The 856,812-nt window shown below is 40.7% G+C and carries 773 protein-coding genes, 15 tRNA genes, 9 pseudogenes, 8 riboswitches and 2 other annotated features (1 of these 807 running past the window's edge); of the genes and pseudogenes, 618 read left to right on the top strand and 179 right to left on the bottom strand.

The window, feature by feature from the left end; translation table 11 throughout:
* Positions 1–530 precede the first annotated feature (530 nt).
* The 25 genes from rpmH to metG all read left to right on the top strand — a co-directional run bounded on the left by rpmH (position 531) and on the right by metG (position 22,591).
* Positions 531–665: a 50S ribosomal protein L34 gene (gene rpmH / locus Q5O24_15605; GenBank protein WKY47751.1), complete on the top strand. Its 135-nt coding sequence runs from the start codon at positions 531–533 to the stop codon at positions 663–665.
* 60 nt (positions 666–725) lie between these two features.
* Positions 726–1,073 carry a ribonuclease P protein component gene (gene rnpA, locus Q5O24_15600; GenBank protein WKY47750.1) on the top strand — a complete coding sequence of 116 codons (348 nt, stop codon included), beginning with the start codon at positions 726–728 and terminating at the stop codon, positions 1,071–1,073.
* A complete protein-coding gene (yidD, locus tag Q5O24_15595) occupies positions 1,066–1,278 on the top strand; it encodes a membrane protein insertion efficiency factor YidD (GenBank protein ID WKY47749.1) in 213 nt (70 codons plus the stop codon). Before rnpA ends, yidD begins: the two co-directional genes overlap by 8 nt.
* Positions 1,279–1,301: 23 nt before the next feature.
* Positions 1,302–2,198, top strand: a complete 897-nt coding sequence (locus Q5O24_15590) for a YidC/Oxa1 family membrane protein insertase (protein WKY47748.1) — start codon at positions 1,302–1,304, stop codon at positions 2,196–2,198.
* A gap of 35 nt (positions 2,199–2,233) precedes the next feature.
* Complete coding sequence (gene jag / locus Q5O24_15585; protein WKY47747.1) at positions 2,234–2,863, top strand: RNA-binding cell elongation regulator Jag/EloR; 630 nt, start codon at positions 2,234–2,236, stop codon at positions 2,861–2,863.
* 201 nt (positions 2,864–3,064) lie between these two features.
* Positions 3,065–4,438 (top strand): tRNA uridine-5-carboxymethylaminomethyl(34) synthesis GTPase MnmE, encoded by a 1,374-nt coding sequence (mnmE, locus tag Q5O24_15580; GenBank protein WKY47746.1) that lies wholly within the window; start codon positions 3,065–3,067, stop codon positions 4,436–4,438.
* Positions 4,439–4,446: 8 nt separating this feature from the next.
* Positions 4,447–6,339 (top strand): tRNA uridine-5-carboxymethylaminomethyl(34) synthesis enzyme MnmG, encoded by a 1,893-nt coding sequence (gene mnmG / locus Q5O24_15575; GenBank protein WKY47745.1) that lies wholly within the window; start codon positions 4,447–4,449, stop codon positions 6,337–6,339.
* Complete coding sequence (gene rsmG / locus Q5O24_15570) at positions 6,326–7,042, top strand: 16S rRNA (guanine(527)-N(7))-methyltransferase RsmG (GenBank protein WKY47744.1); 717 nt, start codon at positions 6,326–6,328, stop codon at positions 7,040–7,042. The genes mnmG and rsmG overlap by 14 nt, the downstream gene beginning before the upstream one ends.
* Positions 7,043–7,182: 140 nt before the next feature.
* On the top strand, positions 7,183–7,947 hold the full coding sequence (locus Q5O24_15565) for an AAA family ATPase (protein ID WKY47743.1): 765 nt from the start codon (positions 7,183–7,185) through the stop codon (positions 7,945–7,947).
* A gap of 6 nt (positions 7,948–7,953) precedes the next feature.
* Positions 7,954–8,829, top strand: coding sequence for a ParB/RepB/Spo0J family partition protein (locus tag Q5O24_15560; protein ID WKY47742.1), 876 nt, complete (start codon positions 7,954–7,956; stop codon positions 8,827–8,829).
* 19 nt (positions 8,830–8,848) lie between these two features.
* Positions 8,849–9,850 carry a hypothetical protein gene (locus Q5O24_15555; GenBank protein ID WKY47741.1) on the top strand — a complete coding sequence of 334 codons (1,002 nt, stop codon included), beginning with the start codon at positions 8,849–8,851 and terminating at the stop codon, positions 9,848–9,850.
* Positions 9,847–10,461 (top strand): CvpA family protein, encoded by a 615-nt coding sequence (locus Q5O24_15550; protein WKY47740.1) that lies wholly within the window; start codon positions 9,847–9,849, stop codon positions 10,459–10,461. The genes Q5O24_15555 and Q5O24_15550 overlap by 4 nt, the downstream gene beginning before the upstream one ends.
* Before the next feature lie 97 nt (positions 10,462–10,558).
* Entirely contained in the window at positions 10,559–11,434 is an 876-nt protein-coding gene (locus Q5O24_15545; protein WKY47739.1) for a mechanosensitive ion channel family protein, read from the top strand.
* A gap of 3 nt (positions 11,435–11,437) precedes the next feature.
* Positions 11,438–11,638: a DUF951 domain-containing protein gene (locus Q5O24_15540; GenBank protein WKY47738.1), complete on the top strand. Its 201-nt coding sequence runs from the start codon at positions 11,438–11,440 to the stop codon at positions 11,636–11,638.
* Positions 11,639–12,265, top strand: a complete 627-nt coding sequence (locus Q5O24_15535; protein WKY47737.1) for a stage II sporulation protein M — start codon at positions 11,639–11,641, stop codon at positions 12,263–12,265.
* Between the two features lie 178 nt (positions 12,266–12,443).
* Positions 12,444–12,731, top strand: coding sequence for a 30S ribosomal protein S6 (rpsF, locus tag Q5O24_15530; GenBank protein ID WKY49274.1), 288 nt, complete (start codon positions 12,444–12,446; stop codon positions 12,729–12,731).
* An 11-nt stretch (positions 12,732–12,742) separates the two neighbouring features.
* Positions 12,743–13,180 carry a single-stranded DNA-binding protein gene (locus tag Q5O24_15525; GenBank protein WKY47736.1) on the top strand — a complete coding sequence of 146 codons (438 nt, stop codon included), beginning with the start codon at positions 12,743–12,745 and terminating at the stop codon, positions 13,178–13,180.
* Positions 13,181–13,197: 17 nt separating this feature from the next.
* Positions 13,198–13,425, top strand: a complete 228-nt coding sequence (gene rpsR / locus Q5O24_15520; protein WKY47735.1) for a 30S ribosomal protein S18 — start codon at positions 13,198–13,200, stop codon at positions 13,423–13,425.
* Between the two features lie 200 nt (positions 13,426–13,625).
* A complete protein-coding gene (locus Q5O24_15515) occupies positions 13,626–14,579 on the top strand; it encodes a DUF2232 domain-containing protein (GenBank protein WKY47734.1) in 954 nt (317 codons plus the stop codon).
* The gene (locus Q5O24_15510) at positions 14,576–16,552 is read left to right on the top strand and encodes a DHH family phosphoesterase (protein WKY47733.1); all 1,977 of its coding nucleotides are present in this window, start codon (positions 14,576–14,578) and stop codon (positions 16,550–16,552) included. Before Q5O24_15515 ends, Q5O24_15510 begins: the two co-directional genes overlap by 4 nt.
* Positions 16,549–16,998 carry a 50S ribosomal protein L9 gene (gene rplI, locus Q5O24_15505; GenBank protein WKY47732.1) on the top strand — a complete coding sequence of 150 codons (450 nt, stop codon included), beginning with the start codon at positions 16,549–16,551 and terminating at the stop codon, positions 16,996–16,998. The genes Q5O24_15510 and rplI overlap by 4 nt, the downstream gene beginning before the upstream one ends.
* A 9-nt stretch (positions 16,999–17,007) precedes the next feature.
* Positions 17,008–18,357: a replicative DNA helicase gene (gene dnaB, locus Q5O24_15500; protein WKY49273.1), complete on the top strand. Its 1,350-nt coding sequence runs from the start codon at positions 17,008–17,010 to the stop codon at positions 18,355–18,357.
* A 25-nt stretch (positions 18,358–18,382) separates the two neighbouring features.
* Positions 18,383–19,777 carry an NAD(P)/FAD-dependent oxidoreductase gene (locus Q5O24_15495; protein WKY47731.1) on the top strand — a complete coding sequence of 465 codons (1,395 nt, stop codon included), beginning with the start codon at positions 18,383–18,385 and terminating at the stop codon, positions 19,775–19,777.
* On the top strand, positions 19,774–20,616 hold the full coding sequence (gene rsmI, locus Q5O24_15490; protein ID WKY47730.1) for a 16S rRNA (cytidine(1402)-2'-O)-methyltransferase: 843 nt from the start codon (positions 19,774–19,776) through the stop codon (positions 20,614–20,616). Before Q5O24_15495 ends, rsmI begins: the two co-directional genes overlap by 4 nt.
* A 40-nt stretch (positions 20,617–20,656) precedes the next feature.
* Positions 20,657–22,591: a methionine--tRNA ligase gene (gene metG / locus Q5O24_15485; GenBank protein ID WKY47729.1), complete on the top strand. Its 1,935-nt coding sequence runs from the start codon at positions 20,657–20,659 to the stop codon at positions 22,589–22,591.
* A gap of 42 nt (positions 22,592–22,633) precedes the next feature.
* Here metG and trxA (Q5O24_15480) read toward each other — a convergent pair whose 3' ends face one another.
* A complete protein-coding gene (trxA, locus tag Q5O24_15480) occupies positions 22,634–22,960 on the bottom strand; it encodes a thioredoxin (protein WKY47728.1) in 327 nt (108 codons plus the stop codon).
* A 142-nt stretch (positions 22,961–23,102) separates the two neighbouring features.
* Between trxA (Q5O24_15480) and Q5O24_15475 the strand changes: the two genes are divergently transcribed.
* From Q5O24_15475 to rlmD, 11 genes are all read left to right on the top strand, one after another.
* Positions 23,103–24,473 carry an aminotransferase class I/II-fold pyridoxal phosphate-dependent enzyme gene (locus tag Q5O24_15475; protein ID WKY47727.1) on the top strand — a complete coding sequence of 457 codons (1,371 nt, stop codon included), beginning with the start codon at positions 23,103–23,105 and terminating at the stop codon, positions 24,471–24,473.
* Positions 24,470–25,159 (top strand): thymidylate kinase, encoded by a 690-nt coding sequence (locus Q5O24_15470; protein ID WKY47726.1) that lies wholly within the window; start codon positions 24,470–24,472, stop codon positions 25,157–25,159. Before Q5O24_15475 ends, Q5O24_15470 begins: the two co-directional genes overlap by 4 nt.
* A 4-nt stretch (positions 25,160–25,163) precedes the next feature.
* On the top strand, positions 25,164–25,454 hold the full coding sequence (locus tag Q5O24_15465; GenBank protein WKY47725.1) for a hypothetical protein: 291 nt from the start codon (positions 25,164–25,166) through the stop codon (positions 25,452–25,454).
* Entirely contained in the window at positions 25,454–26,440 is a 987-nt protein-coding gene (gene holB, locus Q5O24_15460; GenBank protein WKY47724.1) for a DNA polymerase III subunit delta', read from the top strand. Before Q5O24_15465 ends, holB begins: the two co-directional genes overlap by 1 nt.
* Positions 26,441–26,444: 4 nt before the next feature.
* Positions 26,445–27,296 carry a stage 0 sporulation family protein gene (locus Q5O24_15455; protein WKY47723.1) on the top strand — a complete coding sequence of 284 codons (852 nt, stop codon included), beginning with the start codon at positions 26,445–26,447 and terminating at the stop codon, positions 27,294–27,296.
* 69 nt (positions 27,297–27,365) lie between these two features.
* Positions 27,366–27,533 carry a 4Fe-4S binding protein gene (locus tag Q5O24_15450; GenBank protein WKY47722.1) on the top strand — a complete coding sequence of 56 codons (168 nt, stop codon included), beginning with the start codon at positions 27,366–27,368 and terminating at the stop codon, positions 27,531–27,533.
* Between the two features lie 169 nt (positions 27,534–27,702).
* Positions 27,703–27,864, top strand: coding sequence for a rubredoxin (locus Q5O24_15445; protein WKY47721.1), 162 nt, complete (start codon positions 27,703–27,705; stop codon positions 27,862–27,864).
* Between the two features lie 74 nt (positions 27,865–27,938).
* Positions 27,939–28,430: a hypothetical protein gene (locus tag Q5O24_15440; protein ID WKY47720.1), complete on the top strand. Its 492-nt coding sequence runs from the start codon at positions 27,939–27,941 to the stop codon at positions 28,428–28,430.
* 554 nt (positions 28,431–28,984) lie between these two features.
* Complete coding sequence (locus tag Q5O24_15435) at positions 28,985–29,554, top strand: flavodoxin family protein (protein WKY47719.1); 570 nt, start codon at positions 28,985–28,987, stop codon at positions 29,552–29,554.
* 18 nt (positions 29,555–29,572) lie between these two features.
* Entirely contained in the window at positions 29,573–29,893 is a 321-nt protein-coding gene (trxA, locus tag Q5O24_15430) for a thioredoxin (protein ID WKY47718.1), read from the top strand.
* A gap of 156 nt (positions 29,894–30,049) precedes the next feature.
* Positions 30,050–31,408 (top strand): 23S rRNA (uracil(1939)-C(5))-methyltransferase RlmD, encoded by a 1,359-nt coding sequence (gene rlmD / locus Q5O24_15425; GenBank protein ID WKY47717.1) that lies wholly within the window; start codon positions 30,050–30,052, stop codon positions 31,406–31,408.
* A 992-nt stretch (positions 31,409–32,400) separates the two neighbouring features.
* On the opposite strand, the gene Q5O24_15420 is transcribed toward rlmD, so the two are convergent.
* Positions 32,401–33,612, bottom strand: coding sequence for an IS256 family transposase (locus Q5O24_15420; protein ID WKY47716.1), 1,212 nt, complete (start codon positions 33,610–33,612; stop codon positions 32,401–32,403).
* A gap of 347 nt (positions 33,613–33,959) precedes the next feature.
* Between Q5O24_15420 and Q5O24_15415 the strand changes: the two genes are divergently transcribed.
* From Q5O24_15415 to tnpA, 10 genes and pseudogenes are all read left to right on the top strand, one after another.
* Positions 33,960–34,649 carry an SAVED domain-containing protein gene (locus Q5O24_15415; GenBank protein WKY47715.1) on the top strand — a complete coding sequence of 230 codons (690 nt, stop codon included), beginning with the start codon at positions 33,960–33,962 and terminating at the stop codon, positions 34,647–34,649.
* Positions 34,633–36,699: a DEAD/DEAH box helicase gene (locus Q5O24_15410; GenBank protein WKY47714.1), complete on the top strand. Its 2,067-nt coding sequence runs from the start codon at positions 34,633–34,635 to the stop codon at positions 36,697–36,699. The genes Q5O24_15415 and Q5O24_15410 overlap by 17 nt, the downstream gene beginning before the upstream one ends.
* A 421-nt stretch (positions 36,700–37,120) precedes the next feature.
* A complete protein-coding gene (locus Q5O24_15405; protein ID WKY47713.1) occupies positions 37,121–37,243 on the top strand; it encodes a hypothetical protein in 123 nt (40 codons plus the stop codon).
* 134 nt (positions 37,244–37,377) lie between these two features.
* Positions 37,378–37,953 carry a hypothetical protein gene (locus tag Q5O24_15400; protein ID WKY47712.1) on the top strand — a complete coding sequence of 192 codons (576 nt, stop codon included), beginning with the start codon at positions 37,378–37,380 and terminating at the stop codon, positions 37,951–37,953.
* Positions 37,954–38,135: 182 nt separating this feature from the next.
* On the top strand, positions 38,136–38,420 hold the full coding sequence (locus Q5O24_15395) for a transposase (protein ID WKY47711.1): 285 nt from the start codon (positions 38,136–38,138) through the stop codon (positions 38,418–38,420).
* Positions 38,417–39,349, top strand: coding sequence for an IS3 family transposase (locus Q5O24_15390; GenBank protein ID WKY49272.1), 933 nt, complete (start codon positions 38,417–38,419; stop codon positions 39,347–39,349). Before Q5O24_15395 ends, Q5O24_15390 begins: the two co-directional genes overlap by 4 nt.
* A gap of 21 nt (positions 39,350–39,370) precedes the next feature.
* Positions 39,371–40,143, top strand: a pseudogene (locus tag Q5O24_15385) (IS5 family transposase).
* A gap of 292 nt (positions 40,144–40,435) precedes the next feature.
* Entirely contained in the window at positions 40,436–40,900 is a 465-nt protein-coding gene (locus tag Q5O24_15380) for a glyoxalase (GenBank protein ID WKY47710.1), read from the top strand.
* Between the two features lie 198 nt (positions 40,901–41,098).
* Complete coding sequence (locus Q5O24_15375; GenBank protein ID WKY47709.1) at positions 41,099–42,148, top strand: virulence RhuM family protein; 1,050 nt, start codon at positions 41,099–41,101, stop codon at positions 42,146–42,148.
* 325 nt (positions 42,149–42,473) lie between these two features.
* Positions 42,474–42,818, top strand: a complete 345-nt coding sequence (gene tnpA / locus Q5O24_15370) for an IS200/IS605 family transposase (GenBank protein WKY49271.1) — start codon at positions 42,474–42,476, stop codon at positions 42,816–42,818.
* 105 nt (positions 42,819–42,923) lie between these two features.
* Here the strand turns inward: tnpA and Q5O24_15365 are convergent, their stop codons facing one another.
* Together Q5O24_15365 and istA (Q5O24_15360) are read right to left on the bottom strand one after the other, a co-directional pair.
* Positions 42,924–43,670 (bottom strand): ATP-binding protein, encoded by a 747-nt coding sequence (locus tag Q5O24_15365; protein WKY47708.1) that lies wholly within the window; start codon positions 43,668–43,670, stop codon positions 42,924–42,926.
* The gene (istA, locus tag Q5O24_15360) at positions 43,660–45,222 is read right to left on the bottom strand and encodes an IS21 family transposase (protein ID WKY47707.1); all 1,563 of its coding nucleotides are present in this window, start codon (positions 45,220–45,222) and stop codon (positions 43,660–43,662) included. The genes Q5O24_15365 and istA (Q5O24_15360) overlap by 11 nt, the downstream gene beginning before the upstream one ends.
* Before the next feature lie 305 nt (positions 45,223–45,527).
* Between istA (Q5O24_15360) and Q5O24_15355 the strand changes: the two genes are divergently transcribed.
* Positions 45,528–46,970 (top strand): CAP domain-containing protein, encoded by a 1,443-nt coding sequence (locus Q5O24_15355; protein WKY47706.1) that lies wholly within the window; start codon positions 45,528–45,530, stop codon positions 46,968–46,970.
* Between the two features lie 238 nt (positions 46,971–47,208).
* Here the strand turns inward: Q5O24_15355 and istB (Q5O24_15350) are convergent, their stop codons facing one another.
* From istB (Q5O24_15350) to Q5O24_15330, 5 genes are all read right to left on the bottom strand, one after another.
* On the bottom strand, positions 47,209–47,970 hold the full coding sequence (gene istB / locus Q5O24_15350; GenBank protein WKY47705.1) for an IS21-like element helper ATPase IstB: 762 nt from the start codon (positions 47,968–47,970) through the stop codon (positions 47,209–47,211).
* Positions 47,963–49,486, bottom strand: a complete 1,524-nt coding sequence (gene istA / locus Q5O24_15345) for an IS21 family transposase (GenBank protein ID WKY47704.1) — start codon at positions 49,484–49,486, stop codon at positions 47,963–47,965. The genes istB (Q5O24_15350) and istA (Q5O24_15345) overlap by 8 nt, the downstream gene beginning before the upstream one ends.
* A gap of 340 nt (positions 49,487–49,826) precedes the next feature.
* Positions 49,827–50,627: an AAA family ATPase gene (locus Q5O24_15340; GenBank protein WKY47703.1), complete on the bottom strand. Its 801-nt coding sequence runs from the start codon at positions 50,625–50,627 to the stop codon at positions 49,827–49,829.
* On the bottom strand, positions 50,620–51,879 hold the full coding sequence (locus Q5O24_15335) for a DDE-type integrase/transposase/recombinase (protein WKY47702.1): 1,260 nt from the start codon (positions 51,877–51,879) through the stop codon (positions 50,620–50,622). The genes Q5O24_15340 and Q5O24_15335 overlap by 8 nt, the downstream gene beginning before the upstream one ends.
* 148 nt (positions 51,880–52,027) lie before the next feature.
* Positions 52,028–52,564: a transposase gene (locus Q5O24_15330; GenBank protein ID WKY47701.1), complete on the bottom strand. Its 537-nt coding sequence runs from the start codon at positions 52,562–52,564 to the stop codon at positions 52,028–52,030.
* A gap of 292 nt (positions 52,565–52,856) precedes the next feature.
* Here Q5O24_15330 and Q5O24_15325 point away from each other — a divergent pair, with 292 nt between their 5' ends.
* The 6 genes from Q5O24_15325 to Q5O24_15300 all read left to right on the top strand — a co-directional run bounded on the left by Q5O24_15325 (position 52,857) and on the right by Q5O24_15300 (position 58,152).
* Entirely contained in the window at positions 52,857–52,994 is a 138-nt protein-coding gene (locus Q5O24_15325; protein WKY47700.1) for a hypothetical protein, read from the top strand.
* 18 nt (positions 52,995–53,012) lie between these two features.
* Positions 53,013–54,590, top strand: a complete 1,578-nt coding sequence (locus Q5O24_15320) for a DNA topoisomerase (GenBank protein WKY47699.1) — start codon at positions 53,013–53,015, stop codon at positions 54,588–54,590.
* A 157-nt stretch (positions 54,591–54,747) separates the two neighbouring features.
* The gene (locus Q5O24_15315) at positions 54,748–55,242 is read left to right on the top strand and encodes a TrkA C-terminal domain-containing protein (GenBank protein WKY47698.1); all 495 of its coding nucleotides are present in this window, start codon (positions 54,748–54,750) and stop codon (positions 55,240–55,242) included.
* Between the two features lie 24 nt (positions 55,243–55,266).
* On the top strand, positions 55,267–56,427 hold the full coding sequence (locus tag Q5O24_15310) for a cation:proton antiporter (protein ID WKY47697.1): 1,161 nt from the start codon (positions 55,267–55,269) through the stop codon (positions 56,425–56,427).
* An 84-nt stretch (positions 56,428–56,511) separates the two neighbouring features.
* Positions 56,512–57,576: a serine hydrolase domain-containing protein gene (locus tag Q5O24_15305; GenBank protein WKY47696.1), complete on the top strand. Its 1,065-nt coding sequence runs from the start codon at positions 56,512–56,514 to the stop codon at positions 57,574–57,576.
* Between the two features lie 69 nt (positions 57,577–57,645).
* Positions 57,646–58,152: a hypothetical protein gene (locus tag Q5O24_15300; GenBank protein ID WKY47695.1), complete on the top strand. Its 507-nt coding sequence runs from the start codon at positions 57,646–57,648 to the stop codon at positions 58,150–58,152.
* A 522-nt stretch (positions 58,153–58,674) separates the two neighbouring features.
* Here Q5O24_15300 and Q5O24_15295 read toward each other — a convergent pair.
* Together Q5O24_15295 and Q5O24_15290 are read right to left on the bottom strand one after the other, a co-directional pair.
* Entirely contained in the window at positions 58,675–59,538 is an 864-nt protein-coding gene (locus tag Q5O24_15295) for an alpha/beta hydrolase (protein WKY47694.1), read from the bottom strand.
* A complete protein-coding gene (locus Q5O24_15290; GenBank protein WKY47693.1) occupies positions 59,535–60,461 on the bottom strand; it encodes a DUF4180 domain-containing protein in 927 nt (308 codons plus the stop codon). Before Q5O24_15290 ends, Q5O24_15295 begins: the two co-directional genes overlap by 4 nt.
* 373 nt (positions 60,462–60,834) lie before the next feature.
* Between Q5O24_15290 and Q5O24_15285 the strand changes: the two genes are divergently transcribed.
* Positions 60,835–61,911, top strand: a complete 1,077-nt coding sequence (locus tag Q5O24_15285; GenBank protein ID WKY47692.1) for a diguanylate cyclase — start codon at positions 60,835–60,837, stop codon at positions 61,909–61,911.
* A 346-nt stretch (positions 61,912–62,257) separates the two neighbouring features.
* On the opposite strand, the gene Q5O24_15280 is transcribed toward Q5O24_15285, so the two are convergent.
* The 3 genes from Q5O24_15280 to Q5O24_15270 all read right to left on the bottom strand — a co-directional run bounded on the left by Q5O24_15280 (position 62,258) and on the right by Q5O24_15270 (position 64,732).
* On the bottom strand, positions 62,258–63,913 hold the full coding sequence (locus tag Q5O24_15280; protein WKY47691.1) for an IS66 family transposase: 1,656 nt from the start codon (positions 63,911–63,913) through the stop codon (positions 62,258–62,260).
* 99 nt (positions 63,914–64,012) lie between these two features.
* Positions 64,013–64,369 carry an IS66 family insertion sequence element accessory protein TnpB gene (gene tnpB / locus Q5O24_15275; protein WKY47690.1) on the bottom strand — a complete coding sequence of 119 codons (357 nt, stop codon included), beginning with the start codon at positions 64,367–64,369 and terminating at the stop codon, positions 64,013–64,015.
* A 3-nt stretch (positions 64,370–64,372) separates the two neighbouring features.
* Positions 64,373–64,732 (bottom strand): hypothetical protein, encoded by a 360-nt coding sequence (locus Q5O24_15270; protein WKY47689.1) that lies wholly within the window; start codon positions 64,730–64,732, stop codon positions 64,373–64,375.
* Between the two features lie 103 nt (positions 64,733–64,835).
* Between Q5O24_15270 and Q5O24_15265 the strand changes: the two genes are divergently transcribed.
* The 8 genes from Q5O24_15265 (at position 64,836) to Q5O24_15230 (ending at position 74,795) form a co-directional block, all read left to right on the top strand.
* Complete coding sequence (locus Q5O24_15265) at positions 64,836–66,266, top strand: diguanylate cyclase (protein WKY47688.1); 1,431 nt, start codon at positions 64,836–64,838, stop codon at positions 66,264–66,266.
* 278 nt (positions 66,267–66,544) lie between these two features.
* Positions 66,545–68,344 carry an ATP-binding protein gene (locus tag Q5O24_15260; protein WKY47687.1) on the top strand — a complete coding sequence of 600 codons (1,800 nt, stop codon included), beginning with the start codon at positions 66,545–66,547 and terminating at the stop codon, positions 68,342–68,344.
* Positions 68,345–68,785, top strand: coding sequence for a response regulator (locus Q5O24_15255; protein WKY47686.1), 441 nt, complete (start codon positions 68,345–68,347; stop codon positions 68,783–68,785).
* Between the two features lie 21 nt (positions 68,786–68,806).
* Complete coding sequence (locus Q5O24_15250; GenBank protein WKY47685.1) at positions 68,807–70,543, top strand: GGDEF domain-containing response regulator; 1,737 nt, start codon at positions 68,807–68,809, stop codon at positions 70,541–70,543.
* Positions 70,544–70,769: 226 nt separating this feature from the next.
* Positions 70,770–71,921: a GGDEF domain-containing protein gene (locus Q5O24_15245; GenBank protein WKY47684.1), complete on the top strand. Its 1,152-nt coding sequence runs from the start codon at positions 70,770–70,772 to the stop codon at positions 71,919–71,921.
* 345 nt (positions 71,922–72,266) lie between these two features.
* Positions 72,267–73,418: a GGDEF domain-containing protein gene (locus tag Q5O24_15240; GenBank protein WKY47683.1), complete on the top strand. Its 1,152-nt coding sequence runs from the start codon at positions 72,267–72,269 to the stop codon at positions 73,416–73,418.
* Positions 73,419–73,507: 89 nt separating this feature from the next.
* Positions 73,508–74,236 carry a sulfite exporter TauE/SafE family protein gene (locus tag Q5O24_15235; protein WKY47682.1) on the top strand — a complete coding sequence of 243 codons (729 nt, stop codon included), beginning with the start codon at positions 73,508–73,510 and terminating at the stop codon, positions 74,234–74,236.
* A 97-nt stretch (positions 74,237–74,333) separates the two neighbouring features.
* Entirely contained in the window at positions 74,334–74,795 is a 462-nt protein-coding gene (locus tag Q5O24_15230; protein WKY47681.1) for a glyoxalase/bleomycin resistance/dioxygenase family protein, read from the top strand.
* A 165-nt stretch (positions 74,796–74,960) separates the two neighbouring features.
* Here Q5O24_15230 and Q5O24_15225 read toward each other — a convergent pair whose 3' ends face one another.
* Entirely contained in the window at positions 74,961–75,338 is a 378-nt protein-coding gene (locus tag Q5O24_15225) for an arsenic metallochaperone ArsD family protein (GenBank protein ID WKY47680.1), read from the bottom strand.
* A 396-nt stretch (positions 75,339–75,734) separates the two neighbouring features.
* Between Q5O24_15225 and Q5O24_15220 the strand changes: the two genes are divergently transcribed.
* The 11 genes from Q5O24_15220 to Q5O24_15170 all read left to right on the top strand — a co-directional run bounded on the left by Q5O24_15220 (position 75,735) and on the right by Q5O24_15170 (position 85,402).
* Positions 75,735–76,163 (top strand): alpha/beta hydrolase, encoded by a 429-nt coding sequence (locus Q5O24_15220; GenBank protein WKY47679.1) that lies wholly within the window; start codon positions 75,735–75,737, stop codon positions 76,161–76,163.
* Positions 76,164–76,310: 147 nt separating this feature from the next.
* Positions 76,311–76,844, top strand: a complete 534-nt coding sequence (locus tag Q5O24_15215) for a dihydrofolate reductase family protein (GenBank protein WKY47678.1) — start codon at positions 76,311–76,313, stop codon at positions 76,842–76,844.
* A 51-nt stretch (positions 76,845–76,895) separates the two neighbouring features.
* Positions 76,896–78,014 carry a radical SAM protein gene (locus Q5O24_15210; protein WKY47677.1) on the top strand — a complete coding sequence of 373 codons (1,119 nt, stop codon included), beginning with the start codon at positions 76,896–76,898 and terminating at the stop codon, positions 78,012–78,014.
* 114 nt (positions 78,015–78,128) lie between these two features.
* On the top strand, positions 78,129–78,560 hold the full coding sequence (locus Q5O24_15205; protein ID WKY47676.1) for a MarR family winged helix-turn-helix transcriptional regulator: 432 nt from the start codon (positions 78,129–78,131) through the stop codon (positions 78,558–78,560).
* A gap of 65 nt (positions 78,561–78,625) precedes the next feature.
* Entirely contained in the window at positions 78,626–80,368 is a 1,743-nt protein-coding gene (locus Q5O24_15200) for an ABC transporter ATP-binding protein (protein ID WKY47675.1), read from the top strand.
* Positions 80,352–82,238 carry an ABC transporter ATP-binding protein gene (locus tag Q5O24_15195; protein WKY47674.1) on the top strand — a complete coding sequence of 629 codons (1,887 nt, stop codon included), beginning with the start codon at positions 80,352–80,354 and terminating at the stop codon, positions 82,236–82,238. The genes Q5O24_15200 and Q5O24_15195 overlap by 17 nt, the downstream gene beginning before the upstream one ends.
* Positions 82,239–82,255: 17 nt before the next feature.
* Complete coding sequence (locus Q5O24_15190; protein WKY47673.1) at positions 82,256–82,813, top strand: DNA-3-methyladenine glycosylase I; 558 nt, start codon at positions 82,256–82,258, stop codon at positions 82,811–82,813.
* 112 nt (positions 82,814–82,925) lie between these two features.
* Positions 82,926–83,147: a sulfurtransferase TusA family protein gene (locus Q5O24_15185; GenBank protein WKY47672.1), complete on the top strand. Its 222-nt coding sequence runs from the start codon at positions 82,926–82,928 to the stop codon at positions 83,145–83,147.
* An 11-nt stretch (positions 83,148–83,158) separates the two neighbouring features.
* On the top strand, positions 83,159–83,578 hold the full coding sequence (locus Q5O24_15180) for a DsrE/DsrF/DrsH-like family protein (protein WKY47671.1): 420 nt from the start codon (positions 83,159–83,161) through the stop codon (positions 83,576–83,578).
* 13 nt (positions 83,579–83,591) lie between these two features.
* Complete coding sequence (locus tag Q5O24_15175; protein WKY47670.1) at positions 83,592–84,764, top strand: cysteine desulfurase family protein; 1,173 nt, start codon at positions 83,592–83,594, stop codon at positions 84,762–84,764.
* 2 nt (positions 84,765–84,766) lie between these two features.
* Positions 84,767–85,402 carry an iron-sulfur cluster assembly scaffold protein gene (locus Q5O24_15170; GenBank protein ID WKY47669.1) on the top strand — a complete coding sequence of 212 codons (636 nt, stop codon included), beginning with the start codon at positions 84,767–84,769 and terminating at the stop codon, positions 85,400–85,402.
* A gap of 185 nt (positions 85,403–85,587) precedes the next feature.
* On the opposite strand, the gene Q5O24_15165 is transcribed toward Q5O24_15170, so the two are convergent.
* Positions 85,588–86,100, bottom strand: a complete 513-nt coding sequence (locus Q5O24_15165; GenBank protein WKY47668.1) for a LuxR C-terminal-related transcriptional regulator — start codon at positions 86,098–86,100, stop codon at positions 85,588–85,590.
* A 71-nt stretch (positions 86,101–86,171) separates the two neighbouring features.
* On the opposite strand from Q5O24_15165, the pseudogene Q5O24_15160 reads away from it, so the two are divergent.
* The 3 genes and pseudogenes from Q5O24_15160 to Q5O24_15150 all read left to right on the top strand — a co-directional run bounded on the left by Q5O24_15160 (position 86,172) and on the right by Q5O24_15150 (position 88,700).
* Positions 86,172–86,900, top strand: a pseudogene (locus Q5O24_15160) (aminotransferase class III-fold pyridoxal phosphate-dependent enzyme).
* A 178-nt stretch (positions 86,901–87,078) separates the two neighbouring features.
* A complete protein-coding gene (ygiD, locus tag Q5O24_15155) occupies positions 87,079–87,849 on the top strand; it encodes a 4,5-DOPA dioxygenase extradiol (protein ID WKY47667.1) in 771 nt (256 codons plus the stop codon).
* 11 nt (positions 87,850–87,860) lie between these two features.
* Entirely contained in the window at positions 87,861–88,700 is an 840-nt protein-coding gene (locus tag Q5O24_15150) for a pirin family protein (protein ID WKY47666.1), read from the top strand.
* Positions 88,701–88,740: 40 nt separating this feature from the next.
* Here the strand turns inward: Q5O24_15150 and Q5O24_15145 are convergent, their stop codons facing one another.
* The gene (locus Q5O24_15145; protein WKY47665.1) at positions 88,741–89,064 is read right to left on the bottom strand and encodes a hypothetical protein; all 324 of its coding nucleotides are present in this window, start codon (positions 89,062–89,064) and stop codon (positions 88,741–88,743) included.
* A 300-nt stretch (positions 89,065–89,364) separates the two neighbouring features.
* Here Q5O24_15145 and Q5O24_15140 point away from each other — a divergent pair, with 300 nt between their 5' ends.
* Entirely contained in the window at positions 89,365–90,138 is a 774-nt protein-coding gene (locus Q5O24_15140; protein ID WKY47664.1) for a TraX family protein, read from the top strand.
* Between the two features lie 101 nt (positions 90,139–90,239).
* On the opposite strand, the gene Q5O24_15135 is transcribed toward Q5O24_15140, so the two are convergent.
* Positions 90,240–93,215, bottom strand: coding sequence for a methyl-accepting chemotaxis protein (locus Q5O24_15135; GenBank protein WKY47663.1), 2,976 nt, complete (start codon positions 93,213–93,215; stop codon positions 90,240–90,242).
* A 422-nt stretch (positions 93,216–93,637) separates the two neighbouring features.
* Here Q5O24_15135 and Q5O24_15130 point away from each other — a divergent pair, with 422 nt between their 5' ends.
* Positions 93,638–96,403 carry a methyl-accepting chemotaxis protein gene (locus Q5O24_15130; protein ID WKY47662.1) on the top strand — a complete coding sequence of 922 codons (2,766 nt, stop codon included), beginning with the start codon at positions 93,638–93,640 and terminating at the stop codon, positions 96,401–96,403.
* A 136-nt stretch (positions 96,404–96,539) separates the two neighbouring features.
* Here Q5O24_15130 and Q5O24_15125 read toward each other — a convergent pair whose 3' ends face one another.
* Both Q5O24_15125 and Q5O24_15120 read right to left on the bottom strand, forming a co-directional pair.
* Positions 96,540–99,701, bottom strand: a complete 3,162-nt coding sequence (locus Q5O24_15125; GenBank protein ID WKY47661.1) for a methyl-accepting chemotaxis protein — start codon at positions 99,699–99,701, stop codon at positions 96,540–96,542.
* A 230-nt stretch (positions 99,702–99,931) separates the two neighbouring features.
* Entirely contained in the window at positions 99,932–101,143 is a 1,212-nt protein-coding gene (locus tag Q5O24_15120; GenBank protein ID WKY47660.1) for an IS256 family transposase, read from the bottom strand.
* Between the two features lie 353 nt (positions 101,144–101,496).
* Here Q5O24_15120 and Q5O24_15115 point away from each other — a divergent pair.
* Positions 101,497–102,269: pseudogene (locus tag Q5O24_15115) on the top strand (IS5 family transposase).
* Between the two features lie 227 nt (positions 102,270–102,496).
* Here the strand turns inward: Q5O24_15115 and Q5O24_15110 are convergent.
* The 3 genes from Q5O24_15110 to Q5O24_15100 form a co-directional block, all read right to left on the bottom strand.
* On the bottom strand, positions 102,497–103,165 hold the full coding sequence (locus tag Q5O24_15110; protein WKY47659.1) for an L-fuculose-phosphate aldolase: 669 nt from the start codon (positions 103,163–103,165) through the stop codon (positions 102,497–102,499).
* A gap of 162 nt (positions 103,166–103,327) precedes the next feature.
* Positions 103,328–104,341, bottom strand: coding sequence for an ABC transporter permease (locus Q5O24_15105; protein ID WKY47658.1), 1,014 nt, complete (start codon positions 104,339–104,341; stop codon positions 103,328–103,330).
* Entirely contained in the window at positions 104,338–105,063 is a 726-nt protein-coding gene (locus Q5O24_15100) for an ABC transporter ATP-binding protein (GenBank protein ID WKY47657.1), read from the bottom strand. The genes Q5O24_15105 and Q5O24_15100 overlap by 4 nt, the downstream gene beginning before the upstream one ends.
* Before the next feature lie 152 nt (positions 105,064–105,215).
* Here Q5O24_15100 and Q5O24_15095 point away from each other — a divergent pair, with 152 nt between their 5' ends.
* The gene (locus tag Q5O24_15095; GenBank protein WKY47656.1) at positions 105,216–105,806 is read left to right on the top strand and encodes a TetR/AcrR family transcriptional regulator; all 591 of its coding nucleotides are present in this window, start codon (positions 105,216–105,218) and stop codon (positions 105,804–105,806) included.
* 193 nt (positions 105,807–105,999) lie between these two features.
* Here the strand turns inward: Q5O24_15095 and Q5O24_15090 are convergent, their stop codons facing one another.
* Positions 106,000–106,314: a hypothetical protein gene (locus Q5O24_15090; protein WKY47655.1), complete on the bottom strand. Its 315-nt coding sequence runs from the start codon at positions 106,312–106,314 to the stop codon at positions 106,000–106,002.
* A gap of 192 nt (positions 106,315–106,506) precedes the next feature.
* On the opposite strand from Q5O24_15090, the gene Q5O24_15085 reads away from it, so the two are divergent.
* From Q5O24_15085 to Q5O24_15070, 4 genes are all read left to right on the top strand, one after another.
* On the top strand, positions 106,507–107,151 hold the full coding sequence (locus Q5O24_15085; protein WKY47654.1) for a TetR/AcrR family transcriptional regulator: 645 nt from the start codon (positions 106,507–106,509) through the stop codon (positions 107,149–107,151).
* A 247-nt stretch (positions 107,152–107,398) separates the two neighbouring features.
* Positions 107,399–107,824: a 4Fe-4S binding protein gene (locus Q5O24_15080; protein WKY47653.1), complete on the top strand. Its 426-nt coding sequence runs from the start codon at positions 107,399–107,401 to the stop codon at positions 107,822–107,824.
* Positions 107,821–109,704: an aldehyde ferredoxin oxidoreductase family protein gene (locus tag Q5O24_15075; protein WKY47652.1), complete on the top strand. Its 1,884-nt coding sequence runs from the start codon at positions 107,821–107,823 to the stop codon at positions 109,702–109,704. Before Q5O24_15080 ends, Q5O24_15075 begins: the two co-directional genes overlap by 4 nt.
* A 1-nt stretch (position 109,705) precedes the next feature.
* Complete coding sequence (locus tag Q5O24_15070; protein ID WKY47651.1) at positions 109,706–109,954, top strand: MoaD/ThiS family protein; 249 nt, start codon at positions 109,706–109,708, stop codon at positions 109,952–109,954.
* A 94-nt stretch (positions 109,955–110,048) separates the two neighbouring features.
* Here Q5O24_15070 and Q5O24_15065 read toward each other — a convergent pair whose 3' ends face one another.
* Entirely contained in the window at positions 110,049–112,583 is a 2,535-nt protein-coding gene (locus Q5O24_15065) for a diguanylate cyclase (GenBank protein WKY47650.1), read from the bottom strand.
* Between the two features lie 931 nt (positions 112,584–113,514).
* Between Q5O24_15065 and Q5O24_15060 the strand changes: the two genes are divergently transcribed.
* Both Q5O24_15060 and Q5O24_15055 read left to right on the top strand, forming a co-directional pair.
* Positions 113,515–114,480: a glycyl-radical enzyme activating protein gene (locus tag Q5O24_15060; protein ID WKY47649.1), complete on the top strand. Its 966-nt coding sequence runs from the start codon at positions 113,515–113,517 to the stop codon at positions 114,478–114,480.
* A gap of 100 nt (positions 114,481–114,580) precedes the next feature.
* Positions 114,581–117,109 (top strand): pyruvate formate lyase family protein, encoded by a 2,529-nt coding sequence (locus tag Q5O24_15055; GenBank protein WKY47648.1) that lies wholly within the window; start codon positions 114,581–114,583, stop codon positions 117,107–117,109.
* 92 nt (positions 117,110–117,201) lie between these two features.
* Here Q5O24_15055 and Q5O24_15050 read toward each other — a convergent pair whose 3' ends face one another.
* The gene (locus Q5O24_15050) at positions 117,202–118,191 is read right to left on the bottom strand and encodes a uroporphyrinogen decarboxylase family protein (protein WKY47647.1); all 990 of its coding nucleotides are present in this window, start codon (positions 118,189–118,191) and stop codon (positions 117,202–117,204) included.
* A 709-nt stretch (positions 118,192–118,900) separates the two neighbouring features.
* Between Q5O24_15050 and Q5O24_15045 the strand changes: the two genes are divergently transcribed.
* A complete protein-coding gene (locus Q5O24_15045; protein ID WKY47646.1) occupies positions 118,901–120,529 on the top strand; it encodes a DUF2974 domain-containing protein in 1,629 nt (542 codons plus the stop codon).
* A 151-nt stretch (positions 120,530–120,680) separates the two neighbouring features.
* The gene (locus tag Q5O24_15040; GenBank protein WKY47645.1) at positions 120,681–122,273 is read left to right on the top strand and encodes a diguanylate cyclase; all 1,593 of its coding nucleotides are present in this window, start codon (positions 120,681–120,683) and stop codon (positions 122,271–122,273) included.
* A gap of 133 nt (positions 122,274–122,406) precedes the next feature.
* On the opposite strand, the gene Q5O24_15035 is transcribed toward Q5O24_15040, so the two are convergent.
* The 6 genes from Q5O24_15035 to Q5O24_15010 all read right to left on the bottom strand — a co-directional run bounded on the left by Q5O24_15035 (position 122,407) and on the right by Q5O24_15010 (position 127,975).
* Positions 122,407–123,696, bottom strand: coding sequence for a hypothetical protein (locus tag Q5O24_15035; GenBank protein WKY47644.1), 1,290 nt, complete (start codon positions 123,694–123,696; stop codon positions 122,407–122,409).
* A 29-nt stretch (positions 123,697–123,725) separates the two neighbouring features.
* Entirely contained in the window at positions 123,726–124,523 is a 798-nt protein-coding gene (locus Q5O24_15030; protein WKY47643.1) for an SDR family oxidoreductase, read from the bottom strand.
* A 120-nt stretch (positions 124,524–124,643) separates the two neighbouring features.
* Complete coding sequence (locus Q5O24_15025) at positions 124,644–125,156, bottom strand: hypothetical protein (GenBank protein ID WKY47642.1); 513 nt, start codon at positions 125,154–125,156, stop codon at positions 124,644–124,646.
* A 190-nt stretch (positions 125,157–125,346) separates the two neighbouring features.
* Complete coding sequence (locus tag Q5O24_15020; GenBank protein ID WKY47641.1) at positions 125,347–126,417, bottom strand: HAMP domain-containing sensor histidine kinase; 1,071 nt, start codon at positions 126,415–126,417, stop codon at positions 125,347–125,349.
* A complete protein-coding gene (locus tag Q5O24_15015; protein ID WKY47640.1) occupies positions 126,407–127,087 on the bottom strand; it encodes a response regulator transcription factor in 681 nt (226 codons plus the stop codon). Before Q5O24_15015 ends, Q5O24_15020 begins: the two co-directional genes overlap by 11 nt.
* A 129-nt stretch (positions 127,088–127,216) precedes the next feature.
* On the bottom strand, positions 127,217–127,975 hold the full coding sequence (locus Q5O24_15010) for a helix-turn-helix transcriptional regulator (GenBank protein ID WKY47639.1): 759 nt from the start codon (positions 127,973–127,975) through the stop codon (positions 127,217–127,219).
* Between the two features lie 354 nt (positions 127,976–128,329).
* Here Q5O24_15010 and Q5O24_15005 point away from each other — a divergent pair, with 354 nt between their 5' ends.
* Together Q5O24_15005 and Q5O24_15000 are read left to right on the top strand one after the other, a co-directional pair.
* Positions 128,330–129,238 carry a 3-methyl-2-oxobutanoate hydroxymethyltransferase gene (locus Q5O24_15005; protein WKY47638.1) on the top strand — a complete coding sequence of 303 codons (909 nt, stop codon included), beginning with the start codon at positions 128,330–128,332 and terminating at the stop codon, positions 129,236–129,238.
* Positions 129,239–129,311: 73 nt separating this feature from the next.
* Entirely contained in the window at positions 129,312–130,103 is a 792-nt protein-coding gene (locus Q5O24_15000; protein ID WKY47637.1) for an SDR family oxidoreductase, read from the top strand.
* 171 nt (positions 130,104–130,274) lie between these two features.
* Here the strand turns inward: Q5O24_15000 and Q5O24_14995 are convergent, their stop codons facing one another.
* Complete coding sequence (locus Q5O24_14995) at positions 130,275–130,832, bottom strand: TetR/AcrR family transcriptional regulator (GenBank protein ID WKY47636.1); 558 nt, start codon at positions 130,830–130,832, stop codon at positions 130,275–130,277.
* 258 nt (positions 130,833–131,090) lie between these two features.
* On the opposite strand from Q5O24_14995, the gene Q5O24_14990 reads away from it, so the two are divergent.
* From Q5O24_14990 to Q5O24_14960, 7 genes are all read left to right on the top strand, one after another.
* The gene (locus Q5O24_14990) at positions 131,091–132,272 is read left to right on the top strand and encodes an aldo/keto reductase (protein WKY47635.1); all 1,182 of its coding nucleotides are present in this window, start codon (positions 131,091–131,093) and stop codon (positions 132,270–132,272) included.
* A 147-nt stretch (positions 132,273–132,419) separates the two neighbouring features.
* Positions 132,420–133,112 carry a TetR/AcrR family transcriptional regulator gene (locus Q5O24_14985; GenBank protein ID WKY47634.1) on the top strand — a complete coding sequence of 231 codons (693 nt, stop codon included), beginning with the start codon at positions 132,420–132,422 and terminating at the stop codon, positions 133,110–133,112.
* 186 nt (positions 133,113–133,298) lie between these two features.
* Complete coding sequence (locus Q5O24_14980; GenBank protein WKY47633.1) at positions 133,299–133,931, top strand: corrinoid protein; 633 nt, start codon at positions 133,299–133,301, stop codon at positions 133,929–133,931.
* 64 nt (positions 133,932–133,995) lie between these two features.
* Entirely contained in the window at positions 133,996–134,979 is a 984-nt protein-coding gene (locus Q5O24_14975; GenBank protein WKY47632.1) for a uroporphyrinogen decarboxylase family protein, read from the top strand.
* A gap of 303 nt (positions 134,980–135,282) precedes the next feature.
* A complete protein-coding gene (locus tag Q5O24_14970) occupies positions 135,283–135,642 on the top strand; it encodes an HsmA family protein (protein WKY47631.1) in 360 nt (119 codons plus the stop codon).
* A 175-nt stretch (positions 135,643–135,817) separates the two neighbouring features.
* Complete coding sequence (locus Q5O24_14965; protein WKY47630.1) at positions 135,818–136,177, top strand: VOC family protein; 360 nt, start codon at positions 135,818–135,820, stop codon at positions 136,175–136,177.
* 34 nt (positions 136,178–136,211) lie between these two features.
* Positions 136,212–136,715, top strand: a complete 504-nt coding sequence (locus Q5O24_14960; GenBank protein WKY47629.1) for a GNAT family N-acetyltransferase — start codon at positions 136,212–136,214, stop codon at positions 136,713–136,715.
* 58 nt (positions 136,716–136,773) lie between these two features.
* On the opposite strand, the gene Q5O24_14955 is transcribed toward Q5O24_14960, so the two are convergent.
* Together Q5O24_14955 and Q5O24_14950 are read right to left on the bottom strand one after the other, a co-directional pair.
* A complete protein-coding gene (locus tag Q5O24_14955) occupies positions 136,774–138,222 on the bottom strand; it encodes an MFS transporter (protein WKY47628.1) in 1,449 nt (482 codons plus the stop codon).
* The gene (locus tag Q5O24_14950) at positions 138,219–138,671 is read right to left on the bottom strand and encodes a MarR family transcriptional regulator (GenBank protein WKY47627.1); all 453 of its coding nucleotides are present in this window, start codon (positions 138,669–138,671) and stop codon (positions 138,219–138,221) included. The genes Q5O24_14955 and Q5O24_14950 overlap by 4 nt, the downstream gene beginning before the upstream one ends.
* Before the next feature lie 723 nt (positions 138,672–139,394).
* Here Q5O24_14950 and Q5O24_14945 point away from each other — a divergent pair.
* Positions 139,395–140,219, top strand: a complete 825-nt coding sequence (locus tag Q5O24_14945) for a nitroreductase family protein (protein ID WKY47626.1) — start codon at positions 139,395–139,397, stop codon at positions 140,217–140,219.
* 43 nt (positions 140,220–140,262) lie between these two features.
* Here the strand turns inward: Q5O24_14945 and Q5O24_14940 are convergent, their stop codons facing one another.
* Entirely contained in the window at positions 140,263–140,787 is a 525-nt protein-coding gene (locus tag Q5O24_14940) for a DUF2284 domain-containing protein (GenBank protein ID WKY47625.1), read from the bottom strand.
* A gap of 354 nt (positions 140,788–141,141) precedes the next feature.
* Here Q5O24_14940 and Q5O24_14935 point away from each other — a divergent pair, with 354 nt between their 5' ends.
* From Q5O24_14935 to Q5O24_14925, 3 genes are all read left to right on the top strand, one after another.
* On the top strand, positions 141,142–142,986 hold the full coding sequence (locus tag Q5O24_14935; GenBank protein WKY47624.1) for a diguanylate cyclase: 1,845 nt from the start codon (positions 141,142–141,144) through the stop codon (positions 142,984–142,986).
* A gap of 236 nt (positions 142,987–143,222) precedes the next feature.
* Positions 143,223–144,746: a diguanylate cyclase gene (locus tag Q5O24_14930; GenBank protein WKY47623.1), complete on the top strand. Its 1,524-nt coding sequence runs from the start codon at positions 143,223–143,225 to the stop codon at positions 144,744–144,746.
* A gap of 265 nt (positions 144,747–145,011) precedes the next feature.
* Positions 145,012–145,674 carry a ferritin family protein gene (locus Q5O24_14925; protein WKY47622.1) on the top strand — a complete coding sequence of 221 codons (663 nt, stop codon included), beginning with the start codon at positions 145,012–145,014 and terminating at the stop codon, positions 145,672–145,674.
* 56 nt (positions 145,675–145,730) lie between these two features.
* Here the strand turns inward: Q5O24_14925 and amt are convergent, their stop codons facing one another.
* A complete protein-coding gene (gene amt, locus Q5O24_14920; GenBank protein WKY47621.1) occupies positions 145,731–147,605 on the bottom strand; it encodes an ammonium transporter in 1,875 nt (624 codons plus the stop codon).
* 641 nt (positions 147,606–148,246) lie between these two features.
* Between amt and Q5O24_14915 the strand changes: the two genes are divergently transcribed.
* From Q5O24_14915 to Q5O24_14905, 3 genes are all read left to right on the top strand, one after another.
* The gene (locus tag Q5O24_14915) at positions 148,247–148,771 is read left to right on the top strand and encodes an FmdE family protein (GenBank protein ID WKY47620.1); all 525 of its coding nucleotides are present in this window, start codon (positions 148,247–148,249) and stop codon (positions 148,769–148,771) included.
* Positions 148,772–148,808: 37 nt separating this feature from the next.
* Positions 148,809–149,348 carry a histidine phosphatase family protein gene (locus Q5O24_14910; protein ID WKY47619.1) on the top strand — a complete coding sequence of 180 codons (540 nt, stop codon included), beginning with the start codon at positions 148,809–148,811 and terminating at the stop codon, positions 149,346–149,348.
* A 131-nt stretch (positions 149,349–149,479) separates the two neighbouring features.
* On the top strand, positions 149,480–149,890 hold the full coding sequence (locus tag Q5O24_14905; protein ID WKY47618.1) for a molybdenum cofactor biosynthesis protein MoaE: 411 nt from the start codon (positions 149,480–149,482) through the stop codon (positions 149,888–149,890).
* A gap of 37 nt (positions 149,891–149,927) precedes the next feature.
* Here Q5O24_14905 and Q5O24_14900 read toward each other — a convergent pair whose 3' ends face one another.
* Positions 149,928–150,422 carry a QueT transporter family protein gene (locus tag Q5O24_14900; protein WKY47617.1) on the bottom strand — a complete coding sequence of 165 codons (495 nt, stop codon included), beginning with the start codon at positions 150,420–150,422 and terminating at the stop codon, positions 149,928–149,930.
* 322 nt (positions 150,423–150,744) lie between these two features.
* Here Q5O24_14900 and Q5O24_14895 point away from each other — a divergent pair, with 322 nt between their 5' ends.
* From Q5O24_14895 to Q5O24_14745, 31 genes are all read left to right on the top strand, one after another.
* A complete protein-coding gene (locus Q5O24_14895; GenBank protein WKY47616.1) occupies positions 150,745–152,175 on the top strand; it encodes an extracellular solute-binding protein in 1,431 nt (476 codons plus the stop codon).
* A 48-nt stretch (positions 152,176–152,223) separates the two neighbouring features.
* Positions 152,224–155,175, top strand: coding sequence for a bifunctional diguanylate cyclase/phosphodiesterase (locus tag Q5O24_14890; GenBank protein ID WKY47615.1), 2,952 nt, complete (start codon positions 152,224–152,226; stop codon positions 155,173–155,175).
* Positions 155,176–155,417: 242 nt separating this feature from the next.
* Positions 155,418–158,342, top strand: a complete 2,925-nt coding sequence (locus Q5O24_14885) for a methyl-accepting chemotaxis protein (GenBank protein WKY47614.1) — start codon at positions 155,418–155,420, stop codon at positions 158,340–158,342.
* Between the two features lie 151 nt (positions 158,343–158,493).
* Positions 158,494–158,976, top strand: a complete 483-nt coding sequence (locus Q5O24_14880; protein WKY47613.1) for a hypothetical protein — start codon at positions 158,494–158,496, stop codon at positions 158,974–158,976.
* Between the two features lie 68 nt (positions 158,977–159,044).
* Positions 159,045–161,654: an ATP-binding protein gene (locus tag Q5O24_14875; GenBank protein WKY47612.1), complete on the top strand. Its 2,610-nt coding sequence runs from the start codon at positions 159,045–159,047 to the stop codon at positions 161,652–161,654.
* A gap of 15 nt (positions 161,655–161,669) precedes the next feature.
* Complete coding sequence (locus Q5O24_14870; GenBank protein WKY47611.1) at positions 161,670–162,755, top strand: two-component system response regulator; 1,086 nt, start codon at positions 161,670–161,672, stop codon at positions 162,753–162,755.
* 313 nt (positions 162,756–163,068) lie between these two features.
* A complete protein-coding gene (locus Q5O24_14865) occupies positions 163,069–164,769 on the top strand; it encodes a DUF975 family protein (GenBank protein WKY47610.1) in 1,701 nt (566 codons plus the stop codon).
* Between the two features lie 139 nt (positions 164,770–164,908).
* Complete coding sequence (locus Q5O24_14860; protein WKY47609.1) at positions 164,909–166,636, top strand: MATE family efflux transporter; 1,728 nt, start codon at positions 164,909–164,911, stop codon at positions 166,634–166,636.
* Between the two features lie 10 nt (positions 166,637–166,646).
* Positions 166,647–168,269 (top strand): SpoIIE family protein phosphatase, encoded by a 1,623-nt coding sequence (locus Q5O24_14855; protein ID WKY47608.1) that lies wholly within the window; start codon positions 166,647–166,649, stop codon positions 168,267–168,269.
* 2 nt (positions 168,270–168,271) lie between these two features.
* Positions 168,272–168,829: a GNAT family N-acetyltransferase gene (locus Q5O24_14850; GenBank protein ID WKY47607.1), complete on the top strand. Its 558-nt coding sequence runs from the start codon at positions 168,272–168,274 to the stop codon at positions 168,827–168,829.
* The gene (locus Q5O24_14845) at positions 168,826–169,416 is read left to right on the top strand and encodes a hypothetical protein (GenBank protein WKY47606.1); all 591 of its coding nucleotides are present in this window, start codon (positions 168,826–168,828) and stop codon (positions 169,414–169,416) included. Before Q5O24_14850 ends, Q5O24_14845 begins: the two co-directional genes overlap by 4 nt.
* A 1-nt stretch (position 169,417) precedes the next feature.
* Positions 169,418–169,825, top strand: coding sequence for an ATP-binding protein (locus Q5O24_14840; protein WKY47605.1), 408 nt, complete (start codon positions 169,418–169,420; stop codon positions 169,823–169,825).
* A gap of 177 nt (positions 169,826–170,002) precedes the next feature.
* Positions 170,003–170,707 carry a class I SAM-dependent methyltransferase gene (locus Q5O24_14835; GenBank protein WKY47604.1) on the top strand — a complete coding sequence of 235 codons (705 nt, stop codon included), beginning with the start codon at positions 170,003–170,005 and terminating at the stop codon, positions 170,705–170,707.
* Positions 170,708–170,806: 99 nt separating this feature from the next.
* Positions 170,807–174,388 (top strand): radical SAM protein, encoded by a 3,582-nt coding sequence (locus Q5O24_14830; protein ID WKY47603.1) that lies wholly within the window; start codon positions 170,807–170,809, stop codon positions 174,386–174,388.
* A 9-nt stretch (positions 174,389–174,397) separates the two neighbouring features.
* The gene (locus Q5O24_14825) at positions 174,398–176,113 is read left to right on the top strand and encodes a radical SAM protein (protein ID WKY47602.1); all 1,716 of its coding nucleotides are present in this window, start codon (positions 174,398–174,400) and stop codon (positions 176,111–176,113) included.
* A gap of 24 nt (positions 176,114–176,137) precedes the next feature.
* Entirely contained in the window at positions 176,138–176,380 is a 243-nt protein-coding gene (locus tag Q5O24_14820) for a Nif11-like leader peptide family RiPP precursor (GenBank protein ID WKY47601.1), read from the top strand.
* A gap of 271 nt (positions 176,381–176,651) precedes the next feature.
* On the top strand, positions 176,652–176,924 hold the full coding sequence (locus tag Q5O24_14815; protein WKY47600.1) for a Nif11-like leader peptide family natural product precursor: 273 nt from the start codon (positions 176,652–176,654) through the stop codon (positions 176,922–176,924).
* A gap of 71 nt (positions 176,925–176,995) precedes the next feature.
* Positions 176,996–178,732, top strand: a complete 1,737-nt coding sequence (locus Q5O24_14810; GenBank protein WKY47599.1) for a radical SAM protein — start codon at positions 176,996–176,998, stop codon at positions 178,730–178,732.
* On the top strand, positions 178,708–180,405 hold the full coding sequence (locus Q5O24_14805) for a radical SAM protein (GenBank protein WKY47598.1): 1,698 nt from the start codon (positions 178,708–178,710) through the stop codon (positions 180,403–180,405). The genes Q5O24_14810 and Q5O24_14805 overlap by 25 nt, the downstream gene beginning before the upstream one ends.
* 9 nt (positions 180,406–180,414) lie before the next feature.
* Complete coding sequence (locus tag Q5O24_14800) at positions 180,415–181,524, top strand: ABC transporter substrate-binding protein (protein ID WKY47597.1); 1,110 nt, start codon at positions 180,415–180,417, stop codon at positions 181,522–181,524.
* An 85-nt stretch (positions 181,525–181,609) separates the two neighbouring features.
* On the top strand, positions 181,610–182,410 hold the full coding sequence (locus Q5O24_14795; GenBank protein ID WKY47596.1) for an HlyD family efflux transporter periplasmic adaptor subunit: 801 nt from the start codon (positions 181,610–181,612) through the stop codon (positions 182,408–182,410).
* Between the two features lie 12 nt (positions 182,411–182,422).
* Complete coding sequence (locus Q5O24_14790; GenBank protein ID WKY47595.1) at positions 182,423–184,597, top strand: NHLP family bacteriocin export ABC transporter peptidase/permease/ATPase subunit; 2,175 nt, start codon at positions 182,423–182,425, stop codon at positions 184,595–184,597.
* Positions 184,597–186,744, top strand: coding sequence for an NHLP bacteriocin export ABC transporter permease/ATPase subunit (locus Q5O24_14785; GenBank protein WKY47594.1), 2,148 nt, complete (start codon positions 184,597–184,599; stop codon positions 186,742–186,744). The genes Q5O24_14790 and Q5O24_14785 overlap by 1 nt, the downstream gene beginning before the upstream one ends.
* A 97-nt stretch (positions 186,745–186,841) precedes the next feature.
* Positions 186,842–187,306 (top strand): MarR family transcriptional regulator, encoded by a 465-nt coding sequence (locus Q5O24_14780; GenBank protein ID WKY47593.1) that lies wholly within the window; start codon positions 186,842–186,844, stop codon positions 187,304–187,306.
* 87 nt (positions 187,307–187,393) lie between these two features.
* Positions 187,394–188,491 carry a butyrate kinase gene (gene buk, locus Q5O24_14775; protein WKY47592.1) on the top strand — a complete coding sequence of 366 codons (1,098 nt, stop codon included), beginning with the start codon at positions 187,394–187,396 and terminating at the stop codon, positions 188,489–188,491.
* A 409-nt stretch (positions 188,492–188,900) separates the two neighbouring features.
* Positions 188,901–190,076, top strand: coding sequence for a cation diffusion facilitator family transporter (locus tag Q5O24_14770; GenBank protein WKY47591.1), 1,176 nt, complete (start codon positions 188,901–188,903; stop codon positions 190,074–190,076).
* 76 nt (positions 190,077–190,152) lie between these two features.
* Positions 190,153–191,439: an MFS transporter gene (locus Q5O24_14765; GenBank protein WKY47590.1), complete on the top strand. Its 1,287-nt coding sequence runs from the start codon at positions 190,153–190,155 to the stop codon at positions 191,437–191,439.
* A gap of 77 nt (positions 191,440–191,516) precedes the next feature.
* On the top strand, positions 191,517–192,380 hold the full coding sequence (locus Q5O24_14760; protein ID WKY47589.1) for a zinc ABC transporter substrate-binding protein: 864 nt from the start codon (positions 191,517–191,519) through the stop codon (positions 192,378–192,380).
* Positions 192,377–193,150: an ABC transporter ATP-binding protein gene (locus Q5O24_14755; protein WKY47588.1), complete on the top strand. Its 774-nt coding sequence runs from the start codon at positions 192,377–192,379 to the stop codon at positions 193,148–193,150. Before Q5O24_14760 ends, Q5O24_14755 begins: the two co-directional genes overlap by 4 nt.
* Positions 193,147–193,992, top strand: coding sequence for a metal ABC transporter permease (locus Q5O24_14750; protein ID WKY47587.1), 846 nt, complete (start codon positions 193,147–193,149; stop codon positions 193,990–193,992). Before Q5O24_14755 ends, Q5O24_14750 begins: the two co-directional genes overlap by 4 nt.
* A complete protein-coding gene (locus tag Q5O24_14745) occupies positions 193,976–194,407 on the top strand; it encodes a transcriptional repressor (protein WKY47586.1) in 432 nt (143 codons plus the stop codon). The genes Q5O24_14750 and Q5O24_14745 overlap by 17 nt, the downstream gene beginning before the upstream one ends.
* Before the next feature lie 100 nt (positions 194,408–194,507).
* Here the strand turns inward: Q5O24_14745 and Q5O24_14740 are convergent, their stop codons facing one another.
* Positions 194,508–195,167 (bottom strand): GTP pyrophosphokinase family protein, encoded by a 660-nt coding sequence (locus tag Q5O24_14740; protein WKY47585.1) that lies wholly within the window; start codon positions 195,165–195,167, stop codon positions 194,508–194,510.
* Between the two features lie 205 nt (positions 195,168–195,372).
* On the opposite strand from Q5O24_14740, the gene Q5O24_14735 reads away from it, so the two are divergent.
* The 3 genes from Q5O24_14735 to Q5O24_14725 all read left to right on the top strand — a co-directional run bounded on the left by Q5O24_14735 (position 195,373) and on the right by Q5O24_14725 (position 200,230).
* A complete protein-coding gene (locus Q5O24_14735) occupies positions 195,373–197,406 on the top strand; it encodes a sensor domain-containing diguanylate cyclase (protein ID WKY47584.1) in 2,034 nt (677 codons plus the stop codon).
* 104 nt (positions 197,407–197,510) lie between these two features.
* Positions 197,511–199,433, top strand: a complete 1,923-nt coding sequence (locus Q5O24_14730) for an aconitate hydratase (GenBank protein ID WKY47583.1) — start codon at positions 197,511–197,513, stop codon at positions 199,431–199,433.
* Between the two features lie 116 nt (positions 199,434–199,549).
* A complete protein-coding gene (locus tag Q5O24_14725; protein WKY47582.1) occupies positions 199,550–200,230 on the top strand; it encodes a TIGR00266 family protein in 681 nt (226 codons plus the stop codon).
* 37 nt (positions 200,231–200,267) lie between these two features.
* Here the strand turns inward: Q5O24_14725 and Q5O24_14720 are convergent, their stop codons facing one another.
* Positions 200,268–201,158 (bottom strand): DegV family protein, encoded by an 891-nt coding sequence (locus Q5O24_14720; protein WKY47581.1) that lies wholly within the window; start codon positions 201,156–201,158, stop codon positions 200,268–200,270.
* A gap of 154 nt (positions 201,159–201,312) precedes the next feature.
* Here Q5O24_14720 and Q5O24_14715 point away from each other — a divergent pair, with 154 nt between their 5' ends.
* The 13 genes from Q5O24_14715 to trxA (Q5O24_14655) all read left to right on the top strand — a co-directional run bounded on the left by Q5O24_14715 (position 201,313) and on the right by trxA (Q5O24_14655) (position 213,717).
* Positions 201,313–203,445, top strand: a complete 2,133-nt coding sequence (locus tag Q5O24_14715; protein ID WKY49270.1) for a Tex family protein — start codon at positions 201,313–201,315, stop codon at positions 203,443–203,445.
* Between the two features lie 99 nt (positions 203,446–203,544).
* Positions 203,545–204,036, top strand: coding sequence for a CarD family transcriptional regulator (locus Q5O24_14710; GenBank protein WKY47580.1), 492 nt, complete (start codon positions 203,545–203,547; stop codon positions 204,034–204,036).
* A gap of 183 nt (positions 204,037–204,219) precedes the next feature.
* The gene (locus Q5O24_14705) at positions 204,220–205,326 is read left to right on the top strand and encodes a PIN/TRAM domain-containing protein (protein ID WKY47579.1); all 1,107 of its coding nucleotides are present in this window, start codon (positions 204,220–204,222) and stop codon (positions 205,324–205,326) included.
* A 173-nt stretch (positions 205,327–205,499) separates the two neighbouring features.
* The gene (locus Q5O24_14700; protein WKY47578.1) at positions 205,500–206,900 is read left to right on the top strand and encodes an RsmF rRNA methyltransferase first C-terminal domain-containing protein; all 1,401 of its coding nucleotides are present in this window, start codon (positions 205,500–205,502) and stop codon (positions 206,898–206,900) included.
* Positions 206,901–206,928: 28 nt separating this feature from the next.
* The gene (locus Q5O24_14695) at positions 206,929–207,312 is read left to right on the top strand and encodes a hypothetical protein (protein ID WKY47577.1); all 384 of its coding nucleotides are present in this window, start codon (positions 206,929–206,931) and stop codon (positions 207,310–207,312) included.
* A gap of 13 nt (positions 207,313–207,325) precedes the next feature.
* Entirely contained in the window at positions 207,326–207,817 is a 492-nt protein-coding gene (locus Q5O24_14690; GenBank protein ID WKY47576.1) for a DUF523 domain-containing protein, read from the top strand.
* A gap of 17 nt (positions 207,818–207,834) precedes the next feature.
* Positions 207,835–208,890, top strand: coding sequence for a D-alanine--D-alanine ligase family protein (locus Q5O24_14685; protein WKY47575.1), 1,056 nt, complete (start codon positions 207,835–207,837; stop codon positions 208,888–208,890).
* Positions 208,891–208,997: 107 nt separating this feature from the next.
* Positions 208,998–209,432, top strand: coding sequence for a DUF1934 domain-containing protein (locus Q5O24_14680; protein WKY47574.1), 435 nt, complete (start codon positions 208,998–209,000; stop codon positions 209,430–209,432).
* Between the two features lie 70 nt (positions 209,433–209,502).
* Complete coding sequence (gene argS / locus Q5O24_14675) at positions 209,503–211,179, top strand: arginine--tRNA ligase (protein ID WKY47573.1); 1,677 nt, start codon at positions 209,503–209,505, stop codon at positions 211,177–211,179.
* Positions 211,179–211,874, top strand: coding sequence for a tRNA threonylcarbamoyladenosine dehydratase (locus tag Q5O24_14670; protein ID WKY47572.1), 696 nt, complete (start codon positions 211,179–211,181; stop codon positions 211,872–211,874). The genes argS and Q5O24_14670 overlap by 1 nt, the downstream gene beginning before the upstream one ends.
* A 146-nt stretch (positions 211,875–212,020) precedes the next feature.
* Positions 212,021–212,674 carry a TetR/AcrR family transcriptional regulator gene (locus Q5O24_14665; protein WKY47571.1) on the top strand — a complete coding sequence of 218 codons (654 nt, stop codon included), beginning with the start codon at positions 212,021–212,023 and terminating at the stop codon, positions 212,672–212,674.
* 1 nt (position 212,675) lies between these two features.
* Entirely contained in the window at positions 212,676–213,281 is a 606-nt protein-coding gene (locus Q5O24_14660) for a TetR/AcrR family transcriptional regulator (protein WKY47570.1), read from the top strand.
* 91 nt (positions 213,282–213,372) lie between these two features.
* Positions 213,373–213,717 (top strand): thioredoxin, encoded by a 345-nt coding sequence (trxA, locus tag Q5O24_14655; protein WKY49269.1) that lies wholly within the window; start codon positions 213,373–213,375, stop codon positions 213,715–213,717.
* Positions 213,718–213,880: 163 nt separating this feature from the next.
* Here the strand turns inward: trxA (Q5O24_14655) and Q5O24_14650 are convergent, their stop codons facing one another.
* Positions 213,881–214,555 carry a Crp/Fnr family transcriptional regulator gene (locus tag Q5O24_14650; GenBank protein WKY47569.1) on the bottom strand — a complete coding sequence of 225 codons (675 nt, stop codon included), beginning with the start codon at positions 214,553–214,555 and terminating at the stop codon, positions 213,881–213,883.
* A gap of 60 nt (positions 214,556–214,615) precedes the next feature.
* Here Q5O24_14650 and Q5O24_14645 point away from each other — a divergent pair, with 60 nt between their 5' ends.
* Positions 214,616–215,476 carry a VIT1/CCC1 transporter family protein gene (locus Q5O24_14645; protein ID WKY47568.1) on the top strand — a complete coding sequence of 287 codons (861 nt, stop codon included), beginning with the start codon at positions 214,616–214,618 and terminating at the stop codon, positions 215,474–215,476.
* An 11-nt stretch (positions 215,477–215,487) separates the two neighbouring features.
* On the opposite strand, the gene Q5O24_14640 is transcribed toward Q5O24_14645, so the two are convergent.
* Genes Q5O24_14640 through Q5O24_14630 form a run of 3 tightly spaced genes read right to left on the bottom strand, consistent with a single transcriptional unit; the run spans position 215,488 to position 217,352 of the window.
* On the bottom strand, positions 215,488–216,078 hold the full coding sequence (locus Q5O24_14640; GenBank protein ID WKY47567.1) for a hypothetical protein: 591 nt from the start codon (positions 216,076–216,078) through the stop codon (positions 215,488–215,490).
* Positions 216,079–216,110: 32 nt separating this feature from the next.
* A complete protein-coding gene (locus Q5O24_14635; protein ID WKY47566.1) occupies positions 216,111–216,671 on the bottom strand; it encodes a TlpA disulfide reductase family protein in 561 nt (186 codons plus the stop codon).
* 9 nt (positions 216,672–216,680) lie between these two features.
* Positions 216,681–217,352 carry a cytochrome c biogenesis protein CcdA gene (locus Q5O24_14630; protein ID WKY47565.1) on the bottom strand — a complete coding sequence of 224 codons (672 nt, stop codon included), beginning with the start codon at positions 217,350–217,352 and terminating at the stop codon, positions 216,681–216,683.
* A gap of 169 nt (positions 217,353–217,521) precedes the next feature.
* On the opposite strand from Q5O24_14630, the gene Q5O24_14625 reads away from it, so the two are divergent.
* From Q5O24_14625 to Q5O24_14575, 11 genes are all read left to right on the top strand, one after another.
* Positions 217,522–218,562 carry a DMT family transporter gene (locus tag Q5O24_14625; protein WKY47564.1) on the top strand — a complete coding sequence of 347 codons (1,041 nt, stop codon included), beginning with the start codon at positions 217,522–217,524 and terminating at the stop codon, positions 218,560–218,562.
* Positions 218,563–218,751: 189 nt separating this feature from the next.
* Positions 218,752–219,312, top strand: a complete 561-nt coding sequence (locus Q5O24_14620) for a hypothetical protein (GenBank protein ID WKY47563.1) — start codon at positions 218,752–218,754, stop codon at positions 219,310–219,312.
* Positions 219,313–219,329: 17 nt separating this feature from the next.
* A complete protein-coding gene (locus Q5O24_14615) occupies positions 219,330–219,800 on the top strand; it encodes a hypothetical protein (protein WKY47562.1) in 471 nt (156 codons plus the stop codon).
* A 14-nt stretch (positions 219,801–219,814) separates the two neighbouring features.
* Positions 219,815–225,442, top strand: a complete 5,628-nt coding sequence (locus Q5O24_14610; protein ID WKY47561.1) for a hypothetical protein — start codon at positions 219,815–219,817, stop codon at positions 225,440–225,442.
* A 30-nt stretch (positions 225,443–225,472) separates the two neighbouring features.
* Positions 225,473–226,570: a zinc ribbon domain-containing protein gene (locus Q5O24_14605; GenBank protein ID WKY47560.1), complete on the top strand. Its 1,098-nt coding sequence runs from the start codon at positions 225,473–225,475 to the stop codon at positions 226,568–226,570.
* A gap of 479 nt (positions 226,571–227,049) precedes the next feature.
* Positions 227,050–227,841 (top strand): adenosylmethionine decarboxylase, encoded by a 792-nt coding sequence (gene speD, locus Q5O24_14600; GenBank protein WKY47559.1) that lies wholly within the window; start codon positions 227,050–227,052, stop codon positions 227,839–227,841.
* A gap of 311 nt (positions 227,842–228,152) precedes the next feature.
* Entirely contained in the window at positions 228,153–229,583 is a 1,431-nt protein-coding gene (locus Q5O24_14595; GenBank protein ID WKY49268.1) for an aminotransferase class I/II-fold pyridoxal phosphate-dependent enzyme, read from the top strand.
* A complete protein-coding gene (gene speE / locus Q5O24_14590; GenBank protein ID WKY47558.1) occupies positions 229,584–230,438 on the top strand; it encodes a polyamine aminopropyltransferase in 855 nt (284 codons plus the stop codon).
* Between the two features lie 24 nt (positions 230,439–230,462).
* A complete protein-coding gene (locus Q5O24_14585; protein ID WKY47557.1) occupies positions 230,463–231,662 on the top strand; it encodes a saccharopine dehydrogenase family protein in 1,200 nt (399 codons plus the stop codon).
* Positions 231,662–232,795 (top strand): carboxynorspermidine decarboxylase, encoded by a 1,134-nt coding sequence (nspC, locus tag Q5O24_14580; protein ID WKY47556.1) that lies wholly within the window; start codon positions 231,662–231,664, stop codon positions 232,793–232,795. The genes Q5O24_14585 and nspC overlap by 1 nt, the downstream gene beginning before the upstream one ends.
* Positions 232,796–232,872: 77 nt before the next feature.
* The gene (locus Q5O24_14575; protein WKY47555.1) at positions 232,873–233,271 is read left to right on the top strand and encodes a PaaI family thioesterase; all 399 of its coding nucleotides are present in this window, start codon (positions 232,873–232,875) and stop codon (positions 233,269–233,271) included.
* On the opposite strand, the gene Q5O24_14570 is transcribed toward Q5O24_14575, so the two are convergent.
* Both Q5O24_14570 and Q5O24_14565 read right to left on the bottom strand, forming a co-directional pair.
* Entirely contained in the window at positions 233,265–234,659 is a 1,395-nt protein-coding gene (locus tag Q5O24_14570; protein ID WKY47554.1) for a DUF6179 domain-containing protein, read from the bottom strand. The genes Q5O24_14575 and Q5O24_14570 overlap by 7 nt on opposite strands.
* The gene (locus Q5O24_14565) at positions 234,649–235,110 is read right to left on the bottom strand and encodes a DUF6323 family protein (GenBank protein WKY47553.1); all 462 of its coding nucleotides are present in this window, start codon (positions 235,108–235,110) and stop codon (positions 234,649–234,651) included. Before Q5O24_14565 ends, Q5O24_14570 begins: the two co-directional genes overlap by 11 nt.
* A gap of 455 nt (positions 235,111–235,565) precedes the next feature.
* Here Q5O24_14565 and Q5O24_14560 point away from each other — a divergent pair, with 455 nt between their 5' ends.
* Complete coding sequence (locus tag Q5O24_14560; protein WKY47552.1) at positions 235,566–237,425, top strand: diguanylate cyclase; 1,860 nt, start codon at positions 235,566–235,568, stop codon at positions 237,423–237,425.
* 24 nt (positions 237,426–237,449) lie between these two features.
* Here the strand turns inward: Q5O24_14560 and Q5O24_14555 are convergent, their stop codons facing one another.
* On the bottom strand, positions 237,450–238,934 hold the full coding sequence (locus Q5O24_14555) for a diguanylate cyclase (protein ID WKY47551.1): 1,485 nt from the start codon (positions 238,932–238,934) through the stop codon (positions 237,450–237,452).
* Positions 238,918–240,096 (bottom strand): iron-containing alcohol dehydrogenase, encoded by a 1,179-nt coding sequence (locus tag Q5O24_14550; protein WKY47550.1) that lies wholly within the window; start codon positions 240,094–240,096, stop codon positions 238,918–238,920. The genes Q5O24_14555 and Q5O24_14550 overlap by 17 nt, the downstream gene beginning before the upstream one ends.
* A gap of 207 nt (positions 240,097–240,303) precedes the next feature.
* Here Q5O24_14550 and Q5O24_14545 point away from each other — a divergent pair, with 207 nt between their 5' ends.
* The 22 genes from Q5O24_14545 to bzdQ all read left to right on the top strand — a co-directional run bounded on the left by Q5O24_14545 (position 240,304) and on the right by bzdQ (position 264,200).
* Positions 240,304–242,133 carry a GGDEF domain-containing protein gene (locus tag Q5O24_14545; protein WKY49267.1) on the top strand — a complete coding sequence of 610 codons (1,830 nt, stop codon included), beginning with the start codon at positions 240,304–240,306 and terminating at the stop codon, positions 242,131–242,133.
* Complete coding sequence (locus Q5O24_14540; protein ID WKY47549.1) at positions 242,130–242,459, top strand: cupin domain-containing protein; 330 nt, start codon at positions 242,130–242,132, stop codon at positions 242,457–242,459. Before Q5O24_14545 ends, Q5O24_14540 begins: the two co-directional genes overlap by 4 nt.
* 244 nt (positions 242,460–242,703) lie before the next feature.
* Positions 242,704–243,045, top strand: coding sequence for a ferritin-like domain-containing protein (locus Q5O24_14535; protein ID WKY47548.1), 342 nt, complete (start codon positions 242,704–242,706; stop codon positions 243,043–243,045).
* Positions 243,046–243,069: 24 nt separating this feature from the next.
* Complete coding sequence (locus tag Q5O24_14530) at positions 243,070–243,858, top strand: family 1 encapsulin nanocompartment shell protein (GenBank protein WKY47547.1); 789 nt, start codon at positions 243,070–243,072, stop codon at positions 243,856–243,858.
* A 203-nt stretch (positions 243,859–244,061) separates the two neighbouring features.
* Positions 244,062–244,757, top strand: coding sequence for a CDGSH iron-sulfur domain-containing protein (locus Q5O24_14525; protein ID WKY47546.1), 696 nt, complete (start codon positions 244,062–244,064; stop codon positions 244,755–244,757).
* A gap of 60 nt (positions 244,758–244,817) precedes the next feature.
* The gene (locus Q5O24_14520; protein ID WKY47545.1) at positions 244,818–245,177 is read left to right on the top strand and encodes a DUF134 domain-containing protein; all 360 of its coding nucleotides are present in this window, start codon (positions 244,818–244,820) and stop codon (positions 245,175–245,177) included.
* A 10-nt stretch (positions 245,178–245,187) separates the two neighbouring features.
* Positions 245,188–245,556: a NifB/NifX family molybdenum-iron cluster-binding protein gene (locus Q5O24_14515; protein WKY47544.1), complete on the top strand. Its 369-nt coding sequence runs from the start codon at positions 245,188–245,190 to the stop codon at positions 245,554–245,556.
* Between the two features lie 2 nt (positions 245,557–245,558).
* The gene (locus Q5O24_14510) at positions 245,559–245,858 is read left to right on the top strand and encodes a BMC domain protein (protein WKY47543.1); all 300 of its coding nucleotides are present in this window, start codon (positions 245,559–245,561) and stop codon (positions 245,856–245,858) included.
* Positions 245,855–246,712 carry an ATP-binding protein gene (locus Q5O24_14505; GenBank protein WKY47542.1) on the top strand — a complete coding sequence of 286 codons (858 nt, stop codon included), beginning with the start codon at positions 245,855–245,857 and terminating at the stop codon, positions 246,710–246,712. Before Q5O24_14510 ends, Q5O24_14505 begins: the two co-directional genes overlap by 4 nt.
* Entirely contained in the window at positions 246,690–247,559 is an 870-nt protein-coding gene (locus Q5O24_14500) for an ATP-binding protein (protein WKY47541.1), read from the top strand. The genes Q5O24_14505 and Q5O24_14500 overlap by 23 nt, the downstream gene beginning before the upstream one ends.
* Before the next feature lie 175 nt (positions 247,560–247,734).
* Entirely contained in the window at positions 247,735–248,952 is a 1,218-nt protein-coding gene (locus Q5O24_14495; GenBank protein WKY47540.1) for an iron-sulfur cluster carrier protein MrpORP, read from the top strand.
* Positions 248,953–249,113: 161 nt separating this feature from the next.
* Entirely contained in the window at positions 249,114–250,565 is a 1,452-nt protein-coding gene (locus tag Q5O24_14490; GenBank protein WKY47539.1) for a diguanylate cyclase, read from the top strand.
* 265 nt (positions 250,566–250,830) lie between these two features.
* Positions 250,831–251,811: a diguanylate cyclase gene (locus Q5O24_14485; protein ID WKY47538.1), complete on the top strand. Its 981-nt coding sequence runs from the start codon at positions 250,831–250,833 to the stop codon at positions 251,809–251,811.
* 188 nt (positions 251,812–251,999) lie between these two features.
* A complete protein-coding gene (locus Q5O24_14480) occupies positions 252,000–252,569 on the top strand; it encodes a hypothetical protein (GenBank protein WKY47537.1) in 570 nt (189 codons plus the stop codon).
* 4 nt (positions 252,570–252,573) lie between these two features.
* Positions 252,574–254,136: a hypothetical protein gene (locus Q5O24_14475; protein ID WKY47536.1), complete on the top strand. Its 1,563-nt coding sequence runs from the start codon at positions 252,574–252,576 to the stop codon at positions 254,134–254,136.
* Between the two features lie 96 nt (positions 254,137–254,232).
* The gene (locus Q5O24_14470; GenBank protein ID WKY47535.1) at positions 254,233–256,167 is read left to right on the top strand and encodes a sigma 54-interacting transcriptional regulator; all 1,935 of its coding nucleotides are present in this window, start codon (positions 254,233–254,235) and stop codon (positions 256,165–256,167) included.
* A gap of 357 nt (positions 256,168–256,524) precedes the next feature.
* Positions 256,525–257,310 (top strand): enoyl-CoA hydratase-related protein, encoded by a 786-nt coding sequence (locus Q5O24_14465; protein WKY47534.1) that lies wholly within the window; start codon positions 256,525–256,527, stop codon positions 257,308–257,310.
* A gap of 16 nt (positions 257,311–257,326) precedes the next feature.
* Positions 257,327–259,663, top strand: a complete 2,337-nt coding sequence (locus tag Q5O24_14460) for a 3-hydroxyacyl-CoA dehydrogenase/enoyl-CoA hydratase family protein (protein WKY47533.1) — start codon at positions 257,327–257,329, stop codon at positions 259,661–259,663.
* Positions 259,664–259,675: 12 nt separating this feature from the next.
* Positions 259,676–260,854 carry a thiolase family protein gene (locus Q5O24_14455; GenBank protein ID WKY47532.1) on the top strand — a complete coding sequence of 393 codons (1,179 nt, stop codon included), beginning with the start codon at positions 259,676–259,678 and terminating at the stop codon, positions 260,852–260,854.
* Positions 260,855–260,899: 45 nt separating this feature from the next.
* Complete coding sequence (locus tag Q5O24_14450) at positions 260,900–262,474, top strand: class I adenylate-forming enzyme family protein (protein WKY47531.1); 1,575 nt, start codon at positions 260,900–260,902, stop codon at positions 262,472–262,474.
* Positions 262,475–262,510: 36 nt separating this feature from the next.
* Positions 262,511–263,275: an acyl-CoA dehydratase activase gene (locus Q5O24_14445; protein ID WKY47530.1), complete on the top strand. Its 765-nt coding sequence runs from the start codon at positions 262,511–262,513 to the stop codon at positions 263,273–263,275.
* Positions 263,276–263,294: 19 nt separating this feature from the next.
* Positions 263,295–264,200: a benzoyl-CoA reductase, bzd-type, subunit Q gene (gene bzdQ, locus Q5O24_14440; protein WKY47529.1), complete on the top strand. Its 906-nt coding sequence runs from the start codon at positions 263,295–263,297 to the stop codon at positions 264,198–264,200.
* Between the two features lie 176 nt (positions 264,201–264,376).
* On the opposite strand, the pseudogene Q5O24_14435 reads toward bzdQ, so the two are convergent.
* Positions 264,377–265,683 (bottom strand): annotated as a pseudogene (locus tag Q5O24_14435) (IS1380 family transposase).
* 236 nt (positions 265,684–265,919) lie between these two features.
* Here Q5O24_14435 and Q5O24_14430 point away from each other — a divergent pair.
* From Q5O24_14430 to Q5O24_14395, 8 genes are all read left to right on the top strand, one after another.
* Positions 265,920–267,047, top strand: coding sequence for a 2-hydroxyacyl-CoA dehydratase family protein (locus tag Q5O24_14430; GenBank protein ID WKY47528.1), 1,128 nt, complete (start codon positions 265,920–265,922; stop codon positions 267,045–267,047).
* 4 nt (positions 267,048–267,051) lie between these two features.
* Positions 267,052–268,353, top strand: a complete 1,302-nt coding sequence (locus Q5O24_14425; protein ID WKY47527.1) for a 2-hydroxyacyl-CoA dehydratase family protein — start codon at positions 267,052–267,054, stop codon at positions 268,351–268,353.
* Positions 268,354–268,404: 51 nt separating this feature from the next.
* Complete coding sequence (locus Q5O24_14420) at positions 268,405–269,184, top strand: AAA family ATPase (GenBank protein ID WKY47526.1); 780 nt, start codon at positions 268,405–268,407, stop codon at positions 269,182–269,184.
* A 103-nt stretch (positions 269,185–269,287) separates the two neighbouring features.
* Positions 269,288–270,616 carry an acetyl-CoA hydrolase/transferase C-terminal domain-containing protein gene (locus Q5O24_14415; GenBank protein ID WKY47525.1) on the top strand — a complete coding sequence of 443 codons (1,329 nt, stop codon included), beginning with the start codon at positions 269,288–269,290 and terminating at the stop codon, positions 270,614–270,616.
* A 298-nt stretch (positions 270,617–270,914) separates the two neighbouring features.
* Complete coding sequence (locus Q5O24_14410) at positions 270,915–271,685, top strand: transporter substrate-binding domain-containing protein (protein WKY47524.1); 771 nt, start codon at positions 270,915–270,917, stop codon at positions 271,683–271,685.
* A gap of 135 nt (positions 271,686–271,820) precedes the next feature.
* Entirely contained in the window at positions 271,821–272,486 is a 666-nt protein-coding gene (locus Q5O24_14405; protein ID WKY47523.1) for an amino acid ABC transporter permease, read from the top strand.
* Complete coding sequence (locus Q5O24_14400; GenBank protein WKY47522.1) at positions 272,467–273,195, top strand: amino acid ABC transporter ATP-binding protein; 729 nt, start codon at positions 272,467–272,469, stop codon at positions 273,193–273,195. Before Q5O24_14405 ends, Q5O24_14400 begins: the two co-directional genes overlap by 20 nt.
* Positions 273,196–273,345: 150 nt before the next feature.
* A complete protein-coding gene (locus tag Q5O24_14395) occupies positions 273,346–274,416 on the top strand; it encodes a hypothetical protein (protein ID WKY47521.1) in 1,071 nt (356 codons plus the stop codon).
* Between the two features lie 285 nt (positions 274,417–274,701).
* Here the strand turns inward: Q5O24_14395 and Q5O24_14390 are convergent, their stop codons facing one another.
* The 6 genes from Q5O24_14390 to abc-f form a co-directional block, all read right to left on the bottom strand.
* On the bottom strand, positions 274,702–275,940 hold the full coding sequence (locus Q5O24_14390) for a glycosyltransferase family 2 protein (protein WKY47520.1): 1,239 nt from the start codon (positions 275,938–275,940) through the stop codon (positions 274,702–274,704).
* Between the two features lie 679 nt (positions 275,941–276,619).
* Positions 276,620–278,440, bottom strand: coding sequence for an ABC transporter ATP-binding protein (locus Q5O24_14385; GenBank protein WKY49266.1), 1,821 nt, complete (start codon positions 278,438–278,440; stop codon positions 276,620–276,622).
* An 89-nt stretch (positions 278,441–278,529) separates the two neighbouring features.
* Positions 278,530–280,764 carry an ABC transporter ATP-binding protein gene (locus Q5O24_14380; GenBank protein WKY47519.1) on the bottom strand — a complete coding sequence of 745 codons (2,235 nt, stop codon included), beginning with the start codon at positions 280,762–280,764 and terminating at the stop codon, positions 278,530–278,532.
* Positions 280,761–281,237, bottom strand: a complete 477-nt coding sequence (locus Q5O24_14375) for a MarR family winged helix-turn-helix transcriptional regulator (protein ID WKY47518.1) — start codon at positions 281,235–281,237, stop codon at positions 280,761–280,763. Before Q5O24_14375 ends, Q5O24_14380 begins: the two co-directional genes overlap by 4 nt.
* 323 nt (positions 281,238–281,560) lie before the next feature.
* A complete protein-coding gene (trmB, locus tag Q5O24_14370; GenBank protein ID WKY47517.1) occupies positions 281,561–282,220 on the bottom strand; it encodes a tRNA (guanosine(46)-N7)-methyltransferase TrmB in 660 nt (219 codons plus the stop codon).
* 11 nt (positions 282,221–282,231) lie between these two features.
* Positions 282,232–283,710 (bottom strand): ABC-F type ribosomal protection protein, encoded by a 1,479-nt coding sequence (abc-f, locus tag Q5O24_14365; GenBank protein ID WKY47516.1) that lies wholly within the window; start codon positions 283,708–283,710, stop codon positions 282,232–282,234.
* Between the two features lie 404 nt (positions 283,711–284,114).
* Here abc-f and Q5O24_14360 point away from each other — a divergent pair, with 404 nt between their 5' ends.
* From Q5O24_14360 to Q5O24_14350, 3 genes are all read left to right on the top strand, one after another.
* Positions 284,115–285,278, top strand: coding sequence for a transglutaminase domain-containing protein (locus Q5O24_14360; protein ID WKY47515.1), 1,164 nt, complete (start codon positions 284,115–284,117; stop codon positions 285,276–285,278).
* A 70-nt stretch (positions 285,279–285,348) separates the two neighbouring features.
* On the top strand, positions 285,349–285,951 hold the full coding sequence (locus tag Q5O24_14355; protein ID WKY47514.1) for a helix-turn-helix domain-containing protein: 603 nt from the start codon (positions 285,349–285,351) through the stop codon (positions 285,949–285,951).
* A gap of 28 nt (positions 285,952–285,979) precedes the next feature.
* Positions 285,980–286,300: a GIY-YIG nuclease family protein gene (locus Q5O24_14350; GenBank protein WKY47513.1), complete on the top strand. Its 321-nt coding sequence runs from the start codon at positions 285,980–285,982 to the stop codon at positions 286,298–286,300.
* Between the two features lie 18 nt (positions 286,301–286,318).
* On the opposite strand, the gene Q5O24_14345 is transcribed toward Q5O24_14350, so the two are convergent.
* From Q5O24_14345 to thrC, 3 genes are read right to left on the bottom strand one after another with little or no spacing between them, the layout of a single operon-like run.
* Complete coding sequence (locus Q5O24_14345; GenBank protein ID WKY47512.1) at positions 286,319–286,759, bottom strand: ACT domain-containing protein; 441 nt, start codon at positions 286,757–286,759, stop codon at positions 286,319–286,321.
* On the bottom strand, positions 286,746–287,645 hold the full coding sequence (gene thrB / locus Q5O24_14340) for a homoserine kinase (GenBank protein WKY47511.1): 900 nt from the start codon (positions 287,643–287,645) through the stop codon (positions 286,746–286,748). The genes Q5O24_14345 and thrB overlap by 14 nt, the downstream gene beginning before the upstream one ends.
* Positions 287,646–289,142: a threonine synthase gene (gene thrC / locus Q5O24_14335; GenBank protein WKY47510.1), complete on the bottom strand. Its 1,497-nt coding sequence runs from the start codon at positions 289,140–289,142 to the stop codon at positions 287,646–287,648.
* Between the two features lie 132 nt (positions 289,143–289,274).
* Between thrC and Q5O24_14330 the strand changes: the two genes are divergently transcribed.
* From Q5O24_14330 to Q5O24_14310, 5 genes are all read left to right on the top strand, one after another.
* Complete coding sequence (locus tag Q5O24_14330) at positions 289,275–290,525, top strand: homoserine dehydrogenase (GenBank protein ID WKY47509.1); 1,251 nt, start codon at positions 289,275–289,277, stop codon at positions 290,523–290,525.
* Between the two features lie 15 nt (positions 290,526–290,540).
* Positions 290,541–291,749 (top strand): aspartate kinase, encoded by a 1,209-nt coding sequence (locus Q5O24_14325; GenBank protein WKY47508.1) that lies wholly within the window; start codon positions 290,541–290,543, stop codon positions 291,747–291,749.
* Positions 291,750–291,893: 144 nt separating this feature from the next.
* Entirely contained in the window at positions 291,894–293,066 is a 1,173-nt protein-coding gene (locus Q5O24_14320; protein WKY47507.1) for an acyltransferase, read from the top strand.
* A 68-nt stretch (positions 293,067–293,134) separates the two neighbouring features.
* Entirely contained in the window at positions 293,135–294,751 is a 1,617-nt protein-coding gene (locus Q5O24_14315) for a GspE/PulE family protein (GenBank protein WKY47506.1), read from the top strand.
* Positions 294,748–295,977: a type II secretion system F family protein gene (locus Q5O24_14310; GenBank protein WKY47505.1), complete on the top strand. Its 1,230-nt coding sequence runs from the start codon at positions 294,748–294,750 to the stop codon at positions 295,975–295,977. Before Q5O24_14315 ends, Q5O24_14310 begins: the two co-directional genes overlap by 4 nt.
* Before the next feature lie 32 nt (positions 295,978–296,009).
* Here Q5O24_14310 and Q5O24_14305 read toward each other — a convergent pair whose 3' ends face one another.
* Entirely contained in the window at positions 296,010–296,291 is a 282-nt protein-coding gene (locus Q5O24_14305) for a hypothetical protein (GenBank protein ID WKY47504.1), read from the bottom strand.
* Positions 296,292–296,630: 339 nt separating this feature from the next.
* Between Q5O24_14305 and Q5O24_14300 the strand changes: the two genes are divergently transcribed.
* The 25 genes from Q5O24_14300 to Q5O24_14180 all read left to right on the top strand — a co-directional run bounded on the left by Q5O24_14300 (position 296,631) and on the right by Q5O24_14180 (position 318,834).
* Positions 296,631–297,818, top strand: a complete 1,188-nt coding sequence (locus Q5O24_14300) for an FprA family A-type flavoprotein (GenBank protein ID WKY47503.1) — start codon at positions 296,631–296,633, stop codon at positions 297,816–297,818.
* Between the two features lie 29 nt (positions 297,819–297,847).
* Complete coding sequence (gene mnmA / locus Q5O24_14295; protein ID WKY47502.1) at positions 297,848–298,924, top strand: tRNA 2-thiouridine(34) synthase MnmA; 1,077 nt, start codon at positions 297,848–297,850, stop codon at positions 298,922–298,924.
* 306 nt (positions 298,925–299,230) lie between these two features.
* Entirely contained in the window at positions 299,231–301,285 is a 2,055-nt protein-coding gene (locus Q5O24_14290; GenBank protein WKY47501.1) for a hypothetical protein, read from the top strand.
* A gap of 19 nt (positions 301,286–301,304) precedes the next feature.
* Positions 301,305–302,003, top strand: a complete 699-nt coding sequence (locus Q5O24_14285) for a response regulator transcription factor (GenBank protein ID WKY47500.1) — start codon at positions 301,305–301,307, stop codon at positions 302,001–302,003.
* Positions 301,975–303,285, top strand: coding sequence for an ATP-binding protein (locus Q5O24_14280; protein ID WKY47499.1), 1,311 nt, complete (start codon positions 301,975–301,977; stop codon positions 303,283–303,285). Before Q5O24_14285 ends, Q5O24_14280 begins: the two co-directional genes overlap by 29 nt.
* On the top strand, positions 303,282–304,415 hold the full coding sequence (locus tag Q5O24_14275; GenBank protein ID WKY47498.1) for an iron-containing alcohol dehydrogenase: 1,134 nt from the start codon (positions 303,282–303,284) through the stop codon (positions 304,413–304,415). Before Q5O24_14280 ends, Q5O24_14275 begins: the two co-directional genes overlap by 4 nt.
* A gap of 19 nt (positions 304,416–304,434) precedes the next feature.
* Positions 304,435–306,636, top strand: coding sequence for a 3'-5' exonuclease (locus tag Q5O24_14270; GenBank protein WKY47497.1), 2,202 nt, complete (start codon positions 304,435–304,437; stop codon positions 306,634–306,636).
* A gap of 3 nt (positions 306,637–306,639) precedes the next feature.
* On the top strand, positions 306,640–308,619 hold the full coding sequence (gene ligA / locus Q5O24_14265) for an NAD-dependent DNA ligase LigA (GenBank protein ID WKY47496.1): 1,980 nt from the start codon (positions 306,640–306,642) through the stop codon (positions 308,617–308,619).
* 184 nt (positions 308,620–308,803) lie between these two features.
* The gene (gatC, locus tag Q5O24_14260; protein ID WKY47495.1) at positions 308,804–309,091 is read left to right on the top strand and encodes an Asp-tRNA(Asn)/Glu-tRNA(Gln) amidotransferase subunit GatC; all 288 of its coding nucleotides are present in this window, start codon (positions 308,804–308,806) and stop codon (positions 309,089–309,091) included.
* A 9-nt stretch (positions 309,092–309,100) separates the two neighbouring features.
* Positions 309,101–310,573, top strand: coding sequence for an Asp-tRNA(Asn)/Glu-tRNA(Gln) amidotransferase subunit GatA (gene gatA / locus Q5O24_14255; protein ID WKY47494.1), 1,473 nt, complete (start codon positions 309,101–309,103; stop codon positions 310,571–310,573).
* Positions 310,574–310,575: 2 nt separating this feature from the next.
* Positions 310,576–312,009, top strand: a complete 1,434-nt coding sequence (gene gatB, locus Q5O24_14250) for an Asp-tRNA(Asn)/Glu-tRNA(Gln) amidotransferase subunit GatB (protein ID WKY47493.1) — start codon at positions 310,576–310,578, stop codon at positions 312,007–312,009.
* Between the two features lie 73 nt (positions 312,010–312,082).
* Positions 312,083–312,802 carry a ribonuclease PH gene (gene rph, locus Q5O24_14245; protein ID WKY47492.1) on the top strand — a complete coding sequence of 240 codons (720 nt, stop codon included), beginning with the start codon at positions 312,083–312,085 and terminating at the stop codon, positions 312,800–312,802.
* Positions 312,803–312,825: 23 nt separating this feature from the next.
* A complete protein-coding gene (gene rdgB / locus Q5O24_14240; protein ID WKY47491.1) occupies positions 312,826–313,425 on the top strand; it encodes an RdgB/HAM1 family non-canonical purine NTP pyrophosphatase in 600 nt (199 codons plus the stop codon).
* Positions 313,426–313,436: 11 nt separating this feature from the next.
* Positions 313,437–313,919 carry a metallophosphoesterase gene (locus Q5O24_14235; GenBank protein WKY47490.1) on the top strand — a complete coding sequence of 161 codons (483 nt, stop codon included), beginning with the start codon at positions 313,437–313,439 and terminating at the stop codon, positions 313,917–313,919.
* Positions 313,920–313,979: 60 nt separating this feature from the next.
* A tRNA-Gly gene (locus tag Q5O24_14230) sits at positions 313,980–314,053 on the top strand.
* Positions 314,054–314,072: 19 nt separating this feature from the next.
* Positions 314,073–314,149: transfer RNA gene (locus tag Q5O24_14225), tRNA-Arg, on the top strand.
* 24 nt (positions 314,150–314,173) lie between these two features.
* Positions 314,174–314,248, top strand: a tRNA-His gene (locus Q5O24_14220).
* Positions 314,249–314,256: 8 nt separating this feature from the next.
* A tRNA-Gln gene (locus Q5O24_14215) sits at positions 314,257–314,333 on the top strand.
* A 52-nt stretch (positions 314,334–314,385) separates the two neighbouring features.
* Positions 314,386–314,461: transfer RNA gene (locus Q5O24_14210), tRNA-Lys, on the top strand.
* Between the two features lie 657 nt (positions 314,462–315,118).
* Positions 315,119–315,844 (top strand): alpha/beta hydrolase, encoded by a 726-nt coding sequence (locus Q5O24_14205; protein ID WKY47489.1) that lies wholly within the window; start codon positions 315,119–315,121, stop codon positions 315,842–315,844.
* Positions 315,844–316,368 carry a peptide-methionine (S)-S-oxide reductase MsrA gene (msrA, locus tag Q5O24_14200; GenBank protein WKY47488.1) on the top strand — a complete coding sequence of 175 codons (525 nt, stop codon included), beginning with the start codon at positions 315,844–315,846 and terminating at the stop codon, positions 316,366–316,368. The genes Q5O24_14205 and msrA overlap by 1 nt, the downstream gene beginning before the upstream one ends.
* Positions 316,365–316,736 (top strand): YccF domain-containing protein, encoded by a 372-nt coding sequence (locus Q5O24_14195; GenBank protein WKY47487.1) that lies wholly within the window; start codon positions 316,365–316,367, stop codon positions 316,734–316,736. The genes msrA and Q5O24_14195 overlap by 4 nt, the downstream gene beginning before the upstream one ends.
* A gap of 206 nt (positions 316,737–316,942) precedes the next feature.
* Complete coding sequence (locus tag Q5O24_14190; GenBank protein WKY47486.1) at positions 316,943–317,914, top strand: ATP-binding cassette domain-containing protein; 972 nt, start codon at positions 316,943–316,945, stop codon at positions 317,912–317,914.
* Complete coding sequence (locus tag Q5O24_14185) at positions 317,915–318,574, top strand: methionine ABC transporter permease (GenBank protein WKY47485.1); 660 nt, start codon at positions 317,915–317,917, stop codon at positions 318,572–318,574.
* 11 nt (positions 318,575–318,585) lie between these two features.
* Positions 318,586–318,834, top strand: coding sequence for a GlsB/YeaQ/YmgE family stress response membrane protein (locus tag Q5O24_14180; GenBank protein ID WKY47484.1), 249 nt, complete (start codon positions 318,586–318,588; stop codon positions 318,832–318,834).
* A gap of 78 nt (positions 318,835–318,912) precedes the next feature.
* Here the strand turns inward: Q5O24_14180 and Q5O24_14175 are convergent, their stop codons facing one another.
* A complete protein-coding gene (locus Q5O24_14175) occupies positions 318,913–320,217 on the bottom strand; it encodes a cytidylate kinase family protein (protein ID WKY47483.1) in 1,305 nt (434 codons plus the stop codon).
* Complete coding sequence (locus tag Q5O24_14170) at positions 320,218–320,643, bottom strand: MarR family transcriptional regulator (protein WKY47482.1); 426 nt, start codon at positions 320,641–320,643, stop codon at positions 320,218–320,220.
* Positions 320,644–320,869: 226 nt separating this feature from the next.
* On the opposite strand from Q5O24_14170, the gene Q5O24_14165 reads away from it, so the two are divergent.
* From Q5O24_14165 to Q5O24_14150, 4 genes are all read left to right on the top strand, one after another.
* Complete coding sequence (locus Q5O24_14165) at positions 320,870–321,814, top strand: GGDEF domain-containing protein (protein ID WKY47481.1); 945 nt, start codon at positions 320,870–320,872, stop codon at positions 321,812–321,814.
* 155 nt (positions 321,815–321,969) lie between these two features.
* Positions 321,970–322,659, top strand: coding sequence for a DUF2786 domain-containing protein (locus Q5O24_14160; protein ID WKY47480.1), 690 nt, complete (start codon positions 321,970–321,972; stop codon positions 322,657–322,659).
* A 43-nt stretch (positions 322,660–322,702) separates the two neighbouring features.
* The gene (locus tag Q5O24_14155) at positions 322,703–323,686 is read left to right on the top strand and encodes an NAD(P)-dependent oxidoreductase (GenBank protein WKY47479.1); all 984 of its coding nucleotides are present in this window, start codon (positions 322,703–322,705) and stop codon (positions 323,684–323,686) included.
* Between the two features lie 27 nt (positions 323,687–323,713).
* A complete protein-coding gene (locus tag Q5O24_14150) occupies positions 323,714–324,133 on the top strand; it encodes a hypothetical protein (protein WKY47478.1) in 420 nt (139 codons plus the stop codon).
* Positions 324,134–324,166: 33 nt separating this feature from the next.
* Here the strand turns inward: Q5O24_14150 and Q5O24_14145 are convergent, their stop codons facing one another.
* Complete coding sequence (locus Q5O24_14145) at positions 324,167–325,210, bottom strand: GGDEF domain-containing protein (GenBank protein ID WKY47477.1); 1,044 nt, start codon at positions 325,208–325,210, stop codon at positions 324,167–324,169.
* 244 nt (positions 325,211–325,454) lie between these two features.
* Between Q5O24_14145 and Q5O24_14140 the strand changes: the two genes are divergently transcribed.
* Entirely contained in the window at positions 325,455–327,011 is a 1,557-nt protein-coding gene (locus Q5O24_14140; protein WKY47476.1) for an ABC-F family ATP-binding cassette domain-containing protein, read from the top strand.
* 33 nt (positions 327,012–327,044) lie between these two features.
* Here the strand turns inward: Q5O24_14140 and Q5O24_14135 are convergent, their stop codons facing one another.
* From Q5O24_14135 to Q5O24_14125, 3 genes and pseudogenes are all read right to left on the bottom strand, one after another.
* Positions 327,045–327,803, bottom strand: a complete 759-nt coding sequence (locus tag Q5O24_14135) for a MerR family transcriptional regulator (GenBank protein ID WKY47475.1) — start codon at positions 327,801–327,803, stop codon at positions 327,045–327,047.
* A 64-nt stretch (positions 327,804–327,867) separates the two neighbouring features.
* Complete coding sequence (locus tag Q5O24_14130) at positions 327,868–329,421, bottom strand: UDP-N-acetylmuramoyl-L-alanyl-D-glutamate--2,6-diaminopimelate ligase (GenBank protein ID WKY47474.1); 1,554 nt, start codon at positions 329,419–329,421, stop codon at positions 327,868–327,870.
* Positions 329,422–329,829: 408 nt separating this feature from the next.
* Positions 329,830–331,136 (bottom strand): annotated as a pseudogene (locus Q5O24_14125) (IS1380 family transposase).
* 309 nt (positions 331,137–331,445) lie between these two features.
* Here Q5O24_14125 and Q5O24_14120 point away from each other — a divergent pair.
* Positions 331,446–333,482 carry a D-alanyl-D-alanine carboxypeptidase family protein gene (locus Q5O24_14120; protein ID WKY47473.1) on the top strand — a complete coding sequence of 679 codons (2,037 nt, stop codon included), beginning with the start codon at positions 331,446–331,448 and terminating at the stop codon, positions 333,480–333,482.
* Between the two features lie 258 nt (positions 333,483–333,740).
* Entirely contained in the window at positions 333,741–334,538 is a 798-nt protein-coding gene (locus Q5O24_14115; GenBank protein ID WKY47472.1) for a chemotaxis protein CheW, read from the top strand.
* Between the two features lie 82 nt (positions 334,539–334,620).
* On the opposite strand, the gene Q5O24_14110 is transcribed toward Q5O24_14115, so the two are convergent.
* Positions 334,621–335,988 carry a PhoH family protein gene (locus Q5O24_14110; GenBank protein ID WKY47471.1) on the bottom strand — a complete coding sequence of 456 codons (1,368 nt, stop codon included), beginning with the start codon at positions 335,986–335,988 and terminating at the stop codon, positions 334,621–334,623.
* A 238-nt stretch (positions 335,989–336,226) separates the two neighbouring features.
* On the opposite strand from Q5O24_14110, the gene Q5O24_14105 reads away from it, so the two are divergent.
* The 9 genes from Q5O24_14105 (at position 336,227) to Q5O24_14065 (ending at position 345,321) form a co-directional block, all read left to right on the top strand.
* The gene (locus tag Q5O24_14105) at positions 336,227–337,357 is read left to right on the top strand and encodes a hypothetical protein (GenBank protein WKY47470.1); all 1,131 of its coding nucleotides are present in this window, start codon (positions 336,227–336,229) and stop codon (positions 337,355–337,357) included.
* Between the two features lie 324 nt (positions 337,358–337,681).
* The gene (locus Q5O24_14100) at positions 337,682–337,996 is read left to right on the top strand and encodes a bh protein (GenBank protein ID WKY47469.1); all 315 of its coding nucleotides are present in this window, start codon (positions 337,682–337,684) and stop codon (positions 337,994–337,996) included.
* A 109-nt stretch (positions 337,997–338,105) separates the two neighbouring features.
* Positions 338,106–338,588, top strand: coding sequence for a 2-C-methyl-D-erythritol 2,4-cyclodiphosphate synthase (gene ispF / locus Q5O24_14095; GenBank protein WKY49265.1), 483 nt, complete (start codon positions 338,106–338,108; stop codon positions 338,586–338,588).
* Complete coding sequence (locus Q5O24_14090) at positions 338,585–339,292, top strand: 5'-methylthioadenosine/adenosylhomocysteine nucleosidase (protein WKY47468.1); 708 nt, start codon at positions 338,585–338,587, stop codon at positions 339,290–339,292. Before ispF ends, Q5O24_14090 begins: the two co-directional genes overlap by 4 nt.
* Before the next feature lie 9 nt (positions 339,293–339,301).
* Entirely contained in the window at positions 339,302–340,465 is a 1,164-nt protein-coding gene (gene alr / locus Q5O24_14085) for an alanine racemase (GenBank protein WKY47467.1), read from the top strand.
* Positions 340,466–340,483: 18 nt separating this feature from the next.
* Positions 340,484–341,293, top strand: a complete 810-nt coding sequence (locus Q5O24_14080) for a transketolase (GenBank protein WKY47466.1) — start codon at positions 340,484–340,486, stop codon at positions 341,291–341,293.
* A 2-nt stretch (positions 341,294–341,295) separates the two neighbouring features.
* Entirely contained in the window at positions 341,296–342,234 is a 939-nt protein-coding gene (locus tag Q5O24_14075) for a transketolase family protein (GenBank protein ID WKY47465.1), read from the top strand.
* Positions 342,235–342,541: 307 nt separating this feature from the next.
* A complete protein-coding gene (locus Q5O24_14070) occupies positions 342,542–343,468 on the top strand; it encodes a MoxR family ATPase (protein ID WKY47464.1) in 927 nt (308 codons plus the stop codon).
* An 89-nt stretch (positions 343,469–343,557) separates the two neighbouring features.
* The gene (locus Q5O24_14065; protein ID WKY47463.1) at positions 343,558–345,321 is read left to right on the top strand and encodes a nitric oxide reductase activation-like protein; all 1,764 of its coding nucleotides are present in this window, start codon (positions 343,558–343,560) and stop codon (positions 345,319–345,321) included.
* A 131-nt stretch (positions 345,322–345,452) separates the two neighbouring features.
* Here the strand turns inward: Q5O24_14065 and Q5O24_14060 are convergent, their stop codons facing one another.
* Positions 345,453–345,722: a hypothetical protein gene (locus Q5O24_14060; GenBank protein WKY47462.1), complete on the bottom strand. Its 270-nt coding sequence runs from the start codon at positions 345,720–345,722 to the stop codon at positions 345,453–345,455.
* Positions 345,723–346,038: 316 nt separating this feature from the next.
* Here Q5O24_14060 and Q5O24_14055 point away from each other — a divergent pair, with 316 nt between their 5' ends.
* The 3 genes from Q5O24_14055 to Q5O24_14045 all read left to right on the top strand — a co-directional run bounded on the left by Q5O24_14055 (position 346,039) and on the right by Q5O24_14045 (position 347,904).
* Positions 346,039–346,911 carry a tetratricopeptide repeat protein gene (locus Q5O24_14055; protein ID WKY47461.1) on the top strand — a complete coding sequence of 291 codons (873 nt, stop codon included), beginning with the start codon at positions 346,039–346,041 and terminating at the stop codon, positions 346,909–346,911.
* A complete protein-coding gene (locus tag Q5O24_14050) occupies positions 346,908–347,513 on the top strand; it encodes a DUF4125 family protein (protein WKY47460.1) in 606 nt (201 codons plus the stop codon). Before Q5O24_14055 ends, Q5O24_14050 begins: the two co-directional genes overlap by 4 nt.
* 175 nt (positions 347,514–347,688) lie before the next feature.
* Positions 347,689–347,904, top strand: coding sequence for a hypothetical protein (locus Q5O24_14045; protein WKY47459.1), 216 nt, complete (start codon positions 347,689–347,691; stop codon positions 347,902–347,904).
* Between the two features lie 366 nt (positions 347,905–348,270).
* Here Q5O24_14045 and Q5O24_14040 read toward each other — a convergent pair whose 3' ends face one another.
* Positions 348,271–349,269, bottom strand: a complete 999-nt coding sequence (locus Q5O24_14040) for a GGGtGRT protein (protein ID WKY47458.1) — start codon at positions 349,267–349,269, stop codon at positions 348,271–348,273.
* A gap of 9 nt (positions 349,270–349,278) precedes the next feature.
* Complete coding sequence (locus tag Q5O24_14035) at positions 349,279–349,971, bottom strand: iron-sulfur cluster assembly scaffold protein (protein WKY47457.1); 693 nt, start codon at positions 349,969–349,971, stop codon at positions 349,279–349,281.
* Positions 349,972–350,200: 229 nt separating this feature from the next.
* Between Q5O24_14035 and Q5O24_14030 the strand changes: the two genes are divergently transcribed.
* The 33 genes from Q5O24_14030 (at position 350,201) to Q5O24_13870 (ending at position 384,633) form a co-directional block, all read left to right on the top strand.
* Complete coding sequence (locus tag Q5O24_14030) at positions 350,201–351,733, top strand: DUF2284 domain-containing protein (GenBank protein ID WKY47456.1); 1,533 nt, start codon at positions 350,201–350,203, stop codon at positions 351,731–351,733.
* 23 nt (positions 351,734–351,756) lie between these two features.
* Positions 351,757–352,512, top strand: a complete 756-nt coding sequence (locus tag Q5O24_14025) for an MTAP family purine nucleoside phosphorylase (GenBank protein ID WKY47455.1) — start codon at positions 351,757–351,759, stop codon at positions 352,510–352,512.
* Between the two features lies 1 nt (position 352,513).
* Complete coding sequence (mtnA, locus tag Q5O24_14020; GenBank protein WKY47454.1) at positions 352,514–353,542, top strand: S-methyl-5-thioribose-1-phosphate isomerase; 1,029 nt, start codon at positions 352,514–352,516, stop codon at positions 353,540–353,542.
* Between the two features lie 124 nt (positions 353,543–353,666).
* On the top strand, positions 353,667–354,452 hold the full coding sequence (locus Q5O24_14015; GenBank protein WKY47453.1) for a sugar phosphate isomerase/epimerase: 786 nt from the start codon (positions 353,667–353,669) through the stop codon (positions 354,450–354,452).
* Between the two features lie 16 nt (positions 354,453–354,468).
* Positions 354,469–354,645, top strand: a riboswitch (cobalamin riboswitch).
* 96 nt (positions 354,646–354,741) lie between these two features.
* Positions 354,742–356,106, top strand: coding sequence for a cobyrinate a,c-diamide synthase (locus tag Q5O24_14010; GenBank protein ID WKY47452.1), 1,365 nt, complete (start codon positions 354,742–354,744; stop codon positions 356,104–356,106).
* Complete coding sequence (locus Q5O24_14005) at positions 356,103–357,017, top strand: GHMP kinase (GenBank protein ID WKY47451.1); 915 nt, start codon at positions 356,103–356,105, stop codon at positions 357,015–357,017. Before Q5O24_14010 ends, Q5O24_14005 begins: the two co-directional genes overlap by 4 nt.
* Before the next feature lie 17 nt (positions 357,018–357,034).
* Positions 357,035–357,664, top strand: a complete 630-nt coding sequence (locus tag Q5O24_14000) for a precorrin-8X methylmutase (protein WKY47450.1) — start codon at positions 357,035–357,037, stop codon at positions 357,662–357,664.
* A 4-nt stretch (positions 357,665–357,668) separates the two neighbouring features.
* A complete protein-coding gene (gene cobI, locus Q5O24_13995) occupies positions 357,669–358,394 on the top strand; it encodes a precorrin-2 C(20)-methyltransferase (GenBank protein ID WKY47449.1) in 726 nt (241 codons plus the stop codon).
* Between the two features lie 4 nt (positions 358,395–358,398).
* Positions 358,399–359,532 (top strand): cobalt-precorrin-5B (C(1))-methyltransferase CbiD, encoded by a 1,134-nt coding sequence (cbiD, locus tag Q5O24_13990; protein WKY47448.1) that lies wholly within the window; start codon positions 358,399–358,401, stop codon positions 359,530–359,532.
* Entirely contained in the window at positions 359,520–360,146 is a 627-nt protein-coding gene (gene cbiE / locus Q5O24_13985) for a precorrin-6y C5,15-methyltransferase (decarboxylating) subunit CbiE (protein WKY47447.1), read from the top strand. The genes cbiD and cbiE overlap by 13 nt, the downstream gene beginning before the upstream one ends.
* Positions 360,139–360,714, top strand: a complete 576-nt coding sequence (gene cbiT, locus Q5O24_13980) for a precorrin-6Y C5,15-methyltransferase (decarboxylating) subunit CbiT (GenBank protein WKY47446.1) — start codon at positions 360,139–360,141, stop codon at positions 360,712–360,714. Before cbiE ends, cbiT begins: the two co-directional genes overlap by 8 nt.
* A 48-nt stretch (positions 360,715–360,762) precedes the next feature.
* A riboswitch (cobalamin riboswitch) is annotated at positions 360,763–360,947 on the top strand.
* Between the two features lie 337 nt (positions 360,948–361,284).
* Complete coding sequence (locus Q5O24_13975) at positions 361,285–361,974, top strand: type 1 glutamine amidotransferase (GenBank protein ID WKY47445.1); 690 nt, start codon at positions 361,285–361,287, stop codon at positions 361,972–361,974.
* A gap of 203 nt (positions 361,975–362,177) precedes the next feature.
* A complete protein-coding gene (locus Q5O24_13970; GenBank protein ID WKY47444.1) occupies positions 362,178–362,558 on the top strand; it encodes a metal-dependent transcriptional regulator in 381 nt (126 codons plus the stop codon).
* A 336-nt stretch (positions 362,559–362,894) separates the two neighbouring features.
* Positions 362,895–363,072, top strand: a riboswitch (cobalamin riboswitch).
* Positions 363,073–363,274: 202 nt separating this feature from the next.
* Complete coding sequence (locus Q5O24_13965; GenBank protein WKY47443.1) at positions 363,275–364,030, top strand: energy-coupling factor ABC transporter permease; 756 nt, start codon at positions 363,275–363,277, stop codon at positions 364,028–364,030.
* On the top strand, positions 364,027–364,374 hold the full coding sequence (locus tag Q5O24_13960) for a cobalt transport protein CbiN (GenBank protein WKY47442.1): 348 nt from the start codon (positions 364,027–364,029) through the stop codon (positions 364,372–364,374). Before Q5O24_13965 ends, Q5O24_13960 begins: the two co-directional genes overlap by 4 nt.
* A 104-nt stretch (positions 364,375–364,478) precedes the next feature.
* Positions 364,479–365,339: an energy-coupling factor ABC transporter ATP-binding protein gene (locus Q5O24_13955; GenBank protein WKY47441.1), complete on the top strand. Its 861-nt coding sequence runs from the start codon at positions 364,479–364,481 to the stop codon at positions 365,337–365,339.
* Between the two features lie 15 nt (positions 365,340–365,354).
* The gene (cbiQ, locus tag Q5O24_13950) at positions 365,355–366,248 is read left to right on the top strand and encodes a cobalt ECF transporter T component CbiQ (GenBank protein WKY47440.1); all 894 of its coding nucleotides are present in this window, start codon (positions 365,355–365,357) and stop codon (positions 366,246–366,248) included.
* Positions 366,249–366,377: 129 nt separating this feature from the next.
* Entirely contained in the window at positions 366,378–367,649 is a 1,272-nt protein-coding gene (hemA, locus tag Q5O24_13945; protein WKY47439.1) for a glutamyl-tRNA reductase, read from the top strand.
* Positions 367,630–368,226, top strand: coding sequence for a bifunctional precorrin-2 dehydrogenase/sirohydrochlorin ferrochelatase (locus Q5O24_13940; GenBank protein WKY47438.1), 597 nt, complete (start codon positions 367,630–367,632; stop codon positions 368,224–368,226). The genes hemA and Q5O24_13940 overlap by 20 nt, the downstream gene beginning before the upstream one ends.
* 9 nt (positions 368,227–368,235) lie before the next feature.
* A complete protein-coding gene (hemC, locus tag Q5O24_13935; protein ID WKY47437.1) occupies positions 368,236–370,650 on the top strand; it encodes a hydroxymethylbilane synthase in 2,415 nt (804 codons plus the stop codon).
* A gap of 12 nt (positions 370,651–370,662) precedes the next feature.
* Positions 370,663–371,631, top strand: a complete 969-nt coding sequence (hemB, locus tag Q5O24_13930; protein WKY47436.1) for a porphobilinogen synthase — start codon at positions 370,663–370,665, stop codon at positions 371,629–371,631.
* Between the two features lie 9 nt (positions 371,632–371,640).
* Positions 371,641–372,930 (top strand): glutamate-1-semialdehyde 2,1-aminomutase, encoded by a 1,290-nt coding sequence (hemL, locus tag Q5O24_13925; protein WKY47435.1) that lies wholly within the window; start codon positions 371,641–371,643, stop codon positions 372,928–372,930.
* Between the two features lie 14 nt (positions 372,931–372,944).
* Positions 372,945–373,736, top strand: a complete 792-nt coding sequence (locus Q5O24_13920; GenBank protein WKY47434.1) for a sirohydrochlorin cobaltochelatase — start codon at positions 372,945–372,947, stop codon at positions 373,734–373,736.
* A gap of 20 nt (positions 373,737–373,756) precedes the next feature.
* Positions 373,757–374,515, top strand: coding sequence for a precorrin-4 C(11)-methyltransferase (gene cobM, locus Q5O24_13915; protein WKY47433.1), 759 nt, complete (start codon positions 373,757–373,759; stop codon positions 374,513–374,515).
* Between the two features lie 2 nt (positions 374,516–374,517).
* On the top strand, positions 374,518–375,570 hold the full coding sequence (locus Q5O24_13910) for a cobalt-precorrin 5A hydrolase (protein ID WKY47432.1): 1,053 nt from the start codon (positions 374,518–374,520) through the stop codon (positions 375,568–375,570).
* A gap of 15 nt (positions 375,571–375,585) precedes the next feature.
* Positions 375,586–376,323, top strand: a complete 738-nt coding sequence (cobJ, locus tag Q5O24_13905) for a precorrin-3B C(17)-methyltransferase (GenBank protein WKY47431.1) — start codon at positions 375,586–375,588, stop codon at positions 376,321–376,323.
* Positions 376,320–377,075 (top strand): precorrin-6A reductase, encoded by a 756-nt coding sequence (gene cobK, locus Q5O24_13900; protein ID WKY47430.1) that lies wholly within the window; start codon positions 376,320–376,322, stop codon positions 377,073–377,075. The genes cobJ and cobK overlap by 4 nt, the downstream gene beginning before the upstream one ends.
* 23 nt (positions 377,076–377,098) lie before the next feature.
* Positions 377,099–378,601: a cobyric acid synthase gene (locus Q5O24_13895; protein WKY47429.1), complete on the top strand. Its 1,503-nt coding sequence runs from the start codon at positions 377,099–377,101 to the stop codon at positions 378,599–378,601.
* The gene (cbiB, locus tag Q5O24_13890) at positions 378,598–379,620 is read left to right on the top strand and encodes an adenosylcobinamide-phosphate synthase CbiB (GenBank protein WKY47428.1); all 1,023 of its coding nucleotides are present in this window, start codon (positions 378,598–378,600) and stop codon (positions 379,618–379,620) included. The genes Q5O24_13895 and cbiB overlap by 4 nt, the downstream gene beginning before the upstream one ends.
* Positions 379,621–379,628: 8 nt before the next feature.
* Positions 379,629–380,672 (top strand): aminotransferase class I/II-fold pyridoxal phosphate-dependent enzyme, encoded by a 1,044-nt coding sequence (locus Q5O24_13885; protein WKY47427.1) that lies wholly within the window; start codon positions 379,629–379,631, stop codon positions 380,670–380,672.
* Position 380,673: 1 nt separating this feature from the next.
* Positions 380,674–381,228 (top strand): bifunctional adenosylcobinamide kinase/adenosylcobinamide-phosphate guanylyltransferase, encoded by a 555-nt coding sequence (gene cobU / locus Q5O24_13880; protein WKY47426.1) that lies wholly within the window; start codon positions 380,674–380,676, stop codon positions 381,226–381,228.
* A 355-nt stretch (positions 381,229–381,583) separates the two neighbouring features.
* Entirely contained in the window at positions 381,584–383,356 is a 1,773-nt protein-coding gene (locus Q5O24_13875) for an MATE family efflux transporter (GenBank protein WKY47425.1), read from the top strand.
* 68 nt (positions 383,357–383,424) lie between these two features.
* Positions 383,425–384,633, top strand: a complete 1,209-nt coding sequence (locus Q5O24_13870) for a phosphotransferase (protein ID WKY47424.1) — start codon at positions 383,425–383,427, stop codon at positions 384,631–384,633.
* Between the two features lie 61 nt (positions 384,634–384,694).
* On the opposite strand, the gene Q5O24_13865 is transcribed toward Q5O24_13870, so the two are convergent.
* Entirely contained in the window at positions 384,695–385,681 is a 987-nt protein-coding gene (locus tag Q5O24_13865; protein WKY47423.1) for an NAD(P)-dependent oxidoreductase, read from the bottom strand.
* Between the two features lie 113 nt (positions 385,682–385,794).
* Positions 385,795–386,442: a GntR family transcriptional regulator gene (locus Q5O24_13860; GenBank protein ID WKY47422.1), complete on the bottom strand. Its 648-nt coding sequence runs from the start codon at positions 386,440–386,442 to the stop codon at positions 385,795–385,797.
* Positions 386,443–386,526: 84 nt separating this feature from the next.
* On the opposite strand from Q5O24_13860, the gene Q5O24_13855 reads away from it, so the two are divergent.
* From Q5O24_13855 to Q5O24_13805, 11 genes are all read left to right on the top strand, one after another.
* Positions 386,527–388,149 carry a 5-guanidino-2-oxopentanoate decarboxylase gene (locus Q5O24_13855; protein ID WKY47421.1) on the top strand — a complete coding sequence of 541 codons (1,623 nt, stop codon included), beginning with the start codon at positions 386,527–386,529 and terminating at the stop codon, positions 388,147–388,149.
* A gap of 138 nt (positions 388,150–388,287) precedes the next feature.
* On the top strand, positions 388,288–389,757 hold the full coding sequence (locus Q5O24_13850) for an aldehyde dehydrogenase family protein (protein ID WKY47420.1): 1,470 nt from the start codon (positions 388,288–388,290) through the stop codon (positions 389,755–389,757).
* Positions 389,758–389,842: 85 nt separating this feature from the next.
* Positions 389,843–390,811 (top strand): glycine betaine ABC transporter substrate-binding protein, encoded by a 969-nt coding sequence (locus Q5O24_13845; protein ID WKY47419.1) that lies wholly within the window; start codon positions 389,843–389,845, stop codon positions 390,809–390,811.
* A 300-nt stretch (positions 390,812–391,111) separates the two neighbouring features.
* Positions 391,112–391,963 (top strand): ABC transporter permease subunit, encoded by an 852-nt coding sequence (locus tag Q5O24_13840; GenBank protein WKY47418.1) that lies wholly within the window; start codon positions 391,112–391,114, stop codon positions 391,961–391,963.
* A 1-nt stretch (position 391,964) separates the two neighbouring features.
* The gene (locus Q5O24_13835) at positions 391,965–393,140 is read left to right on the top strand and encodes a betaine/proline/choline family ABC transporter ATP-binding protein (protein WKY47417.1); all 1,176 of its coding nucleotides are present in this window, start codon (positions 391,965–391,967) and stop codon (positions 393,138–393,140) included.
* Between the two features lie 47 nt (positions 393,141–393,187).
* On the top strand, positions 393,188–393,820 hold the full coding sequence (locus Q5O24_13830) for a GntR family transcriptional regulator (protein WKY47416.1): 633 nt from the start codon (positions 393,188–393,190) through the stop codon (positions 393,818–393,820).
* Positions 393,821–393,915: 95 nt separating this feature from the next.
* Positions 393,916–394,479 carry an rRNA adenine N-6-methyltransferase family protein gene (locus Q5O24_13825; protein ID WKY47415.1) on the top strand — a complete coding sequence of 188 codons (564 nt, stop codon included), beginning with the start codon at positions 393,916–393,918 and terminating at the stop codon, positions 394,477–394,479.
* Positions 394,480–395,487: 1,008 nt separating this feature from the next.
* Positions 395,488–397,617 (top strand): amino acid permease, encoded by a 2,130-nt coding sequence (locus Q5O24_13820; protein ID WKY47414.1) that lies wholly within the window; start codon positions 395,488–395,490, stop codon positions 397,615–397,617.
* Between the two features lie 64 nt (positions 397,618–397,681).
* A complete protein-coding gene (locus tag Q5O24_13815) occupies positions 397,682–398,527 on the top strand; it encodes a transporter substrate-binding domain-containing protein (GenBank protein WKY47413.1) in 846 nt (281 codons plus the stop codon).
* A gap of 10 nt (positions 398,528–398,537) precedes the next feature.
* A complete protein-coding gene (locus Q5O24_13810; protein WKY47412.1) occupies positions 398,538–400,919 on the top strand; it encodes an EAL domain-containing protein in 2,382 nt (793 codons plus the stop codon).
* 222 nt (positions 400,920–401,141) lie between these two features.
* Entirely contained in the window at positions 401,142–402,725 is a 1,584-nt protein-coding gene (locus tag Q5O24_13805; GenBank protein ID WKY47411.1) for a 4Fe-4S binding protein, read from the top strand.
* 979 nt (positions 402,726–403,704) lie between these two features.
* Here the strand turns inward: Q5O24_13805 and Q5O24_13800 are convergent.
* The 8 genes and pseudogenes from Q5O24_13800 to Q5O24_13765 form a co-directional block, all read right to left on the bottom strand.
* Positions 403,705–404,424, bottom strand: coding sequence for an amino acid ABC transporter ATP-binding protein (locus tag Q5O24_13800; GenBank protein WKY47410.1), 720 nt, complete (start codon positions 404,422–404,424; stop codon positions 403,705–403,707).
* Positions 404,425–404,428: 4 nt separating this feature from the next.
* Positions 404,429–405,118, bottom strand: coding sequence for an amino acid ABC transporter permease (locus Q5O24_13795; protein ID WKY47409.1), 690 nt, complete (start codon positions 405,116–405,118; stop codon positions 404,429–404,431).
* Between the two features lie 144 nt (positions 405,119–405,262).
* Entirely contained in the window at positions 405,263–406,054 is a 792-nt protein-coding gene (locus tag Q5O24_13790) for an ABC transporter substrate-binding protein (protein WKY47408.1), read from the bottom strand.
* Between the two features lie 45 nt (positions 406,055–406,099).
* Entirely contained in the window at positions 406,100–406,930 is an 831-nt protein-coding gene (gene ablB, locus Q5O24_13785) for a putative beta-lysine N-acetyltransferase (protein ID WKY47407.1), read from the bottom strand.
* Position 406,931: 1 nt separating this feature from the next.
* Positions 406,932–408,251, bottom strand: coding sequence for a lysine 2,3-aminomutase (ablA, locus tag Q5O24_13780; GenBank protein WKY47406.1), 1,320 nt, complete (start codon positions 408,249–408,251; stop codon positions 406,932–406,934).
* A 524-nt stretch (positions 408,252–408,775) separates the two neighbouring features.
* Positions 408,776–409,399 carry a hypothetical protein gene (locus Q5O24_13775; protein ID WKY47405.1) on the bottom strand — a complete coding sequence of 208 codons (624 nt, stop codon included), beginning with the start codon at positions 409,397–409,399 and terminating at the stop codon, positions 408,776–408,778.
* 102 nt (positions 409,400–409,501) lie between these two features.
* Complete coding sequence (locus tag Q5O24_13770; GenBank protein ID WKY47404.1) at positions 409,502–412,558, bottom strand: methyl-accepting chemotaxis protein; 3,057 nt, start codon at positions 412,556–412,558, stop codon at positions 409,502–409,504.
* A gap of 178 nt (positions 412,559–412,736) precedes the next feature.
* A pseudogene (locus tag Q5O24_13765) lies at positions 412,737–413,509 on the bottom strand (IS5 family transposase).
* 330 nt (positions 413,510–413,839) lie between these two features.
* On the opposite strand from Q5O24_13765, the gene Q5O24_13760 reads away from it, so the two are divergent.
* From Q5O24_13760 to Q5O24_13745, 4 genes are all read left to right on the top strand, one after another.
* Entirely contained in the window at positions 413,840–415,972 is a 2,133-nt protein-coding gene (locus tag Q5O24_13760; GenBank protein ID WKY47403.1) for an EAL domain-containing protein, read from the top strand.
* A 57-nt stretch (positions 415,973–416,029) separates the two neighbouring features.
* Positions 416,030–416,998, top strand: coding sequence for an aromatic ring-hydroxylating dioxygenase subunit alpha (locus tag Q5O24_13755; protein WKY47402.1), 969 nt, complete (start codon positions 416,030–416,032; stop codon positions 416,996–416,998).
* 719 nt (positions 416,999–417,717) lie between these two features.
* On the top strand, positions 417,718–422,625 hold the full coding sequence (locus tag Q5O24_13750; GenBank protein WKY47401.1) for a GLUG motif-containing protein: 4,908 nt from the start codon (positions 417,718–417,720) through the stop codon (positions 422,623–422,625).
* A gap of 233 nt (positions 422,626–422,858) precedes the next feature.
* Complete coding sequence (locus Q5O24_13745; protein WKY47400.1) at positions 422,859–423,101, top strand: hypothetical protein; 243 nt, start codon at positions 422,859–422,861, stop codon at positions 423,099–423,101.
* 136 nt (positions 423,102–423,237) lie between these two features.
* On the opposite strand, the gene glpK is transcribed toward Q5O24_13745, so the two are convergent.
* The 5 genes from glpK to Q5O24_13720 all read right to left on the bottom strand — a co-directional run bounded on the left by glpK (position 423,238) and on the right by Q5O24_13720 (position 431,290).
* Positions 423,238–424,725 carry a glycerol kinase GlpK gene (gene glpK / locus Q5O24_13740; GenBank protein WKY47399.1) on the bottom strand — a complete coding sequence of 496 codons (1,488 nt, stop codon included), beginning with the start codon at positions 424,723–424,725 and terminating at the stop codon, positions 423,238–423,240.
* Between the two features lie 4 nt (positions 424,726–424,729).
* On the bottom strand, positions 424,730–426,274 hold the full coding sequence (locus Q5O24_13735) for an amidohydrolase (GenBank protein WKY47398.1): 1,545 nt from the start codon (positions 426,272–426,274) through the stop codon (positions 424,730–424,732).
* A gap of 11 nt (positions 426,275–426,285) precedes the next feature.
* Entirely contained in the window at positions 426,286–426,930 is a 645-nt protein-coding gene (locus tag Q5O24_13730; protein ID WKY47397.1) for an SGNH/GDSL hydrolase family protein, read from the bottom strand.
* Positions 426,931–426,969: 39 nt separating this feature from the next.
* Positions 426,970–427,554: a glycerol-3-phosphate responsive antiterminator gene (locus tag Q5O24_13725; GenBank protein WKY47396.1), complete on the bottom strand. Its 585-nt coding sequence runs from the start codon at positions 427,552–427,554 to the stop codon at positions 426,970–426,972.
* A 427-nt stretch (positions 427,555–427,981) separates the two neighbouring features.
* The gene (locus Q5O24_13720; protein ID WKY47395.1) at positions 427,982–431,290 is read right to left on the bottom strand and encodes a lectin like domain-containing protein; all 3,309 of its coding nucleotides are present in this window, start codon (positions 431,288–431,290) and stop codon (positions 427,982–427,984) included.
* 565 nt (positions 431,291–431,855) lie between these two features.
* Between Q5O24_13720 and Q5O24_13715 the strand changes: the two genes are divergently transcribed.
* The gene (locus Q5O24_13715; GenBank protein ID WKY47394.1) at positions 431,856–432,518 is read left to right on the top strand and encodes a hypothetical protein; all 663 of its coding nucleotides are present in this window, start codon (positions 431,856–431,858) and stop codon (positions 432,516–432,518) included.
* A gap of 133 nt (positions 432,519–432,651) precedes the next feature.
* On the opposite strand, the gene Q5O24_13710 is transcribed toward Q5O24_13715, so the two are convergent.
* Entirely contained in the window at positions 432,652–433,980 is a 1,329-nt protein-coding gene (locus Q5O24_13710) for a cation:proton antiporter (GenBank protein WKY47393.1), read from the bottom strand.
* Positions 433,981–434,411: 431 nt separating this feature from the next.
* Here Q5O24_13710 and Q5O24_13705 point away from each other — a divergent pair, with 431 nt between their 5' ends.
* Together Q5O24_13705 and Q5O24_13700 are read left to right on the top strand one after the other, a co-directional pair.
* Positions 434,412–435,026: a hypothetical protein gene (locus Q5O24_13705; protein WKY47392.1), complete on the top strand. Its 615-nt coding sequence runs from the start codon at positions 434,412–434,414 to the stop codon at positions 435,024–435,026.
* A 158-nt stretch (positions 435,027–435,184) separates the two neighbouring features.
* Positions 435,185–435,427, top strand: coding sequence for a hypothetical protein (locus tag Q5O24_13700; protein ID WKY47391.1), 243 nt, complete (start codon positions 435,185–435,187; stop codon positions 435,425–435,427).
* 97 nt (positions 435,428–435,524) lie between these two features.
* On the opposite strand, the gene Q5O24_13695 is transcribed toward Q5O24_13700, so the two are convergent.
* Positions 435,525–436,202 (bottom strand): TetR/AcrR family transcriptional regulator, encoded by a 678-nt coding sequence (locus Q5O24_13695; protein WKY47390.1) that lies wholly within the window; start codon positions 436,200–436,202, stop codon positions 435,525–435,527.
* 199 nt (positions 436,203–436,401) lie between these two features.
* On the opposite strand from Q5O24_13695, the gene Q5O24_13690 reads away from it, so the two are divergent.
* Both Q5O24_13690 and Q5O24_13685 read left to right on the top strand, forming a co-directional pair.
* The gene (locus tag Q5O24_13690; GenBank protein ID WKY47389.1) at positions 436,402–437,610 is read left to right on the top strand and encodes an MFS transporter; all 1,209 of its coding nucleotides are present in this window, start codon (positions 436,402–436,404) and stop codon (positions 437,608–437,610) included.
* The gene (locus tag Q5O24_13685; GenBank protein WKY47388.1) at positions 437,600–438,580 is read left to right on the top strand and encodes a uroporphyrinogen decarboxylase family protein; all 981 of its coding nucleotides are present in this window, start codon (positions 437,600–437,602) and stop codon (positions 438,578–438,580) included. Before Q5O24_13690 ends, Q5O24_13685 begins: the two co-directional genes overlap by 11 nt.
* Before the next feature lie 202 nt (positions 438,581–438,782).
* Here Q5O24_13685 and Q5O24_13680 read toward each other — a convergent pair whose 3' ends face one another.
* Together Q5O24_13680 and Q5O24_13675 are read right to left on the bottom strand one after the other, a co-directional pair.
* Entirely contained in the window at positions 438,783–439,304 is a 522-nt protein-coding gene (locus Q5O24_13680) for a hypothetical protein (GenBank protein WKY47387.1), read from the bottom strand.
* A gap of 255 nt (positions 439,305–439,559) precedes the next feature.
* A complete protein-coding gene (locus tag Q5O24_13675; GenBank protein ID WKY47386.1) occupies positions 439,560–439,967 on the bottom strand; it encodes a hypothetical protein in 408 nt (135 codons plus the stop codon).
* Positions 439,968–440,225: 258 nt separating this feature from the next.
* On the opposite strand from Q5O24_13675, the gene Q5O24_13670 reads away from it, so the two are divergent.
* From Q5O24_13670 to Q5O24_13650, 5 genes and pseudogenes are all read left to right on the top strand, one after another.
* Complete coding sequence (locus tag Q5O24_13670; GenBank protein WKY47385.1) at positions 440,226–441,401, top strand: IS110 family transposase; 1,176 nt, start codon at positions 440,226–440,228, stop codon at positions 441,399–441,401.
* Between the two features lie 600 nt (positions 441,402–442,001).
* A complete protein-coding gene (locus Q5O24_13665) occupies positions 442,002–443,039 on the top strand; it encodes a uroporphyrinogen decarboxylase family protein (protein WKY47384.1) in 1,038 nt (345 codons plus the stop codon).
* 293 nt (positions 443,040–443,332) lie between these two features.
* Complete coding sequence (locus Q5O24_13660) at positions 443,333–443,821, top strand: helix-turn-helix domain-containing protein (GenBank protein ID WKY47383.1); 489 nt, start codon at positions 443,333–443,335, stop codon at positions 443,819–443,821.
* Positions 443,822–443,866: 45 nt separating this feature from the next.
* Positions 443,867–444,058, top strand: a pseudogene (locus Q5O24_13655) (methyltetrahydrofolate cobalamin methyltransferase).
* Positions 444,059–444,295: 237 nt separating this feature from the next.
* Positions 444,296–445,045 (top strand): arylamine N-acetyltransferase, encoded by a 750-nt coding sequence (locus Q5O24_13650; GenBank protein ID WKY47382.1) that lies wholly within the window; start codon positions 444,296–444,298, stop codon positions 445,043–445,045.
* A 129-nt stretch (positions 445,046–445,174) separates the two neighbouring features.
* Here the strand turns inward: Q5O24_13650 and Q5O24_13645 are convergent, their stop codons facing one another.
* A complete protein-coding gene (locus tag Q5O24_13645) occupies positions 445,175–446,431 on the bottom strand; it encodes a diguanylate cyclase (GenBank protein ID WKY47381.1) in 1,257 nt (418 codons plus the stop codon).
* 286 nt (positions 446,432–446,717) lie between these two features.
* Between Q5O24_13645 and Q5O24_13640 the strand changes: the two genes are divergently transcribed.
* Both Q5O24_13640 and Q5O24_13635 read left to right on the top strand, forming a co-directional pair.
* On the top strand, positions 446,718–447,830 hold the full coding sequence (locus Q5O24_13640) for a diguanylate cyclase (protein ID WKY47380.1): 1,113 nt from the start codon (positions 446,718–446,720) through the stop codon (positions 447,828–447,830).
* Between the two features lie 111 nt (positions 447,831–447,941).
* On the top strand, positions 447,942–448,163 hold the full coding sequence (locus tag Q5O24_13635; GenBank protein ID WKY47379.1) for a hypothetical protein: 222 nt from the start codon (positions 447,942–447,944) through the stop codon (positions 448,161–448,163).
* Here the strand turns inward: Q5O24_13635 and Q5O24_13630 are convergent, their stop codons facing one another.
* Positions 448,164–448,328: a hypothetical protein gene (locus Q5O24_13630; protein ID WKY47378.1), complete on the bottom strand. Its 165-nt coding sequence runs from the start codon at positions 448,326–448,328 to the stop codon at positions 448,164–448,166. It lies immediately after the preceding gene.
* 574 nt (positions 448,329–448,902) lie between these two features.
* On the opposite strand from Q5O24_13630, the gene Q5O24_13625 reads away from it, so the two are divergent.
* The 6 genes from Q5O24_13625 (at position 448,903) to Q5O24_13600 (ending at position 455,122) form a co-directional block, all read left to right on the top strand.
* Positions 448,903–449,292, top strand: a complete 390-nt coding sequence (locus Q5O24_13625) for a hypothetical protein (protein WKY47377.1) — start codon at positions 448,903–448,905, stop codon at positions 449,290–449,292.
* Positions 449,293–449,301: 9 nt separating this feature from the next.
* Complete coding sequence (locus tag Q5O24_13620) at positions 449,302–449,898, top strand: class I SAM-dependent methyltransferase (protein ID WKY47376.1); 597 nt, start codon at positions 449,302–449,304, stop codon at positions 449,896–449,898.
* Positions 449,899–450,029: 131 nt separating this feature from the next.
* Positions 450,030–451,169, top strand: coding sequence for a Fic family protein (locus Q5O24_13615; protein WKY47375.1), 1,140 nt, complete (start codon positions 450,030–450,032; stop codon positions 451,167–451,169).
* Positions 451,170–451,386: 217 nt separating this feature from the next.
* A complete protein-coding gene (locus Q5O24_13610) occupies positions 451,387–451,785 on the top strand; it encodes a (deoxy)nucleoside triphosphate pyrophosphohydrolase (protein ID WKY47374.1) in 399 nt (132 codons plus the stop codon).
* 11 nt (positions 451,786–451,796) lie between these two features.
* Complete coding sequence (locus tag Q5O24_13605) at positions 451,797–454,766, top strand: DEAD/DEAH box helicase (protein ID WKY47373.1); 2,970 nt, start codon at positions 451,797–451,799, stop codon at positions 454,764–454,766.
* A gap of 14 nt (positions 454,767–454,780) precedes the next feature.
* Complete coding sequence (locus Q5O24_13600) at positions 454,781–455,122, top strand: hypothetical protein (GenBank protein WKY47372.1); 342 nt, start codon at positions 454,781–454,783, stop codon at positions 455,120–455,122.
* Positions 455,123–455,157: 35 nt separating this feature from the next.
* On the opposite strand, the gene Q5O24_13595 is transcribed toward Q5O24_13600, so the two are convergent.
* On the bottom strand, positions 455,158–456,510 hold the full coding sequence (locus Q5O24_13595; GenBank protein WKY47371.1) for an MATE family efflux transporter: 1,353 nt from the start codon (positions 456,508–456,510) through the stop codon (positions 455,158–455,160).
* Between the two features lie 234 nt (positions 456,511–456,744).
* Here Q5O24_13595 and Q5O24_13590 point away from each other — a divergent pair, with 234 nt between their 5' ends.
* Positions 456,745–456,954, top strand: a complete 210-nt coding sequence (locus Q5O24_13590; GenBank protein ID WKY47370.1) for a hypothetical protein — start codon at positions 456,745–456,747, stop codon at positions 456,952–456,954.
* A 22-nt stretch (positions 456,955–456,976) separates the two neighbouring features.
* Positions 456,977–457,189, top strand: coding sequence for a hypothetical protein (locus Q5O24_13585; protein WKY49275.1), 213 nt, complete (start codon positions 456,977–456,979; stop codon positions 457,187–457,189).
* Here the strand turns inward: Q5O24_13585 and Q5O24_13580 are convergent.
* Positions 457,156–457,928, bottom strand: a pseudogene (locus tag Q5O24_13580) (IS5 family transposase). The gene Q5O24_13585 and the pseudogene Q5O24_13580 sit on opposite strands and share 34 nt — an antisense overlap.
* A 269-nt stretch (positions 457,929–458,197) precedes the next feature.
* Here Q5O24_13580 and Q5O24_13575 point away from each other — a divergent pair.
* From Q5O24_13575 to Q5O24_13560, 4 genes are all read left to right on the top strand, one after another.
* The gene (locus tag Q5O24_13575) at positions 458,198–458,569 is read left to right on the top strand and encodes an ABC transporter ATPase (GenBank protein ID WKY47369.1); all 372 of its coding nucleotides are present in this window, start codon (positions 458,198–458,200) and stop codon (positions 458,567–458,569) included.
* A 264-nt stretch (positions 458,570–458,833) separates the two neighbouring features.
* Positions 458,834–461,119, top strand: a complete 2,286-nt coding sequence (locus tag Q5O24_13570) for an EAL domain-containing protein (GenBank protein WKY47368.1) — start codon at positions 458,834–458,836, stop codon at positions 461,117–461,119.
* Between the two features lie 88 nt (positions 461,120–461,207).
* Positions 461,208–462,203 carry a diguanylate cyclase gene (locus tag Q5O24_13565; GenBank protein WKY47367.1) on the top strand — a complete coding sequence of 332 codons (996 nt, stop codon included), beginning with the start codon at positions 461,208–461,210 and terminating at the stop codon, positions 462,201–462,203.
* A gap of 143 nt (positions 462,204–462,346) precedes the next feature.
* A riboswitch (NiCo riboswitch) is annotated at positions 462,347–462,430 on the top strand.
* Positions 462,431–462,561: 131 nt separating this feature from the next.
* On the top strand, positions 462,562–463,470 hold the full coding sequence (locus tag Q5O24_13560; protein ID WKY47366.1) for a cation diffusion facilitator family transporter: 909 nt from the start codon (positions 462,562–462,564) through the stop codon (positions 463,468–463,470).
* A 126-nt stretch (positions 463,471–463,596) separates the two neighbouring features.
* Here the strand turns inward: Q5O24_13560 and Q5O24_13555 are convergent, their stop codons facing one another.
* Positions 463,597–465,744 carry a carbohydrate-binding domain-containing protein gene (locus Q5O24_13555; GenBank protein WKY47365.1) on the bottom strand — a complete coding sequence of 716 codons (2,148 nt, stop codon included), beginning with the start codon at positions 465,742–465,744 and terminating at the stop codon, positions 463,597–463,599.
* 364 nt (positions 465,745–466,108) lie between these two features.
* On the opposite strand from Q5O24_13555, the gene Q5O24_13550 reads away from it, so the two are divergent.
* From Q5O24_13550 to Q5O24_13520, 7 genes are all read left to right on the top strand, one after another.
* Positions 466,109–469,276, top strand: coding sequence for a methyl-accepting chemotaxis protein (locus Q5O24_13550; protein ID WKY47364.1), 3,168 nt, complete (start codon positions 466,109–466,111; stop codon positions 469,274–469,276).
* A 276-nt stretch (positions 469,277–469,552) separates the two neighbouring features.
* Entirely contained in the window at positions 469,553–472,642 is a 3,090-nt protein-coding gene (locus tag Q5O24_13545; GenBank protein WKY47363.1) for a methyl-accepting chemotaxis protein, read from the top strand.
* A gap of 446 nt (positions 472,643–473,088) precedes the next feature.
* Positions 473,089–475,065, top strand: coding sequence for an NAD(P)/FAD-dependent oxidoreductase (locus Q5O24_13540; GenBank protein ID WKY47362.1), 1,977 nt, complete (start codon positions 473,089–473,091; stop codon positions 475,063–475,065).
* A 217-nt stretch (positions 475,066–475,282) separates the two neighbouring features.
* A complete protein-coding gene (locus tag Q5O24_13535; protein ID WKY47361.1) occupies positions 475,283–476,812 on the top strand; it encodes a sensor domain-containing diguanylate cyclase in 1,530 nt (509 codons plus the stop codon).
* Positions 476,813–476,911: 99 nt separating this feature from the next.
* Positions 476,912–479,992: an EAL domain-containing protein gene (locus Q5O24_13530; protein ID WKY47360.1), complete on the top strand. Its 3,081-nt coding sequence runs from the start codon at positions 476,912–476,914 to the stop codon at positions 479,990–479,992.
* A 264-nt stretch (positions 479,993–480,256) separates the two neighbouring features.
* Positions 480,257–482,887: a methyl-accepting chemotaxis protein gene (locus tag Q5O24_13525; GenBank protein WKY47359.1), complete on the top strand. Its 2,631-nt coding sequence runs from the start codon at positions 480,257–480,259 to the stop codon at positions 482,885–482,887.
* A gap of 122 nt (positions 482,888–483,009) precedes the next feature.
* A complete protein-coding gene (locus tag Q5O24_13520; protein ID WKY47358.1) occupies positions 483,010–486,033 on the top strand; it encodes an EAL domain-containing protein in 3,024 nt (1,007 codons plus the stop codon).
* 99 nt (positions 486,034–486,132) lie between these two features.
* On the opposite strand, the gene Q5O24_13515 is transcribed toward Q5O24_13520, so the two are convergent.
* Positions 486,133–487,155, bottom strand: coding sequence for a HAMP domain-containing protein (locus tag Q5O24_13515; GenBank protein WKY47357.1), 1,023 nt, complete (start codon positions 487,153–487,155; stop codon positions 486,133–486,135).
* 194 nt (positions 487,156–487,349) lie between these two features.
* Entirely contained in the window at positions 487,350–487,742 is a 393-nt protein-coding gene (locus Q5O24_13510) for a bacteriohemerythrin (GenBank protein WKY47356.1), read from the bottom strand.
* Between the two features lie 269 nt (positions 487,743–488,011).
* Between Q5O24_13510 and Q5O24_13505 the strand changes: the two genes are divergently transcribed.
* Positions 488,012–488,512: an SEC-C metal-binding domain-containing protein gene (locus Q5O24_13505; protein WKY47355.1), complete on the top strand. Its 501-nt coding sequence runs from the start codon at positions 488,012–488,014 to the stop codon at positions 488,510–488,512.
* A gap of 46 nt (positions 488,513–488,558) precedes the next feature.
* On the opposite strand, the gene Q5O24_13500 is transcribed toward Q5O24_13505, so the two are convergent.
* The 4 genes from Q5O24_13500 to murC form a co-directional block, all read right to left on the bottom strand.
* Positions 488,559–489,887, bottom strand: a complete 1,329-nt coding sequence (locus tag Q5O24_13500) for a patatin-like phospholipase family protein (GenBank protein WKY47354.1) — start codon at positions 489,885–489,887, stop codon at positions 488,559–488,561.
* A gap of 13 nt (positions 489,888–489,900) precedes the next feature.
* The gene (locus Q5O24_13495; protein WKY47353.1) at positions 489,901–490,794 is read right to left on the bottom strand and encodes a DUF4190 domain-containing protein; all 894 of its coding nucleotides are present in this window, start codon (positions 490,792–490,794) and stop codon (positions 489,901–489,903) included.
* Positions 490,795–490,840: 46 nt separating this feature from the next.
* Positions 490,841–491,611 carry a prolipoprotein diacylglyceryl transferase gene (locus tag Q5O24_13490; GenBank protein WKY47352.1) on the bottom strand — a complete coding sequence of 257 codons (771 nt, stop codon included), beginning with the start codon at positions 491,609–491,611 and terminating at the stop codon, positions 490,841–490,843.
* A gap of 312 nt (positions 491,612–491,923) precedes the next feature.
* On the bottom strand, positions 491,924–493,342 hold the full coding sequence (gene murC / locus Q5O24_13485; protein ID WKY47351.1) for a UDP-N-acetylmuramate--L-alanine ligase: 1,419 nt from the start codon (positions 493,340–493,342) through the stop codon (positions 491,924–491,926).
* A gap of 290 nt (positions 493,343–493,632) precedes the next feature.
* On the opposite strand from murC, the gene purR reads away from it, so the two are divergent.
* The 26 genes from purR (at position 493,633) to Q5O24_13355 (ending at position 517,127) form a co-directional block, all read left to right on the top strand.
* Positions 493,633–494,445, top strand: coding sequence for a pur operon repressor (gene purR, locus Q5O24_13480; GenBank protein ID WKY47350.1), 813 nt, complete (start codon positions 493,633–493,635; stop codon positions 494,443–494,445).
* Between the two features lie 145 nt (positions 494,446–494,590).
* Positions 494,591–494,917 (top strand): septation regulator SpoVG, encoded by a 327-nt coding sequence (spoVG, locus tag Q5O24_13475; GenBank protein WKY47349.1) that lies wholly within the window; start codon positions 494,591–494,593, stop codon positions 494,915–494,917.
* Between the two features lie 80 nt (positions 494,918–494,997).
* Positions 494,998–496,362 carry a bifunctional UDP-N-acetylglucosamine diphosphorylase/glucosamine-1-phosphate N-acetyltransferase GlmU gene (gene glmU, locus Q5O24_13470; protein ID WKY47348.1) on the top strand — a complete coding sequence of 455 codons (1,365 nt, stop codon included), beginning with the start codon at positions 494,998–495,000 and terminating at the stop codon, positions 496,360–496,362.
* A 76-nt stretch (positions 496,363–496,438) separates the two neighbouring features.
* On the top strand, positions 496,439–497,398 hold the full coding sequence (locus tag Q5O24_13465; protein ID WKY47347.1) for a ribose-phosphate pyrophosphokinase: 960 nt from the start codon (positions 496,439–496,441) through the stop codon (positions 497,396–497,398).
* Between the two features lies 1 nt (position 497,399).
* Positions 497,400–497,969: an aminoacyl-tRNA hydrolase gene (gene pth, locus Q5O24_13460; protein WKY47346.1), complete on the top strand. Its 570-nt coding sequence runs from the start codon at positions 497,400–497,402 to the stop codon at positions 497,967–497,969.
* A 49-nt stretch (positions 497,970–498,018) separates the two neighbouring features.
* Positions 498,019–501,438: a transcription-repair coupling factor gene (mfd, locus tag Q5O24_13455; GenBank protein ID WKY47345.1), complete on the top strand. Its 3,420-nt coding sequence runs from the start codon at positions 498,019–498,021 to the stop codon at positions 501,436–501,438.
* 83 nt (positions 501,439–501,521) lie between these two features.
* Positions 501,522–503,012 (top strand): SurA N-terminal domain-containing protein, encoded by a 1,491-nt coding sequence (locus tag Q5O24_13450; protein ID WKY47344.1) that lies wholly within the window; start codon positions 501,522–501,524, stop codon positions 503,010–503,012.
* Between the two features lie 92 nt (positions 503,013–503,104).
* Positions 503,105–504,724, top strand: coding sequence for a polysaccharide biosynthesis protein (locus Q5O24_13445; GenBank protein ID WKY47343.1), 1,620 nt, complete (start codon positions 503,105–503,107; stop codon positions 504,722–504,724).
* Complete coding sequence (mazG, locus tag Q5O24_13440; protein ID WKY47342.1) at positions 504,724–506,187, top strand: nucleoside triphosphate pyrophosphohydrolase; 1,464 nt, start codon at positions 504,724–504,726, stop codon at positions 506,185–506,187. Before Q5O24_13445 ends, mazG begins: the two co-directional genes overlap by 1 nt.
* Before the next feature lie 94 nt (positions 506,188–506,281).
* Positions 506,282–506,557 (top strand): HU family DNA-binding protein, encoded by a 276-nt coding sequence (locus Q5O24_13435; GenBank protein ID WKY47341.1) that lies wholly within the window; start codon positions 506,282–506,284, stop codon positions 506,555–506,557.
* 97 nt (positions 506,558–506,654) lie between these two features.
* Positions 506,655–506,894, top strand: coding sequence for an RNA-binding S4 domain-containing protein (locus Q5O24_13430; protein ID WKY47340.1), 240 nt, complete (start codon positions 506,655–506,657; stop codon positions 506,892–506,894).
* A gap of 37 nt (positions 506,895–506,931) precedes the next feature.
* Entirely contained in the window at positions 506,932–507,261 is a 330-nt protein-coding gene (locus tag Q5O24_13425) for a septum formation initiator family protein (protein WKY47339.1), read from the top strand.
* Positions 507,239–508,195 (top strand): Ppx/GppA phosphatase family protein, encoded by a 957-nt coding sequence (locus Q5O24_13420; protein WKY47338.1) that lies wholly within the window; start codon positions 507,239–507,241, stop codon positions 508,193–508,195. Before Q5O24_13425 ends, Q5O24_13420 begins: the two co-directional genes overlap by 23 nt.
* Positions 508,196–508,288: 93 nt before the next feature.
* Positions 508,289–508,377: transfer RNA gene (locus tag Q5O24_13415), tRNA-Leu, on the top strand.
* 16 nt (positions 508,378–508,393) lie between these two features.
* Positions 508,394–508,470: transfer RNA gene (locus tag Q5O24_13410), tRNA-Met, on the top strand.
* Positions 508,471–508,486: 16 nt separating this feature from the next.
* Positions 508,487–508,563: transfer RNA gene (locus Q5O24_13405), tRNA-Met, on the top strand.
* A gap of 26 nt (positions 508,564–508,589) precedes the next feature.
* Positions 508,590–508,664: transfer RNA gene (locus Q5O24_13400), tRNA-Glu, on the top strand.
* A 20-nt stretch (positions 508,665–508,684) separates the two neighbouring features.
* A tRNA-Val gene (locus Q5O24_13395) sits at positions 508,685–508,760 on the top strand.
* A 34-nt stretch (positions 508,761–508,794) separates the two neighbouring features.
* Positions 508,795–510,198, top strand: a complete 1,404-nt coding sequence (tilS, locus tag Q5O24_13390) for a tRNA lysidine(34) synthetase TilS (GenBank protein ID WKY47337.1) — start codon at positions 508,795–508,797, stop codon at positions 510,196–510,198.
* A 9-nt stretch (positions 510,199–510,207) separates the two neighbouring features.
* Positions 510,208–510,744, top strand: coding sequence for a hypoxanthine phosphoribosyltransferase (gene hpt / locus Q5O24_13385; protein WKY47336.1), 537 nt, complete (start codon positions 510,208–510,210; stop codon positions 510,742–510,744).
* Between the two features lie 40 nt (positions 510,745–510,784).
* A complete protein-coding gene (gene ftsH, locus Q5O24_13380) occupies positions 510,785–512,620 on the top strand; it encodes an ATP-dependent zinc metalloprotease FtsH (GenBank protein ID WKY49264.1) in 1,836 nt (611 codons plus the stop codon).
* A gap of 56 nt (positions 512,621–512,676) precedes the next feature.
* Positions 512,677–513,054 (top strand): thioesterase family protein, encoded by a 378-nt coding sequence (locus tag Q5O24_13375; protein WKY47335.1) that lies wholly within the window; start codon positions 512,677–512,679, stop codon positions 513,052–513,054.
* Positions 513,055–513,064: 10 nt separating this feature from the next.
* The gene (locus Q5O24_13370) at positions 513,065–513,838 is read left to right on the top strand and encodes a type III pantothenate kinase (protein ID WKY47334.1); all 774 of its coding nucleotides are present in this window, start codon (positions 513,065–513,067) and stop codon (positions 513,836–513,838) included.
* A complete protein-coding gene (gene dusB / locus Q5O24_13365; GenBank protein WKY47333.1) occupies positions 513,816–514,817 on the top strand; it encodes a tRNA dihydrouridine synthase DusB in 1,002 nt (333 codons plus the stop codon). The genes Q5O24_13370 and dusB overlap by 23 nt, the downstream gene beginning before the upstream one ends.
* Before the next feature lie 287 nt (positions 514,818–515,104).
* On the top strand, positions 515,105–516,091 hold the full coding sequence (locus tag Q5O24_13360) for a uroporphyrinogen decarboxylase family protein (GenBank protein ID WKY47332.1): 987 nt from the start codon (positions 515,105–515,107) through the stop codon (positions 516,089–516,091).
* A 67-nt stretch (positions 516,092–516,158) separates the two neighbouring features.
* A complete protein-coding gene (locus Q5O24_13355) occupies positions 516,159–517,127 on the top strand; it encodes a uroporphyrinogen decarboxylase family protein (protein ID WKY47331.1) in 969 nt (322 codons plus the stop codon).
* Here Q5O24_13355 and Q5O24_13350 read toward each other — a convergent pair.
* The 3 genes from Q5O24_13350 to Q5O24_13340 form a co-directional block, all read right to left on the bottom strand.
* Positions 517,118–517,912 carry an MBL fold metallo-hydrolase gene (locus Q5O24_13350; GenBank protein ID WKY47330.1) on the bottom strand — a complete coding sequence of 265 codons (795 nt, stop codon included), beginning with the start codon at positions 517,910–517,912 and terminating at the stop codon, positions 517,118–517,120. The two genes, Q5O24_13355 and Q5O24_13350, sit on opposite strands and share 10 nt — an antisense overlap.
* 93 nt (positions 517,913–518,005) lie before the next feature.
* Complete coding sequence (locus Q5O24_13345) at positions 518,006–519,313, bottom strand: folylpolyglutamate synthase/dihydrofolate synthase family protein (GenBank protein WKY47329.1); 1,308 nt, start codon at positions 519,311–519,313, stop codon at positions 518,006–518,008.
* Positions 519,314–519,892, bottom strand: a complete 579-nt coding sequence (locus Q5O24_13340) for a 5-formyltetrahydrofolate cyclo-ligase (GenBank protein ID WKY47328.1) — start codon at positions 519,890–519,892, stop codon at positions 519,314–519,316.
* Positions 519,893–520,123: 231 nt separating this feature from the next.
* Here Q5O24_13340 and Q5O24_13335 point away from each other — a divergent pair, with 231 nt between their 5' ends.
* The 4 genes from Q5O24_13335 to Q5O24_13320 all read left to right on the top strand — a co-directional run bounded on the left by Q5O24_13335 (position 520,124) and on the right by Q5O24_13320 (position 525,805).
* The gene (locus Q5O24_13335; protein WKY47327.1) at positions 520,124–520,780 is read left to right on the top strand and encodes a DUF1638 domain-containing protein; all 657 of its coding nucleotides are present in this window, start codon (positions 520,124–520,126) and stop codon (positions 520,778–520,780) included.
* A gap of 131 nt (positions 520,781–520,911) precedes the next feature.
* Positions 520,912–521,559 carry a hemolysin III family protein gene (locus Q5O24_13330; protein ID WKY47326.1) on the top strand — a complete coding sequence of 216 codons (648 nt, stop codon included), beginning with the start codon at positions 520,912–520,914 and terminating at the stop codon, positions 521,557–521,559.
* 347 nt (positions 521,560–521,906) lie between these two features.
* Positions 521,907–523,508, top strand: coding sequence for a CTP synthase (locus tag Q5O24_13325; GenBank protein ID WKY47325.1), 1,602 nt, complete (start codon positions 521,907–521,909; stop codon positions 523,506–523,508).
* A gap of 344 nt (positions 523,509–523,852) precedes the next feature.
* The gene (locus Q5O24_13320; GenBank protein ID WKY47324.1) at positions 523,853–525,805 is read left to right on the top strand and encodes an NAD(+) synthase; all 1,953 of its coding nucleotides are present in this window, start codon (positions 523,853–523,855) and stop codon (positions 525,803–525,805) included.
* Between the two features lie 121 nt (positions 525,806–525,926).
* On the opposite strand, the gene Q5O24_13315 is transcribed toward Q5O24_13320, so the two are convergent.
* The gene (locus tag Q5O24_13315) at positions 525,927–526,331 is read right to left on the bottom strand and encodes a helix-turn-helix transcriptional regulator (GenBank protein WKY47323.1); all 405 of its coding nucleotides are present in this window, start codon (positions 526,329–526,331) and stop codon (positions 525,927–525,929) included.
* Positions 526,332–526,650: 319 nt separating this feature from the next.
* Here Q5O24_13315 and Q5O24_13310 point away from each other — a divergent pair, with 319 nt between their 5' ends.
* Both Q5O24_13310 and Q5O24_13305 read left to right on the top strand, forming a co-directional pair.
* On the top strand, positions 526,651–528,318 hold the full coding sequence (locus tag Q5O24_13310) for a DEAD/DEAH box helicase (protein WKY47322.1): 1,668 nt from the start codon (positions 526,651–526,653) through the stop codon (positions 528,316–528,318).
* A gap of 23 nt (positions 528,319–528,341) precedes the next feature.
* Positions 528,342–529,712: an MATE family efflux transporter gene (locus Q5O24_13305; GenBank protein WKY47321.1), complete on the top strand. Its 1,371-nt coding sequence runs from the start codon at positions 528,342–528,344 to the stop codon at positions 529,710–529,712.
* Positions 529,713–529,823: 111 nt separating this feature from the next.
* Here Q5O24_13305 and Q5O24_13300 read toward each other — a convergent pair whose 3' ends face one another.
* Positions 529,824–530,258 (bottom strand): ribonuclease III domain-containing protein, encoded by a 435-nt coding sequence (locus Q5O24_13300; GenBank protein WKY47320.1) that lies wholly within the window; start codon positions 530,256–530,258, stop codon positions 529,824–529,826.
* A complete protein-coding gene (cysS, locus tag Q5O24_13295) occupies positions 530,243–531,640 on the bottom strand; it encodes a cysteine--tRNA ligase (protein ID WKY47319.1) in 1,398 nt (465 codons plus the stop codon). The genes Q5O24_13300 and cysS overlap by 16 nt, the downstream gene beginning before the upstream one ends.
* Positions 531,641–531,770: 130 nt before the next feature.
* Here cysS and Q5O24_13290 point away from each other — a divergent pair, with 130 nt between their 5' ends.
* The 16 genes from Q5O24_13290 (at position 531,771) to Q5O24_13215 (ending at position 548,362) form a co-directional block, all read left to right on the top strand.
* Complete coding sequence (locus Q5O24_13290) at positions 531,771–532,049, top strand: YerC/YecD family TrpR-related protein (GenBank protein WKY47318.1); 279 nt, start codon at positions 531,771–531,773, stop codon at positions 532,047–532,049.
* Between the two features lie 120 nt (positions 532,050–532,169).
* On the top strand, positions 532,170–533,390 hold the full coding sequence (locus Q5O24_13285; protein ID WKY47317.1) for a pyridoxal phosphate-dependent aminotransferase: 1,221 nt from the start codon (positions 532,170–532,172) through the stop codon (positions 533,388–533,390).
* A 5-nt stretch (positions 533,391–533,395) separates the two neighbouring features.
* Positions 533,396–533,674, top strand: a complete 279-nt coding sequence (locus tag Q5O24_13280) for a PspC domain-containing protein (protein WKY47316.1) — start codon at positions 533,396–533,398, stop codon at positions 533,672–533,674.
* 26 nt (positions 533,675–533,700) lie between these two features.
* Positions 533,701–534,159 carry a tRNA (adenosine(37)-N6)-threonylcarbamoyltransferase complex ATPase subunit type 1 TsaE gene (gene tsaE / locus Q5O24_13275; protein ID WKY47315.1) on the top strand — a complete coding sequence of 153 codons (459 nt, stop codon included), beginning with the start codon at positions 533,701–533,703 and terminating at the stop codon, positions 534,157–534,159.
* A 4-nt stretch (positions 534,160–534,163) separates the two neighbouring features.
* Positions 534,164–534,880, top strand: coding sequence for a 2-C-methyl-D-erythritol 4-phosphate cytidylyltransferase (ispD, locus tag Q5O24_13270; GenBank protein ID WKY47314.1), 717 nt, complete (start codon positions 534,164–534,166; stop codon positions 534,878–534,880).
* A gap of 173 nt (positions 534,881–535,053) precedes the next feature.
* The gene (locus Q5O24_13265) at positions 535,054–536,013 is read left to right on the top strand and encodes a thiamine pyrophosphate-dependent dehydrogenase E1 component subunit alpha (protein ID WKY49263.1); all 960 of its coding nucleotides are present in this window, start codon (positions 535,054–535,056) and stop codon (positions 536,011–536,013) included.
* A gap of 12 nt (positions 536,014–536,025) precedes the next feature.
* Positions 536,026–537,024, top strand: a complete 999-nt coding sequence (locus Q5O24_13260) for an alpha-ketoacid dehydrogenase subunit beta (GenBank protein ID WKY47313.1) — start codon at positions 536,026–536,028, stop codon at positions 537,022–537,024.
* A 12-nt stretch (positions 537,025–537,036) separates the two neighbouring features.
* The gene (locus Q5O24_13255) at positions 537,037–539,634 is read left to right on the top strand and encodes a 2-oxo acid dehydrogenase subunit E2 (protein ID WKY47312.1); all 2,598 of its coding nucleotides are present in this window, start codon (positions 537,037–537,039) and stop codon (positions 539,632–539,634) included.
* Between the two features lie 371 nt (positions 539,635–540,005).
* Positions 540,006–541,463: an IMP dehydrogenase gene (gene guaB, locus Q5O24_13250; GenBank protein ID WKY47311.1), complete on the top strand. Its 1,458-nt coding sequence runs from the start codon at positions 540,006–540,008 to the stop codon at positions 541,461–541,463.
* A 9-nt stretch (positions 541,464–541,472) separates the two neighbouring features.
* Positions 541,473–543,020 (top strand): glutamine-hydrolyzing GMP synthase, encoded by a 1,548-nt coding sequence (gene guaA / locus Q5O24_13245; protein ID WKY47310.1) that lies wholly within the window; start codon positions 541,473–541,475, stop codon positions 543,018–543,020.
* A 267-nt stretch (positions 543,021–543,287) separates the two neighbouring features.
* Positions 543,288–543,527, top strand: a complete 240-nt coding sequence (locus Q5O24_13240; protein WKY47309.1) for a hypothetical protein — start codon at positions 543,288–543,290, stop codon at positions 543,525–543,527.
* Positions 543,528–543,575: 48 nt separating this feature from the next.
* The gene (locus tag Q5O24_13235; GenBank protein WKY47308.1) at positions 543,576–544,505 is read left to right on the top strand and encodes a BRO family protein; all 930 of its coding nucleotides are present in this window, start codon (positions 543,576–543,578) and stop codon (positions 544,503–544,505) included.
* A 35-nt stretch (positions 544,506–544,540) separates the two neighbouring features.
* Entirely contained in the window at positions 544,541–544,795 is a 255-nt protein-coding gene (locus Q5O24_13230) for a hypothetical protein (GenBank protein ID WKY47307.1), read from the top strand.
* Between the two features lie 14 nt (positions 544,796–544,809).
* Positions 544,810–545,781: a tyrosine-type recombinase/integrase gene (locus Q5O24_13225; GenBank protein WKY47306.1), complete on the top strand. Its 972-nt coding sequence runs from the start codon at positions 544,810–544,812 to the stop codon at positions 545,779–545,781.
* Between the two features lie 639 nt (positions 545,782–546,420).
* Complete coding sequence (locus tag Q5O24_13220) at positions 546,421–547,017, top strand: recombinase family protein (protein ID WKY47305.1); 597 nt, start codon at positions 546,421–546,423, stop codon at positions 547,015–547,017.
* Positions 547,004–548,362 carry an AAA family ATPase gene (locus tag Q5O24_13215; protein ID WKY47304.1) on the top strand — a complete coding sequence of 453 codons (1,359 nt, stop codon included), beginning with the start codon at positions 547,004–547,006 and terminating at the stop codon, positions 548,360–548,362. The genes Q5O24_13220 and Q5O24_13215 overlap by 14 nt, the downstream gene beginning before the upstream one ends.
* 3 nt (positions 548,363–548,365) lie before the next feature.
* Here the strand turns inward: Q5O24_13215 and Q5O24_13210 are convergent, their stop codons facing one another.
* Together Q5O24_13210 and Q5O24_13205 are read right to left on the bottom strand one after the other, a co-directional pair.
* Complete coding sequence (locus Q5O24_13210; protein WKY49262.1) at positions 548,366–549,259, bottom strand: IS3 family transposase; 894 nt, start codon at positions 549,257–549,259, stop codon at positions 548,366–548,368.
* Positions 549,256–549,543, bottom strand: coding sequence for a transposase (locus Q5O24_13205; GenBank protein ID WKY47303.1), 288 nt, complete (start codon positions 549,541–549,543; stop codon positions 549,256–549,258). The genes Q5O24_13210 and Q5O24_13205 overlap by 4 nt, the downstream gene beginning before the upstream one ends.
* Before the next feature lie 256 nt (positions 549,544–549,799).
* Here Q5O24_13205 and Q5O24_13200 point away from each other — a divergent pair, with 256 nt between their 5' ends.
* The 4 genes and pseudogenes from Q5O24_13200 (at position 549,800) to Q5O24_13185 (ending at position 553,711) form a co-directional block, all read left to right on the top strand.
* Entirely contained in the window at positions 549,800–550,186 is a 387-nt protein-coding gene (locus tag Q5O24_13200; GenBank protein WKY47302.1) for a hypothetical protein, read from the top strand.
* Between the two features lie 644 nt (positions 550,187–550,830).
* Positions 550,831–551,934 (top strand): hypothetical protein, encoded by a 1,104-nt coding sequence (locus tag Q5O24_13195; GenBank protein ID WKY47301.1) that lies wholly within the window; start codon positions 550,831–550,833, stop codon positions 551,932–551,934.
* A gap of 18 nt (positions 551,935–551,952) precedes the next feature.
* The gene (locus Q5O24_13190; protein WKY47300.1) at positions 551,953–553,377 is read left to right on the top strand and encodes a hypothetical protein; all 1,425 of its coding nucleotides are present in this window, start codon (positions 551,953–551,955) and stop codon (positions 553,375–553,377) included.
* A gap of 205 nt (positions 553,378–553,582) precedes the next feature.
* A pseudogene (locus Q5O24_13185) lies at positions 553,583–553,711 on the top strand (hypothetical protein).
* A gap of 88 nt (positions 553,712–553,799) precedes the next feature.
* Here Q5O24_13185 and Q5O24_13180 read toward each other — a convergent pair.
* The gene (locus Q5O24_13180) at positions 553,800–553,979 is read right to left on the bottom strand and encodes a hypothetical protein (protein ID WKY47299.1); all 180 of its coding nucleotides are present in this window, start codon (positions 553,977–553,979) and stop codon (positions 553,800–553,802) included.
* A gap of 87 nt (positions 553,980–554,066) precedes the next feature.
* Positions 554,067–554,939 carry an IS3 family transposase gene (locus tag Q5O24_13175; protein WKY49261.1) on the bottom strand — a complete coding sequence of 291 codons (873 nt, stop codon included), beginning with the start codon at positions 554,937–554,939 and terminating at the stop codon, positions 554,067–554,069.
* Here Q5O24_13175 and Q5O24_13170 point away from each other — a divergent pair.
* Complete coding sequence (locus Q5O24_13170; protein ID WKY47298.1) at positions 554,931–555,086, top strand: hypothetical protein; 156 nt, start codon at positions 554,931–554,933, stop codon at positions 555,084–555,086. The two genes, Q5O24_13175 and Q5O24_13170, sit on opposite strands and share 9 nt — an antisense overlap.
* A 50-nt stretch (positions 555,087–555,136) precedes the next feature.
* Here the strand turns inward: Q5O24_13170 and Q5O24_13165 are convergent, their stop codons facing one another.
* Positions 555,137–555,262 (bottom strand): helix-turn-helix domain-containing protein, encoded by a 126-nt coding sequence (locus Q5O24_13165; GenBank protein ID WKY47297.1) that lies wholly within the window; start codon positions 555,260–555,262, stop codon positions 555,137–555,139.
* 112 nt (positions 555,263–555,374) lie between these two features.
* Here Q5O24_13165 and mobC point away from each other — a divergent pair, with 112 nt between their 5' ends.
* The 4 genes from mobC to Q5O24_13145 all read left to right on the top strand — a co-directional run bounded on the left by mobC (position 555,375) and on the right by Q5O24_13145 (position 558,472).
* The gene (gene mobC / locus Q5O24_13160; GenBank protein ID WKY47296.1) at positions 555,375–555,590 is read left to right on the top strand and encodes a plasmid mobilization relaxosome protein MobC; all 216 of its coding nucleotides are present in this window, start codon (positions 555,375–555,377) and stop codon (positions 555,588–555,590) included.
* A 121-nt stretch (positions 555,591–555,711) separates the two neighbouring features.
* A complete protein-coding gene (locus Q5O24_13155; GenBank protein ID WKY47295.1) occupies positions 555,712–556,548 on the top strand; it encodes a DNA adenine methylase in 837 nt (278 codons plus the stop codon).
* Complete coding sequence (locus Q5O24_13150; protein WKY47294.1) at positions 556,541–557,839, top strand: transcriptional regulator; 1,299 nt, start codon at positions 556,541–556,543, stop codon at positions 557,837–557,839. Before Q5O24_13155 ends, Q5O24_13150 begins: the two co-directional genes overlap by 8 nt.
* 108 nt (positions 557,840–557,947) lie before the next feature.
* A complete protein-coding gene (locus Q5O24_13145; GenBank protein ID WKY47293.1) occupies positions 557,948–558,472 on the top strand; it encodes a TIR domain-containing protein in 525 nt (174 codons plus the stop codon).
* 106 nt (positions 558,473–558,578) lie between these two features.
* Here the strand turns inward: Q5O24_13145 and Q5O24_13140 are convergent, their stop codons facing one another.
* Positions 558,579–558,800: a hypothetical protein gene (locus Q5O24_13140; protein WKY47292.1), complete on the bottom strand. Its 222-nt coding sequence runs from the start codon at positions 558,798–558,800 to the stop codon at positions 558,579–558,581.
* Positions 558,801–559,200: 400 nt separating this feature from the next.
* Between Q5O24_13140 and Q5O24_13135 the strand changes: the two genes are divergently transcribed.
* From Q5O24_13135 to Q5O24_13110, 6 genes are all read left to right on the top strand, one after another.
* On the top strand, positions 559,201–560,121 hold the full coding sequence (locus Q5O24_13135; protein ID WKY47291.1) for a ribokinase: 921 nt from the start codon (positions 559,201–559,203) through the stop codon (positions 560,119–560,121).
* Between the two features lie 334 nt (positions 560,122–560,455).
* The gene (istA, locus tag Q5O24_13130; protein ID WKY47290.1) at positions 560,456–561,979 is read left to right on the top strand and encodes an IS21 family transposase; all 1,524 of its coding nucleotides are present in this window, start codon (positions 560,456–560,458) and stop codon (positions 561,977–561,979) included.
* Positions 561,972–562,733, top strand: coding sequence for an IS21-like element helper ATPase IstB (istB, locus tag Q5O24_13125; protein WKY47289.1), 762 nt, complete (start codon positions 561,972–561,974; stop codon positions 562,731–562,733). Before istA (Q5O24_13130) ends, istB (Q5O24_13125) begins: the two co-directional genes overlap by 8 nt.
* A gap of 413 nt (positions 562,734–563,146) precedes the next feature.
* Entirely contained in the window at positions 563,147–564,472 is a 1,326-nt protein-coding gene (locus tag Q5O24_13120) for a GGDEF domain-containing protein (GenBank protein WKY47288.1), read from the top strand.
* Positions 564,473–564,628: 156 nt separating this feature from the next.
* The gene (locus Q5O24_13115; protein ID WKY47287.1) at positions 564,629–565,543 is read left to right on the top strand and encodes an AraC family transcriptional regulator; all 915 of its coding nucleotides are present in this window, start codon (positions 564,629–564,631) and stop codon (positions 565,541–565,543) included.
* An 86-nt stretch (positions 565,544–565,629) separates the two neighbouring features.
* Entirely contained in the window at positions 565,630–566,439 is an 810-nt protein-coding gene (locus Q5O24_13110) for an alpha/beta hydrolase (protein WKY47286.1), read from the top strand.
* A 206-nt stretch (positions 566,440–566,645) separates the two neighbouring features.
* On the opposite strand, the gene Q5O24_13105 is transcribed toward Q5O24_13110, so the two are convergent.
* Both Q5O24_13105 and Q5O24_13100 read right to left on the bottom strand, forming a co-directional pair.
* A complete protein-coding gene (locus Q5O24_13105; protein WKY47285.1) occupies positions 566,646–567,521 on the bottom strand; it encodes a CPBP family intramembrane metalloprotease in 876 nt (291 codons plus the stop codon).
* Positions 567,518–568,636, bottom strand: a complete 1,119-nt coding sequence (locus Q5O24_13100; GenBank protein WKY47284.1) for a helix-turn-helix transcriptional regulator — start codon at positions 568,634–568,636, stop codon at positions 567,518–567,520. The genes Q5O24_13105 and Q5O24_13100 overlap by 4 nt, the downstream gene beginning before the upstream one ends.
* A gap of 360 nt (positions 568,637–568,996) precedes the next feature.
* On the opposite strand from Q5O24_13100, the gene Q5O24_13095 reads away from it, so the two are divergent.
* The 5 genes from Q5O24_13095 (at position 568,997) to Q5O24_13075 (ending at position 574,293) form a co-directional block, all read left to right on the top strand.
* Positions 568,997–571,501, top strand: a complete 2,505-nt coding sequence (locus tag Q5O24_13095) for an EAL domain-containing protein (protein ID WKY47283.1) — start codon at positions 568,997–568,999, stop codon at positions 571,499–571,501.
* Positions 571,502–571,534: 33 nt separating this feature from the next.
* Positions 571,535–572,305 (top strand): hypothetical protein, encoded by a 771-nt coding sequence (locus tag Q5O24_13090; protein WKY47282.1) that lies wholly within the window; start codon positions 571,535–571,537, stop codon positions 572,303–572,305.
* A gap of 72 nt (positions 572,306–572,377) precedes the next feature.
* Entirely contained in the window at positions 572,378–572,797 is a 420-nt protein-coding gene (locus tag Q5O24_13085) for a zinc-ribbon domain-containing protein (GenBank protein ID WKY47281.1), read from the top strand.
* Positions 572,791–573,309, top strand: a complete 519-nt coding sequence (locus Q5O24_13080) for an FN3 associated domain-containing protein (GenBank protein ID WKY47280.1) — start codon at positions 572,791–572,793, stop codon at positions 573,307–573,309. Before Q5O24_13085 ends, Q5O24_13080 begins: the two co-directional genes overlap by 7 nt.
* Before the next feature lie 267 nt (positions 573,310–573,576).
* A complete protein-coding gene (locus Q5O24_13075) occupies positions 573,577–574,293 on the top strand; it encodes an NAD-dependent protein deacylase (protein WKY47279.1) in 717 nt (238 codons plus the stop codon).
* Between the two features lie 107 nt (positions 574,294–574,400).
* Here Q5O24_13075 and Q5O24_13070 read toward each other — a convergent pair whose 3' ends face one another.
* The 5 genes from Q5O24_13070 to Q5O24_13050 all read right to left on the bottom strand — a co-directional run bounded on the left by Q5O24_13070 (position 574,401) and on the right by Q5O24_13050 (position 578,912).
* A complete protein-coding gene (locus Q5O24_13070; protein ID WKY47278.1) occupies positions 574,401–575,195 on the bottom strand; it encodes an ABC transporter ATP-binding protein in 795 nt (264 codons plus the stop codon).
* Positions 575,195–576,091, bottom strand: a complete 897-nt coding sequence (locus Q5O24_13065) for an ABC transporter permease (GenBank protein WKY47277.1) — start codon at positions 576,089–576,091, stop codon at positions 575,195–575,197. Before Q5O24_13065 ends, Q5O24_13070 begins: the two co-directional genes overlap by 1 nt.
* A 22-nt stretch (positions 576,092–576,113) precedes the next feature.
* Entirely contained in the window at positions 576,114–577,118 is a 1,005-nt protein-coding gene (locus tag Q5O24_13060; GenBank protein WKY47276.1) for an ABC transporter substrate-binding protein, read from the bottom strand.
* A 156-nt stretch (positions 577,119–577,274) separates the two neighbouring features.
* Positions 577,275–578,633, bottom strand: a complete 1,359-nt coding sequence (locus Q5O24_13055; GenBank protein WKY47275.1) for a PFL family protein — start codon at positions 578,631–578,633, stop codon at positions 577,275–577,277.
* Positions 578,634–578,642: 9 nt separating this feature from the next.
* Positions 578,643–578,912 (bottom strand): ACT domain-containing protein, encoded by a 270-nt coding sequence (locus Q5O24_13050; protein WKY47274.1) that lies wholly within the window; start codon positions 578,910–578,912, stop codon positions 578,643–578,645.
* A 323-nt stretch (positions 578,913–579,235) separates the two neighbouring features.
* On the opposite strand from Q5O24_13050, the gene mraZ reads away from it, so the two are divergent.
* From mraZ to msrB, 49 genes are all read left to right on the top strand, one after another.
* Positions 579,236–579,667 carry a division/cell wall cluster transcriptional repressor MraZ gene (gene mraZ / locus Q5O24_13045; protein WKY47273.1) on the top strand — a complete coding sequence of 144 codons (432 nt, stop codon included), beginning with the start codon at positions 579,236–579,238 and terminating at the stop codon, positions 579,665–579,667.
* Between the two features lie 2 nt (positions 579,668–579,669).
* Positions 579,670–580,617: a 16S rRNA (cytosine(1402)-N(4))-methyltransferase RsmH gene (gene rsmH, locus Q5O24_13040; protein WKY47272.1), complete on the top strand. Its 948-nt coding sequence runs from the start codon at positions 579,670–579,672 to the stop codon at positions 580,615–580,617.
* A gap of 13 nt (positions 580,618–580,630) precedes the next feature.
* Positions 580,631–581,008, top strand: a complete 378-nt coding sequence (locus Q5O24_13035) for a hypothetical protein (protein WKY47271.1) — start codon at positions 580,631–580,633, stop codon at positions 581,006–581,008.
* Between the two features lie 51 nt (positions 581,009–581,059).
* Positions 581,060–583,468 carry a penicillin-binding transpeptidase domain-containing protein gene (locus Q5O24_13030; GenBank protein WKY47270.1) on the top strand — a complete coding sequence of 803 codons (2,409 nt, stop codon included), beginning with the start codon at positions 581,060–581,062 and terminating at the stop codon, positions 583,466–583,468.
* 151 nt (positions 583,469–583,619) lie between these two features.
* Positions 583,620–584,990 carry a UDP-N-acetylmuramoyl-tripeptide--D-alanyl-D-alanine ligase gene (murF, locus tag Q5O24_13025; GenBank protein WKY47269.1) on the top strand — a complete coding sequence of 457 codons (1,371 nt, stop codon included), beginning with the start codon at positions 583,620–583,622 and terminating at the stop codon, positions 584,988–584,990.
* 1 nt (position 584,991) lies between these two features.
* Positions 584,992–585,963 (top strand): phospho-N-acetylmuramoyl-pentapeptide-transferase, encoded by a 972-nt coding sequence (gene mraY, locus Q5O24_13020; GenBank protein WKY47268.1) that lies wholly within the window; start codon positions 584,992–584,994, stop codon positions 585,961–585,963.
* A 17-nt stretch (positions 585,964–585,980) separates the two neighbouring features.
* Positions 585,981–587,345, top strand: coding sequence for a UDP-N-acetylmuramoyl-L-alanine--D-glutamate ligase (murD, locus tag Q5O24_13015; protein WKY47267.1), 1,365 nt, complete (start codon positions 585,981–585,983; stop codon positions 587,343–587,345).
* A gap of 8 nt (positions 587,346–587,353) precedes the next feature.
* Positions 587,354–588,448: a putative lipid II flippase FtsW gene (gene ftsW, locus Q5O24_13010; GenBank protein ID WKY47266.1), complete on the top strand. Its 1,095-nt coding sequence runs from the start codon at positions 587,354–587,356 to the stop codon at positions 588,446–588,448.
* Positions 588,449–588,457: 9 nt separating this feature from the next.
* Positions 588,458–589,564 carry an undecaprenyldiphospho-muramoylpentapeptide beta-N-acetylglucosaminyltransferase gene (gene murG / locus Q5O24_13005; protein WKY47265.1) on the top strand — a complete coding sequence of 369 codons (1,107 nt, stop codon included), beginning with the start codon at positions 588,458–588,460 and terminating at the stop codon, positions 589,562–589,564.
* A complete protein-coding gene (locus tag Q5O24_13000; protein WKY47264.1) occupies positions 589,561–590,490 on the top strand; it encodes an FtsQ-type POTRA domain-containing protein in 930 nt (309 codons plus the stop codon). Before murG ends, Q5O24_13000 begins: the two co-directional genes overlap by 4 nt.
* Positions 590,491–590,760: 270 nt before the next feature.
* Positions 590,761–591,822 carry a cell division protein FtsZ gene (ftsZ, locus tag Q5O24_12995; GenBank protein WKY47263.1) on the top strand — a complete coding sequence of 354 codons (1,062 nt, stop codon included), beginning with the start codon at positions 590,761–590,763 and terminating at the stop codon, positions 591,820–591,822.
* 5 nt (positions 591,823–591,827) lie between these two features.
* The gene (gene nrdR, locus Q5O24_12990) at positions 591,828–592,301 is read left to right on the top strand and encodes a transcriptional regulator NrdR (GenBank protein ID WKY47262.1); all 474 of its coding nucleotides are present in this window, start codon (positions 591,828–591,830) and stop codon (positions 592,299–592,301) included.
* Complete coding sequence (locus tag Q5O24_12985; protein ID WKY47261.1) at positions 592,298–592,843, top strand: NUDIX hydrolase; 546 nt, start codon at positions 592,298–592,300, stop codon at positions 592,841–592,843. The genes nrdR and Q5O24_12985 overlap by 4 nt, the downstream gene beginning before the upstream one ends.
* A gap of 195 nt (positions 592,844–593,038) precedes the next feature.
* Entirely contained in the window at positions 593,039–593,680 is a 642-nt protein-coding gene (locus Q5O24_12980; protein WKY47260.1) for a site-2 protease family protein, read from the top strand.
* Position 593,681: 1 nt separating this feature from the next.
* Positions 593,682–594,404, top strand: a complete 723-nt coding sequence (locus Q5O24_12975) for a segregation/condensation protein A (protein ID WKY47259.1) — start codon at positions 593,682–593,684, stop codon at positions 594,402–594,404.
* On the top strand, positions 594,404–595,009 hold the full coding sequence (gene scpB, locus Q5O24_12970; GenBank protein WKY47258.1) for an SMC-Scp complex subunit ScpB: 606 nt from the start codon (positions 594,404–594,406) through the stop codon (positions 595,007–595,009). Before Q5O24_12975 ends, scpB begins: the two co-directional genes overlap by 1 nt.
* On the top strand, positions 595,006–595,716 hold the full coding sequence (locus Q5O24_12965; protein ID WKY47257.1) for a pseudouridine synthase: 711 nt from the start codon (positions 595,006–595,008) through the stop codon (positions 595,714–595,716). Before scpB ends, Q5O24_12965 begins: the two co-directional genes overlap by 4 nt.
* Positions 595,710–596,108: a hypothetical protein gene (locus Q5O24_12960; protein WKY47256.1), complete on the top strand. Its 399-nt coding sequence runs from the start codon at positions 595,710–595,712 to the stop codon at positions 596,106–596,108. Before Q5O24_12965 ends, Q5O24_12960 begins: the two co-directional genes overlap by 7 nt.
* Complete coding sequence (locus Q5O24_12955) at positions 596,098–596,679, top strand: class I SAM-dependent methyltransferase (protein WKY47255.1); 582 nt, start codon at positions 596,098–596,100, stop codon at positions 596,677–596,679. The genes Q5O24_12960 and Q5O24_12955 overlap by 11 nt, the downstream gene beginning before the upstream one ends.
* Positions 596,676–597,596: a MurR/RpiR family transcriptional regulator gene (locus Q5O24_12950; GenBank protein ID WKY47254.1), complete on the top strand. Its 921-nt coding sequence runs from the start codon at positions 596,676–596,678 to the stop codon at positions 597,594–597,596. Before Q5O24_12955 ends, Q5O24_12950 begins: the two co-directional genes overlap by 4 nt.
* The gene (locus tag Q5O24_12945) at positions 597,589–598,809 is read left to right on the top strand and encodes an NAD(P)/FAD-dependent oxidoreductase (GenBank protein ID WKY47253.1); all 1,221 of its coding nucleotides are present in this window, start codon (positions 597,589–597,591) and stop codon (positions 598,807–598,809) included. The genes Q5O24_12950 and Q5O24_12945 overlap by 8 nt, the downstream gene beginning before the upstream one ends.
* 12 nt (positions 598,810–598,821) lie before the next feature.
* A complete protein-coding gene (cmk, locus tag Q5O24_12940; protein WKY47252.1) occupies positions 598,822–599,475 on the top strand; it encodes a (d)CMP kinase in 654 nt (217 codons plus the stop codon).
* Positions 599,472–600,047, top strand: coding sequence for a lysophospholipid acyltransferase family protein (locus Q5O24_12935; protein ID WKY47251.1), 576 nt, complete (start codon positions 599,472–599,474; stop codon positions 600,045–600,047). The genes cmk and Q5O24_12935 overlap by 4 nt, the downstream gene beginning before the upstream one ends.
* Before the next feature lie 8 nt (positions 600,048–600,055).
* A complete protein-coding gene (locus tag Q5O24_12930) occupies positions 600,056–602,269 on the top strand; it encodes a bifunctional 4-hydroxy-3-methylbut-2-enyl diphosphate reductase/30S ribosomal protein S1 (GenBank protein WKY47250.1) in 2,214 nt (737 codons plus the stop codon).
* Between the two features lie 217 nt (positions 602,270–602,486).
* A complete protein-coding gene (locus tag Q5O24_12925) occupies positions 602,487–602,894 on the top strand; it encodes an Rrf2 family transcriptional regulator (protein WKY47249.1) in 408 nt (135 codons plus the stop codon).
* A 1-nt stretch (position 602,895) separates the two neighbouring features.
* Entirely contained in the window at positions 602,896–604,101 is a 1,206-nt protein-coding gene (gene nifS, locus Q5O24_12920) for a cysteine desulfurase NifS (protein ID WKY47248.1), read from the top strand.
* A gap of 20 nt (positions 604,102–604,121) precedes the next feature.
* The gene (locus tag Q5O24_12915) at positions 604,122–604,499 is read left to right on the top strand and encodes an iron-sulfur cluster assembly scaffold protein (GenBank protein ID WKY47247.1); all 378 of its coding nucleotides are present in this window, start codon (positions 604,122–604,124) and stop codon (positions 604,497–604,499) included.
* Positions 604,500–604,597: 98 nt separating this feature from the next.
* Entirely contained in the window at positions 604,598–605,242 is a 645-nt protein-coding gene (locus tag Q5O24_12910) for an acetolactate decarboxylase (protein WKY47246.1), read from the top strand.
* 52 nt (positions 605,243–605,294) lie between these two features.
* Positions 605,295–605,503, top strand: a binding site (T-box leader).
* Positions 605,504–605,574: 71 nt separating this feature from the next.
* A complete protein-coding gene (gene alaS / locus Q5O24_12905) occupies positions 605,575–608,214 on the top strand; it encodes an alanine--tRNA ligase (GenBank protein ID WKY47245.1) in 2,640 nt (879 codons plus the stop codon).
* A 96-nt stretch (positions 608,215–608,310) separates the two neighbouring features.
* Positions 608,311–608,580 (top strand): IreB family regulatory phosphoprotein, encoded by a 270-nt coding sequence (locus Q5O24_12900; GenBank protein ID WKY47244.1) that lies wholly within the window; start codon positions 608,311–608,313, stop codon positions 608,578–608,580.
* A gap of 117 nt (positions 608,581–608,697) precedes the next feature.
* Complete coding sequence (locus tag Q5O24_12895; GenBank protein WKY47243.1) at positions 608,698–609,642, top strand: aldo/keto reductase; 945 nt, start codon at positions 608,698–608,700, stop codon at positions 609,640–609,642.
* 9 nt (positions 609,643–609,651) lie between these two features.
* Positions 609,652–610,068 carry a Holliday junction resolvase RuvX gene (ruvX, locus tag Q5O24_12890; protein ID WKY47242.1) on the top strand — a complete coding sequence of 139 codons (417 nt, stop codon included), beginning with the start codon at positions 609,652–609,654 and terminating at the stop codon, positions 610,066–610,068.
* 108 nt (positions 610,069–610,176) lie between these two features.
* Positions 610,177–610,428 (top strand): DUF1292 domain-containing protein, encoded by a 252-nt coding sequence (locus Q5O24_12885; protein ID WKY47241.1) that lies wholly within the window; start codon positions 610,177–610,179, stop codon positions 610,426–610,428.
* Positions 610,415–611,095: a DNA/RNA nuclease SfsA gene (gene sfsA, locus Q5O24_12880; protein ID WKY47240.1), complete on the top strand. Its 681-nt coding sequence runs from the start codon at positions 610,415–610,417 to the stop codon at positions 611,093–611,095. Before Q5O24_12885 ends, sfsA begins: the two co-directional genes overlap by 14 nt.
* Before the next feature lie 18 nt (positions 611,096–611,113).
* A complete protein-coding gene (locus Q5O24_12875; GenBank protein WKY47239.1) occupies positions 611,114–611,569 on the top strand; it encodes a Fur family transcriptional regulator in 456 nt (151 codons plus the stop codon).
* A 34-nt stretch (positions 611,570–611,603) separates the two neighbouring features.
* On the top strand, positions 611,604–613,298 hold the full coding sequence (locus Q5O24_12870) for a ribonuclease J (GenBank protein ID WKY49260.1): 1,695 nt from the start codon (positions 611,604–611,606) through the stop codon (positions 613,296–613,298).
* A gap of 23 nt (positions 613,299–613,321) precedes the next feature.
* Entirely contained in the window at positions 613,322–613,657 is a 336-nt protein-coding gene (locus tag Q5O24_12865) for a YlbF family regulator (protein WKY47238.1), read from the top strand.
* A gap of 166 nt (positions 613,658–613,823) precedes the next feature.
* Positions 613,824–614,933: an endolytic transglycosylase MltG gene (gene mltG / locus Q5O24_12860; protein ID WKY47237.1), complete on the top strand. Its 1,110-nt coding sequence runs from the start codon at positions 613,824–613,826 to the stop codon at positions 614,931–614,933.
* An 18-nt stretch (positions 614,934–614,951) separates the two neighbouring features.
* Positions 614,952–615,596 (top strand): O-methyltransferase, encoded by a 645-nt coding sequence (locus Q5O24_12855; protein ID WKY47236.1) that lies wholly within the window; start codon positions 614,952–614,954, stop codon positions 615,594–615,596.
* Positions 615,597–615,698: 102 nt separating this feature from the next.
* Positions 615,699–616,922: a U32 family peptidase gene (locus Q5O24_12850; GenBank protein ID WKY49259.1), complete on the top strand. Its 1,224-nt coding sequence runs from the start codon at positions 615,699–615,701 to the stop codon at positions 616,920–616,922.
* A 22-nt stretch (positions 616,923–616,944) separates the two neighbouring features.
* Positions 616,945–617,367, top strand: coding sequence for a hypothetical protein (locus tag Q5O24_12845; protein ID WKY47235.1), 423 nt, complete (start codon positions 616,945–616,947; stop codon positions 617,365–617,367).
* Entirely contained in the window at positions 617,364–618,038 is a 675-nt protein-coding gene (locus Q5O24_12840; GenBank protein WKY47234.1) for a SprT family zinc-dependent metalloprotease, read from the top strand. Before Q5O24_12845 ends, Q5O24_12840 begins: the two co-directional genes overlap by 4 nt.
* Positions 618,039–618,197: 159 nt before the next feature.
* Positions 618,198–618,572, top strand: coding sequence for a GntR family transcriptional regulator (locus Q5O24_12835; GenBank protein WKY49258.1), 375 nt, complete (start codon positions 618,198–618,200; stop codon positions 618,570–618,572).
* Between the two features lies 1 nt (position 618,573).
* On the top strand, positions 618,574–619,434 hold the full coding sequence (locus Q5O24_12830; protein WKY47233.1) for an ABC transporter ATP-binding protein: 861 nt from the start codon (positions 618,574–618,576) through the stop codon (positions 619,432–619,434).
* Positions 619,431–620,066: an ABC-2 transporter permease gene (locus Q5O24_12825; protein WKY47232.1), complete on the top strand. Its 636-nt coding sequence runs from the start codon at positions 619,431–619,433 to the stop codon at positions 620,064–620,066. Before Q5O24_12830 ends, Q5O24_12825 begins: the two co-directional genes overlap by 4 nt.
* Positions 620,067–620,181: 115 nt before the next feature.
* Positions 620,182–620,907 carry an ABC transporter ATP-binding protein gene (locus Q5O24_12820; protein WKY47231.1) on the top strand — a complete coding sequence of 242 codons (726 nt, stop codon included), beginning with the start codon at positions 620,182–620,184 and terminating at the stop codon, positions 620,905–620,907.
* Positions 620,904–622,589 carry a hypothetical protein gene (locus Q5O24_12815; protein ID WKY47230.1) on the top strand — a complete coding sequence of 562 codons (1,686 nt, stop codon included), beginning with the start codon at positions 620,904–620,906 and terminating at the stop codon, positions 622,587–622,589. The genes Q5O24_12820 and Q5O24_12815 overlap by 4 nt, the downstream gene beginning before the upstream one ends.
* Before the next feature lie 9 nt (positions 622,590–622,598).
* Positions 622,599–624,662, top strand: coding sequence for a thioredoxin domain-containing protein (locus Q5O24_12810; GenBank protein WKY47229.1), 2,064 nt, complete (start codon positions 622,599–622,601; stop codon positions 624,660–624,662).
* A 189-nt stretch (positions 624,663–624,851) separates the two neighbouring features.
* Entirely contained in the window at positions 624,852–625,292 is a 441-nt protein-coding gene (gene msrB / locus Q5O24_12805) for a peptide-methionine (R)-S-oxide reductase MsrB (protein ID WKY47228.1), read from the top strand.
* A gap of 50 nt (positions 625,293–625,342) precedes the next feature.
* Here msrB and Q5O24_12800 read toward each other — a convergent pair whose 3' ends face one another.
* Positions 625,343–625,999 carry a Crp/Fnr family transcriptional regulator gene (locus Q5O24_12800; protein ID WKY47227.1) on the bottom strand — a complete coding sequence of 219 codons (657 nt, stop codon included), beginning with the start codon at positions 625,997–625,999 and terminating at the stop codon, positions 625,343–625,345.
* Between the two features lie 87 nt (positions 626,000–626,086).
* Between Q5O24_12800 and Q5O24_12795 the strand changes: the two genes are divergently transcribed.
* The 34 genes from Q5O24_12795 to Q5O24_12630 all read left to right on the top strand — a co-directional run bounded on the left by Q5O24_12795 (position 626,087) and on the right by Q5O24_12630 (position 657,207).
* The gene (locus Q5O24_12795) at positions 626,087–626,842 is read left to right on the top strand and encodes a 4Fe-4S binding protein (GenBank protein WKY47226.1); all 756 of its coding nucleotides are present in this window, start codon (positions 626,087–626,089) and stop codon (positions 626,840–626,842) included.
* Positions 626,843–626,941: 99 nt separating this feature from the next.
* Positions 626,942–628,492: a hydroxylamine reductase gene (hcp, locus tag Q5O24_12790; GenBank protein ID WKY49257.1), complete on the top strand. Its 1,551-nt coding sequence runs from the start codon at positions 626,942–626,944 to the stop codon at positions 628,490–628,492.
* A gap of 456 nt (positions 628,493–628,948) precedes the next feature.
* A complete protein-coding gene (locus Q5O24_12785) occupies positions 628,949–629,728 on the top strand; it encodes an AAA family ATPase (GenBank protein WKY47225.1) in 780 nt (259 codons plus the stop codon).
* A 69-nt stretch (positions 629,729–629,797) separates the two neighbouring features.
* On the top strand, positions 629,798–631,723 hold the full coding sequence (acsV, locus tag Q5O24_12780; protein ID WKY47224.1) for a corrinoid activation/regeneration protein AcsV: 1,926 nt from the start codon (positions 629,798–629,800) through the stop codon (positions 631,721–631,723).
* Positions 631,724–631,733: 10 nt separating this feature from the next.
* Positions 631,734–632,378, top strand: a complete 645-nt coding sequence (locus tag Q5O24_12775; GenBank protein ID WKY47223.1) for a DUF3786 domain-containing protein — start codon at positions 631,734–631,736, stop codon at positions 632,376–632,378.
* Positions 632,379–632,380: 2 nt separating this feature from the next.
* A complete protein-coding gene (locus Q5O24_12770) occupies positions 632,381–633,013 on the top strand; it encodes a DUF3786 domain-containing protein (protein WKY47222.1) in 633 nt (210 codons plus the stop codon).
* A gap of 199 nt (positions 633,014–633,212) precedes the next feature.
* On the top strand, positions 633,213–634,148 hold the full coding sequence (acsD, locus tag Q5O24_12765; protein ID WKY47221.1) for an acetyl-CoA decarbonylase/synthase complex subunit delta: 936 nt from the start codon (positions 633,213–633,215) through the stop codon (positions 634,146–634,148).
* A gap of 19 nt (positions 634,149–634,167) precedes the next feature.
* Entirely contained in the window at positions 634,168–635,505 is a 1,338-nt protein-coding gene (gene acsC / locus Q5O24_12760) for an acetyl-CoA decarbonylase/synthase complex subunit gamma (GenBank protein ID WKY47220.1), read from the top strand.
* A gap of 86 nt (positions 635,506–635,591) precedes the next feature.
* Positions 635,592–636,377, top strand: coding sequence for a carbon monoxide dehydrogenase/acetyl-CoA synthase methytransferase subunit (acsE, locus tag Q5O24_12755; protein WKY47219.1), 786 nt, complete (start codon positions 635,592–635,594; stop codon positions 636,375–636,377).
* Positions 636,378–636,627: 250 nt separating this feature from the next.
* Complete coding sequence (gene cooS, locus Q5O24_12750) at positions 636,628–638,535, top strand: anaerobic carbon-monoxide dehydrogenase catalytic subunit (protein WKY47218.1); 1,908 nt, start codon at positions 636,628–636,630, stop codon at positions 638,533–638,535.
* Between the two features lie 30 nt (positions 638,536–638,565).
* Positions 638,566–639,354, top strand: a complete 789-nt coding sequence (locus tag Q5O24_12745; GenBank protein WKY47217.1) for a carbon monoxide dehydrogenase accessory protein CooC — start codon at positions 638,566–638,568, stop codon at positions 639,352–639,354.
* A gap of 52 nt (positions 639,355–639,406) precedes the next feature.
* Complete coding sequence (acsB, locus tag Q5O24_12740) at positions 639,407–641,587, top strand: acetyl-CoA decarbonylase/synthase complex subunit alpha/beta (protein WKY49256.1); 2,181 nt, start codon at positions 639,407–639,409, stop codon at positions 641,585–641,587.
* A gap of 319 nt (positions 641,588–641,906) precedes the next feature.
* Positions 641,907–642,266, top strand: coding sequence for a hypothetical protein (locus Q5O24_12735; protein ID WKY47216.1), 360 nt, complete (start codon positions 641,907–641,909; stop codon positions 642,264–642,266).
* Between the two features lie 3 nt (positions 642,267–642,269).
* Complete coding sequence (tnpB, locus tag Q5O24_12730; GenBank protein WKY47215.1) at positions 642,270–642,626, top strand: IS66 family insertion sequence element accessory protein TnpB; 357 nt, start codon at positions 642,270–642,272, stop codon at positions 642,624–642,626.
* A gap of 99 nt (positions 642,627–642,725) precedes the next feature.
* A complete protein-coding gene (locus Q5O24_12725; GenBank protein ID WKY47214.1) occupies positions 642,726–644,381 on the top strand; it encodes an IS66 family transposase in 1,656 nt (551 codons plus the stop codon).
* Between the two features lie 360 nt (positions 644,382–644,741).
* Positions 644,742–645,278, top strand: a complete 537-nt coding sequence (locus Q5O24_12720) for a zinc transporter (GenBank protein WKY47213.1) — start codon at positions 644,742–644,744, stop codon at positions 645,276–645,278.
* 154 nt (positions 645,279–645,432) lie between these two features.
* Positions 645,433–647,568, top strand: a complete 2,136-nt coding sequence (gene acsB, locus Q5O24_12715) for an acetyl-CoA decarbonylase/synthase complex subunit alpha/beta (GenBank protein ID WKY47212.1) — start codon at positions 645,433–645,435, stop codon at positions 647,566–647,568.
* A gap of 274 nt (positions 647,569–647,842) precedes the next feature.
* Positions 647,843–648,040, top strand: coding sequence for a CooT family nickel-binding protein (locus Q5O24_12710; protein WKY47211.1), 198 nt, complete (start codon positions 647,843–647,845; stop codon positions 648,038–648,040).
* A 2-nt stretch (positions 648,041–648,042) separates the two neighbouring features.
* Positions 648,043–648,465, top strand: a complete 423-nt coding sequence (locus Q5O24_12705; GenBank protein WKY47210.1) for a DUF3842 family protein — start codon at positions 648,043–648,045, stop codon at positions 648,463–648,465.
* On the top strand, positions 648,465–648,686 hold the full coding sequence (locus Q5O24_12700) for a hypothetical protein (protein WKY47209.1): 222 nt from the start codon (positions 648,465–648,467) through the stop codon (positions 648,684–648,686). Before Q5O24_12705 ends, Q5O24_12700 begins: the two co-directional genes overlap by 1 nt.
* Before the next feature lie 98 nt (positions 648,687–648,784).
* Positions 648,785–649,642 carry a M15 family metallopeptidase gene (locus Q5O24_12695; protein WKY47208.1) on the top strand — a complete coding sequence of 286 codons (858 nt, stop codon included), beginning with the start codon at positions 648,785–648,787 and terminating at the stop codon, positions 649,640–649,642.
* A gap of 131 nt (positions 649,643–649,773) precedes the next feature.
* Positions 649,774–649,850: transfer RNA gene (locus tag Q5O24_12690), tRNA-Arg, on the top strand.
* 182 nt (positions 649,851–650,032) lie between these two features.
* Positions 650,033–650,476, top strand: coding sequence for an Hsp20/alpha crystallin family protein (locus Q5O24_12685; GenBank protein ID WKY47207.1), 444 nt, complete (start codon positions 650,033–650,035; stop codon positions 650,474–650,476).
* A gap of 222 nt (positions 650,477–650,698) precedes the next feature.
* Positions 650,699–650,884 carry a hypothetical protein gene (locus Q5O24_12680; GenBank protein ID WKY47206.1) on the top strand — a complete coding sequence of 62 codons (186 nt, stop codon included), beginning with the start codon at positions 650,699–650,701 and terminating at the stop codon, positions 650,882–650,884.
* Positions 650,885–650,916: 32 nt separating this feature from the next.
* Positions 650,917–651,408 carry an N-acetyltransferase family protein gene (locus tag Q5O24_12675; GenBank protein ID WKY47205.1) on the top strand — a complete coding sequence of 164 codons (492 nt, stop codon included), beginning with the start codon at positions 650,917–650,919 and terminating at the stop codon, positions 651,406–651,408.
* Between the two features lie 221 nt (positions 651,409–651,629).
* Positions 651,630–651,779 (top strand): 50S ribosomal protein L33, encoded by a 150-nt coding sequence (gene rpmG, locus Q5O24_12670; protein ID WKY47204.1) that lies wholly within the window; start codon positions 651,630–651,632, stop codon positions 651,777–651,779.
* An 18-nt stretch (positions 651,780–651,797) separates the two neighbouring features.
* Positions 651,798–652,166, top strand: coding sequence for a preprotein translocase subunit SecE (gene secE / locus Q5O24_12665; GenBank protein ID WKY47203.1), 369 nt, complete (start codon positions 651,798–651,800; stop codon positions 652,164–652,166).
* A gap of 13 nt (positions 652,167–652,179) precedes the next feature.
* The gene (gene nusG / locus Q5O24_12660) at positions 652,180–652,716 is read left to right on the top strand and encodes a transcription termination/antitermination protein NusG (GenBank protein WKY47202.1); all 537 of its coding nucleotides are present in this window, start codon (positions 652,180–652,182) and stop codon (positions 652,714–652,716) included.
* A 68-nt stretch (positions 652,717–652,784) separates the two neighbouring features.
* Positions 652,785–653,210 (top strand): 50S ribosomal protein L11, encoded by a 426-nt coding sequence (gene rplK / locus Q5O24_12655; protein ID WKY47201.1) that lies wholly within the window; start codon positions 652,785–652,787, stop codon positions 653,208–653,210.
* A gap of 54 nt (positions 653,211–653,264) precedes the next feature.
* Positions 653,265–653,954, top strand: coding sequence for a 50S ribosomal protein L1 (gene rplA / locus Q5O24_12650; protein WKY47200.1), 690 nt, complete (start codon positions 653,265–653,267; stop codon positions 653,952–653,954).
* A gap of 47 nt (positions 653,955–654,001) precedes the next feature.
* Positions 654,002–654,116 (top strand) — a sequence feature (ribosomal protein L10 leader region).
* Between the two features lie 22 nt (positions 654,117–654,138).
* Complete coding sequence (gene rplJ / locus Q5O24_12645; GenBank protein ID WKY47199.1) at positions 654,139–654,660, top strand: 50S ribosomal protein L10; 522 nt, start codon at positions 654,139–654,141, stop codon at positions 654,658–654,660.
* A 27-nt stretch (positions 654,661–654,687) separates the two neighbouring features.
* Positions 654,688–655,071, top strand: a complete 384-nt coding sequence (gene rplL / locus Q5O24_12640) for a 50S ribosomal protein L7/L12 (GenBank protein ID WKY47198.1) — start codon at positions 654,688–654,690, stop codon at positions 655,069–655,071.
* A 92-nt stretch (positions 655,072–655,163) separates the two neighbouring features.
* Positions 655,164–656,615: a proline--tRNA ligase gene (proS, locus tag Q5O24_12635; protein WKY47197.1), complete on the top strand. Its 1,452-nt coding sequence runs from the start codon at positions 655,164–655,166 to the stop codon at positions 656,613–656,615.
* 13 nt (positions 656,616–656,628) lie between these two features.
* Positions 656,629–657,207, top strand: coding sequence for a hypothetical protein (locus tag Q5O24_12630; GenBank protein ID WKY47196.1), 579 nt, complete (start codon positions 656,629–656,631; stop codon positions 657,205–657,207).
* A gap of 32 nt (positions 657,208–657,239) precedes the next feature.
* Here the strand turns inward: Q5O24_12630 and folK are convergent, their stop codons facing one another.
* The 4 genes from folK to folE form a co-directional block, all read right to left on the bottom strand.
* Positions 657,240–658,058 (bottom strand): 2-amino-4-hydroxy-6-hydroxymethyldihydropteridine diphosphokinase, encoded by an 819-nt coding sequence (gene folK, locus Q5O24_12625; GenBank protein ID WKY47195.1) that lies wholly within the window; start codon positions 658,056–658,058, stop codon positions 657,240–657,242.
* Between the two features lies 1 nt (position 658,059).
* A complete protein-coding gene (gene folP, locus Q5O24_12620) occupies positions 658,060–658,866 on the bottom strand; it encodes a dihydropteroate synthase (protein ID WKY47194.1) in 807 nt (268 codons plus the stop codon).
* Between the two features lie 107 nt (positions 658,867–658,973).
* Positions 658,974–659,456, bottom strand: coding sequence for an HD domain-containing protein (locus tag Q5O24_12615; GenBank protein WKY47193.1), 483 nt, complete (start codon positions 659,454–659,456; stop codon positions 658,974–658,976).
* Position 659,457: 1 nt separating this feature from the next.
* Positions 659,458–660,015 (bottom strand): GTP cyclohydrolase I FolE, encoded by a 558-nt coding sequence (gene folE, locus Q5O24_12610; GenBank protein ID WKY49255.1) that lies wholly within the window; start codon positions 660,013–660,015, stop codon positions 659,458–659,460.
* A gap of 131 nt (positions 660,016–660,146) precedes the next feature.
* A riboswitch (THF riboswitch) is annotated at positions 660,147–660,239 on the bottom strand.
* A 246-nt stretch (positions 660,240–660,485) separates the two neighbouring features.
* Between folE and Q5O24_12605 the strand changes: the two genes are divergently transcribed.
* From Q5O24_12605 to Q5O24_12575, 7 genes are all read left to right on the top strand, one after another.
* Positions 660,486–660,743, top strand: a complete 258-nt coding sequence (locus Q5O24_12605; protein WKY47192.1) for a hypothetical protein — start codon at positions 660,486–660,488, stop codon at positions 660,741–660,743.
* A complete protein-coding gene (locus Q5O24_12600; protein ID WKY47191.1) occupies positions 660,740–662,041 on the top strand; it encodes a hypothetical protein in 1,302 nt (433 codons plus the stop codon). The genes Q5O24_12605 and Q5O24_12600 overlap by 4 nt, the downstream gene beginning before the upstream one ends.
* Before the next feature lie 4 nt (positions 662,042–662,045).
* Positions 662,046–662,762, top strand: coding sequence for a hypothetical protein (locus Q5O24_12595; protein WKY47190.1), 717 nt, complete (start codon positions 662,046–662,048; stop codon positions 662,760–662,762).
* Positions 662,755–663,249, top strand: coding sequence for a methylated-DNA--[protein]-cysteine S-methyltransferase (locus Q5O24_12590; GenBank protein ID WKY47189.1), 495 nt, complete (start codon positions 662,755–662,757; stop codon positions 663,247–663,249). Before Q5O24_12595 ends, Q5O24_12590 begins: the two co-directional genes overlap by 8 nt.
* A gap of 487 nt (positions 663,250–663,736) precedes the next feature.
* On the top strand, positions 663,737–664,447 hold the full coding sequence (locus Q5O24_12585; protein ID WKY47188.1) for a 3-oxoacid CoA-transferase subunit A: 711 nt from the start codon (positions 663,737–663,739) through the stop codon (positions 664,445–664,447).
* 9 nt (positions 664,448–664,456) lie between these two features.
* Complete coding sequence (locus Q5O24_12580; GenBank protein WKY47187.1) at positions 664,457–665,104, top strand: 3-oxoacid CoA-transferase subunit B; 648 nt, start codon at positions 664,457–664,459, stop codon at positions 665,102–665,104.
* A 9-nt stretch (positions 665,105–665,113) separates the two neighbouring features.
* Positions 665,114–666,316, top strand: a complete 1,203-nt coding sequence (locus Q5O24_12575) for an OFA family MFS transporter (GenBank protein WKY47186.1) — start codon at positions 665,114–665,116, stop codon at positions 666,314–666,316.
* Positions 666,317–666,350: 34 nt separating this feature from the next.
* Here Q5O24_12575 and Q5O24_12570 read toward each other — a convergent pair whose 3' ends face one another.
* On the bottom strand, positions 666,351–666,884 hold the full coding sequence (locus Q5O24_12570) for a DUF45 domain-containing protein (GenBank protein ID WKY47185.1): 534 nt from the start codon (positions 666,882–666,884) through the stop codon (positions 666,351–666,353).
* A 240-nt stretch (positions 666,885–667,124) separates the two neighbouring features.
* On the opposite strand from Q5O24_12570, the gene thyX reads away from it, so the two are divergent.
* Both thyX and Q5O24_12560 read left to right on the top strand, forming a co-directional pair.
* Positions 667,125–667,895 carry an FAD-dependent thymidylate synthase gene (thyX, locus tag Q5O24_12565; protein ID WKY47184.1) on the top strand — a complete coding sequence of 257 codons (771 nt, stop codon included), beginning with the start codon at positions 667,125–667,127 and terminating at the stop codon, positions 667,893–667,895.
* 9 nt (positions 667,896–667,904) lie between these two features.
* Positions 667,905–668,717: a hypothetical protein gene (locus Q5O24_12560; GenBank protein WKY47183.1), complete on the top strand. Its 813-nt coding sequence runs from the start codon at positions 667,905–667,907 to the stop codon at positions 668,715–668,717.
* Positions 668,718–668,787: 70 nt separating this feature from the next.
* Here the strand turns inward: Q5O24_12560 and Q5O24_12555 are convergent, their stop codons facing one another.
* The 5 genes from Q5O24_12555 to Q5O24_12535 all read right to left on the bottom strand — a co-directional run bounded on the left by Q5O24_12555 (position 668,788) and on the right by Q5O24_12535 (position 674,857).
* The gene (locus tag Q5O24_12555) at positions 668,788–669,267 is read right to left on the bottom strand and encodes an S-ribosylhomocysteine lyase (protein ID WKY47182.1); all 480 of its coding nucleotides are present in this window, start codon (positions 669,265–669,267) and stop codon (positions 668,788–668,790) included.
* A gap of 3 nt (positions 669,268–669,270) precedes the next feature.
* The gene (locus tag Q5O24_12550; protein WKY47181.1) at positions 669,271–669,804 is read right to left on the bottom strand and encodes a Holliday junction resolvase RecU; all 534 of its coding nucleotides are present in this window, start codon (positions 669,802–669,804) and stop codon (positions 669,271–669,273) included.
* Positions 669,788–670,786 (bottom strand): RluA family pseudouridine synthase, encoded by a 999-nt coding sequence (locus Q5O24_12545; protein ID WKY47180.1) that lies wholly within the window; start codon positions 670,784–670,786, stop codon positions 669,788–669,790. Before Q5O24_12545 ends, Q5O24_12550 begins: the two co-directional genes overlap by 17 nt.
* Positions 670,787–670,883: 97 nt before the next feature.
* Positions 670,884–671,813, bottom strand: a complete 930-nt coding sequence (gene fba / locus Q5O24_12540; protein WKY47179.1) for a class II fructose-1,6-bisphosphate aldolase — start codon at positions 671,811–671,813, stop codon at positions 670,884–670,886.
* Between the two features lie 116 nt (positions 671,814–671,929).
* Positions 671,930–674,857 (bottom strand): methyl-accepting chemotaxis protein, encoded by a 2,928-nt coding sequence (locus tag Q5O24_12535; protein ID WKY47178.1) that lies wholly within the window; start codon positions 674,855–674,857, stop codon positions 671,930–671,932.
* A 218-nt stretch (positions 674,858–675,075) separates the two neighbouring features.
* Here Q5O24_12535 and Q5O24_12530 point away from each other — a divergent pair, with 218 nt between their 5' ends.
* Positions 675,076–677,472 (top strand): diguanylate cyclase, encoded by a 2,397-nt coding sequence (locus Q5O24_12530; protein ID WKY47177.1) that lies wholly within the window; start codon positions 675,076–675,078, stop codon positions 677,470–677,472.
* Between the two features lie 85 nt (positions 677,473–677,557).
* Here the strand turns inward: Q5O24_12530 and Q5O24_12525 are convergent, their stop codons facing one another.
* The 5 genes from Q5O24_12525 to Q5O24_12505 all read right to left on the bottom strand — a co-directional run bounded on the left by Q5O24_12525 (position 677,558) and on the right by Q5O24_12505 (position 683,686).
* Positions 677,558–679,714: an AAA family ATPase gene (locus Q5O24_12525; protein ID WKY47176.1), complete on the bottom strand. Its 2,157-nt coding sequence runs from the start codon at positions 679,712–679,714 to the stop codon at positions 677,558–677,560.
* Positions 679,715–680,035: 321 nt separating this feature from the next.
* On the bottom strand, positions 680,036–681,019 hold the full coding sequence (locus tag Q5O24_12520; GenBank protein ID WKY47175.1) for a uroporphyrinogen decarboxylase family protein: 984 nt from the start codon (positions 681,017–681,019) through the stop codon (positions 680,036–680,038).
* 93 nt (positions 681,020–681,112) lie between these two features.
* The gene (locus Q5O24_12515; GenBank protein WKY47174.1) at positions 681,113–681,742 is read right to left on the bottom strand and encodes a corrinoid protein; all 630 of its coding nucleotides are present in this window, start codon (positions 681,740–681,742) and stop codon (positions 681,113–681,115) included.
* Positions 681,743–681,947: 205 nt separating this feature from the next.
* Positions 681,948–682,745 (bottom strand): methyltetrahydrofolate cobalamin methyltransferase, encoded by a 798-nt coding sequence (locus tag Q5O24_12510; GenBank protein ID WKY47173.1) that lies wholly within the window; start codon positions 682,743–682,745, stop codon positions 681,948–681,950.
* 506 nt (positions 682,746–683,251) lie between these two features.
* Positions 683,252–683,686: an OsmC family protein gene (locus Q5O24_12505; GenBank protein WKY47172.1), complete on the bottom strand. Its 435-nt coding sequence runs from the start codon at positions 683,684–683,686 to the stop codon at positions 683,252–683,254.
* 158 nt (positions 683,687–683,844) lie between these two features.
* Here Q5O24_12505 and Q5O24_12500 point away from each other — a divergent pair, with 158 nt between their 5' ends.
* Both Q5O24_12500 and Q5O24_12495 read left to right on the top strand, forming a co-directional pair.
* On the top strand, positions 683,845–684,267 hold the full coding sequence (locus tag Q5O24_12500; protein WKY47171.1) for a MarR family transcriptional regulator: 423 nt from the start codon (positions 683,845–683,847) through the stop codon (positions 684,265–684,267).
* A gap of 142 nt (positions 684,268–684,409) precedes the next feature.
* Positions 684,410–685,156 carry a hypothetical protein gene (locus tag Q5O24_12495; protein WKY47170.1) on the top strand — a complete coding sequence of 249 codons (747 nt, stop codon included), beginning with the start codon at positions 684,410–684,412 and terminating at the stop codon, positions 685,154–685,156.
* 167 nt (positions 685,157–685,323) lie between these two features.
* On the opposite strand, the gene Q5O24_12490 is transcribed toward Q5O24_12495, so the two are convergent.
* A complete protein-coding gene (locus tag Q5O24_12490) occupies positions 685,324–686,331 on the bottom strand; it encodes a chitobiase/beta-hexosaminidase C-terminal domain-containing protein (GenBank protein ID WKY47169.1) in 1,008 nt (335 codons plus the stop codon).
* Positions 686,332–686,606: 275 nt separating this feature from the next.
* Here Q5O24_12490 and Q5O24_12485 point away from each other — a divergent pair, with 275 nt between their 5' ends.
* On the top strand, positions 686,607–687,818 hold the full coding sequence (locus tag Q5O24_12485; protein ID WKY47168.1) for an IS256 family transposase: 1,212 nt from the start codon (positions 686,607–686,609) through the stop codon (positions 687,816–687,818).
* 1,039 nt (positions 687,819–688,857) lie between these two features.
* Here Q5O24_12485 and Q5O24_12480 read toward each other — a convergent pair.
* The 4 genes from Q5O24_12480 to Q5O24_12465 are packed head-to-tail and all read right to left on the bottom strand — an operon-like array spanning position 688,858 to position 690,053.
* Positions 688,858–689,121 (bottom strand): hypothetical protein, encoded by a 264-nt coding sequence (locus Q5O24_12480; protein ID WKY47167.1) that lies wholly within the window; start codon positions 689,119–689,121, stop codon positions 688,858–688,860.
* A complete protein-coding gene (locus Q5O24_12475) occupies positions 689,118–689,390 on the bottom strand; it encodes a hypothetical protein (protein WKY47166.1) in 273 nt (90 codons plus the stop codon). The genes Q5O24_12480 and Q5O24_12475 overlap by 4 nt, the downstream gene beginning before the upstream one ends.
* A gap of 23 nt (positions 689,391–689,413) precedes the next feature.
* The gene (locus Q5O24_12470; GenBank protein WKY47165.1) at positions 689,414–689,596 is read right to left on the bottom strand and encodes a hypothetical protein; all 183 of its coding nucleotides are present in this window, start codon (positions 689,594–689,596) and stop codon (positions 689,414–689,416) included.
* Between the two features lie 43 nt (positions 689,597–689,639).
* Positions 689,640–690,053, bottom strand: a complete 414-nt coding sequence (locus Q5O24_12465) for a hypothetical protein (GenBank protein ID WKY47164.1) — start codon at positions 690,051–690,053, stop codon at positions 689,640–689,642.
* 166 nt (positions 690,054–690,219) lie between these two features.
* Here Q5O24_12465 and Q5O24_12460 point away from each other — a divergent pair, with 166 nt between their 5' ends.
* The 4 genes from Q5O24_12460 to Q5O24_12445 all read left to right on the top strand — a co-directional run bounded on the left by Q5O24_12460 (position 690,220) and on the right by Q5O24_12445 (position 692,061).
* On the top strand, positions 690,220–690,426 hold the full coding sequence (locus tag Q5O24_12460; protein WKY49254.1) for a helix-turn-helix transcriptional regulator: 207 nt from the start codon (positions 690,220–690,222) through the stop codon (positions 690,424–690,426).
* 374 nt (positions 690,427–690,800) lie between these two features.
* Entirely contained in the window at positions 690,801–691,055 is a 255-nt protein-coding gene (locus tag Q5O24_12455) for a hypothetical protein (GenBank protein ID WKY47163.1), read from the top strand.
* Positions 691,056–691,346: 291 nt separating this feature from the next.
* Positions 691,347–691,709, top strand: a complete 363-nt coding sequence (locus Q5O24_12450; protein ID WKY47162.1) for a type II toxin-antitoxin system RelE/ParE family toxin — start codon at positions 691,347–691,349, stop codon at positions 691,707–691,709.
* Positions 691,702–692,061, top strand: a complete 360-nt coding sequence (locus Q5O24_12445; protein WKY47161.1) for a helix-turn-helix transcriptional regulator — start codon at positions 691,702–691,704, stop codon at positions 692,059–692,061. Before Q5O24_12450 ends, Q5O24_12445 begins: the two co-directional genes overlap by 8 nt.
* A 453-nt stretch (positions 692,062–692,514) precedes the next feature.
* Here Q5O24_12445 and Q5O24_12440 read toward each other — a convergent pair whose 3' ends face one another.
* The 8 genes from Q5O24_12440 to Q5O24_12405 form a co-directional block, all read right to left on the bottom strand.
* On the bottom strand, positions 692,515–693,303 hold the full coding sequence (locus Q5O24_12440; protein ID WKY47160.1) for a sigma-70 family RNA polymerase sigma factor: 789 nt from the start codon (positions 693,301–693,303) through the stop codon (positions 692,515–692,517).
* A 473-nt stretch (positions 693,304–693,776) separates the two neighbouring features.
* Positions 693,777–694,187 (bottom strand): hypothetical protein, encoded by a 411-nt coding sequence (locus Q5O24_12435; protein ID WKY47159.1) that lies wholly within the window; start codon positions 694,185–694,187, stop codon positions 693,777–693,779.
* A 29-nt stretch (positions 694,188–694,216) separates the two neighbouring features.
* Positions 694,217–694,852, bottom strand: coding sequence for a hypothetical protein (locus Q5O24_12430; GenBank protein ID WKY47158.1), 636 nt, complete (start codon positions 694,850–694,852; stop codon positions 694,217–694,219).
* Positions 694,849–695,085 (bottom strand): hypothetical protein, encoded by a 237-nt coding sequence (locus tag Q5O24_12425; protein ID WKY47157.1) that lies wholly within the window; start codon positions 695,083–695,085, stop codon positions 694,849–694,851. The genes Q5O24_12430 and Q5O24_12425 overlap by 4 nt, the downstream gene beginning before the upstream one ends.
* Before the next feature lie 19 nt (positions 695,086–695,104).
* Positions 695,105–695,275: a hypothetical protein gene (locus Q5O24_12420; protein ID WKY47156.1), complete on the bottom strand. Its 171-nt coding sequence runs from the start codon at positions 695,273–695,275 to the stop codon at positions 695,105–695,107.
* A 228-nt stretch (positions 695,276–695,503) separates the two neighbouring features.
* Positions 695,504–697,954, bottom strand: a complete 2,451-nt coding sequence (locus tag Q5O24_12415; protein ID WKY47155.1) for a phage/plasmid primase, P4 family — start codon at positions 697,952–697,954, stop codon at positions 695,504–695,506.
* Positions 697,955–697,995: 41 nt separating this feature from the next.
* Complete coding sequence (locus Q5O24_12410; GenBank protein ID WKY47154.1) at positions 697,996–698,283, bottom strand: helix-turn-helix domain-containing protein; 288 nt, start codon at positions 698,281–698,283, stop codon at positions 697,996–697,998.
* A gap of 1 nt (position 698,284) precedes the next feature.
* Entirely contained in the window at positions 698,285–698,464 is a 180-nt protein-coding gene (locus Q5O24_12405; protein WKY47153.1) for a hypothetical protein, read from the bottom strand.
* Between the two features lie 148 nt (positions 698,465–698,612).
* On the opposite strand from Q5O24_12405, the gene Q5O24_12400 reads away from it, so the two are divergent.
* Together Q5O24_12400 and Q5O24_12395 are read left to right on the top strand one after the other, a co-directional pair.
* The gene (locus Q5O24_12400) at positions 698,613–699,386 is read left to right on the top strand and encodes a helix-turn-helix transcriptional regulator (GenBank protein WKY47152.1); all 774 of its coding nucleotides are present in this window, start codon (positions 698,613–698,615) and stop codon (positions 699,384–699,386) included.
* Between the two features lie 12 nt (positions 699,387–699,398).
* A complete protein-coding gene (locus tag Q5O24_12395; GenBank protein ID WKY47151.1) occupies positions 699,399–700,784 on the top strand; it encodes a tyrosine-type recombinase/integrase in 1,386 nt (461 codons plus the stop codon).
* Positions 700,785–700,914: 130 nt separating this feature from the next.
* Here Q5O24_12395 and Q5O24_12390 read toward each other — a convergent pair.
* Positions 700,915–700,990: transfer RNA gene (locus Q5O24_12390), tRNA-Thr, on the bottom strand.
* Positions 700,991–701,044: 54 nt separating this feature from the next.
* On the bottom strand, positions 701,045–701,380 hold the full coding sequence (locus tag Q5O24_12385; GenBank protein ID WKY47150.1) for a rubredoxin: 336 nt from the start codon (positions 701,378–701,380) through the stop codon (positions 701,045–701,047).
* A 155-nt stretch (positions 701,381–701,535) separates the two neighbouring features.
* Positions 701,536–701,628: riboswitch (THF riboswitch) on the top strand.
* A 46-nt stretch (positions 701,629–701,674) separates the two neighbouring features.
* Here Q5O24_12385 and Q5O24_12380 point away from each other — a divergent pair.
* The 10 genes from Q5O24_12380 to Q5O24_12335 all read left to right on the top strand — a co-directional run bounded on the left by Q5O24_12380 (position 701,675) and on the right by Q5O24_12335 (position 712,763).
* A complete protein-coding gene (locus tag Q5O24_12380) occupies positions 701,675–702,427 on the top strand; it encodes a folate family ECF transporter S component (protein WKY47149.1) in 753 nt (250 codons plus the stop codon).
* A 407-nt stretch (positions 702,428–702,834) separates the two neighbouring features.
* Positions 702,835–703,875, top strand: a complete 1,041-nt coding sequence (locus Q5O24_12375) for a molybdopterin-binding protein (protein WKY47148.1) — start codon at positions 702,835–702,837, stop codon at positions 703,873–703,875.
* 14 nt (positions 703,876–703,889) lie between these two features.
* Positions 703,890–706,241, top strand: a complete 2,352-nt coding sequence (locus Q5O24_12370) for an FAD-dependent oxidoreductase (protein WKY47147.1) — start codon at positions 703,890–703,892, stop codon at positions 706,239–706,241.
* A complete protein-coding gene (locus Q5O24_12365) occupies positions 706,242–706,448 on the top strand; it encodes a DNA-binding protein (protein WKY47146.1) in 207 nt (68 codons plus the stop codon).
* Positions 706,449–706,451: 3 nt separating this feature from the next.
* Positions 706,452–707,159: a class I SAM-dependent methyltransferase gene (locus tag Q5O24_12360; protein ID WKY47145.1), complete on the top strand. Its 708-nt coding sequence runs from the start codon at positions 706,452–706,454 to the stop codon at positions 707,157–707,159.
* A gap of 19 nt (positions 707,160–707,178) precedes the next feature.
* Positions 707,179–707,625 carry a C-GCAxxG-C-C family protein gene (locus Q5O24_12355; protein ID WKY47144.1) on the top strand — a complete coding sequence of 149 codons (447 nt, stop codon included), beginning with the start codon at positions 707,179–707,181 and terminating at the stop codon, positions 707,623–707,625.
* Positions 707,626–707,627: 2 nt separating this feature from the next.
* Positions 707,628–708,935 (top strand): AMP-binding protein, encoded by a 1,308-nt coding sequence (locus Q5O24_12350; protein WKY47143.1) that lies wholly within the window; start codon positions 707,628–707,630, stop codon positions 708,933–708,935.
* The gene (locus Q5O24_12345; protein ID WKY47142.1) at positions 708,928–710,226 is read left to right on the top strand and encodes a radical SAM protein; all 1,299 of its coding nucleotides are present in this window, start codon (positions 708,928–708,930) and stop codon (positions 710,224–710,226) included. The genes Q5O24_12350 and Q5O24_12345 overlap by 8 nt, the downstream gene beginning before the upstream one ends.
* Positions 710,210–711,028: an XdhC/CoxI family protein gene (locus Q5O24_12340; GenBank protein ID WKY47141.1), complete on the top strand. Its 819-nt coding sequence runs from the start codon at positions 710,210–710,212 to the stop codon at positions 711,026–711,028. Before Q5O24_12345 ends, Q5O24_12340 begins: the two co-directional genes overlap by 17 nt.
* Positions 711,018–712,763, top strand: coding sequence for a histidine phosphatase family protein (locus Q5O24_12335; GenBank protein WKY47140.1), 1,746 nt, complete (start codon positions 711,018–711,020; stop codon positions 712,761–712,763). Before Q5O24_12340 ends, Q5O24_12335 begins: the two co-directional genes overlap by 11 nt.
* Here the strand turns inward: Q5O24_12335 and Q5O24_12330 are convergent, their stop codons facing one another.
* On the bottom strand, positions 712,764–713,720 hold the full coding sequence (locus Q5O24_12330; protein ID WKY47139.1) for a helix-turn-helix transcriptional regulator: 957 nt from the start codon (positions 713,718–713,720) through the stop codon (positions 712,764–712,766). It abuts the gene before it with no gap.
* A 174-nt stretch (positions 713,721–713,894) separates the two neighbouring features.
* On the opposite strand from Q5O24_12330, the gene modA reads away from it, so the two are divergent.
* The 9 genes from modA (at position 713,895) to amrS (ending at position 722,231) form a co-directional block, all read left to right on the top strand.
* Positions 713,895–714,689, top strand: coding sequence for a molybdate ABC transporter substrate-binding protein (modA, locus tag Q5O24_12325; protein WKY47138.1), 795 nt, complete (start codon positions 713,895–713,897; stop codon positions 714,687–714,689).
* 83 nt (positions 714,690–714,772) lie between these two features.
* Entirely contained in the window at positions 714,773–715,456 is a 684-nt protein-coding gene (gene modB, locus Q5O24_12320; GenBank protein ID WKY47137.1) for a molybdate ABC transporter permease subunit, read from the top strand.
* Entirely contained in the window at positions 715,456–716,517 is a 1,062-nt protein-coding gene (locus Q5O24_12315; GenBank protein ID WKY47136.1) for an ATP-binding cassette domain-containing protein, read from the top strand. Before modB ends, Q5O24_12315 begins: the two co-directional genes overlap by 1 nt.
* A 197-nt stretch (positions 716,518–716,714) precedes the next feature.
* Positions 716,715–717,563 carry a CHAD domain-containing protein gene (locus Q5O24_12310; protein ID WKY47135.1) on the top strand — a complete coding sequence of 283 codons (849 nt, stop codon included), beginning with the start codon at positions 716,715–716,717 and terminating at the stop codon, positions 717,561–717,563.
* Positions 717,564–717,694: 131 nt separating this feature from the next.
* A complete protein-coding gene (nadA, locus tag Q5O24_12305; GenBank protein WKY47134.1) occupies positions 717,695–718,603 on the top strand; it encodes a quinolinate synthase NadA in 909 nt (302 codons plus the stop codon).
* Positions 718,604–718,616: 13 nt separating this feature from the next.
* Positions 718,617–719,912 (top strand): L-aspartate oxidase, encoded by a 1,296-nt coding sequence (locus tag Q5O24_12300; GenBank protein WKY49253.1) that lies wholly within the window; start codon positions 718,617–718,619, stop codon positions 719,910–719,912.
* Entirely contained in the window at positions 719,887–720,738 is an 852-nt protein-coding gene (gene nadC / locus Q5O24_12295; protein WKY47133.1) for a carboxylating nicotinate-nucleotide diphosphorylase, read from the top strand. The genes Q5O24_12300 and nadC overlap by 26 nt, the downstream gene beginning before the upstream one ends.
* A gap of 16 nt (positions 720,739–720,754) precedes the next feature.
* A complete protein-coding gene (locus Q5O24_12290; GenBank protein ID WKY47132.1) occupies positions 720,755–721,261 on the top strand; it encodes a transcription repressor NadR in 507 nt (168 codons plus the stop codon).
* A gap of 139 nt (positions 721,262–721,400) precedes the next feature.
* Positions 721,401–722,231, top strand: coding sequence for an AmmeMemoRadiSam system radical SAM enzyme (gene amrS, locus Q5O24_12285; protein WKY47131.1), 831 nt, complete (start codon positions 721,401–721,403; stop codon positions 722,229–722,231).
* An 83-nt stretch (positions 722,232–722,314) separates the two neighbouring features.
* On the opposite strand, the gene Q5O24_12280 is transcribed toward amrS, so the two are convergent.
* Both Q5O24_12280 and Q5O24_12275 read right to left on the bottom strand, forming a co-directional pair.
* Positions 722,315–725,398: a methyl-accepting chemotaxis protein gene (locus Q5O24_12280; protein WKY47130.1), complete on the bottom strand. Its 3,084-nt coding sequence runs from the start codon at positions 725,396–725,398 to the stop codon at positions 722,315–722,317.
* Between the two features lie 570 nt (positions 725,399–725,968).
* The gene (locus Q5O24_12275) at positions 725,969–726,115 is read right to left on the bottom strand and encodes a hypothetical protein (GenBank protein WKY47129.1); all 147 of its coding nucleotides are present in this window, start codon (positions 726,113–726,115) and stop codon (positions 725,969–725,971) included.
* A 495-nt stretch (positions 726,116–726,610) separates the two neighbouring features.
* Between Q5O24_12275 and Q5O24_12270 the strand changes: the two genes are divergently transcribed.
* Entirely contained in the window at positions 726,611–726,949 is a 339-nt protein-coding gene (locus tag Q5O24_12270) for a hypothetical protein (GenBank protein ID WKY47128.1), read from the top strand.
* Between the two features lie 73 nt (positions 726,950–727,022).
* Here the strand turns inward: Q5O24_12270 and Q5O24_12265 are convergent.
* A tRNA-Lys gene (locus Q5O24_12265) sits at positions 727,023–727,099 on the bottom strand.
* Positions 727,100–727,107: 8 nt separating this feature from the next.
* Positions 727,108–727,194 (bottom strand) — tRNA-Leu (locus tag Q5O24_12260).
* A gap of 189 nt (positions 727,195–727,383) precedes the next feature.
* Here Q5O24_12260 and Q5O24_12255 point away from each other — a divergent pair.
* Positions 727,384–727,632, top strand: a complete 249-nt coding sequence (locus tag Q5O24_12255) for a hypothetical protein (GenBank protein ID WKY47127.1) — start codon at positions 727,384–727,386, stop codon at positions 727,630–727,632.
* A 156-nt stretch (positions 727,633–727,788) separates the two neighbouring features.
* On the opposite strand, the gene Q5O24_12250 is transcribed toward Q5O24_12255, so the two are convergent.
* Both Q5O24_12250 and aroE read right to left on the bottom strand, forming a co-directional pair.
* On the bottom strand, positions 727,789–728,307 hold the full coding sequence (locus Q5O24_12250) for a shikimate kinase (protein WKY47126.1): 519 nt from the start codon (positions 728,305–728,307) through the stop codon (positions 727,789–727,791).
* Positions 728,304–729,170, bottom strand: a complete 867-nt coding sequence (gene aroE, locus Q5O24_12245) for a shikimate dehydrogenase (GenBank protein ID WKY47125.1) — start codon at positions 729,168–729,170, stop codon at positions 728,304–728,306. Before aroE ends, Q5O24_12250 begins: the two co-directional genes overlap by 4 nt.
* Before the next feature lie 155 nt (positions 729,171–729,325).
* Between aroE and uraA the strand changes: the two genes are divergently transcribed.
* The 15 genes from uraA to Q5O24_12170 all read left to right on the top strand — a co-directional run bounded on the left by uraA (position 729,326) and on the right by Q5O24_12170 (position 743,473).
* Complete coding sequence (gene uraA / locus Q5O24_12240; GenBank protein WKY47124.1) at positions 729,326–730,663, top strand: uracil permease; 1,338 nt, start codon at positions 729,326–729,328, stop codon at positions 730,661–730,663.
* A 107-nt stretch (positions 730,664–730,770) separates the two neighbouring features.
* On the top strand, positions 730,771–731,823 hold the full coding sequence (locus Q5O24_12235; protein ID WKY47123.1) for a nucleoid-associated protein: 1,053 nt from the start codon (positions 730,771–730,773) through the stop codon (positions 731,821–731,823).
* Positions 731,824–732,207: 384 nt separating this feature from the next.
* The gene (locus Q5O24_12230) at positions 732,208–734,931 is read left to right on the top strand and encodes a molybdopterin-dependent oxidoreductase (GenBank protein ID WKY47122.1); all 2,724 of its coding nucleotides are present in this window, start codon (positions 732,208–732,210) and stop codon (positions 734,929–734,931) included.
* A gap of 127 nt (positions 734,932–735,058) precedes the next feature.
* Positions 735,059–736,126, top strand: a complete 1,068-nt coding sequence (locus Q5O24_12225; GenBank protein WKY47121.1) for an XdhC family protein — start codon at positions 735,059–735,061, stop codon at positions 736,124–736,126.
* Entirely contained in the window at positions 736,123–738,048 is a 1,926-nt protein-coding gene (locus Q5O24_12220; GenBank protein ID WKY47120.1) for a sigma 54-interacting transcriptional regulator, read from the top strand. The genes Q5O24_12225 and Q5O24_12220 overlap by 4 nt, the downstream gene beginning before the upstream one ends.
* Before the next feature lie 37 nt (positions 738,049–738,085).
* The gene (locus tag Q5O24_12215) at positions 738,086–738,520 is read left to right on the top strand and encodes a C-GCAxxG-C-C family (seleno)protein (GenBank protein ID WKY47119.1); all 435 of its coding nucleotides are present in this window, start codon (positions 738,086–738,088) and stop codon (positions 738,518–738,520) included.
* Complete coding sequence (locus Q5O24_12210) at positions 738,517–739,131, top strand: DUF308 domain-containing protein (GenBank protein WKY47118.1); 615 nt, start codon at positions 738,517–738,519, stop codon at positions 739,129–739,131. The genes Q5O24_12215 and Q5O24_12210 overlap by 4 nt, the downstream gene beginning before the upstream one ends.
* A 151-nt stretch (positions 739,132–739,282) precedes the next feature.
* The gene (locus Q5O24_12205) at positions 739,283–739,645 is read left to right on the top strand and encodes a prepilin-type N-terminal cleavage/methylation domain-containing protein (protein ID WKY47117.1); all 363 of its coding nucleotides are present in this window, start codon (positions 739,283–739,285) and stop codon (positions 739,643–739,645) included.
* Positions 739,646–739,664: 19 nt separating this feature from the next.
* Positions 739,665–740,126 carry a hypothetical protein gene (locus Q5O24_12200; GenBank protein ID WKY47116.1) on the top strand — a complete coding sequence of 154 codons (462 nt, stop codon included), beginning with the start codon at positions 739,665–739,667 and terminating at the stop codon, positions 740,124–740,126.
* Positions 740,119–740,490, top strand: a complete 372-nt coding sequence (locus Q5O24_12195; GenBank protein ID WKY47115.1) for a prepilin-type N-terminal cleavage/methylation domain-containing protein — start codon at positions 740,119–740,121, stop codon at positions 740,488–740,490. Before Q5O24_12200 ends, Q5O24_12195 begins: the two co-directional genes overlap by 8 nt.
* A complete protein-coding gene (locus Q5O24_12190) occupies positions 740,480–740,992 on the top strand; it encodes a prepilin-type N-terminal cleavage/methylation domain-containing protein (protein WKY47114.1) in 513 nt (170 codons plus the stop codon). The genes Q5O24_12195 and Q5O24_12190 overlap by 11 nt, the downstream gene beginning before the upstream one ends.
* The gene (locus Q5O24_12185) at positions 740,964–741,383 is read left to right on the top strand and encodes a hypothetical protein (GenBank protein WKY47113.1); all 420 of its coding nucleotides are present in this window, start codon (positions 740,964–740,966) and stop codon (positions 741,381–741,383) included. The genes Q5O24_12190 and Q5O24_12185 overlap by 29 nt, the downstream gene beginning before the upstream one ends.
* Position 741,384: 1 nt before the next feature.
* Entirely contained in the window at positions 741,385–742,308 is a 924-nt protein-coding gene (locus tag Q5O24_12180; protein ID WKY47112.1) for a hypothetical protein, read from the top strand.
* A gap of 39 nt (positions 742,309–742,347) precedes the next feature.
* Entirely contained in the window at positions 742,348–742,872 is a 525-nt protein-coding gene (locus tag Q5O24_12175) for a hypothetical protein (protein ID WKY47111.1), read from the top strand.
* Between the two features lie 22 nt (positions 742,873–742,894).
* A complete protein-coding gene (locus tag Q5O24_12170; GenBank protein WKY47110.1) occupies positions 742,895–743,473 on the top strand; it encodes a hypothetical protein in 579 nt (192 codons plus the stop codon).
* Between the two features lie 171 nt (positions 743,474–743,644).
* Here Q5O24_12170 and Q5O24_12165 read toward each other — a convergent pair whose 3' ends face one another.
* Positions 743,645–744,292 carry a MarR family transcriptional regulator gene (locus tag Q5O24_12165; GenBank protein ID WKY47109.1) on the bottom strand — a complete coding sequence of 216 codons (648 nt, stop codon included), beginning with the start codon at positions 744,290–744,292 and terminating at the stop codon, positions 743,645–743,647.
* A gap of 274 nt (positions 744,293–744,566) precedes the next feature.
* Between Q5O24_12165 and Q5O24_12160 the strand changes: the two genes are divergently transcribed.
* The 21 genes from Q5O24_12160 (at position 744,567) to Q5O24_12060 (ending at position 766,203) form a co-directional block, all read left to right on the top strand.
* Positions 744,567–745,664 (top strand): BMP family ABC transporter substrate-binding protein, encoded by a 1,098-nt coding sequence (locus tag Q5O24_12160; GenBank protein WKY47108.1) that lies wholly within the window; start codon positions 744,567–744,569, stop codon positions 745,662–745,664.
* Positions 745,665–745,727: 63 nt separating this feature from the next.
* Positions 745,728–747,251 carry an ABC transporter ATP-binding protein gene (locus tag Q5O24_12155; GenBank protein WKY47107.1) on the top strand — a complete coding sequence of 508 codons (1,524 nt, stop codon included), beginning with the start codon at positions 745,728–745,730 and terminating at the stop codon, positions 747,249–747,251.
* Positions 747,251–748,315, top strand: coding sequence for an ABC transporter permease (locus Q5O24_12150; GenBank protein WKY47106.1), 1,065 nt, complete (start codon positions 747,251–747,253; stop codon positions 748,313–748,315). Before Q5O24_12155 ends, Q5O24_12150 begins: the two co-directional genes overlap by 1 nt.
* Complete coding sequence (locus tag Q5O24_12145; GenBank protein WKY47105.1) at positions 748,315–749,244, top strand: ABC transporter permease; 930 nt, start codon at positions 748,315–748,317, stop codon at positions 749,242–749,244. Before Q5O24_12150 ends, Q5O24_12145 begins: the two co-directional genes overlap by 1 nt.
* Before the next feature lie 137 nt (positions 749,245–749,381).
* A complete protein-coding gene (gene aroB, locus Q5O24_12140) occupies positions 749,382–750,449 on the top strand; it encodes a 3-dehydroquinate synthase (GenBank protein ID WKY47104.1) in 1,068 nt (355 codons plus the stop codon).
* A gap of 15 nt (positions 750,450–750,464) precedes the next feature.
* Complete coding sequence (aroA, locus tag Q5O24_12135) at positions 750,465–751,766, top strand: 3-phosphoshikimate 1-carboxyvinyltransferase (GenBank protein ID WKY47103.1); 1,302 nt, start codon at positions 750,465–750,467, stop codon at positions 751,764–751,766.
* A complete protein-coding gene (aroC, locus tag Q5O24_12130; GenBank protein WKY47102.1) occupies positions 751,744–752,823 on the top strand; it encodes a chorismate synthase in 1,080 nt (359 codons plus the stop codon). The genes aroA and aroC overlap by 23 nt, the downstream gene beginning before the upstream one ends.
* An 8-nt stretch (positions 752,824–752,831) precedes the next feature.
* On the top strand, positions 752,832–753,116 hold the full coding sequence (locus Q5O24_12125) for a chorismate mutase (protein WKY47101.1): 285 nt from the start codon (positions 752,832–752,834) through the stop codon (positions 753,114–753,116).
* Between the two features lie 13 nt (positions 753,117–753,129).
* Positions 753,130–753,303, top strand: coding sequence for a hypothetical protein (locus Q5O24_12120; protein WKY47100.1), 174 nt, complete (start codon positions 753,130–753,132; stop codon positions 753,301–753,303).
* A gap of 187 nt (positions 753,304–753,490) precedes the next feature.
* Positions 753,491–756,919: a pyruvate carboxylase gene (locus tag Q5O24_12115; protein ID WKY47099.1), complete on the top strand. Its 3,429-nt coding sequence runs from the start codon at positions 753,491–753,493 to the stop codon at positions 756,917–756,919.
* 184 nt (positions 756,920–757,103) lie between these two features.
* Positions 757,104–757,220: riboswitch (molybdenum cofactor riboswitch) on the top strand.
* A 103-nt stretch (positions 757,221–757,323) separates the two neighbouring features.
* On the top strand, positions 757,324–757,866 hold the full coding sequence (locus tag Q5O24_12110; protein WKY47098.1) for a hypothetical protein: 543 nt from the start codon (positions 757,324–757,326) through the stop codon (positions 757,864–757,866).
* A 193-nt stretch (positions 757,867–758,059) separates the two neighbouring features.
* The gene (locus Q5O24_12105) at positions 758,060–758,611 is read left to right on the top strand and encodes a hypothetical protein (GenBank protein WKY47097.1); all 552 of its coding nucleotides are present in this window, start codon (positions 758,060–758,062) and stop codon (positions 758,609–758,611) included.
* A gap of 24 nt (positions 758,612–758,635) precedes the next feature.
* A complete protein-coding gene (locus Q5O24_12100; GenBank protein WKY47096.1) occupies positions 758,636–759,397 on the top strand; it encodes a molybdopterin-guanine dinucleotide biosynthesis protein MobB in 762 nt (253 codons plus the stop codon).
* Positions 759,387–760,088, top strand: a complete 702-nt coding sequence (locus Q5O24_12095; protein WKY47095.1) for a hypothetical protein — start codon at positions 759,387–759,389, stop codon at positions 760,086–760,088. Before Q5O24_12100 ends, Q5O24_12095 begins: the two co-directional genes overlap by 11 nt.
* Positions 760,072–760,695: an ECF transporter S component gene (locus tag Q5O24_12090; GenBank protein ID WKY47094.1), complete on the top strand. Its 624-nt coding sequence runs from the start codon at positions 760,072–760,074 to the stop codon at positions 760,693–760,695. The genes Q5O24_12095 and Q5O24_12090 overlap by 17 nt, the downstream gene beginning before the upstream one ends.
* Before the next feature lie 94 nt (positions 760,696–760,789).
* Positions 760,790–761,416: an ABC transporter ATP-binding protein gene (locus Q5O24_12085; GenBank protein ID WKY49252.1), complete on the top strand. Its 627-nt coding sequence runs from the start codon at positions 760,790–760,792 to the stop codon at positions 761,414–761,416.
* A 32-nt stretch (positions 761,417–761,448) separates the two neighbouring features.
* A complete protein-coding gene (locus Q5O24_12080) occupies positions 761,449–762,114 on the top strand; it encodes an ABC transporter ATP-binding protein (protein WKY47093.1) in 666 nt (221 codons plus the stop codon).
* Positions 762,104–762,832, top strand: a complete 729-nt coding sequence (locus tag Q5O24_12075; GenBank protein ID WKY47092.1) for an energy-coupling factor transporter transmembrane component T — start codon at positions 762,104–762,106, stop codon at positions 762,830–762,832. The genes Q5O24_12080 and Q5O24_12075 overlap by 11 nt, the downstream gene beginning before the upstream one ends.
* Positions 762,833–762,875: 43 nt before the next feature.
* Positions 762,876–763,382, top strand: a complete 507-nt coding sequence (locus tag Q5O24_12070) for a hypothetical protein (GenBank protein ID WKY47091.1) — start codon at positions 762,876–762,878, stop codon at positions 763,380–763,382.
* A 24-nt stretch (positions 763,383–763,406) separates the two neighbouring features.
* Complete coding sequence (locus Q5O24_12065; protein ID WKY47090.1) at positions 763,407–764,759, top strand: FMN-binding protein; 1,353 nt, start codon at positions 763,407–763,409, stop codon at positions 764,757–764,759.
* 1 nt (position 764,760) lies between these two features.
* On the top strand, positions 764,761–766,203 hold the full coding sequence (locus Q5O24_12060; GenBank protein WKY47089.1) for an alkaline phosphatase family protein: 1,443 nt from the start codon (positions 764,761–764,763) through the stop codon (positions 766,201–766,203).
* Positions 766,204–766,275: 72 nt separating this feature from the next.
* Here the strand turns inward: Q5O24_12060 and Q5O24_12055 are convergent, their stop codons facing one another.
* Positions 766,276–768,582 carry an Ig-like domain-containing protein gene (locus Q5O24_12055; protein WKY47088.1) on the bottom strand — a complete coding sequence of 769 codons (2,307 nt, stop codon included), beginning with the start codon at positions 768,580–768,582 and terminating at the stop codon, positions 766,276–766,278.
* A gap of 464 nt (positions 768,583–769,046) precedes the next feature.
* Here Q5O24_12055 and Q5O24_12050 point away from each other — a divergent pair, with 464 nt between their 5' ends.
* The 7 genes from Q5O24_12050 to Q5O24_12020 all read left to right on the top strand — a co-directional run bounded on the left by Q5O24_12050 (position 769,047) and on the right by Q5O24_12020 (position 779,334).
* Complete coding sequence (locus Q5O24_12050) at positions 769,047–770,708, top strand: GH3 auxin-responsive promoter family protein (protein ID WKY47087.1); 1,662 nt, start codon at positions 769,047–769,049, stop codon at positions 770,706–770,708.
* 12 nt (positions 770,709–770,720) lie between these two features.
* Positions 770,721–772,406 (top strand): GH3 auxin-responsive promoter family protein, encoded by a 1,686-nt coding sequence (locus Q5O24_12045; protein ID WKY47086.1) that lies wholly within the window; start codon positions 770,721–770,723, stop codon positions 772,404–772,406.
* Positions 772,406–774,142 (top strand): ABC transporter ATP-binding protein, encoded by a 1,737-nt coding sequence (locus tag Q5O24_12040; GenBank protein WKY47085.1) that lies wholly within the window; start codon positions 772,406–772,408, stop codon positions 774,140–774,142. The genes Q5O24_12045 and Q5O24_12040 overlap by 1 nt, the downstream gene beginning before the upstream one ends.
* Positions 774,142–775,911, top strand: coding sequence for an ABC transporter ATP-binding protein (locus tag Q5O24_12035; protein WKY47084.1), 1,770 nt, complete (start codon positions 774,142–774,144; stop codon positions 775,909–775,911). The genes Q5O24_12040 and Q5O24_12035 overlap by 1 nt, the downstream gene beginning before the upstream one ends.
* Before the next feature lie 142 nt (positions 775,912–776,053).
* On the top strand, positions 776,054–776,956 hold the full coding sequence (locus Q5O24_12030) for an ATP-grasp domain-containing protein (GenBank protein ID WKY47083.1): 903 nt from the start codon (positions 776,054–776,056) through the stop codon (positions 776,954–776,956).
* Positions 776,938–777,876, top strand: coding sequence for an ATP-grasp domain-containing protein (locus Q5O24_12025; GenBank protein ID WKY47082.1), 939 nt, complete (start codon positions 776,938–776,940; stop codon positions 777,874–777,876). Before Q5O24_12030 ends, Q5O24_12025 begins: the two co-directional genes overlap by 19 nt.
* A gap of 285 nt (positions 777,877–778,161) precedes the next feature.
* The gene (locus Q5O24_12020) at positions 778,162–779,334 is read left to right on the top strand and encodes a PocR ligand-binding domain-containing protein (protein ID WKY47081.1); all 1,173 of its coding nucleotides are present in this window, start codon (positions 778,162–778,164) and stop codon (positions 779,332–779,334) included.
* Positions 779,335–779,405: 71 nt separating this feature from the next.
* A riboswitch (molybdenum cofactor riboswitch) is annotated at positions 779,406–779,526 on the top strand.
* 279 nt (positions 779,527–779,805) lie between these two features.
* On the opposite strand, the gene Q5O24_12015 is transcribed toward Q5O24_12020, so the two are convergent.
* The 5 genes from Q5O24_12015 to Q5O24_11995 all read right to left on the bottom strand — a co-directional run bounded on the left by Q5O24_12015 (position 779,806) and on the right by Q5O24_11995 (position 785,572).
* Positions 779,806–780,297 carry a hypothetical protein gene (locus tag Q5O24_12015; GenBank protein ID WKY47080.1) on the bottom strand — a complete coding sequence of 164 codons (492 nt, stop codon included), beginning with the start codon at positions 780,295–780,297 and terminating at the stop codon, positions 779,806–779,808.
* Positions 780,298–780,306: 9 nt separating this feature from the next.
* Entirely contained in the window at positions 780,307–781,437 is a 1,131-nt protein-coding gene (locus Q5O24_12010) for a glycosyltransferase family 2 protein (protein WKY47079.1), read from the bottom strand.
* Positions 781,397–782,974, bottom strand: coding sequence for an FAD-dependent oxidoreductase (locus tag Q5O24_12005; protein ID WKY47078.1), 1,578 nt, complete (start codon positions 782,972–782,974; stop codon positions 781,397–781,399). Before Q5O24_12005 ends, Q5O24_12010 begins: the two co-directional genes overlap by 41 nt.
* A gap of 118 nt (positions 782,975–783,092) precedes the next feature.
* Complete coding sequence (locus tag Q5O24_12000) at positions 783,093–784,346, bottom strand: DUF1722 domain-containing protein (GenBank protein ID WKY47077.1); 1,254 nt, start codon at positions 784,344–784,346, stop codon at positions 783,093–783,095.
* Positions 784,347–784,594: 248 nt separating this feature from the next.
* Positions 784,595–785,572 carry an NAD(P)-dependent alcohol dehydrogenase gene (locus Q5O24_11995; protein ID WKY47076.1) on the bottom strand — a complete coding sequence of 326 codons (978 nt, stop codon included), beginning with the start codon at positions 785,570–785,572 and terminating at the stop codon, positions 784,595–784,597.
* Between the two features lie 258 nt (positions 785,573–785,830).
* Here Q5O24_11995 and Q5O24_11990 point away from each other — a divergent pair, with 258 nt between their 5' ends.
* Both Q5O24_11990 and Q5O24_11985 read left to right on the top strand, forming a co-directional pair.
* A complete protein-coding gene (locus tag Q5O24_11990; GenBank protein WKY47075.1) occupies positions 785,831–786,121 on the top strand; it encodes a PqqD family protein in 291 nt (96 codons plus the stop codon).
* A 531-nt stretch (positions 786,122–786,652) separates the two neighbouring features.
* Positions 786,653–787,426 carry a sigma-70 family RNA polymerase sigma factor gene (locus Q5O24_11985; protein ID WKY47074.1) on the top strand — a complete coding sequence of 258 codons (774 nt, stop codon included), beginning with the start codon at positions 786,653–786,655 and terminating at the stop codon, positions 787,424–787,426.
* Between the two features lie 56 nt (positions 787,427–787,482).
* Here the strand turns inward: Q5O24_11985 and Q5O24_11980 are convergent, their stop codons facing one another.
* The 8 genes from Q5O24_11980 to Q5O24_11945 form a co-directional block, all read right to left on the bottom strand.
* Positions 787,483–787,767 (bottom strand): hypothetical protein, encoded by a 285-nt coding sequence (locus Q5O24_11980; protein WKY47073.1) that lies wholly within the window; start codon positions 787,765–787,767, stop codon positions 787,483–787,485.
* Between the two features lie 79 nt (positions 787,768–787,846).
* On the bottom strand, positions 787,847–788,185 hold the full coding sequence (locus Q5O24_11975; GenBank protein ID WKY47072.1) for a hypothetical protein: 339 nt from the start codon (positions 788,183–788,185) through the stop codon (positions 787,847–787,849).
* A 2-nt stretch (positions 788,186–788,187) separates the two neighbouring features.
* The gene (locus Q5O24_11970) at positions 788,188–788,421 is read right to left on the bottom strand and encodes a hypothetical protein (protein ID WKY47071.1); all 234 of its coding nucleotides are present in this window, start codon (positions 788,419–788,421) and stop codon (positions 788,188–788,190) included.
* Positions 788,418–788,585 carry a hypothetical protein gene (locus tag Q5O24_11965; GenBank protein WKY47070.1) on the bottom strand — a complete coding sequence of 56 codons (168 nt, stop codon included), beginning with the start codon at positions 788,583–788,585 and terminating at the stop codon, positions 788,418–788,420. The genes Q5O24_11970 and Q5O24_11965 overlap by 4 nt, the downstream gene beginning before the upstream one ends.
* 179 nt (positions 788,586–788,764) lie before the next feature.
* Positions 788,765–788,923 carry a hypothetical protein gene (locus tag Q5O24_11960; GenBank protein ID WKY47069.1) on the bottom strand — a complete coding sequence of 53 codons (159 nt, stop codon included), beginning with the start codon at positions 788,921–788,923 and terminating at the stop codon, positions 788,765–788,767.
* Positions 788,924–788,938: 15 nt separating this feature from the next.
* A complete protein-coding gene (locus Q5O24_11955) occupies positions 788,939–789,151 on the bottom strand; it encodes a hypothetical protein (protein WKY47068.1) in 213 nt (70 codons plus the stop codon).
* Positions 789,152–789,154: 3 nt separating this feature from the next.
* Positions 789,155–789,427: a hypothetical protein gene (locus Q5O24_11950; GenBank protein ID WKY47067.1), complete on the bottom strand. Its 273-nt coding sequence runs from the start codon at positions 789,425–789,427 to the stop codon at positions 789,155–789,157.
* A 34-nt stretch (positions 789,428–789,461) separates the two neighbouring features.
* Positions 789,462–789,878: a hypothetical protein gene (locus Q5O24_11945; GenBank protein WKY47066.1), complete on the bottom strand. Its 417-nt coding sequence runs from the start codon at positions 789,876–789,878 to the stop codon at positions 789,462–789,464.
* Between the two features lie 164 nt (positions 789,879–790,042).
* Here Q5O24_11945 and Q5O24_11940 point away from each other — a divergent pair, with 164 nt between their 5' ends.
* From Q5O24_11940 to Q5O24_11920, 5 genes are all read left to right on the top strand, one after another.
* Entirely contained in the window at positions 790,043–790,285 is a 243-nt protein-coding gene (locus tag Q5O24_11940) for a helix-turn-helix domain-containing protein (GenBank protein WKY47065.1), read from the top strand.
* 582 nt (positions 790,286–790,867) lie between these two features.
* A complete protein-coding gene (locus Q5O24_11935) occupies positions 790,868–791,056 on the top strand; it encodes a type II toxin-antitoxin system HicA family toxin (protein ID WKY47064.1) in 189 nt (62 codons plus the stop codon).
* Positions 791,057–791,086: 30 nt separating this feature from the next.
* Positions 791,087–791,485 carry a type II toxin-antitoxin system HicB family antitoxin gene (locus Q5O24_11930; GenBank protein ID WKY47063.1) on the top strand — a complete coding sequence of 133 codons (399 nt, stop codon included), beginning with the start codon at positions 791,087–791,089 and terminating at the stop codon, positions 791,483–791,485.
* 78 nt (positions 791,486–791,563) lie between these two features.
* Entirely contained in the window at positions 791,564–791,848 is a 285-nt protein-coding gene (locus tag Q5O24_11925; GenBank protein WKY47062.1) for a DUF4160 domain-containing protein, read from the top strand.
* An 8-nt stretch (positions 791,849–791,856) separates the two neighbouring features.
* Positions 791,857–792,165, top strand: a complete 309-nt coding sequence (locus Q5O24_11920) for a DUF2442 domain-containing protein (protein ID WKY47061.1) — start codon at positions 791,857–791,859, stop codon at positions 792,163–792,165.
* A 754-nt stretch (positions 792,166–792,919) separates the two neighbouring features.
* Here the strand turns inward: Q5O24_11920 and Q5O24_11915 are convergent.
* The 6 genes from Q5O24_11915 to Q5O24_11890 all read right to left on the bottom strand — a co-directional run bounded on the left by Q5O24_11915 (position 792,920) and on the right by Q5O24_11890 (position 796,812).
* Positions 792,920–793,654: a phage antirepressor KilAC domain-containing protein gene (locus Q5O24_11915; protein ID WKY49251.1), complete on the bottom strand. Its 735-nt coding sequence runs from the start codon at positions 793,652–793,654 to the stop codon at positions 792,920–792,922.
* Positions 793,642–794,853 (bottom strand): IS256 family transposase, encoded by a 1,212-nt coding sequence (locus tag Q5O24_11910; GenBank protein WKY47060.1) that lies wholly within the window; start codon positions 794,851–794,853, stop codon positions 793,642–793,644. The genes Q5O24_11915 and Q5O24_11910 overlap by 13 nt, the downstream gene beginning before the upstream one ends.
* A gap of 76 nt (positions 794,854–794,929) precedes the next feature.
* Complete coding sequence (locus Q5O24_11905) at positions 794,930–795,061, bottom strand: hypothetical protein (protein ID WKY47059.1); 132 nt, start codon at positions 795,059–795,061, stop codon at positions 794,930–794,932.
* Positions 795,049–795,825, bottom strand: coding sequence for a hypothetical protein (locus Q5O24_11900; protein WKY47058.1), 777 nt, complete (start codon positions 795,823–795,825; stop codon positions 795,049–795,051). The genes Q5O24_11905 and Q5O24_11900 overlap by 13 nt, the downstream gene beginning before the upstream one ends.
* Positions 795,826–796,341: 516 nt before the next feature.
* On the bottom strand, positions 796,342–796,626 hold the full coding sequence (locus tag Q5O24_11895; GenBank protein ID WKY47057.1) for a hypothetical protein: 285 nt from the start codon (positions 796,624–796,626) through the stop codon (positions 796,342–796,344).
* Positions 796,627–796,812, bottom strand: a complete 186-nt coding sequence (locus tag Q5O24_11890; GenBank protein WKY47056.1) for a hypothetical protein — start codon at positions 796,810–796,812, stop codon at positions 796,627–796,629.
* A 164-nt stretch (positions 796,813–796,976) separates the two neighbouring features.
* On the opposite strand from Q5O24_11890, the gene Q5O24_11885 reads away from it, so the two are divergent.
* Positions 796,977–797,927 (top strand): helix-turn-helix transcriptional regulator, encoded by a 951-nt coding sequence (locus Q5O24_11885; protein ID WKY47055.1) that lies wholly within the window; start codon positions 796,977–796,979, stop codon positions 797,925–797,927.
* A 16-nt stretch (positions 797,928–797,943) separates the two neighbouring features.
* Positions 797,944–799,329, top strand: coding sequence for a tyrosine-type recombinase/integrase (locus Q5O24_11880; protein ID WKY47054.1), 1,386 nt, complete (start codon positions 797,944–797,946; stop codon positions 799,327–799,329).
* Positions 799,330–799,463: 134 nt separating this feature from the next.
* Here the strand turns inward: Q5O24_11880 and Q5O24_11875 are convergent.
* A tRNA-Ala gene (locus Q5O24_11875) sits at positions 799,464–799,539 on the bottom strand.
* Between the two features lie 318 nt (positions 799,540–799,857).
* On the opposite strand from Q5O24_11875, the gene Q5O24_11870 reads away from it, so the two are divergent.
* From Q5O24_11870 to Q5O24_11640, 47 genes are all read left to right on the top strand, one after another.
* The gene (locus Q5O24_11870) at positions 799,858–801,111 is read left to right on the top strand and encodes a PocR ligand-binding domain-containing protein (protein ID WKY47053.1); all 1,254 of its coding nucleotides are present in this window, start codon (positions 799,858–799,860) and stop codon (positions 801,109–801,111) included.
* Positions 801,112–802,206 (top strand): response regulator, encoded by a 1,095-nt coding sequence (locus tag Q5O24_11865; GenBank protein ID WKY47052.1) that lies wholly within the window; start codon positions 801,112–801,114, stop codon positions 802,204–802,206.
* A 375-nt stretch (positions 802,207–802,581) separates the two neighbouring features.
* Complete coding sequence (pduA, locus tag Q5O24_11860; GenBank protein WKY47051.1) at positions 802,582–802,857, top strand: propanediol utilization microcompartment protein PduA; 276 nt, start codon at positions 802,582–802,584, stop codon at positions 802,855–802,857.
* Positions 802,858–802,883: 26 nt separating this feature from the next.
* A complete protein-coding gene (pduB, locus tag Q5O24_11855; protein WKY47050.1) occupies positions 802,884–803,669 on the top strand; it encodes a propanediol utilization microcompartment protein PduB in 786 nt (261 codons plus the stop codon).
* 46 nt (positions 803,670–803,715) lie between these two features.
* On the top strand, positions 803,716–805,377 hold the full coding sequence (locus Q5O24_11850) for a propanediol/glycerol family dehydratase large subunit (protein ID WKY47049.1): 1,662 nt from the start codon (positions 803,716–803,718) through the stop codon (positions 805,375–805,377).
* An 18-nt stretch (positions 805,378–805,395) separates the two neighbouring features.
* Positions 805,396–806,043: a propanediol/glycerol family dehydratase medium subunit gene (locus Q5O24_11845; GenBank protein ID WKY47048.1), complete on the top strand. Its 648-nt coding sequence runs from the start codon at positions 805,396–805,398 to the stop codon at positions 806,041–806,043.
* A gap of 15 nt (positions 806,044–806,058) precedes the next feature.
* Complete coding sequence (locus tag Q5O24_11840; protein WKY47047.1) at positions 806,059–806,559, top strand: diol dehydratase small subunit; 501 nt, start codon at positions 806,059–806,061, stop codon at positions 806,557–806,559.
* Positions 806,560–806,613: 54 nt separating this feature from the next.
* Positions 806,614–808,428 carry a diol dehydratase reactivase subunit alpha gene (locus tag Q5O24_11835; GenBank protein ID WKY47046.1) on the top strand — a complete coding sequence of 605 codons (1,815 nt, stop codon included), beginning with the start codon at positions 806,614–806,616 and terminating at the stop codon, positions 808,426–808,428.
* 1 nt (position 808,429) lies between these two features.
* A complete protein-coding gene (locus tag Q5O24_11830) occupies positions 808,430–808,804 on the top strand; it encodes a glycerol dehydratase reactivase beta/small subunit family protein (GenBank protein WKY47045.1) in 375 nt (124 codons plus the stop codon).
* Positions 808,805–808,816: 12 nt separating this feature from the next.
* The gene (locus Q5O24_11825) at positions 808,817–809,179 is read left to right on the top strand and encodes a BMC domain-containing protein (protein WKY47044.1); all 363 of its coding nucleotides are present in this window, start codon (positions 808,817–808,819) and stop codon (positions 809,177–809,179) included.
* Between the two features lie 30 nt (positions 809,180–809,209).
* A complete protein-coding gene (locus tag Q5O24_11820; protein WKY47043.1) occupies positions 809,210–809,863 on the top strand; it encodes a phosphate propanoyltransferase in 654 nt (217 codons plus the stop codon).
* A 4-nt stretch (positions 809,864–809,867) separates the two neighbouring features.
* Positions 809,868–810,692 (top strand): ethanolamine utilization protein EutJ, encoded by an 825-nt coding sequence (eutJ, locus tag Q5O24_11815; protein ID WKY47042.1) that lies wholly within the window; start codon positions 809,868–809,870, stop codon positions 810,690–810,692.
* 18 nt (positions 810,693–810,710) lie between these two features.
* The gene (locus Q5O24_11810) at positions 810,711–811,553 is read left to right on the top strand and encodes a flavoprotein (GenBank protein WKY47041.1); all 843 of its coding nucleotides are present in this window, start codon (positions 810,711–810,713) and stop codon (positions 811,551–811,553) included.
* Between the two features lie 13 nt (positions 811,554–811,566).
* On the top strand, positions 811,567–811,845 hold the full coding sequence (locus tag Q5O24_11805; GenBank protein WKY47040.1) for a EutN/CcmL family microcompartment protein: 279 nt from the start codon (positions 811,567–811,569) through the stop codon (positions 811,843–811,845).
* An 11-nt stretch (positions 811,846–811,856) separates the two neighbouring features.
* Entirely contained in the window at positions 811,857–812,858 is a 1,002-nt protein-coding gene (locus tag Q5O24_11800) for a cob(I)yrinic acid a,c-diamide adenosyltransferase (GenBank protein ID WKY47039.1), read from the top strand.
* A 46-nt stretch (positions 812,859–812,904) separates the two neighbouring features.
* Positions 812,905–814,314, top strand: coding sequence for an aldehyde dehydrogenase EutE (locus Q5O24_11795; GenBank protein ID WKY47038.1), 1,410 nt, complete (start codon positions 812,905–812,907; stop codon positions 814,312–814,314).
* Between the two features lie 14 nt (positions 814,315–814,328).
* Positions 814,329–815,654 (top strand): SLBB domain-containing protein, encoded by a 1,326-nt coding sequence (locus Q5O24_11790; protein WKY47037.1) that lies wholly within the window; start codon positions 814,329–814,331, stop codon positions 815,652–815,654.
* 23 nt (positions 815,655–815,677) lie between these two features.
* On the top strand, positions 815,678–816,628 hold the full coding sequence (locus Q5O24_11785; GenBank protein ID WKY47036.1) for a hypothetical protein: 951 nt from the start codon (positions 815,678–815,680) through the stop codon (positions 816,626–816,628).
* Between the two features lie 66 nt (positions 816,629–816,694).
* A complete protein-coding gene (locus Q5O24_11780; GenBank protein ID WKY47035.1) occupies positions 816,695–817,243 on the top strand; it encodes a BMC domain-containing protein in 549 nt (182 codons plus the stop codon).
* A 129-nt stretch (positions 817,244–817,372) separates the two neighbouring features.
* The gene (locus tag Q5O24_11775; GenBank protein WKY47034.1) at positions 817,373–818,707 is read left to right on the top strand and encodes a hypothetical protein; all 1,335 of its coding nucleotides are present in this window, start codon (positions 817,373–817,375) and stop codon (positions 818,705–818,707) included.
* A gap of 111 nt (positions 818,708–818,818) precedes the next feature.
* A complete protein-coding gene (dnaX, locus tag Q5O24_11770) occupies positions 818,819–820,471 on the top strand; it encodes a DNA polymerase III subunit gamma/tau (GenBank protein WKY47033.1) in 1,653 nt (550 codons plus the stop codon).
* Between the two features lie 84 nt (positions 820,472–820,555).
* On the top strand, positions 820,556–820,900 hold the full coding sequence (locus tag Q5O24_11765) for a YbaB/EbfC family nucleoid-associated protein (protein WKY47032.1): 345 nt from the start codon (positions 820,556–820,558) through the stop codon (positions 820,898–820,900).
* Positions 820,901–821,500: a recombination mediator RecR gene (gene recR, locus Q5O24_11760; GenBank protein ID WKY47031.1), complete on the top strand. Its 600-nt coding sequence runs from the start codon at positions 820,901–820,903 to the stop codon at positions 821,498–821,500.
* 42 nt (positions 821,501–821,542) lie between these two features.
* Positions 821,543–823,276, top strand: a complete 1,734-nt coding sequence (ptsP, locus tag Q5O24_11755) for a phosphoenolpyruvate--protein phosphotransferase (protein WKY47030.1) — start codon at positions 821,543–821,545, stop codon at positions 823,274–823,276.
* An 18-nt stretch (positions 823,277–823,294) separates the two neighbouring features.
* On the top strand, positions 823,295–823,558 hold the full coding sequence (locus Q5O24_11750; GenBank protein WKY47029.1) for an HPr family phosphocarrier protein: 264 nt from the start codon (positions 823,295–823,297) through the stop codon (positions 823,556–823,558).
* Positions 823,559–823,633: 75 nt separating this feature from the next.
* Complete coding sequence (locus Q5O24_11745; GenBank protein ID WKY47028.1) at positions 823,634–824,035, top strand: YtxH domain-containing protein; 402 nt, start codon at positions 823,634–823,636, stop codon at positions 824,033–824,035.
* 6 nt (positions 824,036–824,041) lie between these two features.
* Entirely contained in the window at positions 824,042–824,404 is a 363-nt protein-coding gene (locus tag Q5O24_11740) for a DUF948 domain-containing protein (protein ID WKY47027.1), read from the top strand.
* Between the two features lie 74 nt (positions 824,405–824,478).
* A complete protein-coding gene (locus Q5O24_11735) occupies positions 824,479–824,787 on the top strand; it encodes an STAS domain-containing protein (protein ID WKY47026.1) in 309 nt (102 codons plus the stop codon).
* Positions 824,788–824,802: 15 nt separating this feature from the next.
* The gene (locus tag Q5O24_11730) at positions 824,803–825,216 is read left to right on the top strand and encodes an ATP-binding protein (protein ID WKY47025.1); all 414 of its coding nucleotides are present in this window, start codon (positions 824,803–824,805) and stop codon (positions 825,214–825,216) included.
* Complete coding sequence (locus tag Q5O24_11725; GenBank protein WKY47024.1) at positions 825,206–825,958, top strand: SigB/SigF/SigG family RNA polymerase sigma factor; 753 nt, start codon at positions 825,206–825,208, stop codon at positions 825,956–825,958. Before Q5O24_11730 ends, Q5O24_11725 begins: the two co-directional genes overlap by 11 nt.
* A gap of 172 nt (positions 825,959–826,130) precedes the next feature.
* Positions 826,131–828,203: an elongation factor G gene (fusA, locus tag Q5O24_11720; GenBank protein ID WKY47023.1), complete on the top strand. Its 2,073-nt coding sequence runs from the start codon at positions 826,131–826,133 to the stop codon at positions 828,201–828,203.
* 102 nt (positions 828,204–828,305) lie between these two features.
* A complete protein-coding gene (locus Q5O24_11715) occupies positions 828,306–828,905 on the top strand; it encodes a xanthine phosphoribosyltransferase (GenBank protein WKY47022.1) in 600 nt (199 codons plus the stop codon).
* Positions 828,898–829,713 carry a glutamate racemase gene (gene murI, locus Q5O24_11710; GenBank protein ID WKY47021.1) on the top strand — a complete coding sequence of 272 codons (816 nt, stop codon included), beginning with the start codon at positions 828,898–828,900 and terminating at the stop codon, positions 829,711–829,713. Before Q5O24_11715 ends, murI begins: the two co-directional genes overlap by 8 nt.
* Before the next feature lie 34 nt (positions 829,714–829,747).
* Positions 829,748–830,746: a tryptophan--tRNA ligase gene (gene trpS / locus Q5O24_11705; GenBank protein ID WKY47020.1), complete on the top strand. Its 999-nt coding sequence runs from the start codon at positions 829,748–829,750 to the stop codon at positions 830,744–830,746.
* 85 nt (positions 830,747–830,831) lie between these two features.
* Positions 830,832–834,173, top strand: a complete 3,342-nt coding sequence (locus tag Q5O24_11700) for a PD-(D/E)XK nuclease family protein (protein ID WKY47019.1) — start codon at positions 830,832–830,834, stop codon at positions 834,171–834,173.
* Entirely contained in the window at positions 834,151–837,720 is a 3,570-nt protein-coding gene (gene addA / locus Q5O24_11695; GenBank protein ID WKY47018.1) for a helicase-exonuclease AddAB subunit AddA, read from the top strand. The genes Q5O24_11700 and addA overlap by 23 nt, the downstream gene beginning before the upstream one ends.
* 54 nt (positions 837,721–837,774) lie before the next feature.
* Positions 837,775–841,233, top strand: a complete 3,459-nt coding sequence (locus Q5O24_11690; GenBank protein WKY47017.1) for an FtsX-like permease family protein — start codon at positions 837,775–837,777, stop codon at positions 841,231–841,233.
* Between the two features lie 565 nt (positions 841,234–841,798).
* Entirely contained in the window at positions 841,799–842,779 is a 981-nt protein-coding gene (locus tag Q5O24_11685; GenBank protein ID WKY47016.1) for an ABC transporter substrate-binding protein, read from the top strand.
* Complete coding sequence (locus Q5O24_11680) at positions 842,751–843,515, top strand: ABC transporter permease subunit (protein WKY47015.1); 765 nt, start codon at positions 842,751–842,753, stop codon at positions 843,513–843,515. Before Q5O24_11685 ends, Q5O24_11680 begins: the two co-directional genes overlap by 29 nt.
* Complete coding sequence (locus Q5O24_11675) at positions 843,512–844,156, top strand: ABC transporter ATP-binding protein (protein WKY47014.1); 645 nt, start codon at positions 843,512–843,514, stop codon at positions 844,154–844,156. Before Q5O24_11680 ends, Q5O24_11675 begins: the two co-directional genes overlap by 4 nt.
* Positions 844,157–844,250: 94 nt before the next feature.
* Positions 844,251–845,084 carry a Cof-type HAD-IIB family hydrolase gene (locus Q5O24_11670; protein WKY47013.1) on the top strand — a complete coding sequence of 278 codons (834 nt, stop codon included), beginning with the start codon at positions 844,251–844,253 and terminating at the stop codon, positions 845,082–845,084.
* 153 nt (positions 845,085–845,237) lie between these two features.
* A complete protein-coding gene (locus Q5O24_11665; protein WKY47012.1) occupies positions 845,238–845,891 on the top strand; it encodes a PAS domain-containing protein in 654 nt (217 codons plus the stop codon).
* 166 nt (positions 845,892–846,057) lie between these two features.
* Positions 846,058–846,759 carry an isoprenyl transferase gene (locus tag Q5O24_11660; GenBank protein WKY47011.1) on the top strand — a complete coding sequence of 234 codons (702 nt, stop codon included), beginning with the start codon at positions 846,058–846,060 and terminating at the stop codon, positions 846,757–846,759.
* The gene (locus tag Q5O24_11655; protein WKY47010.1) at positions 846,746–847,582 is read left to right on the top strand and encodes a phosphatidate cytidylyltransferase; all 837 of its coding nucleotides are present in this window, start codon (positions 846,746–846,748) and stop codon (positions 847,580–847,582) included. Before Q5O24_11660 ends, Q5O24_11655 begins: the two co-directional genes overlap by 14 nt.
* Positions 847,583–847,589: 7 nt before the next feature.
* Complete coding sequence (locus Q5O24_11650; protein ID WKY47009.1) at positions 847,590–848,384, top strand: site-2 protease family protein; 795 nt, start codon at positions 847,590–847,592, stop codon at positions 848,382–848,384.
* An 8-nt stretch (positions 848,385–848,392) separates the two neighbouring features.
* Positions 848,393–849,451, top strand: a complete 1,059-nt coding sequence (gene ispG, locus Q5O24_11645; GenBank protein WKY47008.1) for a flavodoxin-dependent (E)-4-hydroxy-3-methylbut-2-enyl-diphosphate synthase — start codon at positions 848,393–848,395, stop codon at positions 849,449–849,451.
* An 8-nt stretch (positions 849,452–849,459) separates the two neighbouring features.
* A complete protein-coding gene (locus tag Q5O24_11640) occupies positions 849,460–853,734 on the top strand; it encodes a PolC-type DNA polymerase III (GenBank protein WKY47007.1) in 4,275 nt (1,424 codons plus the stop codon).
* Positions 853,735–853,773: 39 nt separating this feature from the next.
* Here the strand turns inward: Q5O24_11640 and Q5O24_11635 are convergent, their stop codons facing one another.
* A complete protein-coding gene (locus tag Q5O24_11635; GenBank protein WKY47006.1) occupies positions 853,774–854,916 on the bottom strand; it encodes a 1-deoxy-D-xylulose-5-phosphate reductoisomerase in 1,143 nt (380 codons plus the stop codon).
* A 273-nt stretch (positions 854,917–855,189) separates the two neighbouring features.
* Between Q5O24_11635 and Q5O24_11630 the strand changes: the two genes are divergently transcribed.
* Together Q5O24_11630 and Q5O24_11625 are read left to right on the top strand one after the other, a co-directional pair.
* Positions 855,190–856,338: an iron-containing alcohol dehydrogenase gene (locus Q5O24_11630; GenBank protein ID WKY47005.1), complete on the top strand. Its 1,149-nt coding sequence runs from the start codon at positions 855,190–855,192 to the stop codon at positions 856,336–856,338.
* Between the two features lie 198 nt (positions 856,339–856,536).
* Positions 856,537–856,812, top strand: the 5' portion of a protein-coding gene (locus Q5O24_11625; protein WKY47004.1) for a DNA repair exonuclease. The gene runs 843 nt beyond the window's last position; the window shows 276 of its 1,119 coding nt (coding positions 1–276); its start codon is at positions 856,537–856,539; the stop codon falls past the right edge of the window.

The raw sequence follows: 856,812 nt of genomic DNA, 5'->3' as shown, positions 1-856,812 counted from the left end.
AATGAGGAACCTCTGCTTTCAAAGTTTTTTTCTGTGGATAAAAGAATGTTTTATACACAGGACCTCTATTTTACTGTGAATTTAAAAATAAATCAAGCAAAATAATTATAATAATGTGGATAACCTAATCAGATCGCTAACAATAAAAATGAGATTAAACCGCATATTCTATCTTTAATCGACAAGTTATCCCCAACTAATCCACAGATTATTGCAAAATGTGGATTAGTTGAAAATAAAAAGATACTTATCCACAGAAAATCAAGATTTAGTACCTCTAGTATATCAAAATGTGGATAACGATTCAATTAATAAGCGAATTTTGATTGATTACATTTATATTTTCAGGTTACAATAGAGAATATAAAAAAAACGCTTACTTAATTAAAGAAAGTTATTTTTCATTAAACCCTGTGGATAAAAAATAAGATTTACTTGACATCAAAAGGCTAAGATTATATAATTCTAGGGTAAAAGTTTTGTTCGCTTATAAACAAATGAGATAAATTAACAAGTCAGGGGGTGTCGAGATGAAAAGAACTTATCAGCCGAAGGTTAGACAGAGAAAAAAAGAGCATGGTTTCAGAAAGAGAATGTCAACCAGAAACGGTCGACTTATTCTTAAAAAGAGAAGACAAAAAGGAAGAGAAAAATTATCTGCATAAGCTGTGATAGACCGTTTTTAAAAAGCGGTCTTTTATTTAATAAAAAGGAGTATTTCTTCTATGAAGCTGACATCCCTTAAAAAACAGAATGATTTTAAAAATGTTTTTAATAAGGGCAGTGTTTTTGGAAATAAGGCTTTTGCTTTTTATTTTCTAAAAAATGGATTGGAAGAAAATAGAATTGGTATTATTGTCAGTAAAAAGATCTCAAAGAAGGCGGTTGTTAGAAATCGGTTAAGGCGTCAGATCAGGGAAGCCTACCGTTTGAATCAGGAACTTTTTTTTAATGGTTACGATATCATTATAATTGGTAAACAAGCGCTTTTAAATACCGAATACACAGAGATTGAAAAATCGCTGAAACATTTGTTTTATAAGAAGAATCTGATGAGGAAAAAAAATGGTTAAGAAACTGATTATTATACCTGTAAGAATCTATCAGCGGTTTATTTCGCCATTGCTGGGAAATAACTGCCGGTTTCGACCAACCTGTTCAGAATACTTTATTGGCGCCGTTGAAAAATATGGCGTTTTCAAAGGGGTTTATCTGGGTGTGAGACGGATTCTCCGTTGTCATCCCTTTAATCCTGGAGGATATGATCCACTTCCCTGATGTCAAAATGAAGGAGTTGTTAAATGGATTTTTTATACCAGATTTTTGGCTTTTTGCTTTTGCAGCTTTATAATCTGATTGGTAATTATGGTGTCTCAATCATTGTCTTTACGATTATCGTAAAACTTTTGCTGTTGCCACTTAACATCAAGCAGACCAAATCCATGAAGGATATGCAAAGGCTTCAGCCTGAGTTACAGAAATTAAATAAGAAATACAAGAATAATAAAGAAAAACTAAATGAAGAAACGCTAAAGCTTTATAAGGTTTATAAAGTTAATCCGGCTGCGGGTTGTCTGCCTTTATTACTTCAGTTTCCTATTTTAATTGGTCTTTATGGAACTTTGAGAGCGCCTGAAACCTGGGTATTTTCAAATGGAATGATCGATTCAGTCAATATGTCATTTTTATGGATTGATAATTTAAACAGTCCGGATCCTATTTATGTTTTACCGATTCTGGCTGCTTTATTTACATTTATTTCGCAGAAATTTACAATGGCTAACAGTTCGATGAATCCGGATGATCCTAATGCTAAAACTCAAAAGGTTATGCTTTATATGATGCCGATTATGATTGGTTACATTTCTATCAGATTACCCGCCGGAGTTGCCCTTTACTGGGTAGTTCAGAATATCTTTACTTTTGTCCAGCAGTTTGTTATGATGCGGATTCCTGAACCGGAAATTTCCCCGGAAGAAGCTGAGCGTCGGGTACAGGAAGCGGAAAAGGAAAGAAAAGCGGATCTGGCTGCCAAACGTTCTGGTATGAGTCAGCAGGATAATCAAAACGACAAACCGGAGCGGAAAGAACCATTGACTAAGCCGGCAACAAAAAAGAAAATCAAGTCTAATAATCGGAATGAAAGCAGAAAAAAACCGGTTTCCGAGATTCCTGAAAGGGATGATGATAAAGCATAAGGTGACCGGCTAAAAATAAACTAAGGAGAGGGATCATGAACGAGATTGTAACAGGTACCGGAAAAACAGTTGAAGAAGCGATAAACAATGGATTACAGGAACTTGGTGTGACAAAAGAGCAAGTCGATGTAAATATACTGCAGGTGCCGGATAGCGGTTTTATGAAGCTTTTTGGTAAAAAAGAAGCTATTGTTGAGCTTACCCTTAAAAACGATCCTCAGGAGAAGGCGCGTACTTTTCTGACTGATGTTTTTAATGCTATGGAAATTCCCTGTAAAATCACGACTAACCTTGATGATAAAGTTTTGTTCATTAACCTTGAAGGCAATAATATGGGCGTTCTGATTGGCCGACGTGGTCAAACTCTGGATTCTATCCAGTACCTTGTCAGTCTGGTGATTAATCGTGATATTGATGAATATGTTCGGGTTGTACTGGATACAGAAAATTACCGAGCCAAGCGGGAAAAAACCCTTGAAGCATTAGGTGAAAAAATGGCTGGAAAAGCCGTATATTATCGTAAGAAGATGGTCCTGGAGCCTATGAATGCGTCTGAACGCCGGGTTATTCATGCTAAACTTCAAAATCATCCTAACGTTTTTACTTACAGCGAAGGGGATGAACCTTATCGTCACGTGGTCATTCAGATGAAAGATCGGAATTAACAGTTATTGTTAAAATAAAGCTTCGGATATGAATTCAAGTTACCTTGATCTCATATCCGAAGCTTTTTCTTTAGCAAAAAATTTATCGTAATCTGTATTGCAGAATAAATTAATTTATAAGTCATTAACAAATGGTTTATTCTTGTTTTATAAAGGTCTTTATTATATTATAAAGTGTTAGAAAATGTTTCAGGAGAAAAAATGAAAGAACAATTATTAAACGAAGATACTATTGCTGCTGTGGCCACAGGACTTGGTGGTGCCGGGATTGGCATCATTCGTGTCAGTGGTGACGAGGCGGTATTAAAAGTGGAGCCGCTCTTTAAAAATCCTAAAGGAAAAACTTTGTCAGACGCATCATCCCATCAGCTTTTATATGGACAGATGTTTGACCCGAAAATCGGTTTGGATATCGATGAGGTTCTGGTTTCGAAAATGGTTAAACCTCATTCCTATACGGCCGAAGATGTGGTGGAAATCAATTGTCATGGTGGGATTGTACCGATGAGAAAGATATTAAACCTCCTTCTCGAATCGGGAATCAGAATGGCTGAACCAGGGGAGTTTACCAAGAGAGCATTTTTAAATGGTCGACTTGATCTGACACAGGCAGAAGCTGTCATGGATATTATAAATGCTAAAACAGAAGAAGGTTTAAAATATTCTGTTTCGCAACTGGAAGGTAAGCTTTCTATTCATTTAGAAGAGATTGACCAGGAAATGCTTGCTATTCTTTCTCATATGGAAGCGACGATCGATTATCCGGAGTTTGATATTGAGGAAGTCACTTCAGCACAGATTAAGGAATCTGTTGCTAAAGCAATCAAAAAAATTGATCAGGTTCTGGAAGGATCAGAAGCCGGAAAAATATATCGGGAAGGGATCACGACTGCAATTCTCGGTGAGCCCAATGTTGGTAAATCATCTCTACTCAATACCCTGCTGATGGAAAATAAGGCTATTGTCACCGATATTCCCGGAACGACCCGTGATATTATTGAAGAATACATCAATATAAGGGGTATTCCTTTTAAAATTATTGATACTGCTGGAATTAGAGAAACTGAAAATGAAGTTGAACGCATCGGGGTGGAGAAATCCAAGGCATTGCTTAAAGATGCTAATCTGGTCATTTTCATGCGGGATATATCAAAATCTTTATCGGAACGTGAAAAGGAACTGATGGAACTCTTAAAAAATAAAAATACCATTTATATTGCCAATAAAACAGACTTAAAACAGGATGAGCTTATGACTGATCCCTGGATTCCGATGTCTTTAATTTCAGAAGAAGGGATTCATCTTTTGCAGGAAAAAATGGTTGAAATGATCTATTCAGGATCAGTTAACCAGGATGCTGATTACCTGGTGACCAACAGCCGTCATATCAGACAGTTGAATCTAACCAAAGAAAATCTTTTAAACGCATTAGAGACAATGGAAAGTGGGATGCCGGTGGAGTTGATTTCAATTGATGTGATGAATGCTTTAGAGAGTTTAAGAGAGATTACTGGAAAAGCAGTGGGAATGGATATTATCAATCAGATTTTTAAAAATTTCTGTATTGGAAAGTAGAGGAAAAAATGACATATCAAGGCGGAAACTACGATATTGTAGTGGTCGGAGCCGGCCATGCCGGTTGTGAGGCGGCACTGGCAACAGCAAGAATGGGGTATAGCACCCTTTTATTAACGATAAATCTGGATTCAGTAGCGATGATGCCATGTAACCCCTCTATTGGCGGTACTGGAAAGGGTCATTTAGTCAGGGAAATTGATGCCCTGGGTGGCGAAATGGGAAAAAATATCGATGCAACCATGATCCAGGCTAAAATGCTCAATACAGCCAAGGGGCCGGCAGTTCATTCCTTAAGAGCCCAGGCCGATAAGAAAAATTACCAGTTTCGAATGAAAGAGGTTATTGAAAACCAGGCTAATTTACTATTAAAACAACAGGAAGCCACAGAACTAATGATTGAAGACGGTAAAATTACTGGTGTTAAAGTATTGACTGGTGCTGTTTATTCCTGTCGGGCAGCAATTATTTGCAGCGGAACTTATTTAAAAGGTCGTATTATTATCGGCGATGTCGCCTATGATGGCGGTCCAAATGGATTATTTCCAGCGATGTTTTTATCAGAAAGCCTTGAAAATAACGGAATAGAACTTCAACGTTTTAAAACCGGAACACCAGCGCGAGTGGATGCCAAAACCTTGGACTTTGAAAAAATGGTTATCCAAAATGGTGATGATACCATTATTCCTTTTTCGTTTGAAACAGATTCCATTAATATTGAACAGGTCCCCTGTTATCTGACTTATACCAATGAAAAAACACATGAAATTATTAATAGTAATATTGACCGATCTCCCCTCTATAATGGTGAAGTGACTGGAATTGGTCCGCGCTATTGTCCATCAATCGAAACCAAGGTCATGCGCTTTCATGATAAGGACAGACATCAGATTTTTATCGAACCTGAAGGCCTTAATACCAATGAAATTTATGTTCAGGGAATGTCTTCTTCGCTTCCGGAGGATATTCAGATTGCCCTTTATCGAACGGTTCCTGGGATGGAAAAGGTAGAATTCATGCGTTCGGCCTATGCCATTGAATATGATTGTATCCATCCTACTCGTCTTAAAGCCAGTCTGGAATTAAAGGATATTAATGGCTTATTTTTTGCCGGCCAGATTAATGGGACTTCTGGTTATGAAGAAGCTGGGGCACAAGGCTTAATAGCCGGCATCAATGCCGTTAAACTGCTTAAAAATGAAGAACCACTGATCCTTGATCGGTCCCAGGCTTATATCGGGGTACTGATTGATGATATTATTACTAAAGGGATCGATGAACCCTATCGGATGATGACTTCTCGCTGTGAATACAGGCTCTTATTACGTCAGGATAATGCAGATCTTCGGCTGACACCTCTTGGATATGAGGCCGGATTGATTAATGAGGAGCGCTATAGCAGATTTAATAAGAAAAAAGAAACGGTGGAAAATGAAATTAACCGTCTTTCGCAGATTGTTATTAAACCGACCGCGGAAAACAATCAAAAAATGACGAATCTTGGCAGTACACCAATAAAGAAAAGCCTGTCACTTTTTGAAATTTTAAAGCGTCCGGAAATGACTTATGATTTACTGAATGACTTCGATGATGACAGACCAGTCCTTAACTGGAGCGAAAAAGAGCAGGTTGAGGTTCAGATAAAATATGAAGGCTATATAAAAAAACAGCTGGCACAGGTGGAACAGTACAAAAAACTGGAACACCGGGAAATTCCTGCTGACATTTTATATTCTGATATCAGTGGGTTAAGAATTGAAGCAGCTGAAAAACTAGAAGCGATTAAGCCGGTTTCGATTGGTCAGGCTTCAAGAATTTCTGGGGTATCGCCTGCAGATATGTCTGTTTTAATGATTTATCTCGAGCAGAGAAAAAGGAGGAATCAGAGTGGAGAGAATTAAAAAACTGATCAGTCTTGCTAGTCAGGCATCCCTGGAAATCAGTGATGCCGAGTCGCAGAAAATGATTGCTTATATGGATGCCCTGCTCGTAAAAAATGAATTTATTAATTTGACTCGAATTACGGATGAGGAAGAATTTATGTTATTACATCTTCTGGATTCGCTGACGCTGCTACCATTTATTCAAAAAACCGCTAAGAAAATCTTAGATCTTGGAACTGGCGGTGGATTTCCAGGAATACCTCTGGCAATTATGATGCCGGAAAGCCAATTTACCCTTCTTGACTCAACAAAAAAGAAGTTAAATGTGATTGATGAAATCGCGCAGTCTTTGAATATTAACAATATCACAGTAGTTCATGGACGGGCTGAAGAACTCGGCCATGACCCAATATTTAGGCAACAGTACGATTTGGTTGTTTCCAGAGCAGTCGCAAACTTGAACGCTTTATCTGAATATGCGCTGCCTTTTGTAAAAAAAGGCGGAAAATTTCTTTCAATGAAGGGAAAAGAGTTCAACAGTGAACTGGAGTCAGGGAAAAAGGCAATTTTCAAGCTTGGTGGCGAAATTAAATTAATTGAGAAGGGTTTTTTACCCAAAAGCGGCTATGACCATGTTATAATAGTGATAGAAAAAACGAAAAATACGCCTGAAAAACTACCGAGAATTTCTGGTAAAATAAAAAAAGAACCATTAGAATAAAAGAAGAAGTAAAGGGTTGGGTGTTAGAATCATTCAGGCTGATCATAAACGCTTTAACTGGCAGGACGGATGTTTCACGTGAAACATCATCAGAAAAAATTTATAAATGTTTCACGTGAAACATTTAGCAGGGGAGAGTTATGGCAAAAGCGATTGCGGTATTTAATCAAAAAGGCGGAGTAGGAAAAACAACGACTAATATTAATCTGGCTGCCGCCCTCAGCAAAACGGGACATCGAGTGCTGATTATTGACATTGATCCTCAGGGTAATGCGACAAGTGGAATGGGTCTCGATAAAAACAGCCTCAAAAAAAGTATTTATGATTGCCTGATAGCAGATGCAGATATTAATCAAGTGATTAGGGAAACAGGTTTCGAAAATGTCTGGATTTTGCCAGCTAATGCTGACCTGGCTGGGGCAGAAATTGAACTGACAAATCATATAGGACGTGAATATCGACTCAAAGAAGCTATTGAACGATTAAAAACCGAATATGATTTTATATTGATCGATTGCCCTCCTTCACTGGGTTTATTAACTATCAATGCCTTGACTATTGCTGAAACAGTATTAATCCCAATACAATGTGAATATTACGCGCTGGAGGGAGTTAGTCAGCTGATTAATACCATTGGATTGGTCAAACGCAGTCTAAACAAAAACCTTGAAATTGAAGGTGTGGTGCTGACAATGTTTGATCAACGTAACAATCTAAGTACTCAGGTAGTTGATGAAGTAGTTGGTTATTTCAAAGAGAAAGTCTATGAAACGACTATTCCCCGAAATGTACGGCTGGCTGAGGCACCGAGTTATGGACAGTCTATCTTTGACTATGCTGAAAGTTCAAAAGGGGCCAAGGCATATTTAGCATTGGCAGAGGAATTTTTAAACAGACAGGAGTAAGAAGGAATGGCAAAAAAAACAGGTTTAGGTCGGGGAATCATGGCTTTAATTCCTGAAGATGGTATTCAGAATGAAGTTAGTGCAGAAAATGGTGAATCAGAGAATCTGGTTTTCCATGTTAAGACCAGTCGATTGAGACCTAATCCCGATCAGCCGCGAAAAGTATTTGATCAGGAAAAACTTGAAGAATTGGGCAGCTCAATTAAAGAACACGGCATCATTCAACCACTGGTTGTTAAACCGGAAAATCGGGGTTATACAATTATTGCCGGTGAACGCCGCTGGCGGGCTGCTGGCCTGGCGGGTTTGAAAGAGGTGCCGGTTATTGTTAAAGATCTTCCCCCTGATGAGGTGCTGGAGATTGCAATTATTGAAAATGTTCAGCGTGAAAATTTAAACTGTATGGAAGAAGCTAAGGCTTATGAAGGTCTGATGGAGACTTTTAATATGACTCAGGGAGAGATAGGAATTCGAATTGGAAAAAGCAGAACAGCCATTACTAATGCTTTGCGACTTTTAAAACTTCCGGGAGTTGTACAGGAAGCCCTTTCTAATAATCAGCTGACAGCCGGCCATGCCCGAGCAATCCTTGGGCTAGAGGATGAAACTGAACGTATTGAGTTTTCCCAGGAAATAATCGATGAACGACTTAGTGTCCGGGAAGCTGAACGACGACTAAAGGTCAGACAAAAAAAGACAGCAGATAAGCCTGAAAAAAATGCTGATCCCCATTCAAGAGAAGTTCAGGAAAAGCTTGAACAAATTTTTAATACTAGGGTAAAATTAAAACACAGTGGAAAATCCGGTAAGATAGAAATAGCTTATACATCAATTGATGAACTGGATCGAATTTTATCGAAGCTGGGTTATAGCGCTGAGTAGTAAAGAAACGGAGATTTAAATGAATCAGATTAAAAGGAAAAGACGTTTATCCCCGTTGGAAACATCTGTATTTGGTAATGTCATTTATATATTAATTGTCTTACTGTTTAAAAATGTATTTGATGTTTTTCACGGAGATGAATTTAATTATTTTTTAAGCGGCCTTGAACTGGTGATAGTCGCGCTTTTTTGGATTGGTCTTTTTGCAGTCAGTTTTAAAAACATCTATGCTGGAGAAAAGAAACGGTATGTTGCATATGTATTTTACGCCCTGTTACCGATCCTCTTATTAACGGCAGCTGTGACGGTGGTAACGATTTTTATTCCAGGACAGGATACGTCAAGTATTTGGAATCAGTTTACATTCCTGGCGGCGCCAACAATTTTCTGGTACTTGCCTTTTGGCCTAATTTATCAGGTTCTTAACGGGAGTATCACTATTTTTACACACTTTGCAATCTCCTTGTTGCTGACACTACTTTTTCAGGTAATTGGTATTCTTGTTGGCAGATTGCTTGGTCGGAAATATTGGCTCGAAAGTAGTGCGGAAATGGATACGATGCAGGAACCGCAGTCGACGCCACGAAGCGGCAGACGTAAAAAAAGCAAGGTTAAGAGTCGGGAAGTTATTGGAATGGAAGGGATTTCAGATGAAATTATGAATGAAAATTTTGTTCCAGAGAAACCGGAAATTATGACCGAAGTTATTATTGAAGATCAGGATCGGGCTAAAGCACCAAGAAAAACTAGAAGAACAGAAGCATCAAGCAGAAGAGAAGTTCCAATTCAGGAAAAAGTGATGGATGATACAGCAGTTATTTTTGAACACCAGGAAATGCCGGAACCGGCGAAAATTCCGATTCTGGAGGATGCTGATCAAGTCGCTGGTGATGCTCGAATAAGTGATGAAATAATATCAAAAAATCAGGAAGATGATGATAAATCATTTTTAATGGAAACCAGCCAGATTCGTGTTATCAGTGATGAAGATATAGAAGAATATTATAGGACTAAAAAATGAGTTTATTGACAGCAATGGATTGGCTCAGTCTGATTATTTGTGTGAGTTTTGGATTAGCAGGTTATAATCGTGGTGCAATAAATTCCCTGATTCGCTTTGGGGGATTTATTGCTTCTTTTATAATGGGGATAATTTTTTCACCGATTCTGGCAGACTATCTGATTGATTCTGGTATGATGGCGGGAATCTCTAAAAATTTGGATTTGGAATCATTAACTCAAATTCTTTTGCAGCTGCCAGAACAGGGACAGGAAGTTACAGAGTTTTTAAGTAACAGCGGATTGATTAGCACTACTCAGGAAGCACTCAATACAGCAGTCATTTATGGGTTGGCCCACTTTATCAGTTTTGGATTGATCATGGTTGTCTGTTCAATTGCGGTTATCGCCTTGCAGTTTTTCTTTAAAGGTGTCACCAGCCTGCCGCTTATTGGTGGGATAGACAGGATTCTTGGACTAATAATCGGGCTTTGTTCGGGACTGGTGATTCTATTTCTTATGATTTGGATCTTTTCGATGATCGACTTGTATGGCTCAGAAAGTATCAATCTCTTGAATTATCAAAGCAGCTTTTTTTATCAAAAGATTGTTACGGCATTTTTAACATTATAATTTGAATTTAGTAGAAATTGGAAGAATAATTTAAATTTCGAGACTTCAAAAAATGACACATATCAAACAATGTGGATGATTAATGAAAGGAGAAATAATGGAAGACGTTAATACCATTGATGAAGCAGCCCAGGAGACTTTTAATTTTATCAATCAGATTGAATGGGCTCAACTTCTTCAGGAATGGATTTTTACCCTGATTTTGATTGTTGCCCTGATAATAACACGGGGAGTGCTTTTCAGAATCATTGATCGGGTCTTTGATGAAACCAGAAAAGATCTTGATAAAAGAGAAGAACGCCGGATTATCACCCTTAATAATGTTTTGAAAATTGCCGTTAACGGTGGTGCCTGGACTATCATTGTGATGGTGATCCTGGAACACTTTATTAATATCGGATCGATTTTGGCTGTTGCCGGGGTTGGGACCCTGGCGATTGCTTTTGGTGCTCAGGGCCTGGTGGAAGATATCATGAGCGGTTTTGTAATTGTTCTTGAAAATCATTTTAGTGTCGGCGATTATGTAATTGTTGACGAAACCCATCATGGAATAGTAGAGGAAATCAGTATGCGAACGACTAGTATCAGGGAATTTGATGGCGGATTATATATTATTCATAACGGGAAAATTGACCGCTTAAAGAATTTTTCCAAGGGTAATATGAAAGCCATTGTAGAAGTCGGAGTAGCCTATGAAGAAGACATTGCTCACGTTATTCAAGTGCTAAATGAGCTTTGTCAACAGCTCTACGATGAACATGAAGATATGTATCGGTCTGTACCCGTTGTAATGGGGGTAGTTGGACTTGACGATTCGGCCGTGACGATACGAATAACTTGTGATGAAGATGCAGCTTCGCGGTTTGTCGCGGAAAATCTTTTAAGACAGCGAATCAAAGAAGTATTTGATGAAAAGGGTATCGAAATCCCCTATAATAAAACTGTGATTTATAATGGAAATAAAGAGGTATGAAATTTGGACGAGAAAAAATATGAGCTTGGTGATATTGTTGAATTAAAAAAGAAGCATCCTTGTGGAAGTTATAAATGGCAGGTGGTCAGAACCGGGGCGGATATAAAAATTCGCTGTCTTGGCTGTGATCATCTGGTGATGATTCCCAGGATTAAATTTAATAAACAGATAAAAAAAGTGATTCGTGAGGAGAAGGAAGCTTAGATGAGACAATACATAAGCAGACAGTGGGATCAGGCGCATCGCTATTTTAGCAGCGACTTAAAAATTCTATATTATGGTTTGCTGATTTTATTTATGGTTTTTTCAGCAGTAGGAACAGTATACTTTAGAAATAACCCGGATATGACGATGACCCTCTACTCAGATCTGCTTGCTATGTTTGAAAGCCAAATTTCGCTTGATTCCCAGGGGATGAGTCTATTTTCAGGGATCTTTCTTAATAATATTCAGGCAGGTGCAGTCTCAATTTTATTCGGTTTTGTTCCTTTTTTGTTTATTCCAATCTGGTCACTGACGTCAAATGCCCTGGTGATTGGGATTGTTGGCGGGGTCTATAGTTTAAGTGGGTATGGAATAATAAGTTTCCTAGTCGGAATTCTCCCCCACGGAATCCTTGAGATACCGGCTTTTCTACTGGGGATTGCTCTGGGGCTGGATATCTGCTATAAGTTAGTCCGTCTGATTCTGCGACAGATTAGTAAGAAAGATCTGAAGCTAACCGTCAGCAATGCAGTCAGAATCTATTTTTTGTGGATGGTGCCGCTTTTTTTCCTGGCGGCTATTATTGAGACTTATATGACGCCGATTTTATTTAATGCCTTTTCATAACAGCTGGAAAAATATTGAATAAGAAGCCACCGCTGCAAAAGACACTTAACTTGACAGTAGGAGTTATAGTGAGTGATTATAAAAAGCTTGCATTATATGAGTAATGTGATATAATTAAAAACTGGTATCCTTGCTCGTCAGGAAGACGAGCCATAGTCCATAAGGAGGTGAAATGGAAATGAAAGCGTACGAAACTCTATTTGTTTTAAAGCCTGAACTTGAGAAGGAAGCGATTGATGAATTAATCGGTAAAGTGAAAGCAACAATTGAAACAGCAGGTACTGTTGAAAATGTTGATGAGTGGGGAAAACGAAAGTTAGCCTACGAAATCGACAAGAAGTATCAAGAAGGTTACTATGTACTGGTAGATTTTAAAGCTGATAACTCAGTTTTAGATGCTCTTGATCACTTATACAAGATCACTGAACCGTTTATTCGAAGTATTGTTATTAAAAAAGAAAAATAGGGGGTGTTTCTGTGAATAAAGTAATTTTAGTAGGAAGACTGACACGAGATCCAGAGGTTAAGAATACGTCAACAGGACGAGCAGTAGCGACATTTACGCTGGCAGTGGATCGACGATTTAAAAGCAAAGACGGCCAGAAGGAAGCAGATTTTATACCAATTGTCTTCTGGGGAAAACAGGCAGAACTGGCAGGCCAGTATTTGTCAAAAGGCAGTCAGATCGGTGTGGCAGGAAGACTACAGGTAAGAAGTTACGATGCACAGGATGGGCAAAAGCGTTATGTGACCGAAGTCATTGGAGATGAATTGACATTCCTTTCATCTGGACGACGAGATAATGGTTACTCGCAGCCAGCACCACAACAACAATCTAATAACAACAATATGTCGGTCATGGGCCTGGATGAAGATTTTCATCTGATGGCTGATGATGACGAAGTACCTTTTTAAGATAGGAGGAAAAATAAATGCCAAAACCATTCAAGAAAAGAAGAAAAGTATGCGAATTTTGCGAACGAAATGCAGAAGAAGTCGATTATAAAGATGTAGCAACTTTAAAGAAATTCATTTCTGAAAAAGGTAAAATTTTACCGCGACGTGCAACCGGTACATGTGCAAAACATCAGAGAAAAGTAACTGAAGCAATCAAAAGAGCGCGTAATGTTGCCTTATTGCCATATACAACAAACAACTAAATGGCTATAATTTCTTTAAAAGAGATTAAAAACATAAATACCGCAGCGAATTTAATTTCGTTGTGGTATTTTTATATTATTTTAAATTATGCAAAGATGAAAATTTTGTGGATGAACTGAAAAAGTAATGTGAAATTCAAATGGTTATGATATAATTTTAAGTTGAAATGACGATCGTAATTTTGAGAAATGGAGGAAAAATGAAGACAAGAGGAATTACCGAAGGGGCTATTTTTTGTGCAATCGCAGTGATTTTATCACTTCTAGGTTTTTATGTGCCATTCTTTGTGATCCTGACCTTCTTTATTCCCGTTCCAATGATTGTTCTGGGAAAACGACAAGGTCTGAAAGTCAGTATTCTTTCAAGTGTGGCCTCCACTATTCTCATCGGTCTGCTGTTAGGGCCGGGGACTGCTTTTCAGCTTGGAATGCTGATGCTTCTGGTTGGTTGCGGTCTGGGATGGTCATATGAAAAAAATCTTTCTTCCTTTAAGAAAACAATGATAGGAACAGTTGGATTTGCTTTATTTATCGTTGCTGTGATTCTGTTCTATCAGCTCCTGACGGGAGTAAATTTTATAAACTCAACAATAGAAATGTTTGAAACTGCATCTCGAGAGGCCCTTTCGATTTATCAATCGATGGGAATTCTGGATGGAAGTCAGTTACAGACGATGGAATCGGTCATTGAAGAAAACCTTCGAATGATACTGATGACCATACCATCGGCCTTCCTACTCATGCCGGTTATTTTTTCAATGGCTAATGTAGTTTGTTCAGATCTGATTTTAAAACGGCTGGGCTATTCTGTTAAAGGCTATAAAAAACTCAGTAGTCTGATTTTGCCAAATCATCTAAAAGTGTTCCTGATGTTTTCATTAGTGGGTGTTTTTGTAGCTAATTTAATTCTGCCTGATTTAATCCCCGAGATTTACATTGTCACGGTCAGAAATTTGGTTAACACGGTCTTTTTTGTAATGGGTCTGGCCTGTGTATTTAATTATATTAACTTTAAGGGAGTTAGCAATAAAGCTATTAAAGTGCTTGTAGGTCTCTTATGCTTTATTTTCCAACCATTGATTACATTTCTGGGAATTGCGGATACTTACCTGGATATTCGCCGAATCTTTCGAAGGGAGACCCAGATAAAATGAAAGACCGAATTAATGCGCTGATGATTTTTTCTTTGCTGTCCGTACTGGTTTTATCCCTGGGGATTATGGTATGCAATCACTTTTTGGGGATCCTTGGCGGACTGGTTTTTATTATTCTGCTTTTTTATTATAAGAAGAATATATCGATGGATGAAATCCGCTTTAATCAGGTGATTGAAGATATCTATTCAGATTTGGATAAAATTAACCAGGAGCGGATGTATGAGATGCCGATTGCGATGGCAATTGTTGACACAAAAGGGGTTATTTACTGGTATAATCAGGCTTTTGGCATTGTATTTAAAAATGAAAAGCGGGCTTTGTTTAATAAGAATATCAAGGATGAACTGGATTTTGATTTAGAAGCGGCCGTTTTGGCAGAAGAATATACTTTTAACTATGAAGATCGGGAATATGGGGTAGTCACTAATTCTTTTTCCGATAAGGTTCATGAGTTTGAACTGGTACATTTTTTTGATGTGACTGAACAGACTCGGCAGAGGCAGCAATACCGGAAGAAATCTCCTATTTTTTGTTATGTGGTCATTGATAATTATGATGAGATCAACGAAAAACTGCCCAGTCACGAACGTTCTTCGATTTTAAGTCAGGTGGATATTAAGATCAACCGCTGGGCTAAAGCTATTGACAGCGTGATCATCGAATATGAGAATGACCGTTATCTGATGATTTTTGAACGCAGTAGAATTTGTTCCATCCAGGATGAACGCTTCAGAATTCTTGATGATGTTCGGGAAATCGAAAATGATGAAAAAACACCGGTTACCCTAAGCATCGGGATCGGTATTTCTGAAAAAATTCTGGGAATCAAGGAATCACAGGAAATTTCTCATGCAGCCCTGGAAATAGCCCTGGCTCGCGGTGGTGATCAGGCAGTGGTACGCCACGATGATCGGATGCTTTTCTATGGAGGAAAAACCGAGGCAACTGAAAAAAGAACAAAGGTTAAGGCGCGGGTTAAAGCCCATGGCCTGGCTGAGCTGATTAAGGAATCAGACAATGTCCTTTTAATGGGCCATCAGAATCCGGATATGGATTGTCTGGGATCAAATATTGGTTTGCTTGGGGTTTGTCGGGCCCTTTCTAAAGATGCCAAAATTATTATTAGGGAAATCAACGAATCAATTAAATCGATGTTTGAATATCTGATGGATAAGGGCGAATACGAGGATGATTTTATTACGCCCAAGGAAGTGGAAGAATTCAGAAAGGAAAAGACTCTGGTTATCATTGTAGATACCCAAAATGGCCATTTTCTGGAAGTTCCGGAACTACCTGACCTGGTCTCCAAGGTAGTTGTGATCGACCATCACCGTTTGTCGGGAAAACCGATTCCCAATGCAATTATGACCTACACAGAAAGCTACGCTTCATCAACCTGTGAACTGGTGACGGAGCTGATTCAGTATATTGATGAAAAGGAAAAAACGGTGGATCCCGTTGAGGCTAACGCTTTGCTTGCCGGAATCTGCATGGATACAAAAATGTTCACTTTAAAGACGGGGGTCAGAACTTTTGAAGCGGCTTCATATCTTAAACGAAAAGGTGCGGATACGATTATCGCGAAAACCCTTTTACAGGATGATTTAAGTACCTATGCTCAAAAATCAGAAGCGGTTAAAAATGCGAAAATTTATTTTGACAATATTGCAGTTTCAATTTTTGAAAATAATTCCGATTCGGGGAGATTGATTGCTGCTCAGGCGGCGGATGAACTTTTAAATATCAAGGGAATTATTGCCTCGTTTATTATCCTGAAAAATGAAGATGGTCTGAACATTAGCGGCCGTTCCATGGGGGATATCAATGTCCAGGTCATTCTGGAAAAATTGGGTGGTGGCGGTCATCTGGCGATGGCAGGTGCCCAATTACCGAATGTAACAGATCCCGAGATTGGTAGAGAACTGCTGATTGAAGCAATTAAAAATTATCAGAAGGAGAATGAGAGATGAAAGTAGTATTACTTGAAAATGTTAAAAATGTTGGAAATAAGGGTGATATCGTCGAAGTTAAAGACGGCTATGGCCGCAATTTTCTGATTAAAAATAAAAAAGCAGTAATGGGCAGTGATGAAAACATTAAAGCTGCCAACCAGGCTAAGGCTGATGAAGCTCAAAAAATGGAAGAAGAACGGCAGGAAGCGCAAAAGTTGGCCGATACACTGGGAAAAACTGAAATTACAATTACTGAGCGGGCTGGTGAAGATGGGAAACTGTTCGGCTCGGTAACCAATAAGGATATTGCCGAAAAACTGGAAAAAGAGACTGGAATCAAGATTGATAAACGAAAAGTCGAATTGGATTCACCGATTAGAAATGTCGGTCGGATTGAAGTTAAGGTAAAAACCTATCAGGGAATTACTGGTAATCTGACTGTATTAGTCAAAGGGGAGGCATAAAAAAACGTGATGAAGGTCCCTCCCCATAATCTTGAGGCGGAACAATCGGTATTGGGTGCCATTTTAATGGAAGAATCAAATATTGCCAAAGCCGAGGAAATTCTTTCGCCCAATGATTTTTATCGCAGTGCCCATCGTGAAATTTATGAAGCCATGCTTGCACTCAGTAATGAGCGCAAGCCTATTGATACGGTCACCTTACTGAACGCCTTAAGAAATAAAGGCGTTCTGGAGGAAATTGGCGGCCCGGCTTACTTGAGTGAACTGGTTGATATGGTCCCAATTCATACAAATTATCTTGAATATTGTGAGATTGTCCATGAAAAAGCCGTAGTGAGAAGGCTTATTTTTACGGCTTCAAACATTCTTGAAGAGAGCTATGGTCAGTATGGGAATATTGGTGACCTGATTGATCGGGCCGAACAGGAGATTTTTAGAGTGTCCCAGGGGCGACGAACAGGAGATTTTCAGAGCATTCAGGAAACCCTGGGCGTGACCCTTTCGCAAATTGAAGCCATTGAAAAAAATAAGGGAAAATTGACTGGAGTAGATACTGGTTTTACCGAACTGAATCTGATGACAGCAGGTCTTCAGCCTTCGGATCTAATCATTGTAGCAGCCCGGCCATCCATGGGTAAAACAGCCTTTGCTTTAAATATTGCTCAAAATGCGGCCGTTAAAGATAAAAAGTCGGTGGCAATTTTCAGTCTGGAAATGTCAAAAGAACAGCTGGTCCAACGAATGCTTTGTGCAGCGTCGCTGGTAGACAGCAATAATGTTCGAACGGGGAACCTTTCGAAAGAGGACTGGGAACGGATGGCTGTCGGCTATAATACCCTTTTTGGTGCCAGTGTTTTTATTGATGATACACCGGGAATTACGATTTCTGATCTCAGATCCAAATGTCGGCGTTTAAAAACAGAAAAGGCCCTGGATCTTATCATGATCGATTACCTGCAGCTGATGAGTGGAGGCGGAAAATCGGAGAATCGTCAGAATGAAATTTCTGAAATGTCCAGAGGTTTAAAGGCTTTAGCCAGAGAGATGGAGGCACCGGTCATTGCCCTATCGCAGTTGAGTCGTGCACCAGATGCCAGAACCGACCATCATCCGGTGATGTCGGACCTAAGAGAATCGGGATCTATCGAGCAGGATGCAGATGTGATAATGCTTTTATATCGAGAATCCTACTACGATGATAACCCCGAGCTTAAAAATATCGCTGAGGTGAATATTGCCAAGCAGAGAAACGGCCCGACTGGTGCCATCAAATTGGCATGGATACCAGAATATACTAAGTTTAACGATCTAGCTGTAGGTTTCGAAGAAGAAGACTATGGCGGAGAATTGTTTTTATAAGTAAAAAGTAAGGAAGAAAGAATAGATGAAGAATTATGATGTGATTATTATTGGGGCAGGACCCGGCGGGATTTTTGCTGCCATGGAATTAAAAAAAAATAATCAGGATTTAAAAGTCCTGATGCTGGAAAAGGGAAATCCGATTGAGAAAAGGATTTGTCCTAAACGAAAGACCAATGTTTGTGTGGGCTGTAAACCCTGCAATATTACCACCGGATTTGCTGGGGCAGGAGCTTTTTCAGACGGTAAATTGTCGCTTTCACCTGATGTTGGTGGCGAGCTGCCGGAATATATCGGTTATCAGAAAACAGTAGACCTGATCAACTATGTTGATGAAATTTATCTGAAATTTGGAGCTGATCAGCATGTGCATGGTATTGATCAGCCCGAAAAAATTCGCGATATCAGAACCAAAGCCATTCAGAGCAACTTAAAATTGGTGGAGTGTCCCGTTCGTCATATGGGAACCGAAGTTGGCTATACGATTTATCAGCGTATACAGCATTATCTGACCGATGACCTGGGGGTAGAAATTAATTTTCGTAGACCTGTGGAAGGTATGATTATCGAAGAAAATGAAGTCAAAGGCGTTGTTGCAGGCGGTGAAACCTATTTAGCTGATAAAATTGTAGTTGCCGTTGGTCGTGAAGGATCGGAATGGTTTAAAAAAGTTTGTGATGAACACCGGGTCGAAACCAAAGTCGGAAAAATTGATTTGGGTGTTCGAGTTGAGACACGTAATGAAGTCATGCAGGAAATCAATGAAGCGATGTACGAAGGCAAACTGATTTATTATACTCCGACCTTTGATGACAGTGTCAGGACCTTCTGTTCTAATCCAGGGGGAGTGGTCTCAACAGAATATTATGATAATCAGCTGGCGGTAGTTAACGGCCACAGTTATAAATCTGACAGCTTAAAAACCAATAACACTAATTTTGCCCTCCTGGTCTCCAAGAACTTTACCCAGCCTTTTAAAGAGCCCATTGCATATGGTAAGCATATTGCGGGACTGGCCAATATGCTGACGGGTAATAAGATTATGGTTCAGCGTTATGGTGATTTTTTAAGAGGTCGTCGTACCACTGAAGAACGACTCCATCGAAATAATATTCGTCCGACCCTTGTTGATGCAGTGCCGGGAGACTTGTGTCTGGTACTTCCTTATCGGATCATGAAGGATATTGATGAAATGATTCAGGCCTTGAACGTGGTATCACCGGGACTGGCCAGTGATGAAACCCTGCTGTACGGCGTGGAAGTCAAGTTTTATTCCAATAAAGTTACGGTTGATGAGGATTTTCAATCAAGCATTAAAAATCTCTATGTACTGGGTGATGGCGCTGGGATTACCCGTGGCTTGATGCAGGCCTCCGTCAATGGCGTATTTGTGGCCCAGAATCTTTATCAAAAATCATGAGTGGAAAACTGTCCATTGTTGGAACTCCAATTGGTAATTTAGGAGATATGAGTATCAGGGCCATCGAAGCCTTAAAAAATGCAGATCTGATTGCAGCCGAAGATACCAGACATTCAATCAAACTTTTAAATCATTTTGAGATATCAAAAAAAATGATTGCCTATCATCAGCATAACGAATACGAATCAGCTGAGAAATTGATTGCAATACTTACTGAGGGGCAGAATATTGCCCTGATTTCCGATGCCGGGATGCCACTGATTTCAGATCCCGGTTCAATTCTAGTAAAGACTTGTGTTGTAGAGGGGATTGAGATTGAGGTGGTACCGGGGCCTAACGCCGGGCTGTGCGCCCTGGTTTTATCAGGACTTGATACCCGCAGGTTCTTGTTTCTGGGATTTCTGGATAAAGAAAATAAGGCATACCGTGAAGGCATTGAACGGATTAAAAAATCCCCAGATACCGTGATTCTCTATGAGTCCCCCCATCGGCTGACAAAAACCCTGGAAGCGCTTGTAAAAGAAGGGCTTGCTCATCGGATGATGAGTATCTCCCGTGAAATTACCAAACGCTATGAAGAAACCAGATATGCAAGTATCGAAAAACAGGCCCTTTATTTCAGGGAAAATAGTCCCCGCGGCGAGTTTGTTCTTTGTATTGAAGGAAAAACCTCTGATGAAGCAGAAGATGTGCTGGAAGAAAATTGGATGGAATTATCGTTAGAAGAGCATATGAATCATTACTTAAAGCAGGGCGTGACCGAGAAAGAAGCAATGAAACAGGTGGCTAAAGATCGGGGAATTTCCAGAAGAGATGTCTATCAGAAAATAAAGGTCTGAAATTTTAAAAACTATTAGTAATTCAGTAAAAGGAGTAACTATGTCAGAAAAAACGTTTTATATTACAACACCTATTTATTACCCCAGTGGGAATTTACATATCGGACACACCTATACAACGGTGGCAGCTGATACCATTACCCGTTTTAAAAAACAGTTGGGTTATCAAACTTATTTTTTAACCGGAACTGATGAACATGGTCAAAAAATTCAGAAAGTCGCAGAGGAAGCAGGTGTTACCCCTAAGGCTTATGTTGATAATATTGTGGATGGCATCAAGAGTCTGTGGAAAACTATGGATATCGATTATGACCAGTTTATCCGCACAACTGACCCGGAACATGAAAAGACAATCCAGAAAATATTCAAAAAACTCTACGAAAAGGGTGATATTTACAAGTCCAGCTATGAGGGCCTTTATTGTACACCATGTGAATCCTTCTGGACTGACAGCCAGTTAGTGGATGGAAAATGCCCGGATTGTGGACGACCTGTGGATAAAGCATCGGAAGAAGCTTACTTTTTTAAAATGTCAAAATATGCGGATCGCCTTCTAGCCTATATTGAAGAGAATCCAGATTTCATTCAACCTGAATCGCGAAAGAATGAGATGATCAATAACTTCATCAAGCCCGGTCTGCAGGATCTTTGTGTATCCAGAACTTCCTTTTCCTGGGGTGTACCGGTAGACTTTGATCCGGGCCATGTGGTTTATGTCTGGATTGACGCTCTGCCAAATTATATTTCAGCCTTGGGCTATCTAAATGATAAACCGGATCTGATGGATAAATTCTGGCCGGCAGATGTTCACCTGGTTGGTAAAGATATTATCCGTTTCCATACTATTTACTGGCCAATCATTTTAATGGCGCTGGAACTGCCTTTACCTAAAAAAGTCTACGGTCACGGCTGGATTCTTTTAAAAGGTGGGAAAATGTCCAAATCAGTGGGAAATGTGGTTGATCCTGTGGTGCTGGTTGAGAAATACGGCGTTGATGCTTTGCGTTACCATGTCCTGCGTGAAATGAGCTATGGAGCTGATGGTATTTATAACGAGGATTTACTGGTTAGCCATATTAACTCTGACCTTGCCAACGATTTGGGCAACCTCTTAAGCCGAACCCTGGCAATGACAGAAAAGTATTTTAACGGTGTAATTCCATCTCAAAAGGAAGCAGGAGAATTTGATCAGGAACTGATTGAACTGGCAGTCAATACCCCTAAAAATGTGGAAGATTATATGAATAAGCTGGATTTCAGCCGGGCCCTTGAAGAAATCTGGAAACTGGTTTCTCGAAGTAATAAATATATTGATGAAACCCAGCCCTGGATTCTTGGAAAAGATCCTGAAAAACAGGCTCGACTGGCAATGGTAATGTATAACCTGACCGAATGTTTACGAATTGTTACTGTTCTTATTGCGTCATCTATGCCGGCAACAGCGAAAAAAATGGGTCAGCAGTTAAACTGTCCAGAGGATTTATTAACCTGGGAAAGTATTCAAAAATTTGGAGCTTATCCGGAAGGTATTTCGGTTAGCCGATGCGAACCCTTATTTCCGAGAATTGAAATCAAAAAGGAAGAAAAACCACAAAACGACAAAAAGTCCCAAGATAAAAAACAGGATCAGAAAGAAAAACAGGAGCTTCCAGAAGGCCTGATTACAATCGATGATTTTGCAAAAGTTCAGCTGCGGGTAGCCGAAGTGGTAGCCTGTGAGCCCCATCCGGACGCTGACCGCTTGCTGGTTTTAAAACTTAAAGTTGGACAGGAAGAACGCCAGGTGGTTTCGGGAATTGCCAAATACTACAAACCCGAAGAACTGGTGGGAAAAATTGTCATTCTGGTGGCTAATTTAAAACCGGTAGAACTTAGAGGAGTGACCTCCAACGGGATGATTCTGGCTGCGACCAAAGGCAAAAAACTGTCACTGGTAACTGTCGATGGTATCCCTTCCGGCGGAAAAGTTTCATAAAAAAAGACCGGGCTTATGGCCCGGCCTTTTTTAATAGGAAGTCTATAGTGACTGCATCATTTCAATATAATCCTGTTTATCGCGAACGCCAACGAAGCGATTGACCACTTCACCATCTTTAAAAAAGATTACTGTGGGAATACTCATTACCCGGAATTGCTGGGCCAGTGCCTGGTTTTCATCCACATTGGTTTTGCAGACTTTCATATTTGAAGGAAGTTCGTCTGCAATCTCATCGAGTACCGGCGATAAGCCTTTGCATGGTCCGCACCATTCTGCCCAGAAATCAAGCATTACTGGACCCTTATGAGACAGTACTTCACTTTCAAAATTCTCCATTACAATTGGTGTTATTTTTTTTGCGGTCATTGTTTTCTCCTTGCTTAAGATTTGCCAAATTATTATATAATAAAGCTCAGGAAGTTTAAAGGGAAATTAAAAATAAACTTGGGTTTTAACCGGTTTATGTTAGAATAGAAACATGAAAAAAAGTATCTTAAGAGAGCAATTAATGAAGGTTAAACTGGAACCTTCCGGGCGTTTTCATATGCCTGGTCATAAAGGCAGAAAAGCATATTCTGATTTGTATGATCTGGATATTACCGAAATTCCCGGAGCCGATAACCTCCATGATGCGAAAGGAATTATTAAAGAACTTGAAAGAAAACTGGCTTCAATTTACAAAAGTCAGGTAACTGCAGTTCTTGTTAATGGCAGTACGGCAGGACTTCAGTGCGCTATGCTGGCGACCTGTCAGCCGGGCGAAGAGCTTCTGGTCAGTCTTAACTGCCACCGCTCAGTTTTTGGTGCTTTGGCATTGGGGCGGATAAAGCCCCGTTTTATCACACCGATTCTTGATGATGAACTTGGTTTTGCCAGGGAGATCAGTCCAGAAGCGGTCGCTGCCGGGCTTAAAGCTTATCCATCAGTAAAAGGGTTGGTGGTTGTCAGTCCCACTTACTACGGAACGGTTTGTGAGCTTAATAAGATTGCTGAAATTTTACATCAGCAGGGTAAAATCCTGATCGTTGATGAAGCCCATGGTGCGCAATTTACTTTTGCCAAGGGCTATCCCCAAACTGCATTGGAAGCAGGTGCCGATCTGGTAATTCAGTCTACCCATAAGGTGTTAGGGTCACTTACACAGTCAGCACTGATTCATGGACAGGGAAAGCTAATGAATTGGGACCGGGTACAGATGTTTTTATCAGTCCTGCAGAGTTCATCTCCCAGTTATCCGCTAATGATTTCTGTAGAGGAAGCGACTGATTCAGCCCACGCAAAGGGGGCCGCTGTTTTTGAAATGATCCGAAAGAAGCATCGGGAACTCATTAAAAATCAGCCAGATGATGCTATGATCAGGCTTTATGATAGTGGTGATGCACTTTATGATTACAGTAAGTGGCTGTTTTCGACTGGAAAGGCCAATGGCTGTGAGCTGGAAAAAATTCTCAGAGATGAATTTGCTATCCAGTGTGAAATGACTGATGAGCAATCAATACTTTTGATGACTGGTCTTGAAACCACCAGCAGTGATATTGATAAGATGACAGCTGCGATTGCAAGTTTGAACCGAGTTTTGGGGAAATCCGATGGACCAAAGTCCTATCAGGTGATGAAGATAAATGAACCCATTTTAGAAAAGCCCTTATGGGAAGCTTTATGGACAGATAAAAAGGAAAAAACCGTTTTCAAAAAGTCGGTTGGCCAGATAGCCGCTGATTTCATTATTCCATATCCTCCGGGAATTCCAATATTGATTCCGGGATGTCGAATAACCGAGGCAATTATTGAAGAGATCCAAAGGCTATTGGACGCTGGAGTGGGAGTAGTTGGAATAGATTCAGAAGAAAAGTTTCTGGTCATTAAGGAAGAGCTATGAAAGAAAATAAAATGGGCCGTCTGATCGTTATTGAAGGGGTAGACGGAAGTGGCAAACAGACCCACACGGAATTACTGTACCAGCATCTGAAAGATAAAGGTGAGAAGGTTTTAAAAATTTCTTATCCCAGATATGAAAAAGAATCTTCAGCTATGGTAAAATTATACTTGAGCGGGGCATTTGGAGATGATCCAGAGAGTATCAGCCCTTATGTGGCTTCCACTTTTTATACAGCGGACCGCTATGCTTCATATAAGACCGATTACGAGGAGTTTTTAAATGATGGGGGAATTGTGCTGGCAGACCGCTACACGACCTCTAATATGGTTCATCAGGCAGGAAAAATAAAAGATCAGGCGGAAAAGAAGAAGTTTCTCGACTGGCTTTGGGATTATGAATTTAATCTCTTCTCTCTGCCAGTGCCAGACCAGGTATTTTTTCTAAATATTCCTCCGGAAATCAATCAGCAGTTAATGAAAAACCGGAAAAACAAAATTACCGGGACCATGACTAAAGATATTCATGAGAAAAGCAGTCAGCATCTTGTTGATGCCTATACCAGTGCGCTTGAGCTGATTGATCAGTATCACTGGATTGAGATAAAATGTGTTGAAAATGAGACCTTAAGAAGCATTGATGATATTCAGGCAGAAATCAGACAGGCAGTTTTTGAAAAGAGGACATGACAAGATGACAAATGATCAGTTTACTTATTTAAAAATGGCAGATGATGAGCAGGAGTTTCAGGAAATTAGAGAGTTTCTGAAGGCCCATGGGATTGAGGCAATCGCGGCCGAAAAAGGCTTTGGCAGCGGTCCGATTCGGGAAATCTTTATGGGTGATATCAGGGAAGAACATATTGAAATTCTGGTCAAGGAGAGTCAGTATTTAAAATCGATGAAATTACTCGATTTTCAGAAATTCAATGAAGAACTGGATGAAGATCTCAGCCTGGCCTTTGAGGACGAGATTTATAACTGATGAGTGAAATAATGGATAGAGTGATTGGACATAATCAGATTCTCGAAGCCCTTAAAAAGCAGATTCAGGAAGACAGTGTCTCCCATGCATATCTTTTTACCGGAATATCGGGTATCGGCAAAAGAAAAACAGCCAAGATGTTTGCGGCAATGATGTTATGTCAGGGTGAGGAAAAGCCCTGTTATACATGTCCTTCCTGCAAACAGTTAGCTAATGGGAATTATCCCGACTTAATGGAAATCAGTGCAGAAGGTGCTACCATTAAAATAGCTCAGGTGAGAGCGATGATTAATGAGCTTTCAGTTAAACCCTACTCCGGGGATAAGCGGATTATCATTATTGATGATGCCGCTAGAATGACTGTCGAGGCACAGAATAGTTTATTAAAATCGTTGGAAGAACCGTTGTACTATAATCTGTTTATTCTGCTTACTGAGACACCAAAACAGCTTTTGTCAACGATTCGTTCCCGCTGTCAGGTCTATCATTTTAAGCCCCTGGCTCCGACAGAAATCAAAAGGATTTTATTAAGCGAGGGCAGCTTTTCGGAAAGTGAAATTGAATCGGTTTTGGGTCCCGCTGCAGGTTCAATAGAAAAAGCCCTTTATTTTTTGAATAACCCTGGTATTTTGGAAGAACGGGTTTCGATTCTTAGGGAACTATATTCTTTATTAAGAGGGGATCTTTTAAAAATCTTCACACTTTCAGAGCGAATGGGCAGTGACAAAAATAAATGCATAGAAATGCTTGATTTCCTGATCCGCTGGTTCTATGAGCTTTCGTTATATAAAAAAGGAAGCCCGCTTCCAGAAGGGAACGAACCGGGGAAGGTACATCAGGCCTTTGAAAAAATTCTAAGAGAAGAAAAAATTGATGAAATCATCCAAACATTGTTTGAAATGATGGATCGGATGCAATATAATGTAAATCTGAGTCTGCAATGGGAGAAGACCCTGATTCAGATGATTAAAATCCAGAAAGGATAAATAAATGGGAAAGTCAGTCGTCGGTGTACGATTTAAAAAGGTGGGGAAGATTTATTATTTTGATCCCCTTGATATAGTTTTTGATCAGTTTGATCCGGTCATTGTGGAAACGGTCAGAGGGATTGAATACGGTGAAATTGCCTTAACGGCAAGAGAGATAGATGAAGAAGAGATGGTGGCTCCGGTGAAACCAGTCATCAGAAGAGCCACAGAAGAGGATACAATCGAGTTCAACAAACTTAAGGAAAAAGAAGAAGCGGCAAAAGAAATATTTGTCGCAAAATCTCAAAAACACAACCTTGATATGAAACTGATCGATGTGGAATATACCTTTGACCAAAAGAAAGCGATTTTTTATTTTACCGCTGATGGTCGAGTAGACTTTAGAGAACTGGTCAAGGACTTAGCGGCTGTATTTAGAGTGCGGATTGAGCTGAGACAAATTGGGGTTCGTGACGAAGCCAAATTATTTAAGGGCTTAGGTGTTTGCGGACGGACAACCTGCTGTGCCCAATGGCTTGGTGATTTCACACCCGTATCTATTAAGATGGCTAAAGAACAGAACTTGTCGCTGAATTCTACGAAAATTTCGGGAATCTGTGGAAGGCTCTTATGTTGTCTGACTTATGAACAGGAGTTTTATGAATCAGTTTCTAAAAAATTGCCTAAAGTTGGTCATAAGGTCATAACAACCGATGGTGAAGGGGAAGTCTTTAAACTGAGTATTCTGGAAGAAACCGTTTTTGTTAAAATTCAAACAGAAAAAGACGAAACCGAGGTGAAAAAATACCGGCTTGAGGAAATTCAGGTTAAAAGCAGAGAAAAAAACAAACAAAAAAGCAAAAAAGACAAATAAGCATCTTGATTTTCATGAAAATTCCGCTATAATGAAATTAGTTATAAATGATATAAGGAGGAGATCAGAATGGCTTACAAAATTACAGATGAATGTATCGCTTGTGGTTCTTGCATCGACGAATGTCCAGTGGAAGCAATCTCAGAAGGCGATATTTATGTGATTGATGCAGCTGCTTGTACAGACTGTGGCGCTTGCGCAGAACAGTGTCCAGTAGAAGCAATTGTTCAAGCATAGTTATTTTTGAAAACGAGGACATTCTCAGATTTATTTCTGAGAATGTCTTTCTCTTTTTTGTAAAAAACGACTAGAAATAAATTTATATAAATGTGTTTGATTATCAAAATTGAGGGTAAAATTTAGAGTAGCGATAATGAACACAACAATGTGTGAACAGGAGGATAATATGCAGAAATACGTATGTGATATTTGTGGTTATGTTTATGATCCGGAACTCGGCGATTCGGATGGAGGAATTGAACCAGGAACAGCATTTGCTGATCTTCCCGACGATTGGGTATGCCCATTGTGCGGTGTTGGAAAAGAAGATTTTTCGCCGGAAGAATAAGAAAAGAAGGGCTTCGGCTCTTTTTTTTATGCGTTTATTGGGGTATAATGAAAAAAAGGCTTTTAGGAGGCAATATGGCAGTTAAAGCGCGTGAAACACTGGAAAGCAAGCAGCTGAGTTTACCGGCAATGGCAGTGGTGCTGATTTTAGTAGTTGGTTATACTGTAGGCTATAATCGGCTGATTAGCTATGTTACAGATGAACAGTTAAAGATGATTATTGGTGTAATCAGTCTGGCAGTGATGATGACTGCATTTATTATTTCATTACGTTTTATAACAACCAGTTTTGAAATGTTATTAACCCATAACCGCTTAATTATTGAGCGTAAGATTTTTTTCTGGAAAAAGATTGTGGCAGAGATTGATCTAGCAACAGTGACTGATATTGAAGCCGGAGACCGTTCAAAAAAAGTCGAGGGGAGTGTAAAGAATTTTACCCTTATCAATATTCCGGGAAAAAGGAAGTATGTTGTTTACTATAAAGAAAAGGGAAAAAATTGTTCTGCTAAAGTGCAATGCTCCAGTAATTTCTATGAGTTATTGAAAAAACAGGTCAAAATATGACAGCATTAAGATAATATTAAGGTTACTAGGGTACTATTTAACCATAACAAGTTACCCTCTTTCAAAGTTTTTAGAAAAAGCCGAAAGCCCTTCACACAGCTTCGGTTTTTTTCTTGCGCGAAAAATGAAGCCGGGCGCAAAAAAAGACAAAGAAATAAAATGCAAGCTCGCTTAAGCATTTTATTTCTTTGTCTTTTTTTGCAGCGGGCGAAGCCCGCGACGAGGTCGCAGCGAAGCGAAGACCGAGTGCTCGGCAACATTTTTCGCACTCTGTAGACAATTGGAGATAGCAGATTAAAAATTAATATAGACTGTCTTTTTTTGCGGCGGGCGAAGCCCGCGATGAGGTCATAGCGAAGCGAAGACCGAGTGCTCGGCAACATTTTTCGACTCCATAAATCCAGAGAGAATAATGCAAGCGCGCTTAAGTATTTAATTTGGACAACAACTAATTAAATAATAGTCATGCAAATCGAATCTGTTATAATCTAAATAAAACGGGTATAATGATGTAGACCGTTTTAGTTCATGACCGCTTTTAAGGGGAGGATAGAATGATGAATATTGTAACAATTATGGGTAGTCACCGAAATGGCAAGCATACTCAGAAAGCAATGGATTTTTTTCTGGATCAGATTGAAGGAAAACATTCAGTGGAAAATATCAATGTGAATAAGGTAGAAATCAGGCACTGCCTGGCTTGTGATTATTGTCTTAGACATCAGGGTGAATGTGTGATCAAGGATGATGCGATGAAAGACATCTACGAGAAAATCGAAAAAAGTGATCTGTTTGTGATTGCGACTCCGGTTTATTTTAGTGCATTTCCGTCAAAAATCAAAACCTTGATTGATCGAACCCAGGTTTTATATAACCTGGAAGATAGATCGATTATTAAAAACAAAGATCTGGTTGTCATTGGTGTGGGTGGTGCCCCTAAATATGGGCGTCAGTTTCAGGCAATTGAAAATACTTTAGAGTTTTACAAGCGTTATTTAAATTGTAACGAATTGGGATTTGTCAAGTTTTCTCATACTGATGAGGTAGCCGTGCTTGAAAATGAAGAAAAGCTGGCTGAGTTAAAAGTGCTGGCTGAAATAGTTAACAAAAAACATTTATCATAAATCAAGGAGGAATAAAAAATGGCAAAGATGTTAGATCAGGCTGAATTTACGGAACTGGTAATCAATGGAAGTGGTGTGGCACTGGTAGATTTTTTTGCAAGCTGGTGCGGTCCATGTAAAGCGTTGGCACCCGTACTCGAAGATATTTCGGCAGAAATTGGCGACAAGGCCAGTATTTATAAAATTGATATTGATCAGAATCAGAATCTGGCACAGGAATATCGGGTTATGAGTGTTCCGACAATGAAAATTTTCAAAAATGGTCAAGTGGTAGAAACCATTGTTGGATTACAAAGTAAAGGAACCCTGATGGAAAAACTTAATTACTACGCAAATTAATTGGTTAGCATAATTTTAATGGCAGCTGGAAAAGCTGCTTTTATTTTGTCGGAAAAATTTAATTTACCTGCTTAAAGCCTATAGTTTTGCAAATTAATAAGCAGAACGAGGATTGATGTGATATAATTTCCCGGAATGAAATTTAAGGAGATTATTTTGAAAAGAATTGAAAATGTTGAGATAGAAATTGAAGACCATTTATTTCCTGGCAAGGCCTATGGTACTTATCAGGATAAAAAGGTAGTATTCAAAAATGTTGTCCCGGGACAAAGAGTGCGGGCAGATATTGTCAAGAAACGAAAGCGTTACGAAGGTCGGGTGATTGAAGTTGTTAAAAAGTCATCTGCTGAAATAGAAGCCGTCTGCCAGGTATTTGATAAATGCGGCGGATGCAGCTATCAAACCATTCCTTATCAGGAGCAGCTGAAACTAAAAGAAGATTATGTCTTAAATCTGCTCCAAAAGGGAGGGATTGAGGGTTTTTCATATGAAGGTATTGTTGAAAGCCCGGAGGTTTTTGGTTACCGCAATAAAATGGAATATTCCTTTGGGGATAATGAAAAAGATGGTCCGCTGATGCTGGGGATGCATGAGCAGGGGAGTTTTTATAATATTGTAGAGACCAGCTCATGCCAGTTGACAGATGCTGATTTTAATATGATTCAGGAGGCAGTGCTGGGATTTTTCAGAGAAAATTGGACCACCTATTTTCATAAACGGACTCATGAAGGCTTTTTACGTCATCTGGTTGTCAGAAAAGGAAAAAGAACAGGGGATATTCTGATTAATCTGGCAACAACCTCGCAGGGCGACTTGGCGGAAGAGGATTTTATTAAGTGCTTGCTTGATTTGTCTCTGAGTGGTCAAATCAGGGGAATTTTGCATACGAGAAATGATGGAGTAGCTGATGTGGTTAAAGCTGAAAGCTCAAAAGTATTATACGGAGAAGATAGAATTGAAGATGTAATCCTTGGTCTGACTTTTGAGATCACCAGTTTTTCCTTTTTTCAGACCAATACCCTGGGCGCGGAAAAACTGTATTCAGTAGTGCGAGATTATGTTGGGAGCGAACAGAATGAGGTTATCTATGACCTTTACTGTGGAACCGGAACAATTGCCCAGGTATTGGCACCAGTTGCTAAAAAGGTCATTGGAATTGAGCTGGTTGAAGAAGCGGTGGAAGCAGCAAAAGTTAATGCGGTGAAAAATGGCCTGACTAATTGTGAATTTATGGCGGGCGATGTCTTAACGGAAGTGGAGAAGCTAAATGATAAGGCGGATGTTATTATCCTTGATCCGCCCAGAGACGGAATTCATCCAAAAGCGATCTTTAAAATTATTGATTTCAAACCGGAGAAATTTATCTATGTCTCCTGTAAAGCGACTTCGTTAGCCAGGGATCTGCCCTTTTTTGTGGAAGCTGGATATAGGGTCGATAAGGTGAAATGTGTCGATATGTTTCCCCATACCGGGCACGTAGAAGTCGTCACTTGCCTATCCAGAAAAGAAGATTAATCAATAAAAAAAGACCGGTGTAAAAGCCGGTCTTGATTTAATTCAAATACCCATAATCATCACACTTAACCCTTCAACCAAACTGTATTAAATACATTTTCAAAGTCATATATGGTTGCATCGAAAAAATAAATTATGTAATCTTTATTTATCGTCATTCTTTTATCCGTGCAAATATCAACTACTTCAACAAATTGTTTGTTTTTAATTTGTGTATGTAAGTTTTCTTCTGACTTATTTACATAACAACATTTGGGTACCCTTGAATGCAATACAAAAGTCGTCAAAGAAATAATATGTGCTGAAGCAATAGTCTTTGCTGATTAAGATTTATCAGGGTGCAAATAGCACCCTGTTTTAAGGAGAAATAATGATAAGGCTATGTTATTTTTGGGATTTGGGATTATTGCATTTATTGGCACCATTAATTATAAAATTAAACATCCTGAATGCAATTCATATTTTAAAGCGTTTTTTGCGTTTGTTATAGAGCATACTAAAAATGTTTTTGAAGGTGATTTTATGTAAAAAGATAAAACAAAATAGAAATAATTCTTGACTTTGATTTTAATGATTGTTAAATAAGATGGGGGTAATATGGTTTTGATTAACTTTCCGACTAATTTGGGATGTAAAGAAGTTGGTAAGCTATTATTTAATAAGTATACGAAGAAAATTGATAATCATGATTTCCGCAGGTAGTATGTTGTAGATAGACACAGTGAAATTTTAAGTAGCAGAAAAAGATATGAAGGATTATCTTGGCTACGATAGAATTGTAGTACTTATAGTGTTGTCTGAAATATCGAACATTTTCGACTTGGCGTTGACATTTATAATTTCTTAATTTGTATTAATAGAAATTAAAGGAAACACTCGTTCTCTATTTCATTATGTTTTTATATGTTACTATATTCTATGACGTTAGGAGTGATAATTATGAGTGATAAAGTCAAGTCCAAAATAGTGTGTAAAAACCTCGGTGGGTTTAACTAGGCTGCTGATGAAACAGCAGCCGTCTGTTCTTTTAAAAATTCATAGTAATCCTGCATATCCAGATATTTTCTGCCGGAAGACCATTTTTCATCCTGTTCCATAAGCAGCGCACCCAGTAAACGGATAACCGATTTTTCGTTGGGATAAATGCGGATCACGCGATCACGACGCCTGATTTCCTCGTTGAGTCGTTCGATACTGTTGGTTGTGCGCAGTCTTTTCCGGTATTTCTCAGGAAGACTCATTACAGCCATCACATCATCAAAACCTTCTTCGAGTATTTCAATCGCTTTTGGTGCTTTGGATTCAAAATGTCTCAGTGTGTCTTTCAGCAGGTTGCGGGCATCTTCAATATTTACTGCATTGTAGATGCGTTTCAGATAGGATTTCAATTCGGACTGCTGATTTTTGGGCGTTTTATCCAGTACATTTCTTGAGAAATGTGTCTGGCATCTCTGCCAGGTGGATCCCTGAAAATGTTTTTTAATCGCATTTACAAGTCCTTTGTGATTATCGGATACTATCAGATCAACGGCTGTCAGACCACGCTCTTTGAGATTTTGAAAAAAATCTCCCCAGCTTGATTCTGTTTCGGTATCATTCAGCTGAAAACCAATTACTTCACGATTGCCATTTTCGTTGACTGCGGTTGCTACCAATAGACCTTTTGACCGGACTCTGCTGTCTTCGCGAACTTTGAGATATAAAGCATCCACAATTATAAATGGATAATGCTTTTCAAGCGTTCGGTTACGAAAACCGTTTACTACCGGATCCAGATTTTCACACAGCTTTGAAACTGTTGATTTTGAAAAGCTCTGGCCACAAAGTTCTTCTGTAATGTTTTCGATTTTGCGGGTTGAAACCCCATTAATGACCATTTCGATCATTGCCAGCATCAGAGCCTGCTCGCTCCGCTGGTAGCGCTGAAACATCGTCGTGCTGAATTCGCCGTTACGATGACGAGGGATCCGCAGGGTGATACCACCGATTCGCGTTGTTAATTCACGATCCCTAAAACCGTTACGGTAAGCTGTCCGATCCTCGCATCGCTCATAGCGTTCAGCACCAAGTTGCTCAGCCGATTGCGCTACAAGCACCTGGTTAAGAATTGTTTCCAGAAGCTTTGAAAAAGCCTCATCCCGGGAATCTTTTGTAAAAAGTCCGTGCAAAAGTTCTGTGTCCAGTGTAATATTTAATTGAGCCATTTGTTCATCTCCTCGATTAGGTATTGGGTGGTACTTTTATTTTAACCGAGGTTTGAGCTCTTGGCTCATTTTCTTTTTACACCATTATACGGACTTTATCGAGTGATAATGTTCAAGTAAATAGTTTTCATGATTTTAATGTTCATGAGTTGGGTGAAAAATGTTCTTTCATCCATATTAATATCACTGAAGAATCATTTTATGAGGAATTATTTAACTTTTTCTTCGATGATCAGAGGATATTAAGATACGCAGAGAATAACAAGTCTATAACGTTTACCCCAAATCGCCTGAACTATACAACATTATATAAGAATTTACTATATTACATTGATCAGGAAAATACAATGATGACTATTGAAGAGTTAACGGAGGAAATTGTAGATATTTTACTGAATGAGTATGAACATGATAGAAATGAAATTGGAAATATTACAATAAGGCTTGATAAAATAGGTAAGATTGGTGAGTACATTTTTTCATCTATACTGTGGGACTACTTCGATTTTGATTGTATTATACCAAAGTTAAGTTTAGCAACAGATTACAATATGAGTATTTATGGTATAGATGCACTTTACTTTTCAAGTGAAAAGAATATGCTATTATTTGGTGAATCCAAATTATCTAAGAATATGACAAATGGTATTGCTCTTCTGAATAAATCACTAAAGGATTATGAAGAGCAAATAGAGTCTGAGTTTATGCTCGTATTAAGCAATCGTATATTAAGATCTAACCTTAATTGCTTTTTAGAGAAATACGGTGATGTCGCTGAACTTTGTATAGATTTTCATGAGTTTGTAAAAGAGGCAGATATTGAGTGTATCGGAGTGCCTGTTTTCCTCGCACACGGGAAAGAAACAGAGTGTGATGATATAATGAAGATGCTTGATAAAGTTTCTATGGATAAGTTATTTGATATGGAAACGAAATATTATTTTATTTCACTGCCTATTATTGATAAAAGCAAGTTTGTTTCAATATTTACAGGAATGATTCGTGAAAGGAGTGAGTATTATGAGCGAAGCAGGTAGAGTTAAACCTATTGATGTAGTTAGGGAAAATTTAATTCGGGACTTAGATGCTTCAGCTAATTCAACGGAGTTAGCTAGAAGAATGGCGGATAGTCTATTTGCTGTAGATTTGACTGTTTATTCAAGAAAATATTCGTTTGATTCGCTTGTTTACAATTCATTTGCTTTATCTCATTTAGATTCTAGTATTTCGTTGCATCCTGATCAATTGGATATAGTGAATACAATTAAGGAGAAAGATGCTACAATTTTGAGTGCTCCGACTAGTTTTGGAAAGACGTTTTCTGTATTCGAGTATATTGTTCGAGAGAAACCGAGTAATATTGTATTAATTGTACCGACACTAGCATTGGTAGATGAATATTTAAAAAGGATAATTAAGAAGTATTCTGATAAGTTTTCAGAATATAAAGTATATATAAATATTGATGAAGAAAAGCAATATGATTTTAATGGTAAAAATATTTTTATATTGACACATGATAAAGTAGTTAACGAACGTATGTATACTAAACTTGAAGAGATAGATTTTTTAGTTATTGATGAGGTATATAAACTTAAAAAGGATTTAGATGATGATAGAGTATTGATTCTTAATCTTGCATATTTAAGATTGGCTGGTAAGTCTTGGAAATATGTATTGTTGGCTCCGTTTATTGGAATGGTGGAAGATATTGAAAAACTTGAGAAAAGCCCTGTTTTTATAAGGTCGTCTTTTTCGCCTGTTGTTAATGATGTTCAAACCATCGATATTCTAAACAATAATGATAGATTCCCTGAAACATTAAGGATTCTAAGAGAGCATTGTGATTGCCAGAAGACTCTGGTATATTTTCCAACTGTTGTATCAATGTCGAAGTTTGTGAATGATATGTTGTCGGATTTAGATGATTTTGAAGAAATTAGTCAAAGCATTATGTCTTTTATTAAATGGGTTGAAGATGAAATCCATCCAGAATGGTATGTTATAAAGGCTCTTCGAAAAGGATTTCTTGTCCATAATGGACAATTACCAATGGGTATAAGGCAATTACAGATGGAACTTTTCAATAATGAAGATAATTATACTAATCTTTTGTGTACTTCAACATTATTAGAAGGTGTAAATACTACTTCAAAAAATGTCATCATAACAGAACCTTCAAGAGCTGGACGAAGAAATGGAAATGCGTTTACTGCGTTTGATTTTTACAACCTTGTTGGTAGAACAGGTCGATTAAACAAACACTATTTAGGTAAAGCGTATTATCTGAGGGGACCGAACGACCAAGATTACATAAAGAGTGATGCTTCGATAAGTATTAAGTTCGAAATAACAGATGATAGTATTGATGTCGATATTCAAAATGGGAATTATGAGCAACACAGAGTTTTTATAGACTTCATCAATGAGTTAGGAATAACCTATGAGGAGTACGTGGAAAACATAGGTGGTTCACCTAGATTTTCAACAGTTAAGTATGTATATGATAATTTTAAACAAAAGGAAAATGCCTTATTAGATGAATTACGTAATTTGAATGAGAATGATACAAGAGGAAGATTTTCTCTGATAAGAATACTTTATGAAATAATCGAAGGTAAAAAGAATAAGTTAGAAGTTACTTTGATAAACAAATTGATTAATAAACAACGTTTAAGAATCAAAGGTATTATTGAAGCAGCAATAGTAAATTCTCGTAGTTATAATATTGATTATATAATTTCAACGGTAATAAGGTTGAAAAATAGTTATATAGAATATGGATTCTATTCAAAGGTTCAGTTGATTAAATTCTTCTTAGAAAAAAAGAATGTTGAAGAAGCACTAATAAGAAATATAGAGGAGAAAGTTTTACATTCTATTGAAGTAATATATTTTACTAATTCTAAGCAGAAAAGAATGCTGCTTGATCTAGGTATTTATGATAGAGATATTCAGAGAATTATTAATGTTATTGGTGAAGATTTTGATGATGCGGTTCATTTAAAGGAGTTGCTAAAAGAAAACAATAACTCACTAAGAAATTTAAGTTATATTTCTAGATATGTTATAAACAATATTCTATAAGATTTAATACGTCATACAGAAAACAAAGTAAGCGCTCAACTATAGGGTGCCACAAAAAATAAAAAGAACCGGTAACAAGAACTAACCGGTTCTGAAATAATTGTTTTACATTTTAAAATCTAATGACGAGGGGACGTTTTGTTTATCATGCGATTAGAAGTATGATATACTGACGCAAACATCGAAGAAGAGGACAAAAATGGCAAGGCAGGAGCGAGAAAAAAGTTCTACCGGTATTTAACATGTCATCTTGAAAGGGCAGGATTGACGGAATATTTGTCTGGATGATGAGGAGCGGTTAATGTTTATGGACAAGCTTGAAAAGGCCAGACAAGCAGGAGGTTTTAAATTATTGTTCTACTGTCTGATCAACCGCTGATGGAGATTCTGCAAAAAACAGAGAATATACTAATCTAGGAAGATGCGAAAAAACCAGCTGAGCAGGCAGATCTGCCGAGAAACAGAAAGTAGTATCCTGGAAATGAGCCGTGTGCTGGGGCTGGGAAAAATGATTGTGGAGCAGGATTTGAACGGAGAATTATGATGCTCGAAGCGTCCCGGTGTCTTACAAAAATTATATTTGATTGTTTCATTCTTTTTGATGGTATGGTAAAATTAGAAAAATAAACTATCATAAGAAGTCGTTGGATAAATAAAATTTTTTAATAGATGAGGGGTGTGATTATTATTAAAGCTATAAAGTTGTGCAACGATAACCAGGGCTTTTTAAGTGTAGTATTATCATCTATCACAATCTTTGCATCGATTGTTGCAATATTGATTTCAGTAAATGCAACAAAACAGCAAAATAAAATTGCATTGTTTGAAGAACGCTATGAGGTTTATCAAGAAGTCTCAATCATCAGTAATTTTATAGATGGTTATTATGAAACAGTTGTGAAAATTGATTCAAGTTCTCCAGTTTCGCAATCCCAATTCTATGAGTCATTGTGGGAAGGAGAAATCCATCCTTACACAGATAACTCCATGGATGTTAACAGCATCATAAGCAAACAACTTAACAATGTTAAACAGGCAGAATTTTTATTTACTAATTTAAGTGTTCAAGATTTCAAAAAATTGGATACCTATATGAAAAATTATTTTACTATGACACAGCAACTTATAGTTATTCCTGATGCTGACGCATCTTTGAACTGGGAATCAGTTAATGAAAACTATCAAGATACTTTTTTAGAAAATGACATTAAAGATGTAATTGATAAAATGGAAAAGCAACTGAAACTTATATAATATGAATCATTGTATAGCAGTTGTTCTATAAAATGGGCAGGCATCTTTCAAAATCGAAGATGCCTGCTTTTTCAGAACTTATTTTGGTGCTAGAATATAAATAGTACAAATCGAAATGAGAAAATCCAAAATTAATAAAAATGTGGTACGATGAAAAAATCGTACTGAAGGAGGATCTCATTATGGCAAAACAACATGATAAACAATTCAAACTGGATGCAGTCCGGTATTATGAAGAACACAAGGAACTCGGTCTACGTGGCTGCGCTGAAAATCTCGGTATTGGTTGCAGCACGCTTGGAAAATGGAGCAGGGAACTTCAAAAGACCGGAAATATTGAAAGTCGTGGCTCAGGTAATTATGCATCAGACGAAAGCAAAGAAATAGCGCGATTAAAACGTGAGTTGCGTGATACCCAGGACGCATTGGATGTCTTAAAAAAGGCTATCGGCATTCTGGGAAAATAACCGAAACAATTTATGTTGAGGTTACCAAAAAGGCGGAGGCAGCTCAACAAAAGAAGCGCCCGGTTTCCGTCTCCGGAATGCTGCAAAAATTGGGTGTATCAGGAACCGGGTATCGTTCGTGGATCAACAGAAAACCATCGAATACCCGAATACGACAGGAAGTTATCAAATCAAAAATAAAGACCATTTATAACGACTCAAAACAAAATTATGGCGCTCCGAAAATCGCTAAAAAACTGAAACAAAGCGGTGAAATAATCGCCGAACGGACTGTCGGTAAATACATGAAAGAAATGGGAATCAAGGCCCAGTGGATCAAGCCCTATGTAATCACGACTAAAGATTCTGACTTCAGTAAAAAACTCAGAAATATCCTCGACGAACAATTTAATCCTGAGCGCCCCAATGCTGTCTGGTGCAGCGATATTACCTATATCTGGACAATGGACGGATTTGTTTATCTAACCAGTATCATGGATTTGTACTCTCGAAAAATCATTGCCTGGACACTGTCAAAAACGATGGAAGTTTCCTGTGTAATCGACACCGTCAATAAAGCTAAATGCCGCCGTAAACTTGATGCGCCCTTGATCATTCACAGTGATCGCGGCAGTCAGTACGTTTCAAAAGAATACCAGAAAGCAACAGCAAAAATGCAGCGAAGTTACTCCCAAAAGGCCTATCCATGGGATAATGCCTGCATCGAATCTTTTCACGCCATCATTAAACGTGAATGGCTCAATCGCTTTAAAATCCATAATTATAACCATGCTTACCGGTTGATCTTTGAGTATCTGGAAACCTTTTACAATACAACCCGTATTCACAGCCATTGTAATTATATGTCACCAGATAATTTTGAAAAACTTTTTACTAGGGCGTGTCTGAAAACAAAATCTTTACAATCACCACAATGCGTTTTAAAATAAAACCAAAACGTTGGGAGCACGATAATGCCATCAAAACGCTATGAAATTACAGACGAACAATGGGAACAGATTAAAGCTTTATTTCCCAAAGCGAAAACTGGTCGACCGCCAAAAGATAATCGGTTAATCTTCAACGCAATTTTATGGATTGCGCGAAGTGGTGCTGCGTGGCGAGATCTTCCCGAACGTTTTGGTTCGTGGAAAACGGTCTACAGCCGTTTCTGTAAATGGCGTGATGACGAAACACTGGCAAATATTTTTCATGCCTTAAATACCGATGCTGACTTTGAAAATCTCAGCATTGATTCAACCATTGTAAAAGCGCATCAGCACAGTGCTGGTGCTAAAAAGGGGCTGTAAATGCAGAAGTGAATCAATACATCGGTAAAAGCCGGGGCGGTAACACGACTAAAATTCACGCAGTCGTCGACGCTCTGGGTAATCCGATTCACTTTGAACTTTCAGGCGGCCAGATTAGCGATAATACCGCTGCAATTGGTCTACTGGCAAACATTGAAATCAAAAATGCCAACATTTTGGGTGATAAAGCTTATGGAACTAAAGAGATCCGGACTTATATCACTTCACAGGGTGCAACCTATACAATTCCGCCAAAGTCAAACACCAAAGAACCCTGGGACTGTGACTGGTGGCTTTATAAAGAACGCCATCTGGTTGAATGCTTTTTCAATAAAATCAAACATTTTCGTAGAGTTGCGACTCGTTATGACAAGCTGGCATCTTCGTTTTGTAGCTTTGTTTACATTGCTGGCATCTGGCTTTTGTCAAAATAATTGGTGTTTTGACTTTTCAGACACACCCTAAAATGCAAAACGAAAAACTACGAATTGCAGGTTAAAATGTCAGCATTAAATTTCTCATTTTAATTTGTACTAAATCTTGACATAGGACCATTTCTTATTACTCTAAACTTCATAAGTATTGAGAAATACAAAATGAATTAATTCAAACATTGTCAATGGTATGTAAATCATCGATATGATGACTTCCTATTTTGTGCTATTTGTGAATAATCTTGGCTACTTTGAGCCACGGGTCCGTTTAATATAGCAGGAGGAAACTTAGATGAAATATAAAGGTGTGTGCATTGCTGTAAAGGACGTAAATCAATCCAAACAGTTCTATCAGGATTTATTTGAACTTGAGGTTTATCAAGATTATGGTAACAATATTTCCTTTGGCGAATTATCATTACAACAAGAATTTGACTGGTTAATAGGGATGGCGAAAGAAAGTGTTTTAAATAAATCTCATAATATGGAATTATATTTTGAGGAAGCTGATTTTAACAGTTTCATCAATAAGCTTGAGAAACGATATGACATCAACTATTTGGATAACGGCGTAAAGGAAGCATCGTGGGGGCAACGCTCAATAAAATTTTATGATCTTGATGGACACATCATAGAAGTTGGTGAGGACATGAAGGCAGTTATCAATCGATTTCTTGATTCGGGATTGACAATTGAGCAAACCTCTAAACGGATGGATGTGTCTGTATCTGATTTGGAAATACTTTTGCAAAGTTGATTTAGAAAGCTTGTAGAAATGCGGCTCAAGTTAGGATCGGAATAAAGACGATTGGACATTTAAGAGAAAGTCGGATCATTTTATGGACAGCTGTTACTATGCTTTCCTTTTTATTAATAGCAGGCTGGGTCTTGTGATTAACGAAAGCTATTTAAAAGGCAACTTCTGTCTATTAGGAATTGCGATTGGAGGATTACCATGCCAAAAAAGAAAAAAGAGGAAATAACAATCCGTTCTAGTGCAGCTGAATACCTTACCTATGTTGCTTCCGTTGGTGATAGCGAGGATAGCTTTGAAATGCGCTATGAGAACGAGAACATATGGCTGACGCAGAAGATGATGGCAACGCTTTATGATGTAGAGGTCAACACGATTAACTACCATATTAAGAAAATTTTTAGCGACTCAGAACTACAGCAGGATTCAGTTATTCGAAAATTTCGAATAACTGCCGAGGACGGCAAGAATTATAATACTAATCATTATTCGTTGGAGATGATCATCGCTGTTGGATTTAAGGTTAATTCTGAATGTGCAGTCCAGTTTCGCAAGTGGGTAAATCAAATTGCTAAAGATTATACCATTAAAGGCTGGGTCATGGATGTGGAACGTATAAAACGAGGCACCTATCTTACTGAGAAATATTTTGAGGAACAGCTTGAGCGTGTCCGTGAAATAAGGGTGAGCGAGAGAAAGTTTTATCAAAAGGTTACAGATCTCTATGCCACAGCCGTTGATTATGACAGGACTGCCGCTGCAACAAAACGCTTTTATGCAACGATACAAAATAAGATGCACTATGCCATTCATGGACATACCGCTGCAGAATTAATTATGGAAAGAGCAGATAGCGAAAAAGAGTATATGGGGTTAACAACATGGGCAGATGCACCGAGTGGAAAAATTAAAAAGACTGATGTTTCAATTGCTAAAAATTATTTATCGGAGTTTGAAATGGGTCAGTTAGAGAGAATAGTTTCGGCATATTTAGACTTCGCGGAAAGTATGACATTTCGCCACATACCACTTACAATGAAAGACTGGGAATCCCGTCTAAATGGCTTTATTGAAATCTTTGAGTATGGATTACTTAAAGATGCCGGGAAAGTATCGGCTGAGATTGCAAAGCTTCATGCAGAAACAGAATTCGAAAAGTATAGAGTGATTCAAGATAAACTTTTTATGTCAGATTATGATAAGTTTTTGATAGAATTAGAAGAACAGACAACAAAGAAAAAATCAGATTGAGTATAAAATTCAGTTATCGAAAATGACTTGGGGATGTTTCGTTAACATGCGATTAGAAGGATGTTATATTAGCGCAAACACGGAAGAAGAGGTCAAAAATGGTAAGATAGACGCGAGAAAAAAGTTCTACCTCTTTTATCATGTCATCTTGAAAGGGCAGGATGAGTGTCTGGAAATAAAAACAAAAGTTAGGCTGAGTGATCAGACAGATCCGCCGAGAAACAGGTAGCAGTATCCGGCAAATGAGCCGGGTGTTGGGGCTGGGGAAAATGATTGTGGAGCAGGCGTTGAAAGAAAAACATGACAATTGAAACGACCCCTTGTCATGTGCCAGTACCATGTTATCTTCTGTCCGAAGTACCGAAGAAAAGTACTCAATAATGGAGTAGACGAACGACTGAAAGTTATCTTGCAGGAAGTAGCAGATGAAACAGGAACGGAAATCCTTGAACTGGAAATCATGCCTGACCATGTTCACCTGCTGGTATCTTGTGATCCGCAATACGGGATCAATAAACTGATTAAAGCCATGAAGAGCCGGTCTTCAAATTTGCTGAGAAAAGAATTCCCTTCCTTGAAACGGCGGATTCCGTCTTTATGGACAAATAGTTATTTTTGCGCCACTGTCGGCGGTGTTACGCTGGATGCGGTCGAACAGTGTATATTATGAAGCGACAGAGCCAACCAATCTCCTGTGATAGAGCCAGGTAATCTTTTATCGAGAGCCAGTGCTCCGAAAGAGGGAGCCACTAGAGATAGCTCCCTGGTAGTTGAATTATTTAATGGTTCGTTTTCGCCAGCGCATTGAAACATCGCCATCAATAATCATTGAATAAGCAGATGGAACAATGCGGTCAAGAATTGAATCAGCCAGCGCACCACCACCTAAACGTTCATGCCAGCCTTCGGCAGTTAGCTGTGAACAGATAATAATGGATGCCTGATCACAACGACATTCCACAAGTTCCAGAAGATCCCGCTGCTCAGTATCTGTAGTTGGGACAAGCAGAAACTCATCCAGAATCATCAGAGAACATTTTTTATACTGATTGAGAAGATGATGATACTTCCCCTGAATACGGGCAGCTTCAAAGGCGCTAAAGAGATCCGGCAAACGAATATACCGGGTCTTGTAACCGGACTGACAGGCGTTTACCCCGAGGGCATTGGAAATATAGGTTTTTCCGCAACCGGTGGCTCCGACAAGAATGACGTTCAGCCCCTGACGGATGTATTCATTAGTGGCCAGACTTTCCAGCAATTCACGGTTTAAATGGCGATCCGGCAGATATTCGATATTACCAAGAAATGCTGCTGAGTTGTTGAATTTCGCCTCCTTGATAAGCCGTTTAATATTGTTATTATGTCGGGAATCAAACTCCGCATCAACCATCAGAGCCAGTCTTTCCTGAAAAGACATTGAAAGATAGGCCATTTCATCTTCAAGCTGGTCCTGGTAAATTTGCGCAAAAACCGGCAAACGCATATGTTTCAGCTTTCTTAGCGTATCGTTATTCATCATGGTCACCTCCATAATAAGCTGAGCCACGAACATAAGCATATTTGTTGATCGTTTCAGAAGATGATGGTTCAGATTTGGTTTGATTTTTAACGCTGGCTGAATCCTGCCCTGCTTCCAGAATCAGTCTAATATTCTTGTACCGTGGATTGGGAATATGTTCAAGTGCGACGCTGCAGGCATTTTCCAGACGAATGTTTGTATAATGATCAGCCAGTTTTAACAGAGACAGACACCCCTTGTAAGCCTGTTCTTCAACACGATAAGAAGCAAACAACTTTTGGACCACTTCTCTGGTTGACGGACCAATACCTTCGGCCCATTTTAAAAAACGGTCTGAATCCCATTCACTGTAAAGCTGGTGGTTGATCGGCATATGATCCACATTAGTTGAATACTGGCCTCGTCGTCCGTATAGCCGCTTGTGACTGCAAAGACGGGTTCCTTTGTAGAAAACTTCAATGATATTTTTGGTATAACGTAGATCCACTTTCTTTCGGACATATTCATACGGCGTCGAATAATACTGATGGTCAATTGAAACGTGGTAGTTCATCTGCACCGTTGCTGTTTTCCATTGGGCAAACTCATAGGGGAATCTGGGAAGCGACTGCATAAAGGGTAGTTCTTCTTCCTCGAAGACAGAGTAGCGGGAACCCTCCTTTTTTTGAAAATCAGAATGATTGAATTCTTCCAGTTCTTTATCAATCGCCTGATTCATCTCCTCCAGTTTGAAAAACTGACGGTTACGGAGTCTTCCAATTACATGACTGGTCAGCAGACCAACTGAGCCCTCCACAGCAGCTTTGTCTTTTGGCGATAAGATTCGAGCTGGCAGCAGAGCCGTATGATAATGATCCGCCAGTTCCTGATAAGCCCGGTTGATGACTGGATCTTCATGCTTTTTATGGCTCAGCACTCCAACTTTCAGATTGTCGGGGATGAGCAGCCGTGTTGACGCTCCAAAGTAGTCATACATACTGATGTGGGCATTAATCCAGTCTTCTTCCTTCATCGTCAGACAGGCTCTTGCAAAACAGTACATACTAAACGGCAGCGTTGCAACAAAGAGATATACCTTGCAGCTTGCACCCGTAACCTGATCATATAGCGGCATGGTCGAGCCTGCCCAGTCAACCATGATTTTGTCGCCTGGCTTATGGTGAATGTGCATCGTTAGACGGTTCTGACTGACATGATCCTGATATAGCTTGCAGAATTGAGAATACATATAAGGCGGCTTGCCTGTCTGCCGACAGGTATCAACGTATTCTTCCCACAGCAGTTTTAAGGTCACCCCATTTCTCAGCAATTCTTTGTGGATGTAATCATAGTCAGGAGGTACCATCACTGGAATTTTTTCTTCTTCCGGAAACAGATGGCTGTGTAACTTTGATTCATCAATTGCCTGGAACTCCGGATCATCAATTGGATGAGCTTCCCATGCTTTGACCACCTTGGATACCGTGTTTCGGGATACTTTTAAAGTATCCGCAATTCTTCGCTGGCTGAATCCTTTAAGGCGGAGCTGCAAAATTTGTTTTTCTTTGGACATAATTATGTCCTCCTTCCGTAAGTATAACGGTTATCCCGCATCTTCATTTTAATACTTACAAAAGTGGCTCTCTATAGCGGATTTGATTTTTTAAACAGGTGGCTCTCAGCTTCGGATTGCATGGTTTTGGGTATCGGATTGAGTGGCTCTACATCGGCAGAATACTCAAACAGTATATAGAAAATCAGAAAGGCGTCTGAACATTTGATAAAGACCAGCAGGGGAAAATAAAAAGACCAGTTACGAAACCATCTAATAGTTAATAGATCCCAAGTAGGAAATTTAAATGAGAGAGGTACTAGGAAATGAAAAAGAAATTGATAACCGCTTTATTTGCAGGGGTAATGCTCTTTGCGACAATGGGAAGTGCAAGTGCCGAGGAATTGCCTGTATTAGACGGCACAGCTTATGAATCATATACAGAGGGTACGATTGAGACAATGGCAATGCCTGTCTACCCAACATCTTATCCAGAAGGTTTTAATATGTACGAAACAGTCGCATCAGTCGATGCAGACGGTTGTTTAGAGATGCTTAATCTTTTAAATGCTGAAAGAGAAAGTAAAGGGTTAGTTCCTTTACAGTTAGATGCCAACTTAACGATGTCAGCTATGTATCGAGCATCAGAGATTGGTTTGGTTTATCGTCATAGAGACCCTGCAGGCGGTTGGGGGCAATCTGAATACTTAAAACTAGGAAGTGGTACAGAAAACATTGTTGGCGGTCGAGATTCGGGGGCAAGTGCTTACACTGCATTTGAAACCTCTCCAGCACACTATATTCAAATGACGCATTCATTTTTAACAAGAGTAGGTGTCGGAAACTTCGGCAATGCATGGGTACTTATGTTTTCAGACGAAACATATTCTAAAATCGACGACATGACAACCTCCGAACTCCTATCCTACAACACCACCAGCCGAATCGCCAAAACAGTTGTAGACAGCAACACTTACGATGTTAAGTTATCACTTAATTATATGCATAAAACAGCAGAAAGCATCACTTTAAACAAAGGTACAACCTACCAAACAACACCACAATCTTCACCAGACCCACAGGAATTAAACGATAAGTACAACGGTGGAACAACACCAATCGTCCCCTCAACCGTAAACTGGTCATCATCAAACTCTACAATCGCAAAAGTAGACAAAAATGGTATCATTACAGGTCTTAAAAACGGAACAGCCACAATCACAGGTGAATTGTACGGTGACATTATAACCTATACCGTAACCGTAACAGGTGATGGCGCTGATATTGTAGACATCGGTGAAGACTACTTAGTTAAGTATCGAACTCATGTTCAGAATGTAGGCTGGCAGAACTATGTTGCAGACGGTTCTATGTCTGGTACAGAGGGTAGAAGTTTAAGACTGGAAGGCATCAACATTGATTTAGGCGAAGCCATTGATGGTGGTATCACATACACCACTCATGTTCAAAACATCGGTTGGCAGTCTTTTGTATCCGATAACGCTATGGCAGGTACATCAGGTAGAGGTTTAAGACTTGAAGGAATCAGAATCAAGTTAACTGGAAACGCCGCCAATCAGTACGATGTATACTACCGTACTCATGTTCAAAACATTGGTTGGATGGCATGGGCGAAGAACGGTGCGGATAGTGGTTCAGCAGGTTATGGTTGGAGACTGGAGGGCATTGAGATTCAGCTAGTGCCTAAAGGGGGTACAGCACCGAGTAATGCGGATGCCAACAGTACAGTACCATTTCAGGAAAAGTAGGTACAGAAGAAAAACATATAGGGTGGATTTATCAGAACAGAATTCACTTCCTAGCATATATAAGAGCAGGTGGTTAAAACCATCTGTTCTTTTTTCGTATTATTGTTTTTTGCAAGTTCTTTTTGCAGAAAGTTGCAAGTGAAAAATACAGAATGTTGCATTCTGGAAAATCCATAGTTTTGCAAACTGAAATACAAAGCAATTTCAGCAGAAATTACCGCATTGCAGGCAATGTTTGTCAGTTTTTCGGCTGATTCTCCGAAATCGATCGATATAAGTCATTAATGCTGGATTCTCGCATCCGGTTACTGGGACCCGGGAATAAAATCAGATGACAGTGATGCAGCAACCGATCCAGCATGGCAGCCGTCATCTGTTCATCATAAAGGACATTGACCCATCGGGAAAATTCCAGATTGGTATTAAGAATAATACTTCTGTTCTGATAACAGTCGGAGATAATCTCAAACAGCAGCTGGGAGCCCGTCCGATCCAGCGGCACATAGCCATATTCATCGAGAATAAGCAACTCAGCTTTATTCAGTTTTTTAAGAAAAGCAGTCAATGTTCCGGCTGCTTTTGCTTCAGAAAGCTTATTGACCAGTGCCGCTGTTCGAAAAAATTTAACTGGTATACCCTGAAGGCAGGCTGCCACACCAAGGGCGGTTGACAACATGGTTTTACCGGTTCCGGTACCGCCGTACATGATGATATTTTTGTGGTCATTAATAAAAGCAAGTGATTTCAGGCTTTCAGGGGTCAGATCCGCAGGCAGCGTGATTTCGTCAAAGCGGTAGCCTTCAAAAGTCTGACGGCTGTAGAATCCGGCACTGTTGACCAGCTTTTCAGTCCGGGAGATCTCCCGATACTGGAGTTCCTCGCTGAGAATCCGGTACAGATATTCCTGATGACTGTCACCTTCGGCAGTCTGAGCCAATTCGGCCAGGTTCCGGCTGAGACGCAGTTTCCGGCAGCATTCAGAGATTTCATTGTCAAGCATGGGGGCTAACCTCCTTCTGATTAAGTAGCCGGTCATAAGCATCCAGATTCGGCATCAGCGGCTGCATTTGAGGAATTCCGGGCTGCAGATTCATGGCCGGAAGTTCAGGAACATCGGCATACAGCCTCCGGTAGAGACTTGCAAGACTGTCAGCATCCTTTACCTGACAGGCAATGGCATGATCGACTGTATTCAGAGCGCTCTCAAAACCGGATCGATTGGTCAGTTCTGAAAGCAGTCTGATGACCTGAGCGGTTTCACTGTCTGAGCAGGAGGCCAAAAAAGACCGCATGGTTTCGGGCATCATTTCATAAATTCCCGAATATTTGACCGCTCGTGGTCGCTGAGATAACTGCTTCAGATAGGGCAGCCAGTCCATCTGTTCCTGTTTGCTGTCACCGTATAATCGTCGATGGCGGACGATTTCTCTAAAGTTTTCATCCTGAATGATAACAGCAGCTGACGTCAGTACCAGATGAACCGAACACTGGGCATATTTAGGGGCCACTGAATAGGCATGCCTGCCTTTATTCAGATAAACCTTTGCCCATTTGTCGGCTTTCAGGGTCTTATGCCCATTAAGATTAAAAGGAACAGACGGCAATTCGCGCGATGCCTTCAGATCAGCCTGAAAACGCGATTCAATCGTCTCATCGTACCGGTAATGATCCCGCTGTGCATCCTCCTCGCATTGATTAAACAAACCACGATTATAATCCGGCAGTGACAGAAAGTGCGGAACCGGCACCAGAAAGTTACGGCGCTGATAGCCGACCTTGTTCTCAACATTGCCTTTTTCATGGCCTTCGTTTGGATTCATGAAGACTGCCTTGAAACCGTAATGTTCCCGGAAACGCTCGAATTTTTCGGTGAGTTTACGCCCACCGCCACGGATAATGTCCGTAACAATAACTTTTGTGTTGTCAAACCAGAGTTCAGCCGGAACACACCCGATATGCCGAAAGATGGCATCAAGTCCTTCCAGCAGGCATTCCATGTTTTCGCCGTAGAACAGCTGAAGATAACCTTTGTTGCTGTACGGAAAAGAGACCTCCAGGTATTTTCCGGTCAGCTTGCGGCCATTTTCATAAAATTCAGCAGTGCCAAAATCGACCTGCGCTTCGCCTGGTTGATGTACCAGTGGCAGAAATGCTTTTGGGTTCTGTTTAAAAATTTCTTTGTGTTTTTCTGCATAATAACTGGCAACGGTCCGATAGGAACAGTCAAAACCGGGTGTTTCTTTCTGCAGACGTTCAAACACCCGTTTGGCGGTATGACGCTGTTTTCTGGGAGCAGATTTGTCATTGAGCAGCCATTCATCGATGATCGCTTTATAAGGTTCTAACTTGGGACAGAATTTTTTTTCAACTGCCGGCCTGGGTGCCGGTTCGTTGAAATCCGTCTGATCAATATATTTGCGGACAGTCCGCCAGTCCATGTGCAGTGCTTCAGCGATTTGTGAAATATTTTCCCCTTTCTCATAAAACCGAAATCTGATATCATGTATTTGATCCATTGTGAGCATTCTCCATTTCCTCCTTGTTCTTTGGTCAGATACAAGGATATTTGATTTGAGTTTTGCCCGCAATGGATTTTTGCATTATTCTGGATTTTGCAGCTTGCAATACTCTGGATTTTGCTTTTGCAACTTTCTGTATTTATAGCTTACACTAAACACGTATTATTCTACATTGTAAATTTTCACATTATTTCGGACTGAATTAGTCACAATAAATCGGATGAAAAAGGAAGAAATAATGCGAAAATAATGGCTTATTAAGAATATAAATCTCGTTTTTAATCACATAATCACGTTCCATTTTTCCAGAAAAAAAGGGAGATAACGCTGTCAGGCGTTAAATCCCGGCTTCTGCCGAAGCGGCAAAAACAATCTCTTCATCGATGAGATCAGTTTGCTTTTGAAAGGCGAGAATCAGACATTGGGTAACGAGATTGCCGACTAATCGAGGATAACCGCCAGTCGAAGACGAAATAGCTGCATAAGCATTCTCGTTGATCAGATTTCGTGAAACACCGGCATGTTTAAAGCGGTGTTTGATATAGTCTCTGACCTCATCCGGTGTCAGTGGTGAAAAATGAAAACGGGTCACCAGCCGCTGATCCAGCGAACGGTTCTGGTTTAAAGCCAGGCGGTTGGCCAGCGTTGGTAAACCGGTGAGTATCAGAATAAAAGGATTGCGTTTGTCCATGTCAAAGTTAAAAATGATGCTCAGATCGTGAAGAAACTGAGCTGAAGCCGACTGCATCTCATCGAGGATAAAGACAGGCGTGATGCGGCGCTTATCATAAAGATCGATAATCGCGTTCTGAATCTGAAAGAACAGCTCCACTTTGCGGAATTTCGGCTGTTCCCCGAGCGAAAAGGCCAGACCCCGGTAAAAGTCCATAGTTGTTCCGGAAGACATCGGGAAATACATGACCTTATATAAGGACGGATTCAAATTGTCGGCAAAGACCCGCAGGGTCGATGTTTTACCAACCCCGGGGTCACCGGTAATCAGACCAAAACCTTTGGTGGTTTTGAGATAATCCAGTCGGGCCAGAACTTCCCTGTAAGCTTCGGACTGAAAGAGCATCGATGAATCAATGCTTTTGTCAAAGGGTGCCTGCCGGAACCCGAAAAATGATTTATACATGAGGAACACCGCCTAACGTGCTGTAGCTGATAACATTGTTATTGCGTTTGGCAATGGCATTGTCCGCCATGATGACTTTTTTGCAGGTAAGAATCCGGACACTGTTTTCATAAAGATAGATCTCATCAGGGCATTCATTGGGATAGCGGATATCCACGCTCTTGCCGATAAACATTGGCGAAGCTTCGAAAAGGGCGTTGTGCAGCGAAATGGTGGCATCCGACTTGACCTTTCTGGTTGCCCGGATCAGAAAGGCTTCATCAATGATCCGGGGATCAGAGAAATGTTTGATTCGGTCGCTCCCCCGCATATAAAAGACCATCGGTGCTTCATTGAGACTTGAATGAAGCTTATGATGATAATCCCGGGCCAGCCAGGCCTCAAAGCGCTGGTTGAGGACATCCAGATCCATCAGGTCGGAATCCGTCAAAAGCGGATAAAAACGACTGCGGACGGTTTTGAAAAAGCGCTCGATTTTGCCTTTGCTTTTGGGATCGTAAGGTCTGGTATTGACCAGTGCAATGCCCAGAGTGGCACAGGAAGTATTCAGTTGGTGAGAACGGAAAATCTTGCCATTATCAGCATAAAGCATGGTGGGCTTGCCACAGGTAAGTAAAGCAGATTTAAGGACATGAAGGAGATCTTCATTCTTTTCAGCCAGCATGAACTGAGCCCCGGTAATTCGCCGGGAAGCATCATCGATAAAAGCGATCAGATAGGTTTTGCGCTTTTTACCGTTAAGAGTCAGATATGGGCCGTGGGAAACATCGGTCTGCCACAGGGTGTTGATATCAACATGGGCAAAACGGCGGCGGTCAGCCGTATCCGTCTGGGATGGCTTTAACAGCTGATGTTTTTTCAGCAGCCGATACACTGTGGAATAGGAACAGTCAGAGCTGGTGAAGTGCCCTTCATGAATGAGCCACTCATGGAACAACTTCACCGATAAATGGATGTTTTCCGTTCGTAACGTAAGGAGCAGTTTAGTCGATTCCGCTGATAAAGCCCGGGAAGAACCCTTGTCTGTCCGAACCTTGGGCTTGAGCGCATCAAAACCATGACGCCGGTACAGACGGAGCCATTCCAGCAGGGTTTTGCGGTTGTAGGTGCGCGTGCCATAATGCGGAACATCATGGGTTTTGGCACTGATCTCATCCAGATAAGCGGCGTGGGACGAGACGGTATCCGTAAGCAATGGCGCAATCAGGCCATAGCGAAATAAAGCAATCAGTTCTTTGTCTTTTTCAGTCATTGTAAAAAAACCTCCGTTTTTAAAGAATTGAGGTTTTAAGGATCCATAAAACTCAGTAAATAGAGCATAACGGATCAATGGATAAAAGGCAAAGCAAAAGCTCTGTGGGCTAAATAGTTCTTCAAAAAAATGCGGAAGGATGGTACAATTAATGTGCCATAAATCCTTTCTTAAAATGATCGTGATATCTTTTGCCGAAGATGGGGGGCTTGCCCACCGAGTAGACCATTTCAAGAAGCTTTATGGCTTTTTTATGCCAAAAATCAGGAAAGTCGATTAAAGGATCATGGCAGATGCGAAAAAATTCAATCAGCCGGTTCAGACAAAGTAAAAAACGCCGGGTGATAAAGCGACGATGCTGATGCGCTAAAGTATTGGCATAATGAGCCCCGTTAAAGAAGGCCCAAAGCAGTTCCAGCAGAAATGGAAGCGCCAGCTGAAATCCTGGATGACAGAAAGAAGGCAGGACACTGACTGTCTTACCGCAATGAATACAGTAATGACGTTGGACCGGAATGGAGAAGACATCCTCATACCAGATCACATGCCGGTGATAGATACCATGAAGATGAAGTCGATGGCGGGTGTAACAATGTGGACAGCTGTCAATACGAACTCTTTCAGTGGTGTAGAATTCGGTGATATAATCCAGCGGGTGGTCAGAAAAGTGTTCCAGATGAACCATGGTTTGTGCTTCCTTAAAGTGACTAATGATTAATCATTATACCATAATTGAAAAGCCAGGTTTGCCGGAATAATTTGATTAGTTCAGGGCTCTTTTGACATTTATAATTTGCTAATTAACACTACATATTGACATTATTAACGCAACGTCACGAAGGGCAATGGTATTGCTTTCCGAAACAAACGGAGAGCAGCTACGATGGTCTTTAGAAAGCAGATACAAGAAAGGCGAATGATGTTTAATCAGCAATGAAAAACAATAGCCTGAGACTTAATCGAGAAAGAAGGAATACATGGTTCATGCAGGAATTATCGTAGTTGTTATCGTTGCCATTACAATTATATGGCAATATCTTCATCCGTATGAAATTGATTCCGTACAGGGGGAAGAAACAACAAATAATATTATGCAAATAGGTACTAGAGACTAACTGGAAGGAGAGAATAAATTGATATTAATAGTGGCGGAAAAGAAAAGCTTTGCGGAGGTTTTGGCCGAGGTATTAAAAGTAAAAAAAAGTAAAGGCCAGTATTGGCAGAATGATAAGTATTATATAAGCTGGTGCTATGGACATCTGGTTGAACTTAAAAATCCGGATGACTATGACCCGGCGCTTAAAAATTGGTCTTATGAAACCTTGCCAATAATCCCAGGAACAATTCAACATAAGGTTAGAACCAAACCGGACATAGCCAAAAGTCAGTTTAATACTTTAAAAAAGCTGATGAATGGAAACGACATTGAATATGTCATTTGTGCGACAGATGCGGACCGTGAGGGCGAATTAATCTATCGCAGGATTCACAACATGGCTGGATGCAAAAAGCCCGTAAAACGGCTCTGGTGCGATTCAATGGAGAATCAGGAAGTAGAGAAGGCATTAGGCAATTTAAAACCTGATCAGGACTATGACCACCTCCACGAAGCCAGTCATTGTCGGGCGGTTGCGGACTGGCTCATTGGCATGAATGGCACTCGACTGTTTTCAACGTTGCACCGAAATAAGCTAACGGTTGGACGAGTTCAAACACCGACACTGGCGATGATTGTTGAACGGGATCTACAGATTGAAAATTTTGTTAAGCAGACTTATTATACGGTTCATCTTCAATGTGGTGGACTAGACGGTGAGGGCGAACGCATCGATGATGTTAATGAGGCAAAACGAATACAGGCTGTGACTCACCTTCAAGATGCAAAAATATTGAGCGTAGAAAAAAATATTAAGAACAATAATCCACCAAAGCTATATAGTTTGTCGGACCTGCAGGGAGATGCCAACCAGTATTATGGATATACGGCGCAGGAGACATTAGACATTGTTCAAAAACTATACGAGAAAAAACTAATGACCTATCCGCGAACGAGCAGTCAGTATATTACCAGTGAAATGAGAGATTCTACGCTTGATGTTGTCCCAATGGCCAAAGCCTATTGCAAATTTCTAGGTGGTATATCACAAGAAAAAATCAATATTGATAAGGTTGTAGACGATAAAAAAGTGGAAAGTCATACGGCATTAATCCCGACTAGAGAAATTGGGAAAAGCCAAAACCTGTCGAATCTGCCAATGAATGAACAGCACATATTAACACTGGTTTGTGTCCGTTTAATATGCGCGGTAGACAGTCCGCAGCAGTATTCGGAAACCATTGTGGTGATAGAATCAAGTGGGGAGCGAGACTATCCATTCAAGGCAAAAGGAAAAGTCATTATTGAACCGGGATGGAAAAGATTGTTAGACGAATACCAGGGAACGTTAAAATCTGGAAAAGAAGAAAAAGACAAAGATCATGTTCTGCCAGATGTGGAAGAAGGGCAAGTCTATAAAGGTGAATCACAAATAGCCGATCACTTAACATCGCCGCCAAAACGGTATACAGATAAGACCTTGCTTGATGCCATGAAGCGTGCGGGAAAAGAATTTATTGAAGAAGATACCAGCCATATTGGGATTGGTACGGAAGCAACGCGTGCTGGTGTTAGAGAAAATGATTGTGGAGCAGGTTTTGAAAGAAAACCCTGATGTTTGAAACGTCCCCTTATCATATATCTTCTGTCAAGAAAATGATCCATAAGAATTTATTTCAATTAGTTCTTTCGGCGGTTGCTCCTGATGTTATAATAGATAAGATACATAAAAAGAATAATAATTAAAATAAAGAGTTTAATAGGAGGATATTATGCAAATCAAAACATCAGATCTCCCTGGGATAGGGATGAAGCATACGGTCACAACGGCTTCTGGCGATAATATTATAATTTTAACCCATTACCATGGACAAAGAGATATCTATCATTTTGATGACCTGGAAGATGATCTGCCTACTTTTTCGGTTGAATTAAATGATGATGAGGCTAGAAAAATCGGGACAATTCTGTTGGGTGTTGATTACCAGCCGGTGACGGAAGAAAAAGAAGAGTGCTTATCTCAGGAAATTCGTATTCATTGGTTTGATGTAAAGCCGAATAGTTATCTTGCCAATAAGACGATAAAAGAGGCACAAATCAGAACAAGAACTGGTGTAACCGTTCTGGGAATCAAGCGAGAAAACGATTTTATTGGTAGTCCTGATTCGACAGAATTGATTCTGCCAAAAGACAAGCTTATGGTTACGGGAAAGAAGGATCCGATCAAACTACTGGAATATATGTGTTGTTCAAAAGATCCGGAATAATAAAAAACTCAGGTGGGAATGATTATGGAAAATTTACCTGAACTCTTTACAGCTGGATTACTGCTGATCATTTTCTTTGTCATCAGTTTTCTTTCACATAAGTTAAATATCCCCTCAGTATTGGCTTTTATCATCCTAGGATTGCTTTTAGTGCCCGTTCTAGGGGGAAATGAGGCAATCCATCTGCTTGCTGAGATTGGAATTGTGTTGATGTTTTTTGTCTTGGGTTTGGAATTTCCGGTCGCTAAGATATTAAGAATCTCAAAAACGATTTGGGCTGCGGGTTTAATAGATGTTGTATTAAACTTTGGCGGGGCTTTTGTACTGGCTTTGATCTTTAATCTTGATTTGCTGTCAGCTGCTATTATTGGTGGGATTGTTTATGCCTCAAGTTCATCGATTACGGCAAAGCTATTGGAAGATAACAAAAGACTGGCGAATGTTGAAACGGAGTTTATGCTGGCCTTGTTGATCTTTGAGGATTTAGTTTCACCGATTCTCATTTCCTTTTTAGCGGCTATGAGTTCCGATCAGGCCATGTCCGGCCAATTAATTCTGCTTATACTTCTAAAAGTTTCAACTTTAACGTTAGGGGCAATTATTATCGGGCATTATGGCTTCAGTAAGCTTAAGGACTTTATCGACAACTATATTGAAAGTGATTTTTTAACTTTTCTAATGGTGGGGATTGCTTTTATATATTCAGGCTTGGCAATTTATCTTGGTTTATCAGAAATTTTGGGGGCATTTTTAGCAGGAGTGATACTTTCAGAGACCGGAAATTCGGCCGAACTGGAACATTTGCTGCTGCCGATCAGAGATTTTGTTTTACCCTTCTTTTTTCTGTGGTTTGGAACGACAATCAGTTTTGGTGGCGGAATTCCAATGTTGCCTTTATTGATCAGTTTAATTGTCTGGTCAATGATTGGCAAGATACTGGTCGGCATCTGGGGTGGAAAAGCTTTTGGACTGTCAAAACGGCCCTCTTATCGGGCTGGTTTATCGTTGATCCAAAGAGGAGAGTTTTCGGTTATCATTGCGAGTATCGCCCTGCCGCAACTAATGGCTTTTAGCAGCGTATATATTATTGTCAGCGCCTTTATTGGTGTGATCTTCTTTCAGAAAGCACCAGCAATTTCAAAATGGATTGCCGGTAAAAAAAAGCAGAAAACAATTAAAGGTTGAGAAAATGGTATTTTTTTTAATCAGGGTATGATATCGTAAAAAGCTTATTTTGGGTTCCAAAAGCTAAGTGAAAGAGAGCGTTCAATGGATAAAAGGAAAAAAGCAGTATTAATACTTAGACTTATTACGATTTCATTCGGCATAATCTGTATTATAGGTCTGCCGCCCTGGGATGGCATTTGGGCTTGGATGAGACCATTGCCTGATACGATTCAAGAAGAAGTTAGTAACGCAACTGAACTTGGCTTAGATGGGATCATTGTGTATGTGGACAAAGCCGGAGAAACTCCAGCATTTTACACCGCAGGATGGAAGGATCGAGACAAACAAATCCCTGCCGATGCAGAATCATACTTCAAAATTGGAAGCATCAGCAAGTTGTATGTTGCTTCGGCTTATGCCAAACTGATTGATGCAGACCGCCTTTCCCTTGATGATAAATTGACAGATTATTTTCCGGAGTATTCAGGAAGAATTGAATACGCAGATCAGATAACACTGAGAATGATGCTAAAGCATCGCAGTGGCATTTTGAATTATACTGACCAGCCAGGTTTTCGGTGGGACGATCCGACAAAAACCAGCAAGGAATCCCTCGACTTAATCTTTGATAAGCCTGCTGAGTTTGTGCCGGATGGGGATTATAGCTATTCAAACACCAACTATTTATTGCTGAGAGATATTCTTGATAAAGTTTTAGGTTATAGCCACACTCAATATATAAAAGAAGAGATATTAGGACCTCTTGGCCTGGAATCTACTTTCTTTTCATTGGAGGAAGTGGATATTAATGATGTGATGAGCGGATATTATGTTGGCTCAGACACTGATTTCAAGGAAATAAATACTGGTATGGTTGCGACAGCCGAGGACGTGGGGTTATTCATTCGAGCATTGAATGATGGTTCCTTATTCTCTGATGAAGAGCAAGCTATTTATACTTCTATTTACGAATATGAACACACTGGCTGGGTTTTGGGATATTATAGCATTGCGCGTTATCACGAGGATATTGATACCGTTGTCGTTCAGTTTGTGAATACAAATGGAGGAACACCCTTAATCGATATTTTTGACACGCAGGGTGGAACAAAGGTGATGGTATCGAATGCGATATATAATCGGGTTATCAGGATGATTCGACAGTAAGGAGACATGTCGCAGGTCCAGTGGATCAAAGCAGCCTAGAGTATTTTAAATTTGTAAGAGGCGAATAATATGTGTGATATTGGAGGTGAAAAGATGTATGAAGACCAAATCAAAAGGCTTAATATTCTCAAAAAGGATCTTGATAAAAAAGTTGTTGTTAAGCTGGAAGTTGAGCCAATGGTTGGCCTTATGAGTTTATTGGAAAATGGTTTGGAACCGCTAAATCCAAAAGAAGATTCTGCAGTTTCTGAAGTTCAGCAATTGGTGGCTGAAGTTGAAGAAATGCTCGAAGCTGTTATCGAAGGTGGTTTAGATAAAGCAAGTATACGGGCCTACCAGAAAGCTTATAAAGCGATGACCGTTGATATTAAAAAGATTTATGGGATCGAACCTGCAGGGGCAATCGTAAGTCAGTATTTAGCGGTTGGTTTATCCATAGGTACAGGTTTAGGTGTTGCATTATTGAGCGTTAATCCGGCATTTATATCCCTTGGGATTGGTATTGGTCTTTCTCTGGGGGTGGCATTAGGTTCCGCTAAGGAGAAGGAAGCAAAAAAATCAGGAAAGATGTACTAATTATTGAGATTTCAACTTTCGGATTTTAAAAATAGATATGAGGAATAAGAATAAAAAAGTGAAATGAGCCCATCATATAACAAATATTATAAGGAACAGAATTATTTTGGAAATCCCTATCAAGGACTTGTTAAATTCTTTGAATCATACCCGAACAAATCAACTGTTTTAGATCTTGGTTGTGGCTAGGGCAGAATCATTTTTGGGGGGCGACTGGGACATAAAGTCATTGGAGTGGATATATCTTCGGTAGGAATTAATCAACTGAATGAAGCTGCTCAGAATGGCCAAAAATTAACTTTTATCAATTATTAATTTAGGACAGTTTATAATTAGATTCTTCCATATATGCTTGTTTTCAAGTATATAATATGTTGCTTAAACGATAAAACCGGGTGTAGCGAGTATTAAAAAGCTACACCCGGTTTTTTAGCAGCTAAAAAAAATTTAGAGATGATTGGCAGTGAAGTTATTCTTAAATAGACGATGCGGTAAAAATTTAATTACAGCAGAAGAGTTCAATTACTTGTGCTCAGAAAGGAAGTTTAAGATCCGTTGCGCCTGACCAAGAACACCATGACCAACACCTGGTAAAAGAACGGTTGTCGAATTGGGGGTAAGACGCTTAATTCGCTCAATGCTCTTTTCGGCTTTTAGGAGTATATCGCTGTCTCCGAAGACGACAAGTATCGGCATGGTGAGTTTATTGAGTTCGGCGTCACCGAATACAGGAAGCTTTCCAAAACGCGGTTTTTCGTTTTTGGTGATTAATTGGATGAATTCAAAGGCTTTGCGCATGGCGGCCATCTTATCAGGAGCTTTAACATCCATGCCCAGCGCACCGCCAATGGCTTTAGTCCTGTTGCCATGTGCAAAAATATTTTTTAATAACATCCTAGGCATGAAATCCCGTCTTTGTGTCGCCAGACCGCCAGGGCAAAGAAGGATAAGGTTTTGAACCTTTCCAGGGTTGACAGTCGCATAACGCAGTGCCATCCATCCCCCTAGAGAAAGGCCGACAATTGAGCATTGCTCTATGTCGAGAGCTCCTACCACTTCATCCAGCCATTGTTCATAAGCGCCGCTTTTGTAATGAGGCCGGCTTTCTGCTGAAAATCCCGCCTCGCCAATTAAGTCGATTGCAAACACATGATATTGCTCACTCAGCAGCGGAACATCGCTAAACCAGCTGAAAGAGTTAGATAAACTTCCATGGAGCAGCACTAAAGGCGGATTTTCCGGGTTACCGGTTTCGATGACAAAGGTGTCGCCATAGGTGGTCTTGACTTTGTATTGCTTATTAGCTAAAGGCCAGGCAGCAAGAATATTCTGATAGGCCGAAAGAACAGCCAGTTTTCCTTCTTCTGATTTATAAATTGTTGTCATCGCAGATTACCTCCTAACAGCCAGTTTTCCGCATCTTTAAAGTTATCGCAGGCTTTGAAGGACTGTCCCTGATTAGCTTCCAATAGAAAGTCTTTAAATCTTCCACTTGTCTTATTCACAGCATAAACTGCAACTGTTTTAATGTTGTAATTACCAATTTTTTGAAGGATCATTTGCGCCAGACCAGTAGAAAGGAGTAGGAATTCTTCGGACAGGCAAGCGGAGGGAAGCATAAGCATGTTCGTTCCATTTTCGGCGCAAGCCGATACTAAAGCAAGTCCATCCTGTTCAGTATGTATTTGTCCGGCGGTTACAGTAAGGTAGCTCTGACCATCTTTATCTGTGATCGCATATTCTAATGTGTTGATTGGCTGTTTTTTTGCATGGTCCTTGATTTCCGCAAGTGGCAGTGCTTCCTGTCGCACTCTCTGAACCCACGAAAGTTCTGCTTCATAGAATTGACGGATATTATCCAGTGTTAAATTGTTTATAACACTTTCCAACTTTGTTTGAGATTTTGGAAATGACTGGTCATTAATCGTCAGCAGAACACCGCGAAGTTCTCCCTCGTACTGGTTTAAAAGATGTTCAAATTCCTGACGGGATAAACCCTGCCCGAAGGTAAGCTGTAATAGAAAGGGTTTTTTTAGTTCCGGTAGTTCGGGGAAAGATTTGGAGCTGGTGATAAGTTCAATTCGGCCTCGGTCTGACAGAGAATATCGTTTTTTTGTCGGCGAAGCACTATCATGCTCGATCTCGACGGTAACTAAGCCATCACTCTCTAGTGCGGCAAGAGCTTTATAGATCTGGCTGTTGTTTCCCGACCAATAGATAAGAGGTGATTTTTGCATAAGCTTTTTCATATCGTAGCCTGTCAGTGGCTCGAAGCTGAGCAAGCCTAATATAACGTGTTGAATGTTCATAATGGATTCCTTTCTTCTAAACATATGTTTACAGTAACATATGTTTAGAAGAAAATCAATCAAAGAATTGAATAAGATTTATTAAATATGAAGTTTAGACAAGCATATTGGATCGACAAACATTGATATTAAGCAAAAAAGCAATGATATTTTATTAAAATTTACAGATGACCAATTAATTGTTCTTTAAAGGCTAAATGGTTAGGGGAGATAACCAGGAGACGATCTGTTTGTTATACCCTCAAAAATCATGATATACTTGTTTAAAATAGGCAAGAGCGGGCAAGAATAACCAAGAAGGCACGAAAAAATTTATCATGTGATCTTAAAAGGTCATGCTGGGTAGAATTTCTTATGATTAAAGGAGTTAATGATGGAGAAGCTGTTGATAATGCTTGGTTATTCGAATCAACTCGAGGAGAAAAATAAATTAGCATTTATTATGGCGGGGGTAGGATTATCGCAATTGCTGCTATTCCTGATTTTTTATATTATTATAGCAAAATCGTCACTTTTGGTGGTTGAGACTTTAGTAATCATCATCATGTACCTGCTTGTGTTTGTTTTTCTTAAGAAAAAATATTATACGGCGGCAAAGGCTTTAGCAGTAATAGCCTTGATGATTCAGGTGTTTTTGCTGGTTATCCTCTGGTTTCCGGCTGAAACCTATTTTACCTTTTTCTTTTTCCTGGTTCCGCCTATTTCATTTTTTATTTTGGATATAGAAGATCCGACCGAGCTGAAAGTTCTTATTTTCCTTAATAGTCTGGCGGCTATAGTAGTTTTATTGAGTAGCATAATCTGGCCTCTGGAACTGATAGAGCTGGAAAATGAATATATTATTGTACTGCGAATTATGTCTACGATCTCGACATTAGTTACGGAGATACTGGTATTTTACTTTTATGCCAACAGTTTGGCGAAAACCCATGCAGAATTGCGACTGCTGGCTAACACAGACGCGTTGACCAATGTATCTAATCGGCGGGTATTGTTTGAACAGGGTGAAAAACTGGTGAGTATACACGCTAAATATCGAAAAACATTTACGCTGATGATTTTAGATATTGATCACTTTAAGGAAGTAAATGACAAATATGGACATCCTGCCGGAGATGTGGTGCTTAAGGAAATTTCAAAAATAATTTCCGAGAATATTCGCAAAGAAGATCTGGTTTGCCGCTATGGCGGTGAGGAATTTGCGGTTTTATATAAAAATATGGATCAGAATCATCGCGAAAATATAGAGACAATCAAAAAGAAGGTCAAAGATCATAAGTTTATGGTCGATGAGGAGAGCTATCTAAAGCTAACTTTTTCAGCCGGAGTAGTGACTTGTAATGAAGATGTGGTTCACTTTGATGAGTTAGTCAAGAAGGCAGATGCTTTGCTTTATCAAGCGAAAACTTCCGGAAGAGACCAAATTGTTTATGATAAGAATACGATTTAAAATATTTTAACGGAACAGTCCATTTGCGGCTGTTTTTTTAAGTTCAGCGGTTATTCCAATTAGGCAGTCAGAAATATTCTTGTTTATTAAAACTGTAAATGGCTATATAGTTTGTTAGGAGTTGAAGCTATAAATTTCAAATATCTATAAGGACGATGAAGATAATAATATGCGAAGAGGTGTTTACTTAAAGCAAAGATATATAATACAGTAACAGTTAGATAAATGGGCGAATAATTAAGTTTTGTAAAGGAACGTAAGCGTCAAATACAAACCACATAGAAAAGAAGCTCGACATATGAGATAATGATAAAAATCATCTCGCAAGTCGAACTTCTTTATTGGTTTATTGATGCTGATTAGTTTGGGCCAAGGACTGGCGGCAGATCTCGGGCAGCTGATCGGACCAGGGAAGAAAAGGTTCCAGTGCGACCTCGTCATCGCAGTTTATATCCGGCAGACGTTCAAAGAGAAATTTGAGATATTCATAAGGGTTGAGCTCATTAAGTTTGGCACTCTGGATCAGGCTGAAGGCAGTGGCGGAAGCTTTGGCACCATTGGCTGTTTTACAGAAAAGAAAGTTTTTTCTGGCCACAACAAAAGGCTTGATCTGTTGTTCGGCAATGTTGGTGGAAAGTTCACATTGGCCGTCAAGCAAAATGTTTTCCAGTACAGTCTGGTGTTTGAGACTGTAGTTGAGCGCTTTTCCAAAGGCGCTTTTGGGAAGGGTATTCTGCGACATTAATTTTACCCATGCGAAATAAGCTGTCATCAGCGGTTTAAGCTCTTTTTCCCGTCGCTCCTTACGCTCTTTCGGGGTCAGGTCTTCTTTTAACAGCGCTTTCTCAAAGACAAACATTTCACCTATCATCTGAACGGCCTGCCAGGCTTCGGTTTCGGTTTTTATAGTCCCTTTTGGCAATGCTTTTAGCGCATCAGTGTATTGACGTCTGGCATGGGCAAAGCAGCAGACCCGGGTAATATCGGTTACGCTGTTATAGCCGTCATAACCGTCCGTTTGAAGGATTCCTTTGAAATTTTCAAGGAAATTTTTGGGGTGTTTGCCACTCCGGGACGGCTGATATTCAAACAACGCCATGGGTTTTCCGTATTTCCCGGGACGATACAGCCACATATAGGCCTTGCTGGTACAGGCTTCCCCATCTTTAGTCAGAACTTTCAGTGATGTCTCATCAGCCATCAGAAAGCTTTCTTTTTCCAGATGTTTTTTCATCAGCCGGTAGAGGGGTTCAAGGTAACGCTCACTGCCTTTGATGATCCAGTTGGACATCGTCGCGCGGGACAGTTCAATGCCAAAGTGTTTAAAGGTCTGCTCCTGCCGGTAAAGAGGCAGGGCTGCCGCAAATTTCTGGTATAGAATATAAGCAAGCAGACTTGGCGAAACAAAGCTGCCCGAAATAACCGGATTGGGCGCTTTAGCTGTAATAATCGGCGTTTTGATCTCATGATCCTGACAGTGTCGGCAGGCATACACTTTTCTGACATGTTCCACCCGCACCACTTTGGCGGGAATCACTTTGAGCTCCTGGCGCACTTCCTCCTTCATCTGATGCAGTGAATGGTCACACACAGGGCATACTTTCTCATCTTCATTAAGATCATAAACAATGCGTTCAACCGGCAGATCATCAAAAGAATCCCGGTTCAGTCCCCGCTTTTTACGGCGGTGGGTAGCCACTTCGATGGATGGTTCTTCCTGCTCAGGGCGTTTCGTCACCTCCGGCTCATTAAAAAAAGAGATCTGGTTTTCAATTATGACAGTGTCAGCGGATTTGCCGAAGCGCTTCTGGGCATTCAGACGCAACTGTTCTTCGTACCATTTAATTTTTGCCTGCGCTTCTTCAAGTTCTGAATTCAGCCGAGTGTTTTCACTCTGAAGTTCAGTGATGACAGATAAAAAATCCAGTGCCGGATCTTGTGTTTCTGTTTCTGTTAAACTGTTTTCTTTACCCATCTGATGCTTATACCGCTTTCCTGTCATTATCCACTCCAATTACTTATGATTGGCATAATATCGCCGTTTTATGATGCTATTATACCATAGATCAGCTGACAAAAAAAGCTTTTTCAACCTTATTTTTCAGATTAAAATCCGCTGTTTCACTGGCGGATGCGCCTGTTTTTCATCAAGGGTCAGTCCATCCAGCAACCACCGGAAACTTCTTTCAGTCACAACAATGGAAGGGGCGCCACTTTTTTCCGGCCACTGGAAACAGCCGTTTTCCAGACGTTTATAATGAATCCAGAAGCCGGTCTGATCCCATACCAGGATTTTAATCAGATTCCTGCGTTTATTGCAGAATGCAAACAGGTGCATGGAAAAGGGATCTTCTTTCAGAACTTCCCTGACAATCAGGGACAGTCCATCGATACTTTTTCTGAGATCGGTGGCTCCCAGAGCTATATGCACATTTCCGGAGTTGAGGCCTGTCAACATGGATCAGGCCTTTCTGATTGCGCTAATTATATTTGTAAGATGATTCTCTGAAAATTCAGGCGGTATCATAACAACCACATCTGAAATCCGGATTTCTATTACTTTTGGGGTTCCAGATAAAGGTTTTTTAAATGATATTTCCGGCGCAATAACAATTCCGGCAAAGTTGACTGTTTCTTCGGCAAACTCCTGGGGTTCCAGATCATTTAGATCCCGGTTTGCTTTGCTGATTCTCAGTTTCCAGTATCGGAATGCACTCAAAGCAAGATTATTCTTTTCGCACCACTGCCGCTGCGTCAGTCCACTTGCCAATTGTGCTTTGATCCGCTCTTCCCAGAGTATCCGATTTTCACTTTTCTCCATAAAAAATACAATCCTTCCTTTAATAGTTTGAAAGAATTGTATCAGTTTTTTTATTTGGTTGGTATGTGGTCTGTAATTGACGCTTACAAAGGAACAGTGTAAAATGCGAGCAAAAGAAGCGATTGCCACATTAATTTTGGTATTAGTAGTATGCTTATCGTCAGTTCCTGTTAGGGGGGAAGAACTATTAAGTACTTCTGATCAGGGGCTTTCTTTCGATGAGGAGATTATTCTTTCTCAGGAAGAGCAGGACTGGCTGGCTGAAGGTCATGTGGTACGTATTCGGATTGGTCAGTGGATGCCCTTTATGATCATTGATGATGAGGAAAATGTTTCGGGTATTTCAGTAGATTACATTGAAGGGATTTTTAACAAGTATGATATTCAATATGAATGGGTTGTAGATCGGTACAGCTTTACAGACGCTCTCGGGGAAATAAGGGATAAAGGCTCTATAGACATGATGCCGACAGTGGCTATTACAGAAGAGCGTATGACTTACATGCTCTTTACGGATATTTATATTAGTTCACCCTGGGTTATTTTTACTCAAAACGAAGAATTTATCAGCTCATTAGAAGATCTCCGGGGAAAAACAGTAGCCGTGCCCGAAGGGTATGTGATTACAGATCTTATTCAGGAAGATTATCCTGATATTGAATTAAAAGTAATTTCCGGCGGTAATATGGGAGGGAATTGTCTGCAATTACTCTCTACCGGTCAAGTGGATGCCTATGTTGGGAATTTGACTGTGGGAAGTTATATTATCAATACAAGAGGCTACAATAATGTCAAAGTGGCAGCGCCAACTGAATACGGTAACCATGAGAATGCCATGGGGATTCGGTCAGATTGGCCGGAGCTGGTTTCAATTATTAATAAAGAGTTGGAAACGGTGGATGAAAGCGAGAGAAATAATCTTTATAGTCAATGGATGAGTGTGCGTTATGAGCATGGAATCAGGTTATTTGATATTATCAAGTGGTCTTTTCTTGCATTTATTGCGGTGGGTGTAGGATTTTTCTTTTTTTACAGGAGGAATCGCAGGCTCAAGAGACTTTCGATGACAGATCAGATGACAGGTCTTTTTAATCATGGGGCGATATTTGAAATATTGAATACGGAAATAACGGCGAGCAAACGTTATGGTGAGCCGCTAACGATTTTACTTTTTGATATTGATGATTTCAAGAGAATAAATGACCAATATGGACATGCAGAGGGGGATAAAGTTATCAAAAATATTGCTGAAAGTTTGAAACAGGCGGTCAGGGAATCTGACTTTGTCGGGCGATATGGGGGAGAGGAGTTCCTTGTGATCACACCAAGAAATACAGCGGAAAGTGCAACCGGCATATACTGGCGCTTTGTGGAGAGTATAAATAAACTGTATAATGAAGGGGATTTTATAGTTACTGCAAGCTGCGGAATTGCTGAATATAACGGACAGGATATCGATGACTTTATCAAATTGGTTGATAAGAGATTATATGAAGCAAAAGCAAAGGGTAAAAATTGTTTTGTTGCCAGTTAAATAAACTTCTACATAGATAGGACAATTGCATTTTATTAAGTCTAAATGGTAGTCAAAATATTGAAATCGAAGGATGCGTTCTATAGTTTAGTGGAAATTTATTCAATTTTTTTGCTGGAAATTTTTTTATCGCAAGTATATAATTGAATTAAGTGGAAATAATAGTCGATGACAGCTTTACGCCTTTATAAAGGTAATAATTAAATTGATTTTGTAGAAACGAGAGTTTACGATTCAACTAGTATCCGAGGTTATTGAGTAATCGGAAAGGATTAAGGATGAGTTCCCAAAAAAAACTGCTGCTTATTATAACAGGGATTCTGATGGCGGGTCTGCTGCTGACCGGCGGTATAGTTTATTTTGTTTTGACCAATGCACTTATTCAGGATGCCAACGATAAGAACAGTTTGATCAGCCAGAACTCGGCCTATACGGTTTCTCAGTTTTTTAAAGAAATCAAGGGTGTTGTTGAGGTAACAAGCCAGCTGGATATGTTCAAGGACACTTCGGAGTATGGTCTGATGAGTGATGAATACAGAGGCCTTCCTGAGAACGCCATGGTAGAGCAAAGAATGTATTTTAGAACACTTTTAAAACAGTATCCTTTTCTGTTACTCTCTGGCATTCAAACTGCTGATAAATCGCAGGCTGTTCTTATGGAGCCTTACGCCTTCCAGCAAAACGCTGATTTGGAAATATATCAGGAAGGTTATGCTTATCGAGACTATTATCAAAAGATGGTGGCATCAAATGCTACCGCTTTCAGTGAAATCTATACCAGTACTATAACGCTGGAAAAACAGATGGTAGTGATGACGCCAGTCTACGATAATGACGGCAATTGGATCACTACCCTAGGCGTAGCCATTTCTTTGACTGAAATGATTGCGCAGCTTGAAAACCAGTCATTCGGCATAACAGGTATCACCTACCTTGTGACTGATAAAGGTGTAGCAATCGCATATCCTTACTTAAATGAAGAGGAGGAGTTGGCATTTGACACTGAATTTGTTGACCAGCTTGGTCAAATTGCAGGTGCCAGGGAAAGCAGCATCATTAAAGATCCAGTAACTGGGAAAAAAATAATCCTGAATGTCACCCAGGAGGACGTGACAGGCTGGTATATTGTGACTCAGCAAGAGGTCAGTGAGGCCTTAGGTTTACGTAATCAGATTTTATTATATATCGGAATTGCCTTTGTATTTATTTTTATATTGCAATTGTTCCTTTTAAGAATGATTATTGCCGAATCAGTCATTAAACCATTAAGCACCCTGTCGGCAGCGACCTGGAAAATTGCTAAAGGTGATTACGATGTTGAGCTTAAAAGCAAAAGTCTGTTTATTGAGCATGACTATCTGGCTAACGACTTTAAGGTGATGGTCGACAAAGTCCGGGAACGGGAAAATGAACTGCAGCAATTCGCCTATGTGGCCTCCCATGATCTTCAGGAACCCTTGAGGATGGTAACCAGCTACCTGCAGATTCTGGAAAAGTCGATGGGAGACAGGCTGACCGACAAAGAGAAAAAGTATATGTTTTACGCTGTAGACGGATCAAACCGGATGAAGCAGCTGATACAGGATTTACTGATCTATTCAAGACTGGCTAATGATTATTACTTGGATGAATCGGTTGATCTGAATAGGGTTATTGAAAATGTAATGAAGAACATGCGAATGGTGATTAAAGAAGAGGATGTGACCATCGAGTTTGCCGACCTTCCGACAATCAAAGGCAATGCGGTCAGGCTTGAGCAGCTGTTCTTGAATCTCATTTCAAATGCGGTCAAATACAGGTCTGAAAAACCGCCGCATATCCGCATATGGTCGGAAGAAAAAGATACTACTATTGACATCATGGTTCAAGATAACGGGATTGGGATTGAACCAGAATATCTGGAGACGGTTTTCCAGGTTTTCAAGCGTCTTCATAGTCGCGGAGAATATGAAGGAACCGGAATTGGTCTGGCTATCTGTAAAAAGATAGCAAACAAGCACCAAGCGACAATACAGGCAGAATCTGATGGAATAAATGGAACAATCATACACTTATCATTTAAAAATAAGGAGAATTAGATGAATAACAGGAATCAGTGCATTAACATTCTTCTCGTCGAAGATAATATGGGTGATATTGATTTGACGCTGATGGCCTTCGAAGAAAGTGAACTCAATTGTGAGATAGAAGTTTTGGAAGATGGTAAATCAGCCTTAGCCTATCTGATGAAAAATGAACCTTTCACGAATGCAGTAACACCGGATCTGGTTCTGCTTGATATCAATTTGCCAAAGTTAAGCGGCCTTGATATTTTGACTAGGGTTAAATCGAATCCGGATACACGTAGAATTCCTGTTGTCATCTTAACCACCTCCAATTCGGACAAAGATATTTTTGCAGCTTATAATAATTACGTCAATGCTTATCTGAACAAGCCCATTGATTTCAACGATTTTCTACAGCTTATAAAAAATTTGAATCATTTTTGGTTTGAAGCGGTAAAACTACCAGCATCCTAATGTTGTTTACAGGAGAGTAAGATGGAGACAGTTACAAATAAGGCAGTTCGGATACTGATTATCGAGGATAATCCCGGTGATAAAGACCTGGTGGAGTATTATCTGGAGACCGTTGATGTCTTCACGGTAGAGCCGTTTTTTGCCGAAACGATTAGTGGGGCAAAAGCGGTTATTAAAAACCAAAAATTAGACTTAATTTTTGCGGATCTGAATCTTCCAGATTCAAATGGCTTGAATACGCTAAAGAAACTGATGGAAATGGTTGATGAGATCCCTGTCATAGTGATGACGGGTCTTTCTGATAAACATATGGGGATTGAAGCAATCCGTATGGGTGCAGAAGACTATCTTGTTAAAGATGACCTTTCTACAGCAGTCATTGAAAAGGCTGTCCTTTATGCACGGGAGAGAAGCCTTTTAAAGGAAAAAATCCGACAGCTTGTCTATCAGGACTCGGCTTCAAAGCTGTTTAACCGCAGAGCAGTCTATGAGATTCTTGGTAAGCAGCTTGCTCATGAAGCCGAAATAGCCGAGCACAGCCTGATCAAAGTTAAACTGCATGGGATTGAAGAAATCTATGATTCACTGGGACATATCTTAGGTGATAATGTCCTAAAAGCGGTTGCCCAAAAATTGAAGGACATTGTTGGGAATAAAGGGTTTGTGGGTAACCTCAGTAACTCGGAATTTGTCCTGTTTATAAACGGCATCGGCGATGACGAATATATTCAAACAATTATATTATCGATCGAATCCTTCTCTCGGGCGCCCTTTGTTTTTGACAACTTTGAAATATTTGTAAGCTGTACATATGGGATCGCAGTTTTTCCGGAACATGGTTCATCAATCGAAGAATTGCTTCAGAACGCAGGGATTGCTTTAACCTATGTCAAATCGGTATCCAGTCAGAGTTATCAGTACTTTACCAAGGAAATGCGGGATGAGCATCTTTTTGAGTTCAGATTGAGTAATGATCTGGTCAACGCGATCGACCGCAATGAGCTGTTATTAAATTATCAGCCCATCGTTAACACGATTACCGGAGATATGGAGGCGGTTGAGGTGCTTTTAAGGTGGGTGCATTCGGAGCTGGGCAACATTTCACCCGCTGTTTTCATTCCAATAGCTGAAAAGACCGGACAAATTATTTCGATTGGTGAATGGGTTCTGGGTGAGGCCTGCAAAACAATGACCAAATGGATGGCAGACAATGATTACCAGATGTACTTCAGTGTCAATGTCTCCCTGTATCAGCTGATGAAGCCAGACTTCTCTGAAGTACTGTGTAATATTTTAAAAGAAACGAACTTGGATCCCAGGTACCTGGTGCTGGAAATAACAGAAAGTATTTCTGCAAGAAGCATTGAAAATGTTACCAGTATGCTCAGCAGTATTGGGGATCAGGGGGTTAGATTGTCCATCGACGACTTCGGCTCCGGTTATTCGTCAATTAAACAGATTCAGATTCTGCCCATTGATGTTTTAAAGATCGATAAAACTTTTGTCGATGAAATAGAAACGGATAACTTTGACAGCAGAATGATCAAGTCGGTTATTTCCTTAGCCCAATCGCTAAATTTAAAAACCGTCGCTGAAGGTGTGGAGACTGCCCGTCAGTTAGCTTTTCTTCAGTTAGAGGGATGTGATTTAATACAGGGCTATTATTTTTCAAAGCCTGTGAGGTTAACGGAATTATCCACAAAACCATTCATTGAGAAAGTTTCATTATCACGAAAAAGGCAATTAAAGCAACTATAAAAAATAAGGTCCCACGAGAATAATAACTTTCTTGTGGGTTTTTAAATTATATTCTCGAGCATGTCACGGAAATGCCTCAGGAGCTCTTTTTTTATATCTTTTTTTATGATTTAAAGCGTTAGGTTTTTTATGCACTTCAAAAATACCGATAGTGAATCATTTGCAAATGTGTTATATTAAATATAATATAACGTTCGGTAGATTTATCGTTAAGTGGAGAGAGAATATGAAAAAACAGTGGGCAGATAAAATAAAAACTGTTCAGGAAAAGTTTATTCCCCTATCAAAAGAAGGAAGAAATGAATTTTATGATGATATAGTCAGTGAGAATATGACCAGAATGATGATCATCTCATTGATTTTTTTTATCTTTGAAGCATTTATTATGGTGACAGCTGTTAATCGAAGTGTTTTCGAGAAAAATTTTTCATGGTTTCTGTTGTTTTTTCATGGCTCAGCTGTAGCTATTGCCATTTTATATCGGCTGAAAATGATAAAAATTTCGGGAAATATGTCTCAGTCAATCTTATCTGTTTACTGCATAATTTTTCTTTACTGGTCGATCAGACTGACTTTAATTAAGGCGTCAACTCCCAGTGCCTTGACTATGTATACAATTGTTCTGGCAATTACATCAACGATGATTCTCAGAAGAGCGATAATTATGATTGCCACAAATACTTTGCTGTATAGTTATCTGGCCTGGCAGCTGATTAATGGCAATGCTCTTAATAATCCCAATTTACCAGATATAGCCAATGGTGGAAACAGATTGCATGTATATCTTAGCCACTCATTTTTGATTCTGATTGTATCCTGTGTGGTGGGTTTATTTATCATTCAGCTTAGACTTCATCTGCATCGCGAAATGAAACAGTTAGAGCATCTAAGCTATCGGGACTCAATGACCATGCTTCTAAATCATGTCAATATCAATCAGTCTTTAAGAGATGAAATCATCTTGTCAAAGACTTATGGTCAATCTTTGTGCGCACTAATGCTGGATATTGATTTTTTTAAATCAGTCAATGATCAACATGGACACAAGTTCGGAGACGTTGTGATCAAGAAGATTGCCAATGTGATTAAAGAGAATTCCAGAGTGACTGATCACGTAGGCAGATATGGCGGGGAGGAGTTCCTGATCGTTATGCCAAATACGACGCTGGAACAAGGATATGAATTGAGTGAAAGACTTAGACAAATAATTGAAGAAATAGAATTTGATAATGAGGTCAAGGTGACCGTTAGTATTGGGTTAAAAGTTCATTCAGAGAGTGAAACAGCTGAAGAACTGATCAAAAATGCCGATGAAGCCTTGTATGCAGCCAAAAACAATGGCCGCAACAGAGTGGAAATTGCCAGCACGGCTTGCTAAAGGGATTGATGTGAATTGAAGGAGAGCATCTGAGTCATACAATCTATTGTTTTTCAGGGACTGTAATGCCTTATATGTGGCTAGAAAAATGACTGCAAAGTTTGCCTGTTGACAATATTATTGTAAATGCTGGAAGATCGGTTTAAAGCATTGGTGTTCGCTGCCTGGCATATTGTCCAAGCAGAGCTTTACTGTCAAAGGGAGATTTAGACCAGGTTCCCTATCATCACCCACAGATAAAAGCCAGGGCATATTTGCAAAGGCATCTTCTATAAAATTAACAAGGAAGATAAAGCAGTTTTAACAGATGGTGATACAGTAAAAACATTAATAAAGGAGCTTTAGATGATCGCTTATACACTACAGACAAATATAACAGCAATTATCATTTTGCTTATTGTTTATAAAGGCGCTAAAAAACACATTGATTTATCGCGTTACAGAGACCGGATATTTATGTATCTACTGTATGTAAATGCCCTAATTCTGGCAATAGACAGTGTTTCAATCCTCTTCTATGATGTACCCGGCCAGCCGGTTCATGTGATCCAGTCATTGTTGAAAATGACTTTTTATATATTAAATCCCCTGCCAGGATTTTTATGGATTCTTTATGTCTATGATTTTATTTTTCATAACCCGGAAGGACTAAATCGATTGTTTAAAATTGGTATTATTCCTATACTGGTTAACGCTGTTTTGGCAGTAGCAAGTATCTGGGGCGGTTATCTTTTTATTTTGAGCACAGACAACCATTATCAGCGGGGAGAATGGTTTTTATTAATGCCATTTTTTGCCTTTGGCTATACGATAATTGCTTTTGTCGTGATTCTGCTAAATCGGAAGCGAATTCAACGCCAGGACTGGCTGCCGCTGCTGACCTTTGCCATCCCCCCGGCGATTGGCGGATTTTTGCAAACTTATTTTTACGGACTGGTGGTATTATGGCCATCACTGACGGTTTCGCTCTTGATTATTTATGTCTTTATCCAATCCAAGACAATTAATACTGATTTTTTGACAGGTCTTAATAATCGGCGGGAATTTGATTATTATCTGGAAGACTGGCGGAAATGGCAAAAAGATGGCAAAAAGGTTGCCGGTTTTATGATGGATATGGATGGTTTTAAAGCAATTAATGATAACTATGGCCATCAAATTGGAGATCAGGCACTCATTGAGATGAGCCGGATTTTAAGAGAAAGTTTTTCAAGAGATGATTTTTTGGCCCGTCTGGGTGGAGATGAGTTTGCCGCTATTGTCGAGGTTACTGATCCGCAGGAGATTGAAAATATAAGAAAACGACTGGACCAGAAGATTGAATGCTTTAATCAGGAAAATAAGGCGAGTTATCAGTTAAGCATCAGTTGTGGCAGCGGGATTTTTTCGCCTGACGATGAAGAATCATTGCGAGTCTTTTTTGCAGAGCTGGACAAATGGATGTATGAAGAAAAGCTGCAGAGAAAAACGATCAGAATGGAGGCAAAGCCTCTTTGACAGAAACAGAGTAAGATCTTAAGATTTTTAGCATAAAAAGATTACTAATCAATCATTATTAATCAAAGAAAGGAACGACACGATAATTTATGGATGTTACTCCACTCATGATTGTTGCTGTCATTTGTGCTTATGTGGTAAAAGGAATGTGCGGTTTTGCCAATACCATTGTTTTTACTTCTATTCTAAGCTTTCAGAATGATAACATCAATATTACACCTGTTGACTTGCTAATTGGAATTCCATCCAATATCTTACTGGCGGTTCGCGAGCGTAAAGCGATTAAACTTAAAATCTGGCTTCCCCTTGCGGTTCTAGTCGTGATGGGAAGTGTGCCGGGAATATTTCTTCTTAAATACGGTGATGTTATAGTCATAAAAATATTTTTAGGGATTGTAATCACCTGTATTGGAATTGAAATGCTGTTACGAGAATTGCAGTCGTCAAAAGAGAAATCATCGCCAGTCATGTTGCTATTGATTGGCTTGATATCAGGTTTTATAAGCGGTCTGTTTGGGATTGGGGCCCTGCTGGTTGCCTACATTGGCAGAACAACAGAGTCGACAGATTCTTTTCGCGGAAACTTGTGTATGGTACTTCTGGCTGATAATTTTTTTCGCCTTATTATGTATCTGATAACCGGCATAATTACTTTAAAAGTGCTCAAAAATGCCATTATTTTATTTCCCTTTATGCTCCTTGGTCTAGCTTTGGGCATAAGGTTATCAAAAGTGCTGGATGAAAAAGTAGTTAAAATTATTATTATCATGATGCTGATTATTTCCGGCTTATCACTGATTGCAGTCAATATGATATGAACTGTTATTTAAAGCGAATGGAAATAGAACTTTCTAAGAAAGTCAGGTCATGGACTTATCATTTTATAGAAAAAGGTTAAGAAAAATGGAGGAAAGTATGAATTTCAAGTGCCCACTGATTGTAGTTGCTGATATGGCAGTTTCAAGAACCTTTTATGAAGATGTTCTAAGACAGAAAGTGATTCTGGATTTTGGCGCAAATATAACTTTTGCCGGAGACTTTGCTTTGCAGACGAAAGATTCATGGAGGGATTTTATTAAAAAAAGTGAGATTTTAAATAAACCAAATAATTTTGAACTCTATTTTGAAGAGGAAGCATTTGATAAATTCATGACGCATTTAAAAAACTTTTCCATAGATTATCTCCATGATGTTGTAGAGTATCCCTGGGGACAAAGAGTAACCCGCTTTTATGATCCTGATGGGCACATTATAGAAGTTGGCGAAAGCATGACGACGGTGGTTAAAAGATTTCTTTCGCAAGGGATGACAGTTGCAGAAACAGCAGAGAAAACCCAGCATCCTATAGAGTTTGTAAGAAAGTGTTTATCATTCTGAAAAAATTGATTAAGGGGGAATTAGGAGCTGTTTGAACAGGTAGATTTTGTTTGTGAGAGAAGAAACTATATGCAAGACAGGATAAAAGAGGAGGGCATCAATCGATACTGAATGCCCTCCGCTCTTCAACAGGTTTTCATATCAGGTTCTAAATCAGTTTAGAACTTAGCAGCAGTCACCGCCGCAAAAGCTTTTACTGGCCATTTTTTCCTTCATTAGAATGAGGACCAGTTCATCTTTACTAATCCCGAACCAGTTGGCCATTTCCAGATTGCTAGGATAAATGCCGGTTTGCTGAAGTTCACCATCAACTAGAATGATTGGCAGGGCCGCTTGGCCGCCGGTTTGCATCACTTCCTGAACAGCCTTATTTTCAGTAAAGGATTCCGGGTTTAGATCCAGTCCATATTGTTTAATATTTTTTCCATCCCGGGACAAGGCTTTGATAATAGTGGCCAGGCGAAACTTCTCGCGGTCAGCACTGGAGCCGCAGCCCACTGCATCTGACAACTTCTGGGTATCATATATTTCAACTGTTTTCATGTTTTTTTCTCCATTTCTAGATCTATCAGATCCGATTATTAACTTCTGCGCTTCCTGAATCCGCTTCTGAAATTCGCAGTTGTTTATAATCATTTTAAATGAAGATTCTTAAAGGGCTATAAAACAATACTTTATTATATACCGTCCAATTGACAATAAACTAGAGGAGAAATGTGATATTAAGTAAATTGCACTGAATGGTATAATAAAAAAGTGTATATTATAGCTGATGGAAAAGGATAACAGCCTATTCATCACGACCCGAAAATAAGGAGCTCAGCAAGACAGAGAAGGGGCAAGAAGGCTTTTTAGAATATCTAGAGATGGCCAGCTCTTTTACAGTCGCGTGAAGGCGATCATTCAAATCATTAAACAAAGGATTATGGAGGTGCAAATTTGAAAGTTCAGTGTGGTTATACAGAAACGGAAGGAGATGAGCTTTTTTATAAGGTCCGTGGCCAAGGTCTTCCGATATTATTTATCGCCCCAGGGGGCGGAGACGGTGATAATTATCTTCCAGTTGCAGATATTCTGGCAGAAGATTACAAAGTGATTACCTACGACAGACGGGCAAATGCAAGAAGCTCCAGACATTCTCCTGATCAATTTTCAATCGCGCAGCAATCCAGGGATGCTATTGCTGTTCTGAATGCGGTAGGGGAAAAGACAGCCTTTGTTGTTGGCAACAGTAGTAGCGCGGTTATTGCACTGGATTTGGTGACTAACTTCCCAGGCCATCATGCTTCTTTTATGGATCAGCCAACTGAATGGGCCACTTGCCTAATAAATATTTTAAAAAGATTTGATGAGAATGGTTTAGAATAATCAGAATAAACAGTACAATGAGGGGAATACGAAATACTATGTATTCTTATAGCTGTAAAAGATCTTGAGAAATCTAAGCAGTTTTATCATGATGTGCTGGAACAGGAGTTTAATGATCTCATAAATACAAAATTTTAAGGAGCCAAAATGAGCGAAGTCGTATTATATATCGCAATGAGTCTGGATGGCTACATTGCAGAATCAAATGGCAATATCAGCTGGCTTGGTGGTGATGGAAGCGAGCCTGACAATCAGGGCTCATATCCTGAATTTATTGAAACAGTCGATACCATTATTTTAGGCTATACAACTTATCATCAGCTGGTTACTGAACTGGCGCCTGAGGGATGGGTCTATCCCGATAAAAAAACCTACGTGATGACCCACCAAAAGCTTCAGAACTGTCCTGAAATCAGCTTTACCGATGAGAATCTTGCCGAACTGATAAGGCGATTAAAAGCTGAAGGAGGCCAAAATATCTGGATTTGCGGCGGTTCTGCCATCATTAATCAGGTTTTGGCAGCAGACTTAATTGACAGATTTTGCATTACGGTCATCCCGATCTTATTGGGTGACGGCATTCGTCTTTTTACAAAACAAGAGGACCAGCGACTGTTAAAGTTTGTTTCAACGCGCACCTACAACGGGATGACTGATCTGGTTTTTGAGAAAAGAAAATAAAACGCTTGAAACCGCCAGGAAATAATTGAAAAGAAAGGTTAGGAGATACATTTGAAAATATCAAAAAAAGATGCCCTGATGTGGTTTGAATTTTTTGCCATGCTGCCGGAGGACGAGGAACTGATGGTGAATCAGCAGGAAATTGTTTATGCAACTTTTGCCCAGATTGAAACAGCGATTGAAGAGCGGAACAGTAAATTGAAAAAAGCGATCACAAATATGAAATCACTTGCTAATCGCACCCTTTATGTTGGTCCGGAAGATAAGTTTCCTCAGGGTTGCCGCTCCTGCCTTCTAGGCAGTGGCTTAAGTGCGGTTCGCAAAACCAATAAATGCAACATTGAGTGCAAATTCTGTTATAACTACGGTGAATTGGATGACATCGCTCCCGTGGGTGAGGGCTTATGGGAAATTGGCGGCACTAAGTTTTATGAAAGAGATCTGGAGCTCCTGCTGTCGATTCAAGAGCTGCCAACCGGTCTGGCTTATGTTTTGCTGGAACCTTTTATGGAAATTGAAATCTACTATCCAGTCATTAAAAAATTCAGTGAAGCAGGCATCTATCAGCATCTTTATACTAACGGAACGCTGGCGACCGAGGAAAATTTAAAAGCTCTGGGGGCTGCCGGCCTAAATGAAATTCGCTTTAATCTGGGTGCTTCCAATTGTGCAGACAAGGTCATTGAAATGATTGGGGTGGCCAAAAGATATATTAATAAGGTGGGGATTGAAACCCCGATGACACCGGAATTTTTTGCAGCCTTTCAGCAAAAAAAGGAAGCGATTCTGGCGACCGGACTGGACTTTATCAATTGTGCGGAACTGCACTTAAATCCCAATAATATTGACAACTATGCAGGCGAAAAGATGTATATTGCAAGACGCGGTTATATCTCACCGATCTGGAGCCGTGAGCTGACTTTGAAACTGATGAAAATGGCAGATGATGAAGGTTGGGATCTGGTCGTTCACGATTGTTCCAATGACACCAAATTTGCCAGAGGACTTAATATCAGCGGTAAAAACGGCAGCTGGTTTGGCGCCAGCAATTACGCCTGTGAATTTTCACGCATTCCCTATGCGGTCTTTTTGCCGATTTTGCGGGACCAAAGCTTTTCATTTTTGGAAGAGGAGGATTTGCCGGTGGCCTACCAGCCCATGCGGATTTGAATAAGTAATTGACGAGGCGTGCAAAACTTAATCTAGCTTAAATTTTTGCGCATGGATTGACCAGAAGTATCGTTTTGGCTATAATGTTAGTGTCCTAACAATTAAGGAGGAAAGATGAAAAATACACAGCGAATCGGATTTGAAATAAAAACTACATCTAATCGGATTCGGCAGTATATCAATGAAGTAATGGAAAAGGAACCCGATATCACCGGTCTTCAGGGTTGGATTATCGGCTATATTTTCAGGCATCAGAATAGCCAGGAAGTCTTTCAGCGGGATATCGAGAAGGAATTCAATGTCCGGCGTTCCACCGTTTCTGGGATTTTAAACACCATGGAAAAAAAAGGTTTAATTATTCGCGAGGCGGTTGATTTTGATGCCAGGCTGAAAAAAATTACATTAACAGATAAAGCGGTTACCTGCCATCAGCTGATTCTTGAAAAGTTGCAGATCATAGAAGAACAGTTAAAAAAAGGGTTGAGTGAAGAGGAGTTAACACAGTTCTTTTTAACTCTGGAAAAAATAAATAAAAATATTAAGTGAGCCACACGAAAGTGTGGTTAAAAAATAAAGATAATGTTAGGAAACGAACAATAAAGGAGGTCTATATGATTAAACAATTAGCCAGTTATATTAAAGACTATAAGTCAGATTCTATTAAGACTGGTGTATATGTGGCAATGGAAGTTGTTATGGAAGTGGCGATTCCCTTTCTGATGGCATATCTGATTGATTATGGAATTGAGGCCGGAAATATGAGTCTGATTATTGGCTTGGGCTTGGGCATGATTTTGGCAGCGCTCTTATCCTTGTTTTTTGGACTGTTATCTGCCCATTATGCAGCCAAAGCATCTGCCGGTTATGCAAAAAATTTGCGGCAGGCGATTTTTTATAAGGTTCAGGAATTTTCCTTTCTCAATATCGATAAATTCTCAACCGCCAGCCTGATCACCAGGCAGACAACTGATATCACTAATATCCAAAATGCCTATCAGATGATTATACGGGTAGCGGTCAGAGCACCGATTATGCTGATTTTTTCGCTTTTTATGGCGTTTAATATAAACCCTCAGCTTTCACTTATTTTTCTGGCGGTGATTCCACTGTTAGGAATCGGTCTTTATGTGATTATAACAAAAGCCCATCCGATTTTCGAAAAGGTATTTAGAACTTATGATCATTTGAATAATGTAGTTCAGGAAAATCTGAGAGGTATCCGGGTGGTTAAATCCTTTGTTCGGGAAGACTTTGAGCAAGATAAGTTCAAGGATGTATCGGAGAAAATTTATCAGCAGTTTTCCAAAGCGGAGAAAATACTGGCTTTTAATGCACCCCTGATGCAGTTCGCCATCTACAGTTCTATTCTTTTAATTTCCTGGTTTGGAGCGCAGATGATTGTATCCGGCTATATGACAACTGGTCAACTGGCCAGTCTGATTACCTATGCGACATCAATTCTGATGAGCCTGATGATGCTATCCTTTGTCTTTGTGATGATTACCATTTCCCGGGCATCAGCTGAGCGTGTGGTGGAAGTTTTTAACGAATCTATTGATCTGGAAAATCCGAAAAATCCGGTTACGACGGTTAAAAACGGCAATGTCACCTTTACTAATGTGGGCTTTTCCTATTCGAACAGTTTAGATAAACTATGCCTTCAGGATGTTAATTTGAGTATCAAATCCGGTCAGACAATTGGAATTATCGGGGGGACAGGGTCTTCTAAATCGACCCTGGTGCAGCTGATTCCCAGACTGTATGATGTTACGACTGGGATTGTTGAGGTCGGCGATGTCGATGTTCGAAATTACGACCTTAAAACCCTTAGAGATTCGGTGTCAGTGGTCTTGCAGAAAAATATTCTGTTTTCGGGAACCATCAAAGATAATCTGCGGTGGGGAAACAAAGCAGCTACCGATGAGGAGATCATTCATGCCTGCAAACTGGCCCAGGCCGATGAATTTATTAAGAGCTTTCCTAAGGGATATGACACTTATATTGAGCAGGGCGGCAGTAATGTATCCGGCGGCCAGAAACAGCGGTTGTGTATTGCCAGAGCGCTATTAAAAAATCCTCAAATTCTGATTCTTGATGATTCTACCAGTGCCGTTGATACCCGGACCGATGCTTTAATCAGGGAGGCTTTTCTAAAGGAGATTCCCCACATCACCAAATTTATTATTGCCCAGCGAATTGCTTCGGTTATGGAAGCTGATGCGATTATTGTGATGGATGAAGGGAAAATCAATGCTATGGGCAGCCACGATGAACTGCTTGCAGCTAATGAAATTTATCAGGAAGTGTATTATTCTCAGTTGAAAGGAGGGAATGACTTTGACCAACAACAATAAGCCGCGTTTTTCAAAATCAACGATAAGCAGTGCCAAGCGTTTGTTTTCCTATATCAGACGGAAACATCTGGGAGCCTTTATTTTCGTGATGTTTGCGATTGTGGTCAGTGCTGTTGCCGGGGTGGCCGGTTCACTTTTCCTTCAAGTTCTGATTGACGATTATATTACTCCGCTTTTGACAATGCCAAACCCGGTTTTTGATGAATTGGCACAAGCAATATTGACCATGGCTGCCATTTATCTGCTGGGTGTAGTGGCAACGTATGTCTATAACCGGACCATGGTCGTTATCGCCCAGGGCGTGCTTAAAGATATCCGGGATGAGATGTTTGTGCATATGCAGAAAATGCCAATTTCTTATTTTGATACACATACCCATGGCGATACCATGAGCCGCTATACCAACGATACCGATACTTTAAGACAGATGCTTGCGCAAAGTTTTCCGCAAATCATTTCTTCAATTTTTACCATTGTTACGGTCTTCTTTGCCATGCTGACCACCAGCTGGATTTTAACCATCGTGGTTATGCTGACGGTCCTCTTTATGCTTCGAGTGGCCGCCTCCATTACCGGAAAAAGCGCTAAATACTTTTTTGAACAGCAGCAGTCATTGGGGAAAACCAACGGCTATATTGAAGAGATGATTAACGGACAGCGCGTCGTAAAAGTATTCTGCCATGAAGAAGAATCAAAAGTCGGTTTTAACGAATTAAATGAAGAACTTTGCCATGCTTCTACCCAGGCCAATCGTTTTGCCAATTTCCTGATGCCTTTTATGGGTAATATGGGATATTTTCAGTATGTTCTGTTAGCTATCGTCGGTGGGGCTCTGGCAGTATCAGGCGTCAGTTCCTTAACGCTGGGCGCATTGGTTGCCTTCCTGCAGCTTAGCCGGTCCTTTACCATGCCGGTCAGTCAGGTTTCCCAGCAGCTCAATGCGGTGGTAATGGCTTTGGCCGGAGCACAGCGAATTTTTGAGCTGATGGATGAAAATCTGGAAGTGGATGAAGGCTATGTAACCCTGATTAATGCCAGGTGGGAAAATAATGAACTGGTGGAATCTGAAGCGCGAACGGGACTTTGGGCCTGGAAACATCCCCATCATGATGGCACCACAACCCTGACCCAGTTAAAGGGGGACGTGGTTTTCGACCATGTGGACTTTTCCTATACGCCGGATAAACAAATCCTTTATGATATCAGCCTTTATGCTAAACCGGGTCAGAAAGTAGCCTTTGTTGGCGCTACCGGAGCCGGTAAAACGACCATTACCAATCTGATCAACCGCTTTTACGATATAGCGGATGGAAAAATTCGCTATGACGGCATTAATATCAATAAGATTAAAAAAGCGGATTTAAGACGGTCATTAGGAATTGTTTTGCAGGACACCAATTTGTTTACTGGTACAGTCATGGAAAATATCCGTTACGGAAATCTTAATGCAACTGATGAAGAAGTCATTGAAGCAGCCAAACGGGCAAATGCAGATTATTTTATTTCGCTCTTGCCAGAAGGCTATCATACCAGACTGGAAGGCGATGCGTCCGGCCTTTCCCAGGGACAGAGGCAGCTCTTGTCGATTGCCCGGGCAGAAGTTGCCGATACGCCGGTTATGATTTTGGATGAAGCGACTTCAAGCATCGATACCCGAACTGAGGCCATTGTATCCCAGGGGATGGATGCTTTAATGGAAGGTCGAACCGTCTTTGTTATTGCCCACCGTATTTCAACCGTGCAAAATTCCAATGCCATCATGGTTATGGATCAGGGAAGGATTATTGAACGGGGAGATCACGATGAGCTGATTGCAGTAAAAGGTAAATATCATCAGTTATATACTGGTGCCTTTGAAGAAGCAGAATGATAAGTGGAGGATAACTTATGATTTGGAGTGATGGTAAATGTCGCTGTTCATGGGCAAATCCGAACAATGAGGATTATATCCGCTACCATGATGAAGAATGGGGACAACCGGTTTATGATGATCACAAGCTATTTGAGATGCTGGTCCTGGAGTCCTTTCAGGCCGGTTTGTCTTGGGAGTGTATCCTTAATAAACGTGATGCATTTCAAAAGGCTTTTGATGACTTCGATCTGGAAAAGGTCTGTAGTTATGATTTACAGAAAGAGCAGGAACTTCAAAAAACGTCAGGGATTGTTCGGAATAAATTAAAGATTCATGCGGCTATCAACAATGCCATTATTTTCAAAAAGATTCAGGAAGAGTTTGGGACTTTTTCAAAATACCTCTGGCATTGGACTGATGGTAAAATAATATTTGAAAATGGCTTATCAAGCTCACCACTATCGGAAAAAATCTCTAAAGACCTGAAGAAACGAGGCATGAAATTTGTGGGGCCGGTTATTATCTATGCCTATCTGCAGGCAGTAGGACTTATTAACTCCCATGAAGAAGGATGTTTTTTAGAATCTGAATAATCTCAAACGGTGCAGTCGCAAATATGCGGCTGCATTTTTTTATTTCTGGATTAAATACTTTAAATTAAGGGTATGATAATGGTAACAGTTAAGTCTTGAAAGGAGGATTACAATGGCAGAAATCAAGGTGGATGTAAGAGGGCAAGTCTGTCCGGTTCCGCTTGTAGAAATGCGAAAAGCCGTTCGAAAAGCAGAAGCAGGAGATGTGATCGAAATTGTTGGAGACAATGCCGCTTCCCGAAAAGAAATTCCTATGGCGGCAGATGCATTGTCGATGACAGTGGAGCTTGACAACGAAGAAGAAGGCATCTGGAAAATCAGAGTTCGCAAATAAGGAGATTAAAAATGGCCGAAAAAACGACGATTATCGTTCAGAGCGGCGATATGGATAAACTCTACAGCGCTCTGATTGTATCAAATGGCTCCCTGGCAATGGGGATGGAAACGTCCATGTTTTTTACCTTCTGGGGACTATTGCGACTTAAAAAAGGCAGCCTCGACAAAGGGCCTCTGTCGAAAATGAATTTTCTCGGATTGGGAAAGAGAATGATGCTGAGGCGAATGCAAAAAAAGAATGTGGCTTCATTGGAGAGGCTGATGGATGATTATAAAGAGCTGGGTGGAAAAATCATTGCCTGTGAAATGACTATGAACATCATGGGATTGAAACGAAAGGATCTGATGGAGTCCTATATTGATGAGTATGGTGCGGTGGGAACCTATATTAAAGAAGCCAGAGAATCAACCATTACCCTGTTTATTTAGGAAGGAGAATCAAGTGGAAAAAATATATTATTTTGATAACGCTTCCGCAACCCGTCTTGACGACCAGGTATTTGAGGTGATGACCCCCTATTTTAGAGAAAAATATTCTGTTGCCACTTCTGAATTTGGTTATTCACCGGGTGTCGAAGCTCGGGAAGCTATGGAGGGCGCCCGGGAAAAAATTGCCGGGGCATTGGGGGCAGAGACAGAAGAGTTTATCTTTACTTCCGGCAGCACCGAATCCTCTAATCTGGCTCTGAAAGGCATTGCAAAAGCTTTGGAATCTAAAAAGGGGAATCACCTGATTGTTTCAAAGATCGAGGATTTTCCCGTCCTATACAGCGCTAGAACTCTGCAAAAACAGGGGTTTATGGTCGATTATCTTGATGTAGATGAGCAGGGTCGAATCGATCTTGCTAAGCTTGAAAGCCTGATTCGTCCGGAAACGATTCTGGTCTCTATCCAGCATGGCAACCAGGAAATTGGCACCGTTCAGGAGATAGATAAAATTGCTGAAATTTGTCGAAAAAAAGAAACCCTCTTTCATACCGATGCAACCCATACCTTTATGCGAATCCCAATTGATGTCAAAAAAACAAAGGTCGATCTGCTCACTGTTTCAGCCCATACTCTGCATGGACCTAAAGGAATCGGTGGATTGTATGTCCGCAAAGGGACCCCCCTTTCTAAGATTATGGATGGCGGTTTTCAGGAATTCGACTTAAGAGGCGGGATGGATAATATTCCCGGGGCTGTCGGTTTTGCCAAGGCAATCAGTCAGGTCACAGAAGAAGAAAATATTGTGCTGAAAAAAATGCGTGACCACTATATTGCCAGAGTTATGAATGAAATTCCGGATGTTACATTAAATGGTCATGACACTGAGCGAACGCCGCAAAATGCCAACATCACCTTTCATTATGTTGAAGGTGAATCCATTACCCTGCATCTCGATATGTACGGCATTGCCGTCAGCACCGGCTCGGCCTGTTTTAGCCGCTCACTGGAAGCCAGTCATGTTATTGCCGCTATAGGCGGAGATCATGAACGGGCCCATGGGTCTATCCGGGTGACATTGGGGCGTTATAATACCATTGAAGAGTTGGATTTTTTAGTCGATACCCTTGCCAAAGTGGTTGGAAATTTGCGGAAAATCAGTCCGCTGGGAAAAGATAAGGAGGATTAAAAGTGGCTGGTCAATATAGCGATATTGTGATTGAACATTTCAAGAATCCGCGAAATACCGGGCGTATTGAAGATGCTGATGCAAAGGCAACAGAAGGCAGTCCGGCCTGTGGAGATATGGTTTCACTTTATCTGAAAGTAGATCCGGAGACAAAGATTATTACTGATATAAAGTTCGAGTCTTATGGTTGTGCTTCAAATATTGCAACTGGATCTATAATTACTGAGCTTGCAAAAGGCAAAACCATTGATGAGGCTAAAAAAATTACCTGGCAGGAGGCAGCAGAAGCGCTAGGCGGTTTGCCAAAGATTAAAGCCCACTGTTCAGTACTCGCTGTGGAAGTACTGCGTTCGGCGATTTTAAATTATGAAGAGAAGCATGGTATGTCCAGTAAAAAAGAGAAAACAACGGAAGAAATTGTGAGAAAACGGCTGAAAAAAGTTATGAATCCCATTAAAGGTTTGGATATGATTGCTACCCATCTGGTAAAAGAAATTAAAATTGATGATGGCAATGTCAGTATCCTGATTGATTTGCCGGAAACCCATCAGTTTGCCAATTCGATTAAAGAAGACGCCATCGAAAAAATCGAATCCCTTTGGGATATCGAACACGTTGAGGTTGCTTTTACAGAGTAAATGGGGATTTTCCTATTTTGAGGTCCATCTTATAGTAAAAGAAGCCTGATGGTAAACGAAAAAAGTAGCTTGCAGTAGAAAAGTTCGGAAGATGATATAAGAAAAGTTATTTTATCTTCCGAACTTTTTTGTGATTATTTACAGGAATGTTAGAAACGGATATTGCCACTAAAGTGTCTGAGATGTTATAAAAGCCTAAGTAAATCCCACTTTGATGAAACATTCAGCTTGCGAAAAATATTTTGCAGATGTTTTTGAATGGTGTTTTCACTGATGGAAAGTTCACTGCCGATTTCATCGTTATTGCGAAAGGCAGCCACAAGATTAAGGACTTGACTTTCGCGGGAGGTAAGATGATATTCGTTGACCAGGTCTTCGAGATTGAATTTTACCGCCGGTTTTTCTTCAAGGAGAATAGTGTTCATAATCATATTTAAATGGATGCCGAGAGATCGCAGATAGAACATATCATCCTCATTGAATTCGCCATCGGCTCGAGTTCGAAAAAGAGTGAGAATACCGAGGAGATGCTGGTTATATACAATACTGAACTGAAGGGTGTCGAAGATATTATATTGCTGATAACAATTGAGATATAAAGACGAAGTCAGTCGGCTTTCCTCAGCCATCAGGTCACTTTCCCGAACCAGATTGGATTCTTTGCCATTGATAATCCATAATAAATGATCTTCATCCATCCGCTTAATATATTCCTTTTCGGCATCAGTAAAAAAATCCGGAACGCAGATCGGCGAGTCCAGAAAGAAGCCTTGATGTGGTTAAGGCACAGCTGGATCATCAGGCCCTGCATTCCCAGGAGCTGCTGGATCCACTGCGTGGATATCTGGCTAAAGCTATGGCTGATATTACCCCGGGGGATCTGCAATACTGTTTCTTCACCAATGGTGGTGCTGAAGCGGTAGAGATGGCCTTAAAGCTGGCCCGTATCGCAACCGGTGGCAGATGGTATATTTCGACCGTTGGCGCCTTTCATGGGAAATCCATGGGAGCTGTTTCCATGGGAGGTAAAAGTACTTATCGTACTCCTTATGTGCCGATGGTTCAGCAGGTTCAGCATGTTGAATTTGGTAATGCCCAAGATATGCGAAAAGCCATTAATAATCTTCAGGCTGTTGGAGAAAAAGTGGCTGCGGTTATCCTGGAGCCAATTCAGGGTGAAGCAGGGGTCATCATTCCCCCTGAAGGATATTTAAAAGAAGTCAGAGAAATTTGTGATGAAGCAGGGGTTGTTCTGATTTTTGATGAAATTCAGACTGGAATGGGAAGAACCGGTGCCATGTGGCGATGTGAAGCTGAAGGTGTTGTGCCGGATATCATGACTTATGGTAAAGCTTTTGGCGGCGGCATCATGCCCATTACCGGGCTCATCTGTCGCCCGCAAATCTGGGTTGAGGAATTGATTGACAATCCATGGTTGTTGGGTTCACCGACTTTTGGCGGGAATCCGCTGGCCTGTTCTGCGGCCATTGCGACCATTTTAAATTCTTCTCTTATTATAAGCCTTCTGCACATCATTTGAAAATAAATAATATCGATCACAGTAGACATAATTTGTACTTTTAACGAATATTTCTTAATATTTCTTTGAGTTTAAAGGTGTAGAATAAGTGTAGCATAACATTTTGAAATTCAAAATGAGATTTGAGGTGAAAGTTATGGCAAAAATGCCAGTAATGTTTGTTGGTCATGGATCGCCGATGAATGCGATTGAAGAGAATAAATATGTTGAAAAATGGGTGGTGGAGATTGGTCAAAAGATTGAAAAGCCGAAGGTTATTTTATCGGTCTCAGCCCATTGGGTTACGGATGATAGCAGTGTGAATAATCAGGAACATCCAAAAATGATATATGATATGTATGGCTTTCCCCAGGAGTTGTATGAGGTTGTTTACAATGCGCCTGGAGCTCCGGCAACCGCTAATGAAGTAATTTCACTGCTGGACCGGGAGGTTAAGATTGATAACAGCTGGGGAATTGATCACGGAACCTGGTCAGTGCTTTGCCGGATGTTTCCAAATGCAGATATTCCAGTTCTTCAATTAAGCCTGGATTATCGTGCACCGGCAGAAGCCCATTTTCAGATGGGAAAGGAATTAAGTGCTTTAAGAGAAAAAGATGTACTGATTTTAGGCAGCGGCAACGTCGTCCACAATTTGTCCAGAGTCAACTTTGGAATGGACGATGGGTTTCCCTGGGCTGATGAATTTGACACATATATTAAGGATAATATTGTTAGCCGGGATTACGGTCAGGTCATTAAGTACCATTTGGCTGGAGATTCGGCAAAATTGGCTTTTCAGACCACTGAACATTTTAATCCGCTCTTATATGTTTTAGGGGCGACTAGGCCGGATGACAAGTTAACGGTTTTTAATGATTCTTGTACCCTCGGTTCGGTATCGATGACTTCATATCTTTTCGAGTAAAGGAGAATAAAATGGAGCGAAAAATTGTTAAACAAATCAGAGGTTTTAGAACCCAGGACGGTGCTGGTGTTAATCTGGTCAGAGTTTTAGGTCATGATACTGTCACGACTTATGATCCAATTTTAATGTTGGATTCCTTCGATAGCACTAACCCGGACGACTATACTGCAGGTTTTCCCATGCATCCCCATCGGGGAATTGAAACCATCAGTTATGTTTATCGCGGGAAAATGACCCATCGGGATAGTTTAGGTAACGAAGATACTATTTCGGATGGCGAAGTACAGTGGATGACGGCAGGATCAGGAATCTTGCATGAAGAGAAACTGCCAGCCTCAGAAAGACTACTGGGAGTCCAGCTGTGGCTCAATCTTTCGGCTAGTGACAAATGGGTACCGCCGGCTTATCACAGTGTGAAGAATGCTGATATTGAAGAAATTGAGATTGAAGGTGGGAAACTAAGACTTTTAGCCGGTCAATATGAAGGCCGACAAGGCTATTTAAGCAAGTATCTACCCTTGGATTATTATGATATTCACCTAAATCCTGATACTGAATTTAGCGTAAATACCGATGAGTCTCGTTCAGTTATGCTCTTTACCCTGCTGGGAGATTGTTATATTGGCGGAGAACTCATCAAAGAGAAGACTGCCATTAAAGTGGGGGCCGGTGATATAGTTAAGTTAAAAGCACCGGATAAAAAGGCCCAGATTTTATTTGTCTCTTCAAGACGCCTTGATGAGCCAGTGGCTTGGGGAGGCCCAATAGTGATGAATACCAGCGAAGAACTGGATCAGGCTTTTGAGGATTTGCGGCAAGGAACTTTCCTGAAAAAGGAAATAAGCTATTAGTCTATTTTTCTCTAGTTAGCAGTTTTCGGAAAATGCTTGCTTAACAATCGTTTAGCATGTACAGACAATGTTTTTGATACCAGGCTTTGATTACCGGATCAATATAGCCGTCACGATTGATTACTTTTAGTGGGCCAATTGGGTCGCCCAGTTCAAAGCCCAGTTCATCGAGAGTAAATAATTTCATCTGTTGAATAAATTCCCGAAAATTAATACCGGGTTGTACGTTTGAATTTTCAGCTAGATGTCGATTAAAGAGATCCAGAACCTGCAGGAAATTTTCCGGTAGGTTCTGGGTATTCTTTTCCCATCTGATCATGAATGTTAATAGTGCAGTCAGCACTTCAAAAGAGGATTCTATCAAGATAAATTCACCTTTTCCTAGTTTATTATTTCTTCATTATACATTTTTTTGAAAATTATGCATCTGTTTTTTGGAAATAGAACTAAATAAAATTGTGTGGAAATCAGTAATGCGAAAAATTTTAAAACTGATTTTTTATAGCTCGAGATATGAGGATTTTAAATTACAGCCGGCTGTAATAGAGAAACCCTGAAATTATGGCTTGCACTCAAAGTCTGTCGGATTTTTTTAGCTGATATGGTTAGTTGCAATTTTTTTAAAAAGCGGATAAAATGAAAAAAAGCTTTTAGGGGGAAAACATTGTCAACTACAACCATAAAACTTATTGCCCTGGTTCTGATGTTCTTTGATCATATTGCTGAATTTATTCCCGGAACACCAGTATTTTTTCACTGGATAGGCAGGATTTCTGCTCCGCTTTTTATGTTTGCCATGGCCTGGGGTTTTCATTATACCCATGATCGAAAAAAATATCTACTGCGAATGTATTTGTTTGGGGTTTTGATGGCGATAATCGATTTTGTTCTCAACAATACGATCCCAAATGTGACAACATATGCCTATAATAATATCTTTGTCACGCTTCTGCTGGTGGGCCTTGTTTCCTGGATGATAGAAATTTATCGCAAAGATAAGCTAAAAGGCTTGCCTCTTATTATGGCTTTTGTTGGTATACAACTGGTAACTACAGCCCTTTGTGCTTTTGCCGGTCAGTTGTTACCTTATTATGGTATTGAACTGATAGTTGGGGCTTTTACTGCCAATCTTTTGTTTAACGAAGGCAGTTTTATTTTTGTATTGCTGGGAGTCCTGATATATTTCACTAAAGAGAATAAACGAAATCTGATCATTGCTTATTCGGCCTTTACGGTCAGCTATTTTTTAATGGAGTTTCTATATAGTTCCAACCTCTATGCCATATTCTTCATCAATTTTCAGTGGATGATGATTGGCGCACTGCCATTAATGCTCTTATATAATGGCGAGAAAGGCAGGGGGTTAAAGTATCTGTTTTATTTCTTCTATCCGCTTCACATCGCTATTCTATTTCTGATCGGCAATGTTTTATTATAAGACAGATAAAGACTATATCTAAAAGTATCAAGACGTAAAATTTAAAAAAACCACCGTCATTTATCAGCGCTTGCTTGATAATGACGGTGGTTTTTTTATAATTATCGTTTTAAATCAAAGCGACTGACCATACTCTTTAAAAGTTCAGCCTGGCTGTAGAGTTCTTCACTGGCAGCAGCACTTTCTTCAGCGGTTGCCGAGTTATTCTGGACCACTTGTGAGACCTGTTCAAAACCGACATTAATTTGATTAATTGATACTGTCTGTTCGTTGGAAGCCTGGTCAATTCTATGAACCAGATCGGCAATCTGTTCAATATTACCGACAATTTCGTTAAGTGAATCAGCAGTGCTGTTTGCAATTACCGTCCCTTCATTAACGCTCAAAATCGAACTTTCAATGAGCTCAGTGGTTTCCCGAGCCGCTTCAGCAGATCGACCGGCCAGAGTTCTGACTTCTTCAGCAACAACGGCAAAGCCTTTACCGTGTTCACCGGCCCGGGCGGCCTCAACGGCTGCATTAAGTGCCAGAATGTTAGTTTGGAAGGCAATATCATCGATCACCCGGATAATATTAGAAATCTTGTTGGAAGACGCATTGATTTCATCCATCGAAGTCAGCATTTCATTCATCTGGGTATTACCCTTTTTAGCATTTTCCTGAGCTGTCTCAGTCAGTTTGTTGGCGCGGTCCGCATTAAGGGCATTATCCCTGGTCTGGTTGGCGACTTCGCTAATGGAGGCATTTAATTCCTGCATTGAGCCAGCCTGTTCAGTGGCACCTTGAGCCAGGGCCTGGGAACCGTCGGATACCTGTTTTGAACCGGAGGCAACTTCATCGGAAGAATGGTTGATGCTGCCGAGAATACCGTTTAGTTCTCCCAGAGTGTGGTTAAGGGAATCCTTGATAATAGCGTAGCTGCCCTGATAATTACCGTTCATGGTTAAGGTTAAATTACCGTCAGCCATTTCTTTAAGTACGGTTGCCGCTTCATTAATCGGGCCTTCGATGGCATCAAGGGTTTGATTGAAGCCCTCCATAATTTCCTGGTAACCGCCTTCAAATTGCGTGATATCGCTGCGGAGGGCAAGGTCACCGTTAATACCCGCCTGGGCCATATGACGGGATTCAGCAATTAGAGCATTGATGGTGGTGAAGGTGGCGACAATAGCAGGTACCATCTGATCATTTTCTGACCGCTTGCCGATGGCAGCAAAGTCATCCAATCGACTGGTATCGCCGGCGGCAATTTCATTAAAGACCCGCTGGACATTTTGTAATCGTGAGTGAACATTGTTGATTTCATTGGCAAAATCCTGCATATCCCCCTTATAAGAACCCTGCATGGAAACGGCATAATCATTGACTGCCATTTTTGCCATAATTCCCTTGGCTTCATCAATAGGAGCAAGAATCGAATTGAGGGTATCATTAAAGCCTTTGATGATTCTTTGGTAGTCTCCACTGTGGCGGGATTCTTCGGCACGAACCGCCAGGTCTCCCTCGGTTGCAGCTGAAGCCAGTAGATTGACATCTTCGATCAAGGCATTGATATTATCGATACACTGATTGAGGTTGTTTTTTATGGTGTTAAAATCACCCTGATAAGGATCGGATATTTTTTCAGGGATCATCCCGCGGCTGATCTTATCCACATAGTCGGCCGCTACATTAAGCGGGTTGATGACGGCATCAAGGATGGCATTAATTTCTAAAACAAGGTCGCGGAATTGGCCCTTAAAGAGGTCCGCATTGCCACGATCTGAAAGATGTCCATTGGTCGCAGATTCAGAAAGTTTTTTGATTTCCATATCCAGATTCTTTAGGGTATCAATCAGTTGAATAAAACTCTGAGACTGGATATCTTTGTCTGATCGAACATCCACAGTGACATCCAGGTTCCCTTGCGAAATGGATTGCAGCGTAGAAATATTGCCCCGAATATTTTCTGATAGGGATTGGAAGGATTGTCCCAGCTTGCCCAGTTCGTCTTTACGATTTAAGATTTCTGCAGGCACTTCATTATCAAAATCCCCCTGTTCAGTATGGGCAAAAAGATCGGTAACGACCACAATCGGTTTAACAACGCCGCGGATAACTTTGATGACAATTAAGCTTAAAATGACCAGCGTGATGAGGATCAGGCCAATCAACTGATAAATCATGGTCATAATTGGCTCGTTAATTTCGCTTTCGGCCTGGGTAATAGCCAATATCCAGCCGGTATCTCCAAGGGAAGCATAGTGGAGGCGGTTGGATCCTTCATCATTGGTGAAGGTCGATGATCCTGGCTCACCGCTTAAAATGGCATCACCCAGTGCGGCCAGACTTGAGTTTGGATCTTCCGTAATATTCACACTCATAATTTTAGAGCTATCCTGATCGGCAATATAAAGACCGGAACTGTCAAGCAAAAAGGCATGACCGGTATTGCCAATATTAATATCTGAGATGATTTGCTGAAGATTGGATAAATCGATATCACCGGTTACAACCCCTGAAAAATTCCCGGAACTATCATAAAAGGCCTTGGCCGCAGTTACCATGGTTATACCAGAGAGTTCATCATAAAAAGGTTCAGACCAGGCTAGCTCGCCGCCAGCATTTTCCCCGACCAAAAACCAGTCCTGATTTGGATAATCATATTCATCGGTACTATACAAATCTTCTGCATAGGCAACGGAATCGCCATCGCGATAAGCATAGGGTCCAAAGAATTTTATTTCCGGGTTGTAAGCGTAGTAGTCATAAAAAACCCCGACACCAAAGGTATCATCGGTCAGTTCAACCTGACTGGAGAGAAGCTGTTCGTAGTCTCCTGTAGGAATGGAGGAGCCAGTAAGGCCTAAGGAAGTTCCGAAACTGTTAACCATTTGACCATGGCTGTCAAGCGTGTTTTCCAAATCAGCCATGATCTGATCGAGACGCATAGAACTTTGCATTTCGATTTGCGTATTAACGGTATTGATATTTAGAATGGTTACAGCAATACTGATCAGTAGCAGAGCTAGCGTGACGGTAATCATCACCGGGCCGAGGATTTTATATCCGATTGAGTTTTTATCAAATAGCTTCATGATAAGGCCTCCCTTTATTTTCATTGATAATATGTGTATACCGTATGAATTGATAAAATAACATTGAATAGTGAAAAAGATTGAAGTATTCTTCAATAGATGCAATTTCTCTAATTATATAGTAAAAAAGAGTAAAAACATCGCTTCAAAGGTTAAAAATATGTAAAAAATAAGCATGGATATTAACGGTTAGATCTAGCTATTTGCTGGATTGAAAAACTGCTGGTGGCTTTTATTTAGAGATAAGGCGCTTAATTATAAGAATAGATCAATATAATTGAATTTAACTGAAAAGATAATGTGAGTCTTATTTAAAATTGTTCTGTTGCAATAGTTATTTATATTTATTATAATTAAATCGAAATGAAAGTAGGATATTAATTCTTAGAAAAGAATAAATAATAATATTTAAGGGGACGAAAATGAGTTTAAGCAGAAAACTATCATTAATTGTATCCATTGTGGTTCTGGTAGGGGTACTGATTTTGGCAGTAATCAGTAATACATATACCACAAATCTTCTGTCAGAACGGGAAGAAGAGGCCGGTCTTCTTTTGGGGCAGTCAGTTTTAAGCGCTCTGGATAGTGAAGTAGATGCCATTAAGATTGCGGTGGAAGTGATTGCCAATGATCCGGAAACCCAGCGGCTGTTTTATGAACGGGACAGAGAGGGGCTGCTTGAATTATACAGTGCCAGATATGACCTGCTCAAAGATGAGATCTATCAGTTTCAGTTTCATCTACCGGATTCTACCTCCTTTTTACGGCTGCACAGCCCGGAAAAGTACGGAGACAGTCTCTATGATATTCGTCAGACAGTTAATGAAGCTAATGCAACTGGTCAAACTGTCATGGGTCTTGAAGGTGGTGTTGCCGGTTATGGCGTCCGGGTGGTTGTACCTATGTTTTATAATGGCGAAGCGATTGGGTCCGTTGAATTTGGCAACCGCTTTGATGATACGTTCCTGACCTCAACTCAGGAGCAATTCGGCGGTGAGGCTTATTTTATCTATCTCTTTGATACTGAAGCAGTAGAAGATGGAACGATTCCTTTTCTGGCAGGTACTCAGGAGACCGATAACTGGCCCCTGGAGCCAGCTGTAACTGAAAGTCTTTATAATGGAGAAATTGAATATATTGTGGAAGAGGGAAGCAGTGCAGGAGTTGTTCTGATCCCCTTTACCGATTACAGTGGAGAGGTAAAAGGCTATATTAAGGTAATCAATGATCGGACGGAAGTTTTGGCCCAGATACAGCAGACCAGAACAGTGATTTATGGGATTGCAGCCGCCATAGCGGTTATAGTCTTTATCTTATTAACACTATTGATTAATCAGATGGTTAGAAGACCGCTTAAAAAGATTTCAGAGATTGCTGGCAGTGTGGCAAGAGGTGACTTTGATATTGCCATGGATATGCAGTCTAATGATGAAATTGGTGTAGTTGCGAACGCTTTTTCAGAAACAGTAAATGTACTCAAAGGTGTGATCAATGATGTAGAGACGATTACTCAAGCGACCATGGTTGGAGATCATACGAAACGTGGGGATATAAGTCAGTATGAAGGTGCTTATGGGCATTTGATTACAGATATAAACGGTCTGGTGGATGTCTTTGTCAAGCGGCTGGATGCTATTCCCTTCCCGACTATCCTAATGGATACCGATTATCAGATTAAATTTGTTAATCAGGCGGGAGTTAAAGCGGTGGGAACAAGCGCAGAGCAAATCCTGGGCCAGAAATGTTACGAGCTGCTGCAGACAGACCTTTGTGATTCCGAATCCTGTCCGGGCCGAAAGGCGCTGGCGGAAAGAGAAACTGTGGAAGATGAAGTCGTAATTAGAAATGCCAACTATGCAACTTTCAACACACCGGTCGAGGATTATGATGGAAACCTGGTTGGCCAGATGGAAATTCTTGTCGATCAGACTGAAATTAAAAATGCCCAGCTGGAATCCCAGCAGGCTCAGCTCAAAGCTGAAGACCAGGCAAAACTGATTGAAGACCAGATGCTTGAAGCTGAGAAACAGGCGGATATCCAAAAACGGATTGCCGACCAGGCTGATGAACAGGCCAAAGAGGTTCAAAAGCAGGTTGAACTGGCTAAAAAAGTTTCAGATTATCAGGAACGTGAAGTAGAAAAACTGGTATCTAATCTGTCCCGTCTGGCAGTTGGTGATTTGAGTATTTCGATTGATGACGCAGAATATGATGAAGATACGGAATCCATTGCGATGATGTATCAGATGATTAATATGAGCTTGGGAAATAGTGTTAGAGCCATTAACGGTTATATTGAAGAAATCACCCAAACGGTAGGACAGATGGCGGAAAAGGATTTTACCGGCGAAATAAACGGACTGTTTATGGGCGATTTTATGAGGCTGAAAGATTCCATCAATCATATATTGGAACAGATGAATCAGGTGCTTTCAGAGATACAGTCGGCGTCGGGCCAGGTTGAAGCAGGAACAGAACAGATCGCTGATGCCAGCTCGAGTCTGGCGGAAGGATCGTCTGAACAGGCCAGTTCCATTCAGGAAATCTCTGCTACCATCACTGAAATTGCATCTCAAACCAGGGAAAATGCGGTTAATGCCAATAAAGCCAATGAGTTGTCGGAGAAGGCTCGGAAAGAGGCGCAAAGCGGGAATGAGCAGATGAGTGAGATGCTTGCGGCAATGGATCAGATCAGTGAGTCTTCTCAGGGCATTGCCAAGATTATAAAAGTAATCGACGATATTGCTTTTCAGACTAATATTCTGGCCCTCAATGCAGCCGTCGAAGCTGCCCGTGCTGGTGAACATGGTAAAGGGTTTGCGGTAGTCGCTGAGGAAGTCAGAACGCTGGCGGCTAGAAGTGCTCAGGCAGCCAAGGAAACGACTGAATTAATTGAATCTTCAGTAGAGACAGTTGAAGAAGGCAACAAGATGGCCCAAATTACAGCTGAATCATTAGAAGAAATTGTCAAAGGGATCTCGGATGCAGTAGATATTGTAGGCCAGATCGCCCAAGCTTCAAATGAGCAGGCGACAGCTATTAATGAGATTAACATTGGGGTGGATCAGATTGCCGAAGTAACACAAAGAAATACCGCAACGGCTGAAGAAAGTGCTTCAGCCAGTCAGCAAATTGCCTCGCAAGCGCAAATCCTGGAAAGCATGGTATCGGATTTTAAACTTAAATAATGAGTTCTGAGTAGTGACCACTTTCTGACTAGTAAAATAATCAGGTTGGTAGTTTTCTATCTGATGCCAAGACGCATAAGTGAGTTAAAACAAGAGAAAAGGACGATTCTGAAATATTTCAGAATCGTCCTTTTTCTTAATATTTGTCAAAATCAAAATCATCAAGCTTTATACTGGGTTCTTCTTCATACTCCAGGGGAGCGGTTTTTACAGATGACGCTTGCCTTGATACGGAGCTATAGGCAGTATTTTTAGTGTTTGATTTTAGTTTAAAAGCGGCAACCCGACTCATTAAAAGTTCAGCCTGACCAGAGAGTTCTTCGCTGGCGGCGGCGCTTTCCTGGGCTGTTGCCGAGTTGGTCTGGACGACCGTGGAGACCTGATCGATACCCTGGTTGATTTCATTGATCTTGGTCGCCTGAGCATTGGATGCGTTGGCGATTTCGCCAACCAATTTGCTCATGGATTCGATCTTATCAAGGATTTCTTTCAGGCTTTCGGCAGTTTGATTGGCAATAGCGGTACCGGATTCAACTGAATGAATTGAGCCTTCAATGAGATCAGTGGTTTCCCGGGCGGCTTCGGCGCTTCTGGCAGCCAAGGTTCGGACTTCTTCTGCTACAACAGCAAATCCTTTACCATGCTGACCGGCTCGTGCTGCTTCGACAGCGGCGTTGAGAGCCAGAATATTGGTCTGGAAGGCGATGTCATCAATGACCTTAATAATTTTTGAAATGTTATTGGAAGATTCATTGATTTCTGTCATGGCTCCAACCATTTCATTCATCTGATTATTACCCGCCTCAGCACTATCTTTCACATCGTTGGATAGAGTATTGGCCTGGTTGGCATTGGTGGCATTCCGTCCTGTATCGCTGGCTACTTCATCCATCGAAGCGTTGAGTTGTTCAATGGCGGCAGCCTGTTCAGTGGCCCCTTGCGACAATGCCTGACCACCATCTGAGATTTGATTGGCACCGGCTTCCACCTGACTGGAGGCATCACCGATAGCTGAGAGGGTGGTGCTTAATTCGTTGGCAATACGGTTTAAAGAATCTTTGATGGATTGGAAGTCACCGAGGTATTCAGCGGTTATTTCGATATCCAGATTACCCTGACCGATTTCTGATAGGGTGGTGGTAATTTCATCCACATAGCGTTTGAGGAAGCTGACAGTCTGATTCATATCGTCTTTTATCTGAACGTAATCTCCATTGTAGTGACCGGTCATGCCAGTATTTAAATTTCCCTGTGACAGTTCTTTGAGCGTCGCACTGGCTTCTTTGATCGGAGCCACCACTGCATCCATAATACCATTGAGACCGACAACAATCTCTGCAAATTCGCCCTGATGGGCACTGGCATCAGCTCGAGTATCTAAATCCCCCTGGATACCGGCAAGCGCCATCATGGTAGCATCGTTAATCAGTCTTTCAACTGAATTTTTGACTTCACCCAGATTGTTTTGAATTTCTAAAAACTGTGCACTGACTTCAGTTGTGTATTCATTGCTTTCTTCTAAGGAAAGGTCAAAGTCAAGATTTCCTTTGGCCAGACCATCAAGGTTTTGAGCCAGCTTTTTGACTTCAGCATTGGTGAAATTGCTGACTGAGATCATCTGAGTCAAATCCGTGACAGTTTCTACGAAGCCGACATTTTTACCGTTTTTATCTTTAAGATATGCTGTGTCCTGCTTGTTATAACGTCCGTCCCATTCAAAATAGCTGTCGGTCAACCCCTGATCAACCAGTCGTCTGATACCACAGCCCTCAGTCTGACAGATATCGGCGTTGGCGTTGTAGCAATCCATGCCATAACCAGATTTACGATCGGTTAAAACGTTGTTTCTGATCATCGTGTCTTCAAAGGCGGCATTCATGAAGGTCCATTTCATATCATTATCGGTAACGTGGATTGGGAAGGGAACAGCATCCAGAATAGATTCATACCAGACCATCTGATCAACGACAATATCCAGGGTTTCATTAACGCCCTGAACAATATCCTTAAACCCGCCTTCAAAGGCATCGGCATTACCCCGGGTTTCCCATTGACCAGCTTTGGCAGCATCGGAAAGACCGGTTGCTTCGCTAATCAGGGCTTGAATAGTATCAACGGTATTTTTAAGTGCTGGAGCAACCTCATCTTGAGAATCTGCAGCTTCAAACTGAAGACCGATGACATCGCCCGCAGAAATTTTGTTCATTAGCCCCAGAACCTGGAATTGCAAATAATCAGTCAGGTGATTAAGCGAGGTGCTTAACTCACCAACTTCATCCCGAGTTGTTACCTGAACACGATGGCTTAAATGGCCGAGATTGACTTCCTTAATCATATCATTGGCAGCAATAACCGGTTTAGCGATTCTTCGGGAAACGATAAATGAGATTATCGCAGCAATAATACAGGCTAGGCCCACAATTAGAAGAATCCCATTTTTCAGTGCGTTAATTGGCGCCAGCATGGATTCTTCTGATTGAGTAATGATCAACTGCCAGCTGGTTCCCGGAATTGGGGCTACGTTGGCAAGTTTTATGTCGCCGTTATAAATATATTCAAAAGAAGAGATTACGCTGGAGTCGAGAGCCTGAAGCTGTGCACCCATACCTTGAGGACCGTCAACCTCAATATTGTCATAGACATTGGTTTGATTGATAACCAGCTCCGGGTTGGGGTGGGCCATCATTACGCCGTTCTGGCTGATGACCATTCCGTATTGAGTTTCGCCATCACCGAGACTGGTGACAACATCTGTCATAAAATCTGGGCTTCGGCGACCGAGCAGGATACCGACTACAGACCCGTTATTTTTAATTGGAGCTACTTCAAAAACAGCAGGCTGTCCTGTAACCAGACTGATCGATACATCAGAAATGCTTAAATTACCGGCATAAGCTTCCTCGTACCAGAATTCATCACCCAGATCAAATTCACCACCACTGATGATGTATTGACCATGGCGGTCAAGACCGACAACAGCCATATCCTCATAGCCGAGATTTGTCACTTCTTGTGTCAATGATGCTGATTGTGTGGCAAAGTCCATACCGACTATGCCACTTTGTTTAGCGATTTGATCCAGAGTCGTTAAATTACCAGTGATTAATGCCCCAATATGGGCGGCGCTTTCTTCAACGTACATACTAGATTGAATTTCATATTGGCTTGTAACGGTATCACTGCCGCGAATGACGGCAAAAATTCCTAGTACAGCTGCCATACCGAACGCAATCAGCAGTGTCATTAGAATGAGCTTTGTTGACAGTCTCATTCCCATTTTGAAGTCTTTTTCTTCCATTATTCTCACTCCTTTTTTAAAGAATTTTTAATTTAGCATCGTTAACTATTATAAAAGTGCAAATGTATGAAAAGTTTAAAGATGCTTGTTTGAATGGTTTATTTTAATATTCCCGATTTATTTGATCTTAAACAGAGTATTTACAGATGTTTAAGTACTATTTTTTAAATATCTGTTCATACGAGGAAAGTCAAGTCCAAAATAGTGTGTAAAAACCTCGGTGGGTTTAACTAGGCTGCTGATGAAACAGCAGCCGTCTGTTCTTTTAAAAATTCATAGTAATCCTGCATATCCAGATATTTTCTGCCGGAAGACCATTTTTCATCCTGTTCCATAAGCAGCGCACCCAGTAAACGGATAACCGATTTTTCGTTGGGATAAATGCGGATCACGCGATCACGACGCCTGATTTCCTCGTTGAGTCGTTCGATACTGTTGGTTGTGCGCAGTCTTTTCCGGTATTTCTCAGGAAGACTCATTACAGCCATCACATCATCAAAACCTTCTTCGAGTATTTCAATCGCTTTTGGTGCTTTGGATTCAAAATGTCTCAGTGTGTCTTTCAGCAGGTTGCGGGCATCTTCAATATTTACTGCATTGTAGATGCGTTTCAGATAGGATTTCAATTCGGACTGCTGATTTTTGGGCGTTTTATCCAGTACATTTCTTGAGAAATGTGTCTGGCATCTCTGCCAGGTGGATCCCTGAAAATGTTTTTTAATCGCATTTACAAGTCCTTTGTGATTATCGGATACTATCAGATCAACGGCTGTCAGACCACGCTCTTTGAGATTTTGAAAAAAATCTCCCCAGCTTGATTCTGTTTCGGTATCATTCAGCTGAAAACCAATTACTTCACGATTGCCATTTTCGTTGACTGCGGTTGCTACCAATAGACCTTTTGACCGGACTCTGCTGTCTTCGCGAACTTTGAGATATAAAGCATCCACAATTATAAATGGATAATGCTTTTCAAGCGTTCGGTTACGAAAACCGTTTACTACCGGATCCAGATTTTCACACAGCTTTGAAACTGTTGATTTTGAAAAGCTCTGGCCACAAAGTTCTTCTGTAATGTTTTCGATTTTGCGGGTTGAAACCCCATTAATGACCATTTCGATCATTGCCAGCATCAGAGCCTGCTCGCTCCGCTGGTAGCGCTGAAACATCGTCGTGCTGAATTCGCCGTTACGATGACGAGGGATCCGCAGGGTGATACCACCGATTCGCGTTGTTAATTCACGATCCCTAAAACCGTTACGGTAAGCTGTCCGATCCTCGCATCGCTCATAGCGTTCAGCACCAAGTTGCTCAGCCGATTGCGCTACAAGCACCTGGTTAAGAATTGTTTCCAGAAGCTTTGAAAAAGCCTCATCCCGGGAATCTTTTGTAAAAAGTCCGTGCAAAAGTTCTGTGTCCAGTGTAATATTTAATTGAGCCATTTGTTCATCTCCTCGATTAGGTATTGGGTGGTACTTTTATTTTAACCGAGGTTTGAGCTCTTGGCTCATTTTCTTTTTACACCATTATACGGACTTTATCTACGAGGAAAGAACGAGGAGGATAACTATGGTATTTGGTTTATCATGCAAACTATAATGGTGTGAGAAGGTGGATTATCCTGTAAAAGTTTATAAATAACATTAAATATAATATAAATAGATTAAAAGAACGCTTGAGTGACTATAATATTTTGAATCGAACAGTGATGTAAAAAGCTAGGGCGTGTCTGAAAACAAAATCTTTACAATCACCACAATGCGTTTTAAAATAAAACCAAAACGTTGGGAGCACGATAATGCCATCAAAACGCTATGAAATTACAGACGAACAATGGGAACAGATTAAAGCTTTATTTCCCAAAGCGAAAACTGGTCGACCGCCAAAAGATAATCGGTTAATCTTCAACGCAATTTTATGGATTGCGCGAAGTGGTGCTGCGTGGCGAGATCTTCCCGAACGTTTTGGTTCGTGGAAAACGGTCTACAGCCGTTTCTGTAAATGGCGTGATGACGAAACACTGGCAAATATTTTTCATGCCTTAAATACCGATGCTGACTTTGAAAATCTCAGCATTGATTCAACCATTGTAAAAGCGCATCAGCACAGTGCTGGTGCTAAAAAGGGGCTGTAAATGCAGAAGTGAATCAATACATCGGTAAAAGCCGGGGCGGTAACACGACTAAAATTCACGCAGTCGTCGACGCTCTGGGTAATCCGATTCACTTTGAACTTTCAGGCGGCCAGATTAGCGATAATACCGCTGCAATTGGTCTACTGGCAAACATTGAAATCAAAAATGCCAACATTTTGGGTGATAAAGCTTATGGAACTAAAGAGATCCGGACTTATATCACTTCACAGGGTGCAACCTATACAATTCCGCCAAAGTCAAACACCAAAGAACCCTGGGACTGTGACTGGTGGCTTTATAAAGAACGCCATCTGGTTGAATGCTTTTTCAATAAAATCAAACATTTTCGTAGAGTTGCGACTCGTTATGACAAGCTGGCATCTTCGTTTTGTAGCTTTGTTTACATTGCTGGCATCTGGCTTTTGTCAAAATAATTGGTGTTTTGACTTTTCAGACACACCCTAGGAGATTTTTCAAAAGATTTATATCAGGTTCATTGGAATGTTTCATCTAAATACCTCCGGTTGGCTGATAAGGGATATATACCCAAGTCAGAAAGTTTTATAGTATGAATAAAGATTGTTTTTATGGATTCATAAAATAAATGCATTACATAAGAGAGCAGTCCAGGCCGAGGCGCTGAACTGCTCTTAAAATTTTCCTATTCCATATCCGCCTTGGCAACTTTCTGCCCGTAAGACTTGTTAAAAATCTGAATCATTTTAGTCATTTCCGCTTCATCGAGAATGACCGGAGTACCGATAGACCGGGCTTTGACATAAATTTCGGCGCAGTGCTCAATTTCTTCGGCGATATTAAAAGCGTTGAGAATATCCCTGCTGCCGGTTAAAAGACCGTGGTTGGCCATAAAAACAGCGTACCGGTCAATCATTGCTTCAAAAGTGACTTTGGCCAGTTGGTTGGTGCCAAAGGTTACATAATCTGCACAGCGAACATCAAGACCAGCCAGGGCAACCAGGTAGCTGCTGGCCGGAAGACCTTCTCTGAGAGTTGCCAGAACGGTTGAATAGACCGAATGGGTGTGGACTACTGCATTGATGTCATCTCGTTTGATATAAAAAATCCGGTGCAGTTCATGTTCGCTGGAAGGCTTTCTTTTGCCATCGACGATGCGGCCTTCTTTTACATCCATTACTACGATGTCTTCGGGATCGGTTTCAAAATAATCCATGCCGCTGGGGCTCATGGCCATCAGGCTTTTTTCTCGGTTTAAAATAGAGATATTGCCGCCTGTTCCTTTGGTCAGTCCGGCTTCTATCAGTTTCCGGCAATAGCGGACCACGTCTTCTCTTTCCTTTTGTAAGAGCATTTTTTCCTCCTTAGAGCCTGGGTTTTCAGTATAGCAAACTGGATTATGGCTACTAAATATCTTTTTGCCATTATAGCACAGATAGAGGCCATTGTTAAAAAAGGCGCGTCTATAATTTGGTGTGGAAAAACGCAAATCATTTTTATCTGTAAAAGGCTTGGTCTAGATACTCCGGTATTTTTTAAGTGCGATAACATTGACGGTAAATAAAACGACAATATAAATAAATGAACCTAACAACCAGGGCCAGATCTCAAAAAACCCCTTGCCCTGAATCATAATTTTCTGCAGGGCGGTACAACCGTAATAGATAGGGGTGATATAGCAGAGATTACCCAGCCCAAAGGGGATGGTGTCAATTGGGATCAGGCCTGAGAAGAAGATCTGAGGGATGACCACCACCGGAATAAACTGAACCAGCTGTAATTCGTTATTGGAAAAAATTGAAACCAAAGCGCCTACGGATACAGCGGAGAAAGCCATCAGGATCATAACCAGAATACTTAGAGCCACAGAACCCTGGTTATGGATAGTCAGTACGTAAGACGAATACAGAATAATAACGACGCTTTGGACTGCCGCCAGGATCCCGTAGCCCAGGGTATAACCTCCAATAATATCAATTCGGCTGATAGGTGTCATCAGCATTCTTTCCAGGGTCTGGCCAAATCGTTCCCGGACAAAAGACATCCCAGAAAGGATGAAGACAAAGAAGAAAGAGATTACACCAAGAATTACATAGGACATGGAATCTAAAAGGTTTCCGCTGTCAGTTTCGTAGACGTAGCTGATGTCAATCTGATTTGGAGAATTCTTTTGCAGGGCCTGACTGGCATCAGTAATGGCTTTAAGGGCCGCGGCAGACTTAGAATTTTGTTCCAACATTAATAAATTAAGACTATTGGCATCGGTATAGAAAAGGGCATCGATGTTATTTTCCTCCAGATAATTGTCGTTTTCTGGAAGTTCTTTCAGAGTAATTAGATCGGCATCTTGAGCAAGTTCGGTTATCAGTGCGTCACTAATATCAAAAACGGCAATCTGGGGGATATAAGAGGAGTCATCCAGAATGAAGTACAATAAGGTGATGACCAGCAGGGGGGCAAACAAAAGCAGGCCGACTGAACGTTTATCGTTTTTCATCTGGGTTAATATTCGTTTAATTATACTGCTCATGATAAGGCCTCGCTTTCTGATAAAGTGGTAAAGAAAAGTTCTTCAATATTGCTGTTTTTAGTAGAAGCGATCAGGTTGTCGACGGTATCCAGGGCAACAATCTGGCCGTTGCGAATCAAGCCGGCATTATCACACTGATAGACCTCATCCATAACATGGGTCGTGACCACAATTGTAGCGCCATTCGCTTTCAGACTTTTTAAATGATTCCAGATCTTTCGTCGAAGGACCGGATCGACTCCCACTGTGGGCTCATCAAGAAGGAGCAGTTTTGGCTGGTGGAGGAGAGCGACCATCAGTGATGCCCGTTTTTTCATCCCACCGGAACAATCACGGATCAGCTTATCCCGGAACTCGGTCATTTCTGTGATTTCAAGCAGGGACTGAGCTGCTTTCATAAAATCTGACCGTTTGATTTTATGAAGACCGGCGAAGAAACGGAGATTTTCCCAGACAGTCAGTTCGTCATATAGGGCATCGTTTTGGGGCATATAACCGATAGTGGATAAAAGACTTCTGTCAGGAACGCTCAACTCACCAATAGTTACGTTGCCGGAATCGGCTTTTAAAGCTCCCATAATAATTCTTAATAGAGTCGTTTTTCCCGATCCCGATGCTCCCAGCAGGCAGAAGATATGACCGCTTTCGATAGTGAAGTCAATATTTTGAAGGACTTTTTGTTTTTTAAATGATTTTTCGATAGTATGGACCTTTATTTGCATACTTGCCTCCTTAAAGTTTTTCTATCATTATTTTATGCAGTAGGGTTTTTAATTGCAACCGACAACTTGCCCTGATCTGTCGGATTTTCTTGTGAAAAATTCAGCTAGGACCTATAATAAAATCATCAAGTAATGAATAAGATGAGGATACTATGGAAAAAAAGCTGTCACCAAAGGCATGGGCAACAAAAGAGAAAATAATTGAAGCATTCTGGAGTCTGTATTGTCACAAGAGGATTGAAAAAATTACTGTTAAAGAAATTTGTCTTCTATCCGGCTATAACCGGTCTACTTTCTATGACTATTTTAAAGATGTTTATGAAGTGCTGGAAGAAATTGAGGAACGGACGGTGAGTACAGAAGATTTTAAAGAACTGATACTGGAGCAAATCATTCAAAATAGGGCCTCCATTGGGGAGGTACTGTTAAACTCAGTCTTAACATTATTTGAAAAAAACAGCAAGTATTTACCGATTCTTTTAGGGGAACAGGGGGACCCGCTCTTTCGCAATAAACTGCTTAAAAAACTGACACCGGTGGTTTTATCGATATATAAGGATTTAAGTGATGAAGAGGTGATAGAGGTTCGCTATCTGATGGAATATCAGAGTGCAGCCATGCTTTCGACGATCAGCAGGTGGTATGCGGAAAAAAAGGTTATTCCAAAAGAAAAGTTTATAAAGCTGCTGCTTTCAGTTACTACCAATGGTGTCCAAAAGGAATTGTCAAAATATCTGCAATAGTTCTGAGATTTCTTTATGAGAATACTTTTAGAATAATGCTTTAAAAATCCAGATTGCCAAGTCTTTGTTATCGGAACAGTTTTTAAATTGCTAGATAAGTGTGCTGTCTGATTTTGAAGATTTATAAAGGGGACAAAAGCGAATCAATCGGTCTGAAAGTCCTGAACGATTGATTCGCTTTTGGATTAAAAAATTATTTTGTAATATTGACCGTTACATCTTTCGGCAGAGCCAGGCCGGCTTCTACTTCCACCGCTTTTAAAATGCCCATTGGAACTGGGCAGGCACTGTGTTTGCAATTAATGCGACAGGCTTCATAAACTGGGCCTTCGCCAATTTTATCCATAATGCATGTCATGCCGTCTACTTCACCTAACTGATCTGATAAATCTTTAAAGGCCGGACATTCGGATACGATGTCCAGTTTAACATCAAAGCCGTCCGTTTTTTGGGCGGTTACTTCTGTTTTGAAACCACAAACTCCACTTTGAATTGTTGCTTTTGCCATATAAGTCTCCTTTTTCGTATGTATATTTTTTTAATTATAGCACAGACCGAAAAATTCTTCTGTGACAATTGCACATAAATCGTTGATAATATTTCTCTAAAAATCCAAATTCTACTTTCTCATAAGTTGACAATAATTAGCTTAGTGTTTATACTAGAACTAAGTTACAATTAGAGCAAAAGGAGAATTATTATGCCGCCAAAACCGAAAACCCCAGAAGAGATTGAAATCGAAAAGAAAAAAATATTAAAAGTAGCCCTTAATATAATTTCGGAACAAGGTTACAATAATCTCACGATGCGATTGGTTGCGTCCCGTTGTGGCATTTCTGCGACTAAGATTTATTATTATTTTACCAATAAAGAAGAAATTTACTTTAATATAGTTGAATATGGATTTGCTTTACTTCATCAGGAGATTAAAGATGCCTATTGTGAAGGTAGCAATCCGCTGGATCGGTTTAAAAAAGTATGTCGTGCTTTTATTCATTTCGCTACTGAAAATGCCAATTATTATGAAATTATGCTAAGTGCAAGAACGCCGCGTAGGCTGGATTATGTTGGAAGCGAACTTGAAGAAATCGCTGAACGTGAGAAAGAGGTAGGGATTCACTTTTACGAGTTCTGGAGCAAGTGCGTCAGTGAACTTGCCGATTATCAGGGGGTTGAAGCAAATGAGTACGATATTGTGTCCTTTTTTGCCCTGCTCCACGGGATAATTAATCTGGAACATAGTAATAATCTGCGCGAAATTGATATCGCATTTGAAACCCTTAGTGAACTGGTAATCGACAAAATGGCTGTTTTCTTAAAAGCTGATTTGTCGGTGGTAAAATAATTCCAGTCCAAATAAGAAATCAATAGTGTGGCAGCTGCAGTTGTCTGGTAAGGAAAAGTTTGAAAGGCTTTTATTGTCCAGATACGGTAGCTGTTATTTTTTTGCAAAAAGCTTAAGATTTAGGGAAAAGTATTTGACTGATAACCGATTACATTATATAATAGCAAAAGAATAAAATAACAACGTTATCATAACAAGTGTGTTTTTTAGATGAGTAACAGATTTTATATGGAAATGGAGTAATAAAATGGCTCATAGTATCAGTGAAGCATGCATCGGCTGCGGAGCATGTAAAACAAAATGCCCGGTTAATGCGATTGATGGCGAGAAAAAAGAAATACATCGCATTAATCAGATCAGATGTGTCGATTGCGGGGTATGCGGCAAGGTTTGTCCAAAGAACGCAGTTTCAGATCAAAATAATCAGATTTTGAAAAAGGTGGCAAAACAAGACTGGAAAAAACCGTTAATTCAGAAAAATTCATGCAGTGCCTGTTCGATGTGCGTGGATATTTGTTCGTTTGATTGTCTGGCAATATCAAAGCCTCAATTTACAGGAGATATTGATGTATTCGCCTGTCTGGAAGATGAGAAAAAATGTGTGGGATGTGGAATGTGCGAGGATATTTGTCCACTGCAGGCCATTACCATGACAGGAGGAGCAAGTGTATGAATCTGCCAAAGTATGCAATCATCAATTTAAGTGACAATAGCGTGACCCCATATCCGATCAGCGAAAAGCTTTTTAAAGAGTGTCTGGGTGGGAAAATTATGGGGGCAAAACTGTTAACCGATTTAACACCGGCTAAACTGGATGTTTTTTCACCTGAAAGTATGGTGATTGTCAATACCGGGCCTCTAAACGGTTCTGGAGCACCTTCGTCAAGCCGTTTTAATATGACCTTTAAAAATGTGCTGACAGGAGGGATTGCTTCCTCCAACTGCGGGGGCCAGTTCGGGGTCATGCTTAAGCGCTCGGGTTTTGATGGTCTGATTATCACTGGTTGCGCCGAGGAACCGGTTACCATTGAAGTGATTGATGGCCAAATTGCGATTAAAAAAACTCCAGAGCTTTGGGGACTGGATTCGGAAGAAGTTCAGGAAAAATTTCCTAAGACCTATGGTAAACTGGTTATTGGACCAGCTGGGGAAAATCTGGTCCGCTATGCCTGCGCAGTATCTGGTGAGCGTGTGGCCGGTCGTTGTGGGGCCGGGGCTGTATTGGGGGCCAAGAAGATTAAAGCGATTGTCGCTTACGGAACTCAAAAAACCGAAGTAGCCAACCCCCAGAAATTTAATGATTATGTCAAAAAATGGGTCAGATTTTTAAAGAAACATCCGATGACCGGTCATGCACTGCCCAGCTATGGCAGTGGTGGATTGGTCAACAAGGCAAATGCTTCGCACGCTTTACCAACCCGAAATTTTAGCAATGGGGTTTTTGAAAAGGCAGAAGATTTTTGTGGTGAAACCCTGACTGAAACTTTATTGACCCGCAATGGCGGTTGTGTCAGCTGTCCGATCCGGTGTGAACGGCGGGTTATGGTTCGTGATAAAGAAGTTAAAGGACCAGAATTTGAAACGTTAGGCTTATTTGGTTCGAATATTGGCAACAATAATCTGGAATTTATCAACACTGTTAATTATCATGCTGACCTCTTGGGTATGGATACGATCTCCCTGGGTGGGACACTGGCGTTTGCCATGGAGCTTCAGGAAAAAGGGATTAAAGATTTCGGTTTGTCTTTTGGGAACACTGATAATATTCTTGAAGTGATTGAAAAAATAGCGAATAAAGAAGGCATTTATGCTGAACTGGCTGAAGGCAGTAAAGTGCTGAGTGAAAAATACGGTGGTAAAGAATTTGCCATTCACGCCAAAGGCCTGGAACTGGCGGCATACGAACCACGGCGGTCTACTGGTATGGGTTTGGGTTACGCAACCTCTAACCGTGGCGGCTGTCATTTAAATGGCGGATACCTGGCCCTGATGGAGTCAGTGGGTGTTGTTGGAATGGATGCCCAGACACCTAAAGGTAAGCCGGAACTGACGGTGATGCTGCAAAATGGGATGGAAGCGGCATCGGCAGCAGGCTTCTGTCTGTTTACCCTTCAAAGTATGGTTCCTGCTTTTCTTTTCAATTCTGGTCCGGCCAGTGGCCTCAACCGATTTGCCGGATCTGCTTTACTGGGTGCTCGAGGAATCTTGGGAAAACTTGGGAAAATTACACCAGGCGGTCTGCCAATCAATTCAATGTTCTTGTTCCCCCATTGTAAAGCCATTGCCTATGCAACGGGAATGAAAATGACCAGTGGTTTATTCTTGCATATTGGCGAGCGGGGCTATAATATTGAAAGACTTTATAATCTGCGGGAAGGCTTGACCGGGGCAGATGACAGTTTACCGGATCGAATGACTAAAACGCCTCAGATTGCTGGAAGAGAAGACACGGTTGTTAATCTTAAAGCCATGTTGCCAGTCTATTATCGGGTTCGCGGATGGGATGACAATGGCGTTCCGACGACTAAAAAACGTCAACAGCTGGGGGTTTAAGATGGCAAGAGTAAAATATTTAGGCCGGCTAAAACAGCTGACAAAAGGAGAGCAGGCAGTCATAGATGCCGGGACGATTGGCGGAATGTTAAAGGTCATCCGTCAACAACATGGAAAAGAAGCCTATCTGATGGCTAAAAAAAGCCACCTGGTGGTCAACGGTGAAAATGCCGGACTGTATGGCGGTTTTCGGATGAAGCTTAAAGACTCTGACCTGGTGATGATTGTACCGGTCTGTTGCGGTGGATAATAGCGAAACGTAAAAAAGAGAGCGAAATGCTCTCTTTTTTCGTTTTCGATTAGAGTTTAGATTTGTGGAAACTTTAAGTAACAAAAGAATTCCATCATAAGTCATTTATAGGTTGACTCAGCTCATCAAAATGTTCAATAACTAACAGATAAATCTCCTTGTTCAATTGTTCGGGGGCAAAGTCGCCCAGAGTTTCGATGATCTGGTACTTGTTCATGGCTTTTCGGTATGGCCGCTCTTCAAAGAGGGCAGAAAATATATCGGCAAAAGCGAGAACATCCATTTCTTTAGAAAAATAATGCTGGTTCATATTCAGCGGATAGCCTGTGCCATCATACTTTTCATGGTGGAAAGATGCCCACTTGGCGATATCATTCAAGCCGCTAACCTTTGATAAAATTTTTGTGCTGAATTCGACATGGGATCTCATGACACTCATTTCTTCATCGGTGAGCTTGCCAGGTTTGTTTAAAATTTTGCTGGGGACGGCAATTTTCCCAATATCATGTAAATAACCAGCGATCTTCAGCCGAAAACAGGTTTCTTCATCCAGCCCGGCCAGTTCGCCCAGTTTATATGCCACAAGGCCGACGTGCTTTGAATGCTTATAGGTCCAAGGACTTTTTTCATCAACAATCTGAGAAAATATTTTGGCTAAGCCCTCAATGTCTTCTTCGTCTGTTGCTTCGACAACATCTTCAACAGCTGACATTAAGAGATCATAGTAAGAGGTCTGTTCAAGGTTAGTCCAAAACTGATCGGATAGTATAAGGCTGTCAAAGGCATTAACCAGGGCTGGATTGAAGATTGTGCCAAATCGCTGATGAACCTCGTTTGTCAGAAAACTCAACATTTCGTTCTTGTCATACACATCCTTGTTGGTGCTATACAGGACATCTATTCGGTCGGCCAAATGTAAGAGGTAACATTCAAAGGGGATGTCTATTAAAGCGAAGCGTTCTGAATCGATATCTGTCATTGTGATATGATGATGGCGAATAATTTTTCGAATGCTGTTAAAGGGTTTAAAACCACTGAGCATTTGCGCGCCAAGTATTTCATGAGGCTCAGTATCCACAGCGTCAATGTACAGGAGTCTTTCCTGTTCTGAAACTGACAAAGCGCCGATGTCATGAATTGAGGCTGCCATAATCAGATTGCCTAACCTTTTTGAATCAAGGCCGTATCTGATGCCCAGTTGATAGGCGATGATGGTAGTGTTCCGATGGTGGTTTTTAAGCAGGTGATTATAAAGGTCGATTGATTCAACCAATGAAGCTAATATTGCCTTTATGGATTTGTAGCTCGCGGCAGATGGCGCATGGTTCAAAAAGGTACTGCTATTAAAATGCTTATTTATAAACCATTTAGTTTTATAGCTGTTTTCGCGCAAATGATTAATGACAGACTCGCCAAAAATAAAAAACTTCATATCATTGAGGTCATTTTCTTTTTCTCTTAATGGGAAAATGAAGTTATTCATTTTCTCAATCAAATGAATATTCTTTGACTCGAGTAATCTGATTTCAGGGTAATTTATTTCCTTTAATAGTTTCGACTCATTCGCTAAATAGGTTTCTATTTCATTAAATAATATACGGATTGCTGTTGCGTCGACCGAATGACCATTCGAACCGGCATATGATTTAAGGAATGATTGCCCCTTGTCGATCATGCTTTGCTGCGCTCTGGTAATAGGATTATCTGCGGCAGAACGAAGATTGTTCTCCAATTCTTTTAACATTTCAGCTAAGCCTAAATAGCCATTCCATGTTGTCACCCGGTTCTTTCCATCAACTTTGGAACGCATCAAACTGTAATCTGCCCGATTTAGCCAATGTTCATAATTTTCAGCCTCAAAATACTCGGCTACTCCAAAGCTGCAGGTAATTCTTTCCTTGTTGATAAAATGAAAATCAAAGATAGTTTTTCTCAATTCTTCGGCTATTCTTTCGCCCTGCTCCAAATTCATATTGGAAAAAAGCAGCAAAAATTCTTCACCGCCCCACCTGATCAGAATATCTGTGGATCGGAAGCGGTCTTTTAGAATTCGGCCGATTAACATCAGGACCTGATCTCCCTGCAAATGGCCATAAGTATCATTGACACGTTTGAAGGAATCTATATCAAACATAAGTGCACACAAATGCTGATTTTTGCTGCTGGAATCAGTTAGCAATTCGGTGACGATTTCATTTAAATAGCGCCTGTTGTACAAGCCGGTCAGAGGGTCCGTCATCCCTTTTAGTTTTGTCTGCCGGGCAATATTCTTTTGATGGGTAATGTCAACAAAACTTGCCAGCAGATAAGGCTCGCCTTCTATAGTTATATGAGAAACGCTTTTAATGACATCAATCCGATCACCCTGTGATGTTAATAGGGAGGCTTCTACATTATCGAGTTCATCGCCGGAGTCTAAACAGGGGCACTCGTGTTTTTTTATAGGACAGATGAACTCATGGCAGGTTTTTCCGATTATATCAAGCTTGTTATAGCCAAGTACTGAAAGTCCGACCTTGTTGATATAGCGGATTTTCCCTGTCTTTTCTTCTACTAAAAAAACGCCGCATACCATACGGTTCAGATAGTAATCTATTTCAATTGCAGGTATACGTAAATTTTTAAGCATAATAACCTCGTATGTCTGTGAATCGTTCCATAAATTTTTTCATCAATAATTTTGCGGATGAATTTAATAGTTGACTTAAAGGGAAAACAGTGATCTTTTAAAGTTGCTGTTATTTTATTTTACATCATAATAAAGATCAAGCTGAATATATATTCGGCAAAACGCAAAAAAAATAAATAGGAAGAGTTTAATATATAGAGGCAGAACTTTGATATAGGTAAGATCAATATTCCATTTCCTTGTTGAAAGTATTCAGTTGTGGTTTGCATGATTTGGGTTTTCTTTAGATTGGTCTAACAATTGGGTAGAAATTTTGATATGCCGGGACGGTTTCACTGGATTTTTTTTTGAATTAGCTAAGAATAAATTAATGTGTATTGAGATGTTTTTGCTTTATCGACCCAACAATTGAGTTGAATTTTGCTGGCAAAGTTTTCAAATCGCAAAAAAAACTGTGAATTTAATACAATAATTTAACGATGTTCGTCATAGGAAAAAGTACTTTTCTTAAATTAGCAACAATTTAAAAACTTAAAATAGAATTCAATACAACATAACTTTTGAAAACCTTAACAAATTTTCAATGTAGATTTCAATGGGCGGATGAAAAATAGTGCATGAAGTTTTGTTTATTCGGAAGATTATTAAAAAGGATAAGCAGCAGCTCTATCAGAGAATTAGTTCAGACCTTATGTAATGGTTTAAATAAATGCGTAAATCATGAGTTTTCTGAAGTGTGAAAGTGCAGTTTAATAAATAAACGATGTTATAATTAAACACGATGTTACAATGGGCAAACTATTTAGATTTATAGATTAAAGTGAACGAGTATAGTTATTTTAACATTGTTAAAATAATATCTTGACAATATGCATGACCATAATGTATTATAAAGGCAAGATAAACAGTATCCACCGAACAGGAGGTAGATATGAAAAACGATATTAAAGGTACAGTGTTTAACATTCAACGCTATACAGTGCACGACGGTCCAGGTATCAGAACGGAGTTCTTTTTAAAGGGATGCACCCTTCGCTGTGATTGGTGTGGTAATCCTGAAAGTTACGTCAAGAAAAAGCAAATAGCGGTTTACAAAAACCAGTGTATTGGTGTCAGTAAATGTGGCGATTGTATAAAGGCTTGCCCCAAAAAGAATGAAAACGTGTTCACGATCGAGGATGATAAAATCGTAAAGATTGATAAATCGATCTGTGACGATTGTCTGCTCTGCTACGATGAATGTCCGTCTGACGCTCTTAAAATTTGGGGCGATGAGATGACCGTTGATCAGGCAATGGAGGTTATCCTGCGGGATAAAGAGTATTACAAGAAGAATTCTGGTGGCGTCACTATTTCTGGTGGAGAAGCGCTGATGCAGCCCGATTTTGTCAGAGAAGTTTTTAAAAGATGTCAAGAAGAAGGCATTCATACCTGTGTTGAAACGGCCTTGCATGTCAAGCCGGAAATCCTGGATGATGTCATGCCATATACGGATATGGTGATTACAGATATAAAACACATGGACAGTGAAACCCATAAGAAATTTATTGGCCCCGGCAATGAACAGGTTTTAGACAACATCAGGAAGCTTGTCACCTTTGGTAAACCCATCATTTTAAGAATTCCTGTGATTCCCGGTTTTAACGACAACCTGGAAGATATTAAAAAAATTGGTGATTTTGTGGTTAATGAAATGGATAACAAGGTAGTTCAGCTGCAGATGCTGCGGTTCAGACCACTTGGCCAGGAGAAGTATGAAGGCTTAGGTATGCCATATAAAATGGAAGTTACCAAAGAAAGAGAAGACTTCGAAAAAGAAATTCGGTCTTATGTTGAAACACTTAAAGAGATGGGCATTAAAGCCTGTGCCGGTGCCAGCAACATAATTGAGTTCTAAAACAAATGAATCCATAACAACTGGATTCAATATAGCCCATTACCCAGTCCTAAACTAGTTTCTAGTTAAATTACAATTCAAATCATGGAGGTTTATGATTATGTCTCACACAACTGCAATCGGTACTTTACCATTCGATCACCCTTTTAAAGCAGGTTTTTCTGACGACGGTTTCTCAGGTCGAGAAGAAGGTTTTTCAACAATTCCCAGAACTAACAGATTAAGAAAGGCATTTTTGGACGGCAAGTTTGAAATTAATTCTGAAAGAGCTTTGCTGGTTACGGAAGCTTACAAAGCTAACGAGTCTTTACCAATCGCTTTAAAACGAGGTAAATCCTTAAGACATGTTTTGGAAAATATTTCCATTTATATTTACGAAGATGAACTTGTAGCTGGTTGTCATGGGGCACCAAATAAATATGCCGCTATTTTCCCAGAATTCTCATATAACTGGGTCATGGACGAAATGGAAAACTTCCCTTTCGAAGAACGCGTTTTCGACAACTATGAAATTACTGAAGAAACTAAAAATGACTTAAGATCCATCGCTGACTACTGGAAAGGCAGAACGATTGATGAACGAATCGTGTCTAACTTAAGCTTTGACGAAGCGAAAGGCTCTAATATGGGTATAGGTATGTATTTATTAAACCTTTACCAGTATGGTGGGATTGGTCACTATGTCTTTAACTACAAAAAATTGCTGGAAATTGGCTATGGTGGTTTAAAACAGGAGATTCTCGACCGATTGGCTGAAATTGACCATGCTGCGCCTGATGCTTCTGAACAACGCTCAACGCTGCAGGGTTTCCTGGAAACCGTGGAAGGAGCCATGACGTATATCGCCCGTCACGCCGAAGCTTATGAAGAAAAAGCTGCTAAAGAAACCGATGCGAGATTGAAAGAGGAGTATACACAGATCGCTAAAAACTTAAGACAGGTAACAGCCGGTCCAGCGACTAACTTCTGGGAAGCTGCACAGCTGGTAAATATTTCAACTATGATTACCTACATCGAATCAAACGGGCACTCTATTTCTTATGGCCGATATGACGATTATATGTATCCTTACTACAAAGCCTCTTTAGAAAAAGGTGAATTCACTAAGGAATTCATGCAGGAAATCGTAGAATCACACTTCATCAAAATGGGTGTTCCTTCAAAACTAAGAGACAAAATGACTGCAATGGCAAACACCGGTCGTGGTTTTGGTGGTGAATCTTTAACCATCGGTGGTGTTGACCGAGATGGCAATGACATTACCAATGATTTAACTTTCATGTGTTTGGATGCTTCTGCCCATACCCGAATGATGGTGCCATGGACTTGCGTCAGAATGAGTGAAAAGACTCCGGAAGAGTTAAAAGTTAAAACTGTTTCGGTAATTAAGGCTGGATTTGGTCATCCGAAAGTATTTAACGACCAGGCTTGTGTCCCTGCACAGATGAAAGCTGGCAGAACTCTGGAAGATGCCCGTGAATACAATGTAGTTGGTTGTGTTGAACCAACCATCGCTGGACGTGAGTTTGCCTGGGCGGATGCCGCATATTTCAATATCGCTCGTGTTTTAGAAGTTGCCCTGAATGATGGTCAGTGCTACCACTGTGGTCCACATTGTCCACGTCATTCGATTTGTGCTGGGGTTGGTAAAAAACTTGGTTTATCAACAGGCAGTTTAGAAACATTTAAAAATATTGACGAAGTTAAAGCTTCTTTCGAAAAGCAGCTGGAATACTTTACAACTCAGATGGTAGCCGGTATCAGTATCATGGAACACGCTCACCGAGAGCTGGGTGCTACACCTTACGCGTCTGTATTCTTTGATAACTGTATTGTAACCGCTAAAGATATGAGTGCTGGAGGGGTTGAATTTAATCACACTGGTCCACAGGGGTCAGGTTTGGCGACGACTGCAGATGGTCTGTCAGCAATCGACCAGATAGTATTTAAACAGGGTAAATACACTGGTAAAGAAATGCTGGATGCGGTTAAAGCCAACTGGGAAGGTCATGATAAACTTTACGCCTTGGTTAACAGCTCAAAAATCAAACACTACGGAAATGATGATGATTATGCTGACGAATTTGGCGCTTATGTTTTCAATGCCTACTGTGATAACATCGAAAACAAAAAGAATACCCGTGGTGGTACCTACAAACCAGGTGTTTACGGTGTATCTGCCAATGTTGCCTTCGGTTTAATTTCCGGCGCTTCTATTGACGGTCGAAAAATTGGGGAACCAATCTCTGACAATATGGGACCTGTTCATACTGCTGTAGGATCTCACGATATCGAAGGACCAACTGCGATTGCCAACTCTGTAACCAAAATGGATCACTCAAGAGCCGGTAACGGAACACTGCTTAACTGGAAATTCAACCATACCAATGTTTCGGGTCAAGCTGGAACTAATAACCTGGTTAACCTGATTGATACATATTTCGACAAAAAAGGTATGCACAGCCAGTTTAACATCATGAGTACAGAAACGATGAAAAAAGCTCAGGCTAATCCGGAAGACTACAAAGATATGCTGGTTCGAGTTGCTGGGTACAGCGCTTACTTTGTTGAGTTAAGCACACCGCTGCAAAATGACTTAATCAGCAGAACCGAACTTTCTTTCGAATAAAAGACAACAAGACAACTCCATAAATTACACCTCAAATAAAACAAGGCTTGCGGAAATATCCGTAAGCCTCGTTTTTATTTATTGATTTAATATTATATAATCGGGTGTTTTTCGGCATATTCCCGACCGTAACTAATCAGTTCATCCATGAAAATGTTGTTGTTCCATTCGTTAAAGCAAACGCCATTGGGGATGGAGGGGTAGAATCGCCCGCCAGGACAGTAGGTATCAACCGCCCGTCTGACTTCTTCGCGGATCTTTTCTTCGGTAATGTTCTCCACATCGATTTTGGGGCCATCAATACCGCCGACCATGGCCAGTTTGCCTTGGGTGCGTTTCTGGATAGCGACAATGTCATTCTGGGCAATGGTACCCTGCCAGACGTCGATTCCTATTTCCACCATATCTTCAACAATAGGTTCTAAAATACAATCTGCGTGGTGCATATAAATCATCCCGCATTCGTGGATGGTGTCAGCAATTTCTTTCTGCAACGGTTTAATTAGTTCCCGCCAGACTCTTGGCGGCAAAAAAAGATTCAGCTTTGTGCCCCAGTCATCATGATAGAAGATGATATCCGGATGGGTTTCTTCGGCTACTTTACGAATATAGGCCATCTTATGATCGGCAATGACTCTCAGCATGGCGGCCATTTCTTCAGGATACTCCATATAATCCATTAAAGCTTCTTCCATTCCTAATAGAAAATGGCTGCGCTCAAAGAGTCCACCGGGATAGAAGAAACAGGCTAGCTTCTCGTCACGATTGATAGCGGCAGCTGATTCCTTGGCCTGGGTCCAGTCCAGGGCATCAATGTCGGGGACTTTAATCTGCTCTTGCCATTTTTCGATATCTTTTATGACCACATTCTCTTTGGTAATATGAGGATGAGGACCAGGTGCGCCGGGCATGAAAATTCTGACAGTGCCCCAGGAATCCTGATATTCCTTGCCATCCTGTGGTAGCATAGCGTCCGCCATAAATAAAGGGTCTAAAATAAATTCCACAGCAGCCATCAAATCTCCGTAGTAATCAGGCTGTTCGCCGCGATAGACGGCCATCACATTTTCTCTTGGATTCATAAGTTTCTCCTTAATGATAAACTATTTCATAACTCAAACGGTAATTGGTTTGGGTCTGAATAAACACTGAAGCGGTGAATACTTCGAAATACACAGAAGTTGATAACGATTAACTAAAGCTGGCAGAAAAGGCTTAAAAGTGCTGACTAATCTCATTTAGAAAATGAAGGTTATTTAAAATATGGAATGTCAGTACGCACTTGTGATATAAATGTGACCTTCAGTCTTAAACCTGGCAGAAAGCTGTTTGTGATAGGCAGAAAAAATCAAGGCTGAAGTTTAGCGGTAAATAAAATTCAAAAATTATTTACAGATAAAATATAACACGAATTTATTGTAAAATCTACATAAACATTAAAAAACAATAGGATAAATATTTGCGGTTTGGATATAAACGCCTTTAAATTGGGGATTGTACTCGCGGAGGAAAAATAGATTATTAAAGAATATAAAATATATAATAAAGAATTAAAAGTTCAATATTGTTCATGCACAAATTTATAGACATATAAAAAGTCCGGTAAATTTGGAATTAAAATTTTAATGATTAAAAGGTCGGGATAAATCATTTCATCCCGGTATCATTTAGTAGGGGATTTATTAGCGAAATTGCTCAATCTTGGGAGTTGTTTATCGGAGCAAAAAATCTTTTCAGAGTGAACGTTTTGGTTTATGATAAAGATAGACCTATGTAAAAGGATGGTATCTGATGCAAAATATTGTTGATTATATTGAGTGGCGCGGGGATCTGATTTTTGATGAGTATCCCTTTAATCTGGTCGATAACGTGATTCTATCCGTTTTTTCTTATGTTGATTTTTCCGGGCTGGTTCCAGGTGTCGGTGAAAGCGGCACAATCACCATTGGTCAGCTGTATGAAAAGCAGCATCCTCGAGCGGGTGGTGTAGCGCATCCCATGAAAAGTTTGTCAACGATTCCGGAACGATTTTTTAAGGCGCTGGCAAGCTCCCGAAGATTTGGCGAATTGACGGTTTTTAATTATAAAGAAGTGTATGATGAAGAAAAGAGGATTCAGTTTGCCGCGGTCCAGATCAGGCTTTCAGAACAGACTGTATATCTGGCTTATCGTGGTACCGATCAGACTTTGACCGGCTGGCGGGAAGATTTTTATATGAGCTTTCAGGCGGTGGAATCCCAATATGAAGCGGTTCGTTATCTGCAGGAAACCATGATGCCGGGAATTGATTACCATCTTGGTGGTCATTCGAAAGGCGGCAACTTAGCGGTTTATGCGGCAATGATGTGCAATGACAGCTTAAAAGAGGGAATCGCCAAGGTCTACAGCAATGATGGTCCGGGCATGTCGGAAGAACTGCTCCATTCGGAAAAGTATGCTCGGATTCAGGGGAAAATTACCCAGATTGCACCGGAGTTTTGTGTGATTGGCTTGCTGTTTTCACAATCTGACGATTATATCATCGTAAAAAGCGACCAGAAGGGGATTATGCAGCATGATGCTTTATCATGGGGAGTAAAGGGAGACCGGCTGATTGAAACGAAGCAGTTTCAGGAGGATTGTCTGCGTTTAAATAAAACACTTGAAACCTGGCTGGAAGGTGTTGGTCTGGAGGAACGAAAAGCCTTTACCGACCGCTTCTTTGATACTTTGGAATCCGGCGGTGCAAAAGGGCTGGATGAACTGGCGACAAAAGGAATTAATGGTTTTGAAGGCATTTTAAACGATATGATCAGAGCGGATAAAGGCTCAAAAAAGCTGGTAGGTGATTTTTTAAAGACGGCGGTGACAGGTTTTTTATTAGATCAGCTGATGGAGCAGATTAAAAGCAGAGAATCAATCAGGGGGATGTTTTTTATCTTTATTGGCCTTTTGCTGATGCAATTTCCAGCTGAAGTGCTGGTCATTTTTGGGATCACCCTAACCCTTGCTTTGTTTATTCTGACGGTTTTTCGCTTCTACCATTATCTGATGTCTCACCTTTATCCTGAAAAATACCACAAGCCGGAAAGAATAAGAAACCTTTTGATCGATCTGTTGGTGCTGATTATTTTTGCGGTGGCGGTCATTAATCAGAAATTGCTTCTAAACTCCCTGGATTTAAGTCTGGCAGTCTTTTTTGCCATTTATGCCTATCTTATTTTTCGCGGCAGCCGCTTTGAGGAAAGTAAAAAAATTAGAGCCTTTCAGATGATCCGGGCTTTGGCCATGGCTGTAGCTGGTCTGATTGCCTTTTTTTCGCGTCGGGATTTGACTGTTATATTTGTAATGATTGCAGGTGGTTTGCTGATTGCTGAAGGAGTGGTAGTGATTGTAAGGGGGCTTTTGAAAGAACATAAAAATAATGCGGTAAAAAATTGAATAATCAGTGCAGATAGGCAAGGGTTAAAACGCAGAAGTGAACGTGGCTGTTTCTTTTGTTTGGTGGCTGCAATGGTCAGAGTGGCATGTTCCATCAAAAGATGATACAATTAGCCAAAAGTCAATCGTTTGATAGAAAAGGATTCAAGGTATGAAAGAACTGATAAAAAATAATTTTAAGCTGCTTATAAAATTTATGGCTGTAATTTTTATTGCATTAAGTTTATTTACCATTGTTATAACCGCTTATTTTCAGTACAAAATGGATGAACAGGAAAAAAGTCATCTAATTAACCAGGAAAAAGTGGTGTTGGAGTCAGAACAATCAGCGATCTACAATAAATTGAACAAGCGGACGGCAGAATTATTATTTCTGTCAGATTGCCTGCGATTACATGATTCTGGAGATGGCGATTATTCGGATGTTGAGGCAGAGTGGCTTGCTTTTTCCAATCGCAAACAGATTTATGACCAGATCAGATTTATTGATGCTAATGGGGATGAAATTATTCGGGTGGATAATAATGGAGAGGGGGCTGTTCTTATTAGCGGTGATCAACTGCAAAATAAAAGCGACCGCTATTATTTTATCAATACCATCAGCCTCAAAAATAATGAGATTTATATTTCCCAGTTTGATTTAAATGTTGAAAATGGAGTTGTTGAAGAACCGCAAAAACCAATGCTTCGGTTTTCAATTCCCTATTATGATGTGAACGGTATATTAAGAGGGATTGTGCTCCTGAATTACTCTGGAACAGACTTGCTTAATCAGGTTGAGAATGTTTCTGAATTAAGCGGCGGTGAAGTCAGTTTATTAAACAGTCAAGGGTATTGGCTGTTTAATAGTGCTAGTGCGGATAAAAATTGGGCTTTTATGTATGAGGGGCGAGAAAACGAATCCTTTGCTGAGTTATCGCCTGAAGTCTGGCAGACAATATCATCTAATGATGAGGGTGCAATTAATGCCGAAGAAGGGGTGTACATTTATTCAAAGGTATTAGGTGGACAGGCGTTTTCACTGGATAACAGCGAATATTCTCTGGTCTTGGGGGATTCCGATTGGATTCTGCTTTCTGAAATTGGTGGTGATTCGGAGAGTTTTCTTTATGATTCCAATTTCGGAGCTTTCATCCTGAATTGTATTAAAAAGTATAGTCTTATTTATGTAGGGCTCCTGATTTTTTCTTTTATTATTGCCTTGCTGATGGTCGTCAATAAAAATGAGAAAGAGCGAATTAAATTTTTCTCAGAATATGACACGATGACCGGAGTGCTTAACAGAAGAGCAGGTTTTGAAAAACTCAATGGTCTTTTGGACAAAAAGCCTCATGAAGCAAAAGTGAACAGTTTGTGTTTTATAGATATTAACGGATTGAAAGAAGTCAATGACAAACTTGGTCATGATGCTGGTGATGAACTGATCAAAAGCGTTGTCGAGGTCATCAAAAAAAATATTCGTGGTTCTGATTTGGTTTCCAGACTGGGGGGCGATGAATTTCTGGTGATTTTTGAAGGGATCGATGTTGATGAAGCTGAAGAGGTCTGGGGACGAATCGTTGCCGAATATAATCATATCAATGAATCTGAAAACCGAAGATACCTGATCAGCGTCAGTCACGGGATTGAGCAGATCTGGCAATATTCCCAAAAATATATTGACGAAGTAGTGAATCGGGCCGATGAAAAAATGTATGCGGAAAAAAAGGAAATAAAAAAGGTCGTGAAAATTTTAAGAGATTGAATCTTTTGAGATAATGATATTTTAAAAGTTAGGGCTTGAATAGATTAATTTTGCGGAAAAATTTAAGAACTTCGGGGCTTCGTGCTGCTTGAATGATGCCGTTGTTAAATACAAAGACTATTAACCGGTGCAGTTAATAGTCTTTAATTTTGTAGAATTTTTCGGCTTGCCAGCTGGCTGTTGAATAGGCGCTATCTTTTCTGTTTTCAAAACGCACACCTTCAGAAGCAGAATAGTCTACATTTATTTCATCTAAAGCGCTTAAAATTCTTTTTACAAATTTGTCTGATTCAAAATGCTGTAATATATCTAGCGTTATACAATTACCAACGGAAATCATATTGATAATCAGGCCTCTGGTACCACTACTATAGAGATGCATCGATTTGATATAGTCACGACAGCTGTCCAGCAGGAATTGACCAAGATAACTGCTGACATAAGTGTCGATGCAGATATCGTTGAAAAATGACATCATCTCCTTTTTTGCGTCTAAGCCAGAAATTGAATCCAGTTTGTTATATAGGCCGATCTGGCTATTGAGCGAGGCTTTAACCGAATCAGGTGACTTTTGCTGCTTCATTAATTGGTGATACAGACCGGCCTGTTCAGCCAACGACATTTTTTCTGTTTCATCTGAATAAGGCAGGTAGATGCTGCCCACACAATTTTTATGGGTATTCGGTTTGTTGATTGGCTCCCGATAATCAGTAGCTATACTGCAGACGATCGGCTTATCTGCGAGGGGATACAGCTGCTTAATATTTTTTGACGCCAATAGAGAGATGAAAATAGCAGGTGTGGCCTTATTTGCTTTTGAAAAAGCAATAAACTGTTCCTGATTAATATAAATCTCCGTGCGGTAATGATTTTCCTTTTCTTCTGCATTTTCAGGCAGTCTGAAGCCGTCTTTGGAAACTTCAAAGACATTGTCCTGATCAACTGATGAAAATTCTGTGCCATAAGGTTCATCGGTTTCGTCGACTAGAAATGGGTCGCCGGCTAGTCTGATGCCACTACTATCTAAAGTCTTATTGTATTTCAGACAGCAATAATAGTAGATAAGAGTTTCGACAAAGGGTTTGATTCCGAGTCCATCACATAGTGCATGATGGAAGGCGACACAGATTTTATTGTCCGTGTAAGTAACGTCTAGCAAATGGTAGCCGGTGGACATACTGCCCAGAACACGGGACTTTGCAGTTTTTACGGCAATCATCGAGATAGTGTTGTCTTCCAGATAGTATTCGCCGTTTTTTTCTACTAACTTGGAATTAAAGTAAGGATATCGCTGCAAGGCTTTATCCAGTGCTCTGGATAAGTAGGAGCCGCGAATGCGATCTTTCATGCAAATATCAATGACAGTACTTGAGTAACCGTCCTCTCTGTAAAGAAATGATTGACCTGAGCGGATTTTTTTCATAGTGACTCCCCTTTTAAAATGATAACAATTTAATGCTCGGTGGCTGACATAACTTTGTTAATCAGCTTTGTCGCCGACAGTGGGCTGATCCGCTGGAGTGTGCTCATTAAGCGACAATCCTTTCCGATGAAGTTGCGAAGTTTTCCCTTTTCCATTGTTTTTACAATCAGTTCAGCCGCTTCTTCAGGTTTAAGAACCAGGTTTGCCTTTTTGCTGTCGCTACCGTCACTGTAAGCGATATTTGAATTTTTCTTGATATCTGTTTTAATACCACCAGGGATGACGACAGATACCGATACATTTGTGTTATCAAGTTCGGATGCCAATCCTTCGGTCAGCAATTTGACGGCAGCCTTTGATGCACCGTAAACACTTTGGCCAGGTACCGGGAGAAAGCCGCCCATACTGGAAACATTGAGAATAGAAGATTCCGGCCGGGTTTTCAAATGGGGGAGAAAGGCTCTGACCGTATAAAGGGTACCGTAGAAATTGATATTCATGACCCGTTCGATCTGGTCTTCGCTCAGTTCATCCAGGTAGATAAAGGGTTGGATGATCCCGGCATTATTGATGATCCCATCGATGTGTTCATGCTCTTCGATGACAGTTCTGGCAAAGTTAAAAACTGCTACCCGGTCCGAGATGTCCAGCTGATAGGTGAAAAATTTGAACGGATTGCCGGCTATCTTGCTGGTCTCGGCCAGCGCGGCCTCGTTAATATCAACCGCCAGGACAGTTGCACCTTTAGTAAGCAATAACAGAACTAATTCTCTGCCAACACCGTTTCCACCACCAGTGACTACTATTTTTTTTCCTCGTAAATTCATTTTTTTACTCCTTTTAATATTATTTGCTTTTTTTAAATTTAAGAACTGCCAAAGTTGCGCCGGAACAGGCTAAAAGGCCGATGCTTGTTAGAATGATTGCTTTTTTCATCATATGCTCCTTTAAATAATTAATTGACTGGCCTTTTCACAGGCTTCATAAATGACATCATAATTGCTTTCAATCATCGGATTAACCAGGTCACTGCTTTTTTTTGTGATCTTTTTGTTAAGAAAATAGGGAAGACCCCAGCCGATAAAACCGGGAATAGCCAGAACGACACACAGAGGGATTGCGCCAGCAAGGTAAGAAAAAGTTGCGCCGGCTAAAAATACTGTTCCGCCAACTCCTACTCCTAAGGAGACGGCCATTGCCTTTGTGTTTTTGGAACGTTCCAGTTTTTCGATGTTAATAAAGGCATCTTCGCATTTTCGCTGCAGGTCGCTGAGAGCAACCCGATTCTTTATTTTTCTGTCTCGCTGCAGTTTTAATTTGACAGAATCAATCCCGGAGCTGGAATTGATGATGGTCCAGCCTAGTGCATGGTAGCAGTCGCTGCAAAGCTGTACTAAATTGGCTTTGACACTGACTTCAAGATAGTCGTGCATGATAATTTTGTTATTTGTTTCGTTCATGGTATTTCTCCATTTCATTTACTTGATAGCTGTATTTTACGTTTCAAATGTTATTTATCGTTAATCTTTTGTTAAACAATTGTTAAAGTGAAAGTTTTTGAGACAAAACGATACATCCTGAGAAAAATGAACTTGTTAAACGAGTTTGAGACAAAAAAAAATCTCCCGCAGGAGATTTTAATTAAAGGAGTTAGTAGTTTGAGTTTTTTAAGGTGATGGTAAAAGTTGTGCCCTTTCCAACCTGGCTGTCGACTGCAATACTGGCATCAACCAGATCGATAATGCGTTTAACCAGCGAAAGCCCCAAACCGTTACCTTCCTGGGAGTGGGAGGTATCCCCTTGATAGAATCGGTCGAAAATGTGACGGCTGCTTTCTTCATCCATCCCACAGCCGGTATCGCTGATCTTGACGGTGATCGAACCTTTTTCTTTAGTCAAAACAATCTTAACCGTGCCTTTTTCAGGAGTGAATTTAATGGCATTAGTCAGAAGATTGTTCCAGACAATTTCGAGAAGATTTTCATCGCTGTTTAAGACTGCTTCGTCCAAATCGACATCGAACTCGATTAATTTTTCATTGAATTTATCTTCCAAAGCCAGGATGCAGCACCGCAGCTGTTCATCCAGTGAGTAGCTTTCAGTTTGAATGATTTCCTGGTTTTCAAGCTTGTTGAGTTTTAAAATATCACTGACCAGAGCTGATAACTTTCGGGAGGCCTCGATGATCGTTTCAGTATACTCAAGTTTGTCTTCGGGTTGCAGGTTTTCGTTTTGCAGGGCGGTTGCGTAACTTTGGATAATGGCCAGCGGTGTTTTGATTTCATGGGAAACATTGGCGATAAAGTCGCTCTTTAACATTTCAATAGTTGATAGCTCCTCGACCATTTTATTAAAATCATCGATCAGGACTTCCAGTTCATCTTTACGCTGGTCTTTCCGTTGGGAGTGGACATGGGCGGTAAAATCTCCGCTGGCGACTTTTCTGGCGGCTTGACCAATCTCCATAACGGGTTTCTGAAAAGAAGTGTACAAGATATAGCGAGTGACCAGACTGACAATCAGCCCGACAAAAATAACATAAGACAGTCCGGTCACAACCATAATCCAGGGGCTGACCTGATCCATTAACTCCTGGTTAAAAATCAATACTTCACCGGCAGAGCAGATTAAAACAACGCCAAAAATAATCAGAAACTCTTTCCAGAATGGACGTTTGGCATTAATCCTTTCGTCCTTTGTTTCGGAATATTTAAACTTCATTTTTGATCACCGCTTTATAGCCCAGCCCTCGAACGGTGACGATTTCGATATCATCACAGGATGAAAGTTTCTCCCGCAGTTTGGTAATTGAGACATCGACAGTTCGCGGGGAACTCTCTGACTCATAGCCCCAAAATTCATCCATCAGCTGGGCCCGTGTAAAGGTTCGTTTGGGATAAGACAATAATTTAAAAAGAATGTTAAATTCTTTTACGGTTAAGGGCAGTTCCTGGTCATTGAGGTAAGCGGTGGTTTCTTCTTCTTTAAGCAGAAGGGAGCCGACCTCGAGTTTCTGCTCATTGCGGATATTAGCGCGCCTTAAAAGTGCGGCGACTCGCAGGATCAGTTCGTCCATTTCGACAGGTTTAACCACATAGTCATCGATCCCCAGGTTATAGCCTTTCTGTTTGGCCTCCAGATCATCCCGGGCGGTCATAAAAAGAATGGGGATTGTTTTATTATGCTGTCTGATCGCCTGAGCAAATTCAAAACCATCCATTTCCGGCATCATGATATCCGAAACAATCAGATCGATGGGGCCTTCAAGAATCTGGTCGTAAGCTTCATTTCCGTCTTTGCAGCTGATGGCATGATAGCCATTATCGTTTAGAAAAGTACAGATGATGTAATTGAGTTTAACATCGTCTTCGACAACTAATATATTTATCATTTTTTTCTCCTGTAACAAGTGTAGTGCTTTATTATAGAATAATGAAGTTAAAGTTTTGTTAATGACTTCCTGTTTCCAGATAAACGGCAAACCTCCGCAAGACCAATAATTTTTGCGGAGGTTTGATGATTAATGCAAGTTTTTATCCTGAAGCAGGCGGACAAGCAGTTCCTGCAGGGTCGAGACATGCATTTTTTCATATATATGAGCTATATGTTTATAGGTGGTCGCTTTGGAAATGTAAAGTGACTGGCTGATTATCGCCGGGGTCATGCCCTGACATAAAAGATTGGCGATTTCTATTTCCCGGGCAGTAAGATTAGCCGTTTCCCAGGCGATCGATTCGATATTATTGATATCAGACTGATGATAAAAGAAGTTTTTATGCAGATTGTTGAGTTGTGGGACAGCCAGGCTTAAAGCCTTTATTTCACGCTCAGAAAAATTTTCGTCGCGTTTTTTATCCAGGGCGAAGAGGGTGCGTGGCTTTCCATTGAGATCGAAGAGGACAAAACCCAGTGAATAATAGATGCCCAGCGAACGAATGTAGTTGGTGATAAATTCGGTGTGCGGTTCCTTTTTCCAGGTGCGAATATTAATTAAGGGTCGGGCAGGATCTTCGTTAAAATCGCGGATCAGACTGTAACGGCCATTGTCTGCTTTTGAATAGTATTCAAGATAGAGGGTGCTGAAGTGTTTATCGATATTCACCAGATACTGGTTACAGACTTTGCCGTTGCCATCCAGAAAATAAGCTAAGGCCTGATCGAAGTCACACAGTTTTTGCAGACCGGTCAAGATTTCGATCGAAAATGCTTTACGATCATGAATTTTTCCGCATGAAAGGGTGAACTCATAGATTTTTTCCCAGGGAATAGTTGTTTGCATTTTTGCCTCCATCCAGACCTATTATAATCAAAGTCATATAATTTACGAAATGTTTATAGTTTAATCATAATCAGCAGGGCCTGGAAAGTCAAGGGTATTGTAAGCGATTAATAAAGGATAATATATGGCGATTTGCTGCTTTGTAGAGAGTGAGAAGGGAAAATGAAGTAAGATCACTAAAATTAAAGTCTATCATTAAAGCCTATTGATAGAAATACCTAAATGTAATGATTTTTTATACCTAAGATTATGAATTTCAGCAGTAAGCGATTTTTGCTAAACTTAAGTCATCAAAGAAAAGGATTACATGCTTAGAAAAAGGAAGTATGTAAAGCCTGACAAGGAGGAAAGAATATGTCAACTGAAAAAGTTAATCAAGCGGAAGTTGAAATTGCAAAGGAAGACAAAAAGGTTACCGCATCAAAGATGAAAATTGGCCGAAAAACCATTGCCTATCTGCAGGAGCTCAAGGATAAGGGGGAAAAGATTGTCCAGATGTGTCCGGCCAATCGCGACCAGTATTTTACCATGGCGGCCGAAATGGCTGGTTGTGACATCTGTCGGCTGACAGTGCCCGCTGAAAACACGGCGATGTCCATTGCCAATGCCCCCTGGTGGATTCGCACCATTCGCAATGCCGCAAAAATTATTCACATTAATTTCTACATGCAGACACCAACGTTTTCTTCTAAAGAAAAAGCGTTGGAATACGGATCGATGTATATGGCGGAAGGTGCCGATTCGCTTTTGCCCATGGGTGTCAATAATGAAACGCTGAAATACATGGCGGATAATCATCTGGTAGTCTTTGGTCATGTTGGTGCCTTATCCGGTTGGCAGACCAGCCGACATGGCGGTTATAAGCGATTGGGAAAAACGGCTGAGGATGCCATGGATGTTTTTCGAATGGCTTATGAATATCAGGAAAATGGGATGATGGGGATGACCATTGAGCTGACGCCGATTGAAGTAACCAATGCCATTGCGGCTAAACTGCACGTCCCGGTTGTTTCCATTGCGGCTGGGGGCGCAGCAGATGGCTGTGAAATGGTTGACTTTGATACCTTTAATATGATGCCCTCACCAGTTTCTCACGCCAAAGCCTATGGCGACTTTTTCAAATGGGCGGCGACAGCCTACGGCGGATGGGCAAACGATGTTCGCACCGGGGCTTATCCGGAAGATAAACACGGTTTTCATATGGATGAAGCGGAGCTGGATAAATTTATGAATCAGCTGGAACAAAAGTATACCGTTAAATAATTAGGCCTAAAAAGGATTGATCCGTGTAGTAATGATTAACAGAATCAAAATGCAGAAATCGGGAGGTCTGAAGATGTCAGAACGTTTATTGGGTAAAGCGGCAGTTGTAACCGGAGCCGCCTCCGGAATGGGAAAAGCCATCGCCCTGGCCTATTTAAAGGAGGGGGCGAATATTGTCGCAGCTGACTTAAATGAAGGCGGTTTAGCCGAGCTGGAAAAGGAAGTATCTGAGCTGGGGATGAGTGGACAGTTCAAAACGGTAAAATGTAACATCACCAATGATGATGATTGCGCCAATGTGTTGAAAACCTGCGTTGAGACCTTTGGTACGTGCAATGTATTATCAAGCAATGCCGGCATTTCTGATGATTTTTCACTGGTGGAAGATCTCCGCAATGATGCCTGGGATCATGTCATCAATGTAAATTTAACCGGACAGATGAAGATCAGCCGGGCAGCCCTACAGTATTTTGTTGCCAATGAGATCAAGGCTTCAATTGTGATGATTACCTCTAATGCGGCTTTTGAAAGTGTAACCGGTGGACCGGCATACAGCGCGTCAAAAGCTGGCGCCAATGCATTGATGAAAGCCATTGCCTTTGAATATGGCCGCCAGGGCATCCGTTGTAATTCCATTTGCCCGGGTCCGGTCATGACTAATATTGCCAATTCGGTGACCCGTAATGAAGCAGGTGTGGCTATCCATTTGGCCACCGGCTATAATGCCCATTGTCGTGAATGGACCTGCAAACCGATCGGCATGGCCGAGGATATTGCGCCGCTAGCGGTCTATCTGGCCAGTGATGAATCGAGCTTTGTCAATTCAGCTTCGATCGTTATTGATGGCGGAGTTTGTTTAGGCTGAATCAAAATTTCAAGAGAGTTGTTTTGCAAGTCAACGTTAATAAGACTGAAGCCCACTGCAGCGGTTATATTGCAGTGGGCTTTTATGCCTTTAAAAATAATCGATTCATTAATCTTGGATGCCTTAAGTGGGAATTTCAAGATCCATAATTGTTCGCTTTTGTTCCTTAATTTAAATATTCACCACCGACCGCCACCACATCTTAAAGGCCTGCTCCCGGTAGACATCCAGTTTATCGGGATTTTCTTTTAAATAAAGGGCAAAAGCCAGTAATGCAGCAAACATCTGATTCATCATTAAGGCCGGGTCGATATTAACAACCGTTTCATTATCAATAGCTTCCTGAAACAGGTCAGCGACAAATCTGAAGTTGCGGGTAGCTTCTTCTTTGCTGAGTTTATCGATGTAAGGGGAGTTGGCAAACATCATAAAGAAGGAGACCACTTCCTGATTGGATAACCCCCAGTTCAGGCAGACAAACCAGAATTCCCGGATTTTAGCTTTGCTGGTAGTCTGATTTTGCATGTGATCAAGCAGATAGTTGCGGTAATCCTCTTTGCATTTCAAATAGAGGCGGCTAATCAGCTCTTCCTTGGTTTTAAAATGATGAAAGAGGGTGCCATTGGAGATCCCGGCCTCGTTAGCTATTTTTGAAGTTGAAGTGCCGTGAAAACCTTCTTTGATGAAAAGCTGCAGGGCGGCTCTCAAAATTTTTTCTTTATTATCCATACTTTCCTCCAGAGTAATGACTCTAATATAAATTTAGCACATTTGAGTGAAGAATGTCAATATTGTAAAAAATATAAAAAGCACTTGAAAAATTTCAGATATGATGGTACTATAACTAAAAAAGTAGAGCAAATGCTCTATTGTAATTGCAAATAGTCAGTAAATATGTTGATAAAATCAGAATGCTTTGATGAATTTCGACTGACTAGTCGGAATAATAAAGGAATCAAAGAGAGGATTATCAGAAGAGGTGAGATAATGCAATATCGGATTGATCCAAAAACAGGTAACAAAATTTCAGCGCTGGGCTTTGGCTGTATGCGCCTGCCTTCAACACTGGGGCGAATTGACATCGATAAAACAGAAAAACTCTTTCTTAAGGCCATTGACAAGGGTATTAATTATTTTGATACGGCCTATATTTATCCTGGCAGCGAAGCGGCCATCGGGCAGATTTTTTCCAAACACGGAATCAGGAAAGAGGTTTTTATTGCGACAAAATTGCCGCTGATCATGTGCCGGACCAGAGAAGATTTTGACAAATATTTTGATGGCCATCTGGAACGGTTAAAAACGGATTATATCGATTATTACTTTATGCATATGTTAGGCAGTCCAGCCCAATGGCAGCAGCTGAAGGATCTTGGCATTGAAGAATGGATTGAGGGGAAAAAGGCCGCGGGCCAGATTCGCCAGGTTGGTTTTTCATTTCACGGGCAGAAAAATGATTTCATTACCCTGGTTGATGCTTACGATTGGGATTTTTGCCAGATTCAGTATAATTACATGAATACCAATTATCAGGCGGGTGTGGCAGGCCTTAAATATGCGGCGCAAAAAGGTTTGCCGGTCTTTATTATGGAACCGCTGCTGGGAGGACGGCTGGCGACGGGATTGCCGAAAAAGGCGGAAACTTTATTTAAGTCGGAGGATCCGGCTGCTACACCCGTCAGCTGGGCGCTGCGCTGGCTTTGGAATCATCGTGAAGTAACCATGCTTTTATCCGGGATGAATGAGTTTTCCCAGCTTGATGAAAATATTGCTCTAGCTGAAAAGGCTCAGGCTGATTCTCTGACTGATCAGGAACTGGCAGTTATCGATCAGGTCATTGAAGCCTTCAACGCTTCTTATAAGATCCCTTGCACCGGCTGTAATTACTGTATGCCCTGTCCTCAAAACATTGACATTCCGGGCTGCTTTGCATCCTATAATGCGTCTTATGCTATCAGCCGCTCAACAGGAATTCAGCAGTATGTGGTCAATACCAAAGCCATGTCCAAATCACCGGCATCAGCCAGTGACTGCATTAAATGCGGAAAATGTGAAAAGCACTGTCCTCAGAATATTCCCATCAGGGATTCGTTGGATATGGTTAAAAAGCGGATGGAACCCTTCTGGTATAAGGCGGCGATGGCAGTCGCCAGACGGGTGATGCGGTAATAAGAAAAAAGACAATTTATAATGATAATATCAGATTAGGGTGCGATTGGTTAATATGAACGCGGTATTTTAATCGTTTTGTTTGATTCATTGCGTAAAACCGCTTTTCTATGCTATTATATAAAAAAATAGAAAGAGGACTTCAACTTGAATAACCGCGAACGGATTTATCAGACTGCCAAACGTCTTTATCTGGAAAATGGCTTTGATAATACGCCCAATACCATGATTGCCAAAGAAGCTGGGGTTAATCTGGGGCTGGTGACCTATTATTTTAAGACAAAGGATATCATTGCCAGTGACATGCTAAATAATAATTATGAGGTGCTGTATAGCCATGTGATAAAATATTTGGATCGTGAGGATGAGCTGCTTCAGTTGGTCACTTTTTTCAGTCTGCATTTTAAGATAACGGGAATTGATTCGGACTATGACCGTTTTATATATGAAATGAATAAGCTTGACCTATTGGAAAAGGCCACGCGGGACGGGAATTTATATAAACTGTATGAGTCCATCATCGAAAAAAATGACTGTCTTCATCCGGAAGAAAAAAAGCGTCGTCATGATTATGCCTTGACCGCCTCATATGGGGTGATGCGAGCCCTGACGCTTAAACAATATGAAGGGGAACTTGATTTATCCAAAGATGAACTGTTTGAAATCTGTGTTAATGAAATGCTATATGCCCTAAAAATTGATTCCAATCCATTGCTGCAGAAATCACTCTTGAATTCAGCTGATAGTATCACGGACCGGATTCTAGAAGAGTGCCGAACGCTTAGAAGTGTCAAAAATTATTTATACCAGGAAATACCTGTTATTGTTTGCGAACAATAACAGGTATTTTTATTTACAAATATTAAACCTATTTAAACCCATAAAACGATATAATTATAATATTAAAATAATATTTTACGAAAATAGTTGACTTAGGCTGATTCATGGGCTATAATTCAATTGCTTGCAAGCAATAACATGGGCGGTGTATAGATACTGTCTAGAACCAGTCAGGAGGAAGGGTTTATGTCTAAAATTGAAGAAGTAAAAGTTCTGGTGGAAACTGGTAAATCAAAAAAAATTGGAGCAGCTGTTCAGGAAGCTCTGGATAGTGGTACTCAGGCTCAGGATATTCTGAATGCGATGATTGCTTCGATGGGTGTAGTGGGTGAAAAATTCTCAGCCGGTGAGATTTTTGTCCCGGAAATGCTGATTGCAGCTAAAGCCATGTCTAAAGGGGTTGAGGTTTTAAAACCGGTAATGGCAGGTGATGGAGCTTCATCCCTGGGAACCTGCGTCATGGGAACGGTTGCTGGGGACCTTCATGATATTGGAAAAAATCTGGTTGTGATGATGCTTGAAAGTTCGGGATTCACCATGGTTGATCTGGGTGTAGATGTTCCGGCTGAAAAATTTGTTGAAGCCATTAAGGAAAATGAAAACGTTGTCCTGGTTGCTTGCTCCGGTCTTTTGACAACGACTATGCCAGCTTTAAAAGAGGCTGTTCAAACTGTCAAAAAGGCTTTCCCAGATATGAAAGTGATTGTCGGCGGAGCGCCAGTTACACAGGAATATGCCGATGAAATTGGTGCCGATGGCTATGCACCGGATGCCGGATCTTCGGCTGCCAAAGCAAAATCTTTGCTTGGCATTGCCTAAACGCTTTAAGAAGAAAATAAACAGAATTTGTTTGCAAACAAGTTTTTTAAATATAGGAGGAACGATGTTAACAATTAAACAGAATTTACTGGAAGTTTTGAATGGTGGTCAGCCTGACCGTTTTGTTAATCAGTACGAATTTATGGATTTGATTCTGGAAGCGCCAATGGATCTTCCTCTGGCTCCAGCACCGGGAACGAGAATAAAAAATAAATGGGGGATCACCTTTGACTGGCCGGCTGATCAGATTGGCTCTTTTCCAATGCATGATGATGAACATAAAGTCATTAAAGATATCTGTGACTGGCGAGAATCAGTTACTGCCCCGACTGTTTTTTATTCCGACGAAGAATGGGCTCCGGCCATCGCTCACGCCAATTCAGTCAATCGAGATGAGAAATATGTAACTGCCTTCTGTGCACCGGGGATTTTTGAAATGACTCACCACCTGATGAGTATGGAAGATGCCTTGATGGCTTTGTATGAAGAACCGGAAGAAATGAAAGCATTAATAGATTATGTGGTTGAATATGAACTTGCCTATGCTAAAGAATATATCAAACACATTCATCCTAATGCGCTTTTTCATCATGATGACTGGGGTAGCCAGATTTCATCTTTTCTTTCTCCAGAAATGTTTGAAGAATTTATTTTACCGGCTTACAAAAAGGTATATGGTTATTGGAAAGACAATGGGGTAGAATTGATTATTCATCATAGCGACTCTTACGCTGCCAACCTTGTTCCATATATGATTGAAATGGGAATTGATATCTGGCAGGGTGTTATGACCACCAATAATATTCCGGAAATGATTAAAAAATATGGTGGTAAAATAACCTTTATGGGTGGTATCGACAGTGGTCGTGTTGATTTCCCAGGCTGGACGCGGGAAAAGATTTATGAAGATACAAAAAAAGCCTGTGAAGAAAATGGAAAACATTACTTTATTCCTAATTTGAGCCAGGGTTTAAATATCAGCTCTTTCGAAGGGGTCTATGAAGCGACGACTGATGTCATTGATCAGCTTAGCAAAGAGATGTTTTAGTTCATAATTTGAGAAAATATATTTAAAATAGCAATGCTAGTATTAATAATAAGACTCTGGTGTAATTAAAAAAATTGTGCCAGAGTTTTTTCTGTGTTTATGATTGGTATGAGATCGAATAAGAATTTTTGCTAATAATTTAGTGGCTATTATATTTTTGAGTATGTGGGACGGAGTCTCTAAATATTTAAATCAACTGAATATTGCAGGATATGAGGTCTATAGGTTTGCTCGATTAATATCGAAATGATAAAATGAAACAGAAAATAAATAATCGACTGACAAAAAGGGACGGAGGTTATGATGTTAAAGTATGCAATAATTACTATTTCTCTGGCATTGATATTTTATTCGATTGGTGTTTGGAGTGAGAAAATTCAAGGAATGTTAAAAAAATGGCATCTGGCTTTATTTTATATTGGTCTGATTTGCGACACAACTTTGATGGGACAAATTGGTGAAAGTGGATCTTTATTGAGTTTCCATGGCATTACTGGTTTATTGGCAATCGTTTTGATGTTGTTTCATGCAATATGGGCGACCGTGGTGTTACGAAAGAATAATGAGCAGGATTTGATGAATTTCCATAAATTTAGCCTCATTGTTTGGCTGATTTGGCTGATCCCATTTCTTTCGGGCGCAGTTTTTGGAGTGAACAGCTAAATGGTGATTAGAAAAAGCCTGACTATAGTTGAGCAATTAAAAACTTTAGACTTGTATAGATTTTAATCAATGATTAGATATAAATAGTAATCAGAATAAACAGAAAGGTAAAAAATGGATAGAACGTATTTTTTTGGTTAAATAATAAATAAAAGAATATGATGGAGGTATCATTATGTCATCAATTATTCACTTTGAATTATGTGCAGACCAGCCTGAAAGAGCAGTAAAATTCTATGAAGAGGTCTTTGATTGGCAGATTTCAAACTGGGGCGGCCCCGGAGACTATTGGCTGGTTACAACTCATGAAGAGAGCGAACCGGGGATTAACGGAGCGATCAAAAAGCGGGACCAGCCTTCAGAGCGGACAATCAATACTATTGAAGTGGCATCCTTTGACGAATTTGCTGAAAAGATCAAAGCAGCGGGAGGAACGGTTTTATCGCCCAAACAGACAATTCCAGGAGTGGGTTATTTCGCTTATTGTAAAGATACTGAAGACAATCTCTTTGGAATTATGGAGTCACTGCAGTGACAAAACAATAAATATATTTTGAAAAGGAAATAAAATGACAAAAGAACCAAATATTAAAATTCGACAGTTTAAAGATAGTGATATACCAGTCATGAACCTGATTTGGAATGAAATTGTAGAAGAAGGAATTGCCTTCCCTCAAGAAGATTGTCTGACAGAAGAAAGCGGACGCAAGTTCTTTGGAGAACAAACTTATTGCGCAGTGGCAGAAGAGGTGGAGACTGAAAAAATTTATGGCCTCTATATTCTTCATCCCAATAATGTGGGTCGTTGCGGTCACATCAGCAATGCCAGTTATGGGGTATCTTCAGAAGCCCGAGGTTTACACATCGGTGAAAAGCTGGTTCGTGACTGCCTTGTTCAGGCGCCGAAATACGGTTTTTCAATTCTGCAGTTTAATGCTGTAGTGGCAACAAATTTTGCGGCCAGACATTTGTATGAACGACTGGGCTTTCAGCCCTTGGGGGTTATTCCTGGTGGATTTCGAATGAAGGATGGTCATTTTGAGGATATCTGCCCCTACTATATTTCACTGTAAGAGCAATTTAAATTAAAATAAGCGCTGATACGTTTTGATTGTGTATCAGCGCTTTATTTTAATCTTCCCGGATTGTTTCTGATGATTTACTGGCTTGTCGCTGGCGAATCAGCCTGAAAGCGGTAAGTAGTGCACCGACCAGACAGATTGTACCGGCGACAAGATAAACGCCGTGCATCCCATAAATAAAGATGTCGCTTTGTCCTTCGATGTAATCTGTAACAACATATCCAACCATTGAGCTCATTCGGCTGTAAAGAATTGTGGTGGAGAGAGCAATCCCAAAAACCATTCCCATATTTCTGATTAGGGCATTTACACTGCCGGCAATCCCTAATTTGTGTTTGGGTACTGTCGACATGATCAGGGAATTGTTGGGGGACTGAAAAAGTCCGTTACCGATTCCCAAAAGAGCAGTGTAGGTGACGATGACCAGAAGGGTTGATGAGACCGTAAGAGTAGACATTAAGAATAAGCCCAGGCTGGTGATCAACAGTCCAATAAAAGTCAAAAATTCGGAACCGATTTTATCTGACATATAACCGCTGACTGGAGCGACTACGGCCAGTATAGCCGGATAAATCATTAGCAGCATGCCAGCAAAGGAAGGTGAAAAGCCCATTGCGTTCTGCAGATAAAATGGCTGAATAATATTTGAAGCAAATAGCGCAATAAAGGATAGAAAACCACAGAACAGACTTAAGGAAAATAGACTGTTTTTAAAGATTGACAGATCAAGAAGCGGTTCGGCTTGTCTTTTTTCAGTGAACAGAAAACTGATAAAGGAAAGTGCTGCAATTCCCAGACCTAATAAAACCGGTGGACTTTGATAGCCCAGCTGACCGCCGGCTTCAATGGCAGCAAACATGGGGATGATAGTCAGCATAAACAGCAGCGAACCTTTCAGATCCAGTTTTTCCTGCATATCGATCTTGTTATGGGGTAAAATTTTCATGGCCATCAGGAAGCCGATAATTCCAATTGGGATATTGATCAGAAAGATATATTCCCAGCTGAGGGCCCCGACGATAAGGCCGCCCAGAGCTGGTCCGGTCAATGCCCCTAGCGCGACAAAGGTGCCGGTCATGCCGAGTGCCCGGCCTCGCTCGTGAGCAGGGAAAACATGGGTGATAATGCCCTGACTATTAGCCATTGTGGCAGCTGATCCGATAGCTTGAATAATTCTGGAAATAACCAGCATCATAAAACTGTGAGAGAGTCCGCACAATAGTGATCCGAAAGTAAATATCACGATTCCAAATTTAAAAACCCTTGATTTACCTAAAAGATCACCAAGTCGACCAAAAATCAGAATGAGTGCTGATACAGTGATCAGATAGCTGGTGACAACCAGCTGGATACTTGAGGTCGAAACGTTCAGAGACTGGGACATGACGGGCAGAGCAACATTGACGATACTGCCGTCCAGGGTTGCCATAAAGATAATTAAAAGGACGACAACGAGAATGATCCATCGCCTGCTATTGATGTTTTCAGTTTTATTCATAATTCCTCCTTGTGATGAGTAAAGTCCTGGAGTTTACTGTGGATTTTTGTAAGGGAACTCATAGTGATGGCCTTTTCTTCGTCTGAGAGATCAGCTGTGATAACAGCTGACAGTTTATTGATATCTGACTTTACAGCTGGAATGACACTTTTAGCTTTGGGGGTTAAATAGATCTTATTGGCCCGGTAATTGGCAGTATCTTTTTCCCGACGAAGATAGCCAAGATCGACGAGGCGACAGACGGTACGGGCAGTCATCGCCTTATCATGTCCTAATTCCTGGCTGAGTTGGCTTTGACTGATTCCATCATGATGATTGAGTCGTAAAAGATAAGGGTAAGTGCCACTGCTTAGATCATATTTTTTAAGAACCCGATCCAGATAAGTTTGGGTTGTTCGAAAGATCCAGCTGTTTAATTTGATAAAAGAAAGGATATCTTCTGATTCCATGATTGTCTCCTTTAGAATGTTATGATTGATTTGATTATGAAGAATATATAGTTGACTTGTCAACAGAGATTATACCGATTTTAAGTTGACTTGTCAACTATAAATTTAGAATCATCATAAAAGAGTGTATGATAAAGAAATAAAAGGTCTATTAATTCACAAAGTATGAATTATGGCAATATCTGCAGTTGTGCTTATACAATCTTATATGAGTTTTCAAAGCTGCATAAAAAGCCAGCCGGGATTCAAAATTAGTTGAATCCCGGCTGGCTTTTAAGGAAGATTTATTTCAGAAAAGGCAAAAACACCGACAATTTGGGAGGAGATCGGTGTTTTTGTAAAAGTGTTAATAAAATAATTTTGATGGGTTTCTTTTGAGGATGATTTAATCATAAATAAAAACGGCAATAAAGTCAAGTGATATTTCGGAAAAAACAAAAAAACATCATAAATAAGACATATAATCACTTCTTTGAATCACCGAATTTCATAAAAAATATACTTTAAGACAAAATATCACATAAGCAAGTGATTGTCGTTTCGGTTTGCGATTGATAAGTGAGCATTGTTTTAGATAGAGTGGTTAGATTAAATATAGCCAAACTTATATTGAGAACTTGTAAGCTTTTGTAGGTGGCTACTGTCATAAAATAGAAATTTAGGGTATGATGGTTAATATAGAAGAAGAACTAATAAGTCAGTGTGAATAAAAGGAGTAGAGAGATGATAAAAATTAATGAAGAAAAGTGCATCGGATGTCGATTATGCGAAAAAGACTGTCCCAGAGTGGCCATTAAGATGACTGATGACAATAAGGCGAAGGTTTTAAATCAGTTGTGTTTTAATTGTGGGCATTGCATTGCTATCTGTCCTCAGGAAGCGATATATGGGGATGAGGATGAGATGAAAGAGGTTATCGATTTTAACGAAGACAGTTTTCAGGTACCGGCTGATAATCTGTTGAACTTTATCAAATTCAGAAGAAGTATCCGCCATTTTAAGGAGCAACCAGTTGAAAAAGAAACGCTTGAAAAAATTATTGAAGCTGGACGGTTTACGGAAACTGGATCTAACAGCCAGGATGTCTCTTATATTGCTGTTACTGAAACCATCGAAGAAGTAGCCGATGCAATTTACGATCAGCTTCGTAAAAAGGGGCAGGCCATTTTAGAGAAAAAACTTGAAGGAATGGAACGTTACCATATATACGCTAACCTTTGGGTAAAAATGTACGATGATTATCATGCTGATAAAATTGGCCACGACCGGTTGTTCTTTCATGCGCCGGCAATCGTATTTGTGACGGCCAGAAATCCAATTAATGGGGCATTGGCTTCTTCCAATATGGAACTGATGACCAATGCATTGGGTTTGGGCTGCTGTTTCTGTGGTTTTGCTCTGGCAGCCTTAAATGATCAGCCTGAGATGCTTAAGAAACTTGGCGTTGAAGAAGACAGCAGTCTGGTATCATGCATGATTATTGGCCATCCATCAGTCAGCTATAAACGGACTGTTCCAAGAAATAAAGCAAAGATTATCTGGAGATAAATGGAGGAAAAAATAAAAAGCAGCCAAGTGACTGCTTTTTATTTTAATAAAGGACCATCATAAAGAATCCCAGGGTATTGTTGCCACCGTTATAAGTCATATTCTGCTTACGTGACATACTGACAATATCCAGGCCACTGCCTTCCATGGAATAGCGTTTTTCATCGGGGAATCGACAGGGCTCATCTTCTTTAGCCGCGCAGGGATCGCAGCGATCACAGCCACCAGGACCGGCAATCATCACAGGTTTGTCTGCCAGTTTTTCCCGCAGCTGATTAAGTGCTGCCGCGACTTCCTTACCGGCTTCTTCCATTTTCTCATAGAAATCACCCATATGGGCCAGCTTGTTCAGGATAATGGCATGATCGTACTCAAGAAACCGGCTTTGGTTTTTCTTCATATCGCCTGAAAGTGGCGGGCAGGAATGATTCTTTCCGTAATTGCCGCAAGTGTTTTGTTTACAGCTGGCAAATACCGCTTCGGCAAAGACCAGGTCTTTTGCTTCAATTTCCCGGTATTCATCAAATCCGACCATCTCAATAGCTTCGAAAATTTCATCTCTTAACATAATTCCTCCAGTAAACGGCACGCAGTCGTTTCTTTTTATTGTAACCTATTTCAGTAAAATTAACCAGATTTAATATACATAAGCAGCTTCGATAGTTGTCCGTCAGGAGCCATCATGATTAAAGTTTAAGAGTAATTCATGCACCACTTCGCCGATATAGGGGCCTGGAAGTTTTAGTAAGATAAAGTATTGACAATAAGGCTGGTAATTTATCCTTCATTTGTACTATAATTAAAAGTAATTATTCTAAAATGGTTGTGGTTACGATGAACTGACATAACATTTAGCTTTTATTTCATCAGGGAATAAATATTATTTTGATAGATTATATAAAGGGTAAGGGTTAACAGATAAATGGTTGAGACGAAAAATCAGGTCGAAAAGAATGAGAACCGATTAAGACAGCTGGTGGATGTGCTACGCCAATCATCTGCTTCAATTCAAAGCTTTGTTGACTATACACTGAAACAGGCGATAGAACTAACGGAAAGCCAGATGGGTTATATTACCTGTTGTGATGATTTGCCGGAGATTTTCTCTTTAAACAGTGGTTGGGAAGATGATTTAGAGGATCATGTGCGAAAGGCCTATAAAGAGATGTTTCTGGGGAAGCATCTTCAGATGCTAGAAAAAGTCAGGAAGATTTGTAAGCCTGTTGTGGTTAATGACTTTAAATTGGATAGCAGCTTAAAAAAGTCGCAGCGCATCGAGATAGAAAATATGATGGTCGTGCCAGTACTCAGAGAAGAAAAAATCATCGGGACGATCGGTCTGGCAAATCGCAGCGGTGGTTTTGGAGAAGCTGAAGTACTGCATATGACCCTGCTGATGGAAGCAGTTTTTAATGTTGTGACAGTCAGGCAGGCGAGAAATGAACTGGAGCAATTGTCAAATCGGCTGAAGTTAGCTACCCGAGTGGCCAAAATTGGAGTCTTTGACTGGGACATGATATCTGATCAGCTGGTATTTGATGAACAGATGATTAAAATATTTGATCTGGATATAGAAGCTGGACAAGTGGACCATTCAATTTGGGAGCAAATCATTCATCCTGATGATATCGACCAGGTGCGCAGAGAAATAAATAGCGCGATTATAAACATCGGTGAATGTGAAACAGAATTCCGAACGCTTTCGAAGAAAAAACAGATTCGAATTCTGGCCACAGTCTCAGCGGATGAGAATGGCCGCCCCATCAGGATGATTGGGGCTAACTGGGATATTACCAAGGAAAAGATGGATTTAAACAAGCTGCTGGAATCAAATTTTCGTTTAGAGGAAGAAATAATTGAGCGAAGCTATATAGAAGATGCGCTTCGTGTCAGTGAGGATAAGTTTAAAACAATTATCGATACTTCCCCTGATGGGATTGCCATCACATCAATGGAGGGGATTGTGGAGTTTGTGACCGATCGGACAGTTGAGATGTGGGGCTATGATTCGCAAGAGGAAATTCTAGGTCGTAACGTAATGGAATTTGTCCACGAATCCTATTTGGAAAAAGCGATTTATTTTATCAGTGAAATGTTAAGAGGACATCTGACCGGGGCAGCAGAATACCTGATGATTAAGAAAGATGGAAGTCATTTTTACAGTGAAGCTAATGCCAATATTTTAAGAGATAAAGATGGTAATCCTACAGGAATATTATATATTGAGCGGGATGTCACTGAACGTCATCAGATGGAAGACGAAATGAAAGAAATGATTCATAAGGACCAGCTGACGGGACTTTATAATCGTCGAAAAATTGATGAAGTGCTTATAGATAATGAGCATAGCATGACAGAAAGCCGTTTATTATCAGTGATCATGGTGGATATTGATTTTTTCAAAAAAGTCAATGATGAACATGGTCACCTTATTGGAGACGAAGTGTTAATCGCCGTGAGTCGACTGCTTGAAGAAGGAATCAGACACATGGATGTACTTGGTCGATGGGGTGGAGAAGAATTTATCATTATCTGTCCTGATACAGATTTATCCGGAGCTCATCAGCTGGCTGAAAAACTGCGACTTAAAATTGCCGACTACGAGTTTGAAGCAGTGGGCAAAAAGACCTGTTCTTTTGGAGTGGCCCAGCTTAAAGAGGGAGAAACGGTCGATGATGTTCTGAGTCGATCGGATTCTGCCCTGTATCTGGCTAAAGAGATGGGAAGAAACCGAGTTATTACGGAAGAAAAATTCTACACAGCTTAATAAAAATTGGTTAAAACGGTCAGAGAGCGGTAAATCTAACAGCTTTTGGAGGTGAAGACGCTTATCTAAGAACGTTGCACCTGAAAGGAGCGGCTGGAAAAGAGCAGCGCTAATAAATAAAGAACTGGTTTTTGGTATATCCAGGCCGGGACTATCAGTTTTTGCTTAACTGATAGTCATTTCTTTTTTTAGGTCATAAACATTAGGGATTTGGATAAGGAGTGTTATAAAACTTGTTGAAACTACTAAGTATATATCTTTTTATTTGCATTATATTACTTTCGCTCTTATTTGTTTCTTCGTTTGTCAGGGGCAAAACCTCTTATGCGAAGGTGCTGGGTTTTCTCAGTCTGTCGACTCAAATTTATATTCTGGGTTATTTGATGGAGATTAACGTGGAATCTCTCGATGCGATGTTATTCTGGAATCAGGTGGAATACTTTGGAATTCCCTTTATACCAGCTTTATGGTTATTGACTTGTCTTTTATATACGGAACACGGTAAAGCCGTGAAGGGGTTAGGGCTGATAGTTGTTTTTCTGGTTCCAGTGACGACTTTTGTTATGCGCCTGACAAATAGCAGCTATCACCTTTATTATCAGTCCATCTCATTAAGAAACACTATTCTTGGCTTTAATGCTCTGGAACTGGCGAAAGGGCCCTTTTATTATCTTTATGCAGTTTACATGATAGCTGCACTGATTATTAGTTTCGTTTTGTATTATCGGTATTATTGTCAGTTTTTAGTGGAAGAAAAAAGTCAGGTCAGCTTACTGACAGTTACTTCTGCCTTGCCATTGCTTGCCATAATTCTGAACATTGTCTGCACTGAGATGAGTTTTGACTTCATGGCGGTCATACTGCCGGTTTCTGTTTTGATGACATTTATGTCTTTGCAGTTTTATAATTTTCTGGAGATCCGGGATCTGGGCAGAGATTTTGCTTTTGAGGGTAACCTTAACGGGTTGATGCTTCTAAATGCTCAGGGAAAAGTGGTTGATTTCAATCGCAAAAGTGTCGATTTTTTTAATTATTATGATATCTCGATTAAAGAAGGAGATTTGAGAACCCAGTTAGACCAGCATCCGGAAATTTATCAGTCTATCGAGCAGAAGGATAAATCAATAATAAAGCTTAATATTGGTGGTGGGGAGCGATATTTCAGTATCGTGAGTCAAAGGCTTGAGGACAAGAAAATTGTTGGACGCCTGATTTTAATTGAAGATATTACTCAGGGGGAGGAGCTGAAAAAGAAGCTAATCGAAATCGCCAATACTGATGAGCTGACAGGCTTATACAATCGCAGACGATTTAATGAATGTGCTGAAATATCTTTTTTACGGGCTATAAGAGATAACAAAGCCATAAGTGTTCTGATGATGGATCTGGACTTTTTCAAAAAAATTAATGATAACCTTGGACATCAGGCTGGGGATCAGGTGCTGCGTGAGATGGCGCAAACCCTTAAGAAAGTTTTTCGGCAAAGCGATATCATTGGTAGGATTGGCGGGGAGGAATTTTCGGTTGTAATGGATAATACAGATGTTTATCAGGCTTATGAAAAAGCGGAAGTATTTAGAAAGCGACTGGCATTAAGAAAAATCATTTATAAAGATGTAGTAATTCCGGTGACAGTCAGTGTGGGGGTAGCAGAACTTAGTTCTGGTATTCAAAAGTTTGATGATTTACTGATGTTTGCAGATAATGCATTATACAAGGCTAAAGAACAGGGGAGAAATAGAACAGAAATTGCAAAATAGGGTTAAACCTGAGATTAGGAAGTGTAAAGTATAATCATTAAATAATGAGGATAGTTATAAAAAAATTAAAGATTTAACTAAAAAAGGATTGATAAATCCTGAACATCATGTATAATAAGTTCTAGATAGTAACGATTCTAATTAAATTAAAGTGGTAATAAGATATTCGTTTATCTGATTTACAAATTAGAGTCATAAAATTTTGATTACTGATATTTTTGGGGGGACCTTATTAATATCAATACAAGAAATTCAGGAGGAAAAAATGGGAAAATATCGTTGTACAGTCTGTGGATATATTCATGAAGGGGAGTTGACCGATGAGTTTACATGTCCCCGTTGCAAGAAACCTGCTTCATTTTTTGAAAAGGTAGAAGAAACCCAAGGGAAGGCTAATAAATATGCCGGAACAAAAACAGAAAAAAATCTACAGGATGCTTTTGCCGGAGAAAGTCAGGCTAGAAATAAATACACTTACTTTGCTGATGTGGCACACAAGGAAGGCTACGATCAGATTTCAGCAATCTTCTTGCAGACTGCCCGTAATGAGCAGGAACACGCCAGAATCTGGTTTGAAGAGCTGGGAAATATCGGCAAAACTACCGATAACCTGCTAAAAGCTGCAGAAGGCGAAAATTATGAGTGGACCGATATGTATGATCGATTTGCGAAAGATGCTGAGGAAGAAGGATTCCCTGAACTGGCAGAACGTTTTAGAAAAGTCGGCGCCATTGAAAAAGCTCATGAAGCTCGCTATCGATATCTTTTAGATAATGTGGAAATGCAGAAAGTATTTGAAAAAAGTGATGAAGTAATGTGGGAATGCCGTGTCTGCGGACATCTGGTGATGGGTAAAAAAGCACCAGATTATTGTCCGGTCTGCCATTATTCACAAGTTTATTTCGAAGTTCGAAAAGAAAATTATTAAAAAAAGATGTATAACAGGAAACCCGCGATAAAAGCTAATTGACTTTTATCGCGGGTTTATTTTCTGATCTGGTTTCGGCCATTTTCTTTGGCGGTATAAAGTAAGGTATCAGCCTGATGAATCAGTTTGTTAATATCTGAGCCGTTATTTTCGACGACCCCGCCGCTGACGGTGATGCAGTAGCCTTCACAAAAGCTCCAGACCATTTTTTCGATTTTTTCCCGGATAATATTAGCGATAATATAGGCGGTTTCCAGATCGGTTTTGGGCATCACGACTAAAAATTCTTCGCCGCCATAGCGGCCAAAATAATCGGTTTTTCGCAAAGAGCTCTGAATGTTTCGGGAAATATCAACAAGGACCTGATCCCCTGCCAGATGACCAAATTGGTCATTTACTTTTTTGAAGAAATCAATATCAAATAAGAGAATGGACAAGTCGGACTTATAGTTGCTGGCAATATAAATTTCTTTTTCCAATGCATCGGTAATGTGTTTGCGGTTTAAAATTTGAGTTAAACCATCAGTGACGGCCATATGTTCCAGAGATTTCAGGGCTTCTTCTGCGGCTTCTTCTTTTTCTTTTAGGTCGTCTACCATGCTATTAAAATAGGAGGTAAGCTCGCCAATTTCGGTGCCAAATTCCACTTCGATTTTTGAGGCGTTTTTGAAGTTGCGGTTTTCAATAATGTTTCGCACAGAGTTGGATAATTCGAAAATACTGGTAGAGGCGCCGTGTTCGGCGATGTTTAGACCAATTTCCTCATGGCTTAAAGAAACTCGCATGGGGTAGAAATGATTAATAATTTTCATTAGAATAAATGCGATCCCAAAAGCCCAGATAAAGGCGGCGAAGCAACCTAAAAACTGGACAAGAATCTGCTGGCCTCGGGTAATGCCGAATTCAACCAAAAAAGAATCCTGAATAAACAATCCAGTGGCAACGGTTCCCCAGATTCCGGCAAAACCGTGAACCGGGATGGCACCGACAGCATCATCAAGCTTTAGTTTTTCCAGTAATAAAGTACCGAAATAAACAATTAGACCGGAAACAACACCGATCACCAGTGAGCCTACGGCACTGACGTAGAAGCAGCCAGCGGTAATTCCCACCAGGCCACCAAGGATACCGTTGATGATGCTTTCCGGTTCAGGTAGCTGGTTTTCGCTGAATTTCCAGCTGATAAAAAGGCTGGTGATTCCCCCAAAAGAAGCGGAAATCATTGTATTGGCAACGATATCGGCGATTTCTGTTGTGGCGGTTAGGGTGCTGCCGGCGTTGAAGCCAAACCAGGCAAAGAAAAGGATAAAAACACCGAAATAGGCAAAGACTAAATTGTGGCCACGGATTTTATGGGATTTTCCGTCTTCAGTAAAACGTCCGACTCGGGGGCCGATTATAATTACCCCTGCCAGTGCCACCCAAGCGCCGATGGAGTGAACAACAGTAGAACCGGCAAAATCCAGGAAGCCAAGGTTCTCCAGCCATCCGGCGTTATCGGAATAAAAAAATCCGCCCCAGGCCCAGTGGCCAAAGATTGGGTAGATAAAAGCTGAAGTAATAAAGGACATCAGCAGATAAGTTGAAAATTTCGCCCGCTCGGCAACGGCGCCGGAATCGATGGTGGCAGCAGTCCCGGCAAATACGGCTTGAAATAAAAAGAAGGCAGCTTTCCAGTCTTCCTGTTCAAAGTTTACAAAAAAATCACTGATGCCTACGATTCCGTGAAATGAGTGGCCAAACATCAGGCCAAATCCGATAAACCAGAAGGCGGCAACTGACAGGATAAAATCTGACATATTTTTAATGGCAACATTTATGGAGTTTTTTGCCCGCGTCATCCCGGTTTCTAATGCCATAAAACCTGGCTGCATCAGAAAGACAATCATGGCGGAGATAATAACCCACATATAATCGGCGATAGTTTTCATGCTTAAGGCTCCTTTATAGACAAAGGTTATAGTCGATTTAATTTGAATTAAGAAGTAAAGATGTTCTGATTGATTAACAGAAAAAAATAATAATGTGTTTATTATAACACAGCAGTTCTTTTGAAAAAAGCGAAATTCCAACAAATACTAACCTTTTAATGGAGCGTTGTTTACCTTTACTTAATCAAAAGCTGACTTTTATTAAGGGCTAGTGGTGTTTTGCTCTGCCTGAAACCATGAACGATTATGAGAAATAAAGGGAATTGATGATTTGTTAAATTTATGTTAAATATTAACGATGTTTAATAATGTGTTGATGGATTATATTAATACGAAGCGGGACTTTAGATTCTATCTTGAATATCGATGAAGCGTCAAATAATGAGGGGGCAAAGGCAGGCGAAAAGCCTGTTAATCAGAAATCCTTAATCCGATTGACAAAAAAAGAGGCCTGGGATATACTGAAAAAAATTAAATGTTGGCAAGTGAGCTAAAAATCAGCGAACTGAAGCTGGTGTGCGGGAAGGGCACCTTGACCTGGTGGTCGCTGGGATTGACAGTTTGCAACTCCGTATTACTAATAATAAGATTGCAGATAAGGCTCACTGAAGTGAGTCTTTTTTATAAATAAGGAGAGAATTATGAATAAAGAATTATGGGAAAAATCAGTGGCATTTCATGGACATCACTGTCCCGGTCTGGCAATTGGAGTAAGAGCTTCACTGGAAGCGATGAAGGCTTTGAATATCAATTTTTCAGAAGATGAAGATGTCGTTTGCGTCACGGAAAATGATGCCTGTGGTGTTGATGGCGTTCAGGTGATTTTAGGATGCAGTGCCGGAAAAGGAAATCTGATTTTTCGTAACCGGGGTAAACAGGCTTTTTCATTTTTTAATCGAAAAACGGGCGAGAAAATTCGTCTGGTTTTAAAAAATTTGCCGGAAATGAGTCGGGATGAAAAGGAAGATTTCCTGTTAAACGAACCGGACGCGACAAAAATTTTTGATTTTAAAACTCCGGAGTATGATTTGCCGGAAGCGGCCCGGATTTTTCAAAGTGTTATCTGTGAAAAATGCGGAGAAAAAACTGCAGAGCCCATGATTCGGTTGGAAAATGGTCAAAAACTTTGTTTGGATTGTGCGAGCTCTTATAGCAGAGGAATGTAGTTTCCGTTTCGTCAATTAACTGAGGAGGGCAGGGAACATGAAGCTGATTGTGATCCGTCATGCAAAAGTGCTGTTTGAATGGGAAAAATGCTATACCGGCGAAGCTTTTAATCGGGCTTGCAAGGGATATTCAGAAGCAGAAATTTTTTGTGATGTCGAATCTGATATTAAAACGGGAAGAAGACCAGTTTTTATTAGTGAGCTGAAGCGGACGGAAGAAACAGCCAGAATGCTTTTTGGTGAACGGGATTTTATAAAAAATGAAGTATTTAATGAAGTAGAGTTACGCTCCTTTATAGAATCATCGATTAAACTGCCGACGCCTTTGCTAAAGGCGATGGGTAGAACCCACTGGTTTTTAAATATTACGACGCAACCGGAACTCAGAAAGCAGACGACTTTGCGGGCCCAAAGGGCAATCGATTTACTGGAGGCACAAAAAGAGGATGTAATTTTGGTTAGCCACGGCATTTTTATGCAGGTAATGTTTGCAGAGCTGAAAAAGAGAGGATACTCAGTCCGACGCAGTGGATCAGTATGGTTTGAGAATCTTGATATGATTGTGGCTGAAAAATGACGAGTCAAACACGAACAGAGCAATTTAGGAAGATGAATGGCTTTCAGGGATAAGCTGGGGTGTTAGTGGATAAAAGTTTCAGAACGGCGATATTCTTTTGTGATTTTTGAATTTAAACCTGAGGAGATAATATGATAGATAAAAGTAAAACCCTGCCTTCGGTGGATGAGTGGTTAAGGGCTGCAAAAAGTGACGAAACTGCGCGGCAGGAAGGAATGTACCTGGTCCATAACGGGACAGTCAGACAGACGCCAAAGGCGCAGGTGCGAAAGGGTATTGATGATGGCAGCAAGGTAAAAGGTATGTTTTTTTCCTATGATGAAGAAAAAGTCAATGCAGCCATTAAAAAAACTTTTGAACTGGAGGGGATTTTTCATGTCCGGGTTTGGCTTAATGAAGGAGAACTTTCTCTAGGTGATGATATTATGCTGGTGTTGATTGGGGGGGATATCCGACCTCACGTCATAGACGGATTGCAGTTTCTGGTGGAGACAATTAAAACCACGTGTGTAACGGAAATTGAAAAAAAGGAAGAGGCCTAGAACAAGAAAAGCCGCAATCTTTGATTGCGGCTTAGTTTTAATGTTGATGAAAAAGTAGACGTCGTTTATCCAGGGCAAAATAGAGTACAGAACCCAGAACCATACAGGAGATGACTTCTCCAATTCCAACAGTAAACATCATCATAGGAATTGGCAGTGGCACACCATAGCTGTATTTTAGAATAAAGGGAACGACAAGAATATTGGCAATCACAGGCGGTATAGTCAAGAGCAGTGGATTGCGCAGATGGCGAAGCTGATAAACAATGACAGCGGCAATCAGGGTAGCCAGACTTCCGAAGATCACATCAATCAGGGTGCACCCAGTTAACAGATTGCTTAAAAAGCAGCCTAAAAACAAGCCTGGTATGGCAGCAGGTGTGAAAGCCGGCAGGATACAGAGCATCTCCGAAAGACGCAGCTGAATTTCGCCGCTGGCCAGTCCCATCATACTGGACAGAAAGGTGAGAATGACGTACAGTGCGGCTATAATTCCGGCCTGAGTAACAAATAATACATTAAATTTTTTCATTTTTTCTCCTTTAGTTTTGTTTTACGTGTGGAAGGTTGCGAACACACGATGGTCAAAATCAACGCAAAATATTATAGCGTAAAAAACTTAAAACTGCAAGGAAAATAATGGGATAAATGAAAATAATTAGTTTGAACATGTTTGCGTTGAAAAAGGAAGGCAAAATAAGAAAGTTAAGAGCGTCGTTAAAAGGTTAGGCTGTGTAAATTCTTATTGTGATATATATAAGGTTGATAAATGTAGGGTTTAATTGACTTTCTCCCCCGTCTTAGGGTAGAATAGCTTTGTCTTGAAAATTTTTTCAGAGAAAGAAGAGGATGCGATGAAAAAGGCAATTGCGTTATTATTAATAGGAATGATTTGTATATTAACAGCCTGTTCAGGGAAAGAGGCTAAGTCTGCGTTGGATCCTGATAATCCGGTAACACTGAATCTCTGGCATTATTATTCGGGGGACAGCAAAATTGCTTTAGAACAGGCGATTGAAAGTTTTAATCAGACAGTTGGTATGGAAAATGGCGTATTTATTAATGCCATTGCGCAAGGCAGCGTTATGGAACTGGAAGAGGCTGTCACAGCTTCCGCTAATGGCCTTGTTGGGGCAAAAGAAATGCCAGACCTGTTTTCCTGCTATCCTGATAAAGCTGTGGAGCTGGATAATCTGGGGAAATTATGCGATTTAAATACGTATTTTTCAGACGGAGATAAGGAAAAATATGTAGCTGAGTTTTTAAATAATGGAATTTTCGATAACGATCGTCTTTTAATTGTTCCAACGGTTAAGAGTACTGAGATTCTTTATGCGAATGCGACGGCTTTAAATGAATTCTTTCTGGCGACGGGAATGGATGCTTCAAAACTTTCCAGCTGGGAAGGGATTTTTGAAACCGCTAAAGCATATTATCAGTATAGCGATGGAAAAAGTCTGATGGGGATCGATTCCCTGGCTAACTATGTGATAGTTGGAAATCGTCAGTTGGGAGTTGAAATCATCGATGGTGAAAATGGTCAGGCGGTACTAAACCGTCAGGCGATGAAAAAAGTCTTTGATGTATATTATGAAGCGACAGCAATGGGGTATTTTAATGCGATTGGAAAATTTCGATCAGACGATATTAAGGCCGGAGATTTGCTGGCATTCGTCGGATCCACATCGGGTGCCGCCTATTTTCCCACCTGGATTGAAAAGGATAATACCCAATCACCTATTGATTTTCTGGCTTTATCCTATCCGGTTTTTGCAGAGGGTGAACAGTTTGCCATTTCTCAGGGGGCAGGTATTGCTGTAACGGCTTCAACTCCAGAGCGGGAAGAAGGCGCAGCCTTGTTTCTGAAATGGTTTACTGATCCGGAACAAAACATTGATTTCGCGATGAATACCGGTTACCTGCCAGTGGAAAAAACTGCTTATGAAGACGATGGTGTTGAAGCAAGGCTAAGTGAGATGTCATCAGGAGAAGAGAGTGATCAGAATGTGGCGGCAGTTTATGAGATTGCCATGGAGCAGGTTGGGCAAGAAAAAACCTATGCGTCCGCGCCTTTTGACGGCAGCTATACAGTACGGACATATCTTGAAGATTCATTAAAGGAGATGTCTGAAACCGGGAAGGAAACGGTCCAGGGCTTAAGAAGTCAGGGACTTGATGATGAGGCCGTTCTTAAAAATTTAGATGTAAATACCCGCTTTGAAGAATGGTATGCAATGGTAAAAAGTGAGTTGGATGAGTCTGGTATTACTTATATAGAAGAATAAGAGAAGATTAATTCAGCCGCAGACTTAAAGTTAGAACTGAGAATTTTGATGAAAAAAACAATGAGTTTACGCAGACAATTGAATATAATCCTGACCATGATTGTCGTTTTTCAGAGTATTGCGCTGATATTTACGCTAACCGTTTTGCAGGTTTTTGACATGCTGGATGCGGAAGCGATTCGAGTCTTCACCAGCACAACAACGACAAGAGCCCAAGCAATCAATGATTCCCAGGCAAAAGTGATTGAAAGTTTTACACAGGAAGCAGTGATACTTAACGACAGGATACTTTTAACGTCCGCTCAGTATGGAATTGAGCCAGGCAGGATTTATCTTGACAATGAGATATATGATGAGGTGGCTTTAGAAGCCGGGGAGGCACTGACTGCCGTACTGCAGGAATCAAAGGTAACTGGGGCCTTCATGATCCTCAATGGATCTAATGCAAAAAAGGAAAGTGAGTCTGCCCATTCGGCAGTTTATCTTAGAAATCTGACCCCAGAAGTAGAAGGAGCCAGTAACTATCAGCTTAATATCGGACCAATTGAGATTGCTAAAAACTATCAGATTCCGACCAGTACACAGTGGAATCTGGATATGGTGATCAAAGCTGGAAATGAAGCCTATAGTTACTATGAAAATCCCCTTCAAGCTGCTCAGAACTATCATGGTTCAGAACTCCACCGTTTCGGCTATTGGTCACCGCTGAGGGATATTTTAGGAGATAATCAGCAGGTTATCTGTTACACCTTACCGCTTCTTGATCAGGCGGGCAACGGTTACGGTGTCGTTGGGTTTGAAATTGAGCAGGACTATTTTTCCAGTCATTACCTATCAGAAGTTGAGATTCCCTATCAGGACGGTTTTTATCTAATCGCCTCAGTCAAGGATAATCGGTTGAATCTGAATAACTTTATTACGGGCGATGTTATCGCAAAGGTTTATTTAAAAAATGAAGAAAACCTTGATCTGAAAGCATTAAATAAAGAAGGACTCTATGAGGCTATGATGCCAAACCGATACAAGGTTGATTTGTCCGTGCAGCCCCTCAGCTTATATAGTGACTATTCTCCCTTTGCAGATGAACAATGGAGTTTGGTAGGGGTTGTTCCAGAGGCGGTTTTAAGAGAGAATTCAGCAACGATCCGGGGAAAATTAATTTATACCTTTATCAGCACGACCTTACTGTCCCTGACGGCAGTTTTTGTGGCAATGTTTGTTTTCACCAGAAAGATATCAACTTTATCGGACTATGTTAAAAGCTTGTCCCCTTATGATGAGGTTTCGTTTAAACCTACGGGAATGCGGGAAATAGATGAATTAACGGCAGCCATTACGGTGTTCAGTCAAAGTCTTTCAAACGTCTCAAAGACGACCTCCAAAATTCTGGAATTGAGTTTGCTGCCAATTGGCGGTTATGAAATTATGGAAAACAGCCGGAATGTTATTTTGACTGATTTTCTTTATTGGATTTTACATCTCGATCCGGGTACAATGATTTCAAAGGCAGAATGGGAGAATTGCTATCTTCGCCTGACGAATGAGAAAGTTGCAGAACAGGATGGCGTCTATCGGTACTATGACTCCTATGAAAAAAGAGATTATTGGCTGCGGATTATTGAAGCAAAATCGCCATCTGGTGTAGTTGGCGTGGTTATGGATGTTACTTCGGAGATGGAAGAAAAAAATAGACTGGTCAGTGAGCTGGATATTGATGCTTTAACTGCTTTGTTATCGGCCAAGGCTTTGCGTCGGGAGGCCGGAAAAAGAATTCTGCACCATCCAGATGCAATTGGGGCCATGGTCTTTATAGATCTTGACAATCTGAAGTATATCAATGATAACTTTGGACATGAAATGGGTGATCGCCTGATTATCCAGGCCAGTGAAATTTTTAGATATTTTGAAAAATATGGTGGAATTGTATCACGTATTTCCGGTGATGAGTTTGCGGTTTACCTGCATGGCTTTAGCTCCCAGGAACCACTTAGAAAAATGATCAGAAATTTACATCCATATAGTGAGTCCTTTACCTTGAGGATGCCGACTGGCGAGGAAAGCCGCATTCGTTTTTCAGCTGGAGTGGCCTGGTATCCCCAGGACGGACAGGACCCCGAAGCTTTGTTGAAACGAGCTGATTTTGCCATGTATGAAGCGAAAACAAAAGAAAAAGGAAAGCTCTACGAATTTGATCCTGAATATTACCAGCAGATGTCATATTTGCTGGAAAATCGCGAGGCGATTAACCGATTATTGGATGAAGAACTGATCCGTTTTGCCTTCCAGCCAATTGTTGACCTTAAAAGCGGAGATGTGGTTGCCTATGAGGCCCTGATGCGGCCTCTGCTTGATAACTTCAAAGGCCCTCAGGAGATACTGTCAGTGGCATCAGCACAATCCAAGCTGATGCAGCTGGAGCGCCTGGTTGTGTTCAAGGCCTTTCAGACGATCGAAGATAATATCAAGGAGATTGGCGAACGTAAGATTTTTATTAACAGTATCCCCAACCAGATTTTAAGGGATGAAGATCATCAAGTGCTGAAAAAAAACTATCAAAAATATTTCAGACAGGTTGTCATTGAGATTATCGAGAAGGAAAGTACGGATGAAACTAATTTAAAAGTTAAAGTAGAGGCGATCCGGGACTTCGGGATGCAGATTGCGGTGGATGATTTTGGAAATGGATATTCAAATGAGTTGAGAGTTTTGAACCTGATGCCGGATATTATTAAAATCGATATGGAAATGATTCAGGGAATTCATAAAAACGTGGACCAAAGAAATCTGGTAACCAATCTGGTTTCTTTCTGCCATAAAAAAGGTGTTCGGGTAGTCGCTGAAGGGATTGAGGAAAGCGCAGATTTAAAAACGGTGATTGACCTTGAGATTGATTATGCCCAAGGCTATTATCTGGCGATGCCAGCGTTTGAGATTTCAGATATTCCAAAAGAAATTAAAGATGAGATAGTTTTAAGGGAAAATACAAGGAAACAAAAATAAGGTGTTCCGAGGGAATATAATGAATTAAAAAACACTTTTAGTTGTATTTATGCTGAAAAGGGATGTTCAGTATGGATTAGATACAATTAAGATCGTTTTAATGTAGTCAAATTGGGGAATAGTAGTAAAAGTAGCTGAAAAGTTTTATAAGTTTTTATTGAATATATAATAAAGAGCGTTTAAAATGTTAATAAGAGTGTGGAAATAAGATTTTATAAAAATACAATGATGGAGGGTTTTTAATGGAGAAAGGACAAACGACCAGGTCGATCAGGACCAGGATTCTGATTATTCCTTTAATTTGTGTGTTTGTTGGTGTTTTGGTTTTAGGTTCGGTGTCTTCGTATTTTACACAGAAAAGTATGAAGGAAGAAATGCTTGATAACGGTCTTTCCTCAGCTCAGCAGGTAGTCGATCAAATTGATTTTAATCTGGCAGCCATGGACGCCTTAAACGAGACACTGGCTTCAAGAATTGTTAGTATTGGAAATATTGTCATGAACAATGAAGCAAGTATCAGTGATAGCTATTTGTCTGCTTTAGCTGATGCCACTGGCGTTTCGGCCATCTACTGGTACAATCCGGAGGGAACGATTGTTAACGCTGCTTATGGAGAATATCTGGGGTGGACAGCTCCTGCCGATCATCCTATTCAAAGCTACATACAAAGTGGCGAAAAACAGCTGATTGAAGAAATCAGGAAAGATTCAGAAAGTGATAATTATTTCAAGTATGGGTATATTCGCAGTGATTCCGGTTATTTTGTTCAAATCGGTATCTCGGCAGATGCTGTCTTGGCATTAACCGACCAGTTTAGTTATCAGTCAATGGTTGACAAGTTAGCGGCGAGTGATCAGGTTTCTTTTGCTTCTTATATTAACTCTGAGTTTATAGTGGAAGCAGATTCCAATGAAGAAAATATCGGGACCTCTTTTGCTGAAGTTGTCCCCATGCAGTTGGCAGTAAATAACGGTGAAATAACAACTGAAGAGATCGTCGATAACGGGGAAAATATCTTCCTTATTGTGTATCCGGTTGAAATAAATGGTGAACGTATTGGGGCCTTGAACCTGGGTTATTCGATGGCTGCTGTAGACGCGGCGATTTCCAGTAATATAACGACAACGGTTATTGCCGGACTCATTATTTTTGCTCTTTTGGCTTTCATTCTTGTAAATGCTTCGAATTCGATTATTAAGCCAGTTAATTCTATCAAGGAAATGATTAAGGAATTCCGACAGGGACGACTCAGTACCCGACTAAATATTAGTCGCGACGATGAGATCGGTGAAATGGCAACAACCTTGGATGGTTTTGCTGACGATCTGCAGTTTGTGATTATGGGAGCACTAAAAAAACTGGCTGATGGAGATGTTTCGGTGGATATGGAAGTCCGGGATGAGATGGATGAAATCGGACCAGTTATCAATAATACCATTTACAGTGTCAGGGCTCTGGTCAATGAAACGAATATGATTTCACAGGCGGTCAAAGATGGTGAACTGGATGTAACCGCCGACGCGGATGCGTTTAAGGGTGGATTTAAAGATGTTATTGATGGGGTTAATGAGACTACAAATACCATTAAGTCATTAATCGAGATCGTTTCATATTATATTGGTGCCATCGGTAGAGGAGAAATTCCTGATAAGATTACTGAAGCTTATACTGGTGCTTTTGAAGTGCTTAAAGGACAGATTAATGATTGTGTGACCGGTTTGGGTGCCCTTGAAGAAGGCAACCGGGTTCTAAATCTCATCGGTGGCAATAATGATCTGTCACAGACCATTGAAAATGAATACCAGGGCATCTATGGAGAGATTGCTACAGCAGTCAATCAGGTTCATGCGACGCTGGCAGGGATTGAAAGAGTATCGCAACATATTTCCCAGGGCGATCTCAGTGATCTGAATATGATGAAACAGATGGGGAGTCGCAGTGATAAGGATACCCTAACTCCAAGCCTGATTGCGATGATTGAAAACATTAATACACTAGTTGAAGAAACCCGAACAATGGCACAAAAAGCGGTTGAAGGAGAGCTTCAGTATCGTGGTGATGAAACAAAAATTCCGGGCGAATATGGTCACATCATTAGTGGATTTAACCAGACTCTGGATGCGGTAATCAGTCCGATTCAGGAAGCACAGACAGTGCTGGGAGAATTAGCCCAGGGGAACCTGCAGGTTGAGGTTGAAGGACAGTATCAGGGCGATCACACAATGATAAAAGATGGGATCAATCAAACCGTCGAAAGTTTGCGTCGCTATGTCAGTGAAATTACCTTAAGTCTGGAAAAAATGGCTCAGGGCGATCTGGATCAGGAAATCACTTCTCGTTATGACGGTGACTTCCTGGCTATTAAGAATTCCCTGAATCAGATCAGTGTGGAGTTAAGTAAAACAATGCGGGACATCAATGTTGCAGCAGATGAAGTTGGGTCTGGAGCAAAACAGATTGCCGATGGTTCTCAGGCATTGGCTCAGGGAACCACGGAACAAGCCAGCTCGATTCAGGAATTGACCGCCTCTATTGAAAGTATTGCCAGTGAAACAAAACGAAATGCGGTGAATGCCAACAATGCCAATGATCGAGCGGTCAATGTCCGCAAAAATGCTCAGGTCGGCAACGATCAGATGGAAAACATGACGTCTGCAATGGAAGCAATTAAAGTATCATCCAATGATATTTCTAAAATTATCAAAGTTATTGATGATATTGCCTTCCAGACAAATATTCTGGCCTTGAATGCGGCGGTGGAAGCTGCTCGAGCCGGTCAGCATGGCAAAGGCTTTGCGGTAGTTGCCGAAGAAGTCAGAACCCTTGCTGCCAGAAGCGCCGAAGCGGCAAAAGAAACGACCATACTGATTGAAGGATCGATCGAGAAAGTGGCGGTGGGAACCGGGATTGCCGATGAAACTGCCGAAAGCCTGAGAGAAATTCTTTCGGAAATTGGTGAAGTAACCGATTTGGTTTCCAATATCGCTCAGGCATCCAATGATCAGGCAACGGAAATTGCCCAGGTTTCAGTAGGGATTGAGCAGGTTTCTAATGTGGTTCAGGTTAATTCAGCGACAGCGGAAGAAAGTGCTGCCTCCAGTGAAGAATTATCAAGCCAGGCTGAGCTTCTTAAATCGATGATCAACAAGTTTAAAATTAAAAGATAAATAAAATACTTTTAAGAAAAGTAGAGACCCCCAATCGTCGGACTTCGATCTGACTTTTGGGGGTCTGTTTTTAGCATATGTGAAAAATAAAAATTGATTGATTATTGTATAATTTGATATAATGCACATATCTTACCAAGGAGTAATCAGGGTGAAAAACCATCGAGAATTGTTAATATTTCTAATTATCACAGTTTCGCTAATCGCTTTAGGGGCTGCGTTCTTTAATTTGCAAGTGATAAATATAATTGTTAAACCTGCGGCTACACTACTAGCCTGGTTCTCCATGTGGAATTACGCATCCTTTGGAGATTCCAATAGAAAGGTCAAAAAAATAATTTCTTTTGCCTTTCTGGCCTGGTTTATCGTTGATTTGTTTATAATGACTGGAGAGTTTTATCATCGCTATATCGGTGGGGGCTTTCCGCCATCGATTGCACTGGAGATGGGGTTGTACAGCATCAGTCGGCTCCTGATCGTTATTGCTGTGGTTGGCTTGTATCGTTACATTACCCGTAGAATCAGTTTTTTTCAGGTGATGGCGGATATCATCACGCTGGTAAGCTGCGTGATTCTAACACTTTGGCTGGTGTTTTTTAGAGCCTACGGGATGGAGTATACTTTTTTCAATTAAATGATAAGCCTTTAATTATTTCATTATTCTATATCATTAATAGTTTATTGGCCCAGGGCATTTTACTTTTGATATGGTTTTACTTTAAGGAAAGAGCGATTACCGTTGGCCACAAGATGGCGATGATTGGCCTTTTTATCATTTTCTTGACGGATACTATGGTTGCCCTTTTTCCGACGCTGATAGATGAATGGTATTGGGTAAATGTTGTTTATATAGCAGGAATTTCGTTAATCGCCGCTGGCGGAATGTATTTTGATCATAATTTGGCATCCCAAATGAAGAAGGGACATGAACAGAAAGTTAACAGCTGGACAAACGGTTTTTATTTTTTCTTCTATCCGGTATTAGTCGGTTTGACAACAGGTTTTTCATTAAGCCTTTTGATATTTTTGCTGATTTTCGCTTTCTATATGGTTTCTTGTCTGTACACGAGACAGATTTGGGTAACAAATCGTCTACTTGATAAAGCAAAAGCCTCCAATGAACAATTGCGTAATCAGGTTTATTTTACATCACAGCTATTGGATGCCATGCCAAATGGGATTTTCTATACGAATCCAGCAGGTGAAGTAATTGGTGTAAACAGGGCGATTAGAAAATATTTTGGTGCGGATGAATCGGATATAGCTTTAGATTACAACGAACAGAGCGTAAATGATAAATGGTTTAAACCGGAGGAATTAAAGCGATTTCAGAGCTTGAAGGAGGAAGCCTTAAAAAGTGGTCGTCCTGTAGTGACCCAGTCTGATTATATAAATCGTAAAGGCCAGGAGGGAAGACTTCTCTACAGTGTCTCTACCTATAAGCAGTCTGATGACTCATTGGGCGGTTATTTGGGGATATTTACAGATATAACCGAACTGAAAGAAAAGGAAACTGCTTTAAAGTCAGCCTTGCAGGAAGCCAAAAGTGCAACAGAAGTAAAGTCTCAATTTTTAGCTAACATGAGCCATGAAATAAGAACACCCATGAATGCTATTATTGGGATGGCACACCTGGTTTTAGAAACGGATTTGGATGAAAATCAGGCTGATTTTGTAAAAAAGATTCACAGTGCGGCCACAGCGCTGCTTAGGATTATTAATGAAATTCTGGATTTTTCAAAAATAGAGTCGGGGAAATTAACGCTTGAAAGGGTCAGTTTTAATTTAAAAAAGGTTGTGGATGATGCAATTTTTATGGTTTACGAAGAAGCCAAAGAGAAAAATATTTCGATAAAACTCTCAAGATCGGAAGAGGTTGGCGATTATTATCAGGGAGATCCTTTACGGCTCGGACAAATCCTGATAAATTTGCTTGGTAACGCAGTAAAATTTACTGAAACTGGTGAAATTATCGTATCTATTGAGTTGAGTAAAAAAATTGATGGTCGTCAGGAATTGTTATTTAGGGTGACAGATAGCGGAATTGGCATTAATCAGGGGAAAATTGAAAAACTTTTTAAACCCTTCAACCAGGCAGACAATTCAACCACCAGAAATTATGGGGGAAGCGGTCTGGGCTTGAGCATTAGTCGGAATCTGGTAGAAATGATGGAAGGGAAAATCTGGGTGGAAAGTATTGAGGGTGAAGGGAGTAGTTTTTTCTTTACCATCTTACTTGAACCCTCTCAACTAAATTTTGATTTGGAGGAATTCAGTGTATATGAAAAGTACGAAAATAATTGCCTGCTTGGAATAAGAATTTTATTGGTAGAGGACAATCCAGTTAATAGACAGATAGCCGTAACCTTTCTGACAAAAGAAGGGGCCCAGGTTGATGAAGTGGAAAACGGACTGGAAGCGGTTGAAAAGGTTAGGATAAACGCTCAGTATGATTTGATTTTGATGGATTTACAAATGCCAGTGATGGATGGCTTTGAGGCAACTCAAAAAATTCGGAGTTTTAATAGGCGTATTCCGATCATTGCCATGACAGCAAGAACGATGGAGAATGAACGGGAAGCATGTCGCCAGAGTGGGATGGATGATCATATTGCTAAGCCGATTGAACCAACACATATGTTTAGGACGATTTTAAATCACCTAAAGCCGGGTATAATTAATAACGTAAGCGAGATGGATTCCTCTTGTAATGAACTAAGCAGCCAATTATCAGTTGTCACAGAAATCGACTGGGAAGAACTGATGAAAAGATTAAGTGGTGACTGGGAATTAGCCTTGACCTTGCTGAACGTATTTAAAGAAACCCATAACATGATGGGGGAAGAGCTTTTACAGGCTACAATTGAGGAGGATACAAAAAAATTAAAAAAAATTATCCATACAGCAAAGGGTGTGCTGGGGAATATGGATGTTACAGGTCTATATCTCCAGGCAGTTCAATTGGAACAGGACCTGGTTGAGGATAATCTGACTGAAAATGTCAAAGATCAAATAAAAGTATTTGAAAGTCAGTTGAATGCATTTTATCAAAGAGTTGATGAGGTCGTTTCAGAACTTAGTTCGAAAAATCAGAGTGTTCAGAATTCAGGAAACGACTCAATAGAGATTATTATGAAAAAACTTCTTGAATTTTTACAGGAAGGTGACACTGAGGCGCTGAAGACTTTTGACCAGAATCGAGATCTATTGATGATGAATTATGAACCTGAGTGTATACAAACAGCGGAAGCGCTTATTCACAGTTATCAGTTTGATGAAGCGATTAGTATCCTAAAACAGGAGAAGAAATAGAAGGGAGGGGGAGTTATGAATACGGAAACAGTATTGGTTGTTGATGATACGCCTGAAAGTATTACCTTAATTAGTGAGCTGTTGGGAAAAAGATACAAGATAAAAGTGGCTATAACCGGGGAAAAGGCGATCGAAATGGTTCAAAAAAATCCCCCTGATATTATCCTCCTTGATCTGGTAATGCCTGGAATAGATGGCTATGGGGTTTGTGAGTGGTTAAAGAGTAGAGATACGTATATGCATATTCCGGTCATTTTTTTGACTGCCCAAAATGATGTGGAAGCAGAAAGTCGGGGATTTGATCTGGGTGCGGCGGATTATATTATTAAACCGGTAAGTCCGCCGATTCTATTGTCGAGGATAAAAACACAGCTGACTTTAAAAAGGGCCAGAGATATTCTGAAGAATCAAAATCATTCGCTGGAGTCAGAGGTAGCTCGAAGAATGCAGGAAATTGTCCTGATTCAAGAAGTTTCAATTATGGCCCTGGCAGCTTTGGCTGAAATTAGAGATCCGGAAACAGGACTGCATCTGCAGCGAACCAAGCTTTATGTCAAAGAACTTTGCGAAGCCTTACAGAATTTACCAGGTTTCAAAGAGGAACTGACCCAGGAAAACATCGATTTAATTGTCGCTTCAGCCCCGCTTCATGATATTGGCAAAGTCGGTATTCCAGATGCTATTCTGCTAAAACCAGGTCTTTATTCAGAAGAAGAATTTGAAATCATGAAAGCACATACGACACTAGGGCAGGAAGCTATTTGCAAAGCAGAGGGGGTTATGGGCAGGGATGAAACCTATTTAAAATATCCGAAAGAAATAGTTGCGGCCCATCACGAGAAATGGGATGGCAGCGGCTATCCATGTGGAGTCAGTGGCGAAGGGATTCCGGTGGCAGCACGAATTGTTGCACTGGCTGATGTATACGATGCATTGACCAGTGCGCGGGTTTATAAAGTTGCGTCCAGCCATGAAGAAGCGATGAGAATTATTATCAACGAATCAGGTAAGCATTTTGATCCCTCGGTTGTGCTGGCTTTTTTATCTGTTGAGTCGCGTTTTGAAATTATTAATAAACTTTATACAGATGGAAATGACTAATGATTGGATGGCATAAAAAACGATGAATACCCAGATAAAAAATAGAACCACCTGTCATTGCAGGTTGCAAAGATTTCAGGAAATGTAGTTTTCTTGAAATCTTTTTTTAAATTTTACAGTTTCTTAATCGCAGAAAATTGACAAAAAAAATACAGTAGTGTAAATTAAGAGCAGTAGTTTAAAAAAGTATAAAAGTTTATAAAATAGCGGGACATCAAGAAAACGTTATCAAAAAGATTGGGAGCAGCTGCACAACTTTACGTTTTTATACAAAAGTTCAGATTACAAAGAAACCTGGTTGAAGGAGAAATTGATGAATCGAGTAGAATTGAAAAAAATGGGAAGAAGCAGTTTTAAAAGGCATTATTGGGTTTTTGTCCTTTTATGTCTACTGGCGGCATTTATTGGTGCAGAGTTTCAGGGGACCTTGAGTGCTGTTAATTCCTTTCGCACTGTTGATGCTGAACTGACTGCAGATGGAGTCGTTTTTTTTAATGGGATTCTAAATCAGATGGCAGATTCGGTTTTTGGCAGAAGCAATGGGGTTTTCGCAGACGCTATCAATGCTTATTATTCTGGTTCAGTGGGATTGACAATAGCAAATATCATCGAAGGATTGACTAATTCGACAAGTGTCAGTAATGTGATTATGATTTTGAGTTCTGCCTTTATTTATATAGTGTTTCTATTTTTAGTGATCCAAACATTTCAAGTTGCCTGCAGAAGGGTTTTTCTGGAAGGCCGAAATTATGAAAAAGTTTCCTTTTACCGTCTATTTTATCTGTTTCGCATTCAGAAATACGTGACGGTTGTTAAGGCGATGGCCGTTTTGTTTGTATTTAAATTTTTATGGACCTTGACTATTATTGGGGGAATTATAAAGTTCTATTCATATCGGATGGTCCCTTACATACTGGCAGAAAACCCTGATCTTAAGCCGCTGCAGGCGATAACACTGTCCCGTAGGATGATGGACGGCCATAAGTGGGAGTGCTTTATTTTGGATGTGTCTTTTTGGGGATGGGGGATATTAAGTCTTTTGAGTTTTGGTCTGATTGGCATTTTTTATCTAAACCCCTATAAACTGGCGACCATGAGCGAATTTTATGTAGGCGTCAGAGAATTAGCAAAGGAGAATAAGCTGGAAGATGTGGATACTTTGCAAGATCGTTACCTTTATCAGAAAGCAGAAAGCCAATTGTTGGATTCAGTTTATGAAAAAAAGACTTTATCGGTTGAAAGAAGTGAACAGGAAAAAGGTGGAATAAGCGGTTTTCTCTATAGAAAAATGGGGATACGGCTAGGCAATGATCCGATTTTTATAAAGAAAGATGCTCAGCAGGTAAAGGAATTGGAGGATATGCTGATTAGCGATGCTTCTGCCGGTTACGCCTATCCTACTAGACTAGGTCCTTTTCCGGAGAAAGAAAAGCATTTATGGGCGGAAAGTCATAATTATTTACGTTCTTATTCACTCACTTCACTGATTCTGATTTTTTTTACCATGTGCCTGATTGGCTGGGTCTGGGAAGTAACGCAATTTTTAATTTTGGACGGAGCCTTTATCAACAGAGGCGTCTTGCATGGACCCTGGCTGCCTATTTATGGCGTGGGGGCTGTGCTGATTCTAACCTTTTTATACAGTTTCCGTAAGAATCCGACAAGGAACTTTGCGATGATTGTTCTGGTCTGTGGACTGGTGGAATATTTTACCAGTGTGTTTCTGCAATTGTTTTTTGATGCAAAATGGTGGGATTACAGTGGTTATTTTCTAAATATTGACGGCCGAATTTGTGCTGAAGGTCTGCTGGTTTTTGGCCTCGGCGGGATGATGATTGTTTATGTTCTGGCGCCAATGCTTGATAGCCTTTTTAAAAAATTGTCGACAAGGATTGTCGTGCCGATTTGTCTTATTCTGCTTCTATTGTTTAGTACTGACTTGGGTTATTCGGCCAAGCATCCCAATACAGGTACAGATATTACTGATTACTCCACTACACAGCAAAGTAAATAGATAAGTGTCGAGGATGTGCCCATATAAATTATCTTTCATGTTTACGAATAAATACACGAAGGCCATAAAAAATTATGATATACTGAAAGTGCAAAGAAGTTGAATTATAACACAACAAATAAAAAATGAAGGACAGATCATGAATAATCAGCATTTTGTGAGTAAAGCCTTTAGGGTATTTGCTTTTAATTCTATATTATCATCAGTGGGTGTGGTTTTGGGAACCTTTGTAGATGCGGTGATTCTGGGAAATGTTCTGGGAGAGACCGGCCTTTCGGCCCTGGCTGTGGCCATGCCTGTTTATATGATCTATAATCTGCTTGCGTTCGCTTTTGGCATCGGTGGATCTCTAGCCGTCTCCGAAGCAATTGGCAATAATGACGAGGAGCAGATTAAGTACTGGTTTTTCCAGACCTTGGGATTTACTCTGGTTTCAGGGATATTGCTGGCGATACTGGGGTTTCTTTTTAGTGACCCTCTGATTACCCTGATGGGAGGCGCTGGCGTAGATGGGGCGAGTAACTATTTAGATCCGGTTTTTGTTGCGGCGCCGGTCTTTATTATGGCACCGGTATTATCATTGTTAATACGAAGCGACGCTGATCCCTTACTTTCCACCATTGGCATCACCATTTCCGTGATTGTCAATCTACTTCTGGATATTATATTTGTGATTTTTTTAGAGTGGGGTCTTGCCGGAGCAGCTTATGCCATGGTGATTGGGCAGGTTAGTGCAATTTTAGTTTATGGGGCTCATTTTATCAAAAAGAACTGTCGGTTAAAGTTTAGTCGTTTCTTGGTACAAGTTCAGGATGCCATTAACTTATTTAAAAACGGTTTTGGGGTGGCTTCTGTTTATGTTTATCAGGGACTTTTACTGGTAGTTATCAACCAGCTCTTGAGTAATCAGGCGGGAGCGGCCGGGCTGGCGATTTATTCTATTCTGTTTAATGTCTCACTGTTTGCCTATGCAGTTTTTGACGGGGTGTCATTAGCGCTGGCCCCTTTAATCGGAACTTTTGTCGGCGAGAAGGACAGCCAAGGTGTTAATGAAACCATGCAGTTGGCGATTAAAACAACTTTAGCCCTCAGTCTATTCTGTGGTTTGGGACTTTTTTTCCTGGCAGGCCCCATCGGCCATTTGTTTGGAGTGGAAGCAGATTTAGATCTGGTGATCACAACCATCAGGATTTCGTCACTCTCTGTTATTCAGGCCAGCCTTAACTGCGTCATGGCTGCCTTCTATCAGACGATTAAAAGAAACCGCCTGGCTTCGGTACTTTTTTTATTCCGGGGGCTTTTGTTACCAGTTGTTTTTTCACTGATTTTTATCCCGGTTTTTGGTGTAACAGGAACAGCTATGGCCATGGTGGCGGCAGAAACACTGACCTCGTTAATCCTTTTATTCACGGCTATCAGACTAAAAAATAAACATCATTTTGACAGTCTCCTGCTTTATGAAAAGCCGGTGGTGGAATTAGAGAATATCTATGAAACACAGCTCTCAAAAGACTTGTCGAAGCTTCCTAAGATGGCAGATGAAATAGGGGAATTTTGCGATCGACATGAAATTGATATGAAAACGGCTTATTATATTAATCTGACAATTGAAGAATTATCAGCGAATATAATACAGTTCGGCTTTGCTGACGGCAAAGAACATTATATCAGTATAAAAATAGCGCTTTTTGAAGAAGATATATACATCAGACTGCGGGACGACAGTATGACCTACAATCCCTTTGAAGCGCTTGACCAACCCGACGAAGCCATGGATTATCTTGGGGTTTCTATCATTCGTAAGAAAGCCAAGGATTTTGCCTATAATCGAACGCTGGTCTTTAATAATCTCTTAATTATTCTGTGAAGGTGGTAAAATGAAAAATTCTTTTAAAATTCGAAAAATAAGTCTAAAAACAAAATTCTCTACCGCCAGTATGCTACTGGCTGTCATTCTTTGTGTGACCATTATTATTGTATCTTATTATAGTTATCGAGATGCAATGTTTAAGCGCTATGAGGAAAATATTACCTCTCTGGTTTATACGGCAGCATCCATGGTTCCGGCTGACAAGGTGGATACCTATTTTGAAACCATGGAAACAGATGAAGACTATGACCAGATGATTGAAGAATTCAAGATTATTCAGGAAGAAAATCATCTGGAATACCTTTACAGCTATGTTCCGACCGAAGAAGGCTTAAAAGTTTTTGCCCAGGGGACACAGGAAGGTCAGGTGGGGCATTTTGTTTTAGGTGATGTACTGGGGACAGAATACTACCCTCAAGAGGACCTGGATTCAGCTATGCTGCTTTTTACAAATCCGGAACAACCCAAAATTTACATCACCAGTGATAGCGCCTTTGGTTATTTGATTACGGCTTTTGATGTAATCCGCGATGAAGCTGGAAATCCTATTCTGGTAGTTGGGGCGGATATGTCAATGAATGTGATTAATGATACCCTGCAGCAGTATATTATGCTGGTTTCAACGATTGCCCTATTAATTTTTGCCTTGTTTATTACCATCTATCTGTATTTCCTCAGAAAAGAACTGATCAACCCTCTGCAGGTTATTGTTGATGGGGCGACTGACTTTGTTAATACTAATGTCGATGAACAACTGGGACAGATTGTCGCATTGGATTTGAAAATCAATACAGGTGATGAAATTGAAATTCTGGCTCAGGCCTTTAATCAGATGACCAGTGATATTATTCGATACATTAAAGAACTGACCAATGTCACCTCGGAGCGGGAGCGAATAGAGACTGAGTTAAGGATTGCTACTTTGATTCAGGAAGGGATGTTGCCTCAGGAATTTGAATTTCCCGGTCGATCGGATATTGGTGTTTATGCTTCGATGAAGGCCGCTAAGGAAGTTGGCGGGGATTTTTACGACTTCTTCTTTGTCGACGAGGAACATTTTTGTGTTGTCATCGGAGATGTATCCGGCAAAGGGGTGCCAGCAGCCCTGTTTATGGCTATGACCAAGGCTACAGTCAAAGATCTGGTCTTAAGACGATTACCTGTTGATGAGGTGATGACTCAGGCCAATAAAAATTTGTGTCGAAATAATGAGCAGGGGATGTTTGTAACCCTCTTTATTGGTGTAATTGAAATTAAAACCGGCCGAATTGAGTGGTGTGATGCCGGCCATAACCCAACTATCGTCTGGAAAAAGGATGGCAGTGTGGAACTATTGAAAGGCAAAAAAGGCTTTGTCTGTGCCGGCCTGGAAACGGCTAAGTATAAAATGAATGAAGATACCATAGAGGTTGGAGATATTATTTATCTTTATACGGATGGGGTAACTGAGGCTAATAACACCAAAAAAGAACTATATGGAGAAGAGCGGCTTTATCAGCTGATTGAGAGACAGAAGCAACGTGAAATTAAAAAACTTTGCAGCAATGTTTTGACGGATCTCGATGAATTCACAGGAGAAGAACCGCAATTTGATGATATCACCATGCTCGGTTTTGAGATCAGGGAGTAGATATGGATTTTTTGTTCAAAAATGGCCATGACATGCCCCGGGATGTTTTTCAGCAGCTTCTGGAACTTGACAAAATCACCTATGGTGATCAGGTAATATCCGAGGATGGCCTTGCATATCGTCGTTTTGAAAAGTTTAAAGACGGAATCATAGCAGCATTTTATAAGAATGAGCTGGCGGGTTTTATTTGTTTTTACAGTGTAAAGGGATCTGTTTATAATGAAGCGGTCAATGAGCAAATGATATTTGATGATAACCTGTTAGTGGCAGATTTAAAGCCATTATATAAGAATGACAGCAATTATATTTTACTGCTGGATATGAATATTAGTAAACCGTTTAGAAATAAAGGCATAGCAAAACAATTGATTCAGGCCGTTGGGGCTTATCTGATTCAGAAAGAAAAAGTAGGATGCCGGATTGATAAAATTTTTGCCTATGCTTACACCGAAAAAGGCTTCATTATCTTAGAGAATCTGGGTGGCAGTCCGGTATGGGATAAAGAGGGGATTTTTCTGATGGATGTAGACCCGAAAACCTTTATGGAGTTGTCACAATGAATGTTTCTGAACAGAAGCTTGACCGGAAAAAAATTCAGGAAGCGCATACTATCTTAATTGAAGCCTTTAAAAATGATCCCTTATATAAGGTAGTTTTTCTGGAAACTCTTGAGTTAAATCGATATTTGAAAATTATGCTCCAATATTATAATCGGGCAGGAAGGATTATTGCGACCTATGATCAGGGTCAGATGGTGGCGGTGTCCCTGTGGATGCATCAGCGGGATCCATTCTTTTCTCTGAGAAAAGCAGTTCAAAACAGGATGGCAAAAGAATTGCTGATCTTTGGCCTAAAGACCCGTTTTCGAAGTCTGGTTCGAATGATTAAGGAAGCCTGGTTGACTGAGCGCTACCACGATGACAGAGAACATCATTATCTTTTTATGATTGCATCAATAAAAAAGGGTGGTGGCTCGGCCCTCCTTGAGTATGCGGAAGAAAAATTTGATGATTGTCCCATTTATCTGGAGAACAGCAATGTACAGGATAACTGGAATTTTTATGAACGTCATGACTTTCATCTGGTAAAACGGATTGATGTGATGGGGGTTTATGTCGATTTATTGACTAACAGAAAAGGAGATTAAAGTGAAAGAATTAACGGTTTTAGCCAACGTTGAAAATTTACCTGAGGTGCTGGGGTTTATCGATGAAGAATTGGAAACAGCAGGTACGGATATGAAAACTCAGTTTCATATTGATCTGGCGGCGGAAGAAATCTTTGTTAATATTGCCAACTATGCCTATCAGGAAGAAGACGGTGAAGCTACGATTTCTGTTAACGTGACAGGAACCCCGCCAGTTGCAGAGATTCGATTCAGTGACTCAGGAAGGCCCTATAACCCCCTTGAAAATGAAGATCCGGACACCAGTCTTGCGGCTGAAGAACGGGATATTGGCGGGCTTGGTGTTTTTCTGGTGAAAAAAAATATGGATGAGCTCTTTTACCGGCATGAAAATAATCAGAATATTCTGACTATTAAAAAGAGTCTGTAGAGGTCACTGGTGCTGGATTTTCAGGATATGATTGTTGTATTAAAGAAATAATGGCAAGATAGAATGGAAGTATCAAATTCAAAAAGTTGATAATAAAATTTGGGAATGATTTGTTTAAAATGCCTGTTTATTGTAAAATAACGACAAGAAATTGGATTTTTAGCTTGGAGGGTTATTATGTCCAAACAGAATATTTTTGATAACGAGAAGTTTTTTGAAGCTTATGTGAAAAACAGCAGGGATCATTCCCATGCTGAAAACCTGATCGAAAAACCGGCACTTTTTTCTCAAGTACCGGATTTGAAAGGAAAACGGGTTCTGGATCTTGGGTGTGGATTTGGCGAAGCTTGCATTGAATGCGTGCGGTTGGGTGCCAGTCAGGTAACTGGTATTGATATTTCAAAAAAAATGCTTGAAGTGGCCAAACGAAGAAATGCCTCTGAGAAAATAGAATATCGAAATATCTGTATGGAAGATGTGGCACTTTTAAGCGGTGGCTTTGATCTGGTTATCAGTTCACAGTCGGTTCATTTTGTCAAAGATTTTGATTTGCTGCTTGAAGATATTTATCATTTACTGAACCCGGGAGGATTTTTTGTCTTTTCTCAGGATCATCCCTTTAAAACCTGTAATTTACTGGCTCAGGATAATGAAGTGCAAGCTTATTCTCAGGAAGGGAAAATTAGGGTGAACTGGTATGCTGAAGGGGTTATAAAATATCATCGTACCTTTGCATCAATTGTTAATAGTTTAATCGCCAATGGTTTGATGATTGATTGTTTGCTGGAACCGCTTCCCGATCAGGAAGTCGTGGCCATGTATCCCAGGTATAATGATTATCTGGAGCACGCTGATTTTTTAATTATTAAAACGCATAAATAATTGTAAAATATTATAAAGAATAGTTAAACTAATAGACATAAAGGACCAAAAAGCATAAAATAGTTTTAAACTGAACATAACAGCAATCTGGAGGTAGATGTGAGAACGATTAACCTTAAACTGATGTTAATTCACCGTGGAACAAGAACCCATTCAATTACCCAGATCGAGCCCATTGGCCATATGTCGTTAGCGGAAATGATGCAGTCAAAAGGCATTGATACAATGGTGTTTTCAGGAGAATTATTAAAAGGGCTGGAATTTCTTGAGCAGTCAGACTGTGATGAGAATACAGTCGTGGGGCTTTATTGTGATTACGAGAATCAGTCAGCAGTTGAAAGTTTTTCGCGTCTGATCAAATCCCGGTTTGGAGCAAAGGTTCTGGTGGGCGGGCCCCAAACGGTGGGTCTGTCACAAGACTTTTTATTAAGCAGCCAGGCTGATGCCATTATGCGTGGGGAAGGAGAGTATTCCCTGTATGATGCCATTGTAGCCATCGAGAATAATAATCGAAAGGCCTTCGAAAAAATACCAGGACTTTGTGCGTTTAAAAAAGAAGATGGGACCTACTTCGACAACGGGATTTATCCGGTTATCGAAGATTTAGATGCCCTACCTATAATCAGCGGAAAAATTAAATCGCCCCAGCATCGGGGAATCAATCATATGGCAGTCATGTCTGGACGAGGATGTCCTTTCCACTGCTCTTTTTGTTATGAAGGGGCAAACAGCAAGAACGTCCGTCGTCGAAGTATTAACAATGTGATTAAAGAAATCAGAGCGCGGCTTTCAGAAAACCCCAATGTAAAATATATTTTCTTTGGCGATGATACCTTTACTTTGGATAAAGAGCGGGTTAGAGAATTTTGTGTAGAAATCAAAAAGCTGCGTCAGGAGTATGATTTTGTCTGGTTTGCTGATGCCCATGTCAATATTGTTCTGAAATACCCGGAAATCGTAAAAATGATGGTCGATGCCGGTCTGGTCCGAATGCAGATTGGGATTGAAAGCTGTAATCAGCACATCATAGATATTTATAATAAAAAAATCAAACGGGAAGATCTGTTTAAAGTGATAGAAGTTTCCAAAGCAGCAGGCTTGCCTCAGCTGGTCGGAAATATAATTATTGGCGGGGCACTTGAAACCCGAGAAACCCTCGATTATACGTTTGAAACGGTGCGGGAAATGATTAAGGCTGGCCAGGGAATGGTAGAAGTGGTCAGCACTTTTTATATGCCGTTTCCAGAAACAGCCATGTCGAAAAATCCTGAAAAATTTGGGATTGTAGTCAAAGATGAAAAAGCCTTGACTTCGGTAGGAGATTTTCCAGTAATTGAAACCCCGGCATTGACGATTGAAGAAATCTGTGCCGCTCGAAATGAATTTTTCAATATGGTCACAAAGCTGATGAAAGAGATGGTTCTCAATGATCAGGTTTCGGAAGCGAGTATTTTAAAAACCTACGAGCTTAGCGAACGGTACGGGCTCACCGGCATGTGGATGGGACTTGGCTATTCAGCCAGACCGTTTTTAAATGCCCAGTACAAGGCCCGAACCCGTGGTGATCGTTTAATCGAAGATTTTAATGCAGAGAGTATCTGGCAGGCTATTCCCCAGCGGCTTGCGCCGATTTCCCTGACAAAAGGTCTAACTGATGAGATTCCAGTACTAAATGGTCTGGTTCTGTCGCCTTTTGAGTTTGATTTGCTGTCTTTTGCGTCAGGAAAATTGACGATGGAAGAAATCGCAGGAAAACTTTTTGAACACTACCATAAAGTGTATGAAAATCAGGATGATTTAAAAGAGCAGATGCTTAAGAGTTATAAAAAACTCGAAGATACAGGAATGGTTGTCTTTTTCGGACCACTGTCAAATATTGGTGAGTGGCAGCAATCAAAACAGGAGAATACTGGAGTGAAGAAACGGGTCATTTTATTTAAAGTTACAACCATAGGGATGGAAATCTCAGGTTTTTCCAGAAATGGGGCCTTTTTAGGTACTTACAGCCTGGGAGCCTATTTAGATTCAAAGGGCTATGATACGTCCGTCTGCGAATGTCGTCCGGATGAGGTTCTTAAAAGAATTAAAACATTTGCCCGTGATGAACTCCTGGCGGTTGGCTTTTCTATTGATTTTGAAAATAAACATGTGGTGAAAAAGCTTTCTGCGCTTATAGCCAGGGAATTAAATATCCCTATAATGATTGGCGGTCCGGAGGCTCTGGCGCTTGATGAGAAGTATCTGAGGGAATCCCGGGCAAGTGCGATTGTCCGGGGCGAGGGCGAACTGCCCGCTCTTGCTTTATTGGAGCGCTTGTCCAAGCAAAGTAATCTGGCGGGAATTCAGGGACTTTTCTTTCTTGATGAGAATAATCAGGTCGTTGATACCGGTCAAGGGGAGGTGATTGAGAACCTTGACGAACTGCCTTTTCCGGACTATGATAAAAGTCTTTCACCAGTGGATACTACAAGCCTTTATATCATGTCCAGCCGGGGTTGCCCTTATCAATGTGTTTTTTGTCATGAAGGGAGCATGGAACGATCAATACGACAGCGAAGTGTTGCCAGTGTCATTGCCGAGATGAAACATTTCCTCTTAAAATACCCCCAACTCAATTACTTTAAATTCTGTGACGATACGCTTGTGACCAACTCCAGGTGGCTTACTGAATTTTGTCAAAAAGCAAAGGAACTACAGGAAATCAGGCCGTTCCAGTTTTATTGTGAAGGGGATGTGGTGTCTTTGAGCAGACGACCGGAGTTGATTCAAATGCTGGTTGATGCCGGAATGAACCGGTTGCAGATTGGCATTGAAACAGCCGATCAGGAGATGCTTAAGATCTACCGTAAAAATATCTCACCGGAGATGGTTAAGACCGTTGTTAAAGCCTGCTATGAAGCTGGTGTGAGTCAGGTTTTCGGAGCGCTTATAGTGGGAGGTCCTTTTGAAAACCGAGAACATATTGAAAAAAATATTGCTTATGGAGCAGAACTTCTAAGGCTGGGACCAGGCATGATGGAAATTTCTCCCAGTATGTTAATGCCTTACCCAATGACTGATATTGGCATTAATTCTGGAAAATATGGGCTGACGGTTTATGATCCCCAGGGACTGCAGTCGATCTCTGATTATCCCATGCTTGAAAGTGAGCAGATGAATCGACGGGAGATTATGGCGGCTTATCAGGAATATCTTGAGTCTTTCGTGGAGGAAATTAAAAAAATGTTAAATGATGGTGAATTGGGCCATGATGAAATTTTAAAATGCTTTAAAAATTCCATGGCACCTAATACGCCTAAATACTGGATGAATATTATTTCTCGTCATAAACCGCGACTGACACCTTTCTATACGATGCTGGCCCGGGGGGCAGCCAGCCGGATTCAGGATCTTGAAGGCAGTTCCCTCACAGACTGGCGGCCCCAGCGTTTAGTCGAAATGTGGCGGGATGTGGATTTTTCCCAGGGATTTCCGATGCTCTGGGGGCAGGCACTATCGCCCTTTGAATATGAGCTGATGAAGTATGCTACAGGTAAGTCAACCATTAAAGAAGTGGGCGATATTCTTTACGGTCGTTTTGGACAGCCTTTTAAAGAAAGTCCGGAAGAATTTTTTGAGCGACTGATAAAAACACTTAAGCAGTTTGAAGAAAAATACTGGCTCCTGGTAGTGCCATATTAAGGATGCGTCATGAAAATATTATTGTGTAATGTATCGAATCAGTATGAAACGAATCGCCATGACTATCTGGGCCTTTTTTATCTGGCCGGGGCTCTTGAACATGCAGGCTTTACTCCGCTTGTATTTCATGGAAAATCGGAACAAGTGCTTGATGAAATAGAAAAAAATCAGCCGGCAGCCGTTGGCTTTTCCTGTGATTTTGACAATCAGGATTTAATTAATCGTTTGGTAACAAGCATAAAAAAGGAATGGTCGATACCAGTTATTGTCGGTGGTCCCCAAACGATTGGTTTAGGAGAAGGGTTTTTAAGAGCTTCACAGGTTGATTTTCTTCTTATGGGTGAAGGCGAACTAAGCTTTCCTAAACTATTAAAGGTGATTCTTAAACAGGAGGGAAGGCTGGAAGAAATACCCGGTTTGGCTTATCTGCAAGAAGATGAATTCTGTGAAACAGGAGAGCCGGAAGTGATTGTGAATCTGGATCAACTTCCCTTTCCGGCTTATCACACCTCCCTTCATCCCCGTCATCGCTATGGGAATCTGATTTTTACTGGACGGGGATGTCCTTATCATTGCGCCTATTGCGCACCGGGAGTGGGGAAAAGATTGGTTAGGCTGAGAAGTATTGACAATGTCATAGAGGAAATTAACAGTAATCTTAAACACAATCAGGATCTTAAATATCTTGTGATTATGGATGATACCTTTACCCTAAAACGAGACCGGATTGAGAAATTTTGTATGGAAATGAAAAAAATTCGCAAAAATCGGGACGTTGTTTGGTATTGCGAATGTCATTTGGGTAAAATGAAAGAGTGGTCAGAGTGTTTGCCCCTGATGATTGAATCGGGTTTGATTCGTCTGCAGATTGGCATAGAATCTGGTGACCAACAAGTGATTGATGCCTACAACAAGCATATAAAAGTCGAAGATGTGTTGGAATTTGTAGCCTATGCTAAAGACTGTGGCCTTACCCAGCTTGCTACTAATTTTATTGTTGGTGGTCCTGAAGAAGAACCATCAAAAACGCCTGATATGATCAGGAACCTGATTGATAAGGCGCCGGGAATTATAGATATTATAACTGGTTTTTTACGTGCTTATCCGGGTACCGAGATTTATAAAAGCCCTGAGAACTTTGGACTTGATTTACATGATCCTGCCGGGGAAGTTTGTAATAATGATTATCCTTTTGTAACCCCGGTCGGCCTAAGTCAAGATCAGGTCCTATTAATGAGGCAGAGCCTTAATCGCCTTATTCGTGCGACCATGCAGGAAAAGATAAAAAATCACGAACTTGCAGATGAGATAGTTATCCGACAATTTGCAGCGGCCATGGAGTACGGTATTCAAAGCCGATGGTTTAAAGAACTTGCAGCCAATCCCAGGGCATATGAATATTATTATGTCTTGTATCTGGGTGAAGGTCAGGGCTTTGATGAAGACCTTGATTTTTCCCGAGACTTTCCCCAGCGGACTTTTGAAATCTGGCGAACTATGACCTTTACTGGTGGCTTTGCCCAGTTAGACGGGATAGCGCTTTCGCCACTGGAAGTTGAGCTGCTGTTGCAGTCGGCAGGAAGAAGAAGTTTAAAAACGATTGAAGAGAATTTATATGAACAGTTTGGCCAACCTTATCGTGATAAAGAAGAATTTCATGAAAAATTAGTTGAAATTCTCTTTCAATTTGATAAAAAATATTGGCTGACACATTTTAACATATAGTTGTGAATATAGAGGAGACAAGATATGAGTATTGAAAGTGCAAAAGCATTAGTGGAAAAAGTATTAGATGATGAAAATCTTGCAAAACAAATAGATGAAGTAAATGATGAAGCAGCGTTTAATGCCTTAGTTGAAAAACTGGGCTACAGTTGCACAGCTGAGGAATTTAAAGAAGCGGTGGAAAAGCAACCAATTAGTGATGACTTGTTGGATCAGGCTGCAGGTGGTGCCAGAGGCATAGATTTTTACGAAAATTCAATATGGTAACTGGGGTTAAAAGATGAATGATGATGCAATTGAGCTGGCTTCAGACGGTTTCATCTTTGGTCCTTATGTGCCTCCCGACGATTGCCATAACCTACACTAGTTTTATGTATTGAATGTGAAGGTTTTGCAGCATAATAAATTTTATTAATGGTAGTGCTTAGGTAAGCAGAAAATTTTAGTCTAAACATTTTTAGAATTAATCGACTGTTAAGCGTCGAGTTAATTTAATATTGGTTGACGAGATCAGCCGGAAAGCAAAGGAGAATGTAAAATGAGTATTGATGGTGCAGCCGCATTAGCGGCAAAGGTATTAAGTGATGAAGGTTTGGCAAAAGAAATCAACGAGGCAAAAACAGGGGCAGATTTCGATGCAATCGTGGCAAAACTGGGTTACAGCTGCACAGCAGATGAATTCGCAGCGGCTTTTGCAGAAGCTAAAGAAAAACAGCCAATCTCTGACGATCAGTTGGATCAGGCTGCTGGTGGACTGAGCATTGTTGGTGTTGATTACGCATTCGTTGCAACACAAACTGCAACGTCCTAGAAACAAGAAGGGGGCATCCCCTTCGAAGTATTGATTAGCTTTAATCAATAGTTCAAAGGGGGATGATACTTATGGATATTTTACTGATTAAATCCCATCGTTATGTCAGTGGACATGTCCCAGGTTCTAATCTGGGACTTAATATACTGACCCAGCTGTTAAGACAAAAAAATTATAGTGTGGAAATGTTTCAGGGCTATGCCAGCGAAGGATTATCGAGGGTCAGGGACCTGATGGAAACTGATAAACCAAGGATTATTGGATTTTATTGTGATTTTAATAATATTCACTGGGTGGAGATTTTTGCTCGCGAGATAAAAGATTCGTACCCAGAAGTAATTCTTTTGGCTGGAGGTCCTCAAACCGTGGGGCTGACAGAGGAGTTTTTTAACAATACCGAAATTGAGGCTGCCTGTATTGGCGAAGGTGAAGAAACCATTCTTGAACTGATGGATTATTTTCTTGAACATCAAGGATGTCTTTCAGAGATTCAAGGAATTCTCTACCCTGGTGCGAATGGTCAACTGATCGAAACTCCTCCGCGTAAACCGCCCCAAGATCTGGATCAAACCCCCTGGCCGGACATTACCTTAACCGATGACTATCAGTATTATGGACTGCTGCCGATTCTAACTGGCAGAGGCTGTCCTTTTGGGTGTACCTTTTGTTATGAGGGGGCAAATTCCCGGACTGTTCGTCGTCATTCAGTCGAAGACCTGATGGCAGAAATTAAAAATAACTTCCGGAGGGATCCGGATATTAAATACATCAATTTTCTTGATGATACATTTACTCTTGATCATCATCGGGTCAACCGGATCTGTGAAGAGGTAAAAGAATTTCGTTATGATTATGATTTTGTCTGGTTTGCCAGCGCCCATATTTCAACCATCGATAAACATCGGGAAATGGCAAAAAATTTGGCTGATGCGGGACTTAAAAAAATATTTTTTGGTCTGGAATCGGGCTGTGATGAAGTTCTCAAAGAATATAATAAAAAAATCACCAAAGAAATGGTTTTAGATGTCGTTGATCATTGTGTAGATTCAGGCATTCACAGTATTTCCGGCAATATAATCCTGGGTGGTCCCCATGAAACAAAAGAAACGATTCAGGAATCGGAAGACCTGATCATGGAGCTTTTGAATCGGGCACCCGGACAGTTTGAAACCGCCTATTTTTCATTTTTGCCCTATCCCCGAACCCCGATTACAGTTAATCCGGAAAAATTTGGCATGTCCATTTACCATGACCTGATTGATTGCTGCAATGAAGATATCCCCCTATCCCGAACTGATGAACTGGATTTTATGGATCTTTTGAATACTCGCCTTCAAGCTAATAAGAGGCTACAGGGTGTCATGATGCAGATTTATCAGGATGGCAGGATTCCGGAGGAAATCATTCTTGAATCTTATCGATTGATTCGCCATTATGGGATTTTTACCCGGTGGAATGATTACGTCTATAAGAATCTGCCAATTGATAATGCCTACTGGACCATGCGGGCTTCAGGTGATTATTTTGTCGGTAAAGGTGAGGCTGACGCGATCCCCCATCGGACCTTCGAATACTGGCTACACACTGACTTTTCTAAGGGCAGGTCAGAAATTATGGGAAAAACCTTAAGTGAAATGGACAATACCCTTTTAAAATTATGTGGCGGTCGAATTTCAGAAAAGGAAGTGGTCAGAGCAGCCAGGAGGAGCCTTGATCCAAATGAAAAGGTCTATGATTTTTGTGCTCAGGCAAGGCGGTCGCTTAAGCAGATGGAGAAAAACAAGTGGATATTATATCGGAAAACATAAAGAATAAGGTCCTGCTGGTATACACCCAGCGCCTGATCAGGGGACGGACCTTTGAAATGATTGAAAGCCTGGGTACATTAACCCTGGCGGCACAATTAAATCAGAACGGTTTTGAAGCCAAAGCCCTGACCGGAATTACCACCGATGTGATGGATGTGATCAAACAGGAAGGGTCATCGTTATTTGCGGTCTGTTTCTATTGTGATTTTGATAATCGTTCAGCCGTGGCGGCGATCATTAAAGCCTTGAAAAAGGAAGCTTCTTTTTATATCTTGCTGGGCGGGCCCCAAACCCTGCATATGACTCCGGAAGATAAAAAAATATGGCTGGCGGATGCGATTCTTAAAGGTGAGGGAGAGGAAATCCTTGTTGAATGGCTTCTGGCTAAAAGGGCGGGTGTCAGCAGAAGGGTTTCAGGAGAAATATCGGACAACCAAAACAGCGAATATGTGACCATCAAAGATTTTTCGCCTTTTGCTCTACCAGAGGACCAGGATAAATGGAATCATCAGGAGCGCCCCCTGCTTTCCGTGATCGCGGCCAGAGGCTGTCCCCACCGTTGCGCATTCTGTTTTGAAGGTGGGAACTCCAAAACGCTAAGAATGCGGGAAGCTTGTGATGTGCTTTTGGAAATTGAAACGCGGCTTAAAGAAAGTTCCGGGCCGCGCTATCTGTTTTTTGCCGATGATACCTTTACCACTCGCCCTAAACGCCTAAAGGAACTTTTGGCTGGGCTTAAAAAACTGCGGGAAATCTATGATTTTGTCTGGTTTTGTGAAGGACACCCGGGTTTTCTGGCCAAACATCCTGATTTGATTAAAGAGATGATAAAAAGCGGGATGGTAAGGATGCAGATTGGTATGGAATCGGGAGTTGGCCATGTACTTGATGCATATGGCAAGCAGGCAAGTCCAGAAGATGTAAAAAAAGTCGTTGAAATCTGTTTTGAGGAAGGCCTGCCCCAGCTGACCGGCAATTTTATCATCGGGGGTGCTTTTGAAAGCCTTGAAACCCTTGAACAAACCAGCAAAATGGCGCTAGAAATGCTTGAATCCGCGCCGGGGATGCTGGATTTATCGACCACCTTTATTATGCCTCTGCCGGGGACCCAAATTTATAATAATCCGGAAAGCTTTGGAATCATCCTTGAAGATCGGGAATGCTTAACAGCCAATGAGGATTTTCCGGTGAACCATACAAAGGCATTATCCCTAGCGGAAATTTGCAGAGAGCGGTCACGATTTATCACGAAAATTTCCAATCGTATGAAGGCTCAATATCAAAACAGTCAACTGCCCAAAATGCGGATTAAAAATGATTATCAGCTGGCCATGCGTTACGGGATTACCAGCGCCTATTTTAAATTTTTATATGTCAAGGACGAAAAATGGCATAATTATTTCAAAAATCTGGTTCTTTTCGATGGGATATTAAAAGAGTGGGAACATGTGGAAATTTCAAAAATACAGGTGTATACGGTACAGAATGTTCAGGATCCGGCTTGGTGGGATTTAGAGAGTCTTTCTGATGAAGAACTTGAAATTCTTTGGAGTTCAGGTGTTCTTACGATTGGCGAATTAATGGAAAAACTGGGCTGGTCGCAAGAAAAAATGCAGAGCTGTCTGGAAAAGATGAACAGGAATGGCCTGATTTTGTTTTCCCAGAGTATATAGGAGAGCGTTATGAAAAAAATTGGATTGTTATTCCTGGTAGTCACAATCATGCTGATTTGCGGATGTCAAAAATCGGATAATCAGACAACTGATCAAATCATTGATGTAATCTATCCTTTTTCTGAAGATTACAGTGCATCTTTCAAAAATGGAATAGAACTGGCCGCCCAGGAAATTAATGACAAAGGCGGTATTCTTGGTGAGTCCATTACCATTAATTTTGTCGATGATGGCGACAATACAAATACCGCAGTCGAAGTGGCGACCATGGTGGCGGAAAAAGAAGGCTTTCCGATTGTCATCGGACATCGCAGTACCGATGATGTGCTGGAGGTGGAAGGGATCTATCAGCGCAATAATAAGCTTCTATTTGCCCCAATCATAGCCAGCTCTAAAATCAGCCGGCCTGAAAATGAAGGCGCTTATCTGGTTGCTCCTTCTGAAAATGAACAGGCTCAGGTAATGGTTGAAAAATTGGTGGCTCAGGGAATTACAAAAGTGGCTATTATTCATACCGCCGGAAATACTTATGGGAAAGATTTTATGCAGAAATTTGAGGAACATGCCCGAAATGCCGGTTTGGAAATAGTGGATGCGGTGTCCTATCTGCCGACCGCTGATTATTTTAAGACTTATTTAAAAAAATGGGATGCTGTGGGGGTCCAGGCTATAGTCTCGGCCTGTGTGGGTTCTGATATCACAAAACTGTTTAATTACCTGGAGCAAACTGATAACACTCGGCCGATTTTCGTGACCTATGATATTGAAGTGCAGCCTTATGAAGTACCTGAAAGTCTAAGGCCTTTAACTCAGGTGATTTCCTATTATGATGCTCAAGCGACAGAAGGACCAGAGTCTGAATTTATAAAGGCATATCAGGAGATGTTTGGTCTCACTCCGGATTTGCCTGCAGCCCAGGGATATTTTGCCCTGCATCTGGCGGCTGATGCCGTTAATCAGGCAGGCAGCCTGGAAACTTCAGATATCAAAACAGTACTGAAAGATTCACAATTCGAGAGTCTCTACGGGTCGGTTCATTTTGAAAGCCGCCTGATTCAGGGGATTCCGGTTATAGAAAAAAGCTTTGTAGGTGGTCAACTGATTACAAGTTCAAATTGAAAAGGCCAGAAAGATAAAAATCAATGATGACGGCCAGTTGAGTCAGTTTTGATGGACGTTAATTCAGTTCAAAGAGGGAGTCCAAATGGAAAAAAAATCAATTTTTAAAGAACAGAAACCTCTAAAAAAAGAACATGTTGCCCTGATTACGGTGATAGGACCCAAAAATCTGCTGGTCCTTTTAGGGGTCCTTATTTTTCTGGCGGCAGTTATCATTTTTTCGGTGACGGTACCCATTAATATTACCGTTAGTCTTGACGGGACAGTGGCCTATGGTGAAGGCTCTATCAATGTCAGCAGTGACTTAAATGGGACCGTGACCCAGATAGCAGTATCAAAAGGAGATTACGTAAATAAGGGAGATCTGTTAGGAGTAATCACCAGTCAGACTTTGGAGTCATCTTACACCAGCGGTTTGAGTGACGAACAGGTCAGCGAGGTCAAAAGACAGACCATGATAGTTGCGCCGGACAGTGGAGTAGTAAATGAGATGCTTTTCCAGGAAGGGGAAATGATCGAGAAGAATGAGGTTGTTTTTACCATCAGCAAGGCCGATCAGGACAGTCAGATGGGAGTGGTTGTGATTCAGTCGGATTATGGAAATATTCAGAACGTGACTCAGGGAGATGAAGTTTTTATCGAACTTTCCACCCTGCCTTCCAGTGAGTACGGATATTTGCAGGGAATTGTCAGAACTATTGAGAAACAGGACGGACAGGCAAATGATCTTGCAACCATTATTATTGACCCCAAAGTTGATGCTGAAGGAAATTATATCTGGACAAAAGCCAATGAGGGTGCTGAACAGAAAATGCTTGTGGGGATTTCTGCTGCAGCGACGATTTTCACCGATAAACTGTATCTGTGGAATCTAGTGATCTCATAGAAAGGATAAGCGATGGGTGATGCTAAAAAAAATCATGTAGTTAAAGTACCGGTGGTTTTGCAGATGGAAGCAGTTGAGTGCGGCGTTGCCTCTCTTTCAATGATTCTGGCACATTATGGACGCTATGAAAGCCTTGAAACTCTGCGTATTGACTGCGGTGTTTCCCGGGATGGCGTTAAGGCCGGAAACATCGCCAGAACTGCCAGAATGTACGGGATGACTGCCCAGGGCTTTGTAACCACCGTTGAGCAGCTGGAAAAAATGGAAATGCCCCTGATTATTCATTGGGATTACAGTCATTTTCTGGTTCTTGAAGGCTTTAAAAAGGATAAGGTTTATATTTGTGATCCGGCTTCCGGACAGCGGGTTATCAATCGGGAGGAACTGGCCAGACTCTTTACCGGTGTGGTTATTGAGGCCCGGCCGGGAGATGGTTTCGAAAAAAAAGGTGAGAAACCAAATGTCTGGAAAGCACTTATAAAAAGATTATCCCAGAGTGGCGTAACACCCCTTATTTATGCTTTGATCATCGGTGTTCTACTGGTTATTCCCGGCCTGGTAATTGCCAATTACGCAAAGGTTTTTGTGGATTATTTCCTGAATAATACCCAAAGATATCATATTTATATTTTTCTTTTGATTCTCTTGAATACCATTTTTCTCCAGGCTTTACTGAATTGGCTAAAAGAGACCGCCCTGGTGCGAATGGAAAATTATATTGCCATTAACAGTGCCGGACAGTATTTGCATCATGTGTTGCGGCTGCCGGTAGAGTTCTTCAATCAGCGACAGTCCGGAGATATCAACAGCCGAATGCAAAGTATTAATACTGTCGCGGCAGCCCTTTCCGGAAATCTGACCAGAATCATGGTCAATATTGTCACAGCTGTTTTGTATTTAGGCCTGTTATTTAATTATAATGTGCCCCTAACGCTGGTGGGGATTGCAGTAACAATTGCTAATGTTCTCCTGCTTCAGTACACAGCTCGAAAAAATGCTGATAACAATCGGGTTCTACTCCAGTATCAGGGTAAATCTATCGGCTGGATTATGGTTAATTTAAAGTCCATTGAGACTATTAAATCAATTGGTGAAGAAGATCACTTTTTCACCAGAATTGCCGGTCTCAGTGCAGAAACCCTTGAAGTGGAACAACGGATGGGTGGCATGGAGGCGATTATTTCTGTTTTGCCTACGCTTCTGACCAGTATTTTAACAGCTCTGATTTTCATGCTGGGTGGCGAAACGGTCCTGATGGGAATGATGAGTGTTGGTACTTTTGTAGCCTTTAATGCTTTGATGAATGGTTTTACCCAGCCGATGAGTGAACTGGTCAGCACAAGTGCTGCCCTGCAGGGGATGATTGCCGATATTCAAAGGCTTGATGATGTGGAAAAATATCCGGAAGATCCAGCCTTGGAAACAGAAAATCTTGATCTGGAAAAATTTAACTGTAACCAGCTGCAGGGTGAAATTGAAATTAATGATCTGACCTTTGGCTATAATCGGCTGTCAAAGCCGATTATAGAAAATCTTAATCTAAAGCTGTCTGCCGGGGGATCCATCGCTTTAGTGGGGTCTTCAGGCAGCGGCAAATCCACGATCGCCAAAATGATTACGACCCTGTATCAGCCCTGGAGCGGGGAAATTAAAATTGATGGAATCGATATAAAAAAAATTCCGGCTGAATTGCGGATTAATACCATGTCTTCGGTGGATCAGGAAATCATGATGTATTCAACCAGTGTTCTTGATAATATAACCATGTGGGATGAAACGATTCCCATGGAGGATGTGATTGAAGCCGCTAAAGATGCCTGTATCTTTGAGGATATTCTGGCCTTGCCCAATGCCTTTGACTATGTCCTTAGCGAAGGTGGCAGAAACTTGAGCGGTGGTCAGCGTCAGCGTCTGGAAATTGCTCGAGCCCTTTGCAAGAAACCCCGAATTATAGTGATGGATGAGGCAACCAGTGCGCTTGATACGGCTACGGAAGCAGAAGTTATGGAAAATATTAAAAGAAGAGGGATCAGCATGATTCTCGTAGCCCATCGCCTGTCAACGATTCGGGATTGCGATGAGATTATTGTTTTAAGCGATGGCGAGGTTGCAGAGCGAGGTAATCACGAAGTTTTAATGCAATTGGATGGAGAGTACGCAAATCTCATCAGAACGGAAGGACAATAATGGCAAAAGACCTGAGACAAATACGGGAAATTCGTAGAAAATATGAAGACAGCGCTCAAAAAGCTTTCGATAGCGTATTGGCAAAAGAAGAGGCTGTGATTACGGTCGAGGATAATCCGCTGATTTCAGCTATCATTAAGGTTGCCTTATTTATGGGGATCAAGGTGTCAATGCCACCCTTAAGGGAACTTTTAAATGCTGAGGATCAGCTCAGACTAATTGCCAACGAGTCCGGTTTTCGCTATCGCGAGGTAGAATTAAAAGGAGCCTGGTATAAGGCAGATAATGGACCAATGCTAGCTTTTGATGAGAAAGGTGAAGCTTTGGCACTAATCCCTCAAAAGGCATCTCGATATTTCTGCTATAATCATCAGCAAGAGGGGCATCTGGTCACGGAGGCAGATAATTTTCCTAAAGCCTATGTTTTTTATCCTCCTTTGCCTAAAGAGCCGGTGAGCTTTTTTGACATGGTCAGTTTGGGAACAAAACTGTTTGAGACAAAAGATCTGATTCGCGTTATTCTGCTGGCAACTGCAGCTGCAATTTTATCATTATTTCCGGCGATGGCCATGCAGCAGTTATTTAATATCTGGATCCCTCAGAATCAGTCTGTGACGATTCTGGTGGTGGGTTTTATTTTGATTGCCGTTGCCATTAGTCGTGGCTTGTTTACGATGGTTGAGAGTATTACGATATTAAGAATTCAAGGGAAGCTTTCAATCCTTCAGAATTCGCTTCTGGATAAGCTGCTGTCACTTCCGGCGTCTTTTTTCAGACAATACTCTTCCGGTTCTTTAGCCATGCGTGCCACCGGTTTTTCCATGATCCAGAAAATTTTATCGGTTAGTGTGATTACCATGATTTTAACCAGTGCCTTTTCCATCGTTAACGGGTTCTATATTTTTATGATTGATGTGAAAATAGGGGGACTTGCCTTTTTACTGACAGCAATCACTGTAACGATTAATGTTCTGATCGGAAAAAAACAGATGAATTATCAGCGCAAATCCACGGCAATGCTCAATGAAATTTCCGGGTTTGTCTATGAACTGATTACTTCGGTACCAAGGCTTCGCGTTGCCGGAGCGGAAGACCGGGCTTATCTGAATTGGGTTAAAGCTTATACCAGTCAGCGGAAAATGGAATATAAGAGAGGGATCCTAACTGCGGCCCTGCGGATGACGACGGTAGCTTTTCCCAGTCTCTGTATGTGTCTTATTTACTACTATGTCAGTGAAAACAGTATTTCCAGTGGTTCATTTGTAGCTATTAACTCTTCATTTACGGTCTTCATATCATCTTTTTTAGGGCTGATCCAGGTTCTGATTTCGATAAACAGTATAATTCCTCAGTATGAGAATGCCAAACCAATTATGAATGGTTTACCGGAGGTGGATATTCGTAAAACTAAACCCGGCAGGATTTCCGGAGATATGGAGATTAAGCACCTGAAGTTTTCATATCTGGAGGGTGGGCCAACCATTCTTGATAATATCTCTCTGGACATTAAACATGGCGAGTATATTGCCATTATCGGAGCTTCAGGCAGCGGCAAATCGACACTTTTAAGACTGCTGTTGGGATTTGAAAAGCCTTCTGACGGGTCAATCTATTGTGGTGGTTATGATCTTGAGAGTGTGGATATTCGCGAAATCAGAAAGCAGATGGGTGTGGTTCTCCAGGACAGCCAGTTGATTCCAGGTGATATTTTGTCAAATATCAAAGGTTCCCGGGATGAAGTGGATGAAGAAGAAGTCTGGGATCTGCTAAAAAAGGTTGGTATGGAAGATGAAGTCCGGGCGATGCCCATGGGCCTGCGAACGATGGTGGCAGAAGGTGCCGGAACCCTTTCCGGCGGTCAGCGGCAGAAGCTGCTGATTGCCAGAGCAATTGCAGCTGAGCCGGCAGTTTTGTTTTTTGACGAAGCCACCAGTGCTCTTGATAACCGTTCACAAAAAATCGTTGCAGAAAGTCTGAAAAAGCTTGATGCAACCAGGCTGGTCATTGCTCATCGGTTGAGCACCATTATCGAGTGTGACCGGATTGTCGTGCTGGAAAAGGGTAATATTGTGGAAGAAGGATCCTACCATACATTGATGGAAAAACAGGGATTTTTCTATAAATACGCTAAGCGACAGCTAATATAAAGCAGTTTTTGAACTAAAAAGAACATTGACAATCTGCAGCAGTGGGAGTAAACTAAAAATAATTCTATAATCGAAGTTTTGAGAGGTGGAGAAATTTATGAGTGATGGTATGGAGGGTTTGTTTCTGGATCTGATTGATAAAATAAAAGTTATTCTATCGTCAGATATCTGGGTGAATGAAAGTTTAAACTGCTCAAAAAATGAAGTATATGTAATGCTTTACCTTTATCGTAACAGCGCGGTTAATATGACGGAACTGTCAGACTATTTAGAGGTGCCTTTAAATACAGCGACAGGTATTATTTCGCGCATGGAAAAGCATGAGTTAATAAAACGCGAGAAAAGTGCGACCGATAAACGGGTAGTCACTATTGGTCTGACAGAAACTGGCTTTAAAACGGTTAAGGCTATATTGAAAGACTATATGGGAATCGGCGAACTGATCCTGGAAAGTTTTACTGATGAAGAAACACTGATACTGGTCAAGCTTGTGGATAAGGTCGTCAGAATTGTGGAAACGAAAAGCCCTGATGAAGCTGGGTTGGCCGTAGAAAGTAATTAAAGCATCAGTAATATTCTGTCTAAGTTAAGGAGTTTATAGATCATTCGGATTGGGAAATAGTTATTGATTTGAGAACTAAAAAGGGGAATGACTATTCATAAGTCTGCTATAGTTAAAATGAACGGTAAATATATACTGGTAATCAATCCCGGTTCACTATCGACCAAAATAGGTGTTTATAAAGACGAGGAAATGCTTTTTTCTGAAGCGATTGTCCATCAGGAATCTGATTTGGATGAATTTAAGCAGGTGAATGATCAGTATCAGTATCGCCTGCAGTCTATATTACAAAGGCTTGACGAAAACCAGTTCGATTTATCTGTTTTATCGCTGGTAATGGGTCGGGGAGGATTGCTTCCGCCTGTTAAATCAGGAGCCTATCTGGTTGATGATACCATGAAGGCATTAATTCTCAGTGGTAAGCTGTCAGAGCACGCTTCCAATCTAGGGGCTCTGCTGGCAGACGGAATTGCGGCTCCTTTAGGCATAAATGCTTATATTTATGATGCGGTTTCTGCAGATGAGATGATTGATATTGCCCGGATCAGCGGGTTTCCCGAAATAGAAAGAAAGAGCTTTTGTCATGTCTTAAACGGCAAGGCGATGGGACGGAAGTTTGCCCGGGAATGGGGACGGGAATATTTCGATTTAAACCTGGTAGTTGCCCATCTGGGGAGTGGTATTTCAATCAGTGCCCATTGTAAAGGGAAAATTATTGACGTGGTTGCCGATGATTCCGGTCCTTTTTCGCCTGAACGGTCAGGAACGGTACCGCTCCTGGCATTTGTTGATTATTGTTATGAACAAAAGCTCAGTAAAGCGCAGATCAAACGAAAAATTAGAGGCAATGGCGGATTTAAGGCGTATTTTGGGATTGCTGATCTTCGTGAGATCGAAAAAATGATTGAAAATAATGATCAGCAGGCAAAAATGATTTTTGAAGCCCAGGCTTATCAGATTGCCAAAGGGATTGGTGAAATGGCAACGGTATTAAAGGGGAAAATGGATGCAATTATTTTGACTGGTGGGATGGCTTATTCGCAGAAATTAATGAATCTGATTAGACCGGGAATTGACTGGATCGGAGATGTTTTTGTCATGGCCGGGGAAAATGAGCTAGAAGCTTTGGCTTTAGGCGGGTTGAGAATTTTACGGGGTGAGAGAATATCGCCTGCTCAAGGATGAACAGAAGCATAATATTTGCGACGAGAAGTAGCAAGTTTAATAAAACCTTAAAGAAATTTGGGATTAACAATCCCTTAACATGATTCAAAGGTTTCATAAAGTTTCAGGCGGTATCCTATGAGTGAGCAAACAACAAATCCTTTTTCTTTTCATTCCTAATACAAAGAACAGCGTGCCAGTAAGGTTCGCTGTTTTTTGTTTGTCAAGATTTTCTGCTTAGATAGGGCGATAAGGGTTCACTAAACAATGCAATTTTATTCATTTCTATCGGCGTTGACAATGGAACAGGGATTCTTTAAAATGAGATAATCAGATTAGCTCGTTAATGAGGGTTTCAAACAGAGTGCTGTCGCTTCTTCGTCCATGAATCATGCTATAAAATAGGTAATTGTTCTAATGGGAGGGCTATATGATTAAGCTGATTATCAGAAAAAGAATAAAAAATTATGAAGATGTAAGCAATCAGTCTGTGAGAGAGGCTTATGGTGTGCTTTCCGGAAGCCTGGGCTTATTCTGCAACTTCCTTTTGTTTCTGGTCAAATTGGGAGTAGGAGTCGGCATAAACAGTATTGCCGTCATATCTGATGCCTTTAACAATTTGACCGATATGGCCTCATCACTGGTTGCTATTCTGGGTTCGAAATTCAGTAATAAACCGGCTGACCATGATCACCCGCTGGGGCATGGACGGTATGAATATGTTGCTTCTTTAGTAGTCGCCTTTATTATTATGAGTGTCGGCTTACAGTTGTTAAAAACATCATATGAAAAAATTTTAAATCCTGAAATAATAGTTTTCAGCTGGTTATCTTTAATTCTTCTGCTTATATCAGTGGTGGTGAAGTTATGGATGTATTCTTATAATCTTTATATTTATAAGGTGATAAACTCCAGTGTCATCCGGGCAACTGCATTTGACAGCATCAATGACAGCATTGCGACTTCGATGGTAGTTGTTTCGATGATCATCGGTCATTTTTTCAAATTGTCCATCGATGGTATAGCCGGTGTCATTATCTCGTTACTTATTATGTATTCAGGGTTTTCGGTGGCCAGAGATACGGTTGGTCTGTTGTTGGGTCAGGCACCGGATCCTGAAGTTGAAGAGCGCATTTATCAGCTTGTCGGTTCGGGTAAGAATATTCTTGGGGCACACGATCTGATTATTCATGATTACGGGCCGGGAAGAACGATTGCTTCAATTCATGCAGAGGTACCGGATAATCTAAGTATTCTGGAAGTGCACAGAGCCATTGATGCACTGGAGAAAAGAATTATGGATCAGCTGGAAATTGATATTGTGATTCACATGGATCCGGTTTCCACCAATCAGGTTCAAGTAGAAACGACAGAAAATGAAATCCAGACTAGTGTTGCCAGTCGATATCCCAATATTCAAATTGTCAATTTCAGGATGGTGGAACTTGATGAAAAGACCAACGTACTTTTTGATATTATCGTTGACAAGACCTTGTCACAGGAAGAAAATGATAGTCTTCGGCAGGGAATCAGGGAAACTGTCAACATCAGGTGGAAAAATTATGATGTCTACGTCAACGAAGTACTAATCAGATATCATAGTTAAAGCTGTTTACGAGATAAATCTTTTGTATTGAGAATTTGATTTAAAAATAATAGATGCTGAAAATGGAGAGGCTTAAATGAAATTGGACTATCGACTCACTTTTCTGGTTGGTCTGGGTTTTTTGACGATTAGCGTGTTTTGGCAGGTGTATGAATTTGTTATTCCACTGATCATGTTGAAAGTTTTTGCGATCAGTGATACTGTGGCAGGATTTGTTATGTCCTTTGATAATGTCCTGGCACTTTTTATGATTCCGGTTTTTGGGATGCTGTCCGATAAAACGACAAGTCCCATTGGTCGAAGAATGCCTTATATCATTGTCGGAACAGGTGTATCGGTGATTTTTATGCTGCTAATTCCATTTTCGGTAAACCACCACAATTTGGCCTTGTTTATCGTGTCGCTGGCTTTTGTCCTGCTGGCCATGTCGTCATACCGATCGCCAGCGGTGGCCCTGATGCCTGATGTAACACCCAAACCACTGCGCTCCAAAGGGAATGCCGTTATTAATCTGATGGGGGCCTTGGGTGGGATTATTGCCTTGTCGCTGATTACATTGCTGGCACCGGAACAGGGAAGTGCCAATTATTGGCCGGTTTTTCTGGTGGTGGCACTGATTATGGTCGGTGGGGTTGTGCTGCTTAAACTGATGGTCAATGAACCCCAGGCAGTGGCTTCAATGGAAGCTCAAAGCCTGGTAATTGAAGTGGAAGATGATTTCAGGGAAGTTGAAGATGCGAAAAAGCTTCCGAAAGAATATAAACTAAGCCTGATATTTATTCTGCTGTCAGTATCGCTATGGTATATGGGTTATAATGCGGTGACATCGGCATTTTCAAAATATGCTCTGGTTGCACTTCATATCGGAGAAAGCCGTTCGGCACTTATTTTGGTTGTAGCCAGTCTGGCGGCGGTTATTTCCTTTTTACCGGTAGCGATGATTTCTACAAAGGTTGGTCGTAAAAAAACGATTCTGGTGGGAGTTGCTGTTTTGGCGCTGGTATTTGCTTCGATGTTTTTTTATCGCGAATTCAGCCCGCTGATGTTTGTATCTTTCAGTCTGGCGGGGATCAGCTGGGCGGCAATTAATGTTAATTCTTTGCCGATGGTGCTGGAAATGGCAAAGGGCTCAAATGTGGGACGCTATACTGGATACTATTACACCTTCTCAATGGCGGCTCAGGTGATTACCCCAATTTTCTCCGGTTTTCTGCTGCAGAATGTGGGATATTTTGTGTTGCTCCCTTATGCCGCCACTTTTGTAAGTCTTTCTTTTTTGACAATGCTATTGGTGAAACATGGTGACTCCAAGCCATTGCCGATAAAAGGTAAATTAGAGGTTTTTGAGGAGATGGATGGCTGAAATAATTGACAAAATATAAGTGATATCATACAATTTAAATGCAAATGATTTGCATTTAAAAAGGATAAGGTGAAAAGATGAAAAGAAATTTGATGCTGATCCTGTTATATGGACTCTTATTGTTTTTGATGACTGGCTGCACAAGTTCAGCTGAAGGAAGTGTCTCCAGTGAAAAACCTGTCGTAGCCGTAACCATTGTACCAGAGCAGACTTTTGTGGAAGCGGTATGTGGCGATCTGGTAGAAGTGGTTGTCCTGGTGCCCCCAGGCAACAGTCCGGAAAATTACGAACCGACTCCCCAGGAAATGGCAGACTTTAGTGAGTCTGAACTTTATTTTACGATTGGGGTTCCAACCGAAGAAGCCAATATTTTATTTAACGTAGGGGATGTTGAAGTTGTTGCCCTGGAAGATGCGGTAGCAGAGGTTTATCCGGACCGAACATTTGAAGATGGCGGCCGTGATCCTCACATCTGGTTGTCACCTAAAAGAGTAGGCGTGATGATTGATACCATTTGTGCTGAAATGTCTGAATTGGATCCTGAAAATGCGAAAAACTATGAGGCTAATGCTCAAAGCTATAAAGAACAACTTGAAGCAGTTGATACAGAAATAAAAGCAGCACTCTCGGAGGTGCAAAATATGACCTTTATTGCTTATCATCCGGCCTTTGGCTACCTGGCTGATGATTACGGATTGACGATGGTTGCCCTTGAAGAAGAAGGTAAAGAGGCGACCCCTCAGCAACTTCAGGCAGCCATTGATCTGGCCAAAGAAAAAAATATCAAAGTGATATTTTATCAGGAAGAAATTGACAGCAGTCAGTCTCAGGCCTTCGCCGAAGAACTAGGTGGGAAAACTATTCAGCTCGAGCCGCTTTCGGCAGACTACCTTAATAATATGAGCAATATGGCAGAAACGATGGCTGAGGCAATGGAATGAGTGAAAAAGCCATCCGAGTAAAGGACCTGACTGTTACTTATGGACAGACAACAGCGCTTGAAGGGGTTTGCCTGGATGTGGAAGAAGGCGAATATCTGGGGATCATCGGTCCAAATGGGGGCGGTAAAACAACCTTTTTGAAAGCACTTTTAGGGCTGACAGAAATTGATGCCGGGAAGATCGAAATTTTTGGAGAAAGTGACCCGCCTTATGCGAATCCTCTGGGTTATGTACCCCAGTTTTCCGGCCTTAATAGAGGCTTTCCCATGACTGTTGTCGAAGTCGTTGAGACTGGTTTTATTAGCCGTAGCATTCGTCCCTTCTTTAAATACAGCAGGGGGCAGCATGAAACGGCGATTGAACTGCTTAAGCAGGTCGGTATCCATCAGCTGGCAAAACGTCAGATTGCGTCGCTTTCAGGCGGTGAGTTTCAGCGAATGCTGATTGCCAGGGCTTTGGCTGTTCGTCCGCGAATCCTATTTTTGGATGAACCGACAGCCAGTGTGGATGCCAGGTCGCGGGAAGATATCTATCAGCTGCTCAAAGAACTGAATCGTGAGATGACCATTGTACTGGTGACCCACGATTTATTGGCAATTTCTTCTCATGTTGGCAGATTGGCCTGTCTTAATTGTAAATTGGTGTATCATGGTGAACCGGAGCTCAATGAAAGCATTGTCACCCAATTATACGGATGTCCAGTTGATTTGATTGCCCACGGGGTACCCCATCGTGTATTAAAGGAACATCAAGGGGGGTGTGATCAATGATTCAGGCCTTATTTGAATATCAATTTCTGCAAAATGCTTTGTTCGGGGGGATTTTAGCAAGCATAGTCTGCGGCATGATTGGTGTCATTATAGTTGAGAAAAAGTTGGTAATGATGAGTGGCGGGATCGCCCACACGGCCTATGGCGGAGTTGGGTTAGGTTATTTGCTGGGCTTTGAACCAATTATTGGAGCCTTTCTTTTTGCCGTTCTGTCGGCCCTGGCAATTGGGGCAATCAGTAAGAAGAGCCAGTCGGGAACTGACGTGATTATCGGTTTATTCTGGTCTATGGGGATGGCATTAGGGATTCTCTTTATTGCCCTGATGCCAGGGTATCCACCGGATTTAAGCTCTTATTTGTTTGGTAATATTTTGTCTGTTACCCGCTCTGACCTTTGGCTGATGTTTGTTATCACAGCTGTTGTCAGCTTTAGTGTGATTGCTTTTTTTAATCACTGGAAGGTCTTTCTATTTGACGATGAGTTCGCTGGTATTTTAGGCTTAAAGACAAATTTTCTGGACAATATACTGCTGATTCTAGTGGCAATGACAGTGGTAGCCCTGATCCGGGTTGTGGGAATTATTCTGGTGATTGCGCTGCTGACGGCTCCGGCAGCCATTGCCGCAATGATCACCAGTAATCTGGCCAAAAGAATGATGACGGCTGCGATCTTAGGGGTTTTATTCTGTGTTTTTGGTATTTATTTATCCTACACCTTAAATATTGCATCCGGAGCTGCAATTGTTTTGTTATCAGGTATGGTCTATTTTTTAATGTTTATGGTAAAAAGAATCAGAGCAAAAAAAGGATTAGGAAGGCAGATTCGTGAAAAAAATCAGTGAGAACTTAAAAGCAAAAGGATTAAAACTGACAAAACATCGAGTTGCCATTCTTTCCGTTCTGAAAAAATCAGAACATCCCCTTTCAGCAGATGATATTTTCTATGAACTGCAAAATCATTCAATCAATTTGTCGACAGTATATCGGAATCTGGATCTTCTTTGTGATAAGGACCTGGTCTTGAAACTTAACCTCTCCGGCGATAACCGAACGGTATATGAATATAACAGCCCGGCTCATCGCCACTATCTGGTTTGTCTGGCTTGCAAAAAAATAGTCCCGATTGAGCATTGTCCACTTCACGGGTATGAAGAAAGGCTCCAATGCGAGACGGGTTATTCAATTGTAGGCCACAAACTGGATGTTTATGGCTATTGTCCGACTTGTCAAAATGAAGGGAAAACACCAGAAGAATAATATGCCCCTTGTCAAGTAGAACGGTTAAATACCTAAAACCGGGTGCAGATGAACGATCACACAGAAATGTGTGGTCCTTTTTTATGTCCGCCATTTCTTTCTATATGGGGTGAACGCCGTTTTTAATTTCGGTGTAAATGGACTGCATTTCTTCGTCTAAATGGGTAATCGATGATGCACACACTTTTAGGCGGTCGCCCAGATCTTCAGAGATATTGGTATGGGCTTTATACTTGAGCTGATGTTCAAGACTGGCCCAAAAATTCATGGCGATTGTTCGAACCTGGATTTCGACCGGTATTGACTCGGTACGTTCGGCCAAAAAAATTGGGACCAGGACGATCAAATGAAGGCTGCGGTAGCCATTTTCTTTGGGATGAGCCACATAATCATTTTTTCTTACCAGGGTGATATCGTCCTGGCGTAAAAGCAGATTGGCAATTCGGTTGATGTCACTTAGATAATTACAGATAACCCGCACACCGGCGATGTCGGTAAGGTTTTTACAGATCGATTCTGTGCTGATTTCGTAGCCCTTTTTCTGCATTTTTTCGATGATACTTTTAGGACTTTTGAGTCGATATTCCATATGATGAATAGGGTTATGATCATATCGGGCCTGGAATTCCTCGTCGAGAATTTCCAATTTAGTTTTGATTTCTTTGATTGCAGCCCGATAGACCTGCTGGGTTTTGATAAAATCCTTCAGGACGTTGTTGACTTGGGGATCATTGGAGAATGCCATATGATTTATTTCCATAAAATAATTCACTGCCCGAATAAAAAAATTCAGCTTGAGCTGATTGTTATTCAGGCATACCTTTCTAATTAATTGAAATGGTTTGTAACCATTTTGTATTTTAGAGGATAAATCTTTAGTTCAGTTTTATAAAGTATGATAATTCTATGACTAAAAAGGGTAATACCTAAATAAACTTTAAATTAAGACCATCGAGGAAATAGCAATGAAAAGTGTAAAACAAAAATTCAGATTTGTGATGTTGTGTATTGTCACAACAGTGATGATAATGAGCGGGTTTTTATTTTTGGGAAAAGTCTGGCAGATTGCTGAAGGGGTATCTAAAGGCTATGCCCGTTTATTTAATAATGAGATTGTTGGTGAAATCAATACCTATGTCAACCGAGAAATAGGAGTTGTTGAGAAACTGGCAAATACAGGTGTGATAAAAGAATTTCTAAGAAACCCTGATGGGGATAAGACTTTAGAATCGGCGATGGAATCAGTTCGGGAGTTTAATCGGGTCTTTGTGTATCATAATACTTTTTTGGTTCCTGGGGAAAGCCAGGACTTTTACTTTTTTAATCAGTCATCAGATGGGGAGATATCGCCGCCAGAAGGCCAGCTTGATATAAACAATGAGCGGGATCGATGGTATTTTGATCTATTGGAAAGTTCAGAAGACTACAGCCTGAAAATTGATGTGGATCGGTTCTTAGATACTTTAGGAATGTGGCTCAATATGAAGGTTATTGATGATGGAAAAATTTTGGGTGTTGTGGGAACTCAGATGGGTCTGGAGGGTTTCATTGATAATATCCTTAAACTGTATGAGCAGGATGGCGTTCGTACTTTTGTTATCAATGAAGAAGGCGAGATTCAATTGGGCAGAACAAGTGATGAACAGCCGGAAGAACCAGCCCTAATAGAATTGGAAAACAATGAGATTACGGAATTATCAGAGCGTGATAACGACAGCCAGCATATGTCCAAAACGATTTATGAATATTATTCAAACTTTGATCTAGATCGAGCCAAGTTATATTTTGATGAACACGGGATTGATGATTCCTATGTCTTTGAAGTAACCGGTGGAGCTTTTCAGTATGGGGCTATAGCACCCATTTTAGATTCAGGCTGGTATGTCATAACCTTTTATGACATGGAGAATATTATTTCATTGAATAATCTGCTTTTTTATTTCATCGTTGCGATGGGTCTGATGGGTTTGTTGGCAATACTCATTAATATGGCAATAGAAAAGATGATGATCCAACCATTTTCTAAAATAATGGAGAGTACTGTTCTAAAAGAAGGTGAACGGTCAGTAGAGATCTATGGATTGTCAAGAAACGATGAGTTTGGTGAACTAGCCCGATCGATTGATACGATGAGCCGGCAGTTGGTTGAAGCGATTCCCGTAGGGCTGTTTATTTTAGGCCAGGATCAGGTCTTTAAGTATGGAAACCCTTATTTTCTTAAGCAGTTTAAATGTGAGTCATCGGAAGAATTTAAACAGGTAATGGAGGAGAGTCCGGAAAAGATATTCGGCAGTCGTGGCATTTTTCATGCGTTTTTGGATAGGATGATTAGAAAATCCAGTCATTTAAGTGTTGAACTGGAACTTCATGATCTTGAGGGGGAAATGTTCTGGGCAGAAATTCAGGTTGAAAGAATTAAAAAGAATGCTTTTGAATGGGAATATGAAGGGATCCTTATTAATGTAACCAATCAAAAAAATGAAGAAAGCAGATTGATAGAAGAGGCATCCAGAGATTCGTTAACGGGAATTTATAATAGGGCTTATTTTAATCGCAAAATTGAGAAGCAGATGGAACACGCAGACCGATACCGAAGCGATTTAAGTATGGTAATTTTTGATTTGGATCATTTTAAAAAGATTAATGATACATTTGGACATCAAATTGGGGATGCAGTATTAATAAAGACGGCTGAAATGGTTGAGGAAATGCTTAGACAAACGGATATCCTGGTACGCTGGGGTGGTGAAGAGTTTGCCATTTTGATGCCAGAGACTACGTTAGAAGCCGGTATTGCGGTTTCAGAGCGAATCCGACAGGTCTTAGAAAGTTTTGAACACCCAGATGCAAAAATAGTTACAGCCAGTTTTGGTGTCGCTCAGCGTGCCCGGCATGAAGAGATGCTGAGCTTTTTTACAAGAGCGGATGAGGCACTCTATGAGGCGAAGGAAACCGGCCGTAACAGGGTTTGTGGAAAAAAAGAGGGAAGTTTAAGTTGAAGGCTGGAAAAATTGGCAAAATTATCTGAAAAATGTTATAATATTCATTCAAACAGTTTGACACCGTAAATATAAAACGTTATTTGTAGAGGAAAGGAAATTCAATGGGACAAACATTAACCGAGAAAATTATTGCAAATCACCTGGTTGTGGGTGAAATGGTAAAGGGCGAGGAGATCGGGATTCGTATTGACCAGACCCTGACACAGGATTCCACCGGGACTATGGCTTATCTGCAGTTTGAAGCAATGGAAGTGCCGCGAGTAAAAACTAAAAAGTCATTAGCTTATATTGATCACAATATGCTTCAGGAGGGCCCTGAAAATATGGATGATCATCGTTATATTCAAAGTGTTACCAAAAAGCACGGGGTTTATTTTTCAAAACCGGGTAACGGTATTTGTCATCAGGTTCAGATTGAACGCTTCGGCGTACCAGGTGATACACTGGTAGGCTCGGACAGTCATACACCGACTGGCGGTGGAATTGGGATGCTGGCGATTGGTGCTGGAGGTCTGGATGTGGCAGTTGCCATGGCTGGTGATCCTTATTATATTATCATGCCTAAAGTTGTTCAGGTGGAATTGACCGGAAAACTTCGAACCGGTGTGTCTTCAAAGGATGTCATCCTGGAAGTACTAAGACAATGTACGGTTAAAGGTGGCGTAAATAAAGTCTTTGAATATACCGGTGAAGGGGTTAAAACTTTAACTGTTCCCGAACGGGCAACCATTACCAATATGGGTGCGGAACTGGGAGCGACAACTTCAATCTTCCCATCCGATGAAATGACCGAGAAATTTTTAAAAGCCCAGGGCAGAGTTGAAGATTTTAAAGCACTTGCAGCAGATAGCGATGCTGAATATGATGAGGTTGTTAAGGTCGATTTATCAGCGCTGGAACCATTAACAGCCTGTCCTCACAGCCCTGATAAGGTTGTCAAGGTTTCAGAGATTGAAGGCATGCCAGTTAATCAGGTTGCTATTGGCTCTTGTACCAATTCATCCTGGCTGGATCTGATGAAGGTTGCGAAAATCATGAAGGGAAAAACCATTGCTGAGAATGTTTCCTTTGTTATAGCACCGGGATCAAAACAGGTTTTGACTATGCTTGCTGAAAATGGTGCTTTAGCAGATTTATTAAATGCTGGTGCCCGAATCCTTGAGTGTGGTTGCGGCCCTTGTATTGGAATGGGTCAAGCACCCTGTACCGATGCAGTATCCCTTAGAACCTTTAATCGAAACTTCTTTGGGCGATCGGGAACACCATCTGCCGATGTTTATCTGTTAAGTCCAGAAACCGCTGCAGTATCTGCTTTAGCTGGAGTTCTAACAAATCCTTTAGGTAAGGTGGAGTTATCGGATATTGAAATGCCAGAAGCATTCCTTTTGAATGATACTATGGTGATGGAGCCGGCACCGGAAGGCACTGAAGTGGAAGTCATTAAAGGACCAAATATCAAACCTTTCCCTGAAACAAAACCGCTTGAAAAAGAAGTCGCTGGAAAAGCATTAATCGTCGTAGAAGATAATATAACCACTGACCATATTATGCCATCGAACGCAAAACTTCTGCCATACCGATCTAATATTCCTTACCTTTCAAATTACTGTCTGACTCCCTGTGATGCGGAATTCCCACAACGAGCCATTGATAATAAAGGTGGATTTATTGTAGGCGGTTCCAACTATGGTCAGGGTTCCAGTCGTGAACATGCTGCACTGGCCCCTGTTTACCTGGGAATCAAAGGGGTTGCGGTAAAATCTTTTGCCAGAATTCATAAAAACAACCTGATTAACAATGGGATTCTGCCATTGGAATTTGTCGATGAAGCAGACTACGATACCATATCATTAAATGACGAATTGGCCATTGAAGATGCGCTGCAGGCGGTTAAAGATGGTGAAGCCAAGCTGATTAATAAAACAAAGGGCTTAACTTATACGATGAAAATCGAAGTTTCACAGCGCCAGAAAGAAATGCTGCTTGCTGGTGGACTGATCAACCTGATTAAATCAAAAAAATAATTGTTATTTAGCCCTCCTTTAGGGTATACAAGTACAGCGGGCAGACTGGAAATAAAATTTTCCGGATTCTGTTTGCTGTATTTTTATTGTTTAAAGATAAAAGAGGAGGAAAGACTATGAATTATGAAATTAAGGGCGGAAATCTGCCGGTTGTATTGGTCAACCTGGAAGGCGGAGAGTCAATTTTCACTGAATCAGGTGGAATGTCATGGATGTCTGATGGGATGAAAATGGAAACCAATACCAAAGGGGGCCTGCTAAAAGGTCTTAAGCGAACATTTTCCGGAGATTCTTTATTTATGACAACTTATACTTCAGGCCGAGACGGCGGTCATATTGCTTTCACTTCGAGTTTTCCGGGAGAAATCAGAGCCTTGCCCCTGCAAAAAGGACAAACGATCATTTGCCAAAAAAGAGCTTTTCTAGCCGCTGAAACTTCTATTGATCTGGATATATATTTTAAGAAAAGTCTCGGTGTAGGCTTGTTTGGCGGAGAAGGATTTATCCTCCAGAAACTGACAGGACCGGGTACAGCCTTTGTTGAGCTGGATGGGTCGGTGATGGAATATAACCTGGCTCCGGGCGAGGTTATGAAGGTCGATCAGGGTCATGTGGGGATGTTCGAAGAATCAGTATCCTTTGATATTCAAACCGTTAAGGGTGTTAAAAATATGTTTTTAAGCGGTGAAGGCGTATTTCTGGCAACCTTAAAGGGCCCTGGTCGGGTCTGGCTGCAGACCATGCCGTTGAGCCGAATTGTCAATCTGATCGCCATGTCCATGCCGGAAAAAGGCTAAATAAAAAAGCACTGATTTACTTCAGTGCTTTTTATCTTTAAGGGATGACGTTGACATAGTTGTCAGGCAAATCGTCAAAGAACATGATCCCCAAACAGTTTTTTCCGATATGAACGGTAAGGGCGGAACCGGCACCTTCGGGGGTCATGAAATTTTTGATCCCCAGTTCTTTTTCGAAATGCTTCATTGCTTTGTCCTGCAGTCCGGGAGCTGTGCTTTGAACCAGCCCCATAATCTGGTTGCGATGAGGTCCCATTTTTTCTTCGATGATAGCAAAAAGCCGTTTTAAGGCCTTTTTCTCGCCACGGATTTTTTCGTAAACATGAATTTCACCATCGGGAATATAGAGGATTGGAACGATTTTAAGCATATCACCGATCATTGCAGCATTCTTGCTGATTCGCCCCCCTTGAGCCAGCCACTTGATATCGCCAACGAGAAAGAAAATTTGGATATGGTGAGCAAGAAAGTTCATAGTTTCGACGATTTCTTCATAGGGCCGGTTTAATTTATCAAGCTTAAGGCCCTGATAGAGAATTAGAGCCTGGCCGGTTGTCGCAGATAATGAATCAACGACTGTGATTTTACGTTCAGGATATTTTTCCCTGAAATCCCTAATTAAAAGACTGGCGGTCTGATAAGTTCCTGATAATTTAGACGAAAAAGCCAGATAAATTACATCATCGCCGTTTTTTAAATGTTTTTCAAAAAGGTTCATCATATCAGTAGGCATGATCTGAGCTGTTTTCGGGAAGCTTTTTTTATTGTTTTCCACAAAATCGATAACCATCTGCGGTGTAATATCGATCCCATCGGAATAAGTTTTGTCATCCAGTGAGACCGGAATATGAAGCACATCGAAGTCGTAGCGGTAAAGGATTTCGCTGTTGGTCTCGCACATGGAATCGACAATGAATTTGATTGCCATTGGAATACTCCTTTGTAGTTATTCTAAGTATTTTAGCATGAAATGCTTCAATTGACAATCAGACAAAATACAGACACTTTATCCATAGAACAGAAAAAAGGTGGTTTATGTAATGCTCAAAAGATGATAAACTATCAGCAAGAAAAAGAAAAGGATACATAGAATGATAAAGCAATTAGCACAAGAATTTTCGATCAAAGCAAAACAGGTTGAGGATACCATTAAACTCATTGATGAAGGCAATACAATTCCTTTTATTGCCCGTTACCGAAAAGAAGTAACCGGTAATTTAAGTGATGCCCTGCTCAGGGAACTGGATGTAAGACTCACTTATCTCCGTAAACTGGATAAGCGAAAAGAAGAAATTATCAGATCAATTGATGAGCAGAAGGCCCTAAATCCAGAACTGAAAATGAGTATTGAACAGGCACAAACTCTACAGGAAGTGGAAGATTTGTATCTGCCCTATAAAAAGAAGAAAAAGACCAGAGCATCGGCCGCCAGGGAAAAGGGAATTGAACCTCTGGCATTAAAGATGTTCGAGCAGACGCTTAGTGAAAAGGAGTTACTGGAGCTCGCCAAAACTTTTATCAGTCCGGAGTTGGAAGTGGCAAGTGCCGAAGAAGCTCTGCAGCTGGCCCGGGACATCCTGGCTGAGATGATTTCTGATAACGCAAACTATCGGGGTGTAATCAGGAAGATATCGCTGGAAAAGGGCCGTCTGAAAGCGACGGTGATTAAAGGAAAAGAATTGGAAAGCCCTGAGCTTGAAATGTATTTTGATTACGAGGAAGCCATTAAAGGTATCAAGGACCATCGGATTCTCGCTGTTAATCGGGGCGAGAAACGAAAAGTGTTAAATGTCAAAGTATTGGCACCGGTTGAAGAAATTGAAAGTTATCTGCTTAAAGAAAATTTACGGGACAAGACGGCGGTTCATGTAAAAATGGCCATTGAGGATGGATATTCCAGACTGATTGCCCCGGCTATTGAAAGAGAAATAAGAGCACTGTTAAAAGAGCGGGCCGAAGAAGGGGCGATTAAGCTGTTCGCCTTGAATCTAAAGAAACTCCTGCTGCAGCCGCCCTTTAAAGACAAGGTAACTATGGGCTTTGACCCGGCCTTTCGAACCGGCTGCAAGATTGCAGTTCTTGATAAAATGGGAGAGGTACTGGCGACGACAACCATTTATCCGGTATTCTCCAAAGGCCAGGAAGAAAAAGCCGAAAAGGAGCTGCTTGAACTGATTGATAAGTTTAAAGTCGATATTATTGCCATCGGCAATGGAACCGCCTCCCGGGAATCGGAACAGTTTGTGGCTAAAGTCATTAAAAAAGCTAAACATCCTGTTGCCTATATTGTAGTTAATGAGGCAGGTGCTTCAGTTTATTCAGCTTCGGAACTGGGAACTGAAGAATATCCGGATATTAATGTTTCCCTGCGTGGTGCTATTTCGATTGGCGGACGACTCCAGGATCCGCTTTCGGAGCTTGTTAAAATCGATCCCAAGCATATTGGAGTGGGACAGTATCAGCATGATGTCAATCAGAAAGAGCTGGAACGGATGCTGGAAGCAACGGTTGAAGATGCCGTCAACAATGTGGGTGTTAATGTCAACAGAGCCTCAGTAGCCCTGTTAAAATATGTGGCTGGGGTTAACAAAACGATAGCCGGCAATATTTTGAAATACCGTCAGGAAAATGGCACATTCAAAAATCGCAATGAACTTAAAAAAGTAAAAGGTCTGGGAGCCAAAGCCTTTGAACAGTGTGCCGGCTTTTTAAGAATCGATGACGGCGATAACCTTCTTGATAACACCGGTGTTCATCCTGAATCTTATAAATCTGTGGAAAAGCTTTTGCTGATGAATGGAATTGATAAAGCGAGTTTGGGGAAACAGGAGCTGGTGATCAAAAAAAGCTATGCCGATCTTGCTGACGAGCTGGGAGTTGGGGTCCCAACACTTTATGATATTGTTAAGGAACTGAGAAAACCTGGTCGGGATCCCCGAGAATCGGCGCCAAAGCCCCATCTCAGATCAGATGTCCTGAAAATGGAAGACTTGTCTGTGGGGATGGAGCTTACAGGAACAGTTCGTAACGTGATTGATTTTGGTGCTTTCGTGGATATCGGTGTTCACCAGGATGGGCTGGTCCATATATCCCAAATTACCGATTCCTTTATCAAGCACCCGTCAGAGGCGGTTTCATTAGGTGATGTGGTGAGTGTTAAAGTGATTTCTCTGGATCTTGACAGAAAACGAATTGGTTTATCAATGATTGTTTAAAAAAAAGATTGACACTGGAATAAACTTTTTATAAAATAAAAGGCTTATTCCTTTTTTTTATGGTATAATGAAATAACTATCAATGATGGGAGTGGTTATATGTACAAAATTGGTGATAAAATTGTCTACCCAATGCACGGCGCAGGCATCATTGAAGCAATCGAAGAGCGTGAGATTTTTGACGAGATAAATACTTATTACATTATGCAAATTGTTTCAGAAGGGCTGCAGATCTTAATTCCAGTAGATAAGGTCGATGAGATTGGCGTTAGGACAGTCGTCGAGAAGGATGCGATCAGTGAAATGCTGGAGTCCATGAATGCTCCAATGGATGAAATGGAAAAAAATTGGAACCGAAGGTACCGGGATCATCTGGAGCATCTTAAAACAGGTGATATTTTCGAAGTCGCCAAAGTGGTAAAAAATCTGATTTTGCTGGACCGTAAAAAAGGACTGTCGACTGGTGAGAAGAAAATGCTTAACAGTGCCAGAAATTTTTTGGTCAGTGAGATGATTTTGATTGAAAAACGAGATAAGGATGAAATCGTAGGTATCATCAATGATGCTGTCTGTGAGGAAAGCGAAGAATAGAAAAAAGCCACCTTCATTGCAACGCAGGTTTCCTGTGCTGCAATGAAGGTGGCTTTTTTTTAGTCGGAAAAAGCGCTGGTAGAATTGGGAATTAGGATATTTAGAGGAAAGGGACAATAAAAGATAAATCCTTAAGAATTGAATGGTATAATTTAGTTTAAGACAGAAAGGGGGTGAAGAAGAATGCAGAAAATATTTAGAGTGCTGTTTGCCCTGGTTGGAATGCTTCTGGGGGTAGGAGCTGCAAATCTGACAATCACAAGCGGGTGGTTTCAGGAATCTGTAAATTTAAGCACAGAACTGGAAATTGCAATTTATATTGCGCTTGTTTTACTATTTGGTCTTATCTTTTTTATTTTATTTCCGCTTTTTTTAAAAGCAGTCAAGCATTTGTCTAAAATTATCGAGGCAAGTCTGGAAAATGTACGGCTGGTTGATGTGAGTTTCGGCATTATTGGCCTGGTGATTGGTCTTCTGATTGCGATGCTGATCAGTATTGCACTGATGCAAATCCCAATTCCATGGGTGAGTGGAGTTCTGACCATTGCGATTTATATTGTCCTTGGCTATATCGGGTTTACAATTCCGATGAAGAAAAGAGACGATATTCTGCTGGCGTTTCAGGGACTGCGAAAAGAAAAAGAACCGGGAACCGCTCCGGTTGAAGTCAAAAAGAATACAAAAAAGAAGAACTGTGCAATTCCCAAGCTTTTGGATACCAGTGTAATTATTGATGGTCGTATTTTTGATATCTGCCAGACTGGATTTGTTGAAGGACCGCTGGTGATACCGGTTTTTGTCCTTAATGAACTGCAGCTGATTTCGGATTCGGCGGATGAACTGAAAAGAAACCGCGGCCGACGAGGCTTGGATATTTTGAACAAAATTCAGACGGAATTGGATATTGAAGTTCAAATCACTGAAGAAGATTTTGACGATGTCAACGAAGTGGACTCAAAACTGATTAAACTGGCTAAATCTACTAAGGGAAAAATCGTAACCAACGATTATAATCTTAATAAGGTAGCCACTGTTCAGGGGATAGAAGTGCTTAATATGAATGAGCTGGCTAATGCGGTTAAACCAATTGTGTTGCCGGGTGAGGAAATGAAAGTACTGCTTGTCAAAGCCGGAAAAGATAACGGTCAGGCGGTTGCCTATCTGGATGATGGAACGATGATCGTAGTTGAAAACGGCAAACGCTATATCGGCAGCTCGACCATTGTTATTGTGACCAGTATTTTACAGACATCTGCCGGGCGGATGATTTTTGCCAAGCCTAAAAGATAGGTGTTTGTAGTATTAAAAGTTAAATGGCCTGAAGGCGATAGAAGCAGGGTATGAATTCAGAATACTGGATTTTCCCTGCTTTTTTAGTGAGAAAGCTTGTTTTTCAGGGAAAGGATTTGTAATTTTTGAGTGAAGAAAGTATAATTAAAAATACTATAACTCAGGAGGTAAGGATGGAACTGCCACAGGCATTTAAGGAAAAAATGAAAGAACTGATGGGACCTGAATATGAGGCGTTTCTTGAGACTTACGATCGTGAGGAAATAAAAGGGCTCAGAACCAATACCCTCAAGATCGCTCCCGAACAATTAAAAAGAATACTGCCCTTTGAAACGAATCGAGTTCCCTGGTGTGAGACCGGTTTTTTTATTGATGCCTCTGTGCGTCCTGGTAAAAATCCATTTTATTACGCAGGTCTTTATTACGTTCAGGAGCCCACGGCGATGGCAGCCGTGGAAGCCCTTGATGTTTCCCCAGGTGATTGGGTCCTGGATCTTTGTGCCGCACCAGGAGGGAAGTCCACCCAAATTGGTGCAGCCTTGCAGGGCGAGGGATTGCTTGTAGCCAATGAGCTGGTAAATTCCCGGGCTGGGGTTTTATCGACCAATATTGAACGGATGGGTATCGGGAATGTACTGGTGACCAATGAATTTCCGGAACGGCTGGTTTCTGTTTTTTATGAGAAATTCGATAAAATTCTGGTGGATGCGCCCTGCTCCGGTGAGGGGATGTTTCGCAAAGATCCCGGTGCCTTAAACGACTGGAGCATCGAGCGGGTTGAACGGTGTGTGGGAAAACAGGAAAAAATTCTTGAGTCGGCAAGCCGCCTGTTAAAACCGGAGGGGATTTTGGTTTACTCTACTTGTACATTCTCGCCTGAGGAAAATGAACAGGTGATCGAGGACTTTCTGAATCAAGAATCGTTTTCTCTGGAAAGGATAAGTCTTACGGGCTTAAATGATTCAGGGCATCCGGAGTGGAGTAAAAATAATTTGAAGGAGCTTGATAAAACCCTGCGGATCATGCCCATGCATGTTCAGGGGGAAGGGCACTTCATCGCGAGACTGAAAAAAGAAAAAGCATCTCAAGAACATGAGAGTGGTCTTAAAGCTTCACCTAAAGGGCGGTTTAAAAAAGCTGCCAAGCAGGATTTGAAAAATTATCAGGTCTTTTTATCTGAGATGATCAGGCCGGAATATCAAGTGTCTTTTTCAAAAAATCTGTATCAGTCAGGCGACCATCTTTATCAGTTCCCCCAGGGAATTAGTGCCGATTCAATCAGTGGTTTAAAGGTTTTGAGACCGGGATTGCACCTGGGACAGCTCAAAAAGAATCGTTTTGAACCCTCCTATGCGCTGGCCATGTTTTTGACAGAAGAAATGGTTTTAAATAGTTTTAACCTTTCTTCCGAAGAAATGAGTTATCAGTATTTAAAAGGGGAAATAATTGAAGAAGACCAGAAATCCGGATGGGTTCTTTTAACCTATCAGGGATATCCGCTTGGTTTTGGAAAAGCCAGTGAAAAAAAGATCAAAAATCACTATCCCAAAGGCTTGAGAATTCGCAAAAAGTAAGGAAAAATCTGTCAGGAGATATAATTTTATGATAAAATCAAGTATCCATAAAAGTGCCGTAATTGATGAAACCGCTATACTTGGAGAGGGCCTTTTTATAGGCGCTGGTGTGATCGTTGGTGAAGCGGTAAGAATCGATGAAGGCTGTCGTTTGGGGACTGGTGTGATTGTTGAGCGGGACTCAAGTCTTCAAAAAAATGTTGTAGTGGAGCCTGGGGCGATCATTGGTGCTTCCGTAGAGATTGGGTCGGATACGAAAATCGGGATGGGTGCAAAAATCGCTGACAATATCAAAATTGCTCCAGATTCAGTTGTCAAAACCGGTGAAATTGTGCTGAAAGACATGATTTATAAAATGGTCTTCAAACGGGGGGCCTGGATTTATCGTGAAAATGAATTGAATAAGAAGTGAAAGAGGGGTTTGTATGAATCAACAGGATTTTTTGGTGCTGAAAAAGGCGATCGAGAACAAAGAGAAAATTCTGGTATCGGGTTGTCTTTTAGGAATGGAAATTAATTATCAGGAAAAGGGATCATTGGTTGAGGAACTGCGCCAATTGCTGTTGAAAGGTCAGGCGATTGCAGTTTGCCCGGAAGTACTGGGTGGTCTTCCAACTCCTAGAGACTGTTCAGAGGTCAGAACAGTTGACGGGGAGAGAAAAGTTTTTTCCATTAAGGGTGAAGACTTAACTGAGGTTTTTAAATTGGGGGCAGAGCGGGCACTGGATACGGCAAAAGTGACTGGTGCAAAAATTGCAGTGATGAAAAGTAACAGTCCTTCCTGTGGCTGCGGTGTCATATATGACGGCAGTTTTCAGGGGAAAAAGGTTAAAGGCGATGGTGTTACGGTAGAACTTTTCAAGCAGAATGGAATTACAGTGATTACAGAAGAAGAATTTCTGGAATGTATTCAATAGATTAAGGAGTAGAACTTATGGCGAATAAGCTCAATCTGGGAGTCGTTTTTGGTGGCCAGTCAGGAGAACACGAGGTATCCTGTGTTTCGGCTTATAATGTACTTAAAGTCATCGATACTGAAAAATTTAATATTACTACGATTGGTATTACCAGAAAAGGAAAATGGTATATCTATAGCGGAGATTATAAACATATAAAAGATGGCAGCTGGGAAGAGAGCATGATGCACTTAACTGGAGATTTTTCATTTTTTGCCGATCCGATTTTCTCAGATATTGACGTATTTTTTCCGGTACTGCACGGACCAATGGGTGAGGATGGAACGATCCAGGGGGTTTTTGAAATGCTCAATAAGCCTTATGTGGGATGCGGGGTCTTAAGTTCAGCTGTTGGTATGGACAAGGTTTTTTCCAAGGTAATGTTTGAAAGTGTGGGAATTCCAACGGGCAAATATATGTACTTTAGAGAAAATCATTGGCAAAAAGAAAAAGAAACACTCATTGAAAAGGCAGAGAAAACCCTTGGCTATCCGATTTTTGTAAAACCTGCCAATATGGGATCCAGTGTGGGGATCAGCAAGGCGCATGATCGTCAGGAACTCCTTGAGTCGGTGGATATCGCACTGGTATTCGATCATAAAATTATTCTTGAAGCCTTTGTTAAAGGTAAAGAAATCGAATGTGCGGTGCTTGAAGAAGATGGTGAAATTATAGCTTCTATTGCCGGAGAAGTAATTCCTTCGAAAGAATTCTATGATTATGAGGCCAAGTACTCGGATCAGGAGGATTCAAAAGTGGTTATTCCAGCTCAGATTGATGAAAAAGCCATGGAGCAAATCAGAAAGTATGCTGTACAAGCATTTGAAGCCATTGAAGGATCAAGTTTGTCGCGGGTTGATTTTTTCCTGACCGACGAGGGTGATATTTATATCAATGAAGTCAATACCTTACCAGGATTTACCAATATCAGTATGTATCCTAAAATGTGGGAAGCTACCGGGATTCCCTATGAGGAACTGGTGGAACGGATTATCCATTCGGCAAAAAGAAAACGTGTGACCGTTCAGGTGTAGCTCTCTTTAAATGAAGATTAATTGATTTTAAGGAAAAAAAGAAAATTTCTTGATAAAACTGTCAATCAATGGTTTAATAGTGTGAGATTAAACCCCAAGGAGAAAAGATGACTGAGGAAAGAAAAAAAGTATGGTTGTCCATTTCAGGAACCGTTAAAAATGAAGAAGAAAACAAGGATACCCTGGAGTTTCTCACTGAAGGTCAGTTTTATAGAGAATCCGATCGATTATGTGTAACTTATACAGAATCAGAAGTATCAGGCATGGAAGGAACGACGACGACCGTCTGTCTCGATGGACAGAAGGTTTCGGTAATTCGTTTAGGAACAACCAATTCGGTGATGGAATTCGAAAGCGGAAAAAGAAATACAACCTGGTATTCGACACCTTACGGTGAGGTCGCGATGGGAATACTGACAAAGGACGTGTTTGTTAATTATAATGATAAGAGCGAGCCGACCAAGGTGATGATTGATTATAATATTGAAATTGAAGGCATTGTGAACTCAGAAAACGTCTTAAATATTAAAATAACCCAGTAAAAGCTAGCCAAAAGGAGAAGCCACGCTTCTCCTTTTGTATCTTATAATGGCAGAATGAAAGGAATTAAGAATGTACATACGGGAAAAATTAAGCGAGGAATTAAAGGATATTATTGCTCAGGGGCTCGATAAAACAATCGCTTCCGGGGCTTTTAGCATTGACGAAAAGCCGGAAATTTTTCTGGAAGTTCCCAGAGAAAAAACACATGGGGATTACTCCACTAATATTGCAATGCAGCTGCCCAAACAGGCGAAAAAAGCGCCTCGATTTATAGCTGAAGCTTTGATTGATAATCTTGAAATCGAGAATAGCTCGGTGGCATCAGTGGAAATAGCCGGCCCTGGTTTTATCAATTTCAGACTGAAGCCGGAATGGCATTATCAGGTGCTGGAAGAAATTAAAGACCGTGGTGATGGTTATGGAAAAAGCCAGAAAAATGCCGGTAAAACCTATAACCTGGAATTTATTTCGGCTAATCCAACCGGTCCAATGCATATGGGTAACGCTCGTGGCGGTGCAATCGGTGATATTTTGGCTTCTATCGCTTCATGGTCAGGATATGATGTAACCAGAGAATTCTATATCAATGATGCCGGCAATCAGATTGCGAAATTTGGCGATTCATTAGATGCTCGGTATCGCCAGCTTTTAGGAGAGGATATTCCCTTTCCGGAAGATGGCTATCAGGGTGAGGATATTACGGAACATATGCGTGATTTTATTGCCATTAACGGGAATGCCTATCTTGCATGGGAAGAAGCAGACCGTAAGAAAGTCCTGATTGAATATGCCCTTAATAAAAACCTGGATAAAATGAAAAGTGATCTTGGGGTCTATGGCATTAATTACGATGTCTGGTTTTCAGAACAAAGTCTTTATGACAGCGGTGCTATCGATGAAACTATAAAAGCCTTAAAAGAAGGCGGTTACGCATATGAAGAGAACGGGGCGCTTTGGTTTAAGGCGACAGAGTTTGGTTCGGAAAAGGACGATGTCCTGATTCGAGCAAATGGATTGCCGACTTATTTTATGGCTGATATTGCCTATCATATGAATAAATTTGTGGACCGTAAATTCGATCGCTGCATCAATGTCTGGGGTGCTGATCATCACGGCCATGTGGCCCGGCTGAAAGGTGCTTTAACCGCTGTTGGTGTTAATGCAGATAATTTCGAAGTGGTTATTATGCAGTTGGTTCGTCTTCTTCGAGATGGTGAAGTGGCGCGAATGTCAAAACGTAAAGGAAAAGCTATTGCCTTGACAGATCTGATCGAAGAAGTCGGCGTAGATGCGACCCGATTTTTCTTTAACCTGCGTTCACCGGATTCACATTTTGATTTTGATTTGGACCTGGCCATTGAGCAGTCCAATGATAATCCTGTGTTTTATGTTCAATATGCTCATGCTCGGATTTGCAGTATTCTCCGCCAGATGGATGAGGCTGTCAATTTAAGCGAGCCTGCTGATTATAGCTGCCTGGTTGAGAAGGAAGAAATGAATCTACTGGAAATTCTATCAGATTTTCCATCAGAGATTCTGATTGCTGAAGAAAAAATGGATCCCAGTCGGATTACCCGCTATACGATTGATTTGGCAGCCGGTTTCCACAGCTTCTATAATGCCTGTCGCGTCCGGGTTGAGGATGTAGATTTGATGAAAGCCCGCGTTCATTTAATTAAAGCTGTGCGTCAGGTATTGCAAAATGCACTGGGAATTCTTGGGGTTGAGGCACCGGAGCGGATGTAATGCAGCCGGGAGAGAATATTTTTGACCGGACAAAAAAAATAATTGGTCAAGATGGGCTGGATAAGCTTAAGAATGCTCGCGTTATTTTATTTGGCGTAGGTGGAGTTGGTTCATTTGTGGCTGAAGGTCTAATCAGAAGCGGCGTGGGCAGTTTAACACTGGTTGATAAGGACGTGGTTGATCCTTCCAACCTGAATCGGCAGATTATGGCAACACAGGATACCATTGGACAGGTAAAAGTCGAAGTAATGGCAAAAAGACTTTTATCCATAAATCCGGCGGCTGTTATTAATCCTGTACATCGATGTTATACTGAAGAATGTGTACATCTATTTGATCTTTCGGGCTATGATTATGTCGTAGATGCCATCGATATGGTTTCTGCCAAAATAAGTCTGATTGTAGAGGCGAAAAAAGCTGAGGTTCCCATTATTTCATGTATGGGAACCGGAAATAAATTGGACCCTTCCAGGTTTGAGATTGTGGACCTGTATAAGACTTCAGTATGCCCCCTGGCCAAAGTTATGCGCAGAGAATTAAGACAAAGAGAGATAAAATCATTAAAAGTTTTATTTTCCACTGAAGAGCCGGTTATCAGAGAAACGCCGCCTGGTAGTATTGCTTTTGTACCATCTGTGGCTGGGTTGATGATTGCCGGTCAGGTAGTCAGGGATTTACTGCAAAAAGAAGTTTAAACTTCTTTTTGTAGTTTTTTGGAGAATTTACTAAAATTGCATTGACAAGTAAAACACAAAAATATTATAATAATTAGATAAGCATAACATTGTTAGGGTAAATGAGAAAGTACAATGATTTAAGGAATTACTTATAGGGAGGGAAAATGGAATCTGGGAATACGGGCATGACTACCCGGGATATTATTATCCAGGGCTGCGAAGAGTTATTTTATGAAAAGGGTTACAAAGAGACTAAGTTTTTATTAATCTCCGAAAAAACCGGGAAGCCGAAGAGCTTGATTAACTACTATTTTCCCGTCAAGGCAGACCTGGTGAAAGTGCTGATTAAGCGGTTAATTGAACAAGTCGCTGAATTAGTCGATGATAATGTTGAGGAAGACGATGTGGTTAAACAACTGGTCTTTAATCATATTTTTTATAAGGCTATTAATTGTGATCGACCAACGGGGACTTTTATTTCAGAAGTTATAGCTAGAGACGAGAGAGTATTAAATTTAGGCGATGTTTTAGAGTTGTTTTACTATCCGATTGTGGAAACAGAAGACCTTGATGAGGTACATAACTTTGGTAAAAAACTCTTTATATACGGAAGTGTAATGGAACTGGTAAAAAATTATTTTGCAGGGATGATTGATATGACCTGGGAAGAAGTTATTGTTGAAATTAATCGATTGAACCTCAGTATGAACGGGGTTCCGACGACTTGTATCCAAAAATATCTGGAAACGGCAAAGGTGGCAGCTGACAGTTTAGATTATTCGGAAATAATCCTTCTGAATGTAAAAAGGGACGGATAAGATGAAATTTGAAAAATCAACAAGAGAAAAAATATGTGATACAAGCTTTGAGCTTTTTGTCGAAAATGGTTTTGAGAAAACAACAATGAAGGAAATTGCTGATCAGTTAGGGATAAATCTAAGTCTGGTCAATTATCATTTCCCACGGAAACAGGAAATTTTATATGAGATTTTTGGAGAAATGACACTTGCAGCACTTGAAAAAGGAGCTGAAGCAGCGCAGGGAAATGAAATACTGGCTTTTTATTTGAGTTTTCACTTCTTTTTCCCGCAGCTTATGAATGAAACGTATAAAGATATGTATTTTAGCCTGGTAGATCGTACCGCTAAGGATGATATGCAGACTTATACCCGTTTTATGCCTCATAATGATAGACTTGTCAAATTCTTAAACCTGGGGATATCAGATGAAGAATTGTATTTCCGAAATATGTATATTTTTTCAGGGTGCAAAGAGCTGGTCAAGTCATATCTTGCCGGTAATCTGAAAATAGATGAAAAGGGGCTGCTTAATCTGATGTTCGAGAACGTCGGAAGAGCATTAGGCATATCCGACTATGTTATCCAAGATACGATCTTAAAAGGCGAGAGCTTTCTGACAGCATAACAGTTGATGGGCAGTGCCTATTAATAATTGCTGAAAAAACATTTTTAATGTGACTTTGTTACGGAGATAAAAGTCGGCAGGCGTTATAATAATCTCAACAAATGAACGAACAAGGAGATTACAAATGAGCGTATTAACTGTAACTAAAGAAAATTTTGAAAAAGAAGTTGTACAGTCAGATAAACCCGTATTGGTAGATTTTTGGGCACCATGGTGTGGCCCTTGTAAAATGGTTTCACCGATTGTTGACGAAATTGCCGATGAAGTCAGCCATTCTAAAGTTGGCAAAATCAATGTTGACGAACAACCAGAACTGGCCTCACAATTCCGGGTGATGTCTATTCCGACGCTGGCTGTTTTTAAAGATGGAAAGATTGTTAAAACGGTTGTTGGTGCTAAACCCAAAGCTGATATTTTAAAAATGCTGGAAGCATAAGGATTTATTCCTCATATTTACACACTCCTCTCTTAGGCTGATCCGAAAAGGGTCAGCCTTTAATCGTGGCTGAAATTTACCAAACAGGTGGAGCTGAAAATAAAAAACAGAAGTCTGATATTTACAAACGTGTAAAGTCCAGGCTTCTGTTTTTTTTAACGGTTTAAATCATCTCCCGCAAATTGACCTTGTCAATCACTTCGATTTTACCTCTGGAGAGTTTGACATAACCTTCTTTTTCAAAATATTTGAGCATCCGCGATACGACTTCCCGGGCTGATCCTACATATTTGGCAATTTGTTCATGGGTCATGGCAATGACGTTGGAGCCCGATTTGGAGACTTCATCCAAAAGAAAAATAGTCAGGCGTTTGTCGAAGCTCATAAAGAGTATCTGCTGCATTGCCCACATAACATCGGAAAAACGATCGATGGCTGATTTATAGGAGAAATTTTCGGCATAAATATTTTGAGAACAAATCTTTTGAAAAATTGATGCATTGATTAAAATAACAGATGATGCTTTTTCAGCGTCTATATGAACATCGAAGGTAATGTTGGATAGGATGCAGGAGGCTGATAAAATACAGACTTCACCTTCGTTCAGTCGATATAGGGTGATATCCCGGCCATCTTCTGATAAAATATAAGTGCGAAGTTCGCCGGATTTGATGAGGAGCACACCAACACAATCATTGTCGCCACTGTGGATGTTTTCGCCCTGCGTATAAGTTTTTAAGATGGAATTGTCGAGGAGCAGGCTTTTTTGTTCCTCAGAAAGTTGGGGCCAGAAAGTCAGGTGACTTTGCAGAAATGGGATTAGGGGTTGATCAAGCATTATATATCACCTCGTTTTTAGAATAGTATAGCATAAAAATTGATCGGGAGAGGAGTACTTATGGATCAAAAAATGTTTTTAAGATTTCAGCAGGATGAAATGGACAGCTATGAAATTTATCGGCGGATTGGAAGTCGGTCAAAGGATCGGGAGAACGGAAAAATTCTTCTTCAAATTGCTGAGGAGGAAAAAAATCATGCCCTAAAGTTTGAAGAGTATTCACATAAAAAAATTAAAGCTAATATGCTCAAGGTCTATTTTTTCGTTTTTATGAGTATGATCTTTGGCTTTACTTTTGCAGTGAGGCTTTTAGAAAAGGGCGAAGAAAAAGGTCTGGAAGGCTATAGTGATCAGGTTGAAAAAATACCGGAACTCAAAAAAATTATCGATGAAGAAGAGGTTCACGAAGAACTGCTTCTAAATATGTTGGATGAAGAAAGGCTTCAGTATGTGGGCAGCATGGTTCTGGGGATGAATGATGCTCTGGTTGAACTGACCGGTGCTTTGGCGGGTTATACTTTTGCCATGCAGGATACAAAAATTATCGCCATGGCCGGTTTGATTACCGGTATTTCGGCAACACTTTCGATGTCGGCTTCAGGATACCTGCAGGCCAAGGCTGATGGTGAAAAAAATCCCCTGAAATCCTCGGTTTATACCGGCTTTGCCTATCTGATCACCGTGGTCTTACTGATTTTGCCATTTTTGGTCATGGGACAGGATGCCTTCATGATAGCATTGGCAATTACACTAACCATAGCCGTTTTGATTATTGCCGTCTTCAATTATTATATTTCAGTGGCTAAGAATACCCCCTTTAAACGGGATTTTCTGACCATGGCCGGGATCAGTCTTTCGGTGGCTGTTATATCCTTTATTATTGGAATCATTGTCAAAAACGTTCTGGGAATTGAACTGTAAAAAAATCAGGCTTATTCAAAAGCCTGATTTTTTTGTCTCTGATTCTGGAATTTAATGTATTCACCGGAAACGGTTGAAATGGGGCAGACTGTACACCAGGTACGGGGTTTGTAAACAACTGAAAGGCTAAGACCAATCAGGGTGGTTGTCAGCATCATTGAATAGAAACGATAGGAGAGGTGGGTCAGCCAGGGAGCGATTCCTGAAAATTCCACTAATTGGGGAACTTCGAAAGGCAGAGGGATGACAATCAGGAGTTTGAGTATTTCCATTGGTGCGACACCGGCAGTAGCTACTCGAATCGTGGAGATGGTGATAAATGTCAAGCTAATGCCAAAATAGATCAGCATGATCCATTTCATGCTGCCGCGGGTAAAAAACTTGGGTGATGGTTTAGACCGGCCAAGCTTAGATTTGCCGATGGTGTTTAAGAGGCCGGCTCTGGGGCAGTATCCCTGACACCAGGTTTTCTGGGTATTTTTAAATAAGAGAATGATGGGGAGGCTCATGCAGACCAGACCAAACAAAGCAAAGTGAATATTGACAAATCCCAGCAGAAAATAGCCAAGAACGATAAGATACAGGTAACGATTGTTTTTCATAAGATCTCCTTGTAGTTAGAAAGTATTGGCAGTTATGGGTTTAAAAGTTCATTAATACCGTCAAGCAGTAAATCACTGGTAATAGCACCCTGATAGCCAAATTGAATGATGCCGCCGGCATCAATAAAATAAGTGGTGGGAATGGAGGTTATTCCCATCTGAATGCCGGCATCCTGCTCCAGATCGAAATAAACTGGAAAAGAAAAGCCCTGGCTGTCAACATACCTTTGTCCATCATCTTGAGTTTCACGCTGGCCGTCGGTCAAATCAACCATTAAAAAGGTCACCTCAGTTCCTTTTTCCAGATAAGCTTCATTAAAAAAATACATCTCCGACAGACATGGAGGGCACCAGGACGCCCAGAAGTTTAGAACAATAGGTTTACCTTCGAAATCAGAAAGACGGACTGCGTTGCCATTAGCATCAAATACCAGAAAGTCGGGAGCGTTTTGTCCAATTGCGGAACCGGATTCTTGAGAGCTTGGGGATGCTGGTTCATTGGATTTGCTCAGCAATTGGTATAAAAAAGCAGCTGCAACCATCAGCAGAATAAAAGTGCCGATCAGAATGATTGTTTTTATTTGTTTGTTCATAAGAGTCTCCTAAAAAGTCAGAATTGACAGAAATGAATTAAAAAGTCCGGTTGCCATTAAAATTCCAATCAGAATTAAAAAGATTCCGGATATCCGATTAATCAGTGTATAGTGCTGCTTAATGAAATTAAAAGTAGCCTTTAACTGATCAATCACCAGAGCACTTAATATAAATGGAATACCCAGACCCATTGAGTAGGATAAGAGCATTAGAATTCCCTTGAGCGTCTCACCACTACTTGCCGCCAACATCAGTGCAGAACCTAAAAATGCACCAACGCAGGGAGTCCAGCCGATTGAAAAAACCATACCGAAGAGGACCGCAGACAGGAAATGAACATTTTCGATGGAATGATTGAGTTTTACGGAGCGGTCCAGAAAAGGGATTTTTAAAATGCCCATAAATTGAAGACCGAACAGAATAACGATCAGACCAGCGATTAGATTGACCTGGCTGATGTAAGCATTGAGCCACTGTCCCAGCGTTCCGGAGAAAGCACCTAGCGTTACAAAGACAAGAGTAAAGCCAAGAACGAATCCCAGAGCGTTGCCAAGGCTTCGAAGTTTATACTGCTCCTCCTGCTGACCTGTCAGAAATGAAAGATAAACTGGCAGCATGGGCAGTAGACAAGGGGAGATGAAGGTGATCATCCCTTCCAGAAAAGCAATCAGATAGTCCATGAACCTTTTTCCTTTCTGCTAGATTATTTTCATTTGATATTTTATTATTATATCAGAATGTTTTATCTAGACTGTGAGTTGGTCACATTATACACTGGAAGCCTTTGTTTTAGCGTGGAAGAAAGAAAATGTTTTATGATATAATTAAGAAAAAGAAAGCGGGTTTAACATGAAACTGGATCGTTGGGTAATATATGCAATTTTAGCGGCGCTTCTTTTTGGTTTGAATGCGCCCTTTTCAAAACTGTTGGTAAACGAGATGAGTCCCTTGTATCTGGCGGCATTTTTATATCTTGGGGCCGGTGTGGGGATGCTTGTTTTGGTAGTTTTAAATAAAAAAAAGCAGTCTGAAAAAGAGGCACCGTTAACAAGAGAAGAACTTCCTTCTGTGGTTTTGATGATTCTTTTGGATATTGCGGCTCCGATTTTTTTAATGGTCGGAATCAGCCAGACAAATTCTGCAACTGCAGCTCTTTTGGGGAATTTTGAAATAGTGGCAACGACTCTGATTGCCATGATTTTCTTTCGGGAAGCAATTGGTAAAAGGCTGACGATTGCCATTGTTCTGATTACCCTATCGAGTATGATTTTAACCCTGGGAGAAGGCTGGCAGCTGGAAATCTCCATTGGTGCGGTTTTTGTGCTGTTGGCCTGCATCTGCTGGGGATTTGAAAATAATTTTACCCGGAATCTTTCGAGCAAAGACCCCGCCCAGGTGGTAATTCTTAAAGGCTTTGGTTCAGGAACGGGTGCGCTTGTTATCGCTTTGATCTGGGGACATTTTTCTGCAACAGTGGTGGAAATTTTCTTGGCGATGCTGTTGGGATTTGTTGCCTACGGTTTGAGTATTCTATTTTATATTAAGGCGCAGAGGGGGCTGGGGGCTGCCAGAACAAGTGCCTATTATGCAGCTGCACCTTTTATGGGGGTTGTCATTTCCTGGATAATTTTCGGGACGGGACTCAGTATCGCTTTTGCTGCCGCCCTGATGCTTATGCTGGCTGGAACCTATTTTACGGTATCTGAGGATCACGCTCATGACCATCGGCATGAAGCGGTAGCCCATGAGCACCAGCATTGCCATGATGATAAGCACCATGATCACCAGCATGATGATTTTGATGGTGAACATTCCCATGCTCATGAACATGAAGAACATCATCACAGCCATCAACATCTTCCGGATATCCATCATCGTCATATTCATTAGGTAGTCAAAGTATTGAATAAAATATGAATATTTTGTATTAGTTAGGGGAATAATAAGAAAAGTGGAACCGGACTGGCTTTTAAACACTGGGAAGCAGATAACATTAAACGCTAAAGACAGCGTTTAGGAAGTTTGGTCTGTGTTGTCAGTGTTTTTTTGATTGTCAGATAGAGAGGAAAGGGAGAAAAAATGGAGAGACAGGAGAGTTCACAGATCGTCATGTTGATAAAAATGATTGCGAATCCAGGTGAGGTGATTAAAAAAAGGATGGTTACCTTGCCTTGGCCATATGGCTTCTTAATATCTGGACTGGCATTTACACTTTTTTTTCTGCAGTCGGGAATTGATCTTTTCAGAACAGGTGTTATTGGAATGGAGCGGCTGATTATTATGGCAATGTTGGGCCTGATAATGGGAACGGCAGGAGTGGCTTTACTTGCAGCCCTTGTACATGTCCTGGCACAGGCACAAAAAAGAAATCTGGATCTGCAGTGGACCTTATCTAACTTTTCTCTGGGTTATTCAGTGACGCTTATTTATTCACTTTGCGGCATTTTTTTCTCACTGCTTCTGGGATGGAATACCTCCGTTGCCTTTGGCATCACAGGCGTTTTATGGTCTTTGCGCCCCATGCTCTTTACTATTAAAGAACTATCAGGGGATGCAACAGCTTTAAGTGTGATTCTGACGACAATTTGCGGAGCCGTCATGCTTTTTGCCTGGGGGTTACTGGGGCAGGTCGGGTTTTAAAAGAAAGAGAGATTAAGATGGGGAATCAATCTGCAAATGCAATAATATGGCCTTATACTTTGTGTTTTCTGGCTTTTGGAATCATGACAGGCCTGGACGTTAGTCCATTCAGTATCCTGCACCTCATTGGCGCAGTTCTTGTGTCAGTATTGATAGGAGGAGGTTTGATTGTACTGTTGCTGGTTTTGTTTCGGCAGTTCAATTACAGTTTAACTGAAAAATACGGAAATAACTTTTCCAGACAGGCAGTATCTAAAGGAATCGTTTTTATGATTCCTTTTACAGTACTGGCTTTGCTGGCGTTTTTTCTCTTGGGATGGAATGCCATTATGCCTTTTGCGGCAACAGCAATCACGACTTCGGCGGCTAATTCAGGGACCGAAATAATTAAGCTTGGTGGAAAAGGGATGAAAAATGTCCTGATTCCAACATTTTTGGGCCTTGTATTTTCAACTTCCTGGATGATGCTTTTAGCTTTAATTCCATAGACGGAGGCGAAATAATGAGACAAATAAAAGGCCGAAATATCAAATTACTGGCTGTAATAGTTTTGATTTTTTTAAATTTCAATATTTTTTTTGCTGAACAGGTAAAAGCTCAGACAGTGGCAGACGTAGTTTCTGATGTTGCCGGGAGTCTGGGATTAAGTGCGGATTCTGTAGTTGAGAGTGTCACCGGATATGGTCTTGATGTTGATTATTGCTATGGAGACCTGCAGGGTGAGATTACTTCTATTTCTGTCCTGGGCCCCCTTTCTGCCCAGGAAATTACAGCTGTTAATGAACGTCTTTTTGATTATTCGGGCAGTACCGGAAGTGCAACCACACCAATGAATGGCGGTGAGGTCAGGCGTTATATCATGGATTATGAAGTGCTGGTGGCGGTGGTGATTGATGACTTTATGGTTGTAACTGAAGTCGGAATAGAGGTTAACAGTCAGGAACAGAGTTTGGCAGCTGCGACTGAGTATACCCAAGTCGCCTTGAACGCCCTGCAAAAAAATGGTTTGATTGGTGGTCAGGCTCCGGATATAGATTCGGTTATTTCAAATACAAATCCCAGTGAAGTGACGGGTGAAGGATTTGCGGAAAGTCCAGTTTCTAATGACTCTAGTGAATACGGCCAGGATTCCTTAAATAATGGAATCGTAAATTATGGTGATTCAACATCTGTCATTGGTTCAGTTGGAAATATTCCGGGACCGGAAAATAACACTCAGGCCGTTACAGGTGTGATTGTTCCGGGACTGCTGGTTACCGCTCTTGGTGCGCTGGCAGGTTTGGCCGGTGGTGGCGGGTCTGGTGGTTCAATGAGCGGCGGGTCTGGTGGCTCAATGAGCGGCGGCACTGGTGGTTCAATGAGCAGCGGGTCTGGTGGAACAATGAGTGGTGGCACCTCAGTTAGTGGTTCCGAAACTGTGGGCTCAGGGTTAAAAGGGAATGAGCGTGCGGGAATTGGTACAGATGGCTCGGTAGGGTTAACGCAAAAGAATCAGATGTCCGAGACAATGTCTGATTTTAGCGGGGTAATGCCGGAAGAGGATACGCTTGATACAGGACCCGGACAAACGGTAATCGATGTGTCGGGAATGATCGATGAAAAGTTCAGAAAGACTGAAAGTTATACGGATGCCGTACCAGATGAAACACTGATTGCGTCCGATTCCGGAATAATGGAAGTGGATATTTCGGGCGTTTTGGACAGTGAAGATACGTATTCAGAAGGGGTTGAACAAGCTGCTGCAGCGGATGAAATTCTGACTGAAGAAAGTACATTGGACAAAGAATATGACCAAAACGGATATGATGCCGAAGGATATGACCGGAATGGCTATGATGCTGAGGGTTATGACAAAAAAGGTTATGATTCTGAGGGATATGATAAAAAGGGCTATGATAGCGAAGGATATGACAAAGAGGGATATGATGCCGAAGGTTATGACAAAGAGGGATATGATGCCGAAGGTTATGACAAAGAGGGATATGATGCCGAAGGTTATGACAAAGAGGGATATGATGCCGAAGGTTATGACAAAGAGGGATATGATGCCGAGGGTTATGACAAAGAGGGATATGATGCCGAGGGTTATGACAAAGAGGGATATGATGCCGAAGGTTATGACAAAGAGGGATATGATGCCCAAGGTTATGACAAGAAGGGTTACAATGCCCAAGGATATGACAAAGAGGGATATGATGCCCAGGGTTATGACAAAGAAGGTTACAATGCCCAAGGCTATGACAAAGAGGGATATGATGCCCAGGGATATGACAAAGAAGGTTACAATGCCCAAGGCTATGACAAAGAGGGATATGATGCCCAAGGATATGACAAAGAGGGATATGATGCCCAAGGATATGACAAAGAAGGTTACAATGCCCAAGGATATGACAAAGAGGGATATGATGCCCAAGGATATGACAAAGAAGGTTACAATGCCCAAGGATATGACAAAGAGGGATATGATGCCGAAGGTTATGACAAAGAGGGATATGATGCTCAAGGTTATGACAAAGAGGGATATGATGCCGAAGGTTATGACCAAGAGGGATATGATGCCCAGGGATATGACCAAGAGGGATATGATGCCCAGGGTTATGACCAAGAGGGTTACAATGCCCAAGGCTATGACAAAAATGGTTATGATGCTGAGGGCTATAATAAAAATGGTTTTGATAAATATGGCAATGCCAGAGAAGATTATGGAAAATATGATAAAAACGGCTTTGACAAGAACGGCTATGATAAAAATGGTTTTGATAAAGATGGCTATAATAAAGAGGGGTATGACAAAAATGGTTTCGATAAGAATGGCCTGAATAAAGAAGGTTTTGATAAGAAGGGTTTTGACGAGGAGGGGTACAACAAAGAGGGTTTTGATAAGGACGGCTACAACAGGGAAGGTTACGACGAAAACGGATATAATCGTAAGGACTTTAACGCTGATGGTTATGATAAAGATGGTTATGACCAACAAGGTTTTGATTATGAAGGCTACAATCGCAGCGGTTATGATCCCTGGGGTTATAATCGTCAGGGATACGATAAAGAAGGCTATCATTGGAGTGGTTACAATGCTGACGGTTATGATCGGAATGGAAAACACTGGCGAGATCCGGAAGAAGATACCGGAATGACCAATCCTTTTGGAGAAGGCAAAGTTACCCCGTTTGGAGCGGGAAAACTGGAGCCGGAAGAACCGCCTTTAGGTCAACCCTACCCTAAAACTGCAGAAAAATATGGACCGAAAAAATGGGATGAACCGATCGAAGCTGAACCAACAGATGGAAGCGGCACAGAAATCGGCGGAAAGACTGAGGATTCCGATGTAATCGGACCAGAAGATCCGATGAATACTTTAGAAAAACATCCTGTGGACGGGCCGGATAGTGAGCCAACGACAGGAAACTCTGATGACGGGTCATTACCTAAAACCTTTGAGGGGACTGAAAATGAAAGTGTTCCAGATCCTTCGCTTCCTAAAGATGGTGACAGAAAGGTTCTGATAGGAGCGACAGATGGGCAAACCTATGAGCTAGAGTATGACGGAAAAACGGGAGAGTGGATTAATACTGAGACTGGAAATTATTTTGATCCCAAAAAGTTTGAACAATGGCAAAAGGATCTGGCAGTAGATAAGGCGATTTCTCAGGAAACAATGGAGAAATTTGCCAATCGTACAGATGCCAACAGTAAGGCGATTGACAAGGCCTTGGATGATTATAAGAGGGTTGATCAGATTCAGGCAATTGCCGATAAATATAATATTGGTACTCCAGGGGGTGCTGGCGATGTAGATGGGGCTTTGCAGAAATTAAAAGACGATATGCTGGCCGGAAAAGAATTGGATAACGAACAACTGGAGAAAATTAAAAAAGTTATCGAGGGCCGCATTGAAGGTCGAACAACTGGCGATTCTGGAAAACGATGGGAAGAAGATCCGTGGTATAAGGATATTAATTCGGCAATGAAAGCCAATGTTGAAACGATCAGAAACGTTGTGACAGGTGAAGATGAAGATGGTAATACGTCTTATTCTGGGATCGTTGGTCGAGCTGCGATTGGTATTGCGACCGGTGGCGCATCAGAGTATGGGATGACTGTATTGGAAGCGCTTAATAACGTCAAAAAAGGGATCGATGAAGGGAAATCTGGGCTGGAAGCAACACGAGCAGCAATGGAAAAAGTAGTGGTTGATGAAATTTTTTCGTTGGGAATTGAAAAAGCAGGAGAAAAAGGAATTGCATTGGCTAAAAAATCAGCCAAATTTGCCTCGAAAAAACTGGGTGATCTGGTAGATGTTGTTGGTTCAAAAATAGATGATTTAACCACCACAAAACCGGGAAAAGCAGGAAAACCAGGCTTGATTGTTGAAGAAAGTGCTGATCAGGCGGTTAACAAAATTAATAAAAAACTTGCTCAAAAAGCGTCGCAGACAGCCGGTGAGGTAAGTGACGACATCGGAAAAGCATCAAGGATGGTTGGAGATGTTGGCGACGATGCTGGAAAAGCAGCAAAGATGGCAGGTGATGTTGGCGACGATGCCGGAAAAGCAGCGAAAGTGGCCGGAGATGTTGGCGATGATGCCGGAAAAGCAGCGAAAGTGGCCGGAGATGTTGGCGACGATGCTGGAAAAGCAGCAAAGACAGCAGGTGATGTTGGCGACGATGCTGGAAAAGCAGCGAAGACGGCTGGCGATGTTGGCGATGATGCCGGAAAGGCCTCCAAGATGACAGATGAAGTGGCGGATGATCTGGATAAAGCGAAGACCGGAGATGCGGCCCATACCCCTGATGCGGATAAAAAACTGAAAGTCGACAAGGAAGCCTACGAAAAGCAGACTAAGATGATTCAAAAACAGGGTGACAATGCCGGTAAAGAAGCAGATGATCTGATTGAAAACTATCGTAAGAATCATACGAAAAACGCTGATGCTGTTGAGCGTGATGAAATGTTTAGAAAGGGTCGGGAAACCGGCAAACAGAAAGTCAATGAGTTGGAAACAGCTCAGAAAAATCTGGAGGCGAATCCGGATTCTCCGGATGCTAAAAAAGCCTATGAAGACGCTATGAAAGAAGTGCAGAAGGACAAACATGCTATGCATGTGATGAATGATGCTAAAGGCACTGACGGAGATACGCTGCGGGAATCATTTAACAGTAAGATGGCGCACAAAAATGAAATAGCTGATTTAAATGCCAAGGAGCGAATTGCCAAAGAATATGGTGTTAAGCAAGATCAGGTTAAAACTGTTGGGGCAACCAATACAATGGACGTCTCTGATGCTGCGGACCCGACTGGATTTGCGAAAAAAACCGGCAGTACCACAGACGGTACAAAAGCAGGTAGTTACAATGAAGGTAATGTGGGAGAAACAATAAAAAGCGGGGATAAGAGTAGTTACGATATTGATAAGACCTATCGTGTCCAGGTTGGAGAAACGATTGATCCCAAAACAGGTAAAGTGATTCCGGTATATAAAGATATTCCAGCAGAAGACACCAAACGCATTTTTAATGAAGAGTACTATAAACAGTTCCACGATGGTAAACTGCCAACAAAGATTAATAAGGAAGGCCTTGAAGTAATTGACGATGAAGCTGTTAAGAAGTTCTCTAAAGAAATGGATGTTTCGGCGGTGGATCATCGTTCTGCTGAAGGCTATGGCGCCAGTGATTCAGATTTGAAAGAAATGATCAAGAAGGATGGAACGGTTAAGGAACTGGGTGATATTGAAGCAGGTGCCAAGACCATGGAATATAAGGGGAATGAGTGGGAAAATGATGCCGCTGCCCTTCGTGAACAGGCAAAATCGGCTACTGGAGAAGAAAAAGCCAGATTGCTGGCTGAGGCGGAAAGTCTCAGTGAAGAATCGATGCGTCAAACCACCAAACAGTTTAAAAATCAGGTCTGTGAGCAGGTTAAAGCCATCAATATTGCTAAAGGCAAAGAAGTGGTGAAAATTCCTGACCAGTTGTTTACGGCGATGAATGTTATGGAAAGAGTCGGAACCGAGGGTTTAAGTGTAGTCGAGGCAGAAGATATATTAAGAGGGATGGGGCTGACGCCGCAAAAAGTATCTCAACAGATGTCGGCACTGATGGAATCCATGCAGAAGTTTAATAAATAGCGGTCAAGCACCGATCAGGAGGGATAAATAATGACAAATCAGAATACGCCGATTGTCGGCAGTTTTGCAATAACAAAGGAGGAGTTGGGATTTCTGGCTGGACAATCCAACGAATTGCTGATTTATGAAAAGCAGACGAATTTGTCTGTTCAGACAGAAAAATCAGAAAGCCTGAACCGACTTTTAGCCAGTCCCCATGCTCAAACTATTAGTTATCTTTTGAATGAGCCAGACCTTCGTCTCCGCTTCCATACGGGTGGTGGAGCATCGATGGAAGAAATATTTTATGTTTTCCTGTCACAAAAAAATCAGATGGTTCTGGCCAACTTTACTGATTCAGAGGGACAGATAAAGTTAATTCTGTTCGCTGGCTGGGAGGCTTTTCTAAACTGGTGGATTGACATATATTGTACGGAAGACAATAATAATTATCGGGAGATTTTTCATGGTCAAGAGGATCCCGAGACAATTATTTGTGCCTTCTACTGTCTGGATCTGTATCGCCGGGCAGTGCTGGAGAGTCTGTTGAGTCATCAGAGAGTTGAAGAAATTGAACTGACTTCGAGGGACTTTATTCTGGGTTTGAAAAATGAAATTTTATCCAATGATGTTCGTTGGCTGATGCCCGCCTTTATCGCATTAACACCAGGGATGAAGAGCCATAAACTGGTTTTGTCGGCAAAGCATCTGGAGCAGATCGAAAGCCTTGGTTTTGTTAAGAAAAAAAATGAGGATGGCCAGGAAGTTTTGCTTCTGGATGATTTGTCAAAAAGCCTGGGAACAGAATTGATGACAGCCTGGATTGGAGTAGCTGGGATTGAAGCAGTAGGTCTGATTAATGGGAAGAAAAGTGTTTTGGATCGAAAGTCGGTAATTCCAACTGCCTTTACCAATCATCTGCTCTCGCTTGAAAACGAAGCTGGTAATCTTAAATTATTGCATCAGGCACTGAGTAGTGAGTACTTAAGAAAAATGTTTGAACAGTGGCGGATGTATTTAGGGAAAATCGTTGGCGGCGGTCAGAGCCAGACGGAGGAGAAAGCTGTGGCTCATTTTTGTGGCAAGTGTGGTAATCCCCTCAAGGAAGCTGCGAATTTCTGTCCCAAGTGTGGAACACCGGTAAAATAGATTAAGAAAAATTCTGGAACTTAAATTCTATTTAATAAGAAAATTTGATATTGATTTTTAAACTCTGTTAGTGTAAAATTCAAGTCGATGAAAGACTGAAAAACAGACTGTCAGGATGAGTGGCAAAACATTGACTGCACAAAAAATGTGGGCAGTGGATTAAAAGCCGGTGGCGATTAATTGCCGTATTGATTATATAAAGACAGGGGTTTTTTAAGCAAAGAAACTGAAATCTGTGTGAAAAAAGCTTATCTAATCTCAAAGTAATCAATAAAAGGTGTGAAATATTAACTTCTTGTATCCTGATTTAAGCTTCTGCAATACAGTCATCAGTGGTGTAGAAATCAGCTCAAGTGGATGTGTATTTATTCACTTGAGTTTTTTCGTGATAAACAAAGCAGTAAAATTTTATTATCAAGATATAGTGGGTTTAAATTTCAATATAATTTATTAATATTTAAATAGGATAGTGGGTGGAAATGGAAAATAAATTGATGCTAAGTGGTTTTAATAATTTGACGAAGTCCTTAAGTTTTAACATTTATGATGTATGCTATGCCAAGAGTCAGAGAGAGCAGCAGGATTATATTGCCTATATTGATGAACAGTATAATTCTGAACGATTGACCAGTATCTTATATCGGGTAACGGAGATGATTGGCGCCAAAGTGCTCAATGTCTCAACCCAGGATTACGATCCCCAGGGGGCCAGTGTTACATTTTTGATTGCGGAGGAAACCTTTTTAAGGGATTGCGGATTAAATGGCAGAGAAAATTGTGTTGCACCTGATACAGTGGTGGCTCATTTGGACAAAAGTCATGTAACCGTTCATACCTATCCGGAATTCCATCCGGATACTTCCATTGCCACTTTCAGAGTCGATATTGATGTGGCCACCTGTGGGGAAATTACGCCTTTGAGTACGCTGGATTATCTGATTGGTTCTTTTGATTCGGATATTATTACCATGGATTATCGGGTAAGGGGATTTACCAGAGATGTTTCGGGTAAGAAATTATTTATGGATCATAAAATAACGTCGATTCAGGATTATATCGATAACCGGACGCTGGAAGATTATGATGCCATTGATATCAATGTTTATCAGTCCAATATTTTTCATACCAAGATGCTCTTAAAAGAAATTAATCTTCAGAATTATCTCTTTAATACGGATGTCTATGAACTGCCGCCCAAAATGCGGCTGAAGATTACCGAAAGCATCCGGCGGGAAATGATTGAGATTTTCAGCGGCAGCAATATCTACTAAAAAGTTTTTGATAAAGCTTCGAGACTGTCAAAAAAGTTAATTATACCAACTGAGTACCGACAATTGGCTTTTCAGTTGTACCCAAGGGGGCAGACTCGCTGCATCGGGGCGAACAGTTGCACAGAAACGCTGAGATTTAGCCAATTCTATTATTGCAACTGTACGAAACCCACCAGCCTACGAAATTCAAGGGTCTGACCCCTAGGTCATTTGTCGGGACGGGGTTTATTGACACGCTGAGAGCTTTTAAAAAAAGCTTCTGTTAAATTTTTAGAAAGGGGAAGTCAGTGACGAAAAAAAATCAGGAACGAATGCCAATTATGGAAGCCTTGAAGCAGATGAAAAAAGATCGGCTGGTGCCTTTTGATGTGCCGGGTCATAAGCGGGGCAAAGGGAATAAAGAATTGACTGATTTTCTCGGTGAAGTCTGTATGTCTTTGGATGTAAACTCAATGAAGCTGTTGGATAATTTATGCCATCCCGTCTCTGTGATTCGGGAAGCGGAAGAGCTGGCAGCTGATGCTTTTGGGGCAGCGGACGCCTTTTTTATGGTGAATGGAACAACGTCGGCGGTACAGAGTATGGTGCTATCAGTCTGCAAACGGGGTGATAAGATTATTTTGCCCAGAAATGTCCATCGCAGCGTCATCAACGCCATGATTCTTTGTGGTGCAATACCGGTTTATGTTAATCCGGAGATCAATCACCGGCTGGGAATTTCTCTGGGGATGTCTGTTCCAGCAGTGAAGGAAGCGATTGAAAAAAATCCGGATGCTAAAGCAATTCTGGTGAATAATCCGACTTATTATGGGATTTGTTCGGATTTACGCACCATTGTGAAAATGGCGCATGAAAAAGGGATGCTGGCATTGGTTGATGAAGCCCATGGCACCCATTTTTATTTTGGGGAAAATATGCCGATTAGTGCTATGGCGGCCGGAGCCGATATGGCTTCTGTCAGTATGCATAAAAGTGGGGGGTCCTTAACCCAAAGTTCTTTTCTTTTGATTGGGGAGAGAATGAAAGCAGGTTATGTTCGGCAGATTATTAACCTGACTCAGACCACCAGTGGATCTTATCTGCTTTTATCAAGTCTTGATATCTCAAGGAAAAATCTGGCCCTTCATGGAAAGGAAATTTTTTCAAAAGTAACGGAGATGGCTCAGTATGCCCGGGATGAGATTAACGAAATCGGTGATTACTATGCCTACAGCAAGGAACTGATTAACGGGGACACAATTTTTGACTTTGATCAGACTAAGTTATCGGTTAATACCTTGGATTTGGGGCTGGCAGGTATCGAAGTCTATAACCTTTTGCGGGATGAATATGATATTCAAACCGAGTTTGGCGATGTGGGGAATCTCCTGGCTTATATTTCGGTGGGCGACAATAAAAAGAATCTGGAACGACTGGTAAGTGCACTGGCAGAAATCAGACGAATTTACAGAAAAGATCCGACGGGGATGGTAACCTATGAGTATATCAATCCGGAAGTGGTAGTTGGTCCCCAGGAAGCCTTTTATGGTGAAAAAATTGCGCTTCCTATCGGGGATACGGTTGGCAGAGTCTGCAGTGAATTTGTGATGTGTTATCCACCGGGAATTCCCATTCTGGCACCGGGTGAGCGAATTACCAAAGAAATTCTTGACTCGGTTACTTATATGAAGGCCAGGGGTTCTTCGATGACTGGACCGGAAGATATGAACCTGGAGTATTTAAATGTGATGGAGGGAATCTAAATGGAATTGTGGTTTTCAGAAAAGCATACACCTACGGTGAAGTTATCCATTCAGGTTGACCGTCAATTGTATTCGGGGCAAAGTGAATTCCAGCGGATTGATGTTTTTGACTCTAAGGAATTTGGACGATTTCTGACCCTTGACGGTTTTATTATGCTGACAGAAAAAGATGAATATATTTATCATGAAATGATTGTCCATGTGCCCATGTCTGTTCATCCCATGGCTAAACGTATTCTGGTGATTGGCGCCGGTGATGGCGGGGTGCTTAGGGAACTCACTAAATATCAGCAGATTGAACAGATTGATCTGGTAGAAATTGATGAGCTAGTGGTCGAAGTCTGTAAAAAATATCTGCCCCAGACAGCCTGCGGATTTAATGATGAACGGGTGCGTTTTTTTTATCAGGATGGATTAAAGTTTGTCAGACGGCATGAAAATGAATATGATTTGATTATCGTTGATTCAACCGATCCTTTTGGACCAGGAGAGGGTTTGTTCACTAAAGAATTTTATGGCAACTGCTATAAAGCTCTAAAAGAAGACGGGATGATGGTCAATCAGCATGAAAGTGCTTTTTATGCGGAAGATGCCATTGCCATGCAGCGAGCCCATAAGAGAATTGTTAATTCTTTTCCGGTCTCCCGAGTTTATCAGGCTCATATTCCAACATATCCTTCGGGCCACTGGCTCTTTGGATTTGCATCTAAAAAATATCATCCCATCGATGATCTGAAGGCGGTCAAGTGGAATGCACTGGGTTTTAAAACCCTTTACTACAATACCAGACTCCATGTTGGATCCTTTGCCCTGCCTAACTATGTCGAAGAACTGTTAAAAGAAGTGGAAAATTAAAATATAAATAATGGAGGTAATAAAATGGGAAAAGCCCTGATTATCGGATGTGGTGGAGTTGCCAGTGTAGCAATCCATAAGTGCTGTCAGAACAGCGATGTCTTTGAAGAAATAATGATCGCGTCACGAACTAAATCGAAATGTGACGCTTTAAAAGAAAAACTGGAGGGCGGAAAAACAAAAATCTCCACTGCTCAGGTGAATGCTGATAATGTGGAGGAACTGGTTAAACTGATCGAAAGTTTTAATCCGGATGTGGTTTTAAATCTGGCCCTTCCTTATCAGGACCTGACCATTATGGATGCCTGCCTGGCGACAAAAACCCATTATGTAGATACTGCTAATTACGAGCCGGAGGATACCGCCAAATTTGAATACAAATGGCAGTGGGATTACCGCAAGCGATTTGAAGAAGCTGGAATCACGGCCCTTTTAGGCAGCGGCTTTGATCCAGGAGTAACCGGAGTTTTTTCGGCTTATGCGATGAAGCATCAGTTTGACGAAATTCATACCATTGATATTCTCGATGCCAATGCCGGAGATCATGGTTATCCCTTTGCCACTAACTTCAATCCGGAAATTAATATCCGTGAAGTAACGGCCAATGGCAGTTACTGGGAAAACGGTGAGTGGGTTGAAACCGAACCCATGGCAATTAAACGCGTTTACAACTTTCCGGAAATCGGACCCAAGGATATGTATCTTCTGCATCATGAGGAACTGGAATCTCTGGCATTAAATATTAAAGGGATTAAACGCATTCGCTTTTTTATGACCTTTGGGCAAAGCTATCTGACCCATCTGAAATGTCTGGAAAATGTGGGAATGACTTCCATTGAGCCGATTGAATTTGAAGGCAAGCAAATAGTACCCCTGCAGTTTTTAAAGGCAGTCCTGCCGGACCCGGCAAGCCTTGGTCCGCGAACAGTCGGCAAGACAAATATCGGCTGTATTTTTAAAGGAATCAAGGATGGACAGGAGAAAGATTATTACCTTTACAATGTTTGTGATCACCAGGAATGTTACAGAGAAGTTGGCTCGCAAGCGATTTCTTACACGACTGGTGTACCTGCCATGATTGGAACAATGCTGATCATGGAAGGGATCTGGAAAAAGCCAGGCGTTTATAATATCGAAGAATTTGACCCAGATCCATTTATGGAAGCTTTAAATAAATGGGGACTGCCCTGGCAGGAGAGCTTTGAACCGGAATTGGTTGACTGATGGATGCTTCTTATGAGGGCGTGATTAATACCCCTGCCTATGTGGTGGATGAAAGTCTGCTTGTAAAGAATTTGAAAATTCTAAAAGATATAGAAGAAAAGGCAGGATGTAAAATTCTGCTGGCCCAAAAAGCTTTTTCTATGTTTGCTGTCTATCCACTGATTGGTCAATATCTCTCTGGAACGACGGCCAGTGGCCTTTATGAGGCTAAACTTGGTTTTGAAGAAATGGGGAAAGAAAACCATATTTTTTCACCGGCTTATCAGGACAAAGACTTTGATGAGATTTTAAAAATCTGCGATCATCTGGTTTTCAACTCTTTTGCTCAGTGGCAACAGTTTAAAGACCAGGCGCTTGAGGCCGGAAGAAGCTGTGGGATGCGAATTAATCCTGAATGTTCAACTCAGGAGCATGGAATTTACGATCCCTGTTCGCCGGGATCAAGGTTGGGGGTTACCCGGGAACAATTTAAAGCTGACCAGCTCGAGGGGCTTGACGGCCTTCATTTTCATACGCTTTGTGAACAAAATGTGGATGATTTAATTAAAACATGGGCCGCTGTGGAAGAAAAGTTTGGCGAATTTCTGCCGCAAATGAAGTGGATTAATCTGGGGGGGGGTCACCACATTACCCGTGCTGATTATGATCGTGACGCACTGATTGGCCTGATAAAGGGGATTAGAGAGAAATACAATGTGGCAGTTTATCTGGAGCCAGGTGAAGCGGTGGCTTTAAATGCGGGTTTTCTGGTGACAAGTGTCGTGGATATTGTGGATAATGGGATTCAAATTACTATCCTGGATGCTTCTGCAGCCTGCCATATGCCGGATGTGATCGAGATGCCCTATCGGCCAGATGTAATTGGAGCCGGACGTACCGGCGAAAAGGCTTATTCTTATCGCTTGGCAGGACCGACCTGCCTGGCGGGAGATGTGATTGGCGATTATTCGTTTGATCAACCGCTTAAGATTTCTGATCACCTGGTTTTTTGTGATATGGCTATTTATTCAATGGTTAAGAATAATACTTTTAACGGTATTCCGTTGCCGGATATTGTTCTGAGAACCTTGGATGGAAGATTAAAAACAGTACGGCAGTTTGGCTACGAGGATTTTAAGATGAGATTGTCGTAATAAGATATAAGATGAAAAAACTGCCGGGAGGCAGTTTTTTTGTTATACTATAACGAAAAGAAGTGTGTGGAGGCATTATGAAAGAAGAAATGATAAAAACAGTTAAAAAGGATCAGTTCGCTAAACTTCTTGGTATTGAAATTCAGAATGTTGAAGAAGGTTGGGCAGAAGTCAGGATGACCATAAAGGACGAACATCTTAACGGAATGGGTGTCGTTCAGGGAGGGGTGATTTTCACATTAGCTGATTTTGCGTTTGCGGTTGCCTCAAACTCTCGGGGGTATGCGACGGTTGGGATTCATGCCGATATCGATTATTTCCGACCACCAAGAGGGGAATGGTTGATTGCAGAGGCAAAGGAACTTAACTCCAGCAAAACACTTAGCCATTATTCTGTAATCGTGACGGATAAAGAAGGTAGACTGATTGCCCAGTTTAATGGAACTGGCTTTACAAAAGAAGGCAATAATCAATAGAAATTTTCCGGACTGATAATCAGTCGTGAAGACAGTAGGCGGATCTGTTCTTGATGTTCGGGGGTTAGAACCGATAAGTAACTTTGGAGCAGAGTGCTAAGATATAGTTCATCACCACTGAATTCAGCATTTCCTTCAACCATTGGAAACATATAATACTGATAGAATGCGGCCAGGTCAGAATTGGACAAAAGATCAAAAACTGCTTTTGCCTGGCTGATGCTAAAGAGTTGTTCGAGCAGGATTTTTTTAAAATCAATTAGTGAGTGAACTGATAATTGAATCATGGCTAACTGATCAGACTGAAAGCGACAGCTTTTGAATTCCTCGATGAATTCCTGATAATCGGAAGGGGGCATAGGCTCAGCGGTGGAAAAAAGAATCCGATTCAGGGGTTTTTCTTTATATAAAGCAAAGAATTTATCAATAGTTTTGTTTTTTAAGGCAGTGTCTAATTCAGCGGTCAGTTCTGGTAAAGCCAGCTTGAAATAGTCACAGCCTGAAGAGCTAAGATTGTGAGCCTTAAATAGGAGGACCAGTTGCTGTTCGAAAATTGCCAAGAGAGATTTCCGGTTACAGCCCTTAAACTTTTGGGCTAAAATGGATAAATCATCTGGAGTCAACGTCAAGTCGTGCAGCGGTTTTTTGAGGTAGGTACAAGCCAAAGCGTTTTTCAAGAGTTGATAGCTGATATTAATCAGCAGATCATGATAATTTTCATCGTGACTGCTTAAAACCATGTGAATTTGTTGAGGGTCAAAAGATAAACAGAAATGGTTTTCCAGTTTCAGACTGGTCAGGGTTTTTAAAAAATATTCGATGCCAGTCAGATTGGTTATTGGAACCAGGAGTGGATAATCAATATTAAGTCCGGGCAGGTCATGTGCAAAGTATCTTGGTCTGTAAGCGTTGAAGAAAGGGTGGAGTCCTTTTTCAATTGTCGATTGATAAGCGATATTATCGGTTTGCAGACGGCTTTTTTGGATCTGTTTAAAAAGTATTTGAGCAGTATAGCTTTTTTGATTAGCAATTCTTAACCCTGTATTAAAGAGAACAGTAAGGGGGCTTGTTTTAAGCGAATCAATAGCAGTTTCCGGAGAAGGCAAAGGTTTGATGGCCAGACTGATGGTGTAAAGAATTGACTTGTAGAGTGCCTCGGCCACTTCAGTTAAGACAGAAGTGCTTTGGGACCTGGTATAGGAATCGATCTGACTTTTAAGCAATTCCAACAGCTGGATTTGAATAGAATAGGAAGCCTCCTTATCAATCAGTCCATATAAATAGCCGATTCTTAAAAGGGACTGGCAGTAATTGGCTGGATCCAGACTGTTGGGATCGATAATACGGTTATGGATAACAGAATTCATAACGCTCTCCTTAGCAATCATCGTTTTCGTCGATCATTCCTGAAAAATGGCTCTTTCGGGCAAGTCGATAAAGTGTCCGGTCTTTTAGCAATTCAAGTGAGCCCTGGCAGATAGTGTCGAAAAGGTTTTTCATTATATTGATCAGTTCAAGATCGCCAAATTTTTCAAGAGTTTCTGTTTGACAGGCATAGAAAATATCGATCAGTTCTGTCACCGTCTCGAAGTAGTTTTCAGGTGTGAGGTAAGGACTTTCGGAGAATACCGTGATTATTTTTTTCGGGATCATGGCACCGGATAAATCAATTCTTCCGTGTTCTTTTAAGGATTTTTGCTGAACTAGGGCTAACTCACCGGCTTCTTCAGGGGATAATATCAGGTTATGAGCCTTAGTGAATTGGTTGCAGTCAAAGATTGTTTTTGAATTGGAAGCAAGCAGACTGGGAGATTCATAAAATGTTAAAAAAGACGACATAAACCCTCCTTAGATATTGACAAAATACAAATAATATGATATAATAATATTTTAAAGAGTAATAATTTAAGGACTACTAATAGTATATCATGAAGTGGACGCAGTTTGCAAGCTGGGGTCTTTTTTTGTTTTAACTGATGACTATGGTTAAGATAGTCGCTGATAGGAGGCCCATGGCTTTGTTTCTGTTCAGATGGAGCGCCCGGATATGATGTGTTTTATTCCGGGGACAAGGATTGTGGTAGGGTATATTATGAAGAGTACAGTCCGGAAGCATATGGCGACGGATATTTCACCTGTGTTTATTAAACAAAATAATCTTATAAATTTCTGAAAAATCGGTAAAGTTTCGACTTTGCCGATTTTTTTATTGACGGTAAAGTGCGTTTAATGTCATACTAATACGATAAGTGTTTCTATAGAAAATAATAATTTTTAATATAAGGACAGGTAGAATGGTAAATCTGACAGGACCGATGATTGCAGGAATAATGATACTTCTAGTGGTGATTGTCGTTGGGGTTTTCTTCGCGGTTAAGCGCATCAGATATTTCAGCCGGGATAAAGAAATAAGGCGTTTTAATGAACTGGTACAGCATTTTATCAGGTCGGAAGATATTCCGGTGTATCTAAAAGATGAAAAACTGAAATATATTTTTGTCAATCAGCCCATGCAGGAAATCTTCGGGGAAGCTTATGAAAATATTATAGATAAAAGCGACTTTGATTTGCTGGAAGGAGACAAAGCCCAACAGCAGTGGAATTCTGACAAAAAGGTATTGGAGCAGAGAAGTTTCGTGACAGATGAACTGATGTGGGAAGGTAATTTATATAAGCTGACTAAGTTTCCCGTTGATTTGCAAAATAGTCAATATGGAGTGGGAGCCTATGTCAGCACGGCAACCAAGAGAACCCGGGAAAAATATTTAAAAACCCTGTTGGCTCTGAATGATGGAGTCATGATTGTTGATAAAGAGGGTAAAATTGAAGTCATGAACAGTCAGGCGGAGATGATGACTGGCTGGACAACACAGGAAGCCCATGGCCTGCAATATAAAGAAGTGATGATTCTGATTCATGAGAACCCTGAGGCCATGCTGATTGATCCAATTCGAACAGTGTTTACTACAGAGCAAACAAAAGATCTGGAAAGCCATGCAATTCTGGTTTCCAGAACCGGAGCCAATTATCATCTGGAAGACACCGTAATTCCGATTAAGGATCAGGGCGGCCAATTGTCAGGAGTGGTGATGATTTTTAGGGATATCACCGATCATAAGATGAGAAACAAAGAAATGGAATATCAGACCTTTCATGATTCGCTGACCGGCCTATATAATCGAAGATACTTTGAAGAAGAGGTAAAACGCCTGGACACCGAAAGAAATCTACCCTTATCGGTTATCATGGGCGACGTTGATGGCCTGAAGTTGACTAACGATGTTTTTGGCCATAATGCGGGTGATGAACTGTTAATGAAAGTGTCGGATGTTTTTAAGAAGGTCTGCCGGGCAGATGATATTATTGCGCGCTGGGGTGGTGATGAATTTGCCATTCTTTTGCCTCAGACTAAGAATCTGGAGGCTATAAATTTATCGGAGAGAATTCGCAGTAATCTGGAAAAGGAAGAAGTAAAAGGGATCAAAGGTGTTGTATCCATGGGAATTGCCACTAAAGAAGTGGTCGAAGAGAATATTTATCAGAAGATTAATCAGGCTGAGGAGCGGATGTATACTGAAAAAACCATGGGTAAGGGAAAAGGAAACGAAGAAACCTTTAATATTATTGTTAACAGCCTCTACAGTGAGTTTCCGGAAGAGGCTCAGCATTCAAGACGGACCAGTGAGTGGAGTAAAAAAATAGCCAGAAAAATGAATTTGCCGTTGGAGGAAGTCAATAAGGTTGGAAAAGCGGCCTACCTTCATGATATCGGTAAAGTGGCCCTTGATCGGGAGGTAATTAAAAAAAGCGAGTATGGAGACGAAGACGGTTTTAAAGAAATGCAGCAGCATCCGCTGATTGGATTCAGGATTCTTAATGCCTTTGAACATACCATTGATTTGGCTGGGATTGTACTTTCTCATCATGAACGATTTGACGGCAGCGGGTATCCTCAGGCGCTAAGAGGTAAAGAAATTCCCCGTCTGGCCAGGATTATTGCTGTCGCAGAGCGGTTTGATGATATGACAATGAAAGGTGAGTTCCGGGAAGCATTGAGTGAGGAGGATGCTATCTGGGAGTTGCGGCGGAATAAAAACACCCATTATGATCCCGACGTGGTGGAAGCTCTGGCGGCTATTGTTGAAGAAAATTAAAAAATCCCCGTAAAAGGGGATTTTTTAATTGCTTTCAAAAGGTGAGTCATGATCAATACCAGTAAAAACGGAAACCAGCACGGGGTCGAATTGGCTGCCGGAACAATTGATTATTTCTTCAATAGCAGTTTGATGTGAGAGTGCTTTACGGTAGGGGCGGTCATTAGTCATTGCGTCGAAAGAATCGACAATTGTCAGAATTCTGCATTCAATAGGGATTTCTTCTCCGGTCAACCCTAAAGGATAACCGGTCCCATCCCATTTTTCCTGATGTTTTAAGATCAGGTGGGCAATATCTTTTAGTTCTATGGATTCATCGGCGATCCGGCGGCCGATGTCGCAATGGGTTTTCATCACCTTCCACTCATCTTCGGTAAGTGGGCCGGGTTTTTTTAAGATACTGTCAGGAATCCCTACTTTGCCAATGTCATGAAACTTGGTTAAAAGCTGAATACGATCAATCGTATGCTGAGGGAGTTTGAGCAGAGTACCCATTTTAGTGGCTAGTTCATGCATTCGACTGGTGTGGCCCTCGGTGATATAGTCCTTGGCTTCAAGGGCTTTCATCAGCGTTTTGACCAGATTATTTCGGGCGCTGTGTTCTTTTAAAAGTTTATTCTGGTACATGTTATTGTCGGCTTCCTGATAGAGAAAGTCAGTGTTTACATAGCCTGAGGCGTGATAAGCATAGCCGTAGGATAAAGAGATACGAATTGATTCACCCTCATCAGTGAGATATTTTGATGAAGTTTCAATCAGCTCAGCAAGGGCTTCCTCAATTCGTTCTGCTTTCTGATCGATGATAATAACCCCGAACTCATCACCGCCAACCCGGGAAATCAGCCCCAGGGATTTAAAGGCGGAGCTAATCATTCCGGCGGTTGCAATAATAATCTGATCTCCGATCAGGTGACCCAGGGTGTCATTGATCATTTTTAGGCCGTCGATATCAATCAGGACAATCGTCAGATCTTCGATTATTTGTTCATTGATATCATCCAAAGAATTTTCAAAATAGCGTCGATTGTAAAGCTGGGTTAAAGTATCCTTTCTGGTCAGGTCCCGAAGCTGTTTTTCAAGCAGAATCGGTTCAGTCATATCGCGGATAATGATCAGCACTTCTGAAAATTTGGATATTTGCGCTCTGACCTCGAAATACCTGGTTTTACGCTCGATGGGGATGAAGAAATAATAAGTCATCAGGCGTTTTTTCCTGATGACCTCAGCAATAACAGATTTGAGATCTTCCATAATGATTTGATTGCGCATGATATTTTGTGTGTTTATCATATTGCTGGCAATTTGACCGCTGAATGGCGAAATTCGACCATCTTCCTCGCTGATTAACAGGATGTCGGGAATGGTTTCAATTAGTGCCTGTTGCTGGCTGTTAATGATCTCCAGGTCGTGAAGTTTTGTCTGCAGCTCCGAGTAATAATTTTTTTTAAATGATTCTTCACCCAGTCCGATAATTGCTTCGCGGGTGATATTTTTATTCTTTTTTGTCATCAATAATCCTCCTGTAAATCAGGTTGACTTCCTGGTTGGTTAAGGTTTTTGGGTTGGTTACCATACAGGGGTCAGATAAAGCGTTTTCGACCAGGGCATCAATAGTTTTTGTATTCAAATTGGCAACTTTTACTTTGGCGGGGATGCCAAGATTTTCTCGAAGTTGGGCGATAACTGTTGTAAGAGACTGGAGGATTTCATCATTTTCAAGCGCATCGGTATTAATGCCCATATGGCGGGCTATTTCATTGTAGCGATCCGGAGCAGTTGGATAATTAAGTTTGATGAGGTGCTCTAAAAGGATGCTGTTACATTCGCCGTGAGCAAGGTCGAGATATCCTCCCAATGCATGCGCCATTGCGTGTACACCACCTAGACTGGCATTGGAAAAGGCCAGTCCAGCCTGGAGTGAGCCTAGCATTATCTGGAATTTGGTCTCGAGTGAGGCATCAGCTTCGACAGATGCGGCCAGATTATCAGAAAGCAGAGAAATAGCTTCAATGGCGTGGACATCAGTCAGGGCGGAATGAGCGGTGGATACATAGGCTTCGATAGCGTGTGTTAAGGCATCCATTCCGGTACAGGCGGTCAGATAGGGGTTCATGGTCATCAGCGGAACCGGGTCGATTAAAGCCAAATCAGGAACTACTTTCTTGCTGATGATGGCCTTTTTGGATTTTGTATGGGAATCAGCGATAATGGCAAATTGAGAAACATCGGCAGAAGATCCGGCAGTCGTGGGAATGCAGATTAGAGGCGGTCCCGGCATTTTAACCTGATCGACACCTTCGTAATCAAGAATATTTCCACCATTGCTGGCAACAATGCTTATGCCTTTGGCGCAGTCAATAGATGAGCCGCCGCCGACAGCAATGAGCAAGTCGCATTGTTCGGAAAGGAAAAGCTCAGCGCCAATCATCACTTCGAAATCTTTAGGGTTGGCAGTGTAGCCATCAAATAGAATCAGGTTCTGGGCTTCGGAAAGGATTGTCGATTTAAGGGATTTAAACCAGTCAAACTGACGGAGGATCTGATCGGCGACAAGCATCGGCTTTTTAGAGTTAAAGTGGGAAATATATCGTCCAATTAAGAGGCGCGCATCGGTCCCTATGATAATTTCAGGAATAACGAATTTTCTTAATTCTAGTATTGAATAATTCATAAAACACCTCCGTAGTTTGTCTTTAACTTATTATTTTTATTATACCGTATAAGAAAGATTTTAAACGGATTTTTTAATATTCACAAAGAAAACAGATTTAACAGAATGTTTACAAAAGACTGATGACAGTTTTGGGCTATCTAATTTATAATAATACAGTTAGATGATTAAGTCGCCTGAAAATTCAGGTAATTTTTAGTGATTATTATGAAAAATCCGGGGATTGATGTGAGGAGAAATGATTTGGGGAAGGTTATTAGTTTGAAAATAAATAAATTGGCAGATCTGGCAGAAGAATTGTTTCATGATATTCTGCAGAAAAAAGAGATAGAAACTGTATTTCAGCCCATTGTGTCTATAAAAAGTGGCAGGATCTTTGGGTATGAGGCCTTGAGTCGTGGACCGGTTCATACTCCTCTGCATTTTCCGGATGAATTGTTTAATTATGCGGAAAAACTGGGGAAAGTCTGGGAACTGGAATATTTGTGCCGGACTAAAGCCCTGGAATCTGCAATGGTTCAAAAAATTAATGGGCGGCTTTTCCTCAATGTTAATCCTAATATTATGAAAGACGATGAATTTAAAAAAGGTTTTACCCGTGAATATTTAAACCGCTTTTCAATCGACCCTAAACAAATAGTTTTTGAAATTACAGAACGGGAAGCGATCGATAATATGGCTGATTTTATCAATATTATTAGTCATTACAAAGAACAGGATTACCGAATAGCAATTGATGACGCTGGGGCCGGGTATTCAGGTCTTAACCTGATTTCAGATATTCATCCTAATTTTATTAAACTTGATATGAAGCTTGTCCGCAATGTCGATAAAGATATGACTAAACAGTCGCTGATTCGTTCACTCAATGAGTTTGCCCGGTTTACCGGGACATCTCTGATTGCAGAGGGTATCGAAACAGAGGAAGAGTTGGAAGCGCTGATTGAAATTGGTGTGGAATATGGACAGGGATATCTGATTCAAAGACCGCATCCGAAAATTAAAGAAATTGATGCCTATATTGTTGAGCGGATTAAAATTGAGAACGACAAGAAAATTGGAACTCGTCATGAATTGCGGCAGCAGATAAAAGTTGATGATATCTGTCGGATGGTTAAATTTATTTCTCCCGATATGCTGGTTTCTGATGTCTATGCGATGTTTGAGGAAGATCCCCGAATTTCGGGTTACTGTATTGTGAAAAAATCCATGCCAATTGGAGTAATTACCAGAAATGACCTGTATCGGAAAATCAGCGGCCAGTTTGGTTATACTCTTTATGCCAATAAGCCAGTCAGTAAGATTATGGATACCGACTTTACATTGGTGGATTATCAGTCAACCATTGATGCAACTGGAAAAATTGCCATGGATCGGGATCCGGAAAAGATATATGATTTTGTAATTGTGACCAATCGGGGCCGATATTATGGTGTGGTGACGGTTAAAGATCTGATGGAAAAACTGATTGAAATGGAATTTGTTTATGCAAAACATCTTAATCCGCTGACGGAACTGCCAGGAAATATTATGATTGAAGAGAAACTTACCACCTTAATTAAAAACGGTGAAGATATGAGTGTGCTATACTTTGATCTGGATAATTTTAAAGTATATAATGATGTATATGGATTTGAAAAAGGAGATGTTGTTTTAAAGGAATTCAGTTTTCTTTTGAGAAGAGAACTGGCTGGTTCTTTTATCGGCCATATCGGCGGCGATGATTTTGTTGCTGTAGTCCCTTGGAATCAGGCAGAATTAAGATGCCAGGCCATTATTGAGGCCTTTGATTTGTCTGTAAGAAGCTTTTATCGTGAGGAAGACATTGAAAAAGGTTTTATTTTAGCCAGGAATCGACATGATGAAGAAGAAGCCTTCCCCTTGTTGTCGGTATCCATTGCTGGTGTCCGGACGATGCGTTATAAAAATATTTATGAACTGAGTGAAGTCGCGGCAAAAGTTAAAAAAATCTGTAAAAAAAGATCGGGCAGTCAGTATTGTCTGAAAGTTCGGTGTGATGATGAGGGGTTAAGATGAATTTGTATGAATTGCCATTTTTGCCTTTAAAAGAAGAGAAACTTGATATTCTTTTTAAAGACCAATCAATCCGGGTGGAACGTATTATCAGTACCGGCCAGAACAGTGACTGGTATGATCAGGACGAAAATGAACTAGTGTTTCTTTTAGAGGGGGAAGCAAAACTGGAGTTTGACAATAGTCGGATTGAAGTAATGAGAAAAGGCGATTTTCTGGAAATAAAAGCTCACGAAAAACATCGTGTAGTCTATACATCGACCTCTCCGCCTTGTATCTGGCTGTGTATTTTTCGCGAATCAATGAGCCATGCAGTATACAAAGAATAAAAAGAGATGAAAACCTTACTTGCTGGGTTTTCATCTCTTTTTATTCTTTGTTAGGAAGGATCCATATGGCGACTGACGCGACGAGGTGGAGAGTTAACGGAACCGAGTACCGCATGGTTCGTTGTTTCGCAGAAATAGATTTCAAAGAAAAAATGTTTTGAATATATAACAATGTGTGTGATTTTAATTTTTATTGGGTATACCATAATAAGTAGAACCTAAAAAATAAGGAGGATTTATTTTTATGGCACAGTATCATGAACCGGTTGAACAATTGGATGAAAAGACGATGAATATCACGCGGGCAATTAACAGCCTCAAGGAAGAACTGGAAGCTGTTGATTGGTATAATCAGCGTGTTGCCGCGACAAATGATCCCGAACTGAAAGGGATTATGGCGCATAATCGTGATGAAGAAATTGAGCACGCCTGCATGACGATTGAATGGCTTCGACGTAATATGGATAAATGGGATAATGAGTTGAGAACTTATCTTTTTATAGAGGGTTCTATTCTGGAAGCAGAAGATGGTGAAGATGCGGGCTCTGAGCTGTCAGCTGGTCTAACTATTGGTGATTTAAAATAGAATATTATATATAGGAGGAAGATTATGTTAAAGAGAGAAATGGCACCCTTAACCCAGCTGGCATGGAGTGAAATTGATGGTCGGGCAGAGGAAGTGTTGAAAAGTCGTTTAACTGCAAGAAAGGCTGTTAAGGTTGAGGGGCCCAAAGGTCTGGATTTTACAAGTATTTCTGAAGGTCGTCTGAATTTAACAGATGATACAGATGAGATGGTTAAAACAGGAGTATTCTCAGTTAAGCCCTTAACAGAAGTTCGCGTATCCTTTAGTGTAAATCGTTGGGAAATGGATAATTTAACTCGTGGTGCTAAAGATATAGATCTATCAAACCTCGAAGAAGCGGTTAAAAAAATTGCGGAGTTTGAAGAAAAAGCGGTTTACTATGGCTATGAACCTGGTTTCATCGATGGATTAGATGGCGCAGGGGGAAATAAAAAAATTTCTTTTGGTAAAAAAGATTCAGAAATAATGGAAGCAATCTCAAAAGGAATCATAATCCTGAAAGAAAAATTTGAAGCCGGACCCTTTGTTTTGATTGTTGGTGAGGAAGCATATAATCGTCTAAACACGAGTTCACAAGGTTATCCACTTATAAAAAGGATTGAATCCCTGATCGGCGGAAAGATTCTTTTGAGCACTGTTTTAGAAGGTGCTTTCTTGATTCCTTACGACAATGGGAATCTTGAATTAACCATTGGCCAGGATTATGCAATCGGTTTTGAATCTTATGATGCGAAAAATATCAATTTGTTTATTACCGAAAGTTTTACTTTCCGTATTCTGGATGAAAATATTATCCTTTCCTACACCCTTTAATTTCCAATAGCAAATAAAGAAAAGTAGAATAAAGAAAAGCAGTTTGTTTCATTACCAGTCTCTGGTTGGACAAAACTGCTTTTTTAAAACGGTTTTTGATTGTTTAGAAAAAGCAGTTTGGAAATGATTATAATGAAAATCATTGATGAAAAATAATATAATAACTGATAGAATTGTAATATCTTATCAGGAGATGAAAAACAATGTCAGAACAAAAAATAATAATTTTACCGGATGGTCCATATCTGGTTTATGGACAGATTTTACTTAGTGAAAAAATTATTAAAAAAGGAAAGGAGGGATATATCCTGGAGGAAGGTCGGGAACTCCCGCAACAGGAAAATGTGGCTCTATGTCGATGTGGACATTCTAAAAATCCGCCTTTTTGTGATGGTGAACACGACAACTGCGGGTTTGATGGTCAGGAAACTGCAAGCAATGACGATTTTAATGATCGGGCTGAGAGAATTGAAGGACCGGACCTGATTTTAATGGATGATCACCGCTGCGCTTTGGCCCGGTTTTGCCATCGAAAAAGTGGTAGTGCCTGGGAACTGGTGAAAAAGTCAGATGATGCTTTTTTAAAAAAGGAAGCAATTTTGGCATCGCTTGAGTGTCCAGCCGGACGTCTTGTGCCGCTTGAGAAAAATGGAGAAGGCATGGAAGAAAATGTGGAGCCTGAAATAACTATTCTTCAGGACCCAGAGAAGAAAGTCAGTGGTGGGATTTTTGTCAGAGGCCGGATTGAGATTATATCGGCTTCAGGAAAAAGTTACGAAATAAGAGATCGTGTCACCTTGTGTCGATGCGGGAAATCCGAAAATAAACCATTTTGTGATGCGAAACATATTGAGGTGCATTATTGTGACAGCGAAAAAAAGTTTAGGATTGATTATTGACATATGTTTATAATTGCGTATAATATAAGTATTGGCAAACAGAAATTGAGGTGATTGATTATGCCAAGACCAGTAAAAAGAAGAAAAGTATGCTGTTTGCCGGAAACAAACCTTTTTGGACCTTTAAACAGTCGAGGATCTGAGAATGATGTGATTGTAATGACTGTTGAAGAATATGAAACCATTCGCCTGATCGATCACGAAGGCTTGATGCAGGAGGAGTGTGCTCAAAGCATGAACGTCGCACGGACGACAGTCCAGCGGATTTATAATGAGGCCAGAAAAAAAATAGCCGATGCCATTGTAAATGGTTCGGTGATTAAAATTGAAGGTGGGAATTATAAGCTTTGCGATGATGCATTGGAAAATGAACAGACCGGCTGTGGACGGTGTCGCAGACATCGCCAGTCAATAGGATAAGGAGTAAAAAATGAAAATTGCAATACCAGTAGATGAAAACACAATCGATACAGAAGTTTGTATGTCTTTTGGACGGGCCCCCTATTTTTATATTTATGATACCCAGGAAAAACAGGGAGACTTCTTAGCCAATGAGGCAGCGACTGCCCAGGGCGGTGCTGGAATTAAGGCAGCTCAGATTATTGTTGATACTGGTGCAAATGTTCTGATTACGCCCAGATGTGGTGAGAATGCGGCAGATGTATTCAAACAGGCAGAGATAAAATTATATAAAAACAAAAATGAATCGATAGAAGATAATGTTAAAGCGTATCAGGGTGGAAGTTTAGAAGAACTGACAAATATCCATCCAGGATTTCATGGACATGGGGGAAACTAAGCATGAAAATTGAACTGATCAATGGTATTTCTAGTGGAACAAAAGAAATTCTTGCCCGAAAAGTGGGAGATCGAAAAGTGGCCGAGCGTGTTCTTGAAGATGAATTTACGGCAGTTGGTCTATGTCAGGGAACGGTGATTGAAGTGATTGTCAGTAGTGATATTGCTGAAAAAACGTCGGAAGTGATAGTGTCAGAAATCCACGGACTCTGTCCCCAGCATATTACAACGCTAGGTGTTTTTGGCGATATTACCGCTGTAGAAGCGGCGCTTTCAGCGATTGAAAGAAGGATGAACAAGTGAAAATAGCAGTCCTTAGCGGCAAAGGTGGAACGGGAAAAACCCTTGTTTCGACCAATCTCGCTGCTATGGCAGGGTCTGCCGCTTACCTCGATTGTGATGTTGAGGAGCCAAATGGCCATCTCTTTTTCAAACCACAGTCTGTTATAAGTACAGATGTTACAGTAAAAATTCCGGTAGTCGATGAAGATTTATGCAAGGGCTGCCGGGTCTGTGTTGATTTTTGCAAATTCAATGCCCTCGCATCAATTGTCAACAAGCTAATTGTTTTTGACGAGATTTGTCACTCCTGCGGCGGCTGTATAATACTTTGTCCTCAAAAAGCTTTGACCGAAAAAGACAAAGTCATTGGAAAAATAAAAGCTGGGGTTTCTGAACAGGTCAAAGTCTTTTCAGGTATATTGAATACCGGGGAAGCTTCAGGAACACCGATTATAAAAGCGCTTCTTGAGCAGGTAAAAGACAGTGATGAAACAGTCCTGATTGACTGTCCGCCAGGCAGTGCATGTATCGTGATGGAAAGTATTCGTGATGCGGACTTCTGTGTCCTGGTTGCTGAGCCGACCCTATTTGGACTTCATAATATGCAGATGGTCTATGAACTGGTGAAATTATTTAATAAACCCCATGGGATTATCATCAACAAGTGTCTTGAAGATGACAATCCCATCGAAAAGTTTGCCCGTCTAAGCCGGATTCCGATTCTGGGTCAGATCCCTTTTAACCGATCTCTGGGGAAAATGGCTTCAAACGGTGAGATTGTGGCCAGGGTGGATAGTCGATATCAAAAAATGTTTCAGGAGTTTCTGGGGAAAATAAAGGAGGCGATTGATCATGAAACAGTTGCTGGTGCTTAGCGGTAAGGGCGGAACCGGGAAAACGACAGTTGCCAGTGCTTTTATTCGCTTATCAAAAGCTTTGGCTTATGCCGATTGTGATGTTGATGCCCCCAATCTTCATTTGATTATGGAAAATGAAGGTCAAAAAAAAGAGACCGACTTCTATGGGATGGGAAAAGCATTAATTGCTCAGGACATCTGTATAAAATGCGGCGCCTGCAAATTCCTTTGCCGGTTTGATTCGGTGATTGAAAAGGATGGCTTTACGATTGATCCCTATGCCTGTGAAGGTTGCGGAGTTTGTGAGGCATTTTGTCCAGCTAAAGCTATTTCCATGAATCAGCGGGTTGACGGGGATCTGATTCTATATACTGGGGATGCGGTCTTTTCGACAGCTAAACTTAAGATGGGTAGTGGGACAACGGGCCTTTTAGTAACGGAGGTCAAGAAACAAATGCGTGCAGCCCTGAAGAAGGATGTGGATTTGGCAATTATTGATGGGTCGCCGGGGATTGGCTGTCCGGTGATTGCCTCGCTAAGCGGGGTAGACCTGGTTTTGATTGTCACTGAACCTTCAATTTCAGGGATTAGTGATCTGGAAAGAATCGTTAAAACAGCCCGAGTTTTTCATACTAAAACAGTGGTTTGTGTTAACAAGGCTGATACCAGTCCAGAGAATACTGAAAAAATAAAGGACTATTGCAGGCAGGAAGAACTTTCATTTATGGGCGAAATTCCCTATGACCAGTGTGCAGTTCAGGCTGTCAATGACGGTAAAACCGTTGTTGATAAGGAATGTCCAGCCGGTTTTGCTGTTAGAGATGTTTTTAATCAGACACTTAAGGTACTCTATCAAAAAAATTGATTAAAACTTAGTGGAATAAGTGAGAAATTGGTGCGTGTAAATTTCGCAACTAGAGAATAAACGATTACAAAGTTATCAAATAGATTCTATTCTTTTATATAGAAGAATGTGTTAATAAAAAATAAACAGAAAGAAGCTGTTTATCATAAAAACTTGGAAATTTGAGGAGAAAACTATGAGTGAAGCATGTGAACAAAGTTGTAGCAGCTGCAGTGAAGAATGCAGCGATCGAAAAGAAAAAAATGATTTTCTGGAACAGCCCCATGAATTGAGCCGGATAAAAAAAGTTATCGGCGTCGTCAGTGGCAAAGGTGGGGTAGGAAAATCCCTTGTGACTTCTTTAATGGCGGTCACTATGAGTCGAAGAGGATATAATACGGCGATTCTCGATGCGGATATTACAGGGCCTTCGATTCCCAAATCTTTTGGGATTAAAGACAAAGCAAGATCCAGTGAACTTGGGGTTTATCCCAACACCAGTAAAACTGGGATTGATATCATGTCCATCAATTTACTGCTGGAGAATGACACGGATCCGGTCATCTGGCGTGGTCCGATTATTGGCAATACCGTTAAACAGTTCTGGACCGATGTGATCTGGGGGGATATTGATTATATGTTTATCGATATGCCGCCTGGCACTGGAGATGTTCCCCTGACTGTCTTTCAGTCGATTCCCGTAGATGGGATTATTATTGTTACTTCGCCCCAGGAACTGGTTTCAATGATTGTTGCTAAAGCAGTTAAAATGGCGGAGATGATGAAAATTCCAGTTCTTGGACTAGTTGAAAATATGTCCTTTTTCAAATGTCCGGATTGCGGTAAAAGACATTCAATTTTTGGGGACAGTCATGTTGAAGAGGTAGCGAACCAATATGGTGTGGATGTAGTGGCGAAAATGCCGATCGATCCTAAGCTTGCTGCTGCCTGTGATAAAGGTCTGATCGAACTGACTGATATTAACTGGCTGGATGAGCTGGCCAATAAGCTGGAGTTAGATGAAGAAAAAAAAGAAAGCAAAGGAGAACAGAAAATGAAGATTGCCGTTGCAAGTGATAATGGAAAAGTAACTGGTCATTTTGGCCATTGTGAAAGCTTTGTGATTTTCGATGCAGAAGGTAAAACTATTGTGAAATCAGAAGCAGTCCCAAACCCCGGACATAAACCTGGATTTTTGCCTAATTTCTTAAATGATATGGGTGTTAATGTCATTATTTCCGGCGGCATGGGCGGTGGCGCTGTGGATATTTTCAACGAAAAAGGTATTGAAGTTGTCATTGGTGTTCAGGGCGAAGCGGCTGATTCAGCAGCACTTTATCTTGACGGAAAACTTGAATCAACCGGTTCTATCTGTCATGAACATGAACATCATGACGATTGTGGCGAACACTAGAAACTGATTGGCAAAAGCGAACTTAAATTTTAAGTTCGTTTTTTTTTTTGATTGAAGTATTAAAAAAAGGGAATATAAATTAATCATAGACGTAATTGTTCGATGACAGAATAGACGAATAAATTGGAAAAATTGAGGTTCGTATATAAAGGAGAGCAGAGATGAACGGTAATGATTTAATTTTAAAAGAAACGGAATCGGAAATGGCGTATCTTGCTGCGCTTCTTGAAAATTCCGGTGAGCTGATTATGTTCGCCCTGGATCTTCAGGGAAAGTATCTTTTTTTAAACAGAAGGTATCAGCAACTGGTATTTGAAAACGGGGGAGTTGAGATTAAAACCGGAGATGATTATCTTGAACATTTTCAGGATGAAAGAAAGCGTCAAGAAGCCAATAAACTGCTGAAGCTTATTTTAAAAGGAGAAACCATCAGTCAGGCAATGGCTTGTGAACCAAAGAATGATAAACCTGCAACAGACTGGTCTAATCGATGGCGACCGATTCGCAATGAGAACAATGAGATCTATGGTGTTCTTTGCATTGGGATTGATGAAACGGAGAAAAATGCTGCCAGAAAAAAACTTTTTGAAGAACGGGAAAAGTTTAAAGTTTCGGAAATGCTGGGCTATCATGACCAAATGACTGGTTTATATAACAGGCGGTTTTTAGAAGATCAGATGGAACGAATTGATCAGGAAAAAAACCTGCCAATTTCAATTCTGATGGCTGATATTAATGGGCTGGAGCTGATTAATGATTCCTTTGGCCGGGAAATCGGAGGTGAGTGTATTATGAAAACCGCCGATATTTTAGTCAAAAACTGTGCGAAAGAAGACTATGTTGTTCGCTATGGGAATGATGAGTTTGTGATTCTGCTGCCGGAAACTGATCGGGAAACCGTGAAAGCTCTAATTAAAAGAATACAGGATGTATTAAATTCGGAGAAAATCAGGGATACAATTGAAATTTCGGTTTCTTTTGGCTATGATACCAAAGAAAAAGTTGATGAAAACATTAATAATACTTTGAAAAATGCAGAAGACCTGATGTATCGGGAAAAGCTTAAAATGGGAACTTCGATGAAGAGTGAAACCATCAAACGGGTTCTGGAAATGCTCTTCAACCATAATGAAGGCGAAAAGGAGCATTCCATTGAGGTTGGCGAGGTTAGTGGAAAAATTGCCGGATTAATTTCTGATGATCAGGCCTTTATTAATCAGACTATTCGCGCTGGGGAACTGCACGATATTGGGAAAATAACTGTCGACGAGAAAAGTCTTAACAAGCTTAAGACCCTTGAAAACAGCGATTGGACTGATATCAGACGCCATCCGGAGCGCGGGTACAGGCTGTTAAGTTTAGTTGACGAGTATAAGGAACTTGCCCAGATCGTTTATGAACATCAGGAAAGATGGGATGGGAAGGGCTATCCTAATGGTTTGAAAGGCGAAGAAATTATGTTGCAGGCTAGAATTGTAGCGATTGCCGAAGCGTACGAAGCGATGAAGCATAAATTAGCAAGTAAAGAACAGGTTCTTGAGGAATTAAAGTCTTGTGCTGGGAGTCAGTTCGACCCCAGTCTGATCAAAGCATTCTTAACAGTGCTGGAATAAAACTTTTGGAATTGATAAAATCCTGATATGATCATTTTTAGATAATGCAATATTGCTTTGTCAGGGAAAGCTGTTTGCTTTGTGAAATTTAAGCACAACCAAAAACGACAATGCATTGCTGCAAGCTTTAGTGGTTTCCGGCTTTTTTTGCTACCGAATTATTTTATTATCTGATATAATAAAAAACATTAGATGAAGAATAGTTGAAAACAACTTAAAATAAGGATTTTAAAGCTAAAAGGGAATGTGTTCAGGAGGAATTGGTGTGAGAAGTGATGAGAGAGTAACGCTTGAAGCAATTATTGAAGAGAAACGCCGGGCGCAACAGGCAGATTGTTATGATGATGGGATTATTGCCCTGACAGAAAAACTGGAACTGGCAAATAACGTATTGGAAGCAGTACTTGAAACCAGTCATGATTTTATGGTTTTTGGACTTGATACACGTTATCGATATTTGAGTTTCAATAATCGCCATCGTGAAGTTATGAAAAGTCAAAGTGGTGAAACCATTGAAATTGGGTCGAAAATTCTTGATTTGATGGATAGTTTCGAAGAGCGTGAGGCGCTTAAGGCGTTTTGTGACCGCGCTTTGGCTGGTGAACAGTTTGTTTCTGTTGAAGAATATAAAGATAAGGGTGAAACCTATGTATTAGGAAAGAATTACTGGGCGCCTATCAGAGATAAAAGCAAGCAGGTTATTGGCGTAATCTGCTTTATTCAGGATGTATCTGAAAAAAGAGAAGCTTTAAAACGGATGCTGGCAGAAGGTTCAGAAAGTGATAAGACTGAATCTATTAGTTTCAGGGATCAGCTTACCGGCATTTACAACAAAAAATTCTATGAATCGGAAATCAGGAGACTTGATAATTCAAATCAATATCCACTTTCCATTATTCTGGTTGAAGTCAATGGCTTATTCGAGGTAAAAAGCCGTTTCGGTCATGCTGTTGGGGATGATTTTATTAAAAAGGCTGCCTATATTCTGGATAATGGCTGTCGCGGCGATGATGTGGTAGCTCGTTACAGCGAAACACAGTTTGTAATTATAATGCCTAAAACTGAAGGAGCCAGGGTTGAACGGGCCATTGAGCGAATTCGTAGAATGCTGGAAGAAGTTAAGATTAAATCTATTAAAATGTCGGTCAGCTTTGGGTTTGGTACAAAATATGAGGATGATGAATCAATTAAGGATATTTTTAGTCAGGCTGAGCGTTTTCTGGAACGACAAAAAGAGTTGCTTTAAATTCAAATTTCAAACAGAAGACTACGTGAATGTAACAATCTTTTGAAAATGAAGGCTGACCTTGATTAATTTATATTTTTATGGTTTAATCTATAGTTGGTACATTTTCTTCATGTGACGAATTTGTATATGCTTTTTACGAATTATTTGATATAATAGGTAGAAGTATAGGAATAGAGGTGAATCAGATGCCTAATGATCAGGAGTCTGGCAATAAAAACGAGTATTTTGAATACGTGGAAAACCGAATAGATAAGCTTGAGAAACTAATACTCCAAAAAGATGAAGAGTTAAAATCTTTGATTGTTAAGGCTACCCAGAATGAGGGTTCGGATTCCAGTCAGCATCGCAAAGAAGACGAAGTGCTGGTAAAAAGGCAGGATAACTTTGAACGGGTATTTAAAGATATCAGACAGGAAGAAGAACGTTTTCTGGAGCAGACTGAAAAAAGATCATCCTATGAAGCAGAAGATCTAAATCGGCAACTATCTAATATAGAACAGCGGGAAAAAATGGTTCAGGAAATGCTGGATTCACTGGGAACGGCACTTAAAATTTTGAAACAACGACATGAAGAGGTGAACCGTAAGGAAGAAACCTTGAATCGAGAATATCAGAAACTTCAGGAAATCGAAGCTATGTATTGGAATACAGAGGCGCTTGATGCTTCACTGGAATTAGACACTCAAAAAAAAGGGAACAGCCTTGATTTTGGAGAAATGCAAAAAACTCCTGAAAAATTTGGCAACAAGGAGTAGATGAATGAGATTGAGTATTGGAAAATGTTGGGGATTGCTGATCTTTGATCTGTTTGGATTAGCGATTGCAGGATACGGGTATCTACTGGGATACCAGATTATTCAGACATTGCCTCATGCAGATGCATTTATCATCTTAATGGGCTTATTTATAGGGATCAAGTTGGTGATTTTATCACTATATGATTTGAACCGGAGTCCGTTTTTAAAAAATATACCATTTTTCGGAGGTTTGGTAGTTACAGTCGGAAACGGAATAATATTTGGGCTTTGCCTTTTTCTGATTCCGGAAGTGCCCTTCTATTTTTTCATGGGACTGGCATTAGTTGATTTTCTGATGATTACCGTTTCTCATTTATTATGGTGGCTTCTCATTGGTAAAGATGGGGTGACGGAAAAAGCGCAACAACTGGAAATTCCTGAAAAACCGGTAAAACGGAAAAAAACAGCAAATAGAAATAATACCGATACGCGAAAAAACTGGCTTTCATCGACAGATGACGAGGAAGCTGATTATGATAGTATTTTTAACTCATTAATTGAAAATAGTGCTAGAAATAATACCCGCAGCGAAACTCGACGGGAAGAAGTGATGCGACCGGCGGCTCAAAATCCAATGCATACCAATTATATTGAAGCCGAAAAACGATATGAAACCGGAGAGTTTTTAAAGGATATTAAAAGAAATCTGGGTAAAGAGAAAGAACAGTCTTTATTTGCTGAAAAAGAATCATCATTGAATCAGCCGAATCGGCTGGACTTTGAAGAGTCCGATTTATTTAAAAAACAAACGGCGATATTACCTAAAGAAAGAATACAGGATCAGCTGGAGAAATCATCGGCAAAAGAAATTTTCGAGCAGAAATCCCCTAAAGAGATTGTCGATTCCATCTGGGAAATGCCCAAGGAAAAAGAAAAAACTGCTGAAAGACCGGCGATTCGTCCGGCAATGACAGCGGAAATCCCTAAAATGTCTGTTGACCGTGAGATGACCAGTCCGGTTTTTGAACCATCCTTTAAAACTAAAGAAATACCAAAAGAAGTCGCCCAAATTAAAGCGGGAATTGATTTTAATACTGATGATCAGGGTGATTTTTCATCGATTGAAAAAAGATTAAGTAATCTTTTTACTGAAATTGAACAGTCGATGGAGGAGACACATTATCTGCAGAATGCAGTCGGTGTTTTTCAGAAAGAAATAGAAAGTTATCAGCCAATTGCTGGCGACGAAAAAATTATTGCGGCGGGCAACCTGATCAGGGAAAAATTAAAAGCGATTATTGACAAACAGTTTGTCGTTGATGAAGTGCTTGATGATCTGATCAGCTTATCGAAGGTAATCAACAAGCGTATTGATGATTTGGATATGATCGAAGCAGGACTTAATCAACGTAAAAACCGATTGGATCAGAAAGAGATCCTGATGGTTGAGACTAAAGGTCGTCGGGCACCGGAAAAAATCGAGATACGACCGGAAGAACTGATAATGGAAAATCAGGATTCTGAGTATATTGTAGCTGAAGAGGATTACGAGACGATTCAGCGTTATCTTAAACGGGTAAAATAATTTTATAGTTCTAGAGAAATAAAACAATAGTTTGACACCAGACTGGAAAGTATTCGTTAAAACCGGTCTGGTGTTTTTTTATCGGAAGGGCAGGATATGGAAGAAAAAAATATGATTATATGGAAACAGCTTCATGCATCGAGTGAAGCCCGAAAAAGTTTACCTCCGGATTTACAGCAGGACTGGGAAGATGCCGTTAGCCAAGGCCTGGATCCTTATGATGTGCGGCCGGCAAAAATATCTTTGGAGGAACAAAAAAAAGCCAGAAAAAAAACTAACGAATTACTGGTTTACGCTGAAACGATGGCCACTGCCCTGGCGATTAGTGACAAGGGCGATGAAAATTATTGTGCACTGATGTTTGGGGTTGATGGTGTTCTGGTAAAGATTTATGCCAATGAAAAGATAGAAAGTTGGATTAAAGGCATAGGGATTGAACGCTGGACCCGGTGGAGTCAGGCGGAAATTGGACCCAATGTATTCTCGAATGGGATGCGGCAAAATGGAGTTTCTGTTCTTTCAGGGGAGCAGTGTTACGCACGTTTTACCCTTGATAGTATGTGGTATTTTTCGCCGATCAAAGCTGCAGACGGGATGGTTTTTGGCGGTTTGGCGCTCTTATGTGAAGATAAATATGCTTCACCTATTTATACCAGTTTGCTGATAGCTGTCTCCAAAGGGATTGAACTCAATTTCCACTGGTTTGATATGATGGAGCACTTTACAGATGGAACGGAAGGAATGGGTTTCATGACCATCGACCAATCGGGTAAAGAGGAACGGATTATGACAGTCAGCAAAGAAATCTTTACCATGCTCAAACTCTCCTATGACCCCTATCAGTATCATTATGCAAAACTTGAGCATTTGGTAGATCCGCTGCCTGCCAACAAAGAATTTTGGTCTATTATCCAGGGGAGAAAGCATATCAGCGACAGGATTGTATCATTTTCCTGTCGCGGGAAAATCGCTGAAGCCTGTATCAGTACATCGAAATATATTGCCCCGGATATTCACACTGACGCTATGGTTGTAGTGTTCAGTTCACTGGGGAGAATTCAGAAGCTTGCCTCAAAGCAGACTGGAAGTGTAGCCAGATATACCTTTCAGACTGTAATCGGTCAGGATAAGGGGTTTCTCGAAACCGTTGAGATGGCTCAAAGAGCAGCGGAATCCAATAGTAATATCCTGCTGCTGGGAGAAAGCGGAACAGGGAAGGATGTCCTGAGCCAGGCCATTCATAATCAAAGTTATCGCCGGAAGGGGCCTTTTGTCGCAATCAACTGTGCTTCTTTTTCCAGAGATTTGATTGCCAGCGAACTGTTTGGCTATGAAGAGGGGGCTTTTACCGGCGCCAGGCGAGGCGGCAGTCTGGGCAAATTTGAGTTGGCCAACAACGGAACACTATTTCTTGATGAAATTGGAGATATGCCCCTTGATCTTCAGGCGGTTCTGCTTCGTACATTGGAAGAACGGAGTATTATGAGGGTAGGTGGATCGAAAATGATTGATGTAAACGTTCGAATTATTGCTGCTACCAATAAGAATCTGCAGGAAAAAATAAAGAAAGGGCTATTTCGTGAGGATTTATTTTATCGTCTGGGTGTGGTGCGAATTACCATTCCGCCATTACGTCAAAGGGGTGCTGATGTAGTTTTGCTGGCACAGCAGCTGAGTAAAAATATTTGTCAACGTCAGGGAAGGCTGCCAATTAATCTGACTAATGACGCTATTGTTTTTCTTCAGGAATATCAGTGGCCTGGTAATATTAGAGAGCTGAGAAATCTGCTGGAAGGAATTATCAGTACGCAAAATAGTGACGTAATCAATGCAGATCAGATTATTCGTTTTTTGAATTTCGAGAATGAAGATAGTGATAGTGTACCGACAAGTGGATATCAGCCAGAAAAACTGAGGATTATCGAAGCCCTTGAAGCAAACAGAGGCAATCGCAGTAAAGCGGCTGATGCTATCGGGATGTCTCGCAGTACATTTTATAGACGACTACGAGAGTATGAGCTTATTAAGTGAACCATCGATGACACAATTATGGCACAGTTTGATAACAACTGCATAAAATTAGGTCGGAAACCCTTTAGTAAAAGGGTTTTTTTTATTATTCTTGAATGGCACAAATATGGAACAATATTTGCACAAATGATACAAATATAGCACAGTTGTGTTTGGCTGTATGATTAGACGTGGGAATTTGAGACAGAAGCAAAAGGAAAATGCTAATAAATTAAATAAAATCAATGCGTTTTGCGATAAATTTGAAAGATATATTCAAAATATCGATGAAATTACAATTTTGGCACGGTCTTTGCGATTATCATTGTTACAAAGTAAATAAGATACTTAATAACAATCGTAGAAAGGAAAAGAGAGATGGAATTTCAAAAGCTAAAATTGACTTCAGAAAATGGAGTATCAACAATTTATATGGATAGCCCGAAAAACCTGAATGCATTTGATGAGGAACTGATTGATGAATTGGTTGGGGCCCTGAAAGTATGCGAGGAGGATTCGGCTGTGAAAGTGGTAGTACTGACCAGTACAGGAAAAGCTTTCAGTGCAGGAGGCGATATCGGTGCGATGTATAAGGGGATTAAAAGCGGACAACTTAATTTTACCGGTGCAATTGCCAAAATGGCCCAGGTTTCAGTTGCCATCAAGAAATTGTCTAAACCGGTAATTGGTGCAGTTGCTGGTGCAGTTGCTGGTGCCGGATTTAACGTTGCCCTGGCTTGTGACTATCTGATTGCTGCTGATAATGCTACTTTTATGCAGGCCTTTGTTAATATTGGACTAATCCCAGATGCTGGCGGTCTGTATCTGCTGACCAGAGCGGTAGGAGTAAACAAAGCCCTGGAATTATCGATGACTGGCCGACCAGTACTGGCGGAAGAGGCAAAAAGCCTGGGTTTTGTTGCAAATGTGGTTGCAGCTGAGGATTTGGAAAAAGTCACAATGGCAACAGCCGCGAAATTTGCCAAAGGACCTCGAGCCTCTTATGCAGAAATGAAACGATTGATGTATATTAATGAATTCAGTGACTTCGAGTCATATATAGAGGAAGAAGTTAAATCACAGGTGCTTTGCGGCGATACAGACGACTTTAAAGAAGGTGTTTGTGCGTTCGTCGAAAAGAGAAAACCTGAATATGAAGCATAGGATAGGAGTGAAGACGATGAATCGAGTTATCAATCGTGCAGCTGTTATCGGTGCGGGCGTAATGGGCAGTGGAATTGCTGCACTTCTTGCTGGAGCCGGTATGCAGGTGGCATTGTTGGATATTGTGCCACGAGAACTGAATGAAAAAGAAATTAAAAAAGGTGTGACAGAAGAGAGCCCGATATTCAGAAATCGTTTGTCTCAGGCGGGTTTTGATAATATTAAGAATCCAAAATCGGGAATGCTTTTTTCTAAAGAGCACCTTAATAATATCAAAGTTGGAAATTTGACAGATAATTTAGATATGCTTTCAGAATGTGACTGGATTATTGAAGTGGTCATGGAAAAACTGGAGATTAAAAAGACTGTCATGAAGATGATTCATGAACATCAAAAAGAAGGTTCGATTGTATCCAGTAATACCTCAGGGGTATCGATCACCGCTATTGCCGAGGATATGCCTCTTGAATTCCGTCAACATTTCTTAGGAACACACTTCTTTAATCCACCACGATACATGAGATTATTTGAAATGATCCCAACGGCTGATACCTTGCCTGAAATTGTTGAACTGATGGATAAGATTGCATCTCGCGACCTTGGCAAGGTAGTGGTTTATGCTAAGGATACCCCTAATTTCATTGGTAACAGAATTGGTGTTTATGCGTCAATTGTCTGTATGCAGTTGATGGATAAGTATGAACTTAATATTCCGACTGTCGACACTTTGAGTGGACCGGTTATCGGAAGACCTAAAAGTGGGAGTTTTAAACTGGCTGATATGGTTGGTTTGGATGTTATGTGCAATGTTGCCGATAATGTTCTGAAAAGCACTACTGATGAAGAGGAAAAAGTCCAATACAGTGTACCGGCATTTGTTCTTGATTTAGTTGCAAATGGTGCTCTTGGCAACAAAACCAAACAGGGTTTTTATAAAAAAGAAATCGTTGAAGGTCAAAAGGTCTATAAGGTCTATAACCAGGAAACTAAAAGCTACGAGCTGATGGCGTCTGAAAAGTTCGATTCGATTAAAGTAGCACTTAAATCGGCAAACAAATATGAAAATATGGCTTATGGCACGGAAAAAGAAAATAAATTTATCTGGGACGTAATTAAGAAGACCCTTCTATATGCGGCTAAATTAGCGCCAACCATTTCTGATGATTATAAGATGATCGATAAGGCTTTGGTTGCCGGATTTAACTGGGAATTGGGACCATTCGGGATTTGGGATAAAATCGGTCTTGAACGATCAGTTGCCAAAATGAAGGAAGAGGGTGATTCGATTCCTGAATGGATCGAAAAACGACTGGAAGCCGGCGAGAATACTTTCTACAGCGCTCAGGAAGAGGCCGGCAGCTATTTGACTGTCGCTGGTTCTCAGCTGGTTGAGAAAAATGGTTCGGCAGCTCTCAAGGACCTGGGAGATGGCGTTCTGGCTCTGGAGTTTACTGGAAGAGGAAATGCCCTTAATCCGGAAACGATTGAGATGATCAACCATGGCGCGTCACTTCTTGAAGGTAATGACTGGAAAGGCCTTGTTATTGGTAACGAAGGCAGCTTTTTCTGCGGGGGTGCAGATCTGTCGACAATAGCTGCATTAGCGGAAAAAGGCGACTGGAACGGCCTGGAAAAAGAGATTCTAAACCTGCAGACGGCAGTGATGGCTCTTAAATATGCCAGACGACCAGTTGTTGCAGTGCCATTTGGAATGACCATGGGCGGTGGCGCAGAAGTTTGTATGCATACAGCTGCAGTTACCCCTCATTGCGAAACCTATATGGGACTTGTTGAAGCGGGCGTTGGTCTGGTGCCGGCCGGTGGCGGATGTACAGAACTTCTTTACCGGGCGGTGGAAAGATGTGCAGATTCTTCTAACCTCTCAATGCTCAATGGAATCAAAAGCGTGTGGAAGACCATTGCCATGGCAACCGTGTCCACCAGCGGTTTTGATGCAGTTGACAAAGGGTTTTTAAGAAAAGACACTTGGGTTGTGATGAATAAGGACCTACTGGTTTCATCGGCTAAAAAAACCGTTCTGGATTTGGTTGATCGGGGATATCGTCCGCCGGTTGCCAAAGAAATCCGAGTGTTGGGAGACTTTGGAAAAACTTCCATTCAGTATGATCTTGAAATGATGGAAAAGGGCGGATTTATCTCTGGCCATGATCATCTGATCGCTACCAAAATAGCGCATATTCTAACCGGTGGAAATTTACCAACCGGAAGCAAGGTCAATGAGCAGTATCTGATGGGACTTGAGCGAGAAGCATTCCTGTCTCTGTGTGGCGAAGAAAAAACCCGCCAACGTATTGCCCATATGCTGACAACCGGAAAACCGCTGAGAAACTAAGGGAGGATAAGGATGAAAGATGCAGTAATTGTCGCTTACGGGCGAAGCGCTGTGGGAAAGGCCCCAAAAGGCGCATTAAAAGATACAAGACCGGATGAACTTGCGGCTCAGGTGATCCGGGGGATTATAGATAAAGTTCCGGGATTGCCACTGGAACAATTGGATGATTTTATATTGGGCTGTGCCTTTCCGGAAGCGGAACAGGGATTAAATGTAGCCCGAACAGTAGGTTTACGAGCGGGTTTGCCGATCAGTGTTGCCGGACAGACCGTTAATCGTTTCTGTTCGTCAGGGCTGCAGTCGATCGCCATGGCGGGTAATGCCATTATGGCTGGTCAGGCTGATGCAATTATGGCCGGCGGGATGGAATCTATGAGTAAAGTGCCGATGGGCGGAAATCTGTTGATACCCAATCCCCATTTTATGGATAACTGGCCGGATCCCCATGTTGCCATGGGAATCACTGCTGAAAACGTTGCAGTTAAATATGGGATTACACGTCAGATGCAGGATGAGTTTGCTATGGAAAGTCATCTGAAAGCTGCAAAGGCACAAGCAGAAAACAAGTTTGAGAAACAGATTATTCCGGTTGATTCAGTTCGTCTGGCTGTGGATGAACAGGGTAATCCCTATTCTAAGCTGGTTCCTTTTGTAAAAGATGAAGGTGTACGCGCCAATATTACCATGGAAGCTCTGACCAGACTACCGACGGTATTCAAAAAAGGTGGAACAGTAACTCCTGGTAATGCCTCTCAGATGAGTGATGGTGCCGCTGGTGTTGTGATGATGTCAGCTGAAAAGGCCAAAGCATTAAATTTAGCGCCACAGGCAAGATTTGTCGGTTTTGATGTAGCGGGTGTTGATCCGGCTTACATGGGTATCGGTCCGATTGAAGCGATTCCGAAAGTGCTCAAACGAGCAGGCCTGTCATTATCTGATATCGGTCTGATCGAGCTTAATGAGGCTTTTGCTTCACAGTCTATTGCCTGTATCAGAGAACTGGATTTAAATCCGGAGATCGTCAATGTCAATGGTGGTGCTATTGCTTTGGGGCATCCGCTGGGATGTACCGGTTCATTCCTGACAGCAAAACTGCTGGAAGAAATGGAGCGTCGACAAGTCCGTTACGGACTGGTCAGTATGTGTATTGGCGGCGGTATGGGTGCTGCTGCTATCTTTGAGAGACTTTAAGAACTGAATGACATCAGCTATATAAGATAGAAGAGAGGAGAGAATATGACAATGGATTCAACAGCTTTTTCATGTCTGAATCGTCTGCAGACTTTTACAGAAAAAGAGCAGGAAGCAGTGTATGACTATGAGAGCGGAAAAAGATATTCGTATCAGGATCTTGCTAGACGCTCAGATTGTCTGGCATGGTTTCTGACAGAAACGCTTGGACTGAAAAAAGGTGACCGTGTCGGGCTCTGTGCCAATAATTCGATAGGCTATATTGATGTCTTTTTTGCAGCCTGCAAAACGGGAATTATCCTTACCAGCTATAACTGTCTTCTACGTGTTGAGGAACTTCAGAACATGATTGAAAGTGAAGATCCCAGAGTTATTTTCTATTCTGAAAAACTGACAAAGACAGTTAATCTTATAAGAAAAGATGAAAGAGGCAAAAAGCGAACTTATATTGATTTGGACTCCATCTTGTTATCAGATAGCGATGTGATCGCCTATGGTGACATTTTAAAAAAGGGGGCTGAACGGCCTTTTCCACCGGTTAACTGTCAAAAAGAAGACATTCAGATGATGATTCATACCGGCGGAACCACTGGTCAACCAAAAGCGGCAATGCTTTCCTATCGATCTATCATTCGTAATGCGGAGAGTGAGATTTCATTACTTTCTTTGACAGAAAAAGACTCTGCCTACGTATTTCTTCCCTTTTTTCATACTGCGGCCTGGAATGTTGTTGCGCTTTCACTTCTTTTAGTAGGCGGACGAATTATTTTAACAGAGCGGTATGATGTCAGGAAAGCTTATAAAATCATTCAAGAGGAGCGGCCGACCGTGGCGATGGCAGTGGAAACCATTTATAAATCGCTGGCGGCCGACTCACAATTTGATACGACCGATTTTTCATGTTATCGATTTATGTTGAGCGGAGCAGCACCGATTTCTTATCAGGTACTCGATAGATACCTGAGTCGGGGGATTAAACTGGTCAATGCCTATGGGATGACGGAGATTGGTCCAAACAATCTCTGCCCGCCGGTAAACCAGATGACCATTACCGAGATTAGGGAAAAATGGAGGGCTGCCGGCAAACCGATGCCCTATAATAATCTTCGGATTATCAAGGAAGATGGTTTAGATGCAAAACAGGGAGAAAAGGGAGAGCTGGTCTGGAAGGGTGATCTGGTATTTTCGGGCTATTGGAATAATGAAAAAGAAACCAGGGCCATTATGGTCGACGGCTGGGTTCGTTCCGGAGATGTGGGATACTGTGATGAGGATGGATTCATTTACATCTGCGGCCGGACTAAAAATATGTTTATCTGCGGTGGTGAAAATATCTTCCCCCAGGAGATTGAAGAAGTCATCAACAATCATGAGTGCGTTGAGGATTCTTGTGTAATTGGCGTAGCTGATGAGCGGTGGGGGGAAGTAGGGCGTGCCCTGATTAAACTGAAGCAGGGAAGTCATGCCAGTCGTAAAGAGATAATTGATCATATCAAGATTGAATTATCAAGTATAAAAATTCCCAAGTATATTACTTTTGTTGACCAAATTCCTAAAAATCAGGTTGGCAAGAGGGACTTGAAATTAATTAAACAGGAATATGGAAATGCCGAGGAATAAAAATTGAAGAAAGATATCTTCGGAAAGGAGAATATGATGATAAGTATTGGAATCGATTGCGGGAATCAGAACACTAAAGGTGTTTTGCTAAAAGATGGCCAAGTGATTGCTAAGGCTAGCGTGTCGACGGCTTTTGATAACAATTTGGCCGGTGAAGCAGTTTTTGAGGCATTGCTTGAAGGCTCAAAGATAAAAGAATCGCAGGTGGAAGCGGTTGGCGTCACTGGGGCAGGCAGAACATTGCTGTCTCGTTCAGGAAAACTTAGCAACGAGGTTCAGTCTGCAGCTAGAGGTGGTCGCTTTTTTAGCGAAACCGCTCAGATGATCATTGATATGGGGGCTGAAGGCTGTCGGGTAATCAAGCTTAGAGATAACGGTACGATTGAGAAGTATGAGACAAATGATAAATGCGCTTCTGGTGCCGGAATGTTTGTCGAAGCCATGGCCCGAGCCTTGCAGATATCTGTGGATGAGATGGGAGATTACTCAAAGCGGCATAAAAAGAAGCTGACAACCAATGCTCAGTGTGTCGTTTTTGCTGAGTCGGAAGTGATTTCTCTAGTCCATAATAGAGAAACGGTTGAAGATATCGCCTATGGCGTTCATATGGGGGTTGTCACCCGGATCGCTTCGCTGATCAGGAGAGTAGGCCTGCCGGAAAACGTCATGTTTATTGGTGGTCCCGGCCACAATGAAGGTCTGGTCGCCTGTATGGAAGAAGAGCTTGAAAGAAGCCTGGTCACTTGCCCTGATACGGATTATATCAGCTCGATTGGCGCAGCTCTGATCGCTGAAGGATGATCTGAGGAGGTCAGAAGATATGAAAGATACGAAAAAAATTGATTATTGGAGATGGGCGGAAAACAGATGGCAGAATCCTGAAATCCGTGAATGGAAAGGCAGTCTGTTAACCGCTGGTGTTGATATCGGTTCGACCAGTACCCAGACTGTCATTGTGGCTGATGGAAAACCTTTTGCCTATGCCAGTATGAGAACCGGAAATAACAGCCCGGATTCGGCAGTCAACGCCATCAGATGGGCTATCAAGGATACTGGGATTACCCTGGATGATTTGCAATTTACAGTGGGCACCGGCTACGGCAGGGTAAATGTACCTTTTGCTGACCAGACGGTGACAGAAATCACCTGTCATGCCCGGGGAGCCAATTATATTTATGGCGATACCGTCCGGACTATTCTGGATATGGGTGGTCAGGACTGTAAAGCTATTCACTGTGATGAAAGGGGTAAGGTTACTTCATTCATTATGAATGATAAGTGTGCGGCCGGAACAGGCCGGGGAATGGAAGTTATTGCCGATTTGCTGGCCATACCGGTGGAGGAGATTGGTCAGGCTTCATTCGAGATTGATGAAGAACCCGAACCGGTTTCATCTATCTGTGTTGTCTTTGCGAAGACAGAAGCCGCTAATCTGATGAGAGCCGGCTGGAGCAAGGAAAAAGTATTAGCGGCCTATTGCCATGCCATGGCCTTGCGGGTTGTACGGCTGTTGGAACGAAATGGACTGGAGCCAGGTTTTGCCATCACCGGCGGAATTGCCAAAAATATTGGTGTAACCAGAAGAATCGAAAAGATGCTGGGAATGAAGGTTATGACACCAACGATGGACACCCAGATAGCTGGTGCCATGGGGGCGGCCCTGATTGCCAGAGATTTGGTCCAGAAGAAAAATGCTGCTGCTGAGAAATTTTTAAAGCAGGCTTGAAAGTTTAATACTAAACCTGAATTATTCATCCAGCAATGAGCAATCTTAAAATCGAGAAACAACATCTTTTTCAAGGATTAAATACACAGACGGTTGAATTTCAACCCAAAAAGGGTAGACGAATCCCGTAGATGTTATTTTCAAGATTTTAAGTTGCCAAAGATCATCAGTTACTGTTATTCCAGCTGCGGAAGTTGTCTGATATTTTCTAAAGTTTTATAAAATTCATCTTTGTAGGGACAACTGCTACATAGCTTGAAATAAATATAGCTTGCTGCTTTTACGATTTTCGAAGCAATTTTTAGCAGCTTTAAACGAATGGTATCGATCTGCATCTTTTTCATGCTCTTCGGCAGAACCAATCGTCTGAAACAATTAAACAGATTATAAGCCAACACATGCAGTTGCAGTCGGTTGGCATTGACTACTTTGGATTTACTTCCGGTAGAAGCGAAGCCAAATCCGGACTTGCTTTCTTTGATGAAATTCTCCATAGTGCCTCGGTTACGATAGTATCTTAGGATTTCTTCAGGTTTCAAGTCCATATTGGTTACAATGAAGGAATGCTGAATGGTGAACTGATTGCAAGGTTTCTCCACTTTAACAACTACCCTGCGCGGGTACTCCCACTTGCCTGCTTTGTAATAAAACTCATCATAGCGGACAATATACTGGGACATATCTTCTTTCATCGCTTCAAATATTTCATGATCAAGATGTTTCGCTTTGTCATTTAAAACACTGTTCGCTTTTAAACGGATCGCATAAGACACACCATTGGTTTCGCATTGCTTGTACAAATAAACCCGCTGTCACCACGTAAATACAGCTCTATGTCGGGATACTCCGTGAAATATTCATCAAGTAGAGGTTGCATAAAATCAACAACCCCAGTGGAACTGTAGTCCGTTCCATCACGGAGATCTGCTTTCAGCAGATCACCGGTTAATCCGTCGTAACAAAGTAATGGATGATAACCATGTACCCTGTAATGATAGTTGAAACCTTCACCTTCCTGTTTTCCATAGGTATTCAATAGGGTGGAGTCCAAATCCAGCAATACCTGTTTTGGACGTTTTATTTTATAAGCAGATGTCCGCATTGCTTTAATGATGGCATCAAATTTTGGCAGCGTTTTATCATCCATCCGGTTCCAGAATCTTGACAGAGTCGGTTGAGAAGCCAGTGCTTTTTTACCCAGAATGTTTGTAAAGACAGGTTCATTTGTCAATTCATCAGCATCGTCATCTTCAAAGTAACCAGCAATGATCTGATATACCATTTGGCACAGGTTTTGATCATCCTTATGCTGACGACTGGTCTTCTCATCAGTTTTGAAGTTGCTGACATGTTTATGGAAACTGAATTTATGAGCAAATTCTTTGATCAGAATCAGTCCGGAATCAGAGGATAAATCACCGCCATCGAAATTTATTTTGATTTTTTTATTGCTTTCTAACTGAAGTGCATCTAAACTAGACATATGAAGAGTTTCTCCTTTGTTTGGTTTTGGTTTGGTCACTTAAATTTTAACAAAGTTGGAGCTCTTTTTCTATTGTCTTAGCTTCACTTATTTAGTGAAAAGCAAAAATAATCAAAAACACTGTATCTATGCGGCACAATGTGCCGTTAATTGTATCTGGATGAATAATTCAGGCTAAATATTGTTTAGAAAATAAAAATATAAACCATTAAAAAGTGAGAATTCAGGAGGAAACAATGAATTTTGATAAGTTATTTGATACAAACGTCGGCAGCGATTCTTTAAAAGAATGGCGAGCTGCCGGTAAAAAAGCTATTGGTACTGTTTGCTGCCATGTTCCGGAGGAAATTATTCATGCGGCTGGTATGCTGCCGGTACGAATTCGGGCAACGGGATGTAAAGACAGCAGTGAAGCTGAAACATGGATGACCTCTTTCAGCTGCAGTTTTGCCAAATCCTGTCTCCAGCATTTAATTGACGGGACTTATGAGCTGGATGGTGTTATTTCATCAGACGGATGTCTGATGGCCGGAAGAATCTTAGATAACTGGTCTCATATTGATCAAAAAACTGACAACCGTTACTATCACGAGCTGGCAGCGCCAAGAATCACTAAAGATATCAGCGTGGAGTATTACAAAAACGAACTGAAGGATATCATAAAGGGTCTGGAAGAATTTGCTGGAGTCACCATTACTGATGAAAAATTACTTGCTTCTATTGACCTTTACAACGAGACTCGTGCTTTGATCAAGGAGCTGTATGCGCTGAGAAAAGAGCAGTATCCTGTTGTCAGCGGGACTGAAACACTGAAGATCATTCTTGCTTCAACATCAATGCCAAAGGAAGAATTTAATGAATTGCTGAGAGGATTCCTCGATGAGGCAAAAAAACGGGAGCCGATTAAAGATTACAGAATCAGAACCATGATGATCGGAAGTGCTTTAGATGAACCAAGATATATGGAAGTAATCGAAGAAAAAGGCGGATTGGTCGTGACTGATGCCCTTTGCTTTGGAAGTCGATATTTATGGGAGCCGGTTGTTGTAGAAGGTGATGATATCTTAATGTCAATCGCCAACTCTTACCTGAAGCGTCCGGTATGTCCAAGAATGATTGATCTTCATGATGAACTGTATGACTTCATTTTAAATATGGCACAAGAATATAAGATAGATGGAATTATTTATGAAAAAATGCAAAATTGTGAATGCTGGGGTGGTGAAGGTGTCTACTTTAACGACAAGATCAAAGCTGCCGGTATTCCGATGTTAACGGTTGAACGTGAACAGCTGATGGCGAATGAAGGCCAGCTGGCAATTCGTGCTGAAGCATTTATTGAGATGATTGAACAGGAGGTATAGAAAGATGAGTGAACCAATGAATTTAATTTCCAGCACCTGCGAGCAGGTAGACAGTATTATCAATTATATGTCGAAAAAAGATCCTAAAAGTTTATGGATGTTTGATGTCCAGAAAGCCTATTGGGAAGACGTAAGAGATGCCCATAAGAACGGGAAAAAAGTAATCTTCTTCGGAGGTCCGGCCCCGATCGAATTTATTTATGCCTTTGATGCAGTTCCTTTCTTTCTGGATATGATGCCAACCCGTCTGGCCAGCAATGTGGAAGCGGTGTCTGTCTATATCGACGAAGCAGAGAAACATGTTCCGCCAACAGTATGCGGTTTGGATAAGGTAGAGTTAGGAATTGCCCTGCGTGGGGAATATGGTGTGGTACCGGATGGATATGTTTACTGTACAGTTCCATGCGATTCTGCCCGAGTCTGTCATCCAGCTATCGATAAAATATTTGGCGTTCCATCTTTCCGACTGGATGTACCGTTTAGACGTGATGATCGCGGATATAATTATCTGGCCGATCAGTACAAAGATTTTATTAAATTTATGGAAGATGTTACTGGTAAAAAGATGGATTGGGATAAATTCGCGGAAGTAGCAAAAATTTCTGATGAAACCAATGATCTCTTAGAGAAAATTGCTGATCTGAGAAAATTGAAGCCATGTCCATTACCAGGCCGATTGCTGGTACTTAATGAAATGGTCGCCTGTATGGCAGGTCATCCGGCTATGCTTAAATATATGCAGGCTCAGTACAAACTGGGAACTATGCTGGCTGAAAAAGGTATTGGCGCCGTTAAAGAAGAAAAATATCGAGTGTCCTGGCTGCAGAATATCGTATGGGCAAATGCTGGTCTTTTGGATTGGATGGAAAAGACTTACGGTGCGGTAATGGTTATGGACGGATTTGGCTATCAGAAGGGAATCTTGTTTGACGGTGACTACAGTCCGGAGCATGCCCGATACATTATGGCTAAAAAAGCCCTTGAAGTTCCAATGATTCACGGAGCTTCAGGTCCGGCAGCACATTATGTGGATCTTGTTGAAGGGATCATGGCTGACTATGATGTCAATGTTTCAATGTTTATCGGCCATGTTGGTTGTAAACATACTTTTGCTGCAGCTAAAATTGTTACCGATATGATTCAGGATAAATTTGGCATACCTACTTTAAACGTCGATTTGGATGCTATTGACCTGAGATATAAGAGTATTGACGAAGTCAAAGTAGCTATCGGTGAATATATGGAAACTATCGTTGGTGCTGAACCAATTCCGAGAGAAGAGAAAAAAGCAGCCCCCCAGGCATAAAAGAATTACTGATTGAAATAAAAAAACGCAAATAGAAAGTGAGAAATTCCTATGAAAGCAACCAAATCCATCGCAATTACGGGAAAAGGAGGAACCGGCAAAACAGTTGTGGCAACGACCTTAATTCGTCTTTTGTCAGAACGGTTTCCGGGCAGAGTCCTGGCGATTGATGCTGACTCAGCCATGAGTCTTCCCTATACCCTTGATCTGGAAATTAAAGATACTGTCAGCAATATCAGAAAAGGGATATTGGGGACCGATCAGCTTCGAAATGAATTAAATGAAAGCCCGACTAAAGAAATGATGCGCAGAATCTTAACCCATGCTGATGGATATGACTTGCTTGTAATGGGAAGACCTGAAGAACCAGGATGTTTCTGTGCGGTCAATGCCCTGCTTCGATATGGGATTGACTCCCTGGCTGGAGATTATGATTTTGTCATTATTGACGGTGAGGCTGGTCCGGAGCAGATCAATCGCCGGGTTATGGAAAGTATTGATATGCTTCTAGTCGTTGCGGATATGTCAAAAAGAAGTCTGGAAACGGCAGCTGGGATTATTGAAGTGGCAAGAGATCAGGAAGATGGAATCAAGGTCGCGGAAGCCGGCCTGGTGCTTAATCGGGTTAAAGATGATCAGGCAGCCAATGCTTTTATTAAAAAAACCGGCTTGGAAATTTTTGCAACTCTGCCGGAAGATCAGCTGGTTAACAGTTTTGATAGAGAAGGGAAAAGTTTGTTGGAATTGCCGATCGACTCTCCATGTCCTATGGCTGTAGCAGAGATTATAAAGAAACTCATTCCTGATGAGTCACTTTCGGTAGCAAATTAAGAATTATAGAGCCTTTTATATGATTAATAAAGCGCGGCTAATATCAGCCGCGCTGAAAAAAACAATTAGATAGTGCCTTGTAAAAAGGAAAGGAGAAAAATCAATGGAAAATTGGAATAAATATGTTGAGGATAGAACCCGCAGTGTAGCGGACGTTTCAAAACTGATTGAATCGGGAGATGTGATCTGGCTAGGCAATACAATGTGTATCCCTTATGAGGTCTTGGATACCATTGCAGATCGGTATGAAGAACTGGAAAATGTCACTTACCTTTCTAATATGTTTTTAAAACCGACCAAACACCTGATGGATCCTAAATACCGGAAGGCATTCAGAACATTAAGTTATTTCCCTAACATGCTGGAAAGAGCGGCCCATAAAGCAAATCTGGTTGAGTATGTGCCAATTCCCTATTCTTATGTTCCCTATTCGGCAACAGATATTTATAAAACCAATGTGTTCATGACAGAAGTCTGTGAACCGGATGAAAATGGATATGTGAATGTTGGTGTTCTGGGTACCACTTTTACACCTCAGATTATGCGAGCTGGTAAATTTGATAAAAAAATTGCGGTCATCAATAAAGAGCAGCCTAAGGCAAAGGGCGAGGTGGAGAACGTCTGCATTCATATCAGTGAGTTCGACTATTTCTGTCATAGTGATCATGAACTGCCATCAATCCCGCCCTCGGCTCCGGAAGAGGTAGACAAGCAAATTGCTGACTATATCATGGAATATATCAATGACGGTTCCACCGTGCAGATTGGCTTGGGAGGTCTGGCCAATGCAGTAGCAGGAGAAATGACGTCAAAGAAAAATCTTAAAGTGTACACAGAAATTGTTACCGATGCCTGTGTTGATTTGGCAGAAAAAGGTTGCCTGCGAGAAATCGTAGCAGCAGGAGCATTTGGGATGCCTAGATTGTATAAATTTTTAGGTGAAAGTGATCTGATCACTTTTGGTACCTCAGAAAATGTTATTTCGTTTGATGCAGTTTCCCAAGAGGATGATTTTGTTGGTATTAATGGCTGCCTAATGGCTGATGTGACAGGACAGGCCTGCTCAGAGGCGATTGGACCACTGCAGTACGCCAGTGTTGGCGGACAGGCTGATTTCGTTAAGGGGGCCAATAAAGGAAGAAACGCCGGAAAAAATTCGGTATGTTTTCTGGCAATGAGATCAGCTTATACTGATAAAGACGGAAACCTGGTTTCTAACATTTTAACTGAATTACCGCCGGCTTCGGTTGTGACAACACCTCGGGGAGAGGCCATGTTTTATGTAACAGAGTATGGAGTTGCGGAAGTTTATGGTAAAAGTATCAATGACCGAGTACGGGCTATGATCTCGATTGCTCACCCGGATTTCAGAGAAGAACTTAAAGAAAAGTCTATTGCGCTGGGAATTGCTTTCCCTTCTGACTTCGAATAAGTAGTATAGAGCTTAATCGTTTTTCAGTAAAATATTAAAAGTTCGGCCTGTGACCTGGTTAAGAAATCACAAGTCGAACTTTTTTGTGGTGAGAAAAGTTTAGAAATCGCAATAAAAAAGATTGTGAGAGCGTTTAGATGAAATAAGTGATTTTTTATTGCTGGAAGTTGCATAAAAATAGGCATGATAACGGTTAACAGTTTTTTATTGCATGGTTTTTGAAAAAGTGGTATACTGCTATCTGGATTAGGAAGTGGTATCCTTAGAGGATACAAAATTTAAACTGGAGGAAAAAGGAATGAAAAAATTGACAAAAATTGGTGTTTTGCTGATGGTCATGATGATGGTTGTTTCTTTGTCGGCCTGCTCAAGTGATTCGTCGTCAGCCAGCGATGAAAATACTTATGTGATCGCCACAGATACCACATTTAAACCATTTGAATTTCAAAATGAAAATGGTGAACAGGTAGGAATTGATATTGATCTGCTGGCTGCTATTGCTGAAGATCAGGGCTTTACTTATGAGCTGAAAGTGGTTGGTTTCGATGCTGCCTTGGGTGAGGTTTCTAGCGGCCAGTCTGATGGAATGATCGCTGGTATGAGTATTAAGGAAGAACGTAAAGAAGTCTTTGATTTCTCAGATCCTTATTTCGATTCAGGTGTCGTCATGGCAATTTCTGCCGACAATGATACCATTACATCTTATGAAGATCTGGCCGGCCAGAGAGTGGCTGTGAAAAACGGGACTGAAGGGTCTGCCTTTGCCGAGTCGATTAAGGACCAGTATGGATTTGAGCTTATTTCTTTCCCGGATTCAGCAAATATGTATGAAGATGTAAAAGCGGGTAATTCTGTGGCTATGTTTGAAGATTATCCGGTTGTTGGAGATGCTATTGTCAATGGAATGCCGTTTAAAATTGTGACTGAAATGGAACGTGGCAGCTCTTATGGTTTTGCCGTTAAAAAAGGCGAAAATGCTGAGCTTCTGGCGATGTTCAATGCTGGTCTTGCCAATTTAAAGGCAAACGGAAAGTATCAGGAAATTCTGGATACCTATATTCAGGAGTAGTTAAATCTAAAAATGGAAGAATTATTTGGAATCATCTGTCAGCTCAGCTGGCAGATGATTTCTCTAGGTTATCCAAAAGTGTTGGTTCGAGAGTGAGTCAAGACTATTGGACAACCGTTTATTAAGGAGGAAAAGTTGAGTATAGTAGAACTTATTGTCCAGAACTGGTCTCGCCTGTTAGGCGGTCTGGGAATGACTGTTGAGATTACAATTATTTCACTTGTATTTGCGGCGATTATCGGCCTGGTTTTTGGACTCCTGTCTGTAGCACCGCAAAAATGGTTGCGGGCCATTGCTGTTGTTTATGTGGATATTGTGCGGGGAACGCCACTGCTGGTGCAGGCGTTTTTTATTTATTTTGGGATACCAATGGCATTGGGCATCAGACTGGACCAAAACCTGGCGGGAATTATTACGCTAAGCCTTAATGCCGGTGCCTACCTGGCTGAGATATTTCGAGGCGGAATTGAGTCCATCAACAAGGGCCAGATGGAAGCGGCCCGAAGCCTGGGACTGCCCTATGGATTGGCAATGAGAAAAGTTATTTTGCCACAGGCGATCAGAACAATGACCCCGGCGCTTATTAATCAGTGTATTATTACGCTTAAAGATACATCCTTGCTATCGGTTATTGGAGTGGTCGAATTGACCCAGACTGGAAAACTGATTATTGCCAATAATTATCAGAGCTTTAAAATGTGGTTGATTGTCGGAGTTATGTATTTTATTGTGATTATGATTTTATCGAAAATATCAAAACAGATAGAAAGGAAGATGTCGTATGGGAAAAGTAAAAATTAAAAATCTTAAAAAGACATTTGGGGAGCTTGAAGTTCTAAAAGACATTAACCTGGAAATCAAAGAACAGGAAGTAGTTTGCATTATCGGACCCTCCGGTTCCGGTAAAAGTACCCTCTTGCGTTGCATGAATGCTCTGGAAGAAGCCACCAGCGGAACTGTGGAGGTGGACGGAAACGATATTACCGGAGCCCATGAAAAAATTAATCTCTTTCGGCAAAATATTGGAATGGTGTTTCAGCAGTTTAATCTCTTTCCCCATATGACTGTCCTTGAGAATATTTGTCTGGCACCAGTGTCCTTAAAACTGAAATCGAAAGATGAAGCTAATGCGATTGCAATGGGTTTATTAAAGCGAGTAGGACTTGAAGAAAAGGCTTCTACTTATCCGGGGCAATTATCTGGTGGTCAGCAGCAGCGGGTGGCAATCGCCAGAGCCTTGGCTATGAATCCAGATGTGATGCTGTTTGACGAGCCCACTTCGGCGCTGGACCCGGAAATGGTCGGTGAGGTTTTGAGCGTCATGAAGCAGCTGGCTAAGGAAGGAATGACCATGGTTGTTGTAACCCATGAAATGGGTTTTGCCAGAGAGGTGGCCGATCGGGTAATTTTTATTGATGAAGGCTATATTGTAGAACAGGGACCACCCCAGGAAATTTTTGCCAATCCCCAGAATGAAAGAACCATTAACTTCTTGAATATGGTTTTATAAAAAAGATATGATAGATTTTAAAATTGAAGAAAACTTAAATAGAATGTAAAATATTAATCAAAAATTGAAAATGAGCTCAAATTAATCAGGATTAATGTTTAACAAATTGATAGTGGGGTATTTTTATACAAAAACGAAAGAGGTTAATATATGGAAAAATTTAAAACCAATCTGATTGCCTTATATCGGAATCTGACGGGCTGGATCAGAACTAATCCTTTACGTACGGCAGGAGTATTGCTGATCCTGCTCATGTTATCAGGATTTTTCATGCCCTTTTTAAGCTTTGGGGTAGAGCTGCAAGTATCTGGATACGAAGAAGATTACACTCTGCTGGATTCTGAGAATTCAATTATCACAGTGAGCCTTGAAGATTTTCTCTTTCAGACCCCTATTGATGAGTTGGAAGTATTTGATATGCCCCTATCTGATTTAACGATTCGCGGAGTCTCTGTCCTTGACATTATGAGAACCCCCTTCCCGGAACTTCAAAAACTTAATTGGCTCAACAGTGCATTAAACAATCCCAGCCTGGATTACCTGGGAGATGCCCAAATTCAAAACCGCATCAGTGCTATCTTTACCAACGGGGATCAGATTAACAATCTGTTAAATGGCGCCTATAATATTGTTTTAAATGCTAGAAATGTTGAATCATCACTTGAAGCTATGCAGGACAGTGCCTCAGAAGCCTTTGATACGGTAAACACGATGATGGAACAACTGGATCGATTAAAAACAACTTTGAATGAACTAGTCTTTATTCTCTTTTTCATTAATATGCTTTTATTACTTGTTATGGCTGTTAAAAATGTATCGGCCTGGTTTCCACTGATCATTTCGGGAATAGAGTTTATTTTATTTATGGTTCTGGGTTTTGGTCTGAAATGGGTCAATAATGCGGCGAATCAGTATCTAAAAACTTTAACAGACTCCATTAATACCAGCATTTTTGCAAATGTCAAACAGCTGATAGAAGGTGTATTTGGAGGTTTGGGAACGATGCTGGTAGATTTTCTGATTAAGGATCCGTCTTTTTTCTCAGCCAGTGTCAGCTTTAATCTGGGCAGCGGTTATTATGTATTAACCGTCTTTATGTTTATGATTACCGCAGTCAGTATTGGTTTGGTGGTGATGGACAAAAAAAGGAAATCACCTACAGTTAAGTTAATTGACGAGGAAAGCTCAGAGGACGTTCTGCCGCCGGCAAATACAAATTAAACTAATGATGTTATTTAAAATCCGAACGGAGCCTTTTTCGTTCGGATTTTTTACGTTGATTTCTAATTAAGGTATGGTGGAATAATGAAGCCGTGCCTTCGGTTGCGCTATGCTCAACCTTGGCGGCGAAGCTACACGCTCCGTCTTCGCTATGCTGCGTATTCGACCTCCACTGCGTTACGGTCTCATCGCTTGCTTCGCCTTATGAACATAGAAAAGCACCAAGACAAATTCAAGATTGCTTGAAAATTTGACTTGGTGCTTTTCTATGTTCGCACGGCTTCATTATTCCGCAATTTGGGATATTTTAATGCTTTTGGTGTGTTCGATGGGTTCCCAGACGTCGATAGGTTTTATAAAACACAGGACATTAATGGGGATCCAGGTGGCCAGATAGAGCCAGAATGAAAAGATTGAACGACGGTTGATTTCCTTGACTTTTTTACCTTCCATCCACAGGATCAGCACTGAGAATATTACGCTGAATACTAGCCCTGTCAGGGAAAATAAAATCGCAAAGTTTAGGGCATCAGACCAGATGCCGGTTGAAATATAAAGCATAATCATAATAATAAAGGATGAGATGGTATAGATACTGGTCAACACCTGGATAAAAGGTGCGATTAGAAATAAAAGCATATCCAGGGCACAAAAGTCTCTTTTTTCCAGAAAAGTATGGAGCAGATCCTGGGAATAGAGCCCAAAGCATTGAATTGTTCCAGTGGACCATCTTTTTCTTTGAGACCAGGACTGGTCAAACCGCAGGGGATGCTCGTCAAAAGTTTTAGCTTCTGGTACCCATGCCACACGATAACCTTTCAGGATGCACTGGGTGGTAAACTCGATATCTTCTGTTAGGGTAAAAGTCTCAAAGCCTTCTTTTTTTAGCAGCTCAGCAGATACCATAAAACCTGTACCATTTAAAGTTGCAGATAAACCTAAGCGATAGCGAGCCAGGTTTAAAAACCGGTTCAGGGTCCAATAGAATACTGACTGACAGCCGGAAATCCAAGAATCATCAGGATTTTTGCTGTCTCGATAGCCTTGAGCAAGTTTCTCTCCGGAACAAAGTACATTATTCATAGCAGAAAAGAAATTTTTATCGACCAGATTATCAGCATCAAAAATGCAGAAAGCATCGTAATGATCGTGGCGGGAAAAAATGTATTTAAAAAACTGAGATAAGGCGGATCCTTTGGATTTAACTTCAGAGGTACAGGTCATGATCTTAGCGCCATGTGCTCTGGCAACTTCCTCAGTATCATCGGTACAGTTATTAGGGATTACGTAGATATCCATGAGTGCATCTGGGTAGTTCTGGTGTTTTAGACTCTCAACCAGATTACCAATTACTGCCGCTTCATTACGTGCTGCAATAACTGCAGCGATTCGGTTTTGGGGAGGGTAGTTCTGATAGTGGTTATGTCGCGCGTAGCCGAAAAAACCAATTAACAGGTAATAAAGCCCATAAATAAGAAATGGAAGCCCCAATAAAAACAATAAAACAAAGATCTGTGAAACCATTGCTAAACTTCTCCTTATATAAATTCAGGTTAGAAAACCTGAGGGTTGCATCATTGCGAAATAAGTATAAATAAGCAATGAATAAGATTCGAAGAATCAAAATATCGATATTGTTATTACATACGACAACCACCAGGAAGCACAGGTTCATGGTGGTTGAAAAATTTATGGTGGGTGCAAAGTTCAAAGGCAGTTTAACATAAATCGAAGAATTTCACAAGTTTCTTAAGGGTTTAGGGCCTAAAATAAGTGATTGATTTTAAGGTAATTCAAAGGTTTCTATGAATATTCTTCCAATTTTTTGTCGACAAGTCTGGTTCGCGGCATTTCATTTTTATGCATCCTGTCTAAATAGTTCCAAAGCATCACTAATCCTAGCGGCCAGATCAAAAAGCTCCACAATATGAGCCACCATTTTGAATTGTAAAACGGGGTGTTCGTTTGATTTACATCGTTTTTCATGATTTCCTATCTCCTTTTCTTAATTTTAAATACAGCAGAAACCGGAAGTTAAGATGCGTGCAGATCTGAAGGTTTCTTTAATTTCCGGATTATGAATAGTTGTTGCTATTTTTTTACCCTTCTAAAGTTATAAATAACAAAAAATAGGAAATTACGAAAAAAACAGTTCCCGAGTCAAATTAAACTCAGGAACTGTATGATGTTAAGAAGATTTAATTTATGAAGTAATCTCTTCTTCCTCAATATAGGCATCTGCATTTTCGAATTGTGAATTGTAAAGGTTGGAGTAAAAACCTGCTTGAGCAAGAAGCTCTTCATGATTACCCTGCTCGATAATATCACCATCCTTCATAACCAGAATCAGATCAGCATTTTTAATAGTTGAGAGGCGATGGGCAATGACAAAACTTGTTCGTCCTTCCATCAGATTATCCATAGCCTTTTGAATCAGCACTTCAGTTCGTGTATCTACAGAAGAAGTAGCTTCATCAAGGATTAGAATCTTTGGATCTGCAAGGATAGCCCGGGCAATAGTTAAAAGCTGTTTTTGTCCCTGGGATACATTGCTGGCTGATTCATTAAGAATCATATCATAACCATCTGGCAGCGTATGAACGAAATGGTCAACCTGAGCGGCTTTAGCGGCTCTTTCGACGGCGTCATCGCTGGCATCCAGTTTACCGTAACGGATGTTGTCGTGAATGCTGGCATTATAGAGCCATGTATCCTGAAGAACCATCCCGAAAAGCTTTCGCAAATCATTCCGGGCAAAGTCTTTAATCGGATGGCCATCTATTAAGATTGCACCAGAGTCGACATCGTAAAAACGCATCAGCAATTTGACAATCGTTGTTTTGCCGGCGCCTGTTGGCCCGACGATGGCAATTTTTTGGCCCTCTTTAACTTGCGTTGTAAAGTTTTTAATAACGGGTTTGTCGGGACTGTAACCAAAGGCAATGTGGTCAAAGGTTACATTTCCATTTACTTGACTCAAATCAAAATCAGTATGTGATTCGCCCACTTCTTCCTCTTCTTCAAGAAAAGTAAAGACACGTTCGGCTGCAGCTGTTGTTTGCTGGAGAATGTTTGAAATATTGGCAATTTGGGTAATCGGTTGGGTGAACTGGCGGACATATTGGATAAAGGCCTGAATGTCACCGACCGATAATTGTCCGTTAATAGCCAGGTAACCACCCAGGATAGAAATACCGACATAGCCGATGTTTCCGATTCCCATCATCATTGGCATCATCAGTCCAGATAGAAACTGGGCTCTCCAGGCAGAGCTGAATAAGGTCGTGTTATATTCTTCAAAGGTTTCAAAAGAATCTTTTTCCCCATTAAAAGCCTTAATAACCTGGTGGCCACTATACATCTCTTCTACATGGCCATTGATGTGACCCAGATAAGTCTGTTGTTGGCTGAAATGTTTTTGCGATTTTTTAACAATCGACATAATCACGATCATTGAAACCGGTAAAATCAAGAGCGCAACCAGAGTCATTTGCCAGCTGATTGAAAGCATCATAATAAGAATTCCGATGACACTGGTCACCGAGGTAACAATCTGGGTGATGCTCTGATTTAAGGTCTGGTTGACGGTTTCAATATCGTTGGTCAGAAATGAAAGGACTTCACCATAGCTGGTTTTATCAAAATACTTAAAGGGCAGGCGATTGATTTTATCAAAAATATCTCGTCGCAGGTTATAAGTGACCTGCATGGACAGTTTGGTCATGATCAGTCCCTGAATATAACCAAAGATTGCTGAGACCGAGTAGAGGCCGAGCAAAAACAGGATAATCCTTCCGATATAGTCAAAGTCGATTCCCTCGCCATTGTCAGCGATCATATTCATGACTCCTTCAAAGAGTGCAGTTGTGGCATTCCCCAGAATTTTTGGGCCGACGATGGTAAAAACGGTCGAAGCAATAGCAAAAATCAGCACAAAGAAAAGGCGGATTTTATAGACAGATAGATAGGCAGCCAGCTGTTTAAAAGCTTTTTTGAAATCTTTTGGCTTTTCTCCAGGCATCATGGCATGAGGTCCACCGCCTCCTGGTCCCCGTCGAGGGCCAGGTCCGGGAGCAGCTGGTCGTTGGGTATTGGTTGGTTTATTTTCTTGACTCATAGACTTAATTCCTCCTCTGATAATTGTGAGGACGCGATTTCCCGATAACACTCACAGGTTTGAAGCAGTTCCTGATGGGTTCCTTTACCGCAGACCCTTCCTTCATCCAGAACGATAATCTGTTCTGCATGCATGATGGTGTTGATCCGCTGGGCGACGATTAAAACTGTACTGTCACCAGTATAATTTTTCAAAGCCTTTCTCAGAGCTAAATCTGTCTTGTAGTCCAGAGCTGAGAAGCTGTCATCGAAAATATAGATGGCAGGTTTTCTGGTTAAGGCTCGAGCAATTGAAAGTCTTTGTTTCTGACCGCCGGAAACATTACTGCCACCCTGAGAAATTTCTCGGTATAAACCTTCTGGAGTCTGATTGAGAAGACCGGTGGCTTGAGCAACATCAGCGGCAATATTTAAATCATCATCAGTGGCATTTTTATCACCATAGCGCAAATTGGTTGCGATAGAGCCAGAAAATAAGACCCCTTTCTGTGGAACGTAGCCAATATGGCTGCGCAGATCGTGCTGGGTAATTTCCCGAATGTCAATATCATCGATGGTTACAGAACCTTCTGTTACATCGAAAAATCGGGGGATCAGGTTGATCAGGGTTGATTTACCGGAACCGGTTGAACCGATAAAAGCAGTGGTCTGGCCAGGCTGAGCCACAAAATCGATATCATGGAGGACATCTTCATCAGCCCCTTCATAACGGAAAGAAACGTGATTGAATTTAAGAACTGGACGTTTGTTGGCAGGCAGCGTTTTAGGCTCAGTGGGATCAACGATACTGGGTTCCATTGCCAAAACTTCCTGAACACGATCGCCGGAAACTGATGCTCTGGGGATCATGATAAACATCATTGAAATCATTAAGAATGACATGATAATCTGCATAGCATATTGCATAAAGGCCATCATATCTCCGACCTGCATGGTTGACTCAGCGATTTGATTAGCGCCGACCCAGACTACCAGCAGGGTAATGCTGTTCATGATAAACATCATGGTAGGCATCATGAAGACCATGACGCGATTGACAAAAAGGTTATTATTCGTGGTATCGGTATTAACTGTTTTGAAACGTTCTTTTTCAAATTCCTGATTACCGAAGGCCCTGACAACCATCAGTCCGGTGAGGTTCTCGCGGGTTACCAGATTTAAGCGGTCGACCAGCTTCTGAATAATTTTAAATCGAGGCATAGCGACAATAAAGACGACGCCGATTAACAGGACAATCAATACAATTGCCACCAGGATTACCCACCCCATAGAAGTCGTTTTTCTGAGAGCCATAATGATTCCGCCGGCAGCCATGATCGGGGCGTAACAAAGCATACGGATACCCATAATCAGTACCGTTTGAATCTGCGTAATATCATTGGTATTACGCGTGATTAAAGAGGCGGTTGAAAAGTGATCGAATTCCTTGTTTGAAAAGCTTTGTACCTTTTTAAACAGATCACGGCGCAGGGCCTGAGAAACTCCGGCAGCCATTCTGGCTGACAGATAGCCCACAGCGATAGCGGCACAAATACCCAGCAAAGATAAGAGCAGCATCAGTCCGCCGATTCTTAAAATATAAGAGGTCTGAATCCAGTTGATATCGACACCCAATTCTGCATAAAATTGTTTGGTAAATTGAATAGCTGTCTGGATTTGGATCGATTCTGGAGTATCCAGTGCCTGTACTCTGGCATCATCAAAGGAATTGGCTGGTACCATGGCAAGCATGGGCAGCATGTCGTATACTTCTGAAAAATCGATATCACTCATATCACTGTTGGTTTCAGAAGCATCCAGGCCGGTATCGAGGGAGCGGACAAAGTAAATAAAGGTCCAGGTCGCTTGACCAAAAATAGAATCCAGATTGTCAATATTTTCCTGACCGTCTTTATTAAGGACATAGATATTTTGATTGGCCAGCTCCGGATAGGTTTCAAGCAGAGCTTCATAATCCGGTTGACTGCTATCATCAGATGTGACCAGATCATATGAATTAGTGACGGTATCCTGATCTTCCTCCTGCATAAAGGTGGTCATAAAGGTGTAGCCATCTTCACTGATGGCTTCCGGGGCGGCGTGTTCTATTCCGTTTTGCTGGATGCCGACATTGACAATGTCAGACATAAAGTTAGGCAAATTCAAATCAGAAAGAGCCTGAACAAAAAGCAGCATAATGGCAAGAATCAGCACACCCACATAGGGCTTTAAATAACGTGCCAGTTTTATCATTGCGTGTTTCCTTTCAAATTACTGTTGTTTTCAATTTCTTCAAAAGCATCAGCTAACTGATTAAGCAAATCAATCAGTTTCTGACTGTCTTCAGGGCCAATAATCTGCATGGCCTGGTCATAAACCTCTGAAAACGCATGATTTGACTCATGAAAAAGTTTTAGTCCTTTTTCAGTAAGGCTCACATATACGATTCGTCGATCTTGTTTTGCTGGTCGTCTTTCGATCAAATCAAGTTTTTCCAAAGTGGAGAGGGTTTGCGAAACGCCGGGCATTGAGATGCCAGTCTTTTTACTGATTTGTGAAATTTTAATGCCTGGTGTTTCCTGATGACATTCGCAAAGGCGGCTGATTGTTGACAGCATAAAAAACTCATGCGGTTTAAGATGCTGTGGAAGCTTATGCATGCGACGCATACTGGATTTGCGAATACGGTTGAAAGCATGGAATAAAGTATTGCCAGTTGGGTTCAATGCGTGCTCCTTTCTTAAAAATAATTAATTTAATTAATAGTTAACCTGCTTAAGTAATATACAACATAAAATTCAAATTTGCAAGTCATATTTTATAAAAAAATGATAAAAATTTACTGTTTTCGATTTCAACTTTTATCGATAAAAAATAATAATGAGACAGATGACTTTACTCTATTTGGGGTTAAAAAACCACCCTGGCAGTTTGCCAGGGCGGTGGTGTGCCAATACCATCAATTAATCAATGATAGATGGTAGGTTTTAACTAAAAAGTAAATTATTGTGATTCACTCTGCTGAATTTTATTTTGAGAACACATATGTTTACTCATTTACGACTGCAATTAGAAATTTGATTGGAACTCCCTGGGCAGAAAACATTTTCTCGTGTTCCGTTTCGATATTTCCTTCGAAGCTCGAAGTATGGAGATCAGGGAACAGTTTGATGATTTTAAAGCCGGCCTCCTGAAAATATTTGATGGAATCATCAAAAAGATCGTCATTATCGGTTTTAAAATGAATCTGACCGCCCTTAACCAGAAGGTTTTTGTACTTTTCCAATTGTTTGGGGTGGGTTAGCCGCTTTTTATGGTGCCTTCTTTTGGGCCAGGGATTACAGAAATTAATGTAGATGCGTTCAACCTGGTCAGCGGGCGAAAGTATCAGGTCAAGGCGTTCAATATCCCAGGACATGATTTGAATATTCTCAACAGCCATATCCTTTTGCTGATAAACCGTTTCAATATTTCGTTTACTCAAGCCCAGAACAGCATCAATCAGGTCAATGGCCAGGTAGTTAATCTGTGGGTTTCGTGAGCCCAATTCGGCGATAAAGTTGCCTTTACCGCAGCCCAGCTCAAGCTGCAATGGTTGACTCTTTTTAAAAAGTTCCTGCCAGTGACCTTTGTGTTCCTGCGGATGGGCCTGGAAAAAATGGCTGGCCTCCAGTTCTGGACGTGCCCAGGGTTTAATTCTTAGATGCATATTTGCTCCTTCTAAAGTGTGATGATTTTAGTAGCGATATGATCAATAAAGGCTTGATCGTGTTCAATAAATATCATGGTCGGGGTGTATTGAAGTAACAGTTCTTCTAATTGTATCCTTGAAAGGACATCGATATAATTAAGCGGTTCGTCCCATAGGTAGAGATGGGCATACTGACAGAGGCTTCGGGCCAGATAAACCTTTTTTTTCTGGCCTTCGCTGAAAGCTGACAGATCTTTCTCAAATTGAATGCGTTCGAACCCAAATTTTCGCAGGATTGTTTTAAACAGGCTGTCGCTGATTTCCTGGTCCTGAGAATATTGCGTAAGTGATCCTGAAAGTTTATCAGGATTCTGGGGAACTGCTGAAATTTTTAGTTGACTGCCAATAGCCAGATTTCCCTGATAAGTCAGTGGAACACCTGAAAGAAGTTTAAGCAGGCTTGATTTTCCTGAACCGTTTAAGCCTTTAACAGCAATCCGATCCCCCTGATTTACTTCAAAATTAAGACCCTCAAAAACTGGATGGCTACCATAGGCGATCGACAGTTTACTGACACTTATGAGTCGTTCAGTTTTATAGGGTATGGGTTTAATTTGCAGGGAATCTGACCAGTCAATATTTTTAAGCAGGGTTTGTTTTTCATCAATACTTTTCTGCTGACGTTTTTCAAGGGTTTTGGAGCGTTTCATCATTTTTGCTGATTTGTGGCCGATGTAGCCGCGGTCCGGCCGCAGCCCTGAAACGCGTTGGCCATTTTTAGATTCTTCAACAGAATGGGACCACTTTTGTGTACGGTTTGCTGCCGTTTTTAATTGAGAAATTTCCTTTTTTAGTTTTTTATTCTGTTTAAATTCAAACTGATCTTGTTGTTCTTTGTTTAAAAGCCAAGAGGAATAATTGCCCTTTTGGATTTCAAGATTATTTTTGTTAATGGACAAAATATGGTCAACGCAATGATCAAGAAAAATACGGTCATGAGAAACAAGAATAAAACCGCTTTTTTTCTGCAGATATGCACTGACTGTTTTGCGCCCTTCCAGATCAAGGTGATTGGTGGGTTCATCGATTAAAAGAAATTGATTGGGTTTCAAAAAAAGAATGGCCAGCAGTATTTTTGTCTGTTCACCCCGGCTCAATGTTTTAAAACTTTGACTTAAGATTTTGGGGTCCAGATTAAGCAGTGAACATTCCCGGTTTAGTTCCCAAAGTTCGTTGTTGGGATAAATAAAATAAGCGATCTCAATGGCAGTTTGGCTGAGATCTGTCACAGTATAGGGGAAATATTCAAATTCCACATTTGAATGGATGTTGCCTTGATAGGGGTAAGCGTTCATTAAAAGTTTTAGAAAAGTTGTTTTACTCCGGCCGTTCCTGCCGATCAGGCCAAGTTTCCAGTGACTGTCGAGAGACAATGATACATTGTCGAAAATTGTATCGTAAGTTCCTTCATAATGAAAGCTTAGATTTTTTACAGAGATTTGTGACATGATTGGTCCTCCTGTCAAAGTTATTAGGCTTTGACATATTAAAAACCGCAGGAAAATCATCCTGCGGCTTAATCATATACAAAAATCCGTAAAAAGGGTGTATAAGTTAAAGAGGCAGAGCATTCCTGGTAATTTTCCTGCTTTAAGTGTGTAAAAACAGAAGGGTGGCCCTCCGGGTTAGAAAACACTTTCCAATAATTGGCTAGCAAGATAAATTACGCATCCTCTCAGTCTCCTTTAAAAATTAAATTTTCGAAGTAATCTTACTTCGTGATAATTTTAGTTTATCATTTTTATAAAAAAATTTCAATACTGCGACAGCAATATGAAAAATAAAGTGGATAGTGTTATAATAAGATAAAATCTACAAGGCTTATCTTTATTGGAACTGTGAGAGGATTTTTATGAATAAAAACGGGCGTGGCATAAAGCTTTTACTAGGAATCGGAGGTTTTCTGATTCTGACACTGATATTTTCAGGCATCACCCTGATTGTTCTGGATGATTCCATTCAGGTGAGCCAGGTACAGGAGATCTTCGAGCCTTCGAACGAAACTCAGGAAAAACCTGAAGAAGAACAATTGATCATTGATGAAGAATCGATACCGGAATATGATGCTTATCATTATTTATATGGACAGGAAAAAGATATTTATTGGGTTATTGCAGAAGGCCTGAGAAACTATCAAACGAAAATAAGCGTTTCCGGTGTGGATTCGATGGAAATAGAGCGGATTATGATGGCGATCGACAATGATTTTCCGGACATCTTTTGGGCAGACACTTTTTCTTATTATTATGATGAAAAAACGGACATGGTATCTGAAGTGGAAGTCACTTACCCATATGATGAAACGGAAAAAAATCGCCGACAGTCTGAAATTGATCAGGCCTATGCCCAGTATCTTGCTGGCCTGGATCCATGTTCTGATACTTACCAGATCGTTAAATATACCTATGAATATGTCGTTAAAAATACTGTCTATCAGGAGAATACTGATGATCAGAATATTTACAGCGTGTTTGGCAGAAAAGCTTCGGTCTGTGCAGGTTATGCCAAGGCCGTTAAATATCTTTTGGATAAACAGGGTATTGCCTGTTCTTATGTGAGCGGCTATGTTGATTTGCAGGGCGCCCATGCCTGGAATCTGGTTAGGGTGGATGGAGAATATTATTATCTTGATGCAACCTGGGGCGAATTGGGAGTCAATGATAATTCGGAGCCGGATAAGAATATTTCCTATGATTACTTCTGCGTAGATACAGAACAGCTTTTGAAAACCCATGAAATTGATCAGACGCTGATTTATTATCCGGAGTTTTCAGCAACAGCAGCCAATTACTATATTCATGAAAATAGGCGGTATGATTTAAACGCTGACTCAGAAAGATTAAGGCTTCGCAATGATGTAACCACAGCCTTTTCTAATGGTGATAAATATTTTCATTTTGCTGTAATGAATCCGGGAATGATGGAGCAGGCAAAAGGTGTGCTGAACGATACCCTGGGAGGATATACCTATCTTTCGGATGAAGATATGTATTCTTTTACGATCATGCTATATTAATGTTTAAAACTCTACGTTTAGTCGATAGGAAAAAAATAAAATTCCAGTTATAATTGAAAGGGTGAAGCAGATGGATTGTTTTAAAGTAGGGGCACTACTAAAAGCGCTGCGCAAAGAAAAAGGGATGACCCAGAAGCAGGTTGGCCAGTGGCTGCATTTAAGTGATAAAACAATCTCCAAATGGGAAAGAGGAATGGGATGCCCGGATGTATCTCTTTTATCTTCACTCTCAGAGCTTTATCAGGTGAATGTTGAAAAATTAATGTTGGGAGATTTGGAACTAAACGAGATGGAAACGGGAAATATGAAACGCACAAAATTTTATGTATGCAAAAACTGTCAAAATATAATCACGACAACCGGTGATGCCGAAGTTTCGTGCTGTGGCCGAAAACTGACAGCATTATTGCCTAAACCGGCCGATGAGGTGCATCAGCCAGAGATTAAAGATGATGATGGAGATTATTACATCAGCTTTGACCATGAGATGACTAAGACCCACTTTATTGCTTTTGCGGCCATAGTTTCTGGTGACCGCAGGATGCTGGTCAGACTGTACCCGGAACAGACGGCGGAACTGCGACTGCCCAAGATGGTTGGCGGAAAGCTGGGAAGCAGATTTGGCAGTAAGTTATATTATTACTGTTCAGATCATGGATTATTTGTTTTTTAAAGGGGTCTGGAGGACTAAGGAACAAGCGATGGAAAGAAAAAAAGTTTTAAAAGAAGATTATAAAAATAAAAGGGTTGTTGGGGGAATCTTTGGGATTCGCTGCAAGGGCAGTGATCAGGTTTGGCTAAAGTCGACGATGGATCTGGCTGGTCAGAAAAATCGGTTTGAGTTTTCCGTAAAAACCAATTCCTGTCCCGAACCTGCCATGCTAAAAGACTGGAAAAGCTTTGGAAAAGAGTCTTTCTCTTTTGAAGTCTTGGAAGAACTGGAAAAAAATGAAAGCCAGAGTGATCGGGAATTTAAAGATGATCTGGCCACCCTGCTTGAAATATGGCGTGAAAAAATCTGACCTTTCGGTCAGATTTTTTTATTCCATGGCAATCAGGTGGACGGAATGGACCCCCTCGATTTGCTTGAGAATGCGTATCAGTTCATCGATGCTGATTAGTAATCCTTTACCATCAAGAGTGACGATGACAACAGCAGCATTATTAATCGGAATATCTTGGTGAATTGTGATGATACTGGTATGATGTTCGCTAAGCACATTAAGCACTGTTGATAAAATCCCCTGACAGTCATTGAGTTTAAAGGACAGGGTGAATTTTCGGCCGTAGTTTTCTGAAGGGGTAAAAATATAGTCCTTATATTTATAATAGGTACTGCGACTAATTCCCACCTGTTTAACTGCTTCGCTGACCGATTTACACTGTGAAGATTCCAACAGGATCCGGGCTTCTACAACTTTGATATAGAAGTCCGGAAGGATTTTTTTATGGACAATAAGATATTCTTTAATCAAGGACACCTCCGCTGACGATAACGCCCTGCTGGTCTGGTTTAAGTTTCAAAATCTGCCAGTTAGGTGTTTTCGACTCCATGTAAGCACGAATTTTTCTTTCGTATTCCAGATTTGAATTTTCGCAGATTACCAGAATAGTTGGTCCAGCACCACTGATACAGGCATTTAAAGCACCAAATTCCCGTGACTTCCTGATCATCGCATCATAGTGGGCGATAAGTTTTTTACGGTAAGGCTGATGCAGACGGTCTTTCATACTATGGCGTAAGATATCGTGCTGACCGTTAACCAGTGACAGGTAAGTCATGGTTGCCCGGGGTAGATTGTGGGTAGCATCGCTAAAACCAATTTTTTTAGGCAGAACTTCTCTGGCATCTTGTGTTGATAATGGGAAATCCGGGATCAGGGCATAAAAATCATAGGAAGGATGGACAACGTTTTTGATATATAAATTGTGCCCCTGTTCGTTCATTGAGACCACCAGGCCCCCGAAAATGGCTGGGGCCACATTATCAGGATGGCCTTCCATTTCTACTGCCAGATCCAGTAGTTCTTCAGTTGAAAGCTGGTTGCCCGTCAGGGCATTGGCGCCGTAAAGACCGGCAACAATACAAGTGGCTGAGCTGCCTAGACCTCTGCTGATGGGGATTTCCACCTGGTTATTAATGAAAAGCCCCTTAGGTTTGTAATTTATTTTTGCAAAAACTTTCAGCATCGATTTATAAACCAGGTTGCTTGCCCCCTGATATTTACGCTCAACACCACGGATGGTCAGTTTACCATCCGTTTTTTCTTCGAAAGAAAAGGTATTATAAACTGATAGCGCCAGTCCGAAAGCGTCAAATCCGGGGCCTAAATTAGCACTGGTTCCTGGGACCGTGACCTTAATCATTTATTTCACCTGCCGTTTTGAAAAGTCAAGGACAGCCTGGGCCATTTGCGTTTTGTCACACTGGTCCTGATGTTTGTTCTCTTTTGTGGCCAGGTCTTTTAACGGTGCCGGAATTTGGGTGCCGGTTTTTTGAGCCAGAGAATCAAGCAGTTGATATGCATCATCACTTGTTTGACCAAAAATACTTTCATATACGGACTGGCCAAATTTATAAGGGCTGGCTGTTGATAAAATGACTGTTTTTGTAGAATCGCCGGAAGCTTTTAAATAGTCATCATAAACTTTATCAGCAACAGCAGTATGAGGATCCATCAGATAAGCATAATCATCGAATGCTTTTTTAATGGCAGCGGATGTTTCTGCTTCATTGGCATAGCCGCCATAAAAAATAGAAGCCTTATCCATGACTGACTGAGGAACTGAGTATGATCCGGTTGATTTTAAGGACTCCATCAGTTCAGCAATGGCTGTAGTATCGCCTTCATACAAATCGAAGAGCAGACGCTCCAGGTTGCTGGAAATTAATATATCCATTGAAGGTGAAGAGGTTTTATAGAAGTCCCGGTTGCGGTCATACGAACCGCTTGTAAAAAAGTCGGTCAGGACATTATTGGCATTGGAAGCACAAATGAGTTTGTTGATCGGCAAGCCTAAAATTTGGGCGTAGTAGCCAGCCAGTATATTACCAAAATTACCGGTGGGAACGACAAAATTAATCTTTTCGCCTTCGGAAATCTCGCCGTCAGCAAGTAATTTATAATAACTGTAAAAATAGTAAACGACCTGAGGCAGGAGGCGGCCGATATTAATCGAGTTGGCAGATGAAAAAATCATTCCGGACTGAGAAAGTTCACTGGCAATTGTGGGATCATTTAATATTTCCTTTACGCCGTTTTGTGTATCGTCAAAGTTTCCATCGACCCCGATGACACAGGTGTTGTCTCCGACTTGCGTCAGCATTTGTTTTTCCTGAACGGGACTGACTCCGTCTTTAGGGTAAAAGACTAGAATGCTGATATCAGGGACGTTAGCAAAACCTTCCAGTGCAGCTTTTCCGGTATCACCGGATGTTGCAGTCAGGATCATAATTTTTTTCTGATGATCGGTAATCTTCATGGATTCAGTCATCAGATATGGTAAAATAGTCAGAGCCATATCCTTAAAAGCGCAGGTTGGGCCATGAAATAATTCAAGAAAGAAGCGATTGCCAACTTTCTTTAGTTCCACTGGTTCTTTTTGAGAAAATTTTCCGCTGTAGTAGGCCGAATTGACAGAATTAGAAATTTGATCTTCACTGAAGTCATTCAGAAAAGCCCCGAAAACAACTTTAGCCATATCGCCGTAAGATTTTCCTTTAAAAGATTCGGGGGATAGTTTGAGTTCATGGATAAAATCGGGGACAAAGAGTCCGCCGTCAGGGGCTAATCCCTGCAGGATTCCCTGAGATGCAGTAACATTTATGTCTTTGGAACGTGTGCTGTGATAGCTTTTTTTCATGTAAGGCCTCCAGAATTAATCAATCAATATTTTCATTTAGGGGTATTGTATATCCCGTAACTATATGATAGAATGTTTTTCGAGAAAAAACAAGTGTTTTTAAAATAAATACAGATTTTGAGGTGAATTTTATTGAATATTGCACTTTTAGGCCATGGAACCATCGGTTCCGGGGTATATGAACTGATTAATCTTAATAAAGGGAAATTTTCAGGAAATTTTACAGACATCGAAAACAGACGGTCAAGCCCGATGATTACCAAGGTATTGGAGCGAGATACAACGAAAGACTTGGGAGATACGGTCGGAAAAATCGTGACGGACCCCAAAGAAATTTTGGAAGATGAAAGTATTGGGCTGGTTGTTGCCTTAATGGGCGGAATGGATTTCGAATACGAAATGATAAAGGCCTGTCTGAAGGCGAAAAAGCATGTAGTTACGGCAAACAAGGCGGTTATCTCAGAATATTTTGAGGAACTTTTAAACCTGGCAGAAGAAAATGGCGTAGTCCTTCGTTACGAAGCATCTGTCGGCGGCGGGATTCCGATTATTGGCAGTCTAAAAGAGGAAATGAAAATTAATCGGGTGACGGAAATCAAGGGGATTTTGAACGGAACCACAAATTTTATTCTCTCCAAGATGACTGAAGAAGGGGCTGACTTTGCTGAAACCCTGGCCCTGGCACAATCAATTGGTTTTGCCGAAGCAGATCCTACTGCTGATGTAGAAGGCTATGATGTATCGAGAAAGCTTTCGATTTTGTCTTCAATGGCTTATGAAAGCATTATCCGTGATGAAGATATCTACAAGCGGGGAATGACTGATGTTCGGGCAGTAGATATTGATATGACCGGTAGTTTGGGTTATAGTATTAAATATTTAGGGCATTCGATTCTTGATGAAAATGATCTTTATACTACCGTTGAACCGGTACTGTTTAAAGAAGCTTCAATTATGTCCAATGTTAACAGTGAATTTAATATTATATCTATCACTGGCGATATCATCGGAGAACTTCAGTTTTATGGAAAAGGCGCCGGTAAGGATGCTACAGCTAATGCAGTTGTGGGAGATGTGCTCTATATCCTAAATATGGAGTGTGACAAAAAACAGGAATCCCTGCGTCTGGGCAGGAAACTCAATAAGGTTGGAACCTCAATTTTTGAAGGAAAATACTATCTCCGGGCAAATCTCTCTCAACAGGAGGATCTGGAAAAGGTCCTGGCGGCTATTGAAACCGTGGCAGAGAGAAAAACTGTGATTATAAATGAAGATAAACTCTTTGTTGTCACCAGTGTAATTGCGGCTAATCGATTTAATGAGATGGTGGAAGACCTTCAGAAAGATGTTCCGGAAATATTTTATGCGCGAATTTACGAATAGAAGAGAGCAGAATAAATGGAAGATTTAATAGTACAAAAGTACGGTGGAACCAGTGTTGGTACTGTCAATCGGATTAAACGGGTGGCCAACCGAATAATTGAAACTAAGGAAACCGGGAAAAAAGTAGTGGTTGTTGTATCCGCTATGGGTGATACAACGGATGACCTGATTGAACTGGCTCGCCAGATTGATGAGCATCCGCCCAGCCGAGAAATGGATATGCTATTAGCCACCGGGGAACAGGTTTCAATCTCCTTGCTGGCAATGGCGATTCAGGCACTTGGCCATGATGTGGTCAGTCTGACCGGCGCACAATGCGGGATTGTGACATCAAATAACCATAAACGGGCGCGGATTAATGACATCCATACGCATCGGATTGAAAAAGAACTGGATGCCGGAAAGATTGTTATTGTTGCCGGCTTTCAGGGTATTAATGAAAATATGGATATTACCACACTCGGTCGAGGTGGCTCCGATACTTCAGCCGTCGCCCTGGCAGCGGCACTTAAAGCTGAACTGTGCGAGATTTATACGGATGTTGACGGCGTTTATACAGCGGATCCCCGAATTGTCGAAACGGCGTCAAAAATTGATGAAATATCCTATAAGGAAGTGCTGGAAATGGCCAGTACTGGAGCCAAAGTTCTGCACCCACGATCAGTGGAAATGGCGGAAAAATTCAAAGTACCTTTAGTGGTGCGTTCAAGTTATAATCATAATGAAGGAACGATTATCAAGGAGGAAGTAGAAATGGAAAAAGTATTAGTGCGTGGTGTGGCGCTGGATGAAAATATTGCCAAGATATCAATTTTTGAGGTGCCGGATCAACCGGGAATTGCCTTTAGATTATTTAGTGCCCTGGCTAAAGCCAATATCCATGTGGATATGATTGTGCAGAATGTCAATCGAACAGCCGTTAACGATATCTCCTTTACCATTGACGTAGATGAGCTTCAGGAAGCGGTGGCGGTTTCCCAGAAATTTGCGTTTGAAGTCAATGCCCAGAAAGTTGAGTTTGACCAGGGTGTTGCTAAACTATCAGTGATTGGAACCGGAATTGTTGCCAACGCAGAAATTGCTTCTAAATTCTTTGAAGCCCTGTTCGAGCTGGGCATCAATATTCAGACCATCAGTACCTCGGAAATAAAGATTTCCTGCCTGATTGACAAGGAACGAGGAAAAGAAGCTATGGTTCATATTCACAAAAAATTTGATATGTAAACACTTAAATCCTTATAGATGCCCTGAAACCAATGGTTTCGGGGTTTTTCTTGTGATTGACAAAAGGAATATCACATGGTATCGTTGATATCAATTGCAATTAATTGATTATACAGTGTCTATTGTCAATCTAGGGGGAATGAAATGAGCAAAAGAATATATTATCTTGATAATTTACGCTGGATGACAGTTATACTTGTTATTGTTTTTCATTCAGCGGCAAGTTACAGTACATCCGTCGATTTCTGGCCCTTTCATGATGTGAATACTAATAGCGGATTGGATATCTTTCTCTTTCTCAGTGATGTCTTTTTAATGGCGCTTATGTTTTACATCGCTGGGTACTTTGCTGTGCCAAGTATAAAGCAGAAAAATAAGCGGGACTTTATGGTTGGAAAACTCAAGCGTTTGGGCATCCCGTGGCTAATTATTACCGTGATTGTTATGCCGATACTTGATTATATTCATTACATAGTAAATGGCAGCAAGGAGCTAGGGTTTTTGGAGTTTTGGTCATCTGGGATGAAAAAGATTGCTGAATTTCATTTTGGATTTATCGACATGACTACTTATAATAATATTACAGAGGTTTTTTATCAGCGCTATGTCTGGTTTATTTCTTTGCTGCTTTTGTTTTTCGGCGTTTTTACATTCTTATATAAAGAAAAGAGCGAGCTGTCAGTCGACAGCAGGAAACAGATGCTTAGGAAACTATTATTAACGACAGTTGTGATGATTGTTCTATTCGGCATCGTTCGATTTACATATCCTGAATTTATGGATTCGGGCTGGTTTTCTCTGGGGAATATATTCCAATTTCAGCTTGGTAAAATTTTTATTTATGCAGCATGCTTTTTGCTGGGGATATTCGCTTTCAACGGCAAGTGGATAGAAAGTTTCGGTTTGGGTAAACCCTGGATATGGTTGATAGCTTGCTTTTGCATGTTTGGTATCAATATGCTTGTTCTGAAAAATTTAACTGAGCCGGAAAATCCGGCCTTAATATTTAAGTTCTTATTTATCGTTCTATATCCAATATGGACCCTGATTTTTTCAGGTATGTTTTTATCCTTTGCGTATCGGTTTTGGAACACAGCCGGAGCCTTTAGTAAAAGTATGGCAAAAAACTCGTATAACATGTATCTGGTCCATTACCTTGTGCCCTACACATTTCCCTTGATGATTGCGAATCTGCAAATACCAGCGCTTGCGAAATTTACTATTGTTTCGATGACTGCGATAGTGTTCAGTTATTTGGTAAGCAGACTGATGACCGTTCTTGCCCATAAGCTAAAAGAAAGAAAAGTATTTAAGTAAGACGGGGGCTGATGGCTGGTGTTTGTATTTGGGCGTGTTGACTAAAACGAATCATCCAGGAGGTTAGTATGAACGATAACAGATTAATTCTGGAATATCTTTTGCAAAATGGAGTCTTAGAGAAACGAGATTTGCTGGCGGTAATGGAGCGGGCAGAAAAAAAGGGCCAGGCGGTTCTGGATCTATTGCTCGAGGAGGGGGGCCTTAGTTTTAAGCAATTGGCCCAGCTCTATCATAGCGAATGGGGATTTGAAATTTTTGACCCTGAAAAACATCCCATTAATCCGGAGGTAGTCAGGTGTTTACCGGTTGACTATATCCGCAACCATGAAGTTTTTCCTTTTAATGAGGCAGAAGGTAATGAGTTGTGGATATTAATGTCTGATCCTACCGACGAAAAACTTATATTGAGGATCCATCAGCTATTGCATAAGGAATTACGGATTTTTGTAGCCTCCAGGGAAATGATTGGAAACCTGATTGGAAAGTATTATTTTGAAGCTCAAGGTTCACCAGATGAATTGGATACGGGTGATTCAGATATAGCAGATGACCTGATTAATGAAGGTATCATTCGTGGAGCTAGTGATATCCATATTGAACCCTATCAGAAATTTTGTCGGATCAGGTTTAGAATAGATGGTCTGCTTTATGAAAAAAGAAAAGTCTCACCAAGGGCTTATAAAACCCTGATCACCAGACTCAAGGTCTTGTCGGGATGTGATATTGGTGAACATCGAATTCCCCAGGATGGTGCTCTCGAAATGATCTTTCAGGGGCGGCGAATCGATCTGCGGCTTTCGTCGATGCCGACAATACATGGAGAAAAAATTGTTTTAAGAATTCTTGATCAGCAAAAATTTTTCTATCAGATTGAAGAACTGGGGTTTTCGGAAAATCAGCGAAGACAGCTCCTGGAAATGCTGGGGACAAATCACGGGATGATTCTGGTGACAGGTCCTACAGGAAGTGGAAAAACGACGACCCTATATAGTCTCATACACTTATTAAACAACAGCCAGGTAAATTTTGTGACCATTGAAGATCCGGTGGAATTTCAGATGGAAGGTATTAATCAGATTCAGGTGAATGAAAAATCAGGCCTCGATTTCGCCAGTGGCTTGCGTTCAGTTCTCAGGCAGGATCCCAATGTCATAATGGTGGGGGAAATTCGTGATGAAAACACAGCAGCAATGGCAACTCGAGCAGCTATCACCGGTCATCTGCTTTTATCAAGTGTTCATACGACCAACACGGTTTCGACGATTACCCGCCTGATGGATATGAAAGTGCCAGTTTATCTTTTGTCCTCGGCTTTAAGAGGGGTGATATCCCAACGGCTTATTAACCGGCTTTGCCCCCATTGTCGACAGAAACGGTATTTGACAGAAGAGGAAAAGAAAATAATACCCTTTGACGGTTTGGTTTATGAAGCGAAAGGTTGTTCAATCTGCAATCAGACCGGTTTTCAGGGACGGGTAGCGATTCAGGAAGTACTGACCGTTAGCCGTTCTATCAGAGAAGCAATATCAGAGGGAAAAAACTATGACAGAATTAGAGAAGTGGCTATGAAACAGGGCCTTATTCCATTTACAGATTCAATAGCCGCACAGATGATGAATGGGAATATTGATGTCGCTGATGGTTTTAGTATTCTTAGAGAAGAGGCAGAGTGGAATCGGTGAGAGACAAACTTTTTTTATATAGAGCTATTAATATTCGCGGCGAAGAAGTTGCAGGAGAAATAGCTGGTTCATCAGAAGATGATGTGATGGGAATGCTCGATGAACAGAATATGATGATTTTGGAAATAAGAAAAGAAAACTGGTGGTATTCTTTTTTTAATAGACAGCACTTCTGGTATTTGAAAAAAATTGGATTCTCTGAACTTGCCAGATTTGCAAAAGATCTGGGAATTATTTTAAAATCGGGTATTTCTATTCTGGAAGCCCTGGATATTCTTAAGCAGCGCAGTAGTAATGCTCTGCTTAAGAAAAATCTGGAAACAGTGCAGATGGCTCTGCGAAAGGGTGAATCTCTTTCTGAAGCGCTGACGAATTTATCAGGAACGTTTCCGGATATGTTTATCTTTATGGTGAAAACAGGAGAAACATCTGGAGAGTTGCCCAAGATGCTGGAAGTAATTGGTCAATATTATGAAGAACGATATGATAACCAGCAAAAAATAAAGGAGATTCTTTTTTATCCGATTGTTTTAATTATTGTTTCGATGCTGGTCACTTTTTTTCTGCTGACGGTTGTCCTGCCCCAGTTTGCCGAGATTTTTTTATCGATGGATCAGGAGTTGCCGCAACTGACACTTTGGTTTATGTCTATATCAGATTGGTTGAGAGACAATAGTCTTCATTTATTTCTGTTCCTGATTTCAGCAGCTGTATTATGGCAGATGGCAAAGAATACACCGGCAGTGAGACTTTGGATGGATCAACTAAAAAATATACTGCCTGTTTATGGTAAAATTGGACAATGGGAATTTCTGATGTTGTTTGCGAAAACTTTTGGGATCTTGATGAGAAGCGGTTCTGAACTGATTGGTTCGTTAAATGGGTTGAAAAATATCACCAATAATCTATTTTACAAACAGTCAATAACGATTTTGGAAGAAGAGGTGAAGAAAGGCGCTTCGATGAGTAGTGTAATGGAGTCGCTTTCAGTTTTTGAAGAGGCTTTTGTTCAGTTTATGGCTGTCGGGGAGTCATCGGGAATGGTTTCTGAAATGATGGAGATGACCGCCTCCTTTTATGAATCGCAGTATAAACATCGAATCGGTATGCTTAAGATGATGCTGGAACCTTTTCTGCTGCTGATTATTGGAGGCGGAGTTCTTTTTATGATACTGGCTATCATGATGCCGGTTTTTGATCTCTATCTGATCTATTCAAACCTTTAAGATTTGATTAATAGGCAGAGATTTGTTATCGTTTACTCTTTGCCGGTCAGGACAGCGTGGCAGTCACTAAAATAAAATTGCTTTGCTTCGTCAACGCTCATTTCATCGAAAAGGTGGAACAAAACAAGGGCCAGGTTCTGAACGGTGAGAATATCAAGACCTGCCTTTTGACAAGCTTTAAGAAAATAACCCATGCAGGCTTCCTTGGACCAGTCATCACCACCTAAAAATAATCGTCTGAGTTCGTCTTTGATTTCCTGTTCGGTTAAAGAATCCTGGTTATCTGAATTAATTTGTGCTTCGTCGTCGATCATCTTACCAGCTCCTTTCGCTATGGTTATCTGTATTATAGCACAGGATGGGGGCTAAATGGGAAGAAACCGGCCTTTTATAGATAATTAAATTTTTTTTAAAAAAGACTGGATTTTTTATATGTAATCGGTTATAATTATTACATGGTGTGAAAACGTTTTAATTTCCTTTCTTAATTTTCTTGAAAAAGAGGTGCATAGCACCTCTTTTTTCATGCCCAAAAGTGGCTTTTATGGTAGACTCATTTATAGTATGTTAAAATATCTACAGAATCACTTGAAAAAATTTTAAATACAGGTTATATTAAAATTTAATAATAGTTCTGGAAAGAGAGGTATATTATGAAAGCTGTGAAAATTAAGGAAGATATATTCTGGGTTGGAGTTAATGACTATCAGACCACGTTATTTGAAGGTTTATGGCCACTTGATGGAGAGGGTGTTTCTTATAATGCTTATGTTATCAACGATGAAAAAGTGGCTGTTATTGATACAGTAAAATATATAAAGGAAGATGAATATCTGGAAAAGCTAAAATCTATAATTGGCGATAAAAAAGTTGATTATCTGATTGTTAACCACATGGAACCTGATCATTCAAGCGGAATCGTCCAGTTGTTTGAGCAATATCCTGAAATGAAAATAGTAGGGAATAAAAAAACCTTTCCAATTATGAAAAATTTCTATGATATTGATCATAACCTGATTGAAGTTTGTGATGGCGAAACGTTAAGCTTGGGTAAACATACCCTTCAGTTTTTTATGACACCAATGGTTCACTGGCCTGAATCGATGGTTACATATGAAGTAAGCGAAAAAGTTTTATTCTCAATGGATGTTTTTGGAAGTTACAAGGCACCAGTGGGTGGGATTTTTGACGACGAAAATGATTTGGCCGAATTTGAACTGCCAACCAGAAGATATTATTCAACAATTGTAGGAAAGGTTGCCGGACAGGCATTGAAAGCGCTGAACAAGCTGGGCGGGTTGGAAATTGGGACAATTTGTCCGTCCCACGGACTGATCTGGCGGGATAATCCAGGCCATATCCTTAATCAGTATGTAAAGATGAGCAGCAAGGAAACAGAAGACGGCGTTGTGATCTGTTACGGGTCGATGTACGGCAACACCCAGAAGGCGGCAGAACTTTTGGCAACGGCTTTAAAATCCAATGGTGTTAAAACGGTGAAGCTGTATGATGTGGCGCAGACTGATATTTCTTATATGATTGCTGATATCTGGAAATATAAAGGATTGTTTTTGGCAGCACCTTCTTATTATGGAAAAATTTATCCCAAGATGGCCAATCTTATGTATAAACTGGCTGAAATTAAGGTGGACAAGCATAAGGTTGGATTTTTAGCCGAATACAGCTGGAGTGGGGGAGCCGACAAAAGTTTTGATGAGTTTGCCAAAGAAACAAAAGCAGAACTTGTTGATGAAATTTTGATGATCAAAGGTGCGCCGGATGAGCAGGAAAAAAGTGCCATCGATGCAATTGCTAAAAAAATGGCAGAAAGTATAAAATAGGTTTCTGTAAACAGGGAGGAAAGCAAAACATGAAAATTGTTGTGGGAATGTCTGGAGGCGTTGATTCTTCGGTTGCTGCACTATTACTAAAAGAACGAGGATACGAAGTGATTGGTGTTTTCATGAAAAACTGGGAAGAAAAAGACGAATCTGGCATATGCACATCTACTGAGGATTATGATGATGTCAGACGCGTATGCGATGTGATAGACATTCCCTACTACACCGTTAATTTTGAAAAGGAGTATTATGACTCTGTTTTCACGTATTTTCTTGAAGAATATAAAAAGGGCAGAACGCCAAATCCTGATGTGCTTTGCAATCGTGAGATCAAATTCAAGCGATTTTTAGATTACGCACTGGGAGTATTTGGTGGGGACTATCTGGCCACTGGTCACTATGCCCAAATTGATGTGGTGAATGGACACTATAGGCTCAAGAGAGCTTTTGATCATGGTAAAGATCAGACGTATTTTCTTTGCCAGCTGGGGCAGAAAGAACTTGAAAATGTACTTTTTCCGATTGGCCACTTATCGAAAGCAGAAGTTCGCGAAATTGCGGAGAAAAACAATCTGGTGACGGCAAATAAAAAAGACTCGACGGGGATTTGTTTTATCGGAGAACGCAACTTCACAAAATTCTTAAGTCAGTATCTGCCCGCTCAGCCGGGAAATATTGTCGATTTAGCTGGCAATATAATGGGGAAACATCAAGGCTTGATGTATTATACTTTAGGGCAGCGAAAAGGCTTGGGGATCGGGGGACAAGGGTCCGGTGAACCCTGGTTTGTAGTCTATAAAGATCTTGAAAGAAATGAACTGGTGGTCGTCCAGGGAGACGCTCATCCGGCCCTGTATTCTAAGTCACTCAAGGCGATCGAAATGAACTGGGTTGCTGGTCAGCCACCGGCAGAAGCTTTTAAGTGTACTGCAAAGTTTCGTTATCGACAAGAAGATCAGGATGTAGTAGTAAGAGTTTCTGGAGATCAGATTGATGTTGAATTCATGGAGAATCAGAAGGCTGTGACACCTGGCCAGTATGTCGTGCTCTATCGCGATAATATCTGCTTAGGTGGCGGAATTATCGATCAGGTAGAAATGATTTAAACTACAGTTTTGAGGTCACTTGGTTGAAGTGCAAGATTTTGAATGCAATTAGACTTTTTGACTGAAAAAATCCAGAAAAAAAAGTATGAATGAAAACAGTTGAAAGAATATTGAGAAGCTGTTTAAAATTGCTTTCAAACCTAAAAAGAGCGATGAAAATATGCATGCTCTTTTTTCTTTTTTTGAAAAAAATTAAAAATTTATGGTAAACTATAGATAATGCAATTATGATTAGCGTTAGGATTAAATAATAAATTCCTTAAACGAAATTTGCCAGGCAGATTTTTTAAGAAAGGATTGAATTGAATGAAAGAACCTTGCAAGAAATGCGGGAAAAAGTTAAGCTTTCTGGAAAGAAGCTATAAAATAGAAAACTCAAAATTGAATATTAGTTATGATAATCTTTGTGGAGACTGTCATAGTGTATTGAAAAAAGGAATAGAAAAACTTGAAGATATTCATCAGCGAGTATTAAGCAATCTGAAGCAGAATAAAGATGTCCAGAAAAATGGGATAGATTCGGTAGAAATTGATCTGCTGATCCTTTTGACAGTTGAAGCTTTGTTGTCGGTTGAACCAGAGTTTTACCTGCCCGAGACACCGCTTAATCAGGTCTTTATCAGAGCCAGTGAAGATCGGGGAATTGACAGACAGAAAGATGTCGTTAGAATCGTTTATAAACTGCTTGATTATGGCTTTAAAATAAATCTTCAGAATAGTGAACTTGAGGAGATCAGGAGTTTCATTGCCTATATGATTCAGAATGTAGTTTTCCTTGAAGATATCGAAGTGAATTGCGGTGTTAAGGACGAACTCATTAAAGCCAATGTTTTTATCAGCCGACGGGGTTTGATTATTGATACAATCCCTGAGCAGAAACTGATCTTTATTTCAATTCCTAAGGATGTTGTTGTGGAATACGATGTAGAGACCTCTGAAATTATTAATGAGATTATTTTCCATAATCTGAAATACCCTTGGGATGCCAAGAAGAAAGTGGTCCTGACCCTAATTTCAGAGAATCTGCTTTTTTCTGTTGCCAATGCCATCGATCGGTTTAATCAGAAGACCTCCAAGCTGCATGAAAAATTAAAAAAGGACAGTCTGGAATATTTTAATAGCTGTGTTGAAGCCGATCTTAAAAAGATCAAGCCAGATGAATATCTGGAGGCCATTCATTTGGATTGCCTGCTTTTATGTATAGTGAAAAATTTAAAAAATCAGAATCTTTTTTCTATGGAAGCACTTTTTGATCCCAAAGGGACGACGATTGAGCTTCTTTGGGCTTATTATCGACGCAATCTTCGTAATATGGGAATGGATAATAACGAAAATATCATCTCCTATATGCTTAAAAACACCCTTTATACCGAAGGATTCAGTATCAAACACGGTAATAAACCCAGTGACAAGGGATGGGGATTTTTCACCACAAAGGGCTATATTATCTACTTTAAGCGCAGTAAACAGGTCTTTTTTATCTATACGGAAAATTTCCCGAATGCGCTTTATCATCCCTGCAGTCGGGTCACCTATGAAAATAAGGAGTATCTGCAGTTAATTATGAATAATGGACCGGGTAGAGTTGACGAATACCGGGATCTGGATGAGCTGATTTTCTACAGTGAAGAACCGGAAACCATCAATCAGATGGAGCGTTTTTTTGAAAAGCATAACCTTTATTATCATATGGATACATTTTTGCGTAAACAAAAAGAAGTTCAGCGAAAAAGAGACAAAAGACTTCAAGTTCAGCGGATTATCAATCATATTTTTGCAGACTTTGGTTATCTGCCGTTTTGTATTTACGATGAATGGTTTATGATCCAAAGAGAGCTTAAAAAGAGCGATCTGCTTTTAAATAAAATTATCAATATTGATGAAACTAAGAATAAAAATTATGTCATGGGTTCTATAACTTATGCACCCAAAATTATAGAGGCTTTTAACTGGGGAGCTGAAGACTGCAGAAAATCCCTGGATATTGTCGAAGAGTCGGTTGCCAAAGCCATGCTTTGGGTAAGTTTTCATGAGTCGATTACTGAAACCTTATCACAGGAATGGGTTAGAATCGCTGGTGAAATACTGGAGGAAAATGACAATACCCTTTCAGCCTTTTACAAATATGTGAATCTCAAAAACATTGAACCGGATAAGGTTTATTATATGGGACTTTTTATCTACCATCTGATGGATAAAGGGATTCTTAAAGGCGAAGACTTTATTGACAATTATGAAAATGCGGTTAAAGTATTTCTGGAATGTCGACGCGTAATGGCGGAACCGAAATTTGAAGGAAAGATGCGGCCGGTTGAAGAGCTGCTTGAAGACAGTGCTCACGAGGATTCGGAACAAGCATAATTGGTTAGGAGTTGAAAAAATGCGTGTTTTACTGGTTGAGGACGAAAAGAACCTGGCTTTAGCACTAGCCAGACTGTTTGAGAAAAACAAAATTCTGGTTGATGTGGTTAATGATGGAATAGAGGGAAAAATTCTCAGTGAAAATGATGTCTATGATGTGATTATTCTGGATATCATGCTGCCGGGCATATCGGGACTGGAGATTCTTCGTTCGATCCGCGAAGCGGGGAAAAACGTTCCAATTCTTTTGCTGACCGCTAAAGACGATACCAAAGACAAGGTTGCGGGGCTTAATATGGGCGCTGATGACTATCTGGTTAAACCCTTTGAAACTGAAGAACTGATTGCCAGAGTCAGAGCCCTGGGGCGAAGACCATGGGAAGTTTATCAGGATAATGTGATCCATTTTGTCAACATTGCTTTAGATATCTCTACCGGAGAACTGTTTGTTGATGAAACTCCCAATAAATTAACGGCTAAAGAGGCGCAGTTGTTAGAACTGTTTATCCGAAATCCGGGGATGACGATTTCCAAAGACCAGATTCTTGATCGAATCTGGGGGATTGAAAGCTCAGTAATGGAAAATAGTGTCGAAATTTACGTTCATTATCTGCGTAAAAAAATCAGTAAATCCAAGGTTTACATTAAGACCATCCGGGGTCTGGGATACGTTCTGAAGGAGAAAGAGCATGTTCAACCTCAACCGGCTAAGGATTAATCTCACCCTCTTAAATACGGGAGTTCTGATCGGGCTCCTGTTATTTATTGTGGTTTTTCTTTATATGATTCTTTCTATCGATGTGGAGAATAATGTTAATGGGGACTTGCAGATTTATTGTTCACAGCTGGCTAACGAAATTGAATTTCTGGAGCGAGAACGTTCAGGTCAAGGGATCACCGAAGAAGAGAAGCAGGGTTATCAGGAATACTCACGAAGTTTAGTACAAAATAATATTTCTTTTATTATGTATGATCATGAATTTAACGTTCTGGATCAGTCAGGTGCCCTTCCTTTTACCATTGAAGAACTGCGGCAGATTGCGACACATTATTTTTCAGAGAATCGCGAAAAATACCTGTTCAGTAACTATAAAATGGATGATCGGAATTATAAAATATGTACATATAGGATTGTCAATAAGAATGGTGAGCTCAAAACTATTCAGGTGATGAAGAATATGTCGCTGGAACGGGAAATCCTGGATAATACAGTTCAGATCATTGGACTGGTGATGTTAATTGGCGCTTCTTTATCCTTCTTAGGGGGGTATTTTTTATCGGGCCGGTCACTGATTCCAATCAAGAAAACATTTGAACGACAACAGGAATTTCTGGCTGATGCTTCCCATGAATTGCGTACACCGATTTCAGTGATTCAGACTAATCTTGAGGTGGTTAAAGCTTCTGGGGACGAAACCGTTGATTCTCAAGGGGTCTGGATTGACAATGCCTATGGCGAAGTGCGACGGATGCAGCGAATTGTTGAAGATTTGATGTTTTTGGCGCGGGCTGACTCAGGAGACTTGCAGGCGGAGAAAACTTCGGTTGATTTGACCTTTCTATTAAAAGTGGTCAGTGAAAAAATGGCTCCGCTGGCAGCTAAAAAGAGTATTAGCCTCTACAATAATATTGAAGAAGATTTGGTATTACAAGGTGATGAAAAACAGATCACCCAAGTATTCGTGATCATTCTTGATAATGCTATAAAGTACAGCGGTGAAGCAACAGTCATAAAAACCAGTGCCAAAATGGCCAATAACGGGATTATCATTCAAGTTACTGATCAGGGTATTGGGATCCCTGAAGATGAAGTAAACAAAGTGACCCAGCGCTTTTATCGGGTTGATAAAGCCCGTTCTCGGACTGAAGGGGGTACCGGATTAGGACTTTCTATCGCCAAATGGATTGTTGATAAGCATCACGCTGAGCTGCGAATTGAAAGCAAGGAGAATGAAGGAACAACCGTTACAGTTTTCTTTATTAAAGGAGAATCAAATTGAAAGAATTGAAATTTTACGGTGATCGAATCATTACCGGACCAGGAAGCATCAGTTCGCTTTCTGAACTGGATGAAGAACGCATTGTTATTGTAACTGGCACCAGTGCAATGTTTGAAAACGGGGTGATCGATCGCCTTGAAGCAATATTAGCCGGAAAGCAGATAAAAATATTAAAAGGCATTACCAAAAATCCGGATGTGGAAGCAGTAATACAGGCGACCCGGGAAATGAAGGATTTTCGACCAGAGGCAGTTTTGGCTGTCGGTGGGGGATCGGTGATTGATGCAGCTAAAGTGATGACTTTGTTGAGCGAATACGAGTCCTTAAACCTGATGGATATCAGAGTCGGAAAGGCCCCTAAAAAAAGAAAAAAAATCCGTCTGATTGCGATTCCGTCAACGTCAGGAACCGCTTCAGAGGTAACCCGGGCGGCGGTGATTACCTTTCCCGAAGAAAATATAAAAATTGGATTAAAAACTGAAAGCTTTATCCCGGATCTGGCCATTCTAGATGGAGAATTAACCTTGTCCATGCCCAAAGCAGTGATGGTTGAGTCAGGCATGGATGCCCTGACCCATGCCCTGGAAGCTTATATTAACAAAAATGCCGATGATTTTTCCAAGGCGATTGCCAAAGGAGCTTTTGAGGGCTTGATAAAAAATATTCGGAATTCCTTTTATCACGGGGATATTGAGAGTCGACAGCATGTTCACAATTTTCAGTGTCTGGCCGGATTTGCATTTCAGAATGCCGGACTTGGCATGGATCACGGAATTGCGCATTCTTTTGGCGGGCGTTTTGGCAGCAGTCATGGTCTTTTAAATGCTATTGCTTTGCCCTATGTGATGACTTACAACAAGAGAGATGAACAGGTTAACAAAGACTTGGAAGCTTTGTCAAAACTGATTGAAAAAGACGTGATTGAAGAAATAAAAGATCTTAACCATGAATTTGGTGTACCGGATTCTTTCAAAAATGCCGGAATCGATGAAGAGTTGTTTTTTGAGGATTATGAAATGATTCTTGAAAATGCGTTGAAGGGTTCAACTGTCAGAAACCCGGTTAAAATGAATTCGGAAGAAATGGACAAGGTTTTAAAAAGTATATTTTATGGAGAAATTAAATTTTAGTGTTTCATAAGGAGGACGCATGAATTTATTGGATGGTTTAAATGATCGACAAAGAGAGGCAGCAGAAACAATTCAGGGTCCTTTGTTAATTTTGGCAGGTGCAGGTTCAGGAAAAACCCGAACGATTATTCATCGAATAGCACATATCATTGAATCGGGGGCGGCCTATTCGTCGCAAATCCTGGCAATCACTTTTACAAACAAAGCAGCTGGCGAAATGCGTGAGCGAATCGCGGCGATGAATATAAATGAAAGTAATCGAATCTGGATGTCAACATTTCATGCCATGTGTGCCCGAATTATGCGTGTTCATGCGCAATGGCTTGGCTATGACGAGCGATTTGTGATCTACGATACGGATGATCAGAAAAAATTATATAAGGCGATTGCCAAGGAACTTAAGCTTAGTGATAAGTATTATTCCTATGCATATGTCAGTAATGAGGTTTCAGAAGCTAAAAATAATGGCATCAGTCCGGCTATGTATCAGAAGGAAAATCAGGACGATTTCAGAAAAGAAAAAGTCGGACTTTATTATGAACGTTATCAGAAAGCCCTAAAATCCAATAATGCCATGGATTTTGACGATTTGATTTACAATACATTAGTTTTGTTTCAGGGTTTTCCCGAAATTCTGGAACAATACCAGAATAAGTTTAAATATATACTGGTTGACGAGTATCAGGATACTAACCGCAGTCAGTATGAACTGGTTAACTTGTTGGCACAAAAAAATAAAAATTTGTGCGTCTGTGGTGATGATGATCAGAGTATCTATGGATGGCGGGGGGCCGATATCAGAAATATCCTGGATTTTGAAAAGGACTATCCTGATGCCAAAGTCGTTAAGCTGGAAGAAAACTATCGTTCAACCCAGGTGATTCTGGATTGCGCCAATAAAGTGATCAGGAATAATACCGGTCGAAAAGATAAGGCGCTGTGGACGCGAAATACCGATGAGGAAAAAGTCGCGGTCGCTTCTTTTAACCAGGGCTATGATGAAGCCCGTTTTGTCGTGGAAGAAATCCAGACAAAACTGAACGATGGTTTCACATATGGTGACTTTGCAGTTCTTTACCGCACTAATGCCCAGTCGCGACTTTTTGAGGAGGCCCTGATGCGGGCTGGTCTTCCTTATCAGCTGGTGGGAGGAACGGGCTTTTATTCCCGGATGGAAATCAAAGATATCATTACTTACTTGAATGTGCTTAATAATCCTAAAGATAATATGGGCTTTTTAAGAATAGTCAACGTACCTAAACGGGGTATTGGGAATGCTACGTTGGAAAAAATAACCCAGTATGCTGAGTTTAAGGGATATAGTCTGATGGAAGCCTTTTTTCACGCTGAAGAAATTCCCAACCTGGCAGCAGGTGTAAAAAATAAGGTTTGTGAATTTGGTAAAATAATGACACAGTTTCGTGACATGATGGAAACAGAAAGTGTCAGTGATCTGGTCAGTGCCATCATTGAAGAAAGCGGTTATCTGGAAATGCTGGAACTGGGGAAAATGGATAAAGGTGAAAACCGGATTGAAAACCTCAGGGAACTCGTATCGGCAGCTGTGGATTTTGAAAACAACAGTGATGATGTAAGTATTACTGCCTATCTTGAGACCATTGCCCTCTCATCGGAAACAGACAAGTACGATGGAGATGAAGGAAAAGTTCTGTTAATGACATTGCACAATGCCAAAGGCCTGGAATTCCCGATTGTGTTTCTACCGGGACTGGAAGAGGGGATTTTCCCCCATGCCAGATCTCAGGATTCGCCAGAAGCTATCGAAGAAGAAAGACGGATCTGTTATGTAGGTATTACTCGGGCGAGACAAAAACTCTATATCTCATCGGCAGCAGAACGTACCCTGTACGGACGACGTCAGTATCAGGCGCCATCACGATTTCTTAACGAAATCCCGGTAGAGGTCTGTGAGTATATGGACAACAAGTATCAGCGAAAGATGGATATTGAAATCCCAGAAACGAAAAAGAAAACCTCTTTCACGGAAAGAGTTTCCCGGTCAAAAGAAGTCATTCGTAAAAAACCAATGGGTAACTTGAATGATACCCAAAATGAGGACTTAAAACTCAGTGATCGGGTAAAGCATAAAAAGTTTGGGATTGGAACCGTGGTTGAAATTAGGTCCGGGATGATTTCCGTGGCCTTTCCAGGCGTGGGGATAAAACGGATGGATCCTGCCTATGTTGAAAGGGCGAAGTAAGACATGATAAAAGAACGTATTGAGAGCCTGAAGTCTGAAATTAAGGCCCATAACCAGGCCTATTACAATGCTGATGCCCCAACCGTTTCCGATTATGCTTATGATCAGCTGATGCTTGAACTGATTAAGCTGGAGACGGAAAATCCGGAGTTTAAAACTCCCGATTCTCCAAGTCAGAGGGTTGGTGGTGAGGTTTCAGAAAAGTTTGAAAAAGTCCATTTTGAAAGCCCGAAGTTAAGTCTTGGGAATGCTTTTGACGAAGGCGATCTGCGGGAATTCGACCGGCGGATCAGGCAAACAGTTAGTGAAGTTTCATACGTTGTTGAATACAAGTTTGATGGATTAACTGTCGTGCTTAATTATGAGAACGGTAATTTTGTGCGTGGTGCCACTCGGGGTGACGGTGAAACCGGGGAAAATATCACAGCTAACTTAAAAACAGTCAAGACCATTCCGCTAAGACTTAGTCAACCGTTGACCCTTGAGGTTCGGGGAGAGGTTTTTATGCGTAAGGCTGATTTTAAAAGTTTGAATGATCAGCGCGAAGAAGACCAGGAGCCGCTTTTTGCCAATCCGCGAAACGCGGCAGCTGGCTCATTAAGACAACTCGATTCTAGACTGACAGCGAAAAGACCCCTTGATATTTTTGTTTTTAACCTGGAAAACTCCAGTTTGAATTGTCAGACGCACTCTGAAAGTTTGGAAAAGCTAAAGGAACTCGGCTTTGCGACCAGTAAGATTACGCTAGCCCATAGTATTGAAGAAGTGATTGCCAGAATAAAGAGAATTCAGGAAACCAGAAATGAACTGCCTTATGAAATTGATGGAGTGGTTATAAAAGTCAACGCTCTTGAATTGAGAGAAAAACTGGGCAGAACTTCTAAAAGCCCAAGGTGGGCTATTGCCTATAAATTCCCGCCGGATCAAGCCTTAACGACGGTTGAAGACATCACTGTCCAGGTCGGTCGAACAGGGGCATTGACTCCGGTGGCTGAACTTAAGCCTGTCTTTCTGGCCGGTTCGACAATCAGTCGGGCAACGCTTCACAATGAAGATTATATCTTGGAAAAGGATATTCGTATTGGGGACCAGGTAATGATTCAGAAAGCTGGGGATGTGATTCCCGAGGTGGATCACGTGCTGGCAGAAAAGCGGACGGGTGCTGAAACTGCTTTTGAAATGCCGGGAAATTGTCCAGTCTGTCAGGCGCCAGTTCATCGGATTGCTGGTGAAGCAGTAACCAGATGCATGAATATGGCTTGTCCAGCTCAGGTTTTTGCCAAACTGGTACATTTTGTATCCCGGGATGCCATGAATATTGAGGGTCTGGGAAAAGGCCTTTTAAAATTGCTGGTTAATGAAAACCTGGTAAAAACTCCGGTAGATCTCTACGATCTTAAAGCGCATCAGGACAAAATGATTAACCTGGAGAAAATGGGTCAGAAGTCGGTTGCCAATTTACTGGCAGCTATCGAAGAATCTAAAGAACGGTCCTTATCTCGTCTGATTTTTGGTCTGGGTATCCCCTTGGTAGGAGCCAGAGGAGCAAAAGTGCTGGCAGAAAACTTTGAGACAATGGACAAACTGATTAGGGCGTCTTCTGAAGACTTAACTGCTATTTACGACATTGGCGAGAAAATGGCCCAGGAAATCGTTGATTTTTTTGCCATGCCTTCCAACCTTGCAATCATTGATGATTTAAAGACGGCTGGACTTAATATGTCGGAGGAAAAATCGGCTTTTGATGAAAATAGTTTTTTAGTCGGTAAAACCTTTGTTTTAACCGGAACCCTTGAGGGGCTGGACCGTCGGGAAGCCAAACGGATGATCGAAGAAAAAGGCGGAAAGGTCAGTTCGTCGATCAGTAAGAAAACCGATTTTCTGGTAGCGGGAGAAAAAGCCGGGTCTAAGCTGACCAGGGCCCAGGAGCTGGGAGTTGAAATTTTAGACCAGGAAGAATTTTTAAGCCTTGTCAGCAAGTAACCATTTGATTTATAATGAAGGGTAATGATTTGAGTGATTTCATAGACAATAAACTGTAAGTAAAATTTACAAATGCATTAACAAGGTGAACTGGATTCTGGTTTTGATAAAAATAATTTAAATAAATGACTGAACTTTGAACGGTGATTTAATCGCCTGAACTGATAAAAAGAAAGGAAAAAGAATGAGCTTAACACGAGAAGATGTAACCTATGTAGCAGATCTTGCAAGACTTGAGTTTTCAGATGCTGAGGTTTTGTCCCTGGCTGAAGAACTTGGAGCAGTGCTAGATTATGCTGAAACCCTAAATAAACTTGATACTTCAGCGGTTAAACCGACTGAGCATGTACTGCCAGTACAAAATGTTTTTCGGGAAGATGAAATTAAACCTGGTTTGAGTAATGAGGAGGCGTTGTCTAATGCCCCTGATTCAGAAGCGGGATGCTTTAAAGTGCCGCCGGTACTGGAATAGGAGGAAAAGATGGGCTTATACAAAAAAACACTTCACGAAATCAGCGATCTTTTAAACAAAAAAGAAGTGACTGTTACAGAAGTCACGCAATCAGTTATTGATCGGATTGATGGTGTTGAAAAAGATGCTAAAGCTTACCTGAAACTTGAGACCGAACAGGCATTGGAGAGTGCAAAAAAACTGGACGATGGACTTAAAGGTCGAGAACGAAAAACGGTTCTTGAGGGTGTTCCCTACGGTTTGAAAGATAATATGTGTACCAAAGGGATTCTGACCACCTGTGCGTCTAAAATGCTTTATAATTTCGTACCACCCTATGATGCTCATGTTTATCAGCAGTTGATGGAAGAAGGCGGAATTCTTCTGGGGAAAACCAATATGGATGAATTTGCGATGGGATCTTCCACCGAAAATTCGGCTTATCAGGTCACCAAAAACCCCTGGGATTTAAGCAAGGTGCCAGGTGGCTCCAGTGGTGGTTCGGCAGTGGCTGTCGCCGCCGATATGGCTTATTTTTCACTGGGGTCTGATACAGGCGGATCAATTCGTCAACCTGCTTCATTTTGCGGAGTGGTTGGTTTGAAACCCACCTATGGTCTGGTTTCCCGATTTGGATTGGTCGCCTTTGCATCTTCTCTGGATCAGATTGGTCCTTTCACTAAAGATGTAGAAGATTGTGCGCTGGTGCTTAATACCATTGCCGGACATGATAAAAAGGATTCTACATCATTAAATGTTGAGAAAAAAGATTATACCAATGGATTAAAAGATGGTGTTAAAGGCATGAAAATCGGTGTGGCCAAAGCCTTTTTTGGTGAAGGTTTGCAGTCTGAAGTTAGGACAAAACTGGAAGAAGCGATTAAACTGTATGAAGAAATGGGTGCGGAGATCATTGATGTTTCCTTTGAATATCTGGATTATGCTCTTTCTGCCTACTATATGATTTCTTCAGCTGAAGCCAGCTCTAACCTTGCACGATACGACGGAATCCGCTATGGTTTCCGGGCTGAAGAATTTGATGGTCTGGTTGATCTTTATCGAAAGACCAGAAGTCAGGGTTTTGGCAGCGAAGTCAAGCGTCGAATCATGCTGGGAACTTATGCTCTTAGTTCCGGTTATTACGATGCCTATTATAAAAAAGCTATGCAGGTAAGAACACTGATCAAAACTGATTTTGATGAAGTATTTAAAAATTGTGATGTACTGCTGACACCGACCTCACCAACAACGGCTTTTGGTATCGGTGAAAAAACCAGCAATCCACTTGAAATGTACCTCAGTGATATTTACACTGTACCAGTAAATATTGCTGGAATCCCTGGGATTTCAATCCCCTGCGGACTGGATCAGCAGGGACTTCCAATCGGGATGCAACTTCTTGGAACGGTATTAAGTGAAGAAAAGCTGCTGCGAGCTGCCTGGGCTTTTGAAAATGAATCAGGCTACAAGAATATGAAAGCACCACTTGGAGAGGAGGCGTAAGAATGGAATATGAAATTGTTATCGGAATGGAAATCCATGTGGAACTGCAGACTAAATCAAAAATTTTCTGTTCCTGTCCGACGGAATTTGGTCAGGACGAAAATACCCATGTATGCCCAATCTGTTTGGGGATGCCGGGGGTTTTACCAGTCCTCAATGAAAAAGTGGTTGAGTATGCGACAATGGCCGGACTGGCACTGAATTGCGAGATTGCCCACTTTTCTAAAATGGATCGAAAAAATTATTTTTATCCGGATCTTCCCAAAGCTTATCAGACCTCTCAATTTGATCTGCCCATCTGTACGGGTGGTGTAGTAGAAATAGAAGTGGACGGCGTTAAAAAAGATATCGGCATTACCCGAATCCATATAGAAGAAGATGCAGGAAAACTACTTCATGAATCTGCTGATGGATCATTGGTGGATGTCAATCGATGTGGTGTACCTCTGATCGAGATCGTTACTGAACCAGATATGCGAAGTGCTGAAGAAGCCCGGGTTTTTGCTGAGAAAGTTAGAAATATTCTAGAGTACACTGGGGTTTCAGACTGTAAGATGCAAGAAGGTTCCATGCGTTTTGACGTCAACCTTTCGATCATGGAAAAAGGTGCCGAAGAATATGGAACCCGTACGGAAATGAAGAACCTGAACTCCTTCAGATCTTTGGTGCGGGCCGTTGCCTACGAGAGTAAGCGTCAGATTATTGAGCTTAAAAAAGGTCACCGGATTATTCAGGAAACAAGAAAATGGGATGATACCAAAGGGGTATCGTCTTCTCTTCGAAGTAAGGAAGAAGCCCATGACTATCGTTATTTCCCGGAACCGGACCTGGTGCCGATTGTTCTGGATGAGGCCTATATTGACACTATGAAAAAGGCGCTCCCGGAGTTGCCGGAAGCTAAAAAGACCCGTTATGTTGAGGAATACCAGCTACCGGAATATGATGCTGGGGTACTGACTGCCAGTGGTGTGACTGCCCGATTCTTCGAAGACACGGTAGGCATTTATAATGAACCAAAACAGATTTCCAACTGGCTGATGGTTGAAGTTCCACCACTTTTAAAAGAACTGGAACTGACCATGGAAGAAATTCCTTTAAAGCCAGCGCAATTAGCTGAACTGCTGGTACTGGTTAAAGACGGAACGATCAGTGGAAGCATCGGAAAAAAAGTGCTGTCTGAAGTGTTTAAAACTGGCCAAAACCCTAAAGATATTGTCAAAGATCAGGGATTGGCTCAAATGAGTGATACTGGTGAGCTGGAAGCCATCATCGAAGAAATTGTCAAGAACCAGCCTAAGTCCATTGAGGATATTAAAGCAGGCAATGAAAAAGCCTACGGATTCTTAACCGGTCAGGTGATGAAGGCTACTAAAGGCCAGGCAAATCCACAGGTAGCAAACGAAATAATCCGCAAAGTTGTAGCGAAATATCTGTAAGACAAAACAAATGTAAGATAAAACGAAAAGGCGAGAAATTCGACTTTTCTTACAGTATGGGAAGGAGCTGGAAATGAAACGAATCGATGGAAGAAAATCAGACGAAATGCGGTCGATCAGAGTGACCAGAAATTTTATCAGGCACGCACAGGGATCAGTCCTCATTGAAACCGGTAATACCAAGGTGATTTGTACAGCAATGGTAGAAGAAAAGGTGCCGCCATTTCTAAAAGGTCAGAAAAAAGGCTGGATTACGGCGGAATATGATATGTTGCCGGCGTCGACTAACACCCGTAAGAGCAGAGATCGTAATCGTGGGAAAATTGATGGCAGAACGATGGAAATTCAGCGGTTGATTGGGCGCAGTCTCAGATCAACAGTCAATCTTGAAAAACTCGGTGAGCGAACGATCTGGATCGATTGTGATGTCATTCAGGCTGATGGGGGAACGCGCACAGCGGCGATCACCGGGAGTTTTATGGCCCTCTATGATGCGATGATTAAACTGAAAGAACAGGGTATTATCGAAGAAATTCCAATTACACAGTTTGTAGCGGCTACAAGTGTTGGTGTCTATCAGGATGAAGTCATAGTAGATTTATGTTACGAAGAGGATTCTTCAGCAGATGTGGACATGAATCTGGTTATGACTGAGAATGGTGAAATGATAGAGATCCAGGGAACTGGTGAAGAACGGCCATTTAAGAAAGATGAACTGCAGAGCCTTTTAGAAATCGGCGAAAAAAACATTTTAAAAATAATTGAGTTTCAAAAGAAAACTTTGATAAAATAAAGAAAAGCTGAAAGGGATACGAAATGAAAACAATCGTACTGGCCACAGGAAATCAGAATAAAGCCAGAGAAATAGGGCAGATTCTGGGATCTGATTTTGAAGTTCTGACCATGACAGAGCTAGGAATAGAAGATGATATCGTGGAAGATGGTGACACCTTTGAAGAGAACGCTCTGATCAAGGTACGAACCGTCAATGCTCGAATTAAAAAGCGGGATGCCATTATTATGGGGGATGATTCGGGTTTATCAGTAGATGCTCTTGATGGTGCGCCAGGGATTTATTCGGCCCGTTATGCAGGCGAGCATGTAAGTTATTCAGATAATAATGAAAAACTGTTAAAAGAGATGGCTGAGGTCTCAGATGAAAATCGGGGAGCTTCATTTATTACAGTAATTGCACTGCTTTTCCCGGACGGACGTGAAGAGACATGTGAAGGTGTTGTTCGCGGACATATTGCCAGAAATCTTTCGGGCCAAGGCGGTTTTGGGTATGATCCCTTGTTTATTCATGAAGAAACCGGTCGCTGTTATGCTGAAATGGCAGAAGACGAGAAAAATGCGGTCAGCCATCGTGGCGTAGCGCTAAAAAAAGCTAAAATTATGCTTGAAAGTCAGGAATAAAGAGGTTTGATATGAGAATTGGAATAGTCAGTGACAGTCACGGAAATCTTCATGATCTTGAACAGGCACTTTTAGCAATGGGTCATGTGGATATACTATTTCATCTGGGGGATTATGTAGAGGATGGTGAGTATTTAAAAACTCTGACAGATACTCCTGTTTATTTAGCAAAAGGAAATATGGATCGATACGCAAAGGCCGGCAAAGATGAAATCTTGCTGGTTATAGAAGGAGTGGCGATTCTTGCCTGTCACGGCCATACTTATGGTGTCAAGAGCGACTTATACCGCCTGGCAATGCGTGGACGAGAAAGAAATGCCCGAATCGTGCTTTTTGGCCATACCCATCATCCATATAGTTCAGATGACGGAGAAATAATGCTTTTTAACCCCGGAAGTGTCGGAGCACCAAGGCTTAGTGGCGAAAAAACCTATGGTATTATTAGCATAAACGGGGATCAAATAGATGGAGAAATAATTAGTCTAAAAAAATAAAAAAAGTGTTGACAGAGGGTTGCTATTGTTGTATACTAAATCTTGTCTTCAAGAGACGTTGCGGGTGTAGCTCAGTGGTAGAGCCCTGGCCTTCCAAGCCAGTCGCGAGGGTTCGATTCCCTTCACCCGCTCCATTTATGTTTAAAAACGTGAGCGCCTGTAGCTCAGTTGGATAGAGCAACGGCCTTCTAAGCCGTGTGCCCGGGGTTCGAATCCCTGCAGGCGCGCCATTTAGAATAGGTGTTATGTATATGGTGGGTGTAGTTCAGTGGTAGAGCGCCAGATTGTGGTTCTGGTTGTCGTGGGTTCGAGTCCCATCATCCACCCCATTTATTTTAGGGGTATAGCCAAGTCGGTAAGGCACCAGATTTTGATTCTGGCATTTCGTAGGTTCGAGTCCTGCTACCCCTGCCAGTTTTTCTGATGGTAGCAGTTGACTTAATATAAGCATAAAAAATAATATCATGACCCATTAGCTCAGTTGGTAGAGCATCTGACTTTTAATCAGGGTGTCGGGCGTTCAAGTCGCCCATGGGTCACCATTTACGTTTATCAACGAGCCATGCGGCTCGAAAATAAAAGAGAAAAGCCAGGAAGCAAATGCGTTTGTTTCCTGGCTTTTCTCTTTTATTTTCGAAGGAAGGAGCCATAAGGCGACTGACGCGATGAGGTGGAGCGTTAGCGGAACCGAATAGCTGCATGAAAGAGTGGCTGGATAGTAAATCAAAAAAGAAAGCGAAGAATGTGATTTTATAGAAGAAGGAGCCATAAGGCGACTGACGCGACGAGGTGGAGCGTAAGCGGAACCGAGTAGCCGCATGAAAGAGTGGCTGGACAGTAAATCAAAAAGAAAACGAAGAATGTGATTTTATAGAAGAAGGAGCCATAAGGCGACTGACGCGACGAGGTGGAGCGTAAGCGGAACCGAGTAGCCGCATGAAAGAGTGGCTGGACAGTAAATCAAAAAGAAAACGAAGAATGTGATTTTATAGAAGAAGGAGCCATAAGGCGACTGACGCGATAAGGTGGAGCGTTAGCGGAACCGAGTTACCGGACGGGTGAGCAGCTGATATCAAGACGTATTAAATTATCGATAAATTAAGTTGTTTTGGATAAAATAATGTATAAACTATATTAAGGTGGTAATTTAAGTGTAATACAGGTATAAAAGAAATAATGAGATAAAGGAAGAATTATTTATGAAAAAAATGTTAAAAGTTATGCTAGTAGTATTATATAGTCTACTATTAATGATGCTGACCTATCTGGGGGATTTCTATCGTGCCGATTTAAATGCGGTTCAGGCGCTTACGTCAGATAAGACTGTTAAAGTTGAAGAAACGCCGGATTCGTTTATATTTATTCCGTTGGAAACTAATCTTTCAACTGGTTTCATTTTTTATCCTGGCGGCAAAGTTGAACCTGAAGCATACGCTCCCCTGATGAGAAGTCTAGCCGAAAAGGGTGTAGTGACAGTGATCGCCAAAATGCCTTTTAATCTGGCAGTGTTTAACCAGGAAGCAGCTAACAAAGTGATGGCAGAAGAAGATCTGAGTACAATCGAAAGCTGGTATATTGGTGGTCATTCCCTGGGAGGGTCTATGGCTTCAGATTTTGCGGTTTCAAATCCGGATCTGGTTAAAGGGGTTGTCCTGATGGGGGCATATCCTAACAAGAGTCCAGAGGACACAGGTTTGTTTTATCTTGCGATCACTGGTTCGGAGGATCGGATTATTAACCGTCAGTCCTTTGAATCTGCCAGCTGGGCAGACACTACACAGTTTGAAAATATTTCCGGTGGTAATCACTCTTATTTTGGTGATTATGGATTACAGGAAGGTGACAGTGAAGGGACCATTTCACGAACAGAGCAGCAGTCGATAACGGACTTCCTGATAGATTCTTTCATAAAGGAGGCAAAATAATGAAAAAAGAAATTATTCTGGCAGGAGGATGTTTTTGGGGACTTGAAAAATATTTTCAGGAAATCGGAGGAGTAGAAAAAACTCAGGTTGGATTTGCCAATGGTAAGACGTCTAATCCAAGTTATGAAGATGTCTGCTACCGTAATACTGGTCATGCAGAAGTTGTTTATATCGTCTATGACAGCGAAAGCGTGTCACTTCCGTTCTTACTGGAAATGTATTATCAGGTGATCGACCCAACGGTACTGAACAGGCAGGGACCTGATACAGGAACCCAGTATCGAACCGGTATATATTACACGGATTCTGCTGATATAGAGGTTATTCAGGAGTCTTTGAACAATCTGCAAAAGAAATTTAAGAATCCGGTAGTCATTGAACTGTTGCCGCTTGAAAATTATGCACCAGCCGATGATTCGCATCAGAGATATCTGGATAAGCATCCCGGCGGTTATTGCCATATTGATAAAAAGTACTTTGAAATGGCCAGGAAGGCGAAAGACATAGGAGGTGAAAAAACATGAGAATACTGGGAAATATTATTTGGGTGATTTTTGGCGGTTTTATTATGGCCCTGGGCTGGCTTTTAGCCGGAATTATCGCCTGTATCACAATTATTGGAATTCCTTTTGGTCTGCAGGCCTTTAAGATGGCGAAACTGGTCTTATGGCCTTTTGGCCGAACTATAGAATATCCGAATTTAAAGACAACCTCGATTATTCTTAATGTCTTTTGGATTATATTATTCGGCTGGGAGCTGGCTGTTGCTTCAGCTGTATTGGGCGTGGTCTTTTGTATTACTCTGATCGGGATTCCCTTTGGGCTTCAGTGGTTCAAGTTTGCCATGTTGGCGCTATTTCCTTTTGGCGCTGAAATTACTGAGATACAATAAGCTTGAAAAATTTGTGAAACTTGTTTATAATCAGAAGGGTTTGAATTTATTTTCGTTTGCATAAACTTTTAAATCAAGACAGCTCATTATATTAATCATTTATTTAAAGTTTTTGGAAGTGTCATTAAATCAGGCGGTTAATTAATTATAAGAAGGTGAATCATATCGAGAAGCAAAAGAACCAACCGATTATCGAAATAAAGAATTTGAAAAAAACATTTAAGGTCAAAGACGGTCAGGTAAATGCCCTGGATGATATTAACCTGACAATTGGCCAAGGGGAAATTTATGGAATCATCGGCATGAGCGGTGCAGGCAAAAGTACCCTGGTTCGATGTATCAATCTACTTGAAAAGCCAACCAGCGGACAGGTATTTATTGATGGTGAAGATATTTCCGGTATCGAAGAAAAGGCGCTGAGACGGGTCCGCTATTCTCTTGGGATGATCTTTCAGCAGTTCAATCTTTTATCCCAGCGGACGGCTGAGCAAAACATTCTTTTTCCATTAGAAATTGCCGGTGTAGAGAAAGAAGCGGCAAAGAAACGGGCAAAGGAGCTTCTCTCACTTGTCGGGCTGGCAGATAAAGCAAAAGCTTATCCATCGCAGCTCTCGGGCGGTCAGAAGCAGAGAATTGCCATTGCCAGAGCCCTGGCTAATAACCCCAAGATTTTGTTATGTGACGAGGCGACCTCAGCGCTTGACCCTTCAACAACCAAAGCTATTTTAAATCTTTTAAAAGAAATTAATGAAAAGCTGGGGATTACAATTGTCATTATCACCCATGAAATGAGTGTAGTGGAGGAAATCTGCAGTCATGTAGCAATCATTGACAAAAGTCATATTGCTGAAGAAGGGACTGTAGAGGAAGTTTTTAGAAATCCACAGACCGAGATTGCCAGAAAAATGATTCTGCCGGAACGGGATGATGTTAAGATGGACATGGGGGCTCAGACTTATAGACTGGTCTTCGATGAAAAATCGGCCAGCCAGGCGGTCATCGCCAGAATGGTTCTTGAAACTAACTGTCTGGTTAATATTCTTCATGCAGAGCTGCAGCATATAGACGGTGTCAGTTATGGACAGATGGTGGTTCAGTTTGGCGATGATGAGAGAGGACGAAACAAAGCACTTTCTTACTTAACAGCCCATCAAATAACGGTCGAGGAGGTGAATTAAATGTGGGATTCATCAATGACACCATTAATTATTCAGGGGATTTTTGAAACGTTATATATGACTTTAACCTCAACACTGCTTGCCTACGTATTAGGAATACCGATGGGTATTCTTCTGGTAACCAGTGAAGAAGGCGGAATTAAACCTTTTAAGGCCCTGAATCTGGTCTTAAATATTGTTGTTAATATTACCCGCTCTATTCCTTTTCTGATCTTGCTAATCGCGGTGATTCCCCTAACTCGTCTGATTACTGGAACGAGTATTGGTTCAACCGCAACGATAGTACCGCTGGTAATTGCGGCAGCACCCTTTATTGCCAGACTTGTGGAGTCTTCACTAAAGGAAGTTGATCAGGGTATTGTTGAAGCCTCATTGTCAATGGGGGCCAGCCCGCTGCAAGTTGTTACGAAAGTCCTGATACCGGAAGCAAAACCTTCGCTTTTAATGGGTGCGGCGATTGCAGTGACGACCATTCTGGGATACTCGGCAATGGCGGGGATTGTTGGCGGCGGCGGACTTGGCGATATTGCCATTCGCTTTGGATACTACCGTTATGAAACGGGTGTAATGATTGTTACTGTTGTGTTACTGGTTTTAATTGTGCAGTTTTTTCAGGAAGTGGGTATGCGAATTGCCCGACAATCGGATAAACGAAAATAGAGGAGGAACAGATGGGTATTTTTTCATGGATTATTTTAGGCGGCATTGCCGGTTGGTTGGCCAGTATTATTACCAGCAATAATAAAGATATGGGTTTGCTCAAAAATATTGTTGTCGGGATTCTGGGTGCAGTGATTGGCGGTTGGGTATTTTCCTTCTTCGGACAGGCTGGAGTAAGTGGATTGAATTTATGGAGCATTTTTGTTTCTTTTGTGGGAGCAGCCATTCTTCTGATTGTAATCAATATGATAAAAAAATAATAGTTTATCAATAAGTAAAAAACACCGGACAGAGATTTTTATCGGCTGTCCGGTGTTTTTTTTGTAAAAATTTTTATTTTAGGCGCTGAGTTTTATTTCCTGCGATTTGGTTATAGACAAATAGTCTTCGATGAGCTGGAGTGTTTTTTCAAAACCAAGTTTACTAATATCAAGACTAAGATGGTAGTTTTTTGAAAGGCCAAAAATCTGGCCGGTATAGTACTTATAGTGGATAAATCTTCGTTTATTAATAGTGCGCATATGTTTTTGGGCCGCAAGGCGACTTAAATTTTCACGATTCATGATATTCGAAATTTTATAAGTGTCGCTGGCATAAATGAAGATATTGATACAGTTATTATAGTTTCTTAAAATATAATCTGCACTTCTGCCAATGATGATGCAATTCCCTTTATCAGCGGCTTTTTGGATGATTTCAGTTTCGGCCTGGTAAAGTTTATCAAGCAGAGTCGCGTCTTTTTCAAGTTCATTGTAGGATGCCAGCAGGTCGTTTAATAGCGGATTATGCATCATTTCTTCGTTTGCGGCTACCTCAGCTTCCGGGAGATTGAAATTTTGTGCTGTCATTTCAATTATTTCTTTATCATAATAGTCATAAGCAAGAAGTTCGGATAAGGCTTTGCCAATTTTGCGGCCATCACTGCCATATTCGCGGCTGATCGTGATGATTGTTTTTCCGGGATTTGAAAATTCCTGGGGAAGCGGCTCTGAATGGCTTTTCTGACTAATGAAATTAGGAATAAATTGAATCTGTCGTTTGAGAAACCTGGCGACCATCCCAACCATAACTGCAGCAAGGACGGTACCGATACCAACGCCTTCCAGATGATTAAAAATGATAAAGCTTAGTAAAATGGCACAGATGGTCATTGATGTATCGAATAAAACCTTTGTTTTTCCAAAATCACTTTTAAAGGTAATAGATACCGCGTTGACAAAAGCTTCACCGGGCAGCATAACCACATCTGCCACCATTTCCAGGTAAACACCGAAACCCAGTATGAGACAGCCTAAAACAAGGAAAAGAAATTGGAAAATAAAATTGACTGGATTCATGAATGTCAAAAAAGACATACTTAAATCAATAAAAACTGAAAAAAGAATGGAAACAGGGATCTGCAGGAAATAGTGTTTTGGAAAATTTTTTCGCAGCAGAATAATTTGCAGGACAATCAGAATAATACTCATGTAGAGGGTGAAAGTTCCTAGAGTAGGCGAAAATCCCAGGCTTAGGGTGAAGGGAAGACTGGAAATGGGTGAAGTTCCCAAATTCGCTTTAGTGATCAAACTGATTCCGAATGAATTAATAATAATACCGATTGAAAAGATTAAATAACGTTTAAAGAGTTCTTGGCGATTCATTTAGTGCTCCGTTTCTGTCAGATTGTGGCAGATTTTCTGAAAGGTTTTGAGAAAATCTTCCTGTTCTTTTTTTGAAATGTCTTTAAAAGCATCACTTTCGGTCTGCTTGAAAATTGTGTTGACATGAGCTGATTTTTCCCGTCCCAATGATGTGAGGTAAACAAAATTACTGCGACGATTGTCGTTTATACTTCTTCGCTCGACGAGATTCTGATCTTCCATGCTTTTAATAATCGTGGTCAGAGTAGCCGGCTCAATCTGGCAGCCAAAAGCGATGTCCTTTTGGATGCTGCCGTCGTGCTGAGAAAGATAGTCTAAAACTTTAGGTTGACCGGAACTCAGATCGGAACCGGATAACCTGGAGATGACTCTCTTTTTAAATAGCGCCTGATTGATCATCAGTAAATAGTGAAAAGATAGTTTCATTACCACCCTCCTTTATATTTGAATACTAATAATTAGAAATCTAACTATTATTATAAGGCAAGACAGTCAGTGAATCCAGTAGAAAATTTGTGATTAAAGAGATAAATTGGATTGTAATTGTTTTCTGGATAAAAAAATTTCTATCAGGCCTGGTAAAAGATTGGCTTCAAATTGCGGTGTTTTAAAATATAGATCTGGCTGGTATGTTTTTACAATAGGTGGTAAAATGATAAAAAAAGAGTCGGAGCATAAGATGATGAACGAAAATTCAATTGATACCAGTCTGCTGTTAAAAGTTTATGATGCCATTCGGGTTGTTAATCCTTTGGAAAAAAGCGTGATTGATGACGAGTTTGTGGAAAATGAAAAGCCTTCCTGTTGCTATGATATCTGGGATTTTGGAAGAACCTGCGAGAACTGTATTTCGACTCGGGCATTACAGGAAAATCGGACGGTAATGAAGTTTGAGTATACAGATGAGAAATTATACATGGTTACGGCTATACCTGATCCATCCAAAAGACAGGTTTTAGAACTGCTGCGGGATGTAACCAATGAACATCTGCTGGAAGGGATGAGAGACGAAACCAGCGAAAAGATCATGGAAAAACTTAAGAAATTGAATCAGGAAGTAGTTACAGACGGACTGACAAATGTTTATAATCGGCGTTTTTTAAGAGAAAGGCTGCCCTATGAGCTTATTAAAGCCTATCAGGACCAGTATCCGATTAGTATTGTGATGCTCGATGTGGATTATTTCAAACATATTAATGATGACTATGGACATCCAACTGGCGATCAGGTTCTGATAGAGCTTGCAACAGTTTTGAAGAATTGGATTCGCGAAGAAACCGATTGGGTTGTTCGTTATGGTGGCGAAGAGTTTCTATTGTTTATGCAAAAAATATCCTCCAAAATGCTAAAAGAGCGGATGGAAGCATTAAGGCTTCATATAGAAGAGCTGATCTTTTGTAAGGATACCCATCAAATAAAGCTGACAGTCAGCATGGGACTTTTAAACCAGATGATTGTTAATGAGAACGGGATTGAAAAAGGTGATGACTTCATTCATCTTGCTGATGAAGCCCTCTACACGTCGAAAAAAAATGGTAGAAATCAATGCACTATGGTAGGAGCAGTTGAGGAAAAATCGATTGATTTACCGGACTGATGATTTTTAAAAAAGTGGCTTAATTCTTTCTAAAAACAGAACGTCTTTTATAATGATTCTTGACAGAAATTTATAATACAAATAAAATACTATATAAGAATTATTTTAATTTGCGTTAATTTGTGAGTGTCCAAGAAGAATTAAGAGGTGTTAAAATGGATACAAATATTCGAGAACGGATAAAAAAGTTGTTGGCCTTGGGAACCAGTCCTAACCAGAATGAAGCGAATAATGCAATTTTAAAAGCCAGAAAGTTAATGGTTGAGTATAAATTGACAGATCGTGATATTATACGATTTGATCAAAAGCCAATTAAGGTTGATAGTGAGCTTTTTTATACAACGGATAAGGAGCACTGGATGGCTGGCCTGGCAGATGTGATAGCTGAAAATAACTGTTGTGTATTTTATCTGTTTACACCAGATGATACAGATACCCATTATATTATTTTTTATGGTTATGAAGAGGATGCACAAATCTGTAGCAGTATCTATGCTTATGCTGTAGATTGTGTGCGGTCTAATCTTGAAAATATAAAAAAAATGATGGCTTCACAGGACGTAGCAGCAAAAACGATCAATGATGCCTGTGAAAGTTATGGAAAAGGCTTTTATGAAGGGCTCGAGGATGCTTATACAATACAGGAAACAGAAAATCTGGAATGGGGACTAGTGATAGCGGTTCCCGAAGAAGTTAAGGAAATTTTAAAGCCTCTTCATCACCGACCACATCAGGATAAGGATCAGGTTTATCATCATCAATTTTATGCTCAAGGGTATGAAGAAGGCCGGAGCTTTACTACGGAAGATAAGCTTGTAGAGCCAGATAAGCGGCGAAGAAATTGAGGGTGAATCAGAGGAGACATATAAGGAACGAAAAGGTGGGAAATTGAAATTATTTTTATATTGTTTTAGAGAATTTGATGAAAAAAAGTATTTTGATGTATTGTGCAAAGAAAAAGGGATTGACTATGATTATACTGAAGCGTATCCTTCCCTTCAAAATGTCCATCTGGCAGCAGGCTATGATGGCGTCAGTTTTACGCCAACAAAAATGGATGCTGGCCTTTTGGAGGCTTTTCATCAGGCGGGTGTGTCTTGTTTTTTAACTCGATCCATCGGTTATGACCATATTGATCTGAAACGGGCACAGGAATTGAATCTTCATGTATCGAATGTTTCATACCCGCCGGAAGCAGTGGCGGATTATGCCATTATGCTGATTCTCATGTGTCTGCGAAAAATGCCTTTTATTATGGAGCAGTCGAGGGTTCAGAATTATACCCTTAAGGGGAAGGTTGGAAAAAGTATTGGGGAATCTACGATTGGGGTAGTTGGAACCGGGATGATTGGTCGGACGGTGATAAAGTATCTTTCGTCATTTGGGTGTCGTATTTTGGCCTATTCTCCAAGTGCCCACAAAGAAGTGGCCGAGCTTTGCGAATACGTATCTTTTGAAAAACTGTTGGCCGAGAGTGATGTGGTCACCCTGCATGCGCCATCAACGCTGGAAACTCAGCATATGTTTGATAAAAAGGCTTTTGAAATGATGAAAACCGGCGGGATTTTAATTAACACGGCCCGTGGAAACCTGATTGATACAGATGCCTTGATTGAGGCTCTGCTCGAAGGCGGTGTTTCTGCAGCAGCCTTGGATGTTCTGGAAGATGAAAAAAATCTTTATTATATTGATCGCTCCGGTGATTGTATCAACAACCGTCAGATGGCAATGCTCAGGTCTTTTCCAAATGTTATTTTGACACCGCACACTGCCTTTTACACCGAAACAACAGTTGAGAGTATGGCTCAGAATACGGTCAACTGTTTATTGGATATGGCAGCAGGGCGAGAGAACCCTTTGATTATTGTGTAAAAAGCTGATGAAATGGAGGGAAATTAATTGAGAGAATTGGGGGAACTGATTGGTTGGCTGCTGATTTTTGCCTATGGTGCGACACTTTTAAACTTTGTTTTAAAGTTTATTAATAAACGATTTGGTAAGGTGATTGCCAGGAATAAAACGGCCAAAAAACTGATGCAGTTTTTAATGACGGTGTTTGTTAAAAATCACAAAATTTTTGGAATGGCAACAGTGATTTTTCTGTTGTCGCATTTTGCAATTCAATATTCACGTTTTGGGATCAATTTAACTGGCGTCATGGCAGCTTTTCTGATGTTGAGTCAAGTGTGCCTGGGGATCTATGCCAGCATTAAAAAACGTCCGCGAAAAGGGGCTTGGTTCATCATGCACAGAACCATTGCCCTGCTTATTTTTGTCGGAATTGCCATCCACTTACTGGTGCCGCACTTATTCAGCTGATTATTTTGCGAAATATTCTGGCGGCAGATTTGCTTAGAGTTTTAAGATTACTTTGTTTCGGCCCTTTTCTTTAGCCTGAGTCATCTTTTTCTCACTTTCAAGAAGGACGTCATCGAAGGAATTAGACATAGAGCTTACCTGCTGGCCACCAATACTGCAGGTTATTTTAAGGATATCTTTTTTGAATTTTATTTCTGTTTCTTCAAGAGTTTCTCTGATCCTTTCGGCAACATTGGCCGTTTGCTTTAGATCGGTGTTTTTTAAAATAACAGCAAATTCTTCACCACCAATTCGAGCGGGGATATCCACTGTTCTTAAAGTATCGGACAGTATTCTCGCAAATTCTTCAAGAACAAGATCACCTGCCGAATGACCGTGCTGGTCGTTGACTTCTTTTAAGCTATCCAGGTCAATCATCAGTACAGTAAATTTCGTGCTGTATCGGATAAAGTCCTCAAAAGCTTCAAGGCCGGATTTAAAAAAGTATATTCTGTTATATAGTCCCGTTAATTCGTCAGTGATAGACATGTTAAAAAACTTTTCATTGTCTTTTTGAAATGATTTGTTAATGAGAAAAACAGCAAGCATAATGATGCCTGAAACGATAATAAAACTGATCATAAAAGTAGATATATATGTATCATGATTTGGGAACTGCGAAAAAAAATCTGGATTAATTAAGGTATATCGAATCATGAATACGGAAACTCCAAGACCGGCTAAAGGCAATAAAAACTCAATCATTTTTTCTGCAAAAAAGGCGGATAAAATGATTATCATAAGAGAATATAAGGGGATTGCACTATTGACCCCCGGGGAATTATACCAGAGAATGGGGAGGGCCAAGAGGTTTAATACGACAAGTGTAAAGATGCGGCCCCAATTATGTCTTTTGCGATTTGCCCGTTGCAAGAAAATAATGATAAGAATGATTAATCCAGGAATAATATTGATAATAATGCTGCTAAACTGGCGACTATTGATAATGGCTATGAGGGTCGCAGCGAGTGAGCCTAGTATAATCAAATACTGAAGTAACAGCAGCCCTTTATAACGTAAATCCTGAAGATAGTTCATGTCATACCTCCTATAAAAAAACCGATTTATTAATATAGATAGCATATTTTAATAAAAATATTCAGCTAGCGTAAAAAAAATAAAAAATAAATTTCAATTTCTTAATATCAAGGTAAACTGCTGGATTCCTTAACCTACATCCGGTATAATAAGAAGTTGACTGTCGGTAAAGGCCAAGCCTGTAAAAAGGACGGCTTATGATTTCGGCAAAGAAGTAAAAGGAAATGGAGAAATAACTTAAGAAATGAGTATTTTAAATGTAGAGAAGCTTTCTCATGGATTTGGTGACCGGGCAATTTTTCATCAGGTTTCGTTTCGTCTGCTTAAAGGGGAACATATTGGACTGATCGGCCCTAACGGAGAAGGAAAATCCACTTTTATGAATATAATCACCGGAGCACTTATGCCCGATGAAGGTAAGGTTGAATGGTCAAAGAATGTTAGAGTAGGTTACCTCGATCAGCATGCCAACTTAAAGGAAGGGATGAGTATTCGGGATGTTCTGACTTCTGCCTTTGATTTTCTTTTGGAAATTGAAAAAAGAATTGGCATATTATACGAAGAAATGGGAGACTGCTCGCCGGAAGATCTGGAAGCAGCTCTGGAAGAGGTGGGAACACTTCAGGATATGCTGGAATTCCATGATTTTTATCTGATTGATTCCAAGGTCGAAGAAATTGGACGGTCGTTAGGTTTAAGTGATATTGGGCTGGACAAGGAAATTACCGAATTAAGTGGCGGTCAGAGAACCAAGGTGCTTTTGGGCAAGCTGCTTTTAGAAAAACCAGATATTCTGCTTTTGGATGAGCCAACCAATTATCTGGATGAAGGTCATATAGAGTGGCTCAAACGTTATTTGAATGACTATGAAAATGCCTTTATCCTGATCTCCCATGATCTGCCTTTCTTAAATTCAGTGATCAATATTATTTATCATATGGATAATCAGAAACTGACTCGTTATGTTGGGGATTATGAGAAGTTTAAAGAGGTTCTTGCAGCAAAACGGGCCCAGGAAGAGGCTGCTTATAATCGACAGCAGAATGAAATAGCAGAACTTAAGGATTTTGTTGCCCGTAACAAAGCCAGAGTATCGACCCGAAACATGGCCATGTCCCGCCAGAAAAAATTGGATAAGATGGATATTATTGAGCTGGCTGGGGAGAAACCGAAACCGCGCTTTCAATTCAAGGAGGCTGGTACCAGCGGCCGTATACTGTTTGAAGCGAGAGAGATGATTATCGGTTATGACGAGGCTTTATCTAAACCACTCAATTTAACGATGGAACGTAAAAAGAAAATTGTCTTAAAGGGAACCAACGGAATTGGTAAAACAACGCTTCTAAAAAGTCTTTTGGGACTGATTCCACCAATTGATGGGGAAGTGGAAAAAGGCGAGAAACTGGAAATTGGTTATTTTGAACAGGAAATGGACCAGAATGTCAGAACGACCTGTATTGAAGAAGTCTGGCAGGAATTTCCCTCCTATACCCAGTATGAGGTCCGGGCGGCATTGGCCAAATGTGGTTTAACCACCAAGCATATTGAAAGTATGGTTAAGGTCTTAAGCGGGGGCGAGCAGGCCAAGGTCAGACTCTGTAAGCTGATTAATCGAGAGACGAATGTACTGGTACTGGATGAGCCAACTAACCATCTGGATGCCGATGCCAAGGAAGAATTGAAAAGAGCGTTGACCGATTATTCCGGGGCCATTTTGATGGTCTGCCATGAACCTGAATTCTACGAAGATTTTGTTGACCAGGTCTGGGATTGCTCTCAATGGACAACAAAACTCTTTTGAAACGAAAAACGAGACGCCACGGCGTCTCGTTTTTTAGTTGATCCAGTGTTTGACGGCATCGCGAAGAAATTCGGCACAGCCCTCGATAGTATTATCATAATATGCCTTAAACCGCTCATCAGCCAGATACATATCAACCAGTCCATGATGAGCTTCAATTGAATATTGGCTCCAGTAAGCTTTGATCCACTGCTGATGAAGCGTTGCCGCTAGCCTGCCGCTTTCGTCAGCAGGTGAGTCATTATTTTTTACCGCTTCTTCTAACAGGGCGTTTATTTTTTTCCCAAGCGCTTCAGTACTTTCATAGGTATCCTGAGTCATCGCTCTCAATTTTTCATTTGCAGCATCAATGGTATCATTTCCATATTTTTCACGGGCTTCACGGCCATATTTTTTTTCGTTTTGGGCAATTTGTTTTTCTTTCAAGCCGATAAATTTCTCCTGATCTTTCATGATTGTTTTTCCTTCTTCCTGTAAAATAGTTTTTTTAAGCGTTTCAATCAAGCGTTCTGTATGTTTTTGTTTGGTGGTCATGGCAGTGAGCTGTTTTTTCAGGGAAGCCAGACGATTATAAGCCGGATCTTCGAGAAGACTTTGAATTGTTTTCAAGTCGAAGTCAAGTTCCCGATAGAAAAGAATCTGCTGCAGCCGATCAACTTCATTGCTGCTGTAGATGCGATAACCTGATTGATTTAAACGGCAGGGAGAAAGCAGTGCAATTTCATCGTAGTATCTAAGGGTGCGGGTACTAACACCTGCCAGGTCAGCCAGTTCTTTTATCGTGTATTCCATTTTGAACACCTCCTGCTATTATCATAAAGGATAACGTAACGGAAAAGTCAAGTTTTTTTGGTAGTTATGATGATGAGGTGATTCTTAGGGCGGTTTTAGAGCTGTTTTTGGGGAGGCATTTCAAAACAGCTCTCTTGACGTTTTTTCTTTTCAGGTGTTCAAGGATAATTTTTTCCTCGGAAAAATAATTTGGCTGGCCGTCAGTGATCTGATAGTGTTCATGTCCTTTTCCGGTAATTACGATGATATCCTCTTTAGTGGCATGCTCCAGGGCGTACAGGATAGCTGTTTTACGGTCTCGAATCGTTTTTAAAGCAGAAAAATTATTTGTTGCAATCCCCCGGACAGCTTCGGAAATGACGGCTTCAAATTCAAGTGAGCCGGGATTGTCTTCAGTCAGGATAATTTCATTGGCATATTTTGAAGCGGCATAGCCAATATCAAAACGTCGGTGTTCGGGTCGATCTTCGCGGGTACCAAAGACGCAGATGATACGGCGCGGTTCGTAGGCCTTTAAGGCTTTTAGCAGGCTCAGCATACTCATGCTGTTATGAGCATAATCAATCAGTACAGTTCGGTCATATTTGAGCGCTTCTTTTACAAGCTGGGTACGGCCTTCAACTTCAAAGTTTTTAAGGGCGCTTTTGATAGTTTGAATATCAATCCCCATTTGACTGCAGGTGGCTATGGCAGCAAGGGCATTTTCACTGTTAAAAACGCCCAGCATCTGTTTGAGAAGGATGCTTTCCCTGATTTTTCCTGCCAGTTCAAAACGGCCTCCCAGAGCATTATCAGAACGGGTGATTTCATAGTTTTGGGAAAAATAGTCAGCCGGACTGTTTGTCGAAAAAGTGATTGCCCGTTCTTTTTCGTGAACGGCCAGCTTTTCCCAAAGAGGCAGGCTTTTATTAATGATCATTTGTCTGCTCTGATTAAAAATCATCCGCTTACAGTTAAAATATTCGTCAAAATCCTGATGCTCATTTGGGCCGACATGATCATAATCGATGTTCAGGAATAGTCCATATTCAAAAATCAGCCCATGGGTCCGGAATTGTTTAAACCCCTGGGAAGAGGCTTCCATGACGACATGGGTACATCCGTTGTCAACCATTTGTCGGAAGGTATAGTGGAGCTTTAGCGGTTCAGGGGTAGTATTATCGGATTTTTCTTTAACCAGACCGTATGAAATGCCGTTGGTGCCAATATAGCCGGCTTTAAAACCCGCCTGATTGAGAATTTCGGTGATCATGTGGGCGGTTGTGGTTTTCCCCTTGGTTCCGGTGATGCCAATTATTTTTAGCTTGTTTTGAGGATGATTGTAGCGGTTGGCGGCAATTAAAGCCAAGGCTTTTCGGCTATCGTCAACCTGCAGGATAGTGATGTTTTTAAATTCTGACAAATCTTCATCCAGGTGTTCAACAAGAATGGCTGTTGCCCCCTGGCTGACAGCTTTTTTAATATACTGATGCCCATCTGACCGGGCTCCTTTTATACAAATAAACAGGTCATTCTGGGAAACTTTGCGGGAATCAATCCGGATTTCATTCATTTCCTGATTTAAGGAACCCTGTAAAAGCAGGACCTTGATATTTTTTAATAGTTTTAATAAGTTCATAATGACCTCGTTTCTAATTAAATAACTTTATCTGCTAAAGATAGTATCTTATAATTTTATGAGAAACTTATGAGATTTATGTGAAAGTTGGGTGAAAGTTTGTATAGGTAAATTTTAATAATCACTAAAAAATCAAGTTTTCCTGATTGAAGAACTGTAAGAAATGAAGTAATCCTTTTCAATGAAAAATAAAATATGATATGATAGCTGTATCAGGGAAATGCGACTCAAAGATTTTATAATTTAACCTGAATTATTCATCCAGCAATGAGCAATCTTAAAATCGAGAAACAACATCTTTTTCAAGGATTAAATACACAGACGGTTGAATTTCAACCCAAAAAGGGTAGACGAATCCCGTAGATGTTATTTTCAAGATTTTAAGTTGCCAAAGATCATCAGTTACTGTTATTCCAGCTGCGGAAGTTGTCTGATATTTTCTAAAGTTTTATAAAATTCATCTTTGTAGGGACAACTGCTACATAGCTTGAAATAAATATAGCTTGCTGCTTTTACGATTTTCGAAGCAATTTTTAGCAGCTTTAAACGAATGGTATCGATCTGCATCTTTTTCATGCTCTTCGGCAGAACCAATCGTCTGAAACAATTAAACAGATTATAAGCCAACACATGCAGTTGCAGTCGGTTGGCATTGACTACTTTGGATTTACTTCCGGTAGAAGCGAAGCCAAATCCGGACTTGCTTTCTTTGATGAAATTCTCCATAGTGCCTCGGTTACGATAGTATCTTAGGATTTCTTCAGGTTTCAAGTCCATATTGGTTACAATGAAGGAATGCTGAATGGTGAACTGATTGCAAGGTTTCTCCACTTTAACAACTACCCTGCGCGGGTACTCCCACTTGCCTGCTTTGTAATAAAACTCATCATAGCGGACAATATACTGGGACATATCTTCTTTCATCGCTTCAAATATTTCATGATCAAGATGTTTCGCTTTGTCATTTAAAACACTGTTCGCTTTTAAACGGATCGCATAAGACACACCATTGGTTTCGCATTGCTTGTACAAATAAACCCGCTGTCACCACGTAAATACAGCTCTATGTCGGGATACTCCGTGAAATATTCATCAAGTAGAGGTTGCATAAAATCAACAACCCCAGTGGAACTGTAGTCCGTTCCATCACGGAGATCTGCTTTCAGCAGATCACCGGTTAATCCGTCGTAACAAAGTAATGGATGATAACCATGTACCCTGTAATGATAGTTGAAACCTTCACCTTCCTGTTTTCCATAGGTATTCAATAGGGTGGAGTCCAAATCCAGCAATACCTGTTTTGGACGTTTTATTTTATAAGCAGATGTCCGCATTGCTTTAATGATGGCATCAAATTTTGGCAGCGTTTTATCATCCATCCGGTTCCAGAATCTTGACAGAGTCGGTTGAGAAGCCAGTGCTTTTTTACCCAGAATGTTTGTAAAGACAGGTTCATTTGTCAATTCATCAGCATCGTCATCTTCAAAGTAACCAGCAATGATCTGATATACCATTTGGCACAGGTTTTGATCATCCTTATGCTGACGACTGGTCTTCTCATCAGTTTTGAAGTTGCTGACATGTTTATGGAAACTGAATTTATGAGCAAATTCTTTGATCAGAATCAGTCCGGAATCAGAGGATAAATCACCGCCATCGAAATTTATTTTGATTTTTTTATTGCTTTCTAACTGAAGTGCATCTAAACTAGACATATGAAGAGTTTCTCCTTTGTTTGGTTTTGGTTTGGTCACTTAAATTTTAACAAAGTTGGAGCTCTTTTTCTATTGTCTTAGCTTCACTTATTTAGTGAAAAGCAAAAATAATCAAAAACACTGTATCTATGCGGCACAATGTGCCGTTAATTGTATCTGGATGAATAATTCAGGTTTAAGATTCTGCAGTTTGAAATCACCCGCTTGAATTATTTTGTTATTAGGATATATACCCAAAACATAATAGAAATTTACTTATTTTGACAAGGAAAAAGATTTTTTGAAATTAGTTTAGAATAAGGAGAGAAAATGAAAAATAAATGGTTTCCGCTTTTAGTTATGGCAGTGCTTTGGATTTTTTCGGGATTTGTGTATGCTGAGGAAATAATAAATGACACAACTCAAGTCTCACAAGAGGTGCAGATTCAGGAATCTTTACCACCAGCTATTTGCCAGTATCGCACATACGTGCAAAATGCAGGTTATCAGGAATGGGTATCTGATGGTGAGGACGGAGGGACGACAGGCCAGGGTTTAAGACTGGAAGGGATTGAAATCGTCCTGGATACTCAAGCGGATCTTTTCATCGAATACCGCACCTATGTAGAGAATTTCGGCTGGCAGGAAAAGGTGACTGATGGCCAATTCAGTGGAACAACAGGACAGGGCCTGCGGCTTGAAGGAATAGAAATCGCTTTAACCGGATCGGATTCAGACAAGTATGATGTTTACTATCAGGTTCATGCCCAGAATTTTGGCTGGCTTGATTGGGCAAAAAATGGAGAATCAGCAGGTAGCCAGGGTTTGGGCTTTCGGTTGGAAGGCATTCGGATTCTGCTTCAGGAAAAAGGAGTTGATGTGCCGGGTGAGACCGATCGCCCATATGTTAACGGTAACGTGAAAGCAACTTATCAGACCCATGTTGAGAATCTGGGCTGGCAGGAATGGAAAAGCGATGGCTCTGTAAGCGGCAGCACTGGCAGTTCTTTAAGACTGGAAGCGATCAGAATTGAACTCGATAATCAGGGCTATGATCTGGGCGTATCCTACGAGACACAGATAGAGAATATCGGCTGGCAGGCTGCTAAAGAGACCGGAGAATTAAGTGGTACTGAAGGATTGGGCTACCGTCTGGAAGCGATCAGGATGAGACTGACCGGAACGTATGCGGACCTTTATGATATTTATTATCAGGTTCATGCTCAGAATTATGGATGGATGGACTGGGCGAAAAATGGTGATGAAGCTGGTACAGAAGGGATGGGCTACCGGCTGGAAGGTATCCGGATCATGGTTATTCCTAAGGGGATGCCAGCTCCCGGCAGTGAGAACCTGCCCTTTCTGACAAACCGTATCTTTGCCGAATACCGCGCCTATGTTCAAAATACTGGTTGGCAGGACTGGCGGGCAAAAGGGGATTTGAGTGGCAACACTGGTTCTGATTTGAGGTTGGAAGCCTTACAGATACAGGTTAACAACAGCGGTTATGATGTGGGTATCCGTTATCAGGCCCATGTTCAAAATATCGGCTGGCAGGACTGGTCTACTGATGGCGAGCTGGCAGGTACAACTGGTCAGAGCTATCGGATAGAGTCCATCAGACTAAGTCTGACTGGTTATGATGCTAAAATGTGTGATCTTTATTATGCAGTTTATACAGAAGGTTTTGGCTGGCTGCCCTGGGTTAGCACCGGTGAAGCGGCTGGATACGAAGGGATGTCTTTACGCTTGGAAGGGATAAAAGTTGTCATTTTGCCCAAAGGCAGCAGCCGACCAGCTAATATGGAACAGGAACTGACTTCGATGACTCGGCTGGTGAATAAAAACCATAGTATTCCTGCCAGTTATGAGCCGTCAGATCTGGTTGTACTGTCCTTGCCGTCTACCCGAACAACCATGATGCGGGCAGAAGCAGCCGCAGCCCTGGGTAATCTTTTTGCTGCCGCTAAAAACAGCGGACTGACCCTCTACTGCTGTTCCGGCTACCGGTCTTATCAGACCCAGGCTTCCTTGTACCAGTGGAATGTGGATACATTTGGGTTGGCTTATGCAGAACTGGTTAGTGCCCGACCTGGTATGAGCGAACATCAGCTGGGCCTGGTCATGGATGTGACCTCTGCTTCAGTGGGGTTTGATCTGGTGGAAAGTTTTGCAAATACCCCGGAAGGCCTGTTTGTTAAAAACAATGCCCATAAGTACGGTTTTATTATCCGCTATCCCGAAGGGCAGACGGGGATTACCGGTTATGCCTATGAGCCGTGGCATTTGCGTTATGTGGGAACTGAAGTAGCGAACGCCATCTATAATAGTGGATTGACTATGGAAGGGTTTTATGGGATGAATTAAGTAAGAGCGTATAAATATTGATAAAAAAATGATGCAGTGTTCATAAAATATTTCAGATGGCAGAAAGAAAATTAAAAATTATTCTTATATATATGAATAAAAAACGATTCGTGATATGAACTTTAAGTTTGATGTAAGTTTATAATAAGATGCAAAATTGATATGTTTTTATGCGATGAATAAAGTGATAAAACAATAAAAACTTGACGAAAGCTGCAAAAATAGTTAAGATGGACTAAACTTTTGGGAGGTGTTACGGTGGCAGAAGAAAAGTCTGAATTTCCATGGGCTTTATTTAATCTGGGAAAAGAAATATTTGCCGTTTCAAGTGAATATGTTAAATCAATTTTTATCATGGAAAACCTGATAAAAATGCCGGATACAGCTTATTATATAAAAGGTGCCGTGAATTTGAGGGGGGAAATCATTCCGGTGATTGATACCCGGAAATTCTATGGAATGTCTACTATAGAAGAGGAAGTTGACGAATTAAAGGTTTTGTTGGCACAAAGAAAACAGGATCATATTAACTGGGTGAATGAACTGGAAAATTCCGTCCATGAAAAAAGAAAATTTACCTTAACCACAGATCCTCATGCCTGTGCGTTTGGCAAGTGGTATGATTCTTATAAAACAGAAGATTTGATATTGCAGCAACTTTTAAAAAAATTTGACGGGCCTCATAAAAGGATTCATCAGTTAGCTCATGAAGTTGAGCGTTTACAGGTGCAGGGTGAATACAACAAGGCCCTGAATCTGATTGAAAAGGCCAGAAATAGAGAATTAAGTCAGATGATCAAGCTGTTTAATTCATTATGTAAAGAATATACCGAAAGCCGACGGGAGCTGACCATCGTCCTTCAAAATGAAGCGACCGGTAAGCAGATGGGCATGACGGTAGACAAGGTGATTGGCGTCGAAATGGTCCTTGATGAAACCGAAGAGCTTTCAGACAAAATGCCAAGTCTGCAGAATGAGAGTTTAAAACTTGGTCGTCGTGAAAAAGATAAAGCGCCTTTATTTATGATTGATGAAGAGTATATTATTAATTTGTAAATAGTTTTAGATAAAAAAGCATCGTCCCTTGATGTAAAGTTAAGGGATGATGCTTTTTTAATTTACAGGTGTTAAAAAATATTTACATTCGCTGAGCGGCATCATAAGCCAGTTTTGAACGCAGACACTCATCGGGTTCCATAGTTAGCTGATAACAGAGTGGGCTGCCTTTCATTCTTTCTGAGGCATAACTTAAGCCATTGGTCTTTTCGTCCAGAAGGGGATTGTCGATCTGCTGGGGATCACCCAGCAGGACAATTTTAGTTCCTTTTCCAACGCGGGTTATGATACCCTTGACCTGTTTAGGGGTCAGGTTTTGCGCTTCATCAATGATCAGATAAGTATGCGTGATAGAACGTCCGCGGATAAAATTGATAGCTTCAGCAGTGATGATACCCTGGTTAAAATAAGACTCTATTTTCTTTTTCGATTCTACCTCGTTCTGGAAACGGGTTTGATTGGGTTTGTCTAAAAGAATCTCAAGATTATCAATAATCGGACGTAGCAGGGGAGCGATTTTTTCCTGTTCGCTGCCTGGAAGGTAGCCGATATTTTCGTCGAATTGAGCATTGGGACGGGTGATCAGGATTTTGCGGTAGCTGTTCTGATCCATGTTTACTGTCTGGCTGAGGCCGACAGCCAGGGAATAGAAAGTTTTAGCGGTACCAGATGTACCTTTGACAATGACCAGAGGCGCACGCTGAGCATCTTCCAATAAGGCTTCCTGCAGGAAGCGCTGACCGACATTCTGGGCTTTGACACCAAAAGGCTCCTGGTTTAAAGTTTTAAGCGGGACGATTCTTTTGCCGTCAAAACGGCCAAGCCGAGTTTTTCGGGAATCCAGCTCAGAACAGATGATCACAAACTGATTGATCACCAGATTGACGGCTTCCTTTTCGCCGTTGGCTTTCAGAATAAAAGTCTGGTCAGGGTTAAGTCCACCTCGGGAGAGTTCATCAAAAAGTTCGTCTGGGCAGTCAATCTTAATTCTTCCGGTATACTGGTCAGTGTAAGTTGGGGATTGTTCTGCAAAAAAATCTTCAGCAGGAATTGACATCGTCTGAGCTTTTAATCGGACAATGATATCTTTAGTAACAAGAATTACGTTCTCACCTTTGTTTTGCAGCCCCTTGCAGACCTTGAGGATACGATTATCATTGCAGTCGGTTCTAAAACCGTAGGGCAGTTCCACCGATTCGCAATTTAATTCAATGCGCAGAAAACCGCCATTGTTAAGGGGCGCACCGGCAATCAGATTGGCGGTTTGTCTAAAATGTTCGAGAGTACGGATGGATTCACGGGCATTAGCACCACGTTCGCCATCTTCATTCTTAAGCTTATCCAGGTCTTCGAGCACGGCGATGGGAAGAACAATATTGTTATCATCAAAGGAAAAGAGAGCAGAGGGAGATTGGATTAAAACGTTTGTATCGAGAATGTATGTTTTCAAGCATGGACCTCCAGGGCTTTTTTTTAATATAGCATAAAAAGATTAAGAAAAGGGAATAAAAAGGTTAAAAATAAATAAACAATATGGCATTTTATCATAGGAAATAAAGATTTTGAAGGGAGGAAAATATCTTCTTTGGGCTTTGAGAAAAAGATTCAGGCAGTGGTTTATTTAAGGGTTTGTTTTATTTAGAAAAATCTGGGTAGAAAGTGATTATATCAGAAAGGAGGTCTGTAATATGAACTATCAGATTGCAAAAGAATTTCCCCATCCTATCCTTGAAAAACAGGGCAAACCGGTCGTTTCAATTTACATGGATACTAACACAAGAATACCGGAGCGCTTTGAAAATCCCATTCGATTTAAAAACCTTGTTAAAGAAGTTCAGAGATCGCTGGACGATAACCGGAATTTTAAAGATCTGTTTGATCTTTTTAGTGAAATGGAAAATGATACCTTGTTTTGGGATTATACATCCGAAGGTGTGGCTATATTAGCGGATGAAGAAGAATGCGTGGTTTATAAACTGCCGATGGATGTGCCTAATCAGGCCATTGTTTCAGACAGTTTCTATACCAAGCCATTACTGAAAAATTATCAGTCCAGTGGTTTATATCATGTGCTGGGATTGAATCGTGATAGTTTTTACTTCTATGAAGCGGATAAAACGCAGATCTATCAGATTCCTGTTGATGAAAAAGATTCAACGCTGGAAGGTGTGTTGGGTAAAGAAAAAACTGAACCGCATTTAACCGCTGGAAGCTATGGTGGAGATCAGGCTATTTTTCACGGACATGGTGGAGCTAAAGACGAGAAAAATCTTGATCGGGAAAAATTCTTTAGATATGTGGATACCTATATTCTGGAACAGTATTCCAAAGCTTTTAAAATTCCCTTGATTTTAATCGGACTCGAAGAACATCAGGGAGAGTTTCGAAAAATTTCCAAAAATCCGTACTTGATTAAAGAAGGCGTAAAAATAGATGTGGATGCTGTTGACGTAAAAGCACTTCATAAAAAAGTTCAGGCGGTGATGAAAGAGCTATTTGATCAGCAGCTCAAAGACCAGATGGAGGTATTTTTTGAAGCTCAGGCAAAAGATCTGGGGTCAGATGATGTCTCGCAGATCGGAAAGGCAATTTCACAAGGTAAGGTGTCACGCCTGTTCTTGAATGGCAGCAAGGTTCATCCTGGAAAATTTGATCCGATTCTGGGAAATATCCATGTAGATGATCTTTTAAGCCCTTACGTTGGTGATATCTACGATGCTATGGCAGAAGCCGTTTTGAGCCGTGGAGGTGAGGTAATCGTTCTTGAAGGGGCGGACATGCCAACAGGCAGTGATATTGCAGCAATTTACAGATATTAGGCAGGAAGCCCGGTTTAAATAACTGGGTCAAATTGTCAAAAGTTAATTATACCGACTGAGGACCGACAATTGGCCTTTTAGTTGGCTGCATCGGGGCGAACAGTTGTCCAGAAACGCATATATTAGTCAGTTCAATTATTGCAACTGTACGAGACCGTAGCAGCCTACTAAATTCAATTGGTCGGGACGGGGTTTATTGACGCACTGACCCGGTTTAAAACAACCGGGTTTTTTTGTGGGAAAAATAAGCCTCTGATTGAAATATGACAAAGAATTAAGTGCAGAAGTATGATATAATTTCTGAAAGTGTCTCAGGAGGATACCATGCCGAAAAATCGAATGAAAGCCTATCTGTTCTGTGTGAACTGTGAAAAGGAAACCCAGCACGAAATTGAGTATCTTAATGGACAAATTGATCGGATTACTTGTGAAACCTGCCATATTCAGGTTCAGCTTAATCAGGAATTTGTCAATGCCCATTATAAGGAAGAATTTGTAAAAAGAGTCTTATCAAAACCAAGCCGGATGACAAAAGAAATGGAACATGACTTGAGTGGGTTTTTAAAATCTCTTCCCCAGCGTGTTATTTCCAAACCGTATCGGGTTTATAAAGAATATAGCCATCGGACAAAAGATTAAGAAAGCTTTTATTCAGGAATATGTAAACAACTACAAAGCTAAAAACCTGTACAAAAGCAGTAAAATATGGTTAAATTTAGGTGAAGAATGATTAAAGAGGAGAACTATGATAAGGGTCGGAACAGGTTATGATGTTCACCGTCTGGTTGAAAATCGTGCGCTTATTTTAGGCGGCGTAAGAATTGAACATCAATTAGGATTGTTAGGACATTCAGATGCAGATGTACTGGTACACGCCATAATGGATGCACTTCTGGGTGCTTTGGCTCTCGGTGACATTGGTAAGCATTTTCCGGACACGGATCCAAAATATAAAAATTGTGACAGCCTGCTTTTGCTTGAGCAAGTCGGTGAGCTTGTTGGTGCCCAGGGCTATATCATCAACAATATTGATTCAACGATAATTGCCCAGGCGCCAAAACTTAAGCCTTATATTGATGAGATGGTTATAAATATTGAGAACTGTCTGGGGTTAACCACGAATCGGGTCAGCGTTAAAGCGACAACCGAAGAAGGACTGGGTTTTTCTGGAAGAGAAGAAGGGATCGCAGCTAATGCAGTCGTTAGTCTGCTGAAAGGAGAAGGAAAATGATCGGAATCATTGCGGCGATGGAAAGTGAAGCACGGGACTTAAAGTCATCGATGACAGACCCGTTTAAAATTCATCATGGCGGTATGACTTTTATTAAAGGCAAGCTTGATAATAAAGAGGTGGTAGTGGTCAAGTCGGGTGTGGGAAAGGTCAATGCGGCAATGTGTACCCAGATTTTGATTGATCTTTTCAAAGCGAAAGTCATTATCAATGTGGGTGTAGCCGGGGCAGTGTCGCCAAAACTAAATGTGGGGGATATTGTGATCTCTACGGACAGTGTTCAGTATGATATGGATGCCAGAGCCTTTGGTCACCCCCGCGGAGAGATTCCCAATATGGATATGACCTATTTCAAGGCAGATTCACAATTGATCGATCTGGCGGCAGAAGAAGCTGAAAAACTTGAACTGACTTTTTTAAAAGGCCGGGTCATGACAGCGGATTTGGGCGTTGATTCGGTGGAATTGAAAGAAGAGCTGCTGAAGGAATTTGATGGCCTGTGTGTTGAAATGGAAGGGGCTGCGGTTGGTCAGGTTGCTGTAGTTAACCGTGTACCCTATCTGATTATTCGCTCGATGTCTGATCAGGCTGATGGAAATCTTGAAGCAGATTACCGGGATAACCTGGGAAAATCCATTGAAAAAGGCGTTGAACTGGTTAAACATCTGATTGGGAGAATTGTCTTGATGCAGGGTGTGGAATAAGGAGATTAAATGCTTGATTTGGAACTTCGGCCCACCTGGGCTGAAATTGATCTTGATGCGCTGACACATAATTTTCGTGAGATCCGAAAAATTGTTGGTAATCAGGTAAAGGTTCTTGGTGTTGTTAAAGCCGATGCCTATGGACATGGCAGTGTGGCGTGTGCAAAAGCTCTGCTTGCAGCAGGTGCTGATATGCTGGCAGTTGCCTTTATCGATGAAGCCATTGCTCTTCGCCAAAACGGAATTACCAGTGAGATAATGCTTCTGGGCTTTTCGCCGGAAGCGGTGATTCCAGAGCTTATTAAGTTTGATATTATACCGACAGTGTACCAGCATTCTTTTGCCCTGGCTCTTTCGGATTATTGCCGGAAAAAAGGCCTGATCCATCCCATCCATATAAAAGTGGATACGGGAATGGGACGAATCGGGTTTTCTTATCGTGAAGCGGCGGAAATGGTCGGGCTTATCAATGAGCTGGAAGGTGTCTTTATTCAGGGGCTGTTCAGTCATTTCTCAACAGCTGATGCAAGCGATAAAACCTTTACCAGACTGCAGTATGACCGGTTCAAAGAAGTGATGGCGGCAATCGTCCGTCAAGGCATTGAAATCCCAATTTATCATATTGCCAACAGCGCGGCAATTTTTGATTTGGAGGGACTGCATCTTGATATGGTGCGGCCGGGGATTATTCTTTACGGTCTTTACCCTTCGGCGCAAGTGGAACGGTCTAAGATAGACTTAAAACCGGTTATGTCTTTTAAAAGCCGAATTGTCCATCTCAAAACTATTGGACCGGGTGAGTCTGTCAGTTATGGCAATCGTTATGTGGCCAGTGAGGAAAAACTGATCGGCACATTGCCAGTGGGTTATGCTGATGGTTATACCAGAATGTTAAGTGGAAAAGCTGAGGTCTTTATTAACGGACAGAGAGCCCCAATTGTCGGTAATATCTGTATGGATCAATGTATGGTGGATTGTTCCGGTCTTGATGAGGTCAGTCTCTATGACGAGGTCGAACTTTTTGGCAGGAATTTATCTGCTGATGAGCTGGCCGATAAGCTTGGGACGATCAATTATGAAATCACCTGTCTGGTTAATAAGCGGGTTCCCCGTCTTTATATATCGCAAGGCAGTCAAATAGAAATTAAGAGAGAAATACTCAAAAACACTTAGAAACAAAAGGAGATTTAAATGGCGTTTTTAGAAGAAACCGTTCGTGGCATTCGAAAAGACATTGTTAAAATGATTGGAAAAGCGGGCTCCGGACATCCGGGAGGATCTTTGTCTTCGGCAGAAATCCTGACCTTGCTTTACTTTGAACAGATGAATGTGGATCCCAGGAATCCAAAGGATGATAACAGGGACCGTTTTGTGCTGTCAAAAGGACACGCGGCACCCGGTTTATATGCAACCCTGGCAGCAAAAGGTTATTTTGACCGTTCTGAACTGGAAACTTTAAGACAGTTAGGTTCGATTCTGCAAGGACATCCGGATATGAAAAAAACTCCGGGTGTTGATATGTCGACCGGATCGCTGGGACAGGGGATTTCAGCAGCTGTGGGAATGGCCCTGGGTGGAAAAATCGATCATAAGCCATATGCTGTTTATGCTCTTCTGGGCGATGGCGAATTGCAGGAAGGTTTGGTCTGGGAAGCTGCGATGGCAGCTTCTCATTATAAATTGGGGAATCTGATTGCCTTTGTTGATAACAATAATCTGCAGATCGATGGACCAATCTGTGATGTTTTATCACCTTATCCAATTGATGAAAAATTTGCAGCCTTTGGCTGGAAAGTTATTAATGTAGATGATGGACATAATTTTCCTAAACTAAGAAAAGCCGTTGAAGAAGCAAAAGCGGTAGTTGATCAGCCAACTGTGATTATCTGCCAAACGGTAAAAGGAAAAGGCGTAACTTTCATGGAAAATAACGCTGGATGGCATGGAAAAGGACCCAACGCTGAAGAACTTGCGCAGGCGCTGGCAGATTTGGAGGCATAATAATGGCAGAAAAAAAATCTACACGAGTTGCATATGGTGAATATCTGGTAAAGTTAAGAGATGAAAATCAGGATCTGGTTGTTCTGGATGCCGACTTATCAGGCGCGACAAAGACTAATATTTTTGCCAAACAATGTACCGAACGTCATTTTAATGTAGGGATTGCTGAAGCCAATCTGATGGGTATGTCTGCCGGACTGGCCGCTGTTGGTAAAGTTCCCTTTGCTTCTACATTTGCAATCTTTGGTGCGGGACGAGCCTATGAAGTAATCAGAAACAGTATCTGTTATCCAAAACTTAATGTTAAAATTGCTTTAACTCACTCGGGAATTTCAGTCGGCGAGGATGGCGGATCCCATCAGTCGATCGAGGATATTGCCTTGATGCGGGTTATGCCTAATATGACGGTATTATGTCCGGCCGATGCCGTAGAAACTGAAAAAATGATAGATGCTGCACTTGAAATTGATGGTCCTGTTTATATCCGTCTGGGTCGAAGTGATGTACCGGTTCTTTTTGATGAAAACTATAGCTTCAAAGTGGGAAAAGCCACACCTTTAAAAGACGGAAACGATGTGAGTATTATTGCGACCGGTTTGATGGTGGGACCAGCACTGGAAGCGGTTGAGGCACTGGCTGCCGAAGGCATTTCAGCAGAGCTTCTGAATATGGGTTCCATTAAACCAATCGATACAGCAGCAATCGAAGCGGCTGCTAAAAAGACGGGCGCCATTGTCACTGCTGAAGAACACAGTGTGATTGGCGGTCTGGGTGCGGCTGTTGCTGAGGTGCTGGCTGAAACATATCCGGTGCCGATGGAACGAATCGGGGTTAAAGATCGTTTTGGCCAGTCTGGTAAAGTGCCGCCATTGATGGAAGAATATGGCTTGACAGCTAAAGATATCGTAGCTGCGGCTAAAAAGGTTATTGGCCGAAAATAAATGACCAAAACTTGTTTATAGGATTAATCCTTTCAAAAGAGATGAAAAGCGTTTGCTTTTCTCTCTTTTTTTTTATTGAGTAACTCTATTTCACAGGAGAAAAAATTCATTACATAATCGTTATCGAACGGTTGGTTTTTAAAGTCAGAGGTTCTGGGAAAGTGGCGTTTAGGATCTTCAAAACGCGGATAAAATCTTGTCATTTCTTAATTTGCCTTGTATGGGAAGATGTTTAATGATATATTTAAAATCATTCTAAGTTATGCAACACTAATTGAAGCCTGTTTTGAGACAGAAAGGAAAAATCATGATATTAAGAGAACAATTAATTAAGCAGGGAGTTTCTGAAAAACTGCTTGATGATGTTGAAAAATTTAAAGTATTTTATACATTGGAAGACGAAAATCTAAAGAGCCGGGTACCGAGAACGGAAACGGTTTTTTACGGTAAGGATATTTGGTCGATGTGTATCTCAGCACTTCTTGAAGAAGAAAACATTCTCTTATCTGGTCCCAAGGCGACCGGCAAAAATGTGCTGGCTGATAATATCTGCGAGCTCTTCGGCCGCCCCCAGTGGAACACCTCATTTCATGTCAATACTGATAGCGCCAGCCTGATCGGAACGGATACTTTTATTGATGATGAGGTCAAACTGCGACGGGGATCAGTCTATGAGTGCGCCATTCATGGCGGGTTTGGGGTCTTTGATGAAATTAATATGGCCAAGAATGATGCTCTGGTCGTGCTGCATTCAGCCCTCGACTACCGAAAAATAATTGATGTTCCGGGTTATGAAAAAATTGGTCTCCATGAAGCGACCCGTTTTATTGGAACGATGAACTACGAATATGCTGGTACCAAGGAGCTTAATGAAGCCCTGGTTTCACGGTTTATGACCATTGATATTCCGCAGATTGAAGAAGAAACCCTGATGGTGATTCTGAAAAACAACTTCACTGATGCGGATGATGAGATGCTGGCCCAGTTTGCCGGAGTTTTTCTGGATCTGCAGGAGAAGTCGAGAAATTCTGAGATTTCCACAAAATCCGTGGACCTGCGAGGGATTATCGGCAGCCTAAAAACCATTCGCCGAGGGTTAAAACCAATGCTGGCCGTAGATATGGGCGTGATTGGCAAAAGCTTTGATCAGTATGAAAAGGAAATCGTCCTGGATGTCATTAGAACCAGAATCCGAGAATCCTGGGAAGCTGCTGACATCTTTCCGGAGGCTTAAGCAATTGTCAAAGCTGTAGCTAAGTTAAATTAGTTTTTGTCGGGATGATAATGGTGATTTTAACCTTAGCTTCGGAAAGGAGGTTTGTGATGGAGTCAAAAAAATGGATTTATGAGAATTATGAATTTGACAATCGGGTTTCCAATCTGATGTGGACTGTCTCCGGTGACTATGATGAAAATATGGATCGGGGAGAAAAAAGTTTTATCTCTGAAAATGTTGCCCTCTACCACGCCGTGACGGCTGGTGGAAGACGCAAGTACATCAAATGGGATTCTGTTAAAAAATATGTGATCAGCCGCTATAAAGCAGGGTTTGATAAAGATATACTGCTTGGTCTGATTGGCATGGGAAGTGATGTCCTGATTGAAGAAAAACTGATTGCTGAGCGGCCGGGGATTTATGATATCCGCAAAAAAGCTTATGATGATGTCTTGATGAGCTATTATAATCTTCATACCGAAAATCTGATCGAAAAGACCAGACACGCAATGGTTTTGGAAAAAATCGGCAAGTCACCACAGGTTGATGTGGCAACCAGAAACCTGATGCATGATCTCAATGCTTTGTCGGACCGTGAGGATACCATCGAATTTTTACGTGGAATCGAAGATATTTATATGGATCACTTTCCGCTTTTCGTGAATGCCGATGGTGAAATCATTGATGAGAATGGAAATCCCAAAGGTCTGCGTGGTGATTTCTCTGACTTTATGCTGGAGGAGTTGTTTGATGATCCGGCCAATGAGGAAATTGAGGCATCAATTGAAGAAATCGCCGAAGCCTTACTTGGTGAAAGCAATAGTGACGCAACGATGCCAGGTGTGGACAAAGATAATCGGATTATCAGAGTTCAGGAAGAAGATCTGGAAAAGATCTATGAAAAAGTATCCTATTATTATGGTAACTCATTTTTGAATATCAGCGAGGTGCGTAAGCTTGAGAACCGCGTTTGCCGCGGTGAGCACGGAAATTGTCGGATACACATGACCGATGGGGTTATTCGCAGTGAAAGTGAAAATGAGTTCCAACAGAAATATGTTCGTCGACATCAGACTAAAAATATAGATGTTTATCGTGCCAATTACAAGGTTTGTAAGCGAAATATCAATAAGCTGAAAGAAAGTATGGCCAGAACCCTGGTTCAGGAAGAAACCAAAGACGCGATTCCTTCCGACAGCGGGACACTGGTAGCCAATAAACTCTGGCGTATTGGTCGAAGCAGCAATAACAAAGTGTTTGTAAAAACCATCGATAATGATAAAGGGTCTTTTGTTGTGGATATCCTGATGGATTCCAGTGGCTCGCAAAGGCGCAATCAGTCCAGCGTGGCCATTCAGGCTTTTTTACTGGCCCAGGCTTTAACTCTGGTAGGGATTCCCAACCGGGTGATGGGATTTTCAAGTTTTCTTGATTATACGGTAATTAAGCGGTTTCGTGACTATGAAGCGCCCTTATCACACAATGAGAATATCTTTGAATACTTTTGTACCGGTAATAATCGCGATGGTCTGGCGATTCGGGCAACCACAGAAGATTTGTTAAAACGTACTGAAGACAATAAAATTCTAATTGTCTTAAGCGACGGACGACCTAATGATATAAAAGTCGGTAAAGGGCAAAAAGAAAGCCTGGATCAGGCTTACAGAGGCCGGGTTGCCATTACCGATACAGCCAGAGAAGTGCGGGCGGCCAGACAGGCCGGAATACTGGTCTTGGGAGTCTTTACCGGAAAAGAGCAGGACCTGATGGCGGAAAAATTGATTTATGGTAAGGATTTTGCCTATATCAGGGATATCAACCGCTTTTCGGATCTGGTTATTAAATACCTGAAGCAGATTATTTTGAACTGATAAAGGGCATCAGGACTGCCAGAATATAGAAAATAGTAAAAGCAAACAGTCAGAATAGAATACTTGTCTGTTTGCTTTTATTGTGGATGATATTTAGGAAAATGGGTTTTACGAGCCAAAGAGAATGCTTTTTAATTGTTGTTAAGACTGTTTAATTCGTCTTTTAAGCACCAGTTAATCCGTTTGCCGAGATGGTCTTCTTCTCCTTTAATATAGACATCGAGGACCAGATTCTCCAGTTTTTCAATGGATTCGGTATCTTCCAGCTCCTGAGCCTTTTCATAGGCTTTTCTCACCCAGTTTGGAGTGAGTTTCTGAAAATCGCCGGATTCAGTCTGAATATAGTCCTGTCGTACATTGAGTTTGCCGTCTTTGACCAGACTTGAGTAACGCATTGCCATAATTAATCTCTCCTTCCGCTGATGTATACTTCTTTTATATTACACAAATACAAGTTCTGTCAATGGTTTTTATAAAAAATACCAGCTTATTTAAAGTATATAACAATTTTTTCGTCTTTTAATCCCTTTATAAAGATTTTTATTGTTCAATTTTTCCGGCCGTTAATCCCGCTGAAGATCATCGCATTTTTGAAAATAGATTAGGTTTTGTTATAGCATTTGGGTTAAGAGTCTGCTTGAAAGAAGCAGAAGGAAGGTTTATACTGAATTAAAGTAATGCTAGCATTAAATACTAAGTGTGAGGTGAGAATAGAATATGAATGAATATGAAAATCAAAAAGAACAACTAAAAGCTGTGATTAGAAAGTTTAGCCATGAAGGAAATTATGTAGAGGCGATTCCTTATATGGAAACATATTGCGACTTGATCAGGGAGCATTTTGGTGCTGATTCAGACAGATATGTAACTGTTATTAATGACTTGGGTGGAATGTATCGAAATGTTGGGGATTTTGAAAAAAGCCATGAAACATTTGATAAAGCCCTAAAACTTATTGAGAAAAAAGTGGGAAAAGATTCGATGCAATATGCAACAACATCGGTCAATCTGGCCTGCATGTATAGGCTTACAAAAGAATTTGACAAAGCTGAAAGAATGTTTTTAGAGGCTTTGAAAAGCTACGATAATGACCGGGAAATGAAAGATATATTATCAGCTGATACGATTTCAATTTCCCCGGAAAACCTTGAATTTAAGAGTACTTTATATGCAAACGCCACAAATAATCTAGCCAATCTCTATCAGGATATGGGTAAGATGGCAGAAGCAAAGGTTTTTTTATCCAAAAGTTTAGAGCTGCTGAAAAATACAGGGAATCATGAGTATATAGCAATTTCAAATTTAAACCTGGCAAATGCATTAATGGTAGAAGGCGAATTAGATGAAGCGCTTAGTATGATTGAATCGAGTCTATTGATTTTTGATGAGCACTTAGGCAAAGATCATCCATTATATTTAACGTCACTAAATAATCTGGCGGCAATCTATTTTCATCAAAAGAAATATGATAAAGCCCTTGAAATGTTAAATAACGTTGAACCTTTGTTAAAAGCGACCTACAGCGAAAATAGTCCACAATACCAGTCGCTGGTTTTAAATATCAAAGAAGTTGAGGGGAAATTAGAATGAGTAGTAAAAGTGCAGATTTGATAAAAGAAATTTTAAAAATTGAATGGGAAATGTTTCAAAAGGTTTCAAATACCGGCGGTCGTGCCAGTTGTCAGGATAACTTAAGGACCTTTGAAATTATGCGTTCTTCGCAATTTAAAGCATGGAGTGTTGAACTGCAGGAAAGTTATTTAGAGGATTTAAAGGCGGCCGAAAAGGGGGAAAGAAATTTACTGACTGAAAAGTATGCTATGATGATGAAATATACGCATCCGGCAGAATATGAGAAAATAAAATCTCATTTACCGATAATTTCTCCAGAAAAAGAGAGACTTATAGAACAGATTGCCCAGCTTTATAAAGAACAGGACAGAATTTTTTCAGAGAATTACCCTAAACTGAAAGCTAGAGGTCGGTCAACTGATTTGAGCCGAAATGCCACAGTTGAGGTTTACTTTGAGGGTGAAATTTCAACCTATTCAGAGAAAACTTTAGCCTTGTTTCTAGGCTATTTAGAAGAATTAAATGAAAAGGGTGAGAATATCTCAATTAAAATTAATGCTAATATAGCCAGAGCATATGGCTATCCTTCCATTGATGAAGCGGAGATGCAATTAGTATAAGGGTGAGGAAGGTCGCCAGATTGCCCATGAAAAAGTCGATTGGAGAGTGAGCTTTCGCTGCAATTTTTTGTTTCGCCATCCTTCGGGGTGCTTTTTATGTGTAAACTAATTTTTACACATTGAAAATAAGAACATAAAGGTGTATAATGATAATTATTCTGCAATAGGAGTGATTATGATTAACATAGATATGATCGAAAAGTTATTAAATACTGGTTACAATTGTGTTGAAGTGAGGTCCAATAGTTACGGCAATAAAAATCCGGATACTGGATTTAATATGATATTCAAGAAAGATAATAAATATCAGGACTTCAATGTTGTAGTTACTGAAAAAAATAAGGTTAATACTCTATTGAAAAAATATCGACAAATGTTTGAATTGGAATAGAAGGACTCGTCAAGAAAATGCGTCACAACTAGCTTCATCGGTTTAAGTTGTTTAAAAACTGTGCGGTAAAGATAAGGTTTTGAAAATAAAAAGGTCAGGAACGTTACGTCTCCTGACCTTTTATTATGAAAAATTATTTTCTATTTTTATTATTGTAAAGAATAGGGATAAAAACTCCAGAAATAATTGCGAAGAAAACGATCAGCATTGTTGTGTTCATACCTGTCCTCCTGGAAAGTGTGTTGATTTAAAACATAAGAAACCCCAGAATAAAAAGGGGCTTCTTATGTTTTGAATATGTGCTAAAAATGATGCAAATTGTTCTAACCTGAAATGGCCTTTTAATGCGAAAGCTCGGGCTATAACCTACTTGCTTGCTTCCTCGATCGCAACGGCAACAGATACAGTCGCACCTACCATGGGGTTGTTACCCATTCCGATTAAGCCCATCATTTCAACGTGGGCAGGAACAGAAGATGAACCGGCAAACTGAGCATCAGAGTGCATACGGCCCATAGTATCGGTCATACCGTACGAAGCTGGACCAGCGGCCATGTTGTCTGGATGCAGGGTTCGTCCGGTTCCACCGCCGGAAGCAACAGAGAAGTATTTTTTGCCCTGTTCCAGAGCTTCTTTTTTATAAGTGCCGGCAACTGGATGCTGGAAACGGGTAGGGTTGGTTGAGTTTCCAGTAATAGAAACGTGAACGCCTTCATGATGCATGATGGCAACACCTTCCTGAACATCGTTACAGCCGTAGCAGTTGACAGCAGCTCTTTCACCTTTCGAATAAGGCGTTTTGCTGACAATTTTTAATTCGCCAGTTGCGTAATCATAGTCGGTTTTTACATAAGTAAAACCGTTGATACGAGAGATAATCAGAGCGGCATCTTTACCAAGGCCATTTAAAATAACCCGCAGTGGCTGCTTTCTGACTTTGTTGGCTGAACGGGCAATCCCAATGGCGCCTTCAGCAGCAGCAAAGGATTCGTGACCAGCCAGGAAGGCAAAACATTCCGTTTCGTCTCTTAAAAGCATGGCGCCAAGATTTCCATGGCCTAAACCAACTTTTCGCTGTTCGGCAACTGAGCCAGGGATACAGAATGCCTGCAGGCCTTCACCGATTACTTCAGCGGCGTCGGCGGCGTTAGTGATTCCCCGTTTAATGGCCAGGGCAGCACCTAAAGTATAGGCCCAGCAGGCGTTTTCAAAACAAATGGGCTGAATGCTTTTGACAAGTTCAGCGACATCAATGCCTTTTTCGTCGCAGATAGATTTTGCTTCTTCCAGGGAAGCAATGCCGTTTGCGGATAAGACAGATCCTATTTTATCAATTCGTCTTTCATAACTTTCAAATAATGCCATGTCTTCCTCCTATTCGTTTCGTGGATCGATGTATTTTACTGCATCATCAAATTGGCCGTACTGTCCGGAAGCTTTTTCCAGGGCATCGGCTGGCGTGTCACCTTTTTTGATGTTCTCCATCATTTTTCCAAGATGAACAAAGGAATAGCCAATAATTTCGTTATTTTCATTTAAGGCCAGTTCTTTAATATAACCTTCGGCAATATCAAGGTAACGGGGGCCTTTTTCAAGGGTGCCATAAGTGGTCCCAACCTGGCTGCGGAGTCCTTTTCCAAGATCTTCAAGACCAGCTCCAATCGGCAGGCCACCTTCAGAGAAAGCAGTTTGTGAACGTCCATAAACGATTTGCAGAAATAATTCCCGCATTGCTGTGTTAATGGCATCACAGACCAGGTCAGTATTTAATGCTTCCAAAATGGTTTTTCCCGGTAGAATTTCTGAGGCCATAGAAGCTGAATGAGTCATTCCTGAACATCCAATGGTTTCAATTAGACATTCTTCAATGATTCCGTCTTTGACATTTAATGTTAATTTGCAGGCTCCCTGCTGAGGTGCGCACCAGCCAATCCCGTGTGTCAGACCGGAGATATCAGTAACCTCCTTGGCCTGTACCCATTTTCCTTCTTCGGGTATAGGAGCAGCGCCATGTTTAGCATTGTTGCCGACGACACACATTCGTTTTACTTCATGAGAATATTCCATTCATAATCTCCCTTCAAAAAATTACTCTTTTAATTATAACCGTATTAAACTTAAAAAAACAGGTAATATTTTGACATATAAGAAAAAACAGGAAAAATATCATAGTTAGACAAAAAGTTTAATTGATGTAAAATTGAAATCGATGTAGAATAAGAAAGAATGGATAATTAGGCGAGGTCTATCCATTGTTATCAGTAACTTAAGGGTTTCTGATAAAACCGATGAAGGGATGAAAATGATGGAACTTAAGAATAAACTCAGCTTTGGCGCAATCAGTATTGACCGGTTAATGGAAGAGTATTTTGATCGCGACAAAACACTTGGTTTTTGTAAAGCGTGTCCTAATTACAGCAAGATCTGGTCATGCCCGCCATATCAGTTTGATGAAGAACTTTTTTTAAAACAATTTAAATATATGCATATTATCGGTAGACAGTATGAGGTACCCCGTAATGATATTCGTCTGATTCGCGATCCGAAAGCGATTTCTGATTATTGTACGGAAAAGATGGAAGCCATTAAAGTGATGACCTGGCAGACTCTGCTGGAAATCGAGAATGAAGTTGAAGGCGTGATGGGATTGATTCCCGGGTCTTGCCCGGTATGCCAGGTCCAGGGGATGGAATGCGCGCGAAAAAGTGGCCAGCCCTGTCGTTTTCCCAAACTTATGCGTTTTTCGCTGGAATCATTGGGCTTTAATGTGGTGGATCTGGTCAAATATGAGGTCGGAATGTCGACAAAATGGCCTGAAAATCAGCGGTTGCCGGAAATACTGACTTCAGTTTCGGCAATACTGTGTAATGAAGAGATCCCTAAAGAGGTGCTTAAAAAATATTTCCCGGACAAAAAGAAATCATGGGAAAGAAAAAATCCACTGATGGCTCAAAAGGAATTTCATACATCGGAAAAGATTATGCCGTCAGAAACGCTGCATGGTACTGCCCAGGCAAGCAAAGCAATAAATCGGATTATCGATGAGGAAATTCCACCTTATCAGCCGCAGAAAAGCTGGGTCGGCTTTAAGGCTGAGCGTGAAGAAGGCGAACCGCCGATGAAAAAAGGCTGGACAGTTACGATTCAGGGGGAGGAAGCGGAAAAGCCTGAGGTTGAATTACCGGCAGAAGTGGTGGAAGAACTCACTACAAAAGCTGAAATTCCCGAAGTAGCTGAAGAGATCACAGAAGTGGTTGAGGAAGTTGAGATAGTGGAGGCCAATCCGATAGTAGAAGAGGAAGATGATTCGAAATATAAGTGGCTGGGTTTTAAAGGCAATGTCGATGACTTTGACGAAATGCCCAAGCGCCCCATCCCCAAAATGTCGGAACTGATTCTGGAAGGGGATGATCCGGAAAGTGAGACTGAAAAAGAAGCCGCGTTAGAGCCTGAAGTAGTAGAACCTTCAGATGAACCAGCTGTTGCCATCGAGCAGACTACTATTGAATCGGTGGTCAGTGAACCTGCTACGGAAGAGAAAATTGTCGAGTCGGTGGTTGAAAAAGCAGCAGCTCCGGAAGAAGTCAAAGTTGTTAGAAAAACGGCTCCATCACTGGAAAAGACTATTTCAGATTTGGTTAAAGCGGCAGCAACGGGTGAGACGATAAAAACAGAAACGTCTGAAATGGAATCACCTAAAGCAGTAGAAACACCTGTGGAAGAGGATGACAGCAAGTATAAATGGCTGGGCTTCAAAGGTAAAGTGGACGAAGATGAAGAGAAAATTGTGACAAAATCAAGTCTTGCATCATTAGTCATTGAAGAATAAAAGGAAACCTAAGGAGGAGAAATATGTATTATTCAGCAGATATTGGTGTAATTGGCGGATCGGGTTTATATGAACTGTATCCTGATGTAAAAAAGATTGAAGTGGATACCCCTTACGGAAAACCATCGGATGAAATAAGCCTGGTCAAGGTTGGGGAAAAAACCATTGCTTTTCTGCCGCGACATCACAAGGATCATATTCTTAATCCATCAGAGATAAATTATCGGGCCAATATCTATGCCATGAAAATGCTGGGGATTAGGGCGCTGATTTCTCCTTGTTGTGTAGGCAGTCTGCGTTTTGAAATGAAGCCGGGAGATTTTGTGATAACCGATCAGTTTATCAATATGACCTCCGGGCGAAAAGATACCTTCTTTGAAAAACCCAAGGTTAACCACCTGAGTTCGGCCCATCCCTACGATCAGAATCTGCGGGAAAAAGCCATTGCATCAGCTAAAGAATGTGGAATTTCTGTTCATGATGGCGGAACGGTAGTAGTTATTAACGGACCGCGTTTTTCTACAGTAGCAGAAAGCCGGATGTTTGCCATGATGGGTGCTGATGTGGTCAATATGACCCAGTATCCCGAAGGATATCTTTGTCTGGAACAGGAAATTCCAGTGGTGAATATCGCGCTGATTACCGATTATGATGCGGGACTGGAAGTCCACCCGGAGATTAAGCCGGTAACCAATGAAGATGTGGTTCGTGTTTTGCATGAAAACTCAGAAAAAGTTAAAAAACTGATTTTTAATTTGATTGAAAAGATTGAGGGTTAATGTGAAACCAGTATATTTTGAAGATGAATCCCTCAAACTGATTGACCAGACCAGGCTTCCAACTGAATTTATCATCAGAACTTATACCGATTATCGGGAGATTGCAAAAGCGATCGTTGATATGATTGTCAGAGGCGCTCCGGCCATCGGTGTGACCGCCGGTTATGGGATGTATTTTGGCGCAAAAGAATATGAGAATGAAACAAGTCAGGAATTTTTGGCAGAAATGAAAAAAGTTGCCGGCCTACTGGCTTCGACCAGGCCAACAGCAGTTAATCTGTTCTGGGCGATTGACCGAATGGAAAAGGTCATTAAGAAAAATGAAGCACTATCTCCGATTGAGATTACAGCTCTTCTTAAAGAAGAGGCGCATAATATTTGTGCAGAAGATATTCAGATGTGTCGTGACATGGGCGCCTTTGGGGCTGAGCTGATTCATCAGGGCGATACGATTTTAACCCATTGTAATGCGGGCGCACTGGCCACGGCAGACTATGGAACAGCCTTGGGTGTGATTCGGGCAGCCCATGAACAGGGAAAAGAAATTTCTGTTTATGCTGATGAAACCAGACCGTTTTTGCAGGGAGCCAGACTAACTGCATATGAACTTCATGCTGATGATATTCCGGTCACTCTGATTACCGATAATATGGCCGGTTGGATGATGAAACAGGGGAAAATCGATGGTGTTGTAGTTGGTGCTGACAGGATTGCTTCAAATGGAGATGTAGCCAATAAGATCGGGACTTACTCAGTTTCAGTTTTGGCAAAAGCCCATGGGATTCCCATGTATGTGGCAGCTCCCACATCAACCATAGATTTTTCAATTGAATCCGGCGATGAAATCATTATCGAAGAACGCAGTACCCGTGAGATCAGCCATGTTGGTGAAGTGCAGGTTGCTCCAGATGGAATTAGAATGGAAAATCCGGCCTTTGATGTAACCCCTCATCAGAATGTGACGGCAATTATTACTGAAAAAGGCGTGGTTTATCCACCGTATGATATTAATATCAAAAAATTGAAATAATGAGAAGTTAAAGTTACGATACTTCTCAAAGTGAAACAGTGTCATGACGTGGACCCGGTTATGGACCCAAGTTAACTTGAGTGTCTTTAACCGGGTTTTATTTAATTATAAAGAGGTATTAGCGATGAAATACAGTATGTTTTCCTGGTTTGGTTTTTTTATGCCTTTTGAAGAACGCATTAAAATGATTGCTGAAGGCGGTTTTGACGCGGCGATGATCTCATGGGAAGATGAATTTGAACCGTGGGCCCTTGAGAAAGAGGAATTTCCTGAGATTGTCAGAAAATTGGGACTGGAAATTACCAATATCCATGCCCCTTTTATGGGCTATAATGATATTTGGGAAGCGTCAAGAATGGAAATCACACCTAAAGTTCGGCAGTTTCAGGGCTTTATCAAAGATTGTTATGACTTCGATATCCCAACAATAGTTGTTCATACCAATGATTTGGATGATTTTACACCGGACCTGGACAAGGGGCGGGCGTTTTTCTCTGAACTGGCGGATACTGCCGAAAAATATGGCATTAATCTGGCAGTGGAAAATGTATCAAGACAGTATCTGCTTGACTTTTTGCTGGAAGAAATAGATGCCCTCCGTTTTGGAATGTGTTATGACAGTTCGCACGATTTTTTGGAGGAAGAGAATTGCGGGAAAATTCTGCGAAAACATAAGGAAAGAATTAAAGCCCTGCATCTATCGGATAACGATTTTTTAAAAGATCGACATTGGATTCCGGGGGAAGGTTTGATCCCCTTTGATGAGATTATGCCGGAAATTTTTAGCGTCCAAAGCATTGAGACGATTTCTTATGAAGTGATTGCCAGCGAAAAATGGCAGGGTCAAGATCCCCTTGCTTTTACTTCTTCTGTTCGCGAAAGTTTGAGCACTAAAAAGGAATGGAAATAATAAATTGAAATCGCTCTGAAATTATGGTAAACTTTAAAAATAATTTAATAATGTATTGAGGAAAAGGGTGAAAAGCCCTACAGCCCCCGCTACTGTAATTGCAGACGAAGTTTTTATAAGCCACTGTCTTAGGATGGGAAGGAAAAGCAGAGGATGAAGCAAAAGTCAGGAAACTCAGATCGTAATTTTCTTCGGAGGGAAGAAGCCTGTTAAACAAAGTTTAAGTCCAGCTTCCCAGAAGCTGGACTTTTGTTTGGTCCTTATAGAGTCACTAAAGGAGGGACGGAATGTGAATTATTTTATGCTGGCAGGGATCAGCAGCAATGTGGGTAAAACCACGGTGACCATGGGGATCATGGGTGCCCTGAAAAACAGAAAATTAAAAGTGAAACCTTTTAAAACCGGACCGGACTATATCGATCCGATGTTTCACCGTTTTGTGACCGGAGAGGATTCGATCAATCTGGATACCTGGATGCTGAGTGAAGAAGTTGTCAGACAGCTTTTTGACCGGCGCATGGAAGAGAATGATGTCGGCGTACTTGAAGGCGTTATGGGTTTGTACGATGGCAATCGGCTGGAGTCCGAGAAGGGAAGTTCGGCTTATTTGTCTAAGCTTGTCGATGCACCGGTTATTTTAATAATCAACGGTCGCGGGATGGCTAAATCGGCAGCGGCCCTGGTCAAGGGCTATATGGATTTTGATCCCGACGTCAACATTAAAGGGGTTATTATCAATCGTATTTCATCAGAATCCCATTATCAGCTTTTGAAAGAAATGATTGAAGCTTACAATCCGGTGACTTGTCTGGGCTATTTCCCAGAAACACCGGAAATTATTATGGACAGTAGACATTTAGGACTTGTTCCGGTTGAGGAGCTTGAGGGGTTTCGTGAAAAAGTTGAGAAGGCGGCCGAAATTGCTGAAAAAACCATTGATTTAGATAAACTGCTGGAAATCAGTGAACGTCCAGTACGAAAACCAAATCGGCCCGATCCTTTTTTGCGTTTAAATGAAACATATAAAGGGCTAAAGATTGGAATTCCGCGAGATCGGGCCTTCAACTTTTATTATGATGATAATTTAAGAGCCTTAGAAAATGCTGGCGTTTCGCTGGTAGAGTTTAGTCCGATTAATGATAAATGTTTGCCGCAAGGTCTGGATGGTCTTTATATTGGCGGTGGATTCCCGGAAATTTTTGCTAAGGAGCTGGAGAAAAATACTTCAATGCTTGAAGATATCCGTAAAAAACTGGAGGCGGGACTGCCCTGCTATGCAGAATGCGGTGGGTTAATGTACCTGACTGAAAGAATTACTAATAATGAAGGCCAGTCTTTTGAGATGGTGGGTTTTCTAAAGGCACAGGCGAAAATGACTAAAAAGCTGCAGCGTTTTGGCTATGTGGATCTTTGTGCTTTTATAGGTGGTCAGTCAATCGAGAGCAGAGGGCACGAGTTTCATCACAGCCTGATTGAATCGGAAGAAGAGCTGCAGACCGCCTATGTCATTTCCAAACGTGGAAAAACATGGACCTGTGGCTATACCCAAAATAATGTTCTGGCCGGTTATCCCCACATTCATTTTTACAGTAACCCTAAATTTTTGGAGGCTCTTTTGAGCGTTGTAAAAAATCATCGGGAGGCTACACAATGAAAAAGGTGATTGTTAAAAGCCCGGGAACTTGCGGTGAATATATTCAGGGCTGGTTTGAGGGCAGTCCCTGTTTAATTTCCAGCCCGATTGACCGGTATTCAACAATTACCATCGAAGCGGGTGAATTCAGAAACAGTAATCTGAAGTTTAAAGCCCAGAAAATGGCCAGACTGATTTTTGAGCGTTATGGAATTGCCAGAAACCAGTGGGAACGACTGATGATCACCCATCAGAGCCAGATCCCGGAGAAAAAAGGAATGGCAAGTTCGACAGCTGATCTGTCCGGAGTCGCGGCAGGTTTGTCAGCTTATTATGATCTGGGTTTAAAGTCAATAGATATTGGTCGATTATGTGCGGAAATAGAGCCTTCAGACAATTTGATGTTCGAGAAGCTAAATTTATTTAATCATATAACGGGTCAGGTGCTAAAAGAACTTGATGGCCTGATCGAAGCGAACTTGATGATTGTTGATTTTTGTGGTGGGATTGACACCATGACTTTCAATGAATCCCAGGACGATTATTCGCAGAAAGATTTGGGTATTTTTAGAAAAATTATCAGTGAGTTTGAACAGGGACTTGCTGATAATGATTTGAAAAAAATAGGCAGAGCCTGTACTTTGAGTGCTTATTTGAACCAGAAGCGGCTGCCCAAAAAGCATTTGGATCTGATGGTGGATCTGATGGAAGAATGCGGTGGGCTGGGAACGGTGATCGGCCATAGCGGGACAGTAATTGGCGTGATGTACGAAGAAAACGCTTTTGACAAGGTATTGTTTTTAGAAGGTGTTAAAAAACGTTTGCCGACAGAAGACTATACCGGTGTTTTTGAAAATCGCCTGATTGGTGGCGGTATTGAAATTGACTGCAGTGATGCTCGACAGTTCTGTTTGAATCAGCAGTCCAGTTAAAATTTAAGGAGACTAAAATGGAATATATTAATAATCCGAGAGAAATTGAAGAACGCAGTTTTGAAATTATTACCGAAGAATTGGGAGATAAGGTATTTCCCGATGATATTGCCCCAATTGTTAAGCGAATCATTCATACAACCGCTGATTTTGAGTATGCAGATCTTTTAGAATTCTGTAATGACGGCTATGCTAAAGGAATGGAAGCGCTCAAAAAAGGCAAGAAAATCTATGCCGATACGCGAATGATTCAGGTTGGCGTTAATAAAAAAGCTCTTGCAGATCACGGGATTGAAATTGTCAATTATGTTCACGAACCCGAAGTGATGAAAGAAGCTAAGGAGCGGGGTGTAACCCGTTCAACAGTGGCTATTCAAAAAGCCCTGGCAGATGAGTCGGTGGGAATTTTTGCAATCGGCAATGCCCCAACAGCACTTTATACTTTAATTGAGGCTATTAAATCGGGTAGTGCCAAACCAGACCTGATTATTGGTGCGCCAATTGGTTTTGTTGGTGCAGCGGAATCAAAGCAGGCACTGGATGCTATTGACAGCCCTTATGTGCGCATTAACGGACGAAAAGGTGGCAGTCCGGTAGTTGCAGCGATTTTAAATGCCATGCTGTATCAACTGGGAAGGGAATGGTAGATTGATGAGTAAAGGAATTTTTTATGGGATTGGTGTCGGACCGGGAGATCCTGATCTGTTGACCGTCAAAGCGGCGAGAGTGCTTAAAGACTGTGATGTGGTAATTACACCTACTAAGAAAATGGGGACTGACAGTATTGCCTTTAATATTGTTAAACCGCATATTGAGGATTTGTCAAAATGTCTGGAAATGAACTTCCCGATGATTTCATTAAGTGCCGAGCGAGAAACCTTGGAAGCCCAGTGGAAGAAAAATGCCGATGAGATCGAAGAACTTTTAAATCAGGGTAAGGATGTTGCATTTATTACGTTGGGAGATCCTATGGTTTTCTCCACTTATTCCTATGTCATGGAGTTTCTGCTAGAACGTGATATCGAAGTGGTAACCCTATCAGGTATTCCTTCTTTCTGTAATCTGGGGGCTCAGCTAAACATTCCCCTGACTCAAGGTGAAGAATCTTTAGGTGTTGTGGCAATGACTCAGCCGATTGAAGAAATCAGACAGATTCTTGATGCGCATAAAAATATCGTGGTAATGAAAATTTCCGCCAATAACCAGTTGATGGCAGAAGAACTGGAAGCCCGTGGACTTGAAAAATCTTTTGTACTGGTTTCCAATATTGGAATGGAAACCCAGAATGTGGTTACGGATATCAATGTTTTAAAAGGAAAAATCCCCTACCTGTCAACAATGCTGATCAAAAAAGATTATCCTCTTTTTAAGGATTGAGCCAATGTTTGACAAAACCATTGAAAAGAACGGAAAAGTCTTGCGTTACGGTTATACCACTGGTTCCTGTGCAACGGCCGCCACTAAAGCGGCCCTTTTGATGTTTTTAAATCAGGATAAGCAGGAGAGTGTTTTAATAAAAACGCCCAAAGGCTGGGATCTGGATTTGCTGATTCATGATCAGCATTTTGACAGTCATGAAGCCTCCTGTTCAGTGATTAAAGACAGCGGGGATGATCCGGATGTGACCAATGGGATAAAAATATTTTCCAGAGTTTTTCCGGCAAAAGAAGAAGGTGTACACTTTTTTGCAGGCCAGGGTGTTGGCACCGTGACTTCGCCGGGCTTAAGCGTCCCAGTGGGCCAGGCGGCTATTAACCCTGTTCCCCGGGAGATGATTCGGGAAGTTATTGCTGAAGTGTTGGCTCAAACCGGCCATCAGGGAAGTGAAGGCTGGAATGTGGAAATCTCGATTCCTCAGGGTGTAGAACTGGCCAAACGGACCTTTAATCCAAAACTTGGGATTGAAGGTGGACTTTCGGTTATTGGGACGTCAGGCATTGTTGAGCCGATGAGTGAAGAGGCACTAAAAGCCTCATTAAAACTTGAGTTGTCGGTATTAAAAGCCAAGGGCCTGGAGCATATTATTTTTGTTCCCGGAAATTACGGAAAAGATTTTGCAAATGAATTGAATCTTCCGGAATCGGCCTTGATTAAAACCAGCAACTATCTTGGGTTTATGCTGGATGAAGCAGAACGGATGGAAATTAAAAAAATTCTTTTAATCGGTCATCTGGGTAAACTAGTCAAGGTAGCTGGCGGGATATTTAATACCCACAGCAATGTAGCTGATGCTCGGATGGAAGTTTTAACGGCTTATGCCGGATTATTAGGTGGGGAACAGGACCTTTTAAAGGCGATTATGGAGTCTAAAACCACTGACGAAGCAACTGATTTAATTCTTAAATCTGAGATACCTGATTATTTTAATGTACTCGCTGAGGCGGTTAAAAGAAGAGTTGCTGATCGGGTTTATGGCAATATCGACATTGAAGTTATTATTTTCTCCCGGGAACTGGGTTTCCTGGGTCAGAGTAAGGACGCTTCTGAAATGAGGGACAGCTTATGTATCAATTGAAAATTATTGGTCTGGGACCGGGTCATCCGGATTATATTTTGCCGATCGCTAAAAAAGAAATAGAAGAAGCTCAAGTTATTCTTTGTGGGAGACGCCATACGGAAAGTTTTTCTACAGAAGGCAAAGAGATTTTATATATTGGCGAAGGGATTTCTCTAAGTGCGTTAATGGATCGGGTTGTTTCGGTTTATCAGAGTAAAAAAACGGCCCTGGTGGTATCTGGAGATACGGGTTTCTATAGTCTCCTGACTTACGCAAAAAAGAGGGTTCCGGAGGATGAGATTGTCTCAATTCCCGGGATCAGTTCGATGCAGTATTTTTTTGCCAAGTTAAACAGAAGCTGGGAGCGTGCCAGATTGGCTAGTCTTCATGGGCGTACTTTTGATCTTTTGGAGTCGCTTGAAAACAATACAGTCTTGGGGCTTTTAACCGATAAGGAACAGAATACTGCTTTTATTGGGAATAAGCTTAGTGAAATGGGATTTGACCAGTGTATTTTGTATGTGGGAGAGGACTTGTCTTATCCGACCGAAAAAATAACGCGATTAACAGTCGAAGAAGCAAAAACTTTTAAAGAAGAAGGACTGGCAGTGGTGGTGATTATTAATGAGTAAAATAGCAGGTTATAAAGACGAAGAATATATTCGCGGTAAGGCTCCAATGACAAAGCGGGAGATTCGGATACTGACAATTTCTCTTTTGGGGATTGAAGAAACCAATACCGTGGTGGATATTGGAGCTGGAACCGGAGGACTGACCATGGAAGCCGCTTATGCTGCTGGCCAGGGCAAAGTCTACGCGGTGGAAGCGAAAGAATCAGCGCTAGAGCTGATTAAAAAGAATCAGGAAAAATTTGCTGCTGGTCATGTTGAAATTATCGCAGGGAAAGCACCGGCAGTCCTTGGTCAAATTACCGAACCGGTAGACCGGGTAATCATTGGTGGATCTGGTGGTAACCTTGGTGAATTGCTGGACTGGTGTCTTGAAAATGTGCGGGCAAATGGTCGAGTCATAGCTAATTTTGTGACCCTGGAGAATGCGGCGCAAGCAGTTTCTCTGATGAATAAGAAATTTAAAAATGTGGAGATGATTCAGGTGGGTATCAGTCGCGGAGAAGGTATAGGTGGTCTGACCATGTTAAAAGCGGCCAATCCGATTTTTATCATTACTGGGGATTTATAATATTTTTTAGAAATGTATAAATTATCTTGACATTAGACTGGTTATAAGGTAGAATATAATCAATTAAATAGTGAACTTGTCCTATACTCAAGGGAAAAAGGTGTAAATCCTTTGCTGTAATCGCAGCTGTAATGCATGATGACCGTTTTGATGCCACTGTTAATATTAATGGGAAGGCTAACGGGAAGTTTTAGTGCAGAGCCAGAAGACCTGTTGTAGTGACTTTCTTACAAACCTCCGATTTAGAGTAAGTTAAGAACATCAGAGTAACTCTTATGTATGATTCTTATATCCTTCTCTTTGGAGAAGGATTTTTTTATTGGTTTCTTTCTCCTAACCAATTCAAGAAACGTGAGATAAATGGACATCTCCAAGTCAGTATTTAATTACCCTTCTTCCGGGGATGGTGTGTGACATCCCCGTTCCTTTGCTTTCATTAATTTATTTAAATAGAAAAATCATTCCTTCCTTTGAATTTTTCTGGCCGAAAATTCAAAGAATGGGCGCTCGATTGAGCGTCCTTTTTTTATCTGTTTGTGGTAGAATAAGAAAAAATCGATGAGGTGAACGATGAAATTTCATTATCTGCAGCACGTGGCCTTTGAAAATCCCGGGATTATCCTTGAGTGGATTAAAGAAAATAATCATACCGTGACCCACACCCGTCTGGATTTAAATGAAGAGCTGCCGGAAGAACAGGCATTTGAAGCTCTGATTGTAATGGGCGGTCCAATGAATATCTATGAGGAAGACCAGTATCCCTGGCTTAGAGCGGAAAAAGCTTTTATTAAAAAAGCGATTGATGAAAATAAATTTGTAATGGGAATCTGTCTTGGGGCCCAGCTGATTGCTGATGTGATTGGCGGCAAGGTTAAAAGAAACAGAGAAACGGAGATTGGCTGGTTTCCCATCCAGGCAAGAGGTGAAAATAGTGACCTTCTGCCTGGATTAAACGAAAATCCGGTGGTTTTTCACTGGCATGGCGATTACTTCACTGACTTACCCCCAGAGGCTGTTGTTTTTGCTCAAAGTGATGGCTGTCTGCATCAGGGTTTTGTCTATAGAAATAATGTTTTTGGTTTTCAGTTCCACCTGGAAAATACAATGCAGATTATTAACGATCTGGTTGAAAACTGCGGAGATGAAATGATTCCGGGGCCCTTTGTCCAGAGTCCGGAACAAGTCCTTGGTCAGACGGAGCTAATAAAAAGTAATAATCGCATTATGAAAGCTTTTTTAACTGGAGTTTTTAAGGATTAATCTGAAATAAAGGTAAAAGAGTTTCAATTCCAAGTCCTCTGCGCGTCTATATGGTCGCATTTGCTTACAGGGTATTGGCCAAGCTTTGATAAAAAATAGTATCTTTAAATTGAATATAATTGACATATGCCAATTACTGCGCTATAATCTTTATAAACATATGTTCATAAATAATTGTGGCAAAAAAGGCAGGTGAAATAAAGATGGGAAAAAATATCAAGTTGTCCTCAGCCAAGGAAGATTATCTGAAAGTAATGCTGACGATGTCCGATCAGAAGGAAATTCATTCTTGTGATGTAGCAGACGCTTTAGGAGTGACCCGCGCCAGTGTCAGCCATATGATGATGGTATTAACCCAAGACGGACTGGTGAGCAAGCAGAAATACGGGAAAGTCTGTTTGACGCCTGAAGGCAAGAGCAGGGCTATGGAAATTTCCAGAAGATATGATCTTTTAAAAGGTTTTTTAGGGGGGTTTTTGGGAGTTGAAGCGGAAGTAGCTGCAAGGGATGCCTGCCAGATAGAGCATCTGGTCAGTCTGGAAACTTTAAATAAAATTGAAAAACAAATGCAGAATCGTGTTTAATCCTAAAGATCTGTCTGATCCTTTGGACACGATAAATTATATGAGATAAAAAGCCCAGTTGCATTGACGCACTTGGGCTTTTTTACTCTGTGCATTTGTGACGATGGTTGCCTTTGCATTGATCTATGCTTTTGTGTACAAAATGACGGCAAAAGTTTATTATCGGCTGGTTAAGAGCGGCGAAAAAATTTAAAAAAGGGAGTTATAATTTCTTGATTTGAAAAAAACGGCAAAATAGTTTCATTAAAATAAAGATTATAACTTTCCTGCGATTGTAGATAAAAAGAGCTGTACAATTTGCCAATTGATGGTATAATAATGGGGTAAATGAATAAATAATGTATAAATTCGTTTAGGCTGATTTAATCATCGAGGGAATCTGGTGAAAGTCCAGAGCGATCCGGTCACTGTAAATAGTTAAGTTCTCTTTAAAATGTCACTGGGATATAAACTGGGAAGGCGAGAGAAATATAAGCTATAAGTCAGGAAACCTACTAAACAGAAGTACTAAGATATCCTTCCAGGGAAAAGGGAAGTTAGTAACATTGACCGTATTGATCCTGCGACGTTTTATTAAACTAGGGATCAGTTAATCCGCTTATTAGACCTCTTTTTCTTTAATGGAAAAGAGGTTTTTTTGTATGGACGCATGCCGGTGTGGACATTGTAAAAACGCTTTTGCCCTGATTGATATATAAAGCATTATGGAGGAATTTATGTCTTTTAAAGAAAAGAAAATTATAACCATGGTGGGGATTTTTGCGCTATTTTTCGGGATTTATCCGGTAGCTAACGCAATGCACATCATGGAAGGCTATTTGCCTGTTACATATTGTGTGATATGGGGAGCTTTGTGTCTGCCATTTTTAGTGGCTGGTTATTTGTCAATTAAGAAAAAGGTTGAGGTTAATCGTTCTGCGATTACTATGTACGCGATGGCAGGGGCATTCATCTTTATTCTGTCATCCCTAAAGATTCCATCAGTAACCGGGAGCTGTTCGCATATGACAGGAACCGGCCTGGGGGCGATTTTATTTGGACCTACAGCAGTTTCTATTTTAGGCCTCATTGTCCTGATTTTTCAGGCGATTCTTCTGGCCCATGGTGGTTTGACAACACTGGGTGCTAATACCTTTTCAATGGCTATAGCCGGACCTTTTGCAGCATATGGTATCTATATTTTATGCAAAAGAGTAAAGTTAAATAAGCATGTAACAATTTTTCTGGCAGCAGCACTCGGCGATCTGTTTACCTACATGGTGACGAGCTTCCAATTGGCAATAGCTTATCCATCTGAAGTCGGTGGGGTGATGGCATCTGTAGCCAAGTTTTTGGCAGTCTTTGCACCGACTCAATTACCGCTTGCTATTATTGAAGGGATTTTGACTGTGGTCATTATGATTACTCTTGAATCTTATGCCTCCAATGAATTAATGGGGCTGGGAGTTTTGGAAAGAGGTGAAGTACAATGACATCGGCAAATAAAAGAACGATTCTGATTTTGTTGGTGATAGTGTTTTTAATTGCCCTGGTTCCTCTGTTTTTATTGCAGGGGGCTGAGTTTGGTGGATCTGATGATGCGGGCAGTCAGGTTGTTTCGGAAATTACCGGAACTGAGTATGAGCCCTGGTTTACACCGGTAATGGAAAATTGGATTAACGGTGAAATTCCAGGTGAAGTAGAAAGTCTGATGTTCTGTTTACAGACAGGCATTGGCGTAGGCGTTTTGTTTTTCTTCATTGGCAAGTTTTCTGAACGGACTAAATGGGAAAAGAAAACCGGGAAAAAATTGAGTGATTACGAAAAAGAAGAATAAGCAATTATTAAATTGCAGAGAATGAAAGTTGAATTCCAATCTAAAGGGTTCTTGTTTAGATTGGAATTTTACACTTTAAGCTAAAAAATGATAAGGAATAAAAGATGGAAAACGAACCGATTTTAAATGTGGTTGATCTTGCATACACATATGGCAACGGACAGGTTGGTCTGGACGGGGTTAATCTTACAATCAACGAGGGAGAAAAGATCGCCGTTCTGGGCTCAAACGGAGCGGGAAAATCCACGTTTTTTTTGAACATCAATGGCGTCTTGACACCGGAAAAGGGTGGTATTTCCTATCGTGGAACATTGATCAATAAAAAAAACCTGAAGCAGCTGCGAAAGAATATCGGGATTGTTTTTCAGGATGCAGATAATCAGATTATCGCTTCAACAGTCAAAGCTGAAGTTGCTTTTGGACCGATGAATTTAAAACTTCCTAAGGAGGAAGTTTTAAGTCGGGTTGAAGAAGCGCTGAGCTATATGAATATATTGGAATATAAAGATCGGCCACCCCATTATTTAAGTGGTGGTGAAAAAAAACGGGTGTCAATTGCAGATATCATTGCAATGAAGCCGGAAATAATTATTTTCGACGAACCCACAGCTGCCTTGGATCCGCTGAATGCCCAAATGCTGGAAGAAGTGCTTGGAAAACTCAGTCAGGAAGGGAAAACCATGATGATTTCCACTCATGATGTGGATTTTGCCTATCGCTGGGCCGAGCGAATTGTTGTTTTCGCCGAAGGGAAAATTATTGCTGATGGTTTACCATTAGATATTTTTAGAGACCACGAAGTTTTGCAGAAAGCAAACCTGACTAAACCGATGATGCTGGAGGTTTATGAGACATTAGTCAAAAATCAGGTTTTGGAAGACGATTCAGAGGCACCTCGAAGCATCGAGGCATTTAATGCATTGTTTAAAGATTGTAAAATCAGAAATCTGGAAATGGTACTGTAGAAAAAGAGGAAGTTGATGCAACAATTAATTGTAATCAGCCTGGCGATCATGTATATATTGATGATCGTGGTGGCTGTGATAAAAGAAAAGAAAACCCCTCACAGTCATCATCACCATCGTGGACATAAACACGGGGAAGGATTTGAGCTGGACGTGCATGCTTTTGCATCGCACCTGAAAAGTTGGAGTCCGGAATTTAAAGTCGGGCTGGCCGTTGTCCTGCTTTTAATCTGTATTATACTTGATAACCCCGGCGTTTCAATCATGATACTTATGGCAACAGGCTATTTGACGATGATTAAGGGTGGGCTAGCTGTTCGGGAATATTTTTCGCTGATGACAATTCCTTTGAGTTTTATTCTGTTAGGAACGATAACCATTGGGATTGATTTCTCCTGGCAGCCAATTGATGTGTATGCTCTTCATCTGGGCTTTTTTTATATCAATACTTCACCGGAAAAAATTATCGAAATGCTTTTAATGATGCTAAAGGTCTTTGCCGCCGTCTCAGCTCTTTTGATGATGTCCTTGACTACACCGTCTTCTGAAATTATTTCAGTGATGAGAAAAGCACATGTTCCAAGTCTGATTATCGAACTGATGAATTTGATCTATCGTTATATTTTTATTTTAATGGATGTCTTTATCAAGATGAAAAATTCGGCCAGCTCAAGGGAAGGCTACTGTGATTATCGGACGTCGCTGAGAACTTTTGGCGGAATAGTTGGAAATATGCTGATTGTTTCCATGAAAAAGGCCAGCGCTTATTATACCGCGATGGAAGCCCGGTGTTATGATGGTGAACTTTTGTTTCTGGAAGATGAAAAAGAGATTAGAGGCGTACAGCTTCTGGCAGCTGCTTTACTGATTACCGGGATTTTTCTGGTCTGGTGGCTGACAAGTTTTTAAGAAAAGTGTTCTGGCAGATTGGGCGAGCAATTTTGTCCGAAGACGGTTAGAGAGTGCATTTTTTAATTTGCCCCTGCCTGGGGGACTGAAAAAAGTGCATTGATAAAGAAAATGATAAGGAGGTTTAAGATGAAACTGGTAGTTGTGGGCATTAATCATAAGGATACGCCCCTGGAAATACGGGAAAAAGGTGCATTTATCCGGCGCACCATTAATGAAGGAATTGAGCAATTGCTTGAAAAAAAGCCAATCAAAGAGGTCATTATTTTATCAACCTGTAATCGCAGTGAAATCTATGTGGCAACCTCAGACCCGGATCAGGCCGTTGAGATTTTAAAAGACTTTTATATTAATGAGAAATCCTCGCTTTTAAAACCCTATTTATTCGAAAAGAAAGAACGGGAAGCGCTTTATCATCTTTATGAGGTCGTAACGGGACTTGATTCGATGATTCTGGGTGAAGACCAGATTCTGGGCCAGGCTAAAGATGCTCTGGAGATTTCTCAGGAACAGAATGGCTGTGGAAAATATCTGACCAAGATGTTTCGGGAGGCGGTTACCTTTACCAAAAAAGTTAAAACTGAGTATAAAATCTCTGAAACGCCATTATCTCTGAGTTCTACTGCGATAAAACATATTAAAAGAACCTACCCGGAAGATTTTGGCGATAAAAAAATTCTGATTATCGGGTCAGGAAAAATGGGGATTTTAGCCCTTAGGTATATGAAAGCAGAAGGCTTTCAGAACCCCTATATGACCAATCGAACCTATCATCATATGGATAGCTGTGAGACAATACATGAAAATGTCCAGCGGGTTTATTATGAAGACCGTTATGATTTGCTTGAAGAAATGGATGTGGTGATTTCGGCTACGGCCTCGCCCCACATTATTTTAAAAGCTGAAAAAATAGCCCCCCGCAAAAAGCCGCTGATCGTAATGGACTTGGCCTTACCCCGGGATATTGAAGAAGGGGTTGGGGATTTGCCCATGGTCGAGCTTCTAACCATCGATCATTTTAAGGATATCATGGACGAGAAAATGGCTTACCGGGTTGAAGTGGCTAAAAAAATCGAGCAGGAAATCCATGTTGAAATTGAGGGGCTCTTGTCCTGGATCACCCACGCAAAAGTTGATAACATGGTCAGAGATCTTAACGAAACCTCCCGTAATCTGGCAGAAGAGACCATTGAAATTCTGCTTGGGAAAATGAGCCTTGACGAAAAGGAAGAAAAATTTCTGGCCAAGATCATTCGCTCAAAATTCAGAGAAATGGTAATGCCGCCGATTAAGCAGCTCAAGCAGCTGGACAGTGAAGAAGCGATTCTGGGGATCGAAAAAACCGTGACCTATCTGTTCGCATCAGATTCGGAAAAAAAGTATGATTCCACTGCTGTTTAGTCTTAAAAACCAGAGAATCCTGGTTGTTGGTGGTGGCGAAATTGCAACCCGACGGGTATCTACCTTGTTATCAGAAGGCGGTCAGGTGACCTGTGTCAGTGCTGAGTTCTCAGAAGAACTTAAAGGTTTGACCAATGAGCAACTGCTTTTGAAACAGAAAAAATATGAGCGGGCAGACCTCACCGATGTTACCCTGGTGGTGGCAGCTACAGCCAGCAGTAAAACCAATGAAACAGTCAGGCTGGATTGTAAAAGTATGGGTATTTTATGTAATCGGGTGGACTGTCACGAAGATTCAGATTTTATTTTCCCATCGACTTTAAGACGTGGGGATTTGTCAATTTCTGTTTGCACAGAAGGAGCCAGTCCCACCTTGACGAAAAAAATTGTCCGCGAATTAAAGACTGAATATGATGAAAGTTATGAACGAAAGGTCGAGCTGTTAAAAAATTTGCGTCAGATTGTTCTGACTCAGAAACAGATCGATGTCAATACCCGGGAAATGCTTAATCAGCTGGCGGATTACACCGTTTCAGAACTTGAAGAAAAACTTGATCAATACAATAAAACGCTATAGGAGAATTGCATGAAAATAAAAGTTGGAACCAGAGGAAGCCAGTTGGCAACAGTGCAAAGTCAGTGGCTGCTGGATGTTTTAAAGCGTGCCCATCCTCAAATTGAATTCGAGATGGTGATTATTAAAACAAAAGGCGATCAGATCCAGAATAAACCCCTCGATAAGATTGGTGATAAAGGCCTTTTTACCAAAGAGCTGGAAGATGCACTTTTGTCAGGCGAAATCGACATGGCGATCCACAGTATGAAGGATATGCCTTCAAAACTTCCTGAAGGCCTAGTGCTTACGGTTCCGCCAGTCAGAGAAGACCCCCGTGATGTCCTTTTAACCAGACATCCGGTTAAAAGTGTGATGGAACTGCCAAAGAATGCAGTCGTTGCAACGGGCAGCAAAAGGCGGATAGCGGGCCTTAAAGCACTCCGGTCTGATTTTGAAATTGTGGGAATCCGTGGTAATATTGACACCCGAATCCGAAAAATGACAGAACAGAACCTTGATGGAATTGTCCTGGCAGCAGCCGGCTTAAAACGAATCAATAAATTTGAATCGTCTGAATATACGACTATTGCTTTGGATGAAGAGACTTTTATCCCCGCACCGGCCCAGGGAATTTTGGCCGTTGAAATGAAGGAAGGCAATGAAACAGTTGAAAAAATAATGGCTGCGGTGACAGATCAAAATACACTGATTCAGATGAAGGCAGAACGCAGCTTTTTGAAAGCACTAAACGGTTCCTGCCATATTCCAGTGGGGGCTTATTGCCAGGTTGGTGAAAAAGAGTTAACTCTGTATGGCCTTTATGGCACCGAAGACGGGAAGACCGTAGTTACACAAAAATTATCCGGACAATTTGAGGAGGCAGAAGAATTGGGAGAAAAGCTGGCAGCAAGCTGTTATCAGAAGGTACATGGTAAAAAAGGAAAAGTCTATTTGGCTGGTGGCGGCTGTGGAGATCCAGAGCTGATTACTGTCAAAGCCATGGAAATCCTTAGAAAAGCCGATGTCGTAGTTTATGATGCCCTAGTCAATGAAAGCTTTCTAAAAGAAGCCCGGTCTGACGCTGAGATTATCTATGTCGGAAAACGGGCTGCTAATCATGCCATGAAACAGGAAGAGATCAATGCCCTGCTGGTTGAAAAAGGGCTTGAAGGAAAACTGGTTCTGCGTTTAAAAGGCGGCGATCCCTATGTCTTTGGTCGTGGTGGTGAAGAAGGCGAAGATCTTTATGATGCTGGAGTCAGCTTTGAAGTGATACCTGGGATTACCTCTGTTATTGGCGGTCTTGCTTATGCGGGTATTCCTATTACCCATCGGGATTGCGTTTCTTCTTTCCATGTGGTAACCGGTCACTTAAAATCCAATGCTTATGATGGTTCTTCAGATCTGGATTGGGAGACATTAGGAAAACTCAAGGGCACCATTGTTTTCCTGATGGGCGTTAAGAACCTGGAAAAGATTTGCGCTGAGCTGATGAAAAACGGTATGGATCCTGAGATGCCGGCAGCAGTGGTACACCGGGCATCAACCCCCTATCAGCGGGTGGTAACCGGAAATCTTAAAACCATTTATGGGATTGCCACAGAAGAAAAGATTACGGCACCAAGTCTGATTGTAGTTGGAGAAGTCGTCACTAAAAGGGAAAAACTACAGTTCTTTGACACTAAACCCTTGTTTGGCAAAAACATTGTAGTGACCCGATCCCGGGAACAAAGCTCACAAATGTCTGAAAAGATTCGCGAACTGGGCGGAAATCCGATTGAGTATCCGACCATTAAAATTGTCCCGATCAACGAAGAACAATTGGATGATAAAATCCAGAAACTTAAAGACTATACCCATATTATTTTCACCAGTGTTAATGGGGTGGAAGTGTTCTTTGATGGAATGAACCGCTTAAGTAAGGATGCCAGAGCTTTTGGTGACATTCATATTACGGCTATCGGTGAAGGAACCAGAAAAGCCCTGTTAGAACGGGGTCTTGCAGCAGATTTTGTTCCAAAGAAATATGTCGGAGAAGAGCTGGTAGAAGGGTTGGCCCCACTGCTTGATAAAAGCTCTAAAGTTTTACTCCCGCGTTCTAAAAATGCTCGAATCTATGTGGCAGAGGAGCTTTCAAAAATCTGTAGTGTAGATGAGGTCCAGTCCTATGAAACTATCCGCGAGGATCTGGAAGATGTGGATATGGGAAGTCTTTTACAGACTGGCCAGGTTGATCTGATTACTTTTACCAGTTCGACAACGGTTGAGTATTTTCTGGAAAAAGCGGGCGCTGATAACCTGCCTTATATCAATCAGACAAAAACTGTATCGATTGGCCCCCAGACCTCTCAGAAATGTCTTGAACTGGGAATTAACGTAGGAATTGAAGCAGAAGTCTATACGATTAATGGGATGATTGATGCTATCCTGAAAGAAATTAAATAGAGGAGAAAAAGAATGTTACCGACACGATTACGAAAAAATACGGCGATCAGAAATCTGATCAGGGAAACCCGACTGAGTATGAATGATGTCATCTATCCACTTTTTATCGTGGATGGCGAAGGCGTAAAAAAAGAAATCGGGTCGATGAAAGGCCAATACCATTTATCTCTGGATATGCTTGAAGCAGAAGTGGCAGAACTTAGAGAAATGGGAATTCGATATCTGATTCTCTTTGGTGTGCCAGACGAAAAAGATGAGATGGCCATGCCGGCTTTTGATGAAAACGGACTGATTCAGCAGGGGATTCGAATCATTAAAAAAGCCGATCCGGAAATGTATGTGATCACCGATGTTTGCCTTTGTGAATACAAAAGCGATGGACACTGCTGCTTCTTTGAAGAAAATGGGGAGATTCAGAGAGAAAAGACCTTGGGGATTCTAAGTAAAACCGCGCTCAGCCATGTTCTGGCTGGTGCGGATATGGTAGCCCCTTCCGATATGATGGATGGTCGCATTGGTCATATGCGAAAAACTTTGGATCTGGCTGGTTTCGAGTCTATTCCGATTATGTCTTATGCCGCAAAATACGCATCTAGCTTCTATGGACCTTTTAGAGAAGCAGCTAATTCGGCTCCGGCTTTTGGCGATCGTCGGTCTTATCAGATGGACCCGGCGAACTCCCGGGAGGCTTTAAAGGAAATGCAGCTGGACATTGAAGAAGGTGCCGATATTATTATGGTCAAACCGGCTATGCCTTATCTGGATATTCTGGTTCAGGGTATAGAGCTTTCTTATCTGCCAATGGCAGCTTACCAGGTCAGCGGTGAATATGCCATGATTAAAAATGCTGTCGATGCGGGTTTGATGGACCAGAAAGTCATTTATGAAAGCCTGATTTCCATTAAACGGGCTGGTGCAGATATGATCATCACCTATTTTGCCAAAGAACTGCCGGCTTTAATCGAGCAGTTTGAAGGATAAGGAGAAAAAATGAATCGAGAAAAGTCAGAGAATCTGTTTATTGGAGCACAAAAAGTGATTCCCGGTGGCGTTAACAGTCCGGTACGGGCTTTTAAGTCAGTCAATATGCCACCGATTTTTATAGATCACGGTAAAGGGTCAAAAATTTATGATGTCGACGGAAACGAATATACCGATTATATCTGTTCCTGGGGTCCGCTGATTCTTGGCCACGCCTCTCCAATTTATACTCAGGGAATAATGGAAGCTCTGGATAAAGGCGGCAGTTATGGTGCACCGACAGCTATCGAAGTTGAAATGGCTAAAATGATTACTGAGGCCTATCCAACGATGGAACAGGTCAGAATGGTTAATTCCGGAACTGAAGCAACCATGTCGGCTTTAAGACTGGCCCGTGGTTTTACCGGTCGGGATAAAATTATCAAGTTTGAAGGCTGCTATCATGGTCATGGGGATGCCCTGCTGGTTAAATCCGGTTCCGGAACCTTGACTTTTGGAGTGCCCACCTCTGCTGGCGTTCCGCAGGGGACAGCTAAGGATACGCTGGTAGCTGTCTATAATGATCTGGAATCAGTTAAGGCTCTGTTTGCCGAAAATAAAGATGAAATTGCAGCGGTGATTGTCGAACCGGTTGCTGGAAACATGGGTGTAGTAGCGCCTGATATGGGATTTATGAAGGGACTTCGCGAATTGACTCAAAATGAAGGCGCGTTGCTGATTTTTGATGAGGTTATTACGGGTTTCAGACTTGCTTATGGTGGCGCTCAGGAAGTGATGGGAATTAAACCGGATCTGACCACTCTGGGTAAAATCATCGGTGGCGGGATGCCCGTTGGTGCTTACGGCGGCCGTAAAGATATCATGGCTTGTGTGGCACCCCTGGGTGGAGTTTATCAGGCTGGGACGCTTTCGGGAAATCCCATTGCCATGAAAATGGGGCTTAATACTTTAACTTATTTAAAAGAAAATCCTCAAGTTTATACAGACCTTGAAAAGAAGGCAATTATGCTGGAAGAAGGTTTCAAGGAAAATATTAAAAAGACTGGCACTAAAGCCCAGATGGTGCGGTTTAAAGGGATGACCTGTTTCTTCTTTACGGATTCCCCAATTACCGGATATGACGCGGTCATGACGTCGGACACAAATGCTTATGCAAGTTACTTCAGAGCAATGCTGGATGCCGGCAATCTCTTGCCGCCAGCACAGTTTGAAGGGATTTTCCTATCGACCCAACATAACGAAGCGGATCTTTTAAAAACCATCGAAGATCATTTTAAGACATTAAAAAATATGAAATAACAGGAGTATTGAATATGGCAAAGAAAGCATTACTGGTTATCAGTTTTGGTACCTCTTATGCAGAAACAAGAAAGAAAACCATTGAAGCAACTGAAGAACGGTTAAAAGTGGCTTATCCCGAATATGATTTTTTCCGGGCATTTACTTCCCGTATGATTGTTAATAAGCTGAAGAAAAGAGACAATGAGATTGTTGACTTACCGACTCAAGCGTTGCAGAAATTAAAGGATGCGGGTTATACGGAAGTGATCTGTCAGACCACGCATATTATTAACGGTCATGAATATGACATCACTTTAAAAGAGCTGAAAGCCTTCGAAGACGACTTTGAAGTCCTGACTTTAGGCAAACCTTTGTTAACATCTGTGGATGATTATAAAAAGACGATTGCTGTCGTCATGGAAGCTATGCCAGAGTTAAAAGAAGGGGAAGCACTTTTATACATGGGACACGGCAGTGAACATCACGCCAATTCGGTTTACCCCTGCCTGGACTATATGTTTAAAAGTGAGGGATTTAAAGATGTTTACATGGGAACCGTTGAAGGTTTCCCTGAACTGGATGACATCTTACCGCAGTTAAAGGAAAAAGGATATAAAAAAATCTATCTGGCACCCTTTATGCTGGTCGCTGGTGATCATGCACAGAATGATCTGGCTGGTGATGAAGAGGATTCCTGGAATACCCTTTTAAAAGCCCAGGGGTTTGAAACCCAGGTTATTTTAGAAGGTTTGGGTGAATATTCAGGCATTCAGGCATTATTTTTAGAACACCTGCAGGCAGCACAAGCAGTAAAAGAAATGTAATAATATAGAGGAGAAAAGTTATGAATACAGTTTATTTAGTAGGAGCCGGTCCTGGAGATCCGGAGCTGATTACCGTTAAGGGACAGCGTATTGTTAATGAGGCAGATATTATTATCTATGCCGGATCACTTGTTAATAAAGCAATTATTGGCGGTCATAAGGCCGATGCAGAAATTTTTAATTCTGCTTCCATGACTTTGGATGACGTTATTGCTGTGATTAAAAGAGGTACAGATGAAGGCAAAAAAATTGCCCGTGTCCATACTGGAGACCCTTCGATCTACGGAGCAATCAGAGAACAGATGGATCGTTTAGACGAGCTGGGTATTCCCTATGAAGTAGTTCCTGGTGTATCTTCATTTGTGGCATCGGCTGCCGCTCTTAAAAAAGAATTTACCCTGCCGGATGTTTCTCAAACCGTTATCTGTACTCGTCTGGAAGGACGAACTCCGGTTCCGGAAAAAGAAAAACTTGAAGATCTGGCTTCACATCGGGCATCAATGGCAATCTTTTTATCAGTTCAGATGATTGAAGATGTGGTTAGTCGTTTAACGACCCATTACGCGCCGTCTACACCAGTTGCCGTTATTCAAAGAGCGACCTGGGAAGATCAGAAAATTGTTTTAGGGACTCTGGAAACTATTGCCGATAAAGTAAAAGAAGCCAATATCACCAAAACTGCTCAGATTTTAGTTGGGGATTTCCTCGGCGACGAATACAGTTTATCAAAACTTTATGATCCTAAATTTACTCACGAATACCGTCAAGGGGTTGAGTAAACTTGGAAAAATGGGCAATTATCACTCTTTCTAAAGATGGTGTGACAACCGCCCGCAGGCTTTCAAAGCGCCTGGATGATCGGGAAGTGAGTATTTTTACAAAAGAAAAGTATGCCGGAGAGAATGAAAAACTGATTGCAACTGATATCAGCACTTTTTTCGGCGAGATCATGAAAGAATTTCCGGTAATTATCGCTATTATGGCAACCGGTATTGTGGTTCGGGCAGCTGCCCCTTATCTTTTGCATAAGTCTAAAGATCCGGCGATTCTGGTAATGGATACAAAGGGTGAATTTGTGATTAGTCTTTTATCCGGTCATCTGGGTGGGGCTAACGACTGTGCCCGGTTGATTGAAGACCGTTTTGGATCAAAAGCTGTGATTACTACCGGAACAGATGTGAAAGGAACGATGGCTGTGGATGTACTGGCAGAAAAAATTAATTGTGAAATAGCGGATTTTACCGCTGCCAAAGATATTACCGCTCAGATTCTTAATGGTGAGAAAATTGGGATTATCAGTGAGGATCAAGTGAATCTGAGTGGACTAGATTTGCCATATAATCTGGTGGTTTGTCCTGATGCCGGAAAGCTTGCAGATTTATCAGGGGTGATTCGAATCAGCTCTAGACTTGAAGAATGTGATTACGGCCTTCCCCAGGTGCGTCTGGTGCCCAAAAATATCATAATTGGGATTGGTTGTCGGCGTAATGTGTCTGGTGAAAAGATTTTATCAAAAATTGAAGAAACATTTTTATCAGTAGGACTTGATCTAAGAAGTATTAAGCTTTTGGCAACCGTTTCTTTGAAAGCTGATGAAGCGGGGATCACCGAAGCCTGTCAGGCGTTAGGGGCAAAAAAGGTGATCATTCCGGATGAAATGGTCAAAATGGTGCAAAATCGTTTTGAAGGCTCTGATTTCGTTTTTCAGACCACCGGGATGTATGCCGTTTCTGAACCCTGCGGCTATGTAGCCTCCGGATTTGGGGAATGTCTGATCGAAAAGAAAAAACTGGACGGGATTACCCTTTCTGTCTGGCGGGAAAATAATGTGTAAAGGACGAGGAAAAGGATGAAAAAGATATATGTAACCGGAATTGGTCCGGGACTTTATGAACATATGACGGAAGCGGCCAGAAACAGCATTGAAACAGCAGATATCATTGTGGGTTATAAAACCTATGTTGATATTATTGCTGATTTGATCGGCGATAAAGAAGTGCTTTCTTCAGGAATGCGCCGTGAAATTGACCGTTGTGAAAAAGCCCTTGAACTGGCTGAAGAAGGAAAAACCGTTTGTCTGGTCAGCTCTGGAGATGCTGGTGTATTTGGGATGGCTGGCATAATGCTGGAAATCGTGGAACACCAGAAAAGTGATGTGGCAGTTGAGATTATCCCTGGTATTTCAGCAGCTAATGCAGCGGCGGCTACCTTAGGTGCGCCATTGATGCATGATTATGTGGTCATTAGTCTTTCAGATCTTTTAACTGACTGGGCAGTGATCGAAAAGCGTCTTCACTGTGCTGGTGACGGGGACTTTATTGTGACCCTGTACAATCCTAAAAGTAAGGGCCGACCACATAATATTGAGAAGGCTCAGGAAATCTTATTAAAATACAAAGATGCAAAAACACCTGTGGGGATTGTCAGAAATGCCAAGCGACAGGATGAGTCTTATGTGATCACTAATCTGGGTAATCTGCATGAAGCAGAAATTGATATGTTCTCTATGGTTATTATTGGGAATTCTAAAACCTATGTAACCGAAGACCTGAAAAAAATGATTACCCCAAGAGGTTACCAGCTGTGATTCTGGTACTGGGCGGAACCCTTGACAGCCGGGAGTTGACGGGTGCGCTTTTGAGAGCTGGACACAAGATCTGTTATTCGACCTTAACCAGCATCCAATCGGATCAGCTTCTGGATGATCCGAATCTTTTGAAAATTTCCGGTCAACTGGATACGGAATCCCTGCGGGAAACCATGATTATTTATGGGATTAATGCAGTAATTGATGCTACCCATCCTTATGCAAAGGAAATTTCTCAAAATGCTATTTGGTCCTGTGACGCCGCCAATATCCCATATCTGCGAATGGAGCGGCCGTCCTTGATCGATGAGGATTCCCTGGTTTGTGATTCATATGATGAAGCAAAGAAGAAACTTAATGAGCTGCTCAAAGATTCCGATAAAAATATTCTTTTGACAACCGGTAGTCGTCAGTTGGAATGTTTTGAAGGATTACCTAAAAATAGGATTTTTGCCCGTGTTCTACCCACCTCGGGGGTTTTGAAAAAATGCGAAAATCTGGGCTATAAACCCAAACAGATTCTGGCCGTGCAGGGGCCTTTTTCGGTTTTAATGAATCAGACCATGATCAAAGAATATCAGATTGGCTTTATGGTTACAAAAGACAGTGGGGATGTGGGTGGTATTACTGAAAAAATAGAAGCGGCCCATCTGGAAGACGTGAAGATTCTATTCATCAAACGTCCGGAAGTTATCTATCCTAATTGTGTTAACAGTCTGGACCAGGCACTTTCCTGGGTCGAGAAACTATAGTCTTTAAGAAAAGAGGAAAAGCTATGGCTAAAAATATTATGTTTATGGGGACAGGCTCGTCGGTGGGAAAAAGTCTTCTGACCGCAGCCATGTGCCGAATCTTAAATAATAAGGGGCTGTCAGTAGCACCTTATAAATCTCAGAATATGGCACTGAACTCATTTATTACCAGAGATGGAAAAGAAATGGGGCGCGCGCAGGTAGTACAGGCTGAATGCGCCCGTATCGAACCACAGGTGGAAATGAATCCGGTTTTATTAAAACCCAATTCTGATGTGGGATGTCAGGTTATTTTGATGGGTAAGGCTGAATTCAATATGGATGCAGTGGATTATCATGCCCATAAACCTCAGCTCGTAGAAACTGTTATGGAAGCTTACAATAAATTGGCTGCAGAACATCAGGTGATCGCCATCGAAGGTGCCGGAAGCCCGGCAGAAATTAATCTGCGAGAAAATGATATTGTCAACATGGGACTGGCTGAGATGGTTGATGCCCCGGTCGTTTTAATCGGAGATATCGATAAAGGTGGAGTTTTTGCTTCAATATACGGAACCATTGAACTGCTGGAGCCAGAAGAGCGGGCTCGGATTAAAGGTTTTATTATCAATAAATTCCGTGGTGATGTGGAGCTTTTGAAACCCGGCATTGAAATGATCGAAGAAAAGGTCAATGTTCCCTGTCTGGGAGTTATTCCTTATAAACGATTTGTCATTGATGATGAAGACTCGGTAACTGAGCGTTTTGATCGTCAGAATGAAGGCGATATAACAATTGGTGTGGTATACCTGCCGCATCTGTCCAATTTTACCGACTGTACGGCCTTTGATATGCATCCCGACGTACGGGTGGAATATTATCGTAATCAGCGGGAACTGCAGTTGGCCAACCCTGATCTGTTAGTTGTTCCCGGAAGCAAAAATACGATGGATGACACCAACCATGTTGTCATGAGCAAGATGGGTGATGAGATTAAAAGAATCCACGCTACTGGTGTACCGGTCGTTGGAATCTGTGGCGGATATCAGCTTCTTGGTAAAGAAATCAGAGATCCCCATGGTGTAGAATCAAGCCTGGGATCGATTGAAGGCCTGGGGCTTCTAAACATCGTGACGACAATCGGCCAGGAGAAACGAACCGTTCGGACCGAAGGTGTTATTTCGACAGACTTTATGGGTATGGAGCTGGCTGGAATGAAGGTTGAAGGTTACGAGATCCATATGGGCGAGAGTCAGGCCCTGGATGGTGAAAAATCTTTTGCAACTCTGGAAGACGGAACCATTGATGGAGTAGTTGCGCAAGATCAGACCGTCATGGGAACATACCTTCATGGAATTTTTGATAATGATGCTTTCCGCGAGAAAATAATTGCAACTTTAAAAGCCAAAAAGAATCTGGATGATTCAACTGGAGCCTTTGATTTTAAGGCTTTTAAAGAAGAACAATATGACAGTCTGGCTCAAACGGTGGAAGAAAACATGGATATGGAAAAAATCATGTCAATTATTGGAGAAATAGGACAGTGAGCCTGGATTTAGCTCAAGGACTATCATTTGGCTTAGGTGGCGGTTACTGGCTCTTCCTGATCACGTTTGGTGTTATCCTCGACTGGCTGATTGGTGATCCTGCATTTCTTTTGCATCCTATTATTTTAATCGGTAAGGCGATTGGGTTTTTGAACAAAATAATGAACAAAGGATCCAATCGCCGGGCTAAAGGTGTTGCTCTACTTATTATCGTTGTCTTATTTACGGCGCTTATAGTAGTCGGATTACAGTGGCTTACTTATCAGGCTAGCTTTATTTTGTATACTCTTTTAAACATTTATCTGATCACCATGGCGCTTGCAGCTAAAACTCTGGCTCAGGAAGTCATGAAGGTGCTCAGAGTTTTAAAAAAGGGAGACCTGGAACAATCGCGGATTCAAGTCGGCTATCTGGTGGGCCGGGATACCCAATCATTGACAGAAAAAGAAATTATTCGAGCAACCATTGAAACAACTGCTGAGAATACTATTGATGGTGTTCTGGCACCGATTTTCTACTTATTTCTGGGAGCTTTGTTACCGATTCCCTGGCTCAACCCAGTCGTTCTGGTAATGGCCTACAAAGCAGTGAATACTCTTGACTCAATGGTTGGATATATACAGGAACCTTATCGGGAGTTTGGTGCTGCATCGGCAATTTTTGACGATATTATTAATTTTGTGCCGGCTCGATTGGGCAGCTTTTTGATGCTCGTGGCAGGATTTTTTCTGGGTTATTCTTTTAAAGATGGCCTGGCAGTTTTTCGACGTGATCGATTTAATCATAAAAGTCCTAATTCGGCCCATCCGGAATCAGTGGTGGCTGGCCTCCTGGGGATACAGCTTGGTGGAACCAATCACTATTTTGGTCAGGTTCTCGAGAAACCGACCATTGGTGTTGCCAAAACACCCTTAAATCTTCTGGATATCAGAGAGACAGTAGGGATTATGTATGCCAGCGAAATTGTGACCATGGTACTAGGTATTGCTGTGGGCGTTGTGATTCTGATTTTGGTTTAGGAGAGATAATGAATAAACATGGCGGTTATTTCGGGGAAAGAGCGGATATGATTGATTTTAGCGTCAATATAAACCCGCTGGGGATTCCTCAAGGGATTAAAGAAAAACTGAAAGAAGGAATTGACACCCTGGTTGATTATCCGGAAATTACCGGTCAGACAGCCCTTGAAAAACTGGCGGCAGAGATTTCTAAACGGCCAGATCAGCTGATTCTGGGTAACGGGGCAATTGAGCTGATCTATTTGCTGGCCAGATCCATGGCTGGAAAAAAAGCTCTGATTATTCAGCCGACCTTTAACGAATACAGCCGAGCTCTCAAGCTTTATGGCTGTGAGGTGTCTGAGCTGGTCTTAACAAAGGAAGAAGGCTTCAGGCTGACGGCCGATAAACTCAAAACCGCCCTTGTAGAAGAGAAACCGGATCTGCTTTTTTTATGTAATCCTAATAACCCGACTGGAGTTATTTATTCAAATGATCAAATTAAGGAATGGATGAACATTCCCGATTGGGAAATGACCTGGTTTTTTGATGAATCATTTATGGACTTTACCGGTCAGCTAGGAATGCTTAGTGAAGATCTGGATCAGGGGAATTTTTTTGTGCTAAAATCGCTGACTAAATTTTATGCCCTGCCGGGATTGCGAATAGGTTATGGCGCCGGAAATCCGAAAATCATTGAAGGGATGATGCGCTATAAGGAACCCTGGACCGTCAACAGCCTGGGACTGATCGCCTTGAGTCAGGTTTATCAGGAAAAGGACTTTGCGAAGAAGACAATTGCTCTTATTAACTCTGAACGAGAAAGAGTTTACAGGGAACTGCAGGAAATTTCTGCGTTCGAAGTTTTTAAAAGTGCCACTGATTTTCATCTCTGTCTGATAAAGAGTGGGGTATCCAGTCTCAAGTTGAAAAATGACATCGAACAGGCTGGGATGAGTCTGCGTACGTGTGAAGATTTTTCCGGTCTCGATCAGAGCTATTTCCGTATAGCTATAAAAAGCAGCCAGGCGAATCATCGTCTGATAGAGTTTCTGAAGAAGTGGAAGGGGTAAAATGGGAAAACTGATATTTGTAACGGGTGGCGCCCGAAGCGGCAAAAGCACTTTTGCCGAAGAAACGGCCAAAGCCTTTAATAAAGAAGTGGCCTATATTGCTACGGCCATCGCTTTTGATGATGGGATGAAGGACCGCATAAAAAAACACCAGGCTCAGCGGCCATCGGAGTGGCAGACCATCGAAGCCTATAAGGATTTTGAAAAATTAAACAATGATTCGGCTTTCACAGAAGCCCAAGTTCTGCTTTTTGATTGCCTGACCGTAATGGTGACCAACAATATGCTGGATCAGCAGGTTGATTATGATAACTGCACAATGGAAACGGTTGGTCAGATCGAAGATCTGATTAAACAGGAAGTGGAAAAGCTTCTGGAAGTTTGTCAGGATAAAACCCTGGTGCTGGTTTCCAATGAAGTGGGAATGGGCCTGGTGCCGGCTTATAAACTGGGCAGTTATTTTAGAGATATCGCCGGCCGGATGAATCAGCTGGTAGCGGCTCGGGCTGATGAGGTATACTTCTGCGTTTCAGGAATACCGATGAAAATCAAGTAGTTTTTGTGCCTGCCACCAACTTATAAACATATGATTGTTCTATTTTTCATCAAAAGTTCAGTTATTACTTGAAGTTGATCTGCTCATTGTATAATCTTCCTATTTGTGCTATGCTTATTCTATAATTATGAAAACGTATATTCTGTCTATTTTTAGACAAAATTTTCAGAAAGGGTTTACAGAGTTATGATAGGATGCACAAATCTATGGAAGTCCAAAAAGTTGGGCGGACTCTGCCCTTTTATAATTTTATTAAATATTTACACAAAGACCATTTGTCCGGAAGAGTGACTCTATGCCACTTATCCTGTGACAGATGGTTTTTTTGATGATTTTAAGAAATGGGGAGTTATAGATGAATAAGAAAGGAAATTTAGTAGACAATTTATTTAGCGGTACCCTTTGGATTATGGTTATGAGTGCTATGGTTACCCTGATAGGGATGTTGATTGACGGACTTGTAATTGGAAATTTTCTGGGTGTAGATGCCATGGCGTCTTATGGACTTGCCAGTCCGGTATTTGTAATTATCGCAGCTGTTGGTGGCGTATTTTCATCTGGCCTTCAGACTGTATGTGCCAAGCTTTTAGGTGGCGGAAAGGTTGATGAGGCTAAAAGAAGCTTTTCAGCCATGCTGATTACTGGCTTGATTACCGGTCTGGTCTTTATGCTGGTGCTGGTGCTGTTCTCCGGTTCGCTGGCGACAGCTTTGGGTGCCTCCGGCAGCAATGCCCAGCTCCATGAACCGACAAGGAATTACCTGTTTGGCTTGGGGCTGGGAATTCCTGGAATGATAATGATGAATCTTCTGACACCGATCATGCAGCTGGATAATGACAGAAGCCGGGTTATGAAAGCAACAATGACTATGACTGGCGTTAATATTTCCGGAGATATGCTGGTGGCATTTGTTCTCCCCTGGGGAATGTTTGGCATGGCTTTGTTTACTTCGATCAGTTATTATGCAGCTTTGATTGTCTTGTTACTGCATTTTGCAAAAAAGGATATCATGTTTCGACCGGATTTTCGTCATGCAGATATGAAAGGTGTTCCGTCCATGTTCGTCATCGGAGCACCGACTGCGGTATCCAGGCTATGTAACACTATGAGAACCCTCTGTCTGAATAAACTGCTTTTGTTTATCGCTTCCAGCGGGGCAGTAGCGGCACTTTCCATTCAGTCCAATATGGTTGGTCTTTTTGGTTCTGTAGGTACGGGGATCGGACTTGCAACCCTGATGCTGGCAGGTCTGTTTTATGGAGAAGAAGACCGTACGTCCTTAAATTGCCTTGTGAAATCCGGATTGAAAAAGATTGTCACGATTGTTTTACCGATTGCGCTTATCCTATTTCTTTTTGCCCCATTATTAGTTAAGATGTATGGGGCCCAAGCGGCCCAGGAAGTTCAGACAATGGCAACTCATGCCGTCAGGTTTTATGCCGTTAGTCTGCCACTTTACAGTATGAATATTGTTGTGATGAATTATCTGCAGGGGACTCATAAACTGAAATTGTCCAATTTTGTCAGTTTCCTGGATAATTTTGGTTTTGTTGTAGTCAGTGCGCTAGTGCTGGGTAACCTCCTTGGTCCCGATGGTGTGTGGATGGCATTTCCGGTTGGTGAAGTTTTTACCCTGATCGTTGTCTTTATTCTGGCGTATGTCCATGAGCATAAGCTGCCAGCTAAAACTGAAAATTATCTATTTCTTGATGAAAAATTTGATGCAGCAATAGAACGAAAGTATGAAAGAAGCATGGCGACGAATGAGCAGGTCATGGAGGTTTCTCGACAGATCATGGATTTCTGTTTGGATAGCGGTGTAAGAAAAAGAGAGGCCGGTCTGATTTCTCTTTATGTGGAAGAAATGGGAAAAAACATTATTACCTATGGTTTCAATGACGGGAAACCCCACAATATGGATTTTAAGCTGGTTTTGAAGGAGCGGGAGGCTATTTTGCGATTTAGAGATGACTGTATTCGCTTTGATCCCAGAGAATATATTAAACTTTTGAATCCGGAAGATGAAATATCGCACATTGGTATTAGAATGGTGATGAATTCATGCGATCAGGTGGAATACGTCAATGCCATGACGCTTAATAATCTGAGACTGCATATCAATATCTGATAGATACTTTAACAAATTATTTAGCTCCGGACTAATCGGAGGCACAAATAAATCTATATCAGGAGGAAATGATTATTATGGTTGAAAAGGCTGAAAACGGAAATTTGATGATTGAAGGAAGAATTGATTCGACAAATGCCATGGAGTTTGAAAAAGAAGTATTTGAACTTTGTGGCGAAGAAAAGGATGTGGTCTTAGACGCTGATAAACTTGTCTATATTTCAAGTGCTGGATTAAGGGTGCTGATGAAGCTTAAAAAAGCAGATAAAGATGTAACCGTTCTAAATGTTTCGCCGGAAATATACGACATCTTTGATATGACCGGTTTTACTGAAATTTTAAATGTCAAGAAAAAACTGAGATTTGTAGATACAGAAGGGCTTGAATTTATTGGAAAAGGCGGATTTGGAGCTGTTTATCGCCTGACACCAGAGAGTATTCTGAAAACATTTTTTGGACAGAATACCGATGATGGTCTAAAAGAAGGCCTCAAAAGCACTCGAGCGGCCTTTGTCAAAGGGGTACCAACCGCAATACCTTTTGAAACAGTTATGACACCTGATGGCGTGGGCGTCATCTATGAACTGATTATATCAGATTCGCTGAGCGGCTATCTCCATCAACATCCCGAGGACTTTGACAGAAAAGCAAAACAATATGCAGAATTGGCGGTATTACTGGCCGGAACAGAACTCGATTCACCGGATGTAAAAAACGTTGGCGATAAATTCATTGGTATCATGGAACCATTCCGAAAGATCTTTCCGGATGAATGGATCGATGCCTATAATAAAGCTGTGGAATTTGTGCCGGAACGTCATACCGCTGTTCATGGTGATTTTCATGGTCGAAATATCATGCTTCAGGATGATGAACTGCTGCTGATTGATATGGATGATTTTGGTTATGGCCATCCTATCTGGGAACTTGCCGGGATTTATAATGCACTTCCGGGATTCTTGAGTTCTAATCCTTCAGAAGAGATGTTTATGCAGCTGATCGGTCTTTCAAAAGATGAAGGAATGCGACTATGGAATGCTTTTGCGGAGTATTATTTTGATGGATTAAGTGAAGAGGAGAAAGCATCACGTTTGCGGTTGGCGGCCATGTACGGTGCTATTCGGACAACTTCACTGGCAGGTACCCGACTTTCTCCAGATGCTTCCGAGGATGATCCTCAATATCAGCAAGCTATGGTTGTTTTGAAGATGATGATGGAAAATCTGGTTCTACCGAATCTTGAATTTGCTGAAACAGCTTTTGAAACCTGGAAATAAAATTATTTTCATTAAAAACAATAAAGTCCGAAGTAGACAAATGTTACTTCGGACTTTGCTATTACAGCAGATGATCTGTCAAATCAAATTGGCCGGTCAGGCAATAGCTCAAATTATTGCAGGATATTTTCTGCAGTTTTCTCATTGAAGCCTGGGAATAAAAGGCAGCATGGGGAGTAATAATCACATTGCTGCGGATAAAAAGCGGATGTAGAGCGGTATTGGGGTTTTCATCAACCAGCACATCAAGACCTGCGGCAGAAACCAGACCGCTATCTAATGCTTCCACTAAAGCTGACTCATCAACACTAGCGCCCCGGGCCAGGTTGAGAAAAATAGGTTTCTTTTTAAGACCGATAAAAAAGTTTTTATCAAACATGGCAGCGTTATTCGTGCTGACACTCATATGGTTACTGATAATATCAGCCCGCTCCATGGCATATTGTGCATCGACCAAAGAGACACCAAGCTCTCTGGCAACTTCTTCAGGCAGAAAGGGGTCAACTGCCAGAATTTTCATCCCGAAAGCTTTGGCCCTACTGGCAAGAGCCTGTCCAATCCGGCCAAATCCGAAAATAGCCAGGGTGCTGTCACGAAGTGCCATAACTTCCCCGACCAGTTCATAATTCCAGAGGTTTTTATTTTCCAGATTGTCCTGGTGCTGTTTGATTTTTTTTGCCAGGTTAAGCAGTAGTGCCATGGCAAAGTCGGCTACTTCTTCGGTACAGTATTCTCTGATAGCACAGACGGCCACATTTCTTTCTTTGGCTTCGTTCAAATCCACACAGGTATAGCCCGTGGCATTAATACTGATGGCTTTGAGGGAAGGGCAATGATCAAAAAAGTCTTTGTCCATCGTCAGATAGGCGGTTAGAAGACCATCTGCATCTGCTAGAGTCTGATAAAGACTTTCCTGATTCTTAAATGGATGAATAATAACTTCGGCATCTGGAATTATTTTATGAATTAATTCCTTTTCGAATTCCAGATCTCTGTTTAAAGCATTTTCAAAGTCGCTGATGACGATTTTTAGTGATTTTTTTTGCATTTTTACCTGCTTTCTGAGTAATTTTTTAAATTGACAGAGTATGCCAATTTGACAGTTACAAGAAAATATAATATATTTAATATAATATATTATATATTTTATAAAAACGGTGATTATAAGAAGTCAACATCTGTTGTTTCCCAATGAATCGTCTTGATGTAATCAGCCAAAAGATTTTTTTCGCGGTTAATAAAATAATCAAGCATTTTCTTATGCCCCTCATTGCTTTTGTAAAGCAGTTCCTTGTATGTTTTTTGATCGACTTTCTTTTTATTGTAAGTCAGCGGAATGTAGCGCGAGCTTAAGGAAGCAATGGTTTCAATAAGGGGGGTGTTATGGGATTTACTGATGTAAACCTGATGAAATGCTTCCTGCAGTGCAATGAAATCATCAAGATTGTCATATTCAATAGCCAGATTTGTTTTGGCGATCAGTTCTTCCATACGCTGATAATCTTTTTGTGTCAGGTGGTCGATAGCCAGACTGGCGGCAAAAGCATCGAGGTTGCTCATCAGACTGTAATATTCCAGCATATCTTCAACAGTAATTTTTTTGACATAAAAGCCCTTTCGGGGAACATAGTCAATGATGTGTTCGGTAGCCAGCATAATCAGGGCTTCCCGAGCCGGCGTGCGGCTTATTTTCAAGTCGCTACAGATTTGTGCTTCGCTCAGTTTTTCATGGGGAACCAGTCCACCATCCTTAATTTTCTCATGGATATAGCTGCAGACATGGTCGCGTAAAGATTGAATTTGTGACATAGGACTTCCTTTCGCCATAATAAAATATATTATTATATTAATATATAATATATTGATAAATAAATCAATAACCTGGAGGTTAATATGTCAGAAATTAAAATGACAGGCGGTCAGCTGCTTGTCGATGCCTTGGAAAAAATTGGTGTGGATACCGTTTTTGGAATTCCTGGTGTCCATAATTTAAAAATTTACGAGGCCCTTTCCAAAAGCAAGATTAAACATATCACAACCCGAAATGAAAGTGGGGCCGGTTTCATGGCTGATGGTTATGGGAGAAGCACGGGCAAGCCAGGAACGGCGATTGTCATTACTGGACCGGGTTTGACCAATATCCTGACTGCAATGGGTCAGGCTTATCTGGATGCCGTTCCCATGGTAGTCATTTCCAGCCAGCTGCCGACAACGATTATGAATCAGTCTACGGGGTTTCTTCATGAGCTTAGAAATTCTACAATTGTTGCTGGGGCAGTGGCTAAAGAAAGTCGACGGGTCAGTTCTGCCGATAAGATACAGGAGACGATTGCAGCAGCCTACCGGTTAGCAGTTTCTGGTCGACCGGGACCAGTTCATGCGGAAGTGCCTTTAGATATATTAGCAGAAACAGTTCTTTTAGATTCGTCTTGTAAAACTGTACCTACGATATGTATGACAGCTTATGAAGATCAGCTGAAAAAAGCGGCAGATATGATAAATCAGGCTAAGCAGGTTACTATTATTACAGGCGGTGGTGCGGTTGATGCAGCAAAAGAAGTAAGAAACCTCAGTCAGAAAATTAAAGCAGCGGTAGTTTCTAGCTGTGCCGGGAAGGGTGTAGTATCAGATCAAGATGATTTGTGTCTGGGAACCCGTTTACCCTTTAAAGGGGTTCGCCAGTATGTGGAAGAATCTGATTTGGTCCTGGCATTAGGAACTCAGCTGTCACCCACTGATTTATGGGAAAATGACTTAAAGCTTAAAGGACAGCTGCTGCAGTTTGACATTGACAGTGACGCATTCTATAGAAATGTACCTGCTGATTATGGCGTTAAAGGCGATTGTAAGATTTTACTGGAAAGCATATTACCAATGCTTGAAGTGAAAGATTTTAAACCGGAAGCTAAAATTAAAGCGCTCAAAGAAGCGGCTATCCAAACTGGTCCAGCTGTTACTGGAAATGATAAAACCTACGATATGGCGATGGAGGTCTTATCGGTTTTTAGAGAGTCATTAGGAGAGGAAGAAATCCTTCTGGCAGATATGACCACAGCCGCTTATATTGCCTTGAGTGAATATGATAGCTTAGCCCCCAGAACTTTTTTACATCCGGTAGGGTTCGGTACCCTTGGTTATTCGATGCCAGCGGCGATTGGTGCTAAAGTGGCTAATCCTGAGAAAAACATGATTGCTTTAATTGGTGACGGTGGTTTTCAGTTTACCATGCAGGAAGTGGCAGTGGCCTGTGAACAAAAATTGCCAATTCCGATTGTCATCTGGAACAATGGTGGTTACGGTGAAATAAAAAGAAATGAAGCTGCTATGGGCTTTGACTCTTTTATTGCTGTTGACAATAAAAACCCTAACTTTTTAAAACTGGCAAGGGCCTATGATATTGATGGGGTAATGCCAGTAAATAAAGAAGAACTAAAAACAGCACTAACCGACAGCTTTAAAAAAGAACAGCCGACGATTATTGAAATTAATATCAATCATTGGCAAAGAGGTGAATAAGCTAGTCGTTTTTTAACTTGTATTGTACATATAAATGGATGAGAAAAATCATGGTATTAAGTATACTTATCGGAAAACATAGCAGTTATTTAAGTAAGAATATATAAAAAGTCTTGTTTATGATAAGAGAAAGGAAATATGTTGAAAGTTCAAAAATATGGATTATTTATAAATGGTGAGTTTGTAGATGCGGCCAACAGAGAAGTGTTGGAGGTTTATAATCCAGCAACCGGAGAACAGCTGGCCGAAGTTTCAAAAGGATCGGGGACAGATGTAGAAAAAGCTGTAACGGCAGCTACCGAGGCGCAAGTCACATTTAAGGAAAAGTCAATTACTGAGCGGGCAGCATTGCTTGCTGATATAGCCTATGTGATTCACGATAATATAAATCAGTTAGCGCGTATCGAATCATTAGATAGCGGTAAGCCGATTAAAGAGACCGTTGAGGACATACTTGCGATTGCCGATCAGTTTGATTACTTTGCCGGTGTGGTACGGGTAGAAACCGATGAATGCCTGAGTCATGATCTTGAAAATATCACAATGATTATGAAAGAGCCTTATGGTGTGGTAGCCCAGATCATTCCCTGGAACTTCCCTTTTCTGCTGGCTGGCTGGAAATTGGCGCCGGCTCTGGCAGCGGGCAATTGTGTCGTTATTAAACCGGCAGCAGAGACCCCTTTGTCGCTACTTGAACTGGCGCGGTTAACCAAGGACATTATCCCCCCGGGAGTTTTAAATGTGGTGCCTGGTGCTGGTTCGGTGGTCGGTCAGGCAATGATATCTGATGAGCGAATCAGTAAGGTTGCTTTCACCGGTTCCACTCCAGTAGGGAGAAGTATTGGTCAGGCCGCTGCCAAACTTCTGGTTCCGGCTACACTTGAACTGGGTGGTAAGTCGGCTAATATTATTTTTGCTGATGCACCGATGGAAAAAGCTATTGAAGGAGCGGCTTTGGCTATTCTATACGGCCAGGGACAAGTTTGTAATGCAGGGTCTCGATTGTTTGTAGAGGCTAGCGTTTACGAAGAGGTGGTTGAAAAACTGGCTAAAATTTTTAAAAAAGTAAGGGTCGGAAATCCTATTGAACGAGAGACCCGGATGGGAACCTTGATTAATCAGAAGCAGCTGGATACTGTTCTTTCTTATATCGAAACTGGCCTTGAAGAAGGAGCAAGATTGGTATGCGGCGGAAAAAGAATAACCCGGCCTCCCTTTGACAAAGGGTATTTTATGGAGCCGACATTATTTGCTGATGTGAGTAACAAGATGCGGATTGCCCGGGAAGAAATATTTGGACCAGTTCTTGTAGTGATTCCCTTTAAAACTGAAGAGGAAGCCATTGAGATGGCTAATGACAATGATTTTGGACTGGCTGGAGCCTGCTGGACCAAAGACATTAACCGAGCCCTTAGGGTGGCAAAAAAAATTGATACCGGTTTGTTCTGGATAAATGAATATCATTTAGCCCCATCGGGGACCCCCTTTGGCGGCATTAAAAAATCGGGATATGGTCGGGAAAACCATAAATCGGCCCTTGAAGCCTACAGTCGTTTAAAAACGATTTATATCAGCATGAGTGAAGAAGCCAGAGGTTATTACTCGTAAAATTTGACAAGTGACAACTTTGTGTGATAATATAAAGTTGTCACTTTAGTGCGTCATAAAAATATTAGTTCAATTCGGAGGTGTTATGAAAAGATTAACGGTACTGCTCATGACGTTTGTCATGGTGTTTGCGATGGCCGCTTGTGCGCCACAAGAGGAGAGTAAGATTGTCATTGGAGAAGGTGATTGGGATAGTAATGCATTCCATGATCAGATTGTAAAGATTATTGTAGAAGAAGGTTATGGCGTAGGAACAGAAATCGTTGTCGCTGATACAGCGGTCGAAGTCTCTGGCTTAACAACTGGTGATATGGATGTCGTAGTCGAAATGTGGAGTGATAACATACCTTCATATGAGCAAGACCTTGCAGATGGTAATTATGTAGAATTAGGTATTAATTTCGATGATGATTACCAGGGGCTCTATGTTCCAACCTATATGGTTGAAGGGCCGGATGCAATTGCACCAGATTTAAAAACAGTTGAGGATTTAAAAAAATATCCAGAGCTGTTTCCAGATCCTGAAGGTGGAGATTTAGGTATCATCTATGGTGGACCTGAAGGCTGGGAAGTAACAGCATTCATGCAGAGAAAAATGGAAGCCTATGGATTGGATGAGTTCTATACCTTCCGTTCAATCGATTCCACAGCAGCTTTAACAGCGACTTTATCTGGGGCCTATGAAAGAGGTGAACCATGGGTCGGTTATTATTGGGAACCAACCTGGATTATGGGACTTTATGATATGACTCTGCTTGGTGACACTGAGTATAGTCCTGAAGGCTATGAAGTAGGTGAAGGTGGATTTGCAGCAGTTACGGTTACCGTTGTTGTGACCAGCGATTTTGAAGAGCGTTATCCAGAAATCACTGAGTTCTTAAGCAACTATTCAACATCTTCAGCTATAACCAGTGAAGGATTGGCTTATATGCAGGAAAATGAAGTTGAAGCAGCCGAAGCGGCAAAATGGTTTATTAGTCAAAATCCTGACCTAATTGAAGGGATGGTTACGGCAGACGCTTTTGAGAAAATCATGGCATATGTAGAGTCGTAAGAAAATATTGAGTTGTTAATAATCTTTTTGTTGGTTGACTGATGAAAAGGTATCTAAGCATTAGGCCTGAATTGGATATGACAATTCAGGCCTAATGTATTCTTAAAAAGAAGGTTAAGATGCAATTGTTTGAGGAAGCGGCGATTTGCTATTTGCAAAGAGGATAGGGAGCTGCTTCTGGCTAAAAAGTAAAAAAGACAGAAACGTGTTAGCTGCAGCACTTTCAGGTGCTGGTTTGTATTCTGTCAGAATAGGAAAATAGAGAGCCATCTCTATATTCAATTAGAGGAGGAAAAAGGTATGGGTGGATTTCCAGAGACACTGAGGTTTGAAATTGCCGAGCCGATTGATCGCGCAGTCGCTTGGCTGATGATCAATCTTGATTGGCTTTTTGATGCCATCAGCAGTGTTATTTTAAGTATTTTTTATAGTGTTCAAGGAGTTATTTCGATTATTCCCTGGTGGCTTTTAATTATTGCGCTTTTTGCTGCCGGTTGGAAGCTATATAATTTGAGAACTGGACTAGGTTTGGCTTTTATGCTGTTATTAATCGGTCTTTTTGGTTTATGGGAGATGATGATTTATACCCTGGCTATTGTTATTATTTCAGTGCTAGCTTCAATACTGTTTGGTATTCCGCTGGGGATTCTGGTTTCAAAAAAAGAAATGGCCAGAAAGATCATTATGCCAATTCTAGATGGGATGCAGACCATGCCTTCCTTTGTTTATCTTTTACCGGCGATTATGTTTTTTGGCTTTGGTATTGTCCCGGCGGTTATTGCGACGACGACTTATGCCTTGCCGCCACTGATTAGATTGACCTATTTGGGAATTTCCAATGTGAACAAGGAGGTCATCGAAGCAGGGAAATCCTTTGGTTCAACAGCAAAACAAATGCTTTTCAAGATTGAATTTCCCCAAGCTATGGCTACCATCATGACCGGAATCAATCAGACAACTATGATGGCCATGTCGATGGTTGTTATTTCATCAATGATCGGGGCTAAAGGAATCGGTGAACAGGTCCTGATTGCCATAAGACGACTGGAAATTGGTGATGGATTCCAGGCCGGGTTAGGAATTGTTTTTTTAGCCATTATACTTGACCGCGTCCTGCAGGGAACTGCAAATAACATGAAGGAGAGTGAATAGGATGGAAGACTATAAAGTTAGTATCAAAGATCTGACCCTGGTGTTTGGCAAAAAGCCGGAACGCGCTCTTCAAATGCTGGATGAAGGAAAATCTATCCAGGAGGTCAGAGAAGAGACAGGACTGGCAGTTGGGGTTAATAATATCAGCCTGGATATTGAAGAAGGTGAGATGTTTGTCATCGTAGGACTTTCAGGAAGCGGTAAATCTTCACTGATTCGCTGCTTGAATATGTTAAACATTCCGACCCGGGGCCAGGTGTTGATTGATGGTGAAAATATCTGTGAGTATGACAAAAATCAGTTACAGCATCTGAGACGTAAAAAAGTCGCCATGGTTTTTCAGCATTTTGGTTTATTCAGTCACCGAAATGTCTTGAGAAATGTGGAATACGGACTGGAAGTTCAGAATGTGTCACCGGAAGAACGCAAAGAAAAGGCTGAAGAAGCCATTAAACTGGTCGGTCTTGAAGGCTGGGAAACATATTTCCCCAAACATCTCTCAGGCGGAATGAAACAGCGTGTTGGTTTGGCTAGAGCCCTGACCAACGAACCGGAAATCTTATTGATGGATGAGCCTTTTAGTGCGCTGGATCCATTAATACGAAGAGAAATGCAGACCGAACTTCTAAGTATGGAAGCCTATATCAATAAAACGATTATCTTTATTACCCACGATATGAATGAAGCTTTTCGTCTCGGTGACCGGGTTGCCCTGCTTAAAGACGGTGCTTTAGTGCAACTTGGTAAGCCAAAAGACTTCTTTGAAAATCCTGCAAATGATTACGTCAGATCTTTCACAGAAGATGTTGACAAGTCCCGTATATTAAGAGTAAAATCCATTATGCGCAAACCGATTGTATTGGCTAAGCCAGCAGAAAAAGCTCAAGATGTTTTAAAAAGGCTCGAGGAAAATAATCGAGATTTTTGCTATGTCGTTGACGATCAGACTAAGGTTCTGCTGGGATATGTTGAAACCCAAACCCTGGCAGAACAGGGAGACAAGACAATTCAGCAGTTTATTATTGAAGAACTTGAAACAATTGAGAGTAATGCCTTTGTTTACGAAGCCTTCAGTAAACTTGACGAAAGTGCCTATGATATTGCCGTGATTGATAAAAAGAAACGGCTTAGGGGTGTCGTGAGTACTGAAGAAGTCGTGGCAGCTTTAACGCATTAGAATTTTACAGGAGGAAGCGTAAGCAATAGAATTTTGGAGGTGGTCGGGTGGCAGCAAGAAAAGAGACACCGATCTATATGCAGGTAGCAGTGGATGTGGCAGGCAGAATTGCTCGGGATAACTTGAAAGTTGGGCAAAAAATCAGTGGTCGAACGACCTTAGCCAGTGAATACAATGTATCACCGGAGACGATCCGCAAGGCCCTATGGCTTCTTGAAGAAGTGGGAATTATCAAGGTTGCCCACGGTAGCGGATCTTATATCGCCTCAAAGGCTTATGCTGAAGAATTTATTGAACGCTATAAAGTCAAATTCAGCGTCAATGATTTCAAAAAGGAGATCATGCTTTTAATGAGGCAACGGGATGAAATTGAGCAGAGAATGAATGACGCGATGAATAATATTATTGATTATACCAGCCGTTTTAAAAACAGTGAGCAGATTATGATCTATGAGTATTTTCTTGACTACGAAACTGAACTGCCGGAAAAAAGCATTGCTGATCTGAACCTTAACAAGGAAATCGGGGTAACTCTGGTGGGAATCAGCAGAGCCGGAAAAATGATGATTGCACCGCCAGCCGAAGAAATTATCAGGGCTAAAGATACGCTTTATTATGTAGGTATTAATGCAGCTGATTTGCGGTTAGATGGTTACCTGCATCAGATATATGATATTTAGAAAAGCAAACAGATGAGGGGATAGTGTGGAAATATAAACACAGTATCTCCTCAATTTTATCTTTAAAGCCTATATTGTAGTAATAAGGAGTATATATGTTTAAGCATATAAGATTTTTAATTGAAGGACTTAAATCTCCCCGGAAAATCGGGGCAGTAGCTCCCAGCTCAAAAATGTTGGCTGCTGAGATGATTAAGGATATAAATTTTAGTAGTGCGAAATGTATTATTGAATACGGACCGGGAACTGGTGTTTTTACCGAAAAACTGATTAAAAATAAAAGGCCGGAAACGATTCTGCTGGTAATTGAACAGAACCGGTCATTTTATAAAGAATTACTGAAAAGATATAAAGAAATTGATAATCTGATTTTAATAAACGGCTCTGCTGAAAATGTGGAAAAATATTTACACGAGTTAAAAATTCAACAGGCTGATTACGTGGTATCAGGCTTGCCCTTTGCCAGCCTCCCCAAAACGGCTTCGGATCTGATTCTTCAAAAAACCAGGAAGATTTTAAAAAATGATGGAAAATTCATTACCTTTCAGTATACCCTGTTGAAAAAGTCCTATATTAGTACATATTTTACTCAAATTGATTTGGATAGGGTTTTTTTCAATCTTCCGCCAGCTTTTGTATTCAAGTGCCGGAATCACTAGCAAAAAGTACTAAAACCGATTCCACATATTTTGCAGAACCGGTTTTAGTTTTGGATCACACCTATCATGGTTGACCTCCTATTATTTGATATCAAAAACCTGCAATTATTTCTTTTTCAAACCTTACCTTCAAGTTTATCTTACTTTATTGAGCAGCTTTTAATCTTTTTTCTTTAACTGATCGAATATATTTTTCGATTTGGCTGAATTTTTTTTCGAGTCCCTCCCGATTTGCAATTCTTTTTTTTATTTAGCTTTATCGATTATTTTTGATCGTTTAAAGTTCTTTTCATTTTTCTGTCTTTTTCGGATCGATCTGGTGTTTGTTCCAGCTCATTACTTTTGCTTTTAATCATCTGTTTTCATCTTTAACTATGCGAATGCTACTCGGCTTGTTTTCAATGAAGTTTTCTTTTAATTTTTTGGTTTCAGAGATGATTAGTAAGATCTTTATAACCTATAATTTGAATCTTACTGGCTAAAGATTTGGTTTGATTTCTATGATCGAAATCTTTGGAAATAATTTACTTGATCCTTGATTCAATTATAGTATAGCATATTGTTTAGAATAGTCCATAGATAACCTGTAAACGTTTGTAATTAAATTGCAACCGATCTAAATTAGAGTTGTATATAAAGTTGTACGAGAAGTATATGTTCCTGCGACAGTACGGAAAAAAGTTTGTACCTGGAATAATAATTCAGACTGTTCCTGGGTATTCATATTATTTTTAGCCCTGAATACCGGAACGTGTAGATTATTTTGCTTCTTATTTTTTTACAGGATTAGCTTTTACTATCTTATTCTTGACAGACTTAACAATTCGGGGTATAAATAATTAAAACGCTGGATACAGGGCGGTATTCATGGCTTAATCCGGGCATGGGTACCGCCTGATATCATTTTAAAGCACCAGACAAATTTGAACAAAAAACTTGCATAGACTTGAAGCAAATTCCAAAAGACTAAAGCGAGTTTTGAACAAAGATTTAGAAGGAGCGTGTCTTTTGTTTAATAAAAAAGAAACAACCGAAGAAAAAGCTGGCTTAAGAACTTTTGAAGGAGTTTATACTCCCACATTATTGACGATTCTAGGCGTTATTCTCTACCTGCGAATGGGTTGGGTTGTAGGAAATGCCGGTCTTTTAGGCGCTGTGATCATTATTCTGCTGGCTCATGTCATCACTCTGACGACTTCTCTGTCAATGGCGTCAATGCTGACCAATATAAAAATTGGTGCCGGTGGTGCCTATGCAATTATAACCAGGTCGCTGGGGCATGAAATGGGCGGGGCAATCGGCATACCCTTATATTTTTCCCAGACTATCTCAACGGCTTTTTATATAACCGGTTTTAGTGAATTATGGGTGTCTTTTTTTCCAGATCATTCGCAGATACTGGTTGGGGTAATTACCTGGGCGATGTTAACTGGGATTTCTCTGCTGAGTGCCAAACTGGCTTTTCGAATTCAGTACATTGTGCTGGCGGCCGTATTTTTATCACTGATCTCTTTTATACTGGGACCGAATTTAAGTTCAGGTAGAATTGTGATGAACGGATCTTTTGCGGATGCTGATTTTTGGACAACATTTGCCATTTTTTTCCCGGCTGTTACAGGTATTCTGACCGGTGCGACGATGTCAGGAGATTTGAAGGATCCCCGAAAGAGTATCATTAAAGGAACGCTTGCAGCAGTTATTACTGGTTTGGCGGTTTATCTTTTTGTAGCCTATTGGTTTGCCCATCAGGCGAGCCAGACTATGCTGCTCAATGATCCGTCAATCATATTTAAATTGTCTAAAGTACAGGCTCTGATTGTTGCCGGGGTGATGGGGGCGGTTTTATCCTCAGCTCTTTCCACTCTTGTGAGTGCACCACGTACCCTGGCAGCACTGGCAGAAAATCGAGTTGTACCTTTTAGTCCTTTTCTGGCAAAGCCTAATAAAAGAGGAGAACCCTTTAATGCGATTTTGCTTTCGTCAGGATTATCAGCCCTGGTAATCATCTTTGGGAATCTGGACAGTCTGGCAGAACTCTTAACGATGTTTTTTCTGACCACCTATGTGATGATTAATATGGTTGTTTTTGTTGAAGAATTTACCGGTGTGATTAGCTATCGGCCAACGATGAAGATACCAATTATTATTCCGTTAACGGGATCGATTGGTTGTATTGCGGTGATGTTTCTGATCAATCCTATTTTTACCATTATTTCATTTATTATTATAGTTACACTTTACGTTATTCTAAAGCGGCATAATTTTTCATCCCCTTCAGGAGATGTTCGAGGAGGGATTTTTGTAGCAATTGCCGAATGGGCGGCACAAAAGTCGGCAGCAATTCCTGACCATCCACGGATCTGGAAACCGGCGATTGCGGTGCCAATTGAAAATCCTGCAAACTTTAAGCGAGTGAGCAGAATTATTTTGAGCCTTACCTACCCGGCAGGCCGTGTTTATTATATTTCGACGACCGAAGCAACTGCCTTTGAACCTGAGCAGATTGATGAAATAGATCAGGCGATCAGCTTATTGCCGGATAAAAATATTTTTGTTCAGAAGACTTTAATCTCAGAGTCCGACTTTGATACGACGCTTCGACCTGTTCTTCAAAGTCTGCAATCCTCCTATTTGCCGCCAAATATTGTGTTTTTTACAATTTCTGATGAGCTTGAAAAACGCCAAAGACTTTACCGTATCATGGCATCTATAGAGGTACTTAACCTTTCTTATTTTTGTCTGTGGTTACATCCCAAACAGGGCTTTGGCATCGAGAAAAAAATTAATATCTGGTTACGGGATAAAAGTCCTAATAATGACTTGATTGTTTTAACAGCCTTGCAGCTGAGCCGTAATTTTGCCGCTGAAATTAATCTTTGTCGAGTGATCGGACCAGAAGATGACAGGAATTCAGTTTATGCGGAAATGGCGGCCTTCATCGATAATACCAGACTTCCAGTCAATACTAAAATCTGTGTATATACAGGTTCTTTTGTTTATCATGTAAAGACGGTGGATGCAGATTTTAATATAATAGGCATGCCCTTTGAAAGAGATTATATGTCTCAAACGATTAATGCATCACCCTGCAGTATTCTTTTTGTATCCTCGTGTGGATCTGAGGATGCTATGTTATAAAGTCGTTTATGTTCTTTGCAAATCGGGTATAAAAAAGGGGAGCTGATTGAAAAGAGGTGTTTAGATGATTAGTAAAAAAAACATAATAACGCCAGTTTTATTTCTATTGATAATGGTGCTTATATTAATGACGGGGTGTGAAAGTCAGACACTTTTTGAAGATGATACAAATAAGACGGATGAATTAACTGAAATAGAAAGTCTTTCATCGAATAAACTGCTTATTCTAACTAGTGAGTATAAGCCCTATACCTCGGAGGAACTGGTGGGGAATGGTTTTTTTACAAGGATCATTGAAGAAGTTCTGGAGGAGGCGGATCTTGAATATGAAGTTGCCTTTTATCCCTGGGAGAGAGGACTGGAGATGGTTGAAAATGGTCAGGCCTTTGCAACTTTTCCCTATATTGCAAATGAAAGACGAAAAGAAGCTTTTCTTTTTTCAGATGGGGTGGTCACTTGCCGACACCGTTTTTATATTCTAAAAGCTAATCAGGATCTTGCTCAGCAAGGGATGAATTTTACTCAACTCGGTGATTTTTCAGGCTATACTTTTGGCGGGGCCAACGGTTACTGGTATGGAACAAAAGAAGATGTTGAAAAAGAAGGTTTGGCGGTGGAATGGGCAAACGATACCGAGGCTCTGTTTAAGATGCTTTACTCCGGTCGGATTGACTTTATTATTGAAGATGAGTTAGTGGCTGATTTGACCATTGCCAGATTGTTCCCGGATGATACAGATGCTTTTATGATACTTCCTAATGTAGCCTCAACCCATGATTATCATATGCTGGTATCCAGGGACTACCCGGATTCCGAGGAATTTCTGGAAAAATTTAATGCAGCACTCCAAAAACTCAAAGATAATGGCGAAATAGATAGAATTCTGGTTGAAAACGGGATTGCTCATTAAGGGGATAAGAATGAAGAGGCTGACTGAAAACAAGTTGAGCATTGCGTTAATGGTTCCGATTGTCATCACGGTCTTTGCGGTTCTAATGGTCTTTACCGGTATTGATGCTTATAGACAAAAATTGAAAATGACCGATAATTTATATAATGAAGCCGAAAAAATCCTGAGCATTACGGCAGATGCAGCTGAAAATGCATTTTGGACTTATAATGAACCCAGTCTGGTAAGGATTGGAGAAACGGTTGCCAGTTATCAGGAAGTTGCATCTGTTGTCCTGCTTGATGAAGATGGCAATATTGTTTATGAACATCATAAAAACGGAGAAAGCTATGATGCCAGCCATCTGTTACCGCAATATAAACAGGAAATTGTTAAGAATGGCTTCAGCATTGGCCAAGTAAGGCTGCAATTTACCAACTTTTACTTGACTCAGTCGATTAAACAAGCGATACTACAAAGAATTGCCCAGACCCTAGTTATTATTTTTCTAATTCTTTTGCTAATTATGCTGCTTTCCCGAAAGCTGTCGATGGCTTTGGATCGGGTTGCCGGTGGTGTCACAGAATTCACACAGGGGAATCGCGAAACAAGAATATCGGTTGATGGCGGGGATGAAATAAAAAATCTGGCCCAGCGTATTAATGAAATGTTTGAAGTGATCGTCAGAACCAGTAGTGAGTTGAACGAGAATTATAAGTCACTGAAGATAAAAGAGGAAGCCCTGAGGATTTCAGAGGAGCGGTTTCGATATGCAGTAGATGGATCAAATGATGCGGTATGGGATTGGGATGTAGTCAATGACAGTTACTACCTATCCCGGCGAGGTTTTCAGATTGTTGGGCTGATGGAGGAAGAGGTTATCAGCATGGATACCTGGAAAGATTTGATACATTCTGATGACAGAGCTAACTTTGAAAGATTCCTGGAGCGGTTAAAAATTTCGGAATACGGCCAGATTGAATTTAGGATGGTGGGATCTACAGGTGAGATACACTGGGTTTTTGGTCGTGGAAAGGGTATTCTAGATGACCAAAACCAGCTTATTTGGATATCCGGTTTTTATACGGATATAACGGAGAGAATTAAAGCCGAAGAAGCCATTAATCGGCTGGCTTATTATGATGTCTTGACAGGATTGCCGAATCGAACAAAATTGCTCGATTATTCCAAACAGTTACTGACAGAAAATAAAAATGGTGCACTTCTATATGTTGATATCGACGATTTTAAAACGATTAATGATACTAAAGGCCACAGTGCTGGAGATAAACTCCTAAAAGGATTAGCTAATAAGCTGGATTCTACCATTGAAAAAGATATGATTGCGAGAATTGCCGGCGATGAACTGATTGTAATTCGCAAAAACTGTGATATGATGCAAGCCAGCAGATTAGCTAATGAAATCATGAATATTATCAGCCAGCCATTTATTATTGATAACTTCGAATTTATTATGAGTTGCAGTATCGGAATTACCATGTTTCCAGAAGATGGTACAGATATTAACAGACTAATGATGAATGCTGATTCAGCCATGTATCTGGCCAAGCAAGCTGGAAAAGATCAGTTCAAGTTTTTTGAGGCTTCGGCCAACGAAATAATGGTAAGAAAAATCGAAATGCAGTACGAAATTCGACATGGCATTCAAAACGATGAGTTTGTTCTTTATTATCAACCCCAGATCGATTTGACCACTGGCCTGATCACCGGTGTAGAAGCCCTGGTCAGGTGGATGCATCCCCAGCGAGGCTTAATTTCACCATTCGAGTTTATTCCACTGGCAGAGGAATCAGGCTTGATTGTGCCGCTTGGGGAAATGATCTTGAGAAAAGCCTGTCAACAGAGTGCTATTTGGGAAAACGGTAATTTCCCGGGTATCAGTATATCTGTCAATTATTCGGGCAGACAGCTTAACCGAAAAAATATTGTGGATGAGACTTTTAAAATTATTGAGCAGACTGGCATGAAGCCTGAACTTTTGGATATCGAAATAACTGAAAGCGTGGCGATGGAAAATCTGGAGCATATAGTGAGTATCATCCGCAATATAAAAGCAAAAGGTGTGAAATTTTCATTGGATGATTTTGGAACTGGTTATTCCTCTTTGAATTATTTGCATAAACTGCCAATTGATCATTTAAAAATTGACAAACAGTTTGTCCAAAGTATTGAAACAGGGAATTTTGAGGAGGTAGTGATCAAAGCAACTGTAGAAATAGCCCATAGTATGAACCTGATAGTGGTCGCTGAAGGTGTGGAAACAAAGGCACAGTATGAGGTGATTAACGGATTTGGTGCAGATCAGATTCAAGGCTATTATTTTGGAAAACCAATGCCGGCAGAGAAAGTTCAGTTGCTGTTTGGGAAATCGCTGCTTGCGGATAAGGCTTAAGTTACATAGGCAAACAGTACAAGCAATAGAGAATAAAAGGGATAAAGTTATGTAAAAAGAAGCCATCTAAAAATTGATGTGTCTTCTTTTTTATTTTGAGCAAAGGCAAAAGTGTTACTGTGGGGTTTCAAATGGGTAGACAACTAATGTCATCGATGTTTTGACACAGAAATGACATAATTAATACTTAAAATACATTTAAATCTTTAAGGGGGATGGAATATGGATTGGAAAAAAGTTTCAAAATGGGGAAGACTGCTGGTGCTTGCTGGTCTTTTGATCTGGGTGATCTATGAATCCTACATGCATCAGGTGCTGGGAGGCGGAAAAGCACCATCGGTTCATGCGTTGTGTCCTTATGGTGCGCTTGAAAGTCTCTACACACTGCTTTTGACGGGGACCTTTATTAAGAAAATTTACACGGGGACTCTGGTCCTGTTAATTCTGACGGTTGTCCTGGCATTATTGTTTAGAAGAAGTTTTTGTGGGATGCTTTGTCCTTTTGGTGCACTTCAGGAATTTTTTAGCAAGATTGGTCAGAAAATATTCAAAAAACGCTTCATTCTGCCTGAAAAAATTGATAAACCACTACGCTATCTTAAATATGTAGTTCTAGTTTTAACGGCGGGATTGGCCTGGTATTATGGAACGCTATGGATGTCGCCTTATGATCCATACGCGGCTTTTTCTCATATCACTGTAATTGGCGAAAGTCTTGAAGAGGATCCAACAGCAATTATTGGTTTTATTTTATTATTTGGTATTCTGATCGGTTCTTTTTTCTATGACCGCTTTTTCTGCAAGTATTTATGTCCGGCTGGGGCACTCTATGCTATTATCGGGAAAATAAGCCCACTTAAAGTTGAAAAAGATAATAGTCTTTGTATTCACTGCAAAAAATGTGACAAAGTTTGTCCAGTTAATATTAAAATTGAGCAGGAAGATAAAGTTACCAGTGCAGAATGTATTAACTGCAACGAGTGTGTGCTTGAATGCCCGGTTAATGGCGCACTGGAAGTGAAAGTGGCTAAGAAGACCGTAGCCCCAGTTGCGATATTAGCAATTGTTGTGGGGATCTTTTTTGGCACCATTGGAATCGCTCAGTTGACTGGAAACTTTGAAATTTTACCAAAAGCGGTAGCTGAAGGTGAAACAATCCCGATTTACGAGGTAAAAGGCTATAATACTATTGAAGAAGCCGCCGATCTGACTGGACTGACGGTTGAAGAAGTATACGAGCAGCTGGCTATTCCGACAACAGTACCGCAGGATACGCAATTTAAAAATATTTCAGCGATTGTGCCTGAATACAGTTTTGATACAGCCAAGGAAAATGCGGAAGCTGCCATCACTGGAATTCCGGTTGAAACTGAAGAAAGCTCAGAAAGCGTAGATATCAGTGGGATTAAAGGCTCGATGAGCATTCAGGAAGCAATGGATAGCCTGGGAATGGAAGCGGCTGAATTCTATGCGCTATTCGAAATACCTGATTCAGTGCCAGCACAAACATTACTAAGTGAAATACAAACTTTGTCACCGGGATATGATTTCCAGTCAATTAAATCAAAGATCGGTGGTGCCGCATCTGATAGCACGGCAGGCGAGAGTTCAGGGACCTATGATCTAAGTGGGATAAAGGGATCCATGACTATTCGGGAAGCAGCTGCCCAATTAGGAATAGAAGAGACGGAATTCTATACTTTGTTCCAGATTCCAGAGACGGTTCCAGCTCAGACGCTACTTAAAGAAATATCCGCACAGGTCTCTGGTTATAGCTTAGAGGATGTGAAAAATTCTATACAATAAAAGATTGCAGATATAAGCTGATAATAAAGGAATTGTGCTGGACTGTAAATTTTACTATTTGACGATTATAAAAAGAATCCGGCGGAATATAAAGTTCCGAACGGATTCTTTTGTATGGATATTTATATGTTGGTTAAAATTTCTAAAAGGCGAAATCAGACAAAAAGCACTAAAACCGATTCCACAAATGTTTCTGTAGAACCGGTCTTAGCTTTCAAATACTATTGTCATGTTCGTCCTCCTTTTTATTATTATCAAAAATCTTCCAACTATCTCCAGTTATAACCCTTTTTCTGTTTAAAGATTATCTTACTTTTTTTGTTTTTCTTGATATAAGTTTAATGGATTTCTAATTTTCTTCATCAGTATTGGAGGTTTCTTTTCGAGAGGTTCGATTTTCTTTCAGTTTCCTGCTTCTCCAATGCTTCTGATTTTGTTTCATCCTTTAAATATATATCTGAGTTTCCAATTTTTCAGATCAATCTAGTGTTTGTTCCAGATTATCTCTTTTGCTTTTAATCATTTTTTAAACATTTATTTCAATCAGTTATTTTATTGTGACGACTGTATCCAGTCCACTATACTGACACTCATTTTAAATAGCTGTTCATATCGTCCTGATTTTCTTTTGGAATTTCAGATCCGACAATGATTAGTAAAATCATTTTGATGAATATTATTTTTCCCATTGATTTTACTGGCCCAGAATCGGTTTTTTCTATGATCGAAATCTCTGAAAATAATTTTCTATATCCTTGATTCAATTATAGTATAGCATAAAGTGGCGATAAGTCCATAGATAAACTGTAAACGTTTATATATAAAATGTAATAATTCCAAAGAAAGACTATTTCAAAGGTTCTCAAATTAAATTAATCGTAAATTACATATTGGGATGATAATATAAAGAAAGAGTATTATGAAGTCAGAAATAATCTGAAGCTTCTACATACTCTTTTTATCTCGATAGCATTTTATATTATCCGATAATCTGCCCAAGAAAACTTTTCAAGCGTTCATGTTTGGGAGCTTCAAAAATTTCTTCAGGTGGGCCTTCTTCTGCGATCAAACCTTCATGAATAAAAATGATCCGGTCGGCGACTTCGCGTGCAAAACCCATTTCGTGGGTGACAATCACCATTGTTCGACCTTCTTTAGCGAGTTCCTTCATAACGCCGAGAACTTCTCCGACCAGTTCCGGATCAAGAGCTGAAGTGGGCTCATCGAAAAGAATGACTTTTGGTTCCATGGCCAGGGAACGGGCAATAGCGACACGCTGTTGCTGGCCACCAGAAAGCATGGCCGGGTATTCGTCGGCCTTATCGCTGAGATTAACCTTTTCAAGCAACTCAATTCCGATTTTTTCGGCAGCATCCTTTGACAGTTTTTTAACAGTGATAGGCCCTTCAATAACGTTTTGAAGAACTGTCATGTGGGGAAAAAGATTGAATCGCTGAAAAACCATACCAACTTTTTGACGAATCCGATTGATTTCTTTTTTAGTCACGAGTTCACCATCGAGATAGATATCGCCGTCAGTCTTGGTTCCCAGAAAATTGATGCAGCGCAAAAGTGTACTTTTACCTGATCCGCTGGAACCAATTAAGCAGACTACTTCGCTTTCTTCTACTTCTAAATTAATTCCCTTGAGAACTTCCAGATCTCCAAAATACTTATGGAGATTATTTATTTTTATCATCTCTTTACCTTTCATTAACTTTTAATTTCAACTCTAGTTGTGCCAGAATTTTAGTCAGCCCCATAGTAATAACTAAGTAGTAAACGCCTGCCGTAAAGTAAATCGGGAAGACATTGAAGGTGGCAGCGCCGAATTGACGCGCCAGTAACATCGTTTCAGCAATGGTAATGACACTGGCTAGTGAGGAGTCTTTTATTGCGATAATAAACTGATTGCCAAGGGCTGGTATGGATCTTTTAAAAGCCTGTGGCAGAATAACTCGTCTGGTGGCCTGCAGCTTGGTCATCCCAAGTGATCTGGCAGCTTCATTTTGGCCATAATCGATTGACTCGATGGCACCGCGAAAGATTTCACTGATATAGGCTCCGTTATGCAAGGCTAAGCCAATCACCGCTGAAGGAAAGCTGTCAATCATAATTCCTAATCCTGGCAAGCCATAAAAAATAAAATATAATTGCAGCAATAGTGGGGTTCCACGTATGATAGTTATATAGACGTTCATACATTTTTTAAAAAATTTAAATCGGCTCATTTTCATCATTGTAACGAAAAGTCCAATGATCATCCCAAATAAAATTGAAAAGAAAGCTAATTCGAGGGTTAGCGCTACACCTGGTAAAAACTTTGGAGCAAACTCGATAACCGTTGAAAAAAATGAGATGAATGAAGAAGATATTTGTTTCAAAAATTCCATAAAAACTCCTTTTATCGGAAGAATAATTTATTGTGCTAGTATTATTTTGATTCCTAATGCGATTGATGATTTATACAAAAAATGAGGAGACCTGCTGATGACATTGCTTCATCAGCAGGAATCCATGCAGGATTTTAACTAGACTTATTTCTCCAGCATGTTAACGCCAAACCATTTTTGACTAATCTCATCATAGGTGCCATTTTCAATAATTGTATTGAGTGCGTTGTTAACGGCCTCCAATAAGTCAGTATCATCTTTTCGAATTGCAATACCAATATCTTCAGAGTATAAAAGATCTCCCACCGGAACCAGATCGACCCCATAATCAATAGGTGCTCTTGCACCGACTGCTTTACTGGTTACCAGACCATCGGTACGCCCTTGCGAAACGGCCTGGAAATTATCGACATCGCTTTGAAATTGAACAATTTCGGCAATATTATCAAGATCAGATAAATAATCCTGGAAAGTTGTTCCTGTTACGACACCGACTTGTCCATCAACCAGATCTTCGATGCTGCTTAGCCCGGAATCGGATTTTGCAAAGAACTGTGCGCCATCATAATAGTATGGATTGGTGAAATTAACCTGTTCCAGACGCTCTTCGGTGATAGCCATACTACCTATTATCATATCGAAGCGATTTCCGGTTAAGCCACCAATAATGCCGTCCCACTCGGTCGTAATTGGCGCGGCAGTAACACCCATTTCGTCAGCCAGTGCATTGGCTATGTCAATGTCAAAACCGGTCAGTTCGCCATCTTCATCGATATAATTAAAGGGCGGGTAAGCTCCCGTCATAGCGAAAGTCATTTCACCTTCTTCCATAATACGCTCATAGGTGCTTTGTGAAGCATTAGAGCTCCCACAACCACTAAAAAGCGCAACCAACATGATGCTTAAAATAAGCACAGACAATCTTCTTTTTTTCATTTCATCCTCCTGAGATTTATTTAAATAGAAATACTATTTAACTAATTAATAAATGTTTTTATACCAGACATTCATGGACTCAATTGAACCGGCGATTTGAGTGTTGTTATACAGGGTGCCGCCATAAATATAACCCATTTTACCAAAGCTGCAGTTCATGCTTGGAGAAGTGGCTCGAGCAATAGTATAAAGTGTATAAATTTCTTTTTTTCGCATAAAGGCTTCCATTTCAATCAACAGTTTGACTGCCAGATTAGCACCTCGGTATTCGGGTAAAACAGCAAAGTCAGTCATTTCAGCATTGCCGTTTTTAAAATCGGTTTCACAGGAAGCACATGCAATCAGTTTATCCTGATCGAAAAATCCGAAATAAAAGACTTCATCAAATGTTGACAAGAGATATTCAGGGTCAAAAATCGGAAAGGGATAGCTATCAAATACCTTTTTATAAAGTCTGACCATATCAGATACATGGCTGGTATTAAGCTTTTTGACAGCGTACTCATTTTGGATCGAAGAGCGATCCATTATTTTAGCTCGAGCCTGCAGAATAATTGCGTCAATTTCTTCCTGCTGTGGATCATTTTTCCGGCTTTTCGAAAAATATTTGCTCATAAAAAAACAGTATTCATCGTTTTTATAAAAATTTGGAACCAGTGCTTCTCTTTCGAACTGATGTGATTCAAAGGCATTAGAAAGACTGCGAGGGATTTTGCCGATAATTTTTGTATAGCCTTTCTGCTGGGCAATCTTCTCCAGGCCATCAATGTCAAGCTCCTTTGAGAACGGGTTGACCTCCATGATATAGATTCGATCATTAGCCTTACCATGCTGATAGACAATATTTTCCTTTTGGGTAATCTGATCTTGACTCATCTTATTCGGCCAACCTTCTTTCATCACGTTCAAGATTTTGTGGTACTAGGGTGATGGATTCTTCATAGTGACATAAAAGTTTTGAAATACCGATCGGCTGAGTTTCAGATTCATGGGGTTCCAATTTTAGCTGGAGATTACAGTTCTCGCAATCTCGATCACAGGTCGCCGGACCGTAGTCTTCTGGCATCTGGTAAGTTGTAATAACGCCTTCATAGTTTCTAAGGACCACTTTAGTGGTTGAATATGAAATAAGATAATTAGGCATTAAGGGAATCTTTCCGCCGCCGCCTGGGGCATCGATCACATAAGTTGGAATGGCAAAACCACTGGTATGGCCACGTAGATTCTCCATAATTTCAATTCCTTTACCGACATCTGTTCTAAAATGTTCCAGACCTTCTGATAAATCGCACTGATAGAGATAATAAGGTCTAACTCGATTGGCGACCAGCTGATGAACAAGTTTTTTCATAATCATCGGACAGTCGTTAATATCTCTTAGTAGAACAGATTGATTACCCAAAGGGATTCCGGTCTGGGCTAGTTTTTTAAGGGCGGCACGTGAGTCTCTGGTCAGCTCTTTAGGATGATTATAGTGGGTATTAATCCAGAGATTATCATATTTTTTGAGCACTCTGACTAAATCGTCAGTAATTCTATAAGGCAGAACGACCGGGATGCGGGTACCGATTCTAATTACTTCCACATGATCAATTTTTGAGATTTCTTCAAGTAACCAGTTAATTTGTGAATCAGACAGAAGAAAAGGATCGCCGCCGGATAAGAGTACATCCCTAATCACCGGGGTATTTTTAATGTATTCGATGCCTTTTTTAAGCTGATCTTTATTTGGAATGGAATCGGTATCTCCGACTTTTCTTTTTCTTGTGCAGTGTCGGCAGTACATGGAGCAGATATTGCTGACATGAAATAAAACTCGGTCGGGATAACGGTGGGTTATTCCCGAAACAGGACTATCCCCTTCCTCATGAAGCGGATCGGATAAGTCACAGCTTGCATGATTCAATTCTCTGGGATCAGGAAAACACTGCTTGAAGATCGGGTCGTTTTCATAATCAGCAGGATCCACCAGAGAGAGATAATATGGCGTAATAGCCATGGGGAATTGACTAATTGTTTTTTGAAGATCACTTTTTCGAGATTCTGAAAACTGAATACCTAAAATTTTTTCAACATTTTCAATACTTCGGATCGTATGTTTTATCTGCCATTGCCATTTGAACCAATCATCATATACGGAAATTCGATCATTGGATTCATTCAGTCTGTCTTTTGTCATTTTAATTTTTTGTAACATTTTTTACCTTTCTTGTCTCAATACCGAGGAAAACCATAAAAAAAGAGCACTCTAACTCTGTTTTCACAGAATTAGAGTGCTCCAAGCTTCGTTATCATAACTCACTTTATACCATTTAGCACATTTGCTCAATAGTATAGTGCATGACCATAAGATCCTACACAAGCCCCAGTTCTAGTAGTTGTTTTTCTATGCAAATTTCATTTTTATTAACTTTGATTTACTTTTATCCACATTTACATACGTATAAAAGCTTGGCAAATAATTACTCAAAACATATACTTCACAATTATTATGATATTACTATAACAAAATTGCATTAATTTGTCAAATTATTGGAATGTGGTTTCAGTGAAATCACTAAATGCCCTTATAATGGGTATTAAGAAGCATTTAATCGAGATAGTGTAAAAATAATTCTATTTGATCTATTATAGATAAAAATGATTCTCATGCATAAAAAAAGAAAAGCTGTCTGAAAAACCAATAGGTCTTTCGACAGCTTTTTCGCTACAGCCGACTAATTAGGATTCGGCACTCTCATTAGCCCACTTATCAAAACCTTCCATAACCGCATCATAAGTCTGCTGAGTAATATCAGGAAGTTCATCGCCGAGAACTTTTTTGGCTTCCCCAAAACCGTCTTCAAAAGCGCCTTTAAGCAGTTCGATTTTATCAGGGTCACCACCGGACAAAGCCTTGGCAAAGTTAAGTATTCGCTCTGATGTCTTCTTAACGCCCCAGTAGCCGTCTTCGGAGATCGCTTCTTGAGCTGCCTGTTGGGTTTCCGCGTCAACTTTGATAGAAGATTCTCCATCCTCGTTTTTCAAGGCTTTTATTAAATCTTCGAGACTAGTAAACTTTAGGCCCTGTTTTTCAAGCATGGAAGAAACCATGGCTTTGAAAGCACCGACATTTTTGGCAAAATCCTGTTTGATAGCGTCAATTTCTTTTTGGTCAATGGTATAGATACCAGTATCAAACTTTTCTCCAGCAGTTAGTTCGACTGTATCGCCACTTGTAGAAGCAGCAACTTCATTGGTGATTTCCTGATTCTGCTTATTCTGCTGGGCTTTTTCACTCTGCCGTGCCATAGCGTTTGCCTGGTTTTGGCTCTGGATCTGATTGACCTTAACGGAGTCTGACATAGTAACACCCCCTTTTGAGAAGACTCTCTTTTATTATATATCGAAACAAGCAGGAATTACCTTAGTCAGAAAATAATATTTTATTTTTCTTTAAGACTTAGATCAATATTTATCATCATCGAAATGGTCAAATCCAAAATCATCGAGCTGGATTTCAATGTTTTCGCTGGCTTGTTCAGATAATGACGGGCCTGAATCCTTAATTGGCCTTGCAGCAAAATTAGTGGCTTGTGTATTTGAAGACTCCCGTTTTAGTTTAAAAGCCTGTACCATGTTGTTTAAAAGCTCAGCCTGGCTGGAAAGTTCTTCGCTGGCTGCGGCACTTTCTTCTGCCGTGGCAGAATTAGTCTGAATAACTTTTGCAACCTGATCGATACCGGTAGTGACTTGGGCGATTTCGGAAGCCTGATCATTGGAAGCTTTGGCAATGTTGGCAATCAGCCCGGTAATCTTTTCGATTTGGTTTAAAATTTCTTTCAGACTTTCGGCGGTCTCGTCGGCAATCTTTGTTCCGGTCGTGACTTTATCAATGGAACCCTCGATCAGGCCGGTGGTTTCATTGGCGGCTTCAGCACTACGGGCAGCCAAAGTCCGGACTTCTTCGGCAACAACGGCAAATCCTTTTCCGTGCTGTCCGGCGCGAGCAGCTTCCACGGCAGCATTAAGGGCCAGGATATTGGTCTGGAAAGCAATGTCATCGATAACCCGAATAATTTTTGAAATATTGTTGGAGGAATCGTTAATTTCTGACATGGCTTCAATCATATGCTGCATCTGGGTATTTCCGGCTTTTGCGTTGTTTTCAACCAGGATAGATAGTTCATTGGCTTCATTTGCCCGTTTGGCATTCTGTTTTGTTTCATTGGCAACTTCGTCAATAGAAGCCGATAATTCTTCAATAGAGCTTGCCTGTTCGGTAGTTCCCTGGGCAAGGGCCTGTCCGCCACTGGAAATCTGCTGGGCACCGGCGTGAACCTGGTCTGCCGAACGACCAATTTCTTTAAGGGTATCACTTAGACTATCGGAAATTCCATTAAGTGAATATTTGATCGGTCTGAAGTCACCCTTATAAGAGGTCGTAATTTCCTGGTTAAAATCACCGGAAGACATTTTTTCAAGGGTTTGAGTAATTTCATCCACATACTGTTTCAGGAACGTGATTGTCTGATTCAGGTCGTTTTTGATGTTGGCATGGTCGCCCTGGTAATCACCCTTGACTGAGACGCTTAAGTTACCTTGAGCGAGTTCTTTTAAGGTTTGGGAGGTTTCTTCGATCGGAGCAAGAACCGCATCCAGAGTATGGTTGAAACCGGTAATAACTTTAGCAAATTCACCAGGGAAACGATCCGTATCACCGCGAGAGCTTAAATTACCCTGAATAGCCATTTGTGACAGTTGTTCGGCTTCGTCGATCAGTGCGTTGATAATTTCAATCATTTTAATCAGAGTCGGGATCAGCTGGTCATTTTCGCTGCGCTGACCGACAGATTTTAAGAAGGCCAGGTCGGACAGATCGCCATCCGTAATATGGCTTGCAACCGCAACGATTCTTGCTATCTGATCCTGTACACCGTTGATGGATTCGGCGATTTCAGCATAAATACCATTGTATTGACCTGACATAGTTTCAGAAAGGTCGTTGGCCTGAAGTTTACCAAGAATGTAATTTCCTTCTTTAATGGCTCCCAGTCCATCGATACAGGCATTAATAGAGGTTTTCAGATCATTGTATTCACCAGAGTATTCTTTGGTTACTTTTTCCGGAATCATACCTTGACCAATATTATCAAGATATGAAGCTGCCATACTAAGCGGATCAAGAACAGCGTCCAGGGTATTATTCACACCTTGAATTATTTCACTGAAGCTGCCGCTGAATTTTTCAGCATCTCCTCGAGTTGATAATTGACCACTAATACCGGCTTGGGATAGAGTCGTGGTTTCTTCGACCAATCCACGGACGGAATCGATAGTCTGTTTAAGGGCTGGTCGAATTTCGTCCTGGTCGTCCAGAATTTCAATATCCATTGAAACATCACCTTCAGAAATCCGGTTCATTGAAGCGATAACGGTATTTTGGAGCTCATCGGCAAACTGATTCATTGAAAGGCTCATTTGCCCAATTTCATCATTGGAGTGTTGTTCCAGCCGGGCGCTTAAATGGCCCTTTGAAAGTTCAGAAAGCATCTCGTTAACTTTTTTGATGGGGGTAGAGAACTGTCTGGCAATCAGATAGCAGATGCCGATGCCGAGTAAAAGAATTATAATTGAAACAATGACAATCGTGGTTGTCAGGGCTGGTATGACGGCAAGTGCTTCATCGGTATTGATTTCTGTCTGGACATACCAGTCGATCCCTTCGATATGGGAGAAGCCGGCGTATCTTTCGATACCGTTAAATTCATAGACAATCGTACCTGTTTCATTGTTAAGGACATAAGTTTCGGCTTCTGCAAGTGCAGTATAAGCAGGGTCTGTTTCTGCTAATGTGATGGGGTTAAATGTATTTTGAACTAATTCCCGGTTTACAGAAGCAATCATAGTACCGGTTCCATCGATGATAAAGGTTTTACCAGTTTCACCGAAGGTCATTTCATCAACCATTTCACTTAAAAACGCGGCGTCGGCAACAGCTACCAGGACTCCGCTAACTTGGCTGTTTTCGTAGATTGGAACGGAGTAAACCATGACTAATCCGCCATTATCATCAGGATTAACACTGAGAACCGGATTCATGATACCACGAGCTCCGGCAGCAGATGCGTGGAAATAATCTCGCGTTGTAATGTCAACAGTCTGCCCCCTTAGACCATAGCTGTCGGACAGATAAAGGGTTCCCGCTAAATCGGAGACACCAATCCGTGTAAAGCGATCAGATTCTTCAACTATGTTTAGAAGTAGAGCCATTTTCTCATCAATGCTTACGCTTGAAGATGAAATCATATTTGTGGCGGCGATTCCTTCAAGATAAATGTAGTTCTGTTCATTACGTCCCTTGATGATCTCCGCCGCATCATCTGCTTTCCAAACTAGCGAATGTTCAACCTCATCGATAACCGAGTTCGATGTACTATAAATTGAAATTCCTGCAAAAATGACACAGACGCCTAAGATCATGGCCGAAAAATAGACAACCAGTTTTGATAAAATACTTCTCATACTACCCTCCCAGGTTAAAATTTCTAAAAGTAATTTTCACTTAAAATGATTTGCAAAATGTTAATTGAATTTAATTCAAGTATAGCATATTAGTTACCCAATTATTTTATAAATATTACTTTAAATTAAGTAAAATTTTGAAATTTACTAGGGTGTGTCTGAAAAGTCAAAACACCAATTATTTTGACAAAAGCCAGATGCCAGCAATGTAAACAAAGCTACAAAACGAAGATGCCAGCTTGTCATAACGAGTCGCAACTCTACGAAAATGTTTGATTTTATTGAAAAAGCATTCAACCAGATGGCGTTCTTTATAAAGCCACCAGTCACAGTCCCAGGGTTCTTTGGTGTTTGACTTTGGCGGAATTGTATAGGTTGCACCCTGTGAAGTGATATAAGTCCGGATCTCTTTAGTTCCATAAGCTTTATCACCCAAAATGTTGGCATTTTTGATTTCAATGTTTGCCAGTAGACCAATTGCAGCGGTATTATCGCTAATCTGGCCGCCTGAAAGTTCAAAGTGAATCGGATTACCCAGAGCGTCGACGACTGCGTGAATTTTAGTCGTGTTACCGCCCCGGCTTTTACCGATGTATTGATTCACTTCTGCATTTACAGCCCCTTTTTAGCACCAGCACTGTGCTGATGCGCTTTTACAATGGTTGAATCAATGCTGAGATTTTCAAAGTCAGCATCGGTATTTAAGGCATGAAAAATATTTGCCAGTGTTTCGTCATCACGCCATTTACAGAAACGGCTGTAGACCGTTTTCCACGAACCAAAACGTTCGGGAAGATCTCGCCACGCAGCACCACTTCGCGCAATCCATAAAATTGCGTTGAAGATTAACCGATTATCTTTTGGCGGTCGACCAGTTTTCGCTTTGGGAAATAAAGCTTTAATCTGTTCCCATTGTTCGTCTGTAATTTCATAGCGTTTTGATGGCATTATCGTGCTCCCAACGTTTTGGTTTTATTTTAAAACGCATTGTGGTGATTGTAAAGATTTTGTTTTCAGACACGCCCTAGTAAAAATCTAAGTGTAAATAAAAAAATGATTTATAATATGATATAAAAGCAATGAAAATGATATAAAAACAACAAGCAAAAGTGAAGTAGCAGAAGAATGGGATTGATCCGTGTATAAAGCCGAGATTCAAACGGAATGAGTCCATTTGTTTAAGTGAATACAACTCTTAAAAAAGTTAATTTTATTAGTATTTGGATATAATATTTTCATCTGTTATAATCTATTTATAAATATGAACAAAATGGTGATAATATGTTGAAGCGACTCTTAAGCTATTCATTTCATAAAAAATTAGTGGTTCATTTCAGTATCATTCTATTGTTGGCGACGGTGATTATTGGGTTCACCAGTTTTTATGTTGCCCAGAATGCTTTAAACTTAAAAGGCCGTCAGATTCTTGAAAATAGTGTTCACCAGGCTTTAGACATTATTGAGCTCCAATATGAAGAAAGTGAGAAGGGGTTTAAAACTGAACAAGAAGCAAAAGAAGACGCTAAAGAAATTTTATTGGGGCCCTTTAATGCCGATGGAACCCGTAATGTTGATAATGTCGTTGATCTGGGAAATAATGGTTATTTTCTTATTTACGACAGCCGGGGGACTGAAGTGATGCATCCCGCACTGGAAGGATCTTATGTCTGGGATGTGGCTGAGCCAACCAATAGTCAGCGATATATTGTCCAGGAACAGATTCAGCTTGCCAAAGAAAATGCAGACGGCGGTTTTATGACATACGACTGGTATTTGCTTAATTCTGATGAAATTGGTGCAAAATATTCTTTTGGTATGTATTTTGAACGATGGGATTGGATTATTGTAGCCACGGCATATGCTGTTGATTTTAATTCTGATGCAAATCAGATTCTATTGACAACTTTTTTATCAATCCTTGCCTTATTGGGAATTATCATATTAATGTTTAATCGATATATCAATTCCATTACAAAACCGATTTCAAGCCTGCTCTCTGGAATGCAGGCGCTGGAAGAGGGAACCTATCAGATACTTGATGTCGATAGTACTGATGATGAACTGGGATATCTGGTTAATGGCTATAATCAGATGATTGATTACTTAAAAGAAAGAGACCAGAAGATAAGAACTCAAAATCGAGAAATTGCTTATTTGGCCTACCATGATGAAATGACCCAACTACCAAACTTCTACTGGATGAAGAATTATCTCGATAGTCGAATTAATGAGAAGGTTAAGTCAGCAGCCTTTGTTTTGATTAATATTAGAGGTTTGAAAACGATCAATGCCCTGATGGGTTACGATAAAGGGAATGATCTTCTTAAAGAAGTCGGGCGATTTTTACAAACCTATAATCAGAAATACTGTTGTGCAAGAACTGGAAGTAATGAGTTCTGCCTGTGGATGGAGATCGACAATCAAGAAGATATAAAGGTTTCTATTGAATATTTAAAAGACGGACTAAATCAGTTTATTCATAATGAGGGCTTTGCTGTAACGGCTACTTTTAGGATTACGGTGTCCATGTATCCCGAACATGGCAATACTTTTGAAGCACTTTATGAAAAAGCGACGCTGGTTATGAAACTGATTAAGGACTCCGCGACTACCTACTCAGAAGTTTATCAGAATAAAATGAAAACGGAAATGGAAGAAAAAATTCAGCTGTTTGAGGAACTGTCAGTAGCCATGGAGCAGCATGAAATCATTCCCTATTACCAGAGAAAAGTGGATTATATGACCGGAAAAGTTGTTGGTGTCGAAGCCCTGGCCAGATGGCACTCGAAGAAGCGGGGGATGATAAGCCCGGGGATCTTTTTACCCTTAATCGTGGAGATGAATCTGACGGATGATTTTACTGACTATATGATTGAAAGGACCCTTGAAGAGTACGATGGTCTATGTAAAAAATACGGAGAGGATATTGATTTATCGATTAATGTAACCCCTTCCAGTTTTTTAAATACCAATCTATTTGATCGAATCAGTCAGGCACTTAATAAATTTTTGGTTCCTTCGGGAAAACTGATTCTTGAGATCACCGAGGATGTTTTTGTTTCGGATATTGAAACAATTCAGAAAATTACTAAAAAACTCCATCAGATTGGGGTCAGAACAGCCATTGATGATTTTGGAACGGGTTATTCCTCACTTAACAGTTTGGTTCAGATTGAATTTGATGAGCTTAAAATCGATAAATCTTTTATCGATAAAATTCTGACTGATGAAAAGGATTTTGAGCTGGTGAAAGTTTTTTGTGAAATTGCTAAACTATATGGGTACGAAATTGTAGTTGAAGGGGTAGAATCAGAAGAACAACTTGAAAAGCTTAAAGAAACAGATTTGCGGATCATTCAGGGATATCTGTTTTCTAAGCCGGAACCTTTGATGGCAATAATGAGTGATAAATAGGGCTTTGAACGGGTATATAAAGAAAGGAAAAATTTTAGATAGAAAAGAGGAGCGTTTATGATACCTAATCAATGGTATGCCATCCTGCCGTCAAGAGCAGTGAAAGCGGAACAGATCCTGGCTGTTAAACGGCTTAATCTGGACTTGGCACTGTTTCGAAATGTTGGTGGTGAGTTGGGGTGTGTCGTAGACCAGTGCAGTCATCGAGGGGCGGCGCTCAGCAAGGGAAAAGTAAAAGGCGATTGTATTCAGTGCCCTTTTCATGGCCTGGAGTTTGATCACAAAGGTCGCTGTACTTGTGTTCCGGCAAGCGGTAAGGCATCGACCGAGGATTTAAGTCGATTTAATGTCATAGAATATGAGGTGCGAGAAAAAAATGATATTATTTATCTATGGTTTGGAGAGCCTGATAAAATGACAGACACACTGCCTTTTTTTGGTACTGATATTAACGATGCCTATTCCTTCAGCGAAATGGAGGATCATTGGAACACCCATTATTCCCGCAGTATCGAAAATCAGCTGGATGTGATCCACCTTCCGTTTGTTCATCACAATACGATTGGTCGGGGGAATAAAACCCTGGTTAACGGACCAAAGGTGGAGTTTGTACCCGGCGGCCTGGTGACCAGCGCCAATAATGAGGTGGACACCGGTCAATCCCCTAAACCGGCTGAAGAATGTGAAATTAAATCGACCTACCTTAAATTTATGTTTCCCAATCTCTGGATGAACCATATAAGTGATACGATGAAAGTTATTATTTATTTTGCTCCGGTGGATGATGAAAACACGATTCTCTATATTCGGTTTTATTGTCAGGTATCCGGGTTTCGTCCGCTTAATAGCCTAATCGCCTGGTCTGGGAAATATGGTAACAGGATCATCGAGCGCCAGGATAAGCGTGTAGTGACGACTCAAAAACCGAAAGCTTCATCTTTTATATCAAAAGAAAATCTTTTGCCCGGAGATGGTCCAGTGATTCAGTACCGGCGAATTCGGGATGAGCTGAAAAGGAGTATGTAATAGAGTTATGATGTTGTAGATCAACCGGGATGGTGTTGAGAGAATGAAAAATTTGAATAAAGAACTATAGAAATGTCTGTACTGGTGGAATTATCACCCAGTGCAGTTTTTTATTGAAACAAAATTTAGGCAATGGAGCCTTATATCTATATAGTGAGGGTAATCAGAACAATTAAGAAACACTTAAGAAATATACTTTTTATTTTTTCAAAGCGAAAATCTAGTAAATGGGAAAGATTATACAAAAGATGCTTGCGTTTTATTTAATTTAATTCCTTATCTTATAAGTAAAGCAAAAACAAATAAATGCCTTTATTTCATAATAAATTAATTTAAAAGCAATATTGACTAAATTAGATGTTATATAAAATAGTTGTTATTCAGTTTAATTTGTATATTTAGAAAAAAATCACAACTAAAATAATTTAAATATTATAAAAAAGTCATAATAGATGTATAAAAATTACAAGATATTTTTGTTCCTTCTTGAAATGTTACTATAATAAGCGATATGATAAAAAAATCTAATTCTTCCGTTTGCATAATTTTATAGATTTTTATATTAATTTGTTAGTAGACAGGTCACGTTTTTAAAATCGAAATCTTTCTTACGCTTTAACTTCACGTATTGTTTTTAAAAAACAGTTTCTTATATTCTATTGATAAATGATTTGCTACCAGCGTATAAAACGGCAGAAAATTTTATTACAGGAGCGATCATGAAACGTCAATTCTTCTACTCCTTTATTATTTCAATTTTTCTTATGGCCAGCTGCTTTTTATTTTTGGGAACAACGGTTATGGCCGCAGAATCAGAAACGCCCTACGAAATTTCTACACCAGCGGAATTTAATATCTTTGCGAATGCGATAAATAACAATGGCGGCCTTATAGGTGAAACGACCTATAGCGATGCCGTTATGACAGCAGATATTAATTTTGAAGATCCTGATGGTGATTCTGGCACTGATGATGCGATTGTCATAACGCCTATTTCCAGCTTTTCTGGAATTTTTGATGGTGCGGGTTATACAATGACTTTACCAATTGATTCTTCAAACAGCCCTTTTGTAAACTTGGATAATGATGAAGATGGGGCTGAAATTAAAAATTTAACAGTGGATTGTGATAATTTTATTGCTTCGTCCAATACCGGTGGGATGGTTGATAGTGTTAATGGGGGCATGGTTACAGGCTGCAGTTTCATTGGTGATATTGTAATCAATTCAAACAAACAGTATATTGGAGGGGTGATCGGAAGTTCTGCTGGCGCAACCATTAGTAACTGTAGTTTTTCAGGGAATATTGGAGTTAGTTTTATGGGAATCCAAATGGTGGGTGGTATTGTTGGCAGCTCTACAAATGACGCGATCACTAGTTGTACGAATGAAGGTACAATTACTATAAATTCCGCTGAGTGTAAAAATATTGGTGGAATTGTTGGATATGCTATAAACAATGCAGGTAGCAGTACAATTAGTGGTTGTACTTTTAGCGGTAGTTTAAAACCTGTCAATGAGAGTTTATCTAATTCAAATTATTATGGTGGAATTGTCGGATGGGTAGTAAATAAAAATGTTGAAAACTGTTCTTTTTCTGGAGAAATTTCTGGTTATCAGTATGTCGGTGGTATTGTTGGGTACGATAAGCTAAGTGATATTTCAGGATGTCACGTTTTTGATGACGGAAGCAGTAGCTCTATCAGTGGTTCAGCCAGCTACGTTGGTGGTATAGCTGGATATATTGTAAATGATTACAGTGGTGATTATGAAGAAGTTGTTTATATTTCAAATTGCACAGTTAGCGGAAATGAAGCAATCAGAGCAACGGCAGCATCTAATTCAAATTCAATCGTTGGCGGTATTGTAGGGAAGACCATTTTCTGCGTCGTTGAAATCAGTAACTGCGAGGTTTCCCGAAATGTTTCCGGTGAGGATATGTATGTCGGTGGCGTGGTTGGATGGTCGGCTAATTCTGTAAGAATTGCAAACACATATTCAACGGGTGGTGTTACTGGTGCAACACATGTTGGTGGAATTGTTGGGTATCTCACTGGCAACTCATCTATTGAAAACTCATATGCTACTGGAAATGTTTCAGGTACGGAGAATAATGTTGGTGGAATTGTTGGATATTCAGGTAGCAACAACTCACTAACAAACTGTTACTCTTCCGGCACGGTATCGGGGTCAGGGGAATCCAGTCAATATATTGGTGGTATCATTGGAGACTCAAGCAGTAATGTTTTATCAAATTGTTATGCTACAGGAGCTGTATCAGGAACAGGCGCTTCCAGTAAAAATATTGGAGGTATCATTGGACGTTCAGTAAGTGACACCATAAACCATGTTTTCGCTTCAGGGGCGGTATCTGGGGATACGTATTTAGGTGGTCTTATCGGAAGAAAGTCTTCTGGGAGTTTTACTAACGGATACTATCTTGATAACGGCAATTTTAATGGTTTTGGTGGTGCTGGTTTAATAAATGATTCAACTGAAGTCCATGCTGTTTCCGACTTCTCAACTGCTATTGCCGGCTGGGGCCTGCAAAACGGCCAGGCCAGTCAGGATACCTTAGTCTGGGGCCAGACAGTCGGAACCGACGCCACCCCGCAACTGCTTTTTTATAATGCTAATGCAAAAAAAGTCTACCAGGTGAGTTTTAATAAAGCAGATACTACAATCCTCAATGACTACTGCAACATCGGGGGGGCCTATACCATCCCCGAGCCAACAGCCGGTTATACCTGGGTCAATGATGCTACAAGCACAGCGGTCACACCGGGAACCTACACGATGGCAACGGCAGAGCTTTCATTTACCGAATCGGAAGCGCCAACCATGACACCCGATAAAACCGTCATTAATGACCAGGAAAGCCTTGCTCTTGCCTTTACGGCCTTAAGTTCAACGGGGGCACCGTACACCTATCGGTATAAAATCGATGGTGGAGACTGGACCGTAATCACTGAGACAACGGATAATCCTTATAGTCTATCTGGTCTGTCACTTGCGACAGGGAGCCATACCTTTATTTTGCAGCAAAAGCTGGATGCGACGACCTGGTCCTTAGAAGCGGTGGCTGATGTTTATTGCCTGGAAGCAGGACCCAGTGGCATTCAAATTAACAGTCTTGATGACCTGATAAACTTTTCTGCCTACATTAATGAAGGCGGACATGCTATTATTGACGCTTCATTAAATGCGGATCTTAATTTAGCCGGAAGCCAGAACAATCAGTGGGTTCCTATCGGAAAGAGTGCTTCAAGTTACAGGGGATCTTTTGATGGGAATGGTTATACCGTATCCGGAATTTTTATTAACAATAGCTCGGAAGATCAGGGCTTTTTCGGCTATTGTGACGGAGCTACCATTCAAAACCTGAACTTGTCGGCAATTTTAACTGGCGGAACAAATGTCGGTGGGATTACGGGAACGGCTGCTAATGGCTGTCTTATCAGCAAGTGCAGCCTTTCAGCGACCATTGTGGCAAACGATGGTGATGCGGTTGCTGGTGGAATTGCCGGTATAGTGTCCGGAACTGCAAGTGAGATCGCTAATTGCAGCCTAACGGGGTCTGTGTCAGGAAATATTTCTGGTACTCCTTTAGGAGTTGGCGGTATCACTGGTCTTGTTACAGATATTGCGGTTACGATTAATAATTGCAGTGTTTCCGCTTCTATCACCACTAGCGGTCAGTCAACGAACTTGGGTGGAATCATCGGTCAATATGCAGATGCTCCGATTTTATCGAATCTGTTCTATATTTCTGATGATACGATTAACACCGGCATTTCTGGACTTGGCGGTAGTGTTAGCCAAAGCGGTGAAATTACAGGAGCTACAACTACGGAATATCAAAGTGGTTTAGTTGCCTGGGAACTGCAGGGCGGTCAGTCTGATCCGAACACCCTTGTTTGGGGGCAGACTTTATCCGGCGGTTCAAAAGAAGATTATCCAGTGTTGACGAGTTATTCAAGTAAAAAAGTCGAGAAGGTTCTTTTTAAGGATACCGATGGCAGTTCACTACTTTATACCCGTTATGCAAATTATAATGCGACGGTCGGGGATTATCCCAATCCAGGTGATGATTATTACTGGAAAAATAGTTCTGATCATTCAGCATTTGATGAAAATACACTGGTTACAACGGATTTAGTCCTTCAAAATACACAACTGCAAGATATGACAGGTATTTCAGGTGATGATCCTATCAGTATTTATACTGGAGGCTCACCTGATTACAATATTTCAGGCTTACCTAGTGGGGCAAGCACGGAATACTCTACCGATGGGACTAATTTCACAACCACGGCACCAACCTTTAACGAAACTGGAACATATACTGTTACCCTGCGCTTTTCAGCAGATGGTTACCGCGACTATACTAAGAGTACGACTGTAACTGTTTCTAATGCACCGACTGGCGGAGGGGGAAGTAGCTCCCAACCGATGAACGACATTCAAATTGACCCTTTGACAACAACCACCAATAAAGAAGTCGATATCGTCATTGATATAGAAGGGCTGCCAAACGGTTCAACCGTTTATTACAGTACCGATGGGGAAAATTTTTCGACTACACCACCATCATTTACAGAGACAGGAACTTATGATGTGATAGTTCGTGTAACAGCTCCAGGCTATCAGGACTATGAGACCATCACGACGGTGACCATCATTTCACCGAATTTGGATCCTGTTGTCGCAGAACCTTATGACAATGGCGCAAGTGATGTTGAGGGTGATCTGGGAACTCCGGTTGCAGCACCGGGAGGGGGCTTTGCAACGCACTATCAGGCAAATGCCGGACAGCTGGTTCCTCAAGGGGCGGGAGCTATTTTAGCTTATGCACTTGGTGAAGTTGATGATCCATCAGTTATTTTGGTTGGGACAGGCTCATCCGGAGCGCCTGCTGAACCGGGAAATGGTGTTCCCGGCGCGCCATCAGTTTCAGTAGATGGTATTTTAAGCTGTTTTCTAAACTTGATTCCTGGTTATGCCGGTTCTGGACCAGCTATTCCGGTAGTGGGAAATGTCTTATCAGCAATGGCAGAGGAGAGCAATGAAGAAGAGATTATGCTGTCAGCCTGGGTAACGATTCTGGTAACAACCGAAAACTATGGTGAACTGGAGATTCCGGTAATCGTTCAGGTGCCTGAACGTCATTATGATGTAGCTTATCGTACTCACAATCAGAATATCGGCTGGGAGGAAAATTTCGTAGAAGATGGAACCCTTTCTGGAACAACAGGCCAAAGCCTGCGGTTGGAAGCCATTGAAATTGAGATGGACAGCAACTATGATCTGGGTGTTTCTTATCGGGCTCATGTTCAGAATCTTGGCTGGGAAGAAAATTACGTCGCTGATGGGGAAGAAGCTGGAACCGTCGGACAGGCATTACGTCTGGAAGCGATTGAAATTTCTTTAACGGGAGCCGATGCTGACTACTTTGACATCTATTATCAGGTTCATGTCCAAAACCTTGGTTGGCTTGGTTGGGCAAGTAATGGTGCTTCAGCAGGGTCCGCTGGATTTGGCTACCGGCTTGAAGGGATACGCATTGTAGTTGTTCCTAAAGGTGCGGATGCTCCAGGTGAAACCGCCAATTGTTTTATTGAACAGTAGTAAATACCCAGAATAGAGTATTTTTAATTTTTAAAAAACCAACATGGTTTATGCTATGTTGGTTTTTTTTAGAATTCAGATAAAAAACGATTAGGTCTAATGACTTCTATAAAAATATTGAATGACACAGAAATGACTTCAAGATGACACGGCAATGTCATTAAAACAAAGTATACTATGTTCAACAAATCAAATAAAAGCGCATCAAAAATAAGCGCACAAGGAGGAAGAAAATGACTAAGAAATTAATGGCAGGTTTAGCAGTATTGATGATGGTTGGAACAGCGGGAACAGTAATGGCAGCACCTCAAAATGGCTCTGGCGTTTGTGATGGAACAGGGCAGGGAATCGGTAACGACGGCGTAAAACAGTACCAGTACGACAGCACTTATGATGAAAATTTCGTCGATGAAGATGGCGATGGTGTATGCGATAATGAGCCGCAATTCTTGGAAATGCGTCGCGGACAGCGATAAGTTAAAGTTATGATGAGTAAGATGATAAAAACCTGTATCTGATGATGTGTTTATCCGGATACAGGTTTTTTCATTTTTGATTACTATAAGCGATTAAATTGTTATGAGGTACCGCAATTTTGAGGTCAAATTATTTTTATTTCAGCCAGCCAGCAGACCGTTTCACAGCTTTATCCCAGAAACCGCAGAGTTCCTGGCGTTTTTCTTCGCTGATTTGTGGTTCAAAGCGTTTTTCAATTTTCCAGAATTGTCCGATTTCTTCAAAGCTGTCCCAGTAACCCACGGCCAGCCCAGCAGCGTATACAGCTCCCAGGGTCGTGGTTTCGGTAATAACCGGGCGTTCGACCGGAACACCAAGAATATCAGCCTGGAACTGGAGGAGAAAATCACTTTTGGCACCACCGCCATCAGCACGCAGTTTCGACATTTTAACGCCGGATTTCTTTTCCATCACATTAAACGCATCCTTGACCTGATAAGCCATTGATTCCAAAGCGGCACGGGCAATATGCTGTTTGGTTGTTCCACGGGAAATACCGACAATTGTACCACGGGCATAGGAATCGAAGTAGGGTGCTCCAAGACCAACAAAAGCCGGGACAAAATAAACACCTAAACTGCCGTCGACCTGCATTGCCAGTACTTCTGCCTCACTGGCATCGGAAATAATTCCAAGACCATCTCGAAGCCATTGTAAAACAGCGCCTGAAACATCGGCCATACCTTCAAGACCGTAATCAGTGCGGCCCTTTGCATTCCAGAGAACCGGTGAAAAAACGCCGTCAGATGGAGGAATATATTGGTCTCCAGTATTCATCAGCATGAAAGATCCTGTGCCGTAGGTATTTTTGGCCATCCCTTTTTCCAAACAGCCCTGACCGAAAGTTGCTGATTGCTGGTCACCCAGAATTCCGGCAACTGGAACTTTTGCACCAAAAAAGACATCGGCATCGGTCATGCCATAAATTTCGCTGGATGAACGTAGCTCTGGCAAAATATCTCTGGGGATCTGTAATTCATTGAGAATCCATTCATCATACTCAAGGGTTCTGGCGTTTAACAGAAGGGTTACTGAGGTATTGGAATAGTCGGTGACATGAGCGGCTCCACCAGTCAGTTTCCAGACCAACCAGGTATCGATGGTTCCATAAAGCAGGTCTCCCTTATCAACGCCTTTTTTAACAGCGTCGTCATTATCCAGTAACCAGCGGATTTTTGTGGCGGCATCATTAGGCAGGATGACCATCCCGGTCCGGTCAACAATCCCAGCGCCGTCTTTGGCTTCCAGGGCCTCACAGATGGGAAGCGTTCGGCGATCCTGCCAGACAATGGCCCGGCAAACCGGCATTCCGGTATTTTTATCCCAAAAAACAGTCGTTTCACGCTGGTTGGTGATGCCGATGGCTTCAATCTGATCCGGTTTGACATCACCGTTTTCCAGAGCCTGGGAAACCATTTTCATTGTGACTTCCCAGATTTCTTCAGCGTCATGTTCAACCCATCCCGGCTGGGGGAAGTGCTGGGTGAATTCCGAATATGCCTGACCAATGATATTCACCTCGTGATCAAAAATCATAACGTTAACGCCGGTGGTGCCTTCATCAATACCTAAAATGTATTTCATCTTTTTATTCACCTTTCTGATACATAATTTTTCCGTTTGAAATAGTCATTTCAACAGTCAGATCTTTAAGCTTATCAGGTGTTATAGCTAGAGGATTGTCACTAAGAACGGTGATATCTCCGGCTTTTCCTGGTAAAAGACTGCCTCGGGTAGTTTCTTCTTTAGCGGTATAGGCGCCATCAATGGTAAAGAGCCGGAGTGCCTGATAGGCAGTAATGGCATTTTCTGAATATGGCGGATTAACAGCCGCATGAATGCCCAGCATAGGGTTGATGGGTGTCACATTGGAATCAGAACCGCCGTTTACCAAAAGCCCGGCCTCCAGAAATTCCTTTAGCGGATAAGCCCGTTGACTGCGGTCACTGCCGACCCGATCTTCATAAACACTACCCGGGCCTCCGCGCAGGTAGGTGAAGGCTGGTTGAGTCGAAATCACAGCTCCCAGCTTTTTAGCCCGGACGATATCGGCCGGGTCAGGAAAACCAAAGTGCTCAATGCGAAAACGGTGATCTTCAATCGGATAGATTTCAAGTGCTTTCTCCAGGCAGTCTAAAAGCTGATGGATGCCCCGCTGGCCAATGGCATGGAAACCGGTTTGCAGACCAGACTGATGGGCTTTTAAAATATAATTGGTAACCCATTCGTTGGAAAAATAGAGGATGCCCACTGAGTTTTCATCGTCAGCATAGGGCTCATTAAAAGCGGCGGTGCGCGAGCCAATTGAACCATCCAGAAGGATATCGGTGCCAACAATTTTCAGCCCTTTGCTGACCGCCTTTTCGACTTGAGTAGAGCACCAGTGCAGGACTACATGAACGGGCAGATCATCCATTATTTCCAGAAAGACCGGGATATCCTCATCTGATGCCAGATCTCCCCCTTCCATGGCATGAATAGTAGTGACACCCATTTCCGATGCTACTTTTGCAGTGTGACGGATAGCATCTTCCCGCTGCTTGACGCTTAACTTGTCAAAAAAATATTTTCGGGCGTGACTGTTGGCATGGCCATGAAGGCGGCCATTGGGCTGATTGGCTTCATCACGACCGAGACCTTCTTCATCACCGGAAATCTCCATAATCTGCATGGCAATCGTATTGACTTGTGTATAATGCAGTCCCCGGTCAAGCAGATATACAGGACGTTTTTTAAAAACTGAGTCCAGTTCATCAGCCGTAGGCGGCCTTTTTTCAAAGAGTCTGGACTCATCCAGGCCATAGCCGAAAATCCACTCCTGAGGATCATCTGACTGTTCAGTCTGAAGTTTTTCAATAACTGTTTGGACACTGTGACAGTCATAAAGATTAATTCCGATGGCCGTCAAGCCCGTGCTCATCATATGAACATGGCAATCATGTAAGCCTGGGACAAAGGTCTTTCCCTGCAGATCGATGATTAGGGAACTTTCAGACTGGGCCAGATTTTTGATTTCTGTGTTTGTGCCCAGGCTTTTAATGATGCCATCGCGAATATAGATACTTTCGCAAAAAGGATGTTCTTCTTCCATTGTGATTCCTTTACCGTTTACTAAAGCCAATCCTTTTTTCATCATAGTCTCCTTTACAGTATTTTTCTGACTTCCAGCGCGATAGCTTTTCCCAGGGCAGCGTGTGCATCGGCGCCCATATGGAGGCCATCGATATCACTGACTTTGGCAACTGAAGCCGCATCAAAGAAGGGAACTCCACGGCTGACGGCTACTGCTTTATAAAATTCAGTCATTTGTTCAGATTTTTCCCGGTTACCGGCGAACATAAATTTAAAAATACCATTTTCAATTGGTCCCAGAGGTGGCGGTGCGATAAAGAGAACCTTAGGTCCTTCCGGTCCGAAAGCACCCGCTTGGGCCAGTGTTTTATCGAGAATCAGACCGGCGCCGTTGGCAATGTCCTGGGCGGTGACAGTGTAGCGATCTTTCAAGTCATTGGTACCAATCATAATAATGACCAGATCAAGTGGGGCGTGGGTATCGAGCAGAGGAATGATATGTTGTTTTCCACACCGATATTCTTCAATCGGATCATCCCAGACCGTTGTACGGCCATTTAAACCTTCGGGAATGATTTTGTAATCTTCGCCCAATTCTTTTTGTAGAATACCTGCCCAACGTACATCATCGGGCCAGCGTTTGATGGTTTCTACCAGATCGTTAGATGGATCCCATCCCCAGGTGTTAGAATCACCAAAAATCATAATGTTTTTCATTGTTTTTCCTCCATATATTTTTAAATTTTGGTTACTGATTTATCTATTCCAAAGTTCTCTTTGGCTACTGGCAATAGCTGCAGCGCCGACATCTATGGCATGGCTGATCTGAGCATGTTCGGTGATTAGGCCACCAAGAATAAATGGTTTGTGGGTTTCAGTTTTGATACGATCAATGACCTGATCGGGGATTGAACCTGGCATCAGAGTGATCAGATCCGGCTGATATTCTTTAATATAAAGCATTCCCGTTCGACAGGCTTCCGAATCAATTACAAACAATCCGAAAGCTGAAATCATCCCAGCCTCTCGGATTGGTTTGATACAGGCAGCTCGGTTGGTGATAATACAGTCCACAGAGCAGCTTGCCATAAAATTGATTCCCATTTTATCTTTTGCTATGCCTTTGATGGAATCCTGGTGTACCATAACTTTTTTGCCGGACTGATGAATGCTTTTGACAAGCTGGGGAAGTGTATTGATATCGCCAAGTTTTAGCATAATCCATTCAACTTCAGATTGCTCCATGGCTAACAGCAGTTCTTTCCGGTGATTAACCGAAGGAATAACGGAATGGTTAAAAAGATTTTGGATTTCGTCTGTTTGTTGAACGTGAGTTTGCATATTTGACCTCTCGAAATATTTTCAGAATGATAGATAGGATGGTAAAACAAATAAAAAAGCCCGCATCATACAAAGGGCTGATCCGAAAAACCCGGCTTAGCCACCCTAAGTATCATACGGGCATCTCTTCAACTCTTGCCCTGTGCTATTCTTTTGTAAAAGATTACATTACTATCTTATACCTAGATTTTACGCTTGTCAAGATTAATTATTTTATTTGCTATCAATGATGAATCGACAATGGTTTCCGTTGTGGAAGAATTTTCGCTTAGTTCAATTTAATAATTCTACCCATTAAATTAAAAATAAAACCTGTATCAGGTGATTACCGGATACAGGTTATTTGATATCGTGAGATAATTTAAAAACATGGAATTTTAATCACACTATTCTAGCCGGCTCGAAAATGATAGCAGGTTTGTAGATATTATTTTTCAAATATCCCTGTAAAGCGAATATCATTACCTGCTGCGCCTGGGTATGGTGTAAAGTCTGAGTTGATTTGAGTCACAATCGCACCACCGCCCTCAAGCTGGGTTAGAGTGCCGGAATAAAGCTGAGTCTGAAGTTCATCAAAACCATCTTCGCCGTTAAAGCCATAGGGACCGGAGTCGGCTTTTAACAGGATAGCGGCCCGGAACTGGGTCATAAATTCGCCAAAAGTTAAGTCTTCATCAATCTGGCTTTGAATGACATGTTCAACGGCCTGGTAATCATTGCAGGAATCAGTGAGGATGTCATGATAGGACAAAATCCCTTGCCCCTCACCCCGAGACTGATCGATGCGAGTTCGCAGATACTGGGAAAAGAGATAAGAGAGTTGATAATTAGCCATACTATCATCCCAGTCAAGAAGCGATTTGCCGGCGGCAATTTCTGACGCTTGGTTGCCGTTATATCCTGTGAGCATTTCGTCTCTGGTCAGATTTTCAGTTTCTTTTGTTTCAAAATAAAGATCTTCGGATGCCATTGAAAGGGCTTCATTGAGCCAGGTATCACACCAATAAGGGTCATGTTCTTCGAGAACATTACGGTTGAAGTTGACCATATGCTGAAATTCGTGAGCTAAATAGGGATAAACTCGAGAAACAATGGGGTTAGTGACATCCAGATTTTTGTAGCTTTCCATCATTGTCGGATAGGTATCAATGTAAAAGATTTCCATCTGATTGGAAGGCTGATCATAGTATCCCTCAGGCAGCAGATCTACCGTAGAAAAGTAGCCGGCAGTAAAAGTATTTGGAATTTCTGCTTTAGCAGCATCGCTGTCAATATCAAAACAGAGAATGGCGACTTTACCGTTACCGTCCAGGTCAGAGACTGAATAGAAATTCTCGGTGACCAGCGGATAAATAATCGAGTCAAATTCTGTACCTATTTCGGCAGCCTGATCATCAGTCAGTTTAACCACAGCATCCTCGGCATTGTCAACCCAAACCTGTACAAACTGGCCGTCATAGGCACAGCGACCGGTAATTGGCGCCGGATCGTCTTCGGTCCAGCTGGTCACATAAAAGGAACGGGTATCATCCAGGATATAGGTTTCGCTGGTTTGCAGGGTCGAAAGATCGAGATTGGTCAGATCATAAGGGATGTCAGACTGGACGATGCGGTCAATTCCCCGTGTCCCGGAGTTTTCGACAGCAGTTTCTGTCTGTGCCGATACGGACAGGGCTGGCAGGGTGCCTGTCGACTGGGTGGTGGTAATATCGGTTGATTCGTTGGTAATTAAAAGCAGGTTGCCGGTAAAGGCAGTCCCCTGATCATCAACGTTAGCAACCGCAGTGGCGGGATCAGACCAGTTTCCCGTGCCGGATTCTGTTACCGCCCGGACTTTAAACCAGTAGCGGGTTCCCGGAGTCAGGTCGATGACATGTGCAGTAGTGTCCGGCCAGGAATCCTGACGGACTTCATAGTTTTGACCGTCTGTTGATATATCAATCTGATATACGCTGGCGCCGTCAACGGGCAGCCAGAAAAGGTCGATAGCCTGATCGTCGGCTTTGGTTGTCAGATTGGTAACTGTGGTTTCGGAAGTGGCTTTTCTGGTCAGAGTGATTTCAATAGCTTCGAGACGCAGGCCCTGTCCTTCGGTGCCGGCCGTCTGGCCATTTTCAACCCAGTCCATCCAGCCGACATTCTGGCAGTGGACCCTGTAGGTTAGCTCAAACAAATCAGCATCCGACCCGGTTAAGGCAAGCTCAATGGCTTCCAGGCGTAGTGCCTGGCCGGAGGTTCCACTCATCTCGCCATCATAAGACCAGTCCTGCCAGCCCAGGTTTTCAACGTGGGTTCGGTAGGATATACCCAAATTGTAGCTCTCAGGATCAAGCTGAATCTGAATCCCTTCCAGCCGCAAGCTTTTATCGGTAGACCCGCTGATTTCGCCATTTCCCTTAGTATCCTGCCAGCCCTGATTCTGGATATGGGTGCGGTAATCGATGGTGACCTGCTGGCTTTCAGAGCTGGGCTCGATATCATTAGTAAAGGCCTTGATGCAGACGTTGGTTTCATTAAGAGAGATATCCTCCCAGCCATCGATGCCGTTGGTCGATACAAAGCTTTCGCCAGGGTTGGCTGAGGCCTGACTGCTGTAATAAGGAAGCGGTTCTTCTACCGGAATTGGCATGGTGCTCCACGGGTTTGTATATTTGATCACGACTGAGAAGGATTCAAAGGCGGCAAGTGTTATCGGATTGTCCAGGGCAACGGTATAATAGCCAACCAGATCATAAGATGCTGTCTGGGTCGTCTGAAGGGTTCCGCTGGTCGGATCAGCCGCATCCGTCAGATCGGTATAAATGCTAATTTCAAAAGTCATGTTGGGAGCGGCCGCATAAGTCGAGACAGCGTCCAGTTCTTCAGCATCGGAAGCGGTAAAGATATTGGCTCCCCAGGCATTTTGAAGGCCATAGCCGCGGGTTGAGATACAGCCCAGATAATCGTACTGATAGGAACGGTCATAATTATCGGTGGATTCAGCATTGTGAAAGACAGCTACTTCATTACCGACGTTGCTGTCGTAATAGGATATGTAAAAAAAGCCGCCGTCGCCAAAGTCTTCACCATAAGAATTCTGGATGATCCAGGCACCATTGCCTTCCGGAGTGGTGGCGAAGTTGTTTTTGTCATAATTGTCGTCCCAACCAACAATTTGAACAGCATGGCTGATAGCCTGGCTACCATTATAATAATAAGCGTAAGTTTGAGGATTATAGTAGTCGCTGTTGCCAGTTTCCGAATAGATGAAAGTGCCAACGGCACCGCCATTTAAAATGGCTTCCTTGATAGCAGTAGAATCACCATAAATCTCCTGCACGGTTTGGATGTGATAAAGGGGAGACAGACCTTGCTGTGAGGCCGACAGATAAGGATCGTTCTCCTCGCTGACCGGACCGCTGTAACGGGCCAGGTAGGCGGTAGCCATTAAATAGTTGCCGCCAGTAGCGGGTTGAGAATAGTCAAAACCGTTATTCCAAACCAGATTGTTTTTGGACAGGTCGACTTCTGTTGCCATTTCCTGTTTTAGATAAGATTCCAGTGACCCCATCGTGGCAAAAGTCCAGCAGGCACCCCAGGGGTTTTGATTGCCGACTGGAGCGGTCAGGCCGTAATCCCGTAGATCATATGATTCCGGAAGGGTTTGGCTTGCCGTCGTGGTAGTTTGAGTTGGGTAAATTGGCGAGGGGATTACGCCGTTATATTCGGCAGAGGCGGTATTGATGTCACTTTCCATAGCCTACTGATAGGTGATAAAATCAGGGTTTAAGGGGCCGGACTGGAGTTCGGCTGCCCAGGAGGTCTGGGGCAGTAATAGTAAACCGATTACAATCGACCATAAATTAAGTTTCTTAAGCATTTCTCTTCCTTTCGTTTCAATCAGTACTGGAGTCTAATAATAAAATATTTACCCGAAATTAAATAGAAAATGATCCGGAGATGGCTTAGGTTGGCAGAAACAGTCTGATTGATTATTCATAGTTATTTAATATTATCATTTTTCAAAGGGCTTTTCTAGTTTAAACATCGATATGGAGGGATAGTTTTTGAAAAAGATGTTGAGAAGACTTGATATAAGCACTGCAATAAACAGATAGAATTCATTTAAGCAGACGTCAGCTGCAGTTAGTTCGCTGTTGAAAAATGTAATGAGATAAAGTGATAGTTAAGATCGCTGACAGGAAGACTAACTGCTTTTGCCATTACTGGAGAAAGACCAAATGCAAAAAAATAGCTGTCTCTATCCGATTGAACTCTAAGTTATGTTATAATAATGCAAATAGATAAAGGGAAGAAGAAAAATGACTTTTAGACAAATATTGCAGGGAATTCTGACTTTATTAGTGGTGACCGTAGCAATTGTTATCCTTCTTTTGGTCGATAACACCGCCTTCGGTCAGTATGATTCGGGGCTGGCCATGGAAATGACTCAGGAACAGGCCCTTGCGGCCATGGAGGATGCTTCGGTGCTGCTGTTTCGGGGAGATAAGGAGCGGACCAATCATCGGCCGGAAATTTATGCAAACGGCCAGCTGGCCGGACGTTTTGTTGAAACCGGATTTTTAGACGTGAAATACGCAGTTGAAGTGGACGACTCTGAAATTTTTCACTGGGAATACTGGTACGAGGATGTGGGAGAAGGTATTGCGGCAACCTCTTACATCTGTTATAACGGAGACGGTACGGTGCTTGGTTATGCGGAAGAAACAGTGATTGAATTTATTGATGGCAGCATCGAGTATGAATATCTCTTTTACGATGCCGATAAAAATGCTAAAGATTATTTTATGGATGAGACGTCTTTGACCATTTATAGCATGGACGGCAAACGACTGGTTGAGACAGATACAGCAGTGGAATCTGAAAACTATGATATCCACATAAACACGCTTGAAAACGCGCAGGTTGATCTGCAGGACAAAGTTCTTATGCTGGTACAGCAATTTGACGCCTGGAATGGCTGAAAAAAGCACTATAGATGAAGTATACGGGTTTTATAAATTTACTAATTCAATAAATAATAATGTTATAATTAGCAACTGGATTACTATAGTGGGAAAGAGCTGGTGCAACTTTTGTGTTGTTTTCAGCTCTTTTTCATTGGACGTCATGAGTGTTTTCAACCTCAGATTTTTGAAGCTTTTTAAATATTTTTCCGACGGTTAAGCCCTGGAAGACTGTGGTAAAAAAGACGATTCCGTAGGTTGCGACGACAAATATCGAATAGGTATGGGGTGAAAGAGATACTTCTGTTCCCATTACCAGAGCCAGGCAGAGGCCGCCTTTTAAGCCGGCCCAGGAAAAAAAGACGGTAAAATTCTTTTTAGATAAACCAAGGGGCATATTTTTTTGAAAAGATACATTAGCTGCAACTGAGATGATTCGGGAGATTGTGTTAATCGCGATAGCACCGATGAGAATGGCGAAAAAGGGCAGATGGGAAATATCTTCCAGCGAGATGACAGCAAAGAAAAGCAGACCGACCATCAGGAAGAGAATACCATTAAGGAGATTATCAATTACACCCCAGAAATCATAAAACATATCATGGAGCCTGCGGGTGGATTCATCCATACCCTGACGTTCCAGGCCAGCGATGACCGTTGCGTAATAGAGGCCGCAAATGACAGCGGCAATGGGGCCGGAAAATTCAAAATATTCGCAAATCAGATAGGCCATCATGACGGTTAGTATGCTGGTGAAAATTTTGATGTAGAGATTCTTCGTGTGCTTGAAGATCTGAAACATGACTAAACCGATCAGTAGGCCAATAATGACAGCACCGGCAATGTCAGCAACCAGGCCGCCAATAAAAGAGCCAGGGAGAAATGCTGCTGTAGATTCCGCCTGAATCGCTATCAGGGTGGCAAAAACAGCGACTGCTATCCCATCATTAAAAAGGGATTCACCTTCCAGAATCAGGGAGAGCCGGTGGGGCAGACCGACATTGCCGAGGATTGACATAGCGGATATCGGATCGGATGGGGCGATGATGGCACCAAGGATCAGGGATTCCAGAATCGTTAAATTAAGACCCAAAAAGAGACTCAAACCGTAAAAAAGGAAACCATAAACGATGATGGAAATCAGTGTGCCAAAGATTGCCATTCGGCCAATCAGGCCTTTGTCTTCATTGAAATCATTGAACTTGATACTGGAAGCTCCGGAAAATAACATAAAACACAAAATACCATGAATCAGAAAATCATTGAAATCAAACTGGTGAACAAGCTTTAAGAACTCTTCCGGCAGCAGTGTCATATCAAAAGCTCTAATCAGAATCAGAATCAGGCAAAAGCCAAAGCCGAAAACCACCAGGCCGATTTCGTAAGGGAGTTTGAGGGTTTTTTCATTAATAAATGAAAACAGGACCACGAAAAAAAGCGTCACAGTAAAGAGTATGAGTAATTCACTGAACTTATACATTATGGGATACTCCTATTTGATTATTTTCAGAGGGATCTGATAACAGAATTGTTTATATTCGAATTAGTCCGTCGGGATTAATGTAAAACTGTTTTGTCTTGCAAGGTGGCTGGACCGTGCGCTGATTTATCAGGCGTTTGTGAAACATTATAACCCTCATAGAAGCGGGATATTTTTACCATAAAAAATAAATTGTCAATCATAATGATAATGATATTATACCATATGTATTGGTACAGTTTGAAAAAATGAAGTAGGCAAACGAAATTATTGGTTTGCTGAAAAAAGCGCCTGTAATCATGTCTGGTTGAAGTGCAGAAAAATTATTTGAAGTGAATAACCCAAGAATTGCTTTCATGTTTCAGTTAAATGATAGCGGGTAAAATAACTATAGAAAAAGTTGTTATCCGTACTGAAAGGAGAGATTTCTGATGAAAAAATTTCTATACCTGTTATTGGCGCTGACTTTTATTCTGCTTATTGGCTGCACGCCCAAGTCAGAAAATAATGGTGGAGCAGCGACAGATTCAGCAACGGACACGACGGTTACGACAACTTCTGAAAACGCTTTTGCAGTCAACTATTTTGAATATGAGGAAAATCAGTATTCTTATTTTGAAACGACTCATGACGAAATCATTACTGCTATCAATGCAGCTGTTACGGAAGCAGGATATCCGCTGTTTGTGTTGGAGCATACCTACGTATCCGATAAAGAATTTACGACTAATTCCTATTATTATGAGATGGAAGGAAGAAGAGGGCAGCTCGACATTCAGGATTTTCCGGGTAATCAGAAACTGAATCGAATTTACTTGGCGGTTTACAATGATGAAGCACAGCTAGAAGTGGATCGTTTTCTGATGGAAACAATAGCCGATCTTTTTGTACCTGGACAGGGAAAAGTCATCTGCCAGGAGTTGAATGTCTATAATGTGACTTCGGCTGATGCCAAGGAGTTTTATAAAGTCACCAAGGGAACAACCGCGTTTTATTTCAGCTCCGATGAATTTGCGGTGATTGCGGCTTATGATGGAGAATATTAATCAGGATATTGGGTGGTCCAGTTAATTGTGAGTAGAACAAAAAATTGCAATGACACCGAAATGCCATCATAATGACACTTTTCTGCCATTTAGCGGCGTTATACTATCCTCAATAAAACAAAAGCGCATCAAAAATCAAGCGCTCAAGGAGGAAGAAAATGACTAAAAAATTAATGGCAGGTTTAGCAGTGTTGATGATGGTAGGAAGTGCAGGAACAGTAATGGCAGCACCCCAGGCTGGTGCTGGTGCCTGCGATGGAACCGGAGTAGGGATTGGTAACGATGGTGTTGCACAATATCAGTTTGATGGCACATATGATGAAAATTTTGTTGATGAAGACGGCGATGGAGTTTGCGACACAGAACCTCAATTTCTGGAATATCATCGTGGACAGCGATAAGACAACAGGACAAAATTAATGAGAAAAGATAGAAGAACCTGAATCGGGCAACAGCCGGAGACAGGTTCTTTTGTGTTGGATAAAAAGTTAAAAAGATCTAATCAATTAGATACTGGTATACATCCAAAAGTTCCGGATGATTTTTAAAGAGTAAATCAACCCGGTCTTTGGCTTGGGCGATTAGCCTTTGCGTTCGCTGGGGATCTTTTTCCAGGCCGAGGCAGTGAAACATCAGATCAATAGTGTAAGCAAAGAAATATTCTTTGCTGATATTGAGTCCACTGCTGATTTTTTGCAGGATTGAGTCATAGACTGAATAGGTAGTGGTTAGAAACAGGGTTAGATTATCATCAGCATTCAATTCGTTGGGTACCATTTTTTCAATCAGTTTTTCATAAATGTGTTTGAAATCACTGGCATAGATCGCCTCAATTGAGATGTTTTCGTTATTTGTATCGATTAAAAAGCGCATCTTATCAGGGTTTTTTTGCAGGATCTGATCGTTTAGATAATAAAAGCTGATAATAAATAAAAAAATGTCTTCATCAATATTTACTACTGTTTTCAGATGGGAAGATAAAATCTCATAATCTTCTTTAAAAATGGCGATGGCCAGGTTGCGTTTTGTTTTAAAGTGATAGGTAATCAAGCCCTGGCTGATTCCCAGTTCTTTGGCAATGCTGGGAAAGCTGACCTGATAACCTTCTTTATAAAAAAGTCTCTTAGCCATATCGTAAATCTTCTGCTTTGTCGTTAATTCTTTTTCCTGTGCCATATGCATTCCTTACTTATAATAATGATTAAATTAAAACACAAAAGGTGAAAATTTGCAATCTTTCATAGATAAGGAAATATTTACAAATTCCATTGACTGACAAACGGTTTCATGCTAGACTGTTAGCATATAAATAACTATATGCATATAGTATCTGGTATTTTTTATGAATTCAATAAGATGTAAGAGGGAAGAGTTAATGAAAAAAACAAATTACATGTGGGTGATTTTGATTGTCGCCTGTATCGCGCAGTTTACACCAAACTATGCCCAATATCAGCTTTCGCCAATGGCACCTCAGTTGATGGAAGGTTTTGGTTTATCGCTGACTCAGTTTTCGAGTCTGTTTACTGCGGCGATGATTCCAGCAATTTTTCTGGGCATCATCTCAGGTTTATTGGTTGATAAGTATGGCTTTAAAATAATGATCGGGATTCCCCTGGTTATTTCGGCCATTGGTTTAGCGTTGCGTGTTACCGCTTCAACTTATTCCGGTCTGCTGGTTGCGATGGTTTTAACCGGGGTTGGAGTCACATTCTTAAACTCAAACGGACCGAAACTGATGGGAAGTTTCTTTCCACCGGAAAAAATAACCACAGCAATGAGTATTTTACTGGCGACTTCGACCTTGGCAATGACAGTGGCTATGGCAACAACCGGTTTCTTTGCTACAATCAGAACAGCCTTTATATTTGCGGCTGGCCTGGCGGTTATTGCGGCTGTACTCTGGTTTATATTTGTTAAAAATCCGGAGGTTGATCCGGCAGCGATGCCACCATCTGTGTCAGTTGGCGAAAGTTTGAAAGTTGTAATGAAATGCCGTCCAATCTGGATCGCCGCGGTAGCGGTAGCCGGTATCATGGCCTGTAATGTGGGAATTAGCTCGTTTCTGCCAACTGCACTGGTTGGACGGGGAATTGATTCGGTTGCAGCCGGAATGTATGGTTCGATTATGACTATCGGTTGTCTGGTTGGGACCCTGTTGGGACCGGTCATTGCCAATGCGATTGGCAAAACCAAACCGGCAATGGTTGCTTTTTCTATACTGGCGGCTATTGGTGGTGGGTTTTTCTGGTTATTGCCTGAAGGGATTGCACTGGGTGCCGGCATGCTTGTTTATGGAGCGGCTGTTAGTGCCTCTATTCCTTTACTGATGTCTCTGCCAGTCCAACTAGATGAAATAGGACCTGTTTATGCGGGTACTGCTGGTGGCTTCCTGGCCACTATTCAGCTGATTGGCGCGGTTGTAGTACCAACCTATATTATTACCCCAATTGCGGGTGGCAATATGAATTTGTTCTTTATTCTTTCGGGCGGATGCATGATCATCACCATGCTTTTGGTTTTCTTCCTGCCTGAAGTTATGAAAAATAGAAATTTAGCAGTAGGAGGAGAAAATGCTAACTAAAAGACAAAATTTACTGGAAACAATTAAAGGTGGCAATCCTGACCGGTTTGTCAAACAGTACGAATTTATGGATATTATTATGGAAGCGCCTATCTACGGTTTTACCTGCGGTCCTGGTATGACGGCTAAAGATCCCTGGGGTGTGACCATTCAGTGGCCAGAAGGTCAGCCGGGTCCATTCCCTGTTCATGATGATGAACATATCGTTTTAAAAGATGTAACCGAGTGGAAAGAATATGTTAAAATGCCAAGTCTTGATTTCCCTGATGAAGCCTGGGCACCAGCCATTGAACATGCTAATGCTATTGACCGAAACGAAGTATTTGCGGCTTCTTTTTATGCGCCGGGTATTTTTGAAAGACTCCATTATCTGATGGGAATGGAAGATGCGCTGATGGCTTTTTATGAAGAACCGGAAGCTTTGAAAGAACTGATCGATTATATCACTGAGTATGAAATAAAATTTGCCGATGTGATTATCGAAAAATTAAAACCCGATGCATTATTTCATCATGATGATTGGGGCAGCTCAAAATCAACTTTCATCTCACCAGCAATGTTTGCAGAATTTATTATGCCTGCTTATAAAAAAATCTATCAGCATTATAAAGATAATGGCATTGAAATTATTGTTCATCACAGTGACAGCTATGGCGAAACAATCGTCCCCAGCATGATTGAAATGGGTATGGATATTTGGCAGGGTTGCATGTCAACAAATGATATTCCTAAGCTGATTAAAGAATACGGTGGTCAGATTTCCTTTATGGGTGGTCTGGACAACGGGGTGTTAGACAAGGAAGACTGGACCCAGGAGTTGATGGCTGAATATGTTGGAAAAGCCTGCAACGATGGCGGTAAAAACTACTTCATTCCATCTCTAATTATGGGTGGCCCTGGTTCAGTTTACCCTGGTGTTTATGAAGCGGTTGACGCAGAAATAGACAATATGAGTAAGGAAATGTTCTAGTAAAAAGTATAAAATAAAACTCGCAGACAAAAAAAGTCGAAAGAAACTTAAAAAAATTTCTTTTGACTTTTTTATATTGCTTCTTTTGGAATTGTTAATTAGATTTACAAAGGAACTAAGATTCTTTGTCTTGCTTAAGTCACTTTCAAAAGATAATTTTTTTCAGTGTTAGTATTCTGGAAGTGTAATAAAAATGAACTATTTATTTGGCGGATAAGAGTGCCAGGTCCTTTTCAATTGAGGATTTAAATTCTTTAAGCAGTAGCTTCTGATTATCATTTAATTCCATGGGTTTATCATCCAACACGCAGATGGTTCCGAAAAATTCACCGTCTGGCCATTTCAGTGGCAGGCCATAATAGGAAATCATGTCAATAGCAACATCGGGGTTGTCCTTCCAGGCTGCTAACTGTCTGGCATCGACAATTGATAATTCGTTATCAGTAGCAATCACCGTCTCGCAATAGAGACCATGACAGAGTTTATCATTGCCGCCAACATGATAAGGGTTTTCGGGATTTTGGCTCATCAGAAAAACCTGCATGGCAGTGTCTGTAATTTCCATAATTAAACCGGCTCTTACCTCGGTAAAGGCAACAATCAGATTAGCTATATTCTGCCACCCTGTCTGCATGGTTTCAGCAATCAGGGGTTTGTCTGGACTGGAAATGGCAACTTCCTGAAAAGAACTATCAGAACGTAATTTGACTTTGACTTTTTTCATTTTAAACCTCCTTGGAGTTGTTAGTCATAGATATTGTTTACCCTTATTGTTTTTAAAGTACCAGAAGATAGATGAAGTAGTGGTCTTTAATATGCTGTTGAAATAAGCAATTAATTAAATGAAACTGCGGATATCCTTAATGGAGTGTAGTTTGTGGTAACAATAACATTCTTGATTATTGAGCGAAAAGAAAGGTGTGTTATTGTTTTAACCGCAAAAAAATAAAAGCGGCAGCTAAAGCCACCGCTTTAAATTTTAGTGCTGTGGATGTATGTTGTTGTGATCAGTAGGATGATGTTTTTTTCTCCAGTTCAGATAGTAAAGAAAAGCGATGACAAAAGCGGGACCGGAGAGCGTCAGACTCCAGCTGAGGGCAATATACCAGGCCAGATCCCCCTGAAATACTCCCATAAAAACCAGACCCATATAAAGAAGCCCGGCCAGGGCAAAAGCAATGGCACCAACAATTTCCCATTTCCAGGCTAGAACAATGACAATCACTAAGATGATGACCGGGATATTATGCATCAAAAATCCCAGCAGCACTTCTGGTATGCTCATTCCCGGCGAATAGACATCAAAAGAAAATAGAAGCAGAAAACTGGTCAACAGTATGGACAGAATTCTAGGTGTCCAGTATAACCATCTGGGAACGGAATTCATTATAAAACCTCCTCGTATTATATAGTAGTAGTGTTTATAGTCCCTCTCCAAGGACTGTATGCTATACTTTTTGGAGATACTGTGGATTGGTTCTCATCTCCTACCACTAGATGGTTTTCGAAAGGCTCCAACCACAGGCTCTTTGTATATTTGTTAATCAGTTAGATACCGCATGACGGTTTATTTAGAACGAGGTTACAATCGCAGGGAGTACCCGTGGGTTCCAAACAGTATTAAATTTATTCAAGGAGAACTGTTATGATTTATGCAGGAATTGATGTTGCTAAAGATAAGCATGATTGCTTTATTACTAACTCAGATGGAGAGATACTCTTTAAAGCCTTTACCATTATGAACAACCGTGATGGTTTTGATGATTTTTTTCAGAAGATTTCCTCTGTTGCAGAAGATTTAACTAAAGTAAAAGTAGGGCTGGAAGCCACAGGACATTACAGTTACAATCTTCTCGGTTATCTCGTTGATAAAGGTCTCGCCACCTATGTTATCAATCCGTTACATACCAATCTGTACAGAAAAAGTCTAAGCCTTAGACAGACGAAAACGGATAAGGTAGATGCCCGAACAATTGCTTCTATGATTATGTCTGATGTGAACTTAAAGTCCTACTCAGACACATCTTACCACAATGAAGAATTGAAGTCATTAACCCGCTATCGTTTTGATAAAGTAAAGCAACGTTCGAAACTTAAACAATCTATTTCCAGACTTGTTACAATTCTTTTCCCTGAATTGGAAAAACTTGTTCCTACTCTTCATTTAACTTCTGTTTATGCATTGCTTTCTGAATTCCCGGGTGCTAGTGCTGTTGCGTCTGCTCACCTTACGCGGCTTTCCAAACTCATTGAAACAGCCTCTAAAGGTCGATATTCCAAAGATACCGCTGTTCGTTTCAGAGAAGCCGCTAGAACTTCTATTGGCTCAAATATGCCGGCTAAATCACTGGAACTAAAACACACCATTAAGCTTATTCAGGAACTTGATTGTGAAATTGATGAAATAGAATCTGAAATCAAAATCATAATTGATGAAATAAATTCTCCCATTCTTAGCATTCCTGGAATCAGTTATCGTATGGGGGCTATGATTATTGCTGAAATCGGTGATTTTAAACGCTTTGATACTCCTGACAAAATACTTGCTTATGCTGGTCTGTCGCCATCAACTTACCAATCAGGACAACTTGATGGTGCCTATTCCCATATGGAGAAACGAGGCTCCAGATATCTTCGCTATGCATTATTTAATGCAACTAAATTTGTTTGTAACTGGGATCCAATATTTGCAGCTTATCTTGCAAAGAAACGTTCTGAAGGAAAACACTACAATGTCGCAATATCTCACGCGGCCAAAAAGCTTGTAAGAGTCATTTACCAGTTGGAAAGATCTGGGCAAACATACATTAAATCAGCTTAGATTTTTTTAATAAATATCTCTTTTTTGAGCACCTGCAAAGATGCTCTTTTTGTCATGCAGTTTTCAATGTTCAGTTAACTCATTTTCAGTTCTTAACTTATCTGAACTGCATTTCTGCAATTCATTCAAATAATGTCAATTTAGACTTGACTTTTAATAGTTAGTCTTTCATTAAAACCGGTAAAACAATACTAGTGTTTTAGTCAAAACACATCTTACAGTTATTATAACCAGAAAAACTGGTAAATAACGTTAGTTGGACAATAAGTCCTGGCAGTGATTTTTGTAGGAGCAAAGTTTATTACATATGTACTGACAAAAAGGTATCTTTAAAATATATTTATGCATGAATAAAACTCTTTTTTCAATTGCTGGATATCTGTTGACACGAAAAAAGAGTGAAAAAGTTCGTTGAAATAGAAATCACGGTATTTAGTTTTCCCTATAAAAAACATAGTGGAGTTGTAGTAATTAACAGGATCTTTTATAATACATCCATAGAAATCAGAGATGATTGATATGAATGTATGACAATGAAGTCGTTCCTGCTAGGGATGGCTTTTTTTTGTTAAACTAAAAAACTTGTTAGGAGAAAAGTTTATGAATTCACTAGAAAGAGTCACACTTGCTTTAAATCACAAAGAAGCAGATCGTGTTCCTGTGTATCCTCTGATTAATAGTATTTCTCGAAAATATCTGGATATCGGATATGATGAATGGACCAAAGATGTAAACAAATGTGCAGAAGCAATCATTAAAGCGACAGACGAAGTTGATGTTGATGTAATCTGTACCCTGGTTGATCTCTCAGTTGAAGCGGCCGACTGGGGAATGGAGCTGAAATATTCAAAAAATAAAGCAGCTGGTCCGGCTAAAAATAAGCATCTGATCAGCAGCAAAGAAGATTATCATAAAATTGAAGTATTGAATCCGCGAGAAACTAAACGTATGAGCGAGCACATGGAATTGGCCCGTCTCTTATATGAAGCTAAAGGGCAGGAAAAACCGATTGTGGGTTTTGTCTTTGGACCATTGGGAATCCTAAGCATGATGTCCGGTCTGGATAGTTTATGTATTGATATGTTTGTCGCTCCAAATGATGTTAAAGTCGCCTTGAGAAATATTACCGAAACCTTAAAAGAATTTATTTCGGGCCTTATCGAAGCTGGTTGTCATGCCATTATGTTTGATACCCTTTATGCTTCACGAACTATTATGTCGCCTGAAATGTGGGACGAGTTTGAAGGTGTTTATATTGAAGAACTCTGTGATCATACCCGCGAAAAAGGGGGAATGGTTATGCTTCATAATTGTGGAAACGAAGTTTATTTTGAAGAGCAGATTAAACGAATGGACCCGATTGCGATTTCATACCAGCATCTTCCACCAGACTGTAAAGACTTGGCTGAAATAAAAGAAAAATACGGAGATAAAGTAACCCTGATTGGTCATGTTGAACCAGGCTGGTTACTGACTGCAACTGAAGATGATGTTCGCGCTATTTGTCGTGAACAGATTGATGCCTATAAAAAAGATGGCGGATTTATTCTGGCAACTGGATGTGAATATCCTGCTCCACTAGATGATACTTTTGCAAAAATTATGGTTGAAGAAGCTAAAACATACGGAAAATACTAGGCTGATTGTGAATTATAAAAGTTTGCTTCCTCATTAACCTGGTCAATGTTATACAGGCTCTTAAACCGTAATATGGGAAATAACATTAAAAATACGCATTTAATACCTTGTTTTAGGTAGTTAAATTAAGAAAAAATAAAATATAAAAAAACAACAACAATAACTACATAAAATGAGGTATTGTGGACCGGTCTGGTTTTGTTATGATTAGACCAGCAGATGAAAACGATTATTGCCGGCAGCTAATTTTTTTAGGCATCTGAAGAAAATATTTATGATCAGGAGGAAAGTTGATGGGAGATACATATGAAGAAAAAGTCCGTCGGGTTATGACCACACTCAATCATCAGGAACCGGATAAAGTACCAATTATGTCGATGTTTGAAACTTTTTCGATTCCTTTTGCAGGGGGAACCATTGAAGAACTCAATGCCCATCCGGAAAAGGAAATTGAATATTACACGACACCTCATCGGGCCATGTATAAAGCTTTTAATGAACTGGCCGGAATGCTGGTGCTTGATAATGCCAATCAGCTGTTTTACACCGGTTTGGAAAAAATCAGCAATTTCCTATACATATATCTGGACAATATCAACAAAGATGTGATTATGCTGACACAGAACGACATTATGGACCTGGTGGGAATCAATTTGAAGAATGTTTCCCGTTGTCCGAAGATTCTAAGAGACAATCAAGTCATTGAAACACGCCGGAATCGCATTATTGTCAGAGACAGAGAGAAGCTTCGACAATACTGTTCGGCGGCAATTATTTCATAATAAGGAAGGATAGAATATGGATTTAAACAGAAACGGAAATTGAGTATGATAATCATTGGAGAAAAAATAAACGGAACTATTCCGGTAGTAAAGGAAGCAATTGAAAAGCGTGACGTAGCTTTTATTGCTGATCGGGCAGTGAAACAGGCAGAAGTCGGAGCACATTTTATAGATGTCTGTGGAAGTACGGCACCGGAACAGGAAGTGGAAACCTTAAAATGGCTGATGGAGGTGGTGTAGGAGGCAACGGATACGCCATTATTTATCGACAGCCCCAATCCCCGGGTAATTGAAGATGAAAGTGCTGCATTTGCGGCGCTTTTTTTGATGTTGATGGAGAGATTTATTATTATCAGAAGTATGAAAATGCAATGAAAGCAGTAGAATATGGTGTTTGAAAAAAATTTTCAACTGACATTATGTTATACTAACAGAAAAGTAAATTTATCGCTTGAGGAAAAGAAGGAGTTTACGATGAAAGAAATAAAAGCCTATCTGGAACGCCTAAAAATTGATGAAATGCCGCAAGTCAGCGTGGAACAGCTTAAAAAATTGCATCAGGCTCACGTCATGACCATTCCTTTTGAAAATCTCACCGTTTATAAAAAAGAGCCGGTGTCATTAAAACAGGACGATTTATATAATAAAATTGTCCGTCAAAATAGAGGAGGCTACTGTTTTGAATTAAATAGCCTGTTTGCGGCTTTACTCAAAGAGATTGGTTTTGATGTCACCAGCCATCTGGCCAGAGTTTATCGTGATGGCTATGCCGAATCGGGAAAAACTCATCGGGTCAATACAGTGGAATTAGATGGCAATCGCTACCTTTGTGATGTGGGTTTCGGCGGGAATGGCCTGGTTACGCCACTTCTGATTGAAGAAAACCATGAAGAAGATCAAAATGGTCTAAAATATCGGCTCACAGCCCTTGATGATCAGACCTGTCAACTGGAAACAAGGATTGAAGATGACTTCATACCCAGCTATGCTTTTTCGCTGGAGCCTTGTATTGATGCAGATTTTGAAATTGCCAATTTTTTCACCTCGGCTCATCCGGAATCGTTTTTCCGCCAGGTTTTAATTGCCACCCGTCCTATTCCTGATGGCCGAATATCTCTGATGGATCGGGAAGTGACGATTCGTAATGGAGAAGAAAAGCAGGTTCAGGGATTTGATTCGCCTGAAGCTGCCTGGGCTTACTTTGAAAGCTTTGGACAGGCTTAGATGGTGCAGGGAGAATAAACCTGAGTGGGCAATTAAATTATTCCCAAACTTTACTGTAAAATGAACGGTGTCTATAATGTGGGCACCTTTTTTTAACTCCTTTTGGATTATCTGTTTCAGCTAAAAAAGCTATTCATTTTCAACCCGGTTGCGACCATTTTGCTTGGCCTGATATAGGGCACTGTCGGCGCGGGAAATTAGCTGTTCCGGTGTCAGGTCATCGTTGTAGCTGGTGACACCCAGGCTGATAGTGACCCGACCGACATCTTTAAAATGATTGTCGGCAACGGATGCTCTTAAACGCTCGGCCATAATGAGTGCTTCGGCTTTGTTGGTCTCGGGTAGAATAATCAGAAATTCCTCACCGCCCCAACGGCCCACAATATCTGAGTCGCGAACGCCCAAATTGAGTAGCCCGACCAGATCAATCAGGACCTGATCGCCAGCCTGGTGCCCAAAACGGTCATTGACGTTTTTAAAATGATCGATATCAAGAATAATGATCGAAAAAACAGTCCCCACTGAGTTCGCCTTCGAAAAAAGTGAATCGATACTTTCATCGAGTTTAAGCCGGTTGTAGGTCTGGGTCAGTTTATCGGTAATTGAGAGTCGGCGAATTTCTTCTTCCATTTTTCGGCGTTCGGAAATATCACGGGTAACCCCGAGCATACCAACAAATTTGCCTTCTTCATCATAGATTCCGGAAACCGTCGCTTCAGTCCAGACGGTTGAGCCGTCTTTGCAGGGCTGTTCCAGCTCGCCGCGATAAATATTGAAGGGCAGGCCTTTGGTTACAGAGTTGATGGCGCGTTCCAGACCCTTTTGCATTTCAATTAAAGAACCAGGGCAAAGCATCTCTTCGGCTGTCTGTTCCAGTACTTCAGCAACGGAAAAACCCCGCAGCTTTTCAACCGAAGGACTGACATAGGTAAATCGTCCATTCAGGTCCATGGTCCAGATCACATCGTCGGCATGATCAGCCAGCAGACGATGGCGGGCTTCACTTTTTTGAAGTCGTGCCTGAGTCTCAGTCAGGTCATCAATGACAGCCTTTAGCTTATCAGTCATGGTGTTAAAGGCGGCCCCGAAATCCCCGAAATACTCTATGTGTTGGGTAAAATCGCCTTCAGCCAGCTGTTCGGCTGTATGGGATAAAGTTTTGAGGGAAGACTGAAGGTTTTTAAGACAGTCCATGATATAACCAGGGCCTTCAATTGGAGCAGATAGGTTGCCATAGCTTAAGTCAGCAGCAGCCTTTCGCAAATGGTTGATGGTGTTGACCAGGTCGGTAAACATTGTATTGTCTTTGGCATCATCTGGAATTTTATTTGTGGGCAGGGAAGTATGAAGCAGGTCATATAGATAAGTAAATTCTTGTTCAGTCAAATTTTCTTCCTTTCTTGCCGCCTGTTTACGCTAACCTGGGCGCCGGTTTTATTTGGATTATTTTAATTTAATATTGGTTTCATTTTAGCACGTTGTTATTTAGCTTGGCAAGACCTGGAACGGGTAATTATTAAGGCATAGCAATTAGAGAAAGCTTATATGTTTTTCTAAAAAAACTAAACAAGTTGAATGAAAAGTTTATGATAAGACGAATAAATAGTTTCATTTTACCGGTGAATGAAATATAATGGTTTTGAGAAAATAACGAAAATCTTTAGGAGGAGCCATGCTGGAACAGAAATTTCAGAAATTTATGACCAACAATTATCATTTTCAACAGGATGATCCCCAGTTGAAACGAGTATTGATGATGAATGCCATCTTGTCGCTGGGGATTATCATTGCATTTCTATTTTCTGGAATTGCTGCTTACAATAAAATATATCCGGTGATGGTCAGTAACTTTATTGCCAGTCTAATTTGTGCCCTGGCCCTCTATGATTTTCATCGACGTCATGAAATTGTCTTTACGGCAGTGGTGATGATTCTCACCGAGGTTGGCATAATAACTGCCCTGGTCTGGTTTATCGGATCTGCAGAATACGATCTGATTTGGATTATTATCGTTCCACCAAGTGCTTATTTTTTGCTGGGCCGCAAAGGGGGAAGGATTTTTACAGTCGGTATTGCCCTATTGGTACTTTTTTACATTATCCTGAATTATATGGACTGGTTGGAACAGGGATACACTTTTGTCAGTGTCTTAAATCTTGGCTTTGCCTATCTGGTAATGACGTTGATTATCAGTTATTACGAGCGGACAGTGGTGGAAGCCTTTGGTCATTTAGAAGAAAAAAATAATGAGCTGGCAAGCCTGTCCGTGACCGATAAACTGACGGGTGCCTATAATCGAATCAAGCTCGATGAGATTCTATGTCTGGAGATCGAAAACTACCAGAAAACCAAACGACCTTTCTCAGTAATCATCGGCGATCTTGACAAATTTAAGGAAATTAATGATCGGTTGGGACATCTGGCTGGCGATCAGGTGCTAAAGAAGACCGCAGAAATAATGGGTGTAACGATCCGTGAAAACGATATCTGTGGACGCTGGGGTGGCGAAGAGTTTATGATAATTTGTCCTAACACCAGGCTTGAAGGCGCTGCTGTTTTGGCAGAGAAGTTACGACATAGAATTGAAATGAGCGAACAGGGTTTTCCGGTGACAATCAGTATTGGTGTGGCTCAAATTCGCGATGAAGATACTTTTGAATCATTGGTTAAGCGGGCAGACGATGCCCTGTATCGGGGAAAATCGAGTGGACGAAATCGGGTTGAATATGACAAGTCAGCCGGAGTGTTTGGACAGGGAACAGTTCTGGAGTTTGAAGGACTGTAAAATAGAAATTTTAACAGTTGGCTGTAAAGGTAGAGGATTAAAAATATGAAGGTGAGTGGAATTACAGCAGAATACTGCAGATAAATATATTGCCACAGGAGCTGTCACGCATTGATTATTTTAACAGAATCTTATAAATTTAGAATGAGCCGTCGGTTGATGCCGATGGCTCATTTTGATAATGAAGGGAGAAGTGTGATGAAGCCGACAAAGAGCGACAAAATGTTGTCGAATTTGGCAGAAACAGTAAATAAAAGACGGTCAACAAGAAGTTATGAAATGGAAGCGGTGGTCGGGCAGTCTGGGAGTTTATCCTGTCTGAAAAATAGCTGATTATTTTTTATTGTTGCGGTTGATCAGCAGTGGCATAAGCAGGAACAGGAAGCCGGAAACCCAGAGAATCATTCGGTTTGAGTCATCGAAAGCCATGGGAATGATCAGAAGGGCAAAGCCGAATACCGCCAGCATAGTTAAAAGGGATGGATTTTGTTTTTTCATCGAGCTCACCTCTTATTCTTATTATAGCCGGAAAGGCCGGGGGATAACGAAAATAGGCGTAAAAATTTTGTCACTTTTACTGTCACACATTGCTTATTTGACTAGAATCATATAAAATAAAAATAGTGAAATATAATCGTTTAAAAATCAGATTTTAGGCTGCGAAACTTATTTATTAAAATGCAGTTTGGACTGGATGTAACCGGCAGAACTGTCAGCAAGTGAGCATCACCTGACGGATCCAAAATTTTGACTGGAATAACGGGTTTTGTATCCCGATTCCTAATTTGAAGTGCGCGAGCCGTCGGTGGAAACTGGCGGTTTTTTTGCGTGATTATTTAATAAAAGGTTATGGGTGAAATTTCAATCAGGAGAAAGGAGGGCCTATGTCAGTCTATGAATTAAGCCAAAGCACGGTCAGAAACTGTCTAACTGGAGATGACAATCAGATAATCGGCCAGCTGAAAATGATTACCTGGGTTTCCTGAAAGAGAACGGTGAACTGATACCGGAAGAAGAGGCTCTGATTGGCAGTGTCGGGCATGAGTTTTTGAAAAGGATGGAAACAACTTCAATGTCTAAAACCTATAAAATGCCCGTACTTCTGGCCTTCTGGAATGATGGGACTATGAAAAACTGGGTGTCTGAGGAGGAACTGGTTAAAAATTTCTGGTTGTTTTATCAGAAGTCCTCAAATCGGATTGATCTGCTGCGTCATAAAAGAACGCGGGATTTTGAGAGCTGGAGCAACAAGGAAATAATGAGCCTGATGAATGAAAGCCCTCTTCACTTTCTACAGAAAACCGAGCATAAGTTCTTTTATCAGGAAGACGAGATGTTCTGTCTTTCTCAGGCGCTGGACGTCTTTGTTAAGAATCCGTCCTTTGTCAGCCAGTTTAAAGATATTATTGATTACCGTACCACCCGTTTTTACCGGGAACGGCTGGAAAAACTCAACATATAAGGAGCCATCATGAACGAAACCCTAAACTATTATAATCAGACCGCTAAAGATTTCGTGGACGATACCGTCTCGGCCGATCTTACGGATATTCATCAGCGGTTTTTAAATTATTTGCCACAAAAGGCCACAATTCTGGACTTGGGCTGCGGTTCCGGTCGAGATGCCAAAGCTTTTATTGAGGCCGGTTATACTGTGACGGCAGTAGACGGTGCAGAAGAATGTTGCAAGCTGGCTCAAACCCTAATCGGCCGCCCTGTTTCCTGCCTGATTTTTGATCAGATAGATTACGAGCAGGAATTTGACGGCGTCTGGGCCTGTGCATCACTTCTGCATGTGCCCTTTGATGATCTGCCAGATATATTTGACCGAATTGTAAAAGCACTTAAGCCAGGCGGGAGCTTCTATGCTTCCTTTAAATACGGGGATTATGAAGGTATGCGCAGAGGCCGATACTTTACCGATTTGAATGAAGAAAGGCTGGAAGAACTGCTAAAGAAGGTTGAGGGACTAAAAATTGTAGAGACCTTTTTGACCGGGGATGCCAGGGTTGGCAGGGAAGATGAGCAGTGGTTTAATTTGGTGGGAGAGAAGGAAAGGATAAAGTAGAATATGAAATGCAGCGAATAGTTAAGTTGTGTTAGAATGAAGTGTGCTGTTATGAATTGATATTCAAAATGGTTTGAACAACAAGATTGTAATCAAGTAATTCAGTTATCATATTAGATAGAGGTGTTATTATGTATTTAGAGGAATATCAGGCGGGGATTTATGAACCCCAATCAGAATTTAGTTCATTTATTCCAGCAATTATTAATCGCCAATGGGAATGGAAAACGCCTCAAATAAACGTTCTTTTGGAGCAAGCTAATCTTGAATTAGGGAGTCTTGGCAGTTACTCCGAGTTGGTTCCCAATATAGATTTATACATCAAAATGCATTTACAGGTAGAAGCTAATAAATCAAATCGTATTGAAGGTACGCAAACAACAATTGAAGAAGAAATGATGCCGATTAAAGATCTTGATCCTGAAAAACGTGATGATGCGAAAGAAGTCCATAATTATATTAATGCACTTCAACATGGCGTAAATAGAATTATTCAAGATGATTTTCCGCTGAGTTCCCGATTGATCTGTGAAATTCATAATGAATTAATGCAGGGGGTTCGCGGTGAACATAAAACCCCAGGTGAATATCGGACAAGTCAAAACTGGATTGGAGGTAGCATGCCTTCTAATGCATCATATGTACCGCCTGCACATATACATATACCTGAATTGATTACTGACTTAGAAAAATTTATCCATAATGATAAAATTTATGTGCCAGCATTCATTAGAATAGCAATGATCCATTATCAGTTCGAAAGCATCCATCCGTTTTTAGATGGAAACGGAAGAACTGGCAGGATTATCATACCTCTTTATTTACTTAATTCTGGATTACTGAAAAAGCCTTGCTTTTACATATCCGATTACTTTGAAACACATCGTACAGAATATTATGATGCTCTAAATCGTGTACGACTAAATCATGATATGATTGGTTGGATTTTATTTTTTCTGAAGGCCTCAATAGAAACGGCAAAGACAGCAAGGATAAAATTTGGTAAGGCGGTGTCGCTTGTCGATGAGTATAATCGAATTGTTCCTCAGATTACCGGTAGTGGTGAAAATGTTCAGGCGATATTTGATTGTTTCTACAATAATCCTATTCAAAATGCAAATATTTTAGCGGAATCAAATGAACTCAGTAAGCAGACGGTTAGTCGAATTTTATTAGCAATGTGTGAAAAGGGGATACTGGAAGAAATAACTGGATACTCGAGAAATCGTGTCTATGCAATGAAAAATTATATTGACGTATTTCGGGTTTGATGAAACATCTATAGTTCCCTCAAAACGAAAAATTGGAACTATAGAAAACCATAGTTCCAAAAAAACGAAAAATTGGAATTATAGAAAACCATAGTTCCAAAAATTTTGGAAATTGGAACTATAAAATGATGGGCTAATGTAAAAGGCGAGATATAAACTGCATAAGTTCAAGTTAGATATCTGCACAAACAGATAGTCATTAGCAAAAGGAGACCCAATGAAACACCTAAACGTAGTAGCAGCCATTATCAAATACAAAGATGAAATTCTATGTATGCAGCGTCCTGAGTCAAAACACCAATATCTTTCTTTAAAATATGAATTCCCCGGCGGAAAGATTGAAGAAGGTGAGTCGAAAGAAGCAGCATTAGAGCGCGAATTAAAGGAAGAAATGGCGCTTGAAGTTACGGTTAAATCGGATAATTTCTTTTTAACTGTTAATCATCAATATCCGGATTTTTCAATAGAAATGCACGGTTTTTTAGTTTTTGTTCAGAATAAAAGCTTTGAGCGCTTAGAACATCATCATCATTGTTGGCTAAAGGTGGAGCAGTTAATGGGATTAGATTGGGCACCAGCGGATTTACCGATTGTTAAAAAATTAATGGATCGTTAGTAGGAGAGCAAGTGGAGTCAATTGAAGCTGTAAAAGCCGGTCTATTGGCTGGTTTAATTGATAAAAATTCTTTATCTCTGGAGCAATACCGGCCCCGATTATTAATCAATGATAGCAGTAAAGGGCAAAAAGTTCTAACTAGCTTGATTACAGAACTGCGTCAATGCGAGGAGTTCTTTTTTTCGGTGGCCTTTATTACCGAAAGTGGGGTCGTCTCGCTTTTGAACACTTTGATTGATTTAGAAAAGAAAAATGTTAAAGGCCGGATAATTGCCTCCAGATATTTGGAGTTTACCCAACCCAAGGCTTTAAAGCGGTTGTTAGATTTTAAGAATATAGATTTGCGGATTGTCACGAGCGGTAATCACCATACCAAAGGTTACATTTTTCGAAAAAAAGATGTCTACAGTTTAATTGTTGGGAGCAGCAACCTTACCCAAAACGCATTGTCATCGAACAAGGAATGGAATCTGAAAATCTCTTCGATGGAAAAGGGGTCTTTAATCCATGAAACCTTAAGTGAATTTGATACCTTATATCAATCTGCTATTCCTGTCACAGGCGAATGGATTGACCAGTACGAAGCGATTTACATCCGTAATTTGATTCAAAAAAGTCAGGTAAATAAACCAGAGAAAGGTGAAATATCAAATGTAGCAGATTATCGAAGTGGTTATCAAGTTGACTATCAAATAAGCACTGCAAAAACGCCGACCTTTCAGCTCGATCCGATTATGCCAAATAAAATGCAAATCAAGGCACTACTTGGCATTGATAAGCTTCGTGATGAAGGGGAAAAGAAGGCTTTACTGGTATCTGCAACGGGGACCGGAAAAACCTATCTAGCGGCTTTTGACGTAAGAAAAGTAGAACCGGCGAGGCTGCTTTTTATTGCTCACCGTGAACAGCTGTTAAATCAGGCTATGGAAAGCTTTAAGAAGGTTATTGGTGACCAGATTGAGTGTGGAAAATTAATGGGGAATTTAGCCAAAAGAAATATACGATATTTATTTTCTACAGTTCAAACTTTATCCAAAGATGAATATCTATATTCATTTAGACCAGATGATTTTGATTATATCATTGTTGATGAAAGTCATCGGGCGGGGGCTAATACCTATCAAAAGATATTAAACTATTTAAAGCCAGACTTTTTATTAGGTATGACCGCTACGCCAGAAAGAACAGATGAGCATAATATTTGTGCTGATTTTGATTATAATATTGCTTATGAAATACGGCTGCAAGAAGCCATGGAAGAGGATTTGTTATGTCCCTTCCATTATTTTGGAATCTCGGAAATTATGGTCGAAGGGCAATTGATTGATGATACCGTGGAATTTAAATATCTGACTTCAGATGAACGCGTTAATCATATTATTAGTCAGTTAAAGCGCTACGGCCATGATAGTAATAAGGTTAATGGACTTGTCTTTTGTTCGCGTAATGAGGAAGCTAAAACTTTATCTGAAAAATTCAATCTCAGGGGTTATAAAACTATCTCCTTGTCAGGTTCGGATTCAAGCGATCGGCGGGAAGAAATGATTCGACGGTTGGAAGGTGATGGTGATGACAAACTCGATTATATTTTTAGTGTGGACTTATTTAATGAAGGTCTAGATGTGCCGACATTGAATCAAATTATTATGCTGCGTCCGACCCAATCAGCGATTATTTTTGTTCAGCAACTGGGCCGTGGCCTGCGTAAAGCGCAGAATAAAGAGTTTGTTGTGGTACTTGACTTTATCGGGAATTACAAGAATAATTTTATGATTCCCATGGCTTTATCCGATGATCGAAGTTTTAACAAAGATACAATTCGTCGATATACAGTCGAAGGAACCCGGGTAATTCCAGGTGCATCAACCATCAATTTTGATGAGATTTCCAGAAGTAAAATCTACGAAGCCATCGATCAAGTCAATTTTGCTAGCGTCAAATACATGAAAGAAAGCTATCTAAATTTAAAGTATCGTTTGGGTCGAATTCCAACCTTTATGGATTTTGAGACCCACGATTCCATGGATTTAGAAGTTTTATTTAATAGCAATACTGGTTCATACCATGAATTTCTAAAAAAGTATGAGGAGGATTATTATTCTGAATTTAATGAAATTCAAGAAGTTATGATCACTTTTATTTCAAAGAAACTAGCGATAGGGAAAAGACCCCATGAATTGTTGGTGCTTAAATACATTTTAGAAGGGAAATTAAACCCTTTATCTGCTATGAAAAAGAAGCTGGAGACGGAATACAGAATTGAGATAAAAGAAAAAACGCTCACTAATGTGACCAATGTTTTGACCAATCAATTTCTCGCGGGAACTGGGAAAAATACCTTTAAATATGCAGTTTTTCTAGATGGTGAAAATGCCTCATCTGTCCTTTTAAAACAGCTAAAAGATGAGGTTTTTAGAAAATATTTGTTGGAATTAGTAGATTATGGACTGTTTCGAAATGCAAAATATTATGGAAACCGCTATCAAAACAGTGCCTTTTCCCTTTACCAAAAATATTCTTATGAGGATGCTTGCCGCTTGCTTGAATGGGATAAATGTGGAGTTGCACAAAATATTGGTGGCTATAAATACGATGAAAAATCGAAAACATATCCAGTCTTTATCAATTACCACAAAAGCGAAGATATCGATGCTTCAATCAATTATCAAGATCGGTTTTTATCACCTTCTCGAATAATAGCCATTTCTAAGCATAGAAGAAGGTTGAGCTCAAATGATGTTAGAACGGCGCTCGAGTCTCAGAAATATGGAATAGACATGGAATTGTTCGTACGAAAAAATAAGGATGATAAAGGAGCTAATGAATTTTATTACTTGGGAAAAATGATACCTACTGGTGAGGCTAAAGAGTTTTTAATGCGTGATACCAATAAAACTGCGGTAGAAATCAATTATCAGTTAGATGTCCCAGTACGTGAAGACATCTATGAGTATCTTTCTGATATTCCTGATGATATATAGATTAGGAGAATAAAATGAGTTTAGATATTATAATCGATGCCTGTGACAAAAAAATATTCTGTGAGAACTACGAATATCTTAATGAGGAATCGGATATCCCTTTTGACGAACGTTGCCAAATGAAGACCATTATCAGTCTGAAAAACGAGGATGAATTATTTGATGCCTTGTCTTTTATCGCGCTTCAGAACGAACAGGATTTTGATAACAATGTGTATACCATTTTTGAACAGGAAGATTTTGAAAACCTGCGCGATAGTTTTACGCTTTCTGAAGAAGTATTAGTAGCGGTCGAACAAATCCTTGATGAGGTGGACTTTTCTAAACAGGTTGTAACAATCTATCCCTGGTGGTGAAATAAGTTGATAAAACGTGTCAGCCACGTGGACTTTTAATTGGCAGGATCATTTTGCGGCCTGATTTTAAAGACGTTCCGTTGGCGATAAAAAAAGTACGCGCTGATAGCCAGTCCGAGGCCTTCGGCCAGGGGGAGAGCCAGCCAGATACCGTTGATGCCAACCAGACCTGGCAGCACGAGAATGGACAGAGCCTGTAGAACCAGAGTGCGCAAAAAGGAAATTAAGGCTGAAACTGTTCCGTTTCCTAGGGCTGTAAAATAGGCTGAGGCAAAAATATTGATGCCGCAGCCTAAAAAAGAAAGAGCAAATAGGCGGAAGCCGTAAACGGTCAGATCGATTAGTGGTCCATTATCAGGTATAAAGATGATGATCAGGAGTCGAGCAGAAACTTCGGCGACAGCAAACAGCAACAGCGAAATAAGCGCCAGAGCCCGCAGACAGATAAAAAAGAGTGAGCGCAGTTCGTCCCCATTGCGGGCGCCGAAATGGAAGCCAAAAACCGGTGCCACTCCTACCGAAAAGCCGATTAAAACAGCAGTAAAAACGAACTCTACATAAAGCATGACCGAAATGGCGGCCACTCCGTTCTCACCCAGTTCGCGCATCAGGATGATATTAAATAAGACCGTAATCAGCGATCGCGAAAGATTGGTTACCATCTCCGAGGCGCCGTTACCAAGACTTTTAAAAAGCAGACACCAGTTGATATCGGGTCGGACAAAATATAGGGAGCTGGTATGATTGAAAGAAAAATATAAGATTGGGAACAGCCCACCAACAACAAAACCGGCTACTGTTGCTGTTGCCGCACCGTTTAGTCCCCAGCCCAACCGGCCGACCAGCAGCCAGTCAAATAAAATATTGGTGATTCCGCTTAGAATACTCAGATAAAAACCCAGCTTGGGACGTTCGGCGGCAACAAAAAAAGTCTGGAAAAAGGCCTGCAGTAAAAAAAAGACAATCCCCAGACTACAGATCCGGCCATAGGCCACACAATCTTCTATGATTGCTTCACTGGCTCCCAGCCAGTAGCAGAGCGGAGTCATCAGTGTAAAAGTAAAAGCCGTCGCCGTCAATCCAAAAGCGAGTGTAACCAGCGTATAGAAGCTGAAGATCCCCCGCGCCCTGTCTGCTTGTCCACTGCCCAGTGTCTGGGCAACGGTGGCTGTCCCGCCAGTACCGAGCATAAAACCAAAGGCGGCGATGGCCATAATCAGTGGGAAAACGATATTAACCGTCGCCAGGCCGTAGCTGCCGACATAGCGCCCGACAAAAAAACCGTCAACCACCGAATAAATCGAGATAAATACCATCATCATAATCGATGGTAGGGCAAAGCGTAAAAGGCGGACCGAATTAAAGCGGTCGGATAACTGTATCTCCATTATAACTCCTGTTTCTTTAGTGGCTTTAGTTTATAAAATGCTCTGGTCTTTGTCAAGCGGCAGGTGAGAGGTGACAGTCATCTGCTCTCTTTCTGGAAGAATAGCTCAGTTATTTTTAATACAATATCACTTTATTCTTGACCAAAATAATTTTTCTTTGCTATATTGGCTTTAACTATTTAAAGCAAGTTGTCACATTGAAATAGTATGAAATAAGAAAAAGGGAGGATTATTGTGGAAGAGCGCAGGAAAAAAACAATCAGAACTAAGATTCTGGTAATCCCGTTAGTTTGTGTGGCAGCGGGGATTTTGATTATTGGGGTTTTGTCATCTTATCTGACCCGAAGAAGTATGCTTGATGAGATGGAGCAAAACGGTTATGCATCGGCCCAGCAATTGGTGAATCAGGTCGAAGCAAACAGCGCCGGAAGGCCATCATGTTAATAACTTCATACAAAGTAGAGAGATGGAGCGGATGGAAGATGTCCGTAAGGACAGCGAAAGTAACAACTATTTTAATATTGAACAGGTTTCCGATGTTGTTCAGGTTAATTCGGCGACAGCAGAAGAGCGTGCGGCCTCCAGTGAAGAATTATCAAGTCAGGCTCAGATACTTAGGGTGTGTCTGAAAAGTCAAAACACCAATTATTTTGACAAAAGCCAGATGCCAGCAATGTAAACAAAGCTACAAAACGAAGATGCCAGCTTGTCATAACGAGTCGCAACTCTACGAAAATGTTTGATTTTATTGAAAAAGCATTCAACCAGATGGCGTTCTTTATAAAGCCACCAGTCACAGTCCCAGGGTTCTTTGGTGTTTGACTTTGGCGGAATTGTATAGGTTGCACCCTGTGAAGTGATATAAGTCCGGATCTCTTTAGTTCCATAAGCTTTATCACCCAAAATGTTGGCATTTTTGATTTCAATGTTTGCCAGTAGACCAATTGCAGCGGTATTATCGCTAATCTGGCCGCCTGAAAGTTCAAAGTGAATCGGATTACCCAGAGCGTCGACGACTGCGTGAATTTTAGTCGTGTTACCGCCCCGGCTTTTACCGATGTATTGATTCACTTCTGCATTTACAGCCCCTTTTTAGCACCAGCACTGTGCTGATGCGCTTTTACAATGGTTGAATCAATGCTGAGATTTTCAAAGTCAGCATCGGTATTTAAGGCATGAAAAATATTTGCCAGTGTTTCGTCATCACGCCATTTACAGAAACGGCTGTAGACCGTTTTCCACGAACCAAAACGTTCGGGAAGATCTCGCCACGCAGCACCACTTCGCGCAATCCATAAAATTGCGTTGAAGATTAACCGATTATCTTTTGGCGGTCGACCAGTTTTCGCTTTGGGAAATAAAGCTTTAATCTGTTCCCATTGTTCGTCTGTAATTTCATAGCGTTTTGATGGCATTATCGTGCTCCCAACGTTTTGGTTTTATTTTAAAACGCATTGTGGTGATTGTAAAGATTTTGTTTTCAGACACGCCCTAAGGAAATGATTGGGAAATTCAGAATAAAAAACTGACAGCTTTATGACTAAAAAAAGAATCAGATAGAAAGAAGTTCAGGTTGCCAAGTAATTTGCGGCTTGAGCTTCTTTTGTTTTTTATGAATAAGTGCAATTAGTTTGGGTATAAAAAAACCAATCAAACTAGGATTCAGAGTTAAAGAGGAGGCTCAAAAATGAGTGAAAAATTAACAACGGTTCAATATTTGGGGAGTTTAAATGAAGTTTACCGTGTTCCGGAAAAGGGAAAAGGATTCGGAAATGCCTATCAGGAGTACGTTATTCGGCCCAAAGATGACCCCAGCATCGAACTGGGTCGTATAAAATTTCAAAAAGGGGCACGGCAGGAGTCCGATTCGGAAGAAGGCGTAATTGATTCTGATTTACTGGAAATTGTCAGAGACCGCTTAAAGCTTTTTCAGGAAGGTGAGTTTGCCTGTCAGGAAAATACCATGGCCCTGGTTCATATCGAAACAGCGATCATGTGGCTTAATCGGCGGGTTGAAGACCGGATTAAACGGGATGTCAGTGGGACCCACAAAAAATAATCGGTCAATATTTTGGAAAATTGAGATAAAAAATCTATAAAGTTTGAGTGCCCTTCTGAACGAGGGCATTTTTTGATTGTCTTGTTTTAAATAAGCGTTTATAATCATAGTTAATAGTATTTTGAAACTTAAATTTTCTGGCTTAATCTCTTACAATGCTGGATGAACTTATACCTGTATTCATGAATTACAAATACATCGCTGGAGGTTATCGTCATCAAGAACTATACGAAAGAGCTGCTTAATCCACTGCTTATCATATTGATGATTGTTTTCATCATTTTTACCATTCTTTTTAATATTATGCTGCGGGATTTTCTGGAAAGTAAAGTAACCTCGGAGCTCACGAAAGATTCGCAGATTATTGCTGAAGTAGTCAACACAGATTTTACCCGCTATGATGAAATCGTTCGACAAATGTTAACCAATGCTGAACTGCTGGATTATCTTAAAGCCTCCACAAGCTATAGTGAGCACCAAAAAAATCCTATGGCAGACAGAATTACTTCTATTGTTGCCGATATTCAGGCCAGTGATGAGGATATATCCCTGGTATGGCTGGGCAGTCGAGCGATGAACGGGATTATTACACCGGATAAAATGTATGTCAGTCCGGACTGGTTTATTCTTGAGCAGCGGCCATGGTACACGGATATGTTGTTGAGTGATTCACTGATTACCCATTCCCAGCCTTATGTGGATGTGGTAACCGGGGATCTGATTATTTCAATTGTTGCGCCAGTATATGATGGTGAAGAACTGATTGGAAATGTCGGCTTGGATATCAGTCTTAAAACCATTAAGAACTTTGTCCAGTCCTATAGCTTCAGTGAGAATGGATACGCATTTTTGCTCTATAAAGATGGTCAGTATATTGTTCATCCAAATGCTGCTTATGTGATGAATAAAAGTATTTTTGACGAAAATAATCAGCTGGCAGAAATCGGAAGTCAGATGCTTAGTGGAAGTTCTGGTATTGTTGAATATGTGGAAGATAAAACGGACTATTATGTGGCTTACAGTCCTATAAAAAGCAACGACTGGTCGGTGGGATCGGTTATCCCCAAAAGTGAATTGAGAAATCAGCTGATGATTTTAAATATTATGAGCCTGATCATTATCATTGCGGAAGTCATCATTTTAATCGGTTATATTTTTAATCAGCGACTCAGCCGGGATTTTTCAGAACTGAAGAAATTGTACGCAGATATTCAGGAATATTCTGTTCAGTTAACCGCTAAAGATGAATATATCAAAAACCTGGCTTATCTGGATCCTTTAACCGGGATTGCCAACCGCCGCCGCTTTCTTGAGTATCTGGAAAATGCATTGAGCAGCCATCATCCGGGGGCTGTGATTATGGTTGATCTGGATAATTTTAAAGAAATTAATGACACTATGGGCCACGTATTTGGGGATAAAGTTCTGCAGGAAATCGTTGGTTTGCTGATGCAGCTGGAAGTCAATGAACACCTTAAAATCAGTCGATTTGGCGGTGATGAATTTTTGGTTTTGATAGATAATATTGAAGAGCTGGAAAAAATTGACCAGCACGCAAGGGATATACTAAAGGTCTTTTCTGAAAAAATTATTGTTGCCGATGAACTGGTTTCGATTGGAGTCAGTATGGGGATTTCACTTTTCCCTAACGACAGCAGGCAAATTGACCAGTTGATTATGAATGCGGATTTGGCCATGTATCGGGTAAAAAGATCCGGCAGAAACAATTATCTGTATTTTGATAAAAGTATGACTGACGAGATGATGGAGAAAACCCGAATTACCAGTAAGCTCAAGGGCGCATTGACTAATGGTGGTTTTACTCTGCTTTATCAGCCGCAAGTTGATGTGGAAACCTGTAGCGTGTTTGGTTTTGAAGCATTAATCAGACTAAAAAGCAACGAGTATTATCCCCAGACCTTTATTCCTGTAGCTGAAGAAGATGGCAGTATCATCGCTATTGGTCGCTGGGTTGTGAATGAGGTGGTCACCCAGTTGTCCCACTGGCGGGAAAAGGGTCTGATACTTAAGCCGGTGGCCATTAACTTTTCAGCCAAACAAATGGAGGATTCCGGTTTTGCTGATTATTTGGATCGTCTTTTAAAAAAGCATGATTTGTCTCCGGAACTGATTGAGATCGAAATCACTGAAACGGCCATTATGGAAAACAAGGAAGAGGCGATGAAAGTTCTGGATGCGCTCAAGGCGATTGGTGTTCACTTATCTTTGGATGATTTTGGTACGGGCTACTCTTCGCTCAGTTATCTGACCTTTATGCCGATTGATAAGATTAAACTGGATAAAAGCCTCTGTGACCGATATCTGGAAACGACAACTCAGCGGGTGATTGAAAATCTTATCGATATCTCCCATACGCTGGGGATGCAGGTGGTCGCCGAGGGAATTGAAGACAGCAGACAGTTTCAGTTGCTTAAAAAGAGCGGCTGCGATTTTATTCAGGGTTACCTTTTTTCAAAACCGGTTAATACAATGCAGACAGAGATGATTTATGATCAGGTGTTTGAAGAGTGTACAGGCGACATGTCGTAAATTTGTAAAAGTATGAGAATTAAAATACTGGATTAATCATCAGCTAATTGTGTATAAAATAAAAATTAGTTTACTTGGAGGAAGTTGCTTGAAGAATATTGAAGAAGAAATCCGTTTATTGCTTAAAACCTATCTGGATACATATTTTTTAAACAGAGATTTTATAGGAACAATGAAAATGATTGGCCCAGGTGTCAGTGGTTTTGGGACAGGTTTAGATGAAAGGGCTTATAATTATAATGATTTTGAAGTGCTATTCACCAGAGATTTTGAGCAGGCTCCCGAGCGCGTAAATTATGAGATAATTGATTCAATAATAAATGGTTTTGGTGATCATACTGGAATCGCCTGGTGTGAACTTAATATCAGGACCCATATTATGGATCAGGAAGTAAAGATCAACAACTTGCGATTAAGTCTGGTATTTATTAAATCGCAGGACAAATGGTTGATTGAACATATGCATATTTCACTCCCAACTGATGCCCATGAGGGTGATGAAACTTATCCGATAAAAGAACTTGAGGATCGCAATAAAGTACTGGAAAGGATGGTGGAGGAGAAGACCAGGAGTCTTCATGAAGCGGTCAAAGAAATCAGCAGAATAGCGGTCACTGACAAATTAACCGGACTATTTAATCGTAACCGGATTGATGAAGCCATTAATCAGGAAATTCATCGGGCTAAACGATATAAAAAGAACTTTTCGATTATTTTGATGGATATCGATTATTTTAAAGAGGTCAATGACAGCTGTGGACACCTGACAGGTGATAAAGTGCTGGCTCAATTTTCACGGTTGCTAAATGACCATACCAGAGAAACCGATATTTTAGGACGGTGGGGCGGTGAAGAGTTTATTATCATCTGCCCGGAAACAGATCTTGATGAGGCCCTTTTGTTGGCGGAAAAACTCCGTCATGCTGTTGAAAGCTATCAGTTTTTAGAGATTAATAAAAGAACAGCCAGTTTTGGGGTTGTTGACTATCAGGTTTGTGATACCTATGATAGCCTGATCAGCAGGGTTGATGCAGCTTTGTATCAGTCAAAAAATCATGGTAGAAACTGCGTTTATTGTGGCTGAATCGGGCTTAAGCGAGGTTTGCTTTTGAGTGTTTAAGAAATTAGAACTAAAAATAGGGAATGAAGTGTTCAGTTTTTGTCGGTTATTCTTGACAAACACCAACTGAGCATGCTATTCTTTAAAAACTCTTTGCACTGCAATTAAAGGTACAAACTGAGCAGACCGTGACGGAATGTCATGGGGTCGGGTCACAAGGTGACAGTGGAATTTTCATCCGCGGGACAGTACACAGCTGATTCGCGGATTTTTTGCGTGAAAAATAAAGAAATAGAAATTGATCAGAGATGAAATCTAAGCTGATCATGAAAAGCTGTAAGGAAATTGCTGCAAGGCAATCTTAACTTTGGAGGAATTAGAAATGGAACAAAACAGTCAAATAACGTCTGACGATTTTCAGAAAGTTATCAGACAGGTATCAGTGGTATCAATCATTGGGAATATTATCCTGTCGCTTTTCAAATTAATGGCGGGGATTATGGCCCACTCGAACGCCATGATCAGTGATGCGATTCATTCTGCTTCAGATGTTTTTTCGACCTTTGTGGTACTGATCGGAGTCAAACTGGCATCTCAGGAATCGGACAAAGAACATCCTTACGGACATGAACGAATGGAATGTGTGGCTGCTATTATTCTGGCGGGGATTCTTTTTGTGACTGGTTTAGGGATTGGTTTTGAGGCACTAAAAAACATCCTGGCAGGTAACTATAAAAATCTGGCAGCGCCTGGAATGATGGCTCTAGTGGCAGCACTGGTCTCTATCATTGCCAAGGAAGCGATGTACTGGTATGCTCGGATTAATGCCCGAAAAATTGATTCCAGCGCACTAATGGCAGATGCCTGGCACCACCGTTCCGATGCCCTTTCGTCAGTGGGAGCGCTGATTGGAATCATGGGGGCACGAATGGGCTTTCCGATTATGGATTCGGTAGCCAGTCTGATTATTTTTGTCTTTATTGCCAGAGCTTCTTACGACATTTTTCGGGATGCCGTTGATAAGATGGTAGACCACTCCTGTGGTGAAGAAACTGAACAGCAGATCCATGATTGTGTCATCAGAAATGACCAGGTGCTGGGTATTGATTTATTAAGAACCAGAAAGTTTGGCAATAAAATCTATGTCGATATTGAAATTGGCGTGGAACGTACCTACACCCTGCAACGGGCCCATGAAATAGCTGAAGGGGTCCATAAAAATATTGAAGAGTCCTTTCCCAAGGTCAAGCATATCATGGTTCATGTTAATCCGGCTGGGGATATAAGTTAACGAGATTTGCACAGAAAACATTGAGAAAAATTTCCCGAATTACAAATGTATGGAAAACGATGAGATCTATAAATAAAAAGCTGCAGCAAACTTTTTTGTTTGCCGCAGCTTTTTTAAACTATTGGATTAGATTTCTGTATCTGTTGGCGGGGTCATCGGATCAAGACCGGGATCTGGTCGATCGCCCATATCGCCACCGGGGCCGCCACCGCCCTGATTACCGCCGCCTGTGATCGTATCGGTCTGTTCAATAGTCGTCGATTCACTACCGGCTGTTAGAGTGTAGGTTGACCCCACAGCGATAGCAGGTGTGCTAATGATTACAGTCTGATAGTCTTTAACTGGACTGTAGGAGACTAACATATTGCCATCGGCATCAGTAAGACTCAGCTCAGTTCCACCTGAAACAGTTGAAGAGAAAGTATAGAGCATAGCTGCCTGGGTAGACGTATCAGAAAAATTCTGAACCATACCGGAGCTGCCGGCAAATACGACTGTCCCGCCGCTGATATCAGCGGTCCCGTCATAATCTAAAGCGCCATTGCCGCTACTGGTCGGACCACTGACCAGAACTGTGCCGCCGGAAATATAGAGGTTGCCGTTGGAGTCAATGCCATCGCCTTGGGCGTCAATATTAATGGTGCCGCCTGCGATTGAAATATAAGCGTTGGTGTCGGTTCCCATCATGCCACCGCCGCCATCAGGCTGTGTTCCATCGTCAGGCATGGTACCGTCATCTGGTTTTGTAGGTCTGGTTCCGTCATCAGGCATTGTACCATCTGGCATTGTGCCATCATCAGGCATTGTTGGCATTTCACCAGCAGCTGGATCGCTTATATCAGTAGTGGTATCATCGCTTGTTGCGCTTGCCGCGTTTAAGCCGTCATCGGTAGCTGTAATATCAATGATACCATCTTCAATGATGACTGCTGTTCCTTCGATTCCTTCGGTGCAGTTTTCAATATTGAAAGTTCCATCCGCAATATAGACATAGCCTCTGGTCGAATCGTCGTCATTTTTAGAAGTAAGACCCTTACCACCGGATGAGTTGAGGTTAAAGACCCCATCGTAAACCTTGAGGGCATCTTTACCTTTTAAACAGTTATCGACTGCACTGATATTATAAGTACCGCCGGTAATTACCAGATCATCTTTTGAAACAATGGCGTGCTGGTAATTGGCAGTAATGTTTAAAGTGCCGGTTCCGTTAAGACACAAATCGGTTTTCGAAAAGATGACCGCATCAACTGTGTTGTCGTCAGTCTGGATATATTCGTCTGAGTTATCGGTTAAGGTGTTGGTCGTTCCATCGGCTAGAGTAATAAAGACCTTATCGGCATTTAACAAATAGATTGGTGCATTGGTGCTGTTGTAGATACTGACACCATTTAATACGATTTGTACTTTATCATCATCACCGGCATTCACAAGAATTTGTCCGTCGCTTAAATCACCGCTGACAATGTAGGTGCCGGCAGCCGTGATGTTTAGGGTGTTGCCGTCGACTGCTGCGCCATCACCGTCAACGCTAATATCACTGCCGTTAAAAATGACTTGAGTTGCGTCACTTTCATCGTATGTTCCGCTTAACTCGCGCTTAGAAAATTCGGTGTCTAACTCGATAGTAGAGGTTGGAGAAGTTACAAAACTGTAGATTTCACTACTTTCGTCGCTTGCTTCGTCCGTGTCCTCATCGGTGGAGTTGTCACTTGAATCAGTAGTAACTATCTGGACTTCAAGTGCTTCAAGGCGTCGACCAAGACCGGTTGTTCCCAAATCTTCGCCGTCAGAAACCCAATCGGTATCACCCTGATCCTGGATATGTCCGCGATACTGGACGGAATAACCGCTCAAAGTATTACCGGAATCATCAACAAGCCGAATGCGAATAGCTTCAATCCGCTCGCTTTTTCCTTCAGTTCCGGCAAATTCGCCGTCAGCGACCCAGTCCATCCAGCCTTCATTTTCAACATGAACCTGATACTCGATATGGGCCCCATCTGGAACGTCTCCGGTCAGTTCAATCCAGAAGCCTTCAAGTCGAAGTCCCTGTCCTTCGGTGCCCAGCTCGTCAGGACCCTGTATCCAGCTGTTATCAAGGGGATAGTCGCCGGTGTTTTGGATATGTCCACGATATTCCACGCTGAATTCAGAGATATCAGCAGTTATTTCAGCAGTTGGGGTGATAAGGTCTGTTGCAGCAAAAACGTTGCCTGATAGCGCCATCGTCAGCACTGCAGCGGCTGAGAACACACGCATTTTTGTTTTTTTCATTAAAATCCTCCTGATTGCTCATTTTATTGATTTTCTAAGAATAAGTCTCGAAGGTGTTGTTTGTGTGAACGGGCAGTGAGAAGTATATGAAAGTAAATGGGATGTTAAGAAAGAATTAAGGAAGGATTAAAATGTAATAAATTTGTTTTTAATTAAGTAAAAATATCGCTACGAGCAATTTTATTAGTTTTAAAATAAATAGTTAGCCGTTATAATTATAATAATTTCATTGATTAATATTGAATCATTAAGAATTGCGTTTTTTCAAAAAAAAAACAAAATATTTTTAGATAAAAATAAGCGCAAGCCACTCTAATCTGTTATAATAACACAGTTTAATACATATGGATGGAAAGGAAATATAATGGAGAAAGATTTTAAATTGGGGATGCGTTTAACGACTAAACTCATTCTGATGACTGTTCTGATTCTGATAGCAGCAGCAACCGTCATGGGCTTTTTTTCGGTTAGTCGCGGGACATCTATTATTGAAACGGAAAACGCGCAGGATGCCGATGATTTTGTGTCGGAAAGCGCCAATCATATAGGAGCGATTATTGAAAGTCACTTTGGAGTATTGAATGAAGTGGCTCAAAGAGATTCTGTGATCAGCATGGACTTTGAAACTCAAAGTGCCGCTCTGGCTGACGATATTTCGCGGTTGGAGTTAGAAAATATTGCCATAATGGATATGAATGGTCATGCTAAATACATTGCTGAGGGTGGTGAATTTGACGCCGCGGGCCAGTCTTGCTTTGAAGATGGCCTGGCAGGAAATTTGTGTATCTCAGATGTGGTTGAAGATCCGGTGACTGGTGAGCCATCAATTTTCGAGGTTGTTCCTATTAAAAATAATAATCAGGTTGTTGGCCTGCTGGTGGCCCGCCGTGATCCGACTTTCATGACTGATGTGGTCAGTGCTCTTGGTGACGGAGAAAATCAGTATGCCCTGGTTATGAGTGCAAATGGTGTTCTGATGGCCCACCCAAATGCAGAGTTAGTCATGCAGAAACTCAATATTTATGAGACCGCTCATAGTGAAAATGAAACCGACCTGGCCCTGGGATTTGTCCTTCAGGACATGGATTTAAGTCAGGTTGCAAGCATTTACTATGAAAAATATGGAGAACCTAAAATTGGCCATATTGCCCCAGTTCCTGGGACGACCTGGACCCTGGTTATATCGGAATCCCAGGAGTTTATGCTGCAGCCGATCAATGATCTGAAAAAAGGGATTATCTTAATTGCCTTTTCAACCGTTCTTGGTGGGGCGGCAATAGCCCTTTTTGTCTCTCGCATGATCGCCAAACCGGTAATCGCCGCCAACGATATGATTAAGGAACTCGATCTAGGTCATTTAAGCAAGCGGGTTGAAATCACTACCCGTGACGAAGTCGGGGAAATGAGCGCTTCCCTTAATCATATGGCCGGAAATCTGCAGAGTAATGTTGTTGGCCTGATGCAGCAGATTGCAAATGGAGACGTTTCGGCTGAACTGGAAATTATTGATACTGAGGATGAGATTACTCCGGCACTAAAAACTACAGTTGAAACCATTCGTGGTCTGATTGCTGAAGCCGCATCATTGTCTGAAGCTGCTAAAGCTGGCAAGTGGGAAACCCGAGGCGATGCTGAGGCCTTTGCTGGTGGCTTTAAGGAAATTGTACAGGGAGTCAATGAAACCCTGGATATTGTTGTCGATCAGATGGTCTGGTATGAAGGAATCCTTGATTCACTTCCTTTCCCAATCAATGTTACGGATAACAATATGAAATGGACCTTTATGAACCGTGCTTTTGAAGCTTTTCTGGCTGGCAACAGTGATATTAAAGATCGTGAGTCCGCTATTGGAATGGATTGCTGGAATGCTGGCTCTGATATCTGCCAGACAGAAAACTGCGGGATCAGACAACTGGTGGATCACAATAAGTCAGAATCATTCTTTGATTATAAGGGCAGTAATAATAAGCAGACCACTGCCTATCTGAAAAATAAAAAGGGTGAGAATATCGGTTTTGTGGAAACAATTACTGATCTGACAGAAATCATGAGAGTCAGCAATTATACGTCTGCTGAGGTTTCACGTCTGGCTTCTAATTTAAGTCTTCTGGCCCAGGGGAATATTGATTTTGATCTGAACCTGACTGAAGCCGATGAATATACAACTGAAATCAGCACGCAGTTTGAAAAGATTAGAGATAATATGTCTGAAGTAAAAAATTCAGTGGAACACCTGATCAATGATGCGACCATGATGGCTCTGGCCGGTATTCAAGGTCAGCTGGATACGCGGGCGGATGCATCGTCTCATCAGGGACAGTTCTCGGAAATCGTCGTCGGTTTAAACGGCATTATGGATGCGGTAGTAGGACCGGTCAAGGAAGCTTCGGCAACCCTTAAAGAATTGTCACAGGGGAACCTGAACACTGAAATGTCCGGCTTCTATAATGGTGATTACGTTCAGATTAAAGATGATATGAATCAGACTATCAGCTTCCTGAAAAGCTATGTCACTGAAATAACCAGTACGCTGACAGAAATCGGCCATGGTAATCTCGATCTGGAAATTACCGCCGACTATCTGGGCGACTTCCGCGCTATCAAGGATGCCTTGAATGCCATCACTACTGAATTAAGCGCAACACTTTCAACGATCGGCGATGCCTCCAATCAGGTGGAAGCCGGTGCCAATCAGATTTCTGATGGTGGACAGGCTCTGTCCCAGGGTGCATCCGAACAAGCGGCAGCTATTCAGGAACTTAATGCTTCAATGGATGAAGTAGCCAATGATACTTCCCGTAATGCAACTAACGCAAATCAGGCCAATGCTCTTTCCAGCGATGTGAAAAACAGTGCTGAAGCGGGTAATTCCCAGATGGATGAAATGGTTGGCGCGATGAATGATATTAATGAATCGTCCAACAATATCTCTAAAATTATCCGGGTGATTGATGACATTGCCTTCCAGACCAATATTCTGGCCCTAAATGCCGCAGTGGAAGCAGCTCGGGCTGGCCAGCATGGCAAAGGCTTTGCCGTGGTCGCTGAAGAAGTGCGAACATTGGCAGCTCGAAGCGCTGAAGCAGCTAGAGAAACAACTGAGCTGATCGAAGGTTCAATTAATAAGGTTGAAGCTGGAACGGCAATTGCCACAGATACTGCTGAAAGTCTCAAGGGAATACTTGCGAAGATTGAGAGTATGACCAGCCTGGTGGGTGAAATAGCTAATGCATCAAATGCACAGGCGACTAAGATTAATGAAATCAATACCGGGATTGAGCAGGTTGCAAAAGTAGTCCAGACAAATTCGGCAACAGCCGAAGAAAGTGCTGCAGCCAGCGAAGAATTGTTAGGCCAGGCAGAGCTGTTGAAGAGTCGGGTTTATGCATTTAAACTTAAAAAAGGTGGCAGTAGCAGCTATCAGGCTCCAGCCGCTAAGCTGGCCCCTAGTCAGCCGACAGAAGATGTCAGCATTGAACTTGATGATTTTGATATGAATAGCTTCAATGATTTTAACAGTGACAAATATTAGACTGGAAGATAGCAAATTTATAAAAGAAACGGGACGGTTTACTCTAACAAACCGCTCCGTTTTTTATGTTTTTTGAAGAATAGCAAGTTGGTGGAAAATAAAAACGGGGTAATAGAAATTAGTTTTTGTTGAACTGATTTTTAAATTATTACTTGTAAGTAGAAAAATAAAAAAATTTGCAAAAAAAAGTTTAAAATTATCTATTTAAATGTGCTTAAAAATCACTCAACTTGGCTATAACTATATACACATGATATTTTTAGAAAGGATATAGTTATGGAGAGAAATTTTAAACTGGGAATGCGTTTAACGACTAAGCTTATTCTGATGACGGTGCTGACACTTATTGCGGCGACGGTTATTCTGGGCTTTTTTTCAGTCAGTCGCGGGACAGAAATTATTGAAACTGAGAATGCCCTTGATTCCAATGCCTATGTTTTAGAGAGCGCCAATCATATTGGAGCGATTATTGAAGGGAATCTGGGAAAGCTTGAAGTGGCTTCTCAGGGTGTAATGATTACCGGCATGAATTTTGATGAGCAGTCTCAAGTCCTGCCAGATATTGCCGAAAAACTTGGTTATGAAGATATTGCAGTCATGGATATGGATGGACATGCCAAGTATGTCATAGGTGGCGGTGAATTTGAGGCTGGAGATCGCTTCTGGTATCAGGAGGGGTTTGCTGGTAATCTGGTTATATCTGATGTAGCAGTCAGCCTGGTGACTGGAGAGCCTTCCGTTTTTGATGTGGCTCCGATAAGAAATAACGGAGAGGTTGTTGGTCTGCTGGTTGCTCGTCGTAATCCGGCTTTTTTAACTGAAGTGGTCAGTGGTCTGGGCGATGGGGAAAACCAGTATGGACTCATTATTAGTGAAAACGGTGTCCTGATGGCTCATCCCAATCAGCAATTAGTAATCGATGAGACCAATATCTATGAAGCAGCTGAACAAGAAACTGATCTTGCACTGGGTTACGTTTTACAGGAAACGGATCTCAGTCAGGTTGCAACGATTTATTATGAGCGCGAAGGCGTTGGTAAAATTGGCCATATCGCACCAATTCCTGGAACTACCTGGACCCTGGTGATCTCGGAGTCCCAGTCATTTATGCTGGAGCCGATCAATAACCTCAGAAATGGGATTCTTTTGATCGCTTTCTTAACTGTTCTTGGTGCAGCAGCAGTGTCGTTTTTCGTATCTCGTCAGATTGCCAAGCCGGTTGCTGCGGCAAATAGTACCTTGCAGGAAATTAATCGCGGTCATTTAAGCAAGCGGGTCAAAGTTACCACACGGGATGAAGTTGGGGAGATGAGTAATACCCTGAATCAGATGGCTGATAATCTGCAGAACAATATCGTTGGATTAATGAATCAGATTGCCCAAGGAGATGTGTCAGCACAACTTTCAGTGGCTGATGACCAGGACGAAATAACACCGGCGCTTATAACGACGGTCGAAACAGTTCGTGCTCTGATTGCGGAAGCAAGTTCTTTAGCTGATGCTGCCAAGGCTGGTAAATGGGATACTCGTGGGGATGCACAAGCATTCTCTGGTGGGTTTAAGGAAATTGTCCAAGGGGTTAACGATACCCTGGATATAGTTGTTGATCAGATGGTTTGGTATGAAGCTATTTTGGATTCGGTACCATTTCCGATCCATGTGACTGATAACGACATGAAATGGGTATTCATGAATAAATCCTTTGAAGACTTTCTGGTTAATAATGGTGCAATACAAGATCGAGAATCTGCTAAAGGAATGGACTGCTGGCATGCCGGAGCAGAGATATGCCAGACGGAAAACTGTGGGATCCGTCAGCTGGTTGATCACGATAATCCGCAGTCTTACTTTGAATGGCATGGACGAAATAATAAACAGGATACAGCTTATCTTAAAAATGCAAAAGGTGAAAACATTGGTTTCGTGGAGACTGTTACTGATTTGACAGAAATCATGCGGGTCAGTAACTATACAGCTGCTGAAGTTTCGCGTTTAGCCGCCAATTTAAATCTTCTGGCTCAGGGGAACATTGATTTAGATCTGAATCTTATGGAAGCAGATGAGTACACGACTGAAGTCAGTAACCAGTTTATAACGATTAGAGATAATCTGTCAGAAGTAAAGAATTCTGTAGAACATTTGATTAACGATGCCACTATGATGGCTCTGGCCGGGATGCAGGGGCAGCTTGATACCAGAGCGGATGCATCGGCTCATCAGGGTCAGTTTTCTGAGATTGTAGTTGGTTTAAATGGCATTATGGACGCAGTGGTAGGTCCAATCAAGGAAGCGTCAGCCACGCTTAAGGAACTTGCCCAGGGGAATTTAAATACCGAAATGACGGGTATTTACAATGGTGATTATGTCCAGATTAAAGATGATATGAACCGGACCGTTACCTTCCTGAAACGTTATGTCAATGAGATTACCGAGACCTTGACAGAAATTGGACAGGGCAACCTGGATCTGGAAATTACTGATGATTATCTGGGGGATTTCCAGGCCATTAAGGATTCGCTCAATGGCATTACCAGCGAGTTAAGCTCTACCTTGGCAACAATCGGTGAGGCTTCCGGACAGGTGGAATCTGGAGCAAACCAGATTTCTGACGGTGGACAGGCTCTTTCTCAGGGGGCATCAGAACAGGCGGCGGCCATACAGGAACTCAATGCCTCGATGGAAGAAGTGGCCGGTGATACCTCTCGTAATGCTACCAATGCCAACCAGGCCAATGTTCTCTCCAGTGATGTGAAATCCAGTGCGGAGGATGGTAATAGTCAGATGGATGCGATGGTTGTGGCCATGAATGATATTAATGAATCATCCAATAATATTTCGAAAATCATCAGGGTTATTGATGACATTGCCTTCCAGACCAATATTCTGGCCCTAAATGCCGCAGTGGAAGCAGCTCGGGCAGGCCAGCATGGTAAAGGTTTTGCCGTAGTTGCTGAAGAAGTAAGAACTCTGGCAGCCAGAAGTGCTGAAGCGGCCAGGGAAACGACTGACCTGATCGAGGGCTCTATCAGTAAGGTTGAAGCTGGAACCACCATTGCTAGTCAGACCTCTGAAAGCTTAAAAGAAATTCTTGATAAAATTGGCACCATGACTAATCTGGTAGCAGAAATTGCCACAGCTTCCAATGATCAGGCAACCAAGATCAATGAAATCAATACCGGGATTGAGCAGGTCTCCAAAGTTGTCCAGACAAACTCGGCAACTGCCGAAGAGAGCGCTGCTGCCAGTGAAGAGCTCCTGGGTCAGGCTGAACTTCTAAAAGGGCGGGTCAATGCATTTAAACTTAAAAAAGGTGGCAGTAGCAGCTATCAGGCCCCAGCCGCTAAACTGGCCCACAGCAGCCGATAGAAGATATTAGTATTGAACTTGATGAGTTCAAAACGATCGAATTAGACGATTTTGAAAGTGATAAGTATTAGGAACCAAAATTGATTGCTGTATGACAAGGGGTGATCTTGTCATACAGCTGATGTGGCAGTCAGACTTGTAACCTGGAAATGGCAGATATAGGCCGAAGAGGTTCAAGTCAAGGACTGCTTTTTTGCGGGAACCTTAATATTCAGCAAAATTATTTGAACAATATTCGTTAGAATTTACGATTAAATCAGGTGATTTTTGTTAATTTTTATAAAATCTGTTTGTTGCCCTGACTGCTAAAATTGTTTAAAATCTCAATTTTTTACAAAGACTTAAAGACATGTGGCTGATACAATTTAAACAAACAAGAGGAGTATATGGTCATCACAGAATCACGGTTTTAAATTTACGATAGCTATTAATAAAAGGAGAAAATTATGTCATTTGAAAATCTGTTATCACCTATTAATATTGGTTCTTTGAAAATTAGAAATCGCGTTGTTATGGGCGCGATGGGTTCTGGAACGGCTCATGATAACGCTACAGTTTCGGAATGTGAACGTGCTTATTATGCTGAGCGGGCCAAAGGCGGAGTTGGTTTGATTATTACTGAAGTAACCCGGGTTGATAATGAAACCGGGGTGATGATGCCGCGTCAGACATCGGCAGCTACCGATGATTGTATCCCAGGTCTTACCAAGCTGGCTAAAGATATACATTTTTACGATGGGGCGATCTTTATTCAATTGCATCATCCAGGTCGTCAGACTGATAATATAGCTATCGGTGGAAGGGCAACCATTTCGCCTAGTGGGATAAAAAGTATGCTGACCCAGGCCGAGTGTCGGGAAATGACTAAAGAGGATATAAAAAAACTGATCGATAATTATATCGATGCTGCTGAGCGCTGCTACAAGGCAGGGATTGATGGTGTCGAACTCCATAGTGCTCATGGATATCTGCTTAACCAGTTTATTTCACCGTTAACCAATAAGCGCACCGATGAATATGGTGGCAGTACCGAAAACCGTGCCCGGGTGATTAAAGAAATCATCGAGGGGATTCGGGCTCGAGTCGGACGGGATTATCCGGTCATGCTGAGAATTTCTGCCGATGAATTTTTGCGGGAGTCTATGTTTCCCTTTGAAGAAGATGGACTGATGCTTGATGAGGCCGTTAAGATCTGCCAGTATCTGGTGCCTTTTGGTTTGGATGCAGTTAATGTTTCAGCCGGTATCTATGAAACCATGAATTGGGCATGGGAACCAATTTCCTATCCTGAAGGATGGAAAATCTATTTAGCAGAAGCGATAAAAAAAGCTGTAGATGTACCAGTCTTTGGTGTTGGCGTGATCAGAAATCCGGAATTTGCAGAAAAAATCATTGCTGAAGGTAAGGTGGATGGGGTAACCATTGCCCGTGGTATGCTGGCTGATCCGGATTGGGTTAATAAAGCTGCAAAAGGCCAGGTCGAAGATATCCGGCGCTGTATTTCCTGCCTCAATTGCATGGATTCAATGATTGAAAATGGTATGAAGGGAGAGCCCTTTGCGTGTGCAATTAATGCTCGAGCCGCTCGTGAGTGGTTCTACAATGATGCCCGTACTAATGGTGACGGGCGGCTGGTAGTTGTTATCGGCGGTGGCCCGGCCGGGATGGAAGCGGCGGTCAAACTGGCTGAACGACAATTTAAGGTCGTGCTTTTTGAAAAAGAAGCTGAACTGGGCGGCCAGCTCTGTCTGGCTAATAAACCACCCCATAAGGACAAAATTAACTGGTTGATTGATTACTATAAAAATCAGCTCAATAAACTTGGGGTTGATATCCGACTGGGCGCAGCTGCGACCAAAGAAGCGATTAAAGGCTTAAGTCCTTATGCCGTTTTTGTCGGTACCGGTTCTGAATCCATTGTTCCGGCTGCCATCAAAGGGATTGATCAGGACTTTGTATGTACTAGTACTGACGTTTTGACAGGAAAAGTCAGCCTGACCGGTAAAAAAGTGGCAGTAATCGGTTCTGGTATGACCGGTGTCGAAACCGCAGAGCTTTTGGAAACCCAGGATAATGAAGTTTGTGTCGTGGAAATGGCGGATCAAATAGGACCTGGCGCCAGCTGGCAGTCTTTCAGCGATGTCCAGGCAAGATTGATGAAATTTGGAACGGTCTTTATGCCAGGCCATAAACTGGTGGAAATTACCAGCACTGGAGTAATGCTGGAAAAAGCTGATGGACAGGCGATATCGATGGATCTGGATGCAGTTGTTTTATCGCTTGGTGTTAAAGCCGAGCATCGTTTGGCTGATGAATTGGCAACTGATTTTGAAAGAGTGATTAAAATTGGTGATACCAAATGTGTTGGACGTATTGCCAATGCGGTAGAAACAGCTTTTGCCGCCGCTTATCATTTAATATAAGGAAAATGCCTGATGCTGTATAAGCTGAGGTGATTCAATGTTGGTGCAAAGTTTATTTTACGGAATGTATGCCCGGCTTCGGCCGGGTGTTTTTTTATAGACTAAAGAGAGTGATAATTTTGATATAATGTTTTTTTTTAGGGTATAATGAAAGCAAATAAAATGTTATTATTAGATATTATTGATTTGACTAGAGCACTGTTTAGAGGAGCCCAATATGAATTGTGAAGAATTTCGGAGAAAGAAGACCTGGTTCTGTGTGATCAGTATAACGATAATTGCCGTCCTGGTGGTGATGGCAGTTTACTTTCTGTTGCCGTTTTTTTTGCCGGGAATGGCTGAACAGGGTCTGTTTTATGCGATTGGGTTTATAATTTTATTTGTACCTCCCCTTTATTTCTACATTGACCGCCAATTGAAGAACTGCGAAAAGGAAGTGGTTAATGTCACTCGCAACAGTGAAGCAGAAAAAAAGAGCTTGTCAAGGGAGATGGATGAAAGGGATGAGCGATATCGTTTGCTGGTTGAAAATTCGCCGGCAGGTATTATAACCTGCGACCGTGATGGTGAAATTTTAATGGTAAATCCGGCGGTGGTAAAACTGCTGGGGTCGCCTTCAGTTGAGGCAACAAAAGCAGTTAATGTATTCACCTTCCCGCCACTGGTGGACAGTGGAATTGCCGCCAGCCTGAAACACTGTGCCGAAACGGGTGAAGATTTCAGAGGAGAATCCATCTATACATCCAAATGGGGAAAAGACGTTTATTTAAGGATGCATTTTGTTCCGCTTCATAATTTTACCGGTGAAATTGTGGGCGTTCAGGGAATTGTTGAAGACTTTACTGACTATAAAAAGGCTCAGGATCAGATGCGGACTTACTACCACGCAATCGAACATAGCCCAGTTGCAGTACTAATCAGTGATGATAAAGGAGAAATTGAATATGTAAATCCCCATTATACAAAGATTACCGGATATACTCCTGCCGATCTGATTGGTCAAAACATCGGGGTATTGTATCAGGAAAGTCAAATGAAACATGTCTATGAGGATTTACACAATACAGTCACCAGGGGAAAAATATGGAAGAGAGAACAAGAAAATTTCAAAAAGGACGGAGAGCTTTATTGGGAATATATTTCAATTTCACCGATATTTGATGAGAATGGCGAGATATTTCATTACGTCTCGGTAAAAGAGGATATCACCAAGCGCCGAGAAGAATCGGAAAAAGCCAAATATCTTGCGTATCACGATACTTTAACAGGGTTGGCTAATCGTGGCCTTTTTAATGACCGACTGATGATTTCCGTGGCAAATGCGGCCCGATATCAGACTCGGCTGGCAATAATGTACCTGGATCTCGATGGCTTTAAGGAGATCAATGACAGTTATGGACACGATATGGGAGATGAACTCCTGAAGGCTGTTTCTGATGAACTCAAAAGCATCATGAGAAAAGGCGATACCGTTGCCAGGATGGGTGGGGATGAATTCACGGTTATTATTCCTGAATTTGAAACCGTATCTGATGTCGAGATCGTTGCTGATAAAATGCTTAAGGCAATTCAAAAACCTTTGACCAGTGAAAAATTACTGGTAACCATCAGTATTGGGATTGCTTTTTATCCTGAACATGGCAGTAATCATGAAGCGTTGCTTGTGAGTGCCGACAAGGCCATGTATCAGGCAAAGAAAATGGGAAAAAATAATTACCGAGTTTATTCGGAAGGCGAAGAAGAATGACATCTGCTCGCCCTCCGTTTTTTTTGTAAAAAAAGAGCCAAAAGAATAAAAGTCGGTTATCCGGGTATACAATCATAAACTGCTGATTGGAGGATGCCCATGGATCTACCCCTGATCTACTCGTTGATCTTTTATGTTGCTTTTGTAGGCTACACATTCTTCGGATTTTATATTCTTTTCAAGGACAATTATCGGGAGCGAAAGCTGGCCTTTTTTGGCATTTGTCTGACGCTGGCGATCTGGTCCTTTTCCTTTTCGATTGCCAATTCGGCCGATTCCCTGGAAATTGCCATGTTTTGGCGCCGGTTTGCAGTAATTGGCTGGGGTGGTATGTATGCTTTTCTTTTGCATTTCGTGCTTATCATTACAGACCGGGCTAAGGCTCTCAGAAAAATGCCTTTGCTATTACTGATTTATCTGCCGGCCATGTTGATTATCTTTTTATTTGCCTTATACGAGCCGACTGCTGTCCACCAGCATCATCTTTTTTTGACTCCCAGCGGATGGGTGAATATACCAGAAAACAATATATTTGATCAGTTCTTTAATGTTTATTACATAGGATGTTCCATCCTTTCCCTGATGCTATTATTGTTAGCTGGCATCAGAGAAAGCGGGAAAAAAAGAAAAGCCATGTTCCTGGTTTTTTCTACTTTCCTGCTGGCTTTAATTCTTGGCAGCGTTACCGATACTGTTATAAATACGATTAGCCGAGAAGTAGCTCCGCAGATGGCGCCGGCAATTATTCTGATTCCGGTTTCAGCTATTTTATTTTCGATTATGCAATATGATTTTATTGATTTGGACAAAAAGACTGTTCAGGCAAAGGAGGGCGAAATACTAAACGAAAAGACACAGCAGAAAATTTACCATTATTTAATGCTGGCTTATCTGATTGGCGCCAATACTAACTTTGTATCGGGTTATTTTCTCTGGAATTTTTCCTTTTGGATGGCTATGGCAACTAGTCTGATATTGGCCGGATTGGGAATCGCTTTGCTGCTAATAAACCATTCGAAACTAAAAGATACTGATAAAGACATGCTTTTAATTACCATTCTGGCGGTGACGATTCCCTATCTGATCATATATTATAGAGATTATGGGGCGGTCACCGTCTGGGCTGCACCGGTAGTGTTTATTATTTTACTGATTCCTTTTAGAAATGAAAAGTATCTGCTTTTTTTGGGCGGCTCTTATCTGCTGTCGCTTGTGGCTCTGTGGATTATAAGGCCCTCAATATATGTTGAAATTGTCGCAATGGATCATTTGGATCGGATTATCTTTGTCAGCTTGTTTTTGTTTATGGCTATCTACATCAACCAGGTTTTTTTAAAGCGACTCCGAGAAAATGAGGAACAAATTCATCTGCAGAAAATGATTTCCGAGATTTCAACAGATCTAATTAATATCAGTGAGAACAATCGCCATGAAAAGATTGAAAATCTCTTGAGGCGTTGTGGCGAGTTTCTTGAAACGGATCGACTAAGCCTTTTCTTCATTGATGAAAATGAGATGGTGGAAAAGGTCCATCATTGGTACAGAAAGACTGATTCACAGGCGATTACAATTCCCCTATGGAGAAGAGCGGACCTTCAGGCAGATCAGATTCTGGCAGTTGCAGATGCGTCCGCAAATAACATGGAACTACCGCAGGAGATTAAAAGCTTTTATGCAGTACCGGTATGTGGTGAACAAAAACCTGGCGTTCTGCAGGCGGAATACCTTAATCAGATGGTGCATTGGGGAGACAGTCAGTACAACAGCGTAAAAATTGTCAGTAATCTTTTGATTGATGCTTTGAACAAATTGCAGTCAGAGGCAAAAATTAAAAATCTGGCCTATTATGACGGGCTTACCGGTTTACCCAACCGTACGCTCTTTCATGAACATCTGGTGCGTGAAATTTATTCAGCATCGCGTAGCCATAAAGCGGTGGGGGTTGTATTTCTTGATATTGATGGTTTTAAAACGATTAATGATACTCTGGGACATAATGCCGGTGATGAACTTCTGATAGAAGTGGGGCAGCGACTCCGCAAAAGAGTGCGTAAGAATGATCTGGTTTGCCGTTTTGGTGGCGATGAGTTTCTGGTGATGCTGAGTGGCATTCATCGATCTGGGGATATCGATCAAGTTCTTTCCCATCTGATGACAGTATTTACTTCGCCAATGGAAATAAGAGGGCAGGAATTGTTTATCACAGCCAGCCTGGGTGTATCTTTATATCCCAATGACGGGGAGGATCCCGACAGCCTGATTAAAAATGCGGATCTTTCCATGTATTACTCAAAGGATCAGGGAAAAAATCGGATTACCTGCTGTTCACCGGTGTTAAAAGAAGACCAAAAGCTAAAGACTCGTCTAACCAATGATTTGTATCGGGCGATTGAAAATGATGAGCTGGAGCTTTTCTATCAGCCGCAGATAAGTCTTAAGACGATGAAAATTAATGGCATTGAAGCACTTATTCGCTGGAATCATCCGGAATTGGGTTTACTGACTCCAAACGCTTTTATTCCGCTGGCTATGAAACATCCTGGACTGATGAAGCCCATAGATCAGTGGGTAATTGAGACAGCCTGCAGGCAGATGAAGGGTTGGCAGGAACAGGGATATGAAGCTTTGACGATGGCGGTCAATCTCTCCTGTGAGCAGTTGGAAAATCCCGGTTTGATAAAAATCATTAAAGCCAGTTTGTCCAGTAATGGTTTAGAGCCTGACCAGCTGGAATTGGAAATTACAGAATCGCTGGCTTTCAAAAATGACGAAAGAACGGCCAAGATTATCGGGGAACTGAAAAGTATCGGGATTAATATGGCGATAGATGATTTTGGGGTGGAATATTCATCACTAAACCGGATCAAAAATATCCCCTTTGATCGGATCAAGATGGATATTACCTTTATCAGGGAAATTGATGAAAATCCTAAAAATCGGCCGATTGCCAATACCATCATCCAACTGGCTAAAATTCTCAAGATAAAAGTATTGGCAGAAGGGGTTGAAACAGAGACACAATTGGCGTTTCTTAAGGAATCCGGCTGTGATGAAGTACAGGGCTATTACTTCTATCGCCCTATGCCCGCCGAAGAGTTGAGCAAACACTTGCAAAAGAAAAATTTCAGGACTGAGCAGATATCAACAGCTTCGTTGAAAGAAGAGTTAGTGCTGTATTGATTAAAAGAAAATTGAACTGTGAGTTATACTAGGAGACCGTTTTACAGATGCTTTTAGCGCTGTGAACCGGTCTTTTTATGTTTGCCTGCAGCTGCCAATTTATTAGGATTTAAATATGTATAAAAAATTGCCTGACTTCGGACTAATCTGGTATGGAAATGAACATAGAAAAGTTATATATTTTACCATAAAATACAGTTGATGAAATTTTAACAAAGGGATATACTGTTATACGGATTAAATGTTTTAAAGATAGAGGTAAATATGGAAAAAGAATTAATGACTAAATCGGTTCAGCAATCCGGTTTAAAGGCAACAAATGAAGGTTCAACTTCGAAGATCAGAATTTCAACGCAATTGCTGTTTTATACAATGGGTCTTATTGTACTAGCAATCCTTGTATTGGGAAGTCTGACTTTTATGGCGACAAACTCAATGTTGGCTCAAACGGATGGAATTACAGATTTGGTGGCCAACTTTCGCAGCCAGATACTGGTGGTGGCTGTTCTGATTATTCTGGTTACTGGTGCTATCGCCTGGGCAATTTCCCAAAAATTTGAAAGAAAAATAGCAAAATTAAAAGAGATAGCGGATCATCTGATCCTGGGCAAACTGGATCTGGAAATTGATTTGGATGGCCGCAATGAATTAGATGAACTGATGGCTTCCCTGAAGGTTGTGATTGAGAATAACCGCGCCCTGGCTGAAGCGGCCGAACAAATGGCGCACGGTAATTTTTCCGTTTCGATCAGTCCGCGTTCTGGAGAAGATGTACTGGCGGTTTCGATGCAGGGAGTCTTAACAGAAATGAACCGGATTCGTCAGGCTATTCTGGACTTTGGCAATGCGGCAACAGAAGGACAGCTCAATTACCGGGGAAATACCAATGACTACAGTGGGGCTTTTAAAGACTTGATCATTGCCCTTAACAATGTCATCAATACTTTTATCAAGCCTTTAAAGGTTGCCAATAAGGCGATTGAACGAATTGGAAGAGGTGAGATCCCACCGAAAATTACCACAGCCTATAAGGGGGACTTCAATAATCTAAAAGAAAACATAAATGCCTGTATTGATGGGTTGGGTGCCCTGACTGAGACCGGAGAGGTTCTTAATAAGCTTATGAATAATGATTTTCTAACCCAAATAGAAGGAGAATATTTGGGCATTTATGACAATCTTAAAAATTCTGTAAATGATATCCAGAGCAAACTTACTTATATACAGGGGATTGTAAATCATGTTTCACGGGGTGATCTTTCCGATTATGATGAATTAGTAAAAATCGGCAAACGCTCTGACAATGATGAATTTGTTCCAGAACTGATTCAGATGATTGAAAATATTCAGGATCTGATTGCCGAAGCGGATGAGATGACGCGACTTGCAGTTAAAGGTGATCTTGATCATCGAGGGGATGCCAAGCGTTTTGAAGGCGGCTATGCGAAGATCATTGAAGGATTTAACCGGACCATGGATGCGGTTATTGAACCGATACAGCTGGCATCGAAAACAATGGATCAGCTTTCCAGAGGAAATCTCAATGTGGTTATGGAAGGTGAGTTTGAAGGGCAGTATGGTCATATTAAGGAAAATTTAAATCGTACCATCGGATTTTTGAAAAATTATGTGCAGGATTTGACTAATGTTTTGAGTTCAATTGGGCAAGGTGACTTAAATCATGAAATCAGAAATTATTATCACGGTGACTTCAATCAGTCTAAAGTGGTGATTAATGAGATTACAACCCAGCTAAGCGGGATCATGAAAGATATCGAGCTGTCTGCCGGTCAGGTTGAATCCGGGGCAGCACAAATATCAAACGGGGCACAAATGCTGTCTCAGGGGACCACTGAACAGGCCAGTGCGATTGAAGAATTATCTGCTTCCATCGAAGAAGTAGCAGGAGAAACCAGGAAAAATGCTGTTCATGCGGCAGAAGCCAGTGAGCGTGCGCTTGGGGTACATGGCAGTGCTGAAGCTGGAAACAGACAGATGGTCAGCATGATTTCGGCGATGGCAGAGATTAACGAAGCATCTGATAATATTGTGAAAATCATTCGGGTGATTGACGATATCGCTTTTCAAACCAATATTTTAGCTTTAAATGCAGCAGTTGAGGCAGCTCGTGCTGGCGAGCATGGAAAAGGTTTTGCTGTAGTAGCGGAAGAAGTAAGAACACTGGCAGCCCGCAGTGCCGAAGCAGCCAGGGAAACGACGGCGCTTATAGAAGGTTCTATCGATAAAGTTGCAGCAGGAACTAAAATTGCTGATGAAACGGCAATCAGTTTAGAAGAAATTCTCTCGGAAATTGAAAAGGTGACCCAGCTGGTCGGCCAAATTGCACAGGCTTCTAATGAACAGGCGACAGAAATTGCTCAGATTACCAAAGGGATTGAACAGGTTTCAACGGTGGTTCAGAGTAATGCTGCCACATCGGAAGAGAGTGCTGCTTCGAGCCAGGAATTATCCAGTCAGGCAGAGATGCTAAAACAGATGATCGGAGCCTTTAAGCTGAAAGCTGAGGAACAAAAGAAAGAAAGTATTGATAATCCGATGGCAGTGAAACTTAGGGAATTGTCGAAAAGCTCAGCTGCCATCAGCATGGATTGGGAAATTCAAATCGAAGCAATGGCTACAGAAGTTAAGGACATCGGTTACCAGGATGTTGCAGTTATGGATTTAAATGGACATGCCAGATATTTAAATGGTCAGGGCGAATTTGATTCCTGGGGTGAATACTGGTACGACGTGGGTCTTGAGGGCCAACCAGCGGTTTCTGAAGAAACAGTCAGTAAGGTCACCAAACAACCGGTAATTTTTGATGTGGCTCCAATAAAGGAGGGCACACGGGTAGTCGGCCTGCTGGTTGGTCGAAGAGCGCCGGCAGCATAATTTAAAAAGTTCATCCGATGGGTGAACTTTTTTTATTAGATGATAAATTAAAAACAGAATCCGGGATAGAACAGAACGGTATCGGGTATATATGTATAAACTGCTTCCAGGAGGTTTGAAGCATGCCTTTACCCATAATCTATTCGCTGATATTTTATTTTGCTTTTATCGGATATACTTTTCTCGGCTTTTATATCTTGTTTAAAGATAACAGTCAGGAGCGGAAATTAACATTTTTGGGGCTCTGCTTATCATTGGGGATCTGGTCTTTTTCATTTTCCATTGCTAATTCGGCTCAGACAATGGAAACTGCCCTTATTTGGCGGCGGGTAGCTGCTTTTGGTTGGGGAAGTATGTACAGTTTTCTTTTGCATTTTACGCTGGTATTGACAAATCAGGCAAAAAAGCTTAGAGCAACTCCTTTGTTGCTGCTCTTATACCTCCCAGCACTTATTATAATTGTATTTTTTGCTTTATATCAGCCAAGTGCTCTTAATCAGTATATGCTGATTCTGTCGCCAAGTGGCTGGGTTAATCATTCGCAGAATAACGGCCTGGATATTTTTTTCAATCTTTATTACCTGACATATTCTTTTCTAAGTCTGCTGCTTTTTTTAATAACCGGAATTAGGGAGACTGGCAAAACAAGAAGAGCACTGCTTTTAATTTTTGCCACTTTTCTATTTGCTCTGATTTTAGGCAGTCATACAGATATTATTTTCAATTCCATCAGTCACGAAGCAACACCGCAACTGGCAGTAGCCATTATATTGATACCTGTTTCAGCAATTCTTTTTTCAGTTAAACATTATGATTTGATGACGGTGGAAAAAAAGAAAATTACAGTGAAAGATGGAGAGATCCTCAATCAATATACCCATCGGACGATTTATCGATATTTAATGATTGCATATTTAATTGGCGCTAATACCAACTTTATATCTGCCTATTTCTTAATGGGTTTCCCTTTGTGGCAGGCGCTGTTACCCAGCGTTTTGCTGTTGATAATGGGGATGGCTATATTATTGATTCAAGCTTCCTCAATTAAAGACGCGGATAAGGATTTACTTTTGATTGCCATTCTATCCATGAGTATTCCCTTTGTTCTGTTCTATTATCAGGCCTTTGCGGGAGTAACTGTTTGGGCAGCCCCCATCGTTTTTATTATTCTGTTAATTCCTTTTCGAAATGAAAAATACCTGATTCTGGTGGGCGCATTTTATCTGATTTCGCTCGTGCTTTTATGGATGGCAACTCCGGTCATGCTGATTAAGATTATTCCCTCAAATCATCTTAACAGGATCATCTTTGTCCTGCTTTTTTTATCAGTGGCGATCTATGTCAATCGAATTTTTCTTAAGAGGTTGAGAGAGAATGAAGAACAGATTCGCTTGCAGAAACTGATTTCCGACATTTCTTCGGATCTGATTAATATCAGTGAAGAAAATCAGGAGCATAAAGTGATCAGTCTGTTAAAACGGTATAGTGACTTTTTGAAAAGCGATAGACTATGTCTCCGTTTTTTTGATTCAGCTGAAGTGGTAGCAAAAGAATATCAATGGCATCGCCAGGATGTTTTGTCGGATTGTTCTGATCCAACATGGTTAATACCCTTGATATTAAAAGACCGGAGTATCTTTGCTCCGGATGCTGCTGAATCGCAATATTTACTGTCGCCTGAACTCAAATCGTTTTACGTTGCACCGGTCAGCAGTTACAAAAATATTGGAGCCCTACAGGTAGAATATCTTAACGAAAAGGTGATCTGGCATGATAGTCAGGTTAACAGCATAAAAATTATCAGCAACCTTTTAATTGACGCCTTTAATAAGTTGGAGTCGGAAGAGAGTATCAGGCACATGGCCTATTTTGACGCCCTTACGGGACTACCTAATCGGGTTCTTTATAATGAACAGCTGTCAATGGAAATTCATGAGGCGATTATAAAACGAGCCTCTGTTGCGGTTGTTTTTCTGGATATTGACGGTTTTAAGGCAATCAATGATACACTTGGACATAACGTCGGTGACCAGTTGTTGATTGAAGTGGGACATCGACTCAGTAAAAAAGTACGCAGAAATGATATAGTCAGCCGTTTTGGCGGAGATGAATTTCTGATTATGCTCAGCGAGATTTATGATTTAAATGATCTTGACCATATCATTGATAATATTATGTCGGTTTTTTCAGCGCCGATTAATTTGGGTGGGCAGGAACTCTATATTACTGTCAGCATAGGGGTTTCATTATATCCAGAGGATGGTGAAGATCCGGATACACTGATCAAAAATGCAGACCTTTCCATGTATCATTCTAAAGATTTCGGGAAGAATCAGGTGACAGTCTGCTCGCCGGATTTGAAGGAAGATCTAAAATTAAAGACCCGGCTGACAAATGATTTATATCGGGCCATCGAAAGAGAAGAACTTGAGCTTTATTATCAGCCGCAGGTCAGCCTGGAAACGATGGAAATTAATGGTATTGAAGCTTTGATCCGCTGGAATCATCCGGAGATGGGCTTGATGAGCCCGGGGCTTTTTATTCCCCTGGCGATGAAGCATCCGGGTTTGATGAAGCCAATTGACCGATGGGTTATTGAAACAGCCTGTCGACAGTTGAAGAATTGGCAGGAGCTGTGTTTTCAGTTGGTTCCGGTGGCAGTTAATCTTTCCAGTGAGCAGCTGGAAAATGTTGAGCTTATTGAAATTATCAGAAACAACCTGGCTGGTAACGATATTTTACCTGAACTGCTGGAACTGGAAATAACTGAAACGCTGGCATTTACAAGTGATCAGGAAACCATTTCGGTTCTTAATGGTCTGAAAGAACTTGGTGTGACCATTGCCATTGATGATTTTGGGGTCGAATATTCTTCTTTGAACCGGATAAAAAATCTCCCCTTTGATCGAATAAAAATGGATATTGCCTTTATCAGAGAACTTGATGAAAACCCCAAAAATCGGCCGATTGCCAAAACAATTATTCAGCTGGCAAAAATCCTTAACCTGAAAGTTTTGGCTGAAGGGGTGGAAACGGCTGAGCAGCTGGCCTTTTTAAAAGAGTCCGGCTGTGACGAAGTGCAGGGATATTATTTTTACCGACCGATGAAAGTGGCGGAAGTGACAAGGCTTTTAAAAAAAGAATAAAAATACTAAAAGACCAGAAAACGTTAAGACTTTTTTCTGGTCTTTCTATAGCATTTCTGAGAAAATATTTTGCAGGAGTTTAGCTAAGTGTTAGTAAATCTAGGTAGATTCCCCCGGTGTATTACTATGAATCGGCAGTGCCATTTCAACTTTGAACATCTGATTAAGATGGTAATAATCGATTCGTCCGTGATGACGTTCAATGATTCTCTGACATAGCTGGAGGCTGTCAGACTCAGGTTTTAGAGCTTCCTTAGCATAGGGCAGGGTTTTATTGCGTAAAATCATCAGCACTTCATTTTTATTGCGAATAAGGCCCAGATGAATTGGCTTTTCCTGGTCAGCAAATTTTATTATATTACCGGTCAGCTCACTGGTAATTCGTGATAGCTGCTGGTTGTCGATCCATAACGAAAAGGGCTGGTCGAGACAGTTTTCGACCACAATTTCAAATCCGGCTTCAGAAAGTACTGGGGTGATTTTTTCAATGAACTGGTCAATCAGCGGCAGTCCGTCATAAAGTTTAAACTCATAGAAGGTGGACTGATTGTCGGAAAATGCATCATTAAGAACATCTTCCACAAAGTGCTGAATTTCGACAGCCTTTTTCTGAATGGTTTGCAGATAGTGCATATCAGCGTCAGGGTCTTTCTGCATCCGTTCCAGATAGCCGTTTAAGGTTGTAATAAGAGGGTAGAGCTCATTTGAAATACTGGTAATTAACTGCCGGTTTTCACTTTTCAAATGATCGATTGATCGGGTTTGGGTATCAAGCTGCTGATAAAGGCTGTTGATAGAACGGGAAATATCGGCAAGTTCATCATTGCCTTCCACCCGCAGTGGTGTTGTTTTTTTGCCTTCGGCCAGGGCCAGACTTCCGGTCTTTAAGTTTCTCAGGTAAGTTATTCTACGAGACGTTAAACCCAGGAAGATCAGACAGCCCAGGCCGCCGCTAAAAACGGCGCCGCCAAAATAATAAATAGACTGGTTAATGCTTAAATCCGGGATAAAAACAAAAAAAATAAAAGCAAGGATCCCGGTCAGAAAAGCAATCACCAGATTTTTAACGAGTATTGCGCTTAAAGTCAGCGGTTTTCTTCTGACTTTTTCAGATTGTTTCAAAACAATGGCTTCCTTTCTAACAAATTATTTCTATTGTATCCTTTAACCCTTAAATAGGCAACTAAAAACATGGTATTAAAAATCAGGTCAAGAGGATTAATTATTTGTACGAGTTTAAAGCATAAAAAAACGCTTCCGTCAGATTTTCAGGAATAGCTGAAAATTTCTGGAAACGCATATGAACATTAGTTTAATTATTGATGGGCACCGATCTTTTTATCCATACCGGAAATATGTCGGGTCAGCCAGTCTACGACCATCTGGTTGGCATTGATAATGACAGAGATATTGCTGCCGGATTTATTGTATTCATCCTGCAGTTTACCCAGTTCGTTGATAAAAGCTTTGTGAGCTGCCTGTTGTTCAGCCAGGCCGGGATAATTAATGCTCTTCATGTAGGCTTCTTCATCATTGAAATGCTGCTTGGTGTAGTTGCCCAGAAAAGTAAGTAATTCGCCAACTTTTTCCTTTGATTTACCGGCTTTACCGGCATCGAATAATTCGTCAGCCATTTTAAAAAGTTGCTGATGCTGAGCATCAATACTGTCAACACCTACTGATAAGTCTTTTGTCCAAACAATTGCCATGTTAGTCCTCCTGAATGTTTTGTTTTTGGTAAATGCGAAAGAAATAGTGGAATTAACCAGAAATCATTTCGCTAAGATTTGCTTTAATATAATATTTTAATTATACGCTCTAACAGAGACGAAATCAAGATCGATTCTAAATTAAATGAACAAAGAAAATAAATTGCAGACTGAAGTATCAGGCTTAAGAACAAGTTGATAAAATATCTCGTGACCTGAAATATGATTTAAGGTATAATAGGCAAAGAAATCAATGTAGGAGAGATACGATGAGTTTATACGAAGAATGGAAAAATTATATCGAGGAGCATTCACAGACTGAAGAGGAACAGGATGCCTTCTGGCAACAGTACTGTTTGGAAGAAAAAGTACTGTATCAGGATATTCTAAAAAATAAAAGAGCAGTAATTGAAGGAAAGGTTTCAGAACTGGCGGCTGAAAGCAAGATGGTTCTGCCTCAGTTTATGGGCTTTCTGGATGGCATTAATGAAAGTATTGTGACGCCGCTTGACTTGGCTGAAACCCAGGAGGATTCGCAGATTAGGCTGGAAATTGATTTTGCCATGCTTTATAAGAATATGCTGGCGGTTCCGGCAGAATGGCTTTATGAGCTTGAAGAATGGGATAATATTTTTTCTCTTGCAGAAAGAGAAGACCTGACCAAAGAATTTAAACGGTCAAAAACTGTAGTAAAAGGCGAAAAAGTTGGCCGAAATGATCCTTGCCCCTGTGGCTCCGGTAAGAAATATAAAAAATGCTGCGGACGTTAGTATCAAGCTTTCAAATGGCTTTATCCATTTGAAAGCTTTTTTTAAATTAGTTGATAACTTTTCTAATACTGGTGTGAATGTTTAACAGGCATACGGCAGCGAGAATCATTTCCGGGGTGAACAGATGGGTGAACCAGGCCATTCTCTCAATTGGAAGATCATCACGCAACATTAGAAAGACAAAATATTGAACTGAAAAATGCGGGAGTACTTTATTAAGACCTGGCTTGGTCAGATTATTGATCAGTCCCGGAGAGATAAGCAGTTCACGATCATCTTCAAGGAAATCATGAAGCTGGCTTAGAATTTCATGGATCAGTGCATCGGGGCGGTAGATCTGCGTTTTTTTTATGCCCAGAACTTTTCCGGTGATTTCCAGCATGGAGGGTGCCAGTTCAAAATTTTTAAATTCTGTTCGTTTATGAAGTTCAGTCAGTTTTTTAATAATCATTTCCGGACTGCTTTCAGGTGGAAGTGACAAAAGCGAATTCATCTTTTTGTTTAGGGCAGGTGAAATCAAGTGCTGACCGATATGGATTGAAAAGTGCTCGTAGACAGGACTTTCAAGGTTTTGATTCAAATAGAATATATTGCCGGTTAAGACCCCAAGTGCTTTTAATCCTTCCAGATAACCCAGTTCAATATTGGCCTGTATGTTTTCCTCGTTAAAATTAAGCATACCACCGCGAATCTGACTGCTGCTGATATTGATTTGTTCAATTGTTTGTTTTTGCAGGGGTCTCTTGATGCCGAACACCGGCAATTCTACGGCAATAATTTTTTCAAAGCCCTGGGAGGCCATAAAATTAACCGGTACATTATCAAAAAACCCGCCGTCCAGAAAGACATTGCCGTCGATCTCCTGTTTTTTGAAGACTGGAAGTGCCGAACTGGCCAGTAGATAGTCATGAAGTTGTCCTTCCGGAATTTCCTCGATCATCAGCTGGCGAGGTTTCAGATTTGTTAAATCAACAGTTACCAGGCCGAAGCGAATGGGTGAGCTCCTGACAGCCTCTTCACTAATCAGGGCTTCCAGATTATTTCTGAGTGGTGTTATATTCAAACCGCCTTCAAAAATCAGGGATAAAAAGCCGCTGCGGAAGGCTTCAAAATTCTCGTGGGACCATTTTTCCTGATAATTCTGCTGGACCTGATTATTAAATTCAAGGACCTGAGAGACAGTTAAATTAGACCAGAATGAATAAGCCAGTTCAAAATTATTCTGAGCGATGATAGCTGCGTTGAGAGCGCCAACTGAGGTGCCAATCGCTGCCCCGATTTCAATATTCTGTTCCTTCAGGGCACGCCAGACACCGATTTCGAAGGCTCCCTTGGCGCCACCGCCACCGAGTACCAGACCGTATTGAGCGTTCATGGCAGGCACCTCATCAATATAAATAAGTATTTATATTGTTGGAGAAACCATTACTTAGTTCATTAATCAGCCCGGTAGTCCCCACCCCAATACAGGCGATACAGGCCATCATGACGATAACGGTCAAAGCCAGACCGATAATTGAACAGATCAGCCCTGCCAGTGCCATGGTGTGCGGTGCGTCGGTCTCTTTGAGCTCCTTCATTGCGATGATTGCAAAAATCATCCCGATCGCTCCGGTTAAAAAACCGCTTCCCATCAGTGGGATGGCACTAACGATAGAAATGCTCCCTAAACTCAGGGCAATAATAGATTTATCATCGATACTGCTGTAAATCGTTTGAACCTCCGATTGTCGTTCGTCATGGGCTGGGTGGTTTCTGATCGCAAAGATGAAAATAGGACCAAGAAAAGGAAAAATAATACTTAAGACCAAAAGCAGAACCGCATGTTTTTTAGCATAAATATTATACAGCCAGTACAAGGCGGTAAAATAGTAAACAGCAAAGGCGATTGACAAGAGGATTGACAGAATAGCCCCCAGATAAGGGATTAAACCAAGAATGGTGCTGACAAAGGCTAAGGCAAAAGATGAGAGTGTCAGGAATATTTTGGCATAGGGAATATGCAGTGAACCAAGTGTGACTTCATCGTTTATCAGATCGCCAAAGATATAATTACTGGCGATGGGGATCCAGGCCAGCCAGGCATGGTCGATCTGACGGTTTTTGGCCATGGTGTAGAGGCCGATTGAGTTAAAAACATAGGTAATTATACCGATAATCAGGCTGATCACGATAATTACAGAAAGAATAGATAAAAAGACCGGAAGAAATTCTAGCATAAATTCTGATTGTGAACTGTGGGGCATGGAATTGCCCATAATAGTATTGTACTCGTACATCATATACTACCTCCTTATATGTTTACATTACTAGTATACCCTTAAATGTTTAAGAATTTCGGTGTTTTATTAAAATACGCTGAGGAATATTCATAAAAAATAGTATTCCGATTATAAAAGCAATCATTCCCAGCCATTGTGAAGTTGAAAAGAATAAAAAGCCTCCTCGGGGATCATTTCTTAAAAATTCTATCAGAAAGCGAAAAAACCCATAGCCGCATAGATAAATACCGGTAGTATAACCTGGATGATGGGATTTTTTCAGATAGATGAGTAAAAAGATACAGAAGATAAACAAAAAAAAGGATTCTGTCAGTTGGGTGGGGAAAAGTGCAATACCCGATGGCGGGTAGGCGCCATCGGGATAAGTTACAGAACAGATTCCGTTATAGGGGATGCCGTAGCAGCAGCCGTTTAAAAAACAGCCGATTCGCCCGAAGGCTTGGGCCAAAACGATGCAGGGGGCAGCGGCATCAAAAAAAACAACCGGATCAAGCTTATAAATTCGGCAATAGAAATAGCCGCCCAGGATTCCCCCTAAAAGCCCGCCAAAAAACACTGAGCCGCCATACATAAGCGTCATTAAAGTGTTGAGGGGATCAGTAATCAAGGCCCCTATATTAAGCAGCAGATAGATTAACTTGGCGCCGATTATTCCACCAACCAGCCCAAATAAACCGAAAAAGATGATATCCATGCTTGGTAGCTGATATTTTCGGGCGGTTAGAATCGATAACAGAAATGCGGCGACAGAGCCGATCAAAAACAGAATCCCAAAACTGGGGATTTGCAGGTTTGAAATTTGGATAAGCGGATGCATAAGACTCCTTTAAATTCGGTTTAACCGATAAAAAAGCCAGTTAACAACTGGCTTCTAGACTGTCAAAAAAGTCAATTATTCCAACTGAGTACCGACAATTGGCTTTTCAGTTGGCTGCATCGGGGCGAACAGTTGCACAGAAATTCTGATATTTAGCCAATCCAATTATTGCAACTGTACGAAACCGCAGCAGCCTAGGAAATTCAAGGGTCTTACCCCTTGGTCATTTGTCGGGACGGTGTTTATTGACACACTGAAAGCCAGTTAACAACTGGCTGCTTAAATTTCAGAATACTGCAGACGGCGATGAAGTTAAGCCTGATATTTTTCTTTTAAATGATCGACCAGATCAAAGGCTACCCGATTGATCGTCTGAGACCCGGCAACCAGAACCAGGTCGCCTGGTTTCAAGCGATTACTGAGGTGCTTGATGATGTCGGAGAATTCGGAAATAGTCACCGTTTCGATGCCGTATTTTTCGGTAATGGCTTTTTCCAGGTCTTCGGAGTAGATGTTCCAGTCATTGCCTTCACGGTCAGAATAAATATCGTTAAGAATGACATAGTCGGCTTTGGCAAAGGCATCTACAAATTCGTCGAAGAAAAAGTAGGTGCGCGAATATGTGTGGGGCTGGAAGACCACCCAGAGATTATTATGATCATAATTAAGGGAAGCATCGACCACCACTTTTAATTCGGTGGGGTGATGGGCGTAATCCTCATAAACATTGATGCCATTGACCTGGCCACGGAATTCAAACCGTCTTTTAGCACCGCTGAAACGGCTGAGCGCATCGATTGAGGTTGCTGCTGGAATGCCCAGAAAGTCACCGCAGATAATGGCGGACAAGGCATTTAAAACGTTGTGTTCACCTGGAACAATCAGCGAATAATGGCCGTATAAAGTGCCTTCTTTGTAAACATCAAATTCTGGCTTTCCGACTTGATCGTACTGAATATTTCCGGCATACCAGTCGTTTTTTGTATCTATTCCGTAGGTGACAACTGGAGCAGTCAGATCTTTTACAGTATCAAGAACGACCTCAGAATCACCGTATGCAATCATCAGACCGTCAGCTGGCAGGATTTTGCCGAAATTATGGAAAGATTCTTTGATTTGAGGCAGGCCGTCTTTAAAATAGTCCAAATGGTCTTCTTCAATATTGGTGATAATACCAATGGAATGACTTGTTTTAAGAAAACTGTCGACATATTCGCAGGCTTCGACGACAAAATAATCTTTTCCGTCGATTAAGGCATTGCCCCCAAATTCATCAAGCTTACCACCAATACTCATGCTTGGGTGCAGATCGGCGTGAAGCAGAAGGGTTGCCACCATCGAAGATGTGGTGGTTTTACCGTGCGTTCCTGAAACCGCGATGGTTTTATCAAAAATATGAGAAAAGAGACCCAGGTAACTGGAGCGCTCGATTTTGGGTAAGCCCAGATCGGTAGCTCTGACCATATCAGGGTTGTCCTCGTGAATGGCTGCGGAATAAATGACGCAATCGGTATCAGCAGGGATATTATTGTAATCATGCCCGATGTGGACGGTAACGCCCAGGTTTTCGAGCTTTTCAGTATAGCCCGATGAGACCATGTCGGAACCCTCTACAGTAAAACCTTCGGTCAGGGACATTGTGGCCAGACCACTCATGCTGCTGCCGCCGATACCGATAAAAAAAAGTTTGTGGACAGGACGATTACATGCTTTTTCGAGTTGTGCTTTCAAATGGATAGCTCCTTATAACTTAAAATTTTCTTAATTCAATACGGGTAATCAGAAAAGAAAACGCTGTTTTAACAGTGCTTTGTAAATGCAATATGAAATCTGCAGAATTTAAGATACTTGTTTTGAAGATTTTCCCGTTAGAATGGGAAAGTTCATTTAGAAATTCTGTTGAGAATTATATCATAACTGATAAAGGCTAGTAAAGTTTAAAAATCACTTGCTTTTTTTAAAAAACACGAATAAAATTATGACATAAGGAAAAAACGTTCGGATTTTTTCGAAGATGGTGAATGATGAAAAAAAATGAAAGAATCAGTATAATTACAAAGATTTTAGCAGATCATCCTAATGAGGTATTTAGTTACAATTATTTTGCAAAGCTTCTGGATGCTGGGAAATCCAGCGTGTGTGAGGATATTGCTATCGTCAAAGAAGCATTCTTAAAACTGAATGAAGGTCGGGTACACACTTTTTCTGGTGCTTCCGGCGGTGTCGTTTATTATCCGGAAGTTTCAGAGCAGGAATCAAAACGGATTCTGTTAGAAATAGCAGAACTATTAAAAGAACCGCGTCGGCAGATTCACGGTGGTTTTGTTTATTACAGTGATATTTTGTCTAATCCCCGATATTCCAAAAATATTGGTCGAATAATTGCTTCCCGCTATTTTGAAAAGGGGATCGATTACGTTGTTACTACTGAAACAAAAGGAATCCCGACAGCCATGGAAGCAGCGCATTTTCTCAATGTGCCGGTGGTTCTGATCAGGCGGTCCAATCGTGTCACTGAAGGATCGACCATTAGTGTCAACTATATATCGGGATCTTCCAATAAAATATCCACCATGTATTTAAGCCGTCGGATTGATTTGAATCAGAAGAAAGTTCTGATTATCGATGACTTTATGAAAGGCGGCGGGACTGCTAAAGGTATGGTTAGCCTTATGGAAGAAGTTGGTGCGGAGGTCTGTGATGTTTCTGTTATTTTTGCAACCAGGACTCCCCAGGAAAAACTGATTTCAACGTTCACGCCTTTATTGATTGTTGATGATGAGCAATTAGGTGAAGGGAAATTGATGATTGAAATCTATGAAACCGGCGTTTAAGAAATTTTGCTTTTAAACTGAGCCCCCTTCAGTATAAAATTCGCAAAAAACTATGATGTTTTTGTTTCAAAATTCTTTAAATTATGGTAGGATATAGATAGAATCAGGACATATGACTTTATTTCAATAGGGGAGGCTTAAGCAGATGGAAATTACGGACGTAAGAGTACGGAAAACGTATCCAGAGGGAAAAATGAGAGCAATTGTCTCAGTAACCTTTGATGACCAGTTTGTTGTGCATGACATCAAGGTTATCGAGGGACAAAGTGGATTTTTTATTGCAATGCCCAGTCGAAAAACACCAGACGGTGAATTCAAGGATATTGCCCATCCCATCAATATGGGTACCCGTCGTCAAATGCAGGAAAGCGTACTCAGAGCATATGATCTTGCTGTTGAGCAGGAAGAAAGTAGTGCTGAAAGCATTGAAGGAGCAAATGTTGAACTGGAAGTGGACTACGAAGAAGAATAGAACACATGAACGATATTTTATAAAGGGGAAGCAGCTTCCCCTTTTTTTGTCGTTTATGATTAAATAGAAGGAAGAAATACATGAAAAATACGAAGGTTTTGATACTGGCTGCCGGCCAGGGCACACGGATGCGGTCTAAAGAAGCAAAAGTGTTGCACAGACTATGTGGTAAGCCAATCCTTGAGTATGTGATTGATAATGCCAAAACGGCAGGCGCGCAGGCTATCGCAGTCATTGTTGGCTGTCAGGCTGAGCGGGTGCAGGCTACTTTACCCGAAGAGATTAAAACATACCGCCAGGAAGAGCAGCTGGGAACGGCCCATGCCGTAATGACGGCACTGCCGTTCTTTGAAGAATTTTCAGGGAACCTGATGGTGCTGGTGGGAGATGCTCCATTTACCAGGAGTGAGACCTTGTCAGGACTCGCAGATATGCATCAGGAAAAAGGATATGCAGCGACAGTTTTAACGGCCGAATTCGCTGATCCCTATGGTTATGGTCGGATGATCAAGAATCAGGAGGGTGAACTGCTCTCAATTGTTGAAGAAAAAGATGCCAGCGATCTGCAGAAACAGATTCGAGAAATTAATTCAGGAATGTACTGCTTTGATGCTCAGGCTTTGACAGCAGCATTAAAAGAAGTCAAAACCAATAATGCTGCGGGGGAATACTATCTGACCGATGTCATTGAGATTATCAGGAAAAATGGTCGTAAAGCCGGTACTTTTAAGACGGAGGATCCCGATGATATTGCGGCGATTAATTCCAAAGTTCAACTGGCAGAGGCCGAAACCCTGATGAGAAAGCGGATCAATACAGCCTTGATGGAGTCCGGTGTGATTATGATTGATCCGGCTACCAGCTATATTGGACCGGAGGTTAAAATTGTGGCTGATGCTGTTATTTTACCGGGAACCATGCTGGAAGGTAAAACCGTGATTGGTGAAGATTCAGTAATCGGCCCCCATTCAAGACTTAGAGATGCAGTGATTGGAAATCGGGTTACCGTTGAGCAGTCAACTGTGCTTGAGAGCTCAATCGATGATGAAACAAAGGTTGGCCCCTTTGCTTATATCCGGCCCGGCAGCGCCATTGGTAAAGGCTGTAAGGTTGGTGATTTTGTGGAAGTTAAAAATTCCAACATGGGTGACCATTCCAAAGCTTCCCATTTAACCTATATTGGTGACGGGGATGTGGGCGAAGGGGTGAATCTGGGTTGCGGGACGGTTTTTGTCAACTATGACGGTAAAAAGAAATATCGCACAGTCGTTGAAGATCAGGCTTTCGTGGGTTGCAATACCAATCTGATTGCCCCGGTAACCGTTAAGAAAGGCTCCTATATTGCCGCCGGGTCAACCATTACCGACGAAGTTCCGGAGGATTCCTTGGCCATTGCCAGATGCCGCCAGGTCAATAAGGTCGGTTATCTGAAAAAGAAAAAATAACGTAAATATTAATTTGCGATAAAAATGTTTATATCACACATCAACTATTAAGAAAAAAAGAAGAGGTAAGAAAATTATGGATGGAAAGTACAGCGGTATTAAGATTATTTCAGGGAATTCAAATAAGGCATTAGCTAAAGAGATTGCAGAATATCTGGAAGTACAGCTTTGCAATGCGGAAGTCGTACATTTCAGCGATGGTGAAATTGGGGTTAATGTTTATGAATCGGTACGTGGAGCTGATGTTTTTGTGATTCAGTCAACCGGTAATCCGGTTAATGAGAACCTGATGGAGCTTCTAATTCTGATTGATTCAATGAAACGAGCCTCCGCTGGTCGTATTAATGCAGTAATCCCATATTATGGGTATGCCCGACAGGATCGTAAAGCAAAATCGAGAGATCCAATTACCGCTAAACTGGTAGCCAATCTTTTGACAACAGCCGGTGCGGATCGCGTCATCACGATGGATCTCCACTCTAACCAGATTCAGGGATTTTTTGATATCCCTCTAGATCATCTGACTGGAGGCGGGCTGATTACTGAGTATTACAAAGAAATGAACCTGGATAATATGGTTGTTGTTTCACCTGACGCCGGTAGTGTAAAGCGGTCACGTAAACTGGCTCGAAGCCTGAATTGTTCTTTTGCCATCATTGATAAGGAACGTCCAAAACCAAATGAAACTTCAGTTATGAATGTTATTGGGGATGTCGAAGGCAAGAACTGTATTCTGATCGATGATATGATTGATACGGCAGGAACGATAACGACTGGGGCTAATGCCCTGATGGAGATGGGCGCTAACTCTGTATATGCGGCCTGCAGTCATGGTGTGTTCTCGGGTCCAGCGATTGAACGAATTGAAAAATCGGCAATTAAAGAGCTGATCACTTTAAATACCCTGGATATTCCGGAAGAAAAACAGATTGATAAAATTAAGATTCTCTCAACTGGTGTTCTGTTTGGTCGTGCTATTGACTATGTACATTTTGGTCGTTCGCTGAGCAAGTTGTTTGTGGGACGTTACGTATAAGATGCAAATTATTGTTGGACTGGGAAATATAGGGAAAGATTACGAAGATACCCGTCATAATATCGGGTTTATGGTAGTCGAGGCCTATGCCCGGAAAAAGGGGCTGGAGATATCTAAAAAAGAACAGCATGGACTGACCGTTAGTTTTTTTGAAAACGGTCAGAAGGTCATGCTGGTCAAGCCTACTACCTATATGAACAACAGCGGTCTTTGTGTTGCTGGGCTACTTGATTACTACGATGCTGAGCCGGAAGACCTGCTGGTTGTTTACGATGATATTGATCTTTCTTTTGGCGATATCCGAATTCGCAAAAACGGCGGCCCAGGAACCCATAACGGGATGCGTTCAATTATTTCCGGGTTGGGCAGCCGTGATTTTGCGCGCGTTCGGATGGGAATTGGCGGTCCCAAAGAAGGACTTGATCTGGTCCATTTTGTCCTGGGAAAGTTTGCAAAAGAAGAACAGCCGAAAGTGGCAGAAGCTGTAACCGAAGCAGTCAGGGGAATCGAAATTTGGTTAGAGGAAGGCATTGATGCAGCGATGAACAAAATCAACTGCCGTAAAAAATAAGCCCGGATTATGTCCGGGCTATTGCCATTCTTGTTTGGAAAGAGGAATGATGAATCTTAAGAAAACGGAAACGTTTAAAAATATAAAAAATCAATTACAAATAGCAGAACCCTTAAATTTAACGGGCGTGAACAAAGGCTTTAAAGCAGCGCTAACGGCAGCCCTGGAAGAAAATGAGCAGCTTTTATATATCACGATGAATGATATCGAAGCCTTGAAAGTTGAGCAGGATTTAAAAAGAACTCTGGGTGATCAGGTGCTTTATTTTCCAATGGAGCCAATCCATGATTATTTCGCCGATGTACATAGTCGAGAAATCACGAATCAGCGACTTCTGGTCTTGAAAAAAATTCTGACTGGTCAGCCTTGCCTGGTTGTTACGGGAGTTGAGACAATATTTAAAAAGTTTCTGCCACGGGAGGACTTTGTCAGCCTGGAAGTGAGTCTGGCCCAGGAAGACGAAATTGCTCCTGATCTGCTCATTGACAAATTGGTGCAGCTGGGATATGAACGTGATGTTCAGGTAGAAGCCAGAGGGCAGTTTGCCCATCGTGGGGGAATTATAGATGTTTTCGTTCCTTCTGAGGAGTATGCTTATCGACTGGAATTTTTTGGCGAGACCATTGAATCGATCCGTTCTTTTGATCCCCAGACACAGCTGTCGGTTGAAAATCATGAAAGCGTTTCAATAACCGCGGCACGAGAGGTTCTTTTACCTGAAAAGGAACGGGAGCTGATGTTTAAGCGACTGAATAAAAAGTATCGCGATGAGGCCCTGTATCAACCTCTGCTTGAACGGTTGACGGAAGAAGGCTGTAATACCTGTGAGATTCTTTTTGCCTTGTCCAGAGCAGAAGGAGTATTTTTTGATTATTTTAAAGATCCCTTAATCATTTGGGATGAACCGACTAAAATCAGGCAGGCAGGAAATGCCTATTTGGAAAAGCTGGACCAGGATATTCTTAATCTTGGTGCGGAGGGGATTTTATTTCCAGAAGAAAAAAACAAGTTTTTCCGCCTTTCAAAAATAGAGAAAGAAGCCCTTTCCTATCGGGAGATAAAGGTTAACCTTTTTGGCTCGAGAAGCAAAAAAGGGACAACGATAGAAATTAATGCGCTGGAAATAGAGCCTTTCGTTGGAGCTATTCCGCGGTTTCTTGATTTTGTGGAGGAACGCTTAAAAAAAGACTATCTGCTGGAAATACACGTTCGGGACGAAGCTGGGCGCAAGCGAATCGAAGAAATCCTGGTGCATGGTGATATCCATCGTTTTACAGAAAATTTTGAAGCCGGAATTCAATTACTGGATGGAGAAATAGCAGGTGGGTTTGAGCTGACTGATGATCGACTGATTTGTCTTAATGAGCGGGATATTATCAGGGATGGTTCAGCCCGAAGACGAAGACGTCGCAAAAAAGGTAAGAAGCTTGACAGTTTTACTCAATTAAACCAGGGCGACTATGTTGTTCATGATATACACGGAATCGGAATATATAAAGGAATTGAACAACTTACAATCGATGAAACCATAAAAGACCTGATGGTTATTGAATATGCTAATGACGCCAAATTCTACTGTCCAGTTGACCAGATGGATGCTGTCCAGGTCTATGTCGGAACGGGTGAGAAAAAGCCGCGGGTTAATCAGCTGGGGACCAGTGACTGGAATAAATCCAAATCCCGGGTTAAAGCGGCGGTAGAAGAAATGGCTGATGAGCTGATTGATCTTTATGCTAAAAGACAAAAGCTCACTGGTTATGCCTTTGGTCCTGATACCACTTTTCAGCAGGAGTTTGAGGATGCCTTTCCTTATGAAGAAACCGGAGATCAGCTTCAGGCTGTGGAAGAGATCAAGGAAGATATGGAGAAGGCAAAACCGATGGATCGTCTGCTTTGCGGCGATGTTGGTTATGGAAAAACCGAAGTGGCCCTGCGTGCCGTTTTTAAGGCCGTAATGGATGGCAAACAGGTCGCTTTTCTGGTTCCTACGACAATCCTTGCTCAACAGCATTATCAGACGATTATTGAACGGTTTGCCAACTATCCGGTCCGGATTGGTCTGCTTAGCCGCTTTAAAACTAAGTCAGAACAGGAAAAAACCATGCGGGGACTGATTAGTGGGGAAGTAGACCTGGTTGTGGGAACCCATCGGCTTTTATCGAAAGATGTTCAGTTCAAAGACTTGGGATTGCTGGTTATTGATGAAGAACAGCGCTTTGGGGTAACCCATAAAGAAAAAATCAAACAGATGAAAGAAAATATCGATGTACTGACTTTAAGTGCGACACCAATTCCCCGAACTCTGCATATGTCAATGATAGGGGTCAGGGATATGAGCGTCATCGATGAGCCGCCGGAAGGCAGACGACCGGTTTTAACCTATGTAATGGAATATAATGACGCTCTGATAAAAGATGCCATTGAAAAGGAATTAAAACGCCGAGGTCAGGTTTATTTTGTTCATAACCGGGTTAATGATATTTATGAGGTTTCTGCCCGCCTTAGAGAACTTGTCCCGGGCCTGCGTATTACCGTGGCCCATGGTCAGATGTCAGGACCAGAGCTTGAGGATATCATGATGGATTTTCTTGAGTATCGTTATGATCTTTTAGTTACAACAACCATAATTGAATCCGGCCTTGATATCAAAAATGCCAATACTCTGATTATTGATAATGGCGATCATATGGGTCTTTCCCAATTGTACCAGCTCCGCGGTCGGGTTGGTCGCTCCAATGTTCAGGGATACGCATATGTGACCCATAAACAGAAGATGCTTTCGGAAGTTTCTCAGAAACGACTAAAGGCCATTAAAGATTTCACAGCCTTTGGTTCAGGTTTTAAAATAGCCCTTCGCGATTTAGAAATCCGCGGTGCGGGAAACATTCTTGGATCAGCCCAGTCAGGGAATCTGGCCAGTATTGGTTATGAACTATATTGTCGGATTCTTGATGAAGCTGTTAATATGCGGCTGGGTAAAGCGCTTCCTGAACCGGGTAGGGATGTATTAATCAATCTGGATATCAGCTCATACATTCCGGAGACCTATATTAAAGATGAAGAGTTGAAGTATGATCTTTACAAAAAGCTTTCATATATTAAAACCCGTGAAGATTATAATGAACTGGAAGATGAACTGCTGGATCGATTTGGCGCCATTCCTGATGGAGTCTATAATCTGATGGCGTTGGCGATGATTAAGTTTAAAGCAAAAATGCTGGGAATGATTGAGGTTTCACAGCGGGGAAACAGTGTCAGTTTCACTTTTGACCCTGAAGTGGCTCTGCCAATTCCGCAACCGGAATCAATGGAGATGTTTGGAAAAACCTACAGCCTCAAGTTTAATGCCGGGAAAAAAGATGAGATTAAATGGCGAATTGTGATGAAGAAAGATGTTGAACAACGTTACCTTAATAAGCTGGGTGAGTTTTTTGATCTCCTGGAGGCTAAAAAAATTAAGGAAAATTAGGTTGAGATTGTGGTAGACTGTCACAGGTATTTTTAAGATGCGACAGAAAAAGCTGTCCTAATAACATTATGAAGGAGATTTACATGATAACAGGAAAAAAACGGTTGCTGGCAGGATTCATTGTGGCGGTTATGCTGACAGGGATGCTATTTAGCGGATGCAGTCTGGTGTCGGTGGATCCGGAAAAGGATCGGGCCCAGGTTATTGCTGAAATTGGCGATGAGACCATTCTAAAAGAAAGTTTTAATAACTATATGGCTTACTACTATATGTATTACAAAGCCAGCGGGATGACATTTCCTACCGGAGATGATTTAAACACTATGAAATCGGATCTGCTAGATGATCTGGTACGGGTTAATGTCCTGACTATTCAGGCCAAGGCAGACGGTCTAGAACCGGCTGATACCACTACGGTGGATGTAGAAACCATGCTTAGCAGCCTTAAATCGTCATTGGGCGATGATGAATATGCTAAGATTTTAAGTGATTATAATACGGATGATGAATCTTTTTCAGCATTTTTGACCAGCTTAATGGAACAATATGCTTACGCTGATGCTATTCAGGCTAATTTTGAAGAAAATTTAAAAGCTAATCCTCAGGACGAGTTAGGTATTGTTGTTGGAACCATTGATGGCCAGGAGATAACCAAAGATCTGTACAATTATCAGCTGGCTAATCAGGAACTGACTTACTATTATAGTAATCAGACAGCTATGAGCACGGATGATGACACCATGGCCTCTGTTAATGAAACAATTTTTAATGATTTAGCTGAACGTCAGGTTCTGGCTGCTTACGCTGAAGAAAATGGGATTGAAATTGATGAGAATGATGTTACCGATTTTGTATCCGCACAAGAGGCTTTTATCGGATATCTTTTCTCTGATGATGCAACTTTCCAGGAATATCTGGATGCCAAATACTTAACCATTGAACAGTGGGAAGCTTTTGTTCAGGAAGATGCAACTGCGTCAGCTACCGCTTTAGCGATCCAGGATCAGATGAAGGCAGATATTGAAATCAGTGATGACGATATTGAAAGCTATTATGAGGAGAATAAAGATTCCTATGACAGCGATACGGTTTCGGCTATGCATATCCTGGCAGATACTGAAGAACAGGCTCAGACTATTTATGAAGAGGCCAAAGACATCACGAGTTCGGAAGAATTTTCAGCTATGATGGACAAGTATCAGGATCAGGATGGAATTCTGGAAGCCGCTGATCTGGGTTCCTTTGATTATGCGACAATGGTTGAGCCTTTCTCTGAAGCTTCTTTTAATGCAGATGTCAATACAGTGATTGGACCGGTCGAGACAGATTTCGGTTATCATGTAATTTTTGTCTATGATAAGCATACAGCAGAAATTCCGTCACTGGACGAAAAGCGCGACGAAATTAAAGAAACCTTGACTGAAAACGCAATAGACGATGAATTCAGTGCTTTAAAGGAAAGTTTGATGAAAGATGTTAAAATTGAGATTAACGATATTGCTGATCCATTTGATGCCTATGTGGAAGAATTAAAAACACAGATGAATGTAACAGTATACGAGAACCGGATTTAACAATCAGGTACCCCAAATTGCTAATACAAATTAATTAACACTTTAAGGCACTGATTTATCAGTGCCTTAAACTTAGAATGGAAGAGGATAGCATGTCAGGACGTACAGCAAATTACTTAAAAGGCGCCACGATATTGGCGGCAGCGGGAATATTATCCCGATTTCTGGGATTGTTTTTTAAGATCCCGCTTTATCAGATGGTAGGGAGCTATGGAAATGGAATCTATGGTAACGTAACTGCTATCTATAATACCCTCTTGATGGTTTCGACAGTAGGGATTCCGGTAGCCATTTCAAAAATGGTTTCGGAAAATATTGCAAGGGGTGAGTATGCGACAGCTCACCGGGTTTTTAAGGTATCGATGCTGGCTTTAATTGGTTTGGGAACAGCCTCGACCCTATTTTTATTTTTTGGCGCTGACTGGATTATCGAAACAGCAAACTGGACCTATGAGAGTTTACCAGCTCTAATTGCTATATCACCAGCGCCCCTGATTATCTCGGTTTTATCGGCCTATAGGGGATTTTTTCAGGGCTTCCAGATCATGACGCCAACTGCGGTTTCGCAGATTATTGAGCAGATAGTCCGGGTTATCCTGGGGGTTACCTTAGCCTATCTGTTTAGTAGTAATTTTTCGGTCGGAATGGGTGTTGGTGGTGCGGTTTTCGGGGCGACAGTCGGTGGACTGGTGGCTGGAGTCTTCCTGTTTTTTCTTTATGAAAGCTTTGCCCGGAAAAATAAACGTCTTTTGAAAAAGAAGACCCACAGACGCCAGAAATCCAATAAAGAATTAATGAAACGACTGGTTATAATAGCGGTTCCGGTCACCTTGACAGCAGCACTGGTTTCAATGTTTTCGACCATTGATTCCTTTATTTATGTGGGACGACTGGCTGTGGCCGGGATTGATGAAGTAACGGCAACGATGATGTTCGGAGATTTTACCAATGCCGAAATTTTAATCAACATTCCTCTGGTTCTAAGTGGAACTTTGGCAGTAGCGATGATTCCGACGATTTCGGAGTCTTTTATCAAAAGGGACAAGGAAGCGCTTTCTCATAAGATTCAGCTGTCGATTAGGATTATTTTTCTGATTGCTTTTCCGTCCTGTGTAGGGCTGGCGGTTTTATCTGGGGGGATATTTGATCTTCTGTTTCCCGGCTCTCCTTATGGGGCGGCGATTTTAAGAACGTTCTCGATTGCAACGATTTTTATGATGCTTTCAAATACCTTTCAGAGCATGCTCCAGTCGATTGATAAATTTCGGATACCGCTTTACAATTTGGGGATTGCCATGGTGATTCGCTTTGTAACTGGATGGATTTTCTTGTCAATTTCATTTATCAACATTCAGGGGATTGTAATCAGTAGTATTATAACCTTTGCTTACCTGACTTTTGCCAATTACAGTGCGGTAAGGCGCTATACACGAATAAAAATGGACTGGGTTCATGATATGTTAAAACCACTGATTGCATCTGTAATTATGGGTCTAATCACTTACTTTGTTTATCTGGTTATGACGAGCCTTTTCGGAATTTTCTGGGGACTTATTATAGCCATTTTACTGGCGATTGTATTTTATGGCGTAATAATGATTCTGATTAAAGGGATTACAGAGGAAGAGCTGAGTTATTTTCCGGGAAGTAGTCGATTGTTAAAAATTTATGGCCGGGTGAATGGACTTTCACAAGGCAGAAAGGATAGATAATGGCACATATAGATATTGTAGGCTTGGGCCCGGGAGATCCAGGTCAGATGACCTTAAAAACGCTGGAGCTTCTGGAAAATGAAGCAGATAATTTTTTAAGAACAGCAGTTCACCCGACAGTGTCATTCCTTGAACTGAAAGGAATTACTTACAAAAGTTTTGACTATCTTTATGAAGCTGAAAGCGCCTTTGAACATGTTTATGAACAAATTTCAGACCATCTGATAAAGGTGGCTAAAACAATTGATATTGTTTATGCAGTGCCGGGAAATCCTTTGTTTGGCGAGGAAACAGTTGTCAAACTGACTGAAAAGGCAAAACAGCAAGGAATCACTTATACCATTCATCCAGGTGTCAGTTTTGTGGACGTTACCATGAATGCCCTGGAATTTGACCCGGTTGCCGGCCTTAAAATTATTGATGCCTTTAACTTAAATGGCCTGGAATGTTCGGGGAATCTGTTAATTACGCAAGTTTACAATCGTCATATGGCATCAGAGGTTAAACTTGAATTGATGAAAATTTTTGATCCGGAGAAAAGAGTTGCTTTGCTGATCAATGCTGGCATTCCGGAAATGGAAAAAAGCATCGAGATCCCCCTTTATGAGCTGGATCGGGTTGAGGAAGTTAATCATTTGACCAGTCTTTTTGTGCCGGCTGAAGAAAATACCGGATTTGTCGGGGTTTTTGAAATTGTCAATAAATTATTAAGTGAAGAAGGCTGTCCCTGGGATAAACAACAGACGCCTGAAAGTTTACGCCCCTATCTAATCGAGGAAGCTTATGAAGTAATCGATGCGATTGATAAGGAAGATAGTGAAAATCTGGCAGAAGAACTGGGTGATGTACTATTTCAGATCGTTTTTCACGCTATATTAGGCGAAAAAAAGGGCCAGTTTAATATCCATGAAGTTTTATCGGGAATCAATGAAAAGATGATTAGACGGCATCCTCATGTCTTTTTAAGCCAGGAAGAGATAGAAGCCAAGGAAGTAGAAGTGAATTGGGAAGCAATTAAGCGGGCAGAAAAAGGTCTTGACCAGGTCGATTCAGTTCATGAGATTTCGGATGGCTTTAAAAAAGTGCCGGATTCATTTCCCGCCTTGATGCAGGCTCAAAAAATTCAGAAAAAAGCTGCTAAAGTCGGATTTGACTGGCAGAAAAAACAGGATGCATTGACCAAACTGACAGAGGAAATTGAAGAATTTACGATGGCAGTGAGTCAAAATGATACTTCGAATATGGAAGAAGAATTAGGAGATCTGCTATTTTCGATGGTTAATGTGGCCAGACTTTATCAGATAAACGCGGAATTTGCGTTAAGAAAAGCAACAAAAAAATTTGTTGCCAGGTTCAAAGAAATGGAAAAATTAGCCCGTCAAGAGGAAAAAAACTTCCAAGATTGCGATTTTGAGACAATGAATCGCTTCTGGAACGCGTCAAAAACGCAAAAACTCTCCTAAATCCCCTAAAAAAGCAAAAAAGGCTTGTAATTGAGGGGCAATCATGCTTATAATATTATACATAGAATACTGGAACAATTAGATGGAGGAAAAAATGAACAAATCAGAATTACTTGCCCAGATGGCAGAAAAATCGGGTCTGTCGAAGAAAGATTCGGAAAAGGCGTTGGGAGCGTTCATGGATACGGTAGTTGAGACCTTGAAAAATGGAGACAAGGTATCACTGGTTGGATTCGGAACCTTTGAAGTTAGAGAACGGGCTGCCAGAACTGGTTTAAACCCAAGAACTAAAGAGCCAATTGAAATTGCTGCTTCAAAAGCCCCGGGTTTTAAAGCGGGTAAAGGCTTTAAGGATGAAGTAAATAAGTAGAAAAAACCTGAAGCCAGAGCGAAGCTCTGGCTTTTCATATGCGCCAAAAATCAGGTTTAAATAATTTTAACGAAACGTTTAATAAAAAGGTGATACAATGAGAATCGATAAATTTTTAAAAAATGCACGGATCATTAAAAGACGAACCGTTGGCAAAGAAGCTTGCGATGGCGGGCGAATTTCTATCAATGATAAAGTAGCCAAGGCTGGTGACCGGGTTGCGGTCGGAGATATTATTACAATCCGTTTTGGCGAACGGGAGCAGAAAGTAGAAGTCCTTGAACTTCTGGAACACGCGCCTAAAGATGCAGCTGCAAAAATGTATAAAGAACTATAAAATTGTTGTAGTTGAATATTTTTAAGGGAGGGCTGCGGTGAATATAAAACAGAGAAAACAGCTTCAGAGAAGAATGCTGATAGTAGCAGTTATTGTGTTTTTAATTGGCCTGGTTATTTATATGTACGGTGCCAACGCCCTGACCATCTATAAGCTGGAAAAGCAAAAAGAAGAGATTCTTCAAGGGATTGAAGATGAGGAAGTCAGAAGCAATCAGCTGGATGAGGAAGTGGAACAGATGGGCAGCAAAAGCTATGTGGAATATGTAGCCAGGAAGTACCTGGGTTTGTATTATCCGGATGAAACCATTGTAATCCCAGTGATTGAGGAGAATACTCCAGAAAGTGAAAGTGAATCGATTGGATGAAATTATAAAACAGAGAAAAAAGCCGTGTGCAGTGATGGATATCGGGACAAATTCCACCCGAATGCTGATCTTCAGAGAAGACGATGGGGAACTGACAAGGATTAATAAATCTGTAAGATATACCCGGATGGGTCAGGGCGTAAATGAAACGAAAGAACTTCATCCGGATGCCCAGAAAAGAAATACTGAAGCATTGGAGGAATTTTTAAAGATCGCTGCTGATTATGAAGTGGAGGATTTTTATATTTTTGGCACCAGTGCTATGCGAGATGCCTCCAATACAGCAGAATACCAGAAAACCGTTAAAGAGCGTCTTGGTCTTGATGTGGTCGTTATTGGTGGAGAAGAAGAGGCTCAGTTGGGTTTTATGGGTGTTTCGCAATGTTTTGAAGAAAAGCTTTTGGTTTTTGATATCGGCGGCGGCAGTACCGAGTTTATTCTTGGTGAAAAGAATCAGATCAGTCAGATGATGAGTCTGAATATGGGTTGCGTTCGGGGGACTGAAAGCTTTCTGCATGATGATCCGCCAACCAGGGCCCAAATGGAAGCTTTAAACGCTAAAATAAGTGAAGAACTGCAAAATAGGGTAAAAGATATTGTTCCGACCGATACATACAAACTGGTGGGAATTGGGGGGACAGCGACCAGCCTTTCAACAATTCATCAGCGACTTGATATTTATGACAGTGAGAAAGTTCATAAAAGTCAGATTACCCGTCTGGAGCTGGAAACAATGATTTCTGAATTGTCACAAAAAACGATTGCTGAGCGGCAGAAAATTGCTGGACTGGAAGCTAAACGGGCGGATATTATTTTGGCGGGAGCGATGATTTTGCACAATATTTTAAAACTCACTGGCAAATTTTCCTTTACAGTCTGTGATTATGATAACCTTGAGGGTGCGGCTTTTAAACATTTTATCGACAAAAAATAAAAAAAATAAAAAAAGTTTAAATATTGCTTGACTTTGTTCTCTAAAGTGCGTATAATAACACTTGTCCCTTGAACAAGAGGAAAACAAAGAAGTGCCGGAGTGGCGGAACTGGCAGACGCACAGGACTTAAAATCCTGCGATTTTAACAGATCGTATCGGTTCGATTCCGATCTTCGGCACCACTTAAAAATTTAATGACGCGGGATGGAGCAGCTTGGTAGCTCGTCGGGCTCATAACCCGGAGGTCGTAGGTTCAAATCCTGCTCCCGCAACCAAAACAACTCATTTTATGGCGGCGTAGCTCAGTTGGCTAGAGCATACGGTTCATACCCGTAGTGTCAGCGGTTCGACTCCGTTCGCCGCTACCATAAGATTTATATAACAGCTTTTCAATGGCCCCTTGGTCAAGCGGTTAAGACACCGCCCTTTCACGGCGGTAACAGGAGTTCGATTCTCCTAGGGGTCACCAGTTTAATATTTTATTTTTGTGGTCGCATAGCTCAGCTGGGAGAGCATCTGCCTTACAAGCAGAGGGTCACAGGTTCGAGCCCTGTTGCGACCACCATTTTTTTACCTGATTTTAAATAATTGGAGAGTCCATGGAAAAGAAAGTTCTTAATTACATCCATGAAAACGACCTGATCACGGCTGGCGATCATGTGCTTATCGGAGTTTCCGGTGGAGCCGATTCGCTGGCCTTATTATATTTTTTGGATCATTTTAAAAAGTATTTTAAAATTGAGATAGGGGTAGCACATCTTAATCATGGTTTGCGCGGAGATGCCGCTGATAACGATGAGAAAATGGTAGGGGATTTTTGTGATTTGCATAAAATTCCTTTTTTTTCGGCCCGAAAAGATGTGAAAAAAATCTCACACGATCACAAAATATCTATTGAAGTAGCTGGTCGTCAGGTTCGTTACGCTTATTTTGAAGAAATCTGCGATCGTTATGGCTATAACCGGATTGCATTAGGGCATCATCTTGATGATCAGGCAGAAACTGTGCTGATGCGTCTGATTCGTGGAACGGGCGTCAAAGGAATATCCGGGATCCGCTCGGGTCAAAGAGTGATTAGACCTTTTTTGCCGGTTTCCAAGAGAGAAATACTGGATTACTGTGGTGAAAAAGGTCTTGTCTACCATACCGATGAGAGTAATTTTTCAGACCTTTATACTCGAAATAAAATAAGGCATGAAATTATGCCGGGAATTCTTTCCATTAATCCCAGGGCTCAGGAACACTTTTGTCAATTTGCCCAGATTGCTGCCGACTATGAGGACTTTCTTGCAGATTATGTGGTGCGTATTGAAGGTCATATCATCAGAAAAGAAAAAGACCGAGTTTCAATTGATCGCAGTCTTTGGCTGAAAGAAAGAAAACTTGTCAGAGAAGAGCTGTTGCGTCGCGCAATCCTGCTTTTTAAGGGTAGTTTAAAGGAAATTGAGTACAATCATATCATTGCCTTTGCGCGTTTAATTAAAGGCGACAAAACAACAGGAGAAGTCCACTTTCCTTTAGGGGTGAAAGGGGTTCGTCGTTATCAGTCAATTAGTATTGAGGCGGTGAAAGAAGCGCTTGAAAGAAAAGTCTTTACTAAAACGATTCTCCCTGATAAAACCTATATTCTTTCATCTTTTCGTCTGATTATTGAAACAGAAATGCTTAAACCAGACCAATGGGAAGCGAAAAAAGATGAATATTTTGCAAAAGATCTTAAAAATCATAGTGAAAAAATATTTGATTATGATAAAATAATGGATAAGCTTGTAATTAGATACCGGGAAATTGGCGACTTTTTTTACCAGTCAGGAATGACCGGAAAAAAATCGCTTAAGAAATATTGTATTGACAAAAAAATTGCCAGGCAGGAGCGGGATGAAATTCCACTTTTGACCAGCGGGAATGAAGTCCTCTGGGTTGTGGGGCATACGGTTAATAGTCGCTTGCTGGCTGAGCGTAAAACAATAAATGCAATCCGTATAAAAATTAAGTTATGTTAGGAGAAAAGTGTGAGAGCCGATATTCAGGAAGTTTTGGTGGACGAAGCTGCTTTGAAAAAGCGGATCAGTGAAATGGGTCAAGAATTAACTGAAGTTTATCAGGATAAGAATCCCTTATTGATTGGTGTTCTTAAAGGGAGCGCAATTTTTATGGCAGACCTGATCCGGGAAATGGATGTTATAATGGAAATTGATTTTTTAAAGGCCTCCAGCTATGGTAACGAGGCAAGAAGCTGTGGAACGGTTAAGTTGGAACATGATATTTCCATGGAGGTAAAAGATCGTTATATTCTTTTAGTAGAAGATATTATAGACACTGGCAATACTTTGAAGTTTCTAATGGATAGTTTTAAGACGATGGGTGCTAAAGATGTCAAAGTCTGTTCTCTCTTGGATAAACCCGAAAGGCGAGAGCAGCACGTGACTGCTGATTATATCGGTTTTGACATTCCCAATGAGTTTGTTGTGGGCTATGGATTGGATTTTGCCCAGAAGTATCGCAATTTGCCTTATATTGGGATACTAAAAAAAGAAGTTTATGAATAAATGATGAGAGGAGAGTTTAATTTTGAATAAATACCTTAAAATGATTGGCTTTTATATGGTGATTTTGCTGATTATTGTAGTAGCAGTGACATTTTTAAACCCTGTTCAGGATGAAGTCACAACAATTATTTACAGTGATCTTGTGAATGAATTGGAAAATAACCAGGTTCAGGAAATTGAAATTAACAATTCCAAAGTAACAGGGGTGTTGAAAAGTGGAGAGCAGTTCGAATCTATTGTTCCCCAGTATGTTATTGACGAGCAGGTTACACCATATATCCTTGAGAATAATTTGCAGGTAACCATTACTGAACAACAGGATTCATGGTGGATTTCACTGATTCCTTCAGTGGTGATTATTATTCTGATGGTCGTGTTTTTCATGGTATTTTCCCAGCAGTCTGGAGGCGGCGGAGGAAAAGTCATGTCTTTTGGCAAAAGTCGGGCCAAACTTCATGTAGAAGGTGAAAATAAGGTCACCTTTAAAAATGTCGCAGGTGCCGATGAAGAAAAGGAAGAGCTGGAAGAAATTGTAGACTTCCTGAAATCACCGGACCGTTACCGTAAGTTAGGTGCCCGCATTCCTAAAGGGGTACTTTTAGTGGGCCCTCCAGGGACAGGTAAGACTCTTCTTGCCCGGGCAGTTGCAGGAGAAGCGGCAGTACCGTTTTTCACCATCTCTGGTTCTGATTTTGTGGAAATGTTTGTTGGGGTTGGTGCTTCAAGGGTTCGAGATCTCTTTGAAACAGCAAAGAAGAATGCCCCCTGTATTCTATTTATTGATGAAATTGATGCGGTAGGTCGTCATCGTGGTGCCGGACTCGGCGGTGGACATGATGAAAGAGAACAGACACTGAATCAGCTTCTAGTTGAAATGGATGGTTTTGGTATCAATGAGGGTATTATCATCATCGCAGCGACAAACCGTCCAGATATTCTGGATCCGGCACTTTTAAGACCGGGTCGATTTGACCGTCAGGTAACTGTTGGAGTACCGGATGTAAAAGGTCGTGAAGAAATCCTTAATGTACATAAAAAGGATAAACCATTGGGTGAGGATGTTGATCTGCAGGTTATTGCCAAAGGAACACCAGGATTTACAGGTGCCGATCTGGAAAACCTGATGAACGAGGCGGCATTATTGTCAGCTCGTAAACAGAAGAAAATAATCGATATGGTTGAGCTGGAAGAAGCTATTAAACGGGTAATTGCCGGTCCGGAAAAGAAAAGTAAGGTTATTAATGAAGACGATCTGGTTATCACTGCATACCATGAAGCGGGACATGCTATTGTTTTGCATCTCTTGCCGCAATGTGATACTGTTCACGAGATATCGATTATCCCTCGTGGCATGGCAGCCGGTTATACTCTGTCACTGCCGGATGATGATCGCCAGCATATGAGTAAAACTAAGCTATTGGAAAATATCTGCGGTCTTTTAGGCGGCCGGGCTGCTGAGAAGATTGCTCTGGATGATATTTGTACTGGTGCCAGTAATGATATCGAACGGGCCACGAAATTAGCCCGTAGCATGGTTACAGAATGGGGAATGAGCGAACACCTTGGTCCGATGACTTTTGGTCATTCGGACAGCGGTGAAGTATTCCTTGGTCGTGATATCAGCCGTTCTCGGAATTACAGTGAAGAAGTAGCAGCCGTAATTGATAGGGAAATCCGCAATATTGTGGAGAATGCTTTTGAACGTGCCTGCTTTATTCTCAATGAACAACGGGATAAGCTGGAAGAAATTGCACAGCGTCTCTTAAAAGATAAAACTGTTACCGGAGAAGAATTTAAAGCCTTGTTTGAAGGGGTTGCAATCGAGGAAGCAGAAGTTATCGAAAGTTTGGATTCAGAAACTGAAGTGAGCGAATAAAGACAATTATTAACAGAGCCGTTATTCAATAACGGCTCCTTTTATATGGAGGAAAAATGGAACAGACATTCGAAAAATATTTTCAGGTTACCCAAGGGGACACTGCCCTTTCTTTAACCAGCGGAGGGCTTGAAGTTCTTGCTACTCCTCGTTTGGTAGCCTGGATGGAGAATGTGGCTTTTGATGGTGTTGAGCCTTTTATGGGAGACGGGGAAACAACCGTTGGAACCAGTATGGATATCAGCCATCTGGCGGCGACTGCTGTAGGTGGCCAAGTACGGGTTGTTGCCGAGCTTACAAAAACAGAGAAACGTTTATTTACTTTTCAAATTGAAGCGTATGATAATACAGAAAAAATTGCACAAGCGACCCATCAGCGGGTGAAAATCTCTATTGACCGTTTTCTTTCCCGGGTTAATGATAAGCTGAATTAGGGGGACCATGATGATACTGGTAATTGATGTAGGAAATACTAACACTGAACTGGCAGTGATGGATGGAGAGAATATTTTAAATTCCTGGCGTTTTGTGACTAAAACGCCGAGAACTTCAGACGAATACGGTGTGCTGATTAAGGGATTTTTTGAATCAGCCGGTTTCAGTATGAAAAAGATAGAGGATGTAATTATTGCATCAGTAGTGCCTAATATTATGTATTCGCTAAACAATGGAATCAGGAAATATCTGGGAATTAAACCCTTGGTAGTCGGACCTGGAATTAAAACGGGGATGCCGATTCATACCTCGGATCCTTCAGAGGTAGGGGCTGATCGGATTATCGATGCAGTAGCAGCTTTTAAGCTGTATGGTGGACCCGTTATTGTGATCGATTTTGGTACGGCCACAACTTTTGACTATGTGGATGAAGACGGTAAATTTGTGGCAGCAGTCACTACTCCAGGTATTCAGATTTCTATCGATGCTTTATGGAACAGTGCAGCAAAACTCCCTAATATCGAAATTAAAAAGCCTGAATCAATTCTGGCTAAGGATACTGTCACCAGTATGCAGGCTGGACTGGTTTATGGGTACATTGGCCAGGTGGAATATATCATTAAGCAGATTATTAAAGAAACTGGAGCTGAAAACATGAAGGTTATTGCCACTGGCGGTTATGGTCGGATGTTTTATCAGGAAACGGAATTAATTAAGGTTTATGATCCGCAATTGTCACTTAAGGGACTGAAAATTATTTATGACAAGAACAGAAAAAAATAGTAGTGTACTGAAGCAATTATTCAATAATGGAACCATCCCGCTTTTTTTGGGACCAATGGCGGGTTACACCAACCTACCTTATCGAATCATGGCAAGAAATTATGGTGCAGATGCGGTAGTCACAGAGATGATCAGTGGCAAGGGCCTATACTATAAAGATTATAAAACGGCAGATCTGATGTTAACCGAACCTGGTGAGGCTCCGGCAGGATTACAGATTTTTGGTTCAGATCCCGAAATTCTGGGTTTTGTTACTCAGGAATATCTGAATGCCACCAGTTTTGATTTTCTCGATTTTAATGCCGGTTGTCCGGCACCTAAAATTACTAAAAATGGTGAAGGATCGGCGCTTTTAAAAAATCCCGACCTGCTTTATAAAGTGATTAGCGCCCTTGTTGAAAATTCTCAAAAACCGGTAACCGTCAAAACCCGAATTGGCTGGGATGATGATTCAATTAATATTTTAGAGGCTGCAAAAGGAATTGAAGCTGCTGGTGCCAGTGTTTTGTTTCTCCATGGAAGAACTAGAGAAGCCTATTACTCAGGAAAAGCTGACTGGGATATCATTGGCCAAGTGAAGAAAAATTCTAAGATACCGGTGGTTCTAAACGGAGATATTAACTCTGGTCCGGCTGCAAAAGATGCGCTTATGCAAACAGGCGCTGATGGTCTGATGATCGGCCGGGCAGCTATTGGCAATCCTTTTGTTTTTAAGGAGGTAGCACATTTTTTAAAAACCGGTCATTCATTGCCTGAACCTGCGCCTGAAGAACGCTTGCAGGCAGCACTGGCTCATATTGAACTCTTATCACACCTTAAAAACGAAGAGGCTGGTCTTAGAGAAATGCGTAAACATTTAGCCGCCTACATTAAAGGTATGCCCCATGCTACCAGTCTAAGAGATACTATTTTTAGGGCACCGGATAAGGCGGCAGTGATAGCTTTGCTAGATGATACGATTGAAAAAATAAAATCATAATGAAAAGAACCTGATTTTCCTGCAGAAAATTGGGTTCTTTTTTTATGAAGATTAAACATATTTAAAATGTCTTGACAAATAATTCGTAAAAAACTATAATATAAAAAAACTGAACACGTACAGTACGCAGTTGTTATGACTCAATAAAGGTAAAAAATTTTAAATTATTGGAACATAATTACATCAGATTTAGTTAACTGATAGCTTTTATGAAAAACTGGAGATTGCAGCCATACGCTAGGCAGTTAATGTTGAAAATATTTTAAATAATCTATAAGGAGAAAGGTATGTTAAGTAAAAGAGAAAACTTATTGGAAACGATTAAAGGAGGAAATCCTGAACGCTTTGTCAAACAGTATGAATTTTTGAATATGATCGCGGAAGCTGCCTTTTCAATGCGGGGAATTCCCATGGTACCGGGTCCGATCAGTAAAGATCTATGGGGCATCACCTGGAACTTTATGGAAGGCCAGATTGGCGGTTTTCCAGTCCATGATGATGAACATGTGGTGATTAAAGATATTACAGAATGGAAAAAATACGTCAAAAAACCCTCTATTCCGACTGATGATGAATCATGGGCACCAGCGATTGCGCATGCAAATGAAATCAATCGCAAAGAAGAATTTGTTACGGCGATGTATGCACCGGGTGTTTTTGAAATGACCCATCATTTAATGAAAATGGAAAACGCCTTGATGGCATTTTACGAAGAGCCGGAAGCCATGCATGAGCTGATCGAATATATCACTGAGTTCGAACTGGAATTGGCTGAACAACTGATCAAACATCTTCAACCTGATGCACTCTTTCATCATGATGACTGGGGAAGCCAAATTTCATCGTTTTTATCGCCAGAAATGTTTGATGAGTTTCTAGTTCCTGCTTATAAAAAAATATATGGCTACTATAAGGATAACGGGGTGGAACTGATCGTTCACCACAGTGATTCTTATGCAGCAAATCTGGTTCCTTCAATGATTGAAATGGGTATTGATATTTTCCAGGGTGTCATGAACACCAATAATATTCCAGAGCTGATTGAAAACTATGGTGGACAGATTTCCTTTATGGGTGGTCTTCATAGTGGTCAGCTTGATTTTCCCGAGTGGACACCCGAAATTATTGAAAAAGAAGTTGAACGGGCCTGCCGGGAAAATGGCAAACACTTTTATATCCCCTGTATTACCCATGGCGGTCCGATGAGTCATTTCCCTGGAGTTTATGAAGAAATTAATAAACAGATCGATCGTATGAGTCAGGAAATGTTTTAAATAGGTAATGTGTGTAGTAATTACACAAAATAGTTTTCATTGATTGAAATAAGAAATGAGAGTAAATATGATCACTAAAAGAGAAAATTACTTAATGGCTGCTCGAGGAGAAAACCCCCATTGGGTGCCATCATTTGTCGAAGAAGCAAATGTTTTTATGCCGGATTTCTGGGAAGAGGTCGATCCGGTGACAGGGACAGATTTTTGCAATATCAAATGGATCGAAAATGATGCCGGGAAAATGCCGGATGAGCGCTGGCGGGCAATGGAAAACCTGGATCAATGGCGAGAAACCGTTAAATTTCCTGATATCTCTACCCTTGATTGGGAAGGGATGACCAGTCGCTTTAAGGCCATGAGTGATCCTGACAAAGTAAATATTGCCATGCTTAATACCAATGGCATCTTTCTGATTCCAATTGATATGATTGGCTGGGTCGATGGCCTATGTGCTATCTATGATGAACCGGAAGAACTAAAAGAATTTATTTCAGCCATTACCGATTTTTTGGTTGAGATTGTCAAATATATGGGCAAATATATCAAGCCGGATATTGTCTTTACCGGTGATGATCTGGCGGCTGCTAACGGTCCCTTTGTCTCAAAAGAAATTTGGGACTCCATGTATAAACCCTATTTCAAAAAAATCATTGATGCCATTCATGAAATTGGTGCCCTGGCAGAATTTCACTGTTGTGGAAACTGTCAATTTCTGATTGATGAATTTATTGAAGTCGGTGCTGACATCTGTCAGTTACCAGAACCTAATGAAAGTCTGATCCAGATGAAAGAAAAACACGGCAATCGCCTGGTTCTGACAGGTGGCTGGGATCGTCATTCAGAGGCTGCTTTCCCCGGTGCATCAGAGGAAGTTGTTAGAGAGTCAGTTCACCAGGCGATCGATGTATATGGTAAAAATGGTGGATTGATATTCTGGGATGGTGGTATAGTTGGAAGTAGCGAAGATTCTAAAATAAAGATGGCTTGGGTTCTGGATGAACTGAATAAATATGGAAAGACTGTTTATCAGCAGTAAAGGAAGCTGTAAACTTTGCCAAAGGTGTCTAAAAAAGTCGTTGGCGGAAAAGGCTGTTTTGCCCGACCGAGCATTTTTACGGTTTGTTTAGTCCAGTCAAGGCTATCATCTTGAGCCTGGGGTAGATGAACAACAGCAATTGCCTTTGGCTTTATGATATCACGAATAATTTTCTGCCCCCTAAATGTTGAAATGTAGGGGAAAGGTGCAATCAGCAGATCGACCGGGTTTGGGGTAAAATCAGGGTGATTGAAATTTTCCGGGATTAATTCTGCATCACCTAAATACAGAATCCTTTGATTATTGATGCTGATATAGTAGGAAAAATGTTCAACATTTTTATATTCTTTACCCATATGAACAGTTGAAAGAGGTTGAATTACCAGGTTTTGATCTGAAAAAGTAATCGAAGAATTAACATTAGAAGTGAAAAATTTATTTTTTACTTCTTTTTTAATTACCGAAGTATCGGCTTCAATGGTATTTATGACATCAGAACCTGCAACCAGAGCGGAATTCGGATTATAAAATAAAAAATCCAGGTTTGACATTTTGGAAAAGTGATCACTGTGACTATGGGTATAAAGAGCAGCAGTAATTTTTTCTTCTGAGTATTCTGAAGCTTTGATTTTTTCGGCGATAGCTTTAGGTGTGGCTGAGTAATAAAGACCATCAGAGCCGCAAAGTCCATCGACCATTAAAGTGACATCAGCAATATTTATTAGAACGCCGGCATTGGAAATGTATGTTAGATTGATTGCTGGTCCCATTGATAATCCTTTCATAAAAATTAGTTATAGAAAAAGCGTTTCGTAGTGAAATAAGAACATCACGAAACGCTGGTGTTATAAAATAACTAAAAAAATCAGTAATATGCTTTACTGGTTTAAGTTCAATAGGTTTCTGATATGCGTCCGGGATTCGCCGATCATATAGAGGGAACCGACAAATACGTTAACTGCTTCAACGTCAGAAAGATCAATGCTGTCAACGGCTTCTTTGATGGTATCGTGGAAAGTCACAGCTTTCTGATAGGTATCTTTAATTAGCTTAGCCATTTCCCGAGCTGGCAGAGCACGATCGCTGTTAGGGGTTAAGGTGTGGATGTTTTTAGCCATGGGAACCAGATAAGTCAGGGATTCTTCAATATCCTTATCTTCCAGCATTCCAAAATAAAGATTAATGTTTCGGTTAGGGAAATAAAGATCCATATTCTTTACAAAAGCTTGTATACCGTTTGAGTTGTGAGCACCGTCGATTAAAATCACCGGTGATTCACTAAAAATCTCAAATCGGCCAGGGAAAACGACAGTGGATAAAGCTCTGGTGATGGCATCATCAGAAATCTCATAGCCCTTTTGCTTAAGCAGAGCAATAACTTCCAGAGCGGTCAGGCAATTAAGCGCCTGGTGGCTGCCTAAAAGTTGTAAGTCAAAGGATTTGAGATTTAAGTGTTCGCCCAGATAATTCAGGGTTTGGATGCCAGTATGATGGTCGAGAATTTCGATGTCAGCTGGATTGACATAAACTACATGGGCATTTTTACTTGCGGCAAAATCCTTAATGGCTTTTAAAGCTTCTGCTTCTTGGGGATAGACCACGACATCAGAATTTTCTTTGATAATTGAGGCCTTTTCAAAGGCAATTTCTCCCAAAGTATTTCCCAGATAATCAGTATGATCCATGCTAATACCCATTATAACGACTGCTAAAGGATTGTCGATAATGTTGGTCGCATCCAGCCTTCCGCCCATACCGACTTCAAGAACGACGACATCAACCTGTTCCTGATAGAAATACTGAAGTCCTACAGCCGTAACCATTTCAAATTCCGTTGGATGGGGCTGTCCCTGGGCAAGCATTATTTCAATTCGTTCTTTGACAAATTCGGTGGCAGAGACCAGACCTTTATCATCGATGGGGGTATTATTAATTTGAATTCGTTCGTTGAATTTTTCCAGAAAAGGGGAGGTGAAAAGACCGGTCTTATAGCCAGCCTCTTTTAAAATGGTGGCTGTCATCGTAGATGTTGAGCCTTTTCCGTTGGTGCCGGCGATATGAATAAATTTAAGTTTCTTTTGGGGATTGTCCATGGCTGAAAGGAGTTCGGTCATGCTTTCCAGCCCCAGACGGGTGCCAAACTTGTGTGTCGATTCAATATATGAGATGGCTTCGGTAACGTTCATTTATACCTCCGGAACAGAACAGCAGTCATTAAAACAGGATTCGGTGACCATATAGTCAACACTTTTATCATGGGGATCCATAGGGATCTTCTCAAAAACAAAATCATCACGAACCAGGGCTACCGTTTTGCAGTCGGGGCTGATAGTCTCCAGAAAGCGGTCATAATAGCCGCCGCCAAAACCCATTCGGTGACCTTCGGGAGTGAAGGCGCAACCTGGCACCATAACAAGATCAAGTTGTTTAGGGTCGACAACCCGGACTCGATCGGGCTTCATTTCCAGAATCCCGTAATGTCCTTCCTGCAGATCATCAGGGAAGTCTTTAATTTCTGACAGAGTTAACGTATGATCACAGGCGTTACAGATTGGAGCAACCACATGTTTGCCGTCTTTAAGTGCCTGTTCGATCAGTTTGTGGGTATTAATTTCGGTTCCAAAACTGACATAGACCATTATCCAGTTGGATTCTTTATAAAGATCACTTTTTAAAAAATTATCGACCACCATGGCATCGGTATTAGTACAGTAAATTTCTTTACGGCGAGTCAGCGTTTCTTTTCTAAATGCATTTTTATCCATAATATTCTCCTAAACAATAAGTTTTGACAATTACATATAATTAATTTCTTTTTCATGTAATTGCCTATTTAAGAAGGTTAAGTTAAAAGTATTATAACACAGGCAGAGGCGCTGAGAAAAATAAGTTGATGGGAAATTTTGTACGATAATTCTTTTAAAAACAGGCTAATCAGGTTATACTTAATAGACAAGGTAAATAATTTTACTCTAATCTATTTTTGGGAGAAATGAATGAAACGATTGCTGATTGCCTGTGAAACGCTGAAAGATGAAGTTGAACTGGCAATAAAAAATACCGGCCAGGAAGTTGAAGTCGTATGGATGTCTAACTTGCTTCACGATTCGCCAGAACGTTTGAGTTCAGCGCTGCAGGAAGAAATTGATGCAGTTGAAGAAGATTATGATCAGCTGCTATTTGCTTATGGAAATTGCGGGAACGGTCTACTGGGATTAAAAAGTGAAAAAGCTCAGTTGATTATTCCAAAGATTGACGATTGCATTGGTATGTGTCTAAGTAATAAAACAGATTTGGCCCGGATCAGAACAAAAACATATTTTCTGACCGCTGGCTGGTTACGCAGCGAAAAATCATTGAGTGCGGAACACGCCCATCATCTTGAAAAATATGGGGAAGAACGGACTAAAATGATTTATGAAATGCTCTATAAAAATTATCAGGATTTAATGCTCATTGATACGGGCGCTTATGATATAGAGGAATGGCTGGAGGAGACAAAAAAAATCGGCGAGAACTTAGGTCTTAACATTGTCATTGAGAAAGGAACGGTTACGCCGTTGGAAAGATTGGTATCTGGTGATTGGGACGAAGAATTTTTAATCATCGAATCGGGACGTGTAACGGTTCAATCAGATTTTATGGATTTTTAAGCTGGAGCTGACGCACTACAAATTTTCAAATCAGCCACAATATTTAAATCGCAGGTTTGATAGTTTTCCGTGCTTGGGCTTGTTTAAACAGTTAAGACTGCAAACGCTATGGGTTATTGAGTACAGGAGAAGTGATGAAGTCTTTAAGAGAACCAGTAAACGCAATGACACATTTCACGGGACTGATTTTATCAGTGATAGGAATTGTTTTTATGCTAATAATGGTTACAATCCGACAGGATGTAAATTTGTTGACCATTATTTCGATTCTATCTTTTGGTGCGGGACTGTGCGCCCTTTATCTGGCGAGTTTTCGTTACCATGCTAAAATTGCCGGAAAAGAAGAAATTGTTAAGCTGAAAAAAATGGATCACGCGATGATCTTTGTATTAATCGCCGGAACTTATACGCCATTTTGTTTGCTTGCTTTATCTGGAATGCGGGGAATTATTCTCATGATCGCGGTCTGGTCAGTGGCACTGATTGGGATTGTCTTGAAAGTTAAATGGGTCTTTATGCCCCGATGGCTGGGAACTGCCTTTTACATTTTTTTGGGATGGTTTGCTATTTTTGTTATTAAACCGCTTCATCAGGCATTGCCGCCAAACGGTTTCTTTTTGTTGGTAGCGGGCGGAGTAATGTATACGGTTGGCGGGGTGATTTATGCCCTTAAAAAGCCGAATTTTGCAAAAACTTTCGGCTTTCATGAATTGTTTCATATTTTTGTGATCCTGGGTTCATTCTGTCATTTTCTTTGCGTTCTTCTTTATTTGCTTTAAGAAAAGCTATTGGCAGAATACTGGGAGAGCGCAGTTTTATAGTTTTTTTGAAGGATAAACAGGGAGATAAGTAACCACAAGCAACATAATTTAAATGTTTGGTTGTAGTGGTCAAAGTGGAGTCTTTTTAAAAGTCAATTTGAAAAAAACTTTACAGCTTGGGCAAAAAAGTGATTGTGTTTTTTTCAAAAAGCGGTAAAATATAAGATGTATTGCTTCACTGCAAAAAAAAAACTCATTTTTGCGGTGTTTTTTTATTTTAATTTTAATTATTCGACCGCTAAATGCGGTCTTGTTTCTTGATACTGATGATTCGGTATGGATAATGAAAAAAGGAGAAGTTGTTAATGCAGACAAAGTATATTTTCGTCACCGGTGGTGTGGTTTCTTCATTGGGTAAAGGAATTACCAGTGCATCATTGGGGCGGCTGCTAAAAGCTAGAGGTTTGAAGGTATCGATTCAGAAGTTTGATCCCTATCTAAATTTTGATCCGGGTACGATGAGCCCCTATCAGCATGGTGAGGTTTTTGTGACCGATGATGGCGCAGAAACTGACCTGGATTTGGGCCATTATGAACGGTTCACAGATGAAAATCTTTCACGTTTTAGTAATGTAACGACCGGTAAAGTGTACTGGAACGTTATTTCTAAGGAAAGAAAGGGCGATTACCTGGGGGGGACTGTACAGGTTATTCCCCACATTACTGATGAAATCAAAGAGGGAATTTTAAGAGTTTCAGAGCATAGTCATCCGGATGTGGTAATAACTGAGATTGGTGGAACTGTCGGGGATATTGAAAGTCTACCTTACCTGGAAGCCATTCGTCAGTTTAAAGGTGATCTGGGTGCGGAAAATGTGCTCTATATCCATGTGACCCTGCTTCCATTTCTTGGCAAGGCTGGCGAATTAAAGACCAAGCCGACACAGCATTCTGTTAAAGAACTCAGAAGTATCGGGATTCAACCTGATGTGATTGTTCTGCGATCAGAAAAAGAAGTTGATGAAAGTCTGAAATCAAAAATATCCTTGTTTTGTAATGTCGACAAAAATGCCGTTGTCACGAACATGGATGCCGCAGAGCTGTATGAAGTGCCGCTGATGCTTGAAAAAGAAGGCCTGGCTCAGCTGGTTTGTGATAAAATGCATATCAACTGTGCAGAACCGGATTTAACTGAATGGAAGGATCTGGTAAAACGTGCAAAAAATTTAGAGAACAAGGTAACGATTGGTCTGGTAGGCAAATATGTCGAACTTCACGACGCTTATTTATCCGTCGCTGAAGCCCTGCGACATGGTGGAATTGCCAATAATGCAGAAGTGATAATTAAATGGATTCACTCTGAAGATATTAATGAAGAAAATGTTGAAAGAATTTTTAAAGATATCAATGGGATTATTGTACCTGGCGGTTTTGGGCATCGCGGTGTCGAAGGAAAAATCCAAGCCATTCAGTATGCCCGTGAACATAAAATTCCATTCTTAGGACTTTGTCTGGGACTACAACTGGCAGTGATTGAATTTGCCAGAAATGTGGCTGGTTTGACTGGTGCTCATAGTATTGAATTGGAGCCGGAAACACCTTATCCGGTTATCAATCTGATGGAAGAGCAGAAGAAAGTAATTAATATGGGTGGAACAATGAGATTAGGTCTGTACCCTTGTGAACTGGCTGAAGGCAGCAAAGCCCGTGAAGCTTATGGTGAAAGTTTGATTGAGGAACGTCACCGCCATCGCTATGAAGTTAATGATGAATATCTGGATACATTAAAAGAGAATGGTCTGGTATTTTCCGGAATGTCACCTGATCGGGTTCTGGTGGAAATGATCGAAATTCCTGACCATCCCTGGTTTTTGGCAACACAAGCGCATCCGGAATTTAAATCCCGTCCTAATAAACCTCATCCACTATTTAAAAGTTTCGTGAAAGCTTCTCTGGCAGCTAAATAGATGGTAATGAAAAAAATCGAGATCGCAGATCTTGATTTTTTTTGAGATGAATCTGAGGATTTGGGGACAAATAAACTGTGGATAAATTCATTAATGTGGATAAAAGTATTGAATAAACTGTGGAAAAAGCATCGATAATTGAAGTAATTGTGGATAAAACTGTGGAAAAGTGGAAAGAATGGCTAAAAATCCACAATTTAAAAATGAGGTCTCGGGGCTTAACCTGTGAATAAATTGATTGTGGAAACTGGGTATAATGTGGAAAACTAGTTTGGCGATAATCAATTTCGTGATTTTAAATGGAAATTACAGAAAGTGAAAGTAGATAACTTTAGGTGAATATTATGCATGAATTTGGGTTAGTACGCGTAGCTTGTGCGATCCCCCGGTTAAAGCTGGCAGATTGCCAGATGAACAGTGAAACAATTATTGAATTGGCAGCAAAGGCGTATGAAAAAAATGTTGAGGTAGTTCTATTTCCGGAATTGGCAATTACAGGTTATACCTGTGGTGACTTATTCTTTCAGAAAACCCTCCAAAATAGTGCAGTAGATGCACTTGGAAAGATTTGTGACTGGAGCAGCGGTAAAGAGATGCTTATGGTAGTGGGAATGCCGCTATCGGTTGAGGGCTGTCTTTACAATACAGCGGTGGTTTTAAACGATGGAAAAATATTAGGGATAGTTCCTAAAACTTATCTTCCCAATCAGCAGGAATTTTATGAAAAGCGCTGGTTTCAGTCGGCGACAAGCCTGAAAAGCCAAGCGATAACCATCTTAAGTCAGCAAGTACCAATTGGTACAAGGCTTTTATTTGAGCATGAATCGCTTAAGGAATGCGTTCTGGCTATTGAAATCTGCGAGGATCTTTGGGTCCCGATACCACCTGGATCATTTCACGCCCTGGCCGGAGCGACAATCGTTTTAAACCCTTCTGCCAGCAATGAGGTCGTTGGTAAAAGTGACTATCGTCGAGAGCTGATTCGTTCCCAGTCAGGTCGTTTAAACTGTGGATATTTATATGCCTCTTCAGGTTTTGGGGAATCAACTTCTGATTTAGTTTTTGGTGGTAACGCCCTGATTGCAGAGAAGGGCATCCTGTTAGAGGAACTGCAGAAATTCAACGAAGGCAATGAACTGCTTATTACCGAGATCGACGTGGAAAGTCTTGTTCATGACCGGCAGATGCTGCAGGGGTATGGCGACTGCAAAGCACTACTGGAAGGACAAGATTATCGGCGTTTAAGTTTTAAAACCAAAGCGTGTCAGACGATTACCAGAAAAGTTAATCTCTTTCCTTTTGTACCGGGAGACGAAGCCCGCCGCAGTGAACGCTGCGAGGAAATTTTTAATATTCAGACAATGGGTTTAGGCAGTAGGATTAAACATATTGGCAATCCCCAGATGGTTGTCGGGATTTCCGGAGGATTGGATTCCACCATGGCACTACTGGTTTGTCTCAGTGTCTGCGACCGATTTGATATTCCCCGAAAGAACATTCATGCAGTGACCATGCCGGGATTTGGAACCACAGACCGGACTTATGACAATGCAGTGGCACTCATTAAAGGCATTGGGGCTAGCTTTCATGAAATTTCGATTGTTGAGGCCTGTAAAAAACATTTTGAGGACATTGGACATCCGATGGAGGTTCATGATGTAACCTACGAAAATGTTCAAGCCAGAGAACGAACTCAGATCCTGATGGATCTTTCAAATAAATTAAACGGCCTGGTGATTGGTACGGGTGATTTATCAGAACTGGCTCTTGGATGGGCAACTTATAATGGGGATCATATGTCCATGTATGGAGTGAACGGGAGTATTCCCAAAACCCTGATACGCTATCTGGTAAAATGGGTAGCTGATCATGAAAAAGAAGAAAAAATTAAAGAGATCCTTTACGATGTCTTGGATACCCCGGTATCGCCGGAACTTCTGCCGCCTGATCAGGACGGAAATATCCGACAAAAAACAGAAGAGACAGTCGGACCTTATGAATTGCATGATTTTTTTATTTATCATATGGTCAGACAGGGCTTTTCCCCTAAAAAGATTTATACGCTGGCAGTTAATGCTTTTGAGGGGACTTATGAAAAGTCAGTAATTCTGAAATGGTTAAAAAATTATTATCGGCGGTTTTTTACCCAGCAGTTTAAAAGAAATTGTCTGCCTGATGGGCCAAAGGTCGGGTCGGTCTCTTTTTCACCCCGCGGTGACTGGCGAATGCCTTCTGATGCCCAGTTTAAATGTTGGTTGGCTGATTTGGAAGGTATTGAAAGTGGGGAAAATTATTAGAAGAGAATGCCTCTCAGCGGTTAATATTTATGGAGCAGAGCGATAATCGGAACTAATAAAAAACAGCAGATCAGTGAAATATTTCACTGATCTGCTGATCATTTTAAAACTGTTTACCAGGTTAGGATTCTTTTTTATACTGCTGTAAAAGCACATCGTGTTTGAAATTGATAAAGTCAAGAATTTCCCGTTTGGCTTCCTCGCTAACCATGGCATATCCGAAAAGACCAAGAAGATCTTTCATTTCCAGCTCCTGTTTAAGCTGTTCATGGGTTTTTAGACTGCCTTCCTCTTTGAGTTTAGCGTCATTGAGAGAGGTCGGATTATTGGTCCGGCAGAGCAGATAATCCACTGATACATTAAAGTAGTCAGCGATTTCCAGCAGTAACTGGTTTTCGGGAAGATTTTTATCTTTCTCATATTTTGAAATTGAACTTTTGTTCAGATTAAACTCTTCAGCAAAGTCCTGTTGTGTCATATCCATATTAATACGCAGCCGTTTTAAACGGGTTCCAAATGTAGACATTCGATACCTCCTTATTAACTGTTCATTGATATTCATTATACACTAAATTAGTATCTTTGTGCCATTTTTTTCAGAAAAGTGAAAAATTAGCAACAAAACTTAAAAGTCATAGAAATTCCATGAACTCATGTTTGAAATAAATCTGAGGTGGTAAACTCCATTTAAAGGAATACAGATCGCATAAGAATTATCTAAAAATCAGACCTTAAAGAAATGATAGTTTTCTTAATTAAACAAAAATCAGATTGCTATTCACAGTTAGATCATTTACAATAAGATGTTGGGTTCACGAAATGCTGAATTCACGAAAGGATAATAAATGAAATTTACAGAATTAGAAATTAATGAACAATTAATGCAGGGAATCGAAAAAATGGGTTTTGTCGAGATGACTGAAATCCAGGAGCGGGCTATTCCTGAACTTATGGAAGGGGTTGACCTGATTGGTAAATCCCAGACCGGAACCGGGAAAACAGTTGCTTTTTCCATTCCCGCGATTACCAAAATAGATCCTGAACTAAGAAAAGTTCAGGCGCTAATCTTGTGTCCGACCAGAGAACTGGCGGTACAGGTTTCTGATGAAATCAGAAAACTATTAAAATACAGCAAAGGGATTAAAGTACTGCCGATTTTCGGGGGAGCTTCTATCGAAAATCAAATCAGAGATCTCAAATCGGGCGTTCAGATCGTAGTTGGGACACCTGGTCGAGTAATGGATCATATGCGTCGTAAAACCTTGAAGTTAAATAATATTTCAATGGTTGTGCTTGATGAAGCAGATGAAATGTTAAACATGGGCTTTAGAGAAGATATTGAACTGATCCTGGACGAAATTGATCATGAAGTTCAATCAGTCCTGTTCTCAGCAACCATGCCAAAGCCGATTTTAAAAATTGCTGAAACTTATCTGAAAGATCCTGTTATGGTAGAGGTTTCACCTAAAAATATGGTTGCGCCGAGTATCGAACAGAAGTATTTCAATATCAGCGATCATCACAAGTTTGAAGCCTTGACGCGACTGATTGACGTGTATAAACCAAAGCGTTCGCTGGTCTTTTGCAACACCAAGAAATATGTGGATGAGATCACGGATGATCTTAAAAAATTGGGCTATTCGGTTGATAAAATTCATGGTGATATGCGTCAGATGTCAAGGATGGCGGTTCTTAATCAGTTTTCCAGAGGACAACTTAATATTCTGGTAGCAACTGATGTGGCTGCCCGCGGAATCGATGTCGATGACGTTGATATTGTTTTTAACTACGATGTCCCAGATAATGAAGAATATTATGTACACCGTATTGGTCGTACAGGAAGAGCTGGAAAAAGTGGTTTATCACTGACTTTAGCCAGAAGCCGTGACCAGTTTAGACTTAAAAAAATCACTGATTACACAAAGAAAAGCATCGAAAGAGATCTGATTCCAACCAGTGAAGTCATCAATGACATCAAGATTGCTCATTTCCATGAACGATTTGCTCTGCGAGCGGAAAAAGACGAGAGCCTTGATAATTATTTTAAAATTATCGATGAACTAAAGGAAAAGGGATACACTGCCGAAACTATTGCCGCAGTGCTTTTAAAGGTCCAATTGCCCTTATCAGAACTTGAAGATCTGAATATGGTGGAACGACGGGGTCGCCGGCAGGATTCTGGACTTAATCGTCGCGGAGTAAAAGGTCGTCGAGACGGACGGGATAGTCGCGATGGCGGACGGGGGAAAAGACCTGGTCCGGAACGAACGAAGCGACTGTTTATTAGTGTTGGTGAAAAAGATCGTGTTCAGAAGCGTGATATTCTTGGTGCCGTTTGCGGTGAATGTGGAATTCCTTCGTCAATGGTTGGAAATATCGATATGTACGATAAATTTACATTTGTTGATGTAGATGAAGAAATGGCCAAGAAAGTTGAAAAGAAACTAAACGGAAAAACCATTAAAGAACATAAGGTCACAGTAGAAGTTTCAAAAAAGAAAAAGAAAAAATAAACAATTAAACTTTGGAGTAATGAATGAAAAGAACTGAGAATAAACTGGGAGTTATGCCCATCCCAAGACTTCTCTTATCTATGTCGCTGCCAGCAATGCTTTCAATGGTGATTCAGGCCCTATATAATGTTGTGGATAGTATTTTTGTCGCTCAATTGGGTGAATCTGCCTTAACGGCTGTGTCACTTGCTTTTCCAGTTCAGATTATTATCATTTCATGTTTTGTCGGAATGGGAGTGGGGATCAATTCAGCCATTTCCAGACGGTTGGGTGAACATAAAAAAGCTCAGGCTGAAAATGTTGCTGAACATGGTTTTCTGGTAGCTGTCATTTTGGCTGTGGCATTAGGGGTTATGGGCTATTTAGTGGCAGAACCATTTATCGCTCTCTTTACAGATGATGCTGGAATTATCAGCCAGGGGCGTGATTACATCATGGTTGTGACGATCTTTTGTTTTGGAAGTATCCTAACTCAGGCGGGTTTCGCGACACTGCAGGGGAGCGGTGAGATGGTCAAACCAATGATCGGCCAGATGATTGGGGCGATCAGCAATATTATCTTAGACCCCATTCTGATTTTTGGACTCATGGGTCTGCCGGCAATGGGTGTAAAGGGTGCCGCAATTGCAACGATTATTGGTCAGATTCTGGCTATGATCTATATTTTGCTGGTTGTTTTTAAAGGAAAAAATAATCTGTTGAAATTGGATTTTAGAAAATTTTCTTATCAATCGGCAATGATCAGAGATATTGTGGTTGTCGGCCTTCCGGCGGCTATCATGCAGGGGCTGGGATCAGTTATGATCACGGGTTATAATCTGATACTGGCTGGATTTGGCATGTCGGCAGTAGCTGTATTTGGTGTCTATTTCCGGATTCAATCCTTTATCTTTATGCCAGTCTTTGGTTTGGGTCAAGGTGCCATGCCAATTTTTGGCTATAATTTTGGAGCCAAAAATCAGAAACGATTTAATGAGACCTTGAAAGTGGCATCAATTACGGCACTGGCGATTATGCTTGTGGGAATGATTATTTTCTGGATTTTCCCCCAACAGCTGTTGATTCCATTTAATCCTTCGGATGAAATGCGTGAAATTGCTGTTCACTGTTTTAGAAGCATTAGTCTGGGTTTCCCGATTGCAGGAGTATCGATTATGATCAGTACTGCTTTTCAGGCAATGGGCAAAGCCTATGTCAGTATGATCGCTTCTTTTATCAGACAAATAATCTGTCTTTTACCGATATCATTTCTATTGGCGCAGATAGGTGGTTTGGACCTGGTCTGGTATGGTTTTGTGATATCGGAAGTCGTATGTATAATCTATCAGGTCTGGATGCTGAAACGGACAAAAGTTCAAGTTATGGATCAGTGGCAATTGAGCCTGATTATATAGTGAAGTCTTTTTATGAAGTCAAAAATCCGCTGTTTCGATCGAAACAGCGGATTTTTTTATTTATCAGTATAAGTCCAATTCAAGCCGATGGAAAATGCCATGTGAAGATTTTTAACTTCGGCCATTAATTAGATTGATGCCATTAAAACAGAGCCAGTCCAATCGGTCATGAGCACCTGTTAAATAGAGATAGCCGACCAATGCCTCAAAACCGGTAGCATAGCGGTAATCACATATTTTAGCATTTTTGGGGACATGGGAACGAGTATTTCGGCCACGTTTGACGATTCGCAATTCATCTTCATTTAATTCGTCTTTAAGAGAATGGATGATATAGGCTTGGGCATCCGCTCTTACATAGCAAGTCGATGCCTTGGTCATGAAGTGGACATTCTGGTGATCGCTGCCGATTAAATAAAGGCGGACGAAGTTTGAAAAAACTGAATCTCCCACATAAGCCAAAGCTAGTGGATTCATGGCCATCACTTCCTGCGGTTGATATTTTCTTTTGATAGCAGTACTTACTTTTTCTATGCCCGTTTCCATTTAACGCCTTCTCTGGTATCTTCAAGGATGATTCCCTCTTCAAGCAGCTGATCGCGGATTTCGTCTGCCCGTTTAAAGTCCTTGTTCTTTCTTGCTGCCTGTCGTTCGGCAATAAGGGTTTCAACATGAACATCAAGACTGGTTTCTTTCTCCTTAACGGCAAGACCCAAGACATTTGTGAGCTCTGCAAAGACAGCTTTTCCACCAATAATTGCTTCTTTAGACGAGCTGTCATTGAGATTGGAATTCAGGTTTCGAACCAGTTCAAAAATAGCGGCAATGGCATCGGCTGTGTTCAGGTCATCTTCCATCGCAGCAATAAAAGAATCACGGTATTGTGAAAGGCTGTTTAGCCAGCTTTGTTCATTTTCACTGGCAGCTTCCAGGGAGGTGTTTTCAAGCAGATAGTCAAGCTGATATTTTGCTGTGTAGAGACGGTCCAAGGCATTTTTAGCCTGTTCCAGCAGTTCATCACTGAAATTGACAGGACTTCGGTAATGGGCCATCAGCATAAACATTCTGACCACTTCAAGATCGAAGTGCTTGGCAATGTCTCTGACGGTGAAAAAATTCCCCTTGGATTTAGACATCTTCTCATTATTAATATTGATGTAGCCATTGTGCAGCCAGTAATTGGCAAAGGGTTTGCCGCAGCAGCCTTCGGATTGGGCAATTTCATTTTCGTGATGAGGGAAAATCAGGTCCTGTCCACCACCGTGGATATCGATGGTATCACCCAGGTGTTTTTTGGACATGGCCGAGCATTCGATATGCCAGCCCGGACGGCCCTGCCCCCAGGGGCTTTCCCAGAAAGGTTCGCCTTCTTTTTTCTTTTTCCAGAGGGCAAAATCGAGGGGACTTTTTTTCTCGTCGTTGACATCCACCCGAGCACCGGCTTTTAAATCTTCCAGAGACTGTTTGGACAGTTTACCGTAATCATCGAATCCTTCAACCGAATAATAGACATTTCCGTCAATATTATAGGCTAGTCCTTTTTCTTCCAGGGTTTTAATCATATTAATAATTTCTTCAATATTTTCGCTGACTTTTGGATGGGCCGAGGCTCTTTTAATTAAGAGAGCATCGGCATCTTTAAAGTATTCTTCGATATATTTTTCGGAAACGGCTTGGGGTGGGATACCTTCTTCAGCGCTTCTTTTAATGATTTTATCATCCACATCGGTAAAATTCTGAATAAAGCTGACTTCATAACCCTGATACTCCAGAAATCGCCGCAGAGTATCAAAGACAATAAAGGGACGGGCGTTGCCGATATGAAAATAGTTATAGACAGTTGGACCACAGGAATACATCTTAACCTTGCCTTGCTCAATTGGGACAAAGGTTTCTTTTTTTTGTGTTAAGGTATTATATAATTTCATGAATAAACCTTTCATTTTATTTTTGATATGGTATAGTAATATATTATACACTACTAAGGCGTCGATGACGTGACATTGAATAAAATTTTTCAAAAAAAATTCATAAGGGTAAGGATTGTAGGGTAATAAAATGGAAGCAAAAAGAAATATTTTAGCTAAAGCTTTTCTTGCGCTTTCTTCGGAAGCGGAAGTTAATTCATTTTTTGATGATTTGTGTACGATCCGCGAGGTGGAAGAAATGGCGAATCGCTTTGAGATCGCCATTTTGCTGTCGCAGGGAAAAACATTTACAGAGATAGAGAAACAAACAGGTGCCAGCTCGGCAACGATCAGTCGGGTTAACCGTTGTCTTAAATATGGAAAAGGATATCAGCAGGTGATTGAGCGGATCAATCTGGAAGATGCATAATTTTTTTATAGAATCGCTTTACGCCGTTTAGTTTTTATGTCGAAAAATATAGTGAAATTAAAGGAGTTTTCGGATATAATAATAAATCAGATAAATTTAATATAAAAGGAGTTGAGTGTAGTGACGAAAGCTGTTAAGAAGTCAAAAAAGTTGGACAACGTTTGTTATGATATTAGGGGACCGGTGGTTGACGAGGCGGATCGTATGGTACGTGAAGGCGTAGACATCATTATGCTCAACACTGGGAATCCGGCACCTTTTCGGCTAAATGCTCCAGATGAAGTCATTCGTGATGTGCAATATAATCTGCGTGATTCAGAAGGATATTGCCATTCCAAGGGGATTTTTCCGGCGCGAAAAGCTATTGTCCAGTATTACCAGACCAAAGGACTTATGGATTTAACCGTGGACGATGTTTATATCGGAAATGGTGTCAGCGAGCTGATTCTTTTTTGTATGCAGGCTCTTTTAAATGATGGTGATGAAATTCTGGTTCCTTCTCCGGATTATCCGTTGTGGTCGGCTGCAATTAATCTTGCCGGCGGAAAAGCTGTTTTTTATACCTGTGACGAGCAGTCGGACTGGTATCCGGATCTTAAAGATATGGAAAGTAAGATTAATTCTAACACAAAAGGGATTGTTGTGATTAACCCCAATAATCCCACAGGAGCCCTCTATCCTAAAGATATTCTGGAAGGGATTGTCAAACTGGCTGTTGAAAATGATCTGATTATTTATGCTGATGAGATTTACGACCGGATTATTTATGATGACCAGGTTCATATCCCTTTGGCTTCTTTAACTGACGAAGTGTTGGTCGTGACTTTAAATGGCCTGTCTAAATCCCATCGAGTAGCAGGTTTCCGCGTTGGCTGGATGATTCTTACCGGGAATAAAGCGGGTGCTAAAGACTATATTGAAGGGATTAATATCCTGGCATCCATGCGGCTTTGTGCAAATGTTCCGGCTCAGCATGCGATTCAGACTTCGCTTGGCGGATATCAGAGTATCAATGATCTGGTCAAACCAGGCGGTCGGCTTTATGAACAACGAGAAATTGTACATAAACGGGTCAATTCGATTCCAGGACTTTCATGTGTTAAACCTCAGGGAGCTTTTTACTGCTTCCCTAAACTTGATATTGAGCGATTTAATATTAAGAGCGACGTTCAGTTTGCTTTGGATTTTCTTAAACGGGAACATGTTTTAATGGTCCAGGGAACCGGTTTTAACTGGCCCTTGCCGGATCATTTCAGAATTGTATTTCTACCCCATCCAGAAGAATTGATTGAAACGATGGATCGGCTGGAACGCTTTCTGGAAAATTATTATCAGGAATAGGTGAAATGAAGAAACATTTAATTAGAAAAAAAGACAACGCCATTCTGGCGGGTGTCTGTTCAGGTTTGGGTGATTATTTTGGAATTACCCCCTGGATTTTTAGAATTATTTTCATTGTCCCGGTACTACCCTTTTTTATGGGCTTCTGGGCTGGAGTGATCAGTATAGTCGTTTACTTGCTATTGGCCTTTAATATTCCCGGAAACACAAGGCGTATTAAGGATGGAGAGATTGTGGAAGTGGACTACGAGATCATCGATGATGAAAATGATCCCAATGAATAAAGAAAAATTTCCAGCGGAGGCGAGTGATGACCATTTCGTTCGAATTTGAGTCGCAATCCGACAAAGATACTTTAGAATTTGGCCGGCAACTGGGGAAAATGCTCGGCTTTCCTTTTGTCATCCTGCTAAAAGGGGAGATGGGAGCCGGAAAAACCCTGATGACCAGAGGTATTGCTGCTGGCCTGGGAATAGGGGAAGATGCGGTTTCAAGCCCAACCTATACCATTGTCAATGTTTATAGTGATAAACTCTACCATTTTGATCTGTATCGATTAAGTGATCATGACGAACTGTATGAAATGGGTTTTTATGATTATCTGGATCAAAAGGCGGGACTCATTATCGAATGGCCCGATTTAGTAGAAGCAGAAAAATTTGACCGTTGTCTGGAAATTAGGATAGAAAGCAAAGACTATCTGAGTAGAAAGATCACGTTTGCAACGGACGACGACCAGATTGCTGAAGCGCTTAAAACGATTGGGTGACGGCATGCATAGAAAATATATCAGTGCGATAATCCCAGCAGCCGGTCAGGGCAGACGAATGAATGCTCCGATTAACAAACAGTATCTGACCCTTAATGGCAAGCCAATACTGGCGCATACATTGGAAGTTTTTGAAAAATCTGAGCTGATTGATGAGATTATTCTGGTGGTTAACGAAAATGAATTTCGTGTCTGCCGACAACAGGTTTTGAAACCCTATCATTTTCAAAAGGTTAAAATGATTCAGGGGGGAGAAACCCGTCAGGAATCGGTCTACAAGGGTATTCTAGCCAGCAGTGAAAAAGCTGATTTGGTGATGGTTCATGACGGTGCAAGACCTCTTGTGCAGGAAAAAATGATCTTTGAAAGTATTTTAGAGACCATGGAATTTGGAGCAACAACGGTAGGTGTACCTTCAAAGAACACTATCAAAGTGATTGATGAAAAGGGCATGGTGGTGAGTACCCCTAAACGCGAGACATTGGTCGAAATTCAGACACCGCAGACTTTTCTTGCTGATTTGCTCAGGAAGGCTCATGAAAAGGCGATTAAGGATGATTTTTCTGGGACAGATGATGCTTCACTGGTAGAAGCATTGCCCCATCCAGTTAAAATTGTGACTGGCCATTACACCAACATTAAGATTACAACCCCTGAAGATTTGATTATTGCAGAGTCTATTCTTAAACAGTTTGGTAGTCTGAAAAACAGGAAAACTTAGGAAAACATTAAAGAATGCGTCAAAAACTCCAGATAGTTTGTGATTTTTGTAGCATTCTTTATTTTTTGTTACAAAAAGGATATAATAGACAGAACTTTATTGACATTAAAAAACAGGAACGCAGTTCCTTTAAACGTTTTATTAATTCACACCGGAATGTGGAGGAAAATATGATTGAATTATCAGAAGAAATTTTACTGAAAATTTATTTCAGAATGAATCAGGCACGGTTTTTTGAAGAAAAGATTGATTATCTTTTTTCCAGAGGACTAGTACACGGGACGACTCATCTTGCCATGGGGCAGGAAGCTTCAGCAGTTGCCTCCTGTATGGCATTAGAGGAAGGCGACTTGGTTTCACTGACTCATCGGGGACATGCTCAGGCCATTGGTTTTGGACTTGATGTTAATCGAATGATGGCTGAATTTTTAGGAAAGGCAACTGGATACTGTAAAGGAAAAGGGGGTTCCATGCATATCGCCGATGTGGAAAATGGAAACCTTGGTGCCAATGGCGTTGTTGGCGGCGGTTTTTCGCTTTCCTGCGGCGCAGCCCTAACCCAGAAGTACAAAGAAACCGGTAAAGCGGTGCTTTGTTTTGCTGGTGACGGAGCAACCAATGAGGGCTCTTTTCATGAATCACTGAATCTGGCGTCAGTCTGGAAACTGCCGGTGGTCTTTTTTATTGAAAATAACGGGTATGGTATGTCTACCCCGATTAAAAAACATATGAATATTGAACGGATTGCTGATCGCAGTCAGAGCTATGATATTCCGGGACTGACGCTGGACGGCAATGACTTTTTGGAAGTCTATAATGTTACAACTAAGGCCCTTCGTTATGCCAGGGCCGGAAAAGGTCCGGTATTGATTGAATCAAAAACATATCGATATAACGGACATTCCAAAAGTGATGCTCAGGTCTATCGCAGCAAAGAAGAAATCGCCGAGTGGAAGAAGAAGGATCCAATTCTGAAGATGAAAAATTACCTTCTCAATCGACGAATTATGACCGAAGAACAGATTGAAGCACTGGAAACAGAGGCCAGAAACTCTATTGAGGCAGCCTATAAATATGCCCAGGAAAGTCCGGAACCTGAAATTACATCGGTTCTTGATGACGTATACGCTTAAGAGAGGGATAAGATGATAAAACGATCAAAAAAAATGACTTACCGGGAAGCGATTCGTCTTGCCATGTCGGAAGAAATGCGTCGGGATGAGAATGTTATCTTTTTAGGTGAGGATATAGGTTTATATGGTGGTTCATTTGGCTTATCGGCCGGAATGCTTGGTGAGTTCGGTGATGACCGAATCATGGATACCCCAATCAGCGAAGGGGCGATAGTCGGAACCGCAGTGGGTGCAGCAGTCACCGGTCTGCGTCCGATTTGTGAAATTATGTTTATGGATTTTATGACCCTTGCCATGGATTCGCTGGTCAATCAAGGGGCTAAAATGCGATATATGTTTGGTGGACAGTCCCAGGTCCCAATGGTGATGCGTTTGCCGGCAGGTTCTGGGACCGGAGCGGCAGCCCAGCATTGTCAAAGTCTGGAGGCTTGGCTGTGTCATATACCGGGAATCAAGGTGGTTACGCCGTCAACTGCTGAACAGGCCAAAGGTCTGATGAAGGCGGCTATTCGCGATAACAATCCAGTCTGTTTTATGGAGCATAAGCTATTATATAAAGAAGTTGGTCTGGTCCCACTGGATAAGGATTTTGTGATCGAGTTGGGTAAAACGGTGGTTGAACGGGATGGTAAGGATATAACGATTGTTACTTACGGAACAATGCTAAAAAAAGCAATGGAAGCTGCTGAGTTTCTAAAAGAAGAGGGAATAGAGGTAGAAATTCTGAACCCATTGACGCTCTATCCGATGGATATGGGTCCGATTATTGAATCCGTCATTAAGACTGGAAAGCTGATAGTTGCCCATGAAGCTGCAAAAACAGGTGGAATTGGCGGAGAAATCGCAGCCAGGGTGGCCGAAAGTGATGCCTTTGATTATCTTGATGCTCCAATTGTGAGACTAGGTGGTCTGGATGTGCCGATTCCTTATAATCGGGAACTGGAAGCAGCAGTGGTGCCTCAGAAAAATGATTTTGTCCACGCTGTCTATAAGCTTTTGAATCGCGAATAAAGGAAGTGGATTATGGCGCAAGAAATAATACTTCCCAAGTTGGGAATGGATATGAGTTCAGGAACCATCATCGACTGGTTGGTAGAAGAAGGGGATAAAGTTAAAAAAGGAGAGCCAATACTGGAGATAATGACCGATAAGGTCAGTATTGAAGTAGAAGCCGAAGAATCCGGAGTGATTCTTAAAATCCTGGGCGAAGTAGACCATGAATATCCAGTCTATTCGGTCATCGGTTATATTGGTCAAGAAGGCGAATGGATTCCAGGAAACGAAAGCACCGAAGCGTTTGTGGATCATTTGGCAAAAATTGGCCTGAAATCTCAGAACGAAGAGCCAGCAGTAAAAGAAGCTGAACCACAAATGGCTGTTAAACCGGTTCGCCCACAGAAAGTTGTTCCTCAGGATGTGGTAGTACCTCAAAAGAAAGGATATGATTTGTCTATAGACGACAAATTACCTGACCTTGAGAACTACTTTCAGAATGACTATTATGTTGAGGGTGACCATGTGCTGCATGAAGTATCGGTAGCAGAGAAAAAGAAACTTTTTGAAGAGATTAAGACTAATAAATCGTTGATAACTGAAAAAAAGTCAGAAAACTTACAGAGAGCAAGAATGTCTCCAGCAGCCAGGCGTTTGATGCGGGAGGCCGGAATTGATTTGAATAATGTTTTAGGAACTGGTCCCAACGGGCGGATTCAATTAGCAGACGTGGAAAAAACAATCAGTGCCATCAAAGCAAAAGGAACGGCACCAGTGTATGAAACGGCTGAGATAGAGACTGAGTTGGAGTCGCTGGTTGGCCATCCCGAAAACCGCAAAAAAACGAAAAGTACTTTACGTCCCAAAAATCAGAGTATAAAGGAAATGACAAGAAAGAATATGACAGAAGAAAAAAATGAAAATCGAGCCAGTAGAAAATCTAATCTTGATTTTGTCCCCTTTGTTGAAAATGGAGAAGCCAATCTGCGTGATGAAATTATCGTCAAACCGACACCAATTAAGGACGAGGAAATCAAACTGAATTCCAGCGAAAATCGACCAGAGTGGGAGATGCCAGAGAACTTGAACGCTGAACCGCTAAAAGAGGAAGTGGTGGATCAAGGGGGGATTTCAGAAGAAACTGACAACACCGTAGAAGAAAGTGATGAGAATCAGGGAGTTGAATCAGAGGGTGTCACACCAGCTGATAAAGAAACTGAAAGAACTTTGACGACAGAAGCCGAAAAAGCTGAAGTTCAGAAAGCTATTGAAGAAGCGCAGGCTGAAAAAATTAAAATGATGGAAGCTATTAAAGCAGCTGAAGCGGAAAAAGAAGAAATGATCCGCCTCTTAAATGAAGAAAGAGAAAACAGAGAAGTTCAAGAGCAATTAGAAAATGCAAAGGCTGAGCAGGAATTAGAAGATGTGTCGGAAAAGAAAAATCCGAACCAGTTACTTGCAGACAAAAAACAAAAGCTGAAAGAAGAGGAAGATGAATTGGAAGCACTGATTCAGGAAGCGCGGAAACTGGCGCGGGAACTTTTGGCTGAAGAAGAAAGCAAGTCACTTCTAAATTATAAGGAAAATGCAGATCCGCATAGCAAGGTTATGGAGACAGAAGAGAGTGATGCGGTTCAAGGCAGTCAGGAAGCAAAAGCGGAGATCCCGGTTGTTGAAAAAGAAGCTATTGCTCAAGACATAATTCCAGAATTACTGATACCTGAATTGATTGATGACATAGAGCTTATCAAAAATGAAAACCTAGTGGAAGTGGCTGAAATAAATGATCTGCAGTCGGAGGAAGGAGAAACGCGCGAAGTAATGGTCGATCATGAGAATACTGAAATAGAGAAAAATTTAGCGTCAGAATCTGAGCCGGTTATAGACGGCGAAAATCTTCTAAAGAAGACAGATGTTGAGCAGTCACAAGCAGATGAGTCCAGAAAAAGTATTCCATTGTCAGGAAAACGAAAGATTATTGCTGAACGGATGTTTAAAAGCCATCAGGAAAATGCCGTCATCACTCTGACGGTAGAAATTGATATGAGCGAAATAAAAGAATTACGACGTAAAATTACCGGCAAAGTCGAAGAACAAGCCGGATATCGCTGTACCTACACGGATTTTCTTTTGATTGCTACATCCAGAGCCTTGCAAAAACATGAAATGATGAATTGCAGCCGTCAAAATGAACAGATATTTATTAACGAAGAAGTCAATATTGGTCTGGCGGTTGGGCAGGATGACGGGCTTTTGGTACCGGTTATTAAGCAATGTCAAACCATGAATTTTGTAGAAATGGTCAAAGCGCGGGGTGAAACGCTAAAGAAGATCAAGAGTAAGAAATATACGCCGGAAGATTTAAAAGGGAGTACTTTTACCATTACAAATCTGGGTATGTATGGAGTTGAGAGCTTTACGGCAATTATCAATCAACCTAATGCCGCAATTTTAAGTGTTGGTGAAGTAGTTTCAAGAATGCGTGTTATTCACGGAGAAGCAATGGTCCGTTCAGTTATGAAGATAAGTCTTAATCTTGATCATCAGGTTGCGGATGGCATGGCTGGTGCTAAATTTCTTGAAGATGTAAAAGCTGATATGGAAAATCCATCGCTGCTTTTATTCTAAAAATGATTAAAGGAAGTCCGCTTAAATGGGCTTCCTTTGTTTGTATAATCCCAAAGAAAAGTTTGTAGCTAAAGATAACGTTACCAGTAAAATAATTATTGTCATGATTAAGGTAAGTATGGTAGACTTATGAACAGAATAATAAGGACAGGAATATAGCAAGCAAGAAGCAGATGCACAATGGTCAGTTGTCTGCTTTTTTTGTATCTGAATGTGATTTAAGCATTTACAAAAAATTACTGCTTTAGAGTCTGTCAAAGCAATGAGAATCACTGACAATTATGTAATGATCCGTTTAAAACAGTCATTAAAGGCTGTTAACAATAGAGTGTAATAATCTGGATCGTGATTAGCCTGAAAGGAGTAAAAGGTTGGAGAAAATTTTAAAAGAAGGTATTACTTTTGATGATGTGTTACTGATTCCGGGAAAATCGGAAGTATTGCCAGGAGATGTGGATACAGGAACACGGCTGACTAAGAAAATTTCATTAAAAATTCCGATTATGAGTGCCGGAATGGATACCGTTACAGAAGCCCGTCTGGCCATTGCCATGGCTCGTGAGGGAGGAATCGGTATTGTTCATAAGAACATGACTATTGAAGAACAGGCTTTTGAAATTGATAAGGTCAAGCGTTCGGAAAATGGGGTTATTGTGGATCCTTTCTACTTATCTCCGGACCATAGCGTTGGTGATGCTCTGGAACTGATGGCACGTTATCGAATTTCGGGAGTACCAATTACAGTTGATATGAAACTGGTAGGAATTATTACTAACCGGGATCTAAGATTCGAAAATGACCCTAAGAAAAAAATTAAGGATGCAATGACAAAAGATAACCTGGTAACTGCTGAAGAAGGAACTACTCTGGAAGAAGCGGAAGCAATTCTTAAAAAGCATAAAATTGAAAAGCTGCCAATCATTGACAGTGAAAATACCTTAAAGGGCTTAATTACCATCAAAGACATTGAGAAAAGCATTAAATATCCTAATGCCGCTAAAGATTATCGCGGACGACTTTTAGTAGGCGGAGCCGTAGGTATCAGCAGTAATACTTTGGAACGGGTGGAAGCGCTTATAAAAGCTCAGGCTGACGTTATTGTGGTGGACACCGCTCATGGCCATTCGGCAGGTGTTGCAAGAACAGTTAAAGAAATCAAAGATAAATTCCCTGAAGTTGAACTGATTGTCGGTAATATTGCCACCGGTGCTGCCGCTAAGGATTTGATTGAAGCTGGTGCTGACTGTTTAAAAGTGGGTATTGGACCAGGATCTATCTGTACAACTCGAGTAGTTGCCGGGATTGGTGTACCCCAGATTACAGCAATTCTGGATGTAGTTGCTGTTGCTAAAGAACATGATATTCCAGTCATCGCTGATGGTGGAATCAAGCATTCAGGAGACGTAGTTAAGGCCATTGGAGCGGGTGCCGATGTAGTTATGATCGGTAGTCTGTTTGCCGGAACTGAAGAAAGTCCGGGTGAAACCATCATCTATCAGGGCCGAAGCTTTAAATCATACCGAGGCATGGGCTCATTAGGTGCCATGAAGGAAGGAAGCTCAGACCGTTATTTCCAGGAAGGTCAGAAAAAACTTGTTCCTGAAGGGGTTGAAGGTCGAGTGGCATATAAAGGAACCCTGGCTGATACAGTTTATCAGTTAGTGGGTGGACTGCGTTCAGGAATGGGCTATTGTGGAACCGGAACAATTAAAGAACTGCGTGAAAAATCACAGTTTGTAAAAATTACCAGTGCCGGACTCATCGAAAGTCATCCGCATGATATAACTATCACGCAGGAATCACCGAATTACAATAGCGCGCGCTATTAAGGAGCATTCATGACAGATAAGCATTACCAAAGTGAAGTAATCCTGATTATCGATTTTGGGGCTCAGTATAATCAGCTGATTGCCCGACGAGTCAGAGAAGCAAAAGTATATTCGGAAGTAGTTCCTTATGATATTAGTCTGGAAGAAATTAAAGCCAAAAATCCTAAGGGGATTATTTTTACTGGCGGACCTTCCAGCGTCCATGAAGAAGGCGCACCGCAGTGTGATCCGGGCATTTATGACTTGGGGGTTCCAATTTTGGGGATCTGCTATGGGGCTCAGCTGATGGCTGAACAGCTCAAAGGTAAAACGACCTCGGCAGATATTCGTGAATATGGTAAAAAAGCCCTGGAGATTAAAGTCGATTCCTGCCTCTTTAAAGGTGTTGAAGATGGCTCGATCTGTTGGATGAGCCATACGAATTACATCAAGGATATTCCCGACGGTTTTACGACTACGGCTATAACTGAAACCTGTCCGACGGCTGCTATGGAAAATGCCGACCGCCAACTGTTTGCCGTTCAGTTTCATCCGGAAGTGGAACACTCTCAGTACGGAAAAGAACTGTTAAGCAATTTTATTTATGATGTCTGTGGTTGCCAGGGACTTTGGACGATGCACAATTTTGTTCAGGAACAGATTGAAGCCATCAAAGAACAGGTTGGAGATAAAAGAGTTCTTTGTGCTTTAAGTGGTGGGGTTGATTCCTCTGTTGCGGCTACCCTGGTCCATCAGGCTATTGGCGATCGGTTAACCTGTATCTTTGTGGATCATGGTCTGCTTAGAAAAGACGAAGGCGATCAGGTGGAAGCGATTTTTAAAGACCGTTTCCATATGAATTTCATCCGGGTTAACAGTGAAGAACGTTTCCTTAGTAAACTCGCAGGAGTATCTGATCCGGAACGAAAACGAAAAATTATTGGTGAAGAATTTATCCGTGTCTTTGAAGAAGAATCCGGTAAATTGAATAATATCGATTTTCTGCTTCAGGGAACGATTTATCCCGATGTAATTGAAAGCGGAACAAAAAATGCGGCAGTCATTAAAAGCCACCATAATGTTGGTGGTCTTCCGGAAGATGTTGATTTTGAACTTATTGAGCCGCTCAGAAACCTGTTTAAGGATGAAGTACGAGCCGTTGGTGAAGAAATCGGACTTGATCATGACCTTGTCTGGCGTCAGCCTTTCCCAGGACCGGGTCTGGCTATTCGTGTTATGGGTGATATCACCAAAGAGAAACTGGATATTCTAAGAGACGCCGATTTTGTCTTCCGTGATGAAATTGCCAAAGCTGGTCTTGATGAAGAAATCTGGCAGTATTTTGCTGTCCTTCCAGGAAACCGAAGCGTTGGGGTTATGGGCGATGAAAGAACCTATGATTATACGATTGGTTTAAGAGCCGTTACATCTGTGGATGGCATGACCTCTGACTGGGCACGAATTCCTTTTGATGTGCTGGAAAATATTTCCACCCGTATCGTTAACGAGGTAAAACACGTCAGCAGAATTGTTTATGACATTACCAGTAAGCCACCTTCAACGATTGAGTGGGAGTAGGTTTTGAGATTTTTGTTAAACTAGATAACAAATATATAAATGGCTATATAAAGCGATTTTCAAGAATTATAATCTAACAATTAAATATGTGAGCTAAGCCTTGGGTGGTTATGATGTAGAGCATGGAATTTTACAATCATAGCCACCTATTTTTTATGAAATTTTTAATTTTTGGAGGTGAAAAAAGAAGATAAATGAATGTTTAAAGATCCTAGTTAAACGCAGTTTTGCTGTGAAAATCAATTAAATTATTTGGAGGTTAAAACAATGAAACGAGAAACACGAAAAATGGTTTTACTTAATCAGATTGATTTAATGCGTGAATTAGTCGATGCAAATCCAGAGTTCACAGAGGATGCTATACAACAATGTTTTGGAATGCTACGCTATTCATGTGCTTTAACTGATATAGATTATGAATTTGAGATGAGTTTTCGAGTGATAATAAGAGACTATCTTCAAAAGTCCAAAGGGTATAGAAGACCATATATAAAACAGAAATCATAAGCTCATCCCCAAAAAAAACAAGCCCTCCATTCCCTAACCAGTGGTAAAATGCCACAAAAGCCCAATTTACAACTTGTACAACCTACACAACCTAAACAAGATGCTCAAGTGGTGCAAGATGTAGAACAATTGAATGACCTGCAAATATTCAACAATGTGGAATTTGGCAATATTCGTGTGATTGAGATTGATAATGAACCATGGTTTGTTGGGAAAGATGTTGCAGGATGTTTGGGGTATAGTAAAGCAAGAAATGCTATTGCAACTCATGTTGATGATGATGATGCCCTAAAACAGGGCCTCATAGATAAACTAGGAAGAATGCAAGATACTATCTTAATCAACGAATCCGGTCTTTACTCACTCATCATGTCAAGTAAACTACCCTCAGCCAAACGCTTTAAACGATGGATTGACGATGATGTGATGCCACAAGTTAAAAACATCAACACCACTCAAATGGCTTTAAATGGGGATTTTAGCGATTTAATGAACTTTGAAAATTCAGAATTTGGCGCTATTCGGGTGATTGATCAAGATGGTAAAACGTACTTTTGTGGAAGTGATGTGGCCAGTGCGTTGGGGTATGCAAGACCACAAAATGCAATTAACATTCATTGCAAGGGTGCCCTAAAACAGGGCATCCCTACCAATGGCGGAGTCCAACAAATGCTTTTCATTCCTGAAGGTGATTTATACCGACTTATTGCAAGCAGCCAACTTCCTTCAGCCATAAGATTTGAAGCATGGATATTTGATGAGGTTCTCCCACAGATCCGCAAAACAGGTGGTTACATTCCAGTGGATCAAGGTGACAGTGATTTGATGATTATGGCAAAGGCCCTTAATATCATGCAAAATACACTGGCAGATAAGGACAGTATCATTAAAGCCTTGCAACCTAAAGCCGATTTTGCTGATTGTATGCTTAAGTGCAATAACAGTATAAGTGTTGGGGAATTTGCGAAGGTGATTTAAAACAATTAAAATAAAAACTTGAAAGAGGTAATTAAATGAACGAATGTTGTAATGGAATTAAAGAGAAAATCGAGATATTTTGTGTGAGATTATCCGATTTGTTTGACAGTGGTGCAATATCTGAAGATGTTACAAGGTGTCTGGTTGGTGAACTATTGGAAGTTGATGACCAGTTAATCATGAACTTAGGTGGTGATATCAGCAGATATAATTTATTCTGTGAGGATATTGATGATTACTTTATTAAAAAGTTCAAAAATGAAGAGGTTCAGGATTTTATTGTAGTATAAAGGAGTTAAACACAATGAAAAAAGGGTGGAAATCTACAGGCAAAAAGAGAGTTGGTAATATTGAGATTGAAAAAATGACTTATAAAGAACTAGTTGATCTATATGAAAAGGAGTGTATGCGAAAAGGAACATCGGATATTACATTTAAAGGTTATGAGTATGCCAGTAAATATTTTATGGACTTTGCAGGTAAGAATGTTAAATGTTGTGATATAACGCAAGAACTTGTTGATGATTATGTTATTTGGCTTGCAGACAAAGGGATTAAGGACACTTCAATCAATTCCTATCAGTATAAGATTTCCCCTATTATCAATTATGGAGCGAAAAAGGGCTATATACCAAATAAAATTGAATTTAGAAAGGTGATCGAACAGGAAACAACGAAAGAAATCTATTCAAACAGTGAACTTGAAGCATTGTTAAAAAGACCGGCAAATAAATCATTCTCAAACTATCGCACCTGGGTTATCATCAATACATTAATCTCAACAGGTATAAGGTCAAAAGAGTTACGAGAACTAAAAATTAAAAATGTTGATTTAGAAAATAACCTAATATCTTTAGATCATACAAAGAACAGGAAACCCCGTGTGATTCCTATCAGCAGTACCTTATTTGTTGTGCTTAATGAATATCTGAAAGCTAGAAATGGTCTGCCAGATGAGCCGCTATTCTGTAATATATTTGGGGAACCTTTAGCAAGAACCACATTACAGGCAAGTGTCACAAAGTATTGCAAAGAGCATGGAGTTAGTAAGACATCAGTCCATTTGTTTAGACATACATTTATTACATTGAGCGTGAGAAAAGGTGTTTCACCACTGGTATTGAAAAGAATCACAGGTCATAAAAATCTGACAATGCTCAATCATTATTATAATTTTGATGTTAATGATATCGTTAATATTGTGGATGACATAAACCCTCTGGAAGATTTCAGTATTAAGAAAAAACATGATTTTGGTAAGTATAAGACAAGATAAATCAATATATATGAAATAAAGAGATATTAAAATGAATTAACAGCATTATAATGGCAAAATAAAGCCCTGAGAGGCCGTCAGACAAGAGAAAATTAATTTTAGGTGTTCTTATATACCCTGAAATTTTAAAGAGTCTGACAGGTTCAAGAAAACACTATATTTACTATGAAAAGCCTGTATCAAGGGCTTTTTTTAATGAATAAAAGATGTTTGACAACGATAATGAATGCAACGGTAACATGGGAACAGCTTACCAAATTTTTTTAGTTTGGTGATCGAGCATCGGTCAATTATTTCCAGATTGTAGTGTTAGGGAACCCCGCTGTGTCAGGGAATTCTAGCACTTATTTTTTTAGTAAACTACCCCCTCTAAATATAATGGTATTGATTTTGAGGTTGTGTCAGGTTGTTATATCCATATAAATAATAAAGAATTACAACGGGAACAGATATTGGTAGAGTATTGCATTTGAGTATCATTAGGGCATAGTCTAGTGATACTAAATATATGTGGTGATTTACGTTTCACAAGAACTGGATATACAATAAAGAAACGTATCGATATAAAAATATATCCTATTGACACGTAAAATGATTCATGCTATTCTATAGAAGATTAAACGAATGGAGGTCAGAGAAATGAAGGTAGGATATGTGAGAGTCAGTACAGAGGAACAGAACGAAGCAAGACAGATAGAAATTCTGAATTGTTTGGGTGCTGAAGAGATCTATGTCGACAAAGTATCTGGCAAGGATACTAATCGACCACAGTTCAAGAAAATGATGGAGTACCTCAGAAAAGGTGATACCTTAGTGGTGGAATCCTATTCCAGATTGTCACGGTCAACAGTTGATCTTATTAAAACTGTTGAAAGACTCAATGAAAAGGGTGTGGATTTTATAAGCCAGAAAGAAAAGATTGATACAACAACAGCACAAGGCAAGTTAATGATGACTATTTTCGCAGGTATTTATCAGTTTGAGCGTGAATGTATGCTTGAAAGACAGAAAGAAGGTATTGCCATTGCTAAAGCTGAAGGTAAATATAAAGGACGTAAGCCCATTGAAGTTGATCAAAAGCAGTTTAAAGAGGTTTATGACGAATGGAAGGCTGAAAAGATCATGGCTGTTGAAGCAATGGAAAAGCTAAATTTATCGAAACCCACATTTTACAGGAAAGTTAAGGCTTATGAAGCTAAACAAAACAAAGGTGGTGATGTGATTGGAGGCAATTAAATATAAACTAAAGTCTGACTACATCATGGAAGACACTGAACTTATGGAATTAATTAAAGATACGGCTGAAAAGCATCAGGTTATCTTATTGGTAGCACCACAGGGAACAGGCAAGAGTTATTATTTTCAGAATATTGAAACCCCCAGTATCATCATTTCACCAACAAGGGCATTAACAAACCAATATTTCTCAGCATCTATAAAAGACAAATATGGCGATACAAAAGCTTTACCCAATACATTCTTTCAATCTGTTGAACATATTCAAGAGAATGCGAATGACGTTGATTTTCTGGTAATAGATGAGATCCACAAGGCTGTTCAGTATAGCAGTTTCGCCTATCAACAGACAGATAACATCATAAAAGCTTTTGATGAGTTCAAAAAATCAGGTAAGCCAATCATTCTGACCACAGCGACACCGGATATTCTTAAGTGTCTGGAAGGTTTTCCAATATATGATGATATTTGTGCCAGAATTGAGATCATTACAGACAAAGAATATGTTAAAGAAGTTCGTGTGATGGAGGGATATGCTGAAAGTAAGGTTGAAGATCTTATAAAAGAGCGATACAATTCAGACAATGATTCCATGCAGGTTGTTTTGATTAACAATACTAAAAGAGTTGAGAAATTGGCAGAAAAATTAAACAATACCGGAATTAAATCTATTGGGATAAGTTCACAGAACAGAGATCCATGCAGTGATGAAGAACGGATTTTTAAAGAACTGACCAAAAATAACCAAATTGATTACAATGTCCTGATTGCTACATCATGGGTAGATGTTGGGATCAACTTTGTTAATGAAAATATTACAGATATCTATTGTATGTTTGATGATGAATATAGAAGGGGAGACTTTACCCTGTTATGGCAGTTCATGGCAAGGGCGAGAAACGTTAAGCCAGTATTTTATATTACCAGACCAGTTCTAACAGAATATGAAGAGGGTTTAATAAATAATGCTGCATCACATTTTAGTCTGACAAATGAAGACGTTAAAGAAGAGTTCATGAGAATGTACAATGATGGCATTGAAAGCAAGGTATATTCATATCTGTATAAACATTTTTGTGATATGGCACAATATTTGATTGAACAATATTATGATAGATTCATTATTAAGGAAACATTGGAGTCAGTAACAGGGATATATTTTGGTCAATACCAACCTGATATTGCCAAATTCTCACCAATTCCTGTCAGGTATTTGCTGTATAAAATACTGGAAAAGGTCAGTTTGGAATTGTCAATAATAGTTCAGTCAAAACCTGCAAGGAATTATCCGAGTCCCTATGGGATAACCAGCCCTCATCGTCGGGAACAGCCTTCACAATTTTAAATGCTATGCAGCGAGCTGTTGATTGTCGATAAAAAGCCCCCGATAAACCAGCGGTGGATACCCATTATTTGTGCTGTAAATTCGTCGTCGATTATAATAATGGATATAGCGGTAAACAACCGTTTTGACTTCAACCATGGGCATACTTTTGGTATTAATTTTATAGAGCTTCTCTTTTTTCAGCGTTGCGAAAAAACTTTCCATCCGGGCATTATCATAACAACGCCCGGTGCCACTCATACTCTGGATGGCATTTGCTTTTTTCAATACATTTCGAAAGCGTTGGCTGTTAAACTGCGTGCCTCGATCGGAATGAAGGATCATTCCTTCGGCACCATCATCTCTGCAGGCCTTCTGAAACGCTTCAACACAAAGGTCTGCCCGCATGTTGTCATCCATCCTGAAGCCCCGGATACTGCCGTCATAACAATCAAAAATGGGTGCCAGATAAAGTTTTCCATCTTTACAGGGGATTTCCGTGATATCCGTAAGCCATTTTTGATTCGGCGCTTCCGCTGTGAAATCCTGTTTGATGAGGTTTTCAGACTTTTGCGCTTCGGCATCGGCTTTCGTGATCCCATTGGGTTTACGCTTCATGCAGATCATCAGATTATTTTCTTTACAGATCCGGTAGATCGTCCTTAAACTCCCATGATAGTCCCGATTTAATCGAAGATAATCATAAATACGTCGAACACCATAATTGGCGTTTTCTTCGTCTTCCTGAATTAATTCATAGATTTGCGCCAAAAGATTCGCATGCTTATCTGGTTTACTATTTGATCGCAGAAATTTATAGTAACCTGATTCGCTGACACCAAGCGTACGACAGAGCAGGGCAACCGGCCAACGGTCCCGGCGGTCGGTAATATATGACATCCGCTGCTGTTTTGCTATTTCTTTCGGCGCTTGACAAAAAAACCAAGCGCATCCTGAAGAATCTCAATCTCTTCTTTTGCTTCCCGTAGCTCTTTTTCGAGCTGCTTTAAACGATTGGGATCTGTTGGAGGGATATTCCCTGGATCATCACAAAAACCAACCTTTCCACTTTTAGCTTTGCTGATCCATGTGTATAATGTATCGATTTTTATACCTAATCGCTCTGCTGCCGCTTTGTTGCCAATCTCATTTGCCAGTTTCAACGCTTCATAGCGTTCTTCAGCACTATATATTTTTTTCATTATTAGTCAGTCCTTTTTATTTCTATTTTACCTCATTTCCTTGCAATTTGGGACTGCACTTTTATGATAACACTCCAGTTTCAGCCATGAGCTGATTGAAGACAATACAAACTGTTTTACAATCAACAAGTGTAAAAGCCAAAATCCTTATTATGGACTGTGTTCATATGAGGAAGAGCGAAGGATTAAAAGCCATCTTGAAAGGCTTGCATTTAGCAAAGCTAATTTTACAACACAAGATGAAATTGCTGAATTGATGAGTCTATCAGATAATAAGCTTGGGATAACAACTCAATTGAAGCCATTTATCAAACAATGTGAACTTGACTTAGTGATGATTGAGACAGAAAGAACCAGTAGCAAACGTTCTTACAGCTTGTTTCATGATTATGACATTTATCAAGTATGTGAATGCTGTGATAATTATGGAGTTAATTTTGCTAAATATGGTTATGCTAAATACCCGATTGAATCAGCTAAGAAGATTTTGAAATTAAAGCCAGATATTGAAGTGATACCAATTAATGAGGATGAGTACTTTATAAATATTTCCTGTTTAGATAATCTTGAAACACTTACAGATGATAAGGAATTATATAGTCTGTTGATGGATCTTAACAATATCGAAGCCCATAATTCGTAGGACTTATGGGGTTCAAAGATCATTGATGACTGTCAATGAGCTTAGAATACAATGACAAAGAAATATTCTATATAAGTAAAAAAATCTTTGTCATTGCTGAATAACATTAAAGTAGCAGTAATTAAAAGGTGACAAATAGATATTCTTTATATAGGAAAAAGTGATTTGTCACCCATGATATTAGTCTCTAATTCTTGGAGAACGATCTAATTATGGTGATTCTTGTCATCAATTACCCGTATTCTCGTAATATGATGACAGGCAACTTCTTTACAGTCAGTTGCTAATGTTTGTTTTACAAATGGAATGCTAGAAGGGTTTATATAAAAGGGTGAAAAGATTGTTCTTATATATAGAGAAATAAACTTCTCACCCTAATTAAAAGTGGTGATATTTAGGAATCTGGTTACATGAGCCATATTCACGAACAGCAAGATATCACAAGAGCAACCATACATATCACTTGTCGACTCATGTTTATAATTAAGATCTTGACACTTCGGTGAATGAGATTGGTGTTAGAACACAATAATCTGAATTTTCTTGAATTACTCAGTATTAATTGATAGAATTTAACAGTAATTAAATTTAGAAATTGGATCAATTGTATGATCTGCTGTAGCTAAAATTTAAGGAGCTGAATGATGAAAATAAAAAATCCAATTGAAAGTGATATTTCACTTCGTGCGCAATTTTATCTTGAGCTAATAAAGCATGTTATTAAAACGAATATCTTGCATCCAAAAACAAAATTTGGTGATGGGGATGGATTGATTGTATTTTTGAGTACAAATATTTGTTTTGATAGTGCAGTGTTTATCTATGAATGCATTCAGTATTTTGAAGAACATAATGAGGAACTATATACTGAAATATTTGAGCATCTGACTGTTGAGAGCTATGAAAGAATAAAAGATGTTAGGAATAATATGCATCTATATAACAAAAAAGGATCATATCAAAAAAAAGCTAACCAAATTATTGGTGATAGAATAGATGAATTTGAAGCTTGGGCTGATGAAAATAATGATCTTACCAATGATGATATCAGCTGTATGTATTACAATGACGGAAAGCAATCTATTTTTTTAGGATGCAGTTACTTTGTTTACCATTTTGCACAAGAGTATAAAGGCGAAGACTTTAAAGAATTTGCTGAAAATATTAGCGGAACTTTATCATGTATAGTAAATTTTGGTATTAGCAAGGTTAAATTGCCTTCAGTACAAATTAGACCCCTCAACTTTGAAATTTCATTATCTGATGAAAAGAGTGATGACTTTTTAAATAAAAATGGTATTGATGTTAGTACGAACTTTAGGATATTGTTATGTCTTGCTGTTGCAAGTTGGACATATATTCAGTATTTTAAAGTTATAGATGGTGATAAGCTATTCGATAATTCTAAGTCTAGATGGATCGTTTTAAAAAATCTTTCTATTAAATATGACGAAATATTTGATAGTATCGAAAACCTTTTAAAGTATTCTCAGTCAAAAAGCAAGCTCAATTATATTTTTGCAGATTCACAAGTTGATTTTGATAATGCTAGTTATCGGGAAGTGATTCAAGCAATACGAAATACAGTTCATTATAATCATGATGATTTGGAAACAGGTATGGATTATTACAACAGCTTTAAAACAAGGCATAACCTTACAGTGAGTGATTTCAATAAAATGTTTATATATATGAAAGAAAATTTAGAAGCACTTATTTTAACATTGCAGTATTTTATAAATGTGTAAATCATAACTGGAGGGAATATGCAAGGTGAAGATATTTTTGTGATACTTAATAATATTAATAATATGATAATGCTATTGATCAAAAAGTACAGCGGGGAATCATTAAAAAAGAAAGATTTTTACTCATGTTTCTTTTTTTGTGAGTTAGGATTGATTATTGGTGTATTCCTTTCCTTGATTAGGAATACATTTCCTATTAGTTTCTCAGAGGAATTAAATAATATTTTGTTATTTAGTATGGGAAATAGAGATGTATATGTAACACCATATTTTATCGGGTTTTCACCAGCTGAATTGAAATTAATTTTAAGTAGTGTTGGAATTGTTGGTATTGCTTTAATATTATTAAAATTCAAAATAAAGAGAAAAAGTATTTTTGTCATAATTGTAGCGATTCAAGGAATTTTACTTTTTTTAATGTATGAAGAGACTAAATTTATTATCTTCATAATGGTTGCTGTTTTTATTGCATTAAGAATATTTGTTCCTTTTGGAAAAGGAAAGTATTTTGAGTTAATTAGATATGGAAGTTATTTCAATGACATATATGTATATCATGGGCATAAAAACAAAATTTGGACAAGTATAAAATTGATTTTAGGTTGTATTGGATTTGTAATAGCATTTAAATATTTGTTTCCAGTTTTTTCAGGGGTGCTTTTAACGATATTATTTTTTTCAATAGTATTGTTAATATGGATCAATTCATCAGAAAATATGGTGACGAATATAATAAGAAAGATACTTGTATATGCAATTATTATTCCATTTGTATTATTGAACAATAACACTTTTAATTTGAGTATCCTAAATATAGGATTAGTCTTAGTTGCAGTGTTTTTCTCAATAGAACGAGTAATAAATTTATTTAAAGAGTTAAAAAACAAAATTGAAACGGAAAGCAACAGATTTCTACTAAATGAGGTGACAGATTGTGATAAGTTGATTAAAGAGGTAATAAATATTACAACTGAAATGAGTGAATCAATATCTGAAAAATTATTGATTAGACAGATTATTATATATTGGAAACTTGAGTTATCAGAAATAAAAGAATTATTAAAAATATATAATGATAAACAGTATCAAAAGGAAAGTATGCTTATCAATGGAATAGACTATTTTGTACATATTGATAAATACGAATCTTTGACGGAGAAAGCTAAGTATTTAGAAAAGATTAACAAGAGATCAGATAATGAAATGTTGTTTTATGATGTAGTCGAAGAATATGCAATAGTGTTATTCATGTTAGGGAAGGATTACGGGAAAATAGAATCGCTTCTCAATAATGATTTGTGGCTTTTTATGACGGATGATTTAAAATACATCTTATACTATGCGAGTTTAAAAGTGAATAAGAAAGAACAAGCAGAGCTATTAAAAAGAGAGATTAGAAATTTTAATAAAGTTCACTTATGTATGAGTGAATACATTAATTAATTGAAAGTCCAAATTGATAGAAATCAATAATTGTGTTGATTGTTGTTGTTTAACGGGTAACTTTGGGGTTGTATTTTGGTATACTATAATTAAATTATATCAACTATTGGTTTAAAAAATTTATCTCAATCCCATATTGTCATAATTTAAAATTCATGTTATGATGATTAAAACGTAGCCAGTTATCGGCTTTACTTCGTAGCCAATACCGGCATTCCTAATTGAAAAATCGCATAACAGAGCCGTTTGCGTAAGCCCTTTCGAGGTAAAACACGTCAGCAGAATTGTTTATGACATTACCAGTAAGCCACCTTCAACGATTGAGTGGGAGTAGCGACAAAAATACCCGAAAACCTTGTAAACACAGGGGTTTCGGGTTTTATTTTTGTCTTTTGACTGACTTTTGACTCCAAAAACATTTTTTAGTCTTTATTTCTTTCCTTGTATATCAATTTCTTTTGATTCTCTGCAATGCTAAACGGATATCGAGTTTTCCACTCTAAATAATCTGATTCAATTTGCTCTTTATTTTCTTCACTGTCCTTTAAATCACTTTTCTTTTCTTGATAGCGATTGTACCACTGCTCCAATCGACTGTTCATTTTTAGGTCGTTATAGGTAATGGCGTATCCTAGACGGGTCTTCTGTCAAGATTTAGTACAAATTAAAATGAGAAGTTTATCCTCATTTTAACCAGCTAATTGCAAATCTGATTTGTTCAATTTTGTAAATAGTTTTTCAAAATCATCGGGCGACATAAAATCGCAATGACTGTGAATCCGTTTTGTATTATAAAAGGATTCAATATATTCAAATACAAGCCGATAGGCATGCTTGAAATCACTGATTTTAAAGCGCTTTATCCATTCCCGTTTAAGGAGGGAATGAAAAGATTCAATACATGCATTGTCACAGGGAAATGCCTTTTTAGAGTAGCTTCGTTGCATTTTAGCCGTTGCCTTTCGATACTCTTTTAAAACAAATTGGCTGCCGCGATCTGAATGCAAAATCAATGGCAGTTCAGTACAACGCCGTGCTTTTGCTTTATTAATCGTATCAATTACACAAGATACTTCCATCGTTTTTGAAAGCGTCCAGGCAATGATTTTTCGGGAGTAGAGATCCATAATACTTGTCAGATAGACAAAACCATAAATTGTCCAGATATACGTTATGTCGCTGCACCAAACCGCGTTTGGGCGTTCAGGATTGAAGCGTTCATCCAGAATATTCTGAAGTTCATGACTAAAATCTGAATCTCTAGTTGTCGTTGTCCAGGGTCTGATCCATTGAGCTCTGATGCCCATTTCTTTCATATATTTACCGACAGTGCGTTCTGAAATGGTTTCACCGCCCTTTTGCAGCTCTATCCTGATTTTAGGCGCACCATAATTCTGATGGGAGTCATGATAGATTTCTTTGATTTTACTTTTTACGGCTTCCTTACGTTTCTGTAAATCAGAAGGCACATGGTTAAGCCAGGCCCGGTATCCGGACCGGGAAACGCCTAAAATTTTCAGCACTCCGGAGACAGAAACTCGGCGGTCTTCCTTATGGGTAATTTTTGCCTTTTCAGAAACCTCCTGATAGATGGCTTCTGTTATTTTCCCAGAATGCCGATGGCTTTTTTTAATACATCAAGCGCATCCTGGGTATCACGTAATTCACGTTTTAATCTGGCAATTTCTTTTTCTTCATCAGAAGCATAATTACCAGATCCCCGACATTCAATGTCGCCAGAATCTTGCAGCTCTTTCTTCTATCTGGAAAGCGTCTGCTGACTGATAGCAAGATTCGATGCACATCCCTGTAATCCAAGATCGTTGTGGTCCTGATAGTATTGAACTGCATCGAACTTAAACTGTTTATCAAAGTGTTTTGCCATAATGAGATCCTCCGTTTAATGATAGATTTATTGTATCATGTTTTTCTATTTTGGACTTTCTCATTTTCACTTGTACTATTTATATTCTAACAGCAGCTATTGTAATTTTTCTATGAGCGATTATTTAAGAAGTGTTAGTGTAGATGGCTACATAATAAAGCATGATTTACATGGATTAAAGGAGGTCAATGCTATTGGAGTTAATATAAATCAAATAGCAAGGCAAGTGAATTTTCAGAATGAAGTTACTGAACGTGATGTTGATGAATTGAGGGTTCAATATGAAAAGCTTTTTGAAGTAGTAAATGGACAGATTTTGAATGGATAATTCTAATCAGCCTATTTATATTACTAGGCAAATGATGTATAATGAGAATGGTATGCAATGATTTTCGGGAAAGTTTTCTTGACAAAAGATGCATAATGTTCTATGGATTGGAGTTAATGATATGAAATACAATAAATTGGCTTCACCAATACTTAAATGGGTTGGTGGAAAGAGACAATTGTTACCTGAAATACGAAAGTACATACCGAAAAAGATTACTTCTTACTATGAGCCTTTTGTTGGTGGCGGTGCAGTATTATTTGATATTCAACCACAAAAAGCAATTGTAAATGATGTCAATAGTGAGTTGATTAATCTGTACCAAGTAGTTAAAGATGATGTTGAAGCATTAATTGAAGATTTAACTAAACACAAGAATGAAGCAGATTATTTCTATGAGATACGTGCATGGGATCGAGACCCTTCAATTTATAATAAACTTACAAGTGTTGAGCGTGCTTCAAGAGTTCATTATCTGAACAAAACTTGCTATAACGGATTATTTAGAGTTAACCAAGCTGGGCAATTTAACTCTCCCTTTGGAAGATATAAAAATCCAAATATTGAGAACCCAATCACATTAAGAGCAGTAAGTAAATATTTTAATGAAGCTAAGGTTGAGTTTAGGAATACAGACTTTGAAGATGCAGTAAAAGGAATTAGGCAAGGTGCTTTTGTTTATTTTGATCCACCTTATGATCCTGTTTCAGATAGTTCCAATTTTACAGGATACGCTAAAGGTGGTTTTGACAGAGATGAGCAAATTCGGTTGAAAAGATTGTGTGATAAATTGAATCAAAGAGGAATAAAATTTCTTCTATCAAATGCATCAACTGATTTTATTCTTGACTTGTATAAGGATTATACAATTGAAATTATACAAGCAAAGAGGGCCATTAATTCAAATGGTGATGCTCGTGGTGAAGTAGACGAAGTATTGGTGAGGAACTATGAGTAATAAACCGAAAACCCTCAATGATAAAGCATGGGAAAAGATATTTGATAAGTATAATATCATTAGATGCGTTGAGGAAAGCGGTCTTTATGAAATTACAGCAAAACAAATAAATGAGTTTAGAGAGGCAAGGCTTATGACCAAATTTGATCATAGAAGTAACTTGCCTATTCTGTTTGAAGAAAATAAATTATCTATATTGCCTATCACACGTGGCAGTTATGTAATTGCTAATTTTGAAGCCTATCATGATTTTGAATCACCTGTCACAGGAATTAATAAAGTGGTTGCTCCTGACTTTATTCATAGTATAGATTTTGAAAATATAACAAGTGAAGCAACAGCAATTAATGTTGCTTATCTATCAGGAATTTTAGCGGATTTTATCGGAGAGGAAACATTATTACCTACTGTCAATGGTAGGATGAGTTCTGAAAGGTTTGACTTTAATATTTATAATAAAGTATCTAGGCAACTTCAAAATATTGCTGTTGTAAACTCGCAGATTGAAATTGACGGTGGATATGAAGGATTTGATTCGCTTACATTGATTGAAGCTAAAAACTCGCTGTCTGATGATTTTTTGGTAAGGCAATTGTATTATCCATTTAGATTGTGGCAAGGAAAAGTAAGAAAACCTGTTAAGCCAGTGTTCTTAACCTATACAAATGGTGTATTTAATCTTTGCGAATATGAATTTCAGGATCCAAATAACTATAGCTCACTAGTTTTAGTAAAACAAAAAAACTATACACTCGAGCAAGAAGATATTCAAATAGATGAGATTATTTCTATGATGAATCAAATTTCAATTACCAATGAGCCTGATGGAATTCCTTTCCCACAAGCTGATAGTTTTAAAAGAGTGATAAATATTTGCGAGTTACTAAATGAAAATGAGTTTTTGACTCGTGAAGAGATAACATACAATTATGATTTTGATATAAGGCAAACGAATTATTATACTGATGCATGTAGATATTTGGGATTAGTAGATAAGGAACGAGAACGAATTGAAGGGGTTAAATACTTTTTGACAGATAAAGGAAGGAGTATTTTTAGATTAAATCTTAAAAACAGAAATCTTTCGTTTGTTAAATGTATATTGGAAAAAAGGGCGTTTAATGAAGCATTTAAAGAATATTTATCTGAACTTGAACTTCCATCAAGAAATGATATTGTAAAAATTATGGAAGAGTCAGGATTATATAATGTTAATTCAGAGTCAACCTATAAACGTAGAGCATCAACAATATCAGGTTGGATTAATTGGATTTTGGATTTAGCTAGATAATAAATGATTCTTGGGGGTGAAAAAATGACTTATGAATATGATGTTGCTCTTTCTTTTGCGGGAGAAGATAGAGATTATGTTGAAAAAGTTGCTGATGTATTATAAGAAATGGGAATTGAAGTTTTTTATGATAAATATGTGGAAATTGATTTATGGGGTAAGAACTTATATACTCATCTTGATGAAATTTATCAAAAGAAATCTAAATACTGTGTAATGTTTATATCAAAGAACTACAAAGAAAAGTTGTGGACTAATTATGAAAGAGAGAGTGCTCAAGCAAGAGCATTTGAAAGTAGAGAAGAATATATTTTACCTGCTAGATTAGATGAAACTCAAATTCCTGGGCTAAGAAAAACAACTGGTTACATTAATCTTAACAATATAAGTCCCGAAGAGTTTGCTTATCGAATAGCAAAAAAAGTTAATCCTAATATTGACATTGACGATATGGTCAGTTACTTAAAATCATGGCTAGGTGATTATAAGATTTTTACAAGTGGAACAAAGGTTGTATTTGAATCTGAAATAGAAGAGTACTATGGTGAATTTTCACTAAGATTGTTACTTGAAATGTATTTGATTGGAGAGTTGGAAAGAATGTTTTTATTACCAGCCATAGTACCAAATTAGTTGTAAAATATCTTAGCGGAAGCTAAAAGATATTTTTCTTCCACTAAGAAATTAATAAAAGACGCAGGGACATTTAGACAGTCTCTGCGTCTCTTATTTTAGCAGTTTACTTGCACATTGCATCTTCGCAGTCTTTTATCTGATTCTTGAGTTTTTCAATTTCTGTGTCAAATTCTTCCATCTGTGATGAAATTTTACTGCTGGACACATGGACTCCGGATTGTTTAGTCATAAATCCCCGCTCCATTTCTACATCCTGCAATTCTTCTTTCAGGTTTGTCAGCATATCTTTTAATTCTTTGTCTGATAATTTAGTTAGATCTTTCATTTTTTCCTCCTGTAGAAGTAATAACTTCTGTCATTCAAGCCAGATTATTGCTCTTGAACCAGATTGGCTTGGATGAATAGAAATTTAAGTATTTTAAGTATATCACGAATGATTATAATCTTCAATCACCATTGAGCATTAAGCAACGATATTAGGAAATGATAATATTGGATATTCTGATTGATTGGGCCTGTATGGCTAAAATGAGAATGGAAAAAATGATTCCGCAAATTAAAGTCTGATTTGTTTAAAGTTGAAAAATTCCTGTTAGTAGATAATTATTTCGCCTGTATGGTCGTTGACACACTTGTCCTATCATGATAAGGTTTTCATTAGAAGGCTATAGCAGGTTTGTTTTAAATGAAGATAACAGACCAGTAAAAAATGAAGGAGGCAAGTGATGGCGGCACGTATTTTATTAGTTGGTAGTGTGATGATGGATCTGATTCTTCGGTGCGAACGCGCACCAGAACCAAGTGAAAGTGTATTAGGCCATGATTACCGCAATGCACCTGGGGGAAAAGGCAGTAATGCAGCGGTAGCTGCTGCTCGTACAGGCGCAAAAGTCTCTGCTTATGCGACTGTTGGAAATGATTCCAACGGCGAATATCTACTGGATTGCTGGAAAAAAGAAGGGGTAGATACGACTCATACAATCATTAAAGATGGTGCGAACACAGGGTTTGTTGCAATTACTCTTGAAGACAGCGGGCAAAACCGTCTGATCATTTTTCCCGGCGCTAATATGTTAACACCACCGGATCAATTGGAAGAAGCATTTAAAGATGAATTTGATGCAGTTCTGCTGCAGTTTGAAATTCCCTTGGAAACCAATGCAAAGGCCATCGAAATTGCCAATAGCAAAGGGATCATAACGGTCTTGGATGCTGGTCCGGCACAAGATTATCCGTTAGAAAAACTTCCTCCAGTAACAATTCTTTCACCGAATGAAACAGAAACAAAAGCGCTGGTTGGGATTTTTCCTGCTGATCATGAAACATGTCTTGAAGCATCGAAAAAACTGATGGAACGTAATCACTGTAAGTATGTAGTCCTTAAACTCGGTGAGCGAGGCTCCTATATTTATGGAGAAGGGCTGGATATAATGGTACCATCTTATAAAGTTGATGCCATTGATCCTACCGCAGCCGGGGACGCTTTTACCGGGACTTTAGCAAAGGCTTATGTTGAAATGGGAGATTTGGTTGAAGCAGTCAAATACGCCAGTGCTTCCGGAGCGTTGACTTGTACACAACTAGGTGCACAGCCATCGTTACCAACCGCGGCAGAGATTGAAGATTTTCTGGTCAAGCAAAAGTAGCCTTAAGTTAAAATTAAATGATATAAAAACCGCCTGATTTTCGAGACGAATTTCGGCGGTTTTTTTATATGGTTGAACAAATTATTTAAGCGTTGTAATTAAATATTTGAAAAGTAGAAGTATATGATAACTTCAGCCAACGAATAGCAATTACGCCAGGATGTAATGATAATTGTTTAGTGTAAGCTATAAATACAGAAAGTTGCAAAAGCAAAATCCAGAGTATTGCAAGCTGCAAAATCCAGAATAATGCAAAAATCCATTGCGGGCAAAACTCAAATCAAATATCCTTGTATCTGACCAAAGAACAAGGAGGAAATGGAGAATGCTCACAATGGATCAAATACATGATATCAGATTTCGGTTTTATGAGAAAGGGGAAAATATTTCACAAATCGCTGAAGCACTGCACATGGACTGGCGGACTGTCCGCAAATATATTGATCAGACGGATTTCAACGAACCGGCACCCAGGCCGGCAGTTGAAAAAAAATTCTGTCCCAAGTTAGAACCTTATAAAGCGATCATCGATGAATGGCTGCTCAATGACAAATCTGCTCCCAGAAAACAGCGTCATACCGCCAAACGGGTGTTTGAACGTCTGCAGAAAGAAACACCCGGTTTTGACTGTTCCTATCGGACCGTTGCCAGTTATTATGCAGAAAAACACAAAGAAATTTTTAAACAGAACCCAAAAGCATTTCTGCCACTGGTACATCAACCAGGCGAAGCGCAGGTCGATTTTGGCACTGCTGAATTTTATGAAAATGGCCGCAAGCTGACCGGAAAATACCTGGAGGTCTCTTTTCCGTACAGCAACAAAGGTTATCTTCAGCTGTTCTACGGCGAAAACATGGAATGCCTGCTGGAAGGACTTGATGCCATCTTTCGGCATATCGGGTGTGTTCCGGCTGAACTCTGGTTTGACAACACAAAAGTTATTGTTACGGACATTATCCGTGGCGGTGGGCGTAAACTCACCGAAAAATTCGAGCGTTTCCGGGAACATTACGGTTTCAAGGCAGTCTTCATGAATCCAAACGAAGGCCATGAAAAAGGCAATGTTGAGAACAAGGTCGGCTATCAGCGCCGTAACTTTCTGGTGCCGGTTCCGCACTTTCTGTCACTGCCGGATTATAATCGTGGTTTGTTTAATCAATGCGAGGAGGATGCACAGCGGGATCATTACCGGTACGATGAGACGATTGAATCGCGTTTTCAGGCTGATCTGAAGGCATCGCGCGAATTGCCGTCTGTTCCTTTTAATCTTAATGGGCATAAGACCCTGAAAGCCGACAAATGGGCAAAGGTTTATCTGAATAAAGGCAGGCATGCCTATTCAGTGGCCCCTAAATATGCCCAGTGTTCGGTTCATCTGGTACTGACGTCAGCTGCTGTTATCATTCAGGATGAAAACTTTAGAGAAATCGTCCGCCATCGACGATTATACGGTGACAGCAAACAGGAACAGATGGACTGGCTGCCCTATCTGAAGCAGTTATCTCAGCGACCACGAGCGGTCAAATATTCGGGAATTTATGAAATGATGCCCGAAACCATGCGGTCTTTTTTGGCCTCCTGCTCAGACAGTGAAACCGCTCAGGTCATCAGACTGCTTTCAGAACTGACCAATCGATCCGGTTTTGAGAGCGCTCTGAATACAGTCGATCATGCCATTGCCTGTCAGGTAAAGGATGCTGACAGTCTTGCAAGTCTCTACCGGAGGCTGTATGCCGATGTTCCTGAACTTCCGGCCATGAATCTGCAGCCCGGAATTCCTCAAATGCAGCCGCTGATGCCGAATCTGGATGCTTATGACCGGCTACTTAATCAGAAGGAGGTTAGCCCCCATGCTTGACAATGAAATCTCTGAATGCTGCCGGAAACTGCGTCTCAGCCGGAACCTGGCCGAATTGGCTCAGACTGCCGAAGGTGACAGTCATCAGGAATATCTGTACCGGATTCTCAGCGAGGAACTCCAGTATCGGGAGATCTCCCGGACTGAAAAGCTGGTCAACAGTGCCGGATTCTACAGCCGTCAGACTTTTGAAGGCTACCGCTTTGACGAAATCACGCTGCCTGCGGATCTGACCCCTGAAAGCCTGAAATCACTTGCTTTTATTAATGACCACAAAAATATCATCATGTACGGCGGTACCGGAACCGGTAAAACCATGTTGTCAACCGCCCTTGGTGTGGCAGCCTGCCTTCAGGGTATACCAGTTAAATTTTTTCGAACAGCGGCACTGGTCAATAAGCTTTCTGAAGCAAAAGCAGCCGGAACATTGACTGCTTTTCTTAAAAAACTGAATAAAGCTGAGTTGCTTATTCTCGATGAATATGGCTATGTGCCGCTGGATCGGACGGGCTCCCAGCTGCTGTTTGAGATTATCTCCGACTGTTATCAGAACAGAAGTATTATTCTTAATACCAATCTGGAATTTTCCCGATGGGTCAATGTCCTTTATGATGAACAGATGACGGCTGCCATGCTGGATCGGTTGCTGCATCACTGTCATCTGATTTTATTCCCGGGTCCCAGTAACCGGATGCGAGAATCCAGCATTAATGACTTATATCGATCGATTTCGGAGAATCAGCCGAAAAACTGACAAACATTGCCTGCAATGCGGTAATTTCTGCTGAAATTGCTTTGTATTTCAGTTTGCAAAACTATGGATTTTCCAGAATGCAACATTCTGTATTTTTCACTTGCAACTTTCTGCAAAAAGAACTTGCAAAAAACAATAATCTTTTCGGTGTCGACAATGATTTCATTTGGGGTTTGTAACCATCTTATCCTGCTAAGGGTGTTAAAAAAGATATTAGATGTTATTTAGATATATACAAAATTTAAAAAATATGCTAGGATAGTGTAACAGTAATGAATACTACTTTAGAATGTAATAAAACAAGCCTTTCTATTCACTAGAATTGATTAGGGGAATTTTTGAAATACATAGTTTTAGGGTTCGTAATGCATTTTGAGAAAGTGAAAAAACATTAAAAAACAGGAGAAGTTGATTTGAAGTTATCAAAGAGTATTTTTCGAGATTTATCAATTTATATGATAGGTTTCGGTGTATTAATTGGGATTGTTTTCCCTTTATTTACCATTTTATTTGGTATAGATCCACAAATTGCATTTTCACCGATTTTTGTTTTTGCTTGTATAATAGCAGGAGCATTAGTAGGGTTTGTAAACATTTTTTTGACGAAAATTATTGTCAAAAAACAAATGACTGTAATGGCAGAAAAGATGGAAATGATAAAAAACAAGTTTACAAAGGCAGCTCAGGGATTTGAAGTTGAGCAGTGTGACATTACTTCTTGTCATTTGGATACTAGTTCGATGGACGTTTTTGGAAACAATGCTCAAAATTTTAATTCATTGGTAGATACATTGTCAATTACCATGAGTGCGCAACAGCTCAATAGTTTATTGGAAAAAAATGCCATCTCTAATCAAGCATTGATTCAAATTATGAAAAGTACAACTGCAGAAGCGGGTGCTATTTTTCTTGAATTAGATGGAGCCTTAAGCGTTTCAGCAAGTTTCGGGCTAACTGATCCAGAATCTTTGAGTAAAAATAAAATTCTATTATCAGTTGCGGCTGATTATCGATCAGTTTATTTGGAATATCCAGAGGACATGAAAATGGATGGAATAATTACAAAATTTCAGCCAGCTTCTGCATGTATCGAGCCATTAGCCTTTAATGGCAGTAGTCTTGGTGTATGTCTGGTTGTTTCATCTCAAAAATTTGATGAATTTGAACTCGATAAAGTGCGTCTTAATTTGAGAGCTCTGTCTTTAGCACTACATAACGCAATTATTCATGAACAGGTCCAAAAGCTAGCAGCGATCGACCCATTAACCGGTGTACTTAATCGTCGTTTTGGGATGGATAGGCTTCGTGAAGAGTATGCAAGAAGTGCCCGGACGAATATTCCAATGGGAATTATGATGCTGGATCTGGATCATTTTAAAAGAATCAATGATCAGTACGGACATCTGGCAGGGGATCGTGTGTTAGTTACCTTCACTAAACAGCTAAAGGAATTACTTCGTGAAGGGGATAATTTAATGCGCTATGGCGGTGAGGAATTCATTATTGTTTTACCTGGAGCCTCACAAAAAGATACAGAGCTGATTGCTGAAAAAATTAGACGGGTAGTCAATGAATTGAAAGTAAGTTATGGCGAATTTCAAATTATGGTTACTTGCAGTATTGGTTATACATCTATCCCAGAATGTCAGGTCAACAGTTTTGAAAGGCTGATAAAAAAAATTGATGAGGCTTTGTACTTTGCAAAAGAAAGTGGTCGTAACACGACTAAAGCTGCGTAATAAAAAATAGTTGACTTAAAATAACAGTTGATATTTTGATGTTTTGTTTAGAGTGGATAATAGGGCCCTTAACTTGATAAGAAAAGACTGGAAGCGCAAGGATTGTCAAGAAGACTTAGCGTAAATAGTTTATAATCTGTTCAGGAGGTGAGAAAAGTGGATGAGGAAGAGATTTTTCGAGCTGTACAGAGAATGCAGGATTATATTGAAGGGCATCTGAATCAAAGAATTACTTTAAAGGACTTAGCTAATGAAGCAGGATATTCACCATGGTATGCAGCCAGGCGATTTAAGGAAATAACTGGGAAAGCACCTTTTGACTATATCCGAGCGCGAAGGCTTACAGTAGCGGCTCTTAGATTGAGAGATCAGGAAGTCAAGATTATTGATGTTGCATTGGATTTTGTGTTTGACTCGCATGAGGGATTCACCCGGGCTTTTTCAAGAGAATTTGGGATGTCTCCCAGTTTATATGGAAAAAAGACGCCGCCGATTGCTCTGTTTATGCCTCAGAAAGTTTTCGATACCTATCAGTTTATGAACAAAGGAGGTAATCAAATGAATGAAGCTCAAAAAACGAAAACGGTTTTTGTTCAGATGATTGAAAGACCGGCACGGAAGTTGCTCATAAAACGGGGAATCAAAGCTGAAGATTATTTTGACTATTGTGAGGAAGTCGGATGTGAAATCTGGTCGGTGCTGTGCAGTGTTAAGGAAGCACTCTATGAACCCATCGGAATGTGGTTGCCAAAACACCTTATACCGGATGGGACTTCCCGATATGTCCAGGGGGTTGAGTTACCGCTGGATTATTCCAATCAGATTCCTGATGGTTACGAATTGATTCAGCTTCCCCCATGTACAATGATGGTTTTTCAGGGTGAACCCTATGATGATAATCATTTTGAGGAAGCGATCAAAGAGATGTGGGCGCATGTGAAATCATATGATCCAACACTATATGGTTATGAGTGGGACCAGGAGTCTGCGCCGAGGTTCCAGCTGGTACCGATGGGCTATCGCGGATATATTGAAGCATGGCCGGTAAAAGCGGTAAATAAGAACAACTAAATAATTCAATTGAGAACAAGTGAATGTGTTATACTGTGAAAATGGGTGACATAATCACTTGTTTTAATTTTTAGGGGGAGAATGTTATGAATCAAGAACATAAAGAGATTCAAACCGACAACGGTACTGTCCATTACTGGATCAGCAAAAGCGCTGTTAAAGAGGCGCCCTGCCTTCTTTTTACCCATGGTCTGACAGCTGATCATACCATGTTTGAAAAACAGGTTGAGTATTTTGAAAAAAGCTGTACAGTAATAACCTGGGATGTGCCGCTGCATGGATTATCAAGGCCCTACAGCAATTTCTCTTATGAAAACACAGCAGTAGCACTAAAAACAATTCTTAATCGCGAAGGTATTGAGCAAGCTATTCTAGTGGGGATGTCAATGGGTGGCTATCCCTGTCAGGAATTTGCCAGCCGCTATCCCCAAAGTGTAGAAAAATTGGTGATGCTTGATACCACCCCGTTTGGTCTTGAATATTATTCTAAATCAGATTTATGGTGGCTAAAACGGGTTGCACCCCTGGCAAAACTATACCCGGATCGAGTTCTAAGAGAAAATATGGCCAAATCCGTTTCTAATACTGAATATTCCTATCATAAAATGCTTGCAATGCTTAAACCATTCACCAAAGATGAAATCATCGAACAGATGGATATAGCCTATGGTAATTTTGCCCGTGAAAATAAAGATATGAGTTTTCAATGTCCGGTTCTTCTACTTCTGGGAGATTCAGATAAAACCGGAAAAGTCCGGCAATATAACCAAGACTGGGCCAGGAGAACAGGATATCCTCTACACATTATAAAAAATGCCGCTCATTTTTCCAATGGCGATAATCCCAGTCAGGTAAATCTGGAGATTGAAAAATTTATAGAAGAATCATGTACATAAGCAAGTATGTCTGAATAGCATCAATGCTCTTTGATAGTTGTATAAAGGCAATCGATAGCTTGGGCAAGGCGCTTTTTTTATACATAGTTTTTCAAATATTAAATGCCAATCCATATGATTGTAAATAAATATGGATTGGCATTATTCTCGTGATGATTAAACCAAAGAAAAGGGAACGATGGTAATCACTTTTGATTACTAAAATTTTAAAAAGTCAGGTCAGTCTGTTCTTTACCCAGTTTGATAAAGCTGATAATCCCAAGTAGGATCACACCAGCCCCACCAACAATACCCACTGGCAATGGCCCAATAAAGGGGCTGACATCACCGATGGTAAAAAAAACTGAGATTGAAGCGAAACTGTTAACTGAGCCATGGGCGATAGAAGCTGGTAGCCAGCTCTTTGTTTTGATGGTAACAAATGAAAAGAAAGCGGCTAAAACAATGCACCAGAGAATCATGGCAAAGATGCCGAGCCATGGAAAAAAGGGATAATCAAGTCCGTAATTATGGCCCATGGCAATAACGGGTGCGTGCCATAGTCCCCAGATGGCACCGGAAATGATGACCGATAGCCGAGGGCTGAACTTATCCATTAGCTTGGGCAATAAATAGCCTCGCCAACCGATTTCTTCGCCGGAAGTGGTTATGATATTAAGGGCTGGTCCGAGCAGTAACCCCATCGCCAGCTGGGAAATAAAGAGTGCTGTCATTGAGCCTTCCGGTAAAGCGACTCCCTGGGCTTCATACTGACTGACCATCTGACTCATGGTCGGGTCAAAATGCTCAGGAAAAATCAGGAAGTAGAGGATGGCACCTAAACCGATGAGAATTGAGGGCAGAAACCAGGCTGACAGATACCAGCGGACATTTCCTTTAAGATGAGGTCTTATACCAAAATTTTTAAAGCCTTCTTTGGTAATAAGTCGGGTTAGGATGGTCGAAATAGCAGGAATTAACATGACGGCTGAGAGCATCAGCAGTCCAAAGGTGGAAGATAGCCCTCCATTAGCCATCATAAAGAATTCCAGAGACCAGGTCAGGGCAAAGCAGATGCCCAGGAAAATATAAATACGTTTCATTTCTTTTCTCCTTTCAGATTTTTAAACTGTAAAACAATTTTTTTAAATTCTTTTTCGTTTTTAAGTGGTTCAAAAGCCGGGTTATGCAAGAGGGATTCAACCATACTGTCGATGATTACAGCATCACTTCTTGGTGCGCTGGTAGAAATTTTCAACTCTTCAAACCAGCCGTCAATCTGATCGAAATAGTCATCACCATGGATTGAAAAGGGGAAAAAGTTGGACTGACATACACTGGCGTAAGCCGCTAGCATCTTGAGCGAAAGCTCCTTTTTTTGATGCACAGCGTAATGATGGGCAGCGGTGTAATAAACCTGGGCCATGGTATTGGGATGGAGAGATTCCAGATTATAAATCTTAGAAAGGTCCAGGGTACGACTAAGGATTTCTTCAAATTTTTCCGGCTCATCTGTATGCATCATCAAATAGGAGGGCGCGGTACCAACCAGAATAATCAGGTGCTGATACATACTGATCTGGAGGATTTCTTTAGCTTTGGGAATATTGCCAAGCAGTTCATAGGCCTTTGAAATCATCTCAGTATCCAGCGGAAGCAAAGAAACGGTTTCGCCGAGCAGATCAAGTACGGCATGGGGCTCGGACAGCATCAGATAGGCAGTGGCTTCCAGATTAATTGCTTCCTTCATGTGCTGCAGGTCATCAGATTCAGTTTTTACCCGTTGACACAAGTTTACAGCTTCATTCAAAATTGCTTTTCTTTTCTCGGCATCTTCAATCAGCATATGATGATTAATGAGCAAAAGGGCCATTTCATTTAATAAGGGAAAGCAGGAGTAATACTCTTTGATCAGCTTTTGACAGCTTGCATAAACAACTTCAAAAGGTTTGACAGCAAAGTCTTCAGCCAGTTGACGATAGGCTTTTTTAATATCCTGGCTAGTCATTTGCGGCGCATAACCTAGCAATTCGTCAATGCTGATATTAAAAAAAGCGCTGAGTTCTGGCAGCAGCAGGATATCAGGATAACTCTGCTGGGTTTCCCATTTTGAAACGGAAGCTTTTGAAACACCAAGAAAATGTGCCAGTTCTTCCTGGGTAATACCTCTTTTACGACGTTTATCTAAAATATTTTTACCGATGTTTAATGCGTTCATTTCATCACCTCGCTTTGATTATAAGACCTTTATGGATATTTAACAATGGAGTAGCAATCGATTTTAATGGAATTTGTTAACTAATGGTTGATTTTCATGGGGCTTTCATGCTCGCAAGGATATTTATACAGAGAATTCTAAAAAGAGGAGTAACAAATAAATTTTCTAAAACTTGTAGATTCAAATAAAAACATAATTCTCTTTTGTAAACTAATAATATTTGTTAAAATGGGTATAACTAAAAAATACATAATTATGGATAATTAAAGACCTGTTTTTAGATTTCCCCAGAAACCGCCGAAGAAGATATTAAATAATAGCTTATCTGAAACCAGCTGATAGGCTCCGAGGAGAACAAGGATGAAAATACTGGCAGTTGATGATTCTGCAACAGATCGCTATTTGATACAAAATATTTTAAGTGATTATCAGCTTGTTATGGCTGCTGATGGCCTGGATGGACTGCAAAAATTATTTGAAGATGACGAAATCAGATTAATTATTTTGGATCTGAATATGCCGGTAATGGACGGATTTCAGATGCTTAAATCAATGAAATCAAATCCGCGATATAAAGATATGCGGGTTATTATTCTGTCCAGTTTTGATGAGATCGAAAATGAACTGGCTGGTTTAAAACTAGGGGCAGTAGACTATATTCGTAAGCCCATCCATCCTGAAACCCTCCGCGTCAGGATAGACATCCACGTTCAGCTACTTGAAATCCAAAAAACTCTGGAAGAGCGTGTTTATAATCAGGGATTGACTTTTGATATCATGTTTGAACAGTCACCAATTGGGGTGGCGATTTCAGACAGCAATCAGATGGAAAAGGAAATTGCACTGCCGGTTTTTGATATTATGAATCCGATGTTTGAGCAGATTATCGGCAGAGTTGTTAAGGAAGCCAGACAAGTGGACTGGAAGAAAATTACCCATCCAGATGATCGGCAAGAAGAACAGGAGAATTTCCGCCTCCTATCTGCCGGTCAAACCGAACGCTATTCTATGGAAAAACGTTACTTTAGACCAGACGGCTCGATTGTCTGGGTTTTTATGGTGGTAGCGTCTTTGAATGTACTGGGAGAAAGCGGGAGACGGTATGTTTGCCTGGCACAGGATATTACTAAAAGAAAAGAGGCAGAAAATGCCTTGGCCGAGAGTGAACGAAGTAAATCAGTGCTGTTGTCACATCTGCCAGGATTGGCATATCGTTGCGATTTTGTTCCCGATTGGACCATGCGTTTTGTATCGCAAGGTTGCCTGAAGCTGACTGGTTATCCGGTTGAAAGTCTTTTAAATAATCGGGATGTTACCTATAATGAGATTATTGCTCCAGAGTACCGGGAACCTGTCTGGAATGAATGTGTTCGCTGTGCACAGGAGCATATTTCATTTAAATTTGAGTACGAAATTTTAACCGCATCCGGGAAGAGGAAATGGGTCCTTGAGGTCGGGGAAGCAATTTTTAATGATCAGGATGAAGCTTATGCTTTTGAAGGTATTGTGATTGATATCTCTGAGCGTAAAGTTGTTGAAAACAAACTGAAATACAACTATGAGCATGATATCAATACCGGTCTTTATAACAGGGCAGCTCTCGAAGCTTTGCTGGAGAATGATTGGCATGAGTCACATCAGGAAAAGCGGGCAGTGATCAGCATTAACCTAAATACTGTACAGTCTCTGTCAGTGGTTTATGGTCATCACTATACACTGGATTTAATTAAGCAGGTGGCGGAGATACTTAAACCTTTTTCTTCCGATAACTATTTACTCTTTAGTACCTATGTTGATCGTTTTGCTTTTTATGTCAGGGGGTACAGGGACAAGCAGGAGCTTCTGCGCTTTTGTGAAAAAATTGCCGAAGATCTAAAAGCCTTTTTGATTTCAGAAAGACTTGGCGGTGGAATTGGGATTATTGAAATAAATGATGATAAGCGCTGGAATACAGAACGGCTTCTAAAAAATCTTTTAATTACCTCAGAAAATGCAGTACGGCTTCAGGAATTTGCGATCCGATTTTATGATGACCAGGTGGAAAAGCAGATTGAACGTGAAAAGGAGATTGAAAGAACCCTAAACCGGATTATCAATAAAGATTTGCATGCGGAATTCAGTCTTGATTTTCAGCCGATACTTGATCTCGAAACAGGACAGGTTTGCGGTTTTGAGTCCTTAGCCAGGATGAACAGCCTAAATTTGGGAAGGGTAGCCCCTCTCGACTTTATTCCGATTTCCGAGAAAACCAAGCTTATTGTGCCCCTTGGTTATAAGATTTTTGAGATGGCTTTTCGTTTTTTAAAAATTATCGAAGCGCAGGGGTATACGGAGCTTCGAATTGGAGTTAATGTTTCAATTATTCAGTTTAGAGAGAAGGGTTTTATAAAAGGCCTGTTTAAGCTGGTAGAAGAAATGGAAATAAATCCCCAAATGATTACTATAGAGATTACTGAATCTTTTTTTGAATCCGACTTTAACGCGATGAATAAGATCCTAATGGCATTAATGGAAGCTGGTTTTAAAATTTCAATTGATGATTTTGGAACCGGATACTCAACACTTTCAAGAGAACAGGATCTAAATGTAAATTATCTAAAAATCGATAAGTCTTTTGTTGATAAACTGATGACTTCCCCCCCTGAAAAAGTAATAATCGCTGAAATTATTTCAATGGCCCATAAACAGAGACATCATGTAGTAGCCGAAGGGGTTGAATATGAGACTCAGCGTGAGCTTTTAAAAAAATTTGGCTGTGATATGATCCAGGGCTATCTTGTCAGTAAGCCTTTGTCTGAAATGGATGCGCTTGCATTTCTGAAAAAGATTGAGTTTGATAAGAACTCCAGTCAGAAAAGCTGCTGACCTGATGCGCTTTAAAATAAAAAGGAGGATAAAATGCCGGTAAATAATGCGGCCAGATGGTTGCTGTTTGCAGTGATAATGACAGTAGCAGGTGGATTAATGATTGTATCTGGAATTATGCTGGATGATTATGATTTCTATTGGATGATTTTAGTGGGGTTGTTGGTTTTTCTGACATTCTTTATTTTGATATTTGTATTTTATGGACAGTACAAACTGCTTAATAAGATGTTTGCTGGCGAAGAGGTGCTTGCTCACTGGATATTCGATGGCGATGAACATCAGAAGAAAATTAAGGAAGAATATCAGGACCGTAAAGCCAACAATAAAAGTCTCTTTGGGATTATGACCTTCTTTTTTGTTGTGATTACTGCCTTATTCCTGATTTTTGGCTTTGATGACGGGGAAGATGCGCTATTCTTTTTTCTCATTATGTTAGGTGTCTTTGCTATTGTTGCACTTGCAGCTTTTTTGGCCCCGACTGCAGGATACAGAAAAATGAAGAAGTCTCTTGCTGAAGTATACATCAGCTCAAAAAGTGCCTGGGTTATGGGGCAATACATCCAATGGGTAGCGCCTATGACGGAAATCAGTGAAGTTATTCTTGCGGATTCAGAAGATGAGAGTCCTCTGATCATTGTAGAGTTTGTCGTTTTTCAGCGAACCGGACCTCAGCCACAGACTTGTAGGATTCCAGTTCCGAAAAACAGGGAGGAAGAGGCCAAGCAGGTTGCAAAAGAAATTGCAGCGCTTAATTCGGTGACATTTTCAGTTAGACGGAAAAATCAGGGTAGGCGGATTTAGCTTTATTAATCGTCAATATTTCTGATATAAATACTAAAAAAAGGGTAAAAATTAGTGTGCCGGAAGTTCAGTATGAATAATGGCTGGAAACTGATAGACAAAGAGAGTGAGGGAATGAAAATGGGGAGAATTTGTCCAAATTGTCAAAATGAAGTTGAGTCAGATGCACACTTTTGTACACAGTGTGGATATAAATTTAATGAAGAAAATGGAAATGCAGAAAATAGTCAACCAGTGCATCAGGAAAATGTTCCGGTTACAAATGAGAAACCATCGGGGAATTCCAATAAAGCACTGATTATTGTTGTTTCAATAGTTGGTGCGCTAATTTTGATTGGGGTAGGGATTCTGGTGGCATTACGGTTGACCGAAGGTTTTATGACTAATCCTGAGACTAAGGATGAGCAAGAGAGTGAAACCTCTGCAGTAGTACTTCAATTACCGACATATTCACTGCCGGGGGGACCTATACCGGAGAACAGACAGTGGTGATCAATAAACCTGAGGGACAAAACATTTCTCTTTATTATTCCATTGACGGGTCAACCCCGAGTGAACAATCGATTAAATATGAGTCACCCGTGATCATTTCATCCAATACAACGCTACGCAGTATTGCCATTGATGAAAGCGGCAATAAAAGTGAGGTTAAAACGGCAGAATATGTGATTGCGGCAGTGCAGACACCAGTTGTTGAAACGCCGGTAGTTGATACGACCGCATCGGAGCGGGCGATCTTCGAAGATAATATCAGAGGGACCTGGGTAGTCGATGATGGAAGTGGGTATCTGATCTATTATGATTTTTATGATGGTTATTTCTATGCTGGTGATGGGGGTGCTTATGGATATGAAGGGTCTTATACATTTAGTATAGAATCTGGAACTAACGGAACTATTGGGACTGTTTATGGCGGTGGTCAGACCATGTATATTGACTGTAATCCGATGGGAGACAATGCGATTTATATTAATGGCTATTACGCATCATATGTTACGTATTAAGTAAAAAACTATTTACCAGACTTGCTGCAGGCCCCATGATAAATGAATCATGGGGCCTATTTTTAAGAAATAGTGCAACTATTTTGGATTAAAGCAATAATCTGCAGTTTTCTATAAAAATTGTTGCAGTTTGTGTGCGAAATTTGGACGAAAAATGGCAACAAGGATAAAACACAATGCAACAGGTCCAATTAGTCTCTTTTCTTTTAAGGACCAATACGCGATAATAAATATACAATCCCGTATGTCATCTGGAAAGGAGACAAAATGTCAGTAAAGCAATTGCAAAAGATCATCAGTGACTCTGATAATATCGTTTTCTTTGGAGGTGCTGGTGTGTCCACGGAAAGTGGCATTCCTGATTTTCGAAGTGAAGACGGATTATATAATAAAGAATATGATTATCCTCCGGAAACGATTTTATCCCATACTTTTTTTATGGGTCATCCGCAGGAGTTTTTTAAGTTTTATCGGCAGAAAATGTTATTTCCTAAAGCAAAGCCAAATGCGGCCCATCTAAAGTTGGCGGAGCTGGAAAAAGCAGGAAAACTCAAAGCTGTGATTACCCAAAATATTGACGGACTACATCAGAAAGCGGGCAGTCAAAAAGTATTGGAACTTCATGGATCGGTTTATCGCAACTACTGTATGAAGTGCCATAGCTTCTATGAAATGGAAGCGGTTTTAAACGGCGAGGGTATTCCAACCTGTTTCTGCAAAGGAATGATCAAGCCTGATGTGGTGCTTTACGAAGAAGGTCTGGATACTGAGGTCATTAATGCCAGTGTTAAGGCTATTTCTCAGGCAGATACTCTGATAATTGGGGGAACTTCATTGGCCGTTTATCCGGCTGCTGGTTTTGTTCATTATTTCCAGGGGAATAATCTTATTCTGATTAATAAAAATAGAACAGAGATGGATTTACAGGCAGATCTGGTTATTCACGAGGCGATAGGAAAGGTGTTTAAAGAGATCGAGCTTTAATAGATTTGAAAGTTAAGCCAAGAAGAGCGGGAAAATAAAAAAGACCCATAAGTCAGATTCATCGATCTGACTTATGGGTTTTTCGTTTGAATTGATAGTTTCTCAGGCTAGGCTAAAAGTGCACGGTCGTTGGCGAACTCTTCACCACTGACCTGTCCGAACTGTTTCAGTAGGTCCTCAACCGTCAGCTTTTCTTTTTCTGGACCTTTAATATCCAGGATAATTCGGCCCTCATGCATCATAATCAAGCGGTTTCCAAATTCAATGGCGTGTCGCATATTGTGGGTAACCATCATGGTTGTCAGTTTACCTTCTTTGACAAACCGGTCACTTAACTTTAGCACCTTGTCGGCAGTTTTAGGATCAAGTGCCGCTGTATGTTCATCGAGGAGCAGGAGACGGGGTTTTTTAAGTGTGGCCATTAGGAGTGTAAGGGCCTGTCTCTGACCGCCGGAAAGCAGACCGACCTTGGCATGAAGCCGGTTTTCAAGACCCAAGTCCAGGTGACTCAGTAATTCTTTGTAGATTTCTCGTTCCTGATTACTGATCCCCCAGCGCAGACCACGAGATTTTCCCCGGCGGTAGGCCAGTGCCAGATTCTCTTCAATACCCATATTGCCGGCAGTTCCCAGCATCGGATCCTGAAAGACGCGACCAATATAAGAGGCTCTTTTATGTTCAGAAAGCTTTGTGACATCAATAGAATCGATAGTAATAGAACCCGAATCCACAGGATGAACACCTGCTACGCAATTGAGCAGGGTTGACTTGCCGGCGCCGTTTCCGCCGATTAAGGTCACAAAGTCTCCTTCATTTAAAGTCAGGGACAATCCGCTTAAGGCTATTTTTTCATTGACAGTTCCAGCGTTGAATTTTTTTGTAATTTCTTGAATTGTCAGCATTAGAGATCGCCTCCTTTAACAGATTTTTTTATAGGTTGCAGGTATTTCTTAAAGACTGGTAAGGATAAAGCGATAACTACGGTGATCGCGGTAAACAGCTTTAAATCGTTGGCTGGCATACCCAGTTTTAAAACCAGGGCAATAATGATTCGGTAAGTAATGGCTCCCAGTACCAATGAGACCAGGCAATTGAGAAAATTACGGGTGCCGAAGATGACCTCCCCAATGATAACAGATGCCAGACCAATAACGATGGAACCAATCCCCATCTGGACATCGGCAAAGCTCTGGCTTTGGGCAATTAAAGACCCTGACAGAGCAACCAGACCATTACTTAAAACAAGCCCCAGGATAATCATGTTATTGGTATTAATCCCTTGAGCCCGGGCCATTTGCGGATTATCTCCAGTAGCCCTGATCGCACAGCCCATTTCCGTTCCGAAAAACCAGTAGAGAATAGCAATAATAACAACTACACTTAAGAAACCGAATAACATCACAGCATTTGTGGAACTCAGTCCCATTTTTTCAAAGACGGTAAAGACAGTATCCATGCGTAAGAGGGAAAGGTTGGCCCTTCCCATAATACGCAGGTTAACAGAATACAAAGCAATCATGGTCAGAATACCGGATAAAAGTGCCGGTATTTTAAGTTTGGTGTGAAGAAGGCCTGTTACAAGTCCGGCCAGCAATCCTCCAATAAAAGCGTAAAACGTCGCCAGAATTGGATTCGTTCCGTTGACGATAGAGAATGCGGCAATGGCAGCGCCCATGGCGATACTTCCTTCAACAGTTAAATCAGCTATGTCCAGGATTCGATATGTAATGTAAACGCCGATTGTCATGACTGCCCAAAGAAGTCCCAGAGAAATCGCGCCTAAAAGTATTTGTAACATTAAATTTCCTCGATTCTAAAAATTACTCGGTTGCGGCAACATCAGATGGTGTAATCACATATTGCTGCATATCTTCTGGGATAGTGATGCCAATTTCATCGGCGACTTCACCGTTAATTACAAAATCGAAATTTTCAGAAGATTCAATTGGCATGGTTGCTGTTTCTGCTTCGCCACTGAGGATTTTAGCACCCATGATACCGGTCTGATAACCAAGATCATAATAATTGATTCCCAAAGTAGCCAAAGCACCACTTTCAACCATTCCTGATTCACCAACAATCACTGGTGTTTTAGATTCGGCTGTAATACTTCGCACCTGAGGCATAGCCGAGGCAAAGACGTTATCAGTTGGGATGTAGATCGCATCACACTGACTAACGATTGACTGAGTTGCCTGCTGGACATCATTTGAGTTGGTTACAGTTACCTCCACATAGTTTAAGCCAAGCGCTTCAATGGCTTGTTTAGCAATCTCAGCCTGAACAACTGAGTTGTCTTCGCTTGATGTATAAAGCACACCAACAGTTTTAGCGTCAGGCACCAGTTTAACCAGCAGATCAATTTGTTCAGCTATTGGATTCATATCGGTGGTACCGGAAACATTTCCGCCAGGAGCTTCATTAGAGTCGACCAGACGGGCACTTTCGTAATCGGTGATAGCGGTTCCCAGAATTGGAATCTCTGTTGTTTTACCGGCAATTGACTGAGCAGCAGGAGTAGCAATCGCCAGAATCAGATTGACATTATTACTGATAAAACGGTCACTGATTGTTGCTAGATTACTCTGATCAGCCTGAGCGTTTTGCAGATCAATAGTGATGTTGTCACCGTCAACGTAACCGTTATCAGCCAGTCCGTCAATAAAGCCGTCACGAGCAGCATCCAGGGCTACATGATCCACATACTGGATAATGCCTACAGTAATGTCACTTGTCGAAGCGTCATCAGCGCTTTCACTTGAACAACCTGCACCAAAAATGGCCAGGGCAGACAGTAGAAATACTGCCAACAATTTCTTTTTCATTTCTTTTCCTCCATTGGATATATTCAATTTAAAACCTGAAATTTCAGAAAACAGACCGATATTATCGTACCGGTTGGTCGGTGGGGCAGGCCCACTGACCAACTGGTGTTGGTATGAAAATACTGGTTGTAATCTGGAAAAGGTCAGGTAAAATTGCTAGTTTTTAAAACTGTGAATCGGGGCTGGAATCTGTCCGCCGCGATTGATAAAGACTGAACTGTCGTGGGGGTTGACCGGCATGATAGGAGCTCGACCAAGAAGCCCGCCAAATTCAGCAGAGTCGCCCACTGTTTTACCGTGTACTGGAATAATTCGCACGCCGGTAGTTTTATTGTTGATTACACCGATTGCAGCTTCATCAGCAATAATGGCAGAAATAGTAGAAGCTGGAGTGTCGCCGGGAATAGCGACCATATCGATACCAACTGAGCAGACGCTGGTCATTGCTTCCAGTTTATCAAAAGAAAGTGCGCCAACTTCGACGGCCTCGATCATTCCTTCATCTTCACTGACCGGGATAAAAGCACCGCTAAATCCACCGACTGAGGTAGAAGCCATAATGCCACCCTTTTTAACAGCATCGTTAAGCATTGCCAGAGCGGCTGTGGTACCGTGAGTTCCACAGTGGGCCAGTCCCATTTCTTCGAGGATTCGAGCCACACTATCGCCAATTTCTGGTGTAGGAGCCAGTGAGAGATCAAGAATTCCGAAAGGAACCCCTAATCGTTCGGCTACAGTCGTTCCCACCAGGTGACCGGCACGGGTGATTTTGAAAGCAGTTTTCTTAATAATTTCAGCCATTTCGCCAAAAGAGGCATCCTGAGCCTTTTCCAGGGCCCGTTTTACAACTCCTGGACCGCTGACGCCGACATTTAAGACAGATTCAGCTTCGGTAATACCGTGAAAAGCACCAGCCATAAAAGGGTTGTCATCTACCGCATTAGCGAAGGCAACAAATTTGGCACATCCGATAGAATCGGCATCACGGGTCAGATAGGCAGTCTGTTTAATTAACTCGCCCAGCTGTTTGACGGCATCCATATTAATGCCGGTCTTTGAAGAACCCAGATTAACAGATGAACAGACATGTTCAGTGCAGGCTAAGGCTTCAGGGATAGAATTAAAAAGGATTTGATCACCCTTGGTAAAACCTTTGGGAACCAGTGCTGAGAAGCCACCGATAAAGTTTACGCCCACTTCTTTAGCAGCTCGGTCTAAAGTTTTAGCATATTCGACATAAGAGTTGTCATCACTGGCACCGGCAATCAGTGAGATCGGGGTGACAGAGATTCGTTTGTTGACGATTGGAATTCCCAGTTCGGTTTCAATGCGTTCACCTTCACTGACTAGATTCTTGGCCAGGCCGGTAATTTTATCATAAATTTTCTGCCGGCTTTTTTCGCCTGAAGAATCGACGCAGTCGAGCAAGGAAATCCCCATGGTGATGGTACGAATATCCAGTTTCTCTTTTTCGATCATCCGGACGGTTTCGAGGACGTTTTTAAATACTGTCATCTTCCCCCCCTAAATCTTGTGCATGGCATTGAACAGATCTTCGTGCTGAATACGGATGGACATGCCAATTTCTTCTCCGCATTGTTCCAGAGAACTCTTCAGATCGTTGAAATGAATGTTCATGTTACTTAAATCAACCAGCATAATCATGGTGAAAAAATCATTCATGATGGTCTGGCTAATATCTTCGATATTTACTTCATGTTTGGCCAATATTTCAGAAACCCGGTAAATAATGCCGGTGCGGTCTTTTCCAATAACCGTTAAAACTGCTCTCATTTAAATTACTCCTTAATGTTCATTGTGCTAATAGTTTAAACCAAAATCAGAAACTGCACAAGTAAAAGCTGTGGTTAAAGACCGTCAGGAGAAAAAATCTTATCAATAATAAGGCATGAGGGTAAAATAACAGCAGCTTTAGTGAAAACTTGTTCATAGAATACAAAGATTGTTGGAGTTTGTTTAAAAAAAGTAACAGAATTTTTACAAATTATCCTGATTATTTTTACTTAAGCAGGAGGCTCATATCTTGTAGAGGGTGGTGGACTGTGGTATAATGTGGAGCATAATGGAAGAGAAAGAGTGAAAGGGGGGAATTGCGAATGTTTTTTGGAGAACATATACATAATATCGATGATAAAGGACGACTAATTATTCCTTCTAAGTTCAGAGAGTCTCTGGGTGGACAATTTGTTCTTACCAAAGGTCTGGACTGTTGCCTTTTTGTTTTTTCCATGGCTGAATGGGAGGATTTTGAAGGTAAACTTAAATCCTTACCAGTTTCAGATAAAAACGCCCGTGCTTTTACCCGCTTTTTCTTTGCCGGTGCGGCGGATTGTGAATTAGATCGACAGGGGCGGGCGACCATTCCGGCATCACTCAGAAAGTATGCTAAAATATCCCGGGAAGTTACCATTATTGGAGTATCCAATCGGTTGGAAATCTGGGATAGTCAGTGCTGGGAAAGCTATAACGAATCGGAGGATCTGAATTATGAAGAAATTGCCGGAAATATGGCAATGCTTGGGATATAGTTATGACTGAAGCGATGTCACATTTTTCAGTACTCTATGAAGAGAGCCTTGAGGCCTTAAATATAAATCCTGATGGGATTTATGTGGATTGCACACTTGGCGGCGGCGGACATTCCAGCGGCATCTGCCAGCGACTTAGTGAAGAGGGCTTACTGGTCGGAATCGATCAGGATGATTTTGCGCTGTCCTATGCCCAGGAACGGCTTAATGATTTTAAATGTCAAAGACAGTTTGTCAAAAGTAATTTTGCCAGTTTAACTGAGATTTTAGAGGGCCTCCATCTCTCTGAAGTCGATGGTATTCTATATGACCTCGGGGTTTCATCATTTCAATTGGATGATGATACCCGAGGCTTTTCCTATCATAGGGAGGGGCCTCTTGATATGCGAATGGATCAGAGTGGGTCACTTTTGGCCAGTCAGGTAGTTAATACTTATTCATACGATCAACTAGTCAGGATTTTAAGGGTTTACGGTGAAGAGCGTTTTGCTCCTTATATAGTTCGGGCAATCATAAAAGCCAGAGAGAAAAAACCACTAGAGACAACAACTGAGCTCAGTGAGATTGTCAAAAACGCTTACCCGCCGAAAGAGCGGTTCAAAGAGAAACATCCTTCCCGAAAAACCTTTCAGGCGATCCGCCTGGAAGTGAACGGAGAACTTAAAATATTGGAAGATGCCCTGCAGCAGGGTATTAATGCGTTAAAACCAGGGGGCAGAATCTGTGTGATCACTTTTCATTCCCTTGAGGACCGCATTGTTAAACAATTATTCAGAGAACAGGCAAATCCGTGTACCTGTCCGCCTGATTTTCCTCAGTGTGTCTGTGGGAAAACGGCATCATTGAAGCTGGTGACGCGAAAACCTATTCTTCCAGGCAACTCTGAACTGACCCAAAATAATCGTTCCCGTAGTGCAAAACTACGTATTGCTGAAAAATTAGGGTTGTAAAAAGGAGTGCAAAATGTCAAATATCAGAAATAAAAACAAACCTAAAGGCGAGAAAAAGCTGACCATGTCATCCTTTGTGATGATGGGAGCCATTATTGCCTTTTTTCTTATGTCCGGACTTTTATTTCAGCATTCGAGAATCAATGAAATCAATACCGAGATCAGAGAACTACAGGAAACACTGAATTCTGCTATTCAGGCTAATGACAGTACTGAGGGGCAGCTGGTAACCAACATGGATCTCCAGGCCATTGAGGCTGAAGCCCGAGGTTACGGGATGGTTGAGCCGGTTCAGGATCAGTATCGCCGGGAAATCGTCAATCCCGTTGAAGAGCAGACTGCTCAGACGGAGACAGAAGTTGTGATAGAATGGCTACAGAGTTTATTTTAAGGTTAGATCAAATGATGCTCGGTATAATAGTGCAAAAACGGGAGAACGTGCGTGAGTAATATAAAAAAAAGGCCAAGGGAGATTAGACCTGAGGCGAAACAGAATAAAATATTGGGAGCTATGGCAGTTTTATCAGTCTGTCTTTTGATTGTCATTGGGAATCTTTTCTATCTTCAGATCGTCAGTTCTGAGGGAAAGTATGAACGTCAGGTGGACCAACTGGTGGAAGAGGTAGCCATCAAAGCTTCTCGAGGGGATATTTACGATCGCAACGGAAATGTCCTGGCAAAGGATTCGTCAGCAACTGCCCTTAATATCATCCCCTATCAGGTAGAAGAACCAGAACAGCTGGCAAAGACCCTGGCTGACAATCTGGGGCTTGAATACACAGAAGTTTTAGAGAAACTTTCATCTTTAGAGGATGATATCGTCGAGGTTAAAAGCGGAATCAGCAGTGCCCTTGAAGTGGTAGTGATGGGGCATAATTTTGATGGTGTAGAAGTGATTGACGGAACACTTTATGTGGTGCCGGATGAAATTTTAGATCCGGCTGTTGTGGCGGCCGCGCTTGCTAACGATCTGGAATATGATTATGAATCGATTTATGATGCAGCTACCAGAAAGGAGAATCAACCACTTCTGATTAAAAGTAAGGTAGACAATTCCTTGGCTTTGGCAATAAAGAATTCAGAAGCGATTTATGATGAGGATGGCGACATAGAAAGTTATAATGGGGTTGAGCTTCTGGATGATTATCGCCGTTATTATACCAACGGAAATTTTGCCTCATATATATTAGGTTTTACCGGCTCTGATTATACCGGTCTTTATGGGGTTGAGGCAACCTATGATGATGTCTTAAGCGGTGAAGATGGGGTTGTTTATTACCAGAAAGACGCGGATGGAAATCAGATAGCCTCTCAGACTAAAATATTAAAAGAGCCGGTTCAGGGGGAAGATATTACCCTGACCGTTGATTCAAATATTCAGCTGATTGCTGAAAAGGCGGTGGAAGCAGCGGCTGCGACCTGGCAGACAACAACGGTAACAGCTATCATTATGGATACAGATACGGGAGAAGTATTGGCCATGGCGACAACGCCTGATTATAATTTAAATGATCCTTATACACTGGATCCCAATTTTTTGGCGGCAAACAAAGAAGAGTTGGAAGACATGACGGAGGATGAACAGCTTTTGGAAATGTACCAGAATCCGGGGGTCAGTTTTATCTACGAACCGGGATCAACCTTCAAGGCCATTACCGGCGCAGCGGCCCTGGAAGAGGGTGTGGTGACGCCAGATACTACTGTGTACGATCCTGGGTATATTCAAATCGGTGAAGCGGTGATCCATTGTGCGACTGGCCCCCATTACACCGAAACGGTATCCGATGCCATTGCAACTTCGTGTAACCCGGGTCTGGTTCAGATTATTGAAAAATTAGATCCGGATGTATTCTATCAGTACGTTTACAATTTTGGCTTTGGAAAAACTACCGGGATTGAATTAACCGGTGAAGAAGCTGGTATTATCAATCGTCTTTCAACCGAAAACGGTGGGATTAATGAGGTTGATTATGCGACCTTTTCCTTTGGACAGGGTTTGGCAACTACTCCGATTCAGATGATTACGGCACTTAACAGTGTTGTTAATGATGGTTATTATGTGGAACCAACAATCATTTCGGCAGCTACAAAAGGTGAAGAAGCTGATTCACCTAAACAGATTATTTCCACAGAAACTTCATCGGCCATGCGTGAAATTATGCGAAAAGTGGTTCTGTATGATTCAAGTATGACGGCGCTTTCTGAAGGTTACTCAATTGGTGGAAAAACCGGAACCGCCGAAAAATTTATTGACGGAGAATATTCATCAACTAAATATGTTACTTCTTTTTATTGCTTTGCACCAGTGGAGGATCCGCAGTATTCAGTGTATGTCGTCCTTGATGAACCTAAAGCTGGGGCATACGGATCAACCAGTGCGGCGCCAACAGCTATTAGTTTAATGAAACAGGTGCTTGATTATAATTCCGCGGCATCTTCAGTAGATATGGGGGAAACCCAGGAGATTCAGACAGGAGCGGTAACGGTTCCGGATCTGGTTGGTCAGGAGCTTGAGTTTGCGGCTTCTATTTTAGCTGAAAAAGGTATTCCCTATACAATTGATGAAACGACATCAGGCAGTGTCATTGCAGCTCAGAGCCTTGCTAATGGAACAGTCTATGACGGAAGTCAGGAATTGGTGCTGGCCCTCACCGATGTCAATCTGGAAGAAGTTCAAACTGTGGTTGTGCCGGACCTGAAAGGTCTTTCCATTCAAAGTGCCAATGAACTTTTAACTGGCCTTGGTTTGAATATAAAAATATCTGGCAGCGGTTTTGCCAGCAGTCAGACACCTGCGGCAACGACAGTTGTGGAAAAGGGTAGTGATGTGACAGTTTTCTTTTCAAATTGATAAGCGGTTATAAATAATCCGATGATAAAAAATATTGATGCCGGCTGGATTTTTCAGTCGGCATTGATTTGGGCTAAAGGTGCAGATAAGCTTTAAATTTATTTAAAACTTTGGTATAATGACAGGATGTTTTTGAAAGTGTGGTAATATATTGAAAAGTTATAGTTTTACGGAAATTATGGAAATTTCCAGTGGGCGACTGATAAAGGGTAGCCTGGAAGGCAGTGTCGATGCTGTTACGATAGATAGTCGCAAATGCGATGAAAATTCTTTGTACATTCCGATAGTAGGAGACAACAATAACGGTCATGACTTTATAGCTTCGGCCGGAAAAAACGGGGCAAAAATCACCCTGACACAGGAAGTAAATCGGGAATTTCCCGAACAGATGACAGTTATTTTGGTGGAGTCGACGTTTAAAGCGCTTCAAATACTATCAAAGTATAATCGAAACCGCTATGACATACCGGTAATTGCGATCACTGGTTCCAGCGGAAAAACAACGACCAAAGATCTGCTTGCTTCTGTTTTAGGACAAAAGTTTAAAACTTTAAAGACGCAGGGGAACTTTAATAATGAATATGGGATTCCCCAGACTCTTTTACAGCTGGATGAAAGCCACCAAATGGCAGTGATTGAAATGGGAATGGATCATCTTGGCGATATTGAAAAGTCAATTGGACTTGTGAGACCTGATATTAGTGTGATTACAAATGTGGGTTTGACCCATATCGAAATATTAAAAACGCGAGAGAATATTTTTCGAGCAAAAAAAGAAATTCTGACAACGCTGGGTGCAAAAGATATTGCTTTGGTAAATGGCGATGATGATTGCTTGAAGACCCTGGCGGATGAAAAACATCCATATTGCCTTAAGTCCTTTGGAATGACAGAAGATTCCGACCTGTATGTCAGTTGCTGGCAGGCAGATGCTGCCGGACTGCAAATGAAAATGGTATCAGATGAAGAGTCTGAAACCTATACTTTTAAGATACCCGGGGAGCATAATGTATATAATTGCTTAGTTGCGGTATTTCTGGGCAAACATTTTGGGTTGTCAAAAGCAGAGATTCAGGCAGGTTTAGATGCCTTTGAACCCAGTGCCAACCGGATGGACATTTTTGAATTCCAGGAAATGATGGTGATCAATGACTCCTATAATGCCAATCCAGATGCAATGAGAGGCGCTCTGGATGTTCTGGACACCTATAGCGGCGGTCGTAAAAGACGGGTTGCGGTATTGGGTGATATGCTGGAAATGGGTGAATATGGTCCGCCAGAGCATCTTAAGATTGGCCAGTATGCCCGTGATAAGGCTGATATCCTGATTACGGTGGGTGATCTGAGTCAGAAGATAGCCGAAGGTTTTAATCATCAGGGAATGGCCTATCATTTTAATAAGGTCGAGGATGCAATTGAGCCTTTTCTAAAGCTGATTAAAAAAGATGATGTGATTCTGATCAAGGCATCCAGGGGAATTCACCTGGAACGGCTGGTCGTTGCGATAAAAGAAGGGAAGTAAGATGGAAGAGGCGATAAAATCGGGTTTAGTGGGGTTGTTATTAAGTTTTGTATTGGTGTTTTTCTTGACTCCTTGGATCATACCACTGTTGAAACGCTTGAAATTTGGACAGGCGATTAGAGAAGAAGGACCTCAAAGCCATCTGGCAAAATCCGGGACTCCGACCATGGGTGGTATCGTCATTGTTATAGGAATTGTTATTACGGTACTGGTCTTTGCTTTGATTGCTGGACAGTTTGAAATTTTACCGGTAGCCATGGTTTTGTATTTTGGATTAGTGGGTTTTATTGATGACTATATCAAAGTCGTTAAAAAACATAATCTTGGTTTGCGGGCCTGGCAGAAACTCGTTCTGCAGTTTATGGGGGCGCTGGGTTTTTCTGTCTTTGCTTATCTGAGCCCGGACATTGGAACAGACATGCTTATTCCCTTTACCGGAACGCTTGTTGATATGGGTGTTTTAGCGGTACCCTTTACTTTTTTTGCGATTGTAGCCGTAGTTAATGCAGTTAATCTGACTGATGGTCTGGATGGACTGGCCTCGGGTGTAACGCTGATTGTTTCAATATTTTTCTTTGTCGCGGCAGGAATGGCGGCACAAAGCGGGTCTTCAATTTTTATCGGCAGTGTGATGGGTGCTTTGATGGGATTTTTAAGGTATAATTCCAATCCGGCTGATATATTTATGGGAGATACTGGCTCGATGGCTTTAGGCGGAGCTGTTATTGGCATGTCTATTGTTATGCAGATGCAGTGGTTTGTCCTGATAGCCGGAGCACTTTTCGTGATCGAAGCCTTATCTGTGGTTATCCAGGTGTCTTACTTTAAAATGACAAAGGGGAAGCGTTTTTTTAAGATGGCTCCCATTCATCATCATTTTGAATTAAAGGGATGGAGTGAAACCAGGGTCGTTACCGTATTTTGGATGGTAACGGGTTTGTTCGTGACAATTGCCTTTATAGCCTTTATCTAAGTTAGGAGATTTAAACGATGCATAAAAAAATTCTGATAATTGGAGCCGCCAGAAGCGGTGTGGCAGTAGCAAAACTCCTGCTTGAGCGAAATGAGGCAGTTATTTTAGGTGATACCAGAACAGAAGCTGCAGTGGTTGAGGCTTTCCCACAGATTAATACATTCCGTGAGAATCCTCTGTTCGAATCAATTTTTGGGGGACAGCCAGATATAAAAGTACTTGAATCAGTTAAGGAAATTATTATTTCACCTGGAGTGCCTTTAACCATTCCTGTTATTAAGGAAGCCAGAGCTAAAAACATTGTTGTGACGGGTGAGGTGGAATTGGCCCATCGACTTACCGAGACTCCATTTCTGGCAATTACTGGAACCAATGGAAAGACCACAACAACTACTCTACTGGGCGAGATTTTCAAGGCTACAGATAAAAAAACCTTTGTGGTCGGTAATATTGGTGATCCAATTTCCAACTACATCCTGGCAGCAGCGAAAGGCGATGTTTTTGTTACCGAGATCAGCAGTTTTCAGCTTGAAACCATTAATGATTTTCGGCCAGCAGCAGCAGCTATTTTAAATATTACGCCTGATCATCTGGATCGACATTTGACCATGGAGAATTACATTAAAGCAAAAGGACGGATTTTTGAAAACCAGACATCAGATAATTTGCTGGTTTTGAATGCGGATGATGAGCTGGTGAAAAAACTTGGTGAACAGGCGGTTTCAAAGAAAATCTGGTTCAGCTATAAAAAAATGCAGGAGCCAGGTGTTTTTTGCGAACAGGGACTGATTTACATCAATGATGAAACGGGTACCCGTGAAGTCATGAAGGAAAAGGAACTGGGCATTATTGGTCCGCATAATACCATGAATGCTATGGCAGCCTTAGCGATGGCATATTTTCAGGGTGTAGATCTGGATATAATAGTAGCGGTTTTAAAACGCTTCAAAGGCGTTTCCCACCGGTTGGAGTTTGTCGCTGAATACGATGGGGTAACCTATATCAATGATTCCAAGGGAACCAATACCAGTGCAACGATCACTGCTATCAATGCTTTTGATGGACCGATTATCCTGCTGGCAGGTGGTTATGATAAAAAAGAAGATTATTCGGAATTGATGGAGCTGATTAAAAAGCGGGTTAAAAAGCTCCTTGTACTGGGAGCTACAGCAGATGATCTGATTCATTCGGCTGATAATGCAGAATACGAACAAGTGCAAAAGGTTGCTGATTACAGCGAGGCCGTAGCAACGGCAAAAGCTTTATCAGAACCGGGAGATACTGTGCTCTTATCTCCTGCATGTGCAAGCTGGGATATGTTTGAGAATTTTGAAATTCGTGGGGAAACCTTTAAGCAGCTTGTCAGGGAAGTAAATAACTGAGGTGAAATATGAAACCTGGGAAAATTGATCGGGCCTTTATCATCACACTGATGATTATTGCCGGTATTGGCGTGATCATGGTCTTTAGTGCCAGTATGTATTCAGCTACCTACAGTGGAGAAAAGGGTTATACTCTTTTTCTTAGACAGCTGATATTTGTCGTACTCGGGGTAGTTTTAATGCTTGTCATGAGCCGAATCGACTACCGGATTTATAAAAAATATTCTAAAACAGCAATGATTGTTGCCGCTTTTTTGCTGGCAATTGTTCTGATACCCGGGATTGGTCTCAAGGTTAATGATGCCAGACGATGGCTTAATCTGGGATTTACCACTTTCCAGCCTTCAGAATTTGCAAAAGTTGCCGGAATTCTGTACTTTTCAACACTGATCGCAGATGAACCGCGGTTAATGCGAAACCCAAAATCGTTTTTCCAAAAATTTATCCTGCCAATGGGAGTAATTTGTGGTTTAACGGCAATCGAACCTTCGCTGAGTGCGGCTATGGCTATTGCGCTGGGGATGTGCGGTGTTCTGTATTTTGGTGGGATGCGGTTGCGTCAGTTTATGCCCTATATGGGGATGGGGGTTCTCGCAATTATTGGTCTAATGATTTTGGAACCCTGGCGATTGGACCGTTTCAACGTGTTTTTGGGTAAAGGCGGTTATGACTATCAGATCACCCAGTCGCTTTTAGCGATCAGCACGGGAGGAATTTTTGGAAAAGGTTTGGGGAATGGTAAGCAAAAATTTTTGTTTTTACCTGAGCTTCAGAACGATTTTATCTTTTCCAATATCGCTGAAGAATTTGGCTTTATCGGTTGTATATTGGTATTGGGGCTTTTTGCATTTCTGATTTTTCGGGGCTTTAAAATTGCTCAGAAGGCACCAGATACTTTTGGGTATCTCTATGTCAGTGCTGTAATGCTGCTGCTGGCCTTCCAGGTATTAATTAACATCGGTGTAGCTTCAGCGGTTATTCCGGTAACAGGAATGGCGCTTCCGTTTATCAGTGCCGGCGGCTCGTCGATGATCGTGCTATTTGGGATGATGGGGCCGATTCTGAATATATCGCGCTATGTGGAGACGGATCTGAAAAAGTAGGAGGTTTCAATGAAAATATTAATTGCAGCGGGTGGTACTGGCGGACATATTTATCCGGGACTGGCTATAGCCGAAAAAATTAAATCCAGAAACAGTGAGGCTGAAATTATTTTTATCGGATCTCATGTAGGGATGGAAAAGAATATTGTTCCCCAGGCCGGATATCCGATTGAATATCTTCGAGCCCGTGGCTTTGAAAAGGGATTTTCATTTGAGACTATTGCAGCGGTCAAAGGTATTTTTGACGCGCTTTCAGATGCCAGAAGGGTGCTGAAAAAATATCAGCCTGACCTGGTAATCGGGACAGGGGGCTTTACGGCTGCCGCCCTGCTGTATGTAGCGACCCAAAAGCGTATTCCCACTCTGATTCATGAACAGAATGCCTATCCAGGCAGAGCCAATCGGATGCTGGGAAAAAAGGTTGACCGGGTTGCGATCAGCTTTAAGGAGGCGCAGGCTTATTTTCCTGTCGGTAAAACTGTACTATGTGGGAATCCGGTTCGGCCGGAATATATTGGCTCTGACCGTAATAGCTTGAGAAACAATCTGGGATTGAACGAGAATAGCCAAATGATTTTGATAATGGGTGGAAGTCAGGGGGCTGCTTCAATTAATCTGGCAGCTCTGGATCTGATGGAAGCTGTCAAGACACAAAATAATGTATATATTTATCATCTGACGGGAAAAGAACAGATTGAAGAAATCATGCAGGAAGTTGAAAACAGAGGTCTGAGACAGTCAAAAAACCTGGTTATTCAGGCATATCACCAAAAGCTCTATAATCTCCTTGGTGCTGCTGATCTGGTAATCAGTCGAGCAGGTGCCATGTCGGTGGCAGAAATTGCGGTCGTTGGCGTTGCTTCGATCCTGGTGCCTTATCCATTGGCTGCTGGCAATCATCAGGAGTTCAATGCCAAAGTCTTAACCGAATGTGGAGCTGGAATTCTAATTAATGATGAAAAACTATCAGGTGCATGGCTGGTTGAAAATGTAAAAGATTTACTGGAACATCCGCAAAAACTTGCAAAAATGAGGATTAAGACCAGAGAAAAGGGCATTCCTGATGCGGGCGATCGGATCTACGAAGAACTTTTAAAGCTCATGGAGAGATCATGAAAAAAAGAAAAAGTAGTCGAAAGAACACAAAGCCGGAAAACAAGCCTCAAACGACGGAAAATCTGGAAGACATATTGTCGAAACCGGAGAAGGGTCAGAAAAAGACGGTGAAAAATCAAAAGAAACCTCAGCAGTCTAAAACCCTAAGCCGGGAAGAGCGACGGAAGCAAAAACGTAAAGAACTTAAATCGCGAAAAAGAAAACGAATTGCCAGATGGCTTATGACAATCATCACTATACTTGTCGTCTTGGGGCTGATAGGGTTTGGGTTTGTTCAGGCTATGCGGCTGGGCGTTTTTGATATTGCTGAAATTGAGGTCGTTGGCAATGAAATAGTTGATACAGATGCCGTTGTTAATGCGTCGGGAATTAATCTGGGTGATAGTATTTTTTTCGTGGATTTGAATCAGGCTAATTACAATATTAATGAAATTATGGGTTTAGATGAATTGGAAATATCAAAAATATTCCCCAATAAAATTCTGATCAGAATGGTCGAAAAAGATCCTATCGGGGTAATAAATTTTGACGACAAGCTGTATTATCTTGATCGGGACGGTAATCTTATTGAAAACAGCGAATATCTGAGAAAAACCGATATTCCAATTATTTATGGGGTTGGCACGGTTACAGCAGATTCTATTGGGAGAAGTGTAGAAGTTGATCCATACTGGCGGTTTAATATAGTTTTGCGTATTTTGAATGAACTTGACAGTCAGGGGTATTTATCGAAAATTTCTGAGATTAGGATTACAACTGATAATACCTATGAAATCCTGACTAAGAGCGGGACGGTTTTCATAGTTTGGGATTATAGCAATTATCAGGAGAATGAGGCTTATATCTATACGAATCTCGATAAGAATACAAGTAACATGAGCATTAATCTGACGACTGGCAATCAGCCCATCGTTAAAGCCAGATAAAAGTTAAGAAAGAACTCAGAAATAATAAAGTATTTTTATGTATAATCCTTTAGATAAATTTTATTAATTTTCGATTCAACAGTTGAAAAATTTGCAATTACAGGTTAATATAATGGAGTGAAGCTTTTTTTAAGATTTCAACAGCTAGAAAGAGACTGAGGTGTATAATCCGCTCTTTCGTTCAATGATTTAAGAGGCGAAACCACGAAAGATGACAATATAATAATGAAGAAGCTAATATAATGCTGTTAGTGATGAGGAGGATAAAAAGTGTTTGAATTAGATGGAAATTATGATAATTTCGCAAAAATTCGAGTTGTAGGAGTCGGTGGCGGCGGAAACAATGCGATTAACCGGATGATCGAAGCGGGAATGAAAGGTGTTGATTTCATTGCCGTGAATACGGATAAGCAAGCGTTGGCTTTGGCCTTAGCTGAAAAGAAACTGCAGATCGGAGAAAAAATCACCCAGGGTCTTGGTTCTGGAGGTAATCCGGAAATTGGACAAAAAGCAGCTGAAGAAAGCAAGGACGCTGTAGCTGACATGATTAAAGACACAGACCTTCTGTTTTTGACAGCTGGAATGGGTGGTGGTACTGGTTCTGGTGCTGCTCCGATTATTGCCCGAATTGCTAAAGATATGGGCATTTTGACTATTGGTGTAGTTACTAAGCCCTTTTCTTTTGAAGGCCGGGTGCGGATGCGAAATGCGCAGATTGCCAGTGAATTTTTACAGGAAAATGTAGATTCGCTAGTGACGATTCCCAATGACCGTTTGCTTAGAATGGCTGATAAATCGACATCTCTTAAAGACGCCTTTAAACTGGCTGATGATGTACTGTTACAAGGGGTGAAAAGTATTTCCGACCTGATTGCCATGCCTGGTTTAATCAGTCTGGACTTTGCCGATGTAAAAACGATTATGAAAGATACTGGGCTTGCGCATATGGGTGTTGGTACTGCATCTGGCGATAACCGTGCCGAAGAAGCTGCAAAACAGGCTATTTTAAGTCCGCTACTGGAAACTCAGATCGACGGTGCTACTGGAGTCCTCTTGAATATTACGGCTGGCGAAGATCTGTCACTGTTTGAAGTGGATAAAGCGGCCAGCATTGCACGTGAAGCTTCTGATCCTGATGCCAACGTTATTTTTGGCGCAACTATTGACGAATCACTGGGTGATGAAATTAAGATCACAGTAATTGCAACCGGATTCTTATCAGGCGGAGAAAAAGAGAAAAAAGCTGCGATTAAAAAAGTTGTGAAAACTGCCAATACGCCAGAACAGGCCGGTGAATTTTCAATTCCGGATTTCTTAACACGAGAAGATTAATATAAATGAAATGTCCTTTTTGCGCCCATGACGAAAGTCGGGTTGTCGATTCCCGTCCCAGTGACGAAGGAGCGATGATTCGTCGCAGACGTGAATGTCTTTCCTGCCGAAAGCGCTTTACCACCTACGAACGAGTCGAAATGGTTCCCTTGATGGTAGTGAAGAAAAACGGTCAACGAACACCCTTTGATAAAAATAAGGTGCTCAATGGTATGGTAAAAGCTTGCGAAAAACGACCGGTTCCTTTGGATGTTATCCGAGATTTTGTGGATGACCTGGAAAGAAACCTTTATCAGAGTGAAACGAAAGAGATCACCTCGCATTATATTGGTGAACGGGTGATGGAAGCTCTAAAAAAAATGGATGAAGTTGCATATGTTCGTTTTGCTTCTGTTTATCGACAATTCAAAGATGTCGATTCTTTTATGGACGAGTTAAATCGTCTGCGTCAGGAAAAAGAGTCGGAGGAAAGGTCATGAAACAGTTTGAAGAAATAACAAAAACAGAGTCGATTTTTAGAGGTCGAATTCTTGATCTCAGCGTGCATGATGTGCGTTTGCCTGACGGGAATACCGCAAAGCGGGAAGTAGTTTCCCACCACGGTGCCGTAGCTTTACTGCCAATAGTCAAAGGTTCCATTTATTTTGTCAGGCAGTATCGGATTGCAGCCGGAAAAATTATGACTGAAATCCCGGCAGGCCTTCTTGAAGATGGAGAAGATCCCTATGATGCAGCAATTCGTGAATGTCGTGAAGAAATTGGCCTTCGTCCACTTGAACTTTTCAAATTAGGTGAATTTATGCCTACCCCAGGCTATTGTACGGAGAAGATCAGCTTATTTGCGGCAACCAGTTTTGTGGAGGATCCCTTAAAAGAAGATCCTGATGAATTTCTAAAACTGCTACGAATTCCAATTAGGACTGCTCGGGCTTTGTTTTTAAATGGCCAGTTTACTGACGGAAAGACAACTGCGGCGCTGGGTTATTATTTTACAGCTAAAAGCATCAGCCGAAAAGGTTAATAATTTTCAACGGAAAAAGATGATTTATTTCGATGCCGGGCATTTAAATGAATCATCTTTTTGATTGAGTAAAGCTTTATGACAAGTCCGAAATGGTAGTCATCAAGGCCAAGGAGAGTAAATTTATGAATAAAATAGAATCATTTATGGAAGAAAGACAAGTAAATAGAGACAGTAAACGAAGGTGGTGTCAAAATGTTTAATTTTTCAGCAGACTATTTTTTGAGTCTCTTGCTGAGTATGCCGGGAATTCTTCTGGCGATTTCCTTTCATGAGATGGCTCATGGTTTTGCAGCCGATGCAATGGGAGATCCAACTCCTAAACTTGCTGGCAGGTTAACCGTTAATCCATTAAAACACATCGATCCGCTGGGTCTTTTATCGATGGTTTTGTTTCGTTTTGGTTGGGCAAAACCTGTCCCGGTAAATCCACTGAATTTTAAAGATCGCAAAAAGGGGATGATCATTGTCGCCTTATCAGGAATTTTGACCAATCTTTTACTTGGATTTCTGGGTATGGCGACCTATTTACTGGTCGTCCCCCTGCAGAATGATATATTAATGACTATTTTATATTATATTTATATTTACAATATTGTCTTTGCGGTATTTAATCTGTTACCTATTCCTCCTCTAGATGGATCTAAAGTGCTTCTGGTATTTTTGCCTAATAAGGCTTTACCGACCTTTTATGAGTTTCAGAAGTATGGGATGTTTATTATTCTAGGTCTGGCAATTACAGGTTTACTTAGTATGATTATTAATCCTGTAATCAACGGAATAGCTAGTTTATATTCGTTTATGCTTTCACCGCTTTTTATGTTGATTTGGTCTTAAAATGAGTGTTGATGTTAATTTAAATGGATTTGAAGGACCATTAGATCTTCTGATTCATTTGATTCAGAAGAATAAGATCAATATATGTGAAATCTCTATCTCAGAGATTACTGGTCAGTATCTGAAACAGATGAAAGAATGGCAGGAAATGGACCTGGAGATTGCTAGTGAATTTGTTTTAATGGCGTCAAGACTATTGGAAATTAAGGCTAAAGCCCTGCTGCCCAAGACGAAGACCGAAGAAGAACCCGAAGACCTTGAAAAGAAGCTGGTTCGCCAGTTAATGGAATATAAAATATTCAAGGAAATTAGTGCTTACCTGAAAGAACGTGAAGAGTATGAACTAATGGCTATATACAAAGATCCTGAATATCTGCCAGTAAAGAGTCAGCCGATTGATCTGTCGATTGACCCCTTTGCGTTAGCCGAAGCCTTAAAAAAAGTACTGATCAAAAAGGAAGCTGTATCGGATACTTCAATTAAAGAACAGGAAATTGCCAAGGAGATTTACAGTATTGAAGATAAAATTGTGGAAATTACGCAAGTGTTAAGAGAAGCAGGAGACAAAGGATTGAGTTTCACTGACCTGTTGCGTCCGGAAATCTGTCGAGAAGAAGTAGTGGTGATTTTGTTATCGCTATTGGAGATGGTGAAATTCAAGGGTATCAGATTGTTCCAGGAAAGGTTGTTTTTTGATATTTCGATCCATGAGGAGGCGTGTTAATGGATAGTGATGAACTGGCGGGAATCTTAGAGGGGATATTATTTGGAGCGGGTGATGCAGTTTCATTAAGCAGTCTTGTTAAAGTCCTTGAAGTACCGGCGGCAGATATTCGTTTTGCGATGGAGGTTTTACGACAGGATTATCGCTCAAAAGCCAGAGGAATCCGCCTTATCGAGGTCAAAGAGACTTTTCAGTTGTCAACTAAACCGGAACTGCACCAACAGATTCAACAGATTATGGGTCAGGAACAGAAAAATGGGATTTCCCGGGCCGCCATGGAAACCCTGGCAATTATTGCCTATCGGCAGCCGATAACCAGGCAGGTAATTGATGAAATCCGTGGTGTTGCCTCCAGTAAGGCAATCCAAAGACTTCTTGATCAACAGCTGATTTGTGAAAGTGGACGGCTGGAAGCACCAGGCAGGCCCTATCTTTACAAAACAACTAACGAGTTTTTAAAAGCAATGGGTTTTAAGGATTTAAAGGAGATGCCGGATTATGAGACCTTCTCCGAGGGGCAACAGCAGATATTTAGCTTTGACGAAGCCAATGAAGTCAAAGCTATGCCTGGATCAGATGAGTTTGTTGAGGGAGAAACTAAATGAGACTGCAAAAATATATGGCAGCCTGCGGTGTTGCTTCGAGAAGAAAGTCTGAAAACCTGATACTTGATGGTCGTGTAAAAGTAAATGGCCAGCTTGTGAACGAGTTGGGCAGTCAGATTGATCCTTTTATCGATAAGATTGAAGTGGACGGTCGCATTTTAGAAAAGCCAGGTCTGGTCTACCTGTTTCTTAACAAGCCTAAAGGGGTTGTAACAACGGTTAAGGATACTCATGACAGACCCTGTGTAATGGATTTGTTTCCCCAAATACCTGGCCTGCATCCGGTGGGACGACTTGATATGGATACAGAGGGGCTGTTGCTCTTAACGAACGATGGTGAGCTGACCTTTTTACTGACCCATCCTAAACATGAGTTTACAAAAACATATCAGGGCTGGGTAGAGGGATGTCCATCGGAACGAGCCTTACAGGAGTTTGCAAAAGGGATGCAAATCGAAAATTATCAGACATCGCCAGCGAAAATTCGGATATTGGCTTCTCAAAAAGGCAGAACCTTACTTGAAATGATTATTCATGAAGGAAAGAAACGGCAGATTCGAAAAATGTGTCAGGCCATGGGGACACCGATAATCAGTCTAAAGAGAACGGCTATCGGAAAACTTGAGCTTGGTACACTAAAAAGCGGTGAGAGTCGAAGGCTCAAAGAAGAAGAAGTGAATTACTTGAAGGAGATAAATAAATGGTAAAAATTGGCTTTCCCCGGGAATTTGATAAAATTAGCTTTCTTTTTCCCGAAAAAGAAAAACAAAAAGACCTTTATATTGCGGCTGAAGATACTGAAACGGATGAAGTTTTAGGGGCAATCCGTTTTTATTATGATGACGCTCAGGTTAGCATTTATGAAATTAAAATGCCTTGTCAGAGTGAAAACCGTCTTTCAGTTCTTGATGGAATCGTACGAACGCTTTTTTATAAGATGGCTGAGATGGAATTCAAAAAAGCTCTGGTAAAACCATCGGGAAATGTGTTTGACGAATACTTTTTAGGACATAAATTTATTAAAGGCTTAGATGGACTGGTAAACGAGGATTTTCCGGCAGAGTTTTTCAAACCATGTGAGGGGTGCCGTGGTCAATAATTCGCTGCGAATTACCGATCTTGTCTGGAGATTTCTGGAACCGGTTATTTGCACTGGCGATAAGGTCTTGGATGCGACTGCCGGGAATGGCAATGATACACTAGGCTTAGCCCGTGCAGTAGGGGAAACTGGAAAAGTATTTGCGTTTGATATTCAGAAATCAGCTATTGATAAGACGCAGCTGCTTTTAGAACAAAATGAATTAAGACATCGGGTAAGGTTGATTCAGGCAGAACATAGTAACTTTGACAAATATCTGGAAGATGATGGAGTCAACAGTATAAAAGCAGTGACGATCAATTTGGGTTATTTGCCAGGTGGTACGCAGGAAGTAGTAACTAAAACTGAAACGACCATGGTGCTTTTAAACAAATGTCTGTGCTTTCTTGAAGCAGGTGGCTTGATGACGGTTTGTCTTTATCCAGGTCATCCCGAAGGACAAAAGGAAACGGCAACGGTACTTGACTGGGCGAGAAATCTCGAAAAACCCTTTGTTTCACACCATTTTCAGACTCTGAATCGAAATCACCCACCGACCCTTTTAATCGTTCAAAAAATGGGGGTTATATGAAAGAAGCAGAAGTAAATCGTAATGAAAATCGAGATACTTTATCCTATATCAGAAAAATATATCAGCAGCTTAGCAAGAGTCATAAGCGGATTGCGGACTTTATTCTTGAGTATTATGAAAAGGTTCCAGAAATGTCTGCCATTAAAGTGGCTAATGAGGTGAATGTCAGCGAAGCGACGGTAGGCCGTTTTTCGGTTGCGATTGGCTATGAAGGGTATCCGGAATTTCGCCGGGCGTTAAAGAATGAAATCAATAGGAAACTGACAACACTGGAAAGAATCGAGCAATCCATTAAACTTGAAGAAAAAGAAAAAGCCTTCCAGGAGACGGTTCAGAATGTCTTGAAAACCGATATGCGAAATATTAATTCGACATTCGAAGAATTTGACTATGATCTATTTACTGAGTGTATTGATTTGATTTTAGCAGCCAGAAAGGTTATTATCATCGGCTTTCGAACAACCACCCTACTAACGGAACATCTGGGTTATTATCTTAATCTAATCCTTGATAATGTCAGGGTTGTTAATTATGGGGTTTCGGATATCTATGAGCACCTGATTCATGTAAATGAAGAAGATCTGGTGATTGCTATCAGTTTTCCGCGATACGCTCAGAAAACTTATGAAGCGGTTGAATTTCTTGAAGCAAAAGGGGTACAAATCATTACGATTTCCGATAGTAATACTGCACCAATAAATGATTTTACCAGATATCGGCTAATTGCCAAAAGCAACGTCTATTCATTTGTGGATTCGCTGGTAGCTCCCTTATCGCTGATCAATGCATTGGTTATTTCTGTTGGACTTCGAAATATTAGCAGAACAAAAGAAGCTTTTAATGAACTGGAAACAATCTGGAAAGATCATTATATTTATACTGATGAAGAAGTGAGTCAGAAGGAGAAAGATGAGTAAGATAGGAATTGTTGGTGGTGGTCCGGCGGGGATGATGGCGGCTGTTATTGCGGCAGAGGCTGGACATCAGGTGGATTTATACGATCAGAATGAGAAGTTGGGGAAGAAACTTTATATTACCGGCAAAGGGCGATGTAATTTAACTAATGCCTGTGATGCTGAGCAATTTTTGAAGATGATTATAAGTAATCCGCGTTTTATGTATTCTGCCCTAAACAGGTTTAATAATCAGGATTTTATGGCTTTTATGGAAGATGCCGGGGTCGCTTTGAAAATTGAAAGGGGAGATCGGGTATTTCCGGCTTCAGACAAATCAAGTGACGTAATCAAAGGGTTTGCAAAAAAACTTGAAAGAAATAAAGTAGAGGTTTTTTTAAATCAGAAAGTCACGGGTCTTAGAATTGAAGATGGCAGCATATTGGGACTTGAATTGAACAGCAAGACAAGTAAATGTTATGATGCTATAATTCTGGCAACGGGGGGGAAATCATATCCTTCGACGGGATCCGACGGAGCTTTTTTCGAAATTCTAAGCCAGGCGGGTCATACTGTTACGCCATTAAGACCGGCGCTGGTACCAATGAATACTCGTGAACAGTGGCCTAAAAGCCTTCAGGGCTTGTCGCTTAAAAATGTCGAATTGACTCTTCTGGAAAGAAGAAAAAAGATTAGCAGTGATCTGGGAGAAATGCTGTTTACACATTTTGGCGTTTCCGGTCCCCTTGTTTTATCGATGAGTTCTCTGATGAGAAAAGAGCCTGCTGACTATTCTTTGAATTTGGATTTGAAACCTGGTCTTAGTGAAGAACAGCTGGATAAAAGAATCAGTCGTGATTTTTTAAAGTATCAGAATCGGGATTTTTCCAATAGTCTAAATGATTTATTGCCAGCAAAAATGATTCCGGTAATAACTCAGATGTCAGGGATAAATCCGAATCAGAAAACTAATCAGATTACCAGAGAAAATCGACAAAATCTGGCTAAACTTATGAAAAACCTTGAAATAAGAGTGGAATCTCTTCGCGGTTTTAAGGAGGCTGTAATTACAGCAGGTGGGATATCTGTTAAAGAAGTCAATCCCAGCACCATGGAATCCAAGCTGATAAAAGGACTGTATTTAGCTGGTGAAATGCTTGATATTGATGCCTTTACCGGTGGATTTAATATTCAATTAGCTGTTTCAACGGGATTTCTGGCCGGACAAAATGTTTAATGGAGGAAAAGAATGCAAATAGCCATTGACGGCCCGGCAGGGGCGGGAAAAAGTACCATCGCCAAAAAACTGGCTGAAGTTTATGGAATCACCTATTTGGATACAGGAGCTATGTATCGGTGTGTTGCTCATTGTGTCCTGAAAGAATTGGGAGACTGTTTTTCAGATGAGGAAGAGATTATTCGCATTGCCTTGAATTCAGTTATTGAATTCAAGGCAGAACGGGTGTTTTGTAATGGGGAGGATGTTACCTTATTGATTAGAACTCCTTTGGTATCAAGACATACATCAGATGTGGCTAAAATATCAGCGGTCCGAAATATCATGGTAAAGCAGCAACAGGCTTATGCAAAAAAGACATCAGTTGTAATGGATGGTCGGGATATTGGGTCGGTAGTACTCCCTGATGCCCAGTTTAAATTTTATCTTGATGCTGATGTAACAGAGCGGGCAAATCGCCGGCATAAGGAAATGACTGGTAAAGATATGGAGAAAAGTCTGGAGCAGATAAAAACAGAAATTGAAATCCGTGATGAAAATGATAAAAATCGGGAAGTTGCACCTCTTTGCAAAGTTGAGGATGCTGTTTTAATAGATACGACTGGTCATAGTATTGACGAAGTGGTTGCAATGCTCTGTAAGGTGATTGATGGAGCGGATTTATGATTTATAGTATTTGTCGGGTTATCGTTTATTTTATTAATTTGTTGATTTTTAATTTTAAAATCCGTGGGAAAGAAAACATTCCCAAGACAGGCAGCGCACTAATATGTCCTAATCATGTGAGTATATATGATCCGTGTGTCATTGCGTCTATAACGCCACGTTATATTCACTTTATGGCCAAAGCTGAGTTGTTTAAAAACCCCTTTTTAAGATGGCTGTTGACGCACCTGTATGCCTTTCCGGTTAATCGGGGAAATGTAGGGATGGAAACCATTAAGACTTCCTTAAAGGTTCTGCGTGAACAGGAATTGCTGGGTATTTTTCCGGAAGGCACCCGAGTGAAGGAGGGGGAAAGGATTCCTCCGGCATCGGGATTTGTGGTTTTTGCACTGAAAACTAAGTCGCCGATCATTCCCGTTCGAATTGTTGGTAAGTATGGATTTCGCCGGAAAATTGAAATTGTTGTAGGAGAACCTATATACCTGACAGAATACTATGGGAAAAAACATTCTGAAGAAGAATTAAAAAAAATAAGTGAAGAAATTATGGATCAGGTTTATGAACTTAAGTAGGATATAAGATGGAAATAATTGTTTCAGAGAAATCAGGATATTGTTTTGGAATTAAAAATGCAATGAAGTTGGTTATGGAAACTCTTCAGGAAAATGATCAAAAAATATATTCGCTGGGACCGGTCAGTCACAATAAACAGGAAATTGAAAGACTTAAAAAAAAAGGCGTCGAAATTATTTCTGAAGATAAAATCGAATCGTTATCTGAAGGTTATGTGATTTTAAGATCTCATGGAGTTAGTAAACAGATAATAGAAAGACTCGAAAAAAAGGGGCTGACAATTGTTAATGCAACTTGCCCATATGTTCGGGCGGTTCAGAAAAAGGTTGAAGAGTATCACCGTCTTGGCTATCAAATTCTGATTGTCGGCGATAAAAATCATCCGGAAGTCATTGGCGCCAACGGCTGGTGTGAAGAGCAAGCTTTAATAATTAATAAAATAAATGAGTTGGAAAAGTTTGAAAACTATGATAAAATATGTATTGTGGCTCAAACCACTATTGTGGAAGCTAAATTCACAGAAATTTGTGAAACAGTAGCTCCAAAAGCCCGTGAAATAGTTATATTTAATACTATTTGTAGTGCCACAGCTGAACGACAGGCAGCTGCGAAAAACACTGCAGAGGAAGTAGAATATATGATCGTAGTTGGAGGATATCACAGTTCAAATACCCAAAAACTGTTTGATATCTGTAAATCCTTCTGCGAAAAAACTTGTCATATAGAAACCATCCGGGATTTAGATATGAATGAGGTTATGCAGTATCAGAGAATAGGCATAACGGCAGGCGCATCAACACCGGATTGGATCGTTAAGGAGGTATTGGAAGGTATGGAAGAGCAAAACAAATTTGCTGAAGAAAATGCAGTCGAAGAAGTTACGAATGCAGAGGTAGAAGTGGAAGCTGGTGAGGCTGTCAAAGACGAGTATGATGATGCTAACTTTGATTTTGCTGCCGAAATAGAAGAGTCATTAAAGACAATTCGACGTGGTGCAGCAGTAGAAGGTGAAGTTATTCATATTGATGAAGATGAAGTTATTTTAAACATCGGATACAAAGCGGACGGAGTCATCAAGAAAAGCGATTTTACCTGGAAAAGTGAAGAATCTTTATCAGAACTTGTAAAAATGAATGATAAGATTTGGTGCATCGTTACTGATTTGAATGAAGGTTCTGGAAATGTTAAACTTTCAAAAATCAAGTATGATAATCGACTGATTCAGGATCAGCTGCGTGATGCTTTTGAAAATAAAACAGTTCTGGAAGGAACAGTAAAAGATATTTCAGGAAATGGCCTGATTGTGGATATTGGATTTACTGATATCTATATGCCGGCTTCACAATATCATGTTCGTTACGTTAAAGATCTAAAAACGCTGATTGGTGAAAAAGTCAAAGGCTTAATCATTGACTATAATCCAAAACGTCGTCGTGCGATTCTTTCGCAGAAAGTAATTCTTGAAAAAGATATTAAAGAAAGACGTGAACAGGCTAAACAGGTCAAGGACAAACGATTTGATGAATTGAATGTTGATGATATCGTAAAAGGTACTGTAAAAACTATTACTAGTTTTGGAATTTTTGTTGATCTTGATGGTATTGATGGATTCGTTCACCGTTCAGATCTGACATGGGAAAAAATTGGCGATCCTAAAGACGCTGTTGAAAAAGGTCAGGAAATCGAAGCCAAAGTTATTGGCAAGAACGATGAAGACAAAAAAATCAAATTAAGCGTAAAAGTTTTAATGCCACGACCATGGGATGCATTTATCAGTGAGTATAAAGTTGATGATGAAGTAGAAGTTACCATCACTAATATCCTTGATTTTGGTGCTTTCGCTCGAATTATTCCAGGTGTAGAAGGTCTGATTCATATTTCTGAAATCAGCTACAGCCGTGTTGAATCGGTTGCTTCAGTATTAAGTGTTGGTGAAACGCTGAAGGTTAAAATCATTGGTATCAATGAAGAAAAAGAAAAAATCAGTTTAAGTAAAAAAGCGACAGAAGAAGCTCCGGAACGTCCGGCTCCTAGAAGAGAACAGAGCAGCAACCGTGGCGAACGTGAAAGAAGTTCAAGTTCTGCACCAAGAGCTCGTAAACCGCGACCACAGGGGAATGAAAACCGTAATACTACTGTATACGAAGAAAATGCTGGCGTAACACTGGGTGATTCATTCGGTGATATGTTTAGTGGATTGTTTGACGATAACGAAGAATAAGATGGTCTGAAGAGTTTGTATTTCAGGTGAACTACAAAATAGCAGTAGTTTGATGATCTGATAAAACAAACTTTAAGATTCAGAAAAAGCCTGTAACAAAGTCATTGAAAATGAACTTTGTCACAGGTTTTATTTTTTTTTGTTGCATTTTTTTTTGAGCGTGATATAATACTATTAAATCCAAGCGGAATACTTGGATTTGAATAGGAGGCTTATTTTGAAATTATCTACAAAAGGACGATATGGAGTGCTGGCTATGGTTGAATTGTCACTGCACTATGGGAAAGGTCCGATATCTATTAAGGAAATAGCAGAAAAACAGAGTTTTTCTGACTCATATATGGAGCAACTGTTCTCGGCTTTAAAAAGAGCTGGTCTGGTTAAAAGTATTCGCGGAGCGAGAGGTGGCTACATCTTGTCGCGTGATCCGGATGAAATTATCATTGGCGATATTATTAGAGCGCTGGAAGGTCCGATTGAGCTGGCAGATTGCATCGCCGGATATAATTGTGAGAAGTCAGCTGAGTGTCTAACCAGAGGATTGTGGACAGACGTTATGGCTAGTATCAGTCAGGTTATCGATAATCGGACTTTACAAGATTTACTGGATGGAAAAGAGGCGTAAAATGAAAAGAATTTATTTAGATCATGCGGCAACCACACCTGTTGATCCCCAGGTATTTGAGGTCATGTCTAAGGTATTAACTGAAGAATACGGAAATCCTTCATCAATATACCAAGAAGGGCGGCGTGTGAAAAAGTACGTGGAAGCTGCCAGAGAACAACTGGCTAAAGCTATTAATGCAGATATTCGTGAAATTTATTTCACTGGTAGCGGATCAGAAGCGGATAATTGGGCTATTAAAGGCGTAGCCATGAAGAATCGTGCTAAAGGAAACCACATCATTACAACTCAAATAGAACATCATGCAATTTTACATACTTGTGAATATCTCGAAAAAGAGGGGTTTGATGTGACCTATCTACCTGTTGATGAATTTGGTCTAATTTCTTTAGAAGATCTAAAACAGGCTATTCGCAAAGATACTATTCTGGTTTCGATTATGTTTGCTAATAACGAAATTGGTACAATTGAACCAATTAAAGAAATAGGCGAGATTGTAAAGGAAAAGGGAATTATTTTTCATACTGATGCCGTACAGGCTTTTGGTAATGTGCCAATTGATGTCAAGGAGCTCAATGTTGATCTTTTGTCGCTGTCGGCACATAAAATTTACGGTCCTAAAGGAATGGGAGCACTTTTTATCAGAAAAGGTGTCCTGATTGAAAATCTGATTCATGGAGGTGCCCAGGAGCGTAAAAAAAGAGCCGGGACTGAAAACACCGCGGGTATAGCGGCTTTCGGAAAGGCTGCAGAACTGGCTGTCGCAGATTTGGAAGCTAATAGCAATCATGAAAAGAAACTCAGAGACTTATTGATTGCTGGCGTGATGGATAAAATACCTCAAGTTCGGTTAAATGGTCATCCGACAAAGCGACTACCAGGTAATGTGAATTTCTGTTTTGACTATATTGAAGGTGAATCGATTTTATTAAGTCTTGATCTGGCAGGTATTGCAGCTTCAAGTGGCTCGGCTTGTACATCGGGATCGCTGGATCCTTCCCATGTTCTGTTGGCCATTGGTTTGCCAGCTGGTGTAGCCCATGGGTCATTAAGACTTAGCATTGGAAAGCACACCACAGAAGCAGATATTGAATATGTGATTGAACAGCTGGTTGTTATTATTGAAAGACTTCGAAAGATGTCGCCAATCGATGTGAATTGTCCTATTGATGATGCCGTATTTGAGAATGCCGGCCACCATCATTAAGGTTAGAAAAGGAGATAAAAATGGATTATACAGATAAAGTAATGGAGAACTTTCAGAACCCCAAACATGTTGGTGAATTAGAACAGGCAAATGGAGTGGGACAAGTAGGTAGCCCGGCTTGTGGTGATATCATGAAGATATTCCTGCAGATTGATGATGAGGGAATCATTCAGGACGCATCTTTTAAAACATTTGGGTGTGGAGCGGCTATAGCCAGTAGCAGTATGGCCACGGACATGATTATCGGGATGAATATTGAAGAAGCTGCAAAACTAAAGAATTCAGAAGTAGTTGAAGCCCTGGGCGGACTCCCTAACGAAAAAATCCATTGCTCGGTGCTGGCTGCTGAAGCGATTCAGGCTGCTATCGAAGATTATAAAAAAAGTATCACGGAATAATTAAAAGCCTTTAATTGGAGTCATAGTCTGCAATTAAAGGCTTTTTTATAATATTATCGGTAATAAACATCAAAAATTGATGTGAAATTGGAGGCGAAATGGATCAGAACGTTTTGTATCAATTTTCTACATTAGAAGCATTTACCAACAAAGGCTATGATGGGAAACTGACTATTGAAAGATTAAAAAAGTTTGGTGATACCGGGCTTGGAACTTTTAATGGACTGGATGGTGAATTAATGCTGATTGACGGTCAAGTTTATCAGGCTGATGGAGATTGTTTCATAAAAGCAATTAATAATCAAAAAAAGATTCCTTTTGCAGTGATGGGATTTCTGGAAGTATCAGAAAATATAGTTCTCAAGTCTTTGCCTGGGATGAAAGAGTGTGGCCAGGCATTGGATCAGGCGATTGCTGGTGATGATCCGATCGTTCTGGCTGTTCTGCGAGGAGACTTTCCTGATTTAATCCTCCACAGTGTCTGGCCTCAGGAGAAGCCATACCAAAGTCTTTCAGAAATTGTTTCAAAACAGAAAGTTGTTAAACTAAAAAGGCAGAAGGGGACGATGATAGGAATTCGCTGTCCGCTATCGGCAAAAGGCCGAAATGTTGTTGGTTGGCATTTTCATTATATTTCAGATGATAAAACAATCGGTGGTCATGTCAATGATTTTAAAAGTAGCAAATTAACGATTAAATATTCGATTAAATCACAAATGATTGAGCTTTTGGCTAATTCTTAAATAGAGGTTGACAATTAAAAGTTTTATGAATATAATCAAGTTTGTGAATTAATAAAAAGCGTTGAAGGCGAAGACTCAAACAATGGTTATTGCAGAGAGAAAGAAGCTGGTGGAATTCTTTTATAAGTATGTTTTAGTTGCCGCGCCCGAGCTGCAGAGAAGAACTAAGTATTTTTTGCCGGGAAACCGTTATCCAAAAAAGAGAGCAGTGCTTAGCACTGCTAATTTGGGTGGTACCGCGGAAAAATAACCGTCCCTTGCGTGATGCAGGGCTTTTTTTGTTTGTATGAAAATGTCAGCTTCTGACATAATGTAAGAATAAAGGAGAAAGAATGAAACCATTAGGACTTAATGAAATTAGAGAAAAGTATTTGGAATTTTTTGAAGGGAAAGATCATTTGCGGCTCAAAAGCTTTCCCCTGGTTCCAATCAACGATAAAAGTCTGCTTTTAATCAATTCGGGAATGGCACCAATGAAACCCTATTTTACCGGTGATGAAGTACCACCAAGAAATCGGGTGACTACCTGTCAGAAATGTATTCGTACACCTGACATCGAAAATGTTGGCAAGACAGCCCGACACGGGACATTTTTTGAAATGCTCGGAAATTTTTCGTTTGGCGATTATTTTAAAAAGGAAGCCATTCCATGGGCCTGGGAATTCTGTACTCAGGTGATGGAAATGCCAGCTGAAAAGATTCATATTTCAATTTATTTGGATGATGATGAGGCTTATGATATCTGGCATAATGATGTCGGAATTCCTGCTGAGCGCATTGTTCGACTGGGCAAGGAAGATAATTTCTGGGAGCATGGTTTAGGACCTTGTGGTCCCTGTTCAGAGCTCTACTATGATCGCGGTGAAGAATATGGTTGTGACAGCCCCGACTGTGGTGTAGGCTGCGAGTGCGACCGCTACATTGAGTTCTGGAACCTTGTTTTTACCCAGTTTGACAAAGATGAAGCAGGAAACTATAATCCACTGGAAAACCCTAATATTGATACCGGTATGGGTCTGGAGCGTTTAGCCACGATAATGCAGGGCGTGGGAACCATTTTTGAAGTGGATACCGTTGGTCATGTTTTAAACTATATCTGTCAAAAAGCCGGTGTGAAATATGGCGAGAATACTGAAGATGATATTTCGATTCGCGTCATCACAGACCACATCAGAAGTGTTACCTTTATGATTGCTGATGGGGTTATGCCGGGCAACGAAGGTCGTGGCTATGTTTTGCGACGACTGTTGCGACGGGCGGTTCGCCACGGGAAATTATTGGGTATCAAGGGGCTGTTTCTGTATGATGTAGCGAAAGAAGCGATCCGGGTTTCTGAAGGTGCCTACCCGGAACTTAAAGAAAAAGAGTCTTTTATTAAGAAACTGATTACCATCGAAGAAGAGAAATTCAAGCAAACCATCGATCAGGGACTGTCGCTATTAAACAAGGAAATTGGTGAATTAATAGCAATGGAAAAATCGGTTTTTCCTGGTTTTGGTGCCTTTAAACTTTACGATACATATGGTTTCCCTATTGATCTGACAAAAGAAATTGTTGAAGAGAGAGGGTTGATAGTAGAACTTAGCGAATATGAAGCTGCAATGCAGGCTCAGAGAGACCGCGCTCGACAAGACCGGGCCAACAGTGACCATGCCGTATGGGCTGATGATCCTTTTAATCCTTTAGGTCCTGATGCCGTAAGCCGTTTTGTTGGCTACGATAATCTGACAACCGAAGGCGAAATTCTTGGTCTGGTAGTTAAGGAAGAGTTGGTTGATGAAGCAAAAACCGGAGATGAAGTGATCCTTCTCCTTGATGAAACTTCTTTTTATGCCGAAAGCGGTGGACAAACCGGAGATAAAGGTTTAATCCAGAGCGGCAGTGGAGAAATTGAGATCACTGATTGTAAAAAGGGAAGCCTCAATCGACATCTGCATTTCGGGATTGTTAAATCCGGAAGTTTTAAAGTTGGTGATACGGTTATTACGGAAGTCAATAAAAAACTCAGAAAAGCAGTGGAAAGAAACCATACTTCCACGCATATGATGCACCGGGCATTACGAAAGGTTTTGGGAGAACATGTAGAACAGGCGGGTTCTTTTGTATCACCGGAAAGATTACGTTTTGACTTTAATCATTATCAGGCGATGACCCATGACGAAATCAGACAGGTTGAAGAAATCGTTAATGAAGCAATTCTGGAAGCTTATGATGTAGAAATATTTGAAACGTCTATTGATAAGGCTAAAGCTTTGGGTGCGACAGCATTATTTGGCGAAAAGTACGGCGAAATTGTCCGGGTTGTTAAAATTGGCGATTACAGTACAGAGTTGTGTGGAGGATGCCACATGACAAATTCTGCCAAAGCCGGAATGTTTAAAATAATCAGCGAAGCTGGTGTTGCGGCAGGCGTAAGACGAATTGAAGCAGCGACTGGTTTCAATGCAGTTAACCTGGTTGAAAAAATGGATGATACGTTGCTGGAGGTTGCAGGTGCTTTAAAAACCAATCCTGAACAGTTGTTAGAAAAAGTCCATGAACTTTCAGAAAGTAATAAACACAAGGAAAAAACCATCGCGGATTTGAAACAGAAATTTGCCGGAAATATGGTTTTGGATATCCATCAGAAAATGTCAATCTTTGCCGGTGTGCAAATGACGGTGGCCGATGTCGAAAATTTAGGAATGGATGAGTTAAGAACTGTCGGTGACCTTTTAAAAGACAGAATGGGTTCGGGGGTTGTATTGCTTGGTTCGACTAAAGATGATAAAGTGAATTTTATTGCCATGGCAACAAAAGATATTGTCAAGCGGGGCTTCCATGCCGGTAAGGTAATTAAGGAAGTGGCGGCAGTGGCTGGCGGCGGCGGCGGTGGCCGTCCTGATATGGCGCAGGCTGGAGGAAAACAACCCGAAAAGCTGTTGGAAGCATTGAAAAAGGGTGAGAGTCTGATTCAGGAACAGTTAAATTAATTATTGTTCAGGGCAAAAATTATCTCATTTAACTTGTATTTTTAACGGCTATGATGTAAAATAAGTACAGTTGATTGTGAAGGAGGTCAGACGACGATGGGAGAAAATACGATGATAGATCGTGGGACAATAATGTTTGAAGTCGACAGTGATAAATCTGAGAAAATTGACAGCGTCATGCGTAAGGTACATGAAGCCTTAATGGAAAAAGGTTATAATCCTGTCAATCAAATTGTAGGATATGTCATGTCAGGAGATCCGACCTATATCACAAGCCATAAAGAAGCGCGAAATGCAATACAAAAAATAGAACGGGATGAATTACTGGAAGAGCTGGTAAGACGTTATTTAAACAGCATTCAGTAAAATATTTGAAGGCTGTCTCAACCGAGGCAGCCTTTCTCTTTAACAACTAATTTGAGCGATACTTGCATAAATGAGCACAAAAGCGTATAAAGCATGATTATAAATTTAAGGTAAACTATGAAAGAAAATCAGCTTGGACAAACCGGTATTATGGTTTCCCGAATGTGTTTTGGCAGTTTGACGTTGGGACCGCTGCAAAAAAACTTAAGTCTGCAGGAATCTCGTGAGATCATTGCCAAAGCGCTGGATTATGGCGTTTATTTTTTTGATACGGCAGATCTTTATAATAACTATGATCATCTTAAACAGGCGATTGACATTAAAAGAGATGTGGTGGTTGCCACAAAATCTTATGATTATACTAAAGAAGGCCTGGATCAAAGCTTAAACCGGGCATTAAAAGAACTAAATCGTGATTATGTTGATATCTATATGCTTCATGAACAGGAATCAGCTAAAACGATTGAAGGGCACTGGGAGGCCATAGAACGATTGCTTTACTACAAGGAAAAAGGTGCAGTAAGAGCGATTGGAATATCGACTCATCGAATTGAAGGTGTTCTGGCAACACTTAAGTATCCCGAAATTGAAGTGGTTCATCCCCTGATCAATTTAACCGGAATCGGAATTGAAGATGGTAATGTTGAGGAAATGGAATCAGCAATTGCTTTGGCCCGTCAAAAAAACAAGGGTTTGTATGGGATGAAACCATTGGGTGGAGGAAATCTTCTGGCTCAAAAACAAGCCTGTTTTGACTATATTCTTGGACTTGAAACGCTTGACGCGATTGCCATTGGGATCCAGTCTGTTGATGAAGTTTTATATAATATCAGAAAATTTAATGATGAGATAATTGATAATGACCTTGAAGCGCGGGTCCAGAACAGAGAGAAACATCTGATGATCAGTGACTGGTGTACAGGATGCGGCAAATGTGCAGCCCACTGCAGTCAAAAGGCAATTCAAGTGGTTGACAGTCAAGCGATTATTGATAAAAAGCGCTGTGTGCTTTGCTGTTATTGCAGTGCCTATTGTCCTGATTTTTGTATTAAGGTAATATAAGGTAAAAAAATGAAAAGAGTTTTAGGTATCGATGTGGGTGATAAGCGCATTGGCATCGCGGTAACAGATCCGCTCTGGTTTACGGCTCAAGGTGTGATGACCTTAAAGCGCAAAACCCGGGATGACGATCTTTTAGCGTTTAAGGAACTGATTGACCGATATGATATTAAAACCATAGTGGCTGGTTTGCCAGTTAGCATGGATGGCAGTGAGTCTGCTCAGACAAGAAAAACAATGAATTTCTGTCAGTTTATAAAAAAAAGGCTGGGTGTGGAAATTATCTATGAGGATGAACGATTGACTTCTATTAGTTCCGAAGAAGTATTGATTGAAGGAAATGTTTCGAGAAAAGATCGCAAAAAGTATGTTGATACTTTAGCCGCACAATTAATTTTACAGTCTTATATGGAGCGCGTTAAGGAATAAGCGTAGATTAAGTTAAAAGGAGTATAATTAAACTTAGCTGTCACAAGAACGAGAACAAATTATAGGAACAATAACGCAGATGCGTAATAAAATAAAGAGAGAGAGAATATGGAAGATAAAATAGTATTAATTGATGAAAATGGTGAAGAACGTGAATTTGAAATGGTTGTTAGTATGGACCTTGAAGGAAAAACCTATGTGCTTCTATCTGAAAATGAAGAAAGTGAAGATGTTTATCCTTTTGTAATTACCGAAGATGAAGATGGTGAGGTTCTGATGCCAGTTGAAAGTGAAGAAGAATTCGCAATGATTGAAGAAGCTTACGAGCAGTTAATGGAAGAAGAGGATGAAGCTGAGTAATCAGCCACTGGTTGAAGGTGTTTTTATAAGTCGTCTTAATCGATTTCTGGCTGAAGTGCTAATCGATGGGCAAAACAATGAAGTTCACGTACCAAATACCGGACGAATGCGTGAACTTCTGCTTCCAGGGGCAGGGATTATCTTATCATATAATCCCTCAGTTAAGCGAAAAACTGATTACACCCTGCTGGCAGTATCATACCGCGGCATTTGGGTGAGTGTCGATTCCGGGCTGGCCAACAGTTTGGCTGAAGACTATCTGCAGGAGCGAACAGATATTACAGATGTCCGGCGCGAAGTGGTTTATAAAAATAGCCGATTTGATTTTTTCTGTCAGAAAAATGAAAAGCCATGTTATTATGAAGTGAAAAGCGTAAATCTGGTTGTTGATGGAATTGCTAAATTTCCTGATGCACCGACAAAAAGAGGCAGCAAGCATTTACTGGAGCTGATGGATGCCAATAAAAACGGTTTTTTGGCCGGCGTCCTGTTTTTTGTAATGCGATCAGATGCAAAGGCTTTTTCACCGAATGTAGAAACCGATAGTGAATTTTCGCGTTTATTGGGTCAATGTCATAGTCTGGGATTGGAGCTCCGCTCTCTTTCCTGTGATATTGATGGAATAAACATAAAAATTTTAGAAGAGCTTCCGATTCAGTTTGTTTAAACACTTAAGGTAAATGAGATGGAGTATCAGCAGATTGTAGAAATACTTAGAAAAAGCGGGTATAAATTAACTCCTCAACGGCGAAGAACAATAAAAGTTCTGCTAACAAAGGGAAATGACCATTTCAGTATTGACGAATTGTATCAGGAAGTAAAACGTGAAAGCCCAGAGCTAGGAGTATCCACCATTTATCGAACGGTGCAGCTATTGGAAGAAATGGGGATCATTACCAGAAGGAATTTTGATGACGGGTTTGCCAGATTTGAACTGTGCGAGCTTGAGGAAAAGCATTGGCATCATCATTTGATTTGCCTAAAATGCAAGAAAGTCATTGAAATGCAGGACGATTACCTGGAGACTCTGGAAAAAGAAATTGAAGAGAAAAAAAATTTTATTATAATGAATCATGAGCTAAAAGTGTACGGATACTGCAGTGATTGTTATAAGAATATGAAAGGAGTCAAATTTGACTGAAAACAACAACTTAATAACGACAGATACGCAACGGATAAGCGGGAGAAAACCCCGAAGGAAACCCTATACGAAGAGAAATAAGGATAAATTGAGGGTCATTCCACTGGGGGGACTTGGCGAAATTGGAAAGAATATCACCGTGTTTGAGTACAAAGACGACATTATCCTGGTTGATTGCGGTCTCAAGTTCCCGGATGATGATATGTTTGGGATTGATATTGTGCTGCCTGATTTTAATTACATTCTGGAAAATCAGGACAAGGTAAAGGGGGTTGTTATTACCCACGGCCATGAAGATCATATTGGCGGCCTTGTGTATCTGCTTAAAAAATTGAATATTCCTATTTATGCGACAAAGTTTACAATGGGGCTGATCGATAAAAAGCTAAAAGAGCATGGCCTTTTGACAAAAACCGAAAGAATTATTGTTAAACCGGCAGAAAAATCAGATATTGGTGCTTTTAATGTGGAGTTCATTCGTGTCAACCACAGTATTGCTGACGCAGTAGGTCTTTGTATTAAATGTCCGGCAGCAACTGTTTTGCATACGGGAGATTTTAAGATTGATTATCACCCTATTGGTGGAGAAATTATTGATTTACAACGATTTGCAAAAATCGGATCCCAGGGTGTGGATTTGTTAATGTCTGATAGCACCAATGTTGAAGGCGAAGGATTTACGCAGTCAGAAAGCACCGTAGGACCTACATTGTTTAACCTCTTTAGAGGGGCGAAGGGGAGAATTATTGTGACCACTTTTGCCTCGAATGTCCATCGAATTCAGCAGGTTATAGATGCAGCAGTGGAATATAACCGAAAAGTTGTTATCTGTGGCCGAAGTATGGAAAATGTTACAGAAGTGGCAAGAGATCTGGGTTATTTAAATATACCGGAAAATGTCCTGGTGGAGCTTCGAGATATCGGTAAATATAAAGACCGTCAATTGGCGATTATTACAACCGGCAGCCAGGGTGAGCCGATGGCAGCTTTGGGAAGAATGGCCTTGGGCGAACATCGTCACCTGACAATCAAAAAAGAAGATACAGTCATAATTTCAGCTACGCCGGTACCCGGTAATGAAAAAATGGTAGCTGAGGTTATCAATAAACTGGTTGAGTTGGGTTCTGATGTAGTTTATGGAAAATTTGCGGAAATTCATGTTTCTGGACATGCCCGTAAAGAAGAACTCAAATTGATGCTGACATTGATTCAACCAAAAAACTTTTTACCAGTCCATGGTGAAGCGCGAATGCTGATGCAGCATGGTGATTTGGCACAGTCAGTGGGGATGAATAAGAAAAATATTCAGATTATTGATAATGGAACAATACTGGAAGTTGATCGACGTTCAGTAAAAGTGGTGGGTAAAACCCAGGCGGAACCTGTTCTGGTGGATGGTCTTGGCGTTGGCGACATCGGCAACATTGTTTTAAATGACCGAAAACGTTTGGCAGAAGATGGACTCTTTATTGTGGTCTGTACCATGCATAAGGGAAAATCTGTTTCAGGACCTGATATCATTTCCAGAGGATTTGTTTATGTTCGAGAATCCGAAGAATTGATCAATAATGCCAGAGATGAAGTGAAAAAAGCCTTACTGGCCTGTGAAGAAAAAAATATTGTTGACTGGAATTCGATTAAGAATGCCATTCGCGATTCATTGTTTAAATACTTATATAAAGAAACCCAAAGAAAACCGATGATCCTTCCAATTTTGATGGAAGTGTAAATCAGTAAGAAAAGGAGCGCAGGATGAATATTTTTGATGCAGCCAATGATTTTGCAGCGGCTTTAAAAGAGACCGAAAGTTATCTGGATTTTATTAAGGCCAAAGAGGCACTGATGGCAGACCAGGAAAAGTATGCCATGGCCAAAGACTATATGGAGAAACAGATGGCTATTCAGTCTCTGCAAATGTCAGGCGAAGAACTGACTCAGGAACAGGTAGATGAGTATAATAACTTAGCCGATATGATTATGACAATCCCGTTAATTGCGGCATATTTCGAGGCGCAGGTGAAGTTTTCGATTTATTATCAGGAAATTGCGGATCAGATTGTTCAGTCAGTAGAATTGCAATTGGACTGAAATTAAATAGTTGAATTTATTGTAGAAATAGAGGGGCAAACCTTTTCGAGGTGCCTCTTTTTCTGATTTTAAGACATCAATGAAGTGGTTTGTAGTATAATGAAAAAATGGAATAAATACGCGTCTAGGAAAAATCTTGATCTATCAATTTGAAAGGAAGTGAAAAATGGATAATAGAAAGAAGAGTCCTGCTGCAATCAGAGCAGAGAAAAGAAAGAAGGTCAATCAGCGAAGGGTGGTCATCATTCTATTCGTTTTTTTGCTTCTTTGTACAACGGTGGTCTTCAGTTTTTCCTTTTTTATTAAAAAGAATTTGGAGCCAGTAGGTGCCGGAGATATCGTTCAGGTTGAGATTCCACCAGGATATACTGTTACCGAAATCGCAACCCTTTTAAAATCGGACGGACTGATTAAGGATACCTTCGCTTTTGAATATTATGTGCGTCGGGAAAATGCAGCAAGTTACCTTCAATCCGGCCACTATGAGATTAGCCCGGAACTGTCAGTAGAAGACATCGTCGATATGTTAATGACAGGGGATGTTTACAATACGACGATAACAATCCCGGAAGGCCGAAATATTTCTGAAATGGCGGTAATCCTGGAATCGGCGGGAATATGCTCCCAGGAGGATTTCATTGCTGAGACCCAAAAGGTCGCTGAGTATCAGGCTATTTATCCGATTCTTGATGGGATATCTTTGGAAGAAAAGGATGGTGTCAGCCGCTCCCTGGAAGGTTATTTATTTCCGGATACTTACCTTTTAACACCTGATGCAACAGCGGAAGATGTAGTAATGGCGATGTTAGAGCGATTTGAGGAAGTTTACTCGGAGGATTACCTGGAACAGACTGACAAAATGGGAAAAACAGTGGATGAGATTGTTATCATGGCTTCGCTAGTTGAAATGGAGTCAAAATACGATGAGGACAGAGCTTCTGTTGCCAGCGTATTTTATAATCGGATTGCCGCGGATATGCCGCTGCAGTCAGACATAACAGTCGATTATGCCAGAGGTGAAAAAACAACGGTATTAACAACCGAGCAGACACAGATTGAGTCACCATATAATACCTATATAAATCTGGGGTTGCCTTTTGGTCCGATCGCATCCTTCGGTGAATCTTCACTGCAAGCAGCACTTTATCCGGACGATACGAATTATCTCTATTTCGTGGCTGATCTGGATACTGGCAAGATTATTTTTAACGAGACTTATGATGAACATCTGGCTGATGTTGAAACTTATTTAAGTGATTATACTGCCGGCGAATAAAGAAAAGAAGGCATAAATGTGAATGAAATTGTTAAGGATTATATAGAAAATTATCTAAGGGAATTGCTGCCAGCAGGAAACGAAAGACTGGCAGCGTTAAGACGAACTGCAGAGGAAAATAATATTCCCATTATCCATTCGGAAGTGGAAAAGCATATAGAATTGCTGATTACGGCAACAAAAGTTCAAAGAATACTGGAAATTGGAACTGCGGTCGGTTATTCAGCCTCAGCTTTTGCCCATTTTATGGGCGAAGCAGGAAGCGTTGACACCATCGAGCGTAGTTTTAGCATGGTAGTTGAAGCCAAAGAGAATTTTCGCCGGATGGGACTTAATGAGCGGGTTAATCTGCTGGTTGGCGACGCCCAGGAAGTGATTAAGGAGCTTTCAGAGCCTTATGATATGATATTTCTGGATGGAGCAAAAGGGCATTATATCCATTTGCTGCCTGATTGTCTGAGATTATTAAAACCAGGGGGTCTGATTGTTTCAGATAACGTTTTGTTTAAAGGGATGATTGCCAGCAATGAACTGGTGATCAGGAGAAAAATCACAATCGTCAAAAGGATGCGGCGTTATTTAAAAGAGATTTCTAACCATCCTGAACTGCTGACTTCGATTTTACCACTCGGTGATGGTCTGGCAGTGAGTTATAAAAAATAATTTATCTGAAAGAGGCTTAAAGCTTTCGTTGATATTTAGGGTAAATTGACATGCTGTAAGAATATAATTTGAGCTTTTGATTTAAACTGGAAAGAGAAAATGATGAAAAAACCTGAGTTACTGGCACCTGCCGGAAATTTTGAGAAACTAAAATTTGCCCTTCACTACGGGGCAGATGCCGTTTATTGCGGTGGAGAACAGTTTGGCCTACGGGCCAAGGCCGATAATTTTGACCTTGAAGGATTGAGGGAAGCGGTTTCTTATGTTCATGCAAAGGATAAAAAAATTTATGTGACTTTAAACATGATTCCTCATAATGAGGATCTGATTGGACTACCCGAATATGTAAAAGAACTGGATAATATGGCTGTGGACGGCGTGATTGTAGCTGATCCCGGCATTTTTTCGGTAGTCAGAGAAGTGGCGCCGGAATTAAAAATTTCTGTAAGCACACAGGCCAATAATACTAACTGGCGAAGTGTTGCGTTTTGGCATGGCTTAGGGGCAAAACGTATTGTTCTGGCTCGAGAACTGGGAATCGCGGAAATTAAAGAAATAAGAGATAAAGTATCAGCTGATATGGAAATCGAAACTTTTGTTCATGGAGCTATGTGTATTTCCTATTCGGGACGATGTCTTTTAAGTCATTATATGACTGGTAGAAATTCCAATCAGGGTGATTGTGCCCATCCTTGCCGGTGGAAATACCATTTGATTGAGGAAACCAGACCTAATGAAACCTTTACCATTGAGGAAACAGATAAAGGCTCTTTTATTTTCAATTCAAAAGATCTTTGCCTGATCAATGAGATTCCGATGCTTATGCGGGCAGGTGTGGATAGCTTTAAAATTGAAGGACGAATGAAAAGTCTTTATTATGTGGCGACAGTGGTTTCAACCTATCGAAAAGTTATTGATGATTTGTTTGAAAATCCTCAAATAAGTGAGGTCGATTCTTTTTATTATCAGGAGCTGACAAAAGTTAGTCATCGGAATTATACTACCGGTTTCTTTCATGGAAAAACAGATGCATCGGATCAGAACTACGGGACTAGTTCTTACACCCGGCCCTATGATTTTATCGGGGTGATATTATCATATAATGAAAAGAGCCAAATGGCAACGATCCAGCAGCGAAATAAAATTGTCGCTGGTGATGAAATTGAAGTGATGATTCCGGGAAAAGGTTACTTTGTCCAAACAGCAAATTATCTGCTTGACGAAACCGGCAATGAACTGGAGTCGACACCTCATCCTAAGATGATCTATCAGATGAAAATGGATCAGTCGGTATCACCAATGGACATTCTGAGAAAAAAAGATTAAGGTATAGGCTCAAGGGGGAATTATGAGAATTTATATAGCTGCATCCTGGAAACACCAACACGCAGTGGAGATGCTTACAGATTTGCTGGAAGAAAGATCGCACAAGGTTTTATCATGGATACGTGAAGGTCGACCGGAAGAAGCCTTTCTATCCCAGAAAGAACTGACTCACTTTATCGAATCTGATGAAGGGCTGCGGGTTTTTGACTTTTGTGTGTCATCGGTAAAATCTGCAGACCTGCTGATTTATATCGGTCCTTCAGGTTGTGATGCCTGGGCTGAAATAGGAACGGCATATGGTTCGCAAATTCCCATATTTGGACTAAAAGCTAAAGCAGAGCAGGTCGGTTTGATGCGTCATATGATTAAAAACTGGTTTTCTTCGATTGCGGAATTATTGCAGGGTGTAGAAGCGATTGAAAAAGAACTTTTTACAAGACGATGAATTACAATTTAGTTCGGAGCAAAAGAAAAACCATTAGTTTAAAAATAACAGAATCCTGTGAGTTGGAAGTTCGAGCACCTAAGCGTATGGCAACTGACCAGATCGAAAATTTTGTCAGAAAACATCAGGCCTGGGTTGAATCGCGTATACAGCAGATGCGTCAGAGTCAACAGAGAAAAGACGCTTTTCAGGTAGCCTTTGGAGAAAAATATTTAATGCTTGGCGATTACTATCCTTTGATACCTGTCAAACAATCTGACTTTGGTTTTAATGGAAAAGGCTTTTATGCTGATGAAGAATTTACGAAAGACCAGTTAAAAAAAGGTATGGTGTCTTTGTATCGGGATCTGGCAAGAAATTTATTGATTAAAAAGACCGTTGATTATGGCCAGAAAATGGGTGTTTTTCCCCTCAAATTGAAAATCAATAAAGCGCGAACCCGTTGGGGCTCCTGTTCATCGTCTGGTAATCTTAATTTCTCCTGGTATCTGATTATGGCAGAGGAATCAGCCATCGATTATGTAGTAGTACATGAACTAGCGCACTTGATCCAGATGAATCATTCAACAGAGTTTTGGGAGATTGTAGAGGGATACTGTCCCGACTATCTTGGAGCAAAAGAAAAGCTCAAATGTTTACAAACTTTGCTTGCAGATCAGAATTGGGAATAAGAAGTATCAGTTTGAATATATAGGATTAAAACGTATAAAGGACATTTTCGCGATTGTGGAATTTTATCGCTGAAGATGTTTTTTTATTGCGAAAAATCTTGACAAAAGAGCATATTGTATATATAGTATATATACAATATGCTGATATGGGGTGATGAATTGGAAATTGTGATCAGTAATGCTAGCGAAAAACCAATTTATGAACAGATTGCTAGTCAAATCAAAGGAAAAATTATGAGTGGAGATTTAAGTCCGGGGGAGATGCTTCCCAGTATGCGGCTTTTAGCAAAGGAACTTAGGATTAGTGTGATTACCACTAAAAGAGCTTATTCGGATCTGGAGCGGGATGGATTTATTGAAACGGTCACTGGAAAAGGGAGTTTTGTAGCTGCCCAGAATATGACCTTTCTCAGAGAAGAACAGCTAAAACAGGTCGAAAACTGCCTTATCAAGGCTGTTGAACTGTCAAAGATCAGTAAAATCGATTTGCCGGAACTATTAGAAATGATGAAAATTCTGTATGAAGGAGAGTAAAATGGAATATGCATTAAAGATCGAGAAGTTAAACAAAAGTTATTTGGATTTTAAATTGGATGATATCAGCTTTTCTGTTCCCCAAGGCAGTATCGTTGGTTTAATTGGTGAAAACGGAGCGGGGAAAACAACGACCCTAAAAGCCGTACTGGACCTGGTAAAAAGAGATAGTGGATCAATATCTTTCTATGACCAGAATTTGGATAAAAATTCTGAGAGTCTCAAAAACGATATTGGTGTAGTGCTGGATGCGCCCTGTTTTCATGACGCACTCAGAGCGAAAGATATCAGCAGGATAATGCGAAATATCTATGTGAATTGGGAGAATGAGAACTTTTTTAAAATGCTTGATAAATTTAAACTGCCAAGAGATAAAGCAGTTAAAGAATATTCAAAAGGAATGAAAATGAAGCTGCAAATTGCGGTGGCTTTGGCTCACAATCCCAAAATTCTGATTCTCGACGAAGCCACCAGCGGACTGGATCCTGTTGCGCGGGAAGAGATGATGGATGTATTTCAGGAGTTCATTCAGGACGAAGAAAAAGCAGTCCTAATGTCTTCTCATATTACCAGTGATTTGGACAAAATTGCTGATTATATCGTCTTTATGCATAGGGGAAAAGTTTTATTTCAGGAAGAAAAAGAAACCTTGTTAGCCTCTATGGGAATCTTAAAATGTGGAAGTAGTCAGTTTGAAAGCCTCAATTACCTGGATTACCATCGTTATCGGAAAAATCAGTTTGGTTATGAGGTACTGGTGAAAAACCGGGTTGAAATGAAAAATCTTTATCCGGATGTAATCATTGACCCGGCAACAATCGAAGAAATGATGGTGTTTTTTATCAAGGGGGAAGCAGCGTGAACGGGTTACTCTACAAGGATTTTATTAATTTAAAACCAACGTTTAAAATCTACTGTCTGATTGCTTTAATCTGGGCTGTTATTTTTATACCGGATGGCAACTACAGTATTTTTGGATTATTGATGGTAATGATGTCAACTTTAGTGATTACAACCCTTAGCCTGGATGATCTGGCAAAATGGGATGGATATGCGTTGACTATGCCTGTGAACAGAAAAGAAGTGGTTTATGCAAAATATCTGTTACTCTTGTGTTTAGTTGTCATCGGTGGAGTAACGGCTCTGTTAATTGGTGTGGTCGGAGCGCTGATGGGATTTTTTGATTTGTTGGAGATGCTATTTGTAATGGTAAATGTATTTATGATTGCCCTGATTTTTGGCTCAACCATGTTACCGCTAATTTATCGCTTCGGAACCGAAAAAGCCAGAACAATGATATTACTGGTAGCAGGAATTTTTAGCGGTTTAATACTTGTGGCAACTATATTAATTCCACCTGAAACAATTAAGGCTTTAGCAGGGTATTTGCAACACCCTTTTATGGTGATGAGTGGTTGCAGCATTTTAACAGTGATATATGTGTTTACTTCCCTTAAAATTTCAGTTAGCCTCTATGAAAGTAGAGATTTTTAGAACGGCAATAATTATTAGGATTGTACATTTTTAAACAGGGTTTAATCGCTCAGGCATTTTAATCCCTGTTTCTTTGTGTTAGAATTAAGTCTAAAGTAAAGGTCAGGAGACGACGATGCTAAAAATAGAAAATCTATCCAAAGCCTATGGGGATAAAAAAATAAAAGCGGTTGATCATATCAGCCTGGAAGTAAAACCGGGAGAAATTTTTGGTTTTATGGGACCTAATGGGGCGGGGAAAACCACGACCATTAAGATGATTGTCGGGCTTTTAAAACCGGACACCGGAAAGATTACCATTAATGGAATTGATAACCAGGCTGAGGTGCTCAAAGCTAAGAAACAGTTTAGTTATGTACCCGATACGCCAGTACTTTTTGATAAAATCAAAGCGATTGAATATCTGAAATTTATGGCTGATGTTTATGAAGTGTCAGCCGGTCAGCGAGAGCAGGTTTTTGAAGAATACACTGAACTGTTTGAAATCAAAAAAGCGATTAATGATCCGATCGGCTCGTTCTCTCATGGGATGAAGCAGAAACTGGCATTGGTGGGAGCGCTTTTACATGATCCCGAACTATTTATTCTGGACGAACCGATGGTAGGACTGGATCCTAAATCATCCTTTGAACTGAAACGAATTATGAGAGAGCGTTGTGATCAGGGAAAATCGGTTTTTTTCTCAACCCATGTACTGGAGGTTGCTGAAAAACTGTGCGACCGGATTGCTATAATAAAAGGTGGTCGAATCATTGAAGTTGGGTCTATGGAAGAGTTGCAGAATAAAGCCGGCAGCCAGGAATCCCTCGAAGAAATTTTTCTGGAGTTGACGGAATCATGAAGGAATTAATCGGATTAGCCAAATTATTTATTAATGAATCCTGGGGGATTTCGCAATTTTTATATAATAAGAATCACAATCAAAAAGCTTTTTTCAAACAGCTGGGCTTAATGGTTGTCCTTTTGGTCGCCTTATTTCCATCCTATTTAATGTATATCTCCTTTATGGGAGCTTTTTATGCCGGTCTTTCTTATGTGGGGCAGACCTCAGCTTTTCTGGTGTTTGGCTTTGTCATGACCACAATGCTGATTATCATTTTTGGGATTATGCAGGTTCTATCGGAATTCTATTTTTCTAAAAACATCGAAGAGCTTATTCCCCTCCCATTGTCTCCGGAGAAGCTGATACTGGGGAAGTTTACAGCTATACTGGCATCGGAATATATTTTTACCCTAATCGCATATCTGCCGGTATTGGTGATCTACGGAATTGCTCAGGGAATGGGGCTTCTGTATGCACTGCTTTGCCTGCCAGTGATTATTGCCTTGCCGATTATGCCACTGGCTCTGCTGACAGCACTTTTCATGCTGATTATGAAAGGTTCATCGATTAAGGGGCGGCAGGATGTTATTCAGATGCTCTTTTCCATTTTTTTTGTGGCAGCGATTTTGGGCCTGCAATTTTATTTCTCCAGTCAGCTGAGTACTTCGTCGGATGGTGATATCCAGGAAATTTTAAATACAATGCTGGCAAACAGTCAAATGCTCTTAAATCAGATTGCCTATTTGGTGCCGGCAAGTTTTCTCGTCGCCTGGGGACTTAATGCTATTACGCCAATGTCCGTGGTTTGGATTGTTTTGCTTCTTTTGCTTGCAGGGGTATCACTTTTTATTCTGGTACAGGTGGGTAAGCGCTTTTATCTAAGCAGTCTGGTTTCAGGGACAATTACCCAAAAATCTAAGGTCCTGTCAGAAGAGCAACGTCAAAAAAAGATACATAAAAATCGTTCGAAGGCGTTGGCGATATTTTTCATGGATATGCAAAATATGTTACGAACACCGATATTTCTTTTTAACAATGTAAGTGTTGTGGTGATAGTTCCAATTTGCCTCTTGTTGGGCTTAACCTTTAGTGGACTGAATCAGAGTGATCTAGCCGAGTTGCAAAATTTTTACAATGAGATGCCTTTTATTGCGACCTACATTTTGATTGGGATTTTCATCTTTTTTGGAGCGACTTCAGCGACTACCGCGACTTCCTTTTCCCGAGAAGGAAGGGCTTCCTGGACAACCCGGGTGATACCTGTTTCGGCTAGAGAACAGATTATTGGCAGAACGCTATCGGCTTTGCTGATTCAGGGACTGGGTATGGTATTTACGGTTGCTGTGGTCTGTTATATTCTGCCCCTGAAGGTTGAAACTATCATTCTGGCCCTGCTTCTTGGTCTGGTTGGGAGTGTGCCCATTCTATTTCTCGGGCTGTTTATTGATGTCAGCCGACCGCTGATCGACTGGGATAACCCCCAGAAGGCCGTTAAGAATAATATGAATGTTCTGATTACATTATTTGTCGGGATGCTTTATATGGCGATTGTGATTGGCTTGTCGCTGCTGGCAGGCTCTTTGACAAATTCATGGCTGGGTTATTTGCTTTATTTTATCCTTAATTCAGCGATTTCGGTACTTATGTATCTGCTTTTAAACCGACAGCTGGAAAGAAAGCTGATTCAATTTGATAACTAGGAGGAAGACTTGGAAAATATAAATTCTGACAAAAAACATAATCTGCTGATCTTTGAGAAAAGCCCCTATCTGTTGCAGCATGCCTATAATCCGGTAAACTGGCACCCCTGGTCGGAAGAGGCTTTTGCCAAAGCCAAACATGAGAGCAAGCCGATATTTCTTTCAATTGGTTATTCTACCTGTCACTGGTGTCATGTGATGGAAAAAGAAAGCTTTGAAGATCAGGAAGTGGCAGCGGTTTTAAATCGATATTTTATCTGTATTAAGGTAGATCGTGAGGAGCGACCGGATATCGATCAGATCTATATGACATTTGCGCAGATGAGTCGTGGCCAGGGAGGATGGCCCCTAAATGTATTTCTGACATCGGACCAGAAGCCCTTTTATTCAGGGACTTATTTTCCCAAATATTCCCGGAATGGTAAGATGGGTCTTCTGGATGTTCTGAGGGGGATTGCTTCACAATGGGAGGATAAGCGTTCGGAACTGACCAACTCGGCCCAGCGTATTACCAGACTTCTAAACGAAATGGAAACCACGCACAAGCGGACTGAAATGAGCGATACAGCGATGCGGGATGCCTATAACTATTATCGGGAAAACTTTGATCCGGACTATGGTGGTTTTAACAAGGCGCCGAAATTTCCCTCCCCTCATGTGCTTTTATTTCTGATGCGTTTTTATCGGGTGACCCGAGAAAAGGAAGCCCTGACAATGGTTGAAAAAACGCTTGAGCAGATGTATAAAGGTGGAATCTTCGATCATGTGGGTTATGGCTTTTCCCGCTATTCAACGGATTCCAAATGGTTGGTCCCGCATTTCGAAAAAATGCTTTACGATAATGCACTGATGATTATGGTTTATACCGAATGTTATCAGATTACGGGAAAAAGTCTTTACCGAGAAATTGCTGACAAGGTGATCAAATACCTGATCAGGGATTTGAAATCTTTGGAGGGGGGCTTTTATTCGGCTGAAGATGCTGATTCGGAAGGGATCGAAGGTAAGTTTTATCTTTGGTCCAAGCAAAAAATCGAAAAGATTCTGTCGCCTGAGGATGCATCTTTCTTATTTAGATACTATCCCATGGATCGGATTGGAAACTTTCAGGGCTTAAACATCTTGAATTTGATTTCCACTGACCTGAGGAGCCTTGAAAAGCCAGGCATTAAAGAGCGGTTGGACGGAATTCTAAAGAGCCTTTATGAACAGAGAAATAAACGGGTGAAGCCGGATAAAGACGACAAGATTCTGACGGCCTGGAATGCTTTGACAGTGACTGCCTTGTCGATGGCAGGACGGATCTTTGATAATGAAACGTATATCGGCTATGCTAAAGCGACCATGCACTTTATTGAAAAACGAATAACCGATGATTATGGCAAACTGATGGCCCGTTATCGCAAAGGCGAAGCCCGCTATCCTGCATATTTAGATGACTATGCCTATGTGACTTGGGCTTACGTGGAACTATATCAGGCGACATTTGATACCCGCTTTCTGGAAAAAGCGTTTGTGAAAATGGAAGAAATCATGGATAACTTCGGCGATGAAGAGGGGAGTAAGGGTTTTTATATTTATGGACGAGATGGTGAACGCCTGATTGCCAGACCTAAGGAAATTATTGATAATGTAATGCCTTCAGGCAATGCCATTACACTGTTTTTACTTATTAAACTGGGGAAAATAGGGAATCGCCGGGATTATCTGGAGAAAGCTGACAGTATGCTGACTTACTTTGCCGGTAAAATAAACGAAGCCCCGATGGTATATACCATGATGCTGACAGGAAAAATGCTGATGGACTTTGGTAAACAGGAAATTGTCATGACCGGAGATTTAAATGATCCCTTAACCCAGGAGATGATTAAGGAAATCAATAGTCACTATTTGCCGCTGGCATTTGTACTCCTCAATAAAAGTGAACAGGATTTTGCCAGTATTAATCCGGTTTTAAAAAGCTTTAAGCGGGTTGATGACAAAACCACAGCCTATGTTTGCGATGTGACTGGCTGCAAGCCTCCGGTTAATGATCTTTCTGGTTTAAAAGAAATTCTTAATAAGCATGATTAAGATATCATTAACCTTGGCATGCTTTAATAAATAGAGAATCTGTTTTGTTAAAAGGTTTAGATTAAGACGATGATTCTCATATTTTGGAGATTTGTGTTTTTTCTAAAACTTAGGTTATGAATGTTTTTATCTGTATCCGGCCCGTTTAAATTGCGAGTGACTAAAATTGGTCATGTTATGGAGGAAGAGATGAAATACTATAAAAAAGAAAAAAGCCAGCTGGCAAAGACCTTAACCAAAGAACAGTATGCTGTGACCCAGGAAAATCAAACTGAACCACCCTTCAAAAACGAATACTTTGATGAAAAGAGAAAAGGTATTTATGTGGATATCACAACTGGCCAACCGCTCTTTATATCGACAGATAAGTTTGATTCTGGATGCGGATGGCCCAGTTTTTCAAAACCAATCGAGGATGATCTGATTGCCGAAAAATTTGATACTTCTTTTGGTATGCGGCGAACAGAAGTTAGAAGTAAGGTTGGAGATGCCCATTTGGGCCACGTCTTTGATGATGGGCCAGTGGAGGCAGGCGGCTTGCGGTATTGTATCAACAGTGCAGCCCTTCGCTTTATCCCTTATGAAGAGCTGGAAGCTGAAGGATATGAAGAATTTAAGAATAAGTTTTAAAAAAGATCTGATTGTGGACTTTTGAGTTCATAATCAGATCTTTTTCAGTTTTAATGTAATGTAAAATGCCGTCCTGAGACAGAAACTACGCCTTCTTTTGCAAGCGCAGACAAAACCCGAGAGAGCGCACTGCGGTCAACACAAAGAAAATCTGCCAGTTCATTTCGGTTAAAAGGAATGTTAAAATCTGAGCTGCTGTTTTTTTCGGCCTGCATGGATAAGTAGGATAGAACCTTTTCCCGGATACTGCGATGGGAAAGAAGCTGATTTTTATCGCTTAACTGGATGTTTTTGCGGGCCAGAATTTTTAGCAGGTTTTCAATCAGACGATTATGAAAGCTGCAACTGGAGGAACAGGTGTTGATAATCCTGCTCACGCTTATAAACAATATTTTTGAGTCCGTTTTTGAAAGCACCGAAACAGGGCTTTCCAGGATGCCGGCACAAGCCAGGGCTTCACCGAAAATTTGGGTAGATCTTAGTTCGGTCAGAATGGTCCGGTTGCCGTTATAATCTTCCTGTATCACCTGAAGTTCCCCCTGCAGCACGATCCCTACTGAATTGATCGCTTGTCCGGAAACGAAAATAAGATCGCCTTTATGATAACACTTTTCCTGCGAGCCCAGACAATCAAGCATGGCCGGCAAATCATTGTCGATACCGCTGAAAAGTTTTACGTTTTTTAAGAGTTCAGTATATTTTTGCATTTTTTTTGCTCCTTGTTGCATATGCAACATATTTTTGGGTTTAATTATAGTATGATAAGACTATAAAATCAAGTGGAGGACAAATAGATGATTCGTAAGATAATATCAATAGATGAAGAAAAATGTAATGGATGTGGTTTATGTGCAGATGCCTGCCATGAAGGTGCAATTGGAATGGTTGATGGAGTGGCCAAGCTTTTAAGAGATGATTATTGTGATGGTCTGGGGGACTGTTTGCCGGCCTGCCCGACTGGGGCGATCACGTTTGTAGAACGGGAAGCAGCAGCCTATGACGAAGAGGCAGTGAAAAAGAATATGGCGTTAAAAAAACAGGTTTCTGGATGTCCGAGCAGCCAGGCAAAGGTTATCGAAAAAACAGAAGACAAATTGCCGTGCGGATGTCCGGGGTCTTCTTCAAAGGCAATTGTCAGAGAAGAAGCTGAGGTTCAGGTAAAGAGTCAGCAAGGACCAGACTCCCAGCTTCGGCAATGGCCGGTTCAGATCAAACTGGCACCAGTCAACGCCCCCTATTTTAATGGGGCCCACCTTCTGATTGCAGCTGACTGTACGGCCTATGCTTACGGAGATTTTCATAACAAGTTTATTAAAAACAAAGTGACTCTGGTGGGCTGTCCTAAGTTGGACGCGGTGGACTATGCCGACAAACTGACGGAAATTATCCGACTTAATGATATCAAAAGCGTGACGGTGGTGCGGATGGAAGTACCCTGCTGTTCTGGAATTGTGAATGCCGTCACGACCGCCTTGAAAAATTCTGGAAAAATGATTCCCTGGCAGGTTCATACCATTTCAACCGATGGCAAAATATTGGAAGACATCTGAACAAAATAATTGCTTATAGAATAGGGTGCAAATAATTTAAGTCTATAATCCCTAAGGGATAATAAGATAGAAAAGAGAGGTAGAAGTAAAATGAAAGATATGTTTTGTTTCCAATGTGAACAGACGGCAAAAGGATCTGCTTGTGAGGTTGCGGGGGTTTGCGGAAAAGCGGCGCCGACAGCTGGTTTGCAGGATGAATTAATTGGGGCAGCGATTGGACTTTCCAAAGCTGTGATAAAAAATGGAGCTACAGAAGCAACCGATGCCTGCATTAAGAAGGCGCTGTTTACAACGGTTACTAACGTCAATTTTGATGATAATAGTATTAAAATTATGGTTGACTGTGTTGATAAAATGAAAAATGAACTGGATCCATCGATTGAGGATTACAATATGGGAAGCCTTTGGGCGGAAAATGAAGATATCAGATCTTTGAAAACCCTGATTCTACTAGGGGTTAAAGGGATGGCTGCCTACGCCCATCATGCTGCGATTTTAGGCTACCACGATGCTTCGGTTGACAGCTTTTTCTATAAAGCTTTAGCCGCTGTGGGATCAGATATGGGTATGGACGAACTGTTGCCGATCGTTTTAGAAACGGGAACCGTTAATTTAACCTGTATGGAACTGCTGGATAAAGCTAATACCGAAACTTATGGAACACCGGTTCCAACAGAAGTAACCTTAACCATCGAAAAGGGACCTTTTATTATCATTACCGGTCATGACTTAAGAGACCTGAAGCTGCTTTTAGAACAGACAGAAGGAAAAGGCATTAACATCTATACTCATGGAGAAATGCTTCCTTGCCACGCCTATCCGGAATTAAAAAAATATCCTCATCTTAAAGGAAATTTTGGGACTGCCTGGCAGAATCAGCAGAAAGAATTTGCTAATGTGCCGGCTCCAGTTCTTTTCACCACTAACTGTATTATGCCGGTAAAAGAATCATATGCTGATCGGATCTTTACCACCGATTTGGTCCAGTATCCGGAAATGGTTCATATTGGCAAAGATAAAGACTTTAGCGCGGTTATTGAAAAAGCTCTGGAACTGGGTGGGTATGATGAAGATAAGCATTTGACCGGAATCAATGGTGGTCATAAGGTGATGACTGGCTTTGGTCATGGAACGGTATTAGGGGTTGCTGATAAAGTGATAGAAGCCGTTAAAGCCGGTGATATTAAACACTTCTTCCTGGTCGGCGGATGTGATGGTGCTAAAACAGGTCGTAACTACTATACAGAATTTGTTGAAAAAACGCCGGAGGATACAGTCGTCTTAACCCTGGCTTGCGGAAAGTATCGATTCAATGATCTGGATCTGGGCACCATTGGGGGACTTCCCAGACTGATGGATATGGGGCAGTGCAATGATGCTTATTCGGCTATAAAAGTCGCAGTTGCTTTGGCCGATGCCTTCCAGTGTGATGTTAATGAACTGCCTTTAAGTCTTGTATTGTCCTGGTATGAACAGAAGGCGGTCTGTATTTTATTAACACTCTTGTCGCTGGGAATAAAAAATATTTTACTGGGACCAACACTTCCGGCATTTGTATCGCCGAATGTTTTAAATGTACTGGTTGAAAACTATCAAATCGGACCGATCACAACGGCAGAAGAAGATCTTAAAAAATTATTGAGTAAATAATATGTTAAGGAAGTAATGTGACAGATTCCGAATTTTGAGTGTTTTCAAGACCGTAAAAATCAATAGTTTGTTCTAAGAAATACAATTTTGAAACCGAGTCCTTGCCATTGTGGAGGAGTCGGTTTTTTTATAGAGTTGTATTCAGAAGTCAAAAGACGATGAAAATATAGGAAACTAGAGTTTCCTCTTTAATAACAGTTAAAAGCGGTTTTTAAAAATGAGTATTGGTAAAATTAAATGACAAAAGATTAACAACATAAGCATAAAAACGGAATCGTTGAATTAAAAGTTTTCTTTTTATGTAAAAAAAACGCAGTCTATATTGTCCTATTGAAAATTGAAAAAGAGTATGTTATGATATGCCTGTCGATACTTATATATACAAGTTAGAGTTCAGGTGTAACGTGTTATGTAGAAGTATATTGTGTGAAATAAACGTTACAGGGGGAAAAAATTATGTCTTATAACATTGCAATTGCCGGAAAAGGTGGCGTTGGTAAAACCAGTTTAACCGGTATGTTAATTGAATATCTAGTGGAAGCGGGTTTAGGCCCGATTCTAGCGGTGGATGCTGATGCCAATGCGAATCTTAATGAGGTTCTTGGTGAAGAAATTGAACTGTCCATCGGTGAAATTAAAGAAGAAGTCAACCATGCAGAAATGGACGGTGTGCCATTACCATCAGGGATGACTAAAACAGATTTTCTAAAATTTCGTTTAAACCAGGCAGTGGCTGAAGGGAATGGTTATGATCTGTTAGTAATGGGTCGTAGTCAGGGAGCTGGTTGCTACTGTTATGTAAACGGAATTTTAAAGACCCAGCTTGATTCTCTGGGAAAAAATTATAACTACATTATAGTTGATAATGAAGCGGGAATGGAACATTTAAGCCGAGGAACGCTGGGAAAAATTGATATGCTGATTTTGGTCAGTGATTGTTCTCGCCGAGGTGTTCAGGCAGTTGGTCGAATCCGTGACCTGGTAGATGAACTGAAGCTGAAGGTGCCAACTATTAAATTGATTATTAACCGGGCTCCTGATGGCGTCTTAAATGAAGGTACAGCGGAAGAAGTTGAAAAGCAGGGGCTGGATTTAATTGGTGTTGTACCACTGGATCAGAATGTCTTTGAATATGACGCTTATGGAAAACCGTTAGTGGACTTACCGGTTGAAGCACCTTCGAAAAAGGCACTTCGCGAAATTGTAGACAAACTGGAAATCATTAAGAATAAATAGTTTTTTAAAGGGGCGGCAAGGCATAAAACCCTTGCCGTTTTTTATGTGATTGGAAAGGGGGAGGCATTTATGCAGAAAGTAAGATTCATGGTCAAGGGAAAAAGGACCATCGAACTGATTGCCCGTGATCATGAGAATCTTTTGGAGGCGGCGCGTAGAGCCGGTGTGATGATTGATTCGCCATGCAGCGGAAATGTAACTTGTGGAAAATGTAAAGTACAAATTATCAGGGGGGCGGTGGAGACCACCAAAAGTCGGCACATTTCGGAAGATGAAATGGCAGCAGGATTTGTTCTGGCATGTAATTCAAAAATCATTGAAGATATTGTGGTGGATGTGCCTGATCTGGCCTCGTCATTTGTAAACGAAATGCAGATTACAGATCTTTCTCAGAATGAAAATAAAAATATCAAATATGTCCGTAATAAAATGCTTAAAATGGGTATGACAAATGCCAGTCGACTTTGGTCTCAAGAAATTGAACTTGGGGAGCCAACAATCGAAGACAGTCAGGCTGATGAAGACCGACTGAAGTTTTATTTTAAACATCAACTTGGTTATGAGGATATTATTATCAGTCTGGATGTGTTGAGAAAACTTCCGGATGTGTTTCGGGCTAATGACTTTAAAATTGAAGTGGTTTATTTAAAACGCCGGGAAATTGCTGAAATACTTGATGTAAAACCTCTTGACAGTATAAAAACACCACTTTACGGTGTAGCCTTGGATATAGGAACGACCTCTGTATCAGCTTGTCTGGTTAACATGGATAATAACGAAATTGTAGCCAAGGCGTCAATGGGAAATGCTCAGGTCAAGTTTGGTGCGGACGTTATTAACCGTATTGTTTATTCGGTTAAACCTGGCGGACTTGAAAACTTACGCAAGGCTATTGTTGATGAAACCATTAATGCTTTGATTGGGAAGATGGTTAAAACCGTTGGAATTGACAGAGAAGATATCTATGAAGTGTGTGCAGCAGGAAATACCACGATGAATCATCTGCTTTTAGGAATTAATCCGGATTATTTGCGTCGTGAACCCTTTATTCCTGCCATCAACGATATTCCGGAAATGAAATGCAGAGAAATCGGTATTGAGGTTAATCCAGAAGGTAAAATATATTTGGCCCCTTCAGTAGCTTCTTATGTTGGGGGAGACATCACAGCAGGTGTTTTTGCCGTTCCGGTCTGGATGCGTGAGGATTTTACGATGTTGGTGGATCTGGGAACCAACGGCGAAATTGTTTTTGGTAATAAGGATTTTATGATGACCTGTGCCTGTTCGGCAGGACCGGCCTTTGAAGGCGGGGAAATCAGCTGCGGAACCAGAGCCGTTCCGGGAGCTATTGAAGAGGTCAAAATAAATGACGAAGATTTAAGACCCTTCTATAATACAATTGGACAGCATAGTCCAGTGGGGATTTGCGGTTCGGGAATCATCGACTTGATATGCGAAATGAAACGGACTGGTATTATTGATGGTAAAGGCCGGATGAATAAAGAACTCAATCATCCGCGGATTCAGTTTGATGAATATGGAATCGGTCAATATTTTCTGTATTCAAAAGAATTAGATAATGGGTCTAAAGATGTTTATATTACAGAAGTAGATATTGACTCTTTTGTTAAGGCAAAAGGTGCGGTTTTTTCAGCAATCTATACCTTGATGGAAAGTCTGGATATGTCAATTGATGTCTTGGAAAATGTTTATGTTGCGGGTGGGATTGGAACTAATCTGGACATCAAAAATGCTATTGCCTTGGGGATGCTTCCAGATATCCCGGTGGAAAAATACTATTATATTGGAAATTCTTCCATGCAGGGATGCTATCTGGCACTCACTTTAACCGAAGGCAAAGATACGATTCGCGAAATTTCCAATAATATGACATACATGGAATTAAGTGTCTATCCCACCTATATGGACGAATTTGTATCAGCCTGCTTTATCCCTCATACCAACTTGAATCTGTTTCCCTCGCTGCAGGAATAAAGGAGAAAAAATGGAAGCAAACTTGCGGGACGAAACCGCTATTGAAGAACAAAGAAAAGATAAATTACCTTATGAGCATTACAAATCACTGTTAAAGGATTTTAATCCCCAGGAGATCGAAAAATTAAGTGCCTGTTCCTTTGACACAGAAAAAAAAGTTTTCACCGTACGGGTAATGGGATCAGACTATTTGGTTTCCTTTCCGGATGGCGATGTTAAAGACCATTCAGGACAGGAATTTGATAATTATAAGTTAAAAACGATGATTCTGCGCTTTCTGATGAATGCTAAAGGCATTAAATCAACTGGTCAGGATATGGTTTATCGGGATATGTCGGGAGGAAATGCCTATTATGCCTGTTTTGAAGGTCGTTGTCTGAAACGTTTTGCCTTCACTTTTAATTATAATCCTGACGGCCTTAAAAGAGCCATGACGGCTATTGGGGCCCAAACCCTGGATAAGGGGGATTTATCCTTCAGATTCGAATTTATAAATGATATGTTTATGACCGTGATATTATGGCTGGGAGACGATGAATTTCCGCCAGCTGCTCAGATTCTTTTTGACAAAAACTTTGAATCTGCTTTTTCAGCCGAAGATATGGCGGTGATGGGTGATATTTTTATTCCGATTTTAAAGGGTCTGAGTAAGTAACCATGAAAAAAATACCAGATATTGACCCTCATTTCTCAGAACAAGGTTATGAGGTGAATCAGGCGGTCTTTAAAAATTATGCCCCTCATATTATGGCAAATAATTCAGGGATTGCTTATGATCCTGAAAATCAGTGTTTTACTATAGAAGTGTTGGGTGAACGGTATCAGGTAAAATATCCTGAGGGTCAGATTGTTTTTGAAGATGGTAGTGAAGTTTTAAATTATTCGGTAAAGATGATTATTCTGCGCTATCTGATGAATGCTAATGGGACGGGTCCTACAGGGAACTTTAAAAGTTATAAAGAATTTCCCGATGGTCCCTTGTACTACGCGAACTTTTATGCACGAAGTATAAAGATTTTTGCTTTAATTGGATCAGAATATCCTCAGGCTTTAGATAGCTTTATCAACGAGATGGAGACCCAGTCGATGGACAAGGGAGATATTTCCTTTTCACTGAAAGTGATGCCCGGTGTTGAAATGGCTTTTATTCTCTGGTATGGGGATGATGAGTTTGAAGCAGAGGGCCAGATTCTCTTTGATTCTAATCTTATCGAGATCTTTACAATTAAAGATTTGGCGGTTTTAGGTGATGTTTTGATGTTGAAAATGAAAACCTTTACCCAGGCTTAAAAATGGACTGATAAATTTTTGAGAAATTGCGAAAATCAATTGACAAACTTTTAACCAGTATAGTACAATTTGTGTATACTTATATATACAGGTGAATCGCGGTTCGTTTGCATATAAAAAAATTCCTATGGTTTTGAAGTGTAAAGCTTTAAAATAAAATATTTTGAAAAAAGGTAACCGGTTAGGAGGTAACGAAGAAATGCCATACAAAAAGGTAGAACAAAAGTTTAATGGCAAGATCAACGTATGCGAAATGGGTGCTGGAGATGCAGCCGTTAGCATCGGTGGAGAAAAATCATTACCATTTTTAGGTAGTGAAGGATTTAAGCCAGCAGTGGGGATTGCAATCACAGATACCACTGATGAATGGGCACCATGTTTCACTGACATCTATGGAGATGCCATGAAAGATGCTGCAGCATTCGCAAAAGCAGCTGTAGAAAAATCAGGCGCTGATTTTCTGCTAGTTAATTTAGCTAGTGCTGATCCAAACGGCGCAGACAATTCTGTTGAAAACTGTGTTGCAACTGCTGTAGCTGTAGAAGCTGCAATCGATGTACCATTAGTTGTTCAGGGATGTAATAATGCTGAAAAAGACGCTAAATTACTGGAAGAAGTAGCTAAAGCTTTAGAAGGTAAAAATGTTGTTCTTTTCTCAGCTGTAGAAGATAGTTACAAAACTGTTGGTGCTGCAGGTGGAATGGCTTACGGCCAAAAAGTCGGAGCTGAATCTTCAGTAGATATCAACTTAGCTAAACAATTAAATATTTTATTAACTCAATTGGGAGTTAGAGGACAGGATATTATCATGGATGTTGGAACAGCTGCCGTAGGATACGGTTTTGAATATGTTGCTTCAACCATGGACCGAATTCGCTTAGCCGCTCTTGGCCAAAACGATGACACATTACAGATGCCAATTATGACTGATGTTTCTAGTAGCTCATGGGGCGTTAAAGAAGCCGTAGTTATTGAAGAAGAAGTTCCAGAATGGGGTTCTTTGGAAGCACGTGGAATTGGTATGGAAGTATCGACTGCTGCATCAGTTGTAGTTGGTGGATCCAATGCTGTTATTGTTAGACATCCGGAATCAGTAAAAACCATTAAAGCAATGGTTGCCGGATTAGTCGGTTAAGAAAGGGAGGCGAATTCAAATGGCAGTAAAAGGATTAGATATCTTTAAACTCACACCAAAAACAAACTGTAAGGAATGTGGATTCCCGACCTGTATGGCATTCTCAATGAAAGCGGCTACTGGTGCAGTTGATATTGAAAAATGTCCATATATCTCAGAAGAATCAAAAGCGGCTTTATCAGAAGCTACAGCACCACCGATGAAAACAATTAAAGTTGGTACTGGTGAAATGGAAAGAGCCCTGGGTGGCGAAACAGTTCTATACCGACATGAAAAAACATTGGTTAACAAAAACCTGTTTGCTGTTGAATTATCAGACGCTATGAGCGATGATGAAATTAAAGCAGCTTGCGATAAAATCGAAGCAGTTAACTATGACCGAATTGGCGAAATGATGTTCGTTGAAGTGGTTGCTGTTCGACTGGTGGCTGATGTTGATAAATTCGTTGCTTTAGTTGGTAAAGTAAAAGAAGCCGGCAAAATTCCAATGATCGTTACTACTGACGCAGAAGCTGCAAAAGCTGCCGCTGCTGTAGCTGGTGAAAAAGCAATCATCATGGGCGCAACTAAAGAAAATGCTGCAGCAATGGTAGACGTTGCAAAAGCAGCAGATGCTGTTTTGGGCGTATCTGCTGATAGCATTGAAGCTTTACACGATTTAGTTGAAGAAATCGAAAAATCATATAAAAACCTGATTCTAAATGTTGGCGAAACCTCTATCAAAGAAGCATTCGCAAATGCTGTTGATATTCGTACAGCTGCTATCAAAGGAAATGATCGTACTTTCGGTTATCCTTCAGTTGTATTTACTAACAAACTGGCTGCTGGCGACATCAATTTGCAGATTGCCTTAGCTTCAGCATTTGTACAGCGATTTGGATCAATCATCGTAATGGAAGAAATGGACTACAATGCAGCTCTTCCACTGTTTGGTCTGCGTCAGAATATCTTTACAGATCCTCAGAAACCAATGCGAGTTGAACCAAAAGTTTATGAATTCAACAAACCTACTGGTAATGACCCAGTTCTGGTAACAGTTGACTTTGCACTGTCTTACTTCGTTGTAGCTGGTGAAATTGAGCGTTCTAAAGTGCCTGCATACCTGGCAATTCCAGATGCTGGTGGTTACTCAGTTCTTACTGCTTGGGCTGCTGGTAAATTTGGCTCTAGCGTAATTGCTAACTTCATTAAAGAAAACAATGTAGCAGATCTGACAACTTCAAGAAAACTGATTTTACCTGGTAAAGTTGCTGTTCTTCAGGGAGATTTAAAAGAATTATTACCTGAATGGGACGTTATTGTTGGACCAAACGAAGCAATGCAGTTACCAAAATTCTTGAAAGATTTACAAGCTTAATCTAAAGATTAAATTTATAACCGGTACCCGAAAGATTCGGGTGCCGATTATATAAAACAATATTTCCAACTTGAAAGGGGAAAATTATGTCTAAATTTATGGTCATTGGTGAAAGAATTCACTGTATTTCTCCAGCAATGCGTGAAGCGTTTGCTGCACGTAACCCTGAACCAATTCTTCAACGAGCTAAAGAACAGCTGGATGCTGGCGCAGACTATCTTGATTTAAATATCGGACCTGCTGAAAGAGACGGCGAAGAGTTAATGCAATGGGGTGTAAAACTGCTGCAGGAAAACTTTGACAATGTTCCACTGGCTCTTGATACCGCTAACATGAAAGCGATTGAAGCAGGTATTCAGGTTTATAACCGTGAAAAAGGAAAACCAATCGTAAACTCAGCTGATGCTGGTGATCGTATTGGATACCTGGATTTAGCAGCAGCTAACGATGCTATGTGTATTGCGCTTTGTTCTAAAGAAGGTGTTCCAGCTAACAATGACGAACGTATGGAATTCTGTCAGATTTTACTGGAACGCGGTATGGAACATGGCATGGACCCAGAAGATATTTTGTTTGACCCGTTATTCCTGGTAATTAAAGGAATGCAGGATAAACAATGTGATGTAATCGAAGCAATTCAAATGATTACAGATATGGGACTTAAAACAACTGGTGGATTAAGTAATGTATCAAACGGTGCGCCAAAACATATTCGTCCACTGTTAGATTCTGCTATGGTAGCAATGGCTATGCAATGCGGTTTCTCGTCTGCAATCGTAAATCCTTGTGATAAACGATTAATGGAAACCATTGTTGCATGCGATATCATCAAAAACAATATTCTTTACGCTGATTCTGTACTGGAATTCTAATAAAACCTTACTAAAAGGTGTTTGAAAATACTAAAATAAAAAAAGCCCCTGATATAATTCCTTTTCTTTCTGCACTGGAAAAGGATATCAGGAGCAATAACTATGTATAATGTGTCACTCAACTAGTATTGTATACCATAATTTGCGTTTTGTAAAGTTAAAAATATAACAAACATAAAAAATGTAAATATTACGAATATACGAAAAGTGGTTGTCTGCATAAATTATAAATTTAGAGAGGTAGAAAAATATGAGCAATAATATCAATGAATTGTTGAAAAGTGATGTTACAGCTGAAGCTTTACTCGCAAAAGCTCAAAAAGATGGCGCAGAAACTTTATGGGATCGTAAAGCGGCGCAGAAAACCCAGTGTGGTTTTGGAGAAGCTGGTGTATGTTGTCGAATTTGTGCAATGGGACCTTGTCGTGTAAGTCCGACTCCTGGTAAAGGGGCTCAAAGAGGTATTTGTGGCGCTAACGCTGATACCATTGTAGCCAGAAACTTTGCCCGTATGGTAGCTGGTGGATGTTCAGCCCACTCTGACCATGCTCGAGATATTGTTCATGCTATGCATGCTGCAAAAGCTGAAGGTCCTTTCAAAATTAGAGATGAAAAGAAACTTCGGGTTGTTGCTAAAGAATGGGGAATCGAAGACGCTGAGACTAGAGAAACTTATGCACTGGCTCATGAAGTAGCAGAAATCGCTCTGGAAGAATTCGGAAAACCTTTTGGAACTCAGAGATTCCTTACTCGTGCACCTAAGGCTCGACAGGAAATTTGGGAAAGAGAAAATATTGCACCTCGAGCAGTTGATATGGAAGTAACAACTCTGATGCACTCTACCCATATCGGTTGTGCTTCAGACTATGAAAGCTTATTCCGACGCGGCATGAGAACCGGGATGGCTGATGGCTGGGGCGGTTCCATGATCGGTACTGAATTCTCTGATATTTTATATGGAACACCAACAGCAAAACCAACAGAATCTAACTTAGGATGTATCAGCGGTGATCAGGTTAACATTTTGATCCACGGACATGATCCAAACCTTGCCGAAATGATTGTTTTAGCTTCTCAGGATCCTGACATGGTTGCATTAGCTAAAGAAAAAGGTGCTAAAGGTATTAACCTTGTTGGTATGTGTTGTACAGGTAATGAGTTAACAATGCGTCACGGTGTTAAAATTGCCGGTAACTTCTATCAGCAGGAAATGTGTATCATTACTGGTGCTATCGAAGCTGCAGTAGTTGACGTACAGTGTATTTTCCCAGCTCTTCCAGCGCTGGCTAAAACTTACCATACCCGATTCATTTCTACTTCTCAGAAAGCAAAAATTGCTGGCGATATGTACATTGAATTTTCTGAAGAAACTGGTCTGGAAAACGCTAAAGAAATCGTAAAAATCGCGATTGAGAATTACCCTAACCGAGTTCAGGAAAAAGTTGAAATTCCAGATTTCAAAATGCCTACAATGGTTGGATATTCAGTAGAAACAATAATTGATCATTTAGATAAAGTAGTAAACACAAACACTGAAGATGAAATGGGTGGTGTTAAACCATTAACTGACGTTATTTACGCAGGTGTTCTTCGTGGAGCCGCCGGTGTTGTTGGTTGTAACAATCCAAAACAGACACATGATGTAGCTCATATCAGAGTAATGGAAGAACTGATCAAACGCGATGTAATCTGTGTTGCTACAGGTTGTGCAGCTCAGGCGGCAGCTAAAGCAGGTCTATTAACTTTAGAAGCGAAAGAACGATGTGGACGAGGACTGAAAGAAGTCTGTGAACGTGTAAACATTCCTCCTGTGCTGCATATGGGTTCTTGTGTTGATATCAGCCGAATCCTGGTACTGGTTAACTTATGTGCCGAAGAAAAAGACATCGATCCAGCTTTACTGCCAGTTGTTGGTATTGCCCCTGAGTGGATGTCAGAAAAAGCTGTTTCAATTGCTAACTACGTTGTTGGTTCTGGTATCAATACATATCTGGGTGTTATTCCTCAGGTTCTTGGTTCACCAAACTTCACAAAACTGTTAACTGAAGATTGTCATGAATTCCTGGGAGCTCATTTCGTATTCGAAAAAGATCCTATGGTAATGGTTGACAAAATTATGGAAGATATTGAAGCTAAACGAGTTGGTTTAGGAATTTAATTAAGATTTTAGAATAGACAGGTGATATAAATGAAAATAGCATTAACCGGAAAAGGCGGAGTTGGAAAAACGACCATTTCTGCTTGCTTAAGCCGATACTTTGCAGACAAGGGATTCAATGTTTTAACGGTAGATGCTGACCCCGATGCCAATTTAGGCCTGGCTCTTGGAATGAGTGAAGAAATGATTGACAGTATCGTTCCGATCTCCGAAATGCGAGATCTGGTAGAAGAGCGAACTGTTGCTGAAAAAGGTACCTTCGGGTCAATGTTTAAAATGAACCCGGAAGTTTCTGATATTCCAGAGCGCTATGCCAAAGAATATAATGGTGTAAAACTTCTTACAATGGGAACCGTCGATACTGGCGGATCCGGATGTGTCTGTCCGGAACACGTGCTTCTTAAAATGCTGATGAACCATCTGGTTTTATATCAAAAAGATGTGGTCATTATGGATATGGAAGCAGGTATAGAACATCTGGGACGAGGAACTGCCGGAGCAGTCGATGCCTTTATTGTTGTAGTGGAACCGGGAGTCAGAAGTATACAGACATTTAATAAAGTTAAATCATTAGCTACCGACATTGGTGTCAAGCAGGTTTATGTTATTGGAAACAAAATCCGAAATGACTCGGATATTGCCTTCCTCAATGAAAAAATCGGAGCCGAAAATATTATCGGATTTTTAAATTATCGGGATGAAGTGATTCAGTCCGATCGCAATAATAAATCGCCTTATGATGATCCTGTCATGAAGGCAGATATAGCAGTTCTTGGTGAACGCATCCAGGAAATTGTGCAGGAAAAACAGAAAAAGTAGTTTTATTCTTGGTTGAATAAACAATTTTAAGGAGGAAAAAGTCCATATGAATATGAATCTTTTTGATATAATCTACGACGGTCAGGCTCAATACCAGAAACGGGCAGAAGAAGCCGTAGCAAAAGTCGTTGCTGAAAAAGGAAAAGAAACCGCGGTTAAATTCCCTGGAACTGCTTATGCACTTCCTTGTATTTATGCTATTACTGGTGAAAAAATCACTAATGTTGGTGAACTTGAAAAAGCTCTGGAACTGGCAAAAGAAAAGGTACACCGTACCCCTTACCTGCAGGATGCATTAGACGCTGGTACTGCTTCAGCAATGTTTGCTGAAATTATCGAAGCAGTTAAATTTGTTTATGATGAAGCACCTTATGCTGGACGTAAAGTTGAAGATATTAATGCCGAAGGTTTAAATACCGGTGCTGACCGTTACTTAGGTAACTTAACAGATGCTGAAATCCGATCTTTCGGTGTACCACTGGTAACTCAGGATATCCCAGGTGTAGCCGTTATTATCGGGGAAGCAAAAGACTCTGAAACCTTAGCAAACATTGTTAAAGATTATCAGGGAAAAGGTCTTCTGACTTTCATGGTTGGTAAAGTAATCGACCAGGCTGTTGAACAAAATATCAAAATGGGTATTGACCTTCGAGTTATCCCATTGGGATTAGAAATTGAATCAGTAATCCACGTTGTTTCAGTTGCTCTTAGAGCAAGCTTGATTTTTGGTGCTACACCTCCAGGCGACTTCCTGAAACACCGTACTTATACAAAAGATCGTGTTAAAGCATTTGTTAATGTATTTGGCGATTGGGATAATAAAATCATCGCTGCTGGTGCAGCTGCGATCGAACTTGGTTTCCCTGCAACTACAGAAACATATATCAACGAAGTTCCAACCCTGTTATTAAATCAACCAGATTATGACAAAGTTGTAGCAACTTCTTTAGAAGCTCGAAATATTAAAATTAAAGTTACAGAAATTGATTGTCCAGTTGCTGTTTCTTCAGCTTTCGAAGGTGAACGAGTTCGTAAAGATACCATGTTCGCTGAATTCGGCGGAAACAGAACAGAAAGCTGGGAATTGGTTACAACCGGCGATTTAGCAGAAATTGAAGATCATAAAATCACAGTTATCGGACCTGATATCGATGAAAACCTTGAAGAAGGCAAAGTTGTTCGTTTGCCTTTAGGTGTTAAAGTTGAAGTTGCTGGTAAAGCAATGCAGAAAGACTTCGAAACTGTTCTGGAACGACGTATTCACTACTTCATGAACTATGTTGAAGGTGCAATGCATGTTGGTCAGAGAAATATCGTATGGATTCGGTTAACTAAAGAGGCTTTTGAAAAAGGTTTCCGTTTAAAACATATTGGTGAAGTACTTTACGCAAAAATGCGTGATGAATTTGACAAAGTTGTTGATAAATGTCAGGTAACCATCTACACTAATCCAGAAGACGTTAAAAGACTTGGTGAAGAACTGGTTAAACCAATTTACGCTGAACGTGACGAACGTATGGATGCTCTGACAGATGAAAGTGTTGATGAATTCTATACCTGTCTGTTATGTCAGTCATTTGCTCCTAGCCACGTTTGTATCGTAACACCAGAACGTTTAGGTCTTTGTGGTGCGGTTTCCTGGTTGGATGCTAAAGCGACTAAAGAACTTGACCCAACCGGACCTAACCAGCCTGTTGTAAAAGGCGAAGCAATTGATGAAAAACTGGGTCGATGGGCTTCAGTTGACGAAGCAGTTGCCACAAACTCTCAGGGTGCCGTTGAAAATGTAACATTGTACTCAATTCTTGAAGACCCAATGACTTCTTGTGGATGTTTCGAATGTATCTGTGGTATTATGCCTGAAGCGAATGGCGTTATCATTGTTAACCGAGAATTCGGCGATACATCTCCAGTTGGTATGACATTCGGTGAACTGGCCTCTATGACCGGTGGTGGAGTTCAAACACCAGGTTTCATGGGTCATGGTCGATTCCTGATTGGTTCTAAAAAATTCATGGCTGCTGAAGGTGGTCTGTCTCGAATTGTCTGGATGCCAAAAGAACTGAAAGATGATGTTGCAGAACGTTTAAATAAAGCAGTTAAAGAATTGACTGGTATTGAAAACTTCGCAGACATGGTTTGTGATGAAACAATTGCTTCTGATTCTGAAGGCGTTTTAGAATTCCTGGAATCAAAAGGACATCCTGCTCTGGGCATGGATCCAATTATGTAATAAAAACCATAAAACAATGCTTGAAGGCAGAACCAAGGTTTATACCAGGTTCTGCCTTTCTTTCGTGTAAGCTTAAGCCGTGCGACTTTTGAGGGGAAAATATCTGTCAGAAAGCTCGCTTGCTGACAGATATTTTCCCCTCAAAAGTCATAGGGCGCAGCCCGCGACGAGTGCAGCGTTAGCGAAACGAGTGCACGGCATAGTTTGGTACTATGCAAGTTGGAAAACATAGGTAAGCGTCAATTACAGACCACATACCAACCAAATAAAAAAACTGATACAATTCTTTCAAACTATTAAAGGAAGGATTGTATTTTTTATGGAGAAAAGTGAAAATCGGATACTCTGGGAAGAGCGGATCAAAGCACAATTGGCAAGTGGACTGACGCAGCGGCAGTGGTGCGAAAAGAATAATCTTGCTTTGAGTGCATTCCGATACTGGAAACTGAGAATCAGCAAAGCAAACCGGGATCTAAATGATCTGGAACCCCAGGAGTTTGCCGAAGAAACAGTCAACTTTGCCGGAATTGTTATTGCGCCGGAAATATCATTTAAAAAACCTTTATCTGGAACCCCAAAAGTAATAGAAATCCGGATTTCAGATGTGGTTGTTATGATACCGCCTGAATTTTCAGAGAATCATCTTACAAATATAATTAGCGCAATCAGAAAGGCCTGATCCATGTTGACAGGCCTCAACTCCGGAAATGTGCATATAGCTCTGGGAGCCACCGATCTCAGAAAAAGTATCGATGGACTGTCCCTGATTGTCAGGGAAGTTCTGAAAGAAGATCCCTTTTCCATGCACCTGTTTGCATTCTGCAATAAACGCAGGAATCTGATTAAAATCCTGGTATGGGATCAGACCGGCTTCTGGATTCATTATAAACGTCTGGAAAACGGCTGTTTCCAGTGGCCGGAAAAAAGTGGCGCCCCTTCCATTGTTGTGACTGAAAGAAGTTTCCGGTGGTTGCTGGATGGACTGACCCTTGATGAAAAACAGGCGCATCCGCCAGTGAAACAGCGGATTTTAATCTGAAAAATAAGGTTGAAAAAGCTTTTTTTGTCAGCTGATCTATGGTATAATAGCATCATAAAACGGCGATATTATGCCAATCATAAGTAATTGGAGTGGATAATGACAGGAAAGCGGTATAAGCATCAGATGGGTAAAGAAAACAGTTTAACAGAAACAGAAACACAAGATCCGGCACTGGATTTTTTATCTGTCATCACTGAACTTCAGAGTGAAAACACTCGGCTGAATTCAGAACTTGAAGAAGCGCAGGCAAAAATTAAATGGTACGAAGAACAGTTGCGTCTGAATGCCCAGAAGCGCTTCGGCAAATCCGCTGACACTGTCATAATTGAAAACCAGATCTCTTTTTTTAATGAGCCGGAGGTGACGAAACGCCCTGAGCAGGAAGAACCATCCATCGAAGTGGCTACCCACCGCCGTAAAAAGCGGGGACTGAACCGGGATTCTTTTGATGATCTGCCGGTTGAACGCATTGTTTATGATCTTAATGAAGATGAGAAAGTATGCCCTGTGTGTGACCATTCACTGCATCAGATGAAGGAGGAAGTGCGCCAGGAGCTCAAAGTGATTCCCGCCAAAGTGGTGCGGGTGGAACATGTCAGAAAAGTGTATGCCTGCCGACACTGTCAGGATCATGAGATCAAAACGCCGATTATTACAGCTAAAGCGCCCAATCCGGTTATTTCGGGCAGCTTTGTTTCGCCAAGTCTGCTTGCTTATATTCTATACCAGAAATTTGCGGCAGCCCTGCCTCTTTACCGGCAGGAGCAGACCTTTAAACACTTTGGCATTGAACTGTCCCGCGCGACGATGTCCAACTGGATCATCAAAGGCAGTGAGCGTTACCTTGAACCCCTCTACCGGCTGATGAAAAAACATCTGGAAAAAGAAAGCTTTCTGATGGCTGATGAGACATCACTGAAAGTTCTGACTAAAGATGGGGAAGCCTGTACCAGCAAGGCCTATATGTGGCTGTATCGTCCCGGGAAATACGGAAAACCCATGGCGTTGTTTGAATATCAGCCGTCCCGGAGTGGCAAACACCCCAAAAATTTCCTTGAAAATTTCAAAGGAATCCTTCAAACGGACGGTTATGACGGCTATAACAGCGTAACCGATATTACCCGGGTCTGCTGCTTTGCCCATGCCAGACGTCAATACACTGATGCGCTAAAAGCATTGCCAAAAGGGACTATAAAAACCGAAACCGAAGCCTGGCAGGCCGTTCAGATGATAGGTGAAATGTTTGTCTTTGAGAAAGCGCTGTTAAAAGAAGACCTGACCCCGAAAGAGCGTAAGGAGCGACGGGAAAAAGAGCTTAAACCGCTGATGACAGCTTATTTCGCATGGGTAAAATTAATGTCGCAGAATACCCTTCCCAAAAGCGCCTTTGGAAAAGCGCTCAACTACAGTCTCAAACACCAGACTGTACTGGAAAACATTTTGCTTGACGGCCAATGTGAACTTTCCACCAACATTGCCGAACAACAGATCAAGCCTTTTGTTGTGGCCAGAAAAAACTTTCTTTTCTGTAAAACAGCCAATGGTGCCAAAGCTTCCGCCACTGCCTTCAGCCTGATCCAGAGTGCCAAACTTAATGAGCTCAACCCTTATGAATATCTCAAATTTCTCTTTGAACGTCTGCCGGATATAAACTGCGATGACGAGGTCGCACTGGAACCTTTTCTTCCCTGGTCCGATCAGCTGCCCGAGATCTGCCGCCAGTCCTTGGCCCAAACTAATCAGCATCAATAAACCAATAAAGAAGTTCGACTTGCGAGATGATTTTTATCATTATCTCATATGTCGAGCTTCTTTTCTATGTGGTTTGTATTTGACGCTTACAAACATAGGTCGCAGCCCGCGACGAGTGTAGCGCCAGCGAAACGAGTGAATGGCTTAGTTTGGTACTATGCAAGTTGGAAAACATAGGACGCAGCCCGCGACGAGTGCAGCGTTAGCGAAACGAGTGAGCGCACGGCGGCATGCAAAAGAATGATTTTAAAGCATTTATAGACTGCATAAAAATAGGTCTTTATTGGCGGTTTTTACGTGTCAATAGCCAATATAAGTGTTATAATGAGTATAATTTAAAAGTTTTAGGAGGTAATAATTATGTGTCAAGATAAAAAAAATTGTTGTGGCAGTGAAGGCCATGAACATACAAAAACACATTCTCACGAGGGGTGCTGCGGTAAACATAATCATGCCCATGAACATAGTCATGAAGAACATTCTCATCAACATGAGCACGTTCATAGCCATTCTCATAGTGATGATCACGAACATGGTACAGACCATCATCATGATCAGGCGCACGAGCACGAGCATAAACATAGCCACGCTCACCCTCATGCCCATGATGAAGGACATCAACACAACCACAATGGACATTCTCACGATCACGGTCATGATGGTCATAGCCACGAGCATGGACTGGAAGGCGCCGATGAAAATAAGGATATAGAGATTCTTACACTGCTTTTGGATCACTGGGTGGCTCATAATAAGGATCATGCCATGGAATATAACCTATGGGTTGAAAAAATGAATCGAATGGGCAAACAGGATGTTGCCGAAGAGCTGATTGAAGCCATTGCCCTGATGAGCGAAGCTGACAAACATTTACAGGAAGCAAAAAAACAGATTTAACAGTAAACATTGTGTGAACCGGGAATCCATTAAAAATGAACATAATGTTTTATAGTAGCTATATGTAAGCTTTTAAAACATCATCTTAAATGGATTCTCATTTACTATACAGATACCTGAAGGTATCAAATTTCTTTGGAAGGGAAGTAAAATAATGAGTTTAACTGATTTGATTTATGCGGGTTCTAACGCTGTTGCGGGGTTGACAGAAGGGGCTGTAAAGGATGCCATTGAAAAGTATGGCGCCGACAAGGCGGTTATCTATCCCGATACAGCCTATTGTTTGCCGATTATATACGCGGCAACAGGTGTAAAAATTAAAACTCTTGGCGACCTACCAGCTGCAGTAGATATTTTAAAAAGTCTGATTACCAATAAGGACGATCTGGGTGAAGCTTTAAACGCTGGTTTGGCAACTGCAGTAGGGGCAGAGATCATCGAAGCAATCCGATATCTTGATGGAGATCCCTATGCCGATGATGCAGGGATTGGTTTTGTTCCTGATCCGATTATCAGATCCCTTGGTGTACCTCTGGTAACCGGTGATATCCCAGGGATTGCCGTGCTGTTAGGTAAGTCAGATGATGCGGCTTCACTGGCAGCAATTGTTAAATCCTATCAGGAAAAGGGTCTTTTAACCTTTATGGTTGGCGATATTATTGAACAGGCCGTTGAAGGTGGTGTCAAGATGGGTCTTGACTATCGAGTAATTCCGCTGGGACATGATGTGACTTCTGTCATTCATGTTGTGTCAGTGGCGATTCGTGCAGCCCTTATCTTTGGCGCTGTTGAACCTGGTAAATTGCCAGACTTCCTGACTTATACCAAAGATCGAGTTCCGGCTTTTGTCAATACCTTCGGAGCAATTGACGAAGTGGTGGTATCAGTAGGTGCAGGTGCCATTGCTCTTGGTTTCCCGGTCATTGCCGATGTAGAGGTACCAGAAGTTCCCGGCGCTTTAATGACACAGGCTGACCACGAGAAAACTGTAGAAACTTCCCTGGAAGCCAGAGAAATTAAAATAAAAGTAACTAAAATCGACGTTCCTGTTTCTGTGGCATCTGCCTTTGAAGGCGAACGTGTCCGAAAAGATACCATGTTCGCCGAATTTGGTGGAAATCGAACTGAATGCTGGGAGCTGGTCAAAATGATTGACCTGGCAGATGTGGAAGACCATAAAATTACAGTTGTGGGACCTGACATTGATGATGCCCAGTTTGCAGACCTTGATGTTGTTCGGTTGCCGTTGGGAGTCGTTGTTGAAGTAGCTGGAAAAGCAATGCAAAAAGATTTTGAAACCGTTCTGGAAAGACGTATTCATTACTTTATGAACTATATTGAAGGGGCAATGCACGTTGGACAGAGAAATATTGCATGGATTCGTCTGACAAAAGAGGCTTTTGAAAAAGGTTTCCGCTTAAAACATATCGGGGAAGTCCTATACGCCAAAATGCGGGATGAATTTGATAAAGTAGTGGATAAATGTCAGATAACCATTTATACGAATCCTGAGGACGTCAAACGCTTAGGCGAAGAAATGGTTAAGCCAATCTATGCTGAACGAGACGAACGTATGGATGCCTTGACCGATGAGAGTGTTGATGAATTCTATACTTGTCTTTTATGTCAGTCATTTGCACCAAGCCACGTTTGTATTGTAACCCCGGAACGTTTGGGCCTTTGTGGCGCAGTTTCCTGGTTGGACGCAAAAGCGACAAAAGAACTTGATCCAACCGGTCCTAACCAACCAGTTGTGAAAGGCCAAGCAATTGATGAAAAATTGGGTCGATGGGCTTCAGTTGATGAAGCAGTGTCACGAGACTCTCAGGGAGCTGTTGAACAGGTAACACTGTACTCCATTCTTGAAGATCCAATGACATCCTGTGGTTGTTTTGAATGTATCTGTGGAATTATGCCGGAAGCAAACGGTGTTATTATCGTTAACCGTGAATTTGGCGAAGCTTCACCGGTAGGTATGACATTTGGCGAACTGGCTTCAATGACCGGTGGTGGCGTTCAGACACCGGGCTTTATGGGACATGGCAGGTTTTTGATCGGTTCCAAAAAATTCATGGCAGCTGAAGGCGGTTTGTCACGAATTGTCTGGATGCCAAAAGAACTGAAAGATGACGTTGCAGAACGTTTAAATAAAGCGGTTCAGGAGATGACCGGAATCGAAAATTTTGCTGACATGGTTTGTGATGAAACTATTGCCTCTGATTCAGAAGGTGTTCTTGAATTCCTGGAATCAAAAGGACATCCGGCGCTGGGCATGGATCCAATTATGTAATTTAAAGAAAAAACAATCAGTTAAAGCAAAAAATTGTCTGAAGGCAATCCTGGAAAATATTTCTGGGATTGTCTTAATCTTTTTTAAGCTGTTAGCTTTATCTGTTGGAATCGGTTAAAGCTGTGATATAATGATAGTAGGTATTTAGAAGCATTAAAAAAGCAATAGCAAATAAGCCAAAACAGTTGTGAACAGGTGTAGTAGTTTTGCAAAATTGCAGATTGAAGCGCATCTGAGACCTGACCATTATGAAAAACGAAAGGAGGCTGAGATCATGTGTGAATCATCAGCATATTTACTGACTCCTGAAGGAGAAACTAAAATTATGGATTACGTCGTTGATATTATTCCTAACGACGATGGCAGTTTGACACTTTCAGATCTTTTGGGCGGAACTAAAATCGTACAGGGGAAATTAAAGGAAGTTAAACTGTTAAACCATAAAATTATTATTGAGGAAAAAGCGGTTTAATTATGAACATTGTTGTACTTGACGGGATGGGAGGCGGCATCGGTTCCCGGATCGTTGGTATTTTAAAAGAAGAAATGCCGTCTTATATTGAAGTGTATGGGCTGGGTACGAATGCTCTGGCCACGGCGGCAATGCTTAAAAAAGGTGCCAATAAAGGGGCAACCGGTGAAAATGCTATTTCGGTATCAGTAAAAAAAGCAGATTTCATTATTGGTTCAATTGCGATGACAATTCCTAATTCAATGATGGGTGAAGTGACGCCTAAAATGGTAGAAGCGATTGGTAACAGTGAAGGAATTAAGATATACATTCCGATTTTACCGGAAAATCATCATATTGTGTCACTGGAGGAAAAACCACTGTTGCTGCAAATTAGAGAAGCAGTGACCCTGATTAAGAAGGAATTGAATCTGGGTGATGCCTGATGGAAGAACAGTTGAAATTTGAAAAAGATCGTGAAATATTTAAGGTTTTACTGGCTCATTGGATTAACCATTCTGCTGGTCATATAGAAGGTTATGCTGAATGGCAGCAGAAGCTCGAAGGAACTGATCTTGATGATGTGGCAAAAGAGATAGCTATAGCTATTGAGAAAATGGAAGAGTCTCGAAAGCATCTGATGAAAGCAAAGATATTATTTAAATGATAAGACTGAACAGAACATTAATTGTTCTGTTTTTTTGTGGTCAAAATGGGAATAAAAAGGTATAATATGGATAAAATCAAGAAAAAGAAGGTCCCAATATGAGAATTGTCAATCGTAAAAAATTTCTGATCACAACGATTGGATTATTATTAATAGTTTTGCTGATTATTACATTAATAACAGTGAACGTATATAACAGGATGTCGCAGGCTAATGACCAGGTCGTTGCAGAAAGTGAAAATCAGGCTAACGAGAATAAAAATACAACTACAATAACTACTCAGACTGAAGCAAACTCACAAACAACAGAAAACGCTGAGGTAAACGAGACTACTCAAACAGAGACTCAGGTACAAACATCCGATACGTCCTCTGGCAGTTTGGGGGCATCTGGGATTTTTACAGAAGGCAGTATTACCCAGGTTGCCAACAAGCAGTACGCTTTATCTTCGAGTTATATACCTGATGACCTCACCTGGCTTGATCTTCCGGCGACAAGAGATACACAAATGCGGGCAGAGGCAGCAGCTGCACTGACTGAACTTTTCAATGCGGCTCAAAATCAAGGGATTACCTTATACTGCTGTTCGGGATATCGTTCATATGAAACCCAGGCTGACTTATACCAGTGGAATGTGGATACTTATGGGCAAGCCGAGGCAGATCTGGTCAGTGCAAAGCCGGGAACCAGTGAACATCAGTTGGGCTTGGCTATGGATGTGACCAGTGAGTCAGTCGGTTTTGACTTGCTGGAAAGTTTTGGACAAACAGAGGAGGGTCAATTTGTAAAGGCGAACGCTTATAAATATGGTTTTATTATCCGTTATCCCCAGGGAAAGACTGGGATTACCGGTTACTCCTACGAACCCTGGCATTTGCGTTATGTGGGGGTTGATGTGGCAACCGATATTTATAACAGTGGCCTGACCATGGAAGAATACTACGGACTGGTATAATCTATTGAGTGGTGTTTTCTCAAATACCCGTTAACAGTGAAGGGTCAGGTTTACCGGGACCGGTCAAGTAGAGCGGCATTTCAGAAAAAAGATTTACAAAGCCGAGAAATTTGTTATAATAATGATATTGTGCGCCCGTAGCTCAGGTGGATAGAGCAGTAGTTTCCTAAACTGCGTGCCGGAGGTTCGAATCCTCTCGGGTGCGCCATACATAAAACTGCCAATGAAAATTTTTAAAGTTCTCATTGGCAGTTTTATGTTTTTTGAGATTGCTTTAGACATTATAATTGAAAGGATTAAGATAATTTTAAGCATAAAGGCTATAATATAAATAGAAGTTAGCACTCGCTTATATAGAGTGCTGATAAAAATATAAAGGAGGCGTTTTTAATGTTAAGTTTAACCCCGTACAGAAAAAACAGGGTCGCTACCACTGATGATGTTGTTAACTTTTATGACATGGTTGATCATTTCTTTAACGACGTCCAAGCCCCATTTAAGGGTTTTGAAGAAAAAACCTTTAAAATTGATGTAAAAGAAAACGACAATGAGTATCTGGTAGATGCCGAATTGGCCGGGTACGATAAAGATGAGGTGCGGATACGCTTTGATGATGGTCGATTGATTATTTCAGCTGAAAAGAAGGCTGAAATTGATGAGCAGAAGGAACACTATATTCATCGAGAACGATCATTTGAATCCATGCAGCGGGTCATCAGACTATCAGATGTTCTTGAAGAAAATATCAAAGCCAGCTTTGATAATGGAGTCTTGAAAATTGTAGCACCAAAATCCAAAGATGTGGAAAAACGAAAAGAAATACCGATTGAGTAAAGTATCAGAAGCCCGGTGGTCCCGGGCTTTTTCTATGTTAAAGAGGATTTTAATTCCGAGAGCTAGTAATTGAAATTGAAGAAATTGATAAACTGGGTATTGGGGAATCCCCAAAAGGAATTATACTATCGATTGAACTGTTTTAAAAATTAACCAAAAGTGGTAAAATAAAGCAAGTGTAGTGAAAGTACTAAATCAAATTACAGAGATCAGGGAGATGTCATGAAGGATAGAAAATTTTACATTCTGATGCCAATTTTTTTATTGCTTTTTGTTCTGATTTCCCCTATTATTATAGCCTGGTTGGGTATTGTTTTAGCTCCGATTATCAGGTTACCGGTTTTTGTGGCAATATTATTTGTAATCACGGTAGTCATTGCCTGGGTAGGGCGAATTGGAAGAAAATGATAACTGATAATTTATGCTCGGGAGTAGAACGATTGAAAATAAGACGTGTTGAACAGAAAGATTATCAGCGGGTGCTGGATATTCTGAATAAAGCAATTAAAGACCGGATTTTTACAGCACTTTTGACGACGACAACGATGGAAGAAAGAAAAGACTGGTTTATTAAGCACAGCCTACCTAAACATCCGATGTTTGTCGCTGAAATTGATGATCATGTAGTGGGATGGATTACTCTGGGGAACTTTCGTGATGGAAGAGAGGGTTTTTTGTGTACCTCTGAATTAAGCTATTACATCGATGAAAATTATAGAGGGCAGGGAATTGGCTCAGTGCTGATGGATACAGCTATTGAGGCAGCTCGTGAGATTGGCTATAAAAATCTTTTGGCAGTGGTTTTTGATACGAATATTGGCAGCCAGAAATTGGCAATTAAAAAAGGATTTAAGCAATGGGGTCATCTTCCTGATGTGATTGAAATTGACGGCAAAACTCATGGTTGCGATTATTGGGGATTAAAACTATAAAACCCTTGATTTAGAACAAATAAGATGGTATAATATTTGCGTTGTTCAAAAGGCTTCGGCCTTTTTTTATTGTTAAAAATAGAAATATATCTTTATTAGTGTATTTAATTATTGACAGAAATAAGGAACCTGTGTTATTCTACGATAGTGACTATTGATAATAGGAAACGTGTGTCTGATGTTTGTACAGGTGTTTATTTAAAAATGTAGGAGGTGCTGAAATGAGAGTCAAAGTTACTTTAGCATGTACAGAATGTAAGCAACGAAATTACGATACAATGAAAAACAAAAAAAACAATCCAGATCGTTTAGAAATGGAAAAGTATTGCAGATTTTGTAAAAAGCATACAACTCACAAAGAAACAAAATAATTGAATTGAGGATCGATGATGGCAACTAAAAAGAAAAAGAATAATGCCAGTAAACCCCAAAATGAACAAAACACACCTGTTCAGGCTGCGAAAGATACCGATAAAGGGTCAAATCTGGTAAAAGAAGAGAAGAAGTCTGCTGCAAAAAGCGAGAAGAAATCTTCTAAAAAATCAGTTGATAAAAATAAAAAACCCAACATATTTCAGCAATTGGTTGCATTTTTAAAAGGTGTTTATTCCGAACTGAAAAAGGTCACCTGGTTAAACAGACAGGAACTTGCTCAGAAAACTGGACTAGTTGCAGGAATTGTTGCAATTTTCACATTACTGGTATGGATTGTTGATACCGGATTAGGAGCACTTGCCGCGTTGTTTTTGAATGTTTAGGTAAGGGAGAGTCATGGAATACAATCAACAGGATCAGGCGCAATGGTATGTTGCCCATACTTATTCCGGTTATGAGAATAAGGTGAAGGCAAGTATTGAAGCGACTGTCGAAAATCGAAATATGGAAGATCAAATTCTTGAAGTTCAGGTTCCTGTTCAGGAAGTGGTCGAAAAAAAAGACGGGAAAAGTGTTATTAAGGAAAAGAAGCTATTCCCGGGTTATGTCATGATCAAAATGTTCATGACGGATGATTCCTGGTACGTGGTACGTAATACCAGAGGTGTGACGGGGTTTGTTGGTCCTGCCTCAAAACCGGTTCCTTTATCCCAGCATGAGTTAAAAAGTATGGGAATTCGTCAAAAACGAGTCGAAATTCAGATTGAAGTTGGCGAGGAAGTTAAGGTAACCGAAGGGCCTTTTGAAGGGTTCACCGGTATTATTGAAGAAATTCACGAGGAAAAATCACTTGTTAAGGTCAATGTATCCATGTTCGGACGTGAAACCAGCGCCGAATTTGGCTTTGAACAAATAGAAAAATTAAACACTTAAGGAAAAACTATTCTTCATGCGTCTCGAAAGAGCAAACCAAACAATAATAAGATGAAGGAGGTGTTAACATGGCAAAAAAGGTAATTGGACTAATTAAACTTCAAATTCCTGCCGGAAAAGCGACACCAGCTCCACCAGTTGGACCCGCTTTAGGTCAGCATGGTGTTAACATTATGGGATTCTGTAAAGAATTCAATGCAAAAACTGCAAATGATGCAGGAATGATTATTCCTGTTGTTATTACGGTCTATCAGGATCGATCGTTTTCTTTTATTACAAAAACTCCGCCAGCTGCGGTTTTACTAAAAAAAGCTGCTGGAATTGAATCAGGTTCAGGAGTTCCAAATAAAACAAAAGTAGCGAAAGTTACACAAGATCAGGTCCGAGAAATTGCAACAACAAAAATGCCCGATCTTAATGCTGCATCGGTAGAATCTGCAATGCGAATGATTGCAGGAACAGCCCGCAGTATGGGGATCACTGTCGAAGAATAATTTAAAAAACCTTAAGTGGGAGGAAAAATCCGTTATTACCACAAGGAGGCAAAGATGAAAAGAGGAAAAAAATATCAAGAACTGATGAAGTCATTTGACAAACAGGAAGTCTTTGATATTGCAGAAGCTGTAGCACAGGTAAAAAAAATGGCGACAGCAAAATTCGATGAAACAATCGAATTACATGTAAAACTTGGTGTTGACTCACGTCATGCTGATCAGCAGGTACGTGGAGCTATCGTTTTACCCCATGGTACCGGTAAATCTGTAAAGGTTCTGGTTATTGCTAAAGGGGATAAACTTAAGGAAGCTGAAGAAGCTGGAGCAGATTTCTTTGGTGAAGATGATATAATTGATAAAATCCAGAAAGAAAACTGGTTTGATTTCGATGTAATGATCGCTACTCCTGATATGATGGGAAAAGTTGGCCGCTTGGGTCGTGTTTTAGGGCCAAAAGGTTTAATGCCAAACCCAAAATCAGGTACAGTAACGATGGATGTTGCCAAAGCTGTTACTGATACAAAAGCTGGTAAGGTTGAATACCGTTTGGATAAAACCAACATCATGCACGTTGTAATTGGTAAGGCGTCTTTCTCGGATGAAGCTTTAATTGAGAATATGAACGTGTTACTGGAAACAGTTAAGAAAGCTAAACCTGCTGCTTCAAAAGGACAGTACTTCAGAAGTATCACACTGGCTAGTACCATGAGTCCTGGTGTTAAAGTCAATAGTGGAAAAATATAAGCTAATTTGACTTGACTAGACACAATTAAAGTGATAAAATATAAATGTTGTAAAAGTTTATTCATCCAAAGACAGTAGGTGTCCATAAATCCTACCGAGGCTGAAGAGATATGCTGAAATTATGCCCTCTTCACATTTGGAGAGGGCTTTTATTATACAAATCTAGAGGAGGTGACAATCGCACATGGCAAAAGTTGAAGAAAAACAGGTCATTGTTCAGGAAATTGCTGACAAATTCAGGAACTCTCAGACTGCAGTTCTGGTAGACTACCGTGGACTGAACGTTGAAGAAGTAACTGAACTACGTAAAAAAGCAAGAGAAGCTGGCATTGATTATAAAGTATATAAAAATTCAATGATGCGATTTGCCGCAAAAGAAACGGGTCTGGAAGGTCTGTTGGATGTAATGGTTGGACCAACAGCTGTCGCATTCTGCGAAACTGATCCGGTTGCTCCGGCAAAATTATTAAGTGAATTTGCTAAAACTCATAAGGCACTTGAAATTAAAGCTGGTATGGTTGATGGTAAAGTTCTTGATGTCAAAGGCGTCGAGGATCTGGCGGAATTACCGCCACGAGAAGTATTGGTTGCAAAAGTATTGGGTGGTTTAAACGCACCAATTACAGGATTTGTCAATGTATTAAATGGCAATATCCGTGGTTTGGTTGTAGCGCTTAATGCAATTGCTGAACAGAAACAAGCATAATAAAAGAATATTTGGAGGACAAATAAAATGGCAAGTGAAAAAGTAACTCAATTAATTGAAGATGTAAAAGGTTTAACAGTATTAGAACTGGCTGATCTGGTTAAAGCTCTGGAAGAAGAATTCGGCGTTAGCGCTGCTGCTCCTGTAGCTGTTGCTGCTGCTCCTGCTGCTGGTGGCGCTGCTGCTGCAGAAGAAGAAAAAACTGATTTTGATGTAATCCTGGCTTCTGCTGGCGATCAGAAAATCAAAGTTATCAAAGTTGTTCGTGAATTAACTGGTTTAGGACTGAAAGAAGCCAAAGAATTAGTTGATGGCGCACCAAAACCATTAAAAGAAGGCGCAACTAAAGAAGAAGCTGATGAAATCAAAGCAAAAATTGAAGAAGTTGGCGGAAGCATCGAAGTTAAATAATTAAGCATCATACTTTAAAATCACTTGCTTGCGCAGGTGATTTTTTTGTTTAAGCGATGAGCACAACAGACGAGGTCTGGGAAAGAAGAAAAATGGGAAAGAAAGATAAAAATCAAGTCAAAGAAATCACACCAATGGACGTTGATTTTCCACAGTGGTATACGGATGTCATCTCAAAAACTGAACTCTGTGATTATTCTCCGGTTAAAGGCTTCATGGTCATTCGTCCCTATGGTTATGGCATCTGGGAGCTGATGCAGAAGCATTTTGACAAACGTTTTAAGGAAACGGGACATGAAAATATGTATTTTCCACTCCTGATTCCGGAAAATCTTTTAACAAAAGAAGCAGAACACGTTGAAGGATTTGCTCCTGAAGTGGCATGGGTAACCCATGGCGGAGAAAAGGAACTGGCAGAGCGATTAGCCGTTCGACCGACTTCTGAAACGATTATTTGCAGTATGTATTCTAAATGGTTGAATTCTTACCGCCAACTACCTTTTCTTTACAACCAATGGTGTTCAGTTGTACGTTGGGAAAAGACAACCCGTCCCTTCCTGAGAACTTCGGAATTCCTGTGGCAGGAAGGTCATACAATCCATGAAACCGCTGAAGAAGCTCAAGAAGAAACGATGAAAATGCTGGGAGTCTACAAAGAAGTCGCTGAAAATATTTTGGCCATGCCAGTGTTGGTTGGACTGAAGAGTGAAAAAGAAAAATTTGCTGGGGCTGATGCCACTTACACGATGGAAGCGCTGATGCATGATGGTCAGGCCCTGCAGTCGGGGACATCCCACAATCTTGGGCAACATTTTACAAAAGCTTTTGATATTACATTTCTGGATCGCAATAATGAGCAGGCTTATCCTTTTCATGCTTCCTGGGGGGTATCCACCCGCTTAATTGGTGGTATTATTATGGTCCATGGAGATGACAATGGTCTTGTTCTACCGCCTGAAATCGCTCCAGTGCAGGTTGTTATCATTCCGGTTGCTCAGCATAAAGAAGGCGTTCTTGATAAAGCCTGGGAAATCAGCAAAGAACTGGGAAAAGATTTCCGGGTTAAAGTAGATGACCAGGATGGTTATTCACCTGGTTGGAAATTTAATCAGTGGGAAATGAAAGGTGTACCGATCCGACTGGAAATCGGCCCTAGAGATATCGAAAACAATCAGTGTGTTTTAGCACGACGGGACACTGGCGAAAAGGTTTCAGTAAGTCTGGATGGTCTCGAGAAAACGGTAAAAGACCTGCTGGCAGAGATTCAAAACAATCTGTTCGAAAAGGCGTTAAAAATGCGTGAAGAAAAGACGTCTACAGCAGAAAATATGGACCAGTTTAAAACAGTACTCAAAGAGAACCCTGGTTTTGTCAAAGCGATGTGGTGTGGCGACCGGGCTTGTGAGGATAAGGTTCGAGAAGAAACGGGCGCATCCATTAGGTGTATCCCATTTGATGAAGAACAGGAAAATCTATTTGAGGGGAAATGCGTTTGCTGCGGGAAGCCAGCAGAAAAAATGGCATATTTTGCCCGCGCATATTAAGGTGTAATCCGCAATGGAAATCATTGAAATGCTGGATCTGGGCTTTGAGCTGGATGAAAAAAAATTTTACGAACTGATTCGGATGGAACAGGGTTCAAAACGAGCCGCTCCGATAGAGAGAATTCTTTCGGTAGCTAAACATATTCCCAGTCCTAAGGTGATGTATGGTGTTGCTCAGGCGAAAATTATTGATGAATCAAATTTTTCCATCGACAATGTAGTTTTTAATTCAAAGGGCGCAGTGGAAAAAATTAAAGAGTATTCGATGGTGATTCCTAATATTGTTACTTCCGGACGGGAAATCGAAGAGTATTGTTTAACGATGGATAATGTTCTGGATCAGTATATTGTCATGGAGATTTGTAATTTTTCCTGTGAATTTGCCAGAGAAGCGATGATAAATGACTTAAAAAATCGGGTCAATATCGATGTTTTTGACTTTTTATATCCAGGGGAAGACGGATTTAATTTGGATTCAGGTAAAAAAATATTCCAGTTATTTGAAAATGTCGACGAGAAGATTGGCGTCAGTGTTTCAGACATGGGATTGCCATCTCCCAGCCGTACCGCCTATTCCTTGTGTTTTGCGTGATAAAAAAAGATCTGCCGTTGGCAGATCTTTTTTTAAGCTTTTTGAAGGGCCTCAAGAAGTTCGAGCATATTTTGCTTTTTAACCGGGTGAATAAAATAAGGTGCTATTTCAGTTAATGACTGGAGAACAAAATCACGTTGTGCAATTCTTGGGTGAGGCAGGATAACATGAGGATCATTTGAAATCAGGTCACCGTAAAAGAGGATGTCCAGATCAATGGTCCGTGGTCCCCAGTGTATCTTTCGGTCACGCTTCAAGTCAAGTTCGATTTTCAGAAGATGATCCATCAATTCTCGGGGAGGGAGATATGTTTTGAAGAAAATAACATTATTTAGAAACGGGTCCTGGTCTTCATAGCCCCATGGGGGTGTTTCGATGATCGAGGAGGTTTTAAGAAGTTTGACTCCCGGCAGACCTTTGATGGCGGTAATGGCATTTTCTATATTTTCCTGTCGGTTACCCATATTGCTGCCTAACCCCAGATAAACCTGATGCCAGCTGCGGTTTAATTCTATTGAAACGGTATCCAGAGACCGTAGAATTGGAGCCCAGGGTTTTTTAATCGTGATCGATACAGCTGCTACCATGTCGTAGTGGTCCAGCACATAAGTAGCCAGCTTTTCACCGGCGGTTTCAATTAAATCATAAGATTCTTTTTTAAACTCTTCTTCAAGTTCATGGGATAATTGACCATAATGAACAGACTTAGTCAGATCGCCGGTAATAGCGGCTTCGCGCATCTCAAGTGTGAGGACAACAGTTATCAGAAATTTTTGACCCAGCTTTTTTTCTTCGGGAAAAACCCCGTGGTAGGCAAAGACTTCCAGATCTTTAATTGTTAAATGATCCATTTCAACCTCCCATTATTGCTTTGGTCATAATTGCTGCTCGTTTATTTTCCAGGACATCGTGGACACGAATAATCGAGGCACCCTTTAAGATTCCGATGACTGTAGTTGCCATAGTTCCTTCGACTCGTTGATCAACGGGTAGATCCAGAGCATTGCCAATCATTCGCTTGCGGGAGGTACCAAGAAGGACAGGAAAGCCCAGCTTTTTCATTTCTTCCAGGTGATTCATGACATAGAGGTTCTGTTCATTGCTTTTGGCGAAGCCAATGCCCGGATCCAGAATAATCTGCTCATCAGTTACGCCGCCCTTATGGGCGATATCAATTGATTCATTAAGATCGCTGAAAAACTCTTCCGAAAAGTTTATATACTCTCTGTCAGTTCGGTTATGCATCAGGACACAGGGGACCTGATAGCGGGCAGTAACCTCGGCCAATTTGGCATCGCGTTTAAAACCCCAGACATCATTAATAAGATCAGCACCAGCTTGTAGAGCTTTTTCGCCGGTTTCTCCTTTATAGGTATCAATTGAGATAGGAATATCGAAGCGTGCTTTAATGGCTTCAATTACTGGAACAACTCGGCGAGTCTCTTCTTCGGCATCTATGGGTGTGTGTCCGGGACGAGTGGATTCACCACCTAAATCAATGATGTCGACACCGTCGTTGATCATTCTTTCGACATGTTTAAGGCTTTGATCCAGAGAATTATATTTACCGCCATCAGAAAAAGAGTCGGGAGTAACATTTAAAATGCCCATGATCAGGACTTCAGTGTTTGGATCAAAATCTTTTTTTCCAATCTTCATAGTTCTTCCTTTCTGTTTGCTGCAAAACAAACGTAAGCTTGGGGAATATCATTATAATAAGGAAAGGCTGGTGACCAGACGTTTCTTCACCAGCCTTTTTGAATATTTTAGTATAAAAGTGTCAAATTCTTTTTATCGGCAGGCCAGTCACATTTTTTTTCCACCGGACAGATTAAGCAGTTACGCGATAATTTGTCGCTTTCATAAAAAATCCGGTCAAAACCACTGGTCTGAGGGTTTCGATGGTTTTTAATGGCAGAAAGAATCTGCTGCTTTTCCGTTTCATTAAAATCAAGGATTTCCAAAAGTGCCAGGGCTAGCTCATGGGAGGCGGCTTCATGAGGTGTTTTATTAAGATATTGTTCAAAGCGGCCAATATCATGAAGCAGGGCGGTGGTATAAATCAGGTCCCTTGAAAGCCCCAACTTTGATTCATAACATTTAATCGTTGCAATTCTTGCAACGTCTAGAAAATGAGCCAGATTGTGGCGGCAAAATTCCCTGTTGCTTTCACAATAGGATATTTTTTCTAAATACGATTGGTAATCGCTGTTTTGATAAAGCCGGTTGCTGTTGATAAGATGATCCATTTTATCTGAGACTTAAGAGGCGGTAAACCTCATCTTTTAGATCCTTATTATTTTCAAAAACACCGGCTTGCATGGCGGTAACGGTTTTGGTTCCGGGTTTTTTAACCCCTCTCATATTCATGCAGAGATGTTCTGCTTCGACAATGACCATAACCCCCTGGGCATTTAAATATTCCATAATGGCTTCACCAATTTCACAGGTCATCTGCTCCTGCAGTTGCGGTTTCCTGGCATAGACATCAACGGTTCGCACCAGCTTGGAAAGACCGGCGACTCGTCCGTTGGGGACATAGGCGATATGGGCCTTACCAAAAAATGGCAGAATATGGTGTTCGCACATGGAATAGAAGGGAATATCTCGTTCAATGACAAGGTCATTGCATTTTACAGTAAAAGATTTTTCTAAATGTTCTTTTGCTGTTTGGTCAATTCCTGAAAACACTTCTGCATACATACGAGCCACTCGTTCAGGGGTTTCGATTAGTCCCTCGCGATGTGGATCTTCTCCAATGGCTTCCAGTATCATTACCACTGCGTCTTTAATTTTTTCCTGGTCAATCATTTTTCTCCTATCGCCAGACAAAGTATTTGTCCGGAATGGTTTTTGTTAAAACCAAATAAAAAAAGCATTACTTAAATATTACAAAAATTAAGCAATGCTTCCGCAACCCTTTATTTAATTGGAAGGGAACCAGCGGAAGCAACAAGATATCGCAATGAGTTCATTTCGTTTAAGGGCAACTTCCCATCCCTTAACACTTCACGCATCTTGCCTACTCTGTAACTATTTAATTAGACGTATTTTAACACTATTGTAAAGGAGTTACAAGAGTAATATAATGCTTAATTTAAAATAATAATAATTTAAGAAAAGTAATAAATATGACGAAAAAGTATCATATTTAAGGCTTGAATCAGGTGAATTTAGGCTTTTGATTTTGTAAAAAACATAAAATCAGGATTAAGCGGGATGGGGATAGCAACTGCAGGCAGAATGTGATAGAATAATTTTAGAGGTGAAGGAAATCAGTGAGAAAAGTTAAGCGACTTAAGATGCGTGGGATTCCCAGGCGAGCTTTTATTGAATATTTTAATAATCGGGCTAGGGAAAAAAACAAAGAAAATTATTATGGTGAATTTTGGGAAGCAACAGTTTTCCCCGAATATTTTGAAACAACTGGCAGCATTAAGATGAATTGTGTTGAAGTTGAGTTGAGTGTGGAAGCCGACCGATTTGAAGCATTTTTATTTCAATTTAGAAAAGATTTTCTGCGGGGTGGCGGATGAGTACAGTGGTGCAAAAAGAAAAGCATAGTTTTTATTCTCTGGATCAGGCAGGGTTTTTGTATACCGCTATCGCATCGTCCAGGATGTCAGCAGTTTATCGGATGAGTGCCGGACTTAATGAAGCAGTTGATCCGCAAATTCTGCAGGAGGCCCTTGACCACGTAATCATAAGGTTTCCCTATTTTCAGGTCAGCTTAAAGCGAGGATTTTTCTGGTATTATTATGAACATACTGAAAATAAACCGGTGGTTGAAGAGGAATCTCACTATCCCTGTAAAAATATGCGACAGCGTCAGGGTAAAACTTTTCCCTTTCGAGTTCTCTATTTTAAACGCTACATTCATGTGGAATTTAACCATAGTCTTTGTGATGGTGGGGGAGGGATTATCTTTTTACAAACCCTTTTAATCGAATATTTTAGGCTTAAAAAAGGGATTGTCCCTGTCGATATTGGAATTGCTAAGGATCTTTCATCGGAAGTTGATCCCCGGGAATTTGAAGATTCGTTTAAAGTCTACTATAAGGAAAAAGTACCGCCGCCGTCGGGAACAAAAAAAGTTTATCATTTCGATTTTGAATTGCTTAATAAGGGGGAGTATCTGCTTCTGACTGGAAAGGTCCCGTTAGAGCCGATCTATCAGTTAGCAAAAGAGAATAAATGCAGTATCACCCAGTATCTTTTAGCGTTCTATATGGAGAGTATTCAGGACTACATAAAGAATTCTGATCTTTCGGAAAGACAAAAGCGGCGCCAGCGGATTGCTGTTAATCTGCCGGTCGATTTGAGAAAAATGTTTTCCTCTATAACGCTGAGAAATTTTTTTATCAGCTTGAGCCCGGATCTGGACTTGTCGCTCGGTTACTACACCCGGGAAGAAATTATTGAGCAGATAAAAGGGTATATGGGGCTGTATATGAACAAGAAGCATATCTACCGCTTTATATCCAGAAACATCAGAAATGAAAAATTTATAGTGTTGCGGGTCATCCCCTTATGGATTAAAAAAATCGCAATGCCGATTCTCTATAAGCGCTATGGTGAAAGAGGCTATACCAGCGGTCTCTCAAATCTGGGGATTGTTCGCTTGCCCAGGGAAATAGAACCATTGGTAGACAGCATTGAAGTATTTCCTGCCCCATCTTCAGAGAGCCGACTTAAGCTTGTTATGATAACATACAATGGTCAGATTGCTCTGTCCTTTGGAAAAACTTCGGCCAATACAAGTATTGAACGTTTATTTTTTACAAAGATTCGGGAGATGGGGATTCCTGTTAAAATTGAAACGAATAAGAGGTGAGTCTATGGCATATTGTCCAAGGTGCGGTGTGCAGGTGGAATGTGATGTAAGAAAATGTCCTCTCTGTGATTTTCCCATACCTGATACCGGGGAAGTCTGTAATCCAGAAGAGCAGAAATACCCCCAGGCGATTAATACTTATCCGGAAGACCATCTGGAAAAAAAGAATAAAGCTTTTTTCACGATAGCGATTATTGCTTTGAGTCTAGTTATGATTCTGATGGTCATTTATTCGGTTTATCCCTGGCTCGGTTTTATTAAATATTTAGGTATTTCTATCATTGCAATTTTTGCCCTGATATTTTTTGGGATGGGCTATTTAAAGTCATGGATAAATATTTTAGGGGCTTATCTGACCCTGCTTATCGCCGGTTATCTGATATTTTTACTGACCGGCAGTCAGTTTAACTGGTTTATTCAATTTTTCCTGCCGATTCTGACTCTTTTTTACCTGGACGTCTGTCTGTTCAGGCTGGTTTTAAAACGTACTCGAAAGAAAAATCAGTTTATCTTTATCCCTTCAAACCTGATTCTCTTTTTAATTGTCTTATGTATTGGAATCGATGGTGTGCTGAGTCTTCATTTTATTGGGCATATCAGGTTGACATGGTCACTGATTGTTGGAATTTCAGGTGTTGTCATTATTTTGATACTACAGGTGATTTATCACCGTCTATCAGAAAAAACGCTGGAGAAATTAAAGAAAAAAATGCATGTGTAGGTCAACAATGAAGACGGTCGGCTATTTAGATAAGCGTTTATATCGGATAAAAATTGTTGAAGAATCAGGGGAGCTCATTAAAATAACGTTTAATGAAGAACAGCTGATGATAGATGAAATATTAAATTCTACACCACTAATTGAAAAGACGATCAGGCAGCTTAAAGAGTATTTTGCCGGGGAAAGACGGGAATTTTCTTTACCAATGAGGATGAATGGCACTGATTTTCAGATGAAAGTTTGGGATGGGCTGAGACAGATCCCTTACGGAAGAAAGGTCAGTTATAAAGAACTTGCTGAACTTATTGGTCATCCGAGAGCCTATCGGGCAGTGGGAACAGCCAATCATTATAATCAGCTGCCGATTATTATTCCTTGTCATCGAGTGATTAAAAGCAGTGGTCAGCTGGGAGGATACAGCGGTGGAGAATTTATTAAAGAAAGTTTGTTGTATTTGGAAAAAAGAGTTTTAAACAGTGAACAATAAGAATTACGTGTAATAGTCAGATAATCTGATTGTTGCACGTTTTTTTTAGATTATTTGTCAATCGAATTATGCGCATTTACATAGAAAAATCACGTTGCGGAATGAAAAAACAGAAGTGAATATAGGTTGGATAAAATTTTAACAAATTAAATATAAATGTGATTAAAATTCATAAAATGGAGATAGTATAAACAATAAGATATCAATTCACTAAAACTTTAAAAGTCTTAATTGTAAATTTTAAGATCTGTTTTAATATGGCTAATATGGATATAAAAGCTAATATAATTAGTTGTATATTAGGATATATTGGGTTTATTGAGATAATAATGAGGTCATTAATAAAATTAAAGTTTATTAAAAGGGTTAGAAACAAAGAAATTATCAGTAGTGGTTAAAAAAAGATAGGGGTATGGGAAGGGTTTCATGGTAAATTCTTTAAAACAAGAAACAGGGTGGCTTGAGTAAGAGGAAAGGAAGTTTAACTATGGCAATTCAAATTAAACCGGAAGAAGCAGTTTTAAAGATTAAAGACAGTGATTTATTAATGATTGGCGGTTTTTTAGGAGCAAGTGTCCCCCTGGTAATGATTGACCAGATTGTGGAGAAAAACATAAAAGATCTGACAGTGATTAGTGTTGGTGCTGGATATCGTGGTGGAGGGGTTGATATTGGGAAATTGGTCCTAAATCAGCAGATAAAAAAATATATCACCTCTCATGTTGGAACCGATCCTAATCTGATTAAACAGATTGTTGCTGGCCAGGTGGAGATGGATCTTAGTCCGATGGGAACCTTTATCGAAAGAATTAGAGCAGCCGGTGCTGGATTGGGTGCCGTAGTTACCCCGGTTGGACTGGGAACTGAGGTTGAAGAAATGGCTGATAAAATCTTAGTTGATGGTAAGGAATATCTTTTGTTTAAACCGATTAAAGCAGATGTGGCGATTATTAAAGCTGCTCGATGTGACAAAATGGGGAATCTTGAATACCAGGGGATTTGCAGTACGAATCCGGTAATGGCTACGGCTGCTGATATTGTAATCGCTGAAGTAGAAGAGATCGTAGAAGTTGGCGAAATCAGTCCTGAAGCTGTCGGAACAGCCGGAATATTTGTGGACTATTATGTTCAGGGATATACAAACAGTGAGCGAAAAGCAATTTATGAAGATTTGTGGATTGCTGGGAATAAGATATAGGAGGCAGAGATGGGAAGAGAACTTATTGCAAAACGGATTGCTAAAGAATTTAAGGACGGGATGGTTGTTAATCTGGGAATTGGAATTCCTACTTTGTCGGCAAACTATATTCCTCAAGGAATGAACGTTATTCTCCAGACTGAAAACGGAGGACTTTTGTTTGGTGGCTCACCCAAACGGGGAGAATCCAATCCTGATTGGACAAATGCCGGGACTGAACCCATTACGATTCTACCAGGTGGCGCGGTATTTGATCTGGCTACTTCCTTTGGGATGATTCGTGGCGGACATATCGATATGACAGTCGTGGGAGCCTTGGAAGTGGACCAGGAAGGCAGTGTTGCAAGCTGGAAAATTCCTGGCAAACTCTTAACTGGAATGGGCGGTGCTATGGATTTGCTCTATGGATGTAAGCGTGTCGTGATTGCGATGACCCATATTGATAAGCATGGCAATCCTAAAATTAAAAAAAAATGCACACTGCCCTTAACAGCTTTAAAAGTTGTGGATACCATCATCACGGATAAAGCGGTCTTTGATGTGGTAGAAAATGGGCTTAAACTCATTGAAATTGATGAATCATCTTCATTGGAGGAAATTATTGATTTAACTGAAGGTGAGATCGTAAATATTTATGAATGGAAATTAAGAACATAGGAGAAAAATATGATAAAGAATAGATGGATGATTTTAGTTGTCAGTGTTGTAATCAATCTTTGCATTGGCTTTGCCTATGCCTGGAGTGTATTTCAAAAACCCTTGATGGAAACATTTGGCTGGTCATCAGCCCAAGCTTCACTTGTATTTACCATAAATCTGGCCGTTTTGCCCCTTGCCATGATTGTTGCAGGACGTTTGGTTAAGAAAATTGGCGTACGTGGAGTCGTTCTGACTGGCGGCTTCCTGTTTGGCCTTGGGATTTTCTTAAGTAGCATGATCAACAGTATTGGAGCGCTTTATTTTACTTATGGCTTAGTGGCTGGTAGCGGAATTGGTCTTATTTATTCCTGTACAGTATCCAATACGGTAAAATGGTTCCCAGATAAAAAGGGTCTGGCCGGCGGTTTAACAGCAGGTGGATTTGGTGCTGGGTCGATCATTTTTGCACCAGTTGCCGTTACCTTTATTAGTACTCAGGGAGTGCTGGGAGCCTTTCGGATTTTGGGCTTAATTTTTTCCGGTGTTATTTTACTTTTAGGTTTATTAATGAGTTCTCCACCGGAGGAGTCCGGAGTGGTCGAAGAAAAAACTGCAGACCAAAGTGGGAAACGGGAACTTAATACTCGGGAGATGTTAAAAAATCCGGATTTTTATATGATTTGGATTTTGATGGTGCTGGGCTGTATTTCTGGGCTGATGATTATCAGTCAGGCTTCTCCTATTGGGCAGGCCAAAGTGGGGCTTTCTCAGGAAGAAGCAGCTTTTGCCGTAGGCTTTATCGGTCTGGCCAATGCCACCGGAAGGGTGTTTTGGGGGATGGTTTCAGATAAAATTGGTCGTTACCAGACCCTGATTATGATGTTTCTATTCAGCAGTTTAGGTCTTATTTTATTAGTTGTAACCAGTGCCTTACCATTGTTTTTAGCCGCTATTTGCTTGATTGCGGCCAGCTATGGCGGCGTATTCGGTTTATTCCCGTCAATTACCGCCGATTTGTTTGGCGTTAAAAATATGGGTATGAACTATGGTGTGGTCATGACAGGATTATCTGTTGGTGCCATCATCGGCCCTCAAATAGCTGCCTTTGCAGTTGAAGCAAGTGGTTACGATCTGGCCTTTATTATTACCGTCGGAATCAATTTGGCAGCTTTAATTCTGGTTTTACTGGCAAAACGAAAAAGCGAACAACTAAAAACAGCTAATTCATAAAAAAAAGCAGGGCGAAATGCCCTGCTTTTACTGTTTATGTGAGACGGTATTTACGGTTTAATAAGTCTTCTCTTTCTTTCCAGTCAGACATCAGATTACCCAGGGCTCCATAAAAAGATAGATTATGATTAGGGTAGGTAAAATGAAGCATTTCATGGAGAGCGATGTATTCAATACACTCTTTTGGTGTTTTAATCAGCTCCAGATTTAAAATGATCCGTTTGGATTTTGGTGAACAGGCACCCCAACGGGTATCCAGTCGATAAATCTTCAGATCCGGTACATTCAGGTTATATGGTGCCGCTTTTACGATAGCCTGGGCCAGGGCATCTACAAAAATATCTTTAGCCTGCTCACGATACCACATATCAAGAACAAATTCTTTATGTTTTACTGATTGGCTGTCGTTAACATTGAGAATAATTCGGTTCTGTGCTATAGTAACCCCAGTTTCAGGAGTTTCGTTAACAGACAGGGAATAATAATCACCAAGGTACTTGTGCTTTTCTCCGGTTTTAAATTCATAATGTTTCAGCAGCTCAGGTGTTGTATCAAGGTTGCCAAGCATTTTGTCACCTCCATAGTTTTAAGACTGATCTCTTCGAATTCAAATTTAATTATAATGCTTAAAATCAGCAAAGTGAATGAAAATACTTGTTGTCATGAGAAAAGAATTGGTGAAGAGGTCGCTTTGATGGGGTTAAAAATTAACTCAATAATCTTTATTAATCCTCGGGAATATTATGTGCTAAATAGATGAAAAAATGTTATAATAACCAGATATCCAAAAGAATGAAAGGAGCGTTCAATGGAGACACGTTTAAAAGTAACCTTAATTCAGCATACGCCAGAGCCGGAAAAGCTGGTGGCGGCAGCTGCTAAACTCTGTTACTCAACTGCAGGCGCAGATGAAATAATGGAAGATTTAAGCGATGAGAATGTTGAAAAATTTTTAAATCGATTAATGGGGATGGGTCATGCTTCACCCATCGAACACGCAAGCTTTACCTTTGCGATTGAAGGGGTGAGCCGATCATTGACGCATCAGCTGGTTCGACACCGATTGGCTAGCTTTAGTCAGAAATCCCAGCGATATGTCAATGAAAATCAGTTTCACTATGTGATTCCACCTGAAATTAAAGGGATTCCAGAAGGTGAAAAAATCTTTGTACAGGGGATGGAGAATGCCCAGAAAACCTATGATGAACTGGCCGAGAAATTGATGAAGGCCCACATGGAAATACTTTTAGCTGAGGGGGTTTCGGAAAAAACTGCTAAAAATCTGGCTGAGAAAAAGGCAATCGAGGACGCACGGTTTGTTCTTCCTAATGCCTGTGAAACGAAAATTGTAATGACCATGAACACCAGAGAGTTATTGCACTTTTTCAATCAGCGATGCTGTAATCGGGCGCAATGGGAAATAAGAGAATTGGCTATTGAAATGCTGAAACTTTGTCGTAATGTGGCACCGCTTTTATTCAAGAAAGCTGGTCCAAGATGCTTATTTGCTTCATGTCCCGAAGGTGCTATGACCTGTGGAAAGATTGAAGCAGTCAGAAAACAATTTCAGGAGTATTAGGGAGGTAAAATGGAAGAAATAAAAAATCCCCTAAGGACCAATATTATTGCGGCAATAATTGGCGCTTTAGCAGGAGTTTGTCTAATAGTGGCCCCAATGATTATTGAGGTTTTCAGAATTTATCAGTTTTATTTTGCGTATTTTGGCATTATCATTATTATTTTTGCAATTGGATTTTTTATCTTTTATCAGAAACGCTCACAACAATTTAAGAAATTTTTAGAGCAAAGAGATGATCTGTTAAACTGGGAATATGATGATGATCAGTATACTGGTTTTATCGGTGAGCTAAATGCGATGCAGCGGGCAGCCAATAAAAAAAGAGTCTGGATTTTACTGCTCATTATTGTGGCTGTTTCCGTTCTACTCTTTTTTCTTTTATCAGATGATATGAAATGGTTAAGTTTCATATTCTTTGGCTTTTTTATGGTCAGTTCACTTTTATTTACCATTGTTTTCCCCGAAAGCTTTAAATATAAGGCAATGGTTAAACCTTATGTGACTATTATCAGTTACGATGAAGCTTATATTATGGGGCGTTTCCATAAATGGACTAAAGCCAAAGCAGCGATTAAAAATTATGATAATGGCAGTCAGATTTATAAAGTACTGGCCATTAATTATGAGGCCTGGACGCGAAATGGTAAAATGTTTCAGGAGTGGACAGCCGTTATCCCTGATCCGAAAAACCCGGAAATGTTATCTGAGGCAAAGCGTTGGGTTAACCGGATTAATAAAGCTTCAGCTGATTATGAAAATGAGTTGAAGGATAAAAAGGGCTGGTGGGAGAGACAGTTTGATAAATTAAAGAAAAAAAGTTAAAGGCATAAAGAAGCGACCAGGCAGCCGGGTTTTTCCCGGGTGTCTGGTCGCTTTTTAGTTGGAAGACTCATTATTCTGGGTAAGTCATATTTTCAGCTTTTATGATTTCAAGTACTTCAGTCAGAAATTTTTTTGATTCATAACGAGCCATTGGCAGGTTCATATCCAGATAGTTGCCGCAGTCACGGGGTGAAGCACCTGGGATTTCATCCTCAAAATCGGCCATAAACTGATACAGGTTTTTAATCAGGGGCAGGACATCTAAAGGGCTTAGGTCGCCTTTCATCAACAGATAAAATCCGGTTCGACAGCCCATTGGTCCAAAGTAGACAACGGAATCACTAAGGGTTTCATCGTTTCGAAGATAGGTTGCACCAAGGTGTTCCATGGCATGGAGTTCCGCATTGTTAATAACTGGTTCACGATTGGGTTCCTTCATCCGAATATCAAAAGTGGTAATGCTGTCTTCTCCACAGACATCTATTCGGGATACGTAAATACCTCTGAGCAGATCGAGGTGGTTGACGGTAAAACTGGCAATTTTTTTCATTTTTTAGTCCTTTCGTGTTAAATAGTTGTTGATTGCGTCCAGATAGTGCACAAGAATATTGTGACAGGGATAAATTCTATAGTCCTGGTTGAAATCTTTATAGGGAATAGATTTGCGACCGCCACCCTTGGCGTCACGCCAGTAACGTCTTAGCTGATTAAATGGCAGCAGGAAGACTTCGTCGCAAAATTTAAAATGAACAATCAGAAATGAAAGGCCATCCTGTTTCTGAAAAGCCTCCATAAATTCTATCTGATGTTCATGGATATTGGCGATGGGAAGGCTTTTCTGACCAGTTTCTTTGGCGTCAAAACAAATTGGAATCCCCTGGACATTACCAAGATAGTCGACGGTGCTTTTTTCTTCAAAATAGGCGAGTTTGATGGTCCCTTTGCCGGGATCCAGTTCCACCGGCTTGATTGAAGTCGGGATTTTTTGAACCACAGCCAGTCCCTGTTCCAGATAAATCTTGTTACTGATATTGATATTTTCTTCTAATTGACTGCCACGCAGTCCGCGGCTATTCCAGTATGCCATGGGAAAGCTCCTTTAATAAGTCTGGATCATAATGAAGAGCGTTAAGGACCCTTAGAAATAAAGCTGGGATAGGGGCAGTAAAGCACTGATCCAAAAGGCAATAGGTGTGGCTGTGCAAAAGCTGAGATTTAAGCTGATAGTTTTTTTTAAATAACTGATTGACTTCGGCATCGCCATATTTAGGATCGCCCACAATAGGGTGGCCAATATGGGATAGTTGGACCCGGATCTGGTGGGAACGACCAGTTTTAAGATCAATTTCCAGCAGGGAAGTATTATTATAGGCAGCCAGGCGTCTATAATGAAGCAAAACGGTTTGTGCTTTGTCGTTAATCGGAGTCGATGCAACGGAGGAACGATTTTGTGCAGCTGATTTTTCAAAATAATGGGAACAGGACCCACTGTCAGGGGTTAGTCCGCTAACCAAAGCCAGATAATTTTTCCTGGTTTGACGCTCTCTGATAGACTGGTTAACCTGCTGCAATGTTTTAAAATCTTTTGGGATCAGCACGATTCCGCTGGTGTTGCGATCCAGGCGGTTGGAACAGGCTGGGACAAAGGTAATTTCGTTTGCGGGATTATAGGCTTTAGTGCTGATTAAATAGGCCAGAGCCTGATCGATTAAGGAGCTTTCACCGCTTTTATCCGGTTGTGTCAGTAAACCGGCGGGTTTATTGACGACCAGCAGGTGTTCAGATTCATATACACGATCAAGGGAAGCAGTCAAAGTGGGATCCTGTAAACTTTGATTATCCTTGGGCGATTCGGAGAATTTTAAAAAGGTTTCGTCTGAAAAATACAAGGTGACACAGTCATCCACTTTTAATAAAGTTGAAGCCTCAGCTTTAGAGTGGTTTAGCTTGATATTTTTTTTGCGCAGCATTTTCTGGATAAATCCTTTTGATGCATTTGGCAGCAACTTTTGAAGAAAGCGGTCCAGCCGCTGCCTGCTTTCGTTTTCGGTTATGGTTAATTCTTTCATGAAACTCCTGATATTTTGAGTGGAATGATAAAAGTATACCATGTAAACCATAAAAAAAACAATAATCGAAGTGATTATTGTTTTTAAAAAGTAAAGTCTATCGCTTATTGCTGCAGTCCAGTACGTTTTTAATCTTATGTGCAACCATAGCCTTAATTGCGTTTCGGCCAGGACCCAGATATTGACGGGGATCAAAATAGTCGGGATTTTCGATCAAAACCTGACGGATTGAAGCAGTCATTGCCAGCCTTAAATCCGTATCGATATTGATTTTACAAACGCCTGATTTAGCAGCTTTTCTCAGCATATCCTCAGGGACTCCTTTAGCACCGGGGATTTTACCGCCGTATTGATTACAAAGATCGACAAACTCTTTAGGAACTGAAGAAGCACCGTGAAGGACTAAGGGGAAATCCGGCAGCAGATCACTGATTTTATAAAGTCTTTCAAAATCCAGTTGTGGTTCACCCTTAAATTTAAAAGCCCCATGGCTGGTACCAATGGTAATAGCAAGGGAATCACAGCCTGAGCGTTCAACAAACTCAACCGCTTCATCTGGATCGGTGAAGGCGGCATCCCGTTCGCTGACATTTACGGCATCTTCAATACCGGCCAGTTTTCCCAGTTCAGCTTCTACCACTACACCATGATCATGCGCATATTCGACAACCTGCTTGGTCAAGGCAAGATTTTCTTCAAAAGAATATTTAGATCCGTCTATCATGACAGAGGTAAAACCGGAATCCACGCAGGCTTTACAGATGTCAAAGTTGGCGCCGTGATCCAGGTGTAAACAAATATCAAGACCGGTTGTTTCGACAGCGGCCTCAACCAGTTTTCTCAGGTAGACTGGATTGGCATATTTTCTGGCACCGGCAGAAACTTGAAGAATAAGAGGCGCCTGTTGTTCCTCTGCTGCTTCTACGATACCCTGAATGATTTCCATATTATTGACGTTAAAAGCACCAACGGCATAGCCGCCTTCATAGGCTTTCTTAAACATTTCAGTCGATGTGACTAATCCCATAATTGAGACCTCCTGTTAATTCTATTTCTCAAGCTAAGTATACGCTTTTTTTAAAAGAAGCTCAAGTATTCAGACTCAAATACCATTTTTAACTTATGATTGGAAGGCTGTCTTGATTATGCTTTTAGTGTGAACTGCTGGATCATTTCTTTTAGAAACTCAGCCTGAGAAGAAAGTTCTTCGCTGGCCGATGCACTTTCCTCAGATGTAGCTGCGTTACTTAAAGTGATCGATTTGATATCATCGATTTGCTCATTGATGTTTTGCATTTCCCGTGCCCGTAGATCTGAAGCCTGAGAAATCAGATCGATTTGCTGCGACGCTTCTTCAATATGATCATGGATGTTTTTGAGATGCTGGCTAGTTTCATCAACGATGAGGTTTCCGGTATCAACTTTTTCAATCGATTCAGCGATCAGGCTTTCAATTTTTTCAGACGCTTTTGTCGTCCTATTGGCAAGGCTTCTCACCTCTTCAGCAACAACGGCAAATCCTTTGCCGTGTTCTCCGGCTCGGGCAGCCTCGATGGCAGCATTGAGCGATAAAATTTTGGTCTGGAAGGCAATAACATTAATCAGTGACATGATCTCAGAGATGTTCTGTGAGGTGCTGTTAATTTCATGCATCGAATCAATCAGCTTATTAATTAAGACATCACCGGAAATACTGGCTTCTTTAACAGAAGTAATTACTACATTGGCCTGTTTGGCATTAGCGGCATTTTCAATGGTTTCCTGCTTGATTTCAGCCATAAAAGTTGACAGGGACTCAATGGCAGTTGCCTGTTGATGGGCCCCGGTTGATAAAGATTGGGCTTCTTTTGAAATCTGCAGACTACCCTGATTAACCTGGCCGGCTGCAGTATCAATTTCCCCAAGTATCTGACTTAGTGATGTAGTAATCGCTTCAATAGATGTTTTAATGGCAACAAAATCGCCTTCATCAATCCCCGAAACTGTTAAATCAAGGTTTCCATTTCCGATATCATTAAGCAAGGTGGATATGTTAATAATATAGCTTCTAAGCTGGCTGATTGTGCGGTTGAGATCGCGTTTAATAATCGAATAATCTCCGGGAAAGTCCCCCTCCATCTGGACGTTGAGATTACCTTTAGCCAACTGGTGGAGTGTCACAGAAGCGGCTTCTATTGGGGTTACGATGGCATCCATGGTTTCATTGATACCAGAGATAATTTGCGCGTATTCACCTTCAAAATGGTCGACTTTTCCCCGATAGGCTAGTTGGCCATTTTTAGCATTCTGAGTCAGTGCATGGATTTCGCAGGAAAGATTATCGATAGTTTCTATCATGGCGATCAGGTTGGGATTGAGATGGTCTGAATCTGACAAAGAACCGGTTTCTCTAAGGTCATCAAGCAGAGGGATATCCCTGATCTGTCCTTTTGACAGATAACCGGAAATTTCAACCACCTGCAGCAGTTTATCCTGAACCTGATTGATTGAGGTGGCGATGGATCCGAAGATGCCATTGTAGTTTTCTGAAAGATGATCAGTGAACTGATTTACACTCATCTGATTCAGAATCCGATCTCCTTCTTTTAGAGCGGCCAGACCGTCGATACAGTTATTGATATTTTCTTTCATCTGCTCAAAGTCACCCTGATAGGTTACCGTCATTTTGGGAGGGATTTCGCCCTGACCGATTTTTTTGATCATCTGGGCGTTTTCGTAAAGTGGATTGACCAGCAGATCAATAATTTCGTTCATGCCGGTTATACAGCTCTTAAATTCCCCGGAAAAAGTTTCTCCGTTACCGCGATAACTAAGCTTGCCAGAAGCGGCAGCCTGGTGCATTTCATTAAGTTCAGCCAGCAGTTTATAAATGGTATTGGTCAAATCTATCATAGCGTAGGAAACGATGTCTTTTTCAGATAAAGGGACAATTTTGCTCGATAAATCTCCCACTGAAAGGCGGGTTAAAATAAGATTTTGTTCTTTTCGGCTATCAACCATTTTCTGGAACGATTCAACCAGGTCGCGGATTTCATCTTTTCTTTTGGTTTTAAGGGTAATATTGACATCCCCTGTCGCTAGCGCATCGGCCGCTTCTTTCACTTGCAGGATCGGTTTAGTCATTCGACGACCGATAAGAGCTGATAGTAGGGAAGAAAACAAAATAATTCCGACTGCGGCAATGATTGTAATGTTGCGAAGCTTAAATATGGGTGCAAGGATATAATCTTCATATTTGGCAACTACCAGCATCCAACTGGTATTCATAATCGGACTGACAGCAGCATAGCGGACGCGGTCATGCTGAGTGTAAGTGATAAGGCCCTCCTCACCAGCTTCCAGGGTGGACCAGTTTTGTGAAAAACTGGTCCAGGCGTCATCGTCCATAACAGACACTTGGTCATTGATATATTCTTTGCTGGGATGGGCGATAAACTGACCGGATTGCGTTAGAATAAAGCCGTACTGACGGCCGCCGTCGTTTAAATTTTCAATGAGGTCTATCAGGAAAAAAGGATCACGTTGGCCAATTAAAAGTCCGACAACAGTCCCTTTTTCTTTAATCGGAACGACTTCAAAAACAGCCAGCTGATCGCTGTAATCGGAGCTAACATCAGACATATTGCTGATTCCTGAAAAAGCACTTTGATAATAGGACTCCAGATTGGAAGAAAAACTCTCACCGGACGAAGCATAAGTGGCCAGACCATTTAAATCCATTACGGCCATATCGGTATAGTTAAGTTTGAGCGTTTGCTCGGAAAGAATTGGCTGCTGTTGAGTCCAATCCATTGAAATCATTTCCGACTGAGTCGCCAGCGTTTCCAAAGCTGACAGGTTACCGTCTATTTTTTCACTGACGTGGGCTGCGCTCTCATCAGCAAATTTCTGCAGATCTTCGTTTGTAAAGGAGATGATTGCTTCAGAACATATATAAAAGGAAATTAACCCGATTAGGGACAGGGAAATCAATAAAATCAGGATATTGAAAAAAGAGATTTCCATTATCAGACCTGGTTTTTTAAGTTTTTTTAATGATGGCTTTTTTTGTGAAAGTGTTTTTGTTGTCATTGTTAGTCCTCTTTTATTCATAAATATACGAAACAAATTATACCCTAAAAACAGCCAAGCTCAAAGGTGCTTGTGTTAAGTGAAGGTTAGGAGTTTGTAAAGAAATGGAAAGTATTCATTTTCATATAATAGATATTAATTAAGAACAGATTGACTGGTTGATTGTGATTGGATGTGCTATAATAAATTTCATACTATTTTTTCAAAAAAGGAAGAAAATGGATTTTTTAAATGTACTGCTTAAATTTTGTGTTTTTATGCTCCCGACAATTGCAATTATCTATGTAGTGACTGGGATCAAACTTTATAAAGAACATCCTGAAGAACGGTATCGTTATTTTTCCGGTTTGATGTTTTCAGCGGCCTGCTATGCAATGGGGTATTTTTTTGCTTTAAATGCCAATGATGAAAACTGGTTTTTGGCTTTTCGAAGTTTGGCCTATCTGGGTGCGATTTTTGTTCCAGCTTACGGTATTCTATTTGTATCTGCTTTTACCGAGTTGAAAAAATCTAAAGGCATGGATTTTATTTGTCCAGGGGTGTCGCTAATCGTTTGGCTTATCTATCTGACAAATCCCTACCATCATTTTGTCTATAAACGCCTTGAGATGGTGGCGATTGATGGTTTTTCCATTGCTTCAACACAGAAGTATATTGGTTTCTATCTGATTTTTTTATATTTCCTGGTCTTTATTATTTTTTCGATAGTTGTACTATTTAAGAAGTTGCGCTCAGCCAAATCGATCAGAGAAGCTAAAAACTATCGTTTTCTCTTTTGGGTGATACAATTGAGTTGGGTGGGCGTATTTATCATTCTAATGGGTCTTGACACCTATTTTGATCCTGCGGCAGTGATTATTATAATCATTTCTGGATTGATAGGGCTTAATGAGGTAAGAAATGATCTGTTAGACCTTTCGGTGAGCCGTTGGAAAAAAACAGTTGCAAGTATTGAAGAAATGGCATTATTGATCGAAGACGGTTCAGAAATTGTAGCTCATAATCAGCGCGCCGAAGTGCTGATGAAAAAATATCCTAATCAGGAAAAGTTGATTAGGATGCTGCAAAGCAGCCAAGGAAATCTAGATCTGATTATCGGCCGTGAAAAGCGTCATCTGTCAATCAGACGTTCTGCTTTTAGTGATAAGAGAGAATTTGCTTATTTTATTTTGGAAGATCATACAAAGCAGTTACAAGCAGAAATGGCGCTCAAAGAAAGTGAAGAAATGCATCGATTGCTGGTTACCCAAATGACTCAGGGATTATTAGTGATGGAAACCAGGCCGTTTAAAACTGCTCTGGGTTATGATTTGATCTGCCTTGATATTAATCCCCGTTTTGAACTGGTGACTGGATACCAGAAAAAGGAACTGGTTGGCCGATCAATTCTTAAAAATATTGAGATGGATTATCCATCACTTCGAGAAATCATATATAATGTTGCATTATTGGGCGAGCAGGTAAAAGCAGAATACTACTCGGAAAAACTCCAAAAATATTTTGATTTGTTCTTTTACTCACCGCGAAAAAATGAATGTGCAGTGGTGGCGACAGATATCAGTGAGCGAAAGAGCGATGAACAGGCAATACGTTATATTTCATATCACGATTATTTAACAGGGCTATATAATCGGCATTACTTTGAAGAGGAAATAAAGCGTCTGGATATCCCGGAATCACTTCCTATTTCGCTCATTATGGCTGATGTTAATGGGCTGAAGCTGATTAATGATTCGCTTGGTCATCGGATGGGTGATAGGTTGCTTGAAATGGCGGCAGAAATTCTTAATACTGTATGTTCCGAAGAAGGTTTTATTGCCCGGCTTGGTGGGGATGAATTTATGCTGGTACTGCCACATACCGATGTTTTTGAAGCAGAAGAAATCATTGAAGAGTTAAGAACCTTGAGCAGTTCAAAAAATGTTGAAAATTGCCAGGTATCCATTTCTTTTGGCAGCGGAACAAAGAATTCAGCTGATGAAGAAATTCTATCGGTTTACAGACTGGCTGAAAATGATATGTATCAGCAAAAACTTTATGAAAGTAGCAGTGTAAAGAATAAAACAATTCATCTGGTGATGAACATGCTGTTTGAAAAAAGCAATCGAGAGATGCGCCATTCTGAGCGGGTCAGTGAACTGTCTATCCTAATTGGAATTGCCATGGGTTTGAATCAGGATCGGGTTTCACAGCTTGGTGTTGCGGGCCTGATGCATGATATCGGTAAAATGGGGATCGAGGAATGGATTCTCAATAAAAAGGGAAGCCTTAATAATTTGGAATATGATGCGATTAAAAAGCATCCGGAGATTGGTTGTCGAATTCTGAGTTCGACAGAAGAATTTGAAAGAATAGCCAATTTTGTTCTGGAACACCACGAAAAATGGGATGGCAGTGGTTATCCTCGCGGAATAAAGGGTAGTGAGATTTCACTGGAGGCCAGAATTATCGGGGTAGCCGATGCTTATGATGCCATGACGTGTGATCGATCCTACCGGACTGGCTTATCGCGGGCAGAAGCGGTTCTGGAAATTGAAAATGGCTCAGGAAGCCAGTTTGATCCAGGCGTTGCGGAAATATTTATCAGTAAAGTTTTGCCCGAAATCAATGATTAAGTTTTAATTTGAAGTATGATTCAATTTTAAAAAAGCGGTAGAATTACCGCTTTTTTAGTAGGTGCTTATTACTTCGGAATAGGAATTAATTTTCAAAATAGTTACTTAAAGACCCTTCGGAAAAAATATGAAGCTGATGTAGAGCTCTTGTACAGGCAATATATAAAAGGCTCTTATCTTCCGGGTCGTTATAGTTTTGAACGCTGGCATCACAAAGGATAACCGCATCAAATTCCAAACCTTTTGATAAATAGATTGGCATGATAAAGATTCCCTTGAGTTCGGTTTCGATCTCGTCTCTAATCAGCTGCAGATCGAGGTCTCTGTTTAATATTTCATAGAGAGTCAGGGCATTTTTCTGAGTCTTACAAATGAGTCCGATGGAATGATAGTCCTTTTCCAGACAGCGTTTAATTTCTGCAAGAAGTAATTTTTCAAGCGTTTCACGATTGGGTGCGAGAGTAACTTGAGGCTGGTCACCACTTCGATTAAAGCTTTCGATTTGAATTTGCTGGTTTAAAAATTTTGAACTGAAATTTAAAATCTCAGTGGTACACCGATAGCTTTTATTCATTGTAGCCAGGGTGGTGTTATTTCGGTTAAAGATTTTCTCGATTTGATGATAAAAGTCCAGTCCTTCGTCTTTTTCGATGGTTTGACTGATATCCCCCAGAATGGTCAGTTTTGATTTTTTAAAAAGCAGATTCATGATTTCAAAGTGAAGAGGATAATAGTCCTGGGCTTCATCGATGATAACCTGACGGATTGCCTGATAGTCATTGCTGCCATTAATTTTAAGATAAAGATAGGCAAGGGGGGCGGCATCATCATAAGTGATGACACGATCATAAAAATGGTCACGGGTTCTAGCTATAATGGCATTTATATTCTCTGGTAAATTCAGTCCTTCCGATAAAGCATAGAAGTTTTTCTTATCTTTAAAAAGGTTTTGATAAATACTTAATATATTAAACTCCGCAAAAGACATCAGGGTTTTCATCAGCTGTTCATTGGGGTGAAAATTACGTCTATCAAAGATGCTCTCATCAATAAATTCTTCAAGATACTTAAGTCTGGTTTTTAATGGAGTATCAGTATTTTCAAATAAACGACGCTGTACCTCCTGCTTGGAGACGATGCAATCTTTTTTAAAACGAATTTCTCTGATTTTCATCCATTTTTCGGGGATTTGAAGAATCAGTCGATCGAGAATTTCCATAAAAATATGTGAGCTTTTAAAACTTAGGCTTGTTCGCATTAAATCCCGATGCTGATGATCGGCCAGAAGGTTTTCCAGATATGCGAATTTGGGCTCGATGGTTTTTTCATCCAAAATAAGCGAAAGAATTTCATCAAAAACGGAGGTGACCACATTTTCCTCATCCAAATCGGGAATAACACTGGAAATATAGTGCTCGAAAACCTTGTTTGGAGAAATAATTAAAATATTTCGGGCATGAAGTTTGTGGGTAAGGCCCTGATACATCAAATAGGCTGCCCGGTGCAGAGCAATAGAAGTTTTGCCGCTGCCGGCTACCCCTTGAATAATCAAGACCTGGCTGTTTAAATCACGAATAGCCACATCCTGTTCTTTTTGTATGGAGCGAATGATGGTTTTCATTTTAGCCGCGGTATTTTGTGCCAAGAGGTTTCTCAGGAATTCATCAAGAACCTGTACATCTGAATCGAAGTAATACTCAAATTCTCCGTCTTTTATTTCGTATTGGCGTTTTAGGGAAAGCACGCCTTCGATTGTGCCAATAGGTGCTTCGTAATGAGCTGGACCGGTTGAGAAACGGTAGAAGACACTGGCGATGGGAGATCTCCAGTCAAAGATATACATTTTATAGGTGTCTTCATCTTTTAAGGAGGATTGGCCGATGTAAAAAGAATTAGCTGTATCCTGATCGCTGAAGCGAAAGTCGATTCTGGCAAAATATGGATTTTGAATAATTTTTTCCAGTCGTTTGATATTCTTTTCGCCGGCTTCAAAATCGGCAAGCTTTTGGTTGATGGGATTGATCGTCTGGCTGAGTTCAATCAGGGCCTCATAACTGTCAGAGTTCCACAGATTCCCAATATTATGGGCGGTGTTTTCTCGGACTTCCTGTTGCGCCTCTTTAATAGCAGCCATATTTTCTTCATTCTGTTTTCGTGCTTGTAAAAGCTGTTCTTTAGCCAGGTTTGTAGTTGTATTAAATTGTTCGACTTCTAAGCTTAATTGACTTTGATTGTTTTTCATATTATATTCACTTTCAGTGTTGTAACTTTTGTTTAAAATGCCTGTCCATAAGCATGAGAATTGTTTTAGAAACTTACTTTGGTTTGCACTGCAGTTAATCAAAAGTATAATGATTACTTTAGCATAAAACAGGGCTATACAACAGTCTTTAATTAAATTTAATTTAATGATACAATAAAAGTGCAAGGTAAGGTTTGATAGCTTATATAAAGATAATAGCAATACCCTCATATAAAAAAAATCAGTATAATTCAAAAGAATTATACTGATTTAAAAGGGGGTTATCCTTACAGTTCCATTTTACGGAAGCTGAACAGGTTACTATTTAATGAGCTCCTGGCTCATTTTGTCGATTGCCTCATCAATTGCAGCGTTAACGCCAGGGAATGATTCGATTGGCAGTCCTGATGTCTGGCAAGGAATGAAATATTTATATCCGTTTGCTTTACATGATTCTTCAACTTGTTTTGCAATCAATTCAGGTGTCCATGTTGGGAAATCTACCAGACCACTGTGCAGCCCGCCCATGAATGTGATGTCTTTTCCGTGTTTTTCAATAACAGCAGGAATGTCATTTGTGTTCATAACGCCCTGCCATACATCAATACCCATTTCGATCATATAAGGAATAAGGGTAGCAGCATAAGAATCACTATGATGCATAATGACTTCGACACCGTTATCTTTCCAGAATTTGTAAATCTTTTTATACGACGGCAGTAGGAAGTCTTCAAACATGGCTGGTGACATAAAAGTAGATATCTGGCTACCCCAATCATCGTGATGAAGAATTGCGTCCACCTTTATATGTTTCAGGTATTCTTCAGCATAGCGGAGTTCATAATCTGTTAAGTATTCAATTAATTCTTCCATTGCTTCTGGTTCTTCATAAAAAGACATTAAAGCATCTTCAACACCCATCAGATGATGAGTCATTTCAAATAAACCTGGTGCTATAAAAGCAGTAACAAATTTGTCTTTTCGATCAATTGATTCTGCATGAGCTACAGCAGCTGCCCAAGCTTCATCTGAAGTTTCAATTGGAGGCGCGATAACAACTTCTTTCCATTTTGTGATATCTTTTAACACGCGATGCTCATCATCGTGTACGGGGAAGGAACCTAATTGGCCTTCGGGCCAGCTAAAAGTGATGCCCCAGGCATTTTTAACAGTCTCACCAGGCATTGGCATAGGACCTGCCATTGGTGCTGCCATAATAATCTCAAATGCTTCATATTGTTTAACGAAACGATCAGGATTCCCACCTTTAAGCGTTTCCATCATATTTTCTCTTTTTGTTAACATTTTGTTCTCCTTATGTTTTAGTAATAAAAGATGGCATACCTTTAAAAAACATCAGATATGCCGACGATCTTTCCTTAAAGTGTAGCTGTTTTTTTATGCACCAATCAGTTCTTTAGCTTTAGCAGCAGAGCTACCAGCATCTGGAGCGTATCCATCTGCGCCAATTTCTGCAGCATATTCTGGTGTTACAGGAGCGCCACCAACGATTACTTTCATATCAGGATAAGCAGCTTTTACAGTCTGAACTGCTTCTTTTAAAGCTGGCATTGTAGTAGTCAACAGACCTGAGCAGGCAACTAAAACTACATTATCGTTTTCTTTAACCGCTTCAACGAATTTTTCAGCTGGAACATCAACACCCAAATCTACCATATCAAATCCTGAGCTTTCAAGCATCATAACAACCAGGTTTTTACCGATATCATGCAGGTCTCCGGCAACTGTTCCCATAATACAGGTTCCTAAAGAAGTAGAATTTTCACCAGCCATAACCGGTTTTAAAATATCTACGCCTTTTGACATTGCTTTAGCAGCAATCAGCATTTCTGGAACGAAAATTTCACCAGCTGAGAATTTTTCTCCGACAACGCCCATGGATTCAATCATGCCATCCAGGATTTCCTGGGCAGCTACGCCTGCGTCCAAAGCAGCCTGTACAGCAGCTCCTACTTTTTTAGATTTTCCAGTTTCTACCAGTGTTTTTACTTCTGCAATTGTTGACATATTCTTTCTCCTTAGAATTTAATTTTATTTTTTATCTTTGTGTGTGCAAAGACTTTTCTTAACAAACTTCTATTAGAACATATAATTTAAGCTGATGCTGCTTTCAATTCTGAATTGCTGTTAAAATCGCAAGTGTACAAGGCCGCAGCAGCCTGCGAGATTCAAGGGTCTGAACCCTGGTCATTGGTCGGGACGGTGAAAGTTATTATTTTACAAAAATACCTTCGCGGAAAGCGCCAATATATTCCATACAGTACTCATCTTCACCCATCATGGCTTCAGTGGCAAAAAGCATTCCCATCATGTCCTTGTTTAGTGGATCCAGGATGAAGGAGTCCATGCCAGCGTTCATTGCTAGCACGGCAAAAGCCTGGTTGGCAATTCGACGAGCTGGCAGGTTGAAGGAAATATTTGAAACCGCACCGGTGACATGAATAGTCGGGTAGGCTTTTTTAATTTCACGGATAACTTCAGTAACCATATTAATGCCATCTTCAGAGGTACACAGCATTTCAATCAATGGATCGATGTGCATACGGGATGGATCAATGCCATATTCTTTACATTTAGCCATAATGTCGTGGAATACATCCAAACGGTCTTTAGCTGTTTTAGGAATTCCTTTATCGCTGTTTAACAGAGCAACACATTCCCATTCGGTATCAGCCAGCGCTTTAAAAGCCGCGTCAATTTTGTCCCCTTCCATGGAAACTGAATTGAATAATCCCGGTTTTTTGCAAAGTTTCATGGATTCAATACAAGTGAAAACATTAGGGCTGTCCACAGCAATAGGGGTATCTACCGCTTCCTGTACGATATCAATTAACCATTTCATGGTTTCCATCTCAATGTCATCATCCACTGATGCACAGACGTCGATATAGTCTGCGCCTGCTTCGGCCTGTTTAATGGCCAGGTTCTTAATGAATTCTGCATCTTTAGCAGCAATAGCTTTGGCAGTAGACGGGATCGCACCGTTAATTTTTTCGCCAATAATAATCATGTTAGCCTCCAGATAATCAATTTACAAATTCGTTTCATGTATACTTAAAAATAGCTGTTGTGCACAGGTTTAGTTTAGCATTATTGTAAAGGAACGTCAATAATTAATTTAAATATATTTAATATTTTACAAATAGCATAATAGATGGGTTATATAAGGAGATGTAGATAATAAATAAAATGCATATAAAATTAAAATGATAATCCTTTACATTCCTCGAATTATAGCACTTCAAAAAAATGTCTAAATTGGAGTTAGCGTTGTTGCTTGTTAAAGACCAATGGTCAAATTGGTTAAATAAAAAACAAAGACGGTATTTACGATTCTATATTCTATGGATTTCAAACAATCATTTTAGGAACAATTTTCATATGCGATTAATTGTGTTCTATAAAAAGAAGTGATTAAAATTAAATGAAAATAAAAGCACCCTAAAAGAAGATGAAAGAAACATCTTCTTTTAGGGTGCTTTATGAAGATAAAAATGACATGAATGTAGGACTTAACTATTTAAGTGCTAGAGCAACCGGGGTAGGGTTACTCAGATTATCGCTGATTGGACAGCGAGCTTTCACTTCTTTTGCCCATTTTTCGATTGCTTCAGAATCGATATCACAATCGGGTATGAGAACTACGTCAATACTCTGGAAACCTGGTCTTTCAGCATTGGAAACACCCATTAGGTTATCCGTGTTGATTTCACCGCGCATTTCAAGTTTAAGACCCCTAAGCTCAAAATTCATTTCTTTTGCAACCAGATGGCCGACAACATTTAAACAACCGGCAAATGCTCCCAGTAGATATTCTACTGGACTCAAGCCTTCGTTTGTGCCACCAAGAGTGTCGGGTTCATCGACAATGAAATTAAAACCTCTTGCTTTTACCGTAGTTTTAGTAGGATTTTCGCTGTTGGCGCGAACACAGAACTTTGCACTTGGCATAATAATTAGCATCCTAAAGATTAATATAACAATATATTAGCATAGCAAATAAAATATTGTCAACGCCAATTTCAAGTGATTTACAGATATAAAATATGTTATAATTAAATCACACTAGAAATAGTCAGCTTTAAAACGAACCAAAACAGGGGGATAACATGTTTGAACTCGAAAATTGTGCAGCCTTTATTGCCACTAATGCGGCTAAAATACTGGCAGAAGCATTTGAGAATATATTAAAAGAAGTTGGAATTACCCGGGCTCAATGGTCGGTTCTTTATTTTCTTGGTAAAACTGAAAGCAATAATCAAAAAGAACTGGTTGCTTTTTTGAAGACAAAGCCATCATCGACCACGCGCCTTCTGGATCGAATGGAACGTGACGGTTGGATTATGCGACAACTAAATCTCAACGACCGCCGAGAAATGATTTTACTGCTGACGCCTAAAGGTCAGGAAATAAGAAATCAATGTTTGCCATTAGGGCAAGAATTCAGCAATCAAATTACAAAGGATATTAGCGAAACTGATTTGCAGACTTTTTATCGAGTTTTTGATCAGCTGATCGCTAATGTAAAATAATTTGTATAGTTTACAAATACCTTCTGAATATATGAAATTTGTTGAAATAAAAGCTTAATGAAATGAGCTTTACCATTGTTGCAATCCTTTACATACTGTCGTATAATTATATTGAAAAGTATATTCTAAGGAGGATCGTACAATGAAGTCTAAAATTCAATATTTAGCTATTCTATCGGCTGTTATGTTATTAATAGGTTTTGAGCCAGTTATTATTCAAGCGTCTGAAAATCCAAGCGTTTCCTATTGTGCTCACGTCGAGAACTTTGGATGGCAGGATTACTCATCTCAGGGTGAATTATCTGGGACAACTGGCATGGGTTTCAGACTTGAAGGAATCCGAATTGCGCTAAATAATGGTGGTTATGATCTTGGTCTGGAATATCAAGCGCATATTCAGAATATAGGCTGGGAAGTGGATGCAGGTAAAAGCTGGAGAGAGTCCGATGAGTTTTCGGGTACTGAGGGTCTAAGTTATCGATTAGAAGCAATTCAAATTAAACTCATTGGTTCAGATGCAGATCAGTTTGATATTTACTACAGAGTTCATTCGCAGAATATTGGTTGGATGGGTTGGGCTAAAAATGGTGAGTCATCAGGTACTGCTGGATATGGTTACCGTCTTGAAGGGATTTACATTATAATAGTACCAGCAGGTTCTAGCGCTCCCGGTAGCACAGATAATTATTACATAGATAAGGATGACTCGAACGACGATTCGTCAGATGACTCGAACGACGATTCGTCAGATGACTCGAACGACGATTCGTCAGATGACTCGAACGATGATTCGTCAGATGACTCGAACGATGATTCGTCAGATGACTCGGATGATGATTCATCAAATGATTCGAACGACGATTTTATGGACATCTCAAGTATAAGATAAAAGTTTATGATTATTCGTGTTGTAAATATAAAAGCTGAATTTCAAATATAAAAACATTCAATGGTTAAAAATCAATAGAGAGCCTTACGGGCTCTCTATTGATTTTTTTATAAAACTTGAAGGTTAATAAATTCCGGCTTACTGACTACAAGCAGAGGAGAACACCGCTAATTCATGGTGAAGATATCGCTTCCTGCAAAGGTAAATGGAATACGATACTGATCGCCACCGAGGCTTTCAGCAGCACTATCTTCATGCCAGATTTTACCATCATATTGCCAGCGCATTATGTTGTCACCTGGGGTGCCGAAATCAAAGTTAACCAGAGTGTCACCACTATTATAGCCATCCACCGTCAGATCCTTTACATTAATAGTGCCGCCGCTATTGGTAGTGGAAATAACCTCAAATGACCCAGAAGCAACGGATAGAGGTTCAGGTATATAATCGTAGAAATTGGTTTGAGATATCATCAGCACATTTCCGCTGCTTTCTTCATACCAGACACCATATAGGCTATTGATAAACTGGTCATCGGTCAGGGCGGACGGATTTGTAGTCGTAGTTCCCGTTATTGTGTCATTTGTAGTGGAAGTCAGGATATAAGTTCCTTCGGCCACAGCGCTTAGAATGCCAATATCACTAATGGCGACTGCTTTAATGGTGGTGGTTCCGATAGGAAGCGTAATTGGACCTGAGTAAGTATTTGAACTGCTGGTTGGTTCACTTCCATCAAGCGTATAAGTGACGGTAGCATTGGCATTGTTTTGATTGATCGTCAAGGTTTGTGAACCTTCATAGGTGCCCGGAATCAGACTGAAGCTGGGTTTTTTAACCAGATAACTGTCCTGATTGTTGATGTAATTCTGGTCACCAGTTTCAGAGGCTGCTTTTTCAAGTAATTCGATGATTTCAGCGTCAGACTTTTCGGAAGCGACATATGAACTGATTAAGTCATTATAGAGTGTTTTTAAATCTTCAGAGTCTGATGTGTTTTGGCTTTGCTTAAAGAGGCCTAGCTGATTAGTAATAAAAAAGCCTGCCAACGCCACTAGCAGTAAGCCGCAAATAATGGATATGATGAGAATGAGCTTTTTATTGCTTTTAGGCTCTTTGTTAAAAGAATTTTTTGAAGTTTGGTCGTTTTCGACATTATTTGTCTCCTGATTATTCATTCTTCTGCCTCCTTTCCTAAGTTTACTATATTTATATTATACACCAATAAATGGCTGTTATTCACAAAAATAGAAACGTTTAAAAAACGAAATATGTTATGGTTAAAAGGATTTGTTTCTACACTCTGTAAGCTATAGTAAAAGCTATTTAGGTTATATAAAAAACTAAAACAAAGATAAAGTCCGTATAATGGTGTAAAAAGAAAATGAGCCAAGAGCTCAAACCTCGGTTAAAATAAAAGTACCACCCAATACCTAATCGAGGAGATGAACAAATGGCTCAATTAAATATTACACTGGACACAGAACTTTTGCACGGACTTTTTACAAAAGATTCCCGGGATGAGGCTTTTTCAAAGCTTCTGGAAACAATTCTTAACCAGGTGCTTGTAGCGCAATCGGCTGAGCAACTTGGTGCTGAACGCTATGAGCGATGCGAGGATCGGACAGCTTACCGTAACGGTTTTAGGGATCGTGAATTAACAACGCGAATCGGTGGTATCACCCTGCGGATCCCTCGTCATCGTAACGGCGAATTCAGCACGACGATGTTTCAGCGCTACCAGCGGAGCGAGCAGGCTCTGATGCTGGCAATGATCGAAATGGTCATTAATGGGGTTTCAACCCGCAAAATCGAAAACATTACAGAAGAACTTTGTGGCCAGAGCTTTTCAAAATCAACAGTTTCAAAGCTGTGTGAAAATCTGGATCCGGTAGTAAACGGTTTTCGTAACCGAACGCTTGAAAAGCATTATCCATTTATAATTGTGGATGCTTTATATCTCAAAGTTCGCGAAGACAGCAGAGTCCGGTCAAAAGGTCTATTGGTAGCAACCGCAGTCAACGAAAATGGCAATCGTGAAGTAATTGGTTTTCAGCTGAATGATACCGAAACAGAATCAAGCTGGGGAGATTTTTTTCAAAATCTCAAAGAGCGTGGTCTGACAGCCGTTGATCTGATAGTATCCGATAATCACAAAGGACTTGTAAATGCGATTAAAAAACATTTTCAGGGATCCACCTGGCAGAGATGCCAGACACATTTCTCAAGAAATGTACTGGATAAAACGCCCAAAAATCAGCAGTCCGAATTGAAATCCTATCTGAAACGCATCTACAATGCAGTAAATATTGAAGATGCCCGCAACCTGCTGAAAGACACACTGAGACATTTTGAATCCAAAGCACCAAAAGCGATTGAAATACTCGAAGAAGGTTTTGATGATGTGATGGCTGTAATGAGTCTTCCTGAGAAATACCGGAAAAGACTGCGCACAACCAACAGTATCGAACGACTCAACGAGGAAATCAGGCGTCGTGATCGCGTGATCCGCATTTATCCCAACGAAAAATCGGTTATCCGTTTACTGGGTGCGCTGCTTATGGAACAGGATGAAAAATGGTCTTCCGGCAGAAAATATCTGGATATGCAGGATTACTATGAATTTTTAAAAGAACAGACGGCTGCTGTTTCATCAGCAGCCTAGTTAAACCCACCGAGGTTTTTACACACTATTTTGGACTTGACTAAAACAAAAGATTGTTCATACTTGAATAGTGGTATAATAAATTTGAGAAGAATGGCTTTGTCTAAAAGTTTGATAATATCATTGGATGTTATTGTAAAACAAAGGATTGTAGATTAGAGAAGTCTGAAAAAATAAATAAGGAGAATAGCACATGATGTCTTCACAGATTTATATTGCTGTGGTCATTTTAGTTTTAGCAGTATTAATGATTTTGAATTTACGAACAAAACCTAAAAACTTAGTCGTTTAGCAGGGATTGCTTTTGGCATTCTGATTGCAGGGTTTGTATTTAGGGAAAACCATGTTATTAGCTATATCCTATTCGCGGCGGCAATAATTTTTTCGGTTGTCGATATGATTCTGAAAGCGAAAAAATAATTTTTAATATTGATGTTTTGTGAATTGGAGATGGTGATAACCTAATGAAATCCTCTCTCACTTTTATAGATTCGAAAGCTCTATAATTTTTTCCGGGGCTTCAACATTTTTGAAAACTGTCCCCAACTACGGGTTTTTCACCCTCTCCCACAACCAGCCAAATAAAAAAGACAACCCATAAAAGGCTGTCTTATGCGTTTTCTTCTGGAGCTAACGGGGGGAATCGAACCCCCGACCTACTGATTACGAATAGAGTAAATGAAATTTAACAAATTTTCATAGTGTTAATATTTCCTATTAATAAGCCATTCTTTGGTTTTATCTTTTTATGAAATGTAATGAATAAACACCAAAAACATCAAAAAATTTGACGACTGTCCCCAAAGTGTCCCCGAGTCAGGGGTTTGTATATCGCATTAAAAAGACATTTGTTTAAAGTATAGTCGCCAAAAATATTTTAGCTTGTTCTGCGGTGCGGGGTTTATGGTTCTAAGCAGGTGGGGCTTATTGTGACTGCCTTTACCCACAAGGGGTAATCTTATAAGTAAAACATCTGTTAGCCCTTTAAATCGGCTCTCAGAGGCATCAAAAAAGACCACCTGAAGAGGTGGCCGGGTGATTACAATGAATTCACAAGTTTTTCAGCTTCATCAATGAGTTTCTGGGACTGGTAGATATAATCAAAGGCGATTTCAGCTTTTACACCATGTTCTTTAAAACCTGCTTTTAACTTCCACAGGTCTTTTACATCAAGCGTACCGCCGAAATATTCTTCTGTTACGTCCTGCAATACACAGGCTGCACGTTCAACTAAACAGGATAGGTCTGCTAATTTTGCTTCAAGGTCGCAATATTGATCGTGGGTGATAGATACTGTTTTCATTTTACACCGCCTGTCAGCAGTCCAACCGCTTCATTGAAGCCAAGGACAAAACCCTGAAATAATGCTGCTGAAGTGCAATTATCAAAGGTGGTGTCAATTTCATATTTCAAGTCATTGTCTGGGATCTGATTCAAAAGGCTGTTAAGCTGTCCCAGAACTTCCATGTATTCCGGCATATCCTTATAATTATCACGTCCAATAATGCTATCTAACAGGTTCTCCAAATACTCATTTCCGATTCTCTTGCAAATTTCATCATAATTGTTCATGTGCGTACACTCCTTATATTGTTTTATTGTGGCTTTAAAACCTCTTCGAGGTCAGCCGATAAATCTAAACGCTGCTTAAGGTCATCGTCAACAACCAGGCTAGCCAGTAAGTCGCTAAGTGGTTCAAGGCTTTTCTTGAACTCCTCCAAGCCTGAAAAGTCTATCAGGTCTTCGAGGTCAATATTGATCATAAAATCATCATCCATTATTTACTCCTTTCCGGGGGTCTCCCTAATTTTGGGGAGATGTTTAAACCATCTGCGCATTGATCCGCAACCCATAATACAAGCGATTACCGCCGACAATCTGCTTCAATGCTCCTTTTAGAGCTGTTCCGTAATTCATGACCTTTGATAACAGTCCAGAGGTGGAAGGGGGTAAATAACCCACACAATAGGATTTTCCGTTAATAGTGGCGATCACTTCAAGGGTATCATCTTCAAAATAATCGGCTGAATTCTGGACCAGTGTAATGTCCACATCTTCAAGTTGGTAGTTCTTCATGTGGTCGATTGCTGTTTGTCGGTTGCCTTTGGTCACACCTTTTACGTAAAGGGTTTGACCTTTAGCCAGTGCCCAGGCTCTTTTAAATGCCTGGCTTTTGGTTAATCCGGTAGTGGCCAGTTTATTGGCGGTTCTTACAATCTCTGAACGGTTATACATGGTGTTTGCTCCTTTCAATGTTTTATAAACTTTATAATTAAATTATAAACTATAAAATTAATTATGTCAAGCATTTATTAACTATAAAATTAATTTAATAAAATAATTGTTGATTAAATTCATTATTTAGTTTATCATTGAATAAAAGGAGGTGTTTTATTTGAGTATGACAGAAAAGATTAAAATTGCTATGTTAAAAAGAAATATGTCCCTTAAGGATCTGGCTGAAAAGCTGGATCAGTCACCACAGAACATAAGTGGTAAATTAAAGCGTGATAACTTCAAAGAAGAGGAATTAAAAGAGATTGCCGGGGCTTTGGATTGCACTATTAATATTGAAATGGTTATGAATGATACTGGAGAAAAGATTTAAGAGGATCAGGAAGAGGAATAAGCCCAAACCTGCCAACGCTGGCACATTTAAGCCAGGGCAAAACCGCCCACCCATAACCAAATAGCCTGTAAAGAAAAAAGCCCTTGATTTAAGCTGTCAGGGGCTTTAAATAACCTCACGTCATCGATGTCCACAGGTTGTATAGGGTTGACGGTATCCCCATGTGGAAACAAGAAAAACTCGTAACATCGGTGTTACTAATTAATTCTCCCCACTGTGGGGAATAATTAACTTTGTCCCACTATGGGGACGAGGTGAAACCTCTAACCACTGGTGAAGGGAGGTGTATTCATTTGTGGATATAGTTTCTTAACCTCGTATCATCGGTGCTACTAAGTGATTTTAAGTCCACAATGTTTAGACGTAAAATTATTCGCAACGGTGCGACTAGTTTAACCCTTGAAAAGTCGGGGGTTAAACTGCTGTCCGATAAAGCGGAAACCAATAGAGCCGAAAAATCGGCCGTACTGGGTGTACCCACTTTTGAGCACACCGTAAATTATCCGACTCCTGAAAATTCAGGGGTCAAAACCCACAATTGGATTCTGATAGTTTGGCGGCCGAAAATTCAGCTGCCAAATCGGCTTAAATATCAGCCAATGTCATAACGGAAAATTCAGCTGCGAGATATGCGAAAATTGCGCCAATGTTCGCACCCGAAAAACAGGGAACCAGATCATAGCCTAAAATTCCGCTTTGAGGGTATAGGCAACTTACGGATACCCACAAGGTCTGTCTAGTGTGGAAACCCCTTTAGGTGTGTAGCATTTTCGTGACATACCCGCTATCTGGCAATACATCACCCACCTTAACCGGTTTTGCAACCAACCAGCAAATAATATCAATTGACATTTAATAACTTGCGAGTTATTATAATGATAGATATAGGGGGCGATAGTTTGCACGAGATCCATTTTTATAAAGATCAACAAGGGAATGAACCGGTATTAGATTTCATCAGGGAATTAAGTCGTAAAAATGATAAAAACAGCCGGATTAACCTAAATAAAATCAATGATTACATTCAGATGCTCAGTAAATACGGCACAAGTATAGGAGAGCCTTATATCAAGCACTTAAAGGGGGAAATCTGGGAACTAAGGCCATTAAGAAACAGGATTTTCTTTGTTGCCTGGGTGGATGGCAGTTATGTATTACTGCACCATTTTATCAAGAAATCTCAAAAGACTCCGAAACGAGAACTTGAACAGGCAAAACGTGAGTTATCGGTTTTAATGGGAAGAGGTGAATCGAATGAATAATAAAGCAATTGGCAGCAGTTGGGCAGATGTGCGAAAAGAGATTTTCACACCTGAAGAAATAGCTGAATCAGATTTAAGGGTTGCCCTAATGGGTGAAATTATCAACGCCCGGCATGAAAAGGGGTTAAGTCAGAAAAAACTCGAAGAATTGAGCGGTGTAAAACAGCCGGTTATTGCCAGAATGGAAAAGGGAACGAGTGACCCCAAATTAACAACCATTATGAAAGTGCTTGAATCGCTGGGAATGACTTTAGAGGTTGTCCCGATCAATAAAAAGCCTGTAAAACGAATGAGACTTAAAGGGCTGTCTGGTGTCCATACCTTAGGTAATCATCAAGTAAATGGGAAATAATCTGAATTATTGAAGCTCTGGCTCATGCTAGGGCTTTTTTTACGCCCACAATCATAGGACTATTGGACGTATGGCAGTTACTATATCATTTTGACCGCCTGACAGCCCCGTAAACCGTTTTTATTTTAAAACTCTATACTTATACCCTTTAGAATACGAATGGCTTAAATAACCCGTCAAAAAAAATATTTTCCACAATCGTATAGTTGGAAGAGGAAGCCCCACCCAATGTTTTTAAGGTAAGAATTATCATTTCAAGGGTGGGGGGGGTTACACGTGAGCCTGTGCACCAATTGGAGGTTGACCGCCGGTGTTCTGTGGTAATTATTCGTTCTGATTTCAGGGGGGAACGACTAAACCCCTCATGCGCGCGAGGAAAATATAAAATGTCTTGCACCCTGCCGAATGACAAAAATTAATTTTGAATGCTGATTTTTTCCACACCGGGGGGAACTACTTCAATAGTGTGTATAATCTTTGTCGCAATTCTTCAACACTTTCGGTGTAGGTAGCTGGGTCTTTGTATTCCAATCTAGTTAAACGCTCAATGCGAGGTGCAAGACCAAATTCTACAATATACTTGCGTTTTAGTTCAAGACCCGCCCTAGAGTTTCGTATGCGCAATAAGCCCTTGTTCACCAGCCCCCGGGATCGCTCAATGGTAACATTGAATACTGCCCCGATTTCTTTTAGTGTATGCACTGGATAGTCATTCAGTCCATAACGCAATTCTAGGGCTTTTCTTTCTCTCTCGCCTACACTAAATACCCGGTCCATGGTGGCGTTGATCTCTCTGGCCAGTATGTCATTGTCCACCTGGTTTAGCATATCTTCAAAAGCACATTCAGCTTCTGGATCGTCAATGGAATCCAAATAGGTTAGATCCTCTGTACCCGGTATCATTTCATTGGCACTGATAAGATTACACATTCTACTGCTGGAATCGCTGCGCTTCTCCCATGGTGTGGAAACCCTTAAGCCTCTGGTGATATATCCCATAATGGCGGTACTGGCATAAGACGAGAACTTAAACCCTTTGGAATGATCGAACCCTTTTACTGCTTCCATCAGACCGATAATTCCCAGCTGTTCCAGATCGTCACGTTCAAGGTAGGACTTGTCAAGGTTATCCATGTAGCGATTAACCACCATGAATACTAACCCCTTGTTATTCTCCACAATCCTATCCATTGCCTGCTTATCGCCGTTCTGATAGGATTTTACAAGCTCTTCATTAGTCATCAATTGAACCCCCTTAAAGATTATGGTATAATTTGATTAACAGTATTCTTTAAGGTTCAATAGTCAAAACCGCTTAATATTCAGGTGTTGGGCGGTATTTTTTTATGGTCATAATTGTTTTGAATGTCAGGTTTTTTCAGGTTCTTTTATAGTGTCGAAAAACTGATATTAATCGCAAATTGTTTACAAATGTTAACCTCTTCGAGTAATAGCGTTTCAACCTTGACATTAGCATTTGTTAGCATCTGAAGAGGATTTAATAATTTGCAGTGTCTCTTTTTTTATAGTGTATCATTTGTACTATTTTCTAAAAGCATCCGCCTACATTTGCCAACATTGCAGGGTGTACTTTAACAGACCGATAAAATGTTAGTATTTCCCTTTTAGGGACTAACGTTTATAATGCGATGTTCTCCCTTTAGGGACTCGCATTTCTCGCAATAGCCCTTTTTTAGGGCGTCAGGATACTTCTTTTAATCATCTGGCTCCATAAACACCCATTGATGATACTTCCACAGCATGATATGAGCATAAGCCAGAGGACTATTAAAACAATAATAACCCATGGTTTTGTAAGGGATGGGCTTCACTGTTTCCGTACCGTCCGGGTTGATCCTGGTTATTTGCTTTGTGGACATTGCCCGGATATACTTAAAAACGGTTTCCGCTGTTTCCTGATTCCGGTATAGTTTGACCAAATTATAGAAGAGGCATCGTTCATCATATGGAAGTGTTGCCGGGTCTATATGCTCATGTATGCCCGTTTTTAGCGCATTACTATTGCCAACAGGAGCACCGTAACCTTTAGCATTTTTATTCCCACAAGGTGCACCATGGCCAGCAGCGTTCTTATTTCCTTTGGGTGCACCTCTTCGATTTTTCATGTTTTACCTCGTAAATTGTTTGTTTGTTTTTAGTGGAGTAATTTAATATAATCCGGGAACTTCTTTACAACCGGTACCGATCGCCCATTACCATCCACCAGATAAGAATTGCCGTTTTCGTCTTCATATTGCCGGTATATAGGTAAATCAAGCCCCTCATTCTCTATGAACCGCTCTAATGTGCTTTTACCAGTGTGGAATTCACTAAACCGGCTGATAATCTCCATATATCGCACCATGAAAAGCCTAACCTCTATATTCACATAATCCCACAGGAAAGATGTTACTGCCTCTTCATCCCCGATAGGCTTATTAAGACCATGCTCTTTAATCTTCTCCATGGTGTAAAAATAATCTTTCATTTCATACCGTTCACCGCCATAGGTTTTAGTAATAGGGAATATGGTCATAAATTCAGCCGGTGATAGCTTGCCAATCATATAATTTACCGTCTGAATAAAAACGTTCTGTGATTGAAGTTCATTGTAATTAGCGGCTTTAGGGATGCAATTAAGGTATTTCACCAGATAATAGATTGACCTCTTCAGGCTGTCCCGATCATCTGGGTTATTCTCTAATTCAAGGGCACACCGGGCAAAAGCATTTATATAAATCCGGTCATAATCTGGTTTTGGTGGGTTTTGGTGGGTTTCAAGTAGTCTCATGTTAATGACTCCAACCCGGCTATGGTTTCGTTGATCTGCTTCAACTGTGCGACTTTCAGCAAATCAGCGATCATCTGCGAATATTCAAAGCCTACATAGGGTAGGCCTCCAGCCTCTTTAATGACGATGTCCATTAAGTAATAGTCCTCCACAGTTTCCTTCATTGCATCGACTCTTTTTTGTTCTGATATCTTCCTGGCTTTTGCCTGTAGTTCTGGATTGTTTAATAGCATTTTATTTTCCTCCTAAGTTTTAATATTCCCGTTCCTGTTTTAAGAATTTATCTTGCAAGCGGCTAAGATAATCAGCTTTCAAAATCTCAACTGCTATCATTTCAGCATCTGCCGGATAGTCTAAAATACCTTTTAAATGTTCTCTTAGTTCAATGAATTCCTCAATTCTAAACTTTATTGTATACGTCATTTTCAATACCTCTTTTCTGACTTTTCTTAATTTTCCTTAAGAACTTATTTAAGGTTTTTTAAGAAAACTCTCTAAATTTAGTCGTGTTTAATAAATTACCACACCTGCAAAACCCTTTAATAAGCCATTGTGCAAAATGTGTATTTTTTATGAGACTTTTCCAGAAAATGTATTTCTCTTTATATATTATTCTAGAAAGTTAACATATTTTTTGCATATTTTGCACATTTAGAATGAACTGGCTCTAAAATCATACTGTGCTGGTGTGGAGATGACCGGGGAAAGTCCAACTGTTGCGAGGGTTTCTTCATCACCTGCGACCATACCGACTACAACATTTCTGACTGTTTTTCCTTCAACAGTTCCGCTATTGGCAAAAAGTCCTTTGGCTTTTAGTTCAGAGAAAAAATTACTTTTATTTTCTGTCCCATAGCCATTGTTATTACACCAGATCTGATATAAATCATAAACATCTTTGGCCTTAGAGTTTTCTGTGGAAATGACCATACATTCACACAGAAAAGACCCGATCTTATCGCTGTTAGATCGATATTCTCCAGTGGCATTTTGTACGGTTTCAGGTGGTTCGGCGCCCTCTTCATAGAAAAGCTTTAGCCCTTCAATGCACCAGTTTAATAAACCGCTGATATTTGATTGTTGTATTAAACGGTCTTTTAGGCCTTTATCCTGTTCTTCTGGCTCAAAATGACGATCAAATGTAATGACGTTGATCCTTCCACTTGAAAATAGTGTGTCATCAGTGACCAGTGGTAAAAAGTTTGTGTTTATAAATAATTTGAATATCGGGACAAACTCAAATTCAGCCTGATATAAATGTCTGGCTGTAATGGTGTCACGCCCCAATAGTGTTTTTAATAGAGCCACATCAAACACCATCCGTTTAGGTGGTTCTGCCACATTTAGGAAACGACATCCGTTTAGTCTGGCAATGTCACCGCTGGCCTGTCTTGAATCATTGTTTTTCTTAAGAGCCAGTGTTTCAGGCTTCATATTGCGGGAATAACCGTTTGAACTCCCCAGCATATAAGCAAATGTTTCTACGAGGGTACTTTTGCCGTTTCTGGTTGTTGCTCCATACAACATGAAACAAGTTTCAAGTTTTACCTCACCGGTTAGGGAATGCCCTAAAAGCTTTTGCAGGAATCTTATTTTTTCAGTATCACCCATCATGACATCATCGAGAAATTGTTCGAATTCCGGGCTTTTGGCATCCGGGTTATATATTACATTACTGATTTTAGATAATAAATCATCAGGGCTGTGGTCTTTGAATTCAAATGTTTTTAAATTAAGGGTTCCGTTTAGACAATTAAAGGTAAAAATGTCTTTGTCTAAATCCTCATTAGTGATGAAATAAAAATCTCTGGCATCTGAAATCATTGATTCTCTGTTTGATTTCTTTCCAAGTTTAGCCGTTTCTTTTACATAGGCTTCTTTGGTGTCATTGTCTTGAATTTTCCACGCATAGCGGTTTAGGTGAGTTGCTAAATCTTTACCACATCTGGCAGCAAACATTCCCCCGGTATCCTCTTTCCAGACCTTGCCGTCATAATACATCCAGCTTTTAGCGGTGGTGTTGTACCGGAGGTTATCTTTGTAGAAATAGGCAAATAAACCACCAAAACCCTTATCATCCCAGGTATAGTATATTTCAGGCTTAATCATATCCAATTTATAAATCCGGTCTAAATTATATTGACGGCGACCGCTTTTCTGGGAAGCAATAAAATAGCTGTCTTGAGTGAAAAGATCTTCATTATTTTCGGTTTCTGCAAAGGTGATGCTGTATTCATCAGGCGGGCTATAAAATGATGTGGTTGTACTCACCGCTTCATTAATAGTACGATTGCCATAAGTCCCAAAAGTGCTTTCTTTCCTGTCCCATTTATCACGCATCAGGCCAGACGTTCTAAAAATTTGATCCATCATGCCAGTATCACCGCCACACCAGAAAGCAAGGATACTGCATAAAGCAAAATCACCACTGCTGTGGTCAGTTTCCCCGGTGTCAGGATTTATATAGTCGCTGAGATCACCAGCGTATAATTTATTAAATTTATCAGCCTGTTTGGATGCTCTGATTAAATCAATAATTTTGTCAGCTGATAAGTCGGGTTTTATGGGCTTATCCACGTTCTGTTTTATGGGTGTTTTTTCATCAGGCGGATTTTCTTTGTCATACAAGGCCTTTATTTCTTTTTCCCGGTGTTGGATTGGCTTTAATTCTCCAAACACATTACCGGTTACGGTAAAATACCTACCGTTTTTGTAAAGCTCAATGCCTTTTTTACTGTTTTTGGGAATGTCCCCGTATACGAATAGATGGAGTCCAGTCCCAGAGGGGCTTATTTCTGTATAACTGTCCAGCTTATTGACGATTTTTAAAGCCTCTTCTGATACAATCCCTTGTTCATCAATGCAATGGTCAATGTCTATGCCCACAATACCATTGTCATTGAATTGAAAGCCGATTCCGTCATACTTGCAGTCTGCCTGCATTAAAGCAGCTCCACACTGGTTAAAAGTCCCCCATGTCGATGGATCGCCAGCTTTGGCATTATACCCATTGTGGGGATTAACTGGGACTTTGCCCCGTCTTAACACCCATTGATGCAATGCCGTTAAGTCTTTTGGTATATTCTCAAACTGTATTGTCATTCAGTCTTTTTCACCTCTTCCATTATGTCCTTTTATCACTGTCATTTAGTCAGCCCAATTCTTTTTTTATACTCGTCCATACGATCTACACCGATAGTATTAACGCTCTCGTGTACCGCCTCTTCTGGGACTTCCACAGGGGTAGGATTAGCTAAATAGCTGATTAAATCATCAAAATTAATTAGATGCTTTCTGCCGGCTTTTACGCTCTTTATTTTTCCTTCCACAACTAACCGCCTAATGGCACATTGTGTTAAAGATGTGTTTTCATCCATTTCTTTTAATAATGCTGCTGATTCGGGGACTGTGCGCATTCTGGGAATTGTCATACTATACCGCCTCCTTTTTAAGTTCCTCAATGGCTTCAATGATCTGCTTCTTATCCTCTTCTGGCAGTTCATGGCGCATCATCCGGGAAAGGGCGGTTTCTCCAATCCCCAAGGATTCGGCAACCTGCCATTGGAAGATTTTAGCCTTTTTCAGTGTTTCTTTGATTTCTTTGTTTTTCATGAGTTTTTCCTCCTATTTAAATTTGTTGTTGCGCTTGCAAACAATTCGATACCTTGATATAATTATAGCAACAAATAGTGCAATAAACAACAAATAAGCAACGAATAACTTAAAAAGCAACAAATAGATAATTGAAGGGGTGGTAAACATGGATAATACAACAACGGTAGACAGTGTTTTTCAAGAACGGTTTAGTAATTTGATGAAGGAAAGAGGAATAACACAGGCTGAAGCATCCGATGGTATTGGCGTGACAAGGCAGGCTATAAGCCTGTACGCAACTGGGAAGAGGACACCGGACATGAATTCACTTTATAGGATCTGTGATTATTTTCAGGTGTCAGCTGATTACCTATTAGGTTTAAGTGAGGTTCAAAGTTTTGATCTGGATGTTAAGGCAATTAGTGAGAAAACGGGGTTAAGTGATTATTCAGTTGATATGTTAATAACCTATAACGAATTTACTCTTAGTGAATCACTTATACCGGTCGTTGATTATCTGATTGAACAGGAAAAACCATTGTATTTTGAAGCTGAAGAAAACTATCTTTGTGGTGTAGAATGCCAATTAGATGATGTTTCCGCAGATGAAGATGAATATGAAGAACTTGAGGCAAGACGGGGAAAACTGGATAATGAATATTTAGAGTGGAAAAACAACCATACACCATTATTAAAGATTATTGAGGATTATTTTTCGGCTTCAATATCAGACGAAAAGTTATATATTACTGGGGAAACGATAAAAAAAGAAGGTGAGTTTAAAAGCACAGTGCAAAAAAATGTGACTGCAAAAAGGGAAGTTGAAGCTTATAAACTGGTAGAGCAAGTTTTTATATCAGAGGTTGGGGATGCATTAAAAGAATTGAAAAAAAGATTTATAGAAACCAAACCTCGGATATATTCAATTAATTTTGAATAAGGAGGAATAACCATGGCAAACATAGAAAAAAGAGGCAACTCTTACAGAATCGTTGTTTCCGGTGGGTTTGATGTAAACGGCAAAAGAATCAAGCAATATATGACCTATAAGCCTCCAGAGGGATTAAGCCCTACCAAATTAAAGAAAGAACTGGACAGGGTAGCGGTGGAGTTTGAGCAACAATGTAACCTGGGTTACGTCATGGACAGCAATATTAAACTGATTGATTTTATTGAGATCTGGTTCCGGGATTACGTGGGGAATAAAGACCTCTCCCCGGTAACGATCAAGGGTTATCAGGATCTATCAATAAAGATTGTGGAGGTGTTGGGTCACCAGAAAATAGGAAAGATCACCCCTAAGATGGTGCAAGACTTTTACGCTACCATTAAAAGCAGTATCAGCCACAAGGGTGGGGAGAAATTCAAGGCTACCCCGGAATATCTGGCTATCGTTAAGGATCTGAAGCAAAAGGATATATCAGGTAAAGCCGGGATTAATGATGATACGCTCAGACGGATTAAAAAGGGTAGCAATACCACCTATGCAGTGGCTAGTAAAATAGCGGTGGCCATTGGGGAAGATTTTGAAATCCTCTTCGAGTCTGTCAGTCCACAAAGGGAAGTAACCAATGACACAGTGCTTCATTACCACAGGTTACTCAATAACATCATGAATACCGCTGTCAGATGGGGTGTGATCCCTTTTAACCCAATAGAAAAGCGGGTGGAGCTTCCTAAGACACAACGCAAGGAACCGGTTTACATGGATGACAAAGAGGCCTTAAAGTTTCTGGAGCTTCTGGAAGAGGAACCAATAAAGTATAAGCTGGCCGTTAATCTCTTGATATTCAGTGGTTTAAGACGGGGTGAGATTGTGGGCTTGAAATGGTCGGATATTGACGATCAGGGTAAAATCATTTCTGTCAGACGGGCTTTAAAGTATGTACCCGGTAAAGGCATCTTTGAGGGCGACCCCAAAACTTTTAAATCAATCAGGTCTATTAAGCTTCCAGATTTCATCTTTGAGTTACTGAAAGCCTATAAGGTGTGGCAACTGGAAGAACGGATCAAGGTCGGGGACCGGTGGAACGATCATGATTACATCTTTACCAAATGGAACGGGGAACCCATGAACCTGGACACTATCGGGGGATATTTGAAGAAATTCACCAATAAGCATAATTTGAAGCCGGTACATATGCACTCGCTCAGACACACCAATGCAACTTTATTAATTGCTAATGGTGTGGACTTAAAAACAGTATCGTCTAGACTGGGACACGCTGACTTGTCAACGACCGGAAATATTTACACCCATGCCATTAATGCAGCCGATGCAAAGGCCAGTGATGCGCTAGAAAACATCTTAATAAAGAACCCATCAAAAGCCTTGTAATTTACTACGGGGCTTTAACTTTTTCGAAAAGTGTCCCCAAACTGTCCCCAACTACGGGTTTTTCACCCTCTCCCACAACCAGCCAAATAAAAAAGACAACCCATAAAAGGCGGTCTTATGCGTTTTCTTCTGGAGCTAACGGGGGGAATCGAACCCCCGACCTACTGATTACGAATCAGTTGCGCTACCAACTGTGCCACGTCAGCAGAAAACTTACTGACATATGATAACACAAACGATTAGTTCAGTTCAATCTTTTTTTACCACTTTCCTTTAGAAATATGTCCAGCAATTTCGGCTTTGCACATTTCTTTTAGAACATAAGAATCTTCTTGCGCTTTCTTAAAAATATGCAAACATCCCGGGTCAAGATTGATTTCTTCGCCTTCACGGGCAAGATGAATAATTTTTTCAGCTAAGGTAATAATTTCCATGTGAATATCATTGGATACATAGGAATCATATACTTTTTTAGCCTCTTCATCAGATAAAGCTGTAAACTGGTCGTGAGGGGCTCCACATTTTGGACATTTCTCAGGTGCTTCGGCACCTTCCATCTTATAACCGCATACATTACAACGCCACAATTTTTTCATGATTTTCTCCTCCTGTTTGTTCCATAGATTAAATTTACATTATGGTATTTTATTTACCCATATTTTTTAAAATTATCATTGTTTGGCTAATATTCTGTTAATATTTTATCCTTGTTAGCGTTTTCGATACATGGTAGAATGAATCGAAAATTTAATTCAGAGTAGACAAGGTGCGTGAAGTGTTAAAGGATGGGAAGTTGCCTTTAAACGAAATATCTCAAATGCGGTACCTTGTCGCTTCCGCTGTTACAATGAAGATTGTAGGTTGCGGAAGCATTACTTTAAGGAGGAAAAATGAAAAGTAATGCTTTTGTCGGTAGTGCCACGAGAACGCGGGTAGTTGTCAACTGTGGCCTGTTTATTGCCCTCAGTATTGTACTGAAGATTCTGTTTGAGGTTTATATTCCGCTTGGTGGTTTTCCATCATTGAGACTTAACTTAACTGCTTTGCCGATTATGTTGAGTGGAATATTACTTGGACCGGTTGCCGGATTCGCTGTTGGTTTTATTTCTGATATTCTATGTTTTATTATTAAACCAGGTGGACCATTTTTTATTGGTTTTACGCTGGCAAGCGCCTTGACTGGATTTATTCCTGGCTTTCTCTATCTGCTTCTAAAGAAAAAAGATGTGAAATTTCTAGAGTGGTTTAACCTTGGTTTTGTAGCGTTTGCAATGATTCTGCTGGCGGTTTCGGGGAGTTTCAGTTTTGCTGGAGGACAAGTCATGTATGCTGGGGAGCCAGTTAATCTGGTCTTTGTTATCCTGTTCGCTTTACTGATGCTGGCATTCGCGATTTTCCCGGTTGTCGTCGTCAAGAAAATGAATCTTGGAGGCGAATATCGTGTCGATCATATTCTATTTATGGTTAGTGTGACACAACTGATCACCTCAATTATGTTGAACACAATTTTCTTGAGTGTGTTGTATGGACAGGCAGTTGCGGTAATTCTGCCCGCGAGAATTGTAACTAATTTCTTTTTGATTCCTGTGTACACGGTAATTTTGGTTAGTTTATTAAAAATGTTGCCTAAATTTATGCGATAAGTTTAGGTAGGCAAATAAATATGCGAGAGCAATGATGATTCAAGTATTTGAATTTTCAGCTCTCGTTTTTTTATTGTTAATCTGCAAATTTAAGCAAATACAGCTTTTATACTAGTGCGATTTATGTGCTGGATTCTCACTTGTGTTCGTTAAATGAACGACTAATCCATATAAATGAATAAAATTAAATAAAAGTTATTTAATATAATTTAAATCAATATTAAATAGACGCATAATATATTTAAGCAACAAAAATATGGCGTGAACAATTCGACTTTTAAAATAGTAAAGTTTATAATGAAATAAAGTGTAATAAATGAGCGGTTAAATCGCCTGCCTGTTAGGCTACGATTAAGAGAAATGAAATCCTTTACGCTTGCTAAATGATGAATCAAAAGGAGACAACTATGAAAATTGTACCTGTTCAGGATGCGATCGGAATGTTGCTGGCTCATGATATGACCCAGATTTTACCAGGAGAATTTAAGGGGCCCCGGTTTAAGAAAGGTCATATGATTAGCAGTGAAGATGTGCCTCAATTACTCAATATGGGAAAAGAACATATTGGTATTATTGAATATTCGGAAGATGATATTCATGAAAATGATGCTGCTGAGAGAATGGCGAAAGCTTTAATAGGTGAAGGGATTAAACTTACTGAACCAGCTGAAGGAAAGGTCAAATTGATTGCCAAAGAGGCGGGATTATTAAAAATCGATGTTGACTTACTGGATCAAATAAATGGTATTGAAGATTTGATGGCATCAACCATTCACGGAAACCGCCTGGTTGAAGCAGGGATGGTGATTGGCGGAACACGGATTATTCCCCTAATTACCAATGTGAAAAATATTGAAAAAATGGAATTGCTGTGTCGCGAAAAGGGGCCAGTTATTAAAGTAATGCCCCTTCAGCCGTTTAAAATTGGGATTGTGACGACGGGCAGTGAGGTATTTTACAAACGCATTGAAGACAAATTTGGGCCGGTAATTCGCAGTAAATTTGACGAACTGGGTTGTGAAGTGGTCGGTCAGATTTTTGCCAATGATAATGCTGATATGATTACTGAAGCTATTTTCAAACTAATCGATATGGGAGCGACATTGATTACCTGCACCGGCGGGATGTCGGTGGATCCTGATGATGTAACGCCGGTTGGGATTAGAAATACTGGGGCTAAAATTATTACTTATGGGGCTCCTACACTACCTGGTGCTATGTTTATGTTAGGTTATCTGGATCAGCTGCCGGGATCTCTTGAACAGATTCCAATCGTCGGGTTACCGGGATGTGTTATGTATGCCAGAAGGACAATTTTTGATTTGATCATACCCCGTTTATTGGCTAACGATCCAGTTTCAAGAATGGATATTATAAGACTGGGACATGGTGGAGTATGTCTGGAATGTGAAACCTGTGTATTCCCGAACTGCGGGTTCGGTCGATAATCGAGGGTGATGCAATGGATCTGGAACATTTGCTGTCAATTGGAGAAAAGTGTATTAGGAGTGAACCACCAGCATGTTTTGCAGCCTGTCCTATTCACGTGGATGTAATTGGGATGATGAAAGCAGTAGAAAAAGGGGATTACAACGCAGCTTACGGACTGCTTGAAAAAAAAATGCCTTTAATAAAGCTGGTTGGAAAAATTTGCGATCATCCCTGTGAAAAGTCCTGTGTTCGAAATGAAAAGGGGGGGGCTTTGCAGATTGGTGAGATTGAGAAAGCTGTTCTGACTTATGGCACGGCACCTAAGAAAAAAAAGCTCCCTGTTACCCGAGTAAAAGGGAAGGTTGCGGTAATTGGCGGTGGAATATCTGGCCTGGTCGCCGCCTTGGATTTATCAAGCAAAGGGTACCAGGTGACAATTTGTGAGAAAAGCGATCGCTTGGGAGGTGGCTTCTGGCAATTTGAAGGAAACCAGCTGTGTTTTGAAGAGATTGCAGAAAGTTTGAAAATCTTTGATACCACTAAATTTAAAGTTAAACTGAATACTCAGATTAAAGATTTGACTGAGCTGCTCAGTGAATACGACGGAGTTTATCTGGGGACGGGTGAGTGGCACGAATCACTGGATATCAATCAGCAGACTTTTCAGGTCGGTGACTCCAGGATTTTTGCTGGAGGAATGCTTATTTTAGAAAAAGATTCAGTCATTCAGAGAATCAGCACTGGCCGTCGTGCTGCAGTCTCGCTGGATCGTTTTATCGGTAATGTATCGATGATGGCGTCAAGAGAGCGTGAGGGGGTATTTGAAACACCGCTAAAATATGAAACCAAAGATTTCTCTGTAATTGAGGCTGTTGAGCCCGTGGGTTCAGCATTCACAGAGGAAGAGGCAACACAAGAGGCTGGACGCTGTTTAAAATGTCAGTGTGATGCCTGTATTAAAGCTTGTGTTCACATGCAGCGATTTGAGATGACGCCTGATGCTTATATTCGTCAGATTAACCAGAATGAGCGTATTATCCTCGGTACCCACTATGCCAATCAGATGATTAACTCCTGTACTGAATGCGGTTTGTGCAAAGAAGCCTGTTTTCTTGATATCAGTATGAAAGATATTATTCATGAAACTCGCGAAAGTATGGTTGCACGTAAAAAAATGCCTTTGTCAGCCCACGACTTCGCCCTGAAAGATATGAAATTTTCCAACAGTGACCGTTTCTGGCTGGTCAAAAAGCAACCTGATAAGGAGAGCAATAAAGACTTGTTTTTTTATCCCCAGGTTAATTTTGATCCTTATATCAGAGGACTTTATAAGGGGACTGGAAAAACCGGCTTTCTGTTTTATCCCGGTTGTCAACTGTCGGCTTCTCATCATCAGTATATCGAAGACATTTATCGTTATCTGGTTGCCAGCATTAAGGATAAGGGGACTCAGGATGATGTTGGACTCTTTCTTGGCTGTTGCGGTGCTCCGGCTGATTGGGCAGGGAGAAAGGTTCTGGCTGATGAAAATATAGAAAGGATACGGACGGTCTGGGAGGAAATGGGTGAACCAACCTTTATTTTGGCCTGTTCAAGTTGTATGGCAGTCTTTGAAAAATATCTGCCGCAAATTAAAACTGTCTCACTCTGGGAAATATATGACCAATATGGACTTCCACAGCCAAAGGTTCGTCCTGGTCGTCCGGAAATTTTTGTTCATGATGCCTGTGCAACCAGAAATCAGGCAAATATTCATCAGAACATTAGAAATATCGCTAATAAACTGGGGTATGCAGTTAAGGAACTTCCGTATCATAAAGAAAATACTAAATGCTGTGGCTATGGTGGTCTGGTATCTTATGCTAATTCTGACCAGGCAAAAGATTTTATCAAAGATCGAATGTTGGAATCACAAGGGGCTCTATTGGTCTACTGCGCCATGTGTAAGGATCAGATGGTATCCGAGGGGCAGAGAACCTTTCATATACTAGATCTCATATATGGCGGGGATCCGGAAGTTCTGGCATTGAGAAAAAATCCCACCTTGTCAGCTCGTCATGAAAATCGTGCAAGTCTTAAAATAAACCTGTGCAAAAACATCTGGAGTGAAACTCTGGAGGGAGAATCACGAATGGAAAACTTGAAGATCGAAGAAAGTGTTTCGGATATAATGGAAAAACGCTACATTCTTAGAGAAGATCTGGAATCGGTTATTCTTAATGCCATCGAGAATAATGAATATTTTTATGATGATGAAAAGGATGAATACCTTTCCCGTTTGAGACTTGACGAGGTTACGTTTTGGGCGCAGTATAAAATAGCAGATCAGCTAATTGAACTTGTCAATACATACAGTCACCGAATGGAAGTGGTGGAGGATTAAATGAACAGCGAGATTAATAGTGCCGGAAACTGGAAATGTGGAAAATGTAAGGAAACTCTGGTGATGGAAAAAACAAAAGTGAATTACCTGGAGGGCTCTTTCGAAGTGGAACTGTTAAAATGCCCGAAATGCAAGATGGTTTTAATTGATGAAGCACTGGCAATGGGTAAAATGCTGGAAGTGGAGAAAAGTCTGGAGGATAAGTAAGGCGTGAAAAATTTATACGAAGAGGAGGGCTTGAAAAAAAGTCTGGGATTGACATTAAGACCTGGTGGTCATGCACTGGCCAAGTTGATGATTGAAGAAAACTGTCTGAATGCTGACAATCAACTACTGGATATCGGTTGTGGCCGCGGTGCTACCCTCAACTATTTAAAAGACCGATTGGGAACCATGGGAACTGGATTGGACTGCTCTAAAATTCTGTTGCAGGAATGCCGTGAGTCAGGTCTTTCTTGTGTCAATGGAAAAGGAGAAGCATTGCCTTTTAAAGCAGATTCCTTTAATTGCGTACTGTCGGAATGCAGCCTGTCTCTGATGGAGGCGCCTCTGGTTGTGAACGAAGTTCACAGAGTACTGCAAAATGATGGGTATTGGGGGATTGCTGATCTCTATGCAAAGAGACCAGGGCAATTAAGAAGCCTAGAAAATAAGGGATTAAATACCTGCATCAGTAAACTTCATGACCTGGAAAGTTTAGTTCAGACACTGGAAAAAGCCGGTTTTAAAATTATCTGTTTGAATGAAGTATCATCCTTGTTAAAAGATTTGACCATTAAGCTTATTTTTGAATACGGCAGCATGAATAATTTCTGGTCTGAGTATATGGGTGACGGAAAGCAGTGCCAGTCGGATTTTCAGAAGGGACTTAAATCCTGTAAACCTGGTTATTTTATGATGATTGTTCAAAAAAAATAAAAATGAAGGGAGAATAGGGATGGATGAACTTGAATTCGATTTATTTAGGCTTGCATCAAAAGGCTATTGCTGTAGCCAGATTATAATGAAAATGGCCCTGGATCTGGAAGGCCTGGAAAATCAGGATCTGATACGGGCAATGGGTGGTTTGTGTAATGGAATAGGCGGCTCTCAGAAAACCTGCGGCGTCTTAACCGGTGCGATTGCAGTGTTTGGTCTTTATGCTGGTAAAGGGGCTGATGGCGAGTATGAGAAGCCTGGTTATAATCGAATGGTACAGGAGTTTATGGAGTGGTTTGAAGCAGAAAATGGTAGTACAGAGTGTATCGATTTGATTGGCCTCACTCAATTTGAGTCGGCTGGAGCGACTTATCCGGTTAAGTGTGGGGAATTGATTAAAGAAGGTTATGTGAAAATGCTTGAACTGCTTGAGGAAAATGGTTATGAACCAGGAGAACGGGAATAAGCGTGAAGAATCTCGATAATTGGATATCCCAAAAAATTTTCAAGCCTGATTTTAGTGAGAAGGAACTAAAGACTTATCAGTTAAAGTGTTTAAAAGAAAGTCTTAATCGGGCGTTTGTATCAAGTCGTTACTATCGTGAAAAATTTAAAGTTAACCCAGTGGACATGATGTTTGAATTAGAAGATATAAAGAAGTTACCATTTACTGATGAAAATGATTTGAGATTGGAGCCAATGGATTTTCTGGCAATTAGTCCCAAGAAGGTTAAAAAAATTGTTACGCTTAAGACTTCGGGAACGACTGGTTTGGCCAAACGAATATTCTTCTCCGCAAGCGATTTGTCACTGACGGTTGATTTTTTTAAAAATGGCATGGGTATCTTTACAAAAAGTGGAGATCGGGTTTTAGTCCTCTTACCCGGGGAGGTGCCGGGTTCCATTGGCGATCTTTTAAAAACTGCGCTGGAAAAGTTAGGAGCCCAGGCTTATATTTATGGTGTGGTTAAGGATGCTAATGCAGTTTCGAAGCTGATTCTTGAAGAAAAGATAACTGGCATTGTTGGGATTCCCAGACAGTTGTTGGAGGTTTCGCAGCAAGCTGAAGCAGAGGCTATTCAAGCGGCCGGATATTTGCGGTCAGTACTTTTGAGTACCGATTATGTGTCACCCGCTTTAAGCAGACGCCTGGCTTTAAAATGGGGTGTAGAGGTTTTTGAACATTATGGCAGTACTGAAATGGGCTACGGTGGCGGTGTTTTTTGTCCGGCAAAAACTGGTTATCATTTGCGGGAAGCAGATCTTTATTTTGAAATAATCGACCCGGAGACTGGATTTGTTGTTCCTGACGGGCAGTGGGGTGAAGTTGTCTTTACAACTCTAAGCAGAGAGGCGATGCCACTGATTCGTTATCGTACTGGCGATTATGGCCGTTTTCTCAGAGATAATTGCCCTTGCAAAACAAATTTAAAAACGATGGAACGAATATCAGGTCGTCGGGAGAATATCGTTAAATTGGGTGCGGGTCAGATTTTAAGTCTTTCGCAGTTGGAAGATGTACTGTTTGGATACAAGGCAGTATTGGATTTCACAGTTGCTATTAAGCAAACTGAAAAAGATGGTGTTGTAGTGGAATTGGGACTGATATTTTCAGGCAGTGAGGATGACTTCGCAAAGCTAAAACGAAAGCTGAAAAAAAAGATCAAAGATTTAACGGCTTTTAAAGGTCGTATTAAAATTTTTCGAGGAAGCATAAAAGAAATCGATCAAAAGGCGATGCGAAAAGAGAGGATTCTAGACAGCAGAAATGAATGAGAAAACGGCAAGTATCTGTCCGGTTTGTTTAAAAACGTTACCGGCACAGCGAATTTTAAAGGCTGGTGGGATCTATCTGAAAAGGACTTGTCCAGAACATGGAGAATTTGAAACACTGGTCTGGAAAGAATGTCAGGACGATGCTTTGCAATGGGAGAAATGGTCACCTGACAATTATATTCAAACTGAAGACCCGGATAATATCTGTCCCCACTATTGTGAAACCTGTCAGGACCACCAGCAACAGGCATGCTGTGTCCTGATAGAACTGACCAGTCGGTGTAATCAGCGTTGTTCATTCTGTTTTGCCACCAGTGAAGAGGGGGAAGGACAGGATTTGAGTCTTTTACAAGTAGAAGCGATTTATGACAATTTGCTTAATAAGACCAGTGGACGCCCTTATAATATTCAGCTTTCTGGTGGTGAACCAAGCCTATATAAAGATTTGGAAAGAGTGATCGAAATGGGCAAAGACAAGGGCTTCCCCTATATCCAGCTCAATACTAACGGGCTTTTGCTGGGGGAAGACGTTCAGCTGGCAGAAAAACTGAAAGCAGCTGGTCTATCATCAGTTTTTTTGCAGTTTGATGGGATTGATGATAAGATTTATCAGAAAATTCGTGGTCAGAAGCTGATTCGGTCAAAACAAAAGGCGATTGAACAATGTAAAAAGGCCGGTTTGGGTGTGGTGCTGGTTGTAACTGTGGTTCCTGGTATTAATGATGATCATTTAGGAGAAATTCTTGAATTTGCCATTGATAATAGTCCGATTGTTAGAGGGATTCACTATCAGCCGATAAGCTATTTTGGTCGCTTCCCAGGGGAGATTGAAAATGCCAGGCGCTTGACCACGCCGGAATTTATAAAAAAACTGGTAGACCAGTCTCAGGGGCAATTTACAGCTGAAAATTTTGTTCCCCTGGAATCTGGACATCCCCGGTGTTCATTTCATGGAGATTTTAAACGGGTAGGTAAGAAACTGGAACCAACGACTCATAAGAAAAAATGTTCCTGTTCGGATACGAATATTGAAAAGGCCAGAGATTTTATTGAGACTAAATGGTCGTTTAAAGAAGTAACTCAGCTGGAGGACGATTGGGATATTATCTTAAAAAAAGTTCGAGAAGAAAGTTTTGCCATAACCGCCATGGGATTTCAGGACCAGGGTAATCTGGATCTGGAACGGCTTAAAAAATGTCGGGTGATGATTGCCACGAAAGATAAGACAATGATTCCCTTTTGTGCTTATAATATTATATATAGAGGTGAGAAGAATGCAAAAAATTGTTAGAGTTGGCAGAGATCTAATTGAAAAAGGTGAGGATTTTGTCCTGGCTGAAGTGCTGGAAACGGTAGGCTCAACGCCCAGAAAACGTGGGGCCTACATGATCATGGATAAGGAACAGAATTTTTATGGGACTGTAGGCGGAGGAAAACTGGAAGCAGAGGTACAGGCAAGATGTCCTCTGGTAATGGAAGATAAAAAAACACAGGATTTTGATTTTAGCCTGACTCCGGCAGATCAGCAGGGAATTGATATGCAGTGCGGTGGTGATGCCAAGGTCAGAATAGCATATATTGATGCTCATAATACTCCGGACTTTGGACAGGAGTGGCTTTCCTTTAATAAGGTTTATATCTTTGGCGGCGGCCATGTTGGTCTGGAAGTTGAGAAAATGCTGGCCTATATTGGTTTCAAAACCACGGTGATCGATGATCGGAAAGAATTTGTTAATCGACAGCGTTTCCCAAAAGCTGGCGATGTAAAGCTGGTAAAAGACTTTAGTTCGGCTTTTGATGGACTGGACTGTGATGAAAATACCTATTTGGTGATTGTCACCAGAGGCCACAGCTGGGATTATGAGGTTTTAAAAAGGGCGTTGCAGGAAAAAGTCGCTTATATTGGCATGATTGGCAGCAAACGAAAAAACAAAACCATTTTTGATCGTCTGCGTGAGGAAGGTGTGACAGAGGATATGTTAAAACAGGTTCATGCCCCAATTGGTTTATCGATTGGTGCTGAAACACCGGAAGAAATTGCAGTCAGTATTGCCGCTGAAATTATTCAGGTTAAAGCTGCGAATGAAAACTAAATCCTACTCTCTGATTATTCTGGCAGCCGGTTATTCTTCCCGCATGGGTCAGCTAAAGGCCTTGTTGGAGATTGGCGGTGTCAAAACCATCACCCGCCTGATTCGGGCAGCTGAATTGGCAGGCCTTTCAGAGACTGTGGTGGTCACAGGTTATCAGGCTGAAGTAATTGAAGATGCAATAAATACAGAGAAGATTAAGTGTATATATAATGAAGGCTATAAGGATGGAATGTTTACTTCGGTCAAGAAAGGAGTGCAAGCGATAAACCCCAAGAATATGGGTTTCTTCATTTTGCCGGTAGATTACGCATTGGTTACCGGAAAACTTCTAAGTGATATGATTGAAGTTTTTGAAGCCCATCCCAGGCCACTGGTTGTTCCGATTTTTATGGGAAAGAAAGGACACCCACCCCTACTGCCAATGGATTTGCGCCAGGAAATATTAGACAGTGGAGCGCCCGGGGGATTGAAAGCGATAACCCAAAAACATCAGGCACGAATGATTAAAACGCCGACAGTCTTTGAAGGCGCAGTCTTTGATATGGATCATCCCGAAGATTTTTATCAGGCGCTTGAGATTTATAAGAATAAACAGATTCCTGATGAAAAAAAATGTCAGGCTGTTTTAAAAGAAAATAACACACCAGATGAGGTGGTTGAACATTCCCGGGCGGTGGCTAAATTGGCTTATGCTTTGGCTGTAGTATTGAATCAGGTGGGTGAAGGTTTGAATGAAAATCTGCTTTTTGCAGCTGGCCTTCTCCATGATGTGGCCAGAAAACAAGCAAAGCACGATCAAAAAGGTGCGGAAATTCTTGAAAGCTATGGTTGGGATCGGTTGGCCTGGTTAACGGCTAACCACTTGTTTTATACCAAAGAAGATAATAATGAACCGGTGACGGAGCAGGATGTACTCTGTTTAGCGGATAAATGTTTTATTGGCCATGAATTTGTCGATTTTGCCGAACGTAAGGAAAGAGTGCTGAGTCGCTTTGAAAATGATTTGGAAGCGGTTCAGGCAATAGAACACAGATTTGCAAAAGCAGAGGAGCTTAAAAAATATATTGAGTTAAAAGCGAGTCGATCGCTAAAAGAAATATATAAAGAAGCAAAAAATCCACCGCGCAAAGAAATTGACAAAAAGATTATCCTGATTCGTCATGGCCGGCCGGTTCAACATCAGGATAAAATATTTTTGGGGCAGACGGATATAGAACTGGATGTACAGGGGCGAAAAGATAGTCTGGCGGCTATTGAAGGCTTGCAGCATCAATCGATTAAAGTGATTTACAGCAGTCCTTTGAAACGGACCAGACAGACAGCTGAAATAATTTGTCGCAATTTATCAGAAAGAACTGGAAAGCGGATTGAGATACTTGAAATTCCTGCTTTTGCGGAAATGAGTTTAGGTAAATGGGACGGGAGATTGATTCAAGACATAAAAAAAGAATTTCCCCGAGCATATGAAGAACGGGGAAAAAATCGGCTGTCTTATAAAATAAGCGGTGGTGAAAACTACTATGATCTTTCCTACCGTGTCAATAAGGCATTATTTGAATTGCTTGATAATGAGTCGCAAGAACCCCTGATAATAGTGACTCATGCAGGTGTTATGGCTGTAATCAGGTCTTTTTTTGAAGGGCTTCCCTTAGAGAATACAGTTAAAGAAAAGTGCGGATATGGCCAGGTGATGATGGTCAAAGCTAAGTCGGATATCCAATGGCCGGGCTGGTAGTTATAGTTCGGCGATCACATTGCCCATTTCAGAAATGTCGTAGCCGGTAATTCCCTCAAACTCCATCCGATATTCGTCAGAACGGATAATCTCCAGGATTGCTTTAATGGCAGGAGCGTTAAGATCTGATTTTTTAATTACCAGGTCATAGCGCTCCTTTTGCAGTGGAATAAAATCGATGTTTTTCATCTGCAGGGCGACTTTTTCCTGACCAACAGCCAGGTCGGCACCACCGCGGCTGACGATGCTGGCAACGGCAAAATGGGATTGGCTCTCGCGGTTATAGCCATTGATAGTCTGAGCATCTATTCCCATTTGGCGCAGGTGTTCGTCCAGAAGTATTCGGGAGCCGGCACCTTTTTCACGGTTGATCATCACCAGGTCATCGCGGCCAAAATCCTTCCAGCCGGAAATTTTTTTAGGATTTCCTTTTCTAATGTATAAGCCCTGAGTTCGATAAGCCAGATTGATTATTACAGTTGGAATACCGGGGAGCAGTCGCCTGACGTAAGGGATATTGTAGGTGTCGGAATCACCGTCCCAGAGATGGGCAGTAGCGACCTGAATATTTCCCTGATATAAGTTAACCAGAGCATTGTAGCTGCCAATATAGGAACGCAGGGTTCGGATTCCCTGAAAATGTTCAACCTGACTGCTGAGTACATCCAGCATCAGATCCTGACCGCAAATAATGAAATCTCCTGATTGAGAGGGAGAAATTGCGATATCGGCAGTGTCCTGCTGAATGCTTTTGATGGGCTCGGCTACTTGTGGAGAGGGTTGAATGGTTTTTGAGCGCTTAATGTACTCATCCACATCTTCTTGGGTAAAACGGACCTTTCTTCCAACTTTATAGGAGTTGAGTTCGCCCCTTTTGATCAATTCATAGACGGTGTTTTTGGCAATTTTTAAAATATCAGCGACGTCTTGTGCAGTTAAAGCCTGGTTATTTTCCATAAGTATTCTCCAACAATGATTTTTCATAATTATATCATGATTCGTTTTGTTTTGCAATTTTAAATAACGTTTCGCTTGACAGGATGAACAAAAAAAGTCTATAATGGGTGAAACAGAATGAAATCAAAGATACACACCACTTCATTTTGTTATACTTTGTTTGGAGGGATTAAAATGAAAAGTATGAAGAAGGTTTTAATTGTTTTATTGGTTTTGGCAATGACGATTGCCCTAACAGCGTGTGCAACGGAGTCAAACGAAACAAGTGGCGATTCAGTAACATTGACTGTTTCAGCAGCCGCCAGCTTAACTGAAGCAATGGGAGATATTCAGGAGGCTTATGCAGAAGAATCGCCAGACACAACACTGGTTATCAATTTTGGTTCATCAGGAACGTTGGCTCAACAGATTTCTGAAGGGGCTCAAGTAGACGTCTTTCTATCTGCTTCCAAGAAAGAAATGACAGGTTTAAAAGATGCTGGAGAACTTGATGATGCAAGCTGGGTTGATTTATTGCAAAATGAAGTGGTTTTAATCGTGCCGGCAGATTCAGAGGCAAGCATTGATAGTTTTGAAGGTGTAACCGATGAGTCAATTACAAGTATAGGAATTGGTGAAATGGAAAGTGTACCGGCGGGTCGTTATGCTAAACAGGTTTTTACAAGTCTTGGTATCCTGGATCAGGTAACAGCTAAAGCAGTATTTGGCAAAGATGTTAAGGAAGTTCTGACCTGGGTTGAAACAGGTAACGTGGATGCCGGCGTTGTGTATTCTACAGATGCCAAAGTATCTGATTCAGTTAAAGTGGTAGCAACAGCTGATGCGGATACCCATGATCCGATTATATATCCGGTAGCGATGATTAAAAGCAGCCAAAATGCCGATGCCTCAATGGCGTTTATCGAATTTTTACAGTCTGATACAGCAATAGGAATTTTTGAAGGCTATGGCTTTACAGTCAACGAATAAAAGTTTATGATTATAGTGATCGCGGTTTGGTCGACTCGAAATCGGTCATAACCGCGTTTTTATTTTTGAAAGGAAGTGATCCCGTGGATTTTGATTTAAGTCCAGCCTGGATATCTTTAAAAGTAACATTAACAGCAACGGCGATAATTTTCTTTCTCGGGCTGGGAATTGCCTGGTGGATGACAAATTATAAAGGTCGATTCAAATTGATCTTTGATGGGATTTTAACTTTGCCTTTGGTGTTGCCGCCAACAGTAGCAGGATTTATCCTACTGGTACTGATAGGGAAAAACGGTCCAGTCGGCCAGTTTATGAGTATGTTTGGTGTAAATATCATTTTTTCCTGGTATGCGGCGGTAATTGCCTCGGTATTTGTGGCCTTTCCCCTAATGTATCGGACAGTGATGGGAGCTTTTGAGCAGATTGATTCCAATATTTTAAGTGCAGCCAGAACCCTGGGGGCAAATGAATGGACCGTATTTTGGAAAATTGCCGTACCGGCAGCCCGTCCGGGAATTGCTGCGGCGACGGCCCTGACTTTTGCCAGATGTCTGGGAGAATTTGGGGCAACGCTTATGGTAGCCGGTAATATACCTGGAAAAACCACAACGATTCCTCTGGCTATTTATTTTGCAACCCAGAGTAATAATATGGAAGTGGCAGTGGTTTGGGTATCGATTATTCTGGTTATCTCATTATCGGTACTGATTTTGATGAACTATTGGGAATCGTATCAGAAAAAATTGCGAAAAGGAGCAAGTGACTGATGCTATCAATTAATATTGAAAAAAAGTTGGGTGAATTCACCCTTAATATGGAATTGGAGACGGATAAAAAGCTGATTGGGGTTTTGGGGTCATCAGGATCGGGGAAAAGTATGCTGCTAAAATGTATAGCTGGTCTGGTAAATCCTGCTCGGGGGAGTATTAAGGTAGATGATGATGTTTTCTTTGATTCAGAAAAGAAAATACATTTGCCAATCAGAAAACGACGGGTAGGTTTTCTATTTCAGAATTATGCCCTGTTTCCCAATATGACTGTGCTTGAAAATGTTTGTTTTGGGGTGGATGGAGATAAACAGAAGAAACAGGAAGAGGCGCTGCATTTGTTGGAAAAATACTATCTGACAGAAATAAAAGACCGTTACCCAAACCAGATTTCCGGAGGCCAGCAGCAAAGGGTCGCCTTAGCCCGGGCCATTGCCTCAAAGCCGGAAATAATGCTTCTTGATGAGCCCTTTTCAGCTCTGGATGTCCACTTGAGAAACCGGATGATTCATGAGATGCAGATATTTCTACACGATTATGATGGAATTGCAATGTTTGTAACCCATAATATGGAAGAGGCTTACCAGCTATGTGATCATATTGCGGTGGTTTCTGGCGGTGAGATTGAATCCTTTCAAAATAAGCAGGCCCTTTTTACAAGTCCGGGATCAGTTTCGACAGCGCGAATTACCGGTTGTAAAAATATTTCTCAGGCCAAAAGGACGGGTGCACATGAAGTTTTTGTGGAAGAATGGGGTATAAATCTAACCCTTACTAAAGCAGTGACCGGAGAATCAGGTTTTATTGGGATGCGGGCCAATCAGATCCGTATTATTGAAGAGCCGAAGGGTGTGAACTGTTTAAAAGTTTGGATGGTGGATGAAGCCGAAACATTTTTTAAAACATCAGTTTATGTCAGGATAGATGGGGTCCCTTTAAAAGAACAGGATTATCATTTGCATCTTATTATGGTGGCTGAAGAACGAAAGAAGATAAAAAGTATGAATGAAGCGTTTTATATTCAATTGCCATCTGGAGTATTGTTTTTTATGGAGGGATAAATTTTAAATAGCTTAAAATTCATTTTCGTCAAAATACGCTATCAATAATGTTCACGATTTTAATTTATTTAATGAAGACAGATGTAAAATTTTTATAAATTTTGCATCTGTCTTTTTCTGTTTCTGAAAAGGGAGAGGAAATTTGGTGAATATTTAAATGTCATAGGGGCTATAAAGAAAATGAAAGGGTGATCAACATGAAAAAAAATAAAAAAACTGCTAAAGCGTTTAGAAAAATGCCGGTACAAACAGCTGCAAAAGAAATAGCCATAAAAAGATGCGATGACATCGAAGAGGCTTTTAAAGACTATTACGAAAACCCTGATGATATGGAAGCGGTCCATCAGGTACGGGTAAAAATCAGAAAATTACGTGGGGTTTTAAATTTCTTTAAACCGATGATGGTGCCGGGAATTTATATCAGGGTCCAGTCAGACCTAAAAGATTTGGCTAACCAGTTTGGTGATGCCAGGGAAACCGATGTATTTCTGGAAGAGCTCCAGAGAATTGAAATGTTTGCTCGGGATTGGAAATTTATTGAGCTTGAAAAAATCTTTATCGATAAAAAAAATACCAGCAGGTCGACCCTTAAGAAAAATCTGAAAGTTTCCCAGGTGGCCAATAGACTTTTGGCAATTTATAGTGTTATTGAAAAGGAAGAAATCTTCGATAATGCCTTTAATGAAGATGCTAATAGCTTTATTAAAAGGGGAATCAGCAGGTGGATAAAAAAAACCGAAAAGGCTGTCGTGCGAATGAACGTCGCCGATCCTGACAGCATACATGAAGTGCGGATTCTCAGCAAAAAAATCCGTTATGTTCTGGAATCGGTGTCGTTTATGTTGAATCATTCAGAAGCCAAAAAGCTTAAAGGTTTTGAATCCATACAGGACGATTTAGGAACAGTTCATGATGCTTATGTGAATGCGGATGTTTTAATGAATATACCGAACCCAAGTGTTGAGCTGCAAAAGGAAATAGCTTTTGTTGTAGGGTGGCAAATGAGTAGAGCAGAGCAGATCATGGGTGCATATCAGGGTAAATAGCTTAAAAACACCACCGAACTTTACAGAAAAGTTGTCAAGTGTAAAGTTTGGTGGTATACTTTTCTGAAGGAATAAACCCTTTAAAAGCTGACATAAGCAGATTGCTGAAGGGGTTTAACAGGAGGGTATAAATGGAAAACTTGGTAGAAAGAATAAAAGTGCTTAAAGAAGAAAGAGATGCAGTCATCCTTTCTCATTTTTATACGCATAAAGAGGTGCAGGAGATTTCGGATTATGTCGGAGATTCCTATTATTTGAGTCGGTTGGCTAAGGACCTGCCACAGCAGACTATCGTGTTTTGCGGTGTCTCCTTTATGGCGGAAAGTGCTAAAATGCTAAGTCCCCAAAAAACAGTACTGATGCCGGATCTGACTGCTGATTGTCCCATGGCTCATATGGCGACTGAGGAAAAAATAAAAGCGGCCAGGGAAAAATATGATGATTTGGCAGTGGTGTGTTATATTAATTCGACCAGTGAAATTAAACAGTATGTGGATGTATGCGTGACCTCCTCCAATGCGAAGAAAATTGTTGCAAAACTTCCCCAGAAAAATATTTATTTTATTCCGGATCAGAATCTTGGGGCATATCTGGCCAGCCAGATTCCTGAGAAAAACTTTATTTTAAATGATGGTTTCTGTCATGTCCATCAGGCCTTTACAGTTGACTCGTTAAAGAAAAAGAAAGGGCAACAACCGGAAGCTAAGGTGCTGGTGCATCCGGAAGCACCGATGGAAGTCCTTGAAATGGCAGATTATATTGGTTCCACCGGAGGGATTATCGATTATGCGAATCAGTCTGATGATTCGGTATTTATTGTTTTGACTGAAGAGGGGATTCTGACTGAGCTTGAAAAGAAGAATCCTGATAAAGTGTTTTTAACGGTCGAGAACGAACAAATCTGTCCGGATATGAAAAAAATATCCTTGGAAAAAATCAAAGACGTACTGGAAAAGGAACAAGTGGGGGTTCAAGTAGATGAGCAAATCCGAGCGGGAGCGGTCAGAGCGCTGGATCAAATGCTTGAACTGGCTTTGTAGAATCGAGGATACGATGAAAGCAGATATCATTATTGTGGGAACGGGTGTTTCCGGTTTGTTTTTTGCTTTGAATACGCCGGAAGATAAAAAGGTTATAATGCTTTCCAAATCGGGCCTTGATGAGAGTGATTCAAACCTGGCTCAGGGTGGAATCTGTGTACTCAAGGACGAAGATGATTATCAGGCCTTCTTTGATGATACGATGAAAGCCGGTCATAACGAAAATAATCCCAGGGCTGTTGACCAGATGATACGTACTTCACAGGAGATAATAAAAGATCTGGAAAAATACGGCGTTGAATTTGCCAAAAAAGATGGTAAACCTGTTTATACCAGAGAAGGTGCCCATTCAACAGCCAGGATTTTATATCATGATGATCTGACCGGTCGAGAAATTACCAGTAAACTGCTGATGCAGGTGAAAAAACGAAAACATATTAAAATCCTTGAGCATACTGAGATGATTGACCTGAATTGTGAGAATAATCAGTGTGATGGAGTCGTAGCCAGTAATCGGGCTGGAGACATTTTTCAGATTGGAGGAGACTATATTGTGCTGGCAACAGGTGGGGTTGGCGGACTTTTTGCACATTCGACGAATTACCCCCATCTGACCGGAGATTCTTTGGCGATATGCTTAAAACACGGGATTGAACTGGAAAATATTTCCTATATTCAAATTCACCCGACAACGCTCTATTCTAATGAGCCAGGCAGACGCTTTCTGATTTCAGAATCTGTTCGAGGAGAAGGGGCAGTACTCCTAAATAAAAGTGGTGAGCGCTTTGCCAGCGAACTTCTGCCAAGAGACTTATTGACTCAGGCGATTTATGAGGAAATGGAAAAGGACCAGTCGGCTCACGTTTGGCTTTCAATGAAGCATTTAGGGCAAGACTTGATAAAAAGCCGATTCCCTAATATTTATGCTCACTGCCTGGATAAGGGGATCGATGTGACCAAAGAATGGATTCCTGTAACACCGGCCCAGCATTACTTTATGGGAGGCGTAAAAGTAGATTTAAACTCTCAAACGTCTATGAAACGTCTGATTGCTGTGGGTGAAATCAGCTGCAATGGCGTGCATGGGGCTAATCGATTGGCCAGTAATTCACTACTCGAGAGTCTGGTTTTCTCCAAGATTGCGGCTAAATATATAGCGGCTCACTATCACTCGGTGAAAAATCATCATATCAATTTTGAAAAACAGGGATTTACCGATCTCGAAAGACTTAAGAAAGACTATCGTGAAGCGATATTACATGAAATTGAAAGGAGTCGGATTAATGACATTAAGCATCGAAGCGTTTAATATAGATCCGCTGATTTTACAGGCTTTAAAAGAAGATGTTACAAGTGAGGATGTAACGACCAATGCTGTGGTAGATAAAGGACAAAAGGCGGCGGTCGATCTGATTTGCAAGGAAGACGGGGTACTTGCAGGTATAGATGTTTTTGTTCGAGTATTTCAATTAATGGATGAAAATTCACAGGTTGAAATAAATTTTTCGGATGGTCAGGAAATTTTAGCGGGGCAAAAAATTGGGACTGTAATGTCAGAGTCGCGGGTTTTACTTACCGGAGAAAGAACGGCTCTTAATTTTCTCCAGCGAATGAGTGGGATTGCGACCATGACCAGAAAGCTGACTGATCTTCTTGAAGACAGTAATACCAGACTTCTTGATACCAGAAAGACGACACCTAACTTGCGGATCTTTGAAAAATATGCAGTAAAGGTCGGTGGCGGTGAAAACCATCGTTTTAATCTTTCAGACGGAGTGATGATTAAAGATAATCATATTAATGCCGCAGGCGGGATTACCCAGGCGGTTGCAAGGGTTCGGGCTTATAACTCTTTTGTCAGAAAAATTGAAGTTGAGACCGAAAATCTGGAAATGGTAAAAGAAGCATTAGAAGCAGGTGCTGATATTATAATGCTTGATAATATGAATTATCAGACTATGGAAGAGGCAGTTAAACTAATTGGCGATAAGGCCCTTACCGAGTGTTCCGGTAATGTAACGGAAGACAAACTTAATGCCATTAAAAAGATTGGTGTTAATTATGTATCCTGCGGTGCTTTGACCCATTCTGCGAAGATTTTGGATTTTTCAATGAAAAATCTTCGACTACTTTAAAAAAGGGGGGAGCGGCGTGAAAAAAGAAAAACGCTTGGAAGAAACAATAAAAAAACTAAAAGCAGCAGATGCGCCAATTCCCGGTTCCGACCTGGCCGGATTTTTCAAAGTTAGTCGTCAGATTATTGTATCTGATATTGCTGAACTTAAAAGACAGGGGTATGAAATATTTTCGACAAATCGCGGTTATCTTCTGCAGGAAGTCAAGAAACCCCAACGGGTATTTAAAGTGAGACATTTGCAGGATGAGATCCATGACGAATTGCTGACGATTGTAGTTATGGGCGGAAAGATACTGGATGTATTTGTCGTTCATGATATTTACGGGATGATCAGGGCTGATTTAAATATAGGCTCAGAGGCAGGAGTAGAAGCATTCGTGACGGGCTTAAGCGACGGTGAGGTCAGTCCATTAATGAAACTCACTGATGCTTTTCATTATCATACAGTGGAAGCGGAGGATGAAATTACTTTGGCGAAGATTGAACAGCGGTTAAAGGAGAAAAACTATTTAGTGATTTGAATAGCTGAAAGTTATTTTGGGTATATCTCATTTAAGGATGTTATGACAGGCGACGTTTGTCAGCATAATTGATTTTGAATCGAAGACTTATGGATTATTTAATGTGTTTTGACTAAAAAATCAGAGATGAGGTATTAGTATGGAAAAGATCAGGTGTATAGGCTGCTTTAGACATTGTATGCTGGGGCAAGATCAGCTTGGCTTTTGCAATGGCCGGGCAAATGTTGATGGTCTGATTGTGCCGATTAATTACGGGATGGTAACGGCTATTGCACTGGATCCCATTGAAAAGAAGCCCTTAAAAAACTTTTATCCAGGCAGTAAAATTCTCTCGATTGGCAGTTTTGGCTGTAATTTAAGGTGTCCTTTTTGCCAGAACTACGAAATTTCCATGGCTAAACTGGAGCAAGCGCATTTTCGAAAAATGAGTCCTGACGATATCGCCCGTAACGCTCAAAGACTTGTCGAAGCAGGCAATCTTGGTGTTGCTTACACTTATAATGAACCCTTAATCGGCTGGGAGTTTGTCAAAGACTGTGCGGTTGAAGTTAAAAGCAGGGGAATGAAAAATATTCTGGTGACAAATGGCTGTTTTGAAGCAGAGGTAATTAAAGAGGTCCTTCCATATATAGATGCGGTGAATATTGATTTAAAGGCTTTTACGCAGGACTTTTATCAGCATATTGGTGGAGAATTGGATTCAGTAAAAAGAACGATTAAACTGTTTGCGGCTGCTTCGCATGTAGAAGTGACGACTTTGATTGTTCCTGGTCAAAATGATTCGCCAAAAGAAATGAATGAGATGGCAGCCTGGTTAGCCTCGGTGGATAAGAAGATTCCTTATCACATTACAAGGTTTTTTCCCCGTTATCATATGGAAGAGTGCGATCCGACAGATCTTATGGAGATGATGGAACTGGCAGAAATTGCAAGGGAACATCTGGAAACAGTTTATCTTGGAAATTGCTGAATTAATTTTAATAGTTTTTATAATAAAAGAACCTGGAGCCGAAAATCTGATTTTCTGCTCCAGGTTCTTTTATTTGCTATAACTTAGTACTTATCACTTTCGTCATCAAGATCGATTGTGAAATTATCCTCATCGACTGCTTCAATATCTAGCGAATCCATGCTAAAAGAGGAAGTGTCGAGGTTTTCTTTTTTTCGGGGCTGACGGCTGGAAGAACTGCGCAGTTTAAATCCGGAAACCATATTTTTAAGCATTTCCGCCTGACTTGAGAGTTCTTCGCTGGAAGCGGCGCTTTGTTCAGATGTTGCTGAATTGGTATGAACGACTTGAGTAACCTGTTCAATACCGGTGGTAATCTGAGCGATGCTGGTAGCCTGATCATTTGAGGATTTGGAAATATCGCCAATCAGACTGGTGACTTTTTCGATAGAATCGAAAATAGTTTTTAATCCGTCCGCAGTATCGTTGGCAATTTTGGTTCCGTCTTCGACTTTGCTGATGGAGCCTTCGATTAGAGCGGTTGTTTCGCTGGCAGCTTCGGCACTTCTGGCAGCCAGAGAACGAACCTCTTCGGCAACTACGGCAAAGCCTTTTCCGTGCTGACCAGCTCGGGCAGCTTCGACAGCAGCATTAAGGGCCAGAATATTGGTCTGGAAGGCGATGTCATCAATAACCCGAATAATTTTTGAGATATTATTGGATGATTCATTGATGGCTCCCATCGCTTCGACCATATCAGCCATCTGACGATTGCCTTTTTCTGCAGCTAAGCGAACTTCCAGGGTTCGATCGTTGGCTTCGGCAGATTTCTGAGCGTTGAAGCGGGTTTCTTTTGATACTTCTTCAATCGAGGCTGATAACTCTTCAATCGAGCTTGCCTGCTCTGTGGTACCCTGGGCTAGAGCCTGGGCGCCATCAGAGATTTGGCGGGATCCTGATTCGACCTGGGCAGCTGCATTAGTTATTTCTCCAAGAACTGCAGATAGATTTTCAGCAATATGATTAATAGCCGTTTTGATGGCATCGAAGTCACCAATGTAATCACTGGTAATTTCATTGCTTAAATCACCATCGCTGGCTAAATTCAGAATTTCAGAAATATCATTGATATAGAATTTCAGGAAGTCCAGGGTTTTATTCAAGTCGTCCTTAATCTGGTTATTCTGGCCAAGATAGTTACCGGTCATTTTAGTGCTGAGATGTCCCTGAGAAAGTTCGTTAAGTACAGCCGATGCTTCCTGGATAGGTTCGGTGATGGCATCTAGCGTATTGTTGAAGCCGCCGATTACTTTAGAATATTGTCCAGGGAAGCGGCTAACGTCTCCGCGATTTGCAAGATCGCCGTTAATGGCGGCATTGGCCATACCATCAGCTTCTTCGACCAGCATTTCAATATTTTCCATCATATTGATAAAGGCTGGGACCATCTGATCATTGTCACTGAACTTGCCAATGGCTTTTAATTCCGGCAGTTTTTTAAAATCTCCGTTTGCCATTTCATTTACGCCTTCAAGCATGTATAACAGCTGGTCGCATATGGTGTTGATGTGTTTGGAGATTTCGCCGTAAATTCCGGCATATTCAGCTTCGATTCGCTGGCTGTAGTCATTGCCTTGGATATGAGATAAAACACGATTGCCCTGGGTAAGAGCATCTAAGCCGTCAATACATGAATTGATGCTGTTGGTAATTTCGGCGAATTCACCTTTTGCTTCTTCAGTAATTTTTTCCGGAATTTCGCCCTTGCCAATTTTTTCAATATAGGCAGAACTGGTTTTTAATGGTTCAATAACAGCATCCAGGGATTGATTCAGACCGGCAATAATATCCCGGTAAGCCCCTTTAAGAGTACCGGTGTTGCCGCGGACGGAGAGTTGTCCTTCAAGGGTAGATTCTGAGAGCATTTGTACTTCTTTGACCATTTCCCGCAGGGAATGTACCATATCGGTCATACTGAGTCCCAACAAATCCTTATCGGAACTGATTGCCACTTCCTGAGTCAGATCACCTTCGGCGATGCGTTGAGCAGATATGGCGTGGTCGCGGATATTGGCTGACATTCGCTCAAAGGCCTGAGTCAGGTCAGTGGTCTCCCGGCTGATGGAATTGATATGATCAGTACCTGCTTCAACATCACCTTCAGCCATCCGATTGGCAACATCAGCCAATTGGTTAATTGGTGCAGTGATTTTTTTTGCAGTAAAGTAAATTAAAAGAGCGGCAATCCCAATGACCAGTAACATGATGAATAGCGACATCATTTTTAAGAAATTATAGGACTGGCTGTATTCAGCATCTGGCAGGCTGGTCACAACTGTCCATCCTGTACTGCCGACTGGTTCGGCGTAGCCGTGAATAAGTGTTCCATCGGCCAAAGAGTAATCTACGGGGCCGGTTTGCTGATTGATGATAGCTGTCTTTATTTCATCTGACATATCAGAGTCATTGATCATCGTGTTAGAATAATTCTCATCCGGGTGGTAGATTATCGTTCCTTCGGAACTGATTAGCATAAAGAAACCCGTATCCCCTAATGTGTACTGGCTCATAATTTCTGATATACTGTCCAGGGTGAAATCCAGGCCACCAGCGCTAAAGACTTCGCTTGTCCCAGGTCGATAGATAGGGGTCGCCACTGTAACAACCATCTTGCCGGTCATTGCGTCAATATAGGGTTCGGTGATAGTGGTTCCGCCATTTGCAAGCATTTCCTGGAACCAGGGTCGGGCAGTCATCACCCAGTCATCGCTCTGGTAAATGCCATCATCGCTTAAGATCAGCATATTGGGATCACCGTCGGCGATATAGGCATTTAAAATATTTGAGTCTTCAGCTTTGATACTGGACAGGGTTTCAATAACCACTGCATAATCTGGGGCTGAAGTGGGATCCATGCCCGGCGTGATTTCTTCGACAAGAGCGGTATACTGGCTGTTTAGCGCCATTTGATTGGTTGTTTCCATGTACTTTCCTAAAGCACCGTCAATGGCACTGGCGGCCGCCAGAGATTCACTCTCCAGTTGTTGTTCGGACATTGCGGAAATGGATGTATTGACATTGTATAAAGTAAATAGTGAAGTAATACCATAAATAGCAATAATCGGCAATCCAATAAATAGAATAATGCGGGCAAGCAGACTAATCTGCCTTTTCTCGTTACTTTCCATAAATTTCTCCTTTTAGGTTTTTTTATAATGTACCACTTTTATTTTCTTTTAAAACATCGATTTGGTCAAGATTAAAATTTTCTGGAATTTGATAAAATATGGCGTTATTAACAGCTTTTGAGCCGATCTGTATTTGACTGAAGTTGGTTAAAATGAAAAAAAGTATGTTTGATATTAGTATCTATAGTGTGCTGTATTTGTGTTTGGATATTTTTTTTGAAGAAAAATCAGAAATAGGAAAAAGCATCACTTTAAAACTGCTGTTTTAATAGTAAATGAAGAAAATAAAAAAATAAATCGCAAGAGAGGTCGATATTGTTGCGTAAAAAACTTTACTCAGGGCCGAATTGTACAATTGACAATAATGTATAAATGATGATTTTCTTTTAAATATTTGTTCAAAAAAATTTTTTTAAAAGTATTAGCTATAAGAGGAGAATACTGCAAACCCCTGGAAGCTAAGCAAAATGTGCTTGATACAAGCCCCTTTTAAGATAAATAATATTAAAAAATAAAACCACCCCGAAAGATGGTTGTGGAATCATATATTAGCAAGCAATCTCCCGTCGATTATTTAACTGGGATAAATCGTACAAGACAAATTTCTTTGTCACTGTAACCCTGTTCTTGCAGATAATTAATGGCCTGTCCGATATCGTTGAAAGTCTGGCCTTTATCTTTCGGGTCGAGATTTCCGGCAATATAAATTTTTGTCATTTTGTCTCCTTTTTCAGTGAAAAACATTAAATGAGTTTAAAATGTTTTTCTTGGTAGTTTACCATAATTATTTAACAGATCTCAATAGAGAAAAGCCATGCAAATGTACAGGAATTTAATAAATTTAAAGTTATTGAGGGCTGTTTTGATAATAGCAACAATCACTTGCATTTTTCTAATTTAATCACCCGATGGCAGATATTATGAGGATTAAAGCTTCGTTTAGGAAAAAGATAGTTTGGATATTGGTGTTAATTAAGTTGTGTGATTTATCTTGACGTGTCAACGCCTTAGATGGAATTATTTATCTAATAAATGGGTATAATATAATTGAGACTTAAAAACTATGAATGGTGTTTTTGTTTAGATAGCTGCGTTTGTTGTTTAAGACTATTTTTAAAGACCGGTCGTTTTTATGTTTAGGTCCAGTATAGCAATTGTTAAAAAGAATTTTTAGAAGTATTTTAAGATATACACGCTTATAAGGAGGGAAAAATGTATCATACTTTAATTATGGAAGGGCGTCAGTTTTATTACAAAATTACACCGAATCAGGTGAATAAACTGAAGAGTATCATGTTCAACCATGCATCTTATTATCAATTCATTATCTTTTGCATCAGACATTTTAGCAGCATCCATAAGTTAACAGTCCGAAAGGTTGAGAGTGAAATGTATGACAACACCTATTATGTTATTGATGATTTTTGGGTAAATAAAACGATTCACATGGAGGAGTTTAGATTCCCGACACTGAGCCAGGAAGATATGATGTACACGCTGGAAAGGCAGGGCGAGTATGAAAAAGAGTATCAAGAAAGTGGTGGTGAATGATTAGAATCGATGTAAATAGTAGGTTTTAAAGCAATAAAAAAACCGTCAACCGGTTCACTGTAAATTAATTTTATGGTGCTCCCTCAGGGACTCGAACCCTGGACACCCTGATTAAGAGTCAGGTGCTCTAGCCAACTGAGCTAAGGGAGCGAAAAAAATGGTGCCGAAGGCGGGACTCGAACCCGCACGTGATCACTCACAACGGATTTTGAGTCCGTCACGTCTGCCAATTCCATCACTTCGGCACATTTAACCTGAAATTTTTCAGGGTTTGTTTCTAACAGAATCTGTTAGAACACTGTTAAATATACTAGCATATCTTATTAAGAAATGCAATTCTTTTTTTAAAAATAAAATGAACAAAAAATTACCTTGTGTTTTTCTGGATTTAGGTTACTATTATTTAAAACAAATGAAACCACTGAGGTGTTAAAATGAGTGTGTTCGAAAACCATAATACGGTTGCTTACAAAGAATTCAGAGAAAGTGTTAATGAGTCAGTTCTGGAATTGATTAAAAAAACGAAAGACAAAAAATGCAACGGTTGTATCGATTTTGTCTATTGTGCAGAGTCAATGACAGCGCACTGTGAAGCCTTGGAGACTTCCTGGCCGGTAAAAAATCCCGAGGCAGTCCAGCGTCTTACTGATTGTTATATCTGTGATTTAAAGGCGATGAAATAGTTTTTCTGGTCAAAGACCTGTTGATGATAAGGGTCTAGTGAGTCAGGATTTATAGGTTATTTGGTTACAGCCGCTGGATTCTGTTTTAAAATAAGAAATAATTCAATATTTGCAGGATCCTTTTTCAGGAATGCAAAAATGCATCCTGAAAGCTTATTATTGATTTAGATATTGGGCAAAAATTTTATCGCAGATTGCTTCTATCGAATCAGAATCAGTGTCAATTTGTAGAGCTCCAATCTGATAGAATGTTTTTCTATCTAAAAGCATGGTTTTAATTTTCTGGAGTGGCTCAGGGTCATTAAGAAGGGGGCGGCTATTGTCGGTCCGGGTTCTTTCAAAAATAGTATCGGCTGAGGCTTTAAGACTTACTAGAAAAGTATTGTTCTGGAGCAATTCTCTGTTATTCTCTTTCAGAATGATACCGCCGCCGGTAGCAATAACCAGATTTTCTTTTTCTAATAGTTCTTCAAGGGCTGATGTTTCCAACTGCCTGAAAGCTGCTTCTCCTTGGTCGGCAAAGATAGCCGATATTTTTTTGCCGGCTTTTTCTTCAATATAAGTATCTGTATCAATAAACTGGTAGTTAAGTTTTTGAGCCAACAGTGGACCGATGCTTGATTTCCCCGTCCCCATAAAACCGATCAGGGCGATAGGTTTATTTTTTTTTGTCATTGTCGGGTTCCTTCCTGCAGCACTTTTCTACCGAGTTCGGGATCAGGAAAAATTCCGGTCCATAATTCAAAGGCTAAAAGTCCTTGAAAGAGCAGCATATCGAGACCGTTTTCGATCAGTGCCCCCTGTTCCTCTGCTTCTTTTAGAAATCTGGTTTTTTCGGGGCTGTATATCATATCATAAACCAGGATTCCCGGGCGAATCAGTTCTTTGTTCAGCGGCGTTTGATCAATTGAGTCAGACATACCTAAACTGGTGCCATTGACTATGAGATTGGCCTGAGTGCAGATTTCGGCAAGCGAAACCGGATCATTTTTTACCGCAAAAGCGACTTCTTCAATGCCCTCATTAATTTGGGAACAAAGCGTTTGAGCTTTTTCAAGTGTACGGTTGGCAATTACAATTTTCTTAACACCCCAATCAGCCAGGGCCATGGCAACAGATTTAACCGCACCGCCGCAGCCAAGGATAAGAACAGTCAAATCTTCTTTGGCTACTGTTTCTAATTTATTTTCAATTGAACGGATAAAACCAAAACCATCGGTATTATAACCGGTCATTATGCCATCTTTATATACAACTGTATTGACGGCGCCAATTTTTCTGGCTAACGGATCAATGGCGTCAAGACTGTCCATAACTTGAAGTTTATGGGGTTTAGTGATGTTGAAGCCGCCGAAATTCATTAGTCGGAATCCTTTTATCAAATCGGCTAGATTCTGACTGGAAACTTCAATGGGAAAATAAACGCCATCAATCTGATGTTCTTTAAATAGAGTATTGTGCAAGAGTGGTGAAAGACTTTGCCCGATAGGCTCTCCCAGCACAGCAAAAATTCTGGTGTTGACAGAAATATTCATCATAGTACTCGCTTTCTGAAATTTAATAAATTGTATCACAATCTTTTATTTGCGTAAAGAAAGCAGGAACTCTTTAGAGTTTAATAAACGAGTTTTTCTTTATTTGAGAAAAAGCCTGTGGTATAATCGCTGAGAATAAAAAGATTGGAGGGATTAAATTGAAAAATCAGAGAATTATTCAGGTGGAGGAAAAGCTGCCATTGAACATGATGGTGCCATTGAGCCTGCAGCACATGTTTGCGATGTTTGGCGCATCGGTACTGGTACCTTTTCTATTTGGAATTAATCCGGCGATTGTTCTGTTTATGAACGGAGTTGGGACGCTATTATTTATGTTTATTACCAAGGGAAAAGCACCAGCTTATCTGGGGTCGAGTTTTGCTTTCCTGGCGCCAGCCGGTGTGGTCATTGCTTCATGGGGCTATTCCTATGCTTTAGGTGGCTTTGTAGTTGTTGGTCTATGCGGTTGTATTTTAGCAGGGGTGATTTATAAGTTTGGAACAGACTGGATCGATATCGTGCTGCCACCGGCTGCCATGGGACCGGTAGTTGCTTTAATCGGGTTAGAACTTGCTTCAACGGCTGCCAGTACAGGAGGTATTGTGACCCAGACCTCCTATGTTTTAGATGAAGCATCGGGACTTTATGAGCAGATTGTGACGGCAATCGATCCTAATAACGTGACTGTTTTTATGGTGACACTTGGCTTTGCTGTCTTTGGTTCGGTGGTATTTAAAAAGTTCCTATCAGTTATTCCAATCCTGATTGCAATTGTGGCAGGTTATTTAACAGCCCTGGTAACAGGTGTTGTCGGAGCGGAGAGTTTTGCAACTGTGGCGGATGCACCATGGTTTTCTTTACCGAACTTTCAGCTGCCACAGTTTGATCCGAGTGCAATTGTCATCATCCTTCCGGTTCTGCTGGTTATTACCTCAGAACATATTGGGCATCAGATTGTCACGGGAAAAGTTATCGGCCGAGACCTGATTAAAGATCCGGGACTGCATCGCTCCCTGTTTGCGGATAATTTTTCAACCATGATTTCCGGCCTGATCGGTTCGGTACCGACGACTACCTATGGTGAAAACATTGGGGTTATGGCGGTTACAAAAGTCTACAGTGTGCGGGTAATTGCCGGAGCAGCAATTATTTCCATTATCTGTTCCTTTGTGGGAAAACTGTCGATGCTGATTTCAACCATTCCCGGTGCAGTAATTGGTGGAATATCATTTCTGCTCTATGGAATGATCGGAGCTTCTGGGATACGTATTCTTGTTGATTCGCAGGTTGATTATGGGAAGTCACGAAATCTGGCCTTAACCTCAGTTGTTTTTGTCGTCGGACTTTCTGGTGTATCACTAACCTTTGGCAGTATTCAGTTAAGTGGTATGGTATTGGCGACAGTTGTGGGAATGGTTTTAAGTCTGATTTTTTATGTGTTGGATCGGATGAAACTGACTAACGATTCTGAGGAACACTTGTACGATCAGCCTTAAATACAGGTAAACAGTTAAAAAACTGTCCTGTGTTCTTTGTGAATTTATTTTACTGCATATATCGGGCTAAAAGTTAAGCCTAATATTTTTGTCGATTGGAGTCCGATTTGGAAGAAGAAATATTTGAAGAAATAAACGAAGAGATCGTCCTGGCACCGGATAGGGATATCAGGATTAATAAGGCAGTTATGCATATCCTTGACACTAATGCGGGAATTCCGGTGTTATCGGAAATGTTTTTAAATATTGGCGAAGGAGTAGGTGATTATCTCTTAAAGCATTTGGAAAAATCGCTAAAAGATTCGGAAATTAAACACACCCTCTTTCTCGAGGGCAGCGGTTTTCAAAAAACGGTTGAAGAATACAAAAAGTCTGAGGCCTTGATACGAATCAGCTCAGAAATTGCTCAGTCGGTTTTTGATGTAATGGTAGAACATGTGGATATACCATCGGCGGATCTAATCTTTATTGATTTTGAACGGGGATTTGAAAAATTCCTGGCAATCCTTAAATTTAATTATAAGCAAGGCTATATCCATTATGTTGATACCGAAAAAGGCTTTTACAATGATATTTTGGTGCAGCCCTGTGTCTTACCTACCGAAAGGCAAAGACTGGACGAATTTGTGATTATCAATTTATCGACTGGCCATTTGCTGCTGAAAGAAAAGAAATACCTGATTAACAATCAGAAAGAGTTTTACTGGTCGAAACAGATACTATTCTGCGAAGAAGGCATTTCAGAAAAAAGTGCTTATGAGATCGTTGAAAAAACGGCAAAAAAAGTCATTGAGTCCGAATACTCTGGTAGTTATGAGAAAATGAACCAAATGAAAGAAGCCCTGGTTGAAAATTACGAATCAAGTTCTGAGCTTGATGTTGAACAGATTGCGGATTCTGTTTTCATGCAGGATGAACTGGTCAAGGAAAAGTTCAGACAGGGTGTTCTACAGAACGGTCTTTATGAAGATAAGGTTAAAGTGAGTGCCAACCTTGAGAAGAAGCTTTATAAAAAGCAAAAATTCATAACTGATACTGGAATTGAAATCTCCATTCCTCTTGAACAGCTTAAAAGAGATGAGGTTATTGAGTTTAAGAACAATCCGGATGGAACAATCTCGGTAATGATCAAGAATATAGCCTTGCTCAATATGAAATAACAGAAAAGTGCTTGAAAAAATCACATAATTAGAATAAGTGTTTATCAAAATTGAATTATTCCAGCATAAAAGCTCAATAAACGAACAAATGTTCGGATATTGAGCTTTTATTTTTTGTTGAAGTACGAACTTTGAGCAAATGGGATTTTTTGATTGAAAATTCAACAAGAATTATAAATAATATATGCTTATTTTAATTGGAATATTCTAAAAGAGATCCCCTTAACAAGGCCAATCGATTGATTTAGTAAGTTGTTTTAGGAGTAGTGTGGTGTGAAATAGATATGTTTGGCATAAATATTGCATCTTTAAATTGAGCAAATGAAAATTGAATAAAGAAATTTAAGATTTAATTTTCATCAATATAATCCAGGAGGAATAGTCGTGGAAAAGAAAACTCTATTGATTAATGGTATTGAACAATCTTTGATTATCAGTCCGGAAACAACTTTAGCACAGGTGATTCGCCGTCAGGTTGGCCTGACCGGTACTAAGGTTGGTTGTGGTAAAGGGGAATGTGGAACCTGTTCAGTTATTTTGAACGGAAAAGTTGTTCGTTCCTGTGTGACAAAGCTGAAAAGAGTACCAGATGGTGCGGAAATCATTACCATCGAAGGTGTTGGGACGAAAGAAAATCTACATCCATTACAATTAGCATGGATGGTGCGGGGAGCTGCTCAATGTGGTTTTTGTACACCAGGATTTATTGTCTCAGCAAAAGTGCTGCTAGATGAAAATATTAATCCAACGCGGGAAGAAGTTCGTGACTGGTTCCAGAAACATCGAAACCTATGTCGTTGTACTGGTTATATTCCAATCGTCGATGCGGTTATGGATGCTGCTAAGTTAATGCGGGGGGAAATCACCAAGGAAGACCTTTGGGTGGAACTTAAAGAAGGGGATTCCATGATGGGTTCTTCTGTTGTTCGTCCGAGTGCAGTTGCCAAAGTAACCGGAACATGGGACTTTGGCGCTGATCAGGGTCTTAAATTACCAGCTGATACTTTACATATTAAACTGGTACAGGCTACCGTTTCTCATGCTAACATTATTTCAGTTGATAAAACAGAGGCTGAAAAAATGCCAGGTGTCTTTAAGGTTATTACCGCTAAAGATGTACCAGGAACCAACCGTATTAATGGACTGGCCTTCCCGCAAAACAAGGGTGATGGAAAGGAACGACCGATTCTTAATGATAAAAAAATCTTCCAGTTTGGAGATGCTATTGCTATGGTCCTGGCTGATACGCCAGAACAGGCAGAAGCAGCTGCTGAAAAAGTGGTTGTTGAAATTGAAGAATTAACCCCGTATATGAGCGCTCCGGAAGCCATGGCAGATGATGCTGTTGAAATCCATCCAGGAACACCAAACGTTTATTTTGAAGCGGGAACCATTAAAGGAGAAGAGACTGCACCAATGATGGAAGCCTTGCCTTATGTGGTTGAAGAGGACTTCTATGTTGGGCGTCAGCCGCATCTACCTTTAGAGCCAGATGTAGGATTTGCGTATATGGATGAAGAAGATAACCTGATTGTTCATTCCAAATCAATTGCTATCCACTTCCACCAGTTGATGACCGCTGAAGGGATTGGGGTTGACCCGAATAAATACTTTATCGTTCAGAATCCGACCGGCGCCACTTTTGGATATAAATTCAGCCCAACCAATGAAGCTCTGCTGGGGGTTGCTGCTTTTATTACAAAACGACCGGTATTTTTGGAATTCAATATGTATCAGCAGATTACCTATACCGGCAAACGAGCACCTTTCTGGACATCGATCAAATTTGGTGCTGATGAAAACGGCATGATTAAAGCCATGGAAGCGGACTGGTCAGTTGATCATGGTCCTTATTGTGAATTTGGCGACCTGGTTACTACACGTGGTTCTCAGTTTGCCGGTGCCGGATATGATATTCCGAATATTCGCGGAAAAGGAAGAACAGTTGCAACTAATCATGCCTGGGCAGCAGCATTTAGAGGGTATGGATCACCGCAGGCTTTATTCCCATCAGAAGTATTAATTGATATGCTGGCAGAAAAAATCGGCGAAGATCCGCTGGAATTACGTTATAAGAACGTATACCGTGAAGGGGCAACAACACCTACGGGGTGTGAACCGGACGTTATTGCGCTGCCGCAGGCAATTGATAAAATCAGACCGATTTATCAGGAAGCGAAGAAAAAGGCTGAAGATAGAAACGCAGAGGGCGGCGACATTAAATATGGAGTTGGAATTTCTTTAAATATTTATGGATGTGGTCTTGATGGTCCAGATTCATCAGAAGCCTGGGCAGAGTTGACTGAGACCGGTGTGACCATTGGTAACTCATGGGAAGATCATGGCCAGGGTGCTGATATGGGAACCCTTACTTTTGCATACGAAACCCTGCGTCCAATAGGAATTAAACCGGAAAATATCAAACTGATAATGAACGATATGCGTCGGACTCCAAATAGTGGACCAGCTGGCGGAAGCCGATCAAATGTGGTTACTGGAAATGCGACCAAAGCGGCCTGTGAAAATTTATTGGCAGCGATGATCAAAGAAGATGGAACTTATAGAAGCTTCGATGAAATGGTGGCTGAAAATATTCCTTTAAAACATGACGGTAAATGGACTGCACCTAAAACGGCACCTTCAGTAGAAACCGGTCAGGGGGACCCTTTTGCTTCTTATATGTATGGGGTACTGCTGGCGGAAGTAGCGGTTGACACAACTACAGGAAAAACAAACGTTGATAAACTGACGTTGGTATCAGACTGTGGAACCATTACCAATAAACTGGTTCTTGATGGACAGTTATACGGCGGTTTGACACAGGGGATAGGTTTGGCGCTGAGTGAGGATTTTGAAGACCTGAAAAAACATACGACGCTTAATGGATGTGGTATTCCAAATATTAAAGACGTACCCGATGAAATTGTCTTAATCCATCAGGAAACACCAAGACCTTTGGGACCATATGGCGCTTCTGGTTCAGGAGAAATGCCATTGTCCTGTCCACATGGAGCGATTATTAATGCTATTTATAATGCTTGTGGTGTTAGAATTACACACCTGCCGGCATATCCTGAAAAAGTACTGGAAGGTTTAAAAGCAATGTAAAATTTTAAAAACGGGACTGAGAGGGACAGTGATTTCATTGCCCCCTTGTCCTGCTTAAAGATAAAACAGTTTAGATAAAAAAAGTAATCAGTCTTTTCTTATCTAAACTGCTTGGAAACGAGGAGTTATGAAAAAAATAGTCGAAAAAATCAGTAAAATTTTGGACCGAAATGAGACACTGGTCATCGCGACGGTGCTTAGAAAAACTGGACCGGGACCGATCCGTTCAGGTCGGAAGATGATTATTCGGGAAAATCTGACCTTGGAAGGATCATTTGGCGGGGGGCTGGTGGATGCGCAGATAAAACAGATGGCTGCACGGATTTTTAAGACTCGCATGGATGCAATTGAGAAAATTTCATTTTCTGAAAACTGTATTAATGGAACTGGTGAATTTTGTGGTGGAGAAATTGAAGTTTTTTTTGAATATTGTGATATAATTGACCAGGAAACCGGTTTGTATTATCGAGAAATTGGTCATTTATTGAACGAAAAGAAGAATTTTTTAATGATTTCTGAGATTCCTGGGATTAATCCGGTCCATCAGCGAAAATGGATCTGTACACAGACTGGTTTCTATGGCGAGGAGAATGATGACTTCTATGAGAAATTGTTGCCTATCATGCGTGATTTTAATGAGATGAAGTTTCGGGGAGCGTTTTTTTTTGAAGAACATTATTTTGTAGAGCCCTATTTTTTAAATGAAAAAGTGTTCATTTTTGGTGCCGGATATATTGGACAGGTGCTGGCGGAACTTTGTAAATTACTGGATTTTTATGTGGTAATTGTTGATGAACAGCCGGAATTTGCAAACCGAAACCGCTTCCCCAAAGTGGATGAGGTTGTTTATTTGCCATCTTATGAAGTGCTGAATGATTATTTGCCTATCGATGATCACTCCTTTGTTCTGGTGATGACCAGAGGAAATCAAGATGACCAGGAGGTTTTGGCCCAGGTTCTTGCCAGCTCGGCAAAATATATTGGGATGATGGGGAGTAAAATTAAGCGCAACAAAGTATTTCAGAATATGCTTGAAAGAGGCTTTGAGTACGAAGATTTACAAAGGGTCCATTGTCCGGTAGGTCTGGCAATTGAGGGCGAAACCCCAGAAGAGATAGCGGTCAGTATCAGTGCAGAGTTAATTGGTCTGCGGAGAAGACAAGAAAAATTTTATAGCCAACTGAGGATATTATGAATAGAAACAGATTTCAGGAATTGATAAAAAAATCACGGGAACGATGTGAAAAACTGGGACTCAATGAAGAACGTATTTCCAGTCGGAAAATTATAGAACATACTGAATTACAGGCAAAATTTGCGGAAAATAGAGACCTGATTTTGACTGCATCTCCTTATATGGAACATTTAATGAGCATTGTGAAAGGCGATCATTTTTTTGTTTTGTTAACTGATAGGGAGGGCTGTATTTTAAATGCCATCGGGGATGAAAAAATTCTATCCGAGGCTTTTGATCTGAAGATGGTGGCGGGAGCTTATATGAATGAGGAAAATATTGGAACCAACGCCATGTCTCTGGTTATTAAATCCAGATCGCCGATTCAGTTATCCGGCAAGGATCATTTTATCAAGGCCTATCACCGCTGGACTTGTTCAGGGGCACCGATTAAGGATGTCAACGGAAATCTGATTGGTGTTTTAGATTTAACCGGTTATTCGGATTCAGTTCATCCTCATACGTTGGGAATGGTAACTGCTGCTTCTAATGCGATCGAAGAAATGCTTAAATTTAAAGCCTATAACAAACTACAGAATATGACTAACAAGCATATAAAAACGATATTCAATTCGATGCCTGTGGCGATTGTAACTGCGGATATCAATGGTAATATAAAAATATATAATCAGCAGGCCATGGACTTATTTGGAAATCGGCAGCGTAAAATGATCGGCAACAATATTTCAGAACTGATTGAGGAGTGGGATGAAATCAGAGAAGGGATTGAACAGGAAAAAAATGTCAGCAGAATCGTCAACATTAGAGCCTTGAAGAATCGTTTTCTCTGTCAGATGATGGCCAGTCCTATCTATAATCCTCAGGATGATAGTATCGAGATTGTCTTTGTTTTAAGAGAAGAAAAAAACAATAAAAAACACATGATGGTATCCCCTTATTATACATTTGACAAGATTATGGGTGAAGAGGTTAATTTTCGTCGGACTGTTGAATATGCAAAAAAAATTGCTGGAAATCGTTCAACAATTCTGATCATGGGGGAGAGTGGAACTGGAAAAGAGGTTTTTGCTCAGTCCATTCATAATTTCAGTAAACGGGTTGACGGTCCGTTTGTTGCACTTAATTGCGGAGCCATTCCCAATCAGTTAATTGAGGCGGAATTGTTTGGCTATGAGGATGGTGCTTATACTGGAGCGAAAAAGGGCGGAAATATTGGAAAATTTGAAGAAGCCAATAAAGGGACGATTATGCTTGATGAAATTGGTGAAATGCCGATCGACATGCAAACCAGGCTCTTGCGGGTTTTGCAGGAAAGTGTAATCACCAGGATTGGCAGCCATAAAGCCATTCCGATCGATGTCAGGATTATTGCTGCGACCAACAAGGATCTTAAGAAAGAAGTTGCTCTGGGGCGTTTTCGCAAAGATCTTTTTTATCGGCTAAACGTCCTGCCCTTATTTTTACCTCCTTTGCGGGAACGAAAAGAAGATATTTTACAGCTTTTCTATTATTTTCTTAAGAATACGGCGATCAAATATGACAAGGTACCGATTGCGTTAAATGACGAAGAATTAAAAATTCTGACCTCCTATACCTGGCCGGGGAACATCAGAGAACTGGAAAATATTGCTGAGCTGATTGTCAATACTGAAGATTTTCCTTATCATTATTTTAAAAGTTCAAGAAATAAGGGCGGCGGTTTTGAAAGTTATGATTTTTCCCAAAATCTGATGAACGACAGCTTTTTGGTCGGCCTGGAAAAGGTTGAAGACCTGTCGCTGGAGCATATGGAAAGGATTCATCTGGCTCGGGTTCTGAAATTATATGAAGGCAATATTACAAAATCGGCCCAGGCATTGGGGATTCAACGAAATACCCTATACAGTAAAATAAAGAAATATGAAATTGACATTGAACAGTAATTATGCAATAGTTTAATTAAAAAGCCAGGAGGATAAAATGGAAACGTTGGTTGAAAAGTATAATCAGGTGGGCAGTGATGCACCGGATGAACTGAAAGAGCAGTATCATATGTGTTGTTCGGAAGTTCTGCTTGCAGCTGCAAATGAAGCCTACAATCTGAATTTACCAGGAGAAGCCTTTAAATTGATTCAGGGTTTTGGCGGTGGTTTTTATTCCGAAAAGGTTTGTGGTGCGTTTTCTGGTGCCCTAGCTGGTCTGGGAGCCATGTATGCTAAGGATCGCCCCACGGATATGAAGGAGATTAAGATGGCAGCTAAATTTTTGGTTGAGGAATTTGAAAAAGAATTCACAACATTGGATTGTGATGTGATCAAGGCCAAATACCGGGACGAAATTACGGCTTGTGATGGTGTTAAATGCCGGGCTGGTCTGGTTCTGGAACGGGTAGTTACCCGAATGGAGGAAGCATGAGAACTGAGAAAGTAAAAACTTATGGGACTGATATTCTGGAAAGAGCTTATGGTCGCTGGTGGCTAATGCTTCTTGATGGCCTGTGCTTGATGATTATTTGTGGTATTACTCTGTTTGAACGTCAATTTGCACTGCTTTTTATGGTTAAGCTTTTTGGAGTATATCGTGGCTTTATGGGAATCATGTATCTGATTACCTATTTTGTATACAAGTCTAAATATCAGACGACTATGGGAGCCAGTCTGGGACGGGGGATATTTGATCTGGTTGTGGCGGCAATCTTTTTATTATTTACCAGTACCATGATCAAATTTTTTATTGTTATTATTGGGATTGCAGCTCTTTTTTCCGGGGTGCTTTTACTTGGGTCATCGCGAAACAACACGGGGTCTGGTGCAATTGTCAAAATAGTTATCGGAGTGATGCTCTTGGCTTTTGGCATATTTTCGCTCTTTAATCCTTCGGGACAGATGGACTTTTATGGCTTGTTACTGGGTATCGTTTTAGGCATCAGCGGCTTTTTCCTGGCCCTGCAGTCTTTTAGTATGAGAAAAAACTATAAAGAAATAAAAAAAGCTAAAAAAGGCTACGATGATTATCATATCGAATAAGCAAAAGGCTGGGTACGCGAGTATCCAGCCTTTTGTATTAAAAAGTGTTAAAGATGGAAAATACCTTTAATAAATTGAATAAAAACAAAAAATTATCTTTTTTTATTAATTGTTAGCGTTATAATGATAGAAAAGGAAAGGGAGATTTTTTATGGTCACTGATATGTTCAGAGAGAATAAAGGGTTTACTCTGGCTGAACTGATGGTTGTGCTTGTGATACTGGGACTTCTGGCCAGTGTTGCCGTCCCCAGGTTTCTGACAGTTATTGAAAATTCGCAGAAAAAGACGGATGAAACCAATATCCGGATTGTTGAGAGTGCACTGGAACTTTATCGCATTGAAAAGGGTGAATATCCTTCCGGCGTGACAGATTTTGACGGCCTGATTGAAGTGCTTCATGATGAAGGTCTGATTCAGCAGGAATCCATCGAAACTGCTAATGAGAAGGAGTACAAATTTTTTTATGATGTCACTGAGCATATCATTGAACGTCAGGAAGTCACATCAACATGAGTGAGCAACAGGTAGTAGAATGATTAATCAACTCAAGAGTGAAAACGGCTACAGTATCTATGAATTGCTGGTTGTACTGGTGATTTTGACTGGTGCTGTAGTCTTTTTGACGGCTGGTAGTTCTGGTCTGCAGAAGGGCATGGAGAAAAGGGTATTTAATCAGGAGTGTGAAGATGTTTACTACCTGATTCTGGAGTCGCAAAATCAGGCGATGATGGATAATGCGCCCAGAAAACTTAGTTTTTTGTCGAGCGGTGTATATCTTGTCTTTACCAAAGACCGTATTGTTCACAGTCAACTGATTAAAACTGATCATATCAATTTTTCCGGTAATTTTTTTGGCGCTCAATCTTTAACTTTGTATGCGGCAGGAACGGTATCCAAGGGCGGAAAAATTATTATGACTAATCGAAAGTATTCGGATTTAACCCGTGAAATTACCATTCAGGTGGCAAACGGAAGGATTTACATCAATGAATAAAATCAGAGTCATGTCTGAAAAGGGATTTACGCTTTTGGAAGGGATTGTGGCAATTGCTATTACATCTGCAGGGATGCTGCTTTTGCTTTCTTTTTTAGGCCTTCTGCTTGAATCACAATTTCGGTCGGCAATAGTCTTTGAGGAAGCAATGGAAATAAACAGTTTGAGTGATGGGATTAGAAAAGAATTGGACGGGCAGCGGATTGCTGATCAGGATAAGATCGTCCGCTTTCTGGAAATGGAATATCCTGATTATAAACTGGTAGGAATCGGGATTGCCGATGCTGAAAACTATTGGATTATCGAAGTGGAAGATCAGCGCAAGACAGAGAATCATTTCTTTATTAATTACTATGGGAGTTAGTGTGAAGAGCAATCAGAAGGGAATGACCCTGATTGAAGTAATTACTGCGTTAATGGTTCTGGGACTGGTTTTTTCGGCCATTCTGCCAGGCTTATACCTGGTAAACAGACTTGAAGATGCAGATAGTTCAGAACGTCAGGATAGCTATATTGAACGGATGATGAGTGTTTATTTTAAAAAACAGGTCTATCAGTCGGAGGTGATTTATGATAAAGGCGGCATCCTTTATTTGCAGGATCTGGAAACGCCTGATTATTATAATCGCTACAGTCTCAGTGGCAGTACGATCATGCGATACAAGTATCGAAAGACGACCGATAATAATCTCGTAAGTATCGGATTGGGCGGGACCAGTCAGTTTGAAAGAGGTTTTCAATCCTTTTCAATAAAGTTTTCCCCGGAAAATGAAGAATTTATTGAAATAACTTATAGGCTGACTGATAAGATGGAAACAGAGGAGATTCTTATTGAGCATGGGAAAAAAATTGAAAGCATCAGCTAAGGATATAAATGGCTATGCATTGCCGGTTGTACTGGTGCTGCTTTCACTTTTACTGACAGCCGCATCCTTTTTACTTGCCCAACAGCTTCAGGAATATGAAGCTAATATGGAGTGCAGAAATTATGAATTATGTTTACTGACAGGGACAAATGCATTGGAAATTGTTAAGTCTGAGATTGAAAGCGGAGGGGATGAGATTGTCGCTTCTGGGGTTTCAGATCCCAACGGGGGAGTTTTTTCATATCATATTTTAAGAACTGCAGAAAACCGCTTTGACGGTGAGGTTATCAGCGAATATGGCGGTTATAAAAAAAAGTTCACCCTCAATGTTGAGGTAACGGAGGAAGAAGAACCGGTGATCATAAATTTTTTCTGGAAGATGGAGCACTAGGATGAGTTTTAGGAGTAATTATATCTGGACGGTTGATATTGGGGAAGAATCTGCAAAAATAGTTAAAGCACTAAAGACTCCTGCGGGAATCCCTGAAATAGAAGGGACGTATCAGGATAGAGCGCTGTGTAAAGATAAGTTATTCTTATATAAGAGTAAAGAGCAGATTGAGCTTTTGTCAAATTGTTTTGATGATTATCGGCGAGGGGATCAAATAAATTTTTTATTAAAAGATTCCTCAATAATCATCGAAACGTTTAGTATGAAGCCTGTTTCAAAAACACAGCTGGAAGATATCATTTACTGGAAAATGAAAAAATTGAAGTTGGAACATGGAAAGAAATGGCATTATGATTATTTGGCCGAAGAACGGGTGGAGGTTTTTGAACAGCTTGGTGTCGAAGAAAAAAATATTGATGTGGTCAGTGTTTTTGCAGAACAAACACTTATCAGAAACTGCCAGTCTTTGTTTAAAGCTGGGGGGCTAAAAGTCAGCAAAGTTTTACCGCAATTTATCGGAATGGGAAAACTTTTCAAACAAAATGCGCTTAAACATATATTACTTCTGGATTTGGGTTATTCAAAAGCTTCTTTATATCAGTTTCGAAATGGGCTTTTGATAAATTACCTGGAACTAAATCCAGATTTGTCCTTATCATTTTCAGAAAACCTGTCGCTAATTGTGAGAACAATGGAAAATCAGCTCAGACTGTTTCAGGATAAAAGGGAACGGGAAAAAAGTTTATTATGTCTTGTTGGTGGTGGAAGTCTTAGTCCGGGAATTCGTGTTTGGTTTGACGATCATCCTAAATGGGAACTGGTGAATAACAGGGATTTGCTTGCTGAACAGGTTGCTGGTTTAGAAGGGGTTTCTCAGACATCGCTGGGGATATTTTCGCTGGGAATATCAGGCTTGCTGGCCTGAGAACTGCTAAGAAATACGGGGGATATATTGAAAAAGGATATGAATCTAATTGTTTCTCGTGAGGAACAGTATCTAAAAGAAAAATGGCGCAGGTTGATAAAGAAATTTTTACCGGAGATATATGTCCTTTTGAGTTTTATTTTGATATTGACGGGATTTAAAAGTGCTAATATTGTAGCACAAGATACAATCGACGATCTTGATATGCAGCTTGAAAATAATAGCCAGATGACTGTGGTCTATGAAAATCTGGAAACCCAGAAGATGAATCTGATTTATTATGAAAAATTAATCGATTGGCTTGTTCAGCGGGACGTGTCAGTTTCAGAAACGGTTCAGACTATTTATAAGCAGTTTTCGTCAGATTCGGCATTGATTCGGCTGGATTTGACAGGAGAGGCCATAAAAATTACAGGACAGACAAAAAAACAGGAAGAGATAGTCGGAATAGCTGAAAAGATTGTCAAAGAAACAGGCTTATCAGACGCTCAAATACTTAGTGTCGAGCGTCTGGGAGATGATACGAATCAGGATTTGTGGGAATTTATTATGGTGTTTGAATGAAAAGGTGATAGGGTGGAGTCTGTTGTTTAATAAGAAGCTTCGGTCTGAGCAACTGAAGAAATGGCTGTTTATTGGTGTTATTTTCATTTTATGCATAGCAGTATTTGTCTATCCCGAAGTTGTCGAGATAAAAAACAACAGGGTTTTGATTGGGAATAAAGAGCGGATTGCGGCTGCTTATCAGGGAGATCTTACGGAAGAAGCTTATCTTGATGAATTAAATGAAGTGGTTCTAAAATTAAAAGGCTATAATGAACGGATTCCTGCAGAAAAGGACCAGACGCTTTATTACCAGAGTGTTAATAAAGCGGCAGAAAAATCTGGGGTACGACTCCTGACTGCACTATTTGGTGATGAAACCATCGTGACGGAAAATGATTTTTCCAGTCAAACTATTAATCTGAACAACCCTGAGGGTCAAGCACTTTATAGTTTTTCGATAGATTTAACGGTTGCTGGAAAACAGGCACAAATATTGGATTTTATTCAGGCACTGGAAGAAGGTAGCCCGTATTTATGTCCTCTATCCATGAGTATTGAAGAAGCTGAAGGTGGTCATTGGGCTGAAATCGGGCTAAAGGGATACTATTTTGCGAAATAAAAGGATGTGGTTGCTGGCAATCATTAGTGGCTGTTTAGTCTTGAAAAAGGGATATGATTGGTGATTGAAAAAGCTTGCCAAATAATTGTTCCAGTTAAAAACACAGCAGTTTATTGATGTTAGTCAGTCAATAAACTGCTGTGCCAATATAAAAAGATTTACTCAGATATTTCAGGAGACAGTAGTCAAACCGGCTTCGATTTCCGTTAGGTTCTCTGCGATTGATTCAAGAAAAGACTGCAATTTTAAATTGTCATCAGGATTTAACGATTCAAAAGATTTATATAGGGGTTTAAACAGGTTATTTTGCAGATCCTGATACTGATCGAAAATAAGCTTTCCTGATTCAGTCAGAGAAAACTGAACCTGTCTGACATTGGTTGGTGAAGGGGTTTTGTTAATTAAATCTTTTTCCAGCATTTTACCGGTGCATTTGGAAACAGCGCTTTTTGAAATATCCAACTCGATGGATAGTTGGGTAAGGTTGATGCCGGACATTTCACCGATTATTTCCAGTGTTTTCAGTTCAGAAGGAAACAGCTCAGTGTCCTGGTCATTGATTAAAAAATCCAGCGGTGCGGTTATAATGTTTTGATAACTTTCAGCTGCCTTTTTCATTAGGATGAGAAGTTCTGATGGGGCGACTTCTGCGCCCGATTTAGCCTCCATTTCCTGATTTGCCTGAGATGTTTGAATAGCAGTATCGCTTTTGTGGACGGGTTCACTTTTTTTAGAAGCAGCAATTTTCTTTTTTCTACTTTCCTTGTCCGGTGATTTTTTTTCTTTTGCTGATTTTTTTGCCTTTTTTTCTTTTTTCAAATGGAACACTCCTTTCTTTAGTTGGATGAAATATGAATAAATTTTAAAAATGGGTGTCGATGTTATCTGAATTCGATTACGATGTTGGCAACGAAGGCTATACATATAGATGTTATTAATTATCATATCGAATTAGCCGGGCAAAAGCAAGAGAAATCACGAAGTAATATGGCGGATTAACGTATAAAAGATTGATTTTTTAACATTTTTTCGATAAAATAAACAGGGTAGACAGCTGAAAGAAAAAGGTTGTCAAATTTTAAGGAGGATGGAAATGAAAAAGAAATTAGGGATTGTTATGCTGGTGCTGATTATGGTTGTCGGTACGCTGGCAGGCTGTTCTTCAGGTGGAAGCTCTGAAGAAGAAACTGAAAAAGTAGTAGCCGGATTTATTTATGTTGGTCCAGTGGATGATGGTGGCTGGTCTCAGGTACATGATGAAGGTCGCGCTAAAATGGTAGAACATTTTAACGGTGAAGTGGAAACGATCATCAAGGAAAATGTAGCCGAAGAAAAAAGTGAAGTTGTTTCTACAATCAGAGACATGGTCGATCAGGGAGCAACTATTATTTTTGGAACCAGCTACGGATTTATGGAAGGGATGGCTGAAGCAGCTGAAGAATTCCCGGATGTAAAATTCGAACACTGCTCTGGTTACATGACTTCTGATAATATGGCAACCTATTTTGGTAAGATTGAAGAACCTCGATATTTATCAGGGATTGTTGCGGGAATGACAACCAGAACCAATAAAATTGCCTATGTAGCAGCGATGCCAATTCCTGAAGTTATTCGTGGAATTAATGCGTTTGCTTTAGGTGTTAAGTCAGTTAATCCGGATGCAGAAGTTTTAGTATCCTGGACTAATACCTGGTACGATCCGACAGCCGAAAAAGCAGCTGCAGAAGCGCTGATTCAGCAAGGTTGTGATGTAACCGCTCAGCATCAGGATTCAACAGCGACGATGGAAGCGGCTAAGGAAGCAGGCATTTATTCAATCGGTTATGACTTAAGCGCAGCTGAAACCATGCCGGAAGTTTACCTGACTGCACCACTTTGGGATTATAGCGGATATTATATCGATCGCGTCCAGGCAGTTATCGACGGTACATGGACAACTGGCTCTTATTGGGGTGGCATGAATGATGGTATTGTTTATCTGGACGATATGACTTCACTGGTATCAGGAGCAGCGATTGCTGAGGTTGAAACGGCAGAACAGGCGATTCGTTCAGGCGATCTGGTTATTTTTGCTGGTGAATTAAAAGATCAGTCTGGAACAGTTATTGTACCAGAAGGATCAGCTATGACAGACGAAGCCCAGCTTAGCATGGACTGGTTTGTTGACAATGTAGTTGGTACACTAGAGTAACAAAAGACTTTTTTCGGACAGAGTCCCTGGACTCTGTCCGCTCTATGTCAGGTAGGAGAAAAGATGAACAACGAGTATGTGGTAACGATGAAAAATATCACGAAATCTTTCGGGAAAGTCAAAGCCCTGGATCATGTGGAATTTTCTTTAAAGAAAGGTGAGGTCCATGCCATACTGGGAGAAAATGGTGCCGGCAAAAGTTCACTGATGAATGTTTTGTCAGGTATCTATATGCCGGATAGCGGAACCATTGAAATAAAGGACCAAAGCGTCAGAATACCAAACCCTAAAAGTGCATTGAGTATGGGGATTGGGATGCTGCCTCAACATTATAAACTGGTGGATGTGTTTACTGCCCTGGAAAATGTTGCAGCTGGCAGCCAGAAGATTACACCTTTTATGAATCGGAAGAAGATTTCAGATGAAATGGGGGAATTGAATAAAAGTTTTGGGATGGATATTGATTTGGCCAAGAAGGTTAGGGAAATGTCTGTGGCCGAAAAACAAAGCCTGGAAATTTTCAAAGTACTGTATCGTGGCGCGGATATTTTAATTCTCGATGAGCCTACGGCAGTATTAACCCCGCAAGAGATTGAAAATCTTTTTGGTATCATTAAAAAAATGGTAGCAAAGGGGTGTTCAGTGATCATAATCACGCATAAACTGGAAGAGGTTATGGCCATCAGCGATCGGATTACCATCATGCGAAAAGGCCGGACAGTACAGACTGTCAATAAAGAAGAAACAGATGCGCAGGAGCTGGCCGGTCTGATGGTCGGTGATGTGATGGAGCTTAATGTACCTTATGTTAAGGTTGAACGCGGCAGAAAGAGTCTTGAGGTAAAAGAGATTACTGCCTATGACCGAAATAAGGTTGCTGTTCTCAATAAGGTCAGTTTTGATATCCATGAAGGAGAGATCCTTGGGGTTGCAGGAATTGCCGGTAGCGGTCAAAAAGAGCTTTGTGAAGGGATTGCTGGTCTTTATCCCTTAAAATCAGGGGATATTCTGTTTAATGGGGAAAGTATTATGGGAAAAAATCCCGAAGCCATTCACGACTTGGGCGTCAGTTTGAGTTTTGTGCCGGAAGATCGATTGGGGATGGGCCTGGTTTCGTCCATGGATATCATTGATAACGTTCTTTTAAAAGATTATCGAAGTAACAAAGGATTAAGTATTTCCAAAACACAGTCCCGGGAAAAAGCTGAGAAACTGGTGGAAAAGCTCAATGTCGTAACACCGGCAATTGAAAATCATGCGGTTAGTCTTTTGTCTGGGGGAAATATTCAAAAAGTATTGTTAGGAAGAGAAATTCAGTTGAATCCCAAGTTGTTACTTACTGCCTACGCCACCAGAGGCTTGGATGTTGGTTCATCTCAGATTATATATGACCTTTTGAATGAACAGAAAAAGAAGATGAAACCAATTCTTTATGTTGGTGAAGACCTGGATGTATTAATGAGTCTGTGTGATCGGGTTTTAGTGCTTTGCGAAGGTCGGGTTACAGGGATTGTTGATCCAAAGGTCACAACCAAAGAAGCGATTGGCTTACTGATGTCAGGGGTTACGGAAGAAGGTGGACAGTAATGTATCATATTATTAAGAGAGACGAACCTAAGCCGCGGCAGAAGTTATTAATTAGGATTGGCTTTGTGTTAGCCGCCTTGGCAGTTTCTTCAATTTTTGTACTGTTTGCTAAGGCCAATCCGCTGGAACTCTATATTGGAATTGTTCAAGGCTGTTTCGGAAGTCTTTACCGATTTGCTGCAACAATTGAAAAAATGGTACCGCTTATGATTCTTTCTCTAGGGGTAATGGTTGCCTTTAAGATGCGGTTCTGGAACATTGGGGCGGAAGGTCAATTTTTGATGGGAGCCGTTGGTGCGGCTGCTGTTGTCAGATTTTTGCCTGATCTGCCGCTGCCGTTTATGCTTTTTTTAACCGCTTTGGCAGCCTTTGCTGCCGGCGCTGTTTGGCTTCTAATACCAGCTTTTTTTAAAGCTAATTTTGGAACTAATGAAACGCTCTTTACGCTGATGCTTAATTATATTGCCTTAACGATAGTGACAGCCCTGCAGTACGATTTCTGGAAAGATCCTGCAGCTAACGGGATGCCCAAGATCGCAAATTTCCCGGAAAACGCCTTGCTGCCGGAAACTCATGGTTTTAATTTAAGTGTCGTCTTTGCGGTTGTTATAGTTTTGGTCATGTATTATTTTATGAATCGCTCAAAAATTGGATTTGAAATAACAGTCCTGGGTGAGAGTGAAAACACTGCCCGTTATATCGGCATTAATGTCAAGAAAACAATTCTTACAGCAGCGGTAATAAGCGGTGGTCTTTGCGGATTAGTGGGGATGATTCAATCTACTGGCGTCAGTGGAACCTTAACCACTGAAATTACCGGTGGACTTGGATTTACAGCGATTATTGTTGCCTGGCTTTCAGGTTTAAAAGTTCCTTTTATTGTAATTAATTCGTTTGCCTTCGGAGTCCTCTTACAGGGAGCTTCTTACATTCAAACGGCTTTCCAGATACCCGGGTCGGTGGCAGAGATGATCCAGGGAACGATTCTATTTTTTATTCTGGCCAGTGAATTTATTATCCAGTATCAGATTGTATCTGATCGGCACAAAGAGGAGGTGGCCTGATGTTTCTATATTTCTTAAGTGCTTCAGTCAGAGCGGGAACCTGCCTGCTTTTTGCAACTCTTGGTGAGATTATATCGGAAAAAGTTGGGCATACCAATCTTGGGGTTGAAGGAATGATGCAAATGGGGGCAGTGATTGGTTTTATTGCCGGTTTTGTCTCAGGAAATCCTTATGTGGCAATTCTCTGCGCAGCTTTGGCGGGGATGGCTGGGGCGCTTATATACGCCCTCCTGACAGTGACCTTTAAAGCTAATCAGATTGTCACCGGTTTGACCTTGAGTATCTTTGGAACAGGATTTGCCACTTTTTTCGGGAAAAACTACATTGGGAAAAAAGTACCGGAAGCGATCACTAATTTTTTTGCACCAGTTCCATTTCCTGGGCTATCGAAAATACCGGTGCTTGGCGAAGTATTTTTTAATCAAAGTATTTATGTATATTTTTCCTACCTTTTAGTAGTTCTGGTTTTCATTTATCTCTATAAAACTAAATGGGGACTCCACACACGAATGGTTGGTGAAAATCCGGCAGCAGCTGATGCCAGTGGGATTTCGGTAGATCGATATAAATATTTTAATATCGCTCTCTCCGGTGCCTTGAGTGGTTTGGGCGGAGCCTTTCTATCCCTGGTTTATATCAGTATCCTGCCGGTAAACGTAGTTGGCGGACGCGGTTGGATAGCGGTAGCATTGGTTATCTTTGCGACGTGGAATCCTATTCGGGCAATGGTTGGGGCTTATTTTTTCGGAGCCCTCGATATTGCTGGTTACTGGCTGCAACAGTACAATCTGCCGGTTTCCATTTATCTTTTTGATGCCCTGCCATATCTGGCGACGGTATTTGTGCTGTTATTTACCTCGATGAAAAAAAGTGGCAACTCAAAAGAACCAGCCTGGCTGGGAAGAAACTATTTTAAGGAAGACAGATAACCCGCATCTTGCGGGTTTTCATTCATATTGTAATGTAATTGAACGAGAAAATTATCCTTATTGAGCGGACACTTGTCCTTGTTTGAGACTAAGGGCTTATGATATAATAGAGCCTAAGATTATGAAGGAGCTTTTTAATGAAGGAATTACTATGCGAAACAAGCAGCTCTCATCACTATCCCATTTTAATAGAAAAAGGGATAAAAGACCGGATTGCTTCGATGAAAACACTGTTTGCCCCTTACAATAAGGTGGTAATTATTACCGATAAAAATGTGGCTAAAAAATACCTGGCAGATATGGAAAGACAGGTGCGGGCTGCTGGTCCGAAAGTTTATAGTATTGTGATACCGGCTGGAGAAGAAAGTAAGTGTCTGAGTCAGGTTTCAGATATTTATGAAGAACTGGTTGAATGCAATGTAACCCGAAAAGATGCAATTCTAACCTTAGGCGGCGGTGTAGTTGGTGATTTGGGCGGTTTTTGTGCGGCCACTTATCTGCGTGGAATTGATTTTATCCAGGTGCCAACTTCTCTCCTGGCTCAGGTCGATAGCAGTGTGGGAGGAAAAGTTGGGATTGATCTGGATGCCGGAAAAAATCTGGTAGGTGCTTTTCATCAGCCGGAAGCGGTAATCATTGATCCTTTATTTTTAGACACGCTTGATGATCATTATCTGATGGACGGAATGGGCGAAGTCATAAAATATGGTTGTATTAAAAGTCAGAGTCTATTTGTCAAATTGATGGGTTATTCTTATCACGAGGATTTGATTGATGACATGGAAGAAATTATTGAAAAATGCTGTGCCATCAAAAAAACTGTTGTTGAAGCAGACGAACATGAACAGGGCCTTAGACGGATTTTAAATTTTGGGCATACGATTGGACATGTGGTCGAAACTTTCTATAAGTATAAAAAATATTCTCATGGACAAGGGGTTGCGATCGGCATGGCCGAGATTACCAGGAAAACTGAAGCTGAGGGGATCACCCAGGCTGGGACCTATGATCAAATTGTTGCCCTTCTGGAAAATTACGGGCTACCAACTAAGCTACCTAAAATGCCGCTTGAAAAAGTTCAGGAGATTCTGTTTACAGATAAAAAATTTGAAAACAATGCTTTGCACATTTGTGCGCTGGAAAAAATTGGAAAGGCTCAGATTGTTAAAATTCAAAAAGATCAGGCGATTGAGTTATTTCGCTAAAGAAAAGGAGCACAGATGAAAATATTAAAAATTGAGCCTCATAAGCTGACCGGTGTGATACAGATTCCACCGTCTAAAAGTGTTAGTCATCGGGCGATTATTTCTGCCGCTCTGGCAAAAGGGCGAAGTACCATCACAAATGTCTTGATGTCACAGGATATGATTGCGACCTGCAAAATCATGGAAAACTTTGGGGCTTCAATTGCCTATAAGGAAGAGGAAGACCATCGGTTCACATTAATAGTTGATGGCAATCCTGATGTACTATTAAAGCATAAAGAACTGGAGTGTAATGAATCGGGATCTACCCTGCGTTTTATTATTCCAATTGTTTTGCTGCAGGAAGAAGAAGCATTCATCACTGGTAAAGGTCGTTTGACAGAACGGCCGATGGAACCCTATTATAAAATTTTCGATGAAAAAGAGATTGTATGGTCACGACTCGAAGAAGGAAGTGAACTGCCCCTTTCCGTTAAAGGAAAACTTAAACCCGGTGTTTATTCATTGGATGGCGGTGTCAGTTCGCAATTTATTACGGGTCTGATGTTTGCTTTGCCCCTATTACCTGGCAATTCACGAATTCATTTAACCTCGTCACTTGAATCTAAACCCTATATTGATATCACCCTGGAAATACTGCAAAAATTTGGGATAGAAATAATCAATGATCGTTATCGCAATTTTTTAATTAAAGGCAATCAGAAGTATCAGGCCAGAGATTTTCGGGTTGAAGGTGACTTTTCCCAAGGCGCCTTTTGGATGGTTGCCGGCAGTATTGGCAATGAAATACGTTGTCGGGATTTGAATCTTAACTCAGCCCAGGGCGACAAGGTAATTGCTGAAATTATAAAAAAAATGGGCGGTCAGATTGATATTCTTGAAGAAGGGCTGCTGGTTGAACCGGCCAAGACAAAAGGAATCGTAATTGATGTCTCCCAGTGCCCGGATCTGGTTCCAATTTTGGCCGTTTTGGCATCTTTCAGCAAAGGTCAAACGCGGATTATCAATGGTGAGCGATTGCGGTTCAAGGAATCTGATCGTCTGATGGCAACTGCCGACTTTTTAAATAAATTAGGTGGCAAGGTAAAAGAAACAGAAGACGGCCTGATTATTGAGAATGTTGAGAACCTGACCGGCAACACGGTATCCAGTCATAATGACCATCGGATCGCTATGGCTGTAGCAATCGCTTCAATGATGTCAGAATCAGCTATTACGCTTTCCGGTGCGGATGCGGTGAATAAATCCTATCCTCATTTCTGGGATGACTTTAAATTCCTGGGAGGTGAGATTCATGAGCTCGATCTGGGGGAATAAATTCAAGGTTTCTTTATTCGGTGAATCACATGGTGAAGGAATTGGCGCGGTTATTGACGGGGTTCCTTCAGGTATTCCCATTGATCTTGAAGCAATCCAGTATGAACTAAATCGACGGGCTGCTAAAGGAAAAGAACTGGCTACACCGCGTAAAGAGGGCGATCAGATTAAAATCTTAAGTGGAGTATTTAATGGTCGGACAACGGGAACTCCGATTGCCGGAGTGATACTCAATGAAAATACCCGCTCGAAGGACTATGAGAAAACGAAAGATTTGATGCGTCCGGGTCACGCTGATTATACGGCCAGTATACGTTATGGTGGTTATCAGGATTATCGGGGTGGAGGACATTTTTCCGCTCGTGTTACAGCACCGCTGGTTTTTGCCGGAGCGGTTGCCAGACAGGTTTTAAAAGAGATGGCACCAAGCTTAAAAATCGGCAGTAGAATTATTTCTATTAAGGAAATAAAGGACCCCATTAGGCCGTCTATTTCTGATTATGAAGAGTTTGAAAGTTTAATCAAAAATCCTCTTTTTCCTGTTTTTACACAAGCATCTGAAGAACCGATGCTTGAACAAATCCGAAAGGCTAAAGCAGAGGAAGATTCGGTTGGTGGAATTATTGAAGGATTCGCAGTCAATATGTTGCCGGGATTGGGCGATCCCTTTTTTGAATCGGTAGAAAGCCGTTTGGCTGCTCTTCTTTTTTCAATACCAGCGGTTAAAGGTGTTAGCTTTGGACTGGGCTTTGATATAACCACCAAACAGGGGTCCCAAGTTAACGATGCATTTTCGATTAAAGAGAATCGGGTGCAGACTGAAACCAATTATAATGGTGGGATCAACGGAGGGATCAGTAATGGCATGCCAATCGTTTTCCAGGTGGCATTAAAACCCACACCCAGTATTGGAAAAGAACAAAAAACCATTAACCTGGCGACAATGGAAAATACGATGATGAAAATTGAAGGACGACATGATCCATGTGTAGTCTTAAGAGCCTTTCCGGTTGTAGAAGCGGCCTTATCTATATGTCTGGTAGATTTATTAATTTAGGAGGAAAAATGAGTTTGGAATCAATTCGCAAAAAGGTAGATGAAATTGATGATGAAATGCGCGTTCTCTTTGAAAAAAGAATGGACTGTGTAAGAGAAATCATTGAATATAAATACAAACATCAGGAAAATGTCTTTGATCCTGAACGGGAAGAGCAAGTACTGCAAGCTAATGCAGAAAAACTAAAAAATCAGGAATATAGACAAGCTTACGAAAAAGTCCTCAAGGAAATGATGGCGTCCAGTAAAGTCTTTCAAAAAGGCTGGTTAGCACAAAAAGAGGCGGAAAATTGACATGGATTTATCAATGTTTATTATTGTTCTGTTCATTGTAATTCCAGGTTATCTGATCGTGTCAAAGCTCAGTAAAAATTATTTTTCAGACAATCAGAAGCTGGAAGACGAGACAGAAAGACGATATGGTTTTAAAGAACTTGAAAAGAAAATTCAAGAAGAACGTCACAAAAGTGAGAAGAAATAAACAATATTCATATAAATGGCGATGAATTTGAGCGAAAAGTGCACAGTTTGCAAAACAACTAAAATTTAGCATAAAATTGCAAAAAAGACTTTTAAATTTGCGGACTTTTTTATATAATAGAAAAAATATCTAGATGGCAAGACTTCACGAAGTGCATGATATGAATGATAGAAAGTGGAAAGAGTAAATGAAAAAATTTAACAAAGTATTAATTGCCAATCGCGGCGAGATAGCGATAAGAATTATTAGAGCCTGCCAGGAGCTGGGAATCCATACTGTGGCGATTTACGCCCAGGAAGATCAGTTATCCCTGTTTCGAACCAAGGCAGATGAATCCTACCTGATTTCAGGAACAAACGGACCGGTAGAAGCTTATTTGGATATGGATAAGATTATTACCCTGGCCAAGAAAAAGGAAGTGGATGCAATTCACCCTGGTTACGGATTTTTAGCAGAAAATCCTATTTTTGCCAAAAAATGTGAAGAGGAAGGAATTGTCTTTATCGGTCCAACCCACGAGATGATGGAGAAAATGGGCGATAAGATTCAGTCTAAAATTGTGGCAAAAAGTGTTAATGTTCCCACAATTCCTGGGGTTGAAAAACCAATTACCTCTGATTCAGAGGCCATAGAATTTGCAGAAAAGGCCGGTTATCCGATAATTTTAAAAGCTGCAGCTGGCGGTGGCGGACGTGGTATGCGAATCGTACATTCAGAAAAAGACCTCTTAAAAGAGTTTCATTCAGCAACAAGTGAAGCAACTAAAGCTTTTGGTGATGGGACAATTTTTGTTGAAAAATATTTGGAAGAACCCAAGCATATCGAGGTTCAGATTCTCGGGGATAACTATGGTAACGTTGTTCATCTCTTTGAAAGAGATTGCTCAATTCAGAGACGGCACCAGAAAATTGTTGAGTTTACCCCTTCATTAAGCATTAATGATATGCAACGCCAGGCTATTTGCCAGGATGCCCTGAAGCTAGCCAAGTCTGTAAATTATAGAAATGCCGGAACGATTGAGTTTTTGGTTGATAAAAACGGAGACCATTACTTTATTGAAATGAACCCGCGAATTCAGGTTGAGCATACAGTTACCGAGCTGGTGACAGAAATTGATTTGGTTCAGTCCCAGATTCTTATCGCACAAGGCTTAGCCCTGGATTCTCCAGAAGTGGGAATCCCTTCTCAGGATGCTATTGTTTCGCGTGGAACTGCTATTCAGTGCCGAATTACGACAGAAGATCCTAACAATCATTTTATGCCTGATACTGGCCGCATTGATGTTTACCGGACCGGTAGCGGTTTTGGTATTCGATTGGATGGCGGTAATGGTTTTACAGGGGCTGAAATTACGCCATACTATGACAGTTTATTGGTTAAAAGTACTGCCTTTTCCAGAAATTTTGAAGATGCACGTCGAAAAGCGGTACGCGCCTTAAAAGAGATGGATATTGAAGGCGTACATACTAATAAGGACTTTTTAATTAACGTTTTGCAGCATCCTAAATTTATTGGTGGCGATTGCGATACTAAATTTATTGATGATCATCCGGAACTATTTAATATTGCTGACCAGGTAAGTGAAGAAAGCAATGTTCTGCGTTATTTGGGAAATATCATTGTTAACGAAACCTTTGGTAATAAACCGGACTTTGATGAACCCTATATTCCAGAATTAAAAGGCGGAGTACCGCAATCTGGAACAAAACAGATTTTGGATGAACAGGGACCAGATGGTCTGGTAAAATGGATTAAAAGCCAGAATAAGCTACTTTTATGTGATACAACCCTGCGTGATGCTCATCAGTCGATTGCAGCCACCCGAGTCAGAAGCCGTGACATGATTAAAATTGCCCGACAGACTGCTGAGCTGGTACCTGATTTATATGCTCTTGAAATGTGGGGGGGAGCAACCTATGACGTTGCCTATCGATTCCTGAAAGAATCGCCATGGCGACGACTGGATGAGCTAAGAGAACGGATTCCTAATGTTTTATTCCAGATGCTACTGCGGGGAGCGAACGCAGTTGGTTACAAGAACTACCCGGATAACGTGATTCGAGCCTTTGTTCAACAGGCAGCTAAAAGCGGAATCGATGTATTTAGAATCTTTGACTCTTTAAACTGGATGGAAGGGATGAAAATTTCCATCGAAGAAGTACTAAAAACCGACAAAGTAGCAGAAGTTTCTATCTGCTATACGGGTGATATATTAGATAGTTCAAAAACAAAATACAATCTGGACTATTATGTGCGAATGGCTAAAGAAATTGAAAAAACCGGAGCACATATCCTGGCCATTAAAGATATGTCTGGGCTATTAAAACCTATTGCTGCAAAAAAACTGGTGGAAGCCTTAAAACAGGAAACTAAAATGCCAATTCATCTCCATACTCACGATACAACCGGGAATGGTGTGGCAACGGTTCTGTTTGGAAGTCTGGCTGGAGCTGATATTGCTGATGCAGCCTTGAATGGTGTCAGTGGTTTAACTTCACAACCGGCACTTAACTCGATTGTGGCGGCCCTGAAGAATACCGATCGAGATTCAATGCTCGATGAAGACAGTCTTCAGATTTTATCAGATTACTGGGGAACAACTCGTCAGGTATACGGTCAGTTTGAATCGGAACTAAAATCTGGTTCCACAGAAATCTACAAGTATGAGATTCCAGGTGGACAGTATTCTAACCTAAGGGCACAGGTTGAAAGCTTTGGCCTGGGTCATAAGTTCAGAGAAGTTAAGGATAAATATCTGGAAGCTAATCTGATGCTGGGCGATATTGTTAAAGTTACACCTTCTTCTAAAACTGTGGGAGATTTATCTATCTTTATGGTGCAGAATGAACTGACAGCGGAAAATATCAAAACTAAAGGTAAAGATCTGGCCTATCCTGACTCAGTAGTTGATTATTTTAAAGGAATGATCGGTCAGCCGGAAGGTGGCTTTGATAAGGAACTTCAGAATATTGTTTTAAAAGGCGTTGAACCAATTACTGTAAGACCGGGAACCCTCCTGCCAGATGAAGATTTTGATGCAATTAAAAAACAGTATCTGGATGAATATAATTATGAATTGGATGACAGAGAAGTTCTAAGTGTAGCGCTTTATCCAAAAGTAATGAAGGATTATGTAGAATTCTTACAGGATTTTGGCGATTTCATGCGAATGGATAGTCATACTTTCTTCTTTGGTCTTAAAAAGGGTGAATTAGCCGAGGTTGAAATGTCTGAAGGTCGACGTTTCTTAATCAAACTGGTAAATGTGGGGATGCCTAATGATGAGGGGATGTGCCCAGTAATGTTTGAAGTGGATGGTTTCAGACGGGAAATTTATGTTGAGGATAAACGCAGTCTGACAGCAAAACAGAAAACGACTATGTTAAAAGCGGATCCCAAGAATAATAAACAGGTTGGTTCGGCTATCCCAGGAACAGTTTTAAAAGTTCTGGTGAACGAAGGTGATGAAGTAAAAACCAATCAGGCTCTGGTAATCGTAGAAGCCATGAAGATGGAAACTGAGATGGTTGCAGCCGGAGACGGAGTAGTAAAACGAATTTATGTATCAGAAGGTCAGAGTGTTCAGACCGGTGAATTGATTGTAGAACTGGACTAGGATTTAAACAAAATTCTGATTAGAGTTAAGACTTATTTTCTCCAAAGAGTCAGCTGCTATAGCTGACTCTTTTCTTTATGCAACTTCTAAGATGCGTAATTAAGTAAAATTTGGGTTTATAACAGGATTTTTATAGTTGACATGATAGTTATGAATTAATATAATAAATATTAATTGAATATGGAATGAATAATTACTGAATTTTACTTTTCTAAACCTAACAGGCATGAAAAGTAAAACGTTAGGGTTTTGCCGGAAACAGCAGGATCTCCCACATTGGAAAGGTAAACGTTTAGATCTGAGGAATAATTTGTGGGTTTAGCTTGTCTAAACTTTTTTATTTTTTGGACGTTCTTTCTGCCGTTGGGATAATTGTTTGTCTCAAAAAGAATTTGGAGGAAAGAATGAAAAGGTATTTATTAGTATTGGTAATGGTAATGGCATTAGTATTTTCTTTTGCCGGATGTAGTTCACAAGATGCAGAAACGGCCAGTGATGACACGACTGCAACAACAGAAACAACAGCTGATGATACAACTGCAGCAGAGGAAAGCTCTGATTCGAGTCAGGCAAGTACAGCTGAATTTACAATTGCCCTGGAGGGTGTTGATGGCATGACTGAGTTTACTCAGGCAGACCTTGCAGATCTTTCACTGGTAGAGCAGACTATTATCTTAACCAAAAAAGATGGAACAGAATCAGGCGGAACCTTTGAGGGATATTTATTAAAAGATGTCATTGCAACTCTGGGGATTACTGATTATACTGCTATTACAATGGAAGCTTCAGACGGATATACTAAAGATTATGAGCCAGCAACAGTTGAAGCTGAGGATTCATTATTGACGGTTTCGCTCGATGGTGAAGCATTAATCAGTGTTGTGACTGGAAGCAAAGGTGCAGGCTCTTGGGTTCAGGGGCTTTCAAAAATGACTGTAGTAAAATAATTTAATTTAGAAAGGATGCAAAGCAATTTGCCTCCTTTCTTTTCGTGTCTTAAAAGGCTTTATCGAGCATAAAAATTTTCAAGTTCTCTTTTATCTGCAACTGTGGTTTAAACGAGTTGTTTAGCTAAAAGAAGAACAGAATTTTAGCAGGTAGAGCCTATTTTTAAATGAGGTGAAACGTCTTTGTATAAAAATGAGACATGATGGAGAAAAGGTAACGGTGATGGACAAAAATAAGAAAAAATGGATTCTGCCGATTGTGATTCTTGTTTTGGCGATTTCATCGGCAGTACTGATTGGAATTAACAAAAATCAGACGGAAGAGCGCTTAGCCTCCTTAGGGCAAGAAACTGTAATTATAACCGTCGGTGATCTTACTTTGGCCCAGTTGCAGTTAGAAGATATAAAGGCAATGCCAAAGGTTTTGATCGATGAAGGATTAAATACCAGTACAGGCCAGGAAGATGTTGTTTTCGGCGGCGTCTTGTTAAAAGATGCTCTTGATAGGGCAGGTTTTGACTACGAATCCTATCAGGCGGTTACCTACAAAGCCCTTGACGGATATGTTTCGGCTGGTACTACGGAAGAAATAGAGGCTGATAAGGTTTATTTAATCTATGAGCGTGATGGGATTGAGAATACCGACAAATCTTCGGGAGGAACAGGCCCAATGGAAATTGTTATCACAGGTGAAACCTTTAGTTTAAGAAATTGCAAATTCTTAATGGAGATTAGCTTTGAATAAAGTCATTCAAATGAGGGGGCAGAAATGAAAGTAATATCTGTCAGGGGCTTGACCCTTTCAGGAAAAACGACAGTGGTTGAAACAATTATTGGTGGCTTAAGAAAGCGGGGCTACTCGGTTGGTTCGGTAAAAGAAATTCATTATGAAGAATTTGAAATCGATCAGGCCGGAACCAATACCTTTCGCCATAGGCAGGCTGGATCCCAGTTGGTGACGGCTTTGGGAATGTATGAAACAGATATTTTATATCAGGAAAAACTGCCGATTCGCCAGGTGCTTTCACATTATGATTATGACTATGTGATTTTAGAAGGGGTTAATGATCCGGCAATCCCTAAAATTGTGACCGGTCACGATTTTAAAGGTCTTGACGAACGATGGGACGAAACGGTTTTTGCCTTTTCTGGAGTACTGGCAGAAAACTACGATGAATACAAGGGGATTAAAATTGTAAATTGCCTAAAGGATCCCAATTATCTGGTAGATTTGGTACAGGAAAACGCTTTTGAATTACTGCCAGGTTATTCAAAGAAATGCTGCGGCCTTTGCAATACCGATTGTGCCGGTTTCTGTCAAAAAATTGTAGCGAAGGAAGTCAAACGAAGTGATTGCCCGCTCAAAAATGATGGGGTAAGTTTAAAAATCAACGATCAAAATGTTGTGATGGTGCCTTTTGTGCAGAAACTGATCCGAAATGCTGTCCTTAGTGTGGTGTCAGAACTGGAAGGTTACCAGACAGATGCCGATATTAAGATCCATATCGGAAACTTAAATAATGATGAATAAAACAGTGATGCAGGCTTACGAATCCGGATCATATTCAACACTGAAAAAGTATAACAGTAAAAAAAATCAGGTTTCTTTAATTCACCTGGTAAAAGACGACTGGGATTGTCGCGCGATTATGAAAGAATTTGCAAGTCTTAAAGGGCTGGAACAGGAATTAAAAACGCTTAATGCTTTAAATGATAAAAAAATTAAGACAGTCAAATTTTATGGTCGCAATCAAAATGTATTGCTCTACGAATATATTAATGCCAGAACGCTTTGCGAATTTTTAGAAGAAGTAGAGCCGCAAAATGAAGAAATAGTGTTTAAGAATAGTGCTTTTATTGCTCAAGATATCCTGTTACCCTTTACAAAAGTGATTGACTTGTTGGAATCTTTTCATGTAGAGACTGGACTGGCCTTTTATGACATTAATCTTCGAAATTTTTTACTATACCAGGATAGTGTCGTTGCGATTGACTTTGAAGATACGAGAGAAGAAGATTTCTCTGTGGATTTTGGGCGGTTTTTAGCGTTTATTTTAACCTATGCACCAAGCAATACGAAATGGAAGAAGACCTTGGTCAAGGATTTGGAAATATATATTAAAGCAAATATTGATGTCGAATTTGAGAGTGTGATAAGGGCCAGGGAAAAAGAGCTGGCAAACATCAAAAAAAGGAGGTCTGGATATGAAAAAGGTATTTGAAAAGCTGACTTTATTGGATTTAGTGACTATTTCAATGATGGCGGCACTGGGAATTGCCGTAAAAGTGGTCTTAGTTCCCCTGGTTCATATCATTACCGGGCCGCTTTTCATTCCGGGAGGATCAATTTCCGGAGGAATCTATATGCTGTTCATTGTTCTGGCGGCATTGCTGGTCAGAAAAACCGGGGCAGCATTACTGGTCTGTCTAATACAGACTATTTTAGTTATTATTACAGGAACAATGGGTTCGCATGGAATTATGAGTATCGTTACCTATCTGATGCCGGGGATTGGCGTAGAACTGCTTTATTTGATTCTGGGAAAATATAAATATACAAAAGGTGCTAGCTTTGGGGCAGGGGTTATAGCCAATGTTCTGGGCAGCTTTGGTGTAAACTTTGTGTTTTTCAGATTACCCCTAGTTCCCCTCTTACTGACATTGTGCCTGGCCTCTTTATCCGGTGGATTGGGAGGTTTGCTGGCCTATGCTATCGCAAGTCAGTTGAAAAAATTTGGCTATTTTAAAGATCAGGAAATTGTGGCGGAAGATGATATTCGATTAAGTGGTGATCCTGAGGAAGAAAATGAGATCGCAAAAAAGGACTAGGACGGGTGGAACAGGAAAATAGCAAGGGGGGATTATCATCAATGTAATTGAAGTTCGGGAATTATATTTTAGATATGCTGGAGAAAAAACGAATATCTTACATGATTTAAGTTTTGACTTAGAAGAAAATGAAATTCTGGCTATTGCCGGTCATTCCGGTTGCGGAAAAAGTACGCTTTGTCATATTCTTGCCGGAATTATTCCTAAAACGATTAAGGGACAAATCGAAGGACATATTGAACTCTCAGGACAGTCCATTTTTTCTTTGGATACGCCTCAATTAGCTAAAAATGTGGGGATTGTCTTTCAGGAGCCCGATAATCAGTTGTTTTCACCAACCATTGAAGCAGAAGTCGCTTTTGGGCCGGAAAATCTATGTATTGAGCGCCAAGAGACAGGCAAACGGATAGAAGAGATGCTTGACTTAGTAGGGATGAGTCGGTACCGATATGAATCTCCTAATAATCTTTCGGGTGGTCAAAAACAGTTAATTGCCCTTGCGTCGGTTTTGAGTATGAAACCAAAAATTTTGTTATTTGACGAAGCACTTTCACAGATTGATTATGAGGGGTGTGAAAGAATAAAAAAGGTAATTTTGCAATTAAAGAAAGAGGGTCATTCAATTTTGATGGCGGAGCATGATTTTGACAATATGGAAATTGCAGATCGTATTTTGGTTTTAAAAAATGGACGACTGAGTCCATACTCAGGGACTTTATAAAGTGAAAGATTATTGGGACTGAGAGGATGGATATGGAAGATTACATTAGACTTGAAAAAATCACCTATACATATCCTAAAGGAAAATTTGGCTTAAAAGAAATTGATCTAAGTCTGAAACGTGGAGAAATAACCTGTATTTCAGGTAATAACGGCTCTGGGAAAACGACTCTGGGTAAGCTGGTTATGGGAATATTTGTTCCTGATTCCGGGAAGATAACTATTGATAATGTAGATGGTAACGATTTAAAGTTGTGGCAGCGGGGATCAAAGATCGGATATGTTTTTCAGAATCCGGATCGTCAGCTTTTTGCAGTCACTGTTTTGGACGAAATAATCTTTCCTCTGGAAATAAAAGGGGTCGAAAAGAAAGTGGCGCTTAAAACGGCTGAAGCTCTGCTCGAGTGTTTTAAACTGACGCATTTAAAAGATAAAGTACCGATGCGTTTAAGCAGAGGTGAAAAACAGCGTTTAGTGCTGGCGGCAGTATTAGCTCAGCAACCGGGTTATCTAATCCTTGATGAACCGTCTTCTGGACTTGATCGGGATCGAAAAAATGAATTGTATCTGTTTCTTCAGGAGCTTAAAAATGATGGGACTGGTATTGCAGTAATTTCCCATGATCAGCAATTTATAAAAGATCAGGCTGATCGTGTGATTAAAATGGAAGATGGAAGGATTGTTGAGAATGGCTGCTAAACTGGATCCGAGAGCAAAAATTATTTTAGTGCTATGTCTTACCTCTATGGTTTTAATTGTCAATAATCTTTATTTTGTAATCGGGATCGGTTTAATCGCCATTGCTTGTGCACTTTTAATGGGCGTAAAATTACTGGCTTTAATAAGGCGATATCGAAGGATTCTAATCTTGCTTTTGACGATTTCACTAATTCAAAGTATTTTTACGCCTGATACAAATATCATTTTGGAGATTGGCAGTATACCGATTTTGACCCAAAAAGGGATTAATCTGGGTGTTCAAACCTTTATTCGAATGGTTGTGATTATGACATCAGGTGTGATTATGTCAACCTCTAATTATCGGGATACCATTCAGGCTCTGGTTCAGTGGAAAGTACCTTATAAAATTGCCTTTATGACGGCCTTATCGCTTCGATTTATTCCGATTTTTACCGAAGAATTTCAGGATTCAATCGTGGCCCTTCAGCTTAAGGGGGTTGATTTAAAAAAGATCCCAATCGGCAAAAAAACACAAATTTATGTTTACCTGATTACCCCGATTATTATGTCGTCTCTTAAACACGCTGAAGAAATTTCGATTGCAATGGAAGCCAGAGCTTTTGGCGCCTATGATCGGCGAGTGGAATATTTGGTGTTGACCTTAAAACCTTATGATTATGCGGTGATGATTGCTTCGGTTTTAATAAGTATTTTTTACGTTTCAATTGCAGTCTGAAATAGAGAAATAAATAGTTTTTAAAAAAGAATGGAGATATGAAATGAAAAAAAGATTATTGTTTTTAGGGCTCATGATGGTTGCTTTTTTATGTATTGGTTGCAGTGTGACCGATGCAGAAGGTTCGGGAGCTGATTTGGCTTTTTCGGGAAATGCCCAGCTGCGTGTACTTACTGCTGATGGTCAGGAATGGACGATTGATGAAAGTATCATGAATGAGGCAGCCTTAGTCAGTTTTGAAACCACTCAGGGAAAGAGTGGGGAAGATCCAGAGACCAACGTGCATACAGGGGTTCTATTAAAAGATATTCTTGTACAGGCGGGTGTAGATGTTGACGGAATCACCTCGATTCAGTGCACTTCATTTGACGGATTTTCAAAGGTTTATAGTAAAGAAGACCTGGACGATTCAGAAAAACTCTTTTTAACTTTTGAAATGGACGGAGAACTTTTAACTTATGAGGACCAGGATTGTTTCTATATTGTGGTAAAAAATGAGAGCTTTAAACAAAACTGGACCAAATATTTAATGGAAATCGAAATTTCTTAGATAATAAGACGAGGGAGAGTGGAAATGAAAAAGACTATATTTATGATTGTTGCAGCCTTGGGATTGATGATACTAACGGCCTGTTCAAATCAGATTGCTTATGAAGCCGGAAGCTATGTGGGATCAGCACAGGGAAAAAATGGCCCTATTCGAGTAGAAGTAACTTTTACTGACGATAAAATTGAATCAATCGAAGTGGTTAATCATCAGGATGATCTGGAATATGCGACAAAGGCAGTTGAAGGAATGCCGGGTCTGATTCTCGAAAGCCAGCGTTTGGATGTCGATGCAGTTAGTGGGGCAACCCTGACCAGCCGAGGGATTATCGGAGCTGTTGCTCAGTGTGTGACCGATGCTGGTGTTGATCCGGTTGAATTAGGCTATACATCAGTGGCAGAATCAACAGATGGACAGGAAATTTTGATCACTGGTTTAGCGGAGGATAAAATAATTACCGGAGATGAGATAAAAGCCATGACTCCGGTAGAGTTTGATGCGATTTCAGTGGATGCCAGCGGGACAGAAACGCCAACAACCGGGAAAGGTGTTAAACTGGAAGACATTCTGGCCGAATATGGAGCATCACAAAAAAACTTTGATGCAATTGTTTTAACCGCAACGGATGGCTATGCTATCGAAGTACCAAAAGAAGTGTTAACAACACGGGATGTCATTATTGCTTATGAAATTAATGGTGAGGCTGTTGATCTGCGAACCGTCATTCCCGAAGAACGGGCAATGTACTGGGTTAAATTTTTAAATCAGATAGAAATTAAGGGAGCGGTTGAAAACATCGCAACAGCAAATCTGGCATTGCTGGAAACAGCCGTGACTTTATGCGATATTGAAGATTACAAGTATTATGATTCAATTGATCAGGCGATTACAACGGCCCAATTATTAGAACAAACCGGTAATCTTAATGCGAATACGGTGGAAGTAGCCGGAGCGGATGGGTGGTCCCGAAACGAAGAATTTGACACTTATTCCAGCCAATATATTAAGATAACCGGTGAGAATGCACCCATGTTTATTGGTCCTGATCTACCTGAAGGAATGCGGATGAAAGATATGCTCTATAACAAAGTTGGTGATACAACGATTTTAAGTGTGAAAGAAGCCCAAAATAAATACGGCGAAACGACACTTAATGGAGATAGTGGCGTATTGATTGATACCATTTTTACAGATCTTAGCGTTGTCCAGTCAGAACAGTATGTTTTAACAGGGGCAGATGGTTATTCGGTGGAAATAAGTCTTGAAGAACTTAAAAAAGGAATTTTAGTTCTTTCTGATGATGGTGTAAACTGTGTCTTTGACGGGCAGGATCAGGCACAGTCAGTTAAAGGTTTATTATACATTAAACCTCAGGTGTAGCATGAAGCGATGGGCGCAAATATTGTTAGCAGTGCTTTTTATCAGCACCCTGCTATCTGGTTGCCAGTATCAGCCACTGGGGATTGAACTTGAATACAGTTTTGAAGTGCTGGGTGATATCGAGGCGCCATTAACGGTCAATAAAATACTTGATTATCCGATCCAAAAGGTTACAAAAGATGGACAAAATTATACCGCGATTGCCCTTGAAGATGTAATAGCCCAAGCAAAACCAAGAGCTGATGAATATGATCTATTGTTTATCGGCCAGGATGGACTAAGCTCTAAAATCAGCGGTCAGGATTTGTCTGATTGTTATATCAGCTATAGCAGCCAGTATGACTGGGAGATTATTACAGAAAATCATCCGATTTCCAGTCAGGTTAAGAATCTCAGAAATATAGTGGTGATTACAACCGATTTGGACAGCGATGAGATGGCCATTGGAATAGAAGACCAAAGCGGTTTCCGCAGTACGACAGTAGGGAATTTATTTCTCCAGGGCTATTTTGAGAAACGCGTATTCGAAGGTCAATCGGAAATTAATAATCAGGAGGTGACGGTGTACACCACGCATCGAATGATACTCCCCACTGATTTATTGACTTTTGAAAAAGAGATTGTTGTTTTTGGACAAGATGGCAGTTCCTGTTTTGACAAAGTTACCGATGAAAGTTATTTTGAAATCACTGATACGGCTCTAAGTTACACGGCATCGGATAAAACAGTTATTGAAGATGTGGTTGGAGTTTTAAGTGATCCGCCCCTGTTTTCAATTACTGATGTTGCATCTGATACAGCCTATCAGCTGGAAAAAGGAAATAATGTTTTGGTTATCGAGCTGGATGGATTAGGTTGGGAGATGTTTAATGCAGCTCAAGAAAAAAATATGCTGCCTTTCATGTCTACATTGCCAGTTCAGAAAGCGCTGGTTGTTTATCCACCTATTTCCCCGGTTGGGTTGGCAGCAATGCTAACTGGCGAGAATCCGGATATCAACGGTGTTCACGATCGTGAAACAATGGATTTTAACGGCCAGGATATTTTTGAAAAAGCTATCCAAATGGGTAAAAGTCCAGCATATATAGAAGGCGATACAAAGATGCTTAATACTTCAGTTGAACCGGTTCTTTCGGTCACTGAAGAAATTCAGGATGGCAATGTGTTTAAGAATACACAAACTGCTATTGGTGAAAACAAAGAGCTTATTTTTACTCACTTCCATAGCATCGACGATGATGCAACGACTTATGGGCCTTATTCACAAGAAAATTTTGAGCAAATTCTACAAATCGATCAAATGGTTGAAACATTGGTTGAGAGTTTTTCGGGAACGGTTATTATTACGGCTGATCATGGGTTGCACGAAATAGAAGGTGGGGGCACACACGGCCGAATTTGTTATGAAGATATGCTTGTTCCATATATTATATATAATAAGTAAATAGTATTGTAATAATAAAAAGCCTGCAGGCAGGAAAGTCAAAAGACAATTCTGCCTGCAGGCTTTGTTTAGTTATCTGTTAAGTGCCGGGCGGTTAAGTGCATCAGGGGTCATCGTCTCAATACTAAGATTGAGTACTGTCGGAGTAATACAGGCGACCCGGCTGAGCGACTGACTTGGCAGGAGCCCTGATTCGGTATTGGTGATAATCACATAATAATAAGTGACATCTGTAAGGAGCTGAGAATCGATTATCAGGGTAGCATCTGTAGCGCCATCGATTGCCATTCCACCTTGACTGGAGTTGACCTGCGATTGATACCATTGATAGGTCAGGGTGCCTTTAGATACCAGGGCTTCGACGGTTACAGTCGTCTCCGTCTCAGAAAGCAACTGATCAGCTGGTTGGGTGACGATCACAGGGGTTTCAGAAGTCGATTGGTTATCCACCGTAGGATCTTCCGATAGTTCATCAGCGCTATCGGGGAGCTCATCGGTTACTTCACTTAACGCTGTTACAGTGCCGGCTAGAGTCGTTACCGATTCAGCCTGATCAGCTGAAATCTTCACATAATATTGAAGGGGTATGGCGGTGTCAAAGCTTGATGGCTGATAAGTGGATCCCGTTGCGTCAGGAATCAGTATTAAATCAGCAGAAGCACTGCGTTTATAATACCAGGTATAAGTTAGAATTTTACCCTCGGTTACGCTGGCTTTTATACTTAGTTCTGAAGGTGTATCGCCAAGAGCGATTTCTTCTTCTGTTGGCGTAGAGCTGACAGTAATCACCGGTCTGGCACCAACCGTTATTTGAATTTTGGCGGTAATATCATCAGTATTGACATAACCTGATGGTGGATTCAGGGTTCCAATATAAGTTGTTTCACCTGTTTTGGTCGAATCAACACTGGCAGGACTGAAGGTGACCGGACAGTCAAAGCTTTCATCATCATAGCCTTTTACAAGAACTGTTGCTGGCAGCGAGTAATTTTCGCCGTAAGCAATCAAGTCTGAAATGCTGTTGTTACTGGTTGTTATGCCTTTAATTGAGGTCACAGCAGTGATTTTTGTTTTGACTGTAACCTGGCAGGTCGCGGTTTTACTACCGTCTACTGTCGTAACAGTAATAGTCGCTGTACCATTTCCTTTTGGTGTGACAATTCCATTGTCAACAACTGCAACTGAACGGTTTGAAGACGACCAGGCGACTGCTTTATTGCTGGCATCAGAAGGTGAGACTGTTGCTGTGAGCACCTGAGAAGTACCGCGTGTTAAGGTAACTTCTGTCGGTGAAAGGCTGACTCCGGTAACTGCTACAGTAGATGGTTCGCTTGGTGATATTGGCGTTGGATCGGGTTCGGTTGTCGGAGAGCCACTTTCATAGTCAGAGTTTATAATACTGTCGCTGACCCAGTTGTCGCTCTCTGGAAGAACACTTAAATCAGAAACAGTATTGTCGGTGGTGGGGAGTGAAATGGTTGGAGTAACCATTAAACCGCCGCTGGGATCACTGACAACAGGTTTCCCTGAAATGCTGATATTTTGAGGTGTTATCGTACCGGATAAATAGGATTCATCAGGCAGTGTGGCATTGGTTACCGCTCCGCTGCCCTTTATTTCAATGGGTTTTTCAATTCCTAAATTAGTGATAACAGCATTGTTATTCATGGTAACCACTGTTCCTTCACCATTGGCAGTAACAATTAAGGTATCCACATTAGCATTAATACTTAAGGTCATTTTAGTTTCAACCTGAATTTTTTTAATGACGGCGTTATTTACAAAAGTTGAACCACTAGCTTCAGCACCAAATGTTACTGTATTGGCACTGGTATTTAGAATAACGTCGGCCGGAGATTTAATTTGCAGGCTAGCAATTTTCCCTTTATTCTGAGTGGTAATTGTTGAACGTTTTGCCCCTTTAGCGATAGTCAGGCTGGTGATCGAACTTTCTTCGGTGACAACAATTGATGATGCAGATTTACCGTTTAAATTGGTAACTTTAGCATCGCCTAACAGAACGAGTTTGACATTCTCATTATTTAAAGTAATGTTTTTATAGGTTCCACCATTTAAATAAACGCTTTCGGCTCCATTGACGATGAGTTCATCGGCAACAACAGTATTATTCAAGGTGATTGTTCCTTCAGTGACAGCATCAGTTATAGTAAGGGTTCCTGAAAAAGTGGCGTTTTCAATCGTTACTTCGGGAGTGTTAATTTCTCCTGATTCATAAGCAGCCTCATCACTGAAGGTGCCAGATTCATCATATGTTATGGTGTCTGATGACAGATTGATTTCGCAGCCGCGAAAAAAAGCAACCGATGATAGAATGACTAATATGATGATAATACTTGTAACGACGGATTGTTTTTTCATTATGCTTCCTTTCTATTATTTATAAGACAATTAATTTTTTAAATTTAATGGCAGTATCAATAATATTGCGTAGTTTTTATTGTAAATAAAGATTTACTTTTGCATTTAAAAGATTTCCAGCTAGTTTCATTAAATAATATTTAATGAACGGAGTGAAATTTCAGAACACATTTTATAAGAAGGAAAAGATGTCATCCGGCTATAAAATGAATTATCCTAATTTTATCATACGCCTCATATAATGTAAATAGAACGTAACGGAATTGTAAAAAAAGAGAGGCTTAATCTTTTTTTGGTTCATTAGAATTGTGTTCATGGAAGCTCTGTGCTATGATACGAATAAACATTGGTTATAATACATGCTTATACATTTTCTAAGGGAATGTTGCTAAAAAATTTACATATTTATATTTCAAAGTGTTAGTTTATGGTTTAAGGAATTTTGTCAACAGAATGAGGTTGTGATGGAAAAAAAAGAACAGCATGAAGTAGGGTTTTTAAACCCTGAAAAAATTGCCTGCCTACCTGATCAGCAGGCCTTTGCCTGGATAGAACATGCTTTGCAGGAACCCCAAAATATCCAGAGTCAGGTGCTTTTGGATATTTTACAGCAATCAGCCCAAACAACAATAGGTAAACGGTATCAGTTTGAAAAAATCGGAACAGTAACTGATTTTCAAAAGACGGTACCGATCAGTGAATATTCCGATTATCATCAAATGATTACAGAAATTACTGACCAGGGAAGCCGTGATCTGCTTTTTTCTGGTGCTGTCAGCCAGTTTATTGCGACCAGTGGAACAACGGGAACTCCGAAACTGTTTCCGGAAAGCCAGTTGGGAAGTGTGGTAAAGGCCCTGGTTTCCAAGAACAGAGCGATTAAAATGATGATGATGGCAAAAGAAGTGATGGAACCTGATGCCAGGGTTCTGGCCATTGCCAATTCGTCAGACTACGGAGTCACAAAGTCCGGCATCAGGATTGGTTCGGCATCGGGGCAGGCGGCTTCTGATCTGCCGCCGGAATTGCTCAAAAAAATGGTTCTGCCAATGGAACTGCTGCTGGCTAAAGACTTAAGCAATGAAGTAAGTGATTATCTGGTTATGTTTTATATGTTGAAAGAGGAAAATCTGGTGGGGGTAGTTGCCAGTAACATTGCTCATTTTGAGCTGCTTCTTGACCAGAGCACGGACCGGTTCAGCGAACTTTCTGAAGCAATTGCTGAAGGCAACTTTTCCTCAAAGCAGGCGATTCCTATTGAGTTGCGAGTGGCCTTGGAAAAACAGCTTTTACCTGACCCCGACCGGGCTCAGATGATTAGGCAGGCATTTGAAGGAGGAGAAAAATACCCGATTTTAAAAATCTGGCCCAAATTTTCAGTAGTGGCTTGCTGGCTGTCTTCCAGTACCGGGCGGGTGGCCCGGAGTTTTAAATGCCGGATGCCGGAGCAGATAAAGTTTCTGGAATGGGGTTACGGCGCCAGTGAAGGAAAATTTAATATCCCCGATCAGGTAGGGGATCCAGCCGGTCCTTTTGCGGATTTTGGTTATTTTTTTGAGTTCCTGCCGCCTGGTCAAACGAAAACCAAACTTTTGCATGAGCTGGAAGAAAAAAAAGCATATGAACTTATCATCACCACTTACTCAGGACTTTATCGTTACAATTTAAAGGATCTTGTCTGGGTTAAAGAGATTAAAGGCAAGATGCCAAGACTTGAGTTTTTATCTAAATCTGCGGAAAAAGTGACGGTGAATGACCACAACATTTTTGTGTTTGAACTGGATCAGGTCCTGGAAGCGGTTAGTGAATCCTGTCGAATGGGCATCCATTTCTACGAAGTCATGATAAACAGCTCGCACCTGCAGTTTTTCATCGAGTCTCAGGACGAAGGCTTTGAAACAAAAAAATATGAGCTTGCACTTGAAGACCAGCTGAGACATAAAAACTCAGTTTATGATAATCTGCGAAAGAATAACATTCTGCAGCCAGTCGTTGTTAGTCGGATGGTAAATGGTTATCGAAACGCTAAAATCAGACGGGCGGTGATGCCGGGGAAAAATGTCAACCAGACTAAGTTAAAAACAATAATTGAAAAAATGCCGGATGGCGCAGACATTTTTTCGTGAAGGGTGGTCAGAATGAGGAAGTTTATCACTAAACAGGTTTATGGACTGAAAATAAGACATGGAAAAAAGAAAAGAAACCGCTTTGATGAACTGGTTGAAGAAGCTGGTGAAAAGAATAAAGAACTGCTGATGAATTTAATCAGAAGTAATGAGTCTACAGAATATGGAGAAAAGTATGACTTTAAGAATATCCAGAGTCTGAAAGACTATCGTGAAAAAGTGCCATTTTCTACCTACGACGATTATTATTCGTATATCGAGCGGATGGTCAATCATGGAGAAGCTAATCTGTTAACGTCGGAACCGATTGTACACTATGCACTGACCTCTGGCAGTGTTGATAATCCCAAGAAAATACCTGTTTCCCAGAAAACAGTGGATTTATATCAGCAGTATGCCAGTGAATTCAGTTTCAGTGTGATTAACGATGCCCTTAAGGGGAGTTGGAACCGCCACCGCGGTCTTAATCTGATGGAAATCAAATTCGAAAATTTACCTGGCGGCCTTTTTGCCGGTTCAATTTCCGGACGGGCCATTTATACGTTGAAAAATTTCCTGCCGCTGATGTTCACTTCACCAAATGAGATCGTATTTCCGCAGGAAATCATGGATGCCAAATATGTTCATCTGCGTTTTGCCCTATTGGAAGAAGACCTGTCTTTTATGGGATCGGCCTTTATGACGGCACTTTCTGATCTGATGAAATATCTTGAAGCAAACTGGGAATTGCTTGTCAGTGATATCGAAAAGGGAATCATAGACCCACAAATTAAAATATCAGATACAGTTCGCAATCAGTTGCTCAAAAAAATAAAACCCGAGCCGTCTAGAGCTAAAGCCCTTCGAAAAATTTTTTCGCAAGGTTTTGATTCGCCAATTATTCCGCGGATATGGCCAAATTTAAGCTTTATTTTTGCTATTGGCAGTGGGGGCTTTGCTGTTTATACAGATAAGATGCGAGATTATCTGGGTAATATTCCAATTTATTTTAGCGTTTATGCTGCCTCGGAATCGATTATGGCGATTTGTACCGAAATGGAATCCCAGGAGTTTACGCTTATTCCAGATTCAGCTTTTTATGAATTTATCCCAGTTGGCGAAGATGCGGACCCATTAAAAACCTTAACTCTTGATGAGTTAGAGGTGGGTAAGGATTATGAAATTGTTTTAACCAACACATCGGGATTTTACCGCTATCGAATAAAAGATGTAATTAGGGTGGTGGGATGGAATAAAAAAAGTCCCAAAATTCAGTTTGTTTACCGCCTGAATCAGATGGTCAGTATCGCTGGCGAAAAGACAACTGAGGAATGTATTTCCTGGGCAGTTACCGAGTTTTCCAAAGATGTGGGGTGTGCATTAGTGGATTTTAGCGTTTTTGCCAATATCAATGTTTCGCCGGGCCGCTATACGATCGTTCTGGAAACCGAAAAGCCAATTCCATTTGCAAAAAGGGAGGAAGCCCAGGCTGTGATGGAAGAAAAACTGAATATTGCAAACCCTTCAATTGCCAAGAAAATTAAAGCTGGTGTACTAAGTCATACTGAACTGGCTATTGTACAGGAAGAAACTTACGCCCTGTATCGTGATCTGATGATCATGCGTGGAATTTCCGGCAACCAGTTAAAGCCGGTTCGGGTAATAGACACCCTGATTAAAGAGAAGTTCTTCTTTGCCCTGCTGGATAAGGAGTTGTGATGTTTGGTTTATTAATGCGCTATTTAAAGGATTATCGTCTCCAGATGATTCTAGTTTTTGTTTTTGTTTTGAGCCAGGCCGCCTGTCAGTTATATCTTCCGGTCATGATGGGAAATATCGTCCAAAATGGTGTAGCTACAGGAAATACTCAGGTGATCTTAAAAAGCGGCAGGGATATGCTTTTGGTTTCAATTGTTGCGGCCGTTTGCATGGTTGCTTCCTCCTATTTTTCTGCCTATGTGACCGCTTCTTTCACCAGTCGAATTCGGGCTGACGTGTTTGATAAAGTCAAGAACTTTTCTCAGAGTGATTTTAATAACTTTGGGGCGGCAACCTTATTAACCCGATCTACGACTGATGCAACCCAGATGCAAATTGTGGTCATCAACGGACTGAGGTCTCTGCTCTTAATTCCGATTACCGGGGTCGGGGCATTAATCATGGCTTTTCGTGAAAATGTGCTCCTAACGCTGATACTCCTCACCGCTTTTATGGTGACCAGCATCATTATTGCTATGACAACCAGGCGCAGTATGCCTTTATTTCAGGTCATGCAGAAGAGAGTTGATCGGATTAATCTCTTAATGAAAGAAAAACTGACCGGAGTGAGAGCCATTCGTGCCTTTAACCGTCAGGCTTATGAAACTGAGAAATTTGGCGTGGCCAATCAGGAGGGGATGGATGCAGCAGTAAAAGCCAGTTATGCAGTAGCGTTCTTTTCACCCCTGATGCAGCTGATGATGAACATCACTATGGTAGTAATTTATTGGCTGGGTTCCATTGAAATCCAGCAGAAGGTTGTCGATATCAGTGACCTGATGGTATTCATCCAGTATGTACTGATGTTTATGTCATCTTTAAGTCTGGTTTCTGTTCTGTTAATGGCATATCCCAAAGCAGAAGTTTCGGCAGCTCGTGTTAAGGCGGTTCTGGATGCGCCTTTATCGATCGAAGACAGTCAAAATCCGGTTGATCTGGGACTGGTTAAGGGAAAGATTGAATTTCGCAATGTTGACTTTGGCTATGCGGGTGCAGAACGAAAGGTTTTATCAGGTATCAGCTTTACAGCTGAAGCCGGAAAAACGACGGCTATTATCGGAGCGACCGGGTCCGGGAAAACGACCCTTATTAATCTGTTGTTGCGGCTCTATGAGGTGACTGAGGGTGCGATTTTAATTGATGATATTAATATCAGAGATTTAAAACAGCAAGGCTTGCGTGAAAAAATTGGATATGCGCCCCAGGAATCGGTTTTATTAGGGGGGAAAATTTCAGATAATATACGGGTTGGAAAAAAAGAAGCAACTGACTTTGAAATTGAAGAAGCACTTGAACTGGCTTGGGCCATGGAATTTGTCAGCCCCAGAGAAGGGGGGATTGAGTCATTAATCACCCAGGGCGGCAAAGACCTGTCCGGCGGCCAGCGTCAACGCTTGAGTATTGCTCGGGCCCTGGTCAAAAAAGCACCAGTTACTTTATTTGATGACTGCTTTTCAGCTCTTGATTTTAAAACTGATGCAGGTGTGCGAAAAAACATCAGACAGGCTTTTGAAAACCGTACGATGATTATTGTCGCCCAGCGGATCTCTACAATAAAGGATGCCGATAAGATTATAGTCCTTGACGATGGTTTATTGGTGGGTCAGGGTCGGCATGAAGAACTTGCCGGGACCTGCCAGGTTTATCAGGAGATTCTCCGATCCCAGGCTTATGCTGAAAGTAAGGAGGAATCCTGATGAAAAAGACAAGAAAGTTAAGTTTTAAAGAAGTCATTGCCAGACTTTTTAAGTATCTGCGCTATGAAAAGCATTTGTTAATGCTGGTTGGGCTGTCGCTGGTTATGTCGACAATCTTTACCATCCTGGCACCGATCTTCACCAAAAATATCACCAACAGTTTGGCTGATTCCGTTTCGCAGGGTTTAGATGTTGATTTTGCCCTGATTGGCAGACAGGCTGTTATTCTGGTAGTATTATATTTTTTTAGTGCCGCTTTTACCTGGTATGCAACCAGAAAGACCAGTTTCTTGTCCCAGCTGATGATTAAAAGGCTGCGGGAAGAAATTCAGGAGAAGCTGAATCGATTGCCCCTAAATTATCTGGATTCCTGTGAGCGCGGAGACCTGCTTTCACGGGTGACCAACGATTGTTCCACCCTGTCAGGAGCGTTGGAAGGCAATGCGACGCAGATTCTGGTGCAGGGAACGACAATAATCGGGATTATCGTTATGATGTTTATATTGTCTATCAAGCTCAGCCTGATTTTTCTGGTCGTTCTGCCAGTTTCGTTTTTAATATTAAGGCTGATTACAAAAAAAACTCAGGTGCTATTTCGCAGGCAGCAAAGGGAGTTGGGGGATTTAAACGGTTTGATTGAAGAAGTATATGGCGGTCATCTGATTGTCAAGTCTTTTAACTACGAAGACGAAGCTTCTGAACGGTTTGAAAAGATTAATCAGCGATTTTTCAAGTCCTATTTGTCGTCCAGATTTTTTTCTGGTCTGACGTCGCCGCTAATGAAGTTGGTTAATAATCTTGGCTATATTGCCATTTGTGTTGCCGGTGGGATTTTCGTGGTGAATGGCACTTTTACCATTGGGGGCATTCAGGCCTTTCTGATTTATGCGAATAATATTGCCACGCCTATTGCATCCATATCCAACAATTTTAACAACATTCAGGCAGGAGCCGCAGCAGCCGAACGGATTCTCGATTTTCTGAAAAATGATGAGGAAAGGGCTGATCAGGCTTCCGATGCTCTTGAGCTTTCCCGAATTGAAGGAAATATTGAGTTTTCTCATGTCGAATTTGGCTATGTACCAGAGCGAACGCTTTTTCATGATGTTTCGCTGAAAGCCAGCCCTGGTCAGGTGATGGCGGTGGTTGGTCCCAGCGGTGCCGGTAAAACCACCCTGGTTAACCTGCTGATGCGATTTTATGAGATTGATAGCGGGAAAATCTGTCTGGAAGATAAAAATATCCAGCACTTAACCCGCAGCAATCTAAGGTCAGCCTTTGGGATGGTCCTCCAGGATACCTGGCTGTTTGACGGAACCATTGCTGAAAATATCGGTTATGGGAAAACTGGTGCAAGCCGGGAAGAAATCGTTGCTGCTGCACAAAAAGCCCAATGTCACGAGTTTATTAAAAAACTGCCGTTGGGGTACGATACCCTGATAGGAGGCGATTTCACCAGCCTATCTGAAGGAGAATGCCAGCTTCTGGCGATTGCCAGAACGATTATTGCCGACCCTGGCGTCTTAATTCTTGATGAGGCCACTTCATCAGTAGATACCAGAACAGAGCTTTTAATTACTAAAGCGATGGAAGACATGATGGAAGGAAAAACGACTTTTATCATAGCTCACCGGCTTTTTACCATTAAAAATGCTGATCAGATTATTTTTATGATGGAGGGAGACATTAAAGAAGTAGGCAGTCACGATGTTCTGATGGCAAAAGACGGCTATTATGCCAATCTATATTTGTCAGCATCTGATCATTAGAGTAGCGATAACAGTATTATTTTATTCTGGAAAAATATCTTAATCTGATATGGTTTTTCGAGTCTTATCAGAAAGATAAGATGCGATAAAAACCAGATTAGATGTTATAAATTTGCATAAAATAAAATTTAAGGAGTGTACAATGAAAGGCTGGTTATTAAGAAATCCCCAAAAAATGGAAGATCCGTCAATCGTGAAAATCATGAAGGTCGTCAAGGAGAGAAACATTGATCTGGAACTTGTTAATCCTTTGGATATCCAGGTCGTTTGCGAAGATTCCCCGGATGGGATGGTCTATGTGGGAGATGAAAAGAAGATGGTGCCCGATTACGTGATTGCCGCTTTTTTTAACGAAAAAAACTATCATGCCCAATCAGTTCTGGTGATGCTGGAGTCCCTGGGGGTATTTTGCATTAATAACTGGGAATGTATACAGAGCGTGGATGATAAACTGCTGGTCTATCAGAAAGTAGTTAAAGAGATTGCAGGCGTAAAATTCCCCAAAACTGTTCTGGTAACTGATAAAACAACCCCTGAATTTATCTCCAGTCAGTTTGATTATCCGGTAGTTATGAAAGTCATGCATGGCAGTAAAGGTCTGGGTGTGGTTCTGGTCAACTCGGAAAAAGAATGTGATACATTGATGAATATGACCATGGCAGGAAAGTGTGCGGATGAAATTATTATACAGGAGTGTATTATGACCTCCAGCGGCAGAGACATTCGGATTGTTTTGATTGATGGTGAGTTCGAAACCGCTTTTATCAGACAAAATGACGAAAGTTTCCGTTCAAACATTGCCAAAGGCGGTAAAAAAGTCGAATTTAATCCGCCGGCAGAACTGATTGAAACAGCCGAAAAAGTTGCAAAGCTTATGGGAATAGCGGTGGGAACTGTGGATTTTCTCTTTGGCGAAGAAGGCAATTTTTATCTTTGTGAAGCAAATGCCATGCCAGGGGTCGCCTTTGATGTGGAATCGGTATTTAAAAAAATTGTAAAAGCAGTGGCTCAAAGACCAGTGCCGGTATGGAAGGAAGCGAAATGAAAGGTTGGCTGTTACTTAATCAGAAAACGATCGATGATCCCTCGATTCAGATGATAGTGGGCTTGATCAAAAAAATGGAGCTGGATATTGAACTGGTTGATATCCAGAAGGTTCAGGTCCTATGCAGTCCTGAAAAAATTGATGGAATTCAAGTTGGTGACCGGGAATTGCCAGTGCCGGATTTTTGTTTATCTGCTTTTTTTGGCGGTAACAATTATCATAGCCAGGCAGTTCTTACAATGCTTGAAGGGCAAGAGGTCTTTTGTGTCAATAGTCTGGAAAGTTTAAAAAATACATCCGATAAACTGCGTACTTTTCAGAAAATTGCGTCATCAAGTAAAAACATTCTTTTTCCTAAAACACTTTTGTTAACGGAGACCCTGGAAACTGATTATGTAGAAAAAGCAATTGGCTTCCCCTGTGTTGTAAAAGTCATGCACGGCAGTAAGGGTAAAGGCGTGATTATGGTTAAAAGCAGCGAGGAATTGAAAAATATTCTGGATATTATGGGGGCCGGAGCCTACGATGATGAAATTCTCATTCAGGAATGTATTCAGGCCTCTCGCGGCAGGGATTTAAGGATCATGCTGGCGGGCAGAAAATATTCCCAGGCATATATTAGAGATAATGGAGATGCTTTTAAATCAAACCTTTCTCAGGGTGGTGAGCTTCAGTTTTTGACTCCGCCCCTGGAGGTGATCAAGGTCGCTGAAGAAGTGGCCGCACTGTTAGATATATATTTTGGCAGTGTCGATTTTTTAATGGGAGAAAATAATACTTATTATATCTGTGAAGCTAACTCCATGACCGGGCTGACCTATTCAAAAGAATCCGCTGGCAGCCGGGAAAACAATCCTTTGATTGAGATCTTGAAAGAAATTATGAAAGAGACAGCCAGACGAAAAGCTTCTTTAAAATAGCAGCTAATTTTTATTTGCCGGCAGCCGATAAAACTAATAAGGTTTTATCGGTTTTTTTTATGTTGAAAGAATTAATGTGAATTTTGGTAATTTATTATTAAATTATGGGTAAATACTAATAATAAAAGCTAAAAACTCAACAATGATGAAAAGTGCTGTATTTTTTCAATAAAACATAAATGAAAAATGGTTCTGACTAAAGAAATGAAGCGACTGTTAAAATTTTTAAAGTACTGATTTCATTTTTAATGGTTGTAATAATACTTCTCGTAGATTGGAAAAGCGATGAAAAATAAGAACGATTTGGGATATTCAAAAATAAATAACAAAAAAAACAAACTGCCTACCGAGACTCACCAACTTTTAGATGAAAGACAAAATCTATTGGATAACATTCAGATAGACCAGCCAATTGTGGATAATATTGACTTTAATGAACTTTTTGATTTAGCTGATATTCAGAAACTGCAGCAGGAATTCGCTGAAGCCACAGGAGTTGCATCTGTAATTACCCATGTCGATGGAACTCCGATTACGGTACCTTCCAATTTTACAAGGCTTTGCAGAGGTATCATTCGTAAAACCGAAAAGGGAAGAAAGAACTGTTATAAATCTGATGCGGTAATTGGAGCTTATAGTGCTGACGGGCCAAATGTTAAACGCTGCTTAAGCGGCGGCTTATGGGACGCCGGAGCGGCCATTACGGTGGGAGATAAACATGTGGCCAACTGGCTGATTGGTCAGGTTCGTGATGAAAGTGTCCATTCTGAGCATCTGGCTGCCTATGCCCGAGAAATTGGGGCAGATGAAGACGAGATGGTGGCAGCTTTTAATGAGGTGCCGCAGATGAGCGAAGAGCAATTTAACCGTATTGCCCGTTTTTTGTATACCATTGCCAATCAGCTTTCCAACTTAGCTTACAAAAATTATCTGCAAAAGCAGATGATCAAAGAGAATGTCGAAAAACAAGAAGAAATCCTGTATCTTTCTTATCATGATTTTTTAACCGGGATGTATAACCGTCGTTATTATGAAGAGTCTCTTTCTCGCTTGAATCGTCCGGAAAATCTGCCCCTGGCACTGCTTTTAGGGGACGTAAACGGCTTGAAATACTTAAATGATACAGTCGGTCATATTGCCGGTGATGAACTGCTTAAAAAAATCGCGGATATTATTGACAGACACTGTCTCAAAGATGATGTGGCTGCACGACTGGGTGGTGATGAATTTGTTGTGATTATGCCCAGGACCAGTCAGAAAGATGCTGAGGACAGGATTGAAGCGATGAGCCAATCGGCTCAGAGTGAGAGCGTGGCAGGGATGCCCTTATCGATTTCTTTTGGTTGTGAAATGATTACCGAGGAAGAGCAATCAATTTATGAGGTTTTTAAAAAGGCTGAAGATAAAATGTATCGGGAAAAAAACAGGATAAAGATCAAGCAATTGGCGGAAGTGTGAAGAAAGCAGAGATATGTTAGTCTGTAGTTAAAAGTTTTCGCAACACTTCTTTTAAACATATTAACATATATTAGGTAACAAACATCCGAATTCTCAGTTTCTAAGGAATTAGTCTACGAACTGGGAATCTATTGGTACAGGAGGAAACGAATGTGCCACCCGTACTTGGAAAGGATGTGCAATATTTTTATGCATATAATCATCAGGTAACGGAGACGTTACTTTTTTTATGCAATATATGGAGCAGGAGAGCTATGAAAATTATTGTAAAAGGAAAAAGGATTTGGGCCTTGTTGCTGTCGAAGGTTTTGATTTTGTCTCTGAAAGCCTGGACATCAGTTGTAGGTGATGAGTTAATATAAGCATTGAAAAGCAGTCTTGATAAATAAAGTGAATGCGAAGATATATAGAAAAGAACCTGAACGATTCTGTGATTCCTGACAAGTAATACTTAATAATGGTCTCTGAAGATTAGTTGTGATATTTTCCGTTAAGTAGCCGCAAAATGCGTGGGCGATTATAGCGTTGAACGATAATACATGGTAAATTGACAGCTAAAGAGTAAATGAGCATAATCCAGACAACATAAGCTGGAGTAAATAGTCCGAAAATCCAAAATGGCAAAATAGCCAGCCAATGAGTCAGTTCACCTCGTGCAGATTCAATAAGAAATCGGTTGAGATTTCCTTTAGAAAAATTATCGAGGTGTTTTTTTTTGAATCCTTTTTTTTTCCAAACCATTCCACCATCCGGCAGGAGGTGTTTCCATTTTCTGACCATAAAAAGCTGATTATATAAATAACCGTAATTTTCAAAACTATAAGACTTAAAAAAGAAGTTTGTCGGATAAAAAAGTTGATCAGGTAAGTTAAAACATATAATTGCGGCAGTGATTTGTATCACTGGCCATAAAATAAAACAAAGTGCAATAGTCAGGTTGGGTGGTAAGAAAATTATTTGCATATGAATCTCCTATTTAATTGAACGTTCTTTCCAGGTGACTTTGAAACCTAAGATTTTTTTAAAACCGGATATAGCAAATATGAGAATAAAGGTAGCCAGCGGAATGGGAAAGAAAATGATTGCCCAGAGCTTAAACAGACCAATTTTTTTTGCGTAGAAATTCAATAAAAATACCCATGTAATATACAACGGAGTATAAATCAGCATTAAAAAATATTTAGCGCTAATTGCTGATAACAAAATATGGACAGGGGTGGAAATGACCGAAGTCGTCCACAAAAACACCATTATCAGCAAGTCAATAGGGGTATTGGCTGCGCCAGTAGCTATGTTTTTGGTCCAGCCCTGAAATAGATTTTTAATCCCAGTCCCATACATTCGAAAAGCCAGCTCATGATCTCCGACAAAAACTTTATAGGGAATGTTTGATTCTTTGAGGCGGTTAGCTAGAGCCATATCTTCTACAACACTTTGTTTGACACTTTCATGTCCACCGATTTTCTTATAATCAGATCGAGAAATTAGAATGATTGGCCCGTAAAGACCTGTTGCACTGGGATTTTTTAGTGTTGTCCCATTAGCAGCGAGCTGGATAAAATTAAAAAACATTGAAAGTTGCTCATAATTCTTTTCAAGGATATGAAAAGGCTGAACTGAAATGGGGATGTTGCAATCGCAATATGCTTGTAACAGTCGATAGATGGCGTCTTGACCAAGGCGGACATCAGCATCGATGAATAAAAGTAAATCACCGCTGGCGGCATTAGCGCCATTTTGGCAAGCCCAGCACTTGCCTGCCCAGTCATCGGGCTTATTATGTAAAGAAAGGACAGGCACTGAAAAGTTTTTGGCTGTATGTGCCGTTAAGTCAGTGGAGTTGTCATCGACACAAATAATTTCAAACAGAGCAAAGGATTGATCTTGAAGATCCTTAAGTAGTAAGGGTAACGAATGTTCTTCATTTCGTGCTGGTATAATAATGGAAAGCAGTGGGAATTCAATATGGCTGCTTTTTTTGGGTGGTAATTTTGGGAAGTGGTAAAAGAGAATAGGCGTTACGGCCAACCCGCCGATGGCAATTAAGAATTCAATGATAGGTCTAATCATGATGTTTACCCATAAGCTTCTTAGTCGCTGCATCGGCTGCCAATTTTCCGGTGAGTATTGAAATTGGCAGACCCGATGGACTAAAAGTCCATTGTCCACATTGATAAATATCGTTTATTGGCGTTAAAATAGAATTGGCGATTTTAGGTAAACGGTTTTCAGCGGGAATTTGATGGTTAGTAAATGCCCAACCTGTTATAGCACCCTCTGTATTTTTTGTTTCCCGTTCAATTGTTAAAGGGGTAGAACAGAGAGAAAATATTATCCGTTCCCTTAAGTTTTTAAATAAGGATTGTTCAAGAACTTTCGTGATTAATCTAATACAATGTTGCTTGAAAAACTCATATTGTCCGATATCAGAAAAAAACTTAACCATATTATAATCGATTAATGTACTGATTATTAGTCCGGTTTTTCCAGGCGGTGCAAGAGTGTCGTCATGAATGGCTGGGCATGAAATTTCGTAAGTTGTTCTTTCAAAAAAATTGTTTAGCCAATTAAGCAACTCGTCAGGGCTTTTTTTTGAACTTTGCTGCCAGCAGGGTAATGCAGAAAGGCCTAATGTATCAGGCGTATAAAAAGCATGAGGGCCACAGCTGTTTAAAAAATACTCTTTACTGAGATTTACACCAATGAAAAGCGTTAGAATGGAATCTCCACCGGAGCTGCGGGCAACTATTGCCCGTTGTGTTTCAACTTGGGAAGTTTGGTTACCACGCATAATTTCGTAGAGCGTTTTCTGATCAGCGGCCCAGATAAGCTTTTGATAATTTATTTTGCTTTCATTTGATAGCATTATTTCATGTTTTTGCGGATAAATTACAGTAACGCAGTTGTCACATAAGACACTGCCGCCTGCCTGAATGATGTAATCAGTGATTTTTTGCGCGAGGGTTCCTGTTCCACCGGCCGGATAGTGATAGTCCTGATAAATACTAAAGTAACTTAAGGCAAAAAAACTTGGTGTAGCTTTAAAAAAGTGCTGGGCAATTATATCGATTAACTTATCATTGTCAGTAAAATGTTTGAGGTAGGAATAAATAGGTTCATCCAGCCTAACCGCTCGACTAATGTTAATCTGGTAGCGAAGCATCCAAGGCAGCAGTGTCTTAATAATATAGTTTAAGTCATTAATCTTATCGAGAAAAAGGGGATTATCAATACCATAAATGACATTCATATAATGCATTGCCTTTTTTATTTGCTCTGCAATAAGGGTAATATCCTCGGTGTTATTTGGAAATAGATTTTTTAACATTTTAGTGTAGTCAGTCAAGGCATTACTGCGATCCAATTTTGTCCACTGATTCCTGACACCTATAGATATCGGGTTTTTGACAAATTCTATATCAATATTTAAACTTCGCAGCATTGGAAATAAGATACCAGAGTTTTCAAAAGCTCTAATTCCAGCATCAAAGGAAAAGCCCTGATGCCAGAAGCTATTAACTAAACCGCCGGTTTTATTATTTTTCTCAATAAGCAATGTTTTAACACCGGATTTACTCAGATAGGCAGCACTTGTTAACCCGGCCAAACCTCCTCCAACTACAACTACATCATATTTCACTTTTGACCTCCTTGATGTACAAGCTAAAATCGTTTTAAAATGTTTGTAATGAATGATTAAAGAAAATATAGCTTGAATTTTACATTTTGCCTGTAAAATACTTATCGGTTTGGCATCATTACAGATAGAAATAATAGCCGTTTAAAAGATAATTTACCTGGTATTTCTCGGCGAGTTTCAATAGTTCCTTTTTAATCTCATCGAGACCTAGTTTACCGGCAGAGAACTGCTCAAGTATCGTTTGGATATGTTTGCCTTCAGATGAAGAAGCTCGGTTTTTAAAATATCCCCAAATATGTTGAGCCGCATTTATTGCATTTCCGGAAGAAACGGGTAAGTCTAAAGCATCTTCAATGATCTGGTACATTTTCAGAGCAGGGTAGCTATGCTTGTTTTTTAACAGTTGTCGGATTTGTTGATAAGCATCAGGAGAATGCTCAAGGATCAGGTATTTATAACGTGCCCATTCGGTTTCCAGGCTGCTAATACCCATTTCTTTGGTACAATGCAGACATTTTAGCACAGAAAGGTTTCTATCACTTGCTTCGAGGATAATATCAATCTGCTGGTCTGGAAGGGTTTGATAGAACTTTAGAAAGGGTGCGATTTGGAGCACTCCTGAAAGTGTGCCTGGTGGCTTATCAGAAAGGGGTTGACCATAATAGATAGTCTGAGGACCATCATTTTCGCCCCAACTATCGGCACACAGTTTGATCCAGTCAGCATCGTCCTTTTTTTTGTCAGCAGTATTTAATAGATTATGCAGATTATCATAAACAACTGGTATGCCAACGATTGAAGAGAAGGATAAAGCATCTTCAATATTAAAAAATTGAGTATCGTTTTTAATGATCAAATGCTTTTTAATGGTTGGTTCTAAGTCTCTACAGCGCTTTGCGAAGCGTTTAATCGATAGGGACTTATCATCATGACTACCGCCTGGATAAAGAAAAATTTTATTTTCGGGTCTTAAGCCCAATTTATCAAATAGCTGAGTCAGGTTGTTCAGCTGTTTAACGTTATTGAAATGAACGTCTGAATCTTTAGAATTCAACGCAGCATATGGGCTTGCTTGTAGAAATAAACGCATATCTGAACGAAAGATCTTTTGACCAAGTTGATAAAGCTTTTCTGAAAATATTTTTTGCCAGCAAAGATCCAGGTTAATATCTGGCGTAAAAGGAATCAGTTCAGAGGAAATCATAAATAAAGGAATATTGTTTTTCGCATTATAAGTAATATGCCTTTCAAGTGCTGATAAATTATGTTCCATCAGTGACAAGAATTGTTCAGTGTTAACACTATTTAGTTTATTTTTTATCATACCGCTGTCTGGAAGGGCAATGGCAAGTCCTGAATATCCGATTCTCATAAATCTAACGACCTTTCATAAAATGGTATAACGATTAAATAAAATCTGTTTGGTATTCAACTAAGGTTCGAGCTGTTTTCTGACAGTTCGCCGTTACTGATCTCAAAGGATGATTAGTCTAATTATATGTTATAATTCAATATTGTTTATATAGTAAAATGCAAAATAATGGTCGTCAAGTAATTTCTAGACAACTGAATTGCAGATTGTTTGGAAGTCAGAAGTACAGTGGTGCTACGACTGATTTACTAGCAGACAGTGATCACGACATTGCCCTGTTTCTGTCCTGAATCGACATACCGATGGGCTTCGGCCATTTGCTCAAGGGTAAAATACTGATCGATGACCGGATAAAATTTTTGGCTTTCCACCAGAGATCTGATATAGATCAGGTCATTCCTGCTACGCCTGGATGTAGACATAAAAGTTTTTTTATTACTTAGGATCTGCGCTATAAGAGAACGAAGCTTTGTAGCAAAATTGGGATTGGCAAGCAGGATTAAACCGCCTGGTTTCAAAGACTGGATTAAGCGTTTGTAGGGTGTTTTTCCAGGAATATCGAAAATGATATCATAATGTTTGTCGCTAAAATCATTGTGCTTATAATCAATTATATGGTCGGCACCTATGGATTGCAGCATTGGTAGCTTTTCCAATTTGTCAACAGCGGTAACCTCGGCACCGAATATTTTGGCTAATTGAACGGCGGCTGTGCCGATACTTCCGCCTGCACCGTTTATTAATATGGTGTCATGTCTTTTAATATTGGCTTGACGCAGGAAATGCAATGCTTCAAGTGAACCCACTGCCAAAGCAGCAGCGGTATCAAATGAAAGTTGAGCAGGGTTTTTAATGAACACATCGTCCGGAGAATCTTCTGGCAGACAAATGTATTCTGAGTAGGTACCATGTCCGAAACCGGTAGCTCCGAAAACTTTATCTCCGACTTTAAATTGTGAAACGTCACTGCCAATGGAATCTATTTCACCGGAAAACTCCTGTCCCAGAAGTTGGAATCGTTTGGGTGATGTTACGCCGTTCATCAGCCGCACCATCGTACTCAGCAAGAAGGATAATGACAAGCTTCTCATTTCACAGTCTCCCGCAACCACAGTCGTTGCATATACGCGTATGCAGACTTCGTTTTTATTCGGTACGGGTTCTGTGATTTCTTTTAATTCTAGACTGTCAGGTGAGCCGTATTTTGTCCATAAAACAGCTTTCATAATATACTCTCTTTCATTTTGTAGTTATAATTATATAAACCTAAGTTGGACTATTTACTCATTTCTAACAAAATTTTTTAAAAGTCAATTGTCAGTACTTAGTATGTAAAAGTTGGGATAGTTGTAGTTTAATCTAAAAGGTCTAAGAAGTTTAAGTATTTAATCAAAAAAATATGTGATATAATGTAAAAAACATGTTATATATTATGAATTATTATAAATGTTAGTAATTACACCACAAATTGGAGAGAAATTAAAATGAAAATTAAATCTGTATCAATAAAAGAGGAATATTTTTTGAACGAGTTTGCAGGAGAATACTGGATTTTTTCTAAAAACGATTATAACAATGGATCTGTTTCCGGTTTGACGGCTTTAAATGGTGCATTTGTTTATTTATGGGCTCAATTGGAAAAGGGAATGTCGGTTGACGAGTTGATAAACGCATTGGCTCAAAAGAAAAATTTGGATATTGATGACGCGGAAGCTGATGTTTATGAATTCCTGGCCAGACTGATTAATGGCAATATTGTGGATGTTGTGGCTTAAATCTTGGAACTCATATAGGTAAATACGGATAACCCAAGGTTATTGGTTGTGATGCTTATGGGAAAATATTAACTGGAACATTTCTTTGAGCCCGATAACTTTTGTTATCGGGTATTATTTTTTATTAAAATAATCGCCTATTTAGAGGGGGCTAACTTCTTTTGATCTGTAGACAATAAAAAAAGACAGCCTCTAATAGGCTGTCCTGTATGATTATAATATGGTGGAGATGAGGGGACTTGAACCCCTGGCCTTCTGACTGCCAGTAAATTCAATGAAAATGCATGAACTTTCATAGTTTTGATATTTCCCAATAATAAGCCATTCTACATTGCTATCTTTTTATGAAGCTTCATAAAAAACAATGAAAAATCTTCAAAAAATTATAAACAGTCGCCAAATAGTCGCCAAGGTCGGGGTTTTTAAATGCTTTATTAAAGCCGTTTTAATGATATAATCAAATAAAAACGGAGGAAAATTCATGACTAATGAGGAATTGGTTAGGGCTTTTTCTGAAGGTGATAAAATGCCATGGGTGAGATTGTCGAAAAGAACCAGGGGATGGTTTATCATCTGGCCAAGCATTACCATACTTTATGTGAAGTGTCTTACCTGGATATGGACGATTTAATGCAGCTTGGTAATATTGGCCTTATGGAAGCCGTTAAAGGGTTCGATCCTGATTATGGTGTGAAATTCTCCACTTATGCCGGTGTGGCTATCAAAGGGCATATTTCAAGGGGCTTAAGATATTCCACGCCATGGAAGGATAGAAAAGACCCTCAAAGCGAACTCTGCCACCTTGTCAGCTCCAGCGATTTGATACCAGGTGCAGAAAATACCTGCCTGGAGGATGTTCTTGAAGATGTCCGGGCTTTTAATGCTTATAGTCTTGCTGAAGAGGAATTAGACCGGTTAAATTTACGCAAAGATTTATTTTCCGTCCTGGACACGGTATTTAAACCACATGACCGGATTAAAAACGTGCTTATTTTAAATAATGGTCTGAATGGCCATGAATACAGTTTAAAAGAAATAGGCGAGATATACGGCATTTCAGGCGAGCGCACCCGCCAATTAAATGTAAAAGGCTTGCGCCGGATCAGAAAGTCCAACGCTGGCAGGGATTTGATGGAGAAATACGAAGAGGAATATATAGAAGAGGTGCATACTCAGAAAGTTAAAGCACTGGTGGTAAATAAGCAGATTCTGAAAGAAACTTCACAAACAGTTAAGCAACCTAAATTGAGCTTTGAAGAGGAAAGGGAATTAATGGATAGCTTAAACAGTCTCTTTGGCTTGTAATTTGCAGCATAATATAAAAACCGCCTTTCGTTTTGAATGGCGGTTTCTTGGTTATGCTATCGTCGTGTAGAACGTATAATTTTTGAAAATTTCTCAATAGTCTTCAACTGCTTTTCACAAGCAAAAATGTAATCATAAACAATATTAGCTCTTATTCCTTCTTTTTCGTGTTCCTTTTTTAATGCCTCAATTCCTTTTGATTCATCTAATAGATAGTCAAAATAATTTTCCAGCATATCTAGAAGCACACAGTTTGCTTTACTAATGTTTTGTGACATATCTGAAATTGCTAATTCTGTTTCATTAAGAATATCATCGTTTATTAATATGCTTCTTGCCATTTTTTACCTCCTCTGAATAATAAATAACCGGAATACTTTATTTTATACCCCCCCTTACCCCAAATTTCGGGATTTTCGTTCACGTGTTCTTAGGGATCGCGACCGTGACGGGGCCGTCTAAGTTTTTGATACCCCCGCCCTGAATGTCTTTTAAACCGCCAGTTAACAGGCTTACCGCTTCATTAAAGCCTAAAACAAAACCCTGATACATTGCAATATTTACACAGTTAGAATTTATTTCTTCTATGCCGTATCTTATGTTTTTATGCTCAATTTGGGCTAATAATTCATCGAATTTATCAATAATTTCGATATATTCGGCCATAACTTCAAAATCTTTTCTTGCTACGGTGTTTTCAAATAGTGCTAATAGACTGTCATTACCTATTTGTGTACAAATCTTTCTAAACTGGCTCATGTTTATTCCTCCTCTTCCAGTTCGCTAATATAATCAGCGTGATACTTTTCAATATCTTTAATGAGGTTGTCATATTCTGTGCCGGTTAAGTCACCGGCTTTTAAAGAATAGTCAGCAATTCCATAGACTTCATGAAGGATTAAGTCAGCTACTTCATAGCTTATAAAGGACTGCATTAAATCCTTTTTATCCTGAATAACCCGGCTTAATAGTTTTAATCGCCTCTTCTTGTTCATTTCATGGCCTTTAATGCCTCTTCTATCCATGCCATTTCATTGGTGACCAGCTTTAATTTAATCGCTGTTTTATTGGTGAATGGCCAATAAATAGCCATATGTGTTTCAATCTCCCGCTTCATTCCGTTTAACTCGTTGTACCTAGCTAATAATGTTTGCTTCATTTCCGTACCTCTTTCTATAATTATTTATATTTTGGCTTGTCCTGGTATGTCTGAACTTAATTAATAATGGTGCAGCACCTTCACCAACAGGGATTAAACGGCCTTGTTACAAATTATCAGGCTGTGTTTAATCAGTACACCATTAATGGCTACAATAGGTTTAGTTTGTTATCTGTTCTTTATATGGTTTTAAAGGTAATGATATCGGTTGGATTCTCCCGGATCAGGAGAGCTTTAACCTCTTCAACAGTCATATTATTGTCAAGTGCTGCCTGGACGACATCAACCAGCTTACGGCCATTAAGATAAGCCCAGATAGTTTTCTGTTTACGTTTCATTTTTTAATCCTTTCGTCATTCACATCTGAAGGTATAGCCTTGTTTATAGTTGACCACACCAACTACTTTAATAGTTTCAAGATTATGTGTGTTGTATAATTCACGCCTCTTAATTATTTGTGTAGCTTTTGAAACCGCATCTTCCTGTGTAGGTGTAATAACCTCAATTTGAAAAATGCAACCGCCGTCTTCTATTGGTTTAAATCTAACTAAAAAAATGTAATCCATGCATTATTCCTCATTCTTCGTTAATTTCTTGTTATCTCTGATTTCAGCAACATTAGCCCAGCTGGCAGCCCGCATAAATCCCGTTAATGTTAAATAATATGCGGTAAAGTTACCAACGCCAAAACCGTTATACCAACCTGTTTGTGGTTTTTGTGCGTAGTCTGTGGCTTTTTCGCCAAACAGTTCAATAGCTCTTTCAATTAGTACGCCATCTGTTTCACCAAATAAAACGGCTTCTTTTTCAAATAACTCCTGTACTTGTGCCTTATTTAGCATTTTCCTTCCTTTCCGGAAGAGGTGTGGCCTCTTCCTATGCGATCATTTGGGCGTTAATCCGCAGCCCGTAATATAAGCCATTACCGCCAACAATCTGCTTTAATTGGCTTTTTAAGGCTGTTCCATATTCCAATACCTTTGATAGTAGTTCAGAGGTGGAAGAGGGCAAATAGCCAACACAGTAAGATTTTTCGTTAATGGTGGCGATCACTTCCAGAGTGTTATCTTCAAAGTAATCGGCTGAATTTTTGACCAGGGAAAAGGAAACTTCTTCAGGCTGGTATTTCTTGATGTGGTCAAGTGCTGTTTGTCTGTTGCCTTTGGTCACGCCTTTAACGTAAAGGGTTTGTCCTTTTGCCAGTGCCCAGGCTCTTTTAAATGCCTGGCTTTTGCTTAATCCGGTAGTGGCCAGCTTATTGGCGGTTCTTACAATCTCTGAACGGTTATACATTTTCGGTTATCCTTTCAACAAAGTACATCTAATTGAGTATATTATACATCACACAAGTTACTATGTCAATGATAAAATACATCTAATTGAGTATTAATGTATAAAAATTGATTGCTTTATACTTCATTTGATGATAAAATGCCAGTATGAAGGAGGTGCTTTAAATGTCTGTATCTGATAAAATAAAATCATTATTGCAGTTAAAAGGAGTAAAGAATAAGGATTTGGCCGAACATTTAGGTATTACTCCCCAATCGATGAGAAACAAATTTACAAGAGGTAGTTTCTCGGCTGATGATCTGATAAACATAAGTGACTTTTTAGGGTGCAAATTATATTTTGATGTTGACGAAGATGTGAAAATATCCCTTACTACCGATGATTTAAGAAATCCGGAAAAACAATAGAAGCCCCGCTAATTTGTGGAATACCTGGAAGAGATGCCAGCGGATTAGTGATTTAAGCAGCGGTTAATAATAGTGCTGCAAGCAACCAGCAAACAAATTACAATCGGAGAGGGGAAACCTCTTCTTTTTTCATGCAAATTATTGACCAGAGCGGGGCAGGGTTTAAATGGCCGGTTTAACAAGTAAGTTCAGACTTAAAAATAAAACCGCTCAAAATCGATTTACGGGCTTTGTTTTTCTACGCACGGTGGTATAGTGAATTATCCGCAAGAGGAGACAGCGGTTCAGTGATTAAAGCAGCAGGTTATAATAGTGTTGCAAGCAACCAGCAAACAAATTACAATCGGAGAGGGGAAACCTCTTCTTTTTTCATAAAAATATTGACCAGAGCGGGTCAGGTGTTAAATGGCCGGTTTAACAGGTAATCTTATTTAGGGTAAAAATAAAATTGCTTAAAAACGATTTATGAGCGTTGCATTAAATACGCCTTTAATTTTCATAGCTTATAAAAAGCAAATAACTTGATATACGTATTAATACGTGCTATAATATAGTTGAGATAAGGTGAGGAGAAATAGAACGATGCCGATGACACCAAATGAAATGATAAAACTGCTTAAGAAAAATGGATTCATTGAAGTTCGTCAAAATGGCTCACATAAATTCTTTGTTAATCCTGAGACTGACAAGAGAACTACTGTACCTTATCACTCAAAAGACCTTAAAAAGGGAATTGAACAACAAATACTGAAAGATGCTGGTCTGAAATAGGCTGGTAAGTCCGTAGTGGAGGGAAAAGAAATGAAAAAATTATTTTATCCGGCTGTTTTTATTCCTGAAGAGGATGGAGGCTTTTCCGTGTTTTTCCCTGATATTCCCGGGTGTAATACCTGTGGTGATACCATGGATCATGCTTATGAAATGGCCTTTGATGCTTTGGGACTTGTTTTGTCCTATATAGAGGATAATAAAGAGGAGATTCCCACGGCTTCGAAGCCCCAAGATATTAAACTGGAAGAGGGGCAATTTTTAGTGGTCATTGAATTTGATATGAACGCCTATAAAAGAAAAACTGATTCCAGAGCTGTAAAAAAGACTCTTACTATTCCTTCCTGGCTTAATGATGCAGCACTGGAAAGCAATGTCAATTTTTCGCAGGTTCTACAAGAGGCCTTAATGGAAAAACTCCACATTGCATGATTGAAGTTTCATAACTGTTAAGGATGAGTAAATGAAATCGGTATATGCTATGATTACATCAATAATAAAAATATAATTATGAATGGAGCTGATAAGGTGCCGGAATTATGTAATTTTGCTGGTATATTTGTGTATTTGCGCTTTAATGATGTTGGCCAGCATTACAAACCCCATGTTCATATTAAATATGGAGATTATAAAGCTGTTGTATCTCTTGATGGTGAATTATTGGCCGGTAGTATCCCTAAAAAGCAGTTTAAAATACTTGTTGGGTGGTTGGCACTTAGGGAAGAGGAAGTATATAGGGCATGGAATCAGGCGGTAAAAAGTGAGCATTTTGATAAAATATTGCCTCTGAAATAAAAGAAAGGATGATTGCAATGTATGAAGTAGATGGGATTTTGTATGCCGGGAAACCTGCCGACATGGTGACGGTAACCGGTGTAAAGCCTCTTCAAGGCTATCAGTTATTATTAACCTTTTCCACCGGTGAGCGAAAAATTTATGATGCAACCCACTTGTTGGAGCTTTCAGCATTTCAGCCTTTAAAAAATCCAGCTGTTTTCAATGATGTACAAATCGATTTTGACACGGTTACCTGGTGCAATGGTGATGTGGATATCGCACCGGAAACACTTTATAAAGAAAGTGTTGTATTTACAGAAATCAAAGAAGCTTAATTCAATGCCTATCTGAAGATGAAAGGTGATGAAAACAGAATTATAACGGCTGTTATGGTTTATTCTGATATGCAAACACTAAACGAATACTGTTTATAGAGCCCTGGCATCTGCTGGGGCTTTAATATTTGGCAATAAATAGTCAGGTCAAAAAAAATTACCCAGAATCGCATAGTTGGAAGAGGAAACCCAGCCCAATGCTCATAATTTCTGAACTCTTATTAAAATGGTGGGGGGCTTGGTGTTTGCCGGTTTATTCAGTGAGATTCAAAAGTCTTTTCATGTACTACCATGATTTTAAAGGCGCTTGCTTTTTTTCTAAAAATCAAAATAAAAAAGTCAAAATTATGATGTGCGTGCAAATTGGGAACCCTATGCAATAGCCGGTTCAATCTACAATACTGGAATAGTGGGGGCTGGTGGTGTCCTCTTCTGCTTTTTATCTCGTTCTTAATGTTCCAGAAAATAATATTTTTACCTTGACCTAACCTTATGCTTTTTGGCAACTGTTTTGCTGTGCTAAAACGCCTAAAGGATGCGGTTTTAAGACGAAATATGATAGCGTGGAAAATTCGCCCCCTCGCGCGTGTTGCCCGCCAGTGTGGATCGGTGACAAGCTATTCTGGATCGTGAGGAGACCACCCCTCATATGATAGTTGAATTTTTCAGACGATTCTTTTAGCTTATCAAATAACAGGCAGCGATTTAAACAGGTTTTTACTGGTAGTCTGGAATAGTTTCCCTGGCTGCCGGTTTATGAATTATCCCCCAGAAATTTATTAATAAAGTATTGCTGCCCTTTTACCGTAACCATGGGTTTTTTATAGGTATCCTTTATCCCATCTCTTCGAGTATATGGGATAAATGCTATTTCAAGTATCCCCATTTGAAGGCTGCGTTGTGTAGGCAGACTGTTTTCTTTTGCTTTTGACTTGGTTAAATAACCTTTCTTCCGTAGCAAATCGAAAAGTCTATTCTGACCTGTATCTATGCCATTTTGCTTCAGGATCTTAGCCAAATCACCAATTTCAATAGATTTATTGCTGGCTGTTACTGCAATGGCTAAATTAACCATGGGTTTATCCTGGTCAATCTTAGATTGCATTCTAGCCTTTTCTTTACGTTCCTCTTTTAACTGCATGGCCAATGTAATGATCGTGTCCGGATCTAATAAGGCCTCTTGTATTTTTTCTTCTGTCATATATGCCCCGTGTTTCCTGATTGCTGGCAATACCTCATCTGTCACCCAGTCCTGGAACTTTTCCGCGTCTGGCTTATGGGATTTAAAAATTAGTTTATAAACTCCTGATTCGGTCAAGAAGTTTTCACCAGTGTTGTGGAGTTTTCTAAAGTCGGTAATCCCGACATTAGAATTTGTCAGTTTAACCACTTGTTTTTCATTCATTCTGGCTATATTATCTCTGACATTTTTAAAGTCAAGTCCAAAATAGTGTGTAAAAACCTCGGTGGGTTTAACTAGGCTGCTGATGAAACAGCAGCCGTCTGTTCTTTTAAAAATTCATAGTAATCCTGCATATCCAGATATTTTCTGCCGGAAGACCATTTTTCATCCTGTTCCATAAGCAGCGCACCCAGTAAACGGATAACCGATTTTTCGTTGGGATAAATGCGGATCACGCGATCACGACGCCTGATTTCCTCGTTGAGTCGTTCGATACTGTTGGTTGTGCGCAGTCTTTTCCGGTATTTCTCAGGAAGACTCATTACAGCCATCACATCATCAAAACCTTCTTCGAGTATTTCAATCGCTTTTGGTGCTTTGGATTCAAAATGTCTCAGTGTGTCTTTCAGCAGGTTGCGGGCATCTTCAATATTTACTGCATTGTAGATGCGTTTCAGATAGGATTTCAATTCGGACTGCTGATTTTTGGGCGTTTTATCCAGTACATTTCTTGAGAAATGTGTCTGGCATCTCTGCCAGGTGGATCCCTGAAAATGTTTTTTAATCGCATTTACAAGTCCTTTGTGATTATCGGATACTATCAGATCAACGGCTGTCAGACCACGCTCTTTGAGATTTTGAAAAAAATCTCCCCAGCTTGATTCTGTTTCGGTATCATTCAGCTGAAAACCAATTACTTCACGATTGCCATTTTCGTTGACTGCGGTTGCTACCAATAGACCTTTTGACCGGACTCTGCTGTCTTCGCGAACTTTGAGATATAAAGCATCCACAATTATAAATGGATAATGCTTTTCAAGCGTTCGGTTACGAAAACCGTTTACTACCGGATCCAGATTTTCACACAGCTTTGAAACTGTTGATTTTGAAAAGCTCTGGCCACAAAGTTCTTCTGTAATGTTTTCGATTTTGCGGGTTGAAACCCCATTAATGACCATTTCGATCATTGCCAGCATCAGAGCCTGCTCGCTCCGCTGGTAGCGCTGAAACATCGTCGTGCTGAATTCGCCGTTACGATGACGAGGGATCCGCAGGGTGATACCACCGATTCGCGTTGTTAATTCACGATCCCTAAAACCGTTACGGTAAGCTGTCCGATCCTCGCATCGCTCATAGCGTTCAGCACCAAGTTGCTCAGCCGATTGCGCTACAAGCACCTGGTTAAGAATTGTTTCCAGAAGCTTTGAAAAAGCCTCATCCCGGGAATCTTTTGTAAAAAGTCCGTGCAAAAGTTCTGTGTCCAGTGTAATATTTAATTGAGCCATTTGTTCATCTCCTCGATTAGGTATTGGGTGGTACTTTTATTTTAACCGAGGTTTGAGCTCTTGGCTCATTTTCTTTTTACACCATTATACGGACTTTATCATTTTTAATATCAAGGCATTCAGCAACGTGATAAGGATTGAATAAAACCTTCCCTTTAAACTCAAATACCTCTACTTGCTTTCCTTCAAAAATCATTAAATTATCCATTGTTTTTCCTCCCTGGCTCTTTCTGCCTGATTTTCTGTTTTGCCTGTCTTTATCATTCTATATACCTGGAATGGCCAGCCGGTAAAATCGTGAAATCCTTCTTGAATGCTATCAGCTTCGATGCTATAACCTTTAATTGGTTCCGGGATCTTGCGCCATTCTCTGGCCTTGATTATTTCTTTTTTTATGACCGGCTTTTTTAAATTCTTGCTTGCATTCCAACGCTTTTTTGATGGGCTGTCTTTTTCTCTAAAGGTCTTGCGGGTTTCTTTTATCAGATAATGAGCCAGTGCGCTATATTGGCCAGTGTTATCTAAATAGGTGAATCTTATCCGGCCTTTTTTCCATAACCGTTTAAATATCTTTTCTGTTTCATTTTCGATAGAATTGACAATAATATGGTGATGAATACGCTTATTTTTGTACTCAGTAACCAGAATATATTTAAGTTCTTCTTCATGCTTTCGATATTCTACCCGCAGCCGTCTTAAAAATTTCTCCACTTCTTTTTTTGCCTCTTCAGGCAATATTATTTTATTATTTGCATAAGTAATGGTAATATGAAGATCGCCATCACGATAATTGGTATTAATTAGCCGTCTTAATTTAGTTTCGGCGTTTTTCTCATTGATAGCTTGCATCAGTTCAGGCGTTGGCTTCTTATTTTGCCCTCTGGTGATGCCTTTTTTATTAAATCTGGCCGAGAACCTTTTTGTTATTTCTATTGTCTTGCCAGCCTTGCAGATTTCTTTTATGTATGGCATCTGTCTACACCTCTTTTATGATTGATACTGTCGGTAAATTAATTTCCTTATCGAGTCTAAAAGCCGGATTTTCAGCCACTTTTTTACTTGTTATCTGGTCAAGGTTATTGTATAATTTAAACCAAGAACAGCAGTTTTAGAAATGATCGTCGTGGCATCCAAGCAAATAGGCGGTCATTTCTTTTTAAATTGTTGGTGCTGAAAAGCAACCCTTGTAAAGCTCTCCCGGATCGCTGCCATGATGTGGGGAGAGTTTTTTAATGCGCTTTTTTGGTGTTTACTGTTATCTGGCAGCAATGAATAAATGGGAAGAGGTCAAAAGTCGAATTTTTATCATTAAACTTCTGAATACTTCCCATTAGTCCGGTTTTCTGATTGATCCATTGGAATATTATCTTATTGGTGCCGTTAACCTGGCATCCGGAAAAGATAACAGCTGTTCATTATCGTTGGCGGGGAAACGCTCATGGCTATACTGCCGGCTGCTTATTATTTTCCTGGCATTGCTCAAAATAGTTACTTTAAACCGATATTCTTTTTATACTCTTCAATTCTATCAATAGAAATAACGCTTCCGTTCTCTTTGGTTACCTCTTCCTGGACTTCCAGCGGTTCCGGGTTATTAAGGTATTCAATTAATTGATCCATATTGATTAAATTTTTCCGGCCAGCTTTTACACTTTTAATTTTTCCTTCCGTTACAAACCGTCTGATAGCACATTCAGTTAGTGCAGTGTGGCTGTCAATTTTCTTTAGTTCTATAATCGCCTCTTTGGTGGTTCTCATTCGTGGTAAAGTCATTTAAACGGCCTCCTTTTGATTTTTCAATACTTCAATGGCTTCATAAATCTTTTGCTTTTCATCCTCGGGTAATTCGTGTCGCATCTTTCGTGAAAACGCTGCTTCGTGAATCCCTAAAATTTCACAAACTTCCCATTGTCTTATACCAGCTTTTTTAAGTGTTTCTCTAACATCAAGATTTTTCATATTTTGGCCTCCAAATTTTCAAATATTTCTTGTTGCTGTACTATTGTTGTTGTTAACAAGTGTGTGCTATGGTATAATTATATCAACAATATAATTAAAGTCAACATAATTATGAATTGAAAAAAGAAAAAGCAACAAATAAATAAGAGCGTGGAGTGATACTAATGAAAGATCAAACAATTGTAGATATTACATTTAAAAAGAAGTTTAATGAGTTAATAAAATTAAATAATTTAACTCAAAAAGATGCTGCTGATGGAATTGGAATTACAAGGCAAGCTGTTAGTTTGTATACTACTGGTCAAAGGACACCAGATATTAATACACTTTATAAAATTTGTGGATATTTTGAAGTGTCAGCTGATTATCTTTTAGGAATTGCAGAACAAAGAACTTCTGATATCGATGAAAAAAAGATTAGTGAGATCACCGGTTTAAGTGATAAAGCGATTAGAAGGCTGAAGAGTTACAAAAAATATTTACCAGGGGTATTAATACCGGCACTAAATGAACTTATTGAATATGAACAGGATGGAAAACTTCTTGCAACTTTTAAAGATTATTCAGAATTTTCTACATTGAGTAGTAAAGAAAAAGAAGACCTTATAAATGATCTATATCAGAAAAAAAGCTCAAATGATGGAGAAAATAAATCGATATATGAAGAAACAGAATTACCTGATTTTTTAGAAGGTCCATTGTTGGTAATTGATCAGTATTTAAATAGTTTAGTTGCCAATGAAGGGTGTTTAAATGTATCACTAACAGATAGACATGTTGGTAGAATTGAGACACAACAAATTATTGATACGGTGATTATAGATGACTTAAAAGAAGTTTTAAATCATATGCGCAAAAAATATAACGGTAGGAAGGAAAAAGCTAAAATTCGTTACAAAGAATATACTAATGATTGGGATGTAGTAAGAAGAAATATGGTGCTTCAAAATATAAAATTTGATGATTTTTATGATGAATCGAAACCGTTGTTTGAAAAGATGATTTTTAATTTGATAAATATGGCAGACAATGAAAATGCTAATGCTGATAAAGGGGCTGGGTTTATCGAAGAATTCTTAGACGAATTTTTCAAAACAATTAAAAAAATGCGATAAAATCGGAGGAATAATCATGGCAAACATACAAAAAAGAGGTGACTCATATAAAATAACAGTTTCCGGCGGTTATGATGTATCAGGCAAGAAAATAAGGCATTACATGACTTTTAACCCGCCAGAAGGATTAAGCCCCGCAAAATTAAAAAAAGAAGTTGAAAAAGTCGCCCGTGAGTTTGAGGAAAAATGTAGTCTGGGTTATGTTATGGACAGTAACATTAAGCTGATTGATTTTATTGAACTGTGGTTTAAAAACTACATTGGCAATAAAAACCTATCCCCGGTTACGGTCAGAGGCTATCAAAATGAATCCGTTAAGATCATTGAAGAGTTGGGGCATATTAAGATTGGCCAGATCACCCCCAAACACGTTCAAGACTTCTACGCAAAAGTAAAATCAGGTACCGGAATGAGAGGCGGGGAAAAATTCAAAGTTACCCCGGAATATTTAAAGATTGTGGCCAAAATGAAGCAAAAGGATATATCTGATAAGGCTGGGATTAATGATGATGCACTCAGACGGCTTAAAAAGGGCGGGAATACTAACCGAGAGATTGCTGAAAAAATAGCGGTGGCCATAGGGGATAATTTTGACACACTTTTCATTTCAACCAATCCGGGTAAGGAAGTTTCAAATGATACAGTGCTGCATTACCACAAATTACTCAATAACATTATGAATACGGCGGTTAAATGGGGCGTGATTGCCTTTAATCCAATAGAAAAACGTGTAGAGCCACCACGATCAGAACGCAAAGAACCCGCCTATATGGATGATAATGAGGCTCTGGAAATGTTGGAGCTGGTGGAAGAGGAGCCAATAAAATATAAGTTGGCCTTAAATCTCTTGATATTCAGTGGATTAAGAAGAGGGGAAATAGCCGGGCTTAAATGGTCTGACATAGATTTTGAAGGCAATATTATTACGGTGAAGAGGTCTCTAAAATATATTCCTGGAGAGGGCACTTTTGAAGGTGATCCCAAAACCTTTAAATCTCGAAGAAGCGTTAAATTGCCGGAATTTATTTTTGAATTGTTCAAAACTTATAAAGTCTGGCAGCTTGAAGAACGGATTAAGGTAGGTGATCGCTGGCAGGATCATGATTATATCTTTACCAGGTGGAACGGTGAGCCTATGAGTCTGGACACAATCGGCAGTTATTTAAAGAAATTCACTGATAAACATAACCTGAAGCCGGTTCACCCGCATTCGCTAAGGCACACCAACGCTTCTATATTAATAGCAAACGGCGTGGACTTAAAAACAGTATCTACCCGCCTGGGACATTCCAATTTATCAACGACAGGTAACATATACGCCCATGTAATCAATTCAGCCGATGCCAAGGCCAGTGATGCACTGGATAATATTTTGGTCACATCATCCCGTAAAGCCCGGTAACTTTTGTTATCGGGTAATTAATTTTTATAAAAATAGTCGCCAAATAGTCGCCAGGGTCGGGGTTTTTTTCCTCTTCCAACCTTTAGGCAATAAAAAAGACAGCCTCTAATAGGCTGTCCTGTATGATTATAATATGGTGGAGATGAGGGGACTTGAACCCCTGGCCTTCTGACTGCCAGTCAGACGCGCTCCCAGCTGCGCCACACCCCCGAATTAATACGACTTGTTAATTATAAAGGAATATAGAAAGCAATGCAAGTATTATTTTTATAATTCATAAAATTATAAATTATCAACTAAGTCAACTGATTCGAGATAATTGATTTTTGATAGTCGGATTGAAAAGACAAAAAAGTACTTATTTTTAGGTAAAAACCTCTAAAATCGTCAAAAAACTTTCATGACAGTACTATTTTGGTTTAGAATGACCAAAAAGAGTAAAAAAACTGCCAAAATGATTCTGTCTGTGATATAATGTTACCGGATTTAGATATGAAGTACGGAAATATTATCTGAAGGGGTTGTTATATGAGAGTCTTATTAAAGATTACTGACATCATCGATGTGGACGTTTTACAAAGGATTCAGGATTCGTTTTCGGCGGCAACCGGGCTGGCAGCAGTTACCGTTGATTATAAGGGGAATCCGATCACAGAATACAGTAATTTTTCCGAGTTCTGCAAGTGTGTCAGGAAAAACAGTCACAACAGAGATTGCTGCTATCAGTCGGACGCGCATGGTGGAATTGAATCGGCCAGATCAGGGAAACCCTCTATCTATATATGTCATGGTGGGTTAGTGGATTTAGCAGTTCCGATCATGGTAAAAGGTAATTATCTTGGTGCTATTTTGGCTGGACAGATAAAAATTGGAGAAGATGAAATGAAAGCTCTGCCCCTGGGAACCAGTCATGAGCTAACCGATTTTTCAGGTGATTCGGAAATTATGGAACTTTATAACCGGGTCACGGAAACGACTCTGGACCAGGTGCGGTCATCAGCAGATCTTTTATATACCATTGCCAATTATTTGGTGGAAAAGCAGATGATCCACATTATTCAGGAGGAACTGCATAATAAGAACCTGGAACTAATGGAGGAAGTCAAACTAAGAAGTGAAGTCGAAGCTTCATTAAAGGAAGCAGACTTAAAAGCTCTCCAGGCTCAGATAAACCCCCATTTTCTATTTAATGTTTTAAATACTATCGGACGTCTTGCACTTTTGGAGGGGGCTGATAAAACTCAGGAAATGATCTATGCCTTTTCTGACATGATGCGTTATACCCTGAAAAAAGAAAAAAACAATGTTGTGACGCTGAAAGAGGAAATGGAGCATGTTCAGAATTATCTGGCGATTCAGAAAATGAGACTGGGCAATCGACTGGATTACTCGGTTAATATCGACCAGGAAGCTGAAGATGTCTTTTGTCCGTTTATGACGATTCAGCCTTTTGTCGAAAATGCGATCATTCACGCTATTGAACCCAATGCAAAAGGCGGGAAGGTTAGGATTACGGCCAAAGCCTTGCGGGAAATTGTTGAATTAAAGATTCTGGATGATGGCGTGGGGATTCCCAAAGACCGTATCGATAAAATTCTTGATGGCAGTTATGAATCCAATGGTCATGAAAAAAATACCGGAATAGGGATTAATAATGCCAATAAGCGGCTGATGTATTATTATGGCGTTGATTATGGGGTCGACATAAAAAGTGTTCCCGAAGAAGGAACAGAAATAACCATCAATATCCCCCGAAAATCGACGACAGGGAGGGGATTGTAAATGTACAGATTATTTATTGTAGAGGATGAACATCTTGAAATCGAAGCAATTAAACTGATTTTAAGCCAGTATGGCGAGAATATTGAAGTAGTAGGAGAAGCGTCTTCGGGGATGGTTGCTTTGGAAGAAATAAGGCGACTGAACCCGGATATTATCTTGTTGGATATAAATATTCCTGAAATCAATGGTATTGATGTACTGAAAGCGATCAAAAAAGAGGATCACGATAAGAAAGTTATCCTGATTACAGCATTTAATGAATTTGATTTTGCGCATCAAGCGATAAAAGCCAGAGTGGATGACTTCCTGCTGAAGCCGATTCGCCCCCAGCAGTTGATGGATTCCATCAATCAGAGCGTATCATCGTTGAAAAACAACGCCAAAGAGCGTTTCGATGAAAAAATGAATGAGGTCATTTTTGCTGTGATTCAGAAAAAATACAGTGATGCAAGAAACTCACTGATTGCTTATCTGGATCTGGTTTATGACTACCATACCTATGATATTATATCAATTCAAAATGAAGTTCGTCATTTTATGGAAGAACTGAATATTGTAACCAAAGATATGTGCGGTTATTCATTAAATAGTCCTCTTTGCTCGCAGAATCATATGCAATTTGTCAATATGTATAAAAATCGATATGATCTTAAAGTCGAAATAATGAAAACTATAGATAAAGTTTTTGATCGGATGCTGGATAATAAGGAAACCCGAAAGAATAATATTGAAGATATATTAAATTATATTGATCGCAATTGTTATAAAGATATTTCTTTAGATCAGGTAGGAGAATACGCCAATATGAGTTCCTACTACCTGAGTAAAATCTTCAAAAAAGAAACGGGCGTTAATTTTGTGACCTATCTCACCGAACGAAAAATTGAAATTGCCAAAGATATGCTGGCAAATACAGATGTACCAATTATCAACATAGCGCTTGATTTATCATATCATGAACCGAACTATTTCAGTAAGGTTTTCAAAAAAAGCACTGGGATGACACCAACCGAGTACCGCAAAGAAAAAAGAGCGGTGGATAATAACGAGATGGTGGATAAGGATTCTAAAAATAAATTTAAAATCAGTAGTTAAGCAATGATTTGGAGCCAGTAAGGCAGCCATCAGAATCACAGACAACCTGAATTCTGATGACTGCCTTTTGATTTTTTTTGGCAAAAATTTGAGAAAAAGTAAAAGGTCAAATTTTCTGTTTATTACATAAATAGGTCAGAAAAGAGAAGTTTACAGGGAGATACCATTCGGATGGTGAACAAAGTGCATATATTAGTTGAAATTTTACAGCTATTGTTGCAGGTAAAAAAAAATAGGTGCTTATGAAAAAGGTTTTCATAAAATGTTCGAGAAAAGTACTATAATTTTATAAGAACAGCACAAGTAATTACCATGGCCTTTGAATTAGAATATAGGTAGTTCAGTAACAAATCTTGAATAAGGAGGATAAAGCTTATGACAAACGAAGCTTTAGGTATGATTGAAACTAAAGGATTAGTTGGTTCTATTGAAGCCGCTGATGCAATGGTTAAATCTGCAAACGTATCATTAATGGGCTATGAAAAAATCGGTTCAGGACTTGTAACCGTAATGGTTCGTGGTGATGTCGGAGCTGTAAAAGCTGCTGTTGATGCAGGAGCTGCTGCTGCAGACAAAGTTGGACAAGTTGTTTCAGTACATGTGATCCCAAGACCACACACAGATGTGGAGAAAATTTTACCAAGTCTATAATAATTTAATTACGGAGGTGTAAATTAATGAAAGATGATTTAATGAACAAATTGATGGAAGAAGTGATGAAGAAAATGGGTGAAGTTGAAGAAACAGGCACAGTAGCAGCTGCTACAGGCGTTTGTGGTTTAACTGAATATGTTGGAACGGCTGTTGGTAACACAATCGGTTTTGTTATTGCAAACGTCGACAAAACTTTACATGAAGCCATGAAAATCGATCCTAAATATCGATCTATCGGTATTCTTTCAGCTCGTACTGGTGCTGGCCCTCAGGTATTCGCTGCAGATGAAGCTGTAAAAGCTACTAACTGTGAAGTGGTTTCTTGTGAATTTGCTCGAGATACAGAAGGTGGCGCTGGTCACGGTTCTTTAATTATCTTTGGTGCTGAAGATGTATCTGATGCTAAACGTGCTGTTGAAGTTGCATTAAACGACCTTGACAGAACTTTCGGAGATGTTTACGCTAACGCTGCTGGACACTTAGAGTTCCAGTATACCGCTCGTGCAAGCTTCGCCTGCAACATGGTATTAGGCGCTCCTATCGGAAAAGCTTTCGGAATCATCGTTGGCGCTCCTGCTGGTATCGGTGTATTAATGTCAGATGCTGCTTTAAAAGCTGCTAATGTAGAACTTTGTGGTTATGCTTCTCCTGATAATGGTGGAACAAAATACTCGAATGAGTCTATGATCTTCATCTCAGGCGATGCTGGTGCTGTTCGTCAGGCTGTATACGCTGCTCGTGAAGTTGGAAAACAAGCTTTAGAAGCTTTAGGCGGTCCTTGCCCACCTGTAACAACTCCTTACATCTAAGCAGCTGTTATAAAAGTTTTCCAAAATTAAAGGAGGAATGATGACTATGAAGTCTAAAAGATTTGAAGCACTAGCAGCTCGTCCAGTTAAAAAAGACGGGTTCGTAAAAGAATGGCCAGAAGTAGGTTTGATCGCCATGAACAACCCTGGAGATCCTACTCCAAGCCTGGTTGTTGAAAATGGTTGTGTTGTAGAGTTAGATGGTAAAAAACGAGCTGATTTCGATATGCTTGATACATTCATCGCTAACTATGCAATTCGTTTAGAAAAAGCTCAAGAGTATATGGCAATGGACTCTTTAGAAATTGCCAACATGCTTGTTGATATAAATGTACCTCGTGACGTAGTTGTTGATATTACAACTTCTATCACACCAGCTAAAATCACAGACGTACTTAACAAAATGACAGTACTTGAAATGATGATGGCTCAGAACAAAATGCGTGCTCGTTTGATGCCTTCAAACCAGTGTCACGTAACAAACGTTAAAGATAACATGACTCAGATCGCTGCTGATGCTGCTGAAGCTGCTATTCGAGGATTCGACGAACAGGAAACTACTGTTGGTATCGCTCGATACGCTCCTTTCAACGCTCTGGCTATCATGGTTGGTGCTAACGCTGGCCGTCCTGGTATCTTGACACAATGTGCTGTTGAAGAAGCAACAGAACTTGATCTTGGTATGAGAGGTTACACTGCATATGCTGAAACTATTTCTGTATACGGTACAGAACCAGTTTTCATGGATGGTGATGATACTCCTTACTCAAAAGCTTTCTTGGCTTCAAGCTACGCTTCTCGAGGCCTGAAAATGCGATTCACATCTGGTTCTGGTTCAGAAGTACAGATGGGATACGCTGAAGGTAAATCAATGCTTTACCTGGAAGCTCGATGCTTATACATCACTAAAGGAGCCGGTGTACAGGGTAGCCAGAATGGTTCTGTATCTTGTATCGGTGTGCCAGCTGGTGTACCAGGCGGTATCCGAGAAGTATTAGCAGAAAACTTATTAGCTGCTTGTCTTGACCTTGAATGTGCGTCTTCAAATGACCAGACATTTACACACTCAGATCTTCGACGAGTTGCTCGTTCACTGATGCAGATGGTACCAGGAACTGACTATATCTGTTCTGGATACTCTTCTACACCTAACTACGATAATATGTTTGCTGGATCCAACTGGGATGCAGAAGACTATGATGACTGGAATGTAATCCAGCGTGACCTTAAAATTGATGCTGGTCTGCAGCCAATTACTGAAGAACAACTTGTTGCTGCTCGTGCTAAAGGTGCTCGTGCAATGCAGGTTATCTTCAGAGAACTGGGACTGCCAGAAATCAGTGATGCAGAAGTTGAAGCTGCTACATATGCAAACGGATCTCAGGATATGCCTGACCGTGACGTTGTAGCTGACCTTAAAGCAGCAGAAGAACTGCTGGCTCGTGGTGTAACAGCTGTTGACTTTATTAAAGCTTTAGATAAGGGCGGCATGAAAGATGTAGCTGATTCAATCTTCAAAATTCAGTTACAGAAAGTTGCTGGAGACTACCTGCACACCGCTTCTAAATTAAGTCCTGAATTCGAATGTATCTCAGCTGTAAACTACCCTAATAACTACACAGGTGTTTGCACAGGATATCAGATCAGTGACGAAAGATGGGCTCAGATTCAGGATATTCCATGGGCTGTTGACCCAGAAAGCATTTAAGGAAAGGGGTGTATAGATATGGCTATTAATGAACAAATGTTAAAAAGCATTATCGAAGATGTTTTAAAAGAAATGACTGGTGCAGCTCCTGCTGCCGCTCCTGCCGCTGCCGCTGCTGGTGCAGTTAAACTGACTCCAGTTGGAGATGCAACTCAGGGTGTTGCCAGTGATGAAGTAGTTATCGGTCTGGCTCCTGCTTTTGCTGAATTCCAGAATGTTAACATCATCGATGTTCCTCACGATAAAATCTTAAAAGAAATTATCGCTGGTATCGAAGAAGAAGGCCTGAAAGCTCGTGTAATTAAAGTATACAGATCTTCTGACGTTGCTGTTTGCGGACATACTGCTGCAAAATTAAGCGGTTCTGGAATCGGTATTGGTCTACAGTCAAAAGGAACTTCTCTGATTCATCAGAAAGACCTTCCACAGTTAAGTAACCTTGAACTTTTCTCACAGGCTCCATTGATCGATTTAGAAACATATCGAGCTATCGGGAAAAATGCTGCTAAATACGCTAAAGGTGAAAGCCCAGCGCCAGTGCCAGTAAGAAATGATCAGATGGCACGACCTGCTTTCCAGGCTAAAGCAGCTCTGTTACATATTAAAGAAACAGAACATGTTGTAAATGGTAAAAAAGCCGTTGAACAACAAGTTTCGTTTGTATAAGTGGAGGTGACCAGAATGACACAAGAACAAATGTTAGAACAGATCGTAAAACAGGTAATGAGTTCTATGGGTACAGCTGCAGCTCCTGCAGCAGCAACTGGAACTGTTACATGTGCTGATTATCCAATCGGCGATAAAAAACCTGAACTGATCAAATCAGCTACAGGAAAAGCATTAACAGAATTAACTCTAGATAAATTGTTAGCTGGAGAATTAAAACCAGAAGATTTAAGAATCCGTCCAGAAACTCTGGAACTGCAGGCTCAGGTAGCTGAATCTGTAAAACGAGGCGCTTTTGCTCTTAACTTAAGAAGAGCTGCTGAGTTAATCGCAGTTTCTGATGAACGTCTTCTTGAAATCTACAACGCACTGCGACCATACAAATCTACTAAAGAAGAACTGGTTGCCATTGCTGATGAATTAAAGAACAAATATAATGCACCGATTTCTGCTTCTCTAGTAGCTGAAGCAGCTGATGTGTACTATGCTAGAAAGCGATCTAAAGAATTTATCTAAGTAGTTTTTAGATAGAAGTGGCGCTTTTGGGAAATTTGTTTGGAGGACTCGAATATGATTTTAGCAGGTATTGATATTGGAAATGCAAGTACAGAAACTGCACTTGCCCGATATGTTGACGGAAAAATGGACTTCCTTTCCAGTGGGATTGTTGATACCACTGGGATGAAAGGAACGCGACAGAATATTCATGGAGTATTTGCTTCTCTAAAACAAGCCCTGGAAAAAGTTGATCTTACTGTCGAAAACGTTGATCTTATAAGAATCAACGAGGCTGCACCCGTTATCGGGGATGTAGCAATGGAAACTATTACTGAAACAATCATTACGGAGTCCACCATGATCGGTCACAATCCCTCTACACCAGGGGGATTGGGGATCGGTGTGGGGGTCACCGTAGACATAAGGGAAGTTAATAATTGTGAAAAAGGGTCGGCGGTTATCGTCATAATACCCCGAGAGGTGGATTTTGATAGTTCGTCCAGCATTATTAACAATGCCGTTAAAAGCGGTATATATGTAAATGGTGCCATTGTCCAGCGTGATGATGGCGTTTTAATTAATAACCGTTTAGAGAAAAAAATCCCTATCGTTGATGAGGTTTCATTAATCGAAAAAGTCCCATTGAATATGCGCGCAGCCATTGAGGTAGCAGCACCTGGATCTGTAGTCGAACAGCTGTCCAATCCCTATGGTATTGCGACAGTATTTGAATTAAGTTCGGATGAAACGAAGCAGGTAGTCCCTGTTTCACGTGCGTTAATTGGAAATCGCTCAGCAGTTGTAATCAAAACACCTGCTGGTGATGTAAAAGAACGTAAAATCCCTGCGGGTCAGATCATTATTCAGGGTGAAAATAAAAAAGCTCAGGTAAATGTTGATGAAGGGGCAGATAAGATCATGGAGGCTATTCGATCAGTGGCTCCTGTTTTAGATATTAAAGGCGAAGCAGGAACAAATGCTGGTGGAATGCTCGAAAAAGTGCGACAGGTTATGTCAAATCTGACTGATCAGTTGCCTGCTGCCATCAAAATTCAAGATTTACTGGCGGTTGATACTTTTGTTCCGCAGACTGTAAAAGGCGGGGTTGCGGAAGAATTCTCAATGGAAAATGCTGTTGGGATTGCAGCCATGGTAAAAGCCGATAAACTGCAGATGAACATGATTGCCGAGGAGCTTGAAAAAGAACTGGGTGTAAAAGTTGAAGTTGGTGGTGTGGAAGCTGATATGGCAATCCGCGGTGCCCTTACTACCCCAGGCAGCAATAAACCGATGGCAATTATTGATATGGGTGCCGGATCGACAGATGCAGCCATTATCAATCGTTCCAACGAAATTAAATCAATTCATTTAGCTGGTGCCGGCAATATGGTAACACTGCTGATTGCATCAGAACTTGGTTTTGAAGATTTAGCAATGGCGGAGGATATTAAAAAGTATCCACTGGCTAAAGTTGAAAGTTTGTTCCATATCAGACATGAAGATGGTACAGTACAGTTTTATGATAAACCGCTTGACCCTCGAACATTTGCCCGTGTTGTTATTCTGACTCCAATGGGGATGGTTCCAATCCCAGGAAATCATTCAATGGAAAGAATCAGACAGATACGACGTGATGCAAAATCAAAGGTTTTTGTGGTCAATGCTATTCGGTCATTAGAACGAGTAAGTCCTACCGGGAACGTTCGGGATATGGAGTTTGTAACACTCGTTGGCGGTTCAGCGCTAGATTTTGAAATTCCGCAGCTGGTAACAGATGCACTTTCTAAATATAGCATCGTTGCCGGACGGGCAAATATCAGAGGGGAAGAAGGTCCACGTAACGCAGTTGCAACCGGACTCGTACTGGCGTACGGCGAAGGTGAATAATATGCGATTAGACTACGATGCTCCCAAACCTGAAATCAAGGTGTTACACGGAAAAAATGAAACACTTAAATGTATCGTTGAGCATGTATTGCATGGCATTGAGGAAGAAGGTCTGCTATTCTCAGTTGAAAATAATGATGAGATGGACTCGATCGAGCTTGCTTACCGAGGTGCTGAACTATCACATCTGGGTGTGGGAATCGGAATTACTGAAAAAGAAGTAGTCTTGCATTTTATTAAATTAAAAGAAGATCAACCGCTTTTTAGGGTTCCATCTTACAGTGATGTTGAAACGTTGAGAGCTTTAGGTTCTAATGCAGCAAGAATTGTTAAACGCATGCCATTTAAAGAATTAACAAATACTGAACTGTCGTAAGGAGGGGTTGATTTGAATAGAGGAGAGGCCATTGGCCTGATTGAAGCTATCGGGTTGGCCACAGCTGTGGAAGCAGCCGATGCGGCGGTTAAGTCAGCAAATGTCACCCTTATAGGGTACGAACCATGTAAAGGTGATGGGATGTCAACCATCAAGGTAGCCGGTGATGTAGGTGCAGTGAAGGCTGCCTGTGAAGCGGCGGCAGCAGCCTGTGCTAACGGACGTGGTGTTTTTAGTGTCAAAGTAATACCAAGACCCGCGCAAGGCATTGATAAGCTGATTTACAACAAAGAAACTGTTGGTTATACACCAGCAGTAGAAAAGAAAAATGACGAGAGTGTTGAAGAGGAAACAACCGAATCAACTGAAGAATAAGGAATATTCCTTGTAGAAAAGGTGTAAACCATGAATGCAGAAGAAAAACAAGTAATTGAACAGATCGTAATCAATACAGTCAAAAGACTGATTGAGGCCGAAAATACTCCCAATCGTGTTGTTCTTGGTATCTCGAATAAGCATATTCATTTATCAAAAGAAGACATTGAAACACTTTTCGGAGAAGGGCACGAACTGACAAATATTAAAGACTTAAAACAGCCAGGGCAATATGCTTGTGCTGAATGTGTAAAAGTTATCGGACCTAAAGGCAGCTTTGGAAAAGTCAGAGTTTTAGGACCGGCACGACCGGAAAGTCAGGTTGAAATTTCGCTTACTGATGCCAGAACTTTAGGTATCAATGCGCCTGTTTCAGAGTCTGGTAAACTGGAAGGAACACCGGGAATAACCCTCGAAGGACCTAAAGGATCAGTAACACTGGAACGCGGTGTGATGATTGCTTTGCGACATATTCATATGCCGCCAGAAGTAGCTGAAGCTTTGGGAATAAATGACAAAGACTTTGTCTGTGTCGAAACTGAAGGCGTTCGAAAAACAATTTTCTGCAATGTACTGGCTAGAGTTTCGGATAAATTTGATTTAGAGATGCATCTGGATACCGATGAAGCCAATGCAGCAGGACTTTCGAACAACGATTATTTAAAAATTATACCTAACAGGTGATTAAATGGATTGGAAATCTGGAAATGACGCAATACTTGAACTAGCCGAACTGATACGCGAGAAAAAGGCAAACCCTTACACTGGCAAGTTAAAAGTCGGTGTGGATTTGGGAACTGCCAATATAGTTGTAGCTGTTGTGGATGAAAACAATCGACCCATAGCTGGAGCTACGCAAGGTGCATCAGTGGTACGTGACGGGATTGTAGTTGATTATCTCGGTGCAAGCCAAATCGTGAGAAAACTAAAAGGTGAAGTTGAAGCTATCCTTGGTGTTGACCTAACTAACGCCAATGCAGCGACTGCTATACCGCCGGGAATTCTCGAAGGTAATACAAAAATTATTTCGAATGTCGTTGATTCAGCTGATTTTATTGTTACTAATGTGGTTGATGAACCGACTGCAGCAGCAACTGTCCTTGGGATAACCGAAGGAGCTGTTGTAGATGTTGGTGGTGGAACTACAGGAATCAGTGTCATTAAAGATGGAGAAGTTGTATTTACTGCCGATGAAGCAACTGGAGGTACTCATATGAGCCTTGTGCTGGCAGGTTTTCATCATATCAGCTTTGAAGAAGCGGAAGCATATAAGAAAAATGAATCACAAAAGAAAGTGTTTCCAATTATCAAACCGGTTGTGCAGAAAATGGCATCCATTGTCAATCGATTTTTAACAGGTTATGATGTGGATGTAATATATGTGGTTGGCGGGGCTTGCCTCTTTGATGATTTTGAAAAAATATTTGAAGCAGAAACCGGTATTAAAACCATAAAACCAGTCGAACCGTTATTGGTAACACCCTTAGGGATAGCCTTTAATTGTCAAGGGTAAGGAATGTGGTGATTAGAAATGGACATGAATGAACTACTTCAAGGTAGCCTGATGGACCTTTTAGTTCAGAAGGTTGTTGAAGAAGTAATCAGAAGAATTAATGCAAAGCCCCAAATAGCGTTAGTGATGTTTACCGGAGCAACAATTGGTTTTAAGGAATCGATGGACTCACTGTCGAAATTACAAAAAGAAGGTTGGCAATTAAAAGTTGTTCTTTCAGATGATGGAATGAAGGTTCAGGATCCTGAAGCGATTAAAAAAGAACTGAATCTGGATACCATTTATCACAGTGGAAACATCGAAAGTCAGAAAGCTTTATACAATGATGTTGATATGATGATTGTTGCAACAATGACCATCAATACCGCCGCTAAATTTGCAAACGGAATAACAGATACGGTATTATTATCGCTGCTTAATCATGGATTTATGGCAGGCGTCCCAGTAGTGGCCGCCAAAGATGCCTGTGATCCTGATAATTCTGTGAGAATTAAAGCGGGTATGGGAAAATCAACAGCTGGTTATAAAAAAATGCTGGTCTCTAATATGGACACATTAACTGAATTTGGGATGACGCTTGTTGATGCGAAAGATTTATACGCTGCCTGCACTAAGACTACAATTACAGAAGGCCAGGCTGGTTCGGTACAAAATGAAATTGCAGAAGTTAAGAATCCTGTCAGCGCACCTGTAATTGCGGGTGTCAAGCAGGAGATAACTTTGGATAAAAAAGTTATTTCACGAACTGATATTTTGAAAGCGCGTGAAGCTTCAGTCATCCGAGTGCCATCTAATGCGATTATTACCGATGTTGCAGCTGAGGCAATTAAAACATTTGATCTTAAATTGATCAGATTTTAAAGGTGGTGGATCAATGCAGTTAGCTAAAGTAGTAGGAAATGTGGTTTCAACACAAAAAGACGCAAATCTTGTTGGTTGTAAACTACTGATCATTAAAAAAATTGATGAGTACGGAGAATTTGAAAAGTATTCAAGTCAGTCAACAGCCATTGCGGTAGATGCAGTTGGAGCTGGTATCGGTGAAACCGTCATTGTTACATCAGGCAGCAATGCCAGATACGTTTATGGCGATAAAATGGCACCGCTTGATATGACAATTGTCGGCATTGTCGATGAAATTCAAATCGTTTAAGGAGGAAGCAAATGCCAAATGTATATACCCGTGGCGGCGATAAAGGTGAAACTAGCCTGTTTGGATCGTCGCGAACAGGAAAAGACAATATCAGAGTCGATGCATATGGAACAATGGATGAAGCAAATTCAGCCATTGGTTTTGCCAAATCGTTAATCGAGGATGAAGAAATTAAAGAAATTCTTCACCATCTGCAGAAACGTATTTTTGTTTTAGGTGCAGAGCTCGCAAGCGATGCTAAGGGAAGAGAAATGCTCACGGACTCTATCTGTCAGGATGATATTGACTATATGGAGAAAGTTCTTGACCATTATCTTGCAATTGTAGGTCCTCAGCGAGACTTTGTTATTCCTGGCGAGAATCAAAGTTCAGCCGCTCTTCATATGGCGCGAACAGTTGTCAGACGAGGTGAACGAATTGTTGTTCACTATAATCGTGAAGATGGTGCCGTTCGACCAGAGATGATTAAATTTGTCAATCGGCTGTCTGATACGCTTTTTGTTTTGGCAAGAATGGAAGATTTCAACGGCGTTGTTAAAGATGTAGTTGGAATTGTAAAGGAAAAAATTAATGAAGTTTCAGAAGCACAGACTTCATCTGTCGAAACTGACCAGGATTTCTCATTATTGCGGCTGGCAAAGAAAATGAGTGCAGCTGCCCGGGTTAAAGCGGAAGATATTGGGGTTCCAATTGTGTTTTCGGTTGTTGATCAGGGTGGAAATTTAGTCTATTTTGAACGAATGGAAGACGCTCTTATGGTTTCTATTGATATCTCTATGAATAAGGCCTATACAGCCAATGCACTGAAAATGTCAACTGACAAAGTTGCTGGTGCAGTTAAGGAAGAGGGATCTTTATATGGATTACAGTGGACCAATAACGGCAAAATGGTTGTTTTTGGCGGTGGTTATCCAATTAAAGTAAATGGCGAAGTGATTGGCGGTATCGGTGTCAGCGGAGGATCGGTTGACGAAGACATGATTATAGCCAAAAGTGCTCTGGAAGTTCTGTGACGAAAATTAAGAAGACGAAGTTAACGTGATCTAGGAGGTACCAGGAATGAATATTGATACCACAGGTATTGAATATATTGTAAAGAAAGTAATGGCAGAAATTGATGTCGCTACAGAATCCGGCAAGCCAATTAAGGACGGTGAGCTGGGAATTTTTAACGATATGGAAAATGCTATTGATGCAGCATTCACTGCACAAAAATCTTTTATGCGTACAACATTGGCATTTAGAAGCAAACTGATTGCTGCGATGCGAGCTGAAATGCTTAAAAAAGAAAATATGGAAACTATCTGCGCATTAGCTGTCGAAGAAACTGGCATGGGAAATTATCAGCATAAACTGTTAAAACACGAGCTAGCTGTTAATAAAACTCCTGGTGTTGAAGATTTGGTAGCGGAAGCTATGACAGGTGATGACGGATTGACACTAATTGAACAATCTCCTTTTGGTGTCATTGGTTCAGTTTCGCCGTCAACCAATCCAAGCGAAACAGTTATTAACAACTCGATTGGAATGTTGGCAGGTGGTAATACAGTAGTATTTGCACCACATCCAAGTGCAAAAAAAGTATCTGCCTTAACAGTAAAACTGTTAAACAAAGCCATCATTGAAGCAGGCGGACCAGAAAATCTGATTGTAACAACTGCAGAGCCAACAATTGAAAGCGCTAATACAATGTTTACTAGCGACAAAATTACTATGCTTTGTGCAACAGGTGGACCTGGCGTTGTAAAAACAGTGCTGAAGAGCGGTAAGAAAGCTATTGGAGCTGGTGCAGGTAATCCTCCAGCACTGGTAGATGAAACTGCTGATATTGAAAAAGCAGGAAAAGACATTATTGATGGATGCTGCTTTGACAACAATCTGCCATGTATTGCAGAAAAAGAAGTTGTTGTTGTTGAACAGGTAGCAGACTATCTGATCTTTAATATGAAGAAAAACGGTGCTTACGAACTGACAGATCCTCAGAAGATTCAGGAACTGGCGGATACAGTGTATCCTAATGGTCGCTTGAGTCGAGATTTTGTTGGACGTGATGCAAGTGTTATTCTAAAAGCAATCGGTATTGACGCTGATCCTTCAGTTCGAGTCATTATCTGTGAAACTACAAAAGATCATCTGTTTGCGGTAGAAGAATTGATGATGCCAATTCTTCCAATTATCCGAGTAAAGGATGTAGCAGAAGGAATTGATGTGGCATGTGCTTTGGAACATGGAAATCGTCATACTGCTATTATGCATTCTACCAATGTAAATAATCTGACTGAAATGGCAAAAAGAGTACAGACAACTATTTTTGTTAAAAATGGACCTTCTTACGCTGGTATCGGCGTTGGCGGTGAAGGCTATACGACTTTCACAATTGCCGGTCCAACAGGTGAAGGTCTGACATCCGCAAAATCATTCACACGAAAAAGAAGATGTGTACTGGTTGGAGGATTTACCATTAAATAATTGAGGTGTTGTTCATGAGCGCAAACTTAGTAGAATTAGTACAAAGCGCCGGTATTGTAGGTGCCGGCGGGGCCGGGTTTCCGACCCAGGTCAAAATAAACTGCACGGTAGACACGGTAGTTGTTAACGGAGCAGAATGTGAACCTTTATTGCGCGTTGATCAACAATTAATGGATCTGGAGGCTGTCAAAATGTTGACAGCGCTCCAGGCTGTTATGGATCAAACACAAGCTAAGGAAGGCATTATCGGCCTTAAGAAAAAATACAAACCTGCGATTGAATCATTAACCAAAGAATTAAGTGCGTTTCCCAAAATTAGAATTCATCCGATGGGTAATTTTTATCCTGCTGGTGATGAACAGGTTTTGGTATACGAAACAACTAAAAGGATCGTTCCAGAAGGTGGAATACCTTTAAATGTAAACACTATGGTTATAAATGTGGAGACACTTCTTAGCATTTATGATATAATGACATCAGGGAAGCCTGTAATCGATACATATGTTACATTAACAGGTGAAGTTAGAAATCCATTAACGACAAAGCTGCCATTAGGTATTACTGTAAAGGAAGCTTTGGAATTAGCTGGCGGTACTACTGTTGATGAATATGCTATCATCAATGGTGGCCCAATGATGGGGAAGATTGTGGATGTTGATTCAACAATCACAAAAACAACAAAGGGACTAATCGTACTCCCTAAAATGCATCCTCTCATTGTTTCTAAAACAAAACCGGTAAAAGAGTCTATGAAAATGGCAGCAATTGCCTGTATGCAGTGTAATTACTGTACAGAATTATGTCCACGTTATGCATTAGGTCATAATCTGGAACCGCATAAACTGATGCGAATTGCTGCATATGCATCGACCGTGGATACATCCACTCAAGCTACTAACGCATTTCTATGCTGTGAATGTGGCTTATGTCAATACGCATGTGTTATGGACTTGCAACCTTGGAAGATCAATACCATGCTTAAGCGAGAACTTGGAAGCCGAGGAATCAAGAATCCACATCATAACGCTCCGGAAACGGCAGTGCCGTTTAGAGAAGGAAAACAATTTAATGTATACCGTTTAGTATCACGATTGGGACTGACGAAGTATGATCTTCCGGCTCCGATGGTTGAAACGGAAAAGACATATAAAAAAGTTAGCCTACTCCTGTCACAGCACATAGGTGCACCGGCAGTACCGGTCGTTAAAGTTGGGGAACAAGTGGACAAAGGACAACTCGTCGCCGAAATACCGGAAGGTAAACTAGGTTCCAGGATTTTTGCTAGTATTAGCGGCACAATTACTGCCGTAGATGGTGATAAAATCATCATCGAGTCCTAAATCATATTTAAAGGGGGATAATTATGGACTTTACATTATTAATTACTGCTTTCGGCGGTGGCTTATTAGCCACTATGTTTGGTGGGCTGTTTGCCTTTGTTATGACTGGTTTAACCGTTTTAGCTGCTATTTTAGGCGGCGTGGTTTCACCAACAGTTGGATTTATTTCTTTTGGTTCTGTATTTGGACCACACATCGCATTTGCTGGTGCCGTTGCTGGGGCTGCGTATGCAATGACTAAAAACCATATTGAAAATGGTCAGGATATCGTAACACCACTTGTAAAATTTGGTGATCCAATGGTATTAATTGTTGGTGGTATCTTTGGTATGGTTGGTTTCTTGATTCAGTATATCTTTGGACCTTTACTGGGAACCATGCTTTTCGACGGATTATTAGGCGAAGGTGCTGGTGCTGGTTGGACTGACACCGTTGCGTTAACAGTAGCAACATCTGGTATTATTGTACGTTTAGTATTTGGTAAAACTGGTATCACAGGAAAATCACCAGCTGGAGAAGCAAGAGCATGGGTACCAACAGGAAACCGTTTAGGATTTATCTTAACCTATGGTTTAGGTATTGGTATCATGATTGGTGGGTTAGCTGGAGCACTTGGTGTTGCTGCTGATACAAGCGAATTAGCTGCTGGTTTATTTTCAGTTGTTAATGTTATCGGATTCGGTATCGCTGCTGTTTCATTGATTCTGATTCACATGGGCTTCCATTTTGAAGGATGGCATCACATTGTATTGCCAGCTGGTACAACAGCAATGATTATGTTTACAGCTACTGGTAGTCCTTTTGCAGCTATCATCGGTGGAGCTATTACAGGTATGATCACAGCATTTATTGGAGAATGGGCAGCAATGACATTCAACAGCCATTGTGATACACATATCGACCCTCCAGCAGTTACAATTTGCTTAGTTCAGCTAGTGAACTTTGTTGTACTTGGCGGAATCATTTTTGCTTAATTAATAAGCAAAGTAGAATATTGGTAAGGAAAATTCATTCACAGTATAGAAGAAAGAAGTGGTATTTTGAAAAAAGCAGTTGGTTTTATGGAATTTAAAAGCATTCCAGTCGGAATTGAAGCCACCGATGAAATGTTAAAATCCGGAAATGTTGAGCTGCTCATGGCCTCACCGCTTTGTCCTGGTAAATACGTCAGTATTATCGGTGGAGATGTGGGCGCTGTGGAAGCATCAATACAACACGGTAGTCAAATCGGCGGAATTCATATGCTGGAAGCCTATGTGATCCCAAATATTCACGAAGACGTTTTGCCGGCTATGCTTGGCGCAGGTGAAATCGGGGATGTTAAGTCACTGGGAATTGTTGAAACGATTAATGCAATTTCTTCAGTTCAGATTGGTGATATTTGTGCGAAAGCATCTAATGTCGAACTTTTAGAAATCAGAATTGCAAGAGGCTTGGGTGGAAAAGGCTTTGTATTAATCACGGGTGAAATTTCTTCTGTTAAAACAGCTATCGAAACGGCGAAAAACGAATTAGCAGAATCAAACCTGATAACAAGTTATTCTGTTATCGCTTCGCCTCATAAGGATACTAAAAAAATCTTGTTTTAATAAAGAAAAATATAGAAAAGATGATAAAAAACAAATGACCTCGGTCATTTGTTTTTTAATATCAACAGTTTTTTTTCTATAAATGGACCAGGGTCATTTATAGAAGAAAAATAAACATAGGAGGTTCTTATGGCCAGAAAAAGTAAGACAAAATCACAATTAGTAAAAGAAACAGCGAAGGCAAAATCTCAATCCAGCAATTCAAATGAAGTGGAGAATGAAGATATGGGAAAACTTGATGATTTCTTGAAAAAAGTTGGAAGCGCAATTTCAGGCAAAGATAATAATGCTGAAGAAACAGACAACAATGCTGTTGAAGCTGCTGCGTTAGCCGCTAAAGAAAAAGCAGATATAGAAGCTACGAAAAAAGCTAACGTGGAGGCTAAAGAGAAAGCTGAAGCAGAGGCCAAGGAAAAGGCTGAAGCAGAAGCCAAGGAAAAGGCTGAAGCAGAAGCCAAGGAAAAGGCTGAAGCAGAAGCCAAGGAAAAGGCTGAAGCAGAAGCTAAGGAAAAGGCTGAAGCAGAAGCTAAGGAAAAGGCTGAAGCAGAAGCTAAGAAAAAGGCTGAAGCAGAAGCTAAGAAAGAGGCTGAAGCAGAAGCCAAAAAAAAGGCTGAAGCAGAAGCTAAAGAGAAAGCTGAAGCAGAAGCCAAGAAAAAGGCTGAAGCAGAAGCTAAGAAAAAAGCTGAAGCAGAGGCTAAGAAAAAGGCAGAAGCAGAGGCTAAGAAAAAGGCAGAAGCAGAGGCTAAGAAAAAGGCTGAAGCAGAAGCTAAAGAAAAAGCAGAGGCAGAGGCTAAGAAAAAGGCTCAAGAGGAGGCTAAGAAAAAAGCTGAAGCAGAAGCCAAGAAAAAGGCTGAAGCTGAAGCTAAAGAGAAAGCAAAAGCAGAGGCTAAGAAAAAGGCTGAAGCAGAAGCCAAGAAAAAGGCTGAAGCAGAAGCTAAAGAGAAAGCAGAAGCAGAGGCTAAGAAAAAGGCTGAAGCAGAAGCCAAGAAAAAAGCTGAAGCAAAAGCTAAAGAGCAGGCTGAAGCAGAAGCCAAGAAAAAGGCTGAAGCAGAAGCTAAAGAGAAGGTTGAGGAAGAAGCCGCTTCAAAATTGGAAAAGGAAGAAAATAAGAAATTAGTTGCAGATGCTATGCAAAAAGCAAAAGAAGTAAAACAGCATGCAAAAGAAATAACTAAAAAGGTAAAAGAAAAAGCAAACGAAGAAAGCAAAACTATAAAAACGGAAGTTAAAGAAACCGTTGAAAAAACTGTCAGTGCTCTTAAAGTAGATGAAAAAGGCTTAGCTAAATCATTGAAGGAGAAAGTTGCCCTTTTGAATGAGTTAAATGAGAAGGCAGCAAAACGGGCAATCGCGCGTGAGGAAGCAGCCAGGAAAGAGATTACTGAAAAGAAAAAAGCTGAAGCAGAAAAAAAGCTTGAAGAAAAAGAAAAAAGTAAAAAAGAAATTCCCTTTTACTTGATGTAAGATAGAACCCGTACATTCTAAGATGTGCGGGTTTTCTTCTGTAAATGACCATCAAGCCTATACAAATTTCTAGCTATCGTCTATAATTAATACAATAGAAAAGGGGAATTTATGAGTTATTTAGCATTATATAGAAAATATCGTCCGAAGACCTTTGATGAGGTAGTTGGACAGGAAAGTATTATAAAAATATTAAAAAATCAGATAAAATATGATCGGATAGGTCATGCTTATCTATTCTCTGGAATAAGAGGAACAGGTAAAACGTCGCTGGCCAAGGTTTTTGCGAAAGCAGTCAACTGTCCTCATAATCATGACGGTAATCCCTGTAATGTTTGTGAAGTATGTACTAAACTTGATTCCTCCGGCGTTATGGATATAATCGAAATTGATGGTGCTTCGAATCGAGGCGTGGATGAAATCCGAGAAATTCGTGAGAAGGTCAAGTATCCGCCTGTGATTGGCAGATATAAAGTCTATATCATCGATGAGGTGCATATGCTTACAAAGGAAGCTTTTAATGCGCTTTTAAAAACTCTGGAAGAGCCTCCTGAACACATCATTTTTATACTCGCGACGACTGAACCGCAGAAATGTCCTAACACTATCTTGTCACGTTGTCAGCGTTTTGAAATCAGACCAATATCAACGCGTCTAATTGTCGACCAACTCAAAAAAATCAGTGATGATTTAAGGCTCACAATTTCTGAGGAAAGTCTTTTCTTTGTCGCCGAGAGAGGTGAGCAATCGATGCGGGATGCCCTAAGTATAATGGATCAGATTATTGATTTAAAAGACGAAAAGGGAATAATTCAATATAGCGATCTTTTAGATTTTCTGGGGATGGCAGCTCAAGATAGAATAAACGAGCTGGTAGGAAATATTCTTAAACGAAATCCGGAAGAAGTAATTAAAAATCTTAGAGATCTGGAAGATGGTGGTAAAGAAAGTGCTTTAATTATGGAACAGTTGATTAAAACACTAAGAGATCTTTTAATCATTAAAACGACTGGTCAACTAAGAAATAAAATTTTAAAAACTGATGAAAAAACACTCAGTGCTTTTGACACTTTGGCACAAGCTGCTGATTTTAATCTTTTTGTTAATATGATAGATTTTTTAATTCAGGAAAAAAATAAACTTAAATATAATAGTCTGCAAAATCTCATTTTAGAGATAGCATGCCTGAAATTATGCGAATTTGAAGCAACCCCAAAAGCAGTAGCTGAAAAAAATGAGTTTTCGGAATTTAGTAAGTCTAAGACTGCAATTTCGCCGGGGGTTAGAGTTTACCCTATAGAATCTCGACAAGCCAAGCCAAATACCTTGTCAGGAAAAGAGCAGACAGATAGTGGGTTGGGAGAAAGTGACAAAGAGAAAGTAATCGTCCCGGTTACTGAGGACAAAGAGTTAGCTAAAAATGAAAATCAGGATGAAAAAGTCAAATCGGTTTCTGGAAAAAAATTATTCGATAAACTCTGCAAGCAGATTGGTCCTGCACAATGTATGTTTTTAAAAAAAGCCCATCCAGATTATGATGGCCAGGTTTTTACAATCGCTTTTTCAGAAGAAGATCGTAACTATATCAGCTTTATCAATACTCCGGAGCGAATTGCTGATTTTGAAAAAATTCTAAAAGATGAAACCTCACAGGATATTAAGGTTATTGTCACAGTTGAGAAGGAAGACTTTTCTGAGCTCGATCTGGCAGAAAAAACACGTCGAATTATTAATGACCCAGCGATTGAAATTATTGGAGATTAAAACGACTGGTCAAAAAAGAATATGTAAAGTATTATAAATTAATGATATAATATTACGATAAAACTAGTTAATTAGGAGGATATAATGGCTAAAAGAAAAATGCCCGGTGGGATGGGCGGTGGAAATATGAATAATATGATGAAACAGGTTCAGAAAATGCAACAGGATATGGCAAAACTACAGTCCGAACTTGAAGAAAAAGAAGTTGAAGCAACTGCTGGTGGTGGTGTGATCAAAGTTGTAGCGACTGGTAAAAAGACAATCTCATCGATCAGTATTTCGCCTGAAGCTGTGGACGAAGACGATCTGGAAATGTTGGAAGATCTCGTAATGGCGGCTGTCAATGAAGCACTAGTAAAGGCGGATGAAATGGTCAACAGTGAAATGTCAAAAATTACTGGAGGAATGAATATTCCAGGTTTAATGTAAATGAGTGCTTATCCTCAAACTCTGGAAAGACTGATTCAGGAGTTGTCCAAGCTACCGGGAATTGGTGAAAAAACTGCTCAACGTCTGGCCTTTCATATCATTAATTTGCCGTCTGAGGATATTAGCCAGCTATCATCGGCAATCCATGCAGCAAAGGATCGCATCATGCTGTGTGACCATTGCTTTAATATTACTGATAAAGAGACGTGCGATATCTGCAGTGATCCAAAACGGGATCAGGCTACAATTTGTGTAGTTCAAAACAGCAGGGATATCTATGCCATTGAAAAAACCAGAGAATACAATGGGCTGTACCATGTCCTTCATGGAGCAATCTCGCCGCTTGATGGAGTTGGTCCGCAGGATATAAAAGCAAGAGAATTGCTTTTAAGAATTGGTAATAATGAGATAAAGGAAGTTATCATGGCAACGAACGCAACTGTTGAAGGGGAGGCGACGGCTATGTATCTCGGTAACCTGATTACACCATTAGGGGTATCTGTGACACGTCTGGCCAAAGGGATTCCCATCGGGGCAGACCTTGAGTATACGGATGAAATTACCATTATTAAAGCTTTTGAAGGAAGAAGTAAATTGTAAAATATTCTTTAAAGGATAAATAGTCTTGCAAAGGAGAAATTTATGTTAATTAAGGAAGGAATTATTGCATCGCCAGGCATAGCAATTGCAAAAGCGATTGTTTACGAGAAAGTTAGTTTTGAAATCAGGAAAGACCTGGCTTCTGACGCTAACAAGGAAATTACAAGATTAAAAGATGCCTTGAAAGACAGCTATACTCAGCTGATGAAGATTAAGGATAAAGCTGTAGAGGAGTTAGGAGAAGAAGAAGGCGCAATTTTTGAAGCCCATGCTATGGTTCTGGAAGATCCGGAATTCGTTGAAGGCATTGAAGCTGAAATCAGTGAAAACGGATACTTTGCAGAATATGCTGTAGAACTTGTGATGAAACGTTTCTATGATATTTTTGATGCCATGGATGATCCCTATTTTCGTGCACGAGCTGCAGATATTAAAGACGTGGGTATGCGGGTTATTCGCAACATCCTGGGAATTACTCAGACCGATCTTTCATCGCTTTCTGAGAACGCTATTATTATAGCTGATGATCTGACGCCTTCAGATACAGCGCAAATGGATAAGCAGAAAGTGTCAGGGTTTGCTACAAATATCGGTAGCCGAACCTCACATACTGCGATTATGGCCAGAAGCCTTGAGATTCCGGCAGTCTTAGGATTATGTGATATAACATCAAAGGTAAAAACAGGGGATATGGTGGTCGTCGACGGAATTGACGGTTTAGTAGCCATAAATCCTTCCGAGGACGAGTTAAAGGACTATCTTGAAAAACAGGAAAAATACCTGGCTGATGTTGCTGAGCTAAGTAAACTGAAGGATCAGGAAGCGGTCACTCTTGACGGGCGAAAAGTAGAGCTGGTGGGTAATATCGGCGAGCCCGGCGATGTCGCTGGTGTCATCAAAAATGGCGGTAAAGGTGTCGGCCTTTATCGGACTGAGTTCTTATATATGAATTCGGAGTCTATGCCGGGTGAGGAAAAGCAGCTGGCTGCATACCGGTCTGTACTGGAAGCTTTTCCAGATGGTCCAGTAATCATCAGAACATTGGATATCGGTGGCGATAAGAAATTGCCATATCTGCCACTGGAAGAGGAGTTAAACCCCTTCTTAGGACTAAGGGCTGTACGTTTGTGTTTTAGAGAACTTGATCTGTTTAAGGTACAGTTGAAGGCTATCTTAAGAGCCAGTGTTTACGGGAATGCGCATATTATGTTTCCAATGATTTCTTCGATTAGTGAGGTCAGACAAGCCAAGGCCATATTGAAGGAATGCATGAATGAACTTGCGGAAGCAGAGATACCTTTTGATAAAGATGTTAAAGTAGGCGTGATGATTGAAATCCCTTCAGCTGCTATTACAGCTGATATTATTGCTAAGGAAGTGGACTTCTTTAGTATTGGTACTAATGACCTTTGTCAGTATACCCTTGCTGTCGATCGGATGAATCAGGAGGTATCCTATTTATATGATCCTTTTAATCCCGCAATTTTAAGACTGATTAAGCAGGTGACCTCAGCCAGTAATGGCGATCCCGAATTTTTTTCCGGGATGTGCGGAGAAATGGCGGGAGATCCTTTAGCAGCAATGCTATTGTTGGGCTTAGGACTTTTTGAGTTTAGTATGTCGGCCTTAGCAATCCCACGAATAAAAAAAATGATTCGCAGTGTAAACTATGAAGATGCCAGGAAAATGGCAGATTTTGCACTAAATTTGGAATCAGGTGAAGAAGTTCAAAAATACATTAAAAATACATTAAAAGAGTTAAACATTTCAATTTAGAAAATGGGAGGAATTATTATGGTTAAACAGGAAGTAACAGTTTTAAATGCGACAGGCTTACACGCTCGTCCAGCGTCAATGTTTGTTCAGACCGCAGGTAAATTCAAATCAAAAATCTATGTGATTAAAGAAGGAAATTCTATTAATGCCAAAAGTATAATGGGAATTATGGCTGGTGGTATTTCTCAGGGGACTACTATTGAAGTTTCTGCTGAAGGTCCAGACGAGCAGGAAGCAGTCGATGCCCTTGTTCAATTGATCAATGATAAATTTGGTGAATAAATTTTTGTAAAGCTGGTATTTTTACTTATTTTAGGGTAAAATATTGTAATAGAATTCAGAAAGTGAGGAACTAATATGAGCTGTGGTAAGAATAACAAACTGTTTTTTGTCGGAGGTTTATTTTTAGGTACTGTTATTGGAGGAACTCTGGGTATTTTATTGGCGCCATCATCAGGGGATGAAACCAGAAAAAAAATCCATGAAGGAACGGGTGAAGTTCTGGGGAATGCCTATGATCAGGCTATGGAATATGGTGAAAATTTAAAAGAACAGTTCCAGGATATGCAGGATCAGGTTACTGATAAAATGAACCAGTACAAGAATAAGATAGAAAGTAAAATTCAGGAAATCCAGGATGAAGTGGAACAGGATATTGAGGAACTCAGTGAAGAATTAGAAGCTCTTGAAAAAGAAGAAGCAGAAGTAGCGGCTGAAGCTGAAGAAGCTTTCGAAGAAGACGAAGAAACAAAGGAATAGACATCGATGATAACTTTAAATTTTAGCATGTGGGAACTGGCAGTCTTACTCATTGGAATTTCTTTTGTAGTGGGAGCTGTTTATCTGGTTAAACTTTTAAAAAACCTGGCTGCGACTGTTGAATCAACCAATCGGTTGATGGAGGAGAATCGCATCGCTTTGCACAATATTATCGCTAATGCAGACAGTATCACCAAATCGTCAGCTGAAGTTCTGGAAAAAACAAATGACATGGTTGATGAAGTGGAAGGTGCTTTCAATGTAATAAAATCTGATGTGATTGATCCTGTCGTAAAGAGTGCCGCAATGCTGAAAAAGGTATTAGGTGTCCTTCAATCATCCAAATTTTCCAAAAAGAGTAAAGAGTAAAATAATCTGAGAGGTCCAATGATTTATTCTCATTGGACCTGATTGTATTTAAAGATGAAATGGAGTGTGTCATAATGGGTATGAATGAGGAGCAGGCTACTGTCACGATTAAAGGTGAAGTGGACATTTATTCGGTCGATCAATTCAGAGAATCCATTGAAAAATCGATCAATCAGAAGAAATCAAAAATAATTCTTGATTGTACAGAATTATCTTATATCGACAGTACTGGAATGGGCGTTCTCATAGAAATGAGAAATAAAACCAGAGAGCTGGGACAGAATATGATCGTGAAAAACCCGAGACCAAATGTAAAAAAATTACTCGCTTTAACTGGTGTAGATAAGATTATTGAAATCATTGAGAACACTGGCTCAAAGTAATGAAAGAGGAAGAAGATGGATAGTATTACACTTATATTACCGGCTAAACCTGAATATGTCAGCCTAGCCAGACTGACCATTGCCTCGGTTGCCAATAATATGGGGTTTTCAATTGGGGATGTTGAAGATCTGAAAGTGGCGGTTTCTGAAGCTTGCACAAACGCCCTTAATCATAGCCAGAATGAAAATGGGACCTATGAGCTGACTTATGTAGTAGAGGATGGCACATTAACATTTACAGTCAGTGATAACGGAATGGGATTTGAACCGGATTCTGTGATGGCACCAAAGCTTGATGGTGAACAGATTGGTGGATTTGGATTGTTTATTATCAAATCACTGATGGATCAGGTAGAAATCGTCAGCCGGAGAGGTTTGGGAACCTCAATTAAAATGGTTAAAAATCGAACGGTCTGCAATGAAGTATGACAGAAAAATCAGTAAGGAAGATGCCAGAGAATTGTTTCTTCAGTATGAACAAACAAGAGAGCGTGAGCTGAGGGATCGCCTAATTGAAAATTATCTCTATATTCCCAGGATTTTATCCCGCAAATATGGGCATAAAAGTGGAGATAATGATGATATTTATCAGGTTGCCTGTCTGGGTCTAATGTATGCGGTAGAGCGTTTTGATGTTAAACGTGGCTATGAATTTGATACATTTGCCACACCAACTATTATTGGTGAGATAAAAAGATATTATAGAGATCGCGAGTGGCTGATTCGGATTCCCAGAAAAGTACAGGATTTGAATCGGGAAATCAATCAGACCAGGGCCTTGCTTGAGCATAAACTCATGCGGTCGCCAACGATTTCTGAAATAGCTGATTATATGGAGATTTCTGAGGAAGCCATTATCAGAGCGATGGAAAGTTCCAATGCTTATTATCCTAAGTCTTTATCAATGGAATACGAAAGCAATCAGGATGGACAGGAAGTAACCCTGATGGATCTCTTGGGAAATCTGGATAATAACATGGAAAATGTCGAAAACATTGATATGCTCAAAAGTAAAATAAAAGATCTTAACCCGGTCGAAAAAATTATAGTTGAGCAGCGTTTTTTTAGAGGTAAGACTCAAAAAGAGGTTGCTGAGCTGATTAATAAATCTCAAATGACAGTTTCCCGTATTGAAAAGAAAGTTATGCTAAAATTGAAAGAAGATCTATGAATACTTTAACAAAAGGACAGTCTGAAAATAATTGTTTTTACGATTATTTTTAGACTGTCCTTTTATTTTATCAAAGTTTAAATTAAAGCTAGCATAATCGGATAAAATATTATAAAATAACATTACGACTAAAACCAATAAATGATTGGCTAAAACGCGAGGAGGAAACATCATGAAAACGTATCCAACAAAAAATATCCGAAACATTCTGATATTGGGTCATGGGGGAAGCGGTAAAACCACTTTGACTGAAGCTCTGGCATTTAATGCAGGTGTGGTTGATCGTATGGGTAAAATAGAAGAAGGCAATACTCTTTCTGACTTTGATCAGGAAGAAAAGAAAAGACATTTTTCCATTTCTTCATCAGTGGTCCCTATAGAATTTGGCGGTCATAAAATAAACCTCATCGACGGTCCTGGTTATTTTGATTTTATTGGGGATGCTTTTGCAGCACTTCGTGTAGCAGATGCAGTTGTCATCGTAGTGGACGCTTTATCAGGGGTTCAGGTTGGAACAGAAAAAGCTTTCGAACTCTTACAGAAAGAAAACATTCCGGGTTTTATTGTGGTCAATAAAATGGATCGTGAAAACACTGAATTTTCTTCCGTTATGGATCAGTTAAAAGAAAAATTCGGAAATAAGGTCCTTCCCTTTGAATTGCCAATGGGAGAAGGCGAAAATATGGAAGGTGTCATTAATATCGTTGACATGACCGGTAGAGAAAGAAAAGATAATCGTTGCTTTGATGTTGAAGTCCCTGAAGCGATGAAGGAAGAACTTATGCCATACCGGGAAATGATTATGGAATCAGTGGCACAAACCAGCGAAGAACTGATGGACAAATATTTTGAAGGTGAAGAACTGACCAGAAATGAAATCCATGCCGGGATTAGGCAGGGTGTTCTTGATGGTGAATTATTGCCGGTTTTATGTACGTCAGCAACACTAAACATCGGGGTTGAAACCCTGGAAAATATGCTCATTGAATACCTGCCATCGCCAGGTGACCAGAAGTTTGAAATGGGAATAGATCCCCGAGACAATAAAGAGATTGAACGAAAATGTTCGAACACGGAACCTTTTTCTGCTTTGGTTTTTAAAACAATTGCCGATCCATATGTGGGTAAATTGTCAATTTTTAAAGTCATGTCTGGGGTTTTGGATCATTCCATTGAAATCTATAATTCTACCCGGGAAGTTAAGGAAAAAGCCAATCATATATATATGCTGCGCGGTAATAAACAGATTGAAGTGGAAAAGCTGGAATCAGGCGATATTGGAGCCTTTTCCAAGCTTGCTGAAACAATTACCGGAGATACCTTGTGTACCCAGAAGAACCCAATTGTTTATGAAAAAATTAATTTTCCCAAACCAATTATCTCAATGGCTATCGAACCTAAAACCAAGGCCGATATTGATAAACTGGCAACCGGGCTTCACCGGCTCCAGGAAGAAGATCCGACCATGCTGGTAAACCGAAATAAGGAAACCAAACAAACGCTTATATCAGGCTTAGGTGAAATGCATCTGGAAATTATTTCACACAAGCTCAGTAATAAATTTGGAGTTGACGTTAATCTGGTTGATATGAAAGTACCATATCGGGAAACAATCAGAAAGAAAGCCACTGCTGAAGGAAAGCATAAAAAGCAGTCTGGAGGAAGTGGGCAGTTTGGCCATGTTTATATTGATTTTGAGCCTGGAGCTGATCCAAACGCTCCCTTTGAGTTTGTCGATAAAGTCGTTGGTGGCTCAGTTCCCCGAAACTTTATTCCGGCAGTCGAAAAGGGACTGGAAGCCTGTATGAATGAGGGAGTGCTGGCAGGTTATCCGGTAACCGGTGTAAAGGCAACCTTGTTTGACGGGTCTTATCATGCAGTAGATTCCGATGAAATGTCTTTTAAAATGGCTGCCACTCTGGCTTACAGAAAAGGTATGAAAGATGCTTCACCAGTATTGCTGGAACCCATCTATCATGTTGAGATTATTGTCCCTGATGAATATATGGGTGATATCATGGGTGATTTGAATAAAAAACGTGGTCGAATTATGGGAATGGAACCAACAGAAGGCGACAAACAAAAGATTTTGGCTGAAGCACCACTGGCGGAAATGTTTAAGTATGCTACCGAGCTAAGATCTATGACCCAGGCCCGCGGTGAGTTTTCAATGGAATTTGTTCGTTATGAAGAAGCGCCAGTAATTATCGCAGATAAAGTTATTGCTGCTGCACACAAAGAGTAAAGCTAAGCCCTGCACATATGTGCAGGGCTCTTTTTTAAGATAAAGTTTTATAAAGAACTGTAGTGTGGTATAATAACTCGATTAGGATTAAAGGAGCAGCCAATGGAGTTATTAGAAGAAAGAATCAGAACTGAGGGAACGGTCAAAGACGGTGGTATTTTAAAGGTTGATGCTTTTTTGAATCATCAACTTGATATAAGCCTGTTTGAAGAAATGGGAAAAGAGTTCTCCAGACGCTTTGCCGGAGAGGGAGTCAATAAAATTTTGACGATAGAGACATCAGGGATTGCGATCGCTGCTTGTGCGGCGAAATACTTTGACTATTGTCCGGTGGTTTTTGGGAAAAAGGCAGTGTCATTAAACCTGGATGACGAAATTTATTTCAGTGATGTCTACTCATATACAAAACAGCAGTCATATAAAATTATGGTTTCCCAGAAATATTTAGGCCCTAATGATCGCATTTTGATTATTGATGATTTTCTGGCAAACGGCAAGGCCGTCGAGAGCCTGGAAGAAATAATCAGACAGGCTGGAGCAAGTCTTGTAGGTGTGGGAATCGCGATCGAAAAAGGCTTTCAGGGCGGTGGAGATGCCTTAAGAGCACAAGGAGTCCATCTGGAATCCTTGGCGATTGTGGAGTCCATGAGTGTTGAAGACGGGATCAGTTTTCGCAGTCAGTCTGGAGAAATGAATGAATAATTGTGATCCCATTGGTCTGATTGATTCAGGTGTTGGTGGTTTTACAGTATTAAAAGAACTGCAGCGTTGTCTTCCCAATGAAAACTATATTTATTACGGCGACTCAAAACGTATGCCATACGGTGAACGGGAAAACCAGGAACTGATTGAACTGGGGAATGCTATTATTAGAGAGCTGGAAGGCTATGGGGTAAAAGCCGTGGTCCTGGCTTGCAATACTCTGTCATCTCTAATTAGTGATTTAACATCAAATGTGCCCCTTTTTAGTGTGATTGAAGCCGGGGTTCGGGAAACCCTTTTGCTTCGTGAGCGGGGGATGGTTGGATTGATTGCGACGGCGGCAACGGTAAAAAATCGTGGCTACGAAAAAGAATTAGCTTTATTAACCAGGGATATTCAATATATCGCTCAGGAAACCCATACCCTGGCTAAAGTTATAAATGAAGGAAAAAAAGATCTTGAGAATCTGAAGCACAATATTAGAGAAGCAGTGGACCCAATTCTTTTAAAAGGTCAAAAACAGGGGGTAATGGTGGAAGAGCTCTTGCTGGGCTGTACGCATTTCCCGATTGTTGCAGATACAATCAGAGAACTTTATCCGGATTTATTGCTCATAAATCCGGCTAATGGACTGATGGAGCAGATGAAGCAGTATTTTAATGAAGCTGATTTTTTTTGTGATCGTGAACGAAAAGGGGCGACAACAATTTTTATCACTGCCGGTCGTGAAATTTCTGAAAGAATCATTGATGAACTCGATTTAAAGTGTGATAATCTGATAGAAACTGAATTAAGCGCTTTTGAATAAAGCTTTACTTATAAGGACTTAAGAGGAGGACTAAATGGAAAAAAAGAAAATTGTATACAGCGGAATTCAGCCATCGGGAACTTTCACCATTGGCAACTATTTTGGCGCCATGAAAAACTGGGTAAATCTTCAGGAAGATTATAACAGTCTGTTTTGTGTGGTGGATCTTCATGCGATTACCATGCCCCAGGTAGCGGCCGATTTAAGAAGGCGAACCTACGAATCATTAGCCCTGCTGCTGGCGCTGGGGATTGATCCTAAGAAATCAATTTTATATGTTCAATCCATGGTACCGGAACACTCAGAACTGACCTGGATTTTAAACTGCAATTCCTATATGGGTGAGCTGGGACGAATGACCCAGTTTAAGGATAAATCACAAAAACAGGGAGAAAATATTCGGGTTGGACTATTTGATTACCCTGTCCTGATGGCCGCCGATATTTTACTTTACCAGACCGACTATGTGCCGGTAGGCAGCGATCAGAGACAGCATGTTGAGCTGGCCAGGGACCTGGCCGTCCGTTTTAACCAGGCTTATGGGGATGTATTCAAAGTTCCAGAAGCGATTTTTGGTGAGTCGGGAGCCAGGATTATGAGTCTCCAGGATCCAACAAAAAAAATGTCAAAATCGGATGAGAATTTGAATGGATTTATTTCTCTATTGGATGACCCCAAGCAAATTGTCAAGAAGTTCAAACGGGCTGTAACAGACTCGGATACAGCTGTCCGATATGACCGTGAAAATAAACCGGGAGTCTCCAATCTGATGGAGATATACGCCTGTTCAACTGGAGCGAGCCTGGAAGCAATCGAAAAAGAATTTGAAGGAAAAGGTTATGGAGACTTCAAGCTTAAAGTTGGCGAATCGGTGGCTGACACCATTAGTCCTGTTCAGGAAGAGTATCAGAAGCTTTTAAATGATAAAGGCTATCTGGAACAGGTAATGCGCAGTAACGCTGAAACGGCATCTAAAATTGCCTGGAGAACCCTGTCCAAGGTGCGTAAAAAGGTTGGTTTTGTAACAGTTTAAGGGGTTTAGTTGTTATAATCAACTTTGTTAGTATTCGCAGGCGGTTAATCCGCCTGTTTTTTTTAGGAAGAAGGAGGAGCTTAGCATGGGACTCAAGATTATGACCGGAAGACAATCGATGCAGATCAGTCAGGCTGTTTATCAGGACATAAAAAAGGCTAGGGAAAATGGATTGGAAAATCTGTACCTGCTTGTGCCGGAACAGTTTACTCTGGGTGCTGAAACTGCCCTGATCGAAGCCCTTGGCCAGGAAGGACTGAGTGACATCGAAGTACTCTCGCCTAAGCGTCTGGGGCTGCGTGTCTTAAAAGAAACCGGGGGACTCAATATCAAGGTTTTAGATCAGCATGGCCGAAATATGCTTCTGCAGAAGGCAATGACACTGGTTCAGGAGAATCTTATAATGTACAAAAGCTCAGTACAAAAGTCTGGGTTTTCGCAGAAGATCGGTGAACTGATTGTTGAGTTAAAGGAAAATGAACTTCTTCCGGAGGATTTTGACAAAGTACTAGAAGACTTGCCGTCTGGACTGCTAAAGCAGAAACTGACAGATATCCGCAAGATTTATTGGGAATACAACCAATTAATGGGGAATGATCGCATCGATGATAAGGATTTGCATCAATTGTTTTTGCAAAAAATTCCTCAGGCTTCTTTTCTTAAAAGTTCAGCAATCTGGATTGACGGTTTTCAGAACTTTTCTTCCCAGGACTATCGGATGATTAGAAATCTGCTGACGACAGCCAGAGATTTGGCGGTAGGGCTGTCGGTTGAATTAGATGAATCGGCTCCGGATGCCAGTGCTTTTTCCCTAACCCGCAATACCCTGAATCGGTTAAAAGAGATTGGTGCCAGTGTAGAAGCGGATTTAAAAATGGTTTCAATTGATGAAAAAGAGTTCAGTTCACCGGAAATCTGTTTTCTTCAGAAAAATCTGTTTGCCTATCCTCAGTCAGTCTGGAAAAAATCGGTTGATAAAATAAAAATGTTTCAGAACCAGAATGTCTGGGAAGAAGTGGAACAAGGGGCGGTTGAAATACTTAAGCTGATTCGCCAGGAAAACCATGACTATAAGGATATCGTTGTTCTTACCGGTGATATGGACCTGTATCAAAATATTATCAAAGGTGTATTCACTCAATATGGGATTCCCTTTTTTCTTGATGAACTGCGTCCAATCGGCGACAATCATTTAATTGAAGCAGTTAGTTCGGCTCTGGAATCTGTTGCCTATCATTATCGTCATGACGACCTGATGGGTTATATTAAAACCGGATTCTCTCCCATCAGTCTTGAGGAAGGTCAGGATCTGGAGAATTATGTTTTGGAATTTGGAATTAAAGGCTTTAAATGGAAAACTCCTTTTACTAAAATCAGTCAGAATCCTTCATTGGAGCTTGAAGTGCTAAATAGCTTGCGTGAACGGGTGATTGATCCCCTGCTTACGTTAGAAAGCCGAGTCAAAGGCAAAAAGAGCTACCGTCAAATGACAGAGGCCGTTTATACTTTTCTGGTTGAAACAAAGGTAAATGAACAGCTTGATGATTTATCCCAAAGACTGCTGGAGGCAGGTGATTTTGAAATTCAAAGTGCATATGATCAGATCTTCAGCCGGCTGATGGAAGTTTTTGATCAACTGGTGGAAACCATGGGCGAGGAAGAGGTAGCGTTCAATGAATATATAAGGCTGCTTAAAACGGCGATTCAGGATTATCAGCTGGGTGTGATCCCGCCCCATGGCAATTTTGTTAATATTACCGATTTAAAAAGAAGTCGTAATGCGCCCTTTAAAACACTCCTGATTTTTGGGATGAACGAGGGCAAAATTCCCGGAACAGGCTCAGAACCCAATTTAATCACGGATACGGAACGAAAGACCTTGGAAAACTATCAGCTTCATTTTCAGAATAATCTGGCTTTTCAGATGGAACAGGAAAATTTCCTGATTTATGATGTTCTGACTAGGCCAAAAGAAAGGCTCTTTCTGTTCTGGGCCCTCTCTGATTTGGAAGGAAACAGCTTGCAGCCCAGTCTTTTTATCGAGCGCATTCTAAATAGTTTTGAGTTAATAAAAATTAATTCTACCATCGGAAAAAGTAATAACCGGGTCCTCGATCACATCTGCCGACCGGAGGTTACAATCTGGGAATTAATTCACTTTTTAAAGGGCAATCAGATTTATTCAGAGGAGGAAGCCGCAATCTGGCAGGCGGTTTACAACTGGTTTCTTAAAAATGGCTATCAAAAAGAAATTGAAAGAACTTTGCAGGCAACGCAGTCATCAGAGGCGGTCAAAAGATTAAGTCCTGAACAGGCACTAAGTCTTTATGGAAAAAAGATGTCAAGCTCGGTGACGCGTCTGGAACAGTTTCGCAAATGTCCATTTTCTCACTTTGTTCAATATGGTTTAAAACCGGAAGAACGATTGATTTATGAAGTGGCGGCGCCGGAAATCGGCATTCTTTTGCATCAGGTCGTGGATGACTTTTTCAAATGGGCAAAGGCCGAAGACATTGATCTGCACCAGCTTAAAGAAGGCGATAAAGAAAAAAAGATTGCTCAACTGATGGAAAAGAACCTGCCGGGAATCCGGACAAATGTCTTTAACAGTTCAGCTTCGTACCGTTACCTGGGTAAAAAACTGGAACGGGTGGGCAAGCGTTCCATCGATCATCTGATCAGTCAGCTTGTGGCCGGAGACTTTGTCCCATTTCAGTCAGAGTTGGTTTTTGAACAACCGGTTAAAGATTTGAAAGAAGAGTTTTACTTATATGGAAAGATAGACCGGGTTGATCTTTATGAAAAAGATCAGGAAACCTGGGTAAAAATTATCGATTATAAGACCGGCAAGAAAAAGCTGAGTTACGGAGATATTTATTACGGTCTGTCGCTTCAGCTGGTTGTCTATATGGATGGATGTTTATCGGTGCTTAAAAAAGAGAATCTGGTGCCTGGCGGTATCCTATATTTTCATGTCGATGATCCGGTTATCGCTGCTAAAATTGACAATTCGCGGGAAGACTTTAAAGAGCAGCTGCAAAAAGAAATGAACAAAGCTTTCAGTCTCAATGGTTTAATCAGTAATGATGCTTCAGTAATTGAAGCCATGGATGAGGCGGGAAATAGTTCAGAATTTCTGCCGGTCAGAGAGACAATCGATCGGGAAGCATTTGAAGAATTGATTGAGTATGTGCGGGAATTAGTGAAAGAGCTGGTCAGTGAAATCTATAGCGGTGAAATTGCTGTCCGACCGGTTAAAAATAAAGAAATAACAGCTTGTACCTATTGCCGTTTTCAGGGGATTTGCCAGTTTGATCCGGAAATATCACCGGAAGCTTATCAGAATATTGGTGGGTCAATGAAGAAGGAAGAATTTTTTGCTGCGATCAGAAAGGAGCCAGAAAATGAACAAGAAATGGACAGCTGAGCAGCTTGCAGCGATTGAGAATCGGTATGAGAATCTTTTAGTATCTGCAGCTGCCGGATCGGGTAAAACGGCGCTTTTGATAGAACGGATTTTGCGGATTGTCCTGGAGGATCAGATCGATGTCGACAAACTGCTGGTTTTAACCTTTACCAGGGCTGCTGCCGGTGAAATGAAGAATCGTTTGAATCAGACTTTTTCGAAAGCACTTGAAGGGACAGAATCAGAGGACCGTGCAAAAATTTTAAAGCAGATGAGTCTGCTGGGAAACGCTTCAATCTCAACATTTCATGTTTTTTGCATGAGCCTTTTACGACAGTATTTTTATAAAATTGACTTGGATCCGGGATTTGTGATCGGCAATGATATTGATATGGCCCTGCTTCGTAAGGAAGCCCTGGAAGAGGTATTCGAATTAGAATATGAAAAGGCAGAAGAAGGCAAGGACATTCTTTTTCTTGAACTGGTCGATAAGTATTCGGGAAACCGCAATGATACGGTCTTAAAAGAACTGGTGGAACAGTTTTACTTTTTTTTAAATGCCCAGCCTTATAAAGAAAAGTGGTGTGAAAAAGCGCTTTCTTTATTTGATATCGAAGAAGCTGCTTTTATGAAAGAACATTTGTGGGGCCAAAAATTTTCTCAAATAGCAGACTTTAAATTGAGTGCTATAAAAAACGCCTATGCATGTGGTTTGGATCTTTCAGAGCTGGAAGGATTTGAGAAAGTGCAGGTGCTTCTTGAAGAGGAATCCAAAGCCGTGGAAAGGGCCCTTTTACTCTTTTCTCAGTCAGATGCGGAAGCAGAATGGCTGGAGGCCTTAAAAAGAATTGATTTTGGACGCTTCCCCTCCTCTAAAAAAATGGATCCGGACTTAAAAAAACAGATTAAAGACCTTCGCGATCAGGGCAAAGAGGGGATTAAAGATCTGATTGCTTACTTTGAAAAAGGCTTTTTACTGAAAGAACTAAAAGGGTTGAAACCGCTGATTGAAAAGCTGGTGCAGGTAACCTTTTTAATGGACCAGATTTACCAGTCAAAAAAACTGGAAAAAAATGCTCTGGATTATAATGATCTGGAACAATTGGCCCTTAAGCTTTTGGAGGATGAAACGGTATCAGAAGAAGTCCGTAACCGTTTTGATTTTGTTTTTATTGATGAATATCAGGATACCAATGAGATGCAGGAAACCATTCTTAAAAAAGTTGTCCGTTCCGATAATTATTTTATGGTAGGTGATGTTAAACAGAGCATATATCGTTTTCGTCTGGCAGATCCAGGAATTTTTATGGAAAAGTATGAAAGTTTTGGAGAAAGCCAGGGAGGGGCTTTAATTAACCTAAACCGAAATTTCAGAAGTTCAGAAACCATTATTAATGGGATCAATGAAATTTTTTCAGCAATTATGTCGAAAGAATTGGGGGAGATTGACTACAATGAAAAGGTCGCTTTGTATCCGGGGCTTAAATGCAGCGAGAATAATCTCAAGCCGGAGATTCATGTAATTTATCAGCCCAAGGACCAATTATCCGATGAATTGTCAGACATGACGACAGCCGAACTGGAAGCACGTTTCATAGCAAAAAAAATTATGACTCAAATTGGCAGCCCCCTTTATCGGAGTCGGGACGGGCTTGAAAAACCCGTGGAATATCGGGATATTGGGGTTCTCCTTCGCAGTCTTGCCGGTCGGGAAGAGATTTTTTTAAAGGTTTTTCAGGAATACGGGATACCTGTTTATTTTGAAGGGGGATCACGGTATTATGAATCACTGGAGATTAGGACCATTCTAAATCTTTTGAACCTGATCGATAACGGTCATCAGGATCTTGCCTTGTTGAGCGTTATGGTTTCACCAATTGGAAAACTTACAACTGATGACTGTACAGTGATCCGAATTGCTTATCCTGATGGCTTTTTCTATGAAGCAGCAGAAAAGTATATGGCAGAAAAGGAGGATGACCTTTCGAAGCGGCTTAAGGTTTTCTATGAACAGGTAGAGGGCTTTCGGGAGGACTCGAAGCAATTGCCAGTGGAGGAGTTTCTCTGGAAAATTTTTATGGAAACCGGTTATTTCGGCCTGGTCGGCTGTCTGCCGGGAGGAGAGCAGAGGCAGAATAACTTAAAAATTCTTTTGAAGCGGGCGGCTGACTATAAAAAATCGACGCTCAAGGGTCTTTATCAGTTTGTCCGTTTCATTGAAAGTATGAAAAAGCACAGTCAGGATGTTTCGCCGTCACGCAGTCTTTCAGAGCAGGAAAATGTGGTTCGTCTGATGACTGTTCACAAAAGTAAGGGGCTGGAGTTCCCGGTTGTCTTTATAGCGGGATTAAATCGAAACTTTAATAAGCGGGATAATTCGCGAGCGATACTTTTCCACAAAAATCTGGGGATCTGTCCTGATTTTGTGGATGAAAAGAACCGCTACAAGGCTCAGACCATTGCCAAACAGGTTTGCATGGAGCAAAATCTTCGGGAAATGCTGTCAGAAGAAATGCGAATACTTTATGTGGGAATGACCAGGGCTGAAGAAAAACTTCATCTGGTTGCTGCCGGGAAAATAACCGATAAACAATCTGCCAGGTGGCAGAAGGCCCCCGAGCCGGAGAATCTTCTATCGGCTTCATGTTTTCTTGACTGGATTATGATGGCGGTGCTTAAAGCTGGACGTTTAGAGGCTAGTGAGCTGCAAAATGAGAAACATTTTACCATTCAGCAGATTTTTGATCCAGGTAAGCTTATGCCGGTGGACCAGTCTTTAGAAACAACCAATAAAATTTTCGACAAAGTCGATGAGACCATGAGTGAGAACATCAGCAGCATTTTAAGTTTCGACTATCAGCAAGGCCTAAAAGAAACCTTGCCGGGGAAAATGAGCGTTACAGAGATTAAAAACCTTCAAAACAGTAAAAGACAAAGTATTTCTGTTAGTGAAGTTTTAAGCAATCAGTCTTTTTCAAGTCGTATTCAGAAACCGGTCTTTATGGAAAGCCGTGAAGAGACACTGACGGGTGCCGAAAAGGGAACTGCTTTGCATCTTTTTATGGAAGTGCTGGATTTAGAAAAGTATCGAAAGATTTTAGAATCCCAGGGGGATGAAGGGATCAGCCAGTTTTTACTTTCAGAAAGAGAGCGTTTAATTGTCGATCGATATTTGGGTCATGCCCAGGGGATGAGTATTGATCTTAAACTGGTCCAGACGTTTTTTAATACAGATCTGGGAAATAGAATTCTGACAGCAGCAACAATAAAGCGGGAATGGCCTTTTACACTTAAGGTCAGCCCAGCGACGATCCGTCCGGAGTGGGAAGATTATCGTCAGTCCGTTATGGTACAGGGGGTAATCGACTGTGCTTTTATTGAAAATGGCGAATGGGTGATTGTTGATTATAAAACAGACTATTTAAAGGACCAGCAGGACTATCAAAATAGACTCGAGACGTACAGGGCTCAGGTGGAATTTTATGCTAAGGCAGTCGAAACTTTAACCCAAATACCAGTTCGAGAAAAAATAATTTGTTTTATTCGTATGGGCAAAATATTTCTTTAAATTAAATGTGCTATAATGAATGAATAATCGAGAAAAAGGGAAAAGGGACGGATAATGAAAGCACTCAATAAGGATATTTTACGCGAAATTAAAAAAACCAAAAGCCGGTTTATTTCTATCGTGGCGATCATCGCTCTGGGCGTCTGCTTTTTTGTGGGTATAAAAGCGACCGGTCCCAGCATGGAATACACGGCAAATGTATATTATGAAACCCAGCGTCTGATGGATTTCAGGCTTGTCTCAACTTTTGGTTTTCAGGACGATGATATAGCAGCGTTGGGAAAAACGGAGGGTGTGGAAACGATCATGGCCGGTTATTCGGCTGATGTAATCATCGATGAAGGTGAGAAGCGTCCGGTCATAAGGCTTTATTCTGTACCGGAAGACCAAAGTCTTAATCAGCTGGTGCTGGTCGAGGGACGGTTGCCGCAAAAGTCCGGAGAGATTGTTGTGGAAGCCCCCTATGAAGATAGCGTGGTAGGTTCGGTTGATTATGTAATTGGTGATACGATTACGCTTGACTCTGATCTTTCGGGGGAACCCCGTAGCGATACGATCGTACCAGATACTTATACCATTGTCGGTTTTGTCAGATCACCTCAGTATGTTTCCTTTGACCGGGGAACGACTTCCGTAGGGAATGGTAATGTCGCCTTTTACGGGTTCATCCCGCAAGCCGATTTTGCTTATGAACGCTATACCGAAGTGTATGTAAAAACATCAGCATTGGCCGATGGAGAATCTGCTTTTTCTAAGGAATACTGGACCTTGATTGACGGTTTTGAACAAAATCTGGAGGCTGTTGGTGCCCAGCGTCTGGAAATCAATTATTCTGAAATTATGAATGAGGCCCAGGAAAAGCTTGATGAAGGGTATGCAGAATATAATGATGGACAAAGGGAGTTTCTTGAAGGCATTGCCAGTGGAGAAACGGAACTTGCCGATGCCAGAGCACAACTGGTTAGTGGTGAGATAGAAATTGAAGCTGGTTATGATGAGCTTTTCTCGACTATGGCAACAACTGAAGCAACACTGGCAGACAGTAAGGCTCAGCTTGATGCCGCCAGAGCAGGTTTAATTGCCGGTGAAAATGAACTGGCAGATAAAATTGCCGAAGCAAATGCTCAGCTGGATCAGGGACGAGAAGGGATTGTTCAATTGACACAAGCGATTGAACAGATGGAAGCCGCTGATCCGTCAGATCAGTTGCCAGAATTGCAGGCGCAGTTGGCCGAGGTTCAGACTCAGATTGATGAGGGTGAGGCTGCTATTGCAGGTTTAAATGAACAGATTGCTGGCCTTCAGATTCAAATTGAAGCTTTAGATCCGGACGATCCCAATTATGAAGACCAGCTGGCAGTATTGCAGGCCCAGATTGAAGAACTGAACGTTTCCGTAAGTGCCATTGAGACCCAGCTTCAACCGGCTTATCAGGCACAGTTACAGCTCCAAGCCGGAATTGATGAAATCCTGAATTTTCAGCAGACGCTTGAACAGACCAGGGCGCAATTAGAGGCTCTGCAGACTCAGGTGGAACAGGGTCAGGCAGCTCTTGATGCCGAACAGGCAGCAGCTGAAGCTCAGCTTCAGGATGGCTGGAACCAGTACTATAGTGGTCTGGCTGCCTATAATCAGGGTTATGCTCAGTATCAGGCTGGCATCGATGAAGGCTTTGCGACCTTGGCAAATGCTGAAGCAGAAATTGCCGATGGCTGGAATCAGTATTATGATGGCGTGGCCCAGCTGGAAGAAAGTCGGGCCGAAGGTCAAGCTGAGCTTGATGAGGCAGCGGCAGAGCTGGCCGATGCGCAACAAGAAGTGGATGATATTGAAGAAGGAAAATTGTATCTCTTTGATCGCGATGATAACCCTGGATATCGCAGCTATGGCGAGGATGCTACTCGAATAAATAAAATTGCCAATGTTTTTCCCTTATTTTTCTTATTAGTAGCGGCACTGGTATCTTTTACGACCATGACGCGAATGGTGGAAGAACAAAGAACGCAAATTGGGACATTAAAGGCATTGGGCTATCGTCATTCACAGATTGCCTCAAAATTTGTTGTTTATGCGGTATTGGCTGGATTAACCGGTGCGGTGATTGGAATCATCGTGGGGCTAAACACTTTGCCATACCTTATTGCCGGGGCTTACGGGATGATGTATCAAATCCCAGACCTACTGATTTCTCCGCCCTGGCTACCGATAATCATCAGTGCTGTAATGGCTGTTTTCTGTACAGTGGCGGCAGCTGGTCTGGCGACAGTCGTTGAACTTAGAGAACAGCCCTCCGAGTTGATGCGACCTAAAGCACCTAAGATTGGTAAAAATATTTTATTGGAGCGTATTCCTTTAATCTGGAAACGGTTGGGCTTTATTGAAAAAGTGACGGCCAGAAATCTGATGCGTTACAAAGGGCGTTTCTTTATGACGGTCATTGGGATTGCCGGATGTACAGCCTTGATACTTGCCGGTTTTGGTCTGCAGGATGCGATAACGACAATTATTCCCAAGCAGTTTGGGGAGATAGCAGTCTACGATGGGCTGTTGGCTTTTAAAGAAAGTGGGACCATAGAAGAAAAGACCGCAATAAAAGATGAGCTCAATGCTGATAATCGCTTTTCAGAAAATATGCTGGCCTATCAGACCAGTATGAAAGTTGAAAAAAGCGGTGATGACTACAGCAAATCAGTTTATCTCCTGGTTCCTGAAACAACTGACCAGCTGGATGACTATATTCATGTCAAAAATCAGGAGACAGATGAATCTCTGGATTTATCTCAGGGGGCGATTATCACAGAAAAGGCCTCCCGGGATTTAAACGTAGCAATCGGGGAAACCATTAGGGTATTTAATGATGACGATTCTTATGAAGTTGAAATAGCTGGAATCGCTGAAAATTACCTGGAAAATTATCTTTATATGTCACCGGAAACATATTCCCAGATTGTTGGTCAGGAACCTGAGTTTAATGTGGCCTATATCAATATACCGGACACGAATGAGACCTTGGAAACACAGATTGCTGGTGACTGGCTTGCTAAAGATGATGTGGTCTCGTTAAACTTTACTGGCAGTATTATCGAATCTTCTGAAGACAGTATGGGAAGTTTGAATATTGTCATTCTGGTTTTGATCCTTTCAGCGGCAGCTTTGGCTGGAGTGGTTTTATATAATCTGACCAATATTAATATTTCCGAACGTGTCAGAGAGATTGCCACCATTCGGGTACTGGGTTTTTATGACATGGAAACCTATAATTATATTTTTAGAGAAAATATTGTCCTGGCTTTGGTTGGTGTTATTGTGGGATTATTTTTAGGGACCGGCCTGAATAACCTGATTATTAATACCATGGAGACCGATATGACGACTTTTGTTCGGGAGATTGAATTGAGTTCATATTTACTGGCAGGTGCCTTGACAATGATCTTTACCCTGATTATCAATGTGGTTATGACACCGATTATTAAACGCATCAATATGGTTGAATCGCTGAAGTCGATAGAATAAAGAAGTACGGGCTGCGCCCTATAAGCAAAACAGGCCATAAAGGGATTTTTTAGGATACGCTTAACAAAACAGAGTGAAGAACAAAGCCGTGGGCGCACTCGGTTCCGCTAACGCTCCACCTCGTCGCGGGCTGCGCCCCACAAGCCAAAAACACCAAAAAGAGATTTTTAAGTTAAGCTTTTAAAAAACAGAGGTGAAAAATGAAGCCGTGCATTCGGTTCCGCTGTGCTTCACCTCATCGCGGGCTACGCCCTATAAGGAAAAACCCCACAAAAAGAGATTTAAAGGTACTTAAAAATCTCTTTTTGTGGGGTTTTTCCTTGCACGGCTTTATTTTCGCGCAATATTTTCCCCTTCGTCGTGCTTTTAAAGGGGGGAGATTTCTGATAAACTATTAACAATGAACGCGTTTACCTGACAGAAAAGATGTTTCTGATCTAAAGGAGAATGAATAGTGAAAGAGTATTCTGACTTTTTGCTGAATTTGTGAGATTGCGAATAGAAAGATGCTTGTTTTTTTCCGTTCAGGTAACAAAATTAAAATCGGAAAAGGATGGAAAAACGAATGAAAAAATGGATTGTGTTGCTTCTGGCAACGGTGAGTCTGGTGTTTATGATGGCTGGCTGTCAGACCGAAACGGCTGAACCGCAAACGGTTAAAGTGGGTACCCTGGCTGGGCCGACGGGTATGGGAATGGCTCAAATGATGGTTAATGGTGTAGATCTGGGTGAGAATATCACCACCGAATTTGTTTTGGCAGGTGCGCCGGACCAGCTTACGGCCAGCGTTATCAGTGGTGAAGTCCAGATGGCGGCGGTTCCTTCAAATTTAGCAGCGGTTTTATATAATAAAACTGAAGGTCAGATTGTTTTGGGATCGGTCAATACCCTTGGAGTTTTATATATCGTCGCGGATGAGTCAGAAGGTATTGCCTCTATTGCAGATTTAAAAGGGAAAACTATTCTGGCAAGCGGACAGGGATCAACGCCGGAATATGTCCTGAATTACCTGCTTGAGAAAAACGGCTTGACACCGGGAGTTGATGTGACCATTAATTATGTGGCTGAGCATAGCGAGGTTGTAACGGCACTGGCAGCAGGTAATGCCACAGTAGCGATGCTGCCGGAACCTTTTGTAACGACGATCACTGCCAAGAAAGCAAATATTAAGGTTGCAGTGGATATGACTGAAGCCTGGGCGCAAGTCGGTGATGGTTCTGAGCTTCAGATGTCAACCCTGATCGTTAATAAAGAATGGGCGACAGCCAATCCTGATGCTTTTGATGCTTTTCTGCAGGCTTATGAGGGCTCCATTAATGATTTAAACGAAAATCCGGCTGAAGGTGCGCAAAATATTGTCGAAGCAGGAATTATGGGGGATGCGGCCATCGCTGAAGCTGCAATTCCAAATTGCAATATTGTATTTATTTCTGTAGCGGACGCAAAAGATTCGCTAAATGACTATTATAATGTTTTATATGGATTTGAACCAAAATCTGTTGGAGGAGCTCTGCCAGGTGAAGATTTCTACTCATTGGGCCAATAAACGAATTGTTAAATTAGGGATGGTTCTATTTTGGATCCTCCTCTGGATGCTGGCAGCATGGCGGGTTGATAATCCGCTGGTGCTGCCTTCGCCATTTGATACGATAAAAGGGGTCATTACGCTTTCTAAGTCTCCGGATTTTTTTGTAAGTATTGTGACTACCCTGATTCGGGTTTTTTCGGGTGTTCTAATTTCTTTCCTGATTGGTCTAATTCTGGGGATTATTGGCGGCCTTAAGCCCTTATTTAATGAGTTTTTAAATCCTCTGGTGGTGACTATTAAATCAGTTCCGGTTGTTTCAATTATTATTCTGATCAACCTCTGGATTGAATCGTCTCTGGTTCCTCTGCTGGTGACCTTTCTGATCTGTTTTCCAATTACCTGGACTAACATCATTCAGGGGATAAAAGCAACCGATACAAAACTGCTGGAAATGGCGGCAATCTATCGGGTATCTGCAATAAAAATATTAAGAAATATTTATCTGCCAACTCTCAGACCTTACGCTAGTTCGGCTCTGATTAACGCCATTGGTTTAGGCTGGAAAGTAACAGTGACAGCCGAGGTTTTGGCAAATGCCATCCCTTCGGTAGGGATGAATCTGTATTATGCCAGAATTTATCTGGAGACAGATTATCTTTTTTCATGGACACTGGTGATTGTTGTGTTAAGTTATCTGATCGAAAAACTGACGGTTAAAGGCCTTAACCGCGCCGGTAAAGGAGTCTTGTCATGACAATCAATATAGCCAATCTTAAAAAAGCATATGGTGATCAGATTATCTTTGATGACTTTTCTCAGGCAATAGAAACGAATCGAATTACCGGTATTACCGGGCCTTCAGGAGCTGGAAAAACAACCCTGCTGCGTTTGCTTTCTGGTCTGGAGAAAGCAGATGGGGGGACCATAACCGGCGTTGAAAAGAATAACCTTTCTTTTATATTTCAGGAGCCAAGACTGCTTCCATGGCTGACTGTTCGACAAAACCTGCGTTTTGTGATGAATCAGCTTAATGTAAAAAGAACTGGACCCTTTGAAGATGAAATTGATCAGATGCTTTCACAGGTGGAGCTTACATCAGCAAAAGACCTATACCCTCAAGCCTTGAGTGGTGGAATGAAACAACGGGTTTCTATTGCCCGTGCTTTCCTTGTACCTTCTTCCTTGCTGATTATGGACGAACCTTTTGTCAATTTAGATGCTGAACTGAAAGACCGGCTGATGGAACTCTTCCTTTCGCTATGGGAAAAAAGCAAAAAAACGGTAATTTTTGTCTCTCACGATAATATTGAGATCAGAAAACTCTCCGATATCATTTTAACCCTATCTGAAAACCCTGTGAGGGTTCTTAAATCAGAAGAAAATATAAAACTGTAAAGGCTTACTTCATGCAAAGAAGCTTTTTCTATGGTAAACTGGAAAAAATAATTATGAAATCGAGCTTTATTTTTTCAGAGAGAACGGAGATAAAATGAATATTAAACTAATTGCACTGGACCTGGATGGGACCACCTTAAAAAGTGACTTTAAATCCATCACAAAAAAAACGGAAGATACTTTAAAAGCAGCAATCGAACAGGGAATTCATGTTGTGCCTTCAACCGGCCGAATTCTTGGACAACTGCCAGAATCAGTGACTTCCATTCCCGGGATTAATTATGCGGTGACCTCTAATGGGGCTTCAGTTGTAAATTTAAGAACAAAAGAAGTTATCTCTTCCCAATATATTGGGGCGGGCACGATAAAAAAGATTATGCCAGTTTTAAGCAGGAAAAAGCTTTTTTGTGAGGTCTATCACAAGGGTCAGTCCTATGCTGAACATCGTTTTTTTGAATCCATCGAAGATATTAAGGAATTTCCACCAGACTTGATTGACTTTATCAAGAATAAATCCACTGCTGTTGATTCTATAGCAGAATTTACCATGGCCAATGCTGGGGAAATTGAAAAAATTAATATCCCCCTTTTAAGTGACCAGAACCACCGTCGTTTATGGCAGCGCTTTTCTCAGATCAGAGGGGTGACACTGACCCAGGCCCTTGCCAGTAATATTGAGGTAAATCACCGAGATTCCAATAAAGGCAGGGGTTTAAAGGCGCTTTGTAAGCTTCTTGAGGTTAAACAGTCAGAAGTTATGGCATTAGGTGACAGTGACAACGATATTAAAATGCTTGAGTTTGCCGGTTTGCCGGTGGCTATGGGCAATGCTTCTGACGATGTTAAAGCCGTAGCCAAAGTAGTCACTTTACGTTTCGATGAAGATGGTCTCGCTCACGCTATTGAGAAATATGCCTTAAACAAGTAGACGAGCGTTTTGAGAACAGGTCAATTATATTTGGCCTGTTTTTTCGTTGAAAAGTTATCAGTGGGATTTCTTGTAAAGCATTAACTGATGTGCTAGACTAACAGTTAGTAAATGATTAGCGTGAAGTCCTAGTAAAGATCGGGAGATAAAAAGATGAACAAAAAATTGGAAGTTTATGTTTCGCTGGTTGATTTTCTGGCGGAATTTATGGGCGAAAATACAGAAGTTGTTCTACATGATATGACCGATTGGCATCATTCTGTAGTTGCAATCAGAAATGGCTATATCAGTGGGAGAACCGTTGGAGATCCGATCACTGAAGTTTCGTTGCGGATACTAAAAAGTCAGATTCATCTAAAAAAAGATTTTATCTGGAATGATCCGGTTAAATTAAAGAAAAAAGAGACCATCCGCTCAGGTACCTGGTTTATAAAGGATGATGATGAGTCTTTGATCGGGATGCTTTGTATTAACACAGATGACGAAGAACTGATAAAAGTAAGAGATATCCTAAATCGGATGGTCAAAAAAAATATTGAAGCCAAGCCGGAAGTAGAAACAGAAAAATTCAGTGTCGATGCCAAAGAGATGGTTGATAAACATCTTACCCATCTAATGCCAAAGTGGCCGGTAAAAGTCAAGATGATGAAGAAAAAGGAAAAAGTTGCTCTGGTAAAAAGTTTAGACGAGATGGGAACTTTTTCGGTAAAAGGAAGCATCTGGTACCTGGCCAACCTCTTAAATGTATCGATTCCGACCTTATATCGTTATATTGCCGAAGCCAAGGATTTGGAAGACCGAGAGTAAATAATCATCCAAAGAGCTGCTTCTAAAATCTGATTTTCTTAAAGACCGGTTTGCTGATTTTACAAATTGCTGAAAATGACATATAATAGAAGAAACATTTTTTACATCTACTAAACCGGTTGACAAAAAGCTTATCTCTAAGACGGTTAGCGAAGAAAGGTGAATCATGACCATAGATAGACAGAACCTGCCTGAACACGTGGCCATTATAATGGATGGCAACGGCAGATGGGCAAAACAACGGAATCGTCCGCGACTGTTTGGACACAATGCGGGCATGAAGACCTTAAAAAAAATTGTTCGTGCTTCCTCGGATTTTGGGATTAAAATTCTGACAGTTTATGCTTTTTCAACAGAAAATTGGAAACGCAGCGATGAAGAAGTCAGCGGTCTGATGAAAATTGCCGTTGATTACTTTAACAATGAAGTAAAAGAATTGCACGAAAACAATGTCAAAGTTAACGTGATCGGTAATTTAAATAGATTGAGTCCCAAGGTTTTAAAAGCCGCCGAAGGTGCGATGAGCCTGACTAAGAATAATACCGGGCTGATCTTTAATGTGGCCCTAAATTATGGTGGACGGGATGAGATCCTTTCAGCGGTTAAAACAATTGTTGCTGAAGGAATTGCTGCTGAAGATGTGACGGAAAGTCTTATCTCAGAAAAACTGTATACCGCCGGGATGCCTGATCCGGATCTGGTTTTACGGACTTCAGGTGAAAAGCGGGTGAGTAACTTTATGCTTTGGCAGATGGCTTACTCTGAATTTTTCTTTATCGATACACTGTGGCCGGATTTTGATGAAGATGCCTATGCTGACCTGATTATTGCTTATCAGAAAAGGAACAGACGATATGGCGCGACGTAAAAAAAAGGATAACTCTTCACTGCGAACCCGGGTCATTACCTCGGTCGTCGGTTTACCGATACTGATTGGAATTTTGGCACTTGGCGGGGTATGGCTGGTGATTGGTGTGATGGTGCTGACTTTTATCGGTACCATGGAGTTTACTTCAGCCATTAATCATCTGATTATTCCTAAAATTTCTTATATTTTTATGATGATTCTGTCATTCCTGATGGTCATCACGATCAAGCTTGATTATAATTTTGGCTTGCCCATGCTTTTAATCTGCTTTATTTCTCTTTTCTGCTATGAAATTGCCACAGGTAAGCTGGGAATCCAAAGAGCCGGTTCCATGCTTTTAGGAATTGTTTATGTTCCGGTCATGTTTTCGCATTTGTTTTTGTTTGAAACCATCAGTCGCGGTGTCTACTATTTGTGGCTGATTTTTGTCATCGCTTTTGTAACTGACACAGCAGCTTATTTTGTCGGTCGCTTTTTGGGTAACCGTAAACTGGCACCTAAAATCAGCCCTAAAAAAACAGTAGCCGGAAGTGTTGGAGGCATATTATTTGCGGCTCTTGCAGCAATGGCCTATGGGAATATTTTAAGAACATATTTTGATTTTGATTTGGCCTGGTACTGGTATATTGGTATTGGCGTATTAGGCTCAATTGCCGGTCAATGTGGAGATCTTACTGCATCGATGATTAAAAGGAAGGCCCAAATCAAAGATTTCAGTCAGGTTCTGCCGGGTCACGGCGGAGTCCTTGATCGTTTTGACAGTATTATATTTATCATTCCAATTATTTATATTTTCGCCCGATTAACCTTCGGGATGTCTTAGGAGAAAAATGAACCCGATAACCATACTTGTAACATTAATAATTTTAAGCGTATTAGTGGTGAGCCACGAATTTGGCCACTTTATTGCTGCCCGCAAAACGGGGGTCTTTGTCGAAGAATTTGCGATCGGCATGGGCCCTAAATTGTTTTCCAGACAAGGTAAAGAGACCCTTTTTTCGATTCGGCTTTTTCCCATTGGCGGTTTTTGTAAAATGCGGGGTGAAGAGCCGGAACTGGATGAGGATGGCAACTATCTGCCCGAGGATCCTGAAAAACCTGTCGATGAAAAAAGTTTTGAAGCTAAAACAAACGCACAGAAGCTATTAATTCTGGTAGCTGGTTCGGCCATGAATATTATTTTTGCCTGGGTCTGTCTGCTGGTTTTAGCAATCCTGGTAGGTAACACCAACCCTCTGGACATTCTGCAGCTGGCTTTTATAAATACGGCCCGCTTTGCCGGGATCATCTTTCAATCATTTGCCATGTTGCTTTCTGGCCAGGCTGGACTCAATGATGTAGCTGGTCCAATCGGAATGGTATCGATGGTTGATACTTTTATTAATACCGGATTTGTCAGTCTGCTGGCTTTTACCGCGCTGATTTCTGTTAATCTTGGTGTTATCAATATGATGCCTCTGCCTGCCCTGGATGGTGGCAGGGTTTTTATCATTCTAATTGAAATGATAACCCGCAGAAAATTTTCACCGGAGGTAGAAGGTCGAATCAATTTTGTTGGCTTTGTTTTCTTAATGGGGCTGGCTCTGGTGATTGCCTTTAATGATATTATGCGTTTAAGTGCCTAGGAGAAGCTATGAGAAGAAAGACCAGACCGGTTAAAATTGGTAATCGATACATTGGCGGTGAACATCCAATCTCCATTCAGTCGATGACCAATACCGATACCCGGGATGTAAAAAAAACAGTTGACCAGATTCACCGACTGGAAGAGGCTGGCTGTGACCTGGTGCGTTTAGCTGTACCTGATGAGACGGCAGCTCTGGCGATTGGTCAAATAAAAAAAAATATTAATATTCCACTGGTTGCCGATATTCATTTTGATCATCAGCTGGCGCTTTTGTCGATGGCTCAGGGTATTGATAAGCTTCGGATCAATCCCGGCAATATCGGTGACAAAAATAAGGTCAGAGAAATCGTGGCAATGGCGAAAGACAGGGGCATCCCCATCCGGATTGGGGTTAATGCCGGATCTTTAGATAAAGAATTGTTAGAGGAAAGTGGCGGCCATCCTACGCCAGGCCTAATGGTTGAATCGGCAAGACGCCATATTGAAATTCTAGAGGAACTGAATTTCTCGGATATTGTGGTGTCATTAAAAGCTTCGGATGTCCGGCTTTCCATCGATTCCTATCGCGCTTTTTCGAAAGAATATGATTATCCCCTGCATTTGGGGATTACTGAAGCCGGTCTCCTGCGGACATCAGCAGTTAAATCAGCGATTGGACTGGGTAATCTGTTGCTCGACGGAATTGGTGATACCCTTCGCGTATCGGTTACCGGCGATCCGGTGACAGAAATCGCTGTAGGCCGTGATATTCTTTCGGCGATTGGTCTTTATCAGGGGCAAAAGGCTGGTGTTTCCCTGATTGCCTGTCCAACTTGCGGACGAACAGAAATTGATCTGATTGGGATTGCCGGGGAGGTCGATTGTGCGCTGCAGAAAATTGACAAAAAGCTGACGGTAGCGGTCATGGGATGCATTGTCAACGGACCTGGTGAAGCCAAAGAAGCAGATATTGGAATTGCCGGTGGTAAAAATAAAGCGGTGCTTTTTAAAAAGGGACAAATTTTAAAAACCGTCGCAGAAAATCAGATTATCACAGCATTACTTGAAGAAATAAATAAAATGTGAGGCATGTTTTGAGTATACAAAAAAAGCAGGCGCATTATCAAAAAATTATACAAACCCACGAACTTCAGGCTGAGCATATAAAAATCAATTCCACACAGGGGGAATTGATTTTTAAATTTCAGACGCTCAAAAAAGAAGTGGATATGGAGGCGGTTAAAAGCCAGCTGATTGATGTTTTTGATTATGCCAGTAGTCTGAAAATAGAAATTAATCATAAAATTTATGAATCGGCTCAGGAGCTGATTAAAGATGAGAAGGCAAGTATCAGCGAAAAGCTGTCGGGTATAAATTTAAAAATTGCTTCCGTTATCCTTGTTAATACCCTGTCAGCAGAAGGAGATACTTTCTACTTAAAAGCCCGGTCCACCGATGAGATAGACACTGAAACCTGGGAAATTTTCAAAGGCCGTTTCAGACGTATTATTCTGGAAGATTATGGTCTTAATGCTCAGTTGCAAATCCAGTTCATGGATCATCAGGCAGTTCGGGAGAAAAGCCGTGAAGATCTTAATAAAAAACTGTCAGCAATTAATCCGGATGCGGTCTCGGCACCAGCACCAGCCAAGAGCGGTAAAAAGTCGGGGAAAAATTCAGAACCAATCAGAGCTGAAAAACCTGGAGATGTGATCCTCGGAAAAGTGGTCAGGAATCTGCCGACATTTTTAAAAGATGTCGATTTCTCTTTAGGCGGCGAATCAGAAGGTGAAAACATTGTTGTAACCGGAACGGTTTTTGGGGTCGATATCCGGGAATTAAAAAGCGGAAAAACATTATTAAGCTTTAATATTACCGATAATACCGGATCGATTACCGCCAAAATATTTACCGAGTCGGAGGATCTTTGTCAGCATATTAAAAAGGGCATGGTTTTAACGGTCGAAGGCAGGCTTAAATATGACGAGTTTGCTTCAGAACTTATGCTTTTTCCGCGAAATATAGTCCTTTCATCAAAAACTAAAAAGCGTGATGATGCACCAGTGAAACGAGTTGAGCTCCATATGCACAGTCAGTTCAGTGCCATGGATGCAGTCAGCAAAGTGGAAAATATAATGGAGCAGGCAGTAAACTATGGTCATGATATGATTGGGATCACCGATCATGGTGTCCTTCAGGCCTATCCGGAAATGATGTCTCTGGGTCGAAAAAATAAGATTAAAGTTCTCTATGGGGTTGAAGGCTACCTGGTTGACGACCAGATGGAGTTGATAGTTGGCCCCCAAAACCAGGATTTTTCCGGTGAGTTTGTTTTCTTTGATCTGGAAACAACGGGTTTCATCCCCGGCAATCATCGGATTATCGAGATAGCAGCGGTTAGAATCAGAAACGGCCAGATTGTTGATCAGTTTAATACCCTTGTTAACCCCCATTGTGAGATACCGCCGGAGATTACTGAGTTAACAGGCATTACCAGTCAGATGGCTGAAGGTGGAATGGAAGAAGTTCAGGCGATAAATGAATTTTTCGATTTTATCGGGGAGGCTGTTCTGGTTGCCCATAATGCAGCTTTTGATATGAGCTTTATCGAAAAAGCCATGGAAGTGCATGATATCAGGCGCGAGAATACTTGGATTGATACGTTGGCTATGGCCCGTTGTTTGCTGACCCAAATTGCCAGACATAACCTTAAAAAATTGACCTCGTTTTTCAAGATTGAACTAAATAATCACCACCGGGCCCTGGATGATGCCATGGCTTCCGCACGGGTATTTTTAAAGCTCCTGGAACTGGCAGAGAAAAAGGGCTGTGAAACGATACAGGATCTGTCGTCTTTATCACAGCGGGATCGAAACATTAAGATCAACTACCCTTACCATGTCATTATCTATGCTAAAAATCAGCAGGGAATCAAAGACCTTTATAAAATTGTTTCGGAATCCCACCTGAATTATTTTCACAAAAAGCCGCGAATTCCCCGTTCCTTACTGGTGGAAAACAGAGCGAATCTGTTAATCGGATCGGCTTGTGAAGCGGGAGAACTCTATAAAGCTTTTATCAGCAATAAACCCAGACAGGAGATTGTCAGGATAGCTTCTTTTTATGATTATCTGGAAATTCAGCCGCTGGGAAACAATCAGTTTCTGATTGAAAACAATAGTGTACCTGATCAGGAAGGCTTAAAAAGAATCAACCGCGAGATCATTGAACTGGGAAAAGAGATGAATAAACTGGTAGTTGCCACCGGCGATGTCCATTTTGTCAGCCTGGAAGACAGCCTGTATCGGGAAATTTTATTTACCGGTCAGGGCTATAAAGATGCTAAAAGCCAGCCCCCGCTTTATTACCGGACGACTCAGGAAATGCTCGATGAGTTTTCTTATCTCGATCCGGAAACAGCTAAAGAAGTGGTAATTGATAATACCCGAAAAATCGGGGAGATGATGGAAGACGTCCTGCCTATTCCTGATGGAACCTTTACACCGGTAATGGAAGGTTCGGATGATGAAATCAGAAATATGGTGGTGGACCGTGCTCACCAGATGTTTGGCGATCCGCTTCCTGATAATGTGGAAAAAAGGATGAACCGGGAACTGGATTCGATCATCGGAAACGGTTATTCGGTATTGTATCTGATTGCCCAGAAACTGGTAGCTCATTCCATGGAGGATGGCTATCTGGTTGGATCGCGAGGATCGGTTGGGTCATCTTTTGTAGCGACACTCTGTGGAATTACCGAGGTTAACCCCTTGGCACCCCATTATCGGTGCCCGGACTGTCAGCACTCGGAATTTTTTGAATCCAATGATGTGGGCGTCGGTCCTGACCTGGCTGATGCGAATTGTCCGAAATGCGGTGCAGCAATGATTAAAGACGGCTTTGATATTCCCTTTGAAACTTTCCTTGGTTTTGAAGGTGACAAGGAGCCTGATATCGATCTGAACTTCTCTGGCGAAAATCAGGCTGAAGCCCATCGTTATACCGAAGTGCTGTTCGGCAAGGGAAAAGTATTCCGGGCCGGGACAATTTCGACTATCGCTGATAAAACGGCCTTTGGTTTTGTTAAAAATTATTATGATGAGGAAGAAAAAAAGGTCACCAGAGCAGAAATTGATCGGGTTGTCGGCTGCTGCGCCGGAGTTAAAAAAACCACCGGTCAGCATCCCGGGGGAATTATGGTTGTTCCTTCATATAAGGATATTTATGATTTCTGTCCGGTCCAAAGGCCAGCTGACGATCCCGACAGTGACACCATCACCACCCATTTTGCCTATGAATCGATTAGTGGCCGGCTTTTAAAACTGGATATTCTGGGCCATGATGATCCTACCATGCTGCGGATGCTTAAGGACTTTACAGGTGTTGATCCGGTTAAGATTCCTCTCGATGATGAGAAAACCATGAGTCTTTTTACTTCAACAAAGGCCTTGAATTTTACGGATAACGATTTTGAATCGCCGCTTGGGGTTTGCGGGATTCCAGAATTTGGAACCTCGTTTGTTCGAGAGATGCTTTTGGATACAAAACCAACAGCATTTTCTGATTTAATCCGAATTTCTGGTCTTTCTCATGGAACTGATGTTTGGCTTAATAACGCCCAGGATCTGATCCGTGATAAAAAAGCGACCATTAAGGAAGCCATCTGTACCCGTGATGATATTATGCTGTTTTTAATATACATGGGCCTGGAAGCCAAGCAGTCATTTACAATCATGGAAGCAGTGCGAAAAGGTAAGGGCCTGAAACCTGAATGGGAAGATGCCATGCGGGAAAACAAGGTGCCGGAGTGGTATATCGATTCCTGTAAAAAAATTAAATATATGTTCCCGAAAGCCCATGCGGCTGCTTATGTTACCATGGCCTTTAGAATTGCCTGGTATAAGGTTTATTATCCGCTGGCTTATTATGCTACTTATTTTACAGTCAGGGCAACGGAATTTGATGCGGGTGTGATTGCCCAAGGAAAGGCAGCTGTTGTAGCCAGAATGAAAGAAATAAAAGCCCTGGGAAATAAGGCCTCAAATAAAGAAAAGGGCCTACTGACTTCACTGGAACTGGCCCATGAAATGATGTGTCGGGGCTTCTCCTTCAAAAATGTGGATGTATATGCTTCCCATTTCTCAGAGTTTAGAATTGTTGACAACAGCCTTTTACCGCCTTTAAACGCATTGGAAGGAATTGGTGACAAGGCTGCCAGCCGAATTTTTGAAGAAGCCCAGATAAGGCCCTACATGTCCTGTGAAGACTTGCAGAATCGGACAAAGATCAGTAAATCCAATATCGAAACTTTAACAAAACAGGGATGCTTGAACCAGCTGCCCCAGTCTAATCAGATTTCATTTTTATAAGCAAAAAACAGTCGATAAAATCATCGACTGTTTTTCTTTTTACAGATGTCGGGCTACATCACGGGCCCAGGCATCAGATTCCAGGATATCGGAAAGACCGGGGTCGGCAATCAGCTGGTGAGCATCCATGACGGCTTCGTTTATGCGCGGAATATCCAAAAAACCGATTTGACGGTTTAGGAATCGCTCAACGGCTATTTCGTTGGCGGCGTTTAAGACGCAGCTAGAGGAGCCGCCCAGCTTTAAGGCATCAAAGGCCAGGCCCAAGCAGGGGAAGCGTTTTATATCGGGATCTTCAAAAGTCAGAGTTGACGCTTTTTTAAAATCCAGAGGAGTCCGGTTGTTGGAAACTCGATCGGGATAGAAGAAAGCGTATTGAATAGGCAGTGCCATATCAGGCATTCCCATCTGAGCGATTGTGGAGTGGTCGACAAATTCCACCATTGAGTGAATAATGCTCTGGGGATGAACGATCACATCAATCTGGGGGAGTTCCAGATCAAACAGCCACTTTGCTTCGATGACTTCCAGACCTTTATTCATCAGTGAGGCTGAGTCAATTGTGATTTTTTGACCCATAGCCCAATTGGGATGCTTAAGGGCCTGCTCCAGGGTGACGCTTTTTAATTCATCGGCATTTTTATTACGGAATGGGCCGCCGGATGCAGTGATAATGATTCGTTTTATGGCTTCCTTCGGATTTCCCCGCAGACATTGAAAAATGGCCGAATGCTCGCTGTCGACAGGTAAAATCGAGACATCTTTGTCAGCAGCGGCTTTCATCACCAGTTTACCGGCAGCAACCAGGGTTTCCTTGTTGGCCAGGGCTATATCAATACCTTCACTAATTGCCGCCAGAGTAGGTTTTAAACCAATCATACCAGACACTGCAGTTAATAACAGGTCACAGCCTGGCAGGGTGGAAACGGCTATCAGACCGTCAATACCGCTTAAAACTTCAACATTTTTATGGGAAAGTCGTTTTTTTAGGGTTAAAGCCGCATCTGGATCCATGACACAAACAACTTTTGGGTGAAAGGTATTAATCTGCTCTTCCAGCAAATCGATATTTTTATTGGTGGACAAGCCAATAACTTTTATTTCCTCTGGATATTCGGCGGCAACTGTCAGAGACTGAGTACCGATAGATCCAGTGGAGCCGATAATTGATATTTTTTTCATGCTTACCTCTTTCACATTACAATTCAATTAAGACCAGCTTCTGATTGCGTTTTCAGTCAATCATTTTAATTATAACCGTCAAATCTTAAATTTCTGTCAAAGAAAGAGATGACTACCAATAATTATTTTGAGAGGGTAATAAATTACGGTTTCTGTGTAAATTAATTCAATAATGTATCCCAAACCATAAAAAATTTCCATTCTATCTGCTAAATGTTTGGCATATAATCGTGTAAACGAATAAAATCATAACAAATTCTGGAGGTTATTTTAATGGGTAGAACATATTATTTCCCACCGATTGTTATCATGGGACCGGGAGCTGTAGAACTGATTGTTCCCGAAATTATGAAAATGAATGTCAAAAAAGCATTAATTGTGACAGACAAAGTTTTAATGGAAGCTGGAGTCGTTGAAGAAGTGACTAAGGTTTTGGATGAAGCGAAAATTGCCTATGCTATCTTCTCTGATGTTAAACCAAATCCTACTGTTAAAAATGTAAATGATGGATACCAGGCGCTGCAGGATAATGAATGTGACTTTGTTATCAGTATTGGTGGCGGGTCTCCTCAGGATACCGGTAAAGGGGTTGCAATTCTGGCCACTAATCCGGGTGATTTAAGAGATTACGAAGGTGTGGGTAAAACCGCTAATAAATCAATTCCGATTGTAGCGATTAATACAACCGCCGGAACTGCCAGCGAAGCAACGATTAACTATGTTATTACCGATGAAGAACGAAAAGTAAAAATGGTTATTGTCGATCCTAACTCGATTGCAACTGTTGCCGTTAATGATCCGATTCTGATGCTTAAAATGCCAAAATCTTTAACTGCAGCAACCGGTATGGACGCCCTGACCCATGCAGTAGAAGGCTATACAACAGCTGGTGCTTCAGCTTTTACTGACCTGTTTAACCTGGAAGCCATCAAAGTTATTTCTAAGAGCCTTAGAGCTGCAGTTGAAGACGGAGATGATCTGGATGCCCGTGATGAAATGGCTTATGGTCAGTTTGTAACTGGTATGGGCTTCTCTAATGGGGGCTTGGGCATCGTTCACTCCATGGCTCATCAGCTGGGTGGTTTCTATGACCTGCCTCATGGTGTGGCAAATGCAGTACTTCTTCCTCATGTTGTAGCGTATAATGCTGATTCTGTTGGTGATCGACTTAAAGATATCGCTGTTGCGATGGGACTTGACATTAGCCGTCGTGAACCAAAAGAAATCAATATTATGACAATTGATGCCATTAAAAAGCTGTCTAAAGATGTTGGAATTCCTTCTGGTCTGCAGGAACTGGGTGTCAAAGAAGAAGACTTCCCAACTTTAGCTGATCTGGCTCTTGCCGATGCCTGTACTCCTGGAAATCCCAAATGCCCTTCAAAAGAAGACATTATTGCTATTTATAAGGCTGCTTTCTAAGAAATTAAATACTCAACACCTCGACGGTAGCAACCGGCGAGGTGTTTTTTTCTTTATATAGCTTCATTTTTAGCCCTGATAATGGTACAATAAAGCGTATCTTTATAAAACAGAAGTCATGTGTAAGCGACTTATTTCGGAAACGGAATTGATTTCCGGTAGTGACAATCTGTAAATTTGAAAACTGGAGGCAAGTGGATGCTTAAGAGTTTTATACATACTGGAGATTTTCATCTCGGGCGCCCCTTTACCTTTTTACAGCAGGGCAATTATTATGGAAAGTCCAAGCGTAAAGAGTTGTGGAAGGCCTTTGATCATATGATTGCCTATGCAAAAGAAAAAGAGATTGAACTGGTGCTGATTGCCGGAGATCTTTTCGATTCAGTCAATGTGCTGACAATGGATATTAAACGGGTGGCCGAAAGTTTTAAAAGTCTTGATAAGGCCTGGGTGATTATTGTTACTGGAAATCAC

It is taken from the genome of Eubacteriaceae bacterium ES3 (genome assembly GCA_030586155.1).
GTDB lineage: Bacteria > Bacillota > Clostridia > Eubacteriales > Eubacteriaceae > Acetobacterium.
Note: the sequence above shows the minus strand (reverse complement) of the source record. Positions and strands in the feature narration are given on the sequence as shown.

Bases quoted from the DNA above. Each gene is read 5' to 3' on its own strand.
- rpmH (WKY47751.1), top strand. From the start codon at position 531: ATGAAAAGAACTTATCAGCCGAAGGTTAGACAGAGAAAAAAAGAGCAT.
- rnpA (WKY47750.1), top strand. From the start codon at position 726: ATGAAGCTGACATCCCTTAAAAAACAGAATGATTTTAAAAATGTTTTT.
- yidD (WKY47749.1), top strand. From the start codon at position 1,066: ATGGTTAAGAAACTGATTATTATACCTGTAAGAATCTATCAGCGGTTT.
- Q5O24_15590 (WKY47748.1), top strand. From the start codon at position 1,302: ATGGATTTTTTATACCAGATTTTTGGCTTTTTGCTTTTGCAGCTTTAT.
- jag (WKY47747.1), top strand. From the start codon at position 2,234: ATGAACGAGATTGTAACAGGTACCGGAAAAACAGTTGAAGAAGCGATA.
- mnmE (WKY47746.1), top strand. From the start codon at position 3,065: ATGAAAGAACAATTATTAAACGAAGATACTATTGCTGCTGTGGCCACA.
- mnmG (WKY47745.1), top strand. From the start codon at position 4,447: ATGACATATCAAGGCGGAAACTACGATATTGTAGTGGTCGGAGCCGGC.
- Q5O24_15565 (WKY47743.1), top strand. From the start codon at position 7,183: ATGGCAAAAGCGATTGCGGTATTTAATCAAAAAGGCGGAGTAGGAAAA.
- Q5O24_15560 (WKY47742.1), top strand. From the start codon at position 7,954: ATGGCAAAAAAAACAGGTTTAGGTCGGGGAATCATGGCTTTAATTCCT.
- Q5O24_15555 (WKY47741.1), top strand. From the start codon at position 8,849: ATGAATCAGATTAAAAGGAAAAGACGTTTATCCCCGTTGGAAACATCT.
- Q5O24_15550 (WKY47740.1), top strand. From the start codon at position 9,847: ATGAGTTTATTGACAGCAATGGATTGGCTCAGTCTGATTATTTGTGTG.
- Q5O24_15545 (WKY47739.1), top strand. From the start codon at position 10,559: ATGGAAGACGTTAATACCATTGATGAAGCAGCCCAGGAGACTTTTAAT.
- Q5O24_15535 (WKY47737.1), top strand. From the start codon at position 11,639: ATGAGACAATACATAAGCAGACAGTGGGATCAGGCGCATCGCTATTTT.
- rpsF (WKY49274.1), top strand. From the start codon at position 12,444: ATGAAAGCGTACGAAACTCTATTTGTTTTAAAGCCTGAACTTGAGAAG.
- rpsR (WKY47735.1), top strand. From the start codon at position 13,198: ATGCCAAAACCATTCAAGAAAAGAAGAAAAGTATGCGAATTTTGCGAA.
- Q5O24_15515 (WKY47734.1), top strand. From the start codon at position 13,626: ATGAAGACAAGAGGAATTACCGAAGGGGCTATTTTTTGTGCAATCGCA.
- Q5O24_15510 (WKY47733.1), top strand. From the start codon at position 14,576: ATGAAAGACCGAATTAATGCGCTGATGATTTTTTCTTTGCTGTCCGTA.
- rplI (WKY47732.1), top strand. From the start codon at position 16,549: ATGAAAGTAGTATTACTTGAAAATGTTAAAAATGTTGGAAATAAGGGT.
- dnaB (WKY49273.1), top strand. From the start codon at position 17,008: ATGAAGGTCCCTCCCCATAATCTTGAGGCGGAACAATCGGTATTGGGT.
- Q5O24_15495 (WKY47731.1), top strand. From the start codon at position 18,383: ATGAAGAATTATGATGTGATTATTATTGGGGCAGGACCCGGCGGGATT.
- rsmI (WKY47730.1), top strand. From the start codon at position 19,774: ATGAGTGGAAAACTGTCCATTGTTGGAACTCCAATTGGTAATTTAGGA.
- metG (WKY47729.1), top strand. From the start codon at position 20,657: ATGTCAGAAAAAACGTTTTATATTACAACACCTATTTATTACCCCAGT.
- trxA (WKY47728.1), bottom strand. From the start codon at position 22,960: ATGACCGCAAAAAAAATAACACCAATTGTAATGGAGAATTTTGAAAGT.
- Q5O24_15475 (WKY47727.1), top strand. From the start codon at position 23,103: ATGAAGGTTAAACTGGAACCTTCCGGGCGTTTTCATATGCCTGGTCAT.
- Q5O24_15470 (WKY47726.1), top strand. From the start codon at position 24,470: ATGAAAGAAAATAAAATGGGCCGTCTGATCGTTATTGAAGGGGTAGAC.
- Q5O24_15465 (WKY47725.1), top strand. From the start codon at position 25,164: ATGACAAATGATCAGTTTACTTATTTAAAAATGGCAGATGATGAGCAG.
- holB (WKY47724.1), top strand. From the start codon at position 25,454: ATGAGTGAAATAATGGATAGAGTGATTGGACATAATCAGATTCTCGAA.
- Q5O24_15455 (WKY47723.1), top strand. From the start codon at position 26,445: ATGGGAAAGTCAGTCGTCGGTGTACGATTTAAAAAGGTGGGGAAGATT.
- Q5O24_15450 (WKY47722.1), top strand. From the start codon at position 27,366: ATGGCTTACAAAATTACAGATGAATGTATCGCTTGTGGTTCTTGCATC.
- Q5O24_15445 (WKY47721.1), top strand. From the start codon at position 27,703: ATGCAGAAATACGTATGTGATATTTGTGGTTATGTTTATGATCCGGAA.
- Q5O24_15440 (WKY47720.1), top strand. From the start codon at position 27,939: ATGGCAGTTAAAGCGCGTGAAACACTGGAAAGCAAGCAGCTGAGTTTA.
- Q5O24_15435 (WKY47719.1), top strand. From the start codon at position 28,985: ATGATGAATATTGTAACAATTATGGGTAGTCACCGAAATGGCAAGCAT.
- trxA (WKY47718.1), top strand. From the start codon at position 29,573: ATGGCAAAGATGTTAGATCAGGCTGAATTTACGGAACTGGTAATCAAT.
- Q5O24_15420 (WKY47716.1), bottom strand. From the start codon at position 33,612: ATGGCTCAATTAAATATTACACTGGACACAGAACTTTTGCACGGACTT.
- Q5O24_15415 (WKY47715.1), top strand. From the start codon at position 33,960: ATGATGACTATTGAAGAGTTAACGGAGGAAATTGTAGATATTTTACTG.
- Q5O24_15410 (WKY47714.1), top strand. From the start codon at position 34,633: ATGAGCGAAGCAGGTAGAGTTAAACCTATTGATGTAGTTAGGGAAAAT.
- Q5O24_15405 (WKY47713.1), top strand. From the start codon at position 37,121: ATGCGAAAAAACCAGCTGAGCAGGCAGATCTGCCGAGAAACAGAAAGT.
- Q5O24_15395 (WKY47711.1), top strand. From the start codon at position 38,136: ATGGCAAAACAACATGATAAACAATTCAAACTGGATGCAGTCCGGTAT.
- Q5O24_15380 (WKY47710.1), top strand. From the start codon at position 40,436: ATGAAATATAAAGGTGTGTGCATTGCTGTAAAGGACGTAAATCAATCC.
- Q5O24_15375 (WKY47709.1), top strand. From the start codon at position 41,099: ATGCCAAAAAAGAAAAAAGAGGAAATAACAATCCGTTCTAGTGCAGCT.
- tnpA (WKY49271.1), top strand. From the start codon at position 42,474: ATGTGCCAGTACCATGTTATCTTCTGTCCGAAGTACCGAAGAAAAGTA.
- Q5O24_15365 (WKY47708.1), bottom strand. From the start codon at position 43,670: ATGATGAATAACGATACGCTAAGAAAGCTGAAACATATGCGTTTGCCG.
- istA (WKY47707.1), bottom strand. From the start codon at position 45,222: ATGTCCAAAGAAAAACAAATTTTGCAGCTCCGCCTTAAAGGATTCAGC.
- Q5O24_15355 (WKY47706.1), top strand. From the start codon at position 45,528: ATGAAAAAGAAATTGATAACCGCTTTATTTGCAGGGGTAATGCTCTTT.
- istB (WKY47705.1), bottom strand. From the start codon at position 47,970: ATGCTTGACAATGAAATCTCTGAATGCTGCCGGAAACTGCGTCTCAGC.
- istA (WKY47704.1), bottom strand. From the start codon at position 49,486: ATGGATCAAATACATGATATCAGATTTCGGTTTTATGAGAAAGGGGAA.
- Q5O24_15340 (WKY47703.1), bottom strand. From the start codon at position 50,627: ATGTATAAATCATTTTTCGGGTTCCGGCAGGCACCCTTTGACAAAAGC.
- Q5O24_15335 (WKY47702.1), bottom strand. From the start codon at position 51,879: ATGACTGAAAAAGACAAAGAACTGATTGCTTTATTTCGCTATGGCCTG.
- Q5O24_15330 (WKY47701.1), bottom strand. From the start codon at position 52,564: ATGGTTCATCTGGAACACTTTTCTGACCACCCGCTGGATTATATCACC.
- Q5O24_15325 (WKY47700.1), top strand. From the start codon at position 52,857: ATGGTTCATGCAGGAATTATCGTAGTTGTTATCGTTGCCATTACAATT.
- Q5O24_15315 (WKY47698.1), top strand. From the start codon at position 54,748: ATGCAAATCAAAACATCAGATCTCCCTGGGATAGGGATGAAGCATACG.
- Q5O24_15310 (WKY47697.1), top strand. From the start codon at position 55,267: ATGGAAAATTTACCTGAACTCTTTACAGCTGGATTACTGCTGATCATT.
- Q5O24_15305 (WKY47696.1), top strand. From the start codon at position 56,512: ATGGATAAAAGGAAAAAAGCAGTATTAATACTTAGACTTATTACGATT.
- Q5O24_15300 (WKY47695.1), top strand. From the start codon at position 57,646: ATGTGTGATATTGGAGGTGAAAAGATGTATGAAGACCAAATCAAAAGG.
- Q5O24_15295 (WKY47694.1), bottom strand. From the start codon at position 59,538: ATGACAACAATTTATAAATCAGAAGAAGGAAAACTGGCTGTTCTTTCG.
- Q5O24_15290 (WKY47693.1), bottom strand. From the start codon at position 60,461: ATGAACATTCAACACGTTATATTAGGCTTGCTCAGCTTCGAGCCACTG.
- Q5O24_15285 (WKY47692.1), top strand. From the start codon at position 60,835: ATGGAGAAGCTGTTGATAATGCTTGGTTATTCGAATCAACTCGAGGAG.
- Q5O24_15280 (WKY47691.1), bottom strand. From the start codon at position 63,913: ATGACAGGAAAGCGGTATAAGCATCAGATGGGTAAAGAAAACAGTTTA.
- tnpB (WKY47690.1), bottom strand. From the start codon at position 64,369: ATGTTGACAGGCCTCAACTCCGGAAATGTGCATATAGCTCTGGGAGCC.
- Q5O24_15270 (WKY47689.1), bottom strand. From the start codon at position 64,732: ATGGAGAAAAGTGAAAATCGGATACTCTGGGAAGAGCGGATCAAAGCA.
- Q5O24_15265 (WKY47688.1), top strand. From the start codon at position 64,836: ATGCGAGCAAAAGAAGCGATTGCCACATTAATTTTGGTATTAGTAGTA.
- Q5O24_15260 (WKY47687.1), top strand. From the start codon at position 66,545: ATGAGTTCCCAAAAAAAACTGCTGCTTATTATAACAGGGATTCTGATG.
- Q5O24_15255 (WKY47686.1), top strand. From the start codon at position 68,345: ATGAATAACAGGAATCAGTGCATTAACATTCTTCTCGTCGAAGATAAT.
- Q5O24_15250 (WKY47685.1), top strand. From the start codon at position 68,807: ATGGAGACAGTTACAAATAAGGCAGTTCGGATACTGATTATCGAGGAT.
- Q5O24_15245 (WKY47684.1), top strand. From the start codon at position 70,770: ATGAAAAAACAGTGGGCAGATAAAATAAAAACTGTTCAGGAAAAGTTT.
- Q5O24_15240 (WKY47683.1), top strand. From the start codon at position 72,267: ATGATCGCTTATACACTACAGACAAATATAACAGCAATTATCATTTTG.
- Q5O24_15235 (WKY47682.1), top strand. From the start codon at position 73,508: ATGGATGTTACTCCACTCATGATTGTTGCTGTCATTTGTGCTTATGTG.
- Q5O24_15230 (WKY47681.1), top strand. From the start codon at position 74,334: ATGAATTTCAAGTGCCCACTGATTGTAGTTGCTGATATGGCAGTTTCA.
- Q5O24_15225 (WKY47680.1), bottom strand. From the start codon at position 75,338: ATGAAAACAGTTGAAATATATGATACCCAGAAGTTGTCAGATGCAGTG.
- Q5O24_15215 (WKY47678.1), top strand. From the start codon at position 76,311: ATGAGCGAAGTCGTATTATATATCGCAATGAGTCTGGATGGCTACATT.
- Q5O24_15205 (WKY47676.1), top strand. From the start codon at position 78,129: ATGAAAAATACACAGCGAATCGGATTTGAAATAAAAACTACATCTAAT.
- Q5O24_15200 (WKY47675.1), top strand. From the start codon at position 78,626: ATGATTAAACAATTAGCCAGTTATATTAAAGACTATAAGTCAGATTCT.
- Q5O24_15190 (WKY47673.1), top strand. From the start codon at position 82,256: ATGATTTGGAGTGATGGTAAATGTCGCTGTTCATGGGCAAATCCGAAC.
- Q5O24_15185 (WKY47672.1), top strand. From the start codon at position 82,926: ATGGCAGAAATCAAGGTGGATGTAAGAGGGCAAGTCTGTCCGGTTCCG.
- Q5O24_15180 (WKY47671.1), top strand. From the start codon at position 83,159: ATGGCCGAAAAAACGACGATTATCGTTCAGAGCGGCGATATGGATAAA.
- Q5O24_15165 (WKY47668.1), bottom strand. From the start codon at position 86,100: ATGGATGAAGATCATTTATTATGGATTATCAATGGCAAAGAATCCAAT.
- ygiD (WKY47667.1), top strand. From the start codon at position 87,079: ATGGCAAAAATGCCAGTAATGTTTGTTGGTCATGGATCGCCGATGAAT.
- Q5O24_15150 (WKY47666.1), top strand. From the start codon at position 87,861: ATGGAGCGAAAAATTGTTAAACAAATCAGAGGTTTTAGAACCCAGGAC.
- Q5O24_15135 (WKY47663.1), bottom strand. From the start codon at position 93,215: ATGAAGCTATTTGATAAAAACTCAATCGGATATAAAATCCTCGGCCCG.
- Q5O24_15130 (WKY47662.1), top strand. From the start codon at position 93,638: ATGAGTTTAAGCAGAAAACTATCATTAATTGTATCCATTGTGGTTCTG.
- Q5O24_15125 (WKY47661.1), bottom strand. From the start codon at position 99,701: ATGGAAGAAAAAGACTTCAAAATGGGAATGAGACTGTCAACAAAGCTC.
- Q5O24_15120 (WKY47660.1), bottom strand. From the start codon at position 101,143: ATGGCTCAATTAAATATTACACTGGACACAGAACTTTTGCACGGACTT.
- Q5O24_15110 (WKY47659.1), bottom strand. From the start codon at position 103,165: ATGCTCTTACAAAAGGAAAGAGAAGACGTGGTCCGCTATTGCCGGAAA.
- Q5O24_15105 (WKY47658.1), bottom strand. From the start codon at position 104,341: ATGAGCAGTATAATTAAACGAATATTAACCCAGATGAAAAACGATAAA.
- Q5O24_15100 (WKY47657.1), bottom strand. From the start codon at position 105,063: ATGCAAATAAAGGTCCATACTATCGAAAAATCATTTAAAAAACAAAAA.
- Q5O24_15095 (WKY47656.1), top strand. From the start codon at position 105,216: ATGGAAAAAAAGCTGTCACCAAAGGCATGGGCAACAAAAGAGAAAATA.
- Q5O24_15090 (WKY47655.1), bottom strand. From the start codon at position 106,314: ATGGCAAAAGCAACAATTCAAAGTGGAGTTTGTGGTTTCAAAACAGAA.
- Q5O24_15085 (WKY47654.1), top strand. From the start codon at position 106,507: ATGCCGCCAAAACCGAAAACCCCAGAAGAGATTGAAATCGAAAAGAAA.
- Q5O24_15080 (WKY47653.1), top strand. From the start codon at position 107,399: ATGGCTCATAGTATCAGTGAAGCATGCATCGGCTGCGGAGCATGTAAA.
- Q5O24_15075 (WKY47652.1), top strand. From the start codon at position 107,821: ATGAATCTGCCAAAGTATGCAATCATCAATTTAAGTGACAATAGCGTG.
- Q5O24_15070 (WKY47651.1), top strand. From the start codon at position 109,706: ATGGCAAGAGTAAAATATTTAGGCCGGCTAAAACAGCTGACAAAAGGA.
- Q5O24_15065 (WKY47650.1), bottom strand. From the start codon at position 112,583: ATGCTTAAAAATTTACGTATACCTGCAATTGAAATAGATTACTATCTG.
- Q5O24_15060 (WKY47649.1), top strand. From the start codon at position 113,515: ATGAAAAACGATATTAAAGGTACAGTGTTTAACATTCAACGCTATACA.
- Q5O24_15055 (WKY47648.1), top strand. From the start codon at position 114,581: ATGTCTCACACAACTGCAATCGGTACTTTACCATTCGATCACCCTTTT.
- Q5O24_15050 (WKY47647.1), bottom strand. From the start codon at position 118,191: ATGAATCCAAGAGAAAATGTGATGGCCGTCTATCGCGGCGAACAGCCT.
- Q5O24_15045 (WKY47646.1), top strand. From the start codon at position 118,901: ATGCAAAATATTGTTGATTATATTGAGTGGCGCGGGGATCTGATTTTT.
- Q5O24_15040 (WKY47645.1), top strand. From the start codon at position 120,681: ATGAAAGAACTGATAAAAAATAATTTTAAGCTGCTTATAAAATTTATG.
- Q5O24_15035 (WKY47644.1), bottom strand. From the start codon at position 123,696: ATGAAAAAAATCCGCTCAGGTCAATCATTTCTTTACAGAGAGGACGGT.
- Q5O24_15030 (WKY47643.1), bottom strand. From the start codon at position 124,523: ATGAATTTACGAGGAAAAAAAATAGTAGTCACTGGTGGTGGAAACGGT.
- Q5O24_15025 (WKY47642.1), bottom strand. From the start codon at position 125,156: ATGAACGAAACAAATAACAAAATTATCATGCACGACTATCTTGAAGTC.
- Q5O24_15020 (WKY47641.1), bottom strand. From the start codon at position 126,417: ATGAAGTTTAAATATTCCGAAACAAAGGACGAAAGGATTAATGCCAAA.
- Q5O24_15015 (WKY47640.1), bottom strand. From the start codon at position 127,087: ATGATAAATATATTAGTTGTCGAAGACGATGTTAAACTCAATTACATC.
- Q5O24_15010 (WKY47639.1), bottom strand. From the start codon at position 127,975: ATGCAAACAACTATTCCCTGGGAAAAAATCTATGAGTTCACCCTTTCA.
- Q5O24_15005 (WKY47638.1), top strand. From the start codon at position 128,330: ATGTCAACTGAAAAAGTTAATCAAGCGGAAGTTGAAATTGCAAAGGAA.
- Q5O24_15000 (WKY47637.1), top strand. From the start codon at position 129,312: ATGTCAGAACGTTTATTGGGTAAAGCGGCAGTTGTAACCGGAGCCGCC.
- Q5O24_14995 (WKY47636.1), bottom strand. From the start codon at position 130,832: ATGGATAATAAAGAAAAAATTTTGAGAGCCGCCCTGCAGCTTTTCATC.
- Q5O24_14990 (WKY47635.1), top strand. From the start codon at position 131,091: ATGCAATATCGGATTGATCCAAAAACAGGTAACAAAATTTCAGCGCTG.
- Q5O24_14980 (WKY47633.1), top strand. From the start codon at position 133,299: ATGTCTAAAATTGAAGAAGTAAAAGTTCTGGTGGAAACTGGTAAATCA.
- Q5O24_14975 (WKY47632.1), top strand. From the start codon at position 133,996: ATGTTAACAATTAAACAGAATTTACTGGAAGTTTTGAATGGTGGTCAG.
- Q5O24_14970 (WKY47631.1), top strand. From the start codon at position 135,283: ATGTTAAAGTATGCAATAATTACTATTTCTCTGGCATTGATATTTTAT.
- Q5O24_14965 (WKY47630.1), top strand. From the start codon at position 135,818: ATGTCATCAATTATTCACTTTGAATTATGTGCAGACCAGCCTGAAAGA.
- Q5O24_14960 (WKY47629.1), top strand. From the start codon at position 136,212: ATGACAAAAGAACCAAATATTAAAATTCGACAGTTTAAAGATAGTGAT.
- Q5O24_14955 (WKY47628.1), bottom strand. From the start codon at position 138,222: ATGAATAAAACTGAAAACATCAATAGCAGGCGATGGATCATTCTCGTT.
- Q5O24_14950 (WKY47627.1), bottom strand. From the start codon at position 138,671: ATGGAATCAGAAGATATCCTTTCTTTTATCAAATTAAACAGCTGGATC.
- Q5O24_14945 (WKY47626.1), top strand. From the start codon at position 139,395: ATGATAAAAATTAATGAAGAAAAGTGCATCGGATGTCGATTATGCGAA.
- Q5O24_14940 (WKY47625.1), bottom strand. From the start codon at position 140,787: ATGTTAAGAGATGAAATTTTCGAAGCTATTGAGATGGTCGGATTTGAT.
- Q5O24_14935 (WKY47624.1), top strand. From the start codon at position 141,142: ATGGTTGAGACGAAAAATCAGGTCGAAAAGAATGAGAACCGATTAAGA.
- Q5O24_14925 (WKY47622.1), top strand. From the start codon at position 145,012: ATGGGAAAATATCGTTGTACAGTCTGTGGATATATTCATGAAGGGGAG.
- amt (WKY47621.1), bottom strand. From the start codon at position 147,605: ATGAAAACTATCGCCGATTATATGTGGGTTATTATCTCCGCCATGATT.
- Q5O24_14915 (WKY47620.1), top strand. From the start codon at position 148,247: ATGAATAAAGAATTATGGGAAAAATCAGTGGCATTTCATGGACATCAC.
- Q5O24_14910 (WKY47619.1), top strand. From the start codon at position 148,809: ATGAAGCTGATTGTGATCCGTCATGCAAAAGTGCTGTTTGAATGGGAA.
- Q5O24_14905 (WKY47618.1), top strand. From the start codon at position 149,480: ATGATAGATAAAAGTAAAACCCTGCCTTCGGTGGATGAGTGGTTAAGG.
- Q5O24_14900 (WKY47617.1), bottom strand. From the start codon at position 150,422: ATGAAAAAATTTAATGTATTATTTGTTACTCAGGCCGGAATTATAGCC.
- Q5O24_14895 (WKY47616.1), top strand. From the start codon at position 150,745: ATGAAAAAGGCAATTGCGTTATTATTAATAGGAATGATTTGTATATTA.
- Q5O24_14890 (WKY47615.1), top strand. From the start codon at position 152,224: ATGAAAAAAACAATGAGTTTACGCAGACAATTGAATATAATCCTGACC.
- Q5O24_14885 (WKY47614.1), top strand. From the start codon at position 155,418: ATGGAGAAAGGACAAACGACCAGGTCGATCAGGACCAGGATTCTGATT.
- Q5O24_14870 (WKY47611.1), top strand. From the start codon at position 161,670: ATGAATACGGAAACAGTATTGGTTGTTGATGATACGCCTGAAAGTATT.
- Q5O24_14865 (WKY47610.1), top strand. From the start codon at position 163,069: ATGAATCGAGTAGAATTGAAAAAAATGGGAAGAAGCAGTTTTAAAAGG.
- Q5O24_14860 (WKY47609.1), top strand. From the start codon at position 164,909: ATGAATAATCAGCATTTTGTGAGTAAAGCCTTTAGGGTATTTGCTTTT.
- Q5O24_14855 (WKY47608.1), top strand. From the start codon at position 166,647: ATGAAAAATTCTTTTAAAATTCGAAAAATAAGTCTAAAAACAAAATTC.
- Q5O24_14850 (WKY47607.1), top strand. From the start codon at position 168,272: ATGGATTTTTTGTTCAAAAATGGCCATGACATGCCCCGGGATGTTTTT.
- Q5O24_14845 (WKY47606.1), top strand. From the start codon at position 168,826: ATGAATGTTTCTGAACAGAAGCTTGACCGGAAAAAAATTCAGGAAGCG.
- Q5O24_14835 (WKY47604.1), top strand. From the start codon at position 170,003: ATGTCCAAACAGAATATTTTTGATAACGAGAAGTTTTTTGAAGCTTAT.
- Q5O24_14825 (WKY47602.1), top strand. From the start codon at position 174,398: ATGAAAATATTATTGTGTAATGTATCGAATCAGTATGAAACGAATCGC.
- Q5O24_14820 (WKY47601.1), top strand. From the start codon at position 176,138: ATGAGTATTGAAAGTGCAAAAGCATTAGTGGAAAAAGTATTAGATGAT.
- Q5O24_14815 (WKY47600.1), top strand. From the start codon at position 176,652: ATGAGTATTGATGGTGCAGCCGCATTAGCGGCAAAGGTATTAAGTGAT.
- Q5O24_14810 (WKY47599.1), top strand. From the start codon at position 176,996: ATGGATATTTTACTGATTAAATCCCATCGTTATGTCAGTGGACATGTC.
- Q5O24_14800 (WKY47597.1), top strand. From the start codon at position 180,415: ATGAAAAAAATTGGATTGTTATTCCTGGTAGTCACAATCATGCTGATT.
- Q5O24_14795 (WKY47596.1), top strand. From the start codon at position 181,610: ATGGAAAAAAAATCAATTTTTAAAGAACAGAAACCTCTAAAAAAAGAA.
- Q5O24_14790 (WKY47595.1), top strand. From the start codon at position 182,423: ATGGGTGATGCTAAAAAAAATCATGTAGTTAAAGTACCGGTGGTTTTG.
- Q5O24_14785 (WKY47594.1), top strand. From the start codon at position 184,597: ATGGCAAAAGACCTGAGACAAATACGGGAAATTCGTAGAAAATATGAA.
- Q5O24_14780 (WKY47593.1), top strand. From the start codon at position 186,842: ATGAGTGATGGTATGGAGGGTTTGTTTCTGGATCTGATTGATAAAATA.
- buk (WKY47592.1), top strand. From the start codon at position 187,394: ATGACTATTCATAAGTCTGCTATAGTTAAAATGAACGGTAAATATATA.
- Q5O24_14770 (WKY47591.1), top strand. From the start codon at position 188,901: ATGATTAAGCTGATTATCAGAAAAAGAATAAAAAATTATGAAGATGTA.
- Q5O24_14765 (WKY47590.1), top strand. From the start codon at position 190,153: ATGAAATTGGACTATCGACTCACTTTTCTGGTTGGTCTGGGTTTTTTG.
- Q5O24_14760 (WKY47589.1), top strand. From the start codon at position 191,517: ATGAAAAGAAATTTGATGCTGATCCTGTTATATGGACTCTTATTGTTT.
- Q5O24_14755 (WKY47588.1), top strand. From the start codon at position 192,377: ATGAGTGAAAAAGCCATCCGAGTAAAGGACCTGACTGTTACTTATGGA.
- Q5O24_14750 (WKY47587.1), top strand. From the start codon at position 193,147: ATGATTCAGGCCTTATTTGAATATCAATTTCTGCAAAATGCTTTGTTC.
- Q5O24_14740 (WKY47585.1), bottom strand. From the start codon at position 195,167: ATGGAAATAAATCATATGGCATTCTCCAATGATCCCCAAGTCAACAAC.
- Q5O24_14735 (WKY47584.1), top strand. From the start codon at position 195,373: ATGAAAAGTGTAAAACAAAAATTCAGATTTGTGATGTTGTGTATTGTC.
- Q5O24_14730 (WKY47583.1), top strand. From the start codon at position 197,511: ATGGGACAAACATTAACCGAGAAAATTATTGCAAATCACCTGGTTGTG.
- Q5O24_14725 (WKY47582.1), top strand. From the start codon at position 199,550: ATGAATTATGAAATTAAGGGCGGAAATCTGCCGGTTGTATTGGTCAAC.
- Q5O24_14720 (WKY47581.1), bottom strand. From the start codon at position 201,158: ATGGCAATCAAATTCATTGTCGATTCCATGTGCGAGACCAACAGCGAA.
- Q5O24_14710 (WKY47580.1), top strand. From the start codon at position 203,545: ATGTACAAAATTGGTGATAAAATTGTCTACCCAATGCACGGCGCAGGC.
- Q5O24_14705 (WKY47579.1), top strand. From the start codon at position 204,220: ATGCAGAAAATATTTAGAGTGCTGTTTGCCCTGGTTGGAATGCTTCTG.
- Q5O24_14700 (WKY47578.1), top strand. From the start codon at position 205,500: ATGGAACTGCCACAGGCATTTAAGGAAAAAATGAAAGAACTGATGGGA.
- Q5O24_14695 (WKY47577.1), top strand. From the start codon at position 206,929: ATGATAAAATCAAGTATCCATAAAAGTGCCGTAATTGATGAAACCGCT.
- Q5O24_14690 (WKY47576.1), top strand. From the start codon at position 207,326: ATGAATCAACAGGATTTTTTGGTGCTGAAAAAGGCGATCGAGAACAAA.
- Q5O24_14685 (WKY47575.1), top strand. From the start codon at position 207,835: ATGGCGAATAAGCTCAATCTGGGAGTCGTTTTTGGTGGCCAGTCAGGA.
- Q5O24_14680 (WKY47574.1), top strand. From the start codon at position 208,998: ATGACTGAGGAAAGAAAAAAAGTATGGTTGTCCATTTCAGGAACCGTT.
- argS (WKY47573.1), top strand. From the start codon at position 209,503: ATGTACATACGGGAAAAATTAAGCGAGGAATTAAAGGATATTATTGCT.
- Q5O24_14670 (WKY47572.1), top strand. From the start codon at position 211,179: ATGCAGCCGGGAGAGAATATTTTTGACCGGACAAAAAAAATAATTGGT.
- Q5O24_14665 (WKY47571.1), top strand. From the start codon at position 212,021: ATGGAATCTGGGAATACGGGCATGACTACCCGGGATATTATTATCCAG.
- Q5O24_14660 (WKY47570.1), top strand. From the start codon at position 212,676: ATGAAATTTGAAAAATCAACAAGAGAAAAAATATGTGATACAAGCTTT.
- Q5O24_14650 (WKY47569.1), bottom strand. From the start codon at position 214,555: ATGCTTGATCAACCCCTAATCCCATTTCTGCAAAGTCACCTGACTTTC.
- Q5O24_14645 (WKY47568.1), top strand. From the start codon at position 214,616: ATGGATCAAAAAATGTTTTTAAGATTTCAGCAGGATGAAATGGACAGC.
- Q5O24_14640 (WKY47567.1), bottom strand. From the start codon at position 216,078: ATGAAAAACAATCGTTACCTGTATCTTATCGTTCTTGGCTATTTTCTG.
- Q5O24_14635 (WKY47566.1), bottom strand. From the start codon at position 216,671: ATGAACAAACAAATAAAAACAATCATTCTGATCGGCACTTTTATTCTG.
- Q5O24_14630 (WKY47565.1), bottom strand. From the start codon at position 217,352: ATGGACTATCTGATTGCTTTTCTGGAAGGGATGATCACCTTCATCTCC.
- Q5O24_14625 (WKY47564.1), top strand. From the start codon at position 217,522: ATGAAACTGGATCGTTGGGTAATATATGCAATTTTAGCGGCGCTTCTT.
- Q5O24_14620 (WKY47563.1), top strand. From the start codon at position 218,752: ATGGAGAGACAGGAGAGTTCACAGATCGTCATGTTGATAAAAATGATT.
- Q5O24_14615 (WKY47562.1), top strand. From the start codon at position 219,330: ATGGGGAATCAATCTGCAAATGCAATAATATGGCCTTATACTTTGTGT.
- Q5O24_14610 (WKY47561.1), top strand. From the start codon at position 219,815: ATGAGACAAATAAAAGGCCGAAATATCAAATTACTGGCTGTAATAGTT.
- Q5O24_14605 (WKY47560.1), top strand. From the start codon at position 225,473: ATGACAAATCAGAATACGCCGATTGTCGGCAGTTTTGCAATAACAAAG.
- speD (WKY47559.1), top strand. From the start codon at position 227,050: ATGGAAAATAAATTGATGCTAAGTGGTTTTAATAATTTGACGAAGTCC.
- Q5O24_14595 (WKY49268.1), top strand. From the start codon at position 228,153: ATGCCAATTATGGAAGCCTTGAAGCAGATGAAAAAAGATCGGCTGGTG.
- speE (WKY47558.1), top strand. From the start codon at position 229,584: ATGGAATTGTGGTTTTCAGAAAAGCATACACCTACGGTGAAGTTATCC.
- Q5O24_14585 (WKY47557.1), top strand. From the start codon at position 230,463: ATGGGAAAAGCCCTGATTATCGGATGTGGTGGAGTTGCCAGTGTAGCA.
- nspC (WKY47556.1), top strand. From the start codon at position 231,662: ATGGATGCTTCTTATGAGGGCGTGATTAATACCCCTGCCTATGTGGTG.
- Q5O24_14575 (WKY47555.1), top strand. From the start codon at position 232,873: ATGAAAGAAGAAATGATAAAAACAGTTAAAAAGGATCAGTTCGCTAAA.
- Q5O24_14570 (WKY47554.1), bottom strand. From the start codon at position 234,659: ATGATTGCTAAGGAGAGCGTTATGAATTCTGTTATCCATAACCGTATT.
- Q5O24_14565 (WKY47553.1), bottom strand. From the start codon at position 235,110: ATGTCGTCTTTTTTAACATTTTATGAATCTCCCAGTCTGCTTGCTTCC.
- Q5O24_14560 (WKY47552.1), top strand. From the start codon at position 235,566: ATGGTAAATCTGACAGGACCGATGATTGCAGGAATAATGATACTTCTA.
- Q5O24_14555 (WKY47551.1), bottom strand. From the start codon at position 238,934: ATGACAAAAAAGAATAAAAATATCACCCGCGAAGCAATTATCGGACTG.
- Q5O24_14550 (WKY47550.1), bottom strand. From the start codon at position 240,096: ATGAATTATTCAATACTAGAATTAAGAAAATTCGTTATTCCTGAAATT.
- Q5O24_14545 (WKY49267.1), top strand. From the start codon at position 240,304: ATGAAAAATCCGGGGATTGATGTGAGGAGAAATGATTTGGGGAAGGTT.
- Q5O24_14540 (WKY47549.1), top strand. From the start codon at position 242,130: ATGAATTTGTATGAATTGCCATTTTTGCCTTTAAAAGAAGAGAAACTT.
- Q5O24_14535 (WKY47548.1), top strand. From the start codon at position 242,704: ATGGCACAGTATCATGAACCGGTTGAACAATTGGATGAAAAGACGATG.
- Q5O24_14530 (WKY47547.1), top strand. From the start codon at position 243,070: ATGTTAAAGAGAGAAATGGCACCCTTAACCCAGCTGGCATGGAGTGAA.
- Q5O24_14525 (WKY47546.1), top strand. From the start codon at position 244,062: ATGTCAGAACAAAAAATAATAATTTTACCGGATGGTCCATATCTGGTT.
- Q5O24_14520 (WKY47545.1), top strand. From the start codon at position 244,818: ATGCCAAGACCAGTAAAAAGAAGAAAAGTATGCTGTTTGCCGGAAACA.
- Q5O24_14515 (WKY47544.1), top strand. From the start codon at position 245,188: ATGAAAATTGCAATACCAGTAGATGAAAACACAATCGATACAGAAGTT.
- Q5O24_14510 (WKY47543.1), top strand. From the start codon at position 245,559: ATGAAAATTGAACTGATCAATGGTATTTCTAGTGGAACAAAAGAAATT.
- Q5O24_14500 (WKY47541.1), top strand. From the start codon at position 246,690: ATGAAACAGTTGCTGGTGCTTAGCGGTAAGGGCGGAACCGGGAAAACG.
- Q5O24_14495 (WKY47540.1), top strand. From the start codon at position 247,735: ATGAGTGAAGCATGTGAACAAAGTTGTAGCAGCTGCAGTGAAGAATGC.
- Q5O24_14490 (WKY47539.1), top strand. From the start codon at position 249,114: ATGAACGGTAATGATTTAATTTTAAAAGAAACGGAATCGGAAATGGCG.
- Q5O24_14480 (WKY47537.1), top strand. From the start codon at position 252,000: ATGCCTAATGATCAGGAGTCTGGCAATAAAAACGAGTATTTTGAATAC.
- Q5O24_14475 (WKY47536.1), top strand. From the start codon at position 252,574: ATGAGATTGAGTATTGGAAAATGTTGGGGATTGCTGATCTTTGATCTG.
- Q5O24_14470 (WKY47535.1), top strand. From the start codon at position 254,233: ATGGAAGAAAAAAATATGATTATATGGAAACAGCTTCATGCATCGAGT.
- Q5O24_14465 (WKY47534.1), top strand. From the start codon at position 256,525: ATGGAATTTCAAAAGCTAAAATTGACTTCAGAAAATGGAGTATCAACA.
- Q5O24_14460 (WKY47533.1), top strand. From the start codon at position 257,327: ATGAATCGAGTTATCAATCGTGCAGCTGTTATCGGTGCGGGCGTAATG.
- Q5O24_14455 (WKY47532.1), top strand. From the start codon at position 259,676: ATGAAAGATGCAGTAATTGTCGCTTACGGGCGAAGCGCTGTGGGAAAG.
- Q5O24_14450 (WKY47531.1), top strand. From the start codon at position 260,900: ATGACAATGGATTCAACAGCTTTTTCATGTCTGAATCGTCTGCAGACT.
- Q5O24_14445 (WKY47530.1), top strand. From the start codon at position 262,511: ATGATAAGTATTGGAATCGATTGCGGGAATCAGAACACTAAAGGTGTT.
- bzdQ (WKY47529.1), top strand. From the start codon at position 263,295: ATGAAAGATACGAAAAAAATTGATTATTGGAGATGGGCGGAAAACAGA.
- Q5O24_14430 (WKY47528.1), top strand. From the start codon at position 265,920: ATGAATTTTGATAAGTTATTTGATACAAACGTCGGCAGCGATTCTTTA.
- Q5O24_14425 (WKY47527.1), top strand. From the start codon at position 267,052: ATGAGTGAACCAATGAATTTAATTTCCAGCACCTGCGAGCAGGTAGAC.
- Q5O24_14420 (WKY47526.1), top strand. From the start codon at position 268,405: ATGAAAGCAACCAAATCCATCGCAATTACGGGAAAAGGAGGAACCGGC.
- Q5O24_14415 (WKY47525.1), top strand. From the start codon at position 269,288: ATGGAAAATTGGAATAAATATGTTGAGGATAGAACCCGCAGTGTAGCG.
- Q5O24_14410 (WKY47524.1), top strand. From the start codon at position 270,915: ATGAAAAAATTGACAAAAATTGGTGTTTTGCTGATGGTCATGATGATG.
- Q5O24_14400 (WKY47522.1), top strand. From the start codon at position 272,467: ATGGGAAAAGTAAAAATTAAAAATCTTAAAAAGACATTTGGGGAGCTT.
- Q5O24_14395 (WKY47521.1), top strand. From the start codon at position 273,346: ATGGAAAAATTTAAAACCAATCTGATTGCCTTATATCGGAATCTGACG.
- Q5O24_14390 (WKY47520.1), bottom strand. From the start codon at position 275,940: ATGGTTTCACAGATCTTTGTTTTATTGTTTTTATTGGGGCTTCCATTT.
- Q5O24_14385 (WKY49266.1), bottom strand. From the start codon at position 278,440: ATGATGCCTGGAGAAAAGCCAAAAGATTTCAAAAAAGCTTTTAAACAG.
- Q5O24_14380 (WKY47519.1), bottom strand. From the start codon at position 280,764: ATGATAAAACTGGCACGTTATTTAAAGCCCTATGTGGGTGTGCTGATT.
- trmB (WKY47517.1), bottom strand. From the start codon at position 282,220: ATGCATCTAAGAATTAAACCCTGGGCACGTCCAGAACTGGAGGCCAGC.
- abc-f (WKY47516.1), bottom strand. From the start codon at position 283,710: ATGTCACAAATCTCTGTAAAAAATCTAAGCTTTCATTATGAAGGAACT.
- Q5O24_14360 (WKY47515.1), top strand. From the start codon at position 284,115: ATGAATAAAAACGGGCGTGGCATAAAGCTTTTACTAGGAATCGGAGGT.
- Q5O24_14355 (WKY47514.1), top strand. From the start codon at position 285,349: ATGGATTGTTTTAAAGTAGGGGCACTACTAAAAGCGCTGCGCAAAGAA.
- Q5O24_14350 (WKY47513.1), top strand. From the start codon at position 285,980: ATGGAAAGAAAAAAAGTTTTAAAAGAAGATTATAAAAATAAAAGGGTT.
- thrB (WKY47511.1), bottom strand. From the start codon at position 287,645: ATGATTAAGGTCACGGTCCCAGGAACCAGTGCTAATTTAGGCCCCGGA.
- thrC (WKY47510.1), bottom strand. From the start codon at position 289,142: ATGAAAAAAAGCTATCACAGCACACGTTCCAAAGACATAAATGTTACT.
- Q5O24_14325 (WKY47508.1), top strand. From the start codon at position 290,541: ATGGAAGATTTAATAGTACAAAAGTACGGTGGAACCAGTGTTGGTACT.
- Q5O24_14320 (WKY47507.1), top strand. From the start codon at position 291,894: ATGAGCAAAAGAATATATTATCTTGATAATTTACGCTGGATGACAGTT.
- Q5O24_14315 (WKY47506.1), top strand. From the start codon at position 293,135: ATGAACGATAACAGATTAATTCTGGAATATCTTTTGCAAAATGGAGTC.
- Q5O24_14305 (WKY47504.1), bottom strand. From the start codon at position 296,291: ATGATCGACGACGAAGCACAAATTAATTCAGATAACCAGGATTCTTTA.
- Q5O24_14300 (WKY47503.1), top strand. From the start codon at position 296,631: ATGAAAGCTGTGAAAATTAAGGAAGATATATTCTGGGTTGGAGTTAAT.
- mnmA (WKY47502.1), top strand. From the start codon at position 297,848: ATGAAAATTGTTGTGGGAATGTCTGGAGGCGTTGATTCTTCGGTTGCT.
- Q5O24_14290 (WKY47501.1), top strand. From the start codon at position 299,231: ATGAAAGAACCTTGCAAGAAATGCGGGAAAAAGTTAAGCTTTCTGGAA.
- Q5O24_14285 (WKY47500.1), top strand. From the start codon at position 301,305: ATGCGTGTTTTACTGGTTGAGGACGAAAAGAACCTGGCTTTAGCACTA.
- Q5O24_14280 (WKY47499.1), top strand. From the start codon at position 301,975: ATGTTCAACCTCAACCGGCTAAGGATTAATCTCACCCTCTTAAATACG.
- Q5O24_14270 (WKY47497.1), top strand. From the start codon at position 304,435: ATGAATTTATTGGATGGTTTAAATGATCGACAAAGAGAGGCAGCAGAA.
- ligA (WKY47496.1), top strand. From the start codon at position 306,640: ATGATAAAAGAACGTATTGAGAGCCTGAAGTCTGAAATTAAGGCCCAT.
- gatC (WKY47495.1), top strand. From the start codon at position 308,804: ATGAGCTTAACACGAGAAGATGTAACCTATGTAGCAGATCTTGCAAGA.
- gatA (WKY47494.1), top strand. From the start codon at position 309,101: ATGGGCTTATACAAAAAAACACTTCACGAAATCAGCGATCTTTTAAAC.
- gatB (WKY47493.1), top strand. From the start codon at position 310,576: ATGGAATATGAAATTGTTATCGGAATGGAAATCCATGTGGAACTGCAG.
- rph (WKY47492.1), top strand. From the start codon at position 312,083: ATGAAACGAATCGATGGAAGAAAATCAGACGAAATGCGGTCGATCAGA.
- rdgB (WKY47491.1), top strand. From the start codon at position 312,826: ATGAAAACAATCGTACTGGCCACAGGAAATCAGAATAAAGCCAGAGAA.
- Q5O24_14235 (WKY47490.1), top strand. From the start codon at position 313,437: ATGAGAATTGGAATAGTCAGTGACAGTCACGGAAATCTTCATGATCTT.
- Q5O24_14205 (WKY47489.1), top strand. From the start codon at position 315,119: ATGAAAAAAATGTTAAAAGTTATGCTAGTAGTATTATATAGTCTACTA.
- msrA (WKY47488.1), top strand. From the start codon at position 315,844: ATGAAAAAAGAAATTATTCTGGCAGGAGGATGTTTTTGGGGACTTGAA.
- Q5O24_14195 (WKY47487.1), top strand. From the start codon at position 316,365: ATGAGAATACTGGGAAATATTATTTGGGTGATTTTTGGCGGTTTTATT.
- Q5O24_14185 (WKY47485.1), top strand. From the start codon at position 317,915: ATGTGGGATTCATCAATGACACCATTAATTATTCAGGGGATTTTTGAA.
- Q5O24_14180 (WKY47484.1), top strand. From the start codon at position 318,586: ATGGGTATTTTTTCATGGATTATTTTAGGCGGCATTGCCGGTTGGTTG.
- Q5O24_14175 (WKY47483.1), bottom strand. From the start codon at position 320,217: ATGAATCGCCAAGAACTCTTTAAACGTTATTTAATCTTTTCAATCGGT.
- Q5O24_14170 (WKY47482.1), bottom strand. From the start codon at position 320,643: ATGAAACTATCTTTTCACTATTTACTGATGATCAATCAGGCGCTATTT.
- Q5O24_14165 (WKY47481.1), top strand. From the start codon at position 320,870: ATGATAAAAAAAGAGTCGGAGCATAAGATGATGAACGAAAATTCAATT.
- Q5O24_14160 (WKY47480.1), top strand. From the start codon at position 321,970: ATGGATACAAATATTCGAGAACGGATAAAAAAGTTGTTGGCCTTGGGA.
- Q5O24_14145 (WKY47477.1), bottom strand. From the start codon at position 325,210: ATGAACTATCTTCAGGATTTACGTTATAAAGGGCTGCTGTTACTTCAG.
- Q5O24_14140 (WKY47476.1), top strand. From the start codon at position 325,455: ATGAGTATTTTAAATGTAGAGAAGCTTTCTCATGGATTTGGTGACCGG.
- Q5O24_14135 (WKY47475.1), bottom strand. From the start codon at position 327,803: ATGGAATACACGATAAAAGAACTGGCTGACCTGGCAGGTGTTAGTACC.
- Q5O24_14130 (WKY47474.1), bottom strand. From the start codon at position 329,421: ATGAACTTATTAAAACTATTAAAAAATATCAAGGTCCTGCTTTTACAG.
- Q5O24_14120 (WKY47473.1), top strand. From the start codon at position 331,446: ATGAAAAATAAATGGTTTCCGCTTTTAGTTATGGCAGTGCTTTGGATT.
- Q5O24_14105 (WKY47470.1), top strand. From the start codon at position 336,227: ATGAACTATCAGATTGCAAAAGAATTTCCCCATCCTATCCTTGAAAAA.
- Q5O24_14100 (WKY47469.1), top strand. From the start codon at position 337,682: ATGCCGAAAAATCGAATGAAAGCCTATCTGTTCTGTGTGAACTGTGAA.
- Q5O24_14090 (WKY47468.1), top strand. From the start codon at position 338,585: ATGATCGGAATCATTGCGGCGATGGAAAGTGAAGCACGGGACTTAAAG.
- alr (WKY47467.1), top strand. From the start codon at position 339,302: ATGCTTGATTTGGAACTTCGGCCCACCTGGGCTGAAATTGATCTTGAT.
- Q5O24_14080 (WKY47466.1), top strand. From the start codon at position 340,484: ATGGCGTTTTTAGAAGAAACCGTTCGTGGCATTCGAAAAGACATTGTT.
- Q5O24_14075 (WKY47465.1), top strand. From the start codon at position 341,296: ATGGCAGAAAAAAAATCTACACGAGTTGCATATGGTGAATATCTGGTA.
- Q5O24_14070 (WKY47464.1), top strand. From the start codon at position 342,542: ATGATATTAAGAGAACAATTAATTAAGCAGGGAGTTTCTGAAAAACTG.
- Q5O24_14065 (WKY47463.1), top strand. From the start codon at position 343,558: ATGGAGTCAAAAAAATGGATTTATGAGAATTATGAATTTGACAATCGG.
- Q5O24_14060 (WKY47462.1), bottom strand. From the start codon at position 345,722: ATGGCAATGCGTTACTCAAGTCTGGTCAAAGACGGCAAACTCAATGTA.
- Q5O24_14055 (WKY47461.1), top strand. From the start codon at position 346,039: ATGAATGAATATGAAAATCAAAAAGAACAACTAAAAGCTGTGATTAGA.
- Q5O24_14050 (WKY47460.1), top strand. From the start codon at position 346,908: ATGAGTAGTAAAAGTGCAGATTTGATAAAAGAAATTTTAAAAATTGAA.
- Q5O24_14045 (WKY47459.1), top strand. From the start codon at position 347,689: ATGATTAACATAGATATGATCGAAAAGTTATTAAATACTGGTTACAAT.
- Q5O24_14040 (WKY47458.1), bottom strand. From the start codon at position 349,269: ATGGCATTATTTGAAAGTTATGAAAGACGAATTGATAAAATAGGATCT.
- Q5O24_14035 (WKY47457.1), bottom strand. From the start codon at position 349,971: ATGGAATATTCTCATGAAGTAAAACGAATGTGTGTCGTCGGCAACAAT.
- Q5O24_14030 (WKY47456.1), top strand. From the start codon at position 350,201: ATGAAAATGATGGAACTTAAGAATAAACTCAGCTTTGGCGCAATCAGT.
- Q5O24_14025 (WKY47455.1), top strand. From the start codon at position 351,757: ATGTATTATTCAGCAGATATTGGTGTAATTGGCGGATCGGGTTTATAT.
- Q5O24_14015 (WKY47453.1), top strand. From the start codon at position 353,667: ATGAAATACAGTATGTTTTCCTGGTTTGGTTTTTTTATGCCTTTTGAA.
- Q5O24_14005 (WKY47451.1), top strand. From the start codon at position 356,103: ATGAAAAAGGTGATTGTTAAAAGCCCGGGAACTTGCGGTGAATATATT.
- Q5O24_14000 (WKY47450.1), top strand. From the start codon at position 357,035: ATGGAATATATTAATAATCCGAGAGAAATTGAAGAACGCAGTTTTGAA.
- cobI (WKY47449.1), top strand. From the start codon at position 357,669: ATGAGTAAAGGAATTTTTTATGGGATTGGTGTCGGACCGGGAGATCCT.
- cbiD (WKY47448.1), top strand. From the start codon at position 358,399: ATGTTTGACAAAACCATTGAAAAGAACGGAAAAGTCTTGCGTTACGGT.
- cbiE (WKY47447.1), top strand. From the start codon at position 359,520: ATGTATCAATTGAAAATTATTGGTCTGGGACCGGGTCATCCGGATTAT.
- cbiT (WKY47446.1), top strand. From the start codon at position 360,139: ATGAGTAAAATAGCAGGTTATAAAGACGAAGAATATATTCGCGGTAAG.
- Q5O24_13975 (WKY47445.1), top strand. From the start codon at position 361,285: ATGAAATTTCATTATCTGCAGCACGTGGCCTTTGAAAATCCCGGGATT.
- Q5O24_13970 (WKY47444.1), top strand. From the start codon at position 362,178: ATGGGAAAAAATATCAAGTTGTCCTCAGCCAAGGAAGATTATCTGAAA.
- Q5O24_13965 (WKY47443.1), top strand. From the start codon at position 363,275: ATGTCTTTTAAAGAAAAGAAAATTATAACCATGGTGGGGATTTTTGCG.
- Q5O24_13960 (WKY47442.1), top strand. From the start codon at position 364,027: ATGACATCGGCAAATAAAAGAACGATTCTGATTTTGTTGGTGATAGTG.
- Q5O24_13955 (WKY47441.1), top strand. From the start codon at position 364,479: ATGGAAAACGAACCGATTTTAAATGTGGTTGATCTTGCATACACATAT.
- cbiQ (WKY47440.1), top strand. From the start codon at position 365,355: ATGCAACAATTAATTGTAATCAGCCTGGCGATCATGTATATATTGATG.
- hemA (WKY47439.1), top strand. From the start codon at position 366,378: ATGAAACTGGTAGTTGTGGGCATTAATCATAAGGATACGCCCCTGGAA.
- Q5O24_13940 (WKY47438.1), top strand. From the start codon at position 367,630: ATGATTCCACTGCTGTTTAGTCTTAAAAACCAGAGAATCCTGGTTGTT.
- hemC (WKY47437.1), top strand. From the start codon at position 368,236: ATGAAAATAAAAGTTGGAACCAGAGGAAGCCAGTTGGCAACAGTGCAA.
- hemB (WKY47436.1), top strand. From the start codon at position 370,663: ATGTTACCGACACGATTACGAAAAAATACGGCGATCAGAAATCTGATC.
- hemL (WKY47435.1), top strand. From the start codon at position 371,641: ATGAATCGAGAAAAGTCAGAGAATCTGTTTATTGGAGCACAAAAAGTG.
- Q5O24_13920 (WKY47434.1), top strand. From the start codon at position 372,945: ATGGCAAAGAAAGCATTACTGGTTATCAGTTTTGGTACCTCTTATGCA.
- cobM (WKY47433.1), top strand. From the start codon at position 373,757: ATGAATACAGTTTATTTAGTAGGAGCCGGTCCTGGAGATCCGGAGCTG.
- cobJ (WKY47431.1), top strand. From the start codon at position 375,586: ATGAAAAAGATATATGTAACCGGAATTGGTCCGGGACTTTATGAACAT.
- Q5O24_13895 (WKY47429.1), top strand. From the start codon at position 377,099: ATGGCTAAAAATATTATGTTTATGGGGACAGGCTCGTCGGTGGGAAAA.
- Q5O24_13885 (WKY47427.1), top strand. From the start codon at position 379,629: ATGAATAAACATGGCGGTTATTTCGGGGAAAGAGCGGATATGATTGAT.
- cobU (WKY47426.1), top strand. From the start codon at position 380,674: ATGGGAAAACTGATATTTGTAACGGGTGGCGCCCGAAGCGGCAAAAGC.
- Q5O24_13875 (WKY47425.1), top strand. From the start codon at position 381,584: ATGAATAAGAAAGGAAATTTAGTAGACAATTTATTTAGCGGTACCCTT.
- Q5O24_13870 (WKY47424.1), top strand. From the start codon at position 383,425: ATGATTATTATGGTTGAAAAGGCTGAAAACGGAAATTTGATGATTGAA.
- Q5O24_13865 (WKY47423.1), bottom strand. From the start codon at position 385,681: ATGCAAAAAAAATCACTAAAAATCGTCATCAGCGACTTTGAAAATGCT.
- Q5O24_13860 (WKY47422.1), bottom strand. From the start codon at position 386,442: ATGTCACAAATTCAATCTTTACGCGACCATGTCTGCAGCTATATCCAT.
- Q5O24_13855 (WKY47421.1), top strand. From the start codon at position 386,527: ATGTCAGAAATTAAAATGACAGGCGGTCAGCTGCTTGTCGATGCCTTG.
- Q5O24_13850 (WKY47420.1), top strand. From the start codon at position 388,288: ATGTTGAAAGTTCAAAAATATGGATTATTTATAAATGGTGAGTTTGTA.
- Q5O24_13845 (WKY47419.1), top strand. From the start codon at position 389,843: ATGAAAAGATTAACGGTACTGCTCATGACGTTTGTCATGGTGTTTGCG.
- Q5O24_13840 (WKY47418.1), top strand. From the start codon at position 391,112: ATGGGTGGATTTCCAGAGACACTGAGGTTTGAAATTGCCGAGCCGATT.
- Q5O24_13835 (WKY47417.1), top strand. From the start codon at position 391,965: ATGGAAGACTATAAAGTTAGTATCAAAGATCTGACCCTGGTGTTTGGC.
- Q5O24_13825 (WKY47415.1), top strand. From the start codon at position 393,916: ATGTTTAAGCATATAAGATTTTTAATTGAAGGACTTAAATCTCCCCGG.
- Q5O24_13815 (WKY47413.1), top strand. From the start codon at position 397,682: ATGATTAGTAAAAAAAACATAATAACGCCAGTTTTATTTCTATTGATA.
- Q5O24_13810 (WKY47412.1), top strand. From the start codon at position 398,538: ATGAAGAGGCTGACTGAAAACAAGTTGAGCATTGCGTTAATGGTTCCG.
- Q5O24_13805 (WKY47411.1), top strand. From the start codon at position 401,142: ATGGATTGGAAAAAAGTTTCAAAATGGGGAAGACTGCTGGTGCTTGCT.
- Q5O24_13800 (WKY47410.1), bottom strand. From the start codon at position 404,424: ATGATAAAAATAAATAATCTCCATAAGTATTTTGGAGATCTGGAAGTT.
- Q5O24_13795 (WKY47409.1), bottom strand. From the start codon at position 405,118: ATGGAATTTTTGAAACAAATATCTTCTTCATTCATCTCATTTTTTTCA.
- Q5O24_13790 (WKY47408.1), bottom strand. From the start codon at position 406,054: ATGAAAAAAAGAAGATTGTCTGTGCTTATTTTAAGCATCATGTTGGTT.
- ablB (WKY47407.1), bottom strand. From the start codon at position 406,930: ATGAGTCAAGATCAGATTACCCAAAAGGAAAATATTGTCTATCAGCAT.
- ablA (WKY47406.1), bottom strand. From the start codon at position 408,251: ATGTTACAAAAAATTAAAATGACAAAAGACAGACTGAATGAATCCAAT.
- Q5O24_13775 (WKY47405.1), bottom strand. From the start codon at position 409,399: ATGTCAGACTCCGTTAAGGTCAATCAGATCCAGAGCCAAAACCAGGCA.
- Q5O24_13770 (WKY47404.1), bottom strand. From the start codon at position 412,558: ATGAGAAGTATTTTATCAAAACTGGTTGTCTATTTTTCGGCCATGATC.
- Q5O24_13760 (WKY47403.1), top strand. From the start codon at position 413,840: ATGTTGAAGCGACTCTTAAGCTATTCATTTCATAAAAAATTAGTGGTT.
- Q5O24_13755 (WKY47402.1), top strand. From the start codon at position 416,030: ATGATACCTAATCAATGGTATGCCATCCTGCCGTCAAGAGCAGTGAAA.
- Q5O24_13750 (WKY47401.1), top strand. From the start codon at position 417,718: ATGAAACGTCAATTCTTCTACTCCTTTATTATTTCAATTTTTCTTATG.
- Q5O24_13745 (WKY47400.1), top strand. From the start codon at position 422,859: ATGACTAAGAAATTAATGGCAGGTTTAGCAGTATTGATGATGGTTGGA.
- glpK (WKY47399.1), bottom strand. From the start codon at position 424,725: ATGAAATACATTTTAGGTATTGATGAAGGCACCACCGGCGTTAACGTT.
- Q5O24_13735 (WKY47398.1), bottom strand. From the start codon at position 426,274: ATGAAAAAAGGATTGGCTTTAGTAAACGGTAAAGGAATCACAATGGAA.
- Q5O24_13730 (WKY47397.1), bottom strand. From the start codon at position 426,930: ATGAAAAACATTATGATTTTTGGTGATTCTAACACCTGGGGATGGGAT.
- Q5O24_13725 (WKY47396.1), bottom strand. From the start codon at position 427,554: ATGCAAACTCACGTTCAACAAACAGACGAAATCCAAAATCTTTTTAAC.
- Q5O24_13720 (WKY47395.1), bottom strand. From the start codon at position 431,290: ATGGAAAGTGACATCAATACCGCCTCTGCCGAATATAACGGCGTAATC.
- Q5O24_13715 (WKY47394.1), top strand. From the start codon at position 431,856: ATGACTTTTAGACAAATATTGCAGGGAATTCTGACTTTATTAGTGGTG.
- Q5O24_13710 (WKY47393.1), bottom strand. From the start codon at position 433,980: ATGTATAAGTTCAGTGAATTACTCATACTCTTTACTGTGACGCTTTTT.
- Q5O24_13705 (WKY47392.1), top strand. From the start codon at position 434,412: ATGAAAAAATTTCTATACCTGTTATTGGCGCTGACTTTTATTCTGCTT.
- Q5O24_13700 (WKY47391.1), top strand. From the start codon at position 435,185: ATGACTAAAAAATTAATGGCAGGTTTAGCAGTGTTGATGATGGTAGGA.
- Q5O24_13695 (WKY47390.1), bottom strand. From the start codon at position 436,202: ATGGCACAGGAAAAAGAATTAACGACAAAGCAGAAGATTTACGATATG.
- Q5O24_13690 (WKY47389.1), top strand. From the start codon at position 436,402: ATGAAAAAAACAAATTACATGTGGGTGATTTTGATTGTCGCCTGTATC.
- Q5O24_13685 (WKY47388.1), top strand. From the start codon at position 437,600: ATGCTAACTAAAAGACAAAATTTACTGGAAACAATTAAAGGTGGCAAT.
- Q5O24_13680 (WKY47387.1), bottom strand. From the start codon at position 439,304: ATGAAAAAAGTCAAAGTCAAATTACGTTCTGATAGTTCTTTTCAGGAA.
- Q5O24_13675 (WKY47386.1), bottom strand. From the start codon at position 439,967: ATGAATTCCGTTCCCAGATGGTTATACTGGACACCTAGAATTCTGTCC.
- Q5O24_13670 (WKY47385.1), top strand. From the start codon at position 440,226: ATGATTTATGCAGGAATTGATGTTGCTAAAGATAAGCATGATTGCTTT.
- Q5O24_13665 (WKY47384.1), top strand. From the start codon at position 442,002: ATGAATTCACTAGAAAGAGTCACACTTGCTTTAAATCACAAAGAAGCA.
- Q5O24_13660 (WKY47383.1), top strand. From the start codon at position 443,333: ATGGGAGATACATATGAAGAAAAAGTCCGTCGGGTTATGACCACACTC.
- Q5O24_13650 (WKY47382.1), top strand. From the start codon at position 444,296: ATGAAAGAAATAAAAGCCTATCTGGAACGCCTAAAAATTGATGAAATG.
- Q5O24_13640 (WKY47380.1), top strand. From the start codon at position 446,718: ATGCTGGAACAGAAATTTCAGAAATTTATGACCAACAATTATCATTTT.
- Q5O24_13630 (WKY47378.1), bottom strand. From the start codon at position 448,328: ATGAAAAAACAAAATCCATCCCTTTTAACTATGCTGGCGGTATTCGGC.
- Q5O24_13625 (WKY47377.1), top strand. From the start codon at position 448,903: ATGTCTAAAACCTATAAAATGCCCGTACTTCTGGCCTTCTGGAATGAT.
- Q5O24_13620 (WKY47376.1), top strand. From the start codon at position 449,302: ATGAACGAAACCCTAAACTATTATAATCAGACCGCTAAAGATTTCGTG.
- Q5O24_13615 (WKY47375.1), top strand. From the start codon at position 450,030: ATGTATTTAGAGGAATATCAGGCGGGGATTTATGAACCCCAATCAGAA.
- Q5O24_13610 (WKY47374.1), top strand. From the start codon at position 451,387: ATGAAACACCTAAACGTAGTAGCAGCCATTATCAAATACAAAGATGAA.
- Q5O24_13600 (WKY47372.1), top strand. From the start codon at position 454,781: ATGAGTTTAGATATTATAATCGATGCCTGTGACAAAAAAATATTCTGT.
- Q5O24_13595 (WKY47371.1), bottom strand. From the start codon at position 456,510: ATGGAGATACAGTTATCCGACCGCTTTAATTCGGTCCGCCTTTTACGC.
- Q5O24_13585 (WKY49275.1), top strand. From the start codon at position 456,977: ATGGAGCGGATGGAAGATGTCCGTAAGGACAGCGAAAGTAACAACTAT.
- Q5O24_13575 (WKY47369.1), top strand. From the start codon at position 458,198: ATGAGTGAAAAATTAACAACGGTTCAATATTTGGGGAGTTTAAATGAA.
- Q5O24_13570 (WKY47368.1), top strand. From the start codon at position 458,834: ATGATTGTTTTCATCATTTTTACCATTCTTTTTAATATTATGCTGCGG.
- Q5O24_13560 (WKY47366.1), top strand. From the start codon at position 462,562: ATGGAACAAAACAGTCAAATAACGTCTGACGATTTTCAGAAAGTTATC.
- Q5O24_13555 (WKY47365.1), bottom strand. From the start codon at position 465,744: ATGAAAAAAACAAAAATGCGTGTGTTCTCAGCCGCTGCAGTGCTGACG.
- Q5O24_13550 (WKY47364.1), top strand. From the start codon at position 466,109: ATGGAGAAAGATTTTAAATTGGGGATGCGTTTAACGACTAAACTCATT.
- Q5O24_13545 (WKY47363.1), top strand. From the start codon at position 469,553: ATGGAGAGAAATTTTAAACTGGGAATGCGTTTAACGACTAAGCTTATT.
- Q5O24_13540 (WKY47362.1), top strand. From the start codon at position 473,089: ATGTCATTTGAAAATCTGTTATCACCTATTAATATTGGTTCTTTGAAA.
- Q5O24_13535 (WKY47361.1), top strand. From the start codon at position 475,283: ATGAATTGTGAAGAATTTCGGAGAAAGAAGACCTGGTTCTGTGTGATC.
- Q5O24_13530 (WKY47360.1), top strand. From the start codon at position 476,912: ATGGATCTACCCCTGATCTACTCGTTGATCTTTTATGTTGCTTTTGTA.
- Q5O24_13525 (WKY47359.1), top strand. From the start codon at position 480,257: ATGGAAAAAGAATTAATGACTAAATCGGTTCAGCAATCCGGTTTAAAG.
- Q5O24_13520 (WKY47358.1), top strand. From the start codon at position 483,010: ATGCCTTTACCCATAATCTATTCGCTGATATTTTATTTTGCTTTTATC.
- Q5O24_13510 (WKY47356.1), bottom strand. From the start codon at position 487,742: ATGGCAATTGTTTGGACAAAAGACTTATCAGTAGGTGTTGACAGTATT.
- Q5O24_13505 (WKY47355.1), top strand. From the start codon at position 488,012: ATGAGTTTATACGAAGAATGGAAAAATTATATCGAGGAGCATTCACAG.
- Q5O24_13500 (WKY47354.1), bottom strand. From the start codon at position 489,887: ATGAACGCTCAATACGGTCTGGTACTCGGTGGCGGTGGCGCCAAGGGA.
- Q5O24_13495 (WKY47353.1), bottom strand. From the start codon at position 490,794: ATGATGTACGAGTACAATACTATTATGGGCAATTCCATGCCCCACAGT.
- Q5O24_13490 (WKY47352.1), bottom strand. From the start codon at position 491,611: ATGCATCCGCTTATCCAAATTTCAAACCTGCAAATCCCCAGTTTTGGG.
- purR (WKY47350.1), top strand. From the start codon at position 493,633: ATGATGAAAAAAAATGAAAGAATCAGTATAATTACAAAGATTTTAGCA.
- spoVG (WKY47349.1), top strand. From the start codon at position 494,591: ATGGAAATTACGGACGTAAGAGTACGGAAAACGTATCCAGAGGGAAAA.
- glmU (WKY47348.1), top strand. From the start codon at position 494,998: ATGAAAAATACGAAGGTTTTGATACTGGCTGCCGGCCAGGGCACACGG.
- Q5O24_13465 (WKY47347.1), top strand. From the start codon at position 496,439: ATGGATGGAAAGTACAGCGGTATTAAGATTATTTCAGGGAATTCAAAT.
- pth (WKY47346.1), top strand. From the start codon at position 497,400: ATGCAAATTATTGTTGGACTGGGAAATATAGGGAAAGATTACGAAGAT.
- mfd (WKY47345.1), top strand. From the start codon at position 498,019: ATGAATCTTAAGAAAACGGAAACGTTTAAAAATATAAAAAATCAATTA.
- Q5O24_13450 (WKY47344.1), top strand. From the start codon at position 501,522: ATGATAACAGGAAAAAAACGGTTGCTGGCAGGATTCATTGTGGCGGTT.
- Q5O24_13445 (WKY47343.1), top strand. From the start codon at position 503,105: ATGTCAGGACGTACAGCAAATTACTTAAAAGGCGCCACGATATTGGCG.
- mazG (WKY47342.1), top strand. From the start codon at position 504,724: ATGGCACATATAGATATTGTAGGCTTGGGCCCGGGAGATCCAGGTCAG.
- Q5O24_13435 (WKY47341.1), top strand. From the start codon at position 506,282: ATGAACAAATCAGAATTACTTGCCCAGATGGCAGAAAAATCGGGTCTG.
- Q5O24_13430 (WKY47340.1), top strand. From the start codon at position 506,655: ATGAGAATCGATAAATTTTTAAAAAATGCACGGATCATTAAAAGACGA.
- tilS (WKY47337.1), top strand. From the start codon at position 508,795: ATGGAAAAGAAAGTTCTTAATTACATCCATGAAAACGACCTGATCACG.
- ftsH (WKY49264.1), top strand. From the start codon at position 510,785: ATGATTGGCTTTTATATGGTGATTTTGCTGATTATTGTAGTAGCAGTG.
- Q5O24_13375 (WKY47335.1), top strand. From the start codon at position 512,677: ATGGAACAGACATTCGAAAAATATTTTCAGGTTACCCAAGGGGACACT.
- Q5O24_13370 (WKY47334.1), top strand. From the start codon at position 513,065: ATGATACTGGTAATTGATGTAGGAAATACTAACACTGAACTGGCAGTG.
- dusB (WKY47333.1), top strand. From the start codon at position 513,816: ATGACAAGAACAGAAAAAAATAGTAGTGTACTGAAGCAATTATTCAAT.
- Q5O24_13360 (WKY47332.1), top strand. From the start codon at position 515,105: ATGTTAAGTAAAAGAGAAAACTTATTGGAAACGATTAAAGGAGGAAAT.
- Q5O24_13355 (WKY47331.1), top strand. From the start codon at position 516,159: ATGATCACTAAAAGAGAAAATTACTTAATGGCTGCTCGAGGAGAAAAC.
- Q5O24_13350 (WKY47330.1), bottom strand. From the start codon at position 517,912: ATGAAAGGATTATCAATGGGACCAGCAATCAATCTAACATACATTTCC.
- Q5O24_13345 (WKY47329.1), bottom strand. From the start codon at position 519,313: ATGAACGTTACCGAAGCCATCTCATATATTGAATCGACACACAAGTTT.
- Q5O24_13340 (WKY47328.1), bottom strand. From the start codon at position 519,892: ATGGATAAAAATGCATTTAGAAAAGAAACGCTGACTCGCCGTAAAGAA.
- Q5O24_13335 (WKY47327.1), top strand. From the start codon at position 520,124: ATGAAACGATTGCTGATTGCCTGTGAAACGCTGAAAGATGAAGTTGAA.
- Q5O24_13325 (WKY47325.1), top strand. From the start codon at position 521,907: ATGCAGACAAAGTATATTTTCGTCACCGGTGGTGTGGTTTCTTCATTG.
- Q5O24_13320 (WKY47324.1), top strand. From the start codon at position 523,853: ATGCATGAATTTGGGTTAGTACGCGTAGCTTGTGCGATCCCCCGGTTA.
- Q5O24_13315 (WKY47323.1), bottom strand. From the start codon at position 526,331: ATGTCTACATTTGGAACCCGTTTAAAACGGCTGCGTATTAATATGGAT.
- Q5O24_13310 (WKY47322.1), top strand. From the start codon at position 526,651: ATGAAATTTACAGAATTAGAAATTAATGAACAATTAATGCAGGGAATC.
- Q5O24_13305 (WKY47321.1), top strand. From the start codon at position 528,342: ATGAAAAGAACTGAGAATAAACTGGGAGTTATGCCCATCCCAAGACTT.
- Q5O24_13300 (WKY47320.1), bottom strand. From the start codon at position 530,258: ATGGAAACGGGCATAGAAAAAGTAAGTACTGCTATCAAAAGAAAATAT.
- cysS (WKY47319.1), bottom strand. From the start codon at position 531,640: ATGAAATTATATAATACCTTAACACAAAAAAAAGAAACCTTTGTCCCA.
- Q5O24_13290 (WKY47318.1), top strand. From the start codon at position 531,771: ATGGAAGCAAAAAGAAATATTTTAGCTAAAGCTTTTCTTGCGCTTTCT.
- Q5O24_13280 (WKY47316.1), top strand. From the start codon at position 533,396: ATGAAGAAACATTTAATTAGAAAAAAAGACAACGCCATTCTGGCGGGT.
- tsaE (WKY47315.1), top strand. From the start codon at position 533,701: ATGACCATTTCGTTCGAATTTGAGTCGCAATCCGACAAAGATACTTTA.
- ispD (WKY47314.1), top strand. From the start codon at position 534,164: ATGCATAGAAAATATATCAGTGCGATAATCCCAGCAGCCGGTCAGGGC.
- Q5O24_13260 (WKY47313.1), top strand. From the start codon at position 536,026: ATGATAAAACGATCAAAAAAAATGACTTACCGGGAAGCGATTCGTCTT.
- Q5O24_13255 (WKY47312.1), top strand. From the start codon at position 537,037: ATGGCGCAAGAAATAATACTTCCCAAGTTGGGAATGGATATGAGTTCA.
- guaA (WKY47310.1), top strand. From the start codon at position 541,473: ATGACAGATAAGCATTACCAAAGTGAAGTAATCCTGATTATCGATTTT.
- Q5O24_13240 (WKY47309.1), top strand. From the start codon at position 543,288: ATGAAACGAGAAACACGAAAAATGGTTTTACTTAATCAGATTGATTTA.
- Q5O24_13235 (WKY47308.1), top strand. From the start codon at position 543,576: ATGCCACAAAAGCCCAATTTACAACTTGTACAACCTACACAACCTAAA.
- Q5O24_13230 (WKY47307.1), top strand. From the start codon at position 544,541: ATGAACGAATGTTGTAATGGAATTAAAGAGAAAATCGAGATATTTTGT.
- Q5O24_13225 (WKY47306.1), top strand. From the start codon at position 544,810: ATGAAAAAAGGGTGGAAATCTACAGGCAAAAAGAGAGTTGGTAATATT.
- Q5O24_13220 (WKY47305.1), top strand. From the start codon at position 546,421: ATGAAGGTAGGATATGTGAGAGTCAGTACAGAGGAACAGAACGAAGCA.
- Q5O24_13205 (WKY47303.1), bottom strand. From the start codon at position 549,543: ATGAAAAAAATATATAGTGCTGAAGAACGCTATGAAGCGTTGAAACTG.
- Q5O24_13200 (WKY47302.1), top strand. From the start codon at position 549,800: ATGAGTCTATCAGATAATAAGCTTGGGATAACAACTCAATTGAAGCCA.
- Q5O24_13195 (WKY47301.1), top strand. From the start codon at position 550,831: ATGAAAATAAAAAATCCAATTGAAAGTGATATTTCACTTCGTGCGCAA.
- Q5O24_13190 (WKY47300.1), top strand. From the start codon at position 551,953: ATGCAAGGTGAAGATATTTTTGTGATACTTAATAATATTAATAATATG.
- Q5O24_13180 (WKY47299.1), bottom strand. From the start codon at position 553,979: ATGAACAGTCGATTGGAGCAGTGGTACAATCGCTATCAAGAAAAGAAA.
- Q5O24_13170 (WKY47298.1), top strand. From the start codon at position 554,931: ATGGGTAATTTTTGCCTTTTCAGAAACCTCCTGATAGATGGCTTCTGT.
- Q5O24_13165 (WKY47297.1), bottom strand. From the start codon at position 555,262: ATGGCAAAACACTTTGATAAACAGTTTAAGTTCGATGCAGTTCAATAC.
- mobC (WKY47296.1), top strand. From the start codon at position 555,375: ATGAGCGATTATTTAAGAAGTGTTAGTGTAGATGGCTACATAATAAAG.
- Q5O24_13155 (WKY47295.1), top strand. From the start codon at position 555,712: ATGAAATACAATAAATTGGCTTCACCAATACTTAAATGGGTTGGTGGA.
- Q5O24_13150 (WKY47294.1), top strand. From the start codon at position 556,541: ATGAGTAATAAACCGAAAACCCTCAATGATAAAGCATGGGAAAAGATA.
- Q5O24_13145 (WKY47293.1), top strand. From the start codon at position 557,948: ATGGGAATTGAAGTTTTTTATGATAAATATGTGGAAATTGATTTATGG.
- Q5O24_13140 (WKY47292.1), bottom strand. From the start codon at position 558,800: ATGAAAGATCTAACTAAATTATCAGACAAAGAATTAAAAGATATGCTG.
- Q5O24_13135 (WKY47291.1), top strand. From the start codon at position 559,201: ATGGCGGCACGTATTTTATTAGTTGGTAGTGTGATGATGGATCTGATT.
- istA (WKY47290.1), top strand. From the start codon at position 560,456: ATGGATCAAATACATGATATCAGATTTCGGTTTTATGAGAAAGGGGAA.
- istB (WKY47289.1), top strand. From the start codon at position 561,972: ATGCTTGACAATGAAATCTCTGAATGCTGCCGGAAACTGCGTCTCAGC.
- Q5O24_13110 (WKY47286.1), top strand. From the start codon at position 565,630: ATGAATCAAGAACATAAAGAGATTCAAACCGACAACGGTACTGTCCAT.
- Q5O24_13105 (WKY47285.1), bottom strand. From the start codon at position 567,521: ATGAAACGTATTTATATTTTCCTGGGCATCTGCTTTGCCCTGACCTGG.
- Q5O24_13100 (WKY47284.1), bottom strand. From the start codon at position 568,636: ATGAACGCATTAAACATCGGTAAAAATATTTTAGATAAACGTCGTAAA.
- Q5O24_13095 (WKY47283.1), top strand. From the start codon at position 568,997: ATGAAAATACTGGCAGTTGATGATTCTGCAACAGATCGCTATTTGATA.
- Q5O24_13090 (WKY47282.1), top strand. From the start codon at position 571,535: ATGCCGGTAAATAATGCGGCCAGATGGTTGCTGTTTGCAGTGATAATG.
- Q5O24_13085 (WKY47281.1), top strand. From the start codon at position 572,378: ATGAATAATGGCTGGAAACTGATAGACAAAGAGAGTGAGGGAATGAAA.
- Q5O24_13075 (WKY47279.1), top strand. From the start codon at position 573,577: ATGTCAGTAAAGCAATTGCAAAAGATCATCAGTGACTCTGATAATATC.
- Q5O24_13070 (WKY47278.1), bottom strand. From the start codon at position 575,195: ATGCTGACAATTCAAGAAATTACAAAAAAATTCAACGCTGGAACTGTC.
- Q5O24_13065 (WKY47277.1), bottom strand. From the start codon at position 576,091: ATGTTACAAATACTTTTAGGCGCGATTTCTCTGGGACTTCTTTGGGCA.
- Q5O24_13060 (WKY47276.1), bottom strand. From the start codon at position 577,118: ATGAAAAAGAAATTGTTGGCAGTATTTCTACTGTCTGCCCTGGCCATT.
- Q5O24_13055 (WKY47275.1), bottom strand. From the start codon at position 578,633: ATGACAGTATTTAAAAACGTCCTCGAAACCGTCCGGATGATCGAAAAA.
- Q5O24_13050 (WKY47274.1), bottom strand. From the start codon at position 578,912: ATGAGAGCAGTTTTAACGGTTATTGGAAAAGACCGCACCGGCATTATT.
- mraZ (WKY47273.1), top strand. From the start codon at position 579,236: ATGTTTTTTGGAGAACATATACATAATATCGATGATAAAGGACGACTA.
- rsmH (WKY47272.1), top strand. From the start codon at position 579,670: ATGACTGAAGCGATGTCACATTTTTCAGTACTCTATGAAGAGAGCCTT.
- Q5O24_13035 (WKY47271.1), top strand. From the start codon at position 580,631: ATGTCAAATATCAGAAATAAAAACAAACCTAAAGGCGAGAAAAAGCTG.
- mraY (WKY47268.1), top strand. From the start codon at position 584,992: ATGGAAGAGGCGATAAAATCGGGTTTAGTGGGGTTGTTATTAAGTTTT.
- murD (WKY47267.1), top strand. From the start codon at position 585,981: ATGCATAAAAAAATTCTGATAATTGGAGCCGCCAGAAGCGGTGTGGCA.
- ftsW (WKY47266.1), top strand. From the start codon at position 587,354: ATGAAACCTGGGAAAATTGATCGGGCCTTTATCATCACACTGATGATT.
- murG (WKY47265.1), top strand. From the start codon at position 588,458: ATGAAAATATTAATTGCAGCGGGTGGTACTGGCGGACATATTTATCCG.
- Q5O24_13000 (WKY47264.1), top strand. From the start codon at position 589,561: ATGAAAAAAAGAAAAAGTAGTCGAAAGAACACAAAGCCGGAAAACAAG.
- nrdR (WKY47262.1), top strand. From the start codon at position 591,828: ATGAAATGTCCTTTTTGCGCCCATGACGAAAGTCGGGTTGTCGATTCC.
- Q5O24_12985 (WKY47261.1), top strand. From the start codon at position 592,298: ATGAAACAGTTTGAAGAAATAACAAAAACAGAGTCGATTTTTAGAGGT.
- Q5O24_12980 (WKY47260.1), top strand. From the start codon at position 593,039: ATGTTTAATTTTTCAGCAGACTATTTTTTGAGTCTCTTGCTGAGTATG.
- Q5O24_12975 (WKY47259.1), top strand. From the start codon at position 593,682: ATGAGTGTTGATGTTAATTTAAATGGATTTGAAGGACCATTAGATCTT.
- scpB (WKY47258.1), top strand. From the start codon at position 594,404: ATGGATAGTGATGAACTGGCGGGAATCTTAGAGGGGATATTATTTGGA.
- Q5O24_12965 (WKY47257.1), top strand. From the start codon at position 595,006: ATGAGACTGCAAAAATATATGGCAGCCTGCGGTGTTGCTTCGAGAAGA.
- Q5O24_12960 (WKY47256.1), top strand. From the start codon at position 595,710: ATGGTAAAAATTGGCTTTCCCCGGGAATTTGATAAAATTAGCTTTCTT.
- Q5O24_12950 (WKY47254.1), top strand. From the start codon at position 596,676: ATGAAAGAAGCAGAAGTAAATCGTAATGAAAATCGAGATACTTTATCC.
- Q5O24_12945 (WKY47253.1), top strand. From the start codon at position 597,589: ATGAGTAAGATAGGAATTGTTGGTGGTGGTCCGGCGGGGATGATGGCG.
- cmk (WKY47252.1), top strand. From the start codon at position 598,822: ATGCAAATAGCCATTGACGGCCCGGCAGGGGCGGGAAAAAGTACCATC.
- Q5O24_12935 (WKY47251.1), top strand. From the start codon at position 599,472: ATGATTTATAGTATTTGTCGGGTTATCGTTTATTTTATTAATTTGTTG.
- Q5O24_12930 (WKY47250.1), top strand. From the start codon at position 600,056: ATGGAAATAATTGTTTCAGAGAAATCAGGATATTGTTTTGGAATTAAA.
- nifS (WKY47248.1), top strand. From the start codon at position 602,896: ATGAAAAGAATTTATTTAGATCATGCGGCAACCACACCTGTTGATCCC.
- Q5O24_12915 (WKY47247.1), top strand. From the start codon at position 604,122: ATGGATTATACAGATAAAGTAATGGAGAACTTTCAGAACCCCAAACAT.
- Q5O24_12910 (WKY47246.1), top strand. From the start codon at position 604,598: ATGGATCAGAACGTTTTGTATCAATTTTCTACATTAGAAGCATTTACC.
- alaS (WKY47245.1), top strand. From the start codon at position 605,575: ATGAAACCATTAGGACTTAATGAAATTAGAGAAAAGTATTTGGAATTT.
- Q5O24_12900 (WKY47244.1), top strand. From the start codon at position 608,311: ATGGGAGAAAATACGATGATAGATCGTGGGACAATAATGTTTGAAGTC.
- Q5O24_12895 (WKY47243.1), top strand. From the start codon at position 608,698: ATGAAAGAAAATCAGCTTGGACAAACCGGTATTATGGTTTCCCGAATG.
- ruvX (WKY47242.1), top strand. From the start codon at position 609,652: ATGAAAAGAGTTTTAGGTATCGATGTGGGTGATAAGCGCATTGGCATC.
- Q5O24_12885 (WKY47241.1), top strand. From the start codon at position 610,177: ATGGAAGATAAAATAGTATTAATTGATGAAAATGGTGAAGAACGTGAA.
- sfsA (WKY47240.1), top strand. From the start codon at position 610,415: ATGAAGCTGAGTAATCAGCCACTGGTTGAAGGTGTTTTTATAAGTCGT.
- Q5O24_12875 (WKY47239.1), top strand. From the start codon at position 611,114: ATGGAGTATCAGCAGATTGTAGAAATACTTAGAAAAAGCGGGTATAAA.
- Q5O24_12865 (WKY47238.1), top strand. From the start codon at position 613,322: ATGAATATTTTTGATGCAGCCAATGATTTTGCAGCGGCTTTAAAAGAG.
- mltG (WKY47237.1), top strand. From the start codon at position 613,824: ATGGATAATAGAAAGAAGAGTCCTGCTGCAATCAGAGCAGAGAAAAGA.
- Q5O24_12850 (WKY49259.1), top strand. From the start codon at position 615,699: ATGAAAAAACCTGAGTTACTGGCACCTGCCGGAAATTTTGAGAAACTA.
- Q5O24_12845 (WKY47235.1), top strand. From the start codon at position 616,945: ATGAGAATTTATATAGCTGCATCCTGGAAACACCAACACGCAGTGGAG.
- Q5O24_12840 (WKY47234.1), top strand. From the start codon at position 617,364: ATGAATTACAATTTAGTTCGGAGCAAAAGAAAAACCATTAGTTTAAAA.
- Q5O24_12830 (WKY47233.1), top strand. From the start codon at position 618,574: ATGGAATATGCATTAAAGATCGAGAAGTTAAACAAAAGTTATTTGGAT.
- Q5O24_12820 (WKY47231.1), top strand. From the start codon at position 620,182: ATGCTAAAAATAGAAAATCTATCCAAAGCCTATGGGGATAAAAAAATA.
- Q5O24_12815 (WKY47230.1), top strand. From the start codon at position 620,904: ATGAAGGAATTAATCGGATTAGCCAAATTATTTATTAATGAATCCTGG.
- msrB (WKY47228.1), top strand. From the start codon at position 624,852: ATGAAATACTATAAAAAAGAAAAAAGCCAGCTGGCAAAGACCTTAACC.
- Q5O24_12800 (WKY47227.1), bottom strand. From the start codon at position 625,999: ATGCAAAAATATACTGAACTCTTAAAAAACGTAAAACTTTTCAGCGGT.
- Q5O24_12795 (WKY47226.1), top strand. From the start codon at position 626,087: ATGATTCGTAAGATAATATCAATAGATGAAGAAAAATGTAATGGATGT.
- hcp (WKY49257.1), top strand. From the start codon at position 626,942: ATGTTTTGTTTCCAATGTGAACAGACGGCAAAAGGATCTGCTTGTGAG.
- Q5O24_12785 (WKY47225.1), top strand. From the start codon at position 628,949: ATGTCTTATAACATTGCAATTGCCGGAAAAGGTGGCGTTGGTAAAACC.
- acsV (WKY47224.1), top strand. From the start codon at position 629,798: ATGCAGAAAGTAAGATTCATGGTCAAGGGAAAAAGGACCATCGAACTG.
- Q5O24_12775 (WKY47223.1), top strand. From the start codon at position 631,734: ATGGAAGCAAACTTGCGGGACGAAACCGCTATTGAAGAACAAAGAAAA.
- Q5O24_12770 (WKY47222.1), top strand. From the start codon at position 632,381: ATGAAAAAAATACCAGATATTGACCCTCATTTCTCAGAACAAGGTTAT.
- acsD (WKY47221.1), top strand. From the start codon at position 633,213: ATGCCATACAAAAAGGTAGAACAAAAGTTTAATGGCAAGATCAACGTA.
- acsC (WKY47220.1), top strand. From the start codon at position 634,168: ATGGCAGTAAAAGGATTAGATATCTTTAAACTCACACCAAAAACAAAC.
- acsE (WKY47219.1), top strand. From the start codon at position 635,592: ATGTCTAAATTTATGGTCATTGGTGAAAGAATTCACTGTATTTCTCCA.
- cooS (WKY47218.1), top strand. From the start codon at position 636,628: ATGAGCAATAATATCAATGAATTGTTGAAAAGTGATGTTACAGCTGAA.
- Q5O24_12745 (WKY47217.1), top strand. From the start codon at position 638,566: ATGAAAATAGCATTAACCGGAAAAGGCGGAGTTGGAAAAACGACCATT.
- acsB (WKY49256.1), top strand. From the start codon at position 639,407: ATGAATCTTTTTGATATAATCTACGACGGTCAGGCTCAATACCAGAAA.
- Q5O24_12735 (WKY47216.1), top strand. From the start codon at position 641,907: ATGGAGAAAAGTGAAAATCGGATACTCTGGGAAGAGCGGATCAAAGCA.
- tnpB (WKY47215.1), top strand. From the start codon at position 642,270: ATGTTGACAGGCCTCAACTCCGGAAATGTGCATATAGCTCTGGGAGCC.
- Q5O24_12725 (WKY47214.1), top strand. From the start codon at position 642,726: ATGACAGGAAAGCGGTATAAGCATCAGATGGGTAAAGAAAACAGTTTA.
- Q5O24_12720 (WKY47213.1), top strand. From the start codon at position 644,742: ATGTGTCAAGATAAAAAAAATTGTTGTGGCAGTGAAGGCCATGAACAT.
- acsB (WKY47212.1), top strand. From the start codon at position 645,433: ATGAGTTTAACTGATTTGATTTATGCGGGTTCTAACGCTGTTGCGGGG.
- Q5O24_12710 (WKY47211.1), top strand. From the start codon at position 647,843: ATGTGTGAATCATCAGCATATTTACTGACTCCTGAAGGAGAAACTAAA.
- Q5O24_12705 (WKY47210.1), top strand. From the start codon at position 648,043: ATGAACATTGTTGTACTTGACGGGATGGGAGGCGGCATCGGTTCCCGG.
- Q5O24_12700 (WKY47209.1), top strand. From the start codon at position 648,465: ATGGAAGAACAGTTGAAATTTGAAAAAGATCGTGAAATATTTAAGGTT.
- Q5O24_12695 (WKY47208.1), top strand. From the start codon at position 648,785: ATGAGAATTGTCAATCGTAAAAAATTTCTGATCACAACGATTGGATTA.
- Q5O24_12685 (WKY47207.1), top strand. From the start codon at position 650,033: ATGTTAAGTTTAACCCCGTACAGAAAAAACAGGGTCGCTACCACTGAT.
- Q5O24_12680 (WKY47206.1), top strand. From the start codon at position 650,699: ATGAAGGATAGAAAATTTTACATTCTGATGCCAATTTTTTTATTGCTT.
- rpmG (WKY47204.1), top strand. From the start codon at position 651,630: ATGAGAGTCAAAGTTACTTTAGCATGTACAGAATGTAAGCAACGAAAT.
- secE (WKY47203.1), top strand. From the start codon at position 651,798: ATGGCAACTAAAAAGAAAAAGAATAATGCCAGTAAACCCCAAAATGAA.
- nusG (WKY47202.1), top strand. From the start codon at position 652,180: ATGGAATACAATCAACAGGATCAGGCGCAATGGTATGTTGCCCATACT.
- rplK (WKY47201.1), top strand. From the start codon at position 652,785: ATGGCAAAAAAGGTAATTGGACTAATTAAACTTCAAATTCCTGCCGGA.
- rplA (WKY47200.1), top strand. From the start codon at position 653,265: ATGAAAAGAGGAAAAAAATATCAAGAACTGATGAAGTCATTTGACAAA.
- rplJ (WKY47199.1), top strand. From the start codon at position 654,139: ATGGCAAAAGTTGAAGAAAAACAGGTCATTGTTCAGGAAATTGCTGAC.
- rplL (WKY47198.1), top strand. From the start codon at position 654,688: ATGGCAAGTGAAAAAGTAACTCAATTAATTGAAGATGTAAAAGGTTTA.
- proS (WKY47197.1), top strand. From the start codon at position 655,164: ATGGGAAAGAAAGATAAAAATCAAGTCAAAGAAATCACACCAATGGAC.
- Q5O24_12630 (WKY47196.1), top strand. From the start codon at position 656,629: ATGGAAATCATTGAAATGCTGGATCTGGGCTTTGAGCTGGATGAAAAA.
- folK (WKY47195.1), bottom strand. From the start codon at position 658,058: ATGGATCATTTAACAATTAAAGATCTGGAAGTCTTTGCCTACCACGGG.
- folP (WKY47194.1), bottom strand. From the start codon at position 658,866: ATGAAGATTGGAAAAAAAGATTTTGATCCAAACACTGAAGTCCTGATC.
- Q5O24_12615 (WKY47193.1), bottom strand. From the start codon at position 659,456: ATGGATCATCTTATCAACAGCAACCGGCTTTATCAAAACAGCGATTAC.
- Q5O24_12600 (WKY47191.1), top strand. From the start codon at position 660,740: ATGAGTACAGTGGTGCAAAAAGAAAAGCATAGTTTTTATTCTCTGGAT.
- Q5O24_12595 (WKY47190.1), top strand. From the start codon at position 662,046: ATGGCATATTGTCCAAGGTGCGGTGTGCAGGTGGAATGTGATGTAAGA.
- Q5O24_12590 (WKY47189.1), top strand. From the start codon at position 662,755: ATGTGTAGGTCAACAATGAAGACGGTCGGCTATTTAGATAAGCGTTTA.
- Q5O24_12585 (WKY47188.1), top strand. From the start codon at position 663,737: ATGGCAATTCAAATTAAACCGGAAGAAGCAGTTTTAAAGATTAAAGAC.
- Q5O24_12580 (WKY47187.1), top strand. From the start codon at position 664,457: ATGGGAAGAGAACTTATTGCAAAACGGATTGCTAAAGAATTTAAGGAC.
- Q5O24_12575 (WKY47186.1), top strand. From the start codon at position 665,114: ATGATAAAGAATAGATGGATGATTTTAGTTGTCAGTGTTGTAATCAAT.
- Q5O24_12570 (WKY47185.1), bottom strand. From the start codon at position 666,884: ATGCTTGGCAACCTTGATACAACACCTGAGCTGCTGAAACATTATGAA.
- thyX (WKY47184.1), top strand. From the start codon at position 667,125: ATGGAGACACGTTTAAAAGTAACCTTAATTCAGCATACGCCAGAGCCG.
- Q5O24_12560 (WKY47183.1), top strand. From the start codon at position 667,905: ATGGAAGAAATAAAAAATCCCCTAAGGACCAATATTATTGCGGCAATA.
- Q5O24_12555 (WKY47182.1), bottom strand. From the start codon at position 669,267: ATGAAAAAAATTGCCAGTTTTACCGTCAACCACCTCGATCTGCTCAGA.
- Q5O24_12550 (WKY47181.1), bottom strand. From the start codon at position 669,804: ATGGCATACTGGAATAGCCGCGGACTGCGTGGCAGTCAATTAGAAGAA.
- Q5O24_12545 (WKY47180.1), bottom strand. From the start codon at position 670,786: ATGAAAGAATTAACCATAACCGAAAACGAAAGCAGGCAGCGGCTGGAC.
- fba (WKY47179.1), bottom strand. From the start codon at position 671,813: ATGGGATTAGTCACATCGACTGAAATGTTTAAGAAAGCCTATGAAGGC.
- Q5O24_12535 (WKY47178.1), bottom strand. From the start codon at position 674,857: ATGACAACAAAAACACTTTCACAAAAAAAGCCATCATTAAAAAAACTT.
- Q5O24_12530 (WKY47177.1), top strand. From the start codon at position 675,076: ATGGATTTTTTAAATGTACTGCTTAAATTTTGTGTTTTTATGCTCCCG.
- Q5O24_12525 (WKY47176.1), bottom strand. From the start codon at position 679,714: ATGAAAAACAATCAAAGTCAATTAAGCTTAGAAGTCGAACAATTTAAT.
- Q5O24_12520 (WKY47175.1), bottom strand. From the start codon at position 681,019: ATGTTAACAAAAAGAGAAAATATGATGGAAACGCTTAAAGGTGGGAAT.
- Q5O24_12515 (WKY47174.1), bottom strand. From the start codon at position 681,742: ATGTCAACAATTGCAGAAGTAAAAACACTGGTAGAAACTGGAAAATCT.
- Q5O24_12510 (WKY47173.1), bottom strand. From the start codon at position 682,745: ATGATTATTATTGGCGAAAAAATTAACGGTGCGATCCCGTCTACTGCC.
- Q5O24_12505 (WKY47172.1), bottom strand. From the start codon at position 683,686: ATGCCAAGTGCAAAGTTCTGTGTTCGCGCCAACAGCGAAAATCCTACT.
- Q5O24_12500 (WKY47171.1), top strand. From the start codon at position 683,845: ATGTTTGAACTCGAAAATTGTGCAGCCTTTATTGCCACTAATGCGGCT.
- Q5O24_12495 (WKY47170.1), top strand. From the start codon at position 684,410: ATGAAGTCTAAAATTCAATATTTAGCTATTCTATCGGCTGTTATGTTA.
- Q5O24_12490 (WKY47169.1), bottom strand. From the start codon at position 686,331: ATGAATAATCAGGAGACAAATAATGTCGAAAACGACCAAACTTCAAAA.
- Q5O24_12485 (WKY47168.1), top strand. From the start codon at position 686,607: ATGGCTCAATTAAATATTACACTGGACACAGAACTTTTGCACGGACTT.
- Q5O24_12480 (WKY47167.1), bottom strand. From the start codon at position 689,121: ATGAAAACAGTATCTATCACCCACGATCAATATTGCGACCTTGAAGCA.
- Q5O24_12475 (WKY47166.1), bottom strand. From the start codon at position 689,390: ATGAACAATTATGATGAAATTTGCAAGAGAATCGGAAATGAGTATTTG.
- Q5O24_12470 (WKY47165.1), bottom strand. From the start codon at position 689,596: ATGGATGATGATTTTATGATCAATATTGACCTCGAAGACCTGATAGAC.
- Q5O24_12465 (WKY47164.1), bottom strand. From the start codon at position 690,053: ATGTATAACCGTTCAGAGATTGTAAGAACCGCCAATAAACTGGCCACT.
- Q5O24_12460 (WKY49254.1), top strand. From the start codon at position 690,220: ATGACAGAAAAGATTAAAATTGCTATGTTAAAAAGAAATATGTCCCTT.
- Q5O24_12455 (WKY47163.1), top strand. From the start codon at position 690,801: ATGTTTAGACGTAAAATTATTCGCAACGGTGCGACTAGTTTAACCCTT.
- Q5O24_12445 (WKY47161.1), top strand. From the start codon at position 691,702: ATGAATAATAAAGCAATTGGCAGCAGTTGGGCAGATGTGCGAAAAGAG.
- Q5O24_12440 (WKY47160.1), bottom strand. From the start codon at position 693,303: ATGACTAATGAAGAGCTTGTAAAATCCTATCAGAACGGCGATAAGCAG.
- Q5O24_12435 (WKY47159.1), bottom strand. From the start codon at position 694,187: ATGAAAAATCGAAGAGGTGCACCCAAAGGAAATAAGAACGCTGCTGGC.
- Q5O24_12430 (WKY47158.1), bottom strand. From the start codon at position 694,852: ATGAGACTACTTGAAACCCACCAAAACCCACCAAAACCAGATTATGAC.
- Q5O24_12425 (WKY47157.1), bottom strand. From the start codon at position 695,085: ATGCTATTAAACAATCCAGAACTACAGGCAAAAGCCAGGAAGATATCA.
- Q5O24_12420 (WKY47156.1), bottom strand. From the start codon at position 695,275: ATGACGTATACAATAAAGTTTAGAATTGAGGAATTCATTGAACTAAGA.
- Q5O24_12415 (WKY47155.1), bottom strand. From the start codon at position 697,954: ATGACAATACAGTTTGAGAATATACCAAAAGACTTAACGGCATTGCAT.
- Q5O24_12410 (WKY47154.1), bottom strand. From the start codon at position 698,283: ATGACAATTCCCAGAATGCGCACAGTCCCCGAATCAGCAGCATTATTA.
- Q5O24_12405 (WKY47153.1), bottom strand. From the start codon at position 698,464: ATGAAAAACAAAGAAATCAAAGAAACACTGAAAAAGGCTAAAATCTTC.
- Q5O24_12400 (WKY47152.1), top strand. From the start codon at position 698,613: ATGGATAATACAACAACGGTAGACAGTGTTTTTCAAGAACGGTTTAGT.
- Q5O24_12395 (WKY47151.1), top strand. From the start codon at position 699,399: ATGGCAAACATAGAAAAAAGAGGCAACTCTTACAGAATCGTTGTTTCC.
- Q5O24_12385 (WKY47150.1), bottom strand. From the start codon at position 701,380: ATGAAAAAATTGTGGCGTTGTAATGTATGCGGTTATAAGATGGAAGGT.
- Q5O24_12380 (WKY47149.1), top strand. From the start codon at position 701,675: ATGAAAAGTAATGCTTTTGTCGGTAGTGCCACGAGAACGCGGGTAGTT.
- Q5O24_12375 (WKY47148.1), top strand. From the start codon at position 702,835: ATGAAAATTGTACCTGTTCAGGATGCGATCGGAATGTTGCTGGCTCAT.
- Q5O24_12370 (WKY47147.1), top strand. From the start codon at position 703,890: ATGGATCTGGAACATTTGCTGTCAATTGGAGAAAAGTGTATTAGGAGT.
- Q5O24_12365 (WKY47146.1), top strand. From the start codon at position 706,242: ATGAACAGCGAGATTAATAGTGCCGGAAACTGGAAATGTGGAAAATGT.
- Q5O24_12355 (WKY47144.1), top strand. From the start codon at position 707,179: ATGGATGAACTTGAATTCGATTTATTTAGGCTTGCATCAAAAGGCTAT.
- Q5O24_12345 (WKY47142.1), top strand. From the start codon at position 708,928: ATGAATGAGAAAACGGCAAGTATCTGTCCGGTTTGTTTAAAAACGTTA.
- Q5O24_12340 (WKY47141.1), top strand. From the start codon at position 710,210: ATGCAAAAAATTGTTAGAGTTGGCAGAGATCTAATTGAAAAAGGTGAG.
- Q5O24_12335 (WKY47140.1), top strand. From the start codon at position 711,018: ATGAAAACTAAATCCTACTCTCTGATTATTCTGGCAGCCGGTTATTCT.
- Q5O24_12330 (WKY47139.1), bottom strand. From the start codon at position 713,720: ATGGAAAATAACCAGGCTTTAACTGCACAAGACGTCGCTGATATTTTA.
- modA (WKY47138.1), top strand. From the start codon at position 713,895: ATGAAAAGTATGAAGAAGGTTTTAATTGTTTTATTGGTTTTGGCAATG.
- Q5O24_12315 (WKY47136.1), top strand. From the start codon at position 715,456: ATGCTATCAATTAATATTGAAAAAAAGTTGGGTGAATTCACCCTTAAT.
- Q5O24_12310 (WKY47135.1), top strand. From the start codon at position 716,715: ATGAAAAAAAATAAAAAAACTGCTAAAGCGTTTAGAAAAATGCCGGTA.
- nadA (WKY47134.1), top strand. From the start codon at position 717,695: ATGGAAAACTTGGTAGAAAGAATAAAAGTGCTTAAAGAAGAAAGAGAT.
- Q5O24_12300 (WKY49253.1), top strand. From the start codon at position 718,617: ATGAAAGCAGATATCATTATTGTGGGAACGGGTGTTTCCGGTTTGTTT.
- nadC (WKY47133.1), top strand. From the start codon at position 719,887: ATGACATTAAGCATCGAAGCGTTTAATATAGATCCGCTGATTTTACAG.
- amrS (WKY47131.1), top strand. From the start codon at position 721,401: ATGGAAAAGATCAGGTGTATAGGCTGCTTTAGACATTGTATGCTGGGG.
- Q5O24_12280 (WKY47130.1), bottom strand. From the start codon at position 725,398: ATGGAAAGTAACGAGAAAAGGCAGATTAGTCTGCTTGCCCGCATTATT.
- Q5O24_12275 (WKY47129.1), bottom strand. From the start codon at position 726,115: ATGACAAAAATTTATATTGCCGGAAATCTCGACCCGAAAGATAAAGGC.
- Q5O24_12270 (WKY47128.1), top strand. From the start codon at position 726,611: ATGTATCATACTTTAATTATGGAAGGGCGTCAGTTTTATTACAAAATT.
- Q5O24_12255 (WKY47127.1), top strand. From the start codon at position 727,384: ATGAGTGTGTTCGAAAACCATAATACGGTTGCTTACAAAGAATTCAGA.
- Q5O24_12250 (WKY47126.1), bottom strand. From the start codon at position 728,307: ATGACAAAAAAAAATAAACCTATCGCCCTGATCGGTTTTATGGGGACG.
- aroE (WKY47125.1), bottom strand. From the start codon at position 729,170: ATGATGAATATTTCTGTCAACACCAGAATTTTTGCTGTGCTGGGAGAG.
- Q5O24_12225 (WKY47121.1), top strand. From the start codon at position 735,059: ATGAAAAAAATAGTCGAAAAAATCAGTAAAATTTTGGACCGAAATGAG.
- Q5O24_12220 (WKY47120.1), top strand. From the start codon at position 736,123: ATGAATAGAAACAGATTTCAGGAATTGATAAAAAAATCACGGGAACGA.
- Q5O24_12215 (WKY47119.1), top strand. From the start codon at position 738,086: ATGGAAACGTTGGTTGAAAAGTATAATCAGGTGGGCAGTGATGCACCG.
- Q5O24_12210 (WKY47118.1), top strand. From the start codon at position 738,517: ATGAGAACTGAGAAAGTAAAAACTTATGGGACTGATATTCTGGAAAGA.
- Q5O24_12205 (WKY47117.1), top strand. From the start codon at position 739,283: ATGGTCACTGATATGTTCAGAGAGAATAAAGGGTTTACTCTGGCTGAA.
- Q5O24_12200 (WKY47116.1), top strand. From the start codon at position 739,665: ATGATTAATCAACTCAAGAGTGAAAACGGCTACAGTATCTATGAATTG.
- Q5O24_12195 (WKY47115.1), top strand. From the start codon at position 740,119: ATGAATAAAATCAGAGTCATGTCTGAAAAGGGATTTACGCTTTTGGAA.
- Q5O24_12190 (WKY47114.1), top strand. From the start codon at position 740,480: ATGGGAGTTAGTGTGAAGAGCAATCAGAAGGGAATGACCCTGATTGAA.
- Q5O24_12185 (WKY47113.1), top strand. From the start codon at position 740,964: ATGGGAAAAAAATTGAAAGCATCAGCTAAGGATATAAATGGCTATGCA.
- Q5O24_12180 (WKY47112.1), top strand. From the start codon at position 741,385: ATGAGTTTTAGGAGTAATTATATCTGGACGGTTGATATTGGGGAAGAA.
- Q5O24_12175 (WKY47111.1), top strand. From the start codon at position 742,348: ATGAATCTAATTGTTTCTCGTGAGGAACAGTATCTAAAAGAAAAATGG.
- Q5O24_12160 (WKY47108.1), top strand. From the start codon at position 744,567: ATGAAAAAGAAATTAGGGATTGTTATGCTGGTGCTGATTATGGTTGTC.
- Q5O24_12155 (WKY47107.1), top strand. From the start codon at position 745,728: ATGAACAACGAGTATGTGGTAACGATGAAAAATATCACGAAATCTTTC.
- Q5O24_12150 (WKY47106.1), top strand. From the start codon at position 747,251: ATGTATCATATTATTAAGAGAGACGAACCTAAGCCGCGGCAGAAGTTA.
- Q5O24_12145 (WKY47105.1), top strand. From the start codon at position 748,315: ATGTTTCTATATTTCTTAAGTGCTTCAGTCAGAGCGGGAACCTGCCTG.
- aroB (WKY47104.1), top strand. From the start codon at position 749,382: ATGAAGGAATTACTATGCGAAACAAGCAGCTCTCATCACTATCCCATT.
- aroA (WKY47103.1), top strand. From the start codon at position 750,465: ATGAAAATATTAAAAATTGAGCCTCATAAGCTGACCGGTGTGATACAG.
- aroC (WKY47102.1), top strand. From the start codon at position 751,744: ATGAGCTCGATCTGGGGGAATAAATTCAAGGTTTCTTTATTCGGTGAA.
- Q5O24_12125 (WKY47101.1), top strand. From the start codon at position 752,832: ATGAGTTTGGAATCAATTCGCAAAAAGGTAGATGAAATTGATGATGAA.
- Q5O24_12120 (WKY47100.1), top strand. From the start codon at position 753,130: ATGTTTATTATTGTTCTGTTCATTGTAATTCCAGGTTATCTGATCGTG.
- Q5O24_12115 (WKY47099.1), top strand. From the start codon at position 753,491: ATGAAAAAATTTAACAAAGTATTAATTGCCAATCGCGGCGAGATAGCG.
- Q5O24_12110 (WKY47098.1), top strand. From the start codon at position 757,324: ATGAAAAGGTATTTATTAGTATTGGTAATGGTAATGGCATTAGTATTT.
- Q5O24_12105 (WKY47097.1), top strand. From the start codon at position 758,060: ATGAGACATGATGGAGAAAAGGTAACGGTGATGGACAAAAATAAGAAA.
- Q5O24_12100 (WKY47096.1), top strand. From the start codon at position 758,636: ATGAAAGTAATATCTGTCAGGGGCTTGACCCTTTCAGGAAAAACGACA.
- Q5O24_12095 (WKY47095.1), top strand. From the start codon at position 759,387: ATGATGAATAAAACAGTGATGCAGGCTTACGAATCCGGATCATATTCA.
- Q5O24_12090 (WKY47094.1), top strand. From the start codon at position 760,072: ATGAAAAAGGTATTTGAAAAGCTGACTTTATTGGATTTAGTGACTATT.
- Q5O24_12080 (WKY47093.1), top strand. From the start codon at position 761,449: ATGGAAGATTACATTAGACTTGAAAAAATCACCTATACATATCCTAAA.
- Q5O24_12075 (WKY47092.1), top strand. From the start codon at position 762,104: ATGGCTGCTAAACTGGATCCGAGAGCAAAAATTATTTTAGTGCTATGT.
- Q5O24_12070 (WKY47091.1), top strand. From the start codon at position 762,876: ATGAAAAAAAGATTATTGTTTTTAGGGCTCATGATGGTTGCTTTTTTA.
- Q5O24_12065 (WKY47090.1), top strand. From the start codon at position 763,407: ATGAAAAAGACTATATTTATGATTGTTGCAGCCTTGGGATTGATGATA.
- Q5O24_12060 (WKY47089.1), top strand. From the start codon at position 764,761: ATGAAGCGATGGGCGCAAATATTGTTAGCAGTGCTTTTTATCAGCACC.
- Q5O24_12055 (WKY47088.1), bottom strand. From the start codon at position 768,582: ATGAAAAAACAATCCGTCGTTACAAGTATTATCATCATATTAGTCATT.
- Q5O24_12050 (WKY47087.1), top strand. From the start codon at position 769,047: ATGGAAAAAAAAGAACAGCATGAAGTAGGGTTTTTAAACCCTGAAAAA.
- Q5O24_12045 (WKY47086.1), top strand. From the start codon at position 770,721: ATGAGGAAGTTTATCACTAAACAGGTTTATGGACTGAAAATAAGACAT.
- Q5O24_12040 (WKY47085.1), top strand. From the start codon at position 772,406: ATGTTTGGTTTATTAATGCGCTATTTAAAGGATTATCGTCTCCAGATG.
- Q5O24_12035 (WKY47084.1), top strand. From the start codon at position 774,142: ATGAAAAAGACAAGAAAGTTAAGTTTTAAAGAAGTCATTGCCAGACTT.
- Q5O24_12030 (WKY47083.1), top strand. From the start codon at position 776,054: ATGAAAGGCTGGTTATTAAGAAATCCCCAAAAAATGGAAGATCCGTCA.
- Q5O24_12025 (WKY47082.1), top strand. From the start codon at position 776,938: ATGGAAGGAAGCGAAATGAAAGGTTGGCTGTTACTTAATCAGAAAACG.
- Q5O24_12020 (WKY47081.1), top strand. From the start codon at position 778,162: ATGAAAAATAAGAACGATTTGGGATATTCAAAAATAAATAACAAAAAA.
- Q5O24_12015 (WKY47080.1), bottom strand. From the start codon at position 780,297: ATGCAAATAATTTTCTTACCACCCAACCTGACTATTGCACTTTGTTTT.
- Q5O24_12010 (WKY47079.1), bottom strand. From the start codon at position 781,437: ATGCAGCGACTAAGAAGCTTATGGGTAAACATCATGATTAGACCTATC.
- Q5O24_12000 (WKY47077.1), bottom strand. From the start codon at position 784,346: ATGAGAATCGGATATTCAGGACTTGCCATTGCCCTTCCAGACAGCGGT.
- Q5O24_11995 (WKY47076.1), bottom strand. From the start codon at position 785,572: ATGAAAGCTGTTTTATGGACAAAATACGGCTCACCTGACAGTCTAGAA.
- Q5O24_11990 (WKY47075.1), top strand. From the start codon at position 785,831: ATGAAAATTAAATCTGTATCAATAAAAGAGGAATATTTTTTGAACGAG.
- Q5O24_11985 (WKY47074.1), top strand. From the start codon at position 786,653: ATGGGTGAGATTGTCGAAAAGAACCAGGGGATGGTTTATCATCTGGCC.
- Q5O24_11980 (WKY47073.1), bottom strand. From the start codon at position 787,767: ATGGCAAGAAGCATATTAATAAACGATGATATTCTTAATGAAACAGAA.
- Q5O24_11975 (WKY47072.1), bottom strand. From the start codon at position 788,185: ATGAGCCAGTTTAGAAAGATTTGTACACAAATAGGTAATGACAGTCTA.
- Q5O24_11970 (WKY47071.1), bottom strand. From the start codon at position 788,421: ATGAACAAGAAGAGGCGATTAAAACTATTAAGCCGGGTTATTCAGGAT.
- Q5O24_11965 (WKY47070.1), bottom strand. From the start codon at position 788,585: ATGAAGCAAACATTATTAGCTAGGTACAACGAGTTAAACGGAATGAAG.
- Q5O24_11960 (WKY47069.1), bottom strand. From the start codon at position 788,923: ATGAAACGTAAACAGAAAACTATCTGGGCTTATCTTAATGGCCGTAAG.
- Q5O24_11955 (WKY47068.1), bottom strand. From the start codon at position 789,151: ATGGATTACATTTTTTTAGTTAGATTTAAACCAATAGAAGACGGCGGT.
- Q5O24_11950 (WKY47067.1), bottom strand. From the start codon at position 789,427: ATGCTAAATAAGGCACAAGTACAGGAGTTATTTGAAAAAGAAGCCGTT.
- Q5O24_11945 (WKY47066.1), bottom strand. From the start codon at position 789,878: ATGTATAACCGTTCAGAGATTGTAAGAACCGCCAATAAGCTGGCCACT.
- Q5O24_11940 (WKY47065.1), top strand. From the start codon at position 790,043: ATGTCTGTATCTGATAAAATAAAATCATTATTGCAGTTAAAAGGAGTA.
- Q5O24_11935 (WKY47064.1), top strand. From the start codon at position 790,868: ATGCCGATGACACCAAATGAAATGATAAAACTGCTTAAGAAAAATGGA.
- Q5O24_11930 (WKY47063.1), top strand. From the start codon at position 791,087: ATGAAAAAATTATTTTATCCGGCTGTTTTTATTCCTGAAGAGGATGGA.
- Q5O24_11925 (WKY47062.1), top strand. From the start codon at position 791,564: ATGAATGGAGCTGATAAGGTGCCGGAATTATGTAATTTTGCTGGTATA.
- Q5O24_11920 (WKY47061.1), top strand. From the start codon at position 791,857: ATGATTGCAATGTATGAAGTAGATGGGATTTTGTATGCCGGGAAACCT.
- Q5O24_11910 (WKY47060.1), bottom strand. From the start codon at position 794,853: ATGGCTCAATTAAATATTACACTGGACACAGAACTTTTGCACGGACTT.
- Q5O24_11905 (WKY47059.1), bottom strand. From the start codon at position 795,061: ATGGATAATTTAATGATTTTTGAAGGAAAGCAAGTAGAGGTATTTGAG.
- Q5O24_11900 (WKY47058.1), bottom strand. From the start codon at position 795,825: ATGCCATACATAAAAGAAATCTGCAAGGCTGGCAAGACAATAGAAATA.
- Q5O24_11895 (WKY47057.1), bottom strand. From the start codon at position 796,626: ATGACTTTACCACGAATGAGAACCACCAAAGAGGCGATTATAGAACTA.
- Q5O24_11890 (WKY47056.1), bottom strand. From the start codon at position 796,812: ATGAAAAATCTTGATGTTAGAGAAACACTTAAAAAAGCTGGTATAAGA.
- Q5O24_11885 (WKY47055.1), top strand. From the start codon at position 796,977: ATGAAAGATCAAACAATTGTAGATATTACATTTAAAAAGAAGTTTAAT.
- Q5O24_11880 (WKY47054.1), top strand. From the start codon at position 797,944: ATGGCAAACATACAAAAAAGAGGTGACTCATATAAAATAACAGTTTCC.
- Q5O24_11870 (WKY47053.1), top strand. From the start codon at position 799,858: ATGAGAGTCTTATTAAAGATTACTGACATCATCGATGTGGACGTTTTA.
- Q5O24_11865 (WKY47052.1), top strand. From the start codon at position 801,112: ATGTACAGATTATTTATTGTAGAGGATGAACATCTTGAAATCGAAGCA.
- pduA (WKY47051.1), top strand. From the start codon at position 802,582: ATGACAAACGAAGCTTTAGGTATGATTGAAACTAAAGGATTAGTTGGT.
- pduB (WKY47050.1), top strand. From the start codon at position 802,884: ATGAAAGATGATTTAATGAACAAATTGATGGAAGAAGTGATGAAGAAA.
- Q5O24_11850 (WKY47049.1), top strand. From the start codon at position 803,716: ATGAAGTCTAAAAGATTTGAAGCACTAGCAGCTCGTCCAGTTAAAAAA.
- Q5O24_11845 (WKY47048.1), top strand. From the start codon at position 805,396: ATGGCTATTAATGAACAAATGTTAAAAAGCATTATCGAAGATGTTTTA.
- Q5O24_11840 (WKY47047.1), top strand. From the start codon at position 806,059: ATGACACAAGAACAAATGTTAGAACAGATCGTAAAACAGGTAATGAGT.
- Q5O24_11835 (WKY47046.1), top strand. From the start codon at position 806,614: ATGATTTTAGCAGGTATTGATATTGGAAATGCAAGTACAGAAACTGCA.
- Q5O24_11830 (WKY47045.1), top strand. From the start codon at position 808,430: ATGCGATTAGACTACGATGCTCCCAAACCTGAAATCAAGGTGTTACAC.
- Q5O24_11820 (WKY47043.1), top strand. From the start codon at position 809,210: ATGAATGCAGAAGAAAAACAAGTAATTGAACAGATCGTAATCAATACA.
- eutJ (WKY47042.1), top strand. From the start codon at position 809,868: ATGGATTGGAAATCTGGAAATGACGCAATACTTGAACTAGCCGAACTG.
- Q5O24_11810 (WKY47041.1), top strand. From the start codon at position 810,711: ATGGACATGAATGAACTACTTCAAGGTAGCCTGATGGACCTTTTAGTT.
- Q5O24_11805 (WKY47040.1), top strand. From the start codon at position 811,567: ATGCAGTTAGCTAAAGTAGTAGGAAATGTGGTTTCAACACAAAAAGAC.
- Q5O24_11800 (WKY47039.1), top strand. From the start codon at position 811,857: ATGCCAAATGTATATACCCGTGGCGGCGATAAAGGTGAAACTAGCCTG.
- Q5O24_11795 (WKY47038.1), top strand. From the start codon at position 812,905: ATGAATATTGATACCACAGGTATTGAATATATTGTAAAGAAAGTAATG.
- Q5O24_11790 (WKY47037.1), top strand. From the start codon at position 814,329: ATGAGCGCAAACTTAGTAGAATTAGTACAAAGCGCCGGTATTGTAGGT.
- Q5O24_11785 (WKY47036.1), top strand. From the start codon at position 815,678: ATGGACTTTACATTATTAATTACTGCTTTCGGCGGTGGCTTATTAGCC.
- Q5O24_11775 (WKY47034.1), top strand. From the start codon at position 817,373: ATGGCCAGAAAAAGTAAGACAAAATCACAATTAGTAAAAGAAACAGCG.
- dnaX (WKY47033.1), top strand. From the start codon at position 818,819: ATGAGTTATTTAGCATTATATAGAAAATATCGTCCGAAGACCTTTGAT.
- Q5O24_11765 (WKY47032.1), top strand. From the start codon at position 820,556: ATGGCTAAAAGAAAAATGCCCGGTGGGATGGGCGGTGGAAATATGAAT.
- recR (WKY47031.1), top strand. From the start codon at position 820,901: ATGAGTGCTTATCCTCAAACTCTGGAAAGACTGATTCAGGAGTTGTCC.
- ptsP (WKY47030.1), top strand. From the start codon at position 821,543: ATGTTAATTAAGGAAGGAATTATTGCATCGCCAGGCATAGCAATTGCA.
- Q5O24_11750 (WKY47029.1), top strand. From the start codon at position 823,295: ATGGTTAAACAGGAAGTAACAGTTTTAAATGCGACAGGCTTACACGCT.
- Q5O24_11745 (WKY47028.1), top strand. From the start codon at position 823,634: ATGAGCTGTGGTAAGAATAACAAACTGTTTTTTGTCGGAGGTTTATTT.
- Q5O24_11740 (WKY47027.1), top strand. From the start codon at position 824,042: ATGATAACTTTAAATTTTAGCATGTGGGAACTGGCAGTCTTACTCATT.
- Q5O24_11735 (WKY47026.1), top strand. From the start codon at position 824,479: ATGGGTATGAATGAGGAGCAGGCTACTGTCACGATTAAAGGTGAAGTG.
- Q5O24_11730 (WKY47025.1), top strand. From the start codon at position 824,803: ATGGATAGTATTACACTTATATTACCGGCTAAACCTGAATATGTCAGC.
- Q5O24_11725 (WKY47024.1), top strand. From the start codon at position 825,206: ATGAAGTATGACAGAAAAATCAGTAAGGAAGATGCCAGAGAATTGTTT.
- fusA (WKY47023.1), top strand. From the start codon at position 826,131: ATGAAAACGTATCCAACAAAAAATATCCGAAACATTCTGATATTGGGT.
- Q5O24_11715 (WKY47022.1), top strand. From the start codon at position 828,306: ATGGAGTTATTAGAAGAAAGAATCAGAACTGAGGGAACGGTCAAAGAC.
- murI (WKY47021.1), top strand. From the start codon at position 828,898: ATGAATAATTGTGATCCCATTGGTCTGATTGATTCAGGTGTTGGTGGT.
- trpS (WKY47020.1), top strand. From the start codon at position 829,748: ATGGAAAAAAAGAAAATTGTATACAGCGGAATTCAGCCATCGGGAACT.
- Q5O24_11700 (WKY47019.1), top strand. From the start codon at position 830,832: ATGGGACTCAAGATTATGACCGGAAGACAATCGATGCAGATCAGTCAG.
- addA (WKY47018.1), top strand. From the start codon at position 834,151: ATGAACAAGAAATGGACAGCTGAGCAGCTTGCAGCGATTGAGAATCGG.
- Q5O24_11690 (WKY47017.1), top strand. From the start codon at position 837,775: ATGAAAGCACTCAATAAGGATATTTTACGCGAAATTAAAAAAACCAAA.
- Q5O24_11685 (WKY47016.1), top strand. From the start codon at position 841,799: ATGAAAAAATGGATTGTGTTGCTTCTGGCAACGGTGAGTCTGGTGTTT.
- Q5O24_11675 (WKY47014.1), top strand. From the start codon at position 843,512: ATGACAATCAATATAGCCAATCTTAAAAAAGCATATGGTGATCAGATT.
- Q5O24_11670 (WKY47013.1), top strand. From the start codon at position 844,251: ATGAATATTAAACTAATTGCACTGGACCTGGATGGGACCACCTTAAAA.
- Q5O24_11665 (WKY47012.1), top strand. From the start codon at position 845,238: ATGAACAAAAAATTGGAAGTTTATGTTTCGCTGGTTGATTTTCTGGCG.
- Q5O24_11660 (WKY47011.1), top strand. From the start codon at position 846,058: ATGACCATAGATAGACAGAACCTGCCTGAACACGTGGCCATTATAATG.
- Q5O24_11655 (WKY47010.1), top strand. From the start codon at position 846,746: ATGGCGCGACGTAAAAAAAAGGATAACTCTTCACTGCGAACCCGGGTC.
- Q5O24_11650 (WKY47009.1), top strand. From the start codon at position 847,590: ATGAACCCGATAACCATACTTGTAACATTAATAATTTTAAGCGTATTA.
- ispG (WKY47008.1), top strand. From the start codon at position 848,393: ATGAGAAGAAAGACCAGACCGGTTAAAATTGGTAATCGATACATTGGC.
- Q5O24_11635 (WKY47006.1), bottom strand. From the start codon at position 854,916: ATGAAAAAAATATCAATTATCGGCTCCACTGGATCTATCGGTACTCAG.
- Q5O24_11630 (WKY47005.1), top strand. From the start codon at position 855,190: ATGGGTAGAACATATTATTTCCCACCGATTGTTATCATGGGACCGGGA.